Here is a 922,746-nt window from a genome sequence, read left to right as displayed (position 1 = left end):
ACGGCGACCGTGAGTGCGCCGATCCACCAGATCCCTCGTTGCGAGAACGGCAGCACCTGCACGTTCAGCTCGAACGAGTGCGCGCGGCGGCCGATCTCGCGCTCGAACTCGGCGATCGCGCTCGCATAGGCGCGGTACGCGCCGCCCCCGGTGGCCGTCTTCATCGTTCCCAGATACCGCTTGTGGGCATCGCGGGCGTATTGCAGCGCGGATGCCGCGAGCGGAGTGATCGCTTCGCGCAGTTCCTCGGCTCCGGTGGCGGGCAGAGCGACGAGGGTGTCGAACCCGTCGACGAGCTCCAGCGGGCCCTCTGCGGGGTGCGCACGCGGCTCCACCGCCATGTCCCAGTAGTCGCGCCACTGCGCTTCTAGCGGGGCGCTGGCGTCGGCGGCATCCGGTGCGCGCACCTGCAGGTCGCGCAGGCTCGGCAGGCCCTCCGGCTCCCGGATCCCGAGCATCTGCCTGAGGGCGAGCGCGACGAGCGTCGGCATCCCGGCGTCCTCGCGTATCAACCACTGCGGCTTCTCGGCCATGGCCCCATCCTATGGAGGTCGCGCGGAGAATCGCAGGCTCGGTCACCGGTAGTCTTGTGGTGTGGCTGCCTCCCCCACCAATCCCTATTCCGAAGCCGGCGTCGACACTGCTGCAGGTGATCGTGCCGTCGAGCTGATGAAGTCCTCCGTGCGCGCTACGCACGGCCCAGAAGTGCTCGGCGGATTCGGCGGATTCGCCGGACTGTTCGATGCCTCCGCTCTGCTCGGCTACACCAAGCCGCTGCTCGCGACCAGCACCGACGGCGTCGGCACCAAGGTCGCGATCGCGCAGGCGATCGACAAGCACGACACGATCGGGCAGGACCTGGTCGGGATGGTCGTCGACGACATCGTCGTGGTGGGGGCGAAGCCGCTGTTCATGACCGACTACATCGCGTGCGGCAAGGTCGTCCCCGAGCGCATCGCCGACATCGTCCGCGGCATCGCCGACGCGTGCACCGCCACCGGCACGGCGCTGGTCGGCGGCGAGACCGCAGAGCACCCTGGCCTGCTCGGCCCCGGCGACTACGACGTCGCAGGCGCCGCCACCGGGATCGTCGAGGCGGATGCCGTGCTCGGCGCGGACCGCGTTCAGGACGGCGACGTCGTGCTGGCTCTCGCATCGAGCGGTCTGCACTCCAACGGCTACTCGCTCGTGCGGCACATCATCACCGGCGCCGGCATCGGCTACGGCGACGACGCCGCCGACCTCGGCACCACCTGGGGCGAGGCGCTGCTCGAGCCGACCAGGCTGTACACGCTCCCGCTGCTGCGTCTGATCGAGACGCTCTCCGACGGCAGCATCCACTCGCTCAGCCACGTCACCGGCGGCGGCATCGCCGCGAACCTCGCCCGTGTGCTCCCGGTGGGCAGCTGGGCCGAGGTCGACCGTGCGACCTGGTCGCCGAGCCCGATCTTCCGCGTGCTCAGCGACATCTCCGGCACTGGCCTCGAGTCGACCGAGGGCACCTGGAACCTCGGCATCGGCTTCCTCGCGGTGATCGATCAGCGTCAGAAGGATGCCGCGATCACCGCGCTCGCCGCAGAGGGAATCCACGCGTGGCAGGTCGCGACCGTCGGTACGGGGGCACGCCCGGCCGGAGAATTCGAAGAAGGCGCCAAGGGCGTCGACGGTGGTGCGGTGCGTCTCGTCGGCGCATACGCGGATGGAGCAGAGTAATACCCCATGTGCGGAATCGTCGGAGTGGTCGCTGGCGGCCCGGTCAACCAGGACATCTACGATGCGCTCCTCCTGCTGCAGCACCGCGGGCAGGATGCCACCGGCATCTCCACTGCAGAGCCCAACGGCGTCATGCACACGATCAAGGCAGAGGGCATGGTGCGCGAAGCCTTCCGCACCCGCGACATGCGCTCCCTCCTCGGCAACGTGGGCCTCGGTCACGTGCGCTACGCGACCAAGGGCACCGCATCCAGCGAGGAGGAGGCGCAGCCGTTCTACGTGAACGCGCCGTACGGCATCGTCCTCATCCACAACGGCAATCTCACCAACACGCGTGAGCTCACCGCCGACATGGCCAAGCGCGACCGTCGGCACCTGAACTCCTCCAGCGACACCGAGCTGCTGCTGAACGTGCTCGCCGGTGAGCTGCAGGCGACGACGAGCGACGTCGACCTCGAGCCAGAGCGCATCTTCGAAGCCGTCAGCCGCACCCACGAGCGCATCGAGGGCGCGTACGCGGTGATCGCCGTGATCGCGGGCTACGGTCTGCTGGCGTTCCGTGATCCATACGGCATCCGTCCGCTGATCCTCGGGCGCCGTGACGGCGCCGAGCACGACGAGTGGGTCGTCACCAGCGAGTCGCTGGTGCTCGAGAACGGCGACTACGAGGTCGTCCGCGAGGTCGCTCCCGGTGAGGCCGTCTTCATCACCGACCAGGGCGAGCTCTTCAGCAGGCAGTGCGCCGAGAACCCGACGCTCACGCCCTGCGCTTTCGAGTACGTGTACCTCGCCCGCCCCGACTCGACGATGAACGGCATCGCCGTGTACGAGTCGCGTCTGCGGATGGGGGAGCGTCTCGCCGACACGATCGCCAAGCACGTGCCGCGCGAGAAGATCGACGTCGTCATGCCCATCCCCGACTCCGCGCGACCGTCGGCGATGGAGGTCGCCCGCAAGCTCGGCATCGAGTACCGCGAGGGCTTCTACAAGAACCGCTACGTCGGACGCACCTTCATCATGCCGGGCCAGGCGGTGCGCAAGAAGAGCGTGCGCCAGAAGCTCAACGCGATGTCGACCGAGTTCCAGGGCAAGAACGTGCTGCTGATCGACGATTCGATCGTGCGCGGCACGACGAGCAAGCAGATCATCCAGATGGCGCGGGATGCCGGCGCCCTCTCCGTGACGTTCGCCTCGGCCGCACCGCCGGTGCGGTACCCGCACGTCTACGGCATCAACATGCCCTCCAAGCACGAGCTGATCGCCCACGACCGCACGATCCCCGAGATCGCCGCCGAGCTCGGTGCCGACCACCTGGTGTACCAGGAGGTCGAGGACCTGAAGGCCGCGATCATCGAGGGCTCTGACGTCACCGACCTCGACATGAGCTGCTTCGACGGCCGCTACGTCACGGGCACCGTCACCGACGAGTACCTGTCCTGGGTCGAGAGCTCACAGTCGTCGTGACCGCGTCGCGCCCGCTCTGGCACGGTCGGGCGCTCGCAGTGCTCGGTATTGTGCTGTGCGCCTTCTCGCTGCGCTCGGCCGTGGCGTCACTGTCACCGCTGTTCGATCACGTGGCGGCGGACTTTCCGGTCTCGTCGGCCGTGGTCGGGCTCATCGGTACAGCGCCGCCGGTGTGCTTCGCGATCTTCGGGTTGCTGACACCGCTGTTCGAGCGCCGGCTGGGGCTCGAACGGGTGACGGTGATCGCTCTGATCGCGATCGCCGCCGGCCTCGTGCTGCGCGGATTCTCGGTCGACGCGATCACGCTGCTGCTCTCGACCGCGCTGATCTTCGCCGGAGTCGGGATGGGGAACATCCTCCTGCCGCCGCTGGTGAAGAAGTATTTCCCCGACCGGCTCGGCATGATGATGACGCTGTACACGACGGCGATGGCGCTGTCGACGTTCGTCCCGCCGTTGGTCGCCGTGCCGGTGGCGGATGCCGCAGGATGGCGTTTCTCGCTGGCGATGTGGGGCGTGTTCGCGCTCGCCGGCAGCATCCCGTGGATGCTCATGCTGCTGCGCGGGCGCACCGAGGGCGTGCCGGTTGCGGCCACTCGCGAAGATCGTCCGATGCGCGAGACGTCGACATCGGATGCCGAGGCACCTGAGCCTGCGACCCTCGTCACCGGCCCGATCGCCGTCGCTCCGGCGAACTCGCGAGTGTTCGCACGGCTCGCCCGTCTGCCTCTGGCCTGGGCGATCGCGGTCGTCTTCGGCACCTCGTCGACGATGGCCTACGTCTCCTTCGCGTGGCTGCCGACCATTCTCATCGACCGGACGGGGGTGACGGCATCCGCCGCCGGGCTGCTGCTCTCACTGTTCGCGTTCATGGGCCTGCCCGCGTCGCTCGTCGTGCCGGTGCTGGTCGTCCGATTCCAGGCGACCAGGCCCCTTTTCCTCGTCGCCGTCGTCTGCGGGATCCTGGGCCTTGCCGGGCTCATCATGCTGCCGTCGATCGCCCTCGTGGGGCTGTGGGTGGCGCTGTTCGGCGTCGTCGGGGTGCTCTTCCCGCTGGCGCTGGTGCTGATCAGCGTACGCGCGCGCACACCCGAGACGGCGGTCGCCCTGAGCAGCTTCGTGCAGAGCGCCGGTTACATCGGTGCGGCTGCGTTCCCGCTCCTGCTCGGCATCGTGCACGATCAGACGGGCGACTGGCTGGTGCCATTGCTGATCATCGGCGCCGTACTCGTCGTCGCCATCCCGTTCGGGTTGATCGCCGGTCGGCGGCAGACGATCGAGGACGCCTGGGAGCGTCGGCACGGGCGCTGGTGAGGAGCGCTGTCTCATCGGGCCCGGTTCCGGGCACGACAAAACCCCCGCACGGCGTACGGGGGTTGTCAGATCAGGCGGTCAGGCCTTCTCTAGTTCGTCTTCGTCTTCGTCGGCGTAATCATCAGCCCACTTGTCGACGTAAGCGTCTTCATCCGTCGGATGAGCAAGCTCGCGCTCAAGCGCTGAAGTGTTCAAAGACGGACTGTACGCCTTGAGTTCGCGGGCGATCTTGGTGTGTTTCGCCTTTTGACGGCCACGGCCCATGCGCGAGACCCCCTTACGAGTTAGGACGCGGGCAATCAGGTGCCCGACGCGTTTCACGACACCGGCGTGCGGCCGGTAAGAGTAGCATTCAGAATAGCACGAGGGCCAGGTGCGCTGGCCTTCGCCGGCACGTGAAGGGAACGATTCACATGACAGATGCAGCCTCCTCCCCGTCCGACGAAACGGCCCAGAACGCCGCGCTGCAGAAGGCCGTGATCGTCGGCATGCAGCCGGGGCAGGCCGTGCACGTGCTGCAGGAGGCCGCGCGTTACGCGAGCCTCCTCAGCGCACCGCTCGTCGTCGCCCACGTGGACGTCACTCGGTTCGTCACATACGAGGATCCGGACGGTTACGTGCATTCCGCGCCGATCGACCTGAACATCGAGGCCGGCGCCGCCGAATTCGAAGAGGTCCAGGCCGCTGCGGCCGCTGAACTCGACGGCAAGGGCCTCACCTGGGCCGCGCGGCAGCTCGTCGGCGACCCGGCCCTTGCGATCAAGCAGCTCGCGAACAAGATCGACGCGCAGCTCATCGTGGTCGGCACGCGCAAGCGCGGTCTCGGCGAGTCGATCCGCGAGTTCTTCACCGGATCCGTCGCCGCGCGTCTCGCCCACCGTCAGCATCGTTCAGTGCTGGTGGTGCCGCTCGAGGAGTCGGTCCCCGACGATCAGCAGGAGATCTGGACCGAGTAGCGTCACTCAGCTGACGGGGAGTTCAGAGCCTGCGTGACGGCGCGGGCCGCGGCATCCAGCGCGGCATCCAGGTCGGTGACGGTGGATGCCGAGAGCACGCCGCCTCGAGCGACATGCGTGCGCAGATCGGTGCGCACTCGCGCGCGGAACGCGTTGATCGACGCGTCTGCGCGATGCAGCTCCTCACGGCTCGTCACACGATCATCCGGCAGTGAAGACGATGTCGGCCGAGGGCGGCCCTTCGCCGCAGTCCGCTCGTCGTTGGCCGCAGCGGCGAGGTCGGCGCGCAGGCTCTTCATGGCGTCCTGCACGCTCTGACGCACCTCGTTGGCGATCAGGCGCACCGAGTCGGCGAGATCGGACTCGATGCCTGCGAGGTCGCCCTCGCGGCCGGTGAGTTCTGCGCGACCGGCATCCGTGATCGAGTAGATCGTCGTGCGACCGTCGACAGTCTTGGAGACCAGCCCCTCCTCCTCGAGTTTCGCGAGCCGCGGGTAGATGGTGCCGGCGCTGGGCGTGTAGGTGCCGCCTGTGCGATCGGTGAGCGCCTGGATGATGCCGTAGCCGTGCTGCGGCGCCTCGGCGAGCAGCGACAGCAGGTACAGGCGCAGGTCACCGTGAGAGAAGACGGCCGGGGTCATGAGTCCCACTCCTCGTCGTCGGCCGCAGTGATGATGGGCTGACGGAGCACGGTGATGTCGCCCGAGACCGAGTTGGTGCGCACGTCGACGAATGAGCCGGCGAGCTCGCCGGTCGAGCCGGTGTAGTTGGTCGGGCCGGAGTTTCCGCGGTCGACGCCGTCGATCAGCATCCGTCCGCTCATGGAACGAGCCACGTAGTTGGCCGGCAGCGTCTCCTCGAGGCGGATCGTACTGTTGCCGGCGACGGTGTTCAGGTTGATGGTGTTCACAGCACCCGCAGCATCCACCAGGATCGCGCCGGAGACGGTGTCGACCGTCGCCTTGCGCACCGAACCGGTGATCGCGACGTCGCCCGAGACGCTGTTCGCGTTCGCGGAGCCGGTCAGCCCACGCACCTGCACGTCGCCGGAGACCGAGTTCACGGTCAGGTCGCCCGTGTGGGTGTCGACGATGAGGTCGCCGGAGACGGTGTTCAGCCGCGCGTCGTTGGTGAGGCCCGAGATGAGCGCGCCCGCGCTGACGACACCGAGGTTCAGTGCGATGCTGCGGGGGACGGCGACGCTGACCTCTGCGCGGGGACCGCCCGAGCCGAAGTTGCGGAACACCTCGAGGAAGTTGTCCCAGCCCAGCTGCGGGTGGTCGATCTCGATCTCGTCGCCGTTGGATTCGATGCGGAGATCTTTGGTTGTGACACCGTGCACCTCGATGCGGATGCCTGGTTCGTCGTGGGCGATGACGTCCACCTGTCCGCCGACGAGGCCGACCTTGAGCCGGGTCGCCTGAGCGATGTCGATGACGCGTTCCTCGCCGGGGGCGATGAGCCACTTCTCGGTCATGTTCTCTCCTGAGGTTGGATTAGTCGCGATATATCGCGTGTGAAGAGAATAACACGATATATCGCGAGTTTGTCAAGAGATGTGGTTGACATTGACGTGACGTCAACTTTTACGCTGGTCATATCGACACGAAAGGGAGGATGCCGTGGACACGCAGGACTGGTCGATCCAAGAGATCGCACGCCACGCCGGAACGACGAGCAGAACGCTTCGTCACTATGACGACATCGGTCTGCTGACGCCGTCGCGCATCGCGCACAACGGCTACCGGCACTACGACCAGAGCGCGCTCGTCCGGCTGCAGCGGATTCTGCTGCTGCGCGCCCTCGGACTCGGGCTGCCCCAGATCGCCGAGGCCCTCGAAGCCTCGACGGACCCTTCGACAGGCTCAGGGACCGGGGCGGCGGCGGAGGCATCCGCTCTCGAGACGCACCTCGCGTATCTGCGCGAGGAGCAGAAGAGGCTGGCGCGGCAGATCGCGTCGGTCGAGACCACGATCAGCACATTGAAAGAAGGAGGACCCCTCATGGCCGAGAACATGTTCGACGGCTTCGATCACACCCAGTACAAGGACGAGGTCGAGGACCGTTGGGGAAAGAAGGCGTACGCCGACAGCGACCGCTGGTGGCGAGGACTCTCGAAGTCCGAGCGTGCCGAATGGCAGCAGCTCGTGTCCGATCTCGGACGCGACTGGATCGCCGCCGCGGAGAGCGGGGCCGACCCGGCATCCGACGAAGCACAGCTACTCGCCCAGCGCCACGTCGAATGGCTGACGAGCGTGCCGGGGACTCCGGCATCCGCATCGGGCAGCGACGTCAAGGGCTACGTGACCGGACTCGGTGAGATGTACGTCGCCGATCCGCGGTTCGGAGCCAACTACGCCACCGCCGACGGCGGCACGCGAGGGGCGGAGTTCGTCCGCGACGCGCTGCGCATCTACGCCGAGGCGAATCTGTAGGCCACACGGATGCCGGGCGTAGGGTCTATGCATGCCCGGCCGCTCGACCACCACGAACACGGCGCCGCTGTTCGGGGCAGCGGCACTCGGCTACGCGGCGAACTGCGCACTGGGACTGGCCGTCGCAGTGAGGTTCGTCGACACTCGCAGATTCCGATGGCTGCACCATGCGCTCTACATCACGACGTGCACGGCCGTCGCCGCGGCGCTCAGCACGGCGTGCTGGGGCAGGCCGCGGCGCGCGAGCCGGTATGCCGCGCTGGCGCTCGTACCGTCCATCGTGCCGCTCGCCGCGATCGCATACGTGCCGACGCACAGCCGCCGGCATCCGCTCGTCGCGCTCGCGGCAGCCCCTTTCTTCGTCGCGAGCGTCGTGCGCTCGCTCCGAGCCTCCGACCGGAAGTGATCGCATGGAACTGCTCGACGCCATCCGCCGCCGCAAGACCACGAACGGGCCGTTCCTGCCCGATCCCGTCTCAGAGGAGCATCAGCGGATCCTGTTGGAGGCCGCGGGGCGTGCGCCGTCGCAGTTGAACAGCCAGCCCTGGCGGTTCGTCGTGATCGAGAGCCGCGAGACGATCGATGAGATCGCGCGCATCTCGGGGGAGAGCATGACCGAGGCGATGTCGAACGGCACGTTCTTCGAGCGGTACAAGCCGTACTTCCGCTTCAGCAAGGCCGAGATGGAGCAGAAGCGCAGCGGGATGCTGTTCGACAAGCTGCCGGCGCCGCTGCGCCCCTTCACCGGTCAGGTCTTCACGAAGCGGGGGCAGACCCTCATGAACACCTTCGGCGTGCCCAAGACACTGGGCGCGGAGAACCGGAAGCTCGTCGCGGGTTCCCCGCTGCTGCTGGGCGTGATGCTGGACCGCAGCGAGTACCGCCCTGGACAGCTGTCGTCGTTCTACTCGGTGTTCAGCATGGGCGCGGCGATGGAGAACGTCTGGCTCACCACGGTCGAACTCGGCATGGGTATCCAGTTCATCTCGTTCCCGATGGAGGTGCCGGGTCGGTGGGACGAGATCGTCCGCCTCCTGCACGTGCCGGATGACCTGGAGCTGATGGCCGTGTACCGCCTGGGCTACCTGCCGCCCGAGCAGCGTCGCCCGGCCATCGACTGGTCGAGCAGCGAGCGCAAGCACCCCTCGCAGTACGTCTATCGCGAGAACTGCGAGACGCCGCAGGAGGGGTGGGACGGCGTACGGCTCCGGCACGAGAGCTGATCCGCGCCGCTACCGGAACCCGTCAGCTGCCCTCACGAGGCAGCAGTTTCAGATCCTTCAGCGCTGGACCCTCGATACGGGTGCCGTCCGGTGCGAAGCGCGAGGCGTGCAGCGGGCAGTCCCACGTGCACTCGGCGTCGTTCCAGTCGAGCACGCCGCCGAGATGCGTGCACACCGCCGAGACGGCGCGCGTGACACTCCCCACCGTCGACACCGCCACCGGAAGTCCCGCGCGGTTGGCCACGACACCACTGCCCTCTGCCGGCCGAGGAACCGGCACAGAGCGCGATTCTGCGCGAGACCATCCCGATGCGGCCGCAGCTGCGACCCGGCCGCCCTCGGCCGTTCCGCGCGCGATGTCGGCGGGCATGGTCAGCCGCGTGCCGATCGCGGTCATCCAACGCGGTCGGTCGTGCCGGTCGGTGCCGAGGATCTCCGCGGTGAGACGCAGTGCGGCGGCCGGCGCATTCGACAGTCCCCACTTGGCGTAGCCCGTGGCGAACCGGATGCGGCCGAGACCCCGCGGCATCGCGCCGACGAACGGGATGAGGTTGTGCGACTCGTAATCCTGTGCCGACCACCGGCGGATCTCCTCGGCATCGGGGAAGTACTCGCGGGTCCATGCCACAAGATCCTCGATCGCCGCTGTCTCACCATCCGAGCGTCCGACCGGATGCCCGTTCCCGCCGACGATGAGCTGTGCCGCGGCCGCAGGGCCGTCGGCGTTCGAGATCGGACGGAGCGACCGATTCGGGCCGTCCACGGAGATGAATGTTCCCTCGAGCACGTCCCCTGGCACGCGGAATGCGACGCAGTACGACCTGAGGCCGCGGGTCTTCGCGAAGTAGAGGCCGCGGTCGATGATCGGCGTGCCCGTCGCGAGGAGGATGTGGCGCGCGAACAGCGGCCCGACGGGGGTCTCGACCCGTGGCTCTGGGAGGGCGTGGGCGCCGGTGGCGCGGATGCCGGTGTGCAGTGCCCCACCTGAGGCCAGCAGTTCCCGGGCGAGAGCCTGAGCCACGAGCATCGGGTCGATCATCACCTGATCTTCGAGTGCGACGGCGCCGACGATCGGAAACGGGGCCTCCGGCAGCTCGGCGGGCGGGAGGATCCGCGTCGCCAATCCCGCTTCCCGCGCAGCGAAGTGCTGGGCCCTGACGGCGTCGAGGCCGCCGGGGGCCTGCGCGTACGTGTGATCCGTGCACCGGGTGTACCCGACCCCGGCGTCGTCGGCGAACTCGGTCAGCCACTGCATGCCGGCGCGGTTGGCATCCACGTATGCCCTCACGAGCCCGATCGGATGGTGGCGGCGGATGCCCGCGAGCGTCTGCCCCTGGAGCAGGGTGAGTTTTCCGGTGTTCGCGCCCGTCGTGAGTTCGCCGACTTCGCCCGCATCGATCACGGCGACGTCGAGACCCTTGCGGGCGAGCATGACGGCGGTCGACAGTCCGGTGAGCCCTGCGCCGACGACGACCACGTCATGTCGCGCACCGGGCTCGAACGGCGATCCGAGCGAGGCGGTGGGTTCGATCTTCCACAGCGGCTTCATGTCGCTCAGTCAACGCCGCTCGGGAGACACCCGGAACAGCCTTGACAATCCCATCGTCCGCGGACATGCGATGTCGGGGCTAGAGTGGCCGCGTGACTCTCCGTCGGCTGCTTCTCGTCGTGCTCGGCGGAACGATCGGCACCGCGGTGCGGCTCGGGATGGCGCTGTCGATCCCGGATGCCGGGGGCTTGCCTGTCGCGACCCTCGCGGTGAACCTCATCGGTGCGCTGTTGATCGGCATCCTCGCCGTTCGTCTTCCCGGCGACTCGGACATGCGTACGTTCCTCGGCGCCGGCATCCTCGGCGGCTTCACCACTTACAGCGCCTTCGCGGTCGGCACGGTGCAGCTGTGGGCTCAGTCGCCGTTGCTCGCAGGGCTGTACGCGATCCTCACCCTGACGCTCGGCGTCGCAGTCGCTGTTCTCGGGATGCGTATCGCCAAGTCGAGGGACGCCCGATGACTCCGCTCATCTTCCTGTTCGCGTCCGTGGCCGGCGGTGTCGGCGCGGTGCTGCGGTACGCCGCTGACGTCGGGGTCAGCCGCTTCGCCGGTCGCCGCTTCCCCTGGGGCATCGTCATCGTGAACATCACCGGGTCGTTCGTGCTCGGCGTCGTCACCGCGGCGCTGCCGGATGCCGCGTTCGTGATAGGCGCGGGACTGCTCGGCGGCTACACCACCTTCAGCACGGCGATGCTCGACACGATCGCCCTATGGAAGGACGGCGAGCGACCCGCGTCCGTGCTGCACCTCATCGGCACGTTCGCGGCATCCGTGATCGCGGCACTCGTGGGCCTCGCCATCGGCGCGGCGCTCTGAGCTCGGACGGCGTCGGTCGCCCGACGACGTCCTGAGCCGCGCTCAGCATCCTCACAAATGCGAGAATGTACAAAAGTACATGTACAGCAGTCCAGAGGGGAGAGCCATGGCTGAAGCAGTCCGCCGCCGGCGCGACCCCGAGACGCGACGACTCGCCATCATCACCGCTGCGGCCGAGCTCATCACCGAGGTCGGCGTCGACGCGATCACCCACCGCATGGTCGCCGCCCGCGCCGATGTTCCGCTCGGTGCGACGACCCAGTACTTCGCGACTCTCGACGACCTCCGAGACGCCGCGCTCCAGCTGCTCGCCACTCACGTGGCCGAGCGGATGACGGAGATCCGTGCGGTCATCACCGAGCGCGGCGCGACCCCCGCCCTGCTGGCTGAACTGATCCACACCGCCCTCGCCGACGCGACGGCAGTCCAGGCCGATCGCGCCGTCGTCACTGCGGCCGTGCACGACCCGAGGCTGCGAGAGCTCGCACAGCAGTGGTCGGACGAACTCGTCGGGATCTTCGCCCCCGTTCACGGAATCGACCGCGCGCAGGCCGCAGCCGTTTTCATCGACGGCGTACTCTGGCACGCACAGATCCACGAGAACCCGCTCGATCAGCGCTTCATCGAGGCGGCGCTCATCAGCATCTTCGGGACCGCCGACGCCGCAGCATCCCCTTCACCGCAGTCCACCGCATAGAGACAACCGAGAGATCACCGTGTCGAAACTCGCCATCCTCAGCCTGCGCAACCGCGCGCTGATCGCTCTCATCACGATCGTGGCCGCCGTGTTCGGCGGCCTCGCGTTGACGAACCTCAAGCAGGAGCTCATCCCCTCGCTCGAGCTGCCGTCGCTCATCGTCATGACGACCTACCCCGGTGCATCACCCGAGGTCGTCGAGAACGATGTCTCCACGCCGATCGAGACGGCGATCCAGGGCGTTCCCGGCTTGGAGTCCACGAGTGCGACGAGCGCGACGAACTCGTCGATCATCCAGGCCACCCTCACCTACGGCGAGAACCTCGCCACCGCCGAGCAGAAGATGCAGCAGGCGATCAACCGCATCTCCTCGCAGCTGCCTGAAGAGGTCGAGCCGCAGGTGCTGTCGGTCTCGATCGACGACTTCCCGGTGATCCAGGTCGCAGTGACCGGATTCGATGACGCCGAGACGGCTCAGGCCGACCTGGAGAATGTCGCGATCCCCGACCTCGAAGACGTCGACGGTGTCAATGCCGCACAGATCGTCGGCGGCATCGGGCAGCGCATCACGATCACGCCGGACAACGCCAAGCTCGCGGCGGCCGGCGTGAGCAGCCAGGCGATCCGCGATGCACTGCAGCAGAACGGCACGCTCTTCCCCGGTGGCGACATCACCGAGGCCGGTCAGACGCTGACAGTTCAGACCGGCGCCAAGATCACCTCGGTCGACGACATCGCCGCGTTGCCGTTGGTGGGCACGGATGCCACGATCGCCGACATCTCGACCGTGGCGTTGGAGTCCGACCCGGTGTCGTCGCTGTCACGCGTGAACGGCGAGGACGCGCTCTCGATCTCGATCACCAAGCTTCCCTCGGCGAACACGGTCGAGGTGTCCGACGGCGTGATCGCCGAGCTCGACGAGCTGCAGAAGACCTTCCCCGACGCGAAGTTCACCGTCGTCTTCGACCAGGCGCCGTTCATCGTGCAGTCGATCGAGACACTCGCCACCGAGGGCCTGCTCGGGCTCGTCTTCGCCGTGATCGTCATCCTCGTCTTCCTGCTGTCGATCCGTTCGACGCTGGTCACGGCGATCTCGATCCCGACCAGTGTGCTGATCACCTTCATCGGGCTGCAGGCGTTCGGATACTCGCTGAACATCCTCACCCTCGGCGCCCTCACCATCGCGATCGGTCGTGTCGTCGACGACTCCATCGTCGTGATCGAGAACATCAAGCGGCACTACGTGGGCGATGCCGACAAGGGCGATGCGATCCGCCTCGCGGTGCGTGAGGTGGCCTCTGCCATCACGGCATCCACCATCACCACCGTCGCGGTCTTCCTGCCGATCGTCTTCGTCGGCGACATGGTCGGCGAGCTGTTCCGTCCGTTCGCGATGACGGTGACGATCGCGATGGTCGCATCGCTGCTCGTGGCGCTGACGATCGTCCCGGTGCTGGCGTACTGGTTCCTGCGTCCAGGCAAGGAACTGCGCGACGAGAACGGGAACGTGATCGACCCGGAGCATCAGGATGCTCCGCCGACGCCGTTGCAGAAGCTGTACCGTCCGATCCTCGGCTGGACCCTGAAGCACTCGGCCGTCACGGTGATCCTCGCCGTCGTGGTGCTCGGTGGCACGCTCGCCGCCGCGCCGCTGATGAAGATCAACTTCCTCAGCGACACAGGCCAGAACACCATGACCGTCACGCAGGACCTCGGTCCGACGGCGAGCCTCGAGACGAAGGATGCGGCGGCAGCCGTCGTCGAGGATGCGCTGGACGGCGTCGAGGGCATCGAGAACGTGCAGGTGTCGATCGGTTCGAGCGGCTCGTCACTCATGGACGCCTTCTCCGGTGGAGCCGGGGTGACCTATTCGATCATGACGTCGGCGGATGTCGATCAGGAGCAGCTTCGCGCCGATGTGCTCGATGCTGTCGACGGACTGGAAGACGTCGGCGACATCAGCGTGAACGCCGCCGCAGGGTTCGGATCGAGCGACATCGAGGTGAACGTCACGGCGCCGAGCGCCGAGGCTCTGGCCGAGGCGACCTCAGCAGTCACCGAAGAACTTGACGGACGCGACGGCATCGGCGCGGTCACCGACAACCTCGCCGCATCGCTGCCCTACATCGCTGTGGTCGTCGATCGACAGGCGGCGTCCGACAACGGGCTCTCGGAGGTCGCAGTGGGAACGCTGGTCTCGGGCACGATGCGCCCGCAGCAGGTCGGATCCGTCGAGCTGGATGACACCGCCCTCACGGTGTACATCGCCGCTACCGAGCCGCCGGCGACGATCGATGCGCTGCGTTCGCTGGCCATCCCCAGCCCGCGCGGGATCATCACGCTGCAGGACATCGCGCTCGTCGAGCAGCGCGAGGGACCGACCTCGATCACCACCGAGCAGGGCCGCCGAACCGCGACGATCACGGTGCCGCCGGCGTCGGACAACCTCGCGACCGCGACCGCATCGGTCACGGCCGCGCTCGAGGCGGTCGACCTGCCGGACGGCGCCTCGGCCGAAGTCGGCGGCGTCGCGTCGCAGCAGGCTGATTCGTTCTCGCAGCTGGGGCTCGCGATGCTCGCCGCGATCCTGATCGTCTACGTCGTGATGGTCGCGACCTTCAAGTCGCTGCGCCAGCCGCTGCTGCTGCTGGTCTCTGTGCCGTTCGCGGCGACCGGTGCGATCCTGCTGCAGATCATCACGGGCGTGCCGCTGGGCGTCGCATCCTTGATCGGCGTGCTGATGCTGATCGGCATCGTGGTGACGAACGCCATTGTGCTCGTCGACCTGGTGAACCAGTACCGGGAGAAGGGTCTGTCGACGCGTGACGCGGTGATGGCCGGAGGCGAGAAGCGTCTGCGCCCGATCCTCATGACGGCGCTCGCGACCATCTTCGCCCTCACTCCGATGGCACTGGGGATCACCGGGCAGGGCGGGTTCATCTCGCAGCCGCTCGCGATCGTCGTGATCGGCGGCCTGGTCTCCTCGACCGTGCTGACGCTGATCGTGCTTCCGACGCTCTACAACCTCGTCGAGGGGGCGAAGGAGCGTCGCCGGGCTCGCAAGGCGGGGCCGGATGCCGGTGGCACGGCCCCCGATTCGGATGCTGGACCTGACACAGGGGGCGACGCTCCCGCAGGGGATGCGTCCGAAACCGACGCGTCCGAGCATCCGCTCACCCGCCGCGAGCTGCGCGAGCACCAAGGCTGATCCGTGGGGCTGCGAGGCCGCATGGTCTTGCAGTCCCGTTGGAATAGTCCGCGACCGGGTGTTGTTCAGCGACGAGTGCGCTGATCTCAGATCGAGCGCACAGAGCCGTAGACCGCGCACACAGAGAGAGTGTCAGTGCCACTGAACGACTTCACCACCCTGCCCGACCAGGACGAGCTCGCGAACCAGAGAGCAGTAGAGCAGGAACAGGTCAGCCTCGATGAGGCGTTCACGCGCCGTGACGACCTCCTCCGGCAGCTCGATGCCGACCTTGCGGCTCCTGCGGCGGATGCGGTGCAGCAGACGCGGATGCGCATGATGGCCCAGCGTCGCGCAGAACTGTCGCACGCCGAGCAGGGGCTGATCTTCGGGCGGCTCGACGGGCTCGACAATTCCGTGAGGCACCTGGGCCGGGTGGGGATCCCCGCATCGGACACGGAGGATGACGATCCTCTGGTGATCGACTGGCGCGCCCCGGCGGCGCGCGCCTTCTACACGGCGACTGCGGTGGACCCTCAGGGGCAGGCGAAGCGCCGGCACATCCGCACGAGCGATCGCACCGTAGTGGGCGTCGACGATGAGCCGCTCGACGGCTCGGTGGCCAGCGAGCTCGTGGGAGAGGGTGCACTGCTCGCTGCGCTGGGCGAGCGCCGGACCGGACGCATGAGCACGGCGGCGGCGACGCTGCAGCGTGAGCAGGACGATGTGATCCGCGCTGACGCCCACGGGCCGCTCGTCGTGCAGGGCGGACCGGGCACCGGCAAGACCGTGGTGGCGCTGCACCGGGTCGCATACCTTCTCTTCACGCACTCTCGCCTCGCTGCGCAGGGGGTACTGGTACTCGGCCCGTCGATGCGGTTCCTGGACTATATCGCGCAGGTGCTGCCGGGCCTCGGTGAGACGGCTGTCGTCTCCGCGACCTGCGACACGCTGGTGCCGGGCGTCAGCGTGGAGCGTGATGAACCGAGGGTGCTCGCCGAGATCAAGGGCAGGGCGCTCTGGCAGCGGGCGCTGTCGGAGTATGCGGCGTCGCTGGTCCCGCAGCCGAGGGAACTCGAGCTGGTGTGGGAGGGCGAGAAGTACACGCTCGACGGGCGGAGGATCGCGAGCGTACTCGCCTCTGCGACTTCCGGACGCTCGTACCACGCGGCGCGGGCCGTCTTCTTCGAGCAGGTGCACAGCCTGCTCACCGACGCCGTCGTCGAGCGCAGCGAAGAGACGCTCGCGCGGATGGAGGAGGGCCTGGAGGACATCCTCGTCGACGTCGACGCAGGGCTGGAGCGCTCCGATGACCGTGCTGCGGCGACCGGCGCGACGGGCGCCGAAGTCGATGGACTGCTCTCTGAGGACGACATCGAGCGGTTGCGCGATCGGATCGCGATCGACCGCGACCTGGCTGACCTGCTCGCCCAGTGGTGGCCGCCTCTGGATGCGACGGCAGAGCTGCGCCGGCTGCTCGCCGACGACGCGTTGCTGCGGCGGTGGGCGCCGGAGCTCACTGACTCGGAGCGCGACTCGGTCCGCCGCGAGCCGACCGGGTGGGCCGGCAGCGACATCCCGCTCATCGACGCGCTCGCCGATCTGCTGGGTGACCAGGGATCCGGACGGGCGCAGGGTGAGTTCCTCGCCGATCGTGCTGCTTCGCAGCGCGACTGGGTCTACGGGCACGTCGTCATCGACGAAGCGCAGGAGCTGTCCGAGATGCAGTGGCAGATGGTGATGCGGCGCTGTCCTTCGCGTTCGATCACGGCCGTCGGCGACATCGATCAGGCAGAGGCGCCGCACCGGCACACGACCTGGGCGCAGGCGGTCGACGCGGCATTCGGCAAGAAGTGGACTGAGGCCGGCCTGACGATCTGCTATCGCACTCCGCTCGAGGTCATGGCGCTCACCGCTCCCGTGCTGCGCAATGCCGGAAGTGAGAACGAACCGCCTCGGGCCGTGCGGGCGTCCGGCATCGAACCGTGGGAACGCGATGTCGACGAGAGCGATCTTGCCGCTGAGGCTGCGCTGCTCTTCGAGGAGTTGTCAGCGCGTTGGAGCGGCGGAACGGTCGGAGTCGTGGCGCCTCTCGACCGCCTCGCCGCGCTGCGCGCGGCTCTTCCGGACGCGACGGTGCTCTCTGCGACCGACGCGAAGGGGCTGGAATGGGACGCCACTCTGCTCGTGGATGCCGTCGGCATCGCCGCAGAGCCGCGTGGCTGGAACGGACTCTACGTCGCGCTGACGCGCTGCACCCAGGAGCTGGGACGGCTGCGCGTCAGCTGAGCTCGACGCCCCAGGTGAGCCTCCACGTCTCGTCCGGGGCGAGGCGACGGATGCCGAGACCGCTGTTCAACGCGTCGGCCGGGGCCGTCATCGGCTCGATGGCGACCGCGAGATCATGGCCGGGGTAATTCGTGGTCGTGTACACCTGCACGTAGTCGAAGCCTTCGCCCTGGCGCAGGGTGACGCGGCGGCCGTCTGGTGCGGTGAGGCAGTGGCGTACGAACCCGTCTGCATCCCGCGTGAGGTCGGTGAAGCCGGTGTCGAGCGCGATGTCGCCGAGGCGCACTCCTTCGCGCAGTGCGGCCGGTGCGGGGGAGGTGCCGGTGGGCAGCATCCGCTCGTCGGCGTCGAACTGGGTCGCGGCGGGCACGGTGAGCACGAGGTCGTGCGGATCGGCATCGCCGATCGTGACGAACGGGTGGGTGCCGAGTGCGGCGGGTGCCGCAGCATCCGATCGGTTCGTCAGCGTGTGCGTGACCTCGATGCCGGCGTCGGTGAGCGCATACGTGACCGTCGTCGCGATCTCGTAGGGGAAGCCGGTCTGCGGGTGGATCGTCGCGCGCAGGGTGGCGGCGGCATCCGTCTGCTCGATCTCGTAGGCGGTGAAGCGCAGCAGTCCGTGGCTGGCGTTGTGCAGCTTCGGCTCGCTGATCGAGAGCTGCTGCGTGGTGCCGCCGTCGTCCCAGACGCCGTCGCGCACCCGGTTCGGCCAAGGCGCCAGCACCACACCGGAGCACGACGGCGTCGGGATGTTCTCGGGGTACCGGCTGACGAGATCGACGCCGCCGACGGTGAGCCCGCGGAGGGATGCCCCGACCTGGGCGATCTGCGCCGTGACGGCGCCGCGCTGAAGGTGGATCTGGATGCCGGTGGGGGATTGCGAAGTCACGGCTTCATCGTACGGGGGTGTTCTCAGGCGCATCGGCTAAACTTGTGCGGTCGGCTTCGGGCAGCCGCGCATGGCGCGGGCGTTTATCTGTTGGAAGTGTGAGCCCAGGGGCCGATGGTGAGCGTCGATCGACGCACATTAACCATCACATGAATGGCCCCCGGCCGACGGATGTCCGGGTTTCCCCGCGCGCTAAGCGCGGCGCTGTTTGGTGCAGAAAACCCAGAAGGACACACCCATGCCCAAGAACAAGAAGCCCCAGGGCGGCAGGCCCTCGCGCAACTTCGAGCCGCGCTACGGCGCGAACAAGACCTCGTTCCACGACCGTCACGCCGGTCGCCCAGAGGGTGGACGTTCGGATGCCGGCGCACAGCGCTCTGCGTCGAGCCACCCCACGTCGACCTCTGACCGCGGCGCCGACCGCCGCCCGGGCAGCAAGAGCGCGACCCACCGCGGATACCGTCCGGCCGAGGCCGACAGCGGCGCTCCGAAGCGTCGCTGGAGCGACCAGGAGCGTGCCGGCCGTGATGAGGCACGCGGCATCCGCGGCCGCGCCGAGTCGGGTCGCCGCGAGACGCCGCACCACCAGGGCGAGCGTCCGCGCACCGATGGGCGTCGCTTCAACGACGACCGTCCCCGGTACAACAGCGACCGTGGCGCTGAGCGTCCGCGGTACGACAACGATCGTGGCGCTGAGCGTCCTCGGTTCAACGATGACCGTCCGCGTCGGGATGACCGCGCGCGTCAGGATGAGCGTCCGCGTCGGGACGCCGGTGCGTCGACTGGTTCTCGCTACCAGGGCGACCGCCCGAGGTTCAACAATGACCGCGGCGGCGAGCGTCCCCGCTACAACAACGATCGTCCCCGCTTCAACAGCGATCGACCCGCCGAGCGTCCGCGCTACAACGACGAGCGTCCGCGTCGCGATGACCGCGAGCGCACGGATGGCCGCCCCCGTTACGAGGACCGCCCTCGCGTGAACAGCGAGCGTCCGCAGCGGGACGCGTCGACGGGCTCGGCGACCGGTTCCCGCCACCAGGGCGACCGCCCCCGCCGTGACGATGCCCGCCGTGACGATGCGCGCCGTGATGACCGTGGTCCCCGTCGTGACGATCGCGGCCCCCGCCGTGACGATCGTGGTCCCCGTCGTGACGATCGCGGCCCCCGTCGTGACGATCGTGGACCCCGCCGTGATGACCGTGGTCCCCGCCGTGACGACCGCCGCAGCGAGCCGCGCGCGAGTCGCGACGACTGGAACGCTTCGACAGGCTCAGCGACCGGCGGATCGAAATTCGAGAAGACCGAGGATGTCGTGCACGAGCGCCTCGAGGCGAAGACGATCGCAGCTCCCGAAGTCGATGGCGTCACGTTCGCCGATCTCGGCATCGGCTCCAACATCGTCGACGTTCTGAAGGAGCTCGGTGCGTCTTCGCCGTTCGCCATCCAGGCGGCGACCATCCCGTCGATTCTCGAGGGTCGCGACGTGCTCGGCCGTGGCCGCACCGGCTCGGGCAAGACCATCGCCTTCGGCGCCCCGCTCGTCGAGCGCGTGCTGAAGTCGCAGGCGGGCAAGCGCCGCGAGTACGGCCGCAAGCCTCGTGCGATCATCCTCGCCCCGACGCGTGAGCTCGCGCTGCAGATCGACCGCACGATCCAGCCGATCGCCCGCAGCGTCGGCCTGTTCACCACGCAGATCTACGGTGGCGTCCCGCAGGGCCGCCAGGTCGGCGCGCTGATGAAGGGCGTCGACATCGTGATCGGCACTCCCGGCCGCATCGAGGATCTGATCAAGCAGCGCAAGCTCGACCTCTCCGACTGCCGCATCGCGGTACTCGACGAGGCCGACCACATGTGCGAGCTCGGATTCGTCGAGCCCGTGCAGCGCATCCTCCGCCACACACAGGAGGGCAGCCAGAAGCTGCTGTTCTCGGCGACGCTCGACCGCGAGGTCGCTGCCCTCGTCGACGAGTTCCTCGTGGATCCTGACGTCTACGAGGTCTCCGGCGAAGACCAGGACTCCGGCACGATCGACCACCGCGTGCTCGTGATCGAGCACCGCGACAAGGCCGAGATCCTCACGTCGATGGTCGACCGCGCAGGCAAGACTCTCGTCTTCGCCCGCACCCGTGCGTACGCGGAGACGCTGGCCGAACAGTTCGACGACGCCGGGATCCCGGCGGCTGCGCTGCACGGTGACCTCAATCAGGCCAAGCGCACCCGCAACCTCGAGCGCATGACCTCTGGTCGCGTGTCGGTTCTGGTCGCCACCGACGTCGCAGCCCGCGGCATCCACGTCGACGACATCGACCTGGTGATCCAGGCGGACGCGCCGGACGAGTACAAGACCTACATGCACCGCTCGGGTCGCACCGGGCGTGCGGGCCGTGCCGGACGCGTCGTCACGCTCATCACGCGTCAGCGTCAGCGTCGCATGACCGAGCTCTTGGGTCGCGCCGAGATCGACGCACCGTTCGAATCCGCTCGGATCGGTGACGACATCATCGAGGAGATCACCGGGCGCATGCCGAGCAACGACGAGATCACCGCGTAACACCGTTCACAACTCCTCAGAATTCTGAGGATCGGGGCCCCGGAAGCTGATTCCGGGGCCCTTCTGCGTTGTTCTTGAGGAGTTGTGAATCGCTGGAAACTGACGCCGTCGAGCGCCGGCAGTGCATCCGTCGAGCGATCGGCTGCGAAAGGCAACGCCCGCCATCGGCAACCTCAATCCCGGTCGGTGAGCGGCCCGTTCAGTCGATGCCGCGTACGTGGATCGCAGAGCTCAGAGTGGTCCCGTTCAGGTCGAGGTACAGCTGCTGCTCAGTGACAGTCAGCGTCACGGTGTTGCGTCGCTCGAGCACCGCGGCCGCGGCATCGACGAAGCCGGGGTCGAAGCTGAACACCTCGATCGCCTCGGCGTTGTGGATGCGCTTGCCCGCCCATGGTGCGATGACCTTGATCGGATCGCGGTGCGTGTAGACGACGATCCGGTCGGCCAGCTTGCTGCCGTAGTGCAGACGTTCGGCGTCAGGGGCTCCGACCTCGATCCACACGGTGACCTTGCCGGTGAGATCGCGCACGAGCACCGCAGGTTCTTCCGTCGACGAGATGCCGGCGCCGAAGACGATGCCCTCGACGTACTCCAGGCAGTAGGCGAGCGTGCGGGTCACCATGTATGCGTCGGTCTCGGACGGATGCCGTGCGACGCGGAGCGTGAGGTCGTCGTAGACGCCGCGGTCCGTATCGGCGAGTTGCACCGTGAACGTGTGGATCATCGCGCCGATTGCCATAGTCACTGAGCCTACGTGCCAGCCGGGGCAGGCCTGACCGCGACGGGGTCGTCAGAACAGTGCGTTGTCAGAACAGAGTTGGCGCAGGCTGAGCGGCGGCGGTCGTGCGCAAGTGCGTCGGCCGAGTGAGCTGCCGAGCAGGGTATGCGTCGTCGTCTGAATGGCGCGCCTCGAGCCCGTGCGCACGGATCAGCGGACGCACCCGCTTCGCCAACCACTGCCGGTACGCCTTCGGAGCATCGGCCGCTGCGCCCGGATACAGCTCGCGGTACGACGACATGAGTTCCGGATGCTCGCGCCCGAGCCATTGCATGAACCAGGGCTTGACCCCGGCGCGCAGATGCAGGGCGCCGTAGATGACGTGGTCGGCGCCGGTCTGCTCGATGCGCTGCAACGCGTGATCGATGGCCGCGACCGAGTCGGTGAGGTGCGGCAGAACGGGCATCAGGAAGACGCCCACGCGGAACCCCGCATCAGTCAGAGCGCGCACGGTGTCGAGCCGCGCTTGTGTCGAAGGCGTTCCCGGCTCGATCGAGTGCTGCAGTGCGTCGTCGTACATTGCGATGGACATCTGGATGTCGATTGGCACGTGCTTCGCAGCATCCCTCAATATCGGGATGTCGCGCCGGATCAACGTTCCCTTGGTGAGGATCGAGAACGGGGTGCCGGATTCCGCGAGGGCGCGGATGATGTCGGGCATCAGTTTGTAACGGCCTTCGGCACGTTGGTACGGATCGGTGTTCGTGCCGAGCGCGACGCTCTCGTGCTGCCAGCTGCCTTTCCGCAGCTCTTTCGCGAGCACTTCGGCGACGTTGGTCTTCACGACGATCTGCGAATCGAAGTCGCCACCACCGTCGAGGTCGAGGTACTCATGCGTTCCGCGAGCGAAGCAATTGTGACTTATTACTCCGTTAGCGATGAAATCGCCAGTTCCTGTCGTGATGTCGACAAGATCTCGCGTCTCACCGAGTGCGTCGACCGCGACGATTCGGAGGTCGGATGCCGACTTCACGGCGCTCCCCTCAATGCCGAGCTTCCTCATAATGGCTGGTTGCGTGAGGTCGAAGAACCTTTGGCGCTGAGGAAGTCCGCCTGTAACGCGGACGCAAGAGACGCCGTTGGGTCGCGGCGGCTCGCTTACATGCGGAATCCGCAGCTCCGTCATCGATGAAGTGATGAGTTGGAGGATCTCAGGACGCGCGACCTGTGCGCCGAATCCCATGAGCCTATTGTTCGCGGTGAGGTGCGGGCGCTGGCCTCGCTCAGCATCCGCAACGTGCTTCCATCCACGATCGGTGAGAAATCGGTGATCCCCGCTCGCAATGATCACGGTCCCGTCTGCCAGGGTGACTCGATAGGCCGGCTTTTGAGTACCCCACTTTGCGAGCACTCGTGTGCGGACATATCGGCGGTAGTTTCCTTGACGCTCCGTGCCGATGATCTCGTCGCCGACCAGGAGATCATCGATCCGACGCTGCCGTCCATCTGCGCACAGCACCAGCGTGTCGGGGGATACGCAGTACACGCATGCATGACTGCATCCGCGGTAGGGATTGATCGTCCAGCTGAACGGCATACGCGAGCCGCTGGGCACGTGATTCAGCGCGGAGCGCGCCAGCACCTCGTGGAACGTCATCCCCGCGAACTCCGGCGTCGTCACGGAGCGGACGATACCCGTGCGGTTCTCCATGCCCGGCAGCGCCGCGTCATCCGCGTCGTCGATCGTCTGTCCCTGCCATCGCATGAACTCATTCGAACAAATGCACGATGTTAAGTCAAGATCGTGTGAGATATATGTTCGATCGGTGGATGCGGGCACAATGGAACCATGAGCGGCGCCCACCACCCACGGCACGCCTCGCGTCCGTCGCGCGTGCTGGTCGTCGCGCTGCCCATCGGCCTGGCCGTGACGGCGCTCGGGATGCTGTGGGCCGTCGTCGATGTGCCGGCCGCGGCGGACGCCGAGCTTCCTCCCACGCCGGCCGTCGCGGCTCAACTGCCTGGTGTGGATGTCGGCGGCGTCATCGCGGCTGACCCGTGTGCGGATGCGGCAGTCGCCGAGGCGCTCGCGGCGGGCGCCGACGAGGCGGCGATCGCGGCGTTCGGCGGAGGTATGGCCTTTCGAGACGCCGTGATCGCGGGAAACGCGCCGTGCATTTCGCTGAGTGATCCAGCCCGCATCTGGGTGGTGGTGAACAAGACCCGCCCGCTGGCGCCTCTGGGTTTCGAGCCGTCAAGCCTCGACGGCGTCGATCTCGCATCCACGACACCATCCGATCGCCTTCGGACGGATGCGCGCGATGCGCTGGGCGCACTCGCGCAGACAGCTGACGCGTCGGGTGCGGGAGTGCTCGGGATCAACAACGGCTATCGCTCGTACAACCTGCAGGTCTCGACCTATTCCGGTTTCGTCGCGGCCGAGGGCGTCGCGGGTGCGGACGAGGGCTCGGCGCGCGCAGGCTTCAGCGAGCATCAGACCGGGCTGGCTGTGGACGTCGTCGCGTGCGGCGATGCCTGCGGTGAGATCGACGCGTTCGGCAGCACCGCGCAGGCCGCCTGGGTGGCCGAGCATGCGTGGGAGTACGGCTACGTCGTCCGCTATGAGAGTGGCGCGAGCGACCGGACCGGCTACATGCCGGAACCGTGGCACCTCCGCTTCGTCGGGCCGCAACTCGCGGTGGCCTACCATGACGGCGGCTTCCACACGCTCGAGGAGTTCTTCGGGCTCGCTGCGGCTCCCGACTACGTGCACTGAGCCGGTTCTGTGGCTTCCCACAAACGCGGTACGCAGTCCCACGCATGGCGGGATGCATTCTCACAACGAGCTGTCACGGCATCCGCTCTCCGCCCTAGAATCGCGGGAGCAACGACGCACTGACACGTTCGGGAGGACGGCATGGAACGCGAAATCTACGAAGAAGACCACGAGGCTTTCCGCGACCTGGTGAAGGACTTCGTCAAGCGCCACGTCAGCAATGAGAGCATCGAGAAGTGGGATGCCGCGGGCGAGATCGACCGCGAGACCATGCTCGCCGCAGGTGAGGCCGGCCTGATCGGGCTTTCGGTCCCCGAGGAGTTCGGCGGCGCCGGCATGCTGCAGGACTACCGCTTCCGTACCATCGTGATGGAAGAGGTCATCGCATCCGGTGCCGGTTCGCTGGCCGGCGCCTTCGGCATCCAGGACGACCTGGCCGTGCCCTACCTCGTGCACATGGGCACGCAGGAGCAGAAGGAGAAGTGGCTCCCACGCATGGCGACCGGCGAGGTGCTCGGCGCTCTCGCCATGACCGACCCCGGCGCAGGCTCCGATCTTCGCGGCATCAAGACCAACGCCAAGAAGGTCGATGGCGGTTACATCCTCAACGGCGCCAAGACCTTCATCTCATCCGGCACGACGGCCGACATCGTCGTGACATTCGTGAAGACGGGCGAGGGCAACCGCCCCGACGCATTCAGCCTTCTGATCGTTGAGAAGGGCATGGAGGGCTTCGACCAGGGCAAGAAGCTCCAGAAGATGGGCTTCCACGGCTGGGACACTGCAGAGCTCAGCTTCACCGACGTGTTCGTCCCCGACGAGAACCTCATCAGCGGCAAGGAGGGGCAGGGCTTCATCCAGCTGATGATGAACCTGCCGCTCGAGCGACTTTCGATCGGTGTCGCCGCCGCTGCGGCTGCCGAGGCTGCGACCGCCTGGACCATCGCCTACACGAAGGACCGCGAGGCGTTCGGCGAGCGCATCGCCGACTTCCAGAACACCCGCTTCCGCCTCGCCGACATGGTCACCACCACCGAGGTGATGTGGGCGTACATCGACCAGGCGCTGCGCGCGTACAAGGACAAGAAGCTCACCGCTGAGGATGCCGCGAAGGTCAAGTTCTGGGCGACCGAGCGCGAGTGGGAGGTGCTCGACACCGGCGTGCAGCTGCACGGCGGCTACGGCTACATCATGGAGTATCCGATCGCCCGCGCCTTCACCGACGCCCGCGTGCACCGCATCTACGGCGGCACCAACGAGATCATGCGCGACCTCGTGGGGCGTCAGATCGTCGGCAAGCGTTGACGCCGGGCTACTCCGGTAACAAACCGCTTGCTACCGGAGTAGTCCGTACTGGTCTCGTTTCGACCCCGCTGTCGGCTCGGAAATGATCAGCGCGACGAAAGGAGAAAGTGCCGGTTTCACGGCGTCAGAACCGGCACTTTTCTCCTTCGAACACGCGCATCCGCTCGGTGCGCAGCACTTCGAGGTGCAGGAGCACAGTCGTCTCGGGCCCCACCATCTTGCTGAATGCCATGCGATGCCTTTCAGGCGGGTTGCCAGGGGAAGAGCACGATGAAGATCGCGGCGGATGCTGCGAGAAGCAGGACGATGAACACGACGTCGCGTGTGCGGAAGGGCACGAGATGGCGTTCAGTGCGGGTGGGATGCGCGCCGAAGGCGCGGGCATCCATGGCCAGGGCCACTCGCTCGGCATGACGGATCGCTCCGGCGAGCAGCGGCACGATGTACCCCCAGCCCCTGGCGATGCGCGCGAACGGGCCGCGACCGCCGTGATGCCCGCGTACGCGGTGCGCGGCGCGGATCACGCTGAGCTCGTGCCCGAACCGGGGCACGAACCGGAAGGCTGCGAGCGCCGTGTAGCCGACGCGGTATGGCACCCGCAGCTGCTGGATGCTCGCGCGCACCAGGTCAGGACCGCTCGTGGTGAGCCCGCCCACCAGCGCGAGCGCGGTGATGGCGCCGAGCCGCAGCGCGGTGGCGAACCCGACTTCCAGCGCGCCGGTGAAGAGGGTCCAGCCGCCGATCCGCAGGAACGATGCGGTGTCGTCGACGAGCGCGGCATCCACCCACAGCGAGAAACCGATGCCGATCACGAGCATGGCGACCGGTATCACGACGAGCAGAAGCAGCAAGAGGCGCCAGGTCAGCCGCGCGCCGATCAGGATCAGCGCATATGCGAGCACGAGTAAGGCAGCAGGTGTGGCGAGGTCGCGCACGAAGACCAGCAGGATCATCGCGGGGGCGACTGCGGCGACCTTCCCCAGCGGGTTCAGTGCGTACAGGAACTCGCGGCGCGAGGCCCTGACCATCGCGGCATACGGGTCGATGACGGTGGTGCTCATGACGCCGCCGTCCCTGCATGGGAAGCGAGCATGCGCTGCAGTGCGGGGAGCCGCAGCCCGGCGGTGGCGAAGACCTGCTCATCGCGGAAGAGGTCGTCGGTGCGGCCGGTGGCGTGCACGCGTCCGTCCGAGAGCACGACGGTGTGCGTGGAGTGTTCTGCGACGAGTTGCAGATCGTGCGTGACGATCACGATGGTCGTGCCTTCGCGGCGCAGCGACTTCAGAAGAGCGAGGAGCTCGGTGGCTCGTGCGCGATCCTGCCCGAATGTCGGCTCGTCGAGTGCGAGCACGCGGGGGCCGGTGATCAGCGCGGTGCCGACCGACAGTCGTCGCTTCTCGCCGCCCGAGAGCAGGAACGGATGCACGTCCGCCTTGTGCTCCAGCCCGAAGCGCACGAGCATCTCGTGCACGCGCTGCGCGATCTCCGCGTTCGACATTCGCGATCCCTGAGCCTGTCGAAGGGTGAGCCCGTGCGCGAGTTCGTCAGAAACGGTGTGCGCGATGAACTGGTGCTCCGGGTTCTGGAACACGAAGCCGATGCGCGCGGCGAGATCGCGCGGTGAGGCCGTGGCAGGGTCCAGACCGTCGACGTCCACCTGGCGCTTCCGCGGAGGAACGACTCCGGCGAGCGCCTGGATGAGCGTGGTCTTGCCTGCGCCGTTCGCCCCGACGATCGCGGTCAGGCTGCCGGTCTCGATGTCGAGGTCTATGTCGTGCAGGATCTCGCGTCGTCCGCGCGTGACGGTGAGTCCGCGGGCGCGGATGAGGGGGGCCGGCGGTCGGGGAGGTTTCGACTCGCCTTCGGCTCGCTCAACCCGTTTCGTCTCGCTGCGCTCGCTCAATGTCCCGCGGGGGATGGGCTCGCTCAATGTCCCGCGGGGGATGGGCTCGCTCAATGTCCCGCGGGGGATGGGCTCGCTCAATGTCCCGCGGGGGATGGGCTCGCTCAACGTTCCGCGGGGGATGGGGTCGCTCAACGTCCCGCGGGGGATGGGCTCGCTCAACGTTCCGCGGGGGATGGGCTCGCTCAACGTTCCGCGGGGGACGCGGTCGCTCAATGTTCCGCGGGGGATGGGCTCGCTCAACGTTCCGCGGGGGATGGGGTCGCTCAACGTCCCGCGGGGGATGGGCTCGCTCAACGTTCCGCGGGGGATGGGCTCGCTCAACGTTCCGCGGGGGACGCGGTCGCTCAATGTTCCGCGGGGGATGGGCTCGCTCAACGTTCCGCGGGGGATGGGGTCGCTCAATGTTCCGCGGGGGATGGGCTCGCTCAATGTCCCGCGGGGGATGGGCTCGCTCAATGTCCCGCGGGGGATGGGCTCGCTCAACGTTCCGCGGGGGATGGGGTCGCTCAATGTTCCGCGGGGGATGGGCTCGCTCAACGTCCCGCGGGGGATGGGCTCGCTCAACGTCCCGTCGGAGACGCGGTCGCTCAACATCTCCGCGAGTTCAACCGGCGTCAGCGGCAGCGGCGCATCGTGAGACAGGATGCCGCGCTCGCGCAGCATCCGTGCCGTCAGCGTCGCAGCCGGCAGCCACACGCCCATCGAGACGAGCTCTTCCGTGTGCCCGCGGAGGATCTCGTCGACCGGACCGTCGAATGCGACGGTGCCCGCCTGATCGAGCACGATCGTGCGCGTCACGAATTCCATGGCGGCGTCGAGGTTGTGCTCGACGAGCAGGATCGCGCGGTCACCGGCCGCGACCACATCGGCGAGTGCGGCGTAGACGTCTTCGATGCCCTGCGGGTCGAGGTTGGCCGTCGGCTCGTCGAGCACGAGGAGGGGCGATCCCATCGCGAGGGCGCAGGCGATCACCAGTCGTTGGCGGCCGCCGCCGGAGAGACGGTCGGGGTTCTCGTCGCGACGCTGCCAGAGTCCGACGCGGCGCAGGGCGTCCTCTGCGCGAGCGCGCACCTCGTCCAGCGGAAGCAGCAGGTTCTCCGGTCCGAAGGCCACCTCGTCGTACACGGTGCCGGTGACGATCTGGGCGTCGGGGTCCTGGAACACCATCGCCACGTGCGTGCTGAGCGTGGCGGTGTCCGAGCGCGCGGTGTCGATCCCGCCCGCTTCGACCGTGCCCGTCATCGTCGCGGGCAGGGCGTGCGGGATCAGACCGTTCAGCGCGAGCGTGAGCGTCGACTTGCCCGAACCGGAAGGGCCCAGCAGCAGCACGACCTCGCCTGGCGCGATGTCGAAGTTCACGTCGCTCGGGGAGGGGCGCGCGGCATCGGCGTGCGTGAGGGTGAGATCACGCACGCGAAGAAGGGGCGCGGATGAGCGCACGGCGGAACCCCGGATCGATGGAACGTACCGTTCTAACTTAGCTGAGCCTTACCTGATTCGCCATCGAGCCATCCGTGTTGGGCTCTTCGGGATCAGCGGTGCGCGACGCCTGCTCTGCCCAGGGCCGAACCGACCGCGAGTCCGATGGCGGTCCAGGCGATCGGGCCCAGCAGGGACAGCACGAGGTACGCGATCTGCGCCCACAGCGGCAGAGATCCCAGATGCGCGACGAAGAAGACCACGACCGCGACGATCACGCCGATCACCATCGCCGAGATGAAGAATCGCCATGCCCCCCAGACCCGGTAACGGGTGAGGGCGGCGACGCCCTCCTGGATCGCGCCGAAGAGCAGTGCGGTGCCGATGAAGCGCAGCGCCCACGCAGGGTTGAAAGCACTGGACACGAGCGCCGCGATCACGTGGGTGATCAGTGCGACGAGCGGCTGACGCAGCACCTCCTGCGCGATGATTCCTGGCAGCACGTGGGCCCCGAGCAGCAGGCCGTACGCGTACGGAGCGGTGAACAGCACGAACGGCGTCAGCACTCCCGCGATCCCGCCGACGATGCCGGTCGCGACGCCGATGGCCGCGCACACGAGCAGCACTCTGGTCGACAGGGGAGGGGTTCGCGCCACGTCTTCAGCCTACTTGCGCCAGGGCGGTCTCGGCCGCGCCGGCAACCGTGCGATGCGCCGCTCGTCGCCTCGACTGCCGCGGCACCGTTCCTCGTCCATCCGGCGGCGTGGACCGTACCGCTCGCGACCGCCGTCACCGTCGGAGTGTCGCGCATGGACACCCGCCGCGCGCCTTTGCGCGCGGACCGGTATCTCGGGCGTCTGCACACACCAGAGCGTGTGTGAGCGCTCTCCAAACGTCTCCATACGGCTCTCCAAACGTCTCCATCTCTCGCAGATCTTTCGCCAGATCGGCATCTGGTGCGGTCGGTGCACGGACGCTAAGTTGATCGACTGTGCGGCAACGTAGCCGCAGTTCGCAGACCATCGGAGAGACACATGGGTCGATCACCCTTCCGATTGGCGATGGCCGTCACAGTGGCCGCAGTCGTCATCGGATCCTCGGCAACAGCCAGTTCCGCAAGCGTCGAGGGGGTGACACATCCCACACCTGTGGAGGGCACGCCAGGGCATTACATCGTCATGATGAAGGGCGACCCGCTCGCCACCTACGAAGGAGACACGAAGGGCCTCCGCAGCACCAAACCGAAGCAGGGCAAGCAGCTCGACGCCCGTTCGGCTGACTCGCAGAAGTACATCGCGTACCTCGCGAACGAGCAGCGCAAGCTCGCGCAGGCAGAGGGCGTCACGACCGACGCGACCTACCAGGTGACGCTCAACGGCTTCAGCGCCGACCTCACCAGTGATCAGGTCGACGCATTGCGGTCGTCGAAGGACGTGCTCGGGGTGTTCCCTGATGAGGTCCGTCATCCCGACGCGCAGACCTCCACCGACTTCCTGGGCCTCGGCGATGACGCCGCGGGTGCAGGCGGTGTCTGGGACGAGACCGGAGGCGTGGACAACGCCGGCGAAGGTGTCGTTGTCGGCGTGATCGACACGGGCATCGCGCCGGAGCATCCGTCATTCGCGGGCGACAAGCTCAAGAAGCAGAAGCAGAGCGGCAACGACCCGTACAGCGACGGCTCGTACGTGTACTTCGACAAATCCGATGGCGGTCAGTTCCGCGGAGCGATCGTGCAGGGCCAGGACTGGGACAAGCGCGACTACTCCACCAAGCTGATCGGCGGGCAGTACTTCTCGGCCGGTGCCACGGCGGCGGGATTCGACTTCCAGTACGACTACCTCTCCCCGCGTGACGGTGACGGGCACGGGTCGCACACCGCCAGCACGGCGGCAGGCGCTTTCGGGGTCGACGCCGCGGTGAACGGCGTCGGGCTGGGCACGATCTCGGGTGTGGCGCCAGCGGCGAAGGTCGCGGCGTACAAGGCCTGCTACGTCGGTCCGGACGCGTCGGTCACCGACGATGACATCTGCGCGCTCAGCGACCTCATCTCTGCGATCGATCAGGCCGTCGCCGACGGCGTCGACGTGATCAACTACTCGATCGGCGGCGGAGCGGCGACCACGGTGCTCGCCCCGGATGACATCGCGTTCCTGAACGCCGCTGCGGCCGGCGTGTTCGTGGCGGTCAGCGCCGGAAACGACGGACCCGATGCGGTCACCACCGACCACGCCTCGCCGTGGTACACCTCGGTCGCCGCATCCACGATCCCGACCTGGGAGGGGACGGTCGTGTTCGACGGTCTCGCTCAGGCCGGAGCATCCGTCTCGGTGCCGTTCGGTGAGACCGTGACCGGTCCGTCGATTTACGCCGCGGATGCCGCGGTTGCCGGCGCGGTCGATCCTCGGCTGTGCCTGCCAGGAACGCTCGACCCTGCGAAGGCCTCCGGGCGCATCGTCGTCTGCGATCGCGGCAGCAACGCACGTGCGGAGAAGTCGCAGGTCGTGAAGGATGCGGGCGGCATCGGCATGGTGCTCGTGAACGTTCCGGGCGAGGCCGACTCGCTCGACAACGACTTCCACGCTGTGCCGACCGTGCACCTGGCATCGGCGCATCGCGAGGCGGTTCTCGCCTATGTCCAGGGCGGCGTCGACCGGCCGATCTCGCTGGTCGGCGAGAACACGACGGATGAGGTGACTCCGGTGCCTCAGATCGCCGGATTCTCCAGCCGCGGGCCGGTGCACGCCGACGGCAGCGATGTCATGAAGCCGGATATCGCGGCTCCTGGCGTGGCTATCCTCGCTGCGACGAACAATGCTCGCAAGGATGCTCCGACCTTCGGCATCCTATCCGGCACGTCGATGGCGTCGCCGCACATCGCCGGTCTCGGTGCGCTGTATCTCGGCGAGCGTCCGAACGCGACGCCTGCCGAGGTGAAGTCGGCGATGATGACCACCGCCTACGACACGGTCAACGCCGACGGCTCGGCGAGCACCGACCCGTTCGCCCAGGGTGCGGGGCAGGTCGATCCTGGCCGCTTCTTCGAGCCGGGGATGCTGTATCTCAACGGTGTCGCGGATTGGGCGGCGTTCATCGAGGGCAAGGGTCTGGCGGAGTTCGACGGCATCGAGCCGATCGACGGCAGCGACCTCAATCTCGCCTCGATCTCGGTCGGAACCCTTGCCAGCGAGCAGACGGTCACCCGCACGGTGACGTCGACCGAGGCGGGCACGTTCACGGCGAGCATCGACGTGCCGGGGGTGAGTGCGACGGTCGAGCCTTCGACGCTGAGTTTCGGCGGCGCCGGTGAGACGGCCACGTACACTGTCACGTTCGACAACGAGAGCGCGCCGGTCGAGCAGTGGGCGACCGGATCGCTCACCTGGTCGAGTGAGTCGAACTCGGTGCGCTCGCCGATCGCGGTGTTCCCCGTGACGGCGGATGCACCGGCCGAGGCGGCCGGAACCGGTGTTGACGGCAGCACGGTCGTCGAGATCACTCCGGGGGTGGACGGCGAACTGCCGCTCAACCTCGCCGGTCTCACGCCGTTCCAGCTGCTCACTGATCCCGCGCGTCCCGTCGACGGGCATTCGGGCGACGAGGGCTCAGGCGATGCGAACAAGGACGTCTCGTGGGTCGTTGATGTTCCGGAGGGCACCACGCTGTCGCGGTTCGATCTCGACTCGTCGGATGACGAGGGAAGCGACCTCGATCTGACGGTGTACCGCGTGGTCGGCCCGGACGATCTGCGCTACTACGAGCGCTGGCAGTCGGCGACCGCCTCGGCCGATGAGCAGGTGACGCTGCCGACCCCGACGGCCGGCACGTACCTGATCGTCGCGAACGTGTACTCGACGACCGCGCCGATGACGTGGGACATGACCTACGCCGACGTGGCACCGGGCGGCGAAGGTGCGCTCACGGCGACGCCGAACCCTCTCTCCGTGACACAGGGAGAGGCTGCAAGCTACGAGCTGAGCTGGAGTGGCCTCGCCGCTGGCACGAAGTACCTCGGCGTCGTGCAGTACGGCGAGTCCGCAGTGCGCACGATCGTCTCGGTCGACACCGGACGGTAGAGAGATCGGCAGTAGAGCTACTCGCCGGTAGAGCTACTCGCCGGTAGAGCTACTCGCCGGTAGAGCTACTGCCCGGATGGGAAGGGGCGCCTCGTGCACATGCGCGGGACGCCCCTTCGTCGTCGGTCACGCGGACTTGCCTCGCGCACGCTCCATCGGTAATCCGGCAGCGCATTCACGATCGGCTGACCACCCCGCCGAAGACTAGCCCTCACACGAACATCACGCGCAGCGGAGCTTCGTCGGTGTAGGTGCGTCCGAGCGGGCTGGTCCACAGGATCACGCCGTCGTCGAGCTGCTTCGCTGTCCATCGATCGCGAGCATCGACGTCGGGATGCTTGAGCGGATGGTGGCTGGTGCAGAACAGGCACAGGTTGCACAGTGCTGTCGGCCCGCCCTTGGCGTGGTCGTGGTTGTGGTCGATCTGGCAACGGTGTGCGGGCGCGCGGCAGCCGGGGAAGCGGCAATGCTGGTCGCGTGCGCGCAGGAACCGTTTCATCCCTGCGGTCGGAACATAGTTGTCGGTCTCGACGACCATGCCTCGCGGGTCGAGGAACGCCCGATCCCAACTGCCGGCGCGACCCGCCAGGATTCGTGCGGCATCAGGAGTCATGGGGCCGTGACCGGTGAGCTCGGCCATCGCGTCGTCGTCGCCCGCGAGCGTCGATGCGCTGATGGTGATCTGAACAGTGGCCTTCACGGATCCGAGTGCTGTGGTGGTGACGCTGGTGGGCGTCGTCGTCAGCAGCAGGTCGGCGAGGATGTCGGCGCGGAGCTGATCTTTGGTGCGCGTGTCGTATTCGAGCGCGCCGTAGCCATCGTGCATCGGCGTGGAGTCATGGACTGTGTCGTCGTCGCGGGCCACGTCGTCGAAGTGCTCATCACCGATGAAGTCGTCGAAGTGCTGACCTTCAGCGGGAACGGTCTCCGCGTCGCCTGTCGGACGCTCTGCCGCTGCCTTCTCCCACGGCGCAGGCTTCTCCATCGAATGCCGGAACTCATTCTCGAGATCGATCGGCGGTTCGGGATCGAAGGGCGTCTGCTGTGCGAGGGCGGCATCGCGCTCGGCCCGGATCTTCGCCAGCGCGGACCGGCGGGGTCGGCGCTGCCCTTCCGGCCGCGCATGAGTGACATCATCGGCCATCGCCGTCAGTCGGTCATGGATGGCATAGGCGAGGAGCTCGGGCAGGATCGCGGTGAGCACCGCCATCCCGTCGCCGTCGGACTTGACGGTGACCGTGCGCTCGGACCGCGCCCGGCGATGCTGCTCTTCCATTCCTTCCGGATGCACCGCCGCGGCTACGCCACGCGCGTGCGTGCGCGTGCGAGCGGCGGTGTCGTTCTCTGCGAAAGGCAGAACCTGTTGTTCGTACTCACCGCGCAATCGTGCCGCCTCGGGATGGCCGCTCACATTCGGAGCCGCGGCGACGATGACGTCTGCATGCCGCTTGCTGATGGCCCCGGACGCCAACGAGGCCAGAGTCTCTGGGAACATGCGCGCCAACGCCCACGCGTCGGTGATGTGAGTGGCCGCCGTGGTCGGCGGAATGTGTCCGGCAGCCGCGTACTCTGCGCACATCGACCGGAACGCGATCTCATCAGATCCCGGTTCCAGCGAACGCTCCTGCGCCAACATGTCGAGACGCTCGGCCAACAGTTCAGCGCGTTGCGCATCGAGGGCGCCGATCTGCTTGCCCAACTCGACCCAGCCGTCGAGCAGCTCCCCTTGACGCACGAAGGATTCCTCGAGTGCCGGTCGCGGTGGGCTGATCGTTGCCATACCTCGAGTCTAGAACATACCATCGAAGATAGCAAGAAAATATCGAGGCTATATTCGATTCTTTGCGCGCGTGCTCAGATCCTCCGCCGCCGCGGCTTCAACCTCACGTTCGGCAGTTCGGGTGCGGGGATCCGCTCGGTCCCGTGGGTCACCACGTGCCCGAAGCGAGCGGATGCGGCATCCGGTGTCTCCCAATCGGCACGCGCCTGAGCGATCTCATCGTGGGTGCGGCCGGCGAAGTTCCACCACATCACCAGGTCCTCCTCGAACGGCTCGCCGCCGAGGATGAAGAGCAGCCCGCCTTCGGCGCTCGAGACGGAGACGTCCGAGCGCGCGTCCCCGAGATACAGCATCTCGTTGCGCGCCACCGCGCGCCCGTCGACCGTGACATCGCCCTCGACCAGCACGATCGCGTGCTCCCACGCCTCATCGAGCGGCAGCGCGACGCGGCTCCCGGCGGCCAGCGCGATCTCCGCCCCGACGATCGGCGTATGGGCCGTCGCGGGGGAGCGTGCCCCCGCGAACTCGCCGAGCACGACCGTCGCTATGGCATCCGAACCTGAGGAAGCCGGGACCGCCACCGTGGGAAGTGACGTGTGCTGCTCGAACCCACCCGCACCATGCCTGGCCGACTCCGGCAGCACGACCCAGAGCTGTAGGGCGTCGAGCGGGATCGGATCCTCGCCGAGTGAGTACTCGGAATGCGAGATGCCATTCCCGGCCGTCATGAGGTTCAGCTGTCCGCGCTTCAGCGTCACATCGCTGTCGACCGAGTCTCGGTGTCGCATGTCGCCCACGAGGGGCCAGGTGACGGTCTGCAGCCCGATGTGCGGATGCGGTTCGACGCGCATCCGCACCGGCCCTGGCCCGAAGCGATCGAGGAAGCACCACGCGCCGACCGTCGGCAGGTCGCGGTTCGGCAAGGTGCGCAGCACGCTCATGCCGCGCACGCCGCCGAGCGGCACCTCACGCGGTTCGAGCGAGATGGTGCGCCGGCCGATCATCGGCCTGTGGCATCCGCCGGGTCGGTCGGAAGCTTCGGCCAGCGGATCTCGGCGCCCTCGACCTCGTGGGTCTTCAGGTACTTCGCGATGTAGGGGCAGTACGGCACGATCGTGTCGGCGGATGCTGCGGCATCCGCCAGCGCGCGTTCAGCGAGAACCGAAGCCAGACCCTTTCCCTGGAACGCGGGATCGACCTCGGTGTGCACGAAGCGGATCTCGCCCGGTCGCTGATCGAATTGCGCGAAACCGGCGAGGACGTCGCCGACATGGATCTCGTAGCGAGAGGCTTCGTCGTTGCGGGTGACGGTGGTGTCGTCGGTCATGGCTGCTGCTCCTTCGCGTCCGCTGGTTATCCCCACCCTAGGACGGCCCGCGTCCGCGGGGGTCGTTACGCTGGAGGGATGCCGCAGACATCCCGTGACCCGTACGAGGATCTGCCGTGGGATCCGGCCGAGCCCGACCCCTGGGAAGACGCTCCTCCGCCCGAAGAGATGGATTGGGAACCGCAGGGACCAGGATACGAGCCGCCGCTCGACTGGGGTCAGGGTCCGACGACACCAGTGGTGACGGACCCTTCGACAGGCTCAGGGAACGGAAAACGCACGACGCCGGCGCGCTATGCGACCGCGCGTGAGGCGCTGCACACGGTCTTCGGATACGACGCGTTCCGCGGCGACCAGGAGGCGATCGTCGATCAGGTGATCGGCGGTGGGGATGCTGTCGTGCTGATGCCGACCGGCGCCGGAAAGAGCGTCACCTACCAGGTGCCCGCGCTCGTGCGCGAGGGCACCGGACTCGTGATCAGCCCGTTGATCGCACTCATGCACGATCAGGTCGACGCGCTGCGCGCCAACGGCGTGAACGCGGCGTATCTGAACTCGACGCAGTCGGCATCCGAGCGCTCCGAGGTGGAGCGGGCATACGTCGCAGGCGAGCTCGATCTCATCTACGTCGCACCGGAGCGGCTGTCGAATAGGCAGACCACGACACTGCTGCAGCGCGGCACGCTCAGCGTCATCGCGATCGACGAGGCGCACTGCGTGTCGCAGTGGGGCCACGACTTCCGCCCCGACTACCTCGCACTGGGCGACCTCGGTGAGCGATTCCCCGGGGTGCCGCGCATGGCGCTCACCGCCACCGCGACCCGCGCCACGCACAAAGAACTCAGCGAGCGTCTGCAGCTCGACGGTGCCCATGGAAGAGCGCGAGCCCAGCACTTCGTCGCGAGCTTCGATCGCCCGAACATCCAGTACCGCATCGTCCCGAAGGTCGACCCGCGCAAGCAGCTGGTGCAGTTCATCCGCTCGATGCAGTCGTCCGCCGACGCTTCGACAGGCTCAGCGGGCGAAACTCAGCCGGCGGGCATCGTCTATGCGCTCAGCCGCAAGTCGGTCGAGCAGACCGCGACGTATCTCGCGGCGCAGGGGCTCGACGCCCTGCCGTACCACGCGGGACTTCCCGCCGAGGTGCGATCGGCCAACCAGTCGCGGTTCCTGCGCGAGGACGGGGTCGTGATGGTCGCGACGATCGCGTTCGGCATGGGCATCGACAAACCCGACGTGCGCTTCGTCGCTCACATCGACCTGCCCAAGTCCGTCGAAGGCTACTACCAGGAGACCGGTCGCGCAGGACGCGACGGTGAGCCCGCGGTGGCATGGATGGCCTATGGCCTCGGCGACGTCGTGCAGCAGCGCCGCATGATCGACCAGAGCCCCGGCGATCGCACGTTCAAGATGCGGATGGGGCAGCACCTCGATGCCATGCTCGCCCTGTGCGAGACCGTCGAGTGCCGGCGCCAGAACCTGCTGAGCTACTTCGGTCAGGAATCGGGCCCCTGCGGCAACTGCGACACGTGCCTCGAGAAGCCCGAGACGTTCGACGGCCTCGTGCCGGCGCAGAAGCTGCTGTCGACGATCGTGCGGCTCAAGCGCGAGCGCAACCAGGCGTTCGGTGCCGGCCACCTCATTGACATCCTGCGCGGATCATCGAACGATCGCATCCGCCAGCAGAAGCACGACGGCCTCGCGACCTACGGCATCGGAGCCGACCTGTCGGATCAGGACTGGCGCAGCGTCGTGCGACAGCTGTTGGCGCGCGGCATCCTCGTCGCCCAGGGCGACTACGGCACGCTCGCCCCCGGCGCGGTGGCGGCCGGAGTGCTCAGCGGCGAGACGCCGGTGCCGCTGCGCAAGGACACCATCGGTCGGGTGAGCGTGAGTCGCGCGCGCAAGACGTCGGCGGCGTCGGATGCTGTCGCCGAGGGCGACCGTTCGCTCTTCGAGGCCCTGCGGGTGTGGCGCGCCGAGACGGCGCGGGAGATCGGGAAGCCGGCGTACATCGTGTTCGGTGATGCGACCCTGCGTGCGCTCGCCGAGATCCGTCCCGCATCCATGGGCGATCTCGACGGCATCACCGGTATCGGCGAGAAGAAGCGCGAGTCGTACGGCGATGCCGTGCTCGCGGTGGTCGCCGCGAACTGAGGGTTGCGGAGTCGGTGTGGTTTCGACTCCCTTCGGTCGCTCAACCCGTTTCGTCTCGCTCCGCTCGCTCAACGACCCGCGAAGCAGATGGTTCCCTCGCGGGGGTCGTTGAGCGAGCGTCAGCGCGTCGAAGCCGGCTCTCCAACGAACTGCTCGGAGTGCACGGCGACGGTCGCGGCGTCGCCGATGAGCTTCGACACCGGACAGCGGGCGTGCGCGGCTGCGAGCACGCGCTCCGTCTCCGCGGCATCCGCATCCTGCACCGAGAGGAACGCGTCGACGTGGAACTCGTACCCGGTTCCCGCTGCGGCATCGTGCAACTCCACTTCGACCCGCACCGCGGTCTGCACGCGGCGCGCGACCACGGCCTGCGCCGTGGCGTTCAGACATGTCGCCCAGGCGAGCGCCAGCAGCTGCTCCGGGTTCGTCCCCGCCGGATCGCGGTCGGGGTTCAGCGGTGACGACACCGTCACCGTCAGTCCATCCGGAACTGCGGCCGTCCCGTCTCCGCCGTCACGATTGATCGCCTCTGTAAGGAAAGCGGCACGCATCGATGGAAACCACGGGCACGACGATCGTCGAGTTCAGCGACGTCAGCAAGTACTACGGCGACCGCTCCGACCAGCCGCCGGCGCTCGACGGCATCGACCTGAGCATCGATCGCGGCGAGATCTTCGGCGTCATCGGCGAGAGCGGTGCCGGCAAGACGACGCTCCTCGAACTCGTCAACGGGCTCATCACGGCCGACCGCGGTGAGGTGCGCGTCGACGGTGCGACCATGGCCGGGCGCAGTCGCCGCGAGATGCGGATGCTGCGCCGGCAGGTCGGCGTCGTCTTCCAGGGCATCCACCTGCTCAGCAGTCGCACCGTGCGGCAGAACGTCGCGCTCGGACTCCAGATCAGCCGCAGGGCAGGCATCCGCCGCACGCGTGCCGAAGAGCGGGCCGCCGTCGATGAGATGCTCGCCTTCGTCGGCCTCACGCATCGCGCCGACCATCACCCGGCCGAGCTCAGCGGTGGGGAGAAGCAGCGCGTCGGACTCGCCCGCGCGCTGGTCACCCGCCGCCGCTGCTGCTCTGCGACGAGCCGACCTCTTCGCTGGACGCCAGCACGACCGCCGAGGTGCTCCGCGTGCTGCTCGACGCCCGCGAGAAGTTCGGCACGACGATCGTCGTGATCTCGCACGACCTCGACGTCGTGAAGGCGATCTGCGATCGCGCGCTGCTGCTCGAGAAGGGGCGCATGCGCGAACTCTTCGCGGTGAAGAAGACCGACCTGCGCGCGATGCCCAGCTATCACGAACAGGTCAAGCGGGAGCTGATGTGATGGGCTGGCTCACCGACCTCCTCTCCGAGTACGGCGCGGACATCGCCGAAGCGCTCGCCGAGACCGGGTACATGATGCTCGTGTCGTTGGCGGCGGCTGTGCTGATCGGACTCCCGCTCGGGATGGTGGTGTTTCTCACGCAGCGCGGCGGCATCGCCGAGAACCGCCCGGTCTGGACGATCGCGAACATGTACATCAACATCGTCCGCTCGTTCCCGTTCCTGCTGCTCGTCGTCTTCCTCATCCCGTTCACCCGCGCCGTGATCGGCACCAGCTTCGGCACGCAGGCGTCGACCCTGCCGCTGTGCTTCGTCGCCGTGGCCATATACGCCCGGCTGGTCGAGCAGATCCTCCGGGAGATCCCGCCCGGCATCTCCCGCGTCGCGGTCGCGATGGGAACCACGCTGCCGCAGGCGGTGTTCCGCGTCCTCCTTCCCGAGGCACGTTCCGGACTCGTCTACGCGCTCACCTCCGCCGCGATCAGCCTGCTGTCGTACTCGACCGTGCTCGGCGTCGTGGGCGGCGGCGGCATCGGCGACTTCGCGATGCGCTACGGCTACCAGGAGTACAACGACGCGCTCATGTACATCACGATCGCGATCATCGTCGTCTGCGTCCTGGTGATCCAGGCGGTCGGACACCGCGCCTCCGAGAAACTCGACCACCGCTGAGCGGCCCACGCCGGATGCCAGATCGCAGCCGGTGAGAAACCCCGAAGAAAGAAGGACTCATGAGAACCGCACGTATCGGCATCCTCGCCGCGGGCATCGGAGCCACCCTGGTGCTGGCCGGATGCGCGGCCGCCCAGCCATCCGAAGGCGCGGATGCCGCGGCATCCGAACCTGTCGTGCTCAAGATCGCCGCCGTCACGGCGCCCATGACGGATGTCGTCGAGGCCGCGGGGGAGGCGATCGAGGACGGCTACGAGATCGAGCTCGTGGAGGTCTCGGACTACATCACGGCCAACACGATCGTGAACGACGGCGACGCCTACGGCAACTTCTCGCAGCACGAGCCGTACATGCAGGAGTTCAACGCGGCGAACGACGCCGACCTGGTCGCGGTGCAGCCCGTCTACAACTTCGTGATCGCGTTCTACTCCAAGACGCTCGACGACATCGCCGATCTGCCCGACGGCGCTACCGTCGCCCTGCCGAACGACGCATCGAACCTCGGCCGCGCTCTCAAGCTGCTCGACGCCGAGGGCATCATCACTCTGGCCCCGGACGTCGACCCGTACACCGCCACAGTGGACGACATCACCGAGAACCCGAAGAACGTCGAGTTCCTCGAGGTGCCGATCGCGTCGCTCAACTCGGCGTACGAAGAGGCCGACCTGGTCTTCCAGTGGCCGTCGCACATCGCCGCCCTCGGACTCAACCCGCAGGATGACGGACTCATCACAGAACTCGATGACCGCTTCGCGCTGTACGTCACCGTTCGCGGAGAGGATGCCGACAGCGAGGCGACCGAGGCGCTGAAGGCCGCGTTCTCCAGCGACGAGGTGCGCGAGGTCATCGAGTCGAACGGCACGATCGACGTCGCGTTCTGAAAGGGGGCGGTGTCGGGTCGAGGGCTTCGACTCGCTCCGCTCGCTCAGCCCGTTTCGTCTCGCTTCGCTCGCTCAACGACCCGGGCGGCTACGACTGTCGCCTCGCGACAACTCGACCTGACCGCGTGACGCGAGCGCGTTGGAGGTTGCGCACACATCACTTGGTAGCCCGTTGGAGGACTCCTACGGTTGAAGCATCCTTACTTCTCTCTGAGAGGAACTCTCATGGTCGACGCCGCCGTCCGCACCGCAACGACACACCGAGACGACGATGCGCCCCGCATCGATGTCGACCGGGTCAACGACCTTCTGCTCGGAACCTGGGCCGACACGCGCCGCACCGCGCGGGAGATGATCAAGGACCCGGCGTTCTGGCGGATGGATGAGCTCGGCAAGGACGAGCACCGCGAACGCGTGCTCAGCCAGCTGCACCTCCTGGTCGAGAACAAGGCAGTGCACCGCGCGTTCCCCAAGGAGTTCGGCGGCGAAGCGAACAACGGCGCCAACATCTCCGGCTTCGAGGAGCTCGTCGCAGCCGACCCGAGCCTGCAGATCAAGGCCGGCGTGCAGTGGGGCCTGTTCGGATCCGCCGTGCTCCAGCTCGGCACCGAAGAGCACCACAGGAAGTGGCTCCCCGGAATCATGGACCTCTCGATCCCCGGCGCGTTCGCGATGACCGAGATCGGGCACGGCTCCGACGTCGCGGCCGCAGGCACGACGGCCACGTACGACCCCGAGACCGAGGAGTTCGTGATCAACACGCCGTTCCGCGGCGCCACGAAGGAGTACCTCGGCAACGCCGCGCTGCACGGGGTCGCGGCGACGGTGTTCGCGCAGCTGATCACGAACGGCGTCAGCCATGGCGTGCACTGCTTCTACGTGCCGCTGCGCGGCGAAGACGGCAACGACCTGCCAGGCATCGGCCGCGAGGATGACGGCCTCAAGGGTGGTCTGAACGGCATCGACAACGGCCGCCTCTCCTTCGACCACGTGCGCATCCCCCGTACGAACCTGCTGAACAAGTACGGCGATGTCGCCCCCGACGGCACCTACACGAGTCCGATCGACAGCCCCGGTCGCCGCTTCTTCACGATGCTCGGCACCCTGGTGCAGGGTCGCGTGTCGCTTGACGGCGCAGCATCCTGGGGCTCCGCCCTCGGCCTGTACATCGCGATCACGTACGCCTCGCAGCGCCGCCAGTTCGACGGCGCTGACGGACAGGAGGTCGTGCTGCTCGACTACGGCAAGCACCAGCGCCGACTGCTGCCGCGTCTGGCCACCACGTACGCGCAGATCTTCGCGCACGACGAGTTCCTGCAGAAGTTCGACGGAGTGTTCTCCGGTCGCACAGACACACCCGATGACCGCGAAGACCTCGAGACCCTCGCGGCTGCGCTCAAGCCGCTGTCGACCTGGCACGCGCTCGACACCCTGCAGGAGGCCCGCGAGGCCTGCGGCGGCGCCGGCTACATGTTCGAGAACCGACTGGTGGGGCTGCGTCAGGATCTCGACATCTACGTCACCTTCGAAGGCGACAACAACATCCTGCTGCAGCTGGTCGGCAAGCGACTGCTGACGGATTTCGCGAAGCAGTTCAAGGACAAGGATGCCGCGGCGCTCGCGAAGTACGCCGTCGGACAGACCGCAGGGAAGGTGTTCCACGGCGCCGGTCTGCGCCGCTTCGGCCAGAACATCGCCGACTTCGGCTCGACCGCGCGCTCGGTCGAGAACGGTCTGCGCGCCGAGCAGCAGCACGAACTGCTGGCGGACCGCGTGCAGCAGATGGTCGCCGACATCGCCGGCCGCCTGCGTCCAGCGGGCAAGGACAAGGTGCTCGGCGAGAAGCTCTTCAACGAGAATCAGGCCGATCTCATCGAGGCCGCTCGTGCGCACGGCGAGCTGCTGCAGTGGGAGGCGTTCACGGATGCCGTCAACAGCATGCCAGACGATGGAACGCGTCAGGTGCTCACCTGGCTGCGCGACCTCTTCGGACTGCAGCTCGTCGAGAAGCACCTCGCCTGGCACATCATCAACGGGCGACTGTCGACCCAGCGCGCGGCGGCGGTGTCGAGCTACATCGACCGGCTCTGCGTGCGGCTGCGGCCGCACGCACTCGACCTGGTCGATGCCTTCGGCTACGAGCCCGAGCACGTGCGCGCTCCCATCGCCAGCGGTGCGGAACTCGAGCGTCAGAACGACGCGCGTGCGTACTACGCAGAGCTCGCGGCATCCGGCCAGGCGCCGATCTCGGAGAAGGCCCTCAAGAAGCAGAAGAGGGCCTGACGACTCGTCGGGTGGTGTCCGACCCGCCGGATAGCGTTGTGCCATGACCTCCCTCCTCACCGGTACCGACGGACGCGCGCGCTGCGCGTGGATCGGAACGGATGCCGAATACGCCAGGTACCACGACGAGGAGTGGGGAGTGCCGCTGCGCGGCGACCGCGCGCTCTTCGAGAAGATGGCGCTCGAAGGCTTCCAGGCCGGACTCAGCTGGATCACGATCCTGCGCAAGCGTCCGCGGTTCCGCGAGGTGTTCGCCGGGTTCGACCCAGCGGCGGTCGCCGCTTTCGACGAGGACGACGTCGAGACCCTGATGGCGGATGCCGGGATCATCCGCAACCGCGCGAAGATCCTCGCCACGATCGGCAACGCGCGCCTCGTGACGGAGATGGTGGAGGGTGACCTCGACGAGCTGATGTGGTCGTTCGCTCCTGCCCCCGGCACCCGTCCTCGTTCCTTCGACGACGTGCCGGCGGTGACCGCCGAGTCGACCGCGATGAGCAAGGCGCTGCGCGGCCGGGGGTTCCGGTTCGTCGGAGCGACCACCATGTATGCGTTGATGCAGTCGACCGGCATGGTCGATGACCATGTGGAGGGGTGCTGGCGCGCAGCCTGATCAGATGGGCATTTCTGCCCGTGGGGTGCTTCGCCTGCGGCAGTTGTCGCCGCGACCGAAGAATCGATTCGTGAAGCGGAGCTGGCGCTGGGCGTCACGTTCGACAAGGAGCACCGCGGTTTCCTCGGATTCGCCGACGGTTGGAAGTGCTTCCATCAAGAGGTCACGCTGCTCGGTTCGCGTGAGCTGGTCGCCGGGGAACTTCGAGAAGCGGCGCTCGAGTCGTTCGAGTACGCACCGGAGATGCTCGAGGAGCTCGGGCGATCGGCCGAGGAACTGCTGCCGATCGCTGCGAGCCTCGAGCAGGCCGACGTGTTCGTGATGCTCATCGAAGAGGGCGCGGTCGGACCAAGAGTGCTCTGGCTCGCCGAGGGAGAGCTCATCGATACGTTCGACAGCTTCGGTCAGTTCTTCGTCAGCATGATCGAGTACACGAAACGTCGGATCGACAAGATGCAGGAAGAGGCCCGGGCCGCCGGGATCACCGACCTGTGATCATCTGATCCACTTGCGTCAGGTGTCATGCACCGGCATCCGGGCTGTTCCCGTGGCAGGATATTCGCCAGGGGGTCGATACGTGACTGAAATCGATGGTGCTACGGCGCTGGATGAGGATGCTGAGCCGAGTGTGACGCGCGAAGCAGCGCCGCTCCGGCTTGAGTTCGCCGGAGAATGGCACGACCTGCCTGTGGACAGGCCGTTCATCATCGGACGTGAGGGTGACCTCGAGGTCGACGACAACCCGTACCTGCATCGGTACTTCCTCGAGTTGCAGCATCACGACGGACTGTGGTGGCTGGCGAACGTCGGGGTGCGTCTGGCAGCCACCATCTCCAGCGCCGGTGGCGCGGTGCAGTCGTGGCTGTCGCCCGGTGCGCGCATGCCGCTCGTCTTCGAGCGCAGCGTGATCGTGTTCACTGCCGGGCCGGTGACCTACGAGCTGAGCCTTCACACCGAGCAGGCTCCGTACGAGGTCTCCCGCCAGGTGGAATGGTCGATGAGCGGTGAGACGACGGTCATGCCGGCCAGCTTCACTGCGCTGCAGAAGCAGCTCATGGTCGCGCTTGCTGAGCCGATGCTGCGCCGAGAGGGAGTCAGCATGAACGAGCTGCCCTCGTCGAGCGATGCCGCCAAGCGCCTCGGATGGACGATGAGCAAGTTCAACCGCAAGCTCGACAACGTCTGCGACAAGCTCGACCGCATGGGTGTGCAGGGCCTTCGCGGTGGTCCGGGAAAGCTCGCCACCAACCGCCGGGCCAGACTGGTCGAGTACGCCGTGACCTCCCAGGTCGTCACCCGGGCCGATCTGCCGCTTCTCGACGATGGCGCGCTGCGCGATCAGCACGATCCGGACGGTGACTGACTGCATGAACGAGGACTGGGCACGGCTGTGCAGGCTGCTCGACGATGATCCGCAGATCGTCGCGGCGGTGAGCCAGGCTGTCGACGAGCCCTGGCTCGTCATGATCGAAGGCCTTGACGACGCCGGCGCGCTCGCCTATCTGGAGCCGGGGGACACCGGAGCGCAGCTCGCCGATGCTCTCGCCGGTCTGCCGCGCGTCTTCGCCACCGCAGTCGACCTCGACGCGGTCGGGGATGTCGACTCCGACCTGGCGACAGCCGTGGCCGTCGCGAACGAGATGCTCGACGAGCACGGCCTCGCGCTGGTGTACCTCGAGGAGGAACCCGACGCCTATCCGCTGGTGGCGGTGGCAGCCGACGATGCAGAGGAGATCGTCGCTCTCGCGGGCCGGCTCGGGCACGTCGCCCGCACGCACTGAGCTTCGCGTCAGCGCATCGCGTCGGCGAGGTGCCGGGAGTCGGTGCTGAGCACCTTCACGATGATGCCTCGCTGGCGCAGATCGGTGATCGTGCGCGTCTCTTCGTCACGGTCGCGCCCCAGGGCGTGCACGTTGGCCACGACCAGCACATCGCCCTTGTGCAGGGTCGCGATGAAGCGGGCCAGACGATCGCGCCAGCTCTCGAGGATCTCAGGAGCCGGATGCCGGAACCCCTCGATCGGAACGCCGAAGCGGGTCAGATCATCGCGCTGCTGCACGACCGAGGGCATCCCCTCACGGGAGACGACCAGTCCGACCAGACGTGAACTCGTGGGACGTGCGTGCCACCAGTCGTGATCGTGCTTCAGCTCGGTGAAGCACTTCTCGCACTGCGTCGCCGCATGCGGCAGGTGCAGCGGACTCGTCATCGGCTCGCCGATGGGATGTTTCCCGGTCGTCAGATCAGTCGTATCGCTCATCGGCGCACCTCCAGCATCCATTGTGCCCTGCGCCTCGGACAACCAGGTACCCGCTCCAGCAGATCGGGCTACAGAACCCCGAGCGCCCGCACTGCTTCTCGCTCCTCGACGAGTTCGGCGACCGAGGCGTCCACGCGCGCGCGAGCCCATTCGTCCAGCTCCAGGCCTTCGACGATCTGCCACTCGCCGTCGACCGATCGCACCGGGAACGACGACATGAGGCCCTCGGGAACCCCGTACTCGCCGTGCGAGACGACGCCGGCGCTGGTCCAGTCATCCGTGCCGCGCACCCAGTCGCGGGCGTGCTCGATCGCGGCGTTCGCGGCTGATGCCACGGACGACGATCCACGCACCTCGATGATCTCTGCGCCGCGCTTCGCGACACGGGGGATGAAGGTCTGCTCGAGCCAGACGCGCACGTCTCCGACCCGCTCGGCCAGCGCGTCGAGCACCGGGCGGCCGTCGACGGTGGCGTGCGAGACATCGGGGTACTGCGTCGCCGAGTGATTGCCCCAGATCGGCACGCGGCGGATGCTCGACACCGGTGCATCCAGAGCGGCGGCGACCTGTGCGCGGGCGCGGTTCTCGTCGAGCCTGGTGAGCGCGGTGAAGCGCTCGGCTGGCAGGCCTTCGGCGGATGCCGCGGCGATCAGCGCATTCGTGTTCGCCGGGTTTCCGACCACGGTGACGCGCACATCAGCGGCGGCGTGCTCGGCGATCGCCCTGCCCTGCGGTCCGAAGATCCCGGCGTTGGCCGCCAGCAGATCGGCGCGCTCCATGCCGGGGCCGCGAGGCCGTGCGCCGACCAGGAGCGCGAGGTTCGCCCCGTGGAAGCCGATAGCCGCATCATCGGTCACCTCGACATGCTCGAGCAGGTCGAAGGCGCCATCGTGCAGTTCCAGTGCTGCACCCTCGGCGGCCCGGAGACCCTGCGGGATCTCCAGCAACCGCAGTCGCACCTTCTCGTCGGGACCCAGCAGGTCTCCGGCCGCGATGCGGAACAGCAGCGCGTATCCGATCTGTCCGCCCGCACCAGTGATCGTGATCGTCGTCGCCATGAGACGAGACTACGCCGCCACCCCGCACACGGCGCAGTGCGCGCGGTACTCTCATCCCATGACGTTCAACCCAGACTCCGACATCTCGGGCCATCGGACGCGTCGCCCCGGCCGCACCGCGGCGATCGCCGGTGGCGGCGTCGGAATCCTCGGCATCCTCGCGCTGCTCGCGGGACCGCTGTTCGGGATCGACCTGTCGGGTCTGGTCGGCGGGGGAACTCAGGGCGGCGGAGCCCCGGAGTCCAGCGGCACCGTGCTCGAGTGTCAGACGGGTCAAGACGCGAACACCCAGGACGACTGCCGCATGGCCGGCGCCCAGGTGCTGCTGGATGACTACTGGGCGCAGCGCGTCGAGGGGTACACGCCTCCGCAGCTGTACGTGTTCGAAGGGCAGACGTCCACGCAGTGCGGCACCGCTTCTAACTCGGTGGGGCCCTTCTACTGCCCGCCGGAGCAGGGCGTGTACATCGACCCCGACTTCTTCCAGATCATGCGGCAGCAGTTCGGCGCCTCTGCCGGAGAACTCGCGCAGCTGTACATCGTCGGCCACGAGTGGGGCCACCACATCCAGAACATCACCGGTGTGATGACGCAGTACCCGAACAACGGCACCGGCCCCGGCAGCAACGGCGTTCGCACCGAGCTGCAGGCCGACTGCTATGCGGGCGCGTGGCTGGCAGATGCCGCCGAACTCGAGGACGAGAACGGGGTCGAGTATCTGCAGACGCCGACCGAGGCGCAGCTGAAGGACGCGCTGAACGCCGCGCTCGTGGTCGGCGACGACCAAATCCAGGAGATGTCCGGGTTCTCGAACCCTGAGTCGTTCACGCACGGATCGAGCGCGAACCGGCAGTACTGGTTCGCCAGCGGCTATCAGGACGGGCTCGGCACGTGCGACACGTTCGATGCCTCGGTCGGGATCGATCTGGTCTCCTGAACCGCGAAGAGCCTGCCGGAACCTGCGCGCACCGCACGATACGGTGAAGAACACCGTCGGCCGACGGTTGAGAGTGACTGATCCGGGGGCCAGAAGACGATGAAGCTGGATGCGCTGTATCCGCCGATCGAACCGTACGACAGCGGCATGCTGATCGTGGGTGACGGTCAGCGCATCGCATGGGAGGTCAGCGGCAACCCCGAGGGCAAGCCGGTCGTCTTCCTGCACGGCGGGCCGGGCAGCGGCGTCTCGGCATGGCAGCGTCAGTTCTTCGACCCGGAGAAGTACCGCATCGTGCTGTTCGACCAGCGCGGCTGCGGCAAGAGCACCCCGCACGCCGGCGAGCCGGCGGCCGATCTGCGATTCAACACCACCGCGCATCTGATCGCCGACATCGAACTGCTGCGCAGGAATCTCGGCATCGCGAAATGGCTGGTCTTCGGTGGTTCGTGGGGGAGCGCCCTGGCGCTCGCTTACGCGCAGGCGCATCCGGATGCCGTGAGCGAACTGATCCTGCGCGGCATATTCACGCTCCGGCGCGTCGAGCTGGAATGGTTCTGCGACGGAGGGGCGGCGGTGCTCTTCCCTGAGCTTTGGGAGGAGTTCATCGCTCCCATCCCTGTGCTCGAGAGAAGCCGGATGACAGAGGCCTACCACCGCCGGCTGAGCGACCCTGATCCGGCGGTGCACGTGCCGGCGGGAGTCGCCTGGGCGAAATGGGAGGCCTCGATCGTCACGCTCCGCCCCGACGCCGATGTGGTCGCCGCGATGACCGAGCCTTCAGCGGCGGTCGCGCTCGCACGGATCGAGAACCACTTCTTCCTGCACCGGGGCTGGCTGAGCGAGGGCCAGCTGATCGCCGGCGTCGACCGTATCCGGCACATTCCCGCCGTCATCGTGCAGGGCCGCTACGACGCCGGCACGCCGATGATGACGGCGTGGGATCTGCACAGGGCCTGGCCCGAGGCGGAGTTCGTGGTCATCGACGACGCAGGGCACGCGGCATCCGAACCCGGCATCCAGCAGGCGCTGCGCGACGCGGCCGATCTGTTCGCCGACGACTGACTGAGGGTTCGACTCGCTGGCGCTCGCTCAACCCGTTTCGTCTCCTCGCTCCGCTCGTCGCTCAACGACCCGCCGAGGCGCCGTGCCGCCGCGGCTCAGGCGCGGAGCGCCCGGAGCAGCGTCTTCAGCAGACCGAGCACTCCGCCGTCGGCGCGGAAGCGCGTGAGCCCCTCCGACACCTGCGCTCCGGTGCGTGCCGTCACGAACCACGGCGGCTTCGGCAGGATCGTGAAACGGCCTCCGCCGCCCTTCGACAGGCTCAGGAGCCACAGGGATGATGCCGACCGCGGGAAGGGCCGGAACGGCCCGCGCATGATGGAGCGCTCGACGCGGTCGAGCAGCAGCGCGTTGTGCACCACGCCGATTCCGCTGCCGACATCCGCGAGCGTGTTGCCGGGGAAGGCACCCCAGGTCAGCGTCGGCGTGATGAAACCGACCGCTGTCCAGGCGTTGATCGCGATCGAGCCGTAGCGCAGTTCGGTGATGGCCCGTTCGAACCCGGTGCCCAGCGCCTTCTGCGTTGCTGGATCGATCAGCAGGTTCGCACCGAGCGTGCCCTGCAACTCGTGGTTCGCGTGCGCCACCGCGGCGTCCAGGAACTCCTGCCCCGTACCGCCGACCTCGACCACGCCCAGCACCGGGGCGAAGTATTCGGTGTTCTGCAGCGCCGTCGCATCGTCGCCCTCGCCGATCTCCACGAGGAGCCGGTCACCGAGCACGAGAGCGTCGGGGTAGTCGTCGCCGGCGCGCTGCATCCGATCATCCGATCCCGGATACCAGATCGCCCTCTCGGGTGCCTTGGCGTAGGCGCGGCGCAGCGCGGCGCGGAAGGCGTCTGCCTGGTCCCAATCGGATGACATGATCACGACCTGGCCCGCGATGCAGTTGTGGCCGCCGTTCTGCAGCCGCATGGTCGCGACGTGCTCGGCCTGGAAGGTGAGGTCTGCGTCTGTCCACTCGCCGGGCACGACGATGATCGGCGAGACGCCGCCGAGCTCTGCGGTGATCGGCTTCTTCAGCAGAGGACGGTCCTCGCGACGTCGCCGTCTTCCCGAAGCCCCTGTGCCCCACGTGATCGCGTCGAACGTCGCCGCCGAACCGGTGATGTGCACGTGGGCGAGCTTCGGGTGAGCGGTGAGATATGCGCCGACGTCGCCGCCACCGCGGACGATGCGCAGGAACCCCGGCTCGATCAGAGGAGCGAACGCATGCTCGAAGACGGACACGAGCGCGTCCTGTGTGGGATTCACCTTCAACAGCGCTGTGCGATTGTGGGCGAGCAGCTCGTAGAGAACGTCGAGTACAGGGATCGACGTGACGTTGCCGGCGCCGAGCACGAGCCCGACGCCGCCGGACGCGTCCGGGGTGCGCTGAGCGAGGCCGGCACCGGCACGTGCAGCCCGCGGCGTGACACCCGGCTCGAGCCAGACCTCGCCGGTGAACCCGGACAGCAGCACCTTGTCGATGCCTGTGAGAGGGAACGCGTGCACGCGGGTCCGTCCGCCGGGTGCACGGTCGATGCGGATTCCTTCGAGAGGGTTGCGTCCCTCGGCCAGCCTCGTGAGCGTCTCGACGTACGCATCGATGGCGCCGAGCGCGCTGTACGGGCCGGAGAGCCATTCCTCACCACGCAGCGGGTGAGCGCCGTTCAGGCCCTTGGACACCGCGGCTGTGAGCGCCCATTCCTCAGCGGATGCTGCGACGGCGGCGCGGACGCCACGCAGCAGCGTCGCCCGCTGGCCGACGGTGAGCGCCGACCAGGTGCGTGCTCCTGCGCCGAGGTCGTCGATCGCGGTGTCGAGTCGATCGCGGTCGGTCTCGTCGAGTCCTGCGGTAGGGGTCACGGTGGTCGCTGACGTCATCGGCATCTCCTTCGTGCGGGTACGCGCTCAGCCTAGGATCGATCAGCGGACCGCAGTGAAGCTGTTGTGCTATTCCTCAAACGAGCGCGATGCGAGCTCGTCGATGTCGTGCCTGCGCAGGCTGTAGCGGGCGAGCGGAATCAGGCTGAGCGCCATCAGAACGGCGGGGAGGATGCTGAAGCTGAGCACGATGCCGGCAACCGCGGCATCCGGCTGGACGGTGCTCGCCCCGGCGACGCTGGAGACGTACCCGGTCGCGGCGAGCATGAGCGCGACGGCTGTCGCGCCGAGCGCGAAGCCGATCGTCTCGCCGGCAGTCCAGATGCCGGTGAACGTTCCGGCCTGCCCGGGGCCGGTCGTGCGCTCATCGTGCGAGATCACGTCGGGGAGCATCGCCATGGGCAGCGACTGCAGCCCGGCATACGCGATGCCCGCGACGGCGACGGATGCGTAGATCCACGGCCCAGGCGCCCACACCGCGAACGTGATGGTCGCGGACGCGACGAGGAACAGGATGCTGGCGGCGAGGAAGGACCGCTCCTTGCCGATGCGGTTCGCGATCACTGTCCAAGCCGGCGTCGCGATGAGGGCGGGCCCGACCAGGGCGACGAAGAGCACTTCGACCGCGGCCTCGTCACGCAGCACCCAGGTCGCGACGTACTGAGCACCGGCCAGCATCGTGCCGGTCGCGAGTGCCTGCAGCAGGAAGGTGCCCAGCAGCGCACGAAACGGCAGGCTGCGCCGCAGTGCCCGGAAGCCGGAGAGGTACTGCGTGCGCAGGTCGGGCGAGGGTGCGAGCTGCGTCGAGACGGCCTGCGCCGCAGCATCCGCTGTGCGAGCCGCGATCAGCATGCCGACGCCGATGGCGACTCCGGCGACGATACCCATCAGCAGGTAGCCGGTGACCGGATCGCCGGTCGCGCGACGCAGCATCGGGCCGCCGGCGCCGAACAGTAGGATCGCGGCGGTCAGCACGACCACGCGCCAGCCCAGTAGGCGGGTGCGTTCGTCGTAGCTGCGGGTGAGTTCGGCGGGCAGCGCGACGTACGGAACCTGGAACAGGCTGAAGGCGGTCGCGGTGCCGAGGAAGGCGAGCAGCACGCAGATCGCGCTCGCCACCGGCCCCCACGACGGCGGCACGGCGAACGTGAGCGCGAAGAAGACCGGCAGTGTCACTGCGCCGATGACCATGAATCCGCGCCGGGAGCCGGTGCGGGCGAGCTGGCGATCGGATGCTGCGCCGATCAGCGGGTCGATCACCACGTCCCACACCTTCGCCGTCGTGACGATGATGCCGGCGGCGAGGGCTGCGACGCCGAGGTTGTCGGTGAGGAAGTAGGTGAGTACGAGCCCGGGCAGCGTCGAGTAGCCGCCGGTGCCGAGGGAGCCGATCGCATAGTTCACGATCGTGCGCGCGGACAGGCGGACGGATGCTCGTTCGGGTCGAGCGTCTGTGCTCATGGCGCCAGTGTAGCGGCGCGACTCCTCGGTCGCTGAGCCTGTCGAAGCGTCAGATCAGCGAGAGCTCGCGGAGCTTCGACTCGACGTCTTCGTTGCGAGGTTCGACGTGGTGCGACGCGTCCGGGTAGACGACGACGGGGATGTTCGTGCGGCCCGAGATCTCCTTGGCGACGTCGGCTGCCGCCGGCTCCGCCACGAGGTCGACGTAGGTGTACTCGACGCCGAGGTCATCGAGCTGCTTCTTCGTGCGGATGCAGTCGCGGCACCAATCGGCGCCGAAGAGGGTGATGGAGTCAGAAGCGGGAGAAGTCATGAATCCAGGATATCGGCGTGCGGATGAGTAGGCGCTGAAACCAGTCGGGCGAGGCGCAGTGCACAGCTGCGTCCTGGAAGCGAAACTTCATGGCGGAACATGAAACGATGGTTCCGGCTGACCAGCGCGATCAGAGGGGACGAAACATGCGCACTGCTGTCACGATCATCGTCCCCACGTTCAACGAACGCGAGAACATCGCCGAGCTCATCGCCCGTGTGGCGGCGGCCCTCGCAGGCCGTGACGCGGAGATCCTCGTGGTCGACGACAGCACGGATGACACGGCGGGGGAGGTCGAACGCGTCTCCGCCGGTGCAGGGCTGCCCGTACGGGTGATCCGTCGGCCGGAGAACACCGGGGGCCTCGGCGGGGCCGTCGCGCTGGGTCTTTCGGAGGCCGCGGGCGACGTCTGCATCGTCATAGACGGCGATCTCCAGCATCCGCCTGAGGTGATCCCTCAGCTGCTGTCGCGATTCGAGCAGGGCGACGTCGACATCGTCGCGGCATCGCGCTACATGGGTGGCGGCGACTCCCGTGGACTCGGCACTGCGATGCGCTTCGGTGTCTCGCGGGCGGCGACCTGGCTCACCAAGGCGATGTTCCCCCGCCGGCTGGCCACCAGCACCGATCCCATGACCGGTTTCTTCCTCGTCGATCGGCAGAGCCTCGACCTGACGGGGCTCCGCCCGCAGGGTTTCAAGATCCTGCTCGAGATCCTCGCCCGATCGGATGTGCGCATCGCGGAGGTGCCGATGGAGTTCTCCGAGCGCCGCAACGGCACGTCGAAGGCATCGCTGCGCCAAGGCGCGACGTTCATCGCCCACCTCACGCGGCTGCGCTTCGGCAAGATGTCGCTTTTCGCCCTGATCGGCGGCATCGGTGCGGTCGCGAACCTCGCCATCATGTGGGTTCTCACGACGATGGGGATGCCCTATATCTGGGCTGCGATCATCGGCGCCGAAGTCACCATCGTCGGCAACTTCTTCCTGCAGGAGCGTTTCGTCTTCGGCGACATGCGCCCGGACGCCCGCGGAGTCGGTGCCCGCTTCGCGGCATCCTTCACGTTCAACAACGTCGAGGCCGCCCTGCGCATCCCGATCATGGCACTGATGGTCGAGACGTGGCACATCTCCAGCGTGTTGGCCACCGGCCTCTCATTGATCGTCGCGTTCTTCGCGCGCTTCCTCTTCCACTCCCTGTTCGTCTATGCGCCCCGTCGCGGGCGTTCCGGAGCGGATGCCGCGTCGGCTGCTCGCGAGCCGGAACCGGACACCGCCGCACAGCGCATCATCCGTGCGATCGATGCCGAGGCGATGCGGCCGGGCGAGCTCTGAGCCGCACTGGTCTGCTAGACTGATCCTGCAACGTGAAGGATTCGCCGTGATTTCGGCGCATCACGTCGCCACTGATCAGGGCCGTAAAGGACCGCGTAGCACCGACGCGCGCGGCATCCGCTCTTGATCTCGAGAACATGAGGCGCGCGTGCGCGCCCCCACCAAGCAATGAGCATCACAATGAGCAGTACCTCCACCCATCCATCCGCACCACTGACCTGGAAACAGGCAGATGACGATGTGCACGTCGCGACCCGAGACGGCGAATTCGCCGGTTTCGTCGAGCTCGACGGTGCACGTCACGTCACCCGCGACAGCCACGGCACCGAACTCGGCGCATTCGCCACGCTCGCCGATGCGCGGCGCGCCCTCGACGGCTCGGCTCGTCGGAAGACCCGTTCGATCACGCAGACACTGCGCCGCCACCTCAGCCGTGCGCGTTCGTGATCGCCGGCCGTGCCGCCGCTGATCTTCGATTCGGACCCGGAAAGCTGAGAAACGTATGCCTACCCGCGTATGCGGGTCGCGTTAGCCTGAGGTAAGCGAACGGCATCCGCCCTTGGCTTTCATAGCTCAAGGGCTCCGATCGACAGGAGAGCAACATCTCCACCTCAACGGTCGTCGAAACGACCAGCATCCTCGGACCGGTACGTCAGACGTACTCCGGCAACGCGGATTTCCCACCCATGGCGCGCGCGTTCAAAGAGGTGTCGCAGGTCGTCCGCGAGATGGGGCTGCTGCAGCGCACCAAGTGGTTCTACCTGCTCAATGCGCTGGGCATCGTGCTCGCCCTCGGCGGTGCGGTCACGGGGTTCATCCTGCTCGGCGACAGCTGGTTCCAGCTGCTCATCGCCGGCGCGCTCGGCCTCATCTTCACGCAGATCGCCTTCGTCGCGCACGAGGCTGCGCATCGACAGGTGCTCACGTCCGGGCCGGCGAACTTCCGGCTTGCGCGCATCCTCGTCGGACTCGTCGGCATGAGCTACTCGTGGTGGGACAACAAGCACACCAAGCACCACGGCAACCCCAACCAGGTCGGCAAGGACCCCGACATCGAAGTCGACACGGTCTCGTTCCTCGAAGAGGACGCAGCCAAGTCCCGTGGCCTGATCCGACTGATCACCCGCAGGCAGGGGTGGCTGTTCTTCCCGCTGCTCACGCTTGAGGGCCTGAACCTTCACTACCTCGGCCTGAAGTACCTGCTCACCAAGAAAGACGTCAAGGGCCGCTGGATCGAGCTGGGTCTCATCACGGCACGCCTGGCCACTGTGCTGGTGCCGGTCTTCCTGCTGCTCCCGCTCGGAATGGCGTTCGCGTTCATGGGTGTGCAGCTCGCCGTCTTCGGCGTCTACATGGGTGCGGCGTTCGCGCCGAACCACAAGGGCATGCCGATCATCGAGCCGGGTGCACGACTGGACTTCTTCACCAAGCAGGTTCGCACCTCGCGCAACATCTCGGGCGGCTGGTGGGTGACCATCTTCATGGGTGGCCTGAACTACCAGGTAGAGCATCACCTGTTCCCGAACATGCCCCGCCCGCACCTCGCGAAGGCCAGAGAGATCGTGCGCGACTACTGCCTCTCCAACGACGTGCCGTACACCGAGACCAGCCTGCTCAAGTCGTACGTGATCGTCATCGAGTACCTGAACCGCGTGGGACTCTCTGCGGGCGCCGATCCGTTCGACTGCCCCGCTGTGGCGCAGTTCGGTCGGGCGTAGCTCGCACCAGTCTGCAAGCCCTTTCGGCGGCGGACGTCGTTCGCTAGCTTGTGGGGCATGGACAACGACTATTCAGGAATGGCCGCCGGCCTCGGCATCGGCGCCATCATCTTCGGGTTGGTGATCTACCTCGGCACCATCGCGCTGATGCTGTGGATCGGGTACCTGCTCATGCGTACGGCGGTGAAGAACGGCATCCTGCGCGCAGATGCGGAGCGTGCGGGTCAGCGTCCGGGCGGGCCGTACGCGGGGCCGCCGAGCCCTCAACAGCACGGCGTGCCGCCCAGGCAGTGAGGCGTTGAGCCCGACAGGCTGATCATTCGCACCGAGAGCGTACGGAGCGCCGCACCCGCCCGTAGGCTCGAAGTATGGCTGAGCTCCACGACCTGACGGCGATAGAACAACTGGCGGCGCTCCGCGCCCGCGAGATCAGCCCGGTCGAACTCACGCGCCACTATCTCGATCGCATATCCCGCTTGGACGACGGACTCGGCGCGTTCGTGCAGGTGACGGCGGATGCTGCGCTCGCGCGCGCCGCATCGCTCGACGACGGGGACACGGCGGGGGCGGCGCTGTGGGGCCTGCCGTTCGCCGACAAGGACCTCGTACCGCGCGCCGGCGTGCCGACAAGATTCGGCTCCCGCCTGCATCGGGACTACGTTCCGGATGCCACGGCGGATCAGGCCGCGGTGCTCGACGAGGCCGGCGGCATCAGCCTCGGCAAGACGAACACTCCGGAGTTCGGTCTCACCGGCTACACCGAGACGCAGATCGCACCGCCCGCGCGCGACCCGTGGAACCTCGTGAACGGTGCAGGAGGATCGAGCGGCGGCGCCGCAGTCGCAGTTGCCGCTGGTCTGCTTCCGTTCGCCCCGGCATCGGACGGCGGCGGTTCGATCCGCATCCCCGCCGCGACTGTCGGGGTGGTGGGGATCAAACCGTCACGGGGGAGGGTGCCGTTCGCCTCCGGTCTCGACAGCCCCGGCGGGCTGCCGGTAGCGGGTCCGATCGCCCGCACTGTATCGGATGCGGCGCTGCTGCTCGATGTTCAGGCGGGTGGGCGGCCGTATCCGTACGCGACGTCGGCGCCCGGCCGACGCGCGTTCCTCGAAGCCGCGACTGCGGCTGCGGCATCCGCTCGCATCGGCGTCACGACCGTCTCTCCGTGGGATGACGCCGAAGACATCCGGCTCGATCCCGAGGCGTCGCGTGCAGTCGACGTCGCGACGGCACTGCTGGCGGATGCCGGCCACGGCGTCGACCGGTTCGAGTGGCGTCCGCGCGGCTACGGGGAGATGTTCACGACCATCTGGCGCACGAGCGCCGCGCGGATGCACTTGACCGATGCCGAACTCGAGCTCGTGGAGCCGATCACCGCATGGCTGGTGCGCGAGGGTCGGGCGTTGACGGGCACTCAGGTGCTCGACGCGCTCGCCGCGGCGACGGTCTTCGAGCGCGAGACCATCACGGCGTTCGCTCCGTTCGAGGCCGTGCTCACACCGGCGCTCGCGCTGCCGCCGCAGCCGATCGGATGGTTCCACCCGACCGATGCGGCGGAGAACTTCTCCCAGCAGGTGCGGTACGCACCGTACTCGAGCTTCGTCAATGTCGCGGGCCTGCCCGCGATCGTGGTGCCCGTGACGCTGAGCGCATCGGGGCATCCCGTGAGCGTGCAACTGATCGGTCGGCCGGGTGGGGAAGCGCGGATCATCGCGCTCGCCGCCGAGTTAGAGCGCGGTGCAGGTCTGATGTCGAGGCCGGACGTCTGGCGCGAGTGACGCGTGGCGATCCGGATCTGCCGGTGCGGATAGGGTGGGGCATGACGGAGGGACGCCGCAGTGATCACTCGGTTCGAAGAACTTGACTGGCAGCCCACACCGATCGGCGACCTCATGCTGCGCCGCCGCACCGAGCCGGCGGTGGGCCGGGAGATCTATGAGGTGAAGCTCGGCGACGAGTACCTCATGTCGAGCCTGTTCACCGTGGCGGAGGAAGAGCTCGCCAACCTGGGGCTGGCCGCTGTCGAGGGCGACGAACTCACGGTCCTGGTCGGAGGACTCGGCCTCGGGTACACTGCAGTCGCCGCGCTGCGGGACCACCGCGTACGCGAACTCACGGTGATCGACCGGCTCGGTGCGGTGATCGACTGGCACGAGCGGAAGCTGCTGCCTGCGTCGACCGCGCTCGTGACCGATGCGCGAACGACCCTGGTGGAGGACGACTTCTTCGCCGTGATGCGGTCGGAGCCCGCGGAAGGCCGCGGCGGGTACTCAGCCATCCTGCTCGACGTGGATCACTCCCCGCGCCACCAACTCGACCCGACGCACGCAGACCTCTACAACGCCGCTGGATTGCGGGCACTCGACCGCCATCTCGCGCCGCGCGGCGTCTTCGCCCTCTGGTCGGATGATCCGCCCGATGACGACTTCATGGTCGAGATGAACGCCGTGTTCGACGCCACGGCGGCGCACGTCGTCGACTTCGACAACCCGGTCACAGGTGGGGTCTCGTCCAACACGGTCTATGTCGGGCGCAGCCGCGGCTGAGGCGGCCGATCAGCGCCGTACGCGGGCGCGCGACTTCGCGACGCTGGCGAGCGTCTCGCGCAACGGGGTGCCGAGGTACAGACCAAGCGATGCGCCCGCGGCCAGGCCGATGCCGATCGAGCCCGCGAGCACGAGCGGACTGATGCTCACCAGCATCCCCTCGGCAGTGCCGTTCGAGTCCACCATTCCGAGCAGGCCGCGGAAGACCGCCGAACCGGGTACGAGCGGGACGATCGCCGCCGTCGTGACGGCGACGGACGGGACATGGAAGTTCCGGGCGATCAGGATGCCGATGAAGCTCGCCATGAGCGCGCCGACACCGCTCGCCGCAGCCTCATGGATGTCGAGGAGGATCGCGAGGTTGTAGCCGACGATCGCGATCACGCTCAGCCCTGCGCTGACGAGGATGATCAGCGCCCCTGCACCGTTGAACAGTGCGACCGCGATGGCGATGATCATGGAGCCGGCGATCTGGTGGGCGAGACTGCCGAACGGCAGGATGTCGTCGGGCAGCGCCATGCTGAAGCCCACGAGTCGCGCGAGTTCGAGTCCGATGAGGATGCCGAGGACGACTCCGACCGTCTGCATCGTGAGGTCGAGGATGCGGCCGCCCGCGGTGAGGGCGAATCCGTCGATGGCATCCTGGGCGGCACCGACGACGGTGAGACCGGAGAGCATCAGCACGATGCCCGAGGCGACGATGATCGACGGCTGCACCTGATCGAACGGTGCGATCCCGGCGGCGCCGAGCGCGGAGGTCGCCGTCGCGATGACGGTGATGACGAACGCGCCGGCGATCTGGCTGAAGAACGACGGAACCTGCAGTCGCGCGAGGCCGGCCTGCGTGAACGCAGCGCACAAGGCGGCGATGAAGGTCAGCAGGATGATGATCGGCGATGCGGCGAGCAGGATGGCGACACCCACGGTGAGCAGCGCCCTGGCGATGATCACGACGAGCGGACGGTACAGGAACGGCGTGCGCCGGATGATCCGGAACGCCATCCGCGCGGCATCCAGATCCAAGCCCTCGGTGATGTCGACGACCAGCGCCTGGAGACGCTGCAGCTTCGCGTGGTCGGGGGACGCCGCGCGCACGACGCGCATCAGGGTGGTCGGCCAGTCCTCCTCACCCCGGTGGTACGAGACGTTGATCGCGTTGAACGTGACTTCCACGTGCACCCCGGTCAGGCCGTACACGCGGGCGACGCGGGTGATCGCGAAGGTGACGTCGTGCGCCGATGCCCCCACGGCGAACATCGATTCCCCGATCCGCAATGCGAGGTCGAGGATCTTGACGACGACCGTCTCACCCACCACGGGGTGCATCTCGGTGAGTGCGACCTTCGAGGGATCGGTGCGGATGGCGCGACGGACGGAAGTCAACAACCTCCACTGACGTTCGGGGGACATACCTCCATTGTGTCGAGGAGGCGCCTGGGCGTCACCCCTGCGGGATCTGCGGCGCGCCGGAGCGGGTACGAAGGCGGAGGCGGCCGCGAACGAACGGCAATGCCGGCGCGCGGTACTCGAGCGCTGCTTCATGGTCGGGCTGGAGGACGATCTCGGCCTCGCCGAAGCGCCAGAGCCTGTTGAAGAGATAGACCCCCAGCGTCACGGACGCGTCCGACGGAACCTGCCAGGTGCCGGGGCCCCACTGCGTCGGCTGGCCGCGTCCTGCGATGACGAGCGTCGGCCTGACGCCTGCGTAGAGGGCGAACCACGGCTTGTGCATGGTCAGTTCGATGCGCCGGGTTGCGCCGGCGGGCAGGGGAGGGCGCGCGCTCACAGGAGCACGTCGCCCGCGGTGTCCAGTGTGCGCCAGGCGTCGGGGCGCACGGTCCGCGCCGCCAGCACGTCGGCATCCGGCAATGCGCCGAAATCGATGCCGGTCATGTCGGCGATGTCTGCGATCGGCGCCTGAAAGGTGCGGAACGCTCCCAGCGGCGGTGCGGCGAGGATCCCTTCGGAGGTGTCGACGAGGTCGGACTGGTCGAGGATGAAGCCCGTCGCCGCGAGCCCGGTCGGGCCCTGCCATGCGGCGATCTTCCAGAAGCGGAGGGGGATTCGGATGCCGCGATACGGCGGATCGTCATCGGCGAGCACCGGCGCAGTGAAGACGGACACGCGCTGGTCGGTGGTCTCGGCGTATTCGAGGACGTGATCCTCGAGACCGAGCCAGAGTTCTTTGGACTGGTTGAAGCCGGCCGCCTGCGGCGCTGCGTTCGGGTAGAAGAACGTCGCCTCCGTGGCGTCTCGAGCCTCAGCGGGCGCGCCCCAGCCGGGGTCGCGGCGGCGCACGAGGTGGCCACGATCGAGGTCGTTTCGCGCGTACACATCCGGACCGGTCTGCTCGTCTGCCGGGAGCCGTGGATCGAGGCGCCAATCGCCGGTGCGCGGCACATCGACGAGCCGGGCGCCGTCGATGTTGACGCCGGTGACTGCGGCGAGTCGGCGCTGCGGTTCGACCAGAACGGAGAACCGCGGATAAGTGAGTTCGCGAACGTCGAGAACGGGGCGGGGGATCGGAAGCGGTGTGGCCAGGAACCCGGCGTCGTACCCGTCAGTCATGTGTCCATCGTGCCCGATGCGGCGGTGCGGTGTGTACCGTCAACGCTCACGCGAGCGGTACCGGATGAAGTCGCGTGATCTCCTGGGTGGCGAGGTCGATCATGACGGCGGTGTCTTCGGGGATCCGCGTCCATCCCTCGGCGTCCAGGCCGCTGGAGATGACGTGGACGGCGTCGTCGGTGATGCGGTAGTCCATCGCGTAGTACTCGGTCGCGTGACTTGCCGGCATCGCCTCATCCGACTCGAAGAGCTCTCGGAGGGACTCGACGGGCGAATCGACGCGGCTGTTGATGTGGATCGCGAACAGCCGCGTCGGCGTGAGAAGGAGCGCGTTGAGGCTCGAGTTCGGGAACTCGCGCACCAGGATCTCGAGCGCGCGGGTGACGCCCTGCGCCTCGTCGCCGGAGGCCTCGGCGATGCACTGCATGATGAGGCGGAAGTAGCGCTCGCTGTCGGTGTCGCCCATGAGCTTCGCTCGCGACGCCGTGCTGAGCTGTTCTTCGAGGTGTGCGATCGGTGCGATGTGGCCGTTGTGGGCGAATGCGTATCCGGCATCGGTGAACGGGTGGGTGTTCGCGGGCGACACCGGTAGACCTCCCGTCGCCCAGCGCAGGTGCACGAGGCCGCAGCATCCGAGTGCCTGCTCTGCGAGCGAGCTGTACTGGGGATCGACCGAGGCGTTCTGCGCCGAGGAGACCGCTTCGGTCGGCGCGTCGAGCGAGCGGTGCCATGCCATGCCCCAGCCATCGCTGTGCACTTCGGTGAGGGCGGTGAAGGTCTCGAAGTCTTCACGGCCGAGGACGTCGACGACCGAAGTCGGGCGCGTGGTGACGTAGCCGAGCAATCTGCACACGATGCGATTCTCCTCTCGTTCTCACCTCGAGCTTTCTCTCTTCGCCCCGTGCAGGCAAACTGGGCGCATGCGTACCGTCGGTGTTGAAGAGGAACTGCTGCTGGTCGATTCCGAGAGCGGGCGACCGCGATCGGTTGCCGCTCGTACCCTGCAGTATGCGGAAGAGACTGCGAAGCCTGCTGAGCCGGCGAACGGCGCCGAGCCTGCCGCGCCCGACGACGCGCCAGGTGGTTCGCTCGAGCACGAACTCCAGCAGCAGCAGATCGAGACCGACACGATTCCGCACACCGACATGGTCGCGCTCGGCGACGGTGTGCGGGCGTGGCGGGAGTATGCGATCACCGCGGCGCGTCGTGCGGGCGCTCGGGTGATTGCCTCGGGGACATCGCCGCTGCCGGTCGGAGCCGCGATCGTCGGCAAGCCTCGATACCTGAAGATGGTCGAGCACTTCGGATTGACGACGACCGAGCAGCTCACGGGCGCATGCCACGTGCACGTCTCCATCGAATCGGACGAGGAGGGTGTCGGAGTGCTCGACCGCATCCGCGGCTGGCTGTCTGTGCTTCTCGCGCTGAGCGCGAACTCGCCGTTCTGGCAGGGGGAGGACACGAAGTACGCGAGTTTCCGCTCGCAGGCCATAGTCCGCTGGCCGACCGCCGGTCCGACCGAGGTGTTCGGCAGCGCCGAGGCGTATCACGAGCTCGTCTCGTCGATGATCGCCTCCGGCGCGATCCTCGATGAGGGCATGGTCTACTTCGATGCGAGGCTGTCGCATCATTACCCGACGGTCGAGATCCGTGTCGCCGATGTGTGTCCGGATGCTGCGGACACCGTGCTGATCGCCGCACTGTGCCGCGCCCTCGTCGACACGGCCGCGGCCGAATGGCGCGAGGGCGAGGGCCCGCCGGCGATCTCCGTCTCGATGCTTCGGCTCATGAGCTGGCAGGCCGGACGGTTCGGCATCGAAGGTGACCTGATCGATCCTCGAACGTTCAAACCCCGTGCCGCACGCGAGGTCGTCGCCGACCTCATCGAGCACGTTCGTGCGGCGCTGCGCGACAACGGCGACGAGGCGCGTGTCGAGGAGCAGGTCGATCGGATCTTCACTCGCGGCAACGGCGCGATGCGTCAGCGTGCGGTGCTCGAGAAGACCGGCCAACTGAGCGATGTCGTCGCCGACCTCGCGACGGCGACAGCCGGGCTCGACGCCTGACGGCAACCTTTTACTCGGACCAGGACTTAACTGAAAGGGCCCCCAAGAGTAAAAGCCTCTTGAGGGACAGCGGCTCCGACGGGCGTCGATCCGTGACCTCGCGAGTTTCAGTTGGATTCCGTGGGGTAGCGGGTACCCGTTGGTCGCCGTTCGCCGCGTGATTCCGCGGAAGATATCATCGTTGGTGACGGCTGGTTTGGAGTGGTTTCAGTGGAGCTACCGGCACGGAACCCGGCACAGATAGCTGCGCCTGCGTAGGCTGTCCGGAAGTTCGTCATCTTGGAGGGTCCGTGCCTGATTGATTTCGATCGGCCTGCCGATCCTATTGCTTGTAGTAGTTGGGGCCGGCGCCGCCTATCGAGTCCGACAGGTGACAGCGACCACATTGACGGACGAACAGCTTGAGGAACTCGGACATGACGTTCTGATGAGTTGGCGTGCGATCGCGAGAGACACCCATACAGATGTCCCGATGACTCGGGAGGCATGGGCGTCCTATGGCGTCACGCCGCAAGAGGCGATCCAGCTTGCGCGTGACCTTGTGCGGCGAGGGCAGATCGTTCTCCCTGAGTATGGTCTGATCCAGTTGTTGATGGGGGAACCGCCGACTGCGGGGCGGCTAACTCAAAACTCCTGGGGAGGCGTATGGGCCGCACGCCGAACGGATCATCGTGAATGGGCCAGCTCACTTTGGTGCTGGCGACCAGCGCAATAGCGGTACGTTCTCCTATCACTTGGAGGCCGCTGAGCGTGACCTGACGGCCTTGTCGTTCGAGGCGGAACGTCTCATTGGGATAGTCACAGAACCCGGGACGCGGGCCAAGCTCTCTCGTGCAGTGGGTGTTGTGGACGACGTGATCGAACGACGTGATGTCTCCGATCCGAGACTCCCTGCTGCGTTGCGATGGCTGGGTTCCTTCTCCGGAGATACAGCTTCCGGGGCCCTAGGGTCGATCGTCGCTAGCCTTGCAACGAGGCTCCTTGATGGACTCGCCTCTTGACGAACTGTCGATCGATGTAGGCACGCTCATCGTCGCCGTGCTGTTGCTCTGCTCTGTCGCAGCGGCGCCCCCGGCGCTGGAATTGTTTGTGCCTGGCTCATCATGCGTCAGAGGCGAGAAGGTTCATCGTTAGTCTCATGACGAAGCGGATCATCAGGGAGCGGTACGCGTCCGGGGGGCGCGGTGACGGCAAGAAAGATATCATCGGCGATGAATTGGCGCCCATAGGTGCCGTACGGGCCTGACAGTATCCCAAGATCGACTAGCTTCTGGATCGCTGGTGATACAGCCTGAGGCGTTCGGCCGAATCGGTCGCTCATGAGCGACACCGTTATGACTTGGTCCCCGATCAGCGCGTCAACGATGTCGCGAATAACGCCACGTGCCCCCGCTCCTTGAAGAATCTGCACGTAGCGTGCCTGAACAGCGAGTATCCGATTTACGCGATGGGCTACGTCCTCGGCAGACGCGGCGATCCCCTCTGCGAAGAATGCGATCCATGGGTTCCAATCACCAGTGGCTGAGACTTGCGCGAGGTGCTCCTGGTAGGTCGCGCGTCTCGCCTCAAGCCAGGGTGAGACGCTGAGCAGGGGCTCACCGACAAGGCCGTCAGTCATGAACTGCAACACGACCGTCAGGCGACCGATGCGCCCGTTGCCGTCGTTGAACGGGTGGAGCGTCTCGAACTGGTAGTGGGCCATTGCGGCAGCAACGATGGGATCGCGTGCTGCACCGCTTCGGTTGATCCACTGTGTGAAGTCTTGAACCGCTACTCCTAGAGCGACTCCTGGAGGCATCGGGACAAAACGAGCGTCCTCGATGGCGCCGGTCGGGCTCCCAATCGCGACCTGCGATGTGCGCACTCGCCCGGCCTGCTCGGTGTCGGCATCGGTGCCGCGAACGAGGATGGCGTGCACTGTCTCTAGAAGACCGACGTTCACGGTGCGTCCTTGCTCGACCGCGTCGTATGCCAGGGTGGCGGCTTCGATGTAGTTGAGGACCTCTTGAAGCTCTTTGCTGCGCCCGCTGATCTCGGTTGCGTCGGAAGCCAAGACCTGCTCAAGAGGGGCAAACGTGCCCTCGAGCGCGGACGTGCTTTGCGCTTCGCGGCGGAGCGTAGGGCGGAGGAACAGTCGTGGGTTGGGGACTTGGCGTGAGGCTTGGTCGAGTCGTGCGAGCGCTCGACTGGCTCGAGTGACCGCGTGCCAGGTAGCACCTTCGAGTTGTGGTTCGTCAGTCAGCGGATCTGCGACATAGGCAAAGTGCTCGAACGGACGGTTGAAGCGTCCATCGACGCCAGAGATGGGAGTGAGGGAGCCTAGATGAGTGAGTCCGATTGGCTGTGAACGGCGTGGAGGCTGTTAATCGTTGGCAGAGGGTGTTAAGCCCAATGTGTGAATACCGACCTCAACACCCTCCTGATCACACTTTACGTCCATCTCGATGACCGGATCCTGCCCGCGATCGGCTTCACCCGGGACCACCACCCCGGTCGCAAGCCCGCGTTGAACGATGTCGAGCTGCTGTGTCTACTCGTCGCGCAGCACCTGCTCGGGATCTCCTCTGACCGGAAATGGATCCGATACGCCCGCACCCACTTGAAGAGCATGTTTCCGGCGCTGCCTGGCCAGTCCGGGTGGGGCAAGCGCGTCCGCCAATCCACCGGGCTGCTGTCCGCGGTGATCACGGAGCTTGCCCGCGATACCCCGTCATGGAACGAAGTCACCCGGCTGATCGATTCCACCCCACTGCCGTGTGGGAAGTCCCGCGAGACGGTGAAACGCTCCGACCTTGCCGGTGACGCCGGCTACGGGTACTGTGCCTCACATTCCCGGTTCTTCTGGGGCTTCCGCCTCTACCTGGTCTGCACACCGGACGGGATGCCCGTGGTCTGGGGACTCGCGAATCCGAAGATCGGTGAACGCGAAGCCGCGGCAGCGATGCTCGACCACGACCGCCACCTCATCCAGCCTGGACAAGTCATCATCGGCGACAAAGGCTTCGCCGGGCGCGAGTTCGAAACCTTCATCACCGAGGACCTCGGCGCACACCTGATCCGTCCCGATCGCAAGGACGAGAAACCGAGGTTCGGGAAACTCGGCGGGATCCGACAATGGGTCGAGTCCGTGTTCGACACGCTCAAAGGCCAACTCACCCTCGAAGACCACGGCGGACGCACCATCGCTGGTGTTTACTCCCGCGTCGCCGCACGGCTCCTCGCCCTCGCAGCCGGAATCTGGCACAACTGGCTCATCGGAGCACCCGTCAAACGCTCACTCATCGCCTACGACCACTAAACCCAATCGGACTCACTCATCTAGAGGGCTGGTTCCGAAGCGTTCGACGTCCACAATGTAAGTGTATTTGGATCTACCTACATTATGGGCATGAGATTGAAAGTGGACGGGGGATCTAGCGAGGACATTGAAAGCGGACGCAGGTTCGCCGATAGTTCGGATCCACAACTGTAAGCCTGTGTCCGGTGGTGCCCGCACAGCAGGCCGGAGGCCAGCCTTGAATGAGTATAGAAAGTTCTCACGTTCTTGAAGGTGGCGGCCTTGAGCACGAGTGCTGCCGGTGTGCGAGGAACGGCGATCTGAACGTCGTGGCCGTCGGTTTCACGATGTAGATGTCGGGATCCTGCAGCGCGAGCGTGGCACCAGGGGCGCGCATGATGGGGCGCGACATCCATCTCTCGGGGCCTGCCAGGTTGGTGACCATGACGTCGACGATATCTTCGCCTCGAGCGAATCTGTGGAAGGGGCCACGGGGCTCCACGGGACGCATGCCCAGGCGCTGGAGCGGTCCGGCCACAGCGCTGACGTCGGCGGCGATTGCTTCGAGGTTCAGGAGTATGTCGACGTCCGTCAGGCGATGTTCGTCAACCATTGCGCCCTCATCTGCCCCAGTGCGTCGATTCCGACTGATCGGACGCGCGTAGACGTCGATCGGAAGCAGTCTGCTGCGACGAGCGCGACGGGCGTCTCCTGCCAGGGGAACGCATCGTCGCGAATCCGGTAGACGAAAACGTCACCAGTCGAATCCTCGACGAGGCGCGCAGCGCTCGTAAGCGCACGAAGTGAGCCGCCGCTGCGAACATATCCATGGAGACCGCGGGCACCGGCGTGCAACTGCCGCCCCGGCTCGGTAGTGATCCGATCGATCGCGCTCTCCCCGGTAAGCGTGAGGTGCTCGGCCACGCGCTCCATCCACTTTGTGGAGTATCGGCGAACCGTGATCGCCTGGCCTATCTTCGCCGCGAGCTCGTCGGTGCTGGTACGCATGATTAGACCGGTGTCACGCGTGCCGAGCCGGCCGCCGTCCGAGAGCGCACCCATGATGCGACGGATGGTTGCCGCGGTCCATGGTCGTCCTGCTGAAACGCCGAGTGATGCTCGCGCGGCAACCGACGTCTCGTCGACGAGCCAGGTGCGCCCCACGCGTCTGCCTTCGAGTTGTTCGTCGTGGAGCAGGGAAAGTACTCGCTGCGCTCGCTCAACGACCAGCCGGAACAGTCCCAGAGAAAGGTGCGGAAACCGGCACCCATCAGGGCAAAGCAAAACCCCCGCCATGTTAGAAGCTAGGCGAGGGTTTCTAGGATGACTGTAACGGTCACCTTGTGGCTCCGACGGGCGTCGATCCCGTGACCTCACGATTTTCAGTCGTGCGCTCTACCAACTGAGCTACAGAGCCATGCGGCAAATCGTAGAACTGCCGCAACCTAGACGAAAGGCCCTCTTCGAAAAAAGGGCCCGTCGCTTAGAGCGACCCTGACGGGACTTGAACCCGCGACCTCCGCCGTGACAGGGCGGCACGCTAACCAACTGCGCTACAGGGCCATGCTTTTAAATTGTATCGGACGGAGTGACCCCAACGGGATTCGAACCCGTGCTACCGCCGTGAAAGGGCGGCGTCCTAGGCCGCTAAACGATGGGGCCGAAGGGTGTCCCGGGGGACTTCCTTGCCGACGCTCAAGCATAAAGGATGATCTGACCAAAACGCTAATCGAGGGCACGCAGCCTTTCCGCCCGGGCGTTTCGGCAGGATGATCGACGGCACCTGCCCTTCACGGCATCCCAATTTGCTGCTGCGGATGTTGAAGATGTTGCTACTGTGGCATGAGTGAAACCTGTGGAAGGGGCCACGTGAACGAGCAGTCCGCGATGGATGCTGCGCGCGAAGCGGGAGACTCGTGCGGCTGCGCACCGAGCCTCACCGAGCGGCGCACCTTCTGGCAGAAGAGCACTCTCACCCGGCGCAACGCCCTCGGCCTCGGCGTCCTCAGCGTCGCAGCGATCAGCGCCTTCGGCATCGGCTCCGGCGTCAACGCCGCCTACGCCGCCTCGTACCCCAGCTGGGACGATGTCCAGCAGGCGAAGAACAACGAGGCAGCGAAGGCCGCCGAGATCACGCGCATCCAGAACCTCATCAATGCGCTGACCCAGAAGGTCGCCGAGACCCAGGCAGCGGCAAAGACGGCCGGCGACGAGTATTACGCCGCACAGCAGGCGTTCTTCGACGCGATCACGAAGGCCGATGAGCTCCAGGCGCAGGCCGACACGCAGGCGAAGATCGCAGACGAGTCCGCCACCAAGGCAGGACAGGTAGCCGCACAGCTCTACCGCAACGGCGGCGACGACACCGCCCTCGAGCTCTTCTTCGCCGGATCCGCAGCCAACGCCGATCAGTTGCTCTCCAAACTCGGCACGATGGACAAGCTTCTCGACTACAACCAGTCCGTCTACGACGATGCTGTCGCGGCCCGCAACTCCGCGCAGTCGATCAGCGACCAGGCGCAGGTCGCACGCACAGAGCGCGACCGACTGCAGAAGGTGGCCGAAGAGAAGATGATCGCCGCTCAAGCGGCGGCCGAAGCGGCTCAGGCCGCGCTCGATGAGCAGACGGCCTACCTCTCGACGCTCGAAGCACAACTCGCAGCGCTCCAGGACACGACCGCGAAGACCGTCGCGGACTACCAGGAGGGCGTGCGCGTCGCCGAGGAAGAGCGCAAGGCTCGAGAAAAAAAGGCCGCTGAAGAGGCTGCCGCTGCCGCTGCAGCGGCCGCCGCAGCTGCGGCCGCCAACAACAACAACAACGGCGGTGGCGGAGGAGGCGGCGGTGGCGGCGGCGGCGGTGGCGGTGGCGGCACCGGAGGTTGGACGCGCCCGCACGACGGACGGCGCAGCTCGGGCTACGGCGCGCGCCTGGTCCAGTGCGGCAACAGCTACTGCTCCAGCGGATTCCACTACGGCGTCGACCTCGCCAACGGTTGCGGGGCGCCGATCTTCGCGGCCAACGCCGGAACCGTCGACTATGCCGGCTGGAACGGCGGATACGGCAACTACGTGCGTATCCAGCACGGCGGCGGCGTCGGCACCGGCTATGCCCACATCAACTCGCTCGCGGTGCGCAACGGTCAGTGGGTCGAGTCCGGTCAGGTCATCGCCTATGCGGGCAACACCGGGAACTCCTTCGGCTGCCACCTGCACTTCGAGGTCTACATCCGGGGCGGATACACCAACCCCATCGACTTCATGGCGGCACGCGGCGTTTCGGTCTGAGGTCGAGCACGAAGAAGCCCTCGGCCGCCGTGAAGGCCGGCCGAGGGCTTCTGACGTCGACTCGGCTCAGTGAGCGGTTTCGCCGGCACGAACGATCGCCTCATCGAGGATGCGCTGCGCCTCGGCTGCGTCTCCCCAGGCGTCGACCTTGACCCACTTGTCGGGCTCGAGGTCCTTGTAGTGCTCGAAGAAGTGCTCGATCTCCTTCTTCGTGTACTCGGCGAGGTCGCCGATGTCCTGGATGTGCGCCCAGCGCGGGTCCTTCGACAGCACGGCGACGAGCTTGTCGTCTCCGCCGGCCTCATCGCTCATCTTCAGCACTGCAACGGGACGGACCTCGACGACGACACCGGGGAACAGCGCCTGGTCGAGCAGCACGAGCACGTCCAGCGGATCGCCGTCTTCGCCCAGGGTGTTGTCGAAATAGCCGTAGTCGGCGGGGTAGCCGAAGGTCGTGTAGAGCACGCGGTCGAGGTGCACTCGCCCGGTCTCGTGGTCGACCTCGTACTTCACGCGGCTGCCGCGCGGGATCTCGATGACGGCGTCGTGTGCGCCCATGCGTGTGCTCCTCAGGAAAAGACGGGTGGATGCCGGAGACCAGCCTACCTGCGCAGTCGCTCGAGCAGTTTCTCCAGGGGACTCGAGAACGCGAGAAGAAGCAGCGCGTAGTAGCCGACGATGTGCACCCACGCGGCGATCGGCAATGCGATGCAGAACAGGATGATCGCCGCCACATCCGCGATCGCGCCGCGTCGAAGCCGCTCCGCAGTGAAATCGGCGAGATCGGGATGCCGCAGCAGGTACAGCTTTCCCGCGAGGGTCGCCGCCTGGGTGAGGATCAGCGTCCCGATGTACAGCAGCGCCTGCAGCGGGTCCGTGTCCATCTGGCCGAGCATCGCCGTCGGCACCGGCAGCCACACGATCGTCAGCATCCACGCGGCATTGATGAACAGCAGTGGTGAGGTGACATGAAGAACGCGTTCGTACTGCCGATGATGCTCCATCCAGAACAGCGCGATCAGCACGAAGCTGAGGAGGAAGCTGACGATCTGTCCGCGGTGCCCGGCGAGGAACGCCCCGGTGCTGGTGCCGTCGTTCGCCGCTTCGGCCACCGATTCCAGCAACGGCAGGATCAGCAGCGTCATCGCGATCGCCACGACGGCATCGACGAAAGCCTTCAGCCGCTCGGGAGCGAAGGTCTGGGCAGTCACAGGCTCAGACTAGAGCCGCGCAGGATGCCGCGGGTAGGAGATTCGCGGTGCCGTACCGTTGGCGTGTGCCTTCACTGTCGCCCGCCATCGCCGAAATCCGCCTCGCCGTGCGCACTGCCCTGGCCGAGTTGCCGGAGCGGTCGACCATCGTGGTCGCGCTCTCCGGCGGTGCGGACTCCCTGGCACTCGTCGCCGCGACGGCGTTCGAAGCGCGCGCACGCGGGATGCAGGTGGTCAGCGCGACGATCGATCACGGGCTGCAGGAAGGGTCAGCGGATGCCGCGGCCGCGGCCGCAGCGAAGGCCGGGGCCCTCGGCATCCGCTCTGCGATCGAACGCGTCGATGTGCGCCACGATGCAGACGGCCCCGAGTCCGCGGCGCGCGACGCGCGCTACGCGGCGCTGCGTCGTATCGCGGACGGAGAACGTGCTGCCGCCGTGCTTCTGGGCCACACCCTCGACGATCAGGCCGAGACCGTTCTGCTGGGGCTGGCGCGCGGCGCCGGCGCGGCGAGCCTGCAGGGGATGTCGCCGAACCGCGTCGACGACGAAGGGCTGATGTGGGTTCGTCCGATGCTCGGCGTGCGGCGTGAGACGACGCGCGCGTTCTGCGCAGCATCCGATCTCGTGCCGTGGGAAGACCCACACAATCTCGACGACCGGTTCGCGCGGGTCCGCGTGCGCGAACGTGTGCTTCCCGTGCTCGAGAGCGAACTCGGTCCCGGTATCGCCAAGGCACTCGCGCGCACTGCTGAACAGCTCCGCGAGGATGCCGAGGCGTTCGACGAGATGATCCAAGAGACCATCGAAGACATCGTCGAGCACGCAGAAGCAGGCATCTCCGTCAGCGTCGCCGCGCTCGCAGCCAACCCCGCGGCGCTGCGCAATCGCATCATCCGCCTCGTCGCGCGCAGCGAGTTCGGGGCGAGCCTCACCCGTATCCAGACGTTGGAGGTCGCGCGTCTCGTCACCGACTGGTCCGGCCAAGGACCGATCGATCTGCCCGGCTGCGCGGCTGCCCGCGCCGGAGGACGCATCGTCTTCACCGCGCGTTAGGGACGTTTCGACTCGCTGCGCTCGCTCAACGCGTTTCGTCTTCGGCGGCTCCGCCACCTGCGCTCAACGACCCGCAGGTCTGCCGCGCCGCCCCCGTTCAACGGCCCGCAGGTCTGCCGCCCCGCCCCCGCTCAACGACCCGCAGATCTGTAACCGCCCCCGCTCAACGGCCCGCAGGTCTGCCGCGCCGCCCCGCTCAACGGCCCGCAGTGGGCTGCGCTGCGGGCCGTTGAGCGAGGGAGCGGAGTGACCGCGACGAAACGGGTTGAGCGAGCGCAGCGAGTCGAAACCTACTTCTTCCCGCCGAACAGCCCGCCCAGCAGATCTCCGATCCCACCACCGCCGGAGGACGAACCGCCACCGAGGATCCCGCCGAGCAGATCGCCGATCCCACCGCCGGAGCCGTCCTTTTCGCCGCCGCCGATCAGTCCTCCGATGAGGTCGCCGATGCCGCCTCCGGATTCCGCGCCGTCCGCGGTCGTCGACTTCTCCTTGTTCTTGTTCGCGATCAGACCCATGATGATCGGCGCGAGGATCGGGAGGAGCTTGCCGAAGTCGATGCCGGCGGTCTTGTCCGACGAGTTCAGCTTCGACGTCACTTCCTGCTTCTGGTCGCCCAGAACGTGCGTGACGATCTTGTCGCCGTCGGCCTGATCGACCTCGTCCACGGTGGAGACGCCGGCCCTGCCCTCGTGCTTGCGCAGTGCGTTCTGGATCGCCGCGGAGCCTTCCTCGCTGGCGGCGTTCTTCGCCAGCCCACCGAGCAGCACTGCGCCGCCCTGCTCGACCGCGGCCTTCGCGACGTCGGGCGAGACGTTGAGCTTCGCCGCGATGTCATCGATCGGCACCTGCTTGAGGATGTCGTCAAGAGCCATGAGATTCCTTCCTTCGGCGGCGTCCGCTCGCCTCACCGCTCACAGTAGTGCGCGCGCACAGGATCGTGTCACTAAAATCGATGCATGCGCGCGGCTGAGATCCAGGACGACCTTTCCGAAATCCTCGTCACGGAGGAGGAGATCAAAGCGAAGCTCGCTGAGCTCGCCGCGCAGGTCGCGAAGGACTACGAGGGCAAGGATCTGCTGCTCGTCGGCGTGCTGAAAGGCGCGATCATGGTGATGGCCGATTTCGCGCGAGCGCTGCCGTTCCACGCACCGATGGACTGGATGGCGGTCTCGAGTTACGGTTCCAGCACGAAGTCCAGCGGTGTGGTGCAGATCCGCAAGGACCTCGACACCGACCTGCACGGCAAGCACGTGCTGATCGTAGAGGACATCATCGACTCCGGCCTCACGCTGAGCTGGTTGCTGGAGAACTTCGAGTCCCGCGGCCCCGAGTCGATCGAGGTGCTGGCGCTCCTGCGCAAGCCGGACGCCGCCAAGGTCGAGATCGACTGCAAGTACGTCGGCTTCGACATCCCGACCGAATTCGTCGTCGGCTACGGCCTCGACTTCGACGAGCGTTACCGCAACCTGCGCGATGTGGCTGTGCTCGCGCCGCACGTCTACAGCTGACTTGCGACGTTTCGACTCGCTGGCGCTCGCTCAACGACCCGCGGGCACCGCGGCGTACGCCGTGGGCGAATCCCAGCGGAACGTAAAGTACGGCGCGATACGCTGAACGGATCATGGACGTGAAGAAGATCACCCGGAATCCACTGGTTTATGTGGCGCTGATCGGTGTTTTGCTGTTCGGCGGGTTCCTGCTGATCTCGAACCTCGGCGCCCCCAAGACGATCACCACCCAGCAGGGCCTCGACCTGCTGGCCGGCGAGACGGTCACGGAGGTGACCAACACCGACGGTGATCAGCGTGTCGACATGACCCTGTCGAAGGCGTTCGAAGACTCCAAGACCGTGCAGTTCTACTATGTGGACGCACGTGCAGACGAGGTCGTCGAGGCCGTCACCTCGGCCGACCCGAAGGACGGCTTCAACGACGTCGTCCCCCGCGCCACGTGGTTCGACGGCTTCCTCTCCCTTCTTCTTCCGCTCGTGCTGCTCGGCCTGCTGTTCTGGTGGCTGCTCTCTTCGATGCAGGGTGGCGGCGGCAAGGTCATGCAGTTCGGGAAGTCGAAGGCCAAACTCGCCAACAAGGAGACGCCGACGGTCACGTTCGCCGATGTCGCCGGTGCGGATGAAGCCATCGAGGAGCTCGAGGAGATCAAGGACTTCCTCCAGAACCCCGCGAAGTTCCAGGCGATCGGCGCCCGTATCCCGAAGGGCGTGCTTCTGTACGGCCCTCCAGGAACCGGCAAGACCCTCCTCGCCCGCGCGGTCGCCGGTGAGGCAGGCGCCCCGTTCTACTCCATCTCCGGCTCGGACTTCGTCGAGATGTTCGTCGGCGTCGGCGCCTCCCGCGTGCGCGACCTGTTCAATCAGGCCAAGGAGAACGCCCCCGCCATCATCTTCATCGACGAGATCGACGCGGTCGGACGTCACCGTGGCGCCGGTATGGGCGGCGGAAACGATGAGCGCGAGCAGACGTTGAACCAGATGCTCGTCGAGATGGACGGCTTCGACCCGAACGCGAACGTCATCGTCATCGCGGCGACCAACCGCGCCGACATCCTCGATCCCGCGCTGCTGCGACCAGGCCGATTCGATCGGCAGATAGGTATCGACGCCCCCGACCTCAAGGGCCGCCTGCACATCCTGCAGGTGCATGCCAAGGGCAAGCCGCTCGCGAAGAGCGTCGACCTCGACGTCGTCGCCCGCAAGACTCCCGGCTTCACCGGCGCCGACCTGGCGAACGTCCTCAACGAGGCGGCTCTGCTCACAGCGCGCTCGAACGCGCAGCTCGTCGACAACCGCGCCCTCGATGAGGCCATCGACCGTGTCATCGCGGGCCCGCAGCGCCGCACGCGCGTGATGAAGGACCGCGAGAAGCTCATCACCGCGTACCACGAGGGCGGACACGCGCTCGCGGCGGCGGCGATGAACTACACCGATCCCGTGACCAAGATCACGATCCTGCCCCGAGGCAAGGCTCTGGGCTACACGATGGTGATGCCGCTCGACGACAAGTACTCGGTCACGCGCAACGAACTGCAGGATCAGCTCACCTACGCCATGGGCGGTCGCGTCGCCGAGGAGCTCGTCTTCCACGACCCGACCACCGGCGCCTCGAATGACATCGAGAAGGCGACGAGCATCGCCCGCAAGATGGTCATCGAGTACGGCATGACCACCGATCTCGGACCGGTCAAGCTCGGGTCCGAGGGCGGCGAGCCCTTCGCAGGTCGCGATATGGGCCGCGGCCGCGAGTATTCGGAGACGATCGCCGAGCGCGTCGACGGCCAGGTGCGCGCCCTCATCGAGCAGGCGCACGATGAGGCGTACCAGGTGATCAGCGACAACCGTGACATCCTCGACCGTCTCGCCCTCGCGCTTCTCGAAGAGGAGACCCTCGACCACAACCGGATCGCGGAGATCTTCACTGAGATCCGCAAGCTCCCGGAGCGGCCCCTGTGGCTCTCCAGCAGCGAGCGCCCGGTGTCGGATCGTCCGCCGATCGATGTGCCCACTCGTGTGATCCCGGTGGATGCCGCAGCCTCGGTGGACGGCTCGGCGGATGCCACGGCATCGCGCAGCCAGGTCGGCAACGCGCCCGCATCCGGGCAGGCCCGGCCGGCGACGGCCTGATCGTGGCCGTCGACCCGGCGCGTGTCGAACGGCTGACCCGAGAGCTCCTCGAGGCGATCGGCGAGGACCCGGAGCGCCCAGGGCTCAGACAGACGCCGGCGCGCATGGCAGAGCTGTATGCAGAGTTCTTCGCCGGCGTCGGTGAGGATGCTGCGGCGCCTCTCGCCCGCACGATCAGCGTCGCCCGAGGCCCGGCCCCCGAGACCCTGCCGTCCGGCGCGGTACTGCTGCGCGACATCCGCTTCCGCTCGGTCTGCGAGCATCATCTGCTGCCGTTCGCGGGGCACGCGCACATCGCGTACCTGCCGGGCGAGCAGGTCGTCGGACTGGGTGCGCTGGTGCGAGTGGTCGAGATCCTCGCCGCCCGCCCGCAGGTGCAGGAGCGCCTCGGGGAGCAGATCGCAGACACGATCGCGGAAAACCTCGACACGCGCGGCGTTCTCGTCGTGCTCGACGCGTCGCACGGCTGCGTCACGATGCGCGGTGGGCGTCAGAGCGAAGCTTCCACGCTCACGATCGCGGCACGCGGAGAGTACAGCGAGCCCGTCGCGCGACAGGAGATCATCGCGCTGATCGGCGGCACGTCGACCGCGGGGTTCGAGGGCGGACGATGACCGGCATCTGGGGCATCGTCAACGTCACACCCGATTCGTTCAGCGACGGCGGCCGCTACATCGACCCGGAACGCGCGATCGCCCACGGGCTCGCGATGCGCGATGCCGGTGCGAGCGTGCTCGACGTCGGCGGCGAGTCGACCAGGCCGGGTGCCGAACGCGTCGACGCGGCGGTGGAGCAGCAGCGCGTGCTCCCGGTGATCGAGGAGTTCGCCGCTCGCGGCATCCCGGTGAGCATCGACACGCTCAACGCGTCGACGGCGGCTGCTGCCGTGCGAGCGGGCGCGCGGATCGTGAACGACGTGTCGGGCGGACTCGCCGACCCCGAGATGTTCAGCGCCGTCGCCGAGTCCAGCGCGGATCTCGCGATCGGGCACTGGCGGGGCCCGTCCGATGACATGTATGCGAAGGCCGAGTATCACCGGGCATCTCGTGAGGTCGCCGGCGAACTGCGCGAGCGCGTCGGCGAAGCAGCGGCGGCGGGCATCGCGCCCGCACGTCTGATCGTCGATCCCGGCATCGGGTTCGCCAAGGCGGGCGCCCAGAACTGGGACGTGCTGCGCGGACTCGACGACATCACCGCTCTCGGCCATCGTGTGCTGATCGGTACGTCGCGCAAGCGATTTCTGACCGAATCCCTTCGACAGGCTCAGGGACCGGATCGCGAAGCGGACGTCGAGGTCGACGAAGCGCGCAAGGACCTCGCCACGGCCGTGACCAGCGCGCTCGCCGTTCGCCACGGCGTGTGGGCGGTGCGTGTGCACGACGTCGCGGCGACTCGCGATGCCCTCGCGATCGCAGAGGCCTGGGAAGGTTGACCATGCAGAACTTCGACGAGATCCGGCTCACCGGACTCACCGTCTTCGGACGCCACGGCGTCTTCGCGCACGAGCGTGAGAACGGTCAGGAGTTCACGATCGATCTGCGCCTGCGTCTCGAATTGGCGGATGCCGCGGCATCCGATGACGTGGTCGACACGGTCCACTACGGAGAGCTGGCAGAGCAGGTCGCCGCGGTGGTGGCAGGTGAGCCGGTCAATCTCATCGAGACACTCGCTCAGCGCATCGCCGACGTCGTTCTCGCAGATCCGAGGGTGCAGCAGGTCATCGTCACGGTGCACAAGCCGCACGCGCCCATCGAGCTGACCTTCTCGGATGTGTCGGTCACCATCACCCGCTCGCGCCAGGGAGCGTCGCAGTGATCCGCAAGCCGCCGCCTGCCCGTCCGGACCCGCGCCCCGGCCGTGACGCGGCGAACGCCGTCGTCGCGCTCGGTGCGAACCTGGGCGACCGTCGTGAGACCATCCGCCGCGCGGTGGAGCGGATCTCGAGGCTCCCGCTCGTGGATGAAGTGCGGCTGTCCGAACTCCACGAGACCGTCGCGGTGCGGCTGGACGGCCCCGATCCCGACGCACCCGTCTACGTCAACGCTGTCGCGATCGTCTCCACCCGCCTCGCGCCCGAGGTGCTGATGGGCATGCTGCATGCGATCGAAGAGGAGCACGGGCGCGAACGCCGCGAGCGCTGGGGCGATCGAACGCTCGATCTCGATCTGATCACCTACGGCGACATCGTCTCGGATGACCCGCGATTGCTGTTGCCCCACCCGCGCGCTGCGGAACGACTGTTCGTGCTCGATCCGTGGCTCAGCGTCGACCCGGACGGCGAGATCCCCGGGCGGGGCCGTATCGCCGACCTCGCGGCTGGCCTGCGGGCGGATGCTGCGGGCGAAGTCGCCGTCGATGACACGGACGAAGTCGCCGTCGATGACACGACCGACGATTCGACCGACGATTCGGGGCGCGGATGAAGCGCACCTCGGCGCCGATCCTCATCCTCCTGGCAGTGGTCGGCGGTGGCGTCGGCTACCTCATCGACCATCTGCTGACAGTGTCGGGGAGGGCGACATTCGCACCCTCGGGATTCCTGCCCGTTCTGCTGCTGCTGCTCGCCGCAGCGGTTCTCGCCATCGCCTGGCCGGTTCGCCGCAGCGTGCGCGGCACGTCTCAGGGGCGCATCGATCCGTTCCGCGCACTGCGCGCCGCGACCCTCGCGCGGGCGTCGAGCCTGCTCGGCGCGATCATGTCGGGCTTCGGCGCCGGACTGCTGATCTTCCTGCTGTCGCGTCCGGTTGATCCCCAGGTAGGGTCGATTGTGGCGATGGCCGCACTCGTGGCGAGTTCGCTCGTTCTCGTGGTGGCTGCGCTCGTGGCCGAACAGTTCTGCACACTGCCGAAGGATCCTGATGACCGACAGCCAGACGACCCCTCCACCGGAGCCGACGCCGGGCGCTGAGCCGACACTGCCCTCGACGCAGCCGCATCCGACGTCATCACCGGTTCGGCCGTCGCAGGAGCCGAACATCCCGCCAGCGCCACCAGCGCCTCCCGTGCCGGCGTCGGCACCGCAGAATCCAGCGCCCGCTGCGCCGCAGGTGAGTCCTCCTGTACCTCAGACAGCGGCACTGTCTGCGCCCGCGGTGGCCGCCGGTCCCATCGCCACGCCCCCGGTCCTCGACGAGGGAACGTACGACAAGCTCCGCGAGCCGCGCGGCGCAGGGCGCATCGATCTCGACGGCAAGTGGCACCAGATCTCGCCGCGCTACGTCGTGTCGCAGTTCCTGCAGAACGGCATCCTCCTCGCGGTCGTCATCGCCGTGGCGCTCATCGTCGGCCTCGCCTTCCGTCAGAGCTGGGTCTGGATCCCCGCCGGTTTCGTCATCCTCATCACCCTCATCACGCTCGTGATCCTCCCGCGTCAGGCCAGAGCGATCGGTTTCATGCTGCGCGCCGATGACATCGTGTTCCGCAAGGGCATCCTCTGGCAGCGGATCATCGCCGTGCCCTACGGGCGCATGCAGCTCGTCGACATCACACACGGGCCGTTGGATCGAGCCTTCGGCGTCTCCCAGCTGAAGATGGTCACGGCCGCCGCGACGACGGGGGTACAGATCCCGGGTCTCACCCAGGCGGCGGCGGAAGCACTGCGCGACACGCTCATCGACGTCGCAGAAACCCGGCGGACCGGGCTGTGAGCACGCCTCAGTCTCCGGATCCGTCCGGGGCGCTGCCACCGCTGCCTCCCGTGCCTCCCGCCCCGGCGGGCCGTGAATCGCTCGCAGACGCCGAATGGCACCGCCTGCATCCGCTGACCCCGCTGTTCAAGGGCGGACTGGTGCTCATCATCGTCGCCGGCATCGTGTTGAACAACTTCCGCGACCGCATCATCTACTGGGGCATCGGACTGTTCGCGCCGGAAGAAGCGAACGTCGGCGACTACGCCGGCGGCGATCCGGTGGACTGGGTGCTCGAGAACAACCTCATCCTGATTGCGCTTCTCGTCATCCTCGGCGTGCTGATCGTGCTGATCGCACTGTTCTGGATGGTCTGGCGCTTCCAGGAGTTCCGCATCTCCGACGAGCACGTCGAAGTGCGAAAGGGCATCATCTTCCGCTCGCAGCGGCGCGCACCGCTGGATCGGGTGCAGGGCGTCAACCTCACACGGCCCTTCCCAGCTCGCCTGATCGGGATGGCCAAGTTGGAGGTCGTCGGTGCAGGCACCGACGCGAACGTGCCGCTGGAGTACCTCTCGACGACCAAGGCCGAGACGGTGCGATCAGACATCCTCCACCTCGCATCCGGTGCGCGCGCGGCACGTGAGGCCAGACAACAGGGCCGGTCGGTGCAGAACCCGGGTTCGGCAGGTGCCGCGACGATCCGCTCGCAGTTGATCGGCTCGATGAACGGGGGAGTGAACGACCTCATCGGCGGAGTCGACCTGGGCGATGTCGTCCCCGAGAGCGTCGTCAAGATCCCGACCGGGCGCTTGATCGGATCGCAGGTTCTCGCTGGCGTGCTGTGGCTCGTGTTCTTCCTGGTGGTGTTCGCCGTGTTCATCGCCACGATGCTGCCCATCGCTCTGGCGAACGAGGACGGCGACGGCAGGTTCGTCCTGCTGGGGGCGGGCCTCGGGGTCGGCATACCGTTCATCATCGCCGCGGTCGCCATCACCTGGGCGCAGATCTCCAAGTCGCTGCGATATTCGATCGCGCCCACGCCCGACGGCGTGCGCATCACGTTCGGCCTGTTCACGACCGTCACCGAGACGATCCCGCCAGGGCGCATCTTCGCGGTCGAGGTGACGCAGTCGATCCTGTGGCGCCCGTTCGGCTGGTGGACCATCAAGATCAACCGGATGAGCGGCAAGAGCGCATCCCAGCAGCAGTCCAGCACGGCGCAGCAATTCAACGTCGTGCTGCCGGTCGGCACGCGCGCCGACGTCGAGCGCGTGCTCGCGCTTGTCCTGCCTGACATGCCAGTGGAGGATCGTCCTCTCGTCTGGGAGCACGGCATCCTCGGCCCCCAGGCGGGCGATCCGTATCAGGTGCTGCAGAAGCGCGGCTGGTGGCGCCGACCGTTCTCATGGAAGCGCCACGGCTTCGCCGTCACCGACTTCGCCGTCATCATGAGGCGCGGCAACTTCTGGCGCAAGCTCGCGGTGTTCCCGTTGGCTCGGCTGCAGGGTGTATCGGCTGCGCAGGGACCGATCGATCGCGCGCAGCGCGTGGCGATCCTCAAGGCTCACAGCGTCACCGGTCCCGTCCTCGGCGATGTGGTCGGTATCGAGAGTGTCGAGCTGACAGCGGCCGTCGATGACATCTCCCGCCGCGCAGCGGCGGCAGCGGGCCGGGATCACAGTCATCGCTGGGCTCAGGATGCCGCTCACGAGTGGTCTGCATGAACCGTGACGGACGACTCGGCGTCGGGATCATCGGCGCCGGACGAGTCGGACCGGTGATCGGCGCAGCCCTCGCGGGGGCAGGCCACGCGATCACGGGCATCACGAGCGGCTCCGATGACGATCGGGTCGCCGGTGTGCTGCCCGATGTGCCAGTGCTCGATGCCGCCGAGGTGCTGCGCCGCAGCGAGCTGGTGATCCTGACGGTGCCGCACGCCGAGCTGCCGGGGCTCGTCAGCGGCCTGGCCGAGCTGGGCGCATGGCAGCCGGGGCAACTCGTGCTGCACACGGATCCCGCCTACGGCATCAGCGTGCTGGAGCCTGCGCAGCGTGCGGGCGCGATCCCGCTGGCCGTGCACCCGGCGATCACGTTCACGGGCACATCGATCGACCTGCGTCAGCTGCATGCGGCGTTCGCGGCGGTCACCGCGCCTGCGGCCGTGCTGCCGATCGCACAGGCGCTCGCGGTCGAACTCGGCTGCGAGCCGATCGTCATCGGTGAAGACGACCGCGTCGCCTACGCGGAGGCGATCGCGACGGCATCCGAGTTCTCCAGGGCGATCATCGGGCAGTCGACCTCGCTGCTTCGCGGCATCGGGGTGGAGAACCCGGGCGGCTACCTCTCGGCGCTCGTGCAGTCGACCGTCGAGCGGGCTCTGCGCGAAGCATCCGATCCGCCTATCATCTGACGGCGCAGCGCCTCAGCGACCGTCGGCAGCGGCCATCGGAAAACGGAGACGAGTCGGCGTGTCTACGGCATGTCGGGCGCCCACACGCCAGCGCCACGCCAGATGGTCTGGGTTTCCCCGGGCCGGGCCCGCCTCGAGCCCGGCGGGGGCGCGCAGGGCCGACCGGTAAACTGAGCGGGACTTTCAAGGAGCTCTTATGACCACCGCGCCTGACGCGCCTGCAACCTCTTCCGACGACGGCTCCGGTGAGGAGGACGTCCACGAGCAGAAGGCCGTGCGCCTCGCCAAGCGCGAGCGTCTGATCGAGCAGCGAGCGGATGCCGCGGGGGGCGCGTTCCCCGTCGCCGTTCCGGTGACCCACACGATCCCGGCGCTGCGCGCCGAGTACGGCGAACTCGAAGCGGGGGCCGAGACCGGCGTCGTCGTCGGCGTCGCGGGTCGCGTCGTGTTCAGCCGCAACACCGGCAAGCTCTGCTTCGCCACGCTGCAGGCCGGAGACGGCTCGCGCATCCAGGCGATGATCTCACTCGCCGAGGTGGGCGAGGATTCGCTGGCGCGGTGGAAGGAGTTCGTCGACCTCGGCGACCACGTCTTCGTGCACGGCCAGGTGATCTCCAGCCGCCGCGGCGAGCTGTCGATCATGGCTGATGACTGGGCGATCGCATCGAAGGCGATCCTCCCGCTGCCGAACGCATACTCCGAACTCAGCGAAGAGGGGCGAGTGCGCAGCCGCTACCTCGACCTCATCGTGCGCGAGCAGGCACGCACCACGGTGCGAGCCCGCGCAGCCGTCAACGCGAGCCTGCGTGCGACCTTCGGCATACATGACTATCTCGAGGTCGAGACGCCCATGCTTCAGGTGCAGCACGGCGGCGCATCCGCCCGTCCGTTCATCACGCACTCCAACGCCTTCGACACCGAGCTGTACCTGCGCATCGCGCCGGAGCTCTACCTCAAGCGCGCCGTGGTCGGCGGTATCGAACGCGTCTACGAGATCAACCGCAACTTCCGCAACGAGGGGGCCGACTCGACGCACAGCCCCGAGTTCGCGATGCTGGAGGCCTACCAGGCATACGGCGACTACAACCAGATGGCCGAGCTGACACAGGAGCTCGTGCAGCAGGCGGCGATCGCCGTCTCGGGCTCCACCACTGTCACCTGGGCCGACGGCACCGAGTACGACCTCGGCGGCGAATGGGATCGCGTCTCGATGTACGAGTCGCTTTCCGAGGCGGCAGGACGCACGTTCACCCCGGACGATGTGGTCGAGGATCTCATCGCCTTCGCCGAGGCGAACGGCGTGGACGTTCCGTCGCACGCCATCCACGGCAAACTCATCGAGGAGCTGTGGGAGCACTTCGTCAAGGGCGACCTCGTGCGTCCGACGTTCGTGATGGACTTCCCCGTCGACACCTCGCCGCTGGTGCGCGAGCACCGCTCGATCGCGGGTGTCGTGGAGAAGTGGGACCTGTACATCCGCGGGTTCGAGCTGGCGACCGGATACTCCGAGCTCGTGGATCCCGTCATTCAGCGCGAGCGTTTCGTCGAACAGGCGAAGCTCGCAGCATCCGGCGACGTCGAGGCGATGCGCGTCGATGAGGAGTTCCTGCGAGCGCTCGAGCACGGCATGCCGCCGTCGGGCGGCATGGGCATGGGCATCGACCGTCTGCTGATGGCGATCACCGGGCTCGGCATCCGCGAGACGATCCTCTTCCCGCTGGTCAAGTAGCACTCACCTCTCGACCGCCTCGCCGCGGTGGAATGACCACTGCGGAAGCAGTGCCGCATTGATCATGCTGCCGATGAGGCAGGCGAGCGAGTATTCGGGATCGATCTCGCTCACGAGCCGCAGATAGTGGGCGGCGTGCGAGGAACGGCCGAGCGCCCAGGACAGCCAGGCTGCGGCCGTGAGCGGCGCCGGCCGCGATGCGCGGGGCGCGCGGGCGGCGGCGCCTCGTGCGATCGTCAACGCGACCCTGAGCCGATCGACGTCGGGGCGAGGACCGCGCCCGAGAAAGATCTCGCCCAGATGGTCGGGTACTGTCGTTCCGCCCGCGGCGTAGGCGAGCTGTGCGGTCAGTGCCCGTTTCCCGGTGCGCAGGTCGGTCGCCCATTGCAGCAGTGCCACATCGCGATACCGTGGCCGCTGCATGCACCACAGCAGTGCGGCCGTGGCGAACGGCGGCAGATTCTCCGGCGAGTCGAGCAGGTCTTCGAAGAAGCGCGGCAGATCTTCGAGCACCACGGATGCGGCGATCGCCTGCGGGTTCGTGCGTGCGCGGTCGGAGAGCCCCAGATGTTCATGAGCGAGCAGATCGGAGATCTCGAGCAGTGCACGGCCGACCCGCTCCTTCTCCGCGAGATCGACGACCGGCAGCGCCGTGCCGGAATCCTGGTCGCCCGCCACATCGGCCAGCCCCGGAATCGACACGGGTGCCGGAATATCGGCGATCGGATGCAGGGTCGGCTCATCGTGCAGGTAGCTCGCCCACCCTTCGGGGGTGACGCAGAGGGCGTCGACGATGTGCATGCCGAGGTCTTCGCTGAGGCCGAGGAGTTCGTCGACGACGATGCTCGACGGCAGCACGATCCCATCAGGCGTATGCTGCGGCGCCTCGTCGGTGTACACGACGACGGCGACGGCATCCGTCCCTCTGACCTGCGAGACCAGACCGATCGCGGTGTCGACGTACTCGTCGAGGTCGACGCCGTCTCGCGGCAGGTCGATGCGCATCGCGCCGTGTGCGCGGGAGCGCTGGAAAGGCAGCAGCACGATGCTCCGCCGTGGTGTGAACCCGGCGAGGGACGGGACGAGGCCGAGGAACTCGGCGGAATCTGTGGCGCGGAGGACTGTGTTCATGCCGTGAGTCTGGCCGATCAGGAGGCGTGCGAACGGCTGTGCACAGGGTGGATCAACGGTTCCCCGATGTGGAGGACGAGTCGAGGGAGCGTGGCGACGGCGTACGATGGAGGCATGGACAGCTTCTGGGTCGCCGCAGCGTGGTCGCTCCTGCCGACGATCGGAGTCAGCGTGGTCTTCTACATCGTGATACGCGGGATCGTCCGCTCCGACCGGACCGAGCGCAAAACGCACGCGCGGATCGAGGCGCAGGAGCGCGCAGCGCGCGGCCTCCCGCCTCGCGCCTCCTGATCCCTGCGATCGCACCTGCCGAGCGCTGTCGTCCGCACCGGCTACGCTGAGGCTGGCGCCGCATTCGGCGAGCACGCGCGGTGGATGTCGGGGGTGAGTCGCATGGAGCAATGGCCGTGGTGGGTTCTCGGCATCGCGATCGTGATCGACACCGTGATCCGCGTCACGGCGGTCATCATCATTCCGCGCAACCGCCGTCCGACCGCTGCGATGGCGTGGCTGCTCGCCGTGTTCTTCATCCCCTACATCGGGGTGATCCTCTTCCTCGTCATCGGCAATCCGCGTCTGCCTCGAGCGCGACGACGCAAACAGGATCAGATCAACGCCTACATCGATGAGACGAGCCACCAGTTGCATTTCGGCACGCTCCGCCCGAATGCCCCGGAATGGTTCCCGCCCATCGTGACGATGAACCAGAAGCTCGGCGCACTGCCGATCTCCGGAGACAACGGCGCTCATCTGATCAGCGACTACCAGAGCTCACTGGATGAGATGGCGGAGGCGATCCGCACCGCGGACGACTACGTGCACGTGGAGTTCTACATTCTGCAGTCGGATGACGCGACCGACAACTTCTTCCGCGCTCTCGAAGAGGTCGCGGCGCGCGGTGTCACCGTGCGGGTGCTGCTCGACCACTGGGCGAACCGCTGGAAGCCCCGCTATCGCGACACCATCAAGCGACTCGACGCGATGGGCGCCGACTGGCAGCTGATGCTGCCGATGCAGCCGCTCAAGGGCCGGATGCAGCGCCCCGATCTGCGCAACCACCGCAAGCTACTCGTCGTCGACGGCACGCTCGCCTTCGTCGGATCGCAGAACGTCACGGACTCCACGTACAACCTGCCCAAGAACATCAAGCGCGGACTGCACTGGGTCGACCTGATGGTGCGTGTGGACGGACCGATCGTGCTCAGCATCAACGCGATATTCCTCAGCGACTGGTACAGCGAGACCGACGAGGTGCTCGCCGAGATCGACATCACGCGGGCCGAGATCGGCAGTGGAGACCTGGACTGCCAGATCGTCCCCTCCGGACCCGGTTACGAGGTCGAGAACAACCTGCGACTCTTCCTCGCGCTGCTCTACGCGGCGCGCGAGAAGATCATGATCGTGAGTCCGTACTTCGTTCCGGATGAGGCACTGCTGCTCGCAGTGAACGCCGCATGCGACCGCGGCGTCGCGGTCGAGCTGTTCGTGTCCGAGGAGGGCGACCAGGCGGTGGTCTACCACGCGCAGCGCAGCTACTACGAGGCGCTGCTGCGCGCGGGCGTGCGCATCTGGATGTACCGCAGGCCGTACATCCTGCACACGAAGAGCCTCACGATCGACGATGAGGTGGCCGTCATCGGCTCGAGCAACATGGACATGCGCTCCTTCGGCCTGAATCTCGAGATCTCGATGCTGGTGCGAGGCGAGGAGTTCGTCGCCGAGATGCGGGCTGTCGAAGACCAGTACCGTGCGCTGAGCCGCGAACTCACCCTGGAGGAGTGGCTGCAGCAGCCTCTGCGCTCCACCGTGCTCGACAACCTCGCCAGGCTCACCTCCGCGCTGCAGTGAGCCTGTCGCATTCCCCGACGTCTCGACGCTGACACAGCGGCGAGCGACGGCTACTCTGATGGCATGACCACGCCATCGCGTCTCGTCCTTGCTGCATCGACTCTGTTCGCCGCGGCGTTGCTCGTCACCGGCTGTGCGACATCGCCCGGCTCATCGACGCCGACCAGCAGCGCGACGCCGGATGACTCGGGCAGTGCGACCGCGCCGCCGGCCGAGGACGACATCGAGGCGGCCTGGCTCGACGACGGCCGGATGTTCGCCATCGTCACGTGGGGGTCGTCGACGTGCGTTCCGATCGTGGATGAGGTCACCGCCGACGGGCAGAAGGTCACCGTCTCTCTGGTCGACCCGCCCAGCTCGGACGGTGCGGAGCAGGCGTGCACGGCCGATCTCGCACCGCGTGCGAGCGTCGGCGGCATGCCTGAGGGCGTCGATCCGACCAAGGACATCGAGTTCGTCGTCACGGTCGGCGACGTCACCGACGATGTCGATCTCGACGGCAACTCCGCGCTCACCGGGACGCCCGGCAGCTCCACCGAATACGCACCGAGCGCCGGCTGGTTCGACGACGACGGTGCGGTGCTGCTCACCTGGGGCTCATCCACCTGCCCACCGATCGTCGAGAGCGTCGAAGAGCAGCAGGGCGGTGCCACCGTCACGTTCACGACGGAAGACGGGGTATGCACGATGGACATGGTGCCGCGAGCCACCGTGCTCGCGTTCGGCAGTGATGACGGCAGTGATGACGGCAGCGATGACGGCAGCGATGACGGCAGCGATGACGACGACCAGGACGATGGCGAGTTCGTCCTGACGCTCGTCGGCGGCAATCTCGACGGCACCGTCTCGGTGATCAAGGGCTGAGGCAGCTCGCCGCGCGCTCAGAGAGAATCGACGGGATGCCCCTCGGGCAGCGCCAGCAGCAGAGCGCCGGGGGCGATGCGGCAGCGGATCCGCACGGCCTCGCCGAACTCGTCGCCGTCGAGTTCGATCGGTATCGGCTGCGTGGCGGCGGCTTCGGCGACCTTGCCGCGCAGGTAGCGCACCGACGCGTCCCTGCCGCGGCGTTGCAGCACCAGGCGCCCGGCGCGGAACCTGCGCAGCACCGAGTTGTCCCACCAGATCTTTCGCCACACCCCGAGCCATCCGAAGGGGCCGGTCGGCTGGATGATCGCGACATCCATCTCGCCGTCGGTGATCGACGCCGACGGGATAAGGGCGATCCTGGCGGGCAACGTGCCGCAGTTCGCGAAGAGCACGCTGTGCACCTTGGTCGAATGCAGTCGCGACTCGTCCATCTGATAGACGATCCGGAACGGCTTCGCGTTCGGGAGTGATCGCGCGGCCCCGTCGACGTACGCCACCCAGCCGACGGACTTCTTCAGGTCGGGACGCGTGTTGGCGATCATGTCGGCGTCCAGGCCGATGCCGGCGAGCACGACGAAAGCGTGCTCGGTCGTCTCGCCGCTCTCGCGGGTGAGAGCGGCCCAGCCGATGTCGATCGGATACCGGTACTCGCCGAGAGCGGCACGGATCATCGCCTCAGGGACGGCGAGGGGGAGTCCGAGGTTGCGTGCGAGCAGGTTGCCCGTGCCGCTGGGGATGATCGCCAGGGGGATCCCGGTGCTTGCCATCGCCTCGGCGACCGCCCGCACGGTGCCGTCACCGCCGGCGACGAGCACGACATCAGCGCCATCGGTGATGGCGGCGCGTGCGGCCTCCTGCCCGGCATCCTCGATCGTCGTCTGGTAGAAGAACGGCGCGGCCCACCCCGCGTCCTTCGACAGCTCGCGCACAGCGGAGCGCAGGCGCTTCTCGTCGACCTTGATGGGGTTGTAGACGAGGGCGGCCCGGCTCTGTGGGGAGGCGCTCTTCGGCATGCCGTTCACTCTACGTCCCCGCCTCAGCGCCGGCATGCACCCCCGGTAGACTTGATGAATGATCGACCTCGCCCTTCTCCGCGACCAGCCCGACCTCGTCCGCCGCTCGCAGATCGCGCGCGGCCACGACGCCGCCACCGTCGATGCGGCGATCGAGGCCGACCGATCGCGTCGGGCAGCGCTGAGCGCGTTCGAGGATCTGCGTGCGGAGCAGAACGCCTTCGGCAAGCAGGTCGCGAGGGCTCCCAAGGAGGAGAAGGCCGCCCTCGTCGCGCAGGTGAAGGAGCTCGCCGAACGCGTGAAGCAGGCGCAGCAGACGGCGAACGAGGCGGCGGATGCCGCGGCATCCGCTCTCGCCTTCATCGAGAACGTCGTGATCGACGGCGTGCCGGCAGGCGGGGAAGCGGACTTCGTCGAGTTGCGCCGCGTCGGAGAGGCACCCACCTTCGATCCGGCATCGTTCCCGAACGGCCCGCGCGACCACCTCGAGATCGGCGAACTGCTCGGCGCGATCGACATGGAGCGCGGCGTCAAGGTGTCCGGTTCGCGCTTCTACTTCCTCCGCGGCATCGGAGCGCGGCTCGAGATCGCGCTGATGAACATGGCGCTCGACAAGGCGCTGCAGAACGACTTCGTGCCGATGATCACCCCGACGCTGGTGCGTCCGGAGATCATGCAGGGCACCGGGTTCCTCGGCGAGCACGCTGACGAGGTCTACCACCTCGACAAGGACGACGACCTGTACCTGGTCGGCACCAGCGAGGTCGCGCTCGCCGGGTACCACAAGGACGAGATCGTCGACCTCTCCGGTGGCGCACTGCGCTACGCAGGGTGGTCGACCTGCTACCGCCGCGAGGCCGGCTCCTACGGCAAGGACACCCGCGGCATCATCCGGGTGCACCAGTTCAACAAGCTCGAGATGTTCGTCTACACCACGCAGGACGACGCTGAGGCGGAGCACCTGCGCCTCGTCGCGCTTCAGGAGGAGATGCTCACCGCTCTCGGACTCTCGTACCGGGTGATCGACGTCGCTGCGGGCGACCTCGGCTCCAGCGCCGCGCGCAAGTACGACATCGAGGCGTGGGTTCCGACGCAGGACGCGTTCCGGGAGCTCACCTCGACGTCCAACTGCACGACGTTCCAGGCGCGTCGCCTCGACGTGCGGCACCGCCCTTCGACAGGCTCAGGGAGCGCGGCGGAGGACGGGGCCACGGCGAAGACACAGCACGTTGCGACTCTCAATGGAACACTCGCGACGACCCGCTGGATCGTCGCGCTGCTCGAGACGCATCAGCAGCCGGACGGCTCGGTGATCGTGCCAGAGGCCCTGCGGCCGTACCTCGGCGGGGTGGAAGTTCTGGAGCCGACGCTTCGGGATGCGCAGGGGACACTTCGGCAGGCGGCGAAGTGACGGCTGCCTGGCTCGTCGGCCTCGACGTCGACGGAACGATCATCCTGCAGGACGAGACGATGAGCCCCGGCGTGCCGGAGGCAGTCGCGCGCGTGCGCGATGCCGGTCACTTCGTGACGATCGCGACAGGGCGAAGCTGGATGGCCACGGAGCGCTGGCTCGACGCGCTCGAGATCACCCCGGAGTTCGTCGTGTGCTCGAATGGCGCCGTGACGATGCGCCGCGTCGGCGAAGCATGGGAACGCTGGCACGTCGAGACGTTCGACCCGACTGCGGTTCTCGCGCTGCTCACCGAGCGACTGCCGGAGGCGCACTACATGGTCGAACTCGCGACCGGGCAGCGCCTGTTCACGGGTGAGCTCGACGATTGGACGCTCAACGGCGGCCGCATGGTCGAGCTGGATGAGCTCGGCGCCGAGCCGGTGTCGCGTGTGGTCGTGGTCTCGCCGGGGCACAGCGAGGACGACTTCCATCGTCTGGTAGCGGATGCCGGACTCAACGAGGTCTCGTACGCGATCGGCTGGACCGCGTGGCTCGACATCGCCCCGCAGGGAGTCGACAAAGGCACGGCGTTGGAGCGTGTGTATGCCGAACTCGGCATGCGCGGCCCCAATGTGTTCGTCGCCGGGGATGGCCGCAACGACCTCGGCATGTTCAGTTGGGCGCTCGGCATCGGCGGTCGTGCCGTGGCGATGGGGCAGGCGGTCGACGAGGTCAAGGATGCTGCGGGTGAAGTCACCGCAGACGTCGAAGTCGGCGGACTCGCGCTCGCATTGGACACGCTGGTGGATCATCCAGCGGTCCCCCAGGTGGGGACGAGACAATGAAACCGGCTAGACTCGACCACTGATCGGCGGATTCGTCCGTCGATGGAGGGTTGTCCGAGTGGCCGATGGAGCTGGTCTTGAAAACCAGTGGGCAGAGATGTCTCGTGGGTTCGAATCCCACACCCTCCGCATCATGAGCTGACTGCGGCACCCCCGACTGCAACAGACTCGAAAGGCATTGAGTGAGCGAGAAGATCCGTCGCCGCAGGACTGTGGCCCGCCACGGCCAGCTGCGGTCCCCGGGCCCGATCAATCAGCTTCTCAAGATCATCGGCATCGCGCTCGCCGTCGTGCTGGTGAGCGGGGTGAGTGTCAGTGCCTTCGTCGTGAGCGATCTGTACGGTACGGCCACGGCGGACGCTGTCGAACTCGAAGGGCAGAAGCCTGTGCCGCCCGACATCAGCGAGTACGAGGGCGGGTTCGACATGCTGCTCGTCGGAACCGACACGTGTGAAGAGGCTTACGCACAGCTGTTCGGCGACAGGTGCACCGGCGACGATGCTGCGGGCAACCTCAACGACGTCAACATCCTCGTGCATGTCTCCGAAGAGCCGCGTCGCATCACCGCGGTGAGCTTCCCGCGCGACCTGATGCTCCCGATTCCGGAGTGCACGCGTGAGGACGGCAGCGTCGCGTCGGCGATGAGCAAGCAGCCGCTGAACGGCGCGTACACGGACGGCGGCCTCAACTGCGTCGCCAAGACGATCACCGAGATCACCGGCCAGGACATCGAGTTCGCGGCATCCGTCACCTTCGGTGGTGTGATCGAGATCACGAACTCCATCGGCGGCGTCGACGTCTGCCTGGCCACTCCCATCAAGGACCGTTTCACCGGTCTCGACATGGCGGCCGGAACGCACACGGTCGAGGGGCTGCAGGCACTGCAGTTCCTGCGCACCCGCCACGGCGTCGGCGACGGCAGCGACCTGGGACGCATCGGCAACCAGCAGCAGTACATGTCGAGCCTGTCCCGCAAGCTCATCAGTGGCGAAGTTCTCGGCAACGTCCCGGTCATGCTGCGCCTGGCCAACACCGCACTCAGCAACCTCGAGGCCAGTACCTCCCTGACCAACCCGATGACGATCGTCCAGATCGCCCTCGCGGTCAAGGACGTGCCGTTCGAGGACATCGTGTTCCTTCAGTACCCGACGTTCACGGACTCCGACGACCCCAACAAGGTCGTCGCGAACACGGAGGCCGCGCAGGCGATGTGGGACGCGATCAACGCTAACCAGCAGCTGCAGGTCACATACCAGAACACCGAGAACGACGGTGTCGTGGTTCAGGAGCCCACCGCTCCCGTTGAGAGCGGGACCGGCACAGAGACTCCGGCGCCGACGGATACCGCCGTCGCCCTGCCGGACTCGATCAAGGGCAACTCGGCAGCACAGCAGACCTGCTCGAACGGCAACGTCCGCGAGTAGGGCGCTGCGCGCCTCGGGCCTGAGCGTCGTCGGCTGAGTCATCCGGTCGTCGACCGACGGATGATGAGCTCGGGCGGGAAGACGGTCTGACGCGGGATGCTGTCCGGATCGGCAGCTTCCTCGAGCACGATCCGCAGCGCCGTTCGCCCGATCATCCGACTGGGCTGACGGATCGACGACAGCGGCACCGCGGCTGCGGCAGCGAACGGGATGTCGTCGAATCCGATGATCGCGATCTCGTCGGGCACCAGCATCCGACCTCCCGAGACGAGCGACTGAAGGAGCCCGAGCGCGAGCAGATCGTTCGAGGCGAACAACGCGTCCGGCCATTCTCGACGCGGCCTCGCGAGGATTCGAGCGCCTGCCGCCGCGCCCTCCTCGACCGTCATCGCGGCCGTGGGGATGACTTCGAGATCGACGCGGGCGGACGCGTTCTCGGCCGCTGCCCGTGCACCGGCTAGCCGGTCGGTGACCTGACGCATCTCGAACGGACCGCCGACGAAGGCGACCCGTCGTCGGCCGCTCTCGATCAGGTGCTCCACGGCGAGCCGCCCACCGGCGACGCTGTCCACCGACACGGACGAGAAGCCGCTGTCTGCGCTGAACCGGTCGACGAGCACGGTGGCGATGCCGGAGGAGCGGAACCGGCGCAGCTGCGTCATCACATCGCCGTACGGGGCGATGAGAAGCCCGCGCACCTGCTGCTCCCGGAACAGATCGAGGTAGACCTTCTCGCGCGACGGGTCCTCATCGGTGTTGCCGTAGAGGATAGCGATACCGTGACGAGTCGCCTCGTCCTCTGCGCCGCGGACGACGTCATTGTAGAACGGATTCTGGCCGTCGAGCACGACGAACCCCACGGTCGTGCTGACACCGGCGCGGAGCTTCCGGGCAGCGTCGTTGCGCACATATCCGAGTTCCTCGATCGCCGAACTGACGCGCTGCACGGAATCCGCCGAGACCTCTTCGGGACGGTTGAGCACGTTCGAGACGGTGCCGACGGAGACGCCGGCACGCTGCGCGACATCGCGGATGCTCACCGACACGACCTCACCTCTCCTCGTTGATCGATCACGATTCGGTCACCGTGGTGTTGACCTCGTGGCGTTGTTTCATACACTAGCTTGAAACGTACATGAATCGATTCATGTTAGATTCAGTCGCAGATCAGATCGATCCCCTCAACGGAGAGGACGCGCCAGTGGCCGTCGAAGTCGAGAACAGCAGCCCAGCGGATGCCGCGCTGGAACTGCATCGCGTCGTGAAGTCCTTCGGGCCGGTCGTGGCGCTGCGCTCCGGCAGCCTGACGTTGCGCTCGCAGTCGATCCATGCGCTGATCGGAGAGAACGGCGCGGGAAAGTCCACGCTCGTGAAGATCATGGCCGGGCTGTACCGCCGCGACTCCGGAGAGTTCCGACTGCACGGCGACGACGTCGACTTCACCAGCACGGCGCAGTCCAAGGCTGCCGGCATCGCCGTGATCTATCAGGAGCCGACCCTGTTCCCCGATCTCTCGGTCACCGAGAACATCTTCATGGGGCGGCAGCCGACGAGCAGGATCGGACGCATCGACCGCAAGTCGATGCGTCAGGAGGTCGAGCAGATCTTCCGGAGGCTGGGCGTCTCCCTCGACCCTGATCGCATCACCGAGGGCCTCTCGATCGCAGATCAGCAGATCATCGAGATCGCCAAGGCGATATCTCTCGATGCCAGCGTGCTCATCATGGACGAGCCGACCGCGGCGCTCAGCGGGGTAGAGGTCGAACGTCTCTTCGCGGTCGCTCGCAGTCTTCGCGATGAGGGACGGGCGGTGCTGTTCATCTCGCACCGCTTCGACGAGGTCTTCGCCCTGTGCGACACCGTCACCGTCATGCGCGACGGCGCGTACATCAGCACCACGGCGATCGCCGAGACGACCGTCGACGAACTCGTCCGGCAGATGGTCGGTCGAGACGTCACGGAACTCTTCCCCAAGCAGACCGTGCCGATCGGTGACCCGTTGCTCGAGATCAAGGACCTCACGAGCCCCGGCATCTTCCATGACATCTCGTTCACCGTGCGAGCCGGCGAGATCGTCGCACTCGCCGGACTCGTCGGCGCCGGTCGGAGTGAGGTCGCCCGTGCGGTTTTCGGCGTCGACGCGTACCGCGAAGGCGAGGTGCGCATGCTGGGCGAGACCGTACCGCGCCACAGCCCGACCCACGCCATGCGCGCAGGTCTCGCGCTGGTTCCTGAGGATCGGCGCAAGCAGGGCCTCGTGATCGAGTCCGGAGTCGGAAGCAACATCACGATGGCGATCCGCAGTCGGCTCGCGAAGTTCGGTCTCCTGACCACCGGCATGGAGAATCGCGCCGCGAAGGAATGGGCCAGCCGACTCGAGGTCAAGGCGCACGCCCTCGACACGGTCTCCTCCACGCTCTCCGGCGGCAACCAGCAGAAGGTCGTGCTCGCGAAATGGCTGGCGACGAACCCGCGAGTGCTCATCATCGATGAACCGACGCGCGGTATCGACGTCGGCACCAAGGCAGAGGTGCACCGACTGCTCTCCCAGCTCGCCGGTGAAGGCATGGGCATCCTCATGATCTCGTCGGAGCTCCCGGAGGTGCTGGGGATGGCCGACCGCGTGCTGGTCATGCGCGAGGGGCGAATCACGGCCGAGATCGACCGCGCAGACGCGACCAGCGAGAACGTCATGTTCGCCGCCACACATGCAATGGAGATCCACTCGTGACCACCACCGCGATCCAGCGCTCAGGACTGGGCAAGGCCATGGGCGGCGTCGGCCGGGCGCGGGAGTTCGGCATCCTGATCGCCCTGGCGCTGGTCGTCATCGCCGCGACGGCGAAGAACCCGAACTTCCTGTTCAGCGCAGACGGATGGCGCGACCTGCTGCTCACGCCGTCGATCCTCGTGCTCGTCGCGGTCGGACAGGCCATCGTCATCATCACCCGCAACGTCGACCTCTCAGTCGGGTCGGTGATGGGACTGACCGCCTATCTCACCGGACGACTGTTCATCGACATCCCCGGCATCCCGATCGTCTTCGTCGTCATCGCAGCCGTCGCCTTCGGCGGGCTGCTGGGTCTCGTCAACGGCGCGCTGGTCGCCTTCGCGAAGGTCCCCGCCATGGTGATCACGCTCGGCACGCTGTACGCCTACCGCGGCATCAACGTGCTCTGGGCGGGCAGCGACCGGGTCAACGCCTCCGACATGCCCAAGGACTTCCTCGGGCTCGGAACGGCCCAGCTCATCGGCATCCCCGTGCTCGCGATCGTCGCGGTGATCGTGCTCGCGGCGGCCGCCTGGTACATGCGCAACACCCGCGGAGGACGTGAGTACTACGCGATCGGCTCTGACCCTGCTGCCGCGGAGCTTTACGGTCTCAAGGTCACGCGACGCCTGCTCACCGCCTTCGTGCTTTCCGGCGCGCTCGCCGGACTCGCCGGAGTCTTCTATGCCGCGCGTTACGGGTCCGTCAGCTCCCAGGCGGGCGCTGGTTGGGAACTGGATGCTGTCGGCGCTGCCGTGATCGGCGGCATCGCGATCACTGGAGGCGTCGGCTCGGTGTGGGGCGCCGCGATCGGCGCGATGCTGCTGATGACCATCAACCGCGCGCTCCCGATCCTCGGCATCCAGGACTTCTGGCAGCGGGCCGTCGTCGGCGCGCTCATCATCGGCGCCATCGTGCTCGACCGCGTGCTCGCGGTCAGACAGAAACGGCGTCTCATCGAGGCGAGGGACGAATCATGACCGCCACCACGGCCACGGCCACGACCCGAGTCATCCGGGAGCACGACCGCCCGCTCTGGCACCGAGTGCTGTTCACCAGGGAGATGGCGATCATCGCGCTCCTCATCCTCGTGGTGATCGTCGCGATGTCGACGGTGCGAGGATTCGCGCAGCCGATCACGCTGAACTACCTGCTGCTCGACGTCGCTCCGATCCTGCTCATCGCGCTGCCCATGGCGTTGATCATGGCCACGGGCGAGATCGACCTGTCGGTGGGCAGCATGGTCGGACTCGCCAGCGTCGTGACGGGCGTACTCACCCAGGCGGGCGCCCCGTTCGAGGTCGCCGCCCTCGCGGCTCTTGCCGTCGGAGTGGTCGGCGGCGCGGTCAACGGGTTCCTTGTGACGGTGGTCGGGCTCCCGTCGCTCGCTGTCACGATCGGCACGCTCGCGCTGTTCCGCGGCCTCGCGGTCGGGCTGCTCGGCACCACGGCGGTCACCGACTTCCCCGAGATGTGGACGGCATTGGCCAAGGCGAAGATCGCCGGCACCACGATCCCGTACATCACCGTGCCGTTCCTCGTGCTGCTCGTGATCTTCGTGGTGCTGCTGCACTTCACGCCGTTCGGCCGCGGTATCTACGCGATCGGCCTGTCGAAGGATGCCGCGCGATTCTCCGGCGTGCACGTCGAACGCACGAAGTTCATCCTGTTCGTGCTCGCCGGCGTCGTCGCGGCATTCGCCGGAATCTTCTTCACGCTGCGCTTCGGCAGCGCCCGTGGCGACAATGCGACAGGCCTCGAGCTGCAGGTGATCGCGGCAGTGGTGCTCGGCGGTGTGTCGGTGTTCGGCGGCCGCGGCCGATTGCACGGGGTCGTCGCCGCTGTGCTCCTGATCGGTGTGCTCTCCAGTGGGTTGCGACTGGCGAACGTCACCTCGGATGTGATCAACATCATCACCGGCGGTCTTCTCGTCGCATCCGTGGTCGCGGCGAGCCTGCTCGCGTGGGCGCAGCGACTTCGCGCCAGGATTCCTCCCTCACGTCTCACAGCCTCCTCTGCATCCTGAGGCGCCTCGTGCCACCGGCATCCGTCTGTGGCAGCATCCACGAAAGGAAGAACAATGAAGTTTTCACGCAAGCGTGTCACGGCTTTCGCGGCTGTCGCCGTGGCCGCGGCGCTGGTCCTGACCGGCTGCGCCGACACCGGCAGCGGGACGGGTGGTGACGGCGGCGGGGCCGAAGGCGGCTCCGACAACCTCACCATCACGTTCCTGCCGAAGAACCTCGGCAACCCGTACTTCGACACGTCCAGCAAGGGCGGCAAAACCGCGGTCGACGAGCTCGGCGGCACGTTCGCCGAGGTGGGACCGGCTGAGGCGACTCCCGATGCCCAGGTGAGCTACATCAACACGGCCACGCAGCAGGGCGTCGGTGCTCTGGTCGTCTCGGCGAATGATCCGAAGGCCATCTGCGATGCGCTGAACGAGGCGCGCGACGCGGGCGTCAAGGTCGTCACGTTCGACTCCGACACCAACCCGGACTGCCGCGACCTGTTCATCAACCAGGCCGATGCCGAGGGCATCGCGAAGGTGCAGGTCGACCTGATCGCCGAGCAGATCGGTGGCGCGGGCGAGATCGCGGTGCTGTCGGCCTCGGCGAACGCGACCAACCAGAACGCCTGGATCGACCTGATGGCGGAGTACCTCGCGAGTGACTACCCCGACATCACGCTCGTCGAGACGGTGTACGGCGACGACGACGACCAGACCTCGTTCGACAAGACCGCGGCACTGCTGCAGACGTACCCGAACCTGAAGGGCATCATCTCGCCCACGACGGTCGGTATCGCCGCAGCGGCCCGCTACCTCTCGACGTCCGACTACAAGGGCGCCGTCGCGCTGACAGGTCTAGGCACGCCGAACCAGATGCGCGAATACGTCGAGGACGGCACGGTCACCGCGTTCGCACTGTGGAACCCGGAGGAGCTCGGTTACCTGTCCGCCTACGCGGCAGCCGCACTCACCCAGGGCGACATCACCGGCGCCGAGGGCGACACCTTCGAAGCCGGAGACCTCGGCGAGTACACGGTCGGCGCCGACGGCACCGTCCTGCTCGGCGACCCGTTCGAATTCAACGCGGACAACATCGGCGACTTCGACTTCTGAGTCGCGGGCCACGACGCCCCGGCTGCTCGCGCGGTCGGGGCGTCCTGCTGCGCGCGGGAGGCTGCGCGGGAGGCAGGGCGCGGGAGGTGGGGCGCGGGAGGCACGGCGCGGGAGGTGGCGCTACTGGTCGCATCGGGGCGGCTTCAGCGGCACTTCGCGACACCTCCCCCGCGTGTCTGTGACGGGAGGTGGCGCTTGTGGCCGCTCTAGTCCGCGTTCGGCGACACCACGGGACACCTCCCGGGACCTCCCCGGGCGTGTGACGCTAGCGGAGGGCTGCACGCAGTCGCGACGGTCCTCAGCTGGTGTCGAAGCGCATGGGCTCGTGCGTGCGGGCGACCAGTGCTCGCAGCTCCTCGAGCGTCGCGGGCGCGGCGCCCAGCGTACGGGCCTGCACGAGCACGTTGCCGAGTGCGGTCGCCTCGACGGGCCCCGCGAGCACCGGAAGACCCGAGCGGTCGGCGGTCGCCTGGCACAGCAGCCGGTTGAGCGATCCGCCGCCGACGAGATGGATGCTGTCGAGTTGACGCCCCGACAGATCGCCCGCGGTGCGCACGGCCGAAGCGAAGGCCGCGGCGATCGACTCGACGATCGCGCGGGCGAAGGCCGGGCGACTGTCGGGAACGACCGAGCCGCCGGCGTGCAGCACAGCGGCGATTCGCGCGGGCATATCGCCAGGAGCGCTCAACGACACGTCGTTCGCGTCGAACAGCGCGATGTCAGCGGGCACGGCGGACGCGGCATCCAGCAGATCGGGCAGGTCGATCGCCGCGCCGTCCTCCGCCTCCCACGCGCGCACCGTCTCGCTCAGCAGCCAGAGCCCCGTGACGTTGTGGAGGAAGCGGTAGCGTCCGTCGACACCGAGTTCGTGCGTGAAGTTGGCTTCGCGTGCAGCATCCGTCAGCACCGGCTCGGAGAGTTCGACGCCGACAAGACCCCAGGTGCCGCACGAGATGTATGCCGCGTTCGGCGACGAAAGCGGCACGGCGACGACGGCGGATGCCGTGTCATGCGAGCCGACCGCGATGACGGGGAGGTCTTTTCCGATGCGTGCCGCGAGCTCGGGGCGCAGCATCCCGATCCGCGTGCCGGGATTGACCAGAGCGGGGAGCGCGGCTGAGGGGATGCCGAGGCGATCCGCCAGCTCGACGTCCCACTCGCCCGAACGCACACCCAGGAGTCCTGTCGTCGAGGCGTTCGTCCGCTCCGCGACGCGGGTGCCCGTCAGCAGGAAAGCGATCAGATCCGGGATGAGCAGCGCGGCGTCAGCATCCGCCAGCCGCTCGTCGACGCGGTACTGGTACAGCGTGTTGAACGGCAGGAACTGCAGCCCGTTGCGCTGATACAACTCGGCGAACGGAACGACCTCGTGCACCTCCACGACGCCGCGCTCGCAGCGCGGATCACGGTAGTGGAACGGCTGCGTGAGCAACTCGCCGTCACGCAGCAGCCCGTAGTCCACGGCCCAGGAATCGATGCCGATGCTCTCGATGGCCGGTTCGCGGCGGACCGCTTCGGCTAGGCCGACGATGATGTGGCCATAGAGCGCGTCGAAATCCCAGTGCAGGCCGTCTTCGAGTTCGACGGGGCCATTCGGGAACCGGGTGACGAGCTCCAGGTCTAGGGTGTCAGGTCCGACGCGCCCGATCATGACGCGTCCCGACGTGGCGCCGAGGTCGACTGCGGCTACGGCGCGGGTCGGTTCGCCGTGCGAGGCGGTTTCGACTCGTCGCTGCGCTCCTCGCTCGACCCGTTTCGTCTCGCTGCGCTCGCTCAACGACCCGGGGGTACGCTCGCTCGGCGACCCGTCAGTTGTCATCGGAGGAAGGCTGCGGCGACGCCGGAGTCGACCGGGATGTGCAGACCCGTCGTGCGGCTGAGCTCCGGGCCCGTGAGCACGAACACGGCATCCGCGACGTTCTCGGGCACGACCTCGCGCTTGAGGATCGTGCGATTCGCGTAGAACTGGCCGAGATCCTTCTCGTCGACGCCGTAGGTCGCAGCGCGGTTCGCGCCCCAGCCTGAGGCGAAGATACCGGAGCCGCGCACGACGCCGTCGGGGTTGATGCCATTGACGCGGATGCCGAACTCGCCGAGTTCGACGGCCAGCAGGCGCACCTGGTGGGCCTGATCGGCCTTGGTCGCGGAGTAGGCGATGTTGTTCGGACCGGCGAAGACGGAGTTCTTCGACGAGATGTAGATGATGTCGCCGCCGAGCTTCTGATCGATGAGCACCTTGGCTGCGGCCTTGGAGACGAGGAACGAGCCCTTCGCCATGACGTCGTGCTGCAGGTCCCAGTCCTTCTCGGTGGTCTCCAGCAACGGCTTCGAGAGCGACAGGCCGGCGTTGTTCACGACGAGGTCGACGCCGCCGAAGGCGAGCACGGCGTCGTTCAGCGCCGCCTGCACGGCATCGGCATCCGCGACGTTGGCGGCGACGCCGATCGCGACATCCGTGTTCCCGAGCTCGGCAGCGGCGGCCTGCGCCTTCTCGAGATCGAGGTCGGCGACGACGACACAGGCGCCCTCCGCGGCAAGTCGGACGGCGATGGCCTTGCCGATTCCGGATGCCGCGCCCGTGACGAATGCGATGCGACCCTGGTGCGACTTGGGCTTCGGCATCCGCTGCAGCTTCGCCTCCTCCAGCGCCCAGTACTCGATGTTGAACTTCTCGGCATCCGAGATGGGGGAGTAGGTCGAGAGCGACTCCGCGCCGCGCATCACGTTGATCGCGTTCACATAGAACTCGCCGGCGACGCGGGCGGTCTGCTTGTTCGCGCCGTACGAGAACATGCCGATGCCGGGGACCAGAACGATGAGTGGATCTGCGCCGCGGATCGCCGGGCTCTCGTCCGTCGCGTGCGCGTCGTAGTAGGCCTGGTAGTCGGCGCGGTACTCGGTGTGCAGTTCGTGCAGGCGCGCGATCTGCTCGTCGACGGATGCCGTCGTCGGAAGGTCGAGGATGAGCGGCTTGACCTTGGTGCGCAGGAAGTGGTCGGGGCAGCTGGTTCCGAGAGCAGCGAGCTCTGGTGAGCGCTCGGATGCCAGGAAGTCGAGCACGACGTCGGAGTCGGTGAAGTGGCCGACCATCGGCTTGTCCGTCGATGCGATGCCGCGGACCGTGCCGGCGATGGCAGCGGCGCGCTCACGACGTTCGTCCGACGGCAGTGCCGTGAACCCGTCACGCGTGCTGCCGAAGGGGTCGGCCTTGCCGTTCGCCTCGATGTAGGCGGCGGCGGTGTCGATGATCCACAGCGAGTTGGCCTCTGCCTCCTCGGACGTGTCGCCCCAGGCGGTGATGCCGTGGCCGCCGAGGATCGTGCCGATCGCGGCCGGGTTCTGCTTCTTGATCTCTGCGATGTCGAGTCCGAGCTGGAACCCGGGGCGGCGCCACGGCACCCAGACGACCTTCTCGCCGAAGATCTTCGTGGTCAGCGCCTCGCCGTCGGCGGCCGTGGCGATCGCGATGCCGGAGTCGGGATGCAGGTGGTCGACGTGCGCAGCATCCACCAGGCCGTGCATGGCGGTGTCGATCGAGGGCGCAGCCCCGCCCTTGCCGTGCAGGCAGTAGTCGAACGCGGCGACCATCTCATCTTCACGCTCGACGCCGGGGTAGACGTCGACGAGGGCACGGAAGCGGTCGAGGCGCAGCACCGCGAGGCCCTGCTCCTTCAGCGTTCCGAGGTCTCCGCCGGAGCCCTTGACCCACAGCAGTTCGACGGGCTGGCCGGTGACGGGATCTGTTTCGGTGCCCTTGGCGGAGGTGTTGCCGCCGGCGTAATTCGTGTTCTTCGGATCCGCGCCGAGGCGGTTCGACCGCGCGATGAGGGCGGCGGCAGTGGGATTCGTCATGTCAAAGTCCTTGTATCGAAGTCTTGAGGGCGGCGCTTACGCGCCCCAGCCGGCCTGGACGCCGCCGACGCGGTCGGCCGCGATCTTCTGCTGGTAACCGGATGCCGCGTATGCCGCCATCGGGTCGCCGGCGAGGCCGCGCGTCTCGCGCCATTCGGCGAGGGCCGGGCGCACGTCGGTGTAGAACGCGTCCATGAACACGGCATTGGCCGCGAGAACGTCGCCCGACTTCTGCGCGGCGGTCAGGGCATCCTTGTCGACGAGCAGCGCGCGCGCCGTCATCTCCTGCACGTTCAGCACCGAGCGGATCTGGCCGGGGATCTTGTCCTCGACGTTGTGGCACTGGTCGAGCATGAACGCCACGTCGGGGTTGTTCAGGCCGCCGCCACGGATGACCTCGAACAGGATGCGGAACAGCTGGAACGGGTCGGCCGCGCCGACGATGAGGTCGTCGTCGGCGTAGAAGCGCGAGTTGAAGTCGAAGGAGCCCAGCTTGCCGAGACGCAGCAACTGCATGACGATGAACTCGATGTTCGTGCCCGGCGCATGGTGGCCCGTGTCGAGGCACACCATGGCCTTGTCGCCGAGCGAAGCCACCTGCGCGTATGAAGTCCCCCAGTCCGGAACGTCGGTGTGGTAGAAAGCGGGCTCGAAGAACTTGTACTCCAGCACGAGGCGCTGGTCGTCGCCGAGGCGCGCGTAGATCTTCTGCAGGGATTCGTTGAGGCGGTCCTGGCGGCCGCGCAGGTCGGCCTGGCCCGGGTAGTTCGAGCCCTCGGCGAGCCAGATCTTCAGGTCGCGCGATCCGGTCGCATCCATCACGTCGATGCAAGCGAGGTGGTGATCGATCGCCTTGTTGCGGACCGCCGCGTCCTCGTGAGTGAGAGCGCCGAACTTGTAGTCGTCGTCCTGGAACGTGTTGGAGTTGACGGTGCCGAGTGAGACGCCGAGGTCTTCCGCGTGCTTGCGCAGGTCATCGTAGGAGTCGACGAGGTCCCACGGGATGTGCAGCGCGACGCTCGGCGCGAGGGCGGTGTACTTGTTGACCTGCGCGGCATCAGCAATCTTCTCCCACGGGTCACGCGGCGTGCCGGGAGTGCCGAACACCTTGAAGCGGGTGCCGGAGTTTCCGAACGCCCACGACGGCAGTTCGATCGACTGCTTCTCGAGCTCGGTGAGGACGGCGGGGTTGAGAATGCTCATGACTGTTCGCTTTCTGCGGAGGTGTCGGATGCTGAGGCGGAGAGCTGCTCCGCGAGATTGAAGACTTCGGTGAGTGGGGATGCGGCCTGGTCGGGTCGGCCGTCGAGGTCGACGAAGAATCGCGCCATCTCGGCTTCCCAGCGGGTGGCGACCTCGGACTGTGCGAGGTACGCCCGAGCGGATGCGTCGTCATCGGTCTCGTAGTAGCCGATCAGGGTGCCGCCCTCGCCGAGGAACAGCGAGTAGTTGCGGCGACCGGCTGCGGCGATCTCGGCGAGCATCTCCGGCCGAACAGGCGAATGGCGGCGAAGGTACTCGTCCAGTAGCTCAGGGCGTACCTGCAGCTGGAAGCAGACGCGGGTTGCGGCTGTCATCGGTGGCATGCTCCTCGGTGAGTCGTGGGGTCGTGAATCGTTTCAATGATAGGTCGATGGACAGCTGCCCGCAACATCGATCAGGATTCGCGTCGTCCTGGACGCGTTCGTCGTTCCGCGTCGGCCCGGAAGGCGGCCGGTGATGCCGTACACTCGCGGTCAGCGTGAAGGATGAGGAGCAGTAGTGGCAGTGAGTGTGCGAGATGTCGCGGTCGCGGCATCCGTCTCTGTCGGAACGGTGTCGAACGTCCTCAACCGGCCGGACAAGGTCGCAGCCGAGACGGTCGCGCGCGTGCTCGCCGCGATCGAGGAGCTCGGCTTCGTGCGCAACGACGCGGCACGTCAGCTGCGCGCCGGCCGCAGCCGCAGCATCGGGCTCGTCGTGCTCGACGCCGGCAACCCGTTCTTCGCCGATGTCGCCCGCGGCGCGGAGACGCGCGCGCAGGAAGACGGCCTCTCGGTGCTGCTCGGCAACAGCGACGACGATGCCTCGCGGGAAGCCGGTTATCTCGATCTGTTCCGAGAGCAGCGTGTCAACGGGGTGCTGATCACGCCGGCATCCCGAACCGCCGACAAGCTGGCCAGAATGCAGGATGCCGGCACACCGGTGGTCCTGGTCGACCACGAGATCCCCGGCAGCAGGTTCTGCTCGGTGTCGGTCGACGACGTCGAGGGCGGCTACCTCGCGGTGCGGCATCTGCTGGAAATCGGTCGTCGACGCATCGCGTTCATCGGTGGCCCGGCGTCGATCGCGCAGGTCGCGAATCGTCTGCAGGGTGCGCGACGCGCGGTGGATGAGAGAGCGGATGCCTCGCTCGAGGTGATCGAGATGCCGGCGCTCACCGTTCTGAACGGGCGCGCGGCAGGGGAGGCTCTCGTCGAACGTGCGGTCCGGCCTGACGCGATCTTCGCCGCGAACGATCTTCTCGCCGTGGGGCTGCTGCAGGCGTTCTCGATGTTCAACACTCTCAGGGTGCCCGAAGACATCGCCCTGATCGGGTACGACGACATCGACTTCGCCTCGGCCACGGTGGTGCCGCTCAGCTCGATCCGCCAGCCGGCGCAGCTGATCGGTCACACCGCCGTCGAACTACTGTTGCGGTCGATCAGCGATCCCGACGGAGACTACGAGCGCAACGTGCGGTTCCGGCCCGAGCTCGTGGTGCGGCAGTCGACGTCTGGGTGAATGGTCGGCGGTCGACGACGCAACGCATTCGGGCCTGCCGCGGATTGGCGTTAGTCGGATCTGCCGGAGGTCGTGAGCCGCATCCATGAGCCGGCGGGAAGCGAGCCCGACAGTGCCGGTCGGCCGGGCACTGCGACCCTGTACGCCCTCGACGCCCGGTCGAGATTCGACACGAGCACGATGTCCTCATCAGCCGCCCTTGCCCCGATCGCCCAGAGAAGTCCATCAGGACTCGAACCCGACAAGAGTGTTCGTCCGGCCAACGATGTGAGCACTGCGATCGCTTCGGCTGCAGGATGAGGTTCGCCGCCGAGATCACGCAGTCCGCGCGGCCCCCAGGTCTCGAACCACGAGATGCTGGCGACACCGGGAATGGCGAGTGCTGCTGCACTCGCCATGGTCCACGCCGCGAGTTCCGGTGAACTCTGCCGATCATCGTCCGCGCCGGTGAACTGCGCTCCGTATCCCTCACCGAGGTCGGTCCGGGTCGGAGCGGGCCCGGGAGAGGTGGCCACATTGTTGAACCGGGGGCGCAACGTCACGGGTCCGATGTGCACGGGTCGGTGATCGGCCATCCCGACTGCCTGGCTGGCGATGAGGCGCTGCATTGGCAGAGCTTCGACGAGCTGTTCGGTGTCGAGTGAGTGGAACAGGGGCGTCGTCGTGAATGCGATGCCGTCGACCTCGTTCGGGATGCGCGTCTTCTCGCGATTGAGCTCGGTGAAGTGCGATCGCGCACCTGCTCTGAGTTCGGTGCGGATGCCGGCTTCGTCGAGCGCTGTGCGGGTTCGGGCCACGATCGATCCATCACTCACGTGCAGCACGCTGTCGAACGGTGTGACCGCGATGATCGGTAGGCGCGCGAATGCGCTCGCCGCGTCCGCGAGGGGCTGCGGGTCTTCAGCAGCGACGAGGCGGACGTCCAGCGGCAACCCATCCGCGGCCGCTCTGTGCAGCGCCGCGGACCACGTGGGTGTGGTCAGGTCCAGTTCGACGACGCGGAAGCTTCCGTCCGCGCACGGCGGCACCGGATCCGGCGCGGTCGAGGCTTCGACGCCGGTGGCAGGGAACACGCCGCCTTCGACGAGGACGATCTCGTCCGGCACGGGGCCATCGGTGGACCGCGACAGAACTGCGTTCACGGTGATCGCCTGGCGCACGCGTTCACCGGCTGCCACAGAGTATGGGTAGGGGAGACTCAGCGGACGGCTGTATGTCTTGAACGAGGCGTCCGACCAGTTGCGCTGATCCTCCATCTCGAAGACATCGCCATCGAAACGCAGCGTGGTCACGCCATCCGCACCTGCTCTGGGGTGAAGCTCCAATGCGCGGATGTCGACTATCGGCTGGTGCGGGCTGATGCGTGTGGGAAAGGATGTCTGTTCCGAGGCTTCGTCAGAGTGCACGACGGTGACACCGCGGCCGGAATCTGACGCCGGATGCAGCACCACGAGACCAATGCGGCACGTCGAGAATTCGCGGAGGTTCTCGGCATCCCACCCGACCAGGAGATCGTCTCCGCTCGCGTGTACCGTGAGCGTCGACAGCACTTCGGCGCCGAGACCTTCGTGGCGCAGAGCGAGTCGGAGTGACGTCGCATCCGAGTCCATCGCGGTGACGATGGCTGGCACGGTGTTCCAGCTGCGATCTCGGACGACTGCACGCACCGCGCGCAGGATCACATCGCCACCGCGGCGGATGTCCGCCAGCTCATCACCGCGCAGCTCCAATGACCATCCGTCGGCCTGCCACGTGGCAGCCTCGCTTCGCCACCAGGATGTTGTCGTCACGCGTCGACCGTGCTCACAGCGTCGTCATACCCCCGTCGACCGCGAACAGCGCACCGGTGGCGAACTCGCCGTCGCTGCTCGCGAGGAACACCATGATCCCTTCGACATCGGCGGGACTGCCGGCGCGGCCGAGCGGGATGCGGCCGATGATCGCCGCGCGCGACTCAGGGTCGTCGGAGATCGTGGAGACGAGTCCGGTCTCGGTGTAAGCCGGCACGACGGTGTTCACCCGGATGCCGTCACTGGCGTACGCCGCGGCGACGGTGCGCGTCAGGCCATGGATGCCGGCCTTCGAAGCGGAGTAGGCGGTGAAGTCCTGGCCTTCGCCGTTCAGGCCGGTCGGGCTCCCAGTGAGGATGATCGACCCGCCGCCCGAGGCGAGCATCGCCCGCACGGAGTGCTTGACCGTGAGGAAGGTGCCGGTCAGGTTGATGTCGATCGTGCGACGCCAGACGTCGAGATCGAGATCAGCGGCCTTGGCATCCTGCCCGAACAGCTGTACACCGGCGTTCGCCACCACCACGTCTGGACTCCAGCCGGCGGCGACGAGGTCAGCGAAGGCAGCCTCGACGGATGCCTCGTCGGCAATGTCGACGACGGCCGCACGAGCAGCATCGCCGATGTCGGCGGCGACGGATGCCGCGGCATCCGCATCTCTGTCAGCGATGATCACTCGGGCGCCCTCGCGAGCGAACCGCTCCGCGACCGCGCGTCCGATGCCGGATCCGGCGCCCGTGACGAGCGCCGTCTTGCCAGTCAGCCGGGTCATCTCAGCGCTCGATCTCGTCGAGGTGCAGCATGCGGGCGAGGTTCTTGTCGAGCTCGTCGTCGCGGAAGATCTTCTTCCAGTCGTCCTTGATGATGCTCTCCCTGCCGTAGTCCATCGCGATCAGGCACGCGTCGCTGAACGGGTTGTCGCCGCGCAGGCCGTTGGCCAGTGCCACCTGAGTGTGACCGTACAGGATGCTGCGCGCAGCCGCCTCCGGGACGCCCATTGTGTTCACGGTCTCCTGCAGAGCCTCGTTCAGAAGAGAGCCGATCATGCACGCGACCGTCTCGACAAGCGTCGGCTCGAGCTGGGCGAGCTGCTTGATCGTGACCCAGTGCACGTCGATGACGGGCGCGTAGATCGCGCGGACAGTGGCCTCGACGATGGCCTTCTTGGCCTCGTCGTAGCTCTCGATCGCCGCGATGGCGTCCTGCGGGGCGGCGATGCCGCCGAACGTGTCCGCCCACTGCTCCGGCGTCTCGCGCTGCAGGAAGATCGACGGATGGCACGGATGCGCGACGGCCTGGATGACGTCGTCGCGAGTGGTGAGCAGCCCGGCGTAGGCGGCGGCCGGGTCGAGCGTCAGCACGATCGCGCCCGAACGCAGCTGCGGAACCAGTTCGGCCGTGACGGGGCCGAGGGCCAGGTCAGGCACGGCCAGCACGACGATGTCGGCGTCGGCCACGGCTGCGGACGCGTCCGTCAGTTCGCGCCCGGCGTCGATCGTGCGCTGCCGACCGGCGGGGGAGTTCTCCACGTACCAGACGGTGTGGTCCGTGTTCGCGAGGTTGTCGGACACGCGCATGCCCATCTTGCCGCCCGCGCCGATGACGGCGATCTTGTGGTTCTCGGTCACAGTGTGCTCCTCAGATGTTCCAGTGTGGCGCGGGTCCATTCCCGCTCGGTTCGTATGGTCGTCTCGGCGTCGTCCTGCCACGGCAGCCAGTGCTCGACGATCTCGTTGATGCCGCGCTCACGCGGGCGGACGGCTCCGAGAAGGTGGGCGTAGTCGTGCAGCCCAGATCCCATCGAGGCGCCGCTGTAGGTGAATCCGACCCAGCCCGGCTGGCGGGCGAAGGCGAAGTCCTTCACGTGCACGTTCTTGGTGAGTGCGGCTGTCTGCTCGACGCACGTCCTCGGATTCTCCAAACGGGCGACGACGTTCGCCGGATCGAGGCAGATTCCGAGGTGATCGCTGCCGACGCGCTCGACGAGACCGACGAGGTCAGCCGTGGCCAGCTGCTCGTACGTCTCGAGCGCGAGCGTGACGCCCGCGGTTTCGTACTCGCGCATCGTGCGGCGCAGCGAGGTCTCGGCCTCGGCCAGCGAAGGACGCGAGTCCGGGCCGTAGAGCATGCTGCGCACCAGGTGCGCGTCGAAGATCTCGGCCAGCTCGAGGAAGCGACTCAGGTGCTCGGGGACGATGCCCTTCGTGCCGAGCTCGATCGTGAGACCGAGGTCTCCGGCGGCCTTGGCGGCGTCGCGCAGTTCGGTGTCGGTCATCTGCTCCAGCGGTGCGTAATCGCAGATCTGGAAGAGGTCGACGCCCTGGGCGCGGGTGTCCTCGAAAGCGTCGATCAGGCTCAAAGGCTGCGGCACGCGGTCGGAGTGCTGCCAGAAGTAGGCGTAGGTGCCGAGTCCGATCATGATCACATTTTGGCAAACCGGTTGACCAATTGCAAGTCTTCTCCTCGCGCTCGGGTAGGTTGAAGCCATGCCCGCATACCCTGGCGAATCGGTCGACGACATCGCGTCCGCGCTGAGTGCGCTGCCCTCTGGGACGCCGGTCTCAGAGGTGGCACGACGTCTGCTCGATCTGTTCACCAGCGGAGCAGTGGCGCCGGGCACGAGGCTGCCCCCGGAACGGCAGCTGTCCGCGACACTCGGCGTCGGGCGTTCGGCAGTGCGAGAAGCGCTCGCCGCGCTCGAGATTCTCGGGATCGTCGACGTCAGGCCCGGATCCGGCACCTACCTTCGCGGACTGGCGAGCGAGCTTCTACCGCAGACGCTGCGCTGGGGGCTGCTCATCGGCGAACGCAACACCGCGCAGCTGCTGGAGCTGCGCGAGGGGCTGGAGATCTACGTCGCCCGGCTGGCCGCTGCGCGGGCGGATGCCGCAGTCATCGCTCGGCTTGACGACGACGTGAAACGGATGCGTCAAACGGTCGGCGACCTTCCCGCGTTCGCGAAGGCCGACCTCGATTTCCACCACGCGCTCGCCGAGGCTGCCGGCAACGAGACGTTGACCGATCATGTGCACGTCATCCGTTCGCTCCTGCAGGTCTACGCCGATCGAGCGGTGCACGATTCCGCCGAGGCGGAGCGGGCGGTCGCGGAGCACGAAGCGGTGCTGGCGGGAGTGCGCCGAGGTGACGGCGACGCTGCCGCGTCCGCGATGGCCGTGCACATGGCGACGGCGACAGCGCGGCTGCTGGCCGACTCGCGGGAGTGAGAACGGCCGGTTCGTGACACTCGTTCCGACCGGTTATGATGGAGGAGCGCATCCGTGCTTTCGAGTCGGATGTCTGGAGACGTCGCATAGTCCGGCCTAGTGCACCACCCTGCTAAGGTGGAGACCTCGCAAGGGGTCCAGGGGTTCAAATCCCCTCGTCTCCGCCACGAAAGCCCGATCAGAGCCCATTTCGCGGGCGCGATCGTACAGTCGTCCCACTGACGAATCGCTCTGTTCCGAGCGGATGCTCGGTGCCAGCGGCAAGAGCGGGTCCGCCGCCGCCGCCGCGTCCGGCATTGCGCGACGCCGATGCGCGACGACCCAGCGAACTTCCCGATCGTCGCGTCTGTTGCACGGATGACAACGCGAGCCGTAGCGTGGACAGTGGTTGCACTGAACAGTTGCTGCTCAAGGAGACACGTAGATGAATCATCGTTCCATCGGAGGCGTATCAGTCGGCGAGATCGGGCTCGGCGGCATGCCGATGTCGATCGAAGGGCGACCCGACGAAGCTCGCTCCATTGCGACGATCCACGCCGCGCTCGACGCGGGCGTGACGTTCATCGACACGGCAGACGCCTACCACCGTGACGCGGACGAGGTCGGTCACAACGAACTGCTCATCGCGAAGGCCCTCGAAAGCTACCGCGGCGACACGTCCGATGTGTTGGTGGGCACGAAGGGCGGGCACCTGCGTCCCGGCGACGGCAGCTGGACGTTGAACGGTCGCCCCGAGTATCTGAAGCAGGCCGCGCGCGCCTCGGCGACGCGCCTCGGAGTGGAGGCGATCGGCCTCTACCAGTTCCACCGTCCGGATCCAGAGGTCGATTATGCCGACTCCGTCGGCGCGCTGGGCGAACTGCTCGATGACGGCGTCATCCGCATGGCCGGCATATCCAACGCGAACGTCGACCAGATCCGACTCGCGCAGAGGATTCTGGATGGACGTCTCGTCTCGGTGCAGAACCAGTTCTCGCCGGCGTTCACGTCGAGCCGCGCTGAGCTCGACGTCTGCGCCGAACTGGGCATCGCTTTCCTGCCGTGGAGTCCGCTGGGCGGCATCGCGCGTGCGCGCGACCTCGGAGGCAAGAGCGCAACGTTCGCGAGGATCGGCACCGAGATCGGAGTGAGCCCGCAGCGGGTCTGCCTCGCATGGGAGCTCTCGCTGGCCCCGGTCGTCATCCCGATTCCCGGCGCGTCCCGCCCCGCCAGCATCCAGGACTCCGCGCACGCCTCAGATCTCACCCTCACCCCCGAACAGATCGAGGAGCTCTCCGCATGAGCGCAGCACACGATCCCGCCGCCTACCGTTCGCTCGGCCGCAGCGGCGCCGTCGTCTTCGAACAGGCCCTCGGGACGATGACCTTCGGCGCGGAAGCGGATGAAGACACCAGCCACGCCATCATCGACGCGTACGTGCAGGGCGGCGGCAACTTCATCGACACTGCCGATGTCTACAGCGCTGGCCGTAGCGAGGAGATCATCGGTGCATGGCTCGCCGCACACCCTGCGGAGGCAGACCAACTCGTCATCGCGACCAAGGGTCGATTCCCCATCGGCGCAGGACCCAACGACCACGGAACGTCGAGGCGGCATCTGCGCATCGCATTGGATGACTCGCTGCGACGCCTCGGCGTCGAGCACATCGACCTGTACCAGATGCACGCGTGGGATGCGATCACGCCTCTCGACGAGACAGTGCGCTTCCTCGACGACGCCATCACGCAGGGGAAGATCGGGTACTACGGGTTCTCCAACTTCACCGGTTGGCAGCTGACCAAAGCGATCTCACTCGCCGAGAAGCACGGCTGGAACCTGCCCGTGACCCTGCAGCCGCAGTACAGCCTTCTCGTGCGCGGGATCGAGCATGAGATCGTTCCCGCCGCGCTCGACGCCGGCATCGGCCTGCTGCCCTGGTCGCCACTCGGCGGAGGCTGGCTGAGCGGCAAATACGTGCGCGATACCGAGCCATCCGGCGCGACGCGCCTCGGAGAGAATCCGGACCGCGGCATGGAGGCGTGGAAGAAGCGCAACGCCGACCCGCGCACCTGGGACATTATCGACACTCTGACCGGCATCGCCGAGGCGCACGAGGCGTCGCCGTCGCAGGTCGCTCTCGCATGGCTGGCGGCGCAGCCCGCCGTGACATCCGTGATCCTCGGCGCACGGTCGGTCGAACAGCTGCGCGACAACATGGGCGCGGCGGAACTGCACCTCGACTCGACAGAGCTCGAGAGCCTCACGTCGGTGAGCGCACCGCGGACCGAGGACTATCCGTACGGTGCGCCGGCCGTCGCGCAGCGCCACCGCAAGATCGGGGGAGGTCGGTGAGCGGCATGACGATCGCGGTCACCGGGGGTTCGGGCAAGCTCGGCCGAACCGTCGTGCGGGTTCTCCGCGAGGCGGGCAACGTGGTGGTGAACCTCGATCGCACCGGCGAACGAGCCCCAGGGTTCATCCAGGTGGACCTGACCGACTACGGCCAGACCGTGGACGCCTTGATGGGCGTCGACGAGCATCCGCAGGGATTCGACGCGGTCGTGCACCTGGCAGCCATTCCGGCGCCAGGGCTGCATCCTGATGCCGCCACGTTCCACAACAACATGACCGTCACATACAACGTGTTCCGTGCGGCGATCCGTGCAGGAGTGCGGACGATCGTCACGGCATCGAGCGAGACCGTTCTCGGCCTCCCGTTCGATGTCCCACCGCCGTACATCCCGGTCGATGAGGACGTCACGCGTCCGGAATCCAACTACTCGCTCTCGAAGCACCTCGAAGAGCAGCTGGCGATCCAGCTCGTGCGTTGGCATCCTGATCTCTCCATCCAGGCGCTGCGGTTCTCCAATGTGATGGATCCGGCGGACTACGCCGCGTTCCCCTCGTACGACGCCGACCCGTTGCTGCGCAAGTGGAACCTGTGGGGCTACATCGACGCCCGCGACGGAGCGCAGGCGGTGCTGAAGGCGATTCAGCGCGGACGGCGCGAGCCCGGATTCGAGCGGTACATCATCGCCGCCGCGGACACGGTGATGTCCCGCCCCAACACGGAATTGGTCGGCACGGTGTTCCCCGGCGTCGAGGTCCGCGGACAGCTGGGCGTCAACGACACGCTGCTCTCCATCGAGAAGGCGCGGTCGCTGCTGGGCTTCGAGCCCGAGCACTCCTGGCGGGGCTGAAGGCGACGCGTCGGGACGTCTGAGCGCGGGGCCGGTACAGGGGGCGCGCCGACGACGTCGCCCCCCTTGACACTGCCGGACACCCCGCGTATCGAGGGGACATGACTGCGAACCCCGAGTCCCTCGACCGGATCGACCGCTGGTGGCGCGCGGCGAACTATCTGAGCGTCGGTCAGATCTATCTGCAGGAGAATGCGACGCTCGAGCGCCCGCTGGCTGTCGACGACATCAAACCTCGCCTGCTGGGCCATTTCGGAACCGTGCCGGGCCTCAACCTCGTCTACGCGCACCTGAACCGCGTCATCGTCGAGCGTGACGAACCCGTGCTGCTCATCGCGGGCCCCGGGCACGGCGGCCCGGCGATGAACGCGAACGCCTGGCTCGACGGCACCTACTCGGAGCTGTACGCCGACGTGACACAGGATGCCGCCGGGATGGGCAGGCTCTTCCATCAGTTCTCGTACCCGGGCGGCGTGCCGAGTCACACGGCGCCGGAGACCCCAGGCTCCATCCAAGAAGGCGGAGAGCTCGGCTACTCGCTTTCGCACGCTTTCGGCGCGGCTCTGGACGATCCAGACCTCACCGTCGTCTGCGTCGTCGGAGACGGCGAGGCGGAGACCGGGCCGCTGGCCACGGCGTGGCACGGCAACAGGTTCCTCGACCCGCGGCGCGACGGCATGGTGCTGCCGATCCTGCACCTGAACGGCTGGAAGATCACGAACCCGACGTTGTTGGCTCGGATTCCCGAGCAGGAGCTGGCCGCGCTCATGACCGGGTACGGCTACGAGCCGATCTTCGTCACGATCTCGGCATCCGAGTCACCGTCCACGGGGCATCAACGATTCGCAGAGGCGCTGGATCGCGCCTTCGACGGCATCGAACGCGTTCGCGCGGCCGCTCTCGAGGACGAACGTCGTCCATGGCCGATGATCGTCCTCCGCTCGCCGAAAGGCTGGACGGGGCCCGAAGAGGTCGATGGCGAACCGGTCGAAGGGACATGGCGCTCCCACCAGGTACCCCTTGACGACGTGCGCGACGACGAAGGACACCGGCGGATGCTGGAGGAGTGGCTGCGCTCGTATCGACCGGAAGAACTCTTCGACGACACCGGATCGCCTTTCGAGTCGACGGCAGGGTGGGGACCGAAGAGCGCGCGGCGAATGAGCGCGATCCCGCAGGCCAACGGCATCCGTCGGCCGCTCGATCTCCCGGGTCTCGACGCACACGCGGTGCACGTCGAATCTCCCGGCGGCTCCGACGCGGGCGCGACCCAGGTGCTCGGATACTGGCTGGCCGACGTCATCGCCCGAAACCCCGAGACGTTCCGCATCTTCAGCCCGGACGAGCTCGAGTCGAACCGTCTGGCTCCTGCCGTTTTCGAGGCGACCGAGAAGCAGTGGAACGCCGGCGTCGAACCGGTGGACGAGCATCTCGCTCCGCACGGACGCGTGATGGAGGTGCTGAGCGAGCATCTGTGCCAGGGCTGGCTCGAGGGGTACACGCTCACCGGTCGGCACGGGGTCTTCACCTCGTACGAGGCGTTCATCCACATCGTCGACTCGATGTTCAATCAGCACGCGAAGTGGCTGGAGGCATCTGCGGGCGTCGCATGGCGTGAGCCGCTGCCCGCGTTCACGTATCTGCTGTCGAGTCATGTGTGGCAGCAGGATCACAACGGCTTCACCCATCAGGATCCCGGGTTCATCGATCATGTCCTGAACAAGAGCGTCGACATCGTGCGCGTGTATCTGCCGTTCGACGCGAACACGCTTCTGGTCACGATGTCGCAGTGCCTCGACGCCGCCGACCGCATCAACGTCGTCGTCGCCGGCAAGAAACCGGCCCCGCAATGGCTGAGCATCGACGACGCCCGCGAGCACGTGCAGCGCGGGATCGGCGAGCTGGGATGGGCGGGGAACACGCGAGCGGCGGAGACTCCCGACATCGTGCTGGCCGCCGCGGGCGACGTGCCCACGCAGGAGGTCATCGCTGCCGCAGAGCTGCTGCGCGACAGCATCCCCGACCTGAGAGTGCGCGTCGTGAACGTCGTCGATCTGGCCACGCTGCAGTCGCCGGAGCAGCATCCGGCAGGTCTTGAGCATGCGGCCTTCGACGCGCTCTTCACCGTCGATCGTCCGATCGTGTTCGCCTACCACGGCTACCCGTCGCTCATCCACCGCCTCACGTACAAGCGCAACGGACACGAGAATCTGCACGTGCACGGCTACCAGGAGCGCGGCACCACCACGACCCCCTTCGACATGCTCATGCTCAACGACATCGACCGATATCGACTCGCGATCGACGCCATCGACCGCGTACCCGGCCTCGCGGAGAAGGCCGCTGATGTTCGCGCCCGCTTCGCGACGGCGCGTGAAGATGCCCGTCGCCACACCCGCGAACACGGTGTGGACATTCCGGTGGTCGCGGACTGGACATTCGCGAGTGAATCGCAGAGGGAAGAAAGAGAAGAGAGAGGATCCTGAGATGGCCATGAAGTTGAACGAAGCAGCGCTTTCGCACGCGCGCGGACTGCTGCGTCGCGACGAGTTCACCCACGACGAGCGCGACGACTGGAGCGAGCACGCTCCGACGACCGACCAGGAGAACGAGTTCATCGAGAAGAACGGCCTCGACGTGTTCGCGAAGTGGCATCTCGGCGAGGACACCGACATGGGAGAGGACACGAAAGGCCGCTACCACTTTCCGTACGGCGACTTCCGCAGACTCCACCGATGCGCGGTGATCTCGGGAGAGAGCCGCGCAGGTCAGTACAAGCACGAGTCCATCGAGAAGGCTCTCAAGGAACTCCTCGAAGGGATCGACCGCAAGACGGAGCGCGACCAGTGATGCACACGTGAGTCAAGCCCCTGGCACGGTGAGCGATCCACCGCGCACGCTGTGCTGACCGCGGCCATCAGGCAGCGACGGAAGAAGGGAACCCCGTGCCAGAACAGCAGCGGAATGTCTCGGACGTGATCGTCGATCGCCTCAGCCGATGGGGAGTGTCCCGCGCCTACGGCTACAGCGGGGACGGTATCAACGGAGTGCTCGAGGCGATTCGCGCCTCCGACGGGAAAGTCGCCTTCGTGCAGGCCCGACACGAGGAGAACGCGGCGTTCATGGCGGTCGGTGAAGCGAAGTACGCGGGGGGAGTGGGCGTCGCGATCTCGACCCAGGGGCCGGGTGCCGTACACCTTCTCAACGGACTCTACGACGCCAAGCTCGACCGGGTTCCGGTCGTCGCCCTCATCGGACAGCAGCACCGCAGCGTGCTCGGGTCCGGTTACATGCAGGAGATCGACCTGCGCACGCTGTTCTCCGATGTCGCTTCGCACTACATCGCGGAGATCACCAGCCCGGAACAGGTGCCGATGGTCATCGACCGCGCCTTCCGCGCCGCGCTCGCATCCCGGTCCCCGGCCGTCGTCATCGTTCCGCATGATGTGCAATCCGAGCCGGCTCCTGAGCAGCCGCACGAGCACGGAATCGTGCCCAGCGCGGTCACATTCGACCGTCCGATCGTGCGGGCAGCCGAAGAGCGCATCGCCGCCGCCGCTGAGTTGCTGATGGCCGCTCGACGGCCGGCACTCCTCGTCGGCAAGGGCGCCGCCGGCGCCGTGCAGGAGGTCGAGGCCCTGGCGACGCACCTCGGCGCAGGGGTGGTCACGAGTCTGCTCGGGAAGCCGTTCGTCGACGAGCGACTGCCTTTCGCTGCGGGCACCATGGGCCACCTCGGAACGACCGCGAGCGCCCAGGTGCTCGCCGAATGCGATGCACTGCTCATCGTCGGATCCAACGACCCGTGGACCGAGTTCTATCCGGCGCCAGGCCAGGCGAGAACCGTGCAGATCGACATCGATCCGCAGATGATCGGCAACCGCAGCCCGGTGGAGGTCGGACTGGTCGGCGACGCGGCTGCCACCCTCGTCGCGCTGCAGGACGCCATCGCCGCGGACCCGGATCGCGCCTGGACCGATCGCGTGCGCGACACCGTCGAGAGATGGCGCAGGATCAGTGCGGAACGGGCGGAAGTCGCGGCGGACGCGATCAACCCCGAGGCCGCCATGCGCGCGTTGAACAGCCACCTACCCGAGAACGCGCAGGTCGCGCTGGATGTCGGCAGCGTCGTGTACTGGTACGCGCGCCAGCTCGTTCTGCCTCGGGGCGTCCCGGCACATGTGTCGGGAACGCTGGCGAGCGTGGGATGCGGCATCCCATACGGCCTTGCCGCCAAGCTCACCGCGCCGGACCGCCCCGTCGCCGTGCTCTCCGGCGACGGGGGGATGCAGATGACCGGACTGGCGGAGATCGTCACGGTCGCGGCGCGCTGGCGTGAGTGGGCGGACCCGCGTTTCGTGATCGCCGTGTTCGACAACCGGGATCTCGCCGAGGTGAGCTGGGAGCAGCGCGAGATGGAAGGTGCCCCGCGCTTCGAGGCGAGCCAGAGTCTTCCTGCGGTGCCGTATGACGAGTACGCCCGCCTGCTCGGCCTCGCCGGAGAGCGCCTGTCCTCTGCGGACGACATCGATGCTGCCTGGCGTCGCGCGTGGGAGGCGGACCGCCCCTGCGTGCTCTCCATCCGGACCGACCCGGCCATCCCGCTGCTGCCGCCGCTGGCCGCAGCGGCGAAGAAGATCGACCAGATGCGGTCGGCTCTCGAGGCAGAGGACGAGGAAGGAGAGCCGCAGGCCGCGCGAGCGCGACGCCTGCTCGAGGCCTACATCGACATCGAGGAACGCCACGGCGGAACCGAGGTGCTGTCGTCCTGATCAGGCCGCTTTCTTACTCGTGTTTCCCATCCGTCACGGGTTCAGCACGACTTTGATGCAGCCGTCCTCCTTGCGCTGGAACGTACCGTAGAGATCCGGCGCGTCCTCGAGTGAGGCGTGATGCGTGGCGAGATCCATCACGCCGAGCGGATCCGAGGGGTCTTCGACGAGCGGGAGGATATCGTCCACCCAGCGCTTGACATTGCACTGGCCCATACGAAGGCTCAGCTGCTTGTCGAACATCGTCTTCATCGGCAGGATGTCAGCGTCGCCGGCGTAGACGCCGCTGAGTGACACCGTGCCGCCACGACGTACGAGATCGATGGACGCGTACAGCGCCGCGAGCCGATCCAGACCCGCCTTGTCGAGCATGGGCCTGGCGACGGCATCCGGCAGCAGCCCCACGGCCTGCTGCACGAGCCCGATGCCTGTGGACCCGTGCGCTTCGAGCCCCACGGCGTCGACGACCGAGTCGGCTCCTCGGCCGTCGGTGAGGTCACGGAGTTCCTCGATCACCGTGTCGGTCAGGTCGTACGTCAGCACGCCGTGCCGCTCGGCCATCTCACGACGTTCCGGTACGGGATCGATCGCGATCACCCGGTGGCCGCGATGGATGCCGATGCGGGAGACGAACTGGCCCACCGGTCCGAGGCCCATGACTGCGAGCGTGCCTCCTTCGGGTACGTGGGCGTACTCGACCCCTTGCCACGCCGTGGGCAGGATGTCGCTGAGGTAGAGATACCGATCGTCGGGAAGGTCCACGCCGACGCGGATGTGGTTGTAGTCGGCGAACGGCACCCGAAGGTACTCCGCCTGTCCGCCGGGTATCTGGCCGTACAGCTTCGTGTAGCCGAACAGCGCGGCGCCGCTTCCGTACTCGCGGACCTGTGTCGTCTCGCACTGCGACTGCAGACCGTGACGGCACATGAAGCAGTGCCCGCAGGCGATGTTGAACGGGATCACGACGCGGTCTCCGACGGCGAGATCCGCCACTTCCGATCCGACCTCCACGACCGTGCCCATCGGCTCATGACCAAGGATGTCTCCGCGGTCGATGAACGGGCCGAGTAGTTCGTACAGGTGCAGGTCGGAGCCGCAGATGGCTGACGACGTCACTTTGATGATGGCATCCGTCGGTTTCTCGATCACCGGGTCTGCCACCTGTTCGACCGTCACGTTGCGCTTGCCCTGCCAGGTGAGTGCCTTCATGTCTTCCTCCGTCTCGTCACGCGACGATCTCAGACGGCCGGGCTCACGCCAAACGGGTTGACAAGCGGCCGAAGTTGTCGGAGGCTGCACCGTCGCGCTGTCAAGGGCCTCGATGACCGACGTCGACCGTCCTAGCGTGGCAGCGGATCACGGACGAGCATGATGTCATACCGGGAGGTAGGGATTTGTCGCATCTGGATGTTGTCACCAGAGACAAACAGGGCCAATGGGTCAACGAGGTCGAGGGGGCGAACGAGCTCTCCCTCAGCTTCAGCAGCAGGGACGAGGCCGTCACCGCCGGTCTTGACTTCGCCAGGCAACACGGGTCTCGCCACACCGTCGAGGAGGCGCCGCCGAGCGGTGTGATCACAGATGGCGGCGGGCCGGATAACGGCGTGGCCGTCGTCGGTGAGCGGCCTGCGAGGTCGGACGGACTGCCCGAGACGACCGATGAAGACGGAATGCCGCTGGACAATCCGTCCGGGTGAACCCCGCCGAGGCTATTGGTTCGGTTCGATCAGTTCGTCTCCGAGGACGATCCCGCCCGTCGAGCTCACGGAGTTCATGAGGTCTTCGATCCAACGCCCGTTGAGCGCCGGCGGTTCCGGGGCGTCGAACACGAAGCGCAACGGTATCGACGGGTGCAGCCAGATCGTCGACCGCCCGCCCGGGTCACCGTCAGGGTGGTCCCAGGACAGTGTGAAGCTCTCGTGCCGGCGGAGCCGGGTGGCGATGACGACCTTCAGGTGTGCGAGAGCCCGATCCTCGATATGGATCGGACTTCCGGAGCTGTCGTAGAAGAGAGTGCCCATGACTGAACGGTAGACCTCTCGGCCTGCCGGTGTCAGACGCACCCTCGATCCGTCTCCGTTGACCGCGCGGTCCGGTGATGTCAACCCCGATGGCGAATCGGCTCGCCGGGACGAGACTGCACAGACGACTGACGAGCGACGAGGAGAGGAACATGTCCGAATCTCAGCGAGGCAACACGACCCACGGTTCGCAGCTGGACGAGCAGGCGATCAAGAGTGACTCCCGTCTGGCGGAGATGCTCGGTCGCCCCGGTTCCTGGACCAGCGCATATGTCGATGGTCCGAGTGCGCTGCCGCAGGTGGAGGAGGAGGCGCTTCGTCGCTCTGTGCGCGAACGGCTGGAAGAAGCCGGCGCGCCCGCCGAAGACGCCGAAGCGATCGAGACGGCGCTGGCCCAGCGCAACGGCCTGCCGAGTCCGTCCGCCCGTGTCGTCCTGGCTTCTGCCGGTCGCGTCGAACTCGATCAGGGCTTCGTCGGAGCACGCACCGGTCCCGAGCGCCTCGATCACGCACCAGTTCCGACGCTGCTTCCCCTTCTGCGTCACCTCGGTGCGGCCATGCGCTACCTCGTCGTGGAGACGAGCCATGATGGCGCGGACATCAGGCTGGAGACATCGGGACGCGGACACAGCGATGCGGATGTTGAGATCGAGGGCTACACGGACGATCTCACGAAGGTGCAGGCGGGGGGATGGTCGCACGCCCGTTATCAGCGGTATGCCGAGAACACCTGGAAGCAGAATCAGGACGAGGTCGCCGCCGCCGTCAGCGATCTCATCAGACAGGAGCATCCGGCATTCGTCGCGCTCTCCGGCGATGTGCGCGCACGGCAGCTGCTCGCGGAAGCGCTGACGGACACCGAACGCGAACTGATCGTGGAAGTCGATGCGCACACCCGCGCGGATGGTGCCGATTCCACGGAACTCGATGCGGCTATCGCCCGGTCGATCGCCGAGCGAGCGCGCTCCGCCGTCAGCGACGTGCGCGATCGCGCCGCGGCCGACAGCGGCAGCGGCGGCGCGGAAGGCATCGCCGAGGTCACCGCGGCGCTTCAGCAGGCGCGTGTGGAGACCCTGCTGCTCGATGGCCGGATGCAGGACAACGAGCGCACGCTGCTCGCACTCGACGCGCCACCGTGGGTCGCCGGCGACGAGTCGGAGAGCCTCGGAACCGCAGTCGTCGCGAGGGTGCCGGCGGCCGAGGCACTGGCACGTGCGGCAATCCTCACCCACGCGCGGGTGCTGATCGAGGACGACGAGCCGACCGCTGACGGTGCGCCGCGCGAGAGCCGACCCGTTCGCGAGCCGCTGGCCGTACTCCGATGGGCAGATGACGCGGAGGCACGCGATGAGCGTTGAGCGCGAACCGCATCGTGCGATCGTCACCGGCTCGGACTCGGGCATCGGCCGTGCGACAGCAGTCGCCCTCGCCGCCGCCGGTCATGACGTCGCCGTCACCTGGCACACCGACCGGGAAGGCGCAGAGCAGACCGCAGCCGAGGTGCGAACCCATGGCGCGAGAGCGGTCGTCGCTCAGCTCGATGTGACGGACATCCCGGCCTGCGGCGACGTCATCGACGCGATCATCGACGAACTCGGCGGCCTCGATGTCTTCGTCAACAATTCCGGCATCGGCACGCATACACCCTTCCTCGACCTCTCGCTCGACGAATGGAACCGCGTCTTCGACACCGACCTGACGGGCGCCTTCGTGTGCCTGCAGCGCGCCGCACGCGCTATGGTCGCCGCAGGCCGAGGGGGCAGACTGATCGCGGTGACGAGCGTGCATGCGCATCAGCCCATGGTCGGATACAGCGCCTACGACGCCGCCAAGCACGGTCTCAGCGGGCTCATGAAGAACCTGGCGCTCGAGCTCGGCAGCCACGGCATCAGTGCGGTGAGCGTCGCACCCGGAGAGATCAAGGTGTCCAAGTCCGACCCGACGGACACCGACCCGAAGCAGATCGACCGACCAGGCATCCCCCTCGGGCGACCGGGAGACGCCCGCGAGGTCGCAGCCCTCATCGCGTTCCTCGCGTCGCCGGAGGCCGCGTACATCTCCGGCACCACTCTGGTCATCGACGGAGGCATGCTGCAGATGGGGCCTCAGGCCGGGGCCGCGATCAACGCACACGACTGGCGAACGGTCTGAGCCGACGCCACCGCGACCGATGCGCCCCGCGATGTCAAGCCCCGAGCCATCATCGACGGGTGCGTCCAGACTGAGGTTTCACGACGAGAACAGGAGCTGCCATGTCAGACCCACGCGCGATTCCCGATGAGGAGCGACCGTTCATTCCCGAAGGGCAGATCCCGCCGAAGGAGAGCACTGACTTCGATGCGGACACGGTCGAATCCGCCGGCTCCGACGACGCCGACACCCCGCAGGCCGACGCCGGTGCAGAGAGCGGTTCCGCGCCCGCCGACTCCCGCGAATGATGATCGGGGAACAGACGGGGCGGCGTGCGGATGCCGACGTCATCCGGTCAGAGGGGTGAGCGGTTCGAGTCGCTGAGGAACGCCTTCCGCTCTGCGCGCCTGCTGTTCGCGGCCAAGGCCGCGCTCGCTGTGGGAATCGCCTGGGCGCTCGCGCCGCACATGCCGGGCGTGACCGACGAATACCCGTACTACGCGCCGCTGGGTGCGCTGCTGAGCATGTATCCGACCCTGATGGAGTCGGCCAGGTCGGGCCTGCAGACCCTGTTCGGTCTTGTCGTCGGCATCGCCCTCGCGCTCATCGTCGTCGCCACGGTCGGACCGAACTGGTGGACCATACCGGTTGTCGCCGGGATCGGCGTGCTGCTGTCCGGAACGGGCTGGTTCGGCGTCGGCAAGGAATACGTGCCGATCGCGGCGCTGTTCGTGCTGATCATCGGCGGCCAGAACTCCGAAGACTACTCACTGGGCTATGTCAGTCAGATGGCGGTCGGCGTCGCGGTCGGTCTCGCCGTCAATCTGCTCATCGTGCCTCGTGTACTCACCGGCGTGGCGGCCGCTCGCGTCGACTCCTTCGGAGGACAGTTGGCCAGGCACCTGCACGAGGTCGGCGAAGCGGTGTCCGAGTCCTGGCCACCTGAACGCGATGAGTGGGTGCGGGATGCCGCGGCCCTCGCCGACACATCACGCGAGGTGCGCCAGGCGCTCGACGAGGCCGACGCGAGCCGCAAGGGGAATCCCCGGGCCATGCGCGGACGGTACGACACCTCTGATGTGCACGATCGACTCGAGGCACTCGAGCTGATCGCCGTGCGCATCCGCGACATCTCCGAGGCGCTGGCCGACACCATCTGGGAACGCCCGGGTGGGCTGGGGCTGAACCCCGCACTGGCGCAGCCGCTGAGCGAGGCGTGTCACCGGGTGGCGGACTGCATCCCACAGGACGGAGACGACGGCGCGGACGCGCATCGAACGCGTGAGAGCGCAGCGAGGGCGGTTCGCCTCCTGCTCGAAGAGGTGAACCGTCTCGCTGTCAGCTCAGGGCAGGCCATCGGCCCGGGAGTGCTCATCTGCATGCATCTGCGGCGGATACTGCTGCTGTTGCGCGCGCGCGAATGAACCGCGATCGATCCGCCCCATCGCGCATCACGCAGCCCACGTCAAGCCCCCTGACACAACACGCACTGCCGAGGCTGAATGGACGGACGAAACGATCAGTGAGGAGAATCTCATGGCGAAGATCATCGAGACCATCGACGTGGACGTTCCCGTCAGCGTGGCGTACAACCAGTGGACCCAGTTCGAGAGCTTTCCGGAGTTCCTGGACGAGGTCGTGTCGCTGGTGCAGGTGACCGACACTCTCACCCGATGGAAGGTGAAGGTCGCAGGAGCCGAACGCGAGTTCGATGCGGAGATCACCGAGCAGCATCCGGACGAGCGTGTCGCCTGGACGAGTACCGGCGGCGAGACAGCGCATGCAGGAGCCGTGACCTTCCACAAGCTCACCGACTCTTCATCGCGCGTGACTGTACAGCTGGATTGGGACCCGGACGGGCTGCTCGAGAGTCTCGGCGCCGCGGTGGGGGCGGGATCGCACGCAGTGAAGAAGGACCTCAAGAACTTCAAGGAGTTCATCGAGAGTCGAGGCGCCGAGACCGGCGCGTGGCGAGGCGACGTCGACGCCTGACGACCGGTTCGAGACGGGGTCCGCCATGCGCTACGGTCAGCGTATGGGTTCGATTCAGTACGGCGGGTCAGAGGACCCGATCCACATCGAGGACCGCGCATTGGCGCACCTCAAGATTGTCATTGCGACGAAGCTGCGCCGCCAGGAGTCGTTCACTCTCTCATGGAAGCACCCCGAAGGTGACGCCGTCGGGCGCTCCACCATCTGGGTGCACCCCTCGATCCCGTTGCGGTTCACCTTCGATGATCCGGAAGCCACACCGCTGAACGCGAGGTGGATCGAAGAACTCATGCACACCGCCAACTCGACAGGCGGTATCAGCCTGGTCGATGAGGTGCTCGAGACACAGGACTGAGTTGGAGCGGGGCGCGGGCACTGTGTCAAGGGGCATGGTGCTGCGGCGGCGAAGCAAGAGGGTGTGCGGATGACTACGCGCTCATGGACCTTCGTCTTCAGGCGGATCTTCCGCGCGTTCCTGGCCGACGGCTGCGCCGACATCGCGGCAAGCCTGGCGTTCTACGCGATCCTCGCGCTGCTGCCGGCCACGATGGTGGGATTCTCGATCCTCAGCGTCCTCGGGCGCGATGACGAGACGGCGCAGATCCTCATGGATGTCGTGCGTGCAGTCGCCCCGGAGGAAGCGGCGGCCGGGCTCGGTGACTTCCTCGGAGAACTCTCCGAGCTGCGCATGTCCGGCCTTCTGCTCGTGTTCGGCCTGCTGCTGTCGATCTGGTCGGTCGCACGCTACGTCGGCGTGCTCGGACGGGGGATGAACCGCATCTACGGCGTCGAGGAGGGGCGGCGCATCTGGACGCTCAAGCCGATCCAGCTCGTGATCGCCCTGGTCACCATCGTCTGCGCCGTGATCGCTGTCCTGTTCATCGTGGGCTCAGGGCCGGTGGCGCACGCCGTGGGGAACGCGCTCGGACTCGGAGAGACCGTATTGTTCGTGTGGCGGATCGCGAGATGGCCACTGCTTGTCGTGCTCGTCGTGTTCGTCATCGCGTTCCTGTATTACTTCAGCCCGAACATCCGGCCGCCGCGGTTCCGCTTGATCAGCCTGGGCGCGGCGGTGGCGCTCGCCGTGCTCGCTGTCGCGTCTGCCGGTTTCGGCCTCTACATAGCCAACTTCGCGAACTACGAGCGTGTCTACGGTTCGTTCGCGGGAGTCATCGTCTTCGCGCTGTGGATGTGGATCGCGAACATGGCCCTTCTGGTCGGGGTGCAGTTCGACACGGAGTTGGAGCGTGTTCGTGAGCTTCGCCGGGGCGTGCCCGCTGAGACCCAGGTGCAACTGCCGCTGAGGGATGCCAGCCGGATCGCCGCAGTGGTGCGCAACGATCGGGCCGATACGGCGAAGGCTCGCCGGATACGAGCAGAGCGGGCGGCTGACGATCAGCGTCCATGAGCGCTGCCGCGTTGTCAAGGGCTGTGAGAGCGCTCCGGTCGGCCTCTAGGTTTGGCTGATGACCAAACAGACAGAGGCGCCCTCGCGACTGCGTCGGGCCATCACGGGACCCATGCTCTTCGCCTTCATTCTGGGCGATGTGCTCGGCGCCGGGATATATGCCCTCATGGGAGTGCTGTCCGAGCAGGCGGGCGGGATGCTGTGGGCACCACTATTGCTCGCGCTGCTGCTCGCTCTGCTCACGGCCGGCTCTTACGCCGAGCTCGTCACGAAGTACCCGCGCGCCGGGGGCGCGGCGGTCTTCGCCGAACGCGCGTTCCGCAGCCGTATCGTCTCGTTCCTCGTCGGCTTCAGCATGCTCGCAGCCGGAGTCGTGAGCGCAGCCGGACTCGCGATCGCGTTCGCGGGGGACTACCTTCAGACGTTCCTTCCTGTTCCCCCGATCCCGGCTGCGATGGTCTTCCTCGTCATCGTCGCGGCGGTCAATGCTCGTGGCATCCGCGAATCGATGGGTGCGAATCTCGTGATGACGGCGATCGAGCTGAGCGGACTGGTGATCGTGATCGCCGTCGTCGGCTTCTTCGTGGCCGGCGGTGGAGGAGACGCGTCCCGCGTGATGCAGGTGCCGGAGAACACCGGCGTCGGAGCGGCGGTGCTGGGAGGCGCGATCATCGCGTACTACTCGTTCGTCGGCTTCGAGACATCGGCGAACGTGATCGAAGAGGTGAGGGAACCGTCGAAGACCTACCCGAAGGCGCTGTTCGCCGCCCTCCTGACCGCGGGTGCTGTCTACGTTCTCGTGGGGTTGGCCAGTGCGGTCGCGCTCCCCGCCGATGAGCTGCAGCAGTCCAGCGGGCCCCTTCTCGCCGTCGTGGAGGCCACCGGTGTGGGAGTGCCGTCCTGGCTGTTCAGCCTGATCGCGCTGATCGCCGTCGCCAACGGTGCACTGCTGACGATGATCATGGCGAGCCGGCTCGCCTATGGGATGGCGGAGCAGAGCCTCCTACCCGATGGCCTCGGACGGGTGCTTCCCCGCAGGAAGACCCCCTGGGCCGCGATCGTGGCCACGACCGTCGTGGCGATGCTGCTGACCTTGATCGGCGATCTTGCCACGCTCGCCGAGACGGTGGTGCTTCTGCTGCTGTTCGTCTTCCTCAGTGCCAACGTCTCGGTACTCGTGCTGCGAAGGGATCGCGTCGAGCACGACCACTTCCGGGTCTGGACGTTCGTGCCGGTGCTCGGGATCGCCTCCTGCATCCTGCTCATGACCCAGCAGCGCGGCATCGTGTGGCTCTTCGGCGGCGGACTCCTTCTCGTCGGCCTTGGACTCTTCGCACTCGCACAGTGGGCGCGGCGGCGCAGCGGGGTGCGTCATGGCGAATGATCCGGAGGTCGTCCTTTCACGGATCTCGCCGGCCGACGCGGGCGAGGTGCTCACCGTTCAACGAGCCGCCTTCGTCTCGGAGGCACTGATCTACGGCACGGCCGACATGCCGCCGCTCACACAGACGCTGGCGGAGCTTGAGGCTGAGCTGGTGGACGCGAACGGCTGGGTGGCCCGCGTCGGGTCGAGACTGGTCGGCGCGATCCGCGTCAGGGAGACCGCTGACCTGCTGCTCATCGGGCGGATCGCCATCGCCCCGGATATGCAGGGCTCCGGAATCGGCAGGGCACTGCTCGAGGCTGCCGAACGTGATGCCGATGCCCCGGAAGCCGAGCTGTTCACGGGCAGTCTGAGCGAGGCCAACGTGCGTCTGTACGAGAGTTGCGGATACCGGGTCACGGAGCGCGTGGACCAGGATGACGGGACTGCCCAGATCTTCATGCGCAAACGCCTCGGCGACGAGGTGGGCTGAACCGTATACTCCCGCAGCGGGTGCTGGTCAACCCGCTCGGACACGACCGAGGAGGGCGTTAGCGTGAGCGCATCTCACGAAAGGATGCAATCATGTCGAACCCGAACATGGCGTCGGTTCCCGTGCCTGATGACGACGGTGGCGAAGACGCGACGATGGAGGTCGACGGCGACGCCGTGCTCGATCCGGACATCGATGACGGTCTTGTGGACAGCGCGAGCGCCGACCGGATGGCGAGCGGAGATGACTCCGAGACATCGCTTTCCGAGCCCGCGGTCGCAGACGAGCCGGACGTGCTCGCCGCTGACGTGCCTGCCGGCGGCGCTGGTGCGGACTCTGGGTCGGTCGATGCGGTCCAGATCGATCCTGAGGACGAGGCCACGATCCCTGACCGGTCGCCCATGAACGACGAGCCCGGCGTGGGGACGCGACGTCAGGGTCAGTGATCGCGCGCATCGCGATACCATCGCCGGTTTTCGGCGTCAACCCCTGCGACTGCGGCCAGGAGCCGTGACAAGCTGAGTTCCATCGAGGCCGGCCACCGCCGGTCTCGCCACAGAGGTCAGGAGTACCCGCATGAATATCGCACTCATCATCATCATCGTCGTCGCGATCGTCTTGGCCATCGTCGGAGGACTGTCCTCGGCGCTCAACTGGCTGCTCTGGGTGGCCCTCATCGTGGGCGTGATCGCCCTGATCGCCTTCCTGTTCCGCGTCATCGGCGGACGCAACCGTGTCTGACAGTAGTCAGAACGCCTCGAGCGTGCAGGTGAAGGCACTCGTCATCACCTGCACGCTCAAAGCGTCACCCGCGGCATCGAGTTCAGAGCTGCTGGGCTCTCAGATGGCGACCTTCCTCACCGAGAACGGGGTGGCGTGCCAGAGTGTGCGCGCCGTCGACCACCTCATCCTCCCCGGCGTCGAGAAGGACATGGGTGAAGGCGATGAGTGGCCCGCACTGCGGCAGCAGGTGCTCGACTCGGACATTCTGGTGTTCGTGACGCCCACCTGGCTCGGGCAGCACTCCAGTGTCGCCCAGCGCGTGCTCGAGCGCCTCGACGCCGAACTGAGCGAGACGGACGCTGACGGCCGCCCCATCCTGTTCGACAAGGTGGCCGTGACCGCCGTGGTCGGCAATGAGGACGGCGCCCATCACATCACCGCAGTGCTCTTCCAGGCGCTCAACGATGTGGGCTTCACGGTACCCGCGCAGGGATCCGTGTACTGGAACGGCGAGGCGATGCACACCACCGACTACAAGGACCTGGAGCAGACGCCGGAGAAGGTGAGTGCGTCGATCAAGACGTCGCTGACCAATGCGCTGCACCTCGCGAAGCGGTTGCAGGACTCGAAATATCCGGTATCCGCTTGACCTAGCCCCGGCGGTGCGGCTCAACCACCGACTTGATCGTGTCGGGGCCGGTCGTCGATCCGAGTGCGTCCTCGACGCGGTCGAGTGAGAACGTGCCGGTGACCATCCCGTCCAGATCGACCTGTCCGGAGGCGACGAGAGCGATCGCCGCCGGCCACGTGTTCGCGTACCGGAAGACTCCTGTCAGTACGAGCTCCTTGTTCTGGATGTGAGTGATCGGCAATGCCAGCTCCGGCAGACCCATGCCGACGAGAACAGCTCGCCCGCCGGGTCGGAGCGCGTCGATGCCGCTGCGCACGGCGGCTGCCGCACCGGAGGCGTCGACGAAGGAATCCGCCCCGGCCGCACGGATCGCATCCGCGTCGGTGATCGGATCGAGAGCCGTGGTCGCCCCGAATCGCAGGGCGGCGCTCCGCCGCGATCCGCTGATGTCCGACACGAGCACTTCCGCGGCACCTGACGCCCTCGCCACCTGCGCGACAGCGAGCCCGACCGGCCCCGCTCCGGTGATCAGCACTCGGTCGCCGACCGAGAACGCAGCCTTGCGTCCGGTCGCCACGGCCACCGACAACGGCTCGAGCAGTGCGGCCGCCCAATCGCTCACCGAGTCCGGAATCGCGAAGGCGAAATGGCTCTGGATCGTGACGTACTCCTGGAACGCGCCGTCCGTTCCGGGCACGGCGTAGAAGCGCATGTGCGGGTCGAGGTTGTAGTCGCCGCGCATCGTCTCTGCAGATGTTGTCGACGGATGCTGTGGCTCGATCGAGACTCGCTCGCCGACGCGTTCCTGCGAGACATCCGCACCTACAGCGACGATCACGCCGCCGGACTCGTGGCCGAGCACGAGCGGCTCGTCGACGACCCAGTCTCCGAGACGCCCTTCGTGGAAGAAGTGCACGTCCGAGCCGCAGACGCCCACCGCTGTGACCCTGACGAGAACCTCGTCCGCTGCCGGCGTCGGCACACGACGCTCCTGCAGTTCGACGTGGCCTGGCCGGGTCAGGACGCTTGCGAGCATGTGCTCCGGAATATGCGTCGTTGCGGTCATGATGCGATCTCCTCGTCTTCGCTGCGGTCTCGTGCCGCCGGGCTTCTTGACACTCGATATTACCGCGACGTATGGTGAATGTAACGTAGTCATGTGATTTGATCACAGGAAAGTAACACGAGAGCGTCGCGGGAGACGCAGGTCGGGAGCAAAGATGCGAGCAGTTGTATTCACGGCGGAGGGGCAGCTGTCCCTCGAAGAGCGGTCGAAGCCCACGCCCGGTTACAAAGAGATCCTGATCGAGACGGCGGCGGTCGGTATCTGCGGAACCGACACGCACGTCTTCGACGGCGAGTTCGAGGGCACCGTCTTCCCGCTCGTTCCCGGTCATGAGGCGACCGGCACGATCGTCGCGCTCGGCGAAGGCGTCAACAGCGGCGTGTTCGATTTCAAGGTCGGCGACCACGTCGCGATCAACCCCAGCACGACCTGCGGCGAATGCGAATTCTGCCTCAACGGGCACCAGAACCTCTGCCGATTCTGGAACGGTCTCGGCGTCGTCGCCTCCGACGGCGCATCGCAGGAGTTCTTCACGGCCCCAGCCGGCAACGTGTACAAGCTCAAGCCGGAGACCGACCTCTACCAGGCCGCCCTCATCGAGCCGCTGGCCTGCGCGATCCGCGGCTGGGACGTGCTGCCCCGCCGCATCGGAGACCACGTGCTCGTCTACGGAGCCGGCACCATGGGACTGCTGATGGCTCAGCTGGCCACCCGCGCCGGCGCAGCATCGGTGAGCATCGTCGACCTGAACGTCGACCGCCTCGCGGTCGCGGAGGAGTGCGGCATCGAGCTGCGCTACACATCGGCGGACGACGCCGACCGCGAGAAGTGGGACGTCGTCATCGACTGCACGGGCAACCTGCGCGCGATCGAAGACGCCCTGACCCGCGTCAAGCCGGCCGGATTCTTCCAGGACTTCGGCGTCGCTCCCGCCGACGGCACCGCGAAGTTCTCTCCATTCCGCGTGTACCGCGACGAGATCTCGATCGTCGGGACGATGGCCGTGCTCAACTCCTTCGGCCGCGCGGTCGAGATGTTCGAGGCCGGCGCGATCAACGCGAAGGCCATGATCAGCCATTCCTTCATCCTCGACGACTACGAAGAGGCGTTGGAGCTGTTCCGTCGTGGTTCGGGCCGCAAGCTCCAGATCCGCCCGAACGACACCGAGTCCAGGGTGCTGATCCCGTGAGCGCGTCGACCACCGCAAGCGCACCGGTGAAGAAGCCGCGGCGATCGCTGTCGACCGGCGCCAGGCGCGGCATCTGGATCGGCGTCGTCGTACTCGTGATCCTCGGTCTGGTGCTGGGGACGCGTGTCGTTCCGGCCGATGACCCGCTCGCGCAGGGCACGCAGAAATTCGACCCCGCCACATACGGCGCTGAGGAGTTCCCGACGGTGCAGTCCGAGATCGTCGATCGTGCCGTCGAGGCTGACGTCCTCGCCGCGGCCGTCGCAGCCGACCCGGCAGCGGCTGCTGAGGAGTATGCGGTGCAGAGCTCCGGCGGCCCCGTGTACAGCACGACGTTCACCGGTGTCGTCGGTGAAGGTCAGTCCGGCATCTATGAGGTGGCGGTCGAGGGCTTGCCCGCGGACCTGCTGATCCGAGTGCAGACCGGCCCGGCCATCAACGGAACCGAGCTGCGCGACGCGACGGGCGAGATCGAGTTCGGGCAGTTCGTCAACCAGATCGACTTCCAGAACGCCGCGGCGGCACTGAACGAGGAACTGAAGACTCAGGTGCTCGCCGACATCGATCCCGCCGCGCTCACAGGCAAGACGATCGAGGTCACCGGCGCATTCACTCTGATCAATCCGAGCTCCTGGCTCGTCACCCCGGTCGAACTGAGCGTGCAATGAGCGACGACTTCGACGACGTCGTCCTCGAGGCGCGCAACGTCGTCAAGACATACGGCGGCACCAGAGCGTTGAAGGGCGTGAACTTCGAGATCCGTCGTGGGACGGTGACGACCCTCTTCGGAGAGAACGGCGCCGGCAAGTCGACGCTGATGAAGATCCTCTCCGGTGTCGAACAGCCGACCTCCGGTGAGATCGTCCTCGACGGTGAGCCGGTCGTGTTCCATTCCACTAACGACGCGCGCGAGCGCGGCATCTCGATCATTCACCAGGAGTTGAGCCTCGCCCCGAACCTCTCGGTGCGCGACAACATCTTCATGGGACGCGAGATCACCGGTCCGTTCGGGATCGACTTCGCAGAAGAGGCGCGGCAGACGCGCGAGCTTCTCGCCGACCTGCTTCCCGGCGTCGAACCCGACACGCATGTCAACGACCTACGCGTCGGCCAGCAGCAGATCATCGAGATCGCTCGCGCGCTCTCGGTGAACTCGCGCATCCTCATCATGGACGAGCCGACGTCGGCTCTGGCGGCAGCGGAAGTGGAGATCCTCTTCGGGATCGTCCACGATCTCACCGCCCGCGGTGTCGCGATCGTCTACATCTCGCACCACCTCGAGGAGGCGCTCGAGATCACCGATCACGCTGTCGTCCTGCGAGACGGAACCATGACGGCGAAGGATGAGCGGGCGAACATCGATCTCGAGTGGATCGTGCGGAACATGGTCGGTGACAACTTCGACCTCGGTTCGCCGCCCACCGGATACGATTTCGGCGACACGATCCTCAGCATCCGTGATCTGCGCGTCCTCGATCCGGAGAACTCGGAGCGATCGATCGTGAACGGCCTGAGCCTCGATGTCAGGGCGGGCGAGATCGTCTGCCTGTACGGGCTGATGGGCGCCGGGCGCACCGAGCTGCTCGAGGCGGTCGCCGGGCGCGATCGGATCGACGGCGGCGAGATCCTGCTCGACGGCACTTCCCTCGGCGACGACACGATCGCGGAGCGCATCGCTCTCGGGATCGGACTCGTGCCGGAGGATCGCCAGCGCGACGGTCTCGTGCAGACCTTCGACGTCGGCACGAACCTCACCCTCGCGAGCCTGGGCGATTCCCTGCGGAACGGGGTGCTCTCGCGCCGCACCGAGAAGAAGATCGCACAGGACCTCATCCGTTCGGTGACGGTGAAGACACCGGGACCGGAACTGCCGATCGGCTCACTCTCGGGAGGCAACCAGCAGAAGGTCGTGATCGGGAAGGTCATCGCGACCGACCCGCGCGTGATGCTCCTCGACGAACCGAGCCGAGGCATCGACATCGGCGCAAAGGGCGAGGTCTTCCGACTTCTCGCCGAGCGTGCCCGCGAGGGACTCGCCGTCGTGTATTCGACATCTGAGGTCGGCGAATGCCTCAGCATCGCCCACCGCATCATCGTCCTGCGACGCGGCCAGATCTCCGCCGAGTTCGGTCCGGACGCCACGAAGGAAATGATCATGGCCGCCTCCGGCGAGGCCGTGGCCGCGTAGAGAACTTGAGAACGGACCGACAATGACGACGACAACGACCGCCATCCTCGAGAACAAGAAGAAGTTCTCGCTCACACGAGTGCTCATCGAAGGCAGGGCCTTCCTCGCCCTGATCCTGATCATCGTGGTGTTCTCACTGATGTCACCGAACTACCTCACCTTCGACAACGTCCTGATCATGGCGTCGCACGTCGCGATCTACGCCATCCTCGGACTCGGGATGCTGCTGGTCGTGCTCAACGGCGGCATCGATCTCTCGGTCGGCTCGACGCTGGGCTTCTCCGCGGTGATCGCCGGCTTCCTCATGCAGGGCGTGCCGATCAACATCTTCGGCGTGATCCTCTACCCGAGCATCCCCGTGGTCGTGGTCATCTCCTGTGCCGTCGGCGCCGCAGTGGGACTCGTCAACGGCATCCTGGTGTCCAAGTTCAAGGTCGCGCCGTTCGTCGCGACCTTGGGCATGCTCTACGTCGTGCGCGGTCTCGCGCTCCTCATGACCAACGGCCTCACGATCAACGACCTCTCGGGTGACGAGGCGCTGGGTAACACCGGCTTCAACTGGCTCGGCTTCAACCGGGTGCTGAACATCCCGATCGGCGTCATCATCATGATCCTGATCGCGATCGTGCTCGGCTTCGTCCTCGGGCGCACGCGCTTCGGTCGCTGGCTGTACGCATCCGGAGGCAACGAGCGTGCGGCCGAGCTCTCGGGTGTGCCGGTGCGCGGCGTGAAGATCTGGGTCTACGTCATCTCCGGCATCTGCGCGGCGGTCGCGGGTCTCATCCTCGCCTCGACGCTCACCAGCGCCAGCCCCACGGCCGGCAACACCTACGAGCTGACGGCGATCGCTGCGGTCGTGATCGGTGGCGCATCGCTGATGGGCGGCCGGGGCAATGTGCGCGGCACGCTGCTCGGCGCTTTCGTGATCGGATTCCTGTCCGACGGCCTCGTCATCGTGGGCGTCTCCGCGTACTGGCAGATGATCTTCATCGGCGCCGTGATCGTCGTCGCAGTGCTGCTGAACAGCCTGCAGTACGGCCGCCGTCGTCGCCCCGCTGCGGCGACGCCGCCCGCGAAGGCGACCCCGCCGGTCGCGGAGCCGACCCCGCCGGTCCCGGAGCCGGCCGCGAAGAACTGATTCGCATTCACACGACCTGCAACACCCACCAAGAGAAAGGACGCATCAAATGATGCGCAAGAAGGCAATCGCCTCGATCATCGCCACAGGCGCGCTGATCATCTCGCTCGCCGGATGCGCCGGAGGCAGCACGGACGCTCCTCCGACGGATGCCGAAGGCGGAGATGCCGGCGGTCTCATCACCATCATCGTGAACGACCCCGCGAACCCGTACTGGAAGACAGAGGGCGACGTCGCCGCCGCAACGGCGGAAGAACTCGGCTACAAGTCCAGCGTGGGCGCGCACAAGGGCGACACGAACACCGAGAACACCCTCATCGACACGGCGATCTCGAACAAGTCCGTCGCGATCATCCTCGACCCTGCGAACGCCGACGGTTCGGTCGCTGCGGTCAAGAAGGCCGAGGCTGCGGGGATCCCTGTGTTCCTCGTGAACGCCGAGATCAACGAGGTCGGAATCGCCAAGGCGCAGCTCGTCTCGAACAACGCTCAGGGAGCCGCTCTCGGCGCCCAGGAGTGGGTGTCTCAGATGGGTGAAGCCGGTGACTACGTCGAGCTGTTCGGCGCTCCTTCCGACAACAATGCTCAGACCCGCTCCAACGGCTTCCAGACCGTGATCAGTCAGTACCCCGGCCTGGTCGAGGTCGGCGAAGAGGTCGCCGATTGGGACCGCACCAAGGGGCACGACAAGATGCAGTCGCTGCTGCAGTCGAACCCGTCGCTTACCGGTGTGATGGCGGGCAACGATGAGATGGCTCTCGGTGCCATCGCAGCCCTCAAGAAGGCCGGCAAGCTCGAGGGCGTCGTCGTGGGCGGCTTCGACGGCGCGCCGGATGCTGTCTCCGCCGTCATCGCGGGGGAGATGGCGTACACCGTCCTCCAGCCCGTCGCGGTGTTCTCGAAGAAGGCCGTCGAGCTCGCCGACGAGTACATCCGCACCGGCACCGCACCGGAGACCGAGAAGCAGTCGTTCGACTGCATCCTCATCACGAAGGACAACGCCGACAAGATGACCGAGCCCTTCACCTACACCGAGTAAGCCGCACGGCGGTGAATGCGGGGCGGATGCTGAACGGCATCCGCCCCGCCCCGATACTTCGCCCGATCTCAAAGACGGCCCGATCTCAAAGAGGGCGCGATCTCAAGAAGAGACTGACGAGAGGCAACATGAGTTACGTTCTGAACGACCCCGCTGATTTCGCGGACGAGTCCGTGATCGGCTTCGTCGCCGCGCACGGCACCCTGGTGCGGCGGGTCTCCGGTGGTGTCGCGCGCGCACAGGCCACGCCGTCCGGACAGGTCGCGATCGTCATCGGAGGCGGGTCGGGGCACTATCCGGCGTTCGCGGGGCTCGTCGGTGCCGGTCTCGCCCACGGTGCAGCGATGGGCAACGTCTTCGCCTCGCCCAGTGCGCAGCAGATCTACTCCGTTGCCAAGTCCGTCGCGACGGATGCGGGCGTGCTCCTCAGCTACGGCAACTACGCCGGCGACGTGCTCAACTTCGATCAGGCCGAGAAGCGGCTGCGCGATGAGGGCATCCCGTGCCGCACAGTGCGGGTGACCGACGACATCTACAGCGCCGCATCCGCGGAGAAGTCAAAGCGGCGTGGCATCGCCGGCGACCTCGCCGTGTTCCGTGCCGCCTCATGGGCCGCAGAGCAGGGCATATCGCTCGACGATGTCGCCGAGATCGCAGCCCGTGCCAACGACCGGACCCGGTCGATCGGCGTCGCGTTCTCCGGGTGCACGCTCCCCGGTGCGTCGGAGCCGCTCTTCACCGTTCCCGCGGGACACATGGCCGTCGGAATGGGCATCCACGGCGAACCGGGCATCTCGGTCGTGCCGCTGCCAACGGCTCGAGAGCTCGCCGCCGTCCTCGTCGGAGGGCTCCTCGGCGAGGTGCCCGACGGTGTCGCCGTCGACGGTGCGCACGCCGCTGTCATCCTGAACGGGCTCGGCGCGGTCAAATCCGAAGAGCTGTTCGTGATCTACGCCACGGTGATCGAGCTCCTGGCGGAGGCCGGAGTCACGATCGTCGAGCCGGAGGTCGGCGAATACGCGACGAGTTTCGAGATGGCGGGGGTTTCACTGACACTGTTCTGGCTGGACGATGAGCTCGCCCGGGCCTGGGCTTCGCCTGCTTACACTCCGGCGTACCGCAAGGGCGCCGTCGAGACATCCGCCGCGGATGCCGTGGCAGATGCCGTCCAGGACACGGCCGTCGATGCCGAGGTCATCCCTGCTGCATCGCCGGACTCCGTCGAGATCGGCGCGGTCACCCTCGCGATCATCGACGCCATCCGCGACATGATCGATCGCGATGTCGACGAACTCGGCCGACTGGATGCGATCGCCGGCGACGGTGATCACGGCATCGGCATGCAGCGTGGCGCGCGCGCCGGAGCCGCCGCCGCACGCGCGGCGGTCGACGCCGGTGCGGGAGCGGGAACAGTGCTCTGCCGTGCAGGAGACGCGTGGGCAGACAAGGCCGGCGGCACGTCCGGCGCACTCTGGGGTGCGGCGCTGCGAGCCGCCGGAGAGCGCCTCGGGGACGAGATCCGGCCTGAGGCGGGCGACGTCGCCGAGGCGGTGGACGCCGCACGCGCGGCGATCCAGGGATACGGTAAGGCCTCTGTCGGCGACAAGACCATGGTCGATGCGCTCGTGCCCTTTGCGGAGGGGCTGACCGCGCGCGTCGCGGCCGGCACGCCGTTGGCGCAGGCCTGGGTGGCTGCAGCCGCCGACGCCACGAGCGCGGCAGAGGCGACATCCGCTCTTCTTCCCCGATTGGGGCGCGCACGACCTCACATGGAGAAGAGCCTCGGCACTCCCGACCCCGGCGCGATCTCGCTCGCGCGGGCGATGACCGTTGCGGGCCTGGTGCTCGCAGATGACAGCAGTACAGAGAAGGACTGAACATGACACGTGAATGGCGAATCGTCGTCGGATCCGACGACGCGGGGTTCGAGTACAAGGAAGCACTCAAGAAGGACCTGTTGAACGACCCGCGGGTCGCCGAGGTCATCGATGTCGGCGTCGACGCGAGCGGGGGCACGGCGTACCCGGTCGTCGCGATCGCGGCGGCGGAGAAGGTCCGCGCGGGAGAAGCAGACCGGGCCCTGCTCGTGTGCGGCACCGGTCTGGGCGTCGCGATCGCGGCGAACAAGGTGCCGGGGATCCGTGCTGTCACGGCGCATGACAGCTATAGCGTCGAGCGCAGTGTGCTCAGTAACAACGCTCAGGTGCTGACATTCGGACAGCGAGTCGTGGGCCTGGAACTGGCACGCCGATTGGCGCGCGAATGGCTCGGATACGAGTTCGACGAGTCCTCCGCATCGGCGCAGAAGGTCGCCGTCATCGAGGGCTACGAGGCCACGGGGACCTGTGGCTGACGACGACGGACGGCCTGTTCTGCTCGGCGCGAGCCTCAAGCTCTATCTCGACATCGATACCAGCGTCGCGTGGGCCGAATCTCTCGCTGTGATCGCTCGTGCGCACCCCGCTGTCATCGCGGGGGAGGTGCGCCTGTTCATCCTGCCCTCGCTTCCCGCCCTGGATCGCGTGATCGCGGCCGTCGCGGGCTCGCCGATCGCCGTGGGCGCCCAGGACCTGTTCTGGGCCGATCGCGGCGCCTATACGGGGGCGGTCAGCGGTGCCGACCTCGCGCGGCTGGGATGCCGGTATGTCGAGGTCGGGCACGCGGAACGGCGACACGTCTTCGGTGAGGACGACGCGATCATCCGGCGCAAGCTCACGGCCGCTGTGCGCAACGGGCTCACCCCGGTGCTGTGCGTCGGCGAGGAGACACGGCAGGACGCGGACCTCGCGGCCGAGACCTGCATCGCTCAGATCGAATCGGCGATCGCCGACAGCGGAGACCTCAGCGATCTCGTCGTCGCATACGAGCCGGAATGGGCGATCGGACAGGCCGAGCCGGCCTCGCCCGACCACGTGACAGAGGTCGTCGCACGGCTGCGCGCTCATCTCGCACAGCGGGGCCTCGGTGCCGCAGCGGTGATCTACGGCGGCAGCGCGAAGCCCGGACTGCTGAGTACGCTCTCCTCAGGTGTCGACGGATTGTTCCTCGGTCGATTCGCCCACGAGCCGCAGGCATTCGCGAGCATCATCGACGAGGCCGCCAGGGCACGTTGAGAGGGAGAAGATGAGCAGCAGTTCCCCAGCAGTGCCGTCGCGGACGGACCGGCAGCAATCTCGTCAGCTGGCGATCAGCGAGGCCGTGATGGCCGCGGGATCCCTGCGTATCGAGCAGATCGCAGAGCGGTTCGGCATCAGCGTCATGACCGTCCACCGCGATCTCGACGAGTTGGAGGACCGAGGGCTGCTGCGTAAGAGCAGGGGAGTGGCGACCGCCAGTTCCACGGCGCTGGTCGAATCCAGCGATGTGTACCGGGTGGGGCGACAACAGGCCGAGAAGGAGGCCATGGCGCTCGCCGCCATGGAGTTCGTCGAGCCGGGGCAGGCGATCATCCTCGACGACTCGACCTCGACGATGCACCTGCTTCCGCACCTGCACACGAAGACGCCTCTGACGGTCATCACCAACACGCTGACGATCATGAACGACCTGCGCGGTATGCGCGGCATCGAGATGATCGGCCTCGGCGGAGAGTTCTACAACTGGTGCAGCGCCTTCATGGGGCGCATCACCGTGCGGGAGATCGCCGAGCTGCGTGCCGATCTCTTCGTGATGTCGACCTCGGCCATCGTGGACGACATCTGCTTCCACCAGACGCTGGAGACCGTCGACGTGAAGCGGGCGATGTTCGAATCGGCGAGCAAGCGCGTGCTGCTGGCGGACAGGACGAAGTTCGACAAGCGAGCGCTGCACGCGATGCTGCCGCTGGCCGACTTCGACGTGGTCGTCGTCGACGCAGCCACCGATCGTCGGCACATCGACCGGATGCGGGACGCCGGCGTCAACGTGCACATCGCACGCCGCCCGGCCGCCGCCCGCTGAGCGGATCTGGCGCGCTTCGCGACGCGGTCATCCGGTCTGAGGTAACGTCTCGGGCATGGCCACCGCAACGACGCAGACCCGCAGACGTGAGGCGTTCGGCTCACGCAATGTGTTCATCCTCTCGGCGATCGGCTCAGCCGTCGGCCTGGGGAACATCTGGCGCTTCCCCTACGTCGCGTACGAGGGCGGCGGTGGCGCGTTCCTCATCCCATACCTGTGCGCGCTGCTGACCGCAGGCATCCCGCTGCTGTTCTTCGATTACGCGATCGGGCACCGGTTCCGCGGCTCCGCTCCGCTCGCCTTCCGCCGGATCCATCGCGCGGCCGAGCCGCTCGGCTGGTGGCAGGTTCTCATCTGCGTGGTGATCGCCGTGTACTACGCGGTCATCATCGCCTGGGCGGCAATGTACACCTGGTTCTCCGCCCAGCTCACGTGGGGGCCGGGGAACGAGAACGACTTCTTCTTCACCGACTTCCTGCAGTCCGCCGACGTCGCTGAAGGCGGCGTCTCGACGGACTTCGTGCCGCAGGTCGGCATCCCGCTGGTCGTCGTCTGGCTCGTCGTGATCGTGATCATGGCTCTCGGAGTCAAGCGCGGCATCGGCCGGGCGAACATGATCCTCATGCCGCTGCTCACGGTCATGTTCGCGATCCTCGTCGTGCAGTCGCTGTTCCTGCCGGGTGCCATGGAGGGCCTCAACGCCTTCTTCACCCCGAACTGGGAGGCACTGGCCGACCCTGGTGTGTGGGCATCCGCATACGGCCACATCTTCTTCTCGCTCTCGGTCGCGTTCGGGATCATGGTGACCTACTCGTCGTATCTCAAGCGCAAGACCGACCTGACCGGCTCAGGACTCGTCGTCGCATTCGCCAATTCGGGTTTCGAGATCCTCGCCGGCATCGGCGTCTTCGCCGCGCTGGGCTTCATGGCGCAGGCGCAGGGAACAGACGTCTCCGGCGTGGCGTCGTCGGGGATCGGACTCGCGTTCGTGGCCTTCCCGACCATCGTCTCGCAGGCGACCGGCGGCTCGATCATCGGCGTCCTGTTCTTCGGAGCGCTCGTGTTCGCGGGCATCACCTCGCTCATCTCCATCCTCGAGGTGATCGTCGCAGCCCTCCAGGACAAGCTCGGCTGGAGCCGCGTGCGCACCACTCTCACGGTGTCGATCCCTCTCGCGGTGATCTCGATGGCGCTGTTCTCCACGACCACGGCACTGACGGTGCTCGACACGGCCGATGCCTTCGTCAATGCCTTCGGCATCATGGCGGTCGCCCTCGTCGCGGTGATCGTCGTCGCCTGGGTGTTCCACAAGCTGCCCGTGCTGAAGGACCACCTGAACCGGCGCTCGAGCTTCCCCGTGGGACGGATCTGGATGCTGCTGGTCGGCGTGCTCGCCCCCGTCGTGCTCGGCTACCTGCTGATCAGCGAGCTCATCACGAAGATCTCCGAGCCCTACGGCGGGTACCCCGCCTGGTTCCTCGGCGTCTTCGGATGGGGCATGGTGATCGCCCTCGTCGTGATCGGGGTGCTGCTTTCGCTCATGCCGTGGAGCGGACGCTCGCACGCCAAGGATGACCCGGACTACGACGAGTTCCTCGTCGACGAGCACTACGATCCCGACCCGGAGACGGATACGATCCGGATCGCGGAGACGCACGAGAAGGGAGCGGGTGCATGACCACCACAGCCATCATCATGATGATCATCGCGATGGTCACGGTCTGGGGCGGCCTGATCGCCGCGATTGTGAACCTCGCACGCCATCCCGAGGTCGCCGAGTCCGAACCGGAGGTCCTGCGCGTCGAACTCTGAGGACTTGTCTCACTCCGAAGCCACGCTGCTCGTGTGGTGCGGCATACCGACCGGCTTCGACTCGCTGGATCCTCGCTGGCGCAGATAGATCGAGAAGGCGACCATCGCCCCGACCGCGAGGAACTCCGATTGCCAGTTCTGCAGCGTGCGGTTCCAGAACTCCGGTGAAACCAGGTAGTCGCCCCACGTCTCAGGAGGCAGCCCGTGCTGCACGTTCTGCTCGTTCACCACGATGTGTCCCGCGAGTGACTGCGCAAGCCAGGAGAGCAGGAAGACCGAACCCATCATGAGCAGGAGTGAGTTCGAGTAGATCCACAGTCGCACGCCTTGCGCCTTCGCCCAGCGCGGCGAGTCCGCTCGCGCGTAGGTCCCGACGTGCTGTTCCTCATCGCTGCCGACGCCTTCGTCGCCGTACTTCTTCGACTCGGGCGATCCGCGCTGGATCAGCCAGATCGTCGCGAAGATGAAGAGGAAGAACTGGAGGAACTCGGACTGCCAGTTCTCCGCCACATCGACGAGGAAGTCCGACGAGGTGACGAACTCGATGTACGTCACCGGCGCCTGCCCATGCTGCATGAGTTCTTCGTTGTTGTACGCGTGACCGGCGAAGGACTGGCCGAGCAGCGCGAGCACGAAGATGATCAGAAACGCCACGCTGAGACTGCTGGTCCGGAGGAAATGACGCACGACGATCACCGGCCCGTCAGCGGCAGGATGATCATGATCGCGAGCCCCACCACGATGATCACCGTCCACGACCAGAATGCGGCGCGCATCGCGCTTCTTGTCTCACCGTCACCTGACATGTCGGCTCCTCTCGGTCTCGGAGACGATCCTGTCGCACTGGTGGGCGCAGGGATGCACCCTTGACAACAGCCCTCTGGGTCGGCATCTGCAGCGAGGAGGCTTCAACCGATCGAACGGCCCGCATTCGCTACGCGCTATAGACCCCGTGGCCGCTGTCCGACATACTGACGCGCATGGATGCCATCAATGAATTCGTGTTGTCCGGCGGCAATCTGCTCTAGACCTGGATCGTCCTTCCCGTCCTCGTCCTTCTGGGCCTCTACTTCACGATCCGATCCGGTGTGGTGCAGTTCCGGCTCATCCCCGAGATGTTCCGCACGCTCACCGACAGGACTCCACGTGACGAGAACGGTGAGCCGCAGTCGGTTTCGGCGTTCCAGGCCTTCACGATCTCCGCAGCATCCAGGGTCGGCGTCGGCAACATCGCAGGCGTCGGCACGGCGATAGCCATCGGCGGCCCCGGTGCGATCTTCTGGATGTGGGCGATGGCCTTCGTCGGCGGAGCATCGAGCTTCATCGAGTCGACCCTCGGACAGCTGTACAAGGTGCGCGACAAGGACGGCTTCCGCGGCGGCCCCGCCTACTACATGCAGCACGGCCTCAAGGCTCGCTGGATGGGCATCGTCTTCGCCGTGATCCTCATCATCTGCTTCCCGTTCGCGTTCAGCTCGCTGCAGGCCAACACGATCAGCGCGACGATCTCCTCGAGCTTCGGCGGCGAGGTGGGATGGATACCGTGGGTGGTCGGCGTCGCACTGGCGATTCTGACGGCCATGGTGGTGTTCGGCGGACTTCGCCGCATCGCGAGCGTGACGCAGGCCGTCGTTCCGGCGATGGCGCTCGGCTACCTCCTGCTCGGCCTTGTCATCGTGGGCATGAACATCGAGGCGCTCCCCGGTGTTTTCGCATCCATCTACACGGAGGCCTTCGGATTCAACGAGGTCGTCGGAGCGACGATCGGCGTCATCATCATGAACGGCGTGAAGCGCGGCATGTTCTCGAACGAAGCAGGCCTCGGTTCCGCCCCGAACGCCGGCGCCAGCGCCGCCGTCACGCACCCGGTCAAGCAGGGACTCGTCCAGACCCTGGGCGTCTACTTCGACACGTTCCTGGTCTGCTCCATCACCGCGTTCATCATCCTCGTCTCCACACCGGATCTCGCGAACGCGGCACAGGGGATCGGTTTGACGCAGAACGCGATCGTCTCGAACCTCGGTGAATGGTCGAACGTGCTTCTGAGCATCATCATCTTCCTGCTGGCGTTCAGTTCGATTCTCGGCAACTACTACTACGGCGAGTCGAACATCGAGTTCATCACGACGAACCGCACGGTGCTGCAGAGCTATCGCACGCTCGTCGTCCTGGTGATCCTGTTCGGTTCGGTCGCCTCCGCCGACCTCATCTGGAACACCGCCGACGGCATCATGGGCCTCATGGCGCTGGTCAACCTGATCGCCATCGGACTGCTCTCCGGTGTCGCATTCAAGCTGCTGCGCGACTACACCCAGCAACGGCGAGAGGGCAGGGATCCGGTGTTCACCCGAGACAGACTGCCCGAGGTCACCGGCATCCAGAGCTGGATCGACGAGCTCAGCGTCACCGGTCCGCTGCAGGTCGTGAAACGCGAGTCGCGGAGGTGACGCGCGACGTCATCCGGCGATCTGCGCGCATCCGTCACGGCATGATGGACGGATGACACTCACAGGCGGCGACGCGATCAGCAACTGGGCGGGCAACGTCGTCTTCACTCCGACGGCTGTCCTGCGCCCGAGAGACGTCGCCGAGGCGCAGCAACTCGTCGCGGATGCTCCTCGGATCAGAGCGCTCGGCACAGGCCACTCCTTCAACGACATCGCCGACGCCCCGCAGCTCATCTCGATGCGAGATGTCTCGTCGTCGTTCGAACTGGACGAGACGGCCCACACGGTCACGGTGCCAGGAGCGGCACCGTACGGGGCGGTCGCCGCGTTCCTGCACGAGCACGGCTGGGGCCTGCACAACCTCGGCTCGCTGCCGCACATCTCAGTGGCGGGCGCGACCGCGACGGCCACTCACGGTTCCGGCGACGGCAACGGCGTGCTGTCGACAGCCGTGCGGGGCATCGAGCGCATCGGCGCAGACGGCGAGCTGAGTTGGGTGCACGCGGGAGACTCGGATTTCGCCGGCAGCGTCGTCGCGCTCGGCGCTCTCGGGGTCATCACCAGGTTGCGGCTGGCGATCGAACCGACGTACGACGTGACGCAGCAGGTGTACACGGGGGTGGGCTGGGACACCTTCCTTGCGGAGTTCGACGAGATCATGGCGTCGGCGTACAGCGTCAGCGTGCTCGGGAAATGGGCGGAGCCGACACTGTCGACGCTGTGGCTCAAGCATCGCGCTCCCGCAGATCAGGACGGATCAGTGGATGCTGCGCCGCGGGCGTTCGGCGGAGAAAGAGTCGCCGCGGAGGTGCACGCCATCATCACCGGCGACGCGCCCGATGACAACATGACGCTGCTGGGTACTCGCGGTGCCTGGTCGACGCGGCTCGCGCATTTCCGATTCGACCGCGACCCCAGCGCCGGTGGAGACGAGATCCAGTCCGAGTTCTTCGTGCCGCGAGCGGTGGCCGTCGATGCGCTGCGCGCCATCCGGCCGCTCGGCGCACGGATCGACCCGCTGCTGCACGTGAGCGAGTTCCGCACGTTCGCGGGGGACGACCTCTGGCTCAGCGGGGGCGAGGGAGGCGCACGGGTCGCCATCCACTTCACCTGGCGCCGGCGTCCCGCCGAGGTCGCAGCCGTCCTGCCGGACATCGAGGCGGCGCTTCGGCCCTTCACTCCGCGCGCGCACTGGGGAAAGGTGTACACGACCGGATTCGATCAGGCGGCGGGCTTCCGTCGACTCGGTGACTTCGCTGCGCTCGCCGCGCGCGTCGACCCGACGGGGAAGTTCCGCAACGCACACCTGGATCGCGTACTGGCGATCAGTGGTTCCGAAGCGCCTCGATGAGCTCGGACTTGCGCTTCTTCGAGTAGCCGGTGAGGCCCAGCTCCTTGGCGCGCCCGCGCAGGTCGTCGACCGTCCAATCCTCGTAGTCGCCTGCCTTGCCTCCTCGTCGGCCGACCTCCGAGCGTCCGCGTCTGGTCCCACCGGTGGCGTTCGATATGCGGGCGGCCTTCTCCTTGGAGGCGCCGTCGTCGCGGAGTTCCTCGTAGAGCTCCGGGTCCTTCAAACGTGAATTCGCGCCGCGTGGCATGTTCTGCTCCTTCGTGGTTGAAATCGTGCATCAGGTGGGATGGTGGTCACTGAAGTCCTCTGTGCGCTCACGCAGCAGACGGACGCCGGCCTCGACGGTCGCCGAAAGCACGGCATCCGGATCACCCTCGAACTGGAGGTGCTCGTGGCCGCGCTGATCATGCATCGCCCAGCCCAGATACACCGTGCCCGGCGGATGACCGTCTTCGGGGTCGGGTCCGCCGACGCCTGTCGTCGCGACGCAGACGTCTCCGCCGAACAGCTCGAGACCGCCGACTGCGAGCTGTTCGGCGCACTCGGCGGAGCACGGATCGACTCCGGCCGACACATTGAGAAGGTGCTGTTTGACGTCGGTCATGTACGCGACGATGCCGCCGGCGAACCAGCTGCTGGCGTCGTCGCCGGCACCGATCGCGTGCGCGAGGCCACCGGCCGTGAGCGACTCGACCACCGCGACGCGAAGCGCGTCAGCGATAGCCACCCGACTGAGCCGGTCGATCTCGTCGCTGAGCTGCACGGCAGGCCTCCAAGTTCTAGCGTGAGATGCTCTCGACGGTCTTGCCGGTCGTCTCGGGCGCCAGCGCCCGTGCCACATCGGCTTGGCTGATGATTCCCACCAGGAGGCGATCCTCGATCACGGGAAGCCGGCGGATCTGATGCTCCCGCATCTTCTCCAGCGCGATGTGGATGTCGTCCGCGGCATCGACTGTCACCGGCTTGCCCAGTGCGAGTGCGCGTGCCGGCGTGCTCTCTGGATCGAGCCCCTCGGCGACGGCCCTGACCACGATGTCGCGGTCGGTGAGCATGCCCTTCAGTTTCCTGTCCTCGCCGCAGATCGGCAGCGCTCCCACGTCGAGTTCGGACATCAGGGATGCGGCGATGCTCAGTGAGTCGTTCTCGCCGATGCACCGCGGTGCGGGGGTCATGATGTCCCGCGTCATCGTCATCGTCATTCCTCTCTCCTCCTTCGTCTTCTTCGCGTCACGATAGGGGCGCGGCACGGCGGGCGCAGAGGGGGTTGACAGCGTCAGCCGTCCTTCACCTCGAGTCCGCCCTCGGGGCCGTCGCCGTCGGACAGCGAGTAATCCGGTCGTGCGGGTTGCGGCGGCTGATCGTCCAACTCGCCGCCCTCGCGCCCTCCGAACGGACGGCCGTGATCGGCGAACTCCTCCCTGCTGAACACCAGGGTCCACGGCCCGGCGGTGAAGCGTGCACCGGTGCGCAGGACCTCCGAGCGGTCGCCGCCGTCGGTCTCGGCGGACAGCGGATTCGCGTTCATCTCGCCGGCACCGTGCAGTGTGAGCACGTACTCGTCCCGCTCGTCATGGGCGATCGTCGCGTGCACTGGATCCGTGTCGGCGAGACGGAGCTCATTGCCCTCTGCGCTGCCGACGCGCACAGTGTCGGTCGTGATGTGATGCACCGAGCGATCGTCCTCGCGCGAGATGAGCAGCCGCGGGTCGCCCGCGCCCCATCCCGCGTGGGTCGTGGTGGGCTTGTACCCCGGCGCGGTCTGATCGGTCATGTCCGGCTCCCTTCGAACTCACTGGAACCGCAAGGCTATGCGGCACCGGAACCGCAGGGGAGGGGCTTGACCCCTGGCGTGCGCGGGGCTATCGCGCAACGTCACGGCGATGACGGCTTAGGCTACTGACAGGTGCGAGAGCATGTACGCGCGCACGAACACGGAGCGGCACGGAAGCGGGGGACCATGGGCAAGTTCATCTACGAGGGCGGCGTCAAGGTCGAGATCGAAGACCGCGCCCTGCTGCACATGCAGCTCGTGATCAGCGCGAAGCTGCGGCGAGGTGAGCCGTTCGCATTCAGCTGGCGCGAAGATGCCAGCGTCGGAGGCGGCCGCACGACGGTGTGGGTGCATCCGGGCAGCGCGATCGTCTACAAGTACTACGGCGGGCGGCAGCCCTCCGTGAATCGTGCATGGGTCGATGCGCTGGCGTTCACGGCGAACTCGCCGGCCGGCCTCTACCTCGTTCCCGAGCCTGCAGACGCGGGCGCCGCAGCGGGAACAGCGGAGATGTCGACGGTCCCGCCGATCAGCTGATCCTCGTCGATGGGGCGTTCGGTGACCGAATCGACGCTCGTCATCGTGATCCACCCCTGGGCGAGGCACGCGGCGTCGCTGTCATCGGTGGGGATGTTCGGCAGCTCCTCGACGGCGAGGCGCACGTAACTCTCGTCGCTCTCCGCCACGGTCGTCTGCACGATGCCGAACGGCGCCAGCGTGCACTGGCGGATGCCGCGGGGGTCGGTGCGGTTGGGCGCGTTCACATTGAGTGCTGTGCCTCGCGGCTGCGCTGTCAGCGTGGGAAGCAACGTCATGGCCGCGCGGGCGGCGGTGTTCCAGTGGAACGCCTGCGGATTCATTCCGACGTCGAGTGACACGGCCATCGCCCAGGCCCCGTTCAGCGCTCCGGTGAGGGCGGCGCCCACGGTACCGGAATGCAGGATCGCCCGTCCGACGTTGGCTCCGTGATTCACACCGGAGAGCACGAGGTCAGGGGCGGGTCCGAACGCACCGCGTGCCGCGATCATCGCAATCAGCCCAGGGCCGCCATGCACGGCGAAAGCATGCACATCCGGCAGTGCATCCAGCGTGCGGCGGTCCACGGCTATGCGCCCATCGGACTCGCTCGCCATGATCGACGCGCTCGACCCGCTCGACTGCGCAGCGGGCGCGGCGATCGTGACCTCGATCCCGGCCTGGATCGCAGCATCCGCCAGTGCCACCAGGCCCGGTGCGTCGATACCGTCATCGTTGGTGATCAGCGCCCGGTGCGTCATGATTCCTCCGTCTCGGTCTCCGCCAGCGCGGCCAGCCCGTCGGGGCTGACTCGTCCGTGCGGCGCTTCATCCGCATCACCCTGCGGACGCTCTCGTACCTGCACGCGCTCGCGCAGCTGTGCGATCGCATCGGCGTCGCCGGTGCCGAGCCCGTGGCGCGTGACGTTCAGCGCACCGGCGGCCGCGCCGAGCGTGACGGCATCTCGCAGTCGCTCGCCGCGGGTGAGTGCGGCCACGACGCCTGCGGTGAGGGAATCGCCGGCCCCGCGCGTCTCGTTCTCCTCGAACGGCGGAAGGGACACCTCGATCAGGCCGTGATCGTCCAGGACCAGCAACGGCTCTGATGACCGCGTCACGACCACCGCGCCGGCGCCCTGCCTGCGAAGCTCATGCATCGCGTGGGTGATCTCGGGTACCGTCGTCTCGCGCACGAGACCGTCGCGGCGCAGTTCCTCATGGCTGACCTTGAGCACATCGACGCCCCCTTCCACGACGGCCTCCAGACGCTCACCGGCGAGATCCGCGATGACCAGGCGCCCGTCGCTGCGCAGATCGATCGTCAGCCGACGGTAGAGGTCGGACGGCACTGTGGCGTCGCCGGCCGGCCCGCTGAGGAGGACCGCCTTCGAGTCGGCGCTGCTGTGCAGCATCGCACCGTAGAGATCGTCTCGTGCATGGCGGTCGATCGCATCGCCTTCCTCCTCGGCGATCACGAGTCGCTGGCCCTGACGGCGGTCGTGCAGATACGCGGACCCGCGACCCTCGCGCTCGACGGCGACGACAGTGAACCCCTCGTCCTCGAGCAGGTGCTTCAGGGTCCGACCGACCTCTCCGATCAGGACGCAGCACATCGTCACCGAGACGTCGAGTCTGCGCAGCATCCGGGCCTGCCACACGCCCTGCCCGCCCGCGTGCACGTGGATCTCGGAGCCCTGGGGGTGGTCTTCGACGGTCACCGTCAGGGTCGGAGACGGGGCGAGTATCGTCACGTCGCTCATGATGGCTCCCTTCGTTCACAGTTCACGCATCCTCTCAATGAGATCGGTGCGATGCCTCCCCGTTGACATCCGCACGCGATCTCACTAGCCCGTCGAAGTGTCAACCCCCTAGGCGTGATCTCGTGAGCGAAGGAAGCTCGGATCACACTCACCTTCCCCAGAGAGGAGTGCTGATGCACACCGAGGATCCCCGCTACGCCCACCCCGACGATGGCTTCCCCGCACAGCAGCAGGAGCAACCGGGACAGACCGAGCAGATGCGACCGACGCCGGATCACGGCGAGGACAGTTACGAAGGACACGGGCGCCTGGACGGACGGCGCGCGCTGATCACCGGAGGAGACTCCGGGATCGGACGTGCGGTCGCCATCGCGTTCGCACGTGAAGGCGCCGACGTCGCCATCGTCCACATGCCGGAGGAGCAGAAGGATGCTGACGAGACCCTGCGCCTGGTGCGTGAGGCCGGACGAACCGGGCTCGGCCTCGCCGGCGACGTGCGCGACGAGGAGTTCGCCACCGAGTGCGTGCTGGAGGCCAGGCGGGCGCTCGGCGATCTCGACATCCTCGTCCTGAATGCGGGCTATCAGCACGATGTGCCCGGTTTCGCGCACCTGGACACCGAGGCGATGCGCCGTGTGTTCGACACGAACCTGGCCGGGATGCTGTTCTCGGCACGTGCGGCATTCCCCAACCTGCAGCCGGGCTCCAGCATCATCGTCACCGCATCCATCCAGTCGTTCGAACCCTCCTCCGGACTCATCGACTACGCCATGACCAAGGCCGCTCAGGTCGCGTTCGTCAGAGCGCTCGCCGAAGAGGCCGGCCCCCGTGGCGTGCGGGTCAACGCGGTGGCACCCGGCCCGATCTGGACGCCACTGATACCGGGGACCGGATGGGACGAGGAAAAGATCCGCAAGTTCGGCGCTGACACACCGCTCGGCAGGGCCGGACAGCCGGCGGAGCTCGCCGGCGCCTATGTATACCTCGCTTCGGGCGAGGCATCGTACGTATCCGGAGCGGTTCTGCCGGTGACTGGAGGGAAACCACTATGACGATGACAGCCCCGGAGCCTCCGAGGCCCGAGACGACGACCTGGGAGATCATCCCGCTCGGACACGGCGCCTGGCGCATCAGCGACGGCTCCAGAAAGCAGACGGATGCGGGACGCCTCGTCGCTTACGTCGACCGCAACGACACCGGCACGCTCGAGGTCCTCTGGTTGCGGAGCCCCTGCCCGAACCGGTCGCGGTACCGGAGCATCGATGAGCTCCTGTCCGACCTCGATGCCGCCGTCGCACAGGGCACGGCGCCGGCTCGATCGACGCGGCCGAACGAGATCCCGCATTTCCCGCCCGCCTGACCGAGGCGGCTCGGCGTGATCCCGAGGTCGGGCGTGATCCCGATCAGTGAAGTGCGTTCCCGTCAACGACGCGCGAACACGGCCCCGGGGTTCAGGATGCCCTGCGGGTCGAGGGCGTGCTTGATCCGCTCGTTGAGTTCGAGCACGTCCGGGCCGAGGTAATCCTCCAGCCACGGCTGCTTGAGCCGGCCGACGCCGTGCTCTCCGGTGATCGTCCCGCCGAGCGCGATCGCAAGATCCATGACCTCGCCGTACGCGACGTGCGCACGCTGACGCTGTGCGTCATCGGCCGGATCGAACACCAGTAGCGGATGCGTGTTGCCGTCGCCCGCGTGGGCCAGCACCGCGATCGTGATGTCGTGCTCCGCGGAGATCGCCGCGATGCCGAGCACGAGATCGCCGAGGCGGGGGATGGGCACGCCTACGTCCTCCAGCAGGATGCTTCCCTGCTTCTCGACGGCGGGGATCGCCATGCGCCGCGCCTGCACGAACGCCTCGCCCTCGTCGGCGTCCGCGGTGAGGTAGCACTCGCTTGTGCCGTTGTCGATGCAGATCTGTTCGATGATCGCGATCTCGGCCGCGGCCACTGCCGGATCGTCGTCCGACTGGATCACCAGCATCGCGGCGGCGTCGGTGTCCAGGCCCATCCGCGTCGCGGCCTCGACGGCCCGGATCGTCGGCCGATCCATGAACTCCAGCATCGACGGACGAGTGGCGCGGGTGATGGCGAGCACCGCATCCGTCGCCCCGGTGAGCGTCGGGAAGGAGGCGACCAGTGTCGTCGGGGGCTTCTGCGGCGGCACCAGGCGCAGGATGACCTCGGTGATGACGCCGAGGGTGCCCTCGCTGCCCACGAAGAGCTTCGTGAGCGAAAGCCCTGCGACATCCTTGACGCGAGGCCCGCCCAGGTTCACGGCGCGCCCGTCGGCGAGCACGACGGTCATCCCGAGCACGTAGTCGGTCGTCACTCCGTACTTCACGCAGCACAATCCGCCCGCGTTCGTGGCGACGTTGCCGCCGATGGAGCAGAACTCGAAGGACGACGGATCCGGCGGATACCAGAGCCCCTGTGCGGCTGCCGCGGCCTTGACCTCGGCGTTGAACGCCCCCGGCTGCACGACGGCCATGCGGGTGGCGGGCTCGATGCGGATCTCTCTCATGCGATCCAGTGAGAGCACGATCGCTCCATCCATCGCCGTGCTCCCGCCCGAGAGCCCTGAGCCCGCTCCGCGTGGGATGACGGCGGTGCCGGTCGCGGCGGCGAGCCGCACCGTGGCCTGCACGTCCTCGGTGCACGTCGCCCGCACCACGGCCAGTGGAGTGCCGGCATTCGGATCGTTCGCCCGATCCCATCGGTAGGCGTCCATGGAAGCCGGATCGGTGATCACCGTGTCGGTCGGCAGCTCGGCGATGAGCCGATCGATGAGCAGAGCGCCAGTGCTGTGCATGGGTTCCTTCCCTCTCGACACACACTAACAACAGCCGCGGATGGCGCACCCGCCCCGACGCGCGTAGCGTTCCGGGTATGGACGATCACCGACCCGACCCCGCCGAAGAACGACACCCGGAGCACCCCGCCGCGCACGAAGAAGGGGGCGCACCTCTGGGTGGCGACGAGACCACCGAGCAGGAGCTCGACGCCGACAATGCGGTCGAAGAAGACGCGCTGAAGGCGCTGAACCCGGACGACTCTCCCGCCTGACCCTGCCCCACCCGCCTGACCTGGACGTCTTGGGCGCCCTCGGCGCGCGTGCGGGTGAGAAACTTGAAGCATGAGCGCTTCCCTCGATGTCACCTCGCTGGCGGATGCTGAGATCCACCGCCTCCGCGAGGACTTTCCGATCCTGCAGACGCAGGTGAACGGGCATCCGCTCGTCTACCTCGATTCCGGTGCGACCTCGCAGCGTCCTGTGGCGGTGCTGGATGCCGAACGCGAGTTCCTCACGACCCTCAACTCTGCAGTCCACCGCGGCGCGCACACCCTCGCAGCCGAGGCGACCGAGGTGTTCGAAGACGCCCGCGCCTCCGTCGCACGCTTCGTCGGCGCCGACGACGACGAGATCGTCTGGACGTCGAACGCCACCGAGGCGATCAACCTCGTCGCGTACGCGTTCTCGAACGCATCAGTGGGCCGCGGCGGATCGGCTGCCGAGAGGTTCCGGCTCGGCGAGGGCGACGAGATCGTCACGACCGAGATGGAGCACCACGCGAACCTCATCCCGTGGCAGGAACTCGCAGCCCGCACCGGCGCGACACTGCGGGTGATCCCGCTCGACGACGACGGCGCACTGCGTCTCGACGAAGCCGCAGCGCTGATCGGGCCCCGCACCAGAATCGTCGCCGTCACGCACGTCTCCAACGTGCTCGGCGTCATCAACCCCGTCGAGCAGCTGATCGCCGCAGCACACGAGGTCGGGGCGCTCGTGCTGCTCGATGCCTGCCAGTCCGCACCGCACCTGCCGCTCGATGTGAAGGCGCTCGACGTCGACTTCGCGGTGTTCTCGGGTCACAAGATGCTCGGCCCGACGGGCGTGGGTGCGCTCTACGGACGTCGTGAACTGCTCGAGGTCATGCCGCCGTTCCTCACCGGCGGATCGATGATCACGACCGTCACCACCACCGGGGCCGAGTACCTGCCTCCGCCGCAGCGCTTCGAGGCCGGCACCCAGCGGGTGTCGCAGGCCGTCGCGCTCGCCGCCGCGGTCGATTACCTCTCCGCGGTCGGCATGACCAGGATCGCCGAGCACGAGGCCGCGCTCGGCCGCCGCCTCGTCGAGGGCCTCTCCGCGATCGAGGGCGTGCGCGTGCTCGGTGCGGGCATCGATCTGCCGCGCGTGGGACTTGCGAGCTTCGACATCCCCGGCATCCACTCGCATGACGTCGGGCAGTTCCTCGACGACCAGGGCATCGCGGTGCGGGTCGGACACCACTGCGCGCAGCCGCTGCATCGACGACTCGGAGTCACCTCGTCGACGCGGGCCAGCACCTATCTCTACTCGACAGAGGATGAGGTCGATGCGTTCCTCGAGGGCGTCGCAGCGACGATCGAGTTCTTCGGGGTGCGCTCATGACCTCCAGCGATCTGCAGAATCTGTACCAGGAGCTGATCCTCGATCACTCGCGCACCCCGCACGGTTTCGGGCTGCGCGACGAGGTGGAGGCCCAGTCGCATCAGCTGAACCCGACCTGCGGCGATGAGATCACGCTGCAGGTGCATGCGGCTCCCGACGGCACGATCGAGGCGATCGCGTGGGAAGGGCACGGCTGCGCCATCTCGCAGGCGTCGGCGTCGCTGTTCGCCGAACTGGTCGAGGGCATGACCGTGCCGGAGGTCATGACCCGCATCGATGCGTTCCGCGAGGCCATGCGCTCGCGGGGCAGGATCGAGCCCGATGAGGAGCTGCTCGGCGATGCGGCGGCCCTCGGCAGCGTCTCACGCTACGTCGCCCGAGTGAAGTGCGCCATGCTCGGCTGGGTCGCCGCAGAGGACGCCATCCGCAAACTGCGCTGATCCCCGGCGACGCGCACATGTGACGTCGTGTGTCGCTTCATGAACGAGCGTGTCGTCATCGCGTGACCTGCGGCGCCCCGGTGCGGATGCTGGGGACATGAGCCACCTCGTCAGCGTGGCGCAGCTGATCCATCTGCAGCGCGCCGAAGAGCACGGCACCGGCCCGGCCGTGCGGCTGCTCGACGTGCGCTGGAGACTCGATCGCCCTGAGGGGAGGCCGGAGTATCTGGCGGCGCATCTGCCTGGAGCCGTCTACGTCGACCTGGAGCATGAACTCGCTCGCCGCGGCGAGCCGGCGGAGGGGCGGCATCCGCTCCCGGAAACCGACGATCTGCAGCGCGCCGCACGCGGGTGGGGCCTCGACGACGGCGACACCGTCGTCGCGTATGACGACAACCGGAGCGTGCCCGCGGCACGACTGTGGTGGCTGCTGCGCCGGTTCGGCGTGGACGTGAGAGTGCTCGACGGTGGCATCCGCGCCTGGGCGGGCGAGGGAATGCCGCTCGAGCGCGGCGATGTGCTCCCCGAGCCCGGCAGGATCACTTTCGCAGGCGACGCTGCCGGAGTGATCCTGCTCGACCAGGTCGAGGCGTTCCGCGATCGCGGTGTGCTGCTCGACGCGCGCACGCCAGAGCAGTACAGCGGAGCGCAGACCGCGACCGATCCGGTCGGCGGGCACATCCCCGGCGCCGTGAACCTGCCGGCGATGGCGACGGTCACCGGCGACGGCCGACTCCAGCATCCTGATGCTCTGCGCCGCATCTTCGCAACCGCAGGAGTGGATGCCGGCACCGAGGTCGCCGTCTACTGCGGTTCAGGAGTGGCGTCGATGCACACGGTGCTCGCACTCGAGCAGTCGGGCATCCGCGCGCTCGTGTACCCGGGATCGTGGAGTCAGTGGTCGAACACCCGGGGGCAGCCGGTCGCCGTCGGGATCCTTCCCGATGGCAGGCTCACGAAGGTGTGATGTGCGAACGACATCTGCCGTCATGAGGGAATAGCGCCGGAGAGGACAGGTTCCCACTGACATGACCCACCTCGAAGGTCGTCAAGCGTTCAACCCCATCCGAGCTCGCAGATTGGGATACCAAATCTCACGCCGTTCTCAGAAGAGTGAGAGAATGCGCGAATGGGGGCGGAAAACGGAGAGCTCGAATCTGCGCGCGTGGCACGGGTGCTGCGCGACGACATCATGCTGGGGCGCCGATTGCCGGGCTCGCGGTTGGTGGAGCGGGATATCGCGGCGGAGCTGAACGTCTCGCGTCTACCGGTGCGCGAGGCGATCCGCGCTCTCGTCGGCGAGGGCGTCGTCACTCCCCGGCCGCGCAGTTGGGCGGTCGTGCGCAGCTTCACCCGAAAGGACATCGAGGATCTCGCCGAGGTGCGGGCCACGGTCGAGACGCTGCTGTTCGTGTATGCGGCGCAGCGTCACGACGCCGAGGGTCTGCAGACGCTGCGCGAACTGCTTGAGCGCGAAGAGCGTGCCGCGATCGCCGGCGAGGTCGATGAAGCCATGGCGCTGGCGGGCAGATTCCACGAGTACATGACGGTGCTGGCAGGCAACGAGATGTTCATGGAACTCGGGGCGGTCTTCGTCACCAGGTTGAGGTGGTTGTTCGGGAGGCACGAGGATCTGATGGCCGAGGCCGTGGAGCATCGCGCGCTGTATGAGGCGATCCGGGCTCGTGATGTCGAGCTCGTGCGCGAACTCGTGACCCGCCACCTCGAGCTCGGTGCGCTCACCGCACTCGAGCGATTCGGAGTCGCCCGGGCGTGAGGCCGGGCGTCAGCCCACCGGCGTGGTCGTATCGGTCGCCTCTCGCAGCGAACCGCGCATCACACGCCAGTACCTGGCGGGCATCAGACGTGTCAGCACGTCGATCAGCCGGGCCTCTCGTCCGACCATCGTGCGGATGCTGCGCCGTTCGACTGCACGGATGATGCGCGCCGCGGCATCCGTCGGTTCGGTGTGGTACATCGCTGCCTGCGCGGATGCGGCACGTGCGGCGACTGCCGGATCGATCGCCGCGGCGTATCGGCCGTGCAGGATTATGCCCGTGCGCACGCCTGCAGGATAGACCGCGCCCACGGTGACCGTGCTGCCCTCGAGTTCGTGACGCAGTGCTTCGGAGAACCCTCTGACCGCGAACTTGCTCATCGAGTAGGGGATTCGTCCTGCGGGCGCTGCGAGGGCGTAGACGCTGGCGAGATGCATGATGTGCGCAGCCGGACGGGATCGCAGTGCCGGCAGCAGCGCCTTCGTGATCGAGACGGTTCCCCAGAGGTTGACGTCGACCAGCCAGCGCATCTCCTCCATCGTGAGCTGCTCGAGGCTGCCGAGCATCGACGATCCGGCGCATGTGATCAGCGCGTTGATCCTCGGGTGTGCGGCGGTCACCCCGGCGGCGGTCGCGGCGACGGCGTCGTCGTCGCGCAGGTCGACGACGTGCGTCGTCACCGTGCCTGGCAGATCCGATGCGACGGACGCCAGCGCCTGCGCGTTGTGATCGAGCAGCGCGAGGTGCACTCCGGCCGCCGCGAGCTGAACGGCGAGCTGTGCACCCATGCCGCTGGCGGCGCCGGTGATCACGGTGGTGTTCCCGGCAAGGGTCAGCCGGCTCATGCATCCTCCTCCTGACACGTTTCGGGTTCGTGCCGTTCGCTTCATCGCAGGTGGGGAGAACCTGTCGCGTTCTATTCTGGCCCCCTCTGGCGTCAGTCGGTGACGGTACGATCTCCAGAGGAGGTTGTGGTGGGACGAACTGCGGATGCTGTGGCCGAAGGCGTCGCCATCGGGACGGCTGCTGCGCGCCTGACGGTGAAGAACCGCATCCTTGTCGGCACGATCGCCCAGGGCGGCGTGTTCGACGCCGAGCGCTACCTCGCAGCCGCACGCGAGGCGCTGCTGGCGATGGCCGATGAGTCCGAGCAGGCGGCCGAACGGGTGACCACGTGGCGCAAGCGCGCTCGGGGACGGCACTCCGATCCGTCGAGCACGCACGATTACCGTGACCGCGATGTGCGCAACCTCCGCCGCCGGGCCAAGCAGTCGGCCGGCGTCGCCGAGAAGCTGCGGGCCATCGCCGAAGACCCCGAACAGCTCGGCGCTCTCGTCGAGGGCGCACGCGAGGCGGCGTGGGCGGATGTGCGCGGCAACCTCGACCGCAGGCTCCATGTCGAGGGCATGCGCCCGGATCAGGATCCCGACTACGAGGTCATGCGTGAAGCGCGGATGCAGGCGCTGCGCCTCGTCGATCTGCAGGCTCTATCGTCCGAGCAGCGTGCGCGGCGCAAGCGCGAGCAGCAGGCCTGACGCTCGGTTTCGCGTTGGGGTGCTTCGTCATGTATTCTTGCTGAGGCCCACTTCGAGAGATGTGGGCCGAGATATGCGCCCGTAGCTCAATGGATAGAGCATCTGACTACGGATCAGAAGGTTAGGGGTTCGAGTCCCTTCGGGCGCACACTGTGTTGAGACAGCAATCTACGAAAACCCGCGGATTTCCGCGGGTTTTCGTGTTTCCGGGAGGTACCGGGTTCGTTCTGATTCCGCTGACGCGCCGTCTGATCGAGAGTCAGAAAGATTCGATGGAGTGGCGCGATATTCCGCGGAATCACGCGAGTCATTGGTGGTGAGATCGCGCTCGGCGTCGACCACATGTGTGCACGCATGTGTGCACCGGGTCCGGCGCGATTCTGTGTCCTACGATCGTCTCCACGACCTGACGGCAGACGAGCCGGCTGGCGACCGCAAGGGCGGTCGAGCTCATCCGAAGCGCCCCTGTAAGGGCGCGAACTCGAAATCGCCCGACCGGGGTTGATCCAAGCGGTCGCGAGGTGTGAACAAACGGGGTTGGCCCCATTGACACCCACGGGCGGCTCGCGAAGGCGAGTTCGAGTTCGGGGCACCAGCCTGCCTTAAGCCGTCCACACGCTGCGGCGGTCTGCGTCGGCACGCCTGCCGAGGCATCGCGCAACTCGTGTGGTGGCGTACCGAGATACGGTCGAGGAGTGGATGGTAGCGGCCGGCTGGCAGAGGCGCGGGAGCGTGTTCGTCAGCTCGAACAGGAACTCGCGGTCGCGCGTCGCGCCCTCGAGGAGATCGAGCAGGAGGCCGTGCCGCGAACTGAGTCTGCAGCGCTCGGACTCCGCGACGCGGTTAACGAGCGGGTGACTGCGGTGACGGCTGCATCCTCGCCCGAGCAGAAGCTTGCCTTGTTTCGCGCCCGATTCGCCGGTCGCACCGACGCCTACGCGCTGCCGTGGGTGAGTCGTCGCACTGGTAAGAAGGGTTGGAGCCCGGCCGTGCGGGGCGGGTTCTTCACCGACGCGACGGCTGATGGTGACTTGCTCCCGTTGACGGATGCGGTTCTTGAGCAGCATCTTCGCGGCGGGCGGACAGGTGATCGTGAGTTTCACGTCGGTCTATACCGCTCCTGCCGGACGACCATTGTCGACTTCTCGTGTGCGACTTCGATGATGGCGGCTGGCGACAGGATGCCCGGGCGTATGCCGCCGCGTGCAAAAAGGCTCGGATCGGTGCCCTTGCCGAGATCTCGCGCTCGGGGGAGGGCGCGCATGTCTGGGTCTTCTTCGAAGCAGCGGTGCCCGCCGCGACCGCGCGGGCGATGGGAGCGGCGATGCTGCGCGCGGCGATGGCAGAGCAAACGTCGATGCCGATGTCGAGCTACGACCGGTTCTTTCCTTCCCAGGACACCCTTCCGGCGCGCTCTCCTGGACGCCTGCGTCTCGGAAACCTCATCGCACTTCCGCTCCAGGGCGACTCTCGCCGCCGAGGGACGACGGTGTTTGCCGACCCTGAGACCTGGGAGCCATTCGCGGATCAGTTCGCTGCGCTCGCTGCTGTCAGCCCTGTGCCGGCCGAGCGGGTGGGTGAGTTCGCGACCAACTCGAGTCGATTGTCTGCCGGGCCGCGGGAGTCGCTTGCGACGAGGCCTCGCCGGGCGGCGGTCAAGGCTGAGGCTGCCCGCATCGCGGGACGACGGATCGTGGTGCGTCGCGATGCGGTCGTGCATATTCCTGTGGAGGGTCTTCCCGGCTTGGTGATCACCGAGCTCAAGCACGCAGCATCCGTCTCGAATCCGGAGTTCTATCGTCGGCAGGCGCAGCGATTCAGCACGTTCGGCATCCCACGACTCGTCACATGCTTCGAGCATGATGAAGGCGAACTGCGCCTACCCCGCGGCCTGCTCGACGAGGTAACCAACGTGCTCGCGGATGCTGGTTTCCAGGTCGAGGTGTCGGTCGACGTGGCGGCGCGCACATCTATCGATGTGGTGTTCACGGGCGAACTGCATGATCACCAGCGGGACGCGGTTACGGCCCTGCGGCGTCACAACACAGGAGTGCTGGTCGCCCCGCCAGGTTCGGGCAAGACCGTGATCGCATGTGCGCTGATAGCCGAACGCGCGACACCGACCGCGATTCTCGTCAACCGTGCCGAGCTGCTCCAGCAATGGCGAACGCGACTGACTCAGTTTCTCTCCATCACCGACAAGGAGATCGGGCAATTGGGTAACGGGCGCCGTAAGCGTCGGGGGATCGTCGACGTCATCATGATGCAGTCGATCGCCCACCGTAGCGGGGACCCGACGGTGCTCGAAGAGTATGGGCAGGTCATCGTCGACGAGTGCCATGCGGTCGCCGCGCCTGCCGTCGAGGCTGCCATCCGTGCGGTGAGTGTGCGGCAGTGGGTTGGTCTCACGGCGACTCCCTATCGTGCCGACCAGATGGACGGGCTCATCACGATGCAGTGCGGACCGATCCGGCACACCATAACGGCAGCACCCGCTGAGGCGCGCAGTTTCATCGTGCACGAGACCGCGTTCACCACCGAAGAAGTTGGAGCAGATGGACCCTCGATTCAGGCGATCTATTCCGAACTTGCGCTCGACGAGGTCCGCAATGCGCTTATCGTCGAGCACGTCGTCCGTGCAGCGGAGGAAGGCCGTCGGTCGTTGGTGCTGACGAACCGGCTCGACCACCTCGATGTGCTTGCTGAAGGGATCGCTTCGCGCACCGAGGTCCCGGTGCTGTCTCTTCACGGTCGGCTGAGTGCCGCGGAGCGGCGGACACTGCGTGACCGGCTCGCATCCTTGGACGCGGCGCGTGAGCCGTTCGTACTCGTCGCGATCGACAAGATCGCCGGCGAGGGGATCGACCTGCCATCTCTGAATGCCTTGTTCCTCGCGGTGCCGGTCTCATTCAAGGGTCGCATCATCCAGCAGGTCGGTCGGGTTACGCGCGGCGTCGACGCGGATGTAGCCGCCGTTGTTCACGACTTCCGCGACGCTGCCGTACCGATACTGGAGCGGATGCACAATCGTCGTCGGCGCGTGGTGGCGAAGGAAGGATTCTCGGTCGTGAACGACTCAGGCTGAGAGGAAAAGTCCCCCGACGCGCGCTCGGTTCGAATGGATAGCGAATCGCCATGCCGCGAGGCACTTTCTCTTTAGGGGTATGCGTAAACTGAAAGCCATGTCTGAGTCGAGCGATCTGGTTCCCTTTCAGCCGGGCACGGAACTGCTCGCCGATCGCGCCCGCGCGGAAGACGCGGTCGAGCGATGCCTCGCGCAGATCCGCACGGGGGCGCTGCCCGACGACGTAGAACGCCAGCGCGTCGATATCAAAGAAGAGGCAGGGCGCCGCGGGTCCGGCGGTCGGCTGTTGCCGGGGAACCGCGAGAATACGAAGGCGGCCGACCATCTCGCCGACGAGATTGCCGCGATGGCAAACACTCCAGGCGGCGGGGCGCTTATCGTCGGGATCGAAGACAAAGCGGGCGATCTGCTCGGTACGGAATTGGATGCGGAGTGGCTGCGACAGCAGATCTACCGTCGGATCGACATCGCCCCTGATGTCATCGAACGCGTCGAACAGGGCATCCGACTGCTGGTTCTCTATGTACCCGAGGCGCGGGAACCGGTCGAGGACACCAGCGACAGGCTCCGATGGCGCGTCGGGCCAGCATCAGTGCCGATCGACCGTGGTCAATGGTGGTTGCATCGTCAGGGGCGAGCGGGGTGGGACCCGATGTCGCGACCCAGCTCGCTGACCACCCATCACGTAACTCCGGGCGCGATCGCGGTCGCGCGAGGCTACCTGGGGCGGCGGGACCTCAAGGATGCCAGCGCGACAGACATCGCGGATGCTTCGACCGAAGACATGCTCCGCCAGCTCGGCCTCTTGACCGTCGAGGGTTTCCTCACGGAAGCTGGCGCATTGTTGTTCTGCGCTGCACCGCGTCCCTGGCTGAGCTGGACTCGACTTGATGTCGAAGGTGGGGATGTGCTCGCGCGCGAGGAGAGCTTTCAGGGAGTGAGTCTGCTCGAACAGGTCGCGCGGGTCGAGGCACTGATGGATGCTGCCAACGATCGGGTGACGATCGCGGGAGAGTTCGCTGAGCGGGTTGTCAGGCTCATTCCGACCCGCGCAGCACGTGAGGCAATTCTCAATGGGATCGTGCATCGGGACTGGAACCAGCACGCACCGACAACAGTCACATGGGTTGAGGAGGATTACTCCCTCACCGTGGTCTCGCCGGGCGGGTTCGTCGGCGGGGTCACAGCTGACAACCTCCTTACACAACGGTTCAGCCGGTCGCCGGCGCTTGCGGACGCTGCACTTGCCCTCGGGCTTGTTGACAAGCAGGGAATCGGTGTCGACCGCATGTATCGCGAGATGGTGGCGCTCGGCCACCAGCCGCCGAGGATCATTGAGGACTCTGGCCCTCGGGTGCGTGCCAGGCTCGTCGGCGGCGCGCCGGTGGTGCCCATCATGCGGCTGACAACACGCCTCCAACCCGCAGCGCGACAACGTGACGTTCAGGTCGCTCTCGTCATCCACGCACTCCTCCACAACCCCTTTACAACAGCGACGGAGATGGCCACGCTCCTTCAGCGGTCGGCGAGCGAAGCCGCCGAAGCGCTCGAAACAACGGCCATGTGTGTGCTCGATGCACAGCCGATCATTGAATCCCACAAGGACGTGTGGGTTCTGTCGGCGATGTCACGCAAGGCCGTGCTCAGCGGAGTCGCCGATGCAGCCGGACTAAAACGGCGCGGAGTGCTCTGGTACGTGGGACCGAGCGCCGACGATGCTCGAACTATCGTGCGTCGCTGGCTCGACCACCACGATCGCATCACGTCGGGGGACTTCGCAGTGCTGACAGGAATGACACCCCAAGGCGCGCGCGGGGCGCTGGAGAGGCTGGAGGGCGATCTGCTGGCCCGGGGCGACGCCGCGGGCCGCAACGCGCACTTCGTGTTGAGGTAGTAGCACTCTGCGAGGAGAGAGTGCGCTGCTGAACGAACGCGATCTTCTGCCCACTTCGATCCGGCGTCGGTCCGTCGTCATGGCAACACCGTGGCAACAACTGAATCAAATCGAGGCCGATCCGGCTGATCGAATCGGAACCCTGACCTGATCGAATCCGCGTGGAACCGGGGTGCCTGATCGAGGTAGCTGGCGGTCTTTGTGGGTTCAAATCCCACCGTAGGTAGGGAGATGTCTCCCGTTGCGGCCTGGCACGGGGGTGTGTGCACCAATGTGTGAACCATGCCAGAACTCCCCCGGAATCACGCGGATCTCGGCGAAGAACCCGATTACTACGGATCAGAAGGTTAGGGGTTCGAGTCCCTTGTCGGATCTCACGACAGTTGTCGACCTACGTCATGGCTGATCTGGGGTTCTTCACGTCGAGTTGTCTTGCACTTGACGCGATCTGTCTCACAGAAGGTGTCACGAACCTCTGAGAGATCTATCGCCGGACTTTCGCCCCATCGCGAGAACCTTGGCGATGTCCGAGCCTCGCCGAGCTCTCGCCTTCCGCAACGCGGAAGCAAACCGTACTGCAAGGCTATGGCTATTCCACCCGTCTCAGCAGTTCGACGTTTCGTTTGACGATCAGCCGACGGAGATACGGCAAAAGGATGAGGCGCTCCGCGAGGAGCCCGAAAATGGGTGAGGCAAATGTGATGTCGTCAGTCATACGGCAGCCACCACCCGGGGTTGCCTCGAAGAAGTGCTCGTGGCGAAAGGCACGAAAGGGCCCGGACGTCTGTTCATCTACGAAGTGTCTAGGCCGCGAGAGTTCAGTCACGCGCGACGACATCGTGAACCAAACCCCGAGATGACGGCCGCGCCACGTAACTTCTTCCCCGAGGCGGATTCGTCCATCCGTGACGCCATCGATGGCGCGCTCGCGAGTGCCAGCCATCGATGCAACATGTACCTCGATATCGAGCGAGATGTCAAAGAGCTCCGAGGGTGCGGCGCTCGACTGAGTGGTAACGGTGAAACGGGAGACCATCTACTTGCCTGCGTGTTCGACTCGGGCGGTCCTGCGGTCGCGTGACTCAGCACGGCTCGCCAGAATCCATGAAACACGCCAAAGAAAAGCCCAAGCAAAGAACACTGGCCCGAAAAACGCTATAGACGGAACGACAGCTAACCAACCGCCACTCGCGAACGCGGACATCACCACCACGGATACAAGTGCAACGGCAGGCACTGCGACTGCCCACCATGTACGAGGCCGTATCGCCGCGAGCCATACTGCCACGCCCAGAGCCGACACCGCGGCCGCGACGATGCCAACCATCAATGCCACTCGATCAAGGGGAATCGTTCCCGGCCTCATCAGCGAAGCAACAACCCACCAACCCAGGAAGGAGAGGACAAGCGACGCGAGGCCGACAACGCCAAAACACACGGTCCTGGCGCGATCGGCCTCGCGAGCCCCACGCAGCATCACAATTCCGGCTCGCCGCAGTTAGAAGTTTCGTGAAGCAGTGTAGGACTTGTCACACCAAGCCATCCATCCAACGAGACACGGGTAACTCGCGTCGCTGAAGTTCCAGACCTTCGTGTAGACCTGGTTGCCCAGGGTGTCGTAGTTGTATGACGCGTAGGACTCATGGTTCGGAACGTTGTTGTGGCGGCCATTGACGGCCACCGCTCCTGATTTCCAGAATTGCACCGTCTCGCGATACTTCACACTGCCGACAGAGCAGAACGGGTCAGCGACGTCATGTCGGATATCGAAGTGAGCAACGCTGCCGGTCATCCAGGTGTCCAGGACCTGAATACCGTCCGTGCTGGCCTGCTTTGTCTCTGTTACAACGCCGTTCACGACCTTCCGGGTGACACCGGTGCTTTTTTCCCAGTACATGTTCCATGGTTCCGGGTTCTGCCAGTTTGCAGCAACGCGGATCGCTGTACGGTGCGAGGGAAGGGAAAAGTCGCTCGGATAAGTGTCTCCGCGATTGTCGCCCTTGAAGGCGGTCGCGCCACTGCAGGCCATTCCCTCGTACCACGCAATCGGCACTGTCTCCTGTGGAATGTAGGTCATGTGAATCCACTGGTTCAGCTGCTGAGTGGGAACAGCGTACGGCGTGACCGCAGCGTCCAGGTTGCGCAGTGACGGTGCCTCAGCAGGCATAGTGTGCGCCACCAAGGAAAGCGACATGGCCTCGGGGTCTGCTACCGGCGAGGATGCATCTAGCGGCTCGTCAACCACCGAGTCACGTTTCGTGGAGACTGACTCGATGGAGTAGCTGTAAGCGGTACCCGGCTCGACTGAAATGTCACGGTAGACACCGCCGGTAGTCGTCCCGACAGGATGCCCGTCACGAAGAACCGTGGCTTCGGCCGGGTACAGTTCGCCGAGGGCAATCTGTACTTCGGACGACGTGCTAAGAACGGCAACGAGAGGCTTGCTGCCCACCTGAGCGGGCAGCGTGGTCTGGTCAGGAGTTACGCCACCAGTAGCCACGAGATTGCCATCGGCATCGATATGGGTCGGTTCGTTTTGTTGCTGGCCGCTTCGATCTTCTGCGTCCCCGCTCTGCCGCTCCAACCACTCCAGTTCAAGCAGAGTCGCGACTTCACCGTCGTCACCCTGAACGTATGACACTGTCTGGCCAGCCTCTTCGTTGGCCGAGAGCGTCCGAGCCTCGAGATCGTCGCCCGAAACTACTGAGAAGCCCTCTGATGTCGACTCAATTGTGAAGTCTGACGGCGACGGCGCCTCAGCAACAGCGAAGGCTGTGGTGGCGGTCCCAGAGCTGATAGCAAGGGCTAGAACTGCGACAGTGATCGTGGCGCGTGAGCGCCGACTTGCAAGCTTCATGAATCTCTCCAGTTCCGCATCTATGAAGCTCCAGTGTGTCATGAGACTCGATTCGTTGGTACGAGACTGGGTTCAGGACCCCCTGCTGGCGGCGGCCCGAGCCCTATGCCGTTCAGCCGTCTCCACCGCTGTAAGTCAGGACCAGCGCGCCCTCGATAGTTCTTGGCATACGGATGCCCGTCCCCTCTCATGAGTGGGTCGAGAGCTGTACTTCACGTCAGTGCAAGCTCATCGACCAGAACCTGCCACTTGCGGATGACACGAGACGGCGGCGCCGCGTCCATCGGCTTGCATGCGAGGTCCGGAAGGGACTGCGGGATCGCATGGCGGAGAAGACACGCGCGCTGTCTGTGGGCGGCAACGATAAGGGCACGGTTGAGTGGGCACAGTTGATACTTCACCTGCGGTGTCCTGCGGAGCCCGTACATGTACAGCATGGCCCGGTGGGCGTAACCGACGACGCTGAGAGTGAAGGCGCACAGGGCGTCGTTGAGTTCGTCGCCGATCGCGTTCGCAACCGCGGGTAGCAGGCGGTCGGTCTGAGTGAGCGCGGATGTCCTCACGTCTAGGATCAGGGTGATCGTGCGCGGCGATGTGAGCACGCAGGCCAAGCGAATGATCTCGGGGTACGCGCACAGCAACACTTCTTCGTAGGTGTCGAGGCAGCGGATACCGAATCGCGCCATGCGGTCGTCGATGCGGGACGGGGCTTGTGTCCCTTCGTGCCAGGCGTGGACGAACGCTGCGGCAAGGTTCAGTTCTCCGGTGTGGAGGGCGACGCCACGCTTCCAGAGCTGTGATCGCAGCAGCAGTTCCGCACTCTCGTAGCCGGGCATGCCGGCTACGTCGGCGCGCAGGGCTCGGTACGCCCAATGGTGATGGGTGAGGCAGAGCGCCCCACCGCGGCCGATCGTCGTGGTGGCCAGGCCGCCGGAACATTCCGGGCATGCGGTGCGGGGTTCGGCGAACCGAGCGCACCGACTGCATTTCTCTGGTCGCCAACTGTGGTGACCGCATCTGACCCACATGCCGTGCTTCTCGAAGTCTGCGCTCAGGGCGCCCGGTGCCAGATCCGCGAGTTGCTCGATGACCTCGACGACACACTGATCCGCTGCAGGCCACCAGCTGCGACCGAGGTGCTCCAAGACGATTCGACGGATGTCGCGTTCCTCGCACTGGTGCGCCTGGGCGATCCGCTTCGTGAACCCGTCGACGGTCTCGCCCTCGACGGGTTCGAGTCGAATCGGTAACGTGCGGAGCCGCGTGCTCACAAGTGTCCATGCCTCGATGAGAGGCGCGGTCGCCGTGTGGGAGGCTTGCGGGCGTTGGTGTGACGCAGGAGTGTGGCTCGGACCCGCGGGGCGAACGTCAGGATTCTCTTACCGAGTTCATCGAGGCCCGGAATTTGTCAAGGCGAGTGAGGCCGGTGGGTGTTAGGCGGCGAGTTGGATCTCGTCGGTTGGTGGCTGGTTGATCCACGCGGCCGGGTCTCGGTCGAGGATCTTCGGTCGCGTCTGTCGCGTCGTGAACCGTTCGGGGTGGGCGCGGCGGGCGGCCTCGAGTGTGGCGTCTCGGTCGCGGTCGATGGCGTCGGCGTGCCCGTAGTGCACGTCGGCGGGCGTGTGCATGCCGATGCCGGTGTGCCGGTGGTGGTGGTTGTAGGCGTGCACGAATTCGTCCAGGAACTGCCGTGCGTGGGCGAGGGAGACGAACCGGTCGGGGAAGACGGGCAGGTACTTCATCGTCTTGAACAGCGCTTCGGAGTAGGGGTTGTCATTGGACACGTGCGGTCGGGAGCGGGACGCGGTCACGCCGAGATCGGCGAGCAGGGTGCGGACGGTCTTCGACGTCATCGAGGGGCCGCCGTCGGAGTGCACGACCTCGGGGGTGCCGTGGATCCCGAACGCGTCGGTCATCATCTCCTTGGCGAGTAGGCCGTCCTCGCAGGCGTGCACGATGGCGCCGACGATGTAGCGGGAGAAGATGTCGATCATCACGTACGCGTCGTAGTACGTGCCTTTGACAGGGCCGGCGAGTTTCGTGATGTCCCAGGTATAGACCTGCCCGACGGCGGTCGCGATCAGCTCCGGCACCTTCCGCGGCGGATGGGTCGCGAGCCGGCGCCGCTCCCGTACCTGCGTGTGCTCGCGCAGCACCCGATACATGGTCGAGACCGAGCCCACGTATTCGCCGCGCTCGAGCAGGATGGGATAGATCTGCAACGGCGGCTTGTCGACGAACTCGTCACTGTTGAGCGTGGACAGCACCAGCGACCGCTCGACGCTCGAGAGCTTGTTCGCTGGGGCAGGACGAGCCGACGGCGGCTCGGGGTCCGGTCGGCGTGCGCGGGAGGCGGCGCGGGTCGCGGTCGCACGCGCCACGCCGGTCAGGGCTGCCGCCTGCCGGGTCGGCACGTCCGCGGCGGCCAGTTCGACGTAGGTGTTCATGAGCGCTTCCCGCGCCGCGGGTCGGTGTCCGCGCTCTCGGAGATCTGCCCCAAGAGCGCGTGCGCTTTTCCCATGATCTCCAACGCCGTCCGCGTCATCGACAACTCCACCTCGGCCTTCCGCAGTTGCGCCTTCAACCGGGCGTTCTCGGCCTGCGCGGCGCTGGGACGACCGACCGCTTCGCCGGGGTTCTTGCCCTCCAGCAGACCCGCGTCGCGCTGCTTGCGCCACTCCGAGATCAGCGACGAGTACAGGCCATGTCGGCGCAGGTATCCCGCGCCCTCACCCGTCTCGCACGCGACCTCGTACTCGGACAGGTACTGCAACTTCTGGCCCGGCGAGAACGAACGCCGACGCGTCGGCCCGTCCGGGATCGAGGGTGCGCTCACGACTCCATCATCGGCCGCGACGACCGCGACCGGGGAACTCAAACTCATCAGATTGGTGATCCTTCAACTCGCCCCACGAGGCGGACTTGCTATAAACCGGTGGACTCACTCAACCCTGACACGTAGGGGCCCGGGGACCGCCCGTGCCGAAGCCGCACGGGTCGGTCAAGACCGATGACCGTTTCGCGGCCTTCGACGTGAAAAGATGCGCGGACAGCGTCGACGTCGTGCGACGTGCCCGCGGTCACCGCGTTCACCGCTGCTTCAACGAGCGCGGCGACCTGGATGGGTCCGACGTTCGTGTTCGCGAGGAACTGCTCCGCCCACGGCTCTGTTGTCAGCGCGACGAGACGCACCGCTTCGGGATAGTGGCGCGCAAGCGCCGTTCGATGAGACACGCCCTCCTGTCCGAGATCGGTGGCGCGAAGAAGGGTTGTGGCGAGTTCCAGTTCGCCGGTGTCGGGTCCGATGCCGCGTTCCCAGAGCGTGCCGGTGAGGCATCGTTCCGCGCGAAAGAAGTCGGCGCTTCGCGCGAGGTCGCGGTCTGCTCCCGCGTAGTGCCATCGGCGGTGTCGCGCACACACCGCTCCGATCCGGGTTCGCACTTCAACGGATTCGCCGCCGGTGCAGCGCCTGCATTTCGTGACCGCGGACGGCAGGGGGGCGCACGTCGGGCAGTTGCTGTGTCGCCAGTCGGCGTGAATACAGCGGACGAACAGGCGGTCAGAGCGGCGACCGTCGAAGAATCCAGTCGGGAGGTCGGCGAGTTCTTCGACCAGCCGCGGCACGAGCTCGGGTGTTGTACGCAGAGGAAGCCGCGGGCGCTCGTAACGGATAGTCGTCCACAGTTCCCCGGCCGGCACGGCGTTGCGGCTGGTAAGCCTGCGGTAGACGCTGCCGACGGTTTCACCCGTGAAGGGTTCGATGAGCACGGGGAGCGGCCTCATCATTTCGCGCGAGCAGGTCGGCCTCGTTTGGGCCGCGGTGAGGGCCGGTTCTCTTCTTCCTCGACCCAGCCTTCCGCCTCACGGATTTTCGCCAGCGACGCGAGCACGTCGTCAAGGTCGAGGCGTTCAGTGTGCAGCTCGATGGCGCGGCGCGCGCCTCGGCGGACCGCTCTGGCGACGCGGCCGATGGAACCGCGGGACAGGTCGCGGAGCTCCGCAGCGACCGTGAGTATCTCCGCGTCAGGTTGCGAGATCAGACACAGTGAGTCTTCGAGGTCGACGAGGATGCGACCCCACACCGAGGCATCAGCTGTCTCGCCAGTCCCGTACGTGTCGAACTTGACCAGCTCGAATCGGGCCATGATCTGCTCGCCGCGCGAGCCCCAGAACAGGCCGTTGCGGGCGACGTCGACCCCGGCGTAGACCATCGTGCCGGGACACCTCTCGGACAGTTCCTTCAGAGCGTCGGCGACTTGTTCGTTGCCGCGGTAGTGCAGATCGAGCCGGTGGATGTCGTCGATGATCACGAGTTCCGTGCGGCATTCGCGCATCACATGGCTCACGCGGCTGAGGAGGACCTCGTAGTTCGCGTTGCGGGAGTACGGGATGGCGTAGAAGTCGGCGAGCTTGGTGATCATTGTCTTCGCCGTCGCGTGCGTCGGCACGGGCACGTATGCGACGGGGATCAAGTTGCGTTGCGAGGCCGTGGCGCGCTGGCGTCGGGCTCGCTCGAACGCCCTGCCGAACTCCTGGACCGCGGTGGTCTTCCCGAGACCTGGCCGGCCGGAGATGATCACCCCGGACTTGCTGGCGTCTGGGGAGCGGTTGTCGGTCATCGCGTGGCGGATCGCCACCGCGACCTGCCGCAGCGATGGCGTCGCGACCCGGGCGCCGAGCGTCATGAACCGTTCGCGTGCAATGTTGAACAGGGCACGGTCTGAGGAGTCCATCGCGTCGTACTCGGCCAGTGTGATCGAGAGTGGCCGTTGCGCGACGAACTCGACGAACTCGCGCCATCCTTCCTTTGTGGCGTAGTCGAAGTCGGTGGACGGGGCGTCGAAGTCGAAGTCTCCCAGCAGGTCATCGAACATCGGGGTCACGTCTCATCCGGCGACCGGGTCATCCCGAACGGTGCCGCGACCGGCCACGCCGGCTTCGCCGCGACAACATCGGTTTCCTTGTCGCCGACGTCACCAGTAGCCGAAAGCTCGCCGCCCGGTGGGGCTGCGGGTGCCATGTGTGGGAGTTGGTTGGTGATGGCCAACGGATCCGTCCGTGCGCTGATCGCACGCTTCTTCTGCCGAGCCGTCGGCCAGGCGTTGCCTTTGTACATGAACCGGCGCATCACCTCGTTGAGGTCGTCGGTACTCGGCTCGCTCTCGCCGCGAGCGGCAGCCTGAGCACGCGCGACCCGCCACACCTCGTCAGCCATCGGAGCGCCGCTGTACGGGGACCGCCAGTCCAGCGGGAGGAACTGGTTACCGAGCTCCAGCCACACCGTCATCGGGTTGTAGGGGTCGACGTGGAACGGCCACTTGCCTTGCCGCCGATGGTGCGGGGACCGCTTCTTGCGCAGCGGGCCGAGTTCCGTGGAGTCGTAGACACGCAGGTCGATGTCAACGCCGTAATGGTTGATCACACGCCACTCGGTCGGGAGAAGCGCGATGTACTTCTCGGCCGTCAGCGGCACCTGCAGCTCCGGAGCGACTTCCCGGTACGCGGCGACCATCTGGTTCGGGGTCAGCATCAGCCGAGGGTTGCGGGGGTCGCGCAGCGCCTTGTGGGGCCGGTTCTGCCAGGTCACCGCGACCCAGTCCTCGAAGAGCTCCTGCAGCTGCTCGAGGGTGAGCAGCTGGCTCGTCGCGATTACCTCGTCACCTCGCATATCGGGGCTCTGCCCGAGGAACGCGATCGCGTACTGGGTGAACTGGTCTTTGACGGTGCGGAACATCCGCTCGATCTTCGCCTTCTGCGTCGGCGAGTACCCCGCGCTGACCGTCAATGAGATCCCCAACGTCCGGCACGCATCCGAGAAGTGCCGAGAAACGTACGACGCACCACGGTCGGTCGTGATCGACTCCGGGAAGACGTACGGCTGCGCGTCACGCATCGCCTCGAACCTCTCAACCATGAGCCCGTCCGCGCCGGTCCACGCTTCCGACACCTGACGCCGGTTCGCACGCACACCATCCGGGCGGGACGCGTACGGCACGAGAGCGCGGGCAAGGACCACCACCAGGTCGATGCTGCGAGAGCCGACGGTGACAATCCCGGAGAGCACCGACCTCGACGCCTCACACAGCAACAGGGTGAGGTCGGGGCGGACGGGTTCACCGTCGCACTCGACGAGGATCTCCATCGGCGTCGTGTCGATCAGCACCTGCTCACCTGGTCGAACCCCCGACCGCACCCCGTGCATGTGATCAGGCTGATTCGCCGTGGTGCGCCGGGTACGGGCCGTCCCGAGCGTGTGCTTGCCAGCGTCGAGCTCGCTCAGGAGCCGGTACATCGTCGCGCGGCTCGGCATCGACACCACGCCCTCGCCGAAGCGGTCGTCCAGCTCTCTGCGGACGAGCCAGATCAGTCGCGTTCCGGTGCCCGTCGATTTCCGTTCCTGGCCGGCCTGGACAGTCAGGATCGCGTCGATGAGGCGCTCGTCGTAGGAGCGACCGGGCATGTCAGCCAGGCCGTGGCGACGTCGATCGAGAAGACCGCTCACCCCGAACTCCTCGAGAGCGCGTTGCTGGCGCGAGACCTTGACCGGGCCGTAGTCGGTTCCGAGACGACGGTTGACGTCGTCGATAACTTGCTGCCGCGCCTCCGGCTTCGTCACGCCTGCCGCCACGAGCTTGTCGAACCGCGAGAGCTCCTCCAGCCACACGTCGACGATCTTGCGGTCACGCGCGTCGAGGTCCTGCAGGCTGCGCATGTCCAGCAGTGAGCGGAGCGATGCCTGTGCGGCAGGTTCCCCCTCATGCTGCAGATCGGCCGCGAGCACCTCCACGTCGTCTCCGTCGCCGTCGACGGCGCGCAAGGTCAAATAGGTGGGTCGGATCGCGACGACCTGATGGCTTCCGCCCTGCCACCGGATGATGTCGCCCGGGTGAATGCTCATGATGCCGCTCCGAGGTCGACGACGGTCGTCATCGACAGGGGACGTCGTAGATCCGCCACGGCAACTCCGCTCCACACGAGTGCATACGCGGCGCCGACACCTGAGCGGGCAACGCCACCGAGGGTCGCCGCGAGCGAGCCCAAGCTCATCTGACCGGTGAGCCCGAGCGCGGCGATGTCGACGCCCTCCAGCCACGCAGGCTCGCGGTACCGAAGCAGGAAGCGCAGGTTCGCCTGGGTGGCGCCGGGAAGCTGATCGAAGACGAGATAGGACCATCCCAGTGCGGCAGCAAGGCGACGAGTGAGTTCAAACTTGATGCTGTCTTCGGGCTTGATCAACTCGACCGGCCTCACGTCGACGAGCAGCGCACTCCCATCGGAGCGGCGCACGAAATAGTCGGGCGCGTGGGAGCGCTTCGGTGACCGCCAGCGGATCCACATCGGCTGGCTCGCCACCCCGACGACATCCCCCGTCCGGTCCAGCGAGGTCAGGAACGAGCGCTCCCAGAACGACTCGAACGGAACGTGCCGGCCCGTCGAGGCCATCCACAGCTTGCCCTCGAAGTTGCGCTTGCCCGGCCACGACGGGAACTCGCGAACCGGATCCGCATCCTCGAACATCACGCGCGCCGCGTCAACGGGGTCTGCGTGCTGGAGGAGGCCGTGTCTAGAAAACTCGATCGTGGCCGCGAGTGCGTTCGTCCCATCGATCGCGGCGAGCCAGTCTTGGGTCAAGGTCACGGAGAACTCTCCCTTCCGGAGAATCCCGCACCCGATCAGAGCGCTCGTGTGGAACCTCCCGGCTTAAACCGCAAGCTACTCCCGCCTCGGAGCAGCGCTACGCGGCGCGCCGCTCTCCCGACAACTGGAGTGAGAATCCGACAACCGGAGTGAGACGACTCGACAGGTCCGTGAGAATCGGACAACTGGAGTGAGACACGACATCCCTTCGGGCGCACAGAGTATTGAAGTAGCGAACGAAAAGAGTGCCGGAATCCCGGCACTCTTTTTGTTTCTGCGCCTCTTCCGAGCGCGTCTGATGCGAATCAGAGGAGCTTGAGGTCGTCGTTGCCTGTTCGTCCGCGTGATTCTGCGGAAACGGGATGTGTGGGGTCTCGGCGACCGGTCCCACCGACAAGCAGGTGGATGCTGCCCCCGAGGCGTCGGCTTGTCGACAGCGAGCATCGCGGAAGAGGGGGCGTGGAGTTGAGCGCTGGCAACCGATGTGGAAAGGCGCTGATCGGCAAGGCCATGGTTTACGACCTCGAGCAGTTGATCGAGGCTGACGTGACAGAAGTCCTCGTTACGGATGTCGTGGAGGAGCTGAACTTCGCGGGTCGCTGGAACCGATCCATTACCGGTGGACCCACACGCCGCCAGGCAGCAGCGTGCCGATCGGGAACTCACCATCGACGATCCGGTGTGCGAGCCGGTCGGCGACGCGGCGGTAGAGCGGCACGTCGGAGGTCATGTCATCAGTCTGGCGCAGAGCGCGGCGAGGGGCGGCTTGCGGGGCGTAGCCTGGACATGTGACTGCGTACGTCTCGGCTTTCGACTTCTTCTCCATCGGGGTGGGGCCGTCGAGCTCGCACACCGTCGGACCGATGCGCGCGGCGCTGGACTTCGCCCGACGCCTGAGCTCTGGTGGTTCGCTCGGCGAGGTGAGACGGGTGACGTGCACCCTGTACGGCTCTCTCGGAGCGACCGGCATCGGGCACGGCACACCGGATGCTGTCGTCGCAGGCCTGCGCGGACTCGCCCCCGAGACCTGCACCCCCGCCGAGGTGCGCTCGGCTTGGACGGACCTTCCCGCCGGCGCGGCGCTGCTCATCGATGGGACGCACGCGGTCGCGTTCGAGAAGGACGACATCCAGTTCGCTCCGCGCACGCGGCTGCCGGGGCATCCGAATGCCATGACGCTCACTGCGCTCGGGATCGACGGGAACGCTCTCGCTGAACAGACGTACTACTCGGTCGGCGGCGGCTTCATCCGGCGTGAGGGAGAAGACGCGCAGGTCGCCGCCGGATCCCTGCCGTTCGGCTACACCGACGCGGCCTCGCTGCTCGCACTCTGCGATGAGCACGGCTTCTCGATCGCCGATGTCGCGCGGGAGAACGAACTCGCGATGCGCTCGGAAGAAGAGCTCGCCGCAGGCCTCGACGCCATCTGGGACGCGATGGCCGGATGCGTGGACGCCGGCCTGCACGCGGACGGTGTGCTCCCAGGCATCCTCAAGGTCAAGCGTCGCGCGGGAATGATCCGCGAGCAGCTCGAGAGCGTTGAAACCGAAGGCGGACGCGAGATCCCCGGCGAATGGCTCGGCGCGTTCGCGCTCGCGGTCAACGAGGAGAACGCCGCGGGCGGCAGGGTCGTCACCGCGCCGACGAACGGTGCCGCCGGCATCCTCCCCGCCGTCGCGATGTACTGGTGGCGGTTCCTCGCCGACTCCGGGCTCGGCTCCGGCAACGCGGTCACGCCCTACGGCGAACTGGTCGGTAGCGCCCTCCTCAGCTTCTCGGCCGGGGACAGCCGCCGCGGATCGTTGAGCGAGGAGCGCAGCGACGAGACGAAACGCGTTGAGCGCCGCGGGTCGTTGAGCGAGGAGCGCAGCGACGAGACGAAACGCGTTGAGCGAGCCGAAGGCGAGTCGAAACGTCGCGAGCCCGACCCGGCCCTCGTCGCCGAGGCGAACCGTCGCCGCGGCATCCGTCGGTTCCTCCTCACCGCCACGGCCCTCGGCTCGCTCTTCAAAGCCAATGCGTCGATCTCGGGCGCGGAGGGCGGCTGCCAGGCCGAGGTCGGCTCCGCCTGTGCAATGGCAGCGGGCGGGCTGACCGCGGTGATGGGCGGCACCAACCGGCAGATCGAGAACGCCGCCGAGATCGCCATGGAGCACCACCTCGGCCTCACCTGCGACCCGATCGGCGGGCTCGTGCAGATCCCGTGCATCGAGCGCAACGCGATCGCCGCATCCACGGCCGTCACAGCGGCGCGACTCGCGCTGCGCGGTGACGGACAGCACTACGTGTCGCTGGATGCCGTCGTCGAGACGATGCGTCAGACCGGCGCCGACATGTCGACGAAGTACAAGGAGACCAGCGAGGGCGGTCTCGCGGTCAACGTCATCGAGTGCTGAGTCACCGGTTCTCCGCGGCGCGGCGCTTCGTGTGCCGGGTCGGGACGGCCGACCATGGGTCCTCGGGCCATGGATGCTTCGGGTACCGGCCGCGCATCTCAGCACGCACCTGCGAGTAGGGACCGGCCCAGAACGACGCGAGGTCGTCGGTCACAGCGAGCGGGCGTCCGCCGGGGGAGAGCAGGTGGAACAGAACAGGCACCCGCCCTCCGACGAGGCGCGGGGTCTCCGCCCACCCGAAGCACTCCTGCAGCTTCACCGCCACGACGGGACGCGCCGACGGGTCGTCCATGGGTGCGTAGGTGATGCGGATCCGCGATCCGCTTGGTACCTCGAGCCGTTCGGGAACCAGCGCATCGAGGTCGACGGCCGCGGGCCACGGCAGCAGTCGCCGCAGCGCCGAGGTCAAGCCGATGCGAGAGGCCGGAGTGCCGGTCGCGAGCGTCGCCAGCTCCGGACCGAGCCAGGAATCGAGCGCACCGAGGAGCGCAGCATCCGACACGTCCGGCCATGGAACGCCGATCTCGCGGTGCAGCAGCGCGAGACGTCGCCGAAGCGCATCGGCCGAATCCGACCAGCTGAACACCCCGAGTCCCTGGTTCTCCAGCGCACGACGGACAGCATCCCGGCCACCCTCGCCGGCCTGAACCCGAACGGGGACGGACGACCGGACGATCGCGCCGATGCGACGCTCGCGCCGGGCGACGACGCGCCCGTCCGTGAACTGCGCTTCGACGCGGTCGGTGACCAGATGGGTCGCCGCCTGTTCCGCTTCGTGCTCCGAGATGGCCGCTGCCGAGCGGATGACCGCTCCAGTGCCGGCAGCCGCTCGGCCCTGTGCGCGAGCGACGTCGGCCACCGCCAGCCATTCGGCGCCGGCGAGCGGGCCGGTCAATCCCGCGCGGGTGCCGGATGCGAGCAGGAAGGTCGCCCCGTTCGCCGAATGATCGACGCGGCGGGCGATCCGCTCGGGGAAGGCGAGCGCGATGACGAGTCCGGTCAGGTCCGCGTCTGCGCGTCTCGCGCGCCCGTCGTCGGTGAACTGCATGAGGCGGCGCACCTCCTGCTCCCAGCGACGCGCGTCGGTGCTTCTTCTGTTCCGCAGCGCGGTGAGAGCAGTCGCGACATCTCCGTCGGCGACACGGAGTTCGCCTCCGATCAGCGCGACGACCTCGGCCGCCGCGCGTGCACCGACCCGTGTGCTGCCGTCACGGAGCGCGCGAGCGAGGCGGGGGTCGACCGGGATGCGGGCGAGGCGTCGCCCCTCATCGGTCGCGCGTCCGTCCGAATCGATCGCGCCCAGACCGCGCAGCACGGTCGTCGCGTCGTTCAGGCTGTCGCTCGGGAGCGGATCGACCAATCGGAGCCCCGCTCCGCCTGGGGCGCCCCAGCAGGCGAGGAGCAGCGCGGCGTCGGTGAGATCCGTCGTGGCGATCTCGGGAGCCGGCCGCGCGGGTGCCGCGGCGAATGTCCGCTCGTCGACGCAGCGCACCACGACGCCCGGTCCTTCGCGCGTCGCGCGACCAGCGCGCTGAGTCGCAGAGGCGCGGGATGCCGGACCGGTGACGAGGCCGCTCATGCCACGGGCCGCATCCCGCTGCGGGGCCCGGGACAGGCAGGTGTCGACGACGAGACGCACGCCGGGAACCGTGAGCGACGATTCTGCGAGGGAGGTGGTGACGATGATCCGCGCCGCGTCACCTGCGCGGCCGCCGATCACGGCATCCTGCTCGGCGGCGGGGATCTGGCCGTGCAGTTCTCGTACATCGAACTCCGGCGCGAGGTCCCGGATGCGGCGCGCGATCTCGGAGACCTCGCGCGCGCCCGGTGCGAACACGAGCGCGTCTGCGGTCGGGATGCTGCGCGCCATACCGCGATGCGCGTCGACCGCGGTGCGTGCGACGTGATCGAAGAAGGCCCAGGTGACGCCGCGCTCGTCCAGCCGAGGCGAAGGACTCGGCGCCCAGCGCACGTCGAGCGCGTGCGCCGGCACCGTCTGGGTCACGATCGGAGTGGGGGCGGCATCCGTGCCGAGAACAGTCGCGAACCGATCGGCGTCTAGCGTCGCCGACATCGCGATCAGCACGAGATCATCGCGCAGCTCGCGCACCTCGCCCAGCAGACCGATCAGCAGATCCGTCTCCAGCGCGCGTTCGTGCACCTCGTCGATCACGACCGCGCCGATGCCTTCGAGGCCCGGGTCATCGAGCAGTCGGCGCAGCAGCACGCCGGCGGTGACGAACTCGATCATCGCCGACGACTGCACCTGGCGCTCGCCGCGGACGGTGAACCCGACACGGGAGCCGAGGGGCGATCCGTCCAGGTGCGCGAGGCGTCGGGCGGCAGCGCGGGCGGCCACACGGCGAGGCTGTGTCACGATCACGCGACCCCGAACGCGACCGGCGATGATCGGTGGGACGAGCGTCGTCTTGCCTGTGCCCGGCGGCGAGCTGACCACGACGGAGGCGCTGCGGTCGAGCGCCGCGCTCAGGTCATCCACTGCAGAGGCGAACGCGAGTCCGCGACCGATCTTCGACAGGTCGAACGGAGCAATGGTCACCCCTCCAGTCTCTCGCGTCCGGCGCACGACTCGGCGCGTAGGCTGAGCGGCATGGCCACGGTGAGGCGGCGCGGGCGTCCGCGCGGAGAGACGGATTCGCGCGAACGGATCATCTCGGCCGCCGTTGACGAGTTCGGTGAGCACGGCTACGACGGATCGACGATCCGCGCGATCGCGACCAGGGCCGGGGTCGACAGTGCTCTGGTGCACCACTACTTCGGGACCAAGGCCGATCTGTTCGCCGCGGCCATGGGCATGCCGATCCGGCTCGACGTCGCGATCCCGGAGATCCTCGCAGGCCCGCGTGACGAGGTCGGCGAGCGCGTCGTGCGGTTCGTGCTGCAGGCGTTCGAGCAGCCGGATGTGCGCCGCCGCGGCGTCGCACTCATGCGCGCCGCGATCGGCAGCAAGCTCACGACTCCGGTGCTGGCCGGATTCCTCTCGCGCGAACTGCTCGGCCGCATCGCACGCGCGCTCGACACCGACGATGCGGCGCTGCGTTCGACGCTCGCGGCCTCGCAGATCGCCGGTCTCCTGATGGCGCGCTACGTGCTGAAGCTGGCGCCCATCGCGGACGTGGGTGTCGACGAGCTCGTTGCGAGGATCGGCCCCACCGTGCAGAGGTACCTCTTCGACTGAACGCCGTGCTCATCACGGGGCCTTGACGCCGCGGCATCCGAAGCGCACAATTCATCACATGATGAATAACTCGAGCGTGGAGGTGTCGCAGTTGCGCGTGCGACGCGGGAAGATGCGCGTCTTCGACGGCGTCGACGTGTCGATCCCGCGCGGACAGATCACCGGTCTGCTCGGCCCATCGGGGTGCGGCAAGACCACGCTGATGCGCTCGATCGTCGGGGTGCAGCGCGTCGAGTCGGGCACGGTGACGGTGCTCGGCGAACCGGCCGGATCGCGCGTGCTGCGGCACCGAGTCGCCTACGGCACTCAGGATGCGTCGGCCTACGACGACCTGACCATCCGGCAGAACCTCCGCTATGTCGGGGCGCTCCTCGGCGCACCGCGCGATGCCGTCGATCGCGTGATCGCCGACGTCGGGCTCACAGGACAGGCGGATCAGCTCGTATCCTCGCTCAGCGGCGGTGAAGGAAGCCGCGTCTCACTGGCGATGGCACTGGTCGGATCTCCGGAGCTCGTCGTGCTCGACGAGCCGACCGTCGGCCTCGACCCTTTGCTGCGGGCGGAGCTCTGGGGCCAGTTCAGAGGTCTCGCCGAGCGCGGCGTGACCCTGCTCGTGTCGAGTCATGTCATGGACGAGGCGCTGCGCTGCGACCGGCTGCTGCTCATGCGCGCAGGCCGCATCATCGCCGACACGACACCGAAGGGGCTGCTCGCCGACACTGGGGCGGAAGACCCGGATGCCGCGTTCCTCGCCCTCATCGAACGGGATCAGCAGCAGCATCTGGACACACGCAGGTCGCGCCGAGAGGAGACGGGAGAATGAACGTCATCAGGCTCTTCGCGACCGCGGGTCGCGTGCTCTCCCAGCTGCGGCACGACCCCCGCTCGATCGCGCTGATGCTGATCGCCCCGAGCCTGCTGGTCGGCCTGTTCGCGTGGCTGTTCAGCGATCAGGAGGGCGTGTTCGACCAGTTCGGCGGCCCGATCCTCGCGCTGTTCCCCTTCATCGTGATGTTCCTGATCACATCGATCACGACGTTGCGCGAGCGCCGTTCGGGAACGTTGGAGCGGCTGATGACGACGCCCTTGGCGAAGAGCGACTTCATCCTCGGCTACGCGCTGGCGTTCGGGCTGATGGCGCTGCTGCAGGCTGTGATCACCGTCTCGTTCGCGGTGTTCGTCTGCGGACTCGAGACCGACGGACCGCTGTGGCAACTCGGGCTCGTCGCCGTCGTCGACGCGCTGTTGGGCACCGCGCTCGGACTGCTCGCGAGTGCCTTCGCCCAGACCGAGTTCCAGGCGGTGCAGTTCATGCCGTTGCTCGTGTTCCCGCAGATCATCCTCGGCGGGCTGTTCATGCCGCGCGATCAGATGCCCGACGTGCTGCACGCGATCTCGGACTGGCTGCCGCTGAGCTACGCGATCGACACGATCAACGCCGTCTCCGCGGGGGAAGAAGGGTGGGATGTGTTCGGCCCGCTGCTGATCGTGGTCGCATTCATGCTGGGAGCGCTGGTGCTGGCATCGCTCACTCTGCGACGGCGCACCCCATAGGAGCGAAAGATGAAGAGCGGATGCCGCGGCCGATGTGGCGCGCGGCATCCGCTCTTGGCACTTCTGGTTATTCGGCCGACGCCGGCGGGGGCGGGGGAGCGGCAACCGACTCGGCCGCCTTCGCCTTCGGCTTCTTCGTGGCAGCAGGCGCCTGAGCGCTCGCCATGCTCTCCCCGATGCCGCGACCGACGGCCTGGCCCTGGATGATGGCCGCGAGGTCGAGGCCGGTCGCCGAACTCACGCTGTCGAACACCGACTTCAGCGCCTTCGCGCTGTCGGCGCCGACCACGCCCGAGGCGCCGTCTTCGCCCGAGCTGCCGATGATCGACACGCTTCCGATCGTGGCGTAGCCCTTCGAGAACTCGGCCATGATCGTCGGCAGAACGTCGAGCACGCGCTGAGAGAGGAACGCCTCCTGGTTGGATGCGATGGCCTTCGCCTCTGCCTCGAGGGCGGCGGCTCGCGCCTCACCTTCGGCGCGGATGGCGTCCGCCTCGGCGTTGGCGCGGAGGCGGCGGGCTTCGGACTCGGCTTCGGCGAGGGCGCGGAGGGCGTTGGCCTCACCGGTCGCCTTCGCCTCGGCGGCCGTGGCCTCACCGGCCGCGCGGGCCTTGTCGGCCTCTGCCTGCTGCTCGGCGATGCGGGTCCGTGCCTCTGCCTGCTTGACCTGCTCGATGGCGCCTGCTTCTGCAGCCTTCTCGCGCGTATAGAGCTCGGCCTGGGCGCGGGTCTCCGCCTCGTAGCGCTGGGCGTCGGCGACGCGCTTGACGTCGGCATCCAGCTGCGCCTGGCGGTTCTCGGCCTGCTGCTGCAGCACGGCCTGCTCGGCCTGCGCCCTGGCGAGGTGCTCCGCCTGCTCGGCCTCGGCGCGTGCGCGGCCGATACCGGCGTTCGAGTTGGCGGTGTTGGTGTCGAGGGCGGTCTGCTCGACCAGGTTGGATTCCTGGTTGGCGATGTTCTTCTGGTTGATCGCTCGGTCGGCGTTCGTCTGCGCGATCTCGGCGGACTGGCGTTTCGCGTGGATCTCGGGGGCACCGAGCGACTGGATGTACCCGACCTTGTCGGTGATGCCCTTGATCTGGAACGAGTCGAGGATGAGGCCCTGTTCGGCCAGATCCTGCGAGACGTCGGCGGCGATCTGGTCGGAGAACTTCTTGCGGTCGCGCATCAACTCGACGACCGAGAGAGTCGCTACGATACCGCGGAGCGCACCCTCGAGCTGCTCGGTGGTGAACTGCTCGATCGCGGCATCCTGCGAAGCGAAACGCTCGGCGGCGCGGCGCACGTAGAGCGGGTCGGAGCCGATCTTCACGATCGCGACACCATCGACGTTCAAGGTGACGCTGTCCAGCGACTGGGCTTCAGCGTTCAAGGAGACCTGGCGCGAGCGCAGCGAGATGATCTCGTGGCGCTGCGTGATCGGGTTGACGAGCGACTTGCCGTTCACGATCACGGTGACAGGCGAATCGACGCTCTCGGAGCTGCTCGTCCCGTCGGCAGACAGGATGGCGCGCTGCACCTTCTGCTTGCGACCCGAGATGACGAGCGCCTCATCCGCGCGGGCGACCTTGATCCAGCTGCGCGCGAACAACAGCACGATCAGCCCGACTACGATCAGGACGACGACTGCGATGCCGACGAGAATCAGAATGCCGACAGCTCCGGCGATCTCCATGAAAGTTCCCTCCCTGCCCCCGCATCTGCGAAGACTGCTTCTGCATCGACTATGTCAGAAATCGATGCAGACCCGAGGGGGCAGTAGTCCCCGTCAGTCGCCGCGGAGCTTCTCGGTGAGCGAGTGCAACGTGCGCAGTTCATCGTCGTCGAGCTTCGACATGCGCTGCGCGATCGAGCGCCCATGGACTGTCGCGACCGCGCGGAACGCGCGGGCGCCGTCTTCGGTCGCACGGATCAGTGCACCGCGCCCGTCTTCGGGATCGGGGCACTTCTGGATCAGTCCGCGCGAGACCATGCGGTCCACGAGCCGTGACACGCTCGGCTGGCTGATGAGCATGTTCGCTGTGACGTCGCGGAGCCTGGCAGTCATCTCCGGGGAGCGGACGACCGTGAGCAGCACGTCGTACTCGGCCTGAGTGATGGCGGCGCCGTCGAAGTCGGCGGCCATTGCCATGAAGAGCTCGTGCTGGGCGCGGAAAAGGCTCTCCCAGGTCTCGAGCGCGAGCTTGCGATCCGTCATGAATACAGATTAGTGGGAACGGTGAAGGGCCGGTCGGAGAGGCTCCCGACCGGCCCTTGTCCCTTGCACCAAGAGTGTCCTGCAATCACATGCGGTGGATGCCACAGCAAACATTCACCGTGTGATCACTGTATAACGGGGCGGTAACGAATGCAACGGTTTGGTTACGGAAAGTTTGAGGAGCGGCAAATGATTTCGACAGGGACTCTCTGCCTTGCCTCGCGGAAGGTGTCGGACGAGGTACGGCGGCGGAGCATCTCCTCGCCGGAAACGATCGTTTCCGGTGCGAGGTGGCTTCTTAGTTCCAGGAAGCGGTCGATAAGGCCAGTCGTAACCGCCCTTTGGCGGACTGTTTCGGCACGTCTACCGGTGGTTCCCGACCCCGCGTAGGCCGTATATACGAAGAGCGAGCCGTGGCCGAGGCCTACGGCTCGCTCTTCGTGGGTCTCTGATTTTTACGGCACGGTTTTGATGGAATAGCCCAGGGAACTGGCGATGTCTTTCGCTCGCGTTACGATTCCGATGTGGCTGCACTGGCGATCGTTGGGGTTGGTGCTGTTGGCCGGGCCGGACCCGGGGATTCCTTGGCAGTTTGCGCTCTTATTGTTGCTGGGTATCGCCGAGATGATCGTGGATGCGGAGATCCGAAGCGTACCGTCGGTGTGCTGGAACACGGCAATACCTGGCCCTCCACTGTCTCCGTTCCCAAAGGCAGGGAGGCCTTGAGGGTTGGCCGTCATCAGCCCAGTGATGTTGCCTACGCCCGTGAGACTGTAGTTGTAGATGGGTTGACTGACGATATTCCCGCAGGTTGTTCCGCTGAAGGAGCCGGAGTAGCAAATCTCTGTGCCATTGACTGGTGTGTTGACCGTGGTGATCCCGACGTAGGCATCACTCGTATAGCTACCGATGTAGACCGCAGGATTGAAGAACGTACCTGTGAGAATTGCTCCATCGCGATTGTTGATCTCGGCTCCGGTGCTTCCCATCGAGACGTACGTCCCTGAGGTTGGTGTCGGCTGTCAATGGCCAATAGGAACTGCCCGTGGGCGGCCAGCAGAAATGCCCGCTGGTGGCCACGGAAACTGCCCACTCATGGCCAACAGATCTGCCCACCAGGGTGTTGGTGGCGTTGGCCATGTCGAGGGCGTCGTCGTTTAGTTCATCGCGGTGACTCCTTTCCCGGCGAGGGCCTGGGTCAGCCGGATGGAGTCGCCCGATGTCTGGCAGACGTGCGCGTGGTGCAACAGCCGGTCGACGGTCGCCGTCGCGAGGGTCTTGGGCATGAGTTCGTCGAACCCAGCGGGGTGCAGGTTCGAGGACACCGCGATGGAACGTTTCTCGTAGGCGGCATCGACGAGTCGATAGAGGCCCTCGGCGGCGTCCGCACCGACTTCGAGTAGCCCGATGTCATCGACGACGATCAGATCCGCGCGGAGGATCCGGGCCACGACCCGGCTGACGGAGTCATCGGAGCGGTGCGCGCGGACCAACGCGCCGAGATCCTCGAGCCGGAACCACGCGACCCGCATCCCGGCCTCGACAACCTGTTGCCCGAGGGCCTCGAGGAAGAACGTCTTCCCCGTGCCCGATGGCCCGCAGACGACGACGTTCTCCTTCCGGCCGATCCATTCCAGGGTCCGCAGTGCCTGTTGCGTCGGGACCGGGATCGAGGACGCGGACTCGTCCCAGGTGTCGAAGGTCTTCCCGGTCGGGAACCCGGCGGCCTTGCGCCTCGTGGCGAGCATGGACCGGGCCCGGCCGGTGACCTCCTCGACGAAGAGGGCCTTGATGACCTCGGCCGGTTCCCACCGCTGGGACTTCGCGGTCGCGATCAGCTCCGGCGCCAACGCGCGAGCGTAGGGCATCTTTAACTGCCGCATCAACGCTTCGAGGTCAGCGGGGAGGACGGGCGCGGCAGCCTGGGTGACGCTCACGCGCTCTCCTCCAGATCATCCGTGACGGCAAGGTCGACCCCGGGCGTGACGGGCTGCCCGATCGCCGCCCAGCCGGCGGTGCCCTGCGCCAGCGACGCTTTCTCATCGGCTCGGTGCGCCTTGCCCTTGGAGACGGCCGCGTTGAGGATCGACGCGAGGTCACCGGTCGCGAACCGCCCGTAGGTGGCCGCCTCACCCAACGCAGCGTCGACCTGGGCTGTGCCGCTGATCTTCGCCACCGCGACCGCTTCGGCCATCTTCACGTTCATCCGCGCCGTGCCCACCGCGGCCGCTTCCAGCAGCCAGGCGTGAGCGCCGGCGCCGATGCCGAGGAACTCGGCCTCCGCGGCGCTCCTGGCCTTGATCGTGTAATCGCCCGGGACCTTCTCCCGATGGTCGGGGAAGTGCGCGTCATCGATCGCGGGACTGCCCGGCCGGGCCCGGTTATGCCGCGCGACTTCGACGGGGCCGTCGGAGCCGACGTGCACGACGATGACCTGCTCGTCGGTGCCGACACCGTGGGAGCGGACGAACACGCGGCCGCCGAGCAGGTGAGCGGGGACGGAGTACTGGCCATTCTCGAACGTGACCATCGGGGTGTTGTCCGGGACGCTGCGCGAGAGCCCGAACGCGACCGTGTGCGCGGTGTCGGGGACCCGGTGCAGCCGGAGCTGTTCTTCCTCGAGCATCGCCGCGGGCTTCCGCCGGGTGGCGCGGTGTTCCCGGTTGTTGACGTGGTCCATGAACGCGTCGCACGCCGCTTCCACCTCGGCGAACGAGGCGTACTCGGGTAACAGGTTCGTGTCCTTGGGGACGATGTCGGCCTTGGCGAGCTTCACCGAGGACTCCACCCCGCCCTTGGACGCCGGATCCGCCGGCTGACAGGTCAACACTGTCACCCCGTAGTGGCGGGCGAAGTCCACCGTCTGCTGGTTCCGCACCGGGACCCCGGCGATGTGCGACACGGTGACCGTTTTCTCGTTGTCGGTCAGCACATAGGTCGGGGCGCCGCCAGCGGTCCTAAACGTGCGATCCAACGCCGCGAACACGCTCGGCGCGGTCCGGTCCCGCAGCGGAATGACGATCCGGAACCGACACCACGCCAACCACGCCACGAACAACACCGTCTTCTTCCCGTCGATCACCGGGCCGTCGCCAAAGTCGTACTGTAACCACATCCCCGGCTCCGTTATCCAGGGGCGGTGCACCCGGACGTGGCCGAGCCGGTAAGCGGCGCGGACCTGCGCGACCGCCCGGCGGGTCGAGCGTTCAGAGCCCTCATAGCCCAGCGCGACGAGCCTGTCGTGAGCCTTATCAGCCCGGATCTTGCCCAGAGACTTCTCGACCCATTCCTCGATCTTGGGCAGGAACGGGTCCGTGACCCGGCCCCGGAACGCCGGCTCGGCGATCGGTCTCCCGGCATCGCGAGCGGCAACATGCCGCGCAACGGTGTGGTGCGAGCAACCGGTCAGCTCCGCGGTCGCGCGCAACGATCCAGTCAGATCGTATGCCTCAAGTATTTCCATGACTTCTCCGTCTAACTTCATTACAGGACCTCTTCCTGGGTGACTTTGGTGCGTCTAGGTGCGTGGGTCAGATCCTTCCGTTAACGCGCCGGGGTGAATCCGGTGGATAGCGCGGGGTGCTGGGAGAATCGATTCATGACGGTGACTGCCAGCCTGGAGGGTCTGTTCGAGGTCGAGCCGGGTGAGGCGCGGGCGCCGGGATCGGCTGCACCGGCGGGTGCGGGCAAGACGTTCCGTGGGTATGACCAGGGGCAGTGTTTCCTGCTCCCGCCGAGTCTGGATGACTGGCTGGACGAGGATGATGAGGCCCGGTTCATCTCCGAGGTCGTCGAAGAGCTCTTGGATCTGACGCCGGTCTACGCGTCGTACGCGTCCGCCTCGGGTGCGCCTCCGTATGACCCGCGGATGATGTTGAAGCTGCTGCTGTTCGCGTACGCGACGGGCGTGACCTCGTCTCGTGAGTTGGAGCGGCGCTGCAAGCGCGACATCGCCTTCCGGTGGCTGTCGGGCAACCAGGCGCCCGACTACCGGTCGCTGGCCCGGTTTCGTCGGCGTCACCTGGATGCCCTGCCGGGGTTGTTCCTGCAGGTGCTGCGGGTCTGCGCGGAGGCGGGGCTGGTGCGGTTGGGGCGGGTCGCGCTGGATGGCACGAAGCTGGCTGCGAACGCGTCGCGGCATAAGGCGATGAGCTATGACCGGATCGTGCCGAAGATCGATCAGCTCCAAGCCGAGGTCGCTGCGCTGCTCGCCGAGGCGGAGGCGGTCGATGAGGCCGAGGATCAGCAGTTCGGCCAGGACCGGCGCGGGGACGAGGTCGCCCCGGAGCTGGCCCGCCGTGAGGGGCGCCTGGTAAAACTACGTGCCGCGAAGGACGCGATCGAGGCCGACGCCGCCGAGAAGGCGGCAGCCGTGGCGCGGAAGAAGGCCGACGCCGCCGGTCAGCCCCCTGAGCAGGCCGACGCGGCCGTCAGATCGTCGAAGGACACGGCGGCGCCGAAGCCGAAAGCGCAACGCAATTTCACCGATCCTGAGGCGCGGATGATGAAGACGGTCCGCGGCTTCGATTACGCGTTCAACGCGCAGGCCGTTGTCGATGAGGGCCACCAGATCGTGTTGAGCGCCGAGGTCACCCAGCAGGCCACCGATATCCAGCAGTTCGTCCCGATGGCCGAGCAGACCCTACGGAACCTCGATGCGGCAGGAATCGAGCGTTCCCCAGAGGTCGTCCTCGCTGACGCGGGCTACTGCTCGGAAGCCAACCTCGAAGCCGCCGACGATCTGGACGCACAGGTGTTGATCGCGACGGGACGGCAACGTCACGGCGAGAGCTTCCCTACCGCCGGCGCCCCGGACCCGGCCCCAGAGGACGCGAGCCGGCGGGAGCGGATGGCGCACGCGCTGCGCACCGAGCAGGGCCGCACCGACTACGCGCGCCGCAAAGCCATCGTTGAACCCGCGTTCGGGCAGATGAAGACCCGGCAAAACGCCGGACAGCTCCGGCTACGCGGACTCGCCGGCGCCCAAGGCGAATGGCTACTCCACACGATCTGCCACAACCTCCGCAAGCTCCGCGTCGCTACAGCCGCCGGGCTGGCGCCCGCATAGGCCTCCCCAGGGGTCCCGGGGCGTCACAGCACGCACCGACAGTCGCCACGAGCCCCTCGCCGTGCGATCCCGCACGCTCTCACACCGCAACGGCCCGCCCGTTCCCGTTCGCGACCGTCAGCGCGCGATGCCAGAGTCAACGCCGCGCGCCACGCCACCCGATTCTGACCCGCGCACCTAGACACCGCAATCAAACCCCGGGAAGAGGCTCCCGCCGCATAACCGGGCGGGGTTCCGAAAAGGAAGTGGGCAGATCTCATGGCCACCAACGGGCAGTTCTCCTGGCCGTCAGTGGGCAGTTCCGTGGCCGCCTATGGGCAGTTTGGCATGGCCGCTAACAGTCGGCCGCAGCCACGCGTCACCCACGTTCCCACAATGTGCCGCAAACATACCGCCATCAGTGGGACTGGAAGCTGTGGACTGCACAGAGAACCCCAGAGAGCAGCGGCCTCCAGTGGAGGCTCTCACTAGTCTGGATCCACCCAGATGGAGGTTGTCGTCTTGTCGACCGATCGCAGCTGCCGCTTCTCCTTCGCTGACCTCAACTGGGAATCCTTGGTACTCGGTCGCGCCAGTGCCACGGTTTGCGGACATATCGTCGATCTGGACGCCGAGACCGCTACCGTCGAAGTCCGGCCAGGTAGCGGTAACCGCAGAGCCATTGAATTCGCCCGCATTCAGTAGGTCCAATGCCGCGGTGCGGAGCTCTCCTGGCTCGTACAGCGTAGGAACCACGGTGACCGCGTATTCGGCGGGCGCCGCAGTCAATGCTTCGTCTAATGCGTCGGTTGCGGCTCCGTACCAGTAGATCTCTGCGGACTTGCGATCCTCAGACAGGCTTACGGTGGAGAACTGATTGACGCTCTCCAGGCGATCCTGTGTTTCAGACGCCCAGTTCATGAGGCCTTCCGGTACAGGAGGTAGAAGCGTCTTCAGGTCGGTAGTGACGGGTATATCGATCGAAGTCGGTTCATCATCTTCGACGACATTGGATGTTGCCGTAGCGGGCGTAGCAATAGCCATGACCCCTAGTGTGAGAACTCCGGAGAACGCGAGAGTGGATCGAACGAGCATTTTTCGCATGGATCTTCCTTCTGTTGGTCAGCGAGATGGCGTCAGATAGAGTTCGGTGTCGGTGTATGTGCCGACGATTTGGATGCCTGGATCCCATGACTTGGGTCGCGTGATTGTGGAACTAGTGGGGCTGAGGTCGGCCGAACAGACAGCGTTTCCTCCGTCATCACGCCCTAGGACAACCGTGTCGTGGTGCTCCCCGTCGAGCCGCAGAGGTACGAGTGGGCACGAGGAGCTGCCTTCGGTGGTGATGATGAGCTTGGTCGTGTCGTCGATCCACGTAATAGTGACGCCCTCGGCGCCAGAGGCGACAACTTGCGCGGTGAAACCGCTTGACGGGGCGGAGAACTGAGATCGATCACTCTCCATCGGCGGCTGCTCTGGTGCGCATCCACAGGCGGACCCTAGGCATAGCGCGAGCAAGATGGCTACAAGCCCGGGTCTTCTCATCATTGCCCTCCGACCTCGAACATAGAGGGTTCGCAGCGAAAGCACAGCTTGTGACGCTGCCGCCGTTCTGGTACATGCACAACTGCCGAAATCGATCGTTATCGGGCTCTTGTGACGTATCCGTGGGTGTTTGGGCGGGTTTGAACGGGCGCACGCCGTTCTCTCGTATAGGTTTCTGGACTGTCAAGGAACAGGAACCAGTGAACGGGGAACGGCGTGCGGAATGTCAGTCTATGGTCGGCGTTGCTCGGGGTCGAGAAGACGGTGATCGAGGATGTCGAGTTCGACGAAGACGAGCAGGCGCTGATCGTGCGGGTGAGGCCACGGAAATCGGCTCGTGGCCGGTGCGGGGCGTGTGGGCGTCGCTGCCCGGCGTATGACCGTGGTGAGGGTCAGCGGCGGTGGCGGGGCCTGGATCTCGGCACGATCCGGGTATATCTGGTCGCCGACGCGTCGCGGGTGTCGTGCGCGGTGCACGGGGTGACCGTGCGGCAGGTGCCGTGGGCTCGTCATGGTGCCGGTCACACGTATGCGTTCGATGATCAGGTTGCATGGCTGGCGACGAGATCGTCGAAGAGCACGGTGACGCAGTTGATGCGGATCGCGTGGCGCACGGTCGGTGCGGTCATCGCCCGCGTCTGGGCAGATGCCGAGGCTCTGCATGACCGGTTCGACGGGCTGCGGCGGATCGGGATCGACGAGATCAGTTACAAGAGGGGCCACAAGTATCTGATGGTCGTCGTTGACCATGACACGAAGACCCTCGTATGGGCTGCGCCCGGGCGCAGCAAGGACACGCTGCGAGAGTTCTTCGACCTTCTCGGGGCGGAGCGTTGCACCCTGATCACGCATGTTTCCGCGGATGGAGCGGACTTCATCGGCAGCGTCGTGGCGGAGAAATGTCCGAACGCGGTCCGCGTCGCCGATCCATTTCATATCGTGATGTGGGCTACCGAGGCGCTCAACGAGGTGCGGCGCGAGTCGTGGAACGAGGCCCGTAAGCTCGCTCGGGCCGAGCCGAGCAGGCCACGGGGCCGCCCGCCCGCTGACGCGCCTGGCCGGCCGCAGTCCGAGCGGGCGACCAGGCTGAAGGGCGCCCGGTTCGCGCTACTGAAGAACCCGGACACCCTCACCGAGCATCAGAGCGAGAAGCTCGCGTGGATCGTGAAAGCTGACCCGCGGCTCTACCGGGCGTACCTGCTCAAAGAAGGGCTGCGGGCGATCTTCAAGATGCCGCTCGAAGCGGCACGAGACGCCCTCGACGGGTGGGTGTCGTGGGCGAGACGATCCCGGATCCCCGCGTTCGTGAAGCTTCAACGCAGCATCGTGAAACACCGTGACCGGATCCTCGCTGCGATCGAGCACGGCCTCTCCAACGCCCTCATCGAATCAACGAACACGAAGATCAGACTCATCACCCGAATCGCATTCGGCTTCAAATCAGCTGACGCGCTCATCGCCCTCGCAATGCTCACCCTCGGACCCCACCGACCCGCACTCCCCGGCCGATGACCCACGGAAGGAGCAGGAGAGCCCGTTATCGGCAGCCGCGAAGAGGTTGACGATCATGGGTACGACACGCCGATCGAGCGCCTGCCGAAACACCCTGCCGGAACCGCATCCGCCGAAACGGTCCGCGCGACGTTTCCGGCAGCCAGCGGAGACGTCAAGCTGACACGCGACTGCCGGCTGTTGGTGACCGGGCTGACCTTCACCACACAGCATCCGATGAAGGTCATCGTGGGGATGTCTCGTCTCATAAGCCGCTCTGAGGTTCAGCGGTTCAGCAACTTCAAGTAGCAGCGACACATCACGACACTTCTTTGACGAGACGGTGAATTCGTCGATGATCAGATCAAGCATGGTGGTCTGTTCGAGCACTGGTGGGCGATCGGGTTCGTGACGATCCCTGGCACTGATTCGACGCCCGTACGAACGCCCGGGGTCAGTTCGCCGTGGCGTTAGAGATCAATGGGCCCGGGCGAGGGAACTTCCGTCGGCAGCCCGCCCTCGAGGATTCGCTGGACCATGCCAATCGCACGATCGGTGAGGCCGTCGCCCGGATAGAAGTCGTCGTAGTGCGCCTCAGCATCCTCCAGCGTGGTGACACCGCAGAGAGCGAGTAACTGGCGCATGTCGTTCACGTCGCGTCCTGGCCGGTTGGCGCGGAGCTTCATGGCGAGAAGCGCGTCCTGCTCCACAGCGAAATTGAACCAGCCCGCGCTCCACCCTCGTCGTTCTCCCACGCGCGAGGCCGCGGCGAGGACAGCGTCATCACTTCCGGGCTGGACGTGCAGTGAGCCGAGGTCTCCGGTGGTACGCCGGTCGAAGTATCTGATCGCAAGCGCAGCGCCGCCGACGAGGCGTATGCCCGCGACTTCGCCAGCCGCATGAAGTTCACCCACCAGTTCGCGAAGGCCGGTGATGATGTCGTCGCGATCGAGCGCGTCTGCCATCAGACACTCGCCAGCGTGTCTCGCCAGACCAAGACGCCACGCTTGAGGAACTCTCGCGGTACATCTGCTGGCTCCGGGATCGGATCGGCGGGATCTACGTCGAGAGTGCGAGGCGCCCGGAGTCGCCTGTTCGGGGCATCGACCCATGCGGGAGGGGCAGTCCTTCTTCGCTGAGGCGAAGGTCCACGAGCGCAGCACGCAGGTATCTGCGGATCGCCGCCGCGATGGTCGCCGCGTCATCCCGCCTCGTGGGCGCGGAGTAGAGGCGATGGCCGGCGCCGCTGAGGAATCGTTCGATGGTGCTGAACTCAGCCTCGCGACCACTTTCAAACCGAGAGACCCGCCCCTGGTCGACGTTGGTTCGTTGGGCGAGATCGCGCTGAGTGAGGCCCCGGCTCTTTCGTGCAGCGCGCACGAGCACCGATGCATTGGTCATCTCGTCGCTTTCCAAAAAATGTTCTCAGAGCCATATTCTGAGGACATGTTCGGAGCCGGTATCGTCGCTGCTGCCATCGGAGCAGTGCTCTTCCACACTGCTCTCGGAAATACCCTCCGAGCGAACGCGAATGCGACGATCCCATTCGGCCGTAACCCAAGGGTGAGTACCCGCGGATCGGTGGCGTTCTGTGTGCGCGGCGGCCGCGGCGCCGAGCAACGTTAGTGGGGGCTCGCGTGCTCCTGGCGGACGTCGACTCGATTGCTAGTGTCCTGCGCCGTAAATTCGGTTGGTAAGTTGTAGAATTGGGGTATGGCACGAACTGGGCGTCCCAAGGCTGAGCTGGTCCTCACGGATGAGGAGCGGGAGCAACTCACTCGGTGGGCGAGGCGGCGGAAGTCGTCGCAGTCTCTGGCGTTGCGTTCGCGTATCGTGCTGGCCTGTGGTGACGGGCTCACGAATAAGGATGTCGCCGCGCAACTGGGCTGTTCGGCACCGACGGTCACGAAGTGGCGGTCTCGGTTCGTGGAGCATCGCCTGGATGGGCTCGTCGATGATCCGCGGCCCGGCCGACCCGCGACGGTGACCGCTGAGCAGGTCGAGGATGTCGTAGTGGCGACGCTGGAGACCACGCCGGAGAACGCGACGCACTGGTCAAGGGCGAAGATGGCCGAGCGCACAGGGTTGTCGAAGTCGACGATCGGGCGGGTCTGGAAAGCATTCGGCCTCAAGCCCCACCGCACCGACGGGTTCAAACTCTCGAACGATCCGTTGTTCGTAGAGAAGGTCTACGACATCGTTGGCCTCTACCTGGACCCACCCGAATCCGCCGTCGTTCTTTCGGTGGATGAAAAATCTCAAGTGCAGGCGCTGTCGCGGTCACAGCCCGCGTTCCCGATGATGCCGGGCATGCCCGAGAAACGCACCCACGACTACTTCCGGCACGGCACGACGAGCCTGTTCGCGGCGATGAACGTCGAGGACGGCACCGTGATCGCATCCACCCATCGTCGTCACCGGGCCACAGAGTTCAAGAAGTTCCTGGCCAAGATCGACCAGAACGTGCCCGAACACCTTGATATCCACGTGGTCTGCGACAACTACGGCACCCACAAGCATCCGACGGTGAAGACCTGGCTGACCAAGCATCCCCGGTTCCACATGCACTTCACCCCGACGTATTCCTCGTGGATCAACCAGGTCGAACGGCTCTTCGCCGAAGTCACCCGCGACCTCCTCCAGCGCTCCGATCACCGCAGCGTCCAAGCACTCGAGAAAGACCTCCGCAACTGGATCAAGGCATGGAACGAGAACCCGAAACCCTTCATCTGGACCAAGACCGCCGAGCAGATCCTCGAGTCCCTCGGACGACTATTGCAACGAACTAACGGTTCGGGACACTAGGCGTCGAACCACGCCGTGGAGTTCGACATCGACGTGATCGATCAGAGGACTCCGCACCCGCGCGGCGAGAGACGAGCCGCGCACAGGAGATCGTGCCAACTTCGAATGGCACTGCTCCTGCGCGCGGCTCGTCTCTCACTTCATGAGAGACCTCATGAGACCGAACGGGTCAGCTGAACTGGTTCATGGTGTTGTCCTTGCCGCCGGCCTTCAGCGCGGCGTCGCCGGCGAAGTACTCCTTGTGGTTGTCGCCGATGTCGCTGCCGGCCATGTTCTGGTGCTTGACGGTGGCGATGCCCTCACGGATCTCGCGGCGCTGCACGCCCTGCACGTAGGCGAGCATCCCCTCGTCGCCGAAGTAGCCCTTGGCCAGGTCATCCGTCGACAGCGCAGCCGTGTGGTAAGTCGGAAGCGTGATGAGGTGGTGGAAGATCCCGGCCTGGGCGGACCCGTCGCGCTGGAAGTCGCGGATCATCTCATCGGCCAGTCGTCCGAGCTCGGTGCCGTCGTACTCGACGCTCATGAGCGCCGCGCGATCGTATGCCGAGACATCTTTGCCCTCGGCGGCGAACCGGTCGTAGGCCTGCTGGCGGAAGTTGAGGGTCCAGTTGAAGGACGGGCTGTTGTTGTAGACGAGCTTCGCGTTCGGGATGACCTTGCGCACCTCGTTCATCATTCCCGCGATCTGGGCGACGTGCGGCTTCTCGGTCTCGATCCACAACAGGTCGGCTCCGTTCTGCAACGACGTGATGCTGTCGAGCACGCAGCGCTCCTCGCCGGTTCCTGCACGGAACTGGTACAGGTTGCTCGCGAGGCGCTTCGGGCGCAGCAGCTTGCCGTCGCGCTTGATGACGACATCCCCGTCGCCCAACTCGGCCGCGGAGATCTCTTCGACGTCGAGGAAAGAGTTGTACTGGTCGCCGAGGTCACCGGGGGCCTGGGAGACCGCGAGCTTCTGCGTGAGGCCCGCACCGAGCGAGTCGGTGCGCGCCACGATCACGCCGTTGTCGATCCCGAGCTCGAGGAATGCGTAACGCACGGCGGTGAGTTTCGCGATGAAGTCCTCGTGCGGCACCGTGACCTTGCCGTCCTGGTGGCCGCACTGCTTCTCGTCGGAGACCTGGTTCTCGATCTGGATGGCGCAGGCGCCCGCCTCGATCATCTTCTTGGCGAGAAGGTAGGTCGCCTCCGGATTGCCGAAGCCGGCGTCGATGTCGGCGATGATCGGCACGACGTGAGTCTCGTAGTTGTCGATCTGCGACTGGATGAACTCCTCCGTCGTCTCGTCGCCTGCCGCGCGGGCGTCATCGAGCTTGGTGAACAGCAGGTCGAGCTCGCGGGCATCGGCCTGGCGGAGGAAGGTGTACAGCTCCTCGATGAGCGCGGGCACGGAGGTCTTCTCGTGCATCGACTGATCGGGAAGGGGCCCGAACTCGGAACGGAGGGCTGCGACCATCCACCCGGAAAGGTAGAGGTAGCGCTTGTTCGTGGTCTTCAGGTGCTTCTTGATCGAGATGAGCTTCTGCTGACCGATGAATCCGTGCCAGACGCCGAGCGACTGCGTGTAGAGCGACGAGTCGGCGTCGTACTCGCCCATGTCGCGGCGCATGATGTCGGCCGTGTACTGAGCGATCTCGAGCCCGGTCCTGAACCTGTTCTGCGCCCGCATGCGGGCGACGGACTCGGGGTTGATGGCGTTCCAGCTGGAGCCGTTCTCGTCGGTGAGAGTGCGGATGGCGTCGATGTCGTCTTGGTACGCAGTCATTTCGATTCCTTTGCGGTGTGGGCTGTCAGGAACCACTCTGCGCCAAGAAATGTGCCTCTTCCCGCCATTGAGCTTGTGAAGACTCGCGAAAATTCTGTTATTTGAAAGACTCTGTGTGGGGCGTCGCGATAATCACGATCGCCGTACTGACCTACCGACGATTCATGCCATTGCGCTCTGGCTCGGCTGAACCGGTCGTCAGCGCAGGCTCTGCGCGAGTCAGCTTGATGCGGGCGCGTCCAGTTCGGCTGCGCGAGCATGCAGGGCCTTCCGGTCGATCTTGCCGACGTCGTTGCGCGGCAGATCGCTGACGAAGGTCCACCGATCGGGAACCTTGTAGGCCGCGAGTCGTTCGGATGCGTAGGCGACGAGCTCATGCTCTGAGGGAGCAGGCGCCGCCGGAGTCGGCTGCACGAAAGCGTGCACGAGCGCGCCGAGCCGCGGGTCGGGCGTTCCCACCACACCGCTCAGCTCGACATCCGGGTGCGCGTTCAGCACGTCCTCGACTTCACCGGGTGAGATGTTCGAACCGCCCTTGATGATGACTTCCTTGATGCGTCCCTCGAAGTAGTAATAGCCGTCCTCGTCGCGCCGCCCGAGGTCGCCGGTGCGGAGCCAACCGTCGACGAACACAGCCTGAGTGTTCTCGGGATCGTCCCAGTACCCGGCCATGACGGACGTGCTGCGGATCAGGAACTCGCCGACTTCGCCGTCTGGGACCTCTCGCCCATCGTGCACCAACCGGATCTCGATGCCCTGACGGGCCTGGCCGATGGAACCACGCTTGATGATTCCGAACGGCGGATTCATGCAGCATCCCTCGCACTCGGTCATGCCGTACGCCTGATTCAACTCGAGGTCCTCGATCTTGGCGAACTGCGCGTACAAGTCGGGCGAGATCTGATCGCCGCCGCACTGCACCTCGCGCAGGCTTGCGAAGTCGACGCCCTCTGCCCGAGGAGAAGCGACCGCGTCGAGCAGCTGCGCAGGCAGGAGCAGAGTGCGCGTCGGCCTATGCCGCGTCACGGCTTCGAGGAAGAGATCGGGTTCGCTCTCTTCCAGGATGACCACGCTGCCCCCGGCGTACAACGTCGGGAAGGTCACGCCGATCGATCCGCCGCCGTGGCAGATCGCGGTCGCGGCGAGCGAGACGTCGTCTGCAGTGAGCTGCTGCGTCGCTGCGCGTCCGGCGGCCGTGTCGAGGATCGAGCGATGGGTGTGCACGACGCCCTTGGGCTTGCCAGTGCTTCCGGACGTGTAGAGGATCATGGCCGGATCGTCATCATCGATCGGCGGCCACTCCGATCCGCTCGAGGCGTCACCGTCCACCTGATCCCAGGTGTTCCCCGCATCCGCCGGCACGTCGCCGTAGAGGTAGATCGACTCGAGCGTCGGGATCTCCGCCTTCACATCCTGGACGCGCGAGTAGAGCGGTCCATCCGTGAGCAGCAGCTTCGCTCCGCAGTGGTTGCATGCGAACGCGACCTCGTCGGCCTGAAAGCGATGGTTGAGAGGCACGGCGACCGCGCCGATGCGGAAGCACGCGAGATAAAGTTCGATGAACTCCGAGCGATTGCGCATGAAGATCGCGACGCGATCGCCGTGCGTGACGCCGACCGCCAGGAGCCGACGCTGAGCGGTCGACATCGTCGGCGAGCGTTCGATACGGCGTCACCGCGTCCCTGAAGATCAGTGCGGTCTTGTCTGGCGTGTCTTCGAGGGATTTCGTATAGAGCGCACTGAGCGACATGCTCCAGGTATATACCAACGGCGCCGGCTGCGACAGGGGTGACTTCCGGACGGCGGGTGACGTCCCGCGCCCCGCGCGCCAGACTCGTGTCATGGCTGCATGGGTGCTGCACGTCGACATCGATCAGTTCATCGCCGCGGTGGAGGTGCTGCGGCGATCCGAACTCGCCGGTCATGCGTTCGACGACTGCGCGGCTGACGGGTCCGGATCGTCGGTGGCGCGCAGCGTGACGCGCACCCTGGCGATGCGCCGACGATCGAGCTCGGCTACCTGGATCGTCGCTCCAGGCACGTCGACGGCATCTCCCACGAGGGCAAGGCGGCCCAGACGTTCGGTCACGAACCCGGCGATAGTGTCCGACGAACCTCGCGGCAATTCGAGGCCCGTCGCCTCTTCGAAGTCCTGCAGGTTCAGGCGTCCGTCGATACCACCGCCCGGAGCATCCAGCACTGCCGTGTCGTACTCGTCGAATATCTCGCCGACGACTTCTTCGACCAGATCCTCCAGCGTGACAAGCCCGTCCGTCCCGCCGTACTCGTCGACGACGACGGCGATCTGGTGTCCATCCGCACGCATTCGCGACAGTGTAGGCAGGACCCGCGCTGTCGATGGGATGTAGGGGATCTCGCGGATGAGAGCAGCGAGCGGACGCCCTGGATCGTCGGCAACCGCTTCGAAGAGATCGCGGACATGGACGAACCCGGTGATGTCGTCAATGGACCGGTCCGAGATGGGGTAGCGGGAGAACGGGAGCTCTCGTATCTGGGTCATCACCTCGGCGATGCTCGCCGTCTTGTCGAGCGCGATCACCTCCGGGCGAGGGCGCATGACCTCGCTGATCTGGCGCCCGCGGAGGGAGAGCACGTCATCGAGGATGCGCCGCTCGTCATCAGGGAGGCCCTGATGCGTGGCGACGATGTCGCGGACTTCCTCGTCGGTCAGCTCATCAGACGTCTTGTGCGGATCTCCGCCCAGGAGACGCACGATCGCGTTGGTCGAAACGGACAGAAGCCAGATCACCGGCCGCATCACGGTCGCGAAGCCATCCAGCGCCGGGGCGACCGCGTACGCGAACTGGGCGTTTCGCTGGATGGCGAGCCGCTTCGGTACCAGTTCACCCAGCACGAGGGAGAGGTACGCGATGATCAAAGTGAGAACAAGCGTCGCGATCGTGAGGGCGAGAGGCGGAGCAAGCCCCCACGATTCGAGCAGGGGCACCAGGGACGGCGCGATCGACGTCGCTCCATACGCGGCCGAGGCGAAGCCGGCCACGGTGACGCCGATCTGCACTGCAGAGAGGAAGGTGTTCGGGTTGCGAGCCAGCGCCGCCACCTTCGCGCCACGGCGACCACGCTGTCCAATCGCGTTGATCTGACTCTCGCGCAGAGTGACGAGCGCCATCTCGGTGGCAGCGAATGCCCCACCGATCAGGACGAACGTGAAGACTAGAGCGATGTTCCAGAGCAGGTCTGCCATCAGTGAGCATTCTTCTCTGCCATGGGGTGCGCGCCCGGAGTGAACCGGGCGCTCGTACTGTCAGGATCCGAAGAGTCAGAACAGCGTTGCGGCGCGCTCAATAGTGCTCCTTGTGGGTGATGGTTTCGGACGACCGAGAAACTGATGCGGGTGAACGACGTGTCTTCAAGAGACTCGCGATGGTCGCCACGGCGACGGTCGCAGCGATGAAGAGCAATGAGAACCAGATCGGGATCTCTGGGGCCCACAACACCGCCTCGCCTCCGTTGATGAACGGAAGCTCATTGACGTACAGGGCGTGGAACACGAGCTTGACCCCGATGAAGGCGAGGATGACCGCGAGCCCCTGCGCGAGGTAGACCAGGCGTTCGAGAAGCCCGCCGATGAGGAAGTACAGCTGGCGCAGTCCCATGAGCGCGAAGGCGTTCGCGGTGAAGACGATGTATGCCTGATCGGTCAGACCGTAGATCGCGGGGATCGAGTCGACCGCGAACACCAGGTCGATGAAGCCGATCGCGATGATGGTGAGGAGCATCGGGGTGACGAAGCGCTTGCCGTTCTTGACGACGGTGAGCTTGTCGTTGTTGTACTCGTCGCTGACAGGAAGGTGGCGACGCACGAAGCGCATGAAGCGACCGTTCGCCGGGTCGCTGTCGTGGTTGCCGAATGCCTGCCGGTAAGCGAGCACAAGGAGCAGCGCGCCGAACAGGTAGAAGATCCACGAGAAATTCTCGATCAGCGTGGCGCCCACGGCGATGAAGATGCCACGGAGGATCAGCGCGATCACGATGCCGATCATCAACACCTTCTGCTGATAGATCTTCGGCACGGCGAAGCCGGCCATCACGATGAGGAAGACGAAGAGGTTGTCGATCGACAGCGCCTTCTCAGTCAGGTACCCCGCGAAGTACTCTCCGCCGAAGGTCCAGCCGGAGACGACGCCGATGCCGACGCCGAACAGCAGCGCAAGGCTGATGTAGAACACCGACCAGCGGGCGGACTCGCCGATCGTCGGCTCGTGCGGTGTGCGCACATGCGCGAAGAACTCATAGACGAAGAAGGCGATCGTGATCGCGATCGTGATGACCCAGATGAGCGGGGTGATTTCCAAGAGAATCTCCAGACGTGGCGTGGCGATGCAGCGCCAAAGTCTTCTCCATTCCTGAGATCAGGAACCGGTGATCCGGGATGCGACGTGCATCCGTAATGACGAACCGTCCGTATCGGAGTACTCCCCTTGGAGGTACCAGTGTACGAGAGGCGGATGACGTTTCCTGATGATGCGCCGAGAGCCGTCGTCGGGAGGGAGGGTCAGTACCAGTTCACCGACTGCGACTGGCCCCACGCCGAGCACGGGCTGCCGTAGGCGCGCTGGATGTAGTCCAGGCCCCAGCGGATCTGCGTGGTCGCGTTGGTCGCCCAGTCCGCACCGAAACTGGCCATCTTGTCGCCGGGCAGCGACTGCGGGATGCCGGTGGCGCCGCCGTCCTGGTTGTAGGCCTCGTAGTTCCAGCCCGATTCCTTCTCCCACAGCAGATTCAGGCATTCGAACTCGCCGCTGCCCCAGCCGTACTGGTCGGCGGCGATGGCTGCCGCCGTCGCCTTGGCAGCGTCGGGCGTGTTCGCATTGGCGAGAGCGGCAGCGGCGGCTTCGGCGGCCGCCGCCTGCTTGGCGGCTTCGACTGCAGCGAGGGCGGCAGTCTGACGCTCGCGCAGCGCGGCCGTCTGGGTCGTGACGGAAGTGATCTCTGCGCTGGCCTTCACGCGCACGATGGGCAGCTCCAGCGCGGAGAGCGCATCGACGTCGTCCAGGTCGTCCATGGCCTCGAGCAGGCCGGAGGTGTCGACAGCGGTGCTCGCCTCGCCGAGGTCGAGGCCGCTGTTCTGTGCTGCGGAGACCGCCGCAGCGGCGTCGGTCAGCGCTGAGCGGCCGGCGACGACAGCCTCAGCCGCTGCGGCGGTCTCGACGCCGGATGGCTTGGCATCGGCGACGGAGGTCTGCGCGGTCATGGCCGCGACGGCGGGGGCAGCGACGGCGATTCCGGTGGCGACGAGGACGCCGATCGCGAGGCTGATGCCGGCTTTGCGCCGACGGGCAGGGGACTGCAACTGGTTCTTGAGCATGACGAACGTGTGATCCTTAGGGTAACCACGCCGCACGGAGCGGCAGGCGCGCCCTTTCGGGTCGGACGCGCAAAGTAACGATTCTGCATCAGTGCTTCTGTGCAGAACCTCCGTGTCCCCTGGATGCGCGGTGTGAACGCGATCGCGTCAGTGCGTCGTGCGGCCCGCCGTTCGGCGCTGCCTGGTCGCCTCATAGAGGATCGCCGCGGTCGCATTCGCGGCGTTCAGCGAAGAAGCGTGACCTGTCATCGGGATGCGGGTCAGCACATCGCACGCTTCCTTCCAGGCCGCCGACATGCCGGAGTGCTCGTTGCCTGTCACGAGAAGCGTCGGCTTCGTGAGGTCGACATCCCACACGTCGTGCATACCGTCTTCAGCCGTTCCCACGATCTGGATCTCGACGCCGTCGGCGCGCAGCTTCTCGATCCATTCGAGAGCAGGATGGATGCCGGGGATCCGGACGGTCGGCGTCATGATGGCTGATCCGGTGGAGGCGCGCAGCGCGCGTGGGTCATAAGGGTCGGCGGCATGCCCGGTCACGATCACGCCGTGGCCGCCGAGTGCATCCACCGAGCGCACGATCGAGCCGATGTTGCCGGGGGAGGCCGGGCGGTCCAGGGCGACGAAGAGGGCATCGGCCGAGATTGGAAGCCGGGACAGGTCGTCGGCGGGAATCGCGACGATCAGCAGAAGCTCCGGTGGCTCCTCCTCCTTCTCGCCGAGTTCAGTCATGAGTTCAGGCGCGACCAGCCACGACGCGGCGCCCGTCGCCTGTACGGCGGCGATCGTCTCGGACGCCCAGGGTGAGCGCCTGTTCGTGTGCGTGATCAGCACCGCCCGCACCTCGAGGTCGGATTCGAGCACGAGGTTGATGGGGCGCACGCCCTGCACGATCATCTCGCCAGCGCGATTTCGCTTCGTGCGGTTGCCGAGCAGCGTCTCCCAGTACTGGAATGTCGCGTTGCGAGTGGAGACCGCCTTGGTGTTCGAGACCGGCTTCGCGCGCTGCTGGCGGTGTTCGTGTGGCATGGATTCGAGCGTACCGGGAGACCTGAGAAGAACCTCGGTACTCACTGTTGCCAAGTACCGGTACTTGGTTTCGAGCAGCGCGGTCTCGTGGACGTGGAGAAGGTCCCTTCCGAGAAGGGCCCGCCGCGCAAGGTCTACTCCATCAACCCGCAGGGGCGAGAGCAGCTCGTCGAGTTCTGGGGGACGTGGCGTTTCCTCGCCGAACGCCACGGCTATGCACCGGTACTTCTTGTATTACGGCGGCATCACCAGCGGCGACACCATCACTCAGATGTTCACGGAACTCGTCGACCTCTGGGAGCGGGCGTCCGTCGACGGCACCCCTGTGCGCGACATCGTCGGCGACGACCCGGTCGACTTCACCGAGACGTTCGCCAAGTCCTACCAGGGCAAGGAATGGATCGACAAGGAGCGCGCCCGCCTCAACAAGGCGTTCGACCAGGCGATCGGAAAGGAGACCCGCTCATGACCACCGCGGCCATCCAGGTGCGCGGCATCCGCAAGTCCTTCAAGGACCTCGAGGTGCTGCGCGGCGTCGACTTCGACGTCCGAATGACGCACGCCAGTCGATCAGCCTGACCGGTCAGTTCGCCGCGGTGGACGAAGTGCTCACCGGCCGTGAGAATCTCATCCTCGTGGCAAGACTGCGTCACCTGGAGAACCCGGGTGCGATCGCCGACGGCATGCTCGCTCGGTTCTCGCTGACGGATGCCGGTGGGCGAAAGGCCGCCACGTATTCCGGCGGCGTGCGACGCCGACTCGACATCGCGATGAGCCTGATCGGCAATCCGCCGATCATCTTCCTCGACGAGCCGACCACGGGCCTTGACCCGCAGGCGCGGATCGAGGTGTGGCAGAGCGTGAAGGATCTCGCCAAGGCCGGCACCACTGTGCTCCTCACCACGCAATACCTCGATGAGGCGGAGCATCTTGCCGACCGCATCGCGATCCTGCACAAGGGCACCATCATCCAGAACGGCACGCTCGCCGAACTCAAGCAACTTCTCCCCTCGGCGAAGGTCGAGTACATCGAGAAGCAGCCGTCCCTCGAGGACGTCTTCCTCGCGCTCGTCGGCGACCCTTCGACAGGCTCAGGGAGCGCAAACTCGATCGCTGAGTCTGTCGAAGCGCCCCAAGGAGAGGACCTCTGATGGCCTCCCACGTTCTCAGCGACATGCGCGTCCTCACGTGTCGGTCGCTGACCCACATCCTCCGCAGCCCCGACACGATCATCACCACCGCGGTCACCCCGATCGCGCTGATGCTCCTGTTCGTGTACGTGCTCGGCGGGGCGATCGACACCGGTTCGGATGAGTCGTACATCAACTACATGCTCCCCGGCATCCTGCTGATCACCATCGCATCCGGCATCGCGTACACGGCGTAGCGACTCAGTCGGACGACGTCGCGAACGAATCCTCGATCGCGACCATCCACGAGATGCCGAAGCGGTCGACGAGCATGCCGAACTCGCCGCCCCAGGGGGCTTCGCCCAGCGGAATGGTGGCGGTTCCGCCATCGACGAGGCCTTCCCATGCGCGGTGCAGGTAGTCGGTGTCGACTGAGCCGCCACTGAGCGAAACCGAGATCCCCTGCGGCGTCTCGTACTCCATGCCGGTGGGGGTGTCCGACGCCATGAGCACGAGCCCGCCCGGAGCGTTCAGTTGCGCGTGCATCACGAGGTTCTCCTCGCCTTCGGCGGTCCCGCTGTCGGGCATGTCGCCGAACGTGCTGACGGCGAGATCTCCGCCGAGGACGCCTTGGTAGAACTGCATCGCCTCACGGGCGGTGTCGCGGAAGGACAGGTAGGGGTTGAGATTCGGCATGATCGCTCCTTCGGATGGGTGCGCGGATGCAACCAGTCTGCGCCGCGCACCGGCGATCCTCAATGGCGTTCGGCGACAGGTCACTCCACGAGCTTGCCCTCGGACGACACCTCGCGCATCAGATCCTGGATCTCGGCGGGCACCGGCGGGATCTCCTCGCGCGTCACGCCGGTGCTCGGTGACCAGACCAGGTTCACCTGCAACGTCGGATCCTCGTCCGGGAAGTCGCTGCGGTTGTGGGCTCCTCGGGTCTCGCGGCGCTCCAGTGCTGCTTCGAGAGTCGCGCGCGCGGCGACAGCCGAGCCCTTGAGATCGAAGGCGTGCGCGAGGTCCTGGAACCCTGCGATGTCGGGGTGGATGCCGATGTCATCCATCCGTCCTTCGATCATGTCGAGCTCGGCGAGGCCGGCGCGCAACCCTTCCGCGGAGCGCACCACACCGGCGTGCTCGGTCATGGTGTTGCGGATCGCGCGCTGCAGCGCGCGCACGTTCTCCCGACCGTCCGAAGCCAGCAGGTCGTCGATCTCGGCCCGCGCCTGCGCGATGGCCTCAGGAGATCTCCGCTGTGCATCCAGAGATGAGGCGTGCGCGATCGCCGCCTGACCGACGATGCGCCCGTACACGAGCAGCTCGATCAGGGAGTTGCCGCCGAGGCGGTTCGCGCCGTGCAATCCGCTCGACGCCTCGCCGATCGCGTAGAGCCCGTCGACGTCGGTGCCGTGATCTTCAGGGCGCACCCACACGCCGCCCATCGAATAGTGCGCGGTCGGGGCGATCTCGATCGGGTCGGTCGTGATGTCGAGCATCTGCAGCTCCATCATCGTCTGGTACACGCGGGGGAGCCGGGTCATGATCGTCTCGCGGGGCAGGTGCGAGACGTCGAGCCACACGCCGCCGTTCTCGGTGCCGCGACCCTCCTTGATCTCGGTGTACGCGGCCAGTGCGACGCGGTCGCGGGTGGAGAGCTCCATCCGTTCGGGGTCGTACTTCGCCATGAAGCGCTCGCCGAGGGCGTTGCGCAGGAGGCCGCCCTCACCGCGGGCGGCCTCCGAGATGAGGGTGCCCGCCGCGCTCTCGGGCTCGATGATCCCGGACGGATGGAACTGCACGAGTTCCGGATCGCGCAGGCGCGCGCCGGCGTCGACGGCCAGCCGGAACGCGTCGCCGGTGTTCTCGTCGCGTCGTGACGAAGTGCGGCGCCAGATGCGCGTGTGCCCTCCCGCGGCGAGGATCACGGCATCCGCGTGGATGAGGTAGCGCGTGCCGTCGCTCTGATCGAAGCCGTATGCACCGAACACGACGTTGTCCTTCACGAGGATGCGCGTGATGTAGATGCCGTCGAGGATGGGCACGTCGAGCTGCTCGGCCCGCCGCACGAGGGTCCGCTGGATCTCGAGCCCGGTGTAGTCACCGGCGAATGCCGTGCGACGGAAGGTGTGCGCGCCGAAGAAGCGCTGAGAGATGCGCCCGTCGTCCTCACGCGCGAAGTCCATGCCCCAGCGCTCGAGATCGCGGATGCCGCGCTCGGCGCCTTGCGCCACGACCTCGACTGTGTGCGGGTTCGCGAGCAGGTAGCTCTCCTTGATCGTGTCGGCGGCGTGCTGCTGCCAGGTGTCGCCTGGATCCATCGTGGCGAGCGCGGCGTTGATGCCGCCTGCCGCGAGCGCGGTGTGCGCGTCGGCGCGAGGCCGTTTGCCGACGGCCAGCACGTCCACGCCGCGCTCTGCGACTTCGATCGCGGCGCGCAGGCCGGAACCGCCCGTGCCGATGACGAGGACGGTGGTGGAGATCTGTCGTTCGCGAGTGCTCATGCATCCACGCTAAGAACTTCTCATCGATAACTCCAATGCATAGATTGACTTGTCCTGATAGCGTGAAAGCATGAACCTGGAGCAGTTGCGCGGCTTCGTCGAAGTCGCCGATCTCGGACATTTCACGCAGGCCGCGGCGAAGCTGCACCTTGCGCAGCCGACGCTGAGCCGCCAGATCTCGTCGCTCGAGATCGAGCTGGGCGCCGAGCTGTTCCATCGTGCTCGTGGCAACATCACGCTCACCGACGCGGGTGAGACGTTGCTTCCCCGTGCACGGCGGATGCTGGCGGATGCGGACACCATCCGCGCCGAGATGGGTGAGCTCGCCGGGCTTCAGCGCGGCCGGGTGCGCCTCGGAGCCACCCCCACGCTCTGCATCAGCCTCGTCGCCGAGGCGATGGCGGCCTTTCATGCGACGCATCCGGGCGTCGAGTTGCTGCTCACGGAGGCGGGGTCGAATGTCCTGATCGAGCAGCTCGCCGCCGGCACAGTCGACATGGCGCTCATCACACTGTCGGATGCCCTCCCGGTGTCAGTCTCGGCGCTGGTACGCACTCCGCTGCTCACTGAGGAGCTCGTGGTCGTCTCTTCTGCCGAGCACGCACCGGTCGCAGACGAAGGCATCGACCTCGAGGCGCTATCGCGTCTGCCGCTCGTCTTCTTCGCCGAGAGCTACGACCTGCGAGGGGTGACGGATGCTGCGTTCCGTGCGGCCGGGCTCGCGCCGACGCCGGTGGTGGAGGGCGCGGAGATGGATGCCGTGCTGCGGTTCGTGGAGCGAGGCCTCGGGGTGGCGGTGGTGCCGGCGATGGTCCTGCTCGATCGGCCGACGCTGCGCTCGACACGGCTCATCGATCTGCGGTTAATCCGCACGATCGGTCTCGCCCACCGCTCCGACGTCAATCCCACTCGCGCCGCAGCGGCCATGCGCCGGGTCATCACCGCGACTGCCGGCGAGCTCGTCGATCGCGATCCGGCGACGATGGAGCTGGTGACGGGGCCCTCGGGTGGTGCGTCCGCGCGCTGACCCCGGTGGGTCGTCGCCTCGCATTCGCCAGCACGATGCTGCCGAGCACGAGTGCGATGCCCATCAGCTGCAGTGCGCTGAGTGTCTCGCCGCTGATCAGCACCCCGAGCGCGACACCGGTGACGGGGTTGAGCAGCCCGATCACACCGACGACACCGGCAGGCAGATGACGGAACCCGCTGAACCAGCAGAAGAAGCCGAGAGCGGTGGCGATCAGGCTGATGTAGGCGAACGCCGCGAACTCGGTCGGGGTCACGGCGGACGGAGCGCCTTCGATGAGTGCGGCGACGATGCTCAGCTCGATGCCGCCGACGAGCAGCTGCCACGCGGTGACCGTGAGCACGGGGGTGCCGTCGTTCCACCGCTTCATGAGGATCGCGCCGAGAGCCGACATCGCCATGGACGTGATGGATGCCGCGATGCCCCAGGCGTCCAATCGTCCTGTGGCGGTGCCGACGATGAGCAGGACACCAGCGGCGCCGATGCCTGCGCCGATGAGCACACGTGCCGTCGGTGGTTCGCGGAGGATCAGCCAGGCGAACGCCGCGATCATCAGCGGCGCCACTGAGGTCACGGATGCGGCCACGCTGGATGGAAGCAGCTGTGCTGCGACGTAGACCAGGCAGAAGAACAGGCCCATGTTCAGCGTGCCGAGGACGATCGAACGCCACCACCATGCGCCGTGCGGGAGCCGCCGCACGACCAGTAGTAGAACGAGTCCGGCCGGCAACGCGCGGATGGCCGACCCCCACAGCGGTGAGTCGGCGGGCAGGAACTCCCGGGTGACCCAGTACGTCGATCCGAACACGATGGGTCCGATCGCTGCGATGAGCGGCCAGCGGGCACGGTTCCAGAGCCGCATCCGGCGCGACGTAACAGTTTCCATGGAAACGAGTATATGTTCCACGGAAAGTAAGATGGGTCGCATGTCTGAGATCGATCGTGTGGCGCGTTTCGTCGAGCAGTGGCGTGAGCAGCGACCGGAGCTGGATCCCAGCCCGATGGCCGTCATCGGCAGGATGCGTCGGATCTCGGACGACTTCACCGCTGCGCTCATCGAGAACTATCGCCGCTTCGGGATCGGCGAGGGCGAGTTCGACGTGCTGTGCGCGCTTCGTCGCGCAGGGGATCCGTTCGCCCTGCCGCAGGGCGAGATCGCCGAACATACGATGGTGACTGCCGGGGCGACCTCGAAACGTGTGGATCGCCTGATGGCCGGCGGCCTCGTCGCCCGGCATCCGCTCGCCGAGGACGGAAGAGGCCGGGTCGTGACGCTGACGCAGAGCGGCCGCACGCTGATCGACGAGATGTATCCCGTTCATCTGGCGACAGAGGAGGCGCTGCTGCGCCCTCTCGACAAGGCCGAGCGGGCGCAACTCGAAGCTCTGCTGATCAAGCTCGCGATCGGCTGAACAGGTCCGAATCAGGCCGGCTTCGCCGCTTTCGGGTGCAGGACGCCGGATGCTGCGCCCAGCGCCGCGCCGACGAGTGTGTCGATGATCCGTTCCAGCGCGACGTCCATCGATCCGATCTGCCCGGTCGCCGCCCCGGTGAGCAGCAGCACGAGGGGTGTGATGATCATCAGGGCGAGTGCATAGTGGCGTACGACCACGAGTTCGACCGAGAACTGCATGATGCCGAGCATGAGCGCGATCCACAGGCCTGACGGATGCAGCAGGGCAAGCAGTGCGTACACGCCGACGCCCAGTACGGTCCCCAGCATCCGGTGCAGCCCTCGCTGGAACGCGGCTCGACGATCTGCGGCGACACCGATCACGGCGATGGCCGCTCCGACGATCCAGTAACTGCGGTCAGGGTCGACGAACATCCCGATCAGCACGCCGAGTACGGCGACGATGGCGACACGCAGCAGCAGTAGGCGGGAGGCATCGTCGAAGGATGGGCCCGGCAGAAGCTCGCGCAGCGGGCGCGCCGGATGCGAGCGCACGCGATGGATGACGAGCGGCGACAGCGCCACCAGGTACGAGAAGAGGCAGCCGGCCGCGATCGTCGCGGTGTAGGTGAGCGGTGCGATCGCGGCGTGCGCGGTCACCTGGGCGGAGAGACCGAAGACGAGTACGAAGAAGATCGGTCCCGGCGGGCCGAGGCGGAATCCGAATGCGAGCCCGGCCGCGGCCAGGGCGATCACGACGATGCCGATGGCGACCAACCAGGTGTTCGCACCGGCGAGTGCCCCGAGCGCTGCGCTCACGATCAGCCCTGCCGCGATGATGGGCAGTACTCTGGCCCGCTCGACCACGGGAGCAGCGCCGGCGAAGAGCACCGTGAAGGCGCCGGAACCGGCGATGTAGCCGAGAGTCGGATGGCCCAGCAGGGTCATCACGGCGATCGGCACCGCCATCCCGATCGCGGCCTGCAGCCCCAACTGCCACCGAGGGCCACGCGACGGACCGAAGGCGAAGAGACTCACACCTCTATTGTCCTCTTGTCCCTCGGCCGTTCTCGCCGAGGAGCTGCCACAGTCGTGCCCATTGTCCGGGAGTGAGGTCCCTCGGCAGTGCCGCGCGCGCGATGCCGGCGCCGTTGAGCGCGCGGTCGATGCCCACCGTCGGATGTCCTTCAGCCCGAAGAATCCGGCGGATGCCGTTGCCTCGGCTTCGGAAGACCGCGCCGACGAAGCGTTCGAACCGTTGCCGATCGCGAAACGGGAGGAGCGGCGTCGTGCGGCGCTCGATCGTGAGGATGCCGCCGTCCACGGCCGGCATCGGCCGGAAGTGGCGAGCGGGCACGCGCTCGTGCAGGCGGAACTCGTACCAGGGTCCGGCCTGCGCGGTCATCATGGTGGCCCCGCCCACACCGGCGCGCTTGCGCGCGACCTCCCACTGCGTGAGCAGGATCGCGTGCTGCCATTCGTGAGTGGACAGCAGTCGGCGCAGCAACGGCGTCGTCAGATGGAAGGGGAGATTGCCGACGATCACCGGACGATCCAACGGCTCGAGCATGGCATCGGCAAGCTGGATGCTCGCGCCGCGGATACGTGTGCGCAGGTGATCGACACGCTGCGCATCGATGTCGATCGCGCGCAGGTCTCGTCCCAATCGAGCGAGGTGGTGGGTGAGGGCGCCATCGCCGGCGCCGATCTCGAGGATCGCTCCGTCGGTGGCAGCGGTGAGCGTCGTGAGCCGTCGGAGGGTCGGGCGATGGGTGAGGAAGTTCTGGCCGAGTTCGTGTCGGCCACCGGTATGGGATCGAGGTCGCAAGGTGCGCTCCAGTCGTGAGGAAGGAGCACCCGGGAGCGGGCGTGCGAGGGCAGGGCGAACGCGCCTCCGGGTGCAGGACATCCGGAACGACGACGCGCAGTGGCGTTATTCGACCATCAACGCGCCGTCAGGCGCGGCGGTCGCGGAACGTGAAGCAGCGCGTGTCGAACAGCGCACTCTTGACTATCAAACCCATGGCCGACAGTCTACGGGTCGTGTCAGCGCGCCGCGAGCCACTGTCGTGCGCGACCCGGACAAGCCGACGCTCTGGCGCTGCGTGCAGTCGATACGATGACGGCGTGACCACCGTCACCGTGCGCCCGGCATCGCCGACCGGCTCTCCCGGATGATCCGGCTGCCGACCGTATCGGCCGAGCTCGACGAGCGCGGCGCTGGGCCGTTCGAGGACTTCGTGGCGCTGATCGCCGAGCTGTACCCGCTCACGTATTCGATGCGGCCGAGGTGACGCCCGTCTTCTCGTGAGTCAGCCGGCGCGCGACGGGGTGCTGCTGATCCGGTTCAGAACAGTGCCGTCGGAAGTGCGCCCTCGAATTCCAGCAGCCACCGCTTGGTCAGAAGGCCCTGTCCGCTGTCGCCTCCCGAGTACCCGCCGAGCCCGTCGCTGGCGACGACGCGGTGGCAGGGCACGATGATCGGCACGGGGTTGGCGCCCATGACCGCGCCGACGCCGCGCGCGGGGATGCTGGTGCCGCTTCTCGCAGCGAGCTCGCCGTACGTGACAGACTCGCCGTGATCGACGGTCTCGGCCAGTGCGGTCAGGACGGCGTGGGTGGTCTCGGTCTGGTGCCCGAGATCGAAGGGCACGTCGAAGCGCGTGAGCCGGCCGTCGAAGTAGGCGCGCAGTTGCCGCATCGCCTCGAGCAGTACCGGGTCCGGTTCTGCGGCGTCGCTCTCGGGCGGCGGTGCGCCGCGCCACGACACACGGGTGACCGACTCGCCGTCGCTGAACACGGTGAGCCTCCCGACAGGGGTCTCGAGGATGCCGGTCGACATGCGCTCGACTGTAGTCGCAGTCTCAGACATCGCTCGGGGGCGTCAGAGCTCGATGCCGTTGGATTCGTCGTTCACCCCGGCGTTGCCGCCCTTTCGCGATTCGACCGCGATGAGCCACACGAGTGAGACGACGGCGGCGAGCAGCAGCCCGAGCCAGACGTTCTGCAGGATGAGCCCGATCACCACGCCCAGCACGACGAGGACGACCGTGCCGCCGAGCCAACTCCACCGCTGCTTCTTCGTCGCCGCCATGCCCTCAGCATAGGGTCGCGACCTGAACACGAGTCAGCGTCGCCGGTGATCCTCGGGCGCCAGTCGAGGGCCGCGGCGCGCTTCGAGCAGACCGCTGGCGAGGATGAGCCGGATGACGCGGTGCCGGTGACCCGTCCAAGGTGCCAGGAGCTCCAGCATCCCGTCGTCGTCGACACGTGCACCGGTGAGCGCGTAGCCGACCTGGTGAGCGAGGTGGTAGTCACCGACGCTCACGGCATCTGGATCGCCCAGGGCGCGGCTTCGTGTCTCGGATGACGTCCACGCCCCGATGCCGGGAAGGCTGGTGAGGATGCGGTCGCGCTCCGCGCCGGTCTGCGCAGCGAGCACGACGGCGCTGATCCGCTCACCGCGTTCGGCGGCACGCACGATCGCACGCGACTGCGGAGGTTCGACTCCAGCACGGTGCCAGGCCCAGGACGGGATGAGGCGCCAGCCGTCGATCGTCGGCGGCGCGAACATCGGCCTCGGGCTCGGACCGGGTGCGTGTTCGCCGAACCGGGTGACGAGGGTGCGCCATGCACCGAACGCCTGGAACGATGTGACCTTCTGCTCGATCACCGAGCTCGCGAGTGCGTCGAAGACGAGATCGGTGCGGGTCAGGCGGGTGCCGGCCGTACGGCGAGCGACGTCGGCGAGGTGCGGATGCCCCGCCGCGATCAGGCTCGAGACATCGAAGCCGCTCGCGTCGTCGTCCGCGCCGCAGAGCGCGGGCAGCTGCATGAGTGCCCAGTCCGACCCAGGGCCCCACGCGGTCGCGTGAATCCCTTCGCTGCTCTGCCGCAGCGCGAGGGTCGCGACGCCGGCGGGCGTGCGGCTCGCGCGCCACAGCGCCATGCCGTCGACGAGCATGGTCGGATCCTTGGGCCCGCGCATGAGCACGCCGACCGTGCGGAACAGATTCAACGGGTGCGCAGGACGGTACACGGTGGTGCGCGGCGACTCGATCGGAGCGTGTGCTGCGGGTGCGGCATCCGCTGTCGTCGTCATGCGAACACCCTACGTCGCGCCGCTGACACCGCGGTGTTCACAACTCCTCACAGATCGCCGATCCTGCCGCGGAACCGCGTCATTCGTGCTGATCCCGGCTGTTTCTTGAGGAGTTATGAACGAGCGCGAGCTGGAAAATCAACCCCTCAGAAGCGGTCGGGCGAAGGCGTGCCGTGCCCGTAGCGGATCACGACGTCCGCGTGACGGTCGAAGCGGTAGCCGACGCCGCGGACCGTGCGCACGATGTCCTCGTAGCGGCCGAGCTTGGCGCGAAGGCGACGCACGTGCACGTCGATCGTGCGCTCGCCGGGGGTCTCGTCATCCGGCGACTGCCAGAGGGCACCGACCAGTTCAGTGCGCTCGATCGTGCGCCCCTCGCGGAGCACGAGGTACTGCAGCAGTTCGAACTCCTTGTATGTGAACGCTGCCGAGTCTCCGTCGATCAGCACGCGCTTGCGGGAGATGTCGACGGTGACGCCGTAGTCCTCGTCCTTCTCCTCTTCGTCCGCGGCCTTGGTGCGGGCGATCGCACCGGGCTCCTGAAGGGCGAGGCGCACGACGTCGAGGTCGCGTCCGCCCGAGCCGTGCGGCGCGAGGGCGACGGTGGCGTGGGTCTCGGCGCCGGGGGCGAGTTCGGCGAGTGTGCGGCGGAGGGCGTCGACGAGCAGCGGCAGGCTGACGCCGGCTTCGGCGGCCTTGATCTCATCGAGTCCGACGTAGAGGGCGAAGCCGCGCGGTGAGCGGGTCGCGGGAAGGTCTGCTGGTACGGCCGGTGCGACCGCGGCCGGTGCCTGCTCGATGAGCGGCGGAACAGCACGGAGATGAGGGGCGCGGGTGGCAGAACGCTCGAGGGTTGCGATGTTCGACATGATGATGGGTTCCTTGCGAAGGGTGAGCCGATACGGCTCGGATGTGTTGCGTGAATGACCGAGAAGGCCGGGAACGAGCACGCAGGTGGGTGCTCGGGCTCCTTCTTCGCAGATCGCGAATACGGGGAGCGTGGCGGGGCGGCTGGGGTCAGCTACACATTCGGCAACACATGCCAACGCAGCCGGGCATCATCATCCCGGCAGTCCTGTTCGCCTCCTGGGCGGACGAGGGGCGCGCGTTGGTGGTCATGGGTGGATTATTACTGAGAAAGTCGTGTCGTGTCAAAACGTAACCTTGTGTCCGCGGGTGGGCTTACCGTGGAATGATGACTGGTTCGCACATCGTCGACGGCTTCATCCTCACCGATGAGAAGGATGCTTCGCGATACACCCTCACCCGTGACGGAGTGCTCGTGAGCGCTCTCGACTACCGCGACGACGGCAGCACGATCGCCTTGACCAGGGCCTTCACGATCCCGACTTTCCGCGGAAACGGGCATGCGGCGCGAGTCGTCGAGGGTGCGGTCGACGACATCCAGAGCCGCGGCGATCGCAAGGTTGATCCGGTCTGCTGGTACGTCGCCGAGTGGTTCGCGCAGAACCCCGAGCACGCAGGGCTGCTGCGCCGTCGATGACCGCTGCGGCGTGTGACGCTCTGTTACGGATCGTGTCGCACCTGCAAGGATGAGGACACAAGCCCCGCCGGAGGGTCGAATCCGGCCCTGCAGGGCGGAGGGCAGCCCAGATCTCGCATCGCGCAGCCCCGCACGCCGCACAGGTGAAGGTGCATCTCGCACACTGCATGACCGCGTGTCGATCGTCATGGTGAGGGTGGGTCAGGGGACCTTCCGGCTCGAATCCACAGGTTCATATTCGATACAATGGAATTCTGCTCAGCACCGTTCGCTGAGGCGGTCAGCGCCCAGAACGGTGGCTGGTCCGAGGCTTGAAACCTCCGGCATCCTCATACGACACCGGAGGTTTTTCCATGTCTGCGACCCTGCGCGCTCACCCCAAGGCCAAATGGTGGGCGCTGTTCATCATCTCGCTCACCCAGCTCGTCGTCGTCCTCGACGGCACCATCGTCAACATCGCCCTTCCTCAGGCACAGGTCGCCCTGAACATGGACGACCACCTGCGACAGTGGGTCGTCACCGCCTACGCTCTGGCGTTCGGGGCGCTGCTGCTGCTCGGCGGCCGCATCTCGGATTACTGGGGGCGCAAGCGCACCTTCATGGTCGGCATGATCGGCTTCGGCCTCGCCTCGCTCTACGCCGGTCTGGCGATGGCCGGCTGGGAGCTCATCCTCGGTCGCGCTCTGCAGGGCGTGTTCGCGGCGATGCTCGCGCCCGCCGCCCTCGCGCTGCTCACGACGCTGTTCCCGTCCGGCAAGGAGCGCAACACCGCGTTCGCGGTATTCGGAACCGTCGCCGGTGCCGGCGCGGCCGTCGGCCTCGTGCTCGGCGGATTCCTCACGGAGTTCCTCGACTGGCGGTGGTGCCTGCTGGTCAACCTCTTCTTCGTCGCGATCGGCCTCATCGGCGGTGCGCTGTTCCTCAGCGAGAGCAAAGCCGACGGTGACAACCGCTACGACATGTGGGGTGCGCTGTTCGTCACCGCAGGTCTCGGGGCACTCGTCTACGGCTTCAGCCTCGCCGAGACCGGTTGGGCCAACCCGATGACCATCACCTTCATCGCGCTCGGCGTGGTTCTGCTGGCCGTGTTCGTGTGGGTCGAGACCCGGGTGAGCAACCCGTTGCTTCCGCTGCGCGTCGTCACGCACAAGGTGCGCGGCGGTGCCTTCCTCATCCAGGCCGTCGCCGGCAGCGTGATGATCGGTGCGACTCTGTACCTGACGTTCCACCTGCAGATCGTGCTCGGGCAGGGAGCGTTCGAGTCTGGGCTCGCGAGCCTTCCGCTGCCGTTGGGCACCATGCTTCTCGCTCCGCTCGCCACGAAGATGCTCGGCACGGTCGGTCCGCGTCCGCTGCTCATCGGCGGCCCGCTCATCGTCGCCGCCGGTCTCGTCTACCTGTCGTTCATCACGCCCGGTGGCAACTACTTCGTCCAGGTCGCTCCGGCACTGCTCGTCATGGGCTTCGGCATGGCGTCGGTGTTCATCCCGCTGCAGAACGTGGCCCTCACCGGCGTGAAGCCGCATGACGCGGGTGTCGCATCCGCTGTGACCAACTCGGCCATGCAGATCGGCGGATCGATCGGACTCTCGGTCTTCACGGCCGTCTACGCGGCCGTCGTCGGCGGGCAGAGTGCAGTCAGCCTCGACGTCCTGGCGGACGGTTACAGCGCGACCTTCATCGCCGCCGCGATCGGAATGGTGCTGGCGTCGATCATCGCAGCCACGATGGTGCGCGGTCGCAAGGAGGATCTGCTGCCGCAGGGCGCAGCGGACGCGGAGAGCACGCCGGTCCTCGTGCACTGATGTTCGCAGAAGGCACCGCTGCGCGTTGGCAGCGGTGCCTTCGGTGCCGCTGCGTCCTTCGCGGTTTCCGAGCCTGTCGAAGGGTGCTGCGGCACGCCTCGACGTGAATGTCGGTGGCCGTCCGTACCGTGTGAGTATGCGAATCCTGCACACCTCCGACTGGCACATCGGCCGCACGTTCCACGGCACCTCGACCATGGATGCGCTGGCCGAGGTACTGAGCGCGCTGGTCGAGCAAGTGCGTGACAATGCCGTGGATGCTGTGATCGTCGCGGGTGACGTGTTCGACTCCTCGACGCCCGCCGGCCCCGCATACACACTGCTCGGCGACACGCTGGTCGCCCTCCACGACACCGGCGCCAAGGTCATCGTCACGAGTGGCAACCACGACTCCGCAGCGCGCCTTGGATTCCAGGCGCGGCTGCTGCGCGACGGCATCCATGTGGTCACCGATCCGCGTGCGATCGGCACGCCGGTCACGATCTCCGACTCCGACGGTCCGGTGCACTTCTACGGCATCCCGTACCTCGAACCGGCGATCGTGCGCCAGTACTGGCCAGATGCCACTCTCCGCACGCAGGCGCAGACGATGGCGCATGCGATGGGGCTCGTCCGTGCGGGAATGGCTGCGCATGACGGACGCTCGGTCGCGATCGCGCACTGCTTCGCCGCCGGGGTCGATGCCACGGCAGGGCTCGAGCGCGAGGTGCGCCAAGGGGGCCTCGATGTCGTGCCGCTCGATGTCTTCGACGGTCCCGACTACATCGCGCTCGGGCACATCCACGGACGGCAGCAGCTGAGCGACCGTGTCAGGTATGCGGGGGCGCCGCTGCACTACAGCTTCGGCGAGCAGCACAAGGAACGCGGTTCCTGGCTGGTCGATCTCGATGCCGCCGGCCTCGCTTCCGTAGAGTGGCTGCCGCTGCCGGTGCCGCGCCGGCTCGTGACGCTCACGGGAACGCTCGAAGAGATCCTCTCGACTGAGAACATCGCGGCGCACGCCGGCGATTGGGTGTGCGCGGTGTACACCGACGCGCTGCCGCAGTCCGAACCGATGCGCCGCCTGAAGGCGCACTTCACGCACTGCGCGATGGTGCAGCACGCTCCGGTGGGTGGGGCCGAGCGCGCGGAGCGTTCGTACGCCGAGCGTCTGAAGTCCGCCGTCACCGATACAGAGCGCATCGAGGCGTTCCTCGAGCACGTGCGTGCGGGGCAGGGCCCGAGTGAGCGCGAGCGCGAGCTCATCCGCGAGATCCTCGACGAGCGCGTGGCCGCCGAGGCCCTCGTCTAGTGCGCCTCCACCGTCTCGAGATCGAGGGATTCGGTCCATTCCTCGATCGACAGGTCGTCGACTTCGACGGCTTCGCCGACGACGGCATCTTCCTGATCGCCGGTCGTACGGGAGCAGGCAAGTCGAGCATTCTGGATGCCGTCTGCTTCGGCCTGTACGGCGGCGTGCCACGGTACGAGAGCGGAGACAAACGGCTGCGCAGCGACTACTGCGCTCCCGAAGACGTCAGTGAGGTGGTCGTCGAGTTCAGCACGACCGCCGGTCGGTTCCGTGTCACGCGTTCGCCGGAGTACCAGCGCCCGGCAAAACGAGGTGGGGGGCTCACGAAGCAGGCCTCTGGCGTGCAACTGGACTCTCTGGGTGACGACGGCTGGGTGACTCTCGCTGCCAAGGAGAAACGGGTCGCGGACGAACTCGACGAGATCCTGCAGCTGAGCCGAGAGCAGTTCCTGCAGGTGATCCTGCTCGCCCAGAACCGGTTCGCCCGCTTCCTGCTCGCCGACAGCAAAGAGCGGCAGGCGCTGCTGCGCCGGCTCTTCGGCACGGAGCGATTCGATGACGTGCAGTCGCGGTTCGACGAGCGGCGCCGCTCCGCCGAGCACGCGCTCGCCGGTCTGATGGCCTCCGTGACGGCACGGATGGAAGAAGCGGAGCGCGTCGTCACTGTCGCGGCCCTTTGGGGAGATCGTCCGATCGACGACGAAGCCGTTCCTGCCGCGTCCGGTTCCGGCGGCACGGAAGCGCGTCTGGAGTCGCTGCGTCTCGCGCTCACCCGCGCCGAGTATCAGGCCGAGCGCCGCATCGCCGAGCAGGACGATGCCGAGAAGACGCTTACGGCGGCGGATGTTGCACTCGTCGCCGCGCGCGAGGAGAAGAAGGCGCAGCAGGAGCGCGACCGCGCACGCGCTGCACTCGCTGCGCTCGACGCCGAGGAACCGCAGATCGTCGAGGCGCGACAGTCGCTCGAGCGCGCGCGGGCCGCCGAGGCGCTGCGCGCCACGATCACGGCGACGACACGTGCGGAAGATGCGCGCGCTGCAGCTGCTGCCGCAGAGGAGGCTGCGCGGTCGGCGTGGGAGGCGACAGGCACAGAATTCCCCGAACCAGCGGCCGAGTCCGGCCAGGGTGAGCACGGTGCTGAGGTATCGCGCGATGGCGGATCAGGCACCCGCCCCGATGCGATCGCAGCACTGGAGACCTGGGCCGCTGACCGCACCCGCGAGAGCGGCGCATGGGCGCGTGCCGCCGAGCTGGAAGCCACGGCTCCGGTATTGGCCGCGGAACTCGCGTCCGCCGAGAAGCAGGTGTCGACGGCATCCGAGCGCGTCGATGCAGGGGAGGGGGAGCGCGCTGCGCTTCCTGGCCGTCGTGTCGAGCTGGCAGCGCAGCGAGATGAGATCCGGCGCCTCGCCGACCGTGTCGAAGATCTCGCACGTTCCCACGACGCGGCGAAGACGAGGCGCGACGCTGCTGTCGAGAGCGCGCGGCTCAGCGGTGAGCTGGAGACCGCAGAGCGTCGACTTTCCGAAGCCAGCACTGCGCTGGCCGCCGCCCAGACCGAGCTCGCCGAACTGCGTCGTCGCCGCCTCGACGGCTTCGCCGGGGAGCTCGCGACCGCTCTCGTCGAAGGCGAGCCCTGTGCGGTGTGCGGATCGACCTCGCATCCCGCTCCCGCCGCGCACACCGACCCCGTCTCGGCAGACGACATCGAGTCGGCCGAGGCGGTTCGGGATGCCGCGACCGAGGCAGAACGCGGCGCCGCAGAACGGTTCGCCGCAGTGCGTGCCGAGCTCGCGGCGGCAGAGGCTCGAGCAGAGAAGCGCACGATTGAAACGGCGGAAGCCGAGGTCGAGACTGCCGCGGCGGCTCATGCCGGTGCTGTTGCGGCGGCCGACTCGCTGCCCGCACTCGAGGCCCGGCTATCGGAGGCGGACGCACGCGCCGTGCAGCTCGAGAACGAGCGCACGGAATCTGCTGCCGCGCTCGCCACCGCTCGCGAATCGCTCGCACTGATCGAGCAGCGCAGCCGCGAGGCGCAGGAGTCGATCGCCGACGCCCGTGGTGCGTTCGGCTCGGTGCGGGAGCGTCTGACCTCTGCGGAAGCGCAGATCGAAGCCGCGCAGGCGTTGGCTGCTGCTCTCGCCGAGCATGCCCGACGTGCGACTGTGCTGATCGAGGCGCAGGCAGAGCAGCACGCTGCCCTCGCGGCCTCCGACTTCGACGATGCCACGGCGGTGCAGCACTCTCTGCGCTCATCCGCAGAGCAGGCAGCGCTCGATTCACGCATCACCGCGCACAGCGTGCAGCGTGCGAAAGAGCGTGCGACCCTGCTCGAACTCGAACTGCGCACTCTCCCCGAAGACCCCATCGACCTGGCCCCGGTCGAGCAGTCGGCAACCGATGCGCGTGCCACCTGGAAGACAGCCGTCGATACCGCCAACCGTGCGCAGAGCACGGCGGAGCAGCTTGCGGGACTCATCGACTCCGCAGCGTCCGAGCACGCGCGGAGCGCTGATCAGCAGGCCGAGTACCAGGTGATCCGCGGCCTCGCCGACACGATCGCCGGTCGCGCAGGCAACACCCACAAGATGACGCTCGAGACATTCGTGCTCGCGGCGGAGCTCGAAGAGATCGTCCAGGCAGCGAACCGGCGCCTCAGCGACATGTCGACGGGGCGATATCAGCTGCAGCACTCAGACGCGCTCGCGGCTCGGGGCGCAGCATCCGGTCTCGGCATCGTCGTCTTCGATGCCTTCACCGGACAGACGCGGCCCGCGCAATCGCTCTCGGGAGGGGAGACGTTCCTCAGTTCGCTCGCGCTCGCCCTCGGTCTCGCCGAGGTCGTCACGGCGCGCGCCGGCGGCATCCAGCTCGACACCCTCTTCATCGACGAAGGATTCGGATCCCTCGACGCCGACACGCTCGACGTCGCGATGCGCACTCTCGACGAACTGCGCTCCGGTGGCCGCACTGTCGGGATCATCAGCCACGTCGAGTCGATGCAGGAGCAGATCCCCGCTCAGCTCGTGGTCGAGCAGACCGAGAACGGTCCGAGCCGCATCCGCACCTGAACCCCGGTTTCGACTCTTCGCTGCGCTCATCGCTCAACCCGTTTCGTCTCCGGCGCTTCGCGCGTCCGCTCAACGACCCGCGGCGCCTGTGGGGCGTTGAGCGAGCGGAGCGAGACGAAACGGGTTGAGCGAGCGTCAGCGAGTCGAAACCTTCGCCGAGCGACCCGCCTCAAGCGTTCGCGGGGCTCCAGGCCGAGACATCGTCGAGGGCGCGCAGCTCCTCCGTCGAAAGCTCCAGCCGCGCACCGGCCAGCAGATCCGCCACCTGCTCGACCCGCGACGCGCTCGCGATCGGCGCGGCGACCGTCGGCTGCGACCGCAGCCACGCCAGCGACACCGAGGTGATCGACGCGTCGTGGGCCGCGGCGACGCGCTCCAGCTCGTCGATGACGCGCAGCCCGTGCCCAGTCGCGTACTTCGCGGCTCCGCCGGCGCGTGCCGAGTCCACCGCCGAGGCGTCCGTCGAACGGTACTTCCCGGTGAGGAAGCCGCTCGCCAGCGCGTAGTACGGCACGAGGCTCAGACCGAACTCCTGAGCGACCGGCACGATGCTCTCCTCGACATCGTTACGGTGCACGAGGTTGTAATGCGGCTGTACGGCAACGGGAACGGCGGTCCCGGCATCCTGCGCGAGTGAGATCCAGGAGCGGATGCGGTCCGCGGAGTAGTTCGAGACAGCGGTGTGGCGCACCAGGCCGTCCGTGACGAGCTGACCGAACGCCGCGACAGTCTCCTCGAGCGGGGTCTCGACGTCGTCGAAGTGCGCGAAGTACACATCGATCGTCTCGACGCCGAGCCGCTTGAGCGATGCCTCGGCGGCGGCGCGGACGTTCTCGGCCGACAGCCCCTTGAACTGCGGGTGGGAGCTGACCTTCGTCGCGATCGTGATGTCAGACGGCCTCCGAGCAGCGAGCCATTCGCCGATGATCGTCTCACTCTCGCCACCGCCGTTGCCGGGCGCCCAGGCGCTGTATCCGTCGGCTGTGTCGATGAAGTCGCCACCGCCTCCGACGAACGCATCGAGAATCTCGAACGAGGCGGCGCGGTCGGCTGTCCAGCCGAATACATTGCCGCCGAGGGCGAGGGGGAGCACGTCGATATCGCTGCTGCCGAGAAGAGTCATGAAGGCTCGCTTTCTGTCGTCTGTCCCAGTCAAGCCGATGTGCGCCGGACATACTCCATCCGTGTCACGAGCGCGTAACAGTCAAGGGGGATACTGGACGCATGACGCTTCAGCAGGAGATCGCTCAGACACTTGGAGTGCGCGCCGAGATCGACCCGGCCGTCGAAGTCGAACGCCGCGTGCAGTTCCTCATCGACTACCTGACCAGGGCCGGCGCGAAGGGATTCGTGCTCGGCATCTCGGGAGGGCAGGATTCGACGCTCGCCGGCCGGCTCGCGCAACTCGCCGTCGAGCGCGTGAGATCAGGCGGCCACGAGGCGGACTTCATCGCTGTGCGCCTGCCCTACAAGGTGCAGCACGACGCGGATGACGCGACCGCCGCGCTCGGCTTCATCGCAGCGGATCGCACGGTCGAGGTGAACATCCGCAATGGCGTCGACGGCGTCGAGAAGGACATCGAGCAGGCGGCAGGCGCCGACATCACCGACTTCAACCGTGGCAACATCAAGGCCCGTATCCGCATGGTCACGCAGTATGCGCTGGCCGGACACGACGGTCACCTCGTCATCGGCACCGATCACGCGGCCGAGGCCGTGACCGGCTTCTACACGAAGTTCGGCGACGGCGCTGCGGATGTCCTGCCTCTCGCAGGCCTCACGAAGCGGCAGGGCAAGGCGCTGCTGCGTTCACTGCAAGCTCCGGAGCGGCTGTGGATGAAGATTCCCACCGCCGACCTGCTCGATGACCAGCCCGGACGCGCAGACGAGGACGAACTCGGTCTCACCTACGAGCAGATCGACGATTATCTCGAGGGGAAGCCGGTGGATGCTGCGGCAGCAGCCCGGCTCGAGGGAAAGTACCTCGCCACTCAGCACAAGCGCCACCTGCCGGTCACACCCGACGACGACTGGTGGCGCTGAGCGCACTGCCCGCGGCTGCTACGCGGGGTGTTGAGCTCGCGACTGCTACGCGGGGCGTTGAGTTCGCGACTGCTACGCGGGGCGTTGAGTTCGCGACTGCTACGCGGGGTGTTGAGCTCGCGACTGCTACGCGGGGCGTTGAGTTCGCGACTGCTACGCGGGGCGTTGAGTTCGCGACTGCTACGCGGGGCGTTGAGTTCGCGACTGCTACGCGGGGCGTTGAGTTCGCGACTGCTACGCGGGGCGTTGAGCGAGCCGTAGGCGAGACGAAACGGGTTGAGCGAGCGCAGCGAGTCGAAGCCTCGAAGCACCCGCAGCATCCGCTGTCTGAGCCCCCGGCTACGCTCGAGACATGCGGATCGACACTCAGGCGCAGCGCGTCATCTTCAGCGCCAGCGACCTGAAGGCGGCCGCCGAGTGCGAATTCGCCTGGGCGCGAGCGATCGACGCGAAGCTCGGCCGCGTGCCTCGAGTAGTAGAGCCGGAAGACGCCACCCTCGCACGCGCGGCCCAGCTCGGTGATCTGCACGAGGTGAAGGTCCTCGAGGCCTATCGTGAGCGCTTCGGGACGGATGCTGTGCACGAGGTCCCCAAGGTTTCGTCCGCAGAGGCGTCGTCTCTCGCCGCGGCCGTCGCCGAGACCGGCAATGCGCTGCGTTCCGACGCGAAGGTGCTCTTCCAGGCAGCGTTCTCGACCGACGAGTTCGTCGGCTTCGCCGACTTCCTGCTGCGAGAAGACGACGGATCGTGGCGCGTTCAGGATTCGAAGCTCGCTCGGACGGCGCGTGTCACCGCTCTCATGCAGCTTGCGGCATATGTCGATCAACTCGACGGTCTCGGCATCCCGCGCTCCGACTGGGTCGACCTCATCCTCGGTGACGGAACCATCAGCACGCATGAGGTGGACGACCTGCTGCCCCTGTTCCACGTGCGCCGTGCGCGCCTGCGCGCGCTGATCGCGGACCGGCGGGTCGAGAGCGGCGGCGAAGGCGAGGCCCTCGCCTGGGGCGATGACCGCGGTGACCTCGAGATCGTGGCGTGCGGGCGCTGCGCCACGTGCACGGAGCAGGTGGATGCGCACCGCGACCTGCTCATGGTCGCGCGCATGCGTCCGGTGCAGCGCGCACGGCTGCGAGCCGCCGGCATCGAGACGATCGATGACCTGGCCGAGGCGGTCACCACTCCTGCCGGCATGAACGTCGACACCTTCGAGTCGCTGCGTGCACAGGCGCGCCTGCAGCTGCGTGCCGATGCCGACGATGCGCCGACGTTCGACGTCTATCATCCCGGAGCCATCCACACGCTGCCCCGACCGAGTCGCGGAGACATCTTCTTCGACTTCGAAGGCGACCCGCTCTACACCGAGCCCGCGGGCGACGGACACGCGCAGTGGGGCATCGACTATCTGTTCGGCTGGGTCGACAACGAAGACCAGTACACACCGCTGTGGGCTCACACCTTCGCCGACGAGAAGATCGCACTCGAGCAGTTCCTCGACTTCGTCGATGCGCGCCGCGCCGCTCATCCCGACATGCACATCTACCACTACGCACCGTACGAGACCTCGCATCTCGTCGCGATGGCCGCGCGCTACGGCGTCCGCGAATCCGACGTGGACAGGCTGTTGCGCGAGGGCGTGTTCGTCGACCTGTACCCGCTCGTGCTGCGCACCGTGCGGGTCGGCTCGCGCTCGTACTCGATCAAGAAGCTCGAACCGCTGTACATGGGCGAAGAGGTGCGCACCAGCGACGTGCAGAAGGGCGACGACTCGATCGTGCAGTACGTGGCCGCTCGAGCCCTCGCCGAAGCGGGGGAGAGGGCCGAGGCCGAGTCGGTGCTCGACGACCTCGCCGACTACAACCGCTACGACTGCGTGTCGACGCGGCGGCTGCGCAACTGGCTCATCGAGATCGCGAAGCAGAAGGGCGTGAGCCCCGCGCCGCCCGACGAGACCGAAGATCTCGTGTACGAACCGTCGCATCGATCCGTCGCCCTGCTCGCCGATGCCGAACGAGACGTCGAAGCCGGTGGCGACGGTGAGGTGCATCGCGTCGCAGCGGCCGCGATCGACTACTACCCGCGCGAGGCGAAGAGTTTCTGGGTGGGGCATTTCCAGCGTCTCCGCGAACCTGTGTCGATGTGGGATCAGACCCGTGACGTCATTCGGGTGGACGCAGGACAGAGCACCCTTCGTCGCGATTGGACCGTCGAAGAGGGGCGCCGCGTCGCCTCACGCGAGATCGAGATCCGTGGCGAGATCTCACCGGGAACGACGCTCGGCGCAGGGGCGAATCCCTTCGCGCTGTACCCGTTCCCTGCGCCGTTCGACATCGAGGCGCCTTCGCGCGCCGTGCACGTCGCACGTGCGATCACGGTCGCCGAGGTGCTCGATGACGGCTACGTCATCACCGAGACCGCGGTGGGCGGGCAGACCTGGGACGAGTTCCCGGTCGCGCTCACTCCGGCGGCTCCGCCACGTGTGGTGTCGCTGCAGGGTGCGATCGACGAGTGGGCGGATGCCGTGCACGAGGCGGCACCGTCGTTCCCGGCGGATGCGGCGGCCGACATCCTGCGCCGCATCCCGCCACGCACGCGGTCGGGGAACGGCCTTCCCGTAGTGGCCGGTGGCGCAATGGGCGCTAACGGTGGCGCGGGCATCGATCGTGGCGCGGGCATCGACGGTGGCGCGGGCATCGAAGGTGACGCGGGCATCAAGGGTGGTGTGGGCGGCGTCGACAGGATCGACGCGATCGTGCGGGGTGTGCTCGATCTCGACCGCAGCTATCTCGCGGTGCAGGGCCCCCCAGGCACAGGCAAGACCTATACCGGATCGCGCGTCATCGCCCGGCTCGTGAACGAGCACGGGTACCGCATCGGTGTCGTGGCGCAGTCGCACGCGATCATCGAGACCCTGCTCGACCGCATCGTCGCAGACGGAGTACCGCCAGGGCAGGTCGCGAAGGCGCCGAAAGACAAAGACAGCGATCCGAAGTACACCGCGATCCCGAAGACCGGCATGGCGTCGTTCCTCGCCGAGCATGCGGGGCAGGGCGTCGTCGTCGGCGGCACGGCATGGGACTTCAGCAACACCGCTCGCGTCGAACGGGACGGCCTCGATCTGCTCGTGATCGACGAGGCAGGGCAGTTCTCGCTCGCCTCGACGATCGCCGTCGCGGCGGGAGCGAAGAGCCTGCTGCTGCTCGGCGATCCGCAGCAGCTGCCGCAGGTGAGCCAGGGTGCGCATCCGGAGCCGGTCGACACCTCGGCTCTCGGCTGGGTGATGGACGGCGATGCGGTCATCCGCCCCGAATACGGGTACTTCCTTGATCGCAGCTGGCGGATGCATCCGGCGGTCGCCGCGCCGGTGTCGCGGCTGTCGTACGCCGGACAGCTCGCGTCAGCGCCCGGCACCGATCAGCGCGCAGTTGCGGGCATCGAGCCGGGACTGCACGTCATCTCGCTGCGTCATCGCCGCAACGCGACCCAATCGCCGGAGGAGGCCGCCGAAGTCGTGCGGATCGTGCGCGATCTGCTCGGGCGGGAGTTCACCGAACCCGATGCTGCGCCGCGTCCGCTGTCAGAGGCGGACATCATCGTGGTCGCGCCGTACAACGCGCAGAAGCAGCTCGTGATCGACGCGCTCGCAGCCGAGGGTATGACCGGTGTGCCGGTCGGTACCGTCGACAACTTCCAGGGCAAGGAAGCGGCGGTCTCGATCACGACGCTCGCGGCGTCCAGCGGTCGGGACGCCCCGCGCGGGCCGGAGTTCCTGCTGCTGCAGAACCGTCTGAACGTCGCGATCTCTCGCGCGCAGGTGGCGGCGTACCTCATCCACTCGCCGGCGCTGCTCGACGATCTGCCCCGTACACCGGAGGGCGTCGCGCGGATGAGTGCGTTCGCGCGCCTGGTCGGCGCCGATCAGGCGTGAGTGCGGGGAGCGCTCGTGGCCGTGGCGCGTACCGTGCCGTGCTGGCTGAGAGGCTGCGTGCGAGCGCCGAACTCGGCGCGACGACGGCCATCGTGAAGGGCCGCATCGCCACATGGGCGCCGATTCTCACCAGAGTCGGATTCGAGCGGTTCGGTGACGAACGCGCCTACCGCCTGACGGTGACTTAGACGATCTCAGACCGTGCCGTACAAGCGATCACCCGCGTCGCCGAGGCCGGGCACGATGTAGCCCTTCTCGTTGAGCCGCTCGTCCAGCGCGCCGAGCACGAGAGTCACATCCCGATCGCCGACCATCTTCTCGATGGCCTCGACGCCCTCCGGGGTGCCGAGCAGGCAGATCGCCGTGACATCCTGCGCGCCGCGCTTGAACAGGAACTCGATCGCGGCACCGAGTGATCCGCCGGTCGCGAGCATCGGATCGATCGCGAAGCACTGGCGATCGCTGAGGTCGTCTGGCAGGCGCTCGGCGTAGGTCGTCGGCTCGAACGTCGTCTCGTCGCGCACCATGCCGAGGAACCCGACCTCTGCGGTGGGGAGGAGTTTGACCATGCCCTCCAGCATCCCGAGTCCGGCACGCAGGATCGGGACGACGATCGGGCGCGGCTCGGAGATCTTCACGCCCATGGTGGTGGTCACAGGGGTGGTGATCTCGACCGGTGACACCTTGACGTTGCGCGTCGCCTCATAGGCGAGCAGCGTCACCAGCTCTTCGGTCAGCTGCCGGAAGACCGGCGAGGGGGTGCGCACATCGCGCAGCACCGTGAGCTTGTGGGTGATGAGGGGGTGGTCCGCCACGTGAACACGCATAGGTCAAGGGTAATGCGTCACGCGGTCGGATCCGGATGCTCGATATCGAGCCGCACGCGCTGAGCGGCGAATCGTGTGACGAGGTGCTGCAGAGGCGTGCCGTCCGGCAGGGCGTCGAGCGCTTCTGTGACCAGCACGATCGCCCCGGAGCAGAGTCCGAGCAGCCCCGACTCTGTGGCGGTGGCGTGCCGCGCGGAGACCACTGTCGACACGCGCACATAGTCGTCCACCCCGCTCGCGCGCAGCGCCGCCGTGATCGACGAGGTGCGTCGCAGCGACGCGGCGATGTCGGGAAGGCGAGCGGCGTCGAACCAGCGTGATCCGAGAGCGAACGGTTCGCCGTCGACGGTCCTGAGCGATTCGACCCGAACGGCCAGGCCGTCATCGGCGATGCCGAGCCTGCGGGCGATGTGTGCCGGCGCGGTCTCCAGCGCACTCTCGATCACTCGTCCGGAGGGCTGATGACCGTTGCCGAGGCTCGTCGAGAGGCGTGTGCGCATGCCGATGCGGTGCACGTGCACGGCGCTGCTCGTGACGAACGTGCCACTGCCCCTGCGCGATTCGATCAGGCCTTCGGCCGCGAGAGAAGCGAGAGCCTGCCGCGCGGTGTGCCGATTGACGCCGAAACGCGTGGCCAATGCGCTCTCCGGCGGAAGCCGATCGCCGGTCTGCAGCCGGCCCTCCGTGATGTCGGCACGCAGTTCCTCGGCGATGAGTCGCCACGCCGAGTACCCGGTCGGCCGGGTCGGTGTCGCATCACTCACGGCAGCCTCCTCGTGCTCGTTCATGGGAAGTTCACGCGATCGTCGCCGTAGCGACCCGTCTGCCGCTTCCCTTTCTCACATCCTGCCATTAGCGTGATAGTTGTCTAGACCAATAGACAACTTTAGGAGGCGCGATGGATCGGCATGACGAGACGGGGCCGGACGAGGCGGGGCCGGACGAGACGGGGCCCGATGAGACGGCACGACGGCGCACCGCACGCGTGCTCGCCAATGCTGCGGAAGCCGACCTGGCCGCGCTCTGGGGTGCGTGGCCGGACCAGCCGGAGATCGAGTTCGTCCGCGGCCCCGAGTCTGGGCTGGTCATGGCGCAAGGACGCATCGGCGGCACCGGCGACCGGTTCAACGTCGGCGAGGCCACCGTCAGCCGCGCGACCGTCGTCGCACGCGGGCTCGGCCCGGAGACGGTGGGGACCGCGTACGTGCTGGGGAGTCATCCGGAGCACGCGGGTCTCGCCGCGATCTTCGATGCGCTGCTCGCGGGGGACGCGCGCCAACGCGTTCTCGACGAGGTCATCGTGCCGCTCGAGCGGGCACAGGTCGAGCGCGACGCCCGCTCGCGCGCCGACGCCCGCAGCACGGTGGTGGATTTCTTCACCGTCGCGAGGGAGAACTCCGGACCGGACTTCGGCCTCGAAGAGGAGGACGACGAATGACCACGCGAATCGAAGCGCGCACGACTGCCCTGATGTCGGCCGGCGAGCGGCACCTTCCGGGGTTCGCCGATCCGGTACAGGATGCGCAGCACGTCTTCAGGGCAGTGCTCGGCGCATTCGCGCGTCCGACGCTCCCGCAGCCCCTCGAACCGGGAATCACGGACCGCGTCGCGCCATTGAGCCCCGGCGCGGGAGCGCTGCTTCTGGCACTGTGCGACGAGCAGACCCCGATCTGGCTCGACCCTGCGCTGAGCGCCTCGGATGATGTGTGCGCCTGGCTGCGCTTCCATACCGGCGTTCGCCTGGTGGATGCGCCCTGTGATGCCCTGTTCGTGGTCGCATCCTCACCGTCGACTGTCCCGCAGCTCGGCGATCTCGCATCCGGAACCGACGAAGAACCGCACCGCTCGGCGACCGTCGTGATCGACGCGACCGGCGCTCGGGGTACCGGCGACTTCGTGGCGACCGGTCCCGGCGTGAACGGCTCGGTCTCCTGGGACGGCGCCGGTCTGCCGTCCGGCTTCCTGGCGCAGTGGCAGCAGAACCACTCGCACTTCCCACGCGGCATCGACCTCATCCTCGTCGCCGACGATTCCGTACGAGCCCTGCCCCGCAGCATCCGCCTGCAGGGCGCCGAGAACCGGAGCGCCTGATGTACGTCGCAGTCAAGGGCGGAGAGAAGGCGATCGCCAACGCGCACGCCCTGCTCGCCCGACGGGGACGCGGCGAGGAGTCGTCAGCGCGCGTCGACTACACGCAGGTACGCGATCAGCTGGGCGTGCTCGTCTCACGCGTGATGGCAGAGGGCTCGCTCTACGATCCCGACCTCGCGGCGAAGGCTCTGCTGCAGGCGCAGGGCGATGTGCTCGAGGCCGTCACCCTGCTGCGTTCGTACCGCACGACGCTGCCGCGCTTCGGGGTCACCGTCGCGATCGACACCGCCGGGCTGCCGCCCGAGCGGCGGGTTTCCGCGACGTTCAAGGACATTCCGGGCGGCCAACAGCTCGGCGCCACGTTCGACTACACGCACCGTCTGCTCGCCGACGAACTCGCCGACGGCATCCCCGACGATCCCACGACGTCCGAGACGTCGGCATCCGGTGGCGACGAACAGGACGCCGACACCGAGCGGATGCCGCGCGTCACCGACCTGCTCGGTGTCGACGCGCTCATCGAACCGGATCGTGCGGACGGCGAGGACTGGACCGATCCGGATCCGGCCGACCTCACCCGCGAACCCACCGTCTATCCGATGAGCCGCGCCGAACGCCTGCAGGCGCTCAGCCGAGGGGATGAGGGCTTCCTGCTCTCGCTCGGCTATTCGACTCAGCGCGGCTTCGGGCGCACGCATCCCTTCGTGGGCGAGGTGCGCGTGGGCGAGGTCGAGATCGATTTCGACGCACCGGAGATCGGGCACCCGGTGCCCATCGGGCGCATCGAGGTCACGGAATGCCAGATGGTCAGCCAGTTCGTCGGCGGGGCCGATCGTCCCGCGCAGTTCACCCGCGGATACGGTCTCGTGTTCGGCCGCGCCGAGCGCAAGGCCATGTCGATGTCGCTCATCGACCGTGCCCTGCGGCACGAGGAGTTCGGGGAGCGGGCCGACGCACCAGCCCAGGACGAGGAGTTCGTCATCAGCCACGCCGACAACGTGCAGGCTGCGGGGTTCGTGGAGCACCTCAAGCTCCCGCACTACGTCGACTTCCAGGGCGAGCTGGTGCTCATCCGCCGGCTGCATGAAGAATTCAACGAACGTGCACGGGGGCAGCAGCCATGAGCGAGCCGCGAATCGTCTACAACGAGGGCTACCTCGACGAGCAGACCAAGCGCGTCGTGCGCAGGGCGCTGCTGAAGGGTGCAGCCATCCCCGGCTTCCAAGTACCGTTCGCCTCACGCGAGGTGCCGATGCCGCGCGGCTGGGGCACCGGCGGCGTGCAGGTCACCGCCTCGATCATCGGTCAGCCCGACACGCTCAAGGTGATCGACCAGGGCGCGGATGACACGACCAACGCCGTCTCGATCCGGCAGTTCTTCGAGAAGGTCGCCGGCGCCGGTGTCACGACGCGCACCGATCACGCGACGATCATCCAGACGCGCCACCGCATCCCGGAGACGCCGCTGGCCGAGGGTCAGATCATCGTCTACCAGGTGCCGATCCCCGAGCCGCTGCGCTTCCTCGAACCGCGCGAGACCGAGACCAGACGCTTGCACGCGCTCGAGGAGTACGGTCTCATGTACGTCAAGCTCTATGAGGACATCGCCCGATACGGGCACTTCGCGACGACCTACGACTACCCGGTGCTCGTCGGCGGACGCTACGTCATGGCCCCATCGCCGATCCCGAGTTTCGACAACGCGAAGATGCACCAGAGCCCGGCCCTGCAGCTGTTCGGCGCCGGACGGGAGAAGCGCATCTACGTGATCCCGCCGTACACCGACGTCGAGAGCCTCGGCTTCGAGGACTTCCCGTTCGAGCCGCAGAGCTTCGACACGCCGTGCGAGATCTGCGCGTCGGAGGGCGTGTACCTCGACGAGGTCATCATGGACGATCGCGGCACCGTGATGTACGTGTGCTCCGACACCGATCACTGTGAGCGGACCGCCGCCACGAAAGGGGCCCTGCTGTGAAAGACGACACCGGCACGGACGACGAACAGCCGCTGCTGAGCGTGACCGACGCCGGGCACGCCTACGGCGATGTCTTCGGATGCCGCAGCGTCGACTTCGACCTGTGGCCGGGTGAGGTGCTCGCGATCGTCGGCGAGTCCGGCTCCGGCAAGTCGACTCTGCTCGGAATGCTGTCGCAGCGACTCAGCATCGACGAGGGGAGCGTGCAGTACCGCACCGCTCCCGACGGCGGTCCGGGCCACGCGGCGCAGCTCGTCGACCTCTCGACGCTCAGCGAGCGCGAAGTGCGCCGTCTCTGGCGCACGGAGTGGGGCTTCGTGCACCAGAACGCCACCGATGGCCTGCGGATGCACGTGAGCGCCGGCGGGAACATCGGCGAGCCGCTCATGGCCAACGGGTGGCGTCACTACGGCCGCATCCGTGAGCAGGCCGAGCAGTGGCTCGCCCGCGTCGAGATCCCGGTGCACCGCATCGACGACGCGCCGACGACGTTCTCCGGCGGCATGCGCCAGCGCCTGCAGATCGCGCGCAATCTCGTCTTCGGCCCACGGCTGGTGTTCATGGACGAACCGACGAGCGGGCTCGACGTCTCAGTGCAGGCGCGTCTGCTCGATCTCATCCGCTCGCTCGTGGCCGACCTCGGCCTCGCCGTCGTGATCGTCACGCACGATCTCGCAGTGGCCCGCCTCATCTCGCACCGCACGCTCGTCATGAAGGATGGCGTGGTGATCGAATCCGGGCTGACCGATCGCGTGCTGGATGATCCCCAGGCCGCGTACACCCAGCTCCTCGTCTCATCGATCCTCCAGGACTGACATGAACCCGAACAGCGATATGAACCCGGATGCCGTGTTGAGCGTGCAGGACGTCTCGAAGAGCTTCACACTCCACCTGCAGGACGCACAGCGGCTGCCTGTGGTGAACGGGCTGACCTTCGACGTGCGACGGGGTACCTGCGTGGTGCTGGGCGGCGAGTCGGGATCGGGCAAGAGCTCGGTGATGAAGATGGTCTACGGCAGTTACGGCGTCGATGCCGGAAGCATCCTGCTCGCTCACGACGGCGAAGTGCTCGACCTGGCGACCGCGCAGCCACGACAGGTGCTCGCCGCGAGGCGCTCCACGATGGGCTACGTGAGTCAGTTCCTCCGCGCCGTTCCGCGCGTACCGGCGATCGATGTCGTGGCCGAGCCGCTGGTCGAGCGAGGTGCGGGTCGTGATGAGGCACGCGAGCACGCCGGCGAGCTGCTCGCGCGTCTCAGCATCCCCGAGCGCCTTTGGGCGCTGCCACCCGCCACGTTCTCCGGAGGTGAACGGCAGCGCGTGAACATCGCGCGCGGTTTCGTCGTCGAGCGATCCCTGCTGCTGCTCGACGAGCCGACGGCATCCCTCGACGCCCGCAACCGCCAGGTCGTGATCGAGCTGGTGCGCGAGAGCGTCGCACGCGGCGTCGGCATCCTGGCGATCTTCCACGACGCGGACGTGCGCGAAGCGGTCGCGGACGTGACTGTCGATGTGCAGGCTTTCGCGGCTCCGCAGGAGCCGGACTCCGACGCGCGCCGCGAAGCCGACCCGAGTCGAGAGGGGATCGCCGCATGACACGGTATGCCGTGTACGCCGTGCCCGGACTGCTCGGCGAGAGCGATGATCCGATCGCCGCGGGCCTGCGGAGCACTGTCGAGGCCTGGTACGCGAGGCCGGAGTTCCACGACCTCACCGTCGACGCGCGCCGCTACGGCTTCCATGCGACCCTCAAGGCGCCGTTCCGCCTCGCGGGCGGACGCACCGAAGCCGATCTGCGGGCGGCCGCCGATGCGTTCGCCGCCTCTCACCACTGCGTGCTCCTCCCCGCGTTGCGACCCGCGAACCTCGGTCGCTTCCGCGCGTTGCTCCCGCACGGCGATGACTCGGCGATCCGGATGCTGGCCGACGAGGCCGTGCGCTCATTCGATGTCTTCCGGGCGGAGCTCGACGATGCCGATATCCGGCGCCGACGACCGGAGACGCTCTCAGCGCGCGAGCGCGTGCTCTTCGAGCAGTGGGGCTACCCGTACGTGTTCGAGGAGTTCCGCTTCCACCTGACGCTGACCGACCCCATCCCGCCGGCGCGCGAGAGCGAGATCGACAGTGCCATCGCTGCGCATTTCGCGAAGGACGGCCACGGTTGCGACGTCCTGCTCCGCTCGATCGCGCTGTTCATCGAGCGCGAGCCTGGTGCGCCGTTCGAAGTGCTCTCCGCCCATCCCCTCGCCACCCCATCCGCTGACGCCGACCTGCAGGAGACCGCCTGATGCCCCTCGCGTCCTCATCCCTCACCAACGCCCGCGTCGTCGTGGGCGACGAAGTGATCCACGGTTCGCTGCGCATCGAGGACGGGGTCATCGCCGAGATCTCCGACGACCCGACGCGTGCCGGCACCGACCTGAACGGCGACTTCCTCATGCCCGGCATCGTCGAACTGCACACGGATCAGGTCGAGACCCACTTCCAGCCACGGCCGAAGCGCTACTGGGACCCGATCACCGCAGTGATCGCGCATGACGCGCAGATGGCTGCCTCCGGCATGACCACGGTCCTCGACGCACTGCGCATCGGCACCGGCCCGACCGACGGCAATCGCATGGCGGCGAACGCGAAGATGCTGATGGATGCTGTCATCCATGCGGCCGAGTCGGGTCTGCTGCGCGCCGACCACTTCGTGCACCTGCGCTGCGAGGTCTCCACTGCCGATGTCGTCGAGGTCTTCGATGAGGTCGGAGGCCACGACCGGGTGCGGATGATCTCGCTCATGGATCACACGCCTGGGCAGCGTCAGTATGCGGATGTCGAGGCGTTCCGCACGTACATGGTCGGCAAGGGGCGGCTGCTCGAGACCGAGTTCGACGCGCACGTCGAAGAGCTGCATCGGCTGTCCGGGCTCTACGCAGGCCGGCATCGCAAACAGATGGCAGAGCGCGCCGGGGTGCGGAGCATCACCATGGCCGCGCACGACGATGCGACGCAGGCGCACGTGGACGAGGCCTCGGCACTTGGTGTGCGGATCTCGGAGTTCCCGACGACGGTGGACGCGGCGCGCGCCGCTCGCGCAGCGGGGCAGCTGGTCGTGTCCGGCGCGCCGAACATCGTCCGCGACGGGTCGCACTCGGGCAACGTCGCCGCCGTCGAGCTGCTCCGCGCGGGACTTCTCGACATCCTCTCGAGCGACTATGTGCCGGCGAGCACGCTCCAGGCCGCGTTCCTGCTGGTCGCGCGAGGAGAGACGACGCTGCCGCAGGCGTCGCGCCTGCTCAGCGCGAACCCCGCACGCGCGATCGGCCTCGACGACCGCGGCGTCATAGAGACCGGCCTGCGGGCAGACCTGATCCGCGTGCACGCGTACGAGGGGGCGTCGAGCGAGCAGCATCCGCTCGGGTCTCCGGTGCCGATCGTGCGCAGCGTCTGGCGCGAGGGCGAGCGGGTCGCGTGAGCGGCGCCTTCGTCGCGGTGGTCGGGGCGAGCGGATCGGGCAAGGACTCCGTCATCGGCGCCGCCCGTGATCTGCTCGCCGATCAGGACGAGGGCTTCGTCTTCCCTCGCCGGCTCATCACCCGACCCGTCGGTGCGGGCGAGGACCATCTGCCCGTCAGTGAAGCCGATTTCACTCGGATCGAGAGCGAGGGCGGGTTCGCGCTGAGCTGGCGAGGCACGGCCTCGCCTACGGGCTGCCCGCCGCAGTCGTCGACGCCGTCCGGGCTGGTGATGTGGTGGTGGCGAACATCTCCAGGGGAGTGCTGAACCGGCTCACCGAGCGCTTCGAGCGTTCCGCCGTGATCAGAGTCTGCGTGCCGGAGGAACAGCGTCGCGCGCGCCTCGCCCGCCGCGGTCGAGAGGCGGATGCCGAGATCCAGGCCCGGATGGACAGACCGGATCCCGCGCCTGACACCCGGATCGACCTCGAGATCGTCAATGACGGCGCGCTCGAGGATGCCGGCCGCACGCTCGCCGACTTCCTGCGTGGCATCTCGCCGGCGCGTCAGTCCGCGCACATCGGACGTGCTGCTGCTACGCCCGACGGAGGCTGCGACGCCTGACGGAGGCTGGGAGGCTGCGACGCCCGACGGAGGCTGCGACGCCTGACGGAGGCTGCGACGCTTGACGGAGGTTGTTACGCCTGACGGAGGTTTTCGGCGAATGGCTCCGCCAGGCGTGACATGCTCCGCCAGATGCAACGCGACCAATAGGCTCGACACATGCGAGAGACCGACGGCGACGGGATGCGGCGCGCACTCGCGCTCGCCGCACAGGCCGCTGCCGCCGGTGAGGTTCCCGTCGGCGCGGTCGTGCTCGATGAGTCCGGCCGCATCATCGCCGAGGGGCGCAACACGCGCGAGCAGACCCACGATCCCACCGGACATGCCGAGATCGTCGCGCTGCGGCAGGCCGCAGCATCCGTCGGCTCGTGGAATCTCGAAGGGCGCACGCTCGTCGTCACCCTCGAGCCGTGCGTGATGTGCGCCGGGGCGATCCTGCAGTCGCGGATCGGGCGCGTCGTGTTCGGCGCATGGGACGACAAGGCGGGAGCCGCCGGATCGATGTACGACGTTCTGCGCGATCGCCGGTTGCCGTACCGCGCCGAGGTCGTCGGCGGGGTGGCGGAGGACGCTGCGACCGCACTGCTGCGCGACTTCTTCGAACAGCGCCGCTGACCCCGCCACCCCCGTACCCCCGCGCCCCTCTGCGCCGGCAGGTGGCGCGATGTGTCGTGTCTGCGCCCTTTGAGCGGCCACACGCGACACCTCCATGCGCCGACGCAGCCGGTCTCAGTCGGAAGACTTCAGCACGAACACATCCGTCGGCGGGGTGGGGTCGATCGCCGGACGGTAGACGTCGGGCTCGATGTAGATCGCGCGCGCGACGGGAACGGCATCCCGGATCCGCTTCTCGATCTCGTCGATGTCGGCGGCAGCCTCGCGCACGCTCTTGTCCGAGGTGAGCGCGATCTTCGCCGCGACGAGCATCTCGTCGGGGCCGAGGTAGAGAGTCTTCAGGTGGATGAGCTTCTCGACGTCGGGGCCGCCGACGATGGCATCCATGATCAGGTCGAGGTCGGCCTGGTTCGCGCCCTCGCCGACCAGAAGGCTCTTGGTCTCGATGCCGAGGACCACGGCGATGAGCACGAGCAGCACGCCGATCGCGAGTGTGCCGAGCGCATCGAAGACGCTGTTGCCGGTGATGATCGTCAGGCCGACGCCGAGCAGGGCGAACGTGAGTCCGGTCAGAGCGCCGATGTCCTCCAGCAGCACGACGGGCAGTTCCGGCGCTTTCGCGCGCCGCACGAACGACACCCACGACTGGCCCTCCTCACGCACGAGGTTGCTCTCTTTGACGGCGGTGCGCAGCGAGAACGACTCGAGGCCGATCGCGATCACGAGCACGACGAGCGGCAGCCACCACCAGACGGGGTCGAGCGCGTACGGATGGGTCAGCTTGTCGACGCCCTCGTAGATCGCGAACAGGCCGCCGACCGAGAACAGGATGATGGACACGACGAATGCGTACACGTAGCGTTCGCGTCCGTAGCCGAACGGATGCTCGCGATCGGCGGAGTGCTTGGCCTTGCGTGCGCCGAGCATCAGAAGCAGCTGGTTTCCGGAATCCGCGACCGAGTGGATGGCCTCCGCGAGCATGGACGCGGACCCGGACAGGGCCCACGCGATGAACTTCGCGATCGCGATCCCCAGGTTCGCCAGGAACGCCGCGACGATCGCCTTGCTGCCACCGGATGCACTCATGGGCCGAGTCTAGTTCCGCCGGTCGCGATGCACACGAGCGCCCTCGGCGCTGTCGAATGGGGTGCATAGGATGGCGGCATGGCTGAATCACTTCCGTCCCTCGCGTTCCTCGGTGCCGGCTCGATGGGAGGCGCGATCCTCCAGGGCGTCGTCGCCTCGGGCATCGCCGTCGACGGTGGTATCACGGCCACCAATCGCACCGCGGCGAAATCCGAGAGCCTCACAGATCTCGAGGGAGTGACGGCGATCGCACTCGAAGATCAGCCGGACGGCAACACCGAGGCTGCGGCGTCAGCCCGGATCATCCTCGTCGGAGTGAAGCCCGCCATGGTCGCCGATCTGCTCCGCGAGATCGCGCCCGTTCTGCGTGAGGATGCCATCGTCGTGAGCCTCGCCGCCGGCATCAGCCTGGCGAGCTTCGCCGAGGTCCTCGGCTCGGATGTCAGCGTGATCCGCTCGATGCCGAACACTCCGGCGACCGTCGGCAAAGCCGTCACCGGCATCGCTGCGAACTCGGCCGCCTCAGAAGACGAGGTCGCCGTGGTCCGTCGGCTGTTCGAGCTCGTCGGGTCGGTTGTCGAGGTGCCAGAGGAGAAGATCGACGCGCTCGGCACGATCTCAGGCTCCGGCCCTGCGTACGTCTTCCTCCTGATCGAGGAGCTGACCAAGGCCGCGATCGGCAAGGGCTTCGGCGAGGCCGATGCCCGTCTGATCGTCGAGCAGACCTTCATCGGCGCCACGGCACTGCTCGACGTGTCAGGAGAGAATCCCGCCGAACTGCGCCGTCGGGTGACGAGCCCCAAGGGCACCACCGAACGCGCGATCGCCGTGCTGCAGGACGCGCACCTCGACGAGGTCTTCGCCAAGGCGACGGATGCTGCGCTGGCGCGCTCTCACGAGCTCGCCGCCGGCGCCTGACTCAGCGGTCGAGGCTGGCGAACCGCTCGATGTCGCTGTTGGTACCCGACACGATGATGAGGTCGTGGTTGGTCACCACGGTGTCCGCCTCGGCGTAGCGGAACGGCTTGCCCGGACTCTTCACACCGACGACCGTGACCTTGTACTTCGACCGCACGCCCGACTCGTTCAGGCCGACGCCGCGGATGAACTTCGGCGGATACATCTTGGCGAGCACGAAGTCGTCGTCGAAACGGATGAAGTCCAGCATCCGTCCGCTCACGAGGTGGGCGACGCGCTCGCCGGCCTCGCGCTCCGGGTAGATCACGTGGTTCGCGCCGACGCGGGCGAGGATCTTGCCGTGCGATTGTGAGACGGCCTTGGCCCAGATCTGCGGCACCTTGAGATCGACGAGGTTCGCGGTGATCAGCACGGATGCTTCGATGAGCGAGCCCACCGCGACCACGGCGACCTGGAAGTCCTGTGCGCCGATCTGCTTGAGCGCGTCGATGTTGCGGGCGTCGCCCTGCACCGTATGAGTGACGCGATCCGACCACTTCTGGACGAGCTCGAGATTCTCGTCCATCGCGAGCACCTCGCGATCGAGGCGGTCGAGCTCACCGGCGCACGCGGCGCCGAAGCGTCCGAGTCCGATGACCAGTACGGGCGCGTCGCCCCGGAGGACTTCAACCAACGATCGGCCTTTCCACGGGCAGCGAGTAGAGCTGCGAACGCGATGTCGCGGCGACCGCCGCGGCGAGAGTCACTGTACCAATTCGTCCCATGAAGATGGTGGCGGCCATGACGTAGACGGCCGAGTCGGGCAGCTCCGCCGTGAGGCCGGACGAGAGTCCGACGGTGCCGAAGGCCGAGATGACGTCGAAGAGCACGTCGCTGATCGGAGCCTTCGTGATCTGGGCGATGACGATGGTCGACAATGCGACGATCGTGGCACCCCAGGCGACGACCGAGAGGGCGACACGCTGCACGTCGCTGGGGATCCTGCGGCCGAAGGCCTCGACGGACTGTCGACCGCGCGCCTCGGACCACACGGCGATCGCCAGCACGGCGAGGGTGGTCACTTTGATGCCGCCGGCGGTGGACGCGGAACCGCCGCCGACGAACATCAGCATGGACGCGGCGAGCATAGAGGAGCCGTTGAGGTCTGAGATCTCGACCACGCTGAAGCCGCCGGATCGCGTCATGGCCGAAAGGAAGAAGGCCTGGAACGTCGTGTCGCCGGCATCCATCGAGCCGAAGGTCAGCGGGTTGTTGTACTCGAGGATGAGGAACACGGCCGCACCGAGGACGAACAGGATTCCGGTGGTGATGAGCGTGAGCTTGCTGTGCAGCGACCACCGCTTCACATGCCAGTGATGCTTGGCCAGTGTGTAGATGACCGGGAAGCCGATGCTGCCGAGGAAGACGCTGATCATGAGGACCGTCAGCACGAAGTAGTCGTCAGCGAACTCCGCGACACCGCTGGCGTTCGGGGCGAATCCGGTGTTCGTGAAGGACATGGCCGCGTAGTACGGCGCCTCCCACAGGGCGGCGAGCGGGGGGATGCCTGCCATCACGAGCCCGGGGTAGAGCAGCAGGGCGACGACGAGTTCGATGAGGAGCAGCGAGAATGCGACCGTCTTCAGCAGCTGACCGACTTCGCCCAGTCGCACCGTCTGCCCCTCGTTCACCACGCCGCCGTGCGCGCGCAGCGGGTTGCTGTCGCCTGCCGCAAGCAGCTTGGCGCGCAGCCCGAGCTTCTTCGAGATGACCAGTCCGAGCACTGACGTCAGGGTCAGCACTCCCATGCCGCCGATGTTGACGCCGAGGAAGATGAGCACGTGCCCGAACGGAGACCAGTGGGTGGCCATGTCGACTGTCGAGAGCCCTGTGACGCAGATCGTGGAGACCGCGGTGAACAGCGCATCGCTGATCGGGGTGACGGTGCCGCTGGCCGAGGCGAGCGGCAACGAGAACAGTGCCGTGAACAGCAGGATCAGCGCGGTGAAGACGAGAATCGCGAAGCGGGAAGGCGATGACGTGATGATGTGGCGCGCGAAGCGCCAGAAGTCGCGTGCGCGCGTGCGCGGGGATGCCGATGACCCGATGCTCGACATCGACGCCCTCCTGAGTCCGCTCCGTGTTCGCTCGCCCCAGTCGTTCCGGCGAGCCTTCGTCATGGTACTCCGCGCGTGGGACGACTACCCTGATCTCATGACCGACATCTTCGACGTGATCGCAGACGGCACGAGGCGAGACATCCTCCAGCTCCTCCTGCGGCGGGCCGCAGACGGGGATGCCGGCACCAGCGTCTCGCAGATCGTCAGCGAACTCGGCATCAGCCAGCCAACGGTCTCCAAGCACCTGAAGGTGCTGCGCGAGTCCGAACTGGTCAGTGTCCGCGAAGATGGACAGCGCCGCTTCTACAGCATCGAGGTGGAACCGCTCGAGGTCGTGGACGACTGGCTCGTGCCGTTCCTCGTCGATGCCTTCGGAGACGGCGCCCCTGACATCGATCTGTCGCTCGCTCCGCTGCCTGACGGTGCCGCGCACGCGGCCGAGGTCTTCGGCCGCGCCGCGGCATCCGCCAAGCACGTGGTCGCCACCGCTATCAAACGGCTCGGCAACTGAGACCGGCACCTCTGATTCCCACAGGTCACATCAGTCACTCGGGTTTACACGCGTCGCAGGTTCGCCATAGAGTGTGCTTCAGCAGAAAGGGGTACAGGGGATGCCCGAAGTTCCAGACGTCCGGTTCCTTACGGTTGCCGAAGTCGCCGAGATCATGCGCGTGTCGAAGATGACCGTCTATCGTCTCGTCCACGCGGGCGAGTTGCCCGCGATCCGATTCGGCCGCAGCTATCGCGTGCCCGAATCCGCCGTCACCGACGCCCTTCAGAGGCCGATCGCCGACGTCGGCTGAGCCCATCCGCCTCGGTGATCAGCGAAGGTCCGCTGGTTTGCTAGACTGACCCGAGGCATTTTTTCCATGCCCGTACCCGGGCGTCCGACTTCGTGCGACGCCCAGCCACTGACGTAGTGAGGTTTCCGTGGGTTCTGTCATCAAGAAGCGCCGCAAGCGCATGGCGAAGAAGAAGCATCGCAAGCTGCTTCGAAAGACTCGCCACCAGCGCCGCAACAAGAAGTAAGCGGCTGGACACGAGCGCCTGTCTTCGGACGGGCGCTTTGTGTCTGTGGCCACGTATCTCCAGACCCAGACCTCGAATTTCAGGGAGAATCCATGAAGTCGATCAGTGTCGCAGAGCTCGCTGCCCGCACGGGAACGCCGCTCATCGATGTGCGCGAGCGGGATGAGTTCGCCGGTGGCCACGTGCCCGGTGCGGTGAACATCCCGATGTCCGAGCTGGGAAGCCGTCTCGAAGAGCTTCCCGCCGAGGCGTTCGACGTGATCTGCCAGGTCGGCGGTCGGTCGGCGCGCGTCGTGCAGGCGCTCGAGGCCCAGGGCCACGACGCCACGAACGTCGATGGCGGCACTGGCGAGTGGATCGCCTCCGGCCACCCGGTCGCGGTTCCTTCGGCGTGACGACCATCACGGTCATCGGCAAGGCCGGGTGCCATCTGTGCCCGACCGCGCTCGGGATCGTCGAGACCGTCGTCGCGGATCTGCCCGATGACATCGGCGATCGCATCGAGATCGTCGAGAGGTCGATAGAAGACGACCCCGCCCTGTATGAACTGTGGTGGGAGAAGATCCCCGTCGTGCTCATCGACGATGAACTGCACGCGCACTGGCGGGTCTCGCCCGCCCGGCTGCGCCAGAAGCTGGAGGAAATCTGATGCTCAGGCACGTGGTGAGCTGGAAGCTCGCGAGCGAGGATGCTGTCGAACGCGCAGAGCAGGCCGCAGAGGTCGCCCGCCGGCTGAACGCGCTGGGCGGTGTCGTGCCCCAGCTGCGTTCGATCTCGGCCGGCGCGAACTCCGTGTACCCGGATGCGAACTGGGACGTCACGCTGATCGCGGATTTCGACTCGGTCGAGGCTTTGGAGCAGTACGTGGTGCATCCGGCCCACGAAGAAGCCGCGGTGTACATCCGCTCGGTAGTCGCCTCCCGCGTCGCCGTCGATTTCCAGATCTGATCAGACTCGAAACGCAAACGTAACCATCCTGATCGAGGCATCGCCGTCGCTCCGTGTCAAGATGATCTGCATACCTGTTCGTGGGCGAGCTCGCCCCAGTCTCCGTGGAGCGGTCATGCCCCGTCGTCGTAATCTCACCTTCGGTATCGCGCTCGCCGCGACCGCCATGCTCGCTCTCTCCGGCTGCGCCAGCGGCGGTGGCGACGCGGGCGGCGGCGAGACCGCCGCCGGTGACGACTACGGCCTCACCGAGGCGGGAACGCTGACGGTCTGCTCCGACATCCCCTACGCGCCGTTCGAGTTCGAGGGGGGCGACAACGGCACCGGTTACACCGGTTTCGACATCGACCTGCTCGATGCGATCGCCAAGAGCCTCGACCTCAAGCTGTCGGTGCAGGATGTCGGCTTCGATGCCCTGCAGTCCGGCACCACGCTCGCGGCGGGCACGTGCGACATCGGAGCATCCGCCATGACCATCACGGAAGAGCGCGAGGCGAACCTCGACTTCTCCGACCCGTACTACGACTCGCTGCAGTCGCTGCTCGTGCGCACCGACTCCGGCATCAAGTCGATCGATGACCTTTCGGGTCGTAACGTGGGCGTGCAGCAGGGCACCACCGGTGAGACCTATGCCTCGGAGAACGCCGAGGGAGCCGAGCTCGTGCAGTACCCGTCGGACGGTGAACTGTGGCCGGCGATGCAGGCGGGCCAGATCGACGCGATCCTCCAGGACCAGCCGGTGAACCTCGAGCACGAGAAGGCCGATTCCGCCTACAAGATCGTCGAGGAGTACAACACCGACGAGCAGTACGGCTTCGCCTTCGCCAAGGGCGAGAAGGACGAGCTGCGCGAGGCGATCAACGGCGCCCTGCAGGAGCTTCGTGACAGCGGCGACTACCAGACGATCTACGACAACTACTTCACCGCAGAGTAGTCGGCAGGGCGAGCAGGACAGGAGTCCTTGACGATGGCGTTGAGGCGCACGACCAAGAGCAAGCTCTACAGATACATCGTCTATGCGGTGCTGATCGCAGTCGTCGTCTGGCTGGCCGTCAGCACCGACTGGGCCCGGATCGCGAAGCTGTATTTCAATCCGGAGATCGCCGCGAAGATGCTCCCGGGCATCATCACGACCGCCCTGGTGAACACGCTCTGGTTCACCGCGGTGGCGTTCGTCGGAGGCCTGCTGCTCGGGATCGTGCTGGCACTGCTCAAGCTGTCGAGCATCGGACCGTTCCGGTGGATCGCCACGGCGTGGATCGAACTGTTCCGCGGTCTGCCGGCGATCCTGACGATCTTCGCCATAGCGTTCATCCTGCCGATCGGGCTGGGCGTGCCGGGCACGAAGCTCGGCGGGCCGGTGGTCCTCGGCCTGATCGGCCTCATCCTGGTCGCCTCGGCGTACATGGCCGAGACGATCCGTGCGGGCATCCAGGCGGTGCCGAAGGGGCAGACCGAGGCCGCCCGTTCGCTGGGCATGTCGCCGATGAAGACGACGTTCTGGATCGTCGTGCCCCAGGGGTTCCGCATCATCATCCCGCCGCTCACGAACGAGTTCGTGCTGCTGCTGAAGGACACCTCGCTGCTCTTCGTCGCCGGGACGTTCATCTGGTCGAAGGAACTCACCAACTTCGCCCGTGACGCGAGCACGCAGAATGCGAACGGAACACCGCTGATCATGGCGGCGGCCCTCTACTTGATCGTGACGATCCCGCTCACGCGCTTCAGTGCGTGGCTGGAGCGACGAATGGCGAGGCAGCGATGAGCACTGATCTAATCGATGTCCACGCCCCGGCGATCGACATCCAGGGGCTCGTCAAGAGCTTCGGCGACAACGAGGTGCTCAAGGGCATCGACCTGACCGTCGCGGCGGGCGAGGTCGTGTGCGTGATCGGACCGTCGGGTTCCGGCAAGTCGACCCTGCTGCGATCGGTGAACCTGCTCGAGGAGCCGACCGGCGGAAAGGTGCTGATCGAGGGGATCGACATCACCGACCCCGACATCGACATCGACCGCGTCCGCACGCGCATCGGCATGGTGTTCCAGAGCTTCAACCTGTTCCCGCATCTCGATGTGATGGGCAATCTGATGATCGCGCAGCAGCGCGTGAAGAAGCGCTCGAAGACCGAGGCCGAGAGGGTCGCCCGCGAGATGCTCGGCCGGGTGGGTCTCAGCGAGAAGGCCGACGCCTACCCCGGTCACCTCTCCGGCGGTCAGCAGCAGCGCGTGGCGATCGCCAGGGCGCTGTGCATGAACCCCGACATGATGCTGTTCGACGAGCCGACCTCCGCGCTCGACCCCGAACTGGTGGGCGAGGTGCTGCAGGTCATGCGCACTCTCGCCGACGAGGGGATGACGATGCTCGTCGTCACGCACGAGATGGGCTTCGCGCGCGAGGTCGGATCCCGCCTGATCTTCATGGACGGTGGCGTGATCGTCGAGGAGGGCGACCCGCGCCAGGTGCTCGCGAACCCGCAGCATCCGCGCACGCAGGACTTCCTCGCCCGCGTTCTGTAACGTCACCACGCGCCAGAGTCAGGCGAAACAGCTACACCTTCCAGCATCCGCCACATCGATCGATGCCGCGGACGCTGAAAGGTGTAGCGCCAGCCTCGCTGGGGCCGCCGAGAGGCGACCGGTTCACACTCAGATCATGCGGCGACGGTGAATCGTGTAGCCGCCGACAGCGATCATCGCGACAGCGATCGCCAGCAGCACGTACGGAACGGCCGCACCGGTGATGGCGAGTCCGCCGCCGGCGCCGGCGCCACCCTGTCCGCCGGGCAGAGCGCCTGCGCCGCCGTCAGCCGGGTCAGTGGGTGCCGGCGTCGTCGGAGTCTCAGTGACGGTGATGTCTGTCGTGAGAACAACGCCCGTCTGCGCTCCGGTCACCGTCACGCTGTGCGTTCCGACCTCAGTAGGGGCCGTGACGGTGAACTCGGCGCGACCAGACAGCACGTCGCGCTGCGGGCTCGAAGCGGCTGCAAGCTTTGCGGCAGCCGCATCCGATGCAACGCTCGCCTGCCAGTCCGCGTCGAGACCATCAACGCTCACGGTCACAGTTGCACCGGGTGCGACCTCCGCAGCACTGGCCGAGATCGTTGCGTCAGCGCTGAGCGACTTCAGGTCGCGGTTGAGTTCCAGTGCGCCTGCCGAGGTGAAGAAGAGGTCTGTCTGGTCCGTGAGCCCGAGCAGGTTGGCAGCTCCGGGGCCGTACCCGGCGACGCGCACCTGCGAACCGGTGTGCTGCTGTGATCCGCCCGCCTCTGCCGTGCCGTAGGACACGATCATCGATCCGCCCTCGACGGTCTGCAGGTTGACGCTGAGTCCAGGAGGGGTCGAGCCGACGATCTGGCTCGTGTGAGCGTGATCGGCGGTGACGACGACCAAGGTGCCCTGGTTCTGCTGTGCGTATGCCAGAGCCACCTGCGTGGCCTCATCGAGGTCGACAGTCTCACCGATCTGAGCACACGCGTTTGCGGCGTGGTTCTGCTTGTCGATGCTCGCGCCCTCCACCTGCAGGAAGAAGCCGTTGTCGTTGTCGAGGAGCTCGATCGCCTTCTGCGTGAGCGAACCCAGCGAGAGACCGGTGTCGAGACGCTCGGGGTTCTCGGTGCACGCGGTTGGGGCTGCATCGCCACCGCCGACGGTGGCCTCAGGGCCCTGCCAGCGCACGGGGAAGTTGCCCGGCGTGAAGAGGCCGAGCAATGGCGCGTTCTGGTCCGCCGCGGTGACCCCGGCAAGCCCTTCAGCGTCGTCAACCACCTGGTAGCCGCGGTCCGCGGCCTGTTCGAACAAGGTTGCGCCCTCCCACGGACCCGCCTTCGCAGTCTGCGTGAAGCTTGCCGAGCCGCCGCCGAGCGTGACGTCAGGACGAAGGTTCAGCAGCTGCTCGCTGATCGAGCCGAGTCCGCCGTTCTCGAGCGCCTCCGAGGCGCAGTTCGCCGACGTCTTGTCCGGTCCGTAGCATCCGCGCTGGGAGATGTGCGAGATCTGGGCACCTGGGGTCGCGTCCTGGATCTCGGCGGTGGAAACGTCGCCCGTCCTCATCCCGTTCGCCTTCGCAAGCTCGAGGAGGGTCGCCTGTGCCACGCCGTTGATGTCGATGCTCAGCTGACCGTTGATCGCCTTCGTGCCGGTCGACCATGCGCTTGCGGTCGAAGCGGACTCGGAGGCGTAGTTCGCGGTGCCGTCCTCGCGCAGGGAGTAGGTCGTGTAAGAGCCCGTCAGCGGGAGGGCATCGATCCCGGCGAATGCTCCGGATGCGCCTTCGGCGTAGTTGCGCGCGACTGTGATCTCGGAGTCACCCATGCCGTCACCGATGAGAAGGATGACGTTCTTGGCGGGGCCGTCGACGAGGGCCTCGCGCACGGCGGCCGTGCGGTCTTCCGTGTTGCGTGTCGCACCTCCGTTCTCAGTGATGTCGGTGGCGCCATCGTCCGCGGCCATCGCGATCGTCGGAGTCATCAGCGTGGCTGCCATCAGCGCAGTGATGCCAACGGCCAACAATGTGCCGCGGCGGCGTTCTCTGGACACGAGCATGGGTATCTCCTCGGTAGCTCTACGGGAAAGACGCCGCAGTCGGCATCAGATTCAGCCAAGGGGGAGAAGAAGACGAACGCGTGAACTGTCGATGGATGATGTGAGAATTGTGCCGCGGGATGCGCGACACAAACCTGAGGTCTCGATTCTCGGTCACCCTAAGCCCGTGGCGCGCACCGCCACCGGCACCGGCTCGATCGCGAGGTGCACGCGGTCTCCGAAGGACGGATGCTGGTGCGCATCGTGCTGCACGCGGACCAGGTCGCCGGCATCCGTCTTCACGAGCGTGCGGCGGATGCTGCCGAGGAACGTGCTCTCCTCCACGACGCCGCCGATCGCGGCATTCGCCTCTCCGGAGAACCGCAGGTTCTCGGGCCGCAGGTGCACCTCGACCGGCCCATCGGCGGGCGCGTTCGTCGGCAGCTCGCGGCCCCACACCGTCACGTGCCCACCCGACGCGACACCGGGGACGACGCTGGAGAGTCCGACGAAAGCGGCGACGTGCGCGGTCGCGGGGCGCAGATAGAGCTCTTCGGGGGTGTCGATCTGGTCGATGCGACCGGCATCCATCACCGCGATCCGATCCGAGACGGCCAGCGCCTCCTCCTGATCGTGAGTGACGAACACCGTCGTGATACCGAGCCGCAGCTGAATGCGGCGGATCTCGTCGCGCAGCTGCACTCGCACCTTCGCATCGAGCGCCGACAGCGGCTCATCCAGCAGCAGAACACGCGGCTCGGTGACCAGAGCGCGGGCGAGAGCGACGCGCTGCTGCTGACCGCCGGAGAGCTGGTGCGGATAGCGATCGGCGAAACCCTCGAGTCCGACCAGCGCCAGAGCGTCGAGCGCGCGCTTCGCCGCAGCGGCCTTGCCGACGCCCCGACGACGCAGCCCGAACGCGGTGTTGTCATCGACGCGCAGGTGCGGGAAGAGCGAGTACGACTGGAAGACCATGCCGATGTCGCGCTTGTTGGTGGGGATGCGCGAGACGTCCTGCCCTCCGAGCAGCACGGCGCCGCCGTCTGCGCTCTCCAGACCCGCCAGCACGCGCAGCGCGGTGGTCTTGCCGCATCCGGACGGCCCGAGCAACGAGACGAACTCGCCAGGTGCGATGTCGAGATCGACGCCGTGGAGCACCTGATTGGAGCCGTAGCTCTTCTCGATGCCCTGGAACTGCACGCGCGTGCCCTCGCCGGCCTCGGCGAGCAGCACGTTGTCGGCAGTGGCGGGAAGAGCGGTCATGAGCGGGCCTTTCCGTTGCCGCGTGCAGCGCGGCCGATGATGAGCAGCAGGAGGAAGCAGAACAGCAGCGCGAGCAGAGTGAAGATCGCCGGAGCGTAGGCGTCCTGCTTCTGCACCACCACCATCGCTGTCTGGAACACCTGGCGGTTGAGCAGCGACGCGATCGTGAACTCGCCGAGCACGACCGCGATGGAGATGAGGGATGCCGCGAGCAGACCCTGACGGATGTTCGGAGCGAGTACCTTCACGACCACGACCGGCCAGCTCGCGCCGAGGGAACGGGCAGCTTCGGCCAGTGTCTTCAGATCTGCGGCGTCGATGGACGCCTGGATCGAGCGGAATGCGAACGGCAGCACGGTGACGCCGTAGGCGAAAGCCAGCGTCCAGGTGCCGGTGCCGAGTGCGCGTCCGATCTGCAGGTAGATCGGCGCGAGGCCGACGACGAGCACGATCGCCGGTATCGAGATGGGCAGCAGCACCGCGAACTCGAAGAACGGCTTGAGCTTCGGGAACCGCAGGTTCACCAGGATCATGGTCGGCGCCAGCAGCAGCAGCACGATCAGCACCGTGATGAGAGCGAGCACGAGCGAGTTGCCCAGGCCCGTCCAGATGGGCTTGATGGCCGCGGATGCCGCGGGGTCGAACAGCGCGGCCCAACGCTCGAACGACAGGCCGCCGTCCGTGCTGCGCAACGTGTAGAGCAGGGTCGAGATCAGCGGGATCGCGAAGAACGCTCCCACCACGACACCGATGATCCAGCGCGTGGCGAGCGAGGGTCCGAGCCGGTTCATGACTGCCACCTCGCTGCCCGGCGCTGCACCAGCGAATACAGCGCCATCACGATGCCGACGACGACGATCATGCCCAGTGCCAGGGCGCCGGCGAGGTTCTCCCTGCCGAGAACGGTCTCGCTGGTGAGGGCGGCACGGATCTGCAGCGGAACGATCTGCGACCCCTGGCTGGCGAGGGCGGCCGCCGTCGCGTACGACGAGAACGCGTTCGCGAACAGCAGCAGCAGGCTCGCGAGGAACGACGGCGCGAGCACGGGGATGCCGATGCGCAGCCAGAAGCTCGCGCGGGTGCCGCCGAGCGTGAGGTTCGCCTCGGTCCACTGCGGCTTCAAGGCGGCCAGGGCAGGCATGAACGTGATCACCATGAGAGGCACCTGGAAGTAGATGTACGGCATGATCAGGCCGGGCACCTCGTAGAGCCACATGCCGTTCTCGTAGATGTTCAGCCCGAACGCGTCCTGCAGGAACAGCGTCATGACGCCCTGCGCGCCGACCGTGGCGATGAAGGCGAACGCGAGCATGACGCCGCCGAACTGGGCGAGCACACCGGCCGCGGCATCCACGCTCGAGCGCACCGCACCCTGCGGGTTCATGCCGAGCAAGGCGTAGCAGACCAGTGCACCGGCGACGGCGCCGACGACGGCGGTCAGCAGCGAGAGGCCTGCGGAGTTCGCGAACGTGTTCAGCACGACCGGGTCGGCGAGGGCGGTGACGTTGGTCCAGGTGAATGCACCGTCGTCGGTGAAGAAACCCGAGCCGACGGCGAGAATGGTCGGCACCGCGAGGAAGAGCAGCACGTAGGCGGCGAAGGGCACGAGCCCCAGCCACGCCACGGACATGCCGGATCGCCGGGCCGTGCGAGACGGCCCGGCGATCGAGGGGGCGGATGCCGTAGCATCCGCCCCCGGAAGCACAGTGGTCACTGGACCGCCGCTGCCCACTTCTCGCCGAGCAGGGTGCCGGCGTTCGTCGACTGCTCCTCGGTCGGGACGACCGTCTCTGACGGAACCTCGGGCAGAGCAGCCGCGAGGTCGGCGTCGATCGTGCCGGCCTCGGTCATGGCCTCCATGCGTGCCGGACGCGCGCCGCCCTTGAGCCACAGGTTCTGCACGTCGTCGCTGTAGAGGAACTCCTGCCACAGACGGGCTGCCGCGGGGTTCGGGGCGTCCTTGTTGATGGCCTGGTTGTAGTAACCGGCGTAGCCGACGCCGTCGAGCACGGCGACCTTCCAGTTCTCGTTGTCCGCACCGGCCGCAGCGTTCAGGTAGTCCCAGTCGAACACGACGGGCGTCTCGCCGCTGGTGATCGTGGCCGGAGTCACGTCGACCTTGAGGAAGTTGCCCGCCTTCTGCAGTTCGCCGAAGAAGTCGATGCCGGGCTGGAAGTCGTCGAGCGTGCCGTCGGACTGCACCGCTGCGAGGCCGACCGCAGCGAAGGCGGCGCCTGCCTGCGTCGGGTCGCCGTTGATCGCCACGGCGCCCTTGTAGTCGGCGCCGAGCAGGTCGTCGAGCGAGCCGGGCTCGTCGAACTTCGAGGAGTCGTAGCCGATCGACATGTATCCGCCGTAGTCGCCGACGAACAGGCCGGTCGACTCCTTGAGAGCGTCGGGGATCTCGTCCCAGGTCTGCACCTGGTACGGCGCGAACTGGTCGGTGCTGGAGAGCGCGACAGCGAGGCCGAGGTCGAAGACGTCCGGAGCGGTGTCGAGGCCCTCGTTCGTCTCCGCCGCGGTGATCTCCTCGGCGCTGGAGATGTCAGGCGACTGCTCGTTGATCGTGATCTCGGGGTACTGCTCGGCGAACAGGTCGAGGATCTCGCCGTAGTTCGCCCAGTCGCGCGGGAGGGCGATGACGTTCAGCTGGCCTTCGGCCTTCGCTGCGGACTCGAGGTCTTCGAACGAGCCGAAGTCTTCGATCGAGGTGGCTGTCGCGGCATCCGCTGCGGCGTCATCGGTGCTGTCGCCGGTGGCGGCCGCGCACGAGCTGAGAGCGAGCGTCGCGGTCGCTGCGAGGGCGATGCCGGCGACGAGTCGCGCGCGGCGGGGAATGGTGGCCATGGGTATCCTCTCGGCGTCCGGCCACGGGTAGGCCGGAATCGGGTTGCGATAGCAAACTATCAGTCGGGGGTGACGTGCGGGCGCGGAGCCGGTAAACGGAACGTGTCCGACCTGTGGCAGGCAGGGGGGCGCAGGTCGCGGCCGGCTCGACCGGTTGACAAGCCATCGGCGCCCCCGCCATGGTGAGAGCCATGGATTCGAACCTTCTGTCGGAGCAGATCTTCTCGACGAGCTCCTCCGTCCTCTACGTCATCTACTACGTCATCTATGCGATCACGATGTGGAAGGTATTCGTGAAGGCGGGCTACCCGGGTATCCTCGCGCTGATCCCGATCGTGAACTGGGTGTTCCTGGTGAAGATCGCAGGCATGTCGGGGTGGTTCGCCCTGCTCTACCTGATCCCGTTCGTGAACATCATCTTCGCGATCGTCGTCGCCTTCAAGGTGGGCGCCAACTTCGGCAAGGGCGGCGTGTTCTCGTTCTTCCTGCTCTGGCTGTTCCCGTTCATCGGGCACCTCATCATCGGCTTCGGCTCTGCGCAGTACCGGAAGGTCTGACGCTCTGACGCGGCTTCGACTCCCTGCGGTCGCTCAGCCCGTTTCGTCTCGCTGCGCTCGCTCAACGACCCGCGGGGTAGCGTCTCGCTGCGCTCGCTCAACGACCCGCGGGGTAGCGTCTCGCTGCGCTCGCTCAACGACCCGCGGGGTAGCGTCTCGCTGCGCTCGCTCAACGACCCGCGGGGTAATGCCTCGCTGGTTCGACTCCCTGCGGTCGCTCAGCCCGTTTCGGGTCGTTGAGCGAGGAGCGCAGCGACGAGACGAAACGCGTTGAGCGAGCGCAAGCGAGTCGAAACGTCCGACAAGAACAGCCTCAGGCCTCGTCGTCCTCAGGGACGAAGTCCACGCCGGCCTCGGCGCGCTGCGCGTCGGTGATCGGCGCAGGTGCAGCGGTCAGCGGGTCGAAGCCGTTGCCGGTCTTCGGGAACGCGATGACCTCGCGGATCGAGTCGGTCTTGGTCAGGTGCTGCAGCACGCGGTCCATGCCCAGCGCGATCCCGCCGTGCGGCGGGGCACCGAACTTGAATGCGTCGAGCAGGAAGCCGAACTGCTCGTCAGCGACGGCATCCGAGATGCCCATGACCTCGAACACGCGCTTCTGCACGTCCTCGCGATGGATGCGGATCGACCCGCCGCCGAGCTCCGACCCGTTGCAGACGATGTCGTACGCATAGGCGAGCGCGGATCCGGGGTCGGTGTCGAACGTGTCGGCGAACTCCGGCTTCGGGCCGGTGAAGGCGTGGTGTACTGCTGTCCACGCGCCGGCGCCGACGGCCACGTCACCGGATGCCACGGCATCCGCCGCAGGCTCGAACATCGGGGCGTCGACCACCCAGGTGAACGCGAAGACGTCGGGGTCGAGAAGGCCGAGGCGGCGGCCGATCTCCACACGGGCGGCGCCGAGGAGTGCGCGGCCGTCTTTCGCTGAGCCGGCGGCGAAGAACACGCAGTCGCCCGCTGCGGCGCCGACGAGGTCGGCGAGGCCGGCCTTCTCAGCATCCGACAGGTTCTTGGCGACGGGGCCGCCGAGCGAGCCGTCCTCGTTGAAGAGCACGTACGCGAGACCGCGAGCTCCGCGCTGCTTCGCCCAGTCCTGCCAGGCGTCGAGCTGCTTGCGCGGCTGCGATGCGCCGCCGGGCATGAGAACGGCGCCGACGTAGTCGGACTGGAAGACCCGGAACGTCGTGTCCTTGAAGTACTCCGTCGCCTCGACGAGTTCGAGACCGAAGCGCAGGTCGGGCTTGTCAGAGCCGTACTTCGCCATGGCGTCGGCGTAGGTGATGCGCGGCAGCGGAGTCTGAACCTCGACGCCGATGGTCGCCCACATCGCCGGGATGAGTTCCTCCATCAACGCGATGACGTCTTCCTGGTCGACGAAGCTCATCTCGATGTCGAGCTGCGTGAACTCCGGCTGACGGTCGGCGCGGAAGTCCTCATCGCGGTAGCAACGGGCCATCTGGTAGTACTTCTCGACGCCGCCGACCATGAGCAGCTGCTTGAACAGCTGCGGGCTCTGCGGCAGGGCATACCAGCTGCCGGGGTGCAGGCGTGCGGGGACGACGAAGTCGCGGGCGCCCTCCGGAGTTGACTTCGTGAGCGTCGGGGTCTCGACCTCGAGGAAGTCGCGATCGTGCAGCACGTCGCGGATCGCCTTGTTCACATCGGAGCGCAGACGAAGAGCGGATGCCGATGACGGGCGCCGCAGATCGAGATAGCGGTGCTTGAACCGCACATCCTCGCCGATGGTGTCGGCGTCGCCGAGCCCGGTGGAGACCTGGAAGGGGAGGGGAGCGGACTCGTTGAGCACCTCGACCTCGGTCGCGATGACCTCGATCTCGCCGGTGGGCAGGTTCGGGTTCTCGTTGCCGGCGGGTCGGGCGGAAACCGTGCCCGTCACCTTCAGTACGAACTCACTGCGCAGCGGATGTGCCGTCTCCTCGTCACGGATGACCACCTGCGCGATGCCCGACGCATCGCGGAGGTCGATGAATGCGACGCCGCCGTGGTCACGACGACGATCGACCCAACCCGAGAGGGTGACGGTCTGACCGATGTTCTCGGCTCGCAGGGAGCCTGTCGTGTGTGTACGCAGCATTCCGCCATTCTACGTGGGCGCTCGCGGGCGTCAGCGGACGGCATCCCTAGACTGGGGCCATGCCAGCCGAACGTCTCCATCTGGTCCGCCACGGCGAAGTGCACAATCCGCAGCGGGTGCTGTACGGACGACTGCCGCACTACCGGCTGAGCGAGGACGGACGGCGGATGGCCCGGTCGGCTGCGGAGTACGTCGCGACGCTCGATCGGGCAGTGACCTCGCTGCATTGCTCGCCGCTGGAGCGCGCGCAGGAGTCGGCCGAGCCGTTCGCGGAGATGTTCGGGCTGGAGCCGGTCATCGATGAGCGGGTCATCGAGCCCACGAACGTGTTCGAAGGCACGCGGATGAGCAGATCGCTGCGCGATCCGCGCAACTGGTGGCATCTGCGACGGCCGTCGGTGCCGAGCTGGGGCGAGCCGTACCTCACGATCGCCGACCGCATGGAGAAGGCGATGAACAGCGGGTGGAACGAGGCAGACGGCGGGGATGTCGTGATCGTCTCTCATCAGGCGCCGATCTGGATCACGCACCTGTACGTTGCGGGCCTGCCGCTGCGTCATGATCCCCGCACCCGCCGCTGCGCGCTGTCGAGCGTGACATCGTTCGAACGGGTCGGCGACGTCTGGCGCGAAGTGGGATACGCCGAACCCGCCGCGACCGGCGACGCGGTCGATGTCGGAGCGGTCTGAGCGCCGGCTCGCACCCAGATCACCCATAGATTCCCGTGTCTAGACTGGGAATGTGCCACTCGCCTCGATGATTCGACCGATTCGCAGCGGCCGCTCCTCCCGTACCGGGCGCCCCGCTCGTCTGGTCGGAGCCGCGCTCGCCGCGCTGTTCGCCGTCGCTCTGACCGCGTGCGCACCGGATCCGGTCGCCCAGCAGTACCTCTCCGGCGACGGCAAAGGTTACATCTCGGCCGACGGTGCGGTCGTGGAGATCGCTCCGGAGGACCGCGGTGAGCCGATCGTCTTCGGCGGAGTGACAGAAGACGGTGAGAAGTTCAGCAGCGAGGACATCGCCGGCGACGTCACAGTCGTGAACTTCTGGTACGCGGGCTGCGCCCCGTGCCGCGTCGAGGCGAAAGACCTCGAATCCGTCTGGCAGGCGAACGAGGATGAAGACGTCTCCTTCGTCGGCATCAACATCTACGATCAGGCCGACACCGCCAAAGCGTTCGCCGAGACGTACGGCGTGACGTACCCGAGCATCATCGACGTCGACAGCGGTGCGGCGAAGCTCGCCTTCGCGGGCGACGCTCCCCTGCAGGGGACTCCGTCCACACTCGTACTCGACAAGCAGGGGCGTGTGGCGGCCCGCATCGTCGGACCGCTCGACGGCCCATCGATCCTCTCCACGCTCGTCGAAGACGCGCTCGCGGAGAGCGCGTGAACACTCAGGAGCTGATCGGCTCCGGTGCGCTCTGGCTCGCCATCCCGGTCGCGATGCTCGCGGGACTCGTGTCGTTCGTCTCACCCTGCGTGCTTCCGCTCGTTCCGGGATATCTGGGGTTCCTCGGGGGAGCGGTGGCCCCGCGGTCAGCGAACGGGACCGCCCAGGCCGGGCGTGGCCGCCTCGTGCTCGGCGTGCTGCTGTTCATCCTCGGCTTCGCCGTCGTGTTCGTCGCCTACACCGCGCTGAGCGGAACGGCCGGCGTGTTCTTCCTGCGGTGGGGCGACATCATCACCCGCGTCCTGGGCGTCGTGATCATCCTCATGGGGCTCGTGTTCCTCGGACTGTTCGGCTTCATGCAGCGCGAATTCCGCTTCCAGGTCGATTCCAAGGCCGGAATCTTCGGTGCGCCTCTGCTCGGAGTCGCACTCGGCATCGGGTGGGCTCCGTGCATGGGGCCGACACTCGCGGCCATCGTCGCGCTGTCGATCAACGTCGGAGATCCCGCTCGCGCCGGCTTCCTCGGCCTCGCGTACAGCCTCGGTCTCGGCATCCCGTTCCTGCTCGTCGCGCTCGGTTTCGGCTGGGCGACCAGGGCGATCGACTTCCTGCGCCGCCACATCCGCCTCATGAACATCATCGGCGGCGTGCTGCTGATCCTGCTCGGCGTGCTCATGGTCACCGGAATCTGGACCGACATCATGTCGCGTCTCGGGGCGGTGATGAGCAGTGTCATCCTCCCGCTCTGATTTCCGCACCGATTCACCTGCCGACCAGAAGGATGCCGTGACGTCTTCCGATCCGCTCCGTCCGTCCGACCACATCGACGGCGACGACTCCGCCATCACCCAGCCGCGCCTCGGATTCGTCGGGTGGTTGCGATGGGGCTGGCGGCAGCTGACATCGATGCGCACGGCGATCATCCTGCTGCTCGTACTCGCGATCGCGGCGATCCCCGGGTCGATCTTCCCGCAGCGGATGGCGGACCCGAACGGCGTCACGCAGTGGGAGGCCAACAATCCCGATCTGTTCCCGGTGCTCGACTCGATGAAGATGTTCGACGTGTACCTGTCGCCGTGGTTCTCAGCGATATATCTGCTGCTGTTCATCTCGCTCGTGGGCTGCGTCATCCCGCGCATCAAGCATCACCTCAAGGCGCTGCGCGCACGTCCGCCGCGCACTCCGGCGCGGCTGGGGCGACTCGAGGACCACCGTGAGGTGACGCGCGAAACTGCGGATGCCGACACCGAGGCTGCCCGGTCGATCGATGTCGCGCAGAAGCAGCTCAAGGCGCTCGGATACCGCGTCGAGCGCTACGACAGGGGTCGCACGTACTCGGTGTCTGCGGAACGCGGGTACTGGCGCGAGACGGGCAACCTCATCTTCCACCTCGCGCTCGTCGGCGTGCTGCTGACGGTCGGCATCGGCGGCAGCTTCGCATACACAGGGCAGCGCGTGATCGTCGAGGGGCAGACGTTCGTCAACACGCTGCTCGATTACGAGTCGATGAACCGCGGTCGCTTCGTCAGTGACGATGTGTTGCGCCCGTACGCGATGACGCTCGATTCGTTCGACGTCACGTACCAGAAGTACGGCACCGCTGCGTCCGGCCAGCCCGGCGACTTCTCAGCCAACGTATCGGTGCGCGAGAACGGCGAGACGCGACAGGAGTCCGTGCGCGTGAACTATCCGCTCGGCATCGCAGGAGACAAGATCTACCTGCTCGGCAACGGATACGCGCCGACCATCACGGTCCGCAACGCGGACGGCGATGTGGTGTACAACAACTCAGTGCCGTTCCTCCCGCAGGACAGCAACCTCACTTCGCTCGGTGTCATCAAGGTGACCGACGGCATGCCCGAGCAGCTCGGCATCGCAGCCTTCTTCTACCCGAGTGCCGCGAAGCTGGACAGCGGGGCCTTCACCTCTGCGCACGGCGACCTCTTGTCGCCGCTGCTCACGGTCGACGTCTACGAAGGTGATCTCGGCATAGACGAGGGCACGCCGCGCTCGGTGTACGTGCTCGACACCGAGAAGCTGACCAAGCTCACCGGTCGTACAACTGATGTCGACTCCATCGAGCTCGTACCGGGCGAGACGGCCGACCTGCCGAACGGGCTCGGGACGATCACGTTCGAGGATGAATCGCCGGTCGGTGCGACCGACTCCAGGGAGTCCGTGAAGCGGTTCGCCTCGCTCCAGATCCACCGCGACGACTCGGCCGTGTGGGTACTGGTGTTCGCGTTGCTCGCGCTCACGGGTCTCATGCTCGCGTTGTTCGTTCCTCGACGGCGCATGTGGGTCAAAGCGACATCCTCCGACAGTGCCGTGAACCTCGAGTACGCGGGTCTCGCCCGCGGTGAGGATCCGACGCTCGCTGCAGCCGTCGACAATCTGGTCGCGGGTCATGCCCGTCTGCTGGATGCGCCTCGTACTTCCACCACACGCTCGGCCCCTGAGCCTGTCGAAGGGTCCGACCTTCCTGACGAAGACCTCAGAAAGTAGACTGGCACCATGCCCGACCTCGATTCCCTCTCGATCCTGTTCCTCTGGACGGCGATCGCGATCTACGCCGCAGCCTTCGTCGCCTACGCATTCGATCTCGCGCGTCGCTCAGAGGCCACGTCCAACGCCCGCCTCCGCGCGCGCGAGACCGCGCTCGTCGGTGCGGGGGGCGTCGGTGCTGCCGACGCATCCGGTGCGGCCGATGACGCAGCATCCGCTGAGACGGCGAAGCCGCGCCACGTGATGGAGCGCATCGGTACCACGCTCACCGGGCTCGCCTTCGTGTTCCATCTCGCCGCGACCGTGCTGCGCGGTATCGCCGCCGAGCGCGTGCCGTGGGCGAACCTGTACGAGTTCGCGATGATCGGCACACTCCTGATCGTGTTCGTCTACCTGCTGGTGCTCACGCGCGTCGACCTGCGATTCCTCGGCACGTTCATCACCGGCCTCATCGTCGTGCTGATGGGTGCTGCAGCGGTGAGCTTCTACGTCGGCGTCGTACCTCTGATGGACCCGCTCAAGAGCGTGTGGCTCGTGATCCACGTGTTCGTGGCATCGCTCGCCACCGCTTTCTTCGCCCTGACAGCAGCGCTGTCGATGCTGCAGTTGATGCAGCATCGCCGCGAGCGCCGCATCGCCGAGGAAGTCGAGAAGCCGGGGCCGAGATTCCTCGCGACGCTGCCGGGGTCAGAGCGCCTCGAAGGACTCGCTTTCCGCTTCGCCACCGTCGGGTTCGTCCTATGGACCTTCACGCTCATCGCCGGGTCGATCTGGGCGCAGGACTCCTGGGGCCGCTACTGGGGCTTCGACGTCAAGGAGACCTGGACCTTCATCATCTGGGTGCTCTACGCGGGATACATCCACGCACGTGCCACCCGCGGCTGGCGCGGAAGCCGGTCGGCGTGGCTGGCGATCATCGGCTTCACCGCCGTGATCTTCAACTTCACGATCGTCAACGTCTTCTTCAAGGGTCTGCACGCGTACTCCGGCCTGAGCTGAGCGGGCTCATCCCAGCGAGATCACCGCATGGTGCTCGACACCGTCCGAGTACCAGACGAACTCCGCCTCGCTGACGACCTCGGTCGGACGCTCGTCGTACTCGCGCGTCACTGATCGCGCGAGGGCGGCCCAGGCATCCGCATCCAGTGTCTTGGCATAGACGACCGAGGGTGCGCGGCGGGAGGGGCCGCGGCGGGGAGGGGCCGCGCCGGGAGGTGTCGCGCCGGGAGGGGCCGCGTGCGGGAGGGGCCGCGTGCGGGAGGGGCCGCGGCGGGGAGGTGTCGCGTGGTGCCGCTCCGTCCGCCGGGAGGCGGCGTCAAGGACCACCCGCTGAGGGGACCCGTGTGGCGGGGCGTCGTGGGGTGGTTGTACTTGTCGCCTCTCGCCCAGGGAAGCGGCGTCAAGGACCACCTCCCGCCGGGGCTGCGGCTCAGGCGCCGGCGAGCACGGCCTTCGTCGAGGTCGACCGGCGCACGGCGACGATCAGCGTCGTGGCGATGAGCGACAGCACGCCCCACACCACGAGGCTCGCGAGCGCGCTGCCGTTCGCAGCGATCAGTCCTGTGAACGCCGGGGCGGTCGGCAGCGCCTGGCCGATCGACGCGAGCCACCCCGGCACTGTGGAGACGAGTCCGGTCGCGACGGCGACGACTCCGATGAGGGCGCTCACCCAGCGTCCGATCCCACCGAACAGTGCGACGAGCGCCTGGTTCACAGCGGCGAATGCGACTCCAGCGAGGACCGCCGTGCCTGCGAAGGCCCACCACGCCGCGGCATCGTACGACGCCACGAACTGCACGATGAGTGCGACGAGCACGCCCTGCCCTGCGCCGACCGCGGCCGCGGGGGCGAAGGCACGCAACGCGAGGCCGGCCGACGAGCGCCGCGACGTCAGCGTGCGCGCGGTGTGGGCGCGCATCACGATGAACGATGCGAGACCACCGAACCACAGCACCACCGCTGCGAGCAGCGGGATGGCGGTCGGACCGAAGATCGTGTTCATCGACGAGTTCGACGACACAGGATCGGCGATGACGGATGCGAGCGAAGACGATTCCTGATCGTCGAACGAGGGGAGAGACTCGGATGCCGTCTTCAGTCCGCCGGCGAGGTCGCCGGTCCCGGTCGCGAGCTTGTCCACGCCAGAGGCCAGCTCGGTCGCGCCATCGGACAGCGCAGTCGCACCGTCGCTCAATGCCACGGCGCCCGTGCTCAAGGAGTTCGCGCCGGCAGCGGACTGATCCGTGCCATCGGCAAGTCGATAAAGGCCGTCAGCGAGGGAGAGTGCGCCGTCTCCGGCGGTTCGCAGCTGCCCGGCGAGTGCGCTGGGGAGAGCGCTCACGCCCGTCGAGACGTTCCCCGCGTATCCGTTCGCGTATCCGGCTGCTTCGGCGGCGGAGCCGGCGGACTGGGCGTCAGCGCCGATCGCCTCGGCGTCAGCGCCGATGCTCTGCGCAACCCCGGCGAGCCGGTCGCAGAACGCCGTGTCGGGGTTCGAGAGGTAGCACTCCTGGACGAGCGCACCGAGGTCTTCGGCGTTCGTACCGAGGCTCGCGACATTGCCGCCGAGGGACTGCGCCGTGGCGAGCGTGCCATCCGCCGCAGTCTTCGCGTAGCCGGCACCAGTCGCCGCCGCACCAGCCAACTTGTTCAGATCGCTGTCCGGCGCCTCGAGCGCAGACGCCCCGGAGGTCAGCCCCGAGCCCAGCGTCGAGGCGCCGTCGGCAGCACCACGCGTCCCAGAAGCGATCGTGCCGAGCCCGCCTGCGAGCTCCGACGCACCGGTGCCGAGCTGCGACGCACCGTCGGCGAGCTGAGTCGCACCCTCGGGAAGGGCGGCCGCGCCATCCGCTGCGCTTCGTGCACCTGTCGCCAGCTCCCGCGCACCTGTCGCGGCTTCGCCGATCTGGTCGCCGATCGTCGTGAAGCCGACCAGCACATTCTCCATGGTCGCCTCAGACAGCATCGTCCCCATCGTGGACGTCGCGACGGATGCGATCTGCTGGGTGATGAGGTCATCGGCGACGAGTCCGTCATCCGGCGTGGTGACCTCGATCGTCGCCTGCTCAGCGGTGCCGCCGCCGTCGGAGATCGCCTGTCCGGAAGAGGTGGCCGCTGCAGAGAACTCCGCGGGAATCGTGATGACGGCCTGGTAGCTGCCGTCGGCAAGACCCTCGGCGGCGTCGTCCTCGTTCGAGATGACCCAGGTGAGGTTGGAGTCGAGTTCGTCCGAACCCTCCACGAGCCCAGACGCCAACTGTCGCCCGAGCGGCGTGTACTGGTCGTTGATCGTGACGGGCTCGTCGAGGTTCACGATGGCGGCGGTCATGGTGTCCAGCCGCTCGGTCGGGTTCTGGAGGGCCGCGACCAGGATGCCGCCGACAGCTGCCGGCAGCAGCACGATGCCGAGAATCGTCAACCAGGTGATGGGCTTGCGCGAGCGGGCGCGCTCGATCGGGAGGGTCATGCGTTCACCTCGGTGATGTCGGTGGGAGCGTCGATGAAGGGGCGGAGGTCGACGAGCTGGGCGGCGGGCCAGGCGGCTTCCGCGAGGATTGTGCGTGCGAGCGCGGGGTCGGATGCTGTCGCGAAGACCGCGAGCGGGCGCGAGGTCCCCGCTTCCACCCGTGAAGCGGCTGCGGCCGCGGCATCCTGCAGCATCGCCGTCGCCTGATCGCGCTGAGCACCGGTGAAGCGGTCGATGCCGTCGATCACGACGAGAGTCGGGGCGCCGCGCAGGGCTTCGCGAAGGTCGATGAGCGCAGCATCCGCATCGTCGACCAGCACGCAGCCGACGTGATTTCGCACCCAGGGCGCCCGGCCGGGCAGCAGATGTCCTGCGACGCGGAGCCTGCCGGCATCCGGTGTCAGCCTGCCGGCGACCGCCAACGCGAGTGCACGCCGCACGCGGCCGTCGAGACCTGTGGCGATGAGTGCCGCGCCGGGGGCGATCCGCAGGGTCACGCCTTCGAGGATCGGCGCATCCGCGCTCAGCACGAGATCGTCCGCCGCGACGATCGAGTCATCGCCAGGCCAGGAGAGAAGGTGCCGCTCACGCTCGACGGCTTCGCCCTCGATGTCGACGCTGGGCAGGATCTTCTCCAGCCACTTCGGGATCTCCCAGGCGCGCTCGCCGAGGATCGCCATGAGCGCGGGGATCAGCGTCATCCGCACGAGGAACGCGTCGATCGCGATGCCTGCAGCGAGGCCGAGCGCGATCGGCTTGAGGGACGAATCGCCCTCTGGCACGAACGCCACGAACACCGCGAACATGATGAGTCCCGCAGCGGTCACGACCTTCGCAGAGCCGGTGAAGCCGCTGCGCACGGCGCGCAGAGCTGCCGCACGGCGCACGCTTCTGTCGGGTGAGCGACCGTCCCGGTCGTGCACGAAGTCCTCGCGCATGCGGGAGACCAGGAACACCTGGTAGTCCATCGCGAGCCCGAAAAGCACACCCATGAGGATGATCGGCATGAAGCTGATGATCGGGCCGACCTTCGCGACGTGCAGCGCGTCGGCGAACCAGCCCCATTCGAACACCGCGCCGACGACGCCGAACGCCGCGACGATCGACAGCAGGTAGCCGAGGGCGGCGGTGATCGGCACCCAGAGCGAGCGGAACACGATCGTCAGCAGGATGAGCGACAGCCCGATCACGAAGACGCCGAAGGGCAGCAGGGCGTTTCCGAGCTGGTCGGAGATGTCGATCGCGACAGCGGTGAAGCCGGTCACCTTGACGTCGATGCCGAATTCCTCGAGCCACTCGTCGTGGTGCGAGCGCAGCTCACGCACGAGGTCGCTGGTCGCCGGGTCATCCGGCGCGGTCTCTGGGATCACCTGCACGATCCCGGTGTCGGCAGTCTCGTTCGGAGTGGCGAGCGCGACCTCCTTCACCCCGTCGATCTCGGCCACAGCATCGCCGAGGTCCTCCATCAGCGTGAGCGGGTCGGTGGACGTGACGATCGTGCCGGTCAGCACGAGAGGGCCGTTGAAACCGGGGCCGAACTCGTCCGCGACGAGATCGTAGCTCTGCCGTGCCTCGTCATCGGCGGCGAGAACGCCGGCGTTCGGCAGCGCGAGATTGAGGCTGAGTGCGGGGACGGCGACGACGCCGAGACCGATCACGACCGCGAGCGAGGTGAGGATCGGATGCTTCGTCACTCCGCCGACCCAGCGCTCGCTGAATCCGCGCCGCGGACCCTTCGACGAGCCCTGGGCCGGTCTATCCGATCCCTGAGCCTGTCGAAGGGTCGCGCGCACCTTCTTCGGGCGGCCCACGATGCGCCCCTTCAGGAATCCGAGCACAGCAGGTGTCAGTGTCACGGCGATCGCGACGGCGACGGCGACCGCGACGGATGCGGCGATGCCCATGGTCGTCAGGAACGGGATGCCGGCGAACCCGAGGCCGATCAGGGCGATCAGCACGGTGATGCCCGCGAACACGACAGCGGATCCCGCGGTGCCGACGGCGCGCGCGGCCGATTCTTCCGGGTCGACGCCGTCGCGCACCTGGTCCTGATGTCTGGCCATGATGAACAGCGCGTAGTCGATGCCGACCGCGAGCCCGAGCATCAGCGCGAGCAGCGGCGTCGTCGATGACACCGAGGCGAAGGCGGTGGCGGCGAAGATGCCGGCCATGGAGATGCCGACGCCCAGCATCGCCGTGAGCAGGGGGAGCCCGGCGACGACGAACGACCGGAACGTGACGATGAGCACGAGCAGGGCGATGACCACGCCGACGGCCTCCGTGAGGGTCACCCCCGGGATCGAGATGGCGAACAGATCTCCGCCGAGCTCGGTCTGCGAACCGTCGGGCAGTTCGCCTACGAGCGTGTCGACCGAGGCGGTCAGCGCATCCTTCGTCTCGGCCGAGACGTCGGTGGCCTGCCCGTCGAACTGCAGCTGGACGATCGCCGCGGTCTCGTCCTCGTTGATCATCCCGTCGATCATCTCGTCGTAGGGAGAGGTGACGGCAAGGACGCCGTCGAGGTCGCTCAGCTCGTCCACGGCATCCGCTATCGGGTCGCGGTACTCGTCATCCGTGATCGAATCGCCGTCCGCGGCGACCACGATGAACTGCGCGTTCGTGCCGCTGACCTGCGGGAACGAGCGCGAAAGCTGCTCGAGACCGTCCTGCGACTCTGTGCCGGGGATGCTGAACGAGTTGTCCGTGCCCTGGTTGAGCACGAGCGCGCCGCCGCCGGCGACACCGAGGATGATGAGCCAGGCGACGAGCACGCGCCACGGGTGACGGAACGACCAGCGCCCGAGTGACGACAGGAGAGTGGACACAGGTTCCTCCGAGACGGCGGACGGGAGAATGGATACAGAGATGTATCCGATACACCTGTGTATCCTACGGTGAGTCGGATGTGCGAAACTGTGCCTCGGATGTGAAAGTGAGACCATGACGATCCCCGTGACGAAGCGGCGCGAGAACACGCGAGTGCGATTGATGGATGCCGCCGCGCAGGTGTTCGCCGAGGTCGGACTCGAGGGCGCCAGCGTCGAGGCGATCTGCGAGCGCGCCGGGTTCACCCGCGGCGCCTTCTACTCGAACTTCGATTCCAAGGACGAACTGTTCCTCGAGCTCGCCTCGACCGTGACCGAGCAGCGTCTCGCGTCTGTGCGCGGGCGCATCGAGGAGTTCGTCGCAGCAGGTGTGCTGAACGGCGACGCCGACCCCATCGAACTGGTGCAGAAGGTCATGGACTCCGGCCTGGACGACCGTCTGAGCGTGCTCATGATGAGTGAGATCCGCATCCGCGCGCTGCGTGATGAGGTCTTCGGGAAGGCCTACCTCGCGCAGGATCGGGCGATGACCGCCAGCATCGAGGAGATCATCCAGGGCATCATCGACTCGGGCCTGTTCGCGCTGCGGATCGATGTGCCCACCGCGGCGCAGATGCTCATGGTCCAATGGGAGGGGTGCATGGTGCGCGCGGCGGTGTCCGGCTGGGACGGCGAGAAGCTGCATCGCGCCGGCGCCGAGGCGCTCGGCCAACTGGTCGATCTGCTCATCGCGCCCGCCGCGGTCTGAGTCGCGACGACGCTGTGTGGCGAGACCGAGTTCGTGGCGCGAGACCGACCGTGCCTGGCGCTGTTTCGTGCTGCAGACTCGGTCTCGTGCCGCCCGCCGTCTACTCCGCGGCGAGCAGAGCGTGACAGCGTTCGAGGCGGTCGAGCCACCAGTCGCGACGCTCGACGGATGCCGCGAGCCTGTCCAGTCGCGCCGCGTCAGGGGTGATGCGGCCGACGGGAATCGTGCCGTCCGACGGCGAGAGATCGGCGACGTCCTCGACGAACAGCGCCCCGGTGCCGAGGCCGCAGTCGTAGTCGAGGTGGGGGAGAGCGGCCGCGAGAGCTGCGCCCTGTGAGAGTCCGACGGCGGTGTCGAGTGCGCTGGAGACGACAGCCGGAAGGCCGGCAGCGACGACGATCTGCAGCGCGCGGGTGAGGCCGCCGAGCGGCTGCGCCTTGATCACGATGAGGTCGGCAGCACCTGCGCGGGCGACGGCGAGCGGATCCTCGGCCTTGCGGATGCTCTCATCAGCGGCGATCGGAATGCCCATGTACTTCACGCGCATGCGCAGCTCGGCGAGCTCGTCGACGGTGGCGCATGGCTGCTCGGCGTACTCGAGATCGAACTCGGCGAGTGCGTGGATCGCGTGCTCCGCCTCGTCGACGTTCCATGCGCCGTTGGCGTCGATGCGCACGCGCCCCTCCGGTCCCAGCGCGTCGCGCACCGCACGCACCCTGGCGACGTCGTCGCTCAGCGGTTGGCCGGGATCGGCGACCTTGACCTTCGCCGTCCGGCATCCGGGGAATCGTGCCAGTACACCGGCGACCTCGGCGGCGGCGACCGCGGGAACCGTCGCGTTCACGCCGATCGACTGCCGCAGCGCAGTCGGCTGGGCGTTCCAGGCGTAGTCGATCGCCGAAGCGAGCCAGACGGATGCCTCGGCATCCGCATACTCGACGAACGGCGAGAACTCGGCCCAGCCCTCTGGACCCTCGAACAGCAGCGCTTCGCGCACGTCGACGCCGCGGAAGCGCGTCGTCATGGGGAGGGCGACCACACGGGCCGTGTCGAGCAGCTCTGCGAGCGACGGGGTCATGTCACCATCATGCCCTCATCGAACTCATCGGGCCGGGTGCCGTGCCGAGCCAGGGCTCGCGTCGCGACACCTGTAAGCGCCGCGACACCTGTCAGTTCAAAAGACGGATGTCAGTCCAGAAACGCAGTTCTCGACTGACACCTGTGATCTGAACTGACGAGTGTGCCGTGCCGCGTGTCCGGCGCTCAGACCAGCCGCTTCTGCAGCTCGGCCATGAGTTCGGAGGGTGCGAAGCCCAGGCGGCGGTTGATCGACAGCATGTGCTCGTTGACGCCGGCGTTGTACGTGTACACGGCGCGCACGTCAGAGGCGTGCGCCAGCAGCATCCGCAGATTCGCGATCTTGACGGCCATGCCCAGCCGGTTGCCGCGGGCCTCGCGACGCACGAGCGTGCCCCATTGGTAGGCGTTGCCGTCATCGCCCGACACGACCAGCTGCGTGAAAGCGACGACGCGGCCGCCGCGGTCGCATGCGACGGTTCCGAAACTGCGTCGATTCTGCTGGGCGATCAGCGTCTCGCTTCGGCGGATCTCACTCGTGTCGACCGTGGCCCGCTCGATCTCGAGGTCGCCGACCGGCGCCTCCGTGTCGACGGCGGCGTCGAGCTCGGCCCATCCGTCGACCAGCACCTGGGGAACGCTGCCGATCCATGAGCGCAGCGAGTAGTCCTGGGAGCGAGCGGATGCTTCGGCGCCGAGCGCATCGAGATGCGCTGCTGCGACGGGGAGCGGCAGGCGGCTCTGCACATCGCCGAGTGCCAGCGCGTAGCCGTGCCGTCGAGCGAACTCACGACCAGGAACTCCGGATCCGTCATCGCCCGCACTGCACGGCCACGACGCGTTCGCCTTCAGGATGCTGCGCCCTGCGCTTCGCGCCTCCTCCTCGAGCGCCGTGAGCGCTGCCGTACCGATGCCGCGGCGCCGCAGTTCCGGTGCGACGTGCACGCCGAGCATCGCGACCCGCAGGTTGTCGCGCATCGGCAGCGCGAGGCGCCCTCCCGCGACGACCTCGCCGTCGATCCGGGCGAGGTACGCGCGGCGATCGATCGTCGCGGTGTCGTGCTGCAACTCGTGCCGGGATTCGTCGCGCGTCCACACCGCAGTGCCGGCACCGCGATCCGCACGTTCGGCGGCGGCGTAGATGTCCCACCAGAGGTTCACCTCGCGGCTGTCGAACGGGTCGATCCGCATGAGTTCGAGCATCCTGCAACCGTAACCCGATCGAGGCGGCGCTTCCTGCGTGAGGTACGCGGGCGCGGGGAATAGGGTGGATGCCGTGGCCACCGCATCCGTCTCAGACCTGTTCGATCCCGCTGAATGGGTGCTGGCACCCGGTGCAGAGGATTACACCGACATCACCGCGCACGTCACGCATGACGGCGGCGTCGCCCGCATCGCGTTCCACCGACCGGAGGTGCGCAACGCCTTCCGGCCGCACACGGTCGACGAGCTGTACCGGGCGCTCGACATCGCCCGCCAGGATCCGAAGATCGGCGCCGTGCTGCTCACCGGCAACGGGCCGAGCGCGAAGGACGGCGGCTGGGCGTTCTGCTCCGGCGGCGACCAGCGCATCCGCGGCCGCGACGGCTACAAGTATGTTTCGACAGGCTCAGCAACCGACCCTTCGACCCCTGAGCCTGTCGAAGGGTCAGCGATCGAGAGTCCCGCAGCCGCTGCGTCGTTGGGGCGTCTGCACATCCTCGAGGTGCAGCGGCTGATCCGCTTCATGCCCAAGGTCGTCATCGCCGTCGTCCCCGGGTGGGCCGCGGGCGGCGGGCATTCGCTGCACGTGGTGTGCGACCTGACCGTCGCGAGTGCAGAGCACGGCAAGTTCAAGCAGACGGATGCCGATGTCGGCAGCTTCGACGCCGGATACGGCTCGGCGTACATGGCCCGTCAGACCGGGCAGAAATTCGCGCGCGAAGTGTTCTTCCTCGCCGAGGAGTACTCCGCGCAGCGCGCCTACGAGATGGGCGCCGTGAACCGGGTCGTGCCGCACGCCGACCTCGAGCGCGAGGCGCTGAAGATGGCGCGCACGGTGCTGACGAAGTCGCCCACCGCGATCCGCATGCTGAAGTTCGCCTTCAACGCGGTCGATGACGGGCTCGTCGGCCAGCAGGTGTTCGCCGGCGAGGCGACCCGCCTGGCCTACGGCACGGATGAGGCCGTCGAGGGCCGCGACTCCTTCCTCGAGAAGCGCGACCCCGACTGGACGTCGTTCCCCTGGCACTTTTGACGCGGTTCGGATCAATGCGAAGCGTTGATGCGAACCGGGTCAACATTGAGCGAGCGAAGCGAGTCGAAATGCAAGAGGCCCACCGATGACAGGACTGATCGCCACGCAGGCCGACGACGCCGTGCAGCTGCAGCAGGATCTCGCTCGAGCGCTCGACGGCGGCCCGGCATTGGCACTGGGGATGCTCGGCCTCGGCGCCTCGGACGACGAGCCGGAGGTCGTGGACGAGGGCACGGCCGTTGTGATCGGAACGTCCGGGTCCAGCGGCATCCCGAAGCGCGTCGTGCTGAGCGCAGAGGCTCTGCGCGCCGGAGCCGAGGCGACCGCACTCCGCATCGGATCGGGCAGCTGGCTGCTCGCGCTGCCGGCCGGATACGTCGCAGGTCTGCAGGTGCTGGCGCGCTCGATCCTCTCCGGAACCACTCCGGTGGTGCTGAGAGACGGGTTCTCGGCCCGAAGCTTCGCCGAGGCGACCCTGCCGATGCTGCGCGGCCGGGGCGAGAAGCTGTTCACGTCGCTGGTGCCGGCGCAGGTCGCGACCCTGCTCGATGCGGCCGTCGATGACACGACCGTCCTCGCCGCACTCCAGGCGTACTCCGCGATCCTCGTCGGAGGCCAGGCGCTCCCTGAGCCGGTGCGGGAGCGCGCCACCGAGCTCGGCGTGCACCTCGTGCGTACCTACGGCTCGACAGAGACGAGCGGCGGGTGCGTGTACGACGGCGTCCCGCTCGAGACCGTCGCAGTGAAGACCGTCGACGGCGAACTGCGCATCGCCGGACCCATGCTCGCCGACGGCTACCTCGGTGATCCTGCCCTCACCGGGGCCACCTTCGAGCGCGACGAGCACGGCATCCGCTGGTATCGCACCGGCGATCTCGGCATCGTCGAAGACGGTGTCGTGCGCGTGCACGGCCGCGCCGACAACGTGATCGTCTCGGGCGGCGTCAACATCTCCCTCGACCGGGTCGAGCGCATCGTCCGCGGCATCCCGGGTCTGACAAGTGCCGTCGTGGTCGGCGTCGACGACGAGCGATGGGGCGAGGCATCCGTCATCGTCGCCGAGCGCGGCGAGGCGCTGCGGCGCAGCGAATCCGAACAATTAGGGCATGCGCGCGAGGTCGTCGCGGAGCAGCTGGGCAAGCCTGCGCGGCCTGCACGGATGATCATCGTCGACGAGATGGCGACGCTGAGCTCTGGAAAGCCCGACCGTGAGGCGATCCGTCGCCTGGTCGCCGAACTGCACTGAGTTCCGAGAAGACGAGCTCCGGAAAGGGAGAGCATGGCCACGTACGCCCATGGGCACGGCGAGATCCTCTGCCGCGCCTGACGTCGGCTGGCGTACGCCGTGTTGCGGATGGCGGAGGATGTCACGGACGTCGGAGGTTCTGGACGAATATCTCCGCCAAACGTCGCACCCTCCGCCAAACGTCGCACCCGCGCACGGATCCACCCTCGGGATACATCGCTGGACGGATGCTGGCGCACGGGCGCCTCGCGTAGCGTGAAAGGGTGATCCGCCCGCTGTCCCGCACCTCGCTCGTCCTCGACATCGTCGGGGCGTTCGTGCTGTTCGCGGTCCTCGTGCCCACATCGCTCGCGTTCTACGCGCCGGGAAACCTCAGCACCACAGTCCCCGAGGCTGTCGGCATCGGTGGGCTCGTCGTCGCCGCGGTGCTGCAATGCGGCGCGGTGGCGATCGGGCGGCTCGCGCCCGGCATCGCCCTGGCTGTGGCGTGGGCCGGCGCGCTCGTGCAGATGGCGGCGGGGCTCGGGCCCCTTCCGATCAATGTCGCGATCCTCGGCGTGCTGTACGCGGCCGCCGCATGGGGCACGACCCGCGTCTTCTGGGCAGGTCTCGTCTCGTCATTCGTCGGCGGGGTCATCGCGGCGATCTACATCGCCCTCAGCAACGAGCAGTTCTTCGTCGGGGTCGGACTCTCCAGTACCGTCGCGAGCTTCGTGCTGATCGCCTTCATGAGCATCCTCGCGCTCGGCTCGCCATGGCTGGGAGGGTTCGGCTGGCGCATGGTGCTGCGCTGGCGCGTCAGCCGCGAAGCGCAGACGCGAGCCGAACTCGCCACGGCCGAGGAGCAGGAGCGGGTGCGCATCGCCCGCGACATGCACGACGTCGTCGCGCACTCGCTCGCCGTGATCGTGGCGCAGTCCGATGGAGCGCGCTATGCGGCGGCCTCCTCACCAGAGGTCGCAGTCGAGGCACTGGGCACGATCTCGCAGACCGCGCGCTCCGCGCTCTCAGACGTGCGGATGCTGCTCACTCAACTGCGGCATCGCCAGGGCGACGGACCCCAGCCCACCATCGCCGACCTCGAGCAGCTGTTCGCGCAGGTGCGGCAGGCGGGCGTCGAACCGCGCGTCACGGTCGATCCGATGCCGCCGGGCGAGCCACCAGGTGCCATCCAGCTCGCCGTGTACCGCATCCTGCAGGAGGCGCTGACCAATGCCATCCGGCACGGCTCTGGCGGGGCGGTCGACATCCGCCTGGCGTGGCTGCCCGACCGGGTCGAGGTCGAAGTGCGCAATGCGGTCGCGGTCGCTCAGGTCGTCGGCGCTCCCGGCGGACACGGCCTGGTCGGCATGCGAGAGCGCGCGCAGCTCGTCGGCGGCTCGCTGCGGGCCGAGCGCACCGGCGACGAGTTCGTCGTTCATGCGGCACTGCCCATCGGTGCGACGCAACCATCGGAGGGACGCGCATGATCCGGGTGCTGCTGGTCGACGACCAGGCGCTGTTCCGTGCCGGCATCCGGATGCTGGTGTCGTCCCAGCCAGACATGGAAGTGGTCGCAGAGGCGGGCGATGGGCAGGAGGCGCTCGCCGTCGTGGCGCAGACGGCACCGGACGTGGTGCTCATGGACATCCGAATGCCGGTGATGGACGGTCTCACGGCCACAGCCGGGATCCTCAAGTCGCCGGATGCCCCGAAGGTCGTGATGCTGACGACCTTCGACCTCGACGAGGCCGCAGCACGTGCGATCAGGCAGGGGGCGAGCGGGTTCCTGTTGAAGGATGCCGAGCCGGAGTTCCTGCTCGCCGCGATCCGCACCGTGCACTCAGGGTCGAATGTGATCGCGGCATCCGCCACTCGTGAGCTGTTCGCGCACTTCACCGAGGCGGCGAAACCAGTGCCTTCGGCCTATGCGTCGTTGACCGATCGCGAGCGGGAGATCTTCGCGCTCGCCGCGCGCGGGCTGTCGAACTCGGAGATCGCCGGACGCGAATTTCTCAGCGAGGCCACGGTGAAAACGCACATCAGCCGTATCCTCACCAAGCTCGCGCTGCGCGACCGCGTGCAGCTGGTGGTCTTCGCGTTCGAGCACGGTCTGAACTGACTGCGAAACCGGGTGGTCGAGCTCTCAGACGAGTCGAGCTGGTGAGCCGTATGCGCTCACGGCACGGTCCGAGGTGAAGAGGGTGATTCCCTCCACTCGTGCCTGGGCCACGAGCATGCGATCGAAAGGGTCTCGATGGATCGCAGGCAGATCGGCGATCGCGGCGGCGTGCGCGCTCGTGATGGACAGCTCTTCGTAGCCGTTGTCGATCAGGGCCCTGCGGAACGAACGAGAATCCACTGTGAAGTCGGCGCGGCCCAGACCGGCTTTGATCGATATCTCCCAGACGCTCGCAGCGCTGAACATGGGAAGGTTGGACTCGTCCTCGAGCAGTTCGCTCATGGCAGGCGAAAGCCGGTCCGGCTGCAGCCCGGCCCACAACAGCAGGTGCGTATCGAGCAGCAGTCGCATTCAGGCGTCCTCGCCCTCGAACAGGGCCGCGATATCGGCGCCGGCGATCTCGTCGAAGTCGTCGGGAACCTGTGCGTCGCCGGCGAGGAAACCGAGTCGTCTGCGCGCGGTCGGAGAATCGATGCGCGTCAATTTCGCCACGGGCTTGCCGGCCTTCGCGATGATCACCACTTCGCCGTCGGAGGCGGCATTGACCAGCTTCGAAAGGTGGGTCTTCGCCTCGTGCATGTTGACAGTGGGCATGACATCTCCTGGACTGAGTCCGCTTAGTCTAGTCCATCGGTCGTGTTGTTTCGTGGAACCGAAGGACGCGCAGGATCATCCTTGAGATGTATGCGGATGATGCGCACGGGCGATGCGGCGCAGCATCCGCTCTTCCTAACGTCGTAGGTATGGAGATCACGACCACAGACCTCGGGCTCGCAGCCCGTGTGCAGCACCTGACGAAGTCATACGGCTCTGGCGAGAGCGCCGTCACTGCTCTCGACGACATCAGCGTCGGTATCCGCCGCGGGCAGTTCACCGCCATCATGGGGCCGAGCGGATCGGGCAAGTCGACGCTCATGCACATCATGGCCGGCCTCGATGCGCCGACCGAGGGGCGCGCGTGGATCGGCGACACCGAGATCACCGGACTCGGCGACCTCGACCTCACGATCCTGCGGCGGCGGAGGGTCGGCTTCATCTTCCAGGCGTTCAACCTGGTGCCGACGCTCGATGCGATCGGCAACATCCTGCTGCCTTTCGAACTCGACGGTCGCCGGCCCAGCGCGATCGAACGCGCCAGGATCGACGGACTCGTCGAGACCCTCGGTCTCGGCGCGCGTCTGCGGCACCGTCCGCACGAGCTCTCCGGCGGCCAGCAGCAGCGCGTGGCCATCGCCCGCGCGCTCGCCACCGCGCCCGACCTCGTGTTCGCGGATGAGCCGACCGGCAACCTCGACTCCGCCAGCGGGCGCGAGGTGCTGCAACTGCTTTCGACCGCGAGCAGTGAGCACGGCCAGTCCATCGCGATGGTCACGCACGACGCGATCGCGGCCAGTCACGCCGACCGGGTGCTGTACCTCGGTGACGGCCGCATCGTCGCCGACCATCCTCGCCAGAGCGCCGAGCAGATCGCGGCGCACATGCTCGCCGCGGAGGTGGCGGCGTGAGCGCCGTCGCCGCCGTCGTCTCGGACACGAGTGCGACGGGCCCGCGCCTCACCTGGTTGCGCGACCGCGGGATGGGAGCCAGCGTGCTGGTCGCCGCCCTGTCATCGGCGCTCGGCGTCGTGCTCGTCGAGGCGACGATGTACATCGGTGCGATGCTGCGGGCCGACCCGTACATCGGTGACAGCGGAACGTTGGCCGTCGTGGTCGCACTGCTGTCCGTGCTGCTGATCGGCGTCGCGCTCTACGTCGGCGCGATCGTCACCGCCAACACGTTCTCGACGATCATCGCCGGGCGTACGCGGTACATCGCGCTGGTGCGGCTGATCGGCGGGAGCGCCCGTTCCCAGCGGGTCGAGGTCGCGAATCAGGGGCTGGTCGTCGGCGCACTCGGCGCCGTGGTCGGTCTGGTCGCGGGCTTCGGCATCGTCTGGATAGGACTGGGCGTCGCCGATCGGATGCTGGGCGCGGCGGCCTCGTTCACACTGGCGCAGCCGGCGATTCTGATCCCTGCGCTCGGGGTCGCGCTGACGACGTGGGCGGCAGCCTGGGTCGGATCCCGGCGCGTGCTCGCGGTGACTCCGCTGCAGGCGATCGGAGGGTCGGTGGAGCGCTCGCACGAGGATGCCGCACGGCGCCCCACGCGTCACGTCGGAGCGCTGCTGCTGCTCATCGCCGGTGCGGCGCTGCTGGCGTTCGGCGTGCTCATCGGACTGGTGACGCCGCTGGGCGTGGTCGTGGCGTTCTTCGGCGGACTGCTCTCGTTCACCGGGATCTCACTGGGCGCCGTGCTGGTGATGCCGCCGCTGCTGCGTCTGGTCGGAAAGCTGTTCGGGCGCTCGGCGACGGCACGGCTCGCCGCGGAGAACGCGCTGCGGTATCCGGAGCGCTCCAGCCGCATGGCGATCGGTGTCGTCATGGGTGTGACTCTGGTGACGATGTTCGCGGTCGCGCTGGAATCGGTCAAGGTGCTTCTGGCGAAGGCCGCGGGTGGAGAGGTCGACTCGGAGTTCGCCCTGATCATGGACAGCTTCTCCGCCATCATGATGGTGCTGGTCGGCGTCTCGGCGGTGATCGCCGCGGTCGGGCTGGTGAACCTGCTCACGATCGGAGTCGTGCAGCGGCGACGCGAAATCGGGCTGCTGCGCGCGATCGGGCTGTCGAACGGCCAGGTGCGACGGATGATCCTGCTCGAGGCCCTGCACATCACGATCACGGCGACCGCCACCGGTCTCGCACTCGGCGTCGTGTACGGCTGGATCGCCGCGCAGTCGCTGCTCGGCTCTGTGCGGATGCCGCCGAACTTCGAAGAGACCGCGGGGCTTGTGGCTCCGGCCGTGCCGTGGATCCCGGTGGCCGTGATCGTCGTCGCGACTGCGGTGCTGACCCTCGTGGCTGCCGCGGCGCCCACCCGGCTCGCAACCAGGGTGGCACCGGTCGAGGCGCTGGCCGTGGACTGAGCCGGCTGGTCGCGGCGGTGGCGGGCGGCCGGCCGGCCGATGCAGGTGGCGGGAGGGGTCGCTTGGTGTCGCTTCGGGTCGCGGGAGGCGGCACGTGGCGCCACCTCCTGCAGCGCGGGGCTGGCGCGCGATGGCGCGCGCCGGAGTCTCGTAGGCTGGGGGGATGCCGCAACCGTTCGATCAGTCCGCATACCAGGTCCGCTTCGAGTGGGGTGTCGCGGGACTGCAGCGTCTCGCGCCGTCCGACGTGGTCGTCGTGGTCGACGTGCTCCGCTTCTCATCGACGGTGACGGATGCCGTGGCATCCGGCCGCACGGTCACGCTCACGGATGCCGCTGGCTGGTCGCGCAACGGCGCAGCCGTGGTCGCGGCGGCCGCAGCGGCGGGCGAGCCGACCGTGCTCCTTGGCTCGCTGCGCAACGCCTCGGCCGTGGCGAGGACCGTGCTCGAACTTCAGAACCGACGGCAGCAGCGCACTTCGGTCGCCATGATCGCGGCGGGCGAGCTGACGGATGCCGGAGACCTCCGCTTCGCCGTCGAAGACCAGCTCGGCGCCGGCACGATCATCGCGGCGCTCAGCGACCTGGGCGCCGATCACACCTCGCCGGATGCCGCGGCTGTCTGCGAATCGGCCCGCGGACTGCGACGGGCGATGAGGCATCTGCTGACGGCATCCGGGTCCGGCAAGGAGATCGCCGACGGCGTATCAGCGACCGCGCGCATCGAAGCGGCGGGTCTCGTTCCGACCGACACTGCGGCCGCCGCCGAAGTCGACGCGACCGACGTCGTGCCCGTGCTCAGCGACGGGGTCTTCGTCGCGTTCGCGTGAGACACGCAGGTTTCGACTCGCTGACGCTGCTCGGCAGGTTTCGACTCGCTGACGCTCGCTCAACCCGTTTCGACTCGCTGACGCTCGCTCAACGACCCGTGGCGGAACGGTCCGGCTGACGCTCGCTCAACGACCCGTGGCGGAACGGTCCGGCTGACGCTCGCTCAACGACCCGTGGCGGAACCGTCCGGCTGACGCTCGCTCAACGACCCGTAGCGGAACCCCCGGCGGCTACTGCTCGCGCGGCATCTGCGCGGCCAGCTTCGCCGCCGCCGTGATCTCGCGGCGGGTCCAGGTGAACTCGAAACGCGGGTCGAACGTGCGCGAGCACTTGACGCATGAGGTCGCCCGGCTCGGCCTGCGGTGCCGGTAAGTGACGTGGCCGGCGGGGCAGGTGCCGATCCACGGAGCGAGCTCCTCTGCCGTCTCGCCGTGGTGCGTCGTGCCACCGACGTAGCCGATGTCGCGGGCGATGAGCTTCCACTTCGCCCCGTGCGCGGCCCGGTGTCCGGCCATGGCGTGCGCCACCTCGTGCAGCAGCACTTGATGGATCTCGTCATCGTCGAAGCGCGCAGCGAGATAGCGCGACACCGTGATGCGCTTCGCCCGGAAATCGCACTGACCGGCGCGGCGCTTGGCGTGGTCGAAGCCGAACGACCACGAGTCGTCGAGGTGCAGCCGGATCAGTGCGTCTCCCCAGACGCGCACACGGTCAAGTTCCGCCATGCGCCAAGAGTAAATCATCCCGCCGACAATGGGGATGCCGGACGCTTCGACAGGCTCAGCGACCGTGCAGGTCAGCTCCCGACGAGCTGCCCCGTGCGCCGCTTCTCCGCGGCGTCGATCGCGAGCAGAGCGACCTCGAGCTCGGCATCCGCTGCGCCGGCCTCCCGACGCAGGAAGAGCGCCTGCTTGAAGCTCGTGCGGGCCTGCTCGAAGTCACCGGCGTCGTACGCGTTCTTGCCGTGGTGCTGGTGCGCGAACGCCGCGATCGACGCCCACCCCTGCCCTTCGGCCTCGGATGCGCAGGTCGCCAGTTCCTGTTCGGCTGCGGCGTGCGCTCCGCGGTACTGCAGGATCGTCGCGTGCAGCACGCGTGCGCGAAGAACGTCCTTGCGCGTGCCGGCCATCCGCGCCACTCGCACGGATTCATCCGAGAGCTTCAGCGCGTCGTCGAGCTGATCGAGCACCTTGAGCAGCCAGACCCTCTCGAGCAGCGCCGGCAGGCTGCGCTGCGACTCGATCTCGACCAGTCGTTCTGCGCACTCGACCTTATCGATCAGCTCACGAAGAGTCTCTGGATCGTAACCCTTGATGTAACCCATGTGCTCTCCCTCCGCAGCGCCTCGCTCCAGTCTGCCTGTCGGATCAGCAGACGAGCCGGCGGCACGCCCCGGAGTGCGATTTCAGCGCAGGAAGATCGACGCGTCCGGCTTCGGGGAGGCCACAGCATCCGCATCCGTGACGATCCGCGCACCTTTCGCGAAGGCGGTGACCTCGCCATCCTGCGCGATCTTCGCCGGGTGGGGGCCGGCCGCCAGCATCCGCGGCAGCCATGCGGTCGGCAGGGGAGAAGCGGATGCCGCGATCACCAGATTCCCGAACCGGCGGCCCTTCAGCACCTGAGTGTCGGCGAGCAGCGCGACCTCGGGGAGCACGTGCGCGATCGTGGCGACCTGCCGTCGCGCGAACGCGAGCCCAGGACCGTCGGCGACGTTGACGAGCAGCACTCCGACCGGGGCGAGGAGCTCTGACACCTCGCGATAGAACTCCACGCTGGTCAGATGGGCGGGCGTCTGCGCGCCGGAGTAGACGTCCGAGACGACGAGGTCGCAGGCGCCGGTGAGCGCGGGCGGCAGTTTCGGAACACCAGCGCGCGCATCCCCGATCCGAATGCGGATCGACGCCCCGCGAGGCAGCGGCAGGTGCTCGCGCACGAGAGCGGCCAGCGGCGCTTCCAATTCGATCACCTGTTGACGCGAGCCCGGTCTGGTGGCCTCGATGTAGCGGGGGACGGTCAGCGCGCCGGCGCCGAGGTGCACGGCGGTCAACGGTGCACCCGCCGAGGTCAGCTGATCGATCACTGCACCCATGCGCACGACGTACTCGAAATGCAGGTGCGTGGGGTCGTCGAGGTCGACGTGGGACTGCGGGGTGTCGTCGACGATCAGCTCGAAGCCGGTCGTGAACTCCGAGGGGATCACCCGGGCGATCCCGCCGTGGTCGAGGCGCGCCTCGGGGTGTTCGGCATCCCGAGCTCGTGTCCGTCCCATGCCCCCGAGCCTATGCGGGACGGGCGTGTTACAGGTCTATGACGATCGCTCGCACAAGTTGCAGGCATTTTGTTAGTGGTGAATACTTTTTACTGATCGGCATGCAACCGTTGTGCGCCGAGGCACTTTTCAATGAGGAGATTCACCAGATGAAGAAGCGCATTCTTCCCATCGTGGCGCTGGGCGTCACGGCAGCACTGGGCCTCGCCGCGTGTTCGGGCGGCACGGACACTGGCTCAGCCGACGGTGAGGACCAGACCCTCAGCGTCTGGATCATGCAGGGCACCAACCCCGACTCCACCGCGTTCCTCGACGAGGTCTCCTCGGCGTTCAAGGAGGAGACCGGCGCGACCGTCGAGTTCGAAGAGGTGCAGTGGGCAGATGCCCACGAACGCTTCGTGACCTCGATCGCCGGCGGCACGACCCCCGACATCGCCGAGACCGGCACCACCTGGACGGCGGAGTTCGCCGACGCCGGTGCGCTCGTTCCGATCGACGAGTACGTCGACGCCGAAGACGGCCTGCGCGACGACCTGGTCGAGGGCCTCGAAGTCGCCGGCACCTACGAAGAAGAGCTCTACGGCATGCCGTGGTACGCGGGTGTGCGCTCGATCGTCTACCGCGCCGACATCTTCGAAGAGCTGGGACTCGAGGCGCCGAAGACGTGGGATGACATCGTCACCGCCGGAGAGGCCATCAAGGCCGCGTACCCCGAGATGCTCGCATTCCCGGTCGCCGGCGACTCCGAGTTCTTCGTGTATCCGTGGGTCTGGGGCGCCGGCGGCGAGATCGCCACGGTGGACGGCGGCGAGTGGACGAGCGAACTGGACAGTGAGAAGTCGCAGGCAGGAATCCAGTTCTACACCGACTTGGCCACGAAGTACGGCTTCTCCTCCGCGGGTGCCACCACCTGGAAGGAGACCGACATCCGTGACGCGTTCACGCAGGGCAACGTCGCGATGATGCTGTCCGGTTCGTGGACGCCCAACGCGCTCATCGAGACGAACCCCGACCTCGAGGGCAAGCTCGGCGCAGCGGTCATCCCCGGTGAAGACGGCGGCATCGCCCCGTCGGTGCTCGGTGGATCGCACCTGTCGATCTTCAACACCACCAAGAACGCCGACCTCGCGTGGGAGTTCGTCAAGTTCATGACCACGGGCGAGTACGCCGAGCAGTGGGCTGAGCAGACCGGCTACTTCCCGGGTGTCGCCTCGGCGATGGAAGCGGCTCTCGCCTCGACCGACCCGCTGGTCGCACCGTTCGCCGAGCAGATGGTCGATGGCGGCGCGTCCGTGCCGGTGACCCCGAACTTCGGAGCCGTCCAGGCGAAGAAGACCACCAATGCGATGATCCAGTCGATCCTCAGCGGGCAGAAGGACGTCGCGACGGCGACGAAGGATGCCGCAGCCGAGATGACCGAGCTGCTCAACCAGTAACGACCAGTTAGGCAATACCCTCCATGTCGACGGTGCACGCACCGCTGCCGACACCCACGGAGGCGGGGAACACCCCCGCCTCCGTGGCCGGTGGCCGCCGATCAAATCGGTTCCTCTCCATCGCCAAGGCCCGTCCTTGGCTGCTCCTCGCTCCCGGGCTCGCGATCCTCGCAGGGCTCATGCTGTGGCCGCTGGTGCAGGTCTTCATCTACTCGCTGCAGGACTACGGGCTGCGGGAGATCAACACAGGGGAGAGCAATTTCATCGGCTTCGACAACTATGTCGAGGCGCTGACCGACCCCACTCTGTGGATCGTCGTCCTGCCGAACACCGTCGGCTTCGCGGCCGTCGCCGTGTTCACCACGGTGACCGTCGGCACACTCGTGGCGCTGCTGCTGCAGCGGCTCGGCACGACCTGGCGCCTGATCGTCTCCAGTTGCATCATGATCGCGTGGGCGATGCCGGCAGTCACAGGCACCTACGTGTGGACCTTCATCTTCGACGCCGATCGCGGCGTCTTCAACGACGTGCTGCGCAGCCTCGGCCTCATCGACGACTCGGTGAACTGGTTCACGAATCAGTGGTCCTTCTACGCGATCGTGCTGCTGAACGTCGTGCACCACGGCTTCCCGTTCGTCGCGATCACCGTGCTCGCAGGCCTGCTCGGCGTCTCCAAGGAGATGCTCGAGGCCGCAGCCCTCGACGGTGCCGGCGCCTGGCGCCGCTTCTGGGGCATCATCTTCCCGACTCTGCGTCCGGTGTTCTCGGTGGTGATCATCCTGTCGACCATCTGGGACTTCAAGGTGTTCGCGCAGGTGTATCTGATGCCGGGCGGCTCCGGCTCGAATCGCTCAGTGCTCAACCTCGGCGTCTGGTCGTACGTCGAGTCGTTCGGCCAGAACCGCTACGGTTTCGGCGCAGCCCTCGCGGTGCTGCTGACACTGGCGCTGATCGGCATCACGATCGTGTACATCCGCTCGCTCATGAAGGAGGACGAACTGTGAATCCGAACAACAAGTCCGTCCTGTCGAAGGTCGGAATCGGCGTCGCCGTCGCCGCAGTCCTGATCTTCACCCTCTTCCCGGTGTACTGGATGATCTCCAGCGCCTTCGACAAGAACGCCTCCAGCGGTGGTCGATCGTTCTTCCCCGAAGAGCTCACCTTCGACCACTTCGCCTTCGTGCTCACCGAGGGTGGATTCGGCGTCTTCCTCCGCAACTCCGCGATCGTCGCGCTCGTGACGGTGCTCGTCAGCGCCCTGGTCTGCCTGCTCGCCGCCGTCGCGGTGGCGCGGTTCAAGTTCAAGTTCCGCACCACGATCCTGATGATGATCCTCGTGGTGCAGATGGTGCCGCTCGAAGCGCTGGTCATCCCGCTGTTCCTGCAGGTGAAGAGCCTCGGCCTGCTCAACAGCATCATCGGTCTGATGATCGTGTACGTCGCGCTCTCGCTCGCGTTCGGCATCTGGATGCTGCGCGGCTTCGTCGCGGCGGTCCCGGTCGAGCTGGAGGAGGCGGCGTACATCGATGGCGCGAGCTGGTGGCGCATGTTCCGCTCCGTGCTGCTGCCGCTGGTGATGCCCGGCCTCGTGGCGACGAGCATCTTCAGTTTCATCACGGCGTGGAACGAGTTCATCTTCGCGATGACGATGCTCGGCGGCGCGAGCGACCAGTACACGGTCGCGATCGGTCTGAAGTCGTTCTTCGGCCTGTACTCCAACGACTGGGGCAGCATCATGGCCGCCTCTACGATCATCACGATCCCGGTCATGATCTTCTTCGTGATCGTGCAGCGCCGGCTCGCCAGCGGCATGGTCGCGGGAGCGGTGAAGGGATGACGGACGAACTCACCCGCCTCGCCAACAGCGTGCTGTGGCCGGGGTTCTTCGGGACGAGCCTCGAAGGCGACGGCGCTCCGGCGTGGCTGCTCGCAGCACTCGAGGACGACCTCGCGGGCGTCGTGTACTTCGGCCAGAACATCTCGGCGGAACTTCCCGAGCTGAGCGCCCGGATCCGTGCGGCGAATCCGCACGCGCTGATCGGCATCGACGAAGAGGGCGGCAGCGTCACCCGGCTCGAGGTCGCGACCGGATCGACGCTCCCCGGAGCCGCACAGCTCGGCATCGTCGACGACGTCGCCGCGACGGCGGCCACCGGAGCAGAGCTTGCTCGCCGCGCGCGGGCGGCCGGCATCAACGTCGTGCTCGGCCCCGTCGCCGACGTGAACACCGACCCGCGCAACCCCGTGATCGGGGTGCGTGCGTTCGGGGCGGATGCCGCGCTCGTCTCGCGCCACGTCGTGGCCACGGTCGAGGGCCTGCAGCACGGGGGAGTGGCCGCGTGCGTGAAACACTTCCCCGGCCACGGCGACACCCATCTCGACTCGCACCACGCGCTGCCCGTGATCACGCTGGATCCTGCCGAGATCGAGGATGTGCACCTCGAGCCGTTCCGCGCCGCGATCGCTGCGGGTGTGGACTCGATCATGACCGCGCACATCGTCGTCCCCGCGTGGGGCGAGCGGCCGGCGACCCTGAACCCCGCAGTGCTGGGGCGCCTGCGAGAGATGGGATTCGAGGGCGTCATCATCACGGACGCGCTCGACATGGCAGCCGTCCGCGAGTCCGTCGGCATCGGTGGCGCAGCGGTGCAGGCGCTGGCCGCAGGCGCCGACCTGCTGTGCATCGGCAACCCGACCAACCCGGGCTCTGCTGCCCACGCCGATCAGGATGAGCGCGACTATCTCACTGCGCGCGAGGCGGTCGTCGCCGCGCTGCGCGACGGCACTCTGCCGCGCGAGCGCGTCGAGCAGGCGCGCGATCGGGTGCGGATGCTGGCGGCGAAGCGCGCCGGAACCGTCGAGCATGCGCCCCGTGACGCCGACGACGAGTCCGACACTGCGACCTACGATGCTTCCGAGATCGTGCGCCGCGCATTGCGTGTCGCAGACTCAACAGGCGCGTCGCACGCGACGCCGGATGCCGCGGCATCCGTCCTGTCCGTCATCGACGCGCGTCGGCGCTCGACGCTCGCGGTCGACAGTGCGGCCTCGTACGTCGCGGACGGACTCGCCGGCGACGGCTTCCGCGTGCGTCTGGACGTCGACCGCGCGACGGATGAGGAACGCGATGCTGCCCTGAACGCGGCCATCGCATCCGATGGGCGACTCGTCCTGCTGATCGACCGCCCAGACGTCGCCGATGCGCAGCGCGCGCTCGTCGAGCTCGCGTCCGTCCGTGACGCGGACGCCGTCGTGGTCAACGTGGGCCTGCCGGCCCGGCATCCGCTGTCCCTTCCGATCGTCGAGGTCGCTGCCGCCAGCCGTGTCGGTGCCGAGGCCGCCCGCGACCTGCTGCTCGGGCGCTGACGCGGCACGGATCGCGCCCGCCCGAAGGACTACTGCGTGGGAGGTGGCGCTTCGTGCCGCCTCCCCGGCGCCAACGCGGCACGAAGAGACACCTCGCGAACGGCTGTCACGGCGGCATCCCGATCCTGAGACCTCAGTTGAGGTTGCCCGCAGAGCAGGTGTCCTGCCCGACATTCGTTCCGGAGACCTCGGGCGGCAGCGTCGCCCGATCGTCCGGCGCTGCCGTGTCCTCTGGGGCTGCGGTGCCGTCCGGAGCGGGCTCCTCCGGCGCGGGCTCGGTGGGTGTCACTTGCTCCACGCCCCCGTTGGGGCTCGCCCCGCCGGTCAGCTCCAGCGATTGATTGGCGGCGAGAGCGTCCCACAATGCAGCGGCGGAGTCGTAGTCCGGTACGACCTTGTCGGGGTCGTTCGGATCGGTGAAGCTCGGATACTGCACGAACATGAAGTCGTCGAACGGCACGTCCTTGACCGCGAGAGCGAGCTGCCCGAGTCTCAGCGGATTCGAGAGGGACTCGCTCGGCACGATGTTCTCCGCCACTGTGCTCGCCAGGCGCAGCACCTTGGACGGGTCGCTGAGCACCTCATCGCTGAGGATCTTCCTCGCCAGGCGCGACATGTACTGCTGCTGGTTCGAGATGCGCGCGAGATCGCTTCCGTCACCGACCCCGTGCCGCGTGCGCAGGAACTGCAGGGCCTCGAGTCCTTTCACGTTTCGGATACCCGCCGGCCAGTCGATGCCGGTCTGAGTGTCGCTGATCCCCGGCTCGGCGATGCACACCTCGACGCCGCCGATCGCATCGGTCATCTGGATCACGCCGTCGAAGCTGAGTTTGGCGGCGAAGCCGATCTTCACCTCGGTGAGCTGGGTGATGGTCTGCGCGACGCACGACAGCCCGGCGCGCTCGTACACGGTGTTGAGGGACTGCGTTCCCTGCGCCTCCGCCACGGTGCCGTCCTCGCGTGTGCACTCTGGCACGTCGACCATCAGGTCGCGGGGGAACGAGACGACCGTCACCCGGCGCGGGTTCTCGGAAACGTGCACGAGCAGATTGGCGTCGTTCAGGATGCCGCCATCGGCCTCCTCGCAGCGCGCGCCGAGCCACTGGTCCGAGATCGGCCCGCACTCGTCGGTGCCGAGCACGAGCACATCGAATGGGCCGGGAAACTCGCCGAGGGCGGGTGGCGCGATCTCGGGGGCTCCCTCGAGGCCGACGGCATCCGCCGTCGCGCGTGTGGCGAGGTCGATCGTGATGAACGCGCCGACGCCGACCGCCGCGACCAGCACGGCGCCCAGCGCGGCGCCCAGCAGCTTCAGTCCGGTCGATGTCCGGCTGGGTGAAGGCAGCGTCGCATGGCGAGCGACCGTCGAGCGGTGGAGTGCATCAGGCACCTTCTTCATCCGTGGTCCTCCGATCCTGCCTGACGCTAACACGGGGCCGTTACGCAGCTGATACCGGATCGCAACATGGATGCGTTTGGATTCCAGGAGCGTGCTGGGTAACGTCGATGCATCACGTGTATCGCGGCATCGACGCCTCGGCACGCGCAATGAAGCGCCCCAACAGGGAAGGTACACAGCATGCACCACACATCCATGCGTCGGCGAGGGCTGATCGCCGTCACCGGCACCGCGATCGCAGCGATGCTGCTCGCGGGTTGCGTCGCCAGCGACCGCGGCGACGACTCAGGAGCCGCACAGGGCGACGTCGACAGCACGTTCGTCTTCGCGGCATCGTCCGACCCGGCCGGCCTCGACCCTGCCTTCGCGCAGGACGGCGAGACGTTCCGCATCTCTCGCCAGATCTTCGAGGGTCTCGTCGGCACCGAGCCGGGTACGGCGGACCCCGCCCCGCTGCTCGCCGAGTCCTGGGAGCCATCCGAGGACAACCTGTCGTACACCTTCGCGCTGAAGGAGGACGTCACGTTCCAGGACGGTACTCCGTTCAACGCCGAGGCCGTCTGCGTCAACTTCGACCGCTGGTACAACTGGACCGGCCTCGCAGCATCCGAGGCGTTCGGCTACTACTACAACAAGCTGTTCAAGGGCTACGCATCCAACGCCGCCGACGCGGTGTACAAGTCGTGCACGCCAGAGGGCGATTACAGCGTCACTGTCGAGCTGAACAAGCCGTTCGCCGGGTTCATCCCGGCACTCTCGCTGCCGGCGTTCGCCATGCAGAGCCCCGCGGCCATGCAGGAGTTCGCGGCAGATGAGGTCGGCGGCTCGGCCGAGGCGCCTGCGCTCTCCGAGTACGCCATGGGCAACCCGGTCGGCACCGGACCGTTCCAGTTCGAGGAGTGGGCACCCGGTGAGCAGGTCACGCTGAAGTCCTACCCCGACTACTGGGGCGACAAGGGGCAGATCGAGGAGATCATCTTCCGTACGATCGATGACCCGACCGCTCGTCGTCAGTCCCTCGAGGCCGGCGACATCGACGGCTACGACTTGGTCGGCCCCGCCGATACGGCAGCACTCGAAGAAGACGGCTTCACGATGGTCCCGCGTCCTCCGTTCACGATCCTGTACCTGGCGTTCAACCAGCAGGTCCCTGCGCTTCAGGACCCGAAGGTGCGCGAGGCGCTGTCGTACGCGATCGACAAGGATGCGCTGATCAGCCAGGTGCTCCCGGAGGGCACGCAGAAGGCGACGCAGTTCATCCCCGAGGTCGTCAACGGCTACAACGACGACGTCACCACCTACGAGTACGACGTCGACAAGGCGAAGGCGCTGCTGGCCGAGGCCGGCTACGACGAGTCCAACCCGCTGAAGCTGGACTTCAACTACCCGGTCAACGTCTCGCGTCCGTACATGCCCGACCCCGAGCAGATCTTCACCGTGCTCTCGTCGCAGCTCGCTGAGGCGGGCGTGGAGACCACACCGGTCGCCGAGGAGTGGGTCGAATACCTCGACCGCACCACCGGCACCGCGGACCACGGCATCCACCTGCTCGGCTGGACGGGCGACTACAACGACACCGACAACTTCGTCGGAGTCTTCTTCGGCGCGCAGAGCTCGGAGTGGGGCTTCGACAACCCCGAGCTGTTCGCGGCGTTGGACGAGGCGCGCGGTGTCGCCGATCTCGATGAGCAGACTCCGCTGTACGAGGACATCAACGAGATGGTCGCCGAGTTCATCCCCGGCGTCCCGCTCGCGCACCCCGCTCCCACGCTGGCATTCGACTCACGGGTCGAGAGCTACCCCGCCAGCCCGGTGAACGACGAGGTCTTCACGGACATCGTCCTCACCAAGTAAGGGTTCACGCGGCGTCACCTGTTCCGGTCCCTGAGCCTGTCGAAGGGACCGGAACAGGGCGACGCCGCACCTGAAAAGCTGGGAGTACTTCTTGCTGCGCACCATCGGCAGGCGACTGCTGTTCCTCATCCCCACCCTCTTCGGCCTGAGCATCCTGCTCTTCGCCTGGGTCAGGGCCCTACCCGGCGGGCCGGCCGTGGCGCTTCTCGGAGAGAAGGCCACCCCCGACGCGATCGAACGGGTCAACAAGCTCTACGGATTCGACAGGCCCCTCATCGAGCAGTACTTCGTCTGGATCGGACGACTGCTGCAGGGCGACTTCGGCACATCCATCCAGACCAACCGCCCGGTGCTGGAGGAGTTCTTCCGGCGCTTCCCCGCGACGATCGAACTGTCGATCGCAGCGCTGATCATCGCGATCGGCATCGGCGTCCCGCTCGGCTACTGGGCCGCGAGGCGGCACGGCAGGTTCAGCGATCATGCCGCCGTCATTCTGAGCCTGGTCGGCATCACGATCCCGGTGTTCTTCCTCGCGTTCATCCTCAAATACATCTTCGCGGTGCAGCTGGGCTGGCTTCCGGCCGACGGCAGGCAGAATCCGAGGATCGACGCCACCCACCCGACCGGGTTCTACGTGTGGGACGGCATCATCACGGGCGAGTTCGACGCGTCGTGGGATGCGATCCTGCACCTGATCCTCCCCGCGCTCGCGCTCGGCACGATCCCGCTCGCGATCATCGTGCGCATCACGAGGGCCAGCGTCCTCGAAGTGCAGAACGCCGACTACGTGCGCACCGGTCGGGCGAAGGGCGTCGCCAATTCGACGCTGCGAGGGCGGTTCATCCTGCGCAACGCCCTGCTCCCCGTCGTCACCACGATCGGTCTGCAGACCGGTCTGCTGATCTCCGGAGCGGTGCTGACAGAGACCGTGTTCGCCTATCCGGGTATCGGATCGTTCCTCGCCAGGGCGATCTTCACGCGTGACTTCCCCGTGCTGCAGGGCTTCATCATCTTCATCGCGATCGCGTACGCGCTGATCAACCTCGCGGTGGATGTCTCCTACAGCCTGATCGACCCGAGAGTGAGGGTCCAATGAGCATTCCCCTTCCCCCCGCGCAGGGTGGCGAGATCATCGACACGGTCTCGCTCGCCCAGACCGATCTGAAGGATGCCGGCGGCGGCTTCTGGCAGGACGTCTTCCGGCGCCTGCGCCACAGCCCGACAGCCTGGATCGGCGCCGTGATCGTGCTGCTGTTCCTGCTCGTCGCGGCGCTCGCCCCGATCCTCGCGCCGTATCCCGAGACCGCGCTGCCCGGCGCGAAGTTCATCACACCGACGAACATTCCCGGCCCCGGTGAACTCGCGGAGTTCCCGCTCGGACTCGACCGCTTCGGCGGCGACGTGCTGTCCAAGCTCATCTGGGGTGCACAGGCCTCTCTCATGGTCGGTGTCATCTCGACCGCGATGGGCCTGGTCGGCGGCATGATCCTCGGACTCGTCGCCGGCACGTTCGGCGGCTGGGTCGACACGGTCATCATGCGCATCGTCGACATCATCCTGTCGGTGCCGAACCTGCTGCTCGCAGTCTCGATCGCGGCGATCCTCGGCCAGACCCCGTACGCGGTGATGATCGCGATCGGTGCGTCGCAGGTGCCGATCTTCGCGCGCCTGCTTCGCGCGTCGATGCTGCAGCAGCGCTCGAGCGACTACGTGCTCTCGGCGCAGACGCTCGGACTCGGACGAGGGCGCATCACGATGTCGCACGTGCTGCCGAACGCGATCGGCCCTGTCATCGTTCAGGGCACTCTGACGCTCGCGACGGCCGTGATCGACGCGGCAGCGCTCTCGTTCCTCGGCCTCGGCGGCGGACGCCCCGAGACCGCCGAGTGGGGGCGGATGCTGACCTACGCGCAGAGCGAGCTCGCGATCGCGCCATGGCTGGCGTTCTTCCCCGGCATCTGCATCGCGGTCACCGCTCTCGGCTTCACGCTGTTCGGTGAAGCGCTGAGAGAGTCGATGGACCCGAGGACGAGGGCGCGCTGAGATGGCCGATATCACCAAGGAACCGAAGATGAGCACTCCGCTGCTGTCGGTCGAAGGCCTGGCCGTCGACTTCAACACCACCGACGGCGTCGTGCACGCCGTCGAGGGCGTCGACCTCGAGATCTCCGAGGGCGAGACCGTCGCGATCGTGGGGGAGTCCGGGTCGGGCAAGTCGACGACCGCGATGGCGATCATCGGCCTCCTCGCCGGTGGCGGACGCATCGCCTCCGGCAGCATCCGTCTCGACGGTCGGGAGATCTCGAAGGCTCCGGAGCACGAGATGCGCACGATCCGCGGACGCCACATCGGGCTCGTGCCGCAGGACCCGATGTCTAACCTCAATCCGGTCGCGAAGATCGGCACGCAGGTCGCCGAGACGCTGCTCGCGCACGGCCTCGCCAACCGGCAGAACGTCTCCGCGAAGGTCGTCGAGGCGCTCGAGGCCGCAGGTCTGCCCGACGCGGCGAAGCGCGCCAAGCAGTATCCGCACGAGTTCTCCGGCGGCATGCGACAGCGCGCGCTGATCGCGATCGGTCTCGCCTGCAAGCCGCGCCTGCTGATCGCGGACGAGCCGACCAGCGCGCTGGACGTCACCGTGCAGCAGACGATCCTCGATCAGATCGGTGCGATGACGCGTGAGCTCGGCACGGCCGTGCTGTTGATCACGCACGATCTGGGGCTTGCCGCAGAGCGTGCGGAGCGCGTGATCGTGATGCACCGCGGCAAGGTCGTCGAACAGGGCGATGCGAAGCAGATCCTCGAGGACCCGCAGCATCCGTACACGAAGTCGCTCGTCGCGGCCGCGCCGTCTGTCGCCGTCGCGCGCCTGCGGCCAGAGACGTTCGTGAAGTCGGACGGAGAGGCTTCGACTCCCTTCGGTCGCTCACCCCGTTTCGTCTCCGACGGCTCCGCCGCCTCCGCTCAACGACCCGTGTGGGGCGACTCCTCTGAACGCCCCGTGGGGGGCGACTCCGCTGAACGCCCCGTGGGGAGCGCCTCCGCTCAACGCCCCGTGGGGGGCGACTCCGCTGAACGACCCGTGGGGGGCGACTCCGCTGAACGACCCGTGGGGGGCGCCTCCGCTGAACGCCCCGTGGGGAGCGACTCCGCTGACGGGTCGTTGAGCGAGCGAAGCGAGACGAAACGCGTTGAGCAAGCGGAGCGCGTCGAAACGACCCCCTCGTCCGCAGCATCCGAGACCGCAGCATCCGAGACCTCAGCATCCGCCACAGCATCCGACAACATCGTCGAGTTCGAGAACCTCACGAAGGTGTATCCGGTGCGGGGCCGAGGCGAGGATTTCGTCGCGGTGAAGGATGTGTCGCTCGTGATCCCGCGCGGCGAGACCGTCGCGATCGTGGGGGAGTCCGGCTCCGGCAAGACCACGACGGCACGGATGCTGCTGAAGCTGATCGAGCCGACCAGCGGACTGATCAGGTTCGAGGGCAAGGACGTGTCCACGCTCAGCCGCGCGGAGACGCGCGACTTCCGTCAGCGGGTGCAGCCGATCTTCCAGGATCCGTATTCGAGCCTGAACCCGATGTTCACGATCGAACGCCTGATCGCCGAGCCGCTGGAGTTCTACCGGCGGGGGAGCACCTCCGATCGCCGCAAGCGCGTGCGGCAGCTGCTCGATGACGTCGCGCTGCCGCAGTCGATGCTCAGGCGGTATCCGTCCGAGCTGTCCGGCGGTCAGCGTCAGCGCGTCGCGATCGCAAGGGCCCTGGCGCTCTCGCCCGATCTGATCGTGTGCGACGAGCCGGTATCGGCGCTCGACGTTCTGGTGCAGGATCAGATCCTCCGACTGCTCGGTGATCTGCAGCGCGAGTACGGGCTCAGCTACCTGTTCATCTCGCACGACCTCGCGGTCGTGCGCCTGATCAGCGACTACGTCTGCGTGATGAAGGACGGCGCTCTCGTGGAGGCTGCGACGAGCGAGGAGATCTTCACGAACCCGCGCGACCCGTACACCCGTCGCCTTCTGGCCTCGATCCCGGGCAACGAACTGGGCATCGCCTGACCCGCGCTGCCCCCGCGGACGAGCGCGGGGCTGTCGATCCGGATGCTTTTACCGCAGCATCCGGAATTGGTCAAGGATTCAGCTTGCCATGTCGTGAAATCGGACGTATAGTTGTTCTTTGCGCCTCGGTTCTCCCTGCCCTCATATGGTGGTCGGCAGATGTTGAGCAATTGAGTGCGCACTCCACCTGACGACAAAGGAATCGAGAAGCCCTGCGGGGCTCACGGAGGTTATTCCCTTGGCTGCTGCTCGCAACGCATCCACATCCACCACCAACAAGAACGGACGCGGAGCTTCCCGTCTTTCGTTCGCCAAGATCTCCGACACGCTGACGGTCCCTGACCTTCTCGCGCTGCAGACGGAGTCCTTCGACTGGCTCGTCGGCAACGACGCCTGGAAGGCTCGTGTCGCAGAAGGCAAGAAGGCCGGTCGCAAGGATCTCAACGAGTTCAGCGGTCTGGAGGAGATCTTCGAGGAGATCTCTCCGATCGAAGACCTCAGCGAGACGATGCAGCTGAGCTTCACGAACCCGTACCTCGAGCCTGAGAAGTACTCGATCGACGAGTGCAAGGAGCGTGGCAAGACCTACGCGGCTCCGCTCTACGTCGAGGCCGAGTTCATGAACCACCAGACCGGTGAGATCAAGACTCAGACCGTCTTCATGGGTGACTTCCCGCTGCAGACCAGCCGCGGAACCTTCATCATCAACGGGACCGAGCGTGTCGTCGTGTCCCAGCTGGTGCGCTCGCCGGGTGTCTACTTCGACAAGAGCCCCGACAAGACCTCCGACAAGGACATCGTCTCCGCTCGCGTCATCCCGAGCCGTGGTGCATGGCTCGAGTTCGAGATCGACAAGCGCGACCAGGTCGGCGTGCGCATCGACCGCAAGCGCAAGCAGTCCGTCACGGTCTTCCTCAAGGCGCTGGGCATGACCAGCGAGGAGATCCTCGTCGAGTTCGCCGGCTACCCCTCCATCGAGGAGACCCTGGCGAAGGACACGATCCTCACCAAGGAAGACGCGCTGCGCGACATCTACCGCAAGCTCCGTCCGGGCGAGCAGGTCGCCGCCGAGGCCGCCCGCGCGCTGCTGGACAACTTCTACTTCAACGCGAAGCGCTACGACCTCGCGAAGGTCGGTCGCTACAAGATCAACCAGAAGCTGGGCCTGAACCAGCCCCTGGACTCCTCGGTGCTGACCGTCGAGGACATCGTCGCGACCATCAAGTACCTCGTGCGTCTGCACCGTGGCGATGAGACCTTCGAGGGTCTCCGCGGCGGCAAGAAGGCCGAGATCCGCATGTCGACCGATGACATCGACAACTTCGGCAACCGTCGCATCCGCGCCGTCGGCGAGCTCATCCAGAACCAGGTCCGCACGGGTCTTTCCCGTATGGAGCGCGTCGTCCGCGAGCGCATGACCACGCAGGACATCGAGGCGATCACTCCGCAGACCCTGATCAACGTGCGCCCCGTCGTCGCCGCGATCAAGGAGTTCTTCGGAACGTCGCAGCTGTCGCAGTTCATGGACCAGAACAACCCGCTCGCGGGTCTGACCCACAAGCGCCGCCTCTCGGCGCTGGGCCCCGGCGGTCTGTCCCGTGACCGCGCAGGTGTCGAGGTCCGTGACGTTCACCCGTCGCACTACGGCCGCATGTGCCCGATCGAGACTCCTGAAGGCCCGAACATCGGTCTGATCGGCTCGCTCGCCACGTTCGCGCGCATCAACTCCTTCGGTTTCATCGAGACCCCGTACCGTCGCGTCGTCGACGGCCAGGTCACCGATGACATCGACTACCTGACCGCCTCCGAGGAGAACGACTTCATCGTCGCTCAGGCCAACGCGCCGCTCAAGGCCGACGGTCACTTCCGCGAAGAGCGCGTCCTGGCCCGCCGCCCCGGCGGCGAGGTCGACCTGTTCGCGCCGACGGAGATCGGCTACATGGACGTGTCGCCGCGCCAGATGGTGTCGGTCGCGACCTCGCTCGTGCCGTTCCTCGAGCACGATGACGCCCAGCGCGCGCTCATGGGCGCCAACATGCAGCGCCAGGCTGTGCCGCTGCTGCGCAGCGACTCGCCGCTGGTCGGAACCGGTATGGAGGGCTACGCGGCCATCGACGCCGGCGACGTCATCGGCGCCGAGAAGGCCGGTGTGGTCATCGAGGTGTCCGCAGACCGCGTCGTGCTCCAGCTCGATGAGGGCGGCACCAAGGAGTACTACCTCCGCAAGTTCGACCGCTCGAACCAGGGAACCTCCTACAACCAGAAGGTTCTCGTCTCGGCCGGCGAGCGTGTCGAGGTCAACGAGGTCATCGCCGATGGCCCGGCCACCCAGAACGGTGAGCTCGCGCTCGGCAAGAACCTGCTGGTCGCGTTCATGACATGGGAGGGCTACAACTTCGAGGATGCGATCATCCTCAGCCAGGACCTCGTGAAGGACGACACCCTCTCCTCGATTCACATCGAGGAGTACGAGGTCGACTCCCGCGACACGAAGCTCGGCAAGGAGGAGATCACCCGTGACCTCCCCAACGTCAGCCCTGAGCTGCTGAAGGATCTCGACGAGCGCGGCATCATCCGCATCGGCGCCGAGGTCCGCCCCGGCGACATCCTCGTCGGCAAGGTCACGCCGAAGGGCGAGACCGAGTTGTCGGCCGAGGAGCGTCTGCTCCGCGCGATCTTCAACGAGAAGAGCCGCGAAGTCCGTGACACCTCGCTGAAGGTGCCGCACGGTGAGCAGGGCACGATCATCGCGGTCAAGGAGTTCAACGCCGAAGACGGTGACGACGAGCTCGGCTCCGGCGTCAACCGCCGCGTCGTGGTCTACATCGCCCAGAAGCGAAAGATCACCGAGGGCGACAAGCTCGCCGGCCGCCACGGCAACAAGGGTGTCATCGCCAAGATCCTGCCGATCGAGGACATGCCGTTCCTTCCGGACGGCACCCCGGTCGACATCGTCCTGAACCCGCTCGGAATCCCCGGTCGAATGAACTTCGGCCAGGTCCTGGAGACCCACCTCGGGTGGATCGCCAAGCAGGGCTGGAAGGTCGAGGGCAAGCCGGAGTGGGCTGCGAACCTGCCGAAGGACGCGTTCGAGGCTGCCCCTGGCACCAAGGTCGCGACCCCGGTGTTCGACGGTGCGGAAGAGCAGGAGATCGCAGGTCTCCTCGACTCGACGCTGCCGACGCGCGACGGCGACCGCCTGATCGACTCGACCGGAAAGACGCAGCTGTTCGACGGCCGCTCCGGCGAGCCGTTCCCGGCGCCGATCTCGGTGGGCTACATGTACATCCTGAAGCTGCACCACCTGGTCGACGACAAGATCCACGCGCGTTCGACGGGTCCGTACTCGATGATCACCCAGCAGCCGCTCGGTGGTAAGGCGCAGTTCGGTGGACAGCGCTTCGGTGAGATGGAGGTGTGGGCGCTTGAGGCTTATGGCGCCGCGTACGCCCTCCAGGAGCTCCTCACGATCAAGTCCGACGACATCCTCGGCCGTGTCAAGGTCTACGAGGCGATCGTCAAGGGCGAGAACATCCAGGAGCCTGGCATCCCCGAATCGTTCAAGGTGCTCATGAAGGAGATGCAGTCGCTCTGCCTGAACGTCGAGGTCCTCTCGGCGGACGGCACGACGGTCAACCTCCGCGACACCGATGACGAGGCATTCCGCGCAGCGGAAGAGCTCGGTATCAACATCTCCAGCCGATTCGAGTCCGCCTCGATCGACGAGATCTGACGCGCACCCTTCGACAAGCTCAGGGACCGGGTCCCTAAATATTTATTGAGACACAGGAGAACTAGTGCTCGAGTCAAACACCTTCGATGAGCTTCGCATCGGCCTGGCCACCGCTGACGACATCCGCGGTTGGTCATACGGTGAGGTCAAGAAGCCCGAAACCATCAACTACCGCACGCTCAAGCCCGAGAAGGACGGCCTCTTCGGAGAGCAGATCTTCGGACCGTCCCGCGACTGGGAGTGCGCCTGCGGTAAGTACAAGCGCGTCCGCTTCAAGGGCATCGTGTGCGAGCGCTGCGGCGTGGAGGTCACCAAGAGCTCCGTCCGTCGCGAGCGCATGGGCCACATCGAGCTCGCCGCGCCCGTCACCCACATCTGGTACTTCAAGGGCGTTCCGTCGCGCCTCGGATACCTGCTGGACATGGCTCCGAAGGACCTCGAGAAGGTCATCTACTTCGCTGCCTACATGGTCATCTCAGTCGATGAGGATGCTCGTCACCGCGACCTGGCCACGCAGGAGAACAACATCCGCCTCGAGCTGAAGACGCTCGGGGACCGCCGCGACTCGAAGATCGCGGAGCGCCTCTCGCGTCTGGAAGAGGACCTCGCAGCCCTTGAGGCTGAGGGCGCCAAGGCCGACGCGAAGAAGAAGGTCAAGGACGCCGCCGAGAAGGAGATGACTCTCCTCCGCAAGGGCCACGACGAGCAGATCGCCAAGCTCGAGCGCGTGTGGGAAGACTTCCGTACGCTTCAGGTCGGCGCGCTTCGCCCAGAGGACGACGTGTTCCACGAGCTGCAGGACCGGTTCGGTCAGTACTTCGAGGCCCACATGGGTGCGGAGTCGATCCAGCGTCGCCTGGCAGCGTTCGACCTGAAGACCGAGGCAGAGAACCTGCGCCTGCAGATCTCCGAGGGCAAGGGCCAGCGCAAGATCCGTGCGATCAAGCGCCTGAAGGTCGTCAGCTCGTTCCTGGAGACCGGCATGAGCCCGGCATCCATGGTTCTCGACGTCGTTCCGGTCATCCCGCCGGAGCTGCGCCCGATGGTGCAGCTCGACGGTGGCCGCTTCGCCACGTCCGACCTCAACGACCTCTACCGTCGTGTGATCAACCGCAACAACCGTCTTCGCCGTCTGATCGACCTCGGTGCCCCCGAGATCATCGTCAACAACGAGAAGCGCATGCTGCAGGAGGCCGTCGACGCGCTGTTCGACAACGGTCGCCGTGGTCGCCCCGTCACCGGTACCGGCAACCGCGCCCTCAAGTCCCTCAGCGACATGCTGAAGGGCAAGCAGGGTCGTTTCCGCCAGAACCTGCTCGGCAAGCGCGTCGACTACTCGGGCCGTTCGGTCATCGTGGTCGGTCCGCAGCTGCAGTTGCACCAGTGCGGTCTTCCCAAGACGATGGCGATCGAGCTGTTCAAGCCGTTCGTGATCAAGCGTCTGATCGACCTCGGTCACTCGCAGAACATCAAGGCCGCGAAGCGCTCCGTCGAGCGCATGCGTCCCGAGGTGTGGGACGTGCTCGAGGAGATCATCCGCGAGCGCCCGGTGCTGCTGAACCGTGCGCCCACGCTTCACCGTCTGGGAATCCAGGCCTTCGAGCCTCAGCTCGTCGAGGGCAAGGCCATCCAGCTTCACCCGCTGGTGTGTGCCGCGTTCAACGCCGACTTCGATGGTGACCAGATGGCTGTGCACCTGCCGCTGTCGGTCGAGGCTCAGGCCGAGGCCCGCGTGCTGATGCTCGCGTCGAACAACATCCTGAAGCCGTCCGACGGCCGTCCGGTCACCCTGCCTTCGCAGGACATGATCATCGGCCTGCACCACCTCACGGTGGTCAAGGCCGGCGCGAAGGGCGAGGGCCGTGCATTCGGCTCTGTATCCGAGGCGATCCTCGCCAAGGACGAGGGCACCCTCGACCTGCAGGCGAAGGTCCGCATCCGCATCCCGGGTCTGACGTTCCTCGAGGGCGAAGCGCCTGAGGGCTACGAGCGTCACCACCTCGTCGACGCATCGCTCGGACAGGCGATCTTCAACGCCACGCTCCCGAAGGGCTACCCCTTCGTGCGTGAGCCTGCCGACAAGGGCAAGCTGTCGCAGATCGTCAACAAGCTGGCCGAGGAGTACCCGAAGGTCGAGACGGCGGCGACGCTGGACCGCATCAAGGATGCCGGCTTCTATTGGGCCACGCGCTCCGGTGTGACGGTGGCGCTGAGCGACGTGCTCACGCCTCCGAACAAGAAGGAGATCGTCGCCAAGCACGAGAAGCTGGCCGCGAAGGTCCAGTCCCAGTACGAGAAGGGTCTCACCACCGACGCCGAGCGTCGTCAGGAGCTCATCAAGATCTGGACCGAGGCGACAGACGAGGTTCAGGTCGCGATGCGCGAGAACTTCCCTGAGGACAACACCATCAACCGCATGGTGTCCTCCGGTGCTCGTGGTAACTGGCTGCAGATCCGCAACATCGCGGGTATGCGTGGTCTGGTGAACAACCCCAAGGGTGAGATCATCCCGCGTCCGATCATCTCCTCCTACCGTGAGGGTCTGTCGGTGGCGGAGTACTTCATCGCGACGCACGGTACCCGTAAGGGTCTGGCTGACACCGCTCTGCGTACCGCCGACTCGGGTTACCTGACCCGTCGTCTGGTGGATGTCTCGCAGGACGTCATCATCCGCGAAGAGGACTGCGGCACGTCGAAGGGCCTCGAGCTCCCGATCGCCGCTCCGAACTCGCAGGGTGACCTCGTGCGCGATGCGAACGTCGAGAACTCGGTGTTCGCTCGTACGCTGGCCGCTGACGTGGTCGACAGCAAGGGCGAGATCCTCGCCTCTGCCGGAGACGACGTCGGAGACGTTCTGATCGACAAGCTCGTCGAGCTCGGTGTCGACACCATCAAGGTGCGCTCCGTGCTGACCTGCGACTCGGCTGTCGGCGTCTGCGCGCAGTGCTACGGCCGTTCGCTGGCGACGGGTAAGACCGTCGACATCGGCGAGGCCGTCGGCATCATCGCGGCGCAGTCGATCGGCGAGCCCGGTACCCAGCTGACGATGCGTACGTTCCACACCGGTGGATCGGCATCGGCGGACGACATCACCCAGGGTCTGCCCCGTGTGCAGGAGCTCTTCGAGGCTCGTACGCCGAAGGGTGCATCGCCGATCGCCGAGGCCGATGGCCGCATCACGATCGACGAGACCGACAAGGCCAAGAAGGTCATCCTCACGCCCGACAACGGCGATGAGGAGGTCATCTACCCGGTGCTGAAGCGCGCGACCCTTCTCGTCGAGGACGGTCAGCACGTCACGGTCGGTCAGCCGATCCTGGTGGGAACGCTCGACCCCAAGGAGGTCATGCGTGTCATGGGCGCCCGCGAGGTGCAGCGTTACCTCGTCGGCGGCGTGCAGGGCGTGTACCGCTCGCAGGGTGTGCCGATCCACGACAAGCACATCGAGGTCATCGTCCGTCAGATGCTCCGCAAGGTCACGGTCGTCGATCACGCCGACACGAACCTGCTGCCGGGTGAGATGGTCGACCTCAAGCGCTACCAGGCGATCAACCGCGAGACGGTTGCCGAGGGCAAGCGTCCGGCCTCCGGCCGTTCGGAGCTGATGGGTATCACGAAGGCGTCGCTTGCGACCGAGTCGTGGCTGTCGGCTGCGTCGTTCCAGGAGACGACCCGCGTGCTCACCGAGGCTGCCATGCAGGGCAAGCGCGACCCGCTGGTCGGTCTCAAGGAGAACGTCATCATCGGTAAGCTCATCCCCGCCGGCACCGGCCTCGCGAAGTACCGCGATGTCACTGTCGAGGCGACTGAGGAAGCCAAGAGCGAGCGCTACCCGAACCGGATCTTCGCATCCGACGGCGCGTACGCCGAGGGCGACTTCGGTTACGTCGACTTCGACGCGTTCTCGACGGATGACGTGACGCCCGGTACCTACAACTGAGTGTTCTAGCCCACTGAAGAAAGCCCCAGGGTTCGCCCTGGGGCTTTCTTCGTACCTGAGCGGGTGGTGGCCGGAGCCCGTGCGGGAGGTGGCGCTTGGTGCCGCGTGGGACCGTTTTTGGCGGCACTTCGCGACACCTCGCGCGGCGGTGCGTCGTGCACCTGGCGAGGAGGTGGCGCGTTGTGCCGTCTCCACAGGTCGCAGGCGGCCACTCGCGCCACCTCCCGCCCAGTCGCGCCCACTCGCGCCCAGTCGCGCCCACTCGCGCAGCAACGAGCCGCCGCGGGATACGCGAGAATGGCAGGATGCAGCAGAGCACCCCCAGCGCCGTCGTCATCGGCGATGCGTTGATCGACGAGATCCATGACAGCGGAGGAGTGCGCGAACTGGTCGGTGGCGCGGCGTTGAACGTCGCCGTCGGACTCCGCCGGCTCGGCGTGCCCACGACGCTCATCGCGATGGTCGGTGATGACGAGGCCGGTGCCCACATCCGCGAGTACCTTGCCGATCACGACGTGAGCCTGATCTCCAGTGACGCTCCGCTCGGGTCGTCGCGCGCGGTCGTGCAGCGCGATGCCGGCGGCGAGCCGACGTACGTCTTCAACGAGGCGGCTCAGGGGCGCAGCATCCGTTACGGAGACGAGGCGCGCGCGGTGCTCGCCGACGCCGATCTCGCGGTGATCAGCTGCTTCCCGTTCGACGTGCCCGCCGAGGTGGATGCTGTCGCCGATGCCCTGGCGGGCGTCAGGGTGGCGATCGACCCGAATCCGCGCGCCGGCATGCTCAGCGACCGCGGTGAGTTCGTGCGCGGGTTCGAGCGCCTTGCCGCGGATGCCGCGATCGTGAAGGTCGGAGCCGACGACGCCGCGCTGCTGTACGACGGCGATCTCGATGCGCTGCGCGCGCGGCTGCGCGCGCTGGGAGCCGATGCCGTGCTGGCGACGGCGGGCAAGGACGGTGCGATCCTCGAGGCGGATGCCGGCATCCTCACCGCTCCGATCGCCAGCCTTCCCGGACCAGTGATCGACACGGTCGGGGCGGGGGATGCGACGCTCTCCGCCGTGGCGGAGGGACTCGTCGGTGCCCGTCCGGAGGCGGTAGAGGAATGGCAGAAGCTGCTCGATCGAGCGATGGATGTCGCCGCCGCAACCTGCCGCGCGGAGGGTGGGCTGCTGCGCACACCGGAGTCGCTCGAGGACGGCGAACGCGGGGTCCGCGGCAGCTGAACTGCCGATTTCTTGCACCCGCTTCTGGCGGGTATGCTTGATACTCGCGCCCCCGATTGGCTGTACAAGCTGGACGGGTGTGCACTTGGCGAGTTACCCAAGCGGCCAAAGGGATCTGACTGTAAATCAGACTGCATCGCATTCGGGGGTTCGAATCCCTCACTCGCCACACCACATAGATGAAGGCCTCCGCGCAGCGGGGGCCTTCAGCCGTTCATCGAGCAGAGCGGGGTTCGGGGGGCTCCGACTGCATCTCGAGTCCTTCAGACGGGCCGCGGCCCAGCCACCGAGTCGCGCACGATCAAAGGCATCGCCACGCGCTCGTGTGCAGGCTCGTTCTCGCCGAGGAGCATCCTGATGCCACGCTGACCCATCTCCTCGTACGGCAGGCGGGCCGTGGTCAATCCGGGGCGGTGGAATCCGGCCAGCTCCTCATCGTCGAAGGAGATCACCGAAACGTCCGCTGGGATTCGGATGCCGCGCTCGCCGAGCGCCTGGTAGACGCCGAACGCGACGCCGTCGTTGGCGGCGATGACCGCCGTCAGATCAGGGTGGGCATCGAGGATGCGATTGGCGCCGTCGTAGCCGGCGGTCGGATCCCAAGCGTCGACCTCGACACGCTCCGGTGCGACCCCGGCGGCATCGAACGCCGCCATCATGCCTTCGAACCGTGAGGGGATCGTCGCCGATTCCCTGAGATCGTCCATCACCCGTGGAAGGTCGCCGACTATTCCGATCCGCCGGTGACCGGCCGCGACCAGATGCTCGGCGACCGTATGCCCTGCGTGCCATTCATCAGGCAGGATGCTGGGGTGATCGAGTGCGGTCGTGCCGTTGACGACGACCAGGGGCATACCGCGGGGGATCGAGGGCACGTCGATCAGACGGGCCACCATCAGGCCGATGAGCAGGCCGTCGACACGGCGGTCGAGCATCGCGTCCACCGCGTGCTCGAGCTCGCCCGGCTCCCCCCGGGTCTCGGCGATGAGGACCGTCCGGCCGCGCGCTTTCGCCTCGTCAAGGATGCCGAGGATCATCGGGGAGGCGAACCTGGTGAGCGTAACCTTGTCGGAGATGAATCCGATCGACTTGCTGCGTCCGAGCCGCAGGCTCTGCGCAGCCGGGTCGGGGCGATAGCCGAGTTCTTCGGCGGCCGCGCGCACGCGCTTCACGGCATCTTCGGACAGGCGAGTACCCGGTCGGTCGTTGAGGATCATGCTCACGGCGGACTTCGACATGCCCGCGGCTTCGGCGACATCGGCGAGTGTCACCCGTCGTGTGCTGCGCTCGGCCATCGGCATCCTTCCGGGATTCTTTTGCTGAATCATTTCAGCTTATTCTTGCAACTCGGTTCTCCAGATGCTAGTTTCTGTTTGCTGAATCAATTCAGCACCCCGGGATCGCTACACGCAACCGGGTCGAGCAATGAAGCGGAGGACGACATCGTGGTTGAACTCAGTCGACGGGCGATGATCGCTCTTCTCGGTCTCGGAGCGGTCGGCACCGCGATCTCGTGGCCGCGGCTCACTGGCGGTGACATCCCGGGGCGCGGCAGCGACGCCCTCACCGTCGCCCTGTTCGGCACGGCACAGGATGCCGCGGCCCGCCAGGGACTCGTCGACGGATTCCAGAAGCTGCACCCCGACATCCCGGTGCGCATCGTGGCGATCCAGGGGCAGGACTGGAGCAACTTCTTCGCCAAGATCCTGACCATGGTGGCCGCGGGCAACCCGCCGGACGTCGTGATGGTCGCCACCGAGGGAACGCAGCTCTTCGCCTCGCGCATGGCGCACCCGCTCGACGAGTACGTGCAGCGCGATGCGGCGGAGATGAAGGACTACTTCGACGACGTGCATCCCTCGCTCGTCGAGGCGTTCATGTACAAGGGGAGCCTCTACCAGCTGCCGGACAACTTCAACGCGCCGAACGTGTTCTACAACACCACGGCTCTCGAGCGCGCCGGCCTCGAGCGTCCGCGCGACGACTGGACGGTGGACGACTTCCTGAACGTCGCACGCACGATGAAGAAGTCGGCGGACGGGAACTTCCTGCCCTACTTCTGGAACAACAGGCTCTGGGGCGGAGTCGTGCCGTGGCTCTACAACAACGACACCAGCTTCCTCACCGAGGAGAAGGCCGCCGGAGGCGACTGGCTCTGGAAGAGCTTTTACCCCGACGAGAAGCCCCGCGGCGGCGGCTTCCTCTGGGAGAACGCGGATGCGCTGAACGAGCGCACCATCGAGAGCTTCCAGGTGATCCAGGAGATGGTCTCCGAGGGCCTCGCGGCCAACCCCGCGCAGGGCGGCGGCAACGAGCTCGTCGCGCTGTTCTCGACCGGATCCGTCGGCATGACGGCCGCCGGCGGCTACTGGGTGCAGGGGCTGAACGAAGCGGGGTTCGCGAACGACGACTACGACGTCACCTACTTCCCGAAGATGCGCAGCCAGCGCCATCAGTTCGGCACTGCAGGCTACGCGATCATGTCCACATCGCAGCGCAAGGACGAGGCCTGGGAGTGGCTGAAGTACACGACTTCGGTCGAAGGAATGCGCATCGCGCATGCGAAGCCGGATTCGTCTGTGGCGCGTCGGTCGCTGAACGACGAGCTCTACGGAGCCGGCATCGGGCCCGCGCATTGGAACGTGTTCTACGACACTCTCGACAAGTTCCCGACCACCGCTCCGATGCCCGCGCCTCCGCAGCAGGCGGCCGTGGAATCGGCCCTGATCAAGAACGTGGTCGGCACGATCACGAACGGGCCGAACGGCGTGAGGCGGGGTCTCGAGACCATGCAGCGCGACCTCGAAGTCGCATTGAGGAGCCGATGATGTCCGCACTGACGGCAATCGACGAGAGCACTCGCGCCCTGATCGTACCCAAGGGCACGCGGCGCACTCCCGACAAGCGCAAGGGGAGCCGCCTGCTGATCTGGGTGTTCCTCGCCCCGACGCTGATCGGCCTCGGCCTGTTCAGTTTCGTGCCGATCATCGGATCGTTCCTGCTGGCATTCTTCCGCTGGGACATCATCACCGCTCCGGAGTTCATCGGTTTCGGCAACTTCGTCGATCTCGCCGCGAACCCCACGGTGCGGGTGTCGTTCCTGAACACCATCGGCTTCGTCATCGTCGCCGTGACGCTGCAGATCGCGGTGGCGCTCCTGCTGGCGGTGCTGGTGCAGTCGAAGATGCCGAACTGGCTTCGCACCTTCTTCCGCTCGGCACTGTTCTTCCCGCTCATCCTGTCGGCAGCATCCGTCTCGCTCGTGATGGCGTACTTGTTCAATCAGGAGTTCGGGCTGATCAACGAGATCCTGGGGTGGGTCGGCATCGGCAAGATCGGCTGGCTGACGACGGGGTTCGGCGCGAAGATCGTCGTGTTGCTGGTGTATGTCTGGCAGAACTTCGGCTTCACGTTCCTGCTGTTCCTCGGCGGCGTCTCCGCGATTCCGAAAGAGGTCTACGAGGCGTCATCACTTGACGGGGCCACGGGCTGGAAGCAGTTCCGCCAGATCACGATCCCGTTGGTGAGCCCGACCATGCTCGTCGCGAGCGTGATGGCGATCATCGGCGCGCTGCAGATCTTCGACCAGCCGTACGTCCTCACCAGGGGCGGGCCGGGCGACGAGACCCGCACCGCGGTGATGGTGATCTACGAATCCGCTTTCCAACAACTCGATTTCGGACTCGCCTCGGCGATCGGGATCGTGCTCACGGTGTTGATCATGCTGGTCACCGCCGCCCAATTCCAGCTCAGCAAGCGCTACGTCTTCTACGGGTGAGGCCGAACATGTCCATCGAAGCAGTTGCAACCCGCTCGCCGATGCGTCGCGCGGGCTCCATCGGCAAGTTCGTGCTCCTCGGGCTCGCCGCTTTCTTCACACTCGCACCGGTGGTGTGGACGCTCGTCACGGCGTTGAGCGTGACGGATGCCGACACCGGTGTGACTCAGCCGGGCTTCGGCGCCTTCGCCGATGTGTTCAGCCAGATCCCGGTCTGGCTCTACACCTGGAACAGCGCGCTGGTGACTCTCATCATCGCCGTCTGCCAGATGCTCACGGCAGCGATGGCGGGATACGTCTTCGCTCGGTTCGAGTTCCGCAGCAAGAAGGTACTGTTCGGACTGATCCTCGCGACCATGATGGTTCCGATGCAGGTCACGATCGTGCCGGTCTTCATGCTGGTGCGCGGCATGGGCCTGGCCGACACCCTGCTGGCGCTGATCGTGCCGATGATCCCTACGGCGTTCGGCACCTTCCTGATGCGGCAGTACTTCATGGGGCTGCCTGCCGAGCTCGCCGAAGCGGCCGAGATCGACGGTGCGGGACCTTGGCGGGTGTTCTTCGCGGTCTACCTGCCGCTTGCGACGCCGGGGCTGGCGATCGTCGGCATCCTCGCGTTCAACTATCACTGGAACGAGTTCTTCCGGCCGCTGATCATGACGATCAGTGAGCAGAACTTCACCCTTCCGCTCGGGCTCGTGACGCTGCAGGGAAACCTCGGCTCAGGAAGCATCTCGACCGTGCTCGCCGGCGTCGTGCTGTCGATGATCCCTGCGCTGCTCGTGTTCATCTTCGGCCAGAAGCCGCTGCGTGAGGGTCTGACCGCCGGAGCCGGAAAGTGACGACCATCGCCCTCGACCAGAAACGCAAGGAACCGTCCGTGACTGCCCCCTCCGCTACCCGCCCGCTGCTGCATTTCGCACCGGAGCAGAACTGGATGAACGACCCCAACGGGCTCGTCTTCCACAAGGGTCGCTATCACCTGTTCTATCAGTGCAACCCGGAGGGCGTGGTCCACGCGAATCTGAGCTGGGGGCATGCCTCGAGCACTGACCTGATCGACTGGGAACACCATCCTGTCGCGATCCGCGACGACGAGGCAGGTCAGATCTTCTCGGGTTCGGTGGTCGTCGATGTCGGCAACACATCGGGGCTCGGCACGACTGACGATCCTGCCCTCGTCGCTTTGTACACGCAGGCGGCGCAGAATCCGAACAGGCAGTCGCAGGCGCTGGCTTACAGCATCGATGACGGCCTGACGTGGACCAAGTACGCCGGCAACCCCGTGCTCGATCGCGGTACGAGTGATTTCCGCGATCCGAAGGTGTTCCGCTACGACGGACCGGCCGGGGCGTACTGGGTGATGGTGGCCGTCGAGGCTGTGGACCGCCAGGCGATGCTGTACCGCTCGGATGACCTCATCAACTGGACGTTCTTGTCGGCGTTCGGTCCTCAGCGCGCTGTCGACGGGGTGTGGGAGTGCCCTGACCTGTTCCCACTCGCGGTCGAGGGAGACCCGGGAGATGTGCGCTGGGTGCTGCTGATCAGCCTCAACCCCGGCGGCATCGCCGGTGGCTCCGGTACGCAGTACTTCATCGGAGACTTCGACGGGGTGACGTTCGCTGCGGATGACGATGCCACCGGCGACGCGATCGACTGGCTGGATTTCGGCCGGGACTGCTACGCCGGAGTCACCTTCGATGCGCTTGCGCAAGCGGATCGCACGCTGATCGCGTGGATGTCGAACTGGGATTACGTCGGATCGCTTCACGCTGCGGACGGCACCCTGCGCCATCCCATGATGACGCTGCCCCGGCGACTGTCTCTGGTGAGCCGGGATGGAAGTCTCCGGTTGCGTCAGCAGCCCGTCAGCGTGCAACTCGCCGACGAGAGGGTCCTGGAGGACATCCCGGTAGCCGGGTCGCGCGTCGTGTTCGAGGAGATTCCGGATGCCGGTCGCATCTCGGTGCGCATCGATGTCCTCGGCGCTGCCGGGTTCGCGTTGAGACTGCGGTTCGATGGCGCGGATGAAGGCGTAGTGATGCTGACATACGACGCCGATGCTCGTCAGTTGAGCGTGGGTCGCACCGATGGGAATGTCGCGATCCATGATGACTTCCCCGGCAGCCAGATGATGCCGGTCGCGGGCGGGAATCTGATCGATCTCGAGATCTGGCTCGACCGAGCCTCGATCGAGGTGTTCGCCGACGGGGGCACGCGCGTGCTCACCGATCTGCTCGCACCGCAGCACGGCCGTGCGCTTGCCGTGGAAGGTGTCGGCGGGCAGGTGCACATCGAACGGATCGCGGTGGCAGACGCAGTCGGACCCGACATGCCGATCGGCTGAGCAGGCGACGGCGGGCGCTCGTGCTCCGCTGGTTTCATAGACTGGTTCGATGCGAGCGCTCACCGAATCCGATGTCCGCGGGGCGTTCGTCAACGCCACGGAGGAGGAGTTGCGGCTCATCGAGATGCCGCACGACTTCGTGCTCGTCGACTGGGACTTCCACGATTTCCTCGCCTGGCGCGATCCGGCGTCGAGCAAGCGCGGATGCGTCGTCGTCGAGATCGACGGGCGCCTCGTCGGCGTCGTACTGCGCTCCACCGACCCCGGACCTGCACGTACGGGCATGTGCAACATCTGCCACACGATGCAGCCCGGCAATCAGGTCGCCCTGTTCTCCGCACGCCGGGCGGGGGATTCCGGACGCCGTGGCGACAGCGTCGGCACCTACATCTGCGCCGACCTGTCGTGTCATGAGAACGTGCGGCTCGCGCATCCGCTCGCACCGAACGAGATCCGCGTCCCCGGCCAAGTTGACGTTCGCCTCGACGGGACACGGCGTCGTATGGAGGGTTTCGCCAAACGAGTTCTGGAGCCGCTGGTCTGAGCCATACGCTGGGCGCGACGACTTCACCCTGTGCTTCGAAGGAGATGCCATGAGCGATCCCATCCTGTTCTCGGTCGACGACGGACTGGCGCGGCTGACGCTGAATCGTCCGACACGTCTCAACGCGTTCAATGCGGATCTTGCCAGGGCCTGGCGCGATGTGACGAGTGAGGCGACCTCGCGCGATGACGTCAAGGCGATCCTGCTGGATGCGTCCGGTCCGGCCTTCTGCGCCGGTGGCGACGTGCTCGACATGGCGACCACGATGGGCGCAGGATCCGACATCGCCGACCTCGCCGAAGTGATCAACGTCGGCATCCGTGCGCTCACGCAGTCGGCCATCCCGGTGGTCGCCGCAGCACACGGTACGACGGCGGGCGGCGGCCTCGGCATCCTGCTCTGCTCCGACTACGCGGTCGTCGGCGGGCGGTCCAAGATCGGCAGCCTCTACGCGAACATCGGCCTCACCCCCGACCTCTCGGTATCTGCGCAGCTCGCCGCCGCCGTGGGACAGCGGCGCGCGCTGCAGTTGGTGCTGCAGGATCGCCTCTTGAGCGCGGAGGAAGCGCAGGAATGGGGCCTGGTCGCCGAGGTCGTGAGCGGTGCGGATGCTGCGGACGAGGCCGATCGCGTGCGCGAACGCGCGGAGCAGGTGGCACGCTTCTGGCTCGCTGGTGCCGCGGGCGCATACGGGCAGGCGAAGCGGCTGGTCCGCTCGCGTCCCGAGCGCACGTTCGCCGAGCAGCTCGATGAAGAGGCACGTTCGATCGGCGCGGCTTTCGAGACTCCGGATGCCAAGGCTCGCGTCGCGGCGTTCGCCGCAGCATCCGCGAAGAAGGCACGCTGAGTTCAGCGCGAGTTGCCCACAGGCCGGCGGCGAGCCCTGCGCGCGCGCCGCACGGCGTGGCAGGATGAGAGCAGTCGGCCGAAGAGGGGAACGCCATGTCAGAGGTCAGCACGGAAACCAAGGGGGAGACGAACGCCTCCCTGTTGATCCGAGGGGCGATCTGGATCGCCATCGGTGCGCTGATCGCGGCAGCGCTCGTCTGCGTGGTGTGGGTGCTGATCGGTGATCAGGACGGCATCGTCGGCCGCGCCTTCCTGACGATCCTGCTGCTCGCGGGATTCGCCGGGATCGCGATCCTCGAGGCGGGTCTCGCGCCGAAGAGGCCGGACTGGCTGGCCCTTGCGAGCATGATCACCTGGATCGTCGCGCTGCTGGTCGGCGCCATCAAGATCTGGCTGCCGGAAGAGCCGGGGGAGTACGCCGGTGGCGTCGGGCGCTTCTTCATGCTGCTGCTCGTGATCGGCGTGCTGCAACTCGCGCTGCTGCACGTGCGACTGTTCACTCCTGCGGTCAAGCGCTACATCACGACGTTCACCACGGTCATCTACTACGTGACGATCGCGGTTCTCGTGCTGCTGGTCGCGATGCTCATCATCTATCTCACGCTCCCCGACACCTTCCGCTACGGCGACCTCTACTGGCGCATCGTCGTCGCGCTCGCGATCCTCGCAGCGGTCGGTACGACACTGATCCCGCTGCTGAACGCGTTGTTCGCTCCGAAGAAGGCGCCTGCGGCGCCCGTCGGCTACTACGCGCCTCAGACCTACGGCTCCGCCGCGGCGATTGCGGCACCGGTCCAGCAGCCCGCTCAACAGCAGCCGATTCAGCAGCAGTGGCCGACCTATGCCGACGGCGTGACGCCGCTTCCGGTGCTGCAGGACGGCTCGCCGGACTGGAACGCCTACTACACCGGCTACCCGACGGCTCAGCAGAGCCAGTTCCTGGAACCGAATCAGTACTACGAGCAGTCGTACACGCCGTCGCCTCCGCAGCAGGGGTTCGTCTCGTCTCCTGATGCTCCGATCGGACCCGATGGTCTGCCGGTTCCGCCTGCCGGGGCGCCGGCCGCTCCCGACGGCATCGCCGGCGACACGTCCGTTTTGAACGTTCCCCCGGCACCCGACGTCCCGCCCGTTCCCGACCTGCCGCCGTCTCCGGATGCACCGCCGGCTCCGGATGCACCGCCGGCTCCGGATGCACCGCCGGCTCCGGATGCGCCGCCGGCTCCGGATGCACCGCCGGCTCCGGATGCGCCGCCGGCTCCGAACGTGCCGCCGGCCGCGCCCGGTGCGTTCCCGCCGCCGCCCCCCGCGCCGCCGCTGTGACCTCGGCATCGCAGCTGAAGGAACTCGCTGCCGACATCGCCCGCGAGGCGGGCGAGCTCGCACGGCTCCGAAGGTCTGCTGGGTTCGCCCTCGCGGCCACGAAGTCGACGCTCGCCGACATCGTCACCGAGGCCGACCGCGAGGTCGAGGCGCTGATCCGCGCACGGCTGGACGCCGAGCGTCCTGGTGACGGGTTCCTCGGTGAGGAGTCCGGTGGTGGCGACGGCACGACCGGAGTGACCTGGGTGGTCGACCCGATAGACGGCACCGTGAACTACGCGTACGGCCTGCCCGCCTACTGCGTGAGCATCGCGGCGGTCGAGGGCGGCGCCGATCCGAACAATTGGCGACCGCTCGCCGCGGCCGTCTACGCGCCCGTGCTCGGCGAGCTGTTCACTGCCGGCCGCGGCGAGGGCGCATGGCTCGATGACGCGCGGCTCGCCGTCACCTCGGAGACGCCGGCGGGCGGGTTGCTGGCGACCGGCTTCGGCTACGACCCGTCGACGCACGACGGCGACCTGCTGACCGTGCGGCAGGTAATGCCGCTCGCGCGGGACCTGCGCAGGGGCGGATCGGCGGCGCTCGATCTCAGCTACGTGGCGGCCGGGAGGTTGGACGGCTACTTCGAGCGAGGACTGAGTCCGTGGGACTTCGCGGCTGGGTCGCTTCTGGTCACCGAAGCGGGAGGGATCGTGACTCGGCTGGACACGGCATCCGCTCGTCCGATGCTGATCGCTGCTGGAGCGCCGTTGCACGCTCGGATCACCGGGGTCCTCGACAAGGAGATTTGAGGATCTGTACATGGCATTCTCAGTACGACCACGATAGTGTTTACGCGATCATTGATAGTGTTTACGCGATCATTACCTTCGTTCGACCCGAACTTCGAAGGTCTTCAGCCCCCAGCGCGAACCCCGAGAGAACCCGTTTTGCCCCTTGACACCCCTATGGCTGCGCCTGCGCCCACGCGCCGCTCCAGCCGTCGCCAGGCTGCGGATTCGGTGACACTGGCAGGTGTGCAGAAGGAGACCTCCTCGATCGAGGTCGTCGTGCCGGTCCTCTCACGTCGAGCTGCGCGTGATCGCCTCCGTGGCGTGACGGCTGAATCTCAGGTCGTCGCGCCTCAGAGCGTCGGAGTCAAGAGCGTCGACGACGCTGTGGCCGATGCTCCCGTCGTCGTCGAATCGACGGCTGACGCCGAGATCGGGCGAGAGCCGGTCATCGGAGTCGTGAAATCATCGACGGATGCGGATGCGGATGCGGATGCGGATGCCGATGCCGATGTTGACACGTTCGTCGCGGCATCCCGCGCGTTCCGTGCGGTGACGGGTGAGCAGCCCGCGGTGGCTGAGTCCGTTCTGCCGGTCAAGAGCGTGCTTCCCACCGAGGCGACCACCGTCCACGTCGCTCCGCGCAAGGCCCGATCGCGTCGCAAACTCGTCGCAGCCGGAGCCACGGTGAGCATGATGGGTATCGTGGGGCTGCTCGCCGTCTCCATGACGCTGCCCGCTGAGGCTGTCGCCGCGGCTCAGGGCATTTCGGTGCAGTCGGCGACTTCACTTGTCGCCGCGTCGGAGGGCACGGCATCCGCTGTCTCCGACGACGAGATCCAGGCGTATGTCGCATCGTCCGATGTGCGCAACGACGCGATCCAGCGGGCGGAGAATTTCTCGACGCTCTCGCTCGGTGACCTCGCTGCGGAGCAGGGCATCGCCTATTCGAACTCTGTGTACACGAACGACCCGACGGCGGCCATCCAGTGGCCGTTCGTCGTCGGCGTCGGCATGACCTACGGGTACGGGATGCGTGACGGACGCCTGCACGAGGGGCTCGACCTCGTGCCCGGCAACGGAGCACCAGCGCAGGCGATCGCCGACGGAACGGTGCGCATCGCGACGGAGTCCGGCGGCAACTACGGCGTCACGGTCTACATCGATCACGTCATCGACGGTGTGCTGATCACCAGCCATTACTCGCACATGCAGTACGGCTCGCTGCGGGTCGCGCCCGGCGATAAGGTCAAGGTCGGAGACATCGTCGGACTGGTCGGAAACACCGGTCGCTCGTACGGTGCGCACATGCACTTCGAGCTCATCGTCAACGACTCGACGATCGACCCGCTCCCTTGGCTGCAGGCGAACGCGGGACGCAAGTCCTACTGACCCTCTCAGTTTTTGAGAACGCCGAAGAAATGGTATTCTCGTGTGGTTGCCCTCGCGGGTGACAGCGCCCCGATAGCTCAGTGGTAGAGCACTTCCATGGTAAGGAAGGGGTCGTCAGTTCAATCCTGACTCGGGGCTCGCAGCATTCGCTTTCATGTTCTTCATGGGCGGGGATGCCGTGCGGCAGGGTAGCTCAGTTGGTGAGAGCGCACGACTCATAATCGTGAGGTCGCGGGTTCAAGCCCCGCTCCTGCTACTTCGAAATATGGTTTGACCAAGTTTTCTTGTCCCGAATGAAGGGACGGAAATCTGATGTATTCAACACTTATTCGCGAGTTGTCCACAGGTTGGCTTGTTTGCGCTGATCGTGTGGAGCTGGTGTTCGGTCGGCCTCGACTGGTGTCGGCTGATTTGGCGCACCTCCCTGGCATGAGAAGAAATGCTCGCCTCGTGCCCTGGCCGGTTCACACTTCGCATGTCGTTGCTGGCGCGTGTGGGGGCGAGTTCTGATGCGCGGGCGGCCACGGATGCCGATCGGCACGTTCGGGGAGATCGCGACGCGCCAGATCAGCGTCCGCCGGTACCGTGCGTCGGCTCGACTCCGAGACTGGGACGGGCAGACACGGCAGGTCCCACACCTCAGCGCTCAAGAACATCGGTGGATCCAGGATTAGTCGCTCGGCGATGAGTCCCCCGGCTGAGTGTCAGTCGAGCGTGATAGCGTGTGAGTAACACGACCGGTTCCGCTCCCTTGGGAGTCCAGGGCCGGTCTTTCTTCTACCGGAGTACGGGGTTCGTGGAGCCGAAGCCGCACAAGACCTATCGCGAGCAGGTTGCTCTTCTCGCGGATCGTGGGATGCTGATCGACGATGAGGATGCGGCGATGGCGCTCCTGCGTCGTGTCGGGTATTACACGCTCAGCGGCTACTCGTACCCGTTTCGTTTCAAGGACTCGGCTGGCGTGCGGACCGGTCGTTTTCGCCCCGGCACCTCGCTGACGCAGGTCGAAGCGATATGGGAGTTCGACAATCGTCTGCGTGCGGCGGCGTTCGGACCGCTTCAGCACGTCGAAACCTACCTTCGCGCGCTGCTCGGGTACCGTCTCGGCGAGGTCGACCCAATGATCCACCGCAAGCCCGAGCGGCTCTCGATGGACCGAGCGTCCGACTATCCAGTCTGGATCGCGAAGCTTGATCGGCAGGTCAGAGACTCACGCGAAGAGTTCGTCGTCCACCATCGCGAGAAGCGCAACTCCGTTGTCCCGATCTGGGTCGCTGTCGACGTTCTCGACTGGGGAGGGCTCTCGTACCTCTACAGCTTCGCGCCGCTCGGTGTCCGCGACAACGTCGCCCAGGCGTTCGGGCTGAATGCTGCGCAGCTGAAGTCCTGGGTCCGGGCACTGAACGTCGTCCGCAACGTCTGCGCCCACCATTCGCGCCTCTACAACCGGTACTACTCACTGACTCCGAAGCTGCCACGACGCGGCCTGTACCCGGCCCTCGACGCGATCGTGCCCGTGAAAGACAGCACCTTCGCGATGCTCACTCTGCTTCAGCACCTCGCGCTGAACACCCTCGGCGCGAACACGCGACTCCTGCCCTCCGTGCTTCGCACCTTCCCCGCCGACAGCGGCATGGAGTTGACGTCGATGGGCGCGCCGGCCGACTGGGCATCGTCCAGCCTTTGGCGGTTACGGACTTGATGAGTCATAGGAACTCATCACAATTGCGCTCGTCGGGCATCATTCTCGAGCAGGCGTCAAGGCCACCGGCCCATCGCGAACCAGGTATTCCCTGATCAATCATGAAATGCCGAGTCCTGCCCATGGCACTCCAGATGCGTCGAGGATTGAGTGCGTAGCGTGAGGTCGCGGGTTCAAGCCCCGCTCCTGCTACAGATGAAAACACCCGGGGAACGGGGGTTTTCTGCTTGAATGGCGAGGTATGAGAACCTGCGCAGCGGGAATCCGGTGCAGTAGACGGTGCAGTTGGGTTTCAACTCGCTAGTCCGGACGGGGCCGCGACGGCACGCACGGAATCCCGTCTGGTGAGGCGCGCTAGCTTTACCCCGCGAGTGACCGGTACCGTTCGTTCATATGATGAACCGCACAGCCAAGACCGTCCCCGCTGCCGCCGCGCTTGCGCTCACCGTCCTCATCCTCACTGGGTGCGCCACGGGTCAGGCGGCTGCCGAGGCACCGACAGTCGCGCCCCGCACAACGACTCCGGTTGCGATGCCGACGCCGACCGTGGAGCCGGTCGTCGAGGAACCGTTGCAGACATATATCACGTGCGACGCCGCACCGGAGCTGATCCCCGCTGACCATGTCGAGGGGACGATGAACGGCCTGGAGCCTACGCTGCTGGGCGATTCCGGACCCCGCGCTCAGGCGCAGGGCGAGTCGGTGCTCAACGAGAACGGTGAACCCGTCGCCTACGTCGCTGCCGAGGGCGACACCATCAACGGCATCGCCCAGCGGTTCTGCGTCGGCGCGAACCCCACGTACCTCGAAATGCTGAACGCGATCCGCCGTACCGGGCTGTACAGCTCGGAAGGCCAGCAGCGCGCCGTCGTCTACGCGGGCGACACGATCAACCTGAACCCGTACACGATCGCGAGCGTCGGCGACGAGGCGGGAGCGGTGCACGATTTCTCGCCCAGCTTCACCATCCCACCGCAGCGGTAGAGTCGGGCGCATGAGCTGCCAACGCTAGCCCCGCGCGTGGGGCCGCGACCGACGAGGGGATACCTCCATGCGCAGCGCACTCTGCAACGGCATCTACCAGCGAGACGGGGAGGGGCCTTCGGATGATCGAGCGCTATGGGCGCAGGCGCAGCACGTCTCCCGGCTGGATGGTGCCCTGCAGGTGAACTTCGTTTAAGTAGAACAGGCCCGTCCCGAACACGCAGAAGCGGGCACCGATTCCCTGGATCGCATCGCCCGGCGCGACGGTGTAGGTCGTCGGGATGCCGTCGACGAGGCCGACCTCGCCAATCGCGAACTCGCGCGGACCGTTGTCGATGGGTGCGTCGAGCCGCGGAATGCTCGACGGGCCGGTCGGATAGTACAGCAGTGCGCAGTCGCCGTGGGTGCGATCCGGGATCGGCGCGGGAGAGGCGACCGGCTCATCAGCTGGAACAGCAGCGGCATCAGCCGGAGCATCAGAGGCATCAGCCGGGGCATCAGCGGCGGGCTGATTGAACAGCGCCCAGCCGCCGATATCCGACGCGACCGACGCAACAGCGGGAGCAGCCACAGCGGCGAGGCCCGCGACGACGAGTACGCACACGGTAACGGCGACCTTCTGAGAGCGGTTCATCCGTCTCAGCTTGGCACCGAACCCCCGTAGATGCCACAGGCAGGTACTGTCGAAGACCAGCTCGTCGTCGCCGTTCTCGCGCAGCGCCTCGAGCGCCATGAGGTCGAGCGGGTTCAGCGCCCAGCCTGTCAGCTCGCGCTCCTGGCCGAGCAGGTCCCCGGTGAAGGCATGCACCTGCACGCCGGAGGTTTCGAGGACGCCGGTGAAGCGGTCCTCGAGGCCGTCGCCGGAGAGCACGTCAGCCTCGATCGCTGCCAGGGTGTCCTCGCGGAGCCGCACCTGCAGAATGTCGGTCAGGTCGGCGAAGTCGTCGAGGTAGCGCCAGACGAGGTCTTCGATCTTGTTCGCGTAGACGCGGAACGTGTCGTCGACCTGGCCGAACGTGTACCCGTCGTCATCGGGGCGAGCGACTCCCCGAACTTCCGTGGTTCGCACCGACGATGGGGATGAGGTCGCGCAGCGTCCGCGGGGCCGTGTCGATCAGCACGGGGCTCGATCAACACGGCGTCGGCGTACGGGCTGGAACAATTGGCACCTGCTCCTGACCAGGATCCCACGCGGGCAAATGAACGACGATAGCGGGTCGCCTTCGCCGGACGTCGCGCTTGACCGTTGGCCGACGCATCTCAGCCAAGCGTGATGGGCGGCACGGTTCCGCACGAAGTTGAGCTGCTGCATCCGGAAGGCAACTTCGCGTTGACGAGTGCGGAGATCGGGATCTCCGTTGGGGAACGCGCGATGAGTCGCTGGGATCCTGAGCATGGTCAGATATCGAGACTCGACGAGGTAGCGCCAGAAACCGAGGGGGAGTTCCGCAACGACCCGGCCGTGAACTTCTGCGCGCTTGCCTCGCCGGGTTGCCCGGTCGCGCGCCTTCTGAATGTCGGCGGCACCTTGACTGTCCAGCGGCGAGACGTTCAACCAGGAAGCGCCGCCGCGTCGACGATGAGCCCAATCACGAAGCTCGCGATCTGGCGCGTTGCGTGCAAGGACCTCGACCATCGAAGTGAGTTCCATGATGCTTGCCCCGCCACGCATGTTCCACTCACACAAAGTGAACGCGTCCGCGAGGTTACCACCGGTCGCGCGAAGGTACGAGCCCAGCCGGTCTGCGGTGACAAGTGGTACGAGGTCACCGTAGAAGGCCGGGTCGAAGTCACCAGATGCGGTAGACACTCAGCCCATGAACTAAACGGGGCGCGGCGGGTCCGAAATCAGGCGAAGTCGGGCGACTGGGGTTCCGCGGTGCGGTCGCGCGGCGGAGGACTCACGAAGAGTCATGCCGACGTGCTCGTCCGTTCGGGCGCGCTCTCCGCTGACCGTCTCACCGAGCTCGAGTGTCGCGTCAGCGTCAGCGTCAGCGCCGGCGCCGGCGATCTGGCCCGTTTCGAGCGCGAGACTCGGCTGGGTGCGACCACCCGTACCCTGACCGCCGAACAGGTCGGGTGATCACCCTCAGGACTGGGACGAGATGTGCGAGTTCGGACCCATTCCGGGCATGCGCTTCGACCCGCATCCCTCTGAACCGAGGACGATCACCCGGGCTTCGGCGTGATGTACGCGGCTCTCAACCGCATCACGGCCCTCGCCGAGGTCTACCCCTCGCCGAGGTCTACCCAGAAGAGCACGTGATCGATCGCGCGGTAGTGAGGTCGGCCGGAATCAGACCACATCAAACCCCGGACGGATCAAGGCTCAGTTCGCGCCGCTCAGGATCAGCCAGAGCAGCACTCCGTTGAGGGTGATGAGGAACACGGATGCCGTGATGCCGACGGCGGTCGTCGCCCAGTGGTTCCGCCACCGGCCCAGCACGCTCCTCTTGGCTGTGAGAGCGACCAGCGGTATGAGCGCGAACGGGATGCCGAAGGACAGCACGACCTGACTCAGGACGAGCGAGATGGTCGGATCGAAGCCGAGCGAGAGGATCACGATCGCGGGAACCAGCGTGACAAGTCGCCGCACGATGAGTGGGATCCTCACGTGCAGCAACCCCTGCATGATTTCGGCGCCGGCGTATGCACCGACCGATGTCGAGGCGAGACCGGATGCGAGAAGACCCACGGCGAAGAGCGTCGCGATCATCGGGCCGAGGGAGACGTCGAGAGCGGCATAGGCGCCTTCGAGGCTGTCGGTGCCTTCGACACCCGCGAGGTTCACCGCCGCGAGCAGCATGATGCAGAGGTTCACGGTGCCGGCGATCGCCATCGCGATCGAAACGTCCCATCGTGTGGCGCGCACCAGCGTGTCCGTGGGCATGACGGTCGAGGTCCCCGGTTCGCGAACCGGACGATCCGCACCGCCTGAGGACGGCCCTTCACGAACGGCGAGCGCCGACAGCATCCTGCGACCCCAACCGCCCGATGCGCTCGCCACCGCGGCAGATGGAAAGCTGACCTCCCGGGTCACGAATCGGTCGCGGCTGAGTGCCGAGTGCGCATAGATCGCATGCGGCATGATCGTCGCACCCAGGATCGACGCGGCGAGCAGCACCGAGTTCGCTCCCTCGAAACGCGGCACGACCCCGGCCAGGAGTCCTCCAGGGTCGGGTGGGGCGACGAAGACCCCGACGGTGAATCCCACGGTGATGATCATGAGGAGCCCGATGATGACGAACTCGAACGTGCGGTGCCCGTGCCGCGACTGAATCATGAGCAGTACGATCGAGACCGCACCGGTGATCAGGCCGCCCCAAACGAGAGGTACGTCGAACAGAAGATAGAGGGCCACCGCACCGCCGATGACTTCGGCAAGGTCCGTCGCCATGGCGACGAGTTCCGCCTGCAGCCAGTACGCGCGCCTTCCCCATCGGTTGCGCAGACGCCGGCCGAGCACCTCAGGCAGGCTTTCGCCGGTCACGACGCCGAGCTTCGCCGAGAGGTACTGGATCAGCCACGCCATTATGTTCGCGAGGATCACGACCCAAACGAGCATGTATCCGTATCGTGCCCCCGCCGTCATATTGCTCGCGACGTTGCCCGGATCGAGGTACGCGACGCCGGCGACGAGTGCCGGACCGATGAGCCAAGCAGTGCGTCCCACTGATGCTGCACCGCGCTGCGGCTTTCGCCCCGCGGCATCCGGTCGTTTGGCACCTCTTGGTGTCGCAGCCGCGCGACGGGCTCTCGAAAGTGGTGGTCGGGTCTCATCCGCGAGAGATTTAGGCATGCCGAAATAATAGCAATATTTCGGTAGACCGAAAAGAGCGCAGTCCGCGGTGCGGGCCGCACAAGCGGTCACGGTCATGATCGCGTCGAGCGCGCATCGGGAATCGGCCACAACGGTGACGCTTGGCGTTGAACCCGTCTCAATGTCGAGCCCCCGGGGGTTCTCTAGGCTGGTGCACATGCGCGCAGCGGTGAAGTGGTGGGAACAGCACCAGGTAGCGCTTTATGTCGCCGCGATCGGTACCGGCATCGCCGTCGGGTTGATCTGGCCTCCGGTCGCGCCCGTGCTGTCCAGGGCGACCAATCCAGCGTTGGCCCTGCTGCTCTTCGCGACGTTCCTCGGCGTCCCGCTGATCGAGGTCGGTCGCGCGTTCCGCGACTTCCGATTCCTCGGTACTGTGCTGGTCGTCAACTTCCTGGCCGTCCCTCTCATCGCCTTCGGGCTGTCAAGGTTCGTGGCCGACGACCAGGGGCTGCTGGTCGGACTGTTGCTGGTGCTGCTCGCACCGTGCGTGGACTACGTGATCGTCTTCACCGGTCTCGCCGGCGGTGCCCGTGCTCGGTTGCTTGCCGCGACGCCGCTGCTCATGCTGCTGCAGATCGTGCTGCTCCCTGCATATCTGTGGTTGTTCGTCGGCAGCGACGCCGTCGAACATATCGAACTCGAGCCCTTCGTCGAGGCGTTCCTGATCCTCATCGTGATCCCGCTCACTGCGGCCGCGATCGTGCAAACCCTCGCCCGTCGCCATCGAGTTGGGCGGGTGATCGAGGAGGTCTTCGCCGCGGCAATGGTGCCGCTGATGATGGGGACCCTCGCCGTGGTGGTCGGCTCACAGATCGCCGGCGTCGGCAGTCAAGCCGTCGTCTTGCTCCGGGTCGTGCCACTGTATGCTGCGTTCCTCGCCATCATGCTGCTGGTCGGTGTTGCTGCAGGGCGAGTGGCCAGGCTGGCCGTTCCCGAGACCCGGGCGGTTATGTTCAGCGGAGCTACCCGCAACTCCCTCGTGGTGCTTCCGCTTGCGCTCGCTCTTCCCGCCCCGCTCGCGATCGCCCCGCTGGCGGTGGTCACTCAGACGCTCATCGAACTCGTCGGCATGGTCGTGTTCCTTCGGCTCGTTCCCGCGCTCACCAGAACACCGCAATCCGATCCAGATATCCACTGATCTCAGCGACGAGCGCATAGAAGCAAGACGAGCGATAGAAGCAAGACGCCGATGGCATTCGTGACCTCACTGCGTCAGGGAGATCAGGATCAGGCGGCGGTCAACCTGTGGGCTTGTCCTCATGATCGATGCCCGCGTGCTCCTTGCCCTTCTCGAATCCGAGAAGGCGCAGGGCGTTGATCACGACGACCAGTGTGGACCCCTCATGGATGAGAACCACCGCGCCGATGTTGAGCCCCATGAACGTTGCGAGAATGAGGAACGCGACGATCGCGAGGCTGGCGATGAGGTTCTGCCGGATGATCCGGCTCGTCGCCCGACTCAGCCGCACGGCGAAGGGAACCCTGCCGAGGTCGTCGCTCATCAGCGCGATGTCGCAGGTCTCGAGTGCCACAGTCGATCCGGCGGCCCCCATCGCGATTCCGACGTCGGCGCGCGCCATCGCCGGCGCGTCATTGACGCCGTCTCCGACCATCGCGATCGGGCGGTGGGTCTCGGCGAGGCGAGTGATCTCGGCCACCTTGTCTTCGGGAAGCAGCTCGCCGATCGCAGTATCGATTCCGACTTCCAGCCCCACGGCGTCGGCGACGCGCTGGTTGTCGCCGGAGATCATGACCAGTTGGCCCACGTTCGCCTCCCGAAGGGCGAGCAGGACTTGTGCTGACTCCGCACGGGAGCTGTCCATGACGCCGACGATACCGAGGAAGGCATCACCGCGCCGAACGATCATCAGCGTCTGACCGGAGTCCCGAGCACTCTGATAGGCATCGGCCAGCGCTGTGGAAAGCTGAAGCTGCTGCTCCTCGAACATGCGGAGGTTGCCGACCTCGACGCGCTGCCCGTCGATGGTAGCCGTGACTCCGCGTCCGATGACCGCGTTCAGATCATCTGCCACGAGCTGTGCACCTGTGAGGCGCGGTGCAAGGTCGCGGACGATGGCGGTGGCGAGCGGGTGATCGCTCAGCGACTCGACGGCGACGAGTGCAGCGATCAGCTCCTCTTCCGTGGTGTCGTCAGCATGGACGAGGGAAGTGACGCGAGGCGCGCCCCACGTCAGCGTTCCGGTCTTATCGAAGGCCATCGCCTTGACTCGTCCCAGCGTCTCCAGAGGACCCCCGCCCTTGACCAGAACGCCGGCGCGGGCAGCTCGTGCCACCCCGGCAAGCACGGCGGCCGGCGTCGCGATGGCAAGCGCGCACGGGCTGGCGGCCACGAGTACCGTCATCGCCAGATAGAAGGCATCTGCGAAGGGCTGCGAGAAGGCGAACATCGCGACCAGCAAAGTCACGATGACACCCACGATCACGCCGGGCACGTACCAGCGCTGGAACCGGTCAATGAACTGCTGCGTGGGGGATGCGGCCTGGTCTGCATTTCGGACGAGTTCGACGACCTTGCTCAATGTGGAGTCCGCAGACGTCGCGGTGACCTCGATCTCCAGGACGCCGGATCCGTTCACGGTGCCGGCGAACACTCGATTCGCCGGTGGCAGTGTGTCGAGCATCCGCATTGCCCGCTCCGCGTCCGCCACCGCCTCCTTCTCGACCGGGATCGATTCCCCGGTCACCGCCGACTGGTCCACGGCCGAGTTGCCGGCGATCACGAACCCGTCGGAGGGGACACGTGAGTTCGGGCGGATCACGACGATGTCACCGACGACGACGTCCTCCACTGGCACTTCGGCGGGCTCGCCCGTACCCCGCCGCACCAGTGCGCTCCTCGGGGCGAGTTCGGCCAGGGCCTCGATCGACCTGCTGGCCCGGCTGAGGGCATACTCCTCAAGAGCATGGCCGAGGCTGAACAGGAAGAGCAGAACCGCACCTTCCGCCCACCGGCCGATGAGTGCTGCGCCAATTGCAGCCACCAGCATGAGGAAGTCGACTTCGAACTTCCCTCGCAACGTAGAGGAGATCGCGGTACGGATCGTGAAATACCCGCCGAAGAAGTACGTGGCCAGGAAGAAGACCAGCGGCCAACCGATCATCGGCAGCCCGAGCGCATACTCGGTGATCATTCCACCCGCGTAAGTGACTCCGGACGCGATGGCGAACCACAGCTCCCAGCGCGCGGACCCGTGGGCGTGGGTCTCTTCGGAAGGCCTCACGGTGCTCTCAGTTGTGGACATGCCTCGATGTTACATCACAATATCGTGATATATTGCAGGTGTGAATGATTCTCATGATCGAGTGCAATCGCCAGAAGTCGCACGCCCGAGCGCGGCGGCGCGACGGCACACCGAATTCACGAACGCTGATGCCGAACAATTGGCACAGATCATGCAGGCCCTCGCATCCCCGTTGCGGCTTCGCATTCTCAGCGCCTTGCGCGCGCAACCACGGACCGTGACCGAGCTCAGCGAGATACTGGATGCAGGGCAGACCACCGTGTCGAATCATATGAGGCTGCTACGCCACCTCAGCTTGGTCACCGGCCGGAGGGACGGGCGCCACGTGCACTACGCCTTGTTCGATAATCACGTCAACGACCTGCTCGAGGAAGCGATTGGCCACCTCGCGCATCTCACGCGCAACGCGTAGGGCCCTCGACGCGACGACGCCCATCGAGTCCAGTAGACATCAGCGGACGCTGTATAGTTCAGTACATGCTGACTATTGCTTCACGAATGGACGTCATGAACCGGCTCGGCCGGGCCATGGCCGACCCGACGCGTTCCCGGATCCTGATGACCCTGCTCGAAGGCCCCAGCTACCCGGCGATGCTGTCGCGCGGTCTCGACCTGACTCGCTCGAACGTGTCGAACCACCTCACTTGCCTGCGAGACTGCGGGATCGTGGTCGCTGAGCCCGAGGGTCGCCAGACCCGATATGAGATCGCGGATCCGCATCTCGCTGCTGCCCTCGTCGCGCTGGTGGATGTGACGCTGGCCGTCGACGAGCATGCGCCGTGCGAGGACTCTGCGTGTACGGTTCCTGGTTGCTGTGGAGCGGGGGCGGACGCGTGAGCGCGGCGTGCGGCTGCGAGCACGAGCCTGCCGCTTCGGCGGACGATGAGATCGAAGAGGCCGAGCGCCCCTGGTGGAAGGACCGCGGGATCATGGTGCCGGTCTTCTCCGGCGTTGCGTTCCTGGCGGGTCTGATCTTCGAGTGGTCCGGACTCGAGATCCCGGCGCTGGTGCTGTTCTGGGCCGGCCTGCTGCTGGGCGCATCGACGTTCACTCCTGGCGCGATCCGAAAGCTGTTCAAGGGCAAGCTCGGCATCGGGCTGCTGATGACGATCAGCGCGATCGGCGCGGTCATCCTCGGCTATGTCGAGGAGGCTGCTGCCCTGGCGTTCCTGTATTCGATTGCGGAGGCGCTCGAGGACAAGGCGATGGACCGCGCCCGGGGCGGCTTGCGGGCGCTGCTGAAGCTCGTGCCGGAGACGGCGACCGTGCTGCGTGACGGCGTCTCCGTGCAGGTGCCGGCGAGAGCGTTGACGGTCGGCCAGGTCATGGTGGTCCGTCCGGGTGAGCGGATCGCAACCGATGGGATCGTGCGTTCTGGCCGCTCCAGCCTGGACACCTCGGCGATCACCGGGGAGTCGATCCCGGTCGAGGTCGAGCCCGGCGATGCGGTGTCGGCCGGTGCGATCAACAGCGCCGGCGTGCTGGAGGTTGAGGCAAGTGCTGCGGGCACCGACAACTCGCTCACCACGATCGTCGAGCTGGTGGAGAAAGCGCAGACCGAGAAGGGCGAGCGTGCGCGTCTCGCGGACAGGATCGCCCGCCCGCTCGTGCCCGGCGTTCTGATCCTCGCAGCGCTCGTCGCGATCATCGGGTCGCTGCTGGGCGATCCAGAGGTGTGGATCACCCGCGCGCTCGTCGTGCTGGTCGCAGCCTCGCCGTGTGCGCTGGCGATCTCGGTGCCGCTGACGGTCGTCGCTGCGATCGGCGCGGCGAGCAAGTTCGGCGTGATCATCAAGTCCGGCGCCGTTTTCGAGCGCTTCGGCACGGTCCGGCACGTCGCGCTCGACAAGACCGGCACGCTCACTCGCAACGAACCTGCGGTCACCGCCGTGCTCACCGCGAACGGCGTGACGGAGGCACAGGCGCTTGCCTGGGCGGCTGCGCTGGAGCAGCACAGCACGCACCCTCTCGCCTCAGCGATCACCGCCGCGGCCCCGGGGACACCGGCAGCTGCAGGTGTGACCGAGCAGGCCGGGCACGGCATCGACGGCACCGTCGACGGATCGAGGATCACCGTCGGCAGCCCCCGCTGGCTCGATGCCGGCGAGCTCGGAGGCCAGGTCTCCACCCTGGAGGAGCAGGGCATGACTGTCGTCATCGTCCACCGCGACGGATCCCCCGTCGCCGCGATCGGCGTCCGCGACGAACTGCGTCCTGAAGTCCCCGAGGTGGTCCGGACGCTCACCGACCAAGGCATCGGCGTGACGATGCTCACCGGAGACAACGCCCGCACCGCTCGTGCACTGGCCGCGCAGGCCGGTGTCAGCGACGTGCGCGCGGAGTTGCGTCCCGAGGACAAGGCGACCGCGATCGGCGAGCTGTCGAAGGCGGGGCCGGTCGCGATGATCGGCGACGGCATCAACGACGCCCCGGCCCTCGCGTCCGCGGACATCGGTATCGCGATGGGGGCGACCGGCTCCGACGCGGCGATCGAGTCCGCCGACGTGGCCTTCACCGGGCACGACCTCCGCCTGATCCCGCGGGCGTTCGATCACGCCCGGCGGGGTCGACGGATCATCAACCAGAACATCATCCTGTCGCTGTTGATCATCGCGGCGCTGCTCCCGCTCGCGCTGTTCGGCGTCCTGGGGCTCGCGGCGGTCGTCTTGGTCCACGAGGTCGCGGAGGTCATCGTGATCCTCAACGGCTTGCGCGCCGCACGCACCCGCACGCCACGGTTGGAGAGCTGATGCTCGCCACCATCGGGTCGGCGATCGGCCTGTTCGCGGCGACCAACATCGACGACATCGTCGTGCTCACCGTGCTGTTCCTCGCCTCCAGCCGGGGAAAGCCGCGACCGTGGCAGATCGTCGCGGGCCAGTACCTCGGGTTCATCACCCTCGTCGTGATCAGTGTGATCGCCGCGCTCGGCCTGACCGTCGTCCCGGACGAATGGGTCGGCTTCCTCGGCCTGATCCCGCTCGGCATCGGCATCTGGACGCTCATTCGCGGCTTGCGCCGCAACGGCGACGACGATGACGATGACAAGATCACCGCGGTCGGCGTGTGGGGCGTCGCCGGGATCACGATCGCCAACGGTGCGGACAACATCTCCCTGTACACACCGATCTTCCGCACCAGCTCGCCCGGCGACGTGGCGGTCATGATCGTCGTGTTCCTGATCCTCGTCGCCGTCTGGTGCGCTGCCGGCCGACTGATCGGCACCCACAAGGCCGTCACCGAAACGCTCGAACGCGTCGAGCACTGGCTCGTCCCGGTCGTGTTCATCGGCCTGGGCCTGTTCATCCTGATCGAGTCCGGCGTCATCATCCGCTTCTTCGAGGTCCTCGCATGATGAGCCCGGACACGAATAGCGACGTCGAGCCGGCGTCGGGAGGGAAGCCGCAGAAAAGGCGCTGGCGGCTCACGGTCTGGACGCTGGTGATCGCCCTGCTCGTCGTGCTTATCGATCAGGGGACGAAGGCATGGGCCGAGGCCACCCTGTCGGAGTACGAGCGCATCCCGTTGGTCGGCGACCTGCTGGGCCTGCAGCTCGCGTACAATCCCGGCGCGGCCTTCTCGTTCGGGGCGGACTCCACCTGGGTGTTCGCGGTGGTGGCTGTGGCGGCCGCTGTCACAGCCATCGTGTTCGCGTTCCGTGTCCGACGTCCGGGGTGGGCGATCGTGATCGGAGCGCTCGGCGGGGCTGCGGCTTCCCACGCCGGTGACCGGCTCTTCCGCCAACCGGGATTCGCCCAGGGGCACGTCGTCGACTTCCTCGCTTACGGCAACTGGTTCATCGGGAACATAGCCGACATCGTGATCGTCACCGCGGCGGTCGCAGCAGCGCTTCTGATGTTTCGTGCCGACAAGGACGGACATGAACAGTGAGGAATGCACGTCGTAGGCGGCAATCCGCACTGGACGCTCGGCGAAAGTGCGGACACGAGCGTCACCCGTCGACAGCGGAGCCCATGGCGATGCGACCAGACTCGGCTCCGGCTGGTTGCGAACGTCGCGATCTCGACGATTAGGCTTGGGCATGTGGCTGGGGCCCGAATCCTGTGTTCGCCTCTCGCTTGCGCATGCTCGACAGCGCTTATCATGAACCCGCCGAGGAGGCTCCGTGTCGACTGACGCTATCCTTCCATTCTTCCCCGACTGGTTCAGATTCGACCCCACCGGCGGGTCTCCGATCGTCGCGGTGGCGGCGATATTGCTGTTCGTGTGGTACCTCCGTGGTGCAATCTGGCTGTGGTCGCACCGCAGGAGATGGTCAGTCCCCAGGACGCTCTCCTTCGTCTTGGGGTGTGCCGTGATGTTCGTCATCGCGACCTTCGGCGTGAACCGGTACGCGAGTGTTTCGCTGACCGCACTGATGTTCCAGCAGATCACCGCCATCACCGTCATCCCACCGCTTCTCATCGTGGGCTCACCAGGACGCCTCCTGTTGCGCAGCACACCGCACCGCCGAATCGGGTTGCTCATCCTGAAAGCCGCTCACGCTGGACTCCGGTCCCGCTGGACGCGCATGCTCCTGCACCCCTTCATGCCCATCGCGATCGCGCTCGCAGTATTCCCGGCTCTCTATCTGACGGATGCCATCAGCGCTGTGATGGCCACCCCGATCGGAGCCGCCCTTCTCCTCGCGTTCTTCGTTGTGGCAGGCATTGTCGCAGCAGTGCCGCTCTGGTCCTCGGATCCGCTCCCGCGGGCGCCGTCGTTCCCGGCACGGCTGATCGACATCTTCGTCGAGATACAGATTCACGCAATCCTCGGACTCATCCTGATCCGAGCGGGCAAACCCCTGTTCGCCGCCTACTCGACCCCTCAGCAAGCAGTGGATCCCGCATACGACCAAGCGGTCGCCGGAATGCTGCTGTGGACTTACGCCGAGCTTCCGCTCCTGGTCGTACTCATCGTCTGCCTCTCCCGCTGGCACTCGCGCGATCGGCGCCAGGCCCGCATGAATGAATCGCGGGAGGAAGCAGAACTGGACGAGTACAACGCCTACCTTGAGCGGATCGATCAAAAGAACCGGCATTGATGGCGTGACCTCGCACACACAGGTGGACGCCACTGGGAATGTCGAGTGCAGTGGCGAGCCGAACCCGTATCGCGGAAGTTTCAATGCACGATAGAAACGCCAGCACGGGCGCAACCGACCTCCGCTCCGCCCCATGTCTGAGCGACCATCAGAGAGGACCAAGTGAACGAGAAGTCGACTGATGCTGCGGCAGTCGCGGCAGCCGAAGAGTGCGGCTGCGCGCCCACACCTGCTGAACGCGACTCCTTCTGGAAGAAGAATGTCAGCCGGCGTGGAGCCTTCGGTATCGGAATCCTCGGCATAGCCACCCTCGCCGCGTTCGGCGTCGGCTCTGGTGTCTCCGCCGCGTACGCCGCGTCGTATCCCAGCTGGGACGATGTGCAACGCGCCAAGAACAACGAGGCCGCGAAGACCGCCGAGATCACCCGCATCGAGGGCCTGATCCAGTCGTTGGCGCAGAAGGTCGCAGAGACGCAAGCTGCCGCGAAGACGGCATCTGATGAGTTCTATACCGCACAGCAGCAGTATTTCGCCGCGATCACTGAAGCCGAGAGCCTGCAGGCACAAGCCGACGAGCAGTCGCAGATTGCCGATGAATCAGCACGCAAGGCCGGTCAGGTCGCCGCGCAGATCTACCGAAACGGCGGTGACGATACCGCGCTCAAGCTCTTCTTCGCAGACTCAGCCGCCGACGCCGACGAGCTGCTTTCGCGCTTGGGCACGATGGACAAGCTTCTCGAATACAACCAGTCGATCTACGATGACGCAGTTTCGGCGCGCAATGCCGCCCAGGCATTGACCGACCAAGCCAATGTTGCCCGTGACGAGCGCGACCGCCTGCAGAAAGTCGCTGAGCAGAAGATGGTCGTGGCACAGCAGGCGGCGGAGGCGGCGCAGACCGCGCTCGATGAGCAGGCCGCGAATCTCGAAACGATGAAGGCTCAACTCGCTGCGCTGAAGGACACCACCACTCAGACCGTCGCCGGCTACCAGGCCGGCGTTGCGGCCCGTGCGGCGGAGGAGAAGGCGCGCCGCGAACGCGAAGCCGCTGAAGCCGCCGCGAACGGCGGCGGCAACGGCGGGGGAGGTGGGGCAAGCGGATCCGGCGGCTGGGTCCGCCCTCACGGCGGCGCTCGCAGCTCGAGCTACGGGCCACGGACTCCGATGTGTGGTTCCCAGGGCTGCTCGTCGAGCTACCACTACGGCGCCGATCTCGCCAATGGTTGTGGAGCAGCCATCTACGCGGCGAACTCCGGCACCGTCGACTACGCCGGTCCCAATGGAAACTACGGCAACTACGTCCGTATCCAGCATGGCGGAGGAGTCAGCACCGGGTATGCGCACATACAGTCGGGCGGCATCATCGTCCGCAGCGGTCAATGGGTCAGTTCCGGCCAGGTCATCGCGTACGCGGGCGACACCGGACGCTCCTTCGGTTGCCACTTGCACTTCGAGGTCTACATCAACGGCGGGTACACCAACCCGATCAGATTCATGGAAGACCGGGGAATCTACGTGTGAGCCATCGGCTGCGCCGACCGCGCCCCGATAGCCATCGGTTGTGATGTCAGCGGTCAGCGCCGGTGTCAGAGCGGGAGGGGAACATTGATCACCAACTGCTGGAGCTGTGACATCAGCGCCGACCAAAGTCCCGTGACCATGAGCAACCCCAGCGCGATGAGCATCGACCCGCCGATGATGTTCAGGAGGCGCACATGCCGACGAAGAAATGCCACGGACCGGGAAGCCCAGCCCCAGCCGGCCGCAAGGATGAGGAATGGGATGCCCAGGCCGAGGGAATAAGCGAGTCCTAGCAATCCCGCCCGCGCCGGGTCGCCGAGATTCCAGGACATCGAGATGATCGCAGCCAGGGTCGGCCCGATGCACGGAGTCCACCCGACGCCGAGCGCGAATCCGAGCAGCGGCGCTCCGACCAACCCGGCCCGGCCATGTGTGCGGGGGCGGACAGTGCGTTGAGCCATGCCGAAAAGGCCGAGGAATACGAGTCCGAGAACGATGATGACGACACCGAACACCCGCGTGAGGACGTTGGCGTACTGCAGCAGGGCGAATCCGAACGCGCCGCCCAGAATCGTCACGGCGACGAACACCACGGTGAACCCGGCGATGAAGAGTGTCACCCCCAGCAGCAGTCTCGCCCGCTCATGTGCGAACGGTCCGGTTGCCCTTGGCCCTTGGGTCGGGCCGGACGTGGCACTGCCGAGATACCCGAGGTACCCGGGCACGAGTGGCAGGACGCACGGTGAGACGAAGGACACCAGCCCCGCAAGGATCGCGATCGGAATCGACAGCCACAGGGCACCGTCGACGATCATCGATCCAGGATTCACGATGGGTTCTCCTCGAGTGCGTCGGCGACCAGGGTGGACAGGATGGAGGCGCCCGCCAACTGGCCGATGATCCGCGCGGCGACCCGCCCGCTGCGATCGATGACCAGTGTCGTCGGGGTGGCTTGAATCGGGGTGACCTGAGCGAAGGCGAGCTTGACATTCCCGTCGTTCACGTCGATGACACTCGGATATGTGATCTCGTTGTCTCGGGCGAATGACAGTGCGGTCGCAGGCTGGTCGTAGGTGTTCACGCCGAGGAAGGCCACGCCGTCGTCCTGATAGTCCTTCCAGACCTGCTCGAGCATGGGCGCTTCGACGATGCACGGCGCGCAGGCGGCGTACCAGAAGTTCACCACGAGCACCTCGCCCCGATAGTCGTCGCTGGAGACGACTTCTCCCGTTTCCGTGACGCCGTCGAAGACAACCGGCGCGCTACGCTCCTCTTTCGGCAACTCGACGACTTGGAAGTCACCGGCGATGTAACCCTTGTCGTCGCCCGCGCGGTATTGCTCCGTGAGCGAATCGTTCGAGCACCCGGCGAGGAAGCCGGCGATGAGCATCACAGCGACGCTGGAAAGACCGACGCGGGTGGCAAGAGCTCGACGTCGCCGCGAGACAGGGGAGTGGATGCGGTCGGTGGGCGTGCGATCGGCGACGAGGCGCCTTGTCCGCTCAGGGCTCATGATGTGGGTCCTTGCTTGTGTAGCAGTCTTGGTCGAAAAGGAGTTGGGCGCAGTCGGAACGGTTCTGGAGGCTCCAGGCGCGTGAGAACAGACGCCTGCGGTTGCCGGATCAGCCCCGTGCGATCGACGCAGCCCGGATGAAGCTCACCTGCTCGTTGCGAACCGATGAGGGAGGCTGCGTGGGAATCAGGTTCGCGACAAGCTCAGCTGCGTCAGGGAGAGAGCCGTCTCACGCGGCCGGAAGAAAGGTGCCGGAACAGACGGCAAGAGGACTCGTGCTGACCCGCGATCACGGAGTGGAGGTCGTCGGCACAGACCGCGCCAGAGGGTCGTGAAGACCAGCCCGCACATGAGCCCGAGTACGCACAGCACAGCGCTGACGGGGGTGGTGGACCCGGGTGACTCGTTCAAAACGGTTGCAGCTCGGGGGCCGGCGGACAGGACTGCGCCGATATCGGTTCTGTCACTCGTCTGCAGGCTGGGGGATTGGACGCTCGAACGCGAGACAGAGGCACCGTCTGCGTTCTCATAGGTGGCGCCGGCTACGCCGATCGCGAAGAGCAACGTCGAGAACAAGACGATAACGAGACTCGTTATCAGCACGCGCTCAGACGACCTCCCGAGAAGGTGTGAGCGAACCAGCGAAGCCATCAGTACCAGCATACCCGCGACGTTCGGCTCGGATTCGGACAATCTGAGCTGTCGCATATCGGAAGGTTCCGGTGAGCATCCGATACTCGCCGGCGACGGATGGATGCGGTCAAGGCGTTGTCGGCCGTCGACGAAGGCGAAGGGTGGGGGAGGAACCACGGCGGGATGCTATTGCGGTGATGACGAGGAGCACGAACGGCGCCACGGTGATGAGCCAGGACAGCCACGGCCCGAGGACGATTCCAGGGGTCAGCCCGGTACGCAGCGGAACGGTGGTGACCTTGGCATCGGCTTGATCGACGTCGATCGTTTCGATCGGTACGCCGGCTGGACTGATGACCTGGCTGGTGCCCACCGTGGAGACGTTGACCACGGCCCGTCCGGTCTCAATCGCACGCATGCGAGCGAATGCGAGTTGCTGCAGGTTCTCATCGGTGTCGCGGAAATCTGCGTTGTTGGTCTGGAACACGAACAGCTGCGCTCCCGCCTGTGCGCCGTCCCGGATCACATCGTCGAAGATGACGTCGAAACAGATGGCGAGCCCGACACGCACCGATCCCACACTCACGACAGGGGCGATCGTGCCGGGGGTGTATTCGCGTCGGATGAGCCCGACCAGGTCTGGCGCGAGCTTCTCGTAGAACCAGCGATCCGGCACATACTCCCCGAACGGCACCGGGTGGACCTTGTCGTGTATCTGCCGCTCGGCTGGGTCGGCTGTCCACAGCATCGTTGTGTTGAACGTGTTCTCCCCTCGCGTGGTGGCTGCGTTGGCCAGAAGCGGAGCTCCAGCCGACGCGACGATACGATCCAGCTCCGCCGCGGTGCCCCGTTCACGGAACGGGTCGGAGTCGACGGCGCCCTCGGGCCACACGAGCAAGTCCATCGGCTGTCCGATGATCGACTCTGAGGCGGTGGAGTGAGCGTCGAGAATGTCTCCGGGTTCTTTGTCATCGAAGTACCCGGAAGGGCCGTTGCCCTGCACCCACCCAACGGTGAAGGTCCCGGCGCTCGCGGTCGGAAACTGAGGTGTCAAGGCAAGCACGACGATCACGATGCCGGCGGGAAGCGCTCCCGGGAGGAATCGGACACCGGCGCGGAGCCATTGCAGGAGCGCGGCGGAAGCGAACGCGACGAGGAACGACAGCCCGGTGACTCCGATCCAGGAAGCGACCTCAGGGAAGGGCCCGTTCACCTGCGTCATCCCCAGACGCACCCAGGGGAATCCGCCGTACGGCCACGAACCCATCGCCACTTCGCGGGCCGTCCACAGCCCCGCGATCATGAGCGGCACCACGATCAACTGCCCGATACCTCGGCGACGGAACTGACTCGTCCACCGGTATGCGAGCGCAATCGGAATCGCACCGAGACCCAGGAACAGCGCCTGCAGGCCAGACAAGGCAATTCGGGGTATCGGGCCGAGGAACTGGCCGACCCAAGCGAGGTGGAGGACGTAGAAACTGATACCGAAAACGAGTCCCACCATCAATGCGCCGCCGATGCTTCGACCCACCAGCGTCGCCAGAGCGAGGATGACGCTGATGAAGGCGAGCGGCCACCAGCCGACGTCGGGAGTGGCGAGATCGAGTGCTACGCCGGCGATGATGGCAACGGGCAGCGCTGCACGCATCGGAAGCATCGGTGTGCTGCGGGGTATGACGGTGCGACGCTCCGCGGTGCTCGTCGTCATCGCCGGAGTTCGGGGTGGTTTCGTGGCCATATCTCAGATGTCCTTCTCACGCAGCTTCGAAAGGTAAGCGTTATACGCGTCCAGCTCGCTCGTGCCGTGGGCGTCGGTGAATCGGTCGTCAGCCGCGGCGCGGGCCGTGTCGTCGCGAAACCAACGATGCATCACATAAACGAGCATAAACAATGTGGGCGCTTCCCCGTACGACCATGCCAGACCGCCGGCCACCCGTTGATCTTCGAGCGGGTCGATGCCGAGCGCTTCGGTCGGGGCGACGAACTGCGTGACGAGCATGGTGGTGGCCATCATCAGGAACACTCCGAAGAAGGCGTGAAGTGCGGCTTCGGCGAACACGTCGAGGGCGCGTCCACCATGGCTGATTCGCATCGGGAGCGGGTCGGAGCTGAGTATCGGGATGGTGAAGACGATCCCGGCAAGGAGGAACAGGACCTCCATAGCCATGTGCCCACCGGGGACGGCGAGGATGCGGTCGGCGAATCCTGCCAGATACAGACCGTAGAACGACGCAAGATAGATCGGCAACGCCAGCCAGGGGCTGAGCACCCATCGGGCGGCCGCAGAGCGAAGACCCCAATGAGCGGCGCGGAGGACGGCCTTCCCCGGTCCATGGTGCGCGGTGGCACGCAGGAGCAGCGTTCCGGGGGAGCCGAGCACGAGAAGCGGCGGGATGGCCATCATCAAGGTGAGCTGCTGGAACATGAACACCGACATCAGCGCATACCCGTAGGCCTCCACGCCCAGGCCTGTCGTCGCTGCGAGGGCACCGCATCCCACGAGGAAGCTGACAGTGCGCCACACCGGCCAGCGACGACCCTGTCTCCACAATCGGATTGCTCCCACCAGATATCCGACTGCCAGTACCGTCGCAATGAGCGGCAGCAGGGGGAACGGCCCCGGCAGCAAGCTGAAGAAGGCCGCGAGTGTCGGAGGAGTGTCAGGGATCCAGGTGTTCATCGACCCGATTGCTCGTGGTGACCGATGACATGCCTGGGGCCGCCAGCCCCCGCGGTGCGCAGGGCAGTGCGCCCCCCACAATTGCGGCTGATGGCACCGATGGGGCGGCGAAGGCTCGTCATACGCGTTTGACCTTGATCAATCCGCCGGCAACAAGGAACAACACCGCTGCGGCAGGCTGCGCACCGATCCAGACCGGGCCCTCGAAAGGCAACGGGAACACCGGGTTCCAGATGATGGCGACGGCGGCGAACACCGGAAGCCACCACCACTGTCGCGCTTGCCACGCGAACCACCCGACGATCACAGCGAGGATCGAGGCGACGAACAGAACAACGGACGACCAGCTTCCCGTCAGCAGCGCGGGCGCAACGAACAATACTGCTGCGGCAAGCAAGCCGGGCGCGAGCGCATTGCGCTGATAGGCCGAAGGAGTGCGCTTCTTCTCAGTCACGATCGACCCTCCTGAACATCATCAGCGGGTACCGACGCGGCGACCGCCTCCTGCGAAGCCGCACGGCTGCGGATCCAGAGATCGAGAGCCAGGATGACGGCCCCGATCGCGAGAGCCACGTCGGCAAGATTGCCGATGAACCAGTTTCCGTATGCGAGGAAATCCGTCACATGTCCACGCCCGAATCCGGGAGGCGAAAACAACCGATCCAGTACGTTTCCCAGTGCGCCGCCGAGAATGAATCCGATTCCGGTCGCCCACCAGATGGTGCGGGAGCGCTTTGCTGCGACGAACAGCACGGCGATCGCTCCCACACCGACGAGGGTCAACGCCCACGTCGCCTCCGAACCGAAGGACAGGATCGCACCGGGGTTGAACGCCAGCTGCAGGCCGAGGAAGTCGCCCAGTAGCGGGATGCGCTCCGTCTCACTGAGACCGGCAAGCGCGGCGGCCTTGCTCGCCTGGTCGACGAGCACGACCAGCCCCGCCGCGATGAAGGCGAAGGCATATCTCGGCGTCTTGTCATCCAGCATCAGGGGTCTCCTTCTTCGACGCGGTCTCCGCGCGATCTCTGCGTCGCCGTTCGCGGGCGACCATGGAGACGCCTACTGCTCCGGCGGCGAGCACGAATCCGAGTCCGCCAATGAGCATGACACCAAAGAGACCGAGATCACCGCGGTCGGCACCTTGCTCATCGAGTCGTTCCTGGTGAGGCTCGTCGGTGCTCTCGCCAGGGGTGGGCGACGATGACGGGGTATCCGTGGGATCCGGCGTGGAGCTCGCGTACGAGTCGGAAGACGCAGTCGCCGACTCGGCCCCGACGAATGGAGCGATGGCACAGAATGCGGCGACCACGATGACCGCGAGAAGCGTGGACTTCCGCCGGGACGGGGCGGCCGGAATCAAAGGTCGATCCCCACGCCGGGTCGGTCGGGGACCAGTCGGTCCGTGACCAGTCGGTCGGTGACCAGCAGGTCGATGTCGCCGATGGAGCACTTCATGTCGGCTCTCCTTTGAATGAGGCTGCAGGTGACGGGCGTGCTTCGAGATCGTCATGCGTGGGTCACATGTTCTTCGGGGTGAGATCTGGGTTCGATCTGGAAGGCGGAACCACTGAGGTGATAGTGAAAGCAATGAGCAGGCGTCTTCGAGGTATCCCGACCGAGGCATGATCGTGCTGCGTTCCCATGAGCTTCTCCTCTTTCCTCAGGGGCGGTTCAGGATGCGTCGCGCGATCGAGGCGGCGTCTCGCCGCACGCCGATGAAGCTGTCTGCGCCAGGTGTACTGTATTTCGGGAACCCCGCCACGAACAAACCCGGTATCGAGGTCGTGCCGTGTCGCCGGCGACGGGACACCGGGTCCCGGACGACCTGCGGGAGCCAATCGTCGGCCGGCAGGTATCCGGTGGCGAAGATCACAGACCGAGGTTTCACCCGCGCGCCATCCTCGAAGTTGATCTGTCCGCCGTCGGCACCTCGTGCGGGCGGAACTATCGACACTCCGTGTTGTTGCAGCTGTGCCTCTTGATCCTCGTTCGGGAGTCTCGAACGCGGGTGTGCAGACCATGGCCAGCGGCCGGCACCCTTTCCGGGTTTCGGGTCGCGTCCGCGGTGTCGGACCGATAGCGTCACTGTGTGCGAGGGTGCGAGCTCCCTCGCGATCTGCGCTCCGCTGTCTCCGCCGCCGATTATCAGTACGTCGCCGGCAGGGATCTGTCGAGGGAACTGGTAATCGGCGCTGTGGATCGCCACGCCCGGCACGATGAGGTCTGCCGCCCAGGACGGTACCCAGGGCCGGGACGACGAACCCGTCGCGCACACTACATTGCGGGTCTGCACCGGCCCTTCGTTCGTGGACAGCAGGAGTGACGAACCCCTGCCGTACGGGCCCACACCTGTGGCGCGCATCCCCCACATGACGGCGATACCGAGGGACGCCTCGACCGACGCGAGGTAGTCCTGCATCTCATCCGCACGCGGGCGTCGGGACTGATCGCCTGGAAGTGGTCGGCGGGCGATCGAACTGTGGTGAGCATCACTGAGAAGCGCCATGGAATGCCAACGTGAAGCCCAGGATCGTTGGCCGTTCATGTTCGCGTCGATGACGGTGAAGTCGCTCTGCGGGACCAAGCCGCCGTTCCTGAGTGCGTCCGCGACTGCCAGTCCGGCCTGCCCTGCGCCGACGATGATCACGCGGCGGTGTGACAATCCTGGAACCGTCACCGGTCCTCCATCGCGGCGTTGATCGCGTTCTCCAGATCGTCGTACCTCTCCAGCTGAAGCATCTCCCCATCGACGAAGAAGGTAGGAGTGCTGTTCACGCCGAGGGCCTGCCCGTCGTTGAAGTCCACATCGATGCGTGCGGTCGTGGCGGGATCAGCAACGGCTTTATCGTATGCCGTCATGTCGAGGCCCAGTTGTTCAGCGAACCCGCGGAAGACATCGGCTCGCGACTCCTGTGCTTCGCCCCATTCCGCCTGTGTCTCGAACAGTTCGCGGTACATGTCTTCGAGTCGTCCCTGCTGCGCGGCTGCTTCGGCGGCGAGCGCTGCGTTCCTCGAGTTCAGGTGGCCGGGGACGGGAAAGTAGCGGATGACGTATGTGATCTCGCCGTCATACTTCTTGCGTAGGTCCTCCACGACTGGGTAGAAGGCGCCGCAGGCTTCGCACTCGAAATCAAGGAACTCGACCACAGTGACGGCGCCTTCGCCTGCATCATCGAGAACATGCGAGCTCTCCCGCACCACGGGAGTGGATGAGGAGCCGTCAGCGGAGGCGGGCGGCTCCTTCGGATTCTGATTGACGAGAACAAAGATCAATGCGCCGACTATCAGCACCACAGCGATGGCGATCGTGATGATAGTGGTCTTTACAGCAGGCTTCATCGGGTACTCCAGATCAAGAGGGGACAGTCGACAGCACGAGCTCAGGCTCATCGGAAGGCGCCATCAACACTGATGGCGCGTCGGTGTCAGGTACGCGAGACGCTCAGTCGAATCAATGACGGGCCCGTCGTTCGCGTGCGCGTCCCCGGGGCAGTCAGCGGATGAAGCGCACTGCCTTTCGTGAAACCGACATGAGACATGCGCGGAGTCCGCAAGAGCTGCAACGACAAGACGATTGCAGTGAATCCGCACAGGATGCCGAGAACGCAGAGCGCTGCTCCCAGGAGCGCATTCGATCCATCAGCCGTCGCGGACACCTGTGCAGACCCGAGATCGGCGACATCGTCGCTGTCTGCGAAATCAACGACGCCAGAGGAAGCCGACTGCGCGGGCGTGATGCCTTCAGCCTCGCTGTGGCTGGTGGCGGCTATGCCGACGAATAGAAGCAGCGACAGCGCAACGATGGTAATGAGGCGCATTATCAATAGCTGATCTTTCACATCCCCGAATCGGCGGATCGGGAGACGAAGCATCACGTGAATCCTACCTCTTCGCATCCCGTCCATGATCAAGCAGAGTGAATGCGACTATTCCGATCGACGCTTTCGAGCGCGACCGAGCCACACGATGCCGATGACCGACGCGGCGATCACGATGACTCCCGCCGCGATGCTGAGAACGACGACGAGATCACCGCCGGTGCTCGATTGCGCACCGCTCGATTCCGCACCGCTGGTTTCGGCGGGAGCAGGGCTGATCGCTTCGCTCCCCGGAGGTGTCGCAGTGGCCGTGGGCACCGCTTCTGGCTGCACTCGAGCCTCGCCGCTGCCGCACGCAGGCAGATCCCATCCGAGCGCGGCCTGAGTACTCGCGTCCGGGGCGTACTCGAAGGTGAAACTCTCCGAGATCGGGTGTCCGTCACTGGACACCGCGTTCCATACGACCGTATAGGTTCCGGCATCCCCGAGTGCGACGGGCGTCGTGAGCACGTTGAACTCGATCGTGGAGCACGAGGTCTCGTAGTAGGGGCCGTCTGGCCCCTGGACCTGGGCGAAGCTCGTCTGCTCAAAGTCGATCAGCTCACCACTGAATGTCATGGACACCGCGTCGAGGCTGGTGACCGTCGCTCCGGCTGAAGGATCGGATTCGAGGAGGTTGTCGTGCGCGGAGGCCGGCGCGGCGACCAGGAGAATGGCGGCTACGGCCGTCGCCAGGGCGGTAACCGTGATGCGTAGTGAGCGGACGAGTTTCGATGTCATAGCTGGGTCCTTTCCCGCAGATGTCATAGTTGGGTCCTTTCCCATATAGGTCACGGCTGCCTCATTCGGAACCGGTGTGCGACTGCGACCGCGATGCCGACGCAGACGACGCCGAATGCCAGAATGATGCCAGCCATCCGCTGATCGGCCAGCGGATCGAGACCCCAGGTGCGCCCCATGGCTCCGAACCAGTCGGCCGCGATGAGGCCGCCCTCGAACGCAACCCAGGCGGCCACGAGGACAGGTGCGAGCATCACCAGAAGTGCGGTAATCGTCCGGAAGGTGCCCGAGCGGACGCGTCTTGGTCGTATGACAGAAATCATGACGAAACTGCCGGCGCTCAGGAGCAGGACGATCCTCAGCTGGTGTGCCAACGGATCTTCGAGGGTCCAGCGCAGTACACCGGTCGCCGATGTCACCCAGAGCGACCCGGCGAACAGACATGCGGCACCGAGCGGATGCGCGAAAAGGCTCGCCGTTCGTGAGCGAGCGCCGGCCTGAAGCCATTCGCGGATGCCGCGGCTGCCGTCGGTACGGATCGTGATGGCGGACAGCGCGAGTCGATAGGGTGCGCCGAGTACCAGAAGCAGCGGCACCGCGGTGGCGAGGAGTACTCGGCCGAGCGCGTCCATGCTGTGCAGGTAGTCCGAATACACCGCAACGGGCCCGGACGTCACCCAGACGAGCAGCAGCATGCCGGCCGTCCATGCGATGATGCGTGCGGGCGTCCAGTCTTCACCTCGTCGACGAAGCCGCCGCACTCCCGCGATGTAGAAAAAGATGCCGAAGACGGCGACGATCGCCCAGAGGAGATCGACATCCCAGCTGGTGAACCACCGGTCCAGCGTGAGTTCGGCAGGCAACGGCGCCTCCGTGCGGATCTCGGCCGGCGTGGTGAGCGCGGGAGCGATGGCGTCGGCAGGCGAAGGCGTGCGCGCCAGAGCGGCGGCCCCTCCGCTGGCCAAGCCCATCACCGCCAACTCCAGCGCCACGAACGACCAGAACGCACTGCCTTCGCCGCGCTCGCGCCGGATGAACCACCGCCGATGGGCGACTCCGATCGCCCCGAGGATGACAAGAGCAACGATCTTTATCGCGAGAACGGCACCGTAGGCGCTGATCAGGTCGCCGATGCCGGTGATCGATGCCAGCGTGCGGGCGACGCCCGATACGGTGACGACGATGAACGCGATGAGAGCGAGCGTCGAGTACCGTTCGACGATGATCCGAAGCCTGGTCTCCTCCAGGAGGGGCCTCAAGAAGACCACGGCGAGAAGGCCTCCGAGCCACACGGCCGCGCCTGTGATGTGGAGGACGAGTGCCATGACCGCGGCGTCGTGATTGGCGAGGGTACCCGAATGCCCTTGTGTCGCCATCGGAACAAGAGCCGCGAGCGAAAGCAGTCCGATGATCAGCGCGGCGGCCCACCCTCGGAAGGCGTACGCCACAAGAGTGATGGTCGCGGCCGCGATGGTGGTGATCAGCCAGGTCTGACCGAGCTCGGTCTCGAGCAGGAATCGGCCCAGCTGCTGACCGAACTCCGATCCCAGCGACACCTGCGGATTGAAGGAGGACAAGAACGTGAGGAAGCCCGTCGTCCCGCTGCTGACTGTGAGGATCGCGGCGCCGATCGAGGTCATAGCCAGCGCAGCGTCGAACTCTTTCTTCTCCGCACGCAGTGCAAAGAGCGCGAGGATCGCTGAGCCGGCCATCACTGCGCCGGACAGATTGACGAGGAGCTTGGCGGTCGGCAGTCCCCAGCGGACGATCGCCCCCGGGTCGCTGATGAGGCGAGGCACTGCGCCGCCGCCGATCATCAGACCCGCCAGAAGGGTGAGAACTCCGGCGACGATGAGGATCGCCGGTCCTGCCAGTCGCAGTTCCGCTGGTTTCACGGCGTGTCCTCGGTTCCACCCGGTGTCGAGGTGTCCGTGTCCGTGTCCGTGTCCGGTGCTGTGCACGCCCCCGTCTTCGGCAGCTTCTGCACGGCGGACGCGAGGGCGCCCAGTGCGGCATCCGCTGACAGACGACTGGTGTCGACGTACGCCTGTGCAGCAGGCGTACGTCCGTACGTCGTCAGGCGCAGGTTGGGCAGATCCGTGTCGTCGACGATCCAATCGACAGCGTTGATGGTGACGCACTGCAGGGTGGTCGGACCAGGTGGCGTGAGACCGCAGGTGAAGACGACCGCCGTCGGGTCGCCCCAAGCCGCAGTGGCCTGTGCGTCTGTAGTGCGCAGGGACAGCTCCTCGATGGCATCAGGCAACCGAACGGTGACCTCTGCACACTCGGGGGCGTTGGCATTCTCGGCAGGGTTCAAGGCTACGGTGGGCGCGCATCCGGCCAAGGCTGCAGACGCTCCGACGACGCAGGCCAGCGCGAAAAAGCCCCTCGACATCCGGGTGAGGGTGATCATGCGGAACCGTTCCTCGTGACCGAGTCGGGATTCGTCATTCGTAGTGCTCCAAGTCTTCCGCGTCGCAGTAAAGGGCCCTCGGGCAATGCTCGACGAGGGGCGAAGGTGAACGGCTCACACGATCAGGCCCGAGAGATCCGTAACTTTGTCGAGGACAAGCCGATGTCGAACCATCCCGGATGCTTCGTGATGCTTGAAGCTCGCTGACTCGGCAAGAATCTTCTGGCCGGAGCAACACTGATAGCGGACATCACTATCAGTCGGCTCTCGCGGCCACTCGCGAGATGCCTGAATCGAACTGTGGGAACCATCTCCCACAACCTTATAGCTTGCGATCGGCCGGTGTTCCGGGCGCCGCTCGCCTGATCCGTCTATGGCCGGCGTGGACTTGACAGCGCATGTCCCGAACGACGATCAGATGAACCGACGGCGCGTCGCCGGCCGGCGATCGTGATGGCGGCTGGAATCGCATCGCGGTGCGCGGCCATCATCCGGTGGCGCCCTGACGTTCAGCGCCCGATGCGGGCTGCAACAGCGTCGCGATAGAGCGGAGTGCACCTTCCAGCTCCACGGACGGTTCCAGCAGCCACTGGATCTGAAGACCATCGGATGCTGCGACGACGAGCGCCGCGAGATGCTCTGCCGGAACGTCATCACGGATGCGGCCGTCTTCCTGCTGCGCGCGGAAACTCGTCGTCAGAGAGGTGCGCAGACGCGCGAACCGGGCCGAGAAGTAGTCGCGGCTGACCTCGCTGCCACTTTCCAGCGCTGCCGCGACGAGCGTCGAGTACAGCTGCACGAGCCCCGGAACCTCGACGTTCGCGATGGCGGCGTTGACCATCATCTCGACGCCGGGCGGCGTGGGCGGGGCAGCGCTGCGCGCCGACCGCATCGCCTCGGCGTGCGCGTAGACCGCGACCAGCAGCTGCTCCCGCGAGTCGAAGTAGTGCAGCAGCGCGGCGTGCGAGACTCCGATCGCCTCGGCGATGCGGCGCAGGGATGTGCCGTCGGCGCCGCGTTCGCGGAACACCTCGATCGCGCGATCCAGGATCTCCTGCCGCCTGGCGACGCCCTTGGCATGCGCTCCGCGGCGTCCGATAACCGGCTCTGAGTCCATACGAGACAACCTATCCGACGGTCGCCGACAATTAACCTCCATGTGGAGGTTTCGTGATAATCTCGTCGCATCCGCGCCTCGAGCGGCCCTCCACAACGACGTACGAAGGAAGAATCATGGCTCTGCCCCTCGCCTCAGTGCAGCTGTATTCGCTTGCGAGCGAGTTCTCGGCCGACATGCACGGCTCACTCGAACGCCTCGCTGCGATCGGGTTCACGACGGTGGAGGCGTTCGACTTCGTCGACCGTCCCGCCGAGATCCGGGCCGCGTTCGACGCGACGGGCATCGTCGCATCCACGGGCCACGCGCCGCTGCTCTCGGATGAGCTCTGGACTCCGGACGGAGCCATCCCCACGCCCGAGCCCGGGGTCGTGTTCGAGGCGGCCGCCGCCATCGGTATGACGACCGTCTTCGACCCCTTCGTCGCACCGGAGCGGTGGGTCACGGAAGACGGCGTCGCCGACATCGCCGAGCGCCTCAATCGTGCGGCCGACGTCGCCGCGAGCTTCGGCCTGTCGGTCGGATATCACAACCACGCTCAGGAGTTCGTCGCATCGTTCGGCGACCAGAGCGCGTACGAGCGCTTCATCGAACTCACCGACGACCGAGTGCAGATCGAGCTCGATCTCTTCTGGGCGCAGACCGGCGGGCAGGACGTCACGGCCCTGACCGCACGCCTCGGGAACCGCCTCACGGCCGTCCACGTCAAGGACGGCGTCATTCCCGGGGTGAACCCGTGGGGCCCGGAGGGCTCCACGTTCTCGTCGGACAGCCTCGACCAGCGGCATCCGGGAACAGGCGATGTTCCCCTCGCCGAGGCGCTGCGCGCGAACGACAGCATCCACTACGCCGTGATCGAGTACGACCACGCGCCCGGCGACGTGTTCGATGACATCGCGGCCGGCTTCGCCTTCCTGCGTGACGGCGGGTTCGTCGCGTGAGCGCGCCCCTCGGCGTCGGCATCATCGGCACGGGTGTCATCAGCCAGACCTACCTCGAGAACCTCACCTCGTTCCCCGACGTGCGCGTCGTCGCCGTCGGCGACCTGATTCCCGAGCGCGCCCGCGCGAAGGCGGAAGAGCACGGTGTGCCGGTGTGGGGTGACGCGGATGCTGTGCTGTCGCACCCCGACGTCGACCTCGTCGTGAATCTCACGATCCCCGCCACGCACATCGAGATCTCCGCTCGCGCCGTCGCCGCGGGCAAGCACGTGTGGACCGAGAAGCCGATCGGGATGGACCGCGAGAGCACGCTCGCGCTGCTTCGCGAAGCGGAAGCCGCGGGCGTGCGCATCGGGTCGGCACCCGACACGATCCTCGGACCGGGCTTCCAGACCGCCAAGCGCGCGATCGCCGAGGGCATCATCGGGACTCCGCAGTTCGTGCACACCGCGTTCCAGACGCAGGGCCCCGACCTGTGGCATCCGGAGCCCGCCTTCCTGTTCGCCGCCGGCGCCGGCCCGCTGCTCGACATGGGGCCGTACTACTTCTCTGCACTCGTGAGCCTGCTCGGCCCGATCGCCGGGGTCGCTGCGCGCGGATCGCGGTGGCGCACCGAACGGCAGATCCGCACCGGGCCGCGTGCGGGGGAGAGCTTCTCCGTCGAGGTGCCGTCGACTGTGCAGGTGCTCTCGACGTTCGAAGGCGGCCAGCAGGGCACGCATCTGCTGAGCTTCGACTCGGCGCTTGAGCGTCACGGCGTCATCGAGATCCACGGCAGCGAGGGCACACTCGTGATGCCGGACCCGAACACGTTCTCGGGGCGCACCGCGTACGTCAAGCCGCTCGGGGTGCTGCGCGACGGCATGTCGACGGTGCAGGAGTGGATCGACATCGAGGAGCAGGGCACGGTCGTCGGCCGCGGCCTCGGCGTGCTCGACATGGCGCGCGCCATCGCGGCTGATCGCCCGCACATCGCCACCGGCGAGCTGGGCTACCACGTGCTCGACGTGCTGCTGTCGGCGCAGGATTCGGCGGCGACCGGCGAGTACCTCGAGATCGAGAGCACGGTCGGCGAGGTGCCGGTGGTGCCGGCCGACTTCGATCCGTTCGCGGCGACGCTCGTCTAGGCGCTCGACGCCCCTTGTGGGCGTTGAAAGGAGAAGAGTGCCGGTCAGGCAGCAGAATGACCGGCACTTTTCTCCTTTCATACGGCGTTGGTCGTGTGTGGAGACTGCGCGAGCCCGCGTGTCAACGGGATGGCGAAATCGACGGGCAGCGCGAGTCTGGTGGTAACCGATCCCGACCAGAACGGAGAACACCATGTCCGATTCGTTGCCCGATGAAGAAGGCACCATGCCCGACGAGGACGGCGTGCTGCCCGGTCAGGACGTCGACCCCGACCTCGGTCCGAGTACAGGGGCGTCCGATGACTCGGAGGATGACCCTGAGAAACACTCTGACGAAGACGACGAGGACGTGGACCTGGCTGATCTGCCGTGATCGGCGAGTCCGGATGAATCGGACCCCACCGTTCGAAGTTCGGTACATTGGTCACGTCATGCATTGTCGGAGCCGACAACAAATCGGTTCATCGGCGACCTGCATGGCTTCCACATGAACCTCACGACGTCGCTCGTCGTCGCGGGCACGACCGCCGCGAGATGAAGGACGGCGGTCGTGCGCCGAACTGAAGGAACATCCATGACCACTCCGATGAGGATCGGCGTCATCGGCGTCGGCAAGATCGCCGAGCAGTACTTCGCTCAGATCCCGAAGCTGTCGAACCTCGAGCTCGTGGCGGTCGCGGATGTCAACGCGGAGCGCGCGGACGCCGTCGCGATCGAGCAGAACGTCGAGGCGCTCAGCGTCGACGACCTTCTTGCGGACGATCGCATCGACGCGGTGCTGAACCTGACGATCCCCGCGGCTCACGTCGAGGTCGGGCTGCGCGCGATCGCCGCCGGAAAGCACGTGTTCGCCGAGAAGCCGCTCGGCCTGAACGTCGCCGAGGCCGCCGAACTGCTGCGCGCGGCGGATGCCGCCGGCCTCCGTGTCGGTTCGGCACCGGACACCGTGCTCGGCACCGGCGTGCAGACGGCGCGGAACCTTCTCGATGCCGGTACGATCGGCGCGCCCGTGGGCGCCTCCGCGCACTGGTCGTCGCCGGGGCACGAGTCGTGGCATCCGTCGCCCCAGTTCTACTACCAGCCCGGCGGTGGGCCGCTCTTCGACATGGGCCCGTACTACCTGACGACGCTGGTCACGATGTTCGGACCGGTCGTCTCGGTCGCCGGATCTGTGGGTACGTCGGATCGCCGTCGGTCGATCGGCAGCGGTCCGTTGCAGGGCACTCCGCTCGATGTGTCGATCGACACGCACATCTCCGCCATCCTGTTCCACGAGAGCGGCGTCAGTTCGACCGTCACGATGAGTTTCGACATCTGGCAGACGCGGGCGCCGATGATCGAGATCTACGGAACGGCGGGAACGATCTCGGTGGGCGACCCGAACGGCTTCGACGACGCGACTGAGGTCTGGACCCAGGACGCCCCCGAGTGGAGGGTCGCTCCCGTCTCCGGCGGCTATGCCGACACAGGGCGCGGTGCGGGTCTTGCCGACATGGCCCGGGCGATCGAGACCGGGCGCCCGCATAGGGCCTCTGGCGCGCTCGCCTTCCACGTGCTCGAGATCATGGAGGCGGTGCTGTCGGCCGGACGCGAGCGTCGCGTGGTGGAGCTCACGAGCACTGCCGAGCGACCCGAATCCGTCCCGGCCGGTTCGTCCCCGGATCGGTGGTAGATCTTGGCATTCTCAACGGCGGCAGCGAAAGGAAAGACTTCATGACCGATCGACGTGCACTCGTCGTCCGCGGCGGCTGGGACGGGCACCACCCCGTCGAGACGACGGAACTGTTCCTCCCCTTCCTCGAGAAGTCGGGATTCGACGTGCGCGTCGAGGAGTCCAACGAGATCTACGCGGATGCCGAGGTGATGGCCGCGACCGACCTCATCGTGCAGTCCGTGACGATGTCGGAGATCTCGAAGGAGGCGTTCGCCGGGCTCCGCTCCGCCGTCGAGGCGGGGACAGGGCTGGCCGGTTGGCACGGCGGTATCGCCGATTCGTATCGAGCGAACTCCGACTACCTGCACCTCATCGGCGGGCAGTTCGCCACTCACCCAGGGCGTCCGCCGGCAGAGCGCCCCGGCGACGAGACCGACAACTACCTGTCGTACACGGTCGACATGACCGAGCTCGGACGCGAGCACGAGATCACCGCGGGCATCTCGGACTTCTCGCTGACGACCGAGCAGTACTGGGTGCTGCACGATGACCTCATCGACGTTCTCGCGACCACGACCCACCCGGTTCAGCCGTATCACCCGTGGCATCGGCCCGTGACGTCACCCGCGGTGTGGACGCGGCAGTGGGGCGCAGGCCGCGTCTTCGTCGCGACCCCTGGTCACAGCGTCGACGTGCTCGAGGACCCGAACGTGCGCACGATCGTCGAGCGCGGGATGCTGTGGGCCAGCAGGGCGGCGCGCACGAGCTAGGCGAGCGCGACCAAGAGGGCATCCCGCGGCACGGCCGCTCGGAATCACGTCACTTGCCCTTCTTGTCGTCCTTGTCATCCTTCCGGTCTCCGGAGTTGTTGCCCGGGCCCTTGTTGGGGTTCGACTTCTGCTCGTCCTCGCCCACATCGTTCACGGGGTCATCCACGGTTTCGGGCTCGGTGCCCGTCTGATCCGACTCCGTGGGCTCGCCGGTCTCGGGGGTCGGCGGCGTGAACACCTCGTCGGCGGACATCCGTGAGGCGACACGCCCTGCGGAGTCGGGTGCAAGCGCGAAGGTCGACAACCCCGCGATGGCGATCATCGCCGCCGCGGCGATGGCCATGGTCGCCAGTGCCGCCCTGCGCAGTCTCCGTGCGCGGGGGCGCGGCGCCGACGACCCCTCACCGGGAACGGTGGTGATCTCCTTGGTCGGCCCGGTGGGCTGAGCATCAGACAGGATCGGGGTGAGGGCCGGCGGAAGGGGCTGGCGCGCGGACTGCTCGAGCGGTGGACCGCCGCCGAGAACCACGGCCGCCTGAGACACCTCCAGTGCTGAGGGGCGTTCCTCGGGGGAGACGCGCGTCATGCGCGTGAGGAGCGCTCCCCAGCGCGGCCCGATCGAAGCGGGTATCTCCGGAGCCTCAGAGAGCCGACGGAGGGCCGTCGGCACCTTTCCCATCACGGGGAACGCGGGCTCGCCTGTCAGCGCTTCGATGAGCACGAGCCCCAGCGAGTAGATGTCCACCGCAGGAGTGAGCTCGGCCCCGCTGACCTGTTCGGGCGCCATATACGCGGCCGTGCCGATGACGACGCCCGGTGAAGTCACCCGCGCATCGGAGACGTTGTACGCGATGCCGAAGTCCATGAGCTTCGCGGTCCACCCGGATCCGCGCCGGGACGTGCGCGCCAGCATCACGTTCGAGGGCTTGATGTCCCGATGGATGATGCCCGCGTCGTGCACGACCTGCAGAGCCTCCGAGAGATCGCGGGCGAGAGCGGCCGCCTCCGAACCGGAGAGCGGTCCCTGCGAGAGCCGTGATGCGAGCGTGGGCCCGTCGACGTACTCGATCGCAAGGTAGCGGGCATGTCCGGGGTCGAGCCTCGCGTCGTAGAGCGTGACGAGCGAGGGGTGGTTCAGAGACGCGAGAACCGTGGTCTCGCCGTGCACCCGATCATCGGTTGACGCCTCGTCCGCGGTGCCGAGCAGCTTGATGGCCACGGTGCGCCCGAGGATCGTGTCCTCAGCGCGGTACACCGCGGCCATCCCGCCCCGACCGAGGCAGGGCCCCAGCCGGTAGCGTCCGTCCAGCAGAAGCTCGGTCGTATGCTCGTCGATCGCACCCATGGCCACTCCATGTCGTGCGGCTCGGGTACCGCACTTCCGCCGACCTTACGAACTCCGCGCCGCGTCGTCTTCCGCCTTGACACGCATCGCCCGACGTGCTTGGAGGCGGATCATCGGAACGCCCGCAGCCGCAGACTGTTGCCGACGACGAACACGCTCGACAGTGCCATGGCCGCACCCGCGAGCATCGGGTTCAGCATTCCGAGCGCGGCGACCGGGATCGCGGCGACGTTGTATGCGAAGGCCCAGAACAGGTTCGACTTGATGGTGCCGAGCGTCTTGCGCGACAGGCGGATCGCGTCGGCGGCGCTGCGCAGATCGCCGCGGACGAGGGCGATGTCGGATGCTTCGATCGCGACGTCTGTGCCCGTGCCCATCGCGAGGCCGAGGTCGGCCTGCACCAGCGCGGGTGCGTCGTTGACGCCGTCGCCGACCATCGCGACGACCTTGCCTTCGCGCTGAAGCCGTGCCACGACGTCGACCTTGTCCTTCGGGAGCACCTCGGCGATGACCTCGTCTATACCGACGTCGGCCGCGATCCGCCGGGCGACAGCCTCGTTGTCGCCGGTGAGCAGGATGGGGCGCAGGCCGAGCTTCTTCAGCTGTGCGATCGCCTCGGCGCTGGTCGGCTTGACCGTGTCGGCGACGATGAGGATGCCGCGGGCGGCGCCGTCCCACGCGACGGCCACGACCGTTTGCCCGTCGTTCTCGGCCGCGGCCTTCGCCTCGGCGACGGCGGGTGAGAGCGCGAGGCCCCAGTCGGCGAGCAGCGATTCCCGTCCCACGATCACGCTGTGCCCGTCGACGACGCCCTGCACGCCCCTGCCCTCGACGTTCGCGAAACTCTCGACACTCGGGAGCGTGCCGACCTGTGCAGCGCCGACACGCGCGGTCGCGGCCTTCGCGATGGCCTGGGCGATCGGATGCTCTGACGCATCCTCCAGTGCTCCGGCCAGGCGCAGCAGCTCATCAGCATCCATCTCCGGCTCGGGGATGACGTCGACGAGCGCCATCCGCCCCGTGGTGACGGTGCCGGTCTTGTCGAGCACGACCGTGTCGACCTTGCGGGTCGACTCGAGTACCTCAGGGCCCTTGATGAGGATGCCCATCTGCGCGCCGCGGCCCGTGCCCACCAGCAACGCGGTGGGTGTGGCGAGGCCGAGTGCGCACGGGCAGGCGATCACCAGCACGGCGACGGCGGCGGTGAACGCCGCAGCGGCCGGGAACCCGGCGATCAGCCATCCGGCCAGCGTGACCACGGCGATGCCGATGACGATCGGTACGAAGACGCCGGAGATGCGATCGGCGAGACGCTGCACCTCTGCCTTGCCGGTCTGCGCGTCCTCGACCAGCTGCGCCATCTGCGCGAGCTGGGTGTCGGTGCCGACGCGCGTGGCGCGCACCACCAACCGCCCTCCGGCGTTGACGGTCGCCCCGGTGACCGCATCCGCCGGCCCGACCTCGACGGGCACCGATTCACCGGTGAGCATGGAGGCGTCGACCGCAGACGTGCCGGAGACGACGACGCCGTCGGTGGCGATCTTCTCGCCCGGACGCACGATGAACTCGTCGCCGACCTGCAGATCGTCCACCGGGATGAGGGTCTCGACGCCGTCGCGCAGCACCGAGACTTCCTTCGCCCCGAGCTCGAGGAGCGCCCGCATGGCCGCACCAGCCTGGCGCTTCGAGCGCTTCTCGAAGTAGCGGCCGGCGAGGATGAACATCGTCACGCCGGCGCCGACCTCGAGGTAGATGTTCGCCGTGCCGTCCGAACGCGAGAGCGTGAACTCGAACGGGTGCGTCATGCCCGGCATGCCCGCCGAGCCGAGGAACAGCGCATACAGCGACCACAGGAACGCGGCCAGAGTGCCCATCGAGATGAGCGTGTCCATCGTGGCCGCGCCGTGGCGCAGATTGGTCCAGGCGGCCTTGTGGAACGGCCATGCGCCCCACACGATCACGGGTGCAGCGAGCGCCAGCGACGCCCACTGCCAGTACGTGAACTGCAGTGCGGGGATCATCGCCATCGCGATGACCGGCACCGTGAGGATGATCGAGATGATCAGACGCTGGCGCAGCGAAGCGAGCTCGGGGTCGGCATCCGTCGCCTCGGTGGTCTTCGCGTTCTTGGGCGCCGGCACCGCGGCGGTGTATCCGGCCTTCTCGACCTCGGCGATGAGCTGTGCGGCCTCGTATCCGGCAGGCACGGTCACCTTCGCCTTCTCGGTGGCGTAGTTGACCGTCGCGGCGACGCCGTCGAGCTTGTTGAGCTTCTTCTCGATGCGCATCGCGCACGAGGCGCACGTCATGCCGCCGATCTCCAACTCGACACTCGATCCGGACACACTCATCGCAGACTCCTCTCGTGACAGACGTTCAGGCGTTCAGGCGCGGACGGCTGAGTAGCCCGCTTCGCCGACGGCGGCGAGCACCTCGGCGTCGTCGAGCGTCTCGGTGGTGGTGACGACGAGCGTGCCGCTCTGCGCGCTGACCTGGATGTCCTCGACTCCCGCGATCTGGCTGACCTCTTCGCGCACGGACATCTCGCAGTGACCGCACGTCATTCCGGTGACCTTGTACTCGGTGGTGTTCATCTGTTCCCTTCGATCGGATGCCGTTCGCCGGCGTTCCACAACCATAACAGCGTACCCCCAGGGGGTATTCCACCGACCTTGAAAGAAGCGCCGACATGCCACAATGACGCCATGACCAAAGCCACCGCAGACCTGTATGACGAGTTCGGAGAAGCGCTCCAGTCGCTCCCGCTGCAGCTGCGCAGCTTCGGTCGCAGAGCCGCATTCGACGGTCCGATCCGCACGATCCGCTGCCATGAGGACAACGCGCTCGTGAAGGCGATGCTCGCGACCCCCGGCGACGGGGCGGTGCTCGTGGTCAACGGGCTCGGCTCGCTGAACACCGCGCTGATGGGCGACCTGATCGCAGCATCCGCGGTGGAGAACGGCTGGGCCGGCGTCGTCATCAACGGCGCGATCCGCGACAGCGTCGCGATCAACGGCTTGGATCTCGGCGTGAAGGCTCTCGGCACCAATCCGCGCAAGAGCGCGAAGCTCGGCGCCGGCGAGGTCGACATCGACGTGTCGTTCGGGGGAGTGCTGTTCCGGGTGGGAGCTCACCTCTACAGCGACGAAGACGGCATCCTGGTCGAGCGCTGACGCGCCGCTGACCGCGCGTTCAGGTCGCAGTATCTGCCGGAATAGCACGCGGATAACGGCAGAAAGTGCGACCTGAACGGGGGTGGTGAGGCTGGGCGCCTCAGGCGGCCGCGCGCAGCCCCTCGACGAGCGGAGTCGTCGGATGCCCGATGAGGCGCGCGAGCGTGCCGTCGGTGTGGGCGAGCGCGCCGCCTCGGATGTCAGCATCCAGAGTCGTCACGAAGCCGATCGTGCCCTCATCGAGGCCGGCCGCGGCGAGAAGTGCCGCGTGCTCCTCGGTGGACAGAGCCCTGTACTCGACCGGACGGCCGACGACCTCTGCGATCGCGGCGGCGAGCTCGGCGAAGTCCCACGCGACGTCGCCGGCGAGCTCGTACACCTCGCCGATGTGGCCGTCTTCGAGCAGCACGGCGGCCGCGGCATCCGCGAAGTCGCGCCGGCTTGCCGAGGCGACCTTGCCGTCTCCCGCGCTCGCCGCGAGCACGCCGGACTCGGCGGCCTGGGCGAGGGTGCCGAGATAGTTCTCGGTGTACCAGTTGTTGCGCAGAATCACGGCGGGGACGCCGGATGCGGCGATCAGCTCCTCGGTCGCCTTGTGCTCCGGCGCGAGGATCAGGTCGCTCGTGGTCGCCTTGGGCGCACTCGTGTAGACGAGCTTGCTGACGCCGGCCGCCTTGGCTGCGTCGATGACGGCCTTGTGCTGCGGCGTGCGCCTGCCGACCTCCGAGCCGGAGATGAGCAGCACCGAGTCGACGCCGTCGAGCGCCGCGGTGACGGATGCTGCGTCGTCGTAGTCCAAGGCCACGACACGGATGCCGCGATCAGCGAGATCCGCGGCCTTCGAGACGTCACGGGCACCGGCGACGATCGTCTGCGGGTCGGCGCCGCGTGCGAGCAGACTGTCGATCGTGAGGCGGCCGAGCTGTCCGGTGGCACCGGTGATGAGAATGGTCATGAGGATCCTTTCGAGGAGCGGTCTCCGATGACAACCCGTCACGGCTCATGACATTCCGATCCGAGGGTACCCACTTTGAAGTAAGGTACCCACATGACGGTTAGTTTTGCGCAGATAAAGGAGACGATTCCCAACGTCTTCGAAGACGGCTGCAGCACCCGGGTCGTCCTCGATCATGTGATGAGCAAGTGGGGGGTGCTCGTGCTGTCGAGTCTGTCCGACGGCACCCGCCGCTGGGGAGAGCTGCGCCGCGAGGTCGACGGCATCAGCGAGAAGATGCTCGCCTCGACCCTCCGCACCCTCGCGAGCGACGGGCTCGTGCATCGGGAGGCCTTTCCGTCGGTGCCTCCGCACGTCGAGTACAGTCTGGCCCCGCTCGGGGTCGACCTCATGGAGCGCATGCTCCCGCTTGTCGCGTGGGTCGCCGACAACTCCGACCGGATGCTGGGACGCGACGGCGCCTGAGCCGCGCCCGCCCGCCGCGTCGCCTCACCATGTTCACGTCGCAGTTTTCGTCGGTATGCGGCGCTCAGAACGACCAAAAGTGCGACCTGAACCGAGCCGGCCGCCTCAGTTGCGGATCAGATCGACTCCGGCGGCCGTGAACTGACGCAGCGTCGCATCGGGCAGGAACGCCCTGGTCAGTCCTCCGCCGATGCGCGCGAGGTCGCCTTCGTCGCGGTACAGCAGATAGATCGGCTCGTAGCGGGGATTGAACTTCTTCTTGAACTGGTGCAGCGAGCGGAATCCGTAGACCGGCTCCAGCATCCCGCCCATCCTCGACAGCAGCGATGCGATCCCGCCCTCGTCCACCGGCGATTCGTGCGCGAGCGGTGCGCCGGAGAGAGACAGGATCTCGGCGCCCTCCTCGGAGAACGCCTTCGCGGATGAACCGATCAGGAACTCCATCACCGCGCCGAAGCCGCCGTCGCGCCTGCGCATCAGGTCGAGCGTCCATCCGTCGATGCGTCCGCCCGCGCCGTACACCGGAAGCCAGCTGAGGAGCCCGTCGACGTCGCCCTCCGGAGAGATCGCGAGGGCGAGGCGCACCTCGGGGTCCTCGGCCTCGTGCAGTGTTCCGAGGGTGAAGCGCATCTCGGGCAGGCCCTTGTCGCCGACCCAGGACTCAGAGATCGCCTTCAGCTGCTGGCGGGTGCCCCAGCTGACCTCGGCGAGCCTGGTCAGACGGAACGTCATCCCCTCGCGCTCGGCCCGGCTGAACGACTGGCGCACGCGCGCCCACGCCTTGCCCTGGAAGGTGAGCCCGGCGAGGTCGATGATGGTGTCATCCGCGACGGTGAGCGCCTGCCACCCCTCGGGAAGATGCTCGCGTGTGCGCGCGGATGCGCTGAAGAAGCACGGTGTGACGGCGTGCTCCTCGGCCGCCGCGATGAACTCGCGCACGGAGTCGGCGTGCCCTTCCGGTGGTCCGAGCGGGTCGGCGAGTGCGATCGCCGCGCCGGAGCGCAGCTGGAACGGCACGATCCCGCCCGAAGACGTGCGCAGGTACTCCATGTTGTCCCACGTGGTCATCCACGACAGCGTCCCGCCGCCGTCCTTCTTGATGATCTGCTTCACCTCGTCGACGCTCACCGGAGTCCCGCCGAGACTGCGTGCTCGGCGCCACACGCGGAATGCCGCGCGGGTGACGATGAGGAAGATCAGATACGCCAGCCAGAGCACTCCGGCGGATGCTGTGACGTCGAGGTCACCCTGCACAGAGCCGGCGGCATCCTCCTCGATCGACAGCACGACCGCGACGCGCACCAGCACGGCGAGCAACCCGATGATGATGTTGATCGCCGCAAGGATGATCGCGATGATCCACGCCCAGCGACGCCCGCGCCACAGCCCCGCCGCGATCACGAGGATCACGGCGGTGTCGAACAGCACGTCAGGCAGCGCGGTCTCGAGCCAGAGGTCGGTCTCCCCGAACGGGCCGTTCGTCGGAATCAGCATCACGATGAGCTGGACCACGCCGAGGGCGACGACGATGCTCACCGCGAGCATCCGCTGCTCGTGCACTGTGGTGCGCTGCACACGGAGAGATCGGTCGACCGACAGCACGAGCAGGATGGCGAGTGCGTGCTCCACGTCAGCGAGGCTGCCGAGGTAGAGCAGGCTGATCGCCGCGAAGCCGAGCACGACGAACCACGCCCGTTGCCGCCACGGCGCGGCGAAGAGCCCGATCGCCGCGGCGATGCAGGCCATGGTGCCGCCGGACGCGCCGACGTCGAGCGTCTGCGCCAGTTGCTGCGCCCACGGCCACGGCAGCGCGCGCCCGCCGGTTAGCAGCAGAGCGGATCCGAAGATCGCGAACAGCTGCCCGAACCAGTAGTAGAGCAGTGCGACCCGCCAGCCGCGGCGATGCTCGAGGTACGCCATGCCCCAGAAGCCGAGGATGGTCGGGATGTACACCCACGGCTGGATCACGAAGAACGTGCCGGTGATCGGCGTCCACCACCGGCCCTGCTCGAGCGCTGGCAGTCCGTAGGCGACGGCGTCGAACAGGTCGGTGCCGGCGAGCGGTCGCCACAGCCCCTGCCCCACGATGCCGACGACGAGGATCACCGCGATGAATGCGAGCGTCGCCGGGATCCGTCGGGCGACGCCGAGGATCGCGGAGGATTTCGAGCGGGATTCCGTTGCCTCGGCTGTGCTCATGCCTTCAACGTATCGACGCGTCGAGGTGTGGGGCAATGGTGTCGGGGTTCGCGTGCTGTCTTGGTGCCCGCGCGGGAGGTGGCGCTTGGTGCCGCGTCGGGGCGGCGCTCGGTGCCGCGCGGGAGGTGGCGCTTGGTGCCGCGTGGGGGTGCGGGAAGCGGCACGGAGCGACACCCGGCGCGGGTGGCAGGGTCCAGTCGGCGGGGTGCCCGCGCGGGGGGTGGCGCTTGGTGCCGCGTACGGGTGCGGGAAGCGGCAGGAAGCGACACCTCCGCGCGCGGGCGAAGCGACACCTCGCGGGTGGGAGGGTCAGTTGGCGGGGTGCCCGCGCGGGAGGTGGTGGTGCTCGGTACCGCGCGGGAGGTGGCGCTTGGTGCCGCGTGCGGGTGCGGGAAGCGGCACGGAGCGACACCTGGCGCGGGTGGGAGGGGCTCGTCGGCGGGGTGCCCGCGCGGGAGGTGGTGCTTAGTGCCGCGTGGGGGTGCGGGAAGCGGCACGAAGCGACACCCGGCGCGGCGACACCCGGCGCGGCGACACCGGGCGGCGACACGCGGCGGGCGGGCGGAGGGGCGCCACCCCGCCTACGCCGCCTCGAGGATCCCCGCCGTCACGCGGGCGCTGAAGTACAGGCTCTCCACCGGCACGCACTCGTCGGCCGAGTGGAACTGGCCGTAGACGTCGAAATCATCCGGCACGCGCAGCGGCACGAATCCGTACCCGTGTACGCCGAGACGCGCGAAGTGCTTGTTGTCGGTGGATGCCGGCAGCAGATAGGGCACCACGACTCCGTCAGGATCCTCGGCCGTGAGCGCCGCCGAGATCGTGTCGATGAACGGCCCGTCGATGGGCGACGCGATCGGATGCATCGACCGCAGGTTCTCGACCTCGACGGTCTCTCCGGCCAGACGTGCGACCTCGGTGAGCAGGTCGTCCTCGCCGCCGGGCAGCGCCCGGTAGTCGACGATCGCCTCGGCGCTGCCGGGGATGATGTTGCTTTTGTCTCCCGCGCGCAGCACGGTCGGCGCCGCGGTGTTGCGCGCTGCGGCGGCGATCACTCGCCCGACGAATCCGAGATCCTCCAGCTCGGCATCCAGATTCTGGTCTGTGAACGTGACGCCTCGTGCCGCCCCGAACACCTCGAGGAAACGCGCCAGCGCCGGAGTGCGCACGACGGGGAACCGGTGCGCACCGATCCGGGCGACCGCGCCGGCGAGCTGCGGCACCGGGTCGCCCGGCAGTGGCCGCGACGCATGCCCCGCCTCGCCGCGCGCGGTCAGCCTCAGCCCGCCGACGCCCTTCTCGGCCGTCGCGAGCAGATACGCGCGACGTCCCTCGACGAGGGGCACCGAGAATCCGCCGACCTCGCTGATCGCCTCCGTCGCGCCGGCGAACAGCTCTGGCCGGTTGTCGACGAGCCACGACGCGCCCCACACGCCGCCGCTCTCCTCGTCGGCCAGGAAGGCGAAGATCAGATCGCGCCTGGGACGGATGCCGGAACGCGCGAAGTGCCGCGCCACCGCCAGGATCACTCCCGCATAGTTCTTCATGTCGACGGCGCCGCGGCCGTAGAGCAGGCCGTCTGCGATCTCGGCGCCGAACGGCGGGTGGGTCCAGTCCGCAGCATCCACCGGCACCACATCGAGGTGCGCGTGCACGATCAGCGCGCCGGCATCCGGATCCGTCCCGCGAAGGCGGGCGACCACGCTCCCGCGACCGGGAACGGGCTCGACGAATGTCGTCTCGATGCCCAACTCTTCCAGCTGCGACTGCACGAACCGTGCCGCGCGCGTCTCGCCGTCGCCGATCGTCGCCAGGTCGCCGGTGTTGATGCTGTCGATGCGGATGAGGTCGCGGACGAAGCCGAGCGCCTCGTCCTCCAGAAGGGTTCGGGTCACGTGTCCAGGGTATGGCCGCGCGTTACGCGCCGTTACCGTCCGAATCGGTGATGCGCCAGGTGCGTGATTCACTCATTCCCGTGAACAACTCCCGTGCGAAGAACAAGATCCTTTCCGCTATCGGCGTGCTGGCAGCCGGCGCGCTGACCCTGTCGATGGCAGCGTGCGCGGGTGGTGGCGGCACTGGAGGCAGCGACACTGCCGATGGGGGAGCGGCCGACGAGACGAAGATCGTGCTGGGTGCGGATGACGGCACCGAAGCGCACTGGACGATCCTCAAGGACAAGCTGGCAGAAGAGGGCGTCGAGCTCGAGGTGCGCACCATCACCGACGCCGTGCAGCTGAACCAGGGCGTGCAGGACGGCGAGCTCGACGTGAACCTGTTCCAGCACCTCATCTTCCTCTCCGACTTCAACGTGAACAGCGGCGGCACTCTCGTGCCCATCGGCGCGACGGCCGTGTATCCGCTGGCGCTGTACTCCGAGCAGTACAAGAGCGTCGAGGACATCCCGGATGGCGCGACCGTTGCGCTGCCGAACAACCCCACGAACCTCGCTCGCGCCCTGCTGAACCTGCAGCGCGCCGGCCTGCTCGAGCTCAAGGACGGCGGCGACGCCTTCTCGACCGAGGCCGACATCACCTCGAGCACGATCAAGATCCTTCCGGTCGACTCGAACCAGACGGTCACCGCGCTCAAGGACGGCAGCGCCCAGGCCGCGATCGTCAACAACACGCAGGCCCAGAAGGGCGGGCTCGGCGACGACCTGATCATCTTCAAGGAAGACCTCGACAACCCCGAACTCGCGCCGTACATCAACGCGTTCGTCGTGAAGGACGAGAACAAGGACGACCCGCGCTGGGAGAAGCTCATCGAGGCGTACCGCTCGCCCGAGGTCGAAAAGGCCGTCACCGAGCTGAACCAGGGCAACCTGCAGTTCAAGGGCGACTGGACCGCCGCCGACCTCCAGAAGGAGCTCACCGGCCTCGAAGACAAGTTGCGCGCACAGCAGTGACCGGAATCATCTCGTTCGATCGGGTCTCCAAAGCGTTCCCCGGAACGCGGCGGGGGCCCGTCGTCGATGCCCTGGAAGAGGTCGACCTCGACGTCGAGCGGGGCTCGATCGTCGGCGTCATCGGATACTCGGGGGCGGGAAAGTCGACGCTCGTACGCCTGATCAACGGGCTGGAGAAGCCCACCGGTGGCAGCGTGAACGTGCTCGGCGTCGATGTCGGAAAGGCGTCTGAGACCGAGCTGCGGGGCCTGCGCGCACGTATCGGCATGATCTTCCAGCAGTTCAACCTCTTCAACTCCCGCACGGTGCGCGGCAACGTCGCGTACCCGTTGAAGGTCGCCGGCTGGAAGCGTGCGGACATCGAGCCTCGTGTCGCCGAACTGCTCGACTTCGTCGGCATCGGCGACAAGGCTTCGCGCTATCCTCGAGCACTCTCGGGTGGGCAGAAGCAGCGCGTCGGCATCGCCCGCGCGATCGCCGCGAACCCCGAACTGCTGCTCGCGGATGAGGCCACCAGCGCTCTCGACCCGCAGACCACCGGCGAGGTGCTGGCGCTGTTGAAGGAGATCAACCGTCGCCTCGGCATCACGATCGTCGTCATCACCCACCAGATCTCGGTCGTGCACGAGCTGTGCGATCAGGTCGTCGTGATGGACGGCGGGCGCGTGGTCGACAGCGGTGACACGTATCGCGTGTTCGCGCATCCGCGTGCGGAGCTCACTGAGCGGTTCGTCGCCGCCGTCACGCAGGGCGTTCCGTCCGGCGACACCCTGGACTCGCTGCTCGTCGGCGGCGGGACGCTCGTGAGCGTCGACGTCAACGAGTTCACGAGCGAGGACATCGACGAGGTGTTCGAGAAGCACGGCGTGCGCCGCGCGGTCGTGTTCGGCGGGGTCACGGACATCCGTGGTCGCCAGCTCGGCACCCTCACGTACCGTCTGCAGGCGGGGGCGGATGCTGTCGCCGAAGCCGTCGGGGAGTTGGCGGTGCGCACGAAGGTGGCGGTGCTGCGCGGTTCCGGCGCCACGGTTGCGGCATCCGGATCGGAAGACGTCTCATGACCGGCATCCATCCGCTCGCGAACTGGGATTCGCTGACGCCGGTACTGCTGCAGTCGATCCAGGAGACCGTCTACATGGTCGCCGTCACGCTCGTGATCGGCGGCGTCGCGGGGCTGCTGATCGGCGCGGTGCTCTATGCCACACGGCCGGGGAATCTGTTCGGCAACAGGGTCGTCTTCAACGTGATGAACCTGGTGATCAACGTCATCCGGCCGATCCCGTTCATCATCTTCCTCACCGCCGTCGGGCCCGTGACGAAGCTCGTCGCCGGGACGACGCTCGGCACCGAAGCCGCGATCGTGCCGATGACGATCATGGCCGCGGTCGTGATCGGGCGCGTGGTCGAGCAGAACCTCGTCGCCGTCGATCCTGGTGTCGTCGAGGCTGCACTCGCGATCGGCGCGAAGCGGCTGTCGATCCTGTTCGGCGTCGTGATCCCCGAGGCGCTCGCGCCACTGATCCTCGGGTACACGTTCATGTTCATCGCGGTGGTCGACATGTCGGCCATGGCCGGTTACATCGGCGGCGGCGGACTCGGGAACTTCGCGATCATCTACGGCTACAACCAGTTCGACCAGCAGGCGACCTGGGTCACCGTCGCGATCATCATCGTGATCGTGCAGGTGGGGCAGATCTTCGGCAACTGGCTCGCGCAGCGCGTGCTGCGGCGGTAGGGACGGGTAGCCCTGCGGGTGCGGGGGCGGGTTGCGGCGCGGGGCGGCGAGCTGTTGCGGCGAGGTGCGGCGAGGTGCGGCGAGGTGGCGCCTATGGCCGCTTCGCGGCGCTGGATGCGGCACTATGCGCCACCTCGCTTGGGGGACCCTCCCAGGAGGTGGCTCTTTGAGTCGCTTGGCGGCTCTGGATGCGGCACAAAGCGACACGTCCTGCGGGCCCGCGGGGGCCCCACGGCCGGGGCACTCGCGACCGCAGCCCGGCCATCCCGACGCTAGTCGACCGCAGCCGTGATCAGGATCGGGCGGTGGTCGCTGGATCGCTGCGGCAGGGTCTGGATGCTGTCGATCGCGAAGCCGTCCGACGTCGCGAAGTCGTAGTGCCCCTTGAACACGCGGTAGCGGGTGTAGGTGCGGTCGTCGCTGAGTGTGAGCGTGTACCCGTGGTCGCGGACCGTCTGGCCGAGGTTCTCCTTGAACACGGGGTAGTTGTAGTCGCCGACCATGAGCACAGGGATTCCGCGTCCCATCGACTCGAGCTCGGTGAGCGCGGCGCGGATCTGGTTGCGTCGCAGCGAGTTCAGCGCCGTGAGCGGAGCCGCATGGAAGGATGCCACGATCAGCTCGCGACCGTTGTCGATGTCCTGCAACCGAGCGCCCAGCACGCGTTCATGGGCGGGCTTCAGCACGCGGTCGTGCAGCGACTTCTTCAACCCGAACGTGCGCATCGCCAGCAGGCGGAACGTGTTCTTGCGGTAGTAGAGGGCCAGACCGAGGCGGTTGCCCTGGGTGGCGTCCGCCAACGCGAGCCCGCCGATCTCGTCGGGAAGCGCCTCGACGTCGCACTCCTGCAGGCACAGGATGTCAGGCTCGTGCTGGGCGATGAGCTCCGCGAGTTCGGTCGCCGCACGATGCTTGCGCAGGTTGTAAGAGATCACCTTCATCACCGCCAACGCTACTGCGTTCGCCTGCGCTCGGGGTATCGGATCAGCCTGAGTTCTCGCTGTCGCGCCGTGCCCGAGTCTGCTCGGCACGCACGGCGAGCAGGTCGTCGGCGGGGTAGCCAACCTCGGTCAGCGTGAGACCGCGTGCCGCGAGCACCTTGAACTCGCTCGTGCGCTCGAGCGCGTCGCGCAGCACGACGAGATCACTGACGTCGAGGCGCTGCTCTCCGACGGCAACGCACGCTCCGACGAGCGCCCGCACCATGCTGTGACAGAACGCGTCGGCCTTCACCTCGGCGATCAGCACGCCGTCTGCGTCGCGATGCCACCGATAATCGAGGAGCGTGCGGATCGTCGTCGCCCCCTCGCGGGGTTTGCAGTAGGCGGCGAAGTCATGCAGGCCGATCAGGGTCTGCGCCGCGGCATCCATCGCCAGGGTGTCGAGCTCACCGCGGATGCTGGTGGTGTCGAGCCGCCTGGCCGGATCATAGCCGGCGACCTCATCTGCGAGCCGGTAGCGGTACCGGCGCCAGACGGCGGAGAAGCGCGCGTCGAACCCCTCGGGTGCGGTCGATGAACGATGCACGGTGACGTCGGAGTAGGCGCCGAGCACGCCGCGAATGCGTCCGGCGATCGAGCCCGCCGGGTCGTGCGCGCTGCGCCCATGCCGGGTGACGATGCGCGACCACTGCTCGTCATCGAGGTCGACGTGCGCGACCTGGTCGGCGGCATGCACCCCGGCATCCGTTCGCCCGGCGACGACGAACTGCACGTCGGAGCCGACGATGCGCGCGAGTGCGGCCTCCAAAGTGCCCTGCACGGTGCGCAACCCTGGTTGCTTCGCCCACCCGCGGAACTGGGTGCCGTCATAGGCGATGTCAAGCCGTATTCGCACGATGGCCAGCTTAGACTGGAACCTTCGACCGCGAGCCGAAACGCCTCCTCATCATGACGCTCCTTCACTCTGCTCCTCGACGTTTCGCGGGACTGGACGGTCTGCGCGCGGTGGCGGTCATCCTCGTGCTGGCGTACCACCTCTTTCCGTCATCGCCGGTGCGTTCGGGGTTCGTCGGTGTCGACGTGTTCTTCGTCATCAGCGGCTTCCTGATCACCTCCCTGCTGCTGCGTCCGTCGCGTCTCGGACCGCTCGGATCGCCACGTCGACTGATCGATTTCTGGCGGCGGCGCGCGCGCCGACTGCTGCCGGCGCTCGCCGTGGTGATCACGGTGTGCGCGACGGCGGCGTGGATGCTGGGCGGCGACGTGCTCGTCGGCATCGGGCGGCAGGTGCTGGGCGCCGCCACCTTCAGCTACAACTGGCTCGCCGTCGCCGATGGCAGCGACTACTTCGCGGCGACGGCGCCCGAACTGTTCCGCAACGTCTGGTCGCTCGCCGTCGAAGAGCAGTTCTACGTGCTCTGGCCGCTGCTGCTTCCGCTCGTGCTGCTTGTTCCAGGGCGGTGGACGCGCGTGGCGCTGATGGTGCTGGCCGCGGGTGGCTCGGTGTGGTGGATGGCGACGCTGGTCGCCGACGGCGACGTCACGCGTGCGTACTTCGGCACCGATTCGCACGCGTTCGGCCTGCTGCTCGGCATCGCGCTGGCGCTTGCGACGGTGAACATGCCGCAAAAGGCATGGATGCTGCGGCGCGGTGCGCAGGTCGGATCGCTGCTCCTCGGGCTCGTTGGGCTGGGCGCTGTGATGATCGCCGCGCTGTCGCCGGAGGATGCGGACGTCACCGGAGTGCTCGTGCTCGCATACGTCGGGACGGCGCTCACGATCTTCGCCGGAACCTGGCCGGATTCGTGGCTCGGACGCGGTCTCGATGTCGCGCCGCTGCGCTGGATCGGAGAGCGCTCGTACGGCATCTATCTGTGGCATTGGCCGGTGCTCGTGCTGGCGCTGGTCGCCACGCAGAAGACCGGTCCGGAAGCCGGGGTGCCGGTATGGATCGGCGCTGTCGCGCTCGTGATCTCGGTCGGGGCAGCGGCACTGTCGTACCGGTTCGTGGAACAGCCGCTGCGTCGGTACGGGTTCCGGCGTACGTGGCGAGCTTTGCGCTCGCGCATCACGGGCCGTCCGATGGCGCGTCTGGCTGGAGCGACCGCGCTGGCTGTCGGCGCTGTCGCCGTGGGTGGAACGGCGGCGGCGATCGTCACCGCGCCTCCCGTCACTTCTGCCGCGGCGGCTATCGCGGCGGGGGAGCAGGCCATGAAGGATGCGGCGAACGCAGCGCCCGACGAATCCGACGAAGAACCGGAGCAGATCGACATCCCGGAGGGCACCGAGATCACAGCGGTCGGAGACTCGGTGATGCTCGCATCCGCTCCGTCGCTGTACGAGCAGTTCCCCGGGATCACGGTCGATGCCGCGGTCTCGCGCTCGATCTGGGCGGGGCCGGACATCCTCAATGACCTGGCTTCGAGGGGAGAGCTTCGCGAGAACGTGGTCATGGCGCTCGGCACGAACGGTCCGGTCGACTGGGGCGTGCTCGAGCAGATATCGCAGGCGGCGGGGAAGGACCGCAACCTGATCCTCGTCAATGCGCACGCGCCGCGCGACTGGATCCCCGGCGTGAACGCTGATCTCGAAGCCTTCGCCGACAGTCACCGCTCGGTGTGGGTCGCGGACTGGTCGGGCGCCATCGCACCCCGCACCGACCTGCTCGCCGGTGACGGCATCCACCCCGGCGAGGCCGGCGGCGACGTGTTCGCCGATTCGGTGGAGGCGGCACTTGAGCGTGTGGACAAGGACCGGATCCGCGCCGAGAAGGACTTCGAGAAGGCCCCGTCCGGCCGCGCCCCGCGGGTGCCGTTCCCCGAGTGAGCCCCCGAGCTCGGCAGGTGGCGCTTCGTGCCGCCGACGCGAGCGCGAAGCGGCCCGAGCAACCACCTGCGGAGTAGAGGCCATGCTTCAGTCCGTCCAACCCCGGCGGCCGAGTGCGGCGGCAACTCGACGGACGGCGTCCGGATGGGATCCGTTGATGTGCAGTGACGTGACCCGAACGACGTCCCACCCGGCCTCGGCATAGTCGTTGTACTTGTCGAGGTCGCGGTTCCATTGTTGACGCGACGTCCGGTGGTGGTCGCCCTCGATCTCGACGACGATCCGATACTGCGGGTAGACGAGTTCCGAGATCCCCAAGAGCCGTCCGCGCTGGTCGCGTATCTCCATGTCGAGCACCGGTTTGGGAAGACCGGCTGCTGCGGCGTCGAGTCGGAAGTCGGTCTCGAGCACGGAAGAACTGCCGACGCAGATCAGCTCCAGCGCTGCGCGCAGCTTCGGCGTCGACGGTGGTCTTGGTCCGCAGGACACCTCGGCGGCGAGCTCCGCGATCGTCGCATGGGCGAGCTCCGGATGCTGCCGGCCGAAGTCATCGCGTGGCACCCGCACGACGGCATCCCCGCTTTCGACGAGTTCGCGCAACGTCAGCTCGCGTGCGAGCATCGCCCATGTGTTCGCCGGCGTCGTCATTCGAAGGCCGGAGATCTCGGTGACGGTGGCGAGGTGCGCAGCGACTTTGCGGCCCCGGATGCCTTTCGCACGCGGCGCGCGCTGCGGCGCGATGACCGCGACCTGAAGATCCGTCGGAGTCGTAACGGGCAGCGCGTATCCGACGACTGCGGCCGTGGCGGCGCAGAAGAAGCTGTCCGGCGGCATGATCGTGCTGTACACCCGAGCGTCGTCGATGTGCGCCTGCCGCTTCTGCCGGAACTCTGAGTACGCGGCTTTGTCCTCGGCTGCCTCGATGGCACGCTGCCCGGTGAACTTCGCTGTGCGGCGTGTGCCGCGGAAGGGGATGGCCAGGTCGTTCGCGCGCATACGACGGCGGGTCGCACCCTGACTCGCCGCGTCGCGGACAGAGAACTGGCCGCCGAGAGAGTCGGGAAGCGGGTTGGGGGCGAATGGCATGAGGACACTTTGCCTCGAAGCGACGACACACCGGATGCCGCAACCCACGACCGGTGGACAACCCAGATTGCGCGGCGAATGTGGAGAAGGGCACACCCCCGCCTCGCCCGCGAGCCCGGTGGCGTCCGCCTCGCCCGCCCACCCGCCCGCCCGCCCACCCGCCAGCCGAGCCCGGAGCCGCCTGCCGAGCCCGGAGGTGGTCGTTGGTGCCGCGTCCGGGTGTGGGAGGCGACACCAAGCGCCACCTCCCGGGAGCGGTGGCCGTCCGCCGAGTCCCGGAGCCGTCTACCGAGCCCGGAGCCGCCTGTCGAGGGCGGAGGTGGTCGTTGGTGTCGCGTCCGGTTGTGGGAGGCGGCACCAAGCGCCACCTCCCGGCCGCCGAGCGCGGCCAGCCGAGCCGCGCCGCGCGCGACGATTCCCATTTCCGACGACAATGCCGTAGGCTATCCCTTTGGTACTCGACTGCAGAGTGCCGCGAACGTGAGCCCTCCACTGGCGTGTTCCGAGCAATAGCGAAGAACCACCCCGGAGTGGGATTCACGAACTCCTCCGTTCGAACAAGAAAGCAGCACTATTGTGACGCGCACATACACCCCGAAGGCCGGGCAGATCCAGCGTGACTGGGTCGTCATCGACGCCAACGACGTCGTTCTCGGTCGCCTCGCCTCGCACGCCGCAGCGCTCCTGCGCGGCAAGCACAAGGCCACCTTCGCCAACCACCTCGACTCGGGTGACTTCGTCATCATCATCAACGCCGACAAGGTCGCGATGACGGGTCAGAAGCTCCAGAAGAAGATGGCGTACCGCCACTCGGGCTACCCGGGCGGTCTCACGAAGGTCTCCTACGAGGAGCTCCTCGAGAAGAACCCCATCCGCGCTGTCGAGAAGGCCGTCCGCGGCATGCTCCCCAAGAACAGCCTCGGTCGTCAGCAGCTGACCAAGCTCAAGGTGTACGTCGGTGCAGAGCACCCGCACGCCGCGCAGCAGCCCACGACGTACACCCTCGACCAGGTCGCCCAGTAAGCGCCGCTAAGACCCTTAAGGATATTCTCGTGGCTGATACTCAGGACACCACCGAAACCCCTCAGAACTACTCGACCTCCAGCCCGGAGACCGTCGAGACCGAGGCGGCTCCCCGTCCGGTTCTCAACGTTCCCGGCGCAGCCGTCGGACGTCGCAAGCAGGCCATCGCCCGTGTGCGTCTGGTCCCCGGCTCGGGCGTCATCACGGTCAACGGCCGTACTCTCGAGGACTACTTCCCGAACAAGCTGCACCAGCAGCTGATCACCGACCCGTTCACGGTGCTGAACCTCACGGGTGCGTACGACGTCATCGCGCGCATCTCCGGTGGCGGCGACTCGGGCCAGGCCGGCGCACTGCGTCTCGGCATCGCCCGTTCGCTGAACGGCATCGACGCGGAGAACAACCGCGCCACCCTCAAGAAGGCCGGCTTCCTCTCTCGTGACGCTCGCGTCATCGAGCGCAAGAAGGCTGGCCTGAAGAAGGCCCGCAAGGCGCCTCAGTACTCGAAGCGTTAAGCACGAGAGCCCGGATGCCGCTTTTCGGCACGGACGGCGTGCGAGGACTTGCCAACGGCATCCTCACCGCCGACCTCGCGCTCACCCTGGCCCAGGCGACAGCTGTCGTCCTGGGTCAGGGCCGCACCGCAGAGGCGCGCAAAGCCGAGGGCAAGCGACTGTCAGCAGTCGTCGCCCGCGACCCGCGCATCTCCGGTGAATTCCTCGTGGCCGCAGTCTCTGCCGGCCTCGCAGCATCCGGTGTCGACGTCCTCGACGCCGGCGTCATCCCCACCCCGGCCCTGGCGTTCCTCGTCGGCGACCACGATGCCGACTTCGGCGTCATGGTGTCCGCATCGCACAACCCGGCGCCCGACAACGGGATCAAGATCTTCGCCCGCGGCGGTGTGAAGCTTCCCGATGAGGTCGAGCAGCGCATCGAAGCAGCCATGGCGGGGGAGAAGCTTCTGCCCACCGGCGGTTCCGTCGGGCGTATCGAGCGGTTCTCCGACGCGGAAGACCGCTACGCCCTGCACCTGCTGGGTTCGCTGCCGCATCAGCTCAACGGCATCCACGTCGTGCTCGACTGCGCGAATGGCGCAGCATCCGGTGTCTCGCCCGAGACGTTCAACGACGCCGGTGCGAAGGTGACCGTCATGGGCGCAGAGCCCGACGGCACCAACATCAACGACGGCGTCGGCTCGACGCATCTCGACAAGCTCGCTGAGGCCGTCGTGCGTCACGGCGCAGACATCGGGATCGCACACGACGGCGATGCCGACCGCTGCCTCGCAGTGGACGCCGACGGCAACATCATCGACGGCGACCAGATCATGGCCATCCTCGCGGTGGCGATGAAGGACCGAGGGCACCTCACCGACAACACGCTCGTCGCCACGGTCATGAGCAACCTCGGCCTGCACAAGGCGATGAAGGAGAACGGCATCACCGTGCGCCAGACCGGCGTCGGCGACCGCTACGTGCTCGAAGACATGAACGCCGGCGGCTACGCGCTGGGTGGCGAGCAGTCCGGCCACGTGATCATGAGCGAGTTCGCGACGACCGGCGACGGCGTGCTGACCGGCCTGCACCTGGTCGCCGAGATGGCGCGCCAGAAGAAGACGATCGCGGAGCTCGCATCCGTCATGACCGTCTTCCCGCAGGTGCTCATCAATGTGCCAGACGTCGACAAGGATCGTTGCGCCGACGACGAGGGCGTGCAGGATGCTGTCGCCGCTGTCGAGGCGGAACTCGGTGACACCGGACGGGTGCTGCTGCGCAAGTCCGGCACGGAGCAGCTCGTTCGTGTGATGGTCGAGGCGGCGGATGCTGAATCCGCTCAGTCCTACGCACAGCGCCTCGCGGATGTGGTGAAGGAGCGCCTCGCGCTCTGAGCGGTATTTTCGGGCGCGTCCCTGAAGCAGGTCGCGCCTGGGAAGAAGAGTTTCGGGGCCTCAGATCAGCGGGAAGCCCCGAAACTCTTCTTCGGAGCTTCGCCGTGGGCGCGGATGACCGTGCGGCGGGCCGTTCACCGGCGCGCAACCCGGTGGTCACGTGGAACGGGCAACGCGACACTGGTCATCCGCCGTCACACCACGCGCTGACCTCGGCGCCGCAGCAGGCTGCAACACCCGTCGGGCCACGCGCCCGGCGGGTGTCGTCGTCGGTCGCGCCACCTCGGGCTTACGCACGCTGGTACTTGCGCGTATGATCTGGTCGTGAGCGGCTCACTGGGGGGCCGGGTTGGTTGGGGAGCCATGAACACTGCTCGTTATCTGCTGGGTACAGGGCAGGACACCGCGTCGGTATTCGTTGATGCGGAGAAGTCCTACACGTACCGCGAACTGCGCGATGCCGTCACAACGCTCGGCGCACAGCTGCACGATATGCATCTGCCGGCCGGTGCTCCCGTTGCGCTGGCCGGTCCGAACAGCTTCTTCTGGGTCTCCGCATACCTCGCGATCATGTCGGCCGGTCTCGTCTGCGTCCCGATGCCGGCGACGCTTACGCCGGAGGAGTTCCGATCACGCCTGCAATGGGTCGGGTGCCGAGCGGTGATGTTCTCCGGGGCCGAGGGCCGCAGGCACGATCTGCCCGCCGATGTCGTCGTGCTGGTCGAGAGTGCACTGCTGGAGTGGCCCGGCGCGCAGTTCGAGATCTGCGACGTCGAGCTCGACCAGGACGCCGCCTACCTCTTAACCTCGGGAACAACCGCCGCGCCGCGGGTGGTGCGGATCACGCACCGCAACATCCAGGCCAACACCGAGTCGATCCTCGACTACGTCGGCCTGAAGAGTGACGATCGGATGCTGGTCGTCCTGCCCTTCTCGTACGTCTTCGGCGCCTCGCTGCTGCACACGCACCTGCGAGCCGGCGCGTGCCTTGTCAATCAGCCGTCGTTCGTCTACCTCGAATCGGTGGTGGGCAGGCTCGCCGAACAGCGTTGCACGGCCATCGCCGGAGTGCCATCGAACTTCCATGCGCTCATTCGCAACAGCTCGTTCGGCTCACGGCCGCTTCCGGATCTGCGCCTCATCCAACAGGCAGGCGGGCGGATGTCGCCGGCCATCATCGACGAGATCCGCGCGGCTCACCCTCGCGCGAACCTGTTCGTCATGTACGGACAGACCGAGGCGACAGCCCGGCTGTCGTATCTCCCGCCAGCTGAGCTCGACGGTCATGCCGGCTCGATCGGGCGCGGTGTGCCCGGCGTGAGTCTGCGGGTGGTCGACGGCAGCGGCCGCGATGCCATGCCAGGGCAGATCGGCGAGATCTGGGCGACCGGTGAGAACATCTCTCCTGGCTATCTGTTCGACGAGCGGCGGACGGCGGAGAAGATGCCCGGCGGTGTGCTCCGCACCGGAGACCTGGCGACGGTGGATGCCGACGGTTACATCTACGTCGTCGATCGTGCCGAGGACTTCATCAAGTCGTGGGGGCACCGGATCGCGAGCCAGGATGTCGAGACCGCGGTGATGGAGCTCACCGAGGTGATCTCGGTCGCAGCTGTCGGCGTCCCGGATCCCGTGGCCGGAGAAGCCGTAGCGGTGGCGGTGGTCAAGCGACCCGATTCGGATCTGGATGCTGCGCGCCTGCTGGCGCACTGCCGCGCGCGATTACCGAAGCACATGGTGCCCGAACTCATCGAGTTCGTTGCACAGCTGCCGCTGAACAGCAGCGGCAAGGTCGTCAAGCGCGAGGTTCGCGACCGACTCCACCAGATCGCATCCGGGCGGAGCGTGCCGGCATGAGCGAGACAGCCAGCACGACGGTCACGCGCCGATGGCGCTGGGGAATCTCAGCAGCGGCGTTCGTTGTGCTCGCCGGGATAGGAGTGTGGCTGATGGTGCCCAAGCCGACGACGAACGTCGCCGCGCCCGAACTCGCGGCCACGCAGCTGGACGCGCTCACCGAGACGACCGTGCTGTTCGGTCACCAGTCTGTGGGGGCGAACATCCTCGACGGCGTCGCCGGCATGTACGCCGACGCCGGGCGGACGGCGCCGGAGATCGTCCAGGACGAGGGCGAAGCACAGACCGACGCCTCGATCGTGCACGCCTTCGTGGGGGTCAACGGCGACCCGCTGGGCAAGTTCACGGCGTTCCGTGACCTGGTCGACGGGCCGGCAGGAGACGCGGCTTCGGTCGCGATCGTCAAACTCTGTTACACCGACATCACCTCGTCGACGGATGCTGCGAGCGTGTTCGACGAGTACACGACCCTGATGGAAGATCTCGAGGCACGCCATCCGGACATCACGTTCCTCTACGCCACGGTGCCGCTGACGACCGACCGCAGCTGGGGCGCGAACATCAAGGCATTCTTCGGCTCGGACGATCGGATGGGGCCGGCGGACAACCGCGTGCGTGAGCAGTACAACGCGCTGATACGCGAGGAGTACGTGGACAGCGGGCGTCTTTTCGACATCGCTGCGGTGGAGTCGACGATGTCCACCGAGCCTGCCGTGCGCTCGCAGGATGGCGAGGTCTATCACGTGCTGAACGCCGCGTTGAGTTCGGATGCCGGCCACCTGAGCGAACTCGGCAGCAGGGTCGCCGCGGCAGAATTGATCCGGGTCATTGCCGACGTCCGTTCCTGAGTTGAGTGAGCTGAGAGTCCACGGGATCGGGATCGATCTCGTGGATGTCGCGCGCTTCGCGCGCATCATCGACCGATACGGTGCAGCATTCACGCATCGGTGGTTCTCCGAGCGTGAACGCGTGGAGGCCGCGCCGCAGACCGGTACCGGACTCGCCGAGCGCTTCGCCGTGAAGGAGGCCGTGTGGAAGGCGCTCGGCATCGCCCGGGTCGGGGATGCGGTGCCGTGGCGAGGAATCGGCGCGCACCCGAGCGGTCGCGGGTGGGACGTGGAGCTGTACGGGCCGATCGCACAGCGTGCGGCCGAGTGCACCGTCACCGCCGTCACGTGTGCGTCGGCGATCACGGGTGGCGTGGCCATCGCCGTCGCGTACGCCGTCGGTGCTGAGACGTCAGGACAGGTCGAGGCGCAGCAGCTCCTCGACAGGGGCGATCAGCACGGGCGGCTCATGCAGGTAAGCGGTGCTGCGCCGTTTCTGCTCGATGTCGCGGAACACGCGCTCGAGCTGGTCTGCGTGCAGGCCGGCCGCTTGCGCGATGGCCTCCGCGTCGATGCCGTGATTGAGCCCGAACAAGCACAGATCCATCAACGAGTAGGGGAGTGAGAAGTAGAACTCCTCCTGCGACTGCGGCATCGAGTACGTGTCGGTGGTGGGCTGGCGGGACCGGATCGACTCGGGCACACCGAGGTAGGCGGCGAGTGCGTAGACCTGCGTCTTGTACAGGTGGGCGATCGGCTTGATGTCGGCGGCGCCGTCACCGAGCTTCACGAAGAACCCCTGGTCGTACTCCAGTCGGTTCGGCGTCCCGGCCACCGCGAAGTTGAGCCGGTCGGCGTGGTAGTACTCGAGCATCTTGCGAGTGCGCTGCTTGAAGTTCGAGGCCGCGACGATCTCGAGATATGCGGCGGCGGTCAGCCGCTCAGCGACCTGCTCGCCAACCGGTGATTCGGCCACCACCGAGAACAGCCGGAACGCGTCCGAATCGACGACGCTGGGCAGCACGATCTTCGACTTCCACCCTGGCCCGAAGTCCGGGATGACCGAGCGGATCGCGTCATCCCTGCGCCGGTAGCATCCTGCTGCGGTGAGAATCGGCGTGATGTTCTCGGCGACGGACTCGACGCCCAACCAGTCGGTGAGCTCGGTGCTGTACGAGATCGTCTCGTCTGAGGACTCCTGCTCCGGGAGGTGCAGCGCGAACACGCGATCAGCGCCGAGCGCGCGCACGCTGAGCGCGGCGACCACGCTCGAATCGATGCCGCCCGACACTGCGACGACGATGCCCTTGCGCCTCGACGCGGCGAGGTACGAGCGGATCCGTGCGCTGATCCGCTCCACTTCTGCGGCTTCGTCGATGGCGAGGCTGTCCGGTCCGAACTCAGTCATGTTTCCCCCTGTGATTTCCCGTGGTCCTGTCGAACACCGCGATCGGTGCAGGCGGGTCGGGCTCTGGCGGATGCCAGTCCCGAATGAGCATCTGATGCAGCAACTGCGTGGTGAGCACAGCCATGATCCGCATGTTGTCGGTGTTCCCCATCCCCTGTCCGCTGGTTCGGCGTGCCTTCTCCAGAAGCAATTCAACAGCGCGCGGCTGCCAGATGCCCGCTGCGTCGACATCGCGTGGCGATGTCAGCTCCATCACCCAGTCAGGGGCATCTGCCATGAAGATACTCGCTGCGTCCGGCGCGCGATAGGGCTGCTTCGGACGCTCGATGATCTCGCGCGGGACGAGATCCGAGAAAGCCCGCTTGAGGATGTGCTTCTCATCGAGACCGTCCAGCTTCTGTTCGGCGGGTATGCTCGCGGCGACGTCGAAGACGTTGTGATCCAGAAACGGGAATCGTCCTTCGACGGAGTTCGCCATCAGCATCCGATCTCCCTGTGAGGACAGGAGGTAGCCCGGCAGCAGCGTGTGCAGTTCGAGCCACTGGGCGCGGGAGAGCGGATCCCACGCACCGGCGTCCGCCGGCATGTCGGCGAGGACTCGTTCGGGCGCCCCACCGGCATCCGGCCGCCGGGCGGGGTGCAGCATTGGCTTGATGGACGCTGTCGACTGCCAACGCGGCCGGTGCGAGACGGCGAGGTCGTCGGGATCGACAGGGCGGTTGAAGAAGCTCTGGGCGAATGCCGGCACCTGTCCGGGGGAGCGCCGCATCCATGGATACAGCTGATCGACCATGCGCATCCGGGCGTCGGCATCCGGCTCCTCGGCCATCAATGCGCGCACTTTCGCCTCGCGGAAGATGTCGTAGCCGGCGAGAACCTCGTCGGCGCCCTCGCCGGTGACGACGACCTTGTACCCTTCGGAGCGCACGAGATGCGAGAGCAGCATCATCGGCGCGGGGGCCGAACGCAGGATCGCGGTCTCGGCGTGCCATACCGCGTGCGGAAGCGCCTCGGCGATGTCGTGTCCGGTGATGGCCAGCTCTCGATGCGTGGTACCCAGGCGCTGCTGCATCAACTGCTGATGAGAGCCTTCGTCGTACTCAGCGTCCGCAAATCGCAGGGAGAACGTGTGCACATCCGATTCGGCGAACTCCGCGATCGTGGCGGCGGTGACGGCGGAGTCGATGCCACCGGAGAGATACGCGCCCACCGGCACATCGCTGCGCCGAAAGCGCAGACGCGTCGCCTCGACAATGGATTCCCTGAGTCGTTCGGCGTTCTCGCGGACATCCTGGTGGGTCTCCATGCCGCGCTCTGGAAACGAGGTGGTCCAATACTCGTGGGTCGTCAAGTCGTCTTCGTCGATCGACAGGTAGGTCCCGGGGACGATCTGCCGGATGCCGGCGAAGAGGGTCCGCGGCGCCGTCGCAGACCAGAGCGTCAGCAGGTCATCGAGCCCCTCGGGGTCGAACTCGCGGGCGATCGTCAGATCGCAGAACAGCGCTTTGACCTCGGATGCGAAGACGACACGGCGCCCGGTGCGGGCGTAGTAGAGCGGATGGATGCCGAAACGATCGCGAGAGAGGATGAGGCGCTTGCTCCGCCGATCCCAGATCGCGATCGCCCATTGTCCGTTGAATCGGCGGAAGCAGTCGGCGCCCCACTCCTCCCAGGCATGCACGATGACCTCTGTGTCGCTGCTCGTGCGAAAGCGGTGGCCGCGATCGCGGAGCTCCCGGGCGAGCTCGACATAGTTGAAGATCTCGCCGTTGAACGTGACCCAGACTTGCTCGTCCTCGCCGGACATCGGCTGGGTGCCTCCCGCCGCATCGATGATCGAAAGACGCGTGTGACCGAGCGCTACGACGTCGTCGAGGTAGTAGCCGCTGCCGTCGGGACCGCGATGGCTGAGCGCCGTCATCATGCGCAGCGTCAGGTCGGATGACGGCGGCGCAGCCGGATCGAAGACGCCGCAGATGCCGCACATCTCAGCGGTCCGCGACGAGATCCAGGACTCGAGACCACAATGTGTCGATCATGGAGTATCCTTCTGGCTGAGCGGCACACGGTATAGCGCCGTGCTAAGCACAATAGGGCACGCGGGTCTGGGGACTGGTAGTGGACCGAGGGGATCGGTTCACGCCCGCACTGGGGAAGGGGACAAAATGCTCACTGTCGATGCACGCATCGAGGAATTCATTCTCAACAGCTTTCTGTTCGGCGATGCCGAACGGATGCCGTCGCAGACGGATTCGCTGCTGCAGGCGGGGGTGATCGATTCGACCGGAGTTCTCGAGCTCATCGAGTTCCTGGAGAGCGAATTCGGTTTCCGGGTGGAGGACACAGAATCGATTCCGGAGAATCTGGATTCGATCGAGAACCTCGCCCGATTCATATCGGTCAAGACTGCCTGAGGTCGGATCATGTTCCGGCAACTGACACCGCCGGCCGCCGCTCCTCGAAGGGGAGCGCTCTCGGCCGATCTCGCGCGGATGTATGGGTCTTTTCTCCAGGGCGAGCAGACATCGCTCTCCAAGAAGATCGCATTCCTGCTGACCAATTCTGAATTCCACTGCGTCGCCTGCTATCGGTTCGGTCGGTTCGCCAACCGGGTGAAGCGCAGATCGGTCGTATCCGGTTTGCTCTTCCTGGCCATCCACCGGATCTGGAACCGATGGGTGACGCACATCCACCACTGCGAGATCTCCCCGCGCGCTCAGATCGCACCGGGGTTCCTGCTGATGCATCGCACCGGCGTGATCATCGGCGCTGCAAAGATCGGCAGGAATGCGGTGATCCACCAGAACGTCACGATCGGGCAGCGGGTCTCGGGTGGTGACCACGGTCTTCCGACGATCGGCGACAACGTGTGGGTCGGTCCGGGGGCGATCATCACGGGTGCGATCGTGATCGGCGGTGACGCGACGATCTCGGCCGGCACCGTGCTGTCGCGTGACGTACCGGCGCACTCGCTCGTCGCCGGAGTACCGGGGCGCGTGGTGACCCAGAATTACGACAATCGGGAGATGCTCGGACATGTCGTCGCCTGAACGAACATCATGCGCGCTCGGTGGTGACGGATGTCTTTGAAGGTGAAGTCGATGGTGGCACTCGCATTCGCGGTTCTTCTCGTCGGATGCACAGCGGAGCCGCGGAGCGCAGGCGCGTCTTCGGCGTCAGACCCTCCGACGCCTGCGGAGTCGCTCGAAGCCACCGCGACGGGGGTGCCTGTTCCATTGCCTGAGCTCGAGGCAAGGGCACTGGAATCTCTCGACGATGTCAAGATCTTCTTCGCACACCGCTCCGTCGGCGGGAACATCGTGGAGGGCGGCATCCCCGAGGTCTATCGAGAATTCGGACTCGAACCGCCGACCGTCGACGTAGGATTGCCGTCGGCCGATGGCACCTTCGGAGACCATTGGCTGGACCAGACCGAGAACCCGGAATCCAAGCTGCGCGATTTCGATCGCTGGTTGAGGATCGAAGGTGTGGGCGCTAGTGCCGACATCGCGTTCATGAAGCTCGGCTACGTCGACATCGTCGCTGACACCGACGTGCAGCATGTCTTCGACAGCTATCGAGCGATGATGACACGCCTTGAGGGCGACTACCCCGATCTCGTCTTCCTGCACGTGACCGTGTCCGTCACCGGATGGCTTCCGGAAAACAACGCGGCGATCGAGCGGTTCAACCGTCTCATGCGCGAACACTACGGGCAGACAGGCCGGCTCTTCGACCTCGCAGCGGTGGTGTCGACGTGCGATGACGGCCGTAACGAGATGCGCGAGACCGACGACGGTAGCCCTTTCCATGACATGTGTGAGGAGTATACGAGCGATGGCGGTCACCTCAATGAGCACGGAGCGAGGATCGCAGCAGAGGAATTGCTGCGACTGCTCGTCGCGGTCGCGGCAGGAGTCGTACGATGACCGACACTGAACGGTCACTGAGAGTACATGCCGCCCGAGGCGCCGCCTGGAGCGCGGTGAGCTCGATCATCCTGCGTCTCGGGAGCCTGATCGTCGGGATCGTGCTCGCTCGACTTCTGACACCCGAGCAGTTCGGCGTGTATGCCGTCGCGCTGACAGTGCAGTCGATCCTGATGACGGTCGCTGACCTCGGGTTGTCCTCGGACCTGATCAGATCGGACGAACCGGAGAAGATCGCACCGACCATCGCGACCTTGGGCCTGGTGAGCGGCGCGACGATGACGTTCATCACCGCTGCGACGAGCACCTCGCTCGCTCAGCTGATGGGGAGCCCGGAAGCTGCTCCCGCCATCTCGGTCCTGGCATTCACACTGGTGCTCGGCAGTATCAGTCTCGTGCCGTATTCGATGCTGATGCGCCGGTTCCAGCAGCGGGCGATGTTCCTGGTCGGAGCGGTGGATTTCGTCATATCCACGACAGTCACCCTCACGCTGGTGTTCCTGGGCTTCGGAGTGATGGGTTTGGCGATCGGACGCGTCACCGCGCAGATCGTGTCATCGACGCTCCAGTTCTTCCTCGCCGGCGTACGCCCACGGTACGGTCTGGACCGCACCCGGCTGAAGCCGATCCTCGCTTTCGGCCTGCCCATCGCCACGGCGAATCTCCTCGCCTGGGGACTGCTGAACGTCGATAACGTCATCTTGGCAAGGATGGTCGGCGTCACCGCCCTCGGCTACTACGTACTCGCGTTCAACGTCTCCAGCTGGCCGATGAACGCACTTTCGCAGAGTGTTCGTGCCATCTCCATGCCGTATTTCTCCCGAGCCGAGAGCCCGTCGAGCGGGCTGGCGACTGTCGTCGCCATCGGATGGGCCGGAGCGCTGCCGGCGGGCGGCGTGCTAGCAGTGCTCAGCGCGCCGCTGATCAGTGTGCTCTACGGCGATAAGTGGCTGGCGGCGGCACCCGTGCTCGCCGCGCTGGGCGTATATGGGGCCTTGAGAGTGATCTTCGATATCTTCACCGGGTTCCTGTACGCGCGTGGCAGAGCGCAGCCCGTGCTGTGGATCCAGGTTCTCTGGTTGGTCGCACTCGTCATCGGCATGATCATCGTGATCGGTCCCTTCGGGATCGTCGGTGCCGGTTGGGTGCACGTGATCGTGGCAGCAGGCGTCGTGCTTCCGGCGTACCTGATCGTTCTGCGGCAGTCAGGGATCCAGGTGATGCCCTTTGTACGGCGCTCGATCTGGCCGACAGCAGCCGCGATCGCGGCGGTCGGCGTGGCGATTCCGTGTGCAGCATTCATTGACGAGCCGCTGCTCGCGCTGTTGGTGGGTGGATTCTCTGCGGTCGGCGTGTACATCGCGCTGGTATGGCCATGGGCGTGGCGAGAGTGGCGACGAATTCGACCCGAACGATGACTGCGGGCCCGATGATCAAGAGTAGGGGCGGAACGCGGGTGTCTGTCTTGCGAAGAGTGAGCCTGCGGGTCGCTGACATGGCTCTGCGGTGGTTGACGATGCTGACGGACGTCATACCGGCCAAGTATCGTTTCGGCCACTGGAACCGACTGCTTGCAGTGCTGGCTTTCGGCGACCGCCTTCCGGTCGTCGGCCCGGTCGCGGTCGCACCGGCCGTGGTGGATGCGGTAAAACCAGACTTCGTCGGTGCGCGCCTCTCGTGCATGATCTTGGCCGGCGACCTCGACACTGGGGGAGTCGAGACGGTCGTCGCAGCGCTCGCTCCAGGGCTGTCGTCGATCGGATTCGACGTCGAAGTCGTCTGCTCGACGGGCGGTGCCGCGGAGAGGCGGCTTCGGGAGACCGGCGTGCATGTGTCCCTTCTGCCACACGATCAAGTGGGCAGCCATATCGCGCTCCGCCAGCCGGATGTCATCCAGCTGCACCGTCTCGATCCGACTCTGATCGAGACGCTGGGTCCGTGGTGGTCGCGCACTGTGCCCGTGCTTCACGCGATGGAGTCGTATCTCACCGGCGACGTCTGGGACCACGTGGGAGCGCTGTTGCGCGATGCGCCGTCGAGTATCGCTGTCAGCGAGTCGGTACGCGACTACTTCGAGCAGAAAACCGGCACGACGCCGCACGTCGTAGAGAACGGCGTACCTCCGGTCGGTACGCTCGATGGGCCCCAGCGTGCGGCTGCACGTGCGGCTGTGGGGCGGGCGCTGGGCACTGTCTTCGAAGACGGAGATATCGTCGTTCTTGGTCTCCAGCGGTTCAGCGATCAGAAGAACCCGGCCGGTCTTGTGGATGCATTCCTGCTGGCCGCGGAACAGGACCCTCGATTGCACCTCGTCGTGGCAGGGGCCCCGAACAGCTGGCTCGAGATACGTCGCGCGGACATCATCCGCAGAAGGCACGCGAACGGCGACCGCGTCCATTTTTTGGGAGACTCCGATTCCACGGCTCTCTTTCAGGGCTCCGACGTCTTCGCGCTGGACTCCTTTTCAGAGGGTGGACCGATCGCAGCAGTGGAGGCAGTCGCACACGGTTTGCCGATCGTCGTGACCGATGTCGGCTTCGCGCGGGAGCTCGTCGACGCCTGTCGTCCACACGGCGTGCTGATCACGCGCGCGAACGAGGACTTCGGTGAACGGTCGATGGCCCGCCAGCGCAGGAAGCTCCGTCAATCCAATCGGCAGGCGTTCGCAGACGGGATTCTTCAGATTACTCGAGCTGCGGACGCACCGCGGCACCCGCAGCTGCCTGAGCGTTTCACGGAATCGGCCATGATACACAGGCACGCCGAGGTACTGCGTTCGGTGAGCGGCTGGCGCCAGCCCCCGCGTCGTGTCATACTCTGAACGGGTTCGGATATGGGGTCTGGACCGAATACTGGGGTGGTGCGCTTCGGCGCACGTGCAACGCATTGGGGAATGCAGTGTTGAAACTTGTTGTCAGTCGATCGATTCTGGGGGTGACTGCGACAGCCGCGCTTCTGCTCTCGGCGATCGCCGTCCCGACCGCTGCGTCCGCCGCGGATTGCACCACCACCGTCGCGAACGTGGTGGCACATCAGGATGATGACCTCCTTTTCATGAATCCGGATCTGCTGGACGACATCGACGCTGGCGCATGCGTCGTCACGGTGTTCTTGACCGCGGGTGACGACGGACGCGATGCCGACTACTGGCAAGGCCGCGAGCGTGGGTCCCAGGCCGCGTACAACACGATGCTCGGTCTCTCTCCCGATGCGACCTGGCAATCAGGCACGGCGACGTTCGCCGGCAAGCCTGTAGCGATCTCGACGAGTCCCGATGCCGGCTCCATCACGGAGGTCTACCTGCGCCTCCCCGACGGAGGTGTGTTCGGCGAAGGGTACCCGGCCAGGGAGGGACAGTCTCTCTCTCAGCTCTGGGACGGCTCGATCGGCCAGCTCGCCGCGATCGACACCGGTGTGACGTACTCGCGACTGGGGTTGGTCGACACGATCGCCGCGATCGTCGACTCCTACGCGCCGAGCACAGTGCGCGTGCAGGACTCGCGCTCCGGACAATACGATCACGCCGACCACACCAGTGGTGCGCAGTTCGCGCTGGCTGCCCTCGACGGTTTCGCGGGGAACATTCTTTCCTACCGCGGATACAGCTCTCAGACGGAGGCGATCAACGTCACTGGCGACGCCCTGGCCGCGAAGACGGCGGCGATCCGCAGCTACGCCGCGCATGACCATCTGCTCTGCACGGATTCCGTATGCCCCAGCGGCGATGCCGCGCTCTGGACGGAGCGCCAGTACACGGCACCCATTGCCGAGTTGGAGGTGGGCGTGCCAGGACCCGCAGCGTACGACGGACCGAATGTCGCGCGGAACGCGCGGGTGCTGTCTTCCTCCGAAGCGTCCGGGCAGGCGGCGACGCGGACGATCGACAGCGTGGCCGACGGATACCCGGGAGATTGGACGGCGGAGTGGGCGACCCGCTCAGAAGGCGTCGGTGCGTGGTTGCTGTTGTCGTGGTCGTCTGCGCAGACGATCGATCGGGTGTACCTGTACGACCGGCCGAACGATTCGGATCGGATCACCGGAGGGCTTCTGACGTTCTCTGATGGCTCGACCGTGGCGGTGCCGTCGCTGAACAACGATGGTTCGGCCACCGTGGTCACGTTCTCTGCGCGAGTGACGTCATCATTGCAACTCGCGGTGACGTCGGTGTCAGACACCACGGGCAACGTGGGCCTCGCTGAGATCGAGGCGTATAACGGCGATGTGGCTCCGGGCCCTGGTCCCGGAACCGACCCGGACCCGGAGCCGGACCCGGACCCGGAGCCGGAGCCGGTTCCGGTGCAGGTGGGTGTGCCGGGACCGGCGGCGTATGACGGGTCGAACGTGGCGCGGAATGCGTGGGTGTCGGCGTCGTCGCAAGCGTCCGATCAGCCCGCCACTCAGGCGATCGACAGCATCATCGATGGTTATCCGGGGGACTGGTCGGCGGAGTGGTCCAGTCATTATCAGGGCGCTGGTGCGTGGTTGCTGTTGTCGTGGTCGTCTGCGCAGACGATCGATCGGGTGTACCTGTACGACCGGCCGAACGCATCCGATCAGGTCACCGGTGGCGTCCTCACCTTTTCCGACGGATCGACCGTACCGGTGCCGGAGCTGAACAACGATGGCTCGGCCACGATCGTGACGTTCACGGCGCGGGCGACGACGTCGCTGCGATTCACTGTCTCTTCGGTGTCGGAGAGTACCCGCAATGTCGGCCTCGCTGAGATCGAGGCGTATAACGGCGATGCAGAGCCGACACCGACCCCGGTGCCTGAACCTGATCCGGAACCGCAGCCCGATCCGGAACCGGTGCCCGATCCGGAACCGCAGCCCGATCCGGCTCCGGTGCAGGTGGGTGTGCCGGGACCGGCGGCGTATGACGGGCCGAACGTGGCGCGGAATGCGTGGGTGTCGGCGTCGTCGCAGGCGTCCGATCAGGCAGCGACCCAGGCGATCGACGGCGTGATCGACGGTTACCCGGGCAACTGGGCCGCGGAGTGGTCGACGCATTATGAGCGCAATGGCGCATGGCTACTGCTGTCGTGGTCATCGCCGCAGACCATCGATCGGGTTCAGCTTCACGATCGTCCGAATGAGTCGGACCAGATCACCGGCGGAATCTTGACGTTCTCGGATGGATCGACCGTCGTCGTGCCGGAGCTGAACAATGACGGCTCGGCCACGATCGTCACTTTCCCGGCGCGGGTGACGACGTCGTTGCAGTTCACGGTGACGTCGGTCTCGGACAGCAGCCGCAATGTGGGCCTCGCCGAGATTGAGACATACAACGGCTGAGTTCACGCACATGCCTGGCCTTGGGAGGGGACCCATGCACGAAGATGTCGATGACGTGATCGTGATCACGGCGTCCAACAGCTGGACGGACAAGCGCATGGCTGATCATCAGCTGGCAGCAGCGCTCTCTGCCCATACGCGGATTCTCTTCGTTGACCCCTCGGGATTCCGCCCCCCGTCCGTGTCAGAAGAGACGCACGGGACCGCGCACGTGACGGTGATCCGCCCGATGCGGCTGCCGTTCGTGCGGCTGGCATTCACGCAGTTCCTGAGCCGCTTCCTCATCGCCTGGCAGATTCGAAGGGCACTGCGCAGGATGATGGCTCGGCGCACGACCCTACTGGAGGGGAACGTGATGTTTCCTGTCACGGGTCTCATCGACGAGAGCACGGCCGTCTACTGGGCGCAGGACGACTGGCAGGGACTGGCTCCTCTCATCGGGGTGGATCCCGTGGCGCTCGATCGCAACGAGCGAAGAGTGCTCGCACGGAGTCATTCCGTGGTGGCCGCGAACCCACTCGTGGCGGAGCGCCTCCGGACGGCGCATAACAACGTTCACCTGATCCCGTTCGGGGCCAGCACGGACTTGTTCAGCCGAGCAGGCGACTCAGGTCGCGTCAGGGAAGACGAGGATCGTCCGGCGATCTTGATGGGAACGCTGAACTCGCGGATCGACTACAGCATCCTGGACGCAATCGTCCGCGCTGGAGTTCCGCTCCTCATCGCTGGACCGATCGATACGGCCGGCGCAGGCAGCAGGCTCGCTGCGCTGCAGGATGCGGGCAGAGTCGAGTATCTGGGTGCAGTGGATTTCGATCAGCTGCCGTCGGTGCTCGCGCAGTGCTCGGTGGGAATCGTGCCATATGACCGGTCCCGATTCAATCTGGGCAGCTTCCCGCTCAAGACGATCGAATACCTGGCGGCCGGCCTTCCGGTCGTGGCGACGGACCTCCCGGCGATCAGCTGGTTGCAGTGCGACGACGTCCATGTCGCGAACGACCCGACGGTGTTTGCGAACGTGACCCGAGAGCTCTGGCGGCAAGGGCCGCCTGATGCACAGGATAGGGCCCGACGCCGGCAGTTCGCGCGCGGTCATGACTGGAGCGAGCGAGCCGTCGAATTCCTCGGCGTACTCGAAGAAGCGGGTCTGACTCGGAGGGCGGGTGCGCTTTCATGAACCTGCAGCGAGCCGAACCCCGAGTACTCTATGTGCGCACTGAAGGGCAAGCAGCTGTGCCACGGCCGGTACTCCGCGAGCAGGAGGCCGCTGGCGCGGCGCCGCGTCGGGTGCTCGTCGAAGAGATGCTCGGGTTCGACCTGCTCGGAGAATCGGACCTCGCCGGCCTCCCGGGGGTAAGGGGCGCACTGCTGCGACGACTGCCGGTGTTCATCGCACTGGGCCTGGAGGTCGCCCGGCGCAGGCGCGACTACGACGTCGTCGTCTCGTGGGCTGAGAAGTACTCTGTGGGCATCGCGGCGATGCTGATGTTGTGCTGGCGACGGCCGCGACACGTCGCGATCATGGACTGGATATCCAAGCCGATCGTGCGCGTTCCGCTACGCATCCTTCGGCGAGGCATCGATCGGATCCTGACATGGAGCTCGGTGCAGGGCGAGTTCGCCGTGACACGCATCGGCTTCGCCAGGGATCAGATCACGTTCATCGAGCATCCGGTCGACCAGGAGTTCTTCGCACCGATGCGGCAGGAACCGGCGATCATATTCTCGGCGGGGGAGACTCAGCGCGACTTCCAGACGTTGATCGATGCGGTCAGTGGGCTGCAGACTCCCACGCTGATCGCGGCGTCACGAATCGGTGTGTTCAACGGTTTCCGCACGTATCTGACGGACGCGCAGGAGCTTTCGCTGCCGGTCGGAGTGACGGTGAAGACCATGGATCCCCAAGAGCTTCGTCGCTCGTATGCGCAGGCGAAGGTGGTGGTCGTGCCATTGACACCGGCGGAGAACAACGCCGGGATCAGCGTTCTGCTGGAGGCGATGTCGATGGGGCGACCGGTGGTCGTGACCCGCACCGAAGGACAGGTCGATGTCGTGCGCGACGGCGAGAACGGCCTGTATGTGCCGCCGCAGGACCCCATTGCGCTGCGCGACGCGATCGGGCGTCTCTTGGCGCAGCGGGAGTTCGCGGAGACGCTCGGACGAACGGCACGTGAAGACGTTCTCGAAAAGCATCGAGTGGAGGCTTTCGCCGCCGCTGTGCGCAATGCTGCGCACAGCGCGGCACGGAGAGGGAGCGAGGTCTCCGTCGAACGGATCCGCGAATCCTGATCTGACCTGGGGAGGAAATACATGATCATTCGCGAGCTGCTGCAGACGCTCCGTAGGGGCTGGGCGATCGTCGCCGTGGTGCTCATCGCCACGGCGGGGGCGGCTGCATTCCTGATGTCGACGTCTGGCGTGTACACGACGCGAACTGTGGTCGCCTTCACACTGCCGGACGGCACGGACCTTACGGATGACGGGTCTGCAGAGCCCGGCATCGTCACGTTCGCTGCGACGGTCGCCAGTGAGGTCGACGACAACGTCATGCGGCCGCGCTACGCGGATGCGGATGCTCGGGCGTACGGCGCGGGTGTGCGGCGAGGGGTCTTCGTCGGAGTTCCGGACGTGGGCGGCCAGTGGACGGTCGTGCATCAGCGGGCGGTGATCACCGTCGAGGTGGTCGGCCCGACATATCAGTGGGTGAAGGAACAGCAGGCGTCGACGATCGCGCGCGTGATCGCAGCCGCGGATTCGCAGCAGGACGCCATCGGGATAGCCGAGTCGGCGCGCCTGCTGTACACAGTCGAAGCTCTTTCCGAGGAGATCGAGCACGTCGTGCCGAGCAGGTCATCCCAGATCATGGCAGTGGCCGCGCTCGGTGTCGCAGGGGCGATGGTCGCGGTGTTCGCGGCGGCGTGGTGGGACGCAAGACACAAGCGATATCAATTCACGGCGGCGGGGTCTCGCCGGCGTGCAGAGGGGGTTCGGTGAAGTGAACGTAGCAGACATGATGGGGGCGCTCGGGCGACGATGGTACGTCCTGGTGGCGGGACTGATCATCGCGGGGCTGGCGGCGTATGGGGCGTGGACGCTGGTGAAGGTCGAGTACACCCGCACCGCGACGCAGCTGATGCTGCCAGGGCCCGGGACGATTCCCGATAACGCCAACCCGTTCCTCTTCGTCGGTGGGCTGTCGCAGGCAGCGGATGTGCTGGTGCGAAAGATGGGTTCACCGGACGTGTTGTCACAGGTGGAGGACGCGTATCCCGACGTCGAGATCGTCATCACCCGTGATCCGCTGAGCTCCGGGCCGGTCATCCTCGCGTCCGTGACGTCGCCGAGTGACGCCGACGCAGAGGCGGTGATCGACGATCTGCTCGAGCTGACCGGTTCCACGCTGCTCGACATCCAGCGTACGCAGGGCATACCCAGCACTGACCGGATCTCTCTGGTCACACTCACAACTGATGACGAAGGCCTGGTCGAGCAGAAGACACGCCTTGTCGCCTCCGGCATCGCCGGTGCCGGTACGGTGGCGCTGACACTGCTGATGGTCGCGCTGATCGACGGTCTCGCGAGGTCGCGGTCGCAGCGGCGAGGCCGGTCACGCTCGGCGGTGGAGCACGCGAAGCATGAGGAGGGGGCGGATGATGATCTCCTCGTCACCGATGAGGTCGCCGATGAGCACGCCGAAGAGCACACCGGTGAGCACGCCGAAGATCGCGCTGAGGATGAAGTCGAGGAGCACACCCGGTCGGGATCCGATCCCGAATACGAACACGAGCCGGGAGCGGTCGGCGAATCGCCGAACGACACAGAAACGCCGCACGACTCGGAACCGCCGATAGAAGACGGCACGTCGACGAAGAAGAAGACGCGCCTGCGCAGGAAGACCGCCGTGGTGGCGGGCAGATGATGAGCACGCCGGCGCTGCTCCCGACTCCGGTCGCCGCGATAAGTCATCGGGGAATACGACAGCGACGCGGTCTCTCGGCGGTGACGATGCTCACGATCTATCTCGTGCTGCTGGTCGGATTCCCCTCGAATCTGGCCATCAGCGCTCTGGGAGCATACGGCCGGCCTCAGTTCCTGTGGGGCGTGGTTCTCTTCGTATGGTGGGCCTTCTCCCGGTTACAGACTCAGCGTCGACCGGTCGAGGTGGTCGGGCAGCCCGTGAGAGTCGCACTCGGCGTGTTCCTGGTGATCGTATTGATCGGATTCGCTGTCGCGCTGCTGCGCGGGCAGCCTGCCGACCAGGTGAGCCCGGCGATCTCGGCAATACTGCGGTACGTGTCCTGGACCGGTGTGGTGCTGGTGGCGATCGACGGGATCCGGTCGATGTCCGACCTGCTCACCATCCTGCGTCGAATCGTGATCGCGTGCTCTCTGCTGGCGATGCTCGGCATCGTGCAGTTCCTCACCGGTCAGAGCTTTCTCGAAGTGTTCAGCGGGTTGCCCGGGTTCTCCGAATCCGCAGGCGGCATCGACACCCGCGGCATGTTCCTGCGCTCATCCGGCACGGCGACGCATCCGCTGGAGTATGGGACAGCGCTCTCAGTCGCCGTCCCTTTGGCGCTGGCCGTGGCGATTCTGCGAGTCGCACATCGGCATGAATCCCGGCGTCTTCGGTGGTGGGTCTTCCTCGCCGTACTGGCAGTGGCGTCCTTCCTGGCCGTGTCGCGATCGACTCTGATCGGTTTCGCTGTCGGGGTGCTCTTCATGATTCCCGCGCTGCCGCGCCGATATCGTGCGGTCATCATCGTCGGAGGCGCGATCCTGGCGGCAGTCGTCGTGGTCGCGACACCCGGGCTCTACGGCACGGTCGTGGGAATGTTCCTCGGCGTGGGAAATGACTCCAGCACCCAGTCGCGTCAGGCAGGTCTCGCATTGGCCCCGGTGTTCCTGAGCGCGGTGCCTCTGCTCGGCGTGGGAGCCGGCACCCTCTTGCCGCGTTACTTCATCTTCGACAATCAATGGCTCGGAACTCTCATCGAGACCGGCATCCTGGGTGTGCTCGCATTCGCGGCGATATTCGTCGTCGCGGTATGGAGCGCGGCGTCTGCCGCGCGTCGAGCGGAGCGGGACGACACCCGGCTCGTGGGGCGTGCCCTCGCTGCGTCGACGGCGACCGCCGGGCTACTGCTGGCGTTCTTCGACGGACTCTCGTTTCCGATCGCCGCCGGCCTGCTGTTCCTGCTCTTCGGCCTCTGCGGTGCGATTCGGACGATCTCGTGGGCCAATGCGCAGGAGTTCCAATACGCGCACTGGTCGTCGCCCGCGGGTTCGGCGAGCCAGGATGCGGTGGCGGGCCCCGTGCGCGCATCGAGCGTCGTGCGTTCGGCAGCCTGACGCCGAGAGCCGGACGAGTCGCGACACTGACGAGGGGCACGCGGACGATCAGCCCAGCCGTCGTACCGCGGACTTCACCCTATCCAGCGAATCCTTGCCGCCGACTCGTAGGATCATCTTCTTGCCGAATGAGCGCCCGTGATCGCGCAGATCACGCAATGGTCGCAGCACCGAGCGATCCATCCATATGCGACCCGGCTGCGTCGCGGCGACCTCATCCAGCTGCCCTGGAAATGAACCCCGGTGCGCAGCGGTGTCGATGCGTACACCGCGCACCCGGTTGCTGACGTTTTGTCCGTGGATGATCTGCAGCCATGCTGGCGGTCCGTCCTCGCTCACCACGGGCAGATGATGGTGCAGCAGATTGTGCCAGTCGCGCCACGCGGTGACGGGAGCGTTCCACGACTCGCTCACGCTGCAGAAGGCGTTCTCCGGATCGTCACGCAGATAGACCGCGTCGCCCTGAAGGATGAGGCCGTTGCGCAGATAGATCGCGTGACCGGGATGTCGTCGAGCAGCGTGCTGCAGTCGCTCGATGAAGTCGATGGCCACGGCGTCATCGTTGTCCAGGTTCGTCGTCAACAGGAGCTCACCGCGATCCTCGAACACCGTACGGGCATCCAGAACGACATCCTGCCAGTCGACCCGCTCGCGGTAGATCGCGACGAAGAGTCCCTCGTCGACGAGCGGCGCCAGCCGCTCGATCAGCCACTGCGGGCTCTCCGGATCGAAGTAGATCATCCAAGTGAAGTTCCGAACAGTCTGTGCGCGCATGGTCGCGACGGTGTGACGCTCGAACAGAATCACGCGGTTCTGCAGCCAGCCTTCCTGCGCGCGCACGAGGCTCTCCGGTCCTGGTGTTGGCAGATTGAACCGCGTCAGCACGAGATGGTCGATGGTGGTCATGATTGCCTCCTGATGGCGTTCTCGACTCGTCGCACCCGCGGCGCGATCCAGGTGCGCACCGACTCGAGTCCGCGCACCGACCGCCCCAGCGGACCTCGATCGAAGCTCTGCACATCGACGCCGAACGCGCTGGCGCGCATCCGCCCGGCGAGCATCGCAGCGATGACCGCATCGCTGCGCTCGTGATTGCTGCCTCGCGGCGGAGCCGGAACGCGCAACGCGAGCGGGAACAGTTGGCGCGGACCGTGCCAGTCCAGTGCGACGGTCGCGGGCAGCCCATGACGTTGCGCCTGCGCGAGCGCCCAGTCGTTCGGGCGTATACCGTCATACTTACGGTTCCACACTTCGATCCCGGCCAGGTGCGGCGCCCAGGCCGGATCGAATTCTCTCCACGCATCGCGTCGCCGCGGATGCGCGAAGATCGCCGCGGCTCCGTCCGAGCGCGCGCCCCGCACCAGATCATCGATGACGGGGGATCGGCCGTAGAAAGGCGCGCGTCCGAACACGGGCAGGTGCACGACGTGGTCGGGGTCCTGGTATTCGACACCGGGCACAAGCACGAATCCGGTCTCGTCACCGATCCGGTCGCACTCGTTCTGTATGCGCGCCCAGGTGCCGGCATCCATCGTGCGGTCGTGATCGCACACCAGCGCTCCATCGAATCCTGCCCGGCGAAGCACACGCACGAGACGCCCGAGCTCCCAATCGGAGTCGTCGGAGAAGGAGGAATGGATGTGTGGTGCGAGGCGCAGAACGGTCATCTCTTCTTCCTGCCTGCGACGAGCTCGCTCAGGGTGCCGATCGTATCGCTGGCGAGGACCGACGGCCGTCTCGAATTCCAGTTGTACAACCGGTCGCGGCGCGAGATCCGCGTCAGATTGCGGAGCGTTCCCCACCGGCTCGGCCATTCGGTCATAGCCTGCGACTGCGGACCGCGCAGTACGAAGAGCAGGTGCGCGATCTCGCGGCCGAGATGTCGTGCGACGACCGGAGCCGGAGCCGTCGGCGGCGCAGGCGTCTGTGGCAGCCCCAGCGCGAATTGGGTCGCCCAAGCCGGATACTCGAAGCCTCGATGTCGAGCGAGCGCGAGGCTTCCCCAAGCGCGCCCGTTGAGCTCCATGAACCATGGCACACCGTCATCGTCGCGCAGGAGTTCGACCATGAACATCCCACGCCAGTCGAGATCCGCGATCAGCCGACGAACAGCATCCTCCAACTCTGGTGCGACGTCGATCGACATGCACGCGGAGGACGCCGACCCGTGCGGGTTGACCATGCGTACGCGACGATGGGCGCTGAGGGATGCCACGCCGTCTTCGTTCACGTATCCGAAGACACCCTCGCCCACGCCGTGCAGATATGGCTGAACGAGCAGCGGCCCATCGCCTAGCCCGGAGCACGCCTCGGAGAGCTCGCTCGGATCCGCCACGATGGCTCCCCGGGGGCGGGTGAGGCGGTCACCGTCGGCGCGCACGGCATCGGCTGGCTTGACGACCACCGGCCAGACAAGACTCGTGAGTTCGGTGGCCGAACCCACGAGGCGAGTCGGCGGCACCCGGAGTCCGGCGGCCTCGGCGGCCTGGATCTGAGCGTGCTTGTTCAATGCCACGGCCGCGCTATCCGGCGTCGGCCCGACCACGACGGCCCGCTCGAAGTCGATGCATGACGTGAGCCACAGCGAGGCGTCGTCGAGCGGAAGAACGGCATCCGGTTCCACCTGCGCGACCAGGGCTCGCAGGTCGTCCAGGCACTGCTCGATGCTGACCTCGGGAGGTGTGATCTCATGAATCTCCACGCCGCGCACCCGGCTGAGTGCGCTGCGGGTGCCGCGTCGAGCGAATGCGACGACGCGCATGTCGGCCTTCTGCAGCGACCATGCCGCTTCGATCGCGGCGAACGCCTGAGCGAACCCCATCAGCACTATGGGTCGCGGTGTCATCGCCATCTCTTGACCGCCTGCTTGATCGGACGCATCGGCCATCGGCCGGCGGTGAGGTTTGGCGCATCGAGGAGATTCCGGATGCTGTTCACGGTGTCGCTGTGGATGACGGAGTACCTGGTGCGCAGCCACGATTTGGCATGAGACCAGCCCTCGTCGACGGAGTAGGCGCGCAGGAGGTCGTGGCGGCGCAGCTCGCTGAGAACCGCCCGGTCGTACAGTCCCTGTGGGAACGCGGCGTATCGCGTCGGACGCCCGATGATGTCCTGCAGCGCTCCGGTCGAGGTGATGAGCTCGCGATGCAGCTCGCCCTCACGGGCCAGCTCTGGCCACGGTCGGTGGCTCGCTCCGTGGGTGCCGAAGCCCATGCCGGACTGAGCCAGCTCGATGATCTGGTCGGACGTGAGCGAACCAGGAGTGTCGATGCGGTCGGTGATGACGAAGAAACGCGCCTGCACGCGCCGTTCGAGCAGGGCCGGCATGCCGATCTCGAAGTCGGATTCGTTCGCGTCATCGAACGTGAACTCCACATGTCGACGATGCGCGAGAGCGGTGTCGAGGATGCTGTGGAAGTTCTCCGGCGTGATCCAGAAGCGCTCTTCACCGGGTTCGAGGTCGCGCCGCGGCGTGCCGATCCCGTGGAAGTTGAGAGTGATGACCCGCGGAGCGGATGCGGACTTTGCGGACATGGTTCCTACCGGTTGCGGTTCTGTGAGGAGCGGATGCTGAGGGTCGAGGGCACCGGATCGCCGGACGGAAGCCGTGCCCACCGGGAGCGGTCGAGGACGACCGGCAGTGAGTAGCGATGCCGCGGGTCGTGGGGTCGCAGTGCATGCTGCACGGCGACGGCGATCCGGAACAGCCCGGTGCGGACGGGCCCGTGCAGGCGCTGGAAGTAGCGGATCCGGTTGACGGAGATGAGCGCGACCAGCGGAGCCGGCTGTCCGGACCCCGATCCCTCGTGCCGGGCGACCGCGTCCGGGACATAGCGCACGCGAAAGCCCTGTGAACGGGCACGCCGCGCATAATCGGTCTCCTCGGAATACAGGAAGTACATCGCCGAATCCCAGTCGCCGACGGCGCGATCGCATGCCGCTGAAATGAGCAGCGCCGCACCTCCCGCCCAGGCCACATCATGCGCTCGCTCGTAGTCGCGATCCGCCCGCAACGTTTCCGCGAGCCATGCTGGACGGCCCCGCCAGCGGTTACCGAAGATCGAGTCTCCCAGTGCTCGCATCACGGTCGGCTCCCGGCGCAGGCTGTCGAAACGCTCTTCGTGGTCGAGCCCGCGCAGTTGGGGCGCAGCGATCCCGACGGTGGGATCGTCGTCGATGACCTGCAGCAGTCCCGCGAGCATCTCCGGTTCCACAGTGAGATCCGGGTTGAGGATCGCCACGTGTTCGCCTTCTCGCACATACGTGCGTCCGACGTTGATGCCCCCCGAGTATCCGAGGTTCGCCCCAGTGGCGATCACCAGGGCACGTGGCTCTCGGCCGGCGACGATCAGGGTGTCATCGGCTGAACCGTTGTCGACGATGATCGCTCGCACCTCGACTGTGCTGGTGTCCAGGGACGCGAGCAGTTCGGGAAGTGTTGCCGAGCTGTTGTAGGTGACGATGATCGCGGCGACGCGAGCCGAGGCATCGTCAGCGTCGAGAAGTGTCATCGCGCTCCCAACGTTCTTGTCGGCCTCGCCGAGCGAGCCGCGTGCTCAGGGCGATCGCGATGTACACCATGGCGTCGATCGCGGTCAGGGGAGATCGGACCGTCCCGAGCAGTTCGCGCAGGACACCACCGGGGTCGTGCCCGTCCGTCGGCTCCGGTGCGGATTCTCGAGCGCCGCTGAGGTTGCGCCTGCTGATCGCGATGAGGGAGGAGACGGTGCGGGGCACGCGCACGGCGACGGGCGCGGTGTCGATCACTGTCTTCTCGTCGGGGGAGAACAGGCGGTCGACCCACAGATCGTCACCGGTCACCTCAGGGAAACGTCCGAGTCGACGATGGCCTTCCTCCGACAGGCCGTACACGCCTGCGCCCCACATCGCCTGCCGAAGCGATGGCATGCGTGATCGCGCGCGGTAGTACGCCTGGACGATCGGGCCGGTGTCGGTCGTGACGAACTCCGATTCTGGTCGGGCGGCCTGCCATCTCTGTGCGGTCAGTGCGGATGCCGTCGCTCTGATGCTCTGCTCCGTGACGACGATGTCCGCGTCGAGGTAGATGCGGGGCCAGGCACTGGCGTGCTCGTCGCCGAGGTTGAGGGCGTTCGTCTTCGACGCGATGTCCGACTCGATGATCACCACGCCGGTGAACGCACGAGCCACATCTGCGGTTCGATCGGTGCAGGCATTGCATACGACGATCACGTCGAGGGCGCCTCGTTCGGCGGCGGATGCCAGCGGCTCGAGAGTGCGGGCGATCACTCGTTCCTCATTATGGGCGGGGATGATCACGGATGCCGTCGGCTGCGGCGGTGCAAGCGTCACGGTGTCTCCTTCTGCTCGTTCGGCGTATGCCAGACTCGTCCCATGCCGACGCCTGCGCCCCGACCGAGATGGGTTCTCTGGGCGCTCGTCGCGTACGCGGCTGCGGCCGGCATCCTGCTGCTCTCACCGATCGGCCCCGGCAGGATCCTCGAGGTCGTCGTTGAATGGATGCGCGACGACGTGGGCATCCCGGGTTTCCGGCAGGGCTGGATCGAAGCTCCGGCAAATGTCGTGCTGTTCATCCCGCTTGGCTTCCTGTTGACGCTGCTGTTCCGCAAGGCGTGGGCCGGTGTGCTGCTGGCGTTGGTGCTGTCGGTCTCGGCCGAGCTGGTGCAAGCATTGCTGCCGGCCAGATCGACGAGCGCGCGAGACGTCGTTGCGAATGCGTTGGGTGCAGTGATCGGCGCCGTACTGGCATGGCTGTTCGTCGTGTTGAGGCGCGGCCGAATCAGGCGGGGGAGCGCCGCACCGCGAGGTACGCGGGCGGACCCTCGATGAGGTAACGGCGGGCGAGACGCTTGGGCTCGAGCATCAGTCGCCAGGCCCATTCCATGCCTGCGTCCGAGATCCACCTCGGTGCGCGAGAGACACGACCGGCGAGGAAATCGACGACGGCGCCGAACGCGAGCAGCGCGCCCGCACCGGTCGCGGCACCATATTCGGCGATCCATTGCTCCTGCCGAGGCTTGCCCAGGCATACGAGCACGATGTCGGCCCTGGCATTCCGGATCTCGGCCGCGATCCGCGAGGAAGTCGCGGGCGAGGCGAGCTCCTCGCGGCTCGGCGTCCAATGCCCGGCGAAGCGGACCTGCGGCCAGTCGGTCTCGAGCCGTGCGCGCAGAGCACCGGTGACCTCGGGCATTCCGCCGAGCACGGCGATGGACAGGCCCCGTGCGCCTGCGTCGTCGAGCACGGGTCCGATCAGGTCGCTGCCGGACAGCTTCGGACACGGGGTGCCGGTGACGCGCCGCGCCTGCTGTGCGATGGGTGCGCCGTCGACAAGGTTGAGCCATTCCAGCGAGTCATCGACCGGAGCGGCTGCGATGTGCCGTGCGGCCAGCCGCGATGTGCCGAAGTGGTGCACGTGGTCGAGGTTGATGGAGATGACGGCGAGCGGACGTGTGCCGTAGCGCGCGGCGGCATCGGAGATGATGCCGCGCGCGTCCTCGTCATCGATGAGGTGCACTGGCGTGCCGTCGATGTCAAGTGACGGGATGCCGGTGATCAGCGATCCGGAGACGGCTCCGCTGACGCGATCGATGAGAGACATCAGTACGCTCCCTTCGGAGCGAACATCACTTTCGCCGTGCGCCACATGATCTGCAGGTCGGTGATCACCGACCAGTTCTCGACGTAGCGCAGGTCGAGCCGGATGCTCTCGTCCCAGCTGAGGTCGCTGCGACCCGACACCTGCCAGAGACCGGTGATGCCGGGCTTGATGTACAGCCGGCGCGAGACTGTGCCGTCGTAGTCCCTGACCTCGCTGGGCAGTGGCGGCCGTGGTCCGACGACGCTCATATCGCCTAGGAGCACGTTCCAAAACTGCGGCAACTCGTCGAACGAGAGCTTGCGAAGTACTTTGCCGACGCGCGTGACACGCGGATCGTCCTTCAGCTTGAACAGGAGTCCCGCACCGTCGTGCTGTGCTTTGAGAGCGGCGAGCTTCTGCTCGGCATCCGCGTGCATCGTACGGAACTTGACGATCTGGAATGGCTTCCCATCCCGGCCCACGCGTTCTTGGAAGAAGAACACGGAGCCGGGAGAATCGAGCTTGATCAGCAGCGCCAGCGCCGGGGTCATCACGATGATCGGAACCAGTGCGATGGCCGACACGACGATGTCGAGGGCGCGCTTGAGCAGGTGCTTCGCACCTTCATAGGTCGGGATCTGCATCTTGATCAACGGCAGACCGTCGACCGGGATGAAAGAGAGCCGGGGCCCGGCGACATCGGCGAGGCGGTTGGAGAGAACCAGCTCTGCGGCGGTTCCCTCGAGCTCCCATCCGAGACGCTTGACGAAGTCGGGATCGCGTTCTGGGCGGCCGGCGACGACGATCGTGTCGGCCCTGAGCTCGACCGCGACCTGAGCGACCGAATTGAGATTTCCGAGCACGGGCACGGTGGCTTGGTCGAGTGTCAGTTCGCGCGCATTGCCGTCGAGCAGAGTGGCGCCGACGACCTGGTAGCCACCGGCTCCGGCAACGTGCAGCGCACGCGCCACGTATTCGACTTCATCGCGGTTGCCGACGACGAGGGTTCGTGAGGTGAATCGGCCATGGCGGCGCTGGTTGCTCAACCAGCGCCGCCACGACCACCGACTCATCAGAAGGCCGAGCAGGCCCATGGGGAGGGTGATGAGCACGGTGATCCGCATCGAGTCCCAGTCGAGCACCACTGCAGCGAACGCCATCATTCCGATGGCGAGGCCGGAGGCATGCGCAATGCCTCGGTACTCGGCGAAACTCGAACCGAAGAGCGCCGTGACGCTCGTGCGCATGGCGAGCAGCGTGGCGAACCACACCGCCGCCAGCAGCACACATCGCGTCGCGACATTCACGGGCGGTTCACCCTGTTGCAGCTGGAATACCGCAGCGACGCCCGTGGCGATCGCGATCACGGCTGCATCCGTTGCGCCGAGGCGGACGCGGTGCGACCGTTCCCATTGCAGACGGTGCTCCAACGTCGCCGAGATACGCGGCATGGAAGCCGTGATCTTCTCGACCCGGACGCGCGGAATCGTGGTCGCTATAGCGACTGATTCCTCGCGTGTCAGACTCAGGGCATCGTCGACGGACGTCATGTCCGGCGGCCCTCAGCCGTGAATGTACGCAAAAATCCCCAGTGCGACATTATTTCCCCAGTTTTATCCCCAGCCCGCACGTCCCACACGCACGGGTTATCTGCCATCGCAGGTGTTCACGATGCTGCATGACGACGTGACCCCAGATCACGTTGTGAGTGCCGATTCCCAGCGACATTCACGGTCTTGCAGTTCAGATGCTCGTCACACTAGCGGAACCCGCGCCCGAAGGAAAGCCATAAAGCGGTGTTCCCACGAAATCGCTTGCCGGCGGAGCGGCGCCCGGCCGCAGTGAGGACGATTCCGCTCGAGCTTTGCCGCACCAACGCGATTTCTCACGTGCTGGCGACGCCGCTGCGGTGCCGCGTCACCTAAGCCGACCGAGCCGTTCGCACGTCGACGCCGTCGACGGGCATGCTTCTCCAATGCGGCCACTCGGGTGGTGGATCCCATGCCCACCGGATCGCCGATCGGCTGGTGAGAGGGATCGGCTCCCGAGCAGCACCGCCCCCGCCAGCACCGTCCCCGGCAGCACCGCCCCGGATACCACCACTCCCGCGGCCGCGTCGGCCGGGCGGATGGAGCATGAACCTGCCGAGTCCTTCACGCGTGATCTTCCACCCGTTGTTGTGCAGCAGCATGTGGTGATGTCGGCAGAGCAGAATGCCGCGGTCGATATCGGTGAGCCCCAGATCTTCATGCCAATGGTCGCAGTGATGCGCCTCGCAATAGGACGCCGGGACGCGACATTCCGGGAACATGCATCCGCCGTCGCGAACGGCCAGCGCGACGCGCTGTTTCGCGGTGAAGAGTCGCTGTTCGCGACCGACATCGAGCGGATTGCCGCAGCTGTCCACGATGACGCTCCGGCTGCCGACCGTGCACAGGTTCCGGTCGACCACGCTCCCGGGAAGCGCATCGCCGCGATCTTCGAGGTGTCCGGTGGCGAGCATCCGTCCGAACGCATCGCGCACGCCGACTGCTCCCTCGACCGTGACGATTCTGATCCCCGGCTGGCGAGCGCCGTACACGTCCGCCGCGTTGGCGAGTGCCCCGGCGCGCAGGATGTCTGCGAACAGGTCGTAGGCGATCTGGTCGTTCGTGCGCGGATCGTTCACGAGCGCGCTCGCGGCTGCGCGTTCCTCATCGGTCATGAACCTCGGTCCGCCCCGGCGGGGGCGCATCGCCGCATCGCGGATCGAGTCGAGCCACGCGGCCGTCTCGTCATCGGAGATGATGTGCGTGTGGTGCTGTCCGTCCGCGTTGCGCCACGAGCGCCATGATCGCGCCGCGTACGAGCGCTCGAAGCGTTCCTGCACGCCTTGCGGGTCGAGGGCGTCGCGCACCTGTCGCGCGCGACGCGCGAGATCTTCGACGGCCATGTCGGCGGCCTCTGCCACGAGCTGGGCCGCGGCGAGCGACCATACCTCGATTATCGCGTCCGTCGGGCGGTCGGCGCCGTCGCGGGCGGGAGGCTGGCCCATTCCGCGGAAGATCGCATCGTGCTGCGCTGGCGTGATCTTGCCCTCGAACAATGCCTGTCGTAACGGCTCGTGCCAAGGCATCTGCACGTCGTGATCGCTCGGCGAAGCACCCGGGCCGGCCGCGTCGCCGGCCTCCGCACCGGCACCGACACCGCCGGTGGCGCCGTCGCTGGCGCTGTCTCCTGCGCCCGCACCGGTGTTGCCGTCCCAGGCTCCCGTGGTACCCGACCCCGCGGCATCCGACGCCCCGCGGCCCGCACCGTCGCCCCAGCCAGCGCTGTCACCGCCCCAGCCGGACTCGGCGCCATCTCCGTCGTCATTGCCTGAGCCGCTTCCGCCTGAACCATCCCGGAAGCCCGCACCCGCAGCATCCGCACCCTCGATCAACGTCTCGCCCAACCGCACGGCGCGCGCCGCGTCTGTACGCGTGCCGCCGACGATCGACTGCACCAGCGACACCGCATTGCGGTGCCCGCGCGTCGCCGCCAACCCGGAATGCCCGGCCTCGCGCCGCGACCGCTCTGCGACCACTCCGGCGCCCACCGTCAGCATCCGCTCTGCGCAGTTCGCAACCGCCGCCGCACCGGCGAGCGCAGCGATGACCGCGTCGTCGTCGAGCCCGCGCATGGCCGTCAGCAGGACGTCGATATCGACGTCACCCATGCGCGTTTCCAACCCCTCGAGGGTGTCGCGCAACTCGCTGAAAATGGCCATACTTCATAGTGGCAGAAGCCGCAGACATTCGAACATAGATTCGTAAATCTGTGGAGAACCCGCGTCGACAGACTCAGCAAACGGATGCTGCGTACCGAGGTCCCTGAGCCTGTCCAGAGCCGCACGGACCGCTAGGCTCCGGCATATGACGTCGCTCCGAACTCGGTCCTCCGCTCGACACGCTGCGATTGCGATCGGTGCGGCGCTGCTCCTCGTGGGTGCCACCGGTTGCACGGCGATCGCCGGGCCGGATGAAGCGTTGAACACCCCTACGCCGACCCCGACAGCCACCCCGACAGGCACCCCGTCAACCGCCGAGACGACGGCCGCAGACGACGAGGCCACGTGCTCAGGGTTTGCCGACATCCAGACGATCCTGCTCAACGCGGATACCGCCCTCCACCAGGACCGCATGGGTCAGAAGGAGAGGAACGCCTGGTACAGCCTCGCGTCTCGTTTTCTCGGCGACATCCCGTCGGCTGACGAGGGTCCGGTGGCCGAAGCGCTCGCGACGCTCAAGCAGGACTTTCCCGCGGTTCAGGATCTGAATCCCACCGACATCGGCTCAGAGGAGTGGTACGTCCCCGCAGCCGTGCTCTTCGACGCCTGCGATGCGGCAGGGTTCACGGTCATCACGAACGCCTTCACGGGAGGCTGAACAGCTTCGACGACGAGCTCAGCGAGCCGTCAGACGCTCAGCGAGCGGATGCTGCGATGCCACGCCCACCTACGGCGTGCCACGCCACTTACGGCGCAGCGCAGAGACCCCTTACGGCGCAGCGCAAATCCGGAACAACCCACCGTCCGCGAGCTCGTCGGTGGCGCATTCCGCCCCAGTCAAGCGCGGCACGTCCGCCATGGCGACGGCGTCGAACAGCCCGACGTGCGCGCCGGTCATCACGACCGGAGCGACCGCAGCACCCCACGGCTCGGCCGCGAGCCACTCGACGTCGTTCTCCTCGACCCATTTCTGAAGCGGTGCGACGGCCGCGCGCTGCGTCTCGAGCGTGAGCCACGGCGACTGAGTCGCAGCGACCGAGTGCACGGCAGCCCCTGCGCCGAGCCCCAGAACAACGACCCCCATCGCGACAACCGACACGACACGCAGCGCTGGCCGGCGCAGCATCCGCTGGGCACCCCACACCGCACCGGCGGCGAGGATCGGGAAGAACGCGAACACGCCGGGGGCCGGATGACGCACCCACAGCGGCAGGTGCGACGCGGTCGCCCACCAGCCGACGAACGCGAGAGCGCCGACCGCTGCGGCGCCAAGATAAACGAGAACATCAGAAGAAACTGACCCCCGCGAAACCCACAGCCCGCCGACGATCAGCACGATCGACACCACCGCGACGAGGAGCGCGACCCACACCGGCACCGACCACGATTCGGCGAGCGTCGTGATCTTCTGCACCACGGTCGTCGGCTCACCGGGTTGGCCGCCGCTGCGCACGAACCCGAGCAGTGCACGCAGGTGGTCGATGAATCCGCTGAAGCCGAACGTGATCAGCGCGGCGAGTTCGAACAGGAACGTCGGCAGCGCCAGGAACACCAGCGGCACCCACGACCGTCGCAAGAACGAGACAACGCGCGCCCGCCCCGTCCCCGGGGCGAGCAGGAACAGTGCCACGGCGAACGCGGGCAGCGCGAGCAGCGCGATGAGCTTCGCCTGCACGGCGAGCCCGACCAGCAGCCCCGCGAGCCATGCGCGCCGCGGCAGCACGACAAGCGCCCACACGAGCAGTGCCGCGGCGGGGATCTCGCCGAGCAGATCAGCCGGCCCCTGAATCGGCGAGACCGTGGCCGATGTCGTGAACGCGAGCGGCACGGCGACGGCGACGAGGGCGGCCCAGCGTCCACCGATGCGACGTCCGATCACCCACAGGCCGGCAAGCAACAGCATCCAGTACGCGAGCGGCACCAGCCGCGCGCCGATGACCGGGTCGATGCCGGTCGCGAGCACAGCGGCGACCGGCAGCAGCACTGCGGGACCGGTCGAGATACGCACATCGAACAGGGTGATCGTCGACCCCGAGAGCGCACCGTCGCTCGCGTAGCCGAGACCGGCGAGCAGGTTGCGCGGCACGGTGAGGTTGAACGCCTCGTCTTCCCAGAACCGCCAGACCGTCAGGCTCTGCCACGCGACGAGCACGTGCCCGATGAGCAGCGCCGCGGCCAGCACCCAGAAGACGATGGAGCGAGCTCTGATCATGTCAATCGGCAGATCCAGGGCGGCGGATGCTGCGCAGCGGTGCCGACGGACGCAGCGACAGCGTCCACACCTCCTGCAGCGCGGCGATCGCGAACTGGCGCAGACGCTTGGGCGGCAGACGCAGGTCGGCGGCGCGGCCCCACATGGTGCCACTCGTCGATTCGCCGCGGCGCGGGATGCTGGCCACGCGCACGTAGCGAACGATGAAGCCGCCACGTGCCTCGGCGAGCGAGAAGTGCACGTGCGGCACGCTCGCGTCGGTGGGCACGGCATCCACCAGAGTCTGCAGAGCAGACGGACGGTAGGCGCGCAGGGGAGTGTTGACGTCGGGAATGCGACGACCGGATGCTGCGGCGATCAGCAGCCCGACAGCCCCGGTGAGCACCTTGCGGTACCAGGGGTCGGTGCGTCCGTCGCGCACGCCGTGCACGACATCGGCTCCGGTGGACTCGGCCGCGGTGATGAGGCGCACGAAGTCGGCGCCGAGGAACTGTCCGTCCCCATCGACATGCACGAGCAGGTCGGGTTCGGATGCGAGGCCCGCGCAATATGCGGCCAGCGCCGTCGGGCCGTGGCCGCGGTTGGCCGGCTGTGTCTGCACGTCGACGTCTGCCACGTCGTCGAAGACGGGGGCTGTGTCATCGGTCGAGCGGTCGTCGGCGATGACGAACGTGACGCGTGCGGCAAGCGGGGAGACGTGGTCGCGGATCTCGTCGATGAAGCCTCGGATGCCTTCGGCTTCGTTGTAGGCCGGCATGACGATGGCGAGATGAGAGAAGGTCAAAGAGGTTCCTCGGCGGGCGTGTGCGGCGAGAGTACGCGCACGAAGTAGCCTAGTCGAGTGAAGATCCCTGCCCGACTGCGCCGCCTCGCCGGCGTGGGAAGCCGCTTCCTCGTCGTCGGTGCACTCATGTCGTCAGCGTCGCGCGGGCGTCCTGCGTGAGCAGATAGAGCGTCCGTCGCTCCTCTGGGAACGGCGTGAATCCGAACCGTTCGTAGAATCCCACGACCGTGTCGTTGATCGCGTGAACAAGGACGGCGTGGATACCGATGGTTTCGGCAGCCTCCAACGCCCGGCCTGTCGCATGCTGAAGCAGCGAGTAGCCCAGACCTCGACCTTTGAACTCTTCGTCGACAGCGAGTCGGCCGAGCAGGACGATCGGAATCGACGTGGGCATCCCTTTTGCAAGTTGTGGCGGGCCGTCTTCGCGCTCCAAGGAACTCGAAGAGAGACAGTAGTAGCCGGCTACGCGCCCTTCTCTCGTGACGGAGACCATCGTTCGAGATGCTCCTGACTTCTCGTTTCCGCGGGCGCGTCCACGTAGCCAGACGTCCAGGCTCTCCTCTCCGGAGCGGAAGTCGGAGAGTTTGTCTCCCGCGGCAAGCGGCCGTGGGATCAGGAAATCAGTCAACGAAGACAGGCTTCCGAGTCATCAGTTCCCGCAACTCGCCGATCGCTCGAGGGGGCTCGTCCATGAGCCTGGAGAACGTGTCAAAGCGCGACGCCTCGATGCGGAGTTGCCGCTCGGCCTGTATCACTTCTTGAGCGCGCTCAACCAGCACGTCGGCCGAAAAGTCGGTGACAGTGCGTCCTTGGATTGCCGCAGCGGCCTCAATCGTCTGCTTCTGATCAGCAGTGACACGGAACTCCACGCGTGCGTCCTTCAACGGTGTACTAGCCATAGCTCCAGTGTACGGCAAATCGCCGGACAGTCACGCTGGCTGTCGGCAATTGCGAACCGGTCGTCGGCGACGAACGTGGCGTGTGCGGCGAGAGTACGCGCACGAAGTAGCCTGGTCGAGTGAAGATCCCTGCCCGCCTACGCCGCCTTGTGGGCGTGGGAAGCCGTTTCCTCGTCGTCGGTGCACTCAGCACGGTCATCGAGATCGCGGTGTTCAACCTGCTCGTGTTCGTCTGGGGCTGGGACCCGGTGCTGTCGAAGATCGTGGCGTCTCTCGTCGCGCTGGTCAACGCCTACATCGGCAACCGGGAGTGGACGTTCCGGCACCGCGACCGCCGCGGACGCGTCTCCGAACTCGTGCTCTTTCTCGGCGTGAACCTCGCCTGCACGCTGCTGGGAGCCGCGCTCGTCTGGCTCGGCGTCGAAGCATTGACGGCGATCGTCGGGCACGCGACGGGCGCGCTGGCGCTCAACATCGTGAACCTCATCAGCATCGTGATTGTGGTGCTGATCCGCTTCGTGCTGTACCACAAGGTGGTCTTCCGGGGCGCTCCCGCCAGCTGAGCGGGCGGACGGCTGGACCTGAGGAAAGACGAACTCGGCCCTAGAGTGCCAGCGCACCGGCGAGATACGGTAACGACAGCTATACTGCTCACTAACAGCTATTGTGGTCACTGCAGTAACCACTAAGTGTCGAGGGGCGTGTTCTCATGGCTCAATCAGGACCGGAGCGCGCGCGGCGCATGCGGGAACTCGGAGAGAACCTCCGCGTGTGGCGCAAAGCACAACGTCTGACCACCGAGATCGTTGCGCAGCGCGCCGGCATCACTCGCGGCACACTGCGCAATATCGAGAACGGTGAAGGCAGTGTCCGCTTCGAGAACCTCTTCGCCGTGCTCGAAGTATTGGGCCTGGAGCGTGGGGTGCTTGATGCCACCGACCCCTCCACATCCGTACGCGGCCGTGCTCTGCTCGAGGACGGACTACCCGAGCGGGTGAGGCTATGAAGCTCTGGGTCGATGTGCAGCTGCCGAGCGGAAGCGTCGTGCCGGCCGGCACGATCGAAGACATCGGCGGGCGCGGCCGCGGTCGTGGCGGGGGCCGGGCGGGCACCGTTTCGTTCTCATACGCACCCGACTACCTCGTCTCGCCCAGCGCCTATCCGCTCGCGCCGTCGCTTCCGCTCACTCCGGGGACCTTCTCTCCTTCGGGCAGCAGAGCGATGCTCGCAGGCCTCGCCGACAGCCAGCCGGATCTGTGGGGGCGCCGGTTGATCGATGCCTCCCGACGGCGGCGTGCACAGCGGGCCGGTGCGGTCCCCTCCCGTGCGAGTGAGGTCGAGATCCTCGCCGCCGTGCCCGATGCCACCCGGCAAGGCGCTCTGCGCTACCGCCTGATCGAAGACGCTGATGCTGGACATGTTGCCGCGGCACCTCCCAGTCGTACGCCCACGCTGATGCAGCTGGACACGCTCATCGCCGCCGCACAGGCGTTCGAACACGGAGAGGAGATTTCGGACGACACCGCAGAACTGTTGGCTGCCGGCACCTCGGCGGGAGGCGCGAGGCCGAAGACGAACGTGCTCAGGGAGGATGGATCAATCGCGTTGGCAAAGCTTCCGCGAGATGAGGACTTCGGGGACGCGATGGCCTGGGAAGCCACGGCGCTGCACCTGTCAAGGGACGCCGGCATCACGGTGCCCACCTTCGAGTTGATCCGCGTCGGAGATCGTTCGGTGCTGGTGCTGGACAGGTTCGATCGAACACAGGAGACATCCGGTGCCGGACAGCGCATCGGCTACCTCAGTGCGGACAGTCTGCTGGACAAGAGCCCCGGCGAGCTACGCACCTATGTCGATCTCGCCGAGGCTGTGGGCCGAGAGAGCAGCATCGCCGGGGACACCGCTGAACTGTTTCGCCGCGCCGCCGTGTCGCTGTTGATCAACAACGTCGACGACCACATGCGAAACCATGGGATGCTCCGGTCCAAGTCAGGCTGGCAGCTCTCCCCGGGCTTCGATATCAATCCGTTCTACCGGCACGGAGCAGTGGAATCCACACCGATCTCGGACGTGGATGATCCTGCACGCCGCGACATCCGCAACCTTGTCAATGCGGCCGACGCATTCCGGCTCACGCGCGCACAGGGCATCGAACTCCTTCGCGAGGTCGAGCGCGCCACGTCACGCTGGCGTGAAGTGGGGGCGGGCTACGGTCTCACCTCTGAAGGCCTTGGCGCGATGGCTCATGCGTTCGAGGGCCAGAACCGCGAACGCGTGCTGGAACTCTAACTCTCCCCGAACTGCGCCACCTCGAGCGGATGCCGGGGTACCGGCGACTCCGAAACGCCGAACTACGCCTTCGTCTTCACCCGCGCGCGCACCCGCGGCTTCGACTCGGCCTGCGTGAGCTGCACCGGATCCTGATCGTGTTCGCTCTTCGACCCGTAGGTGTACGAGCCGTATCCGTAGCTGTCCGGACCCTTGGTCGGCAGCATCGTCACGACGATGCCGAGCAGGTTGACGCCGGCGGTCTCGAGCGTGCGGATCGCGCCGGAAAGTTCAGGCTTGCGGGTCTTGCCCGATGCAGCAGCCAGAATGACTCCACGCGTCTTCTTGCCGATGACTGCGGCGTCGGTGACGAGCAGCAGCGGGGGAGCGTCGATGAGAATGTAGTCGAAGTACTCCTCCAGCGGCGTGAGCAGGCGGTCCATAGCCGCAGAGCCCAGCATCTCGCTGGGGTTGGGCGGCACCGGGCCGCTGGGAAGCACGTAGAGCTCGTTCGTGCCCCACTTCTGCAGCGCATCCGAGACGCCGACCTGGCCGATGAGCACGCTGGTCAGGCCGACGCCGCCCTCGATGCCCATGTAGTCCGCGACGCGGGGGAGGCGCAGGTCGCCGTCGATCAGCGCGACGCGTGCACCGGTCTCGGCCAGGGCGATCGCGAGGTTCGCCGTCGTGGTCGACTTGCCCTCACCCGGCCCGGCGCTGGAGATGACGAAGGTGCGCGAGCCGGAGTCGATGTCGAGGAACTGCAGGTTCGTGCGCAGCGAGCGGAACGACTCGGCGCGGGGGCTGCGTGGGTCGGCGTGCACGATCAGCGGGCGCTTCTGCGCGTCGGGGTCGTAGGCGATGCCGCCGAGCATGGGCTTGTCGGTGATGAGCTCGAGGTCGTGCAGTGCGTGGATGCGTGTGTCGAGCACGCTGCGCAGCACGGCGGCCGCGACGCCGGCAGCCAGACCGAGCAGTCCGCCCAGCACGATGAACAATGGAATGTTCGGGCTCGTCGGCGCGGTCGGCTCAGCAGCCGGGTCGGTGATCGTGATCTGCACCGGGCTGGCGCCACCCTCGGTGTCAGGGCGCTCGAGGTCGGTCTGCACGACGTTCGCGAAGCTCGTCGCTGTCGCATCCGCGATCTTCACGGCGACTGCCGGGTCGGTGTCGGTGACGGTGATGTCGATCAGCACCGTGTTGAGCGCGGTGGTCGCGGTGATGCGCGACGCGAGCGCGGACGCCGACGTGTCGAGGTTGAGTTCTTCGATGACAGGGTCGAGTACGAGGGCCGTGCCGATTACGTCGACGTAACTAGTCACCATCTGACGCGCGAAGGTCGTTCCCTGCACGAGGTCGCCGGTTGCCGCGCCCTCGGTGCGGACAGACACGTAGAGCTGCGTGGAGGCCACGTACTTCGGGGCCTGTGTGAAGGCATACGCGGCACCACCGGCGAGGCCGACGAGCAGCAGCACGAGAATGATGATCCAGTTCTTGTGCAGGATGCGTATGTAGTCGCGAAGTTCCACGCGGTCTGGTCCCTTTGAGTTGATTGTCAGTGTGTTGCCAAAGCTTCAGTCATTGTTCCATAGGCTTCAGCGGTGAAACGGTTGCCGGCGTGCCAGCGCGTCATGTCACAGGCGCGTCAGCCGCCGTACACGCCGTAGGCGGTGCGGTCTGCGCCCTTGGTCGGCAGCATCGTCACGACCGTTCCGAGCACCTTCGCGCCCGACTTCTCGATGGTCGCTTCAGCGTCGGAGAGACGATTGGCCCGGGTCTTGCCGGATGCCGTGACGAGAATCGCTCCCTGTGTCTGGCGAGCGAGCACTGCAGCATCCGTTACCAGCCCCACCGGTGGCGAGTCGATGAGGATGATGTCGAAGGCCGCCTTCAGGTCGTTGAGCAGTGCGGTCATCGCGGTCGATCCGAGCAACTCTGCAGGGTTGGGCGGCACGGTGCCGGCGGGAAGGATGAACAGCGCTCCGCGCCCCCAATGCTGCAGGGTCTCGCTGGCGACGGCGCGACCGATGAGCACCTCGGTCAGCCCGACGCCACCCTCGATCGAGAAGTAGTCGGCGATGCGCGGCAGCCGCAGATCGGCGTCGATGAGTGCCACGCGCGCGCCCGACTCGGCGAACGTGATCGCGAGGTTGGCCGTCGTGGTCGACTTTCCCTCGCCGGGTCCGGCGCTGGTGACGACAAGGGCCATCGACCCTTCGCCGAGATCGAGGAACTTGACGTTCGTGCGCAGCGAGCGGAATGCCTCTGCGCGGGGGTCGCGGGCGTCAGCAGCCACCACCAGTGGGCGCTTCTTCGCATGAGGGTCGAGTGCGATGCCGCCCAGCGTCGGTGCCGAGACTGCACGTTCAACGTCTTCGATCGTGCGGATGCGGTTGTCGAGCACCGAGCGCAGCACAGCGACACCGATGCCACCGACGAGCCCGAGCAGAGCACCGAGCGCCACCGTGAGCGGAATGTTCGGCGCGGAAGGAGAGACAGGCACCGAGGCCGCTTCGAGCGTGTCGATGCGCACGAGGCTGGGCCTGGCGTCGACGGGCCGCTCCAGCTGCTCGGCGACGACAGCGGTGAAGCTGTCGCCGATCGCGTTCGCGAGTCGCGCCGCTTGCGCGGGATTGCGATCCGAGACCGTGAGGGTGATCGCGGTGCTTGTCGTCGACGCTGCTGTCGCGCTCACCTTGGAAGACAGCTGCGCGACGGTGTAGTCAAGGCCGAGATCGTCGATGACCGGTTGCAGCACGAGCGAACTCGGGATGATGTCGATGTAGCTGCTGACGGCCTGCTGTGCATAGCCGCGAGCAAGGTTGAGTTCGGAGGGTGTCGCCGCATCTCCGGCCTGGGCAGAGACGAGTAACTGCGTCGACGTGGTGTAGCGAGTGGGCGTCGTGAGCGCGACCAGCAGGCCGATGCTGAGGCCGATCAGGGCCAGCGAGACGATCAGGACGAGGTTGCGTCGCAGAAGGCGCACATAGTCCTGTACGGTCATCGCTCTCCAGTCTTCGAATGTGTCGGCGGCCGCCGGGTATCCTTACAGAGAGTAGTCCAATCCGCCGCCGTCACCGGTGAGCCTGCAGAACGGTAGTTCATGTCTCCGAGCAACGAGATGTCTGATCTCGATCTGCCCGCGCGCGCCGTGACCGATTCGCCGCGCTCGGACCCGCTGCTGGAAGCTCTCGTGGGACGCCCACGCGACGAATCTCGTCCGCACGCCGAGGGGGCGGATGCCGCCAAACTCGTCAACCTGGTCGATTCGGCGGTCGTGAACAGTTCACCGTCGGTCGTCTTCGTGGGTTCCGAGAAGACGGCGAAGCGCAAGAAGCCGCGCGGGCATCGACGCATCGACTGGGTCAACACGACTATCGGTGCAGTCGCCGTCGTCGTGGTCGCTGCGACGGCGGTGTTCGCCGGCGTACAGGTGGCGAGCGCTGATCCGGCAGCCGACGCCGTCGAGGTTCTCGCCGCCGATGAGGCGTCGCTGGCCGGGGCAGAGAACTCGCTCACTGCATCGACGACACGACTTGAAGAAACCATCACGACGGCGCTCGCCGATTCTGCTCCCATCCGCACGGCGCTGGGCGAGCTCGCTGCGTCGGCCGATCACGCTGAGACGGCTGATCCCGCGGCTCTCGCTGCGGCGATTCAAGCGGTCGACGCCTATCGCGCAGGTCTCGAGCAGACGGTCGTTCCGACGGCGCTCGCGCCATTCGAGCGCGGCTCGGTCGATGAAGACAAGCTCGAGAGCGTCGCCGATGCGATCAATCGGGTTCAGGAAGCATCGACCGCGTTGGACGAAGCCTCTGACGAACTGCGCACGACTCGTACCGCGGTCGACGCATTGAACACCTCATACACCGGCCAGCTCGCGACCTTCGCCACGAGCCTCACGGCGTATGCAACGGCTCAGAACGACGCCTACCCGGTCGCGGATCAGAGCTTCCGGGATGCTGTCACCGCTGCGGCGACAGCCGTGACGGCGACTCCGCTGAACGGTGCAGCCGGCGCTGCGGCACTCGCGGCCTTCCGAGATGCTGTGCTCGCGCTTCGCGACGAAGACCTGCGAGTGCGCGAGATCGAAGAGGCGGAACGGGAACAGTCACAGAACAATCAGGGGCCTGTGACACCGACGCCTGAGCCGAATCCGGACGAGACGGATCCTGGCACGACGGATCCCGGGCCAAATCCCGGAACTGAACCCGGAACAGACACGACGGATCCTGGCATCGACACGACAGATCCCAATGCATCGGGAGAATGACGCTGGTGAGCTACCTCGTGCGTGTCGACTCCAAGAATTGTGTGTGCAAACATAGAGACGCTTGATGCGCACGCATAAAGTTTCGGGGATGCGGTCGGGGGCAAGTCGGGTGGAACATCCCGCGAAAACGGGAGCGGATGCAGTCATGGCGGTCGGAAACAAGAAGGTGTGTGCGTCGCGATGAGAACGCCTGCTTGGGAGACCCGCTACGGGCGAAAGCTGTTGTTCACTGACATAGCGGTCGTGGTTGCGGCGGTCTTTGCTGCTCAGTTCGTACGATTCGGAGCGACGCCCGCTGACCTGGCGAGGCCCGTCTCGTCGACATCGATAGATATTTCGTATGGAGTGCTGTCTGTCATCCTTATCATCGGGTGGTTGGCGATGCTTGCGGTCGGCGAATCACGGAAACCACAGAATTATGGTGCTGGCTCGTCGGAGTATCGCCGCGTCGTCTCAGCAACGCTGATGACGTTCGGGATATTTGCGGTTCTCGCATTTGCTTTGAGGGTAGATATCGGACGCGGATATTTGTTGATCGCGTTGCCGACTGGTCTCGTCGCGCTGGTCCTCTGTCGGTTTTTGTGGCGTCGCCGGTTGCATTGGCAACGCCGCCAAGGTCGAAACGTGTATCGAACGATGCTCGTCGGCGAGGCAGCAAAGATCCACCACGTTCATCGTCAGATGCAAGCGGACGCGAATGCTGGATTCGATGTTGCACTCGTTGCCACGAACGACAGGGGACGGGTGGCGAGCGCCCTAGCCGAAATCGCAACGTGCTCGTACGATGATTTGCTGACCTCGGTCGTCGATTTCGAAATCGACACAGTAATCATCACTGGTGCAGACGACTTCCCACCTGAACGGTTGCAGCGGCTCGGCTGGGCATTGGATGATCTTGGGGTTGACCTCGTTGTGGCGGCCGCGCTGACCGACGTCGCGGGGCCGCGTATTCATATGCGTCAAGCCGTTGGCTTTCCATTGATCTACGTCGACTACCCGAAATTGACAGGGACAAAGCGACTCGTTAAGCGGACTCTCGATCTGCTCGGCTCGCTTTTCCTTATCCTTGTGCTGTCTCCTGTGATGGTGATCGTTGCGCTGTGCGTTAAATTGAGCAGTAGGGGGCCGGTTTTTTATGCACAAGAGCGAGTGGGCGTCAAGGGAAAGCCGTTCGCGATGTTCAAGTTTCGCTCGATGATTCAGAATGCCGACGATCAGCTCGCATCTTTGCTTGATGCGCAGGGCACCCTGGATAAGCCTCTTCATAAGGTCGACAATGATCCCCGCGTCACATCGATCGGACGATTCCTGCGGCGCTATTCGCTCGACGAGCTTCCTCAACTGTTCAACGTACTCATAGGGACTATGAGTCTGGTTGGACCGCGCCCGCAACGGGAGGCCGAAGTGGCATTATATGATGTCCACCACCATCGTAGATTGTTGGTTAAACCGGGCATCACGGGTCTGTGGCAGGTCAGCGGACGCAGTGCGCTCGATTGGGACGATGCGATCCGACTCGATCTGTATTACGTAGAGAACTGGTCGCTGGTGGGGGACCTCGTAATCCTGTGGCGGACGGTGCGAGCGGTCGCGGTCGCGGATGGTGCCCACTGAGAGTTCGCGGGCGTTACTGTGATACGCGCGTCTAATGGCCGTCAAGAGTCACCGGTCACCGCCGGGCATCCGTGTCGCTTTGTTTGTGCCACCTGAGAGACACACGTTTTCGTGGGTCCAAGGGTCGGTTGAACCAGCAGGTTCAGTACTAGGGTTGGTTCATCGTGGGTGAGAATAACGCAACGTTCCAAGCACCCGTCACGAGGCGAACTGCGCTAGCGGCAACAGCCGCGGGGGTGGTCGGAGTCGCGGCGGGTGCCGCGGGGACGAAGATTTCCGCGACGCTGAAGCCGGACGATAACGCGGTTGCCGAACTTATCGGAGAACCCCGCAGTAGCACCCGTGAGGCTCTCGAGACGCTACTCGACGCGGATCGCGCTGCCATCGATGCGCGGCTCGCGTATACGACGCCGCGGACGCTTCGTATCGAAGCGGGAGTGGAAGGCGTTGACGGGACTGGTCAAGTCGACGACAGCGGTGCGATACAGCGAATTCTGGATTCGGCGTCCCGTGGGTCCACAATCGTTTTTGGTTTACCAGGGAGCTCCCGCCACTTCCGCATTGACAAAACTTTGGTTATTAACACAGGGCAATTGCGAGTGATCGGCACTGGCGCCGATCATTACAGCGCATCCCTGCACACGGCGGCACCAATCACCATGCTTCAAGTCAGGGAGAGCGGGCTGATTCTCGATCAGGTCGCCTTCTCCTCCTCGCCCGAGCGAGGCGCGGAACAAGCGACGGGGGTGGAATTCCTCGGCTCGGATGCCGCGGATATCGACGGGCATGTGCTGCGTTGCGCGTTCTTCAAGCTGCTCAGGGGAGTTGTGATGCGGGGTAAAAACTTGCGAATCGAGAACTCGCTCTTCAGCTCGGGCCGCACGGGAATACACGTCGGGGGAGCCGACAAGACGTTTCACCAGAAGTTTGAGTCACGTAACCTGATCGCCCATGCGAATCGATTTCACGCAATGGGTGTCAAACCCGATGACGCAGACGTGATGATCAGCAATGAGCATCAGCACAGCGCCTCACAGATCAACAACAACTTCTTTGACTACTCGTGGGGAGGGAATCAAATTGCGATTCATGGTGCCGCCTCCGCCGAGCATTCTGCGATCAATATGGTCGGCAACAGTCACCATCAGATGGCTGGCGCGGCCTACTCGCTCGACAGGGTATCGACGTGCAAGGTTTCGTCCGCGCAGGTCGTCGGTGACACGGCGTCGGAAGGCGTAGCCGTGTCGCTAACAAACTCGAACGCCGTAAGCCTGGTTGATGTCTCTGTCTCTAATCACCATGTGGGATTTCAGGTATCTGACGCGGTGCATATCGCTTTGAGAGGCGTCACTGCTAGCCAAAACCGGTCTGACGGGTTGATACTCGGGCGAGGCCTCAACAGGCTCACGCTTGACGGTGTTTCCGCATTCGGCAACGACGGCTGGGGCATTACAGGAGTCCCGCCCACGAACGCGTATCGAGGGCTGGTGAGCTCCTATCTGAATCAACGAGGTGATCTTTCGCCTGACTTGGGCCTCTGAAGCATAATTCGGAGTCCACATCAGTCTCTATAGCCTTCCGCGCTCAGGAGGTGGATCGAGTGGGACACGGTGACGAGAGGTACGGCCAGCTGACGCCGATTTGCTCGTCGTACCAGCTTCCAAGGGCGATGCGCAACGGTTCCTGGGTGGATGCCGTCTTCTGCTTCGACCTGTCCTGTCAAGGCAGACGTCGTTCTGTAATGTAGGTGCAGTGACTTCAGATCAGATCATCGACCTATCGCGCGCAAGCATCGGGAAGGGACATCCTGCTTTTACTATCGCTGAGATGTCCGGCAACCACAATGGCGATCTGGAGCGCGCGCTGCAGATCGTCGACGCGGTTGCCACAACAGGTGCGACCGCGCTGAAGATCCAGACCTACACAGCTGACACCATCACCATCGACTCGGATGCTCCAGCGTTCCGGGTGAAGAGCGACCACGGTCTTTGGGGTGGCCGCAACCTATACTCGCTGTACCAGGAAGCGCACACGCCATGGGAGTGGCATGAGGCGATCTTTGATCGCGCGCGTTCGAATGGCCTGATCCCGTTCTCGACGCCGTTCGATCCCACTTCGATCGATTTTCTCGAGGGGCTGGGAGTCGAACTCTATAAGACAGCTTCTGCCGAGATCGTCGATCTGCCGTTGTTGCGCGAGGTCGCCCGCACCGGTAAGCCCATGATCGTTTCGACCGGTATGGCGACGCTTGGCGAGATTGACGCCGCCGTCACAGCTGTGCGCGGCGCCGGCTGCACGCAGCTTGTACTCCTCGCCTGCACGGCCGCTTACCCCGCGCTTCCTGAGGAGGCACGGCTCGGCAACATTCAGGTGCTTCGGGATGCATTCGACGTGCCCGTGGGGCTGTCCGACCACACGCTCGGTATCGGGGTCGCAACCGCCGCAGCTGCCCTGGGCGCCGTTGTGATTGAGAAGCATCTCACCCTCGACCGCGATAGTGGAGGAGTCGATTCTGACTTCTCACTCAATCCCGCTGAGTTCGGCGCACTCGTGGTGGCCTCCGAGCAAGCGCGGCTCGCCGTCGGAAGTGGTGTTGCCTTCGGCCCGACAGAGCAGGAAAAAGCCGTTCTCGCACTGCGCCGCTCGCTTTATGTCGTGGTAGATGTGCGGTGCGGCGACACTGTAACCACGGAGAACGTTCGGTCCATTCGTCCCGGCGGTGGATTGCGGTCGGACGCCTTCGAAATGGTCGAGGGCCGCCAGTTCACCCGCGACGTAACGCGAGGCACTCCGCTCACGTGGTCCGTGGTCTGAGCAAACCCCGACCCGCCGTCATCGTGCGGTAAGCAATCGCCACTTTGCATGCGTTTCGAAACCATTTGCGTCAGCGGGCAAGTGCGGTAGGTACCCGGCGGAGAGGAATAGGCGCCGGGAGGCAGCATTGTTCTCATGGACACGAGCCAGCATCCGGATTGGTTGCGCGGAAATCAACGCGTTCTCGCCGGCGATTAGGGCGGCGCGACCCAGTCCACGACCCCGGTTGACAGGTGCCACGGTGATCGAAATCTCCCAATCGGAGCCAGCGCGACGATCCCAGCGGACCGTAGCGACGTTCCGATGACCGTCCTCGATCAAGAATAGCTGGCGGTCTGCGTCCGCCAGACAGCGCTCCAACCATGCGCGGTGACTTTCCCACTTCAGTACTGAGCTGTCTCGAGACATCGCACGGGTGGTGTCGTCGTTGCGCCAATCGAAGAGAGTCCGAGCATCATCGGCGGTCGCGCGTCGAGCGGTGAGAGCCTGCGGAGTACCGCCGCGTTGTGACCGGATGCCGGCGAGTTCCTCCCATGCCGATACGATCCGCCAGGCGCCGAGCCCGTCGACGGACGCACGGAGATGTTCTCGTGACTGTTGCGTCCAATTCCTATCGGTGAACAGCGACGCGAGCCCTTGAACCCGCTCGGCGAGGTCGTTGTGAGGTGGCTCGCCGAGTGGGACGGCAAACCCGGCATCGATCGCGGCCCGATAGCCACGTCGCTGGTTGTCCACTGCGCACACCAATGCCATCGGCACACCGATGTACGCAAAGTCCCATACGGAAGTGCCCGCCGCGCTGATGATCAGATCTTGCTCGCGCGCCACCGCGGGGAGGTCCTCGACGAATGTGTGTAGCGTCAGCTGGTGCGGTGTGTGGCGGCAAGCGTCGATGATACGCCGATGTCGCTCCGCTGCGGCGATGACGGTGATCGCGAGCGGTTGGGAGACTGTGGTGAGAGCCTCCGCGGCACGCGCGGCGAGGGCATCAGGATCGGTGCCGCCCATCACAACGAGCACTCGCGGGCGATCACCTGCGACAGGCGCGAACTCTCTCTGGCGCCTCACCTGGTCCCGGATCACCGTAGCGTCGATGCCGAGAATCCGGTGCGTGCTGAGGTCCGGTCGTTCGAACCAGAATTCTGCGCCGAGGTTGGCGTCGATCGCTAAATGCGCACGGCGGACGCCATATATTCCGTCCTGCATGTTGCTCAGCAGGAGGTCCTCACGGCTCAACTCCGGCACATCCCAATACGAATCGATGTGTAGGACGGCTGCATCCTCCGCAAGCTCCGGCAACTCCTCTGCCATCCGGCTCGGGTCCATGAATTGGAATGGGACATCCGGCGCCGTCCCAATGGCTTTCGCGCGGGAGAGGTCTGAGATGTCACCAGCGATCCGTACGCGCCAATCGCGGCGTGCGGCCTCCTGGGCAAGCGCCAATGCGCGCATCAAATGGCCCATGCCGTATCCCGTCCCGGCGTTGCAGTGGATGAGGACGTCTCTGTGCGTCATGTGCGGCTCCTCTTTGGCGGACGGAATCGGTCGTACCCCACACGTTAGGATAGGACGGGCTCGGGGGAGCGTCCCCCATGCCATCCCGACTACGCGGGGGACAATACGACGTGTCAGTTCTCGAGGGCTCCAGCATCCTCATCACCGGTGGTACCGGTTCGTTTGGCAAAGCTTTTATCCGGTTTGCGCTAGACAACCTAAATCCGCGCAGGCTTGTGATCTTCTCGCGTGATGAGCTCAAGCAGTACGAAGTCCGTCAGCTGTTCGGCGATGACCCGCGTCTCCGATGGTTCATTGGAGACATCCGTGACGAGCGTCGTCTCGCTCGTGCCCTCCACGGCATCGACTTCGTCGTGCATGCGGCGGCTCTCAAGCAGGTTGACACGGCCGAGTACAACCCATTCGAGTTCGTTAAGACAAACGTCTTGGGCAGCCAGAATGTGATCGAGGCGTCGATTGACGCGGGCGTGAAGAAGGTGGTCGCTCTGTCTACCGACAAGGCGTCAAGTCCGATCAACTTGTACGGCGCCACCAAGCTCACCGCCGACAAGTTGTTCATTACCGGCAACCACTACGCCGCGGCCTATACGACGCGGTTCGCAGTGGTTCGCTACGGCAACGTGATGGGTTCCCGCGGCTCGGTTATCCCGTTCTTTCGACAGCTGGGGGAGAAGGGCATGCCCCTTCCGATCACAGATTTGCGATGCACAAGGTTTTTCATCACGCTCCCTGAAGCGGTGCAGATGGTGGTCGATACCTTCGAGTTCATGCAGGGCGGCGAACTGCTGATTCCGCGCATCCCGTCAATGAAGGTGACCGATCTCGCTTATGCCGTCGTGCCGGACGCGGAACTCGTCGATGTCGGCCTACGCCCCGGTGAAAAGCTTCACGAGGAGATGATCAGTCCCGAAGAAGGTCGGCGAACGGTCATCATCCAAGACGGTAAGTACTTCATCATTCAGCCCGATCTCGCCTCGTGGGGCTACCGGGCGCCGACAGGCGCGGTGCCGGTGCCTGAAGGATTCGCATACCGCTCTGACGGCAACGACCAGTGGTACACGCGGGATGAGATCGCGGCGATCATCGAGACCGGACTCTGAGCATGCTGCCGTATGGACGGCAGTCGATCTCTGACGACGACATCGCTGCCGTTGCAGAGATCCTCCGCGGTGACTGGCTTACTACCGGGCCAACTGTCGCTGCATTCGAGGGCGAAATAGGTCGTCTCGCCGGCGGGCACCGCGCGATCTCTGCCACCTCCGGTACTGCGGCGCTGCACATGGCGTACGCGTCCATTGGCGTGCGCCCAGGTGACGAGGTCGTATCGACACCGATGACCTTCGTAGCGACGACCGCGATGGCATCGGTCCTCGGCGCGAAGATCGTATTCGCGGATGTGGAGGAGGACACTGCGCTTATCGACCCAACCGCGGTAGCCGCCGTTGTAACGGAGCGCACGCGAGTTATTGCTGCGGTCGATTACGCCGGGCATCCTGCCGACTACGATGCGCTCAGGCCGATCGCCGACAGTGTCGGTTCGCTGATCCTTGACGACGCAGCGCACTCGATCGGAAGCACCTACAAAGGGCGGCCCGTTGGTGACCTAGCCGACCTTACAACCTTCTCATTCTTCCCTACGAAGAACCTCACCACCGGCGAAGGCGGCGCCCTTGTCGCAAAGGACGCAGTTGTCGCTCAGCGCGCACACGAGTTCCATTTCATCGGACTCGTCCGCGACGCCGATCGGTTCCGGATCACCACCGAGGGTCCATGGCACCAGGAGGTGCATGAGTTCGGGATGAACTACCGCCTCACGGATGTGGCCAGCGCTCTCGGGCTTACTCAGCTACGCCGGCTCGGGGAGTTCAAACGTCGTCGGGCTGAGATCACTCAACGCTACAACGAGGCGCTCAGTGATCTCGACGGAGTTCGTGTTCCGGTTCAGCGTCCAGACGTCGACCCGATCCGTCATCTGTATCCGGTGCGGATTCTCGGCGAGCGCAGGCGCGAGGTGTTCGATCGGATGCGCGCCGAGGGGATCGGTGTGCAGGTGAATTACATGCCGGTGTACTGGCACCCGGTATACGCCGACGCCGGCTACAAGCGGGGCATGTGCCCTAACGCCGAGGCATTCTATGCCGAGGAGTTGTCACTGCCGATTTTCCCCGATCTCACCGATGCGCAGGCGGACCAAGTTATCGAGACCCTCATGAGGGCTTTGCTGTGACACGGGTGGGTATCGTCACTCAGGCGCGGATGACCAGTACGCGGATCCCCGGAAAGGTCCTGCTCGAAGCCGGCGGCAAGACAATGCTCGCCCACCACCTCGACCGCCTCGCCGTGGCGCGGCATCCCGTTATCGTCGCGACGACGACCAAAACGGATGACGACCCGATCGCCGATATCGCATTGACACATGGGGCTTCCGTGTTCCGAGGGAGCGAGAACGATGTGTTGGGTCGTTTCGCCGGTGCTGCCCGCGAGCATGCACTTGACGTCGTGGTTCGGGTTACGTCAGATTGCCCGCTTGTGGACGGCGAACTGATCAGCGAGGGCATCGACTGTTTCATTGCCGAGGCGGACGATGACCTCTACCTCTCGAATACCCTGGAGCGCAGCTACCCGCGTGGGCTTGATTTTGAGGTGTTTTCAGCCAAAGCGTTGTTGGATGCGGACACGAACGCGCAGGGCTCCGTGGAACGCGAGCACGTAACGCCCTATCTCTACCGGAACCGGTCGGGGAGGGCAATCATGCGGAGCATCCGACGCTCCGCGGACGCTTCGCGATTCCGCATCACGCTCGATGTACCGGAGGACCGCGAAGTGCTGATGGCGCTCATCGAAAGTCACGCAGCCGCGACTCTCGGGGCAGAGGAACTGATAGCGCTATTGGAAGCGCATCCGGAGATCGCCGCTATCAACTCCGGCATCGAGCAGAAGAAGCTCGGACAGTAGAGCAAGATAGCGGCTGCGTGACGGCGCGGTTACCGGACAGCCGCGATGGCGTGCCGAGAGGCGAAGACGAACGTCGCGCCAAGGAGGAGTACGCCAAGAACGGACGCCCACAGCGGTACCGTCACCGAGACCAGCACCAAGGGCAGGGCGAGGGCAGCGGCAAGCCCCGGAAGCGCGCCACCGATCCGCGGGGGCGCGCCGCCAGCTCGGGAACGCAACCAGATGCTGATCAACCCCATCATCAGATGGAACACAGGTAGGACTATTGCGAAGGCGAGTACACCGACCGTTAAAGTCGCATGCAGAGCGAGTGCGGCGCCGATAGCCAAAGCCGCCGCGGACGGCGTCGTGAAAGCGAGCGGCCCCGTCCTCCCGGTTCGGAAGACTTCGTTGATGTTCATCAGGTACAACGCCATGAATGGCGTGGCGGTAGCCACGACAAGCGCAAAACGAGTTAGGTCGCCGGAGTATAGCTCGGGGCCAGCGATGAAACGGGCGACCGGTTCGACCAGCAAGCAGAACCCGCCGATCAGCGCGAACACGATGACCGAGATGACTTGGCTCGATTGGCTGAGCAAACGGGCTCGCTCCTGATTGGAAGCCCGATAGATCATCGGCGCCCACGAGTTATTGAATGCCCCGAGAATCATGAGGGGCGCGGTTCCGAGGAAGATCGCGAGTTGGACGCGTCCCGCGGTCTCGATGCCGTCCAGGCGGGACGCCAGGACGACTACGACCGTAGTGAGAAACGTCGACGCGATCGAATGAGGGACGGTCGGAAGCCCGATCCGTAGGCTCGCCGTGACTTCTTCGAAGCGGAAGTATGACCGGCCAGGGAACCCGAGAAGCACCAGCGATGCCACGGCGGTCGCCGTGTGACCGATCGCGACCCCGCAAAGATAGTTCGTCGCGGATGATGAGGTCAGGCTCGTGATTGCCAAGCCGAGGACCGGTCCGGACACGGCAGAGATCACGCCGAGAGAGACGAACGTGACCACGCGGTTTTGAGCACGAAAGACTGATTGGCTGAGCGTGAGGACCGCGAGTCCGAGAGCCGAAACGATGGGCCACGCCAGCGCGAGGGAAGCTTCAAGGGGCACCAAGAATCGGCCCCAGAGCGGGAGCAACACGAGTGCGATCACGGCGAGGGATCCGGCGACTCCAGCCCCGACGTACACCAAGGCGATTGCGCCAGAGACTCCGGACTGTGAGATTATCGCGTGCCTCGTGATCGCCGCGGACAGGCCGACGCCGAAAAGGATTGCGCCCGCCTGGTACAGGCTGATCCCAACACCGACGACGCCGTATTGCGCGGCACCGAGTTGGCGGGTTACGAGGGGGGTCACGAGGAGCGCGACGAGGACCGGCGCCACGGTGGCGAAGGCGTACACCGCTCCGTGTCCGAGTAGACCGCCCGCGCTCCGGGGTCGTTGCCCGCTAGGCAACGCTCGCCACCGACGCGCTCAGTCGATTCGGCTGAGGATGCTTGCGGGCGACTGACTGTCCGCCGAAGAGGAACTCCGAGTAGAGCGAGTAAAAGCGGATGAGCGAATCGATCTCACGGAGCCAGGGCTTCAGACGGAAAGACTTCGTATCCCGAGCCCAGCCGTGCAGCCAGTTCACACGACCGTCGAGGACCACGGTGAGCCCCGCGTCCCAGGCGCGGATACAGATGTCTTTGTCCTCGTAGTAGAGGAAGTAACGTTCGTTCCAGCCCCGAAGCTGGCGTATGACGTCGGCGGAGCCCATGATCGCGGCGCCCATCAGCCAAAAGACATACCGTTCCTCTGACAGACCCGCAGTGATCAGATATCCGTTGTCTTGCCGCTGGGGCAGGAGGCGGTGTAGCGCTTTGTGCATCAATAGCGGGGCGCCGCGCCCGTTCGGCTGCAGCGATCCGTCCGCGTTCATCAACTGCGGGCTGACCAGTCCGCCGTGTGCGTCGATCGTTTTTGCTAGTTCGTCGAGATCCGACCACTTCCCGCGCACGTCGGGATTGAGGAATGCAATGTACGACCCTCGCGCGACTTTGAGCCCCCGATTATTTGCGGCCGAGAAACCCAGGTTCTCGCTGAGCTCAATGACCTGCGCGCCCAGCGCACGGGCGACCTGCACGCTGTCGTCGGTCGAACCGTTGTCGACGACGATCCACTCCACCTCCCGCGGTCGGTCCCCTGACCAGAAGCGGCGAAGCGTCGTAGCGCTGTTGTAGGTCACCGTGATCAGCGACCAGCGTGTAATGGACATAGTGTTGAGGATAGCCAATCGAGATCGCGGAATGAGGAGGGGCATGAAGGTTGAGCGTGCTCGCGGATACATCTGCATGGCCGCGTTCCGGCCGAAGCACGAACTGCTGGTCCGCCAAATCCGTTCCATCCAGACGCAGGAGATCTCGGAATGGCGCTGCGTGATCGGCATCGACGGTGCGGACGCCGACACACGATCGGCGATCGAGGCGGTGATCGGTGACGACCAGCGCTTCGTGGTGCGCGAGTTCCCCGACAACGTCGGGTTTTATCGGAACTTCGAGCGACTGCTTGAGGAAGTTCCCCTCGACGTCGGATGGGTCGCACTGGCAGACCAGGACGACGAGTGGTTTCCCGAGAAGCTCACCCGGTCGGTTCAAGGGCTAGAGGACGCCGCGCTCGTCGTAGGTCAAGTCGTCGTGGTCGGCGTCGACAGCGCAATCGGCGAAATCTCCGCGCGGCGAGCGGTCCCCCTCATCGCGGAGTTCATCGACAATCAGGTCACGGGTAGCGCGGCCGTGTTTCGCCGCTCGCTGCTCGACGTGGCACTGCCGTTCCCCGATGCCACCGACCTCGCTTTTCACGACCACTGGCTCGGCGTATGCGCACTCGCAACCGGTGGGATAGCCGTGATTGACGCACCTTTGCAGAACTACATCCAACACGGTGGCAACGTCATCGGCGAGGAGCAGCCGTCGGGAATTGGGGCCCGCATGCGCAATCTCTTCCGTCAGGCGGGCAGTTCTCCTCTCGACTCCCTCCGCTACCTCCGACAGCACCGATGGGGGTGGAGGGTAAACATGGCGCGTCGTCTGCTGGCCGTCGGGCCCTCGTTATCCCACGACGATGCCCCTGGGGTGGCCGCCATTGCGCGAGGACGCCTTTCTCCGACATTGATCGCCGCGACAGTCTCGGCTGTCGTGCGCCGTGAGGCTCCGCCGGCCAGAACCCTCGGACTGCTGATCGGCGCCGCGACGTATCGCTGATTTCGGAGCCGCTGATTTCGCTGTCCCGGCTGTTCCGTGAAAGCATGGACGCCGTGTCAAGCACACGGGAGTCTCGGAGGGGACGTTGCGATGAAACAGGTACGTACGGTTGCCTTCTATCTGCCACAGTTTCACGCCATTCCTGAGAACGACCGGTGGTGGGGCGACGGCTTCACGGAATGGACGAACGTCCGCCGGGCCGTGCCCGCATTCGACGATCATCATCATCCGCGTCAGCCGGGCGAACTTGGCGAATACGACCTGCGCAATCCCGAGGTTATGTCAAGGCAAATACGTCTTGCGGCGAAGGGCGGTGTCGACGCCTTTTGCTTCTACTACTACTGGTTCGCCGGGAAACGCCTGCTCGAAACACCGTTGGATAACCATCTGACCGGCGGGCAGGACTTCCCGTTCTGCATCTCTTGGGCCAATGAGAACTGGTCGCGGCGCTGGGACGGCAAGGACCACGAACTCCTCATAGCACAGGAGTACGGTCCCGACACGGCGACCGAAGTTTTCGACGATTTCGCCAAATACCTGAGCGATCCTCGTTATTTGAAGGTGAACGGGGGACTCGTGCTCCTCGTGCACCGCGCAGACCACCTGCCGGATCCGAGACAGTTCGCCCGCGTGTGGCGGGAGGAAGCCCGGAGACGCGGCCTAGGCGAGCTGCATCTGGTCGCGTCCGAGACTCGACCGAACCTTGACCCCCGCGCAATCGGATTCGACGCCATCGCGGAGTTCCCTCCCGTAGGGTCAAACACGCTCGCGTCTGTACAGCTGACCCCCCCGCGCGGTCTCAAGCCCCACTTTCGCGGACGCCTGATGTCGTATCCGCGCACTGCGCGTCGCTATATGCGGCGTCGCAATCCGGCATTCCGCCGTCATCCGGGAGTCATGCCAGGATGGGACAATTCGGCGCGCCGCGGGGATAAGGCGACGGTCTATCTGAATTCAACCCCCGCCGCGTATGCCCGTTGGTTACAGTCGGCGCGCGAGCGAGAAGCTGATCAGGCGGGCGAAGGGCTCGTCTTCGTCAACGCATGGAACGAGTGGGCGGAGGGTGCATATCTGGAGCCGGACGGTGCCCACGGGAGCGCCTATCTTGCGGCAACACGTGGAGACGAAACGTCGATGCTTGCCGAGCATACCCCAGCACGTATAGGAGTTCCGCGCCTGCCGTGGCTCCGGTCACTTGCGCTCGCGGCTGCCGCCTCCGTACTGAATCTGTTGCGCCGCGTCCAGGATTGGCAGCAATCAAGTGGGCGACCCTGAGCAGCGACGCCTGGCGCGCGTCATCGCTGATTCATGCGCGCATGGAGACCATCTCAGAGTCAATAAGCAGATGTTGCGGGCGGCGCTCGGCTTCGCGCTGGTCCTCCTTGGCGCCGTGAGACCACCCATACAACCGCGTATCGACGCTCAAGTGCTGCTCGTGATCGCGAACGGTGTGGCGCATGGTGCACGACTAGCCAACGCTCTCGCAGGTTCTCTGCCTGCCGGGCGCACGCGCAATGTTATTGCCGACCGGAGGCTGGCTTCACCCGATGCGGAGGCCCTGAATGGGCTGAGTACCGTGCACGCTCCTGGATTAGCGCCGCGGAGCGTCTGGCGGATCTCTTCGTTTGCGCGCCTCGGTGAGTACTTGCGCCTACGTCGCGCGCTGGGGGCCCGCGCCCCCCGTTACTCATCCAGTCGCTTTTATGACGAGTACGTCTTTCTCGCTCAGGCTCTCCGTTTCCTCCTGGCAATGGACGTCGTGCCCACTACCGCGGGCTTAATGGTCTGCGATTTCGACCGTGATGCATACTCATCTCCGTGGTTGTGGGCCTGCGAACGGCTCGGCATCCCCACCGTCACCGCAGTCCACGGCACCCCCAGTGCACTCACATACCTGCCGCTCTTGGCCGAAACGGTCCTGGCTTGGGGTGCGGTCCAGCGTGCATGGTTCACACAGCTCGCTCCTGGTGTTCGAGCTACGCTGGCCGGCCGGCCTGACATCGCGTCTCGCGTGCCCGTAGCGGGTGCCGTAGAGCGCGTGATCATCTGCCACTCACGTGAAGAACTGAAGCCGAGTGAGGCGACCCGGTTGGCTGACCTCGCGGAGCGGTATCGGCGATCGGGCGTCGAATGCGTATTACGACTTCACCCAACGGCGGCGGAGCCGGTCGGTGCCGGATGGAACATGGTTGCGGCGCAGTGCCGTGTCGAGGTCGTCGGATTCGAACCGCTATCCGAGTCGCTCGTTCGCGGCGACTTCGTCGTCGGCGTCGTGACCTCGGCGCTCATTGATGCGCTGATCGATGGGTATCCAGTGGCCGTCTTCGCCGACCCCGAGCGTCCGTTGCCCGCTGACATCGCCGCGATTGCCGAGTACTCCCGCGAGCGCAGCTTCGTTGGGCGCGACATGCGTTACCTCCCCAGCGGCTATGTCGAGGCGCTGAATGCGCTGTCGCACACGCTCGTCGACGCGGTCGGCGAGGAATCGCAAGAGCGCATCCGTGATCTGCTCGATCGCCTTGTCGACGGCGATCGCAAATCGGTCGACGAGGTTGGATAACCTGATCAAATGAGTCTTATGGTGCGTGCGACATTGATCGGCGTCTATGTCGCTCTCGTCGTGGGTCTCGCGGCCCCGGCTCTGATCGGCCTCGCGAACTCCGGTCATTGGCCCGATTCCAATTTGACCAGATCGGTCTTGACCATCGCCGTGCCCGCTGTGATGCTCACCACTTCGGTGACATCCCGACGGCACAGCCTTGCCTGGTCAGTCTTCTGGGCTTGGTCGCTGATTTTTTTGGGTCTGGCTCCGGCGTATCAGCTGAGCAAGGCAGCGCTCCCTTGGGGTGCCACGTTGGCCCCGGATGCGGTCGCTGCGGCCCAGGGGGTTATCCTCGTCGGTTACGGCGTCGCGATCGTTGTATTCTTTATCGCCGCTCGGCGAGTGGTACCGCTACGAAGACAAAGCCCATACGTTCGCAGCCCTGAACGTCTCCGCCGGGTCATGTCGGGCATCATCGCGATTCACATCGTCGTTTCTGCGACCTTTATTGCCGTTATGGGGCCCGCGTTGTTTTCGGGGCGCTCGGCGTTTAGCGCTCGGCTAATCCAAGCGTCGGAGCTTCCCGCGATGGGCACGGTGTACTTCGTGTCAACCGCCGGTGCGGTGATCATTCCCGCAATGGCCATTACTTTGCGGAAGCTCGCAGTAAGTATCTCGCCAGTACTTATCGCCCTATCGAGCTTTTTCTCGCTCGTGGTGACGAACCCGCTGATTGGCTCCCGTTTTTTGACCGGGAGCTTCCTCGTCGCGATCACGGCTGCTCTGATGACCTCGACGGCGCGGCGGTGGCTGCCTGCAGGAATCATTCTGTTATTCGTTACGGTTTTCCCGACACTGGACCTACTGCGGGGCGACGGGACCGGAGCCAGCCGGATCGAGCTGACCGATCCTGCCACCACTCTGACAAGTTTCGACTACGACGCCTTCGAGATGCTGTATCGCGCCGTTTCTCTGAACGGGAAGAGTATTGGTGGACTTCCCGGAACCGGGGAGTTGCTCGTCGCTCCCTTGTTGCGATGGGTGCCGTTCCTCAGCAACAGTGTCCAAGGGGACGCGACTGGCCCAGTTGTGGCGAAATCCACCGGCATGGGATACACGAATGTTTCGATGCCGCTGTGGGGCGAAGCTTATTTCATCGGCTCCTGGTTCGGATTGGTGTTAACGTTCGCGATCCTGGGCGTGGTGCTCGCCGCGACACTGCGTTCGCGTTCGCTGGCGGGCGCGCTGCTCGAGGTGCCGGCTGCGGCGTTGCTGTTCATCGTGCTCCGGGGGTCACTGTACGAAGTGCTCGGGTACATGCTCCTGGCGGTGGCCACTGCGTGGGGTCTTTCCGCGCTCGGCCAGCGTGACGGTCCGCGAGGGAGTGGCTTCTCACCGGGCGGGGCGCCGCTTCGGTCCACCATCATTGGAAACCCCATTGAGCGAAGCGCGGTTCGACGTGGCAACCACAGCCAAGTAAGAGTTTCCGCGTCACGCATCCCGCGGAGTACTGCAGTCAAGAAATGACGAACGGCAACGTTGGGCCGCCCTGAGCACCCCAGTTTCTCCTCGGCCGGTTGGTAGCTCGAAAGAGTAACCGGCGTTCGCCTCCGGCTGTGTCGCCGACGACCAGCGAGGCACGGTGGAACACCTCAAGTGTGCGATTCCATGGATCTTGCCGACAGCGGTTGCAATGCGTGTTCGGCCCACCCTCTCCGCTGTGGGATCCTAGGGACGTGAAGGGCATTATTCTTGCGGGCGGTTCGGGTACTCGGCTGCACCCCATTACTCTCGGCGTCTCAAAGCAGCTGATTCCGGTGTACGACAAGCCGATGGTTTACTACCCGCTTTCGACGCTCATGCTCGCGGGTATCCGGGACATCCTGGTGATCACGACGCCGCATGACGCGGAGCATTTCGAGCGTCTGCTCGGCGACGGCACGCAGTTCGGGATCAAACTCACCTTCGCGCAGCAACCATCTCCGGACGGTCTGGCACAGGCGTTCACGATCGGCGCGGAATTCATCGGCGATGACAGCGTGGCCCTCGCGCTCGGTGACAACCTCTTGTACGGGCCCGGTCTGGGCAGCAAGCTGCAGCGGTTCGCCGACATCGACGGCGGTGCGGTGTTCGCATACTGGGTCGCTGAGCCGGAAGCGTACGGTGTGGTCGAGTTCGACGGTGAAGGCAAGGCGATCTCTCTGGAGGAGAAGCCCGCGTCCCCGAAGAGCAACTACGCGGTGCCCGGCCTGTACTTCTACGACAACGACGTGGTGGCGATTGCACAGAACCTCGAGCCGAGTGCGCGCGGCGAGTATGAGATCACTGATATCAACCGTGCCTATCTGGAGCGGGACAAGCTGCAGGTGGAGGTGCTGCCGCGCGGCACCGCGTGGTTGGACACCGGGACATTCGATCAGATGACGGACGCCGCGGACTACGTGCGCACGATGGAGCGTCGTACGGCGTTGAAGATCGGTGTGCCCGAGGAGGTGGCGTGGCGTCAGGGGTACCTCACAGATGACGAGCTGCGCGCGCGTGCGGACAAGCTGGTGAAGTCGGGCTACGGCACCTACCTGCTGGACTTGCTCAGGAGAGGACACGTATGAGCCGTCTGCTCGTGACGGGAGGGGCCGGCTTCATCGGTTCGAACTTCGTTCATCACGTTGTGGAGAACACCGACCACCACGTGACCGTCCTCGACGCGCTGACGTATGCCGGTAACCGGGCATCGCTGGCGGGGCTGCCGGAAGACCGGGTCACATTCGTGCACGGCGACATCACGGATGCGCCGCTCGTCGACGAACTCTTCGCGAACACGGATGCGGTCGTGCATTACGCGGCAGAGTCCCACAACGACAACTCGCTGCACGACCCTCGCCCTTTCCTGGACACGAACATCATCGGCACCTACACGCTGCTCGAGGCCGCACGCCGCCACGACACCCGTCTGCATCACATCTCCACCGATGAGGTGTACGGCGATCTTGAACTGGATGACCCGGAGCGGTTCACCGAGACCACTCCGTACAACCCGTCTTCGCCGTATTCGTCGACGAAGGCCGGATCCGATCTGCTGGTGCGCGCGTGGGTGCGCTCGTTCGGAGTGCGGGCGACGATCTCGAACTGTTCGAACAACTACGGCCCCTACCAGCATGTGGAGAAGTTCATCCCGCGTCAGATCACGAACGTGATCCGCGGCATCCGCCCCAAGCTCTACGGCGCTGGCGAGAACGTGCGGGACTGGATCCACGCCGATGACCACTCTTCCGCCGTGCTGACCATCCTCGACAAGGGCGCGATGGGTGAGACGTACCTGATCGGCGCGGACGGGGAGAAGAACAACAAGGACGTCGTCGAGTTGATCCTCACCGCCATGGGTGAGCCTGCAGACGCGTACGACCACGTCACCGACCGCGCCGGGCACGACCTGCGCTACGCGATCGATTCGACCAAACTGCGCACGGAACTCGGCTGGACACCCTCGTTCGGGGATTTTGAGTCGGGCCTTGCCGCGACGATCGATTGGTACCGCGCGAACGAGGACTGGTGGGCGCCCAGCAAGGACGCGACCGAGGCGTTCTACGCGGGGAAGGGCCAGTGAGCGACATCTTCGGCAAGCAGCTGCAGCGCATCGAGACGCCGATCCCCGGACTGGTGCTGTTCGAGCTGCCCGTGCACGGTGACTCGCGCGGCTGGTTCAAGGAGAACTGGCAGCGCGAGAAGATGACCGCACTCGGGCTGGACGACTTCGGTCCGGTGCAGAACAACATCTCCTTCAACGACGAGGTCGGCACGACCCGCGGCATCCACGCCGAACCGTGGGACAAGTGGGTCTCGGTCGCGACCGGACGCATCTTCGGTGCCTGGGTGGACCTCCGCGAGGGCCCCAGCTTCGGCGCCGTCTTCACGACCGAGATCGACCCCTCGAGAGCGATCTTCGTGCCCCGCGGAGTCGGCAACTCGTACCAGACACTCGCACCCGACACGGCATACGCCTACCTCGTGAACGACCACTGGTCGCCCGCCGCCGAATACGCGTTCCTCAACCTCGCAGACGAGACGGCCGCCATCGAGTGGCCGATCCCGCTCAGCGACGTCGAGATCTCCGAGAAGGACAAAGCCCACCCGCGCCTCGCCGACGTCGCACCTATCCCCCCACGCAAGACGCTGGTGCTCGGTGCAGGCGGGCAGCTCGGTCTCGCACTGCGTGCTCGTCTCGGAGATGCCGCGCACATCGAGTACACCACCCGTGCCGAACTCGACGTCACAGCCCCCGACATCGCGCGGGCACGACGCTGGCGCGACTACGGCACGATCATCAACGCCGCCGCGTACACGGCCGTCGATGCCGCAGAGACGCCCGAAGGGCGTGCTGCCGCATGGCAGGCGAACGCTGTGGCCGTCGCGGCCCTCGCACGCATCGCCAATGAGAACCGCATCACACTCGTGCACATCTCGAGCGACTACGTGTTCGACGGCACTGAACAGGGTGCCTACGCTGAGGATGCCGCGTTCGCTCCGCTGGGCGTTTACGGCCAGTCTAAAGCTGCCGGAGACCTGGCCGCCCAGACCGCGTCACGGCACTACATCGTACGCACGTCGTGGGTGATCGGCGAAGGCAAGAACTTCGTGCGCACCATGGCTTCGCTCGCCGAGCGCGGCATCGATCCGAGCGTCGTCAGTGATCAGGTCGGGCGGCTGTCTTTCACAAACGACATCGCGAATGCCATCGTGCACCTGCTCGACGTCGCTGCCGGCTACGGTACCTACAATGTCACGTGTGCCGGCGCCGAACTCTCTTGGGCGGACATCGCCCGCGAGGTCTTCCGCTTGACCGGTCAGGACCCCGCGCGTGTGAGCGATGTGACCACCGCCGAATACTTCGCGAACGCGACCAATCCGGTCTCCCCCCGCCCGATGAACAGCATTCTGGATTTGACCAAGATCACCGCAACAGGGTTCACACCGCGTGACGGCGGCGGGGCCCTCGCAGCCTACCTAGCGTCCCACTAAGGCGCTCAGACGGCGAATCTCAACTCGCCGGACAATCGGGGCTATCCAGAACGAGTGGGACGTCGCGCACCATAGGGGTGTGACGCACCGACAGAGGTCCGTACTCGCCTTCTGCGGCAGTGAACTCCGCCGTGACCGAGTGAGCTGCACTGGGTGGGTTCTCGATGTTCACCTTCACCGCGGGCCGTCCCATGTGGGTGAACGTTGGCGCGTTCACGGCTGTGCCGTCAACGGTCACAGACGACAGGGTCGCTCCGACCGGTCCGTAGATCACGAGGTCCGTCGAGACGACTCCCTTCGGGAAGAAGCGACCGGGAGAAATGTAGTTGGCCAGCCCGTCTACGTCTGCCGGCTTAAGCATGTTCGCCAGCGTCGCGGTGGTGGAGAACACGGGCGAATCGGACTCGCACTGAGTTGACGAGGCAGCGATGTCGAGTTGCATGTAGTAGTCGAGTTTGCCCTCGGTTATGTCGTTGATGTAGACGCCGAGAAGCGTCTCGCTTTCGTTCGTTGAGGGCAGCGTTCCTGACAGCCGTGTGTCTCCCACCAGCTCCGCTTCGGCGGGGTCGGACGGCACGTACATCAGGCGACCCTCGTCGATCGCCTCGGTGAGGCTGGTGAGCAGCGCCTTCGGATCGGCCGATCCAGACGTCACAGCATCGAAGATCGTACCGGCCGCCATTGCGAAGAACGCGTCCTGCAGAACGGGCTCCTTGATCTCCGAATACACCTGGTTCAGGAGGTACGGGACCGCGTTATCGGCAGTGAGTTCGACCGGTTGATCGACAATCTGAACCGTGTACCCATCGACGTCGACCTCTGCGGGAACGGTGACCGGACCGGTCGCCTTCAGTAGATAACTGAGCGCGACCGGATCGAACGAGACAACGGCATCCACAGGCGTGCCGAACGACTCGGCCCAGAACGCACGAATGATTTCAGCCGTCTCGGAGAACTCGGGGGACATCGTCGTGTCTTGTACGTAACGCCCGATCTTGTCGCCGTAGATCGCGACCGTCTCGGGGTCGAGGTCGATGATCGGCGTCTCGCGCCCGTTGTTGAAATCGGCGCTAGACGCCTGCTGGGTGATGCTGATCTTGCCCTGGTCTGCCGTCAGCATCACGATCGCTGCCGGGTTGCCACCCGTCCCGCGGGACTCGGCGTTGTTCTGGAAGATCGTTAGATAGTTGCGTGGGCCATCGGCGCCAAGCGCGGCGGGCAGCACACCGATGATGTCCTTTGCCGGGCCGAGAAGCGGCTGCATCTCGTCGACGGCGTCGGTGAGCTGAGTAAGCGCCCCCCCGACCTGTGGGATGAGGGCTTCGCGATCGATACCGTCGAGATCCGTAGCGGCCTTATCGACAGCATCCGCCGCCTGCGTCACGGCCGTCTGCATGTCGGTGATCGCAGCGATGTTGATGGCTCCGTCGACAGGGGTGAGCGCCTTCAGGCTCAGGTTCGTTGCCGGCGTCAGCGCGCCCGTGACCAGATCATCGGTGACAACCGCAGCCGTGCGCACCGCGTGCAGGTTGGGGCCGACGAACGGCACCCACTCCAGGCTCTTCCACATGCCGTCATCGGTCTGCTCACGAGCATCCGCGGTCAGCGTTGCGAGCTGCGCGGCAGTCGCCTTCGCACCTTCGCTGTCACCGGCGAGGATCTGGTCTTTCGCCGTTGTCGCGAGCGGAATCGCCTGCTCCAGAGAACTCCTTGCAGACATCGCGCGGTCGTAGATGGGCTTGCCGATCAGAAGTCCCGCGACGGCGAGAACCAACAGCAGCAGCAGAAGCCCGACGGGAATCCAGAAGCGGAAGCTGCGCAGCAGGGGTCGGCGCGACTTCTCAGCACGCAGCTCGGCTCTCGTCGTCATGATCTCCATCGTAGAAGGCGGACGCCGTGGAGAAGCCGTGAGAGTCGCTTTGTCTCTGCAGCGACTGATCAGCTCAGGTGAGTGCCGCCCGTACGATCCGCTCGACCTCATCCAGCGCGGGAATCAGTTGCGCGGCCGACTTCGCGTACGTCTCCTGCGAACGGCGGTAGGGGTCGATCACGTCGTCGTCTTCGGGAGCAGCGGGCATGAGGCCGCGCTGGGCGCTGACCGCCTGCAGCACGGCGGCGAGCCGCGCTTTCGGGTCGGTGCCGGCGGCGTTGGCCGCGGCGCGCGCGGCCTCGGTGCTGAGCGTTGACGCGAGCCGTGCGAATTCCCTGACCGTGAACGTGCGGCGCATGCGGCTCGGCACCATCTTGACGGCATACGAACGATGCTCGCGCGCCATGGAAAGCACCAGGTCGGCATCCAGCAGGTAGGGCTCCACCAGATAACGGGCGGCGTGAGCCGCAGCATCCGCCGGCTTCGCTCCCGACTCGACCGCGAGCGCCTGCGCGGGCGCGGTCATCTCGTGATCGACCAGCGCGTGCGTGCCAGCGCTGTGCACGCGCACACCGAGCGGCTCAAGCCGGGCACGCAGCAGCACTTCTGCCATGGGCGAGCGGCAGATGTTACCCGTGCACACCGTGAGGATCGTCAGCGCCTGCGGGGCGCTCGGCCGCGCAGCATCCTGCATGTCACGCGCCTGGTCGGCTGGCAGCCGGCTGGACTGCGGGTCCGCCGGCACCGGGCGCGCCTGTACCGGGGCATCCTGCGGCGTCTCACTCGCGATCCGCCGACGCCATTCGCGGCGGCTGACGCCCGGAGGCGGCGAGTCAGAGGAGGAAAAGATCATGCTTCCACCGTAGAGGCTCGCACGGTCCTAGGAGCAGGATGCCGCTGCACGAATAGGCGAACGGCGAGACACCCGATCGCGGTGCCGATGGTGTTCGCGATGACATCCGACAGAGTCGGGTACCGGCTGGGCAGCAACGTCTGCACCAGTTCGATCGTCGCGCTCGCCGAATAGCCCAGCAGCAGCACCACCCAGGCGTTCGACCGCGGCCAGGCAGCGACCAGGAGCAGGCCGAGGGGCACGAACAGTGCGATGTTCGCGAGGAACTCGAACACCATAGAGCTGGTGGCGAGCGAGATGGTCGAGTGCTCGCTCACAAAACGCGCGAGACGGAAGACGATGCCGGTCACCTTGGATGCTGCGGTCGCAGGCAACCAGACGATCAGGGCCAGCGCGAGGGCATATGGCACGAGCATCACGCGCGCGAAGATCGCGACGGGTGGAACACGGGACGACGGCATGAGCGACAGCTTACGAGACGGTTCTTGAGTGAGCCTGAGCACGCGCAGCCCGCCTACGACCGGCGCGCGCGACGCAGCATCGCATCGACTCTGGCGCGAAGCTCGAGCGGGCGCAGCGGCTTGGTCATGTAGCAATCCGCGCCGGACTGGTATCCCAGAATCACGTCGCTCTGCGCGGATCTCGTGCTGAGCACGACCAGATACGTTGCGCTGTCCGCGCGGATGCGCCGCGCGATCTCGAAACCGTCGGCGTCGGGGATGTCGATGCCCAGCACTGTGACGACCGGTGAGTACCGGCGAACGGACTCGACCGCCGTGGCGGGGGAGGTGGAATGCACGGCGAGCCCGGCCCGTGCGAGCACCTCGATCACCGATGAGCGCTCGGCGGCATCATCGTCGATGACGACAGCGATCATCTGCGGTGACGCCGCGCCCATCAGGAGCACATCGCGGACGCGCTGGGATCGTTCTCCACGACCTTGAAGTAGATCGAGTGCGTCTGCCACTCCAGACCTGTGCCGCGCGCACGTGGCAACTGGCTGCAGTTCCAGCCGTCACGCGATGTGAACTGGGCACCGGAGAGCACCTTCGACGAAGTCCAGGACCACGTCGATTCATTCCCCTGCAACGTGCTCAGATCAACATCGAAGCTGACCCAGCGGGTTCCGCTGGGAACGTCGAAGTTCAGGTAGTAGTTCCGGAAGTGCTTTCCGGAATCGACCCACCCGAAGTAATACGAAGTGTCGACGACGCGGCATCCGGCGAGCTGCTCCCGGTTGTCGCCGTAAGCGACGCAGGTACTCGCCGTGGTGGTCGTCCAGGTGCCTGCCGTCACCGCCGCAGCCACCTGTCCCTGGTCGGTCCACGATGCGGAGGTGCGCTCGAGTCCCTGATCGGCGGCGGCCGCCCCCAAGCCACCGCCGATCAGAAGCGCGATCGCGAGCGCGACGAAGCGCTTGTTCTTCATGCCCGTGCGACCTTCGGCGCCGGACGAGGTCTGGCAGCGGGAGGCGTCAGCATGGTGAGCCCCAGCAGTCCGAGAAGACCCACCATCAGTGGCACCGCCACAGCGGGCGTGGTCAGGCGCATGAGCACGGTGCCCCAGCCGGAGAACTGGAGCGACGGCTGCCAGACCTCACCCGACACCGCGTAGTCGAGCGCGTCGGTGTAGTCGTTGTTGTCGCCCTTCATGGTGATCGTGTATCCGCCGTCGACGGCCGGCTCGATCGCCGCGATGCGGTGCGTGACCAGATCTTCGGTCAGCTCGCTCGGCAGGCTGATGACGTCGCCGACGACCAGATCGGATGCCGGCACGCGAGTGTCGATGATCAGGTCTCCGGTCATGATCCCGGGCTCCATCGAGCCGGAGATCACGACCAGCGGCTTGATGAACCCGAGCGACGTCAGCGCCCAGACCACGCCGCACGCGACGCCGATCGCCGCGAGGGTCCACAACGCAGCCATGGCGACGCGACGCAGTGCCTGCATTATGGTTCCCTCGTGTCTCGGTGTCTCGTGTCTTAGTGGCTAGTGATCAGGAAGTCGCGGTGGCGGTCAGCGTCACGACCACGGTGCCGGACTTGCCGACGTTCGCCGAAGTCCAATCGGCAGGGGTCGTGAGCGACAGCAGGAACTGGTCGTCCGAGCCGGTCTGGCCCGTCGGTGCGAGCGTCTCGGCGAGGCCGGAGAGCGTGGCGGATGGGTTCGCCGCGAACGTCGAGCCTTCGGCGAAGCCGACCGTCTTGGTGAGATTGGCAGCGACGGAGCTGTCGTTGCGCACCCAGAGGTTCACGTCGCGCTTCTGACCGGGCAGCAGGTTGGCGTACGCGGTCGACGGGACCTTGACGTCGATGGTCGTGACGCCGTCAACCGTCTTCGCGGCACCCTGAGACCAGGTCTTTCCATCGAGCGACACCTGCAGATCGAAGGTGGCGGCGCTGGCGGAGGCGCTGAACCAGCCGTTGTCGGTCCATGCCGCGCTCGTCGCTGCGGCGCCGATACCGCCGATGGCGAGTACCGCGAGGCCGAAGGCGATGAACGGGCGGCGCTTGTTGCGGCGCTCCTGCGAAGGGACGGTTTCAGTGTGGGTCGATGTCATGTTCTGAAGCTATGGAACCTGTCTCAACGTGCACCCAAGCGGGCCATCGCGTCGTCTAAAGGTTGAACTAAGAACTATGTCGAAGGTTCAGTCGCCGTTGGTGGCAACTAGCTAAAAGACGTAGAACTGACTAGATGAAAGGCGGGGATAAGCATGGACCTTTAGGGAATCTTGCGCTGGTCTTGTGGCTAGGTAGGGGAGTTCTAGAGGTCTGAGCGTGAGGATCGCATTGTCGGAGCGCAGACCCGATCACACTGCATCCGATGAAGACAGAGTTCAACAGCCTTCGCTTTGGGGAGCGAAGTCGGGGGAGGCATCTGGGGTCGAGACCTGCGCATGCGCTTGGGGAAACGCGTGCGCAGGTTCGGATGCCACGTGCCGGTCGGATGTCACGTGCCGGCGCGTCCGCTGCGCGAGCGGCGAACTCAGTGCGAACTCAGGGGAGTTCGGACGTGAGACGGTAGCCGACTCCGCGTACGGTCTCGATGTAGCGAGGCTGCACAGGGGCATCGCCCAGCTTGCGCCGCAGATTCGTCATGTGCGCTTCGATGGCGCGCTTGTCGGCCTCGCCCACGAAGTCGGTCGTGAGGTACGACTCGCCGCGCAGCACCAGCGTGAGCTCGACCTTGCTGCGCACCCGGCGCTTCGATTCCATCAGCGCGTGCAGCAGATCGAACTCGGTGCGGGTCAACTCGACCACGCGGTCTTCGATGAGCGCGATCCTGGTCTCAGGATCCAGGCGCAGGTCGCGGTGCACGACCCAGGCGCTGTCGTCGCCGGCGTGGGGCGGCTGGCCCGGATGCGCCGGCTCGAGGACGGCCATATCCGACATCGAAGAATCGGCCATGGCCACAGGTGTCGGCGCAGCAGGGGCCGCCTGCGGCGCCGATGCAGGCGATGACGCGGGCACGGCAGACACCGTGCCAGTGCGCGGACGACGCAGCAGCGCCTCGATCCGCGCCCGCAGCTCACGCGGCCGGAACGGCTTGTTCAGGTACTCGTCTGCGCCGGCACTGAGTCCGAGCACGACGTCGGCCTCTTCATCGAGGGCGGTGAGCATGATGATGTACGTGTCGCTCCGGGCGCGGATGCGGCGCGCGGCCTCGAACCCGTCGATGCCGGGCATGTTCACGTCGAGCGTCGTGATCAACGGCTGATGCGTGAGCACGGCGTTCACTCCATCGATGCCGTTGTCGACCGCGACCGTGGCGAACCCCGCCGCTTGCAGCACCTGGACCAGAAGATCACGCACGTCCTGATCGTCTTCGACGATCACCGCGGTCTTCTGCGTCTGGGCGGCGTCATGCATCTGTGGAGTTCTTTCACTCAAGGTCAGGAATTGGGGACTTCCACGGTCATGCTACAGGGCATGGATGCGTTGTGTCAGGGAGCGGTCTCACTGACTCGCTCCCACCTGTTACCGCCCGCCCCCTGCGCGATCTCGGCCGCGGCGGCGGCGGATGCGATCAGGTCGTCGAGGTCGTAGCCGGCCACCGGAACCTGCGTCCAGCCGACGCTCGCCGACATCCGGATCGGCACCGGCTGACGGTCATCGATCATCGACACCCGCTCGAGCAGATCCGTCACCACTTCGCGCACGCCGCCTTGCGCGCGCGGTACGAGCGCGATGAAGCGGGTCGCGCTGAGCTGCTCGATGTCAGCATCCGCAGGCAGCGCCGCGTCGACATCGCGACCGAATCTCGCGCTGATCGCGTTGAAGCCGGCGCTGCTGGATGCTGAGCGGATGTCGTCTGGGTCATCCAGGCGAATGTCGAGAAGCGACCACCACGGGTCGGAGGCAGCCTCGGCGCGATTGAGCCGGTTGCGCACCGTGCTGTCGAAGGTGTTGCGCGGCGAGAGCGCCGTGTCGCCGGCTCGCGTGGTGAGCAGCAGACAGGTGACGAGGTTGCACGTGATGTAGACCGTGACGCCGATCATGTTGAGCGTGCGCAGGAACTGCAGGCTGTCGGCGCCGTCGATGGTGCCATTGGCAACCAACACGCCGTTGATGATCGTGATGAGGGCGAACACGAGGAACGCCGCCGAGACGGCCATGAGCGGAAGCGCTTCGTCGCGCAGGTGAGGCCCCAAGCGCACGAGCTCCACGAGCATGAGCACCGCGAACACCGCCGTCGACGCGAACAGCACCCGGAATCCGATTCCGTACACGCCGAAGTACATGGTGGCGACGAGGACTGCCGGCATGACCACGACGAACGTCGCGGACAACACCACGAACTGCCGTTCGAGGCCGCGATAGGCACGCAGGCCCGACCACATCAGCGGCATCGGCGCGAGGACCAGCGCAGAGCCGAGCGCGCGCAGCGGCTCTGATTCGAGCATCTCGTGGGCGAGCCAGACGTACGAGCCGACCATCGCGATCGCGAAGCCCGCCGACCAGATCGCCGTGGCGCGCGAGGGCCTCGGCAGGAAGCCCAGCGCGATGAAGATGATGGTGGCGACCGTTGCCACGGCGATGACGGGCATCACCAGGGAGGAGTTGATCATGCGGGGCTCCGTTCCGGAGGCGACTCGTGGGGTTCGCGAGACGAGGGAATGACGATGCTGACTTCGGTGCCGTGACCGAGATCGCTCTTCACATCGATGCGGCCTCCCTGCGCGAGGACGATGTCACGCGAGATGCCGAGGCCGAGGCCCGTGCCGGGGATTCCCTGCTCGCGGGCGCCGTCGGTGCGGAAGTCGGGCTCGAAGATGCGGGGGAGGTCGTCGACGCTGATTCCGATGCCGGTGTCGCTGACCGTGACGGCGACTTCGCCCGGTGCCGGGCTGTGACCGCGCACACTCACCTTTCCACCGCGCTGGACGTATTTGATGGCATTGCTGATCACGTTGTCGACGACCTGACGCAGCCGGAAGGCGTCTGCGTACAGAGGGAGGCACTGCTCCAGATCGACGTCCAGGGCGATGCCGCCGGCATCCGCGACCGGGGCGAAGCCCTCGACCGATGCCCGTGCGATATCGGCGAGGTCGAAGTGCACGTCGGTGTCGTCGGCTCGTTCGCCCGGCGTGACGAGTGCGTCGTCGATCAGGCGCTGCATCCGAGTGCCAGCACGCTCGACGACGCCGAGCTGCCGGTGCGCAGGCTCGGTGATGTCGTCGCGCTCCATGAGCAGATCGATGTGCCCGAGGATCGCGGTGAGAGGATTTCGCAGTTCATGCGACATGGTGCGGCGCCGCGCCGAGGCATCGGCGTGCGGGTCGATCGACTCCGTCACATCGTGCACGATCAGCAGCACGCCGTCGTTGGCGACCTGGCCGTCACCCATCACCCTGGTCGACGCACTCAGCGCCCGCCATTCGCCATCGATCCCGAACAGCCACACGACCTCGTCCTCGAACAGCTCGCCTCGCATGGCGCGGGAGATCGTCGTCTGCGCGAGCGGCACCGGGGTGCCACGGCGCTCGTGATACTCCACGGCCAGCGTCGGGTGGAACTGGGCTGACTCGTCGAGGGCGTACAGCGTGTGGAAGGCGGTGTTCGAGATCTCGATCAGCCCGCCCTTTCCTGCCCGTGCGACGCCCACGTCGAGCGAGTCCATCAGCCGCCGAGTGCGGGCCTTCTGCTCGGTGACGCGGTGAAGGGCATGGGCAAGGCGAGCGGACTGTGCGCTCAGCAGCCGTCGGGTGGAGCGGTTACGCGCGGAGCCGACCATCATGATGACCCCGACGAAGCCGAGAGTGACCATGAGGATGACGGCGTTGATGATGGTGTCGACCGTGAGGCCCCGGACGAAGAGCCCGGCCAGCGTGATCGATCCGATCAGGCAGAGCGTGGAGATGAGGATGACAGGGGAGTAGTACGACGCGATCCACGCGACCAGCAGCACCCAGAGGAAGACGATCGCCGGGCTGCTGCCGTAGCCGAGCACGCCCACCGCGAGAATGTCGAGCAGCGGCACGATCAGGACACCGGCAGCGCTGATCAGATGCCACGGCACGGCGAGGGTGGCGATCGTGATCGCGATGACGAAGACGAGACCGAGGCCGAACGCCCACACCGTGAACATCGCGGGCGTGAGCAGGGCCACACCGAGCGCGATCATCACGACGGTGAAGCAGAGGATGAGCTGCCACTGCCAGATCGAGCGCGAACGCCGGTCGCCGGCGAAGTGCGCGGGGTCGGCCGCGGGTGGCGCCGTCGCGCGCGCTGCGCCATCCCTCCACATGAGCGTCAGTGTATCTGTGCGGCGGGTCGGCGCCTGGCCACTCTCGAGGTCGACGCCGCGCAACCCTTGCCCGCTCGGTATAACGAGTTATACTTTAATCATGAAGACTGCGATCTCGATACCGAACGGCGACTTCGAACGATTCGAACGCGTGGCCGCCCGGCACGGCATGAACCGGTCGGAGTTCTATCGTCTTGCCGGGCGACGTCTCGCAGAAGAGCTGGAAGGGGAAGCGGAATTGACTGCGCTGGCGAACTCGGTCATTACCCGAGTCGGCCAACCCTCTGCGGACACCCTGTTCCTCCGCGAATCGGAACACATCGTGGGTGAAGGCACGAGCTGGTGATCTCGCACGGCGACGTCGTCTGGGTTGATTTCGGTTCACCGCGGGGATCGGAGCCCGCCAAGCGTCGGCCGGCTGTAGTTCTGCAAGAAGACTGGCTCCTCGCATCAGATATCGCGACTGTGCTCGTGGTTCCACTCACGTCGAACATCGCGCTCGAGGCTTTTCCAGGCAACGTGCTCGTTCCGATCGATGCATCCGGGCTCGGGCGAGACTCCGTCGCGGTGGTTTCACAGATCGGTCCGGTCAGCCGCGAATACGTTGAACCGTATCCGGTCGGACACGTCCCGACCTACGTGCTCTCGAAGATCACCGATGGGATTCGATTGGTCTTAGGGATCTGATCAGATCCCGACGCCACCCCAGCTGAGCGACTCCGTGTAGCGCAGCAGCACGCCCTCACGCAGCGCCCACGGCGACACTTCGAGCTCATCGATGTCGAGCATCTTCATCGCCGTGTGCAGCACGACGGCGGCCGCGACGATCTGGAACGTGCGATCGGGCGTGATCCCCGGCAGCTCCTGGCGGGCGATCGCCGGAATGCGGGCGAGCCGCGGGATCCACGACTTCAACGACGAACGCGAGAGCACCGTGCGGTCGAAGCCGAGCCCTGACACCTCTCGCCCTGCGAGGTTCGCCAGCGAGCGGATCGCCTTCGACGAGCCCACCATGTGGTCAGGATCGGGAAGGGCGTTGAGATTCTCGGCCACGGGCGCGAGCAGTTCGACGGCGTGCGCACGCAGCTGCTCGACAGCATCCTCACCTGGCGGGTCCTCGGGCAGGAACTGGACGGTCATGCGCCCGGCGCCGAGAGGCACGGATGCCGCGACCTCCGGCACCTCGTCGCCACCGGCCGCGAACTCGAAGGACCCGCCGCCGATGTCGAGCAGCAGGATGCGTCCGGCATCCCACCCGAACCAGCGCCGAACGGCGAGAAAGGTGAGCCCCGCCTCTTCCACGCCGGTGAGCACCTGCAGCGGCTGGCCGAGAGCGGCCTCGATGCGGGCGATGACCTCTTCGCCGTTGACCGCCTCGCGCACGGCGCTGGTCGCGGTCGCCAGCAGGGTCTCGACGCGTTCGGTGACGGCGATCTCGCGGGCCCTGGTGACGGCGGCCTCCAGCGCCCGCACGCCCTCCTCGCTGATCGCGCCCTCGGGCGTGAGATAGCGCATCAGGCGCACCACCGTGCGATCGCTCGTCGTCGCGAGAGGGCGGCCACCCGGCCTGGCATCCGCAGCGAGCAGGTGGACGGTGTTCGAACCGATGTCTAGGATTCCGAGGCGCACGGGATGAGACTACGCGTATGCGGGGTGTTCGAATATTCTCACTTCGTGTAGTGTCGGGATATTCAAACATTACACAATGTCTGAATATTCACACATGGAGGCCCGCATGCCGCGATACACGGTGGAAAGACCGCATGATTTCGGTGACCTCATTGCCGGCATGCGCGAGGAGCAGGGCGTCACACAGGATGAACTTGCGGATCGTCTCGGGTTCTCCAGGAGCTATTTGAGCGAGCTCGAGTCGGGGAAATCGACCGTCCAGCTTGCGAGATTATTCCGCACGCTGCACTCTCTCGGCGTCAGCGTCGAAGTCTCGTGGGAGTCGGCGACGGAGTCCGAGGATGACTGAGGAGCTCGAAGTTCGATTACACGGCGAGTACCTCGGACTGCTGCGTCGAGCGCCGCGGCGGTCACGCGAGAACGTGATCCTCGAGGACGTGACTCCCACATCAACAAAGGTTCGACTTGCCGAGTCGTTCGCCCTGCGCGCTGGACGACGCCCCGACACGGATCTCGTGTCACGGTTTCTCGGCGGCTATCTGCCGGAAGGTGCGCAACGAAGAGCGCTCGCATCCAAGCGGGCGATCGAGCCGAACGACCTGTTCGCCTTCCTCCGCGAATTCGGTAGTTCGATCGCCGGCGCTCTGACGTTCTGGGGCCAGGCGACCACCGAGCGCGAGCCTCGTTATACCCCGATCTCGCCGAAGCTCCTGCGCCGAGAGTTGCAGCGCGCAATCAAGGAGCACGACCTCGGCATCCGAGACGACAGCCGATCGATGATCGCTGGGTTTCAGCCGAAGTTGCTCGTCTCGAGGTTCGGCGACAGCGGGTGGTCGCTGCCGCACGGTGGAGGGCACTCGACCCACATCCTGAAACCTCGCCTGCAGAGCCGCCCGACCCGCCTCGTCGACGAGTTCTACAGTCACGAACTCGCTCGCGCTCTGGGCCTGGCCACTTTCGCTTCATGGCTCGAAGGCTCGGGGGACGGCACGTATCTCGCGATCGAGCGATTCGATCGCCGTGTGCACGATGAAACCGTCGAGCTTGTGCATCAAGAGGATGCTGCGCAAGCGCTCTCACTCGGATGGGCCGACGACGACCTGAAGTTCCAGGACCCTGAGCGACCGCGCGATCCGCGCCGCCCATCGGCGTATCGGATCGCGGAGCTCACGGCCACGCTGCGCGGCTTCGAAGTGGTCGAGCAATGGGTGCGGCAACTCCTGTTCCGCATCCTCATCGGAGACAACGACGGGCACGCGAAGAACGTGGGGATCCTTCATCTGCCGGGCGAGGATCGACTCACCGACATGTACGACGCCGTGCCGAATCTGTTTCAACCCGAGCGGATCCAATGGAATATGGCGCTCGCGATCGACGGCGAATTCGACCGCCGCCGTATCGATGTCGAGCGGCTGCAGGCCGAGGTCGCATCATGGCGGGTACTGGGAGCTTCACGCGTGCACGACGTGATCGATGACGTGCTGGGCTCATTCCGGTCGGCGCTCGATGATGTCAGCGTGCCGCGAGGCGGCTCGAACGGCCTGCGCGAGTTCTTCGGTCGCGCGGTGGATCGTTTACGCGCGGGGGACGAGATCGGTGAATGACCGATGCTCGCCGATGTTCCGCCCCGATACGATGTAACGCGTGACCACCGCCGACCCCACAAAGCCGCTGTCGCCGTATCGAGAGATCGACCGTGCGGAGTGGGCGCGATTGGCGTCGGGCCTGGACCAGCCGTTGAGCCAGAACGAGGTCGTCGAGATCCGCGGCCTCGGCGACCGGCTGAGCCTGGACGAGGTGCGCGACGTCTACATGCCGCTGAGTCGTCTGCTCAGCCTATACGCGACCGCGACCAAGCAGCTCGGCGCCGCGACCAGCACGTTCCTCCAGGAGGACGACGCCACCACGCCGTTCGTCGTCGGCGTCGCAGGATCGGTCGCCGTGGGCAAGTCGACCATCGCCCGCCTGCTGCGCGAGCTGATGAGCCGCTGGCCGGGCACGCCTCGGGTCGAGCTCGTAACCACAGACGGATTCCTCTACCCGAACGCCGAACTCGAGCGCCGGGGACTGATGGAGCGCAAGGGCTTTCCCGAGTCGTACGACCGCCGGGCGTTGCTGTCGTTCCTCACCGAGGTGAAGTCGGGGGCGCCCGAGGTGCGCGCTCCGTTCTACTCGCACATGCGGTACGACATCGTCCCGGATGCGCACGTCGTCGTCCGGCGCCCTGACGTCGTGATCGTCGAGGGACTGAATGTGCTGCAGCCGCCGCCTGCGCCGAACGACGTCGCCGTGAGCGACCTGTTCGACTTCTCGGTCTTCGTCGATGCCGACAGCTCGCATATCTCGAAGTGGTACGTGGAGAGGTTCCTCGCGCTGCGCAAGGGCGCGTTCAGCAACCCGTCGTCGTACTTCAACGTGTTCGCGCACCTGACCGACGAAGAGGCTGTCACCACGGCCCTCGGCTACTGGAACGACATCAACATGCCGAACCTCGTCGAGAACGTGATGCCTACCCGGCACCGTGCGAGCCTCGTTCTGAACAAGGGCGCCGACCACAACGTCGAGAGCGTGCTGCTGCGCAAGCTGTGACGGCGCCGCGCCTCCGCCGCCCACTCCGGTGCGCTCCGGTGCGGGAGGTGGCGCTTGATGCCGTGTGGCGGCGCTTTATGCGACTACTCGCGCCACCTCCCGGGCGGGGGCGGCGCCCTGGACGGATCGAACGGCGATCGCGCGCGAACGGCGTACCCGGCCTGGAACGCATCGACGCACCCGGGGGCGGGGGCGGAGTCGCGCGCCCGGGAGGTGGTCGGTCGTGCCGCTTCGTGGCGGTTGAGGCGGCGCGAGGCGACACCTGCGGGGGATGGTGCGGAGTCGCACGCGCGGGAGGTGGTCGGTCGTGCCGCTTTTCGGCGGTTGAGGCGGCAGGAGGCGACACCTGCGGGGGATGGTGCGGAGTCGCGCGCGGGAGGTGGTTGGTTGTGCCGCTTCTCGGTGGTTGAGGCGGCAGGAGGCGACACTTGCGGGGGATGGCGCGGAGCCGCACGCCTGCGAGGTGGTTGGTCGTGCCGCTTTCGGCGGTTGAGGCGGCACGAGGCGACACCTGCGGGGGCGGGGGACGACGGCATCCGAAGTTCGTTCGGAACCCTCGCAAAAGATCCCGCTTACTCTTGAGACCATGTGTGGAATCGTCGGATACGTGGGCCCGCGCCCCAGCCAGGACATCCTTATCGCCGGCCTCGCCCGACTCGAGTATCGCGGGTACGACTCCGCCGGTATCGCGGTCATCGACGAGAACGGCGACCTCGGGATGCGCAAGAAAGCCGGAAAGCTCAGCATGCTGCGCGACTCGCTCGCCGATGCTCCGCTCGGCGACGGCACGACCGGGATCGGCCACACGCGGTGGGCGACGCACGGCGGGCCGACCGACGTCAACGCGCATCCTCACCTCGCCGCTGACGACAAGCTCGCCGTCATCCACAACGGCATCATCGAGAACTTCTCCGCCCTGCGCGAAGACCTGCTCTCCGACGGTGTGACGTTCCTCAGCGAGACCGACACCGAGGTCGCCGCAGCCCTGCTCGGCCGCGAATACGCCAAGAGCGGCAACCTGCAGGACGCGTTCCAGAACGTCGTCAACCGCCTCGAGGGCGCGTTCACGCTGCTCGCGATGCACGAGGACCACCCGGGTCTGGTCGTCGGCGCTCGCCGCAACTCCCCGCTCGTGATCGGGCTCGGCGAGGGCGAGAACTTCCTCGGATCCGACGTCGCCGCCTTCGTCGAGCACACCCGCAAGGCGCTCGCGATCGGCCAGGACCAGATCGTCTCGATCACGCCTTCCGAGGTCACCGTCACCGACTTCGAAGGCAACCCGGTCGAGGCCGAGCCGTTCGACGTGTCGTGGGATGCCGCCGCCGCCGAGAAGGGCGGATGGTCATCGTTCATGGCCAAGGAGGTCGCAGAGCAGCCCCAGGCCGTCGCGAACACGATCCTCGGCCGCGTGCACGACGGACAGGTCGTCATCCCCGAACTCGACGGGCTCGACGAGCTCTTCATCGGCATCAACCGTGTGATCATCACGGCCTGCGGCACGGCATCCTACGCAGCCCTCGTCGGAAAGTACGCGATCGAGCAGTGGGCCCGCGTCGCGACCGACGTCGAGCTCGCGCACGAGTTCCGCTACCGCGACCCGGTGATCGGCGACGACACGCTCGTCATCTCGATCAGCCAGTCCGGCGAGACCATGGACACGCTCATGGCCGTCAAGTACGCCCGCGAGCGCGGTGCGCGCACCCTCTCGATCTGCAACACGCAGGGCGCGACGATCCCTCGCGAATCGGATGCCGTCGTCTACACCCACGCGGGTCCCGAAGTCGCCGTCGCATCGACCAAGGCGTTCTCGGCGCAGATCACCGCGCTGCTGCTGCTCGGCCTGCACATGGGGCGCGTGCGCCAGACGCTGACCGACGACACCGCGGTTTCTGAGCTTGCGGACCTGCCCGACAAAATCGCCCGCGTGCTGGCCGAGGAGCACGACCACGTCTCGCAGCTCGCCGGCTGGATGGCCGACACGCGTTCGGTGCTGTTCCTCGGCCGCCACGTCGGATACCCGATCGCCCTCGAGGGTGCGCTCAAGCTCAAGGAGATCTCGTACATCCACGCCGAGGGTTTCGCCGCCGGCGAGCTCAAGCACGGCCCGATCGCCCTGATCGAGCCCGGCCAGCCGGTGTTCGTCATCGTGCCGTCGCCGCGCCACTCCGCGCTGATCCATTCCAAGGTCGTCTCGAACATCCAGGAGATCCGCGCCCGCGGTGCCCGCGTGATCGTGATCGCCGAAGAGGGCGATGCCGCCGTGCTCCCGTTCGCCGACGAGGTCATCCACATCCCGCTCGCCGGGCCCATGTTCGAGCCGGTGCTCGCGGTCGTGCCGCTGCAGATCTTCGCGATGGCCCTGGCCACGGCCAAGGGCCTGGACGTCGACCAGCCCCGCAACCTCGCGAAGTCCGTCACGGTCGAGTAGGCGGGCGGCGCTGCGCGCTTGCCGGCCCTGACACTTGTCGGCTCAGATCACGGATGTCGGTCGAAACCTCGGCGTTTCGGCTGACACCTGTTTTCTGGGCTGACATGTGTGCGCGGGATCGACCTTGCCGGCACCGGATGCCGGGGCATCAGGCCCGAGCACGTGCGAGTGCAGGCAGGATCGCTGCGACGACCCGGTCCCAGTCGTACACGATCATCGAGTAGTCGAAGCGCAGCGTCTCGTAGCCGCGAGCTGAAGCCTCGGCATCCCGGATCAGGTCCTTGTGCCGCATGCTGCCGTCGTGGTTCACCTTGCCGTCAGCCTCGAGGATCACGCGTCCGCCGATCACGAAATCCACTCTGCCGACGCCGTCGATCTGCACTTGGCAGTCGAGCCGGATTCCGAGAAGATGCAGTCGCAAGCGGAGCAGCGACTCCAAACCGCTCTCGGCATCGCCGCGCGCGAGGTCCAGGAGCCACCCCGCGGTGAGTGGCAGCTCCCGTCTGATGCGGTCACGATCGCTCGCCATGATCAATCGCTGATTCCAGGCGGACTCGTACGCAGCGAAGAATGTCTCGTGGTCGGCGCAGCGGAACAAGTGGATGAGGGCTGCGGCGACGGGGGCCATGCCGAGCTGTGCCTTGCCAGGACTGTGATGTGTGACACACCCGCATTCGGTGTGGTGCCGGCGACCGGCCTTGCCCATCCACACGTGGACCTCGGTGCCCTCCTCTTCCTTCTTCTTCTTCTTCTCGGGAAGCATCCAGACGCCGTGGCTTCGAAGGGCGGCAGCGCAGGTGAGTGCGCCGCCGTGTTCCGCAGCCGTGATGACGCGTGGATCGATCCCGGCCAGCGCGTACACACCGGGACGGACTCGGACGATGTCACCGGAGCGCGCCGCGGCGGCGAGATCTGTGCGAGTGCATCCGAACGCCTGAAGCTGCGTACCGCGCGCGATGCCGTCGAAGTGGGGGAGGAGCTGGGCGGGCTGAAGCATCCTCAGAGCATGCACCGATCTTCGGTCGTCAACTGCCGAATTGCGGTGATTGTGAACGAGTTCGACTTCTCGGGAATTGTGCAGAACTAGTCGCGCTCGCGGCATCCGCTCATCCGTCGGTCCAGATCACACTTGTCAGCCCAGAACACGGTTTCTCGGCAGGCGTGTGTGATCTGGACTGACAAGTGTCGGCCGGGTCGCGGGGCGAAGCGCAGGCTGGGTGGATGCCGGGGAGAGCGCGGGCGCGGATGAAGAGACCAGAGCCGCCCGAGTAGGCTGGTGAGGTGATCATCGGGACCGGCATCGACCTCGTGGACATCCCGCGGTTCGAACGCACGATGTCCCGCACACCGCGGCTCATGGAGCGACTCTTCGCCCCGTCCGAACGCACGCTGAGGCTACCGTCGCTCGCCGCGCGCTACGCCGCGAAAGAGGCGCTGATCAAGGCTCTCGGCGGGTCGGACGGCGTGCACTGGACCGAGATCGAGATCGCATCCGAGCCATCCGGCCGCCCGCATTTCCTGCTCACGGGATCGACGGCCGACGCGGTCACCGGCAAAGGCATCCTGAAACTGCACCTGACCATGTCGCATGACGCGGGCCTCGCCACTGCGTTCGTCGTCGCCGAGGGGGAGCCGCTGTGAGTGCATCGACTGTGCCTTTCCGCGAGGCAACCATCGAGATGGCGGCGATCGCCGACAACACCCGGCACTTCCGTCGCCTCACGGGCGTCGACGTCATCGCCGTCGTCAAGGCCAACGCATACGGGCACGGGGCCGCATCGGCGGCCGTCGCCGCGCTCTCGGGCGGAGCGACCAGGCTCGGCGTCGCCGAGATCGCCGAGGCCGTCGACCTGCGCCGACAGGGCATCAACGCCCCGATCGTCGCCTGGCTGCACGAGCCGGGCGAGCGCTTCGAGTCGGCAGCCGCGAACGGCATCGAGGTCGGCATCTCCTCCTTCGACCAGCTCGAGGCGGCTGGCGCCGCGGCAGGCAGCGACGGACCCGTCGGAGTGCACCTGAAGCTCGAGACCGGGCTCTCGCGCAACGGCGTCGCGCCCGGCGACTGGAATCGTGTCTTCGCCGAAGCCGCGCGGCTCGAGAGGATCGGCCGACTCCGCATCATCGGCCTCTTCAGCCACCTCTCCAATGCATCGCGTGCCGATGACCTCGAAGCGCTCGCGCGGTTCGAGGCCGGCACTGCTGCCGCAGCATCCGCCGGCATCCGCCCAGAGATTCGGCACATCGCGGCCACGGCCGCGGCGATCGATCACCCCGAGACGCGACTGGATGCCGTGCGCATCGGCATCGGCCTCTACGGGCTCTCGCCGTTCGATGACCGCTCGTCCGCCGACCTCGGGCTGCGTCCGGCGATGACCCTGCGCGCGTCCGTCGCCGCCGTGCGACGCGTACCGGCCGGCGCCGGCGTCTCTTACGGCTACGACCACCGCGCGAACCACGACACGACGCTCGCCCTGATTCCGCTCGGTTATGCCGACGGCATCCCGCGCCAGGCATCCGGTCGCGGCCCCGTCATGATCAACGGACGCCGGTTCTCGGTCGCCGGACGCGTCGCGATGGACCAGTTCGTCGTCGACGTCGGCGACGCTCATGTGGCGGTCGGCGACGAGGCCGTGGTGTTCGGGGATCCGACGCTCGGCGCGCCTTCGGCGACGGAGTGGGCGAACGCCGCGAGCACCATCAATTACGAGATCGTCACGCGCATCGGCAACCGCGTGCCTCGGCGGGGCGCATGATCGATCCGGCCTTTCTCGGACGTCGCGAGATCGCGACGTCGGATGCCATGGAGCACCTCGGCCTCATCATCGGTGAGCAGTTGCAGCCGGGCGATCTGCTCGTGCTGACCGGTCCGCTCGGGGCGGGGAAGACGACGTTCACCCGCGGCCTCGCGTCGGGAATGGGCGTGCGCGGTCCTGTGCAGAGCCCGACGTTCGTGATCGCGCGCACGCATCCGTCGCTCGTCGGCCGTGCGCCGCTCGTGCATGTGGACGCGTACCGGCTGGGATCGGCCTCGGAGCTCGACGACCTCGACATCGACTTCGCGAGGTCGGTGGTCGTGATCGAGTGGGGACGCGAGATGGCCCCGTCGATCGCGGATGCCTGGTGGGACATCGAGCTCGAGCGGCCTGTGGGCGTCGCGGGGGACGACGTGGCCGACGAGGACCTGGATGCTGACGCCCCCCGCGTCGTGACGATAGAGCGCATCACGAAGTAGTGGTCCCTGAGCCTGTCGAAGGGCCCGCGGCCACGTGGGTGGGGCGGAACTCAGCGGTCCCTGAGCCTGTCGAAGGGCCCGCGTTGACGTGGGGGGAGGACTCAGTGGTCCCTGAGCCTGTCGAAGGGTCCGCGGGGCCACGTGGGTGGGGAGGACTCAGTGGTCCCTGAGCCTGTTGAAGGGCCCGCGGGGCCACGTGGGTGGGGAGGAACTCAGCGGTCCCTGAGCCTGTCGAAGGGCCCGCGGCCCACGAGGCAACGCCGGCTGGTTATCCACAGATCGCCTGCGCCACAGCATCCGCTCGCACCCGGCGCGCATGCTGAGACCATGCCATGGATGTACATACTCAGATGCTCCGATGGGAGCTACTACACCGGAAGCACGGCCTTCGCTGACGTGATCGCCCGCGTGTGGGAACACAACAACGTGGACGAGAAGGCCGCCGCGTACACCCGTAGGAGGCGCCCAGTTGTTCTCGTATACGGCGAAGAATTCGATCGCATCGACGAGGCGTATTTCCGTGAGAAACAGGTACAGGGATGGTCGCGACAGAAGAAGACGGCGTTGATCGAGGAACGCGGCGATGACCTTCCGGGGCTGTCGCGAAATCGCCTGCAACGCCCGCCGGGCGCTTCGACAGGCTCAGCGACCGGCTAGGTGCGCCCGCCGGGCGCTTCGACGGGCTCAGCGACCGGCTAGGGGCGCCGGGTCGGGCGCTTCGACGGGCTCAGCGACCGGCTAGGTGCGCCGGGTCGGGCGCTTCGACAGGCTCAGCGACCACGTCGCGCGGCCGACTACCCTGGAGACGTGATTCTCGCTGTCGACACCTCCCTGGGCACGGCCGTCGCGATCGTCGACGCCGGCGGCCGCCGTCGCGCCGACGCGTCCAGCCCCGACCCGCTCGGACACGCCGAGGTCATCGGCTCCCTGCTGCAGCGGGCTCTGGCTGAGGCGGGCGAGGAGATCACCCACGTCGTCGCAGGTATGGGACCCGGCCCCTTCACCGGGCTCCGGATCGGCATCGCCACCGCGCGGGCGTTCGCGCTCGGCCGGCACATCCCCGTGATCGCCGTGCCGAGCCACTTCGCCGCGGCACTCAGCATCCTCGAGCAGGATCCCGAGGCCGGCACGTTCGCGATCGTCACGGATGCTCGTCGTCGGGAGCTCGCGATCAGCGTGTTCCGCGGGCTCGATGCCGACGGCATCCCGCACCTGAAATCCGAGACGGTGCTCGTGCCGCGCACCGGCGCCGACGCGTATCTCGACGGTCTCGACGCGCGCGAGGTCACCACGGTCGACGCCGCAGCCCTCGCCAGGGTCGGCATCCGCGCCGCGAACGCCGGGCGCGAACTGGCCGGCGCCGAACCCCTCTACCTGCGCCAGCCCGACGTCACCGTCCCCGGTGCCCCGAAGCGGGTGGGACTGTGACCATCCGCATCGCCACCCCCGCCGACCTCGACGCGATCATGGCCATCGAGAACGCCTCGTTCCCGAGCGATGCGTGGAGCGCCGAATCGATGGCGGCCGAACTCGTCACCGAGTACAGCCACTACCTCGTCGACGAGGACGGCGGCGAGATCATCGGATATGCCGGGCTCCGCTCGATCCGTGGAAATGCGGATGCTGACATTCAGACCATCGCCCTCGTCGAAGCCCGCCGTGGCGAGGGGAGAGGACGCCGGATGCTGCGGACTCTGCTCGCCGAAGCATCCGCCCGCGGCGCCCGCGAAGTCTTCCTCGAGGTGCGCGCCGACAATCCGGGTGCCGAGGGGCTCTACATCTCCGAGGGGTTCGAGGAGCTCGCCCGCCGCCCGCACTACTACCAGCCCGACAACGTCGACGCGATCGTGATGAAGCTCGATCTGCGCCGGTGGGCTGCCGCGGCGCAGAAGGAGACCACAGCATGAGTGAACCCCTGGTCCTCGGCATCGAGACGAGCTGCGACGAGACGGGCATCGGCATCGTCCGCGGACGCACGCTGCTGTCGAACACGATCGCATCCAGCATGGACGAGCACGCCCGCTACGGCGGCGTCATCCCCGAGGTCGCCGCCCGCGCGCACCTCGAAGCACTCCAGCCGTCGATCGAGGCCGCGCTCGCCGAGGCGCAGGTGCGACTGGAAGACCTCGACGCGATCGCCGTCACCAGCGGTCCCGGTCTCGCCGGTGCGCTCATGGTCGGCGTCGGAGCGGCGAAGGGGCTTGCGGTGTCGCTCGGCAAGCCGCTGTACGCCGTGAACCACCTCGTCGGACACATCGCCGCCGACATCGTCACGCCGGACTCCGACCCGCTCGAGTATCCGACGATCGCGCTGCTCGTCTCGGGAGGCCACACCTCGCTGCTGCACGTGCGCGACCTCACCACCGACGTCGAACTGCTCGGCGAGACCATGGATGACGCGGCGGGAGAGGCCTTCGACAAGGTCGCCCGGCTGCTGTCGCTGCCGTATCCAGGCGGGCCGGAGATCGACCGTGCGGCTGTCGACGGCGACCCCAAGGCGATCCGCTTCCCACGGGGGCTCTCGAAGGCGCCAGACTTGGAGAAGCACCGCTACGACTTCTCGTTCTCCGGGCTGAAGACCGCCGTCGCCCGCTGGGTCGAGCGGTGCGAGGCCGCGGGCGAAGAGGTGCCGGTGGCCGATGTCGCCGCGAGCTTCCGCGAAGCAGTCGTCGATGTGCTCGTCACCAAGGCTCTTGCCGCGTGTGCCGACCTGGGCGTGCCTCGGCTGCTGCTCGGCGGCGGCGTGATCGCCAATAAGCGCCTGCGCGACGTCGCGATCGAGCGTGCTGCGGCCGCGGGAGTGACCGTGCGGATCCCGCCGCTTTCGCTCTGCACCGACAACGGCGCGATGATCGCCGCGCTCGCCGCAGACCTGATCAGCTCGGGCCGCCGCCCGTCCACGCTCGCGTTCGGCGCCGATTCCACGCTGCCGGTCACCGAGATCCAGGTGGCTCAAGCGCCGACAGAGGATTCCGCATGAGTGACCAACGCGGCACGGGCCGGTCGGGCGAACAGCCGAAGGTGGAGCGCCCCTCCGCCGAGGTCGAGCGCCCCGCCGGTGCGACCCGGATGCCCGGCGCGCCGCGTGACAGCTACACGAAGCTGCCCACAGGCCCGGTCGGAGTCGAGCCGGTCGTCGCCAGCGGACCAGCGGACACAGCGGGGATGCCGGCCGTGCAGTGGGCGCCGTATGACGGCACCGACGCCGAGGACAACACCCGTCTCGCCCCATGGGCGCTGCTCGCTGCGATCGTCGCGCTGTGCGCGTCGTGGTTCGTCGGCTGGGGGATTCCGCTCGCGATCGTCGCCGTCGTCGCGGCGATCATGTCGCTGCGCCGCCCGGTCGAGAGCCGTGCGATCGCGCTCTGGGCGCTGATCCTCGGCATCACCGCGACGATCTACAGCCTCGGCTGGCTCATCTGGGCCGGCATGCAGTTCGAGAGGCTGGGCTAGCGGATGCCGTCGGCCGCCGAATCCGCAGAGCTGCGGATGCTGCAAGCCAAGGCGTACGGCCGCGACGGCGGCCTGTCCGCCGACGAGCTCGAGCGGCTGCGCGAGCTGGAGCAACGGCTTCGTCTCCCTTCGGTCGCTCAACCCGTTTCGTCACTTCGACTCGCTGCGCTCGCTCAGCACACCGCTCCGGCTGCTTCGCTGCCTGCGCTCAACGCCCCGCAGGAGGTCGTTGCCCCGCAGGATGTCGATTCTTCGCAAGACACAGCCTTCCCGCAGGATGTCGTTTCTTCGCAAGACACAGCCCACTTGCGAGAACAGGGGCGGGTCGTTGAGCGAGCCGAAGGCGAGACGAAACGCGCTGAGCGAGCGACAGCGAGTCGAAGCGGATCATCCGCACAACAGCGTGCTCCGCTGCGGCCGTGGCGCCGGCATCCGATCGGCTTCGCTCTCGGCGCTGTCGCGGCTGCACTCGGCCTCGGCCTCGGCATCGGGTGGGCGGTGTGGGGCTGGGACGCCGAGGCGTACGCACTCGGTGCCGCCAACGCAGACCGACGCGCGCAACTCGAAGAGAGCGATCTCTACGACTCCGGGACGCTCACCCCGCTCACAGAGCAGTACGGTCTCGTCATCTGGAGCGCGGAACGATCGAACGGCGACGAGGCGTGCGTGATCATCACCGGCCCTGACGAGATGAACAAGAACGGCTGCATACCGTCTGAGCAGCTGGACGAATCGGCCTGGCCCAATGCGACCGCGACAGTACCGGAGGGCGAGGAGAAAGCCGGACAGCAGCTGATGGCGGCGATGATGATGTCGCCGACGGGTGAATTGGTGCCCGTCATCCAGGTCTGGGATCAGACCTCGTCCGGATGGGAGTCGCAGTACAACGATGCCGAGCTCGCGCAGTTGCGCGAGCTCGAAGCGGAAGGCTACGAAGGCAGCGCTCTCGGAATCCTCGGATATGACGGCGACACGGTCGTGTGGAGCAACTGGACGAGCGCCGGAGTCTGCATCATCGTCTCAGCCGACGGAGGACCCCTCGAGGCGTGCGCCCCTGATGCCGAGTCCGACATCACGCTCATCGCGAGCATCGACGGCGTGCCGCGGGAGTACTTCGTGCAGCAAACGAAGATGCGCGGTCCTCAACTCACGATCATCCGCACCACGGGCGCCACGGTCGGTGAGCTCGATCCCGAGACCGGGGATCCGATCGAGTTCACGTTCGACGATCCGATGTTCGACGACCTCGTGAGCGACGGCGAGACGGGCGAGACCCCCGGCTGAGTCTCACACCCGATCGGCGAGGATCGCCATCCGCCGATCTCCGACGCGAGTGAGGATCAGCGTGGCGGTCTGCGAGCCCTTCAGGCTCAGCTTCTTCCGGAACGCCGCCGGGTCGATGTCCATGCCGCGCTTCTTGATCTCGATCGTGCCGATGTCGGCGGCCCTGAGTACCGTGTTGATCGCCTTGGGATTGGCCGCCATCACCTCGCGCACCCGGAACGACTGCACGAAGGGGCTCGTCAACGCGGCATCCCCGGTGAGATAGGCGATCTTCTCGTCCAGCATCCCGGCATCGATGCTGCGCGCGACGTCACCGATCAAGCGCGCACGGATGACGGCGCCGTCCGGCTCGTGCAGGAAGGCACCGAGCTCGCGAACTTCGGCATCTTCGGCATCCGCCCCTGCCGTGAGCTCGTGAGACTCGTCACCGCGGATCACGAGCGCCGCACGCCGCACGCCGTCGCGCGCGAGCTCACGAGACCACAGCACGAGTTCGACCACGCTGCCGTCGGCGCTGACCCACTGCGCCTCGACATCCGCGGGCAGGCTGTCGCGATCGTGACCGGGGCCGAGCTTGATGCCGACCGGCATCCGTTCTGCGAGGTCGAACGCCCAGTCGAGTGAGGGGGAGTAGTCGGATGCCGTGACCCGCCGCGTCTCGCTGTGACCGGTCGTGCGCCGGGCTGGGTCGAGCCAGACCGCCGTGCGCGAATCTCGGAGAAGTGCAGCATCTTCGGAGGAATCTGCTGAATTGGTCCGAAGATCGTGCACTTCTCCGAAGTTAGCGCTCGGGAAGTTGGCGCTCACGAAGTCCTCGGCCGTGCCGTGCTGCACCGTCACAGTGGCTTCGACTCCCTGCGGTCGCTCAACCTGTTTCGTCTCGCTGCGCTCGCTCAACGACCCGCGCTCGCCGAAGGGGGCCAGGTTGTAGGCGGCGATCGCGGCGGTGACCTCATCGGCATCCACTGCCACCACGCTGAGCCCGGCACCTGCGAAGGCGAGCGAGTCTCCGCCGATGCCGCAGCCAAGGTCAGCCACGCGTGTGATTCCGGCGCGGCGCATGCGCCCCGCGTGCCGTGCCGCCACCCCCAGACGCGTCGCCTGCTCGAGGCCGGCTCTGGTGAACAGCATCCGCTCGGCGAAGCCGCCGAACTTCGGTACTGCCTTCGTGCGCAGGTGGGCCTGACCCACGACAGCGGACACGAGATCGGGGGAGTGCCCTGCCGCACGCAGCCTCGAGACGGCACCGGCGACCTCTCCAGCGGAAGCGATCGGGCCCACCTCATCGAGCAGCCGAAGGCCCTCGGGGGTGAGCAGCGCGGTGAGCTCGGACATGTCCATCACTTCAGACTACGCATCCGAAACTGGCACTCGCATTGCATGAGTGCCAGCCGACGCCCTACACTTGTGATTAGCACTCTCGGGTTGAGAGTGCGAACAAGTCTTTCGTGTCAGCGTCAAGAAAGAAGAGGTAGACCGTGTCGGTTTCCATCAAGCCGCTCGAGGACCGCATCGTCATCCAGCAGGTCGAGGCAGAGCAGACCACCGCTAGTGGACTGGTCATCCCCGACACCGCCAAGGAGAAGCCCCAGGAGGGCGAGGTCGTGGCTGTCGGCCCCGGCCGCATCGACGACAACGGCAACCGCGTTCCGCTCGACGTGTCCGTCGGCGACCGCGTCCTGTACAGCAAGTACGGCGGCACCGAGATCAAGTTCGGCGCCGACGAGTACCTGGTGCTCTCGGCTCGCGACGTTCTCGCAGTCGTCGTTCGCTGAGCGACTCGACAACAGCGTAGAAGGCCCGGATGCTTCGGCATCCGGGCCTTTTCGCATCCTTGCCGGTCCTAGGGTGGAGCAGTGAGCCTCGAAGCATCGCCCCGCACCCGCGCAGCAGGAGCCGCGTACTCGGTGGCCGCCTACCTGATCTGGGGGCTGCTGCCGCTGTACTTCCTGCTGCTCGTGCCGACCGGGCCGTGGGAGGTCGTCGCGGCGCGCGTGGTCTTCTCGCTCGTGTTCTGCCTGCTGCTGCTCACGGTCGCGCGGGGCTGGCGGCGCATCATGGCGATCATCCGGCAGCCCAGACTGCTCGCGTGGACGGCGCTCGCCGGAGTGCTCATCTACGTCAACTGGCAGGTGTTCCTGATCGGAACCCTGAGCGGGCACGTCGTCGAGACGGCGCTGGGCTACTTCATCAACCCGATCACCACCGTGCTGCTCGGTGTCTTCGTGCTGCGCGAGCGCATCCGTCGCCTGCAGTGGGTCGCGATCGGGGTCGCCGTCGTCGCGGTCGTCGTCATCATCGTCGCGTACGGCTCGTTCCCGTGGATCGCGCTGTCGCTGACAGCATCCTTCGGCACCTATGGATTGATCAAGAAGAAGATCGGACCGGCGGTGGATGCCGTGAGCGGGCTCACGCTCGAGTCGTTCTGGCTGCTGCCGATCGCCGTGGTGCAGCTGATCATCGTCGCGCAGACCACCGGCATCACGTTCGGCACGGTGAGCACGTGGCACACCGTGCTCATGCTGTTCGCCGGCATCGCGACCGCTGTGCCTCTGCTGCTGTTCGCCTCCGGCGCCCGCCGCATCAACCTCACGGTGATCGGGATGATCCAGTTCATCACCCCGATCATGCAGTTCCTCACCGGAGTGCTGCTGCTTCACGAGCCGATGCCGCCCGAGCGATGGATCGGATTCGTGATCGTGTGGATCGCGGTCGGCGTGTTCGTCATCGACCTGCTGCGCGCCGGTCGGCGCGGTCGGCGCACGCGGGTGGCTCCCGTCGCCTGACGCCCGTATTCAAGGCGAAACAAGATCGTTAGCGCACCGATACCCAGCACGCTCGCGCCCACCATAAGGTGGGATCATCCGGGCATGTATTGCCATGTCCGTCGTTGCAAAGGAGCATTATGAACCGCACGCAGACGCGTACGAAGTGGCTTGCCGGCATCGCGCTGGTCGGCGCATCGGCGCTTGTGATCACGGGCTGCAGCACGCCCGCGCCAGAGGCGACCGAAGACACCGGCGGCGGAGATCGTCCGGCCGAGGTCGACCTGACGCTCCAGTTGGGCTCGCTGCTGCCGTCCACTGGGTCGCTGTCCTTCCTCGGAGCGCCGATGGAGGCCGGTGTGCAGCTCGCCGTGTCCGAGATCAACGACGCAGCAGCCGGTATCCAGGTCGAGCTCACCGCCGCTGACGAGGGCGACCTCGACAACAAGGCGTACGAGACCTCGATCACGAACCTGCAGAGCGCCGGCATCACCGCGATGGTGGGAGCGGCATCCTCGAGCGTGACGAAGCTGATCCTCGACGGCAACGCCGGATCCGGCATCCTCACGGTCTCGCCGTCGAACACCTCGGCGGACTTCACCGGCATCAACCCGCTGTACTTCCGCACGGCTCCCAGCGACAACCTGCAGGGCGAGGTGCTCGGCAACCAGATCGCCGAGGACGGGCACAAGACGCTCGGCATCATCTACCAGAACGACCCGTACGGCACGGGCCTGTTCGAGGCGATCAAGTCCACGTTCGAGGGCACAGGTGGCGAGGTCGTCGCCGAAGCCTCGTACAACCAGGGTGACGGACAGTTCAACGCCCAGGTGCAGACGGTCGCCGCGGCGAACCCGGATGCTGTCGCCATCGTGTCGTACGACCAGTTCGCCACGATCGCACCGCTGCTCGGCAACGCGGGCGTCGACACTGGCGCGCTGTACCTCGTCGACGGCAACCTGAAGGACTGGCCGGACCTCGGTGTCAGCCTCGAGGGATCGAAGGGCACGCGCGCAGGCGCTGAGCTTCCCGACGACTTCATCGACCAGCTGAACGAGGTCTGGACGGCTGAGGGCAACGAGCCGATCGACGCCCTGACCTATTCGGCAGAGGCGTACGACGCCACGATCCTCATCGCCCTCGCGGCGCTGCAGGCCGTGTCGGTCGAGGGTGAGGACATCGCCGGTGCTATGCAGGAGGTCTCGGGTGGTTCCGGTGAAGGCGAGAAGTGCACGAGCTTCGTCGACTGCGCCGAGATCATCAACGCAGGCGGTACCGCCGACTACGACGGCTACTCCGGCGAGATCACGTTCAACGACGACAACGACCCCGAAGGCGCCGCCATCGGCGTCTACGAGTTCGACGCCGAGAACGTCACGACCCGCATCAAGTAACACTGTGTGAGAAGGGGCTCCGGATGCTGTCATCCGGGGCCCCTTCTTCGTGCCCGCGCGGTGGCCCGGGGGCGGGAGGTGGCGCTTCGTGTCGCGTCGCGCGAGGGGAGGCGGCCACTAGAGACACCTGCCCGCGGGGGCGGGGAGTCGGGGGCGAGGCAGGGCTGGGCGGCGAGGCCGGGTGGCGGGAGGTGGTGCTTCGTGTCGCGTCGCGCGAGGGGTGGCGGCCACTGGAGACACCTGCCCGCGGGGGAGGCGGGGCCGGGCTGGGGAGGTGGTGCTTCGTGTCGCGTCGCGCGACGGTAGGCGGCCACTGGAGACACTTGCCCGCGGGGGAAGTCGATCCCGCGCGGTGGCGGTGCGACCTCCCGCGCGGTGGCGGCGGCGGTGCCCGGGCTATGCGGCGGCGCGGGCGTGCGCGGCGAGGCGGTCGAACTGGGCGTCGCGCTCGGGATCCACGACCTGGGCGTCCGGGTGTGCGTCGTGGTAGGAGAGAATCCGGCGCGCGCCCTCGTCGAACGTGATCGTCGTGGCGAACTCCGGCACCAGTGCCTGCACCTTCGAGGTGTCGAACACGATCGAGTGCGCCTTGTCCCCGAGCAGCGTCGGACCGAGTTCCGGTGCGAGAGCGGCGATCGTGTCGGATGCGACGTGCACGAGGTCGGGCGCCTCGACCCCGGCCGCATCCGCGAGCCAGCCGTAGATCTGATTCCACGTTGGCGCGTGCGAACCCGTGATCGTGTACGCCTCGCCGATCGCCTCCGAGCGTCCGACGAGCCCGGTGAAGGCGACGGCGAAGTCATCGGAGTGCGTGATGGTCCACAGGCTCGTCCCGTCGCCGTGCACGATGACCGGCCGCCCCTCGCGCATGCGGGCGATGTCGGTCCAGCCGCCCATCGTCGGGATCGACCGTTCGTCGTAGGTGTGCGACGGGCGCACGATCGTGACGGGCACGCCGATATCGCGCTGGGCATCGAAAAGCATCTCCTCGCACGCGATCTTGTCGCGCGAGTACTGCCAGAACGGGTTCTCCAAGGGCGTCTGCTCGGTGATCGGCAGCTGCGCCGGCGGCTTCTGGTAGGCGGATGCTGAACTGATGAAGATGTACTGCCCGGTGCGCCCTGCGAACGCTCCGAGGTTGCCTGCGACATGATCCCGGGTGAACGAGAGGAAGTCGGCGACCGCATCGAACTCGCGACCGCGGAGCGCAGTCCTCAGCGCCGCACGGTCGCGGATGTCCGCGGACACGACGGTGACGTCATCCGGCAGTCCGCGTCGCCCGCTCCCGCGATTCACGACCGTCACGTCGTGTCCTCGCTCGATCGAACGGCGCACGCACGCCGCGCTGATGGTCCCTGTGCCGCCCAGATACAGAACGCTCGTCATGAGGCGAGCCTAAACGGAGCGGGCTACGCGGCGTCGCCGAGCGTGCCGAGGTACAGACCGATCACCTTCGGATCGTTCAGCAGATCGCGCCCGCTGCCCTCATGCGCGTCACGGCCCTGGTCGAGCACGTACCCTCGGTCGCAGATCTGCAGACAGCGCCGGGCGTTCTGCTCGACCATGATCGTCGTGACGCCGGCCTTGTTGATGTCGGAGACGCGGATGAATGCGTCATCCTGCCGCACCGGGCTCAGCCCCGCCGACGGCTCATCGAGCAGCAGCACGGACGGATCCATCATCAGTGCACGCGACATCGCCACCATCTGACGCTCGCCGCCCGAGAGCGAACCTGCGCGCTGCTTCAGCCTGGTGCCGAGCTCCGCGAAGATGCCGCTGACGAACTCCAGCCGCTCCTTGTAGATCTTGGGGTTCTGATAGAGCCCCATCTGCAGGTTCTCCTCGATCGTCAGCGAGGGGAAGACGTTGTTCGTCTGCGGCACGAAGGCCACACCGCGCCTGACGAGCCGGTCGGCCTTCAGCCCGACGATGCTCTCGCCGTTGACCGTGATCTCGCCACCGCGCACCTGCACCATGCCGAAGATCGCCTTCAGCAGCGTCGACTTGCCGGCGCCGTTCGGGCCGATGATGCCGATCAGTTCGCCCTTGCGAGCGATGAGGTTCGCGCCGTTGAGGATGTTCACGCCCGGCAGGTAGCCGGCGTGCACATCCGTCATCTCGACAACGACGTCGCGCGTGTCGACAGATCCTTCACTCATGCCTTCCCCTCCCCGGGGCTCTCGATCTCGGCTTCGGCCTCAGCCTCGATCTGATCGCGCAGCTCCGCGGCCGCGGCATCCGAGATCACCGGCAGACGACCAGTGACCGCGCCGAGGTCCACATCCTGATGGGCGCCGAGGTAGGCGTCGACGACGGCAGGGTCCTCCATGACGGTGCTCGGCGGGCCCTCGGCGACGATGCGGCCTTCGGCCATCACGACCACCCAGTCGGCGATGTGGCGCACCATGTGCATGTCGTGCTCGACGAAGAGCACCGTCATGCCGAGATCCTTCAGATCGAGGATGTGATCGAGCAGCGACTGCGTGAGCGCGGGATTGACCCCCGCCATCGGCTCGTCGAGCATGACCAGCTGAGGATCGCTCATCAGCGCCCGCGCCATCTCGAGCAGCTTGCGCTGCCCGCCCGAGAGCGAGGCGGCGAAGTCCTTCTCCTTGGCGTCGAGCTTGAAGCGGGCGAGCAGTCCCCGCGCACGCTCTTCGATCTCGGCCTCCTGCGCGCGCCACAGGAACGGGAACAGCCCGGCCCAGAAGCCCTCGCCGCGCTGACCCGGTGCGCCGAGCTTCATGTTCTCGAGCACGGTCAGCAGCGACAGCGACTTGGTGAGCTGGAAGGTGCGCACCTGGCCCATACGGGCGACCTTGAACGACGGCACCCCGGACAGGTTCGTGCCGTCGAACGACCAGGTACCCGCGTTGGGCTTGTCGAAGCCGCACAGCAGGTTGAACAGCGTCGTCTTGCCTGCACCGTTCGGCCCGATCAGTGCCGTGATGGCGCCGCGGGGGACCTCGAGGTGATCGACGTCGACTGCGGTGAGGCCGCCGAAGTGCCGCTTCACGTTGTCCGCGATGAGGATGGGGTCGACCTTGGCGACACCGGGCTCCGCCGGTCCCTTGGCGAGACCCGTGCTCTTGGGACGTGTGACGCTGCCGGTCGCCGGAGCGCCGGGGGTGCTTTCACTGGGGGCGCTGTTACTTGACAAAGGTCATCTCCCTCTTGTTTCCGAGGATGCCCTGCGGCCGGAAGATCACGATCAGCATCAGCACGATGCCGATCACGATGTAGCGGACCACGTCGGCCTGGTTCGTGGTCATCGGCAACCAGCCGACGCGCGCCATCTCGGGCAGCAGGCCGCCGAGGAAGGCGAACACGACCCAGAACAGCACGGCGCCCAGCGTCGGGCCGAAGACGGTCGCAGCCCCTCCCAGCAGCAGGATCGTCCACAGGAAGAACGTCAGCGATGTCGAATAGCTGCCGGGGATCACGGCGGACGGCAGGACGAAGACGACGCCGCCGAGAGCGCCGATGACGCCACCGACCACGAGCGCCTGCATCTTGTACGCGAACACGTTCTTGCCGAGCGAGCGCACCGCATCCTCGTCCTCGCGGATGCCCTTGAGCACCCGGCCCCACGGGCTGCGCATCAGCGCCCACACGAGAAGCACCGACAGAGCGAGCACCAGCACGCCGAACACGCGCACCCACAGGTCGTTCTCGTTGTAGGTCCACGGGCCGAAGCCGTAGATTCCGGGCGGGAACGGGTTCATGTCGCGGAAGCTCTGATGGTATCCGGAGAGACCGCCTGCCGAGTTGGTCCATTCGCGGAACAGCTCGGTGAGGAAGAGCAGCCTGACCACCTCGGCGGTCGCGATCGTCGCGATGGCGAGATAGTCGGCGCGCAGACGAAGAGTCGGGATGCCGAGGACCAGAGCGAACAGCGCACCGGCGAGCACGCCCGCGAGCACGCCGGCCCACCAGGGGAATCCGAAGCTGAGGATCGAGATCGCATACCCGTAGCCGCCGACCGCCATGAACGCGGCCATGCCGAAGTTGAGCAGTCCGCCGTAGCCGAAGTGCACGGCGAGTCCGGTGGCGGCGAGCGCGTACGCGATCGTCGTGGGGCTGAAGAGATAAGAGGCGGTGTTGCCGAAGATGTTTCCGAAGTCCATGCGTCAGCCCAGCCTTTCCCTGCGCCCGAGCAGGCCCTGCGGCCTGACGAGAAGGATCACGATCAGCGCGACCAGCGCGGTGGCGTACTTGAGATCGGACGGCACGCCCAGCAGCGTCGAGACCTCGACGGCCAGGCCGACGATGATCGAGCCGATGAGCGCGCCGATCGCGGAGCCGAGGCCGCCGAGTGTGATGGCGCAGAAGATGAGCAGCAGCATCTGCATGCCCATGTCCCACTTCACCCCTGGGCGGAAATACGCCCACAGCACGCCGGAGATCGCCGCGAGGACTCCTGCGAGCACCCATACGATCCGCACGACCTTGTCGACGTCGATTCCGGATGCCGCGGCCAGCTGCGGATTGTCGGAGATGGCCCTGGTGGCCTTGCCGACCCTGGTGCGGGTGAGGAAGAAGGCCACGCCGAGGATGACGACAATGCTCGTGCCCATGCCGATCATGTCGATGTACGACAGCGAGATCGGACCGAACTTGATCGGCGTCGGGCTCGCACCCTGCAACTGGAACGTGCTGCCGCCGATCATGTACTGAAGGACGTAGCGCAGCGCCAGCGAGAGCCCGATGCTGACGATCATCAGCTGCACGATGCCGAGGCCTCTTCGCCGGAGCGGACGCCAGAGACCGGCATCCAGCGCGAGCCCCAGCAGTCCGCCGCCGATGACTGCGGCGATGATGCCGAGCCAGAGGGGCAGATTCCAGAAGGTCGTGAAGAGCAGCGCGACCACAGCGCCCCAGGTGACCATCTCGCCATGGGCGAAGTTCGACAGGCGCGTCGTGCCGTAGATGAGGGCGGCGCCCATGGATGCCAGACCCAGCAGCAGACCGAAGTTCAGTCCGCCCACGATGCGGGAGAGCAGCTGATCGATGAACGACGTCGTCTCTCGCACTCCCTCACCGAGGAACAGGTTCACGATCTTCGTGTTCGTGAGCGCGAACTCCACCTCCTGCGACGCGGAGTCGCCCTCGACGATCACGCCCTCGGGGAGCGTGTCCTCATCGACGGTGAGCGTGTAGGCATCCTTCTCCGGAACATAGAGTCGCCACTTGCCCTCGGCATCCGTCTCGGTCTCGGCATCGAAGCCGTTCCCCTCGATCTTGACGGTGACGTCGGGGATCGGTTCGTCATCGAACGTGATCACCCCGGCGAAGTAGAAATCGGTGATCTCCTGGCCGTCATCCGTCTCGTCTGCGAGGGCGGATGCCGGTGGCTGGAGCACCAGAGCTGATAGAGCGATCAGCACGCCGAGGAGCGCGACCAACCATGGCCGGACGCGTCGGACGGCTGTAGACGTGGGTCCCACGCAACCTCCACTGTGAGTGCTCGCCGCGGGTTCGGGTCGACTGCGGGCTGGGTTTGAGCGTAGTGCGGGAAACGGCGATTCACTAGCAACGCCGTGGATTGGTGACACAGGTGTAACTTGATCGACTCGCCTGACTGGATCCTCGCCACATGGATTCGGGAATGTTCCCCCGCCTGTGGCGTTTAGAATCTGTACAGACGGCACAACAGGTCATACGCGCGCGCAGGAGGCTCATCCATGGAACAGCACGATCCCTTCGGCTTCGTCGGACTCACCTACGACGACGTGCTGCTCCTTCCCGGTCATACCGACGTGATCCCCAGCGAGGCCGACACGTCCTCGCGCATCACCCGTCGTATCTCGGTCGCCACGCCGCTGCTCTCCAGCGCGATGGATACCGTCACCGAGTCCCGCATGGCCATCGCGATGGCCCGCGAGGGAGGTATCGGCATCCTGCACCGCAATCTCTCGATCGCCGATCAGGCCGCCCACGTCGACCGCGTCAAGCGCAGCGAGTCGGGCATGATCACGGATCCGATCACGACCACCCCTGATGCCACCGTCGACGAGGTCGACAACCTCTGCGCGAAGTACCGCATCTCCGGGCTGCCGGTCGTCGACCCCGACGGGCACCTCGTCGGCATCATCACGAACCGCGACATGCGCTTCGTGTCGGGCTTCGAGCGCCAGACCACGTTCGTCAAGGACGTCATGACCTCCGAGAACCTGGTCACGGCGAAGGTGGGCGTGCCGGCCGGTGAGGTCATCGCGCTGTTCGCCAAGCACCGCGTCGAGAAGCTGCCGCTGCTGGATGAGGACGGCAAGCTCGCCGGTCTCATCACGATCAAGGACTTCGACAAGAGCGAGAAGTACCCCCTGGCCACGAAGGACGACCAGGGCCGGCTGCGCGTTGGCGCCGCGATCGGCTTCTTCGGCGACGCGTGGGAGCGCGCAGAGGCGCTGCGCGACGCCGGCGTCGACGTGCTCGTCGTCGACACGGCCAACGGGCAGTCGCAGGGCGTCATCGATCTCGTGCAGCGGCTCAAGGCCGACGAGTCGTTCGCGCACATCGACATCATCGGCGGCAACGTCGCCACCCGGGAGGGCGCGCAGGCGCTCATCGATGCCGGCGTGGACGCCGTCAAGGTCGGTGTCGGACCCGGATCGATCTGCACCACCCGCGTCGTCGCCGGCGTCGGCGTGCCGCAGGTCACGGCCGTGTACGAGGCCTCTCTCGCAGCCCGCCCCGCAGGCGTGCCGGTGATCGCCGACGGCGGACTGCAGTACTCGGGTGACATCGCGAAGGCGCTCGTCGCCGGTGCGGATGCCGTCATGCTCGGCTCCCTGCTCGCCGGAACCGACGAGTCCCCGGGCGAGATCGTCTTCCAGTCCGGCAAGCAGTTCAAGCAGTACCGCGGCATGGGTTCGCTCGGTGCGATGCAGACCCGCGGCAAGCAGACCTCCTACTCGAAGGACCGTTACTTCCAGGCCGACGTGCCAAGCGATGACAAGCTCATCCCCGAGGGCATCGAGGGCCAAGTGCCGTATCGCGGACCGGTCGCCGCGGTGGCGTACCAGCTCGTCGGAGGGCTGCGGCAGTCGATGTTCTACGTCGGTGCCCGCACGATCGAAGAGCTCAAGACCCGCGGCAAGTTCGTGCGCATCACTTCCGCAGGACTCAAGGAGTCGCACCCCCACGACGTGCAGATCGTGGTCGAGGCGCCCAACTACAAGAAGTAGGCCTTCGCCGGCGCCACCTGCTGCGGGAGGTGCCGCTGCGGGAGGTGTCGCTTTGTGCCGCGTGCGCCGCCGTGATGCGGCCTCTTCGACCACCTCCTGCGGCGAGGGCGCGCGACCTGCTGCGGGAGGTGTCGCTTCGTGCCGCTTGCGCCGCCAGGACGCGGCCACTCGCGCCACCTCGTGAACCGGCGTAGCGTGCTGGCATGTGCCGCAACATCGTCCCGTTGAACAACCTGGAACCTGCCGCGACCGACGAGGAGTGCCACGACGCCGCCGTGCAGTTCGTGCGCAAGATCTCCGGCACGAACGCGCCCTCCAGGGCGAATCAGGAGGTCTTCGACCACGCCGTCGCAGAGATCGAACTGGCGACCCGTGCGCTTCTCGACGCCCTCGTGACTTCCGCGCCGCCGAAGAACCGCGAGCAGGAGGCCACCAAGCGCAAGGCACGCTCCGCCGAGCGCTACGAGGCGATCCGCGTCTACCAGCAGGAGAAGCGCGCCGCACGCGCCACGACATAGGCGCATGCTGCTCCCGAACGGATGCCGCGATGCGCGGCGGTCAAGAAAACGCCGCGTGACGTGATGTGACGCCGGATGACGGCATCCGTCGCCCCGCACGAGAGTCGCCGTTATCGTCGCGTCATGACTCTTCTCCAGGACCAGACCGCACCCATCGCCGATGTCACCCCCGATGAGCGCGCACAGCGCCTCACCGATGCGGGTACGGCGTGGAACGAGCGCATCGCCGCCGACCCGGCGAACGCCGAGATCACCTACAAGGTCGTCGGCCGCGGCGTCGGATCGGTGGGCACCGAGGTGCGTGCAGGCAAGCACCGCTTCCTCGTCGACGAGCCAGGCGCGCTCGCCGGTGACGATGCGGCAGCGAGCCCGGTCGAGTACGCGCTCGGCGCGCTGGTCTCATGCCAGGTCGTCGTGTTCCGCCTGTACGCGCAGGCGCTGGGCCTGACGATCGACGAGATCGAGATCACGGCGGAGGGCGACCTCAACGTCCAGAAGCTCTTCGGGATCGACGAGTCAGGCCGTGCCGGATTCCACGACGTGCGCCTGAAGATCGACATCTCGGGCCCGAACAGTGCAGACGAGTACGCGAATCTCCGCAAGGTCGTCGACGAGCACTGCCCGGTTCTCGACCTCTTCTCGAACCCGGTGTCGACCTCCAGCACTCTGGTCTGAGCATCCGCCCCACGGAACTGATAGCCCGATCGGCTGCGCCACCTGCCACCCGCCACCCGCCGGCCGCCACCCGCCACCCGCCACCCGCCACCCGCCACCCGCCAGCGCGGGAGGTGTCTCTTTCTGCCGCGTCGGCGCGCGCGAAGCGGCCCATTGCGCCACCTCCGTCGGACGGATGGCCTGGCACATTCCGGGAGGTGGTTCTTGATGCCGCATGGCGGCGCGTGACGCGACACCAAGCGACACCTCGCGGGCGGATGCTGGGCGCACTGCAGCAGCAGACTCCGGCACGGGCCTGCGGGCCGGGTAGGCTGGACGGGTGAGCATGGACATCGAACTCGGTCGAGGCAAGCGCGCACGTCGCGCGTACACGTTCGACGACATCGCCGTGGTGCCGTCACGGCGAACCCGCAACCCGGAGGACGTCTCGACCGGGTGGTCGATCGACGCCTACCAGTTCGACACTCCGATCATCGGTGCGCCGATGGACTCGGTCGTCAGCCCCAAGACCGCGATCATGCTGGGCCAGCTCGGCGGCCTCGGCGTGCTCGACCTCGAGGGTGTCTGGACGCGCTACGAAGATCCGGAGCCGCTGCTCGCCGAGATCGCCGGTCTCCCGGCCGACAAGGCCACCGTGCGCATGCAGCAGCTCTACTCCGAGCCGATCAAGCCCGAACTCATCAAGGCCCGCCTCGCCGAGATCCGCGAAGCGGGCGTCACGGTCGCGGGCTCGCTCACGCCGCAGCGCACGCAGGAGCTCTACGAGACCGTGGTCGCAGCCGGCGTCGACCTGTTCGTCATCCGCGGCACGACGGTGTCGGCCGAGCACGTCTCCAGCGTCGCCGAGCCGCTGAACCTGAAGAAGTTCATCTACGACCTCGACGTCCCCGTGATCGTCGGCGGCGCCGCCACCTACACCGCGTCCCTGCACCTGATGCGCACTGGCGCGGCCGGCGTGCTCGTCGGATTCGGTGGGGGAGCGGCGTCCACGACGCGGGCGGTTCTCGGCATCCACGCCCCGATGGCGACCGCCGTCTCGGACGTCGCCGCAGCGCGTCGCGACTACCTCGACGAGTCTGGCGGACGCTACGTGCACGTGATCGCCGACGGCGGCGTCGGCACGTCGGGAGACATCGTCAAGGCGCTCGCCATGGGTGCGGATGCTGTCATGCTCGGCGTCGCTCTGGCACGGGCGACGGATGCTCCGGGTCACGGGTTCCACTGGGGTCCTGAGGCGCACCACCCGCAGCTTCCCCGCGGCCGGCGTGTCGCGGTCGACGGCATCGCCACGCTGGAGGAGATCCTCTACGGGCCGGCCCCGGTCGCAGACGGAACGGCCAACCTCATCGGAGCTCTCCGCAAATCGATGGCGACCACCGGGTACTCCGACCTCAAGGAGTTCCAACGCGTCGAGGTCGTGCTCGCGCCCTACCACTCTTGAACGGCACGCAGATCGTGACGACTTCGCGGGAGTTTCCGCCGACGCTGCGCGAGGTCATGCTGCGCCCGCGCTGGATCGGCGTGCTCGTGCTGGCGCTCGTCGTCGCCGGTGTGTTCGCCTTCCTCGGACAGTGGCAGTTCGAGCGCGCAATCGACACCGAGCCACCGCCCGCCGGGATCACGGAAGATGTGCGACCGCTCACCGATGTCGTCGAACCCGGCGAGTATCTGCCGGAGCCCTACGTCGGGCAGCGCGTCGAGACCGAGGGCACGTGGGTCGCAGGTGACTTCCTGGTCGTGTCCTCGCGCTTCAACGACGGCGCCGAGGGCTACTGGGTGACAGGGCAGCTCCGCGTCGACGATGCCACCTCGATCGCGGTCGCGGTCGGATGGGCTGCGGATCGCGAGACGGCGGATGCCGCGGCATCCGCTCTGGAGAAGAACGCCGCAGGCGCCGAGGCGACGATCACCGGTCGCGTGATCTCGGATGAGGGACCGGGCCTTCCACCCGCCGACGACCCGTTGGCGATGAACAAGATGTCACCCGCCATGCTGCTCGGTCAGTGGCACGATGTCGAAGAGCTGTCGGTCTATCGCCCGTACCTCGCGTCCGTCGATGCGCCGGAGGGGCTCATCGACATCGCATCGCCCGCGCCGGATGAACTCAGCACCGTCAACTGGCTGAACATCTTCTACGCGATCGAGTGGGCTGTGTTCTCCGGCTTCGCGTTCTACATCTGGTATCGCCTGGCGAAGGACCGCTGGGAACTCGAGGTCGAGGCATTCGAGGACTCTGCTCCGGCTTGACCATCGTCCTGGGCTACATGGCGCTCTGGTTAGCAATGGGTGAACACCATTGAGGATGTCGGCGCCGCTCCGTAGGCTCCTCAACATGTGTGCGCGCTGTGAGCGCATACCGCGGCAGTCCTTCCCGAGCTGCCGTTCGATCAGACCGAGGAGTCAGCACCGATGATGTCAGCCCCTGACGACCGGAACCTCAAGGTTCCCGTGTCGCATCGCACAGGCAGGGGCCGCATCGGCACCCTTGCCGCGACCTGTGTCTTCGCCCTCGGCGCAGGCGCACTGGTCGCCACGCCCGCCTTCGCCGACACCGCAGGAACGGGCGTCGTCATCAACGAGGCGTACCTGTCCGGCGGAAGCGCGGGAGCGGCGTTCACGAACAAGTTCGTCGAGCTGTACAACCCGACCGCCGCCGACGTCACCCTCGACGGCATGTCGCTGCAGTACCGCTCGGCGACAGGCACCGCGAACTTCAACGGCGTCGCGCCGCTGACCGGTGTGATCCCGGCCGGCGGGTACTTCCTCGTCCAGGGCAACAGCAACGGCACCAACGGCGCCGCTCTGCCCACCCCGGATGCCGTCACCACGCTGACTCCGAGCGGCACCAACGGCACGCTGGCGCTTGTCGAGGGCACGGCTGCGGTGACACTCACCCCCGGATCGGTCACGGGCGCCGACGGCGTCGTCGATCTTCTCGGCTACGGCACGTCGAACACGTTCGAGACCGCCGCGGCGACCCCGCCGGCGGGCAACACCGACGTCAAGTCGCTGAACCGCACGGATGGCGCCGACACCGACGACAACAGCGCCGACTTCACGCTCTCGGCGACGATCACGCCGCAGAGCTCCGGCGTCACGGATCCGACCGACCCGACCGATCCCACCGATCCCACGGACCCGGTCGACCCCACCACGGCGTCGATCGCCGATGTGCAGGGCACGACCGATGTGTCTCCGCTCAACGGCCAGGCCGTCACCGTCGAGGGCATCGTCACCGGCGACTACCGCGTGGGCGGCTACAAGGGCATCTCTATCCAGACCGCCGGCAGCGGCGGAGACACCGACGCCACTCCCGGCGCATCAGACGGCGTCTTCGTCTTCCTGAACGCGCTCGCCCCGACTCTGGCGATCGGCGACCTCGTCTCGGTCACCGGCACGGTCTCGGAGTACTTCGGTCAGACCCAGATCTCGCCCGCAGCCGTCCAGGACGTCTCCGTCGTCACGGCAGGCGTGGGCGTTCCCGCAGCGACTCCGCTTCCGGAGACGGTGACCGGCACCGACCGCGAGGCATACGAGAACATGCTCGTGGCACCCGCCGGCACCTATCGCCTGGCATCCAGTCACCAGCTGTACAACTTCGGAACGCTGTGGCTGAACCCCGGCGAGCTCAACGTCAAGAGCACGGAGACGACGCGCCCCGGTCCAGACGCCGATGCCATCGCGGCCGCGAACCGCGCCGAGCGCATCCTGCTCGACGACGGCTGGAACTCGCAGGTCACCAGCGGTGCTCACACGGGCGAGCAGCCGTACTTCACGGCCGACAATCCTGTGCGAAACGGCGACGTCGTCGACTTCGCCGACACCGGCTACGTGCTGCAGTACGGCTTCGACGACTGGCGCCTGCAGCCGGTCATCGCGATCGATGACGCGAGCGACGCGGCCTACAAGGCGACGTTCACGACCGAGAACCCGCGCAGCGACACACCCCCCGAGGTCGGCGGCGATGTGCAGTTCGGCGCGTTCAACGTCTTCAACTACTTCACTACGCTGCAGAGTGAGAACTCCGAAGCGCGCGGCGCGAAGACGGCAGAGCTGTTCGCCACTCAGAAGTCGAAGATCGTCACGGCGATCAACGACCTGGATGCGGATGTCGTCGCGCTCATGGAGATGGAGAACTCGGTCCGCTTCGGCAAGCCGGTCGACACGGCGCTCGCCGACCTGGTCGACGGTCTCAACGCGGATGCCGGCTCGGATGTGTGGGACTTCGTCCCGACACCCGAGGCGCTGCTGAGCACCGACACCGATGTGATCACGAACGCGATCATCTACAAGACGGATGCCGTCACTCCCGTCGGCGACAGCGCCACAGTGGTCGACGAGACCGTGTGGGGCAACGCCCGCGAGCCGATCGCGCAGACCTTCGACCTCGACGGCAAGATCGTCTCGGTCGTGGCCAACCACTTCAAGTCGAAGTCAGGCGACGGCGATGAGCCGGCCGATGGTCAGGGCCGGTTCAACGCCGACCGCACCGCCCAGGCGCAGTCGCTGCTCGGGTTCACCGAGACGCTGGCAGAGACCAGCGGTAGCGAAGACATCCTGCTGCTCGGCGACTTCAACGCCTACGGTCAGGAAGACCCGATCGACGTATTCGCACAGGCCGGCTGGACCGACCTCGTGCCGGCGAAGGCCGCAGGCCAGTACACCTACACGTTCGACGGCGAGCTCGGCTCGCTCGACCACGCGATCGCATCGCCTTCACTCACCGAGTCGGTCACCGGCGCGGAAGTGTGGGGGATCAACGCGGCGGAGTGGAGCGACCGCGGCTACTCGTTCGGCGCAGCCGAGTCGGGCACGCCGTTCCGCGCCAGCGATCACGACCCGGTGATCGTCGGCGTCTCCAGCGAGATCCCGCCGGTGAGCATCGACATCGCCACGATCAACGACTTCCACGGCCGTATCGAGGCCGATGGCGTCGCGGCAGGTGCCGCGGTGCTCGCAGGCGCGGTGAAGTCGGTGCGCGATGCGAACCCGAACACGGTGTTCGCCGCCGCCGGTGACCTCATCGGAGCGTCCACGTTCACGTCGTTCATCAACGACGACAACCCGACGATCGATGCGCTCAACGCCGCCGGTCTCGATGTGAGCGCGGCCGGCAACCACGAGTTCGACCAGGGTTGGGAAGACCTGCGCGATCGCGTGCAGGATCGTGCGGACTGGGAGTACACCTCCTCGAACGTGTTCCTCACCGAGACAGGTGAGACAGCACTCGCACCGGCATGGGTCAAGGAGCTCGACGGTGTGCGGGTCGGCTTCATCGGTGCAGTGACCGAAGAACTCGACTCGCTCGTCTCGCCCGAGGGCATCTCCGATCTCGAGGTGCGCGGCATCGTCGACTCGGTCAACGCCGTCGCCGACGACCTCACCGACGGCGACAGCGCCAACGGCGAGGCCGATGTGCTGGTCCTCCTCGTGCACGAGGGCGCCACGTCCACGGACGCCTCGAGCATCACGCCGGAATCAGCACTGGGCGAGATCGTCGCCGGTGTCGATGACAGCGTCAGCGCGATCGTCTCGGCGCACACCCACCTCGCGTACAACCAGGTCATCGACGGCCGTCCGGTCATCTCGGCGGGGAAGTACGGCGAGAACTTCGGTCTGATGAACCTGCAGGTCGACCCGGAGACGAAGGAGCTGCTCTCGATCTCGAACGAGATCAAGCCGCTGACGAAGACCGAGAAGGACCCGGTCACCGGCAAGGACGTCATCACACCGCTGTACGACGCCGACGGCGATGTGCAGGCGATCGTCGATGCGGCCAAGGCCGAGGCCGACATCCTCGGTGCGGAGTCGGTCGGTGCGATCACCGGCGACTTCAACCGTGCGCTTCAGAGCGACGGTGCGGAGAACCGCGGTGGCGAGTCGACCATCGGCAACTTCGTCGCTGACGTGCACAAGTGGGCGACCGGCGCGGACATCGCGATCATGAACCCGGGCGGCATCAGGGCGAACCTGACGTACGCGGGCACCGGCGGACAGGATGCCGACGGCAACGTCACGTTCCGCGAGGCGGCGACGGTGCAGCCGTTCGCCAACACGCTGGTCACGCTGAACCTCACCGGTGCGCAGCTCAAGGGCGTGCTGGAGGAGCAGTGGCAGCCGGCGGGTGCGAGCCGTCCGTTCCTGAAGCTCGGTCTCTCGGAGGGTCTGCAGTACACGTACGACCCGACGGCCGCGGCAGGGGAGAGGATCACCTCGATCACCCTGAACGGCGAGCCGATCGATCCTGCGGCGTCATACGTCGTCGCGGCGAACTCGTTCCTCGCGGCCGGTGGAGACAACTTCTTCACCTTCGCTGAGGGCACTGGCAAGGCCGACACCGGCAAGATCGACCTGCAGTCGATGGTCGACTGGTTCGACGCCAACGGCACGGCTTCGCCCGACCTCGCCCAGCGCGCGGTCGGTGCGACGCTCAGTGCTGCGGATGCCGATGGCTACAGCGCCGGCGATCAGGTCACGATCGACCTGTCGTCGCTCGCGTTCAGCGGGGGAGACCCCGCACCGGCCGAGGTCAGCGTCTCGCTCGGAGACACGGTTCTCGCCACGGGCGCCGTCGACCCGACGATCATCAACACCACGGACGAGGCGGGGCGTGCGAGCCTGACGTTCACTGTTCCGGAGGGCGTGACCGGAGAGCAGCAGCTCACCGTCGCCACCGCGGACGGTACGAGCGTGCAGGTGCCGTTCACGATCACCGGCGAGGACGGCGGCGGCGAATTCGTCGGCACCGTCGAGGTCGGGGCGAAGACGGTCAGCGCAGGCAAGAACCTCACCGTGACCGGTGCGGACTTCGAGCCCGGCGAGACGGTCGCGATCTCGCTCGAGTCGAAGAAGGGCAAGGTCATCGACCTCGGCACCGCGGTCGTGAACGAGGACGGCACCTTCACCAGCTCGGTCACAGTCCCCAAGAAGACGGATGCCGGTAAGTACACGGTCATCGTCGCTCAGGAGGACGGCGACCAGGCCACCGGCACGGTCACCGTCAACCGCGGCAACGGCAACGGCAACGGCGGGGGTGTCGTACGAGACGTCCTCGACTGGCTGTGGGGCCTCATCACCGGCTGGTTCTGACCGCTGAACCGCTGATACAAGGAGGCCGCCGGGAGTGATCCCGGCGGCCTCCGCCGTGTGCAGCGCCTTGCCCGCCTCGTCGAGCGCCTTGCCCGCCGGCTCGATCGGGGGCGCCGGAACCCCTGCGCGACCCCGGGTAGACTTGACTGCATGCCAGAACCGAAAGCTGCCTCCTTTCCGAAGATCCGTGGGGCGCTGAAGTTCTATCAGATCGCGTCGATCATCACCGGTGTCATGCTGCTTCTGCTGCTGGCCGAGATGATCCTGAAGTACAGCCCGATCCACGTGGAGCTGATCGCCGGCGGCTCTGGCGGCTTCCTCTGGTTCGCTCCGGTCATCGTCGGCGACGGATGCCAGTGGTTCTCGCTGTTCGTGCCCGGCGGCATGGGCTGCGAGCTCATCTCAGTGGGGGACGGAGCGAACCTGTCTCTGCTCATCCTCGTCACGCACGGCTGGTTCTACGTCGTTTACCTCTTCTCCGCGTTCCGCCTGTGGAGCCTGATGCGGTGGCCGTTCAGCCGCTTCGTCATGCTCGCTCTCGGCGGCGTCATCCCCGCGCTCTCCTTCATCATGGAGGCCAAGGTCTCTCGCGAGGTCAAGGCGTATCTCGCATCGCGTGAGGCGGCAGTCGCCGCCGAGGCATCAGAAAGCCAGGAGGCAGCGCGATGAGCGCCGACACCGCACAGCGTCCCGTCCTCGTCGTCGACTTCGGCGCACAGTACGCACAGCTCATCGCCCGCCGCGTACGCGAAGCCGGCGTCTACAGCGAGATCGTGCCGCACACGGTGACCGCCGCAGACATCGCCGCGAAGAACCCGGTCGCGCTCATCCTCTCCGGCGGCCCTTCATCCGTCTACGAAGAGGGCGCACCTGCGCTCGACAGCGACATCTTCGACCTCGGCGTCCCCACGCTCGGCATCTGCTACGGCTTCCAGGTCATGGCCCGAGCCCTCGGCGGCGAGGTCGCGAACACCGGCCTCCGCGAATACGGCGCGACGGATGCTTCGCTCACGGGTGATGGCGGCGTGCTGCTCGGCGGCCAGCCGGACACCCAGAACGTGTGGATGAGCCACGGCGACCAGGTCGCCCGCGCACCAGAGGGCTTCGAGGTCCTCGCATCCACCGCAGACACGCCTGTCGCAGCCTTCGGCAGCGCCGAGAAGGGCTTCTACGGCGTGCAGTGGCACCCTGAGGTCAAGCACACCGATCGCGGCCAGGAGGTCATCGAGAACTTCCTGCACAAGGCCGCAGGTCTCGCAGCCGACTGGAACAGCGGCAACGTGATCGATGAGCAGGTCGCCCGCATCCGCGAGCAGGTCGGCTCCGCCCGCGTCATCTCCGCACTCTCCGGCGGCGTCGACTCCGCCGTCTCGACCGCCCTCGTGCACAAGGCGATCGGAGACCAGCTCACCGCGGTGTTCGTGGATCACGGACTTCTCCGCAAGGGCGAGCGCGAGCAGGTCGAGCAGGATTACGTCGCATCCACCGGCGTGCGCCTGATCACGGTGGATGCCGCCGACACGTTCCTCGGGCATCTGAAGGGCGTCAGCGACCCCGAGCAGAAGCGCAAGATCATCGGCCGCGAGTTCATCCGCGCGTTCGAGAAGGTGCAGCTCGACCTGGTCGCCGAGGCCAAGGCCGAGGGCGAGCCGATCAAGTTCCTCGTGCAGGGCACGCTCTACCCCGACGTCGTCGAATCGGGCGGTGGCACCGGCACCGCGAACATCAAGTCGCACCACAACGTCGGCGGCCTGCCGGAAGACCTTGACTTCGAGCTCATCGAACCGCTGCGCACTCTGTTCAAGGATGAGGTGCGTCAGATCGGTCGCGACCTCGGGCTTCCCGAGGCGATCGTCGGACGTCAGCCGTTTCCGGGGCCAGGCCTCGGCATCCGCATCGTGGGTGAGGTCACCGCTGACCGTCTCGAGATTCTGCGCGAGGCCGACGCCATCGCCCGTGAGGAGCTGACCAGGGCCGGCCTCGACAGCGAGATCTGGCAGTGCCCGGTCGTGCTGCTGGCCGACGTGCGCTCGGTGGGCGTGCAGGGCGACGGCCGCACCTACGGTCACCCGATCGTGCTGCGCCCGGTCTCCAGCGAAGACGCCATGACAGCCGACTGGACCCGCCTGCCCTACGACGTGCTGTCGAAGATCTCCAACCGGATCACCAACAGCGTCCGCGACGTGAACCGCGTGGTGCTGGATGTCACGTCCAAGCCCCCGGGAACCATCGAGTGGGAGTGACGTGGGCGGAATCGCGCTAGATTCCGCACTGCCGGATGCGGAGTACATCGTGCTCTCCAGTCGGCTGGTCCCCGACCTCGACGGGGGCTACACGATCGCGACGCTGTCGCGTGCGATGCAGCTCGCGGCTGCAGGCGCCGCCGAGGGTGCGGGGCCGCTGCTGCTCACCTTCGATCCAGCGGATGCTGCGACTCACGCCACGCATCGGGCGACGTTCGCGCGGCGCGGGGCAGTCGCAGACCCTGCGCGCATGCGCAACCTGTTCGACGAGGCGGCGTCCCCTGACGGCGGCGCGGCCGTGTGGCTGCGCGAAGCGGCATCCGCAGACCTGTCGACGCGCCTCGCTGAGCGCGAGTATCGCGTGCTGCGCGATGCGGAGAATCGGCCGTTCGCAGCTCTCCCGGTGATCCCTGGCAACCCGGACTGGCACCTCACGGAGGAGCCGGTGCTCGTCTACGACGAGACGGCGCAGGTGATCGGCGGGGTCGCCGGCTTCCGGGGCCTGTACAACGCGTGGCTTCGGCATGTCGCTGCGGCGTTCGACGGGCGGCCGCTCGTGGTCGTCTGCGAGTCGCGACAGCTCGGCGAGCTGATCGCCGACTGGGACGACCCGCGCGTGCGCGTCATCCACACGATCCACACGATGCACCTCGAGGCGCCCTACACGCCGGATGCCGCGATGAACGCCCTGTGGACGCGCTGGTTCGCGCTCGCCGACCGCTTCGACGCCGTGGCATGGCCGACCAGGACGCAGCGTGATGACGTCGTCGCCCGGTTCGGCGACGCCGCTCGCCACGTCGTGATCCCGAACGCGGCCCCCGATTCCGAGACGCGCGCCGCGACCACGCTCGAGCGCGAACCCGGCCTCGTCGTCGTGCTCGGACGTCTCGCTCCTGGCAAACGCATCGACCATTCCATCCGTGCGTTCCTCGCCGCGGACGTCACGGGATCCCGCATGGAGATCTGGGGCGGGGGAGCGGAGCACGACGCACTTCAGGCGATGATCGACGAGCGCGGTGCACGCTCGCGGGTCATGCTCGCCGGTCACACCGATGCCCCGGGCCGAGTGCTCGATCGTGCATCTGTCGTGGTCACGTCCACGGCGTTCGAGGGCCAGGGTCTGTCGATCCTCGAGGCTCTGCTGCACGGTGTGCCGGTGGTCTCGTACGACGTGCGCTACGGGCCAGGCGACCTGCTGGCGGGCGGCGGGGGGATCCTCGTGCCTGACGGCGACGAGGCCGCGCTCGCCGACGCACTGCGCAGTGTTCTCACCGACCATGAGCTGTACGCCCGCCTGGTTGCGGAGGCGCCGGTCGCGGCATCCGCGTGGAGCGCCGAACGCGCGATCGAGGCGTTCGCCGCCACTGTGCGCGAGGTCCTCGCCGCACCACCCCGCCGCTGATTCCAGAAGGCTGATTCCAGAAGTCTTCTCCCGAGGTGCCGACCCGGGTCTTCCCCGTTCGACGTCTTCGCGAGGGATTCGCGCGGCCCCGCGAGCCGGGGAAAGGTGCGAGGGGTGTTCGCCTCGTGCCACCCCGTACTCCCGCGAGAGGGCCCGTTCCGAATTCGCCACGCCCGCGCGACTCGCGGGGAACGAAAGGGAACGGGCCCTCCTGGAGGCGAAAGCCTCCGAGTAGTCAGATCTAGTCGCGGACCTTGCTGCCACGGCCGACGATCAGACCATAGATCAGCAGCACGATGATCGCGCCACCGATCGCGAGAAGCCAGGTGGACAGGCTCCAGAACTCGTTGAGACCGACGCCGAAGAGCATTCCGCCGATCCAGCCGCCGAGGATTGCTCCGACGACACCGAGAATCAGAGTGACGATCCAGCCGCCACCCTGCTTACCGGGCAGGATCAGTTTTGCGATCGCTCCGGCGATCAATCCGAGGATAAGAAATGCGAGGAAACCCATGATGTAAATCCCCTTTCTGTAGCGGTGAGCCAACTATGCTCCCCACTTTGCACAAAAGCCACCCCCTTGCGCGCGTGTCGAGAATATGGGAAAAGGCCCCGGCTCCGAAGAGCTGGGGCCTTTCAGCGGACCTTCTCGCGGTCAGTTGCTGCCGCGGGCGATCGCGATGATGCGCAGGATCTCGATGTAGAGCCAGACGACCGTGACCATGATGCCGAAACCGCCGACCCAGCCGTACTTGCGGGGAGCGCCGTTGCGCACACCCTGCTGGATCTGGTCGAAGTCGAGCACCAGCGAGTATGCCGCCATGAAGACGACCAGCACACCGATGATCAGGCCGAGCGGAATGCCCATGATCTCGACGCTGCGCAGTCCGAACGCGTTGTCGTTGATGCCGGTCCACATGAGCACGAGGTTCAGCAACGAGAAGACGAGGTAGCCGACCATCGCGATCATGAAGATCTTGGTCATCTTCGCGGATGCGCGGATCTTGCCGCTCGCGAAGAGCGCCAGAGTCACGCCGACGACGGCGACCGTCGCGAGCGTCGCCTGTACGACGATGCCGGGGTAGAGAAGCTCGAAGAACGCCGAGATACCACCGACGAACACACCCTCGAATGCCGCGTAGGCGAAGATCAGCGCCGGGCGCACCTTCTTGCGGGAGGTGAAGGTGATGATCATGGCGAGCACGAAGCCGCCGAGGGCGCCGACGATCATCGGAAGCATCGATACGCCAGCGGTCGGGTCGACGCTGACGCCGCCCAGTGTCCACACCCAGCCGACGACTGCCGTGACGAGAAGGATCGCGAACAGGCCTGCGGTCTTCCAGACGGTGTCCTCGACGCTCATGCGGTCGGTCTCGATGGAACCGGCCGGCGGCGCGGCGTACATGCCTTCGAGCTGCGCGTTCGCGGCAGCATCCATGCCCGCTTGCGCGAGCGATGCGGTCTGCGCGCCCTGGGCGCCGGCGGCGCCGGGATAGGTCGCGACGTTCCGCGGATCCTGCTTCTGGAACGCCGGGTTGTTGAATGCGAAATTGCTCATGGTGGGCCTCACTCCGAACGGGTTTCAAGGTCGCTTTCCTCCACGATACCGGTGCATCGGCATGTAAGGGTGTGTTCTACGCTGTGAGCATGCCCAGGAGGTCTCCACTCGTCATCGGTCATCGCGGAGCCCCTGGCTACCGCCCCGAGCACAGCAGGTCTTCGTATGAACTCGCCCTCGCGATGGGGGTGGACGCTGTGGAGCCGGACATCGTCGCGACGAAGGACGGCGTGCTGGTCGTCCGTCACGAGAACGAGATATCGGGCACCACCGATGTGGCGCACCGCCCCGAGTTCGCCGACCGCAAGACGACCAAGCGTGTCGACGGGCAGGCGCTGACGGGCTGGTTCACCGAGGACTTCACCTGGGACGAAATCGCGACCCTGCGCACGACGGAGCGGATTCCGGCCGTGCGCACGACCAGTGCGACGTTCGACGGAAAGCAGGGCGTGCTGCGCCTGACGGACCTGCTCGACCTCGTGCGCGCGGGCTCTGCCGAACACGGCCGGGAGATCGGCGTCGTGCTGGAGATCAAGCACGCCACCTACTTCGAGAGCATCGGTCTGGATCTGGCGTCCATGATCGTCAGGGACCTCCGATCGGCGGGCTGGGCCGACGGCGAACTTCCCCTGATCATCGAGGCTTTCGAGTCGACGGTGCTCGCCCGGCTGCGGGCGATGGGCATCCCCGCCTCGTACATCTATCTGATCGAGGCATCCGGTCGTCCTTACGATCAGCTCGTCGCACAGGGCAAGGCGGCCGCGACCTACAAGGAGACGGTCGCACCGCAGGGGCTGGACGCGCTGGTCGGCAAGGTCGACGGCGTCAGCGTCAACAAGCGGATGCTGCTGGCCAAGGGCAGCACGATCGTCGCGGATGCGCACGCCAGGGGATTGAAGGTGTTCACCTGGACGGCGCGTCCGGAGAACTCGTTCCTCGCCGCCGAGTTCCGCGGCGAGGGCGGCAAGGCGGCGTTCGGCGACTACGAAGCGGAGTGGGCTGTGTTGGCGGATGCCGGTATCGACGGTGTCTTCGTCGATCATCCTGATCTCGGCGTCGCGTTCTTCCGCCGCTGACTGTGTTCGGGCGCTCGCATCCGAGCGTCCGCCGGACATGGCCCGTTCACTCCGCGTACACGTTCTCGACTCAGGAATTTAAGCGCGACTCGATGGTCTGAATCCATCCGGTTCCCCCCCTTCTGACCCCTGGAGTCACATGTCTCGCCTGCAACGCGGGTTCGCGACGACGGCGGTGTGCGCGATGAGCGCCACCCTGCTGCTCGCCGTTCCCACCACCGCCTTCGGCGCCACTGCCGTCGATGCCGCGGCGCCCCTCGGCGTCCGGATCAACGAGGTCGTCTCCAACGGGGGCAGCCCCGACGATTGGATCGAGTTCTACAACGAATCCGATGCCGACGTCGATCTGAGCGGCTACATCGTCCAGGACAACAGCGAGAAGAATCCGTACGAGTTCCCCGCAGGAACGATCGTGACGCCGGGCGGCTACCTCGTCCTCGATACCCTGTCCGACACGGGTGAGGGCGACTTCGACTTCGGCCTCGGCAAGGGCGACAGCGTGCGCGTGTTCGCACCGGGCGACGCCAACGGCGCCGAGCCGCTGCTGCAGACGACCTGGCCGGAGGGCATGCACGCCGTGCCGAGCTGGGGCGCGCAGGATGTGGACGGCGAACCGGTCTGGGGCCTGACCACGGCATCGACCAAGGGCGCGGAGAACACGTTCGAGGCGATCCCGGAAGAGCCCGAGGAGCCTGGGGAGCCTGAGACACCGGTCGCCGGATCCGTCCGGATCAACGAGGTCGACTCGCAGCCCGCCGACTGGGTGGAGTTCTACAACCCGGGCGACGTGGCCTTCGACCTCTCCGGCTACGAGATCCGCGACAACTCCGAGGACCACCGCTGGCAGTTCGCGCCGGGCACGACTCTCGATGCCGGCGGATTCCTCGTCGTCGAAGAGGGCACGATCGGTGTCGTCGGCGGCGTCGAGACGGCGTTCCGCGACCCGATCGGCATCGGCTCCACCGACCGCATCCGTCTGTTCGACACCTCCGGTGCGCTCGTCGACGACACTCTCCCCTGGGAAGGCCATGCTGCGATCGACGGCGACTTCGCCGCCGCCACGCTGGCACGCTGCATCGACGGCGAAGGGGCGTTCGCCCTCGCGACGCCGACGCCGGGAGCATCCAACGTCTGTGTCGCACCCGACGTCGTGATCAACGAGATCGAGTCGAACGGCGACGCGACCGACTGGGTCGAGGTCTTCAACGCCGGCGCGACGGCCGTCGACATGTCCGACTGGACCCTGATGGACAGCGACCCCGCAGGGCACGCGGCCGAGACGACTCCGCTGCCGGCCGGCACGGTGCTGGCTGCGGGCGGGTACCTCGTGTTCGACCAGCCCGCGAACTTCGAGTTCGGCCTCGGCGGCGGCGACACCGTCACGGTGCGCGACGCGAACGGCAAGACGGTCGCCGAGCACGTCTACGCCGATCACGCCAAGGGCGTCTGGGCGCGCTGCGGCGACGAGTTCATCGACGTCGCGCTGTCCACCAAGGGCGCGGTGAACGTCTGCGAGGGCGGTGGTGACGACGGCGGCGAGCTCGAGCTCGCCACGTGGCCCGGCTCCGCCGACGTGCGAGTGCTGGACTCCGCGCCGATGTTCCTCGAGGACAGCTCCGGACTCGACGTCCAGGAGACGGCAGACGGCACCTTCCTCTGGGCGGTCGACAACGGTGAGGGCCGCATCTGGAAGCTCAAGGCCTCGGCTGACGGCTCCGTCTCGATGGTCGACGGCTGGGCGGACGGCAAGCGCGTGCGCTTCCAGAAGGATGCCGACGCACCCGGTGCAGCCGGCCCCGACACCGAGGGCATCACGGCCGACGCCGAAGGGCTCGTCTATGTGGCATCCGAGCGCGACAACAGTGCGAAGGGCGTCAACCAGAACAACATCCTGCAGGTCGACCCGAACGGCGCCGGCCCCGACCTCGTCGCGTTGACCGAGTGGGACCTTACCGCACTGCTCCCCGCCGTCGGCGCGAACCTCGGCATCGAGGCGGTCGAGTGGGTGCCGGATGCCGCGCTCACCGGGAAGCTGTTCGACGACGCGGCTCAGGCGGCCTACGACCCGGCGACGTACGCAGGCAAGAACGCCGGTCTCTTCTTCGTCGCAGTCGAGGACAACGGCGGCGTGTACGCGTTCGCGCTGACCGCCGACGGCTCGGCGCAGCTCGTCTCGACGATCGACCCTGGTCTCGCGGGCGTCATGGCGCTGGACTACGACTCGGTGCTCGGCGTGGTGTGGGCCGTCTGCGACGACGGATGCCAGGGTGCCTCTGCGCAGATCACGCTCAACGGCACGGCCCAACCCGCCATCGCACACTTCGCACGGGCGGCAGGTCTGCCCGACATCAACAACGAGGGCTTCGCCACGGCGCCGGCCTCACTCGCATCGAACGGCCAGCGCCCGGTGTGGTGGTTCGCCGACGGGTTCGCCTCCGAGGCACTGCGCACGGGGACGCTGCCGGCCGGCAGCGGCGGCGAGGGCCCCGGTGAGGGGCCGGGCGAAGGCCCTGGCTCCGGTGATGGCGGTAGCCAGCCCGGCCCGTCGATCGAGCCACTGCCCGGCGACGCGATCGTCGACGGCAACCGTGGCGGAGCGACGGTGGACAAGTCATCCGTCGCCCCCGGCGAGAAGGTGACGATCACGCTCGCGCAGAACCCCGGCGCCGACGTCGAGGTCTGGATGTATTCCGACCCGACGTTCCTCACCGACGGCACGCTGAGCGCCGCGGGTGCGATCACGGTCACGATCCCGAAGGATGCGGCAGCCGGCGCCCATCGTCTCGCGGTGTACTCCGCGGACGGCGAGCTGCTGGGCTGGGTGAACATCCAGGTCACCGCTGCCGGCGGCGGGCTCGCGACCACGGGCTCCGAACTCCCGGCCGCAGCCCTCGTGCTCGCACTGGGACTCCTGTTCGCCGGTGCGATCGCAGTGACCCTGCGTCGCCGGCGGCAGACGGCGTAGCCGTTCAGCGCTGAAGGCGCGTGGAGCCGACCGCTCCACGCGCCTTTGCTGTCGAGTCACTGCTGCGCAGCGATCTCGCAGCGCTCGCTGCCGGTGAGCGCATGATGCAGCCACTCGCGAAGACCCGTCAGCGCGAGCCGTCGAACGCGCCCCTGCGGGTCGAGACGATGTCCTTGCCGAGCGGCATGAGTGAGATCGGCACCATCTTGAAATCGGCGATGCCCATCGGGATGCCGATGATCGTGACGCAGAGGGCGATGCCGGAGACGATGTGGCCGATCGCGAGCCACCAGCCGGCGAGGACGACCCACACCACGTTGCCGAGGAACGCGCCGACGCCGCCCCGCGGCTTGTCGATGATCTGGCGGCCGAACGGCCAGAGCGCGTAGCCGGCGATGCGGAACGACGCGATGCCCCAGGGGATCGTGACGATCAGGATGCACAGGATGATGCCCGCGAGCATGTAGCCCAGGAACAGCCAGAATCCGGACAGGACCAGCCAGATGACGTTGAGGATCGTGCGCATGGTTCTTCCTGTCTCTCAGTGTCGTTCGCGTCGCACGCGCCGACCGGAGATGCTCTCGATGTGGAACCGCAGCGGCAGCACGCGCTCAGCGCCAGCCCATGGTGCACGCCCGGCGGTCGTGGGGACGTCCTCGTCGCTCGCGGTCGAGATCCGTCCATGCATCAACACGCTCCACCCTGTCCCCGCGAGGTCGTCGTGATAATCGATCTCGAACGCGACCGGGGAATCCGCGTCGCCTACGCGTCTCAGGATGCCGTCGGAAGAGGTGTGCACGAGGACGTCATCGCCTGACACGGCGTAGTTGACCGGGAAGATGTGGACGCGCTCGTCTGCGACGAAGCCGATCCTCCCCACCGTCGTCGTGGTCAACAGCTCTCGGCACTGCTGCTCCTGCAGTTCGCTGATCATGTCTTCCTCCTCGATACGGATCGTTACCGGGCGTCTGTGGCCCAGCCTAGACTCGTAAGGTCATGACCGAAGCCCCTCTCATCGTCCCGTCCAACGCCGGCCCCCACACACCCGGGGCGCCGGACCAGGACGACCTTCTCGCAGGTCTCAACCCGCAACAGCTCGAAGCGGTCACCTACCGCGGCCCCGCGCTGCTGATCGTCGCCGGTGCAGGCTCGGGCAAGACCAGCGTGCTCACCCGCCGCATTGCCTCGCTGCTGCGAGGCCGAGAGGCATGGCCGAGCCAGATCCTCGCGATCACGTTCACAAACAAGGCTGCGGGAGAGATGCGCGAGCGCGTCGTCGATCTCGTCGGCGATGCCGCGCGCGGCATGTGGATCTCGACGTTCCACTCCGCGTGCGTGCGCATCCTGCGACGCGAGGCTGACCAGTTCGGATTCACCAAGTCGTTCACCATCTACGACTCCGGCGACTCGCGCGCGCTCATCAAGCGGCTGGTGAAGGAGCACGAGGCCGACGCCTACGGCCTCACTCCGGCAGCCACCCAATCGCGCATCTCGAAGTTGAAGAACGAGCTCTCCGACGCCGAATCGTATGCGCGCGACGCGAACATGAGCGACCCCGCGGAGCGGAAGTTCGTCGAGATCTTCGCCGACTACCAGCGACAGCTCCGCAGAGCCAATGCCTTCGACTTCGACGACCTCATCGGCCAGACGGTCTTCCTGTTCCGTGCGTTCCCCAAGGTCGCCGACACCTATCGTCGCCGGTTCCGGCACATCCTCGTCGACGAGTACCAGGACACCAACCACGCCCAGTATTCGCTCATCCACGAGCTCACTCGCCCCGTCTCAAGCGACACGCCGGATCCGTATGCCTCCAACGGCATGATGATCTTCGAGCCGTCGCAATCCGACCCGTCCGCACCAGAGCTGGAGGGTGCATCGCTGACCGTGGTCGGCGACTCCGACCAGTCGATCTACGCCTTCCGCGGGGCCGACATCCGCAACATCAGCGAGTTCGAGCGCGACTTCCCCGGTGCTCGCGTGGTGCTGCTCGAGCAGAACTACCGATCGACGCAGAACATCCTCTCGGCCGCGAACGCCGTGATCGGCAACAACTTCGACCGCAAGGACAAGAAGCTCTGGAGCGACAGGGGAGCGGGCGACAAGATCGTCGGCTTCACCGGCTATTCGCAGCACGATGAGGCGCAGTTCGTCGCGGATGAGGTCGAGGCACTCCGCCGCTCGGGCATGCCGTACTCGGAGATGGCGGTGTTCTACCGTACGAACTCTCAGTCGCGTGCACTGGAGGAGATCTTCATCCGCTCGGCCGTGCCGTACAAGATCATGGGCGGCACGAAGTTCTACGAGCGCGCCGAGATCAAAGACGCCATGGCCTATCTCATCGCGGTGGCGAACCCCGCAGACGAGATGTCGGTCAGGCGCATCCTCAACAAGCCGCGGCGTGGCATCGGCGACGTCACCGAGACCGCGATCGCGCGCTTCGCCGAGGATCACGGCATCTCGTTCCGCGAAGCGCTCTCGGTGCCAGAACAGCTCGGGGTGGGGCCGAAGATCCAGGCGGGCATCGGCCAGCTGGATGCCGTGTTGAAAGAGGCGACCGAGATCCTGCTGCCCGCATCCGGCGAGGTGCCGCCTTCGACCTCGGTCGCGGACGGGCTCAGCCTGCTGCTCGCGAAGAGCGGGTACCTCGATGCACTGCGCGCCAGTCGTGACCCGCAAGATGAGGCCCGCGTCGAGAACCTCGACGAACTGGTCGCCGTCACGCGCGACTTCGCCCGCAACAATCCCGACGGCACGATCGTCGACTTCCTCACCGAGGTGGCGCTGGTCGCCGACGCCGACGACCTGGACGACGAGTCCGGTTCGGTGTCGATGATGACGATGCACACGGCCAAGGGCCTGGAGTACGACGCCGTGTTCGTGACCGGTGTCGAAGAAGACCTCATCCCGCACCGCATCTCGGCGGGGGAGCCCGGTGGACCGCAGGAAGAGCGTCGGCTGTTCTACGTCGGCATCACGCGTGCGCGCAAGCGCCTGCATCTGTCGCTCGCGATGACCCGCGCCCAGTTCGGCGAGGTGTCGGTGGCGATGCCGAGCCGGTTCCTGCAGGAGATCCCTGGCGACCTGGTCGACTGGCGTCAGTCGCCGGGAGACGTGAACTCCCGAGGCGGCATGCAGTCGCGTGCGCTCAACGCGCGTCGCGGCGGCGGGTCAGGCAGCGGTGGCTTCGGGTCAGGCGGCGATCGCTTCGGCGTCAAGCCGCTGGCGCCGCGAGACACTCTCAAGCCGCTGTCGACGTCGATGGACAAGTTCCCCAACAAGGTCACCGGCAAGGTGCGCGACAACGGCGACCTCGAACTGGCCGCCGGCGACCGCATCCGTCATTCCGATTTCGGCGAGGGACGAGTGGATGCCGTCACCGGCGAAGGCGCGAAGCGCATCGCTCATGTGCGATTCGAGTCTGCGGGGCTGAAGAAGCTCCTCATCAAGATCGCGCCGATCGAGAAGCTGTAGAAGACGCTCAGTCGTTCGGCACCGCACCGGTCATGGTCGCCGCATCGCGCACGGCGTCGTCGAACCCGGCCGACTGCGACAGGCCCGCGACTCCGAGGCTGCGGCCCTGCGGGTCGCTCGCGATGACCCGCATACCGCGCGCACGGCACCAGGTGGCGAGAGCGGCGAGCATCCACACCGCGACGGACTGCAGCTGCGTCACCTCGGTGAGATCCAGAACGATGACGGCCGGCGAATCGCGATCGGCCGGGCGCGCCTCGAGCCACGAGTCGAGATCGAGCAGCAGTCGTTCGGCTCCATCGAAGTCGATGTAGCCGCGCAGACGCCACACCGCCAGGTCGTCCGCGTTCTCCTGCAGGATCTGGGTGGCGACAGCATCCTGTTCGGCACCGAGTCCTGCTGCGAGTTCGTCGTTCGCGGCCGTGACCTCCGCGGCCGAGAGCGTGAGCGGACGATGCAGCACGTGCAGGCCGAATCGTGTCGCGAGCTGCTGGGCCGCCGCGACGCCGCGCACGCTCGCACCGCTCGCGTCGAGCCTCGGACTGAACAGGCCCAGCCCGAACTCGCCCGGCGAGCTCGCGACGAGTCCGCCGGCGACTCCTGACTTCGCCGGGAGCCCGGCCCGCAGCAGCCATTCACCGGCGTAGTCGTACATGCCGCAGGTGGCCATGATCGTCATGACGTGCTGGCACGTCTCCGCGCTGGTGACGCGCTCACCCGTCACCGGATTCACTCCGCCGTTGGCGAGGGTTGCTCCCATCACGGCGATGTCGCGCGCCGTGACGAGCACGGAGCACTGACGGAAGTACGTGTCGAGAGTCTCCGCCACCGGGGCGGTGAGAGAGCCGGCGCCGCGCATGAGGTAGGCGAGTGCACGATTGCGATCGCCCGACTCCTGCTCGGAGGCCAGCACCGCTTCGTCGACTCTCAGATCGCGACCGGCGAACGCGCTCAGGCGAGCGAGGATGCGCCCGAAGCGCTCCTCGGGGGAGCGCCCCGTGACGAGCGACGTCGTCACTATCGCGCCGGCGTTGACCATCGGGTTCGGCGGGCGGCCGGTCCCGGCTTCGAGCTTGACGGAGTTGAAGGCCTCGCCGCTGGGTTCGGCACCCACTCGGTCGTGCACGGCGTCGAGACCCTGATCGTCGAGGGCGAGCGAATACACGAACGGCTTCGATGCGGACTGGATCGTGAAATCCACGCCGGTGTCGCCGCTCTCGTACACGCGGCCGTTCAGCCCGCACAGGGCGATGCCGAACTGCTCCGGATCTGCCCCGGCCAACTGCGGGATGTAGTCGGCGACCGTCCCGCGCCGGTCGCTGATGAGGCGGTCGTGCACGATGTCGAGGAACGACGTGACGATGTCAGAGAGCTTCTCCGGGGCGGCCATGGCCCCATGCTACGGCGCCGGCTTCTCAGCACATGCCAGAAGGGTTTCCCGGGTTCACGCGCGACTGAAGCCGGGAAATCCTTCCGCCACTGCGGTGAACGGACGCCACGGGACTCAGACACCCCACTCGGCCGGGTTAGGCTGATCGATATGGCACTGTTCTCCCGCCGCAAGAAGACCGACGACGCGTCCGAGTCGCAGACGCCGATCGAGGCGGAAGCTCCCGACGAGGTTCCCGAAGAGGAGCAGCCGCCCGCCGAGCCGGTACCCGAGATCGGCATCTCGGTGCAGGCGTTCCGCGGGGTCGGGGCGGCAGCAGGTCCCGAGGTCACGCTTCCCGATCCGGATGAGTCGGCGCCGAAGACTCCCAGCCCGATCGCGGCTCCGCGGCCGACGGCATCCGCTCCATCTGTGTCGACCGCGCCTGAGAAGCGCACGCTTCCCCTCGCACCGGCGCTGCCGCCGGCGCAGACCGAATCCGTTCCGGGTATGAAGGACAACGTGCTGCTGCGCACGGCGCTCGCCGAGATCGAGGAGGGGGCGTCGAACGAGCAGCTGATCGGCGTGCTGCGCCAGATGCTGCAGGGCCACCTCTTCCTGCGGGTGAGCGGCGACGCGCGCACCCAGATCAGCGAGGGCAAGCCGCTCTCGGTCGCGGTCGTCCGCGACGGCGAACGTGCGTACATGCTCGCGTTCAGCTCGGCGATCGCGGTGCGCGATTCCGTTCAGCGTGAGACCGATCCGACGGCGACATCGGCGGTCGCGCAGCCGGTCACCGCCGTGCTGCAGCAGGTCGTATCCGGCGGCTTCAGCGGACTCATCATCGACAACGCCTCTGGCGCGCACCGCGCGGTGTTCTCGATCGAGATCCTCACGAAGGCCCTGGAACAGGCCGACCCCGGCATGACGATCAAGTCGCTCCTGGCCGCTCCACGTGAGCAGGACACGGCGCGGAAGGTCGGCGACGCTCTTGCGAAGACCAAGGTCTGGGTCGCGGTCAACGACGGCACCGAAGGTGCGAAGGTGGGCATCGCCGAGGCGCACACCGCAGACGGCCGCCGCTTCCTGCAGGTGTTCTCGCACCCGCTCGAGGTCGTCGCGCTCGGTCGCGGCGACAAGCCCATGCCCTTCACCCCTGAGCAGCTCGCCAAGCTTCTCACCAGCCACGCGTCACTCGCCGGTGTGCTGGTCGACTCGGCGGGTCCCTCGCTCATCGTCGAACGTGATGCCCTCGCTGCCGTGATCGTGCTCGCGGTCGATCTGGGCGACTGACACTATCGCGCCCGTGCCCGCCCGATCTAGGGTCGGAGCATGGCTTCTGAGCGCGTGACGTTGACGGTCTCCGACCCTGAGGGGGAGCGGGAGATCGACCTCTCCAGTCCGAACAAGGTGATCTGGCCTGAGCCTTCGCCAGGCTCAGGGGGCATCACCAAGGCGGAGCTCGCCGAGTACTTCCAGGTCGCCGCCGTTCCGTTCCTCAACGCGAACGGCAACCGACCCGTCTCGCTCGAGCGCTTCCGCGCGGGCATCGGCGGGGAGAGCTTCTTCTCGAAGAATCCGCCCAAGGGCACTCCCGACTATGTCGATTCGGTGATGGTGACGTACAACAGCGGGCGCCAGCATCCGCAGATCGTGCTCAACCGGCCGAGCGCGATCGTGTGGGCGGCGCAGATGAACACGATCGTCTTCCACCCGTGGGCGTCGCTCGCGAGCGACACCGACAATCCGATCGAGCTGCGCATCGACCTCGATCCGCAACCCGGAACGGATTTCGCGGATGCCGTCGTGGCCGCGCACGGTCTGCGCGAGGTGCTGCGCGAGGCCGAACTCGAGCCGTTCATCAAGACCAGCGGCAACCGCGGACTGCATGTGTTCTGCCCGATCGAGCCCGCGCACGAGTTCCTCGATGTGCGCCACGCGGTGATCGCCGCCGGACGCGAACTGGAGCGACGGATGCCGAAGCAGGTCACAACGAACTGGTGGAAGGAGGAGCGCGGTGAGCGCATCTTCGTCGACTTCAACCAGGCGAATCGCGACCGCACGATGGCCGGCGCCTACAGCCCACGCGCGCTGTCGGCGGCGACCGTGTCGACACCGGTGGAGTGGGATGAGCTGGATGGCCTCGATCCGACGGTCTTCACGGTGCGAAGCATCCCTGCGCGTCTCGCGGATGTCGGCGATCCGTGGGCCGACATGCAGAAGTCACCCGGCAGGATCGACACGCTGCTCAAGTGGTGGGAGCACGATCTCGAGAACGGCCTCGGCGAGCTGTCGTTCCCGCCCGACTTCCCGAAGATGCCCGGTGAGCCCCCGCGTGTGCAGCCCAGCAAGATGGTCGCGGAGAACTGGGATTCCGAGGGGAACCGCATCGAGGAGTGAGTCCCGCGTGCTCCCGATCACCGCTCGATGATCACGCCAGTACGTCGGCGAGGTCGTAGCCGGCGACGGTGTCAAGCTGGTCGTACGTGCACGAGCGCGCATCGCGATCAGGACGCCACCGTTCGAACTGCACAGTGTGCCGGAAACGGGCACCCTCCAACTGGTCGTAGCGCACCTCGAGGACCCGCTCCGGCCGGAGGCGCACGAATGACACGTCTTTCGAACCGCTGAACCTGCTGCGTTCGCCTTCGCCCGTCACCGCAGCACCGTCCTCGTCGCGCTCCACGAGAGGCGCGAGTTCGTCGACGAGTTCCTGTCTGCGCTTGTCGCTCCAGGCGGCGACGCCTCCGACCTGGCGCAGAGCACCGCCTTCGTCGTACAGGCCGACGAGCAGCGAACCCACGCCGGATCCGGACTTGTGGATGCGATAGCCGAGGGCCACGACGTCGGCGGTGCGGGCGTGCTTGATCTTGATCAGCGTGCGCTTGCCCGGCGCGTAGGGCTGGTCGAGGGGCTTGGCGACGACGCCGTCGAGACCGGCGCCCTCGAACTCGGCGAGCCACTGCCTGGCCATGGCCTGGTCTTCGGTCGTGCGGGTGAGTTGGAGCGGATGCCGCGCACGTGCGAGCAGTGATTCCAGGCGTGCCCGGCGTTCGCGGAACGGTCTATGCTGCAGATCCTCGTCGCCTTCGGCGAGCAGGTCGAACGCGATGAACATCGCCGGGGTCTCGGCGGCGAGACGCTCCACGCGCGAGGCGGCGGGGTGGATGCGCTGACTGAGCGCCTCCCAATCGAGGCGCTGTGCGCCCGGTTCGCCGGTCGCGACGACGATCTCGCCATCGAGCAGGCAGGGTCCGGGGAGGATCTTCGGCAGAGCCTCGACGAGCTCGGGGAAGTAACGGGTGAGCGGCTTCGCGCCGCGCGAGCCGATCTCGAGCGTCTCGCCGTCCCAGGCGACGAGACCGCGGAAGCCGTCCCACTTCGGCTCGAACAGCATCCCGCCGCTCGTCTTCGCCGGGTCGGGAACGGATGCTGCGGCTTTCGCGAGCATCGGAACAGGGATCTCGTAGCGCATGCCTCCATCTTCGCGGTAGGCGCCTCACCGCGGAAGAGCGCCCATCGCAGATTGGTCTGGTGCTCCCAGCCAGACGTGCGATCCTGAGAACGATGAATGAAACACAGGGGCCCACCCCCGCCGGCACGTCCCGTCCATACCGCAACCTCTCCGAGGCGCTTCGCGCGCATCGCATCGACACGCAGAATCACGAGTTCATCACCGCGATCACGGATGCCGTCGGCGTCTCGTCCTTCATCGATCGTGGCCGCTACATCGAGGCGATCCGCAGTGGCGGAGGCACACCGCTGCACATCGGCAAGACGTACACCAACGGCTTCGCCGAAGACGAGCAGGTCACAGTCGGCGCGACCGTGCTGCGTCTGCGTCCGAGCGAAGGCCGCGCACCGTACTTCTATGTCACGCACCCGAGCGAGTTCCGACCCATCGCGGAGAAGGCGCCGGCTGCGCGTGCACCGCGCAAGACGGCCTCCACCGTCAGCGCGCCGCGTCCCACGAAGACGAACGAGCGCGACTACGGCACGTGCGACGTCTGCTTCATGGTGCGCAATGCATCCGGCGGGTGCGGCTGCGACTGAATCGTAGGCGCAGGGTCGGTTGTCGACGCAGTGCGATGCGCCCGCCTGGTCGCTGCGCCTGGGGCCGGCCCGCCTCAGCTGAGGTCGGACTGCAGCCGGCGTGCCTCAGCTCAGGTCGGACTGCAGCCGGCGCGCCTCAGCTGAGGTCGGACTGCAGCCGGCGCGTCACTTCGGCGATGGGCATCGATCGAGGGAAGACGGCGACCACCATGTCGTTCGGGGTCTCGTCAGCGGCATCGGGGAGAACTCCGTAGCGGCGGCGCACATCGTCGAGCGCGGACTGCAGCACAGCGGGGGCGACGCGCTTCGTGCCGCGCAGCAACTGGCGCAGCACGTGGTTGTGCACGGCTGTGACGAGGGCGGCGAAGCCGACCGCATCAAGCGGGTCGATGCCGGGAAGCGCACTGCGTAGATACTCGTCGAAGAGGCGTTCGTAGCGGAACACGGTCACGATCTCGCGCTCGCGCAGCGCCGGCACCTGCCGGACGACCTGATAGCGCAGGCGGGCGATCTCCGGATCGTGGGCGAAGTGGGCGAAGACGTGCTGGGACGCCTGGCAGACGGCCTCCCATGGATCGCGGTGCCCCTCGGCGAGGAAGGCCCGCACCTCCTCCAGCAGCACTTCGTGGTCGGTGAAGACGACATCCTCCTTGCCGCCGAACTGGCGGAAGAAGGTGGACCGGGAGACGCCGGCCGCTTTCGCGATCTGCTCCACCGAGGTCTGGTCGAAGCCCTGGGCGCGGAACAGGTCGAGCGCTGCGGCGACGACGCCGGTGCGCGGCTCTGCGGACTGATGCATAGCGAGAAGCCTAATGCTGGCGCGCACGTCGGGCTTGCGGGCGGGGTTCAGAACGGTGGTTCGGTGGTGGGGGCGTGAGGTGTCGGCTTGCTTTCATGCCCGGTCGGTGTGATGACCTGAACCGAATTGTCCGGCCGACTGCGGTAGATCGCTCGCGTGAGATGTCGATGCACGTGGTCGCGGGGACACAGCGGCCGGAGCTCGTCGATGTCGGTCTTGCCGCCGCTCGCCCATGGGGTCTTGTGGTCGATGTCGGCGTCTTGAGCGAGGCGGTTGCAGCCGTCTCTGGCGCAGGTGCCGTGTTGCAGGATGAGCCATTCGCGCTGGGCTTGAGTGGCGCGGCGGGAGCGGCGGTCCATGTCCACCACGACGCTGCGGATGGGGTCGATGATCACCCGGCGGAACGCCTTCGCATCGAGGAACAGTTGCTTCGCGGTGAGCGGGTCGATCGGGCCATGACCGACGAACTCGGCCTGCCGCGCCGCGGCGCGGCAGGCCCCGCGTTCGATGGGGATGGTGACGAAGATCTTCGTCTTGACTGCCTTGTCGGTACCGATACCGCGCAACCACTCGGAGCACAGGTCGGCGCGGATCTGATCACGCGTACGGCACTCGTCCGGATGCTTCTGCAGATGCTTGGCCGCGGACGTCAACCGGCGTTTCGCGGCGATCGCCTCGATCGTCGGGATGTACGCCATGAACCAGCTCATGCCGTCCTCATCCTCGTGGACGACCACACGACGCTCGCGCACCTTCCGGCCGTGACGCTCGGCCGCGCCGACCGGGTCGAGCCGATCGACCAGAGTGCGCAACCGGCGAGCGAAGGCCGCCGGCGGACACGACAGCGCCCACTCCGACGCCGCCTGATCGATCAACCGCATCGCCTCACGCTCGAGATCGAGCTCTTCCTCCGATGCACCGAAATCGGCCCGCACCCGTGCCAGAGCGCCGACGGTGCGACCGACGAGATACATCGACACGAACCCGTCCCTGGCCTGCTGCCACAGCAACGGAAGATGCGCCATCGCCTGCTCTGCCGTGAAAAGCACCCCACGCACGTACTCCTCCGAGCACCGCAACCGCAACGCGATATCGAACACCGCCGCACGCTCCGCCTGGCCCAGCGCATCCTTATCCGTCCCACGCACGTACACCTCGGGATTGCGGCGCGCCAGAGCGACAGCATCCGCAATCCTCGCCGACCGCCGCGCCTCATACCGATTCAGATCGACATCCGCACACTGCAGATCATCCAGCGCAGACTCCACGAAGAACGCGGCATCACGCGGCCGGTCATCCACATCGTCGAACCAAGGTTCCATGAATCCAGACTAGTTGAAAAATGCGACTAGCACAATGGTTATGGATAGAAAAAACGAAGATATCTACGAATCCGAGTGGCGAGCGGGTGAGACGGAGCGCTCAGACGGAGGTAGTAGGCTTTAGGACTGGTCGATGTCTCGACATCGAGATACTTTCCGGACCGAGACCCAGTGAAGGAAGCACAGTGGATCTGTACGAGTACCAGGCACGAGACGTTTTCGAGAAGTACGGAGTGCCGGTCCTCCCCGGTATCGTCGCGGACACCCCCGAGGAGGTGAAAGCGGCAGCAGAGAAGCTCGGTGGAGTGGTCGTCGTCAAGGCGCAGGTCAAGACCGGTGGCCGCGGCAAGGCCGGTGGCGTGAAGGTCGCCAAGAACCCCGATGAGGCGTACGAAGCCGCGAAGGCGATCCTCGGCCTCGACATCAAGGGGCACATCGTCAAGCGCGTCATGGTCGCTGCCGGCGCCCGCATCGCCGAGGAGTACTACTTCTCGGTTCTGCTCGACCGCGCGAACCGCTCGTACCTCTCGCTGTGCAGCGTCGAGGGCGGCATGGAGATCGAGCAGCTCGCTGTCGAGAAGCCCGAGGCGCTCGCCCGCATCGAGGTCAACCCGCTGACCGGCATCGACAAGGACAAGGCTGTCGAGATCGCTCGCGCTGCGAACTTCCCCGAAGACCTCATCGAGAAGGTCTCCGACGTCTTCGTCAAGCTGTACGAGGTCTACAAGGGCGAGGACGCGACGCTCGTCGAGGTCAACCCGCTGGTCCGCACCGAAGACGGCGACATCGTCGCGCTCGACGGCAAGGTGACGCTGGACGAGAACGCCTCCGAGATCCGCCACCCCGAGCACGAGGCGCTCGAGGACAAGGACGCCGCCGACCCGCTAGAGGCCAAGGCCAAGGAGTCGGGTCTGAACTACGTGAAGCTCGACGGCGAGGTCGGCATCATCGGCAACGGCGCAGGCCTTGTCATGTCGACGCTCGACGTCGTCGCCTACGCCGGTGAGAACCACAACGGCGTGAAGCCCGCGAACTTCCTCGACATCGGCGGCGGAGCATCCGCAGCTGTCATGGCAGCGGGCCTCGACGTCATCCTCGGCGACCCGCAGGTGAAGAGCGTGTTCGTCAACGTCTTCGGCGGCATCACCGCGTGCGACGCCGTGGCCAACGGCATCAAGGGTGCACTCGAGACGCTCGGCGACACGGCATCCAAGCCGCTCGTCGTGCGCCTGGACGGCAACCGCGTCGAAGAGGGTCGTGCGATCCTCGCCGAATACGCCCACCCGCTCGTGACCCTCGCCGCCACCATGGACGAGGGCGCCGACAAGGCCGCCGAGCTGGCGAACGCCTGATCTTCGACAAGCTCAGATACCGGATTTAAGGAAAAGGATTAGAGAAATGTCGATCTTCCTGAACAAGGATTCCAAGGTCATCGTCCAGGGCATCACCGGCGGCGAAGGCACCAAGCACACCGCCCTCATGCTCAAGGCCGGCACCCAGGTCGTCGGCGGCGTCAACGCCCGCAAGGCCGGCACCGCCGTCTCGCACACCGACAAGGACGGCAATCCCGTCGAACTGCCCGTCTTCGCATCCGTCGCAGAGGCCATGAAGGAGACCGGCGCCGACGTGTCGATCGCCTTCGTCCCCGGTGCCTTCACGAAGGACGCCATGATCGAGGCCATCGACGCCGAGATCCCGCTGCTGGTCGTCATCACCGAGGGCGTTCCCGTCGGCGACTCGGCCGAGGCGTGGGCGTACGCGCAGAGCAAGGACAACAAGACCCGCATCATCGGGCCGAACTGCCCCGGCATCATCACCCCCGGTGAAGCGCTCGTCGGCATCACCCCGGCGAACATCACCGGCAAGGGCCCGATCGGCCTCGTCTCCAAGTCGGGCACTCTGACCTACCAGATGATGTTCGAGCTGCGCGACCTCGGCTTCTCGACGGCCATCGGCATCGGCGGCGACCCGGTCATCGGTACCACGCACATCGACGCTCTCGCAGCGTTCGAGGCCGACCCCGAGACCAAGGCCATCGTCATGATCGGCGAGATCGGCGGCGACGCCGAAGAGCGCGCGGCCGACTACATCAAGGCGCACGTCACCAAGCCGGTCGTCGGCTACGTCGCGGGCTTCACCGCGCCCGAGGGCAAGACCATGGGCCACGCCGGCGCCATCGTCTCGGGCTCTGCGGGCACGGCTCAGGCGAAGAAGGAGGCCCTCGAGGCCGCCGGAGTCAAGGTCGGCAAGACGCCGTCCGAGACTGCTGACCTGATGCGTGCGATCGTCGAAGGCCTGTAACAGCTGATCTGCAACGAGAAGGCTCCGGGTTTCGGCCTGGAGCCTTCTTGCGTGTGTGAATGCTGTGGGTAACTGCCGCGCGGGCGGATGCCACGGCATCCGCCCGTCCTGACGGGTGCGCTAACTTCGGAGAATTGCAGTAACTTCGGAGGCCTTCGGCAGAAGTCGTCCGAGCCAAGCGCGATTCTCCGAAGAACGTGACCGTACGTCGCAGGAAGCGTCAGATACCGACGCCGAACAGCGCCTCGATAGGTCCACGTGCGAAGAACAGCACGAAGCCTGCGGCGACGATCCACATCAGCGGGTGGATCGTCTTGGCCCTACCGGAGAGCGCGTTCACGACGACCCAGCTGACGAAGCCCGCGCCGATGCCGTTGGCGATCGAGTACGTCATGGGCATGACGGTCGCGGTGAGGAACACCGGCAGCAGCACGCGGAAGTCGCCGAAGTCGATGTGCCTGATCTGCGTGAGCATCATCGCGCCGACCAGGACCAGGGCGGCCGCAGCGACAGCCCCTGGCACCAGGGAGGTGAGCGGGGTGAAGAACATGGCGAGCAGGAACAGCACGCCGGTGACGGAGGTCGCAAGTCCAGTGCGGGCGCCCTCGCCGATCCCGGAGCCGGACTCGACGAACACCGTCGCCGACGACGATGATGTCGCGCCACCGACGATCGCGCCGACGCCCTCGACGACCAGGGCCGACTTGATGCGCGGGAAGTCGCCCTTCGCATCCGCGAGATCGGCTTCCTTGGCGAGACCGGTCATGGTGCCCATGGCGTCGAAGAAGTTCGAGAACACGAGCGTGAACACGAACATCACTAGCGCGACGAAACTGACCTTGGTGAAGTCGAAACTGAAATCGACGGCACCGATCAGGCTCAGATCGGGCAGGCTCATGATGCCGCCGGCGAAGCCGAAATCGAGTCCGAACGGCCAGATCAGATTCACGATCGCGGCGAGCACGGTGCCGCCGACGAGAGCGATGAGGATCGCGCCCTTGAGGCGCACGGCGATCAGCACACCGCCGAGGAGAAGCGTGATCACGAACAGCAGGGTCGGCAGGCTCGCGACAGATCCTCCGACACCCAGATCGACCGGGGGAGAGGCGTTGCCCGTCGCGGTGACGAATCCCGCGTTCACGAAGCCGATGAAGGCGATGAACAAGCCGATGCCCACGGTGATGGCGAGCTTGAGCTGCACGGGCACCGCATCGAAGATCATCTTCCGAAGACCGGTGGCGGCGAGCAGCACGATGATCGCGCCGTTGATCATGACGAGTGCCATCGCCTCGGGCCACGTCACCGATCCGACCACCGAGAACGCCAGGAACGCGTTGATCCCCAGTCCCGCTGCGAAGGCGAACGGCAACCGGGTGATGATGCCGAACAGCAGCGTCATGACACCGGCGGTCAGCGCCGTGGCCGCCGCGACCGCACTGCCGTCGAGGACAGTGCCGTCGACATCAGGGGTCGAGAGGATGATCGGGTTGAGGATCACGATGTACGCCATCGTGACGAACGTCACGACGCCGCCGCGCACCTCGGTGCCGATGGTGGAGCCGCGTCTGCTGATCTCGAAGAAACGGTCGAGCGCGTTCTTCGGCTCAGCGTTCTTCGGGTCAGCGGTGTGCTCCGGGGCGGGCGAGGGGGCAGTTGTCATCGGGAACCTCCGTGGAGACGATATCGTGTCCGCGGCGCCGCGCGCGCCACCGTGGGGCAGTCAGGTTCTCGTCGTAGTCTCGTTGAGTCATGCAACGCCTCCTCGTCGCGCTCCTCGCCGCGGTCGATGCCGCCATCGCGGCCGCCGTCGGCCTCGCCGTGCTGCTCGCGCCACTCACCCTGCTGTGGACGCTCGCGTTCGGCGGGACAGCCGATTGGGGCGCGCTCTGGCCCGTTGCAGGAACACTCTGGCAGTTCGGCCACGGCGTGCCGCTCGACATCACGATTGCGGACGAGATGGTGGTCGTCGTCGGCATCTCACCGGATGCTGCGCGCTTCACGCTCTCGCTCACACCGCTGGCATTCCTGATCTTCACACTGCTCTTCGCCGCACGTTCCGGCACCAGGGCCGCACGCTCGGGAGCGTGGCTGCTCGGCGTCGTCGCCGGATCGCTGATCTTCGCGCTGATCGCGACCGGCGTGGCGCTGACCGCTCACACCGCCGGTGCTCAGTCGTCGTTCGCGCTCGGCATCGTTCTGCCTTCAGCCGTGTACGTCGTCGGCGCGCTGTGCGGCGCCGTGCGGTACGCCTGGCGCGAGGGCGACGGCGGACTCATCGACCGGCTGCACGACGTCGTGGATCGCTGGGGTGATTGGGGTGTGCTCCCCGCAGAGATCGCGCGCGGCACAGCAGCCGTGGTCGTCGCCCTCACCGGGGTCGCAGGCCTCGCCGTCGCTGTGGCCGTGATGCTGCGCGGGGGAGAGGTGGTCGCCCTCTTCGAAGCGGCGCGCGTCGATGCGACCGGGGTCACCGTGCTCACGCTCGGCCACCTCGCCTACCTGCCGACGTTGCTCGTGTGGGCCGTGGCCTGGCTGGCGGGACCCGGGATCGCGATGGGCGTCGGCACCGCCGTCTCGCCAGCAGGCACAGAGCTCGGCGTCGTCCCCGGCATCCCGATGCTCGGCCTGCTGCCCGAGGCCACCTCGATCTGGATGCTCATCGTCGTGCTCCTGCCGGTCGGCGCCGGTGCGTTCGCAGGGTGGATCGTGCGCTCCAGGCTCGTGTGGGAGGACGTCGCCCGCCCCTTCGCACCGCGTCTGGCGATCACCGTCGGCATCGCGCTGTGCAGCGCAGGCGTCGCCGCGGTCGCCGCGGTACTGGCATCCGGATCCATCGGACCAGGAAGACTGGCCGAGACTGGCCCGCATCCCGGATGGATGTCTCTCGCGATCGGCATCGAGGTGCTGGTCGGAGCATCGATCCTGCTGCTCGCTCCACGGCATCGCGACGAGCTCGCAGAAGAGCGCACCGATCGCTGGGTCGAAGAGATGGGCGCCTCGCCGACGACGGATGCCGGTGGGCTTCCCGCTCGCTCCGTCGCCGACTCCGGCGCGGACGGTGACCCGGATGCGAACGACACGGCGCCGCTGGACGACCACGGATTCTTCGGGGACGGCAGCACTCCCACGCACCGCTAGACTGGCCGGGTGCTCACGGTCGCCGTTCTCATCTCGGGCACCGGCTCGAATCTCCGCGCTCTGCTCGACGCCGCACGCCGCCCCGATTTCCCCGCGCGGATCGTCGTGGTCGGCGCCGATCGCGACGCCGAGGGGCTCGCGCACGCCGAGGAGTTCGGCATCCCGACCTTCACGGCCCCGTTCCGCGCATTCGCCGATCGCGACGCATGGGGCGAGGAGCTCGGCCGTCAGCTCGAGGCCTGGAACCCCGACCTCGTCGTGCTCAGCGGCCTCATGCGGTTGCTGCCGGCTTCGCTGGTCGCGCGCTACAGCCCACGGATCGTCAACACGCATCCCGCGTACCTGCCGGAGTTCCCCGGCGCGCACGGCGTACGAGACGCGCTCGCCGCCGGCGCGGTGCAGACCGGTGCCAGTGTCATCGTCGTCGACGACGGCATCGACAGCGGCCCGATCCTCGCCCAGGAGCGCATCCCGGTGCTCGAAGGCGACACCGAGCAGACCCTGCACGAGCGCATCAAGCCCGTGGAGCGGCGTCTGCTCATCGACGTCGTGCGGCGCATCGCCACGGGCGAGCTCGCCCTGACCCCCTGACAATTCCTCTGACCCGCATCCGAAGACCCGCATCCGAACGACACTCGCACGAAGGAGCTCCCATGGCCGGTCCGCGCCACGACTCGTCCCTCTATCGCGAACGCGACACCGTGCCGATCCGGCGCGCGCTCGTCTCTGTGAGCGACAAGACCGACCTCCTCGAGCTGGCGGCGGCGCTCGCCGAAGCCGGCGTCGAGATCGTCTCGACGGGATCAACCGCAGCGACGATCCGTCAGGCAGGTCACGAGGTCACCGACGTGGCTGCCGTCACCGGCGTCGCCGAAATGCTCGACGGCCGGGTGAAGACGCTGCACCCCCGTATCCACGGCGGTCTGCTCGCCGATCTGCGCCTCGACGACCACGCCCGCCAGCTCGCCGACCTCGACATCGACCCGTTCGAACTCGTCGTGGTGAACCTCTACCCCTTCGTCGAGGCCGTCGCAGCCGGGGCCTCCGGTGACGACGCCGTCGAGCAGATCGACATCGGCGGTCCAGCCATGGTGCGCGCTGCCGCGAAGAACCACGCCAACGTCGCGATCGTCGTCTCTCCCGAGTCCTACCCCGCGATCATCGAGGCCGTCGTCGCCGGTGGCACCACGCTCTCGCAGCGCCGCGAGCTCGCCGCTCGCGCGTTCGCGCACACCTCCACCTACGACACCGCCGTCGCCGCCTGGTTCGCGGAGGGCACGCTCAATGACGGCGGCGAGCTGCCGGAGCACCTGACGATCAAGGCGGAGCGCCTGTCGACGCTGCGCTACGGCGAGAACGCCCACCAGCGCGGCGCCATCTACACCCGCGTCGGCGGCCACGGCATCGCGCAGGCCGTGCAGCTGCAGGGCAAGGAGATGTCGTACAACAACTACGTCGACGCGGATGCCGCGCTGCGCGCAGCCTTCGACATGGTGCTGCCTGCGGTCGCCATCGTGAAGCACGCGAACCCGTGCGGCATTGCGACCACGGCACCGAACGCCCTCGACCCCATCGCCAGCGCGCATCTGCGGGCACACGAGTGCGACCCGGTGTCGGCATACGGCGGCGTGATCGCGACCAACGGCACCGTCACGCTGAAGATGGCCGAGAACCTCAAGGACATCTTCACCGAGGTCATCGTCGCGCCGTCGTTCGAGCCGGAGGCGCTGGCGGTCTTCAAGGCGAAGAAGAACCTGCGCGTGCTGCAGCTGCCTGACGACTGGCAGCAGGAGCAGATGGACGTGCGCCTCGTCTCAGGTGGCCTCCTCCTGCAGGACGCCGACCGCTTCCCCGACGAGATCGATGCCGTGGCGGACAACTGGCAGCTCATCACCGGCGAGCGCCCCGCGGACGAGGAGATGTCGGACCTCATCTTCGCGTGGAAGGCCTGCCGCGCCGTGAAGTCGAACGCGATCGTGCTCGCGCAGGGCAAGGCCACGGTCGGCATCGGCATGGGTCAGGTCAACCGTGTCGACTCGTGCCGCCTCGCGGTGGAGCGCGCCGGTGATCGCGTCAAGGGATCGGTCGCGGCATCCGATGCCTTCTTCCCGTTCGCCGACGGACCGCAGATCCTGATCGACGCGGGCGTGAAGACGATCATCCAGCCGGGTGGATCCGTGCGCGACGAAGAGGTCATCGCCGCGGCAGAGGCCGCGGGCGTGACGATGTTCTTCACGGGCGAGCGGCACTTCTTCCACTGAGGTCCGTTCCCGCGGGCGGCGCACTGTCGTGTCCGATTTCCGCCAGTCGATGTCGTTGGCGCGTGTCAGAGTAGAGGCATGAGCTCCCCGATCACCGACTTCGACGAACGGTACCGCGCGATCAGCGCGCGTGACATCCGTTTCGACGGGCAATTCGTGACAGCGGTCCGCTCGACCGGCATCTACTGCCGACCGAGCTGCCCCGCTCGCACCCCGAAGCCGCAGAACGTCACCTTCTACCCCACGAGCGCAGCCGCGCACGAGGCCGGATACCGGGCGTGCAAGCGCTGCCTTCCCGAAGCCGCCCCCGGCTCGTCCGCCTGGAATCTGCGTGGCGACATCGCGGCGAGGGCGATGCGGCTCATCGCCTCCGGGGTCGTCGAGCGCGAGGGCGTGCCCGGTCTCGCATCCAGGCTCGGATACTCGAGCAGGCACCTGACGCGGCTGCTCAGCGTCGAACTCGGCGCCGGCCCGCTCGCCCTCGCCAGGGCGCATCGTGCGCACAACGCGCGGATGCTGCTGGTCGGCACCGACATGCCGATCTCGGATGTCACGTTCTCCGCAGGCTTCGCCAGCATCCGCCAGTGCAACGACACGATCCGCGAGGTGTTCGGGCTCACGCCCGGCGAGCTCAGGGCGCGGCGCCGTGTTCCCCGGACAGGAGCCGGGACCGGTGAGGTCGGCGAAGAGGTTCCCGGTGCCATCGATCTCGTCCTTGCGTACCGTGCTCCGCTCGACGCCGAAGGCATCTTCTCGTGGATGGCCGCGCGCGCTCTGCCCGGGGTCGAGCTCGCGACCGCCACGTCGTTCGCCCGTCATCTGAGGATGCCCGGTGGAGCGGTGTGGTTCGAGGTGCGGCAGGAGCAGGACGAACGACTGCATCTGCGCGCCAGGGTCACGCGGCTCGGCGACCTCGCTCCGCTCGTCGCCACCGTGCGCAGGATATTCGACCTCGACGCCGACCCACTCGGTGTCGACGAGGCGCTCAGCGCGCATCCCGAGCTCGCCCCACTCGTCGCACGCATCCCCGGCATCCGCGTTCCAGGTTCCGCCGACCCGCACGAGATGCTCATCCGCGCGATGGTCGGCCAGCAGATCACCGTCGTCGCCGCGCGCACTGCGCTGACCGCGCTCGCCGAGGCGCTGGGGGAGAAGGTCGACGGCGGACACCTCTTCCCGACCATGTCGGCGATCGCCGAGCACGGCGCCGAGGTGCTGCGAGGACCTGCCGCTCGCATCAGGGCCATCACCGGTGCCGCGGCTGCTCTCGCCGATCGCTCGCTGACACTCACGGTCGGTGACGATCGCGTCGCGCAGCGGGCGGAACTTCTCGCCATGCCTGGGATCGGCCCGTGGACCGCCGATTATGTGCGGATGCGCGTGATCGGAGACCCTGACGTCTTCCTCCCCGGGGACGTCGCCGTGCGGGCCGGAGCAGCCGCCGCCGGTCTCACCGCCGATCCGAAGCCCCTGACCGCTTGGGCCGAGCGCACTGCGCCCTGGCGCAGTTATCTCACCGCACACCTGTGGCGCGCAGCTCCCGTGCGCGTGCCCAAGACGACCAAGACCATCAGTAAGGAGCTCTCATGACCGCTCTCATCCAGACCATCGACACCGCAGACGGCGCCTTCACCCTGCTCGTCGACAGCGAGCAGCGTGTGCTCGCCTCGGGGTGGACCGCCGACCACGACGCCATCATCACGCGGCTCGCCGAGCGCAGGCGCCCGGCGGACATCAGAGAGGGCGAGACGGATGCCGCGGCCGCCGTCCGCGCGTACTACGATGGCGACCTCACCGCCATCAACACCGTGCCCGTACGCCAGTTCGGCACCGGGATGCAGCAGGCCGGATGGGACGCGCTGCGCCGCATCGCGCCCGGCGAACCGCTGACCTACACGTCCTTCGCCGCCGGGCTCGGCAATCCGCAGGCGGTGCGTGCCGCGGCATCCATCTGCGCACGCAACGCGCCGGCGCTGTTCGTGCCGTGCCATCGCGTGCTGCGCACCGACGGATCGCTCGGCGGCTTCGCCTGGGGCCTGCCGGTGAAGGAGTCTCTGCTCGAGAGGGAAGCAGCGGCCTGACTCAGCGGCCTGACGCTGCGGCGCGCGGAAGTCGCCGAAGAGGGAATGACTCTTGCGCCCAGCTCGTTCACAGCAATAGGCTGGAGGGCTGTCGCACCGACCGGGCGACGATGCCGAGCCTGAGGAGGACACCATGATTTCGATCGCCGTCGCGCAGATCACCGTTCTTGGCTCGAACCCGGTGTACCGCGGATAGCTTTCCGCCCCGCATCACGACCTCCGGGCTCCAGGCCGCACGGCCGAGCCCGTCTCACACCTCTTCCGCATCGAAACTCGTCTGAGAGTCATGTCTTCCTCGTCATCGCAGAAACAGTCCTCTTCGCTGTCCGCTCCGGCCGCACTCTGGCGCCTCGCACCGTTCGTGAAACCCGTCGTCTGGCGATTCGTCGGCGGCGCCGCGAGCGCGCTCGGCGCGGCCGTCATCGCCCTGATGATCCCGCTCGTGCTCGAGCAGATCGTGCAGGGCCCGATCCGCACCGGTTCGATCGGCCTGATCGTCCTCGGAGCCGTCGTCGTGCTCGTGCTGGGCTTCGGTGAAGCGCTCATGGTGTGGCTTCGTCGCTGGTTCATCCTGAAACCTTCCACCGAGGTCGAGTACCGCATGCGCACGCAGCTCTACGCGCGTCTGCAGACCCTGCCGGTGGCGTTCCACGACCGTTGGCAGTCCGGCCAGCTGCTCAGCCGCATGATGCAGGACATCGGCCTCATCCGCCGGTGGCTGGCATTCGGGCTCATTCTGCTCGTCGTCAACCTGCTCACCATCATCATCGGAGCGGTGCTGCTGTTCCGATGGCACTGGCTGCTGGGCACCATCTTCATCGTCACCGCCATCCCGCTGTGGATCACCGGGTACCGCTTCGAGAAGCGCTACGGCCGTCTGGCACGTCAGAGCCAGGATCAGGCCGGCGACCTCGCCACCAGCGTCGAGGAGAGCGTGCACGGCATCCGCGTGCTCAAGGCCTTCGGCCGTGGAAAGCACGCGCTCACGCGTTTCAGCACGCAGGCCGAGTCGCTGCGCACCACCGAGCTCAGCAAGGCGCGCGCCGTGGGATCCATCTGGTTCTGGCTCGACCTCATGCCGCAGATCGCGTTCGGCCTCAGCCTGATGTCGGGCATCTGGCTGATCTCGCAGGGCGCGATCGAGCTGCCGGAGCTGTTCGCGTTCTTCGCGATGGCGACCGTGCTGCGCTGGCCCATCGAGTCGATCGGGTTCCTGTTCTCGTTCATGCTGGATGCGCGCACCGCATCCGATCGCGTGTTCGACATCTTCTCCGAGACGAACAGCATCACCGACCCGGAGCACCCGGTGCACATCGCCGAGCCCCGTGGCGAGCTCGCCTTCGAGGGTGCGCACTTCCGGTATCAGGATGCCGGCGCCTCCGAGCGGGACCTGCTCGACGGCATCGACCTGGTGCTGCGCCCCGGCGAGACGATGGCGCTCGTCGGCCTCACCGGCAGCGGCAAGACCACTCTCACCACGCTGCCCACGCGTCTGTACGACGTGACGGGCGGCCGCGTCACGCTCGACGGTGTCGATGTGCGCGACCTGACCCTCGTTGAACTTCGTCGTCACATCGCGATGGCGTTCGAGGACGCCACGCTGTTCTCGGCATCCGTCCGCGAGAACGTCCTGCTCGGCCGCGCCGAACTCGACATCCACAGCGAAGAGGGGGAGCGCGTGCTGCGCGAGGCCCTCGACGTCGCCCAGGCGAACTTCGTCGACGCGCTGCCCGACGGCGTGGAGACGGTGATCGGCGAGGAGGGGCTCAGCCTCTCCGGCGGACAGCGGCAGCGGCTCGCACTCGCACGCGCCGTCGCCGCCAACCCCCGGGTGCTCGTGCTGGACGACCCGCTCTCCGCACTGGACGTCGACACCGAGGCCCTCGTGGAGGAGGCACTGCGCCGCGTGCTCGCCGACACCACGGCCATGATCGTCGCGCACCGTCCGTCGACGGTCGCGCTCGCCGACCGGGTCGCGCTGCTCGAACGAGGCCGCATCACCGCGGTCGGCACGCACTCCGAGCTGCTGCGCACGAGCACGCACTACCGGCACGTGATCTCCAGCCTCGAGGCCGAGGAGGCCGCGCGCACCGGCGCGATCCCTGTGATCGCCAACCCTTCGACAGGCTCAAGGAGCGGAGCGGACCAAGCTGTGGACGGATCGATCGCTGAGCCTGTCGAAGCGTCGAGCATCGAGGAAGAGGAGGTGCAGGCGTGAGCGCGGCATTGACCGGAACCCAGGGCGAAGACCGCTCCAACTACACCCGCGAAGAGAGCAAGGCGATCCGCCAGCGCTCGCTGCGACTGCTCGGCTCTCTCGTCACGCCGCTGCGCGCCCAGATCGTGCTCGCGGCGATCGTGCTCGTGATCTCGACCGCGCTGCAGGTCGCAGGCCCGATCCTCATCGGTGTCGGCCTCGACTGGGCACTGCCCGCAGTGATCGACAACGCCGACTGGATGCCGACCTTCGGCATCGGTCTCATCTACCTGGTCGCCGGTGGTGCTGCAGCAGCGCTGATCGGCTGGTACGTCGTGATCGCCGCGCGCATCACGCAAGCGGTGCTGATCGATCTGCGCAAGCGGATCTTCCTGCACACGCAGCGGCTGAGCCTCGAGTTCCATGAGACGTACACGTCAGGGCGCATCATCTCGCGTCAGACGAGCGACCTCGACTCGATCCGCGAGCTGCTCGACGGCGGTCTCAACAACCTGGTCTCCGGCGTGCTTTTCGGCGCCTTCACCTTCATCGCGCTCGTGGTGTGGGACTGGCAGTCCGGCGTGATCCTGCTGATCGCCCTCATCCCGCTGTACCTGCTCATGCGCTGGTTCTACTCGCGTTCGCAGGTCATCTTCCGCGAATCGCGAGTCATCAGTGCCAGGGTCATCGTGCAGTTCGTGGAGACCATGACCGGCATCCGCGCCGTCAAGGCGTTCCGCAAGGAGCCGCGCAATGACGGAACCTTCCAGAAGGTCGCCGGCGACTACCGCGACGTGAACCGTCGTTCGATGCTGCTGTTCGGCACGTTCGAGCCTGGCCTGATGACCGTGGCGGCCTTCACACTCGGCATCGTCGTGCTCTGGGGCGGCATCCGCGTCTCGACCGGGGCGCTGACCGTCGGCGTGCTGCTGTCTGCCGTGCTGTACGTGCGGAACTTCTTCGCTCCGATGCAGGAGATCGCGATGTTCCTGAACTCGTACCAGTCCGCGACGGCGGCACTGGAGAAGGTCTCCGGCGTGCTGGACGAGGTGCCGACGGTTCCGGACCCCGAGAAGCCGGTGGACCTCTGGGAATCGCGCGGACACGTGAACTTCGATGAGGTCACATTCGGGTACACGGGGGAGAAGACGATCCTTCCGAACTTCTCACTCGACATCCCCGCGGGGCAGACGATCGCTCTGGTGGGCACCACCGGCGCGGGCAAGTCGACGCTCGCGAAGCTCATCTCGCGCTTCTACGACCCCTCGCTCGGACGCGTCACGCTCGACGGGGTGGATCTGCGGTCGCTGCATCCGAAGGATCTTCGTCGCGCGATCGTCATGGTCACGCAGGAGGCATACCTGTTCAGCGGGACGGTTGCGGACAACATCGCCCTCGGAAAGCCGGATGCCACGATGGACGAGATCCGCTCGGCTGCGCGCGCCGTCGGGGCTGACGAGTTCATCTCCGCGCTGCCGGACGGCTACGCGAGCGATGTGAACAAGCGCGGCGGGCGGGTGTCGGCAGGACAGCGCCAGCTGATCTCGTTCGCTAGGGCCTTCCTCGCCGACCCTGCGGTGCTGATCCTCGACGAGGCCACGGCATCGCTCGACATCCCGTCGGAGCGGCTGATCCAGGACGCGCTGCAGACGCTGCTCGCCGACCGTACGGCCATCATCATCGCGCACCGCCTGTCGACGGTCGCGATCGCCGACCGCGTGCTGGTGATGGAGCACGGGCAGATCATCGAGGACGACACTCCTGAGACGCTGATCAGCGGCACGGGCAAGTTCGCCCAGCTGCACGCGGCGTGGCAGGAGACCCTGGTCTAGCACGCCGCAACTCTCGCGGCCACGCGCAACTCTGGCGGCCACACGCAACTCTGGCGGCCACACGCAACTCTGGCGGCCACGCGCAACTCTGGCGGCCACGCGCAACTCTGGCGGCCACGTCTTCTGATCGTGGCCGCCAGAGTTGACTTGATCCGCCAGAGTTGCGGGAGTCAGGCGCGGCGTGCCTGCGCAGCCGGGCTCAGGTGCAGGCCTCGAGCCACGGCGGCGGCGTCCGTCCGTTCCACATACGCCCAGTCGTGGACCACCTGTGCGTATGTGAAGCGCAGCACGGTGTATCCACGCAGTCGCAACTGGGCATCGTGGGACACGTCACGTGTGCGATCGGCAGACGATGAATGGAATGCGAACCCATCGAGCTGAACAACGAGGTGCGTGCCGATGAGTACGTCGACCTTGTGCCCGGCGAGCATGACCTGTTGTCTGATGGGCACGCCCCACGGGCTCAAACGTACGACGAAGATCGTCTCTAAGCCGGAGTCAGACATCCCGCGGATCATGTTCGCGCAATCGCGTGATGCCGTATCGGGCCAACGCACGGCGCGCACCGACTCGAGGTCGAGATGCTCGACCTTGACCGCGGACTCCCAGACAGACAGGGCGTCTTCGCGCGAGAGGCACTGGGCGATGTGCGCCAATGCATCTTCGACGGATGCTTGCAACACACGGTCTCCGCGGTCGACAAGCGGCCTGGCCCAATGGAACGTGACATCTTTGCGCAGCCGGTGCGCATTCGGCCCGACTTGCAGGTGATGCTGGTCGTCCGTGCCGTCTGAGCTGTCGGGGATCCACCACTTGCGGCGGCGCGCGAGTGACAAGCAGGTCAGACGTCCGGCCGCGGCTGCTGCCATCAACAGGTCCGCGGGTGCACTGTCCAGAGCGATCCAGGTGCTGCGGATGCGACGCACGCGCCCCGCACGGATCGCCGAACGGACATGACTCGGCGAGAAGCCGCGTGCCGTGGCATCCGCTCGGTGGGCGATACCGTCGCGGGTGGAGAGCCATTTGACCAGGTCCATGCGAACAGAATGTCCCGTTGGGACGGGACCAGTGAGTCACGAAGACGTGAATGGTGGACAACTGCCGCGAGACGGGGCTTGTGGAGGGTCGGACAACCGCGCAACTCTGGCGGCCACGCGCAACTCTGGCGGCCACATCTTCGGATCGTGGCCGCCAGAGTTGAGCCGGGCCGCTGAAGTTGATGCGCGGGGGCCGGTGCGGTGGCAAGCTGACTAGCATGAAGGAGTGGACCCCCTCATCCTGGCAGCCGAATGGTGGTGGATCGCGCCGGCCGCTGTCGGTGCGGGCGCTGTCACGACCTTCGGGCTTCGGCGACGCGGCATCGTGAGCGGTCGCAGGCTTGCCTACGACGCGGCGCGTCAGGACCTGAAAGAGGCACAGAGCGATGTCAGCGAGCGCCGCGGAGCTCTGAAGATCGCCAGGGCCGAGCACGCTCGAGTCGTCGCCGAGCGTACCGCCTCGCGCGCCACAACAGCCGATGTCGCCAGTGCCCGCCGTGCGCTCAAGCAGGCGGAGCAGAACGCGAAGTCGGCCGTGGCCGATATGCGCGCTCGCCGCGTGCGCGTCAATGTCACTCGCGCTGAGATCCCGTCGTCTTCGCAGAAGGAGCGCTACCCACTGGTACGTCTTCACCGCGCCCACGACGCCATCACCGCACGATGGATGGCCTATGAGACCGACCCGGCCAGACTCATCGCGTATCCGGCGATGAGCGACGGCAAAGAACCTGCGACGTCAGCCTTCCTCAGCGCATCGCGTCACGCGCTCGACCTGCGCCCGGCACCGGGCGCGCCCGTGACCACGGCGGAGTTCGCGGAGTATCGGGATGCCGTGGCCCAGCTCGAGCGTGCTTTCGACGTCGCAGAGCATACGGCGAAGGCCCGCGCCGCTGGGCGAAACCCCAATGAGGCGCCGGTCTGGCAGGACACCGCACAGCAGGTGTTCACGCGGTCGGCCGACATGCTCGACAAGGCGGCAGGTGCGGCAGCATCCGCGTTCGCAGCCTGGAATGCGCGCAGCAAGCCGAACGCGGATGCCGAGCCCGAGCATTCCGCAGCCGAGGAACCGAAGCCCAAGCCCTCGAAGATCTGGCCGGTGCCGCGCCGCGACTCCTGACGGTCACGCCGGAAGCGCGCGGGTGCGCACCAACTCCTGATACCAGTGCCCCGAGTCCTTGACCGTGCGCTCGAGTGAGTCGAAGTCGACGCGGACGATCCCGAACCGCTTGGCGTAGCCGTAGCCCCACTCGAAGTTGTCCAGCAGCGACCACACGAAGTAGCCGCGCAGGTCGATTCCGCGCTCGATCGCGCGGTGCGCGGCCGTGAAGTGGCGGCGCAGGTAATCGGTGCGCTCCGGGTCCGGCACCGAGCCGTCTTCGGCGACTTCGTCCTCGAACGCGGCGCCGTTCTCGGTCACCATCAGCGGCTGGTCGGGGAACTGCTCCGACAGGGAGACGAGCAGTTCCTCGAGGCCCTCCGGCGCGATGTTCCAGCCCATGGCCGTGTACGGCCCCGGCTGCTGTACGAACTCGACGGCCTGGTCGCTGCCGGGCCACGCGGTGCCGGCGGACGTGCCCTTGTGGCCGTCGTTCTGCTGCTTCTCGGACACGCCGTCCCACAGGCGCACGGTCGCGGTCGAGTAGTAGTTCACGCCGAGCACGTCGATCGGCTGGTTGATCGTCTCGAGGTCGCCGTCCTGAACGAATGCCCAGTCGGTCACCTCCGCAGTGTCCGCGAGCAGGTCGGCGGGGTATTCACCGCGCAGCATCGGATGCGTGAACGCGCGGTTCGCGAGAGCGTCGATGCGGCGCATCGCCTCAGCCGCGCCGTCGCCCTGCCCGCGCAGCACGTGGAAGTTCAGCGTGACGGAGTAGTCGGGGTCGCCGGTCGACGTCGCGCGCAGCGCCTGCACCGCGCGACCGTGCGCGAGATTCAGATGATGCACGGCCGAGAGCGCAGACGCGGGCTCGGTACGGCCGGGAGCATGCCCGCCCTGACCGTAGCCGAGGTAGGCCGAGCACCACGGCTCGTTCAGGGTCGTCCAGGTGTGCACGCGGTCGCCGAGCGAGGTACCCATGATCTCGGCGTAGCGTTCGAAGGCATCGGTGGTGGCGCGGGATGTCCAGCCGCCGCCATCTTCCAGATACTGCGGCAGATCCCAGTGGTACAGGGTCGCGACGGGGCGGATGCCGCGCTCAAGCAGCCCGTCGACCAGACGCGAGTAGAAGTCGATGCCGGCCTGGTTCACGCCGCCGTCGGCGGTCGGCTGGATCCGCGGCCATGCGATCGAGAAGCGGTACGCCTCGAGCCCGAGCTGCTTCATGAGGTCGAGGTCCTCATCGACGCGGTGGTAGTGATCGCAGGCTATGTCGCCGGTATCACCGTTCCAGACCTTGCCCGGCGTCTTGGCGAACGTGTCCCAGATGGACGGCGTGCGGCCGTCCTCGGCCGCGGCACCCTCGATCTGGTACGAAGCCGTGGCCGAGCCGAAGGTGAAGCCTTCGGGGAAGACGAGTCCTGAGTCGCGGTAGTCGGGCGAACCGATGGCGGTCATTCGGTGGTCTCCTCAAGATCGGCGGTGTAGTCGCGGCTGACACCATCGGGCGCGGTGACGGTGATCGAGCGCGTGCCCGAGCCGCCGCCGAACACGCGCAGGGTCAATCCGTCATGGTAGTCGTAGTCCGGACGGTCCTGACGGGAACCCCACGGCAGAACGGTGCCAGGGCGCACGTACAACGGCAATGACATGTAGTCGTGCGTCTCACGCAGCCAGCGACCGCCCACGACCACCTCGCCGTTCAGCAGCGAGGTCCACTCGCCATCGGGCAGATAGAACTCGACCTCGCCCGATTCGGTGAACACCGGCGCGACGAGCAGATCGGGGCCGAGCATGTACTGCCGGTCCAGGTGCGCGACGGCAGGGTCGCCGGGGAACTCCAACTGCATGGGTCGCATGATCGGTGCTCCGGTGCGCGTCGCATCCAGCCCCACCTGGTACAGGTACGGCATCAGGCGCATCTTGAGACGGGTGAAGAAGCGGGTGACGTCGACCGCCTCGTCATCGAACGCCCACGGCACTCGGTAGGAGGAAGAGCCATGGAAACGGGAATGCGAGCCGAGCAGCCCGAATGCCGTCCAGCGCTTGAACACACCGGCATCCGGCATGCCCTCGAAACCGCCGATGTCGTGGCTCCAGAACGCGAATCCGCTGAGCGCGAGCGACAGACCGCCGCGCAGGGTCTCGGCCATCGATGCGAACGTCGACGTCGAGTCACCGCCCCAGTGCACAGGCATGCTCTGACCGCCGGCCGTCGCCGAACGTGCGAACAGCACGGCCTCTCCTTCGCCGCGCACCTCGGTGAGCACGTCGTGCACCGCCCGGTTGTACAGCTGCGCGTACAGGTTGTGCATGCGTGCGGGGTCGGAGCCGTCGGCCCAGACCACGTCGGTCGGGATGCGCTCGCCGAAGTCGGTCTTGAAGCAGTCCACGCCCTGGTCGATGAGACCGCGCAGCTTCGACTGGTACCAGGCGACAGCATCCGGATCGGTGAAGTCGACCAGGCCCATGCCCGCCTGCCACAGATCCCACTGCCAGATGGATCCGTCCGCGCGCTTCACGAGATACCCGGCATCGCCCGCCTCGCGGAACAGGGGAGAGCGCTGCGCGATGTAAGGGTTGATCCAGACGGAGACGCGCAGATCCTTCTCATGGAGCCGCTCGAGCATGCCCGTCGGGTCCGGGAAGACGCGGGTGTCCCATTCGAAGTCGCACCAGTTGAACTCGCGCATCCAGAAGCAGTCGAAGTGGAACACCGACACCGGAAGCTCACGCGCTGACATCTCGTCGATGAACGAGTTGACCGTCTGCTCGTCGTAGTCGGTCGTGAAGCTCGTCGACAACCAGAGGCCGTACGACCAGGCCGGGACGACCGGCGGACGTCCGGTCAGCGCGGTGTAGCGACCGAGCACCTCCTTCGGCGTGGGGCCGGCGATGACGAAGTACTCGAGCACCTCGCCCGGCACCGAGAACTGCACACGCTCGACCGCCTCGGAGCCGATCTCGTACGAGACATGGCCCGGATCGTTCACGAGCACGCCGTAGCCGCGGTTGGAGAGGTGGAACGGCACGCTCTTGTACGCCTGTTCGCTCGATGTGCCGCCGTCGGCATTCCAGATCTCCACGGTCTGCCCGTTCTTGACCAACGGACCGAAACGCTCGCCGAGGCCGTAGATGAGCTCGCCGACGCCGAGGTCGAGCTGCTCGTGCACGAAGGTCGACGCGGTGAGCGCGGGCGCGCCGCTGCGGGCGTTGCCGACGATGCCGTGGTCGACCTGCGCGTCGGGGGACAGGCGCAGATAGCCCTGTGCCTTGTTGCCGCTGCCGGTGACGCGCCTGCCGTCGACCTCGAACGACAGGTTCCACGGTGCGCCGGGGGCGATCCTGGCGGTGATCGCGCCGCTGGTGAGCGCACCGCCGTCGTCCGACACTGATGCCTCGCCCGCCGCGGTCGCGCCGGGGAGCGTGAACCCGCCGTGCCAGTGTCCGCCCTCGTGGTGCGCGATGCGCACGCGGATCACGCCTTCGGCGGGGGAGGAGAGGGTCGTCGTGAGGACCGGCCGGTTGAGCACATCGCCGCGCTTGGCGATGACCATGGTCGGCGCGGTCACGACGATGCCGGATCCGTCGGGGGTGTCGTCGGTGGTGGCGATGTCGTAGGCCTCCTGCGCGTGAAGCGCAGTGACTCCTGGTCGGAGCTGCCAGAACCCGTCGGTGAACTTCATTACTTGACTGCTCCTGCCGTGATGCCGCGTGTCAGCGTGCGCTGGAAGATGAGGAAGAAGATGAGCGTGGGGATGATTCCGAGAAGGGCCGACGCGCTCGTCGTCGTGACATCCATCAGCCGGTCGCCCTGCAGCACGCTGATCGCGACCGGAACGGTCTGGTTCGCGTTCGACGCGAGGAACGTGAGCGGGATGAGGAACTCGTTCCACGTCCAGATGAAGAAGAAGATGAGCAGCACCGACAACGTCGGGCGGCTGATCGGGAAGACGACCCTCCACAGGATCTGCCATCGGCCGGCACCGTCGAGGGAAGCGGCCTCGAGGATCTCCTTCGGGAAGGTTCCGTACACGGACGACAACAGATAGGTCCCGAACGCGGCCTGGATGACCGTGAACACGATGATCACCGACCACACGTTGTCGTACAGGCCGACCGACTTGAACATGTAGTACAGCGGGTAGAGCAGCGCCTCCTGCGGAAGGAGGTTTGCGAGCAGGAACAGCAGCACGATCCAGGATCGGCCCCGGACGCGTCCGATGCCGATCGCGAACGCGTTCAGCATCGAGATGACGACGGCGAGTACCGAGACGATCCCGGCGATGAAGATCGAGTTCCAGACCTTCTCCGGGAAGTTGACGCGCTCCCAGAACTTGATGATCCCCCCGAGATCGATTGACTCGGGGAGGGCGAGCGGTCCGGAAGTCGCATAGTCGACGGGTGACTTGAACGAGTTCACCAGCACGAGGTAGAACGGCGCGATGACCAGAAGGGCGCCGATGACGACGAGCGCGAGCAGGAGCCAGTCGACGGGGCGTTTCTTGGTCATGCCGCCGCGCGGTCGGGTCTTGGCGGGCTTTCCGGTGACGATGGCAGTGGTGGCGTGCATCACAGTCCCGCCCTTTCCTTGCGCTCGAGGGAGTTCTGGACGCGGATGAAGATGATCGAGACGATGACCACGACGATCGTGAGCACAGTGGCGATCGTCGCGCCGTAGCCGACGTTGCGCTTCGTGAAGAACTCCTGGTACGCGTAGTACGCGGGCACGAGGGTCGAACCTGCCGGACCGCCGCGCGTGATGATGTAGACAGGACCGAAGACCTTGAGAGCTGCAATCGTGCATGTCAGCGTCACGACGAATATCTCGGGTCGGATGATGCTCATGGTGATGGCGGAGAAGCGCTGCAGCCAGTTCGCGCCATCGAGCTCCGCAGCCTCGTACAGTTCGGGATCGACGCGCTGCAGTGCCGCCATGAACACGACGACGGGGTAGCCCAGCTGCACCCAGACCATGACGACCATGAGCACGATCAGTGCCGATGGCATCTGACCGAGCCAGTCGTACGCGGGTGCGCCGAACCATCCGAGGATCTGGTTGAGCGCGCCGTCGTCGCCCGGCCGGACGATCCAACCGATCACGATGCCGGCGACGGCGATCGGCAGGATCTGCGGCAGATAGTAGGTCGCGCGCAGAAAGCTGCCGACCTTGCCGCCGAACTTGCGTCCGACGACGTCGAACAGCAGAGCCGCGACGATCAGTCCGACGATTGTCGGCACGACGACCATGGCCAGGATCATCCACACGGAGTTGATGAACGACGTCCAGAAGTCGCCGTCGGTGAGGATCTTCTGCCAGTTCTCGAGCCCGATGAACTCCGGTGCGCGCACGCCCTTCCACTTCGTGAAGGTGAGGTACACGTTCCATACGAGCGGAATGATGACGATGACCAGCAGCAGCGCGAAACCGGGGAGCAGGTATATCCAGTACGCGCCGGTTCCGCCGCTGCGCTGCGGAATCGACGGCTGTTCGGGCGGCAGCTTGGTGCGGCCCCGTCGTGTGTCAAGTGACATGTTCAACTCCAGAAGGGTGCGGTGGCGGCCGCAGCGCGGCCGCCACCGTGGGTGATCAACGGAACTCTGCGGTGCCTTCGTCGTACTGCTCGCCCAGGTTCGCGTTGGTCGTCTTGACGTCCTGTGCGCCGGTGATCAGACCCTGCAGCTCCTGCACGAGCACGTCGTAGAAGCCGGGAGCGGGCCAGTCGGGGTAGAACGAGAGCCCGTCGGCGTCAAGGATGCCGTTGAAGGTCTCGATCAGTTCGGCGCTCTTCGCATCGGTGATGTCAGCAGCGTCGACCGCGACCGGCAGGCCGCCGTTGTTGCCGATGATGGCCTGGATCTCCGGGCGCATGGTGATGTCGATGAACTCGTACGCGAGCTCCTTGTTCGCAGCGTTCTCCGGCACGACCCAGAGGTTGCCCGATGAGCCGAGCGACAGGTCGGCGCCCGGGAACGCGGTCAGGGTCCAGTCGAATCCGGTGGCCTCGGCGACGAAGCGGCCGAACCACCAGGAGCCGGACACGAAGATCGGCGCGGAGCCGTTGATGAAGGAGACTCCGGCGTCTTCGGCCTTGACTGACGAGACGTCGGAGGCGATGTAACCCTTGTCGACGTACTCCTTGAGCGTTTCGGTGGCCGACGTGACCTCTGGGCCCTCCCAATCGACCGGGTTCTCATAGAGCTGATAGTCGTCGACGAAGCCGCGGTCGCCCTCCAGGAGGGCGAGCTGGTACCAGAGCTGGCCCAGCGGGTACTCAGCACCGGCTTCGGCGAGTGGGGTGATGCCCTTCGCAACGAACGCTTCGAGCACGTCGACGAACTCCTCGTAGGTGGTGGGGATCTCGAGTCCCGCAGCTGCGAACGCGTCCTTGTTGTAGTAGACGCCGACGAACTCGCCGTAGTTCGGGATGCCATACCAGTTGTCGCCGCCCATGACGCCGTCTTCGCTGTACTTGGCGGTCGTCTGCAGAGATGGGGCGAGCTTTTCATCCCATCCGTACTCGGCCACGGCATCGGAGATGTCGGTGATCAGGCCGGTGGATGCGAGGAACCCCGCCGTGGCATTGCCCTTGTTGAACTCCATCAGGTCGGGTGCCGCATCGGTGTCGAGCACCTGACTGGCCGTCTTCTGGATCTGCTCGAACGACTTCTCCTCGAACTCGACCTTCGCGCCGGTCTCCTCCTCGAAGGTCTTGATGGCCTGTGCCCAGGCGATTCCCATCGCGCTGTCTGCACCCTCGTAGTGCCAGAGCTTGAGGGTGTCGCCGTCGCCACCTCCGTCGGTGGATCCGGATGTGCAACCGCTCAGGGCGAGCCCCGCGACGGTCAGAGCCGCCAGTACGGCGATCGACTTCTTTCCTCGGATGATGCGTGCCATCGTCGGCACTCCTTTCTCGGTGGCCATGGGGCCGGACACTTCGGTGGGTCGGATTTTCAGTTGTGCGATTCAGATCATCGAAGCGTTTCGACTTCGGAGATGTGGACAGGTGGCGGGCGGGCTGGGTCAGTCAGCGGTGGGAGCGGGGCGCTCGGCGCGGACGTCTGAGCTGTCGAGAGGCGACGAGGCGACAGATCCGAACGGGAGGTACTCGGGCGGCAGGAGGTGGATCTCGGGGACGAGCCGTTCGCCGTCGAGCTGACGGACCGCGAGATCGACGGCGAGCTCGCACGAGCGCTGCGGCACGAGCGGAATCGTGTCGAGTTTCACCGCCAGCGCAGTCGTGTCGAACGAGGCCGCAGCCGAGATCACCGAGACGTCCGTGCCGACAGCCAGCCCGCGCTCAGCGAGCACCGAGAGCAGCACTTCATGAGTGTCGTCGACGGCATGGACGATGAACGCACGGTGGCCGCGATCGAGCGCATTCTCGACCGCCGAGTGCACGACTGCGGTATCGGTGGCGATCTCGCCCGTGGTGACCCAGTCGAGATCGATGCCGCGCTCGGCTGCGCGATCCTGGGCTGCGTGCAGAAGGCGGCGCGGGAAGTTGGATCTGCGGTACGAGACCTCGGTCTGTCCGAGAAGCATCATGCGGTTGTATCCGGCGTCGGCGAGGCGGTCGACGGCGAGGTCGCCGACGGCGGCGAAGTCCATGTCGACGCACATGAGCTGATTGTGGTCCTCCGGCACGCCGATGAAGACGGTCGGGGTGGAAACCGCTCTGGCGATGGCGACGCGCTCGTCGTCGGGTGCGACATCCAGCACGAGGATGGCGTCGACGAGCCTGCTCGCGGCGACCCGGTTCATGCCTTCAGAGGCCTGCTCGTCCGTCAGTAGGAGGATGTCGTATCCGCGTCGACGGGCTGCGATCGCCGTCGCGAGCACGAATGCCATGTGGGTCGGCGCATGCGTGTCGGCGCGCAGCGGCTCGGTGAGCGCGAAGATGTGGGTGCGACGGCCAGCGAGCATGCGTGCGCCGGCGTCGGGCTGATACCCGAGCGCGGTCACGGCGTCCTCTATGCGCTGCCGCGTCTTCTCGGACACGGGCCGCTTGCCGCTCAGTGCGTACGACACGGTGCTGATCGACACGCCCGCGGCTTTCGCCACTTCGTGGATCGTCGTCATGCGTACTCCGTCGTGTTCCGCTGAGAAATGGATTAGTCGAAGCGCTTCGATGATGCTTCTTCAGCGATGATAGACAACGATGACGGTCGGCGCAAGGGTTTTGTGGTTCCACCCAACAAATGGATGCCGGACGCGTGTTGTGGCGCTGTCACGGTGCGTCGGCCTCAAGGCGACGAGACCTCGGTGGGGGAGGGGATCCGAGGCCCCGCCGCCGTTTCAGGAAGTCAGACGGATCTCCGCTATCACTTCGGAGTACTCCGTCTCGCCCACCGGAGTGAAGCCGACGCGCTGGAAGAATGCCTCTGGTCCGTTGTCGCCGGCCTCGTAGATCACGTTGACGTGCCCCATGCCGCGCCGGCGGGCCTCATCGAGCAGGCTCTCGACGGCGAAGCGGCCGACGCCGCGACCCTGGTCATCGGCGTCGACGTTGATGCGCCACAGCACCGAGCGGAAGTGCTCCTCCTCGGCCTCGGGATCGAAGCTGGCGCTCACGAACCCGACGACCTCGTTGCGATCGAGGATCACACGCTGCCACGACGTCTGAGGATTTATCACGGTCGCCGCGATGCCGTAAGAGACCGGAGCAAGGTACTGCTCCTGCCCTGGCTTGAGCGACAGGTTGTTCACGGCGACGATCGTCGCAGCGGAGAGTTCGACCACGCGCAGTTCCGTCATACGCCCAGGGTAACCTCTCCGGGCGTCGCGTGCGCCGAAAGATGGCTGCGAACGCCGAGCGACCACTCAGGTATCTTGGTATCGAGACAGTTTTGACTCGTGAACGGAGAAACTCCCGGTGACCGACGACGCCATCATCTACACCTACACGGACGAGGCACCGGCTCTGGCCACCGCATCGTTCCTCCCGATCGTCCAGGCCTATGCGGGCAAGGCGGGGGTCGAGATCGAAACCCGTGACATCTCGCTGGCAGGACGCATCCTCGCGGCATTCCCGCAGCAGCTCAGCGCCGATCAAGAGGTCTCCGACGCACTCGCCGAGCTCGGCGGTCTCGCGACCCTGCCAGAGGCGAACATCATCAAGCTGCCGAACATCTCGGCATCCATCCCGCAGCTCAAGGCCGCCATCGCCGAACTGCAGGGCCAGGGCTACGACATCCCCAGCTTCCCCGACGAGCCCTCCTCGCTCGAGGAGAAGGACGTCCGCGCGCGCTACGACCGCATCAAGGGCTCGGCAGTGAACCCCGTGCTGCGCGAGGGCAACAGCGATCGCCGTGCTCCCCTCGCCGTCAAGAACTACGCCAAGAAGCACCCGCACACGAACAAGCCGTTCGCCGAAGGTTCGAAGACCCGCGTCGCGACGATGACCGCCGATGACTTCAAGCACAACGAGAAGTCGTGGGTCGCCGCGCACGATGACGTCCTCACCATCCGTCACACCGCCGAAGACGGCACGGTCACGGTACTCAAGGACAACCTCAAGGTGCTGCCGCGCGAGATCATCGACGCGACGTTCCTCTCGGCATCCGCTCTCGACGCCTTCCTCGCGGAGACGTTCGAGGCGGCCAAGACCGACGACGTGCTGTACTCGGTGCACCTCAAGGCCACGATGATGAAGGTCTCCGACCCGATCATCTTCGGTCACGTCGTCAAGACCTTCTTCACCGACGTCTTCGCCCGCTTCGGCGACAAGCTCGCCGCGGCAGGTCTCAGCCCCAACGACGGTCTGGGCTCGATCCTGACCGGCCTGTCGGCAATCGAGGGCGGCAAGGAGATCGCCGACGAGTTCGCCGGCGCCCTCGAGAACGGGCCGCGCCTGTCGTACACGAACTCCGACAAGGGCATCACCAACCTGCACGTACCGTCGGACGTGATCGTCGATGCCTCGATGCCCGCGCTCGTGCGCAACGGCGGAAAGCTCTGGGGCGTCGACGGTGGCGAGGACGACACTCTCGCCGTGATCCCGGACTCCTCCTACGCCAGTGTGTACCAGGCTGTGATCGACGACGTGATCGCGAACGGTCCGCTCAACCCCGCCACCATCGGCACAGTGCCGAACGTCGGCCTGATGGCCCAGGCCGCCGAGGAGTACGGCAGCCACGACAAGACGTTCGAGATCGCGGCCCCCGGCCTCGTCGAGGTCGTGGACGGCGGGGGCGTCGTGCTCATCGAGCACACCGTCGGTGCCGGCGACATCTGGCGTGCGACGCAGACCAAGCACATCCCCGTGATCGACTGGGTGCGTCTGGCCGTATCGCGCGCCCAGGCGACCGGGGACCCTGCCGTGTTCTGGCTCGATGTGAACCGTGCGCACGACGCGCAGCTGATCGCGAAGGTGCACCAGGCCCTTGCGACGCTCGACACCAAGGGAGCGCAGATCTCGATCCTCGCCCCGGAGGAGGCGACTCGCTACACGCTCGCCCGCATGCGCCATGGCCTCGACACCATCTCGGTGTCCGGCAACGTGCTGCGCGACTACCTGACCGATCTGTTCCCGATCCTCGAGGTGGGTACTTCGGCGAAGATGCTGAGCATCGTTCCGCTGCTCGCCGGCGGCGGACTGTTCGAGACCGGTGCAGGCGGATCAGCCCCGAAGCACGTGCAGCAGCTCGTCGAAGAGAACTACCTGCGGTGGGACTCGCTGGGCGAGTTCTTCGCGCTGGCGGCTTCGCTCGAGCACTTCGCCGATCGAAACAGCAATGAGAAGGCGCGCGTGCTCGCCGAGACACTGGATGCTGCGACGGGAACCTTCCTCGAAGAGGACCGCTCTCCCGGACGCAAGCTCGGCACGATCGACAACCGCGGCAGCCACTTCTATCTGGGCCTGTACTGGGCGCAGGAGCTCGCCGCGCAGACCAAGGATGCGGACCTCGCCGCGGCGTTCGTCCCGATCGCCGCAGACCTCGCAGCCAAGGAGCAGGAGATCGTCTCCGAGCTCAACGGCGCTCAGGGCACGGCGGTCGACATCGGCGGCTACTACCGCCCCGACGTCGAGAAGGTCACGAAGGTGATGCGCCCGTCGCAGACCCTGAACGGGATCATCGACGCGTTCTGACACAGAACGAAAGAGCGGGCGGATGCTACGGCATCCGCCCGCTCTTCGTCTCAGCGATGCTGAGCCCGAAGCCTCAGTAGTGCACGTAGACGTTGACGCCCTCGGGCGTCCAGTTGTACAGCCACTGCGCAGCGTCGATGGGCATGCCCACGCAGCCGTGACTCATCGGCGTGCCCCAGTTGCTGTGCCAGTAGACACCGTGCAGCGCCTCGTCACCGTTGAAGTACATGACCCACGGCACGTCCGGCTGGAAGTAGTTGGGCGCCTCCGTGAGGTCGGGGTTGCCCATGTCCTGACTGGACGTCTTCCAGCCGATCTGGAACGAGCCGGTGTTCGTGGCGTTCTCTCCGGCGCCGGAGGAGACAAGCCAGGAGTCGACCACGACGCTGTTCTCGATCGCGGAGACGGTCTGGGTGGCGAGGTTGATGTCGATCTCTCGCGCGAGCGTAGTGCTCGCGAAGGGCACCTCGCTGACCTCGAGCGGCTGGACGGCATCGCCCGCCTCGAGCTTCTCGGCGAAGTCGGATGCCAACGTGCTGGTGTCGCCGAGCGTGCGTCCGGTGACGCCGGCAGTCAGCTCTCGGAGGACGTCGCCGCCGGCGTTGGTGATCGACTCGGCATCCACAGCTGCGCGGTTGACGGCGGCGGGCAGTGCGTCCACGGTCGCCTGGATCGCGGTCTCATCGGCGACGATGCTCAGCTCGCCATCCTGATCGACGGCCTCGAGCCAGGTCGCGGCGACGGCAGGATCGATCGGTACGGTGCGCTCCGCGCCGACGTAGAAGCCGATCGTCGCGAGCATCGTGTTGAGCTTTTCCGCCACGGCGGCGGCTTCGTCGTCGCCGACCGGGGCGGGGGCCTCGGCCGGGTCGCCCGAGTAGGTCAGCGAGTCTTCGCCGTCGGCGAGGGCTGCGGTGATCGCGCTGGTCAGTCCGTCAAGATCGACTCCGGTGCCCGCGACGGCGGGCGTCGTCAGGTACGAAGCGCTCGTCGCATCGAACGCGACGCCGGCGTCGATGGCGTCCTCGTAGCTGGCGGGGAGGAGCTCTCGCAATGAGTCATGCGCGAGATCAGGGTCGAGGGTGATGGTTCCGGCGATCGGCTCCGGCATCCAGGAGGTGACATTCCACATCGGGTGCGACGCGAACGCCTCGTCTGCAAGAGCACGCGCATCGATCGTCGCACCCAGGTCGGCACCGGTCACGACCTGATCGGCGCCGGCGCCGGCGAGCGTGATCTCGGTGTTCGCAAGGTGCGCGGTGACGACGTCTGCCGCTGCTCCGGGAGTCAGACCCCCGACGGGAACCCCGGCGATCGAGGTGCCGGGTGCGATGAGGATCGTGGATGCCGCGGCAGCGCCCAGAGCGAGCACGCCGACGGCGACGCCGACCCAGAGCCCGACGTGGCGCTTCTTGGGAGTGGGCTCGCGCGGAGCCCACTGCGGTGCCGTTTCGCCAGCGGATGGCGGGATGACAGCGGTCTGCGCAGTGTTCGCGTCAGGTGCCTCGATGAGACCAGCCACCTACTCACCCCCCGTGATTTCAGTGTGACCTTCTCACGTATCATACCGGGCGCCAGATAACGGCAAGGCAACGGTTGCAAGTCCCTGCGAACGCCGAACGCCCCGCGACCGAAAAGTGTCCGATCTCACGAAGCGTGTCGGATCCTCACGAAGTTGGCGGAACCTCTCACGAGCCTGTCGGATTCTCACTGAGGACGTCGGTGCCTCAGAGGCTGCCTGTCCGCGACGGTCCGGTCCGATGTGATGTTCCTAGCCGATGATGTTGAGACCTTCGCGGTAAGTGGTGATCTTGAACGTGGGGAACCGTGTGGTGAACTTAGCCGAGTCGAAGCGGTTGTCGTGCTCGCACCGGGGCAGGAGTTCTCGCAGCTCGCGTGCTTGCGATGAGGAGAGGCCGGCCGCGGTCAGGGCGAGCTTGGGGATGAGGGTGTACTTGCCGTCCCGGTTGAAGACGTCGCTGGCGAGGGTAACGAACTCCCGGTAGGTGAGCCGGTTCTCGCCGACGGGTAGATGCCAGGTTTGGCGGAAGGCATCCGTCGTGTTGCCGACAAGCTCGTGCCGTACAACGCCGAAGACGAGGTGAAGAACCGGGGGAGCGCTGTACGAGAAGGCCAACATCCCGTTCGTCTCCTACGCCATCGTCGACGGCAACCTCGTCACCGGCCAGAACCCTGGCTCCGCGAAAGAAACCGCGGAGAGAGTCAGCGCCCTCCTCTGAGGTCGTGCGTGCGTGTGCCCCAATTGCCCAAGGATCGCGTGCACGACCTCGCGACGGGTGAACAGCGCGACGAATCCGACATCGTACGCGACGCCCTCGCACTGGTCTTCAGCAGCACCACACCAGTTCCAGTGTCTCAGGTGCACCGTCCGCGCCCGGGGGGGCTAAGCGGTAGCCATCATGGGGGGCGGCATATGCGGGATCGGGCTCGGGCGCTGTGAACGGTCTCTTGCGTAGAACCTCTGTACGTCTTCCAGGACGTCGAATGCCGTCTGGTAATAGAGCGCCAGCGGGAGCTCGCGCAACCACGTGACGCTGACTTCGTTCTCGTCCAGGGCGTACACGCAGGCGATGGTTCGCCGCGCATCGTTCGGGCCGTACCGATGGTCCAGGATCAACCATTCTGTTGCGGTGATCCTGTGCAATTCGAACCGGGGATCGGGCATCGGGGACATCTCAACACTCCAATCAGTCAGAACCAGTGTTCGTCTGACGGGAGGAAGGATCGAGCCGGACCAGTGCGTAAACGCCTGTTGCCGTAACCGTGAAGGTTGGGAGCTTGACGAGCCTCATCGCCCGTCAGACGTCACCCGGATTATATACCGAGGGCGCGGATCCTCATAGCGCGTCCGGTACTCTCGGGGTCTCGTCGACGGCCTGCTGTGCAGATTCGTCCAGCTGGGCGCGCAGGAGACGGTTGGTGGTCTCCAGCGCGAGCACGTGGCGGGCACCGGTGAGGTTCACACCGGCGTCGAGCAACTCGACGACTCGTCGAAGGATGGACAGGTCGTTTTCGCTGTAGCGACGCGTGCCGCCAGCGGTGCGGCCGGGTTCCACCAGTCCTTTGCGCTCATACAGACGCAGTGCTTGTTCGCCGACACCGACGAGTTCGGCTGCGACGGCGATGCCGTACACCCCGCGTGCGCGAGAGGACTCTGCATTCTCCAAAATTCTCTTCCCTTCCGGGCTTGCAATACCTATGGGATCAGATGTATAAAACCTATACCACTCGACACAGATTATCGAGTGGCCCACAACTACAGTGAGATGGAGGAGATGCAGAAATGCTGTTGCAACACAATGACCCATTCCGTGACCTCGACCGGCTCACACAGCAGATCTTCGGAACCGCCGCCCGGCCATCGAGCATGCCGCTGGACGCGTGGCGGGAAGGGGACGAGTTCGTAGTCGAGCTCGACCTGCCCGGCATTGACTCGGACAAGCTCGACATCGACGTGGAGCGCAATGTGCTGACCATCCGCGCCGAACGGCTCAGTCACATGCCGGATGCCGCGAACGCCGTCGCTGCCGAGCGCTCCTGGGGTGTTTTCAGCCGCCAGCTGGTGCTAGGCGACGCGCTGGACACGGAGAAGGTCGACGCCGATTACACCGCCGGCGTGCTGCGGCTGCGGATCCCTATCGCCGAGCAGGCCAAGCCCCGCAAGATCAGCATCGGCAGCCGCGACGCCATATCGGGCAGGAAGGAGGCCAAGAGCATCAGCGCCTGACCGGAGCGCACTCTCCACCGCCGACAGGAGGTGTCGATATGGTCCTGAACACCACCACCGCGACCGGCGTCGATTCCCCACCGGCTACCCAGCAGGACACCCTCGAATTGCTGCTGCAGGACCGAGAGTGGGTGACGGCCCAATTCGCGGCGATCATGACCGCCTGCGGCTTCGGTGATCGCGTCATCCTCGAAACCCTCCCGTGCCCACCACACAATCACGTTTCCCGGGTCTGGGGCGGGAACGCAGGATGGCGCCTTGTCGATCGACGCCCGGCGGCGAGAGTCAGATCGAGAGTCCGATCACCCCCGGACCGGTCGTGACCTTCACGAGGTGCCCGGAGCCCCGCCGGAGGGCTCCGGGCAGCGGCCTCGAGGGTCGCCAAAGAAGCCAAGGAAGCGAAACTCAAATTCGAGAGGAGTGATGAGAAGTGCTCCAACTTGTCGAGCTTTCTCCCTCAACGATCGTCGACGTCAACAACATGTCACTCAAGCCCGGACAAGAGGAGTTCCTCTCCCCCGTGAGCTACGGCATCGCGGCCACAGTGGTGAACCCGCTCACGTCATGGCAACGGGTCGTGCTCGACGACGACCAGGTCGTCGGCTTCCTCAGCGCGAACTTCGAACCCGAAGCACCCTACGAGCACTTCCGCTCCGTCCTGTGGCGTATCAACGTCGACGCCGACGAACAGCGCCGTGGCATCGGCCGCTTCGCCGTGGAGAAACTGACGGAGGAAGCATGCCAACGCGGATTCGACCACGTCAACGTCATGTACGAAGCCGGCGAGACCGGCCCCGAGGCCTTCTTCCGCAGTGTGGGCTTTGAACCGATCGGAGAGACGGAATTCGGCGAGGTCATCGCCCAGGTTCACGTCTAGACACCATGAATCGTGTTCTTCCCGAAACGGCGGGTTGTGCGGTAGGAATTGGGCATCGGCTACGACACCATCCTCTCTTGCTCGGGCCTGCCGAAATCAATCGATTTTTGGCAGGCTGAGGATGTTGGTCCGGGTGTGGGCAGACACGCCGATCAAGCAGCTGCCGAAAACCCCTGCCGGAACCTGTTGCACCAATACCGTCCGCTCGACGTTTCCGGCAGGTCGATGGAGGCGTCAGAGTGAAACGCGATTACTGACATGTTTCGTGAGAATACTGACGGCTCGACGTCACTTCAGACACTAGTGATCCCGGGGATCTCGCGTCTCACCCTCTGCCACCTTTCGTGAGATAGGACAAAAAGGGCCACGGGGCTTTCGATGTTCAGAGGTCAGCTGCAGAGTTCCTGCAGCGCCGTCGCCGACTCGGTGAGATCGGCGGTGATGGTGGTCATGCCCTCGGCGGCGGTGAGGTCCTGGTCGATCAGCACCTTGGAGAGCACGTCGCCGAGTGCGGCGAAGTCCTCGTGCACGGCAGAGGTCGCTTCCTTCACCTCGACGTTGTCGACGCTGTCTGCGGCTTCACCGAAGGCATCGACGACCGTGCTGAACTGGTCGACGGTGGTCTGCGGGTCGGTGGCGCCGGTCGTGTCGATCTCGCTCGCCGCGGCGTTGGCCTCCTGCAGCTTCGGAAGGACGATCCCGCAGGCGTCCTCGACGGACTGGTCGGTGTTGGTCTCTTCGACCGGGGCTGAGTCGCCGGACCCGTTCGAGGTGTCGTCCTCAGCGGCGGGCGAGCCCGAGCAGGCGCTGAGGCCGAGCACGGCGACAGCGGCGATGGTCCATGCGGCGGTTCATAGGTTTCCCCTCAATGACGGCACCACGAATTGCGGTGCGATTCTCCGGTCGTGCACCCAGTCAAACACAACTCGCGCGCCGGTGACGATGGGGAGAGCGCCCCATCGACGCGTACTCAGCGCGTGCCGATCACTCCGCGACGATCGCGATGCCGTCGATCTCGACGAGCATCTCCTCGCGGGGCAGGCCAGTGAAGACGGTGGTGCGCGATGGCAGGACGCCGCCGGTCGTGTGCGCGCTGACGAACTCGCCGTAGGCATCGTTCATGGTGGCGAAATCCTCACGCTTCGTGAGGTACACGCGCAGCATGACGACGTCGTCGAACGTCGCACCGGATGCCTCGACGATGGCCTTGACGTTCTCGAGAGTGCGAGTGGTCTGCGCCGCGACGTCACCGGGGAAGAGGTACTCGTCGGTCGCAGGGTCGACAGGGCCCTGGCCGGACACCTGGACGAACGGACCCTTGCGGACACCCTGCGAGAACGTGTGCGCCGGGGCCGGGGCGGAGGTGGTCGTGATTCGCGTCTTCGTGCTCATCCGACCAGCCTAGTAGCATTGTTAGATGCCTCAACAAATGTCGGATCGGTTGCCTCCCAACGTGATGCTGAGCGCAGAGCGGGCCGCCGAGGGGCGTGTTCGCATCTATCGCGACGCGACGGTGGTCGACGGCACCGGCGCTGCGCGCTTCACCGCGGACGTCGCTGTCGAGGGCATGCGGATCGTCGCCGTCGTACGCAAGGGGGCCGCGCGGACTCTGGACGTTCCAGCGGGTGCCGTCGAGATCGATGCTCGTGGCCTGGTGCTCGCGCCCGGATTCATCGACATGCACGCGCACAGCGACCTGGCGGTGCTGGAGGGTGCGGATCATCAGGCCAAGATCCTGCAGGGTGTCACGACCGAGGTGATCGGACAGGACGGCCTCGGCTACGCGCCGCTCGACGATGCCACGGCATCCGTCATCCCTGCGCAGATCGCGGGCTGGAACGGTCTGCCGGCGCAGGTCCCGTGGCGCACGATGGACGATCTGCTCGCCGCGATCGACGCAGCCACGGTGGCCAACGTCGCGGTGCTCGTGCCGCAGGGCAACCTGCGCATGATCGCCGTCGGGCACGAGAACCGTCCGGCCACCCGTGCTGAACTGCGGCAGATGGGCGACATGCTCGAAGCGGCGCTCGACGCCGGCGCGTTCGGAATGTCGAGCGGCCTCACCTACACCCCGGGCATGTACGCCTCGACGGCAGAGCTCGAGACGCTCTGCCGCATCGTCGCCGAGCGCGGCGGATACTGGGCGCCGCACACCCGAAGCTACGGCGCCGCGGCTATCGACGCCTACCGCGAGGCGCTCGACATCGGACGGCGCACCGGATGCCCCATCCACCTCACGCACGCCACGATGAATTTCGCGCCCAATCGCGGTCGCGCAGCCGAGCTGCTCGCGCTGATCGACGAGGCGAGCGCGGACGGCGTCGAGGTCACGCTCGACACCTACCCGTACCTACCGGGTGCGACCACGTTGACCGCGCTGCTGCCGAGCCGTCTCGCCGAGGGCGGCGACCTCGTCGCCGCGATCGGGATGCTGGACGACGACGGCCGCGAGCAGGTGCGCGTCGAGCTCGAGGAGATCGGCTGCGACGGGTTCCATGGCGAACGCGCGGACTGGTCGAGCATCGAGATCGTCGGCACTGCGAACGCCGCGCTCGCCCCGCTCGTCGGCAGGACCGTCGCGCAGATCGCAGAGCAGGACGGCCGGCGTGCAGTCGACGTCGTGCTCGACACCATCGTGGCGGATGCCGGGGCCACCGGCATCCTGATGCACATAGGCGATGAGGAAAACGTTCGGGCGATCATGCAGCACGAGCGGCACACCGCGGGCAGCGACGGCATCCTGGTAGGCGCGAAGCCGCATCCGCGCGGGTTCGGCGCCTTCGCGCGCTATCTCGGGCATTACGTGCGCGAGCTCGGAGTGCTGACGCTCGAGGAGGCCGTGCGCCACCTGTCCGGCGCCCCGGCGGCCCGTCTCGGCCTGGATCGCGGCGACGCGCCGCGCGGCGTGATCCGAGAGGGCGCGACTGCCGACCTCGTGCTGTTCGATCCCGACACCGTCGCAGCCGGCGCCACATTCGATGAACCACGAACTCCTCCGATCGGGGTCGTCGAGGTGCTGGTCGACGGCATCCCCGTCGTCGCGGAGGGGGCGGTGACCGGAAACACTCCAGGACGTGCTCTCCGGATGCCACCGCCGCCACATCGTGCGACCGTGCCGTCGATCGACGCCAGGATCGACGCGGCGGAGGAGCCTTTCGTGTGGACGACGCAGACTCCTGTGCATGCGCCGGCGGCGCTCGCCGTCGTCGCCGACTCCCTGACCAGGGGGCTTCCCGCCGCCGATGCCGATCGCCCGCCCATCTCGCTGACCCTCGATCCCGCTGTGGGGGAGAGGGCGACCGCCGCCGGTCGTATCGGCGACGAGGCGTTCCGCATCACCGTCGCATCCATCGGTATCGAGGTGAGCGGCGCGACCCCGGAAGGCGTCTTCCGCGGTGTCACGGCCCTGCGCCAGTTACGCGCACCGGAGGACGACGCCGCGCGCATCCCCGCCGGCGAATGGGAGGGATCACCCGCCTACAGCTGGCGCGGCGCGATGCTCGATGTCGCACGGCACTTCCGGCCCGCCGAGGACATCCGCCGCCTGATCGATCTGCTGGCGCTGCACCAGCTGAACATCCTGCACCTGCACCTCACCGACGATCAGGGCTGGCGGTTCGAGGTTCCGGGCTTCCCGCGGCTCACCGAGATCGGCGCCCGCCGGGAGGCGACGCAGCGTGGACACGGGCCACTCGCCACCGTCGAACCCGGCGTGCACGATGGGCATTACACGACGACCGAGCTGCGCGAGCTGGTCGCCTACGCCGCGGAGCGTTTCATCACGATCGTGCCGGAGGTCGAACTCCCCGGCCACGTGCAGGCAGCGCTCGCCGCGTATCCGGCGCTGGGCAATGTCGACGCCTCAGAACCCGTCTCCGGGCCGTGGGAGCGCTTCGGGGTGAACCCTCGCACCCTGGCGCCGACCGAGGACTCGTTGGCGTTCGGCCGCGCTGCGATCGATGCGCTGTGCGACATCTTCGACTCGCCGTGGATCGGGATCGGCGGCGATGAGGTGCCGGTCACGGAATGGGCGGAGAGCCCGGCTGCGGCGGCGCGGATGCAGGAGCTCGGGCTTGCGTCCCCTCGAGACGTGCAGCCGTGGTTCACCAGGCATTTCGTCGAACACGTACGCTCTCACGGGCGCACGGCGCTCGCATGGGACGAGGTGCTCGAGGGCGAGGTTCCCGATGGCGTGCGGATTCTCGCCTGGCGCGGACCTGTCGCACTCGAGGAGGCGATCCGGCGCGGCATCCCTGTGGTGGGCTGCCCTGACCTCGAGACCTATCTCGACTACCGGCAGTCCGAGTCGGCCGACGAGCCGGTGCCGGTGGGCCCGCCCCTGACGATCGAGCACGCGTATACCCTGCGTCTGCCCGAAGGGGTCGTCGGGGGACAGGCCAATGTCTGGACAGAGCACCTGCCGACCCGCGATCGCGTGGACTTCGCGATGTTCCCGAGGCTCAGCGCGATCGCCGAGCGGCTCTGGGTCGGCGGCGATCCTGGCGACGGCGACTCGTTCCTGCGGCGCCTCGAGGTGCAGCTGAGACGGCTGACGGCAGCCGGGGTGCGATATCGTCCTCTCGACGGGTCGGCAATCGATCAGCGGCGGCCGGGCGTCCCCGGAAGGCCCATGACCGTCGCCGCGCGCGAGCAGGTCGTCGCCGGTCTCGTCGAAGGGCTGCGGCCGCATTCGCCGGACACATGCGACGGGGCGCGAGTTGAGTAACGGTTCGGTAACCCTCCCGCTCCCGTGGCGGGTCGAAGGTTGCAGATTCCACGTTCGTAAGGTCTACTAACAAATATGTCCGAATCGGATGAGTCGAGCCACGCGGCGCCGGTCTACCTCGCCGGCGCCAATGCGCATGCCTTCGGACCCTCCCGTCACCTGCGCTCGCGCTCCAAGGTGCTGCCAGAGCATGCCCGCGGACACAACCGTGCTCTCGTGCTGCAGACGCTCTACCACTCGGGTGCGATGAGCCGCGCAGACCTCTCGCGGGAGACCGGCCTCACCAGGGTGACCATCTCCGACCTCGTCGCGGAGTTCATCGCCGACGGCATCGTCGTCGAGCTCGGCGTGCGCGAGACCGCCGGCCCGGGCAAGCCTCCGATCCTCATCGACATCGACCGGCTCGGCCATCAGATCATCGGCATCGACCTCTCCGACGCCGAGGCGTTCCGCGGAGCGGTGCTGAGCCTCGACGGAGACGTGATCGAGCGACGCGAGACCGCACGTCCCGAGCAGCCGGACGGCGACGTCGCGTACGCGGCGCTGCGTGAACTCGCCGGCATGCTGGTGGCCGCTGCGACCGCGCCGCTGCTCGGCGTCGGAGTCGGAACACCCGGTGTGGTGCGCCCGGACGGCGTCGTGCTGAGCTCTCCCAACCTCGGCTGGACCGATTTCCCGCTCGAGGCACAGCTCGGCGGCGACCTCGGACTCCCGGTGCTCGCCCGCAACGACGCGAACGCCGCGGTCCTCGCCGAGTACACCTTCGGCGACGCCAGGGCCGATTTCATGCTCGTCAAGATCGGTGTCGGCGTGGGAGCCGGGCTCATCTCCGGAAGCCAGCCGCTGCTCGGCAGCCGCTTCGCCGCGGGCGAGATCGGTCACGTCGTCGTCGGCACCGACGGTGGCCCCCGCTGCGTCTGCGGTCGGGACGGCTGTCTGGAGGCCTGGCTCAGCGTCACGCGACTGCGGGATGCCGTCCAGGCGCAGCCGGAGGCGCGCGAGGAGATCCTGCGTGATGCGGGTGCTCGCCTGGCGATCGCGATCGCACCGATCGTGACGGCCCTCGATCTCTCGGAGGTCGTGCTCTCCGGGCCCGCCGACCTGCTGGACGGCACGCTGATCGAAGCCGCGACCTCGACCCTGCGGGAGCGAACGCTCGAGGGCGTCTTCGACGATGTCGTGATCAGGCTCACTGCGCAGAGCGACATCGTGCTGCGCGGCGCCGCGGTCATGGTGCTGTCCGCTCAATTGGGAGTCTCGTAGTGGCATCAGCAGGGCACCCCGGTCTCGTAGGACGGCCGGTGCGCATCGGCCTGGACATCGGCGGTACCAAGACGGATGCCGTCGCCGTCACGGACGCAGACGAGATCGTCGGTCGAATCCGCCGCCCCAGCGGTCATGGCGACGAGGCTGTCGTCGCCGATGTCGTGGAGAGCGTGCGGGAGCTGTGTGCGGCATCCGACGTCTCGGCCGCCGACGTGACGAGCGTCGGCATCGGGATTCCGGGCCTCGTCGACACCGCGAACGGCCGCGTGCTGCATGCCGTGAACCTGGGCGTCGAGTCGCTCGATCTCGCGTCTGTCTCGTCTGCGCGTCTCGGGGTGCCCGTCGTCGTCGAGAACGATGTGAAGGCTGCCGCACTCGGCGCTGCGGCACTCCGCGGAGAGTCCGCGTCGATGGCATATCTGAACCTCGGCACCGGCGTCGCCGCCGGGATCGTGATCGACGGCGCGATCTGGCGTGGATCACGCGGCACCGCGGGCGAGGTGGGCCACATCTCCGTCGACCCGAATGGGCGCGTCTGCAGCTGCGGACAGCGCGGCTGCATCGAGACCCTGTGCGGTGGCGGCGCGCTCGCCCGAGCCTGGGGACGACCGGGGTCGCTGCCGGTCCGCGACATCTTCGATGCCGCCGATCGGGGGGACGGCGACGCGCTCCGGCTCCGTGCCGACCTCTTCCGCGGCGCGGCGGCCGCAGTGCGCGTTCTCGTGCTGAGCGCCGACGTCGAATCGGTCGTCATCGGCGGCGGACTCACCGCTCTCGGCGACCGCGTCGGCGACGGCATCCGCAACGCTCTCATCACGGACGCGAAGGGCTCGCCGTTTCTGCGTTCACTGCATCTCGATGAGAGAATCGAACTGCTTCCCTCCGGTTCCCCTGCGGCTGCCCTCGGCGCCGCGCTGGTCGGAGCGCACACACCTCAAAAGGAGATCGCCGCCCATGGCTGAAGTCGTCATCGTCGAGAACGCCGCCGCTGCGGGTGCACTGGTCGCCGACGAGATCGTGCGACTCATCGCCACTCGGCCCGATGCCGTGCTGGGGCTGGCGACGGGATCCACACCGCTGCCGGTCTACGAGGCGCTGCACGGCCGACTCGCGGGAACCGACGTGTCGCAGGTGCGCGGCTTCGCGCTGGACGAGTACGTGGGCATCGACCCGAAGCATCCGGAGAGCTACCGCTCGGTGATCACCCGTGAGGTCGTCGAGCCGCTCGGCCTGAACCCCGATCAGATCCACGTGCCCAATGGCGCGACCGCCGGCATCGAGCATGCGGGCGCCGACTACGAGGCGGCGATCGAGGCTGCGGGCGGCGTCGACCTGCAGATCCTCGGTATCGGCACCGACGGCCACATCGGATTCAACGAGCCGGGCTCGTCATTCGCATCGCGCACCAGGGTGAAGACGCTCACGCAGCAGACCCGCGAGGACAACGCGCGATTCTTCGACTCGATCGACCAGGTTCCCATGCACTGCATGACGCAGGGCCTCGGCACGATCCTGCAGGCGCGCCACCTGGTGCTGCTGGCGTTCGGCGACGGCAAGGCGCAGGCTGTGGCCGACGCGGTCGAGGGTCCGCTCACCGCGATGCTCCCAGGGTCGGCGATCCAGCTGCACCCGCACGCGACGGTCGTCGTCGACGAGGCGGCCGCATCGAGGCTGAAGCTCGCCGACTACTACCGCTACACGTTCGACAACAAGCCGGCCTGGCAGGGGCTCTGACACTTCCCGCGGGTCGTTGAGCGAGCGCTGCATCACGGGTTGTTGAGCGACACTTCGACTCGCTCCGCTCGCTCAGTGCGGGTCTCCGCGAGACGAAACGGGTTGAGCGAGCGTCAGCGAGACGAAGCCATGCCCTCTTCCGGCCACGCGATCGGCAGCAGGTGCTCGAGGCTGAGCGGCGCGAGCTCCAGCGCAGCGACGTCGGCCGGCGTGATCCATCGCAGTTCGGCGAGCTCTGCCTGCACAGTGACGGAATCGGCCTTGATCGTGAGGGCGAACGCGTCCGCGACGACGCGGTGACCCGGCTCGTTCGCGGCGGCGGAGATGAACCGTCCGAGCGGCCGTAGCTGCGCTTCGTCGACCTTGAGTCCCAGTTCCTCGTCGAGCTCGCGCGCCAGGGTCTGCGCGGCGTTCTCGCCGATCTCCGGTTTGCCGCCAGGCTGCATGAACTTCGTGGTGCCCTGCTTGCGAACCACGAGCACGCGGCCGTCCGCGTCGTGGATGATCGCCGCGCTCACGTGGATGTCAGGCACTGGTGAAGACCTTTCCGGGGTTGAGGAGGCCGAGCGGATCGAATACGGCCTTGATCTGCCGCTGCAGCTGCCACTGATCGTCGCCGAGCTCCTCGGCGAGCCAGCGGCTCTTGAGCATGCCGATGCCGTGCTCGCCGGTGAGGGTGCCGCCGAGCCGGATCGCCGATCGGAACAGATCGTCGGCCGCAGCCCATACCTGCTCGGGCACGACGTCGCCCTCGAAGATGAAGTTCGGATGCAGGTTGCCGTCTCCGGCGTGGGCGACGGTGGGAATCTCGAGACCGTACGCGTTCTCGATGCGGGCGATCTCGTCGTACATCGCCGGCAGCGCGCTGCGCGGCACGGACACGTCTTCGATGAGTGTGGTGCCGAGGGCCGCCATCGCGCCGTGCATCGATCGGCGGAGGGCGAGCAGGCGCTCGCCCTCGTCGCGGTCGTATGTCAGGGTCACTTCGCCGCCGCACCCGCGAAGGGACGCGGCGATGCGGTCGGCCTCGCCTCGAGCCGCGGGGCCGTCGGTCTGAATCGTCAGCTGGGAGGTACCGGCCGAGGGCACAGGTAAGGACAGAAGGGCGTGGACGGCGGCCAGCGCCTTCGAATCCATCAGCTCCATGATCGAGGGTTGGGCACCGGATGCCGTGACCGCTGCCGATCCGGCCGCCGCATCGCGCACGGTGGGGAACAGGGCGGTGAGGGTGCAGATCTCGCCGACGATCAGGCGCCGCAGCTTCAGCGTCGCGCCGACCACGATGCCGAGGGTGCCTTCGGAGCCGATCATGAGCGAAGTGAGATCGAGCCCCGTGACACCCTTCACGCTGCGATGTCCCAGGTGCATCAGCCGTCCGTCGGCGAGTACGACGTCCACTCCGAGCACGGCATCGCGCACGACACCGTACTTCGCGCACAGCAGTCCGCCGGCACCAGTGGCGATGTTGCCTCCGACGGTGGATATCTCGCGACTGGCGGGATCCGGCGGCCACCACAGTCCGTGCTCGGCGAGCAGGGTGTTCAGCTCGGCGTTCAGGATGCCCGGCTCGACGACGGCGAACAGATCGTCCGGTCGCACCTCGAGCACGCGGTTCATTCGCATGGTCGACAGGACGATCTCGCCGGGGCCGGCGTTGGCGGCTCCCGCGAGGCCGGTGCCGGCACCGCGCACGACGACAGGGGTGCTGGTGTCGGTCGCGATCCGCATGACCTGCTGGACGTGTTCGATCGTCTCGGCGTGCACGACGGCGATGGGGCGACCGGCCGAAGAGTGCCCTGACCGGTCAGCGCGGGCAGCTTCCAGGGAGCCTTCGGTGGTGTCGACGATGTCGCCGAGGGCGTTCCGCAGAGCTGCGGCGACGGTCATCGCAAGTCTCTCCGACCGGCGAAGAGCCCGGAGGTGACGGCGACGACGGCGAAGCCGAGTCCGACCCAGGCCTGATCCATCGACCACCAGGCCAGCGTCACACCCACGTAGATCAGCAGTTCGACGGCGGCACGCACGAACGGGTGCAGAGTCAGCACCGGGCGCGGAGAGAGGAAGAGCGCCCACACCAGGAGCACCAGCAGCGGTGAGCCGATGCCCAGGACGATGTTCCACGGGAACGTCCACATCGCGAAGCCCCAGAGCGCGACCGAGGCGATCGCTACGACGAGGATGACGGCCCGGATGATGTCGAGCGGGGTGATGTTCGGGCGGTTGACACCGGGGACTGCGTCGGGGGTTTCGGGCATGCTCCCAGTCTATTCGGCGGGGGCAGCGTCCTCGGCCGGGGCTGGGGCGGCGACGATGGCCGTGGCTGTTTCGTTGGCCGTGACGGGCGCTTCGGCGACCGCAGATTCTTCGGCGGCTGCGGATTCTTCGACGGCTACGGGCTCCTCGGCAGCGGATGTTTCAGCTGCTGCACCGGCTTCAGGCGCGGGCGTATCTGCGACGGGCTCGGTGAGTGAGTCCTGTGCTGGGAGTGGCTCCTCAGCCGCAGCTGGGGCAGATTCGGCCGACCCAAGTTCTGTGGTGACGCCAGGTTCGGCGTCCGCGTGCCCAGGGAGGCATTGGCCGATGTCGATGAGGTCGGAGAACCGTGTGCTGTCGCTACTCGGACCTTCTTGGTCGCCCGCGATGTAGCTGACCGTCACGCTACCGAGGAGCTGCAAAGCCGTCGGGCTGAGCTCAATGGAACCGACGCCATCGACGCCGAGTTCTGTTTCAAACACGTCGGTTTCGAGCGCGACCATATTTACCTTGACGCTCGCGTTTGGTGCGCCCGAAAGTGCGACAGTCACTACCGTCTTATCGAGTAGACCGTCACTCGGAACACACGTCGCTGTCGCGGAACTCACAGTAGGCGTGCCCTCCGGCAGCACTGCAGGTGGCGGGTCCGTCGGATCGGGATCGCCATCGTCTCCGCCGTTGCCCGGGTCGGGATTTCCGCCATCGCCCCGATCCACCGGGTCGACCGGTTCGGTCGTCCCCTCATCGCCGTCTCCGCCGCTGCCGTCACCAGGAACCGCCGGCGCCACGGGCGCCGCCGGAGGTGCGGCTTCGACGGTCGGCGCACTGTCGTTCACCGGCTTCTTGACCTCGGGCGCCTGATCGACGTCGTCGGGCTTCTTCGGCTTCTTCTCGGGGATCTCGAGGATGAACTTCTCGTCGTTCATCTCGCTGCCGGGTTCGAGTTCGGTGGAGATCGATGAGTCGCCGGCTTCGCTCGCGCTGGGCATCGACGTCACCGGGCTCGCTTCGAGCAGGCCGGGCACGATCGTCGCCGCAGCCACGACACCCGCGACGACCAGCGCAGCAGAGCCGGCGCCGACGAGAGCGCCGATGCCGGTCACGGCTCCGGTCGCAGAGCTGCCGGTTGCGCCGCTACCACCGACCGCGCCGTTGCCGGTGCCGCCGCTTCCTGCGGGAGCACCCGGGGCGCCGCTGGTTCCCGCACCACCGACGACGACTCCGCCGTCGATGACGCTGGACGGCATCGCTGCCAGTGCGACCACGGGAGCTCCACCCGCCTGCAGCGTCGCGGTGTACCCGGCAGCGCCGGAGATGCCGAGAACGAGCGGGAGCAGCACGAGCGCGAGACGGTTGGAGACATCCTTCGCCTCTGCGACGACGATCGTGCAACGAGCGCAGTCCTCGATGTGCTGCTCGAGCCGCTTCTGGTCGCGTGAGCTGAGGTTTCCTCGTGAGTAGGCGCCGACGTGCTCGATGGTCCACTGGCACGGCGAGCCGGGCTCGGCGCTGCGGAGATGCGCCTGGATCCATGCCTCGCGCAGGCCCTCTCGAGCGCGGAAGGCGAGTTGCGAGACGGCTCCGGCCCTCATGCCGAGCAGGGGGGCGACCTCGGCCGGCTTCATCTGCTCGATCTCGATGTACCAGAGCACTTCCTGCCACCGCGTGGGCAGGCCCCGGAACGCCTGTGCCGTCAGGCTGCGATCGAGCGCCTCATCGGCTGCCTGATCGGTGCTGTTCGGATCGGCGACGGTCTCGAGCTCGTCCATCGCGGTCTCGCGACGCGATCGCCCCCAGGCAGCGGCGGTATTGCGGATGCTGGTGAACAGATAGGCGCGGAAGGACCCGTTCGGGCCGCCACCCTTGATGATCGCCTGGTAGATGCGTGCGTACGCCTCTTGCACCAGGTCGTCGGGATCGATGCTCGACGTGATCGAACGGGCGACCGACATCCCAGACGGATAGTGCCGTTGCCAGAGTTCTCCGAATGCGTCCGCGTCGCCCGAGCGGGTGCGCAGGATCAGATCGGCATCGGCTGATGCGCCTTCTGCGGTGTGGTCGTGGTTCTGCACTGGCTTCCATCTGTTGTGAGGGCCGGTTGACCCTCACATGAAGAGACGCGTGATCCGGTCGGTCCTCACGCGCCCGGACTATTCTCCCTCGAAACTCCCAGCGGGGCCAGCCCTGTGGACAACTCGGAGTCAACTCTCAAAAAGTTCTTTCCCGCACTCGCGTGATGAATCGGCCCGGTCGTCGTCTCATCAGATAGAGACAGCCATCAGGACTCCACCGGGGGGCGGAGTTCGGGCGCCAGTGCGGGGCTTTGCACTGGTCGAGTGGTCCGGATCCTCGGGGGAGGAGTTCCGGGCCACTCGCTCGCAACAGAGGGAGAGAGGCCGTCGGCGGGGAGCGGCGGCCTCCCACCTCATCTCCTCAGACCAGCGCAGCACCGGTCTGCACGTGCTTCACCTGAAGCCGCGCATTCAGCAGAACCGCGTCCCCGATGCGCCCTGGCGTGAGTTGACCGAGCTGGGCGTCGAGGCCGATCGCTGCCGCCGGGGTCTGCGTGAGTGCGCGCACGGCCTCCGCAAGCGAAACCCCGGCCTCGACGGCACGCCGCAGCGCGACATCCTGAGTGAGCGTCGACCCCGCGATCGATCCGGTGTCGTCGGCGCGGGCGATGCCGTCGGCGACGGTCACCTTGACCGCACCCAGGTCGTAGCCGCCGTCTGCGCTGCCGGCTGCAGCCATCGCATCCGTCACCAGGGCGACGCTACCGGGAGCCGCATCGAAGAGCAGCTTGAGCACGTGCGGGTCGAGGTGCACGTTGTCGGCGATGGCTTCGAGCACGACACGGTGGTCGGCCGCTGCGGCGAGCACCGGACCCGGTGCACGGTGATGGATGCCCGGCATCGCGTTGAACGCATGCGTGAGGATCGTCGCCCCGGCCTCGAACGCGGCGACGGCGGTCGCGGCATCCGCGTCGGTGTGGCCGACGGCCGCTGCGGAGCCGGCCGCCACGATGATGCGTATCGCCTCGAGGCCTCCGGGAAGCTCCGGCGCGATCGTCACCTGGCGCACTGTGCCACGGCCCGCCTCGAGCAGGCGCTGCACATCGGCCGCTGCCGGCTCGCGCAGCAGCGAAGGCTCGTGGGCGCCGTGATGGCCGGGGTCGAGGAACGGACCCTCCAGGTGCGAGCCGAGGATGTCGGCATCCGTCGTCACGAGCTCGGCGATCTCGCCGACGCGACGCGCGAGATCGTCGAGCGGAGCGGTCACGAGCGAGATGACCGCACGCGTCGTGCCGTGGGAGCGGTGCAATTCGCGCGCGGTGCGGATGGCGTCGACGCCGTCGTCGAACGATGCCCCTGCGCCGCCGTGACCGTGGATGTCGATGAACCCCGGTGTGAGGATGGCTCCCGCACCCGCGACGGCGATCGCGTCGATCACGGTGTCGGCGTCCGTCCAATCGGCGCCGATGCCGGTCGCCGCCACGCGGCCGTCTTCGAACCTCACCCAGGCGTCAGGGGTCTCGGTGCCGTCGGTGATCAGGCGGACGGAGTGGATCAGCGTCGTGGTCATCGGGTGCTCCAGGCGATCTCGGTGGGACGGTGGCCACCCCATCCTGCGGCATCCCACACGGCTCCGAGAAGTCCGACGCGGTCTCGGAACGACGTCCACTCGCGTTTCTCGACCGGCGACCACGCGACTTCTGCGATCGCCGCGACGCGCGGGAAGATCAGCTGGTCGATGTCATCCAGCGTCTCGATGGTCTCGGACCACAGCGGACCCTCGACGCCGAGGATCGCCTCGGCGGGCAGTGCGTCGACGATGGTTGTCGGCTCCCACTCGTACGCCGTCTGCAGATCGATCAGCGCAGCCCATTCGAGGCCGAGCGGGAAAGCGGCGTCGTACTTCTGGTCGAGATACGCGGTGTTCGACGGCGACATGATCACCGACCCGCCGCCCCCGGCGAAGCGGCGCGCGTGATCGGCGTGCGCTCCGGCCGGGGTGGTGCTGCCCCAGTACTGCCCGATCGTTCCCTCTGCGACCTGCGCGGAGCCCGCCTCGTGCCACGCGATCGGGGTCTTGCCGAGTTCGGTGGTCAGTGCGGTGACGCGTGCGATGAACGCATCGAAGTCTGCCTGAGCGGTACCGAGGCACTCATCGCCGCCGATGTGGAGGAACGGTCCTGGTGTGAGCTCGGCGAGCTCGGTGAGCACATCGCGCAGGAGATCCCACGTCGCATCGTCGTGCACTTTCACGGACGAGTGCCCTACGCCGGTGCCGCGATATGGCTCCCCGGCGACCGGGAGGGCCTCGCCGAGCGACTGCGCCTGTGTGAGGAGGCCAGCGTTCATGACCGGCATCTCGACGAGGTCGGGATAGGCGAGGCCGATCGCGTGGGTGTGCCCGGGCAGGTCGATCTCCGGCACGACGACCATGTGGCGCGATGCGGCGTATCGCACGATCTCGCGGAAGTCGTCCTTCGAGTAGAACCCGCCGGGGCGGGCAGCGACCGCCGTCGTCGAGCCGCGTTCGGTGAGCAGTGGACGGCTGTCGATCTGGAGCCGCCAGCCCTGGTCGTCGGTGAGGTGCAGGTGCAGTCGGTTGAACTTGAGCGAGGCCGCACGGTCGATGAACGCCTTGACGGTGTCGACGTCGAAGAACGTGCGGGCGACGTCGAGCATCACGCCGCGGTACTCGAATCGAGGAGCGTCGTCGATCTCGACGCGGGGGAGCGTCCAGACCTCGCCGTCTGAGGTGAGGAGCTGCCGCAGAGTCTGCGCGGCGTAGAAGAGTCCTGCGTCCGAGCCTTCGAGATGCACGGTATCGCCGATGCGAAGCGAGTAGTGCTCGCCCTCGCGGGCGGTGCGGCGCACCACGATGTCACCCGGCCCGATCGCATCGTGTCCGGCTCCCGCGACGGCGGCGGGGCGCCGTCCGGTGCGCTCGGCGATCACGTCGGCGAGAACGGATGCCGCGGCATCCGCCTCGTTCTCGACCACGATGCGGGTGGTCGCCGTCAACGGCAGGGTTCCGGGCGATTCCGTGACGGACGAGGGCAGCGGAACGAGTGGTAGGACCATGAACAAAACCTACCTCGGACTACCCCGTGCAGCCAGATCGCCCCGCTACTCTGAGACTTCCGGATTCCGCTATGCTCGAACGGTCGCGACTGGCGTCTGGGTGGGTCACCACCGGGGAGCGACCGTTACGGAATTCGACCGCGCGCCTGGGCCGATGACATCCACCACCGATGACATTTCATTCCGCAACGAAAGAGGACGACATGACCGATCCGTACTTCAACGCCCCGCTCTCCGAAGTGGATCCCGAGATCGCCGAGGTCCTCGACCGCGAGCTGAACCGGCAGCGCACCTTCCTCGAGATGATCGCATCCGAGAACTTCGTGCCCGTCTCCGTACTGCAGTCGCAGGGATCGGTGCTCACGAACAAGTACGCCGAGGGCTACCCCGGCCGTCGCTACTACGGCGGCTGCGAAGAGGTCGACGTCGCGGAGTCCCTCGCGATCGAGCGCGTGAAGTCGCTGTTCGGCGCCGAGTTCGCCAATGTCCAGCCGCACTCCGGTGCGACAGCCAACGCGGCCGTGCTGCACGCGATCGCCCGCCCCGGCGACACCCTGCTCGGTCTGTCGCTCGACCACGGCGGCCATCTCACGCACGGCATGAAGATCAACTTCTCCGGCCGCCTCTACAACATCGTCGCCTACGGCGTGAACCCCGAGACCTCGCTCGTCGACATGGACGAAGTGCGACGCCTGGCCATCGAGCACAAGCCGAAGGTCATCGTCGCCGGCTGGTCGGCGTACCCCCGCCACCTCGACTTCGCGAAGTTCCGTGAGATCGCCGACGAGGTCGGCGCGCTGCTCTGGGTCGACATGGCGCACTTCGCAGGCCTCGTGGCCGCGGGCGTGCACCCGAACCCGGTGCCGCACGCGCACGTCGTCTCCTCGACAGTGCACAAGACGATCGGCGGTCCGCGCTCCGGCTTCATCCTCACGAACGACGCCGACCTCGCGAAGAAGCTCAACTCCGCCGTCTTCCCGGGCCAGCAGGGCGGCCCGCTCATGCACGTGATCGCCGCCAAGGCGACCGCATTCAAGCTCGCCGCGACCCCCGAGTTCAAGGACCGTCAGGTGCGCACGCTCAGCGGTGCGGCGATCCTCGCCGACCGCCTCACCCAGCAGGACGTCGCGGATGCGCAGATCAAGGTCCGCTCCGGTGGCACAGACGTGCACCTTGTGCTCGTCGACCTCCGTGATGCCGCGATCGACGGCAAGCAGGCCGAAGATCTGCTGCACGACATCCACATCACCGTCAACCGCAACGCCGTGCCGAACGACCCTCGCCCGCCGATGGTCACCTCCGGTCTGCGCATCGGCACCTCGGCCCTCGCGACGCGCGGCTTCGGCGATGCCGAGTTCACCGAGGTCGCCGACATCATCGCCCTGGCACTGCAGCCCGGCGCCGACGTCGCGGCGCTGAAGGCTCGCGTCGACGCGCTCGCCGGTGCGTTCCCGCTCTACCCGGAGCTCCAGCAGTGACCGCTGTCGTCCTGGACGGCAAGGCCGCAGCCGCGGAGATCAAGACCGAGCTGACCGAGCGGGTCGCGGCGCTGCGCGCGCGGGGCATCGTCCCGGGCATCGCCACCGTGCTGGTCGGCGCGGATCCGGCATCCCAGCTGTACGTCGGGATGAAGCACCGCCAGTCCGAGGCGATCGGGATGAACTCGATCCAGCGCGAACTGCCGGCCGACGCCACGCAGGAGCAGGTCGAAGCGCTGATCGACGAACTGAACGCCGACCCGACGTGCCACGGCTACATCGTGCAGCTGCCGCTGCCGAAGCACATCGACACGGATGCGATCCTCGAGCGCATCGACCCCGAGAAGGATGCCGATGGCCTGCACCCGACCAACCTCGGACGGCTCGTGCTGAACGTCAACGCGCCGATCCACACGCCGCTGCCGTGCACCCCCCGCGGTGTGATCGAGCTGCTGCTGCGCAATGACTACGACCTGAAGGGCAAGCATGTCGTCGTCGTCGGACGAGGGGTCACGATCGGCCGCTCGATCGGCCTGCTGCTGACGCGCCGCGAGCTCAACGCCACCGTCACGCTGACGCACACCGGCACGGTCGACATGCCGAAGTACCTGCGAGAGGCCGACGTCATCGTCGCGGCGGCCGGGGTCAAGCACCTCATCCGGGCAGAGGATGTCAAGCCCGGTGCGGCAGTGCTCGATGTGGGAGTCACCCGGGAGGACGACGCTGAGACCGGCAAGTCGAAGGTCTACGGCGACGTGCATCCTGATGTCGCGTCGGTCGCGGGCTTCGTCTCCCCGAACCCCGGCGGTGTGGGGCCGATGACCGTCGCGCTGCTGATGACGAACGTCGTCGAGGCCGCGGAGCGCGCGGCAGGCTGAGGGCCCGTTTCGACTCGCTGACGCTCGCTCAACGCGTTTCGTCTCGCTCCGCTCGCTCAACGACCCCGGAAGGGTGTGCGGAATCGGGGCGTTGAGCGAGGGAGCGCCAGCGACTGAGCCGAAACGGGCTGAGCGAGCGGAGCGAGTCGAAGCCGCAGTCGAAGCTACAGCTCGTCGAGCATCCGGCGCTGCTCCGGGGTGAGGCCGTCGGCGAGTTCGTCCCCGGCAGCGCGCGTCGCCGCGCTCGGCGGCTCGGATGCCGTGGCATCCGCAGATCTGGTCGTCGAGGCGCGACCGCCCTTCACCTTCGACTGCACCGTGTCGAACACCGCACCGGCTCTCGACTCGATACGGTCATCGACGAGGTCGTAGATGACCCACGCGATCAGCAGGTACAGCGGGGGAAGCACGTAGCCCCAGAACCAGCCGCGCACATCGACTCCGCTGAGCCACACGGTCAGCACCCAGACGATCAGCTCGACGATGAACACCAGCACGTACTGGACGACCTTCTCGCCGACCTTCGTGCGCGTCTCGGCCGACTTCGAGGCTGCACCGCGGAACACCCGGAGCAGGGTCGGCTTGAGCGCGAGCGTCGCCAGCGTGAGGACCACGGCGGCCCACAGCGCGTTCCAGCCGACGCTGACGCTCGACATGAGCAGGCCGATCAGCAGCAGGACGACGACGTTGAACACGTACAGCGAGACGGCGCGGACGATCCAGTTCTTCATGCCGTCAGCCTATGCCGTCGAGTTCCCCTTGGAGAAGGATCAACTGGAGAAGGATCAGCCGGTCAGGCCCGGAGCCTCGATGCCCACGATGCGGGCCTGCTCGTCGAAGCGGAAGGTCGCAGAACCCGAGGCGTCGGTGACGATCGCGCCGCTGAAGGCCTCGTCGGTCCACTGCAGGTTCCAGCCCGCCAGCCGCGCAGCGTCCCACACCGCTGAGCGCGCGTCGCTCAGCGCGAGCCCTGACAGGATGCGGGGCGCTGCGACGACGGCATCCTGCACGGTGACCGGTGCGAGCGGCGCATCCAGCACGAAGACGGCCCGCGTGCCGCCGCCGATCGGCGCCGAATAGTAGGGGGAGCGACCGGTGATCTCCACGGCGACGGTGCCGATCTGATCTGCGACCTGCGCGATCCATTCGTCGAGGTCCGAGCCGGTGTCCTCCGGGAAGGCGAGTTCGGACCGGCTGAGCTCGGCGATGTCGTACTGCGTGCCGTAGTCGCGCAACTGAGCGGCGACGCCCTGCGCGTCTCCCTGAGGATGAGCCCACGCCCAGAGCAGAGACCTGGGCCCCGGTGCGATCGTGGCGATCAGGTGCGGGCGGGTGACCACCTGATGCGCGGGGTTCGCGTTGGCGGTGAAGGTGAGCGTACCTGCGGCCATGTCCGCGTCCCAGCGGTGCTCGCCCAGCGCATCGACGGCAGTGGTGAGCGCGTCCTGACGGAGTGCGACGAAGAAGGCGGCGCGATCGGCGAGAGGCTGCAGTGCGGCGAAGGTCATGGCTCCAGTCTGGCCTGGAATCCTATGTTTTCGCCACCTGTGCCGCGGTACGACGACTGGTCAGGGCCGGCGGGCGGCGTACTGCTCTCGGATGATCGGGTGCGTGTCGGCCCCCGGGTGCGCGGTGATCTCCACCGGCCACTCCGGCGCGGTGCCGCTGAGTCCCCAGGCGGCCTGTACTGCTGCTCCGAGTGCCACGTACTCGCCGGGTGCAGGAACCACGACGGGCGCATCGAACACCTGCGCCGCGATGCGCGCCACGGCTTCGCTCTGCGCTGCGCCGCCGACGAGCAGGACGCGCTCTGCGTTCACACCGTGCGCGCGAATGCGGTCGAGGCCGTCGGCGAGGCCGCACAGCACGCCCTCGATCGCAGCGCGGGCGAGGTTCTCACGGGTCGTCGAGCTCAGCGTCATGCCGAACAGCGACGCCGTGGCATCCGGCAGATTGGGCGTGCGCTCGCCCTCGAACCACGGCTGCAGCACGAGTCCGCCCGCGCCCGGTTCAGCCGCGAGGGCAAGCCTGGAGAACTCGGCGTGATCGACGCCGAGAAGGGATGCCGTGGCATCCAGCACCCTGGCTGCGTTCAGCGTCGCGACCAGCGGCAGGAAGCCTCCGGCCGCGTCGGCGAATCCGGCCACGGTGCCGCTCGGGTCGGCGACGGCGACGTCGGTGACGGCGAACACCGTTCCACTGGTGCCGATCGAGACGCCGATGTCGCCGCTTCCGGCTCCCATTCCGAGTGCGGCCGCCGCGTTGTCGCCCGCGCCGGCAGTGACGATGATTCCGCCCTTTCCTTCGACGTGCTCGGCGGGGCCGAGAACACGGGGCAGCACGACATCACTCGCGTCGCGGCGCAGCGCGATGGCGAGCAACTCACGGTCGTACTCGCCTCGAGTGGAGTCGAAGTACGCCGTGCCACTGGCATCGGACCGATCGGTGATCAGTTCGTCGAGCACAGGCCCTAGCGGTGACTCGTCGGCCGGTCCATAACCGCGCAGACGCCAGGTGAGCCAGTCGTGGGGGAGTGCGATCGCCGCGATGCGGGCCGCGTTCTCCGGCTCGGCATCCGCCACCCACCGCACCTTGCTCGCCGTGAACGACGCGACCGGCACGACGCCGGTGCGTCGCGCATACTCTGCGGCGCCGACCTCGGCGGTCAGCGCGGTCGCGGCATCCGCCGACCTCGTGTCGTTCCAGAGCAGAGCGGGCCGGATGACGCGCCCCTCTGCATCCAGGGCCACCAGACCGTGCTGCTGTCCACCGATGCCGACGGCGGCGACGTCGTCGAGCCCGCCGGCATCGGCGATGGCGCTGCGCAGCGCCTCCCACCACGCCGACGGGTCCACTTCGGTGCCATCAGGATGCCCGGCTCGTCCGGAGCGGATGACCGCTCCGGACGAGAGGTCGCGCAAGACGACCTTGCAGCTCTGCGTCGACGAATCGATGCCGGCGACGAGCGTCATGTTCAGCGCGCGCCGAGCAGGTGCTCGGTGGCGAGCTGCTGCAGACGGACGAATCCGAAGCCCTTGCCGCCGAGGTAGGCGTCGGCGTCGAAGTCCTCGAAGGCGCTGCGATCGGCGAGGAAGTCGTTGTAGCTCTCGCCGGGGTTCAGCGTCGGCTGCGCGAGCTCGGCGACCTTGGAAGCGGCCAGCGCCTCCTGCACCTCGGGGTCTGCGCGGAACGCCGCTGCCCGCTCCTTGAGGAGCAAGTACGTGCGCATGTTCGCCGCTGCCGAGTCCCACACGCCGGTCTCGTCTTCCGTGCGGCTGGGCTTGTAGTCGAAGTGACGCGGGCCGTCGTAGGCCGGAACCCCGCCGGGGCCGCCGTTCTCGAGCAGGTCGACCAGCGCGAATGCGTTGTGCAGGTCGCCGTGACCGAACACGAGGTCCTGGTCGTACTTGATGCCGCGCTGACCGTTGAGATCGATGTGGAAGAGCTTCTCGTGGAACAGCGCCTGGGCGATGCCGGCGGCGAAGTTCAGGCCAGCCATCTGCTCGTGGCCGACCTCGGGGTTCACACCGAACAGCTCGGGACGTGCGAGCGAGCCGATGAAGGCGATCGCGTGGCCGAGGGTCGGCAGCAGGATGTCGCCGCGGGGCTCGTTCGGCTTGGGCTCGATCGCGAAGCGGATGTCGTAGCCCTTGTCGGTGACGTAGTCGGCGAGAAGGTTCACGGACTCGCGGTAGCGCTCGAGGGCCTGGCGCACATCCTTGGCGGAGTCGTATTCTGCGCCCTCGCGGCCGCCCCACATGACGAAGGTCTTGGCGCCGAGCTCTGCACCGAGGTCGAGCTGGCGGAACACCTTGCGGAGGGCATACCGGCGCACGTCGCGGTCGTTGGAGGTGAAGCCGCCGTCCTTGAAGACGGGGGCGCTGAAGAGGTTCGTGGTGACCATCGGCACGATGAGGCCGGTGTCGGACAGTGCGCCCTTGAGCCGGTCGATCTGCTTCTGACGCTCGGCGTCGGTGGAGCCGAAGGCGAACAGGTCGTCATCGTGGAACGTGAGTCCGTAGGCACCGAGCTCGGAGAGCTTCTCGACGGCGTGCACCACGTCGAGGCGAGGGCGCGTCGGGCCGCCGAACGGATCGGTGCCGTTGTAGTCGACGGTCCAGAGACCGAACGAGAATTTGTCTTCGCGGGTGGGGGTGAGTGCCATGAGGAAGTCGCTTTCAACATCGATGGTGAATTGTTGTGAGTAAAAACATATCAGGGCACCGCCCGGGTCGCAACGCCGAACGGGGCGCGTCAGTGCGTCGGCGCGGCCGTGGAACCACGCGAGATGAGTTCGGCCGGCATGCGGACGTGCTCGGGCTCGCCCCCGCTGAGCATGCTGAGCAGCACTCGCACGGCGGCGGTGCCCATGGTGGCCAGAGGCTGGCGCACCGTCGTCAGCTGTGGGACATGGGATGCCGCCTCCGGGATGTCGTCGAACCCGACGACGGACAGGTCGTCAGGCACCCGCAGGCCGCGCTCCGCCGCGACCCTGATCATCTCGAGTGCGGAGAGGTCGTTCGCCGCGAACACCGCGGTCGGTCGGTCGTCCAGATCGAGCAACGCGTGGGAGCCGGCGGTCGCACTCGCGGCGCGATACCCGCCCTCGGCGACGAGCGCGGGATCGAAGGGTATGCCGGCGCTCTCCAGTGCGGCACGGTACCCGCGCTCGCGCTGGTGGGCGGACTCCAGGTCGGTGCGGCCGCGGAGATGCCCTATGCGACGATGTCCGAGCGAGATCAGATGCTCGGTCGCGGCGTGGGCGCCGTCGAGGCTGTGCACGGCCACGGTCGCCGGTCCATCGGCGCCGGTGTGTGGATCGACCGCGACGATCGGGACGTTCGAGCGCTCGGGCGTGGTGGTGGGGGTGACGAGGATGGCTCCGTCGATCAGCGTGCCGCCGAGACGTGAGAGCGAGCGGCGCTCCCACCCGAGATGATCGCCGGCCGAGACCGTGCCGGCGTACGCGAGCACGTCGTAGGGAGTGCCGTCCAGCGCCGTCGACACTCCACGCAGCAGCTCGAGGGCGAAGGGTTCGAACTCGGCGACGAGCACGCCGATCACGTTCGTCCTGCCGCGCCGCATAGACGTGGCGACCAGAGAACTCTCGTAGCCGAGTTCGGCCACCACGCGGAGCACGCGTGCATGAGTCGCGGCGGAGACGCCGTCGCGTCCGTTGATCGCCTTCGAGACGGTCGCCACCGACACTCCGGCCGTTCGGGCCACGTCGGTGATGGTTGGCCGAGCATTCATGCCAGTCAGCCTAACCGAATAGAAAACGTTATCGATATCGTTTGACATGATCATGGGAGCGGTGTCAGAGTGGGCACACGAACACATTGGTGTGGCTGGCAACAAATGTCGTGTCGCGCTGCACGAGAACTCGAAGAAGAGGAGAACACAGCATGAAGATGCGAAAGGCATTGGCGGCAGGCGCCGCGGTCGTCGCACTGGGATCGCTCGTCCTGGCCGGGTGCAGCGGCACCAGCGGTGGGGGCGGCGAAGGCGAGGGTGGCGAGACCACGCTCACCATGTGGCACAACTCGACGACCGGTGACGGCAAGCAGTACTGGGAGGACGCCGCGGCCGCGTTCAACGAGGCGAACCCAGAGGTGACGGTCAAGGTCACCTCGATCCAGAACGAGGACATGGACGGCAAGCTCCAGACCGCCGTCAACTCGGGTGACATGCCGGACATCTTCATGGCGCGCGGCGGCGGCAAGCTCGCCGACATCGTCGCCGCCGGCAAGGTCAAGGACCTCACCGACCTCATCGACGGCGACGTCAAGACGGCCCTCGGAGAGGCTCCGTTCAGTGCGTTCACCGTCGACGGCAAGATCTACGGCGTGCCCAGCGCCGTGCTGCCCGGCGGAATCTTCTACAGCAAGGACCTGTTCGAGCAGGCCGGCATCGCCTCCGAGCCGACGACCGTCGCCGAGCTCGAGGACGCGGTGGACAAGCTCAAGACGGCAGGGATCGCGCCGATCGCTCTCGGCGCGAAGGACGCCTGGCCCGCGGCGCACTGGTACTACTTCTTCGCGGTGCGCGCCTGCGGACAGGACGTCATCGAGAACCTGGCCACGAGCCCCGACTTCACCGACAAGTGCTGGCTGGACGCCGCCGACAACCTCAACGAGTTCGCGGAGACCGAGCCGTTCAACGAGGGCTTCCTGACGACGACGGCTCAGCAGGGCGCGAACTCGTCCGCCGGTCTCGTCGCCAACCACAAGGCCGCCATGGAGCTCATGGGCGCGTGGGACGTCGGCGTGATCGCCGGGCTCACCCCCGACGAGCAGCCGCTGCCGGACCTCGGCTGGTTCCCGTTCCCCGAGGTCGACGGCGGCGACGGCGAAGCCGGCGCGATGATGGGCGGCGTCGACGGGTACTCGTGCTCGACGGACTCGCCGGCATCGTGCGAGGAGTTCCTGAACTTCGTCTCGTCGAAGGAATGGCAGGAGGGGTACGCCACCGCTTTCCAGACGATCCCCGCCAACCAGGACGCGACCGGTGCAGTGACCGACCCGTCGCTGAAGCCGCTCATGGAGGCATACAGCAAGGCACCGTACGTGTCGCTGTGGCTGGACACCGCGCTCGGCCAGAACGTCGGAAACGCGCTGAACACCGGTGTCGTCGAGATGCTCGCAGGTCAGGGCGACCCGCAGAAGCTCGTCGACAGCATCGCGAACGCCGCGGCGAGGGGCTGACAAGCGAAATGACCGAATCTCAGGCGCTGATGTCATCCACTGCGCCTGCGAGGAGCAACCGTGTCGGGACCGATCGTGCATCGGTCCCGACACGGGCGCCGCGGCGTCCCGACTGGCGCAAACGTGGCGAGATCGCGCTCCTGGCGGGACCCGCACTGCTGATCTTCGTCGGCTTCGTCATCTTCCCGGTGATGATGGCCGCGTTCTACGGCTTCTTCAAATGGAACGGCTACGGCTGGCCCACCGAGTTCGTCGGACTCGACAACTACGCCCTCATGCTGCAGGACGACACGTTCCGCGCAGCCGTGGGGCACAACTTCACGATCGTCGTCCTCTCACTGCTCATGCAAGGGCCGATCGCGATCCTGTTCGCACTTCTGCTGAACCAGAAGATCCGCGGACGCTCCGTGATCCGCGTGCTGATCTTCGCCCCGTACGTGATCGCCGAGGTGGTGGTCGGAACCGGCTGGAGCCTGATGCTCCAGGATGCCGGGGCGCTGAACTCCCTCCTCGAGAAGGTGGGCCTCGGCGCGCTGCAGAACTCGTGGATCGCGGATCCGGCGATCGCGATGTGGTCGCTGATGATCATCATCACGTGGAAGTACATCGGCTTCGCCGTCATCCTCATGCTCGCCGGTATGCAGTCCATCCCCGAAGAGCTCTACGAGGCGGCGGCCATCGACGGCGCCGGATTCTGGAAGTCGCAGTGGAGCATCACTCTTCCGCTGCTCGGACCGACCATCCGCATCTGGGCCTTCCTGTCGATCATCGGCTCGCTGCAGCTGTTCGACCTCGTCAACATCATCTGGGGTCAGTACATCGCGGCTACCGCCGGCACATCGACGATGGCCACCTACATGTACCAGAACGGGCATCTGGCCGGAAGCTACGGCTACGGCAACGCGGTCGCCGTGATGCTCTTCCTCATCTCACTCGTCGTCGCTCTCGTGTACCAGCGGTTCGTGCTCCGCCGCGACACCGAGGGCGCGCTGACGGGTGACAGCCGAAAGGGGCGCCGGCGATGACCGACACTCTGAAGACCTCCGTGGCCATTCAGGCCATCGGGCCGCGCGGACGCCGACGCTCGCCATCCGGTGTGCGATGGGGGAGCCCCGGCGTCTACCTGGTCGCGTTGATCCTGATCACGGTCTGCATCACGCCGATCCTCTACATCATCATCGGCGGGTTCCGCACGAACTCGCAGATCACGACCGACCCGTCCGGCTGGCCCGCGCCGTGGGAGATCGGCAATTACACCGACGTGCTCGGCAGCAGCGAGTTCTGGACCGCGATGGTCAACTCGACGATCGCCGCAGTCGGCACCACGCTCGGCGCCGTCATCCTCGGTGTGATGGCCAGCTACGTCATCGCCCGGTACGACTTCGGCGGCAAGGCCATCATGTACTCGTTCTTCGCAGCGGGTCTGATGTTCCCGATCACCGTGGCGATCACACCGCTCTACCTGCTGATCCGCAACCTCGGCCTGGTCAACAGCCTCGGCGGCATCATCCTGCCGCAGATCGCCTTCGCCCTGCCGACCACGATCATCATCCTGGTGCCGTTCCTGCGGGCCATCCCGAAGGAGCTGGAGGAAGCGGCATCCATCGACGGCGCCTCCAGGCTCGGGTTCTTCTGGAGGATGGTGATCCCGCTGAGCCTGCCCGGCGTGATCACGGTGGGCATCCTCGCGTTCATCGGATCGTGGAACGGATACATGCTGCCGCTGTTCATCCTCAACGACGCGAGTCTGTTCACCCTCCCGCTCGGGGTGCAGAACTTCTCGTCGCAGTACTCGGTCGACACCGCGAGGGTGCTCGCGTACACGTCGTTGTCGATGCTGCCCGCGCTGATCTTCTTCAGCATGTTCGAGCGTCGGATCGTCGGTGGGCTCACCGGCGCGGTCAAGGGCTGAATCGACCACATAGGTCTGATCAGAGATGAAAGAGAGATCCGTGTCGGATACCAACGCGGGAGTTCCCGCCATGCCCGCAGTGTCGGAGCGAGTGCGTGCGCTGCACGCGCAGATGACGCTCGAGGAGAAGCTCGCGCAGATCGTCGGGTACTGGCTCGACCAGAACGGCGTCGTCGCACCGATGCAGTCCGAGATGGCGGCCGGCCAGCAGGACGGCGGCCAGCTGGAGGACGTGACCAGGAACGGTCTCGGCCACTACACGCGCGTGTACGGGACCCGCCCTGTCGAGCCGGCCGAGCGCGCCGCGTGGCTCTGGGCGGAGCAGCGGCGTCTCAAGCGCGAGACGAGACTGGGCATCCCCGCCCTCGTGCACGAGGAATGCCTCACAGGTCTCGCGGCATGGAAGGCTGCGGCCTTCCCCACACCGTTGGCCTGGGGCGCGACGTTCGACCCCGACCTCGTGCAGGAGATGGCCGCCTCGATCGGGGAGTCGATGCGGGAGCTCGGCATCCATCAGGGTCTCGCACCTGTCCTCGACGTCATCCGCGATCCCCGCTGGGGACGGGTGGACGAATGCATCGCGGAGGACCCGTACGTCGTCGGCGTGCTCGGCACCTCGTACGTCACCGGTCTGCAGTCCGCCGGCGTGCATGCCACGTTGAAGCACTTCGTCGGGTACTCGGGTTCGCGCGCCGGGCGCAATCACGCTCCGGTGTCCGCGGGACCGCGGGAGATCGCGGACGTGTTCCTGCCGCCGTTCGAGATGGCGCTGTTCGACGGCGGCGCACGATCGGTCATGAACTCCTACGCCGAGATCGACGGTGTGCCGCTCGGCTCGAGCGAGGAGTACCTGACCGACCTGCTGCGTGGACGCTGGGGCTTCGACGGCGTGGTCGTCGCCGACTATTTCGCCGTCGCGTTCCTCGAGGTCATGCATGCGATCGCCGCCGACCGCGGCGAAGCGGCGGCCGCTGCGCTGGTGGCGGGGATCGATGTCGAACTGCCGACGGGGGATGCGTATCTCGCGCCACTGGCGGAGCGGATCCGAGCGGGCGAGTTCGACGAGGCGTTCGTCGATCGTGCCGTGCTGCGCGCGCTGGCGCAGAAGGAGGAGCTCGGTCTCCTCGACCCGGACGCGTTCGAGGACGAACCGCCGAGCGAGATCGACCTGGACTCGCCCCGACACCGCGACATCGCCCGGCGCCTCGCGGAGGAATCGATCGTGCTGCTGTCCAACGACGGCATCCTGCCGCTCACCGAGCCGGGTTCCGCGTCGTCGCGGATCGCCGTGATCGGCCCGAACGCGCACCGGGCCGAGGCGCTGATGGGGTGCTACTCGTTCGCCAACCACGTGCTCGCGCATCACCCGGGGTTCGAGATCGGGTTCGAGATCCCGACATTCCTGGAGGCCTTCGAGGCCGAAGCCGGCGGGAGCGCAGACGTCGTGCACGCCAGGGGTGCAGACGTCGAGGGCGAGGACCGCTCCGGATTCGACGAGGCCATCGCGGCGGCCGCCGGTGCCGATGTGGCGATCGTCGTCGTCGGAGATCAGGCCGGTCTGTTCGGCCGTGGCACCGTCGGCGAGGGCAACGACTCGGAGACTCTGGAGCTGCCGGGTGTGCAGCGAGAGCTCGTCGAGGCCGTCGTCGCGACAGGCACGCCGGTCGTGATGATCGCACTCACGGGTCGGCCGTATGCGATCGGCTGGGCCTTGGACGGTGAACGCCGCCCTGCCGCGGTGCTGCAGACGTTCTTCCCCGGTGAAGAGGGGGCTGCGGCGCTCTCCGGAGTGCTCTCCGGACGGGTCAACCCGTCCGGGAGGCTGCCGGTCTCTCTCCCGCGTGCGGCCGGCGCGCAGCCGTACACGTACCTGCATCCGCGGCTCGGCGGGGCATCGGACATCACGGCCACCGACCCGACGCCAGTGCGTCCGTTCGGTTTCGGCCTCTCCTATTCTCAGGTCGCGTACGGGGGGCTCGTCGTCGATGCGGAGGTGACCGCCGGTGGATCCTTCGCCGCAGCGGTCGAGGTCGCCAACACCGGGACGCGCACCGTGGACGAGGTCGTGCAGCTCTACGGCCGGGACGTCGCCGCATCGGTGACGCGCCCTGTCGCGCAGCTGCTCGCCTTCCAGCGTGTGAGGCTCGCGCCTGGGCAGTCCGCAAAGGTGAGGTTCTCGGTGCCCACTCAGCGGTTCGCCTTCAGTGACCGATCGATGACGCGCGTCGTCGAGCCGGGCGACGTCGAGGTGTGGGTCGGCGCGGATGCGGCAGCGACCGAGGCCGCAGGCACCGCGACGGCACGCTCGACGCTCGCCGTGACAGGCGCCGTGCATGTGCTGACGACGGCTGATCCGCGGCAGGCGACCGCCGAGGTGGAGGCATCAGTGGTGGCATCCGACGCGGCATCCGAATCGGCGGGAGCCGAGGTCTATTCCGGGGGCGCGGGCGTGCGATGACGGTGGTGCAGAATCCCATCCTGCCCGGCTGCCATCCTGATCCGACGATCTGCAGGGTGGGCGACGAGTTCTATCTCGTCACGTCCACATTCGATTATCTGCCCGGGTTGCCGGTGCTGCGCAGCCGCGATCTCGTGAACTGGGAGCCGATCGGGCACGTGATCGACCGGCCGGGGATGCTGGACATGGTCGGTATGCGGTCATCGAGCGGGCTGTACGCGCCGACACTGCGATTCCACGAGGGCACGTTCTACCTGGTGTGCACTCTGGTCGACCAGAACGACGGCGGGCGCGGCGGCAACTTCATCGTGACCGCCACCGACCCGGCAGGGCCGTGGTCGGATCCGATCTGGCTGGGCGTCGACGGCATCGACCCGTCGATCCTCTTCGACGACGACGGTCGCGCGTGGCTGCATGGCACCCGTCTCGCGCGGGAGCCGCAGTGGCACGATCAGACCGAGGTCTGGCTGCGCGAGCTCGACCTGCAGGAGATGGAGCTTCTCGGTGAGGAGCACGTCCTCTGGCGTGGTGCGGTGCTCGGGGCGGTGTGGACAGAGGGCCCGCATCTTTACAAGGTCGACGGTGCATACGTACTGCTGGCGGCCGAGGGCGGCACGGAGTTCCACCATGCGATCTCGGTCGCGAGAGCGGATGCCGTCACCGGTCCGTATGCCGGGAACAAGGCGAACCCCGTTCTGACCCACCGTCATCTGGGACGACGAGCCGACATCATCGGCGTGGGGCACGCCGACCTCGTCCAGGCGGCCGACGGCAGTTGGTGGTCAGTGATGCTGGCGATGCGGCCGTACGGCGGATATCACTACAACCTCGGGCGGGAGACGTTCCTGGTTCCCGTGGTCTGGGAAGACGGCTGGCCGGTGTTCGCACCGGGCGAGGGAAGGGTGCCGCTCGAGGTCGATGTCCCGTTCGCCACTGAATGGGCGCCAGGGGCGACGCAGGGCGACGCCACCGGGATCGTGCCGCCTGACGACCTTCGCTGGACGGCGCTTCGCGCTCTGCCGACCGAGATCGCGGCCTCCTCCGGAGACGGATGGACGCTTCCACTGCGCGCGGAATCTCTCGCGGAGCCGCTGGTCCCCGCGTTCCTCGGCATGCGGCAGCAGCATGTCGACGTCGATGTCGTCGTCGCACTCGACGCCGATCTGCAGGACGGCGAAGAGGCGGGGCTGGTCGTACGGCAGTCCGAGCGAGACCACGTGCGCCTCTCGATCGTCGGCGGGCCGCACGCCGACAGGCGGGTGGTCGCCATCCACCGCAGCGCGGACCGCGAGCACCTGCTCGGCGAGATGCCGCTGGCGTGCGATGCGACCGATTCGGTCGTTCTCGCATTGAGGATTCGCGGCCAGGCTTACGAGCTGTGCGCTGGTCGGACGCCGCAGGAACTCGACGTCGTGGCAGTCGCCGACGGTGCAGCGCTCGATTCCGTCGCGACCGGTGGATTCCTCGGCCTGTGGCTGGGCGTGCACGGCACGAGCAACGGTGCTCCGACAAGCACCGAGCTGCACATTCGGAGTTTCGACTACGCGCCGCGCTGAGCGATCGGTGCCGACCGGATATCGTGTCATGAGCAACATAATCGGGAGCGGCGGGGGACACGATGGCGGAACGGGCATCGAGCGTCGAACGCGTGCGCGCGGCGAACCTCGGCGAGGTGCTGCGACTCGTGCACCAGCTCGGCCCGCGTTCGCGTGCCGTGATCACTGCGGAGACGGGGCTGAACCGCTCGACGGTGGCCGATCTGGTCGCGGAACTGGCATCGACCGGGCTCGTGTTCGAGCAGGATCCCGACCCCACGCGACGCGTCGGCAGGCCGTCGCCGATCGTCGCAGCAGGTGACGAGGTCTTGGCGATCGCGGTGAATCCCGAAGTGGACGCGATCGAGATCGGCGCAGTAGCCCTCTCCGGGAGGGTCCGCGAACGGACGCGAGTGGAATGCGCGCAGCCGCCGAGTGTCGAGGATGTCGTCGACGTGGTGGCGCGTGTGGTCGAGGAATGGCGGGCAGATCCACTGGCAGCGAGCCGGTTCGTCGGGATCGGCGTGGCCGTACCCGGCCTCGTCCGCGTCGAAGACGGCATGGTCCGCCTCGCCCCCCACCTCGGCTGGCGCGACGCCGATATCCGCTCGCCCCTCGCGGAGCGGCTCGGCATGCCGGTGGCGATCGACAATGACGCCTCGCTCGGCGCGCGCGCGGAGCGGCTGTTCGGCGCGGCGCGGGAGCACCGCAATGTCGTCTACCTCAACGGCGGCGCCAGCGGCATCGGCGGCGGCCTCATCCTGAACGGCACGCTCATCGCCGGAGCGGGCGGATACGCCGGCGAGTGGGGTCAGACCCGTCCGAGCATCCCCGCAGAGGCCGACCGACGCACCCGGGCAGGGACACTCGAAGATGAGGTGAACCGGGCGAGACTGCTGCACGTGACCGGCCTCGGAGCAGTCGATGACCCGGTGCTCGCCGCAGCGCTCGCCGACGTCGAGGACGCGGCTGTCGCCGAGGAGATCGATCGGCAGAGGCGGATCCTGGCCGCGACGCTCGCCAACGCCGTGAACGTCCTCAATCCCTCGATGATCGTGCTCGGAGGGTTCCTCGGCATGCTGATCGGCAGCGACCCGGGGAGCTTCTCCGCCGACGTGCGGGCGAACGCGATCGCCGCACCCGGCGAACAGGTGGAGATCCGCCCCGCCGCGTTGGGTGCCGATCGCCTCCTGATCGGTGCCGCGGAGGCCGCATTCGCGTCGCTGCTCAAGGATCCGGCACGCGCACTCGGTGCGCTCAAGGTGTGACGAGAACGCCGTCCACGCGGCGGGGGGTCCGCAGCGGATTCTCCTCGCGAAGGGCAGACGGCAGCACCGCATCCGGCGCGTCCTGATAGGCGACAGGGCGCTGGAAGCGGCGCACGGCTGTCGCCCCGACCGACGTGAACTGGGTGTTCGTCGACGGCCATGGGCCGCCATGCTGCTGCGCCCAGCTGACGGCCACCCCGGTCGGCCACCCGCCGAAGAGCAGACGCCCTGCCAGGGGCTCCAGACGACGCACGAGCGCCGCGACGTCTTCGCCGTCGGCGCTGTGCACGGTCGCGGTGAGGCTTCCGGGAAGCAGATCCAGCACAGCATCCAGCTCCGCGTCGCCCTGATAGCGGACGAGGAGTGTGAACGGTCCGAAGACCTCTTCGAGCAGGGCGTCCGCGTTCGCTTGAAGCGTGGCGACGTCGGTGATCGCGACCATCGGCGATGTTCCGTCGCCTGGGTCGCCCGCCGCTGACACGACGCGAACCCCGCTGACTTCGCGCACCCGCTCACCGCCCCCGGCGAATCCGCCGGCGATTCCGGGGGTGAGCATGCGCGGCTGGGTCGCGAGGTGCTGCGGCAGTTCTCGCTCCAGCACCGAACCGTGCGGCACGAGCACGACACCCGGCTTGGTGCAGAACTGCCCGACACCGAGCTGGAAGGAAGCGGCGAGTCCCGCGGCGAGCTTCGCGCCCTGCTCGGAATCGGCGGAGGCGGTGACCACCACCGGATTCAGCGATCCGAGCTCGCCGTAGAACGGGATCGGATCGGGTCGCGTCGAGATGCGGTCGAGGAGCGCGCGGCCACCGCGGACCGAGCCGGTGAACGCGACGGCGCGGATCGCCGGGTGATCGACGAGCGACAGGCCGGCGTCGAATCCGGAGACCATGGCGAATGCACCTTCAGGAGCGCCGGCTTCTCGCAGCGAGTCGATGACGATCCGTGCGGTCGACGCGGACGTCTGCGGGTGTCCGGGGTGTGCCTTCACGATCACGGCGCATCCGACGGCGAGCGCGGATGCCGTATCGCCGCCTGCGATCGAGAACGCGAAGGGGAAGTTGGATGCCGCGAACACGGCGATCGGTCCGATCGGGCGCAGCATCCGACGGAGATCCGGAATCGGGGGAGTGGCAGCGGCGTTCGGATGGTCGATGGTCGCCTCGAGATACGAGCCCTCTTCGATGACGTCCGCGAACAGGCGCAGCTGTGCTGTCGTACGGGCGAGTTCGCCCGCCAGACGAGGAGTGCCCAGTGCCGTCTCGTCGTCGGCGATCCCGACGAGCATGCTCGACTGCGCGTCGAGCGCGACGGCGATCGCGCGCAGCCAGCCGGCGCGGACGGCCTCATCCGTTCGGTCGAGGAGAGCGGATGCCGCGGCTGCGGCATCCGCGATCTGATCGAGCTCGCGGGGTGTGGTGTCGTTCATCGAATTCCTCCTTGTGGCAGCATCCGGATTCAGCGGAACCGGAGGCCGAGTCCGAGCGCGGGCGCGGCGGTGACCCATCCATCCGCCACCGTCACGGCCGCGGGCTCACTCAGTGCACCGAGATGCGCGAACCCGGCATCCTCGACGTCTTCGATCCAACTCCGCTCAGGCAGCGCGAACGCCACCTGTGCGGAGAGATCCGGCAGCAGGTGAGGTGCGAGCTCCATCCGTCGTTCTCGAACGAGGTCGGCGATCCGCAGGAACGGGGTGATCCCGCCCACGCGGATGACGTTCGGCTGGACCACGTCGACCGCACCCGCGTCGAGGAACTCCCTGAACCGGTGGAGGGTGTGCACGTTCTCACCCAAGGCGATCGGCACGTCGACACGGCGTCGCAGCTCTGCGTGTCCGGCGAGGTCGTCGGAGCGCAGCGGCTCCTCGATCCAGCCGATCCCGTGCGCGGACAGCGCTTCGACTCGGCGGGTCGCGGTGTCCAGGTCCCAGCGCTGATTCGCGTCGACGAGCAGACGGCGATCGGGACCGATCACGGATCGCACGGCCGCGACGCGGTCGAGGTCGTCGGCGAGATCCGGCCTGCCGACCTTGATCTTCACGGCACCGTAGCCAGAGTCCACCCAGCGCTGCGCCTGTGCGACGAGCTCATCGAGCGTGTAGTGCAGGTTCACGCCGCTCCCGTACGCCGGGAGCCGGTCGTGGCGTCGCCCGAGCACCTCGGTCACGCTGGTGCCTCGGACTCGCGCCCGCCGGTCCCAGAGCGCGAGATCGACACCGGCCAGAGCGATCGTCGTGACGCCGCCGCTGCCGGCCTCGTGCAGGTGCGCCCACGAGTCGTCCCAGAGCTCCGTCGTCGCGGGGCGTCCTTGCAGGAACGGTGCGAGATCCTCGTCGAGCATCGCCTGCACGGCGGTGGCGCCGATCGACGGTGTCCAGGAGAACCCGTGCCCTTGGCTGCCGTCATCGCAGACGACCGTGACCGCGATGACGCGGATGTCCGTGACGTCCTCGCCCCAGGGGCGACTCAGCGGAATGCGGATGAGCCTGGTTCGCACGTCGGCGATCGCCGGTTCGGAGTCGGTCATCACGCCGCGAGTTCCCGACCGGCGGCGAGCAGCCGCGCAAGACGATCGACCTGCGCGTCCGTCGGGTCGATCAGCGGCGCGCGCACGGATCCCACCGGCAGGCCGCCGAGACGGACACCTGCCTTGATCAGCGAGACGGCGAAGCCCGGCACCTCATCGCGCAGCGCGATCAGAGGCGCGTAGAAGCCGTCGAGCAGGCGGTGCTGCGTGTCGACGTCGCCGGAGCGCAGGGCGGTGAAGAACGCGACAGCGATTTCGGGCGCCATCGCGAACACGGCCGACGAGTACATCGGCACCCCGATCGCCGAGTACGCGGCCTGGGTCATCTCGGCAGTGAGCAGGCCGTTGAAGAACAGGATGTCGCGACCGGAATCCTCTGCCCGGCGGACGAACTGCTGCGCCACGGCGAGGTCGCCGACGCCGTCCTTGATACCGACGACCTGCGGCAGGCGCAGAAGAGCTCCGATCGAGTCGGGGTGGAACTGGGCGTTCGCGCGGTGATAGACGATCAGCGGCAGATCCGTGGCTGCGGCGATGCGCTCCACGTACGCGATGAGGCCCTGCTGAGGTGCACCGACCAGATAGGGCGGCAGAACGAGAAGGCCCTCGGCGCCGTGTCGCTGCGCCTCCTGTGCACATTCGATCGCGTGACCCAGTGGGCCGCCGACGCCGGCGAGCACGGGAACCCTGCCTTTCGCAGCACGCACAGCGGCCTCGATGACTGCGGCGTTCTCGCTGACGGAGAGAGTGTGGAACTCGCCGGTGCCGCACGCGGCGAACACCGCACCGGGAGCGTGTTCGACGCGCTCCGCGATGTGCTGTTCGACGAGATCGACGTCGACGCGATCCTTGTCGTCGAAGGCGGTGACCGGGAAGTAGAGCACGCGGTCGGGGATGGTGAGCTCAGGCACGGGAGGACTCCTGCGGATGATCGATCGAGGGGAAGGACGCTGCGGCACCTCGGAGTTCATTGCGCCAGGTGTGACGCGCGCGCCAGCCGAGCAGTCGCTCGGCGAGCGCCGACGAGAAGACCGCGGCATCGCCGGGCAGGCTCGAAGCCTGTTCCGAGGCGCCTGGTACGAGGGCCGCCAGAGCGGGACCGGTCGGGGCATCCAGCAGCGCGTCCGGAGCGCCGACGAAGAAGACCTCTCCGTTCGGGATGTCCGACGCGTGCTCGAGCCAGCTGCGCACGAAGTCGCCGGCGTCACGGGCGTCGATGTAGTTGAACAGCGCGACGGCGGAGAGAGCCGGGTCGGCGAGGCGCTCCTCGATGGTGTGGCCCTGCTGCGTCTGGGCGCCCGCCCACTCCTCCGGAGCGATGACGTAGCAGGGTCGGAAGGCCCCGAAGCGCATGGTGTCGCCGTTGCGGCGCACGGCCATCCGGACGATCTGCTCGATCGCCACCTTGGAGACCGCGTAGCCGTTCCATGGAGCGAGCGGATGCTGTTCGTCCAGCGGCAGATATGCCGGACTCCAGCCCGACGGAGATCCGTAGCCGATCACGGTCGGGCTCGATGCGACGAGCAGTGCGCCGGCTCCCGCCGCCACGGTCGCCTCCAGCACGTTCCAGACGAGACGGGTGTTGATGTCGAAGACCTCGGAGTCGGGCAGCGCACCCGGCACCGCGATGGCGGCGAGGTGGATCACGGCATCCGGTGCGAGCGCTGCGAACAGGGATCGTGTGGCGGCCGCATCGAGGAGGTCTGCTTCACGCTGTTCGGCAGGCAGGTCCGCCACCGTCGCCCTGTCGATGGAGACGACGTCGTATCCGGCATCCGCCAGTGCGCGCACCACGCTGCGTCCCAGTCGTCCGGCGCCGCCGGTGACGATGACGCGATCGCCCGCCTTCACTTGTCGATGCCGGCGAGAGCGGCGCCGGCCGTGCCGAGTTCGAGTTCGTCGATGCGGACTGCCAGGCCGTCGGCGAGTGAGCGGTTGCCGGCGAGTCCGACCACCATGCTGCGCACGCCGTCGCTCCAGTCCGCCGTGCGTCCGAGCGGATCGGGCTGTGCACCGACGAAGACGTCGCGCAGCAGCACGGCATCGCCGCCACCGTGTCCGCCGATCCCCTCGGGGATCGGGACCTCACGGGCAGGCTGGAAGTGCCGCTGCACGACGAGACGCTCGGAGACGGGACGCGCGGCGTCGTCTGCGACGAGATCGGGCCGGGCGCTCGGGTCGACCACTGTGCGCCCCTCTTCATCCACGAGCACAGTTCCACGTTCGACGACGGTCAGCTCAGCGCGGCCGAGCGTGCCGTTGATCGCGACGGTGTAGCCCTCCCACGGTGAATGGGCGTTGAGCGAGTACGACATGGTGCTGCCTCTGGAGTAGTCCACCACGAGCGACAGGTTGTCCTCGATCGTGATGCCCTCGTCGAACACGTCGCGGTCGCGCAGGTAGCCGTCGTGCTGCTCCTGGTCGAGGTAGAGGCCCTTCCAGGTCGCATCCGTGCGCAGATCCAAACTGAATGCGTCCCGGAGGGTCGAATCGGTCGTTCCGCGCTCGGGCCGGGGGCCGAGGCCGCGCTTCGCGGCGTTCTGCGCACCGTAGAAGCGCAGACCCCCGGAGGCGAACACGCGCGATGGCACGTCCGCCGTCCACCAGTTCACGAGGTCGAAGTGGTGGCTCGACTTGTGGATGAGCAGCCCGCCGGACTTCTCCTTGATGCGGTGCCAGCGACGGAAGTAGTCGGCTCCGTGCGCGGTGTCCAGCACCCACTCGAAATGTATGCCGGTGACTTCGCCGATCTCGCCCGCGTCGATGACGCGCTTGAGTTCGGTGTTGCGAGGGGAGTACCGGTAATTGAACGTGATGGTCACGTCGCGCCCCGTGCGTTCGACCGCATCCGCGATGCGTCGCACGCCTTCTTCGCTCGTCGTCAGCGGCTTCTCGACGACGACATCCGCCCCGGCGTCCAGAGCGGTGACGATGTGGTCGGCATGGGTGAAGTCGGGCGAGGTGATGATGACCCGATCGATGCGGTGGGTGCGCACGGCATCGGCGAGGTCGCCGGGCTCGAACCAGATCGGCGATCCGAGGGCGGGGTGACGGCTCAGCGACCACTGGGCTCGACCGGGGTTGGTGTCGGACCACGCGACGAGCTGAGCGACGTCGGCGTGGGTGGAGGCGATCGCCTCGAGATACATCTGGGCGCGGGAGCCAGTTCCGACGAGGGCGTAGCGGCGGCGGGTCATTCGAGGGTTCTTCCGATCACTTGATGCCTGAGGTCGCTGCGCCCTTGATGAGGAAGCGCTGACCGAACAGGAAGACGAGGAACAGGGGCAGGAGCGAGACGACGCTCATCGCGAACATCGAGCCGTAATCCGAGCTGGACTGCGCGTCGAGGAAGCCCTTGAGCGCGAGGGACGCAGGGAACAGCTCCGGCAGCCTGACGTAGATCAGCGGCCCGAAGAAGTCGCCCCATGTCCAGATGAAGGTGAAGATCGCGGTGGTCGCGAGCGACGGGACGATCATCGGCAGCGTGATCTGGAAGTAGCTGCGGAAATGTCCTGCGCCGTCCATGCGGGCGGCCTCGAACAGCTCCTTCGGCAGGCCTCGGATGAACTGCACCATGAGGAACACGAAGAATGCCTCGGTGGCCAGGAACTTCGGCGCGACGAGTGGCAGGAAGGTGTTGAGCCAACCCAGCTCCTTGAAGATGAGGAACTGCGGCACCAGAAGCACCTGGAAGGGCAGCATGATCGAGCCCAGCATGAGCGTGAACGCCAGCGTGCGGCCGCGGAACTTCAACCTTGCGAACGCGTACGCGGCCATGGAGCACGAGACCAGGTTCCCCACGATCGCGCCCAACGCGATGATCGACGAGTTGATCAGGAAGACGCCGAACGGCGCCTGCAGATCGTTCCACCCGTTGCTGTAGTTCTCCAGCGTGAGATCCGTGGTGAACACGCTCAGGTCGCGGAAGATCTGATCGTTGGGCTTCAGGCTGGACACCACGAGCCAGATGAGCGGGTAGATCATCAGCAGCGAGACGCCGGTGAGCATCACGTGCTTGCCGATCGATCGCAGCCGCCGCAGGTGAGGGGAGCGGGAGCTGACGAACCGACGCGCTGGTCGGTCGGTGCGATTCGGCCGTAGGAGGGTCTCGGTTTCAGTCGTCATAGAACACCCAATACTTCGAAAGCCAGAAGTTGAACGCGGTGAAGGCCGCGATCACGACGAGCAGGAACCAGGACATCGCCGAGGCGTACCCCATGTCGAGCTCGGTGAAGGCCTCCTTGTAGAGCAGGAGAGTGAAGAACATCGTCGAATCGCTCGGGCCGCCTGTGCCTCCGGAGACCACATACGCCTGTGTGAACGATTGGAACGCGAAGATGATCTGCAGGACGAGGTTGAAGAAGATGACCGGAGTCAGAAGCGGGAAGGTGATGGAGAAGAACTGGCGGATCTTGCCCGCGCCGTCCATCGATGCCGCCTCGTAGTACATCTCAGGGATCTGGCGGAGTCCGGCCAGGAAGATCACCATCGGCGAGCCGAACGTCCAGATGTGCAGCACGATCAGTGTGCCGAGCGCGAAGTCGGGATGCCCGATCCAGCCCGGCCCGTCGATGCCGAACCAGGCGAGGAAGCCGTTGACGATGCCGTCCTTGCCGAAGACCTGACGCCAGAGGATCGCGATCGCCACTGACCCGCCCAGGAGCGAGGGCAAGTAGAAGATCGAGCGGTAGAAGGAGAGCCCGCGCATGCCCTTGTCGAGCAGGATGGCGAGCCCGAGCGCCAGGGCCAACTGCAGCGGCACTCCGACGAAGACATAGATCATGGTGACGCGGACCGAGTTCCAGAACCGGGCGTCGCCGAACATCTCGAAGAAGTTGCTCAACCCTGTCCACACCGGCGGCTGCAGCAGGTTGTAGTCGGTGAAGGACAGATACAGCGATGCGATGATCGGGCCGATTGTGAGCCCGAGCAGACCGACGAGCCAGGGCAGCAGGAATACCAGCGCCGCTTTGTTGTCGGGGTACTTCTCTCGGACGCGCCTGCTTCCGGTGCGTCGAGAACGCGCGATTGTGCGTAGTTCGCCGAGACTGCTCACGTGACCTCCTTGTCAGATCTCTCGCTCTCGACCAGGATTCGATCCGGATGGAGAAAGCGGTTTCACGAATGATCCGATTATTGACGTGTCCGCGACGATTAGTCAAGCCGGCGCCGGTATGGTGGCACTGATCGGGCGCGCGCTCGGCCGGGAGGGAAGGCGATGACCGCACACCGCGGGAGTGTCACGATCGCCGATGTGGCGCGGAGCGCAGGCGTTTCGCCTGCGACGGTGTCGCGGGTGATGAACGGACGCTTCGGCGGCGAGCCCGAGGTCGCCGAGCGGGTGCGCGAGGCGGCGCGCGAGCTCGAGTACGCGCCCAGCCCGCTGGCCCGCAGCCTGGCACTCGGGCGCACGCATGCGATCGCCTTCGTCGTGCCCGATCTTGCGAATCCGGCGTTCCAATCGGTGCTGGCCGGGCTCAGCAAGACCGCCGCGCTGGACGGCTATCGCGTGCTGGTCGCGGATTCGGGGGAGACGCCCTCCGAGGAGGGGCCGCTCTCCGTGGAGATCCGACGTCGCACCGACGCGATCGTGCTGTGCGCGCCGCGAATGCCCGAGGAAGAACTCGCGGCGCTCGCCGCGCAGCTCCACCCGCTCGTGCTCATCAACCGGAGCGTGCCTCAGATCGCGGCGCCGTCTCTGGCCATCGACTATCGCGCGGGGATCGCCGCACTCGCGCAGCACCTTCACGACCTCGGGCACCGGTCGCTGGCATACGTGTACGGACCGGAGCGCAGTGCCTCGAATGCGCATCGCGAACGCGGCCTCGACGACTTCGTCCGTGAACATCCGGACGTGCAGTTGGAGCGCATCCCGGCGGGAGCCGGCTCAGAGGAGGGACGGGCCGCGGCACCGGCAGTGCGCGAGACCGGCGCGACAGCGGCGCTCGCATTCAACGATCTGGTCGCGATCGGACTGATCGGCGGGTTGCGGGAATTCGGCATGCGCGTTCCCGAGGACATTTCCGTGACGGGGTTCGACGACATTCCGCTCGCCCAGTACGTCGCGCCGGCGCTGACCACGGCGTCCGTGTCGCATTCCGAGCTCGGAGTGCTCGCCTGGCAGCGGATGCGAGCGCTCATGAACGGTGAGCAGCCAGGGCACAACGTGGTGTTCCAGCCACGGGTCGAGGTGCGCGATTCCAGCGGACCAGCCCCCGCCGGCCACGGAGATTGAACCGGCCACGACTCCAGTTCGTCGGCGGGATATCGATTTGTTGTCGTCTCCGCAGAATCCGTTGACACGTCCGTCTCTCGGTGCTAGCTTCACGTGAAAGCGGTTTCTCGAACCGTGTCCTCGATGCATGAGGGCCCCGTAACCGACACCCGTCACCCACCGGCCGCCTCGATGGCGGCCTCAACCCGAAAGAGGCGCAATGACGCGTAACACACGCTCCCGCGCGGCCATCGGCTCGATCGCCGTCGCCACAGCGCTCGTACTCACCAGCTGCTCCGGCAGCCCTCAGGCCGATGGCGGCGAGTTCGACCCCGACGAGGAGATCGAGCTTGAGATGTCGTGGTGGGGCGACGACGCCCGCGCCACCCTGTTCGGCGAGGTCATCGACCTGTTCGAGGCCGAGTACCCCAACATCACGGTCGTGGAGACGCCGGTCGGCGCCCCCGATGACCTTTTCAACCGACTCGCGACCGACTTCGCGGGTGGTGGCGACACCGCTCCGGATGTCTTCGCCCTCGGCGGCGCCAAGCCGCAGGAGTACGGCGAGCTCGGCGCCCTGCTCGACCTGTCGACCGTGAGCGATCAGCTCGACTACAGCACGTACCCGGAGTTCTCCCTGACCAGTGCAGTGGTCGACGACACCGTGTACGGGTTGCCGACAGGAGGCAACGCGACAGCCGCATTCGTGAACGTCGACATCTTCGAGCAGGCCGGCGTCGAGGTTCCCGCAGACGGATGGGACTGGGACGAGCTGATCGAAGCGGCCAACACGATCGGCAGCGCAGGGCTCACCAACGCCGCGGGTCAGTCGATCTACGGCCTGGACCTGCGCATTCAGGACATCATGGGCACGTACGCCGGTCAGGTCAGCGAACTCGGCATGTACGACTGGGAGGGTGCTCTCGACGTCTCCGCCGATGACATCACCGGGTGGTACGAGATCGAGCAGCAGCTCGCCGATGGCGGTGGCCTGCCCGACCCGTCCGTGGTGACGGCCAACTGGCAGCTGCCGCCAGACCAGCAGCCGTTCACGCTGGGCCAGGCCGCCGTCACGTTCGGCTACAGCAACCTCATGGGCGCCTACGCCACCGCAGGCGAGAACGTCCAGATGATGCTGCCTCCGACATCGACGAAGACCTCGGGTGTCGCCCTCCTGCCGTCGGCGTTCTGGGCGATCAACGCGGCATCGCCGCACCCAGAGGCCGCTGCGCTGCTGGTGAACTGGTTCCTGAACGAGCCGGCTGCTGCCGAGCTGATCCTCGACACCCGCGGTGTGCCGTTCAACCCCGACACTCTCGCCGTTGTCGCGCCGCTGCTGAGCGCACCAGGACAGATCGCGGCCGACTACGTCGACGTCGTGCTGGAGGAGGGGGTCGTCGCACCTCCGCAGCCGGCCGGTGGTGCGATCATGAATGAGCTGTCGCAGCGGATGGAATCCGACGTGCTGTTCGGCAAGGCGACGCCTGAGCAAGCGGGACAGCAGTGGGTCGACGAACTCGGAGCGGCTCTGCAGTAGCAGGTCGGGTACCGAAGCGAGGAGGTGCGGACGATGACCGAGGTCACCGTCCGCACCTCTTCGCACACCATCCGATGACGAAGGGACATGATGACCGAGGCAGAGCGTGCACAGGCGCTTCGACGGCTGAGATCGGCCGAGCCGGTCATGCGAGCGGGGATCACCGAGTCTCCCCTCGGCGTCGAGCTCGCGGCGTCCGCTGTGCGATTCGTCGCCCTCGACGGACCGCTGGAAGAGCGCTGGCACGCCGCGCTCGCCGAACTCGACCAGTGCATCCGCCCCCTCGCCGGCAGCGCGCCGGTGCTCAACGAGGGCGGCGTCTACCACGGCTCCTGGCTCGAGAGCACCGGAACGATCAACGTCGAGGTGCTCGCACGGTTCGCGCCGCAGCTCGCCAGGGATACGCTGCTGCTGTTCGCGCAGCACCAGCGCGACGACGGGATGATCCCCTACAAGGTGACCGCGGACGGCCCCGGCTTCAGCCAGATTCAGATCGTGACGCCGCTCGCTCGAGTCGTCTGGCGCCACTTCGCCTCGACCGGGGATCGTGCGCTGCTGCAGACCATGTATCCCGTGATGGTCCGGTACGACGCGTGGCTCGCGCGGTACCGCGACACTCGCGGCACCGGAGCCGTGGAGGCGTTCTGCACCTTCGACACCGGGCATGACCTCTCTCCTCGGTTCTGGTTCGCACCCGACCGTGCGTTCCGCGGAGACGCCCGCGAGTACGACCCTGCAGCAACGGGTGTTCCGTATGCGGCCCCCGACCTCACTGCGAACGTCGCGTGCCAGCGCACCTACCTCGGCCTCATCGCGGACGAACTGGGGGAGGACGGCCAGCCGTGGCGAGATGCCGCGCAGGCGTCGCTCGACGCGCTGCATGAGCAGTGCTTCGACGAGGATGACGGCTTCTACTACGACCGTGATCGTTCTGATCGGCATGTGCGCATCCAGACCGACGTGCTGGCCCGGGTGCTGGCGTGCGAGGTCGGCGACGAGCCGTTCTTCGCTGCGAGCCTGCGCCGGTATCTGATGAACACTCGGAAGTTCCTCTCGCATTACGGCTTCACGACTGTCGCGATGGATGACCCGAGATTCGACCATGACGCTTCCCGCAACTCCTGGGGCGGGCCGGTGAACTTCCTCGCCCAGTTACGCGCTCCCGACGCCTTCGAGCGGCACGGTCACGTCGCCGAGCTCGCACTGACGGCGTCGCCGGTGCTCGCCGCACTCGCCGTCGCGGACCGTTTCCCCCAGTGCCTCGATCCATGGTCGGGTGCTCCGGGCTACACCGAGGTGTACTCGCCGTCGATCCTGTGGTTCCTCGACGCGGTGGAGCGGCACGGCGGGGTGCTCGTCCGACCGGACCGAGATCTGTGGTTCTCGGGGCTGACGCCGACCAGGCTCGACCACGGTGCCGCCGCGAAGGCCGTGGGGTACGCCAGGACCGTCGACGGCGTCGTCTGGGAGCAGGTCGCCGATGACGATCTCGTCGAGGTGCACCGCGACGGTGTGCTCGCCTTCTCGTTTCCACGCGGATGGCGTGTGGTGGCGGACAGGACGGGTGCCGTTCGAGCGGTCATCGGACTTGCAGCGCAACCCGTGGCGGGGGAGCTGAGGCTGCCGACGCTGGCGATAGCCCTGACCGTCTCACCGAATGAGCGCGTCGCGATCGACGCGGGCGCGGCCGCCGAGCGGGTCGCCGTGGAGTTCGTGGGTCCCGTCTTCGCCTGAGATGGCGGTGGCCTCTGCGCGTGGGTCAGGGCCGCAGCCGCAGTCCGTCCGCCGTCTCCTCGAGCGGGAAGAACCGGGCGCGCTCGTCGGGCGTGCGATTCGGTGTGTGCAGCGTGAGGAACAGCTGTCCGTCGGGGGCCGCGAAGATCATGCCGTGTCCGCCGTCGGCCGGCCAGATCGCCTCCGCGCTCTGCGCCCACGGGCCGTGGATCCGGCCGGACGCCGACGTCGCGACGCCCATCGCGTAGCCCGATTCGCCGAAGCTCGACCACAGCATCAACAGGCGCCCGTCGGCAGTGCGGTGCATGGACGGGCCATCGGTGACGTACACCTTCTCGAACTCGGGTCGCGGTATCGATCGTGCCCAGGGGGCATCGGAGGCGCGGAAGAGGAGAGTGGGTTCGCCGAGGGTCGTGCGCAGATCTTCGGACAGCCTCACGGCATGGATCTCACCGTCCCCGACGTCCTTCCACTCGTGGCAGAAGACGAGGTGCGGTACGCCGTCTTCGACATGCAGAGTGCCGTCAAGGCATTCCCAGTCGCGCGGGGTCAGCGGACCGTCCGACCACGGCTCGTACGGACCCTCCGGCTTCGACGAGCGCAGGGCCTGCGTGCCCCGGCGATGGCCGTCGGCAGTGAATGTCGCGAACATGTAGAAGGCATCGCGGTACGCATGCACCTCCGGTGCCCAGTACTGGGTGTGCGACCAGAAGTCCTCCGTGGGCCGGAAAGCGGGCAGCGGCCCGCGCCACTCCTCGAAGTCGGTCGTCCAGTACGTGTCGAATCCTGTCGCCGGACCGTTCCAGATGTTCGTATCGGTGCTGCCGAAGAGCCAGGATCGCTCTTCACCAGGGACGGTGAGGACGAAAGGATCGCGGATCTGGATGTCGTCGAGGCGCATGTCGAGCTCCTTGGGCGCTGGCCGGAAACGGCAGGGAGAGTCGGTCGGGGTCAGGAGAGGTCGAGGGCGATCGGGCGGGGAAGACCGCGGACCTGCACGGTCGGCCAGGCAGGATCGACGGACAGGACGTCCACGCCCTCTGCATCGATGAGCACCGTGTCTTCGGTCTTCGCGTGCGGGACCCACGGGTTCCACGCGAAGGCTCCTCCGGCGGCGACGAGTGTCGTGGTGCTCGGGTCTGCCTTGGGGTCTCTGCCGAGGTAGCCGGTGGGACCGCCCTGGTGATGCTGCCGCCATGCGGGTCGGTCGGCTGTGCCGAAGCCGTGTCGGACGTAGGCGGATGCGATGTCGCCGAGGACTTCGCGCACTTCGCGTCCGGGACGTGTCGCCGCGAAGGCATCGGCCTCGACCTCTCGGAGTGCGATCTCCGCGGTCGTCTCCGCTCCTCCGAACCGCGCCCAGCGGGTGAGACTCACGTGCAGGCCGAAGCGCCTGGCGGTGAGGACGGCCATGACGCGGTCGCCGACGGCGGCTGACGTCGGCAGCGGATGCTGGATGCCTCCGCGCGCTGCGCCGGCGACGAGTATCACCGACGGTTCAGCGCCCGTGGAGAGTACGGCATGCGCGAGATCAGCGGCAAGGTCGTACTCCGACATATCGGGTCGGCACCGCTGCAGGACATGCGTCATGGCCGCTGCGGCGTCTTGACCCAGCATCCGGTATCTTTCCCGCTCGACCGGCAGGAGCGCGGCGCGCGCCTGGCGCAGTTCCCCCGTGACGGCCGTGTCGAGAAGTGCTCCTGGCACGTGTTCCACGAGGTCGGCATACCAGGGGACGGCACGGATCTCGGCGCCGCCGATCTCTTCCGCGCCGAGTCGCTCCTCCTCGTTCTCCAATGCCGTGACCTGGGCCGTGCCGTCACGGTGGACCAGCGCGGAGAAGACGGGGAGCCCGCCGTACGGCACGCCGGTTCGTGCCCCGTCGAAATACCACGACAGGGTCTCCGGCCGAGTCAGCGCGATCGATTCGGCGCCGTGACGGTCGAGGATCCGAACGAGACGGTCGTGCTTCGCTGGACGGTCCGATGTCGGCGTCGTCGACCCAGCTTCAGCGCGAGCAAGCGAATCGTTCAGCACTGCGGCTCCTCTGCGTCGGGAAGAACTGGACGCCGCCCACACTACGCAAGAAACCGCTTTCACGCATCTTCGGACTGGATCGGTCGGTCATTGCCGAACACGACAGAGCCCGCCCGCACATGAATGTGCGGGCGGGCTCTGGGGTTGGCAGGAGATCAGTCGAGAAGACCGCTCACCAGGCTGTCGACGTCGGCGCCGATGTCGCCGCCGATGTCGTCCAGCGATAGGCCGGTGTCGTTGTCGGTCTCGACCGGTGCGTCGACGGTCGTGTCGTTGCCCGAGCCGACCGGTGCGTCAACGGGCGCCTCGACGGGCGCCTCGATCGGAGCCTCGACAGGTGCCGAGACCTCGTTGCCCGAGCCGACCGGCGCGGAGACCTCGTTGCCGGAGACTTCGTTGCCGGAGGCGACCGGGGTGTCGTTACCCGACAGGATGGCCCCGTTGCCGATGTCACTCACGACCGGCCCGTCGACGAGCGGTCCGTCAAGACCGATGTCGCCGGTGGAGGTGTCATTACCGCTGGCGAGGATCAGATCGCGGACGATGTCCTGGATCGCGTCGGTCGAGCCGGTGACGTCGGTCGAGGTCGTCGAGTCGTCGACCGAGCTAGAGCCATCATCGGCTGTAGCAGGCAGAGCGAACCCGGTGAGCGCGAGAGCCGCGACTCCGGCTCCAGCAGTGGTGAGCAATCCGAGTCGATTCTTGTTTCGCATGAGATGTCTCCTTCAGTTTCGTGACGTGAGACGTTTCGTCCCACGAGGGTTGTCCGGAACCATCGCAGAATCGGATTGCAGAAAGTTCGAACAGCCCTCGGAGAGAGGGATTCAGTAGCTCGCGCGCTCGTCGCTGTCCTGATCGGCGATCCACTCGGCGGCGAGCTTTTCGGTCGCGCGGGCGAGGATCGAGACATCGGCGGCGACGAGCACGAAGGATGCCCCGGCGTCGAGGTAGCGGCGGGCGGTCGCCGGGGCGAACGCGTTGACACCGACGGGCTTTCCCGCATCTCGCACAGTGGCGATCGTGTGTTCCACGGCGGCGATGACATCAGGATGCTCCTGTTGACCGAGCAGACCCATGGATGCTGCGAGATCGCTCGGCCCGATGAAGACCGCATCCACCCCGTCGACCTCTGCGATCGCACGCGCATTCTGCACCGCGGCATCCGTCTCGATCTGCACCGTGAGCGAGGTGATCTCGTGCGCGCGCTGCAGGTAGTCCTCGATGCGATTGAACTGCCCGGCGCGCGCGAGCGCGCTGCCGACCCCGCGGATGCCCCGGGGCGGATAGCGGGTCGCGGCAACAGCGGCCGCAGCATCCGCAGCGCTGTTGACCATCGGTACGAGCAGATTCTGCGCGCCGACGTCGAGGACCTGCTTGATCCACGTGGGATCCGCCGACGGCACGCGCACGACCGGAGTGATCGGGTACGGCGCCACGGCCTGCAGCAGCGCCAGAGTCGACTCCAGCCCGATGGGGCTGTGCTCGCCGTCGATCAGCGTCCAGTCGAGTCCCGACCCCGCGACGATCTCGGCGGCGATCGGGCTGCCGGAGCAGATCCATGCGCCCACGAGCGGACGCTCGGTCGCAACGAGCCGGTCGCGGAACGAGGGCGCGGGTTCTAGATGAATCGGCATTCGATGATTCCCATCTCTCCGTAGTCGCAGCGCACGTCGTCGCCCTTCGACACCCACATGGGCCGTGTGAACGAGCCGGCGAGGACGATCTCTCCGGCCTCGAGCCTGGCGCCGTGCTGGTGGAACTTGTTTGCCAACCACGCCACTCCGGTCGCGGGGTGCCCGAGAACGCCTGCGGCGACACCGGTCTCCTCGATCTCACCGTTGCGGGAGAGCACGCCTGGTACCCAGCGCAGATCGATCTCGTCCGGCCTCTTGTGCACATCGCCGAGCACCATCGCGCCGTAGGCGGCGTTGTCGCTGATCGTGTCGACGATCGTGCGGCCTTCCAGTTCGATGTGCGAGTTCAGCACCTCGAGAGCGGGAACCGCGTAGTCGATCGCGGCGAGAGCATCGTCGAGTGTGCAGTCCGGACCCTCAAGCGGATGCTTGAGCACGAACGCGAGCTCGACCTCGATGCGCACATTCGAGAAGTCGTCGAACGGGATGTCCGACCCTGATGCGTACACGGTGTCGTCGAACATGACGCCGTAGTCGGGCTCGGTGATCCCGGTCGCCTGCTGCATCGCCTTGGACGTCAGACCGATCTTGCGACCCACCAGCTTGCGCCCGGCAGCGAGGTTCTTGTCCCGCCAGACGCCCTGGATCGCATACGAGTCCTCGATCGTGGCATCCGGGAACCGTGAAGTGATCCGCGGGATCACGCTGTGCGTGCGATCCGCCTCTGCGAGCTCGTCCGCGATCCGCGCGATCACCGCCGCGGGCAGCGTCACAGCTGGTGCCCCAGCTTGTACTCGCCCTGCTTGTACTCGGGCATCGCAGTCTCGTCGCCCGGACGAGTGTACGAGAATCCGTCGGCGCCGATCGTGACCGCCATCTCGCTGTCGTCGGTGCGGGCGACGACCGGCTGCGGGTTGCCGTCCAGGTCGAGCACGAGCGATGCCTCGGTGTACCAGGACGGCACGACCGGGTTGCCCCACCAGTCGCGGCGCTGGTTGTCGTGCACATCCCAGGTGACGACCGGATTGTCGGGGTCGCCGGTGTAGTAGTCCTGCGTGTAGACCTCGACGCGGTGCCCGTCTGGATCGCGCAGGTACAGGTAGAACGCGTTCGAGACGCCGTGGCGGCCTGGACCGCGCTCGATCGCATCGGAGCGGCGGAGGGCACCGAGCTTGTCGCAGATCGCGAGGATGTTGTGCTTCTCGTGCGTGGCGAAGCACACGTGATGCATGCGCGGTCCGTCGCCGCCTGTCATGGCCGTGTCGTGCACGGTGGGTTTGCGCCGCATCCACGCCGCGTACACCGTGCCTGCCTCGTCCTGGATGTCCTCCGTGACGCGGAACCCCAGATCCTGCATGTACTTCACCGCGCGCGGCACGTCGGGGGTGACCTGGTTGAAGTGGTCCAGTCGGACGAGCTCGCCGGGGGTGTGCAGGTCGTAGCGCCACGACATCCGCTCGACGTGATCGGCCTGGAAGAAGAACTCGTACGGGAAGCCGAGCGGGTCGACCACGCGCACCGAGTCGCCGATGCCCTTGACGAACCCGTTCGCTTCGCGGCGAACGTCGCAGCCCAGTTCGGAGTAGAACTCGACGGCGCGGTCGAGGTCCTCTGCAGTGCGCACGCGGTACGAGAACGCCCGCACCGCGGCGATCGGACCCGCGCGCAGCACCAGGTTGTGGTGGATGAACTCCTCGGTGGAGCGCAGATAGATCGCCTCGTCGTCCTCTTCCGTGACGTACAGGCCGAGGATGTCGACGTAGAACTGGCGGGATGCCGCGAGGTCGGTGACCACGAGCTCCATGTACGCGCAGCGGAGGATGTCGGGCGGGGTGGCCTTCGGCGTCGCGACCGGGTTGTCCGTCTCGATCGGCGCCTCCTGACTGACGTAGTAGCCAGAGGAGGTCAGGGTCATGTCTTCACGATTGGTCATGTCAGCGTCCTCACTGCTTTCCAAAGACGGGGTTGTGGACCTCGCCGAGGTTGATGTGCACGGCCTGCTGGTCGGTGTAGAAGTCGATCGATCGGTAGCCGCCCTCATGGCCGAGACCAGAGGCCTTCACCCCGCCGAACGGGGTGCGGAGGTCGCGAACGTTGTTGCTGTTCAGCCACACCATGCCCGCCTCGAGATCGCTCGCGAAGTTGTGCGCGCGCTTGAGGTCGTTCGTCCAGATGTAGGCGGCGAGACCGTACTTGGTGTTGTTCGCCAGGGCGAGCGCCTCGGCATCATTCGCGAACGGCGTGATCGCGACGACGGGGCCGAAGATCTCCTCCTGGAAGATCCGGGCATCGGGAAAGACGTCGGCGAACACCGTCGGGGCGACGTAGTTGCCGGTCTCGAAGCCCTCGGGCCGTCCACCACCTGCGACCAGGCGCCCTTCGGTCTTGCCGATCTCGACGTAGCTCATGACCTTCTCGTAGTGCTCCGGGTGCACGAGAGCGCCGACTTCGGTGGTCGGGTCGTTCGGCAGACCCACCTTGACCCGCTTCGCCTGTGCGGCGTACTTCTCGACGAAGTCGTCGTAGATCGACTGCTCGACGAGGATTCGGCTTCCCGCGGTGCAGCGCTCGCCGTTGAGGGAGAACACACCGAAGATCGTGGCGTTGACCGCGGCATCCAGGTCGGCGTCCGCGAAGACCACAGCGGGCGACTTGCCACCGAGCTCCATCGACAGTCCCTTGAGGAACGGAGCGGCGTTGGCGAAGATCAGCTGGCCGGTCGAGCTCTCGCCGGTGAACGAGATGAGCGGCACATCAGGATGCTTGACGAGCGCATCGCCGGCATCCTCGCCGAGGCCGTTCACGAGGTTGAACACGCCCTTCGGCAGGCCAGCCTCCTCGAAGATCCCGGCCCACAGTGAGGCCGACAGCGGTGTGAACTCGGCCGGCTTGAGCACGACGGTGTTGCCGGTCGCGAGGGCGGGACCGAGCTTCCAGGACTCGAGCATGAACGGCGTGTTCCACGGCGTGATGAGACCGGCGACGCCGATCGGTTTGCGATTGACGTAGTTGATCTGGCGGCCGGGTACCTTGAACGTGTCATCCGCCTGAGCCACGATCAGGTCGGCGAAGAAGCGGAAGTTCTCCGCAGCGCGCCTGGCCTGACCCAGTGCCTGCGTGATCGGCAGACCGGAATCGAACGACTCGAGCTCGGCGAGGCGCTGATCGCGCGATTCGACGATGTCGGCGATGCGGTGCAGCACACGCGAGCGCTCGCGGGGGAGCATCTTCGGCCACGGCCCATCGTCGAACGCGCGCTTGGCTGCCGCGACCGCGAGGTCGATATCGGCCTTCTTGCCGGCGGATGCCGTGGTGTAGTTCTCATTCGTCACGGGGTCGAGCACATCGAACGTGTCGCCGTCGACGGAGTCGGTGAACGCGCCGTCGATGTAGTGCTGGATGTGATCGGGAAGATCAGCGGGGATGCGTGAATCAGTCATGGTTCCTCCGGTGTCAGTGGACGTGCATGCCGACGGCGTCGTCGGGGTATTTCTTCGTGAGGTAGGCGTCGAGCGTGGCCGAGTGGTGGTCGCGGGCAGCGCGCTCGATCTCGATGAGCGGCGCACCGTTCTCGATGAGGGCGACGATGTGCTCGTGCTCGCGCACCGACTCGTGCGCACGGCCCGGCACGTAACTGAACGTCGAGTCGCGCAGACGATTCAGCCGGGCCATCTCGACCGTCACCAGCTCCTGCAGCCGAGGGTTGGGGCAGGGGGCGATCAGGGCGGCATGGAACTGCTGGTTGAGCCGCGTGAAAGCCGGGGGATCGAAGTGGTCGAGGGTCTCGATCATCTTCGCGTTGATCGCGCGAGCCAGGCGCAGGTCGTCTGCGGTCAGGTGGCGCGCCGACATCGCAGTCGCGCTGCCCTCGAGGATGCTGAGCGCCTCCATGCTGTGCCGGTACTGGGTGTCGTCGACCATCGCGACCCGAGCGCCGACGTTGTGCTCGAAATGCACCAGTCCCTCGGCCTCGAGCTGACGGATCGCCTCGCGCACCGGCACGACGCTCATGTCGAGCTCGCCGGCGATGGCGCCGAGCACCAGCCGGTAGCCGGGGGTGTAGGTCTGCCCGGCGATGCGCTCCTTGATCCAGTGGTACGCCTGCTGCGATTTGCTGAGCATCTTGGTCATCCGCGGGCCTCATATTTCGCGCGCCACTCGGCGTTCAACGGGAACAGACCGTCGACCGGATGCCCCGCCTCGACCTGCGCGGCGATCCAGGCGTCCTCGTCCTCCTGCGCGAGCGCAGCATCGACGACCTCTTCGACAAGCGACGGCGGAATCACGATCACGCCGTCGCCATCGCCGACGATGATGTCGCCCGGCTGCACAGCCGCGCCGCCGCATCCGATGGTGACATCCAGCTCCCACGGCACGTGCTTGCGGCCGAGTACCGACGGGTGCGCACCCTGCGAGAAAACCGGCAGGCCGATGCGGGCGACCTCGTCGAAGTCGCGCACGCCGCCGTCGGTGACGACGCCGGCCGCGCCTCGGGCCTTCGCGCGCAGTGCGAGGATGTCGCCGAGGGTGCCGGTCGTGGCATCCTCCCGCGCCTCGATCACGATGATCTCGCCTTCGCCGACCGCATCGAACAGGCGCTTCTGCGCGTTGTATCCGCCGCCGTGGCTCTTGAAGAGGTCTTCGCGGGCCGGGATGAAGCGCAGCGTGCGCGCTGTGCCGACGATCTTCGTCCCTGCGATGTTGGCGGCGACGCCGTCGATGAAGCAGGAGTGGTGTCCGCGCTTGCGAAGCTGGGAGGAGAGGCCGGCCGTCGGTGCCTTCTCGAGCTTGGCGCGGAGGTCGGGGAAGAGTGCATGCAGGGACCCGGACCCTCCGACAGGCTCAGGGTGCGGGGACCCGGACCCTTCGACAGGCTCAGGGGCCGGTACTGAGCCGCTCCCTGAGCCTGTCGAAGGGTCGGCGGGAGTCGTGCCCCAGGCCTCGGTGCGCTGCGTGTCGTCGACGGCCGGCACCGACCCGAGAGTGTCGTCGAACGGCACGTCGCCCTGCGTGACGGTGGTCACCAGGCGTCCGGATGTCGGCGCACCCGGTGCGTTCGGGGCGTCGACCTCGACCTCGACGACGTCGCCGGGGACGATGACGGATGAACCAGTCGGCGTGCCGGTGAGGATGATGTCTCCGGTCTCGAGCGTGAAGTGCTGGGAGAGGTCGGCGACGAACTGCGCGAGCGGGAAGATGAGACCAGAGGAGTTGTCGTCCTGGCGCAACTCGCCGTTGACCCACGTGCGGACCCGGATGTCGGCGGGGTCGACGTCCCGGGCATCGATCAGGTCCGGGCCGAGCGGTGTGTATCCGTCGCCGCCCTTGGAGCGCACGTTCGAGCCCTTGTCATTCGCGCGCAGGTCGTACAGGCCGAGATCATTGGCCGCGGTGACGGATGCGACGTGCGACCAGGCGTCGTCGATGCCGACGTGGCGGGCAGGAGTGCCGATCACGAGGGCGATCTCGCCCTCGAAGGCGAGCAGCTCTGTGCCGGCCGGGCGCTCGACGGTGCCGCCGGATGCTGCGATGGAGCTTGCGACCTTGAAGAAGTAGGAGGGATCGGCGGGCCGACGGCCGCGCTGATCGGCACGGGATGCATAGCTGAGGTGAACCGCGATGATCTTGCCGGGGCGGGCGAATGAGTCCGTCACGTGAGGCGCCTCCTTGCGTCTGAAGCATCGCTCTTGTGCGATGTATTTGAAATCGTATATCATCCTGACATCGGGTGGCAAGGATCAGATCCGCACCCGGACAACGTCGTCACGCAAGGAGCTTCCATGAATGATCATCCCGGCTTCACGCCGACAGGCACCATCGCCAGCGCCGCGGATCGCCGGCGCGTCGTCTTCGCGACCGTCGTCGGCACCACCGTCGAGTGGTACGACTTCTTCATCTACGCCACGGCCGTCGGCCTGGTCTTCGGGCAGCTGTTCTTCTCTGCGCTGGGCACGAACACCGTCATCCTCGGATTCGCGACCGTGGGCATCAGCTTCCTGTTCCGCCCGCTCGGCGCCTTCCTCGCCGGCCACTTCGGCGACAAGCTCGGCCGCAAGCGCGTGCTGATGTGGACGCTGATCCTGATGGGCGCCGCCACGGCGCTGATCGGCGTGCTGCCCACCGCAGAGGTCATCGGCGTCGGCGCTCCGATCCTGCTCGTGCTGCTGCGCATCCTGCAGGGCATCTCGGCAGGTGGCGAGTGGGGCGGCGCGGTGCTCATGGCCGTCGAGCACGCGCCCAAGAAGAAGCGCGGCGTCTTCGGCGCCTCACCGCAGATCGGCGTGCCGCTCGGCCTGCTGCTCGCATCCGGCGTCATGGCGATCATGACCGCGATCGCACCGGGGGAGCAGTTCCTCGCCTGGGGATGGCGCATCCCGTTCCTGCTCAGCGTCGTGCTCATCCTGATCGGCTACTACGTACGCCGCAACGTCGAGGAGAGCCCGGTGTTCGCGGAACTCGCCGCCCGCAAGGAGAAGGCGAAGATGCCGATCGTGCAGTTGTTCCGCAAGCACGCGCTGCTCGTCCTCATCGCTGCTCTGGTCTTCGCGGGCAACAATGCCATCGGCTACATGACCACCGGAGGCTACATCCAGGGCTACACCACCGACCCCGAGGGCCCGATCGGCCTCGAACGCGGACCCGTGCTCTGGGCGGTCGCGGCATCGGCCGTCACCTGGCTGCTCTCCACGCTCCTGGCCGGATGGATCTCCGACCGCATCGGTCGCCGCAACACGTACATCGCCGGGTGGATCATGCAGCTGGGCGGTGTGGTCCTGCTCTTCCCTCTCGTCAACACCGGCGACATCGGGTCGATCTTCGCGGCTCTCGCGATCCTCACCATCGGCCTCGGCTTCACATACGGACCGCAGGCGGCGCTGTACACCGAGCTGTTCCCGGCATCCATCCGCTTCTCCGGGGTCTCGATCTCGTATGCGATCGGCGCGATCCTCGGCGGTGCGTTCGCACCCACCATCGCGGCCGCGATCGTCGCCGCAACCGGCTCGACCGAGATGGTGACGTGGTATCTGGCGGGCATGACGCTGATCGGTCTCATCGCCACGCTGCTGCTGCGCGACCGCAGCGGCATTCCGCTCGGCCCTGACCATGAGGAAGAACAAGCAGTGAGCCCGATCTACGGATTGTCGAGGGCCTGAGTATGCAGTTCCACCACCACGGCTACGTCTCACAGGACCCGCGCATCGTCGCGGCCGCAGGCACCGGCGTCGACCGCCCTGCCGACCTGCCGGACGAGATGGACGTGCTCATCGTCGGGTCAGGGCCCGCCGGCATGCTCCTCGCGGCGCAGATGTCGCAGTTCCCCGACGTCACGACACGGATCATCGAGCAGCGCGACGGACGGCTCGTGCTGGGCCAGGCCGACGGCATCCAGCCGCGCAGCGTCGAGACGTTCCAGGCTTTCGGGTTCGCCGAGCGCATCACGGCCGAGGCGTACAACATCGCGTACATGAACTTCTGGGGGCCCGATCCGGAGAACCCGGGGAACATCATCCGCACCACGCGCACCGAGGACTACGGTCTCAAGATCAGCGAGTTCCCGCATCTCATCGTGAACCAGGCGCGCGTGCTGGACTACTTCGCCGAGGCCGCAGCTCACGGCCCCGGGCGCATCGCGCCCGACTACGGTGTCGGATTCGTCGGGCTCACGGTGCACGACGACGGCGAATACCCGGTCGAGGTGCGGGTGCGATACACAGCCGGAGCGCGCGAGGGCGAGGAGCGCACCATCCGCGCCAAGTACGTCGTCGGCAGTGACGGCGCTCGCAGCGGTGTGCGCGAGGCGATCGGACGCACGCACGTCGGCGCGTTCGCCGCGCACGCCTGGGGCGTCATGGACGTGCTCGTGAACACCGACTTCCCCGATTGGCGCACCAAATGCGCGATCAACGCGCAGGCGGGCAACATCCTCCACATCCCACGCGAGGGCGGCTACCTCAGCCGGATCTACGTCGATCTCGGCGAGGTCGCCGCCGATGACAATCACCAGGTGCGGCAGACGCCGATCGAGCGCGTCATCGAGAAGGCCAATGAGATCCTGCATCCGTACTCCCTCGACGTGAAGGAAGTCGCCTGGTCGAGCGTGTACGAGGTCGGTCATCGCGTCACCGACGGCTTCGATGACACGCTGGATTCCGAGCGTGCGCCGCGGGTCTTCCTCGCCGGCGATGCCTGCCACACGCACAGCGCAAAGGCAGGGCAGGGTATGAACGTCTCGATGCAGGACGGGTTCAACCTCGGCTGGAAGCTGGGCAGCGTGCTCACAGGGCGAAGCCCCGAATCGCTGCTGTCGACGTACTCCGCCGAGCGGCAGCCGGTCGCGCAGCAACTGATCGACTTCGACCGGGAGTGGTCGTCGCTGATGGCGCGCAAGCCGGGGGAGATCTCCGACCCGCAGGAACTCGCGAACTACTACCTGGCTACCGCCGAATTCCCCTCCGGCTTCATGACGCAGTACGAACCGTCGGAGATCACCGGCGGTTCGGAGTACCAGGCGCTCGCCGCGGGGTTCCCGCTCGGGCGTCGCTTCAAATCGGCCGAGGTGGTGCGGGTGTGCGACGGCAACGTCGTGCATCTCGGGCATCACGCGAAGGCCGACGGCCGCTGGCGCGTGTATGCCTTCGCGGATGCTTCCGGTGCGCGACTCGCGGAGTGGGCCTCGGACGTCGCGCCGGTCATCGCCCGGTTCACGCCGACGGATGCTGACGCCGATGCCGTGCTCGATGTGAAGGCGATCTACCAGGATGCGTTCGAGGACATCGACATCACCGCGGTGGCGCCGCTGTTCCTGCCGAAGAGCGGCCCGCTGGGGCTGATCGACTGGGAGAAGGTGTACACCTCGGCGCCCAACGCTTGGTCGAAGACCGACATCTTCGCCGAGCGTGAACTCTCGCGCGACGGCGTGGTCGTGGTCGTGCGCCCCGACCAGTACGCAGCCGCTGTGCTGCCGCTGGATGCGGTCGCCGACCTGGACGAGTTCCTGTCCGGGGTGTTTCTGCCCGCCTGACTCGCCCTGAACGGCTCGGGGGTTCCCGGCGCTCCGTGACACGTGTCATGCGGATCAGATGACACCGGCATCCGGATTCCGCCGCGCATCGGCGCCAGGCTGGAGGCATGAGTACAGCAGCGGACACTCTGACTCCGACGAAACCCACTCGCACAGCATCCGACACGGCCGTCGCCATCACGGGACTGCGCCGATACTACGGCCTGGGCGATCGCACGGTGAGAGCCGTGGACGGACTCGACCTCAGCATCCGCCGGGGCGAGGTCGTCGCACTTCTCGGCCCGAACGGTGCGGGGAAGACGACAACGCTCGACATGCTGCTGGGGCTCACCGATCCCAGCGACGGCACTCTCTCTGTCTACGGGGAGAAGCCGGCCAAGGCCGCCAGGGCAGGCATGATCGCCGCGGTGCTGCAGACCGGTGGGCTGCTGTCGGATCTCACCGTCCGCGAGACCGTCGAGGTGATCGCATCCCTGCACGGCCGCGAAGCGCTCTCCCGCGTGCCCGACGTGCTGGCCCGCACCGACCTGGAGCCGCTCGCGCGCCGTCGTATCGCCAAGTGCTCCGGCGGCGAGCAGCAGCGGGTGAAGTTCGCGCTCGCGCTCGTCGCCGACCCCGACATCCTCGTGCTGGACGAGCCGACCGCCGGAATGGACGTCACGGCCCGCCGGCACTTCTGGAACGTCATGCGCGCCGATGCGGATGCCGGGCGCACCATCATCTTCGCCACGCACTACCTCGAGGAAGCCGAGCAGTTCGCCCGGCGCACGGTGGTGATGCACCGCGGGCGGATCGTCGCGGATGCGCCCACCGCGCAGCTGCGCGCCAACCTCGGCGGTCGCACGCTCGCGGCGACGCTTCCCGCATCGGGCGCTGACGATCTCGTGCGCCGACTGGAGGACACCGACGGCGTCACCGAGGTGCGCGTCGACGGCGGACGCATGAGCATGCGCGCCACGGACTCGGATGCCGCGGCATCCGCTCTTCTGGGCGCTGGAGCGCACGATCTCGAGATCACCGCTCCGACCCTCGAAACCGCCTTCACAGCCCTGACGGAGGACTGATCATCACCATGTCACTCTCACCCACGATGATGCGCGTCGAGGCGATGCGCCAGATCCGCAACCCGTACACCCTCGCGTTCACCCTCGGGATGCCGGTGGCGATGTACCTGCTGTTCGGCGCGAGTATGGGCTACGGCGAGATCTCTGCCGGGCACGGCAACGTCAAGTACTACGTCATGGTGTCGATGGCCGCCTACGGCACCGCCGTCGCCATGAGCTCGATCACCTCGCTCGCGGCGACCGAGGCGAAGCAGGGCTGGGGTCGGCAACTCGCGATGACGCCGCTGGGCACAGCCGGTTATGCCGTGACGAAGCTGCTGACTGCGGTCGCGTTCGCCGCGCTCGCGATGCTCGCCGTGTTCGCCGCCGGCATGCTGACCGGCGCCGAGGTCTCGGACGGCTGGCGCTGGTGGGCCTCGGCGGGGATCATCCTCGGAATCGGATTGATGTTCGGACTGTACGGACTCGGAGTCGGACTCTTCTTCAACTCCGACACGGCGGCGGCGCTGGCATCCATCTCGATGACTTTCTTCGCTTTCTTCGGGAACGTATTCATGCCGCTCGACGGCGTGATGCTCGACATCGCCCGTTTCACTCCGCTGTACGGTTTCGTGGCACTGAGTCGCTGGCCACTCACCGACGGGGTGCTCACGACCGGCCAGACCGACCCGCTGTGGATGATCGCGGCGAACATCGTGGCGTGGCTGATCGTGTTCGCCGTGCTGGTGACGGTCGGCGTCAAGCGCTCGCGCTCTCGCCGATAAGGTCGACAGCATGGCGGATGACGTGACCAGGGACGCGGCGATGGCCTCTGCGGCCGGGGCTGCTCCGGCGGCATGGGCGGCCACCGGGAACGTGGTCGGGTCGCGACGCCGCAGGCGTGGATCCGGCTCGCCGTGGGAGCGTTACGGCTGGCTGATGGCCGCCCTCTGGCTCGTGTTCCTCATCTATCCGCTGATGGCACTGCTGCGATCGGAAGCGGCGCAGATGTGGATCACCACGGGCTGGATCGCGCTCGGAGCGTTCGTCGTGATCTACGTCGCCGGCTTCATGAACGGCATGAGTTTCGGCGGCGGTGGGCTCACCACGCGGCCGAAGCCGATCCAATGGGTCGCGTTCGGCGGGATGATCGTGACTGCGGCTCTGACCATCCCCGCTGCTGGCGGCTCTGCGCTGAGCTTCCTCCCGTTCATCATGTCGTTCGCGTCGTACGGCCTGAACCGGCTCGCGCATTGGCTCACGATGGCAGTATGTGTCGCGGTCACGGCGATGGTCGTGTTCCTGACGCCGCAGGGTGCCGCCTACCTCTCGATTCTCGCGATCATCGCACTGCTGGGTGCGGTCAACACGGTCTCGACGAGTCTCATCATCAGGTCGGCCCAGGCCGAGGAGCTCGGACTCGAACTGGCCACGAGCGAAGGGCGCGAGGCGGTCGCACGTGACGTGCACGATCTGGTCGGGCACTCCCTGACCGTCGTGAGTCTGAAGGCGCAGCTCGTGCGCCGGCTCATCGACAGCGACCCGGAGCGGGCGAAAGCCGAACTCGCCGACATCGAGTCGCTCACCGCCGAGGCGATCGCCGGCGTGCGGGCGACGGTCGCGGGCGTGCGCAGCGCGGCACTCGTCGAGCAGTTGGACTCATGCCGGGACGCCCTGCATTCGGTCGATGTGACGATGCGCGTGGAGGGGGATGTCACGGCTCTCTCGCCCGCGCAATCGCTGACGGCGAGCTGGATCCTCCGCGAAGCGACGACCAACGTGCTTCGGCACGCCGGTGCGAGCACTGTCACGGTGCACATCGCGCCGGGCGGCTTCACCGTGGCCGACGACGGCTCCGGGTTCGCCGGCCGCGAGGGCAGCGGTGTGCGGGGGATGCGCGAGCGCGCCACGATCGGCGGTGCGATGTTCGACGTGCGGACAGGCGAATCCGGCGGCACTCGCGTGGAGGTGACATGGTGAGCGATGCGGAACGGATCCGTCTCGTCATCGTCGACGATCAGGCGATGCTGCGAGGTGCGCTCGCAGCGCTGCTGGACCTCGAGGAGGATCTGACCGTGGTCGGCGTCGCCGCAGACGGTGATGAAGCCGTTCAGGTAGTGGCCAGGACAGAGCCCGACGTGTGTCTGATGGACATCCAGATGCCCGGTATGGACGGGATCGCCGCGACGAGGGCGGTGCGCTCGGCGAACTTCGACACGCGCGTGCTCATCGTGACCACCTTCGCGCGGCCGGGTTATCTGCGTTCCGCCCTGGATGCCGGGGCCAGCGGATTCGTGGTGAAGGATGCCCCCGCCGAGCAGCTCGCCGACGCGGTGCGCCGAGTGCACGCCGGGATGCGGGTCGTCGATTCCGCTCTGGCCGAGGCGAGTCTGTTCGATGGCGCGAACCCGCTCAGCGAGCGCGAGCAGCAGGTGCTGCGACTCGCCGCAGACGGGCGCAGCGCAGCGGCGGTCGCATCCGAGATCTTCCTGTCAGCGGGAACCGTGCGCAACAACCTCTCGGCGGCGATCGGCAAGGTCGGAGCGGCGAACAGGGCGCAGGCGGTGCGGATCGCGCAGGACAAGGGCTGGATCTGAGTCGGCATCTGGTCGATGTCCGTGCCCGCGCGTAGCGTGATTCCTGACGGGCGCCGATGCCCGTCAGGAGGAGTGCACGATGGATTGGAAGATCGAACTCATCTTCGTGCCGGTCACCGATGTCGACCGCGCGAAGGACTTCTACGTGAAGATCGGCTTCAACGCCGATCACGATCAGGTGCCGTCCGAGGGGCTGCGATTCGTGCAGATGACACCCCCGGGATCAGCGTGCTCGATCGCGTTCGGAACCGGCCTCGGCGTCGACCTCGAACCGGGCGAGCAGAACACGATCCAGGTCGTGGTGGCAGACGCGGATGCGGCGCTGGCGCAACTGCGAGACGCCGGGGTCAAAGCGAGCGGCGTCGACGAGCAGGCCTGGGGGCGGTTCGTCACGTTCGACGACCCTGACGGCAACACCTGGACCCTGCAGCAGCTGCCCGACTACAGCGCCGCCGGCTGACGCGCGCTGCGGGCGAACCCCTTTCATGCGCGCTTTTTCGGGAATACCTTGTCCTTGACGGGCGCTGTGTCCTGAGCACGTCGCGCCGTCCGTGACGGCAGATGGGTGCGCGTATGGAAGGTCTCGAGATCACGGTCCTGCTGGGACTGACGATTCTGGTGGGGACGATGCTCGCGCCGAGGGTGCGACTGGCGCTTCCGCTCGTCCTCGTCGTGTTCGGCCTGCTGCTCGGATTCGTGCCGGCGCTGCGCGAGGTGCAGCTGCCGCCCGAGACCGTGCTGCTGCTCTTCCTGCCCGTGATGCTGTTCTGGGAGAGCCTCACGACGTCGCTGCGCTCGATCCGCCGAGACTTCCGCTACATCCTGCCCATGAGCACGCTGCTCGTCGTCGCTTCGGCGTTCGCGGTGGCGGGTGTCGCAGTGCTGTTCGGGTTGCCGTGGGAGATCGCTCTCATCCTCGGTGCAGCAGTGGCCCCGCCGGACGCCACCGCCGTCGCTGCGCTCGGTCGACTGCTGCCGCGGCGCGCCTTCATGAAGTTGAAGGCCGAGAGCCTCACCAACGACGGCACCGCTCTCGTGCTCTACGCGATCGCGGTGTCGTTGGCGGTCGGCGGCAACATCACGCCGCTCTCCGTCACCTGGATGGTCGTCGTGTCGTACCTCGGCGGCATCGCGGTCGGCGTGCTCGTCGCAGCCGCCGGCTGGCTTCTGCTGCGACGCATGCGGGCCACGATCACCATCAACGTGACGATGCTGCTCGTTCCCTTCGTGGCGTTCCTCCTTGCCGAGTTGATCCACGCTTCGGGCGTGCTCGCCGTCGTCGTCGCCGGACTCATCGCTGCCTACCTCGGGCCTCGGATCACCACGGCCGCCTCGCGGCGTCAAGCCGAATCGGTGTGGCCCTTCGGCGTCTTCCTGCTCAACGGCGCACTGTTCGTGCTGATCGGCCTCGAGGTGCAGTGGGTGGTGCACCAGACGTCACTGCGCATGATCGGCTGGCTGGTTCTCGCCACGGTCGCGGTGTGGGCGACGCTGTTGGTCGTGCGCTTCGGGTTCCAATTGCTGTCTGTGCCCTTCCAGCGCCTCGGCGGAGGCGGTGCTGCTGCTGCGCACCCTCGAGGTCTGCGTACGCGCGCGCAGATCGTCAGCACGGTCGCAGGCATGCGCGGCGCCATATCGCTTGCGATCGCTCTCTCTGTCCCGGTGACGGCGACCGACGGCTCGACGATGACGGGACGCGACGAGATCATCTTCGTCACTGCCGGTGTGATCCTGCTCAGCCTGCTGGTGCAGGGCCCGTTGCTGCCCGCTGTCGTGCGCTGGGCCGGTTTCCCGGTCGACCACGCCGCAGATGAGGAGTACGAACTCGCCGAGCGTGCGATCACCGGTGCAGCGATGGCTGCTCTCGACACACTCGCCTCCGAGCACGAGATCAGCCCCGAGGTCCGCGATCGCGTGCGTCGCGACGGGTACGAGATGCTCGAGCTCGCAAACGCTCGCGCGATGGCGAGAGAACGCGCGCTGATCGACGTCGAGGTGGGGGCGATGGAGGATCTGCTGGATGCACCGGACCCGCTCGCGGCAGGTGCGGGGGATGCGACCTCTGATGGGCTCGGGGGAGTCAGCATGTCGCCTGACACCAGCATGTCGCCCGACACTCCGAGTGGCAGGACGCTGCAGATGGTCGCGACCTCTGCTGATGTCGATATGCTGCAGCGTTCGCCGATCATCAGGCACGAGGAGTATGCCCGGCTCAAGCTCGCCGTGCTCGAGCACGAACGTGAGGTGCTGCACGGATTGAGGCGTGCGGGGACGGTCGACGACCTCATCGTGCGCAACATCTCGGCACGGCTTGATCTCGAACAGCTGCGCGTGCAGGGTATCGAGCCGGTCGACTGAGTCGATGAATTCTGAGTCAGGATTTCACGCGGATGATCTCCTGCTGATACGGCGCGATCACGTCGCCGGAGATGCGCAGATCCAGTAGCAGGAACCGACGTGTCGCCGGATCTTCGGACGCCCATGCGCCGAGCCTGTCGAGATCATCGAGCGTGCGGACGACCAAGCCCTCGCCCCCGACGGCCGTGACGAACGCCGCAAAATCGACCTCGGGGATGCGCATCGGATCCTCGGCGAGACCCTTCAGTCCGTACAGATGCACCTCGGCGCCGTATGCCGCATCATTCCAGATCACCGCGCAGCCGTGGCCGCCGGCTGCGCGCACCGCCGACTCGAGATCGGCGATCGCCATGAGGCCGCCACCGTCGCCCGAGGTGAGCACGATCGTCGAGTCCGGTCGTGCTCGCGTCGCACCGACCACGCTCGGCCAGCCCTGACCGATCGCCTGGAAGGCCGTGCCGATCATCATCATCCTGTCGGGCGAGGCGACCGGCCAGTACATGTTCGCCCAGCCGATGAAGTGCCCGCCGTCAGACACCACCACCCGATCCTCCGGCAGCAGCGCGGCGATGCGACGGGCCGCTGAGCGCGGGTCGAGGCGGCCGTCGGGTGCGAGGTCGTCTCCAGGTTCATAGATGCGCGCCGCCCTCAGATCGGCGGATTCGCGCCACGGGGTGGGCGCTTCGCTCGGAGAAGTGCGCTTCGCTCGGAGACTTTCGCCGGATTCCTCCGAAGAACGTGCACTTCTCCGAAGAACGGGCACGCCAAGACGACCTTCCCGCAGACGCCCCACGAGATCCTCTGCCACGACTCTCGCGTCACCACGGACGAACCCGCCGACGTGCGCGTGCGTCGCAGCCGGGGCGACATCGACCTGGAACACCCGCGTCCCGGGAGCGAACAGCTCGCCGAAACGCATCGTGAACTGGTTCAGCGATGCGCCGAAGACGACGGCGACATCGGCCTGCCGCACGAGCTCCATGGCGCCCTCGGCGCCGAAACCACCTGTGACGCCGAGGTCGTATTCCGCGGCGGGGAAGACGCCGCGGCCGAGAGCGGTGGATGCCGTGAGCGCCCCGGTCACCTCGGCAAGAGTGCCCAATGCGTCGCCGGCCCCGGCGAGCCAGGCGCCTCTGCCCGCGAGCAGGAACGGTCGCTCCGCTTCGCGGAGCGCAAGAGCGATGTCATCCAGCATCCCCTCGGTGAACTCGCCCTTCGGATGGACCGGCGCGGGGATGCGCGGCGCGGGAGCGGGCGGCACCGGACCCGCTTCGAGGGCGGCGACGTCGTACGGGATCGCGAGAACGACCGGCACGCGGTAGGTGAGAGCGTGCTCGATCGCGATGATCGTCGTGGCCGCGGCATCCGCTCGTCCGACGGTATAGGTGCGTGCGCCGACGGCGCTGGCGAGCGCGATCTGGTCGACGTCCCACGGGCGAGGGCCGGAAGTCGGCTCGTCGCCGACCACGAGCACGAGGGGGATGTGCGCCTGCACCGACTCGGCCAGCGCCGTGAGCGTGTTCGTGAACCCGGCGCCGTAGGTCGTCGTCGCCGCGGCGATCCGGCCGGATGCCCGATGGTGTGCATCGGCGGCGACCACGGCGCCCTGTTCGTGGCGCACCGCTGTGAACTCCGCGGAGGTCTGGCTTTCGAGCGCATCGAGGAAGTACGCGTTGCCATTGCCCATCACACCGAAGACGGCATCGATGTGCTCGGCGAGGGTGAGGGCGACATGGGCGGAGACAGTGGGCAGGGGAATGCCTTTCGAGACGACGGATGGATTCCGTGTGTGTCTCGCTTCGCGCGGCATCGCAGCGAATGCTTCGTGCCCCTTTTTCGGGCACCGGCGCCCTTTTCGGGCGAGTCCGGACACCGATGATTCTACCGGCACAATAGGAGGATGACGGATGCTGCGATCGAACGCGAGACACTCACCTGGGATGGCTTCGGGGCGGCGACGCGAGATCTCGCGCGCAGCATCGTCGCCAGCGGCTTCGAACCGGAGGTGGTCGTCGCGATCGCCCGCGGTGGACTGCTGCCGGCCGGCGCGATCGCCTATGGTCTCGGATCGAAGAACTGCGGCGCGATCAACGTGGAGTTCTACACCGGCATCGGCACGGTCCTTGACGCCCCCGAGGTGCTGCCTCCCGAACTCGACATGGCGTACCTCGACGGGCGCCGGGTGCTGCTGGTCGACGACGTCGCAGACTCCGGTCGCACACTGGCGCTCGCGGTCGAGCTGCTGCAGGCCAAGGGTGCAGAGGTGCGATCCGTGACGATCTACACCAAGCCGTCGACGATCATCCAGCCCGACTACGCCTGGAAGGACACGGATCTGTGGATCAACTTCCCGTGGTCGTTCCAGGGCACGGTGCGCGAGGAAGACCTCGGTCTGCCGCCCACGGCGTGAGCGAGCAAGAGATCGACACTTCGGTGAACGCAACCCGATCGTTCTCATGGCGGACGCTGCTGCGCCCTGCGCAGGGGACGCTGCTCTCGCTTGAGACCGCAGCACTCCTGGCGGGAGCGGTGTTCTTCGTCGTCGGATTCCTCGTGTCGATCTTCGTCTTCTGGGGGCATGAGTTGTCGATCGTCGGTGCGCGTTCGATCGGAACATACGCCTCGATCGGCGGGGCGGTCGTCGCGGTGCTGTCCGCGTTGCTGGGGCGTCTGGGCGTGCGACCGGGGCGACGCGTGATCCACAGCGACGGACTCGCGATGCGCGATGACCGACTGCGCTGGTACGACGTCGCCGCCATCGCACTCGCGTATGCGGTCACCGCGCTCCTCGGCTGGGCGGGGATAGCGGCGCTCCTGGCCGGCAGCTTCACCGACGCGCCGGTCTTCGCCTTCCCCGGTGCGGTGCTCGTCGCCGTCGCATTCGCATTGACTGCGTACGTCTGCTTCCTCAGCGCTGTGTCGCTCACCCCGATGTCGCTGTCGCTCGTGCTGGCGATATTCCTCGTGGTCGGCGCGTTCGCCAGCATGCTCACCGCTACTGACGAGCACTGGTGGCAGGACAACCTCTCGGCTCTCGGAATGGCGAGCAACGATTCGTCCTGGATCTTCAACGGCACTCTCATCGTCGCGGGCATCATCATCACCACCATCGCGCGCTACTCGACCGCCGGGCTGCCCGTCGATGTGCCGAGGGATGCGCGTGGTCGCCGCCTCGTGCGCATCGGGATGATCCTCATCGGCATCTTCCTCACCTGCGTGGGCATATTCCCCGTCGACGCGTTCTTTGTGGTGCACAACACCGTCGCCACCGGGATGGCGGTCGCGTTCGCCGGGGTCGTGATCGCGTTGCCGTGGTTGCTGCCGGCGATCTCCAAGGTGTTCATCGCGCTCGGCTACGCGTACGTCGCCGTCATCGTGCTGCTGGCCGTGTTCTTCGCGACGGGTTACTACAATCTGACCGCTGTCGAGTTGATCGCCGCCGTACTGATCTTCAGCTGGATCATCGTCTTCCTCAGGGCTGCCGAGGAAGTGTCCGCGGCTGGCGCCGAGATGACCCCCGCGGCCGCTTCTGAGGACAGCCCCTGACGCGAGAGGTCAGTCACGCAGTGCGCGCGTCGCTTCGCGGGTGCGCTGCAGAGCATCCACCGTCTCGGCGAAGCGCCGCTTGGCCACTCCGATGAACAGGCAGTCCACAAGTGAGAGCTGAGCGATGCGACTGACCATGGCGCCGGCACGGAAGGTGGACTCCCGCACTTCGGTGAAGAGAGCGTGATCTGCGGCGTCGGCGAGCGGCGAGCCCTTCGCCGAGGTCACGGCGATCGTCGCCGCACCGTTGTCGCCGGCGGTGCGCAGGAAGCGCAGCGTCTCCGGGGTGACGCCTGAGTGCGAGAATCCGACCGCGACGGTCGGTCCTGCATTCAGCACCGTCGCGGCGATCGCCTCGTGCGGATCTGTGAGCACATGCGCATTGCGCCCGACCCGCAGCAGCTTGTGCGCGAGGTCTTCGGCGACGAACTGGCTGGCTCCGATTCCATAGAGCAGGATGCGCTCGGCTCCGTCGATGTCGGTGATCGCGGCCTCGAGCACGTCGAAGTCGAGTTGTGCGACGGTCTCCTCGATCGCGAGGAGTTCGAGAGCGGCGAGTTTCGACACGGCCTCAGGCAGCGAGTCCTCGTCCGAGATCTCGGAACCGAACGCCCCTCGTGGGGAGAACTGCGCGGCCTCCTTGCCGAGCTCGGTAGCGAGCGCCATGCGCAGAGGGGCGTATCCGCTGAACCCGATGGCGCGGCAGAACCGCACCACGGAGGCGACGGACGTGCTGCAGGCGTTGGCGAGCTCATTGATCGTCATGTCGATGACGATGGACGGATTCTCCCGTATCACCGCGGCGACGCGGGCGAGTGATGGCGGAAGGGTCGACACGGCGGCTTCGATCGTCGACTGGATGCTCATCCACTCTCCTCCGGTAGGGGATCGCCGCATGTCGCGAGTGCGGACCAGGGCGTTCCGGTAAATTCTTTTCAGAACGATAGCGCCAACTGTAGACTCTTTCCGAAACGTACCCCGAGCCGACGCGAAAGTGGAGAGATGCCGATCGAACACAGGACAGCGGCCGTCGACCTCGGCAAATCCCGCTGCCGCGTCTCCGTCACCACGCTCGACGGTCGTGAGACGTACACGGATGCCGGCACACCGGGTCTCGCGAGCATCGACGGCGTCGCGACCGCTGTAGCCGCGATCCTGCCTCTGCTCGCGAAGACGGACGGTGTGGAGAGCATCGGAGTCGGCGCAGCGGGCGCGTTGACCGCACCGGATGCCGCGGCCACTCTCGCACGTTCCCTGTCCGACGCGACCGGCGCGCGTGTCGCCGTGACCTCCGACGTCGTGACCGCGCACGCCGGGGCGCTTCAGGGTGCACCAGGCACGCTGCTCATCGCCGGCACCGGCGCCGTGGCGCTCGGGGTGGATGAAGACGGCCTGCGTCTCGTCGACGGATGGGGTCCGGACCTCGGCGACTTCGGCAGCGGCTCGTGGATCGGCCGCGAAGGCGCGCGTGCCGTACTGCGGACCCGCGACGCGCTCGGCCAGGAAACCGTGCTGACCAGCGCCGTCCGCGCGCACATCGCACCGCATCCCGATCCCATCACCTGGCTGGCGGGCGAGATTCCGACCGCGCGTCAGTTGGCGACCCTCGCCCCGCTCGTGCTCGACGCCGCCGCGGCGGGCGACATCGTCGCGTCGGACATCGCCGCCGAAGCCGTGCGCCTGCTCACCGCATCCGCTCTCGCCGCATCCGATCGCGCCGACGACGTCGCGATCCATGGCGGGCTCACCGACCACCCCTGGTTCCGCGCCGAACTCGAGCGATCCCTCACCACCGCCGGTCGCACGATCGTGCCCGCCGTCGGCGATGCCCTCGACGGCGCCGCGCTCCTCGCGCACCACACCGACATGCCCCACGAAAGGTACGTGCACCGTGCTGAATGACCACACCGGCTCGACCCGCCTCGCAGAACTGCTCGAGGAGCTGTCGTCCCTCGGCACCGAGGCGTCGACGACCGAGCGCGGCGACCTCGATCTGCTCGCGACCGCTGAGCTGGTGCGCCGGATGAACACCGAGGATCAGCGCGTGCCGCTCGCGGTCGCGGAGCGCGCTGACGAGATCGCACAGGCGGTGGACGGCATCGCTGAGCGATTCCGTCGCGGCGGTCGTCTCATCTACATCGGCGCAGGAACGGCGGGACGAGTGGGAGTGCTCGACGCCAGCGAGTGCCCGCCGACATTCGGCACAGACCCCTCGATGGTCGTCGGCCTCATCGCGGGCGGTGAGACTGCGATCCGCGCTGCTGTCGAGAACGCCGAGGACGATGCCCAGGCCGCCGAGACGTCGCTGCGCGGACTCGAACTGAACGCTCATGACACGGTCGTCGGCATCTCCGCATCCGGCCGCACGCCGTACGTCGTCGGTGGACTGGAGTACGCCCGCGGCATCGGCGCGCTCACCGTCGCGATCGCGTCGAACGCCGACTCCGCGATCGGCGTCGCCGCAGAGATCGCGATCGAGGTCGTGACAGGTCCGGAGTTCATCTCCGGCTCCACGCGGCTGAAGGCGGGAACGGCGCAGAAGCTCGTCGTGAACATGCTCACCACGCTGTCGATGATCAAGCTCGGCAAGACCTATCGCGGGGTCATGGTCGATCTGCTCGCGACCAACGAGAAGCTGCACGCCCGATCGGTGCGCACAGTGACGCAGCTCGCCGGCGTCGGGGTCGACGAGGCTTCAGCAGCACTGAGAGCGGCGGACGGCTCGGTGAAGCTCGCACTTCTCATCCTCGCCAGCGGAGCCGATGCGAAGCGTGCGAAGGTCGCGCTGGCCGAAGCCGACGGCATCCTGCGTGAGGCGATCGCCGCGCTCAGTTGATCCGGATCTCGAATCCTTCGCCGGCGGGTACGATCGCGATCCGGGTGAGGTCGTCGACGTGATGCGCCGGCGCGAACGACGGCGCGTGCGGACCGACGCCGATCACGGTCATGCCGGCGTCGACTCCCGCCTGGATGCCGGCACCTGAGTCCTCGAACACGACGCAGTCGGCCGGGTCGACGCCCAGGGCGGATGCTGCGAGCAGGAAGCCCTCGGGGTCTGGCTTGCTGTGAGAGACATGCTCGGCGGTGATGGCGAGTTCAGTGACGGGCAGTCGAGCCGCCCCCATCCGCGCCGTCATGAGGGCGATGTCGGCTGAGGTGACGATCGCGTGCGGCATGTCCTGCAACGATCGGAGCAGGTCAGCGGCGCCGGGGATCGCGATGACGCCGTCGGTGTCGGCGCTCTCCCTCGCCAGCATCCGCTGGTTCTCCTCGCGGTTGATGGCCTGATCGCGCTCGGGAAGGAGGATCGCCATGCTCTGCCAGCCCTGACGACCGTGCACGGTCTTCAGCACGGTCTCGCGGTCGAGTCCGTGCGGCTCGGCCCACTCCAGCCACAGACGTTCGACGACGGCGGTGGAGTCGACGAGCGTGCCGTCCATATCGAGAAGGACAGCGCGCGCAGTGATGGTCGTCGTCATGCATTCAGGCTATCCCGGCGAACGTCGGAGGCACGCGGCAGGATGGAGTCATGGATCCGCATCTGCTGCGCACGCTGCGACTGCGCTCGCACCGGCTCACGGCTCCGGCCCGTTCTGCGGCCGATGTTGCGCGCCACATGCTCGCGGTGCAGGCGCAGGATTTCTGGGCCGGACGGTGGGCGCTTGCTGCGCGGGCGTCAGGCGCGCCCACGCTGAGCGGTGTCGATCGGCTCTTCAATCGCGGCGCCCTCGTGCGCGCGTGGACGCAGCGCGGCACCCTGCACATCGTCGCGGCTGAGGATCTCGCCTGGATGCTGACGGTGACGGGGGAGCGGCAGCTGCAGAAGGCGGCGCCGCGCTACCGGGAGCTCGGCCTGGGCGACGACGAACTCGCGACCGTCGAGCGGGTCGTCCGAGGTGCTCTGAACGGCGGCAACGGTCTCACCCGCGTCGAACTGTTCGAGGTCCTGCAGAGAGCCGGGATCGAGCCGGGCGGGCAGCGCGGTCTGTTCGCGGTGCAGAATCTCGCCCTGCGCGGCATCGTGTGCCAGGAGCCGATCGTCGCGCGTGCAGGAGGTGTGTCGCGCGACCAGCAGTTCGTCCTCGCTGAGGAGCACATCCCCGAATCCGCAGCTCCGAGCGATCCCGCTGCGGAGATGTTCGTGCGATACATCCTCGGTCATGGCCCCGCCACCGCCGAGGACTTCGCGTGGTGGGCCGGTATCACGCTCGGCGCCGCACGCTCGGCGGCCGCCGCTTCCGCCGATGACGTGCGCATCCGCCAGATCGATGAGGGGATGTTCGCCGCGAGCTCGATGCCAAGGCGAAGCACGGCAGCCCCCACCGTGATCGCGCTCGGATCGTTCGAGGAGTACTACATCTCGTACACCGATCGCACTGTCGCGTGCCCACCAGAGCTGCTGACGGCGATCGGACCGGGGAAGAACGGGATGGTGCGCCCGATCCTCGTCGCAGACGGCATCGTCGTCGGCACCTGGCGGCACTCCACCGCTGTCGGACGGCACACCGATGACCCCGTGCCCGAGCTGCTGACAGCCGCTGCCGCCGGCGATGCCGACGTCGCCGCTGCACTCGACCGCTACGCGGCCTTCATCGCGGGCTGACCGCACCCGGCGTCGCGCCCGGCGCGTGCCGGCCACTCACTCCGCCGCGTGCCGGGCGAGGAACGTGTACACCTCGTTCTCGTCGACTCCGGGGAACGCGCCACGGGGGAGCGGTGAGAACATGTGCGTGTGCACGCGGGCGCTCGGCCATGCCTTGGCGCTCCATCGATCCGCGAGCTCGGGGGCGGGACGGCGGCAGCATGCCTCATCCGGGCAGGTCGACGCGGCGCGATCTGTCGTCTCCCGACCACGCCACCAGCGCGCGTCATCGAACGGGACTCCCACGGTGACCGAGAACTCGCCGTCGCTGGCGGCCCCGGTCTGCGTCGCGCACCAGAACGTGCCGGAGGGGGTGTCGGTGTACTGATGGTGCTCCGTCGTGCGGTTCTGCTGCGTGAACGCGGCGCGCGCCTGGAACTTCCGGCACACCGGCTGACCCTCGACCGCGCCGGTCACATCCATCGGCAGCGGAAGGTCGTCGTTCTCGTACACTCGTGTGATCGCGCCCGTCTCGTCGACGCGGAGGAAGTGCAGTTTCATGCCGAGGTGCTCGGTCATGAGGTTCGTCATCCGCATTCCGGCCGCCTCGTGCGTGACTCCGAATGCGTCACGGAAATCCTCGACCGCGAGGTTGCGATCCTTCTTGGCCTGCTGCAGGAAGGCAACGCCCGCCGTCTCTGGCACCAGGCAGCTCGCCGCGAAGTAATTGATCTCCAGGCGCTGCTGCAGGAAGTCGGCGTAATCGGTCGGCGGCGTGTGCCCCAGCAGACGATGCGCCATCGCCTGAAGCGCCATCGAGCGCAGCCCGTGACCGCCGGGGATCGAGGCCGGTGGCAGGTAGATACGGCTGTTCTCCAGATCGGTCACCGAGCGTGTGGAGTGGGGCAGATCGTTGACGTAGAGGAGCTCGAAGCCGAGCTTCTGCGCCATGATGCTCACCGTGCGGTGGGTCAGGGCGCCGCTGACATGACCGGCGGCCTTCAGCTGCTTTTCTGCGAGCTTCTCGATGTCGCCGATGTAATTGTTCTGCGCCCGCATGCGCAGTCTCAGCTCCGTGTTCGCACGTCGCGCCTCTTCGGGCGTCGCGATGGCTTCGCGCTCGCGGCGCTGCAGTTCGCGATGAAGTCCGAGGATCGCCTCGATCGTCTCGTCAGGCATCCCCTTCGAGACGCGCACGGGTGCGACCCCCAGCTGGCGGAACACCGGACTGGCCTGCGCGTGCTCCAGCTCGATCTCCAGAGCCGCCCGACGGTTCGGAGGCTCGCCGGAGATGAGATCGGAGACGTCTGTCGCGGTGGCCTGGGCGATCGCCTGCAGGAGCGAGAGCTTGGGCTCGCGCTTGCCGTTCTCGATCAGGCTCAGCTGCGAACCGGCGACGCCCACCTGCGCGCCGAGCTCGTCGAGGGTGAAGCCCTTCGCCACGCGATGGTGTCGGATGCGATGGCCGAGAGTCGTCAGATGGATGCCGGAGCCGCTCATTCCTTGAGCATATCGAAAGAACAGTGATTCTTACGACCCGAATCCGCGAAATCTGCGAGTGATGTTGCGCAGAATGGACATACACACCGACTCTTCGAGGGAGTAGACATGGTTATGGCCGAGACCTTCACACCCCGCGTTCCCGCCGTCTCCGCGGCGCGCGAACTTGGCGCCGTCCCCACCTACGACACCCCCGGGATGGCTGAACTCGTCGCCTGGGTGGAGGAGATCCGCGCCCTCACGAAGCCGGCATCGGTGCACTGGGTCGGCGGTTCGCAGGCCGAGAACGACGCGCTGCTGCGCGGACTCGTCTCGGAGGGCAAGCTCATCAAGCTCAACCCCGAGTGGCGTCCTGGGTCGTACCTGGCGCGCTCGCACCCCAGTGACGTCGCCCGCACAGAGGCGCGCACGTTCATCGCGTCGGAGCACGAGAAGGATGCCGGCCCCACGAACAACTGGGCCGATCCCGCCGAGATGCGGCAGACGATGAACGAGATCTTCGAGGGCTCGATGCGCGGACGCACGATGTACGTCGTGCCGTTCTCGATGGGAGCCGTCGGGGGCCCGCTGTCGCACATCGGCGTGCAGATCACCGACAGCGCGTACGCCGTGGCGTCCATCGGCATCATGACGCGCGTGGGCGACGCCGTCACTCGGCAGATCGCGGAAGGTGCGCCGTGGGTCAAGACCGTCCACTCCGTCGGCGCTCCGCTGGCACCGGGCGCGCAGGACGTCGAATGGCCGTGCAACGACGAGAAGTACATCGTGCACTTCCCCGACACCCTCGAGGTCTACTCGTACGGCTCCGGCTACGGCGGAAACGCCATCCTCGCCAAGAAGTGCTTCGCGCTGCGCATCGCGTCGGTGATCGCCCGCGACGAGGGGTGGCTCGCCGAGCACATGCTGCTCATCCGCGTCATCGACCCCAAGGGCAATGCCTACCACGTCGCCGCGGCCTTCCCGTCGGCGTGCGGCAAGACGAACCTCGCGATGCTGCGCCCGACCATCCCGGGCTGGAAGGTCGAGACGCTCGGTGACGACATCGCGTGGATCCGCCCGGGCGAGGACGGCCGCATGTGGGCCATCAACCCCGAGGCCGGCTTCTTCGGTGTCGCTCCCGGCACCGGTGAGTCGACCAACGTCACGGCGATCGAGACGCTCTGGGGCAACACGATCTTCACCAACGTCGCACTCCGTCCGGACGGCGACGTCTGGTGGGAGGGCTTGACGGACACCCCGCCGTCCCACCTCATCGACTGGGAGGGCAACGATTGGACGCCAGATTCTGGTCGCCCCGCCGCGCACCCGAACTCGCGCTTCACGGTCGCCGCGGCTCAGTGCCCGCAGATCTCGGATGACTGGGAAGAGGCTGTTCCGCTCGATGTCATCCTGTTCGGCGGGCGTCGCGCGAGCAACGTGCCTCTCGTCGTCGAGGCGACCGATTGGACGCACGGTGTCTTCCTCGGTTCGACGATCTCATCGGAGCGCACAGCGGCCGCCGAGGGCACTGTGGGTGAACTGCGCCGCGACCCGTTCGCGATGCTGCCGTTCTGCGGTTACAACATGGGCGACTACTTCGCTCACTGGCTCAAGGTCGGTCGGTCTCTGCGCTTCGACCGTGCACCGCGCATCTTCCAGGTCAACTGGTTCCGCCGTGGCGACGACGGACGCTTCCTGTGGCCCGGGTTCGGCGACAACTCGCGTGTCATCGACTGGATCATCCGCCGCGTCAGCGGTGAGGTGTCCGCAGTCGACAGTCCGATCGGGCGGCTGCCGGTGACCAGTGACCTCAACCTCGACGGGCTCGACATCTCGCAGCAGGATCTCGACGAGCTCTTCAGCGTGGACGCGGATGCCTGGTCGAAGGAGGCCGACGCCACCGAGGAGTTCTTCGACACTTTCGGTGACACGATGCCGGCAGCGCTCCGCGCCGAGCTGGCCTCGCTGCGCTACCGGCTCGCGCAGACGAGATAGCGCCGGAATCAGACCCGCGACGGCGGGATGACTGGGACAGACCCGTGGCTGAGTGGTCCCTTGATCCTGCCGTCGCGTTTTCGCGCGGCGCCAGACCGCGCTAGACCAGCAGCTGGTGGCGGGCGAGATCGCGGTACAGCGGTACCTGCTCGATGAGCTCTGAGTGCGTGCCCTGACCCACCACTTCGCCGTTCTGCAGCACGACGATCAGGTCGCTGTCGACGACGGTCGACAGTCGGTGCGCGATCACGATGAGCGTGCGGTCGGCGGAGACGGCGTCGATCGCGTCGCGCATGCGCTGCTCGTTCACGCCGTCGAGCGAGGAGGTCGATTCATCGAGCAGCAGGATCGGCGCCTCGGTGAGAAGGGCCCTGGCGATCGCGAGTCGCTGACGCTCACCGCCGGAGAGCATCACGCCGTCCTCGCCGACCGGGGTCTGAAGTCCCAGGGTGCCGCGTTCGAGCACGTCGCCCAGATTCACGGCGCGCAGCACGCGCTCGCAGTCGGCATCGGTGGCGTCCGGCGAGGCGAGCCGCAGGTTGTCGGCGAGCGTGCCCGCAAGCGTCGGCGCATCCTGCTCGACGTAGCCGAACTGCGCGCGGAGGTCGGCTCGAGGATAGGTGCGGATGTCGTGACCGTCGAGGCGGATCGAGCCGCCGGTCGGGTCGTAGAACCGCTCGATCAACGACAGGACGGTGCTCTTTCCCGCCCCGCTCGGGCCGACGAGCGCGACGCGTGATCCGCGCGGCACCGCGAACGACACGCCTCGAAGGACGTCGCGGTCGGCCGGCTGCTCGGCATCCTTCTCCTGCGCCTCGGGCTCGAGATGCGCGTCGACCAGCACAGTGCGGGCCTCTGTCGCCGCCGCCACGCGCGCGGCGACCACGGCGTCGGGGTAGCGGAACCGCACGTCATGGAACGCGATAGCGGGAGACGACGTTCCGACAGGCTCAGCGCCCGACTCGACGGACGCGGCGATCGCGGCATCCTCCTGATCCTCGGTCGGAAGGTCGAGCACCTCCTGGATGCGTCCCAGCGCGCCGAGCGCCTGGTTGACCGAGGTGATGGCGCCGAACGTCGTCGCGAGCGGCATGATCAGCATGAACAGGAACATCACGAACGTGATGAGCGAGGCGATCGTGATCGCGCCGGCCGCGACGCGGAAGCCGCCGACGCCCAGCACGGCGAGCAGTGACAACTGCAGGGCGATGCCGGAGATCGGGACGACCAGTGCAGAGACCTTCGCGATGCGCACTCCGAGGCCGTATGCCTCGCCGGCCAGCGACGACACGGATTCCGCCTCGCGCTCGGTGGCACCGGAGGCACGCACGGTGCGGATCGACCCCACCGCTCGTTCGACCGCAGAGGCGAGCTCTCCCACCTTGACCTGCTGCGCGCTGGATGCCGTGCGGATGCGGCCGCTCAGCATCACGACGACGGCGAGCGAGATGCCGATGACCACGACGATCAGCAGCAGCAGGATCGGGTCGATGATCAGCATCGCGATCAGCGCACCGAGGAACAGGATCGCGCTGCCGACGGCATCCGCGAGTCCTTGCGTGAGCACGGCGTAGAGGAGCGTCGTGTCGGTGCCGACGCGCGAGACGAGATCGCCGGTGCGACGTGCGTCGAACTCGCGGATCGGCAGATGCAGGATGCGGGCGATGAGCTGACGGCGGCTGGAGTGCACGACCGCGGTGCCGGTGCGCTGCAGCAGATAGTGCTGGTAGCCGGAGATCACCGATGAGATGAGCACGAAGCCGACCAGCAGCCATACGAGGATTCCCAGCGTCTCATTCGCCTGCACGGCCGCGATGACCTGCCCGACCAGAAGAGGTTGCACGAGCGAGGTCGCAGCGCCGAACACGCTGAGGATCGCGACGACGATCAGCGTCTTCTTGTGCTCGAACAGGAAGGGGAGCAACTGGCGGAACGTGGCGCGCGGGCCGTCCTGTGGCGCGCTGCGTCCGCGTCGGCGTTCGGTCGCCGTACGAGACATGTGAGACCTCGATCTGAAGAAAAGGGGAGTACTACGACCGTACTTCCTCCTTGATCGTCGTACGGCGCACAACGTGCAGAACATCTCCCCAGGGAGGCCTTGACAACAACCGGCGCATCACCCATCCTCACGATTAGCCTGGGTGCCCCTTGTCGGGGTGCCTGTTCGGGGCTGAAAATGGGGTGCGGCCGCCCGGTTGACGTCGTTGTCTCTATGGTCCCTTGAGGCCGTCGATTAGCCGGACGGTGGGCACCACGTGATGGGCACTTTCACTGTCGCCAGCCGCTGTAAAGCGGTCGAGCACGAGGATTAGATTCGCTGTTCCTCCCCGTGGTTCCCTCGGGCGGTCGCTTCATGGAAGCACCGATCGATGGGAAGTGAGAACAGTGTTTGCGCAGTCTGAAGATGACGAGCAGATCATCCAGCGGGTCGCGGCGTTGGATATCGGCAAGGCCGAAGTGGTCTGCTGCGTCCGATTACCCTCACCCGCCGGCGGCAAGCGGCGGGTGCAGGAAGTCACGACGCATTCGACGATGACCCGGTCGTTGACCGAGCTGGCAAACCGGCTGGTGGAGTTAGGCATCGAGCGGGTGGTGATGGAAGCGACCAGCGACTACTGGCGGCCACCGTTTTACCTGCTGGAAGCACACGGCCTGGAGCCGTGGCTGGTCAACGCGAAAGACGTCAAGCACCTGCCTGGCCGCCCGAAGACCGACGTGCTGGATGCGGTCTGGCTCTGCAGAGTCGCGGAACGGCAGATGCTGCGGCCAAGTTTCGTGCCCCCGCGTCCGATCCGTCGGCTGCGGGATCTGACCCGGTACCGGATCGATCTGGTCGGCTCACGGGGCGCGGAGAAGAACCGGGTCGAGAAGCTCCTCGAAGACGCCTGCATCAAACTCTCCGTCGTCGCGTCCGACATCTTCGGGGTTTCCGGGCGGGAGATGATGGCGGCTCTGATCGCCGGGGAGCAAGACCCGAGAGTCCTCGCCCAGATGGCCCGGTCCAGCATGCGCAGGAAGATCCCCGCGCTGGAGGACGCGTTCACCGGCCACTTCGACGAGCATCACCGGTTCCTGCTCGCGCGGATGCTGAGCCGCATCGATCAGATCAACGCCGATATCGCCGCCGTCGATGAGCAGATCGGCGAGCACCTGGTCCCTTTCGGTGACGCGGCCGCCCGGCTCGATGAGATCCCCGGCGTCGGGGCAACAGCGGCCGCGATCATCATCGCCGAGATCGGGGTCGATATGACCCGGTTCCCCACCCCCGGACATTTGACGTCCTGGGCGAAGTTCGCCCCCGGAGTGAAGAGTTCAGCGGGGAAGACCATGGGCAACGGCGCCACCGGGCACGGCAACCGCTACCTCGCACGAGCCCTCGGCGAAGCAGCGATAAGCGCCAGCAAGACGAACACGTTCCTCGGCGCTCGCTACCGACGCCTGGCCCGACGCCGCGGGAGGAAGAAGGCTCTCGTCGCCGTCGGGAGATCCATCCTCGTCATCATCTGGCATCTTCTGAACGACACCGACGCCCGCTACATCGACCTGGGGCCGGACCACCACGACCGGCACGTGAACACCGAGACAGTCAAACGCGTCCACGTCCGCCAGCTCGAAGCTCTCGGCTACCACGTCACCCTACAACCCGCCGCCTGAACCCCACGTCACATGCAATCCCGGCTCCGCCGGGAGCCTTCGGCCTGCCCAGTCACCATCCATTTTCGGATTAGATACACGTCGCTTGTATCGAAAAGGAGCCGAGTATGGTGACGTTCGCTCTCCCCCTCACTGCACTCGTGCTCGTCGCGCTCCTCCTTGGCGTACATGCCACCGGCCTCTTCGTGCTGAACCCCGTCCTGCGGTCGATGGAAGTACGTGTGTACGTTCCCGTGAAGCATGCTGTCGATCGCACAGCGCCTCGGCTCGCGAAACCGCTCATGCTCGCGTGCCTTGCGGTGACCACCGCGGCGCTCTTCGCCGCGGTTCTGACGGGCGCCATGATCAGCGCGGTCGCCGACGCCGTCGCGCTGATCGCGCTCGTGGTGACCCTCCTCGCGATTCTGCGTGGTGACCTGCCGATCAATCGAAGCATGGCGCACTGGTCACCCGACGCACCACCTGCTGACTGGCGCACCACACGTACCCGTTGGGAGCGGTTCTTCGGAATCCGAACCGCAACCAATCTTGTCGCGCTGCTCGCGATCGGCGTATCAGTCGTCGCCAGCGCGTCGGAGTTGAACTGATGGCTCTGTTGGTGCCGGCATTCGCGATCCTCGGATGGGTCGGCCTGTTCATCCACAATCTCGCCGACCTGCCCGGTCAGACGATCATGAGCACGGAGTCGCTCATTCCGCTGCTCATCACTGGCGCGCTCGTCGTCTTGTGGTCGACGCCGCTGCGATGGGGTGCCACGTGGGCGCTGCTGGCGTGGGGACTTCTGAACCTTGTGGGCGCGATCGTCACGGTACTGCCGCTGTCGATTCTTCCGTTCTACCCCGATCAATCGTTCACCCACTATGCCTTTCACGTCGTATATGGACTCACCCAACTACCTCTGATCATCACGAGTGCAATCTGGCTGCGGCGGCGTGGCACCAGGAAAGGCGCACGGGAGTCGACGAGATAGCCACGCGGGATGCGCGGGCTGTTTCACCGCTCCCTCGTCCGCGCCGGTCAGTGTCGCCCGAACCTACGATGGGTGGCCTGCTTCGTCACGCCGAGAGCGCTGGCGATCGCCTGCCAGGAGTATCTGTCAACATCGATCGACGCTTGTGGGATGCTGCGACCGGGGCTTCGGACACAATGGTGGGATGCCTTCGAAGCTCGTCCCCGGTGACCACGTCGCCGTCCTGTCCCCGTCCTTCGCCGCCCCTGCCGTCGCTCCCGTGTTGCACGAGCAGGCGCTGCGCAGGATCACAGACCTGACTGGCCTCGTCCCGGTCGAGTACCCGACGACGCGCCTTCTTGACGCGACCCCAGAGGCACGAGCAGCCGATGTCAATGCGGCCTTCGCTGATCCAAGAATCCGCGCGATCCTAGCGACCATCGGCGGCGACGATCAGATCCTCGTCGTCCCGCATCTGGATGCTGCGCTCGCGCAGGCCGACCCCAAACCGTTCATCGGCTACAGCGACAACACGAACATCCTGAACTGGCTGTGGCAGCACGGCGTCGCCGGCTACTACGGCGGTTCGACCGCAGTGCACCTCGGCCCTGGCCCCGTGGTCGACGACATCCACCTGCGTTCACTGCGCGCGGCGCTGCTGGACGGCGGCGAGATCGCGCTGACCGAGCCGGGTGAGTCCGAAGACGTCGGACGTCGGTGGGAGGATCCTCGCGCCCTCACGGAGTATGGCGATCGGGTGCCGACGACGCCCTGGACGTGGGCCGGCCCCGAGCGCCGTGTCGAGGGGCGCACCTGGGGCGGGTGCCTCGAAGTGATCGACGGACTTGCGATGGCGGATCGTCTGCCCGCGGCATCCGATCTCGACGGCGCAATACTGCTCCTCGAGACGAGCGAAGAACGCCCTCCCGCGAGCTGGGTCGCGCGCTGGTTGCGCGGACTGGGGGAGCGCGGCATCCTGGCCGCCATATCAGGCGTGGTCGTCGCGCGGCCGCCGGTGAGCGACTTCGACTTTCACCCCTCGGCGGAGGAAGCGCAGGCGCTGCGTGATGCCCAGCGCGACGTCGTGATCGAGACCGTCGGGCGTTACAACCCGGATGCCGTGATCTGCGTCGGCGTGCCCTTCGGGCACACTCGCCCGCAGTGGATCGTGCCATACGGCGGGCGCCTCGTTCTCGACGGCATCCGCCGCACTGTCACCGCGGACTACCGCTGATCACGACCTTTCATTCCTCCTCGAAAGGATCGAATACCTCCACGTCGAGCCCGGCGAAATCACGCTACAGTTCGACGGCGGCAGCGAGCCCGAGGTCGTCGTCGTAGTCGTTGTCCTTCGTCTCCTTCGTCAGGATCAACGCGACGAAGGTGAGCACGCCCATCGCCGACAGGTACAGTCCGACGAGCCACGGCTCGCCCGCCGCGAACTCCCAGAGCTTCAGGGCGATGAGAGGCGCGATCGCTGCACCGAGGATCGAGGAGACGTTGTAGGCGATGGCGGAACCGGAATAGCGCACATTCGTCGGGAACAGCTCGGGCAGCATCGCACCCATCGGCCCGAACGTGATCCCCATCAGCATGAAGCCGAACACCAGGAACGCCTGTGTGAGCGCACCGGTGAACTGCGGATCGAGCTGCGGCATCAGGAACACGTTGAAGGTGAGACCGAAGACGATGATCGCTCCCGTGACCCACAGCAGCAGCTTCCGGCGTCCGATCGCGTCGGCGACAGGGCCGGAGAGCAGCGTGAAGATACCGAAGAAGACGACGCCGACGATCTGCATGAGCACGAAGTCGGTGTACCCGAAGCCCGCTCCCGGCACATCGGCGTCGGTCGAGGCCGTGCCGTATGCGAGCGTGAAGTTCGTCATCAGGTAGAACAGCACGTACGTGGCCAGCATGATGAACGTGCCGAGGATGAGGTGCTTCCAATGGTGGCGGAACACGGTGGCAAGCGGCATCTTGCGGATGACGCCCTTCTGCTCGGCGCGCTTGAACGTGTCGGATTCCACGAGCTTGAGCCGTACCCACAAGCCGATGATGACCATCACCGCCGAGAACAGGAACGGAATGCGCCAGCCCCAGGCGAGGAAGGCCTCGGACTGCAGAGACGGGTTCTCGCCGTGCGGGAGCGCCCAGTTGATGCCGAGGAAGATGAAGTTCGCGATGATGAAGCCGAGTGGAGCGCCCAGCTGCGGGAACGAGCCGTACCAGGCGCGCTTGCCCTTCGGTGCGTTCTCGGTCGCGACGAGTGCGGCACCGGACCACTCACCACCGAGAGCGAATCCCTGAGCGAGACGCAGGATGAGCAGCAGCAGCGGCGCCACCCAGCCGATCTGCTGGAACGTCGGCAGCAGTCCGATCACGAACGTCGCGATGCCCATCGTGAGCAGCGAGGCCACGAGCGTCGCTTTACGGCCGTACTTGTCGCCGAAGTGGCCGAAGACCATCGCGCCGATCGGACGCGCGACCATCGCCGCGCCGAAGACGGCGAATGATGCCAGCAGCGACGCCGTGGCGTTGTCACTGGGGAAGAACAGGACCGGGAAGACGAGGACGGCGGCTGTCGCGTACGCGTAGAAGTCGTAGAACTCGATGGTCGTGCCGACGAGGCTCGCGAGGATGACCCGGGAGCGGGGGTTGGCGGGTTTCACTACGGTACTCATGATCTCCTGGCGTTCGTCGTGCTCGTGGGGAAGGAGCACCCGGGGGAGTTTACGCCTCCCTGAACGTCTGCTGTGCGATCTCGAGGCAGCGCGTCATTCTTCGTGGTCGCCGAGTGCGAGGCCGGGGAGGAACTGCGCGTGAGCGGTCAGCAGATGCTCGAGCTCGAGCACGACGACCCGGTTGCTTCCTCGGCGCGTCACGGGGGCAGGGACGTAGAGCGAGCGCTGCGGTCCGTTGCGCCAGTACCGGCCGAGGAAGAACCCGTTCACGAACGCGTACCCCTTGCCCCAGCCTGCGGTGTCGAGGAACAGATCGGATTCGGCTCGCAGATCGAAGTCGCCGATCCACGCGGACGGAGCCTCGGCGGCATCCGAGTCCGTGGACGTCGCCGTGTCGCCGGCTGCGACCGTGTCGGCGATCGCCGCGACGTCCAGGGGCATCGAGCGCCAATTGCGAAGCGGCTCGCCGTCGAGAAGCGGTACGCCGATGAGGCCCTTCTCCTCCCCGAGACGGTCGCCGTAGTTCACGCGTCCCTGATCCTCGACGAGGATGCTGAGGGTGCGCCCCGGTGGGATCGAGACGGCGTGATCGTGGCGCGTGCGGGCGAGGGTGCCGACGCTCCGGCCGTCCACGCTCACCCAGGCGAGGTCGCGGATGTCGTCGACGGTCAGCATCGCCGGTGCGTGGAACTCTGGCAGCTCGACGTCGTAACGCACGAGCGCGCTCAGGTGCCCGAGCTCGTCGAAGGTGGCCGGGCACTCGGCGGAGGAGGACGGCGCGGCGGTGGTGCCGGCATCCGACCAGGGGCCGGCGTGCTGCAGCGGCACGGTGAACGACGGCGCGGGAGAGCCCGCCTCCGGCAGCTCGTCCGGCACTGGTGCGTGCTTCGCGATCACATCGCGCAGCGCGTAGTACTTCTCTGTCGGATTGCCGGCCTCGTCCAGCGGGGCGTCGTAGTCGTACGACGTCACGAGAGGAAGGTAGCGGCCCTTGTGATTCGCGCCGTTGGTGAGGCCGAAGTTCGTGCCGCCGTGGAACATGTAGATATTTACGGACGCCCCGGCGCTCAGCAGCGCGTCGAGGTCGTCGGCGCTGGCGGCGACCTCGGTGGTGTGATGGATGCCGCCCCACCAGTCGAACCAGCCGTCCCAGAACTCCGAGCACATGAGCGGACCGGTCGCCTGATGCCGGCGGAGCGTGGCGAGGCGTTCGGGAACGCGGGAGCCGAAGGAGCCGGTGCGGTGGAGGCCTGCGAGGCTGCCGTCTGCGAGCATCTGGTCGACCGGCTGGTCGACAGTGGTCAGGGGCACGGTGATGCCGGAGCTCTGCGTGACGCGAACGAGTTCTTCCAGGTACGCCTTGTCGGATCCGTATGCGCCGTACTCGTTCTCGATCTGCACGAGGACGACCGGGCCTCCGCGCTGGATCTGCCGAGGGGCGACGATCTCATACACGCGTCGGAGATAGTCGGTGACGTCGGCGAGGTAGTCGGGGTCGGAGGTGCGCAGCGTGGTCTCATCCGCCGCCAGCCAGGTGGGAAGTCCGCCGTTATGCCATTCTGCGCATATGTACGGCCCAGGGCGGACGATCGCATCCATGCCCTCTTCCCGCACGAGGTCGAGAAAGCGCCCGAGGTCGTTCCAGCCCGTGGCGTTCCACTCGCCACGGCGCGGTTCATGCGCGTTCCAGGCGACATAGGTCTCGATCGTGTTCAGGCCCATCAGCCGGGCCTTGCGGATGCGGTCGCGCCACTGATCCGGATGCACGCGGAAGTAATGGATGGCTCCGGAGATGATCTGGTGCGCCCGGCCGTCACGGAGGAAGTCGGTGTCGCCGATGGAGAAGGTGCTCACGTACTGCGCTTTCGATGAATGGGGCCGGGCGGGATAGAGCCCGCCCGGCCCGATTGCGGTCACTTGTTGACGCTGAAGCCCTGGCTGTCGCCGTACTCGGCCAGCGCGTCCTGCCAGGCAGTGAGACCTTCATTGAGGTCCGTGCCGTTCTGGTACGACTGACCGACGGTGTCGCCGAAGATGCTGTTCGCGTACACCTGGTAGGGCAGGTAGTTCCAGCCTTCGACCACGTCGTCCGCCGCGGCGGCGAGCACTTCGTTGATCTTCTGTCCGCCGAAGTACTCCGGCGCGTCGCTGAGGAACTCCTCGCTCGAGAGCTCGGCCGTCGTCGACGGGAAGCCACCCGACTCGAGGAACGTCGAGATGCTCTCGTCGCTGTTGTTCAGCCACCACAGGAAGCCGGCTGCCAGCTCGGCGTTCTCGCTCTGCTTCGTGACGGCCTGTCCGCCGCCGCCGTTCTCGGCAGTCGCCGCGGTGCCGTCGTAGGTCGGCATCGGCGCGACGCGCCAGTCGCCGGAGCCGTCCGGCGCACCGGAGATCAGGTTGCCCGGCATCCAGGCGCCGATCACGAGCGTGGCGAGACTGCCGTCGCCGAGACCGCGGAACCACTCATCGCTCCAGCTGCCGTACGGGGCGAGCAGGTCCTCCTGGACCAGCCGATTCCAGTTGTCGGCCCACTTCTTCGAACCCTCGTCCTGAAGGTCGAGCGTGACGTCGGTTCCGGAGGTCGCGAACGGCTGCCCGCCGGCCTGCCAGATCATGCTGGTGGCGAAGCCGGCGTCGCCGATGTCGTTGGTGATGTACGCGTTCGGGTCTGCGGCGTGGATGGCCTTGGCCGCCTCGTAGTACTCGTCCCACGTGGTCGGCACGGCGACGCCGGCCGCGTCGAAGACGGTCTTGTTGTAGAACAGCGCCATGGGGCCGGAGTCCTGCGGAAGGCCGTAGATGGCGTCGCCGTCGGTGACGGAGTTCCAGGTGGATGCCGTGTAGTCGTCCTCGAAGTCGCCGAAGCCGTACTGGGAGAGATCGACGAACGCATCGGTGAGGGCGAACTGCGGGAAGGCGTAGTACTCGACCTGCACGACATCCGGCGCGCCGGATCCCGCCTTGATGGCGTTCTGCAGCTTGGTGTACTCCTCGTTGTTGGTGCCCGCGTTGACGAGGTTGACCTTCACGTTCGGATAGGCCTTCTCGAACGCGGCGACCTGCGCCTCAGCCGACGGGGTCCAGGACCAGTACGTGATCTCGCCGCCGGTTTCGAGGGCGGCTTCGATCGAGTCGAATGATCCGTCGCCGGTGCTGTCCGAGCCGCCGGCGCCGGCGCCGCAGCCTGCCAGTGCGATCGCGGCCACTGTTCCTGCTGCGAGTGCCGTGAGTGCACGGCGGGTCGCAGCGGAGGGAATGTGCTTCATTGCTGTGTTCCTTTCGGGGTGGTGCTGGTGATGTTCTGGGTGGTGCGGGCGTGGGGGATCAGCACTACTGCTTGACGCTTCCGGCGGTGAGCCCGGACTGCCAGAAGCGCTGCAGGAGCAGGAATGCGATCACGATCGGGATGATCGTGAGCAGCGAGCCCATGATCACGAGGTTGTAGATGGGCTGAGAGCCCGCGCCGATGGCCTGGTTGCTCCACTGGTTGAGTCCGACGGTCAGCGGGTACCAGTCCGGGTCGGAGAGCATGATCAGCGGCAGGAAGTAGTTGTTCCACGTCGCGACGACCGTGAACAGCGCGACCGTGACGATGCCGGGGGCGAGCAGGCGCATCGAGATGGTGAAGAAGGTGCGGAACTCGCCTGCGCCGTCGATGCGGGCGGCTTCCAGCAGTTCGGTGGGCACGGATTCCGTCGCGAACACCCAGATGAGGTACAGGCCGAAGGGGCTGATGAGCGAGGGGATGATCACCGCCCACGGAGTGTTCGTCAGGCCGAGTTCGCTGAAGAGCAGGAACGTCGGCACGGCGAGAGCGGTGCCCGGCACTGCCACTGCTCCGAGGACGACGGCGAAGACCGCACGACGACCTGGGAAGCGATACTTGGCGAGTCCGTATCCGGCCATCGTCGCGAGCAGGGTCGCGCCTCCCGCGCCGACCACGACGTAGAGCAGCGTGTTGCCGAGCCAGCGCAGGAAGATCCCGTCGCGGTACGAGAACGTGGCCGCGAGGTTGTCGAAGAACGCGAAGTCGTCGGAGAACCACAGGCCGAAGGAGGAGAACAGGCCGGCCTGGGTCTTGGTCGAGCTGAACAGCAACCAGACCAAGGGCACCAGCGTGTACAGGGCGTAAATGACCATGACGATCAGCAACGTGTTCGACTTGCGCGGGTTCATCGGGTCGTGGCGCTTGGTCGCCTGACGGTTGAATGCGAGCGCCATCTCAGCGCACCTCCGTCTTCGAGCCGCGCAGCTGCACGACGTAGGCGATCACGGCGGTGATGATGCCCATGATGATCGCGATCGTTGCGGCGTAATTGAACTGCTGGCCCGCGAACGACAGGTTGTACGCGTACATGTTGGGCGTGAAATACGTGGTGATCACGTTCGGGGCGAGAGGGCGCAGGATGTTGGGTTCGTTGAAGAGCTGGAAGCTGCCGATGATCGAGAAGATGCTGGCGATCACGAGAGCGCCGCGCACGGACGGGATCTTGATCGAGAAGATCGTGCGCCACGCGCCGGCGCCGTCGAGTGAGGCGGCCTCGTACATGTCGGTGGGGATGGTCTTGAGCGAGGAGTAGAAGATCAGCATGTTGTAGCCGACGAACTCCCACGTGACGATGTTGCCGATCGAGACCAGCATCCATTCCTTCGCGAACGGCGTCAGCGCATCGAACCCGAGGAAGTCGTTGAAATTCGCCGTGAGCCCGAACTGGTCGCCGTAGATGTACCCCCACATCAGCACGGCGACGACGGCAGGAACCGCATACGGCAGGAAGATCAGGATGCGGAAGAACGAGGCGCCGCGGAGCCTCGCGCTGTCGAGTGCGAGCGCTGCTCCGAGGGCGAGCACGAGCATGATCGGCACCTGGATGACGAGGAAGATCAGGACGCGTCCGAACGCTTCCCAGAACTGCGAGTCGGTGAGGGCGCGGACGTAGTTGTCGAGCCCCACGAACGCCGTGCCGCCGATGAGCTTCTCCTGGAAGAAGCTCAAGTACATCGCGTAGGCGAGCGGGGTGAGGAACACGAGGGCGAACACGACCATGAACGGGCCGACGAAGGCCCATCCCTTCCAGTCGCGCTTCTCACGGCGCCGGATGCCTGTGCTTCCGAGCGTCGCAGTGAAATCAGTCGTCATCGACGAGACCTTCTCTTGATAGTGCGCATGCAGCGCGATGTGTCAACGTCAACATATGCGATCGACTGCTAGTGTGTCAACGTCAACACATGAACGGATTGATCATCGTGTCCTCTGAGTCATCACCCGGACCGCAACGGCGGAGAGAGCCGTCCATGGAGGACGTCGCGCGTGAGGCGGGTGTCTCGGGTCAGACGGTCTCGCGAGTCGTCAACGCGCGCGGATACGTCGGCGCCGACACGAGGACGCGTGTCGAGCAGGCGATGCAGAGCCTCGGATATCGTCCGAACAGCGCCGCCAGGGCACTGCGCTCCGGGCGGTTCCGCGCCATCGGCGTCATCATGTTCTCGTTCAGCTCATACGGCAATCAGCGCACACTCGATGCGATCGCCGTGAGGGCCGCGGCGATGGGATACGCGCTGACACTGATCCCAGTGGAGTCGAGCGCGCGCGAGACGGTGGCCGGTGCGTTCCGCAGGATCGAGGAGCACGCCGTCGACGGCATCATCATCGTGATCGAGGCGCATCAGCTCGATGAGGCCGAGGTCGAGATGCCGCACGGGCTGCCGGTGGTGTTCGTCGACTCGAACCGCGGCACGAGCCATCCGTTCGTCGACACCGACCAGGCACAGGGCGCGCGGCTGGCGACCGAGCACCTGCTCGATCTCGGCCACGAGACGGTGTGGCACGTCACGGGACCTGCGAAGTCGTACTCAGCCGAACGGCGACGCGAATCGTGGCGGGCGACGCTCGAGTCGCGCGGCAGGGAGATCCCGGAGGTGATCTCGGGAGACTGGTCAGCGGCCTCCGGATATCAGGCAGGTGTGCGCTTGCGCGCGATCGCGTCGGTCACCGCGGTCTTCGCCGCGAACGACCAGATGGCGATCGGAGTGGTTCGCGCCTTCCGCGAGAGCGGGCGGGACATCCCCGCAGACGTCAGCGTCGTCGGCTTCGACGGGTTGCCGGATGCTGCGCAGCTGTGGCCGCCGTTGACGACCGTGCAGCAGCACCCGGAGAAGGTCGGCGCACTGGCCGTGGACGCTCTGCTCGCAGAGCTCGACAGCGGAGAGCACGTTCAGACCCCGCTGGTCGGCACCGAACTCGTCGTACGGGAGAGCACCGCGCCTCCGCATGTGTCGCGCTAGGCGCGTGTCAGCGCCAGAGCACGCCCATGCCGGCGTTGGCGAGAGTGAGCAGACCGATCAGCCCGAACACCGCTGAAGGCACAGCCTCACCGCGCTTCTGCCGAGCGGATCCGATACCGATCATCGCGCCGATGATGAGCAGCACGACGAGCTTCACGCCGATCTTGACGTAGTCGAGGTCGTAGGAGATGCCCCACGGGGCGGCGAGTGCGAGGCCCGCCAGGCCCGCGATGCCGAGGCCCCAGTCCATGATCCTGGTGACCTGCCGCTTTCCGCCGAAGGCCTGCACCGCCCACGCGCCGAACAGCACGGCGAAGCCGATGAGGTGGATGAAAACGACGATCAGGCGCAGAGTCTCCATGCCCGACACGCTAGCCGTGCGCGTGCGCTGCCGCCAGGAAGGCGAGCCTCAGTCGCGCAGCGCACGGATGACCAGGGCTGTGCGCAGCGCAGCATCCGCCGCCTCAGCGCCCTTGTCCTCCTTGGAGCCCTCGATGCCGGCGCGATCCAGCCCCTGCTGCTCGTCGTCGACCGTGAGCACTCCGAAACCGACGGGCTTGCCGGCATCCAGTGCCACCCGGGTGAGACCGTCGGTCGTCGCAGACGACACGTACTCGAAATGGGGAGTGCCACCGCGGATGATGACGCCGAGAGCGACCACGGCATCCGCTCCGCCGGCGAAGGCGGCCTGCGCAGCCACTGCCAGCTCGAACGACCCTGGCACGCGCACCAGCCGATGCGTCGCGTTCGCGGCGTTGAGCACGCGCTCGGCGCCGGCGATCATGCCGTTCGTGATCACCTCGTGCCAGGTGCCGGCGATGATGACGACGTCCAACCCCGTCGCGTCGATCGGTTCGCCGGGTGCGGGGGCCCCTGCGCCGCTCATGCCTTGTTCTTTCCGTGTGCGAGTGCCTCGGCCAGCTCGGCTTCGCCGATGATGTGGCCCATGCGGTCGCGCTTGGTCTCCAGATACTGGTGGTTGTTCGGGCCGACGCCGACGATCAACGGCACCTGCTCGATGACATCGAGACCGAGTTCGCGCAACTGCTTCACCTTGTCGGTGTTGTTGGTCAGCAGACGCACCTTCGAGACACCGAGATCGCTCAGGATGCCGCCCGCAGCCGCGTATTCGCGGGCATCTGCAGGCAGGCCGAGAGCCAGGTTGGCGTCGACGGTGTCGAGCCCCTCCTCCTGCAGGCTGTAGGCGCGCAGCTTGTTGATGAGACCGATGCCGCGACCCTCGTGACCACGCATGTAGATGACGACGCCGCCCTGCTTCTCGATCGCATCCAGAGCCGCGTCGAGCTGCGGGCCGCATTCGCACTTGAGCGATCCGAACGCCTCGCCGGTCAGGCACTCGGAGTGTACCCGCACCAGAGCCGTCTCTTCGAGTTCACCCGAGACCACCGCGATGTGATCGGTGCCCGTCACGCGGTCCTTGTAGGCGAGGAAGCGGAAGGTGCCGTGATCGGTGGGCACCGTGGCGTCCGCTCGCAGACTCACGCGACGTTTGCCGGCGCGCGAAGGCTGCACCGGACCGTCCAGCGGGTCGATCTCGTTGAGGTGCGCGATCAGCTGCTCGATCGTGATCACCGGCACACCGTCACGCGCGCCGAGATCTTTCAGACCTGGCAGGCGCATCATGCTGCCGTCTTCGGCGACGACCTCTGCGATCGCGCCGACGGGCTGGAGCCCTGCGAGCTTCATCAGATCGACGGCAGCTTCGGTGTGTCCGCCGCGCTCTCGCACACCGCCGTCGACGGCGCGCAGCGGAAGCACGTGGCCGGGGCGGATGACACTCGTGGAGGTGGATGCCGGGTCCGCGAGCACGTTGAGCGTGCGTGCGCGATCGGACGCGCTGATTCCCGTCGTGACGCCCTCTGCGGCATCCACACTGACCGTGTACGCGGTCGAGCGGGCGTCTTCGTTGGCCTCCACCATGGGCGGCAGGTTCAAGCTGTCGGCGAGATCGGCCGGCATCGGTGCGCAGATGAATCCGGACGACCAGCGCACGGTCCACGCGACCCATTCGGGGGTCGCGAGTTCCGCAGAGAGGATCACGTCGCCCTCGTTCTCACGGTTCTCGTCGTCGGCGACGATGACCGGGCGGCCGGCGCGCAGCGACTCGAGAGCTTCTTCGATGGTGGCAAGGCTCATCGCGAGCCTCCTTCCGATGAAGCCCGGAACGCGAGCAGGCGCTCCACATGCCGGGCGAGGATGTCGGTTTCAAGATTGACGCGATCGCCGACGGCACGGGAGCCGAGTGTGGTGGCGACGAGAGTCTCAGGGATGAGCGAGATCTCGAACCACGCCTCAGCGGCGGACCCTGAGCCTGTCGAAGGGTCGCTCACGGCGCTGACCGTCAACGAGGTGCCATCGACGGAGATGGAGCCCTTGTCGACGACGAGAGGTGCGAGGTCGGCTGGCAGGCCGATGCGCAGTACGCTCCAGGCGTCACCGGGACGGACGTCGACGACCGCGCCGACTCCGTCGATGTGCCCTTGCACGATGTGGCCGCCCAGCCGGGCACCGACGGGCATCGCCTTCTCGATGTTGACGCGCGTGCCGACGGATGCTGTCGCAAGAGCCGACACGTCGAGCGTCTGCTTCATGACATCGGCGTCGAACGTGTCAGGGGTCGAGCCGACCACGGTAAGGCAGACTCCAGAGACGGCGATCGATTCGCCGTGGACGGCGTCGAGTGCGGCCTTGGGCGCACGCACGGTCAGGCGCCATCCGTCGCCGGCCGGCGTGATGGCGGTGATCTCGCCGATCTCTTCGATGATTCCGGTGAACATCAGCGGACTCCCTCGTTCTGCGATTCTGTGAAATGCGCGACGGCGAGCAGATCGGCACCGAGCGGCACCCATTCCTCGATGGTCAGGCGACGCGCGGCATCGATCGTCGGCACGCCGATGTCTGTGAGCGCGACGCGGTCGCCGCCCAGCAGCACCGGTGCGACGTAGGCGAGCACCCGATCCGCGAGGCCGGCGGCGATGAACGCGCTGGCGAGTGTCGGACCGCCCTCGATGAAGGCGGTCTGGATGCCGCGGTCGTGCAGATCCGCAACCACGACGTGCAGGTCACGGGTGCCGTAGAACACCGCCTCGTGCGGGTGGCGGCGCACCGCGGCATCCGCCGGCGTCTCGCGTGAGCCGATCACCACGGGGATCGGCTGGTGCTCGTACAGCCTGTCTCCATCGCGTGCGGTGAGTGCAGGGTCGTCCGCGAGCACGGTGCCGGTGCCGACGATGATCGCGTCGGCCGCGGACCGACGACGATGCACATCGGCACGAGCGGCGGGCCCGGTGATCCACTGGCTCGTGCCATCGGCCGCTGCAGCGCGGCCATCGAGGCTCTGCGCCCACTTCACGGTGATGTGCGGACGTCCGAGGCGCTGCGCGGTCAGCCAGTCGGATATCAGCGACCTGGCGTCGTCGGCCTGTTCGCCGGCCTCGACCTCGACACCGGCGCCGCGCAGTCGCTCGGCACCGCCGCCGGAGGCGGCGCCCGGGTCGTCGAGGGCGTAGATCACACGTGAGATGCCGGCGTCGATGAGTGCGACGGCGCAAGGACCGGTGCGACCGGTGTGGTTGCAGGGCTCGAGGGTGACGACGGCGGTCGCGCCGCCGGCGGCGTCGCCATGGAGCTTCGACAACGCATCGACTTCGGCGTGCGGGGTGCCCGCTCCGTGGTGCCAGCCCTCTGCGAGGATCTCGCCTTCGGGGGAGAGGATCACGGCGCCGACCTGAGGGTTGGCCCCTCGGGGTCCGCGTGCTGCGAGTTCGAGCGCACGCGTCATCGCGTGGCGTTCCGCCTCGTGCACTGCCATCCGTCGTCCTTCTGCTCTCGCTCCGGGGATGACAGACGGCGCGCTCTCACGCATCGTGCTGCCTCCCTTCCGGACTAGTGAGAAGTCTTTCTCACATCACCGTCGGTACCGGAATTCCACCGGATCGGCATCTCGGTTTCCCTCGACGCTCGCGGACTGTCACCGCCGGTTCGGATTCACACCGACCCCGGAGCACGTTTATGCCCAGTGTACTCAACGCATTCACACGCATTTCATTCCGTGACGGTCCTACGATTCCTGAGCCTGTCGAAGGATCATTTCAGCAGCCGCGACAGCCGCCGATCGGCGAGCGGCTTGCCGCCGGTCTGGCAGGTGGGGCAGTACTCCATCGATCTGTCGGCGAAGAACACGCTGCGCACAGTGTCGCCGCAGACCGGGCAGGGTTCTCCTCGCCGCGCGTGCACCTGCATCCCTCGGCGTTTGGCGTCTTTGAGGTCGGCGGGTGGTTTTCCGGATGCTTCGGCCACGGCATCCGTCAACGTCGTGCGCATCGCGGTGAACAGGCGATCGACCTCGGCTTCGTCGAGTTTGCCGGCGATCGCATACGGCGACATGCGTGCGGCGTGCAGGATCTCGTCGGAGTAGGCATTACCGATGCCGGCGATGACGGATTGATCGCGCAGCAGCCCCTTGATCTGCATCCGCCGACCTTCCAGCAGCGCGGCGAACGCGGCGCGGTCGAATGAATCCTCGAGCGGATCGGGTCCGAGCCGAGCGATGCCTGGCACCTCTTCAGGATCGCGCACCACATAGACCGCCAGCGACTTCTTCGTTCCGGCTTCCGTGAGATCGAAGCCGCTGTCGTCGTTCAACGCGACGCGCAGCGCGATCGGGGACTTCCCCGGCTTGATGAGCGTCGTCGGAAGCATCTCGTACCATCGCAGCCACCCGGCCTTCGCGAGATGGAACACGAGGTGCAGGTCGTCACCGCAGGAGAGGACGATGAACTTGCCGTGGCGCGCGGATGCCGTGATCTCGGCCCCGTGCAGAGCGTTGTTCGGAGGATCGAACGTCTTCAATGCGGCGATGTTGCCCACGCTCGTGCGCGTGATCGTTCGACCGACCGCGCGCTCGCCGAGAAACGCGACCAGCCCCTGCACCTCAGGCATCTCCGGCATGCGCCCATCCTGCCACCCGCATCCGACACGCGCAGCAGCTGGTGAGAATCCGCCTCACGCCAGAACGGACCACTCGACAGGGGTGCGGTCGTCGGTGGGAAGCAACCCTGCGACCCAGCCGTCGTCGCGGCCGCGCGGGCTCGTGAGCGCTTGCCGCTGGAGCCCTTCGTAGCGGAAGCCCAGAGCACGCGCGGTGCGGGCGGATGGCACGTTCCCGGCGACGGCCTGCCAGCGGATGCGGGCGAGATCCAGCTCGGCGAACGCCCAATCGATCACCACGCGACACGCCTCGACCATGAATCCCTGCCCGCGGGCATGCGCGGTCGCCCAGTAGCCGAGCTCGGTCGACCCGCCGCTGGAGTGTGGCGTGATGTGATGCAGGCCCACGACTCCGACGAGCACGCCGTCGTGGAAGATGCCCCAGACCGCCTGGCTGCCGTCTTCCCACCACTCGGCGACCAGCTTCACGAAGCCTTCACCGTGCTCACGCGTGTACGGACTCGGAACGGTCGTCCAACGCGGGATCTCGGGGTCCTGGCACGCGGCCGTGATCGCGTCGATGTCGGCTGGCGTCGGCGCGCGGAGCACGAGGCGGTCGGTGTGAAGGGTCACGGGTTCCATCCCGGAATCCTATGGCGTGCCGTTCGCACGGAAGACGCCCCGGCTCAATGTCCGAGGCGCGCATTACACTCGTCAGGTGACTGTTCCCGGGATTCTGCGCGCCTTGGAAGAGGCCTCTCTGTACCACGACGCCCTCACTTGGGCGCAGACCGATGCCGATCTCGGACTCGTCGACGGCCTCGATGCCCCGACGATAGCGGGGCTGCTCGACAAGCGAGCGAGCTCCGGTCATCCGGCATCACTGCTCGTCGTCGCGCCCACAGGACGTCGCGCGGAATCGCTCGCGGCCGCCCTCGGCTCCTACGTGCCGGATGCTGAGATCCTGAGCTTCCCCGCATGGGAGACCCTGCCGCACGAGCGGCTGAGCCCGAGTCCCGACACGGTGGGGCGACGGCTGGAGACGCTTCGTCGCATCACCACTTGGTCGGGTGAGCGCCCGCTCATCGTGGTCGCCTCGGTGCGAGCAGCATTGCAGCCGATCGCCGCCAACCTGGGTGACACCGCACCGCTGTCCCTCGTGCTCGGCGGCAGGGAACTCGAGCTCGACGATGCCATCGAGCAGCTCGTAGAGCGCGCGTACTCGCGGGTCGACATGGTCTCGCGCCGCGGCGAGTTCGCCGTGCGCGGCGGCATCCTCGATGTCTTCCCTCCGACCTCGGAGCATCCGTACCGCGTCGAGTTCTTCGGCGACGAGATCGACCAGATCCGTGCCTTCTCGGTGGCGGATCAGCGCTCGCTCCCCGGCGACGTCGAGCGAGTCGAATTGCCGGCGACCCGCGAACTGCTGCTCACCGCCGATGTGCGCGACCGTGCGCGCTCGCTGATCTCGGGGTTCCCTGCGATCGCCGGGATGCTGGAGAAGATGGCGGAGGGCATCCCGGTCGAGGGGATGGAGTCGCTGCTGCCCGCGGTGTCCGGTCCGCTCAAGGCGCTCGCCGAGTACTTCCCCGAGGGAACGGCCGTCGCGCTCGTCGACCCCGAGCGATCGAGCGCCAGAGCACAGAGCCTCGGCGAGACGAACCGAGAGTTCCTCGATGCTGCCTGGAGCGCCGCGACATCGGGCGCCTCCGCGCCCATCGACCTCGGCGCCGGCGACTTCGTCAGCGTCGCGCGGCTGCGTGAGATCGTGCGTGAGCGCGACGGCGTCTGGTGGCGGTTCAGCCCGTTCGCGACCGACGACGACGATGCGGCGAACATCGACGCCTCGATCATCCCGTCGTTCCACGGCAACGTCGACGGTGCGATCGACTTCGTCGACGGCAGGCTCGCCGACGGGTGGCGCCTCGTGATCGCAGCATCCGGCACAGGCCTCGTCGACCGTGCCAGAGACGTGCTGTCCGACCGTGGCCTCGCCGCGCGAGTGGTCGATTCGCTCACGGATGCCCCGGAACCCGGCGTCGCCACGCTCGTCCTCGGCGCGCTGGAGTCGGGGTTCCAGGTGCCGGAGGCGAAACTCGCGGTTCTCACCGACAACGAGTTCTACGGTCGTACCATCGGCGGCGACCAGCGTGTCGTCAAGCGGCTCGCCTCGCGCCGCAAGAATGTCGTCGATCCGCTGCAGCTCAAGAACGGCGACTTCGTCGTGCACGCGACGCACGGTATCGCGAAGTTCATCGAGATGACGCAGCGCGAGGTCTCCAGCGGAGGACGCAACGCCACCAAGACCACGCGCGACTATCTGGTGCTGGAGTACGCGCCATCCAAGCGCGGCTACCCGGGCGACAAGCTGTACGTGCCGACGGATCAGCTCGATCTGCTCTCGAAGTACGTCGGCGGCGAGGCACCCACGCTCTCGAAGATGGGCGGCAGCGACTGGTCGGCGGCGAAGGGAAAGGCCCGCCGTGCGGTGCGCGACATCGCCGTCGAGCTCGTGAAGCTGTATTCGGCGCGGATGTCGGCGAAGGGCCACGCGTTCGGGCCGGACACGCCGTGGCAGCGCGAGCTGGAAGAGGCATTCCCGTTCGCTGAGACGCCGGATCAGCTGCAGACGATCGACGAGATCAAGGCCGACATGGAGCGACCGATCCCGATGGACCGGCTGCTGAGCGGCGACGTCGGATTCGGCAAGACCGAAGTCGCTGTGCGCGCCGCGTTCAAGGCGATCCAGGACGGCAAGCAGGTCGCGATGCTCGTGCCGACCACGCTGCTGGTCAAGCAGCACTTCGAGACGTTCGCCGAGCGCTTCGCCGGGTTCCCTGTGAAGGTGAGGGCGCTGTCGCGCTTCCAGACCGACAAGGATGCGCGACTCACCCTGGAGGGGCTCCTCGACGGCTCGGTCGACATGGTCATCGGCACCCACCGCATCCTCACCGATCAGATCATCTTCAAAGATCTCGGGCTGCTCATCATCGACGAGGAGCAGCGCTTCGGTGTCGAGCACAAGGAGAAGCTGAAGAAGCTGAAGACCAACGTCGACATCCTCGCGATGAGCGCCACACCCATCCCGCGCACGCTCGAGATGGCGGTCACCGGCATCCGTGAGATGTCGACTCTCGCCACTCCGCCGGAGGATCGGCATCCGATCCTCTCGTTCGTCGGCCCGCGCAGCGACAAGCAGATGGCCGCGGCGATCAGGCGCGAGATCCTGCGCGAGGGCCAGATCTTCTTCGTGCACAACCGGGTGCAGTCGATCCAGCGCGTGGCTTCGGAACTCGCCGAGCTCGTGCCGGAGGCGCGGATCGCCGTCGCCCACGGCCAGATGGGCGAGCACCAGCTCGAGCAGGTCGTCGACGACTTCTGGGAGCGCAAGTTCGACGTGCTCGTCTCGACGACGATCGTCGAGACCGGCCTCGACATCTCCAACGCGAACACGATCATCATCGACAAGGCAGACAAGTACGGCCTCAGCCAGTTGCACCAACTTCGTGGACGCGTCGGCCGCGGGCGCGAGCGCGCGTATGCGTACTTCCTCTACGACGACTCTAAGCCGCTGTCCGAGACCGCTGCAGATCGCCTGCAGACGATCGCGGTGAACAACGATCTGGGCAGCGGCATGCAGGTGGCGCTCAAGGACCTCGAGCTGCGCGGCGCAGGCAACATGCTCGGCGGCGAGCAGGCGGGGCACATCGCCGGCGTCGGCTTCGATCTGTATCTGCGCATGGTCGGCGAGGCCGTGGCGACCTTCCGCGGCGAAGACGTCGAGACCGGCAATGAACTACGGATGGAGCTGCCGGTGGACGCGCGCATCCCCGAGACCTACATCGACAGCGAGCGCCTGCGCCTCGAGGCGTATCAGAAGCTGTCTGCCGCTGCCGCCGCGACGGCGAAGGACGATGCGATCGACCTCGTGATCGAGGAACTCACCGACCGATACGGCACCCCGCCGGAAGAGGTGGAGGGCCTCGTCGCCATCGCGCGTCTGCGTCGCCGCGCGGCGCGTGCCGGGCTCGCGGACGTCGTCGCGATGGGGTCGAACCTTCGGGTGGCGCCGGCGCGCCTCGAGGACTCGATGAAGGTGCGGCTGCAGCGACTGTACCCTGCGGCGAAGCTCATCGGTGGGGGAGAAGCACTGGTCGTGCCGCTCCCGCGCCCCGGCGGCGAACCGCCGACGGATGCCGGTCTGCTGGAGTGGGTCGCGCAGCTGTTCACCGCGCTGTTCCCCGAGCCCGTCGCCGCGGCCTCATCGCCTGCGGCATCCTGATCGCCCGAGAAGCACGACGACCTGCCTGAGTGGTGCGGGTGCGCCGGATGTTCCGCGGCGCTAGTCTTGCCGCATGCTGTACGAGCACCTTGGGGCTCGGCCCCGAATACATGACACCGCCGTCATCGCGCCCACCGCCGTCATCTCCGGCGACGTGGAGATCGGTGCGGACTGCCAAGTGCTGCACGGCGCCGTGATCACCGCGGAGGGCGGCCCGATCACACTCGGCGAGAACGTCATCGTGATGGAGAACGCCCTGCTGCGAGCGACAGCGGCGGATGCCGTGCACATCGGCGCGCACTCGCTGATCGGCACCCTCGCCAGCGTCGCCGGCGCGAGCATCGGAGAGGAGGTCTTCCTCGCCTCAGGCGCTCGGGTGTTCAATGGTGCGAGGATCGCAGAACGTTGCGAAGTGCGAGTGAACGCGATCGTGCATCGTCGTGCCGTGCTGCCGGAAGGGACCGTAGTGCCGATCGGCTGGGTCGCCGTGGGGAATCCGGTGCAGCTGTTCTCGCCCGATCGCGCTGAGGAGATCGCCGCTGCGCAACCCGAACTCGACTTCCCCGGTCACGTGTTCGGCGTAGATCGCGACACCCCGGACCTCATGGTGCAGCTCACCGAGCGTTACGGTTCGTCGCTTGCGCGCCACAGAGACGACCTGCCGGCCTGAGGGATCGGTTTCGACTCGCTGCGCTCGCTCAACCCGTTTCGTCTCGCTGCGCTCGCTCAACGCCCCGCGGACGCGCCCCTCGGACGCCCCTCACGGACGCCCCTCACGGACGCCCCTCACGGACGCCTGGCGGGGGCGTAGTCGCTGCGGGTCGTTGAGCGAGGAGCGCAGCGATCGAGACGAAACGCGTTGAGCGAGCGTCAGCGAGACGAAGCGCCTTGTCAGCTCAGATGACGCCCTGGGCGAGCATCGCCGTCGCGACCCGCTGGAAGCCGGCGATGTTCGCGCCGGTGACGTAGTCTCCGGGAACGTCGTACTTCTCGGCGGCCCGGAACGCGGCGTCGTGGATGTCGGCCATGATCTCGCGCAGCTTGTTCTCGCTGTCACCGAAGGTCCAGCGCTGACGCGACGCGTTCTGGCTCATCTCGAGCGCAGAGGTCGCGACACCACCGGCGTTCGCGGCCTTGCCCGGCGCGAACAGCACGCCGGCCTGCTGGAACGCGGCGACCGCATCCGGCACGCAGGGCATGTTGGCGCCTTCAGAGACCGCGCGAACACCGTTCGCGATGAGCGCCTCGGCGTCGGCGAGGTTGACCTCGTTCTGCGTGGCGGAGGGAACCGCGATGTCGACCGGAACCTCCCACACGCTACCGTTCTCCACGAAGCGCGCGCTCGCGCGCCGGTTCGCGTACTCGACGATGCGGCCGCGCTCGACCTCTTTGATCTGACGCAGCAGATCCAGGTCGATACCGGCGTCATCGACGATGTACCCCGAGGAATCGGATGCCGTGACCGCCGTCGCGCCGAGCTGAGTGGCCTTCTGGATGGCGTAGATCGCGACGTTCCCGGAACCTGAGATGCCGACGCGCTTGCCCTCGAGCGACTCGTTGTGCACCGCGAGCATCTCCTGAGCGAAGAACACCGCGCCGTAGCCGGTGGCCTCGGTGCGCACCTCGGCGCCACCCCAGCCGGTGCCCTTGCCGGTGAACATGCCCGACTCGTGACGGTTCGTGATCTTGCGGTACGAGCCGAACAGGTAGCCGATCTCGCGGCCGCCGACGCCGATGTCGCCCGCAGGAACGTCGGTGTGCTCGCCGAGGTGGCGGTACAGCTCGCTCATGAACGACTGGCAGAAGCGCATGACCTCTGCGTCGGAGCGGCCGTGCGGATCGAAGTCCGACCCGCCCTTGGCTCCGCCGATGCCCTGGCCGGTGAGGGCGTTCTTGAAGATCTGCTCGAATCCGAGGAACTTGATGATCGACAGGTTCACCGAGGGGTGGAAACGCAGTCCGCCCTTGTACGGGCCGAGCACCGACGAGAACTGGATGCGATAGCCGCGGTTGACCTGCATCTTCCCGGCGTCATCGAGCCACGGAACACGGAACATGATCTGGCGCTCCGGCTCCACGATCCGGTCCAGGATGCCGGCCTCGACGTACTCCGGGTGCTGCTCGAGGACTGGGGCGATCGTTCCGAGCACCTCGTGCACGGCCTGCTGGAACTCGGGTTCGTGCGGGCTGCGGGCCAGTACCGTGTCGAACACGGGCTGGACGGACGCGGTGAGCGGGTGGAATTCGGTGTGGGTTGCGGTCACGCGGGACGGCTTTCTGAAGAGTGTGGCTGAGGGGGGCGATCGTGTCGCGGGAGAGGGCGTGCCGGATCGGGCACGAGATTTCACCTTACCGCCCATGTTTCCGCGATGTGCGCCGCGGGGCGATCTGATGCGCGACGCGGGGCGATCACCCGGTGTTCTGCAGGCCGGCGGCCACGCCGCTGACCGAGAGCAGCAGCAGGCGTCGCTGTTCGTCGTCTGCCCCGGACCCTTCGACCGCTGAGCCTGTCGAAGCGTCAGGGACCGATGCCGCTGAGCGAAGCTCACGGAGGGCACGCAGCTGCAGCAGCGACAGCGCGTCCACGTACGGGCTGCGCAGCGTCACCGCCCGCTGCAGGATCGGCTTGTTCTCGAGCAGGGCGCCTCCGCCGGTGAGGCGGATGACCCATTCCTTCGTCAGCGTGAGCTCGTCGAGCACCAAGTGGGCGAGATCGTCGCGGTCGCCGAGCGCGAGGTAGCGACGGGCAATGCGCTCATCGGTCTTCGCAAGGCTCATCGCGACGTTGTCGATCATCGTGTGAAGCAGCGGCCAGTCGCGGTAGGCATCCTTGAGAAGGGCCTCGTCGCCGACGCTCTCCAGCGCCGTTCCGAGCCCGAACCAGCCGGCGAGGTTGATCCGTGCCTGCGTCCACGCGAACACCCAGGGGATCGCGCGGAGGTCTTCCAGCGATTCCACGGAGAGGCCGCGGCGTGCGGGACGCGAGCCCAGCGCGAGCAGCCCGATCTCCTCCAGGGGCGTGACGGTGGCGAACCACGGCGCGAAGCCGTCGGCCTTCACCAGAGCGAAGAACTTCTCTCGAGAGGTCTCGTCCATCACCCGTGCGACGTCGGCGAAGCGTGCGGCGGCACCGCTCGTGCGCTCTTCGACGCTCGGTGAAGACGCCAGCAGTGTGGCTGCGGCGACCTGATCGATGTGGCGCATCGCGATCGCGGGCTCGCCGTAGCGGGCGAAGATCGTCTCGCCCTGCTCTGTGAGCTTGAACCGGCCGTCGACGGAGTGCGGTGGCTGCGCGAGGATCGCGGAGTTCGCCGGTCCGCCGCCTCGACCCAGGGCGCCGCCCCGGCCGTGGAAGAGGGTCAGCGCGATACCGGCATCCTTCGCCCAGAGGGCGATCTTCTCCTGCGCCTCGTAGAGCGCGAGGTTCGCGGCCACGGGGCCGACGTCCTTCGAGGAATCGGAGTAGCCGAGCATGACCTCGAGGCGATTGCCGGTGGCGGCCATCCGAGAGCGGAACTCGGGGAAGCCGACGACCTCCGCGAGGATGCCGGGCGCGGCCTGCAGGTCGGCGAACGTCTCGAACAGCGGCACGACGTCCAGTACCGGCACATCGTCACCCAGCGCATGGCGGGCGAGGCGGTGCACGTTGGCGAGGTCTTCGGCCGACTGCGTGAACGAGACGACGTAGCGGCCCGCGGCGCGGGGGCCGTAGGTGCGCTGGATGTCGGCGATCGCGCGGAAGACATCGAGCACCTCGCGCGTCCGCTCGCCGGGCTCAGTGCCGGCGTCGAGCTCTGCCAGTGCCTCGCGGTGCACCTGCGAGTGCTGGCGGACCTCGAGCTCGGTGAGGTGGAAGCCGTAGGTCTCGACCTGCCAGATCAGGTGCTGCACGCCGCCGAACGCATGCCGGTTCGCGCCGGATGCCGCGAGCGATGCCTGCACTGCGCGCAGGTCGGCGAGCAGCTGCTCCGGGTCGCTGTAGGCGCCGTCTGCACCTGAGCGGGTCCGCACGACCCGGCTGGCCAGTGCGAGCAGGACGCGGCGGTGCGGCTCTTCGGGAGACCGCGCAGCGATCTCGGTGGCAGCATTCTCGTCGGTCGCGACGAAGGAATCCCACAGTGTGACGACGGCTTCGCTGGGAGGTGTGTCCTCCGCGTCGAGCGTGAGACCGCGCCCGATCCGCTCGATCGCGCGTTCCAGGCCGCGCAGCACGTGATCAGAGGCGATGTTCGCCGCTTCGCGAGTGACGGATGCCGAGACGAACGGGTTGCCGTCGCGGTCGCCGCCGACCCATGACCCGATCCGCACGAAGGCGGGGACGACCGGGGCGCTCGCGCCGGAGTCGTCGCCGCGAAGGGCGTCGTCGATGCGGCGGTAGACGTGCGGAACCGTGGTGAAGAGGGTCTCGTCGAACACCGACATGACCGTGCGCACCTCGTCGGTGGGCGACGGCTTCTGGGCGCGCAGTGGCGCCGTGCGCCAGAGCGTGTCGACCTCTTCGAGCATGCGACGGCGCGCGCGGTGCTGCTCGGCGCCGCCCTCGCTCGCGGTGTCGTGCTGCGTGAGCAGTTCGGAGAGCCGGCGGATGCTGGCGGAGACGGCGCGACGACGCGCCTCGGTGGGGTGAGCGGTGAACACCGGGTGGAAGCGCAGATCCTCGAGGCGGCGTGCGGCCTCTTCGTCGCCGACCTCACGGCGCAGTTGTGCGTATGCGGTGGCGACGGTGTCCACCGCATCCTCGCGACCCTGGTGTCCGGCGCGATCGCGCAGGATGCGCACCCGCTGGTGCTCCTCGGCGAGATTCACCAGGTGGAAGTAGCAGGTGAAGGCGCGCGCGACCTCGTCGGCGCGCTCGACGGAGAACGAATCAGCGATCTCGGTGGCGCGTTCGAAGGCCTCGGTGCTCTCCTCGTCGTACGCCTGGATGGTCGCCAGCCGCAGCCGCTCGACGTCGTCGTACAGTCCGGCGCGTCCGCTCTCGCGCAGAACCTGACCGAGTAGTGCGCCGAGCATGCGGACATCGCCGCGCATCTCGTCTGGGATCCCGCGTCCGGCCTCGAATCGACCTATGACGCGGATGGCCTCTGTGTTGGTGGGCTCAGGAGTCACCATCCGAGGTTATCGCCGTGCAGGAGACGTACGTGACCAGGTGACATCCGATGAACCTGAGGGTGGCGGATAGCATGGGAGCGATGTCTGACTCCCGAAATCTTCTTCGCACGCAGCAATTCCCCGCGGTGCTCCTTCTCCTGGCGGCGGCGCTCGGACTCGTGCTCGCGAACACGCCGGCGTTCGGCCCGATCGATGCCGTGCTGGGGTTCCACATCGCTGTGCCAGGCACGTCGATCGACCTCTCGGTCGCGCACTGGATCTCGAGCGGACTTCTCGCGATCTTCTTCTTCGTGGTCGCGATGGAGCTGCAATACGAACTCACCCGCGGCGAGCTGAACTCGTTCCGAAAGGCTCTGCAACCCTCGATCGCCGCCGTCGGCGGCGTACTCGTGCCGATCATCATCTATCTGATCATCGCCGGGGGAGAGCAGACTTCCTCGGGCTGGCCGATCCCGACTGCGACCGACATCGCCTTCGCGCTGGGCGTGCTCGCCGTGTTCGGCAAGGGGCTTCCCTCTGCCGTGCGCGTCTTCCTGCTGGCACTGGCGATACTCGACGACATCATCGGCATCATCTTCATCGCGGTGCTCTTCGCTCGCGACCTCAACTGGCTTTACCTGCTGCTGGCCGTCGTGGGCGTCGTCGTGTTCGGCGTGCTGTCGCGGATGCTGCCGACGAAGCATTCATGGTTGGTCGTCGCAGCGATGGTGATCGTCGGCGTTGTCGTCTGGGGACTCATGATGTCCTCGGGCATCCACGCCACGATCGCCGGCGTGCTGCTGGGGCTGGCCATCGCGCAGTCCCCGGCGATGCCGACACGGCATGCGCTCGAGCCGTGGGTCAACGGTGCCATCCTGCCGATCTTCGCGTTCGCCGCCGCATTCGTCGTGATCCCCGCTGTGTCGCCGTCCGAACTCTCGCCGGCGTTCTTCGGCATCGCGATCGCACTGCCGGTGGGCAAGATCATCGGCATCACGGTCTTCGGCTGGATCGCCATGCGGATCGGGCCGAAGGACAAGGCTCCTGCCCTGACGATCACCGATCTCCTCGCCGCCGGGGCGCTCGGCGGTATCGGCTTCACGGTCTCGTTGCTGCTGGCGAACCTCGCCTTCGCGGACGACCCCGCTGTGCGCGATCAGGCGATCCTCGGTGTGCTCGTGGGCTCGCTCGTCGCCCTTGTGCTGTCGGGCGTCGTCGTCTCATGGCGTGCCGCGTGGTACCGCCGCTCCGCGACGACGGTGTCGTGACCGCTTCGACGAGGGGACACAATGACCGAGCATCCTGATCCGCTGCGCACCGCTGCCGAGACCATGCGCGCCGTGCGCGAGAAGTGCGCGTGGTCTCAGCAGATCACGCATCGCGACCTCGTGCCTTACCTGATCGAGGAGTCCCATGAGGTCATCGACGCGGTCGAGGACGGCACACGCGCCGACCTCCGCGAGGAGCTGGCCGATCTGCTCTGGCAGGTGCTGTTCCATGCGGCGATCGCCGCGCAGGATCCGGACGATCCGTTCGACATCGACGACGTGGCGCAGACGCTGACGGAGAAGATGGTCAGGCGGCATCCGCATGTCTTCGCCGACGAGGTGGCGAACACACCCGAAGAGGTGCTCGTGCACTGGAACGCCGCGAAGGCCGCTGAGAAGCGCTCGCGCACCAGTGTTCTCGACGGCGTACCGCACGGGATGCCGGCCCTCGCACTCGCGCAGAAAGTGCTCGGTCGAGCCGCGCGGGTCGGGGCCGGAGACGACGTCGCGCTCGCCGCTCACGATGCTGCCGAGGTCGGGGCGGCACCGGAATCCGAGGAGGAGCTCGGCGACCTGCTGCTGATGCTCACGGCCACGGCCCGCCAGAACGGCTGGGATGCCGAGCGCGCCCTGCGCGAGCGTCTGCGCCTGCTCGAGGACGACGTCCGCACGGCCGAAACCTCCTGACAGACCGCCTCGACGAGATCGCCCTGCAGACCTGGAAAGATGGACTCGTGGCTACTGTGAACGCGCCGCGCGGCATGCGCGACATCCTCCCCGCCGACAAGGCCCGCCGTGAGCGTGTGCTCTCCGTGATCCGCGAGCGCTACCTGGCGCATGGGTTCGACGAGATCGAGACGCCCGCGCTCGAGGAGTACTCGCGTCTGCATTCGGGCATGGGCGGCGACAACGAGAAGCTCGCGTACAACGTGCTGCGCCGGGGGATGGATGCCGAGGCGATCCGTGAAGGTGCGGAAGACGCCGCTGCGCTGAGTGATCTCGGCCTGCGCTATGACCTCACGGTTCCGCTCGCGCGTTTCTTCGCGAGCAACCGCGGGCAGCTTCCCGGTGTCTTCCGTGCGATCCAGATCGGTCCCGTCTGGCGTGCTGAGCGACCGCAGAAGGGCCGCTACCGCCAGTTCGTGCAGTGCGACATCGACATCATGGGTGACGACTCCTCGCGGGCCGAAGCCGAGCTCATGGTCGCGTCCCTGGACGCCGTGGACGCTCTCGGACTCGACGGTGCGAGCGTGCGCATCAACGATCGTCGAGTGCTCGACTGGATGCTGGATGCCTTCGGCTTCACCACGGACGAGCGCCCCGGTGTGCTGATCACGATCGACAAGCTCGACAAGATCGGTCCTGACGGGATCGTCCGGGAGCTGCGAGAGCGGGCCCTTCGGCAGGCTCAGCGACCGAATGAAGAGGCCGTCGACGCCTTCGAGGCTTTCCTGCGTCGCCCGCAGACGATGGAGTTCAATCCGTTCGGCGAACGCCAGATCCGCAAGGCTCTCCCGGAGAACGCTCCGGATGAGATCGTCGACCACCTCGTCGGCATCGGGGAGGCGGTCGCGGCTGGACGGGGCACCGAGGGGGACATCCCACTCGTCTTCGATCCGTTCCTGGTGCGCGGCATGGGCTACTACACCGGCACGATCTTCGAGCTCGCGCACCCGTCCGTGCCGTATTCCCTGGGCGGTGGTGGACGTTACGACGGCATGATCGGTCGGTTCCTCGGTCAGCCGGTGCCTGCGGTCGGGTTCTCGCTCGGCTTCGAGCGGCTGGTCGATCTCGTCGAGCTCGCAGCGGATGCCGGTGCGCAGGCCGTCGTGCTCGTGCACGACCCCGACGTGCCGGTGGCAGAGCTCGTCGCGCACAAGGCGGCGCTGATCCGTTCGGGTTCGCGCGTGCGCCTGGAGCGCAGGGTCAAGAACTTCAAGGCGCTGCTCGAGCGATCGGCCGCCGACGGCTACACCGCCTTCGCGACGGTCACGACCGGGGCCGAGGTCGGTTCGCTGGAGCTCAAGCCGCTGTCCTGAGCTGGTCCGCGCGGCACACGCGCCGCGCGCGGCACACCAGCCCCTGTCAGTCCAGATCACGGATTTCCACTGACAGGTGTGCTGACGTTCACGCCTCGTTCATTCCCGCGCGGTGTGATGGTGCCATGGCCGGAGTGCGCACCGCGATCGCCGTGGCGACGGCGGTGGCATCCGCGATCGTGCTGGGCGGGCGGTCGCTGCTCGTCCACCAGGCCGCAGTCGCGCGGCGGCGCATCGGAAAGCCGCTCGGCGAGCAGTCGCTGGTCGCCGACAGGGTGTGGAAGCGCGCACTCGACGGCAGACCGATAGAGCTGCTGCTGCTGGGCGATTCGCTGGCGGCGGGCCTCGGCGCGGAGCACCGCAAGGAGACGCTCGGCGGCCGCATCGCCAAGGGCCTGGCGAAGCGGATGCAGTCGCCGGTGCGGCTGCGTACCGCCGCGGTCGTCGGCTCGGAATCATCCGCGCTCGCCGGTCAGCTCGACGCCCTCCCGGAGGACTACCGTGCCGACGTAGCGGTGATCGTGGTGGGTGGCAACGACGTGACGCATACGATCTCTCCGTCGGCTGCGGGCGAACGACTGGAGCAGGCGATACTGCGACTCAGGGCTGCGGGCACCGTCGTCGTCGTGGGCACCTGCCCGGATCTCGGCACGCTCCAGCCGGTGCCGCAACCACTGCGGACTCTGCTGTCGAGGATGTCGCGCCGCCTTGCGCTGGAGCAGACCAAGGTCGCGTGGCGCACCGGCGCCGTACCCGTCGATCTGCGGCAGGTGCTCGGCCCGACATTTCACGATCAGCCCGAGGAGATGTTCAGCCTCGACCGATTCCACCCCAGCGCTGCGGGCTATCGGGCCACAGCCGACGCGCTGCTGCCGGCGGTGGTCACGGCGCTCGAGTCGCGCATCGAGCTCGCACCTCTGGCTGATTCGCACTGACCTCCGCCGAACACGCGCCGCTCACGCTCAGCGGGCGAGTCTCAGCCGCAGCATCCGATACACCACGCCGATGAGTACGACGCCCGTGCCGATCAGCGACGCGAGGATGGGCAGGGTGTTCACCAGCACCAGGCAGCCGAGCACTCCGATCACCTGCAGGCCACGCGGGTAGCGCCGGGCAGCTCCCGACTGCCGGAACGCCGAGGCGTTCGCGATCAGGTAGTACAGCAGCACGCCGAACGACGAGAACCCGATCGCGTTGCGCAGGTCGGCGAACAGCACGATGACGATCACGATCAGGGCGATCGCGATCTCGGCGCGCTGCGGCACCTGCCACCGCGGATGCACCACGGCGAGGAAGCGCGGCAGATCGGATTCCCTGGCCATCGCGAGAGTCGTGCGGCCGATTCCGGTGATCAGCGCCAGCAGGGCGCCAAGGGATGCCGCGGCCGCGGCCACGCGCACGATCGGGGCGAGAGCCGTCCAACCGGCGGCATCGACCACCGCGGCGAGCGGCGCGGCCGTGGAACCGGCATCCGCCCCGAGGGTGAGCATGACGACGACGGCGATGAGCGCGTAGACGACGACCGCCCCTGTGAGCGCGATCGCGATGGCCCGAGGGATGGTGCGCGCGGGGTCGACGACCTCTTCGCCCATCGTGGCGATTCGCGCGTAGCCGGCGAACGCGAAGAAGAGAAGCCCGGCGCCCTGTAGCACGCCGTATGCGGTGAGGTCGGGGAGGGGAGCAGGATCGACGGATGCCGACGCGGCGAAACCTCCGGCGACCACCACAGCGAGACCGATCAGCGAGGCGACGACGAGGATGCGGGTGAGCGCCGCTGTCCGCGTCACTCCGAAGCAGTTCACGGTGGCGAGGGCGGCGACTGCCAGTATCGCGACCGGCACCTGCCAGCCCTCGGGGGCGGCGTATGCGGCGAACGTCAGCGCCATGGCGGCGCAGCTGGCGATCTTGCCGATCACGAAGCACCAGCCGGCGATGAAACCCCACCACGGGCCGATCTCTGCCCTGGCGTAGGCGTAGGTGCCGCCGGAGACGGGATGCACCGCCGCGAGCTGTGCGGATGAGGTGGCGTTGCAGAACGCGACGACCGCGGCGATCGCGAGCGCGATCAGCAGTCCGGAACCGGCCACCTCGATCGCGGGTCCCCATACGGAGAACACCCCGGCACCGATCATCGATCCCAGGCCGATGGCTACGGCATCGGTGAGGGTCAGGCGACGTGCGAGTTCCACCCGGTCATCGTGGCACGCGATGGTGAACGGGTGGGGTTCAGGCCTGGCGCGCCGCTGTCACGCGTTTGTTCTCGCGCGGATGCTGCCGAGCTGATGCATCATGAAGGTTGCGACGACTGTTCTAGTTGAACTAGAATTACCGTAATTGGACCGAAAGGGTGCACGTGCTGATCAGAATCGATGCGGAGAGTTCGCGACCGCTGTTCGAGCAGGTCGCTTCGTCCGTGCGTGGGGACATCCTCGCCGGGCGCCTCGTCCCCGGCGACCGGCTGCCTTCGGCTCGCGACGTCGCCGAGGCGCTCGACATCAACCTGCACACCGTGCTGCGCGCATATCAGCAGCTGCGTGATGAAGCGCTCATCGACCTGCGCCGAGGTCGGGGAGCGATGGTGTCGGCGTCGGCCGCGCCGCTCGCCGAGCTCGCCAGCGATGTCGCAGCGCTCGTGCACCGTGCCGCCTCTCTCGGAATCTCATCCGTCACCCTCGCCGCCCTCGTCACGGAGATCGAATCATGAACACTGTCGCCAGTACCCGAGACCTCCGTCGCGCTCGTCGCGCGTTCCTCCTCGTCGGGCTCGCCGTCTCCGTGCTCATCCTGTGCGCCACCACGGTCTGGGTGTTCGTGCTCGGTGACGGCTCCGCGTGGATCCTCGCACTCGTCACCCTGCTGCTGATCGCACTCATCGCTATGACTCTCGTCTTCCGCACCGGTGAAGCGCTGCAGGTCACGCGCAGCAGCGGACGCGTGTTCGTCGTCACGATCGATGATGCTCGCACCGCGGCATCCGTTCTGTCCTCCGCAATGAAGGGAACCGACTCATGATTCGCATCCGCCCCGCAGCCACCGTCGCATTCATCCTGCTCGCCTGCGGATCGGCCTGGCTCGTCGCGCTGCCGCTGTGGCTCGACGGCGGGTTGGCCAATCCACTCGCCGGCATCCTCATCCCGGTCATGATGTTCACGCCGGCGCTCGCCGTGCTCATCGTCATGCTCGTGTTGCGACCGGTGCCCAGAGGAGACCGGCTCCGGTTCCTCGGCATCTGGCCGCTGCGCCCCGCGAAGCGCGTGGTGTGGATGATGGTGCTCGGTCTGTTCGCGCCCATCGTCGTGATCGCGGTCTCCGTCGCCGTGGCGGCGCTGTTCGGTTGGGTGAGATTGGATCTCGTCGGGTTCTCCGGTTTCGCCGAGCAATTGGCGGCCAGTCTGCCCGCCGGGGTGCCTGCCCCTCCTGCGACCGCAGTGATCCTCGCCCAGCTGCTCGCGATTCCGTTCGCCGCGGCCACGATCAACGCACTGCTGGCCTTCGGCGAGGAACTCGGCTGGCGCGGATTCCTCGTGCCGGCGCTGCGTCAGTACGGCACCTGGCCCGCGCTGCTGATCAGCGGAGGGGTGTGGGGTCTGTGGCATTCACCCCTCATCCTGCTCGGTTACAACTTCGGCGTCACCGACATCACCGGTGTGCTGCTGATGACGGCTGGGTGCATCGCGTGGGGAGTGCTGCTCGGCTGGCTGCGGCTGCGCTCGGCTTCGCTGTGGCCGGCGGTCTTCGCGCACGGGGCGATGAATGCCGCCGGTGGGATGATCCTGTGGTTCTATGCGGCAGGGACGAGCGTCGATCCCGCGCTTGCTGGCATGCTCGGCGTGGCAGGGTGGATCACGTGCGCGCTGGTCGTGGTCGTGCTGATGCTGACCGGCCAGTTCCGCAAGCAGCCGGAGTTGGACGGTGCGGTAGGACGGATGCTGTCGGCTCCACGTCAGCGCGGTGAATGACCCTCGCGGGTCGCCATCCGTCTATTGACGCCGCCCCAGGACAGGAGTTGGGTGGAGCCATGGCTGAATCGACCGCCGACAACTGGCGCCGCGCAGACGAGTACCTCGCCGACACTCTCGTCGGGCACGACCCGGCGCTCGAGGCGGCTCTCGCCGCTCAGCGCGCAGCCGGCCTGCCCGATATCGAAGTGGCGCCGGTCAGCGGCAAGTTCCTGAACCTCGTCGCCCGTATCAGCGGCGCACGCCGAGTGCTCGAGATCGGCACACTGGGTGGCTACTCCACGATCTGGCTCGCCAGGGCGGTCGGCGCGGAGGGCACGGTGACGACGATCGAGGCCGAGCCCGCCAACGCCGCGATCGCCCGCGCGAGCATCGATGCCGCTGGCGTGGGGGAGCGCGTCGCGATCCGCATCGGACGAGGTGCCGACGTGCTGCCGACGCTTGAGGGGTCGGACCCCTTCGACCTCGTGTTCATCGACGCGGACAAGGAGTCGAACACGATCTACCTCGACTGGGCCGCGCGGCTCGGCCGCCCTGGAACGGTGATCGTGCTCGACAACATCGGCCGAGAAGGCGAGATCGTCCGCGACGACACCACGGACCCGCGAGTGATCGGGACGCGCGATGCTCTCCGGATGCTCGGTGAGGATCCCCGCTTCGACGCCACGGCTCTGCAGACCGTCGGGATCAAGGGCTGGGACGGCGTCGCCGTTGCCGTCGTCGTCGGCATGTGAACGACGGATGCCGCGCACTAGACTGACCATGGATCGACGACGCTCCACCACAACACCCTTTCCCTGAGCAAGGAGCACATACGTGGCACTCATCGAGGCTGTAGGCGCACGCGAGATTCTGGATTCACGCGGCAACCCGACCGTCGAGGTGGAGGTGCTCCTCGACGACGGAATCGTCCAGCGCGCGGCCGTCCCCTCCGGCGCATCCACCGGCGCATTCGAAGCGTACGAACTGCGTGACGGCGACAAGAGCCGCTACGGCGGCAAGGGCGTGCTGAAGGCCGTCGACGCCATCATCGATGAGCTCGGCCCGGCACTCGAGGGCGTCGAGGCGAGCGAGCAGCGCATCGTCGACGAGATCCTCAACGAGACCGACGGCACCGAGAACAAGCAGCGCACCGGCGCGAACGCCATCCTCGGCGTCAGCCTCGCCGTCGCCAAGGCCGCTGCCGACAGCGCAGACCTGCCGCTGTTCCGCTACCTCGGCGGCGCGAACGCACACGTTCTGCCCGTGCCGCTGTTCAACGTCATCAACGGTGGCTCGCACGCTGACAACGGCATCGACATGCAGGAGTTCTTCCTCGCGCCGATCGGTGCGGAGACCTACAGCGAAGCACTGCGCTGGGGCGTCGAGACCTACCACGTCCTCAAGGGCGAGCTCAAGGCAGCCGGATTCGCGACGGGCCTCGGCGACGAGGGCGGCTTCGCCCCCGACCTGCCCAGCAACCGCGACGGCCTCGAGTTCCTGATCAAGGCCATCGAGAAGGCCGGGTTCACTCCAGGCACCGACATCGCCCTGGGCCTGGATGCCGCCGCCACCGAGTTCTTCAACGATGGCGTCTACCGCCTCGACAACAAGGACTGGGACGCCGCCGCGCTCACCGAGTACTACGTCGGACTCGTGAACGACTTCCCGATCATCACGATCGAGGACGGCCTCGCCGAGGACGACTGGGACGGTTGGAAGGCACTCACCGATGCACTCGGTGCAAAGGTGCAGCTCGTCGGCGACGACCTGTTCGTCACCAACCCGACACGCCTCGCCGAAGGCATCAAGCGCGGAGTCGCCAACTCGCTCCTCGTCAAGGTCAACCAGATCGGCACGCTCACCGAGACGTTCGACGCGGTCAGCCTCGCGCAGCGCTCGGGATACACGGCGATGCTCTCGCACCGCTCCGGCGAGACCGAGGACACCACGATCGCCGACCTGGTCGTCGCGACGAACTCCGGTCAGATCAAGGCTGGTGCGCCTGCTCGCAGCGAGCGCGTCGCGAAGTACAATCAGCTTCTGCGCATCGAAGAAGAGCTCGGCGACGCCGCGGTGTTCGCGGGTCGCTCCGCGTTCCCGCGCCTGCAGGGCTGAGCGCCTGAGGGCTGAGCGCGACTGAGACAGGATCACGGAAGGGGGAGTCATGGCGAGACGTCCGACTCCCCCTTCCGCATCCGACCCGAGCGCACAGGCTCCGCCACGCAAGACGAAGACGGCGCCGTCCGGCGCGGCGAAGCCCGGCGCTGCGAAGCCCCGCTCGTCCCGCGCCGCGACCCGAGAGGTCGACGTGCGGGAGTGGGCATCCGGCATCCGGCTCTCCGGTTTCATGGTCATCATGCTCTCGCTCGTCGTGCTCGGCGCGTGGGTCCTGGTGCCGACCCTCGGCACGTTCATCGATCAGCGGCAGAAGATCGCCGCGCTCGAGGCGTCGGTGCAGGTGAGCGCCGACGAGATCGAGGCGCTCGAGCAGGAGCAGGAGCGCTGGGAAGACCCGGCCTACATCACCACGCAGGCTCGCGAGCGGCTCTACTACGTCAAGCCGGGCGAGGTCGTCTACCTCGTCGACAACGACATCGACCCCGCATCGCTCCCGCAGGAGCAGACGCCCGTGAGCGATGAGCTGAAGAAGACGCCCGCCGACTGGATGCCGCAGCTGCTGCGCACCATCGCCGGAGCGGGGCTCGCCCAGAACGCGAGCGCCGGCGGATAGGCCAGCAGTGAGCGATTCCCCAGGATCCCCTGCCTTAAGCTGAAGGCGTGACGACCCCGCCCTTCGCCCCGCCCACCACTGCCGAGATCGACGTCGTGTCCGCGCAGCTGGGTCGTTCGGCGCGCGGGGTCGTCGGCATCGCGGCGCGGTGCGTCTGCGGGAATCCGACCGTCGTGGCGACCAGTCCTCGTCTGCCGGACGGATCGCCGTTCCCCACGTTCTACTACCTCACGCATCCCGCGGCGACCGCCGCGATGTCGACGCTCGAGGCCACACAGGTGATGCCCGAGCTGGCTGCTCTCCTCGTCGAGGACGAAACGGCTGCAGCGGCATATCAGGCAGCCCACGAGGCGTACATCGCCGACCGGACGCTGTTCGGCGAGGTGACCGAGATCGACGGGATCTCCGCCGGCGGCATGCCGACGCGAGTGAAGTGCCTGCACGCGCTGGCCGGTCACGCGCTGGCCGCCGGACCCGGAGTCAATCCGATCGGCGACGCCGCGCTCGCGCGATCGTCCTGGTCGCCGCAGCGCTGCGAATGCGAGAAGCCCGGAGCCGCGACCGCATGAGGCTGAAGGCGATGCTGCGCAGCACCGTCGCGGTCGCGGCTGTGGCGGCATCCGTTCTGCTCACCGGAGCCACGACCACACCGACGCCGACGCCAGGACCCGTCCCCGACGACCCGACCGATCCGGTGCGCGCATCGGAGTACTGGCTCGACGGTGCCGGCATCCGCGACGCATGGAAGACCACGCGCGGTGAAGGCGTGACGATCGCGATCATCGACACCGGCATCGGCAAGGTGCCGTCGGTGTTCGGCGACGCCGTCGTCGACGGCACCGATGTCTCGGGCAGCGGCACGCCAGACGGACGCACGCCCGTCGGAGCCGTCGACGGCGACCACGGCTCGTGGGTGGCGTCGCTTGCCGCCGGTCGGGGCAAGGCCGACGGCACGGGCATGATCGGCGTGGCGCCAGAGGCGAAGCTGCTGTCGGTCTCGGTCGGCTTCGGCGCCGCCGCAGCCGTGCCGTTCGTCGAGCAGGTCGCCGACGGCGTCCGCTGGGCCGTCGATCAGGGCGCCGACATCATCAACATGTCGTTCACGACGAACACGCTCGACTGGGACAAGAGCTGGGATGACGCGTTCCTGTACGCGTACGAGCACGATGTCGTCGTCGTCGTCGCGGCGGGCAACCGGGGCAGCGGCACCGACGTCATCGGCGCACCGGCGACGATCCCCGGCGTGCTCACCGTCGGAGGCGTCGACCAGACCGGCACGGCGAGCGTGGAAGCATCCACGCAGGGGATCACGATCGGCATCTCGGCGCCGAGTGAAGGATTGCTCGGGGTCTCGGCGGATGGCGAACTGAGCCTGTGGCGCGGTACCAGCGGTGCATCGCCCATCGTGGCGGGCGTGGCGGCACTGATCCGGTCCGCCTTCCCGGATATGGATGCCGCGAACGTGATCAATCGCATCATCAAGACCGCGCTTCCCGTCCCTGGAGTGAGCGATCTGCCCGATCCGCTCTACGGATACGGCCTTCTGAACGCATCAGCGGCGGTGACGGCATCCGTTCCGACCGTCGATGCGAATCCGATGGGCGATCTCGCGGAGTGGGTGCGCCTGTACCGTCGTGCGGAGGCTGAGCCCGCACCGGAGCCCGAAGTCACGCCTGTACAGGTCGACCCGCTGCCCGCGGCAGATCCGCCGTCCGAGCCCGGCTCTCCGCTGCTTCCGAGCGCGGAATCACTGCGCTTCGGCACGCTTCCGCTCATCGCACTCACTGTGCCTGGTATTCTTATCGCGCTAGGCGTCACCGCTGCTGCCCGGCGCATCCGATCGGCGCGCAAGCAAAGCACGCCAGCACCCTGACTAGGAGTTGTCCCTCTGTGCCTGAGAACAGCACTGTGCCCAAGATTCTGATCGTCGGCGGCGGCTACGCGGGCTTCTACACGGCCTGGAAGCTCGAGAAGCACCTTCGAAAGCACGAGGCCGACGTGACCATGGTCGACCCGCTGCCGTACATGACGTACCAGCCGTTCCTCCCTGAGGTCGCGGCCGGTTCGATCGAGGCACGGCACGTTGTCGTCGCGCATCGTCGCCACCTGAAGCGCACGAATGTCGTCACGGCGAAGGTGACCGGCATCAATCACGCGAACAAGGTCGCCACCATCACGCCTCCGGTTGGGGAGCCGTACGAGCTCGAGTACGACCAGATCGTCGTCACCGCCGGCGCAGTCTCGCGCACGTTCCCGATCCCCGGCATCGCCGACAATGCGATCGGGCTCAAGACGATCGAAGAGGCCGTCGCCGTACGCGACAAGCTGATGTCGAACTTCGACAAGGCCGCTTCGCTGCCGGCCGGCCCCGAGCGCGACCGCCTGCTGACCACTGTCGTCGTCGGCGGCGGCTTCGCCGGCATCGAGGTGTTCGCCGAGCTGCGCTCACTGGCATCGTCGCTGCTGTCGAAGTACCCGCCGCTGCGTTTCGAGGACACCCACTTCCACCTCATCGAGGCGATGGGCCGCATCATGCCCGAGGTCTCGCTGAAGACGAGCGAATGGGTTCTGAAGGATCTCGCCAAGCGCGGGGCCAACGTGCACCTCGACACGCAGGTGCAGGGCGCCATCGACGGCAACGTCGCGATCTCCACCGGTGAGGTCATCCCCACCGACCTCATCGTCTGGACCGCGGGTGTCATGGCGAACCCCACCGTCGTGCGCGGCGGCGATCTGCCGGTCGAGGAGCGCGGTCGCATCCAGACCCGCGCCGACCTGCGCGTCGGCACGGCAGAGGAGTTCGTCGAAGGTGCGTGGGCCGCCGGTGATGTCTCGGCCGTCCCCGACCTCTCCGGTGGTGGCGTCGGCGGCTACTGCGTGCCGAACGCCCAGCACGCGGTGCGTCAGGCGAAGCTGCTCGCGAAGAACCTGGTGGCAGTGATCCGTGGCGAGGGCACCAAGGACTACTTCCACAAGAACCTCGGCGCCGTCGCAGGGCTCGGCCTCTACAACGGCGTCTTCCAGTCCGGAGATCTTGCACTCAAGGGCTTCGTCGCGTGGATCGCACACCGTGGCTACCACGGGCTCGCGATGCCGACGTGGGAGCGCAAGTGGCGCGTGCTCTGGGACTGGTGGAACAACCTGTGGCTCGGTCGCGACATCGTGAACCTGCAGGCCATTCAGAACCCTCGTTACGTCTTCGAGGAGTTTGCCGCTCGTCCGCGTCCCGCAGCGGATGCTGCCGCTGCAGCGCCTGCGAAGCCCGCTGCTGCGAAGCCCGCTGCTGCGAAGCCCGCAGCTGCGAAGCCCGCTGCTGCGAAGCCCGCTGCGACCAAGGCGTCGGCGAAGTAACAGTCGACTCCCGCTTCATCACCGGCCCATGCCGCGCATCACGCCGCGGCATGGGCCGGTCGCGTTCCATCCAGGATGCGGCGACCGTGCACGCGCGGTGTCGCGACCTGAGCTGCTGAGAGTGCCCCCACTGGGACTCGAACCCAGACTGAAGCGATTTTAAGTCGCCTGCCTCTGCCATTGGGCTATGGGGGCGTGCATTCACAGCCTAGCTTCGCGGTGGTCGGCGAGCCGACGTCGTAGGGTGGGGGAGTGCTCGACCTCACCGCTGACCTGAGCCGTACAGCCGCCCCCTCACGCGACTGGGACAACCCGGCGCTCTGGTGGCCGCGTTTGTCGGATGCCACCTCGCACCTCGCGGCGCCCGTCGCCGTGATCGATGTCGATGCGCTGCGTCACAACGCGATGGATCTGCTGGTGCGCGCCGGCGGCATCCCGATCCGTGTCGCCTCGAAATCGGTGCGCGTGCGGGCCGTGCTCGATGCCGTGCTGCGCATTCCCGGCTACAGCGGCATCCTCTCCTTCTCGCTCGCCGAAGCGCTCTGGCTCGCCGAGACGCACGACGACATCGTGCTCGGCTATCCGACCGTCGACCGGGCAGGCCTCGAGCGGCTGGTGCACGACGAGGTCGCCGCATCCCGCATCACCCTGATGGTCGACGACATCGCTCATCTCGACCTGATCGACGCCGTCGCGCCGCACGATCGGCGCGAGACGATCAGGGTGGCCATCGATGCCGACGCGTCATGGCGCTCTGCAGCACTCGGGCACATCGGCGTGCGCCGTTCGCCGCTGTTCACGGCCGCCGACGTCGCCGGATTCGCGCGTACGATCACGCGCCGACCCGGGTTCCGGCTGGTCGGGCTGCAGATGTACGAGGCGCAGATCGCGGGTCAGGGCGACAACGGCTCGGACGCGCCGGTGATCCGCATGGTGCAGGCGCGGTCGCGGGCCGAGCTGCGCGGGCGCCGCGCCGAGATCGCGGATGCTCTCACCGATGTCGCGCCGCTGGAGTTCCTCAACGGCGGAGGCACCGGGTCGCTGGAGTTCACCGGCAGTGACGAGTCCGTCACCGAGGCATCGGCGGGCAGTGGCCTGCTCGGTGGGCACCTGTTCGACGGCTACCGTTCCTTCCGCCCCGCACCTGCCAGCGCGTTCGCCTTCGATGTCGTGCGACGGCCGGCGGATGACATCGCCACGGTGCTCGGTGGGGGATGGATCGCGTCGGGTCCAGCACTCGGCTCGCGTCAGCCCCGTGCGGTATGGCCACAAGGGCTGCGAACGATGCCGCGCGAAGCCGCCGGTGAGGTGCAGACGCCGTTGCACGGCGACGCGGCGCGGACACTCGACATCGGCGACCGGGTGTGGTTCCGCCATGCGAAGAGCGGCGAGCCCGCCGAGCGCATCGACGCGTATCACCTGGTCGCCGGCACCGAGGTGATCGACGAGCTGCCCACGTATCGCGGCGAGGGCAAGGCGTTCCTGTGACGCGTCCCGGCGGCACGTGGCAGAACTGGGCGCGCTCGGCGAGCGTGAGGCCGACCAGCGTCGAGCGACCGCGCACGCCGGAGGGCGTGCAGCGCGCCGTGCAGGCGGCTGCCGCCCACAACCTTCAGATCAAGGCCGTCGGCGCCGGTCACAGCTTCACCGGCATCGCGGTGGCTCCCGGGGTTCTTCTCGAACTCGATGACATGCAGGGGCTGGTGTCGGTCGATCCAGACCGCGCACGAGTGACATTCCTCGCAGGTACCCGGCTGCACCGCATCCCCCGTCTGCTCGCTCCCCACGGACTCGTCATGGAGAACCTCGGCGACATCGACCGCCAATCGATCTCCGGTGCGATCTCCTCCGGCACCCACGGGACGGGTGCGCGTTTCGGCGGACTCGCGGCGCAGGTCGTCGGCGTGACCCTGATCACCGCGCAGGGAGAATTCCTCCGGGTGAGCGACACCGAGAACACCGAGATGCTGCCGGCCGTCGCGCTGGGGCTCGGCGCACTCGGCATCCTCGTCGACGTCACGCTGCAGTGCGTCCCCGCCTTCGTCATGCACGCCATCGACGCGCCGCTGCCGCTCGATGACGTGCTGGATACGCTCGACGAGCGGGTCTCAGCGTCGGACCATTTCGAGTTCTACTGGTTCCCGCACACCGACGTGGCACTCACGAAGAGGCAGACCAGGCTGCCGGAGTCGACTCCCCGCAAGCCGCTGCCGACTGTCGGCAGGTGGATCGACGAGACCCTGCTCTCCAACGGCGTGTACCGGATGGTGTGCGCCGCAGGACAGGTGCTTCCGGCCATCACGCCGCCGTTCAATCGCCTCGCCGTGAAGCTCACCGGAGACCGCGAGTACACCGACCTGTCGCATCGGGTGCTCACACAGCGCCGCAACGTACGGTTCCGGGAGATGGAGTACGCACTCCCGGCGGCGAACGTCCTACCGGCCGTCCAGGCGATTCGAGCGCTCATCACCGCGCGGGGCTGGAAGATCGAGTTCCCGGTCGAGGTGCGCTTCGCTGCGGCGGATGACCGCTGGCTCTCCACGGCGTACGACCGTGCCAGCGGGTACATCGCCGTGCATCGATACTGGCGCGCCGATCCGACGGCCTACTTCGAGGCCGTCGAACGCATCTGCCTCGAACACGGGGGACGCCCGCACTGGGGCAAGCTCCACACTCTGAACGCACAGCAGCTGCGGGAGCGCTATCCGCGGTTCGACGACTTCCGAGCGGTGCGCGACCGGCTGGATCCCGACCGCCGGTTCGCGAATCGTCATCTTGACCGAGTGCTCGGAGAGTGACGGGTCGCCCAGTTCACGCGCAGGCGCCGTGGTTAGTATGAGTAAAACTCATGAAGGGGGTCATGTGCCATGGAATGGCTCATTCCAGTTCTGATCGTCGTCGCTGTGGTGGTGCTCATCGGCATCTACTTCTGGGCGACCTACAACTCCCTCGTGCAATTGAACGTTCGCGTCGACGAGGCGTGGAGCGGCATCACCGTGCAGCTCAAGAGACGCGCCGACCTGATTCCCAATCTCATCGAGACGGTCAAGGGCTACGCGTCGCATGAGAAGGCCGTGTTCGAGAACGTCACCCGCGCCCGTGCTGAGACGCTTTCCGCGACGAGCCCCGGTGAGGCCGGAATCGCCGAGGGCCACCTGCAGCAGGCGTTGAAGAGCCTGTTCGCGGTCGCTGAGGCGTACCCGCAGCTGCAGGCGAGCCAGAACTTCCTTCAGGTGCAGCATGCCCTCGTCGACACCGAGGACAAGATCCAGGCGGCCCGCCGCTTCTACAACGGTGGTGTGCGCGAGCTGAACACGAAGATCAAGGTCTTCCCGAACAACCTGTTCGCCCGCGGACTCGGCTTCACGGAGCGGGAGTTCTTCGAGGTCGCCGACAACGCGGCGATCTCAGAGCCGCCACGCGTGCAGTTCTGACTCACCAGACCGGCAACACGAGGTCGTCTTCGTCGACGATCACGTCACCGCGGACGACGGGTGCCTCTGCGACCGGGAAGCACATCGCAAGATGTGCGCCGCCTCACGCCGACTCCTGACGTGCATGCACGTGGCGCAGCACGCCTCCGCGCTCGACATGCAGGGCGCCCGCCACGGCATCCGCGGCGTCTCCCCAGCCCGAGACCGAGACGTTCTCCAATCCCTGCCAGGTCGCGGCGAGTGCGAGTTCGCGCGCGATCGCCTCTGCGTCTTCTGCGCGCGACTGCGGTTCCCACCACGCGGACTGCACCTGAAGCGTCGATGTCGCCCTGTCGGCCTTCAGATCGACGCGCGCGACGATGCGATCTCCGACCAGCACGGGCAGCGAGTAGTAGCCGTAGCGCCGTTTGTGCGCCGGGACGTATATCTCGATGCGGTAGTCGAGGTCGAACGCGCGAAGCGCGCGCTCCCGGAACCACACCACTGGGTCGAACGGGGTGAGGATCGCAGCGGTGTCGATCCGGCGGGGGAGCACCGCATCACGATGCAGCCAGGCGGGCACCGGGCGGCCGCCGCGCTCCCAGCCGCGCACCTCTACTGGCTGCAGATCTCCGTCGTCGACCAGATCTTCGATCGCCTGTCGGATGCTCGCGCGATCGCGGATGCGGTAGTAGTCGGCGAGGTCGGATTCGGTCGCGACGCCGGAGGAGCGGGCGGCGCGGCGGACGAGCTCGCGGATGGCGTGCTCACGCGGTACGACCCGCTCGCGGACTTCGGCGGGGATCACCTGCTCCTCCAGCGCATAGTGCCTCTCGAACCCACGACGACCGCTGATGGCGACATCGCCGGTGCGCCAGAGATGCTCGAGGGCGAGCTTCACGTCGTCCCAATCCCACCAGGTGCCGCGCTCGCGCGGCGCATCGGCCCGAAGCTGTGCCGGGCGCAGGGGGCCCCGGGTGCGCAGTTCGTCCTTCACCCATGTGATCGTGCGGCTGTTCTGGCTCAGCCACGACTGCGGATCGGACTCCCAGCGCTTGCGGAACGCCTCCATGCGGAAGCGCCACAGCGACCAGTCCTCGACCGGCACGAACGTGGCCTCGTGCGCGAGGTATTCCACGTAGTGCGTGGTGCGCGAGAGGAACACTCGATCCAGCAGCGCCGGATCGTAGGAGCCCAGCCGGGAGAAGAGCGGCAGATAGTGACTGCGCGCGAAGACGTTCACGGAATCGATCTGCAGCACACCCAGGCGCTGCATCGCGCCGTGCACGTGGCGGGCGGAGACGGTGGCCGTCGGGCGACGTCGGGTGAACCCCTGGGCGGCCAGGGCCGTGCGGCGAGCCTGCGCGGCACTGAGGGTCTCGGTCACGTCGTCAGCGTATCGTCCGCCTCCGACATGGTCGTCGGAGCGCGCGTCGCAGAATCCCTCCGACACCGGAACTAGACTTACGACATGACGGATGAGCAGCGCCCCCGCAAGCGCGATCGTCTGTGGGGTCGCATGCCGACCGATCGCACGGTCACGACCGAGGCCGACAACGCAGTGCCGCTGTCATTGCGTGTCGCAGCCGGCTACGCCTGGCGCATGCTGCTGATCGCCGCGGCCGCCGGCGTCATCATCTGGATCGTGATCCAGCTGAAGCTCCTCGTCATCCCGCTGCTGATCGGCATCCTCATCACGGCTCTGCTCTGGCCGGTGTTCGAATGGATGCTGCGCAAGCGCTTCCCGCGGTGGCTCGCGATCCTGATCGCCCTCGTCGGCACGCTCGCGATCGTCTCGGGCCTGCTCTGGCTCGTCGGATGGCAGGTCGCGCGCGAGTGGCCATCGGTGCAGAAGAGCACGATGCAGGCGCTCGACGAGTTCCAGCAGTACCTGATGGACGGCCCGCTGCACCTGTCCGCAGGGCAGATCCAGGACTACATCGATCAGGGCTTCGCGCTGATCCAGGAACAGGCGCAACTGCTGTGGTCCGGTGCCCTCGCCATCGGTTCGACGGCCGGCCACGTCGTGGTCGGCATGCTCCTGACGGTCTTCATCCTGATCTGCCTGCTCGCCGACGGCGGCGGCATCTGGCGCTGGACGACGATGCTCTTCCCTCGCGATGCGCGACCCGCCGTCGACGCCGCGGCGCGCAACGGCTGGCGAACGGTCGTCAGTTTCGCGAAGACCCAGTTGCTGGTCGCGACGATCGACTCGATCGGCATCGGCATCGGCGCCTTCCTGCTCGGTGTCCCGCTCGCGATCCCGGTCGCCGTGCTCGTCTTCCTCGGTGCGTTCATTCCGATCGTCGGTGCGGTCGCCACCGGTGCCGTGGCGGTGTTCCTCGCGCTTGTGTACAACGATCCGCTGAACGCGTTCTGGATGCTGGTCGTCGTGATCGGTGTCCAGCAGGTCGAGGGCCACATCCTGCAGCCGATCCTGATGGGATCCGCGGTCAAGGTGCATCCGCTCGCCGTCGTTCTGGTGGTCGCCGGTGGGTCGATGATCGCCGGCATTCCCGGTGCACTGTTCGCAGTGCCGCTGGCAGCCTTCGTGAACGTCGTCGCGGTGACGCTCAGCAGCGGCTCGTGGAAGACCGGCGGCAGGCCCACTGGTGACCTGATCTGGAGTACAGTGCCGCTCGAGCGGCGTCGGAGGAATACATGAGTGCAGTCCCCAGTCTGGGCGAGTTCGAGGAAGCCGCACGGGGGCTGGAGCGAGTGATCTCGCACACGCCGACCCTGCCGTCCAGGGCGCTGTCCGACATCCTCGGTGAGTCCGTCGTGCTGAAGATGGAGAACCTGCAGCGCACCGGTTCGTTCAAGATCCGTGGTGCCGCGTACCGTCTGTCGAAGCTCACGGCCGAAGAGCGCGCGCGCGGTGTGGTGGCGGCATCCGCGGGCAACCACGCGCAGGGCGTCGCGCTCGCCGCGCAGGCGCTCGGCATCCCCGCGACGATCTTCATGCCACTCGGCGTGCCTGTGCCCAAGCTGCTCGCCACCCGGGGGTATGGAGCCGAGGTCGTGCTGGAAGGCGAGACCGTCGCGACGTCGCTGCGGCTCGCGGCGGAGTTCGCGGAGCGTACAGGGGCGGTGATGATCCACCCCTTCGATCACCGCGACGTGGTGATCGGTCAGGGAACCCTCGGGCTCGAACTGATCGCGGATGCTCCTGATGTCGACACGATCCTCGTCGGCATCGGCGGCGGAGGACTCATCGCCGGTGTGGCCGCCGCCGCGAAGGCTGCGGCAGCACGGGCCGGACGCACCGTGCGGGTGATCGGAGTGCAGGCCGAGAACGCCGCCGCTATGCCGCTTTCGCTGGCCGAGGGCCATCCTGTCGAGATCGAGACGCATCCGACCATCGCAGACGGCATCCTCGTCGCGAAGCCCGGGGCCGTGCCCTTCGAGATCATCAAGGACCTGGTCGACGAGGTCGTCACCGTCACGGACGACGACATCGCTCGTGCGATCCTCATCCTGCTCGAGCAGGCGAAGGTCGTCGTCGAGCCCGCGGGCGCCGTCGGCGTGGCCGCCATCCTCGCAGGCAAGGTGTCCGGCACCGGCAAGACCATGGCCGTGCTCTCCGGTGGCAACATCGACCCGCTGCTGCTCCAGCGCGTCGTGTCGCACGGGCTCGCGGCATCCGGTCGCTATCTGACCATCCGCATCCCGCTGCCCGACCGCCCCGGTCAGCTCGCCAGGGTCTCCGAGCTCGTCTCGCAGGCCGGCGCGAATGTCATGGAGGTCATGCACACCAGGCACGGCCAGGGACTGCAGATCAGCGAAGTCATCCTGCAGATGAGCATCGAGACCAGGGGAGCGGAGCACACCGAGCTCACACTCGACACGCTCCGCCAGGCCGGCTACGACCCGATGGTCGTTCCCGACTGATCGCGGAACGGAAGAACCGCGCCGAGACAGCAGCATCGCTGCACTGTCCCGGCGCGGTTCTGCGTCTGTGGGTCGGACTCAGCCGGCGTAGGTCTCGACGTTCGTGACCTCGACCGAGATCGATTTGCCGTTCGGCGCTTCGTACGAGGTCTTCTCCCCGACCTTCAGGCCGAGGATGGCCTGGCCGAGCGGGCTCGCCTCGCTGTAGACGTCGACGTCGCTCCCGGATGCCGCGATCTCGCGGCTGCCGAGCAGGAAGACCTCTTCGCCGCCGGCGACGAGTGCCGTGACGACGGTGCCGGGCTCGACGATGCCGCGGCTGACCACGGCCTCGCCGACCTTCGCGGTCTTCAGGAGCTGTTCGAGCGTGCGGATGCGCGCCTCCTGCTTGCCCTGCTCGTCCTTCGCGGCGTGATATCCGCCGTTCTCCTTGAGGTCGCCTTCTTCGCGGGCGGCTTCGATGCGCTTCGCGATCTCGTCGCGACCCGTCGTGGACAGGGCCTCGAGCTCAGCGACGAGCCGGTCATATGCCTCTTGAGTGAGGAAGGGTACCTGAGCGTCTGTGGACACAGCGTGCTCCTTTGTCGAACGCCCTTCAGGGCGGTGTTGTCGAACGCCCGTCAGGGCGGTGGGGATATGCCAGACGCCCCGGCAAGTGGCCAGGGCGTCGGTCGTATCAGGGGAGTCTATAAGGGCCAGCAGGAGTTCACCAAACCTGTCGTGGCTTGTGCGACGGTCGGTACGGTCGCCGTCAATTGCTGCATGGGAGTGTCTGCGGCGGGAATCTGGACGATCTTCCAGCCGACGACGCCGAACTCCTCATCGAGCGCCTCGACCGCGCAGGCCATATCCCGACCCTGAGGGGTGGTGACCTGGAAGCGCACCGTGACAGTGCGCTCATCGACGAGTTCGAAGCTCAAGTCGTCGGCGTCGACCGTGTCGATCGACTGCGAGACTGTCACCCATGAGGCGATGATGATCACCACCACGGCGACCGCACCGCCGATGATCCACGAAGCGCGCGAGCGGCGTCGGCGGCCATATCGTTCATCGAGCTCGAGGGCAGTCGTCACTGGTAGGTGCTTTCGATAGTTAGGCTTGTGGTTCCAGGTTATGCGACCTGCGAAGGAAAGGCGTACACATGCTCGTGCAGTTCGGAACTGAGACCCCGATTCCGACGCCGACGATGACCGTCGACCCGAACGCCGTCACACCGGGCCCCGCCGGATTCCTCGTGACCGTGATCGTCGTGATCGCCGTGGTGCTGCTCATCTGGGACATGAACCGTCGCGTGCGCCGTGTGCGCTATCGAGAAGAGGTGCGCGAGGAGCTCGATGCGGAAGAGGCCGCAGGCCGGGAAGCGCGGACCCCGGATGCCGGCACCGCCGCCCCTGCGCACGAGAACGGCGACGAAGCATCCGAGAAGGACGATCCACGGCGCTGAGCTCGCCGAACATCACACTCCCACGCGCTCGAAAGCGTCAAGGCTGATGCCCTGTTCGAGGATGTGCCTGGACCACTCCCGCGCGCTGTGCAGGCTGTGATCCCGGTAGTTGCCGCAGCTGATCGCGTCGACGCCGGGGACGTCGTCCCAGGTGATGTCCTCGGCGATCGCGGTGAGCCCCACGCGGACGGCCGCCACGACCGCCGCGACGCTCGGCTCGCCCCAGGTGATCAGGTGGAAGCCCGTGCGGCATCCGAACGGGGAGATGTCGATGACGCCCTCGAGGTGGTCGCGCAGCAGGCCGGCGAGGACGTGCTCGATGGTGTGCAGCCCTCCCGGACAGCGGTGTGATCGAGGGTGAAGCTCTCGACATCGGCCATGGGGATCTCCTTCGTCGTTCAGGGTGCGTTCTACTACTATCAGCCCGGCAGGCCGAGGGACGGCGCGTACGGCGCCATCGAGATCAGCAGGCACGCGGTCCAGTGGCACAGGAACGCGAGCACGGTGCACAGGTGGAAGATCTCGTGGAATCCGAAGTGGCCCGGCCAAGGGTTCGGCTTCTTCAACGCGTAGACGATCGCGCCGCCGGTGTAGAGCAGCCCTCCCACGCAGACCAGCACCATCATCGCGACATTCGCGTTCAGCAGGTCGACCATGTACATGACAGCGGCCCAGCCGAGCACGAGGTAGAGGGCGACGTACAGCCAGCGCGGTGCGTTGATCCAGAACACCCGGAACAGGATCCCGAGGACCGCGCCGCTCCAGACCAGGATGAGCAGCAGCGTGCCCTTCTCCGGCACGAGCGCGTTGACCGCGAGCGGCGTGTAGGTGCCCGCGATCAGCAGCAGGATGTTGGCATGATCGATGCGCTTGAGTATCAGTTTGGTCCTGGGGCCCCAATTGATGCGGTGATACAGGGCGGAGTTGCCGAACAGCAGCAGCGAGCTCGCCATGAAGACGGCGGCGGCCCACTTCGCAGGCGCGCCTTCGGACAGCACGATCAGCACGATGCCCGCGGCGATCGCCACCGGGAACGTCGCGGCGTGCAGCCATCCGCGCCAGGTCGGCTTGATCTCGACATCCGCGTCCGCCTTCGCAGCGTCGAGCAGCGGAAGCTCTGGAACCGGTATCGCGTCGGCGTCTGAAGTGCTCACGTGCTCACTCTAAGCCGCGGTCCATGCCGTCAGATGTACATGCGATCGTCGCGGCCGCACAGGGCATCGTTGCCTCGACGCGATAACGTAGGCAGGTGAATGCACGCACGAGCGAGGGCCGGGGGCCGCTGTACCGGCTGTACGGCAAGAGGCTCCGGCGACAGCTGGATCCGGCATCCGTCCCGCATCACGTCGCGATGATGATCGACGGCAACCGTCGTTGGGCGCGTCAACTGGGTCTCGATTCTCCCGCCGACGGCCATCGCGCCGGCGCGGCCAAGATGCGGGAGTTCCTCGGCTGGTGCGACGACATCGGAGTTCGCGTCGTCTCGCTGTATCTGCTCTCCAGCGACAACCTGCGAAAGCGCGACTCCAAGGAGATCGCCGATCTCATCGAGATCATCGCCGAGCTCGCGGAGTCGCTCGCTCAGAACGGCGACTGGCGGGTCAAGCACGTCGGCCGCTCCGACATCCTTCCCGACGAACTGGCACGCGTGCTGCGCGACGCGGAGGAGCGCACCACCGGGCATTCGGGTCTGCACGTGAACCTCGCAGTGGGCTACGGCGGGCGCAACGAGATCGTCGACGCCGTGCGCTCGATCATCGCCGAGCACGACGCGTCAGGCGGAACCATGGAGGATCTCGCAGCACACCTCACGCCCGAGATGATCGGCGAGCACCTCTACACCGGCGGCCAGCCCGATCCGGATCTCGTCATCCGCACGAGCGGCGAGCAGCGACTCAGCGACTTCCTGCTCTGGCAGAGCGCGCACAGCGAGTTCTACTTCGTGGAAGCACTGGGACCGGACCTGCGCCAGGTCGACTTCCTGCGGGCTATCCGCGACTACGTCGACCGGGATCGGCGCTTCGGACGCTGAGCGTCGCGCTCGCTGAGCTTGTCTCGCTCGCTGAGCTTGTCTCGCTCGCTGAGCTTGTCTCGCTCGCTGAGCTTGTCTCGCTCGCTGAGCCGTCGCTCTCGCTGAGCTGTCGCGCTCGCTGAGCTGTCTCGCTCGCTGAGCTGTCTCGCTCGCTGAGCTTGTCTCGCTCGCTGAGCTTGTCTCGCTCGCTGAGCCTGTCGAAGCGTCGCCCACGTGGGAGAATCCTCTGGTGAGCACTCTCGACGACCACGTCGCAACCTTCGACGGCGACCCTGGCTATCTGAACTGGGCGGCATTCGGGCCGATTTCGCCGACCGTGCGCGCCGAGGTGTTCGCGGACGCCGATCTGCTGGGCAGCGGACGTCCGTCATCGCTGGCACTCGTCAGTGAGCGGTTCGGTGAGGCTCGTGAGATCGCCGCCGAACTGCTCGACGCAGACGCCGAGACGGTGACGCTGCAGCCATCGTCGACCCACGGCCTCATGCACGCGTTCTACGGGCTCAAGGGCACGGTCATCGCCTCGTCGGCGGAGTTCCCGAGCATCAGCATGACTCTCGAACGGGCCGCGCAGGCATCGGCGGGCGAGCTCACTCCGCGCTGGATCGAGCCCGAACACACCTTCGTGACCCCGGATGCCGTGGCCGAGGCGCTCGACGACGACGTGACCGCGCTCGCGGTCAGCCACGTCGACTTCCGCACCGGCTACCGCGTCGATCTCGCAGCACTCCGCGACGTGCTCGGCCCGGACCGCCTGCTGATCGTCGACGCCGTGCAGTCGTTCGGCGTCGTGGACGACGACTACTCCGTCGCCGACGTCGTGGCAGGGCACGGCTACAAGTGGCTGCGTGCCGCGCGCGGCACCGGCTTCACCTCGTTCTCGGCAAAGGCGAGGGAGCGCATCGCCCCCGTGCTGTCGGGCTTCGCCGGCGTGGAGGGTGGGCTTCCCGTCGACGAACTGCCGGCGCCCGCAGCATCCGCTCGTGCGTATGCGGTCAACAGTCCCGATCAGCTCGCCGTCGCCCGCCTGGCGATCGGCCTGCGCGACGTGCGTGATGCCGGGGTGGCAGCGATCGACGACGCGATCAGCGGATGCGTCGACCGCATATTCGAGATCGCCGACCGTCACGGCATCCCAGTGCTCACACCGCGCACGAAGAGCAAGCGCGCCGGTATCGTCACGCTCGCGCCCGAAGAGCCGGCCGCGCTCTCCGCTGCACTCACGAACGCGGGGATCGTCGCCACGACCCGTGGTACGACCGTTCGTCTCGCGGCGCACGCGGGTACGGGCGATGAGACGCTGCGCATGCTCGATGACGCGATCGGGACTCTCGGGGCATAGGCGCGAGAGTTCACCTGCGCTTAATATGCCGCGCGGGCGTGTCGCGCACGCGGGTCGGCGGGCCGGTCGTACGTTCTAGGCATCGGGCACGGTGCCCGTTCGGGTCGGCCTTCGGATCGCGACTCGTGGCCCCCTGGTCGACTCGTGGCATAGCCGGGAAACATCCCGGGTCGGGAGTGGGTCGTGACCACACGTACAGCACAGCAGTCCACCCGTCAGTCCTCGCGTCGGGCATCCTCAGGGAAGTCGGATCAGGACGTTCGCACCTATGTGCTCGACACTTCGGTGCTGCTGTCGGATCCGCAGGCGTTCTTCCGCTTCGCAGAGCACTCGATCGTTCTTCCGGTCGTCGTGATCACGGAGCTCGAGGGCAAACGTCACGATCCGGAGATCGGCTACTTCGCGCGGCAGGCGCTCCGGCACCTGGATGAGCTGCGAATCGAGCACGGACGACTCGACTTCCCCGTGCCCATCGGCGAAGGCGGCACGCTGCGCGTCGAGCTGAACAACACCGACGGATCGGTGCTGCCCAGCGGCATCCGCCTCGGCGACAACGACAGCCGCATCCTCGCGGTGGCCATGCACCTGGCAGACGACGGGCAGGAAGTCACGATCGTCTCCAAGGACCTGCCGATGCGGGTCAAGGCCGCCTCTCTCGGAATCTCGGCCGAGGAGTATCTCGCCGAGCAGGCCGTGGACTCCGGCTGGACCGGTATCGCGAACCTCGACCTCTCAGGCGACGAGATCAGCGACCTGTACGAGAGCGAGGTCGGCATCAGCGAGGCGGCCCGAGGGCTTCCGGTCAACACGGGTCTCATCATCCACTCCGAGCGCGGATCGGCACTGGGACGCATCAGCGGCGACGGCGAATACAAGCTGGTGCGCGGTGATCGCGAGCTGTTCGGGATGCACGGCCGCTCCGCTGAGCAGCGCATCGCGATCGACCTGCTCACCGACCCCGATGTGGGGATCGTCTCGCTCGGAGGTCGCGCAGGGACGGGCAAGTCGGCCCTGGCACTGTGCGCCGGGCTGGAAGCGGTGCTCGAGCGGCAGCAGCAGAAGAAGATCATCGTGTTCCGCCCGCTGTTCGCGGTCGGCGGGCAGGAGCTCGGATACCTGCCAGGCGACCAGGGCGAGAAGATGGGCCCGTGGGGTCAGGCGGTCTTCGACACCCTCGGCTCGGTGGTCTCGGGCAACGTCATGGAAGAGGTCGTCGAGCGCGGCATCCTCGAAGTCCTCCCGCTCACGCACATCCGCGGCCGCTCGCTGCACGACGCCTTCGTGATCGTCGACGAGGCGCAGTCGCTGGAGCGCAACGTGCTGCTGACGGTGCTGAGCCGGATGGGTCAGAACTCCCGGGTGGTGCTCACACATGACGTCGGACAGCGCGACAACCTGCGCGTCGGCCGCCACGACGGCATCGCCTCGGTGATCGAGACGCTGAAGGGCCACGACCTGTTCGCGCACGTGACGCTGATGCGCTCGGAGCGCTCGGCCATCGCGGCGCTCGTCACGGAGCTGCTGGAGGGCGGGGAGCTCAACTGAAAGTCGATGGTTGGGCCATGTTGCACCTGTCGGAGGGTGTTGCACCTGTCGTAGCTTTCCGGCGAAAGTGTCCGACAGGTGTGACAGTCTCCTTCAGATGTAACAGCGGATTGCCGCATCAGGCGTATTCACGCAGACGGCGCAGCGCACCGATGATGGCCGCTTGCACAGTGGGCCAGTCGTACAGAACTTGCGCGTAGTCGAATCGCAGAGTCTCATACCCGCGCGCGGAGGCGGCAGCATCCCGCACCAGATCCTTGTGGCGCATCTTGCCGTCGTGGTTCACCTTGCCGTCGGCCTCCAAGATGAGACGTCCGCCGATGACGAAGTCGACTATCCCGACACCGCTGATCTCGACCTGACAGTCGAGTCGGATGCCGAGAAGATGCAGACGCAGCCGCAGCAGAGATTCGAGACCACTGTCGGCGTTGGTTCGGGCGATGTCGACGAGCCAACGAGCGGATGCTGGCAGTGCTGCAATTAGGCGTTGTCGAGCAGCCCTCCGCAGCAGTTTCAGCCGAAGCGCGGATTCGTATGCGGCGAAGAACGCCTCGTCGCCGGCGCAACGCCGCAGATGCAGCAGCGACGTCTCGATCGAGGCATACCCGAATGGCGGCGTACCAGTGTAGAAGTGGCTGGTGCATGAGCAGTCAGCATGGTTGTGCACGCGACCGCTCGGTCCCATCCAGACGTGGAGTCCGTCGTCATCGGGAAGCACCCAGACTTCATGAGCGCGCAGCGCGGAAGCGCAGGTAAGCGCCCCGCCATGCGTCGCGGCCGTGCGAATGTCGCCGTTGAGGTCGCGCGTGGCGAAGACGCCGGGGCGCACTCGCTGAACCTTTCCTGCGCGAACAGCGCGTGACAATTGCGTACGGGTGAGGCCGAGGCGCTGTAGATGAGAGCCTCGTGCGATACCGCCAAGGCGTTCGATGGTCTGCGATGGATCGAGCATGCTTCTACGATGGTGCGTCCAAGCGCTTGGGTGAGGCTATCCACCGTTGATCGACGAGAACCGGAATGTGGAGGAAGAGTGGGCGCGTTGCATGCGTCGGAGAGTGTGACACCCGTAGGAGGAATCGGCCGAAATGATCCGACAAGTGCAACACACTCCGGCGGCCGCGACACGCGTGGAGGCCAGCATCCGTGGGTAAGCTGAGCGGATGCCTGAAACCGACCTGCCGGTATCCGAGTACGCATTTCCCGGCCCGCTTCGCGACCAGCTCGTCGGGGCGATCCTCAGCGGCGAGAAGACGTCAACGACCTCACTCGTCGTAGGGTACGAGCGCGAGGGCGAGCCGCTGCCTGCCGTCGGCGACCGGGCGATCGTGATCGATAACGGATGCCGGGATGTTACACACGGCGGAGCCTGTTGCAGGTGTCGGAGGATTTTCGACAAAACCTCCGACGGGCGCAACAGGCTCCGACAGGTGGAACAGGTGACCCGGACTCAGCCCGGGTGGGTCATCGAGAGCAGGTCGAGCTTCTCGTCGAGCTGCTCCAGCGTCAGCTCGCCGCGCTCGACGTAGCCGAGGTCGATCACGGCATCGCGCACCGTGACGCCCTGGGCGACGGCGTGCTTGGCGATCTTCGCCGCTGCCTCGTAGCCGATGAGCTTGTTCAACGGCGTCACGATCGACGGCGACATCCCGGCGAACGCGGCCGCACGCTCGGTGTTCGCCTTCAAACCGTCGATCGTCTTGTCGGCCAGCACGCGTGAGGCGTTGGACAGCAGACGGATCGACTCCAGCAGCGCCGTGCCCATGACGGGGATCGCGACGTTCAGCTCGAACGCTCCGGATGCTCCCGCCCATGCCACGGTCGCGTCGTTGCCGATCACGCGGGCGCAGACCATCAGCACGGCCTCCGGGATGACCGGGTTGACCTTGCCGGGCATGATCGACGAGCCGGGCTGCAGATCCGGGATGTGGATCTCGCCGAGGCCGGTGTTCGGGCCGGAGCCCATCCAGCGCAGGTCGTTGTTGATCTTCGTCAGCGACACCGCGATCGTGCGAAGAGCGCCGGATGCCTCAACCAGGCCGTCGCGGTTGGCCTGAGCCTCGAAGTGGTCCTTCGCCTCGGTGATCGGCAGCTCGGTCTCCTCCGCGAGCAGCGCGATGACCTTCTGCGGGAAGCCGAGCGGCGTGTTGATGCCGGTGCCGACGGCCGTTCCGCCAAGCGGCACCTCGGCGACGCGGGGGAGAGCGGACTGCACGCGCTCGATGCCGAGGCGGATCTGGCGGGCGTAGCCGCCGAACTCTTGGCCGAGGGTGACGGGCGTCGCGTCCATGAGGTGCGTGCGGCCCGACTTCACGGCATCCTTCCACAGATCGGCCTTCGCCTCGAGGGCGACGGCGAGGTGGTGCAGCGACGGGATCAGCGTGTCGATGAGCGCCTGGGTGACGGCGATGTGCACGGAGGTGGGGAACACATCGTTCGACGACTGCGACGCGTTCACGTGGTCGTTCGGGTGCACAGCCGAGCCGAGGATGCTGGAGGCGATGGACGCCAGCACCTCGTTCATGTTCATGTTCGACGAGGTGCCCGAACCGGTCTGGTAGGTGTCGACCGGGAACTCGTCGTCGTGCGCGCCAGAGGCCACGCGGTCGGCGGCAGCGGCGATGGCATCCGCGATGGCGCCGTCGAGGGTGCCGAGCTCCTTGTTCGCGAGCGCCGCCGCCTTCTTGATGCGCGCGAGGGCGGCGATCTGCGCCGGCTCCAGGCCCTTGCCCGAGATCGGGAAGTTCTCCACTGCACGCTGCGTCTGCGCACCGTACAGTGCGTTCACTGGCACACGGACCTCGCCCATGGTGTCGTGCTCGATGCGGTAGCCCTGCGATTCTTCGCCGCTGCGCTGGTGAGTGTCGGTCACTGCGATCCCTCCTTGGTTGCGGGGACGTCCTCGACCCCGGTGTTGATTCCTACTGAGATGGCGGGCACGGCCGTGCCCTCGGCAAGACGGTAGTTGGCGCCCACGATGCCCAGCCGGCCCTCGGCGACCGCGTCGCTGATCAGCTCGGACGACTGCAGCAGGTTCGCCACCGTGTTGCGCAGGTGCTCGCGTCCGACCCGCTCGGCATCGATGTCGGCGGGAGATGTGCCGCCGTTCTGAGCCAGCACCTTGCGGGCGGCGGGGATGATCGGCGCGATGAGCTTCCAGATGTGCGGCGGCAGCGGGTCGGCGTCGATCGCGGTGCCCTCGATCGCTGCGCGCACGGCACCGCACTCGTCGTGCGCGAGGACGACGATCAGCGGCACCTTGAGGATCTCGACGGCGTACTCGAGGCTCCCGACGATCGACTCGCCGATCACCTGTCCGGCGTTGCGCACCACGAACAGGTCGCCGAGGCCGAGATCGAAGATGATCTCCGCAGCCAGGCGCGAGTCCGAGCATCCGAACAATGTGGCGACCGGATTCTGCTGATGGGCCAGGTCGTGACGTCGCTCGACATCCTGATTCGGATGCCGCGGCTCACCGTTCACGAATCGACGGTTGCCGTCGAGCATCTGCTGCCAGGCTGCTGTGGGGGTGAGCGTCGTCATGAGGCCTCCGCGATGACGTTGATCTGGGGGATGAGCGACTCCGCGAGCTCGGCCGTCGAATCGGCCGAACGCGAGCCGTACAGCAGGATGTAGTCGTCGCCGGCCTGGGTGCCGATGGCGTACGACACGTTGTCGTCGGTGTCGCCGCCGAGTTCGTACACGTCCCAGTCCAGCCCGCCGATCCGCGTCGTGTCGGTGGCGGCGGTGCCGCTCAGCATCTGAGGCGCCCACGAGGAATCGTCATCGAACGCCTGTGCCACGCGGATGAAACCGCGCTCGTCCTCGGCGGCGGGTGCCAGCGTGATGTTCCATACGACGGTCGCGCCGCCCTGCAGCTCGGCCGCGTTCACCCGCCAGAAGTCGTCCGGCTCTGGCACGAGGGCGGGGCTGCCCATGGTCGTCTCGACATCAGCGGCGATCGCGGCGACGTCCACCGTCGGCTCTGACGCCCGTTCTCCTCGCGGAACCGCGAAGATGACGACCGCGACCACGGCAAGGGTGATGAGGAGTGCGGCGACGAGGTTGCGGAAGTTCTGGCTCGCGCGGTAGCTCTTGCTGAACTCCGCCTTGCGGGCCGCGGTCTCCTCCGGCGTCTCGGGGCGTCCGAGCTCGGCGACGATCGGAGGGTTCTTGCTCACGATTCTTCCCTCGAGGGGGAATCGGATGCCGCGGCACGGGCCTCATCGAGACGGCGCTTCGCGCCCAGCAGCCACTCCTCGCAGCGTGCGGCGAGCGCCTCGCCACGCTCCCAGAGAGCGAGGGAGTGCTCGAGGGTCGGGGCGCCCTGCTCGAGTTCGGCGACCACGCGCACGAGTTCGTCGCGAGCGGCCTCGAACGACAGGGTCTCGACAGGGGAGTCGGTCGGCGCAGTCACGGTTTCCATCCTACGTCCAGCACGCTCATCACTCCGCTTCCGCGATCTCGCCCTCGGAGCGGGCGGCGACCGATCCGCGGTCGACCGTGATGGTCAACGATGCTCCGGCCGGAGCATCCGCCGCATCGCGCAGGATCACACCGCCGTCGAGGTGCGCGATCGCGTAGCCCCGCGCCAGCGTCGCGGCGGGCGAGAGGGCACGCAGCGAAGCACGCAATTCGGTCGTCTTGCGTGCGGCGGTGTCGAGCCGGCGGGTGATGGTGTCGCGTCCGCGCGAGACCTGCAGCCAGATCTCCTGCGCGCGGCTTTCGACGATCGGGTCGGGTGAGCGCAGCACCGGTCGGCTGCGCAACTGATCGAGCTGCTGGATGTCGTGCGAGATGCGCTGCGTGAGTCGCGTCGTGGCGCGTGAGCGCAGCTGGCCGATGAGGGCGCGCTGCTCTCCGACGTCGGGGACGACACGTTTCGCGGCATCCGTCGGCGTCGAGGCGCGGAGGTCGGCGACGTCGTCGAGAAGAGGATGGTCGTTCTCGTGTCCGATGGCGGAGACGACGGGGGTGGATGCCGCGGCAACCGCCCGCACGAGGCGCTCGTCGCTGAATCCGAGCAGGGTCTGCGGGTCGCCGCCGCCGCGAGCGATGATGATCACGTCGACGTCCGGGTCGGCGTCGAGCGTCGCCAGCGCGGCCAGGGTCTCCGGCACGCAGCGATCGCCCTGCACAGCGGCGTACTCGGTGCGGAAGCGCACCTGCGGCCAGCGCAGCTCCGAGTTGCGATGCACATCCTTCTCGGCATCCGAGCGCTCGCCGGTGATGAGACCGATCACGTGCGGGAGGAAGGGCAGAGGTTTCTTGCGGGACGGATCGAACAGCCCCTCCTGGCGCAGCTGTGCGCGCAGCTTCTCGAGGCGCTCGAGCTGGTCGCCGAGACCGACGTGCTTCATGGATGACACGGTGAAGCTGAAGTCGCCGGCCTTGACGAAGTAGTCTGCCTTGACCGCCGCGACGACATGGTCGCCGATGCCGAGATCGGCGGGGATGCGTCCACGCACGCTCGACCAGATGCGGATCGAGATCTGCGCGTCGGAGAGGGTGTCCTTGAGGCGGGCGAACACGTTGCCGCCGCGCACGTTCCAGGAAGTGATCTCGCCCTCGACCCACACGACGTTCCACCGTGCGATGAAATCGCGGATCGTGCCGTTCAACCGGGCGACGGACGTCGGGGTGTCCGAGGTCGAGTCGCGCGGAGCCACGGCATCCGCCGCGGGAGCCTCGCCCTTCGCCGGTGTCGCTTCGAAGACCGTCATCTGGCCCCTTCCGTGCTCATGCGTCTGAGTGCCCGTCCAGGCCCGGCACGACCGTTCGAAGGTAGGATCGAAGGGTGAGCCAGGCCACCGTACATCTTCCCGTTCCCCGCATCCCTCGATCGCGGGCGACGCGGCTTCAGGATAACCCGGTGGACGGACACAAGCGGGTTCTGCTCGCCGCTCCCCGTGGTTACTGCGCCGGCGTCGATCGTGCCGTCGTCGCGGTCGAGAAGGCGCTCGAGCGCTACGGCGCACCCGTCTACGTGCGCAAGCAGATCGTGCACAACATCCATGTGGTCACCGAGCTCGAAGAGAAGGGCGCGATCTTCGTCGAAGAGGTCGACGAGGTGCCGTCCGGCGCGCATGTCGTGTTCAGCGCGCACGGTGTCTCTCCTGCGGTCGTGGAGGCGGCATCCGATCGGGGCCTGCTCGCGATCGACGCGACCTGCCCTCTGGTGACCAAGGTGCACCGTGAGGCCGTGCGTTTCGCGCGCGACGATTTCGAGATCCTGCTCATCGGCCACGAGGGACACGAAGAGGTCGAGGGTACGGCCGGTCACGCACCGGAGCGAGTGACCATCGTCAACTCGCCGGAAGAGGCTGACACCGTCGTGGTCAAGGACCCGTCGAAGGTCGTCTGGCTCTCGCAGACCACGCTTTCGGTCGACGAGACGATGGAGACCGTCAACAGGCTGCGTCTGCGCTTCCCCGATCTGCAGGCGCCGCCATCCGACGACATCTGCTACGCCACCCAGAACCGTCAGGTCGCGATCAAGAAGGTCGCCGTCGACGCTGAACTCGTGATCGTCGTCGGTTCGTCGAACTCGTCCAACAGCGTTCGTCTGGTCGAGGTGGCGCTGGAGTACGGCGCCAAGGCCGCGTACCGGGTGGATTACGCCGAAGAGATCAAGCAGGAGTGGCTCGACGGCGTCGCGACGGTCGGCGTGACGAGCGGCGCTTCCGTCCCCGAGGTCCTCGTGCGGGAAGTCCTCGAGACGCTCGCCGCGGCGGGCTACGGCGACGTCGAGGAAGTCCGCACCGCCGAGGAAGATCTCATTTTCTCGCTTCCCAAGGAACTGCGCCAGGACTCCTCCGGGCAGCGCGACGCGCGTGCACTCGGTGGCCGCGCGACAGCGGATTCGACCACCTCCTGAACGACAACCCCGCGCGCTCGTCGCCACAGTTGTCTTAGGCTTGTCGTGCAGCACACGTATCACGGTGCTGCAGATGGAGGGTGCGTCCCCAGCGCAGCTTCATCTTGAGGCGAGAGCGTCCCCAGCGTTCCGCTTCAGCGGCCCCCGAGGAGTCCCCACTCCTCAGGGGCCGTCGAGATCTCTGTGGCTGTCTCTCTGCGTCGTGCGACTGCGGAACCGTTTCTGCGATCCGTTCAACGATGAGCCGGTTAGCATGTCGGGATGACCGATCAGCGGCCCCAGTACGGCGAATATGCGACTCCGGACGAGCAACGGCGCCTCGCGGGGCTTCCTCCGGCGGATGCTGTGCCTGCCGCCCCATCGATCGAGCAGCCGGCGCAGCCCGCGCCCGCTCCTTCGATCGCGAAGGCGCGCCCGTGGGACCGGATCGTCACGATCGCCCTGCTGGCCTACGGCCTCGTCAACGTCGTCATGACGGGTCTGTCGTACCTCGACCTGCCGACCGTGATGAACGAGAGCATGCGGATCCTCGGCGTCGAGGGCGAGTTCACGAACTTCGCTCAGGGCAAGCTGTGGGGCACGACCGCTGCGATCCTCCTTGTCGTGGGCTGGGTGATCACGGCATGGCTTTCGCTGCGCCGCCTGCGCACCGGAAAGCTCACTTGGTGGGTGCCGCTCGTCGGTGCCGCTGCGACCATGCTGATCGTGTCGATCTGCATCATGATTCCGATGATGGGTGACCCTGCCTTCATGGCCTATGTCGACGGGATGTCGGGTCGATGAGCGGTGCGAGCCTGGTCGCTGTCTGTGCCGTGCACCAGTTGCGACCAGACGCCGGTGCCGTCGGGTCGACGGCGATCGACAAGCGTCCGGTGACGGGTCCGGTCCGTGTCGGCGCGTACGGGGTATACGCCGACGTGCAGGCGGACCGCAAGAACCACGGTGGTCTCGATAAAGCGGTGTACGCGTATTCGCAGGCGGACGCCGCGTACTGGGCGAACGAACTCGGGCGTGAGCTGCCGCCGGGATGGTTCGGTGAGAACTTGCGTGTCGAGGGTCTGGACGTGAACGCGGCACGCATCGGCGAGCAATGGCAGATCGGCGGGGCTGTGGTTGTCGAAGTGACCATGCCACGCACACCCTGCCAGACTTTCGCGCGCTGGGTAGGCGGTGACGACGAGCGCGGCTGGGTCAAGCGCTTCTCTGCCGCGGGACGACTCGGCCCCTATTTGCGCGTCGTCAAGAACGGGCGCATCGAGGCCGGCGACGAGATCATCGTTCTCGAGCGACCGGATGACGCCCCGACGATCCTCGAGGTGTACCGGGCCGGATAGGCCGATCGGCTCAGCCGCGTTCGGCTGCGTACCGCGGTGCCATCGCCTCCATCTGGTCCATCACGAGCCCGATGGCGGCAGGCTGCTTGTCCGGCGGGTACTTGTACTTCACCAGCAGTCGCTTGATCGATGAGCGCAGCTTGGCCCGCACGTCGTCGCGGACGGTCCAGTCGGTGCGCACGTCGCGGCGCATGACCGCGACGAGTTCACGCGCGATCTTCGCGAGGGTGTCCTCTCCGTGCACGTCGACCGCCGATTCGTTGGTCGCGACCGCATCGTAGAAGGCGAGTTCGTCGTTCGACAGCGCCGGCGTGAAGTGCTGGCCCCGGGATGCTTCGGCTGCCACCTCCTTCGCCAGCTCCACCAGTTCGGCGATGACCTCGGCGGAGGTCAGCTGCTGGTTCGTGTAGCGGAACATGATCTCGGCGATCCGCTCGGAGAACGCGCGCTGGCGTACCAGGTTGCCCCGCGACACGGCGAGGCTCTCATCGATGAGTGCGGCGCGGAGCGCCTCGATCGCCAGTTGGGGGTTGCGGGCGTGCTGCACCTCTTCGACGAACTTCGGCGTGAGGTCGTCGAGCGAGAGACGTGGCATCCCGGCGGCCTCGTAGATGTCGATGACATCGCCCGTCTCGGTCGACTCTGCGATGAGAACGCCGAGCAGGCGCTGGATGTCGTCGGGAATCGGTTCGTCGCGCGCCTGACGATCCTGCGCGTCGAACTTCGCCATCCAGATGCGCACCTCTTCGTAGAAGGCGATCTCATCGCGCACGTCTGTGAGCGTGCTTCCGCCGGAGGCGAGAGCCCAGACGCGGGCGAGTTGACTGCTGAGCTTGCGGAAGCGCACGGCCGTCGTCGCCGAGGTGTCTCCGTCGCTGTCCGGTTGGTTGCGGACGGGTTCGCGCAGGAAGCTGGTGGCTCTCGTCACCGCCCGAAGGCCTGCGCGCGGCCCTCCCGCCTTCAGATCATTGCGCCAGTCGTGGCCGGCCAGCAACGGGCGGATCTGCTCCAGGTAGGCGAGGGCGAGTTCCTGCGCCTCTTCGACGTCGCGTCCGACCGGCTTGTTCTCCTGGTCGGTGACGGTGTATTCCTGCAGTGCCTTGGAGAGGTTGTCTGCCAGCGGCGCATAGGCGACCAGCAGGCCGTCCTGCTTTCCGCGGAACGTACGGTTCACGCGGGCGAGGGTCTGCATGAGCAGTGCCCCCTTGAGCGGCCGATCGAGGTAGAGCGTGTGCAATGGCGGCGCGTCGAAGCCGGTGAGCATCATGTCTTTGACGATCACGAGTTCGAGTTCGTCCTCAGCGTCCTTCAACCGATCCTTGATGACCGCGTTCTGAGAGTCGCGACGCACGTGATCGCTGATCGGCGGCTGATCGCTGGCGGTGCCCGAGTAGACGACCTTGATGCGTCCGGCATCCAGCGCGTCGGAGTGCCAGTCCGGGCGGCGTTCGATGATCGCGGCGTACAACTTGGCGCAGATCTCGCGCGTGCCGCCGACGATGAGAGCCTTGCCCGGACCCTCGACGAACGGCGCCATAGCGGCGCGGCGTTTCTCCCAGTGGTCGAGCAGGTCGTCTGCGAGGGCGTCGATGCGCTCTGGTGAGCCGTAGACGGCGTTGACGACAGCGACGGATGCTTCGAGCCGGGCGCGCTCGGTCTCATCGAGTCCGACCGTGTACTCATCGGCCGCGGCGTCGATCTCCTCTGGCGAGACGTCTGCGGCGAAAGCGACTTTGATGAGGCGCGGTTCGAAGTAGACAGGTACCGTGGCGCCGTCGTCGACGGCCCGGCTGAGGTCGTAGATGTCGATGTATTCGCCGAAGACGTCTTGCGTGTTCCGCTCGGCGAATGAGATCGGCGTGCCGGTGAACGCGATCAGCGTGGCGTGGGGGAGCGCGCGGCGCAGGTGGTGCGCGTACCCGTCGAGGTCGTCGTAGTGGCTGCGGTGCGCTTCATCGACGACGACGATGATGTTGCGGCGTTCGCTGAGCAGCGGATGCTTGATTCCGGCATCTTTCTCGGCCTTGCTGAGGCCGAACTTCTGCAGGGTCGTGAAGTAGATGCCGCCGGTGTTGCGGGCCTGCAGTTCTTCGCGGAGCTGGCTGCGAGTGGCGACCTGCACGGGCTTCTCGGGCAGCAGCAGGCTCTGATCGAACGTCTGGAACAGCTGCCCGTCGAGTTCGTTGCGGTCGGTGATGACGACGATCGTGGGGTTCTTGAGCTTGTGGTGGCGCGCGGCGAGGTTGGCGTAGAGTTCCATCTCCATCGACTTGCCCGAGCCCTGCGTGTGCCAGACGACGCCTGCCTTGCCGTTGGTCTCCACCGCCTGCACGGTCTTGCCGACGGCCTTGGTGACGGCGAAGTACTGGTGCGGCTTGGCGATGCGCTTGACGAGTCCGTCGGAGCCCTCATCGAATGCGGTGAAGTTGCGTGTGAGCTGAAGGAAACGTTCTTGGTTGTAGAGGCCCGAGAGGGCGTCGTCGAGGGCTTGGACGTCTTCGTCGCCCTCCATGCGCGGCTGTTGCAGAGGTACGCCGTCGTCGTCGACGTTCCAGGGCGAGAAATGGTTGAGGGGAGTGAACGGCGTGCCGTACTTGGCTTCGAGGCCGTCGCTGGCGAGGGTGAAGACGCAGAATCGGAAGGCCATCGGGAACTCGCGCAGGTAGGTCTGCAACTGGGAGTGAGCGGATGCTGCGCCGACTCCGGCCCGCTTCAATTCGATGATGCTGATCGGCATGCCGTTCACGTAGAGCACGACGTCGAAGCGGCGATGCACCTCTCCGTGACCGGGTGTCGTCTGACGGATGGTGACCTGGTTCACCGTGAGCCAGTCATTCTGCGCCGGATCAGTGCTGAGCAGACGCAGCGAGGGGTTCTGCTCGATGCCGTCCTGATCGATGTAGCTGAGCGGGTAGCCGTTGGTGAGGTATCGGTGGATGCGGTGATTCTCGGTGATCGCATCCTGCGAGGTCGGCGAGGCGATCTCGACGACCGCCTGCTTCAGATAGTGAGCGGGAACGCCGGGATTCAGCCGGCGCAGCGCCTCGAGCAGGCGCGGACGGATGAGCAGCTCGTCCCAGCTGTCGCGCTCGCCGGAGCCGGGGGAGATCTGCTCGCCGTGCAACGGATGCCAGCCCAGGGGTTCGGCGAGCGTGTTCTGGGCGCTCTGCTCCCAGACGGCTTCGGAGATGGTGGTCATGATTGCTCACTCCTCATCGAGCGCCGGCGGCGCGGGGAAACTGGGGCGCTGAAGTGCGCGGTCCGTAGTGGCGTCGGAGACCACGTGGTCACGGAGATACTCACGCAGGTAGGGCATCGCTATGTCGACCTTGCCATGGCCGGCGGGAATGATCATGCCCGCGTCGATAAGCCGCTGGCGGTACACGTTGAGATACTGCGGGTTGACTCCAAGCCCGGCTCGAAGCTCACTCACCGCTGTCGGGCCGTCGTTCGCGGCCATATGTGCCAGCACGGTCAGATCGGTGTGAGAGAGATCACTCAGGGACGGCTCATGGATGTTGCGGCCCATCGTGCGCCGTGCCCGGCGATACGCGGACTTGACGTCGTCGAGCGAGATGCTGGCGTTGTTCGGGGATGCCTTCCAAGCGAGATCTCCGATCAGTTGCGCAAGGAATGGATACCCCTGGGTCGCGCGGACCGCGTAGTCGAGCGCCTCTGATCCGATGGTGCGTCCTCGGTCGACGATGGGGATGCGGAGCGCGTCGATCACGTCGTCGTACTCGAGAAAGTCGATAGGCGGCCGCAGCGATCGCCGCAGAAATGTCAGGCTGCGGTGGCTGAGCGCTTCCTTGATCGCGCTGCGCAGCCCAGCGCCGACGAATGCAACCTCCAGGTCGCTGCGGATCGCGTGCTGGTGCTCTGCGGCGAACTCTGCCAGTTCGGTAATGGAGTGGGTGTTGATTTCATCGAGAGTGATCAGCACTCCGCGAGGGGCGACCAGTTCTGTGATCTTCTCCAATTGAGAGCGCAGCGTCACTGGATACTGCGGCGGGGGAACGACCTGGGTCGTGATGCTGGCTCCAGCGACGCTGGCGCCGGTGATGTGCCGTTCCTTAGGCGGATCGATCTCGTCGATCGCGCGTTGTAAGTGGCTGTTCGTGATGCGATCCATGAACCCGGGAGTCGCGGTCTCGGCGATCACGAGCCAGCCGCGCTCGCGTGCGATGTCTTCTAGTGCGTTCAGGAGCACGGTCTTGCCGACGCCCCGAAGGCCCTCGATGAGCATTGTGCGCTCGGTGCTCCAGGTGCCTTCAGCAAGCGCCGCGGCGAAGCTGTCGAGAACGGAGTCGCGTCCTGCCAGCATCGGCGGAGTCTTGCCGAAGCCTGCCCGGAAGGGACTGTCGTTCACGTAAGCCACGTTTGTACTCCTTTATATTTCTTTATACTTCGATGAAGACGTTTATACAACGGTTTCTGACTCGTCTCCGTGCCCGTCGTTCGGCTTGGCGTCCTTGCGGAGCAGGCGCTCGCCGAGTCCGGACAGGAGTTTGCCCGTACCACTGCGGAGGTTGTCGACCGTCTCGCCTGCGAATCGACCGACGGCTTCTGCGGCCTCCGTGCTGTTCTCCACAACGTCTTCGCCCAGCTCGCCGGCGGCCTCGCGCCACCGCTTCACTTCGACGGTGCTGCGGTCGCTCTCGATTCCCAGGTGCTCATGGAACTCGATGACGTCGCTTGCGACGTGGTTGCTGGCGTTCACGACATCGCGTGAGGCAAGCGGATTGAGTAGGACCTTCGTATTCGCGCGCGTGGCGGCTGCGTCCATACGTGCGATGAGTCCGGCTGTGGTTCGTGAGATGAGAGCCTTCCGATTTTTGCGCGCCGTGAGCAGCCCCCGGCGGTGCCGTTCGATCTCGCCGGGGTCGTCGGGTGAATCGTCGAGTACACGATCGAGTTCGAGAATCGCGGTGGCATCTTGCAGTTGGAAGCAGCGGGCGAGCACAGCGAGCCATTCCTGAACGACGCCTTCTGCGTCTTTGGTGTTGTCGGCGAGGTCGCCCATCTTGGCGGTGCGCTCGAGCTTCTCAGCGATGGCATCGAGTTGCCGCAGTGCATACGCCTGTGTGCGTGCGACGGTTGAGGTCGTGGCTTGTACCTTCGACCATGTGGTCTGAGAGACGAATCCGACCTGCTCACGGATCGTCATCGCCTCTTCGACGACGAACTCGACGCCGATCATGTCGGCGAGCGCCGCATCCTTCTGAGCGCGCAGCACATCGTCGACCTTTGCGTCGATCTCGGCAAGATAGTCGGTGATCTCGTCCATGGTCTGCTGCATGGCGATCTGTGACATGATTCCGGCGGCGCCCGCGAGGAGCGCCGGGTTCGTGAGCATCGCGCCCGGGGTGCGAACGAATTCGAGGATGCCGCTGATCTTGCCATTCTTCGTCACGATGGCACGAGCGACCTCAGACGACGAGCCCTTCATCGGAGGAAGGTCGTTCAGTGCCTTCGCGGAGTCCTTCGTCAGCTTGATCCACCGGCCGGAGTGCTCCGCGATCTGAGAGCCCGCCTGCGCAGCGCCTGATGCAGCACCGAATTTGGTGCCGAGCTTCTGTAGTCCGAGGTCGCGCGATTGGAGTCCGCGTGAGCTGAGGAACTGCTCGATCGCCAGCGGCGGCCCGATCACGGCAACGCCATCGCCGTCGCTGATCAGCTCGATCTCGTGGTCGAGGAGGTCGATCTCATCGTTCATCTGGCACTCCGGATGTTCGGACAGCAACAACGCTGCGGCGGATTGGTTGGGTGATGCGGGATCGCGTGGTGATGATCTCGAAGTCGACGACGGCGAAGCTCATTGCTTCGTCCATGTTCCGCAGCCATTCGATTCGAATACGTCGCCGTCGTTGAGGGTGACTGTGGCAGTTCCGGACTTGACGATGTTGTTATCAACGATGCCGGCGTCGGATCCCGTGCCTGTCTTCCACACGTAGTAGCACATTCCTGAGGCTATTTCGCCGGTCGAATACACTCCAGCAGCGGTGTTGGTGCCGACGAGCCGTACGCCGCCGCCGAACGAATTCGCCGCGATCTCCTTCTCCGTTGCACTCACGGCTGTTTCGCGCTCCGCAAGGTCAGCTTCCATCGCGGCGAGCTCTTCGAGTTTGGTGGTGTACTCCGCTTCGGCGTCGTCACGTCGCTTCTGGGCCGTCTCAAGGTCGGCTTGGGCGATCAGCAGCTCTGAGTCTTGGCTCTGAATCGTGGACTCAGCAGCATCGAGCTGCGGCTGCAGTTCGCTCGCGGTGATTCCCCACCCGATCCCGCCGCCGATGGCAAGACCGACAACGAGCGCGGCGCTGGACAGCCCGATGAGCAGCGGTGACAATCGCTGCTTGTCGGGCGAGCCCTCGCCTGTTGGTGCATCGGCATCGGGTTGTCTCTGTTCCTGCTCAAAGTCACTGGTCGGGTTCATGATCGATCCTTGTCTGTGGTTTCGAGCGGAGTCGCGGTGGCCGCGTCAACGAACCGATCGACATCTGTCACTCGGAGTTGGCCGGACATGAGCTGCGGGAGGAGCGCGTCACGGGTTGCGGCGAGGGTGCGGTTCTCGGTGCTGTTTGCCTGCACAGCGGCGAATGTCGCGGATGCCCGTGTTCCAAAGTCCTGCAGCCACGACACGTCGGGCGTCGGCAAGGCGAAGTCGTTGAGATCGTTCGCGGCGACTCGCTGCCTGCCAGACGTGCCAACCATGTGCTGGATCGCGTGCTCTCGGAAGCGCGATTCAGTAGCAAGAAGGAACGAGATCGGCTGGGCGATGCCGTCGCGCGCACGGAGAACGATGAACTCGGTGGATCCAACCGCCACCTCATCGTCGGAGAGCACGTCAACGTAGCCGGTCTTGCGGTTCTCGAGGCACGGAGTGATCCGGGCAAGCAGTGTGTCGCCATTCTTGAACCGTGCTCCACCTTTTGCAGCGCGTCGTTCCACGCCCGCGATGGACCAGCCAGCCTCGGGGAGCTTCCGCATATCGATATAGGCCGGTTCGTCCCCAGTTGCTGGCAAGCGCGTGGTCGGATTGAGCTCTACGAAGTCCGAGAGCCTTGCGCTTCGGTCAGCGTGATTGAGCCATCTTAGATCGATTTCCGCCCGGAGCATTTGTTCAGTAGTGGCGGCGAGGCGGGTGTTGGCGGCGATCTTGTCGTCGAGAGCGCCCAGCACCTCGGCGATTGCCTGCTGCTCGAGTAGGGGCAGGTCTGGCACCTCAAGCTCTGCAAGGATCCCTAGATTCGTATGGGGAACGCCGGTCGAGATCGCGCGATCATCTATCTGTCGAAGGAAATCTGGCGAGGTCGCCGCGTAGTAGACGAACTCCGGGGAGGCTTTTTCCGGATCTACTCGAAGTCTCATCTGGCTTTGTGAGATGACATACACGTTGTGACGCGACTCAGGAACGAGAGCGACTTGCCCAAGCGTGCCGCGCTGCGTGAAGACGATGTCGCGTGCAGATGCGACGTTGCGTGAGAGGTCACGGTCGAACTTGTCAGTCGAGACATACGCAAATTCGCCTCCGACGTAGCGCCCGCAGCCCATGTTCGTTCCGCGGATGACGGGGATTCCGTCGTCCGCGTAGTCACTACTGACGAGTGATGATCCGAACGGGCCGCCGACGAGTCCGCGGTTCACTGCCAGACCTGACAGTCGAATCATTCTCACGAGACCCGCCCCAACTGCTCACGAACAACCGCAGCCAACCGCTCGGACTCCTCGAACTGCGAGAACAACTCGCCCTTCAGCCGCGCGAGCTTCTGCTCGATCGGCTCGCCGTCGTCCTCGACCTCGGCGGCGCCGACGTAGCGGCCTGGCGTCAGGGCGTAGTCGGCGGCTTTGATCTCGGCGAGGGTGGCGGAGTAAGCGAAGCCGGGGATATTCTCGTAGGGCTCGAATGACGCTTCGTCTCGCTCCGCTCGCTCAGCGCGTTTCGTCTCGCCTTCGGCTCGCTCAACGACCCGCGTGGAGGCTTCCCGCGTGGAGGCTTCCCGCGTGGAGGCTTCCGGCGTGGGGGCGTCCGGCGCGGAGTCATTCGGCGTCCGCGCAGGGGAAGGTATGCCGCGCCAGGCGTGGTAGGTGTGGGCGATCTTTGCGATGTCCTCATCCGACAGCGCGCGCTCGGCACGGTCGACCATATGGCCGAGGTTGCGAGCGTCGATGAAGAGCACCTGGCCGGTGCGGTCGATCGAGCCGCCACGCGACCCTTCGACAGGCTCAAGGAGCGCTCCTTTATCCTTCGCGAAGAACCACACGCACACCGGAATGCCGGTCGAGCGGAACAGCTGCGTCGGCAGTGCCACCATGCACGAGACGAGATCCGCTTCCACGATCTCGGCGCGGATCGCGCCCTCACCGCCTGAGTTCGACGACATCGACCCGTTCGCCATCACGACGCCGGCGGTGCCTCCCGGGGCGAGCTTGGAGAGGATGTGCTGGATCCACGCATAGTTCGCGTTGCCCGCCGGCGGCACGCCGTAGCGCCAACGCGGGTCGGACTCATCACGCGCCCAGTCCTTGATATTGAACGGCGGGTTCGCCATGACGTAGTCGAACTCGACGTCGGGATGCAGATCGCGCGCGAACGTGTCCTGCCAGCGCGCACCGAGGTTGCCGTTCAGGCCGTGGATCGCGAGATTCATCTTCGCCATCCGCCAGGTGCGCTCGTTGAGCTCCTGCCCGTACACCGAGATGTCCGAGCCCTCACCGTGGTGCGCGTCGATGAACTTCTCGGCCTGCACGAACATGCCGCCCGAGCCGCACGCCGGGTCGTACACGCGCCCCTTCGTCGGCTGCAGAAGCTCGACGAGCACCCGCACGACACTGGCCGGCGTGTAGAACTCTCCGCCGCGCTTACCCTCGGCCGCCGCGAACTTCTCGAGGAAGTACTCGTACACCTCGCCCAGCAGGTCGCGCGCACGGCGTCCGTCGGCACCGCCCTTGCCCTGGCCTGTGAATCGTGCCGAGTTGAACAAGTCGACGAGCTCGCCCAGCCTGCGCTGGTCGACGCTGTCGCGGTTGAAGATACGGGGGAGCGTGCCGTTGAGCTGCGGATTCGCCTGCATGACAGCATCCATCGCCTCATCGACAAGCAGACCGACCGACTTCTCCGCCTCGCCTATCGACGGGCCGAGTCCCTTCGCGTTCTCCGCCAGGTACGACCAGCGTGCATTCGCCGGCACCCAGAACACGCCACGGCCGGTGTACTCATCGGTGTCGTCGATGAGTTCGGCGATCTGCTCCTCGTCGTAGTCGTCTGCCGCGAGCTCTGAGCGGATCTGGCCGCGGCGCTCGTCGAATGCATCCGAGACGTACTTCAGGAACACCAGCCCGAGGATGACGTCTTTGTACTGTGAGGCATCCATCGACCCCCTCAACTTGTCGGCGGCCTTCCAGAGCGTGTCCTTGAGCTCTTTCATCGTCGACGGTGCGGTGTCGACCTTCGTGCGTGCGGCCATCAGCTGGTCCCTTCGGTGTTGCTGTCAAGTGTGGTGTCAGGCTCCGACGTCGCGTCGGACGGGTCATGGGGGACGGGCTCTGCGGTCACGACGCCCGCTGCGAGGGCGTCGATCACGAGGCTCTCGAGCGCTGCGAGTTCTGCCGCACGCCGATCGGCATCGGTGCGCAGTGCGCTGACACGATGCAGCGCGTCGCGCGTGGCATCGTGCTGGGAGGGCTCGACGCGGCGCAGCATCCAGCGCTGCCAGGGCGACGAGCCCCCCTGAGCGTTGATGTCGGCGGCTACGATCTCGGGAACGAACGCGTGTGAGGCGAGTCGCAGGATGCGTGCCGGATACTCGACCACACTCGCACCATCGCCGTCGACCAGCGCGCGCGGGCTGGCGCCGGCGAGGAACACGACGTCGCCTGGACGCGTGATCTCTGCGCGTGGATAATTCGCGGCGAGGCGCAGCCGGTCGATCTGGCGACGTACCCGTGCGACCCTCTGCACTTCGTCGCGGCCGATGATGTCGAATCCGTCGGCCCCGGTGGAGTCTTCGGCACTCAGGCGCGCGCCGCTCAGCGCTCGGACGTCACCCGCATCGATCGCATCTCCCAGTGAAACGGATGCCGGTGCAGCAGCCGTCGTCGTGGTGCTCAGCCGGAGGCCGATCTCAAGACGGGCAGTAGCCTCATCCAGCAGCACTGGCAGGTCGGCAGGCGCCGGTCCGTTGGCGCCCAGCCGGGGGAGCGCGCTTGTCGCAACCAGCGGCGTGTTGCCCGCGAGCAGCGACGAGGTGCGCACGAACCGCAGGAAGCGGAACGCGTGAGCGAGCACATCTCGGCGTGTGCCGAGTGACGTGACCACGTCACTGATTACATCGCGTGTGCGACCGTCGTTCAACTCGATCCCGCGAAGATCGCCGGTCAACGTGAACCGGTCGGCGAGGGGCGTGCCGCCCTGCGGACCGCCGATGAGCCAGATCGCCATCGCCTGGCGAGGAGCGGTCACCACCATGCCCTGTGGAAGGCGCAGGATGCCGCGCACGCGCCCCGAGCGGAGCACCGCGTCGCGGGAGGCCTCGGACGTGCCGAAGATCGGTTCGGTGAGCAGCGTGTCGGGTCCGATCACGATCGCTCGCTGAGCATCGCCCAACTCGACCACGAGTTCTTCCAACTGTGCGAGCTCCGCTTCCGGATTCCAGCCGCGTAGCCGCGCAAGATGCACAGCCGGTGCAGCCCCGCCGGGTGGCCGCTGCGAGAGCAACGGGTACAGCCCGCGAACGAGAAGTTCGCGCCGAATGCTACGCCCCGCGTCACCCGCGGGAACGTGCACCTCGACCTCGGTGCTCTCGCCGAACGACGCGATCACTGTGGCGACTGTGTCGTGAGCGGAAAGGGCACCCGGTGCGTCGGCGATCATGGGCCGGTCGTCGTCGAGGAGCGCACGCGACAGGCCGGTGATCAACTCACCGCCCTGCGCGGAGAGCGCCCCGGCCGAACCATCACGACCCGATGCCGGTCGACGTTCGTGCAGCCGTTCCCATGCGCCGAGCGTGGAGTACGCGGCATCTGCCATCTGATCGGCGAACGCCGCCCAGGAGGCATCGACGCTCGCGATCTCGCGGGCGAGAATCTCGTCGTCGGGATCAGCCTCGTCGGCGCGCGCGATCAGATCCCCGTCGAGCAGCGGCCGGCCGTCAAAAGCGCGCAGGGCGAGCAGAGCGCCGAGAGCATCGGCGTGCTGCGTCTCCGTCAGTGCCAGCGAGTCGACCAACGCGAACGCCGCGGCGTCGGCGACAGCATCCGGGTTGTTGCCGTGATTGGTGTCGCACAGCCACTGCGCCACCTCAAGAGCACTGAAACGGTCGCGCCCGTTCGACGAGATCCTCGGTTGCGGGAATGGCATCGTGCCGCTGCTGAAGCGGGTGCGCCACATGGAGACCACCGGCCGCTGCACCCTCGCCAGTGCGGCGACTTCGGAAAGCGAAATGAGCAGGGTCGCCGCATCAGACGTGGTGGCCGCATCAGCAGGCCGGCGTCGGTCAGAGGGACGTGCAGTGGTCATGAGGCGACTCTAGCGACGAGTCACGACATTCCGATGAAAGTGCTGATAACCCGTCTTATCAGAGCATCGATCGCCTGATCTCGCAGAAGTCTCTAACGTCACTTCTGGCGACCACGCGTCGCCACGGTGGGCGAGTGGAGGGGACGCACTCGTCCACCGTTTCACGCCGGTTCCACGAATGGAGAGACAGCATGTCGATTCCCAGTTCAGCAGACCAGCTGCCTCTTTCCGCGCATCCTCCTGGAGCAATTCGAGGACGCGATCTCGTCGCCGGCACGATCGGAGCCGCGGTCGGTGCGACGTTGACGATCGGCATCGTCCTGCTGCCGATCGTCGTGCCAGAGCTCCCACAGATCTCGGCCGGTTCACCGTTCACGATCGCCATTGACGAGTGCGGTGCGAGCGGAACATATGTGCTGCTCCTCGACGACGGCACAGCCCTGGAGATGAGCACGGCCGGCGAAGAGACCCCGGGAGCCGAATACGAGGACGTCGCCTGCATTCTCAACGAACTCGGCATGAGCGAGACCATCCTGTCCCGCATAGGTACGACTCGGGCCATGGACGGTCGCCAGGAGGGGAGCTGGGACGGTTACGTCGCCTCTTGGACGTACCACCCGGATGACGGGCTCAGCATCCTCATCGAGATCGACACCAAGAACTGACTTTCACACCACCAACACCACCGTCTTCGAAAGGAATCTCATCATGTCCGTTTCACCCCCTCCTGCGCCGTACATGGCGCCTCCCGTCCCGGCCGCGGCCGATGCGTCAGACGACGGCAAGTCGTTCCTCGTCACCTGGCTGCTCTCGCTGCTGGTCGGCATCTTCGGCGTCGATCGCTTCTATCTCGGCAAGGTCGGCACCGGACTGCTCAAGCTGTTCACCTTCGGCGGGCTCGGCATCTGGTACCTGGTCGACCTGATCCTGATCCTCGCGGGTGCGATGCGCGACAAGGCTGGTCATCGACTCGACGGCTACGACAAGACCAAGCTCATCGCCTGGATCGTCACCGGCGCGCTCGTGCTCGTGGGCGGCATCTCCGGCGCGGTCAACGGTGCGTCCGGAGAGGCATCCGGCGGTGGCACCTCGCGAGCCGGGGTGGTCGACGGACTCGAGAAGACCGCGGACGTCGCCGAAGAACTCGTGGACGGCGCGCCTGAGGATGCTGCCGCTGAGGCGACACCCGCCGTCGAAGAGCCGGCCGAGAGCGCATCCTGGGCGAACAGCACCTGGGGCGAGTTCGCGCCGATCCAGCAGTCCGGTGCAGGCGACACCATCATCGACCTTCCGGCCGGTGCGACCGGAGGCGTCGTGGTCGCCACGCACAACGGGTCGAGCAACTTCGCCGTCAGCGTGCTCGATGCGAACAACGGATCGACCGGTGAACTGCTCGTCAACACGATCGGTGCATACAGCGGCACGACGGCATGGGGCATCTCCGCCCTCGGCGATGCAGTGAAGCTGCAGGTGACCGCGGACGGTGATTGGACCTTCGATATTCGGCCGATGGGCTCGGCTCCCGCGCTTGCGGCCGAAGGCGTGGGCGACGCGGTGTTCGTCTACGACGGCGATGCAGCGTCGCTCACCGCCGCGCACACCGGATCGAGCAACTTCGTCGTGATGCAGGAGAACTCGGACGTGTTCAACCTCGGACTGCTGGTCAACGAGATCGGCACCTATAGCGGCACCGTGCCGCTTTCGAGCGGTCCTTCCGTGGTCACGATACGGGCGGACGGCAACTGGAGCCTCGCCGTCGGCTGACTATGAGATCTCGCGCTGGGGACGCGACTGCGTGGGGACGCAGAAGCAGAGGATGCCTCGCCCTATCTGGGCGGGGCATCCTCGTGCCCTACGTGTCAGGGTTGAGTGAGTCCACCGGTTTATAGCAAGTCCGCCTCGTGGGGCGAGTTGAAGGATCACCAATCTGATGAGTTTGAGTTCCCCGGTCGCGGTCGTCGCGGCCGATGATGGAGTCGTGAGCGCACCCTCGATCCCGGACGGGCCGACGCGTCGGCGTTCGTTCTCGCCGGGCCAGAAGTTGCAGTACCTGTCCGAGTACGAGGTCGCGTGCGAGACGGGTGAGGGCGCGGGATACCTGCGCCGACATGGCCTGTACTCGTCGCTGATCTCGGAGTGGCGCAAGCAGCGCGACGCGGGTCTGCTGGAGGGCAAGAACCCCGGCGAAGCGGTCGGTCGTCCCAGCGCCGCGCAGGCCGAGAACGCCCGGTTGAAGGCGCAACTGCGGAAGGCCGAGGTGGAGTTGTCGATGACGCGGACGGCGTTGGAGATCATGGGAAAAGCGCACGCGCTCTTGGGGCAGATCTCCGAGAGCGCGGACACCGACCCGCGGCGCGGGAAGCGCTCATGAACACCCACGTTGTTGCCGTGATTGGTGTCGTGCCGACCCGGCAGGCGGCAGCCCTGACCGGCGTGGCGCGTGCGACCGCGACCCGCGCCGCCTCCCGCGCACGCCGACCGGACCCCGAGCCGCCGTCGGCTCGTCCTGCCCCAGCGAACAAGCTCTCGAGCGTCGAGCGGTCGCTGGTGCTGTCCACGCTCAACAGTGACGAGTTCGTCGACAAGCCGCCGTTGCAGATCTATCCCATCCTGCTCGAGCGCGGCGAATACGTGGGCTCGGTCTCGACCATGTATCGGGTGCTGCGCGAGCACACGCAGGTACGGGAGCGGCGCCGGCTCGCGACCCATCCGCCGCGGAAGGTGCCGGAGCTGATCGCGACCGCCGTCGGGCAGGTCTATACCTGGGACATCACGAAACTCGCCGGCCCTGTCAAAGGCACGTACTACGACGCGTACGTGATGATCGACATCTTCTCCCGCTACATCGTCGGCGCCATCGTGCACGCCTGCGAGGACGGCCTACTCGCCAAGGAGATGATGACCGACGCGTTCGGGATCCACGGCACCCCCGAGGTCGTGCACTCCGACGGCGGCCCCTCGATGACGTCGAAGACCGTCCGCACCCTGCTCGCCGATCTCGGCGTGACCGCGTCCCGCTCCCGACCGCACGTGTCCAATGACAACCCCTACTCCGAAGCGCTGTTCAAGACGATGAAGTACCTGCCCGTCTTCCCCGACCGGTTCGTCTCCCTCGCCCACGCACGGCAGTTCCTGGACGAATTCGTGCACGCCTACAACCACCACCACCGGCACACCGGCATCGGCATGCACACGCCCGCCGACGTGCACTACGGGCACGCCGACGCCATCGACCGCGACCGAGACGCCACACTCGAGGCCGCCCGCCGCGCCCACCCCGAACGGTTCACGACGCGACAGACGCGACCGAAGATCCTCGACCGAGACCCGGCCGCGTGGATCAACCAGCCACCAACCGACGAGATCCAACTCGCCGCCTAACACCCACCGGCCTCACTCGCCTTGACAAATTCCGGTGCTGTTCACCCCCACACCGCCTGGGCGCCCGACTCACCGATCAGCACGATCATGACGGTCACTCCGACGCTCACGCCCGTCGCGAGAACGCCGAGCACGACAGTGATGACACGAGCCAGCGAGGGCCGCGTCTCTATGACTCCCCGGCGGCCGAACCGATACCAGGCCCAGTGGGCTGCGGCCACCACGAAGAGGGCGATCGCCCAGGGCAGCAGCATCCGTCCGAACGATTCATGACGCTCGACGGCGGGTAGTGGGCCCACCACCTCCTTCAGGCTCTCACCGGCGGCGACGGTGATCGGCACGAGGATCAGCACGACGATTGCGGCGAGCGGCGTGACGATGCCGAGCCGTCGTCGTGCAGCGGGCCAGAACACGCTTAGCACCAGCGCGAGCGCAGTGAGGGGTGTCAGGACCACGACCAGGTGGACGATGAGCGGGTGCAGGGGAAGACCGCCGATCTCAAGGGCTTCGGCCATGCGCAACGAGTTCATACTGGGAGAACGACAGGGGCCGGGATCCGGTTCACTGAACCTTCCCACCCTCCACCACGTGTTGTCTGAGGGAGGTGCAACAGATGGCACTCGATGAGGCCGAACGGCTCACCGCGCTTTACGACGCGCATGCGGGGCCGGTGTGGCGTTACGTGGTGCACCTCACGGGCGATCGCAGCGGAGCCGACGACATCGTTCAGGAGACGCTGCTGCGCGCCTGGCGCAGCCCGCGCATCCTCGAACAGGAGACGTCGACGACGCGGTCGTGGATGTTCACTGTGGCGCGGCACCTCGTGATCGACGACGTGCGAAGTGCGCGCAAACGCCATGAGTTCCCTGCTCCGGACGCGCCTGAGCGCGTGGTGGATGACGCCACTGACGCGCTGTTCGAGGCGATCCTCATCGAGGATGCGCTGGCCACACTGACGCATGATCACCGAGAGGTCATCGTGCGCGCGTATTTCGGCCGGTGCACGGTCGCCGAGATCGCGGCAGAACTCGACGTTCCGGAGGGAACGGTGAAGTCACGCCTGCACTACGGCATCCGGTCGCTGCGACTCGCGCTGCAGGAGAAGGGGGTGACGCGATGAGCGCGGATCACGCCCGTTTCGCCAACTGGGATGGGGCGTACGTGATGGGCGCACTGAACTCGGCGGACCGGCGCCTCTTCGAAGAGCATCTTGTCGACTGCAAGATGTGCGGCCGTGGGGTCGCCGAACTCGCACCGGTGATCGGTCTGCTCGGACGCGTCGAGCGCAGAAATGCGGAGTCCCTCCTCTCTGACACTCCTGCGGGACCGGATCCGTCGCGGCGGGACGAGCTCGCCCGGATCGCGTCCGCGGATCGGATTCTCCGCCTCCGCAGGCGTTGGTGGACGGGCGCGGTAGCCGCGGCCGCAGCCGTCGTCGCGGTCGTGCTCGCCGTGACCTTGCCGCTTGCGCCGGTACCCGAGAAGACCACGGTCGTCACGATGCAGGCCACCTCGGAGATCCCGCTCGAGGCGACCGCTGAGCTCACCGAGGTCGGTTGGGGTACGCGCATCGATTTGGAGTGCGTCTACGGCGGCTCAGGCGGAGGAGATGCCGGCTGGCCGTACGCGCTGTATGTGATCGGCAGCGACGGCGCTGAGGAGGCCGTTTCCAGTTGGCGTGCACGTCCAGGGACGACGGCTCAGCTCAGCGCGGGCACGGCATTGGATCTCGGAGGGATCCAGACTCTGGAGATCCGTGCCGTCGGTTCTGAGCAAGTGCTCATGCGCGTCGAAGTGTCTGGTTGAACCCTTCTGGCGCCGGCGTCGTTTCCCCGGTGACCGCAGTTGCGATCGCAGAGGAAGGGACGATCCATGTTCAGGAAGATCGGCAGGGCCGCTGCGATGGCCGCTCTGCTCACGCTGGCTTTGTCTGGCTGCGCAGGCGGCACGTCCGACCCGGCGGCCCCGCCATCGGACCCGGGCGACGGATACGGCATGACCGCCGAGGGCGCTCAGCTCATGGTCGCCGACCACGAGCTCGGTGAGATCGTGGTCGACGCCGAGGGGATGACCGTCTACATGTTCGACAGCGACACGCAAGGTGCAGGGGAGAGCACCTGTGAGGGGCAGTGCGCGACGAACTGGCCGGCGGTGACCACAGACGGCGACCCGGTGGCAGGTGATGGGGTGACCGGCGAACTCGGTACGATCACCGGCGTCGACGGTGCCACCCAGGTCACGCTCAACGGATGGCCTTTGTACTACTTCGCAGGTGATTCGGCTGCGGGAGATGTCGCAGGCCAGGGAGTCAACGACGTGTGGTGGGTGCTGTCACCGGCGGGCGAGCGCATGGCGCAGTGAGCCAAGCGCGCTTCCACTCAGCGAACGGGCCTCAACGATCCACGACGTGGGCATCGGGTCCGGGATAGACCGTGCCCTCGTGCCCATCGTCCCACCGCACCATAAAGGGCGGGGATCCGTCCTCGCCATGGACCTCGAGGATCTCCCCTTCGCGCCTGTGAGCCGTATCGGTGCGCCCTTCGACGATCAACCGGTCACCGGGTTTCGCCTGCATCGCCATGACACCCCTCCTCGTGGATCGGATGCTTCAACGATGCTCCTTCTCGCCACCGGTGGCAAGGCCCCCTGCGGGCGGGCCTGCCGGCAATGAGAATGCCCCGACCCGAAACCGGGCCGGGGCATCTTCCACACGATCTGCAGGTCAGCTCTTGGACTGGCCGTACGAGCCGAGCTGGCGGGTCGAGCCGACTACGCGAGCGGCCATCGCCGACTCGGCGACCTTGCCCCATGCGCGGGGATCGTAGAGCTTCTTGTTTCCGACCTCGCCGTCGACCTTCAGGACGCCGTCGTAGTTCTTGAACATGTAGTCGGCGATCGCACGCGTGTAGGCGTACTGCGTGTCGGTGTCGATGTTCATCTTGATGACGCCGTTGGCGACTGCGAGGGCGATCTCCTCGTCGGTCGAGCCGGAGCCTCCGTGGAAGACGAGGTCGAGCGGCTTCGCGCCGGTGTTGTACTTCGCGGCAACCTGCTGCTGGATCTCGCCCAGCAGTTCGGGGCGCAGCTTCACGCCGCCCGGCTTGTACACGCCGTGGACGTTGCCGAAGGTGAGGGCGGCGATGTAGCGGCCCTGCTCGCCCATGCCGAGCGCCTGCACGGCCTGATCGACATCCGCGAAGGTCGTGTAGAGAGCCTCGTTCGAACCTTCGTGCTGCACGCCGTCTTCCTCGCCGCCGACGACGCCGATCTCGACCTCGAGGATCGCGTTGATCGCCTTCATGCGGGGGAGCAGGTCCTTCGCGATCTCGATGTTCTCCGCGAGGGGAACAGCCGAGCCGTCCCACATGTGCGACTGGAAGATTGGGCTCCGACCCGCCTTGACTTCTTCTTCAGAGGCGGCGATCAGCGGCTCGACGAAGCCGGCAAGGGCATCCTTCGGGCAGTGGTCGGTGTGCAGGGCGACAGTGACCGGATAGTTCTTGGCGACCTCGGTGGCGTAGCGCGCGAACGCGAGAGCGCCGGTGGCACGAGCCTTCACCGTGTGGCCGGCGAAGTAGTCGGCACCACCGGTGGTGACCTGGATGATGCCGTCGGAGCCGGCCTCGGTCAGCCCCTGGAGGACGGAGTTGATGGTCTGCGAGCTGGAGACGTTGAACGCGGGATACGCGAACCCACCGGCCTTCGCACGGTCGAGCATTTCTGCGTACTGGTCCGGAGTGGCGACGGGCATGAAAACTCCTGCGATAGATGAGCCGGGACAGCCCCAACTCTATCGCTGGCGACGAGCGGATGCCGTGGCCTGCTGCCCCCTCTCAGAGACCAGGCTCTTCGCCAGGGTTAAGAAGTTCGATTCCTTCGTGTGAATTCGCGCGAAACACCTGCAGTTCCGTGCAGTCCGCTGGTTAGGCTGACCACATGGTGAGTCTGACGGCCGATATGAGCCCCTTGCGTCCCGATCGAAACCTCGCGCTGGAACTGGTGCGTGCGACCGAGGCGGCATCCATCCGGGCTGTGCCGTTCATCGGCCGTGGCGACAAGGAGGCTGCGGACGGTGCTGCGGTCGACGCGATGCGCGCCTTCCTCGGCACCGTGAACTTCCAGGGCCGGGTCGTCATCGGCGAGGGCGAGAAGGACAACGCGCCGATGCTGTTCAACGGCGAAGAGGTCGGCGCCGGTCGAGGTCCGGAGTGCGACATCGCCGTCGACCCGATCGACGGCACCTCGCTCACGGCGGCGGGCCGACAGAACGCACTCTCCGTCATCGCGGTCTCCGATCGCGGCACGATGCTCGATGCGTCGAGTGTCTTCTACATGGACAAGCTCGTCACCGGCCCCGCAGGTGTCGGCGTCGTCGACATCCGACTGCCCATCGGCGAGAACATCCGCCTGCTCTCGAAGGCCCTGGGCAAGCCCGTGGACGAGCTCGTCGTCTCGGTGCTGAACCGACCGCGGCACGAGAAGCTCATCGAAGAGATCCGTGCGGCCGGTGCAGGCACGCGCCTGATGAGTGACGGCGATGTCGCCGGCGGCATCAACGCCGCGCGTCACGGTGCCCGCACTGACATGTGCGTCGGCGTCGGCGGCAGCCCGGAAGGCATCGTCACCGCCTGTGCGATCAAGGCTCTCGGTGGCCACATCCAGGGGCGGCTGTGGCCGCGTGACGACGATGAGCGTCAGCGCGGCATCGATGCAGGACTCGAGATGGACCGCGTCTACGAGGCCGATGACCTGGTCAAGGGCGACAACACGATCTTCGTCGCGACAGGGGTCACCGACGGGCAGCTGGTTGCCGGTGTGCGCCGCGAGGGCAACTACGTGTACACCGAATCGGTGGTGTTGCGCGGTGCCTCCGGAACTCTTCGCCGCATCGCGTCGGAGCACCTCGTCTCCAAGTGGCTCTAGATGAGTGAGTCCGATTGGGTTTAGTGGTCGTAGGCGATGAGTGAGCGTTTGACGGGTGCTCCGATGAGCCAGTTGTGCCAGATTCCGGCTGCGAGGGCGAGGAGCCGTGCGGCGACGCGGGAGTAAACACCAGCGATGGTGCGTCCGCCGTGGTCTTCGAGGGTGAGTTGGCCTTTGAGCGTGTCGAACACGGACTCGACCCATTGTCGGATCCCGCCGAGTTTCCCGAACCTCGGTTTCTCGTCCTTGCGATCGGGACGGATCAGGTGTGCGCCGAGGTCCTCGGTGATGAAGGTTTCGAACTCGCGCCCGGCGAAGCCTTTGTCGCCGATGATGACTTGTCCAGGCTGGATGAGGTGGCGGTCGTGGTCGAGCATCGCTGCCGCGGCTTCGCGTTCACCGATCTTCGGATTCGCGAGTCCCCAGACCACGGGCATCCCGTCCGGTGTGCAGACCAGGTAGAGGCGGAAGCCCCAGAAGAACCGGGAATGTGAGGCACAGTACCCGTAGCCGGCGTCACCGGCAAGGTCGGAGCGTTTCACCGTCTCGCGGGACTTCCCACACGGCAGTGGGGTGGAATCGATCAGCCGGGTGACTTCGTTCCATGACGGGGTATCGCGGGCAAGCTCCGTGATCACCGCGGACAGCAGCCCGGTGGATTGGCGGACGCGCTTGCCCCACCCGGACTGGCCAGGCAGCGCCGGAAACATGCTCTTCAAGTGGGTGCGGGCGTATCGGATCCATTTCCGGTCAGAGGAGATCCCGAGCAGGTGCTGCGCGACGAGTAGACACAGCAGCTCGACATCGTTCAACGCGGGCTTGCGACCGGGGTGGTGGTCCCGGGTGAAGCCGATCGCGGGCAGGATCCGGTCATCGAGATGGACGTAAAGTGTGATCAGGAGGGTGTTGAGGTCGGTATTCACACATTGGGCTTAACACCCTCTGCCAACGATTAACAGCCTCCACGCCGTTCACAGCCAATCGGACTCACTCATCTAGGGATCGAGGGCCCGATTCCGCGATCTTCGCGGCCCTGATCGTTACCGACCCGGTATGCCGGCGTCGCGCTGCGTCCGGTCTTATTCAGGCTTTGCTGGCACAATAGGCCCTGGGTTCGTCGCCGTCACAGTTCACGACGGCATCCAGGAGGGTGAGATGACCACGGAGCAGACGCGGGACGCGAAGTCACGAGCGACGGCTATGGTCACCACGAACACGGGCCGTATTCTTCGGATCACTCCGGAGGACGAGGCCGCTCGTGTCGCAGCCGCAGCAGCCGCGACAGTCGCTCCGCCGAACGTCGATCCCGCGCGCCGCGCGGATGTGCTGTTCCGCGTGCGCCGGCCCGAGGGGCACGAGCTCAGCTCGTGGTGGATGATCGGTGCCTTCGTCGTGAGCTCCGGTCTCGTGATCGCCCTGCTCAGCTGGGTTCCCGGCAGCGCCTAACCTTCGTCCATACGGCGCCGCACGGCGTCGAGGTCGGCCTGGATTCCCTCCAGTTGCACGCTTTCGAACAGCACTGCCCGCTGGGCCGGCTCCTCATCCTCGACCGGTTCGGAGTTCTCGACTCGCCGCGCATCCTCGACCAGCTCCGGCGCGGTGAATCGGCGTGGTGAGGTCGTGATCGTCTGTGGAACAGCGTCCAGCGCCGAAGCGTCGATCCCAGGGAACTGACGAGCGGTGACCAGCACGCGGGTCTCGAGCGAGCCGGCGAAGCGGTTATAGCTCTCCACCGTGCGCTCCAGCGCCCGCCTCATGTCGTCGGCATGCCCGGCGAGGACACCGAGACGGTCGAAGAGCTGCGTTCCGAGGTTGAGAAGTGTGCGCGCCTCGGTCGAGACCTCCTGCTGCGTCCAGGTGAATGCGACGGTCTTCAGCACGGCCCAGAGATTCACCGGCGAGGCGAGCGCGACGCGCCTGCCGAAGGCGTAGTCGAGCAGCGTCGGATCTTCGTCGATCGCCGATGCGAGCAGCGACTCGCTCGGCAGGAAGCAGATCACGAACTCGGGACTCGCGTCGAGCCCCGACCAGTAGGCCTTCTTCGCGAGGGCGTCGATGTGCGCGCGGACGGCCTTGACATGCTTCTGCATGAACTGGCGGCGCTGAGTCTCCTGAGCGTCGCCACTCAACGCGCTCGCCTCGAGATAGGCGTCGAGAGGCACCTTCGCATCCACGGCGATCGAAGTGCCCCCGGCCAGGCGGATGACCATGTCGGGGCGACCCTGACCGCGATCGGACGAGATCGTGGACTGCAGGTCGAAGTCGACATGCCGGGTGAGACCGGCGGCCTCGACCACTCGTCGCAACTGGGTCTCGCCCCACACGCCGCGGGTCGATGTCGAACGGAGTGCGCCCGCGAGCGATTCGGTGGTCGCGCGCAGCGCCTCGTCGGACTCCTGAGCCCTGCGCAACTGCTCTGCGAGAGAGCCGAACTGCGCATGCCGCTCCTGCTCGAGGGACGCCACCTTGTTCTGCATCTGCTGCAGCGAATCGCGCACCGGCGCCAGCGCGGTCAGCACGGCGTTCTGCTGCTGCACCCGCTGCGCTTCGGCACGCTGCTCGACGCGGGCATGCTCCACAGCATCCCGGTACATGTCGTACTGCCGGTCGCGATCATCGCGGGCGGCGGCGAGCTCGGCCTGAGTGCGGGCGAGTTCCGTCGCGCTGCGGGTGTGCGCGGCGGCATCGCGCGCCGCTCGAGAGAACCAGCCCACGACGAGGCCGACCGCGAGCGCGGTGACGGCGATGAGAGCGATCAGCGGAGCATCCATGGCTCCAGCGTGCACCCGGCCACCGACATCGGCCGGATGCCGCTCCGCTCAACGATTCGAGAGGACCGGCCGGAGACTCAACGGCCCGCGTACTCGTCGAGGATCGTGCGCATCTCGGGCAGCGCGAACTGCTCGGTGATCGCGATGGCCGACAGGGGTCCGGCATCCGGGTCGGCGCCCGCATCGAGAAGCATGCGCAGCAGCGTCTCGTTCTTGCGGAACACCGCGCAGGAGATCGCCGTCTGCCCCGCTGCGTTCAGCGCGTTGAGATCCGCCCCGCGTCGCACGAGATCGGCGACGGTGTGCTCCTGCTCGGCATAGGTCGCGACGATCAGCACGGTGTCGCCGCGCGGATTGCGCACGTCGATCGGCACGCCGGCGTCGATCATCTCGCCGAGCGGACCGGTACGGCCCTGACGCGCGAGATCGAAGGTGCCCTCGATGACCTCGAGGCTGACGGGGGAGTCGCCGGTGGGATTCGTCATGCACTCATTGTGCACTGCGGAAGGTGCCCACTGCGGAAGGTGCGCACCGCGGGAGTTGCCCACCGCCGAGATCAAGCGACAGCCCGCTCCAGCACGCGCACCGGATGCTCCGCAAGCCGCAGGCTCAGCGCCAGAGCGAGCTCGTCGACGTCAGCGGCAGCGGTCCGTGCAGCGGCGTCGATGACGATCTGGGCACAGGCCCGCGCATCCGCCAGCGCGTCGTGGTGGGAGAAGTCGGCGAACCCTGCGGCAGCGGCCGCCACAGGCAGGCGATACGAGTCGAGGTCGTAGACCTTGCGCGCGACCTGGAGGCTGCACAGCGAGCGATACGGCGGGCACTGGAGGCCGGTCACCTCTGACGCGGTGCGCAGCACCTTCGTGTCGAAGCCGGCATTGTGTGCGACGAGCACGTCGTCTCCTGCGAAAGCGCAGAGCCGGTCGAACTGGTCTTCCCAGGTCGCGGCCGTGCGGACCTGGTGAGGGTGGATGCCGTGGATCTTGATGTTCCAGTCCTGGAACTCGTCGTGTCCTTCCGGCGGACGGATCAGCCAGCCGGCGGTGGCGACCACCTCGCCGTCGCGTACGCGGACGAGTCCGACGGAGCATGCCGAGGCGGGGCTGGAATTCGCCGTCTCGAAGTCGATTGCGGTGAAGTCCAGGGGCACCTCACCACCTTCTCTCCGGTGCCGTGCGTGATGTCGCAGACTCGCCGTAGGCTGGCCACATGAGCGATGCGCGGGCAACTTCCTTCGGCGCTGCGGCAGCCGATTACGAGGCGGCGCGGCCGGACTATCCCTTCGACGCCGTGGCGTGGATGCTCGAGAATCTGCCCCACGGATCGCTCCGGATCGCCGACGTCGGTGGGAGTGGAAGCGCGCGATGAACAGGATGCAGCTGCGTCGCGCTGTCCGCGCCTGACTCCTCGCCCGGGCGGGACTCCACGGTTGAGTTTCCGCAGGACCACGGCATCCTCGCCGGGTAGACTCGTATCCCGTGGCTCTAACTATCGGGATCGTGGGCTTGCCCAACGTCGGCAAGTCGACTCTTTTCAATGCACTCACCAAGAACGACGTGCTCGCGGCGAACTACCCGTTCGCGACGATCGAGCCCAACGTCGGTGTGGTGAATCTTCCCGACGCGCGGTTGAACGTGCTCTCCGAGATCTTCGGCAGCGAGCGCATCCTCCCGGCGGCCGTGTCATTCGTCGACATCGCCGGCATCGTGCGCGGTGCGAGCGAGGGAGAGGGACTGGGCAACCAGTTCCTCGCGAACATCCGTGAGGCGGATGCCATCGCCCAGGTCGTGCGCGGATTCGACGACGACGACGTCGTTCATGTCGAGGGTGCGATCAACCCCAAGGACGATCTCGAGACGATCAACGCCGAGCTCATGCTCGCCGATCTGCAGACCGTTGAGAAGGCGATTCCGCGGTTCGAGAAGGAAGTGCGTGGCAAGAAGGCCGATCCCTCGGTGCTCGAGGCGGCGAACGCTGCGAAGGATGCTCTGGAACGCGGCATCCTGCTCTCGGTGAGCGGTATCGACCTCGCCCCGATCAAGGAACTCGGTCTGCTCACCTCGAAGCCGGTCATCTTCGTGTTCAACGTCGACGAGGCCGTGCTGACGGATGCTGGGCGCAAGGCCGAACTCGAAGCGCTTGTCGCACCGGCCAAGGCGATCTTCCTCGACGCGAAGATCGAGTCGGAGCTCATCGACCTCGACCCGGAGGATGCGGCCGAGCTGCTCGCGTCGACAGGTCAGGACGAGTCGGGCCTCGACCAGCTCGCCCGCATCGGCTTCGACACGTTGGGCCTGCAGACGTACCTCACTGCCGGTCCCAAGGAGGCTCGTGCCTGGACGATCCCCAAGGGGTCGAAGGCGCCGCAGGCCGCCGGTGTCATCCACACCGACTTCGAGAAGGGCTTCATCAAGGCGGAGGTCATCTCGTTCGACGATCTCGTCGCGACCGGATCGGTCGCCGAGGCCCGCGCGAAGGGCAAGGCCCGCCTCGAGGGCAAGGACTACGTCATGCAGGATGGCGACGTGGTGGAGTTCCGGTTTAACGTCTAACGTTAATGACGCTCTTCGTTATACACTAACCGTGTGATCAGATCGTTCGGGAGCAAAGAGACCGAGCGCATCTGGCATGAACGGTACGTCAAGGGTGTTGACCGGCTGGTGCAGCGAGCGACGTTGCGCAAGCTTGAGTTGATTCACGCGGCCAAGGATGTTGAGGACCTTCGGATCCCGCCGGGCAATCGGTTGGAGCGGTTGGTCGGTGACCGGCGCGGGCAGCACAGCATCCGGGTGAACTCGCAATGGCGTATCTGTTTCGTCTGGAGAGATGGAGGAGCGGAAGATGTCGAACTCGTCGATTATCACTGAGGCTGACCTGATCGAGCCCATCCACCCGGGGGAGATCCTGATGGAGGACTTCATCGAGGGTTTCGGGATCACACAGAACAAGCTGGCAGTGTCGATTGGAGTGCCGCCGCGGCGCATCAATGAGATCGTGCATGGTAAGCGCGGCATCACCGCGGATACCGCGATCCGCCTGGCACGCTACTTCGGCACCTCGGAGGAGTTCTGGATGAACCTGCAGACGAGTTACGAGCTGCGGATTGAACGTCGGGCGCTGAGTGACAAGGTCACCGCGATCACGCCGCTGAAGGCCGCGTGAGCAGCGGGCCAGAGCGTCGAGTCGTCCGGAAGGTCGTCGGCTACGTCGTGCATGAGGGGCGGCTGCTTGTGTTCACGCACGACGATGTGCCTCTCGACGTGACCGGTGTTCAGGTGCCTGCCGGCACGATCGAGCCGGATGAGTCTCCTGAGGCCGCCGTCGTGCGCGAGGTCTTCGAGGAGACGGGGTGCGCCGTTCGAGTTGTCAGCGCACTGGGTATCGAGCGCTACGACGTGTGGCCCTCCAAATCGGAAGTGCACGAGCGGCATTTCTTCCAACTGGCGCTGGTGGACCTGGATGATCCACCTGAGCGGTGGGGTGCTGGTGAGGAAGCCCCGTCGGATGGCGGTGTTGCGCAGCAGTGGACGTGCTACTGGGTTCCTCTCGATCAGGGCCACGTGCTGTGTGCCGGGTTTGGTGCGCGGCTCGGGGAGATCGTCCCGGAAGTTCGGTGAGACCGCTAACGGTGACGTAACCCGGTCGAGTTCCGCTTCAACGTGTAGTCGCGTTTCGGTTCAACGTCTCGTCAGCTCGTGGCTTGGACAACCTGCACCAGGTGGCCGTCCGGGTCCTCGACCCAGGCGATCAGTAGACGATCGAGCCAGGGCTCTGGCGACTTGACGGGCGTTGCGCCGAGCTCGATGAGTCGCTCGTAGCCTGAGGGAACGTCGTCAGTCCACGTGGATAGGCGTTCCTGCTGTCGGCGTGCGGAACGCTTCGTCGAAGCCGAGAGCGCCGTAGAAGGCCACGGCACGGTCGATGTCACGTGTGAACAGGACGACCTGAGGGGTTCGGAAGAGGTCCATACGCCAAGTCTTACATCCCATGCCACTTGTCACAAGACTACCGTTTTCGGTAGAGTTGTGACATGACGATGACGGCGAAGTACCGGGATGTCGTGCGCGAGATCGCGCTCGACCACTACGGATTCGTCACCACCAAGGCCGCCGCCGAAGCGGGAGTGCCTGCCGTCGAGCTCCCGAAGCTCGCAGCCCGGGGAGGTCTGGACAACATCGCCTACGGACTGTACCGAGTGCCGGACATCCCTCCGACCCGATACGACCAGTTCGCTGAAGCGCTCCTGCGCGCTGGTGAGGGCGCGTACCTGCACGGCGAGTCCGTGCTGGCGTTGTTCGGCCTCGCTGATGTGAATCCCCGACGAATCAATATTGCCGTCCCCAGGCGCGCAAGGCCGAAGCTGCCAGCGTTCGTCGAACTGACGCGGGTTCGGGATGCGATGAAAACGACGCTGTACGAGGGGCTCGAGTCTCAGACGGTTGCTGACGCGCTCCTCGAGTGTCGCGGCCGTATCGAGGGCGAGCGTCTCCTGGCGGCCGCCAAGCAGGCGCGAGCGGAAGGACTCCTCACCACCGTCGAATGGCAGCAGCTGACGAAGGACATTCGTCGATGACATACAGCGGTGCACCGACGAATGTGCGCTCCTTGGAACAGCGCATCCGCAACCTCGAAGGCGACGACGGGTTGGCGTTGCGCCGCCGGGTCAGCATGGCAGTTCCATCTCGCGACAGACCTGGCTGACCTCTTCACCGAGGTCGGTCTGGAATCGCCGAGGCCGGTGCCGGTGATGCGCGCTGAGCACCAGGTCGCGCAGAAGCTCCACGCTGTTTCTAGCGAAGGCAGTGAACGTGCTCGTGACCTCGTTGACCTTCAACTTCTCGATGGGGCTGAGGACCTCGACCTCGAGTTGGTTGCGACGACGTGCGTCAGGCTCTTCGAGTATCGACGTCAGCAGGCGTGGCCACCGTCCATTGTCGCGCGACAGGAGTGGGGCAGCCTCTACGTCGAGGCGGCAGACGGATTGGATGTACTGCCGTCGCTTGGCGAGGCTATGGCCTGGGTCGACGTCTTCGTTCGGCGTATCGCGGCAGCCGGCCCAGGGTGATCCTGCTGACATTCGACAACCGTGGCGACGTGGTTGATTTTCGGTTTAACGTCTAGCGTTATTGACGCAGGATCTGCGGAGTCGCTTGATGATGCCACCTCAGGGGTGCGACCTTCCATGGCGCGCGCCCAGACCTCCGGGTAGGTCGCCGCGCCTGGCTCGGCAGTCGCCCGCGCAGGCGTGTCGGCCTGGCGGAAGCCGCCGCGCCTCCACACCCAGATGATCCGCACGATGAGTCCGAGCACGAGGGCGACGGGGAAGAGCCAGGCCCACCAGGGCATATCGTCGCCGCTCGGATACACGTCGGCCACCCTTCGGTTCGTCTCGGAAGCGCCACGGTGCAGAACCGGTCACTTGCTCCACGATGGACCAGGAGCGGCGCTCCCGATCACAGGTGAGGGCAGAGCGTGCATCACGGCGTCGGGTGAAGCCGACACGGGCGAGGACTGCCGTCGGAACTCTGCCGCTCCGGGGCCCCCTCGGCGCAACTTCGCGAACGTCCTCAGCCTGCCGCCTTCCGGATGTGCTCCGCGATCGTCTTCTCCGTCTCCGGGGTCAACTTCAGCAGCGCGAACGACGTCACCCACAGGTCGCCGTCGTCGAGCTGCGCTGATTCCTCGAAGCCGAGGGTCGCGTAGCGGGTGGTGAACTTGGATGCCGCTTTGAAGAACACCACGATCTTCCCGTCTGCGTCGGCGTAGGAGGGAAAGCCGTACCAGGTCTTCGGAACCAGCTGCGGGGCGACCTCGCTGACGATGCGATCGATGCCTTCCGCGAGCGCGCGGTCGTCATCCGGCATCGCGGCGATGGCTTCGCGCACGGCCTTCTCACCGGCGGCACGGGTCTTCCCGGCCTTCGCCTCAGCGCGCAGTTCAGCGGCGCGCTGTTTGACGGCGTCGCGCTCGTCCTTCGACAGTCCAGCAGTCTTCTCAGCCATGACGGGCTCCTCACTCGATCGCGGTGCCGAATGCACCTACGACCAAGTTACGACCGCGGCTGATCCGGCGCTTCTCGAATCCTGATCGATCACGTCGGCCAGTATCGTTGATGTCAGCGACGAAACAGGCCCAGCCAGCCGCCACCAGCACCAGAGGAAGACGACATATGACGCAGCAGAGCATCCTCGAGTCGGACGGCCGTGCGATTCCCTACATCGAGGAGGGCGAAGGCCCGGTTCCCCTGGTGTTGATCTCGGGACGCGCCCTCAGCGGCGACGGGCTCGCCGTGGTCGCGCACTATCTCGCAGAAGAGGCGGGCTTCCACGTCGTGCGGATCGGCCCCAGAGCGGATTCGAGCGGCCAGGATCGTGCGACGACGCTGCGCGAGCGCGTCGAGGATGCCGTTCTGGTGATCGACCACCTCGGACTCGATCACACCTGGATCGGCGGTCATGCCTTCGGCGGCACCGCGGCACGCATCTTCGCCGCAGAGCACACCGATCGTGTCAACGGACTGCTGCTGCTCGGCGTCGAGGATGACGAGATTCCGCTGGCCCCGGCGATCCCCGTGCTGATCGTGCAGGCCACGGATGACGCCGTCACGCCGCCTGCCACGGCGGAGGCGCTGCACGCCACCGCTCCGGAGCGTGCGAGCATCAAGATCGTCGACGGCGCCGACCACCTGTTCCCTGCCACGCATCCGATCGAGACCGCCGTGATCATCGAGGAGTACCTCGACTGGGACTAGGGATCGCCTTCCCGCGACCCGAGAGAACCTATGGTTGAGGTGTGTCCCGAAACTCTCCTGCATCCCCGGCCCCCGTTCCCGTCGAGCTTCCCCTCGAGCGTCGTCTGGCGGTCGCCGTCGAGCGGTACGGCGAGCAGGCCGTCGTGTCGCGCTCGCTCTCGCTGCTCGCCGGAAACAACGAGGGTGCGGACTTCCTCCTCTTCGTCGGCGGTGAGCACGCACGTGGCATCATCGACGGTGCACCGGTGCTGTACTGGCCCGAACTCTGGGGTGCACGTGCGCTGCTGCACGTCTGGGACGCATCGGTCATCGACGAGCCCGCCACCGCGCTGCTGATCAGCACGCTGACCAACCCCGCCTGGCGCGTGCGGGAGATGGGTGCCAGGCTCGCGGCCGCACGTGAGCTCGACGCGGCATCCGAACTCGCCACTCTTCTCGGCGACGAGGTGCCCCGGGTGCGTACCGCTGCCGTCAGGGCGCTCGGCGCCATCGGATCGGCGGAAGACATCGACCCGGTTCGCGCTCTGCTCAAGGACCCGGAGGTCGAGGTCCGTCGCGGGGCGCAGCAGAGTCTCGACAAGCTGCGATCGCGGCATCCGAAGAGCTGAGAACGACGAGCCGTCAATCCTGACCGGTGGGCCGTCTGCGACCCGACTTGGTCTCCGAGCGCCGGTGCTTCTCATCCAGCCGACGCCGCCGTGAGCCCTTCGTCGGCTTCGTGGAGCGACGGATGCTGGGTGGCATGACTGCTTCGCGAATGAGAGCGGACAGCCGTTCCCGCGCTGCCACCCGATTCTGCCGCTGTGAACGGTGCTCGCTGGCGCCGATGGTGAGCACCGTGCCCGCCAACCGCGACGCGAGCCCATCGATGACACGCGCACGCTGCACGTCGCTCAACGCGGTTGTCGCGGCGAGATCGAGACTGAGCTGAACCCGCGAGTCGGCGGTGTTCACGCCCTGTCCGCCCGGGCCCGAAGAGCGCGAGAACTGCTCGATCAGATCACTCGCCGGAATCCTGAGACCGTGCGGGGCTCCCGGTCCAGGAGGCACACGCAGATCATCCACTCCACAAGTGTGCCGCAGTGCGATGAAGATCGTGACGAGACCGATGGGAGAATCGTCTGATGACCGCAACTCTCGTGGCTCGAGGCGTCGCCGGAGGCTATGGCCACCGCACGCTGTTCGATGACCTGGACCTGACTGTCGCACCGGGTGACGTCGTCGGCGTCGTCGGCGCGAACGGCGCCGGAAAATCCACTCTGCTGCGCCTGCTCGCCGGCATCGACGAACCGCAGGCGGGCACGATCACGCTGGCGCCCTCCGACGCCTTCGTCGGGTGGCTCCCGCAGGAGCACGAGCGCGTCGCCGGTGAGAGCGTGGTCGGCTACATCGGCCGACGCACCGGCTGCGCCGCGGCCACGAAGGAAATGGATGCCGCGGCAGCGGCGCTCGGCGATCCTTCGCTCGCCGGCAACGGTGCCGACCCCGCCGACGTCTACTCGGCGGCGCTGGAACGGTGGCTCGCGAGCGGTGCCGCAGACATTGACGAGCGCATCCCGGCGGTGCTCGCCGACCTCGGCCTCGTCTTCGAAGGTGCTCGCGCCGAGGACACGCTGATGACCTCGCTCTCCGGTGGGCAGGCGGCTCGAGTCGGACTCGCCGCGCTTCTGCTCTCACGTTTCGACATCGCATTGCTGGACGAGCCGACGAATGATCTCGACCTCGACGGACTGGAGCGGCTCGAGGCATTCGTCCGCGGACTCCGCGGCGGCGTCGTACTGGTCAGCCACGACCGCGAGTTCCTCTCGCGCAGCGTGACTCGCGTGTTGGAACTCGACCTCGCGCAGAACTCGAACCGTGTCTACGGCGGAGGCTATGACTCGTACCTTGAGGAGCGCGCCACTGTGCGTCGCCACGCGCGCGAGAAGTACGACGAGTTCGCCGACAAGAAGGCCGATCTCGTCTCGCGCGCTCGCGTGCAGCGGGAGTGGTCGAGCCAGGGCGTGCGCAACGCGATGAAGAAGTCGCCCGACAACGACAAGATCAGGCGCAAGGCGTCGGCCGAGTCCAGCGAGAAGCAGGCGCAGAAGGTGCGTCAGATGGAGAGCCGGATCGCTCAGCTCGACGAGGTCGAGGAACCGCGAAAGGAGTGGCAGCTCGAATTCACCATCGGCTCGGCGCCACGCTCGAGCTCGGTGGTCTCGACGCTGAGCAATGCCGTCCTGCGGCAGGAATCCTTCACATTGGGGCCGGTCTCGCTGCAGGTGAATGCCGGGGAGCGCATCGGCATCACGGGTCCCAACGGTGCGGGAAAATCCACCCTTCTTCGCGCTCTGCTCGGGCAGCAGCATCCGGATGAGGGCACCGCGAGCCTCGGCGCGAGCATCCGGATCGGGGAGATCGATCAGGCGCGATCGCTTCTCACCGGCACCGCGCCGCTCGCAGCGGCGTTCGAGGCGCTCGTGCCCGAGATGGCATCGGGTGAGGTTCGCACGCTTCTGGCGAAGTTCGGCCTCAGGGTCGATCACGTCGACCGCCCAGTCGACGAACTCTCACCGGGGGAGCGCACGCGAGCGGCACTCGCACTGCTGCAGGCGCGCGGGATCAACCTTCTCGTGCTCGACGAACCGACCAACCACCTCGACCTGCCGGCGATCGAACAGCTGGAACAGGCGCTGGAGTCCTATCGGGGCACTCTGCTGCTGGTCACCCACGATCGACGGATGCTCGACACGGTGAACACCGACCGCCGCTGGCGCGTCGAGGCCGGTCAGGTCACCGAACTCTGAGCCCTCAGCGCCCCTGACGCTTCTTGTAGGGCTTCGGCTGGCCCTTCACGACCGGCGCGCGGCCTCGGCCCTTCGAGGCCTTCGCCTTGCCGCCGGCCTTGACCGGCTTCTTGACCTCGGGCGGAGCCGCGGCGACTTCGCGTTGCGCCTCGGGAAGCAGCAGCAGGCCGACGGACGTCAGGCGCGTCTCGCCTTCGCGGGTGACGAGGGGCTGACCGACTTCTTCTTCGAGCTTGTCGATCGACGAGTACAGCGACGCCAATGGGATGCCGAGGTTCTGAGCAGCGCGCGGGAAATGCAGCTCCTCGGCGACGGCGACGAAACGTCGAAGCAGGGTGATGTTCACGGGAGCCTTTCGTTGCGCGCGTCTGTCGCGGCCGCTCTTCAGCGTACGCGTCGTCCGCGATAGCGTGGGCAGCGTCCGACCTTTTCAACGAGGTGCTCGGCGCGCTGGCGTGATTGAGGCCGCGAAAGGGAAAAGTTGATGCAGCAGCGTGTCGGAGAGCCAGTTCTCGAACTGCTCCGGCGTCCAACCCGAATCGATCACCAGCTCGTTGTATACCCCGGTCGCAGCGAAGGCGCGGAAGATCGTCTGCGCCCGTTCGAGGGGGACTGCGAGCTCTGAGGCGACCGACGCGATGAGGCCGTCCATCACCCTGTTTCGGCCGCGCAGTTTCGAACGCAGGAGGGTGCGGGTCTCGGCGTCCTCATCCATCGCGGCATCGAGAATCCGCACCACATCGAAGTCGGTCGAGTAGAGCACGGTGAGCCAATGAGCGGCACCGCGCAGACGCTCGACAGCGGAGTCCTCCGCGAGCACCGATGCCGCAAGAGCGCGTGCGTCCGCACGCTCCAACCAGCTTTCGCAGATGAGGTTGAGGATCTCCCTCTTCGTCCCGAACGCCGCGTACACGGTGCGGCTCGCAACGCCGGCTGCTTCTGCGACCGCAGCCAGGCTGGTCGACGCGTATCCGTCGGCAGCGAACAACCGCTGCGCAGCTTCGGCGATGCGGCGTTTGGTCGCGGCGGCCTGCTCCTGCCGATACGTAAGCGCAGGGCTATTGACACGGCTGCTCATGAGGATCAGGCTAGCGAAAGAAGTCGTTGCAGTTCAACCGCAGTGACTGCACATCTACTGCAAGGGAGAAGATCATGAATGATGCAATCGCGGAGACCGCTGGGGTCGGCGTTGTTGAACGGATGCTGCACGAGGGGTTCGCCGCAGGGGACACGAATGTCGTCGACGAACTCTGTTCACCGGATCTCATCGAGCATCAGTTCGGTCTGGCGGGAACCGGTGCGCAAGCCATCGCGAAGGTGAAGCGTGCGATCAGCGAAGTGCATGCGGGGCTGCCTGACCTCACGTTCACGATCGGCGACTGGGCCGAGCAGGGCGACACCGTCTGGGTGCGGGCTGAAGGCGTCGGAACGAACACCGGAGCATTCATGGGACCGCCGACCGGTCTCAAGGTTGCCTTCACCGTGATCGATATCGCGCGCATCCAGGACGGTCGCATCGTCGAGCACTGGGGCGTGCCTGACCGCTTCGCGCTGGCGATGAGACTCGGCCGGATCCAGCTGCCGCGGTGAGCAGGCCGGCGCAGGGAGAAGAGGGAACGCATCGGGGGTGGGATGCGAACCGCATCCCACCCCCGAATCCTCAGCGTGCGCGTCAGGCCGGCTGCGGCAGAATCGTGAAGCTGACGGCTCCTTCGTCATCGACACCGGCATCGAGCACCTTGTCGGAGAGTGCCTCGGCGGCGTTCTCCTCGAGGAACACGCGGCTGCCGACACCGTCGATCACGACGTCGGCGGGTTCCGGGGAAGGAACGACGTGAACGGCGAAACGAGATTCGCCGTTGGGTCCCTGTCCTTCCGCGGTCTGGATGCGAAGCCCCGCGTCTGCGCTGGCATCCTCGCGGCCGACGATCGTGGTGACGACGGCATCTGCATTTTCGGTCAGGGTGAGCACAGCGCTCTCCTTCCGGTTGCGGACATGCTCCGGTCAGAACATGTCCGGGCCACGATTCCGCACATCGGGGGAGAGGATCAACCTGCGCCCGGGTATTCGGAGGTTCCTCACATCTTCGCGCGATGCCACCGATACCCTGGGCGATCGCGACCCTAGTCGTCGGAGCCGCGCTCTTCCCGCAACCGCGGCTCGGTGCGCCTGTTCGGCCGGGCGCCGGCCTTGTCGGCGTAGAACGCTCGGATGCGGTCCATGTCGGCGGCGACGTCTCCGGTCAGCTCGAACGTCGGTCCGAGACCGGTCGTCATGGTTGTGCGATCGACGTAGCCGAGAGTCACCGGCATGCCGGTCTCCGTGGCGATCCGGTAGAAGCCCGACTTCCAGTATTCGTTGCCGCCGCGCGTGCCGTCCGGCGTGACGACGAGTGCGAACACCTCACCGGAATGCACCTGTGCGATCACATCCTTGACGACCCGGCTCGGGTCGTCCCGATCCACCGGCACGCCGCCGATGCGACGCATGATCGGTCCGCGCCAACCGGCGAACAGGCTCTTCTTGCCGAGCCAGTGCACGTCGATGCCGAGCTGCCAGGCGATCGCCAGCATGAACACGAAGTCCCAGTTCGAAGTGTGCGGCGCCCCGATGAGGATCGTCGGTCGGGCCGGCACCTCGTCGCCCTTGAGCGTCCAACGACTGAGCGTCCAGAATGCACGCGCGAGGATTCGTTTCACCACATAACCGTAGGCCATTCACCTTCTGTCGATGAGTCGCGGCAGGAGCACCCAGAGCGCCAGGACCACCACAGCGGCCACGATCAGTACGACGGTCGCCGTCGTCCGATCCACAGTGAAGTCGACGATGAGCGTCGTGACACCGACACTCAACAGGCCGATCACGACCAGATCGGCCTGCACCATGCGCGAGGCGAACCTGACGAGGTCGGGCTTGCGGTGCCGGCCGAACAGCGACCGATGCATCCCCACCGGTGCCAGCGCGAGCACGGTCGCAAGGGCCGCCAGGCCGACGAGCACGATGTAGAGCGTGCGCTGCAGGTCGTCGAGCTCGGTGAATCGCGGCTGGAACGCCACCGCGAGCAGAAAACCGGAAAGCACCTGCGTGCCGGTCTGCATCACGCGCAGTTCCTGCATGAGCTCTTCCCAATTGCGATCCGCGCGTTCATCGCGCGTCTCGTCGCGTCCGTCACGCTTCGCGCCGGCACGCCCATCGGTTTCCGCGTCGAGCCGCGCGTCCTTGCTCGCGTCAGGGGAGTCGTTCATACTCCGAGTTTTGGGCACGACTGTCGAACTGTCCAGAGCCGCGCCCGATGCGAGCCTGACGCCGCAGTCCGTGCTCGGGCGTAGCATGGAACAATGACCATTCGTGAGACCTCGGAATCGACCGCTGCGGTCGACGTCCCTGTCATCCCCGCAGGCTTGAATCTGCTGGGTGACGACAACGCCGGCAGCTGCTGCGGCGGTTCCTGCTCCCTGCCCGGGTAGGGCATCTCCGCCGGCGGTCAGTGACCGCTGTGGAACTCCCCGCCCACGTCATCCGCCGGCTTGCGGATGAACGCGCTCAAGGCCACTGATCCCAGCGAGATGATGGCCGCGATCAGGAATGCCATGCGCGCTCCCGGAGCGCCGGCGACCGCCGTCGACAGTCCTTCGCTCTCGCCGGCGTGCAGGATCGACGAGTAGGTGACCGTCAGTACAGCGACGCCGGCCGCACCGGCGACCTGCTGGATCGTGTTGAGCACGGCGGAACCGTGCGAGTACAGGTGACGCTGCAGCGATCCGAGCGATGCGGAGAACAGCGGTGTGAACGACATCGCGAGACCCACCGACATGAAGGTCTGCGAGATCACGAGCATCCACCACTGCGTGTGCTCGCCGACCGTGGAGTAGAAGAACAGCGCTGCCGACACCATGATCGTGCCGGGGATGAGCAGCGTGCGGGTGCCACGGGCGTCGTAGATGCGACCCATGATCGGGCCGAGGAGTCCCATCAGGATCGACCCGGGAAGCAGGATCAGGCCGGACTGCAGCGCATCGAGTCCCGCGACGTTCTGCAGGTACTGCGGCAGCAGCGTGAGCGTTCCGAACATCGACAGGGCGAGGATGCCCATGACGATGACGGCGATCGTGTAGTTGCCGGAGCGGAACACGCGCAGGTCGAGCAGCGCGTCGTCGACGCGCTGCAGCACGAGCTGCCGCCACACGAACAGTGCGAGCGACACACCGCCGACAACCAGTGAGACGACGCCGATCGTCGTGCCGTTCGACTCGCCTGCGCCGCCGAACTGGCTGAGACCGTACACGACGCCGCCGAAGCCGAAGGCGGAGAGGACGATCGACAGTACGTCGACCGGAGCGTTCTTCGTCTCGCCGAGGTTCGTCATCCACTTCGCGCCCATGGCGAGGGAGACGAGGGCGATCGGCAGGACGATCGCGAACAGCCAGCGCCAGCTCAGCGTCTCGAGCACGGCACCCGCGAGTGTCGGACCGATCGCCGGAGCGAGCGAGATGACGAGGCCGACACGACCCATCATCCGGCCGCGGGACTGCGGCGGGACAACATTCATCATCGTGGTCATCAGCAGCGGCATCATGATGCCGGTACCGCCGGCCTGGATCACGCGTCCGACCAGCAGCACCTCGAAGCCTGGTGCGATGAGGGCCACGATCGTGCCGAGGGAGAACGCCGACATCGCGGCGATGAAGACCTGGCGCGTGGTGAAGCGCTGAAGCAGGAAACCGGTCGTGGGGATCACGATCGCCATCGTGAGCATGAACGCGCTGGTGAGCCACTGGCCGAGTTCCGGTGGGATGCCCAGGTCGGCGTTCAGATGGGGGATCGCTATCCCCATCGTCGTCTCGTTCAGGATCGCGACGAAGGCTGCCACGAGCAGCAGCCAGATGACTCGCATGTCGGATGGTGCGATGGTCGGTTCCGTCTTGACGGCGGGTACCGAACCGGTGGATGTGGTGGCCAAAGCGTCTCCTCAGTGGATGGGGGTGGCGGAAGGCCGACGACGGAGCCGAAGAAGCGGAACCCACTCGTTGACAACGAATCATGGTAACGCAGTCCTGCCTGCGGGCATTCCCTCTCCGGCGAGATTTTCTCGGGGCTAGGCTGACCGGATGAGCATGGGCGGCGGGCGCGGTGGTGGAGGTGGAGGTGGCTTCCGCGGTGTCGACGAGGCGGCGCAGAAGCGGTTGAACGCCGAGGCGCCGCGGATCTCCGGACTCGGACAGCGGGTCGTGGGTTTGTTCCGTCCTTATCTCGGCCGCATCATCCTCACCGGCATCCTCGTGGTGGTCGGGGCCGGCATCGCGGTCATCCCGCCGCTGATCGTCCAGCGCATATTCGACGACGCGCTCTTCCCGGTCGACGGCGGCAGTCCCGAGATCGCACTGCTCATCCGTCTCGTGCTGATCATGGTCGGGCTCTTCCTGCTCTCCGCCGTGCTCGGCGTCGGCCAGACCTGGTTGACCTCGACGGTGGGCAACAGCGTCACGGGTGATCTGCGCGTTCGGCTGTTCGAACACCTTCAGGCGATGGAACTCGGCTTCTTCACGCGCACCAAGACCGGTGTCATCCAGTCGCGACTGCAGAACGATGTCGGCGGTGTCTCCGGCGTGCTCACGAACACGGTCACCAGCATCCTGGGCAATGTCGTGACGGTGATCGCGTCGCTGGTGGCGATGATCCTGATCGACTGGCGCCTCACCCTCATCGCTGTCGTGCTGATGCCGTTCCTGATCATCGTGCAGCGCCGTGTCGGTCAGGTCCGCGCGCGTATCGCGGGGGAGACGCAGGAATCGCTCTCGGAGTTGACGTCCATCACTCAGGAGACCCTGAGCGTCTCGGGCATGCTGCTGTCGAAGTCGTTCAACCGCCAGCGGGCCGAATCGCAGCGGTATCAGGGCGAGAATCGCAATCAGGTGAAGCTGCAGGTCCGCCGGGCGATGAGCGGCCAGGGCTTCTTCGCCGTCGTCCAGGTGCTGATGGCGTCGGTTCCCGCCGTCATCTACCTCGTATCGGGCTACCTGATCGCCGGAGGCGCTGGGGCGATCACCGCGGGCACAGTGGTCGCGTTCACCACCGTGCAGGCGCGGCTGCTGCAGCCGCTGATGGGGCTCATGCGGGTATCGCTCGATCTGCAGACCTCGCAGGCGCTGTTCGCGCGCATCTTCGAGTACCTCGATCTGGTGCCGGAGATCGAGGATTCCTCGGATGCGATCCCGGTGGATGCGGCGCCTGGGCCCCTCGGTCGGGTCGAGTTCGACGAGGTCGTGTTCAGGTATCCGGATGCTGCGCCCGACGCCCGTCCGACTCTGCAGGGCGTCTCGTTCGTGGCGGAGCCGGGCCAGCATATCGCTTTCGTCGGGCCGTCCGGGGCGGGCAAGACGACGATCCTGTACCTCGCTCCGCGGTTGTACGAGGCGCACGGGGGAGCGGTGCTGTTCGCCGGAGCCGATGTGCGCACGCTCACGCAGGAGTCGATCATCGACAACGTCGGCATCGTCTCGCAGGAGACCTATCTGTTCCACGCGACGATCCGCGAGAACCTCATGTACGCCAGGCCGGATGCCACCGAGAACGAGGTCATCGCGGCCTGCACGGCGGCGAACATCCACCACATCATCGCCGGGTTCGAGCACGGCTACGACACGATCGTCGGGGAGCGCGGCTACCGGCTCTCCGGCGGCGAGAAGCAGCGCATCGCGATCGCCAGGGTGCTGCTGAAGGACCCGCCGGTGCTGCTCCTCGACGAGGCGACCTCAGCACTCGACACGGTGTCCGAGCGCGTCGTGCAGGAGGCCCTTGACGAGGCCGCCCGCGGCAGGACGACGATCTCCATCGCGCATCGTCTCTCGACCGTCATGGGCGCCGATGTCATCCACGTGCTTGAGGCGGGGCAGATCGTGGAGTCCGGTACGCACGGGGAACTGCTCGCTCAGGGCGGGCTCTATGCAGAGCTCGCCGCGCAGCAGGTCGCAGCATCCCGTGTGCTCGAGACGGAGACCGTCGTGGAGAACGTGATCGGTGGCGGCGTGGCGGCCGCTTTCGCGAACCGGCGCGCGGATCGGGCGCCGGATGACTCCGCAGGCGCGGATGCCGTGGACGCGCTCACGTCGCCGGTGCCGCTGCTCGACGGCGCAGGCACTGATCAGCGCGTGTATCCGGCCGAGGGGTAGCGGCGCGCTCAGTGCGCAGACATGCCGCCGTCGACGAAGGCACGATGCGCTCGCCGCCTCGGGCGACGATGACGAACAAGGAATCCAGGTCGGCGTTCATCGGTGCTCGGTGACGACGTGTGCGTCACCAGGACAGCGCTGTGGCAAGGTCGGGGTCGGGATGTGCGGCGGCGAACTCAGGAAGCGCGCGGAGTTCATCGAGGAACGCCGTGACCTCGGCTGCATAGGCGGGATCGGGGTGGGCGGCGGCGATCTCCTGGAGCGGCGCCATATCCATCGCGAGGATCAGGTCGAGGCGCGCGATCACCGCGGCGTGAGCCCCGGCGTCCCGCAGCACGCGGATGCCGCCGCGGAGAGCCGCGAGGTAGTCGCGCAGCACGGGCAGCTGGTCCCTGGTCTGGGTGATCGAGGTTCCGTCGGGTCGCACGCGCCAGTGCACGACGACATCGGGGATGACGTCGAAGGAACGAGCGCGGGCATACATCTGCTGGGCGACGATCTGATCCTCGTAGGCAACGCCTTCGGGGAATCGCAGATCGCGCGAGAAGTCGGTGCGACTGATCTTCGACCAAGCGACGATGTTCGCCGACGCCGCGGGGTGATCGAAGATGTTCGTGCGGCGGCGTGCGGGGTCGGTAGCCGCGGATGTCCAGGGCTGCACGCGTCCGGGGATGTATCCGTCACCGTGGGGGCGTGTGCGCACGTAGGCGCCGGCGATGAAGTCACTGCCCGTCTCGGCGAGAGTGCTCGTGAGGCGCTCAAGGGCGGTCGGGGTGAGTTCGTCGTCGCCATCGAGGAAGCCGAGGTATTCGGTGTCGACGAGTTCGAGCCCGACGTTCCTGGCGGCGCCCAACCCGCGGGATGCCTCGTGGCGCAGGTATGTGAATCGAGAGTCGGATGCCGCGGCATCCGCGAATACGTCGCCGGTGGCGTCTTTCGAACCGTCGTCGATGAGGATGGCCCGCCAACGCGGCTCGGTCTGCACGAGCAGCGAGGCGATCGCGGCGGGGGCGAATGACTCGACGTCCCGACCGGGGACGATCAGCGTCACGATCGGGTCTGGCACGTCTCGAGTCTATGGCCGAGGGACCGCAGAAGCCGCGGGTACAGCGCTTTCGGGTCGTTGAGCGAGCGGAGCGAGACGAAACGGGTTGAGCGAGCAGCGCTTTCGGGTCGTTGAGCGAGCGGAGCGAGACGAAACGGGTTGAGCGAGCAGCGCGAGTCGAAGCCGCGCCACCGGACGTCAGACGGCCGACACCGCCGCAGCGACGAGCGCCGCGAGCTGCTCCGGCGCGTCATCCGGCAGGGAGTCTCGCCCGAACGTGAACCGCACCGAGGTCTGCGCGACCTCGGGCGCCACACCGCAGGCGAGAAGCACATGCGAAGGCTCATCGCTCCCCGCGGCGCACGCCGAACCGCTGGACGAGATCACGCCGCGCCGCTCCAACTCCAACAGCACCGCCTCGCCGCTCGTACCGGCGAAGGTGAAGCTCGCGGCGCCTGACAGCCGGTTCTCGCGGTCCCCGGTCAGCGCGGCCTGCGGTACCGCGGCGAGTACCCCGCCGATGAACCGCTGCGTCTGCGCGCCGACACGAGCGGCGACCGATTCGCGTTCCGCCTCGGCCAGCTCGAGTGCCACGGCCAAGGCGACTGCTCCTGCGACATTCTCGGTTCCCGAGCGCCGCCCGCGCTCCTGCCCGCCGCCGTGCAGCAGCGGCTCCAGCGGAACGCGTCCGCGCACGGCCAGAGCACCGATGCCCTTCGGGGCGCCGAGCTTGTGCCCGGCGATCGAGATCGCATCCGCTCCGAGGCCGGTGACCGGCAGCCACCCGGCCGACTGCACGGCATCGAGGTGCAGCGGCACCCCGGCGGCTGCGGTCAGCGTCGCGATGGCTGCGGCATCCTGCACCGTGCCGATCTCGTTGTTCGCGTGCCCGAGTGAGACCAGCGCGGTGTCGTCGCGGAGAGCCTCGGCCACGGCATCCGGCGTCACACGCCCAGCGGACGTGACAGCCACGTGCGTCACTTCGACGTCGTGGAACCGACCCAGGAAGTCCGCGGACTCGAGTATCGACTCGTGCTCGATCGGTGTGGTGACGAGGTGGCGCCGACCGCGGGAGAGCGCGGCGAGCACGATGCCCTTCACCGCGAGGTTGTTCGCCTCGGTTCCGCCGGCGGTGAAGATCACATCGCCCGTCCGCATGCCCAGTACGCGGGCGACCCGCGCCCTCGCGTCGTCCAGCGCGCTCGCCGCGGCTTCGCCCGCCGTATGGTGACTCGACGGATTGCCGAAGACCCCCGTCAGGTACGGGTGCATGGCGTCGAGCACCTCCGGACGAACCGGAGATGTGGCGGCGTGGTCGAGATAGAGCATCAGTCGAGGTCCTGCATCAGGCGATCCGCACATCCAGCCCGAGATCGAGAGCCCGTGCGGAGTGGGTCAGCGCGCCGACGGAGATGACGTCGACGCCCGTCTCGGCGATGGCCCGGACGGTGTCGAGATCCACGCCGCCGGATGCCTCGACCGTGGCACGATCACCGATCAGGGCGACGCCTGAGCGCAGGTCGTCGAGCGAGAAGTTGTCGAGCAGCACGGTGTGGGCGCCGCCGGAGAGCACGGCCTCGATCTGGTCGAGCCGGTCGACCTCGACGACGACGTGCGCTGTGTGCGGCAGGCGCGACAGGGCTGCGCGCAGCGCCGTTGCGAGATCGGCTCCTGATCGCTGCAGCACGGCCAGATGGTTGTCCTTGGCCATCACGGCATCCGACAGCGAGTAGCGGTGATTGCTGCCGCCGCCGGACACGACCGCGTGCCGCTCGAAGGCGCGCAGCCCCGGCGTCGTCTTGCGGGTGTCGGCGATGCGTGCAGCTGTTCCCTCGACGGCCTTCACATACTGGGCGGTCAACGTCGCGATGCCGCTCATCCGCTGCGTGAAGTTGAGCGCCACGCGCTCGGCGGTGAGGACGCTGCGCGCCGAGCCTGACACGGTCGCGAGCACGTCACCGGGCGCGAACTCGTCTCCCTCGCCGACGTGCAGGTCGATCGTGAGGGTCGGATCGGTCAACGTGAATGCCGCCGTGAACACGTCGCCGCCGCTGAAGATGCCGTGCTCGCGGGCCGTGAGGTCGGCGGTCGCGGTGGCATCGGCCGGCAGCAGCGTCGTGCTGGTGAGGTCGCCCCACGGGGCATCCTCTTCGAGGGCGGCCCCGACGATGCGGGTGAGGGTGGCTGCGGTGAGCATCAGGCTCCGATCAGGGCAGGTTCGTGGTCGATATGGTGCGCGCCGACGGATTCGGTGCGGGCGAGAGCGGCGGATGCCGTGGCCTCCGCGAGCAGCAGGAGATTGGCGTCTTCGTGCTCTGCGAGGGTGGTTGGGGCAGGGGCAATGGCGCGCCAGGCGCGGAGCGTGCCGAGGGCTTCGGTCAGACCTTCGTAGGTGCGCAGGAGCCCGGCGTGATCCCACATGAGTTGCTGGAGCTGCTTGCGTCGTTTCGTCTCGCCTTCGGCTCGCTCAACGCGTTTCGTCTCGCTGCGCTCGCTCAACGACCCGCAGGGTGCGTGCTCGCTCAACGACCCTTGGGGGTTCTGTTGCGGGTCGTTGAGCGAGCGAGGCGCAGCCGAGCGAGACGAAACGCGTTGAGCGAGCGGAGCGAGTCGAAGCCTGGCAGAGACGACAGAACCGGCAGCCCCCACCGCAGCCGCAGCCGCGCGAGCGCCGAACACGGCCCCCTCTAGCAGCGAGTTCGACGCGAGGCGGTTCGCACCGTGCACCCCGGTGCGTGCGACCTCGCCGACCGCGAACAGCCCGGGTAGGGAAGTGCGGCCGTCGAGGTCGGTGACGATGCCGCCCATCAGGTAGTGCGCGGCCGGCGTCACCGGGATCGGCCCGCGCGCCCAGTCGAATCCTCGCTCGCGGGTGACCCGGTCGATGGTGGGGAACCGCTCGGCCAGGCGTACAGCACCGAGCATCGTCGCATCGAGCAGCACCGGACCCTGCTGCATGACGGCCTGCCTCGCGATCGCGCGCGACACGACGTCGCGAGGAGCGAGTTCACCGTCGGGGTGCGCGTCGAACACGAATCGCCGGCCCTCGTCGTCGAGCAGCGTCGCCCCTTCGCCGCGCACGGCTTCGGAGATGAGGAACGCCGGCCCCGCCGCGAGCACAGTCGGATGGAACTGCATGAACTCCAGGTCCGCCACCTCGGCGCCCGCGCGCAGCGCGGCGGCGATCCCGTCGCCGGTCGCACCGATCGGGTTCGTCGTGCGGGCGTACAGCTGCCCGGCGCCGCCGGTCGCGAGGATCACGGCATCCGATTCGATATCGACGAGAGCGTCGTGGCGCAGCATCCGGATGCCGCGGACCGCGCCGTCGTCGACAAGGAGGTCGACCAGGAAGGCGTGCTCGACGATGTCGACCGCACCCCGTCGCACCTGATCGATCAACGCACGGGAGATCTCTGTGCCGGTCGCATCGCCGCCCGCATGCACGATGCGCGCGTGGCTGTGGGCGGCCTCACGGCCGAGCTGCAGGGTGTCGTCGGGGGCACGGTCGAACGCGACGCCGCGTGCGATCAGCTCGGCGATGCGGGCCGCACCATCGCCCACCAGCACGTTGACAGCGTCGACGTGTGACAGCCCAGCGCCCGCGCTGAGAGTGTCGGCGGCGTGCACCGCGGGGGAGTCACCCGCGCCGTAGACACCGGCCACGCCGCCCTGCGCCAGCGGCGTGCATCCGTCGCCGAGCGCTCCTTTGGTCACGAGCGTCACCGCATGCCCCGCCTCGGATGCGTGCAGCGCTCCCGTGAGGCCGGCGATGCCGGAGCCGACGACGATGATGTTCATGCGCGCGGCTTCGCTGCCAGCATCCGCTCCAGCGCGACGCGTGCGGGAGTCGCCACGCCGGCCGCCACGGAGATCTGATTCACGACGCGTCCGGCGACGAGTTCCTCGAGCACCCAGGCGAGATAGCCCGGGTGGATACGGTACATCGTCGAACAGGGGCAGACGACGGGATCCAGGCAGAAGATCTCGTGCTGCGGATACTGGGCGGCGAGCCGCCTGACCAGGTTGATCTCGGTGCCGATCGCGAACGTCGTCGGCTCGGTGGCGGCGTCGATCGCGCGGCGGATGTAGTCGGTGGAACCGGCCTCATCCGCGGCGTCGACGACCTCCATCGGGCATTCGGGGTGCACGATCACCCGCACGCCGGGGTGCTCTGCGCGTGCCTGCTCGATCTGCCCGACGGTGAACCGGCGGTGCACCGAGCAGAATCCGTGCCACAGGATGACGCGCGAGTCGACGAGCTGCTCTGCGGAGGACCCGCCGAGCGGCCGACGAGGGTTCCACATCGGCATCTGCTCGAGCGCGACGCCCATGGCCTTGGCGGTGTTGCGGCCGAGGTGCTGGTCGGGGAAGAAGAGCACGCGGTGTCCGCGCTCGAACGCCCACTCGAGCACCGTCTCGGCGTTCGACGACGTGCAGACGATCCCGCCGTGGCGTCCGACGAAGCCCTTGATCGCGGCGGAGGAGTTCATGTACGTCACCGGGATCACCGGCACGCGCCCGCTGTCATCGGCGACGTCGAGCGGCCCGAGCACGTCGGCGAGCTGCTCCCAGCAGTCCTCGACCTGGTCGATGTCGGCCATGTCGGCCATCGAGCATCCGGCGGCGAGGTTCGGGAGGATCACCGACTGCTCCGGACGGGAGAGCAGGTCAGCGGTCTCGGCCATGAAGTGCACGCCGCAGAACACGATCGCCTCGGCCTCCGGGCGATCGAGCGCGGCGTTCGCGAGCTGGAAGGAGTCGCCCACGTAGTCGGCGTGCTGCACGACCTCTTCGCGCTGATAGAAGTGTCCGAGCACGACGACGCGGTCACCGAGCGTCGCCTTCGCGGCGCGGATGCGCGCATCCAGGTCGGCCTCGTCCGCCTCGCGGTACTCGACCGGCAGCTCGCCCTGACGCGGGGAGCCGGTGGGGATGACATCGCCCATCGAGGATCCAGGGCCGTAGCCCGGCCGACTGTCGAATGTCCACGGCCCCTCGGCGAGGTCGGTGCTGCAGGTGGCATCGGTCGAGGCGCCGCCGACGATCGCCCGGATGGCATGATCGACGGAGGGGTCGGTGTTGCCGGGGTCGGTGAGTTCGGGGAACGGCAGGAGGGTCATCGGGTCCTCTTCTCCTTGACAGCTTTCTCGGGGGCGAGCGGGCCGCGGTCGGCCAGCTCGACGGCATCGTCGTATCGGTACAGGCGGGCAGGCCGGTGGCTGCCAGTGCGGAACTCATCGGTCGGCAGCAGGGCGGCTGAGGTCTCGACCTGGCGGCGGAAGTTCGCCGGATCCAGGCGTCTGCCGAGGATCGCCTCATAGGCCTCCCGCAGGTCGGCGAGTGTGAACGTCGGGGGCAGGAACCCGTGCGCGACCCTGCTGTAGCCGACCTTGTTGCGCAGCCGCCAGAGGGCGTAGTCGATGATCTGGTTGTGGTCGAACGCCAGCGAGGGGAGCCCGCCGGCGTCGAACCACTCCACATTCTCGGGCGCTAGACCGGATGCCACGTGCGCGGCGCTCTGCGCGTCGACCTCGTCCGAGCGGAGCAGCGCCCAGTACACGATCGAGACGACGCGGCTCGGTGAGCGATCCACGGCGCCGAAGGCATAGAGCTGCTCCAGGTAGCTGGGGGAGAGGCCCGTGGTCTCGTGCAGGGTGCGCGCCGCCGCATCCTCAAGGCTCTCGTCCGGCTCGAGCCAGCCACCCGGCAGCGCCCAATCGCCCTGGTGGGGATCGCGCGTGCGCAGCACCAGCGGCAGCGCGAGCGACGGCTGATCGGGGCCGGGCGCGCGCCGCAGCGTCAGGATCACCGTCGAGACCGCGACGCGGATCTCGGGTTCACTGGTTCTGGTCACCATGACTTTAACCTCCGCGAACGATCTTAGTGTCATGGTGACTTGAAGATCAACATCATGACGCTCATGTGACGGCGGGCGCGGAGCTTGCACGCTAAGCTGTCCCCATAACTGAAGACAGGCCCCACGACCCGTGCGGGAGAGCCCCGGTGATCATGGCCGGGCACCGAAGGAGCAAGCCTCCCCGCCAATCTCTCAGGTACCGCGTACCGCGCCGGTCAGGCCACTCTGAAAAGCGAAATCGAGCGAAGCAAGATTTCGGGTTGAGCGAGGCGCCCCGGCGCCGAGTCGAAACCTGGCGAGACAAGCTCCGCGAGTCTCACGTTTGATTTCCGCCGACGGTGAAAGCCCTGCGCCACGCGCACGGGCGAAACTCTCAGGCCCATGACAGAGGGGGAGTTCTCGGATACCGTGCATTCCGTACGGCATCCTTCCGATCCATCCGGGAGAACTCCATGACCGAGGCCCGCTTCACCCCGCTGCGCGAGCGACACGAGTCGCTCGGTGCGTCGTTCACCGACTTCGGCGGCTGGCAGATGCCGGTGCGCTACACCTCCGACCTCGCCGAGCATCACGCCGTGCGCCAGGCCGCTGGACTCTTCGACATCTCGCACATGGCGGAGTTCCTCGTGGCCGGCGATTTCGCCGCCGAGTTCCTTGACTACTCGCTCGCAGGGCGCCTGTCCACGATGGCGATCGGCAAGGCGAAGTACTCGCTCGTGCTCGCCGAGGACGGCGGCATCATCGATGACGTCATCGTGTACCGGCTCGCGGATGACCGATTCCTGGTGATCGCGAACGCCGGCAACCGAGGCTTCGTGGATGCGGCCTTCGCCTCGCGCGTGCGGTCGTTCCCTTCGCGGATCGAGCGGGACCTTCCCCCGCGCGCCGAGGGCGAGGACCGCAGCTTCGCCGGCTTCCTCGGCGACCGCGGCGTCGACGTCGAAGACGTCTCCGACACCTACGCCCTGCTCGCCGTTCAGGGCCCGGCATCCGAGGCGATAGCGGCCGCGACCGCCGGCATCACCGATGTCAGCATCCCGTGGGCGGATCAGAAGTACTACGCGTGGGCCGACGCCTTCTTCCTCGGAGCACCGCTGCTGATCGCACGCACCGGCTACACGGGGGAGGACGGTTTCGAGCTGCTCGTGCGCAGCGAAGACGCCGTCGCGCTCTGGGACGCGGTGCTCGCGGCAGGTGAGACTCACGGCATCGTTCCCGCTGGTCTCGCCGCACGAGACACGCTCCGCCTGGAGGCCGGAATGCCCCTGTACGGGCACGAGCTGTCGCGGGAGATCAAGCCCGCGCAGGCCGGACTCGGCCGGGTCGTCGCATCCGACAAGACCGATTTCATCGGCAAGGATGCCGTGGCGCCCGCCGAGGACGCACCGGTGCTCGTCGGACTCGCAGCCGAGGGCAAGCGTGCCGGACGCGCCGGGTACGCAGTCGTCGCCGGCGACGGCACAGTGCTGGGTGAGATCACCAGCGGTGCGCTCAGCCCGACGCTCGGCCATCCGATCGCGATGGCCTATATCGACCCTGCTTCTGCCGAGACAGGGACCGCCGTATTCCTTGATGTGCGGGGCACGAAGATCCCCGCGACCGTGACCGCACTGCCTTTCTACCGGAGGAAGAAATGACTGATCTGAACGCACTCTCGTACACCGAAGAGCACGAGTGGCTCGACATCGCCCCTTCGACAGGCTCAGGGACCAGCGTCGCGACCATCGGCATCACCGACTTCGCCGCCGAGAAACTCGGTGACGTCGTGTTCGTCGAACTCCCAGAGGCCGGCACGGAGATCGCAGCGGGTACGGTCGTCGGCGAGATCGAATCGACGAAGTCGGTGGGCGAGCTCTACGCTCCCGTCACCGGAACCGTGGTCGAGATCAACGACGCAGTCGTCGATGACCCCTCGCTCGTCAATGCAGCGCCCTTCGAAGGCGGATGGCTCATCAAGATCTCGATCGCCGACGACGCGGCCGACGGCCTTCTCGACCGTGCCGCCTACGTCGCGCTGACGGAGGGTTGATCGAGCTCGTGACCAATTTCGCCGATCGTCACATCGGGACGACAGTCGAGACCCAGCGCATCATGCTGGACGCCCTCGGCGTCGACACCTCCGACCCCTCCACCTCGCTCGAGGCGCTGATGCGCGGCGCTGTGCCGGCATCGATCTACACCGACGCTTCGACAGGCTCAGCGACCGGGGATGGTGTCATCCCGCCCGCCGCCTCCGAGGCCGAGGCGCTCGCCGAGTTGCGCGCGTTCGCCTCGCGCAACCGGGTGAACCGTTCGATGATCGGACTCGGCTACTACGGCACGCTGACCCCCAGCGTGATCCAGCGCAACGTTCTGGAGAATCCGTCCTGGTACACGGCGTACACGCCGTACCAGCCGGAGATCTCGCAGGGTCGCCTGGAGGCGCTGATCAACTTCCAGACGATGGTCGCCGACCTCACCGGCCTGTCGACGGCGAACGCCTCGATGCTGGATGAGTCCACGGCCGTGGCCGAGGGGATGCTGCTGGCCAGGCGAGCCTCGAAGGCGAAGACGAACGTGTTCGTGGTGGATGCCGGTGCGTTCCCGCAGACCAAGGCGCTACTCTCCACCCGTGCGGCAGCGCTCGACATCGAACTCGTCGAACGCGATCTCGCCGGAGGCGAGGCTCTGCCCGATGAGCTCTTCGGCGTGTTCGTGCAGTACCCCGCGGCATCCGGTCTCGTCTGGGATCCGAGTGCCGTGATCGACGCCGCGCACGTCGCGGGCGGCCTCGCGGTCGTCGCGGCCGATCTGCTCGCCCTCACCCTGATCAGCTCGCCCGGATCGCTCGGCGCCGACGTCGCGGTCGGCACCACCCAGCGCTTCGGTGTGCCGATGGGCTTCGGCGGTCCGCACGCCGGCTACATGGCCGTGCGTCAGGGACTCGAGCGACAGCTGCCAGGGCGCCTCGTCGGTGTATCGGTGGATGCCGACGGCAAGCCCGCGTACCGGCTGTCCCTGCAGACGCGGGAGCAGCACATCCGCCGCGAGAAGGCCACGAGCAACATCTGCACGGCACAGGTGCTGCTCGCCGTCATGGCGGCGATGTATGCGGTCTACCACGGGCCTGACGGACTGCGCGGGATCGCGACGGGCGTCGCGTCCAAGGCCGCTGCTCTGGGCGATCGACTGGCCGAAGCCGGCACCGAGGTCGTGCACGAGGCGTTCTTCGACACACTCACGGTGCACGCGGCCGGTGCCGCAGCGCTGGTCGGGCGTGCGCACGACGAGCTCGGCATCCTGCTCCGCCTCGTGGACGACGACACGATCGCGATCTCGGTGGACGAGACGACCACGCGTGCTGAACTGGATGCCGTCGCTTCGCTCTTCGGCGCGAAGTCGTCCGCCTTCGGCTCGCTGCCGCGGGCGAGCCTTCGCGGGTCGTTGAGCGAGCGGAGCGAGACGAAACGGGCTGAGCGAGCGCAGCGAGTCGAAGCCACTGCACTCCCGACCTCGCTGACCCGCCAGGACGAATACCTCACCCACCCCGTCTTCCACGTGCATCACAGCGAGACGGCGATGATGCGGTACCTGAAGAGCCTGGCCGATCGCGACTACGCGCTCGATCGCGGCATGATCCCGCTGGGTTCGTGCACCATGAAGCTCAACGCGGCGACCGAGATGGCATCGATCACATGGCCGGAGTTCGCCGGGATCCACCCGTTCGCCCCGGCATCCGACGTCGAGGGCTACCTCGAGATGATCGACCAGCTCGAGAGCTGGCTCGCAGAGGTCACCGGATACGACGCCGTCTCGCTGCAGCCGAACGCCGGCTCGCAGGGCGAGCTCGCCGGACTCCTCGCGATCCGCGGTTACCACCTCGCGAACGGCGACACGCACCGCACGGTGTGCCTGATCCCGTCGTCGGCGCACGGTACGAACGCGGCATCCGCGGTGCTCGCCGGCATGAAGGTCGTCGTCGTCGCGTGCGACGAGCTGGGCAACGTCGATCTCGACGATCTGCGCGCGAAGATCGCGTCGAACGCCGAAGAGATCGCTGCGCTCATGATCACGTACCCCTCGACGCACGGCGTGTACGAGCACGACGTCGTGGAGATCACCTCCGCGGTGCACGACGCCGGCGGCCAGGTTTACGTCGACGGCGCGAACCTCAACGCACTGCTCGGCTACGCTCGTTTCGGTGATCTCGGCGGCGACGTCTCGCACCTGAACCTGCACAAGACGTTCGCGATCCCGCACGGCGGCGGCGGCCCCGGAATCGGTCCGGTGGCGGCGAAAGCGCACCTGGCGCCGCACCTGCCCTCTCACCCCCTCGCGCAGCGTGCGACGCACTCTGGCGGCTACGAGTTCGCCGGGGGAGCGGTCTCCGCCGCGCCGTATGGATCGGCCGGCATCCTGCCGATCTCGTGGTCGTACGTGCGGATGATGGGAGCCGAAGGACTGCGCGACGCGACTGCAGCAGCCGTCCTGTCGGCGAACTACATCGCCGCGCGCCTGCGCGATCACTTCCCCGTGCTCTACACGGGTGAGGACGACCGGGTGGCGCACGAATGCATCCTCGACCTCCGCCCGCTCAAGGAGGCCACCGGCATCACCGTCGACGATGTCGCAAAGCGTCTCATCGACTACGGCTTCCACGCCCCGACCATGTCGTTCCCCGTACCAGGCACGCTGATGGTCGAGCCGACCGAGTCGGAAGACCTCGGCGAGATCGATCGGTTCATCGAGGCGATGATCATGATCAAGGGCGAGGCGGATGCCGTGGCATCCGGTCGCTGGCCTGCAGACGATAATCCGCTCGTGAACGCACCACACACCGCGGTCTCGCTGATCGCGGGGGAATGGACGCACGCTTACACGCGCGAGGATGCGGCATATCCGGTGCATTCCCTGGTCGCGGGCAAGTACTGGCCACCCGTGCGACGGATCGACCAGGCATACGGCGACCGCAACCTCGTCTGCGCATGCCCGCCGATCGAGGCGTTCGCGTAGCAGAAATCGATGTTTCATGAAGGTCTCCACTCAGTAACGGTTGATTAACACAGGGCCTCAAATCGCGCGCGCGAGGTTAGTCTCAACACATCTGCGACCCGAACACGGGACGCATTTGCACCTGTCCACAGGAGGACATAGACATGAAGCGAAACAAGATCACCCTGGCCGGGGTCGGTCTGCTCTCCGCCAGCGCTCTTGTGCTGGTCGGTTGCGCGGGCTCGAACAACGGCGCCGGCGACGATGGCGAAGACGCCGGGGGCGACGCCACGGCGATCATCACGGTCAACGGCTCCGAGCCGCAGAACCCGCTGATCCCGACCAACACCAACGAGGTCGGGGGCGGCAAGATCCTCGACGCGATGTTCGCAGGACTCATCGGCTACGCGGCTGACGGTTCGGTGTTCAACGACGTCGCCGAGGAGATCACGGTCGATGACCCGCAGAACCTGACGGTCAAGATCCGCGAGGGGCTCACGTTCACCGATGGCGAAGAGGTCACCGCTGACAACTTCATCAAGGCGTGGAACTACGGCGCACTCGCGTCGAACGAGCAGCTCTCCAGCTACTTCTTCGAGGACATCGAGGGCTTCAGCTACGACGCGGACTCCGAGCTGACAGGCCTGGAGCAGGTCGACGATTACACCTTCACGATCGCGCTGAACAAGCCGGCCTCCGACTTCGCACAGCGCCTGGGGTACTCGGCCTACTACCCACTGCCCGACGCGGCCTTCGACGACATCGAGTCGTTCGGCGAGAACCCGATCGGCAACGGCCCGTACATGCTCGAGGGCGAAGGCGCGTGGCAGCATGACGTCGGCATCAACCTCGTGTCCAACCCGGACTACGACGGACCCCGCACCCCGGCCAACGGCGGACTGGACATCAAGTTCTACGCGTCTCAGGATTCCGCATACGCGGACCTGCTCGCCGGTGAGCTCGACGTCCTCGACGCGATCCCGGACTCGGCATTCGAGACCTTCGAGTCCGACTTGGGCGACCGCGCGGTGAACCAGCCGGCAGCGATCTTCCAGTCGTTCACGATCCCGGAGCGCCTCGAGCACTTCGGTGGCGAAGAAGGCGTGCTGCGTCGTCAGGCGATCTCGATGTCGATCAACCGCCAGGAGATCACCGACGTGATCTTCCAGGGCACCCGCACCCCGGCCAGCGACTTCACCTCGCCGGTCATCGACGGCTGGTCCGACTCGCTCACGGGCGCCGAGGTTCTGGCGTACGACCCCGAGAAGGCCAAGGAGCTGTGGGCCGAGGCCGACGCGATCAGCCCGTGGAGCGGTGAGTTCCAGATCGCGTACAACGCGGACGGCGGCCACCAGGCCTGGGTCGACGCGACAGCGAACTCCATCAAGAACACTCTCGGCATCGAGGCATCGGGCGCACCGTACCCGACGTTCGCCGAGCTGCGCGGTGAGGTCACCGAGCGCACCATCCAGACCGCTTTCCGTACCGGATGGCAGGCCGATTACCCCGGTCTGTACAACTTCCTCGGCCCGCTCTACGCGACCAACGCCGGCTCCAACGACGGTGACTACTCGAACCCCGAGTTCGACAAGCTGCTGTCGGAGGGCATCTCGGCCACGGACGCCGAAGAGGCGAACGGCCTGTTCCAGAAGGCGCAGGAAGTGCTTCTGCAGGACCTCCCCGCGACGCCGCTGTGGTACTCGAACGTGGTCGGCGGCTACGGCGAGACCGTGGACAACGTTGAGTTCGGCTGGAACTCGGTGCCGCTCTACGAGCAGATCACCAAGGTCAGCTGACACCGACACACGACGAGGCGGTGGTGAACACGACCATCGCCTCGTCGTACGTGCGTCCGCGCACTCGAAGGGAGGTCGAGGGTGGCTCTTTACATCCTCAAACGGATCCTGCAGGCGATTCCGGTGTTCTTCGGCGCCACCCTGCTGATCTACTTCATGGTCTTCGCGATGCCCGGCGATCCCATCGCCGCGCTGTTCGGAGACCGTCAGCCGAACCCGGCTCTGCTTGAGAGGCTGCGCGCGCAGTACCATCTCGATCAGCCGTTCATCGTGCAGTACTTCTACTACATCGCCGGCATCTTCCGGCTCGACTTCGGCATCAGCTTCTCCGGCCAGCCGGTGATCGACATCCTCGCAAGGACGTTCCCGGTCACGCTGCGTCTCGCGGTGATGGCGGTCGTGATCGCATTCGTCCTGGCCATCGTGATCGGGCTGTTCTCCGCGCTCGGCAAGGGCGGCATCTTCGACAACTCGATGCTGGTGGTCGCGCTCGTCTTCGTGGCCGTGCCGATCTTCGTGCTGGCCTTTCTCGCACAGTACTTCCTCGCCGTACAGCTCGGCTGGTTCAGACCCACAGTCGGGGCACGCAACGACTGGGGTGATCTGTGGCTGCCGGCCATCGTGCTCGGATTGAGTGTGTACGCGACGAGCATGCGCCTCACCAGGACGTCGACGATCGAGACCCTCAACCAGGACTGGGTGCGCACCGCGTACAGCAAGGGTCTGTCGCGAGGACGCGTGATCCCGGTGCACGTGCTGCGCAACTCACTGATCCCCATGGTCACCGACCTCGGCACCGTGTTCGGCATCCTGATGGTCGGCGCCACCGTGACGGAGGGCATCTTCAACGTCCCCGGTGTGGGCAACACCCTGTATCAGGCGATCATCCGCGGCGAGAATCCGACGGTCGTGTCGTTCGTCACGGTGTTCGTCGTCGTCTATGTGCTCATCAATATCGTCGTGGACCTCGTCTACGGCCTGCTCGATCCGAGGATCCGCTATGTCCCGTCCTGACGCGCACGCAGAGCACTTCGTCGCTCCCGTCGACACGACGTCGGTCCCAGTCGACGTCGTCCGTATCAGCGCCAAGCGCAGCAACCTCTGGATCGATGCGTGGCGAGACCTGCGCAGGCGCCCCCTGTTCTGGATCTCCTCCGCATTCGTGCTGCTCGTGGTCATCGTCTCGCTCTGGCCAGGACTCTTCACGAGCGTGGCGCCGAACAACGGCTGTTCGCTCGCGAGCAGTAACGGCGGTCCAGAAGAAGGACATCCCTTCGGATTCACACGTCAGGGCTGCGATGTGTACTCGCGAATCATCTGGGGCACGCGTACGTCTGTCATCGTGGGCGTTCTGGCGACTCTCATCAGCACGATCGTCGGAATGGCGATGGGGGCCTTCGCCGGCTTCTACGGCGGATGGCTCGATTCGCTGCTGTCCCGCGTCGGTGACATCTTCTTCACCATCCCGTACATCATCGCCGCGATCGTCGTGATGTCGGTGATGCCGGTGCGAAACGAGATCGTGCTCGCGTTCGCGATCGGCGGCTTCGCGTGGGCATCGACGGCGAGGATCATGCGCGCCGAGGTGCTGCGCGTGAAACAGGCGGACTTCGTGATGGGCGCGGAAGCCGTCGGGCTCTCCCGATTCCGCACGCTCATCTCGCACGTGCTGCCGAACGCGATGGCCCCGGTCATCGTCGTCGCCACGTTGAGCCTCGGTGCGGCGATCGTCGCGGAGGCGACGCTGTCGTTCCTCGGCGTCGGCCTCGGCGGCGGCACCATGTCGTGGGGCAATGACATCAGCCAGGCGCAGACGAGCATCCGCACCGCGCCGATGGCACTGTTCTGGCCGTCGCTCGCGCTGACGCTCACGGTGCTGGCGTTCATCACACTCGGCGAGCTGCTGCGCGACGCCGTCGACCCGAAGGCGAGGGCACAGCGATGAACCAGCCACTGCTCAGCATCCGCGATCTGAAGGTCGCATTCCGCAGCGGCCGGCAGTCCCGAGAGGTGCTGCACGGCGTGAGCTTCGACATCCTCGAGGGCGAGACGCTCGCCATCGTGGGGGAGTCGGGTTCGGGCAAGTCGACCACCGCGGCGGCGATCATCGATCTGCTGCCCGGCACCGGTACGGTGACCAGCGGCAGTATCGTGCTCACGGGCAGGGACCTCACGAAGGCGAGTCGTGGGGAGATGGAGCGGATCCGCGGTCGCGAGATCGGCTACGTGCCGCAGGACCCGATGTCGAACCTCAACCCCGTCTGGTCGATCGGATTCCAGGTCAAGGAGGCGGTCCGCGCCAACGGTCTGGCGCAAGGTCGACGAGAGGTGCACGACCGTGCCGTGGAGGTGCTGGTCCAAGCCGGCCTCAGCGACGCGGCCCGCCGCATGCACCAGTTCCCGCATCAGTTCTCCGGGGGAATGCGCCAGCGCGCGCTCATCGGAATCGGCTTGGCGGCCGACCCGAAGCTGCTGATCGCCGACGAGCCCACCAGCGCGCTCGACGTCACGGTGCAGCGCGTGATCCTGGATCACCTCGCCTCGCTCACCAGTGATCGGGGCACCTCGGTGCTGCTGATCACGCACGATCTCGGTCTTGCCGCAGAGCGTGCTGACCGCATCCTGGTGATGAATCAGGGTGAGATCGTCGAAGCGGGACCCAGCGCCGAGATCCTCACCAACCCGCAGCATCCGTACACCCAGCGCCTCGTCGCCGCGGCTCCGAGCCTTGCCTCGAAGCGCATCGGCACCACCGTGCACGCGAGCGACGAGCCGGCCGGCACGGCGGCTCCCGTGGTCGAGGTGCGCGATCTCGTCAAGGACTACTCGATCCGCACGGGCGGTCTCAAGCACGAACGCTTCCGCGCCGTCGACGAGGTGTCGTTCTCGATTCCTCGCGGCAAGACGCTGGCGCTCGTGGGAGAGTCGGGATCGGGAAAATCCACGGTCGCGAAGATGCTGCTGCAGTTGGAGAAGCCGACTGACGGTGAGATCTTCATCGACGGTGAAGCCACCAGCACGATGTCGCGCGCCGACGTCTTCCGGCTGCGTCGGCGAATGCAGCCGGTGTTCCAGGATCCGTACGGCTCGCTCGACCCGCTGCGCAGCATCGGGAGCCTCATCGCAGAACCCCTGCACGTGCACGGCATCGGCACCAGGGAAGAGCAGCATCAGCGTTCGCTCGAACTGCTGGAGCAGGTCGCTCTGCCGCAGGAGCTCGCGTGGCGCTACCCGAATGAGCTGTCCGGAGGTCAGCGGCAGCGCGTGGCGATCGCACGTGCGATCGCACTGAAGCCTGACATCGTCGTGTTGGACGAAGCAGTCTCCGCCCTGGACGTGCTGGTGCAGGACCAGATCCTGAATCTGCTCTCCGACCTCCAGCGCGATCTCGGGTTGACATATCTGTTCATCACGCACGACCTCGCGGTGGTCCGGGTCGCGGCGGATCTCGTATGCGTCATGGAGAAGGGCCGCATCGTCGAGCAGGGGAGGGTCGACGACATCTTCAGCAACCCGCAGCAGGAGTACACCCGCCGGCTGCTGGAGGCCATCCCCGGTGCTTCGCTGCCGCTGGGTGGCGTCGGCTGATGTCGGCGGCCAGGCCGCCGCGGGTCTTTCGGGTCACCGGTGCCGTCTGGCTGTTCGGCATCACCGCGGTGATCGCCGCAGCGCTGCTGGTCGAGGCGACCGTCCGATCCGGCATCGGTGAAGCACTCCTGCTTGCGCCCTGGCTGCTGCTGCTGCTCTGGGTCATCCACGTCGCGGGGATCGCCTCAGACGTCCGCGCCGACACCACTGGCGTCGGCGTCCAGAACATCGTCAGGCGAACGTGGGTGCCGTGGAGCAGAATGAAACGCGTCGCGATGCGGTGGCAGCTCGAACTGACCCTCGATGACGGTCAGGTCGTGAGGTGCTTCGGCGGGCCGTCGCGCTCACGGCCTCGAAGGCTCGGACCCGGACGAACCCGTGAGGACGCCGACGACGGGGCGCACGACGGTATCGCGAAGCTGCAGCGTCTGCGCCTCGAGGCTGATGTGTCGCCGGAGGCTGTTGTCTTGCGCAGTTGGGACCGGCCGGCGATCATCGCTTTCGCGGTGCTCGCGGTGTGGGCCGTCATCGCGATCGTTGTCACACGGTTCTCATAGCGACATCTGGTTGTGTCGGCTCATGCAATGTCCTACTGATGGTTCCACCCTCGTCATGACCGATCGCAGCGGTATTGAGATCGATTACTGTCCGCAGTGCCGCGGTGTCTGGCTCGACCGTGGTGAGCTCGACAAGATCATCGAGCGCTCAGTCACGCCTCCGCAGCCGCAGTCCTACGCTCCGCCGACGTCGGAGCGCCGAGACCGTGAGCAGCGTAACGCCCCGCCGGCGTACGAGCAGCCGCGCTACGACGGTCATCGCCGCGATGACCGGGATGGTCACGGTCGACCCCGCAAGCGCGAGAGCTGGCTCAGCGACCTGTTCGACTGACTTCAGCCGGGCAGGCCGAACACGGCGGGGAACGTCGCCGCGGCCCACGGGTAGCCGACGAACGCGGCGGCGTTGATCAGGAAATGCGCCACCAGGAACGGCAGCAGCCGACCGGTTCGGGCGAAGAGCCAGCCGAACAGCAGACCCATCGCGAGGTTCCCGATGAACGCTCCCGGCCCTTGGTACAGGTGGTAGCTCGCTCGCAGCACAGAGGTCGCGATGATGATCGGCCAGATGCTCCAGCCCAGCTGCTTCAGGCGGAAGAACAGATACCCGAGCACGACGAACTCCTCCATGAGTGACGCGCGCGCCGCGGAGAGGAGCAGGACGGGCACCGTCCACCAGTAGTTGTCGAGGCTGCCGGCGTTCACGGCGACGAAGAGTCCCAGCATCCGTCCGCCGACGTAGAGCGCAAGTCCCGGGATGCCGATGGCCAGCACGAGCAGGATGCCGCGGCCGATGTCGCGGCCGATCCGTGTGCCATCCAGTCCGAGCCTGCCGAGGTGCGGGCGCGAGGCCTGCCACAGCAGGAAGCAGACCAGCAGCACCGGCACGATCGAGAAGGCGATCCCGAGCACCTGGTAGATGAGATCGAAGATCTCGCGATCGCTGCGCGAGGGGTTGAGCGCCGTGGTCTGATCCGCGAGCGGTGTGGAGTCGGTGAGCCGGTATGCGAGCTGCACGATCGAGTAGACGGCGGATTCGCCGAGGCCGAGCGCGAGGACGATGGCGATCTCCCACCAGATGCGCGCACGCGAAGGTGCAGCGGAGAAGGAATCCGTCGATCCCTGAGCTCGTCGAAGGGTCACAGTCTGATGCTACGGGAGCGTTCGTATGCACGCTCAGAGAGTGATCAGCGATCGTGCGATATCCTGGACCGTCGGCATCCCGGCATTTCCCCTCCCTTTTAGGAAACTTGCATGGCGCACGCCCTTCGCTCTGACCTCCGCAATGTCGCTATCGTCGCGCACGTCGACCACGGCAAGACCACGCTCGTCGACGCCATGCTGCGCCAGACGGGCTCGTTCGGCGAGCACGCGCACGTGGACGAACGCGCCATGGACTCGAACGACCTCGAGCGTGAAAAGGGCATCACGATCCTCGCGAAGAACACCGCGATCACCTACAAGGGTGTGCACGCGAACGGGCAGGACATCACGATCAACGTGATCGACACCCCGGGTCACGCCGATTTCGGCGGCGAGGTCGAGCGCGGCCTTTCCATGGTCGACGGTGTCGTGCTGCTCGTCGACGCCTCCGAGGGTCCGCTGCCGCAGACCCGCTTCGTGCTGCGCAAGGCGCTCGAGGCGAAGCTGCCGGTCATCCTTCTGGTGAACAAGACCGACCGTCCTGACGCTCGCATCGCCGAGGTCGAGGAGGAGGCGCACGACCTGCTGCTGGGGCTCGCCTCGGACATGGTCGATGACGTGCCCGACCTCGATGTCGACGCACTGCTCGACGTGCCGGTCGTCTACGCCTCCGGTCGTGCCGGTGCAGCCTCGCGCAACCGTCCCGAGAACGGCTCGCTCCCGGACAACGACGACCTCGAGCCGCTCTTCGGCGCGATCCTCGAGCACATCCCGGCACCGTCCTACGACGACGAAGCCCCGCTGCAGGCCTGGGTCACGAACCTCGACTCCAGCCCGTTCCTCGGCCGCCTCGCACTGCTTCGCGTCTTCAACGGAACGCTGAAGAAGGGCCAGACCGTCGCCTGGGTCCGTGCAGACGGCACGACCAGCAACGCCCGCATCACCGAGCTGCTCAAGACCCGTGCGCTCGAGCGCTACCCGGCCGAGTCCGCCGCTCCCGGCGACATCGTCGCCATCGCAGGCTTCGAGGACATCACGATCGGTGAGACCATCGCCGACCCCGAAGATGTGCGCCCGCTGCCGCAGATCCACGTCGACGATCCTGCGATCTCGATGACGATCGGTACCAACACCTCGCCGCTGATGGGCAAGGTCAAGGGACACAAGCTCACCGCCCGCATGGTGAAGGACCGCCTCGACCGTGAGCTCATCGGCAACGTCTCGCTCAAGGTCGTCGACATCGGACGCCCCGATGCCTGGGAGGTGCAGGGCCGCGGTGAGCTCGCCCTCGCCATCCTGGTCGAGAACATGCGCCGTGAGGGCTTCGAACTCACGGTCGGCAAGCCGCAGGTGGTCACCAAGAAGGTCGACGGCAAGACGCACGAGCCGTTCGAGCACCTCACGATCGATGCTCCCGAGGAGTACCTCGGCGCGATCACGCAGCTGCTGGCGGCCCGCAAGGGCCGCATGGACAACATGATCAACCACGGCACCGGCTGGGTGCGCATGGAGTTCATCGTGCCCTCGCGCGGTCTGATCGGGTTCCGCACCGAGTTCCTCACCACGACGCGCGGCACGGGAATCGCCAACGCGATCTCGCACGGCTACGACGCCTGGGCAGGACACATCTCCACGCGCCAGAACGGCTCGATCGTCGCCGACCGTCAGGGTGTCGTCACCCCGTTCGCGATGATCGCCCTGCAGGAGCGTATGTCGTTCTTCGTCCAGCCCACGCAGGAGGTCTACGAGGGCATGGTCATCGGCGAGAACTCGCGCGCCGACGACATGGACGTGAACATCACCAAGGAGAAGAAGCTCACCAACATGCGTGCAGCCAGCTCCGACACGTTCGAGTCGATGACGCCTCCGCGCCAGCTGACCCTCGAGGAGAGCCTCGAGTTCGCCCGTGACGACGAATGCGTCGAGGTGACTCCCGAGGTCGTTCGCATCCGCAAGGTCAACCTCGACGCGACCGTGCGCGGTCGTGAGACGTCGCGCCTGAAGCGTCAGGACGCCAACGCGTAACCCTTCGCGCTGACGCCCCCTTCGGCCGCCGACGCCCCCTCTCAGCCACGTCTGACCGAGGGGGCGTCGATGCGCAGAGGGGGCGTCGCCGTAGACAGGCGGGCGCGCGGGATGACGGCGAGACGGATGCTGCTCAGCGGAGCTCCGAGATCAGCACAGCGCTCGTGCCGGGCTCGAGCGCCTCGAACACGTGTGGTGAATCGCCCGCATACGACAGGTAGTCACCCGGGGAGAGATCGACCGGAGCGTCAGCAGGGCCGATCCGGGCAGCACCGGTCATGAGGATGACGTGCTCGGTAGTGCCGTTGTGGTGCGGCATCGAGCGTCGCGGTTCGCCCGGCTCGGCCCGGATCACGTAGAGGTCGCGCCTGGCCCCTGGCGGGCTCGCGGAGAGAAGCGTCGCGCTGTACGGCGCCGCGGCAGACGGCACTGCGTCGAGTTCGTCTGCGCGGATCAGCGTCGGCGCGTGCGCCTGCTGGTCGACGAGGACGGCGAACGGGATGCTGAGCGCATCGCCGAGGGCCCACAGGGTCTCGACGCTGGGGTTGCCTGTGCCGTTCTCCAGCTGCGAGACCGTCGCCTTCGAGATGCCTGCGCGCCGCGCCAGCTCGGAGATGCTGATGCCGGCGGATTCGCGCTCGCGGCGAAGCGCTCGTCCGATGCGCGATCCCAGATCTTCCATGCGTTCAGTATGCCAAACGATCGTTCGCTTTGACTAGCGGGGCCGAAGTGTTCAGAATGGTCGTCAGGTGTTCACTGAAGCGAACGGGATTCATCCATGTCACAGCGGCGCGAGGTCTGGCGCGAGGGGCTCGGCGTCGCCGTCGCCACGAGCGCCTACGGCATCTCGTTCGGTGCCCTCGCGGTGGCATCAGGACTCGACATCTGGCAGACCAGTGTGCTGAGCCTTCTCATGTTCACGGGCGGGTCGCAGTTCGCGTTCATCGGCGTGTTCGGTGCGGGCGGCATGGCGGCTCTGCCATCGGCGATCGCCTCTGCCGCCCTGCTGGGCGTGCGCAACCTCGCCTACGGCATGCGCATGTCGCCGATCATCGGAAGCGGCTTCTGGCGCCGCACCGCCGCGGCGCAGGTGACGATCGACGAATCCACGGCGGTCGCGATCTCGCAGGCGACCCCCGCGCTGAGCCGGCTGGGTTTCTGGGTCACGGGACTCGGCGTCTTCATCGGCTGGAACATCACGACGCTCCTCGGTGCACTCCTCGGCGATGTGTTGGGTGACCCCAAGTCCTGGGGACTGGATGCCGCGGCCGCTGCCGCCTTCCTCGCGCTGCTGTGGCCGCGGCTGAAGCAGCGGCAGGCGATCGCCGTCGGTGTGGCCGCAGCGGTGATCGCAGCATCCCTCACGCCCGTCATGATGCCAGGACTGCCGGTGCTGGTGGCGGCTGTCGTCGCGATCGTGGTCGGCTGGTTCAACTGGCTGGGGCGTGACGACGTCCGATCATCCGGTACGGCGACGGAGGTGAGTACGTGAGCGTCTGGAGCGCCGTGCTGCTCGCGGCCTGCATCTGCGTCGCGTTGAAGACGTTCGGCTATCTGATCCCCGCCCACTATCTCGAGGCACCGCGTCCCGCGCGGATCTCCGACCTGCTGACGGTCGCGCTGCTTGCCGCACTCGTCGCGGTGCAGACGCTGGGGAGCGGGCAGGCGGTCGTGGTCGACGCCCGGATCCCCGCCGTTCTGGTCGCCGCGGGGCTGCTGTACCTGCGCCAATCATTCCTGGTGGTGGTGATCGCGGCGGCGGCCGTCGCGGCGCTGCTGCGTCTGGTCGGCTGGGCCGCCTGAGGCGTGTTCGGCCCGACGGTGCGAACGCGTAAAGTGGGGGAGTGCCGAACTGGATCTCCCGAGGACTCGCCTGGCTCGCCGCCGCGCTCGTCGGCGTCGTGTACGGGACCGCGGGAACCATCGCCCACAGCCTCATGTGGGGAGTGATCCCGGTCGGGATGATCGTGGCGGCCATCGCATGCGCGGCGCTGCTCATCGCGGTGCGAGCACTGACGCACGATCGTGGAGCGACTGTCGTAACGGCGCTCGGGATGCTGGGGATGGTGATGATCATCTCCGGTCCGGGTCCCGGGGGCTCCGTCATCGTGCCGAACACGCCGATAGGGCAGATCTGGATCTATCTCGTCGCCGGCATCGCGCTGCTCGTGATCGCGTGGCCGAACCTCAAGCGCTTGCCGAGGCGGACCACAGCCGACGGGCCGTAGACTGAAGGCGTGACGTATGTGATCGCTCTTCCCTGTGTCGATGTCAAGGATCGTGCCTGCATCGACGAGTGCCCCGTTGACTGCATCTACGAGGGCGAGCGATCGCTGTACATCCACCCCGACGAATGCGTGGACTGCGGCGCGTGCGAGCCGGTGTGCCCCGTCGAGGCGATCTACTACGAGGACGACCTGCCTGAGGAATGGGCCGACTACTACAAGGCGAACGTCGAGTTCTTCGACGAGGTCGGATCTCCTGGAGGCGCGGCCAAGATCGGCGTCATCAAGTACGACCACCCGATCATCGCCGCTCTTCCCCCGCAGGGCGAGTAGCGGAGCGTGGGCGTCCACGACCTGGCCGATTACCCCTGGGATGCGGTCGTCTCCTACCGAGAGCGCGCAGCACAGCATCCGGATGGTCTCGTCGACCTCTCGATCGGCTCTCCGGTCGACCCGACGCCCGAGATCATCCGCAAGGCGCTCGCCGACGCGACCGACGCGCACGCATACCCGCAGACCGTCGGCACTCCTGCACTGCGCGAGGCGATCGTCGACTGGTACGCACGGCGCCGCGGTGTGCCGGACCTGAGGGTCGACAACGTCATGCCCACGATCGGCTCGAAGGAACTGGTCGCGCTGCTTCCCACCCTGCTCGGACTCGGCGAGGGGGACATCGTCGTGTTCCCACGCGTGGCGTACCCGACATACGAGGTGGGAGCGCGCGTCGCGGGCGCGACGCCGGTCGCCGAGGACGATCCTGCTCTTTGGCCCGAGGGTGCGCGGCTCATCTGGATCAACACCCCCGGGAATCCGGACGGACGCACCTGGACGGTCGAAGAGCTCGCGGTCGCCGTGCGTCGCGCCCGTGAGCTGGGTGCTGTGCTCGCGAGCGACGAGTGCTACGCCGAGCTCGGGTGGGACGGCCAGTGGGCCGAAGAGCCGGTGCCCTCGGTGCTCGATCCCCGTGTGACGGACGGTTCGCGCAAGAACCTGCTCAGCGTCTACTCGCTCAGCAAGCAGTCGAACCTCGCCGGCTACCGTGCCGCCTTCGTCGCCGGATGCGCGCGCGTCGTCGGCGATCTGCTCACCGCTCGCAAGCACCTCGGACTCATGCCGCCGGCGCCGGTGCAGCAGGCCATGACGGTGGCACTGCGGGACGACGCGCACGTCGCCGCGCAGAAGCAGCTCTATCGCGCACGGCGCGACCTGCTGCGCCCCGCGCTGCAGGCGGCCGGGTTCCGGATCGACGGCTCGGAAGCAGGACTGTATCTGTGGGCGACCGAGGGCCAGGATGCCTGGGAGTCGATGGGGCGCCTCGCCGACCTCGGCATCCTGGCGGGACCGGGTCCGTTCTACGGCGCCGATTCCGGTCAGCACGTGCGGCTGTCTCTGACGGCGCCGCTCGAGCGGGTCGCAGCAGGGGCAGCGCGGTTGCGCGGAGCTTCTCTGTAGGTTCCCACGGTAACCGCTCGCCATCTCTTGGCGGATGTCACAGTAGGCCGATACGACGACTAGGCTGTAAAGGCGATTCGGTCGAGATCCGGCCAGGCGCGCAGCGCCATGCATCGCCGCTCGATAGTTCGACCAACGGCGAATCAGATCGACAGGTCGAGTCAACGTACAAGGAGGACCGCGTGAGTGCAGCGGGAGATCAGCAGGCGAAGGCGACTCTCACGATCGGTGGAACCACAGCGGAATTCCCAGTACTTCGTGGCACGGCGGGCAACGACAGCATCGACTTCTCGACGCTGACGAAGCAGACCGGATACACCGGCCTCGACTACGGCTTCGTGAACACGGCATCCACCAAGTCGGAGATCACGTTCATCGACGGCGACAAGGGCATCCTGCGCTACCGCGGTTACCCGATCGAGCAGATCGCGAAGAACTGCAGCTATCTCGAGGTCGCCTGGCTGCTCATCTACGGCGAGTTGCCCTCCGCTGACGAGTTGGCGAACTTCGATGACCGCATCCGTCGCCACACTCTCCTGCATGAGGATCTGAAGCACTTCTTCTCGGCGCTGCCGCACACGGCTCACCCGATGTCGGTGCTGTCGTCGGCTGTCGCCGCGCTCTCGACCTACTACGAGGGCCAGACCGACCCGAACAATCCCGAGCATGTCGAGCTCAACATGGTGCGCATGCTCGCCAAGCTGCCCGTTATCGCGGCGTACGCGCACAAGAAGAGCGTCGGGCAGGCGTTCCTCTACCCGGACAACTCGCTGAGCTTCGTCGACAACTTCCTCAAGCTCAACTTCGGCGTGCACTCGGAGCCCTACGAGATCAATCCGGTCATGTCGAAGGCGCTCGAGCTGCTGCTGATCCTGCACGAAGATCACGAGCAGAACGCCTCCACCTCGACCGTGCGCATGGTCGGCTCGACCGGAGCGAACCAGTTCGCGTCGATCTCCGCCGGCATCCAGGCGCTCTCCGGCCCGCTGCACGGCGGCGCGAACGAGGCCGTCCTCACGATGCTCGGACAGATCCGCGACTCCGGTCAGAGCGTCTCGCGCTTCGTGGAGAGCGTGAAGAACAAGGAAGACGGCGTGAAGCTGATGGGCTTCGGGCACCGCGTCTACAAGAACTACGACCCTCGCGCCAAGCTCGTCAAGGAAGCCGCCGACGAGGTCCTCCGCGAGCTCGGCGTCACCGACCCGCTGCTCGACGTCGCCAAGGAACTGGAAGAGCTCGCCCTCGCGGACGACTACTTCAAGGAACGTCGTCTGTACCCGAACGTCGACTTCTACACCGGCGTGATCTACAAGGCCATGGGCTTCCCGACGCGCATGTTCACCGTGCTGTTCGCGATCGGCCGCCTTCCGGGGTGGCTGGCGCAGTGGCGCGAGTTGAACCTCGACACGCAGACCAAGATCGGCCGCCCGCAGCAGCTGTACACCGGGTCTCCGGAGCGTCAGTTCCCGATCCGCTGAGGCGCGTACGCGAAAGGCCCCGAATCCTCTCCAGAGGAGTTCGGGGCCTTTCGCATGTGCGGTGAGGCAGGTGCTGGCGGGGCTCAGCGGCCCTGGAATCCGCCGCCCTGTGCGCGGCGCGAGCCTCGCGTGTCGACGCGCTGGCCGACCTGCAGGCCGCGCGAGCGCTGACCCTGCTGCCCGGAGCGCTGGCTGTCGCCCTGAGCCGCGGACTGGCCCTGGCTGCCCTGGCCCTGCGGACGCCGGCGACGGCGCGCCGGCGAACCGGAGGCAGGTCCGCCGCTCTGCTGCGGCTGCCTGGCCTTCTTCGGCTGCTGCTGCTGCACCGGCTGCGGGGGAGCAGGACGCACGTGTGCGGCGCGCTCTCCGACCAGCTCGGTCACGATGCCCGCGTTGACGTCTTCCAACGCTGCAGTGATCTGGGCCTTGCGGAGGAGATCCTTCACATCGCGGCGCTGCTCGGGCAGCACGACGGTGACGACGGTGCCTGCGGCACCCGCGCGTGCGGTACGGCCTGAGCGGTGCAGGTACGCCTTGTGCTCCATGGGCGGGTCGACGTGGACGACCAGGTCGACGTTGTCGACGTGCACTCCACGCGCGGCGACATCGGTCGCGACGAGCACGCGCACGCCACCGTCGGCCGGATCGGCCGAGAACGCGCTGAGGTTGCGCTCACGTGCGTTCTGCGACAGGTTGCCGTGCAGGTCGACAGCGGGGATGCCGGCGGCAGTGAGCTGCTTGGCCAGCTTCTTCGCCTGGTGCTTGGTGCGGGTGAAGAGGATGCGACGACCGGTGCCGGAGGCGAGATCGCGGACGAGGCCCGTCTTGTGCTCGGTCGAAGTGGTGACGAGCACACGGTGGGTCATCTCGCCGACGGGAACGCTGGACTCGTCGACCTCGTGGCTGACCGGGTTGGAGAGGAAGCGCTTGGCGAGCGAATCGATGCCGCGGTCGAGCGTCGCGCTGAAGAGCAGACGCTGGCCGCCGGCCGGGGTCGCGGTGAGGATGCGGGTCACGCCGGGCAGGAAGCCGAGGTCGGCCATGTGGTCGGCCTCGTCGAGCACCGCCACCTCGACCGAATCGAGCGAGACGACCTTCTGCTTCATGAGGTCTTCGAGGCGGCCGGGGCAGGCCACGACGATGTCGACGCCGCTGCGCAGCGCCTGCTCCTGCGGACGCTGGCTGACACCGCCGAACACGGTGGTGACGCGGAGGCCGACGGCCTCGGCGAGCGGCGCGACGACGGCGGCGATCTGTGTGGCGAGCTCGCGGGTCGGTGCGAGCACCAGGCCGCGGGGGTGGCCGGGACGGCTCTTGCGGCCGGAGGAGATCAGGCTCGCCACCAGCGGGATCGCGAAGGCGATGGTCTTTCCGCTGCCGGTGCGGCCGCGACCGAGGAGGTCGCGTCCGGCGAGCGAGTCGGGAAGCGTGTCGCGCTGAATGGCGAACGCCTCGGTCTTGCCTTCAGCGGCGAGGACCGAAGCGAGGGGCGCTGGCACGCCGAGTTCGAGGAAGGTAGGCATAGAAGTACTCCATGACGCGTGTGATCGCGTCTGATTCGTGTGATGGGCGACCGCGCACAGGAAGTGCGCAGAGGTTCGCCGTTCGAAACGCCAACTGGTGGAGGAGCTGTTGAGCTCGCTACGGTCTGGGAAGACCCCGTGACGACGACGCAGTTGCCTCAAGTCGATCTGGACAACTCTTCCACCTTACCAGGGATGCATGCCCGAAGCTGCATGCACGCCGTTCTGGCGCGTCTGTCAGGCGTGCAGTGCCTCGTTCAGCGTGACGCCGACACCCGTCCGCTGCTTCGCCTCGATAGCACCTGAGACCGAGTTGCGCCAGAACAGCAGGCCGTTCCCCCCGGACAGTTCTGCGGCCTTGACGACGCGCTTGCCGCCGTCGGCCGTGTTCGGACCGTCGACCAGCACGACCTTGGATCCGGCGGTGAGGTACACCCCGGCTTCGAGGATGCAGTCGTCGCCGAGAGCGATGCCGAGGCCCGCGTTCGCGCCCAGCAGGGTGCGCTCACCGATCGAGACACGTACGCTGCCGCCGCCGGAGAGCGTGCCCATGATGGATGCGCCGCCGCCGATGTCGCTGCCTTCGCCGACCACGACGCCCTGTGAGATGCGGCCTTCGACCATCGAGGCGCCGAGAGTGCCGGCGTTGAAATTGACGAAGCCCTCGTGCATCACGGTGGTCCCGGGCGAGAGGTATGCGCCGAGGCGCACGCGGGAGGCATCGGCGATGCGGACGCCGGCGGGCAGGACGTAGTCGGTGAGCCGCGGGAACTTGTCCAGGCCCTGCACCTGGATGCCGTGGCGCTGCAGCAGCGGACGCAGCCGCGCGGCATCGGCCGGGAGCATCGGGCCGGCCGTGGTCCACGCGACGTTCGGCAGATGCGCGAAGATGCCGTCCAGATTGAGCTCGTTCGGGCGCACCACGAGGTGCGACAGCGCGTGCAGCCGGAGATACGCGTCGGCAGTGGAAGCCGGAGCCTGGTCGAGATCGACCTGCAGCTGCACGGGTTCGGTGCGCACGTTGCGCCGGTCGTCGGCCCCTGCCAGCGCCTCCCAGGTCATGGCGGCTGCCGCGGCATCCGCAGCGTCGAGGTCGCCGGCGGAGACCTCGGGGAACCAGGCATCCAGGACAGTGCCGTCGCCGGCGATCGTGGTCAGGCCGATACCCCAGACGGTGCGCGCGTTGCTCATGGCACCAACGCTACCGAACTTCCGAATGCACATCGGCGCGAAGGCTACGCTGGAGGGCATGCTGTTCGATCTGACCGCCTCATCCGTCGATCTCACCCGCGCGATCTGCGACGTCCCCAGCGTCTCCGGCGATGAGGCTGCGCTGGCCGACATGATCGAGGCCTCCATCGCACCGTACGATCACCTCGAGGTGATCCGGCACGGGAACACGATCGTCGCGCGTACGAACCTGGGCCGCGCGCAGCGCGTCGTGATCGCAGGTCACATCGACACGGTCCCCATCAACGACAACGTGCCTACGCGCGAGGTCGACATCGACGGTGCTCCGTACCTCTGGGGACGCGGCACCGTGGACATGAAGGGCGGCGTGGCGGTGCAGCTCAAGCTCGCCGCCGAACTCACCGCTCCCGTGGTCGACATCACCTGGATGTGGTACGACAACGAAGAGGTCGCCGCATCCCTCAACGGACTGAACCTGCTCGCAGCCGATCGTCCCGACCTCTTCGCGGCCGACTTCGCGATTCTCGGTGAGCCGTCCAACGGCCAGGTCGAGGGCGGATGCAACGGCACCCTCCGCGCGATCGTGCGCACCCACGGCGTCCGCGCGCACAGCGCGCGCGCGTGGATCGGCGAGAACGCGATCCACCGCGCAGCGCCCATCCTCTCCCGCCTCTCCGAGTACCGTGCCAAGGAGGTCACGGTGGAGGGGCTCGCCTACCGCGAGAGCCTCAGCGCGGTCCGCATCGTCGGCGGCGTCGCCGGCAACGTGATCCCGGATCTCTGCGAGGTCGAGATCAATTACCGGTTCGCGCCGAGCAAGACCGCCGCGGACGCCGCGGCGCACGTGCACGGCGTGCTCGAGGGGTTCGAGGTGGAGATCACCGACTCCGCCGAGGGCGCCAGGCCCGGCCTCGATGCCCCGATCGCCCAGCAGTTCGTCGCTGCCGTCGGAGCCGAGCCGCGACCCAAGTACGGATGGACGGATGTCGCGCGCTTCTCCGCCATGGGCATCCCCGCTGTCAACTACGGGCCCGGCGATCCGCACCTCGCGCACCACGACGAGGAACGAGTGCCGCTCGCCCAGATCGACGCGGTGGAGCACGGACTGCGGGCGTGGCTCACCGCGCCGTGATCACGGCCGCGCGGCGGTGGGCGAACATCCCGGTCATCCTGCGCATCGCGGTCATCTACGTTCTCGGACGTCTGGTGACCACGGGATTCCTGGCCATCGCCGCCGAGCTGTCCGGTCCGGGCTCGCGCTTCGGCGCTGACGCCACCATCGGGAGCTTCATCCTCGGCTGGGACGCGCAGTGGTACTGGCTGGTCGCGTGGGAGGGGTATCCGTCCGTCCTGCCGCTGACGGAGTCCGGTCAGGTCGCCGAGAACGCCTGGGCGTTCATGCCGCTCTACGCATACGCGGCGCAGATCATCGGCATGCCGTTCGGATCCTGGGGTGCCGGTGCGCTGCTGATCTCGCTCGTCGCGGGTTTCTTCGCGTGCGTGATGCTCTACCGGCTGCTGCATCGCCGCATCGGCGACTCGGCGGCGCTGTGGGCTGCGACATTCTTCGCATGGGGGCCGTTGGCGGCGCTGTTCCAGGTGGGCTACGCCGAGGTGCTGTTCGTGCTGCTGCTGCTGATCGCGCTCGATCTTCTCGCGCGGCGCAGATTCGGCTGGCTCTACCTCGTCGTCGTGCTCATGGCGTTCACCCGTCCTGGCGTGCTCGCCTTCGCACTGTATCTCGGGCTCTACGGCATCCTGAGGTGGGTGCGCCGCCGCGCGGACCCGCTGCCGCCACGCGAGGTCGTCCACATCATCGCGCTCGGTGCGCTGGCGACGGCGACCGGGTTCGCATGGCAGACGATCGCCGGCCTCGTCACAGGAGATCCCGGCGCATACCTCGCGACCGAGCTCAGCTGGCGTCGCAACTGGGGGATCGACGCCGAAGGCTTCATCCCGTTCGAGGGCTGGTGGCAGGCCGCGCAGTTCTGGTTCGCCCAGTGGGGGATGCCCGCGTGGTGGGGGCCGGTCGTGCTGCTGATGTTCGTCGGCGGGAGTGCTGCCGCGTTGCTGTTCGCGCCGCAGGTACGCAGGATCGGGGTCGACCTGCGACTGTGGAGCGCGAGCTATCTGCTCTACCTGCTCGCGGTCTTCTTCCCGCAGTCGAGCACGTTCCGGCTGCTGATGCCGCTCACACCGCTGTGGGCAGCCGTCGCGGTGCCTCGGTCACGGCTGTATCGGCTGAGCGTGCTGGCGTTGTGTCTTCTCGGCCAGTGGGTGTGGATCTACCACATGTATGCGCTCGGGAACACGTACTGGCAGGTCCCGTGACCTCGCGTTCATGACGTATTCTTCCGCCGTGCGCACCGAGGCGGAAGCATACCGATAAACTTGATGCATACCACCGGAGGAAAAGGAGTCACGATGGCAGCGATGAAGCCGAGGACCGGAGACGGACCCATGGAGGCCGTGAAGGAGGGGCGACTCATCATCGTGCGCGTTCCCCTCGAAGGTGGCGGCCGTCTGGTCGTCTCCGTGAACGATGCCGAAGCGAAGGAGCTGCACGACGTGCTGGCAGGCGTCGTGAGCTGACTTCCGATTTCACTTCGAAGGGGCGGCGGATCATCGATCCGTCGCCCCTTCGTGGTTGTCGGAGTCAGTCCCTGTGGATGCTGACGAGCTGCAGCAGGCCCTCGCCGACGGTCGAGATCGCGGCGAGCACTGCGGGGGACTCCTGGGTCTCCTGCACAAGCGAGCGGTACGCGCTCGTGACGGCGTCGCGCTGAACCGGGTCGGCTGCCTTGCCGCCGGCGAGAACGCGGGGGACGAGCACGATGCCGCCGGTACGCACAAGTCGCAATCCGTGTTCCACGTACTCGATGACGTTCTCCGCGTCGGCGTCGACCAGGACGATGTCGTACGAGGCCTCGTTCATGCGCGGCAGCACATCGGAGGCGCGGCCGGTGATGAAGCGTGCCTTGGTCGGTGCGATCTTGGCCTCGCTGAAGCTGCGACGTGCAGCGGCCAGATGTTCCGGCTCATTGTCGATCGACGTGAGCACGGCTTGCGGTGCGCCACGCAGCAGCCAGAGCCCGGAGACACCTGCGCCGGTGCCGATCTCGACGATCGAGCGGGCGTTGGAGGCAGCGGCGAGCAATGCCAGCTGAGCGCCGATGGCCGGGCTCACCGGCGCCGCGCCCAGCTCGAGCGCGTGCGATCGAGCACGCGCGATCGCGGCGGGCTCGATGATGGCCTCGCGGATGTAGCGTGCGTTCGCGTCGTTCTCGCTCATGACCCTGCTCCCAATGGATTTGCTGCTCTGCCCAGAGTATTCGCAAGCGCTACCAGAGCGAGGCAGGCGCGGCGAGTAGTAGCCTGTGTACATGGATTTCGGTCTCACCTTCGAGAAGCTTCTGCTCATCGGTGTGATCGCTGCGGTCATCATCGGTCCTGAGCGCCTGCCGAAGGCGGCAGAGACGTTCGCGGGATTCGTCCGCAGAGCTGGTGAGTACCTCCGCGACACCAAGAGCAAGATGCGCGACGAGATCGGTCCGGAGATCGACGACGTCGACTGGCGCAAGCTCGACCCGCGTCAGTACGACCCCCGCAGGATCATCCGCGACGCGCTGATGGACGATGCGCCCTCCGGAGCAGCAGCCACCGCTTCGGCGGCAGCAGGCACCGCTTCGGCGGCAGCAGGCACCGCCGCAGTGGCGGCGAGTGCCGCGACGCCTCTGCTCGACCCGCCGCGTTCGCCGATGGTGCGCCCGGCGTTCACGAGCGAGGCGCCTCCGCCGTTCGACCTCGAGGCGACCTGACTCAGATCTTCGCCTTGAGCTGCGTGATGTCCGCGTCGCTCAGCAGGGCTCGTGGCACGGCTGTGACGATGGAGGCGCCGCGAAGCAGCAGGATCACCGCGTGCCTGCCCACGCGCACCGCGCGGAATGTGGAATAGGCCATGTCGGAGACGCCGTTCTTCGCGAACAGCGTGATCGTCTCGTCACCCAGACTCACCCCCACCGTCGAGCCGGACGGCATCGCCGTCATGATGGCCCTGCGCACCTGAGCGCGTGTGAACAGGATCGACGCGACGACGAAGGCCGCGATCGCCACGAGCGTCCAGGTCAGCGTGGTCGTCTGCTCCTCGTCGACTCCGCTGACGATCGAGAGCACGATGGCGTTGAGGACGAAGGCGGCGATCAGCGCGGTGTACGCGATGAGTGCGAGCGGACGGGTCAGCGAGTAGACGGTCGCGTCGGCGGACATGCCCCGGAGCAGTTCCGGATCGACGCGCATGGAGCGGGGAGAGGGGGCGCTGGTCACGTCACGAGTCTTTCACGACAGCGACATCTCTTTCACGACAGCGACATCTCTTCACGACAGCGACATCGGCAGCGATCTGCCTGCGAGCCCACGGCCCCGGTGTGCGATCGTATCGGCCAGGGACTGGATCGCCTGCGCCGCAGCGTCCGCCGGGTCCCCGAGAACAACCGGAATACCCCTGTCGCCGCCGGTGCGCAGAGCAGGGCTGAGCGGGATCGAGGCGAGCAGCGGAACCTCGGCGCTCTGGTCGGCGCCGGACGTGGGGACCGAGAGCGCGGCGGCCACCTCGACGCCCCCGCCGGAGCCGAACAGATCGACGACGGTTCCGTCTGGCAGCGTGAAGGCCGCCATGTTCTCGACCACGCCGATCACGCGCTGACCGGTCTGCCTGGCCACCAGCCCGCTGCGGATCGCGACATCGGATGCCGCCGCCTGCGGCGTCGTGACGACGAGGACCTCGGCGTGCGGGAGGATCTGGCCGATCGAGATCGCGATGTCGCCGGTGCCGGGTGGCATGTCGATGAGCAGCACGTCGAGGTCGCCGAAGTGCACGTCGGTCAGGAACTGCTGCACTGTGCGGTGCAGCATCGGGCCGCGCCAGGCGACGACCGCTTCGCCGTCGCGCAGGAACATCCCGATCGAGATGGTCTTCACGCCGTGCGCGACCGGCGGCAGCATCAGATCGTCGATACGGGTCGGCTGCGTGCCGGCTGGGATGCCGAGCAGCCCGGGGATCGAGAACCCGTGCACGTCGGCGTCGACCAGACCTACGGCGAGACCCTGTGCGGCCAGTGCCACTGCGAGATTCGCGGTGACGGTCGATTTGCCGACGCCGCCCTTGCCGCTGGAGACGAGGATGACGCGTGTCAGCGAGTCGGGGCCGAACGGCATCTGCCGCGCCGGCCTGCCCGCCCGGAGCTTCTCGGTGAGCGCTTTGCGCTCGTCGGGCGTCATCACCCCGAGCTCGACGGTCACGTCGGAGATGCCCACGACGGATGCTGCGGCACGGCGCACGTCGCTCTCGATTCGGTCCGAGGCCGGGCATCCCACGATCGTCAATGCGATGCCGACCTGGGCATGCTCGTCGACGACGGTGATCTCGCGCAGCATGTCGAGATCACCGATCGGCCGCCGCAGTTCGGGATCGGTCACTGCGGCGACCGCCTGACGCACGCGTTCTGCGAGGCTCATGTGCGCGGACTGTTCCGGGTGGGGGCGGCACCATTGCCCGCGGCGGAATCGTCCTCACGCTCGTCGTCGAGATCGGCCAGGAGCGACTTGAGCTCCGCGCGCAGGACATCCCGCGTCACGGCCTGATTGTTGCGTTCTTCGAGCGCCATGCGCAGCGCGACGATCTCGCGGGCGAGGTACTCGGTGTCTGCGAGATTGCGCTCGGCGCGCTGGCGGTCCTGCTCGATCTGCACCCGGTCGCGATCGTCCTGACGGTTCTGTGCGAGAAGGATGAGGGGAGCGGCGTACGACGCCTGAAGCGAGAGCATCAGAGTCAGAGCGGTGAAGCCCAGCGCGGCGGCATCGAAGCGCAACGGATCCGGCATCAGCGTGTTCCAGAGGATCCATGCAACGCAGAACAGCGTGAGCATCAGCAGGAACGCCGGTGTGCCCATGGCACGGGCGACCCATTCGGTGAACCGGCCGAAGCGGTCTCGGGAGGTGGGTCGCTGGCGCGTGGATCCGCGTCCGAGCGGAGCGTCGAGCGCGGAGCGGTCGGCCCTGGCCATCATCGCGCGCCTCCTTCTGCCACTGCGTCTTCGTCGGCGTCCTGGGTGCGCCAGTCATCCGGCAGCAGATAGTCGAGCACGTCGTCGATGCTGACGACGCCGACGAGGCGGTTGGCGGCGTCCACGACGGGGAGGGAGACGAGGTCGTAGCTCGCCAGCAGACGGGCCGTGTCGATGGCGGATGCCGTCACCGAGATCGGCTCCATCGTCTCGTCCACGATCGCGCCGAGACGCTCGTGCGGCGGGTAGCGCAGCATCCGCTGGAAGTGCACGACGCCCAGCAGCCGACCGGTCGGCGTCTCGAACGGCGGAAGAGTGACGAACACCGCTGCGGCCAGTGCCGGGTGCAGTTCATGGCGGCGGATCAGGGCGAGGGCTTCGGCGACGGTGGCGTCCGCGGAGAGGATGATGGGCTCGGTCGTCATCAGACCACCGGCAGTGTCGGGTCCGTAGCGCAGCAGCGTGCGGACGTCTTCGGCCTCCTCCGGCTCCATGAGTCCGAGCAGCTGCTCGAGGCGCGTCTTCGGCAGCTGCGCGAGCAGGTCGGCCGCGTCGTCCGGCTCCATCTGGTCGAGGATGTCTGCGGCGCGTTCGTCGCCGAGGCCGTCGAGGATGTGCACCTGCTCGTCTTCGGGCATCTCCTCCAGCGCGTCAGCGAGACGGTCGTCCGGCAGCTCGCCGGCCACCTCGATCATGCGCTGCTGCGGCAGATCGAGCAGAGTCGTCGCGAGGTCGGCGGCGTGCAGTTCGGAGTACGAGGCGACGAGCTGCTCGGCGGACTGCGACTCGCCAGGCGCGCGCTTCTCTGCGACCTCGTTCCATGCGGCGAAGGTCGTCGGTCCCTTGGCGAACGGTGAGGCGCTGGTCTTCGGCTTGCGCAGGAACAGCTGGCTGACGTTCCACTCGCCCAGGCGGTTGGGCTCGATCGCGACGTCTTCGATGACCGCACTGCCGGTGCCGTCGGCGAGCTCGACACGGCGACCGAGCAACTCGGCGAGCACGCGGACTTCGCCGGGGCGGGGTTGGAAACGGCGCACGTTGATGAGACCGGTGGTGAGTACTTGTCCCGACCGGATCGAGGTGACCCGTCCGATCGACATGAACACGTGTCTGCGGCCCGGGATCTCGACGACGAGGCCGATCACGCGCGGGGAGGCCGTACTTCGGTACACGATGACGACATCCCGGACCTTGCCGAGCCGGTCGCCGACGGGGTCGAAGACTGCGCACCCGGCCAGGCGCGCGACGAAAACCCGTTGTGTGCTCACGCTCCCAGCGTAGCCTCCGACCTGCGGATCGCGGGCTTGTCAGGGCACCGCGTGGAACAATGGGCACATGAGCATGTTGAACCGCCCAGCCGCCGGTAAAGCCGTGGGGGAGACCGTCGCGTCCGTCCGCGACTACGAGGCAGCGCAGAAGACGGTGTCGAAACTGATCGCCGGTGAGGTACCCGCACGCGACATCGCGATCGTGGGACAGGGCGTGCGCACGATCGAGCGCATCACCGGCCGGCTCGGATACGCAGCGGCCGCCCGCTCCGGCGCCGTGAACGGCGTGCTCATCGGTCTGCTGCTCTCGGCGATCCTCGTGATCGGCAACCCCGATGCACCCATCCAGCTCTTCGTCGGATTCGTGTTCATCGGCGTCGCTCTCGGCATGATCATGAGCCTCATCACGTATGCGATCGTGCGCCGTCGCCGCGATTTCGCGAGCGTCACACAGCTCGCCGCAGACCACTACGAGGTGACGGTGCTGCCGACGTCGCTGGCGAAGGCGCGCGAGGTCGTCGGCGATCAGCGCACGACCGTGGTCAAGCCCCCGGTGAATCTCGACGAGCCGCCCAGGTACGGGGAGCGCGTCGAGGCGGGGTCGGAGAAGACGACCGCAGTGCGCGACGGTGCCGAAGGGGAGCGCATCGGCGGGCACGTGATTCCGCCGCGCCCGGCGGATCCGGCGCCAGATGGGCACTCCGCCGCATCGCGAGCGGATTCTGCTCCGCGTTACGGTGAGCGAGTGGAGCCGTCGACGCCGGTTGCGCCCGCCGATTCGCAGGAGGCCGCAGAAGACACCCAGCCGGCCTCTGAGTCGAAGTCCGACGACGAGGGTCCCCGTGACAGGGCCTGACCGGCGCCCCGGGAGCACCACGGTGAAGGCAGTGCTCCAGGAGCCGTTCGCGATCGCGTACATCCGGTCGTGAACTTCGAGGTCGAGCTGCCGAACGGTGCGGCGACCGTCTCGGCGCTGTGGGCACCGGCATCGGGTCGCGGAACAGTCGTCGTGGCGCACGGCGCCGGCGCCGGCATGGAGCACCCGTTCCTCACCGGCTTCACCGACGCGCTGAACGCGGCCGGCTTCTCGACCCTGCGGTTCAACTTCCCGTACCGGGAGCAGGGCAGGCGGATGCCGGGACCCGCAGCACACGCGATCGCGACGTGGTGGGCGGCGGTGGCGCACGCGCGTTCGCTCGCCCCGGATGCCTCCCTATGGGCGGCAGGCAAGTCTTACGGCGGCCGGATGGCGTCGATGGCGGTCGCCGAGGGCATGGACGTCGACGGGCTGATCTACCTCGGCTATCCGCTGCATCCGCCTGGTCGACCCGACAAGCCGCGCACCGAGCATCTGCCTTCGATCACCGTGCCGCAGCTGTTCATCGAGGGGTCGAACGATCCGTTCATCCAACCCCTGTCTCAGTTCGAAGAGGCTGTCGAGAGCTGCATCGACGCGCGGGTGGAATGGATCGGCGGCGGCGGTCACTCGTTCGAGGTGAAGGGCAACAAACGCCCGCCCGAGGTCGTGGCCGCGTCTCTGGCACCGATCGTGGCGGCGTTCGCCGACGCCTGAGTTCTCATGGACTGAGCCGGACGCGTGCCGCCCGCTCCTTCAAGCGGAACAGCAGCAACCGCAGCGCAGCACCGATCTTCATCGGCACGATCTCGCCGAAACGGTGCTCGTCGGCACGGACCAGCCGCTCGGCGAGATCCGGACGCTGCTGCCACAGATACTCTCGAGCCACCTCGGCGTGCGGAGAGTTCGAGACGATCTTGATGACGTCGGCGTGCTCGATGAGCCCGATCGCGTTCTCGACGTTCTGCCAGGTCGAACGGCTGTCCGATTCCAACAGGATCCGTCCGGTGTAGTCGAGCTCGTCGCGGGCGAAGCGTTCCATCAGCTCAGCCTCGGCCACCTTGCTGTGCACGGTTCCGCCGCAGAGAACGAGCACGCTGTCGGAAGTGCGGTCGATCGAGCGGATGCCGGCGCGCACGCGGTAGCGGTTGACGAAGTTCGCACGCGCGCCGCGGTTGCCGTAGCCGAGCACGACCACGGCCTCCGTACCCGCCCGACTCTTCAGCTCAGCCGCACCAGGCGCGGTGCCCAGCATTCGCCTGCTGGAGCGCCAGTGCACGAACTCGGCCCAGACCGCGAACGCCGTGTACGTCGTGAACCCGGCCCGGAACAGCCGACGAAAGCGGTCGCGCTGTGCACTCAAGCCTGCTGCACCCGCGCGATCCACGCCTCGACGTCATCCGCGGTGCGCGGGATGCCGGCGGACAGGTTCACCGGTCCGTCCTCGGTCATGAGGATGTCGTCCTCGATCCGCACGCCGATGCCTCGCAGCTCTTGCGGAACAGTGAGGTCATCGATCTGGAAGTACAGGCCGGGCTCGATCGTGAAGACCATGCCTGCTTCGAGCACCCCGTCGTAGTACATCTCGCGGCGCGCCTGCGCGCAGTCGTGCACGTCGATGCCCAGGTGGTGCGAAGTGCCGTGCACCATGTAGCGGCGGTGCTGGCCGCCGGCATCCGCATCGAGCGCCTCTTCGGCGCTGACCGGCAGCACGCCCCACTCGGCCACGCGCGTCGCGATGACCTTCATCGCAGCCTCGTGCACCTCGCGGAACTTCACTCCGACGCGTGCCACGGTGAACGCGGCATCCGCAGCCTCCAGCACCGTCTCGTACACCTTGCGCTGCACGTCGTCGAAGGTTCCGTTCACGGGCAGCGTGCGCGTGATGTCGGCGGTGTAGAGGCTGTCGGCCTCGACTCCGGCATCCACGAGGATCAGGTCGCCGGGCACCACGGCGCCGTCGTTGCGCGTCCAGTGCAGATAACAGGCGTGCGGACCGGATGCGGAGATCGTGTCGTATCCCTCGCCGTTGCCGTCCTCGCGCGCTCGACGGTGGAAGACGCCCTCCACGACGCGCTCGCCGCGGGCGTGCTTCGCGGCATCCGGCAGCGCGTGGATGATGTCGTCGAAACCGCGGGCGGTGATGTCCACAGCCAGGCGCATCTCGGCGACCTCGTACTCGTCCTTCACGAGACGCAGCTCGGACACGACCCGATCGAGCTCGGCATCACCGAGGACGACATCGTCTGCGCCGGCCTCGAAGGCGGTGAGGTGATCGGTCGCGACATCCAGATCTGCGGCGACGCCGGCGAGTGACGGCCGAGGGCCGATCCAGAACTCGCCTACCGTGGCGTCCGCGTAGAACTCGGTCGTGGTGCGGTCCGCGCGCTCGCGGAAGTACAGGGTGACGTCGTGACCGTCATCGGCTGCCTCTGAGGAACGCGGCTCGAACACGAGCACGGAGTCCGGCTCGGTGTCGGCGGCCCACCCGGTCAGGTGCGCGAATGCGGAGTGCGCGCGGAACACGTAATCGGTGTCGTTGCTGCGCTGCTTGAGCGAGCCCGCTTCGATGACGAGGCGCTTGCCGGGGAATGCTGCGGACACCTTCGCGCGCCGGGCGGCGGCATACGCGGCCTGGGGGCGGGCAGCGGGCATCGACTCAGGACGCTCGGCCCAGCCGGTCGAGATCGTGTCCAGGAATCCGCGGGGGAAGGGCTGCTTGCGGTTCGTGACGGGGGCCTCGGCGATCGTGTCGCTCTCTCCGGTGTTCATCTATCCAGTCTCTCACTCCGACCTAGGCTGGGGAACATGACTGCGCCTCGCATGCCCATCGCCCTCACCATCGTCATCGACGTGATCCTCGTCGCGGTGTTCTGCGTGATCGGTCGGTTCTCGCATGCCGAGGGCGTGTTCAGCGACGTTCCGGGCCTCCTCAACACGATGTGGCCGTTCCTCGTCGCCGTGCTCGCCGCGCATGCGGTGATGCTGCTCCGGCGCACCCATGCGGATCGGATGCTGCCGGGCGTCGTCATCTGGGCCGTCACGGTGGTCGTGGGGCTGGTGCTGCGTGCACTGAGCGGGCAGGGGACCGCGATCGCCTTCATGATCGTCGCGACCTTGACGCTGGCGCTGTTCCTGATCGGATGGCGGGCGGTAGTGGCCATTGCGCGCCGGATGCAGAGTCATCGCTCTGCATAACTCCGGAGCTTTTCGGCGGATCCGGTTCAGTTGACGCAGCTACGGCTGGATTCGGGGCAGTTCTCCGGAGTCATGCAGCCGGACACCGGCGGACTCAGCCCGCGGGATCGAGCTGCACGACGAGCGCGCGGTGATCGCTGCCGGCGGCGTCCAGCACGAGCGATCCGGTCGGCTCCCAGTTCTGGCTCGCCATGATGCGGTCGATCGGCGCGCCGAGCAGCGCGGGGAACGACGCCGGCCACGTGCCTGTGGCTCCGGTGCCCGTTCGGCTCGCCGCATCGCGGCAGTAGCCCATGTCGCCGCCGTCCACTCCGAGCGAGGCCATGTGGTCGATCGTCGCATTGAAGTCACCTGCGAGGATGAAATCGCCCGCCGGACACTGATCGGCGATCCAGCTCAGGTCGGATTGCCAGCGCTCCATCGCGTCGACGCGCGGCGCGACCGCGTGCACGGCCACGATGGTCGGCCCGGTGCCGTTGACCGGCATCACGACCGCGCTCGGCACGGAGCTGGTGTTGTTGCTGCCGTCCGCCGACGACCCGATCACCGAGTAGTCGCCCAGCTCAGGGGAGACGAGGATCGTGGTCTCCCAGGCCTGCGGACCGTTCGGGACCTCGCCGAACTGCACGTGGTGCACCCACATCGGGCGCCCCTGCTCACGCAGCATGACCGCTATGCGCTCGCCCACGGATTCCGCGGTCTCAGGGAGCGTGACGACGTCGACCTCCTGAGTCAGGATCGCATCGGCGATGGTCTCGGCCGAAACGGCCTCTCCCGCGGTGTTCCAGGTGAGCACGCGGACGCTCGCCTCGTTCTTCGCCGGAAGTTCACCGGTCCCGAAGCCCCGCAGCGCGCTGATCCCGGCGATAGCCGCAGACCCGAGCAGGGCGACGATGAGGATGGACGCCGCGAATCCTCGCAGCGGCCTGGCGAACAGCAGCAGGAGAGACAGCACGGCGATCGCGAGCAGACCCGCCAGCACCGCACCGCGCACGGCGACGAGCTGTGCGAACGGGAAAGTCTGCTCGAGGTGGAAGAACTGCGGCCAGACGACGATCGCGGTCGCGATCGCGAACAGTACCGTCAGCAGGATCCCCAGGAGTCGAAACATCCCCTAGAGCCTACGGCCGCACACTGTGAATCGTCTGGTCCGACCCCCTGCGGATCGCGACCAGGCGTGGCAGCGGCACCGCCCTGCGTATGGCGCCGCGATACGCTCAGAGGATGACGGATGACGCGGTGCCGGGCGCCGGTGCGAACAGGTTCTCGGGGCCGAATGACCTGCATCTGCATTCCAATCACTCCGACGGCACCGAGACACCTGCGGAGGTGGTGCGACAGGCGCACGCCCACGGCATCCGCACGCTCGCCCTCACGGACCATGACCGCAGCACGGGGTGGGACGAGGCGGGGAATGCCGCGGCATCCCTCGGCATGACATTCCTCCCCGGAATGGAACTGTCCGCGAAGTACGAGTGGCGCAGCGTGCACGTCCTCGGATACCTGTTCGACCCGGACGACGGTGCGCTGCGCGCCGAGACCGATCGCATCCGAGGCGACCGCATCGGCCGGGCCGAGCGGATCGTGCGCAACATCGGCCGCGACTACGACCTCGTGTGGGCCGACGTGGTCGCTCAGACGGCAGGGGATGCCACGGTCGGACGCCCGCACATCGCCGATGCTCTCGTCGCCCGCGGCATCGTCAGCGATCGAAGCGCCGCGTTCGACGGCATCCTGCATCCGCGCGAGGGGTACTACGAGCCGCACTACGCACCCGATCCGCTCACTGCGGTGAATCTCATCACCGGTGCAGGGGGAGTGGCCGTGATCGCGCATCCCGTCACGTCAGGGCGCGAGCGGATGATGCCGATCCCGTTCATCGAGCGACTCATAGATGCCGGACTCGGCGGATTCGAGATCGATCATCGCGAGAACACCGAGCAGGGCAAGAAGATCCTGCGCGAGCTCGCGGCGAAGCACGACCTCATCGTGACCGGATCCAGCGACTACCACGGTGCGGGAAAGCCCAACCTTCCCGGTGAGAACACCACCTCGGACGAGATGGTCGCGCGCATCATCGAGCGTGCGACAGGCTCTGAGCCGCGCTACGCCTGAGGGGCGTTCTGCATACGAAAGCGGGGCGGATGCCGCAGCATCCGCCCCGCTTCGTCAGAACCTACGCGCCTGCCGGCGCAGCGCCACCCGAGCGGCGGCGACGGCGGCGACGCTGCGGGGCGGACTTGCCGTCGTGATGCTCGCCGCCCTTGCCGTCGTGCGTACCGGCACCTTCGGCGTCGCGCTCGACCGCGGGCGCCGCATCCGACGATACCGACTCGTTCGCCGTGGTGCCTTCAGCGAACGTCGAGCCGACCTTGTCACCCGAGCTGCCACGACGGCGACGGCGACGGCGCGTGGTGCCGTCGCCCGAACCCTGCTCGGCGGCAGCGTCGGCCGCGCGCTCAGGGCGCGGAGCACGCTGCGTCTTCACGGACTGCGTCTTGGGAGCCGTCGTCAGGCGGCCCTTCGTGCCTGCGGGGATGTTCAGGTCCTCGAACAGGTGCGGGCTCGACGAGTACGTCTCGACGGGCTCCGGCTGACCGAACTCGAGGGCGCGGTTGATGAGAGCCCACTTGTGCAGGTCCTCCCAGTCGACGAACGTGACGGCGATGCCGGTCTTGCCAGCGCGGCCGGTGCGGCCGGCACGGTGCAGGTACGTCTTGTCCTCGTCGGGGATCGTGTGGTTGATCACGTGCGTGACATCATCGACATCGATGCCTCGAGCGGCCACGTCGGTCGCGACGAGCACGTCGCGTTTGCCGGCCTTGAACGCGGCCATCGAGCGCTCGCGCTGCTCCTGGCCCATGTCGCCGTGCACGCCGCCGACGTTGAAGCCGCGGTCGCCGAGCTCGTCGACCAACCGCTGGGCCGCACGCTTGGTGCGGGTGAAGATCACGGTTTTGCCGCGGCCCTCGGCCTGCAGGATGCGGGCGATGACCTCGTCCTTGTCGAGCGAGTGCGCGCGGTAGACGAGGTGCTTGATGTTCGCCTGCGTCAGGCCCTCGTCGGGGTCGTTGGCGCGGATGTGGATCGGGTTCGACATGAACCTGCGGGCGAGTGCGACGATCGGGCCGGGCATCGTCGCCGAGAAGAGCTGCGTGTGCCGTACTGCCGGTACCTTCTGGAAGATCTTCTCGATGTCGGCGAGGAAGCCGAGGTCGAGCATCTTGTCCGCCTCGTCGAGCACGACCTCGGTCGCGTTCGACAGATCGAGCAGACGCTGGCCTGCGAGGTCGATGAGGCGACCAGGGGTGCCGACGACGATCTGCGCGCCGGCCTTCAGCTGGTCGATCTGGCCCTCGTACGCCTTGCCGCCGTAGATGGCGACGACACTGGTGGAACGGTTGCTGGTGAGCAGGTCGATGTCCTCGTACACCTGAACCGCGAGCTCGCGGGTCGGAACGACGATGAGCGCCTTGACGCCGGGTTCCGGGTTCTTGCCGAGGCGCTGCACGACGGGGACGCCGAAACCGAAGGTCTTGCCGGTACCCGTCTTCGCCTGGCCGATGATGTCCTGGCCGGGGAGGCCGAGGGGGATGGTCTGCTCCTGGATGGGGAACGCGTCGATGATGCCCTTGGCCGCGATTGCGTCGACGATGTCCTGATCGATACCGAGATCAGCGAATGTTGTCACTTGTTCTGTTGCCTGTCCGGCGGGCCTTCGGGAAGGAAGAGAGCGCCACGTTACGGATCCACGCCGTCTCTTGTGCCACAGGCGCGGGCCCCTGCTCCTACGGCAGGGCTCCTTCCAGACTACCCGAGCAGAGCGAATCGGCCGGAAGAACCGCTTTCCCGCCGCGCCGGTAGTCTGAACCCGTGGTGAAGTGGTTCTGGCAACGTGATGCCCCCAGGCGTACTCTGACGCTGCGCGCTCGTCGAGATGTCGGCGGGGCGATGCGAGTCGACTTCGCGGAACTCGCGCCGGAGCTGAACAGGTTCCTCGGCCAGGCCGCCTATCTGCAGCTCGGATACTTCGAGACGCTCACCCGCCTGATCAGGGCGACGCCCGAGCTCGAGGAGAAGGCCGCGATCACTCGTGCGGCCGGCGCCGCGCTCAGCAAGCACCGCGGCATCGTCGATGTGATCCGCCAGCAGGGTGAGGACGCGACCGAGCTGATGCTGCCGTTCCGCGAGCACCTCGATGCGTTCCGCCGCAAGACGATCGGCGCGCGGCCGCGCGAGACGCTGCTCGCGGTCTACATCACGGCCGGGATGCTGGACGACTTCTATCTCGCGCTCGCATCGAGCTACGGCGAGACGGGACGCCGGATCGCCGACATCCTCCGCGAGGACGACGACACCGGAGAGATCGTCGAGATCCTCAAGCGCACCATAGAGTCGGACCAGGAGTGGCGTTCACTGCTGTCGATGTGGGCACGCAGACTCGTCGGCGACACCGTGCTCGTGGCGCGCCAGGCACTGCGGCCGGAGCGCCTGGCCGAGGATGACGACAGGGTCGAGCCGGTCTACACCGAACTCATGGGGGCGCACGCGCGCCGCATGGATGCGATGGGCCTCGCCGCGTAGCATCCGCGTCGCTCACGAGACCGCGCCGGCTCAGATTCCGAGCGCGACCTTCTTCTCGGCATCCGCACGGTGACGCGTCGCTGTGACCGCGAATCCGACCACGGCGGAGATGACGACCGCGCCGCCGATGCTCGCCAGCCAGAGCCAGCCGTTGTCCTCACCGATGCCGGACCACTGCATCAGCGTGTAGACGACGGCCGCGACTGCAGCGGCGATGGCAGGCACGACGGCGACGCCCCGCAGTGAGCGGTGCGGAAGCACGAAGTGCACGGCGATACCCAGAGCGCACGCCGCGATGAGCGCGAGAAGGATGTACATCGCCGGTCAGGCGACGAAGCCGACGCGACGCGATTCTTCGGTGCCGAGTTCGATGAATGCCAGGTTCGCGGTCGGCACGATGTACGAGTTGCCCTTCACATCGGTGAAGCTCACCTGCGCGGCGTTCTGCTCGAGTGCCGCGGTCACCTGGGCGCGGACATCATCCGGGCTGGTGGACGTCTCGAAGTTCAGTTCGCGGCCGGTGTTGATGATGCCGATGCGGATTTCCACGCGTGCTCCTTGAAGATTCGGGGACTGCGCCCAACTCTACCCCGGTGATGTCGAGCCGGATCGGGCGCGGGGCCCGGTTTCGCCCTGGGCGCACAAGCGAGGTCGGGTTCCTCCGCGACGCGGTCAGGCAGTGTCCGGAGCTCGGACTAGCGTGGATGCCATGACAGAGGATGCCGGGCAGCGAGCCGTCGTCGAGGCGGCTGCCGAAGCATCCGGAGTCATCATCGGTGCTCCGGGAACAGGCAAGACGCAGACCCTTATCGACCGGGTCGCCGCGCTTCTCGGCCATCACGCGCTCGCGGCCGAAGAGGTGCTGGTGCTGACCCCGAACCGCCAGGCGGCGACCGTGCTGCGCGACCGCATCGGCGTGCGCATCGGTCAGGCGACTCCTGGCCCGCTGGCCCGATCCCTCGGATCATTCGCCTTCCAGCTCGTCCGCGGTGCGATGGTCAACGCGGGTGAAGAGCCTCCGGCGCTGCTCACCGGCGCCGACCAGGACCGCATCATCGCCGATCTGCTCGCCGGCGACCTCGACGACGAGACGGCAGGGCACCCGTCGCGATGGCCCGAGGCTCTGAGCGCCGGCGTGCGCGCCTCGAAGGGATTCCGCTCCGAACTGCGCGCCTTCCTCGCGGAGTGCACCGAACTGGGAGTGCAGCCGCACGAGTTGCAGGCTTCGCAGCGGCCGGTCTGGCGTGCGGTCGGCGCGTTCGTCGACGAGTACCGCGCCGTGCTCGCCGGCATGCGCACCGCGTACCGCGACGCGGCGGATCTGCTCAGTGAGGCGGCGGCGATCCTCCGCGATGCCGATGCTGCGATCCTCGGCCCGCTCGCGCCGCTGCGAGTCGTGCTGATCGATGACGCGCAGGAGATCACCAGAGGCGGCATCACCATGGTGCGCGCGTTGCGCGCACGGGGCATCGCGGTCCTCGCGTTCGGCGATCCCGATATCTCCTCCGGGGCGTTCCGCGGGGCGAGCCCGCAGCTGTTCCATGAGCTCTCCGGGGTGCTCGAGCGCCTTTTCGTACTGGAGACGCCGCATCGTCAGAGGCCGGCGCTCACCGATCTGACCCGCACCGTCACTCAGGCGATCGGCGTCGCCGGACGAGTCGAGCACCGTCGCGCACCGGGCCCCGCACCCGAGGTCCTCGACACGCCGGCATCCGCCGACGCGCCGGTGCAGGCCTTCCTCGCCCCGTCACCGTATGAAGAGGCCGACCGCATCGCGGGCACGCTGCGCGACTGGCATCTCACGCATGGGATCGCGTGGAGCGACATGGCAGTGATCGCCCACGACACCAGGCAGGTGACGTCGCTCGAGACCGAGCTCGCCGCGCGCGAGGTGCCGACGCGGGCAGCCGGTGTGCAACGGCCACTCGGCAGCGAGGGCGTCGTGCGCGACATCGTCGGCATCGTGCGGTTGGCGCTCACCCCGGTCGAGGCCCGTGAACCCGAGATGCTCGTCGACGCGCTGCGTTCGCCGTTCGGAGGGATGGATGCCGTCGGCCTCCGCCGCCTGCGGGCGCGGCTGCGCCACGTCGAACTCGCCGACGGGGGATCGACGCCGGCTTCCGAGCTGCTGCGCCAGGCCATGGCCTTTCCCGCGCATTTCACATTCGTCGACGCGCCCGAGGCGAGAGTCGCTGCACGTTTCGCCACGACGCTCGCCGAGACGGCCGCCGCGGCTGAGGCGGGGGAGACGATCCACGAGCTGCTCTGGCGCATCTGGGATGGCTCGCGCGCCCTCGACGGTTCCAAGCTGCAGCAGTACTGGCGGGCGGCGGCGGAGCAGCCGGGCGGCGGAGAGACCGCCAGGGCGCTCGATGCACTCGTCGCCCTGTTCGACGCGGCCAAGCGCTTCGTCGAGCGCACGCCGAATGAGCGCGCTGATGCGTTCGTGCGAGACATCCTCGACAGCGAAGTGCCGGAAGACACGCTCTCCACGCCCGACAGGCCCGGACTCGTGACGCTGCTGACACCCGCGACGGCGCTGGGCACGCAGTTCGATGCCGTCATCGTCGCGGGAGTGCAGGACGGGGTGTGGCCGAACGTCCGGCTGCGCGGGGGGCTGCTCGAGACGTGGCGCCTGGCCGATGCCGTCACCGCCGCGCGCTCCGGTGAGCCCGAGACGGCGCCTGGCGTACTGGATCGGCGCCGTGATGCCCTGCATGACGAATTGCGCCTCTTCGTTCGGGCGCTGTCGCGGGCGCGCTCACGCATCGTCGTCACCGCGGTGGATGACGATGCCACAGGCCCCAGTGCGTTCTTCGGGTTCCTGCCGGAACCGCCGCCCGCATCCGCGCACCCCGCGGCCGAGCACCCGCTCACCCTGCGGGGCCTCGTCGCCCGGCATCGGCGCACACTCACGAGTTCCCCCGACGCCGACACCCGAGCGGATGCGGCGGGTCAGCTCTCGGTGCTGGCACGCGAGGGTGTGCCTGGCGCAGACCCGCGCGAGTGGTACGGCATCGCCGCGTCGTCGACGTCGGCGCCGTTGCACGATCTGTCGATCAGGGCCGCGCGCGTCTCACCGTCGAAGATGGAATCGTTCGAGGAGTGCGAACTGAACTGGGCGATCGCGGCGCTCGGCGGCGATACGGTGCTGCCACCGTCGGCCGGGATGGGCACGATCATCCATGAGGCGATGGAGACGGTCACCGACGGCGATCTCGAGAAACTGCGGGCTGTTGTCGAAGAGCACTGGCCCGAGCTCGACTTCGAGACGGCATGGATCGGGCGCAAGGAGCGCCGCCGCGCTGATCTGTACATCGAACGCCTGCACGCCTACCTCGGGGAGGTGGCCGGTGATCGCGGACGCGTGCTCGCGAGCGAGGTGGAGTTCCGTTTCGCCGTTGACGTCGCCGCCGTCGAGGAGCCGCGCACGGACGACGACCCCGTCGAGGCGCCGGCCGTGCATGTGGGCGAGGAAGCCGACGGCCCGAACCGGGCGGTCGTGCACGGTTTCATCGATCGGGTCGAGGCGTACCCGACCGGCAAGGGAGAGCATGCTGCCGCACGAGGTCGCGGCTGGACCGACATGGCGGAGGGAACGAACGGAGAACGGGTCGTCGTCGTGGATCTGAAGACCGGCAAGAACGAGCCGACCACCGATGCCAAAGTCGAGGAGCACGCGCAGCTCGCGGCCTATCAGGTCGCAGTCGACCATGGTCTGATCGACGGCGCCGATGCCGGCGCGCTCGCGGGTGCCCGGCTGCTGCTCGTCGCCAACACGCTGGCCGGCAGCGATTACCGTGTGGCCCATCAGCACACGTTGATGGGTGATGCGCGCACCCGATTCCTGAACCGGCTCGCATCGGCGGCCAGGGGGATGTCGGGAGACAGCTTCACCGCTCACGTCGAGGCGCACTGCGCCGACGTGCAGTGGCGTGTGCACCCGTGCCGCATCCACACCGTGCCGGCGGTCAGTGCATGACGTCGTGGAATGCGCAGGGCCCAGGCCTCTCGGCGCTCGAGGTGGCAGCGGCACTCGGACAGCCCCCACCCACGACGGCGCAGCAGCGCGTCATCGAGGCACCACCCACGCCTGCGCTCGTGGTCGCCGGTGCGGGCAGTGGGAAGACCGAGACCATGTCGGGCCGCGTCGTCTGGCTCGTCGCGAACGGGCATGTGCGCCGCGACGAGATCCTCGGGCTGACCTTCACCCGCAAGGCCGCAGGCGAGCTGGCCGAACGCATCGCCGCGCGGCTCGCGGTGATCGACGAATACGGCCAGCGCGGCCTGCTCCCGCACGTCCCGGAGATCATCGCCGCCGGGATGCTGAGACGCGTCGACGAGGCATCTCCTGGCGCACAGCGTTCGCTGGTGCGCTCGCAGGTCCTCGGCGAGCTCGCCGAGCACTTCGAGACCGGATGGGATCCGACCTCGCCGCGGACGGCGGAGGATCTGATGATCCGCCCCCGCGTCTCGACGTACAACGCGTTCGCCGACTCGATCGTGCGCGAGCATGCGCCCCGGATCGGCCGTGACCCAGACGTCGCCATGCTGAGCCAGGCTGGGTCCTGGATGCTGGCGCGCGAGGTCGTGCTGCGGGCCGACCTGCCGGAGCTGGAGGGCATCGAGTACGCCGTCGGCACAGTCGTCGACGCGGTGCAGCGGCTCGCCGGCGACGCGCTCGACCACCGAGCCGATCTGGAGAGGGCGGAGCGGATCGCGCTCGAGCATGCGGTCGCCTTCGCGCCGTATCGCAGCAACGCCGACATCGCGAAGGTCGCCGACAACCTGCTCGCGCTGCCCACGCTCACCGCGCTCGTGCGGGCGTACATCGCCGAGAAGCAGCGCAGGGGTGTGCTCGACTTCGCAGATCAGGTGAGCGGCGCCTACGACATCGTGGAAGCATCACCCGATGTGCGCGCCGACCTGCGCGAGCAGCATCGGGTGGTGCTGCTGGACGAATATCAGGACACCTCGGTGATCCAGACGCAGTTCCTCGCCGAAGTGTTCCGGGACTCGGCCGTCATGGCGGTCGGCGACCCGCACCAGTCGATCTACGGCTGGCGCGGTGCGAGCGCCGACAACCTCTACGCGTTCGCGCGCACTTTCGCCCGCGATACGGCGCCTGCGGACTTCAGCCTCATGACGAGCTGGCGCAACGACAGCACCATTCTCGACGTGGCCAATCGGGTGCTCGAGCCGCTTCGACGCCCCGGACTCGACGTCCCGCCGCTCGAGCCGCGCCCCGGCGCGGGGACCGGCGCGGTCGGCATCCGGTACCCGCTCACTGTGCATGACGAGGCGGCTGAGGTGGCGGAGTGGTTCGCCGAGCGGCGAGCGGTATACGCGACATCGGCGCGCGCGGGGGCGTCACCCCACACGGGGGCTGTCCTGTTCCGATCCAAGCGTCACATGCAGACCTTCGCCGAGGCGCTCGCGGCGCGGGGCATCCCGCACCGCATCCTCGGCCTCGGCGGTCTACTGACCACGCCGGAGGTGGTCGATGTGGTGTCCACGCTGCGTGTCCTCCACGATCCGAACGCGGGCTCCGCGCTCATCCGACTGCTCGTAGGGCCGAGGTTCGGCGTCGGCCTCGCCGACATGGGTGCGCTGTACGACCTCGCCTCGGAACTGTCCAGACGTGACAGCGGACTGCTGCCGCTGCCCGACGAGCTGCGCGCGCGCATCCGCTCCTCACGGGGCGCCGACGAAGCCGTGTCGATCGTGGATGCCGTCGATGTGGTGCGCGGGCTCCGCGACGACTATCGACTCATCGAACGCATCACCGAAGAGGGGCGGGCGCGGATACGCGCGGCGGGTGAGATGCTCGAGCGCCTGCGTCGTGCGTCGGCGCAACCGATTCCGGAGCTCATCCGCCTGATCGAGATCGAACTCCGACTCGACATCGAACTCGCCTCCAACGAGACCCGCGGACCCGCCCGCGTCGCGGCGACGCAGCTGCGCGCCTTCGCGGACGAGGTGCGTGCGTTCCTCACCGCCGACGACCGCGGCACGATCGGGTCGCTGCTGGCGTGGCTCGACAAGGCCGAGAGCACGGATGAGCTGATGCCCCGGCCGGAGCCCCCCGAGCCGGGCGTCGTCCAGCTGCTCACGATCCACGGCTCCAAGGGACTCGAATGGGATGCCGTCGCCGTGGTGCGGTTCGTCGAGGGAGAGCTTCCCTCTCGTCCCACCGACACGTCGGGCTGGTTCGGATTCGGTGTGCTGCCCTTCGCACTGCGTGGCGACAGCGCCGCGCTGCCGCACTTCCAGTGGGATCCGCCGGCGGATGCCGACCTCGATCCGCAGAAGCGGCTCAAGGCGGGCGTGGCATCTCTGACGAGCAGGAGCAAGTCCGGCCCCGGCGCACTCACGGTGTTCAAGGACGCCTACCGCGAGTACCAGCAGCAGGAGGAGCGCCGGCTCGCATACGTGGCGATCACCCGTGCGCGCACCGATCTGCTTCTGACCGGAGCGCACTGGGCGGGGCAGAAGAGCCCTCGTGAGGCGAGCCCGTATCTGTGCGAGGCCATCGACGTGCTGGGGCTCGATGCGATCGCAGCGGTCGACGATGACGAGAACCCGTACGCGGGGGAGGGAAAGACCAGTGTCTGGCCGCTGGATCCTCTGGGCGGCCGTCGTGCGGTGGTCGAGTCCGCTGCCGCGCGCGTGCGCGCCGTCGAGGGAGAGCCGGTTGCCTCCGTGCAGCTGGGACGACTGCTCGCCGAGCGCGCCGAACGTCAGCGCGGCATCCGCGCGGAACCGCCTGCGCGCGTGCCTGCATCGAAGTTCAAGGACTACGTGACCGACTTCGACGGCACGGTGCGTGCCCTGAGCAGACCCATGCCGGAGCGGCCGTACCGGCAGACGCGCCTCGGCACGCTGTTCCACGCCTGGGTGGAGCATCGGTCGGGGCTGGTCGGAGCCGGTGCCGGTCCCGAGAGCGCCTTATGGGACTCCGACGAGGAGCAGCCCGACCAGTGGAGCGTGTCGGCCGCCGATGAGGCCGACCTCGCGCGTCTGCGCGAGATCTTCGAGGGGAGCGAATGGGCGACGCGCCAGCCGATCGCCGTCGAGATCGAGATCGACTTCGCTCTGGGTTCCGGCTCTACCGACCTTTCGACCCCTGAGCCCGTCGCAGGGGCGGTGGGCGAGGGTCACATCGTCATCTGCAAGCTGGATGCCGTGTACCGCCGCGAGGATCGCGGCGGACGTATCGAGATCGTCGACTGGAAGACCGGCAAGGCACCGCGCAACGCCTCGGAACGCGAAGAGCGGATGCTGCAGCTCGCGCTGTATCGCCTCGCCTATCACCGCCGCTTCGCAGTGCCGCTCGACGAGATCGACGTCGCGCTGTACTACGTCGGTGACGATCTCGTCATCCGTGGCGACCGGGTCTATTCGGAGGAGGAGTTGGTCCAGCGCTGGAGCGCGGCGCGCGCGGCGCGCTGAGCCTCATCCGCGGGGTCGGCGTCGTCGCTCCCTGGACGGGAGTCGTTCCCTGGACGGGAGCCGCTCCCTGGACGGGAGCCGCTCCCTGAGCCTGTCGAAGGGTGCGGCTCGGTTCGCGGGGGCGCTTCGACAGGGTCAGCGACCGGGTGAGGCAGCAGGTCGGAATCAGCGAGATCGCTGAGATCCTCGGTGGAATCGCCCACGTAGACGTCACCCCCTGCGACGCGACCATCTTCGGCACGACCACCGACAGGTGCGTCGGCGACCGCGTCATCCTCGCCGGGGAGCAGATCCCGCGGGTTGTACGCGTCGGTCTCCATGGCGGTGTTCACGTGCGTCGACGCTGTCTCGGGCACTCGCCCCAGCGCGTCCATGGCGGAGTCGACGCCCTCGCTGCGCTGAGCGATCACAGACAGATCGTTCTCGCGGAGTCCTTCCGACAGGGCTTCGAGCAGCCCTGCCGCGTCGTCCACGATGTCGCTGCGGTGCAGCGCATCGCCGTGCACCAGCCAGCGCGCGAACTCGAGCTCGGCCAGCAGCCGTGCCCGCAGTGCCAGCGCGCCATCGGGCGCTCGGTCCGAGGCCTGTGCGTATGACGCGTGCACATCGCCGGCGGCATCCGATGCGGACGAGAGCCAGGCGAGGTCGACTGCGGGATCCCCGAGCGCGAGTCCGTGCCAGTGCACGAGGCCGATCACGGACGGGCCGGCATCGGGGTCGTCTTCGAACAGGAACGACGTCGCCTGCACGCCGCCCAGTGTCACGGCGGATTCGAAGCGCCAGAGATCGTCGTCCTCCACGGCCTCGCGCCAGCGGACAGTGAGGCGTGCGGGGACGCGCCCGGTCGCCGCGGCGCGATCGACGAGTTGGCGGACTTCTTCCCTGGCTTCCTCCGCACTGCGGGCGGTGAGTCCGGCGCTGCGCACCACGGATGCGGGCAGCGCGTGCACTGCAGCGATCGATGCCCCCATCGACTCTGCCGCTCCGCGACCTGCCGGCACATGGGACGCTTCGATCTGGAATCCGGGCAGCAGTTCGGTCACGAGTGCGCGACCGTCGGCGAGACGCGTCTCGCCGACGTATTCCGGTGCTCGGAAGGGCAGCATGGCGCGTGCACCCGCGGTCAGCGCGCGCAGCGCGAGCGACTCGGAGGCGAGCTCGCGCGCCGTCTCGTCGTCGTCGCCGACGCGGATCGCGAGTTCGCGCCCATCGGCGAGTGTGACGACCGCTGAGTCGAACCGACCGTCGCCGTCGGCTGTCAGAGTTCGCGCCCCGACGACCTCCGCCCCGGACAGTGCGGCTGTGACCGCCGCCGCTAGAGTAAAGGGAGACCGTGCCATGCCCCCAGGTTAGGTCCGCTCGGGTGCGGTTGCGCCTACGCCACGCCTGCGAGAGAGGGAGTCGATGACTGTCCGCCGTGCCTTGTTCGACCGGGCCGCGCATCTGCGCGACGAGCCGGGGATCCTCGAGGCGCTGCGCGCATCCGGTGATGTCCGCGTGATCGTCGTGCGCGACGGCCGCGTCCGGATCGATGACGGCGTGCTGGTCGCAGTCGCGGCAGACGAGGTGGCAGAGGCGCAATGGGCTCTGCTCGGCAGGCACAGCGACACGGGTCCTCTTCTCCTCGCTGTGGAGGCCGTGTCCTCCGACTCGATCGATGCGGCACCGGCGGAGACCTGGCTCGGACTGCGCGATGCCGGTGGCCTTCTCGACCCCGAGAGCACAGAGCTCCTCGTCGAATCGATCGCACTCGCCGGGTGGCTGACCGACGCGCGCTTCTGCGCGAAGTGTGGATCCGACACCGAGCTGCGTCAGGGCGGATGGTCGCGCAGGTGCAGCGCCTGCCAGCACGACATCTTCCCGCGCACGGACCCTGCGGTGATCGTCGCGGTCGAGAGCGAGGACGGCGAGAGGCTGCTGCTCGGTGCGAACGCGAACTGGCATGGTCGGATGTACTCCTGCTTCGCCGGCTTCGTGGAGGCCGGCGAATCGCTCGAGCTGACGGTGCACCGCGAGATCGAGGAGGAGGCCGGAGTACGGCTCGACTCCGTCCGCTACATCGGTTCTCAGCCGTGGCCGTACCCGCGTTCCCTCATGGTCGGATTCCGCGCGACAGCATCCGACGAGCGCCGCGCACGCCCCGACGGCGAGGAGATCATCGACGTGCGCTGGTTCACGCGCGAAGAAATCGGCAGCGCGCTCGACGGCGACGGCCCGGTGGGCCTGCCAGGGCCGGCGTCCATCGCGAGATCGCTCATCCAGGGCTGGTACGAGGATCGGGCGCCGGGTGCACTGAACGAACGGGCCCCCGAGTGAGCGCGGCTCGTCGGAACGCAGAGTCGAAGTGAGCGCGCTCGACGCCCTCGACGAACGGCAGCGGGAAGCGGCATCCGTGCTGCGCGGCCCCGTCGCCGTGCTCGCAGGTGCGGGTACCGGTAAGACCCGTGTCATCACGCATCGCATCGCGCACGGGGTGGACACGGGAGCGTATTCGCCGAGTCGTGTGATGGCCGTCACCTTCACGGCGAAGGCAGCGGGTGAGCTCCGCGGACGCCTGCGCGGCCTCGGTATCGAAGGCGTCGTGGCCCGTACCTTCCACGCGGCCGCCCTCGCGCAGTTGAACTTCTTCTGGCCGACCCTCGCCGGATCCCCCGCGCCGAGCATCATCGACAACAAGGTGCGTGTGCTCGGGCAGGCCGCAGAGCAGTTGCGGCTGCGTCCGGACACCGCCACGCTCCGCGACGTCGCGAGCGAGATCGAATGGCGCAAGGTCTCGATGCTCTCGATCGAGCAGCACGCCGCGCTCGGACGCTCTGTCGGGCGGATCAGCACCGAGCAGCTCGCCGCGCTGCAGCAGGGCTACGAAGCTCTCAAGGACGACCGTCGTCAGCTCGACTTCGAAGACGTGCTGCTCGCATGCGCCGGGATGCTGGAGGCCGAGCCGCGGGTGGCCGCGTCCGTCCACGAGCAGTATCGGCACTTCACGGTCGACGAGTATCAGGACGTCTCGCCACTCCAGAACCGCCTGCTGGAGATGTGGCTCGGCGACCGCAGCGACATCTGCGTCGTCGGCGACGCCAGTCAGACGATCTACTCGTTCGCGGGGGCCGATCAGAAGTACCTGCTCGAGTTCGGACGCCGCTACCCGAACGCCACGGTCGTGCGGCTGGAGACGAACTACCGCTCTCAGCCGCCGATCCTCGCCGCCGCCAACGCGCTGATGAACGGCCGCGCCGGCGCCCTCGAACTCGTCGCGGCCCGCGAGTCGCTCACTGCGGAGACGCCGACCGTCACGACGTACGAGACCGAGACGGACGAGGCCGCCGGCATCGCCGCCTCGATCGCCGCCAGGATCGCTGCCGGCGCCTCGCCGTCCGAGATCGCGGTGCTCTACCGCGCGCACTCGCAATCCGGCGCGATCCAACAGGCTCTCGGCGAGGCGGGCATCGCATCGCGTGTGCTCGGCGGCAAACGATTCTTCGACATGCCGGAGGTGCGCCAGGCCGTGCTCGCACTGCGCGGCGCCTCCGTGGCACCGACCGAGCGGGGCTTCCTCTCCAACGTGCAGAAGGTGCTGCGCGAACTCGGCCTCAGCGACGAACCGCCGGCCGCAGGAGGAGCCCAGCGCGACGGCTGGGAGGCACGGCGCGCTATCCTGCGTCTCGCGGAGGAGGCGCCGAGCGAGACCACGCTCCGGTCGTTCAGCGAGATGTTGATGGCGAGGGCGAAAGACCAGCACGAGCCGACCGTCGAGAACGTGACGCTGTCGACCCTGCATGCCGCCAAGGGTCTGGAGTGGCCGCACGTGCACTTGGCGGGGTGGACGGAGGGCGCGCTGCCCATCTCATACGCGACCGGATTCGACGCGATCGATGAGGAACGGCGACTCGCCTATGTCGGTATCACGCGCGCCGCTCGAACTCTCGCACTGTCGTGGTCTCATTCCGCTGGGCGACGGGAGCGACAGCCGTCGAGATTCCTCCAGGAGATCGGAACGACTGCTCGCGGCACCGGCATTCTGCGTGAAACCGTACCGAACGCCAGACGCGGCGGCCGTCGGGGCTGACCCGTACGCACTTGCTCGTGCGGCCGGGCTCGGCGAGGATGCGTGCGGCGAGGGCTGCGGCCTCGGCCGTGCGCGCGGCGGTGATAGGACCTGATGCCGTCCCCACCAGCTGCGCGTGCAGCGTAGGCCATGCTGCATCGCGCTCACGCTCATGGCCGTCGCGGCAGGACAGGCACGGCGTGCGACCTGGCTCGACGAGCGGGCCGATCGTCGTACCGCCCGCTTCGAACGCGATCGGCAGGTGCGTGAGATCATCGCGCAGGTGATTCGCGAGCTGGCGGGCGGATGCTGCGCCCTCCACCAGCACGACGGCCACAGCGCCCGGAGTGCCGCGTTCGGTCGTGCGGAAGCCCTCGTCGACCATGGCGATCTCGGTACGGGCCGCGATCCGTGAATCGGCCATGTCGAGGCTCTCGATCCAGATGCGCGGCAGCGGAGGCGGATCCTTGTGCAGCACGGGCTTGAGGGCGTCGAGAAGCTCGCGGGCTCCATCGCGCGGAGCGCCGGCGCTGTGTGCGATCACGTCGAAGGCGCTCAGGCGGAATCCATCACGCAGCGACTGCAGCAATCGGTCGATCCATGGCTCGGAGACCTCGACGCGCACCACGCCCTCCATGCCGAACTGCACAGTGTCGGCGTCACGCCACAGAAGAGGATAGGCAGGGTCCAGGCGCGTCAGCGTGGGTGGTGTGATGGGCGGCATGCACCGATTCTGCCCACCGGCCGTTCCCCGTGGGGCGGCGGAGGCTGATCAGTGGAGAAAACCGTGCCTGCGGCCGATGTGCAGTGCGAGTCGGCGCGACCGTTGCCGTGCTCGCGTGCAAGTCTGGCGGCCAGCCGTAACTCTGGCGGTCGCAGATCGTCCGTCTGGCCGCCAGAGTTGCTCAGGGCCGCCAGAATCAGGGCGCGCGCTCAGACCGGGGTCTCTCCGCCCTGATTCTTCTCATCATCGCCCTGCTCGGCATCATCCGCTTCGGCGTCGCCCGGCTTCTTCTCCTCAGAGAAAACGTCGCCGGCCAGCAGCCGGGTCAGTGCTTCATCGAACTCATCCGCCACGGGCGCCTCACCGCGCGCGCGAGCCTGGAGCCGCTCGATCAGCGCGGTCGGGTCGTCGATGTCGGCAGCGGTCGGCTGAAGATCCGGGTAGTCCCAGAGCGAATCGCGGGCGGCGATGCCGACGGCATCCGTCACCTTCTGCCACATCGCGGATGCTTCGCGCATGCGGCGCGGGCGCAGCTTGAGCCCCACCAGCGCACCGAGCGCGTCTTCGGCCGGCCCGCCGACCGCGCGACGGCGTCGGGCGGCCTCGGCCAGCCGCACGCTGTCGGGCAGTCGCGAAGTGGCCTCGGCGGTGACGACATCCACCCAGCCGTCGACCATGGCGATGATGTTCTCCAGACGGGAGAGCGCCTCGCGCTGCGCCTCGGTCTGCGCGGGCAGCAGAGCGCCGCCCTCGATCGCCGCACGCAGCTCTTCGGGGTTCGAGGGATCGAGGCGGCTCGCGACGTCTTCGAGCGCCTCGACGTCGACGGTCACGCCGCGGGCGAAGTCGGTGATCTGCGACATGACATGCAGGTGCAGCCACTTCGCGTGCCGGTACACACGCGCGTACGCCAGCTCGCGGGTCGCGAGATACAGAAGGATCTGATCCTCTGGGATCTCGAGACCCTCACCGAACGCCGTGATGTTCTGGGGGATCAGAGCGGCCGTGCCGGCCGGAAGCACCGGGATGCCGACATCACCGCCGGAGACCACCTCGAGCGAGAGATTGCCGAGCACCTGCCCGAACTGCGCCGCGAACACCGATGAGCCGAGCCCTCGCATGAGCTGGCCGGCGCCTTGGATGGCCTCGCGCATGTCGTCGGGCACCTGGGTGTCGAGCGCGCTGGTGAGGGCATCAGCGATGCTGGTGGAGACGGGGCCGGCGATCTCCTTCCACACCGGCAGGGTCTTCTCGACCCATTCGCCGCGCGTCATCGCCTGCGGATTCTCGGCGAGCTCCGAGATCGTGGTCGCCTCGCCCAGCCAGAGATTCGCCAGTGCGAACGAGTCCACGAGGGAGTGGCGCGAGCCGTCGGTGATGCCCTGCCCTTCGCGGTTCGCGATGTGCAGCGCCTGGCGCAGGGTGTTCTCCCACGGGTCGCCGCCGAACGCGCCCTGCAGCTGGCGCATGAGGCCCGCCATCATCGCGGGATCGATCTCGAGGCCGTCCGCGCCGCCGAGGGCGTTCTGCAGCGCGCTCAGGTCGAAGTCTCCGACGCCCGCGCCGGACATCATCTTCCGGAGGAACTCCTGGAAGTCCTCGGGGTTGGGGTCGTTGTCTGCCATGTCGGTCGCCTCTCAGCACGTCGCTAGCCGTGACATCTACGCTAGTTGCAGGATTCTGCACGCGACCCCGACGCGGGCAGATCGCTGTACGCCGGTCGCGAACGACGGAGGATCCACTTGGCTCACGCGCGCACACCCAGGGTCGGCCTGGGCGTCTGGGCACTGATCGTCGCGCTCGTCGCACTGGTCGTGCTGACCTTCCTGCCGACGCCGTATGTGATCCAGCGCCCAGGGCCGGTCTACGACACGCTCGGCACTGCCAAGGGCGAGGACGGCGAGGAGGTGCCGCTCATCGCGATCGACGGCGCAGAGACGTTCGAGACCGGTGGCAGCCTCAACCTGCTGACCGTGCAGGTCGTCGGAAACCGGGAGCGCACGCCCTCATGGTTCGAGCTGGCGCTCGCCTGGATGGACTCGTCGCGCGCAGTCGTCCCGATCGACGCGGTGTTCCCCGAGGGAGTCACGAGTGAGGATCGCGACGAGCGAAACGCCGCGCTGATGGTCGACTCGCAGCACGAGGCGACCGCAGCCGCGCTGAACGAACTCGGCTACGACACCGGCGCCGAGGTCACGGTGGTGGAAGCGATCGAGGACTCGCCCGCAGCCGGCGTTCTCGAAGAGAACGACGTCATCACGGAGATCGACGGTACGAAGGTCACCGGCGCAGCCGAGCTGCGAGCCGCCATCCAGGATGCTGAAGGCGACGCGGTCGAACTCACCGTGCTCCGTGGCGGAGACCAGCAGATCGGGGTCGAGATCACTCCGGAGCTCGACACCACCGACGGCGTCGACACCTGGTTCATCGGCGTGACGCTCACGACTCAGTACGACTTCCCGATCGACGTGACGATCCAGCTCGACAACGTGGGCGGTCCCAGCGCCGGCATGATGTTCGCGCTCGGCATCGTCGATGAGCTCACCCCGGGGGAGATGACCGGCGGCAACGACATCGCGGGCACCGGGACGATCGACGCCGCGGGCGCGGTCGGCCCGATCGGCGGCATCCGCCAGAAGCTGTACGGCGCCGTCGACGCCGGTGCCGACTACTTCCTCGCCCCTGCGTCGAACTGCGACGAGGTCGTCGGGCACGTCCCCGACGGGCTGCAGGTGATCAGCACCTCGACGCTCGAGGAGTCGCTCGACGCGCTCGAGGTGATCGCGAACGGGGGCGACGTCGACGCGCTGCCCACATGCACGGCATCCGCGTCCTGACCCTGCCGGCATCCGCTCCCTGACCCTGCCGGCATCCGCTTCCTGACCCTGCCGGCATCCGCTCCCTGAGCCTGTCGAAGGGATTGCGCTGAGAGCGGACCGTGACCTCACCGTCATCACAGGCACAGCCCGCTCACCGAGAGCGTGCATAGGATGGAAGGGTGACCACGACCTCGGCGCCGAATCCGGCCACGCCCCGTACCTCCCGACGAATCATCACGATCTCGCTGGTGATCATCGCAGCGATAATCGCTGCGTTCTTCGTCTTCGCCGCGCTCTACACGGACTTCCTCTGGTTCGACCAGTTGCAGTTCGCGAACGTCCTCACCACGCAGTGGCTCGCCACCGCGGTGATGTTCGTGGTGGGGTTCCTCGCGATGGCGGTGCCGCTGTTCATCGTGATCCAACTGGCATACCGGCTGCGCCCGGTCTACGTGCGACTGAGCTCGCAGCTCGACCGCTACCAGGAGGTCATCGAGCCGCTGCGCCGCCTGGCGATGTGGGGCATGCCCATCTTCTTCGGCCTGTTCGCCGGCTTCGCCGCCGCAGGCAACTGGGAGACGGTCTGGCTCTGGTTCAACGGAGGTGCGACCGGTGAGGTCGACCCGCAGTTCGGCATGGACACCGGGTTCTACCTGTTCGCGATGCCCTTCTACTCGATCCTGCTGGCGTTCGTGTCAGCGGTGATCCTTTTGTCGCTGATCGTCACAGCCCTCGTGTCGTATCTCTACGGCTCGGTGCGCATCGGCCAGGGCGAGCTGCGTATCTCGAAGCCGGCTCGCATCCAGCTGGCCGTGCTCGCGGGGCTCTACCTGCTCGTCCAGGCAGCGAGCCTCTGGCTCGACCGCTACAAGACGCTCGTCACCGAAGAAGATCGCATCACCGGCGCGGCGTACACGAGCGTCAACGCGACGATCCCCGGCATGGCGATCCTCGCCATCCTCGCTGCGCTCGTCGCGATCCTGTTCTTCGTCACGGCGGTCATCGGCCGCTGGCGCTTCCCGCTGGTGGCGACCGGTCTGCTGATCGTCGCATCGCTCGTCGTCGGCATCGGCTACCCCTGGGTGGTCGAGACCTTCCAGGTGAAGCCGAACCAGAACAGCTTCCAGGCCGAGTTCTACCAGCGCAACATCGACGGCACCAAGGACGCCTACGACATCGCCGACCTCGAGGTGACTCCGTTCAAGGCGGAGACCACCGCCGAGGCGGGGCAGCTGCGCAATGACGCCGAGACCACGGCATCCATCCGCATCCTCGACCCGAGCATCATCAGCCCGACGGTGCAGCAGCTCGAGCAGTTCCGCAACTACTACCAGTTCCAGGAGACGCTCGACGTCGACCGCTACAACATCGACGGCGAGATGCAGGACACCGTAGTGGCGGTGCGCGAGCTCAACGTCGACAAGCTCGGCGACAGCAACAGCTGGAACAACCGCACCGCGGTCTACACTCACGGCTATGGCCTCGTGGCCGCTGCCGGAAACCAGCGCACGAGCGAGGGTGAGCCGGTGTTCCTCGAGCGCGGCATCCCGTCCTCCGGATTCCTGACCGAAGGCGAGGAGTACGAGCCGCGCGTGTACTTCGGTGAGAACTCACCGCTGTACTCGATCGTGGGCGCGCCGGAGGGCACCGACCCGGTCGAGATCGACTATCCGCGTGGCAAGGACGGCGCGAACGAGACGAAGAACACCTTCGATGGCGACGGAGGCCCGAGCGTCGGCAACACGCTGAACAAGCTGCTGTACGCGCTGAAGTTCCAGGAGGCGGAGATCCTGTTCTCCGACCTCGTGAATGATGAATCCCAGATCCTGTACGACCGGGACCCGATCTCCCGCGTGCAGAAGGTCGCTCCGTACCTCGAACTCGACAGCGACCCGTACCCGAGCGTCGTCGACGGTCGAGTTGTCTGGATCGTCGACGGCTACACGACCAGCTCGACGTACCCGTACTCGACGAGCGTGAGCCTGTCGGATGCGATCGCCGATTCGAACACGGCAGCGCCGAACTTCGCGATCGACGACATCAACTACATCCGCAACTCGGTCAAGGCCACCGTCGACGCGTACGACGGCTCGGTGACCCTGTACGCATGGGACGACGAGGACCCGATCCTCAAGGCTTGGCAGAAGGTCTACCCCGCGACCGTCGAGCCGATCAGCGAGATGTCGGCCGACCTCATGAGCCACGTGCGCTACCCGACCGATCTGTTCAAGGTGCAGCGCGAGATCCTCGGTGTCTACCACGTCGACACCGCCGGATCCTTCGCGCAGCAGGACAACCGCTGGCAGACGCCGAACGACCCGCGCAACGACAACCAGCTGCAGCCGCCGTACTACCTGTCGATGCAGATGCCTGGGCAGGATTCGCCGCGCTTCTCGATGTTCTCGACGTTCATCCCGGCGTCCTCTCAGGGGACGACGAGTCGTAACGTCCTGATGGGCTATCTCGCGGTCGATTCGGATGCTGGCGCGACTGCCGGCGAGAAGGCAGACGGCTACGGTCAGTTGCGGATGCTGGAGATCGATGCGGACACGACTGTGCCCGGTCCAGGTCAGGTGCAGAACACGTTCGACTCCGACACGACCATCGCCGACAAGCTCAACGTGCTGACCCTGGGCAAGTCCGAGGTCAAGTACGGCAACCTGCTGACGCTGCCCGTCGGCGGCGGTCTGCTCTATGTGCAGCCGGTGTACGTGCAGTCGTCCGAGGGAACTCAGCTGCCGCTGCTGCAGAAGGTGCTGGTCACGTTCGGTGACAGCATCGCCTTCGAAGACACGCTCACTGCGGCGCTTGACGTCATCTTCGGCGGCGACTCCGGCGCGAGCGGCGGAGACGAAGAGGTCGAGCCCGTCGACCCCGGTGACGGCACGAACCCTCCGGACGAGGGCACGACCGATCCTGATGAGGGCACGACGCCGCCGCCGGCCGACGCGGATGCACGTGAGACGGCTCTTGCCGCCGCACAGCAGGCGCTGACCGACCGCGACGCGGCGCTGAAGTCGGGCGACCTCACGGCGTTCGCCGAGGCCGACAAGCGCCTCACCGCCGCGATCACCGATCTGCTGGCTCTGGAGTCCGCCGAGTAAGAACCGCGTACAGCAGAACGGGCGTCCCGCGAGGGGCGCCCGTTCTCGTACATACGGGGCCCGTTCTCTCACACCGCTCCGGGCGTCTACCTCGACCGGCGCATCCCGCGAGCGATGCCGGGAGAGTTTCGGGGGTAAAACTCGATCTGAACCCCGGAAACTCTTCTCGCATCAGCCCTGGGCGCTCGCGCAGGGGAATGCGAAAGGCCCCTGATCGGGATTTCTCCAGATCAGGGGCCTTTCTTGTGTCGCTTCTCGTTGCGGGGACAGGATTTGAACCTGCGACCTCCGGGTTATGAGCCCGGCGAGCTACCGAACTGCTCCACCCCGCGGCACGTCTACTAGCCTAACACGGGTTTCGGAGCTGGTTAACCACGGGCAAACTGCGCGAGGATGGAGACATGTCCGAGACCGCCGCACTCACCGTCGCCGTCTGCCAGTTCAGCCCGACAGCCTCACGGGCGGACAACCGCGCCCGCATCGCGGAGTTGACGGCGGATGCCGCGGTCAGGGGAGCGCGCCTGGTGGTGTTCCCCGAATACTCCAGTTACTTCGTCGACCCGATGGATGCGACCCTGGCCGCGAATTCCGAATCTCTCGACGGCGATTTCGTCGGTGCGCTGCAGGCGACGGCATCCGCTCACGACGTGACGATCATCGCCGGCCTGGTGGAATCGGCGGGGGATCGGGTGCGCAACACGCTCGTCGCCATGGATGCCGCCGGCCTGCGTGCGACGTACCGCAAACAGCATCTGTACGACGCCTTCGGGCAGACCGAGTCGGACTGGATCGAGGCCGGGGAGCTCGGCGCCCCGGAGACGCTCGACGTCGGCGGACTGCGCATCGCGATGATGACCTGTTACGACCTGCGCTTCCCCGAGGTCGCTCGCACGCTCGTCGATGTCGGAGCCGACGTCATCGTCGTTCCGGCGGAATGGGTGCGCGGCCCGCTCAAGGAGCATCACTGGACCACGCTGCTCGCAGCGCGCGCGATCGAGAACACGGTCTACGTCGTCTCCGCCGATCACCCGACGCCCATCGGAGTGGGGCACTCGCAGATCGTCGATCCGCAGGGTGTGGTGATCGCAGGAGTGGGCACCGCCGAGGGCATCGCCGTGGCAGAGCTCACGAAGGATGCCGTCACCCGTGTCCGTGAGGTTAACCCGGTTCTGCGGCTGCGCCGCTACGGCGTCGTCCCGCGCTGAGTCGATTTCGACGCGCTGCGCTCGCTCAATCCGTTTCGTCTCGCTTCGCTCGCTCAACGCCCCGCAGATGTTCGTCAACGCCCAGCTCGCGTCTGCGGGGCGTTGAGCAAGGGAGCGCAGCGACCGCGACGAAACGGGTTGAGCGAGCCGCAGGCGAGTCGAAACCTCACCCGGGCCGTCAGAACGTCGCGGCAGCCAACCGCTGCGCAGCTTCCTCGAGCACCTCGACGCGCTTGCAGGCGGCGAATCGCACGAGCCCGGCGTAGTCGCCGCGGTGCTCCTCGCTCACGAACGCCTCCAATGGGATCGCGACCACGCCGGCCGTGTCCGGCAGCGCCCGACAGAAGGCCATCGAATCCGCCCCGCCTAGTGCTGACGCATCTGCGACCGTGAAGTATCCGCCCTGCGGCGCGATCACTTCGAATCCGGCATCACGAAGGCCCGCCCCGAGAATCTCGTGCTTGCGCGCAAGGGTGGCAGCGGCATCCGCGAAGAAGGTGTCCGGCAAGCGCAGGCCGACGGCGATCGCCGGCTGGAATGCCGATCCGTTCACGTACGTGAGGTACTGCTTGACGGTCAGCACGGCGGTGATCAGATCGGCGGGACCGTGGATCCAGCCGATCTTCCAACCGGTCGCCGAGAACGTCTTGCCTCCGGAGGAGATCGTCAGCGTGCGCTCCGCGGCGCCCGGCAGCGTGGCGATCGGCACGTGGGGCGCGGTGAACGTGAGGTGCTCGTACACTTCGTCGGTGACGATGACCGCATCGTGCAGGTGCGCGAGGCGGATGACCTCGGCCTTCACCTCCGGCGAGAACGCCACCCCGGTCGGGTTGTGCGGGTCGTTCACGAGGATGAGCCGCGTGCGGTCGGTGACGGATGCTGCGAGCACCTCGAGGTCCGGCTGGAAATCCGGCAGGCGCAGGGGAACGGTGCGCAGCCGCGCACCGGCGAGAGCCACCGCTGCCGCGTACGAGTCGTAATACGGCTCGAACACGACGACCTCGTCGTCCGGGGAGTCGATCAACGCCAGCAGTGTCGCCGTCAGTGCTTCTGTCGCACCGGCGGTCACGATCACCTCTGTCGCGGGGTCCACCGAAAGCCCGTAGAAGCGGCGCTGGTGCTCGCTGATCGCCTCCAGAAGATCTGCGAATCCGCGCCCGGGCGGATACTGGTTCACGCCCTGCGAGATGGCGGCACGGGCGGCTTCGAGAACTTCGGCAGGGCCGTCCTCATCGGGGAATCCCTGCCCGAGGTTGATCGCGCCCGTTCTCATCGCGGACGCAGACATCTCTGCGAAGATGGTGGGCGCGACGGCGCCGTCGGGAGACAGCAGGCCGGCCCCTGCCGCGGTGCGCCGCCAGGCGCCGGGAATACCACTCATGCAAACCAGGCTAAGGCCATAGCCGACACTCACCGCGGCCATATCGAACGCACAGCTACGAGCGGCAGTCTGAACTTGTTGAAGGAGCAGACCATGAACGAAGACAAGAACACCAACGAGTCCGCGTCACCCGAGCAGCCTGCGCCGCAGGAGCGGGGCGGCAGTGGTGCCGGCCATGACATGCCGGCGGCGTTCGCGTCGTACCACGCGCCGACCTCTCAGGGGCCCCAGGCGCCCGGTGCCGCGTTCGGCATCTCCACACCTGCCACGGGCGTTCCGGCCGCCGCGGAGGGCGCTGCGGTGCAGACCGTGACGAAGACCAAGGAGAAGAAGCCGTTCGGCGCAGGCAAGGTGGCCGCACTCATCGTCGCAGCCTCGCTCGTCGGAGGCGCAGCCGGACTCGGCGGCAGCTACCTCGGCAACAACCTCTGGTCGCAACCGGTCGGCTCCACTGCGACCGGGACCGGCACGATCACCGTGAACAACCCGGGTTCCGTGAACGAGACCACCGCGATCGCGACCACCGTGCTGCCCTCCGTCGTCACGCTCGAGGTCGCTGGCCAGGAAGGATCGGGCAGCGGCTCAGGCGTCGTGCTCAGCAAGGACGGCTACGTGCTCACGAACACGCACGTCGTCACCCTCGGCGGCGCGGCCGCGGATCCCGCCATCAGGGTGACGGGCTCCGACGGTCAGATCTACGACGCCACGATCGTCGGCACCGACCCGATCTACGACCTCGCGGTCATCAAGCTCGAGGGCGCGGAAGACCTGACACCGATCGAGTTCGCGGATTCGTCCGAGCTCAACGTCGGCTCCACGGCGGTCGCCGTCGGTGCACCTCTCGGACTTTCGAACTCGGTCACCACCGGCATCGTCAGTGCGCTGAACCGCAGCATCCAGATCGCATCGTCCGCCCTTCCGGACTCGGCGGATCAGGACAGCCAGGACGACGGCGGCGACTCCGGTCAGGAGGGCGGTCCGTTCCAGTTCGACCTTCCGGGCACCGAGACCCAGAACGCGACCGAGTCGATCTCGATCGCGGTGATCCAGACGGATGCCGCGATCAACCCCGGGAACTCGGGTGGTGCGCTCGTCGACAGCGAGGGCAAGCTCATCGGCATCAACGTCGCCATCGCGACAGCCGGCAGTTCCGAGGAGTCCGGTTCGATCGGGGTGGGCTTCGCGATTCCGTCGAACGTCGCCAAGCGCATCTCCGAGGAGATCATCGAGGATGGCGCCGCGACGCACGGTCTGCTCGGCGCCTCTGTCAGAGACGCCTCCTCCGTGGAAGGATCCGAGGTGGCCGGCGCGTACATCGCCGACACTCCGGTGAGCGGCGGTGCGGCCGAGTCCGCGGGTCTGAGCGAGGGGGACATCGTCACCACCTTCAACGGCGCACCGATCGCGAGTGCCACCGACCTCACCGCCCAGGTGCGTGCAGCAGCGGCCGGCAGTGATGCGAAGCTCACATATGTCCGCGACGGCAAGTCGTACGACATCGACGTGAAACTGGGAGAGCTCAGCCTCTGACGCCACCCGTTTCCCAGAGAAGGACGCCACCCCGCGATAGGCTCGCGGGGTGGCGTCCTTCTCCTTCGGCTCCGGCAATGCGGCCAAGCTTCTTCGCATCCCGTTGTATGCCGTCGGCGGAATAGGCGCTGCCATCGTGCCCCGCGGGCAGCGCTGGGTGTTCGGCTGCGGCGCGGGCATCGGCGACGGCGCGCTGGCGCTGTGGACGCTCGCGACGGCCGAGGGGCACGACGCCGTCTGGCTCGTCTCCTCTCCTCGCGAACGAGCGGATGCCGCGGCCCTCGGCATCCCCACGATCTCGAAGTCGTCGCTGCGGGGCTGGTGGGCCACCGCACGAGCCGGCGTCCTCGTCGTGACACATGGTCTCGGTGACGTGAACCGGTACGCCGTCTCAGGCGGCTTCGTCGTACAGCTGTGGCACGGCATTCCGCTCAAGCGCATCGGGCTCGACTCGCCCGCGACCACGCAGGTTCCGAACGTTCCAGGCGCCGGCCTCCTTCGCCGTCTGGTCGGCCTGCTGTACCGCCGCACCGCACAGCGCATCCGCGTGCTGCCCGCGGCATCCGATCGCTCGCGGGGCCGGCTCGAATCCGCGTTCGCACTGGGCGATGCGCGCGTCGTCGTCACCGGCGAGCCGCGCGTGGACGTGCTGTCGACCGGCACCGACGAAGAGCGGCGGCAGACGGCATCCGCTCTGCTCGACGCCGCATCCGGCCCGCTACCCGAGGGCGCCCGCGCACTCCTGTACGCACCGACCTGGCGCGACGGCGGCGATGACGTCGCCGTGCCGACCGCCTCGGAGTGGGTGCGCATCATCACCCTGCTCGAGTCGCAGAACGCCGTGCTCTTCATCCGGTCCCATCCGCTGGGAGCCGGCGCGTATCAGCCGTCGCTGCCGAGCGCCCGAGTGCGGATGCTGGGATCCGACCTCGTCTCCGACATCACTCCCGCGCTGGCGGGGTTCGACACGCTCATCACCGACTACTCGTCGCTGGCCTACGACGTCGGGCTTCTGGCGATGCCGGTGCTGTATCTCGCACCGGATGCCGCGGACTACGCCCGCACGCGCGGTTTCTACGGGCGGTACGAAGACGTCGCCGGTGTTGACGCGGCGACGGACTGGACCGAGTTGCTCGAGCAGCTCGGCGCCCTGCTCGCGGACCCCGATGCGTTCGCCGCGCGTTCCACGCGATCCAGTACGCTCAGCGCACAGATGCACGCATACCGCGACGGACGCAACAGCCGCCGGGTGTACCAGGCGATCCGCCAGCGGGGAATCCCCGCGCCGAAGGGAGCACGATGACGACTGCCCGGATCGATGAGCAGGCGGAGACGCTGGTCATCGCAGGCACGGGGCCGAAGCCGACCACGGCGACGCTCGAAGGGCCGCGGGCGCGTGCGGTGGGCAGGATCACCGGTGGGGGCAAGACCTGGAAGGCGATCATTCCGCTTCGCAGCATCCGCTGGGGGAGTGAAGAGCTGCCGTTGCCATCGGGATCGTACGCGCTGAGCGTCGCCGGCGTCGATCTCGATGACGTCGAGATCGGCCCTTCGCTGCTCGCGAGCATCCGGATAGCACTGCACGGCGCCCATGTCGAGATCGCCGCTCCGCTCGCGTTGATCCATGAGACGAGCGAGGGGCAGTCGACGCTGGAGGAGCGCTACGTCGCTCAGTCCGGCGGCGACGAGAACGCCGTGTTCTTCGAGAGCTTCTACGGGCAGAGCGTCGGCTGCAACCCGCGGGCGATCGACCGCGAGCTCGCGGCACGCGCCCCGAACGTCACCAGGTACTGGAGCGTCGTCGACATGTCGATCGCCGTCCCGGAGGGCGCGATCGCCGTGGTCGAGGGAAGTCCCGAGTGGTGGCGCGCGCGGGGAGCAGCACGGCTGCTCATCGTGAACGACTGGATGCGGCGCCGCTTCGCGCGCAAGGCGGGCCAGAAGGTGCTGCAGACGTGGCACGGCACTCCGCTGAAGCGTCTCGCGCTGCACCGGCGCGGGTTCGACCCCAGGCGCATGGCCGCAGTCGTGAAGGAATCGCGCCGTTGGGATGTGCTGCTCGCGCAGAACACCTACTCCGAACGGATCCTGAAGAAGGCGTACGCGTTCTTCGGCAAGCCGATCTGGACCGACGGCTACCCGCGCAACGACGTGCTCACGACGGACGACGGATCGGCGACGCGAAGGGCGCTGGGCGTCGGTCCCGACGAGCGGGTGCTGCTGTACGCGCCGACCTGGCGCGACGACCGCAGCGAGATCGTCGATTTCGTCGACCCGCAGCTGCTCGCAGAGCAGACGGATGCTGTGGTGCTGGTGCGCGGACACTCGCGTACCCTGCGCCCTGGGCGCGACCAGTCCGGGGCTCGGGTGATCGACGTGACCGGCTATCCGGACACGGCCCGGCTGCTGCTGGTCGCCGACGCACTCATCACCGACTACTCCTCGGTCATGTTCGACTACAGCGTGACCGGCAAGCCGATGTACTTCATGGTTCCCGACCTGGACCACTATCGCGGTGAGCTGCGCGGTTTCTACTTCGATCTCGCCGAACGCGCGCCTGGGCCGTTGGTCACGACGCAGGACGAGCTCTCCGACGCCCTCATGGACGAATCGCTGCCCGGATTCTTCGCCGAGCGGTACGCCGCGTGGCGCAGGCAGTTCAATTCGCTCGACGACGGGCATGCTGCGGAGCGTGTGGTCTCGCGGCTGCTGGATCTCGGTTTCGTCGACGCGTGACACGCCGCGCCTATGGCAGCGGCGTGTTCTGCGTACCGAGGCGCGAGGCGTCGACGGTGCCGCGGGCGCCGCGGAGCACACCGACGAGGAAGCCCGCACCCCACGCCAGATGCATGGTCGGAAGCACCGCGAGCGTCCAGATGCGCTCGCGCGGGGTTCTGCCGCCTCCCGGGCGCAGTGCCATCGCGATGACGAGCAGGAGGTAGGCGACCAGGGGCAGATAGACGACGGACGCCACGATCGACCAGACGCCGCTCAGAACGCCGGTCAGCTGCAGCACCGCCACGATCAGGGCGAGTGCGACGTTGAGCACCAGCGCCGGCGGCGCGAAGAACCGCAGGCCGTTGCTGCGCCCGTAGCGCCGGACGAGTTCGCCTCGCCAGGCGCCGGTGGCACGGAACTGACGCGCCAGACGCCACCAGCTCTCGCGAGGCCAGTAGGTCACTGACAGTTGCGGATCGAGCCACACCCTGTGCCCGGCCTGTCTGATGCGCAGGTTCAGTTCCCAGTCCTCACCGCGACGGATCGATTCGTCGAAGAGCCCGACCTCCTCGAGGACGTCGCGGCGCATGACCCCGAGGTACGCGGATTCGGCTTCGCCCTCGTGAGCGGTGCCGTGGTAGGCGCCGCCGCCGAGTCCGATGGGAGAGTTGTAGGCGCGGGCCACAGCCGTCTGGAACGGGGTTCGTCCGTCGGCCCGCATCACACCGCCGACATTGGCGGCACCGGTACGGCGAAGGGTCGCGAGCGCACGGTGCGCGTAGCCGGGGGAGAGCTCCGAGTGCGCGTCGACCCTGACGATCGTCGGGAAGCGGCTGGCACGGATCGCGGCGTTGAGACCGACGGGGATGTGCGCATCGGGGTTGTCGACCAGGCGGATGCGCTCGTCATGCGCGGCGAGGCGCTGCGCGAGTTCGGTCGTCCCGTCGGTCGAGGGCCCGAGTGCGAGGACGAGCTCCGCGGGGCCCTCCAGTTCCTGCTCGAGCACCGAGGCGACGGCGTGCTCAAGGTAGGCGCGTTCGTTCAGCACGGGCATGACGAACGACACGCCGTTCGAAGGCGTTGCCGAATCGTTCTCTGCCACCCCCCGATCATGTCATGGCGAGGTGACGCCGCCTGCGTACTCTTGTCATGTGGGTGCTGTAAAAGATGTCAAGAAGGCGTATCGCCTGCTGCGCAAGGCCGTGCGCTCGCGCATGGCGGTGCAGCGCGTCAGACGCACCCTCGAGGCGATGCCTCCGCATCCGGAGCAGTACTACAAGGTCGCGGTGTACTTCGCAGACGGTGCGGTGAACATGTACCAGATGCGCCAGTGGTACCGCCCGCTCGCCGAACTCGACAAGCTCTGGCCTGTGGTCGTGCTCGCGCGCAACCCGATCGGGGCGGAGCACCTCATCGCGGAGGACGCGCCGCCGGTCGCGTTCGTGCCGACGGTGCGCGATCTCGAGCGCTTCATCCGCGACCAGGACATCCGCATCGTGCTGTACGTGAATCAGAACACGCGCAATTTCCAGATGTTCCGCTACGGCCGGCGCTGGCACGTGTTCATCAACCACGGCGAGTCCGACAAGATGTACATGACGACGAACCAGTACAAGGCCTACGATTACGCGCTGGTCGCAGGCCAGGCCGCGCGAGATCGTCTGTCCCGCACGCTCTGGGACTACGACGTCGACCGCCGCACGATCGAGATCGGGCGTCCGCAGGCCGATCACTTCTCCGGCACGCTGCCGTACACCCCTGACGAGCGCACCGTCGTGCTGTACGCCCCGACGTGGGAGGGCGATCGCCCCAGCGCGCACTACGGATCGATCGCCACTCACGGCGAGACGCTCGTGGGTGCCCTGCTGGCGTCCGGATCGCATCGTGTCATCTACCGACCTCACCCGCGCAGCGGTGTGGTCGACGACGAGTACGGCGCCGCGCACAGACGGATCATCGCGGCGATCGCCGCGGCGAACAACGCGGACCCCCGCGCGCAGCACGTCTACGACGACGGCCCGGAGCTCGGCTGGCAGCTCGCCTCCGCCGACGTCGCGATCGTCGACATCTCCGCGATGGTCTACGACCGCCTGGCGGCGGGCAAGCCGCTCATGATCACGCGTCCGGTCGACGAGCGCGCGTCGGTGGACACCGGCGGGTATCTCTCCGACTGCGAGTGGCTGAGCGCGGATGCCGCGGCCGACGTCGTGCGCGAGGTCGAACGCGTCCGTGGCGACGAGGACGCCATCATGCGGCTGCGCATGTGGGTGCAGCGCTACTTCGGCGACACGACGCCCGGCGTCGCCACCGCGAAGTTCCACGCCGCCATCGCGCAGTTGATGGGCGAATGGGGCGAGTGGCAGATACGCGAGATGGGCGCGATCAAGTCCGGTGAGGACGACGATGATGAAGAGGACAAGGACGAGCAGCTCCACGGCTGAGCCGGGGAACTCTTTTGGAACGGGCCCGACTTAGCTAAGCTAGGGTGATGGCCCAGATGAACATGCACGAGGCGAAGAGCCAGCTCTCTTCGCTGATCGCACGCGTTCTCGAAGGCGAGAAGGTCACGATCGCACGCGCGGGTCGACCGCTTGTGGACATCGTTCCCCACCGTGAACTCACTGTCGTATACGGACTCGCGGCAGACGAACCCGAGCACGATCCGTCGTTGTTCGACGGGGTGGACGAAGAGATCAACGATCTGTTCTACGGGCGACGCAGCTGATGCTGCTCGACACCAACGCGCTGATCTGGTTGGTGCACGACAGCCCTCGGCTCGGGCTGGCGAGCCGCGGGCTCATAGATGTCGCGACTCAGGTGCACTACTCTTCGGTGTCCGTCACCGAGATCACGATCAATCACATGCTGGGTCGCACGTCGTTGCCAGGAGGCGAGACGTTCCCTGAGATCTTCCGGTCGTCGGGATTGACCGAGCTACCGCTCCTCGCTTCACACGCCGGTGCCCTATTGGGATTCGAATCTCTCGTCCGGCATGACCCGTTCGATCGGCTTCTGCTCGCTCAGGCGAAGCAGGAACGGTTCACCTTCTTGACCAGCGACGCGACCCTGCTCGGGTTGGACGAAGACTGGATCAAGGACGCGCGACTCTGATGGCGGACGCTCCCGCTCCGTAGACTGACCACTATGCAGTACCCAGAGACTGAAGCCGTCGCATCCCGTTTCGAGGCGATCGACGAATCCGCATCGACGAATGCGGCATTGCGCGTGCTCTCGTCGGACACCGAGGCGTGGCCGCACCTGTCGGTGCTCCTCACCGACAACCAGACGGCCGGACGGGGGAGGCTCGATCGATCGTGGGTGTCGCCGGCCGGTTCGGCTCTGGCGATCTCGGTTCTGTTGCGAGAACTGCCCTCCTCGCCCGAGGCGATGGGATGGATCCCTCTCATCGCCGGAGTGGCGATGGCACAGGCCGTCTCCGCACAGCTCCCTGGTCACGACGTCGGCGTGAAGTGGCCGAACGACGTCCTGGTCGACGGGCGCAAGATCAGCGGCATCCTGGCCGAATCGACCGGCGGCGCCGTCGTCGTCGGCGCCGGTGTCAATACTGCGATGACCGAGAAGCAGCTCCCGGTTCCCACTGCGACGTCGTTCGCCGTCCTGGGCGAGAGTGCCGACGCCGATCTGCTCGTCGCCGCATACGTCGGACGGCTGGGCGATCTCGTCGCGTCGCTCGTCACGTGGGGAGATGCCGTGCGCAGCGGCGTGCATGCCGCGGTCTCCGCCCGATGCGCCAGCCTCGGCCGAGAGGTCGACGTCTCGCTTCCCGACGGCACGGTCCTGCACGGCACCGCGCTGCGTCTGGAGTCGGACGGCCGACTCTGCGTCCGCAGCGACGGCATCGAGCACCTGATCGCGGCCGGCGACGTCGTGCACGCGCGCCTGAAGTGAGTGGGCATCCGGCCGGCCGGGCAGGACACGCCGACCGCTGGCGGGCGATGTCCGACACGCCAGGCACAATGGAGGGGTGACCCAGCCCGTGACACTCGGAGGGCGGCCGATGATGCCGCCGCCAGGCGCACCCGCCGAAGAGCTTCTCATCGCGCGGTTCCGCAGTCACGCGCGGCGACTGTTCTGGTCGGCCCTGCTGCTCATCGCGGTGGCAGGCGCCACCGGGTTCTTCTACGGGAACCTTCCCGCCGGTTTCGAGAACTGGATGCTGATCGCCGCAGCCGCCGCGCTGGTCCTGTTCGGCGTGCTGATTCCGTTCCTCGTCTGGGCCTCGCGCAGTTATGCGGTCACCACGCGGCGCGTGGTCGTGCGCGAGGGGATGGGCGCACGGCGGAGTCGTGAGATGTCCCACGTCCGCGGGTACTCGATCGGCGTGCGGCGGGGTGTCGTGCAGCGCATGTGGGGTGCGGGAACCATCACACTCTCCAACGGGGTCGACACCCCATTGCGGCTCGCGAACGTGCCCAACGTCACACTCGTGCACGAGGCTCTGGCGGATCAGATCGAGGTGAACCAGATCCTCGCTCACCGCGACGCGCAGTCGATGTCCGATCCCGACTCCGACCACTGAGCGCGCCCCTCCTTCGCGGGTCGTTGAGCGAGCGCAGCGAGACGAAACGCGTTGAGCGAGCGTCAGCGAGTCGAAACGTCCTCCCCATATGCGAGAGAATGGCCACGACGAACGGAGATCTCGATGGCGTTGCGTGTAGGAGTGATCGGCGGCGGACAGCTGGCCAGGATGATGATCGCTCCGGCGGTGGAGCTGGGGCTCGACATCCGGGTGCTGGCCGAGTCCGAAGGGATGTCGGCGCAGCTGGCGGCGACCGCTGTGGGCGATTACCGTGACCTCGACACCGTGCGAGCGTTCGTCAACGACGTCGACGTCGTCACGTTCGATCACGAGCACGTCCCTCAGGACGTGCTGAAAGCGCTCGTCGCGGAAGGCGTCGCGGTGCATCCGGGTCCTGATGCCCTGCAGTACGCGCAGGACAAACTCGTCATGCGTGCGCGCCTCGCCGAGCTCGGTGTGCCGCAGCCGGATTGGTCCGCCGTGCGCGACACCGCCGAGCTGCAGACGTTCCTCGACGACCACGGCGGCAAGGCCGTCGTGAAGACCCCGCGTGGCGGGTACGACGGCAAGGGAGTGCGCGTCGTGCGCGTTGCTGAGGACGCGGCCGACTGGTTCGACGCCCTGGCAGCCGACAGGGCGACCGGTGCAGGCGATGCACTGCTCGTGGAAGAGGTGGTGTCGTTCACTCGCGAGCTCGCTCAGCAGGTCGCGCGCCGGCCGAGCGGACAGGTGGTCGCATATCCCGTCGTGGAGACCGTGCAGCGCGACGGGGTGTGTGCAGAGGTCTTCGCACCGGCACCGGGCGCGAGTGAGCGGCTGGCGGTGGTCGCCGAGGCGATCGGGCGGCAGATCGCAGACGGACTGGGCGTCACCGGGATGCTGGCGGTCGAGCTCTTCGAGACCGACGATGAGCGCATCCTGGTCAACGAGCTGGCGATGCGCCCGCACAACAGCGGCCACTGGAGCCAGGACGGAGCCGTCACCGGCCAGTTCGAGCAGCACCTGCGCGCGGTCGCCGATCTTCCATTGGGCGATACGTCGCCTCGCGCACGGTGGGCGGCGATGGTCAACATCCTCGGCGGCCCGGCAGAAGGCGCGTTCGAGGACCGCTTCGATGCCGCGATGTCCGAGCATCCTTCGGCGAAGATCCACACGTACGGCAAGGCGGCGCGACCCGGGCGCAAGGTCGGTCACGTGAACGTCGTGGGCGATGACCTCGACGACGTCGTCTACACCGCGCGGGCCGCAGCCGCCCATTTCGCCTGACCCTTCGACAGGCTCAGGGACCGGCTCGACAGGCTCAGGGGCCCTTTCGACAGGCTCAGGGGCCCTTTCGACAGGCTCAGGGGCCCTTTCGACAGGCTCAGGGACCCTTCGACAGGCTCAGGGGCCCTTCGACAGGCTCAGGGACCGGCTCGACAGGCTCAGGGGCCGGCGAAGGGCGCGCCGTTCAGCCGAACCAGGGGAGCGGAAAGTACCCTGGGGAGGTGACTGAGCCACTGCACTCTTCTGCCGCGCCCGTCGTCGGCGTCGTGATGGGATCCGACTCCGACTGGCGCGTGATGAGCGACGCTTCCCAGGCCCTCACCGAGTTCGGCATCGCGCACGAGGTCGAGGTCGTCTCGGCGCACCGCACGCCGGACAAGCTGATGCAGTACGCGCGCGAGGCGCGGGGCAGAGGGATCCGCGTCATCATCGCCGGCGCCGGGGGAGCAGCGCACCTGCCCGGCATGCTCGCATCGATGACTCCGCTGCCGGTCGTCGGGGTTCCTGTGCCGCTCGCATATCTCGACGGGATGGACTCGCTGCTCTCGATCGTGCAGATGCCCGCCGGCATCCCCGTCGCCACCGTGTCGATCGGCGGCGCTCGCAACGCCGGCATCCTCGCGGCACGCATCCTCGGCGCATCGGATGCCGCGCTGGCGGATCGGCTCGAGGAGTACGCTCGCACTCTCGAGTCGCAGGTCGCGGAGAAGAACGAACGGCTGAAGGACTCCCTGTGACGGTTGCCGCTCCCGGCGCGGCGATACGGAGCGGGCGCCGTCTGATCGAGCCCCGCCCGCTGCGCAATCCCGATGCGGCCGATCCGGCCTTCATGGGTCGCCGTGGCTGGTGGCTGGTCGTGATGAACGTGCTGATCCCCGGTTCCGCGCAGGTGCTCGCCGGAGGCAACCGCAGACTCGGCCGTTTCGGCCTGGTGGCCACGCTGCTGAGCTGGTTCCTCATCGTGCTCGCTGTCGTCTCGGCGCTTTTCTGGCGTTCGGTGCTCATCTCGGTGGTCACGAACTGGTTCGTTCTGACGCTGCTCCAGGTGCTGTTCGTCGCCTACGCGGTGCTGTGGGTCGTGCTGACCTTCGACACACTGCGCCTCGTGCGCCTCGTCAAGATGCCGCAGGCTTCGCGTTTCGCGATTCCGGTCGTGGCGCTGATCATCGTGGGCCTTCTCGGCGGCGGTGCGGGTTACGCGGCGAGCGTCGCCGGTGCCAGCAAGGGCGCGATCGATGACATCTTCGGTCAGAGCGGACCGAGCGTCGAGCCCAGCGAAGGCTATTACAACATCCTGCTGCTCGGCGCGGACAGCGGCGACGGCCGCGACTCCATGCGCTTCGACAGCATCTCGGTGGTGTCCGTCAACGCCACGACAGGTGCGACGACGATCTTCGGTATCCCGCGCGAACTGCCGAATGCGCCGTTCAGCGAGGGAAGCCCGATGCAGGCGCTGTATCCTGGCGGCTTCGAAGGGCACGCGTCGCCGACCTGCGGGTGGGACGGGTGGATGAACCACATCCGCTACGCGGCCGAGGTCTGTCGTGACGATCAAGGCGCCGAGCTCTACCCGGATGCCGCAGCCCAGGGGTCAGCGCCCGGTATCGAGGCGACGAAGGATGCCGCGGAGGGCATTCTCGGGATCGAGATCCCGTACTACATCTTCATCGACATGAACGGCTTCGCAGCCATGATCGACGCCCTCGGAGGCGTCGACATCAACGTCACCGAGCGTCTGCCGAAGGGCGGTCCGCCGGAGAGCTGGACCGGCACAGACGTCAACGAGTGGGCGATCGGCTGGATCGAGCCTGGGCAGCAGCGCATGGACGGCGATACCGCCCAGTGGTACGCGCGATCGCGGTACACGACCAGCGACTGGGATCGCATGCAGCGCCAGCGTGAGCTGCAGATCGCGATCCTCGACCAGTTCACGCCCGAGAATGTGCTGACCCGCTTCAACGAGATCGCGTCCGCCGGCACTGTGCTCGTCGACACGGATCTGCCAAGGGACAAGCTGCCGGAGTTCTTCGACCTGATGATGAAGGCGAAGGAGCTGCCGGTCACGCCGATCGAGCTGGTGCCCGAGAACGGCATCGACGAGTTCGAGCCGGACTACGCCTTCGTCCGCGACCTCGCGCAGCAGACGCTGCACCCGCCGACCGAGACGCCGACCCCGACACCGTGATCCGACGTTCAGAGTCTGCTGCTACGAGCAGTCGAGGTCGCCTGTCGTCGTCTCCGGTTCCTCGATCATGGGGGTGTGCTGCACCCTGGTGACGCGTTCGGCGGTGCCGGCGAATGAGACGGTGATCGTGGTCGACTCGCCGGGTGCCAGCAGCACGTCGAGCTGAACGATCTCGCGGGTACCGAGCGTCGTCGTCTGCGCGTCTTCGGCTTCGTCGCCGTCACGATCGGTCGATCGCAGCGTCGCACCCTCGGGGCCGTACACGGCGACGAGCGTCCGGACATCGCCCGGATCGATCTCCCCTCCGCCGCCCGTCACGGATTCCGGCAGTGTCTCCGCAGCATCCTGGGGCGCATCATTGGTCCAGGTCACCTGCACCTGGGTCGCCCGCTCTCCTCGGCATTCTCCGACGGCGGTGCTGATCGCGGCGGCGGTGTGGAAGTCCATCTTCCCGCCGGTCGCGTCGTTGAAGAGCACGCCGACGTTGGCGCCGCGTTCGCCGTCGACAGGAAGTGCGCCGCCGAGAGACGACGCGGCGAGAAGTCGCTGTTCCTCTGGGTGCGCACTCCAGACACGGATGCGGTCTTCGTCCGCCGAGGCGGAGAGCGCTCCGATGATCTTCTGCGGCTGCGTGCTGCTCAGCGAGGCGACCAGCACCGCATTCGCCGCCTGCACGAAGACGTCGTTCGACTGATTCGGATCGGTGACGCTCGTGTACATCTCGGAGAGGAGGATGGGCAGGATGCTGTCGGCATCGGCGGTGAACGGGCCGAAGGAGACCTCGCCTGTTGCATCGGTCAGGTACTTCGCGACGACGGCGTCGATCGCGATCACTCCGTCGATGCTCTGCCCGAAGCGCTGTTGCCAGCGCAGTGCGAGAATCGGCCCGGCCTCGGTGAAGTCGGGGATGCTGGTGATGTCCTGCACGGCGACGCCGGGACGATCCCCGAACAGCGCGATCGTGGATTCACTCAACGGCAGGGGCGACTCGAGCCCGGGGAAGTCCCGGGTGGAGGCCTGCTGCACGATCGTGATCTTGCCGCCCTCGGCGTGCAGCAGCGTCAGCGACCTGACGATGCCGCCGCTCGAGCGCAGTTCCGCGTTGTCCTGCATCACGACGAGGTAATTGCGCGGGGTGTCTCCGCCGAGCATCGTCGGCAGCACGACGGAGGCGCCGTGGATCGCACCGACGGCGGTGGCGGTCTTCGTCACGACGTCGCGCATGTCGCGGACGGCGTCCGCGAACGGCGTGAGCGCGGCACCGGCATCGATCTGCTGCGCCCTGATCTCTGCGGCGGCGAGCGTCGCGCTTGCGGCAGCGAGAGGCTCCTCGGCAGCGGCGAGGGGGGAGTAGTCGATCGATGCTCCGCTGACGCCGAGACCGGCGAGATCGACGTCGCCGGCGATCCCCAGCAATGGGGTCACCGCATCCGTGGCTATGCTGTCCGCGATCTCTGCGATCTCTCGCATCGCCGTGAAATTCTGGCCCACCCAGGGGACGAACTCGAATCCGCGCCAGATGGGATCGGAGGTGAGATCGCGTGCGGACGCTGCGTGCTGCGCGATGCGAGGTGCCACCAGCTCTGCCCTCGCGAGATTCTGCTCTGCGATCGAGGTGCGCAGCTGCGAGGTCGAGGTCGCGACGCCTTGCAGCTCGCTGGCGGCACTGAATCCTCGGATGACGACCCAGCCGGTCGCGAGCACGAGCAGCGTCACGACGGTGACGATGCTCCATCGGATCCACCGGCGCGGCACGGGAAGTCGACCGTCGCTCATCTCTGCATTCAAGCATGGACCGGCGTCACTCGCGGGTTTTCCTGGACGTCGCGGATACTCTGAGGTTATGGGTGCCCAGTTGCGTGTCGTTCTCGACCAGATCACACAGGTCATAGACACCGATCAGGCGGGCGCGGCGCTGGATCTGACAGCCGGCCTGCTCGCCACGGCACCGTCGGGATGCACGGTGGAGGCCATCGTTCCTGCCGGGGGAGTGGCCGATCTGGTCGGACTCGCAGGAACGCGCACCCTTCCGCTGGGTCGGCGTGAGCTCGCCGGATCCTGGCAGCTGGGAATCGTGCCAGGCGTCGGCCGCGGACTCATCCACGCGCCGACGCTCATGGCTCCGCTCGTCAAGCACGATCGGCTGCACGACGACGACCAGGTCGCGGTGACCGTCTGGGATCTGCGCGCGTGGGAAGCGCCGGAACTGATATCGAAAGGCGCTGTCGCGTGGCAGCGCGGGATGCTGCACCGCGCGGCAAGGCATGCGGACGCCGTGGTCGTTCCCTCTCACTCCATGGCGGAAAGGATCGGTTCGTTCGCGAAACTCGGTGATCGGGTGCGGGTGATCTCGGGTGCGGCTCCGGACGGGTTCGCCGTTCCTCTCGATGCCGTCGAGCGACGCGTTGCGCTGTCGCTGCCGGAACGCTATGTCGTGCTCACCGGTTCGGCCGAGAGCCTGGAAGCGGGCTTCCGTGCAGCTGCGGCCGCCGACATCGATGCCGTCGTTCTGGATGCCGCCGATGGCGCGGAGCCGCGACTGGCGGAGATCGCCTCTGCCGTCGGGCTGCCGGAGCGTCGCGCACACGTGCGCGGCACACTCCCTGCCGAAGACCGTGCCGCCGTGTTGGCCGGCGCCTCAGCGTTCGTCGCGACCAGTGCTCTGTCGGCATGGCCGTGGCGCGCGATGGAGGCCATGTCCTTGGGCGTGCCGCTTGTCGCGGTCGACAGTGGAGTGCACCGCGATGTCATCGCGGAAGGTGGTTCGCTGGTCTCGACCGATGAGCTTTCCGATGCGCTCACGGATGCTGTCGGGGGCGGCGCTGCGCGACTGCGGGTGCTCGCGGGCGACAGGGCGCGGGCGTTCTCGTGGGCAAGTTCCGCGGAGCGGGTCTGGGCGCTGCACGCGGATCTCTGACTCGAATCCCGCTCGTTCGCTTCGAGCCGACCTGCAGCTTGGGGTTCAGCCGGCGAGATATGCCGCGAGAGCGTCGCCGCCGTCGCGTGGTGTGAAGCCGGTCGCGGTGATCTTGGTCAGCTCCAGCACGCTGTTCAGTGGGCGGGGGGAGACCGGAGTGGTGGCGTTCGCGAAGTAGGTCGCGGTGGTGACGTCGCTCACGCGTGAAGGGTCGTTCTCGGTCAGTCGGAAGACCTCGCGGGCGATGTCCGCCCAGGAGAGTTCAGGGCCGGCACACGTGACGTTGTAGGTGCCGTAGTCGGCACTCACCTCGAGCAGGTGCACGATCGCGTCCGCGATGTCGGTCGTGAATGTCAGTCGTCCGATCTGGTCGCTGACGACGCTCGGATCGATGCCGCGTTCGGCGAGTGAGGCCATGGTGCGGACGAAGTTCTTGCCTTCGCCGATCACCCACGACGTGCGCACGATGTAGTGCCGTGACGCGGTCTGGGCGGCCAGGTCGCCGGCGGCTTTGGACTGCCCGTATACGCCGAGCGGCGCGAACGCGGCGTCTTCGGTGTAGGCGCCGTCCTCAGTGCCGTCGAACACGTAGTCGCTCGAGATGTGCACGAGTGTGATGCGGTTCTCATTCGCGATGCGTGCGAGGGCCGCGACGGCCACAGCATTCGCCTGCCATGCGGCAGCACGCCCTTCTGGCGTCTCTGCGGCATCGACGGCCGTGTACGCGGCGGCGTTGATGATCGTGCCGTAGTCGCGCCAGCGTCGTGCCCGCGCGATGTCGGGGGCTGTGACGTCGAGCTCGGCACGGGTGGCGTACTCGATGTGCGCGGCATCTCCGAGACGAGCACGCAGTGCGCGACCGAGCTGCCCGCCTGCACCGAGCACCAGCGTCTTGCGTGGGGGGATAGGTGCGACGTCGGCGAGGCGCGGGTGGGCTTTGTCCTTCTCGGAGATCTCGAGTTCGCTGAGCGGGATCGGCCACTCGATGGCGACCGTCTCGTCTGCGAGGTTGAGGAACGCGTATTCGGCGGCGGGCGACCAGTGGTCGTTCACGAGGTAGGCGTATGCCGTGTCGGGTGCGAGTGTCTGGTACGAGTTGCCGACTCCGCGGGGCACGAAGATCGCTCTCGAGGGGTCGATCTCGGTCGTGAAGACGGCGCCGAAGCTGGGGCCCTCGCGGAGGTCCACCCAGGCACCGAAGATGCGTCCGGTCGCGACCGAGACCCACTTGTCCCACGGTTCGGCGTGGATGCCGCGGGTCGTGCCGACCTCGTCGTTGAAGGAGATGTTGTTCTGCACCGGACCGAAGTCGTCCAGCCCGAGTGCGGTCATCTTCTCGCGCTGCCAGTTCTCCTTGAACCAGCCGCGCGAGTCGCCATGCACGGGCAGCTCGAACAGCACCAGCCCGGGGATCGGCGTCTCGATGCGCTGCAGCGGCTTGCCGAAGATGTCGCTCACTGGCCTTTCCCCGCGTAGAACGCCTCGGTGGCGTCCTTGCTGGGCGCCCACCAGTCCTCGTTCGCGCGGTACCAGTCGATCGTCGCGGCAAGGCCCGACTCAAAATCCCCGAACGAGGGTGTCCAGCCGAGTTCCGTGCGCAGTTTGGTCGAATCGATCGCGTAGCGCAGGTCGTGCCCGGCGCGGTCGGTGACGTGGTCGTACGCGTTTGCGGGCTCACCCATGGTGGTGAGGATCAACTCGACGACGTCCTTGTTGTTCTTCTCCCCGTCGGCGCCGATCAGGTACGTCTCGCCATTGACGCCCTTGTCGAGGATGGTCAGCACGGCGGAAGAGTGGTCATCGGCGTGGATCCAGTCGCGCACGTTCTCGCCGGCGCCGTAGAGCTTGGGGCGGATGCCGCGGATCACGTTCGTGATCTGACGCGGGATGAACTTCTCCACATGCTGGTAGGGGCCGTAGTTGTTCGAACAGTTCGAGATCGTCGCCCGCACTCCGAACGAGCGCACCCATGCGCGCACCAGCAGGTCACTGCCAGCCTTCGTCGAGGAGTACGGCGATGACGGGTTGTACGGCGTGGTCTCGGTGAACCGCTCCGGGTCATCCAGTTCAAGATCGCCGTACACCTCATCGGTGGAGATGTGATGCAGACGGGTGTCGTGGCGGCGCGCTGCCTCGAGCAGCGTGTACGTACCGACGATGTTCGTGTCCAGGAACGGACGCGGATCATGCAGCGAGTTGTCATTGTGCGACTCCGCCGCATAATGCACCACCGCGTCCGTGTTCGCGAAGAGTTCGTCCACGAGAGGCGCATCCGTGATGTCGCCATGCACGAACGCGACGCGGTCTTCCGGCAGCCCGGCGAGAGATGCCCGGTTGCCGGCATAGGTCAGCGCGTCGAGGACGGTCACATGGTGGTCGGTGTTCTCGACGACATGGTGGACGAAGTTCGAGCCGATGAAGCCGGCTCCTCCGGTGACGAGCAGACGGCTCATGCGTGTCCTCTTTTGAGCAGGTTGAGCAGATACGTGCCGTAACCCGACTTGACGAGTTTCTCCGCACGCGCGCGCAGCTCGTCATCCGTGAGGTATCCCTGGCGCCAGGCCACTTCCTCCGGAGCACCGATCTTCAATGCCGTGCGACGCTCCATCGTGCGCACGTAGTCGGCGGCGTCCGTCATCTGATCGAATGTCCCGGTGTCCAACCACGCGGTCCCACGCGGCAGCACCTCCACCTGCAGCTTGTCCCGCTCCAGATAGGCACGGTTGATATCAGTGATCTCATACTCTCCGCGCGCACTCGGCTCGAGGTTCTGTGCAATCGCCACCACGTCGTTGTCGTAGAAGTACAGGCCGGGCACCGCGTAGTTGCTCTTCGGGGACGCGGGCTTCTCCTCCAGAGAGATCGCCTTGCCCTCACCGTCGAACTCGACCACACCGTACGCCTGAGGCTCAGCGACCCAGTATGCGAAGATCGCACCACCATCGATGTCGGAGAACCTCTTCAGCTGAGTGCCGAGGCCCGGTCCGTACAGCAGGTTGTCACCGAGCACGAGGGCCACGCTGTCATCGCCGATGAAGTCCGCGCCGATCGTGAACGCCTGCGCCAACCCGTCTGGGGAAGACTGCTGCGCGAAAGTAAGATTGATCCCGAACTGCGAACCATCGCCCAGCAGGCGCGTGAAGTGCTCCGCATCGTGCGGCGTCGTGATGACCAGGATGTCCCGGATGCCCGCGAGCATCAGTGTCGACAACGGGTAGTAGATCATCGGCTTGTCGTACACCGGGATCAGCTGCTTCGAGACGCCGAGAGTGATCGGGTGCAGCCGAGTACCCGAGCCGCCCGCGAGAATAATGCCCTTCACGAGTCCATCGTGGCACATGGATCGCGCGAGTCGTGAAGCTGGTGAGAGACGGTGAATCCGCGCGACACGCGGCGTTTCTCTCCAGTTTCTCTGGTCGCAGTGGCATCATCCCGTAACTTCCGCCACACTAGTCACATGTCTCGACCTGCCCCACGCTCTCGAAACGCGCTCAACATCGCGCGATTCCTCACCGTCCTCGTTGCTGTGACGGCTGTCGTGGTCGGCACTGTCGCGCCGGTGACGGTGGCCACGGCATCCGCCGCTCAGGGTACGTCGGTGAATCTCGCGCGTACGGCCGGCGACCCGGCGCAGGCGGGAATCGTCAAGTCGTCGCTTGCCGGCTTCAGCGCCGGCAACATCATCAGCGATGCCGTGTTCACCAACAAGAGCACGATGACGGAAGCGCAGATACAGACCTTCTTCAACGGCAAGGTCTCGCGGTGCCAATCCGGATACGTGTGCCTGAAAGACTTCAAGATCAGCTCAGTGAACCGTCCGGCCGACGCGTACTGCAGCGGATACACGGGAGCTGCCAACGAGACGGCGGCGCGGATCATCTATCGGGTCGCCCAGTCCTGCAACATCAACCCGCAGGTGTTGATCGTCATGCTCCAGAAGGAGCAGGCACTCGTCACTCACACATGGCCGAGTCAGTGGCGCTATGACATGGCGCTCGGCCAGGGCTGCCCGGACACAGCACCGTGCGATCCGAACTTCGTCGGATTCTTCCACCAGATCTACGGCGCCGCGCGCCAGATGCAGATCTACATGGAGGGCGAGTGGTTCCAGTGGTATGCGCCAGGAAACACCTGGAATCTTCGATACCACCCGAACGCGGCTTGCGGGTCGTCCCCCGTGTATGTCGCGAACAAGGCGACCTCGGCGCTGTACTACTACACGCCCTACCAGCCCAACGCCGCGGCGCTTGCGGCAGGCTACGGTGAGGCGAACAACGCCTGCTCGAGCTACGGCAACCGAAACTTCTACAACTACTTCACCGACTGGTTCGGGTCGACGCAGACACCGGCGGCGCCGCAAGGCCCATCACTGGCCTCGATCAATCTCTCTTCGTATGTGACCGCAATCGATGGTGCGGGAACCCTCTGGGGCTACCCGTTCTCCAAGGGCGCATGGGGCGCGCGCAAGCAGTTGGCCAGCGGCCTGGGCACTTCGGCATCCGTGATGATGACCGGTGATCTCGACGGCGATGGTAATCGCGATGCTGTACTGCGGCAGGGTGCAAAGGTCTCAGTGATGCGCGGCACGCCGGCCGGCCTGACGAATGCACAGGCGCTGGGCGTTGACTGGAGCGCCCAGGCGCTCTCGACCGCGGCCGGTGACCTCGATGGAGACGGCGTGCCGGATATCCTCACGACGAACGCGGGCGGCGAACTCCTGTTGTGGCGTGGCGACGACCGAGGCGGACTTCGGGCCGGCCAGCGGATCGGCTGGGGATGGTCATCGATGAATCTGCTGATCGGCGGGCTCGATCTCGACGGTGATGCAGACCCGGATCTCGTGACACGCGACACCTCTGGACGCCTCTGGGCGTACTACGGCAACGGTAACAGCGGCTGGAAGGGGCAACAGCAGATCGGTCAGGGATGGGGCGGGATGAACGCGATCCTCACACCCGGCGACTTCACGGGAGATGGAAACGCCGATCTGATGGGTCGCAGCGCCAACGGTGACCTCTGGCTCTATCCGGGAAACGGTGCGGGCGGTATCACCTCTTCCGGCAAAATCGGCAATGGGTGGAGCGGATTCAGCGCGCTCGCGAGCTCTGGTGAGCCGGTGACAGGTCCGCGATCGCTCGCAGCTGGCCTCGGCGACGTGGATCGCGATGGAGCACTGGACGTCGCGGCGCTCACGGCGCAGGGGACGCTTCAGCTATACCGCGGCACAGGTAGCGGCGGGTGGCGCGGTAGCAGTCAGATTTCCAGCGGATGGGCTGCCGCGGACCGACCGCTCGCCGTAGGCGATTTCGACGGTAACGGATATCGCGATCTTGGGCGGATCACGGCGGCCGGAGCATTCCTGCTGTACGCAGGACAACCTTCCGGCGGATATGCACAGCCCGTGACCATCGGAAACGGGTGGAACACTCTTTCGATGGTGGTCGGTGGCCTGGACTACGACGGCGATCGCATCCCCGATGTCATCGGGAGAGACAGCACGGGCGCACTCTTTCTCTATCGGGGTAACGGCAGCGGAGGCTGGACCAGCGGGCGCACGGCTATCGGCTATGGATGGGGGGGATTCGATCTCGCCATCAACGCCGGTGACTTCAACGGTGACGGCCATGCTGACCTGATTGCACGAGGCTCGGACTCAAACCTCTGGATCTACCCGACGAATGGTGACGGCGGCTGGGGTACGCCACGTCAGATCGGATATGGTTGGGGCGGCTTCAACGCGCTCGTCGGCTCTGGTGATTTCGACGGGAACGGCACTGGTGATGTGATTGCCCGCTCGAAGACTGGCGACCTTCACCTCTTCCGAGGTGATGGCAGCGGCGGATGGAGCTCGAGCGGAGTCATCGGCTGGGGCTGGGCTGGATTCTCCGCACTGATCTGATGTTGTGCCTCCTCAGCTGCATCCAAGCCGTGTCATAGGATGATGGGATGTGCGTGACGTCCGTCATCGCTGTTGAATGAGTGGGCCAGTGACAGATACCCGAGATCTTTTCGCCGTCGTCCCGCGTTCCGAGTTCGAAGTCCCCGGTAAGAGCCGCGGTCTGATCGATGTCGTGCGCTGGCGATACCTGTTGTATCTGCTGGTGAAGACCGGAGTCACCACCCGGTACCGCAACTCGGTGCTCGGCTGGACCTGGTCGTACGTGCGCCCCGGCGCGCAGTTCCTCGTGTTCTGGGTCGTCCTCGGTCTGTTCATGAACCTCGAACGAGGCGTTCCGAACTATGCGGTGTACTTGTTCTCCGGCATCGTCGTGATCAACCTGTTCTCAGAGGCGTTCAAGAATGCGACGACCTCGATAGTCGGCAACGCCCCGCTCGTGCGAAAGGTGTTCCTTCCTCGCCAGCTCTTCGCGGTCTCAGCGGTGTTCGTAGCCTTCATTCATTTCCTCCCGCAGCTCGGGTTGCTGCTGATCGTCTGCCTGTTCATGGGCTGGATCGTCAATATCACGATCATGTCTGTCCTGGCAGTCCTCGCCGGGATCATCATCGTGTCGCTGTTCGCGCTCGGCACCGGCCTCTTCTTCGGTGCGCTGAATGTCCGCTACCGCGACTCGGAGAACATCGTCGAGCTCCTGTTGCTGCTCGCCACCTGGGCGTCGCCGGTGCTCTACGCCTGGACGATGGTTCAGGAGGCTGTCGACAAGCTCGGCTGGCCGCAGTGGATCGTCGATCTGTACATGCTCAACCCGATCACCCACGGCGTCGAACTGTTCCACTACGCGTTCTGGCGGCCCGTGACGGAGACCACGCTCACCATGCCCCCCAATCTCGCGTGGAACACGCTGTGGACATTCGTGATCGCGGTCGCGACGCTGCTGATCGGACAATTCGTCTTCCGACGCCTCGAGGGAAGGTTCGCGCAAGACCTATGAGCACCACGACCACTTCGCGCCCCAGCATCATCGTCGACGGCGTACGCAAGACATTCACTCTCAACCACGCCTTCTCCTTCAAGGACACGGTGGTGTCTTGGATAAAGCGTCAGAAGACGACCAGCACCTTCGAGGCGCTCAAGGGAATCGACCTCGTGATCAACGAGGGCGAATCGGTTGCGATCCTCGGACTGAACGGCTCCGGGAAATCAACACTTCTGAAGCTCGTCTCCGGTGTCATGGAGCCAGATGACGGGCAGGTGCTCACGCGTGGCCGCGTGGCGGGACTGATCGAGGTGGGCGCGGGCTTCCATCCGGAGCTCTCCGGTCGCGAGAACGTCTTCCTGAACGCCGCGATCCTCGGGATGCAGAGCAAGGAGATCGAAGAGCGCTACGACGAGATCGTCGCGTTCAGCGAGATCGAGAAGTTCATCGACCAGGAAGTCAAACACTATTCCTCCGGTATGTTCATGCGGCTGGCTTTCTCGGTCGCGATCCATGTCGAACTCGACGTTCTGCTCGTGGATGAGATCCTCTCGGTCGGTGATGCACCGTTCCGAGAGAAGTGCCGGCTGAAGTTCGCTGAGCTCATCGAGAAGCAGAAGACCCTTGTGGTGGTCAGTCACGATATGGAGATGGTGCGAGAACTCTGCGCACGAGGCGTGGTGATCAACAAAGGCGAGGTCATCTACGACGGTGACATCGAAGGCGCCATCGCCTTGGTCGACGAATGATCACCGATTGGATCGCACAGTCCGGGCTGATCGGCCTGGCACTTCTCGTCATCTTCGGGCCGGGACTGCTGATCGGGACAGGACTGCGACTGCGCGGTCTGGCTCTCTGGGCAGCAGCTCCGGGAGTTTCGGTCGGGTTGCTCTCGCTCCTCGCGATCGTGTTCTCGTACGTCGGCGTGCGATGGGGGCATCTCAGCGTCGGAATCGCCGTCCTCATCACCGGCGCAGTCGTATGGGGTGCGTCGCTGCTCGTCGGGCGCAGCCGCTGGAGGGCGCTGCGGCGGCCCCCGCACGCGGCATCCATGACATTGCTGGTCGCCGGCCTTGTAGTCGGTGTTGGCCTAAATGCGGCGCGCTTACTGACGTACATCGGGCTGCCGACGGCGATCTCGCAGACGAACGACGCAGTTTTCCACCTCAACGCGCTGCGGTGGATAGCCGAAACAGGTTCCGCATCCTCGTTGGATCTCACGGGAGTGATCAGCGGCAGCACGTTCTACCCTTCCGCCTGGCACGCCGTTGCCTCCCTCGTGGCGCTGGACACCGAGCTGATCCCGGTCGCGGCCAATGTCGTGGCGCTCGTGATCGCCGCCGTCATCTGGCCGCTGGGCATCGCATTTCTGGCACGTGTGATCAGCCGAGGCGACGCGCTCATCACTGCTTTGGCTGCCGCACTCTCGGCCGCCCTGATGGCATTTCCCCAGCTCATGTTCGAGTGGGGCGTGCTCTATCCCTATGCCCTCTCGGTCGCGATCGTTCCCACCGCAGTCGCACTGACGATCATGACGGTGCGGTCGTGGGCCGGCGTTCGCGGCGCTGACCGGATCCGAGTGAGTGCGGGCACCGGAGTCGCCGCGATCTTCACCGTGGTGGCGACCACGCTGTCACAGCCGTCATCCGTTCTGGTCTGGGCGGTGCTCGTGATGTTGTGGGTCACCGGGGCGCTCTATGCTGCGCGACGGCGCGCGACGGCACGTGGACGTGCATGGATCGTGGCGACCATCATCGTCGGATGGATCGCAGTCGCTGTCGTCTGGGTCGTACTGGTGTACCTGGCCGGTGCCGTGCTCTGGAGGGCGTACCGTAGCCCGCTGGCTGCGGCCGCCGATGTCCTGCTCAACAGCCACTCGCTGCTTCCTCCTGCCATCGGCATGAGTGTGCTGCTTCTCGTGGGTCTGGTGCTGGCTGTCCGCGGGAGCCGTTTGCGCTGGGTCGCCATCGCCTGGGTGGGTGCGTCGATGCTCTACATCATCAGCGTCAGCACCGACCTCCGCGTGATCAAGCGACTGCTGACCGGTCCTTGGTACGGCGACTCATTCCGCCTCGCGGCGATCGTGCCGATTATCGTCGTCCCACTTGCGGCCATCGGACTTGCGGCCATCGTCCGCAGAGTCGCGACGATTGCTGCCACGACCGACGTCGCGACACGGCGTCGACCGGCACTGGCACTCGCAGCCATGGCAGTCATCGCCATCACCGGGGCTGTGAGCGTGGCCGTGAGCCCCGTCATCCTGCTGCGGGTCGCCGCAGAGACCGACGAACAATCGCGATACACGATGAACGATCGCAGCTACCTGTCCGCTGACGAGTACGAACTCCTGAGACGACTGCCCGGGTTGGTGCCCGAGGATGCTCTGCTCATCGCCAATCCGTCAACGGGCGCCGCCTTCGCCTTCGTGCTGGGTGAGCGCGACATCGTCCCGCGCACCTGGTCGCCGCCGCAGTCGACCGCGTGGGACACCATCGCGACTGACCTGCGCGATGCCGGCGAGGACGCGGCGGTATGCAAGGCGCTTGCCGCATACGGTCAGCCCGCGTATGTGCTCGACTTCGGCATCGGCGGCACCGGTCCAGGTGAATACCTGATGCCTGGGATGACCGACTTCGATGATCAGCCGGGCTTCGAGGAGATTGAGACGCAGGGAGACGCGAGTCTCTGGCGGATCACCGCCTGCGACTAGGCGTCGTCGCGGGGATGCGCGTTCCCGGCCGAATCCGCGTCCTCATCGGTCGAGGCCTGGAGCAAAGCGAGCCTACGTGCGAGAAGCGTGAGGCGACGCTGCTGAGCCGCATTTCGTCGCGACTGCGTGTAGACGAAGACGAGGAACATCAGCACGAGCGCATACAGCAGCAGATCAGTGCCTCGCCCCACCCCGACGAGATTCGCCACCCACGTCAGCCACTGCGGAAACAGGATCGAGAGGATTGCGACCAACACGAATGCCCCGTAGAGCAGACGGCGGATGGCCAAGTGGCTGTCCGCACCGGTGCGACGCATGAAGACGGCGCCGATGATGATGACAGCGGCGATGAGAACGATCTGGATCCACATGGCGTTCACCGGATGACCAGGTCTACGAGGATGTTGACTGCATTGAGCACCGATTGGCCCTTCGATTTCGAATAGTCGGTGTAGAGGAGCTCGACCGGATATTCAGTCCATGGGAGCCCGGTGTCTCCGAGCTGGAGCACGATCTCGGTGGCGTGAGCCATGCGATCCTGCTTCAACTGGATGTGCGTCGCGGCATCGCGTCGGATGACGCGCAGCCCATTGTGCGCGTCGGTGAGTTTGACGCTGGTGGTGAGATTGGTCACCCATACCGCGGTCTTGAGGATGACGTGCTTCATCCACCCAGGCCTCGTGCGGTCATCGAGGAATCTCGATCCGAACACGATAGCCGCATTGCTCTCACGGGCGATCGCGACCATGCCTGCGGCATCTTCCACTCGATGCTGTCCGTCGGCGTCGAACGTCACTATGTACTCGCATCCGAGGCGAGAGAGGGCGTAGTCGATGCCTGTCTGCAGAGCGGCACCCTGTCCGAGATTGATCGGGTGCTCGACGATATGGGCACCGGCGCGGCGAGCGACGTCAGCGGAGCCGTCCGTCGAACCGTCGTCGATGCACACCACGTTCGGGAACCGGGGCAGTAGCCCCGCGATCACGCCGGCGATCACCGTGGCCTCGTTATACAGCGGAACGACGATCCACGTGTGGGTGTCGGAGGTTGCGGGGTTGGTCACTGTTCCATCCTCTCAGGAAACCGTTGAGGGAGCGGATAGGATGGCGTAGCCCCTTTTCTGACACTGCGAGGAGATCCCGTATGGCCTCACCGGCTGGTGTGCGAATCGTAGATTCGGCCGATGTCTCACCTGAAGCCACGATCGGTTCGGGAAGTTCGATCTGGCATCTTGCACAGGTCCGTGAGGGCGTCTCGATGGGTGAGAACTGCATCGTCGGGCGTGGTGCCTATGTGGGTACTGGAGTTGTCATGGGTGACAACTGCAAAGTGCAGAATTACGCGCTCGTCTATGAGCCGGCGAAGCTTGCCGATGGCGTCTTCATCGGCCCGGCTGTGGTCCTCACGAATGACACGTATCCGCGCGCGATCAATGAAGATGGTTCGCTCAAGAGTGCGCATGATTGGGAACCGGTCGGCGTGACGATCGGGCGTGGCGCGGCGATCGGTGCGCGTGCGACATGTGTCGCCCCGGTGACGATCGGTGCCTGGGCGACGGTGGCTGCTGGCGCGGTCGTGGTGAAAGATGTCCCGGCTTATGCGTTGGTCGCCGGTGTACCGGCGCGGCGTATCGGCTGGGTGGGCGAGTCCGGTGTGCCGTTGACAGCCGGTGATGACGACAACACGTGGGTGTGTCCTTCGACGGGTGCGCGTTTTGTTGAGACTGATGGAATATTGATCAAGGAGTCTGTGTGAGCGAGTTCATTCCCCCGGCGAAGCCGATCATCGGTGATGAGGAGCGCGAGGCGGTCGACCGCGTTCTGCGCAGCGGCATGGTCGCTCAGGGGCCGGAGGTCGCGGCGTTCGAGCAGGAGTTCTCGGCGCACTTCGTGCCTGGTCGGCCGTCGGTCGCCGTGAATTCGGGCACGGCAGGTCTGCACCTGGGGCTGCTCGCTGCTGGTGTCGGCCCGGGCGATGAGGTCATCGTGCCGTCGTTCACGTTCGCGGCGACGGGGAACTCGGTTGCGCTCACGGGTGCGACGCCGGTGTTCGTCGACATCGAGCCGGACACGTTCTCTCTCGACCCCGAAGCGGTCGCCGCGGCGATCACGCCGAAGACCAAGGGCATCCTTCCGGTGCACCTGTATGGGCACCCGGCCAGGATGCGGGAGTTGGAGGTTCTGGCTGCGGCGCGGGGTGTGGCGTTGTATGAGGATGCGGCGCAGGCGCACGGGGCGGCACTCGATGGCCGTCCGGTGGGTTCGTTCGGTGAGTTCGCGATGTTCAGCCTGTATCCGACGAAGAACATGACCAGTGGTGAGGGCGGGATGGTGACGGCCGCGAATGAGCAGATCGCCCGCCGCCTGCGGTTGCTGCGCAACCAGGGCATGGAGCGCCAGTACGAGAACGAGATCATCGGCTTCAATGCCCGGATGACCGATATCCATGCGGCGATCGGGCGTGTGCAGTTGACGAAGGTCGACGCGTGGACGAAGACGCGTCAGGCGAATGCGGCTTTCCTGGACGCGCACCTGCACGGTGTCGTCATACCTCCGGTGGCGGAGGGTGCGGTGCATGTGTATCACCAGTACACGGTGCGTGTTCCGGAGGATCGGGACGGGTTCGTGGCGGCGTTGAAGACCGAGCACAATGTGGGTGCGGGTGTGTATTACCCGATCCCGAACCACCGCCTCCCGTCGCTGGCGCCGTTCGCGCCGGGCCTGGACCTGCCCGAGACGGAACGTGGCGCACGTGAGGTCGCTTCACTCCCGGTGCACCCGTCGCTGTCCCAGGACGACCTCGACCGCATCGTCGAAGCGGTCAACACCGTTGCAGGAGCCGGCGCCTGATGGCTGATCTGCGCGTGGGCCTGCTGGGCGTGGGCATGATGGGGCGTCACCACGCCCGCGTCATCCGCGAGGTCGAGGGTGTGGATCTGGTGGCGATCGCCGATCCTGGCGGCGACCCGCACAACGTTGCCGGCAAGCTTCCCATCCTTGCGAACATCGAGGCGCTGATCGATGCAGGCATCGACATCGCTGTGGTCGCCGTTCCGACCGCGTTCCACGAGGATGCGGCGTTGAAGCTCGCTGAGGCCGGTGTCCACACTCTGGTCGAGAAGCCCATTGCGCACAGCATCGAAGCAGGTCAGCGCATGGTGGCTGCCTTCGCCGCGAAGGGCCTGATCGGTGCCGTCGGGCACGTCGAGCGCTTCAATCCGGCGCTGCAGGAGATGCGACGGCGCCTGGAGTCGGGCGAACTCGGCGAGGTCTACCAGATCGCCACCCGGCGTCAGAGCACATTTCCAGCCCGCATCGCAGATGTCGGCGTTGCGAAGGACCTCGCATCCCACGACATCGACCTGACGAGTTGGGTCGCCCAGAGCGAGTACACCAGCGTGTTCGCGCAGATCGCGCACAAGAGCGGCCGCGAGTACGAGGACATGATCACCGTGACCGGACGCCTCGCGAATGGCGTGATCGTGAATCATCTCGTGAATTGGCTCTCTCCGATGAAGGAGCGTGTCACTGTCGTCACCGGCGATCGAGGCACGTTCATCGCAGACACGGCGACGGGAGACCTCACCTTCTTCGCGAACGGCACCATTCCGCTGGAATGGGAGTCGATCTCGTCGTTCCGTGGCGTGTCCGAGGGAGACATCACGCGCTATTCCTTCGCCAAGCGCGAGCCGCTGCGCGTCGAACACGAGGCATTCCGCGATGCCGTCCTTGGTCTGCCGAGCGACGTCGTCACGATGGAGCAGGGCTTGCGAACTCTCACAGTCGTGGAGGGTGCGCTGTCGTCGGCTGACACTGGTCAGTCGACGACATTCCAGGCGCCGCAGCGATGAAGGGGATTTGGCCGGTCCTCCGCGACCTTCTACCGCTGCTTCCCCTGGGAGCTCAGAGGTACTTCGTCGGTTACATGGTGGCCACGACACTGATCACAGCGCTGGACGTCGTCGCGATGTCGCTTCTCGCCGTGATCATCGGACCCGCGGTCTCCGGCGGCAGCATCACGCTTCCAGTGATCGGCGAGGTCACTCCCGAGATGATTCCGCTGTTTGCTCTCGGAGCATGTCTCCTCATCATCACCAAGTCCGTTCTCTCGGTCGCCCTGCATTGGTTCGCCACTCGTCGCTTTGCGAAGTACGAGTTGGAGATCGGCGATCGGATGTTCAAGGCGTACATCAACTCGAGCTGGGAAGAACGCTCAAAGCGCACCGTCGCCGAGATCACGCGAATCGCTGATGGTGGGATCGCCAACACCATGTCCGGCTTCCTGTTGCCGCTCATGCGCATCCCGAGCTCCGTGTTCACCTTCGTGCTCATCATCGTCGTGCTCTTCGTCGTCGATCCGGTCACCTCGATCATCGCGTTGGTCTATCTTCTGCTGGTCACTTTGATCGTGCACCGCTTTGTAACACGGCGAGCACTGGAAGCGGCACTGGTCAACCGCAACTACAGCTATCGCGTGGCGATTCTGATGACTGAGATGATGGAGGCGCTCAAGGAGCTCAGCCTGCGCAATCGACTCGACGACGTCTCGAACCTGGTTGCGGATAATCGCAAGCACTCGGTACGGGCGAGGGCGAACTCGTCATTCCTCGGCGTGATCCCGGGCTTCGCCTTCGAAGCCGCATTGATCGGTGGTGTCCTCATCATCGGTGGTGCCGCGTTCGCACAGGGCGGGATCACTGCAGCGCTCTCCTCTGTCGCCCTGTTCGCGGCAACCGGCTTCCGGCTCATTCCCGCGATCACGGGCATCCAAGGCGGAATCGTGCAGGGTGTTGCGAGCATTCCGTCTGCGACCGATGTCATCGGTGATCTGAAGGCCGCGGAAGACGATATGAAGGTCTCCCAGACTCCGGCTGACACGGCTCAGCTGGACGAGAGCCCGCGTGAACTGCGTCTGTCAGACGTGCGTTTCCGCTATCCCAAGGCGGATGAGGACGTCATTCGAGGTCTGTCGTTGTCGATCCCTCTTGGAAGCTCCGTCGGTATCGTCGGCCCATCCGGCGCGGGAAAGTCCACTCTTATCGATCTACTTCTCGGTCTCAGCCAGGCGACGTCCGGGGAGATCGCGATCGACGGCGACCCGCTCCCCACCGTGCTGCGTCAGTGGCGCGGTCGGGTGGGCTACGTACCGCAGAAAGTCGCGCTCTTCGACGCCACGATCGCTCAGAACGTTGCGCTCACCTGGACTGACGAGATCGATCGCGACCGCGTTGTGTCGGCGCTGAAGCGCGCACAGCTGGGATCGTTGATCGAATCCCGCGCGGGTGGCATAGACGAGCGGATCGGTGAGCGCGGCGTCTCACTCTCCGGCGGTCAACAGCAGCGCCTTGGAATCGCGCGCGCTCTTTATACGGATCCGCTGGTTCTGGTTCTTGACGAGGCGACGAGCTCTCTGGATACGAAGACTGAAGATGAGGTCACCAAGGCAATTCGTGCGCTGCAGGGCGAAGTCACACTGATTTCCGTGGCGCACAGGCTCTCGACCATCAAGGAATACGATCGCATCTGCTACATGGATGACGGGGTCATCGCTGCGCAGGGAACTTTCCGAGAGGTGGCGTCTACGCTTCCTGCCTTTGCCGAGCAGGTTCTGCTCGCAGGGCTGGGCGGCGAGCTCCGCGACAACATCTGACCGGGATTCAAAGCGGCGACTGGTCCAGTTTGCTGGTCCGGTTGGCCGCATTGAACAGCCTGATCATGGCGTGTCGATGGAGCGAGCGGATCGGATTCGGTGTGAGGAGCGCACCGAACGATCGCTGGTTCCACCGGTCGTGAGCGAGAATCTGGATGCGTTCTGGCGACGGCTTCTCCGAGAATGCTTCCTGAAGGATACGGTGGTCCACGCGTGAAAGCAGAGCCGGTGCGCCTGGTGCCATCCGACGCAGCCGGTCGAACACCTCCTGCAGAGCCGACTGATGCGGACCAAGCCCTTCATCACTCAATGCCCGTGTGGCGACCGCATCGAGGAAATGGATGCGAAGTATCTTCACGATGAGCGCGACTCGGTCCGACCGCCTCATCGTGCTGAACCACGGCGCAGCTTCGATCGCATCGACGAAGGCGAAGTCTTCCGCCACCGCGCGCGGTGCAGAGGTCACACGATCGACCGCGTCCTCGTGACATAGATAGGCAGGCCCCTCGAGGTCCACTGCGATTTCACTGCCGGTGAACCACAGCTCTGCGGAATAGGCGATGTCCTCACCAGAAGCAAGCCCTTCAGCGAACCGCAGCCGATTGAAGCGCCTTCGGTCGATCAGTCCCAGCGGAGCGGTTCGATAGCTGAGGCGATCCCGGTCAGCGTTGAGCCGCCGGGTGCGTCGGCCGCCACGCAGCGGCGGCAAGGGGTTCATCGGTCGTCCGATGATGATGACCTTCGGGATCACGGTAGTCGCGCCTGTTTCCGCTTGCACGGCGAGCCAAGAATCCAGCGCCCCAGGAGCGAATTCGTCGTCGGAGCCGAGAAGCGAGACGAACGGTGCAGTGGAGTGATCGAACCCTAGATTCATGGGGCCGGCGGGCGACGCTATCCCGTCTTGCAACGAAAGCAAGCGGAGGCGGGGGTGATCTGCGAACTCGCCCAGATTCGCACGGATCTTCTCTGGGTCGACGTTGTGCGCGACCACGTTGACGGACACCGGCGACGACGTGTGAGTGAGAATGGAAGAGACAGCCCGCCGAATCGGGCGAGAGGTCGTGTGCACGGCGATGGTGACGTCGACGAGTGCCTCGGGGAACTGCTCATCGTGAGTCGGCTCAGTCATATTGCATCTCGGGTTTCATGCGTGTTCACCGCATCCGGTCGGGTGCGGTGCCGTGCTGAGAGGGATCGTGCACCCGCAGCAAGAGTGCGCAGCGGCGCCTGGGGAGCCAGGATCAGAGCGGGATTGCGCGGCAGCAGCGCAGCCAGGGAGCGGTAATTCCAGCGAGCTGCCAGAAGCGGCACGTACTCCTGCGACTCGATGGCTCCTGTGCGAAGGGCGTCGATCACATGACGATCGGCACGGGACAGCATCCGGAGCACGCCGGGAGCCATTCGTTCGAGTCGATCGAGGACTTTGATGAGGTCGCCACGCTCAACTGCGACTCCGGGGTCGATGACGCGAGCAGCGATCGCGTCGAACACGTGGATGCGAATGAACTTCACCACGAGCGCGCGGCGGTCGGCGCGAGAAAGCCCGGCGAACCACGGTGCGCCTTCGATCTCATCGAGGAACGCAAAATCCTCGACCAGCGGCCGTGGAGCCGACGTCACGCGGTCGATCGCGTCGTCGTGGCCGAGGTAGGCCGGTCCGTGCAGATCATAGGCGATCGTGCCGCCGGTGAGCCACAGGGCGCTCGCGTAGGCAAGATCCTCCCCAGAGGCCAGACCTTCGCTCAGACGAAGATCGCCGAATCGTGCTCGCTGGACAAGCCCGAGGGGTGCACTGCGGTAGTGGAGGCGGTCCTTGCGGGCGTGCAACTTCGTCGTCCGTCGACCATTACGCACTGGCGGGTACGGGTCGTACACGCCAGTGGAGAGGCGTATGCGCGCAATCACCACGGACGCCCGCGTGGATCGCTGAAGCTCGAGCCAGGAATCCAGGGCACCCGGCTCGAGTTCGTCATCAGAACCGAGAAGCGAGTGAAATGGTGCCGACGCGTGTTCCATGCCGAGGTTCATGGGCCCAGCTGGCGAACTGATGTTGTCGCGCAGCGCAAGAAGCCGAACGTCGGGATGATTAGCGAACTCACCCAGATTGGCGCGAATGATCTCCGGGTCGATGTTGTGGGCAACCACGGTGACGCGCACGGCTGCACGCGTATGGTCGATGACCGACGCGACAGCGCGTGCGATCGGCCTTGTCGCGGAATGGACTGCGATGGTCACATCGACGGTCGGGTTTCTCATACTCGCTTCGATCAGGGACACGGATCACGCCACGGTCGCGCGCAGCGTCCGAAACGGCGCTTGTCGGTGCAGTGCCAGTAACGGATTTCGCGGTAGCAATGCACTCGGGCTGCGCCCCCAGCGCGCCGAAAGGAGCCACATGATGTGTTCCGGAGTCACTGGTTCTGCTCGGATCGCGTCGATGACGGCGCGATCGGTCCTCGACATCAGCGAAAGCGATCCTGGCGCGAAGCTCTCGATCTTTGCGAGCACTCGGTCGAGGTCCGCGCGGTGGGCGCCGATTCCTTCCGGGGACTGCAACCGCAACAACACGGCATCGAAGAAATGCATGCGGAGTGTCTTCACGCCGAGGGCGCGGAGCTGCGCCTTGCTGAGACGCGGGAACCACTCGGCGGCCGTGATCGCATTCAGGAAGGCAAAATCCTGTTCGACGGTGCGTGCAGCGAAAGTGACGCGATCGCCGCCGTCTTCGTGCACGATGTAGCCCGGCGTGTTGCGATCGTACGCGATACGCGAGCCCGTGAACCATAGTGTCGCGGTGAACTCGAGATCCTCTCCTGAACCCAGTCCCGGCGTGAAGCGCAGATTCCCGAAGTCTTTCCTCGATATGAGTCCCAGGGGGGCGCTGCGGTAGGCCAACCGATCTTTCACCGGGTCAAGGTCGACAGTTCGCCCCCGCCGCGTCGGCGGGTGCGGGTCGGGGCCGCTGTTCTGCCTGTCGATTCGTGCGAGTACGGTGCTGGCGTTGTGAGTCTTCGCGATTCGGAGCCATGAGTCGATTGCACCGACGGCGATCTCATCATCGGAACCGAGGAGGGAGACGTACGGTGCAGCGGCCTCATCGAGTCCCATATTCATCGGGCCAGCAGGTGAGTGAATGCCGTCATTCAGCGAGAGGACTCGCACGTCATCACGTTTCGCATAGACACCGAGCTTGTGACCGATCAACTCAGGATCAATATTGTGCGCGACGACGATGACGCGAACGGCGGCTTTCGTCCCGTCTGTCACCGATGCCACTGCACGCATGATCGGACGGGCTTCGGAATGCACGGGGATCACCACGTCTACATCGAACTCGCTCACCGGAATGATCCTACGTGGTCGCGACTACAAGCAGCCAACTTGGACTGCCGATGTGATTGGTAGGATCGACGGTGATCTGACAATCCTTGATCTGGACAGGAACCCCACCCTGCACGCTTCTGCGACTCTCGCTCAGCCGACGTCTCGACTGGACTCACTCACTGGACTCCGCTGGTGGGCGGCATTTGTGGTCTTCCTTTACCACCCGAGCGATGTCAAGCTGTGTGGAGTCACGCGGCCTTGTTTTGTGGTTTCTCGTTGGGCAGGTTGATCCCGACCGTGCCAGCGGGTGTGGGTGTGCTCGGGCGGGCGCGGAAGCGTTCCGGGTGCGCCTCGAAGTAGCGTTGCAGGGCGTGTTCGCGTGTCTGCCAGGCCTCGCGCCAGGATCCATCGTGGACCTGGGACGGGGAGAACAACGCGATACCGGAGTGCTTGTGCTCCTGGTTGTACCAGGGCACGTACTCGCCGAGATATGCCCTGGCGGAGTCGAGGTCGGCGAAGACTTTCGGGTAGCCCGGCCGGTACTTCATGGTCCGGAATCCCGCCTCGCTGAAGGGGTTGTCATCGGACACGTACGGCCGGCTGTGTGACAGTTCAGTGCCGTGCTGCTCTTTCAGGAAGTCTCGCAGCAGGTTCGATTTCATCGCGGCGCCGTTGTCGGCGTGCACGATGCACGGCGTGCCGTGCATGGCGATCGCCTGCGCGAACATCTCGACGGCGAGGTGGTCGGCCTCACGGTCCTCGACCCGCCATCCGACGATCTCACGGGAGAAGATGTCGGTGATCTTGTACGCCTTGAACACCACCCCACGCCACGGCGAGTACAGGTCACTGATATCCCACGTCCAAACCTGCCCGGGGCCGGTCGCCTTCAGCACGGGTTTGTTCCGCGGCGCCGTGCGCTCCTTACGAGCCGGGACCTTCGGGCGCAGCATCTGGTCCTCGATCTCCGCTGCGATCCGCCACCAGGTGCGGCGGGAGCCGAGCATGATCCCTTGGTCCCATGCCGAGGCGAACGCGTGATCGACGGAGTTCTGTCCCGCCCACCCGGACAGGATGTGCTCGGTGATCTTCTCCCGGTCCGGCTCGCTGATCCGCGACTGGTACGCCCGCTCGGTCTGCGGGATCGGATCGGCGACCCGGTCCCGCGGGTGCTGCCGGTAGTGCCACGTCGACCGGGACACCCCCGTCAGCTCCAGCGCCTGCCGCTGGGATCCGGTGATCCCGACCAACTCCGCCACGAGGTCGTTCTCCATGCTCAGGAACTCGACGGATCGGTCGTCGTCGGGATCTCGGCGGGCTCTGGCTCGCTCATCGCGTGCAAGAGCCCGATAGCTTTTCCCAGCGCATCGTTGGTGTCCTCCAGCTCCCGCACCCGCGCGGTCAACCGCGTCACCTCGTTCTCATGCGCGGCGCGTTCTCTCGCACGCTGCTTCTCCAGCGCGGTGCGCTTGCTCGGTGGGATCGTCATACCACTACCTTCTCGCGGGACCAGCCCCCGGTCGAGGTCACCCTCGAACACCGCGTCGCGCCACCGCCGCAGCCGGGCATACGACACGCCCCGCGCGGCGAGCCACGGCCGCTTCTGACCGTGCGGCTGCACCTGATACTCGTGCACGATCTCACGGATCTCCATGGCCGTGAACCCTGGACTGACAGTCATCACCCTGACTCCCTACTGATCATGAACGACTCACAACCAGCTTGACAAAGAGGGACCTGAACAATTTTGCGCCGTTACCGCTGCCAGATGTGCTCACGACTGTGGTGCTGAACGGCTACCTCGGAGTGACCTTCTTCTTCGTGCTCTCCGGATTCGTACTTACTTGGTCTGCGCGGCCCGAACTCCCCACCTCGACGTTCTACTGGCGCAGGTTCGCACGTATCTGGCCGGCGCACATGGTCGCGCTGCTCGTCGCCATCCCGGTGTTCTACTCGCTTGCACCTATCGCGGAGGGGAGCTTCCTCAAGCCCTTCGATCTCGGCATTCTTCTCCTATCCGTGGTCCTGCTCCAGGCATGGTGGTCGAACCCGACGATTCTCTTCTCCGGCAACCCCGCTGCGTGGACCCTCACGTGCGAGGCCTTCTTCTACGCCCTGCACCCGTGGATCTCAAGATTCCTCGTCCCTCTCGCCCGTCGTGGCGCGCTGCTGCTGGCGGGGGGAGTCGTAGCGTACGCCTTCGCCTACCGGATTTCCGTGGTTCTTTGGCCCGGGTCATGGCTCGCCGATGTGCCATTGCCGATCCAACGTCTTCCCGAGTTCATCCTCGGCATGGCGCTCGCTTGGGCCATGCGATCCGGCTGGCGTCCCCGCATCCACCCTCTGGTCGGGATTGGATCGCTTGGAGCCGTGATCGTGCTGCAGGTGGTCAGTAACCGCTTCTTCGGTGCCGTACCAGGGCTGCGGTCGATTCCGGCGCTCACGAATGAATTGTTCACCGTCGCCTGCGGACTTGCCATCGTCGCGCTGGCCGCCCACGCACTGAAAGGACGTCGATCCTTCTTCGAATCGAAGATCCAGGTGAAGCTGGGCGAATGGTCTTTCGCCTTCTACCTCATCCACGCGACATTCATCTACATCGCCCTCCGTGTCTTCGGGTATCAGCCAGCGGCCTGGAGCAACCTCGCATGGTTCGCGGGTCTACTGGTCATCGATCTGGTCGCGGCCTGGGCGCTGCACAGTTTCGTCGAGCGTCCAGCCGAACGTCGCATGCGCCGATGGAAGGATCGTCGGGATCAGGCGCGTCGTGATGCGGCACTTGCCTCCGCCTCAGCGTGACTTCGCGATCCACCCATCGATGAGGGCTCGCGCACTTGCTGAACCGGCATGAACAGTGCTGACGAAGGTAATTCCGGCTTTGGCGATGGCGCGAGACTCGTCAGCATGGTGGAGAAGATGCAGAACGACGTCATGAAGAGTGCCCGGCGTCGCTTCAACGATCGGTAGATCGAGACCGGTCAGCTCTCTGACATTGGTGCGAACCGACGGAAGAACATGACCGACGACGACGCGTCCGGCCGCCATCGCCTCGCATGCGGCAACTCCATAGGAACCGAGCCGGAACTGGTCGAGAACGATGTCCGCCGCAGCATAGATGCCAGGCATCGCCGTCGAAGGTGCCCCACTGACCAGGTCGTACTCGATGCTGCCGTCCTCGCGCAACGGCGCGAGCGCTGGTTCGATGTAATGGCTGCCCTTCTGTACGGCGGAACTCGAGACGTGAAGAACTCGAGGTGTTCCGGCGGCGAATGGCGCGGATGCGGTCGCGAATACCTGGGGGTCCACCACAACAGGGCACCACGTCGCCCACGGCACGTCGTCGAGCAGATCCGGTGTGGACACGAAGGTCGGCAGTGGGAGCGCCCGAAGTAGCGCGAGGTTCTTCTCTGCGTCCGCACGCAATGCGGCTGTTCGCGGATCTTCCGGATACGGAGACCAAGGCGTGCGCTGCGCATGCCGATCAGGTTGGCGGATGTCCGTGCCGTGGCAGATGTAGGCGACTGACACTCCACTCTCCTTCAGAGCGGCGATCTCTGCCGCGAGGTCGCGGTCGAACTTTCGCCCGAACATCGACCTCTCAGCCTCCACGAGAACGTGGGTGAACTGGTTGGCTGCCTCCCACTCCGCATCCGCCCAGCTTTGCGACGCATTCACCGTTGTGATGGGAACGATCGTGTCAGCCGCGAAGCGAAACCCTCCCGGCAGTTCGACCGCGAGATTCCTGGCACCGATCTGGGAGTTCGCGTGTTCGACTGAGCGTGCCCAAGCATGAGCCTGACCTGAGTAGTTGGTCGGCGCGATGTAGAGACGGATAGGCGTGCGGGGGACCGTCGTCGGCGCGACTTGCGCACTGCCGAGGAGCTGTGATGCCAACCGCCCGATGAAGCCGTCAGGGTTTCGCGCGACCGACTCCATCGCACGGTTCATCCAGCCTGGCAGGGACGAACGGTGACTCATAAGCCATTCCGTGAGTCCTGAAATCATTCCGCGCATCTCAGCCCCGTTCTGCGACGACCGAGGTCAGAACCGCGACGACTCGACGAGCTACCGCCGACATGGAATGCTCCTGCGCGGTCCATGCGCTCAATGCTGCTCGCTGGTCCGGTGTAGAACGGTTATCAGCCAGTTCGGCCATCGCCGCCGCGATCGAGTCGACGTCGTAAATGCACGACGCCCCGGCGCGAACATGCTCGTTGGCTGCGTCGATGAGCGAACCAGTCGGCCCCGAACCAGCGAAGAGCACAGGGCACCCCGCGGATAAGGATGAGAATGCTTTCGACGCGTATGAATACTCGTAGACGGTGCTGGGCTTGATCGTCGCGAGACTCGCTGCAGCCGCCCCCAGATGGGGCAGCAACTCCGCTGGGGGGACAGGCTCGAGGTACTCGATCCTGTCCTCGATTCCCAACGCTCCTGCTCGCGCCTCGACCAGGTGACGCTCGCTGCCGTTGCCGATGAATCGGAGCACATAGTCCGGATGGGTGGGCAGGAATCGTGCGAATGCGTCAATCAGGATCTCCGCACCGTGTGATGCGGAGTAACTGCCCGCGTAGACGAATAGCGGTTCGGGGCTCCTTTTCGACAGGGGGAACTCGTGCGTATCGGCCCCGAAGCCGGTCAGCGTCACGGCACGGGTGATTCCGAGGGCCCTGAGACGATCCATGACCCCTTGCGATATCGTCACGATATGAGTCGCGCCGTGCAGAGCGAAAGTTTCCAAGGCACGGAGAACTTTCACCACGAACGGTGAAACCGGCTCAAGCTGGGCGGCATCTGACCAGACGTCCGCCGCGTCGTACACATACGGCAGCCTCCGCAGGGCGCAGATGGTGCGTACGACCACCCCGGTCGTCGGTGGCGGTTCCATCAGTACGACGTCCGGTCGACGCGTGAACAGCAGCCGGATCGCCAGCGGGATGTCGAAGCTCATGTACGGGATGTACCCACGTACGTACCCGTTCCTGTCACGGAGAACAGGCAGCGTCCTGACGCGCTCGCCGCGAGATCGCACCTGTGTGCCGCGCGGCGGAGCCGCGGTGATCACGTCAACGGCATGTCCTTGGTTGAGGAGCTCATCGGCGACAGCGCCGAGGTAGATCGAAGCCGCAGCGGGCTCGGGCCGGTAGATTCTTGAGACGATTGTGACGCGCATGGACTCAGCTGAGAAATTCTCGCATCAGCACATCGCGAGAGAACGATCCGTTGTGGAGACGGCGAATGTACTCGGGTCCCGTCGCGGCCAGGGCCTGGTGTTCGTCCCGGCGAGCGACGATATCTCTGAGTGTTGCCTCCAGGGTCTCGATCGTCACGCGGGGGATGGGGAGCGGCATCCCGGCATGGCGCTCTACTTCAGTGCGCACCTGTTCCGTGACGTAGGTGAGCACGACGCGACCGCTCGCCATGGCCTCGCATGCGCCGACGCCATAATCGCCGACTCGGAACTGGTCAAGGATGACGTCGGCATCCGCGAACATCCGCGGCATGTCTTGATTCGCGATCCCCTCAAGCTCGACATACTCGATCAGCCCTTCCTCATCGAGCCGTCGTGCGATAGGTGCGATCATATGCGTCCCCTTCACATGAGTCTGCGTCGGAGCATGTATGACTCGTGGCCGATCTCGAACCAGGGGTGCCGACGTGGTGCGCCATCGTTCAGGATCGATCACGACACCGAGGAAATGCGCGTTCGGCAGATCGAGTAGGAGACCCGCGGTTGAGACGAAGACAGGAACGTCGAGATCTGCGATGAGTGCGAGATTCTCGGCGACGTTCTTCTCTATCTCGTCGACCGGGGCCCAGGTCTCCGCACCGTCGCCGAAGTGTGAATACGGTGTGCTGTGGAGGTGTGTCGAGGGCAGGCGTACGTCCGTGCCATGGCCGACCACACCTACCTTGATACCTGCCTGGCGCAGTAGAGCGACCTGGCGTCGCACGTCTCCGCTGAACATGCCACCGAGGATGGGGAAGCAGGCTTCGATGAGGACGTGCGTGTAGTCGCGTCGGATGACATCCAGCATCGCGTGCTGCCATTCGCGTGAATGCTCGGAGGTTCGCCAGGACACCAGATGATCAGCGTCGTACCCGAACGGATTGTTACCCGTGTGCACATAATTGCGCGCGGATACGAGACCGCTCGTCTCCGCTGCCCGCGCCCATCGATATCCCTGACCTGCGTAGTTCACTGGCCCGATGAGCATTCGGTAGGGCTTGTCCATTTCAGGAAGCGGCGGCGCCGGCACGCTCACACCCTGAAGGCGATCGATATTGGAGGCGACGGCATCCTGGAAACGCTTCGGCATGAGCTGCCATGCTCGCTCAGCGAGAGGGTGCATCGGGAAGCGCCTTCCTGTCGTCAAGAGTCAAAGGATCGATCCACTGTTCTCGCAGAACCCGAGCGGAGCGGCGACCATCGTGCACAAGATTGACGAATTCCAGGCCTTGCTCGCGGCGGGTGCTGAGGTCGCCCTCGTCTGCGAGAGCGCGCAGAACACCCCCGATGGTATCCGGTGTGGCCTCGACGATCGGCAGATCCGCACCGCTCTGTCGTCTGATCAGGTCTCGGACCGAGGAGGAGACGTGTCCGACTACGACGCATCCGGCGGCCATCGCTTCGACCGCCGCAACGCCATATGATCCGATCCGCATCTGATCGATCACGACGTCCGCCTCCGCGAAGGCGCGAGGCATCTGGGCGGAGGGGACACCCGTGATGAGATCGAGCGAGATCACTCCTTGGTCGGCGAGGCTTTCGAGTGTCGACATGATCAGCTCCGTCCCCTTCACGACGGATACTGAAGGCGCGTGCGCAACCCGCAGGGGAGCGTTTACTGCGCGGTCCGTGCGCACTGCGGCCCATCGGGCAGGGTCGACGACCACCGGACACCACGTTGCGGCGGGGAGGTCCAGCAGGAGATCCGGCGTCGAGACGAAGAGGCATCGTTCGCTCCGCTCCAGCAACGCGATGTTCCGGGCGGCGAGAGTCTCTGCGCGCGGAGCGTAGATTTCGGGATCCGCGTAGTGCGACCACGGGTTCTCCTTCAGATGGGTTGAAGGAAGACGGACATCTGTTCCATGTGCCATATAGGCCACGTCGACGCCACTGTCCAGCAATGCCAGAGCCTGCGCTTCCACGGATCGGCCGGCAAGGCGACCGAAGGGCGGCTCCTCCGCTTCGATGAGCACGTGAGTCGCAGTCGCGGCCGCAGCGAACTGGCGTCGCTGCCAATCCGAATCGTTGTGGTAAGTCGCGACGGGAACCACCAGATCGGCGTCGAAGGCGAATCCACCAGGCACGTCGACTGCCATGTTGCGCGCGGATATCGAGGAGCTCGATGCCTCAAGGGCACTCGCCCATGCCCTGCCCTGTCCGGAGTAGTTCATCGGGGCGATCAGCAGACGCTTCTCTCGATCATCGAAGACCGTGACTGCCACGCCCCCCGTCAGCGTAGGACGCCCGAGACGCGCGGCCGCGATTCGTCCGACGATGCTCATGGGCGAGTCGGCGATGTGATCCACGATGCGGTTCGCCCAACGCGGCAAGTCGTTCCGATTCACCACGTACGCTGACCGTCCTCCCGCATCTGGGCATCTTATCGCGCCTCATCGCAAGCAGACTGGACGCAGAAGGCGCCGCGTAGACTCGATGCCATGAGAGCACCGCTTCCTGCGAACTTCGATCCTGCCTCCGGAAAGCCGAATCCGGAACGAATGCATCGTGAGGACGCACGGCTCTCGAACACCGGGTCGGCTACGACGTGATGGCGGTGGATGATGCCTCGGGGGCGACGCGCAGAAGTGGCGCGCTACCGCAGATCCTCGTGCTGTCGTTCGTGCCTATCGATGGCGATCCACGTGTGATGAAGCAGGTCATCCGCCTGCTCGAGGATTACGACGTGACGACCTGTTCGCCTGGACGGTCTCCGCATCCGGAAGTAGCGCATGTCGAATTGCGCGCAGACTTCGTCGCTCCGCGGAGCCTGCCCTCGCGCGCGATCGATGTGCTGGCGCGCGCCACTGAGAGATTCTCCTGGGGGTATTTCCACACCCCGGGTGTGCTGCAGACCGCGCACCTTCTGCAAGGGCGCAGTTTCGATGCGGTCATCGCGAATGATGCCGAGACCGTAGGCATCGCCTCACGCTTGTTCGGCGCTGATCGTGTGCATGCGGACCTTCACGAGTTCTTCCCCGACATGGGCTTCGACAGCTCCCGCCTGGGACGCCGGCAGCAGCGGTACTGGACCTGGATGACACGCAAGCTCGTTTCCAAGGCAAGTTCGTCGACGACTGTCGGCCGCGAGATCGCCCAGTTGTACCGGGAGCACGGAGTCGAGCCGAGCGTCGTCACCAACTCCACGCATCTTCGTGATCTGCACTCCACCCCGACAGGCCGGACGATCCGCCTCGTCTACAGCGGAAACGCCTTTCGAGATTGGGGTCTCGGCGCGATCATGCACGCCGTATCCGAGTCGTCGGCAGATCTCACCCTTGATCTGTATCTCACGCACAATGCGGCGGTGGATCGGCAGTACCACGTCGAACTCGCGCAGCAGCTCGGTGATCGAATCGAGGTGCGAGAGCCGGTACCGCAGTCGCGCCTGATCGAGACGCTGAACGACTACGACGTCGGCATCTTCGTATTGCCGCCTCTGAGTCCCAACAGTGCGCTGGCGCTGCCCAACAAGTTCTTCGATTACGTGCAGGCGCGTTTGGGGATCGTCGTCGGGCCATCGGTGGAGATGGCCCGCATCGTGAAGGAACACAGCCTAGGTCTGGTCACCGAGTCCTTCGATGCTGCCTCGATCAGAGCGACGTTGGACACACTCACTCCGCAACGTGTTGACGCGTTCAAGAGTGCAGCGATGCAGACGGCGGATGAACTCTCGTCAGAGAAGCAGGTCGAGGTCTGGGCAGCCGCGGTCGCGGCTATCGTGGCCCGAGGACAGCATGCTCGCTGACTTCCGCGATCGGACGTATGCGGTTCTGGTGCGGATGCTGCCCGCATCTGTCGCAGGCCATGTGCTGCCCGGCCTCATCCGGCAGTTTCGTGACACGGGCGTCACATCTGTTCGTTCTGCTCCGCGTCGACTGCTCATCGCGCCGGTGAATTCTGCTGGTCAGGGGTACGCGTGGGCACGATCTGCGGAACGCATCGGTGACGTGGCGGCGGCGAACTACATGTTCCGCGGCGCGGATGATGTCTTCGGTTTCGTAGCGGATCATGTGATTCCGGCTACCGCGCTGCTGAGCAATGAACGCTGGCGCAGGGCCCAGCGAGACGCGATCTTCAAGAATTTCACTCACATGATCATTGAATCTGGAATTCATCTCGTCGAGTCGAACGGAGAGCTGCTCCCGCTGATTCGCGAGCTTCAGCAGCATGGTGTCCGAGTCGCGCTGCTCTGGCACGGAAGCGATATCCGGCTCCCCAGCGCTCATGCACGTCGGGAGCCGGACTCACCGTTCGGTAATGGATATCCCGACACCGAGATCCTCGAGCAGATCGCGAGTCGCAACAAGGCTGTCGTCGATGAGGCGGCGGTTGCGGTTTTCGTCTCGACGCCGGACCTTCTGGCCGATGTGCCCCAAGCGAATTGGCTTCCCGTGGTGGTGGAACCGTCGACGTGGGAGGCGTCTTCCCCCGCCTTGGAGCGCGAGCGCCCGGTGGTGCTCCATGTTCCGAGCAGAGCGGGTCTCAAGGGTACTGCTCTGATTGAGGCGACTATGGCGCGTCTCCATGAGGAGGGGGTCATCGAATACCGCGAGGTGCACGGCGTTCCGGTCGCTCAGATGCCGCAACTCTACGCCGGCGCGGACATCGTCCTCGATCAGTTCCTCGCGGGAAGCTATGGCGTCGCGGCGTGCGAGGCACTCGCCGCCGGGCGGGTGGTGATCGGACACGTCGCGGACGAGGTGCGTCGCACGGTTCAGGAACTGACCGGTCATGACGTACCGATTGTCCAGGCGAGGACGACAACGCTGGAGGCGAGTCTGCGACGGATCGTCGCGGACCGCGAGGAAGCTCGTGCAATGGCGCGGCGAGGGCCTGAATTCGTACGCTCGGTCCACGACGGGAGGACGTCGGCCGAGGTTCTTCGCCCGTTCTTGGACTCCTGATGCTCCTCGCCGACGTCCGCTCCAGACGCTCCGCGTTGCAGCGCGCGAAAGCGGATCCGGCACCCGCATAAACTGGAGTCCATGCGCATCGCCGTCGTGGCCCTCGGGAAGATCGGGCTCCCTCTCGCCGTTCAGTTCGCCGGATCCGGCCATGACGTGATCGGTGTCGATGTGAACCCCGATCTCGTGGCCGCCATCAACGCCGGTCGGGAGCCTTTCCCCGGAGAGGCTGACCTGGGAGAGCGACTCGCCTCGGCGCTCGCAGCGGGACGCCTGCGCGCGACCACCGATTACGCCGAGGCGATTCCGGATGCTGACGCCGTAGTCGTGGTCGTACCGCTCTTCGTGAACGAGGAGACCGCGGAGCCCGAGTTCGGCTGGATGGATGAGGCGACCAAGTCGCTCGCACAGCACCTCTCTCCTGGCACGCTCGTCTCCTACGAGACGACCCTCCCTGTCGGCATCACCCGAGGGCGATGGAAGCCGATGATCGAGAAGATCTCCGGGCTGGTCGAGGGAGAGGACTTCCATGTCGTATTCTCGCCGGAGCGCGTCTACTCCGGGCGGATCTTCGCCGATCTGCGCAAGTACCCGAAGCTCGTCGGGGCGCTGTCGGAGCGGGGCGCGAAGTGCGCCGTCGAGTTCTATGAGAGCGTGCTGCAGTTCGATGAACGTCCGGATCTGCCCCGTGCCAACGGTGTCTGGGATCTCGGCAGCGCTGAAGCGGCAGAGATGGCCAAACTCGCCGAGACGACGTATCGAGACGTTAACATCGGCCTCGCGAACCAGTTCGCGCTCTTCGCGGGAGCGAACGGCATCGACGTCCACCGGGTGATCGAGGCCTGCAACTCCCAGGTGTTCAGTCATATCCACCGTCCTGGTATCGCCGTCGGCGGCCACTGCATCCCGGTGTACCCGAAGCTCTATCTCTCGACGGATCCCGACGCGAGTATCGTGCGCACCGCGCGGGAACTCAATGAGTCGATGCCGGAACGCCTCATCGCACAGGCCGCAGCGATGCTCGGTTCGTTCGAGGGGTTGCACGCGGTAGTACTCGGCGCGTCCTATCGCGGCGGCGTGAAGGAGACAGCGTTCTCCGGAGTGTTTCCGACTGTCGCCGCGCTCGAAGCGCGCGGCGCGAAAGTGTCCGTCCACGACCCGCTGTATGACGACGAGGAGCTGAGAAAGCTCGGTCTCGACCCGTACACGCTGGGAGACGACGTCGACATTGCGGTGTTGCACACCGACCACGCTGCTTACCGTGAGCTCACTCCCGCCGAGCTGCCGGGCATACGACTGCTGGTAGACGGACGTGCCGTGACGGATGCCGAGCGCTGGGCAGGGACGCCCCGGCTGGTCGTCGGCGCGAGCGTCTGACTCGCCGGCGCCTGCGGCGACACAGCGTCCACACAGGCTGACGCCTGACCGCAGATACGATTGATCACATGGATCTCCTCATCGTCGGGTCGGGTTTCTTCGGCCTCACCATTGCTGAGCGCGCCGCGGATGCCGGACGCAAAGTCACTGTCATCGAACGCCGCCCGCACATCGGCGGCAACGCGTACAGCGAGGCAGACCCCGAGACGGGCATCGAAGTGCACCGTTACGGCGCGCACCTCTTCCACACCTCCAACGCGACGGTCTGGGAGTACGTCAACCGCTTCACGACGTTCACGAATTACGTGCACCGGGTCTACACCAACCACAACAGCGTCGTGTATCCGATGCCGGTGAACCTCGGCACGATCAATCAGTTCTTCCAGGCCGCTTATTCTCCCGACGAGGCTCGTGCGCTCATCAAGGAGCAGGCGGGGGAGTACGACGTCAAGACCGCGCAGAACTTCGAGGAGAAAGGCATCGCTCTCGTCGGGCGACCGCTGTTCGAGGCCTTCTTCCGCGACTACACCGCGAAGCAGTGGCAGACCGACCCGCACAAGCTCTCCGGAGACATCGTCAGCCGCCTCCCCGTGCGCTACAACTACGACAACCGCTATTTCAGCGACACGTGGGAGGGCCTTCCCACCGACGGGTACACCGCGTGGCTCGAGCGGATGGCCGACCACCCGAAGATCGATGTGAAGCTCGACGTCGACTTCTTCGATGAGTCGCAGCCGCTGAACCGCAAGGTGCTCGTGGGACAGGTGCCCATCGTCTACACCGGCCCCGTCGACCGCTACTTCGACAACGTCGAGGGGGAGCTGAGCTGGCGCACGCTCGACTTCGAGCGTGAGGTGCTGAACATCGGCGATTTCCAGGGTACGCCCGTCATGAACTACCCGGACATGGACATCCCGTTCACCCGCATCCACGAGTTCAAGCACTTCCACCCGGAGCGCAAGGATGTCTACCCGGATGACAAGACGATCATCATGCGCGAGTTCTCGCGCTTCGCGGAGAAGGCCGATGAGCCGTACTACCCGGTGAACACACCTGCCGACCGCGAGGGATTGCTCGCATACCGGGAGCTGCAGAAGGGTGAGAAGGACGTCCACTTCGGCGGACGCCTCGGCACTTACCAGTATCTGGATATGCACATGGCCATCGGCTCGGCGCTGACCATGTGGAACAACCAGCTGGCGTGACCTCGACTGCAAGAACAGTCTCGAGCGGTGGGCGACACGCTGCAGTCCGAGAACCCGGCCGCTGAAATCGACGAATGGGTGACGCTCATCGACTTCACACCGCTGCTCTGTCCGGATGCGATCTGCCGCCCTGTCATCGGCAACATCGCCGTGTATATCGACGACAACCACCTCACGAAGATGTTCGCGACCACGCTTGCCCCCGCGATGCGGGCGCAACTCGGCGGAGGAATCGGATGATGCAGGCAGACGCCGCTACGCTGACAGAGCGCGTGTGTGATATTCGACGTGCGGCACCTCGAATCTGTACGGGAGCGCGATGAGCAGGACGACGGTGGCGGCACCTGGGACGCCGCGACGCTACATGCATTCGCTGTGGCTGCTGTCTGCCCGTGACTTGAAGGTGCGGTACGCGACCAGCTGGCTCGGCTACCTGTGGTCGGTTCTCGACCCGCTGATCATGAGCGGTATCTACTGGTTCGTGTTCACCCAGGTGTTCCACCGGAACAGCATCGGCGAACAGCCGTACATCGTCTTCCTCATCCTCGCGCTGCTGCCGTGGGTGTGGTTCAACACCTCGGTCTCTGATTTCACGCGCGCCTTCCGCAAAGACGCCAGACTCGTGCGCTCGACCTCGATCCCACGCTCGATCTGGGTCAATCGCATCGTGCTGAGCAAGGGGATGGAGTTCCTCTTCTCCATCCCGGTGCTTGCCATGTTCATCATCTTCAATGCGGATAAGATCACCATCGGCTGGTCGCTGCTGTGGTTCCCCGTCGCGATCATCCTGCAGATGGTGCTGCTCGTGGGCCTCGGCCTGCTCGTCGCACCGCTGTGCGTGCTCTACGCCGATCTGGAACGCACCACTGCACTGATACTCCGAGCGCTGTTCTACGCGTCCCCTGTGATCTACAGTGTCAACGACCTCCCAGCCCCATTCGACACGATCGGGGCGTTCAACCCGCTTGCCGGAATTTTCACGCTGTACCGGGTCGGCTTCTTCCCAGACCAGTGGCACACGACGACGATCCTGATCAGCGTCGTTATGACGATCGGCATCTTCGTCCTCGGGCTCTGGGTGTTCCGCTCTCTTGAGCGTTCCGTGCTGAAGGAGCTGTGATGGTCGCTGCGATCGAGGTCAACGGACTGGGTGTGCGCTTCCGCCGCAACCGGCGCGGTCGTCGAAATTTCAAAGACCTGTTCGCCAACGCGTCACGTCGCAAGGCGTCAGGGGAGTTCTGGGCTCTTCGGGGTGTCTCGTTCACCGTCCAGCCGGGAGAGTCGATCGGTGTGGTCGGACGCAATGGGCAGGGGAAATCCACGCTGCTGCGCCTCGTCGCCAAGGTGCTCTTGCCAGACGAGGGCTCGGTCACGGTCAACGGCGGCGTTGCCCCGCTCATCGAGATCACCGGTGGCTTCGTCGGCGATCTCACCGTGCGGGAGAACGTACGACTGACCGCCGGCCTGCACGGCATGTCGAAGACCGAGGTCAGTCGTCGCTACGACGACATCATCGAGTTCGCGGAGCTCGAAGACTTTCAGGACGCACCCTACAAACATCTGTCCAACGGGATGAAGGTACGTCTCGCGTTCTCCGTTGTGTCGCAGCTCGATGAGCCGATCCTGCTGGTCGACGAAGTGCTTGCGGTCGGCGACAAGGCGTTTCGTGACAAGTGCTACAGGCGCATCGATGAGCTGCTCGCTGATGGACGCACCCTGTTCTTCGTCAGCCACAACGAGCGAGACCTGCGGCGTTTCTGCACGCGCGGCCTGTATCTCGACAAGGGCGCGCTCGTGCTGGATGCCGGTATCAATGAGGTGCTGGACCGCTACAACCAGGACTCCGCGTCGCGCTGACCACTGGCGATGCCCACCCGACCTGTGACGTTTTCGCTGCTGCGGACACTACAGAGTGAGGGGCATTCGCGGAAGCCTCCACGGTCGGAGGGAAGCCAGACGGTGAGTCGTGTAGTCGGTGTTGTGATCGCGCTGGCCGTCGTGGTCGGGGCAGCGGGGTGTGGGGCACCGCGACCTGTGCCGCAGACGTCGAGTTCGGATTCGGCGGCGACGGCAGCTGCTTCGCCGCTGCTGACGACCGATCATCCGGTCATGGTCATCGAGCGCGATGGAGAGGCTGACCTCTGCTTCGTAGTCATGCAGTCGTGGCCACCGCTATGCGGTGGAGGTCCGAGGCTCGTCGACTGGGACTGGATGGTTGTGCCAGGAACGTATGAAGAGGCGATGGGCGTGCGCTGGGGTGAATACGTCGTCACCGGTATCTACGACGCGCAGACGAACGAACTAACGGTGGAGACCGTTACCGCGGCGCCCGAACCTCCGCGCGCAGACACTTCAGCGATGGGCCCGCCGCTTCCGACGGCCTGCCCGGAGCCCGATGGAGGGTGGCGCATCCTCGACGAGAGCACGGCGAACCAGGAAGCACTGTACGCGGTGGGCGGTGTCGCCGCGACGCTCGACGGCTACGCCACGATGTGGATCGATCGCAGTCCGCTTCCCCCGGTGCCCGATGACGCTGATCCGCTGGAGCAGCTGCACCATTATGCGGTGTACGCCGGACTCAACATCGTCACCGTCGCAGTGCGCGGCGATGCGGTCGCAGCGGAACAGCGCCTGCGTGAGGTGTGGGGCGGCGCTCTGTGTGTCATCACGGTGGACTACACAGAGGCCGACCGCCAAGCGCTCCTTCAAGAGGTCATGGACGAGTACGCGGCGCGTGGACTCACCATCGCCGGCATGGACGGGGTGACCGGCGTGATCGGCATCACGGTCGTGTATGACTTCGACGGTGCCTTGCAGCAAGAGCTCGACGAGCGCTACGGCCCGGGCCTGATCAGGGTGCACTCCGCGCTGACCCTGGCATGACACACGATAATCAGATTGTGGACGCAAGAGCGCAGACCTCAGACGAAGCGCTCTGGGCGCGGACGCGGGACGGCGATGATGCGGCATTCGCATCGATTTTCGATCGTCACGTCGACCGCGTCCATCGTCAGGCGCGTCGCTTCGTCAGGGGTGCGACGGATGCAGAAGACATCACTTCGATCGTGTTCTTTGAGGCCTGGCGTAAGCGCGACCACGTGCGCATCGTGGACGGCTCCGTCATCGCCTGGCTTCTCGTGACCACCGTCAACGTCGCGCGCAATGCAGTCCGTTCGCGCAAGCGATATGAGAGCGCGCTGCGCGGCTTGCGCGTTGACAGGGTGTCCGATCACGCAGACACGGTGCTGGAACAGTTGACGCTGGAGGGGATGCACGCACCGCTGCGCACGGCGTTCGAAGGGCTTTCGCGCTCAGATCAGGAGGTTCTGGCGCTGTGCGTGATCGAGAACCTCCGGCCGCGGGAAGTCGCGACCTTGATGCGACTGCCAGCCGCGACGATCCGCACCCGACTGAATCGCGCGAAGAAACGCCTGCGCGTGGCCGTGGAAGCTCTGCACCCGGGGGCGTTGGACGGTTGGTTGGAGGCGTGATGTCGCACGACGAACGGATCGATCCGGAATACCGCGGGCGGTTGAGGGCGGAGCTGCTGCGTCAGGTGCGGGCTGACAGCGGGCTGACAGCCGAAGCGGTGCGGGGACGTCGCGCGCGGAGGCTGGTGCTGGGCGGCGCCGGCGTGCTCTCGATCGGCGCCGTTGCCGTGCTGGGTGTGTTCATGTCGCAGACTTTCACGGCATCGCCGGCGCCGACGGTCGTCGCAGAGGCGACAGCGCTGTGCGCCGACGGGATCATCCTCGTGGATGCGGGGGATCCGGTCGAAGGGATCGAGATCACCGTTGCTGCGGGAGACGACTCGCAGGAACGCATTCTGGCTGCGTGCACTCAGCTGTGGCAGGAAGGCGCGTTGCGCGTTGACATCGAGTTCCAGTCATCCGGTGGCAACCCCCAGAGTCAGGGCTCTGTCGCGGAGTCAGGCGATGCATTGACCTCGCCGAAGAGCTTGCCGGTGCCGCCACTGACCATCTGCGAGCTACCAGGTGGGGACCCCGTTGTCGTCCCAGGGATCGAGTGCGGCTCTGCAGGTCTCGAGCCCTGGTCAGTCGACGGCGACGAGTGATGAAGCGCCGTCGACGAGCGTCACATTCAGACGCCGACGAGCGTGCGGAGCTCCTGCAGCGCGGCGGTGGCGGCACCCATGGCGCTCTGCGTGTCTCCGCCACCCTCGAACGCCCCGCGAAGCTCGCCGAGCCGCGCGCTGTACTGTCCGACAGCCTCGTACCACGCCGACGAGATCGAACTCGGAGCCGCCGCATCCGACAGGTGTCCGGCATCCTGCTGGAGCGTCTCGATGACCTGAGCGGCGTCCTGACCGCTTGATCCGGCCGCGATCGAAAGCCCCGTCGAGGCGTCATCGAGTCGTGGCTGCACCTGGGCAGCGAATGTCGCGATGTCGGGATCCGGCACCGGCGGCGGCGTGGGCTCAGGGGCCGTAGTCGGGTCGGCAGTCGGGATGGCAGTGGGCGTGGGCGTGGGCGTGAATGTGGGTGTCGGCGTGGGAGTCTTCGTCGCAGTCGGGCTCGGTGTCGGTGATACCTCGCCGTCCCGCGGTAGGAAGAAGAACAGCAATGCGCCGACGATGGCCAGCGCCAGGACGGACAAGCCCACGATCAGCCAGATGCGACCCTTGTTGCTCTGCTTCGGCTCGGGGAAGATCCACTCGGCTCGGGGCTGCTGCTCGTCGCTCATCAGTTCTCCAATGCCGGCATGGGCTTCCAGGTACGGTCGCGACCGATCTTGCCACCATCACGGATGCCACGGAAAAGATTGCTCGTACCCCGAACAGTGCGCTCGACGAACAGCAGTCGGATGAGCTCCTTGAAGAACGTCGCCGTGGTGCCCAGGCCGAAGAGAACAGGGTTGTAGACGCCGTGCTCGCGGTAGTAGTTCTTGATGAACGCGCGGTTGCGCATGATGTAGTACCGGTAGGCGTTGCTCGAGGCGTTCATGTGGCGCACGCCCATGTCCCACTGCTTGATCTCGCGAGTGCGGCGAAGCACGAACTCGTTCACGATCACGGCGGTGGTCAGCCTGGAGGCGAGCCAGCCGTACATCTGATCATCCCAGTAGATGAAGAAGCGGTGATCGGGGAGTCCGATCTGCGTGACGATCGAGCGGTGGATGAACATCCCCTCGAAGCATCCGCTGTTCATCTCCTTGTAGCCAGATGCATCGAACCCGGCCGGTGCGAAGGGGATGGGGATGCCCATCCGCTCGGCGATCCGGTACTGCCAGTAGAACTCGCTGCCGTCGTAGTCGTAGCGGCGACCCTGGATGCTCTTGAAACGAGGGGTCCACTTGCCCATGCGGGCAAGGCCGTCCGAGATCACCTCGACGTCGTCGTCCATCATCCAGATCCACTCGGAACCCAGTTCGTACGCGGTGCGCATGCCCTCACTGAACCCGCCGGATCCGCCGGTGTTGGTCTCCAGCTTGCGGTACACGATCTCCGTGCCGACGCGCTCGCGGAATGAGTCGACCACTGCGGTCGTGTCGTCAGCCGATGCGTTGTCGATGATCACGACGTTGCCGGGCTTCGGATCCATGGCCGTGATGCTCTCGAGTAGCCGGGTGAGCAGATGCGAGCGGTTGTATGTGACGATGACGATCGTCGCCGACGCGGGGTCGAATGCAGCGGGGGCCGCGGTCATGCCTTCTCCTCGAAGATCTGCTGCCAGGATGCCGGGGAGACGAGGTCGGGCAACGCCTGTCGGTATTGCTTCTGCAGTTCGGGCCAGCGACGCCTCAATTCGGCGTGCAGGCGCATCGTCTCACGCAGCATCTGACGGTATTTCTTGCGGTCGCGCGTATAGATGTTCTTGCCGGATCCGTCAGCGGCGCTCACCAGTGCGCTGTCGAACGCAGGAAGCCGCCACCAGTGCGCATCCTCCTTGCCGAATTCGACCTCGGGCTGTGCGATGTTCGCCGGATCAGGCGTGTGCAGCCAGTGCGTGACGAGGGTCTTCAACGTGAACCACCGGAGCTGCATGCCGCTTGGGCTGTCGAACTCGTTCTTCGAGAGCTGCTTGTATACCTGGCGCCCATGTCGTGAATGGAGCACCGTCGATGGATCGCGATGCACCACAGTCTCGGCGTACTCGGTGGCGAGAGAGCGGGCGTGCGGCATCGCCGTCGCCAGGTTCTCGCGCATGTGGGCGGGCCCAGAGAGCACGTCGCGCAGCGCCTGGGCACGCAGGGCGACGGGGTAGTACTGCATCATCATGAGGTGCTTGAGGTCGACGCGGCGGCTGTGCTTCAGCAGACGGCCGCCACGCGGAACTTCCGAGTGCAGCAGCCCCGCGACGATGCGGTTGCGCGCGTGGAAGTACGCCTGCCAGTCGATCGAGTCGTCCTTGTTGACCCACGACACGTGCCAGAGCGCGACGCCCGGCATCGAGACCGTGGGAAAGCCTGCCTCACCGGCGCGGAGGCAGAACTCGGCGTCGTCCCATTTGATGAACGCCGGCAACGAGAGCCCGACCTTGCGGATCGCGTCCAGAGGGATGAGGCACATCCACCATCCGTTGTAGTCCGCGTCCATGCGCATGTGCAGCAGCTTCGACTGGCGCAGGTTCGATGCACCGAAGTCGTGCGGCATCTTCTCCTGGTAGAGGTTGCGCCACATGAACGGAACCTTGTCGAGCACTTCCGCCCAGCCATGGAGCTTGGGTCGATCGAGCAGATCGAACATGTGACCGCCCACGAGTACGGGGTTGGTCGCGAACCGACCGAAGACTATCGAGCGGCGCACGGACTCGGGTTCGAGCCGCACGTCATCGTCGAGCAGCTGCACGAAGTCGCTCTCCGGGCGCTGCAGGGTCTCGTGCATGGCACGGGCGAAACCGCCCGAGCCACCGAGATTGGGCTGCCTGATGACCTGAAGCGTGTCGCCTAGCTCAGCCGCGACCTCGTCGTAGCCCTCCTGCTCCGCCACGAGCTGCGTTCCCTGATCGATGAGGAAGATCCGGTCGACGAACTCCAGCGCGTCGGGCGATGCCGCCAGCGACTGGAGGGTCTCGACGCAGTAATCCGGCTTGTTGTAGGTCGTGATGCCGAGCGAAGCCTTGCCGACGCGTGTCGGCTCCTGTTCGGTCGTCCATTCGGCGCCTTCCAGGATGGCGGACTTCTCGTCGGCCACGACGTCGAACCAGATCCAGCCGCCGTCGCTGTACTGCGTCAACGCAAGATCGAACGAGGTCTCCGCGTCGCCCGTTACCTCTCTGGTGTCCACGCGCTGGCGCACTCCGGAGCCGTTGGAACGATAGACCAGGATCGTCGCAGGACCCTTGGTGCGCACGGTCAGCCGTACCTCGCGCACGCTCGTCCAGTGCTGCCAGTACGAGGCAGGGAAGGCGTTGAAGTAGGTGCCGAGCGAGACTCGTCGACCCGAGACGATACGTGCGCTGTGTCGACTGAGGATGTTGCCCAGATGCGCGCGGTTCGAGACGCGGACCGGTTCCTCGTCGATCACGGACCAGGTCTCGGGATCGGCGTAGAGCGGGAGGAGGTCGGGGTCGCGGTCGAGGGGGAAGACGACGTTCTGAAGGACGTGGGTCACGGGCGAGATCTCCGGGGATTGCTTCGCCCCGCCCGGGTGGGCGCTCGGCTGTTCAGCGGGCACCGAGTAGCCTACCTTCCGGTCATGTGGAACGCCGCAGAGCGCGCCCATCCCTCTGTACCAGGAACGTTCGGGCTACGATTGCTCGCAATGAAGGCTCTTATCACCGGCGGCGCCGGATACATCGGCTCCACTGTCGCGACGGCGTGCATCGAAGCGGGCATCGAGACAGTTGTTCTCGACGACCTTTCCACCGGCCGCCCGGAGTTCGGCGAAGGACGCAACCTCTACGTCGGCGACATCGCGGATCGTGCACTGGTCGAGCGGATCGCAGCCGAGCACCCCGACATCGACGTCGTCGTTCACTGCGCCGCGCGGATCGTCGTGCCGGAGTCGATGGAGGACCCACTCGGCTATTACGACACGAACGTCGGCAAGACCGTCATCTTGCTCAACAACCTTCGCAGAGTCGGCATCGTCCGCGTCGTGTTCAGCTCTTCTGCCGCGGTGTATTTCGGCGAAGGCGGAGAGGGCGTCGACGAGGCAGCCCCACTCGCGCCCTCTAGCCCCTATGCGACGTCGAAAGCCATGGTCGAGAACATCCTCGCTGACGCGGCGAGGGCAGGAGATGTGCGGGCCATATCGCTGCGCTACTTCAACCCGATCGGCGCCGATCCGCGTCTGCGCACCGGATTGCAGAACCCGACGCCGTCGCACGCGCTGGGGCGGATCATGCAGGCACGCGCCGCAGGCGAGCCCTTCACCATCACCGGGACCGACTGGGAGACGCGCGACGGTACCGGGCTTCGCGACTACATCCATGTATGGGATCTCGCGCTCGCCCATGTGGCGGCCGTCCAGCGCTTCGATGAGGTCGCGACAGCATCCGACCCCTACCAGGTCATCAACATCGGTACGGGAGACGGAGTCACAGTCCGGGAGCTTGTCGCAGCCTTCGAGCGAGTGACCGATCAGCCGATGCCGGTCATCGAGGCCGATCGCCGCCCTGGCGATCAGGCTGGCGCCTACGCGATCGTCGCCCGTGCTGCGTCCGTGCTGGGGTGGCGATCAGAGCGCTCAGTCGACGACGGCGTGCGCGATGCGCTCGCGTGGGCTGAGAAGCTCAACACGTTGGGCTGAGGCCGCATCACTCCTGCGGTCGCAGCGTCGGGATAGCCCCCGTGTTCGCGGCGTCGATGTTCTCGCGCCACGACCTCGACTGCCCTGCGCGCAGCGCGCACAGCACGAGCATGAACCAGCCTGCTCCGGCGAGCGTGAAGCTCTCGAACATCGAATCGACGGCGAGGGTGACGAGCACGAGCGGCGTCCAGGCGTAGACGACCGAGTGGCGCACACTGGCGACCAGCCATGACCTGATCAATGCGACGCCGCCCAGGATCAGGAACAGCAGGAAGCCGGCGATGCCGAGCTGCAGCAGCACGTCGAAGAAGGCGTTCAATGCCGTCTGGTGCTGGTCGTTGAGCAGGTAGTTGATGTATGTGAACGGATACTCGCCTCGCTGCCACGGACCGAACCAACCCCAGCCCTGAAGAGGTCTGATCGCCACGAAGTCGAGGATCTTGTTCCACAGATCAGCCCGGATGGAGAAATCGGACCCTGCGCCCATCCAGGCGATGATCGGATGCCGGAACGCGAAAGCCACGACGAGCGAAGCGACAGCCAGTGCCCCCAGCATCCATTGCACCAGATTGCGATGCGCCGCCGACGTGTGCCGCACGATCGTCAGGGCCGCGGTCACGACGCCGACGGCGACAGCCAGCACCAGCACCGTCGGAGACGCCGACACGAGCGCGAGGAAGCCGGCGAGCGCGATCGACGGAACCGCGATGGGCGCGATGACCGATTGGGTGCGCCATTCGATGAAGAACGTGATCAGCGCGATCACCGCGATGAAGCCCAGCATGTTGCGGGTGCCGAAGATTCCCTGGATGGGCCCGCCGATCGCGAGATTCCCCTCGACGGCGAGGAACGAGATGGGTACGTCGAGGAGGATGCCGGAGAGGATCTCCACCGCGAGCGAGGCGAGCAGCAGCGCCCGCAGCGTGTCGCCGATCGCGCGCACGGTCTGCAGCGTGTCGCGGATATGTCCGATCGTGATCGCCAGCACCGCGAATCCGAATGTCCAGATCCATCCGACGAGCGAGTCGGAGCGATCCGTCGTCCAGATCAGGCTCGCGAGCGCTAGTGCGAGGAACGCGAGCAGCGACGAGGGCGCGAGCCGCAGCAGCGACAGCTCCTCCCGTCGCACGAAGAGGATCGCCACGCCGAGCACGCACAGGATGACGATGATCGTCGCGTACGTCGTCGACGACGTCATCTGCTCGATCGCGAATGAAGCGAACGTCGCGGTGAGCGCCGCGAGCGTGTACGCCCGCGCCATCTCGACGGAGCCGAGCAGACGGCTCACCCGATCCGCCGCTGAGCTCACGGGACCCGCCGCGCCGTACTGCCGTGCTCGGTCACGCGGGACTGCTCGTTGAGCCCGACGCCGACCAGGGGAACCGACTTGATCTTGAACGAGAAGAGGATCAGCAGCAGCCATCCCCAGAGCATGATCGGAGTGGACTCCGCGAGGCCCTGAACGAGCAGGATGACCGTGAACAGCAGAGGGAGCAGCGTCAGAGGGGAGTACGGTCGATCGGCGCGCAGATTCCATCGCGGTCGATCGGCGGCGAAGAACCAGGCGCGCCAGAGCAGTCCGAAGTACGCCGCAGCCATGAGCACCACGCCCACCGCGCCGAGCTGCATGAGCACATCGAGCCACATGTTGTGCGCGTGGAACACGGTGATGCCCTGATCGATGATCCACCCGTCGAACGACGGGTCGGTCGGGATCCAGGGGCTCGAGAAGCCGTTGCCGATCACGGGGTGAGTCGCTGCGCGTTCCAGCACCTTCGCCCAGATGACGTCGGTGCGTCCGGTCAGGTCTGCGCTGCGGCCGAGCATCTCGAACAGCGGTCGGCGGAACACGATCAGGGCGGCCACGACGATGACGACAGCCCCACCGCTGATCGCGTAGATCCGTGCGCGCGCCCCCGGTGTGCGGGCCCGGCGGATGAGCAGTGCGATCATGAGGACGACACCCGCCGCGAGTGCGCATACGTACGTCGTCGCCGACGACGCGCGGACCATCATGTACGCCGCGACCAGCATCCACATCACGAGTGTCGTGCGCCACCGTGCGCGCAGCGCGAAGCGCACACCGAACGTGACGATCGCGAACAGGCTGATGATCGCGAGCATGTTGGAATTGCCGACGATGCCCTGGATGCGCCCGCCGTCGAACAGGTTGTCGCGCACCCAGTACCAGTGCGGATTGATGTCATCATCGGGAAGCGTGAGGAAGTTCGGCAGCAGGGGCCCGCGCACGACCAGCGACACCCAGAGTTCCAGAGCGAGGGACAGCCCGAGAATCCATTTGAACGCAGATGCGAGCGCTCGCACGATCCCGTGCCAGCTGAGGACGTGGGCGATCAGGAGCGCGTTCACGGTGACGGCGACGAGCAGCAGCCAGGTCAGGACCGTGGGGAGCCGCCACTGGGACCACGTCACCGACACCAGCGCGAGCGCCACGTACCCGAGCGCGGACCACGGCAGCCGCCGCCAGGGGAACGGATGTGGCCTGGCGCGCGCGATCATCGGAATGCCGATCGCGAGGGCGGCGAGTGTGAGCACGATCATCACCGCGCCGGCTCCGTACATGCCGAGGAGGTTGTACAGGGCGGTGTGTGCGAAACCTGCGACGAAAACGAGGATGACGTAGCCGCGCAACAGCAGATGCCCCGTCGACTCGCGCTCCGGCGCGGTGGGCGGGGCTGTCACTGGATGCTTCGTGTACTGCGCCATCGGGTTCAGGCTACCGCGCCGAAGCCCGCCGCCTGCTGTGCCACGTCCGGATCGCTACGCTGGTGCCATGCTGCTGAGCCTGTCGAACGAACCCCGTGACTACGCCTGGGGGTCGACATCCCTCCTCGCCGACCTGGAGGGACGCGAGTCCACCGGCGTCGCGGAGGCCGAAGTCTGGTTCGGCGACCACGCCGGCGACCCCGCGGACGTCGCAGGCGGCTCGACGCTCGATGCGGTCACCGGGGGCACTCTTCCCTATCTGCTGAAGCTGCTCGCCGCTGCTGATCCGCTTTCGATCCAGGTGCACCCCACGATCACCCAGGCACGAGACGGTTGGGACAAGGAGCGGGACCTCGCCGCGGACGACCCCGCGCGCAACTACCGCGACGCCAACCACAAGCCCGAGCTCATCGTCGCGCTCAGCGACCGCTTCGAGGCGCTCGGAGGATTGCGTCCCGTCGCCGGTACGCTGCGACTTCTGGATGCGCTGGGCGCGTCGTCCGGCGTGCGCGCGCTGCGCTCGCGACTCGAGGGCGGCAGCGATGAGGATGCGTTGAGGGATGCTGTCGGCTGGCTGCTCTCCGGCGACGCGCAGCGCGAGGTCGATGAGATCATCGCCGCACTCGCCGGTGCATCGTCCGATGAATTCGACGCAGAACTCGAGGCGGTGCGAGCGATCGCCGGACGATACCCCGGCGACCCCGGTGTGGTCGTCGCGCTGCTGATGAACTACCTCGTCCTCGGCCGTGGCGAGGCGATCTTCCTGCGCGCGGGGCTCCTGCACGCCTACATCTCCGGCCTGGGCGTCGAGATCATGGCGGCGAGCGACAACGTGCTGCGCGGCGGGCTGACGCCGAAGCACATCGATGTGCCCGAACTGCTGTCGGTGCTCGACACCACCCCGGCCCAGGTGCCGGTGCTGGCACCTGCGGCCGACGCGGTTACCGATTATCCGATCGAGGTGCCGGATTTCGCATTGCGGCGCGTCGTGCTCGAGGGCACGCCGTTGTCGATGGAGGTCTCCGGCCCCGCGATGGTGCTCTCGACCGGGGGAGAAGTCAGTGTCACGGGTGCCGACGGTGTCGCGCTCGCTGTTCCGGTCGGAACGGCCGCCTTCGCGATCGATGAGACATCGGTGCTGCTGAGCGGCGTCGGCGAGGCGTTCATCGCGCAGCCCGGCAGCTGATCCGCTCGATTGTCGATCACCGCACTTCTCGTCGACGATCGGTAGCCGATCCCAACCGATGAACACGCCCGAGATGCCCGGTACTGAATCCCGCCTGAAGCGACACGCCGTAGACACGCCGTGAACCTTCAATCCTCGATTGAGGCTTTAGTATCTGCGACTTGACCGCAGCGAATGACACGGGTGTAATTAGTTCAGCAAGGCCCGGTGGGGGGCATTCTGAAGGGCAAGGAGAGCGACATGACGGGTTACCGTTCCGACGTTCCCGAGAACTGGTTTGTTGATCCGGTCAATCTCGGGGTACCCGGGGTCAGGCGAGCAGAGCCCGACGAGGGAAGCACCCTGTCATGGCAGACGGATGCACTGTGCTCGCAGACCGACCCTGAGGCGTTCTTCCCCGAGAAGGGCGGTTCGACTCGTGACGCGAAGCAGATCTGCTCCTCGTGCGACGTGCGTGGCGAATGCCTCGAGTACGCGCTGAACAATGACGAGCGCTTCGGCATCTGGGGCGGGCTCAGCGAGCGCGAGCGCCGCAAGCTCAAGCGCAGCGCCGGCTGATCCTTCATAGCTTGCCGGGCACGCCGGGCGGGGTGACCGCGGGCGGCGAAGTCAGAGCATAGGCTGACCAGGCCATGCCTACCCCAGTTCATGCCATCATCGTCGCGCGCCCCGGTTCATCCGCGCATGCACAGCTGCTGCGGACACTCGACGCGCTGACTCTCCAGGCCCGACGCCCCGATGCGGTCACACTGGTCGTATCAGGCGATGGATCGGGTGCGCGCGCCAGCGACGCCGTCGCGGCTGTCGTGGAAGGCATCATCGAAGCGCACGGCGGAACCTCGTACGCCGAGGCCGTGGAACTCGCCAGGCCGCGCGTGGCCGAAGGCGCCGCGGTATGGCTGCTCGCCCACGACACCGCACCGCACCCGCAGGCCCTCGCACAACTCGCGGGGGCACTGGAGCGCTCGCCGTCCGCGGCGTTCGCGGCACCCAAGCTCGTGAACGTCGACAACGAACGCGAGCTCGTATCGCTCGGTGTCACCATGACCACGCTGGGTCGCTCGGTCGAACTGGCAGCAGGCGAGCTCGACCAGGGTCAGCACGACAGGGGTGAAGACGCGCTCGGCTCGGATGTCCGCGGCATCCTGATCCGCAGCGAGGCACGTGATCGGCTTCGGCCCGACCCCGCCCTTGCCGGTGCGGACGAGGGGCTCGACCTCGGCGTGCGTGCACGGCTCTCGGGCGCCCGCGTCGTGCTGGCACCGGGCGCGCGCGTGTCCGTGCACCCGGACGGGCCTGCAGCCCTTCCGCGCAACGCAGCGCAACGCGCCTACGTCACGCGGCTCGCACAGCTGCACCGCCGCCTCTCCTACGCTCCGGCGGCAGCGGTCCCGTTGCACTGGCTCTCGCTGCTGCCTCTGGCGCTGTGGCGCACCATCGTGCATCTGATCGGCAAACGTCCGGCATCGGTGTTCCCCGAGTGGGGCGCGGCCATCATGGCGATGGTGCGTGTCGGCGCCGTCGCGCATTCACGGAAGGGCATCCGCTCCTCCCGCACCGCGACCTGGTCGAGCATCGCCCCGCTGCGCATGACGCGCGCGCAGCTGAGTCGACGCCTCGACGACGGCCATGGCAGCGAGGGCGGCGCGCTCAGCGAACTGAACTTCTTCTCGGGCGGCGGTGCCTGGGCGGTGCTCGGTGCTCTCGTGGTCGGCGTCGCATCGTTCTTCACGCTGCTGGCGTGGCCGGCGATCGGCGGGGGAGCCCTGCTGCCCCTGCGCAACACCGTCGCGGCGCTCTGGGAAGACGCGGCGTGGGGTCAGCACGGCCTCGGCATCGGAGTCGTCGGCCCGGCAGATCCCTTCTCCGGAGTCATCGCCGTGCTCGGGACGCTGTGGGCCGGCGCTCCTTCATTCTCGATCGTGCTGCTCTGGCTGCTCGCCCTTCCTCTCGCCGTGCTCGGGGGCTGGTTCGCGGCGACGCGGATCACCGACCGCGGCGGCCTGCGCATCTTCGGCGGCGTTGCATGGGCGCTCGCGCCTACCTTCCTCACCGCCCTGGTCGAAGGCCGACCGGCTGCTGTTCTGCTGCATCTGCTGCTGCCGTGGCTCTTCCACGCCGCAGTCGTCGCGCATCGTTCTTGGGGTGCGGCCGGTGCGGCATCCATCATTCTCGCCGCCGTCCTCGCATGCGCGCCGGTGCTCGCCCCGGCCCTCGGCCTGCTCTGGGCCACAGCCCTCGTGATCGTGCTGACCCGCGGTTGGTTCCACGGTGCGGTCCGTCTGCTCTGGATGCTGGCCCCCACTGCGGTGCTGTTCGCGCCGCTGGTGATCTGGCAGGTTCGGTACGGCGACCTCTGGGCGGTCTTCGCCGATCCGGGGCTGGCGTGGGCCGGCCCGCAGGTCGCAGGCGACAGCGCAGGACGATTGCTGCTGGCGACAGGATTCCCCACTTCCGATCTGGCCGGCTGGACCGAAGTGATCGACCCGGCAGTCGCCGTCTGGGCGCCGCTGCTCATCGTTCCGATCGCGCTGCTCGCTCTGGCCGCGGCGATCGCGCCTCGGTGGGGTGCGGGCATCACCCTTCTCGCCGTCGCGATGACGGGTCTCGCGACGGCATTCGTCGCAGTCGGCGTGGTCGTCAGCTTCGCGAACGGCGTGCCCGTCGAGATCTGGCCAGGCACCGGCTTGAGCCTCGCCTGGGCCGGCGTCGTCGGCGCGGCACTGGTCACGCTCGACACCGCCGTGACACTGCCCAAGTTGCGCGTGTCCGCGGTCACCGTCGCGGGCCTCGCGCTCGCGCTGTGCGCGGTGCCTGCCCTCACCGCTCTGCACACCGACCGCACCGTGCTCACCGAAGGGCCGGAGAGCACTCTTCCTGCCTTTGTCGCGGCCGAGGCGAAGGGTGACCGCGATATCGCGACTCTCGTCCTCGTTCCGCAAAACGACGGCGGACTGGCGGCTGAGGTCGTGTGGGGCGCGAGTGAGACGCTCGGGGCGCAGACGACGATGCTCAGCACCGCCACCAGGCCGCCGGGGACGGACATCAGCGCGCTGTCGGTGGATCTGCTCTCGACGCGCACCTTCGACGCGCCGTCCGAACTCGGCGCTCATGGCATCCACTTCGTCCTTCTCGATCAGGTCGACACCGATGAGTCGGATGCCGCCCGCGCCTTCCGAGTGGCAGCGATCACCGCCCTCGACCAGCGCGCCGGGTTCGTGAAGGTCGGGGAGACGGAGAAGGGCGTGCTCTGGCGCCTCGAGGCCACGCCCGCTGAGCGGGCAGCCCTCAGCAACGTGCAGGAAGGCACGGCCACCGCCGTCACGACGCTGCAGCTGATCGTCCTGTTCGCGGCGCTCCTGCTCGCGATCCCCACTCGCTCCTCCAGGCGCGCCGCGCGCGCGCAGTCGCGCATCGTCGGACGATCGCCCGAAGAGCCGATCGTGCTTCCCAGGCGCCACGACGATCAGGCGCACGAAGAGCATCCGGATCAGCGCGATCCGCACGGCGAAGACGACATCGACGACACCGCTGATGCAGACGCCGACACTGCCGATGCCCCCGACGACACCGCTGATGCCGACGATGAGACCGCTGAGGATGCGCTCGAGGAATCCGATCCGGAGCAGGGCGTCGAAGCCGAACACAGCACCGACCGGGAGGAGGAGCGATGACCCAGAACCGTGCGATCCGTGTCGTCGCCACGGGCGCCAGGCTGCTCGTCGGAGCGGCTGTCGCAGTCGGCTGCGTGGTGGGCGTGACGGCCGCCGTCGCTCTGCCGTGGCCCGGCGTGGTGAACGAACCCGCTCAGGTGTCCGTGACGCCGACCGCAGGAGACTCGACGCTCGTGTGCACCGGGGACTTCCGCGCGATCGGCCGCAACACGCAGAATGCCGGACAGATGTCTTCCGCAGGCGACTTCGCGCTGACACGCGACAGCGTCGGCACGAGTGAGAGCTCCGAGCTCGCAGCCGTCGATCTATCCACCGCCGATTTCAGCGGTCCGGCGACCGGCCCGAGCAAGATCGTCGGCAGCCCCGATCAGGGCTCTGCCGCGCTGATCGCCGCGGCGGAGTCGATCTCGCTGGCTGCCGACGACCTCTCCGGTCTGGCCGGCAGCGCATGCCGCGAGCCGAGCACAGAGTCGTGGCTGGTCGGCGGCACCGTCGAGACCGGAACGAGCGACCTCATCATCCTGTCCAACCCCGGTGACGTCACCGCCACGGCGACGATCACGGTGTTCGGAAGCGAGCAGTCGTCGACCACGACGCTCGTGCCTGCCGGTACTCAGCTCGCTGTACCACTGGCGTCCGTCGCTGCGGGACTGCAGCAACCCGTCGTTCGAGTCACCGCCGCCGGCGCGCCGCTGCGTGCGGTGCTGCAGTCCTCACTCATCCGCACGCTCGACCCATCCGGAATCGACCTGCAGGACACGGCGGGGTCTCCGCGCACCGACCTCACGTTCGCGGGTGTTCAGGTGCTGGTCGAGAACGCCGACTACCCTGTCTCGCTGCTCAGGCTGATGGCGACCGATCAAAGCGGAGAGGCGAGCATCACCGTCCGAGCAGACGATGAGGTCGTGCGGCAACTCTCCGTCCCCCTGGATGCGGGGATCCCGGCGGAAGTGAACCTCGACGGGCTGGAGACCGGCATGTACACCGTCGACGTCACGGCCGAAGTGCCGGTGGTCGGAGCCGTCCGTCAGGTCAGCGGCATCGGCGCTGGTGCCGACTTCGCTTGGATGACACCGGCCCCTCAGCTTTCCAGCGAAGTGCTCATCGCCGTGCCGAACGGCCCGCGCCCGCAAATCCACCTGGTCAATTCCGGTGACTCAGCGGTCTCGGCCACTCTCGCACCCACCGCAGGCGGCGCTGCACAGGAGATCGCCGTTCCCGCCGGCGGCACCGCTGCCATCGATCTCTCCCAGGGCAGCACGTACTCGCTGACGATGGACGCTCCAGTGCACGCCGCGATCACCATGGCAGGCACGAACCAGATCGCAGGCTGGCCGATCTGGTCGGGGGCTGCCGCCGCCGACCCCGTCACCGTCTATCCCTGATCGGGGCCGAACTCCCACGGATCCTTGCCGACGTACTCTGCGGCGGCACGGAAGACCGCGCTCTCGATCGCGATCCGGCGGTGCATGGCGTCGTCATGTCCTGGTGGAAGCAGCCGCTCTATCGGGATGCGGAACAGCACGATCCGGCGCCCCTCACGATCGAGGTGCCAGCGGGGGATACCTGTCGTGTCGGCAGTGAGCGGCAGCGCGCCGATCTCGAAGCGCACTTCCTGCAGCTCGGGCCACGTGCCGCGCAGGAACTCCACCGCGGTGCCGATCGTGACGTCGAACCGGTCCACGCGACCCTCCAGCGGCGGCAGTGGCGGACGCACGACCTCACTGCGTCCGAGGCGCCCATGACGGCCGTGGCGCGCCCCACGACGGGGCGCGGCACTGGTGCGATCGGACCGGCGACGGGGCATGACGAAAGTCTAAGGTGTCCCGCGCGGCATCCGCGCGGAGACTGCGGAGCGTTCTACGCTGGCACAGATGGACGGACGGCTCTGCTCGAAGGTCACCTGCGCCCGTGAGGCGGTGGCGACGCTCACCTACGATTACGGCGACCAGATGGCCGCGCTCGGTCCGCTGGGTGGCACGAACCACCCCAACGCGCATGACCTGTGTTCCCAGCATGCGGAGCGGGTGTCCGTGCCGACCGGGTGGATCGTCGTGCGTCACGAGGCGATGCGCGCCTGAGCCTGTCGATCCCTGAGCCTGTCGAAGGGCCTGAGCCTGTCGATCCCTGAGCCTGTCGATCCCTGAGCCTGCCGAAGGGCCTCAGACGCCGACGTGGCGTCCGGTGAGCTTCTCCGCGCGCGCGTCGGCGATCGCCAACGCACGACTCTCCCGTTCCCGGCGAAGCACCGTGAGGGCGATCAGAAGCTGCTCCGGGTGGGCGACCGGCTGCGGCGACACGTAGCGGGCCGTCTCCGTCACGAGCTCCTGGGCGATGCGGGCGCGGGCGGGCGGTGACATCCGCTCCGCGTGCTGCAGGAACTGCGAGACGCGCCGTGCCAGGCGATCCGGCATCCGCGCGACATCGGCGATCTGCGCCCAGTCGGCCAGTGCCTGGGGCATCACCGGAGCGAGCGCGACGAGCTGCGGGGTACGCACGCGCTGGCTGTACGTGCCGGCGACCAGATCGCCGAGCCGCTGCGATCGGGCCGTGAACGCACCGGCCAGGATCGCGATCGCGCCGAACGTCATGTAGATCTCCAGCACGCCGACCAGGGCCCGGATGAATGCATGCCGGAACCCGGCCGCACCGCCGTCCAGGCGCACGATGCGACCACCGACGGCCAGACGCCCGAGGCTTCGCCCGCGTGTCGCGAGTTCGACCACGATCGGCACGACCACGAAGCACACGACGATCGCCGTCACGTTCAGGATGCCGTCGATCGATGCATCGACGATTCCGCTGCCCAGCAGCCACGTGCGCAGCCAGAGGAACAGCAGGAACAGTATCCAGCTGACGATCATGTCGATCAGAGCGCCGAGGGCGCGCATGAAGAAGCTGAGCGGCTGCACGTCGATGGCGACGGCTTCGCCGGAGAGCACCTCGTCGGCGGTGTCGATCGGCATGGACATGAGTACAGTAAATCAGGTGGATGCCGATGCTCTCAGCGATGCCCGCCGTACCGAGTGGGAGCGGCTGGACGAACTCAGCCGCCAGCGACTCGACGGTGAGGGCGTGGACGAGCTCATCGTGCGGTATCGCGCAGCATCGGCAGACCTCGCCGAGCTGAAGACCTCGGTGGGGGACACTCCGCAGGGCGCCTACGTGTCGTCGATCCTCGCGAAGGCGCGGCTGCGACTGACGGGTGCGTCCGACAGCATCCTCACGCAGACGGCGCGGTTCTTCACCGATCAACTGCCGGCCGCCCTCTATCGACTGCGATGGACGACTCTCGTGATCGCGCTCGCATTCATCGCGATCACCGTGGGAGTCGCAGCCTGGATCTCGAGCGACCCCGCGCTCGTCGCCGCACTCGGACCAGCGGACTTCCTCGAGCAGTACGCCGAGGAGAGCTTCACCGAGTACTACACCGAGAACCCGGCCGCCGTGTTCGCCGGGATGGTGTGGACGAACAACGCGTGGATCGCCGTGCAATGCGTGCTCTTCGGCGTCACCGGGATCTGGCCGATCTACGCGCTCGCGCAGAACGCGTTCGGACTCGGCGTCTCAGCGGCCGTCATGGCAGTGCATGACCGCCTCGACGTGATGGTGCTCTACATCCTTCCGCACGGGATGCTCGAGATGACGAGCATCTTCGTCGCGGCCGCCGGCGGCCTGCACCTGTTCTGGGCATGGGTGGCACCCGGGCGGCGCAGCCGCGCGACCGCGCTCGCCCAGGAGGGAAGAGCTCTCGCGACAGTGGCGATCGGCCTCGTGTTCGCGCTGTTCCTGGCGGGGCTCGTCGAAGGCTTCATCACTGGCTGGTCGCTGCCCTGGCCGATCAAGATCGGCATCGGCGCTGCCGCGCTCGCAGTGTTCCTCGTCTACATGCTGCTCGTCGGCGGACGTGCCCACCGCCGCGGTGAACGCGGCGATCTGCTCGAGTACGAGGCGGGAACGCCGCAGCTCGTCGCCGGCTGACGGAAAGATCCCGCCCCCGGATGAACCGGAGGCGGGATCTTCTTCGTGCGTCGTTGCGGATTCGGCGGTCAGAACTTCTTCGTGCCGTCGAGGAGCGTCTTGTACGCGAAGCCCGCGATCATTGCGCCCACGATCGGGAACACCAGGAAGACCCACAGCTGCGACAACGGGCCGACTCCGCCGTAGACTGCCGCAGCGATCGAGCGGGCCGGGTTCACCGAGGTGTTGTCCACCGGGATGCTGATGAGGTGGATCAGCGTGAGCGTGAGACCGATCGCGAGACCGGCGAACGGGGTCGGGCGCAGCTTGTGCGTCGTGCCGAGGATCACGAACAGGAAGATCGCGGTCAGGATCACCTCGATGATGATCGCGCCCCACATCCCGAACCCGCCGGGGGAGTACTCGCCCCAGCCGTTGCTGGCGAAGCCGGCATCCTGTGCGGTGGTCAGCCAGCCGTCCGGACCGAACAGGCCGATCAGCACGAGCGCGGTGCTCGCGATGAGTCCGCCGACGATCTGGGCGATGATGTAGCCGGGGACATCCCGCCAGGGAAGGCGGCCGGCGGCGGCGAGGCCGAGGCTGACTGCCGGGTTGAAATGCCCACCGGAGATCGGGCCGAAGGCGTAGACGCCCACGACGACCGTGAGGCCGAACGCGAACGCAACGGCCACGTAGACGGCCGAGCCCGATCCGGGGTCGGTGAAGTGGTTGGAGGCGAACAGCGCTGTGCCGACGCCGCCGAACACCAGCAGGAAGGTGCCGAGCGCCTCGGCAGTGAGTCGGGCGCCCACCGACGGTGTCGGAGGCGCGGCTTCGGCGAGTGATTCACTCATGGGATTCCCTCTCATCGGTTCGAGTCGAAGTTGACCGAATTCACGGCACATCTTCCACGCGGACGCGGTGGCGGTGAGGGAGGCGCGCCGGAGTGCACCCAGCGTTCTCACAGCGGATGCATTGCCCGGAGACGACGAAGGGCCGGATGCCGAAGCATCCGACCCCTCGCAATGGTGTGTGCTACTCGCCGACGCCCACCGGGTCAGCCGAAGCGTCTGCGGTGCTCAGAGCGAGTTCGCGCACCTTGTCGGCGGTCTCCTGGTCGACCTGGCCCCAATACCAGAAGAAGCGCTCCTGGATGGCGGGAACAGTGAGGGCCTGGTACTGCCCGGCGAGCGTCTCGATGAAGCGCTGACGCTCCTCGTCGTTGAAGACCTCGGTGATCAGCGTGCGCGCCTGGCCGAAGTCGTCGTCCTCCGAGTGCAGGGTCGCTGCGGTGCGGATCAGAGCGCCGTCCGACTCCCAGCTCGCCTCCACACCGCGCTGCGGGTCGGCCTCGGGGCCACCGGCTGCACCGTAGGAGTTCGGGGTGTACACCCGGTGCTCTGCGGAGTTGAAGTGATACTGCATGTTGCCCTCATGCATGTAGTTGCTCACCTCAGCGGCGTGCGGCTGATTGACCGGCAGCTGGTTGTAGTTGGTGCCGATGCGGTGGCGCTGCGCGTCGGGGTACGAGAACACCCGGGCCATGAGCATCTTGTCGGGCGAGATGCCGGTCCCCGGCACCTGGTTGCCTGGAGAGAACGCGGCCTGCTCGATCTCGGCGAAGAAGTTGCGCGGGTTGCGGTTCAGCGTGAACGTACCCACCTTGATACGGGGGTAGTCCTTCTTCGACCAGATCTTGGTGAGGTCGAACGGGTTGAAGCGGTACGTCTTGGCCTCTTCGTACGGCATGACCTGCACGTAGACATCCCACGAGGGATTCTCGCCGCGCTCGATGGCCTCGTACAGGTCGCGACGATAGTAGTCGGCGTCCTGACCGGCGATGCGCTCTGCCTCGTCGGCGAACATCGGCTCGACGCCCTGCTGCGTGAGGAAGTGGTACTGCACCCAGAAGCGTTCGCCCGCGGCGTTGACCCACTGGTACGTGTGCGAGCCGTAGCCGTTCATGTGGCGCCACGAACGCGGCAGGCCGCGGTCTCCCATGACGTAGCTGACCTGGTGGGCCGACTCGGGCGAGAGGGTCCAGAAGTCCCACTGCATGTCGGCGTCGCGCAGAGCCGAGCCGGTCAGGCGCTTCTGCGAGTGGATGAAGTCGGGGAACTTCATTCCGTCGCGGAGGAAGAACGTCGGGGTGTTGTTGCCGACGATGTCGAGGTTGCCCTCGGTCGTGTAGAAGCGCAGCGAGAAGCCGCGCACGTCGCGCCACGTGTCGGGCGAACCCTGCTCACCTGCGACGGAGGAGAAGCGGATCAGCGTCTCGCTCTTGGCGCCGGGCTGGAAGGCCGCGGCACGGGTGTACTGCGAGACGTCTTCCGTGACGACGAACTCGCCGAACGCTCCGCCGCCCTTGGCGTGCGGGTTGCGCTCCGGCACGCGCTCGCGGTTGAACGAGGCGAGCTTCTCGACCAGGTAGCGGTCGTGCAGCGCGGTGATGCCGTCAGCACCGGAGGTCAGCGAGTGTGCGTCGCTGGCTACCGGTGTGCCGGTCTGGGTGGTGGTGAAAGTCTTGTCAGTCATTCACTTCTTCCTTTCGCAATCGGAGCAGATGGCTCGGTAGGTCACTGAGGCTTCGAGGATTCGCATCCCGTGGTCATGGGAGGGGTGCAGGCACGGCGCTTCGCCCACGGCGCAGGCGACGTCTTCGACACGGCCGCACTCCACGCACTGCAGGTGGTGGTGGTTGTCGAAGTCGTCCTGCACCTCGTAAAGCGCGCTCGCCGCATCCGGAAGGCTCACCCGGCGGACGATCCCTGCACCGGTGAGGTCGTTCAGGATGCCGTGGACGGTCGGCAGCGCGACGCCGCTGAGATCGCCCCGAAGCCGGGAGTACACCGTCTCGGCGGATGCGTGCGGACGTGCAGTCAGTGCATCGAGGACCGCGACGCGCTGAACCGTGACGCGCAGCCCGGCGGCCCGCAGGCGCTCGGGTGCTGCCGTCGTCATCTCCATTCATCCAGTCTGGCATTGTTCTGAATGATTCGCAATAAAGAATCGTTCACGTTACGCGCACGACACCCGTTCGGAGGTGTCGCTTCGTGTCGCTTCTCGGGCTGTGAGGCGGCACGAACAACCACCTCCCGCGGGCGAGTGAGCGGTGGATGCCGGGGCGCTGACCCACCCCGGATCAGAGGCGACCGGCGGCCTTGAGCTCCAGGTAACGGTCGGCGATCTTCGGAGGCAGCGACTCCGGGTCTGCGGCGATCGCCTCTCCGCCCGCACGGCGGATGGCGTCCGCGACGTTCTCGGCGTCGCGCAGGGTGCGCTCGGCGGCCGCGGCGAGGTAGATCTCCTCACGCGATCCGCGCTGCTTCGCCAGCTCCCCGACCGCATCGTCCGTCACGGATCCGACCAGCACGGTCGTCGCCCGTGACGGATCGGGGAAGGCGCCGAGGAATCCACGAGCAGACTCCGCGGCATCCTGTGCGGTGAGGACGACCACCAGAGACGGCCGCGTCGTGAGAGTGCGGATCGCGGCGAACGCGCCTGCCCAGTCGGTGTCGACCAGCCGGGCATGCACCGGCGCCATCGCATCCGTCATGGCGGGCAGGAGCCCTGCTCCATCGATGCCGGTGACCCGGCCGCGCACGACACGGTCGTACAGCAGCAGGTGCACGTGATCGCCTGCCCTTATCGCGAGGGCGGCGAGCAGGAGGGATGCCTCCAGCGCAGCATCCAGTCGCGTGCCGTCGCCGACGCGGGCCGCGGCGGTCCGGCCCGTGTCGATCAGGATCACCACGTGACGGTCGCGCTCCGGGCGCCACGTGCGCAGCATGGTCGTGCCTGCCCTCGCAGTCGCCCGCCAGTCGATCGAACGCACGTCGTCGCCGCGCACGTACTCGCGCAGCGAGTCGAACTCGGTGCCCTGGCCCCGCACCTGGATGCTCGTGTTGCCGTCGAGCTCCCGTAGCCGCGCGAGGCGCGAGGGCAGGTGCTTGCGGGAGGAGAACGCGGGAAGCACCCTGGTGGCGCCTCGTACCTCGTGCCGTGCCTGACGGCCGCCGAGTCCGAGCGGTCCGAGGGAGCGGATGAACACGAACTCACTGACCAGTTCGCCGCGGCGGCGGGGGAGCAGCGGAACTTCCACCCTGCGTCGCTCGCCCGCGGGGATCCTCACACGCAGTCGCGCAGGATCCGCACCGGCTGTCGGCTGCCACGCGTCGCGCAACAGCGCGTTCATGGTTCGTGCTCCGTGGTTGTGGAGCGCGACGCTCGCCGTCACCGGCTCGCCCATCCGGGCACGCGCCGGCACGCGCCTGGTCACCGTCACCGCGTGTGCGGATGCCGCAGACACGACGTCGACGACGAGCAGGATGCCGCACAGCAGCAGCCACCCGGACAGCACAGCCCACACCGGCACCCCCGCCGCGCTGAATGCGACGAGGGGGATGACACCGAGCACTACGGCGACGGCGAGTCGGATGGAGACGAACACCTTAGATCGGCACCCGCGTCTGCTGGATCACGCTGGCGAGCACGGCATCCGCCGACACGCCTTCCATCTCGGCATCCGGCCGCAGCTGCAGGCGGTGACGCCAGACGGGTACGAGCATGGTCTGCACATGGTCGGGGGTGACGGCGCTGGAGCCGTTCAGCCACGCCCACGCCTTCGCAGCGGCGAGCAGACCGGTGGAGGCACGCGGACTCGCGCCGAGCAGTACCGAAGGGGACTGGCGAGTGGCGCGGGCGAGGTCGACGACATAGCCCAGCACCTCGTCGGTCACCTCGACACCGGATGCCGCGTCCTGCGCCGCGCGGATCTCGTCCGCCGTCACGACCGCATCCACACCGGTGAGCTCGCGGGGAGAGAAGCCACCAGCGTGCAGTCGCAGCACCGTCACCTCTGCGTCTCGCTCCGGCATGCCCACCACGAGCTTCATGAGGAATCGGTCGAGCTGCGCCTCCGGCAGCGAGTAGGTGCCCTCGTGCTCGATGGGGTTCTGCGTCGCAGCCACGAGGAAGGGATCGGGCAGGTCGCGGCTGACTCCGTCGGCTGAGACCTGCCGCTCCTCCATCGCCTCGAGCAGGGCGGCCTGCGTCTTCGGCGGGGTGCGGTTGATCTCATCGGCCAGCAGGATGTTGGTGAACACGGGGCCCTGGCGGAATTCGAACTCCCCGGTGCGCGCGTCGTACACGAGCGAGCCGGTCACGTCGCCGGGCATGAGGTCGGGGGTGAACTGCACGCGCTTGGTGTCGAGGCCCAGCGCCCGAGCGAACGAGCGCACGACCAGCGTCTTCGCAACCCCTGGCACGCCCTCCAGGAGCACATGTCCGCGGGAGAGCAGGCAGACCAGCAGTCCGGTGATCGTGCCGGCCTGCCCGATGACGGCCTTGTCGACCTCGGCGCGCACGCGGTGCATCGCTGCGCGCAGCTCAGCTTCGTCAGGCGCTGTGGTGGCAGGGGAGGGGTCGGTCACGGTGTGTTCCTTTCCACGTGCACGGCGGTGGAGACCGCCGTTTCGAGTTCGGCGAGCCGCCGTGCGGTGTCGATCAGTTCGGAGTCGTTCGAGGGCAGCTCACCGGCGAGGAGCTGGTGCAGCGAGCCGCGCGGGATACGCAGCCGGTCGCTTGCGGCATCCGCGATCTCTGACGGCGTCGACCGTGCCGTCAGCCCGAGTCGTGCGGCGAGGCGGCGCAGCGATCCATCCCGCAGCGCCCGCGCTGCATGTGCGGCGTCAGCGGCCTTCGCGGTGAGACGCGCACGACCGTGCATGGTCTCGGACGCCCGGACGGTCACCGGCAGCGTCTCCGCGACGAGGGGGCCGAAGCGCTGACCTCGGGCGATTCCTGCGACGATGCCCGCGAGCAGGAGCAGGAGGATCGCCGGTGTCACCCACTGCGGAGTGAGCGCGGCGAGGGTGTCCACGCTCTGCGCCTCGATGTCGCTGTCCTCGAACGAGGGGACGTACCAGACGACGTGCTCGCTCTGCCCGAGCAGGGCGAGCCCGAGGGCGGCGTTCCCGTTCTCGGCGAGGTGCTCGTTGCCGAACAACGCGCTGCCCTCGATCAGTGCGACACGGCGGTCGCCGCTGTCATCGACGAGCAGTGCCGCTGCCCCGGCGGAGTCCGTGTAGCACCCGGTGACGCCGTCTGCGGGGGTGAAGAAGCGGTCGGGGCGCACGGCGCCGACCTGGGCGAGCTCCGGCAGGTCGCACCGCGCGGTCACGTCGGCGTCTGAGGTCGCGGGCGCGTTCTCGCCCAGCTCGAAGATCCGAAGCAGACGGCTCGCGCTGGAGAGGATGACCGTTCGATCGGCCGGCGCGACGAGGTCTTCGACCGCCTGATCGGACAGCGCGAACGGGTCGGCCATGACGAGCGTGCCGTCGGCATCGAGGGCGGCCGCAGCCTCGGAGCGGGTGCGCGCGATCGTGATGTCCACTTCCTGATCGCGCAGCAGTTCGGCCAGCGCGAGGGCACCGGACTCGTCTGCGCTCTCCGGGTCGAGGGCTCCTCGTGAGTCGGGCGCGCTGATGGTGATGCTCCCGATGAAGAGCGCGAACACGACGACGAGAGCGGCGATGGCCACCCATCCGAGCGCAGAGCGCAGACGTCCCTTTTCACGCACCGCTGTGCTGGGCGCATGCTCCGCTTCGCCGGCGACCGGCTCTGCTGTCATCGTCATGCCTGCGCCCCCTCGAGCGCGTCGGGGTTGGAGAGGGGGGAGCCGGAGAGCACAGGGTGCAGCGACGCCAGCCGGTCATCGGTCTCGGCGAGGGCACGGTAGCTCTGCTCGGATGCCGGTCTGCGCAGGTAGCGCACATCGTCGAAGGCGCTCGCCGCCGCAGTCAGCTCGACGCGCTGTGCATCGAACGCGACCGCGGCTTCGCGGGCGATCGCCTGCGCGGTCGCACCGGGAGCAGGATCGATGATGTCGCGTTCGAGCAGCGCACGGGCGAGGGCGCGGAAGCGCAGCACGGTCGCGGCGTCCCAATCGCCCTCGCGTGCGCTGCGCGCAGCATCCGCCCGCAGCTGCGCTGCCGTGCGACGATCGCGTTCGCCGAGCAGATCGGTCGCGGGCCTCCTCACCCGGCGTGAACCGCGTGGCCGCCCCCAGAGGATCAGCACGGTGATGAGCGCGGCCACGATGACCACGGTGACGATGATCAATGCCAGATTTCCCACCTGCTGGCCCGTGTCGGGCGAGAACAGGCCGCTGATGAACTCCGCGACGTCCTCGGCGAGATAGTCGAACCACGTCGGCTTGGCGTCGGCGTAGCGCGGATCCTGAAGCTCCTGCTCGGCCCAGCGTCGTGCGTCATCGCCGTCCGGCACGTACGGGTCGATGTCGAGTCGGATCACGCGCCACCTGATCCGGGCGGCGCCCACGGGCTCTCGGTCTGCGGCGGGATCGGCTGAGCGGGCGCGGGGGAGTTCTGCGGTGCCGGGGGTGCCGGGGGTGCCGGCGCCGGGGGTGCCGGGGGTGGCGGCTGCGTGGCGTACGGCGGCTGGGCAGGATATGGCTGCTGGGCGGGATAAGGCTGCTGCGGCTGAGGTCCCTGGTACGGCTGCGGCGGATACTGCCCCCAGCCGACCGGCGCCGACTGATAGGCGGGCACCGGCTTGGGCGGCGGAGTGCTGCTCACGGCGCGAGCGGGGTCGACAGCGAACGGGTCGCCGAGCTCGTCTTCGCTCGCGCCGAGGTCGCGTCGCTCCAGATAGCTGATGAGGCTGTGATCGAGGCCTTCGTACCGCATCCTGCAGTCCAGGTAGATGAAGACGCCTGCGGCGCACTGCACGACCACGGTGACCGCCTGAAGCACGTAGATCAGCAGCTGCGGCGCGAGCGCGGTGATGAGGTAGAGCGCGATGCCGGAGGTGTCGTTGGGACCGGTCGGTGCGATCACGGTGCCGAACAGCGAACCCAGCAGCGACAGCGGCAAGCTCACGACGCTGACCGCGACGCCCATGATCAGGTTCACGAGGAGGATGACGCCGAACGCGGTCCAGAACCGCCCTCGGGTCAGCCGCCACGATCGCACGATCGCGGCACGGATCCCGGTGCGCTCCAGCACGAGGATCGACGGCACGAGCAGCAACTTCGTGCTCAGCCACACCCAGAGCGGGATCATCGCGAGCACGAGCAGGATGCCGATCACGACGGTGAGCCCGACGCCCTCCGCGGAGCCGCCCACGCCGGCCATGACACCGACGGCGATGATGCCGCCGATCACTGCGAGGAGCACGAGTGCGGCCAGCGACTGCAGGACGCTCCAGCCCACCAGGCGCCAGAACGCCGGTCGCATCTGGCGCCACAGCCTGCCGAGCGACGGCTTCTCGCCCAGGGCTGCGTGGCCGACGTTCGCCGCCACGACCCCCTGCATGATCGCCGTGAACGCGAGGCTCACAAGACTCATCGCCAGCACGACCAGTGCGTTGATCGCGATCGCACCCCACATCACGGGGAAGAAATCGGGCGAACTGGGGGAGAGCGATTCCATCCGCAGGAATGTCGCGAACACGACGGCGCCGACGACCACTGCGGTGACGACCGCGACGACGAGCTGAATGACGATCGCGAAGCCGAACAGCACCTTCGGGTTGTGACGCAGCGTGGCGAAGGGCTTTCCGAGCAGAACGCCGAAAGTGAGCGGATGCAGCGGGATGAGCCCAGGTTTGATGGCAGGCGTCCAACTCGGTCCAGCTGTCCAACCCTGTGCGCTCACGGCGCTCCCTCCGACGGTGCGAAACCATCGTGTCATACCCCGGCCTCCCCCAGCGGAACGCCAGGGGCGCTACCGTGATCGAAACGTTGTCATGAAGTAGTCTGAGAAGTGCTGCGCTCCACCCTGACCCGCGGGCGCCGCGCACATGCGTAGAAAGATGAGGCTGGGATCAGATGACCTCACGGATCCTCGTGGTCGACGATGACACCGCGCTCGCCGAGATGATCGGAATCGTGTTGCGCACCGAAGGCTTCGAGCCGGTGTTCTGCGCTGACGGTGCGAAGGCCGTGGAAGAGTGGCGCACCCAGCGCCCCGACCTCGTGCTGCTCGACCTGATGCTGCCCGGAATGGACGGGATCGAGATCTGCACGCAGATCCGCGCCGAATCCGGCATCCCGATCATCATGCTGACCGCACGCAGCGACACAGCAGACGTCGTTCGCGGGCTCGAAGTCGGCGCGGACGATTACATGGTCAAGCCCTTCAACCCGAAAGAGCTCGTCGCCCGCATCCGTACCCGATTGCGCCCGGTGACCGCAGCGACCAGTGAGGTGCTGCGCATCGGCGACCTCGTCGTCGACGTCGACGCGCACGAGGTGCGCCGTGGCACGATGCCGATTCCGTTGACGCCCCTCGAGTTCCAGCTGCTGGTCGCTCTGGCGTCCAAGCCGCAGCAGGTGTTCTCCCGCGAGATGCTGCTCGAGCAGGTCTGGGGCTACCACTACAAGGCCGACACCCGCCTGGTGAATGTGCACGTGCAGCGGCTGAGGGCGAAGGTCGAACTCGACCCAGATCTGCCCAAGATCGTCATGACGGTCCGTGGTGTGGGCTACCGGGCCGGTAGCGTCAGCTAGGAGACCGGGGTGACCGCGACGAGCGCGACTGGGACCACGGTCGCGCTGTGGCGCGACTGGCGGGGCTGGCCGGAGACGATCGCGACGGCGTGGCGCCGCTCGCTGCGATTCCGCATCATCTCCATCACCCTGCTGCTCACTTCCTTCGCGATCTTCGTGACGAGCCTCACGATGGCTCTCGTCATCCAGAACAATCTGTTCGAGTCTCGACGCGACGAGGTGCTCAGCGATGCCCTGAGCGCGGTGGGCTCCGGCCAGAAGACACTCGATTCCGCGGAGGTGACCGATGACGCATCCGCTCTGCGTGCGCTGTGGGGCGATGTGCGCGACGAGATCCCTCGGGCGTCCTCCTCGTCGCTGATCGCGGCCTTCGCGATCGACGAGCCTCCGGTCGGCACCGGCGTGCGAGGCTTCACGACCGGGTTGAGCGCCGACCTGCTGAGTCCCGGGCTGCGCGAGCGCGTGGTGTCCTTCCCGGATCGCCAGGCGTGGCAGTCGGTGTCGCTTCCGATGGAGGACGGATCGACCGCTCCGGGGATCGTCGTCGGACAGCAGCTGATCGTGCCGGAGGTGGGTGCGTTCGAGGTATATATCGCGTACGACCTCGCCGACTCGCAGCAGACTCTGCAGTTCGTGCAGAGCACGCTGTGGGTGGCCGGCCTCATCCTCATCGCGATCATCATCGGCATCTCCTGGGCCGTGCTGCGCACCGTCTCGAAGCCCATCATCGAGGCCGCCGAGACCAGCGCGAGACTCGCCTCGGGAGATCTGGAGGTACGGCTGCCCGTGCACGGCGAGGACGAACTCGCCACGCTCGCGCGGTCGTTCAATGCCATGGCCGACAGCATCGAGGCCCAGATCAAGGAACTCGGCGAGCTCTCTCTCGTGCAGCAGCGGTTCGTCTCGGACGTATCGCACGAGCTGCGCACGCCGCTCACCACCATCAGGCTCGCCGCCGACATGCTCAACGATCAGCGCGACCAGTTCGACCCCACGACCAACCGCACGGCCGAACTGCTGCACACCCAGGTGCAGCGCTTCGAGACCCTGCTCGCCGACCTGCTGGAGATCAGCCGGTACGATGCGGGATCGGTGCAGCTGGAGCTGGAGGCGACGAGCCTCGCGAGTCTTGCGGAAGACATCATCGAGCAGATGCTGCCGCTCGCGCAGGGCCGCGGCTCAGAACTGCGTCTGGTCGCGCCGGGCGGCTACACACCGGTCGACATGGACCCGCGCCGGGTACGACGGGTGCTGCGCAACCTCGTCGGCAACGCGATCGAGCATGGTGAGGGGCGCCCGATCGTCGTCACGGTGGACAGCAATCAGCACGCTGTCGCAGTGGGCGTGCGCGACTTCGGGCTGGGGATGGATCCGGAGGACGCGCAGCGCGTGTTCGACAGGTTCTGGCGGGCCGACCCGTCACGTCAGCGTACGATCGGCGGCACCGGCCTCGGCCTCTCGATCGCGTTGGGCGATGCGAAGTTGCACGGCGGCACGCTCGCCGTCTGGTCGGAACTCGCCGTCGGCACCAACTTCGTGCTCACGCTGCCGCGTCAGCCGGGAGATCTGACCGGCGCTTCACCGGTCTCGCTCGAGCCCGAGGAAGTGCTCTCGGAAGTCAGCCACGCCACGCAGCCGATGCAGCTCACCGAACTGCGTGAGCTCTACTTCACCGATTCCATGTCGAACGCGGAGGAGGACACTCCATGAAACGCAGGCGCCGAGCATTCCCGATCGCTGTGCTGGCCGTCTTCGCCGTACTTCTGTCCGCATGCGCCGGACTGCCGACGACGGGGGAGGTGAAGTCCGGTCTCGCCCTGGGCGACGTCGATCTGCCGCCGGACATCAGCCAGATCGCCGCCGGTCCGCTGGAGGGCGCGAGTCCCGACGAGATCGTGGAGGGCTTCCTGGATGCCGCGCTCACACCCGCGGACGGATGGAAGACCGCCCGCGAGTTCCTGAGCCCGGATCTCGCCGAGACCTGGCGTCCGGGTGCGGGTGTCACGATCGACTCAGGGGCGGCCGCGCGGGAGTTCACTGCCGATGTCCCCGGTGTCGGCGACGGAGCGCAGGAGGGCGATGTCCGCGTGCTGCTGGATCAGACGGCGCGCGTCGATGAGTTCGGCGCTTACACCGAGCTGTCGGGAGACACCTCTCTCGTGTCGTTCGAGGTCGCGAAGAACGACGAGGGGGAGTGGCGGATCACTGTGGCCTCCGACGGCATCATCCTCGACGCCGAGGCGTTCCCTCAGGTGTACCGCAGCTATGCACTGCACTTCTTCGATCAGAGCTGGACCTACCTCCTGCCGGACATCCGCTGGTACCCGCGTCGTGGGCAGATCGCCACGACTCTGACGCAGGCGTTGCTCTCCGGCGCTCCCAGCGCGTGGCTGGCACCCGCGGTGCGCAGCGCGTTCCCGAGCGATGTGGCGCTCGCTCGCGACTCGGTTCCGGTCGACACCGACAAGGTCGCCACGGTCGAATTGACTCCCGCTGCATTGTCGTTGGATCCCACCGCGCTGTCACGAATGCGCACGCAGCTGGAGGAGACGCTGCGATCCGCCGGCGTCACCGAGGTTCGGATGACGGTCAACGGGCGAGATCTGAACGCCGGCCGCGCGACGATCGAGTCCCCGCGCACGGAGACCGGAACCGTCGTGCTCACCGAGTCGGAGTTCGGTCTCTACCTCGGCGATGAGATCGCGCCATATCCGGGTATCTCCCAGGAGCTTGTCGAGATCGCCGCATCCGTCGCCTCGGTCGAGATCGCAGCCGATGATGCCAGGGCGGCCGTGCAGTTGAAGAACGGCGGCGTCTACACCGTGGCCGACGGGCGCGTCGACCAACTGGACACCAGAGCGGGGCTCATCGAGCCGACGATGGATCCGTACGGCTACACGTGGACCGTGCCGGCATCGGATCCGCGCGCGCTCACCGCGTGGCAGTCCGACGTGGTGCCGCTCGAGATCGCGAACGCGTTCCCCGACGCCTCATCGATCTCCCACCTGCGGGTGGGCCCGGACGGGGTGCGCCTCGCAGCGGTCGCCACCATCGGTGGGCAGCGCTGGTTGGTCGTCGCGGCCATCATCAGGGATCAGGATCGTGTGCCGACCGAGCTCGGACCGGTGCACACGGTGGCGCGACTGGACGGGCAGGCGCTCGGCGTGAGTTGGGTCGGCGCCGACGACCTCAGCGTGCTGATGGATTCGGACGGAAACCGGGTGGTACTGACGCAGGCCGTCGGTGGCACCGGGCTGTTCGCCGCAGCACCGGACACATCGATCTCGATCTCCGGCGGGAGCACATCATCCGCCGTGCGCATTCTCGACGCCGGTGGAGTGCTGTTCGCACAGCGCGGGACGACGTGGCAGACGGGGTTGTCAGACGTCCTGGTGCTCGGTACGCACACCGGGCAATAGCCCCTGCACAGATCCGCGTCCGGCGACGTTCCTCACCGATCGCGGATCTGCGCCGAGCGTGCAGCGACAGAGCCTGTCAGTGTCGCTCGCATGCCGTTCGCAGAGTCGTGGTCCTCGCTCGTCGATGAGCTCGCAGCCTTCGCGCTGTCCGGATGCTGCGCTGGCTGCGATCTGCTCGGCACCCTGCTCTGCGACGAATGCGGGCGAGCGCTGGTCGCAGCGCCGATGCGCCAGAAGACGCCAGGTGGACTGCCGGTCACCGCAGCGCTCGTGTATCGCGCAGTGACGGCGCGGTGCATCCGACGTCTGAAGGAAGAGGGCGAGACTCTGCTTTCGCGACCGTTGGGAACGGCACTGGGCACGGCCCTGGAAGCGGCCATCGCGGATGGAGCCTACGGCGCGGAGCGGCCGTTGCTGGTGCCCGTCCCGACGTCGACGGCCGCCTTCCGCCGCCGTGGGTATCGGGTGCCCGAGCTGCTGATCCGCCGCGCCGGCTTCGCGTCGAGCCGGCTTCTCGCCAGCGTCCGCTCGACAGCGGACCAGCGCGGACTCGGTGCGCTCGAGCGGGGGCGAAACGTGTCAGGGAGCATGCGCGCGCGACACGCCCGGGATGCGCGCGAAGTCCTCGTGATCGACGATGTCGTGACCACCGGCGCCACTCTCGACGAGGCCGCACGCGCTCTGACAACGGCGGGATTCCGCGTGCGCGGGGCGGTCGCGCTCGCTGCGACACCGCGGCATAGCGGATTCCAGGCAAACGCATCGTGAATGATTGGTGACATCCACCTCTGCGCGGACTACGGTAGGGGGTCACAAGGCGACCACGGTCCGCCCTTGGCCGGGAGGACCGGGACAAGGAGGCAGCAATGGAAACAAGCATCGTTGGCGTCGGGGTGGGTATCACCGATCGCTTCCGGACCGTTGTCGAGGAGAAGATCGCCCGCGTTCAGCCGCTCGCAGCGAAGGCGCAACGCCTGGATGTGAAAGTCACGCATCGCGCCTATCGAGGCGGGCGTGTTCCGGACGAGACCGTGGAGCTCACGCTGGTCGGCAAGGGACCGGTCGTTCGGGCGGAAGCCGTCGACGGCGACAAGTTCGTGGCCCTCGATCTCGCTGTCGACAAGATGTCGGAGCAGTTGCGGCGCGCCAAGGAGAAGCGCGTCGACGGGCGCCAGCATCCTCGCGGGGCCCACTTCGAGAAGGGCAGCGGCGCGCTCGAAGGGATCGACGTCGAGCCCGCATCGGCCGACGTGCTGCACGCCGTCGCCACGGGCGCCATTCCTGTTCAGAATGATGATGAGGAAGCGTACTCGCCTGTCGTCATCCGCACGAAGAACTTCGACGCGGAATGGATGACGGTCGAAGAGGCCGTGGATCGCATGGAACTCGTCGGACACGACTTCTTCCTGTTCGTCGACGTCCGCACCGATCACCCGAGCGTGGTCTACCGGCGCAAGGGCTGGGATTACGGAGTGATCTCACTGACCGCCCAGGCTCCGCCCAGCGAGGCGCTCGCTTCCTGAGACATGAAATGGCCCGGCACCGTGAGGTGCCGGGCCATTTCCGTGTCTGTTCCGCGGGTCGTTGAGCGAGCGCCTCCGCGGGTCGTTGAGCGAGCGCAGCGAGACGAAACGGGTTGAGCGAGCGAAGCGAGTCGAAGCCGCACTCCACCCGCCGCTCAGTCGAAGATGCCGTCCAGGATGCTGCCGATGACGAGGCCGCCCATGATGCCGCCCATGACGTCGCCGCCTCCGCCGCGGCGTCCGCCTCCCCAGCCGCCACCCCAGTCCTGCTGTTGCTGCTGCGGCCTGGCGGAGTCGATGTCGCGTTGCGCGAGCTGCAGGGCCTCGGCTGCCAGCTGAGCGACGCGACGGGCGCCGGAGAGTGCCTGCTCGCGCGTGTCTTCGTCGGCCATGAGTTCTGGGATGTCGATGCGCAGCCGCTCCGCCTCCGCGAAGCGGGTGCGTGCATCCGCGCCGATCCAGCCGCGATGCCCGGAGATGAGTCCGCGTGCGACGCCGAGCTGACGATCGGCGTCGTCGAGGGAGTGCTGCACCTGGGCGATGCTCGGCAGCGGATTCTGGATGCGGTACTGCGCCTTGGCGATCGCATCGTCGAGTGCGGTGTTGGCCGTTCGCAGCCGTGTCAACTCGGCGAACGGGTCGTTGCGCGATCCGGATGGCGCCAGTGACTCCAGGGCCTTCTCGAGTTCAGTGGTCGCTTCGGTGACGGCGGGGACCTTGGGCGCATTGCGTGCGGCGATGATGTCGCCGCGCGAGTCGGCGACGACCTCGGCGAGGGTGGATTCTGCACGCAGCGCCTCGATCTCGAAGTCCTCGACCGCGTCGAGCAGAGCGCCGACACGGCGGATGGCCTCGGTCGCGGTCTCCAAGGCGAGGTTCGCCTCTTCATTCTGCTTCGCGGCGCGACGTCGTTCTGCGACGTCGGCGCCGTGCGTGGCGAAGGCGATGAGCTGCTCGGCCTCGTCAGCGCTGTTGTGGATCTGGTTCAGCGCACTGTCCGCGTACCGCGTTGCGAGACGTTCGACGATCTCGCGGGCCTGCGGGAGGCGTGCGGAAAGCCTCTCCGCGTCCGAGCGCACCTTCTCACGCACCTGCGGCGCGCGGCGCACCTTCGCGATGGACTCGGCCAACGCTGAGGTCTTCTCATCCAGCAGGTCCTCGGCCCACTCGCACAACTGCACGATCCGCGCGTCGCGCGTTCGGAGTTCCTCATCAGTGTCGGGGATCTCGTCGTGGTTGAGCTGATGCAACTGGAATGCCTCGCGCAGGTGCGTGCGCACTGCATCCAGCGCTGCCGTCAGATCCTTCGTGAGCGACAGTCCCAGCTCCGCCTCGGCGAAGGCGAGCTCGTCGCCGGCGGTGCGGATGCGCTCGTCCGCGGCGACCAGCGCCTGTTCCGCCTTGCGAGCGAGATCGGCGTCCTGTGCTGCTTGCGCAGCCTGTTCTTCGCGCTTGCGCTTACCCCAGAATCCGGCCATGGATCGATCCTACTTTCCGTTCACGATGCGTGGGCTGTGCATCGGCCGACCACCCGGCGTCACCTCTCCGCAGTCGCGACCGGGTCATCGCGCCGTGACAGCGTCGGGCGCCCCTTCTTGGGATGCTCGGTCGCGAGCTCGAGACCCATGGTATGGCGCGAGTGCCGCGTGAGCCGTTGTTCGGTGTGGTCGAGCCAGCGCACCTCGGCCTCGGCCGCGAAGATCATCGAATCCACGACGAGCGACCAGGCGAGCTGCTGTGGCCCGTGAGGGTCGGCGCCCGTGTACTGCGCGCGCTGCAGGGACTGCATCTGCTCCAGCGACGCCCTCCGCTGCGCCTGGATGACGGCTGCGACGTCGACGCCGGGCAGTGTCGCAGCGACCGCGAGCTTGATCGCGAGCTCGTCGCGGGTCGCACCGCTGCGCACGACGGGGGACGAGAGCCACGAGGCCACCTCGGCGGATCCCGCATCCGTGATCTGCCAGTACACGTGACCCTTCTCGTCGGTGAAGCCGCGTCCCACCAGGCCATCGCGTTCGAGCCGCTCGAGCGTGTTGTAGATCTGGCCGACATTCAGCGGCCACGTCGAGCCGGTGCGGCGATCGAACTCGCTGCGCAGCTGATAGCCGTAGCAGGGACCCTGATCGAGAATGGCGAGCAGGCTCTGACGTACCGACATATGACCTCCGGAAGTGATTTCTCAATATATACATACGCGGCAATGTCGCCGGAATGGCTCATCCAGACGATGCAAAGGTCACCGGCCGGTAACATGGCGAGGTATGCCCGGTACTGAAGCCCGATCTGGGTGGCCGGGGTTCTGACCCACAAAAGGGAGATGACTTAAGTGGCGAATCCTCTTGAGAAGCTGCTGCGCGCGGGCGAGGGTCGCATCCTTCGACGCCTGAATCAGGTCGTGAAGGCCGTCGGCGCGCTGGAGGAGGACTTCGAGAAACTCACGGATGAGGAGCTCTCGAACGAGACCACCCAGTTGCGGGAGCGGTTCGAGAAGGGCGAGACCCTCGATCAGTTGATGCCGGAGGCCTTCGCCGCCGTCCGCGAAGCCGCCAAGCGCACGCTCGGCATGCGCGCGTACGACGTGCAGCTGATGGGTGGCGCGGCCCTGCACATGGGCAACATCGCCGAGATGAAGACCGGTGAGGGAAAGACGCTCGTCGCGACGTTCCCGGCCTATCTGAATGCGATCGCCGGCAAGGGCGTTCACATCATCACGGTCAACGACTTCCTCGCCTCCTACCAGGCCGAACTCATGGGGCGCGTGTTCCGCGCTCTCGGCATGAAGACCGGCATCATCGTCTCGGGGCAGACGCCCGCTGTGCGACGCGAGCAGTACGCCGCCGACATCACCTATGGAACGAACAACGAGTTCGGCTTCGACTACCTGCGCGACAACATGGCGTGGCGCAAGGAAGATCTCGTGCAGCGCGAGCACTTCTTCGCGATCGTCGACGAGGTCGACTCGATCCTGATCGACGAGGCGCGCACGCCGCTCATCATCTCCGGCCCGTCCTCCGGCGAGGCGAACCGCTGGTTCACCGAATTCGCCAAGATCGCTCGCACACTGGAGCCCGGCGAGGACTACGAGGTCGACGAGAAGAAGCGGACGATCGGTGTGCTCGAACCCGGCATCGAGAAAGTCGAGGACTACCTCGGCATCGAGAACCTGTACGAGTCGGCGAACACACCGCTCATCTCGTTCCTGAACAACTCGATCAAGGCGCTCGCCCTGTTCAAGAAGAACACCGACTACGTCGTGATGAACGACGAGGTCATGATCGTCGACGAGCACACCGGTCGCATCCTGGTGGGTCGTCGCTACAACGAGGGCATCCACCAGGCGATCGAGGCGAAGGAGTCGGTGCCGGTCAAGGCCGAGAACCAGACTCTCGCGACCGTCACGCTGCAGAACTACTTCCGCCTGTACGACAAGCTCGCCGGCATGACCGGTACGGCCGAGACCGAGGCCGCGGAGTTCATGTCGACGTACAAGCTCGGCGTGGTGCAGATCCCCACGAACCGCCCGATGATCCGCAAGGACAACGCCGATCTCGTCTACAAGAACGAGACGGCGAAGTTCGCGCAGGTCGTGGAGGACATCGTCGAGCGCCACGAGACCGGTCAGCCGGTGCTGGTCGGCACTGTCAGCGTCGAGAAGAGCGAATACCTCTCCCGGCTGCTGGCGAAGAAGGGCATCAAGCACGAGGTCCTGAACGCGAAGAACCATGCTCGGGAAGCGGAGATCGTCGCGCGGGCGGGCCGACTCGGCGCCGTCACGGTCGCCACCAACATGGCCGGTCGCGGCACCGACATCATGCTCGGCGGCAACGCTGAGTTCCTCGCCGTGCAGGAACTCAAGAGCAAGGGCCTCGACCCGGCGGAGACTCCGGAGGAGTACGAAGCCGCCTGGGACGAGACATACGAGTCGATGAAGGGTGTCGTCGCCGAGGAGAGCACCAAGGTCACCGACGCCGGCGGCCTCTACGTGCTCGGTACAGAGCGTCACGAATCGCGGCGCATCGACAACCAGCTGCGCGGACGCTCCGGACGTCAGGGCGACCCAGGTGAGAGCCGGTTCTACCTCAGCCTCACCGACGACCTCATGCGACTGTTCCAGTCGGGTGCTGCCGAGGCGATCCTTGCGCGTACCAACTTCCCCGACGATGTTCCGATCGAATCCGGACTCGTCTCACGCGCCATCCGCAGCGCGCAGTCGCAGGTCGAGTCGCGCAACGCCGAGATGCGCAAGAACGTCCTCAAGTACGACGACGTCCTCAACCGTCAGCGCGAGGCGATCTACGCCGACCGCCGCCACATCCTGCAGGGCGACGACATCGCCGGCCGGGTGCAGCACTTCATCGAGGATGCCATCACCGGCGTCGTCGCGGATCACACCGGCTCCGGCCACAACGAGAGCTGGGACTTCGACGCTCTGTGGACCGAGCTGAAGACGCTGTACCCCGTCAGCGTCACGATCGATGAGGTCGTCGCCGAGGCCAGCGGCCGCAAGGGCGGCATCGACGCAGAGGGACTGACACGCGAGCTGCTCTCCGACGCCAAGATCGCCTACGAGACGCGTGAGAGCACGCTCGGAGAGGCCGCCACACGCGAGCTGGAGCGCCGAGTCGTTCTGCAGGTGCTCGATCGTCGCTGGCGCGATCACCTCTATGAGATGGACTACCTCAAGGACGGCATCGGCCTGCGGGCGATGGCGCAGCGCGACCCGCTGATCGAGTATCAGCGCGAGGGCTTCGCGATGTTCCAGTCGATGATGGGCCAGATCAAGGAGGAGTCGGTCGGCTACCTCTACAACCTCGAGGTCGAGGTGCGCCGCGCCGGTGACTCCGACACCACAGAGGTCGAGGCCAAGGGCCTCGCCACGGACGGCGGAGAGCAGCGGCTGGAGTACTCCGCGCCCAACGACGCGGGTGAAGTCGAAGTCCGCAACGATCGTGGTCAGGTGCAGCAGTCCGCGACGGACCGCCTCCGCCAGGCCGCCGCCACAGCCGCGGCATCCGAGGGCGATGCACCTGCCGCACCCGCGCAGGGCGCGCGCGGTGCTTTCGGGCAGCGGACGGATGCTCCGGATCCCGCACCGGGCAACCGCGAGCAGCGACGTGCGCAGGGCAAGAAGAAGAAGTGATCGAGGGCTGAGCTCAGCGCCCTGAGCGGCGCTGAGCATCCGGCCCGAGCCGGTAGGCTTTCTCAATGACCCCTCCACGCCACTTCGACCAGTCGTCGAAGCTCAAGAACGTCCTGTACGAGATTCGCGGCAAAGCGCTCGTAGAGGCGGCGCGGCTGGAGGCCGAGGGCCACAACGTCCTCAAACTCAACACGGGCAATCCGGCGATCTTCGGATTCGAGGCGCCGCATCAGATCGTGCACGACATGCTCGCGGCGCTGCCGACAGCGCACGGTTACAGTGACAGCCGAGGCATCATCTCCGCGCGTCGCGCCGTGGTGAGCCGATACGAGCAGATCGAGGGTTTCCCGTCGTTCGGTCCCGACGACGTCTATCTCGGCAACGGCGTCTCCGAGCTCATCACCATGACGATGCAGGCGCTCCTCGACCAGGGCGACGAAGTGCTGATCCCCGCCCCGGACTACCCGCTGTGGACCGCGATGACGAGCCTCGCCGGCGGAACCCCGGTGCACTACATCTGCGACGAGCTCAGTGGTTGGGAACCGGATCTGGAAGACATCCGTTCCAAGGTCACGCCCGCCACGAAGGCGATCGTCATCATCAATCCCAACAACCCGACCGGCGCCGTGTATTCGCGAGCGGTACTCGAGGGCCTCGTTCAGATCGCTCGCGAGAACGAGCTGCTGATCCTCTCGGACGAGATCTACGACCGGATCCTGTTCGACGATGCCGTGCACATCCCCACCGCAACGCTCGCCCCCGACCTGCTGTGCCTGACGTTCAATGGCCTGTCCAAGACGTACCGGGTGGCGGGGTTCCGTTCCGGCTGGATGGTCATCACAGGGCCGCAGGATCACGCGAACGGGTTCCTCGAGGGAATCACGCTGCTCGCATCGACCCGCCTCTGCCCGAATGTCCCCGCGCAGCACGCGGTGCAGGCCGCGCTCAGCGGAGTGCAGTCCATCGACGCTCTGATCTCATCGAGCGGCCGGCTGCACGAACAGCGCGACGTCGCGTGGGAGGGTCTGGAGTCGATCCCCGGGGTCTCATGTGTGAAGCCGCTCGGCGCGCTGTACGCCTTCCCGCGGCTGGACCCGAACGTGCACGAGATCCGCGACGACAGCAAGTTCGTCTACGACCTGCTCGTCGCCGAACACATCCTCCTCGTGCAGGGGACCGGGTTCAACTGGCCAACTCCCGACCACTTCCGAGTGGTGACGCTGCCAGAGCCCCGCGTTCTGGGCGAAGCCATCGAGCGACTCGGGAACTTCCTCGCCGACTACCGGCAGTGACCTTCGAGCCGGTCGGCCGGACCGGCTCGAGCGTCTCGACGAGACGCCTTATCGCTGCCACCAGCGCGGAGCGCGGAGTGATGTCCGCCATCGGCCGCGCATGCAGCAGGGCGGCGTCCGCCGCGCGCTGATCGAGGGGCAGGAAGGAGACGTCGGTGATGCCGGCGAACCTTTCCAGCGCGCCTCGGATCTGACCACGGGCGTCGATCCCCAGCGGACCGGGGCGCACCTGATTCGCGACGACGGCGACGTGAGCGGTCGGGCCGATGAGTCTGCGCAGCTCGGCATGATCGCGAAGGAACCGCGACACCGAAAGCGGGTCGGCCGCAGTGACGGCCACCACGACGTCCGCTTCGCGCAGCACGGTCGTGGTGGCGGCATTGCGCCTCGGGCCGGCGAGATCGTCGGTGATCTCCTCGTCGGCGTCGAAGGCAGCCGAGACGTCGACGATCGTGACGTCCGCCCACTCCCGGCACACCTGAAGGGTCGTCCGCAGCCGTCCGGCAGCGAGTTCCGGCCAGCGGGAGGGACGATTGAGTCCGCCGAGGACCTCCAGGCCCCCTGCACTCGTCTCGACTCGCGTGGCGAGGCGAGCGAGCTCTGCGGCATCGAGGCCGCCGAGTTCCGCGCGTCGGCAGGCTGCTGCGATCCCCGGTGCATCGTCGCCGAGTCCGAGCAGCAGGGCGAGTGACGGTGCGACCGTGTCCGCGTCGACGAGCGCACAGGACCCGCCGGATCGCATCATCTCCACGGCCAACTGGATCGCGACGGTGGAGCGTCCCGGTGCGCCGTGCGGCCCCCAGACAGCGATCACTCGCCGGTTCGACGGCGTCTGAGGCGTCGTGGTGATCGGGGTCTCGTCGGCGAGGGCGTCTGCGATCTGCCACGCGTCGGCATCCTCGGGGAGGGCTTCCGGAAGCCCGTAGCGGCCGAGCAGTCGCGAGTCGCCCGTTCCCAGAGTGATGATGCGCACCCCGCTCCGATCGCAGGCCTGCACCAGCTCACTGGTCAGCGCTGATCGCGTGGCGGGGAGGATCACGGCATCCGACTCGCTCAGCAGCGAGACAGTGAGCTCGGCAGGCGGAAGGATGCCGATGACCCGGATGCCGTCGCGTTCGAGATCCGCGCCGATCGCTGTTGCCTTCGGCTCGTCGAGAGCGATCAGCACCGAGGTCACGAGGCGTACCCCAGCGGCACCACGGACAGCGCGCCACCGCCGGTGATCGCAGCGAGGACGTCGGCCACATCGGATCGATCGATCACGATCTCGAGCATCGCGGTGCGCTGTGCGAGCATGCCGTCGGTGTCGGGAATCGAGGCGACCACGACGTCGGCGACGAGAATGCGCGGAGCGTCGAACTCGTCGGACTCCGCCACCAGCGGTGCGTACCAGAGCTCGACCGGTGTTCCGACCACGACGCTCTCGGGTATGCCGACGCTGCTTTCGATGACGATGCTCGTCGTGCGGCCGGACTGGGCATCGGAGGCAGCGGTCACCGGCAGCAGTTCCCCGGCCGCGAGAGTTCGGGCCGCGATCATGCCCGGCTCGAGATCCTGAGGCGCGAGGTATCCGTCGACGACGGTGCCGAGGCTCACCTCCACGACGCGGAAGTCGTCGGATACGAGAGCCTCGCCCTGCGCGATCGTCCGATCCGCCTGCAGCACCGGCGTCGTCTGGCGTGCCGATGACACGATCAGCCAGACACCGGCGACGGAGAGGATCACCAGGGCGATGCCGATCAGGAAACGGATGTCACCCCAGAAGGCACGCCGTGCGCGTGGTTGGGTCGTCATGCACACATCGTCACAGAATCGCCCGACTCGAGTCGAAAGTTATCCACAGGGCGGTCACGTGGGCATATAAGCGTCCAGGAAGCGCGACAATGAGGTCATGGCCGATTCGCCCGCATCAGCTCCTCGCTTCCTCGCGCCCGCGCAGGTCGCCGAGCTCCTCGCGATCGACGTCGATGAGGTCGTCGCACTCGTGATCAGCGGCAGGCTGCGCGGCGCGCAGCTGGGCGCGCCCGCGCGCTGGCGGGTGGCAGAGGACAGCATCGCCGAGTACCTGGCGGAGCAGACCGAAGAGGCACGGCGCATGGCGCTGTGGCGTCAGGCAGATGCGGCGAGTTTCCCAGAGGTCTGGGGCACGCAGCGCCCCACGCGCTGACCGGCGCCGCTTCGGCGCGACACCGCGCCGACGTCAGAGACAGTGCACCGCCTTCAGAATCAGTGCACCGCCTTCAGAGCACCGCGCCGTCCATTCGCGCCGACACCACCGCGTCGAACGGGACGATGCGGAACGCCCGCACGGCGTCGGCGCGTCGCGCCTGGCCGGCGTCGTGGACGGCGAGATCGAGATGATCGGCGCCCGCGCGGTCCACGGTGCCATGCAGACGTTCGCCGTCGCGCAACGCGACGTGCAACGGCGTGCGCCGTCGCGCGAGGTCTCGCATCAGGAAACCCAGCGTCATCCGCCCCCGCAGCTCATCGGTCGGAAGCACGGCGTCCTCCAGCGTCGCCAGCAGCGCACCATGCGTGCTCTCGACACCGGTGAGCGCCGAGAGCGGCACGATCAGGGCGCCACCGCCCTCGGGAGGCTGTGCGGCGATCCAATCCGCCCCGACGACGCGCACGCGCACGGATCGACGCTCGCCGTCGACAAGTCGCAGACCGACCAGCGCAGCATCGTGCTCGAATCTGCGCAGGCGTGCGCGCAGCCCGAGTCTCGCGATGCGCAGCCGCTCCGACTCTGCATCGAGCACAGCGCGCTCGGCCTCCCATTCGGCGGCGAGCTGACCTTCGAGGTCTTCGAACAGACGATCCCAGTGCACGCGAACGAGCGTAGGGGAGAGCATGCGGATGCCGCGGGAGTTATCCACAACTTGGGCTTCGGGTCTGGCGCGAGGACTGCGGGACGTGGTCTACTGGCACGCATCGAAACCGAAAGTGAATACGATGACGCTTCACGAGTACTTCGCCCCGCAGCCGACTCCGGCAGCAGATCTGCCGAATCCCACGCAGCTGCTGCGCAGTCTCACTCAGGGCGTGCTCGAGGTCTTCGCCGGCGTACGTGAGATCGATCAGCTCGCACGATGGTTCAGTGAAGAGGCGTTCCGAAAGCTCGGTGCCAGGGCGAACCTCTCCGCACGGGCTCGCAGCGCACGCGGAGTCCCTCCTGTCCGGCCCGTGTTCGAAGTGCTCTCCATCCGAGAGACCGTGCCCGCCGACGGGGTGGTGGAGGCCGTCGTCGTCGTTGCGGGACCAGGGCGCACGAGGGCTGTGGCGATCCGGCTGGAAGGTCTTGACCGCCGCTGGCGCGCCACATCGTTCGCCGTGCTCTGAACTGCCTGTCCCCGTGATCTGAGCGTCCGGGCGCGCGCCATTAGGCTTGTGTGGTGTCCACCCTCAGTGATCTCGTCCATGCCCAGGGCTGCTTGAACGACAATGATGTCGAATGGCTGCACAGACTCGCGAGCGACGGGCAGCTGCTCGCCGACCTCGCCTCCGCCGACATCGTGATCTGGGTCGCGACGAACGACGGTTCCTTCGTCGCCGTCGCCCACGCACGTCCGAGCGGAGCCGCGACGCTGTTCTACCGCGACATCGTCGGGGAGGGAGTGCGACAGCAGTGGCGCACGCAGGTGCGGGGTGCTTTCGACTCCGGCCAGATCGTCGATTCCTCTTCACCCGACTGGTTCGAGGAGACACCGACGAGGCTTCGCGCCGTGCCGATCGTTCGCGAGCGCGGCAAGGACGGCAATCCAGCTCCTGTGATCGGCGTGCTCACACGCCACAGCAATCTGGGCGAGACCCGCACCCCGTCACGGCAGCAGATCACGTTCGACGAATGCGCGAACGATCTGTTCCGCATGATCTCGTCCAGCGAGTTCCCCGACCCAGCCGCTCCCACGTCGCCGCGGCGCGGCGCTCCCCGCGCGTCGGACGGCCTCATCCGCATCGATGTCGACGGGATCACGACGTTCGCGAGCCCCAACGCGCTCTCGGCATTCAACCGCATGGGCTTCGACGACGAGCTCGAGGGGGAGTCGCTCGCCGAGGTGACCACGCGCATCCTGCCCTCGACCAGACAGGTCGATGAGTCTCTTCCCGTCGTCGTCACCGGACGTGCGCCATGGCGCACCGATATCGAGGCGCGCGGCGTCACCGTCTCCCTGCGTGCCATCCCGCTCAAGGACCACGGCACCCGCGTGGGCGCGATCATCCTGTGCCGTGATGTGAGTGAGCTGCGCCACCAGGAGCAGGAGCTGATCACCAAGGACGCGACGATCCGCGAGATCCATCACCGCGTCAAGAACAATCTGCAGACCGTGGCCTCGCTGCTGCGCATCCAGGCACGCCGCACGCATTCGGATGAAGCGCGTGATGCGCTCACGCAGGCGATGAGGCGGGTGGATGCCATCGCCGTCGTGCACGACACGCTGGCGCAGGGGCTGACGCAGACCGTCGACTTCGATGAGGTCTTCCACCGGGTGCTCAAGCTCGTCGCCGAGGTCGCCGCCGCGCCCAACACGCGTGCGCGCACGATGTCGACCGGTCATTTCGGCGTCCTGCCCAGCGAGTACGCCACGCCTCTCGCGCTGGCGCTCACGGAGGTCGTCACGAACGCCGTCGAGCACGGCCTGGCCGGCAAGGAGGGCATGGTGACGATCGACGCAGTGCGCACCGACGAGAAGCTGCACGTGTCGGTTCACGACACCGGCCACGGCCTCCCGGAGGGGCGGATCGGTCAGGGCCTCGGCACGCAGATCATCCGCACGCTCATCCAGGGAGAGCTGGGCGGCAGCATCGAGTGGCGCGGCGCCGACGGCGAGGGCACGGATGTGCTGATCGACATCCCGATGCGCTGGTTGAAGCATTGAGTTGAGTCGGGTCTCGTCCGCGAAGCGGACCTGACCCGACTCAAGGTTGAGTGAGGCCCGCGAAGCGGCCCGAGTCGAAACCCGGGCCGTCGGGGACGCCCAAGCTCAGGAAGCGCGGCGCGCGCGCGCCGCGCGACGCTTGAGGGCGCGGCGCTCGTCTTCGGAGAGGCCGCCCCATACGCCGGAGTCCTGGCTGGTCTCCAGTGCGTACTGCAGGCAGACCTCGGTCACCGTGCAGGTGGCGCAGACGGTCTTCGCCTTCTCGATCTGATCGACGGCCGGACCGGTGTTCCCCACGGGGAAGAACAGCTCAGGGTCGACAGTCAGGCAGGCGGCTTTGTCGCGCCAGTCCATGGGGGCTCCTCGGTGTGGATTCTCGTGAGCGGTCGCAGGGCGATGGCTCGGTGATGGGCGGCGAAATCGGGGTGTCGTCGACCGTAGTGATGCGAGCGGTTGCTCGCCCCACGCCGCTGTGGGAGCACATGACTGTTAACATTGTGTTACAGCACGGGCGCGAAATCAAGGATTTTGTGCCTACAGATCTGATTTCTCAGGAGACACCTTGCGTTCACCCCGTCTGGCCACCGTCGCAGCGGCTCTGCTCGCGCTTGAGGGAGTGGCGCTCACCGTCGTCGCCCTGATCGAGCTCGTCGGCCTCGGAGCCGGAGAGGCCGCATCGCTTCCCACAGCGATCGCGCTCATCGTGCTCACCCTGATCGGCGCCGCCGCCCTGTTCGCGTTCGCGCTCGGCACGCGCCGAGGACGCACCTGGGCCCGCTCCGGCGGCGTCGTGCTCCAGGTGCTCGCCGTGGCGCTCGCACTGGCGTCGCTGACCGTTCAGCCGGTGCTGTGGGCGTTCGTGCTCGGGGTCGGGTTGCCGGGGATCATCGGATTCCTGCTGCTCATCGCGAGCGCGCGCAGCGAGAGCGTCGGCTCGATGCAAGAACCGGCTGAGGACTGACGCTCAGGCGTCGATGCCCAGCATCTTCCTCAGACGTGCCACGTGGCCGGTGGCCTTGACGTTGTAGAGCGCCTGCGCGATCGTGCCGTCCTCGTCGAGCACGAAGGTCGAGCGGATCACGCCCTCGATGACCTTGCCGTAGTTCATCTTCTCGCCCCACACGCCGTAGGCGGAGTGCACGGCATGGTCCGGGTCGCTCAGCAGCGTGAAGGTGAGGCCGTCGCGATCGCGGAACTCGGCCAGCTTCGACGGCTCGTCGCGCGAGATGCCGACGACGCGGTAGCCGGCGCCCTGCAGGGACGCGATGCTGTCTCTGAAGTCGCATGCCTGGGTCGTGCATCCGGGTGTCATCGCCGCCGGATAGAAGTAGAGGATCGTCTTCTGACCGCGGAGGTCGGAGAGTGCGACCTCGCTGCCGTCCTGGTCGGACAGCGAGAAGTCGGGGGCGGCGGTACCGGGTTCGAGGCGCAGATTCGTCACGCTCTCCAGCCTATCGACCGGGTGAGCCCGGATTGGCCTCCGCCTTGTCGGCGAACGTCTGCAGCAGGCGCTGCAGCGAATCCAGACGCGAAAGGGTGGCCGGACTCAGTTCGCCGCGCTCGGCCGCCTCGATCAACGCGCAGTCGGGGGCATCGCTGAGGTGCGTGCATCCGCGGGGGCATCTCTCGGCGATCTCGGCGAGTTCGGTGAACGAGGCGAGGATGTTCGCCGTGTCGACGTGCCCCAGCCCGAACGAGCGCACACCCGGCGTGTCGATCACCCATCCGGTGCCCTCGGGGCTCACGTAGCGCAGCGAGACGGTCGAAGAGGAGGTGTGACGGCCCCGCCCCGTGACCTGGTTCACATGTCCGGTCGCCCGTCCTGCCGACGGCACGAGCGCGTTCACGAGCGTCGACTTGCCGACGCCCGAGTGTCCGACGAACACGGTCGAGTGCCCGATCAGCGCCGCGCCGATCTCATCGGTCGGCATCTTCTCCTGCGCACTCGTGAACACACGCAGGTCGAGTCCGTCGAAGTGCGACAGGAACTGCGCCGGGTCGGCGAGGTCGGTCTTGGTGACGACGAGGAGCGGACGGACGCCGGCATCCAGAGCCGCCACCAGGTATCTGTCGACCAGTCGTGCACGCGGCTCAGGATCGGCGGCGGCGACGACGATGAGCATCTGATCGGCGTTGGCGACGATCACGCGCTCCACCTGGTCGGTGTCGTCCGCGCTGCGTCGCAGCAGCGACGAACGTTCGACGATCCCGACGATGCGCGCCAGGGTGCCCTCATCGCCAGAAGTGTCACCCACAACGCGGGCCTGATCGCCGGTGACGATGGGCATGCGGCGGAGCTCTCGCGCCCGCGTGGTCGTGATCGTGCGCTCATCCACGGCGCCCTCGTCGATCATCACGCTGTAGCGGCCACGATCGACACCGAGCACCCGGCCGATCTGCGCATCCTCGTGGGCAGGGCGACGTTTCGTGCGCGGACGGTTCGCCTTGGGGTTGGGACGCATCCGGATGCTGCTCTCGTCGAAGTCCTCGAAGTCACCGTCGAGGTCATCGTCAGGGTCGAGCCAGCTCACGCGGAGGCGCCCCCCAGCATCCGTTCCCAGAGTTGCGTGAACTCCGGGAGGGTCTTCGCCGTCGTGCCGATGTCGTCGATCCTGACGTCGGGTACGCGCAGTCCGACCAGAGCGCCGGTGGTCGCGATGCGGTGGTCGTGGTGAGAGGACCAGGTTCCGCCGTGCAGCGGACGCGGGATGATCCGCATACCATCCGACAGTTCCTCCACCTCGCCGCCGAGTGCGGTGAGATTGCCGATCAGTGCCGCGATGCGGTCGGTCTCGTGCATGCGGATGTGACCGATCCCGCGGATCGTCGTCGGACTGTCCGCGAACGCGGCGAGTCCGACGATGGTGGGGGACAACTCGCTGGCCGCCGAGAGGTCGAGATCGAGCCCGCGGATGCCGTCGCCGGCACGCACGGTCATCGTGCCGCTGTGGCGGCCGACGTGCGCACCCATCGCCTGCAGGATGTCGGGCAGCAGCGCACCGGGCTGAGTCGAGTGCAGCGGCCAGCCCGTGACCGAGACCTCACCGCCGGTCACCATCGCCGCGGCGAGGAACGGGGCCGCATTGGAGAGATCGGGCTCGATCGCGATCTCCTTCGCCCGCGGGACGCCGGCCTCGACGAGCCATTCCCCGGCGGCGGGTCGCTCGATTCGGATGCCGCGGCGACTCAGCGACTCGATGGTCATGTCGATGTGCGGAAGACTCGGCAGGTGCTCGCCGGTGTGCACGAGGTGAAGGCCGACATCGAATCGCGGAGCGGCCAGCAGCAGACCGGAGACGAACTGACTCGATGCGGAGGCGTCGATCTCGATCCGCCCCCCGCGGATGCGGCCATGACCGCGAATGGTGAACGGGAGAGACCAAGTGCCCTCGTCATCGATGTCGACACCGAGATCACGAAGTGCGGTGATCATCGCGCCCATGGGGCGATGCAGCGCGGTCTCATGCGCGGTGAGATGGACGTCCTCGGCGGCGAGGCCGGCGATCGGCGCGATGAAGCGCATGACCGTGCCCGCCTGCCCGCAGTCGACCGTGCCGCCGCCGCGCAGATGCCCTGGGGTCACGAGCAGATCAGGCCCGAACTCGCCTTCACCGTCTATCTCCTCGATGCTGACGCCCAGCGAGCGCAGCGCGTCGACCATGCGCCGAGAATCGTCCGAGTGCAGCGGCGCGGTCAGCCGACCGGGGCCGTCTGCGATCGCGGCGATGATCAGTTCGCGGTTGGTGAGCGACTTCGACCCGGGAATGGTCAGCGTCGAGTGCACAGCACCGGCGGCTACGGGCGCACTGTAGGCGCCCCTGGCAGGGGAGGTGGAATACCGAGTGTCGCTCATCGGTTCCACCTTAGTGAACGGCGGGGCACGCGCCGAGAAGGAGTACGAATGCTCGCAACGCTGGAAAGCGGGATCACAGACATCACCGGCCTAGACTGGCCCGTGATGGATGACATGGCACCCGCCGACACGGTCGGCGACGCTCGGCGCGAGTTCGAGGAACAGGCGATCCCCTTCATGGATCAGCTGTATGCGGCGGCTATGCGCATGACGCGCAACCCCGCCGATGCTGCTGACCTCGTGCAGGAGACCTTCGTGAAGGCTTTCGCATCGTGGGCCTCTTTCACCCAGGGCACCAATCTGAAGGCCTGGCTGTACCGAATTCTCACGAACACCTACATCAACATCTATCGAAAGAAGCAGCGCGAGCCGTTCCAGGGCACGATCGACGAACTCGAGGACTGGCAGATGGGCGGTGCGGAATCGACCACGGCGACGCACAGCCGCTCGGCTGAGGCCGAGGCGATCGACCGCATGCCGGCATCCGTCGTGAAGGATGCCCTGCAGGAGGTCCCGGAGGACTTCCGACTTGCGGTCTACCTGGCTGACGTGGAGGGATTCGCGTACCAGGAGATCGCCGACATCATGAAGACCCCCATCGGCACCGTGATGAGCCGCCTGCACCGTGGCAGGCGAATGCTGCGCGAGTTGCTGTCCGATTATGCCGCTGAGCGAGGAATCGCCGCGGCTGGTACGAGGAGCAAGAAATGAGCGACTGCGGTTGCGACAAAGCCCGTCAGGATCTGGAGGAGTACCTCCGCAACGAAGTGTGCAAGACCGAGCACACCCAGATCCGCGAGCACATCGAGAACTGCCCGTCCTGCCAGGGTGAGGCTCTCGTCGCGAGCACCCTCACAGAGGTCGTGGCACGTGCGTGCAAGGAGACGGCTCCGGAGGAGCTGCGCGATCTGGTGCTCGCCAAGCTGCGCGCTGCTCAGGTCGCTGCGCACTGAGCCGACGCTCTGACGTCGGCGGCTGCTGCCTTTAGGGTGGAGGGATGACCGACGCGCGCAGCATCCCAGCCGACCCCACGTCCGTCGAGCGGCTGGCAGGCCAGCGCCTCACGTACCGGATCATCGACATGTCGTCACCGGCTGAGGCCGAGGCGTTCTTCCGTGCCGACGCACGGGGCTTCCTCGACTCCGAGCCCACTGCCGAGGCGGTCGCGTCGACGACCGCCGCGCTGAAGGACCGGCGCAACATCGGCGTGTTCGAGGGCGGCGCCGAGGAGAGCACTCTGCCTGTGGCGACGGTGAACTCCTGGATCACACCGCTCACAGTCCCCGGCGGCGAGGTCGACATGTGGGCGATCAGCTCCGTGACGGTCTCCGGCACGCACCGCCGGCGCGGCATCGCACGCGCGCTGCTGGAGGGGGAGTTGCGAGCCGCGGCTTCCGCCGGCACCCCTATCGCCGGTCTCACCGCATCCGAGGCCACCATCTACGGCCGTTACGGTTTCGCGCCCGCCGTCCCCGTCGCCCGTATCACCGTCGACACCCGTCGCGCCGGATGGGCCGCGACCGCGCTCCCCGGCCGAGTCGAGTACATCGACAAGGAGACGCTGAGGGATCATCTGTCGGCGATGCACGAGGTCGCACGCACACAGCGCTCAGGGCAGATCGCCGGCTGGAAGCTGCGGTGGGAACGAGTGGCGGGGCTCACACCGGAGCACCCGGATGCGGCGGCGGTGCGCGGCATCCGCTATCTCGACGAGAGCGGGGCGGTGCGGGGTGTGATGGCATACAAACTCGCCGAGATCCCCGGCGCATTCCGGTTCGAGATGGTGATCTTCCACCTCGCTGCAGTCACATCGGACGCGCTCACCGCGCTCTGGGGCTTCGCGCTGCAGCACGACCTTGTCGACAAGGTGCGCGTCGACCTCCGCCCGATCGATGATCCGCTGCCGTGGCTCGTCACGGACCGCCGCGGTGTGGATGTCGTCGTGCACGATCACGGCTGGCTGCGCATCCTCGATGTTCCCGCAGCGCTCTCCGCGCGCACATACCGCGCGCCGATCGACCTGGTGCTCCGCGTGGCCGACTCGCTCGGCTTCGCGGACGGTTCCTGGCGGCTCACCGCCGACGGCGGGTCAGCGACGGTGACCCCCGTGGAGGATGCCGCGGCGGACGTGATCCTCGACGTGGCGACGCTGTCGGCCCTGTATGCCGGGGGAGTGAGCGCAGTGCAGTTGCGCGCCGCAGGCCGGCTGAACGTCACCGCCGAGGTCGCGGCATCCGTCGACGACGCATTCCGCGCCGCAGAGGTCCCGCTGCTCGGCATCTGGTACTGAGCAGCGGGCCTCCGGGTCAGAGGCTGAGAGCGCGCTTGAGCAGGTCTGCCTGCTCGGTGGCGTGCACCTTGGACGAACCGGCCGCAGGCGATGCCGAGGCCGCACGCGAGACGACGCGGAAACCGCGCTCCCGCACCGCGTCGAACGCGAGAGCGAGGAACGGCCACGCTCCCTGGTTCTCCGGCTCTTCCTGAACCCACACCAGTTCGGCGTTCGGGTACGTCTCGGTGATCGCCTTCAGCTCGTCGATCGGCGTCGGGTACAGCTGCTCGAGGCGGACCAGGGCGATCTCGGGGTTGGGGTTCTTGTCGAGTTCGCTGCGAAGATCCCAGTGCACCTTGCCCGAGTGCACGAGCACGCGCTTCACGCTCTCGCGGTTCAGTTCGCGGTGATCGTCGATCACCGGCTCGAAGCGTCCCTGGGTGAAGTCCTCGACCTTGCTGGTCGCACCGCGAAGACGCAGCATCGCCTTCGGCGTGAACACGATCAGCGGGCGTCGAGGACGGGCGTAGGCCTGGCGCCGCAGCAGGTGGAAGTGCGAGGCGGGCGTCGACGGACGGGCGACGGTCATGTTGTCCTGCGCGCACAGCTGCAGGAAGCGCTCGATGCGTGCTGACGAGTGATCCGGTCCCTGGCCCTCGTAGCCGTGCGGCAGCAGCAGCGTGACGCTGGACTGCTGGCCCCACTTCTGCTCAGCGGACGAGATGTACTCGTCGATGACGGCCTGCGCGGTGTTCGCGAAGTCGCCGAACTGCGCCTCCCACAGCACCAGTGCTTCCGGCGCCTCGACGGAGTAGCCGTACTCGTATGCCATCGCGGCGTACTCGCTCAGCAGGGAGTCGTAGACGAAGAAGCGCCCCTGGTTCTCGGAGAGGTTCGCAAGGGGCAGCCACTCCTGGCCGTTCGCGCGGTCGTGCATGACGGCGTGACGCTGCACGAAGGTACCGCGCCTGGAGTCCTGACCCGCGAGGCGCACCGGGGTGCCCTCGACGAGCAGGGAGCCGAACGCGAGCAGTTCGCCGAAGCCCCAGTCGATGTTGCCGCTGCGCGTCATCTCGACCCGCTTGTCCAGCAGCTGCTGGATCTTCGGGTGCACGGTGAAGCCCTCCGGCTTGTTGGCGAACGCCTCTCCGATGAGATTCACGACCTCCGTGGAGACCCCGGTCACATCCGGCTCGCCGGTGATCTCGTCGACGGGGACGAGATCCGGAGCGATCGGCGTCGCGCCGGTCTCCGCCGCATGCGTCTCGGCGAATGCGACCTCGAGACGGCGCTGGAAGTCGTCCTTGGCCTGGTCGTACTCTTCTTCGGTGATGTCACCGCGGCCGACCAGGGCCTCGGTGTAGAGCTTGCGCACCGAGCGCTTCTCCTGGATGAGGTCGGTCATGAGCGGCTGCGTCATCGAGGGGTCATCACCCTCGTTGTGGCCGCGACGGCGGTAGCAGACGAGGTCGATCACGACGTCGCGGTGGAAGCGCTCACGGTATTCGAAGGCGAGCTGCGCGACGTGGATGACCGATTCGGGGTCATCGCCGTTGACGTGGAAGATCGGTGCCTGGGTCGTCTTGGCGACGTCGGTCGCGTACACCGAGGTGCGCGCATCCGTCGGCGTCGTGGTGAAGCCGACCTGGTTGTTGACGACGACGTGGATGGTGCCACCGGTGCGGTAACCGCGCAGCTGCGCCATCTGCAGCGTCTCGACGACGACGCCCTGGCCGGCGAAGGCCGCGTCGCCGTGCACGAGGATCGGCAGCCAGGAGAACGTGCCGATCGGCTTGCGGTCCTGCTTGGCGCGCACGATGCCCTCGAGCACGCCGTCGACGGTCTCCAGGTGCGAGGGGTTGGCCGCGAGGTAGACCGGCAGCTCGGACTTGTCGTCGGCGATGAACGTGCCCTGGGTTCCGAGGTGGTACTTCACGTCGCCGGAGCCGCGCTTGTTGCCGGTGGCCTGAAGACCCTCGAACTCGCGGAACACCTGTCCGTAGGTCTTGCCGGCGATGTTGGTGAGCACGTTCAGCCGACCGCGGTGGGCCATTCCGATCGCTGCGCCCTCGAGCCCGCCTGCGGCGGCGCCCTGGAGGATCTCGTCGAGCAGCGGGATCAGCGATTCGCCGCCCTCGAGCGAGAAGCGCTTCTGGCCGACGAACTTGGTCTGCAGGAACGTCTCGAACGCCTCGGCCTCGTTGAGCTTGCGGAGCACGCGCAGCTGCTCGTCATGGCCGGGCTTCTGGTATTTGACCTCGACCTGCTCCTGGAACCAGCGACGCTGCTCAGGGTCCTGGATGTGCATGTACTCGATGCCGAGTGTGCGGCAGTACGAGTCGCGCAGCACACCGAGGATGTCGCGCAGCTTCATGACGCGCCTGCCGCCGAAGCCGCCGGTGACGAACTCCCGGTCGAGATCCCAGAAGGTGAGGCCGTGGCTCTCGATCTCGAGGTCGTGGTGCGAGCGCTGCACGTACTGCAGCGGATCGATGTCGGCCATCAGGTGACCGCGGACGCGGTAGGAGTTGATCAGCTCCTGCACGCGGGACTGCTTGTCGACGCGCTCGGCGAGGTCGACTGCGATGTCGGCGTTCCAGCGGATCGGCGCGTACGGGATGCGCAGCGCCGCGAAGATGTCGTCGTAGAATCCGCGTTCGCCGAGAAGCAGCTCATGCGCCTTCTTGAGGAACTCGCCGGAGCCGGCACCCTGGATGACGCGGTGGTCGTACGTGCTGGTGAGGGTGATGGTCTTGCCGATGCCGAGTTCGGCGAGCGTCCTCCCGCTCGCGCCCTGGAACTCGGCGGGGTACTCGAGGGCGCCGGCGCCGATGATGCAGCCCTGGCCCTTCATGAGTCGCGGCACGGAGTGCACGGTGCCGATTCCGCCGGGGTTGGTCAGTGACACCGTGGTGCCGGCGAAGTCACCGGCGGTCAGCTTGTTGGCGCGCGCCCTGGTGACGAGGTCTTCGTAGGCGGACAGGTACTCGGTGAAGGTCAGCGTGTCAGCGCGCTTGATGCTCGGCACCATCAGGGCACGGGTGCCATCGGGCTTGGGCAGATCGATCGCGATGCCGAGGTTCACATGAGCCGGCGCGACGACGGAGGGCTTGCCGTCGATCTCGGCGTAGAACACGTTCTGGCTCGGGAACTCCTTCAGCGTCTGGATCAGAGCCCAGCCGATGAGGTGCGTGAAGCTGATCTTGCCGCCGCGCGAGCGCGACATGTGGTTGTTGATGACGATGCGGTTGTCGATCATCAGCTTCGCCGGGATGGTGCGGACGCTGGTCGCGGTCGGAACCGTCAGCGACTGGTCCATGTTCGCCGCGAGGGTCTTCGACATTCCGCGAAGCGGCGTGGCCTTGTCCTCATCGGCCGATTCCTCGGCCGCCTTGGCCTCCGGCTTCGGGGCCTGGGCGGGGATCGGCGCCGGGGCAGCGGGCTTCGCCGTGGTGCGGGCGACGGGCTGCGAGCCGATCACCGGGATCGGCGCGGTCACCGGGTGCTCGGCGGCTGCGGCGGACGCAGCCCCGGAGGGCGGTGCGGATGCCGACGCGGCCGGCGAGGACGAAGCATCCGGCTTGTAGGTCTCCAGGATCGGCCACCACTCTTTGTCGACGGAGTTGCGATCGATCTTGAACTGTTCGTAGAGTTCGTCGACGAGCCACGAGTTGGCTCCGAAATCTCCGTCGTCTGAACTCCCGACGCCGGCCACCTGGTTCGCCACGCGCTATCGCCCTCTTTCATCGCTGAAGCTTTTGTCCACGCGCGAAACGGGAGGCCCCCGGGTCAGCGCGCTCTACCGTCTAGCCTAACGTGTTCTCGTGCACGGATACGCGAGTGCGGCTGCCCGATCCGGCCGTGGTGAAGCTACCGTGGGGGTATGAAGTTCGTCAGCGAGCAACCAGCCGTGGATCTCACCTATTCGGACGTCTTCCTGGTGCCACGTCGCTCCGACATCACCAGCAGGCTCGAGGTCGATCTGACGCCGCGCGACGGCACGCCGGCGACGATCCCGCTGGTGGCGTCGAACATGAACTCGGTCACTGGCCCAAGGCTCGCCGCAGTGCTCGCCCGGCGCGGCGGTCTGGGGATCCTCCCGCAGGACATGCCGCTGCAGGATCTGGATGCCGCCATCCGCGATGTGAAGCGTCAACCGGTCGCATGGGACACGCCGCTCGTGCTTCCGCCCTCGGCCACCGTCGCCGAAGCGCTCCATCTGATGCCCGCCACGGCGGGTCACGGCATCGTGGTCGCCGAGGGCGTCGCAGGCTCAGTGGTCGAGGCATCGGCAGTGCGCGGCATCCTGCCGGCCACCAGGCTCGCGACGGCCCTTCCGGATGCGCAGCTGGGAGATCTCGTGCACGTGGGCACCCCGGCGCTGGACGCCGACGACGTCACGAGCGGACGCGCCGCCTTCGACGTCATCACCGCGACGGGCGCCGAACTCGTCACGATCCAGCGGCACGGCCACCTGATCGGCACGCTGAGCGCACGCAGCGCGCTGCGCTCGACGCTGTACACACCGGCGGTCGATGCGGACGGGCGGCTGGCGGTGGGCGCCGCGATCGGAATCAACGGCGACGTGGCGGCCAAGGCCAAGGCGCTCGCCGCCGCCGGCGTCGATGTGCTCGTTCTCGACACAGCGCACGGCCACCAGGAGGGGATGCTGCGCGCACTCGCGACCGTCGCGGCTCTGAACCTCGGCATCCCGCTGGTCGCGGGCAACATCGTCACCGCCGACGGCGCGAATGACCTCGTGGATGCCGGAGCGTCGATCCTCAAAGTCGGGGTGGGGCCGGGCGCCATGTGCACCACGCGCATGATGACGGCGGTCGGACGTCCGCAGTTCTCCGCGGTGCTCGAGACGGCGCAGGCCGCGCACGAACTGGGCGCCCACGTCTGGGCGGACGGGGGAGTGCGCTACCCGCGCGACGTCGCGCTCGCGCTCGCCGCCGGCGCGGCATCCGTCATGATCGGCTCCTGGTTCGCCGGAACGATCGAGGCCCCTGGCCAGCTGCAGACCGACGCCGACGGTCGCATCTACAAGGAGTCGTGGGGCATGGCGTCGACCAAGGCCGTGCAGGCGCGGTTCGGGCGGCTCGATGCGTACGAGCGTGCGCGCAAGGAACTGTTCGCCGAGGGCATCTCGTCGTCGAAGATCTACCTCGACCCTCTGCGGCCGGGGCTGGAGGACCTGCTCGACATGATCACGTCGGGCGTTCGGTCCTCGTTCACGTACGCGGGCGCGGCGACGGTGCCGCAATTCCACGACCGCGCACTGGTCGGACGCCAGTCCGCCGCCGGCTACGAAGAGGGCAAGGCACTGCCGGTCAGCTGGTAGCCGCGGAAGCTGATGCTGCGCCGTCAGGAACAGTCGGGGACACAGCTTCGACACCGTCGAGAATCTGTAGAATCGATGCACCATGGACGACCCTCCCAGTTGTAGTACATCGCCCCACTGCCGGCCCCTGCTTCTTGAGGAGGGGAACTGCTGATGGACTACGTCATGCTGGGCGTGGGGCTTCTGCTCACGGTGGGAACGGGACTGTTCGTCGCGAGCGAGTTCGCACTCGTGAATCTGGATCGCGCCGAACTCGAGGCTCGTCAGGCCAGAGGCGAATCACGGCTCGCCATCACGATCGGTGCACTGCGGCACACCTCGACGCACCTGTCGTCCGCGCAGCTCGGCATCACGCTGACCACGTTGTTGACCGGTTACACGATGGAACCGGCGCTGTCGAACCTGCTGAGCCCGGTACTGACCGGATGGGGGATCGCCGAAGGCGCGGTTCACCCCATCGCGACAGTGGTCGCCATGTTCATCGCGACGGTGCTCTCGATGATCCTCGGCGAACTGGTGCCGAAGAACTTCGCCCTCGCGCTGCCTCGGGCTACGGCGAAGCTCGTCGTGCCGTTCCAGGTGGCGTTCACGACGGTCTTCAAGCCCGCCATCGTGCTGCTCAACGGCAGCGCCAACGGCATCCTGCGCTCGATGGGAGTCGAGCCCAAGGAGGAACTGTCCGGTGCGCGCACGGCTGAGGAGCTCTCCTCGCTCGTGCGCCGATCCGCCAGCGCCGGTGTGCTCGAAGCGGACACCGCCAGCCTGCTCGATCGCACTCTCACGTTCTCGCGGCTCTCCGCCGACGATGTGATGACGCCCCGGCCGAGCATGCACGCCATCGCAGCCGGCGACTCGGCCGAGGATGTCATCCAGCTCGCTCGCCGCACCGGCCACAGTCGCTTTCCCGTCTACGACGACGACCTCGACGACATCACGGGTGTCGTGCACCTGAAGGCTGCAGTCTCCGTGCCACGCGAGCGTCGCACCGAGGTTCCCGTCGGCGCGCTGGCGACCGAGCCGCTGCGGGTACCGGAGACCGTCCACCTCGACGTGCTGATCTCCGAGCTCCGTGCGAAGGGCTACCAGCTCGCGATCGTCGTCGACGAATACGGCGGAACCGCCGGAATCGTCACGCTCGAGGATCTTGTGGAGGAGATCGTCGGCGAGGTGTCGGACGAGCACGATCGCAGTCGCGCCGGCGTCGTCCGCGGCCGAGACTCCATCACCTTCCCCGGCGAGCTGCGTCCGGATGAACTGCGAAGTCGCACGGGCGTGCTCGTGCCGGAGGGAGACGTGTACGACACCGTGGGCGGTTATGTCATGAGCGTTCTGGAACGCGTGCCGGCCAACGGTGACGAGGTCACCCTTGACTCGGGTGTACTGCAGGTCGTCCGCATGGACGGCCGCCGTGTCGACCGCATCCGGTACACGCCGGTGCCGGTCGACGTCGCAAGTGAGGAGGTGACGCGATGAGCGACTGGATGGGAATCGTCTGGCTCGTGATCCTGCTCGTCGCGAACGCCTTCTTCGTCGGCGCCGAGTTCGCGGTGATCTCGGCCCGCCGCTCGCAGATCGAACCGCGCGCAGAACGGGGCTCGCGCTCCGCGAAGACCGCGCTCTACGCCATGGAGCACGCGACCCTCATGCTCGCGACATCGCAGCTCGGCATCACGATCTCCTCGCTGCTGATCCTGAACGTCTCCGAGCCCACGATCCACCACCTGCTCGGAATCCCGATGTACGCCTTCGGCTGGACGGATGCCGTCGTCGACGTCGTGGCGTTCGTCGGCGCGCTGCTGATCGTGTCGTACCTGCACGTGGTCTTCGGCGAGATGGTGCCGAAGAACCTCGCGTTCTCGCTGCCCGACCGTGCCGTGCTGATCCTCGCGCCGCCGTTGGTGTGGATCTCGAAGGTCTTCCACCCGGTGATCTGGGTGCTCAACACCGCCGCCAACGGTGTGCTGCGCCTGTTCCGCGTGGAGCCCAAGAACGAAGCGGCATCGACCTTCACGATCGATGAGGTCGCCACGATCGTCAGTCAATCGCGTCGCGAAGGCGTGCTCACGGACGCGTCAGGCACGGTTTCGAAGGCGGTCGAGTTCACCGACAAGAAGGCGCGCGACGTCGCAGTGCTGCTCGGCGACCTGGTCACACTGCCGGAGACGTCGACTCCGGATGACATCGAGCGTGCGGTCGCCCGCTACGGATTCTCCCGATACGTGATCGTCGACCAGGGGCGTGCACCCGTGGGATATGTGCATCTCAAGGACATCCTCCGGGTCTCGGAGGGGGCGGATGCCGCGACTACGACTGCGGTGCCCATCCCGTCCAAGCGCATCCACCACATGGTGCCGGTGCAGGAGGACACCGATCTGGAGGACGCCCTCGCGGTCATGCGTCGCGCCGGGCGCCACCTGGCGAAGGTCCGCAACGCGGAGGGCGAGACCACCGCGGTGCTGTTCCTCGAGGACATCCTGGAGGAGCTCGTCGGAGAGGTGCAGGACGCCACCCGCCGTGTGCACGGCAGGTAGCGACCCGCGCCGAGCGCTCAGCGCCAGCGCGCCCGCAGGTACTGCGGCTGCCATGTGACCGTGTCGTCGAGCTCGTGCGCGGCCCGCAGACCGAAGTGCGGGTCGCGCAGCCATTCCCGACCGGCGAAGATGGCGTCGGCCGCGCCGTCGGCGAGTACGCGCTCCGCCTGCTCCGCCGCGGTGATGAGTCCGACGGCCGAGACCGGGATCCGCCCGCCCTGGCGGACAGTCTCGGCCAGCGGCACCTGGTAGCCAGGGTGCACGTCGATCCGCTGATGCGCGACGAGTCCGCCGCTGGAGACGTCGATGAGGTCGGCCCCGTGCTCGATCGCCCAGCCGGCGGCCACTGCCGCTTCGTCCGCAGTGAAGCCGCCCTCGGCGTGGTCGGTGGCGGATATCCGCACGAACAGCGGCACCGCGTCGCCCGCGGCCTCGCGCACCGCATCCACGACGCGCAACAGCAGTCGTGCGCGATTGTCGAGCGAACCGCCGTACTCGTCCGTGCGCTGGTTCGACAGCGGCGAGAGGAATTGGTGCAGCAGGTAGCCGTGGGCGCCGTGCACCTCGAGGACGTCGAACCCGGCATCCAGCGCACGCCGCGCCGCGGTACGGAATCCGTCGACGACCCGCTCGATGCCGTCGCCGTCCAGCGCGGCCGGCGTCGCGAATCCTTCGAACGCCACTGCGGACGGAGCCGTGCTCGTCCAGCCGCCCTCTGCTGCGGACACCGACCCGCGCTGCTCGGCCCACGGCCACCAGGTCGACGCCTTGCGTCCGGCGTGTGCGAGCTGGATGCCGGCGAGCCCACCGCGGTGGTGGATCGCATCGACGATCGGCGCCCAGGCGTCGCGCTGCTCATCGTTCCAGATGCCGGTGTCACGCGGCGAGATGCGCCCCTCGGGGACGACGCTGGTCGCCTCGGCGACGACGAGGCCGGCGCCTCCAGAGGCGAACTGGGTCAGGTGCGTGTGGTGCCACTCCTGCACGACGCCGTCGACGGCGCTGTACATGCACATGGGGGATACCCACAGGCGATTCGGGAAAGTGGCGGAGCGGATGCTGAGAGGGGAGAAGAGGTGACTCACTCTTCGACCGTAGTGCCGCTGGCGAGCACGAGGCGCGCTAGCGTGGAAGCATGGTCGACGTCCGCGAATGGTCCAGCGCCGACGCCGCGCGTCTGCTGCGGATTCCTGGTCAGGGCGATGACAAGTACTCGCGCGGTGTCGTCGCGCTGCGCACCGGTTCGAACGCGTATCCGGGTGCAGCCGTGCTGGGTGTGGAAGCGGCCTGGCGCGCGGGTGCCGGGTACGTCCGCTTCGTCGGCGAGGGGCGCGCTGCCGATGCCGTGATCGCCCGTCGTCCCGAGACGGTCGCCGCAGCAGACATCGGACGTACCCGTGTGGGTGCCTGGGTCATCGGCTCCGGCACGGATGCCGGCGACCGTTCACCGGACGAGGAGCGGGCACTGCGCGACATCCTGAACGGTCCAGCCCCGGTCGTGGTCGATGCAGGAGCGCTCGATCTCGCGCTGACGGCCTCGGCGCCTCTCGTCGTCACCCCGCACGCCGGTGAGTTCGCGCGGCTGCGGGAACTGCTGAACCTGCCGCCGGATGGCACCGGTGATCGCGTCGTCGATGTCGCCGAGACAGCGCACGTCCTCGGTCGTACTGTCCTGCTGAAGGGGTCGACGACCCTGGTCGCGGCATCCGACGGCGCCCGCGTGCTCTCGGTCGCGTGCGCGCCCGCCTGGCTGGCGACGGCCGGCGCCGGTGACGTGCTCGCCGGTGTGATCGGCGCACTCCTCGCGGCCGCGCCGGACGCCTCGGTGGCAGAGGCCGCGGCAGCGGCGGCATGGCTGCACGGGCACGCCGCAACGCTCGCGTCCGGATCGGCCACGGGCGCTCACGGCCATCCGATCGTCGCGCTCGATGTCGCCGAAGCGCTACCGGCAGCCATCGAAGACCTGCTGTCGTGAGGCCGCGTACGACGCTCCTGTGGGCCGCATTCCTCGCCGTCCATGTGCTGGTCGCGTGGCTGGGGTGGGTGTATCCGACCCAGCCGATGGGCGATGTGGTGCTCGTCTACGAGCCATGGTCGACCGCGGCGGTGTCAGGCGGTGCGATCGTGGGGATCACGGAGTCGTGGGTGTACCCGCAGCTGGCGCTGCTGCCCATGCTGCTCGCGAAGCTGCTGGCGTGGCCGCTGGTCGGGTTCGTCGGCACCTCGGGCGCATATCTGATCGGCTGGGCGGTGCTGGTGACGGCAGTGGATGCTGTCGCCTTCGGCGTACTCGTCGGGCGCAGCGGTACAGCCTCGCGGCGTTCGGCCGGATGGTTCTGGACCGCGGCGCTGCTGCTGCTCGGACCGATCGGCATCTACCGGATCGACGCCGTGACGGTGGCGCTCGCGGTGATCGGCGGGCTCTGGCTGATCAAGCGCCCTGTCGTCGCGACGGCGCTGCTCACGGTCGCGGCATGGATCAAGATCTGGCCAGGCGCGCTCGTGCTGGCCGCGATGGTCGCCGCGCGGGGGCGCATCCGGATCCTCCTGGCAGCCGTCGGCGCATGCGCGGCGATCGTGCTTCTGCTCTTCCTGCTCGGTGCAGACCAGCATCTTCTCGGGTTCCTCACGCAGCAGACCGGGCGTGGGGTGCAGATCGAATCCGTCGCAGCGACGCCGTTCATGTGGCTGGCGCATTTCGGCGCAGCATCCGTCGACTACAGCTTCGAGATCCTCACGTTCCAGGTCGGGGCGCCAGGCGTGGATGTCCTTGCCGTTCTGCTGACGCCCATCATGGCGGTGACCGTCGCGGCCGTGTTCGTGATCGGAGCGGTCAAGGCGACACGCGGAGCGTCGTTTCCGCGGCTCTTCCCGCCGCTCGCTCTCACGCTCGTCGCCGTGCTCATCGTGACGAACAAGGTCGGCTCGCCGCAGTTCCAGACCTGGCTGATCGCCCCGGTGATCCTCTGGATCATCTTCGACCGCACGAGGTCCGCACTGCCGGCGGGCGTGGTGCTTGTACTGTGCGCGCTGACGTGCCTGATCTACCCGTTGACGTACGACGGGCTTCTGCGCGCGGAGCTTGTACCCGTGCTACTGCTCACCGCACGCAATCTGCTGCTGATCGCCCTGCTCGTCGTCGGGGTGCGCGCGTTGGTGAGGGTGCCGACCGCGCGTCGCACCTCCCGTTCCCGAACCCGAATCTGACCGTTCAACGAGAGGAAACCCCATGCTCATCGCCTTCTCCGTCGCCCCAGGCGGCTCAGGGAACACCGACGGCTTCGTGCACGACGCGGTCGCCGCCGCGGTCAAGGTCGTCCGCGAATCCGGGCTGCCGCACCGCACGACCAGCATGTTCACCGAGATCGAGGGCCCGGACTGGGACACCGTCATGGATGTCGTCAAGCGCGCCACCGAAGCGGTGATGCCGTTCGGCTCCCGCGTCTCGCTGGTGCTGAAGGCCGACATCCGCCCCGGCTACAGCGGTGAGCTCGACGCGAAGATCGATCGACTCGAGGCTGCGATCGAGGAGTCTGCCGACCAGTAGCATGGACAGGTGAATCCCTCGAAGAATTCGAGGGGTGCGGCGAAGTGGGCGCTCCTCTCCCTCGCCATCGGCTCATTCGGAATCGGCATGACCGAGTTCGTCATGATGGGCCTGTTGCCGCAGATCGCACAGGATCTGCTGCCCGACCTCTGGCAGACCAGTCGCGAGGGCGCCATCGCACAGTCCGGCGTGCTCATCTCGCTCTACGCGCTCGGCGTCGTGATCGGTGCGCCCACGATCGCCGGCCTGGTCGCTCGATTCCCACGGCACCGCGTCATGATCGGGCTCGCGCTGGCATTGACCGTGTTCAACGCGCTCACTGTCGTGCTGCCGAGCTTCGGACTCGTCGGCGCCTCACGGCTGCTCGCCGGGCTCCCGCACGGCGCGTACTTCGGCATCGGCGCGCTCGTCGCGGCCGATGTGCTCGGACCGGGCAAGCGCGCCAAGGGCGTCGCGTTCATCCTCACCGGCCTCACCATCGCGAACGTGGTCGGCGTGCCGCTGGGCACCTATCTCGGGCAGCAGTGGGGGTGGCGTAGCGCATTCATGGTGGTCACCGTGGTGTTCGCTCTGGCCACCGTCTGCATCGCGAAGTTCGTGCCGAAGCATCCGGGGGATGCGGGCCGCACCCTGCGGTCGGAACTCGGCGTGTTCCGTGTCGGTCAGGTCTGGCTCACGCTCGGTATCGGCGCGATCGGCTTCGGCGGATTCTTCGCGGTGTACAGTTACGTCGCCCCGCTCGTCACCGAGGTCGCAGGCTCTCCCGAGTGGGCGGTGCCGATCGTGCTCGTGATCGTCGGGCTCGGGATGACGGTCGGCAATCTGCTGGGCGGGTACCTGGCAGACCGCGACCTTCGGCTGACCCTGCTCCTCGGAATGGCCGGCCTTGCGGTCGTGCTCGGGATGCTGGCGCTGCTGTCCTTCCAGATCGTGCTGCTCGCTGCGCTGGCGTTCGCGGTCGGGTTGGTCTCGTCGGCCCTGAGCCCAGCCATCCAGACCAGGCTGATGGACGTCGCCGGAGACAACCAGTCCATCGCGGCCGCGTTGAACCACTCTGCGCTCAACATCGGCAACAGCCTCGGTGCATTCCTCGGCGGTGTCGTGATCGCCGTCGGCTGGGGCTTCACCGCACCCGCGTGGGTCGGTGCGGTGCTGGCCCTGATCGGGCTGGCGATCACGACCGTCGCCCTCCGGGTCGAGCGCGTCGCGGTCGTAGCCTGAGCCCTTCACCGCCGCCCGCGTAGGGTGAGGGCATGGACACGATCATGCCCGTCGGCGGAACCGTCGTGCTGCTGCGCGACCGGCGATCCGGCGGGGTCGAGACGCTGCTGATCCGTCGCCCCGATCGCGGGTCGTTCGCCGGAGGGTGGGTCTTCCCGGGCGGTGTCGTGGAGGAAGCCGATCGCGTCGATGACTCGGACGAGCGGGGGATCGCCGCACTCGCGGCCGTGCGTGAATGCGAGGAGGAGGTAGGCGTCCGGCCGGCGGACCTCGTCACGCTCTCCTGCTGGGTTCCGCCTGTCGAGGCACCCAAGCGCGTGCGAACGTGGTTCTTCCTCGCATCCGCCCCGCCCGGTGAGCTGGTCTTAGCCGCTGATGAGGTGATCGACGCGCGGTGGTCGACGCCGGCGGAGGCGCTCGAACTTCATGCGGCAGGGCAACTGAGGCTGTTCCCGCCGACGTGGGTGACGTTGCAGGCGCTCACGCAGGCATCGAGCGTCGCGAGCGCTCTTGCCGCGGCATCCGTTCCTGAGTTGTACGCGACGTACATCATCGCGGGTGGGGTGTTCGTGTGGGGCGGTGACGCCGAGCATCCGGAGGGCGGCGAAGGACGCCACCGACTGGAGACGGCTGCGCTGCCCTGGAACTACCTGCGCGACTGACTCATGCCCATCTCTCAGGCGTCGAGCAGTCTCCGCAGGTGCGCACCGACGGCTTCGGTCTCGATGAGGAAGCCATCGTGCCCGAAGTCGCTGGTCAGCACGACCGCCTCGTGACCGTCGAGAGTGTTCGGGATGCTGCGTGCGATGCGATGCTGGCCGTCGACGGGGAACAGCCGGTCGGTGTCGATTCCGAGCACGAGCGTCTTCGCGGTGACGGCGCGCAGCGCCTCTTCGACCCCGCCGCGGTCGCGGCCGACGTCGTGCGAATTCATGGCCTCCACGAGCGTCAGGTAGCTGTTCGCATCGAAGCGACGGGTGAACTTGTTGCCGTGGAAGTCGAGGTATGACTCGACGGCGAAGCGTCCGCCATGGCCGAGCGGTGAGACGTCGGACTGCCAGGAGCGCTGGAACCGCTGGTTGAGCTCGATCGGGCTGCGGTAATTGAGCAGAGCCATGCGACGCGCAAGCGCGAGGCCACGGTGCGGGCCTTCTCCGTCGCTGAGGTCGTAGTACTCGCCGCCCTGGAATCGAGGGTCGATCCGGATCGCCTCGAGCTGCACCGAGTTCAGCGCGATCTGATCTGCGGTGTTGACCGGGGGAGAGGAGAGCACCGCGAGGCGCTCGACGCGTTCGGGGTGCGTGACGGCCCACTCCAGCGCGTGCATCCCGCCCATCGATCCGCCGATGACGCCCGCCCAGCGATCGATGCCGATGGCATCCGCGAGGCGCACGTGCGCCGCGACCTGGTCGCGCACGGTGAGGTACGGGAAGCGGGAGGCCCACTCGTATCCGTCCGGGGCGACGCTGGCGGGACCCGTGGTGCCCTGGCAGCCGCCGAGCATGTTCGGTGCGATCACGAACCAACGATCGGTGTCGATAGCGGCACCTGGACCGACGATCTCCTGCCACCACCCGGCGGTCGGATGGCCGGCGCCGGCTTCGCCACGCAGGTGGCTGTCACCGGTGAGGGCGTGCAGCACGAGGATCGCGTTGTCACGCGCCGCGTTGAGCTCGCCCCAGGTCTCGTAGGCGATGCGGATGCTGGGAAGCTCCACGCCGCTTTCGGTCTGGAAGGGTCCGGATGCCGCGAACTTGCGGTGTCCGGCCGGGTCGCCGTCGCGCCACGCGCCGGTGACGGGTGGACGTGCGCGCAGCAGCCGGGTATCCGCCTCCGTCACGCGCGCCGATGGCACGGTGTCCTCGGAGGTGCTCTGCCAGTCCATGCACCCATTCTCGCGTGGATCCGTGCGCCGTCGGCGCAGGTTACGCGCGCCGGCTACCGCAGGAGATGAAAGGAGGAAAGTGCTCGTCAAATCACGGGATGACCGACACTTTCCTCCTTTGTATGAGACGGGACTCGCCCTGCACAGTGGGATGGAGCTGTGGCTTATCCACGGTTCCCGTGATCGCGGGCGCCGCGGCCGGCACGGCTGCCTCAGGATGTGTCGATGCGACCACGAGCCCGAATGCCACGAACGCTGGGGGAGACCTTCACCATCCGCGAGGCCGAGGCTTCTGGAGTGGGGCGCTCCCGGAGGAATTCTCCTGATCTCCATCGCCCGTTCCACGGCGTGCGGGCGGTGGAGGCTCCGAAGACGTTTACGGAGTTCGTCGCCTGCTGTCACCGCCGTATGAAGCATGGGCACCGCTACGGCGGACGTACCGGGATGCGGCTCTGGGGCTTACCGCATCCAGAGATCTGGACGATGAAGGAACCTTTGGAGGTGATGGTTCCGCCGGACACGGCACCTCCGAGAACCGGCGGGGTGAAGGGACGCCGCCTCGCCGAGGACCGCGCGGAGACGACGATCCTGAAGGGCGTTCCGGTTGTGGATCCGGTCGCCGCGTTCTTCACTTGCGCTCACGAACTGACGACCGCACAAGCCGTTACGGTCATCGACGCGCTCATCACGACGGCATCCGACTACCCGGACCTCGGACCGCGGCGTCCGATGACCACGCGCCAGCTGATCTTCGATCGACTCGCGCATTGGGGGCGATTCCCAGGGTGTGCGACTGTTCGGGAGGCTCTGCCTCTCGCACGAGAGCGAGTGGAGTCGCCGAAGGAGACCGAGACGAGACTTCTGATCGTCGCGGCGGGGCTCCCGGAGCCGGAGGTCCAGTGCGGTGTTTTCGACCGCGGCCGCTTCATCGCCCGGGTGGATCTGGCCTATCCGAGACTGAAGATCGCGATCGAGTACGAGGGAGACGGTCATCGGACGGACAAGGGACAGTGGCGGCGCGACATCCAGCGTCAGCGTGAACTGGAGGCGCTCGGATGGATCGTGATCCGTCTGACCGAGGACGATCTGAGGAACGCCGGTGCATCGCTGCTCACGCACCTTCGCCGCGCCATCGCTACGCGTTCGAACGCGTGAAAGGAGGAAAGTGCCGGTCAATTTGCGGGCAATGTCAAGTGGTGGGAGCAACGCCGGGGTTCACGCGGCGAGTAGTAGCTCGTTGAGTCGGTTGGCTGGGGTCTGAAGCTCAAGGGTCGGGCGGGGGCGACGGTTCAGTGTCGCAGCGACTCGGCGGAGGTCTTCGGGGGTATGGGCGGAGAGGTCTGAGCCCTTCTCGAACCAGAACCGCAGCAGCCGGTTGGTGTTCTCGTTGGTCCCGCGTTGCCAGGGCGAGTGCGGGTCGCAGAAGTAGAGCGTCGTGTCCAACGCGGTCTGGATCTGGGCGTACTCGGCCAGTTCCGTTCCGCGATCCCAGGTGATCGAGCGGCGCAGATGCTCGGGCAGGTCGCCCATCTCTCGGATCATCGCCGCAGCGACGGTATCGGCGGTGTGATCTCCGGGGAGGTGGAGCAGGATCGTGAAGCGCGTCGCGCGCTCGACGAGAGTGCCGATCGCAGTCCCATCACACCCGATGATGAGGTCTCCTTCCCAATGTCCCGGAACAGCCCGGTTCTCGACCTCGGCCGGCCGGTCACTGATCTTGAACGCTTCCTTGTAGGGGCTGTTCTTGCGCCGATCGGATGTGTGGGCAACACGCTTGTTCCGTTTCAGGGAGAGCTTCTGCGCCAGATCTGCCCGCAGCTTTCCGCGGGTCTGGACGTAGAGGGCCTGGTAGATCGTCTCGTGACTCACCTGCATAGTCCGATCATCCGGGAAGTAGAACTCCAACATTGCTGAGATCAGCGCCGGGCTCCACCCCTCATCCATCCACACCTCGATCAACCGGCACAGCGCCTCGTTCTCGATCAGCGCGAACGGCTTCGGACGCCGCCTGGCCTGGTGCGCTCTCGTGTGCGCGACAGACGCGTAATACACCCCGTCCGGGCTCGTATTGCGCTTCACCTCCCGCCAGATCACGGACTTATCCCGACCGATTTCCGCCCCGATGCGGGCATAACTCATGCCCGCACGTCGGCCCATCTGAATCATCCCTCGCTCGTGCGCTGTCAGCATCCGCTCACTGATCGGCATCACGTCCGGCACCGGATCAGCAAGACCACCCGTCGCGCCTCTATCGATCGTCATGCCCCCAGACTGGGCCCACCACCGCGATGCCGACGCAGTCCCCGCGCCGACACTCGCCGCAGCACTCACCGTCGTCGCGCCAGCGCACACCAAATCAACGAACGCAGTACGAGTACCAGGCGGAAACAACTTGACCATGAAACGCTCCTTCATCAGAGCGTTGCTCCCACCATATGAATTTGCCGCGAGATGACCGACACTTTCCTCCTTTGAACGCCCGGAAGCAGCGCTAGGCGCGAGCGGCCTCCGAGACGCGGCGAGCCGCGTCGAGCGCCTGCTCGAGGTCGGCCTTGAGGTCGTCGATGTTCTCCAGGCCCACCGACAGCCGCACCAGACCCGGCGTGACGCCGGAGGTGAGCTGCTGCTCAGGAGTCAGCTGCGAATGCGTGGTGGATGCCGGGTGGATGACGAGCGAGCGCACATCGCCGATGTTCGCGAGGTGGCTGAACAGCGAGAGGCTGTTCACGAATTCGCGACCGGCCTCCACGCCGCCCTTCAGCTCGAACGACAACACGGCGCCGACGCCCTTGGGCAGGTACTCGTTGGCCTTGGCGTACCAGGGAGAGGTGGGCAGACCCGAGTAGTTGACCGACGCGATGTCATCGCGGCCGTCGAGCCACTCGGCGACTTCCTGCGCGTTCTGCACGTGGCGCTCGATACGCAGCGAGAGCGTCTCGATGCCCTGAATGAGGTTCCAGGCGCTCTGCGGGGAGATCGCCGAGCCGAGGTCGCGCAGCAGCTGCACTCGGGCCTTGATGATGTACGCGAGCGGGTCGCCCACCGCAGTGGTGTAGCTGGCGCCGTGGTACGAGGGGTCCGGCTCGGTGAGGCCGGGGAACTTGTCGACGTTCTTGGACCACTCGAAGGTTCCGCCGTCGATGATCGCGCCACCGATGGTGGTGCCGTGGCCGCCGAGGAACTTGGTGACCGAGTGGACGACGATGTCGGCGCCGTGCTCGAACGGACGCAGCAGGAACGGGGTCGCGATCGTGTTGTCGACGATGAGCGGCACGCCGTTCTCGTGAGCGATGTCGGCGACGGTGCGGATGTCGAGCACGTTGATCCGCGGGTTGCCGATCGTCTCGGCGAACAGCAGCTTCGTGTTCGGGCGGACAGCGCGGCGCCATTCCTCGGCGTCATCCTGGTTCTCGACGAACGTGACGTCGATGCCCAGCTTGGCCAGGGTGTACTTGAAGAGGTTGTAGGTGCCGCCGTAGATCGAGCTGGATGCGACGAAGTGGTCGCCGGCCTGCGCGATGTTCAGCACGGCGAACGTCGATGCCGCCTGGCCGCTGGCGAGGACGAGGGCGCCGGTGCCCCCCTCGAGCGCCGCGAGCCGCTGCTCGAGAACGTCCTGCGTCGGGTTCTGGATGCGGGTGTAGATGTTGCCGAACTCGGCCAGCGCGAAGAGGTTCGCAGCATGGTCGGCGCTGTCGAAGACGTACGACGTCGTCTGGTAGATCGGCGTGGCACGGGCCTTCGTGACAGGGTCGGGCGCGGCGCCCGAGTGGATCTGCTTGGTCTCGAAACGCCAGGTCTCAGGTGCGGACATGTGTTCCCCCTGGAACGGATTGAGGTCGGTGCGGCGGATGCCGTTGATGAGAGCGTACGTAAGGACCGCGGTGTCAACAACGAAGGGGAAATGTTACGTAACATGCCGGCACGCCGAAACCGCAGTGAGAAGGCGATGAGATGAGGCGAAACGTCGTACGGTGGAGGCATGGTGACACGGCGTGCAGTGGTGACAGGTGCGAGTACGGGGATCGGGGAGGCGACGGTTCGAAACCTCCGTGCGCGCGGGTGGGAGGTCGTCGGCGTGGCGAGACGCGCTGAGCGTCTGCAGACCCTCGTCGACGAGGTCGGCGCATCGGCCATCGCGTGCGACCTGACGGACGCGGATGCCGTGGATTCGCTCCTCGCGGAACTCGAGGAGTCCGGTCCGGTGCACGCGCTGGTGCAGATCGCCGGTGGTGCGCGCGGCACCGAGCGGGTCGAGGACGCGAGCATCGCCGATTGGCAGTGGATGTACGACGTCAACGTGCTGGCCACCCAGCGTCTGGTCGCCGGCATCCTCCCGCAGCTGCGTCGTGCCGCCGAATCCGACGGGCACGCGGACGCGGTCTTCGTGACGTCGACCGCGGCACAGATCGCATACCCCGGCGGCAGCGGCTACAACGCGGCCAAGGCCGCGGAGTCGATGCTCGTCAAGGTTCTCCGGCAGGAGCTCAACGGCGAGCCGATCCGCGTCGTCGAGGTCGCGCCCGGCATGGTGCACACCGAAGAGTTCACGCTGAACCGTCTCGGCGGTGACAGCCTCGCAGCCGAAGCGGTCTACGCCGGGGTCGAGGAGCCGCTCAACGCGCACGATGTCGCCGACGTCATCGGCTACGCATTGGATGCGCCGGGCCATGTCAATCTCGACCTCATCACGATGCGTCCCGTCGCCCAATCGGCACAGCATCTGCTGGCGCGGGGACCGTTGCGGGTCCGCGGCGGTGAAGGCTGAGCCCGCATGCCGGGCCGCTCTCTTGCGCAGCTCGCGGATGAAGGGCTGATCGACTGGGACTGGGCGGAGGCTCTCGCGCCCGTCGCGGATGTCATCAGCGCACTCGGCGAACGTCTGCGGCTCGAGCAGGCGGAGGTGCGGGGCTACCTGCCCGCCGGCGACCACGTGCTCCGCGCGTTCCAGCGACCGCTCGCTGATGTGCGGGTGCTGATCACCGGTCAGGACCCTTACCCGACGCCCGGGCATCCCATCGGCCTGTCGTTCGCAGTGGAGCGCCACGTGCGCCCGCTCCCGCGGAGCCTGAACAACATCTACGCCGAACTGCAGAGCGATCTCGGCATCCCGCCGGCATCGCACGGCGATCTGACGACGTGGAGTGACCAGGGCGTGCTGCTGCTGAACAGGGTGCTGACGGTCGCGCCCGGTGCACCGGCATCCCATCGCCGCTGGGGCTGGGAGCAGGTCACCGAACTCGCCATCCGCACGCTCGCCGCTCGCGATCAACCGCTCGTCGCGATCCTGTGGGGGAGGGATGCCGCGAACCTGCAGCCGATGCTCGGAGATACGCCGGTGATCGCCTCTGCGCACCCGTCGCCGTTGTCCGCGCATCGCGGGTTCTTCGGATCCCGGCCCTTCTCGCGTGCGAATGCGTTGCTCGAGCAGCAGGGCGCGAGCGCGGTGGACTGGCGCGTCGACCACGAACTATAAGCTGAGCGCATGCAGTTCGAACCGGGAGACCGACGTCGAAGACTGCCGCGTCATCTGCGCGAGCCGGAGCCCGATCAGGGCACGTTCTCGTTCACGATCCGACCCGCACTGCAGCGCGATCTTCCCGACGTCCGAGAGATCTACAACCACTACGTGGCCAACTCCGTCGTGACGTTCGACGAGAAGCGCAGCACGCACCGCTACTGGCGCGAGAAGTTCGCGATGCTGACGAAGCTCAAACTGCCGTTCCTCGTCGCCGTGACGCCATCGAACCAGGTGATCGGGTACGCGCTCGTGCAGCCGTGGGCGAGCAAGTCCGCATATCGTTACACGGTGGAGGATTCGATCTACCTCGGACCCGGCGCAGGAGGCAAGGGCCTCGGGTCCGCACTGCTGCAGTCGCTCATCACCGCATGCGAGGAGATCGGACTGCGCGAGATCGTGGCGGTGATCAGCGACAGCGGCGCCGAGCCGTCGATCAGGCTGCACAACAGGTTCGGCTTCGTCGAGGTCGGACGCATGGGGCGGGTCGGCTTCAAGTTCGGCCGCTCGCTGGGAACGGTCTATCTGCAGAAGTCGCTCACACCGAAGTCTCGTCGCCGCCTGTTTCGGGGATGACGGGAATCGCGGCCAGCAGACGCTTGGTGTAGTCCTGCTGCGGATGCAGGAGCACGTCCTGGGTCGCACCGCGCTCGACGATGCGGCCGTCCTTCATCACGGCGACGGTGTCGCACAGGTTCTGCACCACGCCGATGTCGTGCGAGACCAGGATGAGAGTGAGATCCTCGGTCTGCAGCAGACCGTCGAGCAGTTCGAGGATCTGCGCGCGCACGGTGACGTCGAGGGCGGAGAGCGGTTCGTCGCCCACGAGGATGCGCGGTCGATGTGCGATGGCTCGTGCCAGGGCGACGCGTTGGCGCTGGCCGCCGGAGAACTCATGCGGATAGCGCTCGGCCATGTCGGGCTCCAGGCCCACCTGCGCGAGCACCTCGCGCACGCGTGCCCGATGATCGCCTTCGATGCCGAGGGCCCACAGCGGCTCGGCGATGATCTGCCCTGCATTCATCCGCGGGTCGAGCGAGGCATACGGGTCCTGGAACACGAGCCCGCTCTGGCGACGGAGCCAGTGCAGCGAGCGGGCGGAGGCCGTGGCATCCACCGCCCTTCCATCGATCGACACGGTGCCGGACGTCGGCCGATCCAGCGCCAGCAGCAGGCGCACCAGCGTGGACTTGCCAGAGCCGGATTCGCCGATGATGCCGATCGCCTCGCCGGCCTCGATGTCGATATCGGTCGGATGCAGTGCGGTCTGCGTGCCGGCGCGTTCGAGGATCGTCCTCTTCGCGACGGGGAAGTCACGCGAGAGGCCGCGTGTGGAGATCAGGCTCATCGTTCACCGCCTTCCGGTCGCCACAGCGTCGCGGTGGCATCGCGCAGCAGCCCCTGGGTGATCGGTGACGAGGGTGCCGTGAGCAGGGTCGAGACCGGCGCCGACTCGATGACGCGTCCATCCTCGAGTACCACGCCATGCGTCGCGACCTGGGCCAGGACGGCGAGGTCGTGCGTGATGAACATCAACGACATGCCCTGCTCCTCCACGAGCGAGAGCAGCAGCTTCAGGATCTCGGCCTGGATCGTCACGTCCAGAGCGGTCGTGGGCTCATCGGCGATCAGCAGCCGCGGCCGGCAGGCGAGGGCCATTGCGATAGCGACGCGTTGCCGCTGACCGCCGGAGAGCTGGTGCGGGTACTTCTGCACGATCGACTCCGGGTCGGGCAGGCGCACGCGTGCCGCCTCCTCGACGGCGCGCGCTCGGGCCTCGCGCTTCCCGGCTCCGGTGTGGATGCGCACGGATTCCGCGATCTGACGCCCGACGGTGCGGATGGGGTTGAGGGCGGTCCGCGGCTCCTGGAAGACGATGCCGATGTCATCGCCGCGGAAGCGCGCGAGCTCACGATCCGGCATGCCGATCAGCTCGGCGTCATCCCAGCGGATGCTGCCGGTCGCCGTCGCGCCGTCGGGCAGCAGCCCGAGGATCGCGAGTGCCGTGAGCGACTTGCCGGAGCCGGACTCGCCGATCAGCCCCAGGCGCGCGCCGTCCGGCACGTCGAAGGAGATGCCGTCGATGACGCGGCGCCCGTCGATCTCGACGACGAGGTCCTTGACGGAGAGACTCATGCGACCACCGCCGGTGTGTGCAGCTCGGCACTGCGATGGCGAAGTGTCGGATCGGTCGCCTCACGCAGTGCGTCGCCGAGCAGGTTGAGCGCGAGCACCGTGATCGTGATGGCGAGGCCCGGCCAGATCACGGACAGCGGATGGATGCTGATGTACCGTTGCAGATCCGACAGCAGGATGCCCCACGACGGTTCGACCACCGACGCCCCGAAGCCGAGGTACGACAGCCCGGCTTCGGCGAGGACCGCCACCGCCATCGACCACGACAACTGCACGATGAAGACCGGCGCGACGTTCGGCAGCAGGTGACGCACCAGGTTCTGCGCGGGGGTGAGCCCCGCCGCCCGGCCGGCGAGCACGAAGTCGCTCTGCTGCACGCGACGCAGCTCTGGTCGGGTGACACGGGCGATGTTGACGCCGAAGCCGATGCCGACCGCCCAGATCACGACCCACAGCGACCCGCCCCAGACCGAGGAGATCATCATGGCGATGATCAGCACCGGGAACGCGATCAGGATGTCGACGAGCACAGCGACGGTCTCGCGCACCCACCTGGCGGTGAGCGCTCCGAGCGAGGCGAGGGCTATTCCGACGATCGTTGCGACGATCCCCGCGCCGATGCTGACGAAGACGGTCGTGCGGGTCCCCGCCATGACGAGGCTGAGGATGTCGCGCCCGGTGTTGTCCGTGCCGAGCAGATGCGGCCAGCTCGGCGCAGCCCAGCGGTCGCGCACGTCGGCGTCGAACGGGTTGAAGGGGGTCCAGAAGACCGAGATCAGGGCGACGAGTGCGATGACGATCACGGTGATCAGACCGAAGCGTCCGGTGGTGCTCCTCCACAGGTCTCGCAGCCAGCGGGGCATCAGGCGGCCTCTCGCTGGCGCGGATCGACGAAATGGTGGATGAGATCGACGATGAAGCCGATCACCAGTACGAGACCGGTGAGCACGAGCAGTTCGCTCTGCACCTTGATCAGGTCGCGCGTGCCGACGTCGGCGACCAGCATGCGTCCGATGCCAGGCAGCGTGAACAGCTGCTCGATGACGACCGAGCCGACGATGATGCCCGCCACCTGCAGACCGAGCACGGTCACGATGGAGAGTCCGACCGCAGGGATGCCGTGCTGAACGAGCGCCCTGTTGCGGGTCAGTCCCTTGGCTGCGGCGGTGCGGACGAAGTCCTGCCCACGAGCCTGCAGGGTGGCGCTGCGGACGAAGCGCAACAGCATGGCGCCCTCGACGATTCCGATCGTGAGCGCGGGCAGTATCAGTGCCCGGAAGGCCTGCCAGGGCTGCTCCCATCCGCCGCGGGGGAAACCCTGGGCGGGGAGAGCGCCGAGCCACACCGCGAACACGACGATCAGCATCATGCCGGCCCAGATCACCGGCACCGCAGCCAGCGCCTGCGCGGTGACGCTGAGCGCCGTGCCGGAGGCGCGGCCGCGCCACAGCGCGGAGAGGATCCCGAACGGCACGGCGATCAGCAGTGCGATCACCAGCGCCATCAGCCCGAGCGGAACGGTCACCTGCGCCTTCTCGGCGAGCTCCGCTCCGACGGATGCGCCGCTGAGCTGAGAGGTGCCGAGGTCGCCGGTGAGCACTCCGCCGATCCACTCGCTGTACTGCACCAGCAGAGGACGGTTGAATCCGAGCGATTCCCGCAACGCCTCGACAGTGGCCGGTGATGCCTGGGTGCCGGCGATGAGCTGGGCGACGTCGCCGGGGAAGACGCGCAGCGTGAGGAAGATGAGCACGCTCGACACGAGGAGCCCTGCGATGAGCAGGACTCCTCGTGTGAACGTGTAGCGGATCACGCCGTGGCTACTCGGCGGCTTTGGCGACACCCGCGAGGTTGATGCGCGAGTTGATCGAGTCCTGCGGGAACCCGGTGACGACCGGGGATACCGCGGTGATGGTGGCGCCGTTGTAGAGCCAGTCGGCGGCGTGATCCTCGGAGACCAGACGTGCAGCCTCGGCGAGCAGCTTCGCCGAAGCATCCTCGTCGACCTCGGCGAGCGCGTCGGCGTACAGCGACTGCACCTCGGGGTTGTCGTAGTTGAAGTAGTAGTCCGGGTCGGCGAAGTTGCCGAAGTCGCGCGGCTCGACGTGCAGCACGAAGCTGAGCTCGTAGTCCTTGTTCGTGTAGACGTCCTCGAGCCACGTCGGGAACTCCACCGCGTCCACCTCGAGAGTGACTCCGACCTTGGCGAAGTCCGAGACGAGCACCTGCGGCACGGTGGTGCCGTAGAACGACGGGATCGTCAAGGTGAGGTCGAGGTTCTCCTGACCCGCCTCCGCGAGCAGCTCTTTCGCGCGGTCGGGGTCGTACGGGGCGACATCGGAGAGATCCTCGTAACCGGGGTCGAGTTCGGGGATGGGGCCGTAGAGCGTCGCTCCGGCGCCGACCGCCTCGACGAGTCCCTCGTGGTCGATCGCGAGCCGCAGCGCCTCGCGTACACGCGCGTCATCGAGCGGAGCCTTGGCATTGTTGAACGCGAGCACCGCCTTGTCGGTGGTGCGCCCGGTCGTGAGGGTGAAGTCGCCGGAGTCCTCAAGCTGCGGTGCGAGGTTCGGGTCGACCGCGGTCAGCACGTCGAGGCTTCCATCGAGCGCTGCGTTCACCCCGGCGGTGAAGTCGGGGATGTACTCGAAGACGACCTCGGCGACCTTGGCGGGCTCGCCCCAGTACGCGTCGGAGCGGGCGAAGGTGATGGTGCTGCCCTTGCTCCAGTTCTCCAGAGTGAACGGGCCGGTACCGTTCTCCGCGGTCTGCAGGTCGGTCGCGTCTCCGGACTGGAAGACGAGCCCGGCGGGTCCGGTGAGGGTGAACAGGAAGTTCTGATTCGGCTCGGTGAGGGTGATCACGACCGTCGTCGCGTCTGGTGCCGTGATGGAGGCCACGTTCGCGAATTCGGCGTTGCCCTGCAGCGTCGCGTCGGTGCGCACAGCCTCGTAGGATGCGACGACATCGGCCGACGTGAGCGCGGTGCCGCTGTGGAACGTCACCTCCGGGTTCAGCGTGAACGTGTATGTCAGGCCGTCATCCGAGACCTCGTACTCCGAGGCGAGACGCGGCTCGATCTCGTTGTCCTGGCTGCGGGTGACGAGTCCTTCGTAGATGTTGTCGATGAGGATCTGCTCGATCGCGGCACCGCTGGTGTGACGGATGTCGAGGTTGGTCGGCTCGAGGACGAGCCCCACTGTGAGGGTGGCGTCCAGATCGGGCTCACCTGTCGAGGTCTTCACCGGTTCCGGCGAACCTGCGCAGGCGCTCAGGATGACGGCGGTGGCGGCGAGCGCGGACAGGACGGCGAGGCGTCTGTTTCGTCGGAACATGAAGTTGTGGATCCTCTCGGTGCGGCAGGTGCTGTGTGCCGGTGCAGTAGAGCGTAGAGCGGGGCGGTCAGTGGAGTGGGAACAGCGGAATGCGGCGACACATTCCTCAGGCGGGGGAGTGCGCGGCAGCGCGGATCAGATCGGCGAGCTCACGAGGAGCGGTCTCCTGCACGTTGTGCGAAGCGTCCATGGCGACCACGCGGGCGGTCGGGACGCGTCGGAGCAGTTCGTCGCCGTCGGCCTCGCTGACGAAGCCCGAGGTCGCTCGTACGAGCGTGATCGGCGCCTGCGTACCGGCGAGATCGTCCCAGCCGGTGGTGCGCAGGATCGGCGCTGTCGCACCGACGCCCGCGGGAGAGTCAGCCGGAGATTCGGCCGGAGCGAACACCTGGGCCGCGAGATGGGCGAAGTGATGCTTCCACTCGACGCGCCCGTCGGCACGGATGCGTGAGTTGAAGAAGACGCCGCGTTCGGTATCGGCGCGCGAGCCGCCGAGGCCGAACGACATGGCACGGTCGACCAGATCGTCGCGGGAGGCGAAGTCCGTCGGCCCCGCGTAGAACTCACGCAGGGCGGCCGGGCCGCCTGAGGAGTCGATCCCCGGCGTGATGTCGACGGTGATCAGCTCGCGCACCAGATCGGGGCGAGCGGATGCCACGGCCGCTGCCGTCAGCCCGCCGAGGGACTGACCAACGAGGATCTGCGGTTCGACCGTCCACTTCTCGAGCGCGACGATGACGTCCGCCGCGAGGGTGCGAGCGGAGTAGTCGAGGTCATCGCGCCAACTGGAATCGCCGTGTCCGGCGAGATCGATGACCAGTGCCGGCTGCTGCAGCAGCAGTGCCGTCGTGTCCCAGGTGTGCGCGTTGAGTCCTGCTCCGTGCAGAAGTGTGACCACGGGCGGTTCATCGCCGAAGCGAAGGGCGCTGAGCTCTCGTCCGTCGGCGAGACGAACGGTCACACGTTCGACAGGGGGTACGGGCACGTTCAGTACCTGCGCCTGCTGGGGAAGATAGCTGAACTCACTTGTCTCTGTGGCCACGACCATATTCTGCCCCCAGTCCATGCTCGTGGGAAAATGCAGAAGCGATATGCCAACTCAGTGCCGCCCCCAAGCGACCAGTATGCCAAACCTCATGCACTTGTAGTCTGCAGGATGCATTTCCTGCCTCTCGGAGAGGGTGGGCGGGCGCCCGTATCATTGAGGTATGAGCGAGACACGAGTGCACTTGTCGAAGACGGAACCGACCGCCTATCAGGCTCTCGATGCATTCTCTCGCACAGTGGGCGAGATCTGTTCCGCGAATGGCATCGACGACCGTCTCAAAGAGATTGTCATGATCCATTGCTCGCAACTGAACGGTTGCGCGTACTGCACCCGGATCCACTTCGATCGGGCGGCGACTGCAGGCGTCGATGCCGATACGCTCCTGCAGATCCCGACCTGGCGTGAGAGCGGTGTGTTCTCGGATCGCGAGCGCGCGGCCCTCGAACTCGCCGAGGCATTCACCTTCATCCACGATGGCGGGATCGCCGACGATGTGTACGACCGGGTCGGCAGCGTGTTCACCGAGAAGGAGTACGCCGCACTGAGCTGGGCGTGCGTCTCGATCAACGCGTTCAACCGCATCGTCATCGCAGGCCGTTATCCGGTTCCGCCCCGCGCGGCTACGGCGACGGCGTGACGGTCATCCATGTCGAAGGTGTCTTCAACGTCCGCGACGTGGGAGGCATACAGGCTGAGGGCGGGCGGATACGCGAGGGGCGGCTGCTGAGGTCGGGGAACCTCGTCGCTGCCACACCTGCAGGCGTCGCGGAGCTCGAGCAGCGCATCTCGCACATCGTCGATCTGCGTGACGACCAGGAGGTCGCAAGCGCGCCGTCTGCGACGACGTCGATCGCGACGACTCACCTTCCCCTCTTCCTCGGCTCGGTCGCCTCGTTCTTCGAGGACGACATGAGCCTTGACGAGATGTACCGGCAACTGCTCGAGGAGAGCGGTGAGCGGCTGACGGATGCCATTCGTGTCATCGCTCGCGGAGAACCGACGCTCGTGCACTGCACGGTGGGCAAGGATCGCACGGGTGTCACCGTCGCGCTCGCCCTCGCGGCAGTGGGCGCGGATCGTGAGTCGATCATCGGCGACTACGCGCTCACCGCATCGATGCTGCCGCCCGAGCGCAACCGCAGGATCGTCGCGTTCCTGGAGGTGCAGCATCCGGAGGCGAAGCATGCGGTCGCCTTGGCCACTCTGTCCCCCGCAGAAGTGATGCGGCGAGTCCTCGAACAGGTCGACGCGCGCTGGGGTTCGGCGGCCGGGTACCTCGCGGCGAACGGGATGACGGATGCCGAACTCGGCGACCTGCGGCGTGCGCTGGTCGTAGACAGAGGCGTGTAGGTAAGGCAACCCTTCATCGGTGTTACAATGGGGAGATCATGACGACCTCCATCGATGTCCGCACCGGCCGAGCTCAGCGCCGCGCAGCGCGCATGCGTGCGCACTACCTGGTGACGGCCGACGAGAACTCGCTGGCTGAACTCGAGGCATTCCTCGTGACACTTCCCCTGTGCGCATCGGGGCGCATCTTCATCGAAGTTCCGAACGTCGATGACATCGGCGTCATCGAGGCACCGGCCCGCATGACCGTGACCTGGCTCGCCCGCTCATCACGCTCGGGTGCAGCCGGATCCGGGCGCTCCTGCGCGCCAGGCGCAGCGATCGCGCGCGCAACGTGCGCCTGGGCCGATGAGATGCTGTGCGATGGCGAGAACCCGACGCACGTGACCCTGCTCGGTGGCTACCTCGGCACGGCCGACATCATCGAGCACCTCACGGGTGCGCTCAGCATCCCGGCATCCACGATCCACGCCCCAGAGCGCTTCGGTCTGCTTCCGCTCGACCGCTAGACGGTTTGGGGGCTGCGACCGGTCCCTGAGCCTGCCGAAGGGCGCCGCACGTAATTGCCGTCTTCCAGTCCCGCTTCGATCTCGAAACGGTTGCGCATCGGATCACGGCCCGCGAACAGATAGAGCACAGGCATCAGGAAGCCATAGCGCAGCCACTGCGCCTTGTGCACGGCCTCATGGCGCAGGACGGCATCGCTCGCCCTGGTGTCTCCTGTCAGGAAGCACCCTCCGACGCAGACGCCACCACGGTTGAACGTCCACTTCGGCATGCCCTGGAAGACCCAGAGTCCGCTCCTTCTCTCGACCGGTCCCGTGCTCCAGATCGATCCCCAGGTCCAGCCGACCGCTGTTCCCCAGGCATAGCCGAGGCGGCTGATCGGCGAGCGCAACAGGAACGCCGGGATGCGGCGGTCGAAGCGACGTCCCCGCGCGAGAACCGCATCCGCGGTCGTGCGCCAGTCCTCGATCACAGGGGAGCACTCATGCGACGGCACCCACGAGACGAAGGATCGCGCCCAGGTCTTCCACCGCGTCGTCGGCGGACCGCGGGGCGAAGCCGGCGATCGTCGCGCCCGCGAGAGGAATCCGCGTGCGGAGTGCACGGATGGCCGCGCTGAGTGCGCTCGTGCTGACACCGAAGGGCGCGGCCGAGGACACTCCCGCGAGTTCGGACGGGTCGAGCACGTCCACGTCGATGTGCACCCAGACGCGGCTCGCGCCCGTCGCGGCGACGGCTTCGGCCAGGGCATCCACGTCGTCGAGGTCGTCGACGGACAGCTGGGTGAGGCCGGCGAGCGGTTCCTCTTCTTCATCGTCCACGACGCGAGCACCCACGGTGATGACGCGATCGCGCGCAACGCCGGGGGAGAGCGCGAGTTGAGGCTCTCCTTCGCCGAGCACCGCGCGCAGCGCCATGCCGGAGAAGGCACCCGAGGGCGAGGTTTCCGGCGTGTGCAGATCGGGGTGCGCATCGCACCAGACCACAGCGATGTCTTCGCGGTCGATCGCGTCGAGAGCGGCGACAGTCACGCTGCAGTCCCCGCCGATGAGAACCGTCTCCGCAGCGATCTCCTGCGCGATCAGCTCGCGGACGCGCTGAAGCGAACTCAACCGATGCACGCGGGTGCCCAGCGAATCACCGGCTTCGAGCGGAACGTCGAGCACGGTGCTGGCCTTGCGCGGAAGGTCCCCGGCGATGGCGGATGCACCGTCGACGAGCAGCATCGCGCGAGGGGCAGGGGAGCCCTGCCACTGCGGTGCCACGAGAAATCTGGCCACGAGGACCTCCAGGGTGAATGGGGGATGCCCCGGGCACAGCGGCCCGGGGCATCAGGAGTCTCAGGACTCGATCTGCGACTGCGACGCGCCGGACTTGAGCTCGGCGAGCCTGGCCTCGACCTCGGTGAGCTCACCGAGGTCGTCGAGGCTCTCGAACTGCGCGTCCAGGCTCGATGCCGCGAGCTCGACCTTGCCTTGGGCGAGCGCCTCCTGGCGGCGGACCTTGTCTTCGAAACGACCGAGCTCGCTGGTCGGGTCGAGCACGTTGATCGACGAGACCGCGTCCTGCACCTTGGTCTGCGCTTCGGCGACCTTGGCGCGGGCGAGCAGCTCGCTGCGCTTGTTCTTGAGCTCGCCGAGCTTGTCCTTCATGCCGTTCAGGCCGCTCTTGAGCTTGTCGACGATCTCGGTCTGCGATGCGATGGTCGGCTCTGCGCCGGTCGCTTCGCGTTCCGCGCTGATCTGACGCTGAAGGGCGATCTTCGCGAGGCTGTCGAACTTGTCGGCGTCAGACGTCTCGCCGCTGTTGCGGAGTTCGTCGGCCTTGCGGCTCGCTGCGATGGCCTTGTTGCCCCAGTTCGTCGCGGACTGGACGTCTTCCTCGTGATCGCGCTCCAGGAGGCGCAGGTTGCCGATCGTCTCGGCGATCGCCGCCTCGGCGTCTGCGACGTTGTTGGTGTAGTCGCGGACGAGCTGGTCGATCATCTTCTGCGGGTCTTCCGCAGAATCGATCATGGCGTTGATGTTGGCCTTCATCAGGGTGGAGATGCGACCGAAGATGGACTGCTTGGTCATGGTGTTTCCTTTCGGTTGAGACGGAGTCTTTTGAGGTCGGTTACGTCGTGAGAACAGGGGAGAGATGTTAGAAGCGCCCCCCTCTGGAGCGGCCGCCACTGCGGGACCCGCCGCCGAAGCTGGACGGACGGCTGCTGCGGCTGCTGCCGCTGGAGCGCCAACTGCTCCCGCCGCTCCATCCGCCCCCGCTGCTGCGGCCGGAACCGCCGCCGCCGCTGAGCAGGCCGCCGAGGATGCCGCCGAGGATGTCGCCGCCGAGACCGCTGCCACCGCTGCTTCCGCCCCAGCCGCCGTTGCTTCCGCCCCAGCCGCCGTTGTTGAACGAGGAGACCTCGCTCTGCGCGTAGGAGATGGCTTCGCCGGCGAGGTTCGCAGCACGGGTGGCGCGTTCGGTGGCGAGGGCCGGATCTGTCGCCTGCGTCGCCACAGCCTCGGAGTATGCGGCGTTCGCCTCCGCAAGTCGGGTGCGTGCCGTTGCGCCGATCGCGCCGCGGCGGGTCGTGATGAAGTCGGTTGCCGCGGAGATCTGTGCTTGCGCCTGTGTCAGCCTCTGCTGCAGCATCCGCTGCGTGCGCTGTGCGACCGCGGATGCCTCGCGGGCCTGTCCGAGCGCCGCATCGATCTGCGTGTTCGCCGAGTCGAGTGTCTCGAGCACCTGCTGCGGGTTGCGTCGGGAGGCCTGCAGGCTCTCCTGCGCGCTGTCGATGTTCGCCCGGGTACGGGCGATGAGCGGGGCGAGTTGCGCTTCGGAGTCGGGCATCGCTGCGGCTGCGGCGAGATCGGCTTCGAGATCGGCGATGAGCGCGCGCGCCTGCTCCTCCACTGCCGACAGATTCGCGCCGAGGCTCGTGACTGCGGCGGTGAGTTCTTCGCTCTGCTGGACGGCGGCCTCTGCGGTGCGGATCGCGAAGGCGGCTTCGCCGCTATTGCCGGCCGCGATGAGCTGAGAGGCTGCTGCCATCTCGGAATCGGCGAGCGAGAGCCGCTGCTGCGCCTGCGCCGGGTTCTCCGCGACGGTCGAGAGCGCCGCCGCGTCGTAGTTCTGAGACAGCGCGGCGAGAGCGGCCGGTGCAGCGGTGAGCAGCTGCTGAGCCGCCGCGCGCCGCGCCGTGAGCCGCTCGAGGGCCTGCGGTGCTTCTGCTTCGAGCTTTCGCAGTTCTTCGAAGGCCTCGATGTTCTCATCGAGCAGGTCGTCGGCCGCATCGCACAGCTGGATGATCTGGATGTGCCAGGCGCGGCGCTGCTCCGCGGTGTCCGGCACCTCGTCGTCGATCTGCTGCTTGAGGGCGAAGGCCTCTGCGATCTTCGCCTGTGCGGCTTCGACGACCTGCGTGAACGCCGCAGTCGAGTCCTCGCCGTACTGGGCGACGGCGAAGCCGACCTCCTGACGGCTCGAGGTGATGGCGTCATCGGCCTGCACGAGCGCGCTGCCGGCCTGCTTCTCGAGGTCGTCGTCGCTCACGACGGCGTACGGGTCGTTCGGATCGGGGACCGTCGGTCGCGCAGCATCCTTCTTCTTCTTGCGCGACCGCACGATCATCACGATCACGATCACCACCACCGCAACCACGACGAGTGCGATGAGGATCCCGACGAAGCCGCCGGCATCGCCGGGCTGACCGGCCTGACCGGGGAAGGCATCTGCGGCAGCGATGACTGCGCCGTCCCAGTCGCGCGCGCGCAGGCCGTTCTCCATGGCCTGCACGACCGCGTCGATCTGGCTGTCGCTCAATGGGCCACTCGCATCCGCGAAGATCGCGTACTGCCCGGAGTCGAGAGCAACGGCGATCAGATACTGGTCAGGACCGAGTCCGTTGTCTGCGGCCACCTGATCGGTCCAGTCCACACTGTCGACCGGGTCGGTGAACTCGTCGACGAACACGACGTACAGGTCGCCACCGTTCGCTGATGCCAGCTCACCGAGTCGCGCGTTGGCGGCATCCAACTCGCCGGAACTGAGAACACCCGCCTCATCGGTGACGAAGTCGGAGCTCAGCGTCACCGGAGGTGTTGCAACCGCGGCCGATCCGACCCAACCCGAAGCGAACATCGCCACGATCAACCCCAGCATGACCGTCATACGAGTCCGCATTGTGCTCCCTCCGAGGCGGCTCAGAGCCCCTGTGCGCATCGAGTCTATTCACTACCGGCGACCGACGATAGCGACTCTATGGAAAGAGTCTGTGTCGCCGCCGGGAAGGAACGCGGCGGCACATACGCTGGATGGCATGGACGACAGGTACGGCTCGGATGTGCTCGCAGACGGATGGCGAAACCGCGGAGCGAAGCAGATCCCGGACGTCGCCGCCGCGCGCGACCTGGTGGTCGAGGTCGCGGACGACGGATTCTGCGGTGCGGTGACGCGCGTGCAGTCCGGGCATGTCGAGCTGGAGGATCGCGTGGGCCGCAAGCGGCTGTTCCCGCTCGGAGGCGGGTTCCTGATCGATGGACAGCCTGTGCGACTGACACCGACTGCTCCTTCGAAGCAGGCGCTGAAGCGCACAGCATCCGGCTCCTTCGCCGTCGCCGACCAGCGTGCACGTGTCGCGCTGCCCAGTCGCATCCTCGTCGAGGGCAAGCACGACGCCGAGCTCGTCGAGAAGGTATGGGGCGCCGACCTGCGAGTCGAGGGCGTCGCGGTCGAGTTCCTCGAGGGCATCGACAAGCTCGAAGACCTGCTCGCCGAGGAGCCGCCGAGCGCGGACCGCCGCTACGGCGTGCTGGTGGACCACCTCGTACCAGGCTCCAAGGAGACACGCATCGCCGACGCCATCCTGCGCGGGCCGCACGGGCTGCACCTCAAGATCGTCGGGCATCCGTTCATCGACGTGTGGCAGTGCGTCACGCCGAAGACCCTTGGCATCTCGCGGTGGCCTGAGATCCCCCGAGGCACGGATTGGAAGACCGGCATCTGCCGTGCATTCGGATGGCCGCATGACACGCAGGGCGACACGGGACGGGCCTGGCAGCACATCCTGAGCAAGGTGCACACGTACCGCGATCTCGAGCCGGCGCTGCTCGGCCGGGTCGAGGAGCTGATTGACTTCGTCACGGAGCCCGCCGGCTCAGCCGTTCCCTGAGCCCGTCGAAGGGCCGGTTAAGATCGATGCATGCCCGAAATCCCCGTCTTCCGTGAAGAACCGGTCTCGTTCGTCAGGCGGAGCGGACGGATGTCTCAGGCGCAGGATCGAGCATTCGAAGAGCTCGCTCCGCGGTACCTGATCGACGTCCAGCGCGGCCTCGCCTCGACGAGCGTGCACGCGGAAGCGCGGATGAATCCGACGCTCGAGTACGGCCGCGATGCGCGCCTGTTCGTCGAGATCGGATCCGGTCAGGGACACGCGATCATCTCGGCCGCCTCGTCGCGGCCGGACGACGATTTCCTCGCCATCGAGGTGTTCAGGGCGGGGCTGGCCCGGACGATGCTCGACGCCGACAAGGCCGGGGTGCGGAACCTGCGACTCGTCGAGGCGAATGCTCCCGAGGTTCTCGACTCCTACCTGCCGGAGGGTGCGGCATCTGAAGTCTGGATCTTCTTTCCCGACCCGTGGCACAAGACGCGCCACACCAAGCGACGGCTGGTGCGCACGGGCTTCGGCGATTCGGCCGCTCGTGCACTCGAGGACGGCGGCCTGCTGCGACTCGCGACCGACTGGGAGGACTACGCGCTGCAGATGCGTGAGGTGCTGGACGGCGAACCGCAGTTCGAGCGCGCGTTCGAGGGCGAATGGGCCCAGCGATACGATGGGCGGGTGATGACGGCTTTCGAGCGCAAGGGGATCGCCAAGGGTCGCGACATCCGCGATCTCGTGTACCGGCGCACACCACGCGCATGACGCGTTCAGGCTGGATGCCGAGGATCGCTCCTGCCCTCCTGGTGTGTCTCGCGGCACCGGCGTTCTTCGTCGTCCAGTGGACATGGCTGGGGTGGCTGCTGCTCGCAGCGGGTATCGGCGCGGCCTGGTTGATGGAACGCGGAGCGGTGACGGCATCCGGCCCTTCGCTCACACGCGACCTCTCACTGATCGCGTTCGGGCTGCTGATCGTCAGCGTGATCCCGCTGGCCGCCGAGCTCGACAACATGGCGATGCTGCGATTCACGCTCGCCCTCGGCGGCGCCGTCGTGGTCCCGTACCTGATCTCGCGGTTCGTGTATCGCGACCGGGCGATCAGCTTCCCATGGCGCACGCACCGCCGATGGGAGGGCCTGCAGTGGGCCTGGCTCGTGGCGGTGCTGGTGCTCGGGTGGCTGATCCTGCCGTTCTACTTCATCACCAGCGGTGTGTATCTGAACTGGCCGGTCGTCGACACCCCCGAATTGATCGGCAGGCTCTTCGTCGGCGTGGGCGCGGTGGGGATCTGGGACGAGCTGTTCTTCATCTGCACGGTGTTCGCGCTGCTGCGGCGGCACTTCCCCGATGTGGTCGCGAACGTGCTCCAGATGATCGTGTTCGTGTCGTTCCTGTGGGAGCTCGGCTACCGCGAGTGGGGTCCGCTGCTGACGATCCCGTTCGCCCTGCTGCAGGGCTCCATCTTCCTGAAGACGCACTCACTCGCGTACGTGGTCGCCGTGCATCTGCTGTTCGACGCTATGGTGTTCGCTGTGCTCGTGCATGCGCACAATCCTGGGCTGCTGCCGATCTTCCTCATCTGAGAGTGCTGGCTCAGCCGAGTCAGGTGGGAGAATCAGCCATGCTCATCTTCGGTCTGGTCCTCGCGGCGGCTGCCGCAGCCTTCCACGTCTTCATCTTCGCGCTCGAGTCCCTGAGGTGGACGGAGCCCGAGACACGCAAGATCTTCGGTATCGCCAGTGAGGCGGATGCAGAGACCACGAAGCCGCTCGCGTTCAACCAGGGCTTCTACAACCTGTTCCTCGCGCTCGCGACGCTGCTCGGGATCGCGTTGCTGATCTCGGGGCTGGCGACCGTCGGACTCACCCTCGTGTTCGCCGGTACAGGAATGATGCTCGCCGCCGCCCTCGTGCTGGTGCTGTCGAACCGCAAGCAGGCACGATCTGCTGCGATGCAGGGCGGGCTGCCGCTGCTCGCGATCGCCGTCACCGCGATCGCCGTCGCCGTGAACTGATCGGTCTCAGGCGGCGGCGACCGGCTGGCGGAGGATCGTGCGACGCCGCTCCGGTGCGCCCTTGCGCGGATCGCTGAAGTAGATCTCGTGGTGCTTCCCGGTCATCCGCAGACCGTTCCGGGGGATGAACACGTCGTGCATCTCGGCGAGTAGGGGAGCCTCCTCGTCGAACGCCCCGACGTGCAGCGTCTGCACGCACCTGCCCTCGGCATATGAGCCGAAGCGCACTTCATGCACCCGGCCTTCCTGGTTCTTCGCGGCGGCGGTGGCGACGGCATCCGCGACGAGCTCGTGATCGATCCACTCGGGCTGCATGATCATCAGCGTCCAGTCCCACTGCGATTTGTCGCGAGCGGCGGTGAACGCTGCATGATCGTCTGCCCACCACAGCCCCTCAAGCGGCATGACTGTGTAGTCGCGGTCGAGCTCGCGCTTGCTGGTGAACTTCAGCGTGTACGCGAGCGGGTAGAGCGCCTCGACGGCGGTGGTGAACTCGGGCGAGGTGTTCGGGTCGCCGTGACCGTCGATCATGAGGTAGTTCAGCTCAGGGACGTCGATGACGTCGAAGCGGCCCTTGCGGGCGCGGTACGCGTCGATCGTCTTCTTGAAATCGACTTTGCCTGGCATGGGCCGACAGTATCGTGTCAGCGCAGGGCGCGTTCGTTGATGTAGGCCCGCAGCTGCTGCTCGTCGTGGGGCATGTTCGTCACACGCGCCGGTGCATCGAGCATCGCCTGGGTGTCGGCATCCGGCTCGACCGTCGTGCCGAGCGCTTCGGTGATCAGATCGGCGAACTTCGCCGGCTTTGCCGTTTCGAGCACGAGCATCGGGATGCCGGCTTCGACGTGAGCTCTGGCCACCTTGGCGCCGTCGGCGGTGTGCGGGTCGAGGATCACACCGCTGCTCTCGGAGAACTCGCGGATGGTCGCGATGCGATCATCGTGCGTGCTCGTACCGCTGACGATGCCGAACTCCGACTCGAACCGGTCCAGTTCGCCGGAGAGGTCGATCTCATCGCGCTCCTCGAGCTCGTGCCACGCCGCGGCCGTGCGCTCGGGGTCGCGACCCAGAAGGTCGAAGACGAATCGCTCGAGGTTCGAGGCGCGCGATACGTCCATCGAAGGGCTCGAGGTCGCGAGGGTGTTCTCGGCGCTGCGCGGACGGTAGTGGCCGCTGCGGAAGAACTCGTCGAGGACGTTGTTCTCGTTCGATGCGAGCACGAGCTTGCGAATCGGCACGCCCATGCTCTTCGCGTAGTGACCGGAGAGGATGTTCCCGAAGTTGCCGGACGGCACAGCGAACGAGACCTCGAACTGTGCGCGTTCGCTGTCGGCCACTGCGTCGGTCACACGCAGCCATGCCCACACGTAATAGGCGATCTGCGCCGAGATGCGGCCGAAGTTGATCGAGTTGACGGCGCCGAGGCTGTGCGCGCGCTTGAAGTCGAGGTCTGTCGCGAGGCGCTTGACGAGGTTCTGGCAGTCGTCGAAGACGCCCTCTACGGCGATGTTGTGCACGTTCTCGTCCTGCAGCGAGTACATCTGCGCACGCTGGAACGCGCTCATCCTGCCCTGGGGGGAGAGCATGAAGATCGAGACGCGTTCGCGGCCGCGCAGGGCGTGCTCGGCGGCGGATCCGGTGTCGCCCGACGTGGCGCCGAGCACGTTCAGCACGCGGTCGCTCTTCTCGAGGACGTACTCCAGCGCCTCGCCGAGGAACTGCATCGCCATGTCCTTGAACGCCAGCGTCGGGCCCTCGGACAGGCCGACGAGCGTCATGCCCTCGCCGATCTCGCTGAGCGGGACGATCTCGTCAGCCGCGAACTTGCCGCCCCCATAGGCAGCCGCGGTGAGTCGGGCGAGGTCTTCGCGGGGGATGTCGGTGGCGAACAGGCCGATGACCTCTGTGGCGAGCTCGGGGTAGGTCAATGGGCGCAGGCGCTCGAGGTCGTCGGCGCTGAGCTGCGGCAGCGTCTCCGGGACGGCGAGACCGCCGTTGGGCGCGAGTCCTTCGAGAAGGACGTCGCTGAACTGTCCGAGCGTGCCGCCGCGTGTGGAGATGTACTGCAAGTCCTAAACCTCGATTGTGCTGTGGATGGGTGTCGGGATCGTCGGTTCCATCGTAGAGCGTGGGCTGGGCGTGGTTACGCCCGCGGATGCGGTACAGCGTTCGGGAAGTGCACGGACACGAAGCGCTCGGCGAGGTCGATGCACTCCATCCGGCGATTCTAGAAGTGCCCTGTCATCGGCGGGGGCACAATGGGTCGATGGCAGCAGCGGAGCAGGTGACTCTGGAGGGCATCGCCGCCGAGCTCTATGCGCTCCCGCTCCCGGAGTTCACTGCGGCGCGTAATGCTCGCGCCAAAGAACTGGACGATGCGCGATTGGCCGCGGAGGTGCGCGCGCTGCGCAAACCGCTCTTGGCGGCGTGGGTGGTGAACCTCTTCGCACGCGAGCGCGTGAGTCAACTCCGCGAGGCACTCGATCTCGCCGGTGATCTGCGAGAGGCGCAGGCCGAGCTGGACGCAGCCGTGCTGACGAGCTTGAATCGACAGCGCCGCGCGCTCATCCGTGCTCTCGCGCAGCAGGCGCGGGAGCTGGCTGCAGCACACGGTGAGCAGATCACCCAGTCGACGGCGGATGCCGTGGAGCAGACGTTGAATGCCGCGATGTTCGACGCCGACGCGGCCGCAGCCGTGGCATCCGCACGGCTCGTACGACCACTCGAGGTCGGCGGAGACTCGGCCGACCTCGCGGACTCGGTCGCCGGTGATCTCGGTTCTGCTCCGATCGCGTCTGCGGCGGCGCCCGTCGACGAGGTCAAGGCGCGACGGGAGCGGAAGGACGCCGAACGCGCACTGCGCGCAGCCGAGAGCGCGCTCACCCAGGCAGAACGCGAGAGAGGCGAGATCGACCGAAACCGGAAGCGGGTGAACGATCAGATCGATCGGCTTGCCGAACGAGCAGACGAGCTGGAATCGGAGCTTAGGAGGGTCGCCAAGGAAGCCGACCGTTCCCGGCGCGAGCGGGATGCGCTCGACGACGGTCTGGGTGAGGCGGGCACGCGAGTCGAGGAGGCTCGCGCGGCGGCAGCCGCAGCACAGGACGCGCTCGAGCGACATCAGGACGAGTGAGACGGATCGCGCGTCATTCCTCGGGCGTCGCCGCAAGGATGCCGAGCCCCTCGAGAGCATCGAGAAACACGCGGAAGGCGCGGGCGTCATCGGTTCGTCGTGAAGGTTCGCAGCGTCCTGTCGGTGACGACGATGAGCGTCGCGAGCGTCGCCACCAATCCTGACACGGCGAGCACAGGCCCTGTCCCGACGACGGCGACGAAGAGCCCGATCAGCGGGCTCACGAGGAGCTGCGGCGCCTGCTGCACGAGGATCAGCAGAGCCTGAAACCTCGAGACCATCGCGGACGGTGCGAACAGAAGGTAGGTCGGGAAGACGTGGGCAGTGAACACGACCACGCCGACACCGATGAACGTCGTGCCGATCAGCGCGACGATCCACGCGGGGGCTATGGCGAGCAGTCCGAGACCGGCGGCGACGACAAGCGGACCGAGCGCCATGGGCCGGGACACCTTCGTCGCAGTCCCGCGCCACGCGAACCACGCGCCGCAGGCCAGGCCGCCGGCGATCCAACCGGCCTCGATGACGCCGGCATCGGATGCGGACCAGCCGCGCTCCCGTGCGGCCAGAGGGATGCCCAGCAGGACGGCGGGGATGACGGCTCCCGCGACGATCCCCACACAAGCCAGGAGCGCAGGAACGCCGCTCGTTCGGCGCGCTGTTGCGACACCGGTGACGATCCCGCGCAGCGACACCGCGTCGCGGGCTGGAGCGTTCGCACGCGGAGGTCGGATCAGCAGCAGTGTGCAGAGCATCACGACGGCGCCGACGACATCCAAGAACGCCACTCCGCTCAGGGCGATGAGTCCGACCAGCAGGCCGCCGGCCGGGGGAGCGATCGTTCGCGCGAACTGGCTCGCCATCCCGACACGTGCCATCGCGGCTCCGAGATCGGCATCAGCGACGAACAGACGTGGGAAGACGCCTGCTGCCGGCCGCTGGAAGGCTGCGACGGTGCCGATGAGCGTCGCTGCGATCAGCAGAAGGACGGCGGACGGCATCCAGAGAATGACCGCGACGCCGAGGGCCGCGCTGACGAGGAGCATCGCGAGCGTGCCGGCGATCATGACACGACGCGGTCCGAACCGGTCGGCGACGGCACCCCCGAGCAATCCCAGGGCCACGGACGGAGCGACAGTGAGCGTGAGCACGGCAGATGCGACCTGCGGGCCGATACCGGACGCGGTCCACGTCAGAGCGAAGGCGAGGATCCCTGAGCCGAGTTCTGAACCGACCGTCGCGGCGACCCAGGCGTTGAAACCTCGGGCTGAGCGCAGCGGCGTCATGGCTGGTGCGGCATCACCAGCGCGACGAAGTCCGGCTGGCTGGGGGCCCGCCACACCAGCGCCCGACCGGAGTCATGCATGTCGCACGTGAGTTCGTGACCGACGGAGGCGTCGGCGATGCGGCGCAGAACGGGCCGAGACAGAGCTAGGGCAGCGGTGACACCCATGCCGGCACCTGAGACCGACCGTCGGCCGGACGTCAGCAGCGCGGAGTCACCGTCGACGTTGAGGTGCACAGTGTCGTCCTCCGGCGCTGAGGTGAGGCTCCGCACTTCGTCCAGGGAGAAGAGCGCATTGGTGGGCGGAAACGCAGCCGTCTCGAGCATTCGATGCACGCTCGGGAAAAGGTCCGCTCGGTTCGGCAGTGACAGCTCGTCATCGCGCTCATCGCAGAACCGATTCACTGCGCTCGCCGCATCGTGGTCACGCCCGGACGGGGCATCGATGACGAGATCCACCGACTGCCGACCTCGAAGCCACTCCAGCACCTGTGCTGGAGCGAATCTCACCCGAGCCGGTGGACCATCGATCACCGAGGAGAGTCCTGTTCGCGCCATCAACACGTAGCGGTCTGTCGCGACGATCGCGGCCGATGTGTGACCGACCTCGATGAGTACGCCGTCGTGGTCGTCGTCTCCACCGGCATCCGCACTGGCCGAAGCGACCTGCCGGATGGCGGATGCCAGAGCCGCGGCATCGAATCGGGCCGAGGTGCGTATCGCGGGGTTCTTCTCTACTCGTGCGCGCAGAGTGAAAGTCAGGTCGTCCACCAGTGCCGTGATCACTTCATAGCGCTCGCGAGCGTCGGCACGCCAGGCACGCAGGATGATCTCCGCTCCCGGGAGATCGCTCTCGAACATCGCACTGATGCGCTCCAGAGAGAGCCCTGCATCCCTCAGACGTCGAATCCATATCGCTCGCTGCTGCTGTTCCAGCGAGTAGTAGCGATATCCGGTTCGCTCCTCGACATCGGCGGGTGCGAGCAGACCTGTCTCCCCGTACTGACGCAGCGCACTCGCACTCAGGCCGACTGAGCGAGCGAACGCACTGATCGTCTGCAACGGCGGCTGCTCGACCTCGTCGCGATCGGACTCATGCGACTGCCTCATGGTCCCATGATCGACTCTCACCCCGGCTGAAGGTCAAGCGAGTGCGTGATTCTTCCCTCTTCAACGGACATTGGCCGTACTGTGACCACATGGACAACGGCTCGATCGTATTCGCGTTCTTCGGTCTGCCGCTGGGAATGGGACTGGTCGTGGGCAGCGTGATTGTCGTGCTCGGCGCTCTTATGCGCCTGGCATGGATCGTCAACAGGCTGGCAGTGATATTGATGACTCCCGACCAGTGATATCGTCGTTCGGTACGCCTCCGTAGCTCAGTGGATAGAGCGCCGGTTTCCGGTACCGTAGGTCGCAGGTTCGACTCCTGTCGGGGGCACAGAACAGCGAGAAGGGCCGTCCAACAGGGCGGCCCTTCTCGCGTTGTTCGACATCTGCTCGGTCGCGCTGTCGCCAGATCTGGATGGCTCAAACTAAGTAAGCAGAAACCGACGCCTAGTGTATATTCATGCTCACTTAGGAGGCGCGATGGATGACGTCGAAGTGATCCGCACGATCGAACGTGCTCCGATGCGAACCGTACGCACGGAGGATATCGGAGCGATCGTCACCAACACGACGCGCACCATCGCTCGCCTTATTCGGAAGGGTGCCGTGACTAAGCTCGCGCACGGCGTGTACACGGTCCCACCTGACGGCGCAGATGCACGTGGATGGAAGCCACCGCTCGAGGCGGGAGCGCTTGCCCTGGCCACCGCGCGCTTTGGACCCCGCGCCGTCGTTCTGATGGGCGCTGGTGCCGCGCGACATTGGCACGCGATTCCGCGCGCCATAGGAATCACGACGATCGCAGTGGGGGAGCGCGGCATTAAACCCGTCGAACTTGCGACGGGCGGGCGCGTTCACTTCGTGTTCCGACGCATCGACGAAGTCGACGCAACGCTCGAGCAGACAGTTCTCGGCGCTGCCCTCGTGACGTCCCCTCCGCAGACCTTGTTCGACCTGCTGGCCAATCGCACGGTGCGCGCGGCACTGGGAGAAGGGCAGCACAGTGAGGCCGTTGCGAATCTCGCGGCGCGGGTCACGCGTGCGCAGTTCCAGAGGGTGCTCGAGCAGAGCAGCCGTGTGCCTCCCTCGGCTCGAGCCCTTTTGGCATCACTGGAGGACTGAGATGGCTCGAAGTCGTGGGGCGCCGGGCATCCTCTCGGCCGCGGATCTGAACTCAACGACGGCTGCATTCGGCGTTTCCGCGCACCAGGTGCGACGGGATCACGTGATCTCTCACGCCCTCGCAGCTCTCTCGCGAATCGAAAGCGACCGTCTGCTCTTCTTCGGCGGCACTGCGCTGGCACGCACGTACCTCCCGGACCTGCGTCTATCCGAGGACATCGATCTCATCGCGCTTTCTCCGCGCCCCGTGCTGGCGCGTGATATCCAAGACGTACTCATCTCGGCTCTCGGCAGAGTGGTGGGAACGCCGACCTTCGTTCCGGACATCGTGAACACTCGCCAGGCACAAACATCAGTAATGCTAATCGGCGACGCCTCGATCCAATTGCAGCTGCTCCCTCACACGGGATATCCGCGATGGCCCACAGAGGTGCGCACCCTGGAGCAGAGGTATGCAGACGCCCCACCGGCTGAGCTGCGAGTTCTCACCGCACCGGCATTCGCTGCAGCAAAGCTCGCGGCATGGCACGATCGCCATGCACCCCGAGACCTCTACGACCTCTGGGCGCTGGCCACGCGCGGTCTCATCACCGACGAAGCGCGTCGACTCCATGCACGGTTCGGCCCGACGACGGCCGCGCACTCCGTTGCCTTCGCGCCTCTACCTTCGCAGACCGAGTGGAACGATGCGCTTGCGCATCAGGGCCGCGTGCGTGTGACGGCTGCGGAGGCGGCCGCGACAGTGGCCGACGCGTGGGCCTCCTGACTGACCCTGGCTACGACTTCGTTCACTGCTCGGGTGGGGTCTGCGCACCGCCGGCCTCGGTCACCGGCGCGGCCATGAGCTCGCTCAGCGCCGCCGCGACCTTCTCAGCGAGGTATCGGTGGCCGTCGGTGGACGGATGCCTGTTGCCGAGGTCGACATCGATCACGCCAAGGTAGTTCTGATCGGTGATCCATTCCTGTTGCACGGGGGAGATGTACCACCAGCCCCTGCCGCCGGCCAGCGCAGCGAGGTCCCGATCGATCCGGGCCGTCGCATCGCCGACGGGCAGCTCGTGCGGAGCGGGGCCCAGCACCACGATCGTGGCTTCGGGGTATGTCTCGGCCAGCGCATCCCACGCGGCCGTCACGGCTTCGCGATATCCCGCAGCCCCCGAGGCGCGATCATTGATGGAGCCCTGGATGATCACGAGGTCCGGGTCGAGCGCCGGATCCAGCGCGGCGATTCGCTCACCGAAGGTCGGCCCGTCGATCCCCGGCTTCAGATAGCCGCTCCCGCGCACGCCGTCCACGGTGGTCTCACCGTCCAGCAGATCTGCCAGCAGGTAGGCGTATCCGAGCGTGGGATCGCTCGCCGCGGAGCCGTAGGTCCACGAGTCGCCGAAGACCAGGACCTGCGGATGCTCTGGCAGGATGAGCGGTGCGGGAGCCACGGCGACGACCTCTTCCGATGCGAGGACCGGCGACTCGATCGGGGCCGGAACCCACGGCCGCCAGACGCCGAGGACGACGGCGGTGATCGCAGCCGTGAGCGCGACGAAGACCGTCACCGCACGGGCGCCGCGCGTCATCCTCCCCGAAGCCATGGCAAGAGGGTAAGCGACGCACGCCCGAACGGAGAATTCCGGCGTGCGACGCGCCGTAGACTTGACAGGCTATGAACCCCGACACCCTCGCCGAAGCCCTCCTCGCCGTCGTCACGCCGATCGCCGCGTCCCTGCGACCCGACGAGGCGCTCGGCATCGATGCAGCCGACATCGCGCTGGAGCGTCCGCGCAACCGCGACCACGGCGACTGGGCATCCAATATCGCGATGCGGCTCGCGAAGAAGCTCGGCACGAACCCGCGCGAGCTCGCGCAGCGCATCGCCGACGAGATCGTCGGCGTCGACGGAGTGAAGAGCGCAGAGGTCGCCGGCCCCGGGTTCATCAACTTCCGCCTGGATGCCGCCGCCGCGGGTGTGCTCGCCAAGATGATCGTCGACGCGGGCACCGCATACGGCACGAACGACTCCCAGACCGGCGTCAGCGTCAACGTCGAGTTCGTGTCGGCGAACCCGACCGGGCCGCTGCACATCGCCCACACCCGCTGGGCGGCTCTCGGCGACTCGATCGTGCGCCTGCTGCTCGCCAGCGGCGCGAACGCGATCCGCGAGTACTACATCAACGACGCCGGTGCGCAGATGCAGCGCTTCGCCAACTCGATCATCGCGGCGGCGAAGGGCGAGCCGACCCCCGAGGGCGGATACCCGGGCCAGTACATCGCCACGCTCGCTGCGCGCGTGGTCGAGGCGCGTCCCGATCTGCTCGACCTGGCGGACTCCGAGCAGCTCACGGTCGCCGAAGACCTCGCGTACGAGTTCCAGCTGGCCGAGATCAAGAGCTCTCTCGATCGCTTCAACGTGCCCTTCGACGTCTGGTTCTCCGAGCGCACACTGCATGCGAAGGATGCCGCGGGCGTGAGCCTGATCGACCAGGCGGTGGATCGCCTGCGCGAGCAGGGCCATGTGTTCGACGAGGACGGCGCCGTCTGGGTGCGCACCACCGACTTCGGCGATGACAAGGACCGCGTCATCCGCCGCTCCAACGGCGAGTACACCTATTTCGCCGCCGACGCCGCGTACTACCTGAACAAGGGCGACCGCCGGTTCGAGAACAAGATCTACCTGCTGGGCGCCGACCACCACGGCTATGTGCACCGCCTCAAGGCGATCGCCGGCGCGGCAGGCCAGGACCCGGAGAAGAACGTCGAGGTGCTGATCGGACAGATGGTGTCGATCAACGGCGCACGACTCTCCAAGCGCGCTGGCAACATCATCGAGATGGACGACCTGCTCGACTGGCTAGGCACCGATGCGCTGCGGTACTCGCTGGAGCGTTCGCCGGCCGACTCGCCGCTCGACCTCGATCCGGAGCTTCTTCAGAAGCGCACGAACGACAACCCGGTCTTCTACGTGCAGTACGCGCACGCCCGCACGCACAACGTCGGACGCAACGCCGCCGATTCCGGTGTCGATCGCTCGGAGTTCGCCCCGGAGACGTTGACGCATGAGACGGAGTCCGCGCTCCTCGGTGCGCTGCAGGAGTTCCCGCGCATCGTCGCATTCGCCGCCCAGGTGCGCGAGCCGCATCGTGTCGCGCGCTACCTAGAGGAACTGGCCGGTCTGTACCACCGCTGGTACGACAACTGCCGCGTGACCCCGCTGAGCGACGACCCGATCGAGAGCGTGCACCGCACGCGGCTGTGGCTGAACGACGCCACGGGCCAGGTTCTGCGCAACGGGCTCGGACTGCTCGGCGTGTCAGCCCCCGAGCGCATGTGATGGAGGTCGAGGGAGCACGACGCGCTCGCTGGCCGTGGGTGCTGCTCATCATCGTGCTCGTCGTCGCAGTGCTCGCCGTCGCGGCAGAACTCATCGCGAGGGCTGTGCTGCCCGGCATCGTGCGCGGCATCGTCATCGAACAGCTCGAGCTTCCCGCCGACCAGCAACTCGACGTCGACGCATCGGGCATCCTGCTGCCGCAACTGATCGGCGGCCGACTGGACCGGCTGGATCTGACCACTGAATCAGTGACAATCGGCGGCGTCACGGGTGCAGCCGACGTCACGGCGACCGGAATCCCGCTGCGCGGGGGAGACCTCACCGATGCGCGGGGTACGGTGCGGATCGACTCCGACCAGTTCACCGTGCTCGTCGCGGCATCCGATCTGCCGATCGACTCGGTCGCATTCGCAGAGCCCGATGTCACCGTCTCGGGCAGCGTTCCCGTGCTCGGCCTCTCCCTGCCGATCGCGTTGACGGTGACGCCCGGCGCTGATGCCGGGGAGCTGCTGCTCACGCCGGTTTCCTTGCAGGTCGCTGGCGCGACGCTGGACGCCCAGCAGATCGCCGATCGCTTCGGCACGATCGCCGAGCAGCTCACCGAGACGCAGCGCATCTGCATCGCGGATCAGCTCCCGGCCGGACTCACCATGACGGGTCTCGCAGTCGACGGCGATGAGGTCGTGGTCGACGTACAGGTCGATGGCGCGATCGTCACCGACGAGACGCTGCAGGAGAACGGCGTCTGCCCCTAAGCTTGCCGCTCTGCGGCTGCGGCCTTCTCCGCGGCGCGCAGGGCGCTCGTCGCGATCCGCACATCCTGCTGGGCGCGCTGCACTCGGCGCTCTGCGAGAGTACGCGCGCCGTCCCTGGCCGACACGCGGTCGCGTTCCTCCTCTGCGCCGGTGACGATGTACGCGCACGCGAGGAGCATGACCTGCGCGCTGAGGTTCAGCCAGATCAGCAGGGCGAGCAGCGAAGCGAACGACGCGAGCAGCGGATTGGAGGTCGCACCGCCGACGAACAGACTCGACAGCTCCTGCAGCGCGAGGAGTCCGACGCCGCCCAGCAGCGCACCCGGCCAGATCACGCGAGCCGAGACCCGCTGTCCGGACAGCAGCCGGAACACGCCGAAGATCAGCAATGCGTCCAGTGCGAACACGACGAGGAGCGACACGATCCTGATGCCCACGACGGCGGCGACAGCATCCGAAGGCAGCCCGAGCAGGTCGGTCGCGAAGCCGATTCCGACGCGCGCGACGAACGTGACCGCCGCGGCGGCGAGGAATGACAGCCCGATCCCGATCGCGAGTGCGAGGTTGCGCAGTATCACCCAGAGCCAGAACACATCGTCGAGAACGGCTCCGGCGATCGTGCGCACTGCCGTGCGCAGTGATCCGATCGCACCGAGGGCCGCGCCGACCAGCGCGACCAGTGAGATGATTCCCGCGATCGACAGGCCCCCCACAGCGGCGATCGATGAGGGATCCTCGACGACGCCGCCTTCGCCGACGAGACCTGGGACCGCGGAGTCGATCGCCGCGATGATCGCATCCCACGCCTCGTCGTTGCCTGCCAGCCAGATCGCCGCGATCGAGAATCCGAGCAGCAGACCGGCGAAGACGCTGAAGAGCGCTCGATAGGTGACGCTGTCGGCGAGCATGGGGCCTCGCCGTTCGGAGTAGAGCAGTGCAGCCCGCACGAGCTTCCGCTCGAGTGCCCAGGCCGTCACGGATCTGATCAGTCCGGCGACACCACCCGGATTCCTCCTGTCGCCCGAGACGGTCCCGCGTGTGCTCTCCATGACTCCACCGTAATGAATCGTGATCTGCGCGCGGGAGGGGCTTGCGTATGCGGGCCGCGTCTTCCCGGTGCCTTAGAATCGGGGCAACCTCGTATGGCGTGATCCTGCCCGAGGATCCCTCCTGACGATTGGTGCGTGGTGCATTCTTCCGCTGTCTCGCTCGCCCCCGAGTGGCTCGTCGTGCCGGAAGACCCGAACGCGCTGGCCCCTGCTGTGTGGCCGGCATCCGCTCATCGCGACAGCGGCGACGTCCTGTCGATCGGCGGCGTGTCGGCGACTGACCTCATCCGCGACCATGGGACTCCGCTGCTCGTACTCGACGAGGTCGAGGTGCGCGCACGCGCTCGTGCGTTCCGCTCCTCGTTCGACGCCGCCGCGAAGGCGCACGGAACGACCGCGAGTGTCTACTACGCGGGCAAAGCCTTCCTGTCGACCGCGATCGCGCGATGGGTGACGGAAGAGGGCCTGCGCGTCGACGTCTGCACCCGCGGTGAGCTGGAGGTCGCTCTCGCGGCCGACGTCGATCCTTCGCGCATCGGCTTCCACGGCAACAACAAGTCCGTGAGTGAGATCGAGCGCGCGGTGCAGGTCGGCATCGGCACGATCATCGTCGACAGCGCGATCGAGATCGAGCGCGTCGCGGAGGCCGCGTCGCGCACCGACGTCGTCCAGCGCGTGCTGGTCCGCGTCAACAGCGGCGTGCACGCGGAGACCCACGACTTCCTCGCGACGGCGCATGAGGATCAGAAGTTCGGCATGACCTTCGCGGATGCCGAGACCGCCGTCGCCCGCATCCGAGAGCTGCCAGGACTGGAGTTCCTCGGTCTGCACTGCCACATCGGTTCGCAGATCTTCGGCGTCGCCGGCTTCCGCGAGTCGGCATCGCGCGTGCTCGATCTGCATCACCGACTGCTGGCCGGCGGTGAGGTGCCGCTGTTGAACCTCGGCGGTGGTTTCGGGATCGCCTACACCAGCGTCGATGACCCGACGCCGATCGAACAACTGGCGGCAGAGATCGTCGCTGCAGTCGCAGAGGGTTGCGCGGCGAGGGGCATGTCGATGCCCCAGCTCGCGTTCGAGCCCGGTCGTGCGATCGTCGGCACCGCCGGCGTCACGCTCTACGAGGTCGGCACCACCAAGGAAGTGCGCCTGGACTCGGGCGCGAGTCGTCTCTACGTCAGCGTCGACGGCGGGATGAGCGACAATGCGCGCACGGCTCTCTACGGTGCGCAGTACTCCGCGCGGATCGCATCCAGGGCGGGAACGGGTGTCCCTGTTCTGGCTCGGGTGGTCGGCAAGCACTGCGAATCCGGCGACATCGTCGTCGATCATGAGTACCTCCCCGCCGACATCGGGCCAGGCGATCTGCTCGCCGTTCCGGCGACCGGTGCCTACTGCGCCTCGCTGTCGAGCAACTACAACCATGTCCCACGCCCGCCCGTCGTCGCCGTCTCGGACGGCCGCTCCCGCGTGATCGTGCGCGGAGAGAGCATCGACGACCTGCTGGCGCGGGATGCCGGGATCAGCGCGAATGAAGGAGCACGATGACCCACCCCCAGGTGAGCAGTCCAGCACAGTACCGACGACTGAGGGTGGCGCTGCTCGGCGCCGGCGCCGTCGGATCGCAGGTGGCGCGCATTCTGCTGCAGCACGGCGAAGAACTGGCGGACAGGGCGGGGGCATCGCTCGAACTCGCCGGCATCGCGGTGCGCGATGTCGATGCGAAGCGCGATGTGGATCTGCCGAAGGACCTGTTCACGACCGACGCCGAAAGCCTGATCGTCGGCAGCGACATCGTGATCGAACTGATGGGCGGGATCGAGCCGGCGCGCGGCAGCCTGCTGCTCGCGCTGAGCTCCGGCGCCGACGTGGTCACCGCCAACAAGGCACTGCTCGCGACGCACGGACCTGAGCTGTTCGAAGCCGCCGACCAGGTCGGGGCATCGGTCTACTACGAGGCGGCAGCAGCAGGAGCCATCCCGATCATCCGTCCGCTGCGGGACTCGCTGGCAGGTGACCGCGTCGTGCGGCTGATGGGCATCGTCAACGGTACGACGAACTACATCCTGGACCGCATGGACAGCGAAGGTGCCGATTTCGGCGAGGTGCTCGCCGATGCGCAGCGTCTCGGATACGCCGAGTCCGACCCGACCGCCGATGTCGAGGGCTTCGATGCCGCGCAGAAGGCGGCGATTCTGGCATCCCTCGCCTTCCACACCGCCGTGCCGTTGGAGGCTGTGCATCGCGAGGGCATCACTCGGATCACTCCGTCGATGATCGAAGAGGCCCGTGCCGCCGGATTCGTCATCAAACTGCTCGCGGTGTGCGAGCGGCTCGTCGTCGATGGCGCCGAGTCCATCTCGGTACGGGTGTACCCGGCACTCGTGCCGCGCACGCATCCGCTCGCCTCCGTGCACGGTGCGAACAACGCCGTGTTCGTCGAGGCTGAGGCCGCCGGCTCCCTGATGTTCTACGGGGCAGGCGCCGGCGGCGTGCAGACCGCGTCGGCGGTGCTCGGCGACGTCGTCTCCGCCGCGCGTCGTCACATCGCCGGTGGCGTGGGAGTGGGGGAGTCGACACGTGCGAACCTGCCGACCGTCCCGATCGGGAGCGTCATCACGCGCTACCAGGTCACGCTCGAGGTCGACGACCAGCCCGGCGTGCTCGCCGCGGTGGCAGGCATCCTGAGCGACGGCGGCGTGTCCGTCGCGACGGTCGTGCAGACCGTCGAGGGCGAAGGCGAAGACGACGCGACGGCCCGCCTCATCATCGGCACGCACAGGGCGACCGAGCAGGCGCTCAGCGACACCGTCGAAAAGCTCGCGGCCAGCGCCGTCGTCGAGCGCGTGGTGTCGGTCCTGCGTGTGGAAGGCGAGTGATGGTCGCTGATCTGCGCACCGTCGCGGTGCAGGTACCGGCGACGAGCGCGAACCTCGGCCCCGGTTTCGACACCCTCGGCCTGGCGCTCAGCGTGTACGACGAGCTCACCGTCTCGGCACTCGCCGACGACCGTCTCGAGATCGAGGTGTCCGGTTCCGGTGCCTCGGAGATCTCCCGCGACGAGTCGAATCTCGTTGTGCGGTCGATCGAACACGTCTACAAGGACGTCGGCCGGGTGATGCCGGGACTCCGTATCACCGCCCATAACGGCGTGCCGCACGGCCGCGGTCTCGGATCGTCCGGAGCCGCTGTCACCGCGGGCGTGCTCGCGGCCAAGGGGCTGCTGGAGGGCGAGGTCGACTTCACGGACACCGACCTGCTGCGCCTCGCCACCGAGCTCGAGGGGCACCCCGACAATGTCGCCCCCGCACTGTTCGGCGGGCTCACGATCGCGTGGACCGGCGAGCGCGGCCCGCAGCACAAGAAGCTGCTCGTTCACCGCGGCGTCGCGCCCCTCGTGCTCGTGCCGGAGCGCACCATGTCGACCGTGCTCGCCCGTTCGCTGCAGCCTCCGCAGGTGTCCCGTGAGGATGCGGTGTTCAACGTCTCGCGCTCCGCGCTGCTGATCGCCGCGCTCACGCAGAGCCCTGAGCTGCTCCTCGACGCCACGGCGGATCGCCTGCACCAGGACTACCGCGCGGAAGCCATGCCGGAGACGCACACGCTCGTCCAGGAACTGCGCAGGGCCGGCTTCGCCGCCGTCGTCTCCGGTGCAGGCCCGAGCGTTCTCGTTCTCGCCGACGGGCCGGGCAGCCGACTCGAAGCCGCCGAACTCGCTGCCTCTGTCACCGACACCCCGTGGGAGGCCCTCATGCTGGCCGTCGACGTGCGTGGTGGTACAGTAAGGGATCGAGCGGAGGGCTCCACGTAATTTCGTGAATCTGGCCCCCATCGCAATTCTGCGAGATCCGCACGCAACCGCCAGAACCTCTTTCCTGGTCCTGGCCGGCAGGTGCCGAGCATCTGCCCGTGCGATCGCGCGCAGCACCCGTTGTGCGCGAGACATGCTCATTTCCCACTACATATGAGGGAGTACTCGTGGAGAATTTCTCCGAGACCCAGAACGACCAGGCATCGACCGCCGCTGCTGCAGATGCTGCACCCGCAGTGACCGAGGCCGCGCCCGAGAAGGCTCCGGCACGCAAGCGCGCGCCGCGCCGGGCGAACACCGCGACTGCGGCCGCGAAGGCCGAAGCCGCCGACGCGGCACCCGCTGCCGACGCCGCACCGGCTGCCGCGGCAGAATCGGCACCGGCTGCCGACGCAGCCGCCGCGCCGAAGGCGAAGGCCCCGCGTCGGAGCCGCGCCAAGAAGGCGGACGCCGCAGAGACGCCGGCCGAGGCGCCGGCTGCTGACGCTCCGACCTCTGACACACCGAACGCGGACGCACCGGACGCGGCAACCTCGACCGCACCGCGGGTCGATTCCGCCGCTGACGGCTCCGCATCCGGCGACGCCCCGGCAGAGGTTGCACCGAAGACGACCGGTCGGGGCCGCCGCACCAAGAAGGCCGAGCCGGCTGCCGACGCGACGCCCGCTGCCGAGTCCTCGACCGAGGGATCCTCGACGGACAAGTCCACCGACGCTGCACAGGATGAGAAGGCTCCCGGTCGCAGCACCGGAGGCGCTCAGGCCGACAACAGGCAGGCTGACAGCAAGCAGTCCGAGGGCAACCAGTCGCAGAACCGCCAGTCCGCTGCCAAGACCGACGCGGGCGACAGCAACGGCGCCGATTCCGGCGACGGCGAAGAAGGCTCCGGCCGTGGCCGCAGCCGCAACCGCAGTCGCAACCGTGGCCGCAACGGTGGTCAGGACACCCCGCAGCAGCAGAACGGCTCCTCCTCCTCGGACGACGAGAACGGCAACGGCCGTGGCCGCCAGCGCAACAAGCGCCGCAGCGGCACGACGTCGGACGAGTTCGAGACCGAGATCGGCGAGGATGACGTGCTCATCCCGATCGCCGGTATTCTCGACGTGCTCGACAACTACGCATTCGTGCGCACCACCGGCTATCTCGCCGGCGCCAGCGACGTCTACGTCTCGCTCGGCCAGGTGAAGAAGTACAACCTGCGCAAGGGCGACGCGATCGTCGGCGCCATCAAGCAGCCACGCGAGAACGAGCAGCAGGGACGCCAGAAGTACAACGCCCTGGTGAAGGTCGACTCGGTCAACGGACTGTCGGTCGACGACGCGGCCACACGCGTCGAGTTCGGCGCGCTCACGCCGCTGTACCCGCAGGAGCGCCTGCGCCTGGAGACGGCTCCGGAGAAGCTGACGCAGCGCATCATCGACCTGGTCGCCCCGATCGGCAAGGGCCAGCGAGGCCTCATCGTCGCGCCGCCGAAGGCCGGCAAGACGATCGTGCTCCAGCAGATCGCCAACGCCATCGCGCAGAACAACCCTGAGGTCCACCTCATGGTCGTCCTGGTCGACGAGCGTCCGGAAGAGGTCACCGACATGGAGCGCACGGTGAAGGGCGAGGTCATCGCCTCGACCTTCGACCGTCCGGCCGAAGACCACGTCACGGTCGCAGAGCTCGCGATCGAGCGTGCCAAGCGTCTGGTGGAGCTCGGACGCGACGTCGTCGTGCTGCTCGACTCGATCACTCGTCTCGGCCGCGCGTACAACATCGCGACTCCCACCTCCGGTCGCGTGCTCTCCGGTGGCGTGGACGCCGCGGCGCTGTACCCGCCCAAGCGCTTCTTCGGCGCTGCGCGCAACATCGAGAACGGCGGATCGCTCACGATCCTCGCCACCGCGCTCGTCGAGACCGGTTCCAAGATGGACGAGGTCATCTTCGAGGAGTTCAAGGGCACCGGCAACAGCGAACTGCGCCTGTCGCGTCAGCTTGCGGACAAGCGGATCTTCCCCGCTGTCGACATCAACGCCTCGAGCACCCGTCGCGAGGAGATGCTCCTTTCGGCCGACGAGGTCAAGATCACTTGGAAGCTGCGCCGCGCGCTTGCCGGTCTCGACCAGCAGCAGGCCCTCGAGGTCGTCCTCGGCAAGCTGAAGGAGACGAACTCGAACGTGGAGTTCCTCGTGCAGATGCAGAAGTCGATGCCTGCACCCGCGGCCGGCGGCTCCAGCCACAGCCACGAGAACAACATCCGCTGATCCGACGCTGACCGGAGCATAGGCGTGTTCGAATCCGTCCAGAGTCTCATCGACGAACACCGCCGGGTGCAGGAGGAACTCTCCGACCCGGCGGTGCACGCCGATGCAGCGCGGGCGAAGCGCGTCAACCGTCGCTACGCCGAGCTCAGCCGGATCGTCTCGGCCTACGACGCCTGGACGCTCGCTTCGGATGACCTTGACGCGGCGCGCGAGCTGGCCAAGGAGGACGACGCGTTCGCCGAGGAGGTGCCGGGCTTGGAAGAGGGGCTGGCACAGGCTCAGGAGAAGCTGCGACGACTGCTCATCCCACGTGACCCTGACGACGCCCGTGACGTGATCATGGAGATCAAGGCGGGGGAGGGCGGCGCCGAATCGGCGCTGTTCGCCGCCGACCTTCTGCGGATGTACATCCAGTACGCCGCGCACAAGGGGTGGAAGACCGAGCTGCTCGAGCGCAACGAGTCCGACCTCGGCGGCTACAAGGACGTCCAGATCGCGATCAAGGGCTCCTCGACGGATCCCGCACAGGGGGTCTGGGCGCATCTGAAGTACGAGGGCGGCGTGCACCGCGTGCAGCGCGTGCCGGCGACCGAGTCGCAGGGCCGTATCCACACCTCCACCACCGGCGTGCTGGTCTTCCCCGAGGTCGACGAGCCGGACGAGGTCGAGATCAGTCAGAACGATCTCAAGATCGACGTGTATCGCTCGTCCGGTCCCGGCGGGCAGTCGGTCAACACCACCGACTCGGCCGTGCGCATCACGCACCTTCCCACCGGCATCGTGGTCGCCATGCAGAACGAGAAGTCGCAGCTGCAGAACCGCGAGGCAGGCATGCGCGTGCTGCGTGCGCGCATCCTCGCACGGCGACAGGAAGAGTTGGATGCCGCGGCATCCGACGCCCGAAAGTCGCAGATCCGCGGTATGGACCGCTCAGAGCGCATCCGCACCTACAACTTCCCCGAGAACCGGATCGCGGACCACCGCACAGGATTCAAGGCGTACAACCTCGATCAGGTGATGGACGGCGCGCTCGATCCGATCATCGAGAGCGCGATCACCGCAGACGAAGAGGCGCGCCTCGCCGCGGTGGGCCAGGACTCCTGACGCGGGACCCGCGCGCTAGGATCGGGGCGTGATCACGCTCCTGTTCCGCACGCTCATCTATCTCGTCTCGGCGGGAATCGGGCTCATCGTCGCCGACCTCGTCCTGCCCGGATTCCAGATCCAATGGGACAAGTGGTGGGGCTTCGTCATCTGCATCGTCATCTTCGCGATCCTGCAGAGCATCCTGAGCCCGTGGATCACCAAGCTCGCCGATCGCTACGCACACGTGCTGATGGGGGGCATCGGCATCTTCTCGACCCTGGTCGCGCTGATCGTCGTCGTGCTGCTGCCGATCGGTGGTCTGCGCATCGTCGATGTCACAGGATGGTTGCTGGGCTCGGTGATCGTCTGGCTGATCTCGGCGCTTGGCACCGTGCTGCTGCCGCTGATCTTCCTCAAGCGCGAGGTGAAGGAGCGCCGCGGGCGCTGATTACTCGATCCGCTCAGATCGAGTAGTCGGATACGACGCGCAGGTCCGAGAAGTCGTCGTGATCGCTTCGATGACGGGCCTTGGCGGGGACGCCGACGAGGATGCTGTCGCTCGGAGCATCTTTCGTGACGACGGCGTTGGCTCCGACGACGGTGTTGGTGCCGACCGTGATCGGCCCGAGGATCTTCGCCCCGGCACCGACGATGACACCGTTCGCGAGCGTCGGATGCCGCTTGCCGGTCGCGTCTCGCGTGCGGCCACCGAGCGTGACGCCGTGGTAGAGCATGACATCGTCTCCGAGCTCGGCCGTCTCGCCGATCACGACGCCCATGCCGTGATCGATGAAGAAGCGTCGACCGATCTTCGCGCCGGGGTGGATCTCGATCCCGGTGAGCCGGCGCGAGATCTGCGAACCCGCACGAGCGAGCAGGCGAGCGTCTCGCAGCCAGAGTCCATGCCACACTCGATGCCACCAGATCGCATGCAGCCCCGGATAGAGCAGCACCAGTTCAATGCCGCTGCGTGCGGCAGGGTCGCGAAGGCGCGCGGCTGAGACGTCCTCGCGCATTCGCCCGATCATGCCCATGTTCGTGTTCAGCTCTCGCGCAGATCCTCGAACAGTGCGGTCGAGATGTAGCGCTCGCCCGTGTCCGGCATGACGACGACGATGGTCTTGCCGGCGTTCTCCGGACGTGCGGCGACCTGCAGCGCGGCAGAGAGCGCGGCGCCCGAGGACATCCCGACGAGCAGGCCCTCCTTGGCGGCGAGATCGCGTGCGAGGCGCAGCGACTCCTCGAACTCCACTGCGATGACCTCGTCGAGCACATCGCGGTCGAGCACATCGGGAACGAAGTTCGGGCCGATGCCCTGGATCTTGTGCGGCCCGGGGTGGCCCTCGGTGAGCACGGGGGAGTCCTTGGGCTCCACGGCGATCACCTTCACATCGGGCTTGGCCGCCTTGAGCGCCTGGCCGGTGCCGGTGACGGTGCCGCCGGTGCCGACGCCGGCGATGAAGATGTCGATGTCGCCGTCGGTGTCGCGGAGGATCTCCTGAGCGGTCGTCTCGCGGTGGATCTGCGGGTTCGCCACGTTCTCGAACTGCTTGATCCAGACCGCGCCCGGTGTGTCGGCGACGATCTTCTTGGTCTCCTCGATCGCACCACTCATGCCCTTGGTCGGGTCGGTGAGCACGATCTCGGCACCGAAGGCCTTGAGCAGCACACGCCGCTCCTTCGACATCGACGCCGGCATCGTCAGGATGACCTTGTACCCGCGTGCGGCGCCGACCATCGCGAGGGCGATGCCGGTGTTGCCGCTGGTCGACTCGACGATCGTCCCGCCGGGCTTCAGCTCACCCGACGCCTCGGCAGCGTTGACCATCGCGATGCCGATGCGGTCCTTCACGCTGGACGCCGGGTTGTAGTACTCGAGCTTCGCCAGAACAGTGGCCCCGACGCCCTCGGTGACGCGGTTCAGCCGAACCAGCGGCGTGTTGCCGAAAGCGGTTGTGATGTCGGAATGGATGCCGGACATGTGCTGGCCTTTCGTTCGCGGAACGTTGCACGGCAAGCCTATTCGAGGCGATGCATCCCCGGCGCATTTGTGTCAGGTGACGGCACGGGCCGCACCGTACGCTGAGAGGATGGCCGAAATGACCCTCGCAGCTGTCGTCCGCTCCGCCGCCGAGCGTCTTGCCATGGCCGGCGTGCCAGACCCGCTCGTGGACGCCGAACTGCTGGCAGGTCACATCCGAGGACTGCGCAGGGGCGCGGTGCAGGCTGCGATCGTGCGCGGGGACACCGTCGGCGAGCAGGAAGTCGTCGCCTTCGAGGCTCTGGTCACGCGCCGTGCGGCGCGTGAGCCGCTGCAGCACCTGACCGGCGTGGCGCCGTTCCGGCACCTCGAACTCGCGGTGGGTCCCGGTGTGTTCGTGCCGCGACCCGAGACGGAGATCGTCGTCCAGTTCGCGATCGACGCGCTGTCCAACGCCGCGGACCCGGCGCCGATCGGTGTGGATTTGTGCACTGGAAGCGGCGCCATCGCCATGGCGATGGCCACGGAGGTGCCGCACTCGCGTGTGTTCGCCGTCGAGCTCTCGCCCGACGCTCATGCGTGGGCGGTGCGCAACACGGCGGACGCCGAGAACCTCACTCTCGTGCAGGGAGACCTGACCGACTCCCTCCGAGAGCTCGACGGCACGGCATCCGTCGTGATCTCGAACCCGCCGTATGTGCCGGATGATGCGATCCCTCGGGACCCGGAAGTGCGGTTGTTCGACCCCGCGATGGCACTGTACGGCGGGCCGGACGGCCTCGACATCGTACGGGTTCTGAGCACGAGGGCGCTCGCACTCCTCCGCCCGGGCGGGCTGCTGGTGATCGAGCACGGCGAGCTCCAGGGCGAGGCGGTCCGCAGCCTTCTCGCCGCCGACGGCTGGCGGGTGCCGAGGACGCATCCCGATCTGACGCACCGGGACAGGGCGACGACGGCGCTGCGCCCCTGAGCATTCCGCAGGCTCGGCCGTGCTCGTGCACCTAGAATGGTGGGGTCATGTCCTCTGTCTTCGATTGCCGCGATGAGGCACAGCTGCTCGCCGGAATGCGCCACGCTCGTCAGGCGATCGCCAGGGGCGAGCTCATCGTCATGCCCACCGACACGGTCTACGGCATCGCCGCCGACGCGTTCACGCCGTCTGCCGTCCAGCGGCTGCTGGATGCGAAGGGCCGTGGCCGCAATCAGCCGCCGCCTGTGCTCGTGGCCGGTCAGGCGGCGCTTGCCGCCCTCGTGGAGGAGATCCCTGAGCCGGTGCAGAAGCTCGTCGACGAGTTCTGGCCCGGCGGACTGACCATCGTCCTGCCCGCGCAGCCTTCGCTCGCGTGGGATCTCGGCGACACGCTGGGAACCGTCGCGGTGCGCATGCCCGACCAGCGAGTGGCGCTCGAGCTCCTCGAGGAGACCGGTCCTCTCGCCGTGTCGAGCGCGAACCTCACCGGGGAGTCCGCTGCCATCTCCGCCGAGGGCGCGGAGCGGATGCTGGGCGACAGCGTCGCGGTCTATCTCGACGGCGGCATGAGCGCGACGGGCGTGGCATCCACGATCATCGACGCCACATCGCTCGTTCGTCGAGGCGACGGTGAGGGAGACGCGCGGATCCGGCTCCTTCGTGAGGGTGCCGTGACGATGAAGCAGTTGCGCGGCGTCATCGGCGACCTGCTGGATGCGCCGGACGGCGCGGCGTGAAGCAGTACCTCTTCACGATCATCCTCACCGCGACCGTCACGCTCGTGATGTCATGGGTGGTCTGGCAGCTCAGCCTGCGCTTCAAGCTGTATCCCGGCATCCGGGAACGCGACGTTCATACGACTCCCACGCCGCGGCTCGGGGGAGTGGCGATGTTCCTCGGTATCGCCGCCGCCATCGGCGTGTCCGCGGCGAATCCGTTCTTCAGCATCATGTGGGTGCCGCCGCAGACGATGTGGGCCGTGCTCGGCGCCGCGCTGCTCATCGCCATCATCGGCGTGATCGATGACCTCTGGGATCTCGACTGGTTCATCAAGCTCGGCGTGCAGTTCCTCGCTGCCGGGATCATCACGGTGCTCGGCGGGCTGCAGATCCTCTCGCTGCCGCTCGGAGAGATGGTCATCGTCTCCAGTTGGCTGAGCATCGCCGTGACGATGTTCGCGATCGTCGTCGTCATGAACGCGGTCAACTTCATCGACGGACTCGACGGACTGGTCGCGGGCGTCTGCCTCATCGCCAACGGTGTGTTCTTCGCATATTCGTACATCCTCACGCGCGACACGGGAACCAGCAGCTACTTCAACCTGGCGTCATTCCTCGCCGCCGTCGTGATCGGCGCCTGCATCGGTTTCCTGCCCTTGAACTGGAGCCCGGCGAAGCTGTTCATGGGCGACTCGGGTGCCCTGGTGATCGGCCTGCTGATGGCGACATCCGCGATCGCGCTCACCGGCCAGATGTCCTCGAGTGCGATGGACCCGGAGGAATTCGGCCGCTCGCAGCTGCTCGGCGCCTTCATCCCGATCCTGCTGCCGCTCGTGGTCGTCATGCTGCCGTTGCTCGATTTCGGTCTTGCCGTGTTCCGGCGCATGAGGGCCGGCAGGTCGCCCTTCTCGCCGGACCGCAAGCACCTGCACCATCGGATGCTGGATCTCGGTCACCGCGACCGCGACGCCGTCCTGATCTTCTACGCATGGACGGCCGTGATCTCGCTCGCCGTGCTGCTCATGTACATCGGATCGCGTGAGGACTGGCCAGGCCAGTACCTCCCCGGTGTCGCCTTCGGCGTGGTGGGGGTCGCAGCATGCCTCCTCGTCACTCTGCTTCCCACCCGGCGCGCTCCGAGCGTGCCGACCGATCTGCCACCCACTGATCCTTCAGCCACTGATCCTTCAGCCACTGATCCTTCAGCCACCGTGCCGACACCTTCTCCGGAGAACCGATGAGCGACACACCGAAACGTCCGATGCCCGCGATCACCTCGATGCTGCGGCAGGTGCTGATCTGGACGGGCATCGCCGCGATCGTTCTCGTCATCCTCGGCGGGGGCATCGGCTTCCTCGTCGCGGGCGCTGATGGGCTGTGGAGTGGGCTGGCAGGTGTCGCCCTCGCCATCGTCTTCCTGGCGCTGACCCCGCTGAGCGTGCTGATCGCGAACCGCTGGTACGGCAGGGAGATGTTCGCGACGGTCTTCTTCGGGATCGTGATGGGCAGCTGGTTGCTCAAACTGGTCGTGTTCGTCGTCGCCATCGTGATCCTGCGCGGGCAGGACTGGGTAGTCCCGCTGATCATCTTCCTCGCGCTCGTCGCCGGGATCGTGGTGAGCCTGGTGATCGACGCCGTCGTGTTCACGCGGATGCGCATGCCGTACGTCTCAGACGTCTCGCTGCCGGAATCCAACCCCGAAGACCGCGAGGATTCGTGACGCTGGGAAAATCTTGATAGTCTGATTCCGGGTTCGCTGGGCGAGCTTTCGCGTCGTGCGAGATGCTCCGACTCAGCTAGAACTCCCCACCCAAATCGTCGCGTCGATCCTGGTCGATGCCCCGAAGCTGGAGCAACGTTGACTCACGCCGCGAGCCTCCTCGTCCGTCTCGCAACGGACGAATTCCAACCACCGTCGATCGCAGAGTTCTTTCCGGAGATCCTCTTCTCGATCGGCCCGCTCTCAGTGAACCGCATCCACCTGGTGCAGTTTCTGGCGACGATCGTCGTGGTTCTCATCCTCTGGCTCGGCACGCGCAAGCTCAAGCTGATCCCCGGCCGCGGCCAGGGCGTCATCGAGATGCTCTTCGACCTCGTCCGCGTCAACATCGCGCACGACATGATCGGCAAGAAAGACGGCGACCGCTTCCTCCCGCTGCTCACCACGATCTTCTTCATGGTGCTGTTCATGAACATCACGGGTGTCATCCCGTTCCTGAACATCGCAGGCACGAGCATCATCGCCGTGCCGCTGATGCTCGCGGTGATCTCCTACGTCGCGTTCATCTACGCCGGCGTGCGCAAGGGCGTCTGGCACTTCATCCGCAACTCGCTCTTCCCGCCCGGAGTGCCGCCGTTCCTGTACATCATCGTCGCGCCGCTGGAGTTCATCTCGACCTTCATCGTCCGTCCGGTCACGCTCACGCTGCGACTGCTGATGAACATGATGGTCGGCCACCTCATGCTGGTGCTGTTCTTCGCGGCGACCCAGTTCTTCATCTTCTCGATGGGCGGCTTCTGGTCTGTGCTGGGAGCGGGAACGCTCGCCTTCGGCTTCGCCTTCACGGCCTTCGAGATCCTGGTGGCGTTCCTCCAGGCGTACGTCTTCACCATCCTCACCGCGGTCTACATTCAGCTCGCAGTCGCGGACGAACACTAATCGGGGCGCGCCAGCTCCCCTCAATGAAAGGAAACACCTGTGGATCCCAACTCGGTTCTTGCAGCCATCAACATCGACATCACCGGCTCGATCGCCAACGTCGGCTACGGCCTGGCAGCAATCGGCCCGGCCATCGGTGTGGGCATCGTCGTCGGCAAGACGATCGAGGGCATCGCGCGCCAGCCTGAGCTGTCCGGCAAGCTTCAGGGCACCATGTGGATCGGTATCGCCTTCACCGAGGCGCTTGCGTTCGTCGGTATCGGCGTCGCGTTCCTCTTCGGCTACTGATCCTCTCACCCACACGTAAGGAGACAGGATGCTGAACGCTCTTGTCACGCTCGCAGCCGAGGAGCAGAACCCGCTTCTGCCGGCGACGTACGACATCGTCTGGTCAGCCGTCTGCTTCGTCATCATCCTGATCGTGGCCTGGAAGGTCGCTCTCCCGAATGTGGCGAAGATGCTCGACGAGCGCTCCGCCGCCATCGAGGGCAACATCGCCAAGGCCGACGAAGCGCAGAAGCAGGCTGAGGCGGCTCTCGAGGAGTACACGCGTCAGCTCGCCGAGGCTCGTACCGAGGCCGGTGAGATCCGTGAGGCTGCCCGTGAGGACAGCAGGAAGATCGTCGCCGAGGCGAAGGATGCCGCGACGGTCGAGGCCGCACGCGTCACCGCAGCCGCGCACGCGCAGATCGAGGCGGAGCGTCAGACGACGCTCGTCGCGCTGCGCTCCGAGGTCGGCACGCTCGCGATCGACCTCGCCGGTGGCGTGGTCGGCGAGACCCTCTCGGATGATGCGCGTGCGACCGCTGTCGTGGATCGCTTCCTCGCAGACCTCGAGGCGTCAGATCTTCGACAGGCTCAGGTACCGGGCGGGGCTTCCTGATGGGCAGCGCGACCACTCAGGCGCTCGCGGCTTCGACGGCGGCCCTCGCTCAGGCGAAGGACGTCACCCTCGACACGGCCGGTGAGCTCTTCACCGTGGCGCGTCTGGTGGGCGAATCCGGTCAGCTGAGCGGCGCGCTGGCCGACTCGGCTGCTCCTGCGGGCCTGCGTGAGCAGGTCGTCGCGACGGTCTTCGGCACACTGTCGGACACCACGCGTCAGGTGCTCTCTGCTGCAGTCGGGGAGAGGTGGTCCGACGTGGACGGCCTCGTCTCCGGGATCGAGGAACTCGCGATCCGCGCCGCAGCCATCGCCGAGCCCGCGGTCGACATCGAAGGCGAGCTGTTCTCTTTCCTCCGCGTCATCGCCGCGAACCCGGAGCTCGAGCTCGCGCTCGGAACCCGGTTGGGCGACGACGATGCGAAGGGCGCGCTCGTCGAGAAGCTGATCGGCGGCACGGCGAGTGCACCGACGACGCTGATCGTCTCCTCGCTCGTCCGGCAGCCACGCGGACGTCGCGTCCGTCAGCTGCTGAACCGTGCGATGAAGATCGTCTCGGCGCAGGGCGACCGCATCGTGGCCACGGTTCAGACCGCGACCCCACTGTCCGCCGCGCAGCGCACCCGTCTCGGCGACGCGCTGGCAGCGCGCTATGACGGCCAGGTCTCGATCAACGAAGTGATCGACCCCACCGTCGTGGGCGGACTGCGTGTGCAGATCGCCGATGACGTCATCGACGGCAGCATCTCCGCGCGGCTCGCCGATCTTCGACAGAAGCTCGCGGGCTAATACGACTTCGCGCGGGGAACCGCGCAGACTCTCTCAATACAAAGGGAAGACAATGGCAGAACTATCGATCAGCCCCGACGTCATCCGTGACGCGCTGAAGGACTTCGCCGCTGCGTACGAGCCCACAGGCGCCGCAGCGACCGAGGTCGGCACCGTCATCGACGCGGCAGACGGCATCGCCCACATCGAGGGGCTGCCGGGCGTGATGGCGAACGAGCTCCTGACGTTCGACAACGGCACGCAGGGCCTCGCGTTGAACCTTGACGAGAGCGAGATCGGCACCGTGGTGCTCGGCGACTTCGCCGGGATCCAGGCCGGTCAGGAAGTCCGCCGCACCGGCGAGGTCCTCTCGGTCGCTGTCGGCGACGGCTACCTCGGACGCGTGGTCGACCCGCTCGGCAACCCGATCGACGGCCTCGGCGAGATCGCATCGGAGGGACGTCGTGAGCTCGAGCTGCAGGCACCGGGTGTCATGCAGCGAAAGAGCGTGCACGAGCCGATGCAGACCGGAATCAAGGCCATCGACGCCATGATCCCCGTCGGCCGCGGCCAGCGTCAGCTCATCATCGGCGACCGCCAGACCGGCAAGACGGCCATCGCGATCGACACGATCATCAACCAGAAGGACAACTGGGCCTCCGGCGATGTCGACAAGCAGGTGCGCTGCATCTACGTCGCCATCGGTCAGAAGGGTTCCACGATCGCCTCCGTCAAGGGTGCGCTCGAGGACGCCGGAGCGATGGAGTACACCACCATCGTCGCCGCTCCTGCCTCCGACCCGGCCGGTTTCAAGTACATCGCGCCCTACACCGGATCCGCGATCGGCCAGCACTGGATGTACAGCGGCAAGCACGTCCTCATCATCTTCGATGACCTGTCGAAGCAGGCAGAGGCGTACCGCGCCGTCTCGCTCCTCCTGCGCCGTCCGCCGGGCCGCGAGGCATACCCTGGCGACGTCTTCTACCTGCACTCCCGTCTGCTGGAGCGTTGCGCGAAGCTGTCCGACGAGCTCGGTGCCGGTTCGATGACGGGTCTCCCGATCATCGAGACCAAGGCGAACGACGTCTCGGCGTACATCCCGACCAACGTGATCTCGATCACCGATGGCCAGATCTTCCTGCAGTCCGACCTCTTCAACGCCAACCAGCGCCCTGCGGTCGATGTGGGCATCTCGGTGTCCCGTGTCGGTGGTGACGCTCAGGTCAAGAGCATCAAGAAGGTCTCCGGAACGCTGAAGCTGGAACTTGCGCAGTACCGATCGCTCGAGGCCTTCGCGATGTTCGCGAGCGACCTCGACGCGACCTCACGTCGTCAGCTCGATCGGGGTGCTCGTCTGACCGAGCTGCTCAAGCAGCCGCAGTACTCGCCGTACCCCGTCGAAGACCAGGTCGTCTCGATCTGGGCCGGCACCAAGGGCAAGCTCGACAAGCTCGAGGTCTCCGATGTGCTGCGCTTCGAGCGCGAGCTCCTCGATCACCTGCGACGCAACACCAAGGTGCTCGACACCCTGCGCGAGACGAACGTCCTCGATGACGACACCGCGGCCGAACTGGAGAAGCAGGTCGACGCTTTCCTGCTCGAGTTCCAGGGTGGCAAGGGCCAGTCCATCGGCGCCGTGGGCCATGAGGAGCACGCAGCCCAGGACGTGGACGACGTCAACCAGGAGAAGATCGTCAAGGGTCGTCGCGCGTAATCGCGTGAGGTACTGAAACATGGGCGCTCAACTCAGGGTCTACAAGCAGAAGATCTCTTCTGCTCAGACGACCAAGAAGATCACGAAGGCGATGGAGCTCATCGCGGCTTCGCGCATTCAGAAGGCGATGGCGCGCGTGCGCGCGTCGTCGCCCTTCGCTCGGGCCGTGACGCAGGCTGTCTCCGCCGTCGCGACGTATTCCAATGTCGATCACCCGCTCACGCGTGAGCCCGAGACGATCCGCCGGTCCGCCGTCGTGGTCTTCTCCTCCGACCGCGGACTCGCGGGTGCCTTCAACTCGCAGATCCTCCGCGAGGCGATGGAAGTCGGCGAGCTGATCCGTTCTCAGGGCAGCGAGCCGGTGTACTACCTCGTCGGTCGCAAGGCCGTCGGATACTTCCAGTTCCGTGGCATCAAGGCCGCTGCAGAGTGGACGGGCGACACGGACACTCCGCAGTTCAAGACGGCCGAGGAGATCTCGGCCACGCTGCTCGAAGCGTTCAACCGCGGCGGTGAGGATGGCGGAGTGGACGAGCTCCACCTCGTCTACAACCGTTTCGTCAGCATGATGACGCAGTCGCCGGAGACGGTGCGCCTGCTTCCGTTGGAGATCGTCGAGAACACCGAGGCCGCTGAGCCGAGCGGAGCGGTGTATCCGCTCTACGAGTTCGAGCCGGATGCCGAGACCGTTCTCGATGCGATCCTGCCGGTGTATCTGCAGAGCCGCATCTTCAACGCTCTGCTGCAGTCGTCGGCGGCCAAGCAGGCCGCGACGCAGAAGGCGATGAAGTCCGCCAGCGACAATGCCGACAAGCTCATCACTGACTACACCCGCCTGCGCAACAACGCGCGTCAGGCGGAGATCACGCAGCAGATCGCTGAGATCGTCGGCGGCGCCGACGCCCTCTCGAGCAAATAGACCATCAAGAAAGAGACGAAGATATGACCCCCACCGCCACAGCTGAGGCTGGGACCGCGGTCGTCGGGCGCGTCGCACGCGTCACGGGCCCGGTCGTCGATATCGAGTTCCCGCACGACTCGATTCCTGACATCTACAACGCGCTGAAGACCACCATCGTCATCGGCGAGGAGTCGACGGAGATCACGCTCGAGGTCGCACAGCACCTCGGCGACGACCTGATCCGCGCGATCGCGCTCAAGCCGACGGACGGCATCGTCCGCGGCCAGGAGGTGCGCGACACCGGCGAGCCGATCTCGGTTCCCGTCGGCGACGTCACCAAGGGCAAGGTCTTCAACGTCATCGGCGAGGTGCTCAACGCCGAGCCTGGCGAGCAGATCGAGATCACGGAGCGCTGGCCGATCCACCGTTCGGCGCCGCCTTTCGACCAGCTCGAGTCAAAGACCCAGATGTTCGAGACCGGCATCAAGTCGATCGACCTTCTCACGCCGTACGTGCTCGGCGGAAAGATCGGCCTCTTCGGTGGTGCTGGTGTCGGCAAGACCGTCCTCATCCAGGAGATGATCCAGCGCGTCGCACAGAACCACGGCGGTGTGTCGGTGTTCGCCGGAGTCGGTGAGCGCACCCGTGAGGGCAACGACCTCATCGCCGAGATGGAAGAGGCGGGCGTCTTCGACAAGACTGCTCTCGTCTTCGGCCAGATGGACGAGCCGCCGGGAACGCGTCTGCGCGTCGCCCTTTCGGCCCTGACGATGGCGGAGTACTTCCGTGACGTGCAGAAGCAGGACGTTCTGCTGTTCATCGACAACATCTTCCGCTTCACGCAGGCAGGTTCCGAGGTCTCCACGCTGCTGGGCCGCATGCCCTCCGCTGTGGGCTACCAGCCGAACCTCGCTGACGAGATGGGCCTCCTCCAGGAGCGCATCACCTCGACCCGCGGCCACTCGATCACCTCACTGCAGGCGATCTACGTTCCCGCCGATGACTACACCGACCCGGCTCCGGCGACGACCTTCGCGCACCTCGACGCGACGACCGAGCTCAGCCGTGAGATCGCGTCGAAGGGTCTGTACCCCGCCATCGACCCGCTGACCTCGACCTCGCGCATCATGGACCCTCGCTACCTGGGCGAGGACCACTACCGCGTCGCCACCACGGTCAAGCAGAT

851 protein-coding genes, 12 tRNA genes, 6 pseudogenes and 3 riboswitches (2 of these 872 cut by a window edge) are annotated in these 922,746 nt (G+C 66.8%); of the genes and pseudogenes, 500 read left to right on the top strand and 369 right to left on the bottom strand.

The window, feature by feature from the left end:
- Nucleotides 1-533: the 5' portion of a hypothetical protein gene (locus JF52_RS0105110; RefSeq protein WP_033105293.1), read on the bottom strand. 73 nt of this gene lie to the left of the window's left edge; only the first 533 of its 606 coding nucleotides appear in the window; it begins with the start codon at nt 531-533; its stop codon lies off the left edge, out of view.
- A 61-nt stretch (nt 534-594) separates the two neighbouring features.
- On the opposite strand from JF52_RS0105110, the gene purM reads away from it, so the two are divergent.
- Genes purM through JF52_RS0105095 form a run of 3 tightly spaced genes read left to right on the top strand, consistent with a single transcriptional unit; the run spans nt 595 to nt 4,490 of the window.
- Nucleotides 595-1,713 (top strand): phosphoribosylformylglycinamidine cyclo-ligase, encoded by a 1,119-nt coding sequence (purM, locus tag JF52_RS0105105; protein WP_033105292.1) that lies wholly within the window; start codon nt 595-597, stop codon nt 1,711-1,713.
- A 6-nt stretch (nt 1,714-1,719) separates the two neighbouring features.
- Nucleotides 1,720-3,177, top strand: a complete 1,458-nt coding sequence (gene purF, locus JF52_RS0105100) for an amidophosphoribosyltransferase (RefSeq protein WP_033105291.1) — start codon at nt 1,720-1,722, stop codon at nt 3,175-3,177.
- Nucleotides 3,174-4,490 (top strand): MFS transporter, encoded by a 1,317-nt coding sequence (locus tag JF52_RS0105095; RefSeq protein ID WP_033105290.1) that lies wholly within the window; start codon nt 3,174-3,176, stop codon nt 4,488-4,490. Before purF ends, JF52_RS0105095 begins: the two co-directional genes overlap by 4 nt.
- 78 nt (nt 4,491-4,568) lie before the next feature.
- Here JF52_RS0105095 and JF52_RS0105090 read toward each other — a convergent pair whose 3' ends face one another.
- Nucleotides 4,569-4,754 (bottom strand): DUF3073 family protein, encoded by a 186-nt coding sequence (locus tag JF52_RS0105090; RefSeq protein WP_033105289.1) that lies wholly within the window; start codon nt 4,752-4,754, stop codon nt 4,569-4,571.
- A gap of 149 nt (nt 4,755-4,903) precedes the next feature.
- Between JF52_RS0105090 and JF52_RS0105085 the strand changes: the two genes are divergently transcribed.
- The gene (locus tag JF52_RS0105085) at nt 4,904-5,446 is read left to right on the top strand and encodes a universal stress protein (protein ID WP_033105288.1); all 543 of its coding nucleotides are present in this window, start codon (nt 4,904-4,906) and stop codon (nt 5,444-5,446) included.
- Between the two features lie 2 nt (nt 5,447-5,448).
- Here the strand turns inward: JF52_RS0105085 and JF52_RS0105080 are convergent, their stop codons facing one another.
- The gene (locus tag JF52_RS0105080) at nt 5,449-6,087 is read right to left on the bottom strand and encodes a PadR family transcriptional regulator (protein ID WP_033105287.1); all 639 of its coding nucleotides are present in this window, start codon (nt 6,085-6,087) and stop codon (nt 5,449-5,451) included.
- Nucleotides 6,084-6,923 (bottom strand): DUF4097 family beta strand repeat-containing protein, encoded by an 840-nt coding sequence (locus tag JF52_RS0105075; RefSeq protein WP_033105286.1) that lies wholly within the window; start codon nt 6,921-6,923, stop codon nt 6,084-6,086. Before JF52_RS0105075 ends, JF52_RS0105080 begins: the two co-directional genes overlap by 4 nt.
- Before the next feature lie 145 nt (nt 6,924-7,068).
- Here JF52_RS0105075 and JF52_RS0105070 point away from each other — a divergent pair, with 145 nt between their 5' ends.
- Genes JF52_RS0105070 through JF52_RS0105060 form a run of 3 tightly spaced genes read left to right on the top strand, consistent with a single transcriptional unit; the run spans nt 7,069 to nt 9,104 of the window.
- A complete protein-coding gene (locus tag JF52_RS0105070) occupies nt 7,069-7,881 on the top strand; it encodes a MerR family transcriptional regulator (RefSeq protein ID WP_033105285.1) in 813 nt (270 codons plus the stop codon).
- A 31-nt stretch (nt 7,882-7,912) separates the two neighbouring features.
- Nucleotides 7,913-8,287: a hypothetical protein gene (locus JF52_RS0105065; protein ID WP_052166762.1), complete on the top strand. Its 375-nt coding sequence runs from the start codon at nt 7,913-7,915 to the stop codon at nt 8,285-8,287.
- A gap of 4 nt (nt 8,288-8,291) precedes the next feature.
- Nucleotides 8,292-9,104, top strand: a complete 813-nt coding sequence (locus JF52_RS0105060) for a nitroreductase family protein (protein WP_033105284.1) — start codon at nt 8,292-8,294, stop codon at nt 9,102-9,104.
- A gap of 22 nt (nt 9,105-9,126) precedes the next feature.
- On the opposite strand, the gene JF52_RS0105055 is transcribed toward JF52_RS0105060, so the two are convergent.
- Nucleotides 9,127-10,653 carry an FAD-dependent oxidoreductase gene (locus JF52_RS0105055; RefSeq protein WP_033105283.1) on the bottom strand — a complete coding sequence of 509 codons (1,527 nt, stop codon included), beginning with the start codon at nt 10,651-10,653 and terminating at the stop codon, nt 9,127-9,129.
- Between the two features lie 92 nt (nt 10,654-10,745).
- Between JF52_RS0105055 and JF52_RS0105050 the strand changes: the two genes are divergently transcribed.
- The 5 genes from JF52_RS0105050 (at nt 10,746) to JF52_RS0105030 (ending at nt 17,643) form a co-directional block, all read left to right on the top strand.
- On the top strand, nt 10,746-11,114 hold the full coding sequence (locus tag JF52_RS0105050) for a fluoride efflux transporter FluC (protein ID WP_033105282.1): 369 nt from the start codon (nt 10,746-10,748) through the stop codon (nt 11,112-11,114).
- A complete protein-coding gene (locus tag JF52_RS0105045) occupies nt 11,111-11,470 on the top strand; it encodes a fluoride efflux transporter FluC (RefSeq protein ID WP_033105281.1) in 360 nt (119 codons plus the stop codon). The genes JF52_RS0105050 and JF52_RS0105045 overlap by 4 nt, the downstream gene beginning before the upstream one ends.
- 106 nt (nt 11,471-11,576) lie before the next feature.
- Entirely contained in the window at nt 11,577-12,167 is a 591-nt protein-coding gene (locus JF52_RS0105040; protein ID WP_033105280.1) for a TetR/AcrR family transcriptional regulator, read from the top strand.
- A 19-nt stretch (nt 12,168-12,186) separates the two neighbouring features.
- Nucleotides 12,187-15,375 carry an efflux RND transporter permease subunit gene (locus JF52_RS0105035; protein ID WP_033105279.1) on the top strand — a complete coding sequence of 1,063 codons (3,189 nt, stop codon included), beginning with the start codon at nt 12,187-12,189 and terminating at the stop codon, nt 15,373-15,375.
- 135 nt (nt 15,376-15,510) lie between these two features.
- Complete coding sequence (locus JF52_RS0105030; RefSeq protein ID WP_084595773.1) at nt 15,511-17,643, top strand: HelD family protein; 2,133 nt, start codon at nt 15,511-15,513, stop codon at nt 17,641-17,643.
- Here JF52_RS0105030 and JF52_RS0105025 read toward each other — a convergent pair.
- Entirely contained in the window at nt 17,636-18,532 is an 897-nt protein-coding gene (locus JF52_RS0105025) for an aldose 1-epimerase family protein (protein ID WP_200880948.1), read from the bottom strand. The two genes, JF52_RS0105030 and JF52_RS0105025, sit on opposite strands and share 8 nt — an antisense overlap.
- A 238-nt stretch (nt 18,533-18,770) precedes the next feature.
- Here JF52_RS0105025 and JF52_RS0105020 point away from each other — a divergent pair, with 238 nt between their 5' ends.
- Entirely contained in the window at nt 18,771-21,083 is a 2,313-nt protein-coding gene (locus tag JF52_RS0105020) for a DEAD/DEAH box helicase (RefSeq protein WP_033105278.1), read from the top strand.
- A 199-nt stretch (nt 21,084-21,282) separates the two neighbouring features.
- Here JF52_RS0105020 and JF52_RS0105015 read toward each other — a convergent pair whose 3' ends face one another.
- Both JF52_RS0105015 and JF52_RS16780 read right to left on the bottom strand, forming a co-directional pair.
- A complete protein-coding gene (locus JF52_RS0105015) occupies nt 21,283-21,822 on the bottom strand; it encodes a YaeQ family protein (RefSeq protein ID WP_033105277.1) in 540 nt (179 codons plus the stop codon).
- Nucleotides 21,823-21,889: 67 nt separating this feature from the next.
- Nucleotides 21,890-23,566, bottom strand: a complete 1,677-nt coding sequence (locus JF52_RS16780; RefSeq protein WP_084595583.1) for an Rv2578c family radical SAM protein — start codon at nt 23,564-23,566, stop codon at nt 21,890-21,892.
- A gap of 84 nt (nt 23,567-23,650) precedes the next feature.
- Here JF52_RS16780 and JF52_RS0105005 point away from each other — a divergent pair, with 84 nt between their 5' ends.
- Nucleotides 23,651-24,577, top strand: a complete 927-nt coding sequence (locus JF52_RS0105005) for a M15 family metallopeptidase (protein WP_033105276.1) — start codon at nt 23,651-23,653, stop codon at nt 24,575-24,577.
- Nucleotides 24,578-24,718: 141 nt separating this feature from the next.
- The gene (locus JF52_RS0105000; protein ID WP_033105275.1) at nt 24,719-25,882 is read left to right on the top strand and encodes an acyl-CoA dehydrogenase family protein; all 1,164 of its coding nucleotides are present in this window, start codon (nt 24,719-24,721) and stop codon (nt 25,880-25,882) included.
- Between the two features lie 242 nt (nt 25,883-26,124).
- On the opposite strand, the gene JF52_RS0104995 is transcribed toward JF52_RS0105000, so the two are convergent.
- The 3 genes from JF52_RS0104995 to JF52_RS0104980 form a co-directional block, all read right to left on the bottom strand.
- Nucleotides 26,125-26,943: an energy-coupling factor transporter transmembrane component T gene (locus JF52_RS0104995; protein ID WP_033105274.1), complete on the bottom strand. Its 819-nt coding sequence runs from the start codon at nt 26,941-26,943 to the stop codon at nt 26,125-26,127.
- Nucleotides 26,940-29,228, bottom strand: a complete 2,289-nt coding sequence (locus JF52_RS17715; RefSeq protein ID WP_235272323.1) for an energy-coupling factor transporter ATPase — start codon at nt 29,226-29,228, stop codon at nt 26,940-26,942. The genes JF52_RS0104995 and JF52_RS17715 overlap by 4 nt, the downstream gene beginning before the upstream one ends.
- Before the next feature lie 92 nt (nt 29,229-29,320).
- Complete coding sequence (locus JF52_RS0104980; RefSeq protein WP_033105273.1) at nt 29,321-29,863, bottom strand: ECF transporter S component; 543 nt, start codon at nt 29,861-29,863, stop codon at nt 29,321-29,323.
- A gap of 474 nt (nt 29,864-30,337) precedes the next feature.
- Here JF52_RS0104980 and JF52_RS0104975 point away from each other — a divergent pair, with 474 nt between their 5' ends.
- Nucleotides 30,338-33,280, top strand: a complete 2,943-nt coding sequence (locus JF52_RS0104975; RefSeq protein ID WP_160175025.1) for a S8 family serine peptidase — start codon at nt 30,338-30,340, stop codon at nt 33,278-33,280.
- Between the two features lie 211 nt (nt 33,281-33,491).
- On the opposite strand, the gene JF52_RS17710 is transcribed toward JF52_RS0104975, so the two are convergent.
- The 3 genes from JF52_RS17710 to JF52_RS0104960 form a co-directional block, all read right to left on the bottom strand.
- Complete coding sequence (locus tag JF52_RS17710) at nt 33,492-35,060, bottom strand: HNH endonuclease signature motif containing protein (RefSeq protein ID WP_052166759.1); 1,569 nt, start codon at nt 35,058-35,060, stop codon at nt 33,492-33,494.
- Nucleotides 35,061-35,134: 74 nt separating this feature from the next.
- Nucleotides 35,135-36,064, bottom strand: a complete 930-nt coding sequence (locus JF52_RS0104965) for a pirin family protein (protein WP_033105271.1) — start codon at nt 36,062-36,064, stop codon at nt 35,135-35,137.
- Nucleotides 36,061-36,387 carry a GNAT family N-acetyltransferase gene (locus JF52_RS0104960; RefSeq protein ID WP_033105270.1) on the bottom strand — a complete coding sequence of 109 codons (327 nt, stop codon included), beginning with the start codon at nt 36,385-36,387 and terminating at the stop codon, nt 36,061-36,063. The genes JF52_RS0104965 and JF52_RS0104960 overlap by 4 nt, the downstream gene beginning before the upstream one ends.
- Nucleotides 36,388-36,465: 78 nt before the next feature.
- Between JF52_RS0104960 and recQ the strand changes: the two genes are divergently transcribed.
- The gene (recQ, locus tag JF52_RS0104955) at nt 36,466-38,544 is read left to right on the top strand and encodes a DNA helicase RecQ (RefSeq protein ID WP_033105269.1); all 2,079 of its coding nucleotides are present in this window, start codon (nt 36,466-36,468) and stop codon (nt 38,542-38,544) included.
- 119 nt (nt 38,545-38,663) lie between these two features.
- Here the strand turns inward: recQ and JF52_RS0104950 are convergent, their stop codons facing one another.
- Nucleotides 38,664-39,095, bottom strand: a complete 432-nt coding sequence (locus JF52_RS0104950) for an OsmC family protein (RefSeq protein ID WP_033105268.1) — start codon at nt 39,093-39,095, stop codon at nt 38,664-38,666.
- 2 nt (nt 39,096-39,097) lie between these two features.
- On the opposite strand from JF52_RS0104950, the gene JF52_RS16275 reads away from it, so the two are divergent.
- The 9 genes and pseudogenes from JF52_RS16275 to JF52_RS0104910 all read left to right on the top strand — a co-directional run bounded on the left by JF52_RS16275 (nt 39,098) and on the right by JF52_RS0104910 (nt 46,099).
- Complete coding sequence (locus JF52_RS16275; protein WP_052166758.1) at nt 39,098-39,721, top strand: ATP-binding cassette domain-containing protein; 624 nt, start codon at nt 39,098-39,100, stop codon at nt 39,719-39,721.
- A complete protein-coding gene (locus JF52_RS16435) occupies nt 39,676-39,870 on the top strand; it encodes a hypothetical protein (protein WP_052166757.1) in 195 nt (64 codons plus the stop codon). Before JF52_RS16275 ends, JF52_RS16435 begins: the two co-directional genes overlap by 46 nt.
- The gene (locus tag JF52_RS0104940) at nt 39,870-40,541 is read left to right on the top strand and encodes a methionine ABC transporter permease (RefSeq protein ID WP_033105267.1); all 672 of its coding nucleotides are present in this window, start codon (nt 39,870-39,872) and stop codon (nt 40,539-40,541) included. The genes JF52_RS16435 and JF52_RS0104940 overlap by 1 nt, the downstream gene beginning before the upstream one ends.
- A 59-nt stretch (nt 40,542-40,600) precedes the next feature.
- Nucleotides 40,601-41,422 carry a MetQ/NlpA family ABC transporter substrate-binding protein gene (locus tag JF52_RS0104935; protein ID WP_033105266.1) on the top strand — a complete coding sequence of 274 codons (822 nt, stop codon included), beginning with the start codon at nt 40,601-40,603 and terminating at the stop codon, nt 41,420-41,422.
- 225 nt (nt 41,423-41,647) lie between these two features.
- On the top strand, nt 41,648-43,705 hold the full coding sequence (locus tag JF52_RS0104930) for an acyl-CoA dehydrogenase family protein (protein ID WP_033105265.1): 2,058 nt from the start codon (nt 41,648-41,650) through the stop codon (nt 43,703-43,705).
- A 43-nt stretch (nt 43,706-43,748) separates the two neighbouring features.
- Nucleotides 43,749-44,318: a DNA-3-methyladenine glycosylase I gene (locus tag JF52_RS0104925; protein ID WP_033105264.1), complete on the top strand. Its 570-nt coding sequence runs from the start codon at nt 43,749-43,751 to the stop codon at nt 44,316-44,318.
- A gap of 63 nt (nt 44,319-44,381) precedes the next feature.
- Nucleotides 44,382-44,813: pseudogene (locus JF52_RS16770) on the top strand (SMI1/KNR4 family protein); the annotation flags it as partial.
- A 133-nt stretch (nt 44,814-44,946) separates the two neighbouring features.
- Nucleotides 44,947-45,681, top strand: coding sequence for an FHA domain-containing protein (locus JF52_RS0104915; protein WP_033106324.1), 735 nt, complete (start codon nt 44,947-44,949; stop codon nt 45,679-45,681).
- The gene (locus JF52_RS0104910; protein ID WP_152594824.1) at nt 45,674-46,099 is read left to right on the top strand and encodes a DUF6630 family protein; all 426 of its coding nucleotides are present in this window, start codon (nt 45,674-45,676) and stop codon (nt 46,097-46,099) included. Before JF52_RS0104915 ends, JF52_RS0104910 begins: the two co-directional genes overlap by 8 nt.
- Before the next feature lie 8 nt (nt 46,100-46,107).
- Here JF52_RS0104910 and JF52_RS0104905 read toward each other — a convergent pair whose 3' ends face one another.
- Both JF52_RS0104905 and JF52_RS0104900 read right to left on the bottom strand, forming a co-directional pair.
- Nucleotides 46,108-46,578 carry a recombinase family protein gene (locus JF52_RS0104905; RefSeq protein ID WP_033105261.1) on the bottom strand — a complete coding sequence of 157 codons (471 nt, stop codon included), beginning with the start codon at nt 46,576-46,578 and terminating at the stop codon, nt 46,108-46,110.
- Between the two features lie 68 nt (nt 46,579-46,646).
- The gene (locus JF52_RS0104900) at nt 46,647-47,636 is read right to left on the bottom strand and encodes a malate dehydrogenase (protein ID WP_033105260.1); all 990 of its coding nucleotides are present in this window, start codon (nt 47,634-47,636) and stop codon (nt 46,647-46,649) included.
- A 58-nt stretch (nt 47,637-47,694) separates the two neighbouring features.
- On the opposite strand from JF52_RS0104900, the gene ypfJ reads away from it, so the two are divergent.
- Together ypfJ and pip are read left to right on the top strand one after the other, a co-directional pair.
- On the top strand, nt 47,695-48,573 hold the full coding sequence (gene ypfJ / locus JF52_RS0104895) for a KPN_02809 family neutral zinc metallopeptidase (RefSeq protein WP_033106323.1): 879 nt from the start codon (nt 47,695-47,697) through the stop codon (nt 48,571-48,573).
- Nucleotides 48,574-48,672: 99 nt separating this feature from the next.
- Complete coding sequence (pip, locus tag JF52_RS0104890) at nt 48,673-49,638, top strand: prolyl aminopeptidase (RefSeq protein ID WP_200880947.1); 966 nt, start codon at nt 48,673-48,675, stop codon at nt 49,636-49,638.
- A gap of 95 nt (nt 49,639-49,733) precedes the next feature.
- Here pip and JF52_RS0104885 read toward each other — a convergent pair whose 3' ends face one another.
- The 3 genes from JF52_RS0104885 to JF52_RS0104875 all read right to left on the bottom strand — a co-directional run bounded on the left by JF52_RS0104885 (nt 49,734) and on the right by JF52_RS0104875 (nt 53,274).
- Nucleotides 49,734-51,500, bottom strand: coding sequence for an aldehyde dehydrogenase family protein (locus JF52_RS0104885; RefSeq protein ID WP_033105259.1), 1,767 nt, complete (start codon nt 51,498-51,500; stop codon nt 49,734-49,736).
- 69 nt (nt 51,501-51,569) lie between these two features.
- The gene (locus tag JF52_RS0104880) at nt 51,570-52,961 is read right to left on the bottom strand and encodes an MFS transporter (RefSeq protein WP_052166756.1); all 1,392 of its coding nucleotides are present in this window, start codon (nt 52,959-52,961) and stop codon (nt 51,570-51,572) included.
- Between the two features lie 49 nt (nt 52,962-53,010).
- The gene (locus JF52_RS0104875; RefSeq protein WP_033105258.1) at nt 53,011-53,274 is read right to left on the bottom strand and encodes a glutaredoxin family protein; all 264 of its coding nucleotides are present in this window, start codon (nt 53,272-53,274) and stop codon (nt 53,011-53,013) included.
- A 146-nt stretch (nt 53,275-53,420) separates the two neighbouring features.
- Between JF52_RS0104875 and JF52_RS0104870 the strand changes: the two genes are divergently transcribed.
- The 6 genes from JF52_RS0104870 (at nt 53,421) to JF52_RS0104845 (ending at nt 58,872) form a co-directional block, all read left to right on the top strand.
- The gene (locus tag JF52_RS0104870; protein WP_234000372.1) at nt 53,421-54,608 is read left to right on the top strand and encodes a glycosyltransferase; all 1,188 of its coding nucleotides are present in this window, start codon (nt 53,421-53,423) and stop codon (nt 54,606-54,608) included.
- A gap of 180 nt (nt 54,609-54,788) precedes the next feature.
- Nucleotides 54,789-55,055 (top strand): hypothetical protein, encoded by a 267-nt coding sequence (locus tag JF52_RS0104865; protein WP_033105256.1) that lies wholly within the window; start codon nt 54,789-54,791, stop codon nt 55,053-55,055.
- 155 nt (nt 55,056-55,210) lie between these two features.
- Nucleotides 55,211-56,326 (top strand): fatty acid desaturase family protein, encoded by a 1,116-nt coding sequence (locus JF52_RS0104860; RefSeq protein WP_033105255.1) that lies wholly within the window; start codon nt 55,211-55,213, stop codon nt 56,324-56,326.
- Nucleotides 56,327-56,383: 57 nt separating this feature from the next.
- Nucleotides 56,384-56,620, top strand: a complete 237-nt coding sequence (locus JF52_RS0104855; RefSeq protein ID WP_152594823.1) for a hypothetical protein — start codon at nt 56,384-56,386, stop codon at nt 56,618-56,620.
- Nucleotides 56,621-56,694: 74 nt separating this feature from the next.
- Nucleotides 56,695-58,104, top strand: coding sequence for an amidase (locus JF52_RS0104850; RefSeq protein WP_052166755.1), 1,410 nt, complete (start codon nt 56,695-56,697; stop codon nt 58,102-58,104).
- A 60-nt stretch (nt 58,105-58,164) separates the two neighbouring features.
- On the top strand, nt 58,165-58,872 hold the full coding sequence (locus JF52_RS0104845; RefSeq protein WP_033105253.1) for a polyamine aminopropyltransferase: 708 nt from the start codon (nt 58,165-58,167) through the stop codon (nt 58,870-58,872).
- Between the two features lie 9 nt (nt 58,873-58,881).
- On the opposite strand, the gene JF52_RS0104840 is transcribed toward JF52_RS0104845, so the two are convergent.
- The 4 genes from JF52_RS0104840 to JF52_RS0104825 are packed head-to-tail and all read right to left on the bottom strand — an operon-like array spanning nt 58,882 to nt 62,293.
- A complete protein-coding gene (locus tag JF52_RS0104840) occupies nt 58,882-60,282 on the bottom strand; it encodes a threonine/serine exporter family protein (protein WP_033105252.1) in 1,401 nt (466 codons plus the stop codon).
- A 31-nt stretch (nt 60,283-60,313) separates the two neighbouring features.
- The gene (locus JF52_RS0104835; protein ID WP_234000375.1) at nt 60,314-60,658 is read right to left on the bottom strand and encodes a hypothetical protein; all 345 of its coding nucleotides are present in this window, start codon (nt 60,656-60,658) and stop codon (nt 60,314-60,316) included.
- On the bottom strand, nt 60,655-61,440 hold the full coding sequence (locus JF52_RS0104830; protein WP_033105251.1) for a DNA/RNA non-specific endonuclease: 786 nt from the start codon (nt 61,438-61,440) through the stop codon (nt 60,655-60,657). Before JF52_RS0104830 ends, JF52_RS0104835 begins: the two co-directional genes overlap by 4 nt.
- Nucleotides 61,441-61,486: 46 nt before the next feature.
- Nucleotides 61,487-62,293: a class II glutamine amidotransferase gene (locus tag JF52_RS0104825; protein WP_160175024.1), complete on the bottom strand. Its 807-nt coding sequence runs from the start codon at nt 62,291-62,293 to the stop codon at nt 61,487-61,489.
- 67 nt (nt 62,294-62,360) lie between these two features.
- Between JF52_RS0104825 and JF52_RS0104820 the strand changes: the two genes are divergently transcribed.
- Nucleotides 62,361-63,506: a glutamate--cysteine ligase 2 gene (locus tag JF52_RS0104820; protein ID WP_033105250.1), complete on the top strand. Its 1,146-nt coding sequence runs from the start codon at nt 62,361-62,363 to the stop codon at nt 63,504-63,506.
- A 1,108-nt stretch (nt 63,507-64,614) separates the two neighbouring features.
- Here JF52_RS0104820 and JF52_RS0104815 read toward each other — a convergent pair.
- On the bottom strand, nt 64,615-65,748 hold the full coding sequence (locus tag JF52_RS0104815) for a Fic family protein (protein ID WP_235272362.1): 1,134 nt from the start codon (nt 65,746-65,748) through the stop codon (nt 64,615-64,617).
- 153 nt (nt 65,749-65,901) lie between these two features.
- Here JF52_RS0104815 and JF52_RS0104810 point away from each other — a divergent pair, with 153 nt between their 5' ends.
- Nucleotides 65,902-66,804 (top strand): IS982 family transposase, encoded by a 903-nt coding sequence (locus JF52_RS0104810; RefSeq protein ID WP_018023038.1) that lies wholly within the window; start codon nt 65,902-65,904, stop codon nt 66,802-66,804.
- 238 nt (nt 66,805-67,042) lie between these two features.
- On the opposite strand, the gene JF52_RS0104805 is transcribed toward JF52_RS0104810, so the two are convergent.
- From JF52_RS0104805 to JF52_RS0104785, 5 genes are all read right to left on the bottom strand, one after another.
- Entirely contained in the window at nt 67,043-67,396 is a 354-nt protein-coding gene (locus JF52_RS0104805; protein ID WP_033105249.1) for a hypothetical protein, read from the bottom strand.
- Entirely contained in the window at nt 67,375-67,947 is a 573-nt protein-coding gene (locus tag JF52_RS0104800) for a hypothetical protein (RefSeq protein ID WP_033105248.1), read from the bottom strand. The genes JF52_RS0104805 and JF52_RS0104800 overlap by 22 nt, the downstream gene beginning before the upstream one ends.
- A gap of 180 nt (nt 67,948-68,127) precedes the next feature.
- Nucleotides 68,128-68,200, bottom strand: a tRNA-Phe gene (locus JF52_RS0104795).
- 72 nt (nt 68,201-68,272) lie between these two features.
- Nucleotides 68,273-68,346, bottom strand: a tRNA-Asp gene (locus JF52_RS0104790).
- Between the two features lie 26 nt (nt 68,347-68,372).
- Nucleotides 68,373-68,445: transfer RNA gene (locus JF52_RS0104785), tRNA-Glu, on the bottom strand.
- A 207-nt stretch (nt 68,446-68,652) separates the two neighbouring features.
- Between JF52_RS0104785 and JF52_RS0104780 the strand changes: the two genes are divergently transcribed.
- Complete coding sequence (locus JF52_RS0104780) at nt 68,653-70,068, top strand: M23 family metallopeptidase (protein WP_235272322.1); 1,416 nt, start codon at nt 68,653-68,655, stop codon at nt 70,066-70,068.
- 66 nt (nt 70,069-70,134) lie between these two features.
- Here the strand turns inward: JF52_RS0104780 and JF52_RS0104775 are convergent, their stop codons facing one another.
- Both JF52_RS0104775 and JF52_RS0104770 read right to left on the bottom strand, forming a co-directional pair.
- Nucleotides 70,135-70,626, bottom strand: coding sequence for an inorganic diphosphatase (locus tag JF52_RS0104775; protein ID WP_033105247.1), 492 nt, complete (start codon nt 70,624-70,626; stop codon nt 70,135-70,137).
- Nucleotides 70,627-70,670: 44 nt separating this feature from the next.
- Nucleotides 70,671-71,279, bottom strand: coding sequence for a TMEM175 family protein (locus JF52_RS0104770; protein ID WP_033105246.1), 609 nt, complete (start codon nt 71,277-71,279; stop codon nt 70,671-70,673).
- A 65-nt stretch (nt 71,280-71,344) separates the two neighbouring features.
- Here JF52_RS0104770 and tilS point away from each other — a divergent pair, with 65 nt between their 5' ends.
- On the top strand, nt 71,345-72,334 hold the full coding sequence (tilS, locus tag JF52_RS0104765; RefSeq protein ID WP_033106315.1) for a tRNA lysidine(34) synthetase TilS: 990 nt from the start codon (nt 71,345-71,347) through the stop codon (nt 72,332-72,334).
- 290 nt (nt 72,335-72,624) lie between these two features.
- On the opposite strand, the gene JF52_RS0104760 is transcribed toward tilS, so the two are convergent.
- Nucleotides 72,625-73,209 (bottom strand): DUF937 domain-containing protein, encoded by a 585-nt coding sequence (locus tag JF52_RS0104760; RefSeq protein ID WP_033105245.1) that lies wholly within the window; start codon nt 73,207-73,209, stop codon nt 72,625-72,627.
- 84 nt (nt 73,210-73,293) lie between these two features.
- Here JF52_RS0104760 and hpt point away from each other — a divergent pair, with 84 nt between their 5' ends.
- The 11 genes from hpt to lysS all read left to right on the top strand — a co-directional run bounded on the left by hpt (nt 73,294) and on the right by lysS (nt 83,742).
- Entirely contained in the window at nt 73,294-73,845 is a 552-nt protein-coding gene (gene hpt, locus JF52_RS0104755; protein ID WP_033105244.1) for a hypoxanthine phosphoribosyltransferase, read from the top strand.
- A gap of 113 nt (nt 73,846-73,958) precedes the next feature.
- The gene (gene ftsH, locus JF52_RS0104750; RefSeq protein ID WP_033105243.1) at nt 73,959-75,974 is read left to right on the top strand and encodes an ATP-dependent zinc metalloprotease FtsH; all 2,016 of its coding nucleotides are present in this window, start codon (nt 73,959-73,961) and stop codon (nt 75,972-75,974) included.
- Between the two features lie 2 nt (nt 75,975-75,976).
- Complete coding sequence (folE, locus tag JF52_RS0104745; protein ID WP_033105242.1) at nt 75,977-76,588, top strand: GTP cyclohydrolase I; 612 nt, start codon at nt 75,977-75,979, stop codon at nt 76,586-76,588.
- Complete coding sequence (gene folP / locus JF52_RS0104740) at nt 76,585-77,406, top strand: dihydropteroate synthase (RefSeq protein ID WP_033105241.1); 822 nt, start codon at nt 76,585-76,587, stop codon at nt 77,404-77,406. Before folE ends, folP begins: the two co-directional genes overlap by 4 nt.
- A gap of 2 nt (nt 77,407-77,408) precedes the next feature.
- Nucleotides 77,409-77,789 carry a dihydroneopterin aldolase gene (gene folB / locus JF52_RS0104735; RefSeq protein WP_033105240.1) on the top strand — a complete coding sequence of 127 codons (381 nt, stop codon included), beginning with the start codon at nt 77,409-77,411 and terminating at the stop codon, nt 77,787-77,789.
- Nucleotides 77,786-78,397: a 2-amino-4-hydroxy-6-hydroxymethyldihydropteridine diphosphokinase gene (folK, locus tag JF52_RS0104730; RefSeq protein WP_084595576.1), complete on the top strand. Its 612-nt coding sequence runs from the start codon at nt 77,786-77,788 to the stop codon at nt 78,395-78,397. The genes folB and folK overlap by 4 nt, the downstream gene beginning before the upstream one ends.
- A complete protein-coding gene (locus JF52_RS0104725) occupies nt 78,394-78,882 on the top strand; it encodes a DUF3180 family protein (RefSeq protein ID WP_033105239.1) in 489 nt (162 codons plus the stop codon). Before folK ends, JF52_RS0104725 begins: the two co-directional genes overlap by 4 nt.
- A gap of 169 nt (nt 78,883-79,051) precedes the next feature.
- Nucleotides 79,052-79,621, top strand: a complete 570-nt coding sequence (locus JF52_RS0104720) for a PH domain-containing protein (protein WP_052166920.1) — start codon at nt 79,052-79,054, stop codon at nt 79,619-79,621.
- Nucleotides 79,618-81,327 carry a PH domain-containing protein gene (locus JF52_RS0104715; protein WP_033105238.1) on the top strand — a complete coding sequence of 570 codons (1,710 nt, stop codon included), beginning with the start codon at nt 79,618-79,620 and terminating at the stop codon, nt 81,325-81,327. The genes JF52_RS0104720 and JF52_RS0104715 overlap by 4 nt, the downstream gene beginning before the upstream one ends.
- Nucleotides 81,324-82,013 carry a DUF2520 domain-containing protein gene (locus tag JF52_RS0104710; protein ID WP_033105237.1) on the top strand — a complete coding sequence of 230 codons (690 nt, stop codon included), beginning with the start codon at nt 81,324-81,326 and terminating at the stop codon, nt 82,011-82,013. The genes JF52_RS0104715 and JF52_RS0104710 overlap by 4 nt, the downstream gene beginning before the upstream one ends.
- A 196-nt stretch (nt 82,014-82,209) precedes the next feature.
- On the top strand, nt 82,210-83,742 hold the full coding sequence (gene lysS / locus JF52_RS0104705; RefSeq protein ID WP_033105236.1) for a lysine--tRNA ligase: 1,533 nt from the start codon (nt 82,210-82,212) through the stop codon (nt 83,740-83,742).
- 3 nt (nt 83,743-83,745) lie between these two features.
- Here the strand turns inward: lysS and JF52_RS0104700 are convergent, their stop codons facing one another.
- Nucleotides 83,746-84,873 carry a DUF4192 family protein gene (locus tag JF52_RS0104700; protein ID WP_033105235.1) on the bottom strand — a complete coding sequence of 376 codons (1,128 nt, stop codon included), beginning with the start codon at nt 84,871-84,873 and terminating at the stop codon, nt 83,746-83,748.
- A gap of 114 nt (nt 84,874-84,987) precedes the next feature.
- Between JF52_RS0104700 and JF52_RS17580 the strand changes: the two genes are divergently transcribed.
- The 3 genes from JF52_RS17580 to JF52_RS0104690 all read left to right on the top strand — a co-directional run bounded on the left by JF52_RS17580 (nt 84,988) and on the right by JF52_RS0104690 (nt 87,585).
- A complete protein-coding gene (locus JF52_RS17580) occupies nt 84,988-85,164 on the top strand; it encodes a hypothetical protein (RefSeq protein ID WP_200880944.1) in 177 nt (58 codons plus the stop codon).
- 102 nt (nt 85,165-85,266) lie between these two features.
- The gene (cls, locus tag JF52_RS0104695; RefSeq protein ID WP_033105234.1) at nt 85,267-86,721 is read left to right on the top strand and encodes a cardiolipin synthase; all 1,455 of its coding nucleotides are present in this window, start codon (nt 85,267-85,269) and stop codon (nt 86,719-86,721) included.
- Between the two features lie 63 nt (nt 86,722-86,784).
- Nucleotides 86,785-87,585, top strand: coding sequence for a hypothetical protein (locus JF52_RS0104690; protein ID WP_033105233.1), 801 nt, complete (start codon nt 86,785-86,787; stop codon nt 87,583-87,585).
- Between the two features lie 17 nt (nt 87,586-87,602).
- On the opposite strand, the gene JF52_RS0104685 is transcribed toward JF52_RS0104690, so the two are convergent.
- Nucleotides 87,603-88,601, bottom strand: coding sequence for a diacylglycerol/lipid kinase family protein (locus JF52_RS0104685; RefSeq protein WP_033105232.1), 999 nt, complete (start codon nt 88,599-88,601; stop codon nt 87,603-87,605).
- A gap of 58 nt (nt 88,602-88,659) precedes the next feature.
- On the opposite strand from JF52_RS0104685, the gene serS reads away from it, so the two are divergent.
- From serS to JF52_RS0104665, 4 genes are all read left to right on the top strand, one after another.
- The gene (gene serS / locus JF52_RS0104680) at nt 88,660-90,012 is read left to right on the top strand and encodes a serine--tRNA ligase (protein WP_033105231.1); all 1,353 of its coding nucleotides are present in this window, start codon (nt 88,660-88,662) and stop codon (nt 90,010-90,012) included.
- On the top strand, nt 90,009-90,839 hold the full coding sequence (locus tag JF52_RS0104675; RefSeq protein ID WP_033105230.1) for an HAD family hydrolase: 831 nt from the start codon (nt 90,009-90,011) through the stop codon (nt 90,837-90,839). Before serS ends, JF52_RS0104675 begins: the two co-directional genes overlap by 4 nt.
- A 44-nt stretch (nt 90,840-90,883) precedes the next feature.
- A tRNA-Ser gene (locus tag JF52_RS0104670) sits at nt 90,884-90,968 on the top strand.
- 53 nt (nt 90,969-91,021) lie between these two features.
- Nucleotides 91,022-92,263: an LCP family protein gene (locus tag JF52_RS0104665; protein ID WP_033105229.1), complete on the top strand. Its 1,242-nt coding sequence runs from the start codon at nt 91,022-91,024 to the stop codon at nt 92,261-92,263.
- Between the two features lie 38 nt (nt 92,264-92,301).
- Here JF52_RS0104665 and JF52_RS0104660 read toward each other — a convergent pair whose 3' ends face one another.
- Nucleotides 92,302-93,309, bottom strand: coding sequence for a LacI family DNA-binding transcriptional regulator (locus tag JF52_RS0104660; RefSeq protein WP_033105228.1), 1,008 nt, complete (start codon nt 93,307-93,309; stop codon nt 92,302-92,304).
- A gap of 101 nt (nt 93,310-93,410) precedes the next feature.
- Between JF52_RS0104660 and JF52_RS0104655 the strand changes: the two genes are divergently transcribed.
- The 4 genes from JF52_RS0104655 to rhaS are packed head-to-tail and all read left to right on the top strand — an operon-like array spanning nt 93,411 to nt 98,157.
- Nucleotides 93,411-94,994, top strand: a complete 1,584-nt coding sequence (locus JF52_RS0104655) for a sugar ABC transporter ATP-binding protein (RefSeq protein ID WP_084595769.1) — start codon at nt 93,411-93,413, stop codon at nt 94,992-94,994.
- Nucleotides 94,995-95,032: 38 nt separating this feature from the next.
- Nucleotides 95,033-96,013 (top strand): ABC transporter permease, encoded by a 981-nt coding sequence (locus tag JF52_RS0104650; protein ID WP_052166917.1) that lies wholly within the window; start codon nt 95,033-95,035, stop codon nt 96,011-96,013.
- Nucleotides 96,010-97,059 carry an ABC transporter permease gene (locus tag JF52_RS0104645; RefSeq protein ID WP_033105226.1) on the top strand — a complete coding sequence of 350 codons (1,050 nt, stop codon included), beginning with the start codon at nt 96,010-96,012 and terminating at the stop codon, nt 97,057-97,059. Before JF52_RS0104650 ends, JF52_RS0104645 begins: the two co-directional genes overlap by 4 nt.
- Nucleotides 97,060-97,113: 54 nt before the next feature.
- Nucleotides 97,114-98,157, top strand: a complete 1,044-nt coding sequence (gene rhaS / locus JF52_RS0104640) for a rhamnose ABC transporter substrate-binding protein (protein WP_033105225.1) — start codon at nt 97,114-97,116, stop codon at nt 98,155-98,157.
- Between the two features lie 298 nt (nt 98,158-98,455).
- Here the strand turns inward: rhaS and JF52_RS0104635 are convergent, their stop codons facing one another.
- The 4 genes from JF52_RS0104635 to JF52_RS0104620 all read right to left on the bottom strand — a co-directional run bounded on the left by JF52_RS0104635 (nt 98,456) and on the right by JF52_RS0104620 (nt 103,595).
- A complete protein-coding gene (locus JF52_RS0104635) occupies nt 98,456-99,808 on the bottom strand; it encodes a rhamnulokinase (protein ID WP_052166916.1) in 1,353 nt (450 codons plus the stop codon).
- A gap of 164 nt (nt 99,809-99,972) precedes the next feature.
- Nucleotides 99,973-102,009 carry a bifunctional rhamnulose-1-phosphate aldolase/short-chain dehydrogenase gene (locus tag JF52_RS0104630; protein ID WP_033105224.1) on the bottom strand — a complete coding sequence of 679 codons (2,037 nt, stop codon included), beginning with the start codon at nt 102,007-102,009 and terminating at the stop codon, nt 99,973-99,975.
- 36 nt (nt 102,010-102,045) lie between these two features.
- On the bottom strand, nt 102,046-103,212 hold the full coding sequence (gene rhaI / locus JF52_RS0104625) for an L-rhamnose isomerase (RefSeq protein WP_033105223.1): 1,167 nt from the start codon (nt 103,210-103,212) through the stop codon (nt 102,046-102,048).
- Nucleotides 103,209-103,595, bottom strand: a complete 387-nt coding sequence (locus JF52_RS0104620; RefSeq protein ID WP_084595570.1) for an L-rhamnose mutarotase — start codon at nt 103,593-103,595, stop codon at nt 103,209-103,211. Before JF52_RS0104620 ends, rhaI begins: the two co-directional genes overlap by 4 nt.
- A 175-nt stretch (nt 103,596-103,770) precedes the next feature.
- Between JF52_RS0104620 and JF52_RS0104615 the strand changes: the two genes are divergently transcribed.
- Nucleotides 103,771-104,772 carry a LacI family DNA-binding transcriptional regulator gene (locus JF52_RS0104615; protein ID WP_152594822.1) on the top strand — a complete coding sequence of 334 codons (1,002 nt, stop codon included), beginning with the start codon at nt 103,771-103,773 and terminating at the stop codon, nt 104,770-104,772.
- Between the two features lie 50 nt (nt 104,773-104,822).
- Here the strand turns inward: JF52_RS0104615 and JF52_RS0104610 are convergent, their stop codons facing one another.
- From JF52_RS0104610 to JF52_RS0104595, 4 genes are read right to left on the bottom strand one after another with little or no spacing between them, the layout of a single operon-like run.
- Nucleotides 104,823-106,562, bottom strand: a complete 1,740-nt coding sequence (locus JF52_RS0104610; RefSeq protein WP_033105221.1) for a hypothetical protein — start codon at nt 106,560-106,562, stop codon at nt 104,823-104,825.
- A 13-nt stretch (nt 106,563-106,575) separates the two neighbouring features.
- Nucleotides 106,576-107,331, bottom strand: coding sequence for an SDR family NAD(P)-dependent oxidoreductase (locus JF52_RS0104605; protein ID WP_033105220.1), 756 nt, complete (start codon nt 107,329-107,331; stop codon nt 106,576-106,578).
- Nucleotide 107,332: 1 nt separating this feature from the next.
- Nucleotides 107,333-108,226: a phosphogluconate dehydrogenase C-terminal domain-containing protein gene (locus JF52_RS0104600; protein WP_052166751.1), complete on the bottom strand. Its 894-nt coding sequence runs from the start codon at nt 108,224-108,226 to the stop codon at nt 107,333-107,335.
- On the bottom strand, nt 108,184-108,978 hold the full coding sequence (locus JF52_RS0104595) for a sugar phosphate isomerase/epimerase family protein (protein WP_033106309.1): 795 nt from the start codon (nt 108,976-108,978) through the stop codon (nt 108,184-108,186). The genes JF52_RS0104600 and JF52_RS0104595 overlap by 43 nt, the downstream gene beginning before the upstream one ends.
- A gap of 67 nt (nt 108,979-109,045) precedes the next feature.
- On the opposite strand from JF52_RS0104595, the gene JF52_RS0104590 reads away from it, so the two are divergent.
- The 8 genes from JF52_RS0104590 (at nt 109,046) to JF52_RS0104555 (ending at nt 117,734) form a co-directional block, all read left to right on the top strand.
- Nucleotides 109,046-109,783 carry a FadR/GntR family transcriptional regulator gene (locus JF52_RS0104590; RefSeq protein WP_033105218.1) on the top strand — a complete coding sequence of 246 codons (738 nt, stop codon included), beginning with the start codon at nt 109,046-109,048 and terminating at the stop codon, nt 109,781-109,783.
- A gap of 75 nt (nt 109,784-109,858) precedes the next feature.
- Nucleotides 109,859-109,950, top strand: a tRNA-Ser gene (locus JF52_RS0104585).
- A gap of 257 nt (nt 109,951-110,207) precedes the next feature.
- Nucleotides 110,208-111,065, top strand: coding sequence for an aldo/keto reductase (locus tag JF52_RS0104580; protein ID WP_033105217.1), 858 nt, complete (start codon nt 110,208-110,210; stop codon nt 111,063-111,065).
- Nucleotides 111,062-112,114: an aldo/keto reductase gene (locus tag JF52_RS0104575; protein WP_033105216.1), complete on the top strand. Its 1,053-nt coding sequence runs from the start codon at nt 111,062-111,064 to the stop codon at nt 112,112-112,114. The genes JF52_RS0104580 and JF52_RS0104575 overlap by 4 nt, the downstream gene beginning before the upstream one ends.
- 5 nt (nt 112,115-112,119) lie before the next feature.
- Nucleotides 112,120-112,962 (top strand): NAD-dependent epimerase/dehydratase family protein, encoded by an 843-nt coding sequence (locus tag JF52_RS0104570; protein WP_033106308.1) that lies wholly within the window; start codon nt 112,120-112,122, stop codon nt 112,960-112,962.
- A 101-nt stretch (nt 112,963-113,063) separates the two neighbouring features.
- On the top strand, nt 113,064-115,448 hold the full coding sequence (locus JF52_RS0104565; RefSeq protein ID WP_033105215.1) for a phosphoketolase family protein: 2,385 nt from the start codon (nt 113,064-113,066) through the stop codon (nt 115,446-115,448).
- Nucleotide 115,449: 1 nt separating this feature from the next.
- Entirely contained in the window at nt 115,450-115,812 is a 363-nt protein-coding gene (locus JF52_RS0104560) for a hypothetical protein (protein ID WP_033105214.1), read from the top strand.
- 95 nt (nt 115,813-115,907) lie between these two features.
- A complete protein-coding gene (locus tag JF52_RS0104555) occupies nt 115,908-117,734 on the top strand; it encodes a thiamine pyrophosphate-requiring protein (RefSeq protein WP_033105213.1) in 1,827 nt (608 codons plus the stop codon).
- A gap of 33 nt (nt 117,735-117,767) precedes the next feature.
- On the opposite strand, the gene JF52_RS0104550 is transcribed toward JF52_RS0104555, so the two are convergent.
- Nucleotides 117,768-118,943, bottom strand: coding sequence for a zinc-dependent alcohol dehydrogenase (locus tag JF52_RS0104550; RefSeq protein WP_033105212.1), 1,176 nt, complete (start codon nt 118,941-118,943; stop codon nt 117,768-117,770).
- A 185-nt stretch (nt 118,944-119,128) separates the two neighbouring features.
- Here JF52_RS0104550 and JF52_RS0104545 point away from each other — a divergent pair, with 185 nt between their 5' ends.
- A complete protein-coding gene (locus JF52_RS0104545) occupies nt 119,129-119,431 on the top strand; it encodes a DUF2188 domain-containing protein (protein ID WP_084595568.1) in 303 nt (100 codons plus the stop codon).
- A 12-nt stretch (nt 119,432-119,443) separates the two neighbouring features.
- Here the strand turns inward: JF52_RS0104545 and JF52_RS0104540 are convergent, their stop codons facing one another.
- A complete protein-coding gene (locus JF52_RS0104540; RefSeq protein WP_033105211.1) occupies nt 119,444-119,755 on the bottom strand; it encodes a DUF7882 family protein in 312 nt (103 codons plus the stop codon).
- Nucleotides 119,756-119,907: 152 nt separating this feature from the next.
- On the opposite strand from JF52_RS0104540, the gene JF52_RS0104535 reads away from it, so the two are divergent.
- From JF52_RS0104535 to JF52_RS0104485, 12 genes are all read left to right on the top strand, one after another.
- Complete coding sequence (locus tag JF52_RS0104535; RefSeq protein WP_033105210.1) at nt 119,908-121,113, top strand: baeRF2 domain-containing protein; 1,206 nt, start codon at nt 119,908-119,910, stop codon at nt 121,111-121,113.
- The gene (locus JF52_RS0104530) at nt 121,103-121,906 is read left to right on the top strand and encodes an SDR family oxidoreductase (RefSeq protein ID WP_052166750.1); all 804 of its coding nucleotides are present in this window, start codon (nt 121,103-121,105) and stop codon (nt 121,904-121,906) included. Before JF52_RS0104535 ends, JF52_RS0104530 begins: the two co-directional genes overlap by 11 nt.
- 101 nt (nt 121,907-122,007) lie before the next feature.
- A complete protein-coding gene (locus JF52_RS0104525; protein WP_033105209.1) occupies nt 122,008-122,193 on the top strand; it encodes a hypothetical protein in 186 nt (61 codons plus the stop codon).
- Nucleotides 122,194-122,223: 30 nt separating this feature from the next.
- A complete protein-coding gene (locus JF52_RS0104520; RefSeq protein ID WP_033105208.1) occupies nt 122,224-123,309 on the top strand; it encodes an FUSC family protein in 1,086 nt (361 codons plus the stop codon).
- A 112-nt stretch (nt 123,310-123,421) separates the two neighbouring features.
- A complete protein-coding gene (locus JF52_RS0104515) occupies nt 123,422-123,877 on the top strand; it encodes an SRPBCC family protein (protein WP_033105207.1) in 456 nt (151 codons plus the stop codon).
- Between the two features lie 43 nt (nt 123,878-123,920).
- Nucleotides 123,921-124,232 (top strand): DUF7882 family protein, encoded by a 312-nt coding sequence (locus JF52_RS0104510; RefSeq protein ID WP_033105206.1) that lies wholly within the window; start codon nt 123,921-123,923, stop codon nt 124,230-124,232.
- A gap of 69 nt (nt 124,233-124,301) precedes the next feature.
- On the top strand, nt 124,302-125,285 hold the full coding sequence (locus JF52_RS0104505; RefSeq protein WP_052166749.1) for a YihY/virulence factor BrkB family protein: 984 nt from the start codon (nt 124,302-124,304) through the stop codon (nt 125,283-125,285).
- Nucleotides 125,286-125,343: 58 nt separating this feature from the next.
- On the top strand, nt 125,344-126,669 hold the full coding sequence (locus JF52_RS0104500; RefSeq protein ID WP_052166748.1) for an APC family permease: 1,326 nt from the start codon (nt 125,344-125,346) through the stop codon (nt 126,667-126,669).
- On the top strand, nt 126,659-127,141 hold the full coding sequence (locus JF52_RS0104495; RefSeq protein ID WP_052166747.1) for a GNAT family N-acetyltransferase: 483 nt from the start codon (nt 126,659-126,661) through the stop codon (nt 127,139-127,141). Before JF52_RS0104500 ends, JF52_RS0104495 begins: the two co-directional genes overlap by 11 nt.
- A gap of 92 nt (nt 127,142-127,233) precedes the next feature.
- On the top strand, nt 127,234-127,587 hold the full coding sequence (locus JF52_RS0104490; RefSeq protein WP_033105204.1) for a hypothetical protein: 354 nt from the start codon (nt 127,234-127,236) through the stop codon (nt 127,585-127,587).
- 130 nt (nt 127,588-127,717) lie between these two features.
- Entirely contained in the window at nt 127,718-127,882 is a 165-nt protein-coding gene (locus JF52_RS17575) for a hypothetical protein (protein WP_170285677.1), read from the top strand.
- Nucleotides 127,875-128,513, top strand: coding sequence for a flavodoxin family protein (locus JF52_RS0104485; protein ID WP_234001465.1), 639 nt, complete (start codon nt 127,875-127,877; stop codon nt 128,511-128,513). Before JF52_RS17575 ends, JF52_RS0104485 begins: the two co-directional genes overlap by 8 nt.
- Nucleotide 128,514: 1 nt before the next feature.
- On the opposite strand, the gene JF52_RS0104480 is transcribed toward JF52_RS0104485, so the two are convergent.
- A complete protein-coding gene (locus tag JF52_RS0104480) occupies nt 128,515-129,561 on the bottom strand; it encodes an NAD(P)-dependent alcohol dehydrogenase (protein ID WP_200880943.1) in 1,047 nt (348 codons plus the stop codon).
- 154 nt (nt 129,562-129,715) lie between these two features.
- Between JF52_RS0104480 and JF52_RS0104475 the strand changes: the two genes are divergently transcribed.
- From JF52_RS0104475 to JF52_RS16765, 11 genes are all read left to right on the top strand, one after another.
- The gene (locus JF52_RS0104475) at nt 129,716-130,750 is read left to right on the top strand and encodes a zinc-dependent alcohol dehydrogenase family protein (protein WP_033105201.1); all 1,035 of its coding nucleotides are present in this window, start codon (nt 129,716-129,718) and stop codon (nt 130,748-130,750) included.
- Nucleotides 130,747-131,418 carry a DUF2291 family protein gene (locus JF52_RS0104470; protein WP_033105200.1) on the top strand — a complete coding sequence of 224 codons (672 nt, stop codon included), beginning with the start codon at nt 130,747-130,749 and terminating at the stop codon, nt 131,416-131,418. The genes JF52_RS0104475 and JF52_RS0104470 overlap by 4 nt, the downstream gene beginning before the upstream one ends.
- A complete protein-coding gene (locus JF52_RS0104465) occupies nt 131,415-132,938 on the top strand; it encodes a sugar ABC transporter ATP-binding protein (RefSeq protein WP_033105199.1) in 1,524 nt (507 codons plus the stop codon). Before JF52_RS0104470 ends, JF52_RS0104465 begins: the two co-directional genes overlap by 4 nt.
- A 22-nt stretch (nt 132,939-132,960) precedes the next feature.
- Nucleotides 132,961-134,076 (top strand): ABC transporter permease, encoded by a 1,116-nt coding sequence (locus JF52_RS0104460; protein WP_033105198.1) that lies wholly within the window; start codon nt 132,961-132,963, stop codon nt 134,074-134,076.
- 49 nt (nt 134,077-134,125) lie between these two features.
- Nucleotides 134,126-135,115 carry a D-ribose ABC transporter substrate-binding protein gene (locus JF52_RS0104455; protein ID WP_234001463.1) on the top strand — a complete coding sequence of 330 codons (990 nt, stop codon included), beginning with the start codon at nt 134,126-134,128 and terminating at the stop codon, nt 135,113-135,115.
- Nucleotides 135,116-135,243: 128 nt separating this feature from the next.
- On the top strand, nt 135,244-136,992 hold the full coding sequence (locus JF52_RS0104450; RefSeq protein WP_033105197.1) for a dihydroxyacetone kinase family protein: 1,749 nt from the start codon (nt 135,244-135,246) through the stop codon (nt 136,990-136,992).
- 2 nt (nt 136,993-136,994) lie between these two features.
- Nucleotides 136,995-137,468, top strand: coding sequence for a ribose-5-phosphate isomerase (locus tag JF52_RS0104445; RefSeq protein ID WP_033105196.1), 474 nt, complete (start codon nt 136,995-136,997; stop codon nt 137,466-137,468).
- The gene (locus tag JF52_RS0104440) at nt 137,461-138,228 is read left to right on the top strand and encodes a triose-phosphate isomerase family protein (protein ID WP_033105195.1); all 768 of its coding nucleotides are present in this window, start codon (nt 137,461-137,463) and stop codon (nt 138,226-138,228) included. Before JF52_RS0104445 ends, JF52_RS0104440 begins: the two co-directional genes overlap by 8 nt.
- A 10-nt stretch (nt 138,229-138,238) precedes the next feature.
- The gene (locus JF52_RS0104435) at nt 138,239-139,054 is read left to right on the top strand and encodes a DeoR/GlpR family DNA-binding transcription regulator (protein WP_033105194.1); all 816 of its coding nucleotides are present in this window, start codon (nt 138,239-138,241) and stop codon (nt 139,052-139,054) included.
- Between the two features lie 55 nt (nt 139,055-139,109).
- On the top strand, nt 139,110-140,732 hold the full coding sequence (locus JF52_RS0104430) for a sodium-dependent transporter (RefSeq protein ID WP_033105193.1): 1,623 nt from the start codon (nt 139,110-139,112) through the stop codon (nt 140,730-140,732).
- Nucleotides 140,729-140,866: a methionine/alanine import family NSS transporter small subunit gene (locus JF52_RS16765; RefSeq protein WP_084595566.1), complete on the top strand. Its 138-nt coding sequence runs from the start codon at nt 140,729-140,731 to the stop codon at nt 140,864-140,866. Before JF52_RS0104430 ends, JF52_RS16765 begins: the two co-directional genes overlap by 4 nt.
- A 9-nt stretch (nt 140,867-140,875) precedes the next feature.
- Here the strand turns inward: JF52_RS16765 and JF52_RS0104425 are convergent, their stop codons facing one another.
- Entirely contained in the window at nt 140,876-141,553 is a 678-nt protein-coding gene (locus tag JF52_RS0104425; RefSeq protein WP_033106302.1) for a DUF6766 family protein, read from the bottom strand.
- A 347-nt stretch (nt 141,554-141,900) separates the two neighbouring features.
- On the opposite strand from JF52_RS0104425, the gene JF52_RS16270 reads away from it, so the two are divergent.
- Together JF52_RS16270 and JF52_RS0104415 are read left to right on the top strand one after the other, a co-directional pair.
- Nucleotides 141,901-143,313: an alanine/glycine:cation symporter family protein gene (locus tag JF52_RS16270; RefSeq protein ID WP_235272360.1), complete on the top strand. Its 1,413-nt coding sequence runs from the start codon at nt 141,901-141,903 to the stop codon at nt 143,311-143,313.
- Nucleotides 143,314-143,365: 52 nt separating this feature from the next.
- Nucleotides 143,366-144,664: an FAD-binding protein gene (locus JF52_RS0104415; protein WP_033105192.1), complete on the top strand. Its 1,299-nt coding sequence runs from the start codon at nt 143,366-143,368 to the stop codon at nt 144,662-144,664.
- Here JF52_RS0104415 and JF52_RS0104410 read toward each other — a convergent pair.
- The 4 genes from JF52_RS0104410 to JF52_RS0104395 form a co-directional block, all read right to left on the bottom strand.
- Nucleotides 144,639-144,911: a DUF7218 family protein gene (locus JF52_RS0104410; RefSeq protein ID WP_033105191.1), complete on the bottom strand. Its 273-nt coding sequence runs from the start codon at nt 144,909-144,911 to the stop codon at nt 144,639-144,641. The two genes, JF52_RS0104415 and JF52_RS0104410, sit on opposite strands and share 26 nt — an antisense overlap.
- A 30-nt stretch (nt 144,912-144,941) precedes the next feature.
- Complete coding sequence (locus tag JF52_RS0104405) at nt 144,942-145,427, bottom strand: CinA family protein (RefSeq protein WP_033105190.1); 486 nt, start codon at nt 145,425-145,427, stop codon at nt 144,942-144,944.
- Nucleotides 145,428-145,443: 16 nt separating this feature from the next.
- Nucleotides 145,444-145,857: a CBS domain-containing protein gene (locus JF52_RS0104400; RefSeq protein ID WP_033106301.1), complete on the bottom strand. Its 414-nt coding sequence runs from the start codon at nt 145,855-145,857 to the stop codon at nt 145,444-145,446.
- Nucleotides 145,858-145,937: 80 nt separating this feature from the next.
- Nucleotides 145,938-146,435 (bottom strand): hypothetical protein, encoded by a 498-nt coding sequence (locus JF52_RS0104395; protein ID WP_052166746.1) that lies wholly within the window; start codon nt 146,433-146,435, stop codon nt 145,938-145,940.
- 186 nt (nt 146,436-146,621) lie between these two features.
- Here JF52_RS0104395 and JF52_RS0104390 point away from each other — a divergent pair, with 186 nt between their 5' ends.
- A complete protein-coding gene (locus tag JF52_RS0104390; RefSeq protein WP_033105189.1) occupies nt 146,622-146,972 on the top strand; it encodes a DUF7882 family protein in 351 nt (116 codons plus the stop codon).
- On the opposite strand, the gene surE is transcribed toward JF52_RS0104390, so the two are convergent.
- Both surE and JF52_RS0104380 read right to left on the bottom strand, forming a co-directional pair.
- Entirely contained in the window at nt 146,894-147,712 is an 819-nt protein-coding gene (gene surE, locus JF52_RS0104385) for a 5'/3'-nucleotidase SurE (protein ID WP_084595563.1), read from the bottom strand. The genes JF52_RS0104390 and surE overlap by 79 nt on opposite strands.
- Entirely contained in the window at nt 147,709-148,710 is a 1,002-nt protein-coding gene (locus tag JF52_RS0104380; RefSeq protein ID WP_033105188.1) for a 1-phosphofructokinase family hexose kinase, read from the bottom strand. Before JF52_RS0104380 ends, surE begins: the two co-directional genes overlap by 4 nt.
- A gap of 173 nt (nt 148,711-148,883) precedes the next feature.
- On the opposite strand from JF52_RS0104380, the gene JF52_RS0104375 reads away from it, so the two are divergent.
- A complete protein-coding gene (locus JF52_RS0104375; RefSeq protein ID WP_033106298.1) occupies nt 148,884-149,762 on the top strand; it encodes an SDR family oxidoreductase in 879 nt (292 codons plus the stop codon).
- On the top strand, nt 149,759-150,070 hold the full coding sequence (locus tag JF52_RS0104370; RefSeq protein ID WP_033105187.1) for a hypothetical protein: 312 nt from the start codon (nt 149,759-149,761) through the stop codon (nt 150,068-150,070). Before JF52_RS0104375 ends, JF52_RS0104370 begins: the two co-directional genes overlap by 4 nt.
- 62 nt (nt 150,071-150,132) lie before the next feature.
- Here JF52_RS0104370 and JF52_RS0104365 read toward each other — a convergent pair whose 3' ends face one another.
- On the bottom strand, nt 150,133-151,518 hold the full coding sequence (locus JF52_RS0104365; RefSeq protein WP_033105186.1) for an FAD-binding oxidoreductase: 1,386 nt from the start codon (nt 151,516-151,518) through the stop codon (nt 150,133-150,135).
- 77 nt (nt 151,519-151,595) lie between these two features.
- Between JF52_RS0104365 and JF52_RS17415 the strand changes: the two genes are divergently transcribed.
- The 5 genes from JF52_RS17415 to JF52_RS0104345 all read left to right on the top strand — a co-directional run bounded on the left by JF52_RS17415 (nt 151,596) and on the right by JF52_RS0104345 (nt 155,358).
- Nucleotides 151,596-151,772, top strand: coding sequence for a hypothetical protein (locus JF52_RS17415; protein WP_160175023.1), 177 nt, complete (start codon nt 151,596-151,598; stop codon nt 151,770-151,772).
- A gap of 70 nt (nt 151,773-151,842) precedes the next feature.
- The gene (locus JF52_RS0104360; protein ID WP_052166745.1) at nt 151,843-153,141 is read left to right on the top strand and encodes an aminotransferase class V-fold PLP-dependent enzyme; all 1,299 of its coding nucleotides are present in this window, start codon (nt 151,843-151,845) and stop codon (nt 153,139-153,141) included.
- Nucleotides 153,138-153,581, top strand: coding sequence for a Fe-S cluster assembly sulfur transfer protein SufU (sufU, locus tag JF52_RS0104355; protein ID WP_033105185.1), 444 nt, complete (start codon nt 153,138-153,140; stop codon nt 153,579-153,581). The genes JF52_RS0104360 and sufU overlap by 4 nt, the downstream gene beginning before the upstream one ends.
- A 97-nt stretch (nt 153,582-153,678) precedes the next feature.
- Entirely contained in the window at nt 153,679-154,548 is an 870-nt protein-coding gene (locus tag JF52_RS0104350) for a sulfurtransferase (RefSeq protein ID WP_033105184.1), read from the top strand.
- A gap of 162 nt (nt 154,549-154,710) precedes the next feature.
- The gene (locus JF52_RS0104345; RefSeq protein ID WP_033105183.1) at nt 154,711-155,358 is read left to right on the top strand and encodes a GntR family transcriptional regulator; all 648 of its coding nucleotides are present in this window, start codon (nt 154,711-154,713) and stop codon (nt 155,356-155,358) included.
- Nucleotides 155,359-155,367: 9 nt separating this feature from the next.
- On the opposite strand, the gene JF52_RS0104340 is transcribed toward JF52_RS0104345, so the two are convergent.
- Complete coding sequence (locus JF52_RS0104340) at nt 155,368-156,204, bottom strand: SDR family NAD(P)-dependent oxidoreductase (RefSeq protein WP_033105182.1); 837 nt, start codon at nt 156,202-156,204, stop codon at nt 155,368-155,370.
- A 129-nt stretch (nt 156,205-156,333) separates the two neighbouring features.
- Here JF52_RS0104340 and JF52_RS0104335 point away from each other — a divergent pair, with 129 nt between their 5' ends.
- The 5 genes and pseudogenes from JF52_RS0104335 (at nt 156,334) to JF52_RS0104320 (ending at nt 161,873) form a co-directional block, all read left to right on the top strand.
- Nucleotides 156,334-156,894, top strand: coding sequence for a hypothetical protein (locus JF52_RS0104335; RefSeq protein WP_033105181.1), 561 nt, complete (start codon nt 156,334-156,336; stop codon nt 156,892-156,894).
- 75 nt (nt 156,895-156,969) lie between these two features.
- Nucleotides 156,970-157,042 (top strand) — tRNA-Arg (locus tag JF52_RS0104330).
- A gap of 547 nt (nt 157,043-157,589) precedes the next feature.
- Nucleotides 157,590-159,307 (top strand): annotated as a pseudogene (locus JF52_RS17980) (TOTE conflict system archaeo-eukaryotic primase domain-containing protein); the annotation flags it as partial.
- A gap of 21 nt (nt 159,308-159,328) precedes the next feature.
- On the top strand, nt 159,329-159,979 hold the full coding sequence (locus JF52_RS17975) for a DEAD/DEAH box helicase (protein ID WP_372460296.1): 651 nt from the start codon (nt 159,329-159,331) through the stop codon (nt 159,977-159,979).
- Nucleotides 159,980-160,076: 97 nt separating this feature from the next.
- Entirely contained in the window at nt 160,077-161,873 is a 1,797-nt protein-coding gene (locus JF52_RS0104320) for a DUF5635 domain-containing protein (protein WP_084595561.1), read from the top strand.
- 589 nt (nt 161,874-162,462) lie between these two features.
- Here the strand turns inward: JF52_RS0104320 and JF52_RS0104315 are convergent.
- From JF52_RS0104315 to JF52_RS0104305, 3 genes are all read right to left on the bottom strand, one after another.
- A complete protein-coding gene (locus tag JF52_RS0104315) occupies nt 162,463-162,909 on the bottom strand; it encodes an SRPBCC family protein (protein ID WP_033105180.1) in 447 nt (148 codons plus the stop codon).
- Between the two features lie 462 nt (nt 162,910-163,371).
- Nucleotides 163,372-164,772 (bottom strand): DUF3238 domain-containing protein, encoded by a 1,401-nt coding sequence (locus tag JF52_RS0104310; protein ID WP_033105179.1) that lies wholly within the window; start codon nt 164,770-164,772, stop codon nt 163,372-163,374.
- Between the two features lie 170 nt (nt 164,773-164,942).
- Entirely contained in the window at nt 164,943-165,566 is a 624-nt protein-coding gene (locus JF52_RS0104305) for a hypothetical protein (RefSeq protein WP_033105178.1), read from the bottom strand.
- Between the two features lie 171 nt (nt 165,567-165,737).
- Between JF52_RS0104305 and JF52_RS0104300 the strand changes: the two genes are divergently transcribed.
- Nucleotides 165,738-165,980 carry a hypothetical protein gene (locus JF52_RS0104300; protein ID WP_152594821.1) on the top strand — a complete coding sequence of 81 codons (243 nt, stop codon included), beginning with the start codon at nt 165,738-165,740 and terminating at the stop codon, nt 165,978-165,980.
- Nucleotides 165,981-166,163: 183 nt separating this feature from the next.
- On the opposite strand, the gene JF52_RS0104295 is transcribed toward JF52_RS0104300, so the two are convergent.
- From JF52_RS0104295 to JF52_RS0104270, 5 genes are all read right to left on the bottom strand, one after another.
- A protein-coding gene (locus JF52_RS0104295; protein WP_223309011.1) for an IS3 family transposase occupies nt 166,164-167,614 on the bottom strand; the annotation gives its coding sequence in 2 pieces (ribosomal slippage) (nt 166,164-167,239 and nt 167,239-167,614; 1,452 coding nt in all).
- 41 nt (nt 167,615-167,655) lie between these two features.
- Nucleotides 167,656-168,498 (bottom strand): hypothetical protein, encoded by an 843-nt coding sequence (locus JF52_RS0104285; protein ID WP_152594820.1) that lies wholly within the window; start codon nt 168,496-168,498, stop codon nt 167,656-167,658.
- Nucleotides 168,499-168,512: 14 nt separating this feature from the next.
- Nucleotides 168,513-169,604, bottom strand: a complete 1,092-nt coding sequence (locus JF52_RS0104280; protein WP_235272359.1) for a TniB family NTP-binding protein — start codon at nt 169,602-169,604, stop codon at nt 168,513-168,515.
- A 5-nt stretch (nt 169,605-169,609) separates the two neighbouring features.
- Nucleotides 169,610-171,628, bottom strand: a complete 2,019-nt coding sequence (locus JF52_RS0104275; protein WP_033105173.1) for a DDE-type integrase/transposase/recombinase — start codon at nt 171,626-171,628, stop codon at nt 169,610-169,612.
- The gene (locus JF52_RS0104270; protein ID WP_052166744.1) at nt 171,625-172,368 is read right to left on the bottom strand and encodes a TnsA-like heteromeric transposase endonuclease subunit; all 744 of its coding nucleotides are present in this window, start codon (nt 172,366-172,368) and stop codon (nt 171,625-171,627) included. Before JF52_RS0104270 ends, JF52_RS0104275 begins: the two co-directional genes overlap by 4 nt.
- Before the next feature lie 788 nt (nt 172,369-173,156).
- Between JF52_RS0104270 and JF52_RS0104265 the strand changes: the two genes are divergently transcribed.
- Nucleotides 173,157-174,764 (top strand): L-serine ammonia-lyase, iron-sulfur-dependent, subunit alpha, encoded by a 1,608-nt coding sequence (locus tag JF52_RS0104265; RefSeq protein ID WP_033105172.1) that lies wholly within the window; start codon nt 173,157-173,159, stop codon nt 174,762-174,764.
- Between the two features lies 1 nt (nt 174,765).
- Here the strand turns inward: JF52_RS0104265 and hrpB are convergent, their stop codons facing one another.
- Nucleotides 174,766-177,324, bottom strand: coding sequence for an ATP-dependent helicase HrpB (gene hrpB / locus JF52_RS0104260; protein ID WP_033105171.1), 2,559 nt, complete (start codon nt 177,322-177,324; stop codon nt 174,766-174,768).
- Between the two features lie 51 nt (nt 177,325-177,375).
- Between hrpB and JF52_RS0104255 the strand changes: the two genes are divergently transcribed.
- The 3 genes from JF52_RS0104255 (at nt 177,376) to JF52_RS0104245 (ending at nt 179,517) form a co-directional block, all read left to right on the top strand.
- Complete coding sequence (locus tag JF52_RS0104255) at nt 177,376-177,963, top strand: TetR/AcrR family transcriptional regulator (protein ID WP_033105170.1); 588 nt, start codon at nt 177,376-177,378, stop codon at nt 177,961-177,963.
- A 61-nt stretch (nt 177,964-178,024) separates the two neighbouring features.
- Entirely contained in the window at nt 178,025-178,786 is a 762-nt protein-coding gene (locus JF52_RS0104250) for an ABC transporter ATP-binding protein (RefSeq protein ID WP_084595767.1), read from the top strand.
- Nucleotides 178,783-179,517, top strand: coding sequence for an ABC transporter permease (locus JF52_RS0104245; RefSeq protein ID WP_033105169.1), 735 nt, complete (start codon nt 178,783-178,785; stop codon nt 179,515-179,517). Before JF52_RS0104250 ends, JF52_RS0104245 begins: the two co-directional genes overlap by 4 nt.
- 67 nt (nt 179,518-179,584) lie before the next feature.
- On the opposite strand, the gene JF52_RS0104240 is transcribed toward JF52_RS0104245, so the two are convergent.
- From JF52_RS0104240 to istA, 5 genes are all read right to left on the bottom strand, one after another.
- Entirely contained in the window at nt 179,585-181,192 is a 1,608-nt protein-coding gene (locus JF52_RS0104240) for an SPFH domain-containing protein (RefSeq protein WP_033105168.1), read from the bottom strand.
- Nucleotides 181,193-181,285: 93 nt separating this feature from the next.
- Entirely contained in the window at nt 181,286-181,714 is a 429-nt protein-coding gene (locus JF52_RS0104235; protein ID WP_033105167.1) for a MarR family winged helix-turn-helix transcriptional regulator, read from the bottom strand.
- A gap of 455 nt (nt 181,715-182,169) precedes the next feature.
- Nucleotides 182,170-182,703 (bottom strand): chymotrypsin family serine protease, encoded by a 534-nt coding sequence (locus JF52_RS17200; protein ID WP_152594819.1) that lies wholly within the window; start codon nt 182,701-182,703, stop codon nt 182,170-182,172.
- A gap of 168 nt (nt 182,704-182,871) precedes the next feature.
- The gene (istB, locus tag JF52_RS0104230; RefSeq protein WP_033105166.1) at nt 182,872-183,651 is read right to left on the bottom strand and encodes an IS21-like element helper ATPase IstB; all 780 of its coding nucleotides are present in this window, start codon (nt 183,649-183,651) and stop codon (nt 182,872-182,874) included.
- Entirely contained in the window at nt 183,648-185,198 is a 1,551-nt protein-coding gene (istA, locus tag JF52_RS0104225) for an IS21 family transposase (protein WP_052166742.1), read from the bottom strand. Before istA ends, istB begins: the two co-directional genes overlap by 4 nt.
- Before the next feature lie 114 nt (nt 185,199-185,312).
- On the opposite strand from istA, the gene JF52_RS0104220 reads away from it, so the two are divergent.
- Nucleotides 185,313-186,782 carry an IS1182 family transposase gene (locus JF52_RS0104220; RefSeq protein ID WP_033105165.1) on the top strand — a complete coding sequence of 490 codons (1,470 nt, stop codon included), beginning with the start codon at nt 185,313-185,315 and terminating at the stop codon, nt 186,780-186,782.
- Between the two features lie 288 nt (nt 186,783-187,070).
- Here the strand turns inward: JF52_RS0104220 and JF52_RS17195 are convergent, their stop codons facing one another.
- A complete protein-coding gene (locus JF52_RS17195) occupies nt 187,071-187,805 on the bottom strand; it encodes a chymotrypsin family serine protease (protein ID WP_152594818.1) in 735 nt (244 codons plus the stop codon).
- A gap of 717 nt (nt 187,806-188,522) precedes the next feature.
- Between JF52_RS17195 and JF52_RS0104205 the strand changes: the two genes are divergently transcribed.
- Nucleotides 188,523-189,818 (top strand): ISL3 family transposase, encoded by a 1,296-nt coding sequence (locus JF52_RS0104205; protein WP_033105162.1) that lies wholly within the window; start codon nt 188,523-188,525, stop codon nt 189,816-189,818.
- A gap of 449 nt (nt 189,819-190,267) precedes the next feature.
- On the opposite strand, the gene JF52_RS0104200 is transcribed toward JF52_RS0104205, so the two are convergent.
- Together JF52_RS0104200 and JF52_RS0104195 are read right to left on the bottom strand one after the other, a co-directional pair.
- Nucleotides 190,268-190,762 carry a hypothetical protein gene (locus JF52_RS0104200; RefSeq protein WP_033105161.1) on the bottom strand — a complete coding sequence of 165 codons (495 nt, stop codon included), beginning with the start codon at nt 190,760-190,762 and terminating at the stop codon, nt 190,268-190,270.
- A gap of 94 nt (nt 190,763-190,856) precedes the next feature.
- Nucleotides 190,857-191,198, bottom strand: coding sequence for a helix-turn-helix domain-containing protein (locus JF52_RS0104195; protein ID WP_033105160.1), 342 nt, complete (start codon nt 191,196-191,198; stop codon nt 190,857-190,859).
- 312 nt (nt 191,199-191,510) lie between these two features.
- On the opposite strand from JF52_RS0104195, the gene JF52_RS0104190 reads away from it, so the two are divergent.
- On the top strand, nt 191,511-192,602 hold the full coding sequence (locus tag JF52_RS0104190) for an IS630 family transposase (protein ID WP_033105159.1): 1,092 nt from the start codon (nt 191,511-191,513) through the stop codon (nt 192,600-192,602).
- Nucleotides 192,603-192,771: 169 nt separating this feature from the next.
- On the opposite strand, the gene JF52_RS0104185 is transcribed toward JF52_RS0104190, so the two are convergent.
- The 6 genes from JF52_RS0104185 to JF52_RS0104160 form a co-directional block, all read right to left on the bottom strand.
- Nucleotides 192,772-194,367, bottom strand: coding sequence for an isocitrate lyase (locus JF52_RS0104185; protein WP_033105158.1), 1,596 nt, complete (start codon nt 194,365-194,367; stop codon nt 192,772-192,774).
- Between the two features lie 219 nt (nt 194,368-194,586).
- A complete protein-coding gene (locus JF52_RS0104180; protein ID WP_033105157.1) occupies nt 194,587-196,014 on the bottom strand; it encodes a class I adenylate-forming enzyme family protein in 1,428 nt (475 codons plus the stop codon).
- A 274-nt stretch (nt 196,015-196,288) separates the two neighbouring features.
- Nucleotides 196,289-197,593, bottom strand: a complete 1,305-nt coding sequence (locus JF52_RS0104175; protein WP_033105156.1) for a hemolysin family protein — start codon at nt 197,591-197,593, stop codon at nt 196,289-196,291.
- Nucleotides 197,594-197,690: 97 nt separating this feature from the next.
- Nucleotides 197,691-198,704: a TerC family protein gene (locus tag JF52_RS0104170; protein ID WP_033105155.1), complete on the bottom strand. Its 1,014-nt coding sequence runs from the start codon at nt 198,702-198,704 to the stop codon at nt 197,691-197,693.
- Between the two features lie 200 nt (nt 198,705-198,904).
- Complete coding sequence (locus JF52_RS0104165) at nt 198,905-199,717, bottom strand: aggregation-promoting factor C-terminal-like domain-containing protein (RefSeq protein WP_033105154.1); 813 nt, start codon at nt 199,715-199,717, stop codon at nt 198,905-198,907.
- 147 nt (nt 199,718-199,864) lie between these two features.
- A complete protein-coding gene (locus tag JF52_RS0104160; RefSeq protein ID WP_033105153.1) occupies nt 199,865-200,746 on the bottom strand; it encodes a TrmH family RNA methyltransferase in 882 nt (293 codons plus the stop codon).
- On the opposite strand from JF52_RS0104160, the pseudogene JF52_RS17970 reads away from it, so the two are divergent.
- The 4 genes and pseudogenes from JF52_RS17970 to JF52_RS0104145 all read left to right on the top strand — a co-directional run.
- A pseudogene (locus JF52_RS17970) lies at nt 200,666-200,953 on the top strand (PadR family transcriptional regulator); the annotation flags it as partial. The gene JF52_RS0104160 and the pseudogene JF52_RS17970 sit on opposite strands and share 81 nt — an antisense overlap.
- 7 nt (nt 200,954-200,960) lie before the next feature.
- A complete protein-coding gene (locus JF52_RS0104155) occupies nt 200,961-201,215 on the top strand; it encodes a DUF1048 domain-containing protein (RefSeq protein WP_052166741.1) in 255 nt (84 codons plus the stop codon).
- A pseudogene (locus tag JF52_RS16260) lies at nt 201,212-201,897 on the top strand (ABC transporter ATP-binding protein). Before JF52_RS0104155 ends, JF52_RS16260 begins: the two are co-directional and overlap by 4 nt.
- Nucleotides 201,897-202,130: pseudogene (locus JF52_RS0104145) on the top strand (ABC transporter permease); the annotation flags it as partial. The pseudogenes JF52_RS16260 and JF52_RS0104145, both read left to right, overlap by 1 nt.
- A gap of 7 nt (nt 202,131-202,137) precedes the next feature.
- Here the strand turns inward: JF52_RS0104145 and JF52_RS0104140 are convergent.
- Both JF52_RS0104140 and JF52_RS0104135 read right to left on the bottom strand, forming a co-directional pair.
- The gene (locus JF52_RS0104140; RefSeq protein ID WP_033105152.1) at nt 202,138-202,572 is read right to left on the bottom strand and encodes a VOC family protein; all 435 of its coding nucleotides are present in this window, start codon (nt 202,570-202,572) and stop codon (nt 202,138-202,140) included.
- An 80-nt stretch (nt 202,573-202,652) separates the two neighbouring features.
- Entirely contained in the window at nt 202,653-204,383 is a 1,731-nt protein-coding gene (locus JF52_RS0104135; RefSeq protein WP_033105151.1) for an L-aspartate oxidase, read from the bottom strand.
- 70 nt (nt 204,384-204,453) lie between these two features.
- Between JF52_RS0104135 and JF52_RS0104130 the strand changes: the two genes are divergently transcribed.
- On the top strand, nt 204,454-205,410 hold the full coding sequence (locus JF52_RS0104130) for a LysR family transcriptional regulator (RefSeq protein ID WP_033105150.1): 957 nt from the start codon (nt 204,454-204,456) through the stop codon (nt 205,408-205,410).
- Here the strand turns inward: JF52_RS0104130 and JF52_RS0104125 are convergent.
- On the bottom strand, nt 205,322-206,296 hold the full coding sequence (locus JF52_RS0104125; protein WP_084595559.1) for a DMT family transporter: 975 nt from the start codon (nt 206,294-206,296) through the stop codon (nt 205,322-205,324). The two genes, JF52_RS0104130 and JF52_RS0104125, sit on opposite strands and share 89 nt — an antisense overlap.
- Before the next feature lie 40 nt (nt 206,297-206,336).
- On the opposite strand from JF52_RS0104125, the gene JF52_RS0104120 reads away from it, so the two are divergent.
- Entirely contained in the window at nt 206,337-206,822 is a 486-nt protein-coding gene (locus tag JF52_RS0104120; RefSeq protein ID WP_033106289.1) for a MarR family winged helix-turn-helix transcriptional regulator, read from the top strand.
- A gap of 11 nt (nt 206,823-206,833) precedes the next feature.
- Here the strand turns inward: JF52_RS0104120 and JF52_RS0104115 are convergent, their stop codons facing one another.
- From JF52_RS0104115 to JF52_RS0104090, 6 genes are all read right to left on the bottom strand, one after another.
- Entirely contained in the window at nt 206,834-207,841 is a 1,008-nt protein-coding gene (locus JF52_RS0104115; RefSeq protein WP_033105149.1) for an FUSC family protein, read from the bottom strand.
- A gap of 4 nt (nt 207,842-207,845) precedes the next feature.
- Complete coding sequence (gene erm, locus JF52_RS0104110; protein ID WP_033105148.1) at nt 207,846-208,631, bottom strand: 23S ribosomal RNA methyltransferase Erm; 786 nt, start codon at nt 208,629-208,631, stop codon at nt 207,846-207,848.
- Between the two features lie 519 nt (nt 208,632-209,150).
- The gene (locus JF52_RS0104105; protein WP_033105147.1) at nt 209,151-209,645 is read right to left on the bottom strand and encodes a methylated-DNA--[protein]-cysteine S-methyltransferase; all 495 of its coding nucleotides are present in this window, start codon (nt 209,643-209,645) and stop codon (nt 209,151-209,153) included.
- Between the two features lie 42 nt (nt 209,646-209,687).
- Nucleotides 209,688-209,897: a hypothetical protein gene (locus JF52_RS0104100; RefSeq protein WP_033105146.1), complete on the bottom strand. Its 210-nt coding sequence runs from the start codon at nt 209,895-209,897 to the stop codon at nt 209,688-209,690.
- A 33-nt stretch (nt 209,898-209,930) separates the two neighbouring features.
- Nucleotides 209,931-210,905, bottom strand: a complete 975-nt coding sequence (locus tag JF52_RS0104095; RefSeq protein WP_033105145.1) for a DNA-3-methyladenine glycosylase family protein — start codon at nt 210,903-210,905, stop codon at nt 209,931-209,933.
- A 146-nt stretch (nt 210,906-211,051) separates the two neighbouring features.
- Nucleotides 211,052-211,774, bottom strand: a complete 723-nt coding sequence (locus JF52_RS0104090) for a winged helix-turn-helix domain-containing protein (RefSeq protein ID WP_033106288.1) — start codon at nt 211,772-211,774, stop codon at nt 211,052-211,054.
- Nucleotides 211,775-212,100: 326 nt separating this feature from the next.
- Between JF52_RS0104090 and JF52_RS0104085 the strand changes: the two genes are divergently transcribed.
- The 4 genes from JF52_RS0104085 to JF52_RS0104070 all read left to right on the top strand — a co-directional run bounded on the left by JF52_RS0104085 (nt 212,101) and on the right by JF52_RS0104070 (nt 218,576).
- The gene (locus tag JF52_RS0104085) at nt 212,101-212,409 is read left to right on the top strand and encodes a GNAT family N-acetyltransferase (protein WP_052166740.1); all 309 of its coding nucleotides are present in this window, start codon (nt 212,101-212,103) and stop codon (nt 212,407-212,409) included.
- 353 nt (nt 212,410-212,762) lie between these two features.
- Nucleotides 212,763-214,214 (top strand): MFS transporter, encoded by a 1,452-nt coding sequence (locus JF52_RS0104080; protein WP_033105144.1) that lies wholly within the window; start codon nt 212,763-212,765, stop codon nt 214,212-214,214.
- Between the two features lie 136 nt (nt 214,215-214,350).
- Nucleotides 214,351-215,505, top strand: coding sequence for an exonuclease SbcCD subunit D (locus JF52_RS0104075; protein ID WP_033106286.1), 1,155 nt, complete (start codon nt 214,351-214,353; stop codon nt 215,503-215,505).
- The gene (locus JF52_RS0104070; RefSeq protein WP_033105143.1) at nt 215,505-218,576 is read left to right on the top strand and encodes an AAA family ATPase; all 3,072 of its coding nucleotides are present in this window, start codon (nt 215,505-215,507) and stop codon (nt 218,574-218,576) included. The genes JF52_RS0104075 and JF52_RS0104070 overlap by 1 nt, the downstream gene beginning before the upstream one ends.
- Before the next feature lie 169 nt (nt 218,577-218,745).
- Here the strand turns inward: JF52_RS0104070 and JF52_RS0104065 are convergent, their stop codons facing one another.
- Nucleotides 218,746-219,699 carry an aldo/keto reductase gene (locus JF52_RS0104065; RefSeq protein ID WP_033105142.1) on the bottom strand — a complete coding sequence of 318 codons (954 nt, stop codon included), beginning with the start codon at nt 219,697-219,699 and terminating at the stop codon, nt 218,746-218,748.
- Nucleotides 219,700-219,800: 101 nt separating this feature from the next.
- Between JF52_RS0104065 and nadE (JF52_RS0104060) the strand changes: the two genes are divergently transcribed.
- The 3 genes from nadE (JF52_RS0104060) (at nt 219,801) to JF52_RS0104050 (ending at nt 224,735) form a co-directional block, all read left to right on the top strand.
- On the top strand, nt 219,801-220,619 hold the full coding sequence (gene nadE / locus JF52_RS0104060) for an ammonia-dependent NAD(+) synthetase (RefSeq protein WP_033105141.1): 819 nt from the start codon (nt 219,801-219,803) through the stop codon (nt 220,617-220,619).
- A 352-nt stretch (nt 220,620-220,971) separates the two neighbouring features.
- A complete protein-coding gene (locus JF52_RS0104055) occupies nt 220,972-224,547 on the top strand; it encodes a TM0106 family RecB-like putative nuclease (protein ID WP_033105140.1) in 3,576 nt (1,191 codons plus the stop codon).
- Nucleotides 224,544-224,735 (top strand): hypothetical protein, encoded by a 192-nt coding sequence (locus JF52_RS0104050; protein ID WP_033105139.1) that lies wholly within the window; start codon nt 224,544-224,546, stop codon nt 224,733-224,735. The genes JF52_RS0104055 and JF52_RS0104050 overlap by 4 nt, the downstream gene beginning before the upstream one ends.
- Nucleotides 224,736-224,741: 6 nt before the next feature.
- On the opposite strand, the gene upp is transcribed toward JF52_RS0104050, so the two are convergent.
- Nucleotides 224,742-225,374, bottom strand: a complete 633-nt coding sequence (gene upp, locus JF52_RS0104045) for a uracil phosphoribosyltransferase (protein ID WP_033105138.1) — start codon at nt 225,372-225,374, stop codon at nt 224,742-224,744.
- A 17-nt stretch (nt 225,375-225,391) separates the two neighbouring features.
- Nucleotides 225,392-226,138 (bottom strand): phosphonate metabolism transcriptional regulator PhnF, encoded by a 747-nt coding sequence (gene phnF, locus JF52_RS0104040; RefSeq protein ID WP_033106285.1) that lies wholly within the window; start codon nt 226,136-226,138, stop codon nt 225,392-225,394.
- Between the two features lie 134 nt (nt 226,139-226,272).
- On the opposite strand from phnF, the gene phnG reads away from it, so the two are divergent.
- From phnG to tadA, 11 genes are all read left to right on the top strand, one after another.
- A complete protein-coding gene (phnG, locus tag JF52_RS0104035; RefSeq protein WP_084595555.1) occupies nt 226,273-226,812 on the top strand; it encodes a phosphonate C-P lyase system protein PhnG in 540 nt (179 codons plus the stop codon).
- Nucleotides 226,809-227,465 carry a phosphonate C-P lyase system protein PhnH gene (gene phnH, locus JF52_RS0104030; RefSeq protein WP_235272320.1) on the top strand — a complete coding sequence of 219 codons (657 nt, stop codon included), beginning with the start codon at nt 226,809-226,811 and terminating at the stop codon, nt 227,463-227,465. The genes phnG and phnH overlap by 4 nt, the downstream gene beginning before the upstream one ends.
- Entirely contained in the window at nt 227,465-228,589 is a 1,125-nt protein-coding gene (locus JF52_RS0104025; protein WP_033105137.1) for a carbon-phosphorus lyase complex subunit PhnI, read from the top strand. The genes phnH and JF52_RS0104025 overlap by 1 nt, the downstream gene beginning before the upstream one ends.
- The gene (locus JF52_RS0104020; protein ID WP_033105136.1) at nt 228,586-229,440 is read left to right on the top strand and encodes an alpha-D-ribose 1-methylphosphonate 5-phosphate C-P-lyase PhnJ; all 855 of its coding nucleotides are present in this window, start codon (nt 228,586-228,588) and stop codon (nt 229,438-229,440) included. Before JF52_RS0104025 ends, JF52_RS0104020 begins: the two co-directional genes overlap by 4 nt.
- A complete protein-coding gene (gene phnK, locus JF52_RS0104015) occupies nt 229,437-230,255 on the top strand; it encodes a phosphonate C-P lyase system protein PhnK (protein WP_033105135.1) in 819 nt (272 codons plus the stop codon). Before JF52_RS0104020 ends, phnK begins: the two co-directional genes overlap by 4 nt.
- Nucleotide 230,256: 1 nt before the next feature.
- Nucleotides 230,257-231,036 (top strand): phosphonate C-P lyase system protein PhnL, encoded by a 780-nt coding sequence (gene phnL, locus JF52_RS0104010; protein ID WP_084595553.1) that lies wholly within the window; start codon nt 230,257-230,259, stop codon nt 231,034-231,036.
- A complete protein-coding gene (locus tag JF52_RS0104005) occupies nt 231,033-231,728 on the top strand; it encodes a DUF1045 domain-containing protein (RefSeq protein WP_033105134.1) in 696 nt (231 codons plus the stop codon). Before phnL ends, JF52_RS0104005 begins: the two co-directional genes overlap by 4 nt.
- On the top strand, nt 231,728-232,903 hold the full coding sequence (locus JF52_RS0104000; RefSeq protein ID WP_033105133.1) for an alpha-D-ribose 1-methylphosphonate 5-triphosphate diphosphatase: 1,176 nt from the start codon (nt 231,728-231,730) through the stop codon (nt 232,901-232,903). The genes JF52_RS0104005 and JF52_RS0104000 overlap by 1 nt, the downstream gene beginning before the upstream one ends.
- Nucleotides 232,900-233,211, top strand: coding sequence for a hypothetical protein (locus JF52_RS17570; RefSeq protein WP_200880941.1), 312 nt, complete (start codon nt 232,900-232,902; stop codon nt 233,209-233,211). The genes JF52_RS0104000 and JF52_RS17570 overlap by 4 nt, the downstream gene beginning before the upstream one ends.
- Nucleotides 233,184-233,507 (top strand): hypothetical protein, encoded by a 324-nt coding sequence (locus tag JF52_RS17565; protein WP_200880940.1) that lies wholly within the window; start codon nt 233,184-233,186, stop codon nt 233,505-233,507. The genes JF52_RS17570 and JF52_RS17565 overlap by 28 nt, the downstream gene beginning before the upstream one ends.
- A 159-nt stretch (nt 233,508-233,666) precedes the next feature.
- Nucleotides 233,667-234,122 carry a tRNA adenosine(34) deaminase TadA gene (gene tadA / locus JF52_RS0103990; RefSeq protein WP_033105132.1) on the top strand — a complete coding sequence of 152 codons (456 nt, stop codon included), beginning with the start codon at nt 233,667-233,669 and terminating at the stop codon, nt 234,120-234,122.
- A gap of 114 nt (nt 234,123-234,236) precedes the next feature.
- On the opposite strand, the gene JF52_RS0103985 is transcribed toward tadA, so the two are convergent.
- Complete coding sequence (locus tag JF52_RS0103985; RefSeq protein ID WP_033105131.1) at nt 234,237-235,208, bottom strand: cation diffusion facilitator family transporter; 972 nt, start codon at nt 235,206-235,208, stop codon at nt 234,237-234,239.
- A gap of 78 nt (nt 235,209-235,286) precedes the next feature.
- Between JF52_RS0103985 and proC the strand changes: the two genes are divergently transcribed.
- The gene (gene proC, locus JF52_RS0103980; RefSeq protein WP_033105130.1) at nt 235,287-236,126 is read left to right on the top strand and encodes a pyrroline-5-carboxylate reductase; all 840 of its coding nucleotides are present in this window, start codon (nt 235,287-235,289) and stop codon (nt 236,124-236,126) included.
- 1 nt (nt 236,127) lies between these two features.
- Here the strand turns inward: proC and JF52_RS0103975 are convergent, their stop codons facing one another.
- Nucleotides 236,128-236,799: a potassium channel family protein gene (locus tag JF52_RS0103975; protein ID WP_033105129.1), complete on the bottom strand. Its 672-nt coding sequence runs from the start codon at nt 236,797-236,799 to the stop codon at nt 236,128-236,130.
- Nucleotides 236,792-238,222 (bottom strand): TrkH family potassium uptake protein, encoded by a 1,431-nt coding sequence (locus JF52_RS0103970; RefSeq protein ID WP_033105128.1) that lies wholly within the window; start codon nt 238,220-238,222, stop codon nt 236,792-236,794. The genes JF52_RS0103975 and JF52_RS0103970 overlap by 8 nt, the downstream gene beginning before the upstream one ends.
- Nucleotides 238,223-238,319: 97 nt before the next feature.
- On the opposite strand from JF52_RS0103970, the gene JF52_RS0103965 reads away from it, so the two are divergent.
- The 9 genes from JF52_RS0103965 (at nt 238,320) to JF52_RS0103930 (ending at nt 242,719) form a co-directional block, all read left to right on the top strand.
- A complete protein-coding gene (locus JF52_RS0103965) occupies nt 238,320-238,736 on the top strand; it encodes an ArsR/SmtB family transcription factor (RefSeq protein WP_033106281.1) in 417 nt (138 codons plus the stop codon).
- Nucleotides 238,737-238,836: 100 nt separating this feature from the next.
- On the top strand, nt 238,837-239,028 hold the full coding sequence (locus JF52_RS0103960) for a helix-turn-helix domain-containing protein (protein WP_033105127.1): 192 nt from the start codon (nt 238,837-238,839) through the stop codon (nt 239,026-239,028).
- Between the two features lie 127 nt (nt 239,029-239,155).
- Nucleotides 239,156-239,254 (top strand): 30S ribosomal protein bS22, encoded by a 99-nt coding sequence (locus tag JF52_RS16755; RefSeq protein ID WP_003792170.1) that lies wholly within the window; start codon nt 239,156-239,158, stop codon nt 239,252-239,254.
- A 92-nt stretch (nt 239,255-239,346) separates the two neighbouring features.
- Nucleotides 239,347-239,649: a rhodanese-like domain-containing protein gene (locus tag JF52_RS0103955; RefSeq protein WP_033105126.1), complete on the top strand. Its 303-nt coding sequence runs from the start codon at nt 239,347-239,349 to the stop codon at nt 239,647-239,649.
- Complete coding sequence (locus tag JF52_RS0103950) at nt 239,646-239,903, top strand: glutaredoxin family protein (protein ID WP_033105125.1); 258 nt, start codon at nt 239,646-239,648, stop codon at nt 239,901-239,903. Before JF52_RS0103955 ends, JF52_RS0103950 begins: the two co-directional genes overlap by 4 nt.
- Nucleotides 239,903-240,202: a Dabb family protein gene (locus JF52_RS0103945; protein ID WP_052166738.1), complete on the top strand. Its 300-nt coding sequence runs from the start codon at nt 239,903-239,905 to the stop codon at nt 240,200-240,202. The genes JF52_RS0103950 and JF52_RS0103945 overlap by 1 nt, the downstream gene beginning before the upstream one ends.
- A 115-nt stretch (nt 240,203-240,317) precedes the next feature.
- Nucleotides 240,318-241,136: a basic amino acid ABC transporter substrate-binding protein gene (locus JF52_RS0103940; protein ID WP_033105123.1), complete on the top strand. Its 819-nt coding sequence runs from the start codon at nt 240,318-240,320 to the stop codon at nt 241,134-241,136.
- Nucleotides 241,137-241,169: 33 nt separating this feature from the next.
- Complete coding sequence (locus JF52_RS0103935; RefSeq protein WP_033105122.1) at nt 241,170-241,967, top strand: amino acid ABC transporter permease; 798 nt, start codon at nt 241,170-241,172, stop codon at nt 241,965-241,967.
- Complete coding sequence (locus tag JF52_RS0103930; protein WP_033105121.1) at nt 241,964-242,719, top strand: amino acid ABC transporter ATP-binding protein; 756 nt, start codon at nt 241,964-241,966, stop codon at nt 242,717-242,719. Before JF52_RS0103935 ends, JF52_RS0103930 begins: the two co-directional genes overlap by 4 nt.
- Nucleotides 242,720-242,848: 129 nt before the next feature.
- On the opposite strand, the gene phoA is transcribed toward JF52_RS0103930, so the two are convergent.
- The 5 genes from phoA to JF52_RS0103905 all read right to left on the bottom strand — a co-directional run bounded on the left by phoA (nt 242,849) and on the right by JF52_RS0103905 (nt 248,833).
- Nucleotides 242,849-244,744, bottom strand: coding sequence for an alkaline phosphatase (phoA, locus tag JF52_RS0103925; RefSeq protein WP_084595551.1), 1,896 nt, complete (start codon nt 244,742-244,744; stop codon nt 242,849-242,851).
- A gap of 153 nt (nt 244,745-244,897) precedes the next feature.
- Nucleotides 244,898-245,986: an ABC transporter ATP-binding protein gene (locus JF52_RS0103920; RefSeq protein WP_033105120.1), complete on the bottom strand. Its 1,089-nt coding sequence runs from the start codon at nt 245,984-245,986 to the stop codon at nt 244,898-244,900.
- Nucleotides 245,983-246,777 (bottom strand): ABC transporter permease, encoded by a 795-nt coding sequence (locus tag JF52_RS0103915; RefSeq protein ID WP_033105119.1) that lies wholly within the window; start codon nt 246,775-246,777, stop codon nt 245,983-245,985. The genes JF52_RS0103920 and JF52_RS0103915 overlap by 4 nt, the downstream gene beginning before the upstream one ends.
- Complete coding sequence (locus JF52_RS0103910; RefSeq protein WP_033105118.1) at nt 246,774-247,718, bottom strand: ABC transporter permease; 945 nt, start codon at nt 247,716-247,718, stop codon at nt 246,774-246,776. The genes JF52_RS0103915 and JF52_RS0103910 overlap by 4 nt, the downstream gene beginning before the upstream one ends.
- The gene (locus tag JF52_RS0103905) at nt 247,697-248,833 is read right to left on the bottom strand and encodes an ABC transporter substrate-binding protein (RefSeq protein WP_033105117.1); all 1,137 of its coding nucleotides are present in this window, start codon (nt 248,831-248,833) and stop codon (nt 247,697-247,699) included. The genes JF52_RS0103910 and JF52_RS0103905 overlap by 22 nt, the downstream gene beginning before the upstream one ends.
- A 191-nt stretch (nt 248,834-249,024) precedes the next feature.
- Between JF52_RS0103905 and JF52_RS0103900 the strand changes: the two genes are divergently transcribed.
- A complete protein-coding gene (locus tag JF52_RS0103900) occupies nt 249,025-249,390 on the top strand; it encodes a DUF5684 domain-containing protein (protein ID WP_052166737.1) in 366 nt (121 codons plus the stop codon).
- Between the two features lie 313 nt (nt 249,391-249,703).
- On the opposite strand, the gene aspS is transcribed toward JF52_RS0103900, so the two are convergent.
- Nucleotides 249,704-251,485, bottom strand: a complete 1,782-nt coding sequence (gene aspS / locus JF52_RS0103895; RefSeq protein ID WP_033105116.1) for an aspartate--tRNA ligase — start codon at nt 251,483-251,485, stop codon at nt 249,704-249,706.
- Nucleotides 251,486-251,544: 59 nt separating this feature from the next.
- Between aspS and JF52_RS0103890 the strand changes: the two genes are divergently transcribed.
- From JF52_RS0103890 to ccsB, 5 genes are read left to right on the top strand one after another with little or no spacing between them, the layout of a single operon-like run.
- Complete coding sequence (locus JF52_RS0103890; protein WP_033105115.1) at nt 251,545-252,174, top strand: histidine phosphatase family protein; 630 nt, start codon at nt 251,545-251,547, stop codon at nt 252,172-252,174.
- A 52-nt stretch (nt 252,175-252,226) separates the two neighbouring features.
- Nucleotides 252,227-252,877: a TlpA family protein disulfide reductase gene (locus JF52_RS0103885; protein WP_033105114.1), complete on the top strand. Its 651-nt coding sequence runs from the start codon at nt 252,227-252,229 to the stop codon at nt 252,875-252,877.
- Nucleotides 252,874-253,626, top strand: a complete 753-nt coding sequence (locus JF52_RS0103880) for a cytochrome c biogenesis CcdA family protein (RefSeq protein ID WP_033105113.1) — start codon at nt 252,874-252,876, stop codon at nt 253,624-253,626. Before JF52_RS0103885 ends, JF52_RS0103880 begins: the two co-directional genes overlap by 4 nt.
- Nucleotides 253,627-253,663: 37 nt before the next feature.
- Nucleotides 253,664-255,382: a cytochrome c biogenesis protein ResB gene (gene resB, locus JF52_RS0103875; RefSeq protein ID WP_033106278.1), complete on the top strand. Its 1,719-nt coding sequence runs from the start codon at nt 253,664-253,666 to the stop codon at nt 255,380-255,382.
- A 9-nt stretch (nt 255,383-255,391) separates the two neighbouring features.
- Nucleotides 255,392-256,381, top strand: coding sequence for a c-type cytochrome biogenesis protein CcsB (ccsB, locus tag JF52_RS0103870; protein WP_033105112.1), 990 nt, complete (start codon nt 255,392-255,394; stop codon nt 256,379-256,381).
- 6 nt (nt 256,382-256,387) lie between these two features.
- Here the strand turns inward: ccsB and JF52_RS17190 are convergent, their stop codons facing one another.
- The 3 genes from JF52_RS17190 to JF52_RS0103860 all read right to left on the bottom strand — a co-directional run bounded on the left by JF52_RS17190 (nt 256,388) and on the right by JF52_RS0103860 (nt 261,673).
- Complete coding sequence (locus tag JF52_RS17190; RefSeq protein WP_152594817.1) at nt 256,388-256,708, bottom strand: hypothetical protein; 321 nt, start codon at nt 256,706-256,708, stop codon at nt 256,388-256,390.
- Between the two features lie 103 nt (nt 256,709-256,811).
- On the bottom strand, nt 256,812-258,848 hold the full coding sequence (locus tag JF52_RS0103865; protein WP_033105111.1) for a YhgE/Pip domain-containing protein: 2,037 nt from the start codon (nt 258,846-258,848) through the stop codon (nt 256,812-256,814).
- Entirely contained in the window at nt 258,845-261,673 is a 2,829-nt protein-coding gene (locus JF52_RS0103860; protein WP_052166736.1) for an efflux RND transporter permease subunit, read from the bottom strand. Before JF52_RS0103860 ends, JF52_RS0103865 begins: the two co-directional genes overlap by 4 nt.
- 115 nt (nt 261,674-261,788) lie before the next feature.
- Between JF52_RS0103860 and JF52_RS0103855 the strand changes: the two genes are divergently transcribed.
- Entirely contained in the window at nt 261,789-262,421 is a 633-nt protein-coding gene (locus tag JF52_RS0103855; protein ID WP_033105110.1) for a TetR/AcrR family transcriptional regulator, read from the top strand.
- Between the two features lie 100 nt (nt 262,422-262,521).
- On the opposite strand, the gene JF52_RS0103850 is transcribed toward JF52_RS0103855, so the two are convergent.
- Entirely contained in the window at nt 262,522-263,499 is a 978-nt protein-coding gene (locus tag JF52_RS0103850) for an o-succinylbenzoate synthase (protein ID WP_033105109.1), read from the bottom strand.
- A gap of 185 nt (nt 263,500-263,684) precedes the next feature.
- Nucleotides 263,685-264,701: a GNAT family N-acetyltransferase gene (locus JF52_RS0103845; protein ID WP_033105108.1), complete on the bottom strand. Its 1,017-nt coding sequence runs from the start codon at nt 264,699-264,701 to the stop codon at nt 263,685-263,687.
- Between the two features lie 73 nt (nt 264,702-264,774).
- Here JF52_RS0103845 and JF52_RS0103840 point away from each other — a divergent pair, with 73 nt between their 5' ends.
- The 4 genes from JF52_RS0103840 to JF52_RS0103825 all read left to right on the top strand — a co-directional run bounded on the left by JF52_RS0103840 (nt 264,775) and on the right by JF52_RS0103825 (nt 269,081).
- Nucleotides 264,775-265,734, top strand: a complete 960-nt coding sequence (locus JF52_RS0103840) for a 1,4-dihydroxy-2-naphthoyl-CoA synthase (protein WP_033106276.1) — start codon at nt 264,775-264,777, stop codon at nt 265,732-265,734.
- A gap of 85 nt (nt 265,735-265,819) precedes the next feature.
- Nucleotides 265,820-266,980 (top strand): AMP-binding protein, encoded by a 1,161-nt coding sequence (locus JF52_RS0103835; RefSeq protein WP_084595547.1) that lies wholly within the window; start codon nt 265,820-265,822, stop codon nt 266,978-266,980.
- A 263-nt stretch (nt 266,981-267,243) separates the two neighbouring features.
- Nucleotides 267,244-268,449: a sensor histidine kinase gene (locus JF52_RS0103830; RefSeq protein ID WP_033105107.1), complete on the top strand. Its 1,206-nt coding sequence runs from the start codon at nt 267,244-267,246 to the stop codon at nt 268,447-268,449.
- Nucleotides 268,446-269,081: a response regulator gene (locus JF52_RS0103825; RefSeq protein ID WP_033105106.1), complete on the top strand. Its 636-nt coding sequence runs from the start codon at nt 268,446-268,448 to the stop codon at nt 269,079-269,081. Before JF52_RS0103830 ends, JF52_RS0103825 begins: the two co-directional genes overlap by 4 nt.
- Nucleotides 269,082-269,105: 24 nt before the next feature.
- Here JF52_RS0103825 and JF52_RS0103820 read toward each other — a convergent pair whose 3' ends face one another.
- Together JF52_RS0103820 and JF52_RS0103815 are read right to left on the bottom strand one after the other, a co-directional pair.
- On the bottom strand, nt 269,106-269,492 hold the full coding sequence (locus JF52_RS0103820; protein WP_033105105.1) for a type II toxin-antitoxin system VapC family toxin: 387 nt from the start codon (nt 269,490-269,492) through the stop codon (nt 269,106-269,108).
- Nucleotides 269,493-269,735, bottom strand: coding sequence for a type II toxin-antitoxin system Phd/YefM family antitoxin (locus tag JF52_RS0103815; RefSeq protein ID WP_033105104.1), 243 nt, complete (start codon nt 269,733-269,735; stop codon nt 269,493-269,495).
- Nucleotides 269,736-269,884: 149 nt separating this feature from the next.
- Here JF52_RS0103815 and JF52_RS0103810 point away from each other — a divergent pair, with 149 nt between their 5' ends.
- From JF52_RS0103810 to JF52_RS0103800, 3 genes are all read left to right on the top strand, one after another.
- On the top strand, nt 269,885-270,646 hold the full coding sequence (locus JF52_RS0103810; protein ID WP_033106274.1) for an ABC transporter ATP-binding protein: 762 nt from the start codon (nt 269,885-269,887) through the stop codon (nt 270,644-270,646).
- On the top strand, nt 270,643-272,103 hold the full coding sequence (locus JF52_RS0103805; protein WP_033105103.1) for an ABC transporter permease: 1,461 nt from the start codon (nt 270,643-270,645) through the stop codon (nt 272,101-272,103). The genes JF52_RS0103810 and JF52_RS0103805 overlap by 4 nt, the downstream gene beginning before the upstream one ends.
- A gap of 163 nt (nt 272,104-272,266) precedes the next feature.
- A complete protein-coding gene (locus JF52_RS0103800; RefSeq protein WP_033105102.1) occupies nt 272,267-272,932 on the top strand; it encodes a 2-phosphosulfolactate phosphatase in 666 nt (221 codons plus the stop codon).
- A gap of 231 nt (nt 272,933-273,163) precedes the next feature.
- On the opposite strand, the gene JF52_RS0103795 is transcribed toward JF52_RS0103800, so the two are convergent.
- From JF52_RS0103795 to JF52_RS0103785, 3 genes are all read right to left on the bottom strand, one after another.
- Nucleotides 273,164-273,658 (bottom strand): SprT-like domain-containing protein, encoded by a 495-nt coding sequence (locus JF52_RS0103795; protein ID WP_033105101.1) that lies wholly within the window; start codon nt 273,656-273,658, stop codon nt 273,164-273,166.
- A 71-nt stretch (nt 273,659-273,729) separates the two neighbouring features.
- Entirely contained in the window at nt 273,730-274,257 is a 528-nt protein-coding gene (locus tag JF52_RS0103790) for a hypothetical protein (RefSeq protein ID WP_033105100.1), read from the bottom strand.
- 81 nt (nt 274,258-274,338) lie between these two features.
- A complete protein-coding gene (locus tag JF52_RS0103785; protein WP_033105099.1) occupies nt 274,339-275,205 on the bottom strand; it encodes a spermidine synthase in 867 nt (288 codons plus the stop codon).
- A 149-nt stretch (nt 275,206-275,354) separates the two neighbouring features.
- Here JF52_RS0103785 and JF52_RS0103780 point away from each other — a divergent pair, with 149 nt between their 5' ends.
- Genes JF52_RS0103780 through JF52_RS0103765 form a run of 4 tightly spaced genes read left to right on the top strand, consistent with a single transcriptional unit; the run spans nt 275,355 to nt 280,007 of the window.
- Nucleotides 275,355-276,641, top strand: a complete 1,287-nt coding sequence (locus JF52_RS0103780; protein WP_033106273.1) for a sugar ABC transporter substrate-binding protein — start codon at nt 275,355-275,357, stop codon at nt 276,639-276,641.
- A 23-nt stretch (nt 276,642-276,664) separates the two neighbouring features.
- Entirely contained in the window at nt 276,665-277,645 is a 981-nt protein-coding gene (locus JF52_RS0103775) for a carbohydrate ABC transporter permease (RefSeq protein ID WP_033105098.1), read from the top strand.
- Nucleotides 277,642-278,478, top strand: coding sequence for a carbohydrate ABC transporter permease (locus tag JF52_RS0103770; protein ID WP_033105097.1), 837 nt, complete (start codon nt 277,642-277,644; stop codon nt 278,476-278,478). Before JF52_RS0103775 ends, JF52_RS0103770 begins: the two co-directional genes overlap by 4 nt.
- On the top strand, nt 278,475-280,007 hold the full coding sequence (locus JF52_RS0103765; RefSeq protein ID WP_033105096.1) for a glycoside hydrolase family 3 protein: 1,533 nt from the start codon (nt 278,475-278,477) through the stop codon (nt 280,005-280,007). Before JF52_RS0103770 ends, JF52_RS0103765 begins: the two co-directional genes overlap by 4 nt.
- Nucleotides 280,008-280,140: 133 nt before the next feature.
- On the opposite strand, the gene JF52_RS0103760 is transcribed toward JF52_RS0103765, so the two are convergent.
- A complete protein-coding gene (locus JF52_RS0103760; protein ID WP_033105095.1) occupies nt 280,141-281,406 on the bottom strand; it encodes an LCP family protein in 1,266 nt (421 codons plus the stop codon).
- A 180-nt stretch (nt 281,407-281,586) separates the two neighbouring features.
- Here JF52_RS0103760 and JF52_RS0103755 point away from each other — a divergent pair, with 180 nt between their 5' ends.
- The 8 genes from JF52_RS0103755 (at nt 281,587) to JF52_RS0103720 (ending at nt 296,391) form a co-directional block, all read left to right on the top strand.
- Complete coding sequence (locus JF52_RS0103755) at nt 281,587-283,260, top strand: ABC transporter substrate-binding protein (RefSeq protein ID WP_033105094.1); 1,674 nt, start codon at nt 281,587-281,589, stop codon at nt 283,258-283,260.
- A gap of 91 nt (nt 283,261-283,351) precedes the next feature.
- Nucleotides 283,352-284,356, top strand: coding sequence for an ABC transporter permease (locus tag JF52_RS0103750; RefSeq protein WP_033105093.1), 1,005 nt, complete (start codon nt 283,352-283,354; stop codon nt 284,354-284,356).
- Nucleotides 284,353-285,303 carry an ABC transporter permease gene (locus JF52_RS0103745; RefSeq protein ID WP_033105092.1) on the top strand — a complete coding sequence of 317 codons (951 nt, stop codon included), beginning with the start codon at nt 284,353-284,355 and terminating at the stop codon, nt 285,301-285,303. Before JF52_RS0103750 ends, JF52_RS0103745 begins: the two co-directional genes overlap by 4 nt.
- A 28-nt stretch (nt 285,304-285,331) precedes the next feature.
- Nucleotides 285,332-287,323 (top strand): dipeptide ABC transporter ATP-binding protein, encoded by a 1,992-nt coding sequence (locus tag JF52_RS17705; RefSeq protein WP_235272319.1) that lies wholly within the window; start codon nt 285,332-285,334, stop codon nt 287,321-287,323.
- Between the two features lie 238 nt (nt 287,324-287,561).
- Nucleotides 287,562-291,056 (top strand): DNA-directed RNA polymerase subunit beta, encoded by a 3,495-nt coding sequence (rpoB, locus tag JF52_RS0103735; protein ID WP_033105091.1) that lies wholly within the window; start codon nt 287,562-287,564, stop codon nt 291,054-291,056.
- A 64-nt stretch (nt 291,057-291,120) separates the two neighbouring features.
- Nucleotides 291,121-294,996 (top strand): DNA-directed RNA polymerase subunit beta', encoded by a 3,876-nt coding sequence (rpoC, locus tag JF52_RS0103730; RefSeq protein WP_033105090.1) that lies wholly within the window; start codon nt 291,121-291,123, stop codon nt 294,994-294,996.
- Between the two features lie 305 nt (nt 294,997-295,301).
- Nucleotides 295,302-296,222 (top strand): PfkB family carbohydrate kinase, encoded by a 921-nt coding sequence (locus JF52_RS0103725; protein WP_033105089.1) that lies wholly within the window; start codon nt 295,302-295,304, stop codon nt 296,220-296,222.
- Nucleotides 296,223-296,309: 87 nt separating this feature from the next.
- A tRNA-Tyr gene (locus JF52_RS0103720) sits at nt 296,310-296,391 on the top strand.
- A 94-nt stretch (nt 296,392-296,485) separates the two neighbouring features.
- On the opposite strand, the gene JF52_RS0103715 is transcribed toward JF52_RS0103720, so the two are convergent.
- Nucleotides 296,486-297,517: a LacI family DNA-binding transcriptional regulator gene (locus tag JF52_RS0103715; RefSeq protein ID WP_033105088.1), complete on the bottom strand. Its 1,032-nt coding sequence runs from the start codon at nt 297,515-297,517 to the stop codon at nt 296,486-296,488.
- A 150-nt stretch (nt 297,518-297,667) separates the two neighbouring features.
- Between JF52_RS0103715 and JF52_RS0103710 the strand changes: the two genes are divergently transcribed.
- From JF52_RS0103710 to JF52_RS0103645, 13 genes are all read left to right on the top strand, one after another.
- Nucleotides 297,668-299,050, top strand: coding sequence for an ABC transporter substrate-binding protein (locus JF52_RS0103710; protein WP_033105087.1), 1,383 nt, complete (start codon nt 297,668-297,670; stop codon nt 299,048-299,050).
- On the top strand, nt 299,050-300,000 hold the full coding sequence (locus JF52_RS0103705; protein WP_084595761.1) for a carbohydrate ABC transporter permease: 951 nt from the start codon (nt 299,050-299,052) through the stop codon (nt 299,998-300,000). The genes JF52_RS0103710 and JF52_RS0103705 overlap by 1 nt, the downstream gene beginning before the upstream one ends.
- Nucleotides 300,001-300,008: 8 nt before the next feature.
- A complete protein-coding gene (locus tag JF52_RS0103700) occupies nt 300,009-300,842 on the top strand; it encodes a carbohydrate ABC transporter permease (RefSeq protein ID WP_052166735.1) in 834 nt (277 codons plus the stop codon).
- Between the two features lie 38 nt (nt 300,843-300,880).
- Nucleotides 300,881-302,347, top strand: a complete 1,467-nt coding sequence (locus tag JF52_RS0103695) for a glycoside hydrolase family 32 protein (protein ID WP_235272318.1) — start codon at nt 300,881-300,883, stop codon at nt 302,345-302,347.
- 49 nt (nt 302,348-302,396) lie between these two features.
- Nucleotides 302,397-302,891 (top strand): FBP domain-containing protein, encoded by a 495-nt coding sequence (locus JF52_RS0103690; protein WP_033105085.1) that lies wholly within the window; start codon nt 302,397-302,399, stop codon nt 302,889-302,891.
- Nucleotides 302,892-302,940: 49 nt separating this feature from the next.
- Complete coding sequence (locus tag JF52_RS0103685; RefSeq protein WP_033105084.1) at nt 302,941-303,738, top strand: enoyl-CoA hydratase/isomerase family protein; 798 nt, start codon at nt 302,941-302,943, stop codon at nt 303,736-303,738.
- Nucleotides 303,739-303,833: 95 nt separating this feature from the next.
- Nucleotides 303,834-305,063 (top strand): hypothetical protein, encoded by a 1,230-nt coding sequence (locus JF52_RS17550; protein WP_200880938.1) that lies wholly within the window; start codon nt 303,834-303,836, stop codon nt 305,061-305,063.
- Nucleotides 305,060-305,854: an inositol monophosphatase family protein gene (locus JF52_RS0103670; protein WP_033105083.1), complete on the top strand. Its 795-nt coding sequence runs from the start codon at nt 305,060-305,062 to the stop codon at nt 305,852-305,854. The genes JF52_RS17550 and JF52_RS0103670 overlap by 4 nt, the downstream gene beginning before the upstream one ends.
- A 225-nt stretch (nt 305,855-306,079) precedes the next feature.
- Nucleotides 306,080-307,225 (top strand): M23 family metallopeptidase, encoded by a 1,146-nt coding sequence (locus JF52_RS0103665; protein ID WP_235272317.1) that lies wholly within the window; start codon nt 306,080-306,082, stop codon nt 307,223-307,225.
- Nucleotides 307,226-307,291: 66 nt separating this feature from the next.
- Nucleotides 307,292-307,363: transfer RNA gene (locus JF52_RS0103660), tRNA-Thr, on the top strand.
- 44 nt (nt 307,364-307,407) lie between these two features.
- Nucleotides 307,408-307,481, top strand: a tRNA-Met gene (locus tag JF52_RS0103655).
- 540 nt (nt 307,482-308,021) lie between these two features.
- Nucleotides 308,022-308,927 (top strand): Abi family protein, encoded by a 906-nt coding sequence (locus JF52_RS0103650; RefSeq protein WP_033105081.1) that lies wholly within the window; start codon nt 308,022-308,024, stop codon nt 308,925-308,927.
- 393 nt (nt 308,928-309,320) lie between these two features.
- On the top strand, nt 309,321-309,911 hold the full coding sequence (locus tag JF52_RS0103645) for a hypothetical protein (RefSeq protein WP_033105080.1): 591 nt from the start codon (nt 309,321-309,323) through the stop codon (nt 309,909-309,911).
- Between the two features lie 133 nt (nt 309,912-310,044).
- Here JF52_RS0103645 and JF52_RS0103640 read toward each other — a convergent pair whose 3' ends face one another.
- Nucleotides 310,045-310,980 carry a hypothetical protein gene (locus tag JF52_RS0103640; protein ID WP_033105079.1) on the bottom strand — a complete coding sequence of 312 codons (936 nt, stop codon included), beginning with the start codon at nt 310,978-310,980 and terminating at the stop codon, nt 310,045-310,047.
- Between the two features lie 204 nt (nt 310,981-311,184).
- Between JF52_RS0103640 and JF52_RS17180 the strand changes: the two genes are divergently transcribed.
- A complete protein-coding gene (locus JF52_RS17180) occupies nt 311,185-311,994 on the top strand; it encodes a hypothetical protein (protein ID WP_152594815.1) in 810 nt (269 codons plus the stop codon).
- A gap of 246 nt (nt 311,995-312,240) precedes the next feature.
- Here the strand turns inward: JF52_RS17180 and JF52_RS0103630 are convergent, their stop codons facing one another.
- Nucleotides 312,241-313,710 carry an Nramp family divalent metal transporter gene (locus tag JF52_RS0103630; RefSeq protein ID WP_084595543.1) on the bottom strand — a complete coding sequence of 490 codons (1,470 nt, stop codon included), beginning with the start codon at nt 313,708-313,710 and terminating at the stop codon, nt 312,241-312,243.
- A 178-nt stretch (nt 313,711-313,888) separates the two neighbouring features.
- Between JF52_RS0103630 and JF52_RS0103625 the strand changes: the two genes are divergently transcribed.
- A complete protein-coding gene (locus JF52_RS0103625) occupies nt 313,889-314,872 on the top strand; it encodes an arsenic resistance protein (RefSeq protein ID WP_033105076.1) in 984 nt (327 codons plus the stop codon).
- Between the two features lie 100 nt (nt 314,873-314,972).
- On the opposite strand, the gene JF52_RS0103620 is transcribed toward JF52_RS0103625, so the two are convergent.
- Nucleotides 314,973-316,997, bottom strand: a complete 2,025-nt coding sequence (locus JF52_RS0103620) for a heavy metal translocating P-type ATPase (RefSeq protein ID WP_033105075.1) — start codon at nt 316,995-316,997, stop codon at nt 314,973-314,975.
- Nucleotides 316,998-317,037: 40 nt separating this feature from the next.
- On the opposite strand from JF52_RS0103620, the gene JF52_RS0103615 reads away from it, so the two are divergent.
- From JF52_RS0103615 to JF52_RS0103585, 7 genes are all read left to right on the top strand, one after another.
- Nucleotides 317,038-317,409: an ArsR/SmtB family transcription factor gene (locus JF52_RS0103615; RefSeq protein ID WP_235272316.1), complete on the top strand. Its 372-nt coding sequence runs from the start codon at nt 317,038-317,040 to the stop codon at nt 317,407-317,409.
- A gap of 65 nt (nt 317,410-317,474) precedes the next feature.
- Nucleotides 317,475-317,834 carry a Cd(II)/Pb(II)-sensing metalloregulatory transcriptional regulator CmtR gene (cmtR, locus tag JF52_RS0103610; protein WP_033105073.1) on the top strand — a complete coding sequence of 120 codons (360 nt, stop codon included), beginning with the start codon at nt 317,475-317,477 and terminating at the stop codon, nt 317,832-317,834.
- Entirely contained in the window at nt 317,831-319,747 is a 1,917-nt protein-coding gene (locus JF52_RS0103605) for a heavy metal translocating P-type ATPase (protein WP_033105072.1), read from the top strand. The genes cmtR and JF52_RS0103605 overlap by 4 nt, the downstream gene beginning before the upstream one ends.
- Nucleotides 319,747-320,352, top strand: a complete 606-nt coding sequence (locus JF52_RS0103600; protein ID WP_033105071.1) for a cadmium resistance transporter — start codon at nt 319,747-319,749, stop codon at nt 320,350-320,352. The genes JF52_RS0103605 and JF52_RS0103600 overlap by 1 nt, the downstream gene beginning before the upstream one ends.
- A complete protein-coding gene (locus tag JF52_RS0103595) occupies nt 320,349-320,888 on the top strand; it encodes a signal peptidase II (RefSeq protein WP_234000881.1) in 540 nt (179 codons plus the stop codon). Before JF52_RS0103600 ends, JF52_RS0103595 begins: the two co-directional genes overlap by 4 nt.
- 235 nt (nt 320,889-321,123) lie before the next feature.
- A complete protein-coding gene (locus JF52_RS0103590; RefSeq protein WP_033105070.1) occupies nt 321,124-322,044 on the top strand; it encodes a cytochrome c oxidase assembly protein in 921 nt (306 codons plus the stop codon).
- 162 nt (nt 322,045-322,206) lie between these two features.
- Nucleotides 322,207-323,565 carry a M23 family metallopeptidase gene (locus JF52_RS0103585; RefSeq protein WP_033105069.1) on the top strand — a complete coding sequence of 453 codons (1,359 nt, stop codon included), beginning with the start codon at nt 322,207-322,209 and terminating at the stop codon, nt 323,563-323,565.
- 65 nt (nt 323,566-323,630) lie between these two features.
- Here JF52_RS0103585 and JF52_RS0103580 read toward each other — a convergent pair whose 3' ends face one another.
- The 14 genes from JF52_RS0103580 to JF52_RS0103510 all read right to left on the bottom strand — a co-directional run bounded on the left by JF52_RS0103580 (nt 323,631) and on the right by JF52_RS0103510 (nt 336,525).
- Nucleotides 323,631-324,395 carry a cytochrome c biogenesis CcdA family protein gene (locus tag JF52_RS0103580; RefSeq protein WP_033105068.1) on the bottom strand — a complete coding sequence of 255 codons (765 nt, stop codon included), beginning with the start codon at nt 324,393-324,395 and terminating at the stop codon, nt 323,631-323,633.
- Nucleotides 324,392-325,078: a TlpA family protein disulfide reductase gene (locus JF52_RS0103575; RefSeq protein ID WP_084595537.1), complete on the bottom strand. Its 687-nt coding sequence runs from the start codon at nt 325,076-325,078 to the stop codon at nt 324,392-324,394. The genes JF52_RS0103580 and JF52_RS0103575 overlap by 4 nt, the downstream gene beginning before the upstream one ends.
- Before the next feature lie 760 nt (nt 325,079-325,838).
- A complete protein-coding gene (lnt, locus tag JF52_RS0103565) occupies nt 325,839-327,422 on the bottom strand; it encodes an apolipoprotein N-acyltransferase (RefSeq protein ID WP_152594814.1) in 1,584 nt (527 codons plus the stop codon).
- A gap of 33 nt (nt 327,423-327,455) precedes the next feature.
- A complete protein-coding gene (locus JF52_RS0103560) occupies nt 327,456-328,394 on the bottom strand; it encodes a cytochrome c oxidase assembly protein (RefSeq protein ID WP_033105066.1) in 939 nt (312 codons plus the stop codon).
- Between the two features lie 118 nt (nt 328,395-328,512).
- Nucleotides 328,513-328,848, bottom strand: a complete 336-nt coding sequence (locus JF52_RS0103555) for a DUF6804 family protein (RefSeq protein ID WP_033105065.1) — start codon at nt 328,846-328,848, stop codon at nt 328,513-328,515.
- Nucleotides 328,845-329,381 carry a signal peptidase II gene (gene lspA / locus JF52_RS0103550; RefSeq protein ID WP_033105064.1) on the bottom strand — a complete coding sequence of 179 codons (537 nt, stop codon included), beginning with the start codon at nt 329,379-329,381 and terminating at the stop codon, nt 328,845-328,847. Before lspA ends, JF52_RS0103555 begins: the two co-directional genes overlap by 4 nt.
- Nucleotides 329,371-329,499, bottom strand: a complete 129-nt coding sequence (locus JF52_RS17925; RefSeq protein WP_268746242.1) for a hypothetical protein — start codon at nt 329,497-329,499, stop codon at nt 329,371-329,373. Before JF52_RS17925 ends, lspA begins: the two co-directional genes overlap by 11 nt.
- Nucleotides 329,500-330,054: 555 nt before the next feature.
- A complete protein-coding gene (locus JF52_RS0103540; protein ID WP_084595535.1) occupies nt 330,055-331,071 on the bottom strand; it encodes an NAD(P)-binding domain-containing protein in 1,017 nt (338 codons plus the stop codon).
- Nucleotides 331,068-331,733: a DsbA family protein gene (locus JF52_RS0103535; RefSeq protein ID WP_033105062.1), complete on the bottom strand. Its 666-nt coding sequence runs from the start codon at nt 331,731-331,733 to the stop codon at nt 331,068-331,070. Before JF52_RS0103535 ends, JF52_RS0103540 begins: the two co-directional genes overlap by 4 nt.
- Nucleotides 331,734-331,819: 86 nt before the next feature.
- Nucleotides 331,820-332,269 (bottom strand): hypothetical protein, encoded by a 450-nt coding sequence (locus JF52_RS0103530; RefSeq protein WP_152594813.1) that lies wholly within the window; start codon nt 332,267-332,269, stop codon nt 331,820-331,822.
- Between the two features lie 51 nt (nt 332,270-332,320).
- On the bottom strand, nt 332,321-332,992 hold the full coding sequence (locus tag JF52_RS0103525; protein WP_052166733.1) for a copper resistance CopC family protein: 672 nt from the start codon (nt 332,990-332,992) through the stop codon (nt 332,321-332,323).
- Nucleotides 332,993-333,042: 50 nt separating this feature from the next.
- Nucleotides 333,043-334,887, bottom strand: coding sequence for a cytochrome c oxidase assembly protein (locus JF52_RS0103520; protein ID WP_052166732.1), 1,845 nt, complete (start codon nt 334,885-334,887; stop codon nt 333,043-333,045).
- Nucleotides 334,884-335,390, bottom strand: coding sequence for a DUF3515 family protein (locus JF52_RS0103515; protein ID WP_033106261.1), 507 nt, complete (start codon nt 335,388-335,390; stop codon nt 334,884-334,886). Before JF52_RS0103515 ends, JF52_RS0103520 begins: the two co-directional genes overlap by 4 nt.
- A 505-nt stretch (nt 335,391-335,895) precedes the next feature.
- Nucleotides 335,896-336,525 (bottom strand): TetR/AcrR family transcriptional regulator, encoded by a 630-nt coding sequence (locus tag JF52_RS0103510; RefSeq protein WP_033105060.1) that lies wholly within the window; start codon nt 336,523-336,525, stop codon nt 335,896-335,898.
- 116 nt (nt 336,526-336,641) lie between these two features.
- On the opposite strand from JF52_RS0103510, the gene JF52_RS0103505 reads away from it, so the two are divergent.
- From JF52_RS0103505 to JF52_RS0103485, 5 genes are all read left to right on the top strand, one after another.
- Nucleotides 336,642-337,466, top strand: coding sequence for a sugar phosphate isomerase/epimerase family protein (locus JF52_RS0103505; RefSeq protein WP_033105059.1), 825 nt, complete (start codon nt 336,642-336,644; stop codon nt 337,464-337,466).
- Nucleotides 337,463-338,593: a Gfo/Idh/MocA family protein gene (locus tag JF52_RS0103500; protein ID WP_033105058.1), complete on the top strand. Its 1,131-nt coding sequence runs from the start codon at nt 337,463-337,465 to the stop codon at nt 338,591-338,593. The genes JF52_RS0103505 and JF52_RS0103500 overlap by 4 nt, the downstream gene beginning before the upstream one ends.
- 193 nt (nt 338,594-338,786) lie before the next feature.
- The gene (locus JF52_RS0103495; protein ID WP_033105057.1) at nt 338,787-338,966 is read left to right on the top strand and encodes a hypothetical protein; all 180 of its coding nucleotides are present in this window, start codon (nt 338,787-338,789) and stop codon (nt 338,964-338,966) included.
- A gap of 201 nt (nt 338,967-339,167) precedes the next feature.
- Nucleotides 339,168-340,265 carry a Gfo/Idh/MocA family protein gene (locus JF52_RS0103490; protein ID WP_033105056.1) on the top strand — a complete coding sequence of 366 codons (1,098 nt, stop codon included), beginning with the start codon at nt 339,168-339,170 and terminating at the stop codon, nt 340,263-340,265.
- Between the two features lie 41 nt (nt 340,266-340,306).
- Complete coding sequence (locus JF52_RS0103485; protein ID WP_033105055.1) at nt 340,307-341,017, top strand: ThuA domain-containing protein; 711 nt, start codon at nt 340,307-340,309, stop codon at nt 341,015-341,017.
- A gap of 49 nt (nt 341,018-341,066) precedes the next feature.
- Here the strand turns inward: JF52_RS0103485 and JF52_RS16420 are convergent, their stop codons facing one another.
- The 3 genes from JF52_RS16420 to JF52_RS0103470 all read right to left on the bottom strand — a co-directional run bounded on the left by JF52_RS16420 (nt 341,067) and on the right by JF52_RS0103470 (nt 344,956).
- Nucleotides 341,067-342,362: a serine/threonine-protein kinase gene (locus tag JF52_RS16420; RefSeq protein ID WP_052166731.1), complete on the bottom strand. Its 1,296-nt coding sequence runs from the start codon at nt 342,360-342,362 to the stop codon at nt 341,067-341,069.
- Nucleotides 342,363-342,472: 110 nt separating this feature from the next.
- A complete protein-coding gene (locus JF52_RS0103475) occupies nt 342,473-344,713 on the bottom strand; it encodes a heavy metal translocating P-type ATPase (RefSeq protein ID WP_033105054.1) in 2,241 nt (746 codons plus the stop codon).
- Nucleotides 344,714-344,746: 33 nt separating this feature from the next.
- Complete coding sequence (locus JF52_RS0103470) at nt 344,747-344,956, bottom strand: heavy-metal-associated domain-containing protein (protein ID WP_033105053.1); 210 nt, start codon at nt 344,954-344,956, stop codon at nt 344,747-344,749.
- Nucleotides 344,957-345,067: 111 nt separating this feature from the next.
- Between JF52_RS0103470 and rraA the strand changes: the two genes are divergently transcribed.
- Nucleotides 345,068-345,535: a ribonuclease E activity regulator RraA gene (gene rraA / locus JF52_RS0103465; protein ID WP_033105052.1), complete on the top strand. Its 468-nt coding sequence runs from the start codon at nt 345,068-345,070 to the stop codon at nt 345,533-345,535.
- Nucleotides 345,536-345,635: 100 nt separating this feature from the next.
- Here rraA and JF52_RS0103460 read toward each other — a convergent pair whose 3' ends face one another.
- Nucleotides 345,636-346,490 (bottom strand): SDR family oxidoreductase, encoded by an 855-nt coding sequence (locus JF52_RS0103460; RefSeq protein ID WP_033105051.1) that lies wholly within the window; start codon nt 346,488-346,490, stop codon nt 345,636-345,638.
- Nucleotides 346,491-346,583: 93 nt separating this feature from the next.
- On the opposite strand from JF52_RS0103460, the gene JF52_RS0103455 reads away from it, so the two are divergent.
- On the top strand, nt 346,584-346,955 hold the full coding sequence (locus JF52_RS0103455; RefSeq protein ID WP_033105050.1) for a winged helix-turn-helix transcriptional regulator: 372 nt from the start codon (nt 346,584-346,586) through the stop codon (nt 346,953-346,955).
- A 105-nt stretch (nt 346,956-347,060) separates the two neighbouring features.
- Here the strand turns inward: JF52_RS0103455 and JF52_RS0103450 are convergent, their stop codons facing one another.
- Together JF52_RS0103450 and JF52_RS0103445 are read right to left on the bottom strand one after the other, a co-directional pair.
- A complete protein-coding gene (locus JF52_RS0103450; RefSeq protein ID WP_033105049.1) occupies nt 347,061-349,154 on the bottom strand; it encodes a bifunctional lysylphosphatidylglycerol flippase/synthetase MprF in 2,094 nt (697 codons plus the stop codon).
- Nucleotides 349,155-349,735: 581 nt separating this feature from the next.
- Nucleotides 349,736-351,049 (bottom strand): M20/M25/M40 family metallo-hydrolase, encoded by a 1,314-nt coding sequence (locus JF52_RS0103445; RefSeq protein WP_033105048.1) that lies wholly within the window; start codon nt 351,047-351,049, stop codon nt 349,736-349,738.
- Between the two features lie 80 nt (nt 351,050-351,129).
- Here JF52_RS0103445 and JF52_RS0103440 point away from each other — a divergent pair, with 80 nt between their 5' ends.
- The 3 genes from JF52_RS0103440 to JF52_RS0103430 are packed head-to-tail and all read left to right on the top strand — an operon-like array spanning nt 351,130 to nt 353,797.
- Complete coding sequence (locus JF52_RS0103440; protein WP_033106259.1) at nt 351,130-352,062, top strand: MetQ/NlpA family ABC transporter substrate-binding protein; 933 nt, start codon at nt 351,130-351,132, stop codon at nt 352,060-352,062.
- Nucleotides 352,059-353,123: a methionine ABC transporter ATP-binding protein gene (locus JF52_RS0103435; RefSeq protein ID WP_052166729.1), complete on the top strand. Its 1,065-nt coding sequence runs from the start codon at nt 352,059-352,061 to the stop codon at nt 353,121-353,123. Before JF52_RS0103440 ends, JF52_RS0103435 begins: the two co-directional genes overlap by 4 nt.
- Nucleotides 353,120-353,797: a methionine ABC transporter permease gene (locus tag JF52_RS0103430; RefSeq protein ID WP_033105047.1), complete on the top strand. Its 678-nt coding sequence runs from the start codon at nt 353,120-353,122 to the stop codon at nt 353,795-353,797. The genes JF52_RS0103435 and JF52_RS0103430 overlap by 4 nt, the downstream gene beginning before the upstream one ends.
- Before the next feature lie 272 nt (nt 353,798-354,069).
- On the opposite strand, the gene JF52_RS0103425 is transcribed toward JF52_RS0103430, so the two are convergent.
- Nucleotides 354,070-354,738, bottom strand: a complete 669-nt coding sequence (locus JF52_RS0103425) for an endonuclease/exonuclease/phosphatase family protein (RefSeq protein WP_033105046.1) — start codon at nt 354,736-354,738, stop codon at nt 354,070-354,072.
- Between the two features lie 43 nt (nt 354,739-354,781).
- A complete protein-coding gene (truA, locus tag JF52_RS0103420; RefSeq protein WP_033105045.1) occupies nt 354,782-355,633 on the bottom strand; it encodes a tRNA pseudouridine(38-40) synthase TruA in 852 nt (283 codons plus the stop codon).
- A gap of 53 nt (nt 355,634-355,686) precedes the next feature.
- On the opposite strand from truA, the gene JF52_RS0103415 reads away from it, so the two are divergent.
- A complete protein-coding gene (locus tag JF52_RS0103415; RefSeq protein WP_052166728.1) occupies nt 355,687-357,564 on the top strand; it encodes an acyltransferase family protein in 1,878 nt (625 codons plus the stop codon).
- A gap of 87 nt (nt 357,565-357,651) precedes the next feature.
- Here the strand turns inward: JF52_RS0103415 and JF52_RS0103410 are convergent, their stop codons facing one another.
- On the bottom strand, nt 357,652-358,650 hold the full coding sequence (locus tag JF52_RS0103410; RefSeq protein ID WP_033105044.1) for a hypothetical protein: 999 nt from the start codon (nt 358,648-358,650) through the stop codon (nt 357,652-357,654).
- Nucleotides 358,651-359,226: 576 nt separating this feature from the next.
- On the opposite strand from JF52_RS0103410, the gene rplM reads away from it, so the two are divergent.
- From rplM to JF52_RS17965, 6 genes and pseudogenes are all read left to right on the top strand, one after another.
- Nucleotides 359,227-359,673, top strand: coding sequence for a 50S ribosomal protein L13 (gene rplM, locus JF52_RS0103405; RefSeq protein ID WP_033105043.1), 447 nt, complete (start codon nt 359,227-359,229; stop codon nt 359,671-359,673).
- Between the two features lie 29 nt (nt 359,674-359,702).
- Nucleotides 359,703-360,188 (top strand): 30S ribosomal protein S9, encoded by a 486-nt coding sequence (gene rpsI, locus JF52_RS0103400; RefSeq protein WP_033105042.1) that lies wholly within the window; start codon nt 359,703-359,705, stop codon nt 360,186-360,188.
- A gap of 14 nt (nt 360,189-360,202) precedes the next feature.
- The gene (gene glmM / locus JF52_RS0103395) at nt 360,203-361,561 is read left to right on the top strand and encodes a phosphoglucosamine mutase (protein WP_033105041.1); all 1,359 of its coding nucleotides are present in this window, start codon (nt 360,203-360,205) and stop codon (nt 361,559-361,561) included.
- 363 nt (nt 361,562-361,924) lie between these two features.
- Nucleotides 361,925-363,418 (top strand): class I adenylate-forming enzyme family protein, encoded by a 1,494-nt coding sequence (locus JF52_RS0103390; RefSeq protein ID WP_033105040.1) that lies wholly within the window; start codon nt 361,925-361,927, stop codon nt 363,416-363,418.
- Nucleotides 363,415-364,266 carry an SGNH/GDSL hydrolase family protein gene (locus JF52_RS0103385; RefSeq protein WP_052166727.1) on the top strand — a complete coding sequence of 284 codons (852 nt, stop codon included), beginning with the start codon at nt 363,415-363,417 and terminating at the stop codon, nt 364,264-364,266. Before JF52_RS0103390 ends, JF52_RS0103385 begins: the two co-directional genes overlap by 4 nt.
- Nucleotides 364,247-364,621 (top strand): annotated as a pseudogene (locus JF52_RS17965) (holo-ACP synthase); the annotation flags it as partial. The gene JF52_RS0103385 and the pseudogene JF52_RS17965, both read left to right, overlap by 20 nt.
- Before the next feature lie 36 nt (nt 364,622-364,657).
- Here the strand turns inward: JF52_RS17965 and nadE (JF52_RS0103375) are convergent.
- Nucleotides 364,658-365,653 (bottom strand): NAD(+) synthase, encoded by a 996-nt coding sequence (gene nadE, locus JF52_RS0103375; protein ID WP_033105038.1) that lies wholly within the window; start codon nt 365,651-365,653, stop codon nt 364,658-364,660.
- Entirely contained in the window at nt 365,646-367,640 is a 1,995-nt protein-coding gene (gene asnB / locus JF52_RS0103370; protein ID WP_033105037.1) for an asparagine synthase (glutamine-hydrolyzing), read from the bottom strand. Before asnB ends, nadE (JF52_RS0103375) begins: the two co-directional genes overlap by 8 nt.
- A 178-nt stretch (nt 367,641-367,818) precedes the next feature.
- Here asnB and JF52_RS0103365 point away from each other — a divergent pair, with 178 nt between their 5' ends.
- From JF52_RS0103365 to JF52_RS0103315, 11 genes are all read left to right on the top strand, one after another.
- On the top strand, nt 367,819-368,067 hold the full coding sequence (locus tag JF52_RS0103365; RefSeq protein ID WP_033105036.1) for an acyl carrier protein: 249 nt from the start codon (nt 367,819-367,821) through the stop codon (nt 368,065-368,067).
- Between the two features lie 9 nt (nt 368,068-368,076).
- Nucleotides 368,077-368,703, top strand: a complete 627-nt coding sequence (locus tag JF52_RS0103360; protein WP_052166726.1) for a serine O-acetyltransferase — start codon at nt 368,077-368,079, stop codon at nt 368,701-368,703.
- A gap of 30 nt (nt 368,704-368,733) precedes the next feature.
- Nucleotides 368,734-369,582 (top strand): SGNH/GDSL hydrolase family protein, encoded by an 849-nt coding sequence (locus JF52_RS0103355; RefSeq protein ID WP_152594810.1) that lies wholly within the window; start codon nt 368,734-368,736, stop codon nt 369,580-369,582.
- A complete protein-coding gene (locus JF52_RS16250) occupies nt 369,579-371,000 on the top strand; it encodes an oligosaccharide flippase family protein (RefSeq protein ID WP_084595529.1) in 1,422 nt (473 codons plus the stop codon). Before JF52_RS0103355 ends, JF52_RS16250 begins: the two co-directional genes overlap by 4 nt.
- Nucleotides 371,001-371,077: 77 nt before the next feature.
- The gene (locus tag JF52_RS0103345) at nt 371,078-372,403 is read left to right on the top strand and encodes a glycosyltransferase (protein ID WP_033105033.1); all 1,326 of its coding nucleotides are present in this window, start codon (nt 371,078-371,080) and stop codon (nt 372,401-372,403) included.
- A gap of 113 nt (nt 372,404-372,516) precedes the next feature.
- Nucleotides 372,517-374,877 (top strand): DUF7402 domain-containing protein, encoded by a 2,361-nt coding sequence (locus JF52_RS17410; protein WP_033105032.1) that lies wholly within the window; start codon nt 372,517-372,519, stop codon nt 374,875-374,877.
- 34 nt (nt 374,878-374,911) lie between these two features.
- The gene (locus JF52_RS0103335) at nt 374,912-376,054 is read left to right on the top strand and encodes a glycosyltransferase (protein WP_033105031.1); all 1,143 of its coding nucleotides are present in this window, start codon (nt 374,912-374,914) and stop codon (nt 376,052-376,054) included.
- Between the two features lie 56 nt (nt 376,055-376,110).
- Nucleotides 376,111-377,166: a glycosyltransferase family 4 protein gene (locus tag JF52_RS0103330; protein WP_160175020.1), complete on the top strand. Its 1,056-nt coding sequence runs from the start codon at nt 376,111-376,113 to the stop codon at nt 377,164-377,166.
- 21 nt (nt 377,167-377,187) lie between these two features.
- The gene (locus JF52_RS16415) at nt 377,188-377,871 is read left to right on the top strand and encodes a hypothetical protein (RefSeq protein WP_052166724.1); all 684 of its coding nucleotides are present in this window, start codon (nt 377,188-377,190) and stop codon (nt 377,869-377,871) included.
- A gap of 1 nt (nt 377,872) precedes the next feature.
- The gene (locus JF52_RS0103320) at nt 377,873-378,796 is read left to right on the top strand and encodes a YveK family protein (protein WP_152594809.1); all 924 of its coding nucleotides are present in this window, start codon (nt 377,873-377,875) and stop codon (nt 378,794-378,796) included.
- Nucleotides 378,793-380,229 carry an O-antigen ligase family protein gene (locus tag JF52_RS0103315; RefSeq protein ID WP_052166723.1) on the top strand — a complete coding sequence of 479 codons (1,437 nt, stop codon included), beginning with the start codon at nt 378,793-378,795 and terminating at the stop codon, nt 380,227-380,229. The genes JF52_RS0103320 and JF52_RS0103315 overlap by 4 nt, the downstream gene beginning before the upstream one ends.
- A 48-nt stretch (nt 380,230-380,277) precedes the next feature.
- Here JF52_RS0103315 and JF52_RS0103310 read toward each other — a convergent pair whose 3' ends face one another.
- From JF52_RS0103310 to JF52_RS0103285, 6 genes are read right to left on the bottom strand one after another with little or no spacing between them, the layout of a single operon-like run.
- Nucleotides 380,278-381,135 (bottom strand): glycosyltransferase, encoded by an 858-nt coding sequence (locus JF52_RS0103310; RefSeq protein WP_033105027.1) that lies wholly within the window; start codon nt 381,133-381,135, stop codon nt 380,278-380,280.
- Nucleotides 381,132-381,896: a PHP domain-containing protein gene (locus JF52_RS0103305; RefSeq protein ID WP_033105026.1), complete on the bottom strand. Its 765-nt coding sequence runs from the start codon at nt 381,894-381,896 to the stop codon at nt 381,132-381,134. The genes JF52_RS0103310 and JF52_RS0103305 overlap by 4 nt, the downstream gene beginning before the upstream one ends.
- Nucleotides 381,893-383,074 carry an ATP-grasp domain-containing protein gene (locus JF52_RS0103300; RefSeq protein WP_152594807.1) on the bottom strand — a complete coding sequence of 394 codons (1,182 nt, stop codon included), beginning with the start codon at nt 383,072-383,074 and terminating at the stop codon, nt 381,893-381,895. Before JF52_RS0103300 ends, JF52_RS0103305 begins: the two co-directional genes overlap by 4 nt.
- A complete protein-coding gene (locus tag JF52_RS0103295) occupies nt 383,071-383,763 on the bottom strand; it encodes a polysaccharide deacetylase family protein (RefSeq protein WP_033105024.1) in 693 nt (230 codons plus the stop codon). Before JF52_RS0103295 ends, JF52_RS0103300 begins: the two co-directional genes overlap by 4 nt.
- Before the next feature lie 5 nt (nt 383,764-383,768).
- The gene (locus JF52_RS0103290; protein WP_052166722.1) at nt 383,769-384,740 is read right to left on the bottom strand and encodes a glycosyltransferase family 2 protein; all 972 of its coding nucleotides are present in this window, start codon (nt 384,738-384,740) and stop codon (nt 383,769-383,771) included.
- Nucleotides 384,721-385,560 (bottom strand): glycosyltransferase, encoded by an 840-nt coding sequence (locus JF52_RS0103285; protein ID WP_033105023.1) that lies wholly within the window; start codon nt 385,558-385,560, stop codon nt 384,721-384,723. The genes JF52_RS0103290 and JF52_RS0103285 overlap by 20 nt, the downstream gene beginning before the upstream one ends.
- A 42-nt stretch (nt 385,561-385,602) precedes the next feature.
- Here JF52_RS0103285 and JF52_RS16410 point away from each other — a divergent pair, with 42 nt between their 5' ends.
- Nucleotides 385,603-386,058: a VanZ family protein gene (locus JF52_RS16410; protein WP_052166721.1), complete on the top strand. Its 456-nt coding sequence runs from the start codon at nt 385,603-385,605 to the stop codon at nt 386,056-386,058.
- On the opposite strand, the gene JF52_RS0103275 is transcribed toward JF52_RS16410, so the two are convergent.
- From JF52_RS0103275 to JF52_RS17920, 3 genes are all read right to left on the bottom strand, one after another.
- Nucleotides 386,009-386,830: a WecB/TagA/CpsF family glycosyltransferase gene (locus tag JF52_RS0103275; protein ID WP_033105022.1), complete on the bottom strand. Its 822-nt coding sequence runs from the start codon at nt 386,828-386,830 to the stop codon at nt 386,009-386,011. The genes JF52_RS16410 and JF52_RS0103275 overlap by 50 nt on opposite strands.
- The gene (locus JF52_RS0103270) at nt 386,830-388,359 is read right to left on the bottom strand and encodes a sugar transferase (RefSeq protein ID WP_033105021.1); all 1,530 of its coding nucleotides are present in this window, start codon (nt 388,357-388,359) and stop codon (nt 386,830-386,832) included. Before JF52_RS0103270 ends, JF52_RS0103275 begins: the two co-directional genes overlap by 1 nt.
- 371 nt (nt 388,360-388,730) lie before the next feature.
- Nucleotides 388,731-390,557 (bottom strand): HNH endonuclease signature motif containing protein, encoded by a 1,827-nt coding sequence (locus JF52_RS17920; protein ID WP_152594806.1) that lies wholly within the window; start codon nt 390,555-390,557, stop codon nt 388,731-388,733.
- 145 nt (nt 390,558-390,702) lie between these two features.
- Between JF52_RS17920 and JF52_RS0103260 the strand changes: the two genes are divergently transcribed.
- Nucleotides 390,703-391,215 (top strand): hypothetical protein, encoded by a 513-nt coding sequence (locus JF52_RS0103260; RefSeq protein WP_033105020.1) that lies wholly within the window; start codon nt 390,703-390,705, stop codon nt 391,213-391,215.
- Between the two features lie 111 nt (nt 391,216-391,326).
- Here JF52_RS0103260 and JF52_RS0103255 read toward each other — a convergent pair whose 3' ends face one another.
- From JF52_RS0103255 to JF52_RS0103240, 4 genes are all read right to left on the bottom strand, one after another.
- Nucleotides 391,327-392,769, bottom strand: a complete 1,443-nt coding sequence (locus JF52_RS0103255; protein WP_033105019.1) for a hypothetical protein — start codon at nt 392,767-392,769, stop codon at nt 391,327-391,329.
- A gap of 1 nt (nt 392,770) precedes the next feature.
- Complete coding sequence (locus JF52_RS0103250) at nt 392,771-393,553, bottom strand: glycosyltransferase family 2 protein (protein WP_033105018.1); 783 nt, start codon at nt 393,551-393,553, stop codon at nt 392,771-392,773.
- A gap of 124 nt (nt 393,554-393,677) precedes the next feature.
- Entirely contained in the window at nt 393,678-394,181 is a 504-nt protein-coding gene (locus tag JF52_RS0103245; RefSeq protein WP_033105017.1) for a GNAT family N-acetyltransferase, read from the bottom strand.
- On the bottom strand, nt 394,174-394,452 hold the full coding sequence (locus JF52_RS0103240) for a type II toxin-antitoxin system TacA family antitoxin (RefSeq protein ID WP_033105016.1): 279 nt from the start codon (nt 394,450-394,452) through the stop codon (nt 394,174-394,176). The genes JF52_RS0103245 and JF52_RS0103240 overlap by 8 nt, the downstream gene beginning before the upstream one ends.
- 119 nt (nt 394,453-394,571) lie before the next feature.
- On the opposite strand from JF52_RS0103240, the gene JF52_RS16405 reads away from it, so the two are divergent.
- The 3 genes from JF52_RS16405 to JF52_RS0103225 all read left to right on the top strand — a co-directional run bounded on the left by JF52_RS16405 (nt 394,572) and on the right by JF52_RS0103225 (nt 396,741).
- On the top strand, nt 394,572-395,015 hold the full coding sequence (locus tag JF52_RS16405) for a GtrA family protein (protein ID WP_084595519.1): 444 nt from the start codon (nt 394,572-394,574) through the stop codon (nt 395,013-395,015).
- 146 nt (nt 395,016-395,161) lie between these two features.
- Nucleotides 395,162-395,458 (top strand): helix-turn-helix domain-containing protein, encoded by a 297-nt coding sequence (locus tag JF52_RS0103230; RefSeq protein ID WP_033105015.1) that lies wholly within the window; start codon nt 395,162-395,164, stop codon nt 395,456-395,458.
- Nucleotides 395,455-396,741 carry a type II toxin-antitoxin system HipA family toxin gene (locus JF52_RS0103225; RefSeq protein ID WP_052166718.1) on the top strand — a complete coding sequence of 429 codons (1,287 nt, stop codon included), beginning with the start codon at nt 395,455-395,457 and terminating at the stop codon, nt 396,739-396,741. Before JF52_RS0103230 ends, JF52_RS0103225 begins: the two co-directional genes overlap by 4 nt.
- Nucleotides 396,742-396,803: 62 nt before the next feature.
- Here the strand turns inward: JF52_RS0103225 and JF52_RS0103220 are convergent, their stop codons facing one another.
- Both JF52_RS0103220 and JF52_RS0103215 read right to left on the bottom strand, forming a co-directional pair.
- Entirely contained in the window at nt 396,804-398,249 is a 1,446-nt protein-coding gene (locus tag JF52_RS0103220; protein WP_033105014.1) for a polysaccharide biosynthesis tyrosine autokinase, read from the bottom strand.
- A 116-nt stretch (nt 398,250-398,365) separates the two neighbouring features.
- Nucleotides 398,366-399,724, bottom strand: coding sequence for a polysaccharide biosynthesis tyrosine autokinase (locus JF52_RS0103215; RefSeq protein ID WP_052166717.1), 1,359 nt, complete (start codon nt 399,722-399,724; stop codon nt 398,366-398,368).
- 99 nt (nt 399,725-399,823) lie between these two features.
- On the opposite strand from JF52_RS0103215, the gene JF52_RS0103210 reads away from it, so the two are divergent.
- The 4 genes from JF52_RS0103210 (at nt 399,824) to pseI (ending at nt 405,421) form a co-directional block, all read left to right on the top strand.
- Nucleotides 399,824-400,993 (top strand): hypothetical protein, encoded by a 1,170-nt coding sequence (locus JF52_RS0103210; RefSeq protein WP_033105013.1) that lies wholly within the window; start codon nt 399,824-399,826, stop codon nt 400,991-400,993.
- 180 nt (nt 400,994-401,173) lie between these two features.
- Nucleotides 401,174-402,607 carry a sugar transferase gene (locus tag JF52_RS0103205; RefSeq protein ID WP_033106248.1) on the top strand — a complete coding sequence of 478 codons (1,434 nt, stop codon included), beginning with the start codon at nt 401,174-401,176 and terminating at the stop codon, nt 402,605-402,607.
- Nucleotides 402,608-402,843: 236 nt separating this feature from the next.
- A complete protein-coding gene (locus JF52_RS0103200) occupies nt 402,844-404,148 on the top strand; it encodes a hypothetical protein (RefSeq protein ID WP_033105012.1) in 1,305 nt (434 codons plus the stop codon).
- A 211-nt stretch (nt 404,149-404,359) separates the two neighbouring features.
- Nucleotides 404,360-405,421 carry a pseudaminic acid synthase gene (gene pseI / locus JF52_RS0103195; protein ID WP_268746241.1) on the top strand — a complete coding sequence of 354 codons (1,062 nt, stop codon included), beginning with the start codon at nt 404,360-404,362 and terminating at the stop codon, nt 405,419-405,421.
- An 18-nt stretch (nt 405,422-405,439) separates the two neighbouring features.
- On the opposite strand, the gene JF52_RS0103190 is transcribed toward pseI, so the two are convergent.
- On the bottom strand, nt 405,440-406,936 hold the full coding sequence (locus tag JF52_RS0103190) for a bifunctional UDP-2,4-diacetamido-2,4,6-trideoxy-beta-L-altropyranose hydrolase/GNAT family N-acetyltransferase (RefSeq protein ID WP_033105011.1): 1,497 nt from the start codon (nt 406,934-406,936) through the stop codon (nt 405,440-405,442).
- 110 nt (nt 406,937-407,046) lie between these two features.
- Between JF52_RS0103190 and pseB the strand changes: the two genes are divergently transcribed.
- Genes pseB through JF52_RS0103175 form a run of 3 tightly spaced genes read left to right on the top strand, consistent with a single transcriptional unit; the run spans nt 407,047 to nt 409,891 of the window.
- A complete protein-coding gene (gene pseB, locus JF52_RS0103185; RefSeq protein WP_033105010.1) occupies nt 407,047-408,036 on the top strand; it encodes a UDP-N-acetylglucosamine 4,6-dehydratase (inverting) in 990 nt (329 codons plus the stop codon).
- Between the two features lie 2 nt (nt 408,037-408,038).
- Nucleotides 408,039-409,163 (top strand): DegT/DnrJ/EryC1/StrS family aminotransferase, encoded by a 1,125-nt coding sequence (locus tag JF52_RS0103180; protein ID WP_033105009.1) that lies wholly within the window; start codon nt 408,039-408,041, stop codon nt 409,161-409,163.
- Between the two features lie 29 nt (nt 409,164-409,192).
- Nucleotides 409,193-409,891, top strand: a complete 699-nt coding sequence (locus JF52_RS0103175) for a cytidylyltransferase domain-containing protein (protein ID WP_052166908.1) — start codon at nt 409,193-409,195, stop codon at nt 409,889-409,891.
- A 29-nt stretch (nt 409,892-409,920) separates the two neighbouring features.
- On the opposite strand, the gene JF52_RS0103170 is transcribed toward JF52_RS0103175, so the two are convergent.
- Complete coding sequence (locus JF52_RS0103170; RefSeq protein ID WP_033105007.1) at nt 409,921-411,282, bottom strand: lipopolysaccharide biosynthesis protein; 1,362 nt, start codon at nt 411,280-411,282, stop codon at nt 409,921-409,923.
- Nucleotides 411,283-411,328: 46 nt separating this feature from the next.
- Complete coding sequence (locus JF52_RS0103165; RefSeq protein ID WP_033106246.1) at nt 411,329-412,138, bottom strand: glycosyltransferase; 810 nt, start codon at nt 412,136-412,138, stop codon at nt 411,329-411,331.
- On the opposite strand from JF52_RS0103165, the gene JF52_RS0103160 reads away from it, so the two are divergent.
- The 7 genes from JF52_RS0103160 to JF52_RS0103130 all read left to right on the top strand — a co-directional run bounded on the left by JF52_RS0103160 (nt 412,110) and on the right by JF52_RS0103130 (nt 420,681).
- Nucleotides 412,110-413,123: a glycosyltransferase gene (locus JF52_RS0103160; protein ID WP_152594804.1), complete on the top strand. Its 1,014-nt coding sequence runs from the start codon at nt 412,110-412,112 to the stop codon at nt 413,121-413,123. The genes JF52_RS0103165 and JF52_RS0103160 overlap by 29 nt on opposite strands.
- Before the next feature lie 90 nt (nt 413,124-413,213).
- Nucleotides 413,214-414,398 (top strand): glycosyltransferase WbsX family protein, encoded by a 1,185-nt coding sequence (locus tag JF52_RS0103155; RefSeq protein WP_052166714.1) that lies wholly within the window; start codon nt 413,214-413,216, stop codon nt 414,396-414,398.
- On the top strand, nt 414,385-415,683 hold the full coding sequence (locus tag JF52_RS17695; RefSeq protein WP_152594803.1) for a hypothetical protein: 1,299 nt from the start codon (nt 414,385-414,387) through the stop codon (nt 415,681-415,683). The genes JF52_RS0103155 and JF52_RS17695 overlap by 14 nt, the downstream gene beginning before the upstream one ends.
- 9 nt (nt 415,684-415,692) lie before the next feature.
- Nucleotides 415,693-417,192 carry a hypothetical protein gene (locus JF52_RS0103145; RefSeq protein WP_152594802.1) on the top strand — a complete coding sequence of 500 codons (1,500 nt, stop codon included), beginning with the start codon at nt 415,693-415,695 and terminating at the stop codon, nt 417,190-417,192.
- A 209-nt stretch (nt 417,193-417,401) separates the two neighbouring features.
- Nucleotides 417,402-418,274 (top strand): glucose-1-phosphate thymidylyltransferase RfbA, encoded by an 873-nt coding sequence (rfbA, locus tag JF52_RS0103140; RefSeq protein ID WP_033105004.1) that lies wholly within the window; start codon nt 417,402-417,404, stop codon nt 418,272-418,274.
- A complete protein-coding gene (rfbB, locus tag JF52_RS0103135; protein ID WP_033105003.1) occupies nt 418,271-419,269 on the top strand; it encodes a dTDP-glucose 4,6-dehydratase in 999 nt (332 codons plus the stop codon). The genes rfbA (JF52_RS0103140) and rfbB (JF52_RS0103135) overlap by 4 nt, the downstream gene beginning before the upstream one ends.
- Complete coding sequence (locus JF52_RS0103130) at nt 419,266-420,681, top strand: sugar nucleotide-binding protein (RefSeq protein WP_033105002.1); 1,416 nt, start codon at nt 419,266-419,268, stop codon at nt 420,679-420,681. The genes rfbB (JF52_RS0103135) and JF52_RS0103130 overlap by 4 nt, the downstream gene beginning before the upstream one ends.
- A 19-nt stretch (nt 420,682-420,700) precedes the next feature.
- Here the strand turns inward: JF52_RS0103130 and JF52_RS0103125 are convergent, their stop codons facing one another.
- The 10 genes from JF52_RS0103125 to JF52_RS0103080 form a co-directional block, all read right to left on the bottom strand.
- On the bottom strand, nt 420,701-422,551 hold the full coding sequence (locus JF52_RS0103125; RefSeq protein ID WP_033105001.1) for a DUF4012 domain-containing protein: 1,851 nt from the start codon (nt 422,549-422,551) through the stop codon (nt 420,701-420,703).
- Nucleotides 422,552-422,624: 73 nt separating this feature from the next.
- Complete coding sequence (locus JF52_RS0103120; protein ID WP_235272313.1) at nt 422,625-423,404, bottom strand: arsenate reductase/protein-tyrosine-phosphatase family protein; 780 nt, start codon at nt 423,402-423,404, stop codon at nt 422,625-422,627.
- Nucleotides 423,401-423,865 carry a VanZ family protein gene (locus tag JF52_RS0103115; protein ID WP_052166713.1) on the bottom strand — a complete coding sequence of 155 codons (465 nt, stop codon included), beginning with the start codon at nt 423,863-423,865 and terminating at the stop codon, nt 423,401-423,403. Before JF52_RS0103115 ends, JF52_RS0103120 begins: the two co-directional genes overlap by 4 nt.
- 53 nt (nt 423,866-423,918) lie before the next feature.
- A complete protein-coding gene (locus JF52_RS0103110) occupies nt 423,919-424,302 on the bottom strand; it encodes a response regulator transcription factor (protein WP_033106241.1) in 384 nt (127 codons plus the stop codon).
- Nucleotides 424,302-424,832, bottom strand: a complete 531-nt coding sequence (locus tag JF52_RS0103105) for a hypothetical protein (protein WP_033105000.1) — start codon at nt 424,830-424,832, stop codon at nt 424,302-424,304. The genes JF52_RS0103110 and JF52_RS0103105 overlap by 1 nt, the downstream gene beginning before the upstream one ends.
- Nucleotides 424,829-425,353, bottom strand: a complete 525-nt coding sequence (locus JF52_RS0103100) for a signal peptidase I (protein WP_052166712.1) — start codon at nt 425,351-425,353, stop codon at nt 424,829-424,831. Before JF52_RS0103100 ends, JF52_RS0103105 begins: the two co-directional genes overlap by 4 nt.
- Nucleotides 425,354-425,399: 46 nt before the next feature.
- A complete protein-coding gene (locus JF52_RS0103095; protein WP_033104999.1) occupies nt 425,400-425,963 on the bottom strand; it encodes a hypothetical protein in 564 nt (187 codons plus the stop codon).
- Nucleotides 425,964-426,399: 436 nt separating this feature from the next.
- Nucleotides 426,400-427,272 carry a response regulator transcription factor gene (locus tag JF52_RS0103090; RefSeq protein ID WP_033104998.1) on the bottom strand — a complete coding sequence of 291 codons (873 nt, stop codon included), beginning with the start codon at nt 427,270-427,272 and terminating at the stop codon, nt 426,400-426,402.
- A gap of 74 nt (nt 427,273-427,346) precedes the next feature.
- On the bottom strand, nt 427,347-428,471 hold the full coding sequence (locus JF52_RS0103085) for a hypothetical protein (protein WP_033104997.1): 1,125 nt from the start codon (nt 428,469-428,471) through the stop codon (nt 427,347-427,349).
- Nucleotides 428,468-430,150 (bottom strand): sensor histidine kinase, encoded by a 1,683-nt coding sequence (locus JF52_RS0103080; RefSeq protein WP_152594801.1) that lies wholly within the window; start codon nt 430,148-430,150, stop codon nt 428,468-428,470. Before JF52_RS0103080 ends, JF52_RS0103085 begins: the two co-directional genes overlap by 4 nt.
- A gap of 100 nt (nt 430,151-430,250) precedes the next feature.
- Between JF52_RS0103080 and JF52_RS0103075 the strand changes: the two genes are divergently transcribed.
- Both JF52_RS0103075 and JF52_RS0103070 read left to right on the top strand, forming a co-directional pair.
- Nucleotides 430,251-430,496 carry a CopG family transcriptional regulator gene (locus JF52_RS0103075; RefSeq protein WP_033104995.1) on the top strand — a complete coding sequence of 82 codons (246 nt, stop codon included), beginning with the start codon at nt 430,251-430,253 and terminating at the stop codon, nt 430,494-430,496.
- A complete protein-coding gene (locus tag JF52_RS0103070) occupies nt 430,493-430,837 on the top strand; it encodes a type II toxin-antitoxin system PemK/MazF family toxin (RefSeq protein ID WP_033104994.1) in 345 nt (114 codons plus the stop codon). Before JF52_RS0103075 ends, JF52_RS0103070 begins: the two co-directional genes overlap by 4 nt.
- Here JF52_RS0103070 and JF52_RS0103065 read toward each other — a convergent pair whose 3' ends face one another.
- Nucleotides 430,838-431,779, bottom strand: coding sequence for a Ppx/GppA phosphatase family protein (locus tag JF52_RS0103065; RefSeq protein WP_033104993.1), 942 nt, complete (start codon nt 431,777-431,779; stop codon nt 430,838-430,840).
- 94 nt (nt 431,780-431,873) lie between these two features.
- Between JF52_RS0103065 and JF52_RS0103060 the strand changes: the two genes are divergently transcribed.
- From JF52_RS0103060 to glmS, 4 genes are all read left to right on the top strand, one after another.
- Complete coding sequence (locus JF52_RS0103060; RefSeq protein ID WP_033104992.1) at nt 431,874-432,128, top strand: helix-turn-helix domain-containing protein; 255 nt, start codon at nt 431,874-431,876, stop codon at nt 432,126-432,128.
- Nucleotides 432,121-433,383: a type II toxin-antitoxin system HipA family toxin gene (locus JF52_RS0103055; protein ID WP_033104991.1), complete on the top strand. Its 1,263-nt coding sequence runs from the start codon at nt 432,121-432,123 to the stop codon at nt 433,381-433,383. Before JF52_RS0103060 ends, JF52_RS0103055 begins: the two co-directional genes overlap by 8 nt.
- A gap of 40 nt (nt 433,384-433,423) precedes the next feature.
- A complete protein-coding gene (coaA, locus tag JF52_RS0103050) occupies nt 433,424-434,368 on the top strand; it encodes a type I pantothenate kinase (protein WP_033104990.1) in 945 nt (314 codons plus the stop codon).
- 586 nt (nt 434,369-434,954) lie between these two features.
- Nucleotides 434,955-436,796 (top strand): glutamine--fructose-6-phosphate transaminase (isomerizing), encoded by a 1,842-nt coding sequence (gene glmS, locus JF52_RS0103045; protein WP_033104989.1) that lies wholly within the window; start codon nt 434,955-434,957, stop codon nt 436,794-436,796.
- A gap of 148 nt (nt 436,797-436,944) precedes the next feature.
- On the opposite strand, the gene JF52_RS0103040 is transcribed toward glmS, so the two are convergent.
- Nucleotides 436,945-437,793: a type IV toxin-antitoxin system AbiEi family antitoxin domain-containing protein gene (locus JF52_RS0103040; RefSeq protein WP_052166711.1), complete on the bottom strand. Its 849-nt coding sequence runs from the start codon at nt 437,791-437,793 to the stop codon at nt 436,945-436,947.
- Nucleotides 437,794-438,077: 284 nt separating this feature from the next.
- On the opposite strand from JF52_RS0103040, the gene JF52_RS0103035 reads away from it, so the two are divergent.
- The 9 genes from JF52_RS0103035 (at nt 438,078) to JF52_RS0102995 (ending at nt 444,765) form a co-directional block, all read left to right on the top strand.
- Entirely contained in the window at nt 438,078-438,437 is a 360-nt protein-coding gene (locus JF52_RS0103035; protein WP_033104988.1) for a holo-ACP synthase, read from the top strand.
- A gap of 38 nt (nt 438,438-438,475) precedes the next feature.
- Nucleotides 438,476-439,549, top strand: a complete 1,074-nt coding sequence (gene alr, locus JF52_RS0103030; RefSeq protein WP_084595757.1) for an alanine racemase — start codon at nt 438,476-438,478, stop codon at nt 439,547-439,549.
- Nucleotides 439,546-440,028 carry a tRNA (adenosine(37)-N6)-threonylcarbamoyltransferase complex ATPase subunit type 1 TsaE gene (gene tsaE, locus JF52_RS0103025; RefSeq protein WP_033104986.1) on the top strand — a complete coding sequence of 161 codons (483 nt, stop codon included), beginning with the start codon at nt 439,546-439,548 and terminating at the stop codon, nt 440,026-440,028. Before alr ends, tsaE begins: the two co-directional genes overlap by 4 nt.
- A gap of 336 nt (nt 440,029-440,364) precedes the next feature.
- Nucleotides 440,365-440,685 (top strand): GIY-YIG nuclease family protein, encoded by a 321-nt coding sequence (locus JF52_RS0103020; RefSeq protein WP_235272312.1) that lies wholly within the window; start codon nt 440,365-440,367, stop codon nt 440,683-440,685.
- Between the two features lie 150 nt (nt 440,686-440,835).
- Entirely contained in the window at nt 440,836-441,456 is a 621-nt protein-coding gene (tsaB, locus tag JF52_RS0103015) for a tRNA (adenosine(37)-N6)-threonylcarbamoyltransferase complex dimerization subunit type 1 TsaB (RefSeq protein ID WP_033104984.1), read from the top strand.
- Complete coding sequence (gene rimI / locus JF52_RS0103010; RefSeq protein ID WP_033104983.1) at nt 441,453-441,935, top strand: ribosomal protein S18-alanine N-acetyltransferase; 483 nt, start codon at nt 441,453-441,455, stop codon at nt 441,933-441,935. The genes tsaB and rimI overlap by 4 nt, the downstream gene beginning before the upstream one ends.
- A complete protein-coding gene (tsaD, locus tag JF52_RS0103005) occupies nt 441,932-443,008 on the top strand; it encodes a tRNA (adenosine(37)-N6)-threonylcarbamoyltransferase complex transferase subunit TsaD (protein ID WP_033104982.1) in 1,077 nt (358 codons plus the stop codon). Before rimI ends, tsaD begins: the two co-directional genes overlap by 4 nt.
- On the top strand, nt 443,005-443,481 hold the full coding sequence (locus JF52_RS0103000) for a hypothetical protein (protein ID WP_033104981.1): 477 nt from the start codon (nt 443,005-443,007) through the stop codon (nt 443,479-443,481). The genes tsaD and JF52_RS0103000 overlap by 4 nt, the downstream gene beginning before the upstream one ends.
- A 3-nt stretch (nt 443,482-443,484) precedes the next feature.
- Nucleotides 443,485-444,765, top strand: coding sequence for a hypothetical protein (locus JF52_RS0102995; protein WP_033104980.1), 1,281 nt, complete (start codon nt 443,485-443,487; stop codon nt 444,763-444,765).
- Nucleotides 444,766-444,768: 3 nt separating this feature from the next.
- Here the strand turns inward: JF52_RS0102995 and JF52_RS17150 are convergent, their stop codons facing one another.
- A complete protein-coding gene (locus JF52_RS17150; protein ID WP_033104979.1) occupies nt 444,769-446,106 on the bottom strand; it encodes a class I SAM-dependent methyltransferase in 1,338 nt (445 codons plus the stop codon).
- A 137-nt stretch (nt 446,107-446,243) separates the two neighbouring features.
- On the opposite strand from JF52_RS17150, the gene groES reads away from it, so the two are divergent.
- The 3 genes from groES to JF52_RS0102975 all read left to right on the top strand — a co-directional run bounded on the left by groES (nt 446,244) and on the right by JF52_RS0102975 (nt 448,924).
- A complete protein-coding gene (gene groES / locus JF52_RS0102985; protein ID WP_033104978.1) occupies nt 446,244-446,540 on the top strand; it encodes a co-chaperone GroES in 297 nt (98 codons plus the stop codon).
- A gap of 81 nt (nt 446,541-446,621) precedes the next feature.
- Entirely contained in the window at nt 446,622-447,551 is a 930-nt protein-coding gene (rarD, locus tag JF52_RS0102980) for an EamA family transporter RarD (RefSeq protein WP_033104977.1), read from the top strand.
- A 119-nt stretch (nt 447,552-447,670) separates the two neighbouring features.
- Entirely contained in the window at nt 447,671-448,924 is a 1,254-nt protein-coding gene (locus JF52_RS0102975) for an ABC transporter substrate-binding protein (RefSeq protein ID WP_033104976.1), read from the top strand.
- Between the two features lie 396 nt (nt 448,925-449,320).
- Here JF52_RS0102975 and JF52_RS0102970 read toward each other — a convergent pair whose 3' ends face one another.
- Genes JF52_RS0102970 through JF52_RS0102950 form a run of 5 tightly spaced genes read right to left on the bottom strand, consistent with a single transcriptional unit; the run spans nt 449,321 to nt 454,371 of the window.
- The gene (locus JF52_RS0102970; protein WP_033104975.1) at nt 449,321-450,310 is read right to left on the bottom strand and encodes an NAD-dependent epimerase/dehydratase family protein; all 990 of its coding nucleotides are present in this window, start codon (nt 450,308-450,310) and stop codon (nt 449,321-449,323) included.
- Nucleotides 450,311-450,333: 23 nt separating this feature from the next.
- Nucleotides 450,334-451,083, bottom strand: a complete 750-nt coding sequence (locus JF52_RS0102965) for an ABC transporter ATP-binding protein (RefSeq protein ID WP_033104974.1) — start codon at nt 451,081-451,083, stop codon at nt 450,334-450,336.
- On the bottom strand, nt 451,080-452,084 hold the full coding sequence (locus JF52_RS0102960) for an ABC transporter ATP-binding protein (protein ID WP_033104973.1): 1,005 nt from the start codon (nt 452,082-452,084) through the stop codon (nt 451,080-451,082). Before JF52_RS0102960 ends, JF52_RS0102965 begins: the two co-directional genes overlap by 4 nt.
- Nucleotides 452,074-453,051, bottom strand: a complete 978-nt coding sequence (locus JF52_RS0102955) for a branched-chain amino acid ABC transporter permease (protein ID WP_033104972.1) — start codon at nt 453,049-453,051, stop codon at nt 452,074-452,076. The genes JF52_RS0102960 and JF52_RS0102955 overlap by 11 nt, the downstream gene beginning before the upstream one ends.
- Before the next feature lie 3 nt (nt 453,052-453,054).
- Nucleotides 453,055-454,371, bottom strand: a complete 1,317-nt coding sequence (locus JF52_RS0102950; RefSeq protein ID WP_052166710.1) for a branched-chain amino acid ABC transporter permease — start codon at nt 454,369-454,371, stop codon at nt 453,055-453,057.
- A 237-nt stretch (nt 454,372-454,608) separates the two neighbouring features.
- Here JF52_RS0102950 and guaB point away from each other — a divergent pair, with 237 nt between their 5' ends.
- The 9 genes from guaB to JF52_RS0102905 all read left to right on the top strand — a co-directional run bounded on the left by guaB (nt 454,609) and on the right by JF52_RS0102905 (nt 468,038).
- Complete coding sequence (gene guaB / locus JF52_RS0102945; RefSeq protein ID WP_033104970.1) at nt 454,609-456,111, top strand: IMP dehydrogenase; 1,503 nt, start codon at nt 454,609-454,611, stop codon at nt 456,109-456,111.
- A 203-nt stretch (nt 456,112-456,314) separates the two neighbouring features.
- On the top strand, nt 456,315-456,629 hold the full coding sequence (locus JF52_RS0102940; protein WP_033104969.1) for a DUF2277 domain-containing protein: 315 nt from the start codon (nt 456,315-456,317) through the stop codon (nt 456,627-456,629).
- 123 nt (nt 456,630-456,752) lie between these two features.
- A complete protein-coding gene (locus tag JF52_RS0102935) occupies nt 456,753-457,304 on the top strand; it encodes an OsmC family protein (protein WP_033106238.1) in 552 nt (183 codons plus the stop codon).
- A 325-nt stretch (nt 457,305-457,629) separates the two neighbouring features.
- The gene (locus JF52_RS0102930; protein ID WP_033104968.1) at nt 457,630-458,745 is read left to right on the top strand and encodes a GuaB3 family IMP dehydrogenase-related protein; all 1,116 of its coding nucleotides are present in this window, start codon (nt 457,630-457,632) and stop codon (nt 458,743-458,745) included.
- 56 nt (nt 458,746-458,801) lie between these two features.
- Nucleotides 458,802-459,551 carry an SURF1 family protein gene (locus JF52_RS0102925; RefSeq protein ID WP_052166907.1) on the top strand — a complete coding sequence of 250 codons (750 nt, stop codon included), beginning with the start codon at nt 458,802-458,804 and terminating at the stop codon, nt 459,549-459,551.
- Between the two features lie 162 nt (nt 459,552-459,713).
- A complete protein-coding gene (locus JF52_RS0102920) occupies nt 459,714-464,393 on the top strand; it encodes an ExeM/NucH family extracellular endonuclease (protein ID WP_052166709.1) in 4,680 nt (1,559 codons plus the stop codon).
- A 150-nt stretch (nt 464,394-464,543) separates the two neighbouring features.
- Entirely contained in the window at nt 464,544-465,062 is a 519-nt protein-coding gene (locus tag JF52_RS0102915; protein ID WP_033104966.1) for a DUF3817 domain-containing protein, read from the top strand.
- The gene (guaA, locus tag JF52_RS0102910) at nt 465,059-466,636 is read left to right on the top strand and encodes a glutamine-hydrolyzing GMP synthase (protein ID WP_033104965.1); all 1,578 of its coding nucleotides are present in this window, start codon (nt 465,059-465,061) and stop codon (nt 466,634-466,636) included. Before JF52_RS0102915 ends, guaA begins: the two co-directional genes overlap by 4 nt.
- Nucleotide 466,637: 1 nt before the next feature.
- Nucleotides 466,638-468,038: a glycosyltransferase gene (locus JF52_RS0102905; protein WP_052166708.1), complete on the top strand. Its 1,401-nt coding sequence runs from the start codon at nt 466,638-466,640 to the stop codon at nt 468,036-468,038.
- Between the two features lie 241 nt (nt 468,039-468,279).
- Here the strand turns inward: JF52_RS0102905 and JF52_RS0102900 are convergent, their stop codons facing one another.
- Both JF52_RS0102900 and JF52_RS0102895 read right to left on the bottom strand, forming a co-directional pair.
- Nucleotides 468,280-468,552 (bottom strand): GlsB/YeaQ/YmgE family stress response membrane protein, encoded by a 273-nt coding sequence (locus tag JF52_RS0102900; RefSeq protein ID WP_033104964.1) that lies wholly within the window; start codon nt 468,550-468,552, stop codon nt 468,280-468,282.
- A gap of 141 nt (nt 468,553-468,693) precedes the next feature.
- Nucleotides 468,694-469,596, bottom strand: a complete 903-nt coding sequence (locus JF52_RS0102895; RefSeq protein WP_033104963.1) for a Bax inhibitor-1/YccA family protein — start codon at nt 469,594-469,596, stop codon at nt 468,694-468,696.
- Nucleotides 469,597-469,685: 89 nt separating this feature from the next.
- Here JF52_RS0102895 and JF52_RS0102890 point away from each other — a divergent pair, with 89 nt between their 5' ends.
- Both JF52_RS0102890 and JF52_RS16400 read left to right on the top strand, forming a co-directional pair.
- Nucleotides 469,686-470,672: a glycerophosphodiester phosphodiesterase family protein gene (locus JF52_RS0102890; RefSeq protein ID WP_033106235.1), complete on the top strand. Its 987-nt coding sequence runs from the start codon at nt 469,686-469,688 to the stop codon at nt 470,670-470,672.
- A 139-nt stretch (nt 470,673-470,811) separates the two neighbouring features.
- Nucleotides 470,812-473,637 (top strand): lamin tail domain-containing protein, encoded by a 2,826-nt coding sequence (locus tag JF52_RS16400; RefSeq protein WP_052166707.1) that lies wholly within the window; start codon nt 470,812-470,814, stop codon nt 473,635-473,637.
- A gap of 127 nt (nt 473,638-473,764) precedes the next feature.
- On the opposite strand, the gene JF52_RS0102880 is transcribed toward JF52_RS16400, so the two are convergent.
- Nucleotides 473,765-474,163, bottom strand: a complete 399-nt coding sequence (locus JF52_RS0102880; RefSeq protein ID WP_033104962.1) for a YccF domain-containing protein — start codon at nt 474,161-474,163, stop codon at nt 473,765-473,767.
- A 15-nt stretch (nt 474,164-474,178) separates the two neighbouring features.
- Nucleotides 474,179-474,571: a pyridoxamine 5'-phosphate oxidase family protein gene (locus tag JF52_RS0102875; RefSeq protein ID WP_052166706.1), complete on the bottom strand. Its 393-nt coding sequence runs from the start codon at nt 474,569-474,571 to the stop codon at nt 474,179-474,181.
- 62 nt (nt 474,572-474,633) lie between these two features.
- On the opposite strand from JF52_RS0102875, the gene JF52_RS0102870 reads away from it, so the two are divergent.
- Nucleotides 474,634-477,108: an ATP-dependent helicase gene (locus JF52_RS0102870; protein WP_033104960.1), complete on the top strand. Its 2,475-nt coding sequence runs from the start codon at nt 474,634-474,636 to the stop codon at nt 477,106-477,108.
- Nucleotides 477,109-477,115: 7 nt separating this feature from the next.
- On the opposite strand, the gene glsA is transcribed toward JF52_RS0102870, so the two are convergent.
- The gene (glsA, locus tag JF52_RS0102865) at nt 477,116-478,498 is read right to left on the bottom strand and encodes a glutaminase A (protein WP_052166705.1); all 1,383 of its coding nucleotides are present in this window, start codon (nt 478,496-478,498) and stop codon (nt 477,116-477,118) included.
- A gap of 150 nt (nt 478,499-478,648) precedes the next feature.
- On the opposite strand from glsA, the gene JF52_RS0102860 reads away from it, so the two are divergent.
- Together JF52_RS0102860 and ligD are read left to right on the top strand one after the other, a co-directional pair.
- Nucleotides 478,649-479,770 carry an SseB family protein gene (locus tag JF52_RS0102860; RefSeq protein WP_052166704.1) on the top strand — a complete coding sequence of 374 codons (1,122 nt, stop codon included), beginning with the start codon at nt 478,649-478,651 and terminating at the stop codon, nt 479,768-479,770.
- A gap of 39 nt (nt 479,771-479,809) precedes the next feature.
- Nucleotides 479,810-480,877, top strand: a complete 1,068-nt coding sequence (gene ligD / locus JF52_RS0102855) for a non-homologous end-joining DNA ligase (protein WP_033104959.1) — start codon at nt 479,810-479,812, stop codon at nt 480,875-480,877.
- Nucleotides 480,878-480,908: 31 nt separating this feature from the next.
- Here ligD and JF52_RS0102850 read toward each other — a convergent pair whose 3' ends face one another.
- Nucleotides 480,909-481,952 (bottom strand): ATP-dependent DNA ligase, encoded by a 1,044-nt coding sequence (locus tag JF52_RS0102850; protein ID WP_033104958.1) that lies wholly within the window; start codon nt 481,950-481,952, stop codon nt 480,909-480,911.
- Between the two features lie 92 nt (nt 481,953-482,044).
- Here JF52_RS0102850 and JF52_RS0102845 point away from each other — a divergent pair, with 92 nt between their 5' ends.
- Nucleotides 482,045-482,530, top strand: coding sequence for a hypothetical protein (locus JF52_RS0102845; RefSeq protein ID WP_033104957.1), 486 nt, complete (start codon nt 482,045-482,047; stop codon nt 482,528-482,530).
- 136 nt (nt 482,531-482,666) lie between these two features.
- On the opposite strand, the gene JF52_RS0102840 is transcribed toward JF52_RS0102845, so the two are convergent.
- Both JF52_RS0102840 and JF52_RS0102835 read right to left on the bottom strand, forming a co-directional pair.
- Complete coding sequence (locus tag JF52_RS0102840; RefSeq protein WP_033104956.1) at nt 482,667-483,329, bottom strand: TetR/AcrR family transcriptional regulator; 663 nt, start codon at nt 483,327-483,329, stop codon at nt 482,667-482,669.
- 47 nt (nt 483,330-483,376) lie between these two features.
- The gene (locus tag JF52_RS0102835; protein ID WP_033104955.1) at nt 483,377-484,651 is read right to left on the bottom strand and encodes an HNH endonuclease signature motif containing protein; all 1,275 of its coding nucleotides are present in this window, start codon (nt 484,649-484,651) and stop codon (nt 483,377-483,379) included.
- Between the two features lie 185 nt (nt 484,652-484,836).
- Here JF52_RS0102835 and sucC point away from each other — a divergent pair, with 185 nt between their 5' ends.
- Both sucC and sucD read left to right on the top strand, forming a co-directional pair.
- Complete coding sequence (gene sucC / locus JF52_RS0102830) at nt 484,837-486,003, top strand: ADP-forming succinate--CoA ligase subunit beta (RefSeq protein WP_033104954.1); 1,167 nt, start codon at nt 484,837-484,839, stop codon at nt 486,001-486,003.
- A 46-nt stretch (nt 486,004-486,049) separates the two neighbouring features.
- A complete protein-coding gene (gene sucD / locus JF52_RS0102825; RefSeq protein ID WP_033104953.1) occupies nt 486,050-486,952 on the top strand; it encodes a succinate--CoA ligase subunit alpha in 903 nt (300 codons plus the stop codon).
- Between the two features lie 220 nt (nt 486,953-487,172).
- On the opposite strand, the gene JF52_RS0102820 is transcribed toward sucD, so the two are convergent.
- Nucleotides 487,173-488,612: an NCS2 family permease gene (locus JF52_RS0102820; protein WP_033104952.1), complete on the bottom strand. Its 1,440-nt coding sequence runs from the start codon at nt 488,610-488,612 to the stop codon at nt 487,173-487,175.
- 89 nt (nt 488,613-488,701) lie between these two features.
- On the opposite strand from JF52_RS0102820, the gene JF52_RS0102815 reads away from it, so the two are divergent.
- The 7 genes from JF52_RS0102815 (at nt 488,702) to JF52_RS0102785 (ending at nt 498,461) form a co-directional block, all read left to right on the top strand.
- Entirely contained in the window at nt 488,702-490,090 is a 1,389-nt protein-coding gene (locus JF52_RS0102815) for a cell division protein PerM (RefSeq protein WP_052166703.1), read from the top strand.
- A 9-nt stretch (nt 490,091-490,099) separates the two neighbouring features.
- Nucleotides 490,100-490,681, top strand: a complete 582-nt coding sequence (purN, locus tag JF52_RS0102810; RefSeq protein WP_033104951.1) for a phosphoribosylglycinamide formyltransferase — start codon at nt 490,100-490,102, stop codon at nt 490,679-490,681.
- 62 nt (nt 490,682-490,743) lie between these two features.
- Nucleotides 490,744-492,351 carry a bifunctional phosphoribosylaminoimidazolecarboxamide formyltransferase/IMP cyclohydrolase gene (gene purH, locus JF52_RS0102805; protein ID WP_033104950.1) on the top strand — a complete coding sequence of 536 codons (1,608 nt, stop codon included), beginning with the start codon at nt 490,744-490,746 and terminating at the stop codon, nt 492,349-492,351.
- A 78-nt stretch (nt 492,352-492,429) separates the two neighbouring features.
- Nucleotides 492,430-493,941, top strand: a complete 1,512-nt coding sequence (locus JF52_RS0102800; RefSeq protein WP_033104949.1) for a DNA-3-methyladenine glycosylase 2 family protein — start codon at nt 492,430-492,432, stop codon at nt 493,939-493,941.
- Complete coding sequence (locus JF52_RS0102795; RefSeq protein ID WP_033104948.1) at nt 493,938-494,432, top strand: methylated-DNA--[protein]-cysteine S-methyltransferase; 495 nt, start codon at nt 493,938-493,940, stop codon at nt 494,430-494,432. The genes JF52_RS0102800 and JF52_RS0102795 overlap by 4 nt, the downstream gene beginning before the upstream one ends.
- A gap of 286 nt (nt 494,433-494,718) precedes the next feature.
- The gene (locus tag JF52_RS0102790; RefSeq protein ID WP_033104947.1) at nt 494,719-496,650 is read left to right on the top strand and encodes an ABC transporter ATP-binding protein; all 1,932 of its coding nucleotides are present in this window, start codon (nt 494,719-494,721) and stop codon (nt 496,648-496,650) included.
- Nucleotides 496,647-498,461, top strand: coding sequence for an ABC transporter ATP-binding protein (locus tag JF52_RS0102785; protein ID WP_033104946.1), 1,815 nt, complete (start codon nt 496,647-496,649; stop codon nt 498,459-498,461). The genes JF52_RS0102790 and JF52_RS0102785 overlap by 4 nt, the downstream gene beginning before the upstream one ends.
- A gap of 170 nt (nt 498,462-498,631) precedes the next feature.
- On the opposite strand, the gene JF52_RS0102780 is transcribed toward JF52_RS0102785, so the two are convergent.
- The gene (locus JF52_RS0102780) at nt 498,632-499,498 is read right to left on the bottom strand and encodes an endonuclease domain-containing protein (protein WP_033104945.1); all 867 of its coding nucleotides are present in this window, start codon (nt 499,496-499,498) and stop codon (nt 498,632-498,634) included.
- 226 nt (nt 499,499-499,724) lie between these two features.
- Here JF52_RS0102780 and JF52_RS0102775 point away from each other — a divergent pair, with 226 nt between their 5' ends.
- Nucleotides 499,725-500,615 (top strand): efflux RND transporter periplasmic adaptor subunit, encoded by an 891-nt coding sequence (locus JF52_RS0102775; protein ID WP_052166702.1) that lies wholly within the window; start codon nt 499,725-499,727, stop codon nt 500,613-500,615.
- A 3-nt stretch (nt 500,616-500,618) separates the two neighbouring features.
- On the opposite strand, the gene JF52_RS0102770 is transcribed toward JF52_RS0102775, so the two are convergent.
- The 7 genes from JF52_RS0102770 to JF52_RS0102740 all read right to left on the bottom strand — a co-directional run bounded on the left by JF52_RS0102770 (nt 500,619) and on the right by JF52_RS0102740 (nt 509,352).
- Entirely contained in the window at nt 500,619-502,052 is a 1,434-nt protein-coding gene (locus JF52_RS0102770) for a GH1 family beta-glucosidase (protein WP_033104944.1), read from the bottom strand.
- Entirely contained in the window at nt 502,049-504,280 is a 2,232-nt protein-coding gene (yicI, locus tag JF52_RS0102765) for an alpha-xylosidase (RefSeq protein ID WP_033104943.1), read from the bottom strand. Before yicI ends, JF52_RS0102770 begins: the two co-directional genes overlap by 4 nt.
- Nucleotides 504,280-505,167: a carbohydrate ABC transporter permease gene (locus JF52_RS0102760; protein WP_084595501.1), complete on the bottom strand. Its 888-nt coding sequence runs from the start codon at nt 505,165-505,167 to the stop codon at nt 504,280-504,282. The genes yicI and JF52_RS0102760 overlap by 1 nt, the downstream gene beginning before the upstream one ends.
- Nucleotides 505,167-506,129: a carbohydrate ABC transporter permease gene (locus JF52_RS0102755; protein WP_033104942.1), complete on the bottom strand. Its 963-nt coding sequence runs from the start codon at nt 506,127-506,129 to the stop codon at nt 505,167-505,169. Before JF52_RS0102755 ends, JF52_RS0102760 begins: the two co-directional genes overlap by 1 nt.
- Nucleotides 506,130-506,184: 55 nt before the next feature.
- Nucleotides 506,185-507,492: an ABC transporter substrate-binding protein gene (locus JF52_RS0102750; RefSeq protein ID WP_033106228.1), complete on the bottom strand. Its 1,308-nt coding sequence runs from the start codon at nt 507,490-507,492 to the stop codon at nt 506,185-506,187.
- 126 nt (nt 507,493-507,618) lie between these two features.
- Nucleotides 507,619-508,677, bottom strand: a complete 1,059-nt coding sequence (locus JF52_RS0102745; protein WP_052166701.1) for a LacI family DNA-binding transcriptional regulator — start codon at nt 508,675-508,677, stop codon at nt 507,619-507,621.
- Nucleotides 508,678-508,893: 216 nt separating this feature from the next.
- Nucleotides 508,894-509,352, bottom strand: coding sequence for a GNAT family N-acetyltransferase (locus tag JF52_RS0102740; protein ID WP_033104941.1), 459 nt, complete (start codon nt 509,350-509,352; stop codon nt 508,894-508,896).
- Nucleotides 509,353-509,470: 118 nt separating this feature from the next.
- On the opposite strand from JF52_RS0102740, the gene JF52_RS0102735 reads away from it, so the two are divergent.
- Complete coding sequence (locus JF52_RS0102735) at nt 509,471-511,687, top strand: NADP-dependent isocitrate dehydrogenase (protein WP_033104940.1); 2,217 nt, start codon at nt 509,471-509,473, stop codon at nt 511,685-511,687.
- 73 nt (nt 511,688-511,760) lie between these two features.
- Here JF52_RS0102735 and JF52_RS0102730 read toward each other — a convergent pair whose 3' ends face one another.
- The 4 genes from JF52_RS0102730 to JF52_RS0102710 form a co-directional block, all read right to left on the bottom strand.
- The gene (locus JF52_RS0102730; protein ID WP_052166700.1) at nt 511,761-513,209 is read right to left on the bottom strand and encodes a L,D-transpeptidase; all 1,449 of its coding nucleotides are present in this window, start codon (nt 513,207-513,209) and stop codon (nt 511,761-511,763) included.
- Between the two features lie 249 nt (nt 513,210-513,458).
- Nucleotides 513,459-513,827: a Rossmann-fold NAD(P)-binding domain-containing protein gene (locus JF52_RS17545; protein ID WP_033104939.1), complete on the bottom strand. Its 369-nt coding sequence runs from the start codon at nt 513,825-513,827 to the stop codon at nt 513,459-513,461.
- 264 nt (nt 513,828-514,091) lie between these two features.
- Nucleotides 514,092-514,373, bottom strand: a complete 282-nt coding sequence (locus JF52_RS0102715; RefSeq protein ID WP_234000482.1) for a hypothetical protein — start codon at nt 514,371-514,373, stop codon at nt 514,092-514,094.
- A 172-nt stretch (nt 514,374-514,545) separates the two neighbouring features.
- Complete coding sequence (locus JF52_RS0102710) at nt 514,546-514,875, bottom strand: MerR family transcriptional regulator (RefSeq protein WP_033104936.1); 330 nt, start codon at nt 514,873-514,875, stop codon at nt 514,546-514,548.
- A 116-nt stretch (nt 514,876-514,991) separates the two neighbouring features.
- Here JF52_RS0102710 and JF52_RS0102705 point away from each other — a divergent pair, with 116 nt between their 5' ends.
- Both JF52_RS0102705 and JF52_RS0102700 read left to right on the top strand, forming a co-directional pair.
- On the top strand, nt 514,992-515,435 hold the full coding sequence (locus JF52_RS0102705; protein WP_084595499.1) for an Hsp20/alpha crystallin family protein: 444 nt from the start codon (nt 514,992-514,994) through the stop codon (nt 515,433-515,435).
- 481 nt (nt 515,436-515,916) lie between these two features.
- Nucleotides 515,917-516,312, top strand: a complete 396-nt coding sequence (locus JF52_RS0102700; RefSeq protein ID WP_052166906.1) for a GNAT family N-acetyltransferase — start codon at nt 515,917-515,919, stop codon at nt 516,310-516,312.
- Nucleotides 516,313-516,701: 389 nt separating this feature from the next.
- Here JF52_RS0102700 and JF52_RS0102695 read toward each other — a convergent pair whose 3' ends face one another.
- Both JF52_RS0102695 and JF52_RS0102690 read right to left on the bottom strand, forming a co-directional pair.
- Complete coding sequence (locus tag JF52_RS0102695) at nt 516,702-517,133, bottom strand: hypothetical protein (protein ID WP_033104934.1); 432 nt, start codon at nt 517,131-517,133, stop codon at nt 516,702-516,704.
- Between the two features lie 163 nt (nt 517,134-517,296).
- Nucleotides 517,297-517,704 (bottom strand): RidA family protein, encoded by a 408-nt coding sequence (locus tag JF52_RS0102690; protein WP_033104933.1) that lies wholly within the window; start codon nt 517,702-517,704, stop codon nt 517,297-517,299.
- A gap of 25 nt (nt 517,705-517,729) precedes the next feature.
- On the opposite strand from JF52_RS0102690, the gene JF52_RS16395 reads away from it, so the two are divergent.
- The 4 genes from JF52_RS16395 (at nt 517,730) to nagB (ending at nt 524,038) form a co-directional block, all read left to right on the top strand.
- A complete protein-coding gene (locus JF52_RS16395; RefSeq protein ID WP_235272311.1) occupies nt 517,730-521,038 on the top strand; it encodes a family 20 glycosylhydrolase in 3,309 nt (1,102 codons plus the stop codon).
- A 75-nt stretch (nt 521,039-521,113) separates the two neighbouring features.
- Nucleotides 521,114-522,301 carry an ROK family transcriptional regulator gene (locus JF52_RS0102680; protein WP_033104932.1) on the top strand — a complete coding sequence of 396 codons (1,188 nt, stop codon included), beginning with the start codon at nt 521,114-521,116 and terminating at the stop codon, nt 522,299-522,301.
- A gap of 38 nt (nt 522,302-522,339) precedes the next feature.
- Complete coding sequence (locus JF52_RS0102675; RefSeq protein ID WP_033104931.1) at nt 522,340-523,266, top strand: ROK family protein; 927 nt, start codon at nt 522,340-522,342, stop codon at nt 523,264-523,266.
- A complete protein-coding gene (gene nagB, locus JF52_RS0102670) occupies nt 523,259-524,038 on the top strand; it encodes a glucosamine-6-phosphate deaminase (protein ID WP_033104930.1) in 780 nt (259 codons plus the stop codon). The genes JF52_RS0102675 and nagB overlap by 8 nt, the downstream gene beginning before the upstream one ends.
- Before the next feature lie 113 nt (nt 524,039-524,151).
- On the opposite strand, the gene JF52_RS0102665 is transcribed toward nagB, so the two are convergent.
- From JF52_RS0102665 to JF52_RS0102640, 6 genes are all read right to left on the bottom strand, one after another.
- Entirely contained in the window at nt 524,152-524,571 is a 420-nt protein-coding gene (locus tag JF52_RS0102665) for an NUDIX hydrolase (RefSeq protein WP_033104929.1), read from the bottom strand.
- On the bottom strand, nt 524,564-525,925 hold the full coding sequence (locus JF52_RS0102660; RefSeq protein ID WP_033104928.1) for an FAD-binding oxidoreductase: 1,362 nt from the start codon (nt 525,923-525,925) through the stop codon (nt 524,564-524,566). Before JF52_RS0102660 ends, JF52_RS0102665 begins: the two co-directional genes overlap by 8 nt.
- Nucleotides 525,922-526,293 (bottom strand): YrdB family protein, encoded by a 372-nt coding sequence (locus tag JF52_RS0102655; protein ID WP_033104927.1) that lies wholly within the window; start codon nt 526,291-526,293, stop codon nt 525,922-525,924. The genes JF52_RS0102660 and JF52_RS0102655 overlap by 4 nt, the downstream gene beginning before the upstream one ends.
- A gap of 9 nt (nt 526,294-526,302) precedes the next feature.
- The gene (locus JF52_RS16390) at nt 526,303-528,363 is read right to left on the bottom strand and encodes a sigma-70 family RNA polymerase sigma factor (protein WP_052166698.1); all 2,061 of its coding nucleotides are present in this window, start codon (nt 528,361-528,363) and stop codon (nt 526,303-526,305) included.
- 361 nt (nt 528,364-528,724) lie between these two features.
- A complete protein-coding gene (nagA, locus tag JF52_RS0102645; protein ID WP_033104926.1) occupies nt 528,725-529,873 on the bottom strand; it encodes an N-acetylglucosamine-6-phosphate deacetylase in 1,149 nt (382 codons plus the stop codon).
- Nucleotides 529,870-531,381 (bottom strand): beta-N-acetylhexosaminidase, encoded by a 1,512-nt coding sequence (locus JF52_RS0102640; protein ID WP_033104925.1) that lies wholly within the window; start codon nt 531,379-531,381, stop codon nt 529,870-529,872. Before JF52_RS0102640 ends, nagA begins: the two co-directional genes overlap by 4 nt.
- A 75-nt stretch (nt 531,382-531,456) precedes the next feature.
- Nucleotides 531,457-531,540, top strand: a riboswitch (ZMP/ZTP riboswitch).
- Nucleotides 531,541-531,584: 44 nt separating this feature from the next.
- Between JF52_RS0102640 and glyA the strand changes: the two genes are divergently transcribed.
- Both glyA and JF52_RS0102630 read left to right on the top strand, forming a co-directional pair.
- Nucleotides 531,585-532,859, top strand: a complete 1,275-nt coding sequence (gene glyA / locus JF52_RS0102635; RefSeq protein ID WP_033104924.1) for a serine hydroxymethyltransferase — start codon at nt 531,585-531,587, stop codon at nt 532,857-532,859.
- The gene (locus tag JF52_RS0102630) at nt 532,856-533,737 is read left to right on the top strand and encodes a bifunctional methylenetetrahydrofolate dehydrogenase/methenyltetrahydrofolate cyclohydrolase (RefSeq protein WP_033104923.1); all 882 of its coding nucleotides are present in this window, start codon (nt 532,856-532,858) and stop codon (nt 533,735-533,737) included. The genes glyA and JF52_RS0102630 overlap by 4 nt, the downstream gene beginning before the upstream one ends.
- Nucleotides 533,738-533,901: 164 nt before the next feature.
- On the opposite strand, the gene JF52_RS0102625 is transcribed toward JF52_RS0102630, so the two are convergent.
- From JF52_RS0102625 to JF52_RS0102605, 5 genes are all read right to left on the bottom strand, one after another.
- On the bottom strand, nt 533,902-534,468 hold the full coding sequence (locus JF52_RS0102625; RefSeq protein ID WP_033104922.1) for a hypothetical protein: 567 nt from the start codon (nt 534,466-534,468) through the stop codon (nt 533,902-533,904).
- Between the two features lie 54 nt (nt 534,469-534,522).
- Nucleotides 534,523-535,245 (bottom strand): DUF6882 domain-containing protein, encoded by a 723-nt coding sequence (locus tag JF52_RS0102620; RefSeq protein ID WP_033104921.1) that lies wholly within the window; start codon nt 535,243-535,245, stop codon nt 534,523-534,525.
- A 60-nt stretch (nt 535,246-535,305) separates the two neighbouring features.
- Nucleotides 535,306-536,709, bottom strand: coding sequence for a xylulokinase (gene xylB, locus JF52_RS0102615; RefSeq protein WP_033104920.1), 1,404 nt, complete (start codon nt 536,707-536,709; stop codon nt 535,306-535,308).
- Nucleotides 536,710-536,711: 2 nt separating this feature from the next.
- The gene (xylA, locus tag JF52_RS0102610; RefSeq protein WP_033104919.1) at nt 536,712-537,902 is read right to left on the bottom strand and encodes a xylose isomerase; all 1,191 of its coding nucleotides are present in this window, start codon (nt 537,900-537,902) and stop codon (nt 536,712-536,714) included.
- An 89-nt stretch (nt 537,903-537,991) separates the two neighbouring features.
- Nucleotides 537,992-538,990, bottom strand: coding sequence for a LacI family DNA-binding transcriptional regulator (locus JF52_RS0102605; RefSeq protein ID WP_033104918.1), 999 nt, complete (start codon nt 538,988-538,990; stop codon nt 537,992-537,994).
- A 152-nt stretch (nt 538,991-539,142) separates the two neighbouring features.
- Between JF52_RS0102605 and JF52_RS0102600 the strand changes: the two genes are divergently transcribed.
- The 6 genes from JF52_RS0102600 to JF52_RS0102575 all read left to right on the top strand — a co-directional run bounded on the left by JF52_RS0102600 (nt 539,143) and on the right by JF52_RS0102575 (nt 547,614).
- Nucleotides 539,143-540,441: an extracellular solute-binding protein gene (locus JF52_RS0102600; RefSeq protein ID WP_033104917.1), complete on the top strand. Its 1,299-nt coding sequence runs from the start codon at nt 539,143-539,145 to the stop codon at nt 540,439-540,441.
- An 8-nt stretch (nt 540,442-540,449) separates the two neighbouring features.
- Nucleotides 540,450-541,466, top strand: a complete 1,017-nt coding sequence (locus JF52_RS0102595; protein ID WP_152594800.1) for a carbohydrate ABC transporter permease — start codon at nt 540,450-540,452, stop codon at nt 541,464-541,466.
- On the top strand, nt 541,463-542,353 hold the full coding sequence (locus JF52_RS0102590) for a carbohydrate ABC transporter permease (RefSeq protein ID WP_052166697.1): 891 nt from the start codon (nt 541,463-541,465) through the stop codon (nt 542,351-542,353). Before JF52_RS0102595 ends, JF52_RS0102590 begins: the two co-directional genes overlap by 4 nt.
- A gap of 70 nt (nt 542,354-542,423) precedes the next feature.
- Nucleotides 542,424-544,811, top strand: coding sequence for a beta-xylosidase/alpha-l-arabinosidase (locus JF52_RS0102585; protein ID WP_235272357.1), 2,388 nt, complete (start codon nt 542,424-542,426; stop codon nt 544,809-544,811).
- Nucleotides 544,808-546,367: a glycoside hydrolase family 43 protein gene (locus tag JF52_RS0102580; RefSeq protein WP_033104916.1), complete on the top strand. Its 1,560-nt coding sequence runs from the start codon at nt 544,808-544,810 to the stop codon at nt 546,365-546,367. The genes JF52_RS0102585 and JF52_RS0102580 overlap by 4 nt, the downstream gene beginning before the upstream one ends.
- Before the next feature lie 62 nt (nt 546,368-546,429).
- Nucleotides 546,430-547,614 carry an ROK family protein gene (locus JF52_RS0102575; protein WP_033104915.1) on the top strand — a complete coding sequence of 395 codons (1,185 nt, stop codon included), beginning with the start codon at nt 546,430-546,432 and terminating at the stop codon, nt 547,612-547,614.
- Here JF52_RS0102575 and JF52_RS0102570 read toward each other — a convergent pair.
- From JF52_RS0102570 to JF52_RS0102540, 7 genes are read right to left on the bottom strand one after another with little or no spacing between them, the layout of a single operon-like run.
- A complete protein-coding gene (locus JF52_RS0102570; protein ID WP_084595495.1) occupies nt 547,604-549,121 on the bottom strand; it encodes an aldehyde dehydrogenase (NADP(+)) in 1,518 nt (505 codons plus the stop codon). The two genes, JF52_RS0102575 and JF52_RS0102570, sit on opposite strands and share 11 nt — an antisense overlap.
- Nucleotides 549,073-550,143 carry a mandelate racemase/muconate lactonizing enzyme family protein gene (locus tag JF52_RS0102565; RefSeq protein WP_033104913.1) on the bottom strand — a complete coding sequence of 357 codons (1,071 nt, stop codon included), beginning with the start codon at nt 550,141-550,143 and terminating at the stop codon, nt 549,073-549,075. The genes JF52_RS0102570 and JF52_RS0102565 overlap by 49 nt, the downstream gene beginning before the upstream one ends.
- Nucleotides 550,143-551,054: a 5-dehydro-4-deoxyglucarate dehydratase gene (locus tag JF52_RS0102560; protein ID WP_234000493.1), complete on the bottom strand. Its 912-nt coding sequence runs from the start codon at nt 551,052-551,054 to the stop codon at nt 550,143-550,145. The genes JF52_RS0102565 and JF52_RS0102560 overlap by 1 nt, the downstream gene beginning before the upstream one ends.
- On the bottom strand, nt 551,047-551,994 hold the full coding sequence (locus tag JF52_RS0102555) for an NAD-dependent epimerase/dehydratase family protein (RefSeq protein WP_052166695.1): 948 nt from the start codon (nt 551,992-551,994) through the stop codon (nt 551,047-551,049). Before JF52_RS0102555 ends, JF52_RS0102560 begins: the two co-directional genes overlap by 8 nt.
- Nucleotides 551,991-553,340, bottom strand: coding sequence for a Gfo/Idh/MocA family protein (locus JF52_RS0102550; RefSeq protein ID WP_033104912.1), 1,350 nt, complete (start codon nt 553,338-553,340; stop codon nt 551,991-551,993). The genes JF52_RS0102555 and JF52_RS0102550 overlap by 4 nt, the downstream gene beginning before the upstream one ends.
- A gap of 16 nt (nt 553,341-553,356) precedes the next feature.
- Nucleotides 553,357-554,268, bottom strand: coding sequence for a carbohydrate ABC transporter permease (locus tag JF52_RS0102545; protein ID WP_033104911.1), 912 nt, complete (start codon nt 554,266-554,268; stop codon nt 553,357-553,359).
- The gene (locus JF52_RS0102540; protein WP_033104910.1) at nt 554,258-555,199 is read right to left on the bottom strand and encodes a carbohydrate ABC transporter permease; all 942 of its coding nucleotides are present in this window, start codon (nt 555,197-555,199) and stop codon (nt 554,258-554,260) included. The genes JF52_RS0102545 and JF52_RS0102540 overlap by 11 nt, the downstream gene beginning before the upstream one ends.
- Before the next feature lie 162 nt (nt 555,200-555,361).
- Between JF52_RS0102540 and JF52_RS0102535 the strand changes: the two genes are divergently transcribed.
- From JF52_RS0102535 to JF52_RS0102525, 3 genes are all read left to right on the top strand, one after another.
- Nucleotides 555,362-556,378, top strand: a complete 1,017-nt coding sequence (locus JF52_RS0102535; protein WP_033104909.1) for a LacI family DNA-binding transcriptional regulator — start codon at nt 555,362-555,364, stop codon at nt 556,376-556,378.
- A gap of 199 nt (nt 556,379-556,577) precedes the next feature.
- Nucleotides 556,578-557,894, top strand: coding sequence for an ABC transporter substrate-binding protein (locus tag JF52_RS16385; RefSeq protein WP_052166694.1), 1,317 nt, complete (start codon nt 556,578-556,580; stop codon nt 557,892-557,894).
- Nucleotides 557,895-557,981: 87 nt separating this feature from the next.
- Entirely contained in the window at nt 557,982-559,628 is a 1,647-nt protein-coding gene (locus tag JF52_RS0102525; protein WP_052166693.1) for an MGH1-like glycoside hydrolase domain-containing protein, read from the top strand.
- A 25-nt stretch (nt 559,629-559,653) separates the two neighbouring features.
- Here JF52_RS0102525 and JF52_RS0102520 read toward each other — a convergent pair whose 3' ends face one another.
- The 9 genes from JF52_RS0102520 to JF52_RS0102480 all read right to left on the bottom strand — a co-directional run bounded on the left by JF52_RS0102520 (nt 559,654) and on the right by JF52_RS0102480 (nt 568,953).
- Nucleotides 559,654-560,529 (bottom strand): glycoside hydrolase family 43 protein, encoded by an 876-nt coding sequence (locus JF52_RS0102520; protein WP_033104908.1) that lies wholly within the window; start codon nt 560,527-560,529, stop codon nt 559,654-559,656.
- A 50-nt stretch (nt 560,530-560,579) separates the two neighbouring features.
- Complete coding sequence (locus JF52_RS0102515; RefSeq protein WP_052166692.1) at nt 560,580-561,665, bottom strand: M24 family metallopeptidase; 1,086 nt, start codon at nt 561,663-561,665, stop codon at nt 560,580-560,582.
- A 155-nt stretch (nt 561,666-561,820) separates the two neighbouring features.
- Nucleotides 561,821-562,378 carry a hypothetical protein gene (locus JF52_RS17400; RefSeq protein WP_033104907.1) on the bottom strand — a complete coding sequence of 186 codons (558 nt, stop codon included), beginning with the start codon at nt 562,376-562,378 and terminating at the stop codon, nt 561,821-561,823.
- A gap of 111 nt (nt 562,379-562,489) precedes the next feature.
- Entirely contained in the window at nt 562,490-563,299 is an 810-nt protein-coding gene (locus JF52_RS0102505) for an HpcH/HpaI aldolase family protein (RefSeq protein WP_033104906.1), read from the bottom strand.
- A complete protein-coding gene (locus JF52_RS0102500; RefSeq protein WP_033106214.1) occupies nt 563,284-564,066 on the bottom strand; it encodes a 2-keto-4-pentenoate hydratase in 783 nt (260 codons plus the stop codon). The genes JF52_RS0102505 and JF52_RS0102500 overlap by 16 nt, the downstream gene beginning before the upstream one ends.
- Before the next feature lie 2 nt (nt 564,067-564,068).
- Nucleotides 564,069-565,232, bottom strand: a complete 1,164-nt coding sequence (gene hpaD, locus JF52_RS0102495; RefSeq protein ID WP_033104905.1) for a 3,4-dihydroxyphenylacetate 2,3-dioxygenase — start codon at nt 565,230-565,232, stop codon at nt 564,069-564,071.
- 10 nt (nt 565,233-565,242) lie between these two features.
- A complete protein-coding gene (gene hpaE, locus JF52_RS0102490) occupies nt 565,243-566,739 on the bottom strand; it encodes a 5-carboxymethyl-2-hydroxymuconate semialdehyde dehydrogenase (RefSeq protein ID WP_033104904.1) in 1,497 nt (498 codons plus the stop codon).
- 13 nt (nt 566,740-566,752) lie between these two features.
- Entirely contained in the window at nt 566,753-567,430 is a 678-nt protein-coding gene (locus tag JF52_RS0102485) for a GntR family transcriptional regulator (protein ID WP_033104903.1), read from the bottom strand.
- Nucleotides 567,427-568,953: a fumarylacetoacetate hydrolase family protein gene (locus tag JF52_RS0102480; RefSeq protein WP_033104902.1), complete on the bottom strand. Its 1,527-nt coding sequence runs from the start codon at nt 568,951-568,953 to the stop codon at nt 567,427-567,429. The genes JF52_RS0102485 and JF52_RS0102480 overlap by 4 nt, the downstream gene beginning before the upstream one ends.
- Before the next feature lie 126 nt (nt 568,954-569,079).
- Here JF52_RS0102480 and JF52_RS0102475 point away from each other — a divergent pair, with 126 nt between their 5' ends.
- The 8 genes from JF52_RS0102475 to JF52_RS0102440 all read left to right on the top strand — a co-directional run bounded on the left by JF52_RS0102475 (nt 569,080) and on the right by JF52_RS0102440 (nt 578,319).
- Nucleotides 569,080-570,453 carry an MFS transporter gene (locus JF52_RS0102475; RefSeq protein ID WP_033104901.1) on the top strand — a complete coding sequence of 458 codons (1,374 nt, stop codon included), beginning with the start codon at nt 569,080-569,082 and terminating at the stop codon, nt 570,451-570,453.
- Between the two features lie 2 nt (nt 570,454-570,455).
- Nucleotides 570,456-572,321, top strand: coding sequence for an FAD-dependent monooxygenase (locus JF52_RS0102470; RefSeq protein ID WP_033104900.1), 1,866 nt, complete (start codon nt 570,456-570,458; stop codon nt 572,319-572,321).
- Nucleotides 572,322-572,428: 107 nt separating this feature from the next.
- Nucleotides 572,429-573,385, top strand: coding sequence for an ABC transporter ATP-binding protein (locus JF52_RS0102465; RefSeq protein WP_052166691.1), 957 nt, complete (start codon nt 572,429-572,431; stop codon nt 573,383-573,385).
- Between the two features lie 8 nt (nt 573,386-573,393).
- Entirely contained in the window at nt 573,394-574,149 is a 756-nt protein-coding gene (locus tag JF52_RS0102460; RefSeq protein WP_033104899.1) for an ABC transporter permease, read from the top strand.
- 10 nt (nt 574,150-574,159) lie between these two features.
- Nucleotides 574,160-575,344, top strand: coding sequence for a sensor histidine kinase (locus tag JF52_RS0102455; protein WP_084595489.1), 1,185 nt, complete (start codon nt 574,160-574,162; stop codon nt 575,342-575,344).
- The gene (locus JF52_RS0102450; protein WP_033104898.1) at nt 575,338-575,961 is read left to right on the top strand and encodes a response regulator transcription factor; all 624 of its coding nucleotides are present in this window, start codon (nt 575,338-575,340) and stop codon (nt 575,959-575,961) included. Before JF52_RS0102455 ends, JF52_RS0102450 begins: the two co-directional genes overlap by 7 nt.
- Nucleotides 575,962-576,040: 79 nt before the next feature.
- Nucleotides 576,041-576,421, top strand: coding sequence for a VOC family protein (locus tag JF52_RS0102445; protein WP_033104897.1), 381 nt, complete (start codon nt 576,041-576,043; stop codon nt 576,419-576,421).
- A 113-nt stretch (nt 576,422-576,534) separates the two neighbouring features.
- Entirely contained in the window at nt 576,535-578,319 is a 1,785-nt protein-coding gene (locus JF52_RS0102440) for a Na+/H+ antiporter (RefSeq protein WP_033104896.1), read from the top strand.
- Between the two features lie 16 nt (nt 578,320-578,335).
- Here JF52_RS0102440 and JF52_RS0102435 read toward each other — a convergent pair whose 3' ends face one another.
- A complete protein-coding gene (locus tag JF52_RS0102435) occupies nt 578,336-580,072 on the bottom strand; it encodes a thiamine pyrophosphate-binding protein (RefSeq protein ID WP_033106211.1) in 1,737 nt (578 codons plus the stop codon).
- Between the two features lie 147 nt (nt 580,073-580,219).
- Here JF52_RS0102435 and JF52_RS0102430 point away from each other — a divergent pair, with 147 nt between their 5' ends.
- Entirely contained in the window at nt 580,220-580,729 is a 510-nt protein-coding gene (locus JF52_RS0102430) for a phosphoribosyltransferase (protein WP_033104895.1), read from the top strand.
- A gap of 23 nt (nt 580,730-580,752) precedes the next feature.
- Complete coding sequence (locus tag JF52_RS0102425) at nt 580,753-581,865, top strand: DUF998 domain-containing protein (RefSeq protein ID WP_084595755.1); 1,113 nt, start codon at nt 580,753-580,755, stop codon at nt 581,863-581,865.
- A 9-nt stretch (nt 581,866-581,874) separates the two neighbouring features.
- Here JF52_RS0102425 and JF52_RS0102420 read toward each other — a convergent pair whose 3' ends face one another.
- Nucleotides 581,875-582,732, bottom strand: coding sequence for a MurR/RpiR family transcriptional regulator (locus tag JF52_RS0102420; protein WP_033104894.1), 858 nt, complete (start codon nt 582,730-582,732; stop codon nt 581,875-581,877).
- 135 nt (nt 582,733-582,867) lie between these two features.
- Between JF52_RS0102420 and JF52_RS0102415 the strand changes: the two genes are divergently transcribed.
- Entirely contained in the window at nt 582,868-583,767 is a 900-nt protein-coding gene (locus tag JF52_RS0102415; RefSeq protein WP_033104893.1) for an N-acetylglucosamine kinase, read from the top strand.
- Complete coding sequence (murQ, locus tag JF52_RS0102410; RefSeq protein ID WP_033106209.1) at nt 583,760-584,701, top strand: N-acetylmuramic acid 6-phosphate etherase; 942 nt, start codon at nt 583,760-583,762, stop codon at nt 584,699-584,701. The genes JF52_RS0102415 and murQ overlap by 8 nt, the downstream gene beginning before the upstream one ends.
- Here the strand turns inward: murQ and JF52_RS0102405 are convergent.
- Nucleotides 584,694-585,344: an HAD-IA family hydrolase gene (locus JF52_RS0102405; protein WP_033104892.1), complete on the bottom strand. Its 651-nt coding sequence runs from the start codon at nt 585,342-585,344 to the stop codon at nt 584,694-584,696. The genes murQ and JF52_RS0102405 overlap by 8 nt on opposite strands.
- Before the next feature lie 50 nt (nt 585,345-585,394).
- Here JF52_RS0102405 and JF52_RS0102400 point away from each other — a divergent pair, with 50 nt between their 5' ends.
- Nucleotides 585,395-586,468: a winged helix DNA-binding domain-containing protein gene (locus JF52_RS0102400; RefSeq protein ID WP_033104891.1), complete on the top strand. Its 1,074-nt coding sequence runs from the start codon at nt 585,395-585,397 to the stop codon at nt 586,466-586,468.
- Nucleotides 586,469-586,504: 36 nt separating this feature from the next.
- Here the strand turns inward: JF52_RS0102400 and JF52_RS0102395 are convergent, their stop codons facing one another.
- Nucleotides 586,505-587,947, bottom strand: a complete 1,443-nt coding sequence (locus tag JF52_RS0102395) for a helix-turn-helix domain-containing protein (RefSeq protein WP_033104890.1) — start codon at nt 587,945-587,947, stop codon at nt 586,505-586,507.
- A 108-nt stretch (nt 587,948-588,055) separates the two neighbouring features.
- On the opposite strand from JF52_RS0102395, the gene JF52_RS0102390 reads away from it, so the two are divergent.
- A complete protein-coding gene (locus tag JF52_RS0102390) occupies nt 588,056-589,921 on the top strand; it encodes a phosphoenolpyruvate carboxykinase (GTP) (protein ID WP_033104889.1) in 1,866 nt (621 codons plus the stop codon).
- A gap of 100 nt (nt 589,922-590,021) precedes the next feature.
- Here the strand turns inward: JF52_RS0102390 and JF52_RS0102385 are convergent, their stop codons facing one another.
- Nucleotides 590,022-591,920, bottom strand: coding sequence for an ABC transporter ATP-binding protein (locus tag JF52_RS0102385; protein WP_033104888.1), 1,899 nt, complete (start codon nt 591,918-591,920; stop codon nt 590,022-590,024).
- A 386-nt stretch (nt 591,921-592,306) separates the two neighbouring features.
- Here JF52_RS0102385 and JF52_RS0102380 point away from each other — a divergent pair, with 386 nt between their 5' ends.
- The 4 genes from JF52_RS0102380 (at nt 592,307) to JF52_RS0102365 (ending at nt 595,758) form a co-directional block, all read left to right on the top strand.
- Entirely contained in the window at nt 592,307-593,575 is a 1,269-nt protein-coding gene (locus JF52_RS0102380) for an IS110 family RNA-guided transposase (RefSeq protein WP_033104887.1), read from the top strand.
- Nucleotides 593,576-593,682: 107 nt separating this feature from the next.
- Nucleotides 593,683-594,162, top strand: a complete 480-nt coding sequence (locus JF52_RS0102375; protein ID WP_033104886.1) for a hypothetical protein — start codon at nt 593,683-593,685, stop codon at nt 594,160-594,162.
- Nucleotides 594,162-594,545 (top strand): hypothetical protein, encoded by a 384-nt coding sequence (locus JF52_RS0102370; protein ID WP_033104885.1) that lies wholly within the window; start codon nt 594,162-594,164, stop codon nt 594,543-594,545. Before JF52_RS0102375 ends, JF52_RS0102370 begins: the two co-directional genes overlap by 1 nt.
- Nucleotides 594,546-594,729: 184 nt before the next feature.
- On the top strand, nt 594,730-595,758 hold the full coding sequence (locus JF52_RS0102365; RefSeq protein WP_033104884.1) for a S66 family peptidase: 1,029 nt from the start codon (nt 594,730-594,732) through the stop codon (nt 595,756-595,758).
- Nucleotides 595,759-595,822: 64 nt separating this feature from the next.
- Here JF52_RS0102365 and JF52_RS0102360 read toward each other — a convergent pair whose 3' ends face one another.
- From JF52_RS0102360 to JF52_RS0102340, 5 genes are all read right to left on the bottom strand, one after another.
- Complete coding sequence (locus tag JF52_RS0102360) at nt 595,823-597,205, bottom strand: MFS transporter (RefSeq protein ID WP_033106208.1); 1,383 nt, start codon at nt 597,203-597,205, stop codon at nt 595,823-595,825.
- 93 nt (nt 597,206-597,298) lie between these two features.
- Nucleotides 597,299-599,059, bottom strand: a complete 1,761-nt coding sequence (locus tag JF52_RS0102355) for a glycoside hydrolase family 35 protein (RefSeq protein WP_033104883.1) — start codon at nt 599,057-599,059, stop codon at nt 597,299-597,301.
- Between the two features lie 59 nt (nt 599,060-599,118).
- Nucleotides 599,119-600,471 carry an ABC transporter substrate-binding protein gene (locus tag JF52_RS0102350; protein ID WP_033104882.1) on the bottom strand — a complete coding sequence of 451 codons (1,353 nt, stop codon included), beginning with the start codon at nt 600,469-600,471 and terminating at the stop codon, nt 599,119-599,121.
- Between the two features lie 64 nt (nt 600,472-600,535).
- On the bottom strand, nt 600,536-601,381 hold the full coding sequence (locus JF52_RS0102345; protein ID WP_033106207.1) for a carbohydrate ABC transporter permease: 846 nt from the start codon (nt 601,379-601,381) through the stop codon (nt 600,536-600,538).
- Between the two features lie 46 nt (nt 601,382-601,427).
- Entirely contained in the window at nt 601,428-602,345 is a 918-nt protein-coding gene (locus JF52_RS0102340; RefSeq protein ID WP_033104881.1) for a carbohydrate ABC transporter permease, read from the bottom strand.
- Between the two features lie 155 nt (nt 602,346-602,500).
- On the opposite strand from JF52_RS0102340, the gene JF52_RS0102335 reads away from it, so the two are divergent.
- The gene (locus JF52_RS0102335; RefSeq protein WP_084595486.1) at nt 602,501-603,490 is read left to right on the top strand and encodes a LacI family DNA-binding transcriptional regulator; all 990 of its coding nucleotides are present in this window, start codon (nt 602,501-602,503) and stop codon (nt 603,488-603,490) included.
- Nucleotides 603,491-603,497: 7 nt separating this feature from the next.
- Here JF52_RS0102335 and JF52_RS0102330 read toward each other — a convergent pair whose 3' ends face one another.
- The 7 genes from JF52_RS0102330 to JF52_RS0102300 form a co-directional block, all read right to left on the bottom strand.
- On the bottom strand, nt 603,498-603,851 hold the full coding sequence (locus JF52_RS0102330) for a hypothetical protein (RefSeq protein WP_033104880.1): 354 nt from the start codon (nt 603,849-603,851) through the stop codon (nt 603,498-603,500).
- Nucleotides 603,852-603,899: 48 nt separating this feature from the next.
- Nucleotides 603,900-604,376 carry a 6,7-dimethyl-8-ribityllumazine synthase gene (ribH, locus tag JF52_RS0102325; protein WP_033104879.1) on the bottom strand — a complete coding sequence of 159 codons (477 nt, stop codon included), beginning with the start codon at nt 604,374-604,376 and terminating at the stop codon, nt 603,900-603,902.
- Nucleotides 604,373-605,647 carry a bifunctional 3,4-dihydroxy-2-butanone-4-phosphate synthase/GTP cyclohydrolase II gene (locus JF52_RS0102320; protein ID WP_033104878.1) on the bottom strand — a complete coding sequence of 425 codons (1,275 nt, stop codon included), beginning with the start codon at nt 605,645-605,647 and terminating at the stop codon, nt 604,373-604,375. Before JF52_RS0102320 ends, ribH begins: the two co-directional genes overlap by 4 nt.
- On the bottom strand, nt 605,644-606,288 hold the full coding sequence (locus JF52_RS0102315; RefSeq protein WP_033104877.1) for a riboflavin synthase: 645 nt from the start codon (nt 606,286-606,288) through the stop codon (nt 605,644-605,646). Before JF52_RS0102315 ends, JF52_RS0102320 begins: the two co-directional genes overlap by 4 nt.
- Nucleotides 606,288-607,322: a bifunctional diaminohydroxyphosphoribosylaminopyrimidine deaminase/5-amino-6-(5-phosphoribosylamino)uracil reductase RibD gene (ribD, locus tag JF52_RS0102310; protein WP_033104876.1), complete on the bottom strand. Its 1,035-nt coding sequence runs from the start codon at nt 607,320-607,322 to the stop codon at nt 606,288-606,290. The genes JF52_RS0102315 and ribD overlap by 1 nt, the downstream gene beginning before the upstream one ends.
- A 51-nt stretch (nt 607,323-607,373) precedes the next feature.
- Nucleotides 607,374-607,522, bottom strand: a riboswitch (FMN riboswitch).
- Between the two features lie 75 nt (nt 607,523-607,597).
- Entirely contained in the window at nt 607,598-608,461 is an 864-nt protein-coding gene (locus tag JF52_RS0102305) for an Fpg/Nei family DNA glycosylase (RefSeq protein WP_033104875.1), read from the bottom strand.
- Between the two features lie 54 nt (nt 608,462-608,515).
- On the bottom strand, nt 608,516-609,082 hold the full coding sequence (locus tag JF52_RS0102300) for a GNAT family N-acetyltransferase (RefSeq protein ID WP_033104874.1): 567 nt from the start codon (nt 609,080-609,082) through the stop codon (nt 608,516-608,518).
- A gap of 76 nt (nt 609,083-609,158) precedes the next feature.
- Between JF52_RS0102300 and mfd the strand changes: the two genes are divergently transcribed.
- Together mfd and JF52_RS0102290 are read left to right on the top strand one after the other, a co-directional pair.
- A complete protein-coding gene (gene mfd, locus JF52_RS0102295) occupies nt 609,159-612,722 on the top strand; it encodes a transcription-repair coupling factor (protein ID WP_052166903.1) in 3,564 nt (1,187 codons plus the stop codon).
- 73 nt (nt 612,723-612,795) lie between these two features.
- Nucleotides 612,796-613,392, top strand: coding sequence for a gamma carbonic anhydrase family protein (locus tag JF52_RS0102290; protein WP_033104873.1), 597 nt, complete (start codon nt 612,796-612,798; stop codon nt 613,390-613,392).
- A 226-nt stretch (nt 613,393-613,618) separates the two neighbouring features.
- Here JF52_RS0102290 and gdhA read toward each other — a convergent pair whose 3' ends face one another.
- Nucleotides 613,619-614,986, bottom strand: a complete 1,368-nt coding sequence (gene gdhA, locus JF52_RS0102285) for an NADP-specific glutamate dehydrogenase (RefSeq protein WP_033104872.1) — start codon at nt 614,984-614,986, stop codon at nt 613,619-613,621.
- A 145-nt stretch (nt 614,987-615,131) separates the two neighbouring features.
- Nucleotides 615,132-617,753: a phosphoenolpyruvate carboxylase gene (locus JF52_RS0102280; protein WP_234000542.1), complete on the bottom strand. Its 2,622-nt coding sequence runs from the start codon at nt 617,751-617,753 to the stop codon at nt 615,132-615,134.
- 161 nt (nt 617,754-617,914) lie between these two features.
- On the opposite strand from JF52_RS0102280, the gene nhaA reads away from it, so the two are divergent.
- The 4 genes from nhaA to JF52_RS0102260 all read left to right on the top strand — a co-directional run bounded on the left by nhaA (nt 617,915) and on the right by JF52_RS0102260 (nt 622,055).
- On the top strand, nt 617,915-619,081 hold the full coding sequence (gene nhaA / locus JF52_RS0102275) for a Na+/H+ antiporter NhaA (RefSeq protein ID WP_033106204.1): 1,167 nt from the start codon (nt 617,915-617,917) through the stop codon (nt 619,079-619,081).
- 21 nt (nt 619,082-619,102) lie between these two features.
- On the top strand, nt 619,103-619,768 hold the full coding sequence (locus tag JF52_RS0102270; RefSeq protein ID WP_033104870.1) for a MazG family protein: 666 nt from the start codon (nt 619,103-619,105) through the stop codon (nt 619,766-619,768).
- 74 nt (nt 619,769-619,842) lie between these two features.
- Nucleotides 619,843-621,120 (top strand): histidine--tRNA ligase, encoded by a 1,278-nt coding sequence (locus JF52_RS0102265; protein ID WP_033106203.1) that lies wholly within the window; start codon nt 619,843-619,845, stop codon nt 621,118-621,120.
- Nucleotides 621,121-621,245: 125 nt separating this feature from the next.
- Nucleotides 621,246-622,055 (top strand): SGNH/GDSL hydrolase family protein, encoded by an 810-nt coding sequence (locus JF52_RS0102260; RefSeq protein ID WP_200880934.1) that lies wholly within the window; start codon nt 621,246-621,248, stop codon nt 622,053-622,055.
- A gap of 27 nt (nt 622,056-622,082) precedes the next feature.
- Here the strand turns inward: JF52_RS0102260 and JF52_RS0102255 are convergent, their stop codons facing one another.
- On the bottom strand, nt 622,083-623,252 hold the full coding sequence (locus tag JF52_RS0102255) for an APC family permease (RefSeq protein WP_234000544.1): 1,170 nt from the start codon (nt 623,250-623,252) through the stop codon (nt 622,083-622,085).
- A 221-nt stretch (nt 623,253-623,473) separates the two neighbouring features.
- Here JF52_RS0102255 and JF52_RS0102250 point away from each other — a divergent pair, with 221 nt between their 5' ends.
- From JF52_RS0102250 to JF52_RS0102210, 9 genes are all read left to right on the top strand, one after another.
- Nucleotides 623,474-623,824, top strand: a complete 351-nt coding sequence (locus JF52_RS0102250; RefSeq protein ID WP_033106201.1) for a GntR family transcriptional regulator — start codon at nt 623,474-623,476, stop codon at nt 623,822-623,824.
- Complete coding sequence (locus JF52_RS0102245; RefSeq protein WP_033104868.1) at nt 623,821-624,132, top strand: hypothetical protein; 312 nt, start codon at nt 623,821-623,823, stop codon at nt 624,130-624,132. Before JF52_RS0102250 ends, JF52_RS0102245 begins: the two co-directional genes overlap by 4 nt.
- On the top strand, nt 624,129-625,079 hold the full coding sequence (locus JF52_RS0102240) for a CPBP family intramembrane glutamic endopeptidase (RefSeq protein ID WP_033104867.1): 951 nt from the start codon (nt 624,129-624,131) through the stop codon (nt 625,077-625,079). Before JF52_RS0102245 ends, JF52_RS0102240 begins: the two co-directional genes overlap by 4 nt.
- A 59-nt stretch (nt 625,080-625,138) precedes the next feature.
- Nucleotides 625,139-625,813 (top strand): O-methyltransferase, encoded by a 675-nt coding sequence (locus JF52_RS0102235; protein WP_033104866.1) that lies wholly within the window; start codon nt 625,139-625,141, stop codon nt 625,811-625,813.
- 82 nt (nt 625,814-625,895) lie between these two features.
- Complete coding sequence (eno, locus tag JF52_RS0102230) at nt 625,896-627,176, top strand: phosphopyruvate hydratase (protein ID WP_033104865.1); 1,281 nt, start codon at nt 625,896-625,898, stop codon at nt 627,174-627,176.
- Nucleotides 627,177-627,225: 49 nt separating this feature from the next.
- The gene (locus tag JF52_RS0102225) at nt 627,226-627,792 is read left to right on the top strand and encodes an FtsB family cell division protein (RefSeq protein ID WP_084595482.1); all 567 of its coding nucleotides are present in this window, start codon (nt 627,226-627,228) and stop codon (nt 627,790-627,792) included.
- 47 nt (nt 627,793-627,839) lie between these two features.
- Nucleotides 627,840-628,361, top strand: coding sequence for a DUF501 domain-containing protein (locus JF52_RS0102220; protein ID WP_033104864.1), 522 nt, complete (start codon nt 627,840-627,842; stop codon nt 628,359-628,361).
- Between the two features lie 11 nt (nt 628,362-628,372).
- Nucleotides 628,373-629,665 carry a S8 family serine peptidase gene (locus JF52_RS0102215; protein ID WP_235272309.1) on the top strand — a complete coding sequence of 431 codons (1,293 nt, stop codon included), beginning with the start codon at nt 628,373-628,375 and terminating at the stop codon, nt 629,663-629,665.
- A gap of 35 nt (nt 629,666-629,700) precedes the next feature.
- A complete protein-coding gene (locus JF52_RS0102210; RefSeq protein WP_033106199.1) occupies nt 629,701-631,143 on the top strand; it encodes an NAD(P)/FAD-dependent oxidoreductase in 1,443 nt (480 codons plus the stop codon).
- Nucleotides 631,144-631,265: 122 nt separating this feature from the next.
- Here the strand turns inward: JF52_RS0102210 and JF52_RS0102205 are convergent.
- Nucleotides 631,266-631,338: transfer RNA gene (locus tag JF52_RS0102205), tRNA-Leu, on the bottom strand.
- A 57-nt stretch (nt 631,339-631,395) separates the two neighbouring features.
- Between JF52_RS0102205 and JF52_RS0102200 the strand changes: the two genes are divergently transcribed.
- The 3 genes from JF52_RS0102200 to JF52_RS0102190 all read left to right on the top strand — a co-directional run bounded on the left by JF52_RS0102200 (nt 631,396) and on the right by JF52_RS0102190 (nt 634,577).
- Nucleotides 631,396-632,631: an alanine racemase gene (locus tag JF52_RS0102200; RefSeq protein WP_033104862.1), complete on the top strand. Its 1,236-nt coding sequence runs from the start codon at nt 631,396-631,398 to the stop codon at nt 632,629-632,631.
- Complete coding sequence (locus JF52_RS0102195) at nt 632,628-633,941, top strand: D-arabinono-1,4-lactone oxidase (protein WP_033104861.1); 1,314 nt, start codon at nt 632,628-632,630, stop codon at nt 633,939-633,941. Before JF52_RS0102200 ends, JF52_RS0102195 begins: the two co-directional genes overlap by 4 nt.
- A gap of 69 nt (nt 633,942-634,010) precedes the next feature.
- Complete coding sequence (locus JF52_RS0102190) at nt 634,011-634,577, top strand: LemA family protein (protein WP_033104860.1); 567 nt, start codon at nt 634,011-634,013, stop codon at nt 634,575-634,577.
- Nucleotides 634,578-634,680: 103 nt separating this feature from the next.
- On the opposite strand, the gene JF52_RS0102185 is transcribed toward JF52_RS0102190, so the two are convergent.
- The gene (locus JF52_RS0102185) at nt 634,681-635,943 is read right to left on the bottom strand and encodes a winged helix-turn-helix domain-containing protein (protein WP_033106198.1); all 1,263 of its coding nucleotides are present in this window, start codon (nt 635,941-635,943) and stop codon (nt 634,681-634,683) included.
- A gap of 84 nt (nt 635,944-636,027) precedes the next feature.
- On the opposite strand from JF52_RS0102185, the gene JF52_RS0102180 reads away from it, so the two are divergent.
- Both JF52_RS0102180 and ilvA read left to right on the top strand, forming a co-directional pair.
- Nucleotides 636,028-637,221, top strand: a complete 1,194-nt coding sequence (locus tag JF52_RS0102180) for an AI-2E family transporter (protein WP_052166688.1) — start codon at nt 636,028-636,030, stop codon at nt 637,219-637,221.
- Nucleotides 637,218-638,447, top strand: a complete 1,230-nt coding sequence (gene ilvA, locus JF52_RS0102175) for a threonine ammonia-lyase (RefSeq protein ID WP_033104859.1) — start codon at nt 637,218-637,220, stop codon at nt 638,445-638,447. Before JF52_RS0102180 ends, ilvA begins: the two co-directional genes overlap by 4 nt.
- Before the next feature lie 78 nt (nt 638,448-638,525).
- On the opposite strand, the gene greA is transcribed toward ilvA, so the two are convergent.
- Together greA and JF52_RS0102165 are read right to left on the bottom strand one after the other, a co-directional pair.
- A complete protein-coding gene (greA, locus tag JF52_RS0102170) occupies nt 638,526-639,017 on the bottom strand; it encodes a transcription elongation factor GreA (RefSeq protein WP_033104858.1) in 492 nt (163 codons plus the stop codon).
- 116 nt (nt 639,018-639,133) lie between these two features.
- Nucleotides 639,134-639,520, bottom strand: a complete 387-nt coding sequence (locus tag JF52_RS0102165; RefSeq protein WP_033104857.1) for a DUF4307 domain-containing protein — start codon at nt 639,518-639,520, stop codon at nt 639,134-639,136.
- Nucleotides 639,521-639,588: 68 nt separating this feature from the next.
- Between JF52_RS0102165 and JF52_RS0102160 the strand changes: the two genes are divergently transcribed.
- Complete coding sequence (locus tag JF52_RS0102160) at nt 639,589-639,891, top strand: hypothetical protein (RefSeq protein ID WP_033104856.1); 303 nt, start codon at nt 639,589-639,591, stop codon at nt 639,889-639,891.
- Nucleotides 639,892-639,903: 12 nt separating this feature from the next.
- Here the strand turns inward: JF52_RS0102160 and JF52_RS0102155 are convergent, their stop codons facing one another.
- Both JF52_RS0102155 and trhA read right to left on the bottom strand, forming a co-directional pair.
- Entirely contained in the window at nt 639,904-640,365 is a 462-nt protein-coding gene (locus tag JF52_RS0102155) for an S-ribosylhomocysteine lyase (protein ID WP_234000529.1), read from the bottom strand.
- Nucleotides 640,311-641,045, bottom strand: a complete 735-nt coding sequence (gene trhA, locus JF52_RS0102150) for a PAQR family membrane homeostasis protein TrhA (RefSeq protein WP_200880932.1) — start codon at nt 641,043-641,045, stop codon at nt 640,311-640,313. Before trhA ends, JF52_RS0102155 begins: the two co-directional genes overlap by 55 nt.
- A gap of 95 nt (nt 641,046-641,140) precedes the next feature.
- Between trhA and JF52_RS0102145 the strand changes: the two genes are divergently transcribed.
- From JF52_RS0102145 to JF52_RS0102135, 3 genes are all read left to right on the top strand, one after another.
- Nucleotides 641,141-641,923 (top strand): isoprenyl transferase, encoded by a 783-nt coding sequence (locus tag JF52_RS0102145; RefSeq protein WP_033104855.1) that lies wholly within the window; start codon nt 641,141-641,143, stop codon nt 641,921-641,923.
- A 229-nt stretch (nt 641,924-642,152) separates the two neighbouring features.
- Nucleotides 642,153-643,262, top strand: coding sequence for an aminotransferase class V-fold PLP-dependent enzyme (locus JF52_RS0102140; protein ID WP_033104854.1), 1,110 nt, complete (start codon nt 642,153-642,155; stop codon nt 643,260-643,262).
- 270 nt (nt 643,263-643,532) lie between these two features.
- The gene (locus JF52_RS0102135; protein WP_033104853.1) at nt 643,533-644,807 is read left to right on the top strand and encodes a PhoH family protein; all 1,275 of its coding nucleotides are present in this window, start codon (nt 643,533-643,535) and stop codon (nt 644,805-644,807) included.
- Nucleotides 644,808-644,925: 118 nt separating this feature from the next.
- Here JF52_RS0102135 and JF52_RS0102130 read toward each other — a convergent pair whose 3' ends face one another.
- The 6 genes from JF52_RS0102130 to xseA all read right to left on the bottom strand — a co-directional run bounded on the left by JF52_RS0102130 (nt 644,926) and on the right by xseA (nt 650,527).
- Nucleotides 644,926-645,759, bottom strand: coding sequence for a type IV toxin-antitoxin system AbiEi family antitoxin domain-containing protein (locus tag JF52_RS0102130; protein ID WP_084595480.1), 834 nt, complete (start codon nt 645,757-645,759; stop codon nt 644,926-644,928).
- A 495-nt stretch (nt 645,760-646,254) separates the two neighbouring features.
- Nucleotides 646,255-647,676, bottom strand: a complete 1,422-nt coding sequence (locus JF52_RS0102125) for a class II fumarate hydratase (RefSeq protein ID WP_084595478.1) — start codon at nt 647,674-647,676, stop codon at nt 646,255-646,257.
- Nucleotides 647,673-648,347: a carbonic anhydrase gene (locus tag JF52_RS0102120; RefSeq protein WP_033104852.1), complete on the bottom strand. Its 675-nt coding sequence runs from the start codon at nt 648,345-648,347 to the stop codon at nt 647,673-647,675. The genes JF52_RS0102125 and JF52_RS0102120 overlap by 4 nt, the downstream gene beginning before the upstream one ends.
- A complete protein-coding gene (locus JF52_RS0102115; RefSeq protein WP_033104851.1) occupies nt 648,344-648,985 on the bottom strand; it encodes a DUF4245 family protein in 642 nt (213 codons plus the stop codon). Before JF52_RS0102115 ends, JF52_RS0102120 begins: the two co-directional genes overlap by 4 nt.
- Nucleotides 648,982-649,230 (bottom strand): exodeoxyribonuclease VII small subunit, encoded by a 249-nt coding sequence (locus JF52_RS0102110; RefSeq protein WP_033104850.1) that lies wholly within the window; start codon nt 649,228-649,230, stop codon nt 648,982-648,984. Before JF52_RS0102110 ends, JF52_RS0102115 begins: the two co-directional genes overlap by 4 nt.
- A gap of 19 nt (nt 649,231-649,249) precedes the next feature.
- Nucleotides 649,250-650,527, bottom strand: a complete 1,278-nt coding sequence (gene xseA, locus JF52_RS0102105; RefSeq protein WP_033104849.1) for an exodeoxyribonuclease VII large subunit — start codon at nt 650,525-650,527, stop codon at nt 649,250-649,252.
- 149 nt (nt 650,528-650,676) lie between these two features.
- On the opposite strand from xseA, the gene JF52_RS0102100 reads away from it, so the two are divergent.
- The 3 genes from JF52_RS0102100 to JF52_RS0102090 all read left to right on the top strand — a co-directional run bounded on the left by JF52_RS0102100 (nt 650,677) and on the right by JF52_RS0102090 (nt 653,015).
- On the top strand, nt 650,677-651,681 hold the full coding sequence (locus JF52_RS0102100; RefSeq protein WP_033104848.1) for a 4-hydroxy-3-methylbut-2-enyl diphosphate reductase: 1,005 nt from the start codon (nt 650,677-650,679) through the stop codon (nt 651,679-651,681).
- Nucleotides 651,682-651,942: 261 nt separating this feature from the next.
- Nucleotides 651,943-652,464 carry a DUF6264 family protein gene (locus JF52_RS0102095; RefSeq protein ID WP_033104847.1) on the top strand — a complete coding sequence of 174 codons (522 nt, stop codon included), beginning with the start codon at nt 651,943-651,945 and terminating at the stop codon, nt 652,462-652,464.
- Nucleotides 652,461-653,015 carry an MOSC domain-containing protein gene (locus JF52_RS0102090; protein WP_033104846.1) on the top strand — a complete coding sequence of 185 codons (555 nt, stop codon included), beginning with the start codon at nt 652,461-652,463 and terminating at the stop codon, nt 653,013-653,015. The genes JF52_RS0102095 and JF52_RS0102090 overlap by 4 nt, the downstream gene beginning before the upstream one ends.
- A 10-nt stretch (nt 653,016-653,025) precedes the next feature.
- Here JF52_RS0102090 and JF52_RS0102085 read toward each other — a convergent pair whose 3' ends face one another.
- The 7 genes from JF52_RS0102085 to JF52_RS0102055 all read right to left on the bottom strand — a co-directional run bounded on the left by JF52_RS0102085 (nt 653,026) and on the right by JF52_RS0102055 (nt 664,530).
- Complete coding sequence (locus JF52_RS0102085; RefSeq protein ID WP_033104845.1) at nt 653,026-656,214, bottom strand: type I restriction endonuclease subunit R; 3,189 nt, start codon at nt 656,212-656,214, stop codon at nt 653,026-653,028.
- A gap of 6 nt (nt 656,215-656,220) precedes the next feature.
- Nucleotides 656,221-657,384 (bottom strand): ATP-binding protein, encoded by a 1,164-nt coding sequence (locus JF52_RS0102080; protein WP_152594798.1) that lies wholly within the window; start codon nt 657,382-657,384, stop codon nt 656,221-656,223.
- 51 nt (nt 657,385-657,435) lie between these two features.
- A complete protein-coding gene (locus JF52_RS0102075) occupies nt 657,436-658,731 on the bottom strand; it encodes a hypothetical protein (RefSeq protein WP_033104844.1) in 1,296 nt (431 codons plus the stop codon).
- A gap of 99 nt (nt 658,732-658,830) precedes the next feature.
- Nucleotides 658,831-659,448, bottom strand: a complete 618-nt coding sequence (locus tag JF52_RS0102070) for a hypothetical protein (protein WP_033104843.1) — start codon at nt 659,446-659,448, stop codon at nt 658,831-658,833.
- Nucleotides 659,445-660,659: a restriction endonuclease subunit S gene (locus JF52_RS0102065; RefSeq protein ID WP_052166685.1), complete on the bottom strand. Its 1,215-nt coding sequence runs from the start codon at nt 660,657-660,659 to the stop codon at nt 659,445-659,447. The genes JF52_RS0102070 and JF52_RS0102065 overlap by 4 nt, the downstream gene beginning before the upstream one ends.
- Before the next feature lie 26 nt (nt 660,660-660,685).
- Nucleotides 660,686-662,479 carry a class I SAM-dependent DNA methyltransferase gene (locus tag JF52_RS0102060; protein ID WP_033104842.1) on the bottom strand — a complete coding sequence of 598 codons (1,794 nt, stop codon included), beginning with the start codon at nt 662,477-662,479 and terminating at the stop codon, nt 660,686-660,688.
- Complete coding sequence (locus JF52_RS0102055; protein WP_033104841.1) at nt 662,479-664,530, bottom strand: hypothetical protein; 2,052 nt, start codon at nt 664,528-664,530, stop codon at nt 662,479-662,481. Before JF52_RS0102055 ends, JF52_RS0102060 begins: the two co-directional genes overlap by 1 nt.
- 191 nt (nt 664,531-664,721) lie before the next feature.
- Between JF52_RS0102055 and JF52_RS0102050 the strand changes: the two genes are divergently transcribed.
- The 3 genes from JF52_RS0102050 (at nt 664,722) to JF52_RS0102035 (ending at nt 667,911) form a co-directional block, all read left to right on the top strand.
- On the top strand, nt 664,722-665,195 hold the full coding sequence (locus JF52_RS0102050) for a hypothetical protein (RefSeq protein ID WP_033104840.1): 474 nt from the start codon (nt 664,722-664,724) through the stop codon (nt 665,193-665,195).
- A gap of 43 nt (nt 665,196-665,238) precedes the next feature.
- Nucleotides 665,239-666,294, top strand: a complete 1,056-nt coding sequence (locus JF52_RS0102045) for a TM2 domain-containing protein (RefSeq protein ID WP_152594796.1) — start codon at nt 665,239-665,241, stop codon at nt 666,292-666,294.
- Nucleotides 666,295-666,460: 166 nt separating this feature from the next.
- A protein-coding gene (locus tag JF52_RS0102035) for an IS3 family transposase (protein WP_235272308.1) occupies nt 666,461-667,911 on the top strand; the annotation gives its coding sequence in 2 pieces (ribosomal slippage) (nt 666,461-666,836 and nt 666,836-667,911; 1,452 coding nt in all).
- Between the two features lie 41 nt (nt 667,912-667,952).
- On the opposite strand, the gene JF52_RS0102030 is transcribed toward JF52_RS0102035, so the two are convergent.
- Nucleotides 667,953-668,426, bottom strand: a complete 474-nt coding sequence (locus JF52_RS0102030; protein WP_033104838.1) for a DUF2231 domain-containing protein — start codon at nt 668,424-668,426, stop codon at nt 667,953-667,955.
- A gap of 98 nt (nt 668,427-668,524) precedes the next feature.
- On the opposite strand from JF52_RS0102030, the gene JF52_RS0102025 reads away from it, so the two are divergent.
- From JF52_RS0102025 to JF52_RS0102015, 3 genes are all read left to right on the top strand, one after another.
- Nucleotides 668,525-669,031: a sigma-70 family RNA polymerase sigma factor gene (locus tag JF52_RS0102025; protein WP_052166684.1), complete on the top strand. Its 507-nt coding sequence runs from the start codon at nt 668,525-668,527 to the stop codon at nt 669,029-669,031.
- Nucleotides 669,028-669,717 (top strand): hypothetical protein, encoded by a 690-nt coding sequence (locus JF52_RS0102020; RefSeq protein ID WP_033104836.1) that lies wholly within the window; start codon nt 669,028-669,030, stop codon nt 669,715-669,717. Before JF52_RS0102025 ends, JF52_RS0102020 begins: the two co-directional genes overlap by 4 nt.
- Nucleotides 669,718-669,783: 66 nt before the next feature.
- Nucleotides 669,784-670,272, top strand: a complete 489-nt coding sequence (locus tag JF52_RS0102015) for a COG4315 family predicted lipoprotein (protein ID WP_033104835.1) — start codon at nt 669,784-669,786, stop codon at nt 670,270-670,272.
- Between the two features lie 31 nt (nt 670,273-670,303).
- Here the strand turns inward: JF52_RS0102015 and JF52_RS0102010 are convergent, their stop codons facing one another.
- Nucleotides 670,304-670,492: a DUF1918 domain-containing protein gene (locus JF52_RS0102010; protein WP_308195130.1), complete on the bottom strand. Its 189-nt coding sequence runs from the start codon at nt 670,490-670,492 to the stop codon at nt 670,304-670,306.
- Nucleotides 670,493-670,633: 141 nt separating this feature from the next.
- Entirely contained in the window at nt 670,634-671,662 is a 1,029-nt protein-coding gene (gene fbaA / locus JF52_RS0102005; RefSeq protein ID WP_033104834.1) for a class II fructose-bisphosphate aldolase, read from the bottom strand.
- A 185-nt stretch (nt 671,663-671,847) separates the two neighbouring features.
- On the opposite strand from fbaA, the gene glpX reads away from it, so the two are divergent.
- Nucleotides 671,848-672,834: a class II fructose-bisphosphatase gene (glpX, locus tag JF52_RS0102000; protein ID WP_033104833.1), complete on the top strand. Its 987-nt coding sequence runs from the start codon at nt 671,848-671,850 to the stop codon at nt 672,832-672,834.
- A gap of 20 nt (nt 672,835-672,854) precedes the next feature.
- Here glpX and JF52_RS0101995 read toward each other — a convergent pair whose 3' ends face one another.
- A complete protein-coding gene (locus JF52_RS0101995; protein ID WP_018023038.1) occupies nt 672,855-673,757 on the bottom strand; it encodes an IS982 family transposase in 903 nt (300 codons plus the stop codon).
- Between the two features lie 232 nt (nt 673,758-673,989).
- Here JF52_RS0101995 and JF52_RS0101990 point away from each other — a divergent pair, with 232 nt between their 5' ends.
- On the top strand, nt 673,990-674,280 hold the full coding sequence (locus JF52_RS0101990) for a hypothetical protein (RefSeq protein ID WP_033104832.1): 291 nt from the start codon (nt 673,990-673,992) through the stop codon (nt 674,278-674,280).
- Here JF52_RS0101990 and rmuC read toward each other — a convergent pair.
- From rmuC to JF52_RS0101975, 3 genes are all read right to left on the bottom strand, one after another.
- Nucleotides 674,277-675,605 (bottom strand): DNA recombination protein RmuC, encoded by a 1,329-nt coding sequence (gene rmuC / locus JF52_RS0101985; RefSeq protein WP_033104831.1) that lies wholly within the window; start codon nt 675,603-675,605, stop codon nt 674,277-674,279. The two genes, JF52_RS0101990 and rmuC, sit on opposite strands and share 4 nt — an antisense overlap.
- A 77-nt stretch (nt 675,606-675,682) precedes the next feature.
- Nucleotides 675,683-676,090, bottom strand: a complete 408-nt coding sequence (locus JF52_RS0101980; protein ID WP_033104830.1) for an ankyrin repeat domain-containing protein — start codon at nt 676,088-676,090, stop codon at nt 675,683-675,685.
- Between the two features lie 71 nt (nt 676,091-676,161).
- Nucleotides 676,162-676,755, bottom strand: a complete 594-nt coding sequence (locus tag JF52_RS0101975) for a 3'-5' exonuclease (RefSeq protein WP_033104829.1) — start codon at nt 676,753-676,755, stop codon at nt 676,162-676,164.
- A gap of 59 nt (nt 676,756-676,814) precedes the next feature.
- Here JF52_RS0101975 and JF52_RS17395 point away from each other — a divergent pair, with 59 nt between their 5' ends.
- The 5 genes from JF52_RS17395 (at nt 676,815) to JF52_RS0101960 (ending at nt 679,222) form a co-directional block, all read left to right on the top strand.
- The gene (locus tag JF52_RS17395; RefSeq protein ID WP_160175017.1) at nt 676,815-676,973 is read left to right on the top strand and encodes a hypothetical protein; all 159 of its coding nucleotides are present in this window, start codon (nt 676,815-676,817) and stop codon (nt 676,971-676,973) included.
- Between the two features lie 110 nt (nt 676,974-677,083).
- The gene (gene ychF / locus JF52_RS0101970; RefSeq protein WP_033104828.1) at nt 677,084-678,157 is read left to right on the top strand and encodes a redox-regulated ATPase YchF; all 1,074 of its coding nucleotides are present in this window, start codon (nt 677,084-677,086) and stop codon (nt 678,155-678,157) included.
- Nucleotides 678,158-678,190: 33 nt separating this feature from the next.
- Nucleotides 678,191-678,472 carry a type II toxin-antitoxin system RelE/ParE family toxin gene (locus JF52_RS16730; RefSeq protein ID WP_084595474.1) on the top strand — a complete coding sequence of 94 codons (282 nt, stop codon included), beginning with the start codon at nt 678,191-678,193 and terminating at the stop codon, nt 678,470-678,472.
- Nucleotides 678,447-678,767, top strand: coding sequence for a HigA family addiction module antitoxin (locus JF52_RS0101965; RefSeq protein ID WP_033106187.1), 321 nt, complete (start codon nt 678,447-678,449; stop codon nt 678,765-678,767). Before JF52_RS16730 ends, JF52_RS0101965 begins: the two co-directional genes overlap by 26 nt.
- Nucleotides 678,764-679,222 carry an NUDIX hydrolase gene (locus JF52_RS0101960; RefSeq protein WP_033104827.1) on the top strand — a complete coding sequence of 153 codons (459 nt, stop codon included), beginning with the start codon at nt 678,764-678,766 and terminating at the stop codon, nt 679,220-679,222. The genes JF52_RS0101965 and JF52_RS0101960 overlap by 4 nt, the downstream gene beginning before the upstream one ends.
- 71 nt (nt 679,223-679,293) lie before the next feature.
- On the opposite strand, the gene JF52_RS17960 is transcribed toward JF52_RS0101960, so the two are convergent.
- A complete protein-coding gene (locus tag JF52_RS17960; protein WP_407661499.1) occupies nt 679,294-679,521 on the bottom strand; it encodes a VOC family protein in 228 nt (75 codons plus the stop codon).
- Nucleotides 679,522-679,635: 114 nt separating this feature from the next.
- Between JF52_RS17960 and JF52_RS0101955 the strand changes: the two genes are divergently transcribed.
- Both JF52_RS0101955 and JF52_RS0101950 read left to right on the top strand, forming a co-directional pair.
- On the top strand, nt 679,636-680,178 hold the full coding sequence (locus tag JF52_RS0101955) for a hypothetical protein (protein WP_033104826.1): 543 nt from the start codon (nt 679,636-679,638) through the stop codon (nt 680,176-680,178).
- A 21-nt stretch (nt 680,179-680,199) separates the two neighbouring features.
- Nucleotides 680,200-680,670: a nucleotidyl transferase AbiEii/AbiGii toxin family protein gene (locus JF52_RS0101950; RefSeq protein ID WP_084595472.1), complete on the top strand. Its 471-nt coding sequence runs from the start codon at nt 680,200-680,202 to the stop codon at nt 680,668-680,670.
- Between the two features lie 502 nt (nt 680,671-681,172).
- On the opposite strand, the gene JF52_RS0101945 is transcribed toward JF52_RS0101950, so the two are convergent.
- Nucleotides 681,173-681,607 (bottom strand): hypothetical protein, encoded by a 435-nt coding sequence (locus tag JF52_RS0101945; RefSeq protein WP_033104825.1) that lies wholly within the window; start codon nt 681,605-681,607, stop codon nt 681,173-681,175.
- Nucleotides 681,608-681,774: 167 nt separating this feature from the next.
- On the opposite strand from JF52_RS0101945, the gene JF52_RS0101940 reads away from it, so the two are divergent.
- Together JF52_RS0101940 and JF52_RS0101935 are read left to right on the top strand one after the other, a co-directional pair.
- A complete protein-coding gene (locus JF52_RS0101940; protein WP_033104824.1) occupies nt 681,775-682,356 on the top strand; it encodes an alpha/beta fold hydrolase in 582 nt (193 codons plus the stop codon).
- 41 nt (nt 682,357-682,397) lie between these two features.
- Complete coding sequence (locus tag JF52_RS0101935) at nt 682,398-682,964, top strand: HEAT repeat domain-containing protein (RefSeq protein WP_033104823.1); 567 nt, start codon at nt 682,398-682,400, stop codon at nt 682,962-682,964.
- A gap of 13 nt (nt 682,965-682,977) precedes the next feature.
- On the opposite strand, the gene arfB is transcribed toward JF52_RS0101935, so the two are convergent.
- The gene (gene arfB / locus JF52_RS0101930) at nt 682,978-683,421 is read right to left on the bottom strand and encodes an alternative ribosome rescue aminoacyl-tRNA hydrolase ArfB (protein WP_033104822.1); all 444 of its coding nucleotides are present in this window, start codon (nt 683,419-683,421) and stop codon (nt 682,978-682,980) included.
- A gap of 59 nt (nt 683,422-683,480) precedes the next feature.
- Here arfB and abc-f point away from each other — a divergent pair, with 59 nt between their 5' ends.
- On the top strand, nt 683,481-685,145 hold the full coding sequence (gene abc-f, locus JF52_RS0101925) for a ribosomal protection-like ABC-F family protein (RefSeq protein WP_033104821.1): 1,665 nt from the start codon (nt 683,481-683,483) through the stop codon (nt 685,143-685,145).
- Nucleotides 685,146-685,149: 4 nt separating this feature from the next.
- On the opposite strand, the gene JF52_RS0101920 is transcribed toward abc-f, so the two are convergent.
- Both JF52_RS0101920 and JF52_RS0101915 read right to left on the bottom strand, forming a co-directional pair.
- On the bottom strand, nt 685,150-685,491 hold the full coding sequence (locus JF52_RS0101920) for a LysR family transcriptional regulator (RefSeq protein ID WP_033104820.1): 342 nt from the start codon (nt 685,489-685,491) through the stop codon (nt 685,150-685,152).
- Nucleotides 685,492-685,575: 84 nt separating this feature from the next.
- Complete coding sequence (locus JF52_RS0101915; protein WP_052166682.1) at nt 685,576-686,223, bottom strand: TetR/AcrR family transcriptional regulator; 648 nt, start codon at nt 686,221-686,223, stop codon at nt 685,576-685,578.
- A gap of 74 nt (nt 686,224-686,297) precedes the next feature.
- On the opposite strand from JF52_RS0101915, the gene JF52_RS0101910 reads away from it, so the two are divergent.
- The gene (locus tag JF52_RS0101910; RefSeq protein WP_033104819.1) at nt 686,298-686,735 is read left to right on the top strand and encodes an ester cyclase; all 438 of its coding nucleotides are present in this window, start codon (nt 686,298-686,300) and stop codon (nt 686,733-686,735) included.
- An 82-nt stretch (nt 686,736-686,817) separates the two neighbouring features.
- On the opposite strand, the gene JF52_RS0101905 is transcribed toward JF52_RS0101910, so the two are convergent.
- The 3 genes from JF52_RS0101905 to JF52_RS0101895 all read right to left on the bottom strand — a co-directional run bounded on the left by JF52_RS0101905 (nt 686,818) and on the right by JF52_RS0101895 (nt 688,391).
- Complete coding sequence (locus JF52_RS0101905) at nt 686,818-687,117, bottom strand: hypothetical protein (protein ID WP_033104818.1); 300 nt, start codon at nt 687,115-687,117, stop codon at nt 686,818-686,820.
- 152 nt (nt 687,118-687,269) lie between these two features.
- Nucleotides 687,270-687,848, bottom strand: a complete 579-nt coding sequence (locus tag JF52_RS0101900; protein WP_033106184.1) for a 1-acyl-sn-glycerol-3-phosphate acyltransferase — start codon at nt 687,846-687,848, stop codon at nt 687,270-687,272.
- Between the two features lie 15 nt (nt 687,849-687,863).
- Entirely contained in the window at nt 687,864-688,391 is a 528-nt protein-coding gene (locus JF52_RS0101895; RefSeq protein WP_033104817.1) for a DUF6328 family protein, read from the bottom strand.
- Nucleotides 688,392-688,484: 93 nt separating this feature from the next.
- Between JF52_RS0101895 and JF52_RS17910 the strand changes: the two genes are divergently transcribed.
- Nucleotides 688,485-688,613, top strand: a complete 129-nt coding sequence (locus JF52_RS17910) for a hypothetical protein (protein WP_268746239.1) — start codon at nt 688,485-688,487, stop codon at nt 688,611-688,613.
- Between the two features lie 17 nt (nt 688,614-688,630).
- On the opposite strand, the gene JF52_RS0101890 is transcribed toward JF52_RS17910, so the two are convergent.
- Nucleotides 688,631-690,040: an MDR family MFS transporter gene (locus tag JF52_RS0101890; RefSeq protein ID WP_084595753.1), complete on the bottom strand. Its 1,410-nt coding sequence runs from the start codon at nt 690,038-690,040 to the stop codon at nt 688,631-688,633.
- 220 nt (nt 690,041-690,260) lie between these two features.
- Between JF52_RS0101890 and JF52_RS0101885 the strand changes: the two genes are divergently transcribed.
- A complete protein-coding gene (locus JF52_RS0101885; RefSeq protein WP_033104815.1) occupies nt 690,261-692,315 on the top strand; it encodes an ABC transporter ATP-binding protein in 2,055 nt (684 codons plus the stop codon).
- A 124-nt stretch (nt 692,316-692,439) separates the two neighbouring features.
- Here JF52_RS0101885 and JF52_RS0101880 read toward each other — a convergent pair whose 3' ends face one another.
- The 6 genes from JF52_RS0101880 to JF52_RS0101855 form a co-directional block, all read right to left on the bottom strand.
- The gene (locus tag JF52_RS0101880) at nt 692,440-693,381 is read right to left on the bottom strand and encodes a glycosyltransferase family 2 protein (RefSeq protein WP_033104814.1); all 942 of its coding nucleotides are present in this window, start codon (nt 693,379-693,381) and stop codon (nt 692,440-692,442) included.
- A 177-nt stretch (nt 693,382-693,558) separates the two neighbouring features.
- Nucleotides 693,559-694,689, bottom strand: a complete 1,131-nt coding sequence (locus tag JF52_RS0101875; RefSeq protein WP_033104813.1) for a cysteine desulfurase family protein — start codon at nt 694,687-694,689, stop codon at nt 693,559-693,561.
- 16 nt (nt 694,690-694,705) lie between these two features.
- Nucleotides 694,706-695,557: a carboxylating nicotinate-nucleotide diphosphorylase gene (gene nadC, locus JF52_RS0101870; protein ID WP_033104812.1), complete on the bottom strand. Its 852-nt coding sequence runs from the start codon at nt 695,555-695,557 to the stop codon at nt 694,706-694,708.
- Nucleotides 695,557-697,158, bottom strand: a complete 1,602-nt coding sequence (gene nadB / locus JF52_RS0101865; protein ID WP_033104811.1) for an L-aspartate oxidase — start codon at nt 697,156-697,158, stop codon at nt 695,557-695,559. The genes nadC and nadB overlap by 1 nt, the downstream gene beginning before the upstream one ends.
- Nucleotides 697,155-698,480 (bottom strand): quinolinate synthase NadA, encoded by a 1,326-nt coding sequence (gene nadA, locus JF52_RS0101860; protein ID WP_033104810.1) that lies wholly within the window; start codon nt 698,478-698,480, stop codon nt 697,155-697,157. Before nadA ends, nadB begins: the two co-directional genes overlap by 4 nt.
- On the bottom strand, nt 698,477-699,217 hold the full coding sequence (locus JF52_RS0101855) for an NUDIX hydrolase (protein WP_052166681.1): 741 nt from the start codon (nt 699,215-699,217) through the stop codon (nt 698,477-698,479). Before JF52_RS0101855 ends, nadA begins: the two co-directional genes overlap by 4 nt.
- A gap of 123 nt (nt 699,218-699,340) precedes the next feature.
- Nucleotides 699,341-699,436: riboswitch (glycine riboswitch) on the top strand.
- A 233-nt stretch (nt 699,437-699,669) separates the two neighbouring features.
- Between JF52_RS0101855 and JF52_RS0101850 the strand changes: the two genes are divergently transcribed.
- The 9 genes from JF52_RS0101850 to JF52_RS0101810 all read left to right on the top strand — a co-directional run bounded on the left by JF52_RS0101850 (nt 699,670) and on the right by JF52_RS0101810 (nt 710,460).
- Nucleotides 699,670-700,854 carry a glycine cleavage system aminomethyltransferase GcvT gene (locus tag JF52_RS0101850; RefSeq protein WP_033104809.1) on the top strand — a complete coding sequence of 395 codons (1,185 nt, stop codon included), beginning with the start codon at nt 699,670-699,672 and terminating at the stop codon, nt 700,852-700,854.
- Entirely contained in the window at nt 700,851-701,246 is a 396-nt protein-coding gene (gene gcvH, locus JF52_RS0101845; protein ID WP_033104808.1) for a glycine cleavage system protein GcvH, read from the top strand. The genes JF52_RS0101850 and gcvH overlap by 4 nt, the downstream gene beginning before the upstream one ends.
- A 62-nt stretch (nt 701,247-701,308) precedes the next feature.
- Entirely contained in the window at nt 701,309-704,209 is a 2,901-nt protein-coding gene (gene gcvP / locus JF52_RS0101840; RefSeq protein ID WP_052166897.1) for an aminomethyl-transferring glycine dehydrogenase, read from the top strand.
- Between the two features lie 143 nt (nt 704,210-704,352).
- A complete protein-coding gene (locus JF52_RS0101835) occupies nt 704,353-705,984 on the top strand; it encodes a peptide ABC transporter substrate-binding protein (RefSeq protein WP_052166680.1) in 1,632 nt (543 codons plus the stop codon).
- 81 nt (nt 705,985-706,065) lie between these two features.
- On the top strand, nt 706,066-706,998 hold the full coding sequence (locus JF52_RS0101830) for an ABC transporter permease (protein ID WP_033104807.1): 933 nt from the start codon (nt 706,066-706,068) through the stop codon (nt 706,996-706,998).
- Nucleotides 706,985-707,929: an ABC transporter permease gene (locus tag JF52_RS0101825; protein WP_033104806.1), complete on the top strand. Its 945-nt coding sequence runs from the start codon at nt 706,985-706,987 to the stop codon at nt 707,927-707,929. Before JF52_RS0101830 ends, JF52_RS0101825 begins: the two co-directional genes overlap by 14 nt.
- A complete protein-coding gene (locus tag JF52_RS0101820; protein WP_033104805.1) occupies nt 707,926-709,572 on the top strand; it encodes a dipeptide ABC transporter ATP-binding protein in 1,647 nt (548 codons plus the stop codon). The genes JF52_RS0101825 and JF52_RS0101820 overlap by 4 nt, the downstream gene beginning before the upstream one ends.
- Nucleotides 709,572-710,129: a hypothetical protein gene (locus tag JF52_RS0101815; protein ID WP_052166679.1), complete on the top strand. Its 558-nt coding sequence runs from the start codon at nt 709,572-709,574 to the stop codon at nt 710,127-710,129. Before JF52_RS0101820 ends, JF52_RS0101815 begins: the two co-directional genes overlap by 1 nt.
- Before the next feature lie 22 nt (nt 710,130-710,151).
- Nucleotides 710,152-710,460 (top strand): TFIIB-type zinc ribbon-containing protein, encoded by a 309-nt coding sequence (locus JF52_RS0101810; protein WP_033104804.1) that lies wholly within the window; start codon nt 710,152-710,154, stop codon nt 710,458-710,460.
- A gap of 2 nt (nt 710,461-710,462) precedes the next feature.
- Here JF52_RS0101810 and JF52_RS0101805 read toward each other — a convergent pair whose 3' ends face one another.
- Nucleotides 710,463-711,269 carry a CPBP family intramembrane glutamic endopeptidase gene (locus JF52_RS0101805; RefSeq protein ID WP_033104803.1) on the bottom strand — a complete coding sequence of 269 codons (807 nt, stop codon included), beginning with the start codon at nt 711,267-711,269 and terminating at the stop codon, nt 710,463-710,465.
- A 111-nt stretch (nt 711,270-711,380) separates the two neighbouring features.
- Here JF52_RS0101805 and typA point away from each other — a divergent pair, with 111 nt between their 5' ends.
- Entirely contained in the window at nt 711,381-713,294 is a 1,914-nt protein-coding gene (gene typA, locus JF52_RS0101800) for a translational GTPase TypA (protein ID WP_033104802.1), read from the top strand.
- 133 nt (nt 713,295-713,427) lie between these two features.
- Here typA and JF52_RS0101795 read toward each other — a convergent pair whose 3' ends face one another.
- Complete coding sequence (locus tag JF52_RS0101795; protein WP_033104801.1) at nt 713,428-713,976, bottom strand: helix-turn-helix domain-containing protein; 549 nt, start codon at nt 713,974-713,976, stop codon at nt 713,428-713,430.
- A 96-nt stretch (nt 713,977-714,072) separates the two neighbouring features.
- On the opposite strand from JF52_RS0101795, the gene JF52_RS0101790 reads away from it, so the two are divergent.
- From JF52_RS0101790 to JF52_RS0101765, 6 genes are all read left to right on the top strand, one after another.
- The gene (locus JF52_RS0101790) at nt 714,073-714,786 is read left to right on the top strand and encodes an AzlC family ABC transporter permease (RefSeq protein ID WP_052166678.1); all 714 of its coding nucleotides are present in this window, start codon (nt 714,073-714,075) and stop codon (nt 714,784-714,786) included.
- Complete coding sequence (locus tag JF52_RS0101785; RefSeq protein WP_033104800.1) at nt 714,783-715,097, top strand: AzlD domain-containing protein; 315 nt, start codon at nt 714,783-714,785, stop codon at nt 715,095-715,097. Before JF52_RS0101790 ends, JF52_RS0101785 begins: the two co-directional genes overlap by 4 nt.
- Before the next feature lie 41 nt (nt 715,098-715,138).
- Complete coding sequence (locus JF52_RS0101780) at nt 715,139-715,522, top strand: hypothetical protein (RefSeq protein ID WP_052166677.1); 384 nt, start codon at nt 715,139-715,141, stop codon at nt 715,520-715,522.
- Between the two features lie 9 nt (nt 715,523-715,531).
- Complete coding sequence (fdxA, locus tag JF52_RS0101775) at nt 715,532-715,852, top strand: ferredoxin (protein ID WP_033104799.1); 321 nt, start codon at nt 715,532-715,534, stop codon at nt 715,850-715,852.
- Nucleotides 715,853-715,858: 6 nt separating this feature from the next.
- Nucleotides 715,859-716,971 carry a succinyldiaminopimelate transaminase gene (gene dapC, locus JF52_RS0101770; protein WP_033104798.1) on the top strand — a complete coding sequence of 371 codons (1,113 nt, stop codon included), beginning with the start codon at nt 715,859-715,861 and terminating at the stop codon, nt 716,969-716,971.
- Nucleotides 716,972-717,153: 182 nt separating this feature from the next.
- Nucleotides 717,154-718,449: a citrate synthase gene (locus tag JF52_RS0101765; protein ID WP_084595466.1), complete on the top strand. Its 1,296-nt coding sequence runs from the start codon at nt 717,154-717,156 to the stop codon at nt 718,447-718,449.
- Between the two features lie 83 nt (nt 718,450-718,532).
- On the opposite strand, the gene JF52_RS0101760 is transcribed toward JF52_RS0101765, so the two are convergent.
- Both JF52_RS0101760 and dapD read right to left on the bottom strand, forming a co-directional pair.
- Nucleotides 718,533-719,972: a DEAD/DEAH box helicase gene (locus JF52_RS0101760; RefSeq protein WP_084595464.1), complete on the bottom strand. Its 1,440-nt coding sequence runs from the start codon at nt 719,970-719,972 to the stop codon at nt 718,533-718,535.
- Between the two features lie 237 nt (nt 719,973-720,209).
- Nucleotides 720,210-721,163 carry a 2,3,4,5-tetrahydropyridine-2,6-dicarboxylate N-succinyltransferase gene (dapD, locus tag JF52_RS0101755; protein ID WP_033104797.1) on the bottom strand — a complete coding sequence of 318 codons (954 nt, stop codon included), beginning with the start codon at nt 721,161-721,163 and terminating at the stop codon, nt 720,210-720,212.
- Nucleotides 721,164-721,221: 58 nt separating this feature from the next.
- Between dapD and dapE the strand changes: the two genes are divergently transcribed.
- From dapE to JF52_RS16725, 3 genes are all read left to right on the top strand, one after another.
- On the top strand, nt 721,222-722,295 hold the full coding sequence (gene dapE / locus JF52_RS0101750; protein WP_033106175.1) for a succinyl-diaminopimelate desuccinylase: 1,074 nt from the start codon (nt 721,222-721,224) through the stop codon (nt 722,293-722,295).
- Nucleotides 722,277-723,494, top strand: coding sequence for a hypothetical protein (locus tag JF52_RS0101745; RefSeq protein WP_033104796.1), 1,218 nt, complete (start codon nt 722,277-722,279; stop codon nt 723,492-723,494). Before dapE ends, JF52_RS0101745 begins: the two co-directional genes overlap by 19 nt.
- Before the next feature lie 93 nt (nt 723,495-723,587).
- On the top strand, nt 723,588-723,755 hold the full coding sequence (locus tag JF52_RS16725; RefSeq protein ID WP_084595462.1) for a DUF3117 domain-containing protein: 168 nt from the start codon (nt 723,588-723,590) through the stop codon (nt 723,753-723,755).
- A gap of 64 nt (nt 723,756-723,819) precedes the next feature.
- Here JF52_RS16725 and JF52_RS0101740 read toward each other — a convergent pair whose 3' ends face one another.
- Nucleotides 723,820-724,455 carry an O-methyltransferase gene (locus JF52_RS0101740; RefSeq protein ID WP_033104795.1) on the bottom strand — a complete coding sequence of 212 codons (636 nt, stop codon included), beginning with the start codon at nt 724,453-724,455 and terminating at the stop codon, nt 723,820-723,822.
- Nucleotides 724,456-724,546: 91 nt separating this feature from the next.
- On the opposite strand from JF52_RS0101740, the gene JF52_RS0101735 reads away from it, so the two are divergent.
- Complete coding sequence (locus tag JF52_RS0101735; protein WP_033104794.1) at nt 724,547-724,981, top strand: Sec-independent protein translocase family protein; 435 nt, start codon at nt 724,547-724,549, stop codon at nt 724,979-724,981.
- Between the two features lies 1 nt (nt 724,982).
- Here JF52_RS0101735 and JF52_RS0101730 read toward each other — a convergent pair whose 3' ends face one another.
- Genes JF52_RS0101730 through JF52_RS0101715 form a run of 4 tightly spaced genes read right to left on the bottom strand, consistent with a single transcriptional unit; the run spans nt 724,983 to nt 728,493 of the window.
- Nucleotides 724,983-725,486: a YcxB family protein gene (locus JF52_RS0101730; protein WP_152594794.1), complete on the bottom strand. Its 504-nt coding sequence runs from the start codon at nt 725,484-725,486 to the stop codon at nt 724,983-724,985.
- A 51-nt stretch (nt 725,487-725,537) separates the two neighbouring features.
- The gene (locus JF52_RS0101725) at nt 725,538-726,677 is read right to left on the bottom strand and encodes an Mrp/NBP35 family ATP-binding protein (RefSeq protein WP_033104792.1); all 1,140 of its coding nucleotides are present in this window, start codon (nt 726,675-726,677) and stop codon (nt 725,538-725,540) included.
- A complete protein-coding gene (locus tag JF52_RS0101720; RefSeq protein ID WP_033104791.1) occupies nt 726,674-727,225 on the bottom strand; it encodes a DUF1003 domain-containing protein in 552 nt (183 codons plus the stop codon). Before JF52_RS0101720 ends, JF52_RS0101725 begins: the two co-directional genes overlap by 4 nt.
- The gene (locus JF52_RS0101715) at nt 727,225-728,493 is read right to left on the bottom strand and encodes a magnesium transporter MgtE N-terminal domain-containing protein (protein ID WP_033104790.1); all 1,269 of its coding nucleotides are present in this window, start codon (nt 728,491-728,493) and stop codon (nt 727,225-727,227) included. The genes JF52_RS0101720 and JF52_RS0101715 overlap by 1 nt, the downstream gene beginning before the upstream one ends.
- A 67-nt stretch (nt 728,494-728,560) precedes the next feature.
- On the opposite strand from JF52_RS0101715, the gene JF52_RS0101710 reads away from it, so the two are divergent.
- Both JF52_RS0101710 and JF52_RS0101705 read left to right on the top strand, forming a co-directional pair.
- Entirely contained in the window at nt 728,561-729,349 is a 789-nt protein-coding gene (locus JF52_RS0101710; protein WP_234001392.1) for a general stress protein, read from the top strand.
- 69 nt (nt 729,350-729,418) lie between these two features.
- Nucleotides 729,419-730,066 carry an alpha/beta hydrolase family protein gene (locus JF52_RS0101705; protein ID WP_052166676.1) on the top strand — a complete coding sequence of 216 codons (648 nt, stop codon included), beginning with the start codon at nt 729,419-729,421 and terminating at the stop codon, nt 730,064-730,066.
- A 4-nt stretch (nt 730,067-730,070) separates the two neighbouring features.
- Here JF52_RS0101705 and JF52_RS0101700 read toward each other — a convergent pair whose 3' ends face one another.
- Nucleotides 730,071-730,712, bottom strand: a complete 642-nt coding sequence (locus tag JF52_RS0101700) for a YdcF family protein (RefSeq protein WP_234001393.1) — start codon at nt 730,710-730,712, stop codon at nt 730,071-730,073.
- On the bottom strand, nt 730,709-732,121 hold the full coding sequence (locus JF52_RS0101695; RefSeq protein WP_033104789.1) for an aminopeptidase P family protein: 1,413 nt from the start codon (nt 732,119-732,121) through the stop codon (nt 730,709-730,711). The genes JF52_RS0101700 and JF52_RS0101695 overlap by 4 nt, the downstream gene beginning before the upstream one ends.
- Nucleotides 732,122-732,157: 36 nt before the next feature.
- Between JF52_RS0101695 and JF52_RS0101690 the strand changes: the two genes are divergently transcribed.
- A complete protein-coding gene (locus JF52_RS0101690) occupies nt 732,158-732,547 on the top strand; it encodes a DUF3054 domain-containing protein (protein WP_200880931.1) in 390 nt (129 codons plus the stop codon).
- Between the two features lie 94 nt (nt 732,548-732,641).
- Here JF52_RS0101690 and JF52_RS0101685 read toward each other — a convergent pair whose 3' ends face one another.
- Nucleotides 732,642-733,658 (bottom strand): endonuclease/exonuclease/phosphatase family protein, encoded by a 1,017-nt coding sequence (locus tag JF52_RS0101685; RefSeq protein WP_033104787.1) that lies wholly within the window; start codon nt 733,656-733,658, stop codon nt 732,642-732,644.
- Between the two features lie 113 nt (nt 733,659-733,771).
- Between JF52_RS0101685 and JF52_RS0101680 the strand changes: the two genes are divergently transcribed.
- Nucleotides 733,772-734,662 carry a PHP domain-containing protein gene (locus JF52_RS0101680; RefSeq protein WP_033106171.1) on the top strand — a complete coding sequence of 297 codons (891 nt, stop codon included), beginning with the start codon at nt 733,772-733,774 and terminating at the stop codon, nt 734,660-734,662.
- 61 nt (nt 734,663-734,723) lie between these two features.
- Here the strand turns inward: JF52_RS0101680 and JF52_RS0101675 are convergent, their stop codons facing one another.
- Nucleotides 734,724-736,238: a DEAD/DEAH box helicase gene (locus JF52_RS0101675; protein WP_033104786.1), complete on the bottom strand. Its 1,515-nt coding sequence runs from the start codon at nt 736,236-736,238 to the stop codon at nt 734,724-734,726.
- A gap of 182 nt (nt 736,239-736,420) precedes the next feature.
- On the opposite strand from JF52_RS0101675, the gene JF52_RS0101670 reads away from it, so the two are divergent.
- Nucleotides 736,421-737,131 (top strand): ferritin-like fold-containing protein, encoded by a 711-nt coding sequence (locus tag JF52_RS0101670; protein ID WP_033104785.1) that lies wholly within the window; start codon nt 736,421-736,423, stop codon nt 737,129-737,131.
- 30 nt (nt 737,132-737,161) lie between these two features.
- Here JF52_RS0101670 and JF52_RS0101665 read toward each other — a convergent pair whose 3' ends face one another.
- The gene (locus JF52_RS0101665) at nt 737,162-737,449 is read right to left on the bottom strand and encodes a hypothetical protein (RefSeq protein WP_033104784.1); all 288 of its coding nucleotides are present in this window, start codon (nt 737,447-737,449) and stop codon (nt 737,162-737,164) included.
- A 6-nt stretch (nt 737,450-737,455) separates the two neighbouring features.
- On the bottom strand, nt 737,456-737,680 hold the full coding sequence (locus tag JF52_RS0101660; RefSeq protein WP_033104783.1) for a DUF3107 domain-containing protein: 225 nt from the start codon (nt 737,678-737,680) through the stop codon (nt 737,456-737,458).
- A gap of 160 nt (nt 737,681-737,840) precedes the next feature.
- On the opposite strand from JF52_RS0101660, the gene JF52_RS0101655 reads away from it, so the two are divergent.
- Together JF52_RS0101655 and JF52_RS0101650 are read left to right on the top strand one after the other, a co-directional pair.
- Nucleotides 737,841-741,113, top strand: coding sequence for an ATP-dependent helicase (locus tag JF52_RS0101655; protein ID WP_033104782.1), 3,273 nt, complete (start codon nt 737,841-737,843; stop codon nt 741,111-741,113).
- The gene (locus tag JF52_RS0101650; protein WP_033106170.1) at nt 741,110-744,583 is read left to right on the top strand and encodes an ATP-dependent DNA helicase; all 3,474 of its coding nucleotides are present in this window, start codon (nt 741,110-741,112) and stop codon (nt 744,581-744,583) included. The genes JF52_RS0101655 and JF52_RS0101650 overlap by 4 nt, the downstream gene beginning before the upstream one ends.
- Here the strand turns inward: JF52_RS0101650 and JF52_RS0101645 are convergent.
- On the bottom strand, nt 744,529-745,923 hold the full coding sequence (locus tag JF52_RS0101645; RefSeq protein ID WP_033104781.1) for a phosphotransferase: 1,395 nt from the start codon (nt 745,921-745,923) through the stop codon (nt 744,529-744,531). The two genes, JF52_RS0101650 and JF52_RS0101645, sit on opposite strands and share 55 nt — an antisense overlap.
- Before the next feature lie 64 nt (nt 745,924-745,987).
- Between JF52_RS0101645 and nudC the strand changes: the two genes are divergently transcribed.
- Together nudC and JF52_RS0101635 are read left to right on the top strand one after the other, a co-directional pair.
- A complete protein-coding gene (gene nudC, locus JF52_RS0101640) occupies nt 745,988-746,899 on the top strand; it encodes an NAD(+) diphosphatase (protein WP_033104780.1) in 912 nt (303 codons plus the stop codon).
- Nucleotides 746,900-746,927: 28 nt separating this feature from the next.
- Nucleotides 746,928-748,649 carry an ATP-dependent helicase gene (locus tag JF52_RS0101635; RefSeq protein WP_033104779.1) on the top strand — a complete coding sequence of 574 codons (1,722 nt, stop codon included), beginning with the start codon at nt 746,928-746,930 and terminating at the stop codon, nt 748,647-748,649.
- A 912-nt stretch (nt 748,650-749,561) separates the two neighbouring features.
- Here the strand turns inward: JF52_RS0101635 and JF52_RS0101630 are convergent.
- Nucleotides 749,562-750,977: a zinc-dependent metalloprotease gene (locus JF52_RS0101630; protein WP_033104778.1), complete on the bottom strand. Its 1,416-nt coding sequence runs from the start codon at nt 750,975-750,977 to the stop codon at nt 749,562-749,564.
- A 117-nt stretch (nt 750,978-751,094) separates the two neighbouring features.
- Between JF52_RS0101630 and JF52_RS0101625 the strand changes: the two genes are divergently transcribed.
- Complete coding sequence (locus JF52_RS0101625; RefSeq protein ID WP_152594793.1) at nt 751,095-752,189, top strand: YlbL family protein; 1,095 nt, start codon at nt 751,095-751,097, stop codon at nt 752,187-752,189.
- Nucleotides 752,190-752,350: 161 nt separating this feature from the next.
- On the top strand, nt 752,351-755,275 hold the full coding sequence (locus JF52_RS0101620) for a UPF0182 family membrane protein (protein WP_033104777.1): 2,925 nt from the start codon (nt 752,351-752,353) through the stop codon (nt 755,273-755,275).
- Nucleotides 755,276-755,533: 258 nt separating this feature from the next.
- Here JF52_RS0101620 and JF52_RS0101615 read toward each other — a convergent pair.
- A tRNA-Met gene (locus JF52_RS0101615) sits at nt 755,534-755,607 on the bottom strand.
- A 69-nt stretch (nt 755,608-755,676) separates the two neighbouring features.
- Here JF52_RS0101615 and JF52_RS0101610 point away from each other — a divergent pair.
- Nucleotides 755,677-756,480, top strand: a complete 804-nt coding sequence (locus JF52_RS0101610) for a carbon-nitrogen hydrolase family protein (protein WP_033104776.1) — start codon at nt 755,677-755,679, stop codon at nt 756,478-756,480.
- Between the two features lie 178 nt (nt 756,481-756,658).
- On the opposite strand, the gene JF52_RS0101605 is transcribed toward JF52_RS0101610, so the two are convergent.
- Nucleotides 756,659-757,861 (bottom strand): aminotransferase class I/II-fold pyridoxal phosphate-dependent enzyme, encoded by a 1,203-nt coding sequence (locus JF52_RS0101605; protein ID WP_033106168.1) that lies wholly within the window; start codon nt 757,859-757,861, stop codon nt 756,659-756,661.
- A gap of 93 nt (nt 757,862-757,954) precedes the next feature.
- Between JF52_RS0101605 and JF52_RS0101600 the strand changes: the two genes are divergently transcribed.
- From JF52_RS0101600 to JF52_RS0101590, 3 genes are read left to right on the top strand one after another with little or no spacing between them, the layout of a single operon-like run.
- Nucleotides 757,955-759,391: a S1C family serine protease gene (locus tag JF52_RS0101600; protein WP_084595460.1), complete on the top strand. Its 1,437-nt coding sequence runs from the start codon at nt 757,955-757,957 to the stop codon at nt 759,389-759,391.
- Between the two features lie 49 nt (nt 759,392-759,440).
- Entirely contained in the window at nt 759,441-760,694 is a 1,254-nt protein-coding gene (locus JF52_RS0101595; protein WP_033104775.1) for a CDP-glycerol glycerophosphotransferase family protein, read from the top strand.
- Complete coding sequence (locus JF52_RS0101590; RefSeq protein WP_033104774.1) at nt 760,691-762,127, top strand: CDP-glycerol glycerophosphotransferase family protein; 1,437 nt, start codon at nt 760,691-760,693, stop codon at nt 762,125-762,127. The genes JF52_RS0101595 and JF52_RS0101590 overlap by 4 nt, the downstream gene beginning before the upstream one ends.
- Nucleotides 762,128-762,137: 10 nt before the next feature.
- On the opposite strand, the gene JF52_RS0101585 is transcribed toward JF52_RS0101590, so the two are convergent.
- Nucleotides 762,138-763,163, bottom strand: coding sequence for a glycosyltransferase family 2 protein (locus JF52_RS0101585; protein WP_052166893.1), 1,026 nt, complete (start codon nt 763,161-763,163; stop codon nt 762,138-762,140).
- A gap of 97 nt (nt 763,164-763,260) precedes the next feature.
- Between JF52_RS0101585 and JF52_RS0101580 the strand changes: the two genes are divergently transcribed.
- The 8 genes from JF52_RS0101580 (at nt 763,261) to JF52_RS0101545 (ending at nt 770,100) form a co-directional block, all read left to right on the top strand.
- Complete coding sequence (locus JF52_RS0101580) at nt 763,261-764,550, top strand: CDP-glycerol glycerophosphotransferase family protein (RefSeq protein ID WP_033104772.1); 1,290 nt, start codon at nt 763,261-763,263, stop codon at nt 764,548-764,550.
- A gap of 47 nt (nt 764,551-764,597) precedes the next feature.
- Complete coding sequence (locus tag JF52_RS0101575; protein ID WP_033104771.1) at nt 764,598-764,834, top strand: type II toxin-antitoxin system Phd/YefM family antitoxin; 237 nt, start codon at nt 764,598-764,600, stop codon at nt 764,832-764,834.
- Entirely contained in the window at nt 764,834-765,220 is a 387-nt protein-coding gene (locus tag JF52_RS0101570) for a type II toxin-antitoxin system VapC family toxin (protein ID WP_033104770.1), read from the top strand. The genes JF52_RS0101575 and JF52_RS0101570 overlap by 1 nt, the downstream gene beginning before the upstream one ends.
- A gap of 33 nt (nt 765,221-765,253) precedes the next feature.
- Entirely contained in the window at nt 765,254-766,018 is a 765-nt protein-coding gene (locus JF52_RS0101565) for a biotin--[acetyl-CoA-carboxylase] ligase (protein WP_033104769.1), read from the top strand.
- A 76-nt stretch (nt 766,019-766,094) separates the two neighbouring features.
- Complete coding sequence (locus JF52_RS0101560; protein ID WP_052166675.1) at nt 766,095-766,649, top strand: PH domain-containing protein; 555 nt, start codon at nt 766,095-766,097, stop codon at nt 766,647-766,649.
- A gap of 123 nt (nt 766,650-766,772) precedes the next feature.
- A complete protein-coding gene (locus JF52_RS0101555; RefSeq protein ID WP_033104768.1) occupies nt 766,773-767,915 on the top strand; it encodes a 5-(carboxyamino)imidazole ribonucleotide synthase in 1,143 nt (380 codons plus the stop codon).
- Nucleotides 767,916-768,184: 269 nt separating this feature from the next.
- Nucleotides 768,185-768,652: a 5-(carboxyamino)imidazole ribonucleotide mutase gene (gene purE / locus JF52_RS0101550; protein WP_033106165.1), complete on the top strand. Its 468-nt coding sequence runs from the start codon at nt 768,185-768,187 to the stop codon at nt 768,650-768,652.
- Nucleotides 768,649-770,100 (top strand): LCP family protein, encoded by a 1,452-nt coding sequence (locus tag JF52_RS0101545; RefSeq protein WP_033104767.1) that lies wholly within the window; start codon nt 768,649-768,651, stop codon nt 770,098-770,100. Before purE ends, JF52_RS0101545 begins: the two co-directional genes overlap by 4 nt.
- A 21-nt stretch (nt 770,101-770,121) precedes the next feature.
- Here JF52_RS0101545 and JF52_RS0101540 read toward each other — a convergent pair whose 3' ends face one another.
- Nucleotides 770,122-771,876, bottom strand: coding sequence for a DUF4012 domain-containing protein (locus JF52_RS0101540; RefSeq protein ID WP_033104766.1), 1,755 nt, complete (start codon nt 771,874-771,876; stop codon nt 770,122-770,124).
- A 67-nt stretch (nt 771,877-771,943) separates the two neighbouring features.
- Here JF52_RS0101540 and JF52_RS0101535 point away from each other — a divergent pair, with 67 nt between their 5' ends.
- On the top strand, nt 771,944-773,017 hold the full coding sequence (locus JF52_RS0101535; protein WP_033104765.1) for a glycosyltransferase: 1,074 nt from the start codon (nt 771,944-771,946) through the stop codon (nt 773,015-773,017).
- Nucleotides 773,018-773,062: 45 nt separating this feature from the next.
- Here JF52_RS0101535 and JF52_RS0101530 read toward each other — a convergent pair whose 3' ends face one another.
- Genes JF52_RS0101530 through rfbA (JF52_RS0101520) form a run of 3 tightly spaced genes read right to left on the bottom strand, consistent with a single transcriptional unit; the run spans nt 773,063 to nt 776,339 of the window.
- Nucleotides 773,063-774,475, bottom strand: coding sequence for a sugar nucleotide-binding protein (locus tag JF52_RS0101530; protein ID WP_033104764.1), 1,413 nt, complete (start codon nt 774,473-774,475; stop codon nt 773,063-773,065).
- Nucleotides 774,472-775,470: a dTDP-glucose 4,6-dehydratase gene (gene rfbB, locus JF52_RS0101525; protein ID WP_033104763.1), complete on the bottom strand. Its 999-nt coding sequence runs from the start codon at nt 775,468-775,470 to the stop codon at nt 774,472-774,474. The genes JF52_RS0101530 and rfbB (JF52_RS0101525) overlap by 4 nt, the downstream gene beginning before the upstream one ends.
- On the bottom strand, nt 775,467-776,339 hold the full coding sequence (rfbA, locus tag JF52_RS0101520; RefSeq protein WP_033104762.1) for a glucose-1-phosphate thymidylyltransferase RfbA: 873 nt from the start codon (nt 776,337-776,339) through the stop codon (nt 775,467-775,469). The genes rfbB (JF52_RS0101525) and rfbA (JF52_RS0101520) overlap by 4 nt, the downstream gene beginning before the upstream one ends.
- Before the next feature lie 135 nt (nt 776,340-776,474).
- Between rfbA (JF52_RS0101520) and JF52_RS16380 the strand changes: the two genes are divergently transcribed.
- The 4 genes from JF52_RS16380 (at nt 776,475) to JF52_RS0101495 (ending at nt 782,602) form a co-directional block, all read left to right on the top strand.
- Nucleotides 776,475-778,916, top strand: coding sequence for an FG-GAP repeat domain-containing protein (locus tag JF52_RS16380; protein ID WP_052166674.1), 2,442 nt, complete (start codon nt 776,475-776,477; stop codon nt 778,914-778,916).
- Nucleotides 778,917-779,004: 88 nt separating this feature from the next.
- Nucleotides 779,005-779,907: an ABC transporter permease gene (locus JF52_RS0101505; protein WP_033104761.1), complete on the top strand. Its 903-nt coding sequence runs from the start codon at nt 779,005-779,007 to the stop codon at nt 779,905-779,907.
- Complete coding sequence (locus JF52_RS0101500; RefSeq protein ID WP_033104760.1) at nt 779,904-780,641, top strand: ABC transporter ATP-binding protein; 738 nt, start codon at nt 779,904-779,906, stop codon at nt 780,639-780,641. Before JF52_RS0101505 ends, JF52_RS0101500 begins: the two co-directional genes overlap by 4 nt.
- Nucleotides 780,638-782,602, top strand: a complete 1,965-nt coding sequence (locus tag JF52_RS0101495) for a DUF6541 family protein (protein ID WP_033104759.1) — start codon at nt 780,638-780,640, stop codon at nt 782,600-782,602. Before JF52_RS0101500 ends, JF52_RS0101495 begins: the two co-directional genes overlap by 4 nt.
- Here the strand turns inward: JF52_RS0101495 and JF52_RS0101490 are convergent.
- A complete protein-coding gene (locus tag JF52_RS0101490) occupies nt 782,599-782,973 on the bottom strand; it encodes a DUF2304 domain-containing protein (protein ID WP_033104758.1) in 375 nt (124 codons plus the stop codon). The two genes, JF52_RS0101495 and JF52_RS0101490, sit on opposite strands and share 4 nt — an antisense overlap.
- Before the next feature lie 5 nt (nt 782,974-782,978).
- Nucleotides 782,979-783,665, bottom strand: a complete 687-nt coding sequence (locus JF52_RS0101485) for a glycosyltransferase family 2 protein (RefSeq protein ID WP_033104757.1) — start codon at nt 783,663-783,665, stop codon at nt 782,979-782,981.
- Nucleotides 783,666-783,745: 80 nt separating this feature from the next.
- Here JF52_RS0101485 and JF52_RS0101480 point away from each other — a divergent pair, with 80 nt between their 5' ends.
- From JF52_RS0101480 to JF52_RS0101465, 4 genes are all read left to right on the top strand, one after another.
- Complete coding sequence (locus tag JF52_RS0101480; protein WP_033104756.1) at nt 783,746-784,357, top strand: acyltransferase; 612 nt, start codon at nt 783,746-783,748, stop codon at nt 784,355-784,357.
- Nucleotides 784,354-785,451 (top strand): DegT/DnrJ/EryC1/StrS family aminotransferase, encoded by a 1,098-nt coding sequence (locus tag JF52_RS0101475; protein WP_033104755.1) that lies wholly within the window; start codon nt 784,354-784,356, stop codon nt 785,449-785,451. The genes JF52_RS0101480 and JF52_RS0101475 overlap by 4 nt, the downstream gene beginning before the upstream one ends.
- Nucleotides 785,451-786,452, top strand: a complete 1,002-nt coding sequence (locus JF52_RS0101470; RefSeq protein ID WP_033104754.1) for a Gfo/Idh/MocA family protein — start codon at nt 785,451-785,453, stop codon at nt 786,450-786,452. The genes JF52_RS0101475 and JF52_RS0101470 overlap by 1 nt, the downstream gene beginning before the upstream one ends.
- A 74-nt stretch (nt 786,453-786,526) precedes the next feature.
- Complete coding sequence (locus tag JF52_RS0101465; protein ID WP_235272306.1) at nt 786,527-788,251, top strand: ABC transporter ATP-binding protein; 1,725 nt, start codon at nt 786,527-786,529, stop codon at nt 788,249-788,251.
- A 7-nt stretch (nt 788,252-788,258) separates the two neighbouring features.
- Here the strand turns inward: JF52_RS0101465 and JF52_RS0101460 are convergent, their stop codons facing one another.
- From JF52_RS0101460 to JF52_RS0101440, 5 genes are all read right to left on the bottom strand, one after another.
- On the bottom strand, nt 788,259-789,380 hold the full coding sequence (locus JF52_RS0101460) for a glycosyltransferase family A protein (RefSeq protein ID WP_052166673.1): 1,122 nt from the start codon (nt 789,378-789,380) through the stop codon (nt 788,259-788,261).
- Nucleotides 789,377-790,507, bottom strand: coding sequence for a glycosyltransferase family 2 protein (locus JF52_RS0101455; protein ID WP_052166672.1), 1,131 nt, complete (start codon nt 790,505-790,507; stop codon nt 789,377-789,379). Before JF52_RS0101455 ends, JF52_RS0101460 begins: the two co-directional genes overlap by 4 nt.
- Before the next feature lie 24 nt (nt 790,508-790,531).
- Nucleotides 790,532-791,593 (bottom strand): glycosyltransferase, encoded by a 1,062-nt coding sequence (locus tag JF52_RS0101450; RefSeq protein WP_033104752.1) that lies wholly within the window; start codon nt 791,591-791,593, stop codon nt 790,532-790,534.
- A 230-nt stretch (nt 791,594-791,823) separates the two neighbouring features.
- The gene (locus JF52_RS0101445; protein ID WP_152594792.1) at nt 791,824-792,849 is read right to left on the bottom strand and encodes a DDE-type integrase/transposase/recombinase; all 1,026 of its coding nucleotides are present in this window, start codon (nt 792,847-792,849) and stop codon (nt 791,824-791,826) included.
- Between the two features lie 2 nt (nt 792,850-792,851).
- On the bottom strand, nt 792,852-793,256 hold the full coding sequence (locus JF52_RS0101440) for a hypothetical protein (protein ID WP_033104751.1): 405 nt from the start codon (nt 793,254-793,256) through the stop codon (nt 792,852-792,854).
- A gap of 89 nt (nt 793,257-793,345) precedes the next feature.
- On the opposite strand from JF52_RS0101440, the gene JF52_RS0101435 reads away from it, so the two are divergent.
- Nucleotides 793,346-794,374: an acyltransferase family protein gene (locus JF52_RS0101435; RefSeq protein ID WP_052166671.1), complete on the top strand. Its 1,029-nt coding sequence runs from the start codon at nt 793,346-793,348 to the stop codon at nt 794,372-794,374.
- On the opposite strand, the gene JF52_RS0101430 is transcribed toward JF52_RS0101435, so the two are convergent.
- The 4 genes from JF52_RS0101430 to JF52_RS0101415 all read right to left on the bottom strand — a co-directional run bounded on the left by JF52_RS0101430 (nt 794,366) and on the right by JF52_RS0101415 (nt 799,150).
- On the bottom strand, nt 794,366-795,250 hold the full coding sequence (locus tag JF52_RS0101430) for a glycosyltransferase (RefSeq protein ID WP_152594791.1): 885 nt from the start codon (nt 795,248-795,250) through the stop codon (nt 794,366-794,368). The two genes, JF52_RS0101435 and JF52_RS0101430, sit on opposite strands and share 9 nt — an antisense overlap.
- Before the next feature lie 340 nt (nt 795,251-795,590).
- On the bottom strand, nt 795,591-796,748 hold the full coding sequence (locus JF52_RS0101425; protein WP_033104750.1) for a glycosyltransferase family 4 protein: 1,158 nt from the start codon (nt 796,746-796,748) through the stop codon (nt 795,591-795,593).
- A gap of 4 nt (nt 796,749-796,752) precedes the next feature.
- Entirely contained in the window at nt 796,753-797,895 is a 1,143-nt protein-coding gene (locus JF52_RS0101420) for a glycosyltransferase (RefSeq protein ID WP_152594790.1), read from the bottom strand.
- A gap of 16 nt (nt 797,896-797,911) precedes the next feature.
- Nucleotides 797,912-799,150 (bottom strand): hypothetical protein, encoded by a 1,239-nt coding sequence (locus JF52_RS0101415; RefSeq protein ID WP_052166669.1) that lies wholly within the window; start codon nt 799,148-799,150, stop codon nt 797,912-797,914.
- A 209-nt stretch (nt 799,151-799,359) separates the two neighbouring features.
- On the opposite strand from JF52_RS0101415, the gene JF52_RS0101410 reads away from it, so the two are divergent.
- From JF52_RS0101410 to JF52_RS0101365, 10 genes are all read left to right on the top strand, one after another.
- Entirely contained in the window at nt 799,360-800,550 is a 1,191-nt protein-coding gene (locus JF52_RS0101410; RefSeq protein WP_152594789.1) for a glycosyltransferase family protein, read from the top strand.
- The gene (locus JF52_RS0101405) at nt 800,540-801,709 is read left to right on the top strand and encodes a glycosyltransferase family protein (RefSeq protein WP_052166667.1); all 1,170 of its coding nucleotides are present in this window, start codon (nt 800,540-800,542) and stop codon (nt 801,707-801,709) included. The genes JF52_RS0101410 and JF52_RS0101405 overlap by 11 nt, the downstream gene beginning before the upstream one ends.
- Before the next feature lie 81 nt (nt 801,710-801,790).
- Nucleotides 801,791-803,086 (top strand): nucleotide sugar dehydrogenase, encoded by a 1,296-nt coding sequence (locus JF52_RS0101400; protein WP_033104748.1) that lies wholly within the window; start codon nt 801,791-801,793, stop codon nt 803,084-803,086.
- A 68-nt stretch (nt 803,087-803,154) separates the two neighbouring features.
- Entirely contained in the window at nt 803,155-804,291 is a 1,137-nt protein-coding gene (glf, locus tag JF52_RS0101395) for a UDP-galactopyranose mutase (RefSeq protein WP_033104747.1), read from the top strand.
- 27 nt (nt 804,292-804,318) lie between these two features.
- On the top strand, nt 804,319-804,531 hold the full coding sequence (locus JF52_RS0101390) for an SGNH hydrolase domain-containing protein (RefSeq protein WP_033104746.1): 213 nt from the start codon (nt 804,319-804,321) through the stop codon (nt 804,529-804,531).
- A gap of 79 nt (nt 804,532-804,610) precedes the next feature.
- Nucleotides 804,611-805,411 carry an ABC transporter permease gene (locus tag JF52_RS0101385; RefSeq protein WP_033104745.1) on the top strand — a complete coding sequence of 267 codons (801 nt, stop codon included), beginning with the start codon at nt 804,611-804,613 and terminating at the stop codon, nt 805,409-805,411.
- Nucleotides 805,411-806,148 carry an ABC transporter ATP-binding protein gene (locus JF52_RS0101380; protein ID WP_033104744.1) on the top strand — a complete coding sequence of 246 codons (738 nt, stop codon included), beginning with the start codon at nt 805,411-805,413 and terminating at the stop codon, nt 806,146-806,148. The genes JF52_RS0101385 and JF52_RS0101380 overlap by 1 nt, the downstream gene beginning before the upstream one ends.
- Before the next feature lie 102 nt (nt 806,149-806,250).
- Nucleotides 806,251-807,174: a hypothetical protein gene (locus JF52_RS0101375; RefSeq protein WP_152594788.1), complete on the top strand. Its 924-nt coding sequence runs from the start codon at nt 806,251-806,253 to the stop codon at nt 807,172-807,174.
- Nucleotides 807,171-807,782, top strand: coding sequence for an RNA polymerase sigma factor (locus JF52_RS0101370; RefSeq protein WP_033104742.1), 612 nt, complete (start codon nt 807,171-807,173; stop codon nt 807,780-807,782). Before JF52_RS0101375 ends, JF52_RS0101370 begins: the two co-directional genes overlap by 4 nt.
- On the top strand, nt 807,782-808,366 hold the full coding sequence (locus tag JF52_RS0101365) for a hypothetical protein (RefSeq protein WP_033104741.1): 585 nt from the start codon (nt 807,782-807,784) through the stop codon (nt 808,364-808,366). The genes JF52_RS0101370 and JF52_RS0101365 overlap by 1 nt, the downstream gene beginning before the upstream one ends.
- 26 nt (nt 808,367-808,392) lie before the next feature.
- On the opposite strand, the gene JF52_RS17125 is transcribed toward JF52_RS0101365, so the two are convergent.
- Genes JF52_RS17125 through JF52_RS0101350 form a run of 3 tightly spaced genes read right to left on the bottom strand, consistent with a single transcriptional unit; the run spans nt 808,393 to nt 811,927 of the window.
- Nucleotides 808,393-808,995 (bottom strand): hypothetical protein, encoded by a 603-nt coding sequence (locus JF52_RS17125; RefSeq protein ID WP_033104740.1) that lies wholly within the window; start codon nt 808,993-808,995, stop codon nt 808,393-808,395.
- A complete protein-coding gene (locus JF52_RS0101355) occupies nt 808,995-809,957 on the bottom strand; it encodes a glycosyltransferase (protein WP_033104739.1) in 963 nt (320 codons plus the stop codon). The genes JF52_RS17125 and JF52_RS0101355 overlap by 1 nt, the downstream gene beginning before the upstream one ends.
- On the bottom strand, nt 809,954-811,927 hold the full coding sequence (locus JF52_RS0101350; RefSeq protein WP_235272305.1) for a glycosyltransferase: 1,974 nt from the start codon (nt 811,925-811,927) through the stop codon (nt 809,954-809,956). Before JF52_RS0101350 ends, JF52_RS0101355 begins: the two co-directional genes overlap by 4 nt.
- Nucleotides 811,928-812,014: 87 nt before the next feature.
- Between JF52_RS0101350 and galE the strand changes: the two genes are divergently transcribed.
- A complete protein-coding gene (galE, locus tag JF52_RS0101345; RefSeq protein WP_033104737.1) occupies nt 812,015-813,004 on the top strand; it encodes a UDP-glucose 4-epimerase GalE in 990 nt (329 codons plus the stop codon).
- 7 nt (nt 813,005-813,011) lie between these two features.
- Here the strand turns inward: galE and JF52_RS0101340 are convergent, their stop codons facing one another.
- Nucleotides 813,012-814,292, bottom strand: coding sequence for an O-antigen ligase family protein (locus tag JF52_RS0101340; RefSeq protein WP_235272304.1), 1,281 nt, complete (start codon nt 814,290-814,292; stop codon nt 813,012-813,014).
- 17 nt (nt 814,293-814,309) lie between these two features.
- Entirely contained in the window at nt 814,310-815,731 is a 1,422-nt protein-coding gene (locus JF52_RS0101335) for an O-antigen ligase family protein (RefSeq protein ID WP_033104735.1), read from the bottom strand.
- A 67-nt stretch (nt 815,732-815,798) separates the two neighbouring features.
- On the opposite strand from JF52_RS0101335, the gene manA reads away from it, so the two are divergent.
- The 4 genes from manA to JF52_RS0101315 all read left to right on the top strand — a co-directional run bounded on the left by manA (nt 815,799) and on the right by JF52_RS0101315 (nt 821,976).
- Entirely contained in the window at nt 815,799-816,917 is a 1,119-nt protein-coding gene (gene manA / locus JF52_RS0101330) for a mannose-6-phosphate isomerase, class I (protein WP_033104734.1), read from the top strand.
- Between the two features lie 240 nt (nt 816,918-817,157).
- A complete protein-coding gene (locus JF52_RS0101325) occupies nt 817,158-817,475 on the top strand; it encodes a WhiB family transcriptional regulator (RefSeq protein WP_084595453.1) in 318 nt (105 codons plus the stop codon).
- A gap of 74 nt (nt 817,476-817,549) precedes the next feature.
- The gene (locus JF52_RS0101320) at nt 817,550-820,591 is read left to right on the top strand and encodes a glycosyltransferase (RefSeq protein ID WP_084595451.1); all 3,042 of its coding nucleotides are present in this window, start codon (nt 817,550-817,552) and stop codon (nt 820,589-820,591) included.
- Nucleotides 820,588-821,976, top strand: coding sequence for a DUF5719 family protein (locus JF52_RS0101315; RefSeq protein ID WP_033104733.1), 1,389 nt, complete (start codon nt 820,588-820,590; stop codon nt 821,974-821,976). The genes JF52_RS0101320 and JF52_RS0101315 overlap by 4 nt, the downstream gene beginning before the upstream one ends.
- Here the strand turns inward: JF52_RS0101315 and JF52_RS0101310 are convergent.
- Nucleotides 821,967-822,398, bottom strand: coding sequence for a hypothetical protein (locus JF52_RS0101310; RefSeq protein ID WP_234000105.1), 432 nt, complete (start codon nt 822,396-822,398; stop codon nt 821,967-821,969). The genes JF52_RS0101315 and JF52_RS0101310 overlap by 10 nt on opposite strands.
- Before the next feature lie 67 nt (nt 822,399-822,465).
- Between JF52_RS0101310 and JF52_RS0101305 the strand changes: the two genes are divergently transcribed.
- Entirely contained in the window at nt 822,466-822,672 is a 207-nt protein-coding gene (locus tag JF52_RS0101305; RefSeq protein ID WP_033104731.1) for a DUF3499 family protein, read from the top strand.
- 81 nt (nt 822,673-822,753) lie between these two features.
- On the opposite strand, the gene JF52_RS0101300 is transcribed toward JF52_RS0101305, so the two are convergent.
- Nucleotides 822,754-823,563: an RDD family protein gene (locus JF52_RS0101300; protein WP_033104730.1), complete on the bottom strand. Its 810-nt coding sequence runs from the start codon at nt 823,561-823,563 to the stop codon at nt 822,754-822,756.
- 16 nt (nt 823,564-823,579) lie between these two features.
- Between JF52_RS0101300 and JF52_RS0101295 the strand changes: the two genes are divergently transcribed.
- Nucleotides 823,580-824,572 carry a stage II sporulation protein M gene (locus JF52_RS0101295; protein ID WP_033104729.1) on the top strand — a complete coding sequence of 331 codons (993 nt, stop codon included), beginning with the start codon at nt 823,580-823,582 and terminating at the stop codon, nt 824,570-824,572.
- Nucleotides 824,573-824,640: 68 nt separating this feature from the next.
- Here JF52_RS0101295 and aqpZ read toward each other — a convergent pair whose 3' ends face one another.
- The 8 genes from aqpZ to JF52_RS0101255 form a co-directional block, all read right to left on the bottom strand.
- The gene (gene aqpZ, locus JF52_RS0101290) at nt 824,641-825,405 is read right to left on the bottom strand and encodes an aquaporin Z (RefSeq protein WP_052166665.1); all 765 of its coding nucleotides are present in this window, start codon (nt 825,403-825,405) and stop codon (nt 824,641-824,643) included.
- Between the two features lie 181 nt (nt 825,406-825,586).
- Complete coding sequence (locus tag JF52_RS0101285) at nt 825,587-827,086, bottom strand: catalase (protein ID WP_033104728.1); 1,500 nt, start codon at nt 827,084-827,086, stop codon at nt 825,587-825,589.
- A complete protein-coding gene (locus JF52_RS0101280; protein ID WP_274607439.1) occupies nt 827,087-827,518 on the bottom strand; it encodes a Fur family transcriptional regulator in 432 nt (143 codons plus the stop codon).
- A 175-nt stretch (nt 827,519-827,693) separates the two neighbouring features.
- Nucleotides 827,694-829,001, bottom strand: coding sequence for a DUF58 domain-containing protein (locus tag JF52_RS0101275; RefSeq protein WP_033104727.1), 1,308 nt, complete (start codon nt 828,999-829,001; stop codon nt 827,694-827,696).
- 1 nt (nt 829,002) lies between these two features.
- Nucleotides 829,003-829,926 (bottom strand): AAA family ATPase, encoded by a 924-nt coding sequence (locus JF52_RS0101270; protein WP_052166890.1) that lies wholly within the window; start codon nt 829,924-829,926, stop codon nt 829,003-829,005.
- Between the two features lie 53 nt (nt 829,927-829,979).
- Complete coding sequence (locus JF52_RS0101265) at nt 829,980-831,188, bottom strand: DUF4350 domain-containing protein (RefSeq protein WP_052166664.1); 1,209 nt, start codon at nt 831,186-831,188, stop codon at nt 829,980-829,982.
- The gene (locus JF52_RS0101260; protein ID WP_152594787.1) at nt 831,185-831,865 is read right to left on the bottom strand and encodes a DUF4129 domain-containing protein; all 681 of its coding nucleotides are present in this window, start codon (nt 831,863-831,865) and stop codon (nt 831,185-831,187) included. Before JF52_RS0101260 ends, JF52_RS0101265 begins: the two co-directional genes overlap by 4 nt.
- A complete protein-coding gene (locus JF52_RS0101255) occupies nt 831,862-833,229 on the bottom strand; it encodes a hypothetical protein (protein ID WP_033106148.1) in 1,368 nt (455 codons plus the stop codon). The genes JF52_RS0101260 and JF52_RS0101255 overlap by 4 nt, the downstream gene beginning before the upstream one ends.
- 173 nt (nt 833,230-833,402) lie before the next feature.
- Here JF52_RS0101255 and mtrA point away from each other — a divergent pair, with 173 nt between their 5' ends.
- The 5 genes from mtrA (at nt 833,403) to hpf (ending at nt 839,025) form a co-directional block, all read left to right on the top strand.
- A complete protein-coding gene (gene mtrA / locus JF52_RS0101250) occupies nt 833,403-834,083 on the top strand; it encodes an MtrAB system response regulator MtrA (protein WP_033104725.1) in 681 nt (226 codons plus the stop codon).
- Nucleotides 834,084-834,092: 9 nt separating this feature from the next.
- The gene (gene mtrB / locus JF52_RS0101245) at nt 834,093-835,793 is read left to right on the top strand and encodes an MtrAB system histidine kinase MtrB (protein WP_052166661.1); all 1,701 of its coding nucleotides are present in this window, start codon (nt 834,093-834,095) and stop codon (nt 835,791-835,793) included.
- On the top strand, nt 835,790-837,502 hold the full coding sequence (locus JF52_RS0101240) for an LpqB family beta-propeller domain-containing protein (protein ID WP_033104724.1): 1,713 nt from the start codon (nt 835,790-835,792) through the stop codon (nt 837,500-837,502). Before mtrB ends, JF52_RS0101240 begins: the two co-directional genes overlap by 4 nt.
- A 90-nt stretch (nt 837,503-837,592) precedes the next feature.
- Nucleotides 837,593-838,270, top strand: a complete 678-nt coding sequence (locus JF52_RS0101235) for a ComF family protein (RefSeq protein ID WP_033104723.1) — start codon at nt 837,593-837,595, stop codon at nt 838,268-838,270.
- A 98-nt stretch (nt 838,271-838,368) separates the two neighbouring features.
- Nucleotides 838,369-839,025, top strand: a complete 657-nt coding sequence (gene hpf / locus JF52_RS0101230; RefSeq protein ID WP_033104722.1) for a ribosome hibernation-promoting factor, HPF/YfiA family — start codon at nt 838,369-838,371, stop codon at nt 839,023-839,025.
- 155 nt (nt 839,026-839,180) lie between these two features.
- On the opposite strand, the gene JF52_RS0101225 is transcribed toward hpf, so the two are convergent.
- Together JF52_RS0101225 and JF52_RS0101220 are read right to left on the bottom strand one after the other, a co-directional pair.
- Nucleotides 839,181-840,503, bottom strand: coding sequence for a coiled-coil domain-containing protein (locus JF52_RS0101225; protein WP_033104721.1), 1,323 nt, complete (start codon nt 840,501-840,503; stop codon nt 839,181-839,183).
- A 59-nt stretch (nt 840,504-840,562) separates the two neighbouring features.
- Nucleotides 840,563-841,183, bottom strand: a complete 621-nt coding sequence (locus JF52_RS0101220; RefSeq protein WP_033104720.1) for a PadR family transcriptional regulator — start codon at nt 841,181-841,183, stop codon at nt 840,563-840,565.
- Nucleotides 841,184-841,351: 168 nt separating this feature from the next.
- Between JF52_RS0101220 and secA the strand changes: the two genes are divergently transcribed.
- Both secA and JF52_RS0101210 read left to right on the top strand, forming a co-directional pair.
- Nucleotides 841,352-844,165, top strand: coding sequence for a preprotein translocase subunit SecA (gene secA / locus JF52_RS0101215; RefSeq protein WP_033104719.1), 2,814 nt, complete (start codon nt 841,352-841,354; stop codon nt 844,163-844,165).
- A 65-nt stretch (nt 844,166-844,230) separates the two neighbouring features.
- Nucleotides 844,231-845,457, top strand: a complete 1,227-nt coding sequence (locus JF52_RS0101210) for a pyridoxal phosphate-dependent aminotransferase (protein ID WP_033104718.1) — start codon at nt 844,231-844,233, stop codon at nt 845,455-845,457.
- Here the strand turns inward: JF52_RS0101210 and JF52_RS0101205 are convergent.
- Nucleotides 845,348-846,634, bottom strand: a complete 1,287-nt coding sequence (locus JF52_RS0101205) for an AAA family ATPase (RefSeq protein ID WP_033104717.1) — start codon at nt 846,632-846,634, stop codon at nt 845,348-845,350. The two genes, JF52_RS0101210 and JF52_RS0101205, sit on opposite strands and share 110 nt — an antisense overlap.
- Nucleotides 846,631-847,251: an SAF domain-containing protein gene (locus JF52_RS0101200; RefSeq protein ID WP_033104716.1), complete on the bottom strand. Its 621-nt coding sequence runs from the start codon at nt 847,249-847,251 to the stop codon at nt 846,631-846,633. The genes JF52_RS0101205 and JF52_RS0101200 overlap by 4 nt, the downstream gene beginning before the upstream one ends.
- A 97-nt stretch (nt 847,252-847,348) precedes the next feature.
- Between JF52_RS0101200 and JF52_RS0101195 the strand changes: the two genes are divergently transcribed.
- Nucleotides 847,349-847,624, top strand: a complete 276-nt coding sequence (locus JF52_RS0101195; protein ID WP_033104715.1) for a helix-turn-helix domain-containing protein — start codon at nt 847,349-847,351, stop codon at nt 847,622-847,624.
- Between the two features lie 73 nt (nt 847,625-847,697).
- Here the strand turns inward: JF52_RS0101195 and JF52_RS0101190 are convergent, their stop codons facing one another.
- Complete coding sequence (locus tag JF52_RS0101190) at nt 847,698-848,336, bottom strand: hypothetical protein (RefSeq protein ID WP_327036957.1); 639 nt, start codon at nt 848,334-848,336, stop codon at nt 847,698-847,700.
- Nucleotides 848,337-848,412: 76 nt separating this feature from the next.
- Here JF52_RS0101190 and JF52_RS0101185 point away from each other — a divergent pair, with 76 nt between their 5' ends.
- Together JF52_RS0101185 and JF52_RS0101180 are read left to right on the top strand one after the other, a co-directional pair.
- Nucleotides 848,413-848,799: an Rv3235 family protein gene (locus JF52_RS0101185; RefSeq protein ID WP_052166660.1), complete on the top strand. Its 387-nt coding sequence runs from the start codon at nt 848,413-848,415 to the stop codon at nt 848,797-848,799.
- Between the two features lie 53 nt (nt 848,800-848,852).
- Complete coding sequence (locus tag JF52_RS0101180; RefSeq protein ID WP_033106145.1) at nt 848,853-850,337, top strand: sensor histidine kinase; 1,485 nt, start codon at nt 848,853-848,855, stop codon at nt 850,335-850,337.
- Between the two features lie 105 nt (nt 850,338-850,442).
- On the opposite strand, the gene JF52_RS0101175 is transcribed toward JF52_RS0101180, so the two are convergent.
- Nucleotides 850,443-850,691 (bottom strand): WhiB family transcriptional regulator, encoded by a 249-nt coding sequence (locus JF52_RS0101175; protein WP_033104713.1) that lies wholly within the window; start codon nt 850,689-850,691, stop codon nt 850,443-850,445.
- Between the two features lie 208 nt (nt 850,692-850,899).
- On the opposite strand from JF52_RS0101175, the gene JF52_RS0101170 reads away from it, so the two are divergent.
- Nucleotides 850,900-851,298 carry a hypothetical protein gene (locus tag JF52_RS0101170; protein ID WP_033104712.1) on the top strand — a complete coding sequence of 133 codons (399 nt, stop codon included), beginning with the start codon at nt 850,900-850,902 and terminating at the stop codon, nt 851,296-851,298.
- A 3-nt stretch (nt 851,299-851,301) separates the two neighbouring features.
- Here the strand turns inward: JF52_RS0101170 and bcp are convergent, their stop codons facing one another.
- Genes bcp through aroA form a run of 3 tightly spaced genes read right to left on the bottom strand, consistent with a single transcriptional unit; the run spans nt 851,302 to nt 854,190 of the window.
- Nucleotides 851,302-851,778 carry a thioredoxin-dependent thiol peroxidase gene (bcp, locus tag JF52_RS0101165; RefSeq protein ID WP_033104711.1) on the bottom strand — a complete coding sequence of 159 codons (477 nt, stop codon included), beginning with the start codon at nt 851,776-851,778 and terminating at the stop codon, nt 851,302-851,304.
- Nucleotides 851,779-851,788: 10 nt separating this feature from the next.
- A complete protein-coding gene (gene rsgA / locus JF52_RS0101160) occupies nt 851,789-852,868 on the bottom strand; it encodes a ribosome small subunit-dependent GTPase A (RefSeq protein ID WP_033104710.1) in 1,080 nt (359 codons plus the stop codon).
- Nucleotides 852,865-854,190: a 3-phosphoshikimate 1-carboxyvinyltransferase gene (gene aroA, locus JF52_RS0101155; RefSeq protein WP_033104709.1), complete on the bottom strand. Its 1,326-nt coding sequence runs from the start codon at nt 854,188-854,190 to the stop codon at nt 852,865-852,867. Before aroA ends, rsgA begins: the two co-directional genes overlap by 4 nt.
- Nucleotides 854,191-854,238: 48 nt before the next feature.
- Between aroA and JF52_RS0101150 the strand changes: the two genes are divergently transcribed.
- The 3 genes from JF52_RS0101150 to JF52_RS0101140 are packed head-to-tail and all read left to right on the top strand — an operon-like array spanning nt 854,239 to nt 856,480.
- The gene (locus JF52_RS0101150; protein ID WP_033104708.1) at nt 854,239-854,901 is read left to right on the top strand and encodes a sigma-70 family RNA polymerase sigma factor; all 663 of its coding nucleotides are present in this window, start codon (nt 854,239-854,241) and stop codon (nt 854,899-854,901) included.
- Nucleotides 854,898-855,143, top strand: a complete 246-nt coding sequence (locus JF52_RS0101145; RefSeq protein ID WP_033104707.1) for a zf-HC2 domain-containing protein — start codon at nt 854,898-854,900, stop codon at nt 855,141-855,143. The genes JF52_RS0101150 and JF52_RS0101145 overlap by 4 nt, the downstream gene beginning before the upstream one ends.
- Nucleotides 855,144-855,187: 44 nt before the next feature.
- The gene (locus JF52_RS0101140; protein ID WP_033104706.1) at nt 855,188-856,480 is read left to right on the top strand and encodes a GNAT family N-acetyltransferase; all 1,293 of its coding nucleotides are present in this window, start codon (nt 855,188-855,190) and stop codon (nt 856,478-856,480) included.
- 16 nt (nt 856,481-856,496) lie between these two features.
- Here JF52_RS0101140 and JF52_RS0101135 read toward each other — a convergent pair whose 3' ends face one another.
- Nucleotides 856,497-860,189, bottom strand: coding sequence for a multifunctional oxoglutarate decarboxylase/oxoglutarate dehydrogenase thiamine pyrophosphate-binding subunit/dihydrolipoyllysine-residue succinyltransferase subunit (locus tag JF52_RS0101135; RefSeq protein ID WP_033104705.1), 3,693 nt, complete (start codon nt 860,187-860,189; stop codon nt 856,497-856,499).
- Between the two features lie 156 nt (nt 860,190-860,345).
- Here JF52_RS0101135 and guaB1 point away from each other — a divergent pair, with 156 nt between their 5' ends.
- The 3 genes from guaB1 to JF52_RS0101120 all read left to right on the top strand — a co-directional run bounded on the left by guaB1 (nt 860,346) and on the right by JF52_RS0101120 (nt 864,337).
- Nucleotides 860,346-861,806, top strand: coding sequence for a GMP reductase (guaB1, locus tag JF52_RS0101130; protein WP_033104704.1), 1,461 nt, complete (start codon nt 860,346-860,348; stop codon nt 861,804-861,806).
- 153 nt (nt 861,807-861,959) lie between these two features.
- Nucleotides 861,960-863,279, top strand: coding sequence for a hemolysin family protein (locus JF52_RS0101125; RefSeq protein WP_033104703.1), 1,320 nt, complete (start codon nt 861,960-861,962; stop codon nt 863,277-863,279).
- Nucleotides 863,276-864,337 (top strand): hemolysin family protein, encoded by a 1,062-nt coding sequence (locus JF52_RS0101120; protein WP_033104702.1) that lies wholly within the window; start codon nt 863,276-863,278, stop codon nt 864,335-864,337. The genes JF52_RS0101125 and JF52_RS0101120 overlap by 4 nt, the downstream gene beginning before the upstream one ends.
- Before the next feature lie 17 nt (nt 864,338-864,354).
- On the opposite strand, the gene JF52_RS0101115 is transcribed toward JF52_RS0101120, so the two are convergent.
- A complete protein-coding gene (locus JF52_RS0101115) occupies nt 864,355-865,422 on the bottom strand; it encodes an NADH:flavin oxidoreductase/NADH oxidase (RefSeq protein ID WP_033104701.1) in 1,068 nt (355 codons plus the stop codon).
- Nucleotides 865,423-865,472: 50 nt separating this feature from the next.
- On the opposite strand from JF52_RS0101115, the gene JF52_RS0101110 reads away from it, so the two are divergent.
- From JF52_RS0101110 to JF52_RS0101090, 5 genes are read left to right on the top strand one after another with little or no spacing between them, the layout of a single operon-like run.
- The gene (locus JF52_RS0101110; protein WP_033104700.1) at nt 865,473-866,312 is read left to right on the top strand and encodes an ADP-dependent NAD(P)H-hydrate dehydratase; all 840 of its coding nucleotides are present in this window, start codon (nt 865,473-865,475) and stop codon (nt 866,310-866,312) included.
- Nucleotides 866,309-867,544 carry a glycosyltransferase 87 family protein gene (locus JF52_RS0101105; RefSeq protein ID WP_033104699.1) on the top strand — a complete coding sequence of 412 codons (1,236 nt, stop codon included), beginning with the start codon at nt 866,309-866,311 and terminating at the stop codon, nt 867,542-867,544. The genes JF52_RS0101110 and JF52_RS0101105 overlap by 4 nt, the downstream gene beginning before the upstream one ends.
- Nucleotides 867,545-867,566: 22 nt before the next feature.
- Nucleotides 867,567-867,884: a thiamine-binding protein gene (locus JF52_RS0101100; protein WP_033104698.1), complete on the top strand. Its 318-nt coding sequence runs from the start codon at nt 867,567-867,569 to the stop codon at nt 867,882-867,884.
- Between the two features lie 9 nt (nt 867,885-867,893).
- Nucleotides 867,894-869,105, top strand: coding sequence for an MFS transporter (locus JF52_RS0101095; protein ID WP_033104697.1), 1,212 nt, complete (start codon nt 867,894-867,896; stop codon nt 869,103-869,105).
- A 32-nt stretch (nt 869,106-869,137) separates the two neighbouring features.
- Nucleotides 869,138-869,767, top strand: a complete 630-nt coding sequence (locus JF52_RS0101090) for an NUDIX hydrolase (RefSeq protein ID WP_033104696.1) — start codon at nt 869,138-869,140, stop codon at nt 869,765-869,767.
- A 14-nt stretch (nt 869,768-869,781) separates the two neighbouring features.
- Here the strand turns inward: JF52_RS0101090 and metX are convergent, their stop codons facing one another.
- Entirely contained in the window at nt 869,782-870,990 is a 1,209-nt protein-coding gene (gene metX, locus JF52_RS0101085) for a homoserine O-acetyltransferase MetX (RefSeq protein ID WP_033104695.1), read from the bottom strand.
- A gap of 543 nt (nt 870,991-871,533) precedes the next feature.
- Here metX and JF52_RS16375 point away from each other — a divergent pair.
- The gene (locus JF52_RS16375; RefSeq protein WP_160175014.1) at nt 871,534-872,145 is read left to right on the top strand and encodes an endonuclease domain-containing protein; all 612 of its coding nucleotides are present in this window, start codon (nt 871,534-871,536) and stop codon (nt 872,143-872,145) included.
- 60 nt (nt 872,146-872,205) lie between these two features.
- Here JF52_RS16375 and JF52_RS0101075 read toward each other — a convergent pair whose 3' ends face one another.
- Both JF52_RS0101075 and JF52_RS0101070 read right to left on the bottom strand, forming a co-directional pair.
- Nucleotides 872,206-873,390: an IS30 family transposase gene (locus JF52_RS0101075; protein WP_052166658.1), complete on the bottom strand. Its 1,185-nt coding sequence runs from the start codon at nt 873,388-873,390 to the stop codon at nt 872,206-872,208.
- A 91-nt stretch (nt 873,391-873,481) separates the two neighbouring features.
- A complete protein-coding gene (locus JF52_RS0101070; protein ID WP_033104694.1) occupies nt 873,482-874,804 on the bottom strand; it encodes a bifunctional o-acetylhomoserine/o-acetylserine sulfhydrylase in 1,323 nt (440 codons plus the stop codon).
- 168 nt (nt 874,805-874,972) lie between these two features.
- Between JF52_RS0101070 and JF52_RS0101065 the strand changes: the two genes are divergently transcribed.
- Genes JF52_RS0101065 through JF52_RS0101055 form a run of 3 tightly spaced genes read left to right on the top strand, consistent with a single transcriptional unit; the run spans nt 874,973 to nt 877,084 of the window.
- Nucleotides 874,973-875,758: an SDR family oxidoreductase gene (locus JF52_RS0101065; RefSeq protein WP_033104693.1), complete on the top strand. Its 786-nt coding sequence runs from the start codon at nt 874,973-874,975 to the stop codon at nt 875,756-875,758.
- Nucleotides 875,759-875,764: 6 nt separating this feature from the next.
- A complete protein-coding gene (locus JF52_RS0101060) occupies nt 875,765-876,466 on the top strand; it encodes a uracil-DNA glycosylase (protein WP_033104692.1) in 702 nt (233 codons plus the stop codon).
- Between the two features lie 9 nt (nt 876,467-876,475).
- On the top strand, nt 876,476-877,084 hold the full coding sequence (locus JF52_RS0101055; RefSeq protein ID WP_033104691.1) for a GNAT family N-acetyltransferase: 609 nt from the start codon (nt 876,476-876,478) through the stop codon (nt 877,082-877,084).
- Here JF52_RS0101055 and JF52_RS0101050 read toward each other — a convergent pair.
- The 6 genes from JF52_RS0101050 to JF52_RS0101025 form a co-directional block, all read right to left on the bottom strand.
- A complete protein-coding gene (locus JF52_RS0101050; RefSeq protein WP_084595448.1) occupies nt 877,047-877,856 on the bottom strand; it encodes an ABC transporter ATP-binding protein in 810 nt (269 codons plus the stop codon). The two genes, JF52_RS0101055 and JF52_RS0101050, sit on opposite strands and share 38 nt — an antisense overlap.
- Nucleotides 877,853-878,644, bottom strand: a complete 792-nt coding sequence (locus JF52_RS0101045) for an ABC transporter ATP-binding protein (protein WP_033104690.1) — start codon at nt 878,642-878,644, stop codon at nt 877,853-877,855. Before JF52_RS0101045 ends, JF52_RS0101050 begins: the two co-directional genes overlap by 4 nt.
- Entirely contained in the window at nt 878,641-879,507 is an 867-nt protein-coding gene (locus JF52_RS0101040) for an ABC transporter permease (RefSeq protein WP_033104689.1), read from the bottom strand. Before JF52_RS0101040 ends, JF52_RS0101045 begins: the two co-directional genes overlap by 4 nt.
- On the bottom strand, nt 879,507-880,457 hold the full coding sequence (locus JF52_RS0101035; protein WP_033104688.1) for an ABC transporter permease: 951 nt from the start codon (nt 880,455-880,457) through the stop codon (nt 879,507-879,509). Before JF52_RS0101035 ends, JF52_RS0101040 begins: the two co-directional genes overlap by 1 nt.
- 7 nt (nt 880,458-880,464) lie before the next feature.
- Nucleotides 880,465-881,979 carry an ABC transporter substrate-binding protein gene (locus tag JF52_RS0101030; RefSeq protein WP_033104687.1) on the bottom strand — a complete coding sequence of 505 codons (1,515 nt, stop codon included), beginning with the start codon at nt 881,977-881,979 and terminating at the stop codon, nt 880,465-880,467.
- A 106-nt stretch (nt 881,980-882,085) separates the two neighbouring features.
- A complete protein-coding gene (locus JF52_RS0101025; protein WP_033104686.1) occupies nt 882,086-883,027 on the bottom strand; it encodes an alpha/beta fold hydrolase in 942 nt (313 codons plus the stop codon).
- 160 nt (nt 883,028-883,187) lie between these two features.
- On the opposite strand from JF52_RS0101025, the gene JF52_RS0101020 reads away from it, so the two are divergent.
- The 3 genes from JF52_RS0101020 to JF52_RS0101010 are packed head-to-tail and all read left to right on the top strand — an operon-like array spanning nt 883,188 to nt 884,886.
- Entirely contained in the window at nt 883,188-883,664 is a 477-nt protein-coding gene (locus JF52_RS0101020; RefSeq protein WP_033104685.1) for a carboxymuconolactone decarboxylase family protein, read from the top strand.
- Nucleotides 883,661-884,377, top strand: coding sequence for a tyrosine-protein phosphatase (locus JF52_RS0101015; RefSeq protein WP_033104684.1), 717 nt, complete (start codon nt 883,661-883,663; stop codon nt 884,375-884,377). The genes JF52_RS0101020 and JF52_RS0101015 overlap by 4 nt, the downstream gene beginning before the upstream one ends.
- 38 nt (nt 884,378-884,415) lie before the next feature.
- Complete coding sequence (locus JF52_RS0101010; RefSeq protein ID WP_033104683.1) at nt 884,416-884,886, top strand: SIP domain-containing protein; 471 nt, start codon at nt 884,416-884,418, stop codon at nt 884,884-884,886.
- On the opposite strand, the gene JF52_RS0101005 is transcribed toward JF52_RS0101010, so the two are convergent.
- The 4 genes from JF52_RS0101005 to JF52_RS0100990 all read right to left on the bottom strand — a co-directional run bounded on the left by JF52_RS0101005 (nt 884,883) and on the right by JF52_RS0100990 (nt 889,039).
- Nucleotides 884,883-885,356, bottom strand: a complete 474-nt coding sequence (locus tag JF52_RS0101005) for a hypothetical protein (protein WP_052166657.1) — start codon at nt 885,354-885,356, stop codon at nt 884,883-884,885. The two genes, JF52_RS0101010 and JF52_RS0101005, sit on opposite strands and share 4 nt — an antisense overlap.
- 10 nt (nt 885,357-885,366) lie before the next feature.
- Nucleotides 885,367-886,164 (bottom strand): arginase family protein, encoded by a 798-nt coding sequence (locus JF52_RS0101000; RefSeq protein WP_033104682.1) that lies wholly within the window; start codon nt 886,162-886,164, stop codon nt 885,367-885,369.
- 60 nt (nt 886,165-886,224) lie between these two features.
- Nucleotides 886,225-886,959, bottom strand: coding sequence for a PspA/IM30 family protein (locus JF52_RS0100995; protein WP_033104681.1), 735 nt, complete (start codon nt 886,957-886,959; stop codon nt 886,225-886,227).
- A gap of 67 nt (nt 886,960-887,026) precedes the next feature.
- The gene (locus tag JF52_RS0100990) at nt 887,027-889,039 is read right to left on the bottom strand and encodes a TPM domain-containing protein (protein ID WP_052166656.1); all 2,013 of its coding nucleotides are present in this window, start codon (nt 889,037-889,039) and stop codon (nt 887,027-887,029) included.
- Nucleotides 889,040-889,187: 148 nt separating this feature from the next.
- On the opposite strand from JF52_RS0100990, the gene JF52_RS0100985 reads away from it, so the two are divergent.
- From JF52_RS0100985 to JF52_RS0100970, 4 genes are read left to right on the top strand one after another with little or no spacing between them, the layout of a single operon-like run.
- Nucleotides 889,188-890,039, top strand: coding sequence for a DUF3097 domain-containing protein (locus JF52_RS0100985; RefSeq protein ID WP_033104679.1), 852 nt, complete (start codon nt 889,188-889,190; stop codon nt 890,037-890,039).
- Between the two features lie 30 nt (nt 890,040-890,069).
- Nucleotides 890,070-890,795 (top strand): tRNA (guanosine(46)-N7)-methyltransferase TrmB, encoded by a 726-nt coding sequence (gene trmB / locus JF52_RS0100980; RefSeq protein WP_033104678.1) that lies wholly within the window; start codon nt 890,070-890,072, stop codon nt 890,793-890,795.
- Nucleotides 890,792-891,613, top strand: coding sequence for a CPBP family glutamic-type intramembrane protease (locus JF52_RS0100975; protein ID WP_033104677.1), 822 nt, complete (start codon nt 890,792-890,794; stop codon nt 891,611-891,613). The genes trmB and JF52_RS0100975 overlap by 4 nt, the downstream gene beginning before the upstream one ends.
- 38 nt (nt 891,614-891,651) lie before the next feature.
- On the top strand, nt 891,652-892,044 hold the full coding sequence (locus JF52_RS0100970; RefSeq protein ID WP_033104676.1) for a DUF1304 domain-containing protein: 393 nt from the start codon (nt 891,652-891,654) through the stop codon (nt 892,042-892,044).
- 6 nt (nt 892,045-892,050) lie between these two features.
- Here JF52_RS0100970 and JF52_RS0100965 read toward each other — a convergent pair whose 3' ends face one another.
- Together JF52_RS0100965 and thrC are read right to left on the bottom strand one after the other, a co-directional pair.
- Nucleotides 892,051-892,671 carry a GyrI-like domain-containing protein gene (locus JF52_RS0100965; RefSeq protein WP_033104675.1) on the bottom strand — a complete coding sequence of 207 codons (621 nt, stop codon included), beginning with the start codon at nt 892,669-892,671 and terminating at the stop codon, nt 892,051-892,053.
- 17 nt (nt 892,672-892,688) lie between these two features.
- The gene (gene thrC / locus JF52_RS0100960; protein WP_033104674.1) at nt 892,689-894,113 is read right to left on the bottom strand and encodes a threonine synthase; all 1,425 of its coding nucleotides are present in this window, start codon (nt 894,111-894,113) and stop codon (nt 892,689-892,691) included.
- Between the two features lie 197 nt (nt 894,114-894,310).
- Between thrC and JF52_RS0100955 the strand changes: the two genes are divergently transcribed.
- Complete coding sequence (locus tag JF52_RS0100955; RefSeq protein ID WP_033104673.1) at nt 894,311-895,177, top strand: hypothetical protein; 867 nt, start codon at nt 894,311-894,313, stop codon at nt 895,175-895,177.
- 86 nt (nt 895,178-895,263) lie between these two features.
- Here JF52_RS0100955 and JF52_RS0100950 read toward each other — a convergent pair whose 3' ends face one another.
- Nucleotides 895,264-896,463, bottom strand: a complete 1,200-nt coding sequence (locus tag JF52_RS0100950) for an MFS transporter (RefSeq protein ID WP_033104672.1) — start codon at nt 896,461-896,463, stop codon at nt 895,264-895,266.
- The gene (locus JF52_RS16370) at nt 896,460-897,572 is read right to left on the bottom strand and encodes a MerR family transcriptional regulator (protein ID WP_052166655.1); all 1,113 of its coding nucleotides are present in this window, start codon (nt 897,570-897,572) and stop codon (nt 896,460-896,462) included. The genes JF52_RS0100950 and JF52_RS16370 overlap by 4 nt, the downstream gene beginning before the upstream one ends.
- Before the next feature lie 89 nt (nt 897,573-897,661).
- Here JF52_RS16370 and JF52_RS17385 point away from each other — a divergent pair, with 89 nt between their 5' ends.
- The 4 genes from JF52_RS17385 (at nt 897,662) to JF52_RS0100930 (ending at nt 899,460) form a co-directional block, all read left to right on the top strand.
- The gene (locus JF52_RS17385; RefSeq protein ID WP_160175013.1) at nt 897,662-897,814 is read left to right on the top strand and encodes a hypothetical protein; all 153 of its coding nucleotides are present in this window, start codon (nt 897,662-897,664) and stop codon (nt 897,812-897,814) included.
- Between the two features lie 16 nt (nt 897,815-897,830).
- Nucleotides 897,831-897,903, top strand: a tRNA-Arg gene (locus JF52_RS0100940).
- 149 nt (nt 897,904-898,052) lie between these two features.
- Nucleotides 898,053-898,694 carry a type IV toxin-antitoxin system AbiEi family antitoxin domain-containing protein gene (locus tag JF52_RS0100935; RefSeq protein WP_052166654.1) on the top strand — a complete coding sequence of 214 codons (642 nt, stop codon included), beginning with the start codon at nt 898,053-898,055 and terminating at the stop codon, nt 898,692-898,694.
- Nucleotide 898,695: 1 nt separating this feature from the next.
- A complete protein-coding gene (locus JF52_RS0100930) occupies nt 898,696-899,460 on the top strand; it encodes a nucleotidyl transferase AbiEii/AbiGii toxin family protein (RefSeq protein ID WP_084595444.1) in 765 nt (254 codons plus the stop codon).
- A gap of 22 nt (nt 899,461-899,482) precedes the next feature.
- On the opposite strand, the gene JF52_RS0100925 is transcribed toward JF52_RS0100930, so the two are convergent.
- On the bottom strand, nt 899,483-900,283 hold the full coding sequence (locus tag JF52_RS0100925) for an SGNH/GDSL hydrolase family protein (protein WP_033104671.1): 801 nt from the start codon (nt 900,281-900,283) through the stop codon (nt 899,483-899,485).
- Nucleotides 900,284-900,354: 71 nt separating this feature from the next.
- Between JF52_RS0100925 and argS the strand changes: the two genes are divergently transcribed.
- Both argS and JF52_RS0100915 read left to right on the top strand, forming a co-directional pair.
- On the top strand, nt 900,355-902,019 hold the full coding sequence (argS, locus tag JF52_RS0100920) for an arginine--tRNA ligase (RefSeq protein WP_033104670.1): 1,665 nt from the start codon (nt 900,355-900,357) through the stop codon (nt 902,017-902,019).
- A complete protein-coding gene (locus tag JF52_RS0100915) occupies nt 902,019-902,774 on the top strand; it encodes an LmeA family phospholipid-binding protein (RefSeq protein ID WP_033104669.1) in 756 nt (251 codons plus the stop codon). Before argS ends, JF52_RS0100915 begins: the two co-directional genes overlap by 1 nt.
- Here the strand turns inward: JF52_RS0100915 and JF52_RS0100910 are convergent.
- Nucleotides 902,771-903,823, bottom strand: a complete 1,053-nt coding sequence (locus tag JF52_RS0100910) for a YihY/virulence factor BrkB family protein (protein ID WP_052166653.1) — start codon at nt 903,821-903,823, stop codon at nt 902,771-902,773. The genes JF52_RS0100915 and JF52_RS0100910 overlap by 4 nt on opposite strands.
- A gap of 138 nt (nt 903,824-903,961) precedes the next feature.
- Here JF52_RS0100910 and lysA point away from each other — a divergent pair, with 138 nt between their 5' ends.
- The 6 genes from lysA to JF52_RS0100880 all read left to right on the top strand — a co-directional run bounded on the left by lysA (nt 903,962) and on the right by JF52_RS0100880 (nt 911,414).
- Nucleotides 903,962-905,371 carry a diaminopimelate decarboxylase gene (lysA, locus tag JF52_RS0100905; RefSeq protein WP_033106136.1) on the top strand — a complete coding sequence of 470 codons (1,410 nt, stop codon included), beginning with the start codon at nt 903,962-903,964 and terminating at the stop codon, nt 905,369-905,371.
- A complete protein-coding gene (locus JF52_RS0100900) occupies nt 905,368-906,702 on the top strand; it encodes a homoserine dehydrogenase (protein ID WP_033104668.1) in 1,335 nt (444 codons plus the stop codon). The genes lysA and JF52_RS0100900 overlap by 4 nt, the downstream gene beginning before the upstream one ends.
- A complete protein-coding gene (gene thrB, locus JF52_RS0100895) occupies nt 906,702-907,634 on the top strand; it encodes a homoserine kinase (RefSeq protein WP_033104667.1) in 933 nt (310 codons plus the stop codon). The genes JF52_RS0100900 and thrB overlap by 1 nt, the downstream gene beginning before the upstream one ends.
- A gap of 167 nt (nt 907,635-907,801) precedes the next feature.
- Nucleotides 907,802-909,880: a transcription termination factor Rho gene (gene rho, locus JF52_RS0100890; RefSeq protein WP_033104666.1), complete on the top strand. Its 2,079-nt coding sequence runs from the start codon at nt 907,802-907,804 to the stop codon at nt 909,878-909,880.
- Nucleotides 909,881-909,904: 24 nt separating this feature from the next.
- Nucleotides 909,905-910,984 (top strand): peptide chain release factor 1, encoded by a 1,080-nt coding sequence (gene prfA / locus JF52_RS0100885; RefSeq protein WP_033104665.1) that lies wholly within the window; start codon nt 909,905-909,907, stop codon nt 910,982-910,984.
- Between the two features lie 28 nt (nt 910,985-911,012).
- Nucleotides 911,013-911,414 (top strand): phage holin family protein, encoded by a 402-nt coding sequence (locus JF52_RS0100880; RefSeq protein ID WP_033104664.1) that lies wholly within the window; start codon nt 911,013-911,015, stop codon nt 911,412-911,414.
- Nucleotides 911,415-911,427: 13 nt separating this feature from the next.
- On the opposite strand, the gene epsC is transcribed toward JF52_RS0100880, so the two are convergent.
- Together epsC and cysK are read right to left on the bottom strand one after the other, a co-directional pair.
- Nucleotides 911,428-912,000, bottom strand: coding sequence for a serine O-acetyltransferase EpsC (epsC, locus tag JF52_RS0100875; RefSeq protein ID WP_033104663.1), 573 nt, complete (start codon nt 911,998-912,000; stop codon nt 911,428-911,430).
- A gap of 8 nt (nt 912,001-912,008) precedes the next feature.
- Nucleotides 912,009-912,947: a cysteine synthase A gene (gene cysK, locus JF52_RS0100870; protein ID WP_033104662.1), complete on the bottom strand. Its 939-nt coding sequence runs from the start codon at nt 912,945-912,947 to the stop codon at nt 912,009-912,011.
- 109 nt (nt 912,948-913,056) lie between these two features.
- On the opposite strand from cysK, the gene prmC reads away from it, so the two are divergent.
- The 11 genes from prmC to atpD form a co-directional block, all read left to right on the top strand.
- Entirely contained in the window at nt 913,057-913,917 is an 861-nt protein-coding gene (gene prmC, locus JF52_RS0100865) for a peptide chain release factor N(5)-glutamine methyltransferase (RefSeq protein ID WP_033104661.1), read from the top strand.
- A 47-nt stretch (nt 913,918-913,964) separates the two neighbouring features.
- Nucleotides 913,965-914,654, top strand: a complete 690-nt coding sequence (locus tag JF52_RS0100860) for an L-threonylcarbamoyladenylate synthase (protein ID WP_033104660.1) — start codon at nt 913,965-913,967, stop codon at nt 914,652-914,654.
- Nucleotides 914,651-915,877 carry an MraY family glycosyltransferase gene (locus JF52_RS0100855; protein ID WP_052166652.1) on the top strand — a complete coding sequence of 409 codons (1,227 nt, stop codon included), beginning with the start codon at nt 914,651-914,653 and terminating at the stop codon, nt 915,875-915,877. The genes JF52_RS0100860 and JF52_RS0100855 overlap by 4 nt, the downstream gene beginning before the upstream one ends.
- Nucleotides 915,874-916,356 (top strand): hypothetical protein, encoded by a 483-nt coding sequence (locus JF52_RS0100850; RefSeq protein WP_052166651.1) that lies wholly within the window; start codon nt 915,874-915,876, stop codon nt 916,354-916,356. Before JF52_RS0100855 ends, JF52_RS0100850 begins: the two co-directional genes overlap by 4 nt.
- Before the next feature lie 138 nt (nt 916,357-916,494).
- Nucleotides 916,495-917,295 (top strand): F0F1 ATP synthase subunit A, encoded by an 801-nt coding sequence (gene atpB, locus JF52_RS0100845; protein ID WP_033104659.1) that lies wholly within the window; start codon nt 916,495-916,497, stop codon nt 917,293-917,295.
- Nucleotides 917,296-917,334: 39 nt separating this feature from the next.
- Nucleotides 917,335-917,583 (top strand): F0F1 ATP synthase subunit C, encoded by a 249-nt coding sequence (atpE, locus tag JF52_RS0100840; protein WP_033104658.1) that lies wholly within the window; start codon nt 917,335-917,337, stop codon nt 917,581-917,583.
- A 28-nt stretch (nt 917,584-917,611) separates the two neighbouring features.
- Nucleotides 917,612-918,178 (top strand): F0F1 ATP synthase subunit B, encoded by a 567-nt coding sequence (locus tag JF52_RS0100835; protein ID WP_033104657.1) that lies wholly within the window; start codon nt 917,612-917,614, stop codon nt 918,176-918,178.
- The gene (locus JF52_RS0100830) at nt 918,178-918,966 is read left to right on the top strand and encodes a F0F1 ATP synthase subunit delta (protein ID WP_033104656.1); all 789 of its coding nucleotides are present in this window, start codon (nt 918,178-918,180) and stop codon (nt 918,964-918,966) included. The genes JF52_RS0100835 and JF52_RS0100830 overlap by 1 nt, the downstream gene beginning before the upstream one ends.
- Before the next feature lie 52 nt (nt 918,967-919,018).
- A complete protein-coding gene (atpA, locus tag JF52_RS0100825) occupies nt 919,019-920,659 on the top strand; it encodes a F0F1 ATP synthase subunit alpha (RefSeq protein WP_033104655.1) in 1,641 nt (546 codons plus the stop codon).
- 19 nt (nt 920,660-920,678) lie between these two features.
- Nucleotides 920,679-921,578: a F0F1 ATP synthase subunit gamma gene (locus JF52_RS0100820; protein ID WP_033104654.1), complete on the top strand. Its 900-nt coding sequence runs from the start codon at nt 920,679-920,681 to the stop codon at nt 921,576-921,578.
- Nucleotides 921,579-921,601: 23 nt separating this feature from the next.
- Nucleotides 921,602-922,746 carry the 5' portion of a F0F1 ATP synthase subunit beta gene (gene atpD, locus JF52_RS0100815; protein ID WP_033104653.1) on the top strand. Its footprint extends 307 nt past the window's final position, so only the first 1,145 of its 1,452 coding nucleotides appear in the window; the start codon lies at nt 921,602-921,604; the stop codon falls past the right edge of the window.

Origin of the sequence: Microbacterium profundi (genome assembly GCF_000763375.1) — a bacterium.
Taxonomy (GTDB): domain Bacteria; phylum Actinomycetota; class Actinomycetes; order Actinomycetales; family Microbacteriaceae; genus Microbacterium; species Microbacterium profundi.
The sequence above is the reverse complement of the archived record's forward strand: the minus strand, read 5'-3'. Positions and strand labels throughout refer to the sequence as shown.

Coding starts and splice junctions, on each gene's coding strand:
- purF (WP_033105291.1), top strand. CDS start 1,720: ATGTGCGGAATCGTCGGAGTGGTCGCTGGCGGCCCGGTCAACCAGGAC.
- JF52_RS0105090 (WP_033105289.1), bottom strand. CDS start 4,754: ATGGGCCGTGGCCGTCAAAAGGCGAAACACACCAAGATCGCCCGCGAA.
- JF52_RS0105085 (WP_033105288.1), top strand. CDS start 4,904: ATGACAGATGCAGCCTCCTCCCCGTCCGACGAAACGGCCCAGAACGCC.
- JF52_RS0105080 (WP_033105287.1), bottom strand. CDS start 6,087: ATGACCCCGGCCGTCTTCTCTCACGGTGACCTGCGCCTGTACCTGCTG.
- JF52_RS0105075 (WP_033105286.1), bottom strand. CDS start 6,923: ATGACCGAGAAGTGGCTCATCGCCCCCGGCGAGGAACGCGTCATCGAC.
- JF52_RS0105065 (WP_052166762.1), top strand. CDS start 7,913: ATGCCCGGCCGCTCGACCACCACGAACACGGCGCCGCTGTTCGGGGCA.
- JF52_RS0105060 (WP_033105284.1), top strand. CDS start 8,292: ATGGAACTGCTCGACGCCATCCGCCGCCGCAAGACCACGAACGGGCCG.
- JF52_RS0105055 (WP_033105283.1), bottom strand. CDS start 10,653: ATGAAGCCGCTGTGGAAGATCGAACCCACCGCCTCGCTCGGATCGCCG.
- JF52_RS0105045 (WP_033105281.1), top strand. CDS start 11,111: ATGACTCCGCTCATCTTCCTGTTCGCGTCCGTGGCCGGCGGTGTCGGC.
- JF52_RS0105040 (WP_033105280.1), top strand. CDS start 11,577: ATGGCTGAAGCAGTCCGCCGCCGGCGCGACCCCGAGACGCGACGACTC.
- JF52_RS0105020 (WP_033105278.1), top strand. CDS start 18,771: ATGCCCAAGAACAAGAAGCCCCAGGGCGGCAGGCCCTCGCGCAACTTC.
- JF52_RS0105015 (WP_033105277.1), bottom strand. CDS start 21,822: ATGGCAATCGGCGCGATGATCCACACGTTCACGGTGCAACTCGCCGAT.
- JF52_RS16780 (WP_084595583.1), bottom strand. CDS start 23,566: ATGCGATGGCAGGGACAGACGATCGACGACGCGGATGACGCGGCGCTG.
- JF52_RS0105005 (WP_033105276.1), top strand. CDS start 23,651: ATGAGCGGCGCCCACCACCCACGGCACGCCTCGCGTCCGTCGCGCGTG.
- JF52_RS0105000 (WP_033105275.1), top strand. CDS start 24,719: ATGGAACGCGAAATCTACGAAGAAGACCACGAGGCTTTCCGCGACCTG.
- JF52_RS0104995 (WP_033105274.1), bottom strand. CDS start 26,943: ATGAGCACCACCGTCATCGACCCGTATGCCGCGATGGTCAGGGCCTCG.
- JF52_RS17710 (WP_052166759.1), bottom strand. CDS start 35,060: ATGGCAACGATCAGCCCACCGCGACCGGCACTCGAGGAATCCTTCGTG.
- JF52_RS0104965 (WP_033105271.1), bottom strand. CDS start 36,064: ATGATCGGCCGGCGCACCATCTCGCTCGAACCGCGTGAGGTGCCGCTC.
- JF52_RS0104960 (WP_033105270.1), bottom strand. CDS start 36,387: ATGACCGACGACACCACCGTCACCCGCAACGACGAAGCCTCTCGCTAC.
- recQ (WP_033105269.1), top strand. CDS start 36,466: ATGCCGCAGACATCCCGTGACCCGTACGAGGATCTGCCGTGGGATCCG.
- JF52_RS0104950 (WP_033105268.1), bottom strand. CDS start 39,095: ATGCGTGCCGCTTTCCTTACAGAGGCGATCAATCGTGACGGCGGAGAC.
- JF52_RS16275 (WP_052166758.1), top strand. CDS start 39,098: ATGGAAACCACGGGCACGACGATCGTCGAGTTCAGCGACGTCAGCAAG.
- JF52_RS0104940 (WP_033105267.1), top strand. CDS start 39,870: ATGGGCTGGCTCACCGACCTCCTCTCCGAGTACGGCGCGGACATCGCC.
- JF52_RS0104935 (WP_033105266.1), top strand. CDS start 40,601: ATGAGAACCGCACGTATCGGCATCCTCGCCGCGGGCATCGGAGCCACC.
- JF52_RS0104930 (WP_033105265.1), top strand. CDS start 41,648: ATGGTCGACGCCGCCGTCCGCACCGCAACGACACACCGAGACGACGAT.
- JF52_RS0104925 (WP_033105264.1), top strand. CDS start 43,749: ATGACCTCCCTCCTCACCGGTACCGACGGACGCGCGCGCTGCGCGTGG.
- JF52_RS0104905 (WP_033105261.1), bottom strand. CDS start 46,578: ATGAGCGATACGACTGATCTGACGACCGGGAAACATCCCATCGGCGAG.
- JF52_RS0104900 (WP_033105260.1), bottom strand. CDS start 47,636: ATGGCGACGACGATCACGATCACTGGTGCGGGCGGACAGATCGGATAC.
- ypfJ (WP_033106323.1), top strand. CDS start 47,695: ATGACGTTCAACCCAGACTCCGACATCTCGGGCCATCGGACGCGTCGC.
- pip (WP_200880947.1), top strand. CDS start 48,673: ATGAAGCTGGATGCGCTGTATCCGCCGATCGAACCGTACGACAGCGGC.
- JF52_RS0104885 (WP_033105259.1), bottom strand. CDS start 51,500: ATGACGTCAGCGACCACCGTGACCCCTACCGCAGGACTCGACGAGACC.
- JF52_RS0104880 (WP_052166756.1), bottom strand. CDS start 52,961: ATGAGCACAGACGCTCGACCCGAACGAGCATCCGTCCGCCTGTCCGCG.
- JF52_RS0104875 (WP_033105258.1), bottom strand. CDS start 53,274: ATGACTTCTCCCGCTTCTGACTCCATCACCCTCTTCGGCGCCGATTGG.
- JF52_RS0104870 (WP_234000372.1), top strand. CDS start 53,421: ATGCGCACTGCTGTCACGATCATCGTCCCCACGTTCAACGAACGCGAG.
- JF52_RS0104865 (WP_033105256.1), top strand. CDS start 54,789: ATGAGCAGTACCTCCACCCATCCATCCGCACCACTGACCTGGAAACAG.
- JF52_RS0104855 (WP_152594823.1), top strand. CDS start 56,384: ATGGACAACGACTATTCAGGAATGGCCGCCGGCCTCGGCATCGGCGCC.
- JF52_RS0104850 (WP_052166755.1), top strand. CDS start 56,695: ATGGCTGAGCTCCACGACCTGACGGCGATAGAACAACTGGCGGCGCTC.
- JF52_RS0104840 (WP_033105252.1), bottom strand. CDS start 60,282: ATGTCCCCCGAACGTCAGTGGAGGTTGTTGACTTCCGTCCGTCGCGCC.
- JF52_RS0104830 (WP_033105251.1), bottom strand. CDS start 61,440: ATGACTGACGGGTACGACGCCGGGTTCCTGGCCACACCGCTTCCGATC.
- JF52_RS0104820 (WP_033105250.1), top strand. CDS start 62,361: ATGCGTACCGTCGGTGTTGAAGAGGAACTGCTGCTGGTCGATTCCGAG.
- JF52_RS0104805 (WP_033105249.1), bottom strand. CDS start 67,396: ATGGTTGACGAACATCGCCTGACGGACGTCGACATACTCCTGAACCTC.
- JF52_RS0104775 (WP_033105247.1), bottom strand. CDS start 70,626: ATGGGCGCACACGACGCCGTCATCGAGATCCCGCGCGGCAGCCGCGTG.
- JF52_RS0104760 (WP_033105245.1), bottom strand. CDS start 73,209: ATGGCTCTTGACGACATCCTCAAGCAGGTGCCGATCGATGACATCGCG.
- hpt (WP_033105244.1), top strand. CDS start 73,294: ATGCGCGCGGCTGAGATCCAGGACGACCTTTCCGAAATCCTCGTCACG.
- ftsH (WP_033105243.1), top strand. CDS start 73,959: ATGGACGTGAAGAAGATCACCCGGAATCCACTGGTTTATGTGGCGCTG.
- folP (WP_033105241.1), top strand. CDS start 76,585: ATGACCGGCATCTGGGGCATCGTCAACGTCACACCCGATTCGTTCAGC.
- folB (WP_033105240.1), top strand. CDS start 77,409: ATGCAGAACTTCGACGAGATCCGGCTCACCGGACTCACCGTCTTCGGA.
- JF52_RS0104725 (WP_033105239.1), top strand. CDS start 78,394: ATGAAGCGCACCTCGGCGCCGATCCTCATCCTCCTGGCAGTGGTCGGC.
- JF52_RS0104710 (WP_033105237.1), top strand. CDS start 81,324: ATGAACCGTGACGGACGACTCGGCGTCGGGATCATCGGCGCCGGACGA.
- lysS (WP_033105236.1), top strand. CDS start 82,210: ATGACCACCGCGCCTGACGCGCCTGCAACCTCTTCCGACGACGGCTCC.
- JF52_RS0104700 (WP_033105235.1), bottom strand. CDS start 84,873: ATGAACACAGTCCTCCGCGCCACAGATTCCGCCGAGTTCCTCGGCCTC.
- JF52_RS17580 (WP_200880944.1), top strand. CDS start 84,988: ATGGACAGCTTCTGGGTCGCCGCAGCGTGGTCGCTCCTGCCGACGATC.
- cls (WP_033105234.1), top strand. CDS start 85,267: ATGGAGCAATGGCCGTGGTGGGTTCTCGGCATCGCGATCGTGATCGAC.
- JF52_RS0104690 (WP_033105233.1), top strand. CDS start 86,785: ATGACCACGCCATCGCGTCTCGTCCTTGCTGCATCGACTCTGTTCGCC.
- JF52_RS0104685 (WP_033105232.1), bottom strand. CDS start 88,601: ATGCCGAAGAGCGCCTCCCCACAGAGCCGGGCCGCCCTCGTCTACAAC.
- serS (WP_033105231.1), top strand. CDS start 88,660: ATGATCGACCTCGCCCTTCTCCGCGACCAGCCCGACCTCGTCCGCCGC.
- JF52_RS0104655 (WP_084595769.1), top strand. CDS start 93,411: ATGTTAGATTCAGTCGCAGATCAGATCGATCCCCTCAACGGAGAGGAC.
- JF52_RS0104650 (WP_052166917.1), top strand. CDS start 95,033: ATGGGCGGCGTCGGCCGGGCGCGGGAGTTCGGCATCCTGATCGCCCTG.
- JF52_RS0104645 (WP_033105226.1), top strand. CDS start 96,010: ATGACCGCCACCACGGCCACGGCCACGACCCGAGTCATCCGGGAGCAC.
- rhaS (WP_033105225.1), top strand. CDS start 97,114: ATGAAGTTTTCACGCAAGCGTGTCACGGCTTTCGCGGCTGTCGCCGTG.
- JF52_RS0104635 (WP_052166916.1), bottom strand. CDS start 99,808: ATGATCGGGCGCGTCGGACCTGACACCCTAGACCTGGAGCTCGTCACC.
- JF52_RS0104630 (WP_033105224.1), bottom strand. CDS start 102,009: ATGACGAATCCCACTGCCGCCGCCCTCATCGCGCGGTCGAACCGCCTC.
- rhaI (WP_033105223.1), bottom strand. CDS start 103,212: ATGAGCATTCTCAACCCCGCCGTCCTCACCGAGCTCGAGAAGCAGTCG.
- JF52_RS0104620 (WP_084595570.1), bottom strand. CDS start 103,595: ATGCCACCGATGACAGCCGCAACCCGCGTCTGCTTCCAGCTGCAGGTA.
- JF52_RS0104605 (WP_033105220.1), bottom strand. CDS start 107,331: ATGACCCGGCTGACTGGCAAGACGGCGCTCGTCACGGGCGCCGGATCC.
- JF52_RS0104600 (WP_052166751.1), bottom strand. CDS start 108,226: ATGGACCCGCGCCACACTGGAACATCTGAGGAGCACACTGTGACCGAG.
- JF52_RS0104595 (WP_033106309.1), bottom strand. CDS start 108,978: ATGATCGGACTCGGCACCTACGCCTACTTCTGGCAGCACTCCGACCGC.
- JF52_RS0104590 (WP_033105218.1), top strand. CDS start 109,046: ATGCCCGCATACCCTGGCGAATCGGTCGACGACATCGCGTCCGCGCTG.
- JF52_RS0104580 (WP_033105217.1), top strand. CDS start 110,208: ATGAATCATCGTTCCATCGGAGGCGTATCAGTCGGCGAGATCGGGCTC.
- JF52_RS0104575 (WP_033105216.1), top strand. CDS start 111,062: ATGAGCGCAGCACACGATCCCGCCGCCTACCGTTCGCTCGGCCGCAGC.
- JF52_RS0104570 (WP_033106308.1), top strand. CDS start 112,120: ATGACGATCGCGGTCACCGGGGGTTCGGGCAAGCTCGGCCGAACCGTC.
- JF52_RS0104565 (WP_033105215.1), top strand. CDS start 113,064: ATGACTGCGAACCCCGAGTCCCTCGACCGGATCGACCGCTGGTGGCGC.
- JF52_RS0104560 (WP_033105214.1), top strand. CDS start 115,450: ATGGCCATGAAGTTGAACGAAGCAGCGCTTTCGCACGCGCGCGGACTG.
- JF52_RS0104550 (WP_033105212.1), bottom strand. CDS start 118,943: ATGAAGGCACTCACCTGGCAGGGCAAGCGCAACGTGACGGTCGAACAG.
- JF52_RS0104540 (WP_033105211.1), bottom strand. CDS start 119,755: ATGGGCACTCTCTTCTACGACAGCTCCGGAAGTCCGATCCATATCGAG.
- JF52_RS0104535 (WP_033105210.1), top strand. CDS start 119,908: ATGTCCGAATCTCAGCGAGGCAACACGACCCACGGTTCGCAGCTGGAC.
- JF52_RS0104530 (WP_052166750.1), top strand. CDS start 121,103: ATGAGCGTTGAGCGCGAACCGCATCGTGCGATCGTCACCGGCTCGGAC.
- JF52_RS0104525 (WP_033105209.1), top strand. CDS start 122,008: ATGTCAGACCCACGCGCGATTCCCGATGAGGAGCGACCGTTCATTCCC.
- JF52_RS0104520 (WP_033105208.1), top strand. CDS start 122,224: ATGCCGACGTCATCCGGTCAGAGGGGTGAGCGGTTCGAGTCGCTGAGG.
- JF52_RS0104515 (WP_033105207.1), top strand. CDS start 123,422: ATGGCGAAGATCATCGAGACCATCGACGTGGACGTTCCCGTCAGCGTG.
- JF52_RS0104510 (WP_033105206.1), top strand. CDS start 123,921: ATGGGTTCGATTCAGTACGGCGGGTCAGAGGACCCGATCCACATCGAG.
- JF52_RS0104505 (WP_052166749.1), top strand. CDS start 124,302: ATGACTACGCGCTCATGGACCTTCGTCTTCAGGCGGATCTTCCGCGCG.
- JF52_RS0104500 (WP_052166748.1), top strand. CDS start 125,344: ATGACCAAACAGACAGAGGCGCCCTCGCGACTGCGTCGGGCCATCACG.
- JF52_RS0104495 (WP_052166747.1), top strand. CDS start 126,659: ATGGCGAATGATCCGGAGGTCGTCCTTTCACGGATCTCGCCGGCCGAC.
- JF52_RS0104490 (WP_033105204.1), top strand. CDS start 127,234: ATGTCGAACCCGAACATGGCGTCGGTTCCCGTGCCTGATGACGACGGT.
- JF52_RS17575 (WP_170285677.1), top strand. CDS start 127,718: ATGAATATCGCACTCATCATCATCATCGTCGTCGCGATCGTCTTGGCC.
- JF52_RS0104480 (WP_200880943.1), bottom strand. CDS start 129,561: ATGACCGCAACGACGCATATTCCGGAGCACATGCTCGCAAGCGTCCTG.
- JF52_RS0104475 (WP_033105201.1), top strand. CDS start 129,716: ATGCGAGCAGTTGTATTCACGGCGGAGGGGCAGCTGTCCCTCGAAGAG.
- JF52_RS0104465 (WP_033105199.1), top strand. CDS start 131,415: ATGAGCGACGACTTCGACGACGTCGTCCTCGAGGCGCGCAACGTCGTC.
- JF52_RS0104460 (WP_033105198.1), top strand. CDS start 132,961: ATGACGACGACAACGACCGCCATCCTCGAGAACAAGAAGAAGTTCTCG.
- JF52_RS0104455 (WP_234001463.1), top strand. CDS start 134,126: ATGATGCGCAAGAAGGCAATCGCCTCGATCATCGCCACAGGCGCGCTG.
- JF52_RS0104450 (WP_033105197.1), top strand. CDS start 135,244: ATGAGTTACGTTCTGAACGACCCCGCTGATTTCGCGGACGAGTCCGTG.
- JF52_RS0104445 (WP_033105196.1), top strand. CDS start 136,995: ATGACACGTGAATGGCGAATCGTCGTCGGATCCGACGACGCGGGGTTC.
- JF52_RS0104435 (WP_033105194.1), top strand. CDS start 138,239: ATGAGCAGCAGTTCCCCAGCAGTGCCGTCGCGGACGGACCGGCAGCAA.
- JF52_RS0104430 (WP_033105193.1), top strand. CDS start 139,110: ATGGCCACCGCAACGACGCAGACCCGCAGACGTGAGGCGTTCGGCTCA.
- JF52_RS16765 (WP_084595566.1), top strand. CDS start 140,729: ATGACCACCACAGCCATCATCATGATGATCATCGCGATGGTCACGGTC.
- JF52_RS0104415 (WP_033105192.1), top strand. CDS start 143,366: ATGACACTCACAGGCGGCGACGCGATCAGCAACTGGGCGGGCAACGTC.
- JF52_RS0104410 (WP_033105191.1), bottom strand. CDS start 144,911: ATGCCACGCGGCGCGAATTCACGTTTGAAGGACCCGGAGCTCTACGAG.
- JF52_RS0104400 (WP_033106301.1), bottom strand. CDS start 145,857: ATGACGATGACGCGGGACATCATGACCCCCGCACCGCGGTGCATCGGC.
- JF52_RS0104395 (WP_052166746.1), bottom strand. CDS start 146,435: ATGACCGATCAGACCGCGCCGGGGTACAAGCCCACCACGACCCACGCG.
- JF52_RS0104390 (WP_033105189.1), top strand. CDS start 146,622: ATGGGCAAGTTCATCTACGAGGGCGGCGTCAAGGTCGAGATCGAAGAC.
- surE (WP_084595563.1), bottom strand. CDS start 147,712: ATGACGCACCGGGCGCTGATCACCAACGATGACGGTATCGACGCACCG.
- JF52_RS0104380 (WP_033105188.1), bottom strand. CDS start 148,710: ATGAGCGACGTGACGATACTCGCCCCGTCTCCGACCCTGACGGTGACC.
- JF52_RS0104375 (WP_033106298.1), top strand. CDS start 148,884: ATGCACACCGAGGATCCCCGCTACGCCCACCCCGACGATGGCTTCCCC.
- JF52_RS0104370 (WP_033105187.1), top strand. CDS start 149,759: ATGACGATGACAGCCCCGGAGCCTCCGAGGCCCGAGACGACGACCTGG.
- JF52_RS0104365 (WP_033105186.1), bottom strand. CDS start 151,518: ATGCACAGCACTGGCGCTCTGCTCATCGATCGGCTCATCGCCGAGCTG.
- JF52_RS17415 (WP_160175023.1), top strand. CDS start 151,596: ATGGACGATCACCGACCCGACCCCGCCGAAGAACGACACCCGGAGCAC.
- JF52_RS0104360 (WP_052166745.1), top strand. CDS start 151,843: ATGAGCGCTTCCCTCGATGTCACCTCGCTGGCGGATGCTGAGATCCAC.
- sufU (WP_033105185.1), top strand. CDS start 153,138: ATGACCTCCAGCGATCTGCAGAATCTGTACCAGGAGCTGATCCTCGAT.
- JF52_RS0104350 (WP_033105184.1), top strand. CDS start 153,679: ATGAGCCACCTCGTCAGCGTGGCGCAGCTGATCCATCTGCAGCGCGCC.
- JF52_RS0104345 (WP_033105183.1), top strand. CDS start 154,711: ATGGGGGCGGAAAACGGAGAGCTCGAATCTGCGCGCGTGGCACGGGTG.
- JF52_RS0104340 (WP_033105182.1), bottom strand. CDS start 156,204: ATGAGCCGGCTGACCCTTGCCGGGAACACCACCGTGATCACCGGCGCC.
- JF52_RS17975 (WP_372460296.1), top strand. CDS start 159,329: ATGGACGGGCTCATCACGATGCAGTGCGGACCGATCCGGCACACCATA.
- JF52_RS0104320 (WP_084595561.1), top strand. CDS start 160,077: ATGTCTGAGTCGAGCGATCTGGTTCCCTTTCAGCCGGGCACGGAACTG.
- JF52_RS0104315 (WP_033105180.1), bottom strand. CDS start 162,909: ATGGTCTCCCGTTTCACCGTTACCACTCAGTCGAGCGCCGCACCCTCG.
- JF52_RS0104310 (WP_033105179.1), bottom strand. CDS start 164,772: ATGACACACTGGAGCTTCATAGATGCGGAACTGGAGAGATTCATGAAG.
- JF52_RS0104305 (WP_033105178.1), bottom strand. CDS start 165,566: ATGCCCGGCTACGAGAGTGCGGAACTGCTGCTGCGATCACAGCTCTGG.
- JF52_RS0104280 (WP_235272359.1), bottom strand. CDS start 169,604: ATGTTCGATGACCTGCTGGGAGACTTCGACTTCGACGCCCCGTCCACC.
- JF52_RS0104275 (WP_033105173.1), bottom strand. CDS start 171,628: ATGAGCATTCACCCGGGCGACATCATCCGGTGGCAGGGCGGAAGCCAT.
- JF52_RS0104255 (WP_033105170.1), top strand. CDS start 177,376: ATGGCCACGGTGAGGCGGCGCGGGCGTCCGCGCGGAGAGACGGATTCG.
- JF52_RS0104250 (WP_084595767.1), top strand. CDS start 178,025: ATGAATAACTCGAGCGTGGAGGTGTCGCAGTTGCGCGTGCGACGCGGG.
- JF52_RS0104245 (WP_033105169.1), top strand. CDS start 178,783: ATGAACGTCATCAGGCTCTTCGCGACCGCGGGTCGCGTGCTCTCCCAG.
- JF52_RS0104240 (WP_033105168.1), bottom strand. CDS start 181,192: ATGGAGATCGCCGGAGCTGTCGGCATTCTGATTCTCGTCGGCATCGCA.
- JF52_RS0104235 (WP_033105167.1), bottom strand. CDS start 181,714: ATGACGGATCGCAAGCTCGCGCTCGAGACCTGGGAGAGCCTTTTCCGC.
- JF52_RS17200 (WP_152594819.1), bottom strand. CDS start 182,703: ATGGGAAGCACCGGAGCCGAGATCAACAATCGCGATGGAGCAATTCTC.
- istA (WP_052166742.1), bottom strand. CDS start 185,198: ATGAAGTTAGACGGAGAAGTCATGGAAATACTTGAGGCATACGATCTG.
- JF52_RS0104220 (WP_033105165.1), top strand. CDS start 185,313: ATGACGGTGACTGCCAGCCTGGAGGGTCTGTTCGAGGTCGAGCCGGGT.
- JF52_RS17195 (WP_152594818.1), bottom strand. CDS start 187,805: ATGGCTATTGCTACGCCCGCTACGGCAACATCCAATGTCGTCGAAGAT.
- JF52_RS0104200 (WP_033105161.1), bottom strand. CDS start 190,762: ATGGCAGACGCGCTCGATCGCGACGACATCATCACCGGCCTTCGCGAA.
- JF52_RS0104195 (WP_033105160.1), bottom strand. CDS start 191,198: ATGACCAATGCATCGGTGCTCGTGCGCGCTGCACGAAAGAGCCGGGGC.
- JF52_RS0104190 (WP_033105159.1), top strand. CDS start 191,511: ATGGCACGAACTGGGCGTCCCAAGGCTGAGCTGGTCCTCACGGATGAG.
- JF52_RS0104185 (WP_033105158.1), bottom strand. CDS start 194,367: ATGACTGCGTACCAAGACGACATCGACGCCATCCGCACTCTCACCGAC.
- JF52_RS0104180 (WP_033105157.1), bottom strand. CDS start 196,014: ATGTCGACCGCTCAGCGTCGGCTCCTGGCGGTCGGCGTCACGCACGGC.
- JF52_RS0104175 (WP_033105156.1), bottom strand. CDS start 197,593: ATGGCAGACCTGCTCTGGAACATCGCTCTAGTCTTCACGTTCGTCCTG.
- JF52_RS0104165 (WP_033105154.1), bottom strand. CDS start 199,717: ATGCTCAAGAACCAGTTGCAGTCCCCTGCCCGTCGGCGCAAAGCCGGC.
- JF52_RS0104160 (WP_033105153.1), bottom strand. CDS start 200,746: ATGCCACACGAACACCGCCAGCAGCGCGCGAAGCCGGTCTCGAACACC.
- JF52_RS0104155 (WP_052166741.1), top strand. CDS start 200,961: ATGCACCGGTACTTCTTGTATTACGGCGGCATCACCAGCGGCGACACC.
- JF52_RS0104140 (WP_033105152.1), bottom strand. CDS start 202,572: ATGCCGAATCTCAACCCCTACCTGTCCTTCCGCGACACCGCCCGTGAG.
- JF52_RS0104135 (WP_033105151.1), bottom strand. CDS start 204,383: ATGAGCACTCGCGAACGACAGATCTCCACCACCGTCCTCGTCATCGGC.
- JF52_RS0104130 (WP_033105150.1), top strand. CDS start 204,454: ATGAACCTGGAGCAGTTGCGCGGCTTCGTCGAAGTCGCCGATCTCGGA.
- JF52_RS0104125 (WP_084595559.1), bottom strand. CDS start 206,296: ATGGAAACTGTTACGTCGCGCCGGATGCGGCTCTGGAACCGTGCCCGC.
- JF52_RS0104120 (WP_033106289.1), top strand. CDS start 206,337: ATGTCTGAGATCGATCGTGTGGCGCGTTTCGTCGAGCAGTGGCGTGAG.
- JF52_RS0104105 (WP_033105147.1), bottom strand. CDS start 209,645: ATGTCGACCGGCATCCTCGAGACCCCTGTCGGGAGGCTCACCGTGTTC.
- JF52_RS0104100 (WP_033105146.1), bottom strand. CDS start 209,897: ATGGCGGCGACGAAGAAGCAGCGGTGGAGTTGGCTCGGCGGCACGGTC.
- JF52_RS0104095 (WP_033105145.1), bottom strand. CDS start 210,905: ATGACGACGACAGCGGATGCCGCACCCGCAGCACACGCTCCGATCGAG.
- JF52_RS0104090 (WP_033106288.1), bottom strand. CDS start 211,774: ATGTCGAACATCGCAACCCTCGAGCGTTCTGCCACCCGCGCCCCTCAT.
- JF52_RS0104085 (WP_052166740.1), top strand. CDS start 212,101: ATGACTGGTTCGCACATCGTCGACGGCTTCATCCTCACCGATGAGAAG.
- JF52_RS0104080 (WP_033105144.1), top strand. CDS start 212,763: ATGTCTGCGACCCTGCGCGCTCACCCCAAGGCCAAATGGTGGGCGCTG.
- JF52_RS0104075 (WP_033106286.1), top strand. CDS start 214,351: ATGCGAATCCTGCACACCTCCGACTGGCACATCGGCCGCACGTTCCAC.
- JF52_RS0104065 (WP_033105142.1), bottom strand. CDS start 219,699: ATGACTCTTCTCGGCAGCAGCGATATCGACGTGCTCCCCCTCGCCCTC.
- nadE (WP_033105141.1), top strand. CDS start 219,801: ATGACGCTTCAGCAGGAGATCGCTCAGACACTTGGAGTGCGCGCCGAG.
- JF52_RS0104055 (WP_033105140.1), top strand. CDS start 220,972: ATGCGGATCGACACTCAGGCGCAGCGCGTCATCTTCAGCGCCAGCGAC.
- upp (WP_033105138.1), bottom strand. CDS start 225,374: ATGCGTGTTCACGTGGCGGACCACCCCCTCATCACCCACAAGCTCACG.
- phnG (WP_084595555.1), top strand. CDS start 226,273: ATGGATCGGCATGACGAGACGGGGCCGGACGAGGCGGGGCCGGACGAG.
- phnH (WP_235272320.1), top strand. CDS start 226,809: ATGACCACGCGAATCGAAGCGCGCACGACTGCCCTGATGTCGGCCGGC.
- JF52_RS0104025 (WP_033105137.1), top strand. CDS start 227,465: ATGTACGTCGCAGTCAAGGGCGGAGAGAAGGCGATCGCCAACGCGCAC.
- JF52_RS0104020 (WP_033105136.1), top strand. CDS start 228,586: ATGAGCGAGCCGCGAATCGTCTACAACGAGGGCTACCTCGACGAGCAG.
- phnL (WP_084595553.1), top strand. CDS start 230,257: ATGAACCCGAACAGCGATATGAACCCGGATGCCGTGTTGAGCGTGCAG.
- JF52_RS0104005 (WP_033105134.1), top strand. CDS start 231,033: ATGACACGGTATGCCGTGTACGCCGTGCCCGGACTGCTCGGCGAGAGC.
- JF52_RS0104000 (WP_033105133.1), top strand. CDS start 231,728: ATGCCCCTCGCGTCCTCATCCCTCACCAACGCCCGCGTCGTCGTGGGC.
- tadA (WP_033105132.1), top strand. CDS start 233,667: ATGCGAGAGACCGACGGCGACGGGATGCGGCGCGCACTCGCGCTCGCC.
- JF52_RS0103985 (WP_033105131.1), bottom strand. CDS start 235,208: ATGAGTGCATCCGGTGGCAGCAAGGCGATCGTCGCGGCGTTCCTGGCG.
- proC (WP_033105130.1), top strand. CDS start 235,287: ATGGCTGAATCACTTCCGTCCCTCGCGTTCCTCGGTGCCGGCTCGATG.
- JF52_RS0103970 (WP_033105128.1), bottom strand. CDS start 238,222: ATGTCGAGCATCGGGTCATCGGCATCCCCGCGCACGCGCGCACGCGAC.
- JF52_RS0103965 (WP_033106281.1), top strand. CDS start 238,320: ATGACCGACATCTTCGACGTGATCGCAGACGGCACGAGGCGAGACATC.
- JF52_RS0103960 (WP_033105127.1), top strand. CDS start 238,837: ATGCCCGAAGTTCCAGACGTCCGGTTCCTTACGGTTGCCGAAGTCGCC.
- JF52_RS0103955 (WP_033105126.1), top strand. CDS start 239,347: ATGAAGTCGATCAGTGTCGCAGAGCTCGCTGCCCGCACGGGAACGCCG.
- JF52_RS0103945 (WP_052166738.1), top strand. CDS start 239,903: ATGCTCAGGCACGTGGTGAGCTGGAAGCTCGCGAGCGAGGATGCTGTC.
- JF52_RS0103940 (WP_033105123.1), top strand. CDS start 240,318: ATGCCCCGTCGTCGTAATCTCACCTTCGGTATCGCGCTCGCCGCGACC.
- JF52_RS0103935 (WP_033105122.1), top strand. CDS start 241,170: ATGGCGTTGAGGCGCACGACCAAGAGCAAGCTCTACAGATACATCGTC.
- JF52_RS0103930 (WP_033105121.1), top strand. CDS start 241,964: ATGAGCACTGATCTAATCGATGTCCACGCCCCGGCGATCGACATCCAG.
- phoA (WP_084595551.1), bottom strand. CDS start 244,744: ATGCTCGTGTCCAGAGAACGCCGCCGCGGCACATTGTTGGCCGTTGGC.
- JF52_RS0103920 (WP_033105120.1), bottom strand. CDS start 245,986: ATGACCGCTCTTCCCGCCACTGCCGACAACGTGCTGCTCGCCGAGGCC.
- JF52_RS0103915 (WP_033105119.1), bottom strand. CDS start 246,777: ATGAACCGGCTCGGACCCTCGCTCGCCACGCGCTGGATCATCGGTGTC.
- JF52_RS0103905 (WP_033105117.1), bottom strand. CDS start 248,833: ATGGCCACCATTCCCCGCCGCGCGCGACTCGTCGCCGGCATCGCCCTC.
- JF52_RS0103900 (WP_052166737.1), top strand. CDS start 249,025: ATGGATTCGAACCTTCTGTCGGAGCAGATCTTCTCGACGAGCTCCTCC.
- aspS (WP_033105116.1), bottom strand. CDS start 251,485: ATGCTGCGTACACACACGACAGGCTCCCTGCGAGCCGAGAACATCGGT.
- JF52_RS0103890 (WP_033105115.1), top strand. CDS start 251,545: ATGCCAGCCGAACGTCTCCATCTGGTCCGCCACGGCGAAGTGCACAAT.
- ccsB (WP_033105112.1), top strand. CDS start 255,392: ATGCCCGACCTCGATTCCCTCTCGATCCTGTTCCTCTGGACGGCGATC.
- JF52_RS0103865 (WP_033105111.1), bottom strand. CDS start 258,848: ATGACCCTCCCGATCGAGCGCGCCCGCTCGCGCAAGCCCATCACCTGG.
- JF52_RS0103855 (WP_033105110.1), top strand. CDS start 261,789: ATGACGATCCCCGTGACGAAGCGGCGCGAGAACACGCGAGTGCGATTG.
- JF52_RS0103850 (WP_033105109.1), bottom strand. CDS start 263,499: ATGACCCCGTCGCTCGCAGAGCTGCTCGACACGGCCCGTGTGGTCGCC.
- JF52_RS0103845 (WP_033105108.1), bottom strand. CDS start 264,701: ATGCTCGAACTCATGCGGATCGACCCGTTCGACAGCCGCGAGGTGAAC.
- JF52_RS0103835 (WP_084595547.1), top strand. CDS start 265,820: ATGACAGGACTGATCGCCACGCAGGCCGACGACGCCGTGCAGCTGCAG.
- JF52_RS0103825 (WP_033105106.1), top strand. CDS start 268,446: ATGATCCGGGTGCTGCTGGTCGACGACCAGGCGCTGTTCCGTGCCGGC.
- JF52_RS0103820 (WP_033105105.1), bottom strand. CDS start 269,492: ATGCGACTGCTGCTCGATACGCACCTGCTGTTGTGGGCCGGGCTGCAG.
- JF52_RS0103815 (WP_033105104.1), bottom strand. CDS start 269,735: ATGCCCACTGTCAACATGCACGAGGCGAAGACCCACCTTTCGAAGCTG.
- JF52_RS0103810 (WP_033106274.1), top strand. CDS start 269,885: ATGGAGATCACGACCACAGACCTCGGGCTCGCAGCCCGTGTGCAGCAC.
- JF52_RS0103800 (WP_033105102.1), top strand. CDS start 272,267: ATGCCGCAACCGTTCGATCAGTCCGCATACCAGGTCCGCTTCGAGTGG.
- JF52_RS0103795 (WP_033105101.1), bottom strand. CDS start 273,658: ATGGCGGAACTTGACCGTGTGCGCGTCTGGGGAGACGCACTGATCCGG.
- JF52_RS0103790 (WP_033105100.1), bottom strand. CDS start 274,257: ATGGGTTACATCAAGGGTTACGATCCAGAGACTCTTCGTGAGCTGATC.
- JF52_RS0103785 (WP_033105099.1), bottom strand. CDS start 275,205: ATGGGACGGACACGAGCTCGGGATGCCGAACACCCCGAGGCGCGCCTC.
- JF52_RS0103780 (WP_033106273.1), top strand. CDS start 275,355: ATGAAGAAGCGCATTCTTCCCATCGTGGCGCTGGGCGTCACGGCAGCA.
- JF52_RS0103775 (WP_033105098.1), top strand. CDS start 276,665: ATGTCGACGGTGCACGCACCGCTGCCGACACCCACGGAGGCGGGGAAC.
- JF52_RS0103765 (WP_033105096.1), top strand. CDS start 278,475: ATGACGGACGAACTCACCCGCCTCGCCAACAGCGTGCTGTGGCCGGGG.
- JF52_RS0103760 (WP_033105095.1), bottom strand. CDS start 281,406: ATGAAGAAGGTGCCTGATGCACTCCACCGCTCGACGGTCGCTCGCCAT.
- JF52_RS0103755 (WP_033105094.1), top strand. CDS start 281,587: ATGCACCACACATCCATGCGTCGGCGAGGGCTGATCGCCGTCACCGGC.
- JF52_RS0103745 (WP_033105092.1), top strand. CDS start 284,353: ATGAGCATTCCCCTTCCCCCCGCGCAGGGTGGCGAGATCATCGACACG.
- JF52_RS17705 (WP_235272319.1), top strand. CDS start 285,332: ATGAGCACTCCGCTGCTGTCGGTCGAAGGCCTGGCCGTCGACTTCAAC.
- JF52_RS0103725 (WP_033105089.1), top strand. CDS start 295,302: ATGCAGCAGAGCACCCCCAGCGCCGTCGTCATCGGCGATGCGTTGATC.
- JF52_RS0103715 (WP_033105088.1), bottom strand. CDS start 297,517: ATGGCCGAGCGCAGCACACGACGGGTGACACTCGCCGATGTCGCCGAA.
- JF52_RS0103705 (WP_084595761.1), top strand. CDS start 299,050: ATGTCCGCACTGACGGCAATCGACGAGAGCACTCGCGCCCTGATCGTA.
- JF52_RS0103700 (WP_052166735.1), top strand. CDS start 300,009: ATGTCCATCGAAGCAGTTGCAACCCGCTCGCCGATGCGTCGCGCGGGC.
- JF52_RS0103690 (WP_033105085.1), top strand. CDS start 302,397: ATGCGAGCGCTCACCGAATCCGATGTCCGCGGGGCGTTCGTCAACGCC.
- JF52_RS0103685 (WP_033105084.1), top strand. CDS start 302,941: ATGAGCGATCCCATCCTGTTCTCGGTCGACGACGGACTGGCGCGGCTG.
- JF52_RS17550 (WP_200880938.1), top strand. CDS start 303,834: ATGTCAGAGGTCAGCACGGAAACCAAGGGGGAGACGAACGCCTCCCTG.
- JF52_RS0103645 (WP_033105080.1), top strand. CDS start 309,321: ATGATGAACCGCACAGCCAAGACCGTCCCCGCTGCCGCCGCGCTTGCG.
- JF52_RS17180 (WP_152594815.1), top strand. CDS start 311,185: ATGGGCGGCACGGTTCCGCACGAAGTTGAGCTGCTGCATCCGGAAGGC.
- JF52_RS0103630 (WP_084595543.1), bottom strand. CDS start 313,710: ATGCCTAAATCTCTCGCGGATGAGACCCGACCACCACTTTCGAGAGCC.
- JF52_RS0103625 (WP_033105076.1), top strand. CDS start 313,889: ATGCGCGCAGCGGTGAAGTGGTGGGAACAGCACCAGGTAGCGCTTTAT.
- JF52_RS0103620 (WP_033105075.1), bottom strand. CDS start 316,997: ATGTCCACAACTGAGAGCACCGTGAGGCCTTCCGAAGAGACCCACGCC.
- cmtR (WP_033105073.1), top strand. CDS start 317,475: ATGCTGACTATTGCTTCACGAATGGACGTCATGAACCGGCTCGGCCGG.
- JF52_RS0103600 (WP_033105071.1), top strand. CDS start 319,747: ATGCTCGCCACCATCGGGTCGGCGATCGGCCTGTTCGCGGCGACCAAC.
- JF52_RS0103595 (WP_234000881.1), top strand. CDS start 320,349: ATGATGAGCCCGGACACGAATAGCGACGTCGAGCCGGCGTCGGGAGGG.
- JF52_RS0103575 (WP_084595537.1), bottom strand. CDS start 325,078: ATGAGCCCTGAGCGGACAAGGCGCCTCGTCGCCGATCGCACGCCCACC.
- lnt (WP_152594814.1), bottom strand. CDS start 327,422: ATGACGACGAGCACCGCGGAGCGTCGCACCGTCATACCCCGCAGCACA.
- JF52_RS0103560 (WP_033105066.1), bottom strand. CDS start 328,394: ATGAACACCTGGATCCCTGACACTCCTCCGACACTCGCGGCCTTCTTC.
- lspA (WP_033105064.1), bottom strand. CDS start 329,381: ATGCTGGATGACAAGACGCCGAGATATGCCTTCGCCTTCATCGCGGCG.
- JF52_RS17925 (WP_268746242.1), bottom strand. CDS start 329,499: ATGCTCATTGGCGGACTCGGATTCGTGCTCGCCGCCGGAGCAGTAGGC.
- JF52_RS0103535 (WP_033105062.1), bottom strand. CDS start 331,733: ATGAAGCCTGCTGTAAAGACCACTATCATCACGATCGCCATCGCTGTG.
- JF52_RS0103525 (WP_052166733.1), bottom strand. CDS start 332,992: ATGACATCGAAACTCGTCCGCTCACTACGCATCACGGTTACCGCCCTG.
- JF52_RS0103515 (WP_033106261.1), bottom strand. CDS start 335,390: ATGTCGAGGGGCTTTTTCGCGCTGGCCTGCGTCGTCGGAGCGTCTGCA.
- JF52_RS0103510 (WP_033105060.1), bottom strand. CDS start 336,525: ATGGACTCAGAGCCGGTTATCGGACGCCGCGGAGCGCATGCCAAGGGC.
- JF52_RS0103505 (WP_033105059.1), top strand. CDS start 336,642: ATGGCTCTGCCCCTCGCCTCAGTGCAGCTGTATTCGCTTGCGAGCGAG.
- JF52_RS0103495 (WP_033105057.1), top strand. CDS start 338,787: ATGTCCGATTCGTTGCCCGATGAAGAAGGCACCATGCCCGACGAGGAC.
- JF52_RS0103490 (WP_033105056.1), top strand. CDS start 339,168: ATGACCACTCCGATGAGGATCGGCGTCATCGGCGTCGGCAAGATCGCC.
- JF52_RS0103485 (WP_033105055.1), top strand. CDS start 340,307: ATGACCGATCGACGTGCACTCGTCGTCCGCGGCGGCTGGGACGGGCAC.
- JF52_RS16420 (WP_052166731.1), bottom strand. CDS start 342,362: ATGGGTGCGATCGACGAGCATACGACCGAGCTTCTGCTGGACGGACGC.
- JF52_RS0103475 (WP_033105054.1), bottom strand. CDS start 344,713: ATGAGTGTGTCCGGATCGAGTGTCGAGTTGGAGATCGGCGGCATGACG.
- JF52_RS0103470 (WP_033105053.1), bottom strand. CDS start 344,956: ATGAACACCACCGAGTACAAGGTCACCGGAATGACGTGCGGTCACTGC.
- rraA (WP_033105052.1), top strand. CDS start 345,068: ATGACCAAAGCCACCGCAGACCTGTATGACGAGTTCGGAGAAGCGCTC.
- JF52_RS0103460 (WP_033105051.1), bottom strand. CDS start 346,490: ATGACCATTCTCATCACCGGTGCCACCGGACAGCTCGGCCGCCTCACG.
- JF52_RS0103455 (WP_033105050.1), top strand. CDS start 346,584: ATGACGGTTAGTTTTGCGCAGATAAAGGAGACGATTCCCAACGTCTTC.
- JF52_RS0103450 (WP_033105049.1), bottom strand. CDS start 349,154: ATGAGCACAGCCGAGGCAACGGAATCCCGCTCGAAATCCTCCGCGATC.
- JF52_RS0103430 (WP_033105047.1), top strand. CDS start 353,120: ATGACCGGCATCCATCCGCTCGCGAACTGGGATTCGCTGACGCCGGTA.
- JF52_RS0103425 (WP_033105046.1), bottom strand. CDS start 354,738: ATGAAGGTGATCTCTTACAACCTGCGCAAGCATCGTGCGGCGACCGAA.
- JF52_RS0103415 (WP_052166728.1), top strand. CDS start 355,687: ATGACGCTCCTTCACTCTGCTCCTCGACGTTTCGCGGGACTGGACGGT.
- JF52_RS0103410 (WP_033105044.1), bottom strand. CDS start 358,650: ATGCCATTCGCCCCCAACCCGCTTCCCGACTCTCTCGGCGGCCAGTTC.
- glmM (WP_033105041.1), top strand. CDS start 360,203: ATGCCGCTTTTCGGCACGGACGGCGTGCGAGGACTTGCCAACGGCATC.
- JF52_RS0103390 (WP_033105040.1), top strand. CDS start 361,925: ATGAACACTGCTCGTTATCTGCTGGGTACAGGGCAGGACACCGCGTCG.
- JF52_RS0103385 (WP_052166727.1), top strand. CDS start 363,415: ATGAGCGAGACAGCCAGCACGACGGTCACGCGCCGATGGCGCTGGGGA.
- nadE (WP_033105038.1), bottom strand. CDS start 365,653: ATGACTGAGTTCGGACCGGACAGCCTCGCCATCGACGAAGCCGCAGAA.
- asnB (WP_033105037.1), bottom strand. CDS start 367,640: ATGTGCGGCATCTGCGGCGTCTTCGATCCGGCTGCGCCGCCGTCATCC.
- JF52_RS0103365 (WP_033105036.1), top strand. CDS start 367,819: ATGCTCACTGTCGATGCACGCATCGAGGAATTCATTCTCAACAGCTTT.
- JF52_RS0103360 (WP_052166726.1), top strand. CDS start 368,077: ATGTTCCGGCAACTGACACCGCCGGCCGCCGCTCCTCGAAGGGGAGCG.
- JF52_RS0103355 (WP_152594810.1), top strand. CDS start 368,734: ATGTCTTTGAAGGTGAAGTCGATGGTGGCACTCGCATTCGCGGTTCTT.
- JF52_RS16250 (WP_084595529.1), top strand. CDS start 369,579: ATGACCGACACTGAACGGTCACTGAGAGTACATGCCGCCCGAGGCGCC.
- JF52_RS0103345 (WP_033105033.1), top strand. CDS start 371,078: ATGGCTCTGCGGTGGTTGACGATGCTGACGGACGTCATACCGGCCAAG.
- JF52_RS0103335 (WP_033105031.1), top strand. CDS start 374,912: ATGCACGAAGATGTCGATGACGTGATCGTGATCACGGCGTCCAACAGC.
- JF52_RS16415 (WP_052166724.1), top strand. CDS start 377,188: ATGATCATTCGCGAGCTGCTGCAGACGCTCCGTAGGGGCTGGGCGATC.
- JF52_RS0103315 (WP_052166723.1), top strand. CDS start 378,793: ATGATGAGCACGCCGGCGCTGCTCCCGACTCCGGTCGCCGCGATAAGT.
- JF52_RS0103310 (WP_033105027.1), bottom strand. CDS start 381,135: ATGACCACCATCGACCATCTCGTGCTGACGCGGTTCAATCTGCCAACA.
- JF52_RS0103305 (WP_033105026.1), bottom strand. CDS start 381,896: ATGACCGTTCTGCGCCTCGCACCACACATCCATTCCTCCTTCTCCGAC.
- JF52_RS0103300 (WP_152594807.1), bottom strand. CDS start 383,074: ATGACACCGCGACCCATAGTGCTGATGGGGTTCGCTCAGGCGTTCGCC.
- JF52_RS0103295 (WP_033105024.1), bottom strand. CDS start 383,763: ATGTCCGCAAAGTCCGCATCCGCTCCGCGGGTCATCACTCTCAACTTC.
- JF52_RS0103290 (WP_052166722.1), bottom strand. CDS start 384,740: ATGACACTTCTCGACGCTGACGATGCCTCGGCTCGCGTCGCCGCGATC.
- JF52_RS16410 (WP_052166721.1), top strand. CDS start 385,603: ATGCCGACGCCTGCGCCCCGACCGAGATGGGTTCTCTGGGCGCTCGTC.
- JF52_RS0103275 (WP_033105022.1), bottom strand. CDS start 386,830: ATGTCTCTCATCGATCGCGTCAGCGGAGCCGTCTCCGGATCGCTGATC.
- JF52_RS0103270 (WP_033105021.1), bottom strand. CDS start 388,359: ATGACGTCCGTCGACGATGCCCTGAGTCTGACACGCGAGGAATCAGTC.
- JF52_RS17920 (WP_152594806.1), bottom strand. CDS start 390,557: ATGGCCATTTTCAGCGAGTTGCGCGACACCCTCGAGGGGTTGGAAACG.
- JF52_RS0103260 (WP_033105020.1), top strand. CDS start 390,703: ATGACGTCGCTCCGAACTCGGTCCTCCGCTCGACACGCTGCGATTGCG.
- JF52_RS0103255 (WP_033105019.1), bottom strand. CDS start 392,769: ATGATCAGAGCTCGCTCCATCGTCTTCTGGGTGCTGGCCGCGGCGCTG.
- JF52_RS0103240 (WP_033105016.1), bottom strand. CDS start 394,452: ATGGCTAGTACACCGTTGAAGGACGCACGCGTGGAGTTCCGTGTCACT.
- JF52_RS0103230 (WP_033105015.1), top strand. CDS start 395,162: ATGGCTCAATCAGGACCGGAGCGCGCGCGGCGCATGCGGGAACTCGGA.
- JF52_RS0103225 (WP_052166718.1), top strand. CDS start 395,455: ATGAAGCTCTGGGTCGATGTGCAGCTGCCGAGCGGAAGCGTCGTGCCG.
- JF52_RS0103215 (WP_052166717.1), bottom strand. CDS start 399,724: ATGACCGTACAGGACTATGTGCGCCTTCTGCGACGCAACCTCGTCCTG.
- JF52_RS0103210 (WP_033105013.1), top strand. CDS start 399,824: ATGTCTCCGAGCAACGAGATGTCTGATCTCGATCTGCCCGCGCGCGCC.
- JF52_RS0103205 (WP_033106248.1), top strand. CDS start 401,174: ATGAGAACGCCTGCTTGGGAGACCCGCTACGGGCGAAAGCTGTTGTTC.
- JF52_RS0103190 (WP_033105011.1), bottom strand. CDS start 406,936: ATGACGCACAGAGACGTCCTCATCCACTGCAACGCCGGGACGGGATAC.
- JF52_RS0103180 (WP_033105009.1), top strand. CDS start 408,039: ATGCTGCCGTATGGACGGCAGTCGATCTCTGACGACGACATCGCTGCC.
- JF52_RS0103175 (WP_052166908.1), top strand. CDS start 409,193: ATGACCAGTACGCGGATCCCCGGAAAGGTCCTGCTCGAAGCCGGCGGC.
- JF52_RS0103165 (WP_033106246.1), bottom strand. CDS start 412,138: ATGTCCATTACACGCTGGTCGCTGATCACGGTGACCTACAACAGCGCT.
- JF52_RS0103155 (WP_052166714.1), top strand. CDS start 413,214: ATGAAACAGGTACGTACGGTTGCCTTCTATCTGCCACAGTTTCACGCC.
- JF52_RS0103145 (WP_152594802.1), top strand. CDS start 415,693: ATGAGTCTTATGGTGCGTGCGACATTGATCGGCGTCTATGTCGCTCTC.
- rfbB (WP_033105003.1), top strand. CDS start 418,271: ATGAGCCGTCTGCTCGTGACGGGAGGGGCCGGCTTCATCGGTTCGAAC.
- JF52_RS0103125 (WP_033105001.1), bottom strand. CDS start 422,551: ATGACGACGAGAGCCGAGCTGCGTGCTGAGAAGTCGCGCCGACCCCTG.
- JF52_RS0103120 (WP_235272313.1), bottom strand. CDS start 423,404: ATGATCTTTTCCTCCTCTGACTCGCCGCCTCCGGGCGTCAGCCGCCGC.
- JF52_RS0103115 (WP_052166713.1), bottom strand. CDS start 423,865: ATGCCGTCGTCCCGTGTTCCACCCGTCGCGATCTTCGCGCGCGTGATG.
- JF52_RS0103110 (WP_033106241.1), bottom strand. CDS start 424,302: ATGGGCGCGGCGTCACCGCAGATGATCGCTGTCGTCATCGACGATGAT.
- JF52_RS0103105 (WP_033105000.1), bottom strand. CDS start 424,832: ATGAAGAACAAGCGCTTCGTCGCGCTCGCGATCGCGCTTCTGATCGGC.
- JF52_RS0103100 (WP_052166712.1), bottom strand. CDS start 425,353: ATGCAGGCACTGCGTCGCGTCGCCATGGCTGCGTTGTGGACCCTCGCG.
- JF52_RS0103095 (WP_033104999.1), bottom strand. CDS start 425,963: ATGACATCGACCCACACTGAAACCGTCCCTTCGCAGGAGCGCCGCAAC.
- JF52_RS0103090 (WP_033104998.1), bottom strand. CDS start 427,272: ATGCATGACGCCGCCCAGACGCAGAAGACCGCGGTGATCGTCGAAGAC.
- JF52_RS0103085 (WP_033104997.1), bottom strand. CDS start 428,471: ATGATCAACTCCTCCCTGGTGATGCCCGTCATCGCCGTGGCAACGGTC.
- JF52_RS0103080 (WP_152594801.1), bottom strand. CDS start 430,150: ATGTGGAGGGATGGCGCAGCGCGCGCGACGGCGCCACCCGCGGCCGAC.
- JF52_RS0103075 (WP_033104995.1), top strand. CDS start 430,251: ATGAAGACTGCGATCTCGATACCGAACGGCGACTTCGAACGATTCGAA.
- JF52_RS0103060 (WP_033104992.1), top strand. CDS start 431,874: ATGGAGGCCCGCATGCCGCGATACACGGTGGAAAGACCGCATGATTTC.
- JF52_RS0103055 (WP_033104991.1), top strand. CDS start 432,121: ATGACTGAGGAGCTCGAAGTTCGATTACACGGCGAGTACCTCGGACTG.
- glmS (WP_033104989.1), top strand. CDS start 434,955: ATGTGTGGAATCGTCGGATACGTGGGCCCGCGCCCCAGCCAGGACATC.
- JF52_RS0103040 (WP_052166711.1), bottom strand. CDS start 437,793: ATGCTTCAGCCCGCCCAGCTCCTCCCCCACTTCGACGGCATCGCGCGC.
- alr (WP_084595757.1), top strand. CDS start 438,476: ATGGCGGCGATCGCCGACAACACCCGGCACTTCCGTCGCCTCACGGGC.
- tsaE (WP_033104986.1), top strand. CDS start 439,546: ATGATCGATCCGGCCTTTCTCGGACGTCGCGAGATCGCGACGTCGGAT.
- JF52_RS0103020 (WP_235272312.1), top strand. CDS start 440,365: ATGTACATACTCAGATGCTCCGATGGGAGCTACTACACCGGAAGCACG.
- tsaD (WP_033104982.1), top strand. CDS start 441,932: ATGAGTGAACCCCTGGTCCTCGGCATCGAGACGAGCTGCGACGAGACG.
- JF52_RS0103000 (WP_033104981.1), top strand. CDS start 443,005: ATGAGTGACCAACGCGGCACGGGCCGGTCGGGCGAACAGCCGAAGGTG.
- JF52_RS0102995 (WP_033104980.1), top strand. CDS start 443,485: ATGCCGTCGGCCGCCGAATCCGCAGAGCTGCGGATGCTGCAAGCCAAG.
- JF52_RS17150 (WP_033104979.1), bottom strand. CDS start 446,106: ATGGACATGTCCGAGCTCACCGCGCTGCTCACCCCCGAGGGCCTTCGG.
- JF52_RS0102975 (WP_033104976.1), top strand. CDS start 447,671: ATGAACCGCACGCAGACGCGTACGAAGTGGCTTGCCGGCATCGCGCTG.
- JF52_RS0102970 (WP_033104975.1), bottom strand. CDS start 450,310: ATGACGAGCGTTCTGTATCTGGGCGGCACAGGGACCATCAGCGCGGCG.
- JF52_RS0102965 (WP_033104974.1), bottom strand. CDS start 451,083: ATGAGTGAAGGATCTGTCGACACGCGCGACGTCGTTGTCGAGATGACG.
- JF52_RS0102955 (WP_033104972.1), bottom strand. CDS start 453,051: ATGGACTTCGGAAACATCTTCGGCAACACCGCCTCTTATCTCTTCAGC.
- guaB (WP_033104970.1), top strand. CDS start 454,609: ATGGAACAGCACGATCCCTTCGGCTTCGTCGGACTCACCTACGACGAC.
- JF52_RS0102940 (WP_033104969.1), top strand. CDS start 456,315: ATGTGCCGCAACATCGTCCCGTTGAACAACCTGGAACCTGCCGCGACC.
- JF52_RS0102935 (WP_033106238.1), top strand. CDS start 456,753: ATGACTCTTCTCCAGGACCAGACCGCACCCATCGCCGATGTCACCCCC.
- JF52_RS0102930 (WP_033104968.1), top strand. CDS start 457,630: ATGGACATCGAACTCGGTCGAGGCAAGCGCGCACGTCGCGCGTACACG.
- JF52_RS0102925 (WP_052166907.1), top strand. CDS start 458,802: ATGCTGCGCCCGCGCTGGATCGGCGTGCTCGTGCTGGCGCTCGTCGTC.
- JF52_RS0102920 (WP_052166709.1), top strand. CDS start 459,714: ATGATGTCAGCCCCTGACGACCGGAACCTCAAGGTTCCCGTGTCGCAT.
- JF52_RS0102915 (WP_033104966.1), top strand. CDS start 464,544: ATGCCAGAACCGAAAGCTGCCTCCTTTCCGAAGATCCGTGGGGCGCTG.
- guaA (WP_033104965.1), top strand. CDS start 465,059: ATGAGCGCCGACACCGCACAGCGTCCCGTCCTCGTCGTCGACTTCGGC.
- JF52_RS0102900 (WP_033104964.1), bottom strand. CDS start 468,552: ATGGGTTTCCTCGCATTTCTTATCCTCGGATTGATCGCCGGAGCGATC.
- JF52_RS0102895 (WP_033104963.1), bottom strand. CDS start 469,596: ATGAGCAATTTCGCATTCAACAACCCGGCGTTCCAGAAGCAGGATCCG.
- JF52_RS0102890 (WP_033106235.1), top strand. CDS start 469,686: ATGCCCAGGAGGTCTCCACTCGTCATCGGTCATCGCGGAGCCCCTGGC.
- JF52_RS16400 (WP_052166707.1), top strand. CDS start 470,812: ATGTCTCGCCTGCAACGCGGGTTCGCGACGACGGCGGTGTGCGCGATG.
- JF52_RS0102880 (WP_033104962.1), bottom strand. CDS start 474,163: ATGCGCACGATCCTCAACGTCATCTGGCTGGTCCTGTCCGGATTCTGG.
- JF52_RS0102875 (WP_052166706.1), bottom strand. CDS start 474,571: ATGATCAGCGAACTGCAGGAGCAGCAGTGCCGAGAGCTGTTGACCACG.
- JF52_RS0102870 (WP_033104960.1), top strand. CDS start 474,634: ATGACCGAAGCCCCTCTCATCGTCCCGTCCAACGCCGGCCCCCACACA.
- glsA (WP_052166705.1), bottom strand. CDS start 478,498: ATGGCCGCCCCGGAGAAGCTCTCTGACATCGTCACGTCGTTCCTCGAC.
- JF52_RS0102860 (WP_052166704.1), top strand. CDS start 478,649: ATGGCACTGTTCTCCCGCCGCAAGAAGACCGACGACGCGTCCGAGTCG.
- ligD (WP_033104959.1), top strand. CDS start 479,810: ATGGCTTCTGAGCGCGTGACGTTGACGGTCTCCGACCCTGAGGGGGAG.
- JF52_RS0102850 (WP_033104958.1), bottom strand. CDS start 481,952: ATGCGCTACGAGATCCCTGTTCCGATGCTCGCGAAAGCCGCAGCATCC.
- JF52_RS0102845 (WP_033104957.1), top strand. CDS start 482,045: ATGAATGAAACACAGGGGCCCACCCCCGCCGGCACGTCCCGTCCATAC.
- JF52_RS0102840 (WP_033104956.1), bottom strand. CDS start 483,329: ATGCATCAGTCCGCAGAGCCGCGCACCGGCGTCGTCGCCGCAGCGCTC.
- JF52_RS0102835 (WP_033104955.1), bottom strand. CDS start 484,651: ATGGAACCTTGGTTCGACGATGTGGATGACCGGCCGCGTGATGCCGCG.
- sucD (WP_033104953.1), top strand. CDS start 486,050: ATGTCGATCTTCCTGAACAAGGATTCCAAGGTCATCGTCCAGGGCATC.
- JF52_RS0102820 (WP_033104952.1), bottom strand. CDS start 488,612: ATGACAACTGCCCCCTCGCCCGCCCCGGAGCACACCGCTGACCCGAAG.
- JF52_RS0102815 (WP_052166703.1), top strand. CDS start 488,702: ATGCAACGCCTCCTCGTCGCGCTCCTCGCCGCGGTCGATGCCGCCATC.
- purH (WP_033104950.1), top strand. CDS start 490,744: ATGGCCGGTCCGCGCCACGACTCGTCCCTCTATCGCGAACGCGACACC.
- JF52_RS0102800 (WP_033104949.1), top strand. CDS start 492,430: ATGAGCTCCCCGATCACCGACTTCGACGAACGGTACCGCGCGATCAGC.
- JF52_RS0102795 (WP_033104948.1), top strand. CDS start 493,938: ATGACCGCTCTCATCCAGACCATCGACACCGCAGACGGCGCCTTCACC.
- JF52_RS0102790 (WP_033104947.1), top strand. CDS start 494,719: ATGTCTTCCTCGTCATCGCAGAAACAGTCCTCTTCGCTGTCCGCTCCG.
- JF52_RS0102780 (WP_033104945.1), bottom strand. CDS start 499,498: ATGGACCTGGTCAAATGGCTCTCCACCCGCGACGGTATCGCCCACCGA.
- JF52_RS0102770 (WP_033104944.1), bottom strand. CDS start 502,052: ATGACCGCCATCGGTTCGCCCGACTACCGCGACTCAGGACTCGTCTTC.
- yicI (WP_033104943.1), bottom strand. CDS start 504,280: ATGAAGTTCACCGACGGGTTCTGGCAGCTCCGACCAGGAGTCACTGCG.
- JF52_RS0102760 (WP_084595501.1), bottom strand. CDS start 505,167: ATGCACGCCACCACTGCCATCGTCACCGGAAAGCCCGCCAAGACCCGA.
- JF52_RS0102755 (WP_033104942.1), bottom strand. CDS start 506,129: ATGTCACTTGACACACGACGGGGCCGCACCAAGCTGCCGCCCGAACAG.
- JF52_RS0102750 (WP_033106228.1), bottom strand. CDS start 507,492: ATGGCACGCATCATCCGAGGAAAGAAGTCGATCGCCGTACTGGCGGCT.
- JF52_RS0102745 (WP_052166701.1), bottom strand. CDS start 508,677: ATGACGACGATCCACGAAGTGGCGAAAGCCGCGGGCGTGTCGATCAGC.
- JF52_RS0102740 (WP_033104941.1), bottom strand. CDS start 509,352: ATGACGGAACTGCGCGTGGTCGAACTCTCCGCTGCGACGATCGTCGCC.
- JF52_RS17545 (WP_033104939.1), bottom strand. CDS start 513,827: ATGTTGGCCTTCTCGTACAGCGCTCCCCCGGTTCTTCACCTCGTCTTC.
- JF52_RS0102715 (WP_234000482.1), bottom strand. CDS start 514,373: ATGCCCGATCCCCGGTTCGAATTGCACAGGATCACCGCAACAGAATGG.
- JF52_RS0102705 (WP_084595499.1), top strand. CDS start 514,992: ATGCTGTTGCAACACAATGACCCATTCCGTGACCTCGACCGGCTCACA.
- JF52_RS0102700 (WP_052166906.1), top strand. CDS start 515,917: ATGTCACTCAAGCCCGGACAAGAGGAGTTCCTCTCCCCCGTGAGCTAC.
- JF52_RS0102690 (WP_033104933.1), bottom strand. CDS start 517,704: ATGAGCACGAAGACGCGAATCACGACCACCTCCGCCCCGGCCCCGGCG.
- JF52_RS16395 (WP_235272311.1), top strand. CDS start 517,730: ATGCCTCAACAAATGTCGGATCGGTTGCCTCCCAACGTGATGCTGAGC.
- JF52_RS0102680 (WP_033104932.1), top strand. CDS start 521,114: ATGTCCGAATCGGATGAGTCGAGCCACGCGGCGCCGGTCTACCTCGCC.
- nagB (WP_033104930.1), top strand. CDS start 523,259: ATGGCTGAAGTCGTCATCGTCGAGAACGCCGCCGCTGCGGGTGCACTG.
- JF52_RS0102660 (WP_033104928.1), bottom strand. CDS start 525,925: ATGACCGTCGCCGCAGCTCTGCGGAACGCCCTCGGCGACATCGTCGAC.
- JF52_RS0102655 (WP_033104927.1), bottom strand. CDS start 526,293: ATGCCCGAAACCCCCGACGCAGTCCCCGGTGTCAACCGCCCGAACATC.
- nagA (WP_033104926.1), bottom strand. CDS start 529,873: ATGACCACGACGCTGATCCACTCCGTCCGCCTGATCACCGACGGCACC.
- JF52_RS0102640 (WP_033104925.1), bottom strand. CDS start 531,381: ATGGTCCTACCACTCGTTCCGCTGCCCTCGTCCGTCACGGAATCGCCC.
- glyA (WP_033104924.1), top strand. CDS start 531,585: ATGACCGATCCGTACTTCAACGCCCCGCTCTCCGAAGTGGATCCCGAG.
- JF52_RS0102625 (WP_033104922.1), bottom strand. CDS start 534,468: ATGAAGAACTGGATCGTCCGCGCCGTCTCGCTGTACGTGTTCAACGTC.
- JF52_RS0102620 (WP_033104921.1), bottom strand. CDS start 535,245: ATGACCTTCGCCGCACTGCAGCCTCTCGCCGATCGCGCCGCCTTCTTC.
- xylB (WP_033104920.1), bottom strand. CDS start 536,709: ATGACGCTCGTCGCCGGCATCGATTCGTCGACGCAGAGCTGCAAGGTC.
- xylA (WP_033104919.1), bottom strand. CDS start 537,902: ATGGCACTCACCCCCACCCGCGAAGACAAATTCTCGTTCGGTCTCTGG.
- JF52_RS0102605 (WP_033104918.1), bottom strand. CDS start 538,990: ATGAATGCTCGGCCAACCATCACCGACGTGGCCCGAACGGCCGGAGTG.
- JF52_RS0102600 (WP_033104917.1), top strand. CDS start 539,143: ATGAAGATGCGAAAGGCATTGGCGGCAGGCGCCGCGGTCGTCGCACTG.
- JF52_RS0102595 (WP_152594800.1), top strand. CDS start 540,450: ATGACCGAATCTCAGGCGCTGATGTCATCCACTGCGCCTGCGAGGAGC.
- JF52_RS0102590 (WP_052166697.1), top strand. CDS start 541,463: ATGACCGACACTCTGAAGACCTCCGTGGCCATTCAGGCCATCGGGCCG.
- JF52_RS0102585 (WP_235272357.1), top strand. CDS start 542,424: ATGCCCGCAGTGTCGGAGCGAGTGCGTGCGCTGCACGCGCAGATGACG.
- JF52_RS0102580 (WP_033104916.1), top strand. CDS start 544,808: ATGACGGTGGTGCAGAATCCCATCCTGCCCGGCTGCCATCCTGATCCG.
- JF52_RS0102575 (WP_033104915.1), top strand. CDS start 546,430: ATGGCGGAACGGGCATCGAGCGTCGAACGCGTGCGCGCGGCGAACCTC.
- JF52_RS0102570 (WP_084595495.1), bottom strand. CDS start 549,121: ATGGGTCACCGCCGCGCCCGCGCTCGGACTCGGCCTCCGGTTCCGCTG.
- JF52_RS0102565 (WP_033104913.1), bottom strand. CDS start 550,143: ATGACCGACTCCGAACCGGCGATCGCCGACGTGCGAACCAGGCTCATC.
- JF52_RS0102550 (WP_033104912.1), bottom strand. CDS start 553,340: ATGACCCGCCGCCGCTACGCCCTCGTCGGAACTGGCTCCCGCGCCCAG.
- JF52_RS0102545 (WP_033104911.1), bottom strand. CDS start 554,268: ATGACGACTGAAACCGAGACCCTCCTACGGCCGAATCGCACCGACCGA.
- JF52_RS0102535 (WP_033104909.1), top strand. CDS start 555,362: ATGACCGCACACCGCGGGAGTGTCACGATCGCCGATGTGGCGCGGAGC.
- JF52_RS16385 (WP_052166694.1), top strand. CDS start 556,578: ATGACGCGTAACACACGCTCCCGCGCGGCCATCGGCTCGATCGCCGTC.
- JF52_RS0102525 (WP_052166693.1), top strand. CDS start 557,982: ATGATGACCGAGGCAGAGCGTGCACAGGCGCTTCGACGGCTGAGATCG.
- JF52_RS0102520 (WP_033104908.1), bottom strand. CDS start 560,529: ATGCGCCTCGACGACATCCAGATCCGCGATCCTTTCGTCCTCACCGTC.
- JF52_RS17400 (WP_033104907.1), bottom strand. CDS start 562,378: ATGCGAAACAAGAATCGACTCGGATTGCTCACCACTGCTGGAGCCGGA.
- JF52_RS0102505 (WP_033104906.1), bottom strand. CDS start 563,299: ATGCCGATTCATCTAGAACCCGCGCCCTCGTTCCGCGACCGGCTCGTT.
- hpaD (WP_033104905.1), bottom strand. CDS start 565,232: ATGACCAATCGTGAAGACATGACCCTGACCTCCTCTGGCTACTACGTC.
- hpaE (WP_033104904.1), bottom strand. CDS start 566,739: ATGACTGATTCACGCATCCCCGCTGATCTTCCCGATCACATCCAGCAC.
- JF52_RS0102485 (WP_033104903.1), bottom strand. CDS start 567,430: ATGACCAAGATGCTCAGCAAATCGCAGCAGGCGTACCACTGGATCAAG.
- JF52_RS0102475 (WP_033104901.1), top strand. CDS start 569,080: ATGAATGATCATCCCGGCTTCACGCCGACAGGCACCATCGCCAGCGCC.
- JF52_RS0102470 (WP_033104900.1), top strand. CDS start 570,456: ATGCAGTTCCACCACCACGGCTACGTCTCACAGGACCCGCGCATCGTC.
- JF52_RS0102465 (WP_052166691.1), top strand. CDS start 572,429: ATGAGTACAGCAGCGGACACTCTGACTCCGACGAAACCCACTCGCACA.
- JF52_RS0102460 (WP_033104899.1), top strand. CDS start 573,394: ATGTCACTCTCACCCACGATGATGCGCGTCGAGGCGATGCGCCAGATC.
- JF52_RS0102455 (WP_084595489.1), top strand. CDS start 574,160: ATGGCGGATGACGTGACCAGGGACGCGGCGATGGCCTCTGCGGCCGGG.
- JF52_RS0102450 (WP_033104898.1), top strand. CDS start 575,338: ATGGTGAGCGATGCGGAACGGATCCGTCTCGTCATCGTCGACGATCAG.
- JF52_RS0102445 (WP_033104897.1), top strand. CDS start 576,041: ATGGATTGGAAGATCGAACTCATCTTCGTGCCGGTCACCGATGTCGAC.
- JF52_RS0102440 (WP_033104896.1), top strand. CDS start 576,535: ATGGAAGGTCTCGAGATCACGGTCCTGCTGGGACTGACGATTCTGGTG.
- JF52_RS0102430 (WP_033104895.1), top strand. CDS start 580,220: ATGACGGATGCTGCGATCGAACGCGAGACACTCACCTGGGATGGCTTC.
- JF52_RS0102420 (WP_033104894.1), bottom strand. CDS start 582,732: ATGAGCATCCAGTCGACGATCGAAGCCGCCGTGTCGACCCTTCCGCCA.
- JF52_RS0102415 (WP_033104893.1), top strand. CDS start 582,868: ATGCCGATCGAACACAGGACAGCGGCCGTCGACCTCGGCAAATCCCGC.
- JF52_RS0102405 (WP_033104892.1), bottom strand. CDS start 585,344: ATGACGACGACCATCACTGCGCGCGCTGTCCTTCTCGATATGGACGGC.
- JF52_RS0102400 (WP_033104891.1), top strand. CDS start 585,395: ATGGATCCGCATCTGCTGCGCACGCTGCGACTGCGCTCGCACCGGCTC.
- JF52_RS0102395 (WP_033104890.1), bottom strand. CDS start 587,947: ATGAGCGGCTCCGGCATCCATCTGACGACTCTCGGCCATCGCATCCGA.
- JF52_RS0102390 (WP_033104889.1), top strand. CDS start 588,056: ATGGTTATGGCCGAGACCTTCACACCCCGCGTTCCCGCCGTCTCCGCG.
- JF52_RS0102385 (WP_033104888.1), bottom strand. CDS start 591,920: ATGTCTCGTACGGCGACCGAACGCCGACGCGGACGCAGCGCGCCACAG.
- JF52_RS0102375 (WP_033104886.1), top strand. CDS start 593,683: ATGGTGACGTTCGCTCTCCCCCTCACTGCACTCGTGCTCGTCGCGCTC.
- JF52_RS0102370 (WP_033104885.1), top strand. CDS start 594,162: ATGGCTCTGTTGGTGCCGGCATTCGCGATCCTCGGATGGGTCGGCCTG.
- JF52_RS0102365 (WP_033104884.1), top strand. CDS start 594,730: ATGCCTTCGAAGCTCGTCCCCGGTGACCACGTCGCCGTCCTGTCCCCG.
- JF52_RS0102360 (WP_033106208.1), bottom strand. CDS start 597,205: ATGAGTACCGTAGTGAAACCCGCCAACCCCCGCTCCCGGGTCATCCTC.
- JF52_RS0102350 (WP_033104882.1), bottom strand. CDS start 600,471: ATGAAGCACATTCCCTCCGCTGCGACCCGCCGTGCACTCACGGCACTC.
- JF52_RS0102345 (WP_033106207.1), bottom strand. CDS start 601,381: ATGAACCCGCGCAAGTCGAACACGTTGCTGATCGTCATGGTCATTTAC.
- JF52_RS0102340 (WP_033104881.1), bottom strand. CDS start 602,345: ATGACGACTGATTTCACTGCGACGCTCGGAAGCACAGGCATCCGGCGC.
- JF52_RS0102335 (WP_084595486.1), top strand. CDS start 602,501: ATGGAGGACGTCGCGCGTGAGGCGGGTGTCTCGGGTCAGACGGTCTCG.
- JF52_RS0102330 (WP_033104880.1), bottom strand. CDS start 603,851: ATGGAGACTCTGCGCCTGATCGTCGTTTTCATCCACCTCATCGGCTTC.
- ribH (WP_033104879.1), bottom strand. CDS start 604,376: ATGAGCGGCGCAGGGGCCCCCGCACCCGGCGAACCGATCGACGCGACG.
- JF52_RS0102320 (WP_033104878.1), bottom strand. CDS start 605,647: ATGAGCCTTGCCACCATCGAAGAAGCTCTCGAGTCGCTGCGCGCCGGC.
- JF52_RS0102315 (WP_033104877.1), bottom strand. CDS start 606,288: ATGTTCACCGGAATCATCGAAGAGATCGGCGAGATCACCGCCATCACG.
- ribD (WP_033104876.1), bottom strand. CDS start 607,322: ATGGCAGTGCACGAGGCGGAACGCCACGCGATGACGCGTGCGCTCGAA.
- JF52_RS0102305 (WP_033104875.1), bottom strand. CDS start 608,461: ATGCCGGAGATGCCTGAGGTGCAGGGGCTGGTCGCGTTTCTCGGCGAG.
- JF52_RS0102300 (WP_033104874.1), bottom strand. CDS start 609,082: ATGGAACCCGTGACCCTTCACACCGACCGCCTCGTGCTCCGCGCGCCG.
- JF52_RS0102290 (WP_033104873.1), top strand. CDS start 612,796: ATGCTGTACGAGCACCTTGGGGCTCGGCCCCGAATACATGACACCGCC.
- JF52_RS0102280 (WP_234000542.1), bottom strand. CDS start 617,753: ATGCGCGGCGATGTCCGCATGCTCGGCGCACTACTCGGTCAGGTTCTG.
- nhaA (WP_033106204.1), top strand. CDS start 617,915: ATGTCTGACTCCCGAAATCTTCTTCGCACGCAGCAATTCCCCGCGGTG.
- JF52_RS0102270 (WP_033104870.1), top strand. CDS start 619,103: ATGACCGAGCATCCTGATCCGCTGCGCACCGCTGCCGAGACCATGCGC.
- JF52_RS0102265 (WP_033106203.1), top strand. CDS start 619,843: ATGCGCGACATCCTCCCCGCCGACAAGGCCCGCCGTGAGCGTGTGCTC.
- JF52_RS0102260 (WP_200880934.1), top strand. CDS start 621,246: ATGGCCGGAGTGCGCACCGCGATCGCCGTGGCGACGGCGGTGGCATCC.
- JF52_RS0102255 (WP_234000544.1), bottom strand. CDS start 623,252: ATGATCGGTGCCGGGGTGTTCTCCGTATGGGGACCCGCGATCGAGGTG.
- JF52_RS0102245 (WP_033104868.1), top strand. CDS start 623,821: ATGAACACTGTCGCCAGTACCCGAGACCTCCGTCGCGCTCGTCGCGCG.
- JF52_RS0102240 (WP_033104867.1), top strand. CDS start 624,129: ATGATTCGCATCCGCCCCGCAGCCACCGTCGCATTCATCCTGCTCGCC.
- JF52_RS0102235 (WP_033104866.1), top strand. CDS start 625,139: ATGGCTGAATCGACCGCCGACAACTGGCGCCGCGCAGACGAGTACCTC.
- JF52_RS0102225 (WP_084595482.1), top strand. CDS start 627,226: ATGGCGAGACGTCCGACTCCCCCTTCCGCATCCGACCCGAGCGCACAG.
- JF52_RS0102215 (WP_235272309.1), top strand. CDS start 628,373: ATGCTGCGCAGCACCGTCGCGGTCGCGGCTGTGGCGGCATCCGTTCTG.
- JF52_RS0102190 (WP_033104860.1), top strand. CDS start 634,011: ATGGAATGGCTCATTCCAGTTCTGATCGTCGTCGCTGTGGTGGTGCTC.
- JF52_RS0102180 (WP_052166688.1), top strand. CDS start 636,028: ATGACGGATGAGCAGCGCCCCCGCAAGCGCGATCGTCTGTGGGGTCGC.
- ilvA (WP_033104859.1), top strand. CDS start 637,218: ATGAGTGCAGTCCCCAGTCTGGGCGAGTTCGAGGAAGCCGCACGGGGG.
- JF52_RS0102160 (WP_033104856.1), top strand. CDS start 639,589: ATGCTCGTGCAGTTCGGAACTGAGACCCCGATTCCGACGCCGACGATG.
- JF52_RS0102130 (WP_084595480.1), bottom strand. CDS start 645,759: ATGCTCGATCCATCGCAGACCATCGAACGCCTTGGCGGTATCGCACGA.
- JF52_RS0102120 (WP_033104852.1), bottom strand. CDS start 648,347: ATGACGACGCTCACCCCCACAGCAGCCTGGCAGCAGATGCTCGACGGC.
- JF52_RS0102110 (WP_033104850.1), bottom strand. CDS start 649,230: ATGGAAACCGTGACTGCGCCGACCGACTCCCCTGTCGAGACCCTGTCG.
- xseA (WP_033104849.1), bottom strand. CDS start 650,527: ATGACGGTCTTCGAAGCGACACCGGCGAAGGGCGAGGCTCCCGCGGCG.
- JF52_RS0102095 (WP_033104847.1), top strand. CDS start 651,943: ATGACCGATCAGCGGCCCCAGTACGGCGAATATGCGACTCCGGACGAG.
- JF52_RS0102090 (WP_033104846.1), top strand. CDS start 652,461: ATGAGCGGTGCGAGCCTGGTCGCTGTCTGTGCCGTGCACCAGTTGCGA.
- JF52_RS0102085 (WP_033104845.1), bottom strand. CDS start 656,214: ATGACCACCATCTCCGAAGCCGTCTGGGAGCAGAGCGCCCAGAACACG.
- JF52_RS0102075 (WP_033104844.1), bottom strand. CDS start 658,731: ATGAACGATGAGATCGACCTCCTCGACCACGAGATCGAGCTGATCAGC.
- JF52_RS0102070 (WP_033104843.1), bottom strand. CDS start 659,448: ATGAACCCGACCAGTGACTTTGAGCAGGAACAGAGACAACCCGATGCC.
- JF52_RS0102060 (WP_033104842.1), bottom strand. CDS start 662,479: ATGGCCGCACGCACGAAGGTCGACACCGCACCGTCGACGATGAAAGAG.
- JF52_RS0102055 (WP_033104841.1), bottom strand. CDS start 664,530: ATGACCACTGCACGTCCCTCTGACCGACGCCGGCCTGCTGATGCGGCC.
- JF52_RS0102050 (WP_033104840.1), top strand. CDS start 664,722: ATGTCGATTCCCAGTTCAGCAGACCAGCTGCCTCTTTCCGCGCATCCT.
- JF52_RS0102045 (WP_152594796.1), top strand. CDS start 665,239: ATGTCCGTTTCACCCCCTCCTGCGCCGTACATGGCGCCTCCCGTCCCG.
- JF52_RS0102030 (WP_033104838.1), bottom strand. CDS start 668,426: ATGGCCGAAGCCCTTGAGATCGGCGGTCTTCCCCTGCACCCGCTCATC.
- JF52_RS0102025 (WP_052166684.1), top strand. CDS start 668,525: ATGGCACTCGATGAGGCCGAACGGCTCACCGCGCTTTACGACGCGCAT.
- JF52_RS0102020 (WP_033104836.1), top strand. CDS start 669,028: ATGAGCGCGGATCACGCCCGTTTCGCCAACTGGGATGGGGCGTACGTG.
- JF52_RS0102015 (WP_033104835.1), top strand. CDS start 669,784: ATGTTCAGGAAGATCGGCAGGGCCGCTGCGATGGCCGCTCTGCTCACG.
- JF52_RS0102010 (WP_308195130.1), bottom strand. CDS start 670,492: ATGGCGATGCAGGCGAAACCCGGTGACCGGTTGATCGTCGAAGGGCGC.
- fbaA (WP_033104834.1), bottom strand. CDS start 671,662: ATGCCCGTCGCCACTCCGGACCAGTACGCAGAAATGCTCGACCGTGCG.
- glpX (WP_033104833.1), top strand. CDS start 671,848: ATGGTGAGTCTGACGGCCGATATGAGCCCCTTGCGTCCCGATCGAAAC.
- JF52_RS0101990 (WP_033104832.1), top strand. CDS start 673,990: ATGACCACGGAGCAGACGCGGGACGCGAAGTCACGAGCGACGGCTATG.
- rmuC (WP_033104831.1), bottom strand. CDS start 675,605: ATGGATGCTCCGCTGATCGCTCTCATCGCCGTCACCGCGCTCGCGGTC.
- JF52_RS0101980 (WP_033104830.1), bottom strand. CDS start 676,090: ATGACGAATCCCACCGGCGACTCCCCCGTCAGCCTCGAGGTCATCGAG.
- JF52_RS17395 (WP_160175017.1), top strand. CDS start 676,815: ATGAGCGATGCGCGGGCAACTTCCTTCGGCGCTGCGGCAGCCGATTAC.
- JF52_RS0101965 (WP_033106187.1), top strand. CDS start 678,447: ATGTCGAACTCGTCGATTATCACTGAGGCTGACCTGATCGAGCCCATC.
- JF52_RS0101955 (WP_033104826.1), top strand. CDS start 679,636: ATGACGATGACGGCGAAGTACCGGGATGTCGTGCGCGAGATCGCGCTC.
- JF52_RS0101950 (WP_084595472.1), top strand. CDS start 680,200: ATGTGCGCTCCTTGGAACAGCGCATCCGCAACCTCGAAGGCGACGACG.
- JF52_RS0101945 (WP_033104825.1), bottom strand. CDS start 681,607: ATGGCTGAGAAGACTGCTGGACTGTCGAAGGACGAGCGCGACGCCGTC.
- JF52_RS0101940 (WP_033104824.1), top strand. CDS start 681,775: ATGACGCAGCAGAGCATCCTCGAGTCGGACGGCCGTGCGATTCCCTAC.
- abc-f (WP_033104821.1), top strand. CDS start 683,481: ATGACCGCAACTCTCGTGGCTCGAGGCGTCGCCGGAGGCTATGGCCAC.
- JF52_RS0101915 (WP_052166682.1), bottom strand. CDS start 686,223: ATGAGCAGCCGTGTCAATAGCCCTGCGCTTACGTATCGGCAGGAGCAG.
- JF52_RS0101910 (WP_033104819.1), top strand. CDS start 686,298: ATGAATGATGCAATCGCGGAGACCGCTGGGGTCGGCGTTGTTGAACGG.
- JF52_RS0101895 (WP_033104817.1), bottom strand. CDS start 688,391: ATGAACGACTCCCCTGACGCGAGCAAGGACGCGCGGCTCGACGCGGAA.
- JF52_RS17910 (WP_268746239.1), top strand. CDS start 688,485: ATGACCATTCGTGAGACCTCGGAATCGACCGCTGCGGTCGACGTCCCT.
- JF52_RS0101890 (WP_084595753.1), bottom strand. CDS start 690,040: ATGCGAGTCATCTGGCTGCTGCTCGTGGCAGCCTTCGTCGCGATCCTG.
- JF52_RS0101885 (WP_033104815.1), top strand. CDS start 690,261: ATGGGCGGCGGGCGCGGTGGTGGAGGTGGAGGTGGCTTCCGCGGTGTC.
- JF52_RS0101875 (WP_033104813.1), bottom strand. CDS start 694,689: ATGCTCTATCTCGACCACGCCGCCACATCTCCGGTTCGTCCGGAGGTG.
- nadC (WP_033104812.1), bottom strand. CDS start 695,557: ATGCTCACCGCAGCCACCCTCACCCGCATCGTCGGGGCCGCCCTCGAA.
- nadB (WP_033104811.1), bottom strand. CDS start 697,158: ATGAACATCATCGTCGTCGGCTCCGGCATCGCCGGCCTCACGGGAGCG.
- nadA (WP_033104810.1), bottom strand. CDS start 698,480: ATGACCCTCCTGCCGTTCCCCGAACTCACCGACCCCGGCAACACCGAC.
- JF52_RS0101855 (WP_052166681.1), bottom strand. CDS start 699,217: ATGGTGACCAGAACCAGTGAACCCGAGATCCGCGTCGCGGTCTCGACG.
- JF52_RS0101850 (WP_033104809.1), top strand. CDS start 699,670: ATGACCGAGGCCCGCTTCACCCCGCTGCGCGAGCGACACGAGTCGCTC.
- gcvH (WP_033104808.1), top strand. CDS start 700,851: ATGACTGATCTGAACGCACTCTCGTACACCGAAGAGCACGAGTGGCTC.
- gcvP (WP_052166897.1), top strand. CDS start 701,309: ATGCTGGACGCCCTCGGCGTCGACACCTCCGACCCCTCCACCTCGCTC.
- JF52_RS0101835 (WP_052166680.1), top strand. CDS start 704,353: ATGAAGCGAAACAAGATCACCCTGGCCGGGGTCGGTCTGCTCTCCGCC.
- JF52_RS0101825 (WP_033104806.1), top strand. CDS start 706,985: ATGTCCCGTCCTGACGCGCACGCAGAGCACTTCGTCGCTCCCGTCGAC.
- JF52_RS0101820 (WP_033104805.1), top strand. CDS start 707,926: ATGAACCAGCCACTGCTCAGCATCCGCGATCTGAAGGTCGCATTCCGC.
- JF52_RS0101815 (WP_052166679.1), top strand. CDS start 709,572: ATGTCGGCGGCCAGGCCGCCGCGGGTCTTTCGGGTCACCGGTGCCGTC.
- JF52_RS0101810 (WP_033104804.1), top strand. CDS start 710,152: ATGCAATGTCCTACTGATGGTTCCACCCTCGTCATGACCGATCGCAGC.
- typA (WP_033104802.1), top strand. CDS start 711,381: ATGGCGCACGCCCTTCGCTCTGACCTCCGCAATGTCGCTATCGTCGCG.
- JF52_RS0101795 (WP_033104801.1), bottom strand. CDS start 713,976: ATGGAAGATCTGGGATCGCGCATCGGACGAGCGCTTCGCCGCGAGCGC.
- JF52_RS0101790 (WP_052166678.1), top strand. CDS start 714,073: ATGTCACAGCGGCGCGAGGTCTGGCGCGAGGGGCTCGGCGTCGCCGTC.
- JF52_RS0101760 (WP_084595464.1), bottom strand. CDS start 719,972: ATGCCTACCTTCCTCGAACTCGGCGTGCCAGCGCCCCTCGCTTCGGTC.
- dapD (WP_033104797.1), bottom strand. CDS start 721,163: ATGAGCAACGCGCGCACCGTCTGGGGTATCGGCCTGACCACGATCGCC.
- dapE (WP_033106175.1), top strand. CDS start 721,222: ATGCTGTTCGATCTGACCGCCTCATCCGTCGATCTCACCCGCGCGATC.
- JF52_RS16725 (WP_084595462.1), top strand. CDS start 723,588: ATGGCAGCGATGAAGCCGAGGACCGGAGACGGACCCATGGAGGCCGTG.
- JF52_RS0101740 (WP_033104795.1), bottom strand. CDS start 724,455: ATGAGCGAGAACGACGCGAACGCACGCTACATCCGCGAGGCCATCATC.
- JF52_RS0101735 (WP_033104794.1), top strand. CDS start 724,547: ATGGATTTCGGTCTCACCTTCGAGAAGCTTCTGCTCATCGGTGTGATC.
- JF52_RS0101725 (WP_033104792.1), bottom strand. CDS start 726,677: ATGAGCCTCGCAGAACGCGTGCGTCAGGCGGTCGCCGCAGTGACCGAT.
- JF52_RS0101720 (WP_033104791.1), bottom strand. CDS start 727,225: ATGGCCAGGGCCGACCGCTCCGCGCTCGACGCTCCGCTCGGACGCGGA.
- JF52_RS0101710 (WP_234001392.1), top strand. CDS start 728,561: ATGAGCATGTTGAACCGCCCAGCCGCCGGTAAAGCCGTGGGGGAGACC.
- JF52_RS0101695 (WP_033104789.1), bottom strand. CDS start 732,121: ATGAACACCGGAGAGAGCGACACGATCGCCGAGGCCCCCGTCACGAAC.
- JF52_RS0101690 (WP_200880931.1), top strand. CDS start 732,158: ATGACTGCGCCTCGCATGCCCATCGCCCTCACCATCGTCATCGACGTG.
- JF52_RS0101685 (WP_033104787.1), bottom strand. CDS start 733,658: ATGTTTCGACTCCTGGGGATCCTGCTGACGGTACTGTTCGCGATCGCG.
- JF52_RS0101680 (WP_033106171.1), top strand. CDS start 733,772: ATGACGGATGACGCGGTGCCGGGCGCCGGTGCGAACAGGTTCTCGGGG.
- JF52_RS0101665 (WP_033104784.1), bottom strand. CDS start 737,449: ATGTACATCCTTCTCGCGCTCATCGCGGCGTGCGCTCTGGGTATCGCC.
- JF52_RS0101655 (WP_033104782.1), top strand. CDS start 737,841: ATGACAGAGGATGCCGGGCAGCGAGCCGTCGTCGAGGCGGCTGCCGAA.
- JF52_RS0101650 (WP_033106170.1), top strand. CDS start 741,110: ATGACGTCGTGGAATGCGCAGGGCCCAGGCCTCTCGGCGCTCGAGGTG.
- JF52_RS0101645 (WP_033104781.1), bottom strand. CDS start 745,923: ATGGCACGGTCTCCCTTTACTCTAGCGGCGGCGGTCACAGCCGCACTG.
- nudC (WP_033104780.1), top strand. CDS start 745,988: ATGACTGTCCGCCGTGCCTTGTTCGACCGGGCCGCGCATCTGCGCGAC.
- JF52_RS0101630 (WP_033104778.1), bottom strand. CDS start 750,977: ATGGCAGACAACGACCCCAACCCCGAGGACTTCCAGGAGTTCCTCCGG.
- JF52_RS0101610 (WP_033104776.1), top strand. CDS start 755,677: ATGTCCGAGACCGCCGCACTCACCGTCGCCGTCTGCCAGTTCAGCCCG.
- JF52_RS0101605 (WP_033106168.1), bottom strand. CDS start 757,861: ATGAGTGGTATTCCCGGCGCCTGGCGGCGCACCGCGGCAGGGGCCGGC.
- JF52_RS0101600 (WP_084595460.1), top strand. CDS start 757,955: ATGAACGAAGACAAGAACACCAACGAGTCCGCGTCACCCGAGCAGCCT.
- JF52_RS0101590 (WP_033104774.1), top strand. CDS start 760,691: ATGACGACTGCCCGGATCGATGAGCAGGCGGAGACGCTGGTCATCGCA.
- JF52_RS0101585 (WP_052166893.1), bottom strand. CDS start 763,163: ATGCCCGTGCTGAACGAACGCGCCTACCTTGAGCACGCCGTCGCCTCG.
- JF52_RS0101575 (WP_033104771.1), top strand. CDS start 764,598: ATGGCCCAGATGAACATGCACGAGGCGAAGAGCCAGCTCTCTTCGCTG.
- JF52_RS0101570 (WP_033104770.1), top strand. CDS start 764,834: ATGCTGCTCGACACCAACGCGCTGATCTGGTTGGTGCACGACAGCCCT.
- JF52_RS0101565 (WP_033104769.1), top strand. CDS start 765,254: ATGCAGTACCCAGAGACTGAAGCCGTCGCATCCCGTTTCGAGGCGATC.
- JF52_RS0101555 (WP_033104768.1), top strand. CDS start 766,773: ATGGCGTTGCGTGTAGGAGTGATCGGCGGCGGACAGCTGGCCAGGATG.
- purE (WP_033106165.1), top strand. CDS start 768,185: ATGGGATCCGACTCCGACTGGCGCGTGATGAGCGACGCTTCCCAGGCC.
- JF52_RS0101540 (WP_033104766.1), bottom strand. CDS start 771,876: ATGAGCGACGGTCGACTTCCCGTGCCGCGCCGGTGGATCCGATGGAGC.
- JF52_RS0101535 (WP_033104765.1), top strand. CDS start 771,944: ATGGGTGCCCAGTTGCGTGTCGTTCTCGACCAGATCACACAGGTCATA.
- rfbB (WP_033104763.1), bottom strand. CDS start 775,470: ATGAGCCGTCTGCTCGTCACCGGAGGAGCCGGCTTCATCGGCTCGAAC.
- JF52_RS16380 (WP_052166674.1), top strand. CDS start 776,475: ATGTCTCGACCTGCCCCACGCTCTCGAAACGCGCTCAACATCGCGCGA.
- JF52_RS0101500 (WP_033104760.1), top strand. CDS start 779,904: ATGAGCACCACGACCACTTCGCGCCCCAGCATCATCGTCGACGGCGTA.
- JF52_RS0101495 (WP_033104759.1), top strand. CDS start 780,638: ATGATCACCGATTGGATCGCACAGTCCGGGCTGATCGGCCTGGCACTT.
- JF52_RS0101490 (WP_033104758.1), bottom strand. CDS start 782,973: ATGTGGATCCAGATCGTTCTCATCGCCGCTGTCATCATCATCGGCGCC.
- JF52_RS0101480 (WP_033104756.1), top strand. CDS start 783,746: ATGGCCTCACCGGCTGGTGTGCGAATCGTAGATTCGGCCGATGTCTCA.
- JF52_RS0101470 (WP_033104754.1), top strand. CDS start 785,451: ATGGCTGATCTGCGCGTGGGCCTGCTGGGCGTGGGCATGATGGGGCGT.
- JF52_RS0101465 (WP_235272306.1), top strand. CDS start 786,527: ATGGTGGCCACGACACTGATCACAGCGCTGGACGTCGTCGCGATGTCG.
- JF52_RS0101460 (WP_052166673.1), bottom strand. CDS start 789,380: ATGACTGAGCCGACTCACGATGAGCAGTTCCCCGAGGCACTCGTCGAC.
- JF52_RS0101455 (WP_052166672.1), bottom strand. CDS start 790,507: ATGAGAAACCCGACCGTCGATGTGACCATCGCAGTCCATTCCGCGACA.
- JF52_RS0101445 (WP_152594792.1), bottom strand. CDS start 792,849: ATGGAGAACGACCTCGTGGCGGAGTTGGTCGGGATCACCGGATCCCAG.
- JF52_RS0101440 (WP_033104751.1), bottom strand. CDS start 793,256: ATGACTGTCAGTCCAGGGTTCACGGCCATGGAGATCCGTGAGATCGTG.
- JF52_RS0101425 (WP_033104750.1), bottom strand. CDS start 796,748: ATGCGCGTCACAATCGTCTCAAGAATCTACCGGCCCGAGCCCGCTGCG.
- JF52_RS0101420 (WP_152594790.1), bottom strand. CDS start 797,895: ATGCCGAAGCGTTTCCAGGATGCCGTCGCCTCCAATATCGATCGCCTT.
- JF52_RS0101405 (WP_052166667.1), top strand. CDS start 800,540: ATGCTCGCTGACTTCCGCGATCGGACGTATGCGGTTCTGGTGCGGATG.
- JF52_RS0101400 (WP_033104748.1), top strand. CDS start 801,791: ATGCGCATCGCCGTCGTGGCCCTCGGGAAGATCGGGCTCCCTCTCGCC.
- glf (WP_033104747.1), top strand. CDS start 803,155: ATGGATCTCCTCATCGTCGGGTCGGGTTTCTTCGGCCTCACCATTGCT.
- JF52_RS0101385 (WP_033104745.1), top strand. CDS start 804,611: ATGAGCAGGACGACGGTGGCGGCACCTGGGACGCCGCGACGCTACATG.
- JF52_RS0101380 (WP_033104744.1), top strand. CDS start 805,411: ATGGTCGCTGCGATCGAGGTCAACGGACTGGGTGTGCGCTTCCGCCGC.
- JF52_RS0101370 (WP_033104742.1), top strand. CDS start 807,171: ATGACACACGATAATCAGATTGTGGACGCAAGAGCGCAGACCTCAGAC.
- JF52_RS0101365 (WP_033104741.1), top strand. CDS start 807,782: ATGTCGCACGACGAACGGATCGATCCGGAATACCGCGGGCGGTTGAGG.
- JF52_RS17125 (WP_033104740.1), bottom strand. CDS start 808,995: ATGAGCGACGAGCAGCAGCCCCGAGCCGAGTGGATCTTCCCCGAGCCG.
- JF52_RS0101355 (WP_033104739.1), bottom strand. CDS start 809,957: ATGACCGCGGCCCCCGCTGCATTCGACCCCGCGTCGGCGACGATCGTC.
- galE (WP_033104737.1), top strand. CDS start 812,015: ATGAAGGCTCTTATCACCGGCGGCGCCGGATACATCGGCTCCACTGTC.
- JF52_RS0101335 (WP_033104735.1), bottom strand. CDS start 815,731: ATGGCGCAGTACACGAAGCATCCAGTGACAGCCCCGCCCACCGCGCCG.
- manA (WP_033104734.1), top strand. CDS start 815,799: ATGCTGCTGAGCCTGTCGAACGAACCCCGTGACTACGCCTGGGGGTCG.
- JF52_RS0101325 (WP_084595453.1), top strand. CDS start 817,158: ATGACGGGTTACCGTTCCGACGTTCCCGAGAACTGGTTTGTTGATCCG.
- JF52_RS0101320 (WP_084595451.1), top strand. CDS start 817,550: ATGCCTACCCCAGTTCATGCCATCATCGTCGCGCGCCCCGGTTCATCC.
- JF52_RS0101315 (WP_033104733.1), top strand. CDS start 820,588: ATGACCCAGAACCGTGCGATCCGTGTCGTCGCCACGGGCGCCAGGCTG.
- JF52_RS0101310 (WP_234000105.1), bottom strand. CDS start 822,398: ATGCCCCGTCGCCGGTCCGATCGCACCAGTGCCGCGCCCCGTCGTGGG.
- JF52_RS0101305 (WP_033104731.1), top strand. CDS start 822,466: ATGGACGGACGGCTCTGCTCGAAGGTCACCTGCGCCCGTGAGGCGGTG.
- JF52_RS0101300 (WP_033104730.1), bottom strand. CDS start 823,563: ATGTCCATGCCGATCGACACCGCCGACGAGGTGCTCTCCGGCGAAGCC.
- aqpZ (WP_052166665.1), bottom strand. CDS start 825,405: ATGAGTGAATCACTCGCCGAAGCCGCGCCTCCGACACCGTCGGTGGGC.
- JF52_RS0101285 (WP_033104728.1), bottom strand. CDS start 827,086: ATGACTGACAAGACTTTCACCACCACCCAGACCGGCACACCGGTAGCC.
- JF52_RS0101280 (WP_274607439.1), bottom strand. CDS start 827,518: ATGGAGATGACGACGGCAGCACCCGAGCGCCTGCGGGCCGCCGGGCTG.
- JF52_RS0101270 (WP_052166890.1), bottom strand. CDS start 829,926: ATGCACCGCGTGCGCGCCGAGGTCGACAAGGCCGTCATCGGGCAGGCC.
- JF52_RS0101265 (WP_052166664.1), bottom strand. CDS start 831,188: ATGACGATGACAGCAGAGCCGGTCGCCGGCGAAGCGGAGCATGCGCCC.
- mtrA (WP_033104725.1), top strand. CDS start 833,403: ATGACCTCACGGATCCTCGTGGTCGACGATGACACCGCGCTCGCCGAG.
- JF52_RS0101240 (WP_033104724.1), top strand. CDS start 835,790: ATGAAACGCAGGCGCCGAGCATTCCCGATCGCTGTGCTGGCCGTCTTC.
- JF52_RS0101235 (WP_033104723.1), top strand. CDS start 837,593: ATGCCGTTCGCAGAGTCGTGGTCCTCGCTCGTCGATGAGCTCGCAGCC.
- hpf (WP_033104722.1), top strand. CDS start 838,369: ATGGAAACAAGCATCGTTGGCGTCGGGGTGGGTATCACCGATCGCTTC.
- JF52_RS0101225 (WP_033104721.1), bottom strand. CDS start 840,503: ATGGCCGGATTCTGGGGTAAGCGCAAGCGCGAAGAACAGGCTGCGCAA.
- JF52_RS0101220 (WP_033104720.1), bottom strand. CDS start 841,183: ATGTCGGTACGTCAGAGCCTGCTCGCCATTCTCGATCAGGGTCCCTGC.
- JF52_RS0101210 (WP_033104718.1), top strand. CDS start 844,231: ATGACCCCTCCACGCCACTTCGACCAGTCGTCGAAGCTCAAGAACGTC.
- JF52_RS0101200 (WP_033104716.1), bottom strand. CDS start 847,251: ATGACGACCCAACCACGCGCACGGCGTGCCTTCTGGGGTGACATCCGT.
- JF52_RS0101195 (WP_033104715.1), top strand. CDS start 847,349: ATGGCCGATTCGCCCGCATCAGCTCCTCGCTTCCTCGCGCCCGCGCAG.
- JF52_RS0101185 (WP_052166660.1), top strand. CDS start 848,413: ATGACGCTTCACGAGTACTTCGCCCCGCAGCCGACTCCGGCAGCAGAT.
- JF52_RS0101175 (WP_033104713.1), bottom strand. CDS start 850,691: ATGGACTGGCGCGACAAAGCCGCCTGCCTGACTGTCGACCCTGAGCTG.
- aroA (WP_033104709.1), bottom strand. CDS start 854,190: ATGAGCGACACTCGGTATTCCACCTCCCCTGCCAGGGGCGCCTACAGT.
- JF52_RS0101150 (WP_033104708.1), top strand. CDS start 854,239: ATGCTCGCAACGCTGGAAAGCGGGATCACAGACATCACCGGCCTAGAC.
- JF52_RS0101145 (WP_033104707.1), top strand. CDS start 854,898: ATGAGCGACTGCGGTTGCGACAAAGCCCGTCAGGATCTGGAGGAGTAC.
- JF52_RS0101140 (WP_033104706.1), top strand. CDS start 855,188: ATGACCGACGCGCGCAGCATCCCAGCCGACCCCACGTCCGTCGAGCGG.
- guaB1 (WP_033104704.1), top strand. CDS start 860,346: ATGAAGTTCGTCAGCGAGCAACCAGCCGTGGATCTCACCTATTCGGAC.
- JF52_RS0101125 (WP_033104703.1), top strand. CDS start 861,960: ATGGACTACGTCATGCTGGGCGTGGGGCTTCTGCTCACGGTGGGAACG.
- JF52_RS0101120 (WP_033104702.1), top strand. CDS start 863,276: ATGAGCGACTGGATGGGAATCGTCTGGCTCGTGATCCTGCTCGTCGCG.
- JF52_RS0101110 (WP_033104700.1), top strand. CDS start 865,473: ATGGTCGACGTCCGCGAATGGTCCAGCGCCGACGCCGCGCGTCTGCTG.
- JF52_RS0101100 (WP_033104698.1), top strand. CDS start 867,567: ATGCTCATCGCCTTCTCCGTCGCCCCAGGCGGCTCAGGGAACACCGAC.
- JF52_RS0101090 (WP_033104696.1), top strand. CDS start 869,138: ATGGACACGATCATGCCCGTCGGCGGAACCGTCGTGCTGCTGCGCGAC.
- metX (WP_033104695.1), bottom strand. CDS start 870,990: ATGGACTGGCAGAGCACCTCCGAGGACACCGTGCCATCGGCGCGCGTG.
- JF52_RS0101075 (WP_052166658.1), bottom strand. CDS start 873,390: ATGGTCAAGTTGTTTCCGCCTGGTACTCGTACTGCGTTCGTTGATTTG.
- JF52_RS0101070 (WP_033104694.1), bottom strand. CDS start 874,804: ATGTCCGCACCTGAGACCTGGCGTTTCGAGACCAAGCAGATCCACTCG.
- JF52_RS0101065 (WP_033104693.1), top strand. CDS start 874,973: ATGGTGACACGGCGTGCAGTGGTGACAGGTGCGAGTACGGGGATCGGG.
- JF52_RS0101060 (WP_033104692.1), top strand. CDS start 875,765: ATGCCGGGCCGCTCTCTTGCGCAGCTCGCGGATGAAGGGCTGATCGAC.
- JF52_RS0101055 (WP_033104691.1), top strand. CDS start 876,476: ATGCAGTTCGAACCGGGAGACCGACGTCGAAGACTGCCGCGTCATCTG.
- JF52_RS0101050 (WP_084595448.1), bottom strand. CDS start 877,856: ATGAGCCTGATCTCCACACGCGGCCTCTCGCGTGACTTCCCCGTCGCG.
- JF52_RS0101045 (WP_033104690.1), bottom strand. CDS start 878,644: ATGAGTCTCTCCGTCAAGGACCTCGTCGTCGAGATCGACGGGCGCCGC.
- JF52_RS0101040 (WP_033104689.1), bottom strand. CDS start 879,507: ATGCCCCGCTGGCTGCGAGACCTGTGGAGGAGCACCACCGGACGCTTC.
- JF52_RS0101030 (WP_033104687.1), bottom strand. CDS start 881,979: ATGTTCCGACGAAACAGACGCCTCGCCGTCCTGTCCGCGCTCGCCGCC.
- JF52_RS0101025 (WP_033104686.1), bottom strand. CDS start 883,027: ATGGTCGTGGCCACAGAGACAAGTGAGTTCAGCTATCTTCCCCAGCAG.
- JF52_RS0101020 (WP_033104685.1), top strand. CDS start 883,188: ATGAGCGAGACACGAGTGCACTTGTCGAAGACGGAACCGACCGCCTAT.
- JF52_RS0101010 (WP_033104683.1), top strand. CDS start 884,416: ATGACGACCTCCATCGATGTCCGCACCGGCCGAGCTCAGCGCCGCGCA.
- JF52_RS0100995 (WP_033104681.1), bottom strand. CDS start 886,959: ATGACCAAGCAGTCCATCTTCGGTCGCATCTCCACCCTGATGAAGGCC.
- JF52_RS0100990 (WP_052166656.1), bottom strand. CDS start 889,039: ATGACGGTCATGCTGGGGTTGATCGTGGCGATGTTCGCTTCGGGTTGG.
- JF52_RS0100985 (WP_033104679.1), top strand. CDS start 889,188: ATGGACGACAGGTACGGCTCGGATGTGCTCGCAGACGGATGGCGAAAC.
- trmB (WP_033104678.1), top strand. CDS start 890,070: ATGCCCGAAATCCCCGTCTTCCGTGAAGAACCGGTCTCGTTCGTCAGG.
- JF52_RS0100975 (WP_033104677.1), top strand. CDS start 890,792: ATGACGCGTTCAGGCTGGATGCCGAGGATCGCTCCTGCCCTCCTGGTG.
- JF52_RS0100970 (WP_033104676.1), top strand. CDS start 891,652: ATGCTCATCTTCGGTCTGGTCCTCGCGGCGGCTGCCGCAGCCTTCCAC.
- JF52_RS0100965 (WP_033104675.1), bottom strand. CDS start 892,671: ATGCCAGGCAAAGTCGATTTCAAGAAGACGATCGACGCGTACCGCGCC.
- JF52_RS0100955 (WP_033104673.1), top strand. CDS start 894,311: ATGGCAGCAGCGGAGCAGGTGACTCTGGAGGGCATCGCCGCCGAGCTC.
- JF52_RS0100950 (WP_033104672.1), bottom strand. CDS start 896,463: ATGACGCCGCTGCGCTCAGCCCGAGGTTTCAACGCCTGGGTCGCCGCG.
- JF52_RS16370 (WP_052166655.1), bottom strand. CDS start 897,572: ATGAGGCAGTCGCATGAGTCCGATCGCGACGAGGTCGAGCAGCCGCCG.
- JF52_RS17385 (WP_160175013.1), top strand. CDS start 897,662: ATGGACAACGGCTCGATCGTATTCGCGTTCTTCGGTCTGCCGCTGGGA.
- JF52_RS0100935 (WP_052166654.1), top strand. CDS start 898,053: ATGGATGACGTCGAAGTGATCCGCACGATCGAACGTGCTCCGATGCGA.
- JF52_RS0100930 (WP_084595444.1), top strand. CDS start 898,696: ATGGCTCGAAGTCGTGGGGCGCCGGGCATCCTCTCGGCCGCGGATCTG.
- JF52_RS0100925 (WP_033104671.1), bottom strand. CDS start 900,283: ATGGCTTCGGGGAGGATGACGCGCGGCGCCCGTGCGGTGACGGTCTTC.
- argS (WP_033104670.1), top strand. CDS start 900,355: ATGAACCCCGACACCCTCGCCGAAGCCCTCCTCGCCGTCGTCACGCCG.
- JF52_RS0100915 (WP_033104669.1), top strand. CDS start 902,019: ATGGAGGTCGAGGGAGCACGACGCGCTCGCTGGCCGTGGGTGCTGCTC.
- JF52_RS0100910 (WP_052166653.1), bottom strand. CDS start 903,823: ATGGAGAGCACACGCGGGACCGTCTCGGGCGACAGGAGGAATCCGGGT.
- JF52_RS0100900 (WP_033104668.1), top strand. CDS start 905,368: ATGACCCACCCCCAGGTGAGCAGTCCAGCACAGTACCGACGACTGAGG.
- thrB (WP_033104667.1), top strand. CDS start 906,702: ATGGTCGCTGATCTGCGCACCGTCGCGGTGCAGGTACCGGCGACGAGC.
- epsC (WP_033104663.1), bottom strand. CDS start 912,000: ATGGGCATGATCGGGCGAATGCGCGAGGACGTCTCAGCCGCGCGCCTT.
- cysK (WP_033104662.1), bottom strand. CDS start 912,947: ATGTCCGGCATCCATTCCGACATCACAACCGCTTTCGGCAACACGCCG.
- prmC (WP_033104661.1), top strand. CDS start 913,057: ATGGCCGAAATGACCCTCGCAGCTGTCGTCCGCTCCGCCGCCGAGCGT.
- JF52_RS0100860 (WP_033104660.1), top strand. CDS start 913,965: ATGTCCTCTGTCTTCGATTGCCGCGATGAGGCACAGCTGCTCGCCGGA.
- JF52_RS0100850 (WP_052166651.1), top strand. CDS start 915,874: ATGAGCGACACACCGAAACGTCCGATGCCCGCGATCACCTCGATGCTG.
- JF52_RS0100835 (WP_033104657.1), top strand. CDS start 917,612: ATGCTGAACGCTCTTGTCACGCTCGCAGCCGAGGAGCAGAACCCGCTT.
- JF52_RS0100830 (WP_033104656.1), top strand. CDS start 918,178: ATGGGCAGCGCGACCACTCAGGCGCTCGCGGCTTCGACGGCGGCCCTC.
- atpA (WP_033104655.1), top strand. CDS start 919,019: ATGGCAGAACTATCGATCAGCCCCGACGTCATCCGTGACGCGCTGAAG.
- JF52_RS0100820 (WP_033104654.1), top strand. CDS start 920,679: ATGGGCGCTCAACTCAGGGTCTACAAGCAGAAGATCTCTTCTGCTCAG.